Raw genomic sequence first — 922746 nt, 5'->3', positions numbered from 1 at the left:
ATAAGGGATAAGACTGTGAAAGGTAATATAGTATGGCCTAATGAGCTGCTTATAAGGCCAAGTAATACCTGATCGCTACATGTTTTTTCGAGCTCAATTGCCATCAATAATGCAAATGGAACCATTGTTACCAATGATACACATTTCCTATGTAGCTCTCTTTTTTTTAGTGTTAATAGTTCTTGTTCGAGCTTTTTGCTTTTTTCTTCCTCTCTTTCTTTTCTGACTTCTTCATCAACTGTTGGCCAAAAATCCCAGAAAAAATCTTCCATTTTAGCACCTTTTTTACCTTTGGATCTTTTTAAAAAAAACTTAGTGCCTGTAATACTAGTCATATGAACAGACCAACTTATGAACTAATACATTATATAGGATTTTAATTACTAAGTCAATGTTATGAAATTATTAACTTTCTTTGTATACTCTTAAGCAATTTAGTCAATCTGTTTGATGCCAGCTAGAACGTAATTATAGCCTGACCACATAGTCATAACAGCCGCAGCCCATAAGCAAACCACACCTATATATTTAGTTGCTTCATAATCACTCATTATTAACGCTACTATAGCAACCATCTGCAAAAATGTTTTAATTTTCCCAGCCTTACTCACAGGTAAACTAACGTTTGTAGCTATCAAGAACTCCCGCAAGCCTGAAACTAATATCTCCCTACAAACAATTATAACTGACGGTATAATTGTAATATCATCTATCTTATGCTTATAAACTAGCATGATTATTGTTGAAGCTACTACTAACTTGTCGGCAATTGGATCAAATAATTTGCCAAAATTCGATTGGACTTTCCATGCACGCGCTAAATAACCATCAAAAAAATCTGTAATGCACGCAAACATAAAGATCAATATTGTTATTAGACTTGCATACTTACTCTCTATATAAAAGCTTGATATTATTGCCGGTATTGCGAGCGCACGAGAAATTGTTAGCAAATTAGGCACGTTTTTCTTAAGCATGTCACATCACCCTACGTAGTAGATAAATTTATACAGAAGTACAATAGAGTTCACAAGCTAATAGTTGAACATTCATAAAAACCCCATATACTTAGGAAATTACTAACAATAAGCTCAAAGCATGAATAATGATTTAGATAACACCACAAAACAAGAAGCACTTAAGTACCATAATAAAAGTGGTAAACCTGGTAAGGTATCAGTTATACCAACAAAACCCTTATCCACACAGCATGACCTATCACTTGCTTATTCCCCTGGTGTTGCAGCCCCATGCCTTGCAATAGCTAAAAATCCTAAAGCTGTTTATGATTACACGGCAAAAAGCAATTATGTGGCTGTCATTTCAAATGGCACCGCAGTGCTGGGACTTGGCAATATCGGTCCTCTTGCTTCAAAACCCGTCATGGAAGGCAAAGCTGTTTTATTTAAGCGTTTTGCTGACATTGATGCAATTGATATAGAAGTTGACACAGAAAACATAGAAGATTTCATCAATGCAGTAAGGTATCTTGGTCCAAGTTGGGGGGGAATAAATCTAGAAGATATAAGATCTCCTGATTGTTTTATAATAGAGAAACGTCTAAATGAGTTGATGGATATTCCGGTGTTCCACGATGATCAACATGGCACTGCAGTAGTTGTTGCAGCTGGTATAGAAAATGCCCTCGATATTGCTGAAAAGAAATTAGAGAATGTCAAGATCATCATGAATGGTGCTGGAGCAGCTGGTATTGCGTGTTTGGAAATACTAAAGTCCATGGGCGCTAAGAACATAGTGCTATGTGACAAACAAGGAGTAATACACAAAGACAGAAAAGAGGACATGAATAAGTGGAAGGAAAAATATGCAATTGACACTAAAGAACGTTCTCTACTTGATGCCATAAAAGGCGCTGATGTATTCATCGGACTCTCTGCAAAGGATGTGCTCAGCGAAGAGATGTTAAAAAGCATGGGTAAAGACCCGATCATTTTTGCTCTTGCTAATCCTGATCCAGAAATAAGGCCTGAGTTTGCAAAGTCTGTAAGGCCAGATGCAATAATTGCAACTGGTAGGTCAGACTATAACAACCAAGTCAATAACGTAATGGGGTTTCCTTATATATTCAGAGGAGCACTTGATGTACATGCAACGACAATAAATGAAGAAATGAAAATTGCAGCTGCAGATGCAATAGCGAAGCTTGCCCGTGAGCCAGTGCCAAATGAGATATCTGCAGCCTATGGCGGTCGTAAAATGAGCTATGGACGTGAATATATAATACCTACTCCATTTGATCCAAGATTAATTTCTATGGTATCTCCTGCTGTTGCAAAAGCTGCCGTTACCTCAGGTGTGGCAAGAAAGGAAATAGAGGACTGGAATGAGTATGCAAGTCAATTAAAATCTCGCCTCGCTAAGGCTCTCAGCACGCTCAATTTATTGTCTTCACATACGTAATTGGATAAATTTAAAAGCGATAAACCAATCCAAACTCTAAGCCATATATGCCAAACCTATTGGTAATTGTTGTAGTTGTTGATTGCATACGTGCAGTTTCATCAACTTCATTGCTTTTACCAGCAGGAATATATTTTTCGCCAGCTAGTATCTTTGCTACTGGCAGAATACCTTTAAATTCGTTACCAAGAATACCAAAATAGCGTAAACCAGCAAACGCTTGAGTGTTTGTTGTAAGTGGATAATTAACACCAAGCTTTGCTTGGTAAGCCAAAGCATATCTGGTTTTTCCTAAAAATTTAACCTTAGTTACACGTGCACCAACTCCAAAATATGGAATGCAGAGGTCAGGTAAGGAAGCAGTATTACTACTACCCCCTCCCTTAGAAACGCAGCATGCAGGTTTCCCCACACTACGCTTGAGCCCCTTATCTAAGTTCTTCTTTTCTAGAACCGGCTTGTCCTTCATGATTCCTCAGGAAACATCATTCTTAATGGTGACACCAACAGTAGAGAACCTTCTCTTGAAAAGGAGCTTGCTAACATTCTTGTTCGTTTCACTCTCTCATCAAAATACTTTTTCCATTTTAAGTCAAGGGGATTTGCATCCGCTCTGATTTTAACATGTCGTCTGATAGGTATATCAATCAGCTTAAGCAGTCTTAAATACCGTATCTCTTTTGGTTTGTTCTTGCATATGGGTGCAGCAAAAACCCATTGGCGTTGACCCATTACTTTGAAGTAACGATTCTTTATCCAACGTAATCCTTTACGAGGATGTCTTTTCTTTGCCCATTTCCATAAACTATGCCAAATTTCATTGTCGATCTTTCTAAACGCTTTTTTAGCACACACATGGTGATAGTAATTTCCCCATCCTCTCAGTAGAGAGTTGAGTGACTTAATTACTATAGCCTGAGTGTTCGCTATATTTGCTTTTATCAATGTACGTGCTTTATTAAGAAGTCTTTTAATACTTTCTTTCGAAGGTTTAATAATTAACTTCTTATTATATCTACGTACATTACAACCAAGAAAGTCAAACCCTGTTGTAATAGATGTAATCTTTGTCTTCTCTTCTGACAGAATTAAACCTCGCTCATGAAGAAAAGATGATACTAAAGGCTTAACTTCCTTTTCCAGTACTTCATGTGTGAAACCTGAAATAATAAAGTCGTCTGCGTACCTGATTACATTCACTCCACTTCTGATTTTTCCTCTTCTTTTGCTACCTAATTTACCAAAGCGACTTTCTAATAACTGTTCAAGACCATCTAAGGTAAAGTTAGCTAGTATTGGAGAAATTATACTTCCTTGCGGAGTGCCAGCAGTTGTGGGATACAGAGTTTTCGATTCTAGGAAACCAGCTTTTAACCATCTATGAAGAATTTTCTTTTCCATAGGAATATGCTTCATAAGCCATTCATGGTTAATGTTGTCAAAGCACCCTTTGATATCACCTTCTAGTATCCATTGTGGTCGATTGCGTCTTGCCAGTAATAAGTGACAAGCAGCAATAGCATCCGCGCAGGATCTTTTAGGTCTAAAGCCATAGGAGTGACGATCACTGATCGTTTCAGCTATCGGTTCCAGAGCAAACAGATATAATGCTTGCATCGCTCTATCTTTTATCGTGGGTATACCGAGAGGCCTTCTTTTGCCATTAGATTTACTGATATAAATTCGTTTGAGCGGAGAAGGTTTATATCCTCTTTGTTTTAACAGCTTTATTCCTTGAAATTTAGCATTGCAAGTTGACCATAGTTGACGATCTACACCTGCTGTGGTTTTTCCTTGGTTTTCAGTTACTCTCTTAACAGCCAAAGCTTTTCCGCTAAAAGAGCGTGTGAGAAGATGTTGTAAAGCTTTTACCTTACCCCATCTTCCTTCTTGGACAGCCTTAACAATACGTCTTTGTAGCCTCACAATAACTTTCTGGCATTTCTTCCATGGCAATTGCTTCCATGCTTCAAAGCTTTCGGTAGATGCACTTACAGGTTTACTTGTAATCATCTGCTTTCCTACCTTAAGTGGTTAACAAAGTTTCTTGTCACGAGGGACCAAATGGAAGTCTGCTCGTTTTCACGCGAATTAATGTTACAAATTCTATCCATTTCGTTACAAAATGGCATTCGCTTTCTCCATTCTCCTTTACCTGCACTTCCATCAGCATTCCTTGCGGTTTGCTTGCCATGTAGGCGAAAATACAGGCTTACCCTGTTTCTCCAGTCATACAACAGTGGGTTAGGTGGCTTCTCTATACCGGTGGAGTTATTATTTGCGTACATCTAGAAATGAAAAATGTAACTTATCCACATTACCTTTTGGTCAGAGCTTATCAGCATCTTTAGCTCTTTCATCGTATCGGTACTTATAAAGCTTCACTTACGTTCACCATACCACTAGCCTAGCCCTCCAACCACATGATGCTTGCAGTTTATGCCCCTCTCACGATTGAGCATCTTCTTTTTCAAGAGGAGGTTCATTGTCCGCATCGCTTGGCACCAACCGGTTGCCCGATTCGCACTGATGCGTAGACTCAGACGGCAAAACATCTGGTTTAATAAGTTTTAGAATCCTTTCAGTTTCTTTCTGAATGAATTCCTCTCCTTTTAAACAATATGACCGAAGACTTTCAGGTCGCACCATTTCAACATAATTGCTTGCCTGTTGAACTAGCATATCTATTACTTCTTTTACAGGCTTTTCTCTATCAACCATGCCAACACTTTGACCGGCCATTAAAGATCCTGTTTCAACATCTCCATCAATTACTGCCCTTCTTAAAGCTCCAGCCCAGAACTTTTCTATTTCAAGCTGCCCATTTTCTTTTGAGATCTTTCCATTTTGATATTTATCGATAATGTCTCTTTGATGCTTCATAAAATCATCACTTGCTTTGTTAACTATAGCTCTTACTGGAATTACAGGGAAATCAGCACTAATCTGCACAGAAGATACAGCATTACGCGCAGCTGATTTGATGAATACTTCTTTAAAATTTTTGTGAGCGATTGACTCATTCGTGCAGACAAATAATGTACCTATTTGACAGCCACTTGCTCCCATTTCTAGGTAGTTCACTATCATTTCGCCTCTTCCTATTCCACCTGCAACAAACACCGGTGTTTTCTCATTTTTAAAATGAGGTAATATCTCCTGTGCGAGAACAGAAGTGCTAACAGGACCGATATGTCCTCCTGCTTCCATACCTTCTATTATTAACGCATCTACTCCCATTTTTACTAACCTTTTCGCGAGGCTTAATGCTGGTGCAAAACACATAACTTCAATGCCCGCACTCTTGATTTTTTCTATATTAGGCTTCGTTGGTAGTCCACCTGCAAGCACTATATGGCTTACTTTCGTTTCAATGCACACATCTATCAACTCACTCAACTTTGGGTGCATAGTAATTAGATTCACACCAAATGGTTTGTTAGTTAATTTCTGTGTCTCTATGATTTCTTTTTTCAGTAAGTCTGGAAACATTGCACCGCAAGCAATCACGCCAAATCCACCAGCATTTGAGATTGCTGAAACTAAATTTCTCTCTGAAACCCAGCTCATAGCGCCACCCATTATGGCAAACTCACTACCGAGAAAATTTGTTCCTTTTTTCCAGAGGCTACTTAACATATAACCTATATCATACGTTTAAAAATGTTTTGTTTATCTATAAATGTGTGTTTTAAAGCACCAATTATATGCAAGGCTATAAAGAGTATCATAAAATATGCAAGTATCGAGTGTAACTGATTAGCTGCACTAGCTAGATCTGCATTATGGTTAATTAATAAAGGGATATGAAAAAAATATTTGATCTCTTTGCTAGAAGCAGAAGACATGACATAACCAGATAGTGGCATTAGCACCATCAAAGCATATAAACCAAAGTGTATCGTTTTGCTCGCATTGATTACAAATCGAGAAAAATTGGCTGGTAATGGCGGAACATAAGTAAAGACGCGAAAAAATATACGTACTATAATTAATCCAAGAACGGTGATACCACAAGCCTTATGAACAGCGTATATGCTGAATTTAATTTCACTGCTAATCGGCAAATTTTTCATGTATAGTCCAGAACAAAGCATGCCAATAATAAAAGCAGACATTAACCAATGAATGATCCTTAAACCTAAACTATATTTATTGTCTTTCATTAATTTTGATTACTCTAAAGTAGAATTTATATAGTAGAAAAACTATTTCTCAATCAAAATTATCTATACATAATTTCGCTGCCTTGATCAACATAAGTGCAATAATTGTATGTGACACATAAACATTGTCTATCAGATCATGAAGAAGTGGTGAAGTTTTTGAGAGTTTTTCTATTGTAACGATGAGTTATAGCTTGTACAAGAAGCCTATTGACTTTAAGCACATTTTACCCTATACAATTCCAATACCTTAAGCTACCAAAGCATGCCTGATCTAAAGACAATGATGCTAAATTTTGGTCCTCAGCACCCAGCTGCACATGGGGTGCTACGACTTGTTTTAGAGATGGATGGTGAAGTGATCGAGAGAGCAGACCCCCATATTGGGCTTTTGCACCGTGGCACTGAAAAATTGATAGAACATAAAACATATCTTCAAGCTCTGCCTTATTTTGACCGCCTTGATTATGTGTCGCCAATGTCACAAGAGCATGCATATTCGTTGTGTGTAGAGAAATTGTTGCAATGTGAAATTCCAATTAGAGCAAAATATTTGCGTGTTTTGTTTTGTGAGCTGACAAGAATACTAAATCATTTACTAAATATCTCTTCTCAAGCACTTGATGTTGGGGCGATGACTCCTCTTTTATGGCTCTTTGAAGAGAGAGAAAAAATACTCGAGTTCTATGAAAGGGCCTCAGGTGCAAGATTTCACGCAGCTTATATAAGGCCAGGTGGACTTGCAGCAGATATCCCAGAAGGTTTGATTGAAGATATTGCAAAATTTATAGAGCAATTTCCAAAGTATATAGATGATGTTGATGAACTTTTAACGGAAAATAGGATATGGAAGCAACGCACTGTAGGAATTAGTGAAATATCAATAAAACAGGCGCTTGATTGGGGCTTTAGTGGACCAATGCTCCGTGCTGCTGGACTTGCTTGGGACTTGCGAAAAAGCCAGCCATATGAGATATATGATCAGTTAGATTTTGATATACCTATCGGCCAAAATGGTGACTGTTATGATCGTTATTTAGTAAGAATGGCAGAGATTAGGCAGTCTGTTAGCTTGGTGAAGCAATGCATAGAGAAAATGCCTGAAGGGCCAATAAAAACTGAAGATAGAAAAATTTCTCCACCGCCAAGAGCAGAAATGAAAGAATCCATGGAGGCTATGATTCATCATTTTAAGCTTTATTCAGAAGGATATCATGTGCCAGAAGGTGAGGCTTATGTGGCTGTTGAAGCGCCAAAAGGCGAGTTTGGAGTATATATAGTTTCAGATGGTACCAATAGACCTTATAGATGTCGAATAAGAGCACCTGGCTTTGCGCATTTACAGGCCTTAGATTTCATGGCAAAAGGACACATGCTTGCTGACATTGCAGCAATTATCGGTTCACTCGACATAGTCTTTGGTGAGATTGATAGGTAATTATTGTAAAATAGTAACTCAACTAATGGTCAATACATCCTCTATTAAAAACTGCACAAATTCATTGCCATTCCAGTAATTCATAGAGATTTTACCCAAAATGGCTTTAACATTACCCTGCATAATAGCAGAGCCAAGCTCAGTATTTGCACAGCGAAACGCAATAGCTTTGACCATAACATTATCGTCAGCAATAAAACATTTTATATGGTCAACTCCTATAACTTCCGGCTTTCTTATCTTTGCTCCTTGAATGATGAATCTCGGTTCAGGATTGCCAGCTCCAAATGGCTCTAAGCGCTGCAGTTGATTCCAAAGGGATAAGTTTATTGCTTTAGCTGTTACTATACCATCAGCTTTTATGATTTTGTCATTTGTAGAGTTTGCAAATCTTTCAGTAAAGAAATCATGTAGATCACTTATTTTATCTTCCTTAATCGAAAATCCTGCTGCCATACTGTGACCACCACCTTCAATGATTAGGTTGGTAAATTTTGCAGAAAGAACCGCAGCACCAATATCTACCCCAGAAATTGATCTGCAGCTTGCTTTTCCTATTCCATTGTTTAAAGATATCACTATCGTTGGTAAGTGAAACTGCTCTTTTAGTCTTGATGCAATGATACCAATTATTCCCTGGTGCCAATTACCACTTACCATTATAAAATTTACACCTAAGTGGGCAAAATTTTCCGCTTGTGTTGTGGCTTCCAAAATAGCCTCATTTTCTAGCATTTTTCTTGCATTATTCAAATCTATTAGTTTTAGCGCGATTGAATGTGCATCATCATCATCATCGGTGGAAAGCAACCTTGCACCGAGCGATGCTTCTCCAATTCTTCCTCCGGCATTTATACATGGCCCAATACTAAACCCTAATCGTGAAACACTTGGTTTTTCAAGGATTCCCAAAGCGTCAAACAAAACACGTAAGCCAACATTTTTTCTTGCTGACATAACTTTTAATCCTTGTAAAACAAAAGCCCTATTTAGGCCTGTAATCTGCATAACATCGCAAACAGTTCCAAGAGCAACCAAATCCAGTAGATCAAATAAATCTGGTTCTTTTTTGTTGGTAAAAAATCCTTGCTCACGTAGGATTCTGTTAAGAGCAACAATTAGCAGAAATGACACTCCAACTGCTGCTAAGTTATTATAAGGAGAGCTCTCATCAAGGCGGTTGGGATTAACAACTGCTACAGCACTTGGTAATTTTTCTGTTCCAAGGTGATGGTCGACAACTATAATATCAAGTCCAAAGACTTTTGCATCTTCTATTGGTTGATATGCAAGCGTACCGCAATCAACAGAAATACATAAATCAATACCATTCTTTTTAAGTTGTAATAAAGCATCTGTGTTCAATCCATAGCCCTCATCAACACGATCTGGAATATAGATTATAGAGTGTGTCCCAATCGCTCTTAGGTACCTATTAATCAATGCTGATGACGTTGCACCATCAACATCGTAATCACCAAATATTGCAATATTCTCATTATTGTTTATTGCTTTTACTATGTGAGAAACAGCTTTATCCATATCAAGGAGGTGAAAGGGATCTGGTAATAGCGATCTGATTAGTGGGTGTAAGAAGTCATGTGCATTTTCTATGTTAACACCACGAGCAACTAATATTCTTGCTAATATTTCTGGCAACTCAAATCTCTGTATAAGAGTAAAAATCTCCCTTTGATCTGCTTCTTGTAACTTCCACAGTGCATTTGTTATGCTGCATTTTTCAATATCAAGTAGCATATTTTTTGTAAATAAAACTACTTTACCAGAACTTTTACGTTTGTTCTATAATTGTGTTAGACTTCTGTATAACCTAAAGAAAGATATAGGAGAGTGTCACTCGAAAGGAATCACATTTATTTTGACAAAGAGCATCTGTAAAATCTGATACTTCTTCTTGCATAACATGCTCTTTAATTAGTATTATATCTATATTAGAATATGAGTGTGAATATTATATTAGTGTAATTACTTTTTGGTATACATAACAAATTTATGCCTGGAAACAGTTTTTGGTTACTCAAACCTTTTCTACCTTTATTTCATATTCTTTAAAGTATTTTTTGCACTTTCTTTATAAAAACCATAGGTACCAATCGGTTTTTAGCTTAAGAATAAAGGTTAAGTATCTGGAATTCTGGACATAAAATCCTCCTGAAAAATTAGAAAGAAAATGCAGCGCATATACAACAGAATTTGAACACGTGCTGAAGAAGATACACTACGTTTTTTTTGAAAAATTGACTGAAAAGTCTGCAGACTGAGATAGATTTTTGAGCTCTTAAAATACCCCTACTGTCAGAGTAAGGAAAGCGAGAAGGTTTGTCAAGCAATCTTTATTGGCTGTTGTACTAGAATTCAGTTTTTCGTATAATTTGCTAGAATTTGTGTGAAGAATTTTAAATATGAAAGGCCTATATATTAAAACTTACGGCTGTCAGATGAACGTTTATGACTCCATTTTAATGGAGAATATAGTTAAGCCTTTAGGGTTCAACGTTGTTAGTGATGCAGAACAAGCTGATTTGGTGATATTAAATACTTGTCATATTAGAGAAAAGGCAGCAGAAAAGCTTTACTCAGAGCTTGGAAGAATCCATTCATCACAAAAAAATAAGGAAATGACCATAGTGGTGGCTGGATGTGTAGCGCAAGCAGAGGGAGAAGAAGTGTTCAGAAGGGCTCCTTTTGTTGATATTGTTGTTGGTCCGCAGAGTATCGCTGTTTTACCGGAGCTGATAGTCAAAGCAAGCAGAAGTAAAGGTCATGTAATAAATACTGATTTTCCAGAAGTTGCGAAGTTTGATAAATTGCCAGATGAATGCTATGGCAATAGCCAGGGGTCTTCTGCGTTTCTTGCCATACAAGAAGGTTGTGATAAATTTTGTACGTTTTGTGTGGTACCATATACACGCGGGGCTGAGTATTCACGACCAGTAAATGAAATATTCCGTGAAACATTGAAGTTAGTTGCAAATGGGGCAAGGGAAATCAATTTGCTCGGTCAAAATGTTAATGCTTATCATGGAGAGTGCGAAGGAGAGGTGTGGGATTTAGGAAAATTAATTAGTCACATTGCTAAAATTGAAAAGCTAGAAAGAATCCGCTACACAACTTCTCATCCAAGAGATATGCACGAATCTCTCTACTTGGTACATGCGGAGGAATCAAAACTCATGCCGTTTGTTCACCTACCTGTGCAGTCAGGTTCGAATAAAATATTGCATGCAATGAATAGAAAACACACGGCAGAGGAATATTTGGGAATAATAGACAGATTGCGCAAATTGAAACCTGAAATCGAATTTTCTTCTGATTTTATTGTTGGTTTTCCTGGAGAAACTGAAAAAGATTTTGAGGAAACTATGAAGTTAGTAGAAAAAGTAAAGTACGCTCAGGCTTATAGTTTTAAATATAGCCCAAGGCCAGGAACGCCAGGGGCGGAAAGAAAAGATCAAGTACCAGAAGAGGTTAAAACAGAGCGTCTTCTTCGTTTACAGGAATTAATTAGCAAGCAACAACTTGAATTTAATCAGAGTATGATAGGAAAAACTATTCCTGTTCTATTCAGTGATAAAAAAGGTAAACACCAAAATCAAATTATTGGTAAAAGCCCATACATCCAATCAGTATGCGTTGATGATCCTGACGACAAATACAAAAATAAAATAGTAAATGTAAGGATATTGGAAGCTAGGCAAAATAGTTTGTTGGGATGCGCTGCCTAATTAGAGAAAAGTGTTCCCATGGTCTCATGTAGAAGCACTTTGTGTGTTTTTATAAGTTTATAAGCTATCTAGATTTAATCCTTAAGGGACTACAACTCTCTGTTACGCAATCATATGAGACTTGATATAATAGATTTGCGGGATTTTTTTTCTTTTCCCACTTATAGTGTACCTTTTTAATCTTTCCAGAATTATTATATTCATAGGAAACTGATTCCCAAACAAAGCTGCTTTTACTATTATTTTTGTTAGCATCATGAAATTTCTGATAAGGCCAACTTCTATTGTCTTTATTCATCTTTAACTTAAGTAAATAAGTCTGATTTATTAATATGCTGTATAATAATGTCAATACCTATCTATGTTTATAGAAACAGAGTTTTTGAATTTGTAATTTTCCAGAAAGCTCTATATTCTTTGATTTTATCCAGTTAAAATGAATATGAAGTATTATCCTGATACAAGCAGCAGTCCTGATTTTTCATTGCTAGAAAAGGAAATCATAAAATTTTGGCAGGAAAATAAAATTTTTGAGCAGTCAGTCGAGAAACGTTCCAAGGATCATTGTTTTGTATTTTATGATGGGCCTCCGTTTGCAAATGGACTTCCGCATTACGGACACTTGCTTACTGGTTTTATAAAAGATGCATTTGCAAGATATCAAACTATGCTGCAAAAAAGGGTTGAACGCAGATTTGGTTGGGATTGCCATGGGCTACCGGCTGAGATGGGCGCGGAAAAGGAACTTAGAATATCTGGTAGAACTGAGATAGAGAAATTTGGCATTGAAAAATTCAATAATCATTGCCGTACTTCTGTGATGAAATTTTCATCAGAATGGGAGAGGTATGTAAATAGACAAGCAAGATGGGTAGATTTTCACAATGACTATAAGACTATGGATAAGTCATTCATGGAGTCGGTCATGTGGGCATTTAAGCAGCTTTATGATAAAGGTCTGGTGTATGAATCAATACGCGTTGTTCCCTATAGCTGGGCGTGCGAAACTCCACTCTCTAATTTTGAAACAAGGCTTGATAATGCATATAGAGAAAAAATTAGCAAAGCTGTAACTGTTGCTTTTGAACTTTTAGAAAATCCAAAGCAATTTAAACAAAAATGTAGATTACTTGCTTGGACTACAACGCCTTGGACGTTGCCGAGCAATCTTGCACTGGCAGTAGGGGAGGATATTGAGTATTGTATGGTGTTAGTAAATGGTGAAGTCTGCATCTTTGCTGAAAGTTATTTAGAGAAATTTGTCAGCCACTGTGAACAAAGCAATATTCAATATGAAAACTGTAATACAAAACTTAAAGCGAGTGATCTTGCAGGTCTTTCCTATAAACCACTGTTTGATTACTTTAAAGATACAAAGAATGCGTTCCGTGTTTTCATTGCTGATTATGTTACAGGAGAAGATGGTACTGGTGTTGTGCACACTGCTCCTGGATTTGGTGAAGAAGATTTTTACCTTTGCCAAAGCCATGATATTCGAGCTGTTTGTCCAGTTGATAACGCTGGAAAATTTACTACTGAAGTTTCAGATTTGGCAGGAGTTCATGTTTTTGATGCCAATGATACAGTAATCAAGAAATTAAAAAGGCAGGGGAGCTGGTTTAAAACTGAGCAATATATTCACAATTATCCACACTGCTGGAGAACTGACACTCCTTTAATCTACCGCACTATGCCTTCTTGGTATGTTGCTGTGACAAAGTTTAAGGGAAGAATGACAGAGCTAAATAAGAGAGTTAATTGGATGCCAAATCATATAAGAGATGGTCAATTTGGAAAATGGCTTGAAGGAGCGCACGACTGGTCTATTTCACGCAATCGATTCTGGGGTACTCCAATTCCTGTGTGGAAATCAGACGATGCAAAATATCCAAGAGTGGATGTGTATGGCTCAATAGCAGAACTAGAGCGAGACTTTAATGTTAAGATAGATGACTTGCACAGACCGTTTATCGATACTTTGACGAGACCAAATCCTGATGATCCAACAGGAAAATCAGTTATGCGTCGTGTGCCTGATGTGTTTGATTGTTGGTTTGAGTCTGGCTCGATGCCGTTCGCGCAAGTTCACTATCCGTTTGAAAATAAAGAATGGTTCGAGAAAAATTTCCCTGCGGATTTTATCACTGAATATATAGCACAAACAAGAGGATGGTTCTATACGCTTTTTGTGCTTTCCACTGCTTTATTTGACAGTGAGCCATTTAAGAACTGCATATGCCACGGTGTGGTTCTTGATGTGAAAGGGCAGAAATTATCCAAACGTCTGAATAATTATGCGGACCCAATGGAAGTGTTTGACAAATATGGTTCTGATGCGCTGCGTTTTCTTATGCTGTCTGGTTCCATTGTCTGCGGTGGTAATTTACTACTCGACAAAGAAGGAAATTTAGTGCGTGATGTTCTGAAAAACGTAATAAAACCTATTTGGAACAGTTATCACTTTTTTACTATGTATGCAAATGCAGATGGAATTAAAGCTGAGATTTGTAGGCATTATCAGAATACTATTGATTGCTACATGATTTCAAAATGTTTTGAAGCTGTGGAAGGTATGCGAGCTTCTATGAACAACTATAACTCTCAGGAAGCTTGCAAAATCTTGACAGATTTTTTTGAAGTGCTAAATAATTGGTATATTCGTCGCAGTCGCGAGCGTTTTTGGAAAAGTGACTTAGATCAAGATAAAACCGACGCTTATAATGTTCTGTACACAGTTTTTTATTACATGCTTCGAGCTGCAGCTCCTTTGTTGCCACTCATAACAGAGACTATATGGCAAGGGCTTCAGTACAAAGAAACATCTGTTCATTTGGCTGATTTTCCACAATCAGATAGATATGACAGTGAACTCATTGCCAAGATGGATTTGGTAAGAGAGATATGTAACTCTGCATTATCCATCAGAAATACGTTTAACATGCGCATCAGGCAGCCACTTGGCAGTATGACCATTTATCATAGGTCTTCCTGCGATTTCCTTGAAAATGAATATCAAGAGATAATAAGAGATGAGGTGAATGTAAAAGAACTAGAAATAGTAAGTGAGTTGAAAGAAGTTGCGTCACTAGAGCTAAAACTAAATTTTCCGCTACTTGGTAAGAAGATTCCAGATAAAATCAAGAAACTAGTTCAATATGTCAAAGAAGAAAAGTGGAAGCAAATTGAGAATGAGCAAATATTTCTGGGGGATGAAACAGAGAACTATACTATAGAAAAAGGTGAATATGAACTATTGTTAAAAGCAAACAGTGAATATTCTTCTGTATTTGATGACAATAAAGGGGTTGTTATTCTGAGCACTGAGCTCAATGACGAACTAATTCTAGAAGGACTCGCAAGAGATGTTGTGAGGCTTATTCAAGAAACTAGAAAGCAGGCTGATTTCCATATATCAGATAGAATCAGAGTAATAATCAAAGCAGAAGATGAGAAAGTTAAAGAGGCAATAAACAGGTGGGATGAGTATATAAAAGAGCAGACCCTTGCCTTATCTTTGGACACTAATAAAGAGATCGAGGCCGATTTCTATTCTAAGGAATACCAAGGTTTGACAGTTGGTATTAAGTTAATAAAGTTGCAAAGTTAGTAATGTTTATGCTATACTTAAATTACCTTAAGTAGGGTGGTGATATGAATCAAGTTGTTGCAGATGGTCATAGAGAAGTTATTGATTTAAATAACAACAGTGATGGTTCAGGTAAAGTAGAATCTATTTCCAATGTTGCTTTGGAAGAGGAAGAAGAGTTTTTTGATGCTATGGAAGATGTTTCTAATGTAGAAGAAGGGAATGATTTAGGTCTTGCTAATTCAGAAGAGGAAGAAGAGTTTTTTGATGCTGTAAGTAAGCAGGATTGGTTAATTAAACAAATAGCTGCTTTTAATGTTCCGCTCAGTATATTCCATTATAAGGATTATGACTCTGACTTTTTTACCTCTTGGTATAATATGTCAAGCGAAATATTGAAAGAGATAAACAGAGCTTGCCCAGAGAAGAAAGTATTAAATTTAGCTCTGTCAGTTTTAATGCTTCCTTATATTGCTTTTACTGCAATGGGGTTAGTCATATATAGTAGATTTAAAGCAGACAGCAAGACACAAGCTGATGTAGGTGAAGATAAGACACAAAAGAGTGAGGCAAGTGTACCAAAAAGACTGGCATATGGCGTTCTTGCTGCAATAGCAATTTTTGTTAATGTGGCTGTGCTAACAGCCTTAGTTATTCCTGCAACAGTTGCTTTGGCTACTTTTTATCTTTTAAATAGAGAGTTAGTCCATTCTTTAGTTACTGTTCTTAAAATAAGTACGGGGCAGTATTCTAATAAGCACCACAATATTGAGGTATCTTTTCATGAAACAGAAGTTCCTGAGCCAAGCATTGAATATGATATGGAAATAAAGTTTCCACCGCAATTTAAACAATTACTTAGAGATTTATGCGATAATGAAAATAATCAGTGGTTTAGTGTAACGCGGGATTCAGAGCGCAATATCGTACTGAAATTGTCAACTAACATCAATTTAAAAAATGGTCTTAAGCCCTTACATAGTGAAATCAAGAATGTGCTTGCAACTTCGATTCAAGAATGCGCAAGAACTATGGAAAAGCTGATGAAGCTAGAAAAGAAAGATATTACACATGATAAACTGAAGGAATTGTTGAACGAATTCAGGCTGAAAGTTGTAGATAGTATAGGCCATCAATTGACAACTCATTTGATAGAAAATGCTTATCAAGTTGCCTTCATACAAGCAATTAAGTTTCAGCAAAATAGACGGGGAGAAGATTTTTCACTGGAGGATGAGCTAAAAAATACTTTAGTGAAACAGAAATTAGAAAGTCAAGGTAAGGAATTACCAAATGAGAAAGAGATGATAATAGGAGATATAAAAAAACTGAAAAATAAAGAGGCACTTGATTTAGCTGATGAAGATGATCGATTAGAAGCATTGGGAAAAGTAGGTGGGATAACAAGAGATATAAGTGATGATGCACTTCCTGTATTTAAAGCAGAGTGGGAACGACTTAAAGAAGAAGGGAAAATAGCTAAGAGTACAATCATTGATGTTTATAAGGATATATATCCTCAAGAAACGAAGAAAGCTCTAGATAACACTAAAAGAGAGATTGAGTGTTTAAAAAAAGAAGGACAGGAAAGATATATTAGGATACATGCAAAATTGAAAGGAATATACGAGATTATAAAAAAGAATAGCTTAGCGGAGGATAATTTAAAAAGAAGATTAGAAGGTCTTTTTAAGTTCGAGTATGATAATCAAGAGGTTAAGCAAAGGCTAGTAAAATCAGTAATGAGAAAAGCCAAAGATAAGTTAAGCCGATTAGGTATATTAAGCCTGATAGAGGAGCAGTTTGTAAATTTAGAAAACAAGATAAAAGCTTCTTTAAGTGAAGAAGCTTTAGATGAAGTGAATGATTTTATAGCAAAGATGTATTTAGAAATAACGAAACGTAAAACGCAAGATTTGTTTAAAAGTCAAGCAAAGGGTATAGAGAATTCATGTAAGCTGTTAGAGGAAAAGGAGCCGGATTTAGTACAGAGGATTAATGTGCACCGAGTGAAAATTGCAGAATGCTTAGATCAACCTATATCGTTAAGAGAAGTAATAGAAGAAAGTGAGGATTTAAATAAGTACTTAGAAGATGAGCGAAAGAGAAAAGGAGAAAAGCATCCAAGTACAAAATTAATAGAGAAGCACTTGCAAAATAACCAAGAAATTCTAAAAGCATTAAAACAGTTAGAATTAGAAAAAGAAGGATTGTTGATAAATAAAAAAACAAAAAATGATTATAGAGAAGAACTAGAATCTCGTGAAAAAATAAAATTTGCAATAATAGAAGATGATTTACTGAAGGCGTTCGAGCATGAAACTTTTAACGAAGAAGCAATTAAGAAGTTACTAGAGAGAGCAGAACTTGAGTACTATTTGGCAGAAAAGTGCATAAAAAGTCCTGTGATTAAGACAAAAGACAATATCAAACATTTTTGTCAAGATTTATTGTCTCCTTTAATAAATAGGTTGGTGGAAAATATAGTAAATAATGTACCAAAAAGTGATAAGAGTTCATGGCTGCAGCCTATAAAAGCTATTAGGACAGGCTTGGGATATATTCAAACAGGTCTTGCCGTTGCAATGCGTGGGGATAAGAGCACAGAAGGAAAAGCGTTGAGTGTGGCACATGATACTCATAAGGAAGTAGAAACATTTCTTCAACATTTTCAATCAAGTTATGAGGAAGTAGGAGTTTTTTTGGGTAATTTATTTTCTGATGATGGAACGACATTTAAAAATGATGTATGGCCTAAAGTAGAAGAGCATTTGCATGGAATGTGGGATAGGTTTTTCAAGGATATTGAATTCAAGATAGGAAATAAATTGGATGAAGTAAACGTGACACAGCAAAATCAGGAAACGGCGATTACGGCTTAATGATGAGCTCTCAAAGTTCCTTCAGTATTTTCACACACTAAGTTGACTATCATATTTGATTCTTTTTGGATTTCCTCTTCAGTTAAAGTGTGAGTTGGAGAGCAGAAAGTAACTGAAAATGCTATAGACATCTTATTCGATTCTATATTGTTTCCATGATATACATCAAATATCAAAACTTCTGTGATGAGCTCTGAGCTTTTTTTCACCATATTGATTATACTGCCTGCTGCTACATCTTTATTTACAATAAATGCAAAGTCGCGTTTTACACTTTGATATTTATAATCGATAAATTTTTTTCTACTTATAGGTAAATTTTCGATATTTTCTAATATCAACTCAAAGCCTACAATTTTTTGTTTGATGTTAAAAAAATCCAATATACTCGGATGCAATTCTCCAAAATAACCAACTATTTTACTTCTAAAAGATAAGGAGCCTGATTTTCCTGGGTGATAATATTCTTTTTCTGCTCTCTCTATTGCTAAATTATCACAATTGACATTAAAAAGTTCCAAAGCTGTTATGAGGTCAGCCTTTGCGTCAAAAATATCTATTTTTCTATCAGTGTTATAGTGGTTTTTCGGCGAATTATTTCCTGATCTAATTCCACTTAAAACGTACTTAGACTGAGCCTCACCATTATAAATTGGTCCAATTTCAAAAATTGCGAGATCAGATATCCCGTGAGCAATATTATCTGCAGTGACTTGCAACAAATTTGGTATGACACTTGGCCTCATTATATTGAAGTTATTATTAAATGGATTATCGATAATGAATAACTTATTCAAGTAACCAAACTTTTCAGCTGTTGATTCACTCATAAAAGACCAAGTTATCACTTCATGAAACCCTCTGCTTGTCATTAAAATGCGCAAATCATCTTGTGTCTCTTCTTCTACTGTAACGTCTTCTGCTAGTTGCTCTTCCTTTATTTTATCATAGCCGTATATTCTTACTACCTCTTCAACTAAGTCAGCAGGTATGGTTACGTCCGGTCTCCAGCTTGGTACTTGTATATTCCAATTACCTTCGGTTTTTTTATCGATACTAAACCCTAGCTTTGTTAAAATATCGAATACCTCATTAGGTGATGCAGATACACTTCCAAGTTTGTTTGCATTCTGATAATCAAAATTTATCTTGGTATAAGCCTTATTCAAATTGCCAGCAGACACTATGCTTGACACTTCTCCGCCACATAAATCCAAAATCATTTTGGCTGCAAGATTGAGTCCATCAAGGGTAAATTCAGGGTCAATTGAACGTGCAAATCTGTAACTTGAGTCTGTGGAGATGCCTAGCTGCCTTGAAGATTTAGTGATGGAGATGGGGTCAAACCAAGCAGACTCTAAAAAGATATCAGTAGTTTCAAGTGTACATTCGCTATACTTGCTGCCCATAATTCCAGCAATTCCATGAACATTTTTATCATCAGAAATAACTCTTATTTCTTTATTTAATGAATATTCTTTACCATTTAAACCAATAAATTTTTCTCCATCATTTGCTTTGCGTACTATGAGCTCACCTTCTATTTTCTTTGCATCATATGCGTGCATTGGGCGGCCAAAAGATATCATGATGTAATTAGTAATATCAACTATTACAGAAATGGAGCGCATTCCTATCGATTCCAATTTATCTTTTAACCATTTTGGGCTTTCTTTATTTTTTACATTGGTGATGTATATTCCACTAATAAAGCTCTCCCCGTCAGTAACTTTGACGTTTACTGGTGAATTTATAGAGCAGGCAAGTTGTGGAATGTTTGAAGCCTTTAACGTTCCAATTCCAGTTGCTGCTAAATCTCGAGCTATTCCATATACGCCTAAGCAATCTCCACGGTTTGGAGTGATGTTTATGTCAATTACAGGATCGCAATTGAAAAATTTATCTCCTGTTTTATAATCATCAGAAAGCTCGATTATTCCTTCACTTTCATCTTGAGTCAGCGAAAGCTCAGAGGCAGAGCAGAGCATCCCTTCACTTAGCACTCCTCGTATTTTTGTAGGCTTAATTGTAAAGTCGCTTTCTGGCAATGTGCTACCAAGAGATGCAAGTACAGTCTTCATGCCTTCTTTAACATTTTTTGCTCCGCAGACTATCTGCAGAACTTTACTTCCATCATTTACTTTACATAATTTTAATTTATCAGCATTTGGATGAGGTGCGACTTCTAATACTTCTGCAACAACAAACCCGGCCAATCTGGAATTGTCGATCACATTCTCTACTTCCAACCCTATGTGAGTTAATTTATCAATAATTTCCTCTAAACTAGCATTGGTTTCTAAGTACTCTAATAACCAAGATAATGTGAACTTCATTTATTTAACAGAAAATAAAAAAGTTATTGTAATGTAAAATATAATGATTTTAAAGCTTGTTGTAGTGAGTAGCTTCTCTAATTGTAAAAAACGAAGGAGAAGCCTACTTTTTCTACAAAGAAAGAATTTTCTTTATATCACCTTTGCAGTCCATTTCCATGCAGAGTTGAATGTTCATATTGTGATCATCTATATGGAAATTATAAATGTAAGCATCACCAGTGAAATTTCCTATAACATCATGGCTTTCATTTAGCATTTCACCTGCCATGTGGAAAAGACCAGTGTCTGAGTTAGAAGAATAATCTGTAAACTTGATGTACCCGTTACCACATTCCTGTTCTAAATTTAAAGGTGGATTAGTAAAATCTATTTCGTTCATAATTGCCTCATATTAAAACTAAATTATAGTTAAAATAAGATGTTAAGTCAAGAATTTAGAATAAGATTGGTAGCTGACTATAATTTGCATTTTAATTGTATATTTTGTTAATATGTTAATAATACAGAGCTCCTTATATTAATTCTTGACTTTATTCTATAAAATTTATACTTTATTTACTGCTGCAGTTTAAGTATACAGGGTCAAAATGGCGTTAAATCCGCTAGAACAATTTAAAGTATATACAATAATAGAACTACCAAAATTATTTGGGTATGACATAAACTTTACCAACTCATCTCTTTTTATGATGATCTCGGTGATATTAATGGTACTGTTTTTGCTCCTTGGAATAAGAAAAGGTGCAGTAATACCAGGATATTTGCAAGCTGCAGTTGAATATGTATATGATTTTGTTGTTTCAATAATAGAAAGTAACACTGGAAGCAAAGGTTTGGAGCACATTCCTTTGATATTTACAGTATTTATTTTCATTTTATCGTGTAATTTAGTTGGTGTTCTTCCTTATAGTTTCACAGTTACAAGTCATGTGATAGTTACCTTCGCTTTATCAATGGTGGTTTTTACTTATATAACGATTGTTGGGTTTAAAGAAAGAGGAGTAGAATTTTTACGCATATTGCTACCAAAAGGAACTCCTTCGTGGCTTGCACCTATAATCATCATTATTAAATTATTTGCTTATTTAGTAAGACCGATTAGTTTATCAATAAGGCTTGCAGCAAATATGATTGCGGGTCATACAATCATCAAAGTGATAGCAGGATTCGTCATAAATATGAACATATTTTTTACACCTGCACCTTTTTTGTTTATAATTGCACTAATAGGATTTGAAGTATTTGTTGCAGTTTTGCAAGCTTATATATTTACTATATTAACATGTGTATATTTGTCAGATGCAGTAAAGTAATTGACTTCCTTGCAGAATATTTTACAATTATATTATAAAGAAATAGTTAAAGGTAATATATGGATTTAGTGGCTTTAAAATTTATAGCAATTGGTTTGGCTGTATTTGGAATGCTCGGTGCTGGTTTAGGTATAGCTAATATCTTCTCTGCTATGTTAAATGGGATTGCGAGAAATCCTGAGTCAGAAGGTAAAATGAAAAGTTACGTTTATATTGGTGCTGCCATGGTTGAAATCATGGGGTTGCTTGCGTTTGTACTTGCAATGTTATTAATATTTGCTGCTTAACAGATGCCACAGCTTGATGTTTCAACTTTCTCTTCTCAAATTTTTTGGTTTTTAATTTTTTTCTCTTCACTTTTTTTTGTAGTCAGTTGTTTGTTTTTACCGAAGTTAGATGAAATAATAAGCACTAGAAGTAAAGAAGTGTTAGATTCATTTAATAGTTCTATTCACCTTTTAAGACTTACAGAAGAGCAAATTGCCAAGTATAATGCAGCTTTAAATCAAGCTAGAGTACGGGCAAAAAAAATCATAGATGATGCATTTGCTCAAGTAGAAGAAATGAGAGCGAATGTTAAGGATATATTGGAAGAGGAAGACAAGAAGATGATTAAACTTGTTGAAGAAAAGGTAGTACAATTTAAATCTAAGTATATTAGTGAATTAAAACAAATGGCTACTAGTATTGCTTTGATTTACTATACTAAGTTAACTAATTCTGAGATTGAAGAGGAATTTGTTGCTGACTTGGTGTCAAAAGAATTTTAGGGTTTTTATGTCTACATTACTAGTTATAAGCCTTGCTTTTTTAGTAGGTTTTATCCTCTCATATAAATTGTTAAGGAAGGTAATAAAAAACGCGCTTAACAATAAACGTAACAAAAGCAAGTTTTCAAGTGAAGAAACTGAAAAATTCAGAAAAGATATGTTGGAGTATTACAAAAAATCTTCTGAAAAATACAAAAGATTAGATGCAGAAGTTAACAAAATGATGAATGAAGCACTTGATAAGGCTAATAGTATTATTAAGCATAATAGACAGCAACTCGATCAAACGTTAGATGAAAATTCCCATTCTAATTTGAAGAAAGTTACTGACCAAGTTGAAAAAGCTCTTGGGGATTTACAAGCTAACACAGCGAGTATAGCTGCTGATGCTGTAAAAAAAATAATGCATGAACGTAAAGATGATAAGTGTAGTAGTGAGGTTATATCTTCGTTTTCACGTGACTTGAGCAAAAAGTTGCATTAAGTTTAATGCCTGTACTTCAAACTGATAATGTAGAAAAAATTAAATTTGATTCTAGTTTATGCAAAGAACAAGAGAAACTTTTCTACTATAGGTTTAATATAATTCCTTGGCAAAAATTAAATGATACTACTTTTTTTATGGTTGAAGACATAAGCCAAGATATCAACCTTTGGGTCGAATCTCATTACGGTATTGAATATGTATTGATAAAAGTAGATAGCAAACAGATTTTAAATCTTCTTAACTCACACTTTGGTATTTCAGAATTCGCAAGTAACTACTTATATTATAAGAATCCTAATTTTTCAGCTAAAAGCATTAGGCTCAGTTCAATCTTTTTTTCCTCTTTCTTTGTTATGAATTCGACTTTAACACTGACAAAAAAATATGCATATTTTGCTTTGGTGTTGATATTTATAATCGGATGTTCTAGTTCTTTATTCAAATTTGTAACTAAAATTTTTGGCTTGCGTAAAATTTCTAACCAAAAAGCAGATTATGATAAGATGAATGAACCTATATATACTATTTTATTGCCTGCTTTTAAAGAGAATGCGGTTATAAAGCAATTGATTAAGAGCATTGAAAGTTTGGATTATCCAAAATCAAAATTAGATGTAAAGCTTGTGATAGAGAGCGATGATCAAGAAATGTTGGCAGCTATAGAAAAATGCACTTTACCACAGTATTTTGAAGTAATAAAAGTGCCTCATTCTCTGCCTAGAACAAAAGCTAAGTCATGCAATTATGCTATGAGCTTTGCTAGAGGAAAGTATGTGGTAATATATGATGCAGATGACAAGCCAGATCCGTTGCAGTTAAAAAAAGCACTAATTGAATTTAATAAGGGCGACGAAAAGTTGGCTTGTGTACAGGCGAAATTAAATTACTATAACTTTGGTTGCAATTTTCTTACAAAATTCTTTTCTCTTGAGTATATGAACTGGTTTCAATATTTTTTGCCTGGATTTCAAAAAATGAACATGCCAATACCTTTGGGTGGTAGCAGTAACCATTTTTCAGTGGAAATTTTAAAGAAAGTGCTTTTTTGGGATGCTTACAATGTCACTGAAGACGCTGACCTTGGTTTGAGACTTGCGCAAATGGGATATAAAACCAGGATTATTGATTCAGAAACATTGGAAGAATCACCAACTACTGTGTTTGCTTGGATCAAACAAAGAGCACGCTGGATTAAAGGTTATATGCAAACTTATATCGTTCATTTAAAAAATATAAAATTACTTTTTAAGCACACTGGGCTTAAGGGAGTTTTGCTATTAAACCTTTTTGTTGGTTCCTCAGCTTTTATATTTTTCACGACTCCTTTTTTGTTACTTTCATTGGTGCTGACTCAAATTTTGAATGAATTATTCTTATATTATTTTATAATAGTATACGGTATTAACTTGATTTTTTTGATAATAGCTATCAGACAACAAAAAATGCCTTTTTATTTTTATATAGTATCAATATTTTTTCCCGTCTATAGTCTACTACATAGCGTTGCAGCTTTTCTCGCTTTGTGGGAATTTGTTATTCACCCTCAGCAATGGAATAAAACTCAGCATGGATTATGGAAGCAAAACCTGTAGCTATTTGGCTTTTTCTCTGCTCTCTCATGGTGATTTGCATGGTGGGAATTGGTGGATTTACCAGACTTTCAAAAGCAGGATTGTCAATCACGGAATGGAAACCAATTACCGGAACATTGCCACCGCTGAGTGAACAAGACTGGCTAAAAGAAAAATCAAAATATGAAGCTACACCTGAATATAAAGCATTTAATTATGGTATGAGTATGGAAGAGTTTCGCACCATATACTTAATAGAATATGTGCACAGGTTAATTGCAAGGCTGACAGGTTTAGTTTTTATCTTACCATTTATATACTTTACACTAAAAAAAAGAATACCTAAAAATGCAGTAATAAGGTTATCTACAGCACTATTATTTGGAATTTTACAAGCTTTTGCCGGTTGGTATATGGTTAAAAGCGGTTTGGTATCTAATCCTCATGTTAGTCACTATAAGCTCGCACTTCACTTACTGCTTGCGTTGGTTATCTTTGCATTATTGTCATATCAATTTTTTGATTACCAAATCAAACCAAAACAGATAATTAAAATTAATAGCAACATTACATGTTACATATGGATAATTTTAATCCTAGTGACAGTACAAATAATCTTCGGTGCATTTGTTGCAGGGCTAAATGCTGGTTTAATTTATAATACCTTTCCACTAATGGATGGACAAATTGTTCCGGAAGATTTATTTTACTTACAGCCTGCTTGGCTAAATATCTTTGAAAATAGAGTAACAGTGCAATTCATACACCGGGCATTGGCATTGCTGATATTAGTTCTGACAGCAATACTCACAATAAAAAATGCCAGTATAAAACCATTATATGTTATGCTATTCTCCGTCATCATTCAGGTAATTCTAGGAATAGTCACTTTGTTGCTGCATATACCAATGGCTATTGCTATAGCCCATCAAATGTTTTCATTTATCTTATTTGGATCAGGTTTATACTGCTTGCGTTATTTAAGAAATCAGATCTAATACCAAATCACCAGCATGTATATTTTTTCCTTCTTTAACAGGGATATTTTTTATCACCATTTCTGATTCAGCACATATTATATTTTCCATTTTCATTGCCTCCACAACAAAGAGAGGTTGTCCTACCTCTACCTGATCTCCAGCATTGACGTGTAATTTAACCAATAAACCGGATATTGGAGATTTTACAGCGTCTACTGAAATCCCTTCTGTTTTGTTGTTTAGCATTAATTTGCTTAGTTCAGCTACATGAGGTTTCAATACACAACATTTAGCTTTCATACCTGCGTGTCTTATAAAGTATTTGCTACCTTGTCTTTCTATTTTAAGTGCTATATTGGTATCATCATTAATTGTGATATATAGTAATCTGTAACTTGATTTCCACTTACCCACCACGGAGTATTTATTGTGGTTATATACTGTTGTTAATGTGTTATCTTGATACTTTGCATTTACGGAGTACTCATTGTCATCTATTTTCACTATGAATGCTTCGTCTGTTGACTTACTGTAATACTTTCCCTCATTTTCTAAGTGAACATACAGTGCAGCAAAAATAAATATTTTAATATATTCCTCTGTGATAAAATCGCCTTGAAACCCACTAGGATAATGGTCTGGAATGAATCTTGTGTGGAGTTTTGCTGCAATAAAGTTTGGATGATGGAAAATGGATTCTAGAAATTCTATATTATTTGTTACTCCTTCTATATAACATTCAGACAATGCTTTTTGCATTCTGCTGATTGCTTCTATTCTATCTTTTCCATAGGTTATAATTTTTGCAATCATTGAGTCGTAGAACATGCTGATTTCTGAACCGCTAGCTACTCCATCATCTATTCTTACATCATCTGGTTTGTCGTAATATTTGATTCTTCCGCTGGAAGGAAAAAATCTCTTTGATGGATCTTCAGCGCAAATTCTGCTTTCTATTGCAGAGCCAATAAGTTTAATATCATTCTGACCAAATCTTAATTTTTCTCCGCAAGAAATTCTGATCATCTCTTCCACTATATCTATTCCAGTGACAAATTCTGTTACTGGATGCTCAACTTGTAATCTCGTATTTACCTCAAGAAAATAGAAGTTTTGGTTCTTATCTACAACAAACTCGACAGTACCTGCTGAAAAATAATCAACTTGCTTTGCCAAAGAAACACATTGAGCATACATTTTTTGTCTTACTTCTTCACTAATAAATGGGCTTGGTGTTTCTTCTATTATTTTCTGGTTATTCCTCTGTACCGAGCACTCTCTCTCCCCAAGACACACTATATTGCCGTATTTATCTGCTATGATTTGTATTTCAATGTGTCTTGGCAGCTCTATATATTTCTCTATAAAAATACTGCCATCTTTAAAACTTTTCTCTGCTTCATTTGTTGCTGATGTAAATGCTAGTTCAATTTCTTTTTTGGAATATACAATTCGCATTCCTTTGCCACCACCACCTGATGCAGCTTTGAGCATAACGGGAAAACCAATCTCTTCAGCAACGATGGCTGCGTGGGCAGCATCTTCGATCTTACCCATATATCCTGGCACTACATTTACTCCAGCTTTTCTTGCCTCTTCTTTTGCCGTTATTTTATTGGCTGTAACTTCTATTGTTTCTGCACTTGGACCAATGAAATCTATGTTATGTTTTTCCAGAGCACGGGGAAAATCTGGATTTTCTGCTAAAAACCCATAGCCAGGATGAACCGCCTCGGCACCTGTTTCAACTGCTACTTCGCATATTTTTTCGATATTTAAGTAACTAAGATAAGCAGGCGAAGGGCCAATGTGCCTTGACTCATCTGCTTGCTTTACATGCACAGAATTTGCATCTGCATCTGAGTACACAGACACACAAGATATGCCCATCTTGTGCGCAGTTTTGATTATTCTGCAGGCAATCTCCCCTCTGTTCGCTACTAAAATCTTACTATACTTCTTTCTTATCATCTTATAAGTATACTTTCTTAAGTTAAGAAAGTAAATTTCTATATTACTACCTGCAAATACTTCACACTGGGGCTAAACCACTATCTAAAAGTTGCATAACATCAGGATCTGTCACTATAGTACTTTCGTTATAGAGGCCATATACTTCATTACATGCCTTAAATAACAGATATGAAGATCCTCCAGAAGCTATTGTTGCTATTGAAGCCAATGCAAGAGATTGAGAAGCCGAAAATAGAAGATACAAAGATACACACATAGCGGTAGCACACACTATAGCTCCTACTATATATAAGCATATATGAAACTTCTTATTACATATAAAGCCACATTTTATATCTGCAATTTGCTTAACTTCCTTCTGCTCTGAAGGATCCAAGAAGTAAAGAGGTGATACTGCCTTATTATCCTTAATATAGCTTTTATCGAGGAGTGCTTCCTTAATATATTTCTTATTATTCTTAAGTTCCTTTTCTAATCTTTTTACTTCTTCCCAGTCTTTTGCTTTTTCAACCTCAACCCTGGTACTTTCTTCTAAATCCTTTATGATCTTCTGTAACGCAGATAATAGAAACCCTTTACTTGCTGCTATATGAAATGGGTTTCCATTTTCATCAATTCTATGCTTAGCTACACAAGCAACTCTTTCCTTGCAAGAATCGACAAATTTATCCACATTCCCTTTTCTTGCAATTTCAAATAAATTATCCATATATACACCTCACTGCATTCACTAATATTAAATTATACAATGCAGTTTGTTAAAAATAAATGTAAATTGATCTTTCAAATTTACTATAGTTCCACGTTGTTGCAAGTACAAATTTTAGTTATCATCGGTTACGTTATCACAATAGACAAATATGCCAGGTATAGTCACTAGATTCGCTCCATCACCAACAGGATTTTTACATATTGGAGGAGCTCGCACAGCTTTGTTTAATTGGCTCTATGCGCAGCGTCATGGTGGCCAGTTTTTACTAAGGATTGAGGATACCGACAGAAAACGTTCAACACAGGAAGCAATTGATGCAATAATAGATGGGTTAAAATGGCTTGGAATAAGCTATGATGGAGAAATAGTATATCAATCAAAAAGAATAGATAGACATATTGAAGTTGCAAATCTTTTAGTTGAAAAGGGTAGGGCGTATCATTGTTACTGCCCCGAGAATGAAGTTGCGGAGAAGAAAATAAGAGCAAGGGAAGAAGGAAAAATATATAAGCATAAGTGTACTCATTCAACATCAAATGCAGAGCCTGTTGTTCGCTTCAAAGTGCCAGACTCAGAAGATATTGTTGTTGACGATAAAATATACGGCCAAGTTACAATAAGTAGCGACCAGCTTGATGACATAGTAATCTTGCGCTCTGACAATACTCCAACATATATTTTTGCTGTAGTGGTTGATGACCATGATGCTGGAATAACCGATATTATACGTGGCTCTGATCATCTCACTAATACCTTCAAGCAATTACTAATATACCAAGCTCTTGATTTTGATGTCCCACGCTTTGCACACGTACCGCTTATTCATGGAGAAGACGGGAATAAGTTATCTAAAAGGCATGGTGCAACAAGTGTTTGCGATTATGAAAAGATGGGAATATTGCCACAGGCAATGCGTAATTACTTGCTAAGACTTGGCTGGAGTCATGGCAACGATGAGATTATTAGCGATGAGCAAGCAATAGAGTGGTTTAATTTAGAAAGCATCGGTCGCTCACCTGCACGGCTCGATTTCAAAAAACTGGAGCATTTGAATAACCACTATATTAGTAATATGAGCAATGAAGATATTCTGACTCTAATGCTTAGAGAAAATACTCTAACTGACAAAAAAAAGGGCTATTTACTGCAGGGACTGACAGAGCTGAAAAAAAGAGCAAACTATTTGACCGAATTATTGGACTTAGCAAAATTTTATATTCAAGTTGATTTTAGTGAAGAAGCTCAGCAAATTGTCAAATCTAACCTCAATGTAATTAAGTTACTTGCATCATTTCTTTCGAGTGTAGGTAGTGAAGATTGGAATAAGAATTTTTTATCTTCTCAGATTAAGGAATTTTCAAAATTACATAATATAAAAATGAGCGATATATACCACTCATTACGCGCCCCAATAACTGGAATAATGGATGCGCCTGGAATCATCGATATCATGGTAATTCTTGGTAAAGATGAGTGTATAAAAAGATTGCAAGCAATTTAAATAAAAAATTACTTGACAGACTCTGGTGGCTTCATTATAGTGGAGAATGAAGATTTTTTAGGATCCAAAATCTATCTTCACCTGCAGGTTTTTTCACCAAATAATCAAATTTCAGCAAAAAATATATAAGTTTATTTTTGCTAGCTCTTTATTCATATAGGAGGGTTTATGTCTAGAATTCCTGATACTTGACTTTTATTTTTAAGTTAAAAAAACAATTGGCGCCTATGGTTTTCACATTAAATCATTTTAAATTGTTAAAGTTAATACGGGCTTTTTTTGCCTTTTTTTATTGGTATTTTTTTCATATTTTATTATATCATTATACTGTGGTACCATATAGACTTCAGTTTCATGATAAGGGGAGCAGGCTCCGTCTCAGCTATGGAATTAAAAAATGACTATGCATAAGATCTAATGGTGTGTCTAATCTATAGATAATTTTTTGTATTGCTAAGTTAATATTTTACATATCTGTTCAGCAAAGTGGTAAAATAAGGTAGACGAGAAAAGACAACTAAATGAGTGTCATGAAAGTAGCTTACACGTAGCTGTAGGAATTTCATTTTTTAAGGTAAATTACACAGCAAATATTGTCATTCAAGTAGCTGACACTGTAATTCCAGCTTCTATAATGTCATGCCAGTGCTCGACACTGGCATCGAGCAAAATTTATCACAAACAAGACAACATTTTCAATTAAAAAATCAGTGTCTGGGTGCTAAGATGACACCTTCATAAGGGAGCCAGCATCAGCTACTTTCATGACACTCATTTAGTTGTCTTTTCTCGTTTACCTTATTTTGCCACTCTGCTGAACAGATATTAAAATAGCAAGCCTCAAGGTCAGAAGCCTGCTATTACTTACTGATTACTTTACATCAATTTTCTTGATGTGTTTCTCTGATTTAGGTATGGTTACATGCAATACCCCATCTAAAAAGTTGGCAGATACCTTATCTTGCTCTACATTTGTTGGAAGTTGAATAGATCTATAGAAAGAACCATAGTACCTTTCTTTGTGGTAAAACTGCTTATCTTTTGATTCATTATCACATGTTTTTTCACCCTTCACTATTAAGTTATCGCCAGATATACTAATGTCTATGCTTTCTTTAGGAATACCTGGTAACTCTAATGATAGGCAATAGCTTTCCTTTGTTTCATAAAGGTCACAAACTGGTAGTAGGCTACTGCCTCTTTTAGAAAGCTCTGGGTTCCATCCTGTAAAAAAGCTATCAAATATGTCATCAACGGCTCTTTGTAACCCTCTTACACTAAAATTATCACGATTATTGTTTTTATTTAAATGAACTATATTACTCATGTTGTACCTCCTTTTACTAATACATGCATTACATAATCACTCCACTTATTAATTTCAATCCTAAATCTAAAATTTTTTAGATGCGAAAAATTTTCCCCGTTTACTATAACTTGATTATGAGAAAAAATCTTGTTTGGATTACCACGAGTAGTTCTATAAACTAGATTAACTGTAAAAAAGGGCAAGTGTATGCAAATTTATTACTTCTCTTTCCACTTCCACAATCAAACAATTTTGAATGTTTCTTATTTGACTTGCCAACAATGAGAATTGGTATAACTGCTAGCTCCGTCTTTCAGCTATGGCATTAAACAATGACATGCATAAGATCTAATAATATGTATAATTTATAAATAATTTTTGAGGTAAATTGTGAAATTGGGCGTTAATATTGATCACGTTGCAACCCTTCGCAACGCACGTGGAGCTTCTTATCCAGATCCATTAAAAGCAGCAAAAATAGCTATTGATGCTGGAGCAGATTTTATCACCGTACACTTACGAGAAGACAGAAGGCATATCAGAGATGAGGATGTATTCAATCTAAAACAAAACATTAGCACTGAGTTAAATCTTGAAATCGCAGCTACGGAAGAAATGCTCAAAATAGCAAAAGAAGTAAAACCCTATTCGATTTGTATAGTACCAGAAAAAAGAGAAGAATTAACAACCGAAGGTGGCCTGAATATCGTGAATATGCACAGTAAACTTTCTGGTATAATAGAGGAAATGCATAGCTTTGACATAAAAGTCTCACTGTTTATCGATCCAAATATTAATCAACTAAAATATCTTGAGAAGCTAGAAAGAAAGCCTGACATAATAGAAATTCACACAGGGGATTACTGTGATAATCCATCAGAAGAAAAATTAAAACTTATTACTAACTCTGCAGAATACATTAATAAGCTAGGAATAGAATGCCACGCAGGGCATGGCATAAATTATAAACATGCTAAAAGAATAAAAGAGATACCTCACATCTCAGCTCTTAATATAGGCCATTCTTTAATCAGCGAGGCTATATTTCATGGCTTACATAGTGTAACTAAAAAGATGAAAATGACAATATCTAAGTAGCTTATACTTTCTCTTTGGTATTTAAAGTACTTGAAAGAGCTTGACTTGCTTTAAACCTTACTCTTTTCTTTTCAGGAACGGTCATAATCTCACCATTTTGAGGATTACGGCATTGTCTTTCCTTACTTATAGCAGTAGAGAATGTCCCTATTCCATGCAAACGTATTTCACCTTTACGATTTAGATCGTTCTTGATTGTTTCCATAAAAATATCATGAAGCTTACCCAAACTAGCTTTTGTTATATCTATACCTTGACTAGAGCACTCTTGACTCAGTTGGTTTACTATATCTTCTTTACTCATAAATTACCTTAATATTGAAAAATTACATAAACAGCATATTATGCTAATGCCAATAGTCAACTAAATTCGTCATAAAAAGAGAAAATGTCATAAAACCTTGTAAGAACTTGTATAATATTTACAAAAAAATACCATTATGAAACAATTATCTCTTAGAAAACTGACATTTTTTCCGAGCTTTATGTTGACCATATTTCTTACGCTCAACAACACGTGAATCTCTAGTTAGGAATCCACCCTTACGTAATATAGAGTGTAGATCTTGACTTATACTACTTAAAGCTCTGCTTATTCCATGAGCTAAGGCACCTGCTTGGCCAGATAGTCCTCCACCTTTTACAGTTGCAAACACATCATACCTATCTAACATAGAAGTTACTATGAATGGCGCTTTAATCATTTGACACACTGATTCTCTTTTAAAATAAGAAATTAAATCATCTTTTTTATTAACACTAAATTTTCCACTTCCTGGCTTTATCCATACTCTTGCTACAGATTCTTTCCTTCGACCTGTGGCATATGAACGACCAAGTGAGTCAATCATTGCCTTTTTTGGCTGATCATTATTATTTATTTTCACTTTTTACTCCATTATTTCTTATTTTTACGATTTAAAGAGGCAAAATCTATTTTTTCAGGTTGCTGTCCTTGATGCTTATGTTCTGAACCAGAATAAACATACAAATTTTCAAACCGTCTACGTGCCATAGGACCATCATCAAGCATTCTTTTTACTGCCATTTTTATCACACGCTCAGGGAATTTGCCATTTAAAATATTATCTGGAGTAGTTTTCTTTAAACCACCAGAATAACCTGTATGCCTATAGTAGATTTTATCTTTAAGTTTCTTTCCGGTAAAATGTACCTTTTCTGCATTAACAATAATTACATTATCTCCACAATCCATATGAGGTGTGTATTCAGGCTTATGCTTTCCACGCAATAGCGCTGCTACAAACGCTGCAAGCCTTCCTACTACTAATCCTTCTGCATCTATAACAAGCCATTTTTTATCGACTTGTTTCTCTTTTAAGAAAAAAGTTTTCATATATCAATACATAACAGTAGATTATGATACACTGAGTTGCTTGATAGTGTCAACAACATTAGTTACAACATTAGTTATTGATTATTAAAGTAATTTATGCTAATAACTTAAACAACATGCTAGAAAGCAAAATGTTTCGATTGATTATTATACTTATAATTGCTTTTGGTACTATAGGTTGCTATGCAATCGATTTGGAAGAAGCCATAAGCAAAGCTATCAAAAACAGCTCAAAAATAAAGTCTCAGTTTTACCAATATAAGAGTGCTGAAAAACAGCTGAAATCTTCTGGATTGGCTGGATTTTTACCTGACATTAATTTACAATATAATTTCGATAGTAATTTTAATATTATTAACGATCGACAAAACTCTGGAAAGCGTCTAACATTAAGCCAAAGAATAATAGACGGTGGGGGCACTTTTGCTACATTTAGCCGATCAAGTCATCTTCTTAAAGCAGCAAAAATTAGATTTCAGCAGTCAAAGCAAGAAGTTGCACTCAGCGCTGTGAAAGCATATGTTAATGTTTTACAAAAGGCAGAAATATTAAAACTGAGAGAACATAAAGAGCGTGTTTCTTTAGAGCATTTGTCAGCTATGAAAAAACGCTTTTCCCTTGGAGAAGTTACTAATGCTGAAGTTTTGCTAGCAAAAGCAAAATTTTCGTCTTCTATATCCGAAAGAGTTGATGCTGAAGGTAAATTAAAATTGGCAAATATTGCTTATTATCATTTGATTGGCGAAGATGCTGATGAACTTTCTGAAGCTAATGATAAATTACCTTCTGTTCCAGAGCTAAATGAATGTTTACAATTAGCAAAAACTAATAACTTGTCCCTAAAAGCAGCAGTTTATCAAAAAAGAGCAGCCGGAATGGAAGTGATCGCTGAAACTTCCAAGTGGCTTCCTTCTTTGAATCTAAGCGCAAGTAAAAATTTTGGAAAGGACAATATAAAATTGGACACGTTACTAGAAAATGTGAATGTTGTCTTTACTCTTGATATTCCGATCTTTAAAAGAGGAGTTAATGTTTTTGGTGTTAGTAGAGCTAAAATGGATGCAAAACAATCCACTTACGATTATTACGAAGCAGTAAAAAATATAGAACAAGCAGTTATAAATGCTTGGAATAACGTGCTGACAGCAAAAGCTATTATTAAAGCAAGTCAAGAAGCAGAAAAAGCAGCAGCTTTAGCATTGGAAGGAGTTGCGCAAGAAGTAAACTTAAATTTAAAGAGCACAATTGATCTTTTGGATACTGAAGATGAACTATTTAAAGCACGTTCCGATCTAATTCAGGCAAAAAGCAATTATGTAATTAGTGTTTACAACTTGCTTTTTATGATAAATAGTATAAACCTTTAAATTTAATGGTATGAGCGATAATCAATCTGTAAAAGATATACTAGAAGATATAAAAAAAGCTATATCGGGTAAAAATCCAAGTGGTGATAGAGCAGAAATAATAGATGAAGATGATGACGTATTATGCCTTGAAGAGGAGTACCCAGAAGACATCGAAGAAAAAGAAAATAGTGAAGAAGAGAATAATTGCCAAAGTGAGAAAATGAATAACCAATTTAATAGTTACAACTCAGAAGAGAAAAATTTGTATGATAATATCCAAATGAGTAATAACAAAGTGAGCTATCAAGAACAAAGTAACGAGCATTTAGTTTTAAAAGAAAATATGGAGGAAATTAAAACATTGCTTGAAAAGATGCAAAGCGAACTACGGCATAAACAACAAAAAAGAGCGGATCTTACTGTTGAAGAATTAGTTGTATCTCTTTTAAAACCTCAGCTTTCAGAGTGGCTGAATAAGTATCTACATGCATTGGTAAAAGAAGTAGTTGAAAAAGAGCTCAAAGATATAATCAATAATAAGTAGGTTATTAGTATAAAGACCAGAGTAAAAACAGCTAGAGGTAGAAAGTTATCTTCAACAAGATGGCTACATCGCCATTTGAATGATCAGTATGTGCAAAAAACCAATAAGGACGGTTATAGATCGCGCTCGGCATATAAGTTAATAGAAATAGACGATAAATTTAAACTACTCCAACAAGGGCAAAAAATTATTGATCTTGGCGCTTTTCCTGGTGGATGGTCACAAGTTGCATCTAAGAAAGGAGCGAGTGTGATTGCTGTTGACATAAAACCAATAAACGCAATTAGTGGAGTAGAGTGTATACAGTGTGATATTATCAGCGAACTTGAAATTTTAAGAGAAAAATTCAAGGATCACAAATTTGATGTAATTTTATCTGATATGGCACCAGAATCTTGCGGTTTAAAATCGTTAGATCATATCAGAATTATGCTTTTATGCGAAGCAGCGCTCAATTTTGCAAAGCATTTTTTGAATCATGATGGCAAGTTCGTAGTAAAAATTTTTCAAGGAGAGTCTGATAAAGATTTCTGCAATGAGCTAAAAAAAATGTTTAAAACAGTAAGATACTTCAAACCAAAGTCAAGTAGATCTGAATCTACAGAAATGTATTTGGTCAGCTTAGGCTTTATTGGTAGCAACTCTTCTATATAGAAGATACTTACAGAAACGTTGACGAATCTTATCCTATTAAACTGAAGATTAATAACGCTCGCACAAAAGCCCCTTTTTCTTGCTTGAGTGTTTATGATAGTTAATTAAATTCTTGACTTTATTACTTAAGTATACAATAATTAAAGTATATTATTATTTTTATAGGAGAAGTTAATATGTCAAGGTACGAAGATTTAACACAGAAGCAAAAGAAATTATATGATCAGTTAAAGGATGAGATAAAAAGTAAACAGGATATTACTCTTACTCTTGCAAAAATTAAAGAAGAAGGGATATTAAAAGAAGTTCTTACTACTGCAAATATAACTGAAAAGTCATCAGGTGGTACAGAGTATAATCTAACACTGCTTGGCTATGCTATGAATTTCAATAATTTTAAGGAAACAATCAAAGTTATTTTAGAAGAAATTGAAGATAAAGAAAAAGTTCTTACTACTGCAAATATAACTGAAAAGTTACCAGGTGGTGTAGAGTATAAGCTAACACCGCTTGCCTGTGCTATGAATTTCAATAATTTTAAGGAAACAATCAAAGTTATTTTAGAAGAAATTGAAGATAAAGAAAAAGTTCTTACTACTGCAAATATAACTACAAATTTACCAGGTGGTGTAGAGTGTAATCTAACACTGCTTGGCTATGCTATGGCTTTCAATAATTTTGAGAAAATAATCAAAGTTATTTTAGAAGAAATTGAAGATAAAGAAAAAGTTCTTACTACTGCAAATATAACTACAAATTTACCAGGTGGTGTAGAGTATAAGCTAACACCGCTTGGCTATGCTATGGCTTTCAATAATTTTGAGAAAATAATCAAAGTTATTTTAGAAGAAATTGAAGATAAAGAAAAAGTTCTTACTACTGCAAATATAACTGAAAAGTTACCAAGTGGTGTAGAGTATAAGCTAACACCGCTTGCCTGTGCTATGAATTTCAATAATTTTGAGAAAACAATCAAAGTTATTTTAGAAGAAATTGAAGATAAAGAAAAAGTTCTTACTACTGCAAATATAACTACAAATTTACCAGGTGGTACAAAGTATAATCTAACACTGCTTGGCTATGCTATGGCTTTCAGTAATTGTGAGAAAAAAATCAAAGTTATTTTAGAAGCAAGTGAAGATAATAATATGTTAGAAGAAGTTTTTGCTCGTGTAGAAGGAAATAATCGTCAAAGACTTCAGGAGATTTTAAAAACATTAAAAAGTCAAGAGCAAGATGAAGGGCAAGAAACTAAAATTGATAATTGGCTAGCAAGACTTGCAAATAGCATGTCTAATTGTGAAAGTAATGAAAAGCCTTTAGTGTCTGAAAGTAGCGTGCCTAGAACTGAAGAAAATATAGTAAAAACTACTAATAAATCAATAATGATTGGTAGTGTTTGTGGTGTTGTAGCTGCATTAGCAGTTGGTGGTGGATGTTTTGCTGCTGGTGTTGCATTACCAATATTGACTTTAATTGGTATAGCTATTGCTGCTTTCGTACTTACAGGACTTGTTACTGGTGGTATTACGTATGAAGTGTGTAAGCCTTGTAATGAGCTAAATGAAGTTGATTTACAATCAGAAATTTCTTCAAAGTCAAGTGTAACAGTGTAGTTAAGTAGAAGGAAGAAGTCTCTTCTTCCTTTTCAAGTAGCTGACACTGATTTTCATCCAAAATAGTTTCATTCAAGTAGCTGACACTGGTTTCTTACCAAGAAAAACTTAGCATAACTTTTGTGCTCAAAAAAACTTCTGGATTCCAGCAGGCTTTGTTGCACAGCTCTTCGGATAGTGGGTAATGTATAATAAATTCATGAAGCTATATCAAACTTAGCCATGCCTATTTCAGTAAATTTGTTAAGCAAATAACACTTGAGTAGCAGTTCCTTCTCACGATTAATCTCAGATTTATTCCTAAAACTAAATCCAAATATTTGCTTCAGTCGCGAGAAAAAACTTTCTATATAAGATCTCTTCCAATAATTTATCTCTTTTTTCCACCTCTTCATACCATCTTCATCATATGACTTTATGAGCTTGATTGTAGAATTTCTCTCATTCATATAATCCAACTTTGGATGCTCTACTGCATTATTTTGCGGAGGAATCCTTGTCTTTATGTCAAGCTCATCGCACAGTTTGTATAACTTCTTTCGATTATATGCCCTATCTGCATATATCGTGCTTATGTTATACTTGGTATCCACTCTTTCAATAAGATCACAGGCTCCATAGTGGTCGGAATAAACTCCACTACTGTATTTTGCAGCTATAACTTTTTTACTACCTATCTCTAGCATTACATGTAGCTTTCTTGTTTGCTCATAGCGGCGATACTTTCTATCTGTACCATTTGCCTTACTATGGCCTGGAATATTATTGTAGATGCTGATACCTGTACTATCTATAGCAATTTCAATATCTTCCATATCGTTCTTATCAACTCTGCAGTCGTTGATTTTGATATTAAGCTTTTTAAACCTTCTTGAAGCCTGCGAATAGCTGATAATTTGCAAAATTTTCCCTATTTGCTCAAGATATTTCTCTATAAATCCCACTGTTTGCCTAAGACCAATCCTGAATAGATAGGTTATTATGTGAATTAGAATCACTACTTTGTCGCTGTAGACATTGTTGCCACCTGCTACTTTTGGACTATTTTCGTACCAATTTTCAATGGCATCGTTGATATAATGAAAAACATTTCCCCTTTCTTGAAGAAATTTGTTATATTCATTGCAGTTACTGACTTTCATTCTTATTGGCATATTTTTCCTTTGTCGGCTAAATATCTATTTTATAACAAATTCCATCAGTAACTGCCTGTTCTTTCCTTGAGTGGTGCAACAAAGCCATTCCAGCATCAAGTGCTGGAATGACATGGTGAAATATTATTAAAGTAGCCAGTGTCCATTTGGTGTCATTCAAGTCAGCTCTCTTCTTGTCATCCCAGTACTGGGATTCAGAAAACTGACCAGGTTGGTCACGCGCTGGCTCTCTAAAATTACTTTAGCTACAAATATTAAGAAATTTACTAAATAAAAAAAGACAAAGGAATCCCTGTATAGCGAGTTTTAATAATGTAAATTGATAATGTGCTAACAAGCGCGATTTGGCTGAATGTAGAAAAAATAAAAAAAGCTGCTATAATTTTATGTAATTTGCCAATAAACACCTGAATTTTGTCGTTGAGCCCAAAAACAAGGATAAATACTCTTATTAGTATGATAAGAAAAGTGGGAAAGTTTGTCAAGTAATAAAACTATAGGGCTCAAATGGAAGAAGGTAAACTCTAAAGTGTACGTTCAGTAGCACTTTCTATAAGAGAGATTGTATTATCTATCCCATAAAGCTTGATAAAAGATCCCATTCTTGGACCAGTTTTTTGGCCAAGCAGCGTTTCATACAGCAACTGAAACCAATCACGTAAGTTGCTGTAATTGTGCTTTTTTCCAATGGAAAAGACCTGAGATTGAATCTCTTCAGCAGTGGCGGTAATAGGCAAGGAATGTAGGTTATTCTTTAAATCTAGCAACGCTTCTTTCTCTTTTTCGTTTGAGGTTTTATATGCTTTTATTGGCTTGATAAAGTCATGATAATACCTAACTGCAAAATCTGAAAGCCTATCTAGCATTTTGTTGCTTTCTGGTGTAACGTTTGGTGCATAAGTTGATATAAAACCCCAAAGAATCTCTTTATTTTCAGCATTACAAGCTGCTGCCAGGTTTAAAAGTAAAGAAAAATTTATGCCTGAAGTTTCTACGTTTGGAACTTTACCCTGGTGGATGTGCCATACAGGGCTATTTACATCCTTTTCTTTACTTTCATTATAACGCTTAACAAACTCCAAATATTCATCAGTTGATTTTGGTATCACATCAAAATATAAACGTTTAGCTTTTCTAGGGCTCTGAAAGATGTATAACGCTAAACTCTCTGTGGGTGCGTAAGTTAGCCACTCCTCAATTGAAATACCATTTCCTTTTGATTTTGATATCTTCTTTCCTTCTTTATCAAGAAATAACTCATAGCAAAACAAAAGCGGTGGCTTTTCTCCAAGTATTTTACATATTTGACTTGAAAGCACAGCAGATGGAGTCAAATCCTTTCCATGAGCTTCGTAATTAACTCCGAATGCAGCCCACCTCATCCCCCAATCAGGTTTCCATTGCAGTTTACATTTTCCTTTTGTCACTGGAACTTCTATTTTTTCCCCGTTTGGGTCTTCATACGTGATTGTTCCTTTATCTGTATTTGTTTCAATTACTGGAACTTGTAAAACTTGGGAAGTTTTTGGGCATATCGGCAAGAATGGACTATAGGTTTGCTGCCTTTCTTCCCGAAATGATGGAAGCATTACGTCCATCACTTTATCATAATTTTTCAGCAGGAGTAAAAGTTTTTCATCGTAAACGCCAGATTTATAACACTCTGTTGCACTCCTAAATTCGTATTCAAATCCAAACAAATCAAGAAATTTACACAACAACGAATTCATGTGATGACCATAACTCTCATGAGTGCCAAATGGGTCAGGTATCATGGTTAATGGCTTGTTCAGATTCTCTCTTAGCATTTCCTGATTTGGTACATTATCTGGTATTTTTCGCAAACCATCCATATCGTCGGAAACTGCAATGATTTTGGTTTTTATACTAGGAGCTATTTTTTTTAGAGCGTTTGCAATAACTGTGGTACGAAAAACTTCCCCAAAAGTACCAATATGTGGTAAACCCGAGGGACCATAACCAGTCTCAAATATTATCTCTTTTTTATTAGGGAATTCTTGTAGTATTTTTTCTGCTTCTTGAAATGGCCAGCTTATAATCATTGAATTTAAATTAATTATCTTACCTAAAGTGCTATTCATTTCAATAGATTTTTAATTAATGATGTAGTATTAGTGTTAGAGCTCTTATTAGAAGGTTAAAGATATGTCTACTGGCAGCATACAAACGAATCAATTATTTAAAGGTCTTACAAGACCTGCAATGCTCTTTGGTGTGAGTTATATGTTTGCAATATTAAACGTTCTAATTTGCATGCTAATTTTCATTAATACAAATGATCTTAGAGTAATTCTCCTGATGTTACCAGGTATACATGGACTTGGCTATATAGCTTCTGCAAAGGAACCGTTGTTTATTGAGTTATTTATGGTAAAGTTGGGAAAATGTTCCAAATGTTTAAATCGGTTTTATCATGGAGCCAATTCTTATGACATTACTTGATGTTATGCAATGTTGAGATTTAGAGCTATTCAATCAAAGAATAAATCTATTCTAAGTAGAGAGGTTCACGCTGCCGAATTTATACCTTATTCTTGCTATTGGAATAGTACAACCTTGATAACAAAGCAGAATTGGTTAGTTAAATTTATAAAATTAAATGGCTTTGCGTTTGAAACGGCCGATGATGAAGACTTGGTGATACAAAATAATATCAGAAATCAGATGCTAAGAAGCATTTCATCTCCAGCATTTAGTTTGTACTTTCATACCATCAGACGTAAGAAAAATATTTTTTCTGATGAATTTGCAAATCAGAGTTTACCAAATTTTTTTGCTAACCATGTAAATCTAAAATGGAGAGAAAAACACGCAACTAGGCAATCTTTTATTAATGATTTATACATTACGATTATTCGTAGGGCAGATACAAAGGGAGTAGAATTTTTATCACATCTACTGAAAAAATTTGGGCATGTAACTTCAAAACATGCTTGGGAAAGTGATATGCGTGATACCTATGAAGATTTAGAGGAAACGACAAATCGTATAGTAACAAGCCTTAGGAATTATTCGCCTAAAGTCCTTGGAGTAAAAGAAACTCCAAACGGACTGTTTTGTGAAATAATGGAGTTTCTGTCTAGAATTGTAAATTGTGGCTTTGTTACAAATACGCTTTTTCCACTAAAAACTGAAATATCAAGATACTTACCAGTTCATAGGTTATTTTTTGGCCATAAGATGATACAGGTTGTGACTCATAATGAAAGTAAATATGCTGGAATAGTTAGTATCAAAGAATATGGAAATAATACTTCCGCAGGAATGCTTGATTCTTTTTTACAACTTCCTTATGAATTTATTATCACGCAGTCTTTTCAATTTACAAATAGGCAAATGGCAATTGCGAAAATGCAGATACAGCAAAATCGTATGATACAATCTGCAGATAAAGCTATTTCTCAAATAGCAGAAATTTCTCATGCGCTTGATGATGCAATGAGTGGTAAAATTGCGTTTGGTGAACACCATTTAACTATCTTATGTATAGAAAAAAGCCCTAAATCATTGGACAATGCTTTATCATTGGTTGAATCGGAGCTTTCTAATTGTGGTGTTTATCCTGTTCGTGAGAGGGTTAATCTAGAACCAGCATTTTGGGCGCAAATTCCTGGTAATTTTGATTATATAGTAAGAAAAGGTACAATAAGTAGTCTTAATTTGGCCGGTTTTGCATCTCAACATAATTATCCTACTGGTAAAAAATTCAATAACCACTGGGGAGATGCTGTTACAGTTTTTGATACAACATCTGGCACTCCATTTTTCTTCAACTTTCATATAAGGGATGTTGGACATACTATGATAATTGGGCCAACAGGTGCTGGCAAAACTGTTTTAATGAATTTTTTATGTGCTCAAGCAATGAAATTTTCTCCAAGAATATTCTTTTTTGATAAAGATCGCGGTGCAGAAATTTTTTTAAGAGCACTTGGTGGTATCTATACTATAATAGAACCAAGAACTAAGACAAATTTTAATCCTCTGCAACTTGACGATACTCCTGATAATAAAACATTTTTGATGGAATGGATAAAATCTTTAATTTTAGTGTACAACGATAAATTCACTTCAGAAGATGTTGCTAGAATTAATGATGCAATTGAGGGAAATTTTAAATTAAAAAAAGAAGACAGATTTTTGAGAAATCTTGTACCATTTTTAGGACTTGCGGGCCCTGATACTCTAGCTGGAGCAATATCTATGTGGCATGATGATGGCTCTCATGCTGCAATATTTGACAATAAAGAAGATTTGCTAGATTTTTCAAAAGCAAGAGTGTTTGGCTTTGAAATGGCTAGCTTGCTAAAAGATCCTGTTGCTCTTGGGCCGGTCTTGATTTATTTGTTTCATAGGATTAGTATATCGCTTGATGGCACTCCATCTATTATTGTTCTTGATGAAGCATGGGCGTTAATAGATAATCCAGTTTTTGCACCTAAGATAAAAGACTGGTTGAAAGTGCTGAGAAAGTTAAATGCTTTTGTAGTTTTTGCTACTCAGAGTGTTGAAGATGCAAGTAAAAGTGCTATTAGTGATACGCTTGTACAGCAGACAGCAACACAAATTTTTTTGCCAAATCTCAAAGCTACTAGTGTCTATCGAGATGTTTTTATGTTAACTGAACGTGAGTACATACTGATCAAACACACAGATCCAAGTACTAGATTCTTTTTAGTAAAGCAGGGAGTTAATGCTGTAGTAGCTAGAATAGATCTGAAAGATTTGGATGATGTGGTCAACGTGTTATCTGGACGTGCAGAAAGTGTCCTATTGTTACATGATATATTGAAAGAAGTCGGAGATGATCCAAAGATGTGGTTGCCTGTGTTTTATCAAAAGGTGAAAAATGTTTAAAACTAAACTGTCATTACTGTTAGTTGCGATATTTTTGTTAAATATAGATTTTTTGCTCTCATATTCAGTGTTTGCAGATACAGTAAGTGGTACTGACAAAACGGAATTTGTTAGCAGATTTAATTCTACTGGTAGCTTTAGCCGTGCCTCTAATCCTGACTGTAAGGCGTTTGAAACATCTGCAGCAGTTGCTGGGATAGCAATTGCTATTGGTGCAATATTTACTGGTATTGTTTTGATTGTCTCTTCTGCTGGTTTATTTACTGCTCTTGTTATCGTTGGAATGATAGCTGCAATTGTTGGAGTCTGGAAGGCAGTTGGGGGACTTATTGTTTGTCAGCATAGTTTTGTTAGGCATCCAGTTGCATACGATAATGATGGGAGATATAAAAATTTTAAACTAAAAGATACAGGTTATAGTGGTGATACAGATAAAAATTATCGAACAGAAGATGAATATTTTTCTGCATTACAGAAAAGATCAGGAAAAGATGGAAAACAAACAGAGAAAGATATTTTAAACTTTACTGATTGGGATGTTGTGAATGTTGATAGGGAACACTACTACTGGCCAAAAAATGGGGTGCAATATAGTGAATACATAGAAGTATGTCATCGCAATCCTTTAACATTTGGCAATCTTTTCAAGACGAATGACTTTAATTTCAGAGGGGAAGATGGATACATAGACTTTGATATCAGAGAGAAAGATACTGGATATGAAAGTGGGTCATGGTCTCCGAAGGTTGATGGCGATCTAGAATGTAAAGTGCTTAAATCTGGACAGAGCAAAGACATATATGGATCAACGTTCAGGGCAGTGAGAAAAATGGGTAGGTTATGTGTGGAATTGGCTGAAGTTAGGGCAGCTGGAACTGCTTGGCCGCAAGGAATTGATATAGGATGCACGGAATTACCACCTGATCCGATTGCTCCTATGTGTGAACAATCTGTGATATTATTCAAAAATAAAGATGGTACAGGTGGTGAAGAAAGGAGTTTTATCAACAGGGATGACGATTATAAAACTCTTATCAGGAAAAAAGAAAAAGAAGGAAAAATTTTTGTAGGTTATGACAATAAAAGCTGTTTTAGCTCGTATGTCTCTGAAGCTTGCTACAATCAAGCGGGAAGTAAGTCATTATCTCCTATTCCTATAACTTCTATGATAGTGCAATGCATTAAGGAATCGTTAGATAATTTAGTTGCAGGTATTGACTCAAATGGTGATAAGCTAAAATATGAAGATGGAGAAAAAAAAGGACAGGAGAAGGGTAGTTTTTTATCTGTAGCACAAGGAAGGTTGAAAAATACTGTAACTGCTGTTCTAGTTTTAGCTTTAATACTGTTCTCTATAAAAGTTATGTCTGGTGGAGTGCGTAGTCCGCAAGAAATGTACATGTTGATCATTAAATTCGCTTTAGTGATTTACTTTACGACAGGTAGCACTATGTCTCATTATTACGGGGAATTAACAAAACTTTCGAACGGCTTATCAGAAATAGTGCTTAAAGCTTCATCTGAGAGTAAAAATATATGTAATTATGAGGCAGGTAAAGATTATGAATACGATCGTGCAGGGCAGAAGGTATCCTACAGTTATCTTGCACCTTGGGATAGGCTTGATTGCAGAATTTTATTTTATTTAGGTGCCCCTTTAGATGGAATTGGTGGCAAAATTGGTACTGGAGGTGTTGCAACGTTAGCGGTTTTGCTTGGCGCTGCTCCTGTCTTGTTAGTTGCAGGTTCGGTGATTGGTATTATTTTCGCTGGTGGACAAATTTTAGTAGCTCTTGTCTGTATATTTATGGCCATTTTGCTGATGATGGTTATTTTGTGGATGTGCTATGTATTTATTTTATCTCTAGTTGCTTTAAGTGTAATTGTTATTCTATCACCTTTGTTTATTCCTATGGTTTTATTCCAACACACCAAAGGATATTTTGACGGCTGGGTGAAAGAGTTGATTACCTATAGCTTATACCCGGTTATCCTCTTTGCATTTCTATCTTTTATGTTCATAGCATGTGATAAAATCTATTTTAAAAATTTAAATTTTAAACTGGACGAGTCATATAAAAATGAACAACCAGACAAGTCATATGAAAAGAAACAAGCAGAAATCTCATATAGTAAGAAAAAACAGTGGTTTAAATTGAAAGATGGGGAATGTGATAAAAATGAAACTACTCTCGCATGTATGATGCAAAATTATAGCTTTAAAAAGAGCAGCATACTTGGTCTATTCGACTTTAGATACATGGAGTTTGGCAGCTCTCTAATCGGAGAATTATTAAAATTGTGTTTAGTATTATTCCTCTTTTACCACTTTTTAAACGTTCTTCCCGGCATGGCTGCTGAGCTTGCTGGTAATCACAGAGCAGCACTTGGTTCAGGTAGCACTCCTGCACAAATGGTGAATAAAGCTTTATCTGCTGCCAAAGCTGCTGCTGGAGGTGCTGGTCAAGTTGCTGCTGCGGCTGTAAATAAGGCAAGAGGGGCTATTGGAGGAGGTGGAGATGATAATAAGGGATCGGGATCTTCCTCTAGTGAATCTATAAAATCAGGTGGAGAGTGAGCGCAGGTGAGTAACAGATGTTTGAACATTTGAGCAACCAAAATTTGGTTAAGCTATGCATAAGTTTTGTGATACTCTTTTTATTATCTGGGTGCGGGTGTATTAAGCCAGAAGATTCATCAGGCTTGCGTGAGAAATTGGATATAGTGTCAACAGAGCAGAAATGGGTTGATTCTGGAGTCTATATTTCGGATAAAATAAAAGTAACAGAGATTAATATAGTACCTAATAAGGTTAATTTTTGTTCGCAATATAAAGATTTTGCAATTGAACCTGGAGTAAGAAACGTTACATTACCGTTTGCGCTTAAAGCTGGCGATGCGATAAGCTTTAGTGTTGTTGGAAGTAAAATGTGTAAAAACAATAATGGCATGGTCACCTGCAAAAAAATTGACGAAAATTGCAGTGAAGGGGAAAAGGAGTATTTTTCACATGTTTTAAATCAAGAGAAGTGTCAAGGTGAAATATGTCCTAATAAATATGAAATAGGCAATGCACAATGGTTAAATGGAAAAGAGTACTGGTCTTCAGAATTAGATCAAAGTGAAAGAGAGGAAATTAGAAATGTCATCGACTCTATAAAACAGCAAGGGGAAAATGTAGACTGTAGCAAGCTTTCAGAGAGCAGTGCAAGTAAGATAGATACGCGCATTTTAAATTTACTCTGTGGACGTATATGTAAATTTTCTTTCGGCAGCGGAGAAAAAGGTTGCGTATATATTGAATACAATAGTATAGAAGGTGAGATATTCAATACTTTAAATTCTAGAGGTGAATCTGTTATTGCTGAAATTATTGATAACGTATTAAAGGAAAAACGGGTAAAAACTGACATTACACTATTACGTGTTCACATGGATAATGAGGAATTTGAACACATTCCAGGAGGCGGTATATGTATTAACTGTGATCATAAGATAGATCGTAACCATCCAAAACCAGAGTTAACTTTTAGTTTAGGTGATGGTAAGGGCAAGGGTGGTTTCAATATAAGAGTAACGAAGAACCATAGTCTAAAAAACAACTTATATATACATGTTTCTGATAAGTTTCCTGAGCACAATCCTGGTGAAATTCTGGGGGATATACCCGTGGATATCAGTGAAGTTCATAATACTGAGTATATGGAAAGATTAAAAGAAAAGCTAAAAGACAAGAGTGGCACTATATATTACGGAATAAGAGATCATGGCTGTGATTATAAGAAAAATGAGGGTCAGTTTAGTATTAACCTTACAACTAAAGAGCCACCTGTAAGAACTTTTAGTGCGATATATAATTTTTTTGATGAAAAAGTAAAAACTGCATTTTTCGGTTCTAGCTACAAAGACACTAACGCGATTCACTCTGATACTAGCCCTGTGAAGTCTCTTTATCAAAGTTTTGTAGCATCAAATAGAACAAATACCATCAGATCTACAATAGTGTCGTTATTAGTATTATATATAGTTTTATACACCCTTTATTACTTTTTTGGATTGTCTCATGCTTCTATATATGAATTTTTAATTATATGTGTAAAGATAGGAGTTATTACCCAATTGCTGAACGATAACAGTTGGAGTTTTTTTTATAACAATGCATTTTCTATTTTTGTTAATGCTCCAAAACAGTTAATAGAAATAGCAAATTTCAGAGGTACAACATCAAATGTTTTTGAATTTCTTGATTTACCGCTCAATAGGTTTTTATCAGCACACTCAGTGTTACTAATAGTATCTCTTATATTCTCCGGTCCTTTGGGTATTGTATCGTTTTGCTTGGTGATTTGGGGTTTGATAACAGTGAGCTTATCGATGTTTAACGCCTTATTTTCTTTTATCACATCTATAGCAATAGTTGCATTATTGCTTTCCTTGGCGCCTCTTTTTATTATTTGCCTTCTATTTGGATATACTAGACAGATGTTTCACAATTGGGTCAAAAATTTAGCAAGATTTGCAATTCATCCGGTAGTGCTTTTAATTTTTATATCATTAATAAGCCAGGTTATGGATTATATTGTGTATTCGGTCTTTAATTTTGAGGTCTGTCCTACATGTATACTTAATCTTAACTTAAAGATTTTTAATCCTTGTATTATTTATGGTTATGCTTCCAAACATGCACCTAATATCACCGCTATGATGGCTTTTGTGATTTTGGGACATGCTATGAAAGCTTTAGTTGAGGCATCTTCAACAATATCTGATTCGTTGTTTGGTGTTTATGTGGCAAGCGAACCAGGAAGGCAATATCAGCAAAGCTTAATGGGAACAGTAGGTTTAGATGAACAAAGTATCCAAAGAAGAGCAGGTCAGCAATCTGGTACACCAAGTCGAAGACCTCAAATACCACAATCAGCTCAAAGATCAGCACCTAAAATACCGACAAACACAGGAAATCAATGATGAGCAGAAAATCATTATTATTGATACTATGTCTTGTAATTACTGGCTGCACAATGGATTGTGTTGAACCTGGGCTGCAGAGCAGAAATACTAGTGTCAGTATAGATGTTCCAGTTCGTGAAGCTGGCGAAGGAGTTAAAATTCATTGGGTTGATTCTGGTCAAGTAATTAGCAAGGATGAGAAAATCAAATTTACTCTTGGTGGGTCAGTAAATTTTTGTCCTCTTAAAGAAGGGAAAAATCCAAAGAGAGTACTTGTGCCCGCTGTATTTTGTGCTAATGATTTAATACCAAATTACAGTAATAAGTTAACTGATAATGCTAGTCTTGATGAACGAGAAATATGTGGGGATATAGGCTTTGGAAATAATGAATTCTATAGCAATAGACGTTATGTAGATACTGGAATTAAAGCAAATCCTGGTGATAAGTTAAGCTTTAGCTTAGTTCCCAGAGAGATAACGATTGATTATGACAATCCACAAGGAAAAGGTATCAGTTTTGATGATAATTGCTATAGAACTGAAAAAGGGGATGAAAAAGATAGAGCTACAATAAGAGACATGCTAAACGGAGGAAAGTTCTTTTGTGGAGAAAGTGGTAAAAGAACTGTAGTAGAATTTCCGCCGCTGAATAAAGAAGAAATGAATAAAAGAAGAGTGCTAGTTGGCAATGGCTACACTCCATATGATAATAAGGTACATTTTAATAAGGATTATATTCAAAATTCATGGATAAATGGTGCGTTGTTAGATCTACGACGAACTAAAATAGGACTGAATGAATTATGTAATGGGAAAAGGTGTGATTTTAATGAGCTGAACAAATACAGTTCTTATGAACTTAATTGTTACTATCAGAATATATGTTACAACGCAAAAGGTATAGGGGAGAATTGCGTCTCTTCTATAAGGTATGAGAAGTATGATAAAGGAAATACATGTGACATGTATTCTCACCTTAAACGTATTGAGGATGAACTAAAAAAGATTGAAGAAAATAAGAGGGATTCTAAGCAGATTGACATTAATTTAATATCAAATTCTAAATTAAACTTCAAAGAGGACAGAGGAGATATTTCTTGGGCCGAAGCTCTTGTTGCAAAAATTGGCGATTTTGATGATCAGGATACTGCTAAAGGTATTCAATGTTTTCCAAATGAGAAAGGTGCGAAAGGAGATAATGTATGTTCACAGATTAATTATAAATTTGAAGATTACTCTCTGAGATTAAATCATGATTATAAAATAAAAGGTATAACACCTGGTAGTAGTGTGATGCTTGCTATAGCAAGTAATGGCAACTACCAACTTCATAGAGGTGGATATCATGTTGAAGTAACTAGATCATGTAACTTTGATGGTGGTAAAAAATTGTATGTGTACTTAGGTGATAATCCGCCAAGGGATCCATCTGCTCGAAAGACTAATGATTTCAAAAAAGTAAAGAGGTTGGATAAAATAACAGAGGATAATGTAGACTATTACATAATAGATGGAAGTCATTTGGTAAATGAAGAGTCTAAGAAAATATATTTTGGTATTAATGTAGAAAACGTAGAGAAAGATGATATTACGGACAAAGATAGCAAATATTATGAAGATAACAAATACACAGTAAATTTATTTTTAAAAAGAAAAATAAACGATTTTATTTCATCAACTGTAAACAAGATTTTTGATTTCATAACAGACGGGAGTGAAGACGGAATTAAAATTCCATATGAAGGATATAGAAAGGGGCTTCTACAAGGAATAAGAGCTTTGCTTATTCTATACGTTATATTTACTGTTGTTGGCTATATGCTTGGAACAATACAATTAAGTAAATTCGATTTTATTATAAGAATATTCAAAATAGCATTTATAGCTTTTGCTTTTAGTGATAGAAGTTGGGAATTCTTTGGTACAACTTTGTCTGGGCTTTTTGTTGAGGGTAGCATTTATTTAGTTGATAGTTTTTCTGGCTATATAGGAGAAGGAGGTAAAAAATTTGCATTCTTAGATTTAACAGCCGGAGTATTATTTACAGGAGAAACATGGCTGAAATTTTTATCTTTAATGCTATCAGGACCTTTTGGCTTTATTGCATTTTTGGCAATACTTTATGCTACTTTTGTGTTTTTAAGATGCATTATTAGTGCTACGTTTAAGTATGTAATATCTACTGTTTTAGTGGCATTTTTATTGTCATTGGCACCTTTATTTATCGTATTTATTCTATTTCAACAAACTAAAACATTATTTGATAATTGGATAAAAACGCTGGCTCATGTTTCATTGCAACCAGTCATTTTATTTTCATCCTTGTCTCTTTTAAACCAGTTAATGTATTCAGTTCTATACAACCTCACAAATTTTTCTGCATGCTATCAATGCTTAATTAGTGTAAATTTTTTATCGTATGATCTGTGTCTTATGAAATCAATATTACCTCTTGGGTATAGTCCTGGTACTAGTGTTGATGTTGCGCTCAGTACTGGAGAAAGGGCTGGTGGGCACTTTGCAGCATTACCTATAGATCTAATCCAGGCATTTATATATCTCATCATTGCTAGTGCAATGGAAGCTTTTGTTTCTATATCAGAAACTATGGCGCAGGCGTTGTTCAGCTCTGGTTATGGAGTTGCTCAAAGTGTTAGTCATATTTCTAGGAGCGCATCACAAGCTATGCTGTCAACTGTTGGCCTTGATGATAGAACCCAAAATATGATACATAACATCAAGCAGGGAATGAGTAAAGATCGTAGCAAAATTGAAGCTAAATTGCCTGATACACCAAAGCAAGCAGATGGGAAAGGGAGTGCTGGCAGAGAAATGAGCAAATCTGAAACACTAAGCCAGCCAGATAAGCAAAAGGATTCTGATAAAACAAAAGGACAAGTCAAGGAAGATTGATGAGATATATGGAGTAACTAATTAAAAAGATATTTGAAGTAAGGTTTTAGAAATTTATTCTGTATTGGAAAAAGTTTAGGTATGCAATCACGCTTAGGCAAATGTTGGTTTAGGTTATTAATTTTGGTAATCTGTGTTCTGGTTACAGGTTGTAGTAAGAATGATATGCCTTTTCCAAGATGTATATCTGCTGATTATTTTGGTCCTGAACCCATTGCAATTGGTGCTCATTTTCCAATCGGTCATGATGCGTTTTTTCCAGAAGGTGAAAGTGGAGAACCTATTGATCCTGAAACCGGAGAAATCAATTATGGTTTTCACCCTAATCAAGTAGTGAAGTGGAAGGATACCGGCCTTGAAACCAATGGAGATAGTTTAGTAGTACGAGTAAATGGTGCATGGACATCTTGGAGCAATAGTAATAAGAAGAAATCTCAAAGTAGTTATAGTTTGGAAAGTTTGGAGCAGTTAAAATATGCAACCAAATTTGAAAGAGGGAAAGGTGACAACAGTCTGCCTGACTTTCACTTAGTTTGTAATGATTATAAACCTAGCATACAAAAATTTTCAAGTAAGCCTAAAGAAAGTTGCACTGTAAAGTGCAAGTGCATTAATGAAGATGATAGCGCAAATACAGTATCACGTGGTGCTCCATGTTGGTTTACTAACGGCCATGGTGCTTATCTTTTATTTAAAAGGCCTAGCGATTCTAGTCCTAACGAAAATTTAAAATCCATGCGTAACCCTGAGTCTCCTACTGTACATCTAGGTTACAATTCCGTAGCGGAAGATGGAAGTGGGCTTTTTACTTTAGACAGAGATAACACCACATTACAGGACAGGAGTTGTAATACGGTGAGGTTAGAAAAAGGATGGAAAATATATGTAAAGATATTAGATAGATATTATCTAGATAATGCAGGTGGCTACTCTTTTGAATTTTTGAGCGGAGTGCAGAAACCAAGTAACTTTGGATTTTTTGATTACATTTATAACTATCTAAAATGTGTATTATTGATTAACGAAAATTGTAAAAAGCATTTTGATAGCAATGATCCTGCAGCTGCACAGGCGATGTTCGAAAATATAGCTGAAAAAAGTACGAGCTTTCACAATTTTGTTCTTTCCTTGCTTGTTCTATTTATAGTGATTTCATCGCTTCTTTATCTTTTTGGAATGATAAGAGAAACTAAGCATGATATGCTCATCAGAATGATGAAAATCACTCTAGTAATAGTGCTTATATCTCCTGGAAGTTTTAGATTTTTCTATGATCATTTTCTTGTTTTATTTGTTAAAGGTCTTGAACAATTGATAAGCATAATTACTAATTTTGCTCCCAACATGAACACCGGAGGTAATTCAAACGTTGCTCAAGGAAATGAAGCTAAATTGTTTAGCTTCATGGAGGATATGTTTAATAAGTTTTTTGCTTACTCTGTTTGGAAAAAGTTTGCAGCATTTTTACATTATCAAATGTGGGCAAGTCTCCTTATGATACCGGCAATTTTTATAGGGATTGTCTTATATTTCCTGCTGTGTATGTATGCTTACATAATATTCCTTTCTGGTTTTATGGGTATAGCTTTTCTTGTAGCTATAATGCCGCTATTCCTAATCTCTATTTTATTTTCACCACTGAAAAGTCTATTTGAGGGTTGGATAAAATTCTGTATTAGTTTCTGTTTGCAATCAATTATGATATTTACCCTGCTGTCATTACTTGCTGCGATGATAATGAATACCTTTTATAAACAGTTAGGCTTTACTGTGTGCTATAATAAATGGCTTGAAATAAAGTTATGTGCTCCAAAATGGGTATTTGGTGGTTTTTGTATAATTGATAAAGAATACTTTAGCTGGACTCCAGGGCAAATTTTTGTACCTTATGCTATTGGAGAGGCTTCTACATTGAACGTAGATAAGAATATAGAAGGTATAGAAAAACTAAGCAGAATAGGTGGTACAGTAAAGTTTACTGGTGGCGCTGGATATATCCCTCTTCCACCAGATTACATTAATAAAGGTTTTCGTTATATAGATTATCCTTTCTTTAATCCAATTCCTGGAACTAAAGATAATCCAGCAGACCACTATATTGCGGAAAGTGATATGATAGTTAGTAATGGCTGTAGTGCAAAAGATCTAGTACGCTTAACAAATAGTTTATCTCATGCATCAGAGAGGGCTGACATTATATTACTGATCAACAATATAGAGAAAAGGATAGGTGATGTTAGTGAAATAATAAAACGCTACTGTCAAGATATAAATAAATGCAATAGTTATAGGGAAATAATTAATGAAATAAGATCTTTAGTGCGGAGTGCGATAAAAAAACAAGGTTGTAGAATACTGAAACTTTATGATTTATATAAGGATCCCAACAGTGAATACTGTCAGAAATGTAAAGATTGTGAGGATTGCAAAAATTATAAAGAAAATAGTGATTACCAAAGGGTGCAAGACATACAGAGAGGTTATTTAATCAACGCAGGAGAGATCTTTGTATTGTTCTTGCTTTCGTTTTTGATGTTTTCTTTGAAGGAGTTTGTACAACAGATGGGCTCAAGCATTGCCGGTGGTGGGTTTGGTGTTTACAATATATCTAGTATGTATCAAGCATCACCTGTGACTGGTTTAATGCAGGGATTAAAACAACAGATGCAAGATAAAATTGGTGGAGGGCTAGAGTCTTTAGGTAATTGGGCTACTCATGTACCGGACAGATTAGCTGGAGGTACAGCTAATTTGCTAGGTAGAATACCAGGAGTTGGGGGTGTGCTGAAATATGCTATTAATGTGCCACGTAAGCTTGTAGGTGCTACTATTGAAGCAACAAAATTTGCAACATCACCTAAAAATGATGTTGATAAGCTTGAGGAAAAAATCTACAGGGCGTTTGGAATTGATAAAGAAGATATTGCACATAGAAGAATTGATAAATATTTAGAATATTATAAAGGATATGTAGGATCACATTTGGGCTATACAATAGAAGATGCTATGAAGTTTACTTGGGAACATGGTCTCGACTCTATAGGAATTAACCCTGCTACAGGAGAAAAGGATGGTTACCAGCATAATCTACTCTATAGAGCAAAAACATATAGACGGGAATTTCTTGAGAAGCTTCATGACTACACTATTGGCCGCAAGAGAGAACCAGAAGAAGATGAATCATCAAAAGAAAATAAGCCTAATCAATCAAATCGAAAATTAGGTACGGAACCAGAAACCCTAAAAAACACTACAGAAGCTATACGTGCCGGAGAAGATAGAGAGCGTCAAGATAATGAAAGGAATGAGAACATAGAGAATGATGAAGAATCGTAATTTCAAAGGGCTAAGTTATTATGGTCTTCAGCAAGACGAAGATGGTAATATCAAGTTAAACGATTACAATGATGTTTTAAATGCGCGCAGAGCGAGGGTAGATTTGTTACTAGATAGCACTAAGCAAGGTGATGTTAGTCTTTCAAAGCTAAATAAAGCTCTGAATGAGAGACTTATAGATGATAAAGGGCTATCGTCAGAATTTGACAAAGAAGACAAAGAAATTGCACAGAAGGAGCTTAAGATGTTCTCTATTTTAGACGATCTTGATAATCTTGCAAACATTGAAAGTGAAGATCTATTAGAGGTTAGTTTGTTACTATCAGATCTTAGTTTTATAGAGAGAAATATTGTGTTGAATGCCGATCAGAGTTCTGATCTAATAGGGTTCAAAAATCTATTTATAGAAAAAAAAGCATCTGGTGAGGAATATAGTGATGAAGAGTATCACAATTTCCTCGATAGTATAGAGAAAATCAATACTTTAATTAAGTTAGAGTTAGAAAGTAGAATTGAAGGGATGGGTCATGATGAAAAAAACAACCATGATGATTTACAAGACGAGATTGGTCGTGCAATCAGTATAGAAAATAAATCAAAGAAAAGCGATTGATCTTGCGTTCCTCCACAAGCAAACTTCTTTCTATTAGACTGCTGAAGCTATGTTGACATTAAATGTGTATTATAAATAATTAGTTAACTTCGAACTTGTTTTATATGTTACGTGTTATTGCGGGTAAATATCGTGGAAGAAAAATAACTACAGGCAAGAATTTAGCTGCACGGCCCACTATGAGTAGTGTCCGAGAAGCAATATTTAGTATACTTTCTTCAAGAAAACCTATTTATAACCTAAATGTACTTGATTTATTCTGCGGAAGTGGCTCTTTTTCATTTGAAGCACTTTCTCGAGGTGCTAAACATGTATTCATGGTAGATTCAGATTATTACAATTTGCAACTGCCTAAAAAAACAGCAGAAGATTTTGGAATTACGAACGATATCACGTTAATTTGTTGCAATGCTAACGGATTACCAAGACCTATTTCAAAGTGCGATATAGTTTTTATGGACCCACCTTATAATATCAATCTGGTTAACTCAACTTTAGACGAGTTAGCTCACTCAGGCTGGTTAAATGATGATGCGTTAATAATTCTAGAAATGAGGAAAAATGAAGGTTTTGAGTGCAATAAAAACTTCAATATAATTGTGGAGCGTACCTACGGTATTGCAAAAATAATTTTTCTTTCTTCACTCACTTGAATTTCTTTTGTAAACATCTATAGCTAAGCTAAGTAAGATTTTTCCGAGGACTGAAAGAAAAAATCAATTCGTTTTGGTGGGAATACGGTGTGTAACAGCAAATCAATACGAGTTGATATACTAGAAGAAGCAGTATGGAAAGAAATGAAGATGGTACTCAAAGAACCAGAGGCAATGACTAAGGAATATCAGCTCAGACTCGTAAAACATGAAAGTACGCAAGCAAAGGATTAACTTGAAAAGCGTGCAAGTAAAATAGAACAAGGTATAGAAAAATTAGCTTATGTATATGCAAGGGGTCATATAACGAAGGAAAAGTATGACTTAGAAGTTGAGAGCATGGAAAAGGAGTTAAAGGAATCAGAGATCAAAGGGAAGAAGCTATCGATGAAAAGAGTCTACAGAGAGAATTAGATTTTATCACAAACAGTGTAGAAAGTTTTTCCTCTGAGAGAGCTTAATCAAGCAGACTATGAAACTAAACTTGATATAATAAGAAAGTTAGTTCAACGCATTGAAATTGACGATGATAACGTACATATAGTGTTTCGATTGAAAGAACTTACTCTCGAAAGGCAAAAAAAAGTGTTCAACATTGTATCGGGATGCCAGTGTCAGCTACTTGCATGACATCCTCTTGCTTCTATAGGTGTCTTTATCTCGTCTACTTTATTTTGCCACACAGATACAATGGTTTCACATGCACTTGGTAGGCTATCTATTTTGACAAAGAAGGACTACCAACACCTTCAGCGTTTGCATCACTAAACTTACTTGCTACTTTATCAATAGTCCAAACGAGTGGCGTAACAACGAGCGCAGCAGCCCAAATAACAGCACTAACAACATAACTCAAAACTGTGTTAACAAACTGAGCTAATGCACTACTATGGACACGTGCCTTACCTGACAACATGGATGAATAATCTATCAACGATTTTGTACTGTACTTAAGATCACAACCATCTGTTACTTTCGCTAACCCTTTTGCCGGCCAATATGATAGATACGCCAATGCTAGATATAAAGGTTGTAGGGCTATATTAGCTAATGTATAAGTAGTAAGATAAGTCAGAGAATGACACCTCAAACTACCAAAAGCTACATTTTTCACTGGCTCAATAACACTATTAATATAATAAACGGACTTATAGAAACTATTTTGTGGAACTTCGTTACCTTCAACGCTTTTTCTAGGAATATCTCCGAACTTAGCATATCTACTAAAATTCTTGAATAAACTTGACATATTACCCCTCTAAAAATAAAAAATAATTACCTTGTCAGTATAGTTCATTTTAGAATAACTGCAATAAACATCTTACAAATTATGTGTTGCGCAAAAGCACATATTAACATACCATCGAAAATAAAGAGGTCAGCATGAGTTTTACTTTACCTGAGTTGCCATATGATAAAGCAGCTTTAGAACCTTACATATCTGCAAATACATTGAATTTTCATTATGATAAGCACCATAAGGGATATTTAAATAAACTCAACGAACTGGTTGAAAACACAGATTATCAACATATGGAAATTGAGGAATTAGTAACGAAAGTTCATGGAAATAATAATACAGTTCCTATTTTTAACAATGTAGCACAAGTTTGGAATCACACTTTTTATTGGAATTCAATGAAAAAAAATGGTGGTGGTAAACCTAAAGATGATGGTCTTCTAGCAAAAAAAATTCAAGATGATATTGGTGGCTTTGACAAATTTTGTGAAGAATTTTCAAATTATGGAGTAAGCCAATTTGGTAGTGGATGGGTGTGGTTAGTGCTTGAAAAAGGAAAACTCAAAATCACTAAAACTCCAAATGCGGATCTACCGCTAATTTATGGCCAGGTGCCACTACTTACTATGGATGTATGGGAGCATGCATACTATTTGGATTGCCAAAATCGCAGAATTGACTACATAAAAGTTTTTCTTGATCATTTGATCAATTGGGATTTTGTAGAAGAGAATTTAAAGAAGAATATATAAGATGAATATACCACAAGTAACAAAACTAGATAATGGTCTGCGCATAATAACTGAGAGAGTGCATGAAGTTGATTCCGTAGCTTTAAATATACGAGTTGGTGTTGGCAGTAGAGCTGAAAGTGCAAGTCAAAATGGAATATCTCATTTCCTAGAGCACATGGCTTTCAAAGGAACAAAGACAAGAACTGCTTTTGAAATTGCAAAAGCTTTTGACGATATAGGTGGAGCCTTCAATGCCTGCACCGGTAGAGAAAGCACCAGTTATTACGCAAAGGTTCTTAAAAAAGATATAAAGACTGGCATTGATATATTAATAGATATATTAATGAATTCTACATTTCCAGAGGATGAATTGGAACGCGAAAAGGGTGTTGTAATACAAGAGATTTTTCAAACTAATGATTCACCGAGCGATATCATTTTTGATAAGTATTTTGAAGCAGCTTATAAAGATCAACCATTTGGTAGGTCAATCTTGGGTACGCAAGATACTGTCAAATCTTTTACTCGAGCTAATCTAGATAACTACATAAATGAGCATTACTTTGGCGAGAACATTATATTTGCTGTTGCAGGAAATGTTGAACATGAGGAAGTTGTTCAATTAATCAAAGACTTTCTCTCAAAGATTCATTCAAAAGAGCTGAAAAAAAGCGAGAATGCAAGTTATACCGGTGGTGAGTATTTAGAACATCGTAAATTAGATCAAGTACATTTATTAATTGGTCTACCTAGTGTTTCTCGTGATGATAATAGATATCACACATTCAAAGTTCTTGATGCCATACTGGGAAGCGGAATGTCATCACGCCTATTTCAGGAAGTAAGAGAAAAGCAGGGTCTTGCTTACTCCATTTACTCATTCAACTCTAGTTATGCTGATACAGGAATGCTCTCCATTTTTGCCGGTACAGATAGTAGTAATCTAGATAAGCTTTTAAAATCCATAACGACAGAGCTAAAGAAATTGTCCACAGACGATCTGAAGGAAGAAGAAGTAAGTAGAGTAAAAGAGCGAGTAAAATCCCAAATTTTAATGTCACGCGAAAGTGTTAGCTCTCGTGCTGAAACATTAGGATACTATTACGGCAACTATAATAAATACATCAGTAAAAACGAATTAATAGAAAAAATTAGTGCTGTTACTATTTACGATATAAAAAAAGCAGCAGAAGAATTGCTATCTCAGCATAAAAGAATTACTTTAGCTGCGATTGGAGAAATTAATTCATTGCCAAGTTACGATAAAGTGGTTTCTATGCTTAGTGTACTTTAGTTATGTTGCTTATGCTCACTAAAAAGTTCAATGAATGGTTGCAAAATCCTTTCTATAAAAAGTTTGCTTTCTGGTTCATCGCATATACCACTAATCATTTTATTGAAAGTTTTTTCGCTGTTTTGTAAAAATAAATAGCTTTCTACTGATTGCACAATAGACAAGGCAGTTAAAATTCCTCCTATCACTAAACAAGAAGCTATAGCAGATACAGTACCTACTGCAACTCCAGTTGCGATCAATGATAAACCAGCTAAGAGTGTAAAGGCTGAAACGCAAAACGCTATTTGATGTTTTTCTTTATTTTTAACCATAAATGCCTCACAAAATTATATTTCTAGTATACCCGTATATATACGGTACTGTCAAGTTTTTAAGGAAGATTAAAAAATGCAACGCACATGTACAAAATATGAACTAGGTATATAGTTCACAATGCAGCGGTATTTCACTAATCCAATTATTTTTTTCCTGATCTAGCCTATCATTCAATATTGCTTGTCTTATTGATTCCATCAACTTATTCATGAAGAAAACATTGTGAATGGTAACGAGTGTATAAGCCAGCAACTCTTTAGCTTTCAGTAAATGGTGTATATAGGCTCTTGAATGTTTTCTGCAAGTAAAGCACAAACAGTCATTTTCAATTGGGTTATCATCTAGTTCGAATCGTTGATTTCGCAAATTAATATGCTCTTTACACTTTGAAGAAATAGAATCTCTATTTTTTACTTTAACAAGCGCGCCACCATGTCTTGCGAGGCGAGTTGGATGCACGCAATCAAATGTATCAACTCCAAGCTCTACTCCACGAAAAATGTCTACAATTCCACCAATACCAAGCAAATGAGTAGGCCTATCTTTTTTTAAATGTTCCATAGTAAAGGAAACTACATCATACATCTGCTCTTTACTTTGACCAAGTGATCCACCTATTGCTTGACCAAAAAATGGCAAATCATTGATAAAATCACAACTTTCTCTACGCAAATCTTGATACACTCCACCTTGGCTAATTCCATACAGCGCCTGTTTGCCATCATTATTTTTTTCAAACTCATTTAAAGAACGTTCAGCCCATCTATGGCTCATGAGCATCGATTTCCTTGTGTACTCCTTGCTGACGTGAAATGGAGTGCATTCATCCAAAACTAGGATTAAATCTGCGCCTAATTTTTGTTGAATTTGTATAGATTTTTCAGGAGTTAAGCAATAAATTTTACCATTTATGTAAGAACGAAAAATTGCCCCATCTTCATTAATTTTGATCAGAGTTTTTTGTTTCTGTCTTATTCCCTTTATTTCTTCTGAAACTGATCCGTATCCTAAACTAAATATCTGGTATCCACCAGAATCAGTTAGCATTGGTCCATTCCATCCCATCATCTTGTGCAAGCCACCAAGTTTTGCCACAGTATTCTCTCCAGGTTGAAGCATTAGGTGATAAGTGTTGGAAAGTATGATCTGAGTACCTGCTTCTCTGATTCTCTCGATATCTGCAGCTTTAATAACAGCTTTGGTTGCACAAAATATAAATGCTGGTGTTTCTATACTTCCATTTGGAGTTTTAATTGTACCAACTCTTGCAGGACCTGATTGTTTAGCTATCTGAAATGCAAATTTCTCTTTCATCTATTTGCTTGAAAGTTCTGCTATAATATTTTCTACTTTTTCAGGAGTGAGATTTTCATAAAAGTCATTATTGATCTGCACCACAGGGGCATTAACGCATGCACCAAGACATTCAACTTCCTTTAAAGTAAATAGATTATCTTTAGTAGTTTCACCGATATTGATTCCTAGTTTCTTTTTAAAGTTATTTAACACTTCTTCGCTATTGCATAACCAGCAAGGAGTTGTCCTACAAATTTGTATCAAATATTTACCCACTGGCTTTAAATTATACATAGTATAAAAATTTGCCACTTCATACACGCGAATATGTGGAATATGAAGCATGTCAGCAACGTAACGCATGGCAGATTCAGGAACCCATCCGCATTGTTCTTGTACGAGATATAGTAAAGGCATGACAGCGCTACCTTCTCTACCTTTAGGATACATCTCTATAGACTTTTTCGCTTTTCTGAGGTTGTCTGATGTAAAACTAAACTGTTCTTCTTTCTCTTTCATCTAATAAGGTTCGTGTAAATCTCAACAAATTATACTTGAAGAGTTAACAATTGCAATTGTTGGTTTTTTGAGCTCTACAATATTATATCTGTAGAGTGGGTGCACTCAATTTGTGAATTCTTTACTGCTACTCATTTTCCATATTTCGCTTTGCAGATTATAAAGGTATTAATTTCTTAATTTTAGTTAAAATTTTATTGACGTTACATATAGAAATAATCATAATAGCGTTTTATTAAAATTTTAAATATAATTATGTCTATATTAAGTAGATTATTTAGAGTTAATACAACTACACTGAAAGTTAAAGAAGCGATAGGTTTTAACCCAGTAAACGTAGGGTTGATTGAAGGAAATGGAGTTACTTATGGACTCAGCTATCAAGATAACGGCAATGGAAGCAGTAGAGTAAAGTTACTTATTAGTCCATTATATCAATCGAAAACATACGAGTGTGATACATGTGTCAACGTAGCAAATGAATTCAAGGGCCAATTATCTCCCACACTAATAGAAAATTCAGCTGAAGTAGATAAAGTTGGAGTTATTTTTCCTACAGAAGAAACTAACAAAGAAAGAAAGTGCATCAAAGGCTTAACATTCAACACTTACGAAATCAAGCATTCAACTAATGCTCCCTTAGTTGAATACGTAGGAAAAGTAAAATTATACAAGAACATTGATATAAATAATCTTGCAAATGAAGACAATAGTTACTTTTTACCAAAGGCAGTAAAAGTTGGTAACGGTAATGTCATTGTAATCGCTCATAACTTAAAGGATCAAGCTTTAGTCTCTTGGTATTTACAATCAGACACGGATGGAAAATTTAAGGTTTTGCGTGAAAAAAACGGTCTTATAGAAAGAAAATTATTCAAATTTGATAATCCAGGGCAATTAGTACTAGATGAAAATACGATTCTTTATTCGCAAGTGAGAAAAAATAGTACTGAAAATCAAGAAGTAAGAACAAATATTTTTAAATTTGATGTGGCTAAAGTAGTTCAGAATCTGAAAGATAGAAAGGGAGCTAATGACTTTTTGCTTGGTAATAAAAGCGGTCAATTAGATATAGTGTCATCTATTAACTCTAATCCAGGAAAAATAAACTTTTTACAGTATGTGAAACGAACTGAAGGCGATGATCAGATTGCTTTTCTTGAAAATGATCAATCTTCTAATACGCAAAAATTACATTTAGCAAATCTTGTTAAAAGTAGATCAAAATCAAATTTTACTGTTTGTGAATGTGAAGATCCTATAGAACAATTGTATGTTAAAGACAATGGCCAAGGAGGTTTTATCGTCACTGCGGTAAGTGGAGAGAGTATTATAACTTTTAATAGAGAGAGCTCTGGAAAATCTTCTGAAGCAACGATAATACCGACAAGCAGTATCAAAGCTCTCAGTGATTTTGTTAATATCATTAACGGCCAATTGATGCCTAGTATTATTTCCAGCAGTACTGTGGCTCCTATAACTGTTACAGAGACGGTTGTGACTTCTAAGAAAACGACGACTGCTGCAATTACTAGCACAACAGAAACCGACACTGTAAAGACTACCAAATTAACAACAGAAGCATCAACTATCATTGTACCAACTTCCACAATGAGTAAATCTTCAACAGAGTCAACAACTCAGGCAAGTACAGTAACAGTGGAGTCAACAACAGTAGCATCAACTACCACTGCACCTACTTCTACAACGAGTAGGCCTTCAACAGAGTCAACAATTCAAACAAGTACAGTAACAGTGGGGCCAACAACAGTAGCAAAAACAACTACTACTCCACAAGCGACCACAGTTGCTACAACGTCAACTAGTGTGCCTTCGGAAACTGAGACAAGTACTGTAAAATCTACAGCAGCGACTGTTGAGTCAACTTTTACAGCAAGCAGTACTACGATGAGTAAGCCTTTAACAGAATTAACAACTAAGATGAGTACGTCATCAGAACCAACAACAGTAGCTGAAACTATTGCGACCTCACAAGCGACTATGATTACTACAATGCCAACTAATGTGACAACAACAAACTCAGAGGCAACTATACAAACAGTATCCACTATATCAAATACTGGAACAAAGGTAACAACTCCTCTGTTCACTACAACTTTACTTCCTCAAACTACTCCTTCACCACAGCCCGCTCAGCTTGCTATAGAGTCTAATAGGGCAGGAATGATAGGTGGGTCTTTGGTTGGAGCGATAATAAGTATTGCTGGAATTATAGGATTCATAACATACAAATATGTTAAGGGTCGTAATTCTGCCCCTGTGTTAGAACTAACTAATTTCAATGATAGAAGGCGATCATCTTCAAGTGGCAATAGCGATGAAGAAATTTTTATCGCTAATAACAGAATGAGACATATATCTATGCGAACTATGGATCAATCTGAAACAGTGCTAAACAGTATATCGGTGGAGAGTAGTAGTCGGTCAAGAAGTAGCTCATCGTCTTCAAGCGGTGGACCAGGATCTTGACTGACTGAGCTAGAGTCTAAAAGTGAAAAAAGCTTATCTTGGGATAGCGATGATGTACCGGAATATCACCTTTAGCTATTTGTCTGAATGTTTTTAGTATGTAGACTGTTAGGAAATTTTCTTTTGCTTTTATGATTTTAATGTTAAAGTATAATTCCTAGGTGCAATAAGTAGCTGCTGTTGTGTGATAAACACAGCAGAGGAAAGTCCGAGCTCCAAGAAAAGGTAGTGACGGGTAACGCCCGCCGGAGGTAACTCCAGTTATAGGGCTACAGAAAATTACCGCCTAAATATTATTAGGTAAGGGTGAAAAGGTGTGGTAAGAGCACACCATAACAATGGCAACATTGGTAGTCAAGTAACCAACACTAGGAGCAAGATTAAATAGAAGTAGATTTTATGTTTTTCTCATATCTACTCGGGTAAATCGCACGAAGTAAATGGTAACATTTACTCCAGATAAATAGCTACATAAACAGAACTCGGCTTATATTTCACCTAGGCAATGCATGAATGTCAGCCATACTATGTAAATGTATCAAACATTTCACATACCCTCTACGCTCAATTTGACCACCTATATTCCTTTTACTTCTTGGCTTATCTCTTTATTTTATTTCCTTTTGAACTTAACAAAGCTTGAATTTTAACCGAGCTTTTCCTTTAACTAGTCATTCTCTATCTCTAAAGCCTTACTTTCTTACCTATAACTTTTTAGCTCCGCTTCCAACTTTTCTATCTTTTGTTGCAAATCTTTGTAAAGTTCTAAAAGACTGACCACGTTACCTCACTTTTAGGATTAGTTTTTATCTTACTAAATCTACCTTTTCGCTTCTTCAATCAACAAGTAAATAAAGCATTTCATGCGCTGTCCTTGACTTGTTCTGCTTGATAGTCACTACTGCTTTCGCTTATATTAACACTAGAGTATTCTTCATCGTCAACATACTTTAGAACATATCCTCTACCCCAAACGGTTTCTATGTGGCTTATTCCGTCATTTGCACTTTCAAGTTTTTTACGTAATTTACACATAAAAACATCAACTATTTTGTTGTCTGAAGGTTCGTCCAAGCCATTGTAAAGATGGTTTAAAAACATTTCTTTTGTCAACACTGCTCCTTTACGCAATGCCAGCAATTCTATCATGGAATACTCTTTGTTAGTAAGGTGAACTGTTTTGCCTTTTACCTCAACAATCCTGTGATCAAAATTGATATTCATATTACCAATCTTTATCACTGATTCGGGATGGCCTTTAGTACGTCGGACTATGGCCTTAATTCGAGCTAATAATTCGCTCTTGTGAAATGGCTTGGTTAAGTAATCGTCGGCACCATACCCAAGTCCTTTAGCTTTATGGTTGGCAGCGGAGATACACGAAAGTATTAAAACAGGAACTTTGATTTTTGCACTTCTTAATCTTAACAGTATATCATATCCATCAATATCACCAGGCAGGTGTATATCTAGAATAACTAGATCGTAACAGTCTCCACCCGAGGAAACCATATTATTGTTATAATCTTGTGCAGAAGTAACAACGTCGCAAAAATGTCCATCAGAAGTTAAGGCATTAACTACAGTCCTTGCACTTACTTGATCATCTTCAATTAATAATATACGCATATTTTACACCCCATAAATAATTTATAATTTTAGTAATATATATAACCAAGGAAAGTAACAAATCAAATTTTTATTAATGAATAATAGAAATTACACTTATTAATTAATAGTTAATGTGTCGTTCCAAAATTATACAAATAGATCTAAAATACAATAGATATACTATAATAATACTATTTTTAGTAAATATTGAATAGAAGCTATTTTTATTAAAAGAATACTTAGGTTAATAGATATTTAAACTATTTTATACTTTTATGTTATATTTTTAATTTACTTATTCTACAGTTTTAAATTATAAGTAATACTTTCAGGAATATTGAGTGGTAATATCAGTTTTAGGTGCTGGCGCATGGGGTACAGCAATTGCGATTTCATTAAGTGGTAAGAAAAATGTAATTTTGTGGACTCGCAATAAGGCCATATTTGAATCAATTAAAGAGAAAAGAGAAAGTGACAAGCTACCTGATTGTCCAATTTCTGATAATGTATCAGTAAAATTAGCTATTGAAGATGCAGTGAATGCTTCAGTAATAATTCTAGCTGTTCCCACTCAGTCTCTAAGGGAGATATGTCATCAATTGAATGATTGTAACCTAAAAAAAAATGTAGCAATAATTTTGGCTTGTAAGGGAATAGAAAAATCTACATTAAAATTACCTAGTGAAGTAGTCAATGAAGTTTTACCTAATAATCCTCTTGCTGTTTTTTCTGGTCCTAGCTTTGCTATAGAAGTTGCAAGAAAATTACCATATTCGATGGTTCTTGCATGTCAAAATGAAGTATTAGGTTTAAAATTAGTATCAGAGCTACAGCAAGAAAATATTAAATTGTACCTTAGTAGCGATGTTATAGGAATACAGGTTTGTGCAGCGTTAAAGAATGTTTTTGCTATAGCATGTGGGGTTGTTCTAGGTAGGTTTGGGTTTAATGCTCATGCAGCATTAATTACGAAAAGTATGAGTGAAATTAAGGCTTTATACTCAGCAAAAGTTGGTGACGGCAATGTAGATATAAATACACTACTTGGACCAGCATGCTTAGGCGATTTGGTTGTGACATGCACATCATTAAATTCAAGAAATCTATCTTTTGGATCTAAAGTAGCTAATAGTAATGGTTCTAGTGCTCAGCAGATTTTATCAGAAGGTAAGTCGGTAATTGAAGGTTTTAACACTGCTAAGTCTGCATTTGATTTAGCAGAAAAGCTAAAGATAAAAATGCCCATATGTGAAGCGATCTATAGATTGCTATATGAAAATACTTCTATAGAAGATACTATTTCTGTTCTTGTAAATTAGTTTTATATTTCGGTATATTGTGAAATTTTTATATAAATTAATATCAACATGGTGGCTATCTGGCACGGTAAAACACATGCCAGGTACTATAGGCAGCTTGGCTGCTTACCCAATTGTTCCTATATTACTCAATGACAGAATTTTAGGTACAGCAATTATTTTTTTTTTATTCTTAGTTGGATTATGGTCTACAGGCAATTATATACAACATTACAAAGCTCCGCATGATCCAAAAGAGGTAGTAATTGATGAAGTAGTTGGTCAATTGCTGACAGTACTTCTAGTTTCAATATTATTAGAACAAGAAATGAATAGCTCTGTATTGTTGGTGTGCTTTTTCTCCTTTAGGTTTTTTGATATAATAAAAGTGTGGCCTATAAATTTGATTGATAAAAATACAAAAGGTCCTTTAGGTATTATGCTAGATGATGTTGTAGCTGCAATTTTAGCCTTTGTTTTTATAGGAGCCTTTTATTGTTTATTGTTGGTTTATGCAGAATAAAAAAATTTGTTATTCAAGCTTAATTATTCAGAACCTAAAGGATTATATACTTTATGCAACGAATTTGTCCAAGTGGGAAATACATGACGAATTTGATAATGTTATATTTACAGTAAATGGTACCAGAGAATCGTTATTTAATTTTGTGTTTTGTGAAGATCAATGTACTGAGCTTTCCATATGCAGAACTCTAGATTATCTCAAAGCACGAAATATAGAAGCAACATGGATAATAAGTCCACGTATAAAAATAGGGGGTATTTTAGAAAAATGCGAAATAAAACACGTTAGCACACCAAAAAAAGTTTTACTCAATATAAAAGATTATTTTTTGCCTGATGATGCTGTTCCAAATTTGAAGTTCAATGTTGTAAATAGTAGTGAGCTCTTAGAGCAATTAGATTTACACACTTCTAAAATTTTTTATCATAGAATTAGTATTGTTAGCACATTTTTTCGCCAATTATCGAATTATGATGATAAGAGCTCAAGGTTAAGATTTTTTCTTGTAATGCTAAATAACGAAATTGTTGGAACATGCGGTCTTTATATTCAAGACAGCATAGCTGGTTTTTATAGCGATGGAGTTTTACCAATTTACAGGGGTCGTGGAATAGGAACTCAAATGGTTCTAGAAAGAATAAAGATAGCTAGGCAATTTGAGTGCAAATACATAGTAGCACATTGCATGAAACCTTCTGTAAACCTTTATAAGAGATTAGGCTTTAGGGTATTGGGCAATCTTCACTTATATACCTCTTCAGTACAATCTCTTTGCTGAGAGGTTACAAATTTTTATATTTGTTTTAGAATACTATGTTTTTTTTGTATGAAATAGTTTTACTACTAATTCTAGTATTCTTCTTTTTCTCATATTCTAAATTAAAAATTAGTAATAAAATTAAGGACTTACAACATCAAAATGTTATCATAAATAATTTAATAGATACTGTGAATGATGGATTTTATATTTGGGACGCAAAAAAACGTATAGAAAAATTTTCTCCCAATTTACTAATTTTGCTTAATACTGTTTTTTATTCATTTAATGAGTTTGTAAATTTTTTTGAGCAATCAGAAAGCTTAATTAAAAGTTTTGCTGAGGCAAAGGAAATAAATAAATCTTTTACTCTAGATTTAAAGTCAAAAGACAGTGAGGTTTATTGCACATGTTATGGTAAAAGCATAATAGATTATTCTAATAATGTGATTGGTGTGTTGTTATGGATAAGGAATATCTCCGATTATAAGATAAAAGCTAATGAACTTGAGTTAGAAAATAGTAAGCTTATGCGAGAATTGGAGAACTATAAAAAAATTTTTGACTCTTTACCATTTCCAATACTGAAGTACAATAAGAATAAAAAAGTAAGGTTTTATAACTTATTTTATGATAAATATATAGGCAGCTCTAAAAAATTTACTGTTGCAAGTGGCTCCTATAACGTAAAACCAGGAGAGTGTGTAATAACTTACAAGAACGAACCTAAGGTTTTTAATTTTGTTGAAGTTCCAATGCAAAATTCTAATAGCATAGTAATGTATGGAAAAGATATTAGTGATGAAAAAAAATTACATACTGAGCTAAGCAATTGTTTAGCTGCACAAGAAAGTTTGCTTGAGAAGCTATCGATTGCTGTAGCGATATATAGTAAGAATCAAAAGCTAAAATTTTATAATAATGCTTTTATAAAAACTTTTCAGTTTGATCCAAAATTTTTGGAGTCTTATCCAACTTATCACGAGATTATGCTTCACCTATTTGAATCTAAAAAGCTTTTAGGAAAAAAGGATTTTCAAACTATTAATAATCAAAGACATGAGTTGTTTAAAAGATTACTGGAATCATATGGTGAAACAATACATTTCATGAATGGAAGAACGTTTAGAGTATTAACAATACCCTATGCTTCAGAGGGTCTACTATTTTCTTACGAAGAGTGCCAGAAATAACACTCAAATTCCTTCTCTCTCTACCATAAGCTGTTTTACTTTCGCTATCGCTTTTGCTGGGTTAAGCCCTTTCGGGCAGGTTTTTGTACAATTCATTATTGTATGACAACGATACAACTTAAATGGGTCGTTTAAAGAAGCAAGTCTTTCTTCTTTCTTATTATCACGACTGTCAGCAATCCATCTATAAGCTTGCAGTAATACCGCTGGCCCTAAAAATTTATCACCATTCCACCAATAGCTTGGGCAACCAGTCGAACAGCAAGCACATAGTATACAATCAGACAGACCATCCAATTTTTTTCTATCTTCAGGAGATTGAAAGTATTCTTTATTTTGTAAGGCAGATTTATCTGTTTGTAACCAAGGTTTAATCGATTTGTATTGCTCATAAAATTGGCTTAGATCTGGAACTAGATCCTTTACTATATACATATGAGGTAGTGGATATATTTTTACTTCACCTTTTATATCATGTATAGATTTAGTGCATGCAAGAGTGTTGGTACCATCAATATTCATTGCACAAGATCCGCATATTCCTTCTCTGCAAGAGCGTCTAAAAGTTAAGGTTGAATCTATTTCATCCTTTATTTTTATTAATGCATCAAGTACCATAGGGCCACAATTATCCATATCGATAAAAAATGTGTCTATTCTTGGATTTTTATCATCATCAGCAGACCAACGATAAATTTGAAATCTTCTAATATTTTTTGCTCCAGTAGGAGTAGGATAAACCTTGCCCTTTTTATTAACTTTAGAATTTTTTGGTAAAGAAAACTGAACCATATTGCTTACCTTTTACAGCTAAAACCCCTTTTTTGTAAATAACATATTTTGGTATTATCTACCATACTTTTCCTTTTCAAATTCAAGCAAAGCTAAAATCTTGCTCTCTAAACTTTTCATTATAATTTCTTCATCTTCTTTTTGATGATCATAGCCAAGTAAATGCAGCAATCCATGAACTAACATGTGTGCAGTGTGAGTGAGGATAGATATACAGTACTCATGAGACTCTCTTTCTATTGTATCTACTGCAATTGCTATGTCTCCTAGATCACATTCACTAGATAACTGTTCGCATGGAAATGATAGTACATTAGTTGGCTTATCTATTTCTCTAAACTTAAGATTAAGTTGATGTAGCAAGTTATCATCAGCGAGAGCTATTGATATATTTGGTTTATAATGATCTATTTTTAATTCTTTTAGAGAAGCATTAATAATATTTAATACAAAACTCTGTGGGTCCTTCGTAATACTATGCCACCTCTTATCAAGAATGCTCACTTCTAACATTCGCTCATCCTTATTATTTCATTCCACTCAGTCTCTAAAACTGGAGAAACTGATAAACGTGATTGTTTTAATATAACCATATTTTTCAAAAGTGGGTTTTGTTTTATACTGTTTAACGTCACTTGGTTACTTAAAGGTTTCAAAAATTTTACATTCACTAGTCCAAATTTGGAATTATAAACATGATAATACTCCTTTAATACTTCAACTATTCCAAGTATAACTCTCTCTTTACCTGTATGATAAAAAAATGCAAGATCGCCTAATTTCATAGCTCTCATGTAATTTTGAGCTTGATAATTGCATACACCATTCCACTGCGTCACCTGCTCCTTTCCCATTTTTTGCCACGAGTATTCACTTGGTTCTGACTTTAGTAGCCAAAATTGCATTATTTTTTTCTTCTTAAATAAGCTGGTATATCATAAACATTGCTGCCCCACTTAACTCTTTCATTTGTTTGCTCAGTTGAAGCATATTCTTTTGTTTCTGATATTGGAATTTGATTATAAGGCCATTTAAAAATTTTTTCCTCTGCTGGGATCTTGTTTTGATTAACAGATGAATTGTCGTTACAGCTATCAATGCCAGTTGCAAGAACAGAAACTCTAACTCTTCCCTCCATCGCCTGATCAAAAGTGGCACCAAATATTATATTTGCATTTTCATCCACTTCTTCACGCACTCTATTGGCTGCAGAATCAACTTCAAATAGAGTCATGTCTCCACCACCAGTAATATTAATCAATATTCCTTGCGCACCTTTCATTGATACATTGTCAAGCAATGGATTAGATATCGCAGCCTCTGCAGCACTAATTGCCCTATCTTCTCCTTCTGCCTCTCCAGTACCAATCATTGCTTTACCCATCTCACTCATTACTGTTTCTATATCAGCAAAATCAAGATTAATCAGTCCTGGCATGATCATCAAATCAGTTACTCCTCTTATGCCAATATGTAGAACATTATCGGCGAGTTGAAATGCGTCAGCAAATGTAGTTTTCTCGTTAGCAATTCTAAATAAATTTTGATTGGGAATGACAATAAGTGTATCTACGTATTTTTGCAACTCTTCAAGTCCAAGCTCTGCAATGCGCATACGTCGCACACCTTCAAAACCGAACGGCTTAGTTACAACTCCAACAGTCAGTATCTTTTTTTCTTTTGCTCCTTTATCTTTAACTACCGCTCTTGCTTCTCTGGCTGCTTTTGCAATTACCGGTGCAGCACCTGTTCCAGTACCACCACCCATCCCTGCTGTGATAAAGAGCATATGGCTATCTTTTATATGCTCCATAATTTCATCAATTGATTCTTCTGCTGCACCTTTACCAACATCAGGCAAAGCACCAGCACCAAGGCCCTTAGTTAAGTTAACACCAAGTTGAATTTTTTTATCACATAATGACTTCTCTAACGCTTGAGCATCGGTATTTGCTACAACAAAATTTACTCCTTGTAAATTGGATTGAATCATGTTGTTTACAGCATTTCCGCCAGCACCACCCACTCCCACAACGGTAATCCTTGGGTGTAATACAGGTAGCTCTGGTAAACTAAGGTCGATTGACATTTAAATTTTACTCAAATATTAGTGAATTCACTTGATAACAAGTTACTGCTTTTTTAACAATATGCAAACATTTTTCATTTTGACATACGCAAACAGCAAACAAGATTTACTTATTCTTAACATTATTAATCAGTAGATGTAATAATTATAGACTTTCAAATAACACTGCTTAAGATGCAAAAAAAAATTGTGAAAAAGGGATAGAAGCCTATCCCTTTTGTTGAAAGCATAATTTATCCTTGAGCTTGCACCTGAGCTTTCATCAAGCAAGGCATTCCTTTAAGACTTTCTATTTTACTCTGTGGTTGTTTCTCTTCTTCGTGCACTATGTCTTTTATTTGCTTAATACTTTCATTAAAGGTTTTAATTTCCTCTGATTTACTACCGTTCTTATATGCAAGCACAGGTGCAGTTATTAAAGCTGCTACTGCAGCAAGAACTACCAAACTAGCAATGAGTGGATGAGCAACTGCAAATGCAGACATTGCAGTAATAGCAGGACTAACAAGTGTTGCAGCTTTTGTTCCAACTGTACCAACAAAAGTTGCATAAGCTGGACTTAAAAAATAAGCAGCTGTAAGTGAAGTTACTAGTGCAATTGCTGCAAAAGTAGCAGCTGTTTTATACGGGTGATGACATACATATTGCCAATTTGCGTTAGCAACTCCTTTAGTTACATTCAAAAACCCATTGCCATTATCACTCCACCCTTTTTCATTAGCGACCCAGAAGGAATCATTTTCTAAAACCTGTAATGTCATAACTCTACTCCTAAAATATTAAAATTTCACTAATGGCAGTATATGGCAAAAAAAGTTTTCTGTCAAGCAGATTAATTTATTTATACATTCTTGTTCTGTAATTCAGCGCTTCTGCGATGTGTGCTCTTTTTATTTTCTCACTTTTCGCAAGATCTGCAATGGTTCTTGCAACTCTTAATATGCGTGTGTAGCCTCGATTAGAAATATAATTTTCTTTCAGTACGTACTTTAGCAATTCTAACCCTTCCTGATCTGGCTTAGTTAATGCTTCATCACTTGCCTCTGCGTTACAATGAATATTCAATTCACTATAACGCTCAGCTTGAATTTTTCTCGCTGCTATCACTCTTTTTCTAATGTTCTCAGTGCTTTCTCCTTCTGAAGAAATTTCAGGAGAGAGTATATTAACGTTTGGCATTTCAATGCATATATCTATTCTATCAAGCAAAGGTCCTGATATTTTATTTCTATAATCTGTGCCGCATTTTGGAGCTTTGTTGCACGATCTACTTGCATCACCTAAATAACCGCACCTGCAGGGATTCATTGCAGCTATAAGTTGAAAATTAGCTGGATAAGTAATGTGAGCATTTGCACGTGCAATAGTTACCTTTCTATCTTCAAGTGGTTGGCGTAGAGAATCAAGCACAAGCCTTGGAAATTCAGGTAGCTCATCAAGAAATAACACACCATTGTGAGCCATGGTGATTTCCCCAGGCTTTGCATTTTTTCCTCCTCCTATCATCGCTGGCATGGAGCATGAATGATGAGGTTCACGAAAGGGACGAGTTACTTTAAATGTTTCGTTACCGGCTTTTGTTATGCTAGAGATAATATTCACATCAATCATCTCTTGTTCAGTTAAATCGGGTAATAGCCCTATAAATCGCTTAGCAAGCATTGACTTTCCAGTACCAGGAGGTCCAACAAGAAGCATATTGTGTCCACCTGCTGCTGCAATTTCAGCTGCTCTTTTTGCAACAACTTGACCTTTAATATCCTTTATATCTGGAACTGAATTTTTTTCTTTGGGCGCAGCGCTATAGTTAAAAGTTACCGGCTGAATTAACTGCTCACCCTTAAAATGTCTGATAATATCGGTTAATTTCTCTATAGCTAGAATAGAAACATTCTTTACCCATGAAGCTTCTACTCCATTTCCCCTTGGGCAAATTACTCCTTTATTTGCCTGTTTTGCATTGATTGCTGTTGGAAGTACTCCTGAGATTGGTATGACTCTGCTGTCTAGTGCAAGCTCGCCCATAATTATATAAGACTGAACTTTTTCAACTGGTATCACATTCATTACAACAAGTAATCCAACAGCAATAGCTAAGTCATAATGACTACCTTCTTTAAGCAAATCCGCAGGGGAAAGATTAACCGTAATCCTTTTTGGAGGTAACAGAAGATTGATTGAATTTAACGCTGCTCTGATACGCTCTCTGGATTCTGCAACAGTTTTATCCGGCAGTCCAACAATATTAAAAGCTGGAATACCATTTGCCATGTGAATTTGTGCATTAACATTTACTGTGCTGGTTCCCTGAAGAGCAACGGTATTTATATTTGCAATCATACTATATTATATAAAGTTATTAATATAATATATTGACAAAGTAACGAAGTAAACAGTAGCTGTTAAAAGTGGTTTAATTTAGCAAAAAAGTGTAGTACTCTATCACTTTGCTGATTATATATGTTTATAAGAATAATCGCTTTTCTTTTGCTATATTCAAGCGCAGTTTTCTGTAGTGATTGTAACTTTAACTTACCGTATCGTGGGCTCAGTTGTGATTTGGATCTATCATATAGAAATTTAAGTAATATAAAGAAATTATTGAATAACAAAGATAAGTTTGTTGCACTTACGTTTGATGATGGTCCATCTTATAATAGATCAGGAGATATTATTAATATCCTGGAGAGCAATAAAACAAAAGCGACATTTTTTGTGCTTGGTGAGCGTATAAATAAAAAAACATCTGAAATAGTAAACAAAATCCATAAAGCAGGTCATGAATTAGGTAATCATTCTTGGTCGCATAGGAAGTTGACATCACTTTCAAGTGAGGAGCAATTGCAAGAACTGGAAAAGACAAATGTGGCAATTAAAAATGCAACAGAACAGAATGTAAAATGGTTTCGCCCACCATATGGATGTCATAACGATAATTTGATCGAAAATACTAATCGATTAAATATGTATTCCATATTATGGACAGTCGATTCTCTGGATTGGCAAGGTGATAAATCAGAGATTTTGGTTGAAAGAGTTTTAAGCAATGTACATAATGGAGCGATTATATTGTTCCATGATCACGATAACAAATCAAATACAGTTGAAGCTTTACCTCAGATTATTGAAATACTAAAAAAATCGGGTTACAAACTTGTTACCTTAAGTGAGTGGGAAGAAAGGGTTTGTGATGTAGTGAAAGCTAGAAATGTGCCAATAAAAGGAGGATGAGTGCGTTCTAAAGGAATTCTATGTGGACAAAAAACAAGGTCTTCAACCGTAGGTCATTCATATTAGGTGGTATTCAGCTTACTATTTCTGCTATTTTTAGTTGTAGGTTGTATACTTTACAAGTACGAGATAGACAAAAATATGAAGTGCTATCCAATAATAATAGGATAAAAGTTGTTACTATTGTGCCTAAACGAGGCAGGATTTTGGATAGGAATAGCGTTGAACTCGCAGTAAACAAAATTTCGTATATTGTTTTATTTGATGGGCAGAAAACCTTTACTAGGGAAGTTGACTTGCAGATGTTATCAGAAATTAAACCTGATGCGATAAAATCATCAGAAAGAAGAATAACTGCTCTTTATAAACGTTACTACCCATTTGGTTCGATATGTTCTCATATAATCGGATACACGAAAAGACAGCAAGGCATAAACGAAGCAGGGGTTAGTGGCATTGAATATACATATGATGATATATTAAAAGGCAGGACAGGCAAGTCTGAGCAGGAAATAAATTCTAAGAAGCGTATCATGAGAGAGTTATCTAGCATACCTCAACAAGACGGACAAGATGTACAGCTGACAATTGATGTTGATTTACAGAAAAAAATCGCAGAGATATTTAAAGACCACCAAGGTTCCACAGTGGTAATTGATGTAAATAACGGAGAAATTTTAGCATTGTATAACTCACCTTCTTACGATAATAATCTTTTCACTAGCAGATTATCAAATGAAACTTGGGAAAGTTTAAATATTCCTTCGTTACCGCTTGTAAACCGTGCATTATCATATCAAATTCCACCTGGTTCAATATTTAAAATAATAGATGCGCTTGCGGGTTTAAAAGATGGAATAATAACACCAGAAGAAAAGTTCTCGTGTAGGGGCTATATGAAAATAGGTGAGCGAAAATTTCGTTGCCTAAAAAGCAAAGTCCATGGATATGTATCTTTAAACGAGGCAATGGCCTTCTCATGCAACACTTACTTTTATAATATAGGAAAAAAAATAAATGTAGATTCTCTACTAGAAATGGCTAGCAAATTTGGTATAGGAAGTGGACCATTAATTGGAATGTTTAAGGAAGAAGCTCCGGGATTGTTGCCTGACATGAATTGGCGTGCACGCAAGCTATATTCAGAGTGGTATTTAGGTGATACCATTAACTTAGTTATAGGACAAGGGTATTTACTTACAACGCCATTACAGCTTGCGGTTCTTGCAGCGAGGGTTGCAACAGGAAAGGAGGTAATTCCCCACATTGAGATGAGTAAATCAGGGCAAGACTTTCTTGATATTGATGTGAATCATGAGCATCTTAGTGTGGTTCGAAAAGCTATGTTTGACGTGGTGAATTCTAACTATAGAAAAGGACTAGGCAGTATACAAATTGCTGGCAAAACCGGAACACCAGAGATAAACTCTAAAGGTGAAAGTCATAAATTGTTTATCGCTTATGGCCCCTACCATGATCCGCGCTATGCAATCTCAGTGTTTATAGAACACGGCAAAACTCCACGCCAAGATGTTGCAATTGCTAGTGAGATATTGCAATATATGCTTGAAAAATGAACTTATGAAATTGCCATATATGTTACTTGTAATTTATATATTCAAATCAGAGCTTTGAGGTTAAAAAAAAGAAACGAAAATTGCATAAACCTTTTCAATTTAGTGCTTTAATGTTTCTGATGAAGGGAAGGTATTATCCTTATTTTCTATGGAGCTAGACACACTAATTTCGTTATTATCATCAATTGAAGTAATAGGGTGCATCAAAGCAACTTTTATAACTTCATCAATATTCTCAGCAAAAATTACATTGATTTCTTCTTTTATATTTGCAGGAATCTCTTGCATATCTTTCTCATTTTCACTTGGTATAATCACAGTTTTGATTGATCCTCTTAGCGCAGCAAGCAATTTTTCTCTCAAACCCCCAATAGCCAACACTCTACCACGCAATGTTACTTCACCTGTCATAGCAACACTTTTGTTAACTGGTATATTTGTCATAAGAGAAACAATAGATGTACATACTGCACTGCCAGCAGAGGGACCATCTTTTGGCACAGCACCCTCAGGTACATGCAAATGTATATCATTATTTTGAAATTTTTCGGGTTTTATACCGAAAAATAAACAATTTGATCGCACATAACTATACGCAGCTTTTATAGACTCTTGCATAACCTCTCCAAGCTTTCCTGTGTATTTTATTTCCCCCTTGCCCGGAATTAGGACTGACTCTATCATTAAAATATCACCACCTGTTTCAGTATAGGCAAGACCAGTTACTATCCCTACCAAACTCTCATTTTCTGCAATGCCAAAGGTATACTTACGTACCCCTAGATAATCTTGTAAATTACCAGTCTCTACGGATATTTTCTTATTTTTATCAGTTAATATTGCTTTAACTGCCTTTCTCATGAGTTTTGCAAGTTCCCTTTCCATGCTTCGCACGCCGCTTTCACGTGTATATAAACGTATCAACTCGTATAATGCTTCATTGGTTATTTCCCACTCCTTCTGATGCAAACCATGCTCTTTTTTTAATTTTGGAATAAGGTGATGTGTAGCAATACTGATCTTCTCGTCTTCGGTATACCCAGATAATTGTATAATTTCCATCCTATCACGCAAAGGATGCGGTAAATTTAAGCTATTTGCTGTGGCTACAAACATTACACTTGAAAGATCAAACTCAACTTCCAAGTAATGATCTGTAAAATGTTTATTGTGCTCAGTATCCAAAACCTCAAGTAATGCAGATGCAGGATCACCACGCGAATCAGAACCCATCTTATCTATTTCATCAAGCAGGAAAAGCGGGTTGCATGAATTAGCTTTTTTCATGTGTTGAATGATTTTACCAGGCATTGAGCCAATATAAGTTTTCCTGTGTCCTCGTATTTCAGACTCATCACGTATACCACCAAGAGATATGCGAACAAAATCTCTTCCTACTGCTTTTGCCATAGACTTAGCTAAAGAAGTTTTACCAACACCAGGTGGTCCAACTAAGCAAAGTATAGGACCCTTTATCTCTTTTACTCTCTTTAATACTGCTAAAAATTCTATTATTCTATCTTTTACTTTCTCTATGCCATAATGATTTTCATCTAAGATTTTTTTAGCCGCATTTAAGTTAATTTTTGCATCTTTGTACTTTCCCCATGGCAAATCAAGCAACCAATGCAAGTAACTAGATATAACTGTTGCTTCAGGAGAAATGGGATTCATTTTCTTATATCTCTTTAAGTCAGTTATGGCTTTCTCTTTTGCTTCCTCAGAAAGCTTTGTTTCATTTATCTTTTTTTCAAATTCATTGAGTATATTCCCTTCATCTCCATTTTCAAACTCACCTAATTCTTTCTGTATAGCTTTTAATTGCTCATTAAGGTAGTAAACTTTTTGAGTACTTTCAACCTGTGATTTAATTGTCTTATACAAGCGGTTTTGTGCACTCAAAATACTTATTTCTCTCTCAATAAGAGCAAAAACTTTTTTTAAACGCTCTTTTGGGTTATAAACTTCAAGTATGTTTTGCTTGTCTGATACCTTTATATTTAAGTACGAAGCTATCATATCTACAATTTGATTAACCTCTTTAACTTGATCAATGGGGTCAATAATAATCTCGGGCCGACTTTTCTTGCTTAGTTTACACCAATTGTCAAATGCATCTATAACAGAACGCCTTAAAGCTTCTAAATCAATATTATCTTCATTTTCTCCATACTCATAATGACCATCTAACGCTACTCTGGCCTCTAACAAAGTGTGAGAGCTAATATATTCTATAACTCTTCCCCTTCTTACCCCATGAATCATGACTTTTACTGCATTGTCAGGCAGTTTTATTAATGGTTGTATAATGTTTGCTAACACACCTACTTCATAAAGATTCTCTGGCTCTGGATTATCAATAGAACCATCTTTTTGTGCTATGAGAAAAATCTCGTTTTGGTGACTACTGCTACTTATTGCATACTCTAGTGCATGAACAGATTTTTCTCTACCTACGAATAAAGGCAACATTATATTTGGAAAAATTACTACATCTCTTAGAGGTAATACTGGTAATACAGTAGAATTAAAGTTTACAGCACGTCCAATACTCATAATATATGCCTCAAATTAATCATTAACCGTTATAACACTACCCTTATTATTATGATTAATCGTCACTTTGCCTAATTCTACCATTTTCTTAGTAACCGTTATAGTGCTACCTTCAAAACCTCCGTTGCCGGATATATACATAACATCAAGCAAAAGTGACTCTAAGATAGCACGTAACATCCTTGCACCTGTTTTATAGCTTATAGCTTTTTTAGCAATAGCTGATATTGCTTCATCTGAAAACTCAAGGTTTACTTTACTAAATGCAAGCAATGCTTTATATTGTTTTACTAGCGCATTTCTTGGCTCTGTCAACACATGTATTAAATCTTCGTGATCCAGCTCATCTAGAACAGCAGTTATTGGAACTCGTCCTACAAATTCGGGTATCAAACCGAATTTGATTAAGTCCTCAGGTTGAGCATCGCGTAAAGCATTTTTTTTCTTTTGTGCTTTAGACTGACTTATATCTGCTCCAAAGCCAACTGATGTTCCCTTTTTTCTTGCCTCAATAATTTTATTTAGGCCTTCAAAAGCTCCTCCACAAATAAATAGTATATTACTAGTATCTACTTGTATAAACTCTTGTTGCGGGTGTTTTCGCCCTCCTTGTGGCGGAACATAAGCAACTGTACCCTCCATAATCTTAAGCAGAGCTTGCTGGACCCCTTCACCTGAAACGTCACGGGTTATTGAAGTGCTTTCAGATTTTCTTGTAATCTTGTCTATTTCATCGATAAACACTATACCATGCTGTGCCTTTGCAACATCATAATTTGCAGCTTGTAATAGACGTGACAACACGCTTTCTACATCATCACCTACATAACCTGCCTCAGTCAAAGTTGTCGCATCGGCCATAGCAAATGGCACATCTGAAACTTTAGCAAGTGTTTTTGCTAGCAAAGTCTTACCAGAACCAGTAGGGCCAATAAGCATTATATTTGACTTCTCAATTTCAATATCACTTATAGAATGAAGTTGCACCATGGATTGACAATGGTTATACATAGCCACAGATAAAACGTGTTGCGCATGTTCCTGACCTACAACATGCTTACTAAGAAAAATTTTTATATCTTCAGGTTTCTTTAGTAATAGCTTCATATCAGATATATGATCTGAATTAAAAGCTCTCTCTTTCTTTTGACTTATTGCTTTATGGGATAACTCTATGCATTCATTACAAATGAACACCTTTAAACCATCTGAAGAGTTAGTAATCAATTTATCTACTTCGTTTTGTGCCTTGTTACAAAAAGAACAGTAGTGTAAATCATTATTGTTATCCATTAAACTACCTTTTGTTTAACTTTAATATTTTCAATCTTCATATCTTTACGCTCAGCTATTACTCTGTCAATTAAGCCAGTTTTCATTGCTTCTTCAGGATCCATGAATTTATCTCTTTCCATCATTTCTTCAATTTTTTTTAGTGAATTTCCAGTATGTTTTTCATAAATTTGATTTAATTTTTTCTTAACTCGCAAAATTTCATTAGCATGTATTTCTATATCAGTTGCTTGCCCATGATAACCACCAGATGGCTGATGTATCATAATTCTTGAATGAGGTAGCGAGTAACGTTTACCCTCCGCACCAGCTGTAAGCAACAAAGAACCCATAGATGCAGCTTGACCTATACACAAAGTTGAAACGTCTGGATTTATATACTGCATTGTATCGTAGATCGACAAACCAGCAGTTACAACACCACCTGGTGAGTTAATATACATACAAATGTCTTTATCGGGATTTTCCGATTCTAAAAATAAAAGCTGTGCTACTATTACGCTGGCCATGTTGTCTTCAATAGGGCCAGTTACGAAAATTATTCTTTCTTTTACTAGCCTTGAATATATGTCATAAGCCCGCTCACCGCGACTAGTTTGTTCAACTACAATTGGTATAAGAGTCATACCTTTTCCTATCAAATATTATCAAATAATTCCTTTAATTCTTTCACAGAAACAATCTGTTCTTCTTTACTAGCTTTTTCTATCATATAATCCGTCACTTTATACTCAAGCGCTTGCCCTCTAACTAATTCCTGAAATTGTCCATCTGATTTAAAATGTTTAAATACCCTGTCAAATGATACATCTTTACTGACATATTGATTTACAATAACATTCATAATATCACTTTGAGTTAATGATATTTCATGTTCTTTACTGAACTCCATGAATAGCATTGCAAGCTTTACGCGTCTTTCAGCTTCTTTACACGAATCATCTTTAGCATTCAACTCTCTTTCCACTCTCTGCTGTTCCTGTTTTACTACTTCTATAGGCAAATCAAAACTATAACTAGCATCCAAACAATCAAATAGCTCTTTCTTAATTAAGAGATCTTCCATTTCTTTACACTGATTATCAATTACTTCTTTTACATGATCTATTAGCGAAGAATGATCTTCAAAACCAATTCTCCTAGCTATTTCATTATCACTTTGCAAATCTTTGGCAATCTGAATGTCATTAACTCGAACAGAAAAAGCAGCCTCCTGTCCCGCAAGGGAAATTACCTGGTAATCTTCAGGAAATCTCAACTTAAAGCTTTTTGTTTCCCCTTTTTTCATGCCAATTAATTGATCTTCAAAACCATTTATAAATGTTCCAGATCCTAAATTAACAGTAAAATTTTTGCCACTTCCACCTTGAAAGAGCTTATTTCTAATTCGCCCTTCAAAGTCAATTATCAGTTTATCCTCGTTTTTTGCTTGATAAGAAGCATCATCAACAGAGACAAAGTTAGGAAATTTTGTTTTTATAGAATCAATAAATTCTTTTATGTCTCCCTCTTTGATTTTTGCCTTAACTTTCTTCAAATTTATTTTATCAAGATCTATTACTGGCACTTTTGGCATCGATTCAAAAGATAATTTGTACAGAAAGTCACCTTTTTTATCCTTTTTATCAAGGTTTGGTAATGACATAATATCAACCTTAGGATGGATGTGAGACTTAACTTCGATTTTTTTCATTAAATCACTTGAGCAATAGTCAATCGTATCGTTTATCACATATTCCAAAGCTTCGTTTTTATAATTTGTAATAACAAGATCGTAAGGCATCTTTCCTGATCTAAATCCAGGAAATTTTGCATTCTTCGCTATTTCTTGTAATCTAGAGTTTATCTTTTGTTCTATATAATCACTACTAACTGTGATTTCATACTCATACTTTAGTTTATCTACACTAAGTTCCTTATAGGTATATATATTACTTAATGTATCTGCTTCGACTGCATTTTGAGGTATATTACTAGACATTACAACCTGTTATCAATATTTTATTTATGTTTTAATAAAGCCATTTTACCAGAATTTAAGTTAAATACAATCCTTAAGAACAGGTTCTTATACAAACAAAAGTGTACTTAGTGATTATAAATTTTCTCTTAAAACCTGAGTTACATGACTTTAAGTGCGGATAGAGGGACTTGAACCCCCACGAGCAAGCTCACCAGGACCTAAACCTGGCACGTCTACCAATTTCGCCATATCCGCAAGAACCCTTCATTAACTTATAGATAACCACTTCTGTCATCTTATGCAATTTAAAGATTAGATTTTAGTACCACAGACTGAACTTATAATACTGGTTAACTCCACTATGAGTCTAAGCCTAAATTACTTTAACTAACACTATTAAGATAAGTACTGTCTTAGAAATATTCAAGGCTTATTCAATTTATAGTATTTACACAATAAAAAAAGCTTATTAATATTCTTTAATTAAGGCTCTAAACTCTGGAAATTAATAATGAGATTAATAGCAAGCTTCTTACTCGCAATTTTTCTGATTACACAGAGTGGCTGTACGACTCTTGTAAGTGGTATAGTGGTAACAGCAACTGCAGCGGCTACAGCAATAACAATGCAAGATAAATCCTTGGGAAACATTATTGATGATACAACTATAGTAATAAGAATCAATAAGGGACTCTTAAAACACGGACTGTTCTCATCTATAAAAGTTAAAGTGAGTGAAGGAAGAGTATTACTCATTGGAAATGTTGATAATCATGAAAAGCAACTCACAGCAGAGAAAATAGCTTGGCAGCAAAAAGAGATTAAAGAAGTGATAAATGAAATAAGAGTCACACCAATTAAAATGGCTTCTATGCTAGATGTTACTGTAGATGGTATGATAACAGCAGAGATAAGCACAAGGCTTTTGGGAAAAAGAAATATTAAATCAATTAATTATAGCGTTAATACAGTTGATAGAGTCGTTTATTTGATGGGCATAGCTCAAAATAAGGCAGAATTAAAAGCTGTAATAGCAATTGCAAGAAAAGTAAAAGGAGTAAAGCAAGTTGTAAGTTATGTGAGATATAGACATAGCAAATTGCGCCATTGATGAAAATTTACTTGAGTGTTAGTATCATGTAGCTAAGCCATAAAGCTACTTTACAAATTTCGTCAGTTCACTCTTATGGTATGTATAACAATGCTACAGAAAATAATATCATAGAATTCAATAGAATAATTTCTAGAAAATCTCTACATACTAAAAAAAGTAAAATGCTATTTAAATAAGCTTAAGAATAAATAGCAAACATCTATATCTTGTGCGATATGGCGTTTTATTCCTGAGATTTTTTTACCAGCGTCATAGCCTTTTTCTTCATCAGTGTCTGCGTTCTTTACACTCTGAGCGTCAATTATGCAAAAGCTGGTTTTTTCTTTCCAAACATTGTTTTGTCGGACCACACTAACTATTTTTTTTAACATGCACTCCAAAATACTTTTTTTTATTTCCTTTTACTTTTTCACTCCATTTTTGAAATAATCATAACAATTGCGCCGTTTTGGGAAACTCTTTTGGTAGCATCCTCCACTGATAACCACTTTTTGGGGCGTACAACACTCCGCAAAATATATTCATACAAATCAAGTTTTCTTGGTTTTGTTTTTTCCACAAGACTCCAGATCTGGTGAAATAATCTCAAACTTCTCTCGACTTATGTCACTTGGGTATACACTCCTCATATATCCTAATTTATACACTCTATTTCTTACTTTATGCCTTTCTTGAGATTATGAACAGGTTCTTAGAAAGCTAGCGTTCTACTAGTCATGTTCTTTATCTTGCTTTACAACAATGCATCTTTTCATTCCAGCCAAGTCGTATACGTATTCCTGAAAAGCCAGTCCATATAAGGGTATTATTTTGTCAATATTGCTCTGATCTTCGCCTATTTCCAGTATCGCAAACCCATCTTTTTTAAGGCACTTTTTCAATATTGGAAAAATACTCAGGTAACAGCTCAATCCATCGATACCACCATCAAGAGCAATTCTTGGCTCTTTTTGCACTTCAGCTTGCAGATTTTTTAACTTACTTCTTTTAATATATGGAGGATTGCTTATTATAAGATCAAATAAATCTCTACATTCTGTCCACGAATTTGGAAATATTTTAGCTCTGTTGAGAAGATTATGTTTCTTTGTGTTCTGGCAGGTAATTTTGTATGCTTCCAGGCTTTTTTCAAAACCAACTCCAATAGCATATTCATACTCACTAAGTATGGAGATCAACAAACAGCCTGTGCCTGTGCCAAAATCTGCAATTTTTATTTTTTGCTTCTTATTTTGGTAATATTTTAACACTGTTGAAATTACTGTCTCACTATCTGGTCTTGGATCTAGAACATGTTGGTTAACTATAAAATTTTTACTCCAGAATTCACGATTACCTATTATTTGCGATATTGGATATCTTTCTGCTCTTTTTTTTGTTAATTTCCAGAATAGAAGCTCTTTGTTTCTTGGTACCTGATTGGTGTGATTCATGATTGTGAATGATCTTTCTACTCCAAGTACGTACTGCATGATGATTTCACAATCCACATGTGGTGATTCAATTCTATGTGATGATAGTAGCTTTGACCCTTCTTTAATTAAAGCGCTGATTGTTTTCATTATTCTAAAAACGTGTTCCTTGTATGCAAGAACAGCAAAATTGAGTATAGAATTTTGAACTTAGGGTAGCTGCATTAAATCTAAGTGTCAAGAGTAGGATTGTAAAAATCATCTGGCTTTACTGGTAATTCGGTTAGTATTTTTGCATTAATGTTAGAAACTCTTGGCTCTATTATAAGGATTATTTTCTGCATATTCTTTGATAGCCATCACAGTATATTACTTGTTCCATATCTATATTAATTCGACCACAGCAAGTGATAATTTCTTAATATTAAAACCAATATGCGCTTTAGCATATAATTATCAGTAGCTTTCAAAGCAATTGGGTTGAGATTATTAGAGTAGTAATGTTTATTTTTATATTGACTATTGAGGTTTATTATTTTATAACTAAGACTTAGTTATTTTCAGAGTTTTAAATTTACAGTATATGCCTACGATAAATCAATTAATATGTAAGGGTAGATCAGGGTTAACTCGCAAGAAGAAGGTGCCAGCTTTGGGAAAATGCAATCCTCAAAGAAGGGGTGTTTGCACTAAGGTATATACTACAACTCCTAGAAAGCCTAACTCAGCACTACGTAAGGTAGCTAGAGTAAAGATTAGTGGATACGGTGAAGTGACGGCTTATATACCTGGCGAAGGTCATAATTTACAAGAGCATTCCGTTGTTTTAATACGTGGTGGGCGAGTTAAGGATTTGCCGGGTGTACGTTATCACATAATAAGAGGTGCTCTTGATCTACGTGGTGTGCAAAATCGAAAGAAAGCCCGTTCGAAATATGGTGTAAAGAAATCTGGTTAAAATTTATGGCACGTCGTAATAAAGCAAAAAAAAGAACAAGCCCTGACTCTCGTTATGGTAGTGTCTTGCTTATGCGTTTTATTAATATAATTATGAAATGTGGTAAAAAGTCTATTGCAGAAAAGATTGCTTATAGTGCTTTGTCCTTAGCTGAAAAGAAAATAGACAAAGATGCCTTATCAATTTTTGAAACAGCAGTAGAAAATGTTACCCCTTCTATAGAAGTACGCTCTCGGCGTATTGGTGGTGCAACTTATCAAGTCCCTGTTGAAATTCGTCAAGATAGAGCAATTTCTTTGGCATTAAGGTGGATTGCTAGAGCAACTTCTGCTGCTCGCAAAAAGAGTGGTAGAACTACTGTTTATTGTTTGCAGTCTGAAATATTAGATGCTTATAATAAATGTGGTGGTGCATTTAAGATGTGTGAAGAAAAGTATAAAATGGCTGAAGCTAATAAGGCATTTTCTCATCTTCGTTTTTAATATTAGCTGATTGATTGTGGTATGGAAGTTTTAATATCTAGGTATAGAAATATAGGAATAATGGCTCATATAGATGCTGGCAAGACCACCACAACAGAGCGTATTTTATTTTATACTGGTAAACAAAATAGGATTGGTGAAGTGCACGATGGTGCGGCTTCTATGGATTGGATGGAGCAAGAGAAGGAGCGTGGCATTACAATTACCTCTGCTGCAACAACATGTTTTTGGAATGATCATAGGATTAATATAATAGATACTCCTGGTCATGTTGATTTCACTATTGAGGTTGAGAGATCTTTGAGGGTTTTGGATGGTGCAGTTGCTGTATTTGATGGAGTTGCTGGAGTTGAGCCTCAGTCTGAAACGGTTTGGCGTCAAGCTGATAAATATACCGTTCCTCGTATCTGCTTTGTTAATAAAATGGATAGAATAGGGGCAAATTTTTATCGATGTATCGATATGATAAAAACGAAGCTTGGCGCATCACCTTTAGTTATTCAGTTGCCAATAGGAAGTGAGAAAGATTTTAAAGGCATAATCGATCTTATTTCTATGAAAGCTATTATATGGCAAGAAGAAACATTAGGCGCTAAATTTTCTTATGAAGATATTCCTTCTGATTTGCTTGATAAGGCTCAAGAGTATCGAAATCTTTTATTAGATGCTGCAGCTGAAATGGATGATGAGGCGATAAATACTTACTTTGAATCTAACGATCTGCCAATTGATTTGTTGAAAAAGTGTGTGAGAAGCGGGACCATTAAAGGAAAATTTGTCCCTGTATTATGTGGGTCAGCTTTTAAAAACAAAGGCGTGCAATCACTTTTAGATGGTGTGGTTGATTTTTTACCCTCTCCTATTGATGTTGATGTAATTATTGGAACTGATCCTAAAGATTCAGAAAAGAAAATTGAGATCAAACCTTCAGAAAAAGAGAAATTCGTTGCTCTTGCGTTTAAAGTGATGACGGATAAATTTGTAGGTAGCTTGACGTTTATTCGTATTTATTCCGGTAAGTTAAAATCTAAATCTGCTGTGTTAAATGCTGGAAAGAATGAGACTGAAGGAATTGGTAGAATGTTGCTTATGCATGCAAATAACAGAGAAGATATAAACGAAGCTAAAGTTGGTGATATAGTTGCCTTAGTTGGATTAAAGAAAACAATTACTGGTGATACTTTATGTTCATCTGATTTTCCTATACTATTAGAGCGTATGGAATTTCCTGATCCTGTTATTGAAATTGCTATAGAACCGAAAACCACCTCAGATCAGGAAAAATTAGGTGTTGCTTTGAATAGATTGGTTGCAGAAGATCCTTCTTTAAGGATGTCAGTAAATGCAGAGAGTGGGCAGACTATATTGAAAGGTATGGGTGAGCTGCATCTTGAGATTATTATTGATAGAATGAAGCGCGAGTTTAATGTTGAAGCTAACGTTGGTGCGCCTCAAGTTGCATATCGTGAAACTATCACTAAATCTGTTGAAATTGATTACACTCATAAAAAACAATCAGGTGGTGCTGGTCAGTTTGCTAAAGTTAAAATAAAATTCGAACCTCTTGAGCCTGGTTTTGGCTTTCAGTTTGAAAGTAAAATTGTAGGCGGTGCTATTCCAAAAGAGTATATACCTGGAGTGCAAAATGGCTTAGAGTTGATAAAAGAAGGTGGTATAATTTCCGGCTTTCCATTGATTGATTTTAAGGCTACTCTTCTTGATGGTGCTTTTCATGATGTTGATTCTAGTCCTTTGGCTTTTGAACTTGCTGCTAAGGGTGCTTTTAAGGAAATGGCAAATAAAGCTGGTCCAAAAATGCTAGAACCTATAATGAAAGTGGAAATCATTACTCCTGAAGAATATATGGGTGATGTTATGGGTGATATAAATAGTAGAAGAGGCAGTGTTGTTGATATGCTGGATTTAGGTAATAATAGCAAAATAATTACTGCTTCGGTTCCTCTTGCAAATATGTTTGGTTATATAAATGTTTTGCGTTCTATATCTCAGGGAAGAGCTCAGTATAGTATGCATTTTTCTTGTTATGAACAAGTGCCACAATATGTGGTTGATGAGTTAAAGTTAAAGTATAATTAAAGGTTAGTAATTATGACAGCGATAGTAGAAGCATTTGGAAAGCCGCATGTAAACGTGGGAACGATAGGACATGTGGATCATGGGAAGACAACGTTAACAGCGGCGATAACAAAGCATTATGGTAATTTTGTAGCATATGATCAAATAGATAAAGCGCCAGAAGAAAGAAAGAGAGGGATAACAATAGCAACAGCGCATGTTGAATATCAAACAGAAAAGAGACACTATGCACACGTTGATTGCCCTGGACATGCTGATTATGTAAAGAATATGATAGTAGGTGCAGCACAGATGGATGCAGCGATATTGGTAGTGTCAGGGGTTGATGGGCCGATGCCACAAACGAGAGAGCATATATTGCTGGCAAAACAGGTGGGTGTTGGATATATCGTGGTATATATAAATAAAGCTGATGTTGCTGATGCTGATATGATAGATTTGGTAGAGATGGAAGTGAGAGAGTTGCTGAGTAAGTATGGATTTCCAGGTGATGAAGTGCCTATGATAGTTGGGTCTGCGTTAAAAGCATTAGAGGATGATAGTAGTGAGTATGGAAAGAAATCAATAGATAAATTGATGGAGAAGTTAGATGAGTATGTGGCAGTACCTCCAAGGCCTATAGATTTGCCGTTTTTGTTGCCAATAGAAGATGTATTTTCAATATCGGGCCGAGGGACGGTAGTAACAGGAAGAATAGAGAAGGGGGAGATAAAGACAGGGGATGAGATAGAGATAATAGGTCTGAAAGCGACGCAAAAGACGATATGTACTGGTGTTGAGATGTTTAAGAAGTTGCTAGATAAGGGAAGTGCAGGACTCAATGTAGGAATACTACTAAGAGGAACAAAGAGAGAAGAAGTGGAGAGAGGGCAAGTATTGGCAAAACCAGGGACAATAACCCCGCATAAGAAATTTAATGCGGAGGTGTATATATTGAAGAAAGAAGAAGGAGGAAGGCATACACCATTTTTTGGAAATTATCAGCCACAGTTTTATTTAAGGACAACGGATGTAACTGGGAGCATAAAATTGCTAGATGGAAAGGAGATGGTAATGCCAGGGGACAATGTAAGTATAGAAGTGGAGTTGCAAGTACCAATAGCAATGGATAAAGGATTACGTTTTGCGATAAGAGAAGGTGGTAGAACTGTTGGTTCTGGCGTTGTTTCGGAAATTTTAGAGTAAACTTTGAATTATAGGAGTGTAGCTCAATTGGTAGAGCGCTGGTCTCCAAAACCAGAGGTTGTAGGTTCAATTCCTATCGCTCCTGCATTAATATTATGGTAGAAATGTTAAAAAACCTGTATGTTTTTTTTTGCGATATAAAGCAAGAAATAAGGAGAATTGCTTGGATAAAAAAACAGCAGGTATTGTCATCTTTGTTTATTGTAATAACTGTTATATTATGCTTTTCGATTTTCTTTTGCTTCGTAGATTTTATGTCTCTTTACGTAATTAAGACTTTATTTGGAATTATTTATGGAATATAAGTATAAATGGTATATCATTAAAGTCGATTACGGGTATGAGAAGGATATATGCGAGTTGGCAACCAATACTGTTTACTTTAAGGAGGTGTTTATTCCTTATCAGACAGTATGTGATGTAAAATCTGATATAAAAGAGTTATGTGAAGTATATATATGTATGCATCTGTGTGATGAAAGCAAAAATATTTTGAATCAAATGACTGGGTTTTGTGGTGATGAGTCTGGTCATTTTGAGATGATTTCAGATGATGAGGTAATTTTAAAACGTAAGGAATTTAATAGATATAAGTGGTACATTTTAAGAGTTGCCTCTAATTATGAAGAGAAAGTGCGCCAATATATATTAGAAAATTCTATGAGATTGAATATTAATAATTATTTTAATAGGGTTTTTATTCCTTGTGAAGAATTAAGTGAGATGGATTTAAAATCTAAAAAAAATGCTAAACGAAGGAAGTCCTTTCCTGGTTATGTCTTTTTATACATGAATTTATGCGATGAGGTATTAAATTTTATTAATAATATACCAAAATCTCTTAAGGTTTATGGATTTTTGAAAAATGGTAATGTTCCAAAGGTGATTGAGGATAATGAGATTCGCTCAATGTGTAGTGCGCTTTACAATGCTCAAGAAACGAAAAAGTTGAGTTATGGTTATGAGAAAGGTGAAAAAGTAAAAATTAATGATGGTCTTTTTCAAAATTTTACTGGTAAGGTAGATATGGTAAATGATGAGAAAAAAATTATTAATATTGAAGTATCAATCTTAGGTAAGCCAACAATAATAGAGCTTGATTTGGCTCAAGTAGAGAAAATAGAGGATTAATTATGAGTAATGTAGTTGCTAAGATTAACTTGCTTATGGAAGCTGGAAAAGCAGTTCCAGGACCGAAAATTGCTTCAGTACTTGGCCCGCGTGGTATACCTGTTCCTAAATTTTGTGAAGCTTTTAATAAAGCTACTAGCGCTGCTAACGCTAGTTATAAAGTAGGTGATTTAGTAACAGTGAGAATTTCCATAAAGGATGATCGCTCTCATGATTTTACTGTCAGCGGTCCTCCTGTGGCTTATTTGCTTAAGCAGGAAGCTAAATTAAGTAAAGCTTCTGGTAATTCTGGTAAAGAATTAGTGGCTAAATTATCTATGTCTGCTATCATTAAAGTGGCAAAGTGTAAGATGGTTGATATGAAAGTGGATAATGAAGATTCAGCAGTGAAGATGGTTATAGGCACTGCAAAATCTATGGGTATAGAAGTTGTGGAAGGTTAGGTAAATGAGTACATATAATGATAATTCTAAGCAATGTTTGGAGAAGGTTGTTGAGTCTGCTTCAGCAAAATTTAATGAATCAGTTGATATCGCAGTCAATTTAGGTGTAGATTCACGTAAATCTGAAGAGCAGGTGCGTGGTACAGTAGTTTTGCCTAAAGGTATCGGGAAGAATATTAAAGTAGCTGTTTTTGCTCAAGATAAACATTTATTAGAAGCTGAAAAAGCTGGTGCTGATATTACAGGAGGAGAAGATTTAATTGAAGAGATAAAAAAAGGTAGAAAGTTGAATGTTGATTGGTGCATCACTACTCCTGATTTCATGGCAAAAATCACTCCTATTGCAAAAGTATTGGGTGCTAAAGGGCTGATGCCTAACCCTAAATTTGGTACTGTGACTTCTAACATTGCGGAAGCTACTAAAACCATTAAGTCTGGTCAAATAAAATTCAGGACGGATAAAAATGGGGTTATTCATGGTAAATTAGGAAGTATTAAATTTGATATTGATGATTTGCTGGAAAATTTAAAAGCCTTTCTTAAAGTAATTAGAGACAATAAACCTGCTTCTGTGAAAGGAGTTTACTTTAAAAGCGTTTTTTTAAATTCAACTATGGGTAAAGCTCATAAAATAAACAAAGTAGAAGATATAATTTAAGGGAGCGAAATTGTGAAGCGTAAAGATAAGGATGAATTTATACAAAACATAATGAATGTGTTTGTAAATAATGATTTCTTAATATTGGTAAATTTCAAGTCTATGAATGTTAGCAATTCATTAATTCTTAGGAATAGTCTAAAATCTGTAATGGGTGGGATGTTAGTAGTTAAAAATACTCTAGCTTGCTTGGCTTTGGAAAGGACTGGTAAATTTTCTTATTTATCAGGTAAATTTTCTGGTTCTGTTGCTATTATATATTCTAGTGCTATAGTAGAAGCTGCAAAGTTAATAGTTGATTTTATTAATGCTAACAAAGAAAAAATGTCTGTGATTTGTGCGGCTCATATAAATGAATTGTTAACAGTGGAAGATGTTAACAAATTGGCTAAGCTTCCCTCTCTGGATGAATTGCGTGTTAAAATTATGCGTTTAATATCTTATGATATTCCTGCTCGGTTAGCATTGTCTATTAATTCATCTTCTATGAGGCTTATGAGAGTTTTGGATTACTATAGTTCTAAAAAATAAATTTGTTGTTAAATAAGGTGGTCAGTATGAATAATGTAACAAGTGATTTGGTTGATAAAATATTATCTTTAAATCTATTAGAAGCTTCTGAACTTGTAAAAGTTCTAGAAGAAAAAATAGGGTTGCCTAGTGGTTCTTTTCTTGGTGGAGCTGTTGGTGCTGGGGTGCCTATTAGTGATAATGCTAATGCTCCTGTTGCTCAAGAAAAAGCTGAATATAAAGTTGTAATCAAAGAGATTGATGCAAGCAAAAAAATAGGAGTGATTAAAGCTATTAGAGAAGTTAATTCTACATTGAATTTAAAAGAAGCGAAAGAATTAGTTGAGTCTTTACCCAAAGATTTGACTGCTAATGTTTCTAAAGACGAAGCAGAAAAAATAAAGCAAAAACTTATTGAAGCAGGAGCAACTAAAGTTGAGCTTGAATAAAATGTTAGTATATTAATTTTATGTTGATATAGCTCTTTTAATTAGTGAAGGTATTTTAATGGTTGATTCTTCTTATATGTGTGCTTCTAGTGCTTTTGTTCCTAGAGTTTCTTATTCCAGGTCGATTGATTTAAAAGATTCTTTGTTGGATTTGGTTAAAGTCCAAAAGGGGTCATATAATTCCTTTACTCCTAATAATGAGAGTAATGAAAGACTTGAAGCTATCTTTCATACAATTTTTCCAATATCTGATCCTTTGCATAGGGCTACTATCGAATTTTTGAATTGTAGGGTAGATGATCTTAAGTATAGTGAATCTGAATGTATAAAACGTGGTATAACTTTTTCTGCTCAGGTTATTGCTTCTATACGTCTTGTTATTATGCAGGATGGTGTTTCTCTTGAAAAATATCAAGAGATTAAAGAAGATGATGATCATTCTAAGCTTGCAACTGTTATAAAATCTGCTGAAGAGCAGGAGGTTCGCTTTTGTGAACTGCCTATGATGACTGATAAAGGTACTTTCATCATCAATGGCGTAGAGAAAGTTATCGTTTCACAAATGCATAGATCTCCTGGAGTGTTTTTTGATAGTGATAAGGGAAAAACTTACAATTCTGGCAAATTGATCTATTCTGCTAGAGTTATTCCTTATAGAGGTTCTTGGCTTGATATTGAGTTTGATGTTAAAGATCATTTGTATTTTCGTATTGATAGAAAGAGAAAGTTGCCAATATCAGTTTTATTAAAGGCTTTGGGCTTATCAAATAATGACATACTTAATAAATTTTATGAAAAAATAGAGTATATAAAACATAAAAGTGGCTGGAGAGTACCTTTTTCCCCTGATAAATTCAAGGGAGTGAGGCTTCCTTTTGATTTAAAGAATGTTGAAGGCAATGTGTTACTTAAAGCCAATGTTCGTATTACTTCAAAATTAGCTAAAAATCTATATGATAACGGATTGAAAGAGTATCTAATTCCTTATGATTCTATATGTGGTTTATTTCTTGCAGAAGATTTAATAGATAGTGCTAGTTCTACAAAAGTCTTATCTGCTGGTGAATCTATAAAATTAGAGGATATAAAAAAGCTTGAATTATTATCTATAGATAAAATATCAGTGTTGAACATAGATAATGTTTCTGTTGGACCTTACATATTAAACACACTTTTCTTAGATGAAAACATGTCTTATGAGAACGCTCTATATGAAATATATAAGGTTTTGCGTCCTGGTGAAGTTCCTGTTTTAAAGATAGTAGAGGAGTTTTTTCGTAATCTTTTCTTCAGTTCGGAATATTATGATTTGTCTAACATTGGTAGATTAAAACTTAACTCTTGCCTTGGGTTAAATTATGAGGAAAATTTAACTACTTTAACACATGAAGACATTATTGAAATTATAAGAAAAATAGTATTGTTACGTGATGGTCAAGGATCTGTAGATGATATTGATCATTTAGCAAATAGAAGAGTCCGTTCAGTTGGAGAGTTTATAGAAAATCAATTTAGAACTGGATTATTAAAATTGGGACGGGCAGTAGTTGATTCTATGTCTACTTCTAGTTTAGATAAAGTCTCTCCATCTGATTTTATAAATCCAAAAGTGTTAACCAATGTCTTAAGAGATTTTTTCAACTCTTCCCAATTATCTCAATTTATGGATCAGACTAATCCATTATCTGAAATAACACATAAAAGAAGGTTGTCAGCGTTAGGTCCTGGTGGTTTAACAAGAGAGAGGGCGGGATTTGAAGTGCGTGATGTTCATCCAACTCATTACGGAAGAATTTGCCCTATTGAAACTCCTGAGGGGCAGAATATAGGCTTAATTAATAGCTTAGCTATATACGCTCGTATTAATAAATATGGGTTCATTGAAAGTCCTTATAGGAAAGTAGTTAATAAGGTTGTTACTGATCAAATTGAGTATCTGTCTGCTATAGATGAAGGTTTATATTATATAGCCGATACCAGCGCAAAGCTTGATGAGAACAACTGCTTTGTTGATGATATGTTATACTGTAGGTATGCTGGTACCTTTGTAATGGTAAATAGTAATCAAGTAAGTTACATTGATTTATCTCCTAAGCAGGTAATATCGGTTGCTGCTTCTTTAATTCCATTTTTAGAAAATGATGATGCTAATAGAGCGTTAATGGGTTCAAATATGCAGCGTCAAGCTGTACCTTTATTGAAGCCTACTGCTCCTTTGGTTGCTACTGGCATGGAATCTTTCGTAGCTTCTGGCTCTGGTGCTGTAGTTTTAGCAAAACGTGGTGGCATAGTTGACAGCTCAGATAGTAACTCTATAGTTATACGTGCTTTTGACAAAGGAGGAATTAACTACTTGGATGTAGATATTTATCATCTAAGAAAATTTCAGCGTTCTAACCATAATACTTGTATTAACCAGAAACCACTGGTGCATGTAGGTGATTGTGTTAAGGAAGGTGATGTGATAGCTGATGGTCCTGCTATTAATAACGGTGAATTGGCACTTGGCCAAAACTTGCTAGTCGCTTTTATGTCTTGGCAAGGTTATAATTTTGAAGACTCAATCATTATTTCTAGTGAAGTTGTTAAAAAAGATCTATTTACTTCTATTCATATAGAAGAATTTGAATGTGTTGTACATGACACTCCTTTAGGGTCGGAAAAAATAACTCGTGCCATACCCGGTGTTAATGAAGAAAATCTTTATCACTTGGATGATAGTGGTATAGTAAAGGTTGGTACAAGAGTTGGTCCAGGTTATATTTTGGTGGGGAAAGTTACACCTAAGCATTCTCTTTCATTGCCTCCTGAGACAAAATTGTTAATGACAATTTTTGGTGAAAAGTCATTTGATTGTGTGGATTCCTCTTTATATACATCTCCAGATATTGAAGGGATAGTGATTGATGTGCAGGTCTTTACACGCAGAGGGGAAGAAGAAAACGAAAGGGCGTTTCTTATTAAACAAAAAGAGGCAAACGACTTTGAGAAAGAACGAGACCATATAATCAATGTTATTAATCAATATTTCTATGATGAATTAAGAAAAATTCTTATTAATTCTGGCTCTCAAGATCGAGAAAGTATTAATTTTATTGAACGTGAGGGATGGTGGGATATAGGATTGAAAAACCAATCTATTTCTAAGCAAGTTGAGAGCTTAAAAAAAGATTTTGATGAAAAAGTATCACATGCGATAGCAAACTTTAAGCGAAAAGTAGAAAAATTGCATGAAGGCTATGATCTGCCTCAAGGTGTGTCGATGTCAGTAAAAGTTTTTATTGCTGTAAAACATAGTTTGCAGCCAGGAGATAAAATGGCTGGTAGACATGGAAATAAAGGTGTGATTTCTCGAGTTGTTCCAGTAGAAGATATGCCTTATTTAGAAGATGGTACTCCTATTGATATTATTCTTAACCCTCTTGGCGTTCCTTCGCGAATGAATGTAGGTCAAATATTGGAAACGCATGTAGGTTGGGCTTGTAAAAAATTAGGAGAAAAAGTAGGCAATATTCTTGATGAGATCAATAAAATCAAACGTGCTTTTTGTGAGGCAATTAGATCTCTCAGTGATGATGATTTTGAAAAATTTGCAGCATTATATCTTGATAATAAAAAATTTGAGGATATTAATGATGATGAAATAACGGCTTCTATTTTAGATACGCCTAATAAGGATGAATTAAATAATGAATTGACTACATTAGTAGAGAATTATTTCAACTCTTGTAAAGATGCACACAGTAGTTTACGTCACTTCCTGATTGAGGTTTATAGTTGTGGCAGTAATTTATCTATTTGTAATAACATTCGCGATATTAATGATAATCACCTCATTGAATTTGCGTATAAGTTGCGTGATGGCATTCCTGTTACTGCACCTGTATTTGAAGGTCCAAAAGATGAACAAATAGTAAAGCTATTTGAACTTGCTGGATTGGATAACTCTGGGCAAGTTGTATTATATGATGGTTGCTCGGGTGAGAAGTTTGATCGCAAAGTTACAGTTGGTTACATGTACATGCTTAAGTTGCATCACTTAGTAGATGGTAAAATTCATGCGCGTTCAGTAGGACCTTATAGCTTAGTTACTCAACAACCTCTTGGAGGAAAGTCTCATTTTGGTGGTCAGCGTTTTGGTGAAATGGAATGTTGGGCATTGCAAGCCTATGGTGCTGCTTACACTTTGCAGGAAATGTTAACTGTGAAGTCTGATGATATTAATGGCAGGGTTAAGATTTATGAATCGGTAATAAAAGGTGACAGTAACTTTGAATGTGGAATTCCTGAATCCTTTAATGTCATGATAAAAGAGTTGCGTTCCTTGTGTTTTAATGTGGATTTGAAGCAAAATGACATAGTAATTGAAGATATATCTCATACTAACATCGCGCAATCTTTTAATGAGGTTAGCATTTCCATTGCTAGCCCTGAAAGTATTAAACGTATGTCTTATGGAGAGATAACAGATGTTTCAACTGCAAACTACCGTACATTCAAAGTTGAGAAAGGTGGATTATTTTGTCCTAAAATTTTTGGTCCTGTCAATGATGATGAATGTTTATGTGGAAAGTACAAAAAAAGAAGACATAGGGGCCGTATATGCGAAAAATGTGGAGTAGAAGTTACATCTTCTAAAGTAAGAAGAGAAAGAATGGGTCATATAGAGCTTGCATCTCCTGTTGCTCATATATGGTTTTTGAAGTCACTTCCTTCAAGAATTGGAGCATTATTAGATATGTCTCTTAGAGATATCGAAAGTATTTTGTATAGTGATAATTATGTTGTAATAGATCCTCTTGTTTCCTCTTTTGAAAAAGGTGAAATTATTAGTGAGAAAGCTTATAATGAAGCTAAAGATAGCTATGGGGTCGATAGCTTTATAGCTATGCAAGGTGTTGAAGCTATAAGAGAATTGCTAATACGCCTTGATTTACATGAAATTAGGAAGAATTTAAGACAGGAGTTAGAGTCTGTTGCTTCTGAAATGAGAAGAAAGAAAATTATAAAGAGATTACGTATTGTTGAAAATTTTATCAAGTCTGGAAACAGACCTGAGTGGATGATACTTACAGCTATACCTATTTTACCACCTGACTTGCGTCCCTTGGTATCGCTTGAAAGTGGTCGACCTGCAGTTTCTGATTTAAATCATCATTATAGAACTATTATTAATCGAAATAATAGATTGAGAAAATTGTTAAGTTTAAATCCTCCTGAGATTATGATTCGTAATGAGAAAAGAATGTTACAAGAGGCAGTTGATTCTCTTTTTGATAATAGTCGTCGTAATGCTCTGGTAAATAAAGCTGGCGCTACTGGATATAAAAAGTCTATTAGCGATATGCTGAAAGGAAAGCAAGGTCGTTTCCGTCAGAATCTTTTAGGAAAAAGGGTAGATTATTCTGGACGTTCTGTAATAGTTGTTGGTCCAACTTTGAAACTAAATCAGTGTGGATTACCGAAAAGAATGGCTCTTGAGCTATTCAAGCCTTTTGTTTACTCAAGGCTTAAAATATATGGAATGGCTCCAACTATTAAATTTGCTAGTAAGTTAATAAGAGCAGAAAAGCCAGAAGTTTGGGATATGCTTGAAGAAGTAATAAAAGAGCATCCTGTTTTGCTAAATAGAGCGCCTACGCTACATAGGCTTGGTATTCAGGCTTTTGAGCCAGTCCTTATTGAAGGTAAAGCAATACAGCTTCATCCACTTGTTTGTACAGCATTTAACGCTGACTTTGATGGTGATCAAATGGCAGTACATGTGCCAATTTCATTGGAAGCTCAACTTGAAGCTAGAGTGTTGATGATGTCAATTAATAACGTTTTAAGTCCTTCTAATGGAAGACCGATTATAGTTCCTAGTAAAGATATAGTGCTTGGTATATACTACCTAACTTTACAGCAACTTAAGAAGGATGATTTACCACTTTTTTGTGCTTTTTGTGAAGTTGAGCATTCCTTAAACAACGGTACTCTGCATATTCATTCTCATATAAAGTACAAAATGGAACACATCAATAGCGATGGAAACATTCAGTATAAAACTATTTGTACAACTCCTGGACGTTTAATATTATGGCAGATTTTTCCTAAACATGAGAATCTAAGCTTCGATTTAATAAATCAGGTATTAACAGTTAAGGAAATAACTAGTATTGTTGATTTAGTATATCGTAGCTGCGGTCAAAGTGCTACAGTGGTATTTTCTGATAAATTGATGACACTTGGCTTTGAGTATGCTACATTTTCTGGTACTTCTTTTAGTCGTTGCGATATGGTCATACCTGAAACTAAAGCTACACACGTTGATTATACAAGGGGTGAAATTAAGAAATTTTCTGCACAGTATCAAGACGGACTAATCACTAAAAGTGAGAGGTATAATAAAGTTATAGATGAGTGGTCTAAGTGCACAGATATAATAGCGAATGATATGTTAAAAGCGATATCTCTGTATGATGAAAATAGTAAGTACAATTCAATATATATGATGGTTAGCTCCGGTGCAAGAGGTTCTACTTCCCAGATGAAGCAGTTAGCAGGAATGCGAGGGTTAATGACCAAACCTTCTGGTGAAATTATAGAAACACCTATAATTTCTAATTTTCGCGAAGGATTAAATGTATTTGAATACTTTAATTCTACTCACGGTGCGCGTAAAGGTTTAGCTGATACTGCACTTAAAACTGCAAACTCTGGATACTTAACTCGTCGCTTGGTTGATGTATCTCAAAATTGCATAGTTACAAAACATGACTGTAAAACGAAAAATGGCCTTATTGTAAGAGCTATAGTTGAAGGTAGTACTATAGTTGCATCTCTAGAGAGTGTTGTACTGGGTAGAACAGCTGCAAATGATATATATAACCCAGTAACCAAAGAGTTATTATTAAAAGCAGGGGAACTAATTGATGAAGGTAAAGTAAAGCAAATCAACATTGCAGGTCTTGATGTTATAAAAATTAGATCGCCTTTAACTTGTGAAATAAGTCCTGGTGTGTGTTCTTTGTGTTATGGAAGAGACCTTGCAACTGGTAAAATTGTTTCAATAGGTGAAGCAGTTGGTGTTATCGCTGCTCAATCTGTTGGAGAGCCAGGTACTCAGTTAACGATGCGTACTTTCCATATAGGTGGGGTAATGACTAGAGGTGTTGAATCCTCAAATATTATAGCTTCTATTAATGCTAGAATAAAATTAAACAATAGTAATATAATTATAGATAAAAACGGAAATAAAATTGTGATAAGCCGTTCCTGTGAAGTCGTTTTAATTGATAGCCTTGGTAGTGAAAAATTGAAGCACAGTGTGCCTTATGGTGCTAAACTTTATGTAAATGAGGGTGAGTTAGTAAAAATTGGTGATAAAGTTGCAGAATGGGATCCGTATACACTACCTATTATTACGGAAAAGAGTGGTACAATATCTTACCAGGATTTAAAAGATGGAATTTCAATCACTGAAGTGATGGATGAATCTACAGGGATATCAAATAGAGTAGTAAAAGATTGGAAATTGTACTCTGGTGTAGCTAATTTACGTCCTCGTATTGCACTGCTTGATGATAATGAAAAAGTAATAACACTTTCAAGTGGTGTGGAAGCATGTTACTTTATACCAGTTGGTGCAGTGCTTAATGTACAGGATGGCCAAAAGGTTCATGCAGGTGATGTTATCACAAGAACGCCGAGAGAGTCAGTTAGAACTCGTGATATTACTGGTGGCTTGCCTAAGGTTATAGAATTATTTGAAGCACGTCGTCCTAAAGAGCATGCTATCGTTAGTGAAATAGATGGCTATGTAATGTTCTCTGAAAAAGACCGTAGAGGAAAACGCAGTATAGTAATTAAACCTGTAGATAAGCAAGCTTCTCCAGTTGAGTATTTAGTATCAAGAAGTAAGCATGTAATAGTTAATGAAGGTGATTTTGTGCGTAAAGGTGATTTATTGATGGATGGCGATCCTGATCTTCATGATATTCTACGTGTGCTTGGGTTAGAAGCGTTAGCACACTATATGATTTCTGAAATACAGCAAGTTTATAGATTGCAAGGTGTGCGCATAGATAACAAGCATTTAGAAGTGATCTTAAAGCAAATGCTACAAAAAGTAGAAATTACCGATCCTGGTGATACTATGTACTTAATTGGAGAAAATATTGACAGGCTGGAAATTGATAGAGAAAATGATGCTATGAATAACTCTGGAAAACGACCTGCTCATTATCTTCCTATTCTGCAGGGAATTACTAGAGCAAGCCTTGAAACTAATTCCTTTATTTCTGCTGCCTCTTTCCAAGAAACAACAAAAGTACTTACGGAAGCAGCATTTTGCGGAAAGAGTGATCCTTTGAGTGGGTTAAAAGAAAATGTTATAGTAGGAAGGTTAATTCCTGCTGGTACGGGTCTGATTATGAATAAGGTGAAAGCACTTTCGCTTTGTGAAAATATAGATAAATATGAAAAATATTTTGATATTGAGACTTATGACGAAAAATTGCTGAGTGATAATAGTTATCAATTACATTCTGATGAAGAAGAGAGTGTGGTGGCATCGCACTATGATCAGTCAAATTGAATATATCTAATGAGGTAGTATGTTTAATCTGTTTTTAACTAAAAAAATCGATTATATTTTCTTTCACCTCTGTGCTGTCTATTATGTTATTTACTCTTACACGAAATTCAGATGAGTTTTGAAGCCCGCTACTGTACCATCCTATATGTTTGCGGGCCATCTTTATTCCTGTATCGCTTCCATAGTACTCAAGAATACTGTCATAATGCTTGAGTATTATGCTTAATCTCTCTGAGGCTGTTGGCTCAGAAACTTTATTTCCACTCAAAAAGTTTATTGCTTGATTAATCAGCCAAGGTTTGCCGTAAGCACCACGACCTATCATTACTCCATCTGCCCCAGATTCTTTAAGTGCACTTTGAACATCATTCAAACTCTTAATATCTCCATTTACTATAACTGGAATTTTTACCTGCTCTTTAACATTTCTAACGAATTTCCAATCTGCTTGACCATTATAAAGCTGTGCCCTTGTCCTTCCATGTACAGTAATCATCTTTGCTCCCAAATCTTCTGCAATTTTTGCCAAGCGCGGAGCATTACGATTTTCGTCATTCCATCCAGTACGCATTTTTACTGTAACTGGCACACTCACTGCCTTGACTACAGCTTCTATTATCTCAGCAGCCTTTTTTTCATCACGCATAAGTGCTGACCCTGCGTAACCGTTTACAACTTTTTTAACTGGACAACCAAAATTTATATCTATGATTTTTGCACCCATGCCCTCATTTAACTTTGCAGCTTCCGCCATAACATCAGGCTCACAACCAGCAAGTTGTACAGCGGTTAGTTCATCGACTTTTGCTTTTTGCATGCTCTGGCGAGTTTGCATGATCATAGCTCTGCTTGCAATCATTTCTGAGACTAGCAAACTTGCACCAAGTTTCTTTACAATACTCCTAAATGGATAGTCAGTCACTCCAGACATTGGCGCTAAAATAACTGGAGAATCAATCGTCAAACTTCCTATTTGTAGGGACATAGGCTTTCTAGTCGCTAGAAAATGCATTTTTAACACTATTACAAGCTGCTATTATAACATCTTGCACAAATGAATTTGCTTTCTCTATAAGAGAAGGCTCTACCTCTACCACCTCGCACCTCTCATAATGACCAGGCGTTAAGTATATCGTTTCTTGTTTTTTATCACCCCACAACTCGTCATTTAATTTATAACTCTCACGATTAAATATCTGATTTAGTTGATCATCATTTATCATTTGTAGATTTGGCTCAAACTTTTTTTGCTCCTCGCTGTTGTTATCTTTATAGTAAACATTAATTTCAATATTAGCTAAAGAAGCTAATATACTAATTTCTTCAATAAAAATAAAATAACTTTGACTTTTTATTGCTTCAAGATAAGCTTGATAGAGTTCAGGTTTGTTAAGGAATGATTGTGTAATAAATTCACTATTATACTGGGTATTGTATTCATTTTCACCAAGGCCATAAAGAGCTTCTGCATATTCTTTTAAATTATGTATAGCTTGATCGCGTGATATATTAAGTTTACTAACAGCTTTACTCACTAACTTTTCTACATTATCTTCAGCATTTTTAATTTCCTTATTCATTTGTTCAACCAACTTCCTTATTTTATCAGACTTACCAGTTAAATCGCCTGGCTTATTTAAAAACATATTAAAAACCTTTTCTAGCTGCTCCTTTAAAGGAGTTGGCATACTTGAATCACCTAAAGATTTAAATTGACTTAAAAATTTGTTCCATTCCATTCTCATATCTTGTGCTCTTTCAGCCTTATATTGACCGGAGCTGCTATCACCAAACACTGCATGAAAAAAGCAGTTTCCATCACCTGTAGTATTATATCGAACAATTTTTGTTTGTTTAGGTTGCTCACTTTCTATTGAGCCCATACTCACACCACTATCTGTAGATGGAGAATAGGAATTTCTACGTACCCTCTTATCCGAATCATTTGTTTGTCTTGATATAGTATCTAGTCCACTATCCAGTGATTTACTTCTTGTGAATTTTTGCTCTTTTGGACTCTTTTCTTCCTTTACAGTTCCTTTTTCATCAACATAACCTTTTACCAAGTAAAATAAAGGTTCAATAACCATCTTGTATGTCGCTGCAAGCACTATTCCCATTAAGATCCAAGCTATAGGGTTGGAGATGAGCATAGCAAGTGGTAAGGTTAAGAGGAAAGATCCCATTATTAATCCCAAACAGCCAATGGTAAATGTAGTCGCCAAATATATACAAAAAGCGTAGACAGCAAATCTTCCACTAGCCTTAAGTTTAGTGAAGTGAGTACTCTCTTTAGATTTATTGTATCTTTCTATGATGGCTAACATATTATATTTCACGTTTATCAATTCTAGCAAATTATGAAGGTAAAATCAATATTAGCATTTATATGTAAAAATATTGAGCATTCAAAGCTTTTGAAGTAGAGTAATGATGTTAGTAATAGCACAACATATGCATGATATAGAACATATACGCAAAAACCCTAAAGGATTTGAAAAAGCAATAAAAAGCAGAGGGGTGAAAGAATTTACTACAGAAGAAATATTAGAGATTGACCATAAAAAAAGATCACTGACTACTAAATTGCAAGCTTTAAATAAGCAACGAAACGAGGTCACGGAAGAAATAAAGAGGCTTAAAATGAACAAAAGCCCATGTGAAGAACAAGTAAAGTTATCAAAAAGCATCACAAGTGAGATAGAGACAATCAGCCTCAAGGAGCAAACAGAAAAAAATAAGTTAGTGGATATTTTATCTAACTTACCAAATATTTCTGCACAAAATGTACCAACAGGTGAAGATGAGAGCTCCAACGTAGAAATCAGAAAATATGGAAAGAGAAGAAAATTTGATTTTACACCAAAATTTCATTATGAACTCGGAGAAAGGTTAGGCTTGATGGATTTTGAACAAGCAGCAAAAATTTCTGGATCAAGGTTTACAATACTAAAAGGACAGTTAGCTAAGCTTGGACGAGCATTAATAAATTTTATGCTGGAAACACATGTTAATGAATTTGGTTATACTGAAGTGCATCATCCAGTTTTAGTAAAGGATAGGGCGATGTATAATGTTGGTCAACTACCAAAATTTTTTGATGATTCATATTTAACTACCGATAAATTAAGATTAATTCCCACAAGTGAAGTAGTTTTAACAAATTTAGTTGCTGACAAAATAATAGAAGAAAAAGAACTGCCTATTCGTTTTACTGCATATTCAGAATGTTTTCGTAAAGAAGCTGGTAGCGCAGGACGAGATACAAGAGGTATGATAAGGCAACACCAATTTGGTAAAGTGGAGTTGGTAAGCATCACAACTGAAGACCAGTCAAATGATGAGCTTGAACGCATGACAAATGCTGCTGAGGAAATATTAAAAAAATTAGAACTACCGTATAGAATAATGCTGCTTTGTAGTGGTGATATGGGCTTTGCTGCACAAAAGACTTATGATATAGAGGTATGGTTACCTGAGCAAAATAAGTACAGAGAAATATCAAGCTGCTCAAATTGCGGTACGTTCCAGGCAAGAAGAATGAACACTAAATACTTCTTAGAAACTGACAGAAAAACAAAAAAATACGTTCACACTTTAAACGGCTCAGCTTTAGCCATAGGAAGAACAATTGTTGCCATAATGGAGAACTATCAAAATTCCGATGGGTCAGTTACAATACCAAACGTGTTGCAAAGATACATGAGTAATGATACTGTTATAAGCAAACAATAATTTTGACATATAGAAAAGCGAGGAAATAAAGATGAAGGTTCTGGTTATAGGTTCTGGTGGGCGTGAGCATGCTTTACTTTGGGCTTTAAAGAAGTCTCCTACCTTGACTAAGTTATATGTTACTCCTGGTCGCCCGGCCATGGAAAATTTTGGAGTTCTTGTGAATATAAATATTCAAGATTCAGTGGATGTTATACAATTTTGCAAGAAAGAAAATATAGAGCTAGTAATTATTGGTCCAGAGCAACCGATAATTAATGGACTTGCTGATGATTTAGCTGCAGAGGGAATAAATGTTTTTGCTCCAAGTCAAGCAGCTGCAAAACTTGAGGCATCAAAGTCTTTTACGAAGGAACTATGTAAACAGTATGGTATACCAACTGCAAAGTATGAGCGTTTTATTGATGAAAGGTTAGCTAAAAATTTTGTCCGTAGTAATAAAATAAAATTTCCGCTTGTAATTAAAGCAAATGGAATTGCAGCAGGGAAAGGCGTCATAATATGCCACACAGAAAATGAAGCTTTTTCAGCAATAGATTCAATGCTAGTGGAGAAAAATCTTGGTGAGTCAGGTGAAGAAATAATCATAGAAGAGTTTTTAATTGGAGAGGAAGTAAGTTTTTTTGCTCTTATTGATGGGTTGAAGGTAGTAACCCTTGGGTGTGCAAAAGATTACAAGAGAGTTGGTGAAAATAACGAGGGACAAAATACTGGAGGCATGGGGTCATACTCATCACCTTCGATTATAAGTAAGGAGATGGAGCAAAAAATTATCCAAAAAATAATATATCCTACAATTCAAGCACTGACTAACATGGGAACATCCTATAAAGGCGTACTCTTTGCTGGTTTAATGATTTGCAAAGATAGTCCAAAGCTTCTTGAGTATAATGTTAGGTTTGGGGATCCGGAAATACAATCTATTTTACCTAGACTTGATCCAAATTGTGATTTGTTAAAGTTGATGTTGTCAGTTGCAGAAGGCAAGTTAAATACAAAAATGGTGGAGTTTAATCACAAAACTACAGTTTGTGTAGTTGTTGCAAGTAAAGGCTATCCTGGTGATTATCAAAAAGGAGAGGTAATTAAAGGATTGGATAAAATTGAAAACATTCCTGGTGTGCTAGTTTTTCATGCTGGTACTAAGTTGGATGAAAGTGGTAATTGGATTTCCGATGGCGGAAGAGTGCTAAATATAGTAGGAGAAGGAAACACTGTGGAAGAAGCTAAAAGTAAAGTGTACTCAGCGTTAAATTTTCTAGAATGGTCAGGTGGGTTCTTCAGGTATGATATTGGTAGTTAATTTAGCTCATGCAGAAACAAAAAAAGTCACTTTGTAAGCAGTAAACTAAAGAAAAACATGATATCTGTTCAGATTCATGTGAAACCAGTGCTTCTTTTCTTGTCATGAAAGTAGCTGACACTGGGATGACACCATCTATTATGCAAATTACCTGCTAATTTGCAATGTTCGTACAGATGTGGATCACGCGCTGGAATAACACCCTTGGTGGTAACAACTAAAGAAAAATATCAACTAGGTTTATAGTCTATTACTACTGTTTTTGCAATTTTGTCATAAAACGTTTGTTTGCGTTGATCAAATATTGCAAACATTAAAACTAAAGTTAGTATAATAAAAAGGCATCCAGAAACATAGCCAGGCAAAAGATAAGACAGAAAACTATAAATAACCCAAATGCCTTCCCTAAAAATGTATCTTATTGTTGATTGCATTAGAGTAACGTTTTTAAATGTATTTGCATCTTTTATACGTACACTGCACAGTAATCTTCCTGGGGTGCAACCGTACTTTGTTATTGTTAATATATTAAATATTATATATGTTATAAGCAGTGTTGCCATAAGAATTGTCATGTTTTTATCCACATTATCTAGATCAAAAAGGAGTGAAACGAATGCTATTATCATCCATAAAACACCGTTGACCACACATGCTAAAACTCGCCTTAGAATTCCTGCATAACTTATTTTAGTATCCATACACTTTCCATATTTTGCAATGCTATAACCAGTATAAAAGTTCATTATTAAATAACCGTAAATATGCTATTTTAGCAACATTGACCCACTTTATTATTTGAATTAACATTAAATCATTTACAGTTAAGGAAGTTATGTCAACATCAGTCACAGTTGCGTATGGTGATGGTATCGGACCAGAAATTATGGAAGCGGTGCTGTCGATATTGCGTGAAGCGAAAGCAGAGATCTCAATAGATATTATTGAAATAGGGGAGCGTGTTTATAGTAAGGAATGGTCTCATGGAATTTCTCCGAGTGGTTGGGAATCTATCGAAAGGACAAAGATATTACTCAAATCTCCAACAACAACCCCTCAAGGTAAAGGGCACAAAAGCTTAAACGTTGCACTCAGAAAGAACTTAGGGCTGTATGCAAACATTAGACCATGCATTTCGTATCACCCTGTTATAGAAAATAAATTCGATAAATTTGATGTTGTTGTAATACGCGAAAATGAAGAGGACGTTTACACCGGAATAGAGCATAGGCTCACTGGTGACTCGTACCAATGCACTAAAATTATTACTAGATCTGGCTCAGAAAAAATATGCAGGTATGCTTTTGAATATGCGAAAAAACATAACAGAAAGAAAGTAACTTGCCTGACTAAAGACAACATAATGAAAATGACTGACGGCGCTTTTCATGCAGCGTTTGATCGTATTGCAAAAGAATATCCGGATATAAAGGCGGAACATTATATAGTTGATATTGGAATGGCACGTGTTGCCACAGAACCCGAGAATTTCGATGTTATAGTAACTGAAAATCTATATGGCGACATATTATCAGACATAGTAGCACAAACCTCAGGTTCTGTAGGGCTTGCAGGAAGTAGCAATATAGGTAATGAATATGCAATGTTTGAAGCGGTTCACGGCTCTGCTCCTGATATTGCAGGAAAAAATATAGCTAATCCTTCTGGTCTTTTAAATGCCGCAGTACATATGTTGGTCTATATTGGTCAAGTGAGTACTGCAAAACTAATCTACGATGCATGGCTCAAGACTTTGGAAGATGGAGTACATACCGCTGATTTATATAAGAAGAAAAGGAGTAAGCAGAAAGTTGGTACCAAAGAATTTGCAAAAGCTGTTATAGATAATCTAGGGAAAAAACCCACAACGTTATCTGAGCTTATAATTAGCAGTGATTCGGATAGTAAAATAAATAAAGTACAAGACAATTACGAACAAGATTACAAAGTTAAAAAGCTAGTGGGTAGTGATATAACGCTTGCTTGGGACAAATCCAACAATTTTGATCAAATAGTTAGGTTATTTGAATCGAGTAATCTGAAAATGATAGCAATATACTCAAAAGGACTTGCAATTTGGCCAGGAGGCTCAAAGTCTTCAAGTGACCAAATAATCTGCAGGTTTATTGCAAATAATGAAATTACAAATAGTGATGTGAATAACTTGCTAATCAAATTTGAGGAACACAATTTTGATGTGGTGAGAATGGATAAGTTGTATTTGTATGATGGGAAAGAGGGTTTCTTCTCTTAGTGGTTGCTTGATATTTTTATGCTTGTGTGAAACATTAAATATATTATACTAATAGCATCGTGTATTTATGTGAGGTGTAGTAATGGTGCGCCAAGAAGTGCTTGGAGAACAGTTGGTGAAAATCCAACACAAACAAAGTCTAGCCAACAGTTTGGAACAGACCACTATGTTGCATGAGGTAACGAGTGTAATAGAGCTAGTGGGATGGACAATGCAGGGTACAACGAAAGTGAAGGGATTGAGTTCCGAAATACCTGAAGACATAGAGGTCGACATTTTCATGGCCATGGAAGACAGCATGAAGGATAGCGTAAAGGCAAGTTATCACTCACTCTATCGGGATCTGAGACCGTGCCATGTATTGAAATGGACTTCAAGTGAACTTGGGAGATCCTATGCATTCCTACAAAGGTACGCTGGAACAAGTCAACAAAGGCAAGAACTAGCGGAAGATGCAGGGGAAGTCGGACTGATTGATAGTACTCAGAATGTGGGAAAGCCACGTACAAGGGGAAGCGATCAGCAATATAGTAACTGGAATAGGGATTGCTAGGCCAATACAACGGAGGTTGGAATAACATGCAAAATAAACTAAACCAGATAGCAGTAAGAGCAAAGCAAGATAAGCGACTAAAATTCACATCGTTAGTCCATCTGATAAATACAGAGAATCTTGCGAGATGTTATAAAGAACTGAAGCGTAACAAGGCTTGTGGAGTAGACCAGATAACAGTGGAATCATACGGAGAAAATCTGAATGAGAAACTCGAAGTGCTAGTAGAAAGTATGAAGAGGAAGCAATATCAACCACAACCAGTAAAGAGGGTATATATACCGAAAGCTGGAAGTAAAGAGAAACGCGGACTCGGAATACCATCGACCGAGGATAAATTAGTACAGATTATGCTGAAGAAGATACTAGAAAATATTTACGAGGCAAACTTTCTGGACAGCTCATATGGATTTCGACCTGGAAGAAACTGTCATCAAGCGGTAAATGCACTAGATAAAGCAGTTATGTACAAGCCAATAAACTACATTGTAGAAGTGGATATCAAGAAGTTCTACGATAATATACAGCATAAATGGCTAATGAGATGTCTAAGGGAACGAATAACTGACCCAAATTTGCGGTGGTTAGTAAAGCGGTTTCTCAAGGCAGGGATAGTCGAAGCTGGAAATTATGAAGCAACAAAACAAGGTACACCCCAAGGTGGTATAGTAAGTCCTGTATTAGCAAATATATACTTACATTATGTGTTGGATTTATGGATAGAAAAGAAATTTAAACCAAGATCCAGAGGATATATACAACTAATAAGGTTTTGCGACGATTTTGTGGTTTGTTGCGAAAGTAAGGTAGACGCGGAAGAATTTCTGGAATTACTGAAACAAAGGCTAAATAAATTTGGGTTGGAAGTATCTGAAAACAAGACCAGAGTAGTAAAGTTTGGCAAGAGGGAGTGGCAACAAGCGATAAGAGAGAAACGAAGGACGGAAAGTTTCAATTTTCTGGGGTTTACGCACTATGGTGCAAAAAGTCGTCGTGGTAGATTAATAATGGGACATAAAACCTCAAAGTTAAATCTAGCCAGAAAACTAAAAGAAATCAAGGAGTGGTTGAAAATAGTCCGCGGAAGTATTCGACTTAAAGCTTGGTGGCAAGTACTGAAGGCTAAATTAACAGGACACTATAACTACTTTGGTATTAGCGGAAATTATTGGTGTTTGAAACAATTTTACACATCAGTAAGAAAGCTAGCATTTAAATGGATAAATCGGCGTAGTCAGAAAAAGAGTATGACCTGGGAACAGTTTGTACACTACGTAGAAGTAAATCCATTACCAAAGCCAAAAATACATTTTTCTTTATATGCATAAGAGGGACGACTGTGAAAACTAATATTGATGAGCCGTGTGCGGGAAATCTGCAAGCACGGTTCTTTAGGGGGAGTTGTAGTAATAAAACTCAAACGAGAGGAGTAAAGCTACAGCTTCTACCGAACAGTCAACATTTTAAGTTAACTGGTCAGGAGTTTTATGATAGTAATGGTCTGTTTAACGTACTAGAGATAAAAGCTGAACAAATTGTAGGTAAAGATTATCAAGCTCTTAGCAAGTTTCTGAAAAAACAATATAATAAATTGATACTTGTAAACCATCCTGACAAAGGTGGAAACAAAAATAGATTTGATCAGATTTATAAAGCTTATCAAGAGCTAAAAAAGTACATTAAACCTTTGGAGTCAGGAAATCCTTGTGTTAAAGTCAGCGTTGATGCTGAAAGTAATGGACGTTTAACGGCAAGAGAGTTTCACTATAGGAGAAAGTTGTTTAACGAGCTAAAAATCAGTGAGGAAGAAGCTGTAGGTAAAGATTGTGATGGGTTGATTGCTATACTAAAAAGAAATGATTGTTCGTTTGGAGAAGACCTAAAAAGCTATAATGAACTTCAGGCTCAAATAGAGAGGATTTTGCTAAATCCAAATTTAGATAATTTTCAGAGGAGTGTACAAAGTGCAAAGTTAATGCAAGAGTTATATCAATATATAGCAAAGCCAAGCATACAATTATTCAATTATATTTCTCCTCTAAAGGAAAAAAAGAACCTAGTAGATGAGGATAAAAAAGAATTAGCGTTAAGATTTATAGAACGTAAAAATGCCTTACTATTTATTCGGACTCTTAGTGTTCTACCCTTAGGCCTGTTAACTACAGTTACTATAGGTTGCTATTTTTCATGGTGGATCATAGCATTTAACATCGCTATTAGTAGAGCCTCTGGTTTATTAGTGAATTATTATATGGAAAAGTATAAAAATTCAGAAATTTCTACTGATGAATTCATGAGTAAAATGAGCTATATCGAGCTAAGTAGTAAGCTTCTTATCAACTATCCTTTAGCTGCTTTTTCTGTTTATTTAGTTACAATAAATTTCATTGCTAATGGATTAACTGTTGGTGGAGCTGTACTTGGTCCACTATTGTTATTGGCAGTATTAATTGAAATGTTAGCTCCTGTTTTCTCAAAAGGCTGTGAAATATATGCTGACAAGCACACAAAAGATTTACTAGAAGAGGATCCAAGAGATAGAGTGCAAAAGGAGACTGATCTGTTAGGACGGTATGATCCACGAAGGCTATTAATGCCGATAATTATGCCTCTTGTTAGAAAGTGTTTTGCAGAAGTGGCAAGCAAATTTGCTGAGAGGAATTTTGATGAGGTAAAAACTGATATGTCTGATGTTAATACTGAAGGACTATCTAATCCTCAAGCAATTGAATTTGCACAGCAAACAGTATAGTATAAGCTTTTAGCTCTATGCATGGACTCAAAAAAAGTAGAATTAATATTTGAAAAATTTCAACAGTCAAATCCTGCGCCAAAAATAGAGCTAAATTATACCAATCATTTTACGTTATTAGTTGCAATAGTTCTGTCAGCGCGGACGACCGATATAAGTGTTAATAAAATTACAAAGGAGCTATTTAGTATCGCTGATACGCCAGAAAAGATGTTGAATCTTGGGCAAAGTGAGCTGAGAAAATGCATAAGCAGTATTGGTTTATATAATTCCAAAGCAAAAAATATAATCGGGCTCAGCAAAATATTGATTGAGAGGTACAATAGCAAAGTGCCTACTAATTTCGATGATTTGGTATCTTTACCAGGGGTTGGGAGAAAGAGCGCTAATGTGTTCTTAAATTCAGGGCTTGGTATTCCAACATTGGCAGTTGATACTCACGTTTTTAGAGTGAGCAATAGAGTTGGGCTTGTGAAAGAAAAAGATGTACTTAAAACAGAGCAGTCTCTTTTGAATGTAGTGCCAAAAAAATACCTACTTTATGCTCATCATTGGCTAGTTTTACACGGTAGATACATTTGCAAGGCACAAAAACCTTTGTGTGAAGCGTGCACAATTCATGATTTATGTGAGTTTGAATGCAAGAGGTATAAAGTCTAGCACAACACTTCGATATTTCTTACTTTTATCATCCAAGTAGCTGATCTCTATGATGGTGTCAACCGAGTAGCTTACACTGGGATGGCTTTGTTGCATCGCTTATCGGATAGTGGGTAAAGCATAAAAAATTCATGAAACTACCTAAAACTTAGCCATGCCAATATCAGTAAATTTATTGAGTAAGTAACATTTTATTAGCAACTCTTTTTCTCGATTTACTTCAGATCTATTTCTAAAACTAAACCCAAATATTTGCTTTAATCTTGAAAAAAATCCTTCAATATATGACCTTTTTCCATAAACTGCTTCCTTCTTCCACTCTTTCACACCGTCTTTACCACATAATCTAATGGCAGCATTCCTTTCAGCCATATAATCCAATTTTGTATGCTCCGCTGCACGATTTTTCGGTAAAATTTTGTCTTTATATCATATTTTTTGCACAATTTATAAAGCTTGATAGGCTCTGTCTGCATATAATGCTTTTATAGCATGCTGAAAGCTGAGCAAGTCGCAAGCACCATAATGGTCGGAGTAGGCACCATTGCTATATTGTGCAGCTATAGCTTTTTTACTATTTATACTCAATATTACGTGTAGCTTTCTTACCTGTTTATAACTGCGATACTTCGCTATTTTCCTTACTGTGACCAGGTGTATTATCTGATACTTGTACTGTCTATGGCAATTTCAATATCTTCCATATTGTTTTTATCAACTCTGCAATCATTGATCTTAATATTGAAACCTTCTTGAAGCCTGCGAATAGCTAATGACTGCTAACTACTTGCTGCAAATATCCTTTTATAAACCCTACCGTTTGTCTTAAGCCAATTCTAAAGAGACTAGCGACTATATGCACTAAAATCACAACTTTATTACTATAAATATAATTTCCACCTCGCATTTTGGGGCTATTTTCGTACCAATTTTCTATTGCCTCATTAATAAAATGAAAAATATTTCCTCTTTCTTGCAGAAATCTGTTATATCCATGGCAGTTACTGACTCTCATTTTTTGTGACATATTTTTCTTTCGTAGGTTAAATGCCTGTTTTATAGTGAATTTCGTCAGTAACTTCCAGTTCTTTTTATCTGAGCTATGCAACAAAGCCCACTGGAATCCAGTCTTTCTTACCAACAAAAACTTAGAATAACTTTTGTTCTTAAAAAATTTCTAGATTCCAGACTCATGTTTCAATGTTAAACAAGGTACAATAGAATTGAGTAGGGTAATTTCTAGGGAATTATTATATTCTAGAAAAAGTAAAATGTCATCCAGATAGGCTAATGTACAAGGTAAGCTGAATGTCTATAAGGAAAAACAGCAAGGCATTTTAGGATTTGCTATAAATCGCATCAGGAGCTCAAGAGTACAGCTTACAATTACAGATAGGTATAGTTGAGTTTAAAGTAACTACATAAATTTACTACAATTTTCATACCTATAAGCTGCTATGCAACAAAGCCCTGTGTGGGTATAATTTTGACAGGATACAAAGCTTAATGGAGAAAGTTACGAACATCAGTGAAAAACATGGCAATTTTATTCTCATTTGCAGCTGCTATCACGTCTTGATCTTTCAATGAGCCACCTGGCTGAATTATAGCTGTAATTCCATGCTTTGCACTTTCTACTATACTATCTGGAAATGGAAAAAATGCATCTGAAGCAAGCGCTGCGCCTTTACATTTTTCACCTGCTTTTTTTACTGCAATATTCACACTATCTATTCTGCTTGTTTGTCCTGCACCGATGCCAATAGCACAACCGTCTTTTGCTATTACTATTGCATTGGATTTTACATGTTTACATATTTTCCAAGCAAAAATAAGATCTTCCTTCTCTTTTTTTGTTGTAGTGCATTCTGTCACTCGGTTTATTTCTTCTACTTTTACTGTATGGTTATTATTTTCTTGCACTAAGAACCCGCCAACAACATTTTTGATTTGATATTTTGCATTTTGCTGAAGAGATTGATGAATAATCACTCTTAAATTTTTCTTTTTTTGTAAAATTTTTAGTGCCTCATTGTTTACCGATGGTGCTATCACCACTTCCAAAAATATCTCGTTTAATTTCTCTGCTAGCTTTAAATCTATCTCCCGATTGAAAGCAACTATTCCACCAAAACTGCTTATTTCATCACATGATAGAGCTTTTTCATATGCTTTTAAAGCACTATCACTAACAGCAGCGCCACATGGATTATTGTGCTTTATTATCACTGCTGCAGGTTCTTGAAACTCAGAAATTATGTTAAGTGCAGACTCTATGTCGACTATATTATTATAGCTCAACTCTTTTCCATGTATTTTCTCCAGTGGATACTTGCTAAATTGATTGCTATAAAATGCAGCTTTTTGATGAGGATTTTCACCATATCTGAGTCCTTGTGCTTTACATCCATATAAAGTAAAAAACTCTGGTAACTCATTGCTTTTACCCTGTGATAAAAACCAATTGTAAATATTAGAATCATACTGTGCAGTCAGAGCAAATGCTTTAGTTGCTAGATGTTTTCTATATTCTAATGTTGTCTGATTGTTATTTTTGATCATCTCAGCTTTCAGTGTTTCGTAATCTTGAATGCTAGAAATCACTGAAGTGAAATGAAAGTTTTTTGCTGTAGCTCTAATTAATGCTACTCCACCTATATCTATTTGTTCTATGATTTGCTTCTCACTTGAGTTGCTATTAACCGTTTTCCAAAATGGATATAAGTTAGTTATAAGCAGATCTATCGGCTTAATTTCTAGATTCTGCATTTCCTTTTCGTGCCTTTTTCGATCACAGAGTATTCCTCCATGAATTTTAGGATGTAAAGTTTTCACTCTGCCATCTAGTATTTCTGGAAATTGTGTGTAATCTGAAACTTCTTGCGTTTTTATTCCCGCACCTGATAGCACTTTATAAGTATTCCCTGTTGAGAGAATTTCTATTTGTTGCTGCATCAAAAACGATGCAAGTTCAATTATATTTGTCTTATCGTATACTGATATTAAAGCTCTTTTAATTTTCATATGGAAGGTTTCTTAAGATTATATCTAAGAAAAGAAAATTTGTCTATATATAGCTACTACGTCATACCACTGCGGTATCTCGTTGTAGATTCCGCTAACAAGCAGCGGAATACCAAATTGTAGAAGTTGCTTTAGCTCTCCTCACTCTCCTTTCAAAGTAGTCTATTCTATAAATTTTTTTGTTAAACTTGATTTTAAGCCACGAACAAAATCTTTAATATCGCAAGGATTTCTTCCTTCCATTTGTACAACTTTAGGAATTAAAGTACCACCTTTTAAACTTATATGCATATTATCATTAATGATCTCACCTTGTCCTGAAGTGAAGGCTTCAAATTTAGCATCAAGTATCTTGATACGTTTATTCTCTACCTTAATGAATGCTTTTGGATAAAATGCTTTAACCTTTCTATAAGCAATTTCACAGGCGTCACTTGCGTAAATTTTATAGTCTTTTACTTTGTCAGCATAGCACGCATCGTTATCGCTCTGTTTTAAGGGAACTTGCTTTTCAATTTCGTTTAGTACTTTCAGCAGTAAATCACTACCTAATTCAGACAATTTATCATACAACGTCTTATAATTATCGCTTTTTTCAATAAGAAATTTTTTCTGTTTTAAAATAGGGCCAGAATCTAATCCTTCATCTAGCTGCATAATGCTAACTCCGGTTTCTTGATCTCCGGCTAAAATTGTGTGCTGTATCGGAGCTGCACCGCGCCACCTAGGCAGCAATGATGGATGAATATTAATACAACCATATTTGGGAATATTTAAAATTTCTTTTGGAAGTATCAATCCATACGCAGCAACAACTGCAACGTCTGGCTTAAAATTTCCAAACTTTTCTTGCTCTATCGAAGATTTTAAAGAGGCAGGAGTACATACCTCTATGTCACTTTTTTCAGCAACGATGTGTACTGGCGATTTTGTTAACCTCTGCCTACGTCCAGAAGGCTTTGGAGCTTTGGTATATACTGCTACTACTTCACTCTGTAATTTCAATAGTAAGTTTAACGCACCAACAGCAAACCCCGGTGACCCCATGAAAATAATTCTCATGTTTTCAGGTGTGTTTGCTTTAGGAATTTTCTGCTAACTTACTACTTACAGTTTCTATTAATTTAGCAAAATCATCCTTATGATTAACAGCCATCTCAGCAAGAATTTTTCTATTCAAATCAACTCCAACAAGTTTAAGACCATGCATAAACCTACCATAAGTAAGTCCATGTTCTCTTGCCGCTGCATTAATACGTATTATCCACAAACCACGAAAATCACGCTTGCGATTTCTTCTGTCTCTATAAGCATACTGTAGTGCTTTTTCAACCCTTTGTAATGCAATTCTATAACAATTCTTTGCCCGTCCTCTATAACCCTTTGCTAATTTTAATACCTTTTTATGACGAGCATGAGTAGCGGTTCCACGCTTTATCCGAGCCATTTTTATCTTACCTCCATTTTATTAAATACCATAAGGCATATAAAGTTTAACTATACGCGAGTCAGATTTATTGAGAATCGTTGTACCGCGTTGATTACGAATATTAGATTTACTTCTTTTTACCATGCCATGTCTCTTACCTGACTGAGTAGAGATGACTTTACCCTTAGCTGTAAGGTGAAAGCGCTTTTTGACAGAAGATTTTGTTTTTAATTTTATTTTCGTCATATTCTAAACAAATTTACAAACACCACTATTTAGTTCTTTATTAGTAATTAAGTATGAGTATAGATAATTTTATTAAAGAATCAAATTAAAATTGTATTTTAAAGCAGCTTGAATGTAATCACACCCAGTATATGTGTTATACCTTCTTTATCTCCAATTGGCAACAATACTTGCCTCATTTTAACACTTTCACTTTCTTCCTCTTCGTTAATTGAGCATTTACTCTCTATTACAGTCTCAAGTTTATCAATAACTGCATCTATTTTATATAGCCGCAAAAATGGTGCATCAATTGCATATTTATTATCGATGTACATCTTTTTTTCAAAACCATAAAATTCAATAGCTTTTTCTCCTGCATTTTCACAAATATAACCTCGATCTTTAACTTCAATGATAAAACAATGCTGCCATGACTCCATGATTTCTGCAGTGTCTATTTCATGTCTTTCTGGCCATTCTCTATCTGATCCTTTTATATCACTCCAATGTTGAGTAACTATATTCACTATTCTTCTTTCTTTGCCTGCATAATTTTCCATTCGAAATTCCACATATAAAACACAGATATGAGGTAAATTTATCGTGAATGTATTGATTTTTTCTTACTAAAGGATGTAGATTATTGAAAATTCTCATCCTGTTTACACAACAGGTAATGATAAATTAAGTATAATAATTAGAGCATAAAAATTATTAAATGAGGAAACTGTAAAAAAATAATAAAAAAATTCTATTTTTGCAATATTTTGGCTAACGAATAGAATTAGTTCCACTTTCTAAAGTTATTGCACTTAATAAATAACTAGATGGAGTTTCTTCCTTAGCACTACTATGGCTTTTATTTTTTCTATTATAAAACCAACATTTAAATGGTACAGCTGCTACCAAAGCTACTGTTACTGCTAACATACCTACTGTGAACACTATATTATTTTTCTCGTTTGAAGGTGTTTCCAATAATTTAAACTCTCTCAAGTTTGTATCATGAATCATAGGATTACCCAAAATATTCGTCGTATTTTGAACACTTTCTATATTTCGCATTGTAATTCCATTGCTAGCGTTTGATTTTTTCATTTCTTCCATTACTTGTTTTAAGTTTGGTAGTTCTGCTGTTGTATTTTCAATATCACCAGCTTCCAGCTTTTGCAAGTTCTCATTACTCAAAAACTCTTTGAGATACTTTTCATAAAACTCTTTGGCATTATATCTTTTATAACTTCGTATTTTTCCACTCTTGAGATCAGAAACAATATCATCAATCATCACTTTTGGATTTTCTGCATGCACTATTTCTCCTTCAGCAACAAGAATACGATAAGATGTATCGTCAAGCATACATACATACTTAAGTTTTAAATCACCTCCTCCCAATAGAAAATATATTGTTCTGTTTTGTTCTACATCTCGCAATTCTGATTCAATACTAATCCATCTATTCCTTTTTTTCCTTATTGATTGATCTTTTTTTTCCTACAGTATTTTTAAATCTTCTTGACATATATGACCCCCAAGCTGACCAATATTTCCTTATGTATAAAAGATAAATTATTTAAGTCCACATCTTTTCACTAAGATTTTTATATTTTTATTATACTAAATAATACATATATTAATATCTGAATTTCTCATTGCAATTTATTATACCTTAGTAAAAACGATATAAAATTAGAGAAAGAGTTATAAAATTTTTGTAAGACAGGAAAATTTCTTCTCCTTTGGTTCCAGAGCATATAAGTGCTGTAAGAGCTAAGTTGATGGCACTGTTGTGCCATCAAACTCTGGAATCTTACTCGACACTAATCTGAGAAGATAGATGTGCTACCGATGTAGCATTGCTGAGCAAAGATTCTATTTCTGATGTAGATCCGGAATGCTCAAGTTGAGCTTGTTCAGGAAGGTTTTTCATCGCTTTTTCAACATCGTAGCTACCTTCCCTATTTTTTCTATGCCATACAAAGTATCCTAATCCTGCAAAAGCTACTGCTAGCACTCCACCAAATATACCACCAGCAATCCCTGCTATTCCTATATACTGTCCTCCATTTATTTCGGGTAATTTAGGCCCTTCCACATCTGTGCTATTAAATATAGAATGATCTAACACTTCTTGTGAATTACTATCAAAACGGGAAACACTACTTATATCTTCAGGAGTAATTCCATAACTAGCATTTGATTCTTCTATTTCATTTATTACGTCATTAATCTCTTTAGTAGTTACTTTGCTTGATGCAAAATCGAATTCTTGTTTTGTTAAAGAAGCTGATTCGATAGTTACATCTTCCTGCATCTGATAATCAATTTCTTCAGTAGTAGATTCTCTCAATTGGCTATTTTCATCAGTTCTTTCTTTTAGCTTTTTTGAACTATCCTTACCCAATTCATCTACAAGGTTTTTTAGATATATTTTCTTAAATTCTCTATAATTATATTCTTTACTTTTTTCTATTTCTCCACTCTTAAGACCTAAAATAATTCCATCTATTGTCGATTCACGAATTGCTTGAGGAATGTCTATTGAATTTACTATTCCTGTAACCAAGCCTATCTCAGCTGCTCTAGAAGATATAGAGAGGTCTTTTACTGTTAAATTCTCTCCTTTAATTAAAAATTCTACTCTTCTGTTTTGTTTTATACTTTCCAAGTCAGATACAATTCTAATTGTTGGACCATCCATCTCCTGCTTATTTGTTGTTTCTCTCTTTCGCATGCTATTCTTAGTGTTTTGGAATTTTTTTGGCATTTCACACTCCTTAAATTAATTAACAAAAATATTATTTGAATTAACAAATACTTCTCTATGTTAGTGGATAAAATATTTAAACCTATATCTTTTTATTAAAATTTTTATGTAAAAGTTACTTTTATTATACTAAGTAATGTATATATTAATATTTAGATTGATAAATTGATTTTACTTCTGTTACAACTTATTATGCATAGATAACCTCAGTAAAAACGATGAAGCTAAACGAAATTAGAGAAAGATTTATAAAATTTTTTGTAAATAATAATCACGAGCAAGTTCCTTCTTCTCCTTTGATTCCAGAGCATGATCCAACACTCATGTTTACAAATGCTGGTATGGTACAGTTCAAAAACATCTTTACCGGCACGCAAAAAACTGAAATGAAACGTGCCGTCTCAAGTCAAAAGTGTCTCAGAGCAGGTGGTAAACACAATGATCTTGAAAATGTTGGCTATACATCTCGGCATCACACATTTTTTGAAATGCTCGGAAATTTTAGCTTTGGTGATTACTTTAAAGAAACTGCGATAGAATTTGCGTGGAAATTTATTACTGAAGAATTGTCTCTTGATAAAAACAGACTATCCATAACTGTTTACCACACTGATGATGAAGCATATGAAATTTGGCGTAAGATAAGTGGCTTTTCAGATGATAAAATCATAAGAATTACAACAGATGATAACTTTTGGAGCATGGGCAATACTGGTCCATGTGGCCCATGTTCTGAAATCTTTTACGATCATGGAAATTCCGCTTTACATGAAGACGACAGAATTGTTGAAATTTGGAACCTGGTGTTCATGGAATTTAATAAAGATGAAGAAGGTAATTTACAAAAATTACCAAAAAAATGCATCGATACCGGAATGGGCCTTGAAAGAATAGCAGCTGTTATGCAGAACGTTCATGATAACTATGATATTGACCTATTTTCTGCTCTGGTAAGTAAATCGCAAGAGTACTGTGGAAATACGGAAAATAAAGTAGCTCATAAGATTATCGCAGATCACCTTCGTGCAGCTGCATTTCTCATCGCAGAAGGAGTGCTTCCTGGAAATGAAGGAAGAAATTATGTACTACGCAGATTGATCAGGAGAGCAGCACGTTATATCCACCTACTTGGATATAATGATTCTCTATTGAACCTTGTTTTTCCTGCACTCATAGATGGCACAAGTTTGGCTTATATGGGAGATGCTTATCCAGAGCTAATCAGAGTTAAAAGCTTAATAGAAACAACGTTAAAATCAGAGGAAGAAAACTTTAAAGACACTTTAATGAAAGGCATTAATCTCTTGGACAAATTCACTGCAGATTTAAAATCAGGTGACACTCTATCTGGAGAATCAGCATTCAAACTATATGACACTTATGGATTTCCTTTGGATATCACACTTGATATTTTGAAAGAAAGGAAAATAAATTTTGACCAAAAAGGTTTTGATAATGCAATGAAAGAGCAAAAAGAAAGAGCACGTGCTAATTGGACTGGATCTGGTGAAAAATCTGTTGAACAAGTATGGTTTAATTTAATCGATCAGTTTGGCAAAACGGAATTTGTTGGTTATGAACGTGATGAAGTAAAGGATGCAACAGTACTCGCAATAATTTCCTCTAAAAATGAAGTAATTGATTCTGCAAAAGAAGGAGAAAAGATAACTATTATACTTGATAAAACACCTTTTTATGGAGAGTCAGGTGGACAAGTGGGAGATATTGGAAAGTTCCTTCTTGTCATCCCAGTACTTGATACTGGGATCCAGATTCCAGCGTCACGCGCTGGAATGACACCAGATTTAGGCGTAATCATAGTGGAAAATACCAACAAGATTAATGACCTATATTTACACAGATGTATAGTGGAGTCTGGTTCAGTTCGTAAAGGTGATACAGTTACAGCTAGTATTAACAAAAAAAGAAGACAAGACTTAAGAAGAAATCATTCAGCTACACATCTTCTACACTTTGCACTCAGAAAAATCTTAGGTGATCACGTTACTCAAAAAGGTTCTCTAGTCGCACCAAATAGACTAAGATTTGACTTTAGTCACAATAAGCCAGTCACTCAGGATCAGCTGTCTTCAGTAGAAGATATAGTAAACTCTCTAATCAGAGAAAATCTTTCTACGTCCACAAAAGTTCAAGGTATGGATGAGGCAATAGACGAAGGAGCGATGGCCTTATTTGGTGAAAAATATGGTGATAATGTTAGGGTTGTAAAAATTGGAGATTCAAAAGAATTATGTGGTGGTACACACGTGGAGCGTACCGGAGAAATTGGTTTGTTTAAGATAGCAGCAGAATGTTCCGTTGCATCTCGAGTAAGAAGAATTGAAGCTTTAACCGGTCAAGAAGCAATTAATTATGTACGCAATAACGAAATTAGCTTAAAAAAAGTTGCAGAATGCGTAAAAGCACCAGTAAATGAAATAATAAGTCGACTCAGTATTTTAAGCCAAGAGCGCAAAGAATTTGAAACCAAAATAAAAAATCTTTATAAAAAGATTATCAGTGTAGAAAATATAAAAAGTACTGAAATAAATGGAATAAATTTCGTAATCCACACTTTTACTGACGTTCCAGGAAGTATCATAAGGGAATTTGCTCTACAGCAACAAAAACCGAAAACTGTAATAGCCTTCATGGTAACAGAAAAGGATAAAACAGTTTTGATTGTCAAAGTAAGTAAAGATTTAACTAATAAGATCAATGCAAAAGAGCTAGTATCTACTTTAACCAGAAGGGATTGCGGTGGAAATGCCGAACTTGCCCAAACAGGCTGTGATAACAATAAAATAGATGATGCCATTACAGCAATCCATAGCAAAATAACAGCTTGCAAAAACTAATACACCTTACTACCTCGATATCTTTTAACCGTAAACGAAGGTATTATGCAAATAGGGGTAGAGAAGACTTAACTGTCAAATGAGCATATCAGGTAATAAGAACTAGATTACAGCTCCATGCACTGGAATGATATCTAGGTCTAAAGTCTACATAAAAATCGTTTACAATCGGCGTTCAATGTGATAAGTTGAAAGCAGTTTATTCCTCGGTAGCTCAGTGGTAGAGCAGTTGGCTGTTAACCAATTGGTCGCTGGTTCGAATCCGGCCCGGGGAGCACTATTTTATACAATCTGTACATTTCACTTTTAGCCCAAAATTCACTACCTTTTTTTTGTCTCTTAAACAGACAAAACGTGTGAAGTTATATAGTTTTAAAGCCTTTACTGTCAAAATGCAAAGATGTCTGCGCTTCACTTAGCTTGCTATCTGGCTCCTCTCCTATTTTTCTTTTATTACATTTCCTTTTTAATTGAGGAAGGACATTTTTTGGCAATGTTTCATCAATACTGCAATAATTGTAAATGAGCGAAGTAAGACGCACCAAATTTCCACTCGCCAAAGTCTGTACATCTCTGTAATTAATGCTGTTATCATATACTTTAAGTGTAATAAGATTTTTAAGGTTTCCACTTGCTGCTAAAGCCTCTGCACCTTCATTACTGATTTCATTCCATCCTAAACTCAGTAAAATAAGCTTTTGAAGGTTTCCACTTGCTAAAGCTTTTGCCCCCCTATCGCCAATTTTATTATCATATAATTTAAGCTCAGTAAGACTTGTAAGATTTCCACTGGCTAAAGCTTCTACACCTTCATCACCAATTTCGTTTCCTCCTAAATCAAGCGAAGTAAGATTTATAAGATTCCCGCTTGCTAAAATCTTTGCACCTTCTGTACCAACATAACTGCAACTTAGATCAAGTGAAGTAAGATGAGAAAGCTGAGCTAATTCTTTTATAACCTCATAATTAATTTTTGAACATCGTAAAATAAGTCTTGTAATGTTTGTATTGCTTTTTAAAAAGTTTACTAATCTATCAACATTAATTATAGCACCTGATGTTGCTAAAGTATTATCCTTTACATATTGGCTATAACTCATTTGACCTCACTATTAAAGCTATGCAAGTGTTTTAGTAAACACTTCAGCAACTGTCAATCACTTTAATAAAATATTTTATGAAAAACTTCATATACCATTGCCTCCAAGCAGCTTTTTCTATCTCTTATTTTAACACAAAAGTTGTGAGAAGAGTTTGTTTTTGGTACCATTGAGGGTTTCGATGTTAACTTTTATATGAACTTTAAATCAGTCGTTTTATGTATACTAGATGGCTGGGGTAATGGAATAGAAAATAGTAAATACAATGCTATTAGCAATTCAAATCCACCTTGTTGGCAACATATTAGCTCTAATTATCCAAAGTGCAGTTTATCTGCCTGTGGAACTGATGTTGGATTACCAGAAGGCCAAATAGGCAATTCAGAAGTTGGCCATATGAATATTGGCAGTGGTAGAGTGGTAATGCAAAGCCTTCAGCGTATTAATCAAGAAATCGAAACGATAGAAAATAATGCAAATCTACAGAATTTTATTAATGATCTAAAAAGTAAGAATGGCATATGCCATATAATGGGATTGATATCAGATGGCGGTGTTCATTCGCATCAAAAGCACATTTCATCTTTAGCAAACAAAATATCACAGCGCGGAATTAAAGTTGTAATACACGCATTTTTAGATGGCAGAGACACACTGCCAAATTCAGGGAAAAGATGCATTCAAGAATTTACAGAAAGCATAAAGGAAAATGATATAAGAATCTCCACTATCTCTGGGCGTTATTATGCTATGGACCGTGATAATAGGTGGGAAAGAACAATTGAAGCTTATGAAGCCATCGCATTTGCAAAGGCGCCTCGTTATGATGATGCAGTATCGCTTATTGATGAAAATTACCAAAATAATATAACCGATGAATTTATCAGGCCCGCAATAATAGGAGATTATCAAGGTATAAAACCAGAAGATGGATTGCTATTGGCTAACTTTCGTGCTGATCGAATGATACAATTGGCAAGTATTTTGCTAGGCAAAACAGATTACGCTAAGGTAGCAAAATTTTCTTCAATTTTAAGTATGATGCAATATAAAGCGGACTTAAAAATCCCTTATCTCTTTCCTCCTGAATCTTTTGCCAACACTTTGGGACAGATAATAGAAGACAATAAATTACGGCAACTGCGCATTGCTGAAACTGAGAAATACGCGCATGTGACTTTCTTTTTTAATTGTGGAAGAGAAGAACCTTTTTCTGGTGAAGAAAGAATACTCATTCCTTCACCAAAAGTTAAAACTTATGACCTGCAGCCTGAAATGTCAGCCTTTGAGCTCACAGAAGAGCTTGTAAAAAAAATTCATTCTCAAGAATTTGCGCTGATAGTTGTAAACTACGCTAACCCTGATATGGTGGGACACACAGGTAATATAAAAGCAGCCGAGCAAGCTGTGCTCGCTGTAGATGATTGCCTTGCAAAAGTACTCAGCGTTGTCAAAGAAGTGGGTAATACTGCACTCATTGTTACAGCAGACCATGGTAATGTGGAATGTATGTTCGATGAAGAAAATAACACACCTCACACAGCGCACACTCTAAATAAAGTTCCATTTATTATATCTTGTGAAAATTTAAAACTGAGAGATGGAAAATTATCTGATATTGCTCCTACTATTTTACAGCTACTTGGACTCAAAAAGCCAAATGAAATGACAGGTAGTTCGTTGATTGTATAATTTTTCGTATTACTCTCTATTCACAACTGTTGTAGTTTGAGACACCGGAAGGGTGCTATTCAAACAGCCCCTTGTCGTTTAGGTAGCCCATTCGGTGTCATCTCAGTGCTTGACACTGGCTTCTTGATTCCTGGATTCCAGCGGGCTTTGTTGCACCACTCAAGGAAAGAACAGGCAGTTACTGATGGAATTTGTTATAAAATAGATATTTAGCCGACAAAGGAAAAATATGCCAATAAGAATGAAAGTCAGTAACTGCAATGAATATAACAAATTTCTTCAAGAAAGGGGAAATGTTTTTCATTATATCAACGATGCCATTGAAAATTGGTACGAAAATAGTCCAAAAGTAGCAGGTGGCAACAATGTCTACAGCGACAAAGTAGTGATTCTAATTCACATAATAACCTATCTATTCAGGATTGGTCTTAGGCAAACAGTGGGATTTATAGAGAAATATCTTGAGCAAATAGGGAAAATTTTGCAAATTATCAGCTATTCGCAGGCTTCAAGAAGGTTTAAAAAGCTTAATATCAAAATCAACGACTGCAGAGTTGATAAGAACGATATGGAAGATATTGAAATTGCTATAGATAGTACAGGTATCAGCATCTACAATAATATTCCAGGCCATAGTAAGGCAAATGGTACAGATAGAAAGTATCGCCGCTATGAGCAAACAAGAAAGCTACATGTAATGCTAGAGATAGGTAGTAAAAAAGTTATAGCTGCAAAATACAGTAGTGGAGTTTATTCCGACCACTATGGAGCCTGTGATCTTATTGAAAGAGTGGATACCAAGTATAACATAAGCACGATATATGCAGATAGGGCATATAATCGAAAGAAGTTATATAAACTGTGCGATGAGCTTGACATAAAGACAAGGATTCCTCCGCAAAATAATGCAGTAGAGCATCCAAAGTTGGATTATATGAATGAGAGAAATTCTACAATCAAGCTCATAAAGTCATATGATGAAGATGGTATGAAGAGGTGGAAAAAAGAGATAAATTATTGGAAGAGATCTTATATAGAAAGTTTTTTCTCGCGACTGAAGCAAATATTTGGATTTAGTTTTAGGAATAAATCTGAGATTAATCGTGAGAAGGAACTGCTACTCAAGTGTTATTTGCTTAACAAATTTACTGAAATAGGCATGGCTAAGTTTGATATAGCTTCATGAATTTATTATACATTACCCACTATCCGAAGAGCTGTGCAACAAAGCCCACTGGAATCCAGAAATTTTTTGAGAACAAAAGTTATGCTAAGTTTTTGTTGGTAAGAAAGGCTGGTGTCTGGGCACTGGGATGACAGTAGTGTGAGATGGGGCTACTTGGATCTAATTTGCTATTCACAACCAATTATTAACTTGTTTAAAACAAATATTGAATTTTTATTTTAATTATATAATAATTAAATATATCATTTAAGATTAAAGATGAGATTATGACAAGTGATCAATTACTAGCAGAAGTACTGAGTATAATTAACGATAAGACAGATTTAAATGAAGATAATATAATTCAGGAAATACAAGAAGAACTAGAGAAACAGAATCAAGATCTACATGAAGAGTGGAAGAAAGTTAAATTTGATGTAAATCATTTATTTAGTCAAGAACTTACATTGTTGCACGTAGCTGCTAGAGGTGGCTTTGAAAACGTAGCAAAAGTCCTGGTAGCAGGAGGAGCTGATGTTAATAAGAAAGATAGTAAGCGCGAGAAGATTCCTTTACATTTAGCTGCTGAAAATGGTCATGTTGAAGTAGTAGAATTTTTCTTAAATAAAGGAATAAGTGTTAATGTAATGGATAAAGAGGGCAATACCCCTTTGCATTATGCTGCAGATAATGGAAGTAGAAAAACAATATCAATTCTAATAAGAAAAAATGCAGATCCTTGGTTAAAGAATTTTCATGGTAAAACTCCAGTGAATATTTATGCATTCAAGCATCCTAATGGCTCTGGATACTTAATGCAGCTGAAAAAAGCGAAAATTCAAGGTTATATCGTTTTTGGCTCAATGTTGTTGTTAGGTGCTGCTATGGCAACATCAATTGTTGCGGTTAATTTAATTGTACCTGATGTGCCTGTATTAAAGGTGTTATTGTGTGTAAGTATTTTGTATGCATTTGCATCTATAGCTAAATATATTACGTACAAAGCGGCTGAATTGGATGCTAAAAATGAGATTAAAAACGAGCAAGATTCAAACATAATAAATATTGAAGAAGTGAGTGATGAAAAAAAATCGGTTAATAAAGCAACGCGCTCAAAAAAATTAAATGATCTTGTTTGTGCAATAAAAGGCTCTTCTAGAATAGAGATAGTTGATCCAGACAAGCAGAAAAAAGTAACACTTGATGATGTTATTGTTTCAGAGGAAGTAAGAAAAGAGTTAAAAATGATTTGTGGTCATATATCAGAGAAGAAGAAGAAAGCTCTTGAAATGCTAAGTTGCAAAATGCCAACAGGCTATATTTTATACGGTCCACCTGGAAATGGTAAAACTCTTATTGCTCGTGCAATTGCATGTGAAGCTAGTGCTAAATTTATTAGCGTTTCTGGATCTGAATGTATGCAAAAATATGCTGGACACAGCGCGCATTACATAAAAGATCTTTTTGCAAAAGCGAGAGAAAATGCTCCTTGCATAGTCTTTATAGATGAAATAGATGCTGTTTGTACAAAACGTAGTAATAGTGGACGAAGTGATGAAGAACACAACCGAATTGTAAATCAGTTTTTATGCGAGCTTGATGGTTTTAATCCTATAGAAGGCGTGACAATCATTGCTGCAACTAATCGTCTAGAAAGTTTAGATGAAGCAGTAATTAGATCAGGTCGCCTCTCTAAACATATTGAAATTCTTTTACCAGATAAAAGCCTACGTGAAAAAATATTGGGTCTTTATACGGAAAAAGTGCCAATGGCACCAGATGTAAATCTAGCAAAACTTGCAGAAGAAACTAATGGTTTTTCAGGAGCTGATCTAGAAAATTTGGTAAATGAAGCAAAACTTCATGCTGTAGATCAGATTTGCGAAGAAGAGTCAGAAGATGAAGAGCTAAAAGTGACAGTGAACATGGATGATTTCAATAATGTACTTAAAGATCTTAAATCTAAAAAGGTTGAGGTTAAGAATGAGAACGAGGCAGTGAATGATTTTATAGAGTTTTGTAAAAATATTTCAAAATGTACAAGTTCGAGCAAAGATTCTTCTTACTTAGCTACATAGAAAACATATGGATCTCCTTATTGTAAAGCAGGAAAGTGATTCAGCAAATGTAAATGCAAAAGTAGAGATAGAGTACAAAAAAAGCAGGTAAAATTTAGTTGTGTTAGATAGATTTTGACTTTCTGCCCTTTTTCTTACCGTTTATCGCAAATCTCCCTAACGTTTATATCTCTCTTACAGATTCATTCAAACTTAATTAAGTGGGAGTATTGTTAATGCGAAAAGGGTTTAATTAAAATGGTATGGCGTGTGAGGAAGACATACATCAATTGGTAGAAAGTGGATTTGATATTAACTCAAAAGATGTAAGCGGAGTCACTCTCTTGCATAAGTTTACAAAAGAAGGCGATTTAGTTGGAGTAAAATCATTATTAGAGCACGAAGCTGACTTTAATGTTGTGGACAATGAAAATAGAAATCCACTGCATTATGCTATTATGCATGGACACAAAAAAATTGCTAAACTTCTTGTTAATCAACTGACAATTAATTCTAGAGATAAAAATGGATTTACTCCACTTCACCTTGCTACACTACAAGATGACACAGAATTAATGGATTTTTTAATAACAAAAGGCGCAAAAATTAATGAAAAAGATGCTGAGGAAGGCTATACTCCTCTTCACATAGCTTCATTATACGGTTCTAAAAAGAGCGTCCAGATTTTAATTGATAGCGGAGCAAATCTTGAATGTGAAGATAACAACTTTCGTACTCCTTTATTTTTGACCATTTATCAATGTACTACACATTATGAAAGTAGAGCAGAGATTATAGAATATCTGATAAAGAAAGGTGCAAACATAGAAGCAAAAGATGCAGAAAATAATACTACGCTTTTTCTAGCAGCATATAACAACAAAATGCAACTGGTAAAGCTTATTGTAAAGCAAGCAAAAGCTAAGTTAAAAGAGTTTATTTGCACAAAAAATAAACATGGTTTTGATGCACTGGATTGCGCTATTAAGCATAATAATAGGCAAATGGTAACATTTCTTGTTTCAAAGGGAATAGAAGCAGATGACCAAGATTGTAGCGGTAACACCAGGTTACATAAAGCTAGCTATAATGGTGATACTAAAGCAGTTAAGTTCTTATTGGAGCTTAAGGTAAACGTTAATGCCGTCACTAGATGCAACAGAACTCCTCTGCTACTTGCAGCTAAAAAAGGCCATGTAGAAATTGTAAGAATGTTGTTAGCAGTAAAAGCCAATATGAATATTTGTGATCAACAAGGTTTTACACCTCTGCATCTTACTATTCAAAAGGATTATTTTGATATAGCTCAGCTATTAATAGAAAAAGGGGCAATTAATTGTAGTAATGATTATACTGCAATAGATATGTTTATTGACAAGGCTCATAGCAAAAAAAATATTGAAGAAAATTACAAAAAATTTTGTAGGTTTTTGATGCTTTACTTGAAAGAGCTACATAGTAAACACAAAGCCTTTTGTGTACTTTCAATCCTAGCTCTAAGCTTAACAATTATAGGTTTACCATTTATTTTCAAGCCTATTATTAAATATAGAGAAAGAAGTAAAATATATAAAAAAATTAGGGCTATGCTGATTTATATTTAAGTATAACAGGAGAACTAAGCTAATATATGACAATTATCTGCTCGATAAAAATGGAATTAAATGTATCCGTTTAGCAGAGTGGCAAAATAAAATAGACAAAACCATAAAAATAAATGGTGTCATGCAATTTGAGCTTCGGCATAGATCCCACATAAATTTTTTGGTACATATTTTTTCAACATTAATTTCGTATTCCATTCAAAGAATATTAATATTAGCATATAAGTATGAATATTATGCTAATATAATTACTTTTTAGGTATACATGGCAAATTTATGCCTGGAAACAGTTTTTCCTACACTTTCTTTATAAAAATCACAGGCGCCTGTTATTAGCTAAAGTAAAGGTCAAGTATCTGGAATTCTGGACATAAAATCCTCCTGTATAAAAAGATTAGAAAAAAATGCAGCGCACATATGACAGACCGCTGAAAAAGATACGCTACGTTTTTTATTGAAAAGTTAACTGAAAGTCTGCAGACAAAGATAGATTTTGAGCTCTTAAAATATCTCTAATTGTCATTATAATCAGATTCAAAATATGCGGAAGTAATTTTTTTTGACAATAGATTTCTTGCATAACCAAGTGTCATTCCAGCTGGGATCCAACTAAACACTTTACAACGTTTTTTGCGCGAAAAGGCTGGATGCCAGTGTCAGCTACTTGCATGACATCGTCTTGGATGAAAATCAGTACGTGATGCACCAAAAATTGTGCATCAAAAGGGTGTCATTTGAGTAACTTTTTTGTTGTCGTGCCAGTGTCAGCTACTTTCATGACACCTATTTGTTCCTATGATAGTCTTATCTGTCTATCTTATTTTGCTACTCTGCTGAACAGATACGTTTTTTTTACCTTTTTTATTCTGTAAATTTTTTAGTATTTGTATGTTTAACATAAGAACTACACAAGACTACAAATGGTGAATCAGCATTACCTTAAAGAGAGTACCCATATTTTCAGTTAACCTTAAAAATTCACTGAAGATCTTATTCTTCTGTTCATTACTTGCATTTTCCATTAAAGCTTGCGCTCTTTCCTTTATACCAAACAAATATAAAAATTCTCTTTGAGTTAAAATCTCACAATTTAAGTATTTTAATGAATCTTTTAACGCTTGAAAGTTTACAAGTGCAGTAATATCACTGTTACCAATATTTTCAAGAAAATTAGCATACTGATGCTGCCTTATCGATTGCAAAGTGCTCTTATATTCAGGATATACATAACCATAATCTATAATCAGGGCAGCTCCTCCGTTATTGACTATCTTATTCTCAAGTTTCTTTAATATTTCGATTCCGGCTAGGCATACTTCCACTACTGCACCATTGAAACCCCCTGTCATTCCAGTCTGGAATCCAGTTTTTGGTCTGGTTAAGCACTGGAGTGACAATGAAAGACTGCCATCATCTTGTTTTATTACTCTATTTTCATACCACTGCCCATCACGATAAATAAATTGGTCAATTGGAAGGGCGTCAAATAACTCATTTGCAAAAAAAATAGTTGGCTGATTTGGTAAGTTGTCGACATCTGTGTGCCAATTAATATCTAATCCCTTTAATTTTTCCTTTTGTATTTTCTGTAAAATAGGGCTTATCTCAACTAGATGAATGTCCATTGAGCTAAAAAAACAGCTATATTTTTTGGTGACTCTTATTACATCATGAATGAGTGTTCCTTTACCTGGTCCAAGTTCAACTAGAGAAAATTTTGATGGCTTTCCTAATTTTTCCCATGTATTCATTATCCACACTGCAATTGTTTCACCAAATAGCTGACTAATTTCAGGTGCAGTAATGAAGTCACCATCTTTGCCAAGTGGTAATTTATTCATGTAATAGCCGTACTCTTTATGATATAGAGCAGCGTTCATAAAATCACTGATAGATATTGATCCTTGGCTTTTATCAATTAATTCGTGTATATAAGTGAGCATATTATTAATAAACATTTAACTATAGCGTGCCATACTATAAAATAGTGGAGTATTTATATATATAATATAAGTTTAAAAACATATGAGTAGTATTCCTTTGGTTATGGACAATCAAGATACGGATTATGTTACCCTTATACCTCAAGATGATGGTATTGAATATAAATTTAAAGAAGCTATCAATTTTGTAGAAAATAAGGTTGTAAGTGCTGATGGATTAACTTTAGCGGAGGTATTTCAAGCATTGGTTCAAATGTTGAATGGTGATCTAGAGTTAGTAAAAAAAGTGTTAGCATATACTAATATTATGGTAAAGCATGGAATGAGGGTAGCAAAAGAGTCACAGCTAAGCAGAGCCGATGTTCGTCGAGCTTTAGAAGGCAAAGAAAGTGTGTTTAATAGGCAAGATTTTATCAAAAAACCACCTCTTGTATCTTCTATAAAATCGGTTAAAAAGAAAAGTAGAGGTCTTTAAATGGCTGAGTCTATAAAAAAATTTACTGTACAGTGTGATTTCAAAGGACAGAATGCACCTTTTGCAGTATATATAGGAAATCCAAAGGGTGATACTCATCCAATTCACCATCAAGATTCATGGCTTGCAAAGGAGCGTGGAGGAAACATTCCTAATAAAGTTAAAGAAAGTTTGCAAAAATTATACAAGCTGTCTCAAGAAAACGGGATCTCTTTTCCAGAATTATGCGCATATGCCATTACTATAGTTAGTAATAATGATAAAAAAAGTGACGGTAAGTAGTTAGATTCTCAATATTTCATTTATAGAAGTTTTTGATCTCGTCTTCTCGTCCACTTTTTTTACTATAACTGCACAATAGGTTGAGACATTATTTCTAGATCGAGTAGATCCTGGCACGACTACAGAATAAGGTGGCACTTCACCGTAAAATACTTTGTTCGTTTCCCTATCAATGATTTTTGTTGATGCTCCAATAAACACCCCCATACTAAGGACTGATCCTTCTCTTATTATAACACCTTCGGCTACCTCACTGCGCGCTCCAATAAAGCAATTATCCTCTATAATGACTGGAGAAGCTTGAATAGGCTCGAGAACTCCGCCTATTCCCACTCCACCGGAAATATGACAGTTTTTTCCTATTTGTGCACAACTACCAACTGTTGACCAAGTGTCTATCATTGTGCCAGAATCAATGTATGCACCAACGTTGATAAAACTTGGCATTAGAACAACATTTTTACCTATGTAAGCAGATTGGCGGACAAAACACCCAGGAACTGCTCTAATTTTTGAATGGTAAAATTTTTCTTCATTCCATTCACTAAACTTACTACCGATTTTGTCAAACCAGCAATTGGTGTTGTCTATTATTTTGCTTTCCTCAGTGAGGAAATGTAATAATATTGACTGCTTTATCCACTTATGTACTATCCATTCTCCACTTGATAGCTTTTCTGCTACTCTAATTTTACCACTGTCAAGTAACTCAATTACCTCTTTGATTATTAATCTTGCTTCGTGTTTTAGATTATAGTCGTTAAGTTTTTCTTTATCTTTCCAAATATTTTCTATCTCATCTTGTAATTTTTTAGTTGCAAATTTTTCATTTATTATATACATATTGATATCAAATTTATATTATTTTATACGTAAGCACTATGAAAATACAATGTCATAATTGTACTAAAACTTACTTAGTATCTCGTGGGCAAATAGGTGAATCTGGAAGAAAAGTGAAATGTACAAACTGCAATCACATGTGGCATGAGTATCTAAAAGAAATGTCAAGTGAATTGTGCCCTGCTGGTATACAAGAAAAAAAAGCTAACTGGAGGCAAAGTTTAACTCTAGCTTTTGCAACAGTTGCAGGGTTATGCGTTATAATTGTTGGTGGTATCTTTCCAGGAGAGGTAAGTAAGATATATAAAGCAGTTAGTTCATATAAAGATTCAATAAGCCATAAATTAGGATACAAAAAAGTGCAAACGGAAAATTCAAGTGCGAGAGAACTTGTTGTAAATGAGTTTTATCAAGATTACCTTTTTCTATCTAATTTTAGATCTAATTAAATAGGCATAAGTCATCAATGTTATGCAAATAACTACACTTATTCCTTTATGATAGTGTCATTCCAATTTCAGCTACTTTCATGACGCCCTATGATTGTTATTACATCGTTTACTATAGATTTGTTTCAGAAGCTTACATCCAGAAAACTTGTATAGATTTTTTCTACTTCTGTGATATTATAAGCCTGTGATGATAAAATAAGTGGATATGGATAAGTCAGCGTATGAAATCATAGAGCATGAGTATGATGTGGTGATAGTAGGTGCAGGTGGAGCAGGGCTTAGAGCAACACTTGGAATGGCTGCAACTAATTTTTCAGTTGCCTGTATTTCTAAGATTTTCCCTACACGGAGTCATACAGTTGCAGCACAAGGCGGAATTAGTGCAGCCTTGAGCAACATTGCTGAAGATGATTGGCGCTGGCATGCGTATGACACAATAAAAGGTTCAGACTGGCTTGGCGATCAAGATGCAATAGAGTATATGTGTAAAAATGCTGCCAAAGCTGTGATTGAACTTGAAAATTTTGGTGTACCCTTTTCTCGTACGGAAGATGGAAAAATATATCAGCGTGCCTTTGGTGGAATGACAACTCACTTTGGTAAAGGAAAATCGGCTCAGCGTACTTGTGCAGCAGCAGATAAAACTGGGCATGCAATTCTTCATACTCTATATCAGCAATGTCTTAAATTTAACGCTGAATTTTTTGTCGAATATTTTGTAATCGATTTGATTATGGACAAAGGGACATGCTGTGGGGTGATAGCTTGGTCGCTGTGTGATGGTACGTTGCATAGATTTCGTGCACATTCTGTGGTAATAGCAACAGGTGGTTATGGACGTGTTTATTTTTCTGCAACAAGTGCACACACCTGCACAGGTGATGGTAATGGCATGGTGGTAAGAGCTGGGTTGCCACTTGAAGATATGGAGTTTGTGCAATTTCATCCAACAGGAATATATGGCTCAGGGTGCTTGATGACGGAAGGATGCCGCGGTGAAGGTGGGTACCTCGTTAATTCTCAGGGTGAGAAGTTTATGGAACGTTATGCGCCAAAGGCAAAAGATTTGGCTTCTCGTGATGTAGTAAGTCGAGCAATGACAATTGAAATTAGAGAGGGAAGGGGAGTTGGGCCAAAGAAAGATCACATGTACTTGAATATAGCTCATCTTGATCCGGAAGTAATAAAGCTCAGATTGCCAGGTATTAGTGAAACAGCAAAGACCTTTGCAGGAGTTGATGTTACTAAAGATCCGATACCTGTTATTCCAACTGTTCACTACAACATGGGCGGTATTCCAACCAACTATCATGGGGAAGTGATCACGTTGCAAAAAGGTAAAGAAGAAGTGGTAGAAGGATTATTTGCAATAGGAGAGGCAGCATGTGTTTCTGTACATGGTGCAAATCGACTAGGTTCCAACTCGCTTCTTGATCTTGTGGTTTTTGGTAGAGCTGCCGCGCTTAGGGCAAAAGAAAAATTGAAACCTGATACACCACATAAAAAATTGCATTCAGACTGCACAGACTGGATAGTAGATAGATTTAATAAAATGAGATTTGCTTCCGGAGAGTTCAAAGTAGCAAAAATACGAAGTGAAATGCAGCACACTATGCAGAAATATGCATCGGTATTCCGTGTTGCTGAAGTTTTAGAGGAAGGTAAAAAAGCTATAAAAGAAGTAGCAAAAATGATGCCTAACATTGCAGTTGAAGATCGTAGTATGATATGGAATAGTGATTTGGTTGAAGCTCTGGAGCTTGCCAATATGATTCCACAAGCAGTTATTACCATGGAATGCGCAGCTAATCGCGAGGAAAGCAGGGGTGCTCATGCTCGTGAAGATTTCCCTGAACGTGATGATAAAAACTGGATGAAGCATACTATAGCATGGCTTAAAGAAGAGAAAAGCCAAGTTAGTGTAGAAATTGACTATAAAAAAGTTGCTGAAAAAACTCTGAGCGATGAGATTGATTTCATCGCCCCGGAAAAGAGAATTTATTAGTTAACCCATCTGGTTTATTTATAAATTGACGTAGTATTGATACATAGCTCATTTGAGTAGCTGGGCTTTCTGTATGCTCCGATTGATTTGACGATCTTTGTACTTCTTGCTCTGCTGAGTTGTTAGCTAAATTTTGTTGTTCAGTAATATTTTCAGGTTGTTTTGCAGCTAGGTGATCATCTTTACGGCTTTGCTTATCGTTGGTTAATTCCTTAACAGACTTCCTAATGCCGCTAAGTCCCAAAGTGAATATCAGACAGACCACTCCTGTTATAGCTATGATGGGTAACGCTGCTCCAATTGCAATTTGTCCTTGAAAGCAAGAAAGTGTTACCATTGTAATAATAGTAGTTGCTACTGTGATTGCTAACAATACACTAGCTCTCCTGCCCGGATCAATGCATTTCCATACAACAGATGCTCCTTTTTTTACACCAGAACCTAGCTTTTTAATGCCTGATTGACATTTTTTCGAAGCAGTTCCACAGTGGTATTTTTCCTCAAGCTTCTCTTTTAGTTCTTTAGCTTTCTCCTGTGCTTTCTGTGGAGTGCTTGAACAATCTTTTAGATCTCGTAAAGTTAAATAGTACTTTTTAGTATGGAGTTCTGGATCTTCTAACCATAAAGAATCAGGGTTAGCACCGTTTTGTAATAATGCTGCACAAAACTTTGTTGTATTATCATAATTAGTTGCTAAATCAAAAATTGTTTCTTGCGATAGGTATTCGATACTTTTTTTTTCTGCTTTTTTCTTTAGTGCTAATTCTAGAGGTGTATTTCCTTGCCTGTTAGTTGCTTTTATAGCTTCATCTAATTTATCTTCAGATATTTTTCTTTCTTTTACTAAGGCTGATATTAATTTCAAGCATGTAACTTTTTGCTTCCCTCTCAGCAAGGCAATATGGTGTAAAGCATTATTGCCATTTGCATCTTTAAGGTTAATATCTGCTCCTTTTTTCAATAATTCCTTAAAAGATTTTTCATCTTTAATTGCTAAATGTAGTTGATAATTATCATTACTATCTGGAGTATTTATGGTATGGGCTATAACTTCTTCAACTTTTGTTTTTATTTCTGGTTTTCGCTCAGCCAATTTCTCTAAAAATTTAAGATAGTATTCATTTTGCTTTTTAGATAATTTTTCTAAATCCTCTGTAGGTAAGCTTAGCTTGGCTCCATACTTTAACAATTTTGCAAGAAACTTAAGTGTATTATCGCTACTTCTAACTGTATTAGACTCATGTTTCCCTTTTATTATCTTGTTAATTAGTGCTACCTGAAAAGGAGTCTTTCCTTGTTGATTTTCACTATCAACAAGTTGTACTAAATTTTTCTCGTTAGCTATTTTTATCAAGGTATCTAGAAACTTAAGCTTTTGTTTCTTTTTGAGCGATGCAATAAGGTGTAAAATATTATTTCCTTTTTCATCTGTTATGCCACTGACATTTGTGCAATCTTTTAGGTATTTTCTAAATTTCCTGTTGTTTCCATTTTGGATTGCATTTAGTAATTGAACGTCATTATCAGAATCCGATATTCCGTTTATTCCATCTTCAAAATCGCTATCAGAATCTGATATTCCGCTCATTTCATCTGCAAAATCTCTACCGTAGCCACTGTCTTGTTCGCTGTACCTACTAAAACAACTTTTAGTGACTTCAGAAATTACTTGTTTTTTTGTTTCATTTGATATTCTTTTCGATCGTTCTATTACTTCACCTAGCACTGGAAGGAAACATTGGACATAATATCTGTGATATTTTTCCTGTTCTCTAAGCGATTCTTCTAATTTAGTTAATACTTCAGGACTAGCGCCTTCCTTAAATAACCTTTTACATTCCTTGAGTGTTCCATCTCGACTTCTTGGTTTTTCATGCTTATGTTTTTCTTTTTTTACCTTTCTCTCTATAATATTATACAATTGCTTGTCTTTTTTATCTTGTTTTTCATTTTTGTTTATACATTTGTCTAGTTTATTTGCATTACTAACTAATACACTTGAATCTATACTCATATTAAAACCTCAATATTAAAAGCTATTTGGCGTTAACGAATTGTATTAAACTTTTAAATTGAGCTAGATGTTATCGAAATATAGGTGAAAAGGCAGAAAACTAGTTTCTATTAGAAAATCTATTGTCATAGTCAAATCCCCACTTTAGCACTTGTCTACTATTTTAACTATTTTATCTTAAAAAATAATAAATGTGGCTAAACTGTGAAGCGTGAATGCTGCTAAAAGAGATAAACAAATATTTTTATAGATCTTTCAAACTTGATTTTTCTTCTAATTTTTTAAGCATTCCTTTACTTAGTATTGATTTTATCTCTTCTACGCTTTTATCAAGATTATCATTAATTATTACGTAATCATATTTATTACTTTTACTTATCTCTTTTTGCGCTTCGGCTAATCTACGCTCTATTTCAATTTCATCATCACTATTACGCCTTTGTAGACGCAGTCTAAGCTCTTCCATTGAGGGAGGTAGTATAAAAACACTTACAACTTTTTCTCTTAAGATTTCAAACAAATGAAATGCTCCTTGCCAATCTATATTCAGTAAAACACTTATTCCACTGCTCAGGTTTTGTTCTATAAAATCTTTTGGTATACCGTAAAAATTCTCAAAAACTTTGGCATATTCAAGCATTTGACCAGCCTTACATAGTTCGTGAAACTTTTCTTCAGTAACGAAAAAATAGTCTTTTCCGTTTACTTCACCGGGACGAGGTTTGCGTGTAGTCATAGAAACAGACATAACTAAATCAGTTGATTGCTCAAGTAATTTTTCTGATATAGTAGTTTTTCCAGCTCCAGAAGGAGAGGATAGAATCAGTAGTATGCCCTCATTTTTTACGGTCATTTTTCTTTATTTAACAAGTACATTATAGAGCTTTTTTAAGACTTTGTATTTTTTAAATCAAAGTTTAAAAGACTAGAGCCCTCTAAATTAGAATTTGATAAATTGGCATCAATAAGAGAGGAATTATCAAAGACAGTATAACGTAAATCGGCTTTTTCAAGATTTGCCTTATTCAAATTAACGTTTACAAACTTTGCTCTGCTTAATATTGAATTAGAAAAAATAGCATTTTCTAAATTCATATCTTTAAACTCAAAGTAAGAATAATTTACATCAAATTTTTCACCCTGCGATATTTTCTCTTGCAGATCTTTAATTGAAGTTATAGCACTCTCTAGACCTGTAATTTTGCTCTGTCCCTGATTGTCAATCATAATTGAATTATCAAATTTGCAATCTGTTAAATGAATATCAGCAATTGAACTTTTATATATGCTTGAAGAGAGGAAAGAGACATCACTCACTGTTGAATTATTCAAATTGCTAAGAAAAAAACTAGTCTTTCTAAAGGCATTATCATAAAACACGGAGGATTTGAAATCACTTTCAATAAAGTTTGAATTAGTGACTTTTGACTTAGACCAGCTCGAATTATCAGCTAATAATTTGAAGAATATTGAATTTTCTATCTCACTCGAATCCATATTATGGTGGGAAAGAGTACTATTATAAATTTGAGAGTCTTTAATTTTTGTCTTATAAATTGAAGTTCTAGAAAGATCTGAATCTTCTATTTTTGCAGAGGTAAACAATGAATGATCAAAGAACGAACCACTCATGTCAGAATTCACAACTTTAGTATTATGAAACTTTCCATGACAAATGTTAGCGTTATAGGTATTAACTTTATACAATTCACTAAAACTAAAATCAATATTAGATAAATCAGCATCCTGAAGGTCTGCTTCGAAAACATATGCATGTTTTATCTTGGAACCATTTAGTATAGATTTAATGAAGTTTGAATTATCCCCTTTCACATAGGAAATTTGTGAATTGCTTAAATTGGCTTTTTCGAAATTACTGTTGACTATAATGGAAGAATTAAAATAGGCGTTTGAAAGATTGCTACCTGTAAAATCCGATTTTTTTATTTCTGCACCATATATGTTAGCATTTTTTAATGAAGAAAATTGTACCTTGAGCTTATGTGCATCCACTCCAAAGAAACTTGCGTTGTCGAAATTATTTTTCTGCATAACAGTGTCGTTTATTTCACTATCACTAAAATTGATGTAGCTTGCACTTGAGTTTGATAAATTGGAGAAATTCATTTTTACATTCAAAAACTTGGTATGCAAACCAATTATATTACGCATACTTACTTTGTTGAGATTAGAATTGATAAAATCAGCATAACTGATATTAGACTGATCAAATATGATATCTGTTAAATTTGTAGAAGCAAATTTTGAAAAACTTAAATTTGTGCCTTTTATTTTAACGCCATGTAAATTAGCATTGGAAAAATTGGCACCACGCAAATCAACATCGATAAAAGACACATCTGATAAATCGGTGTTAGAAAAATCGGCACCAATTAAACTTACTCCATCAAAAATAGATTTGCTTAAATACAATTGACTAAAATTAGCACCATTTAAATTAGGACCAAAACCTTTCTTAAAATCTTGTGGTATGCTGGCTTTATTACACTGTACTAAAAATTTAGCAAAATCTTTTGTATTGTAAGATATGTATTTTACATCGTGCAGAGCACTTAAAAAATCATTGATTGCATCATCTCCATAGCATAAATGACCAACTAAAATTAATATCAAAAGTCTAATTATCTTTTGCATCGCAGGTACTTTCTTTTGTTTTTATAGCAAAGTTATACATCTCTGAGTCTTCTTCATTGTTTATTTCTTTATCCTCTAAAAGGTATGGCATCATTTCAGCAATTGCATTTATTATATCGATCTTCTTTTTCTCAATTGCTATGTCGATAGGGGACTTAAAATTATTATCAACTACTCTAGGATCAGCACCTTGTAATAAGAGAAAGCGAACTGTGTCTATTTGACCTTGTTTCACTGCATAAATTAGAGGAGTATCACCCAATTTATTTCTAAATCTTAGTATTTCTTGAATTGTTAATCCAATTTTTTCTAGCTTATTTATTACTCCTCTTAGACAAATTAAGTTGCCCTTCTTGATGCAGTAAAAAAATTGCTTACTGTAATCATCAGTAAATATAGTTTTAGGAAGGTGCTCATTTAGGCTATCATATTGTCTTTTATATATAGACTTGCTTTTATGTTTTTTTATTTCTTTGTTTAGCTTTGTCCATTTTTCGCTTTTTTCATTTTTTTTGTTCACAGGTGTTATATTGTCAGGCTGTTCTTCTTTCTTTTTCTCTGTTAATTGGCTTGTTGAAAGTTCGGTGTCTTTTTTGCTAATCTCCTCTTCAGGCTGTAGGTTTGTTTGATTATTGTGACTGATTTTCTTCTCTTCAGGTTCTTCTTTTTTTTCTTCTGATAAAGGACTTGTTAGAGCTTTGGTATCTTTTATATTAGTCTCCTCTTCAGACTGTAGGTTTGTTTGATTACTTGAAGGTACTTCTTCATTGATTACATTTGTTGGGTCTGTGATTTCTTTGAGTTCGCTCAGAAGCGGAGAAGTTTTTTCAGCATCAGTGTTGCTTTTCGATACGTCTTCTTGATTTATACTGCTTTCATTTTTATTTTCTTCAGGCTGTTCTGCAGCAAGCAGGTTAGATATAACAATTAATAGTATGAAGAATGCTTTATATTTCATAAACATTGCAAATATAGGCTTAATTAAAATGATACTATAATCAAATGATTAATCTACAGTAAAAAGTGCTTTAGTTATTGTACAAGTATGATTATGTAAAAATTTATTTTTCTCTTTTATCTAGGTTTTATTTGAAATTGTCATTTGAGTAGCTGACATACAACTGTACGGACATTAAAGAAATCAGTATACAGCTGTATGAACATTGTGGTAATTTGCGTACTAAACAATGTCATCTAAGTAGCTGACACTGGGATGGCTTTGTTGCACAGCTCTTCGGATAGTGGGTAATGTATAATAAATTCATGAAGCTATATCAAACTTAGCCATGCCTATTTCAGTAAATTTGTTAAGCAAATAACACTTGAGTAGCAGTTCCTTCTCACGATTAATCTCAGATTTATTCCTAAAACTAAATCCAAATATTTGCTTCAGTCGCGAGAAAAAACTTTCTATATAAGATCTCTTCCAATAATTTATCTCTTTTTTCCACCTCTTCATACCATCTTCATCATATGACTTTATGAGCTTGATTGTAGAATTTCTCTCATTCATATAATCCAACTTTGGATGCTCTACTGCATTATTTTGCGGAGGAATCCTTGTCTTTATGTCAAGCTCATCGCACAGTTTGTATAACTTCTTTCGATTATATGCCCTATCTGCATATATCGTGCTTATGTTATACTTGGTATCCACTCTTTCAATAAGATCACAGGCTCCATAGTGGTCGGAATAAACTCCACTACTGTATTTTGCAGCTATAACTTTTTTACTACCTATCTCTAGCATTACATGTAGCTTTCTTGTTTGCTCATAGCGGCGATACTTTCTATCTGTACCATTTGCCTTACTATGGCCTGGAATATTATTGTAGATGCTGATACCTGTACTATCTATAGCAATTTCAATATCTTCCATATCGTTCTTATCAACTCTGCAGTCGTTGATTTTGATATTAAGCTTTTTAAACCTTCTTGAAGCCTGCGAATAGCTGATAATTTGCAAAATTTTCCCTATTTGCTCAAGATATTTCTCTATAAATCCCACTGTTTGCCTAAGACCAATCCTGAATAGATAGGTTATTATGTGAATTAGAATCACTACTTTGTCGCTGTAGACATTGTTGCCACCTGCTACTTTTGGACTATTTTCGTACCAATTTTCAATGGCATCGTTGATATAATGAAAAACATTTCCCCTTTCTTGAAGAAATTTGTTATATTCATTGCAGTTACTGACTTTCATTCTTATTGGCATATTTTTCCTTTGTCGGCTAAATATCTATTTTATAACAAATTCCATCAGTAACTGCCTGTTCTTTCCTTGAGTGGTGCAACAAAGCCCACTGGGATCCATTTTCCATCATCATTAGAAACGTTATATTTTAGCATAACTTTTAACTCACAAATTTAACTGGATGCCAGTACTGGCTACTTTTATGACATCTATCATTTTATGTTTATAGTATTTTTTGCAAATAAATATTTGCTAAATTAAGTGCAAAAATTACTTGACACATTTTGTAGTTTGATTATTATTAGTGAAAATGAGGGTATTTTAGAGCTCGAAATTCACCTTATTCAAGTCTGCAGACTTTTCAACTAATCTCTCAATAAAAAAATATAGCACAGTCTACTTCAGTGCATACTTAATTTCTGTCATGAGGTGTGTTATATTTTTCTAAATCGTTTTTTATAGGAGGATCATTATGTCTAAAATTCCTTAAAATTAATTAAAGTTAAACATTTATTAAATAGTGCAGTACTGCCTTACGCGTTGCTAATCCAAACTTTACTTGCTGTAAAATAACACAATCTGCTATATCATTGCTAATCTCAATGCCTCTATTTATTGGTCCTGGGTGCATAACAATTGCATCGGGTTTTGCATGCGATAGTTTTTGTGCATCAAGTCCATACAAATGAAAATATTCTTTTTCTGAAGAATTATTATTCATGCGCTCTTTCTGCAACCTCAAGAGCATAATTACATCAGCATCCTTTATACCTTCAGTTAATGAATAATGAAGTGAATCTACTTCAGGAAGATGCTTACAAATCAAAGCTGGTGGTGCAACTAAGCTTATTTTTGCTCCAAACATTTTTAGCAATCTTATATTTGATCTTGCAACTCTACTGTGCAAAATATCTCCACATATCACAATTTTGAGGTTTTTTATTTGCTTTTTATGACTGATAATTACGAGATAATCTGCAAGAGCTTGAGTTGGGTGTTCACTGCTTCCATCGCCTGCGTTGATTAGCGAGCAATTGACATGCTTTGCCAATGTATTAATAATACCACTACTTTTATGCCTGATTATCATATAGTCAGGATTCATTGCATTTAGTGTTTTTATCATATCTTTTAGATCTTCCCCTTTGTTAATAGAAGAAGATTTTATTGGTAAAGTTATAACATTTGCTCCAAGGCTCTTTGCTGCTATTTCAAAAGATGCGAGCGTACGTGTTGAATCTTCAAAGAATAGGTTTATGACTATTTTATTTTTCAGAACATGACTATTTTCAACTTTTTCTTCAAGGTATTGGTTGGCTAATTTAGTTATATTTTCTACATCACCGATTGTGAGGTCTGAGATATTTAATAAATTCCTTCTCTTGTCCATAGCTCCTTTTTTGAGCTTATTCTACTTTCTTAATTTCAATTACACAACTGTAAAGTAAAGTAGAAGGAAGCTATAAAATTTTATTTCCACTTACATTCATCTGCTATCATAACAGCCTCAAAGAGATGCTTCTCAAGCTCACTTATAGGCAGAGTACTTTGTAGGTAATTTCCCCAAGATTTTAACACATCAGAAGTTTCAATACCTTCAACAATAGGATATTCTTGATTTTTTTTAGCATATAGCTCTTGAGCCTGTTTGCTTACAAAAAACTCCAATAAAGCTATGGCATTTTCTCTGTGTTTTGCGTTTTTTGTTACTGCTGCACCACTAATATTCACCATTACACCATCACTCGGAAAGAAAGCTCCTAACTTTTCTGTGATATTCTTTTTATTTTCTGATGAAAGGATTCTTGCAAAGTAGTAGCTGTTTACTATTGCAACATTGCCTTCACCAGCGGCTACAGCATAAATTTGATCTGTATCACCACCGCTTGGTTTTCTTGCCATGTTCCTTACAATTCCACTCACCCATTCTTTTGTTTTTTCAAAACCATTTTTTGCAATCATAAAAGCGATCAATGATCGGTTATATGGACTTGTGGAAGAGCGTACTAATATTTTCCCTTTCCATTTTTCATTCGCTAAATCTTCATAGGTACTTAATTCCTTAGGATCTACTGATTCTTTATTGTAAACCAATATTCTAGCTCTTTTTGTGAGACCAAACCAATAATCTTCATTATCTCTAAATTTTGCAGGTATGGCATTTTTTAGAGTCTCTGAATCCACTTGAGATAAGAGCCCTCTTTTTTTGGCTAAAATCAAATTCACTGCATCTGCAGTTAAAAACAAATCAGCTTCACCACCATTTTCCATGCGTGAAAGCAATTGGGAATAATCGTCAATGATATAACGTACCTTGATGCCAGTGGTTTTTGTAAAATCATCAAACAAACTATGTACTAATTCTTCTTTACGAGATGAATAAACGTTTACTACTTGTGAATCATCAATTCCGCTATTTTTATATAAAAAATTAACGACTATCAATAAAGCCGCTACTAAAGATATAAATATTAAACCTTTTTTCATAAACAAACCCCTTCCTTGTCATCATCTCAAGCTATCAAAATAGCAAGGTCTTAGCAAGTGTAAATCTTCAAAACGTTGCAGTTACAGTACTGGAATAGCGATAAAAAGAAGTACGAGCCAGATTTAATTAATAATATAAGTAATATCTGGATGGCCACATCGTTCAGCAACTACTTGTAACAATTTTGAACTAATCTTTTCTTCACTCTTTTTGATAGTTCTAATAGCTGTTTCATTGGGCTTTCCACTACTAGCATCTTTTGTATCTAATAACAAGTAATCTTTAAAATCAGTTTTGCTCCAATGATGAATTGTGCAAGCTAAAGTGAAAAGCAGTAGAGTGCCTGAAATTGCAACGATTGGCCAGTAAATAGTAGGATTTGTGTATGAACTTACTATGTTGCTCAAACCACCTGTTGAATAAAGTGCTAAAGGGAAGGTTATGTTTCCAGTAATAAGAACTGTTCCTAAGATAGGAAGCCATATTCTATCATTGATTAATGAATTTACTTTACTCTTGTAATAGATTGGCTGGCCTGTAAGTTCTACGATGTTCGGATTACTTTTTGCTTTTTCTGGAAGAGAGTGAAACGTAAAGTAAACACGATTACCGTTGCTATATTTTAATACCAAAGATTTGATGCATTCCTCGTCTTTTGAAAGTGTATTTGATATCTCATCTAAAACTTCTTGAGTATCTCTTTTTGTGATCTTGTGCTCCTTAGTACGTACTGCTTGCATAAATTCCCACATAATTCCCAAGGCTAAACAAGACGCTAATACTCCGACAAATATAGTAACAGGATTTATGCTGCCGATGAATCCAATGAATTCTCTTTGCTTCACAGCTAAAACGATTGACGTAATACAACATGCCGTAATAAGACCTACGAAAGGCATTGTAACTTTCTTCTTTTGCATCGTATATTTTACTTTCTGTAAAAATCTGTTTGTCTTTTTATTATCTCCAAGCAAAGATTTTTCAGAGCCATCTGTTTGATATGATGGTGGAGGAGAAGGTGATCTGCTAACTGATACACTACCTGAACTCTTTTTTGGAGATTTTGTATTTGGATCTATGGATGCATAAATAGGTTCTGTATTTGCACCATTCGATTCTTCTTGCCTTTCTTCATCAGAACTTGATTCGCTAGCCGAATTTGTTTGTAACGCTGTGTTTCTAGGTGCTGGTGTTGGTTGAGTTGCTGCACTATTTTCACTCACCGTTGTATGAGAAACCAGTGTGACGTTATCTTTATTTCCTGATTCAGGCATATTCGCTCCAAAATTAATTACAATGTTATGTTGATTACGCTATAGTTATTAAGATATAGTGAATACTAATTTAAGAATAAATATTAGTATAAGAACTGCTGATCAAAGATCCTTTCATTCAAAGGGCAATCTTTGTCAAAAAGTAGAGTGACTGTATTTTCGTGATCTTTCTGTATTTTTACCTGCGATATGTCGTGAAATTCCTTGTAATCTGATACTACAAGTGCTGGACGATTTTTCACATCATTGATATCAATTTGCACTATTGTATCATTTGAGATTAGCGCTCCATTCCAACGCCTTGGGTAGTAGCTATTAATGGAAGTCAGTGCAAGTAAATTTGAATTAAGTGGTAAGATTGGCCCACCGGCAGAGAAGTTATATGCAGTGCTACCTGTTGGGGTAGACAATATAATTCCATCTCCTCTGAATTTTTCTACTTTTAGCTTATCATTAATGGTAATATTCATCTCCACTATTTGATTTGCATTTCTAAAGACATACACTTCATTTACTGCGATGTAATGGTGTTTTTTGCCATTTATGTCTTTGGCTTCCATTTTTAGTAAAGTTAGCTGAGTAGGAACTGCATGTTCTATATGATCAATTAGATCTTCAAAGCATTTATTCATCAAAAATCCGACGTTACCGGTATTTATTCCATACACATGTATATCTTTATTTCCTATGACGTAGTTGTGCAGAGTGCGTAGCATAAAACCATCACCACCAACAACTATCAGCAGATCAACTTCATGCTTACCTGCTTCTGCTATATTGATAAAATTGAGTTTCTGTAGTAGTTTAGATACTTCCTGAGACTTGGGTAGCGAAGAAGCAATATAGCCTACATTTTTATATTTATACATGTTAAATAAAGAGGGGAGGAACTAAAAAAGACTCCCGTATTTATCATTAAACTTAGCTATTTTACTATCCTTCTCCCCTGAACCGCTTGTCAAACTTCCAGTCCATGCAGGATGAGTAAGAGGATCTCTATCAAGCTTTATTCTTTGACCTTCTTTTCCATAAGTGGAATAAGTTTCAAACTCTTGACCATCTGTCATAACTATAGTAACTTTGTGATAGTCGATTTCTGCCATTGTTCTTACAAATTTCTTACCAGCTAAGATTTTAGTGAATCTGGTTCATTTGGTCAATCATTATTGTGAAATATTGACAAAAAATAAATAAAGTAGTATTCTCAATGAAGAATGAAAAACTTTTTATGATTTTTGCTTTTCCTGGTCAGGGCTCCCAATTTGTAGGAATGGGAAAGAGCTTATATGATGAATTTTCAGTTGCAAGGAACGTATTTGATGAAGTAGATGACATATTGGGTAGAAAGCTGTCTCATTTGATTTTCAATGGCCCTATTGAGAAATTAACCATCACGGAAAACGCTCAGCCAGCTATAATGGCAGTGTCAATTGCAACGCTACGTGTTATGAAGCACGTATTTGGTGAATCTCTTTACAGCGTTCAGTATGTTTGTGGGCATTCAGTTGGCGAGTATACAGCGCTGTGTGCTGCAGGGGCATTGACGCTTGAGTCTGCAGTCAAGTTGCTAAAAGTTCGTAGCGAAGCAATGCATGAAGCTTCACTAAAATGCAAAGGTGGAATGTTTGCTCTACTTGGAGCAGAAATAAGTGAAGTAGAAGGTATATTAAAATCAGCTCAAATTGATTGTGAAATTGCAAACGATAATGGTGGTGGGCAGGTAGTGGTGAGTGGTACTGCAGAGGCTCTTGAGGTCTTACCTGATTTATTCAAAAACTCAAGTGTCAAGAAAATGATAAAATTACAAGTTAGTGGGCCTTTTCACTCATCTTTTATGAAACCTGCTGATGAAAAACTTCTGGAATTTTTAAAAAGCATCAACATAACTCGCCCTTCGATTCCTTTTGTATCAAACGTTACAGCTAAGGAAGAAAGTGATCCAGAGATCATAAGAGCTTTGCTCGCTAAGCAAGTTGTAAGTAGAGTAAGATGGAGAGAGATGGTTTTATATATGACAAGCCATGGCACTAATAAGTTTGTTGAAGTTGGCCCTAACAAAGTTTTATCTAATCTAGTTAAAAGAATTGACCAATCTATCAGTGTGAAAAATATAGATAGTATTGGTGATATTAATAGCTTCTTTGATGAATCATTAATGTTGACAGCAAAAAATTTAAAAATTGGGTTAAGTTAGCATATCTGATTGGTGTCATTCAAGTAGCTGACACTGGCTCCTTTATGATGGTGTTATTCCAGTTACAACTGTACGAACATTATCTGTAGGAAGATGTCATTCCAGTGCTTGACACTGGTTTTTCATAATCATCAAAACGTTGTATTTAACATAAAGCAGCTACTTTTATACTCGTAAATTTAACTGGATCCCAGTGGGCTTTGTTGCACAGCTCTTCGGATAGTGGGTAATGTATAATAAATTCATGAAGCTATATCAAACTTAGCCATGCCTATTTCAGTAAATTTGTTAAGCAAATAACACTTGAGTAGCAGTTCCTTCTCACGATTAATCTCAGATTTATTCCTAAAACTAAATCCAAATATTTGCTTCAGTCGCGAGAAAAAACTTTCTATATAAGATCTCTTCCAATAATTTATCTCTTTTTTCCACCTCTTCATACCATCTTCATCATATGACTTTATGAGCTTGATTGTAGAATTTCTCTCATTCATATAATCCAACTTTGGATGCTCTACTGCATTATTTTGCGGAGGAATCCTTGTCTTTATGTCAAGCTCATCGCACAGTTTGTATAACTTCTTTCGATTATATGCCCTATCTGCATATATCGTGCTTATGTTATACTTGGTATCCACTCTTTCAATAAGATCACAGGCTCCATAGTGGTCGGAATAAACTCCACTACTGTATTTTGCAGCTATAACTTTTTTACTACCTATCTCTAGCATTACATGTAGCTTTCTTGTTTGCTCATAGCGGCGATACTTTCTATCTGTACCATTTGCCTTACTATGGCCTGGAATATTATTGTAGATGCTGATACCTGTACTATCTATAGCAATTTCAATATCTTCCATATCGTTCTTATCAACTCTGCAGTCGTTGATTTTGATATTAAGCTTTTTAAACCTTCTTGAAGCCTGCGAATAGCTGATAATTTGCAAAATTTTCCCTATTTGCTCAAGATATTTCTCTATAAATCCCACTGTTTGCCTAAGACCAATCCTGAATAGATAGGTTATTATGTGAATTAGAATCACTACTTTGTCGCTGTAGACATTGTTGCCACCTGCTACTTTTGGACTATTTTCGTACCAATTTTCAATGGCATCGTTGATATAATGAAAAACATTTCCCCTTTCTTGAAGAAATTTGTTATATTCATTGCAGTTACTGACTTTCATTCTTATTGGCATATTTTTCCTTTGTCGGCTAAATATCTATTTTATAACAAATTCCATCAGTAACTGCCTGTTCTTTCCTTGAGTGGTGCAACAAAGCCATTCCAGTGTCAAGCACTGATCTTCAATCTCCCTACATCTCTGCGTCACGCACTGAAATGACACCCTGAAGCTTTAGCTATAAATATTAAGCAAGCAAAAAAAGGCAAAAGAAGCCTCATGGAGATAGTTGCTCCACTCTTTTTACTTGATGCTGCTCAAGCAGGTCACTTGGATGTAGTAAAATACTTAGTAGAAATAGCAAACGCAGGTGTTAATTATGTAGTTAGTACTCTTAGTCTACCTCATTTTGACTATGAAAAAACTTCTCTTGGAAAAACTGCTCTAATGTTTGCTGCTAAAAGTAGTCATTTTGTATAGTTTTATCCAACTCAGACGTAGTTTAACCCTAGAATTTATCCTTTGCAATTGTAATAAGGTCTATAAACTACTGCAAATCCAAATTTCTATTTGATCTTACATTCTTATTGTAATAACCTCTATGGATCACACAGCATTAGTCGTGTATCTGAACAGATACTTTTGTACATGGATCAGCTTTATGTGTATCAATTCTGTCTACTTCAAGTTTCCAGCAAAACTACTTTCTAATGTATTGCTTTCAATCAAGTTCTTTGTTAAGCTCACTGTTAGTGGATGTCAATTATCTTAACATAAAAATCAAGGCAGCTTTAGGTATAAATACGAGTAACTCGTATAAGTAAAGAGGCTATAAGAAGTTTCTTACCATTCTATTCAAACGGGTTTTAAACTTTTGAAATGTCATGACATTGTTGATACGTTTGTCAAGAAACGACAGGGTATCTGCAAAATCTTCTGAATAATCATTGATAAAAAAAAGTATCGTACTTAAGTACACTCCAGCTAATATTGCTCTTTTTGTATAGTAGTTAAAATCTGTTGATTGATCATGAATGCCATACCAAATCGCGCTAACAGTTCTGTACAAGAGTTTACTAGAAAAATATGTATTTTGGGGTAATATAGAGAATGATAAAACATTTTTTAAAAACTCTCTGTAATTTTGTAACTTAGCATAGTTTGAAAGGCGTATTTGGACAGCTAACTTTATCCGCTCTCTTACCTTCATATCTTCTAAATTGGAATTCCAAAGTTCAGTTTCCATTGAGCTATTTAAGTCCTCTGCTATGTACTCCAAAGCACTATATATTCCATTCTGAAATTTACAAAAACTATTGGCTAGGTTAAGGTTCGTGCACACTTTCAATAAGGTTGCATCACTTATTCCTTCAAATGGAATAACCTTAATCAGCTCATCTACTATTAACTTTTGTTCCATACAATATTATACTAAACATCACATATAATTGTACCTGAGATTTTCAAACATTCTGCAAAATGCTTCACCGCGCTCTTCAAAATTTTTCCACTGATCAAAAGAAGAACATGCAGGAGAAAGTAATATCGCTACTTCTTCTTTGCTATTTATGGCCTCTTCAAAAGCCAGTTTAAATGCGTTTTCTAGATTATAGCACTTCATATAATCTATTTTGTTCTCCATAATGTTTGCAAAAACTTCAGTTGATTCTCCAATAAGAAAAGCTTTTCTAATCTTGGTGAAATGCTTGCTTAATGATTCTATTCCGCCTTTTTTGCTTTTTCCGCCAACAATCCAATATATGTTTTTATAAGATAAAATTGCCTTTTCGGTCGATTCTGCATTGGTTGCTTTGCTATCGTTGATAAAAAGTACATTATGTATTTTGCCAAGAAATTCATTTCTGTGTCTTAGCCCTGGAAAGGATTTGATTTCATTGACAATAGTGCTGCTATCTACTCCAAGTAACTTGCACACAGCGTGTGCAGCTACTATATTTTCTACATTGGATACTAGGTTTATTTTCACGTCGCTTACTGATAAGCTATGATTCTCTAGTTTCCCAGTGCCTAGGCACTGGGATGACAAAGAGGGTGACATCGAAGCTGAGATTGGAATTTTGTTCCCAGTGAATTTATTGAATACATCAGAGGTAATTTTGTTATCACATCCTATCACGGCAATCTTGCTACCGTTTATCAATTTTAGTTTAGTTGCTATATAGTTATTCATACTTCCATGTCTATCTATGTGGTCTGGTGTGATGTTAAGCAATACAGAAATATCCACATTAATTTCATTCATTAGCTCCAATTGAAAAGAGGAGAATTCAATTACATAAATTTCTGCATCTCTTTCTAAATCCAAAATAGGCATACCTAAATTCCCACCGATAGCTACTTTTTTCCCTGTGGATTTTAATATGTGCCCTATTAGTGATGTGGTAGTTGATTTGCCATTTGTTCCTGTAATGCCTATAACCTTCTGATTTGTAGTTTTAGTTTCAAGAAATAGCTCAATGTCTGATTTTATTTTGCAGTCAAAGCTTCTTGCAAGTTTTACTACCCAATGCGTTGGTATTTGCACTCCAGGGCTCAAAATTAGTGTGCTTATCTCATGCCAATTATACTCATTGGGATGAGTAAAGTTACACTCTTTATATATCTTTTTTGCATTTGCTATTTGCTCTTTATTATCATCCCATGCATATATTTTTGCACTGCTTTTTGTTAGAGCATTAATAACGGACAAACCAGTTTTACCAAGGCCGAAAACCGCAACACTTTGATTTTTGTATTTGTTTAGTTGCACTTCTAGATAACTTATGCGAACCATTTTATAAAGATATAATACAAATTATAATGACTTCTTCCATAGTTTTTGGCAGTGCTTAACTTTATTGTCACAACCTTAGCCAATAGAAAACTCCTTGACACATTTTGCCAACTCCCTTACCATGACAATAAGAGTATTTATCCTTTAGAATTAATTAAGAGAAAATTTTTTCTCGACTTGTTGTATAATTTTATAAAAGTGATCAAAATCTAAGCTTGCACTGCCAATTAAAACTCCTGATAAATTTGGAATACTGAGCAAGTTTTCTATATTTTCTGAACTGACTGAACCACCATATATAATGTGTTTTTTACCAGTACAGGATTTTATTACCTCAGCAATTGCGTCATTATTTGGCACATTTCCTGTTCCTATTGCCCATATCGGTTCGTATGCTATGGTATATTCACCTTGTGTTGGCAAACGGTTTTTGCATTGATATTCTATTACTTCTTTTGTTTTTTTATTTTTATAATCTTCTGAGTTTTCACCTATGCAGATGATTGGGTGTAAGCCTGATTCTATTGCTGTTTCTGATTTCAGTTTTATTTCACTATCTTTTTCATGAGCCCTTTCAGAATGTCCAAGTATTACGTAACTACATCCTAGTTCCTTCAACATTCCTGCACTAATTTCACCTGTGTAAGAACCGAACTCTTTATGATGGCAATTCTGTCCTCCTATTTTAATATTGTTGTTCAACTCTATATTGCTTGGAAATGATGTAAAAGGAGGGCAAATTACTAATTTAGAGGTAATCCCGTTACTCTTGTTATTGAGTTTGTTCATAAAGTCAACAAATGAAGAACGTGTTCCATTCATTTTCCAATTTGCTACTATTAAAAAAGACATCAATTTTTCTTATATGAATGAGAGTGCCGGCTGTCGGACTTGAACTGACAACCTACTGATTACAAGTCAGTTGCTCTACCAATTGAGCTAAGCCGGCATTAAATACACTGACAATATACAATTATTGATGAATTTTCGTCAACTAATTTTTAAAATACTGCATACTAAGATCATATGAGAAAATTTTCACTGAAGCCAAAAAAGAGTCTAGGGCAAAATTTTATTTTATCGAATGAGATAATAAAAAGAATAGTTGCCTTAGCTGGTAGCCTGAAAGATTTTAATGTTATTGAAATTGGTCCTGGGTATGGTGCGTTAACAAGAGAAATATTGGCATATAATCCAAAGTTTCTACTTTCTATAGAAAAAGATAGTAGTTTAGTGAAACATCACGAACAATTGCTAAATGAGCATCAGGGAAAATATAGAATTATAGAAGCAGATGCACTTAATGTTGTAGAAAAAGAGCTGGTAGAATGTCCAGTCAAAGTCATTGCTAACTTGCCTTACAATATCTCAGTAGCGTTATTTTTAAAGTGGTTAAATAATATAAAATTTTTTACGAATTTGACGTTAATGTTCCAAAAGGAGGTAGCAGAGCGTATTACAGCAGAACCTAATTCTAAAGATTATGGTTCCCTATCAGTGCTAAGCCAGTTACTATGCGACATAAAAAAGGAATTTGATATTGAACCTAAGGAATTTTTTCCAAGACCAAAAGTATATTCTTCAGTAATTACAGTAAAACCTTTACCCACTCCAAGATTTGCAGTAAATTTAGAAACCTTAACAAAGCTAACACGTGCTGTGTTCGCTCAAAGAAGAAAGATGCTGAGAAATAGCTTGCAAAGTATAACTAGTGATGTCTCAACTACTCTTGAGAATGCTAAACTGAGTGGAGACGAACGTCCAGAAAGCTTAACTATTGAGCAGTTCTGTTTGCTAGCAAATAATATAATTATGCGATAAATATATTAGGAGCTACATACCTCTTCTATCCTATTTTGATCTAAAAATAGCTGGAGCTAGGCTAATTTTGCAAAAGCTCTATTGCAATTTCATTAATTGGCGTATAAGCTTTAAATAAAGCATATGAAAAAAATGGAAGCTTGTTATTCGTTTGACGATGTACTTCTCTTACCGGCCTATTCTGATGTATTGCCTCGTGATGCAGACACAAGAACTTATCTAACAAATAATATAGAACTAAATATCCCTCTCATATCCTCTGCAATGGACACTGTCACTGAATCAGGCTTTGCAATAGCTATTGCCCAACATGGTGGAATAGGTTGCATACATAAGAATTTATCAATAGATGAACAAGTGTTAGAAGTAAGAAGGGTGAAAAAATATGAAAGCTGGATCGTGTATAACCCAATTACAATTTCCCCAGATAAAACAGTTGCAGAAGCAGTTTCATTAATGAGAGAGTATAATTATTCCGGCATTCCTGTAGTTGATCAACGCAAGTTAGTGGGAATTTTAACTAATCGAGATGTGAGGTTTATTGAAGACCAGAACATGAATATAAAAGTTTCCGAGGTAATGACAAAAGATAAGTTAGTAACAGTTCGAGAGCAGGCAGTAAACAGCGCCTCAGCAATGAAATTGTTGCATGCAAATAGAATAGAGAAGCTTTTGGTTGTTGATGAAAATTCTTGTTGCATAGGTCTAATCACAGTTAAAGACATCGAAAAATACAATAGATATCCAAATTCATGTAAAGACAGTAAAGGTCGACTCAGAGTTGCCGCTGCAATTGGTACTGGTAAAAAAGACGGTATAGAAAGATGTGAAGCTTTGGTCGAAGAAGAAGTTGATGTGGTTATTGTAGATACCGCTCACGGTCATTCCGAGAACGTTATCAGCACTATTAAGGAAATAAAAAAGATGTATCCGAATACGCAATTAATCGGCGGAAATATTACAACAAAGGAGGCTGCTGAAGCGTTGATTGATGCTGGTGTTGATGCAGTGAAAGTTGGAATAGGGCCAGGATCAATTTGTACTACCAGAATAGTTACAGGCGTTGGTATGCCACAATTCTCTGCGATCAAGAATATTGCAGAGGTTTGTAAAACAAAAAACGTCAGACTAATTGCTGATGGTGGAATAAAATATTCGGGAGATGTTGCAAAAGCTATTGCAGCTGGTGCTGATACTGTGATGATAGGTTCAATCTTTGCTGGTACTGAGGAAAGCCCAGGTGAGATTATCATGTATAAGGGTAGAGCATATAAGGAATATCGAGGAATGGGATCTATTAGTGCAATGAAACGAGGGTCAGCTAGCCGTTATTTTCAAGATTCAAAACTTGATTTAGTCCCACAAGGAGTAGAAGCAAGAGTTCCTTTTAAAGGTCCAGCTTCAGGAGTGATCTGTCAGTTAATTGGTGGGTTGCAAGCTGCAATGGGTTACACTGGCAACCGTAATATAGAAGAGATGAAAAAAAACTGCAAATTTGTCACTATTACTTCATCAGGGTTAAGAGAAAGTCATGCTCATGATATAATCATTACACAGGAAGCTCCAAATTACGCTTACCAAGCATCTAATTTATCATCTGATTCAGAGTAAATACAATCCCCTTTTGAGTGGGTCATTTCAACACTGGTACACAATTGATATTAAGAGTCAAAAAGATGTCATCTAAGTGGCTGACACTGGAAAATCGATTGTAAATAAACTGACTACATAAAATTTTTGATCAAAATCAGTGCTATAAGTTGGAATAGCAACTTAAGGTAGATTGCCAGCTTAATATATTTTGATAAATCCAAATTATTTTAGCTATAAGAGAGCTTTGCTTTTTTGCTCCATCAGAATTGGCTTACTTTTAGTGATTCATGGAGTTAAAAAAGTCAGCATTGCTCTTTGTTAAAAGTAATTTGTCACGTAAAAACTCCATTGCTTCAACAGATCCCATAGGGTTAAGTATCCTACGCAATACCCATATTTTATTTAGTATGGCCTTATCAACTAATAGCTCTTCCTTCCTTGTTCCGGATTTTGTAATATCAATAGCAGGGAATATACGTTTATCAGCAAGTTTTCTATCTAGTATAATTTCAGCATTACCTGTGCCTTTAAACTCTTCAAAAATAACATCATCCATTTTTGAACCAGTTTCTATAAGGGCTGTAGCGATGATTGTCAAAGAACCACCATTTTCAATATTACGAGCTGCTCCAAAAAAGCGTTTTGGTCTTTGCAGCGCATTTGAATCTACACCGCCGGTTAGAACCTTTCCAGACGAAGGAATGACTGCATTATAAGCACGTGCAAGACGAGTTATAGAATCAAGCAAAATCACTACATCTTTTTTGTGTTCAACCATTCTTTTAGCTTTTTCTATTACTATTTCAGCAAGTTGGACATGACGGTAGGCAGGTTCATCAAATGTAGAGCTTACCACTTCACCCTTTACAGAGCGTATCATATCTGTCACCTCTTCGGGTCTTTCATCTATAAGTAATACTATTAGTTCTATTTCAGGATGATTTGTAGCTATAGAGTGAGCCATTTGCTGAAGCAATATCGTTTTTCCTGTACGAGGTGGAGCAACTATCAATGCTCTTTGTCCTTTTCCAAGAGGTGTAACTATATCTACAGCACGCATGTTTATATCTTTTTTATTATCTCCGCTACTGTTGTTTTCAAGGATGAGGCTTTTTTCAGGATAAAGCGGAAGCAAATTATCAAAATGGACGTACTTTCTTAATTCACTAATTTCAGTAGAGTTTATACTTTGAACCTTAGTTAAAGTAAAATATCTTTCTTTATCACCAGGTGGCCTTATTTCTCCACATGCCATATCTCCTGTACGTAAATTAAACTTCTTTATTTGGCCATTGGAAATATAAACATCATCGGTACTTGGAGCATAATTTGCACTTGATGAACGTAAGAAACCAAAACCATCAGGCAATATTTCCACTACTCCACTTCCTGTGGTTATGCCTCCTTCTTCACTCATTTTCTTCATTAAACTGAATATCATTTCCTGTTTTAGCATCCTGCCATTGCCTTTACCACTAGTTGAAATTTTTCTTTCTTCAGCTAGCTCTAACAATTCTTCTGCTGTTTTCTCTTTCAATTCGCTCAGGTCCAATGTTTTCTTGTTTTTTTCATCACCTTCACTGGTCATTTGTTTTACTGCGTCAGCATTATGAATTTGTTCGCTTTTTTCAGGTTGACCTACAACCCCTCCTTTTGCTAAGACATCTTCATTGATTGTTGTCATAATCCTCCAAAAATTTTAATTGATGCTTACTAACCTAAAATGTGAATATAAAACAATAAATTAGGCTGAGCTAGTTTTCAGTGCGTATTTAGACTTAATTATTATTAAACTAGATACTTTACTTGCATTATACTGATAAAAACTAACAAGTCAAGTTAATTTAATATTAACAAAGTACAAGAATTTGAGAATCATCAATAGCTATTATTTATATTTTTTAATCTTTGTTTCTTCTCTTCTTCTACTTTCGCTTTTTCTACTTCCGCTTCTAAATTTTCCTGGCTACATAAACCAAGTAGTACAGGATCTTGAGGTTTGATATTGAGTATGTTATGATGAGATCTATCTCTTACCTGCTCAACTGTGTAATTTGTTGTACCAACTAGCTTAGCTATTACATTATTGTTCAAGATAGGAAATTTTTTTACCAAATAATAAATCGCATTAGGTTTATCTCTACGCCTTGCTGTGGAAGCAAAGGCAAGAAAGCTAATCGTCTTTGCCCTTTTTTTCATATTTTTTATAATCAAATTTGGTACACGATTTGGATTTTTTTTGCAATTATCGATTTCTTTTTCAGTAATTATTTCAGAAATAATAGGGTCATACTTTTCAACTTCTATTTCCTCATCAGCTATGTCTTGTACTTTTTCAAGGGATAACTTGCAACATTGTGCTATTTGATCAAAAGTTAAGCTAGTGTTATCAACCAACCAAGCAGCTACTTGCATGAGAAATTGTTCATTTCTATCTTTATTGTCTTTAGAAGATTCCATTGACATCGAAAAAACATCTCCCATTTTAATATTCCTTTGCTGTTATAGAAATAAAATATAAACCATTAAAACTAAAAAAGCATTAACTTTGTCATCCAATGGCTTTTTGGTTTATATTTCTTATCTCTTAGAACCTGTTCATAATCTTTTGAAGAGGAAAGAAGCAAAAGCAAATTTGTAGGCTAGTATTAAATTTACGCTCGCAATTTTTCCAAAGTCGCCTACATTTTTCCAACCAGGCAAAAGAAGATCTCTCAACAACCCATCTTTTTGGCAATACAGCAAAGGTGTGTAATTCGCTTCACCTCAACAGTTGCACCAATAGTTACTTTCATCTGTGTTGCAAAATTTTCTCCAGTGTAGCCTGCATCAACCAGTATGTTTTTAACTTCAGAGAGACTTTCTTTAGCATTTTTAACCATTGTCAAAGCACTGCTACGATCAGTTATTTCTGCCGTTGTTATATGAATTGCTTGTGTCAAACCTTGTGTATCAACTGCGATATGACGCTTTATTACTGAAATTTTCTTGCCAGCATCATAACCTTTTTCTTCAGCAGTATCGGTATTTTTTACACTTTGGGCATCAATGATGCAGAAGCTTGTTTTGGTATTTCGACCACTGTTCTCTCCAACCAATTTTTTTAAAGACAATTTCTAGAACATTTTCTCTATCTTCATTCGTTTTTTTACTCCATTTCTTGAAGTAATCGTAAAAATTTCGCCATCTTGGAAACTCTTTTGGAAGCATTCGCCATTGACAGCCACTTTTTAGTACATAAAGCACACCACAAAATAACTCATATAAACCTAATCTTCTTGGCTTTGTTTTCTTTCGCACGCTTTCTAAAATTAGTCTAATCTTTTCGAATTTTTCACAACTTATGTCACTTGGATATGTATTCCTCATACTTTACCTCATGTCAACTATACCTCATCTTACCATATTCAGAGATCACTTACAGGCTCTTAGGTTAATATAAGCTTCCATTCAATTTAATACACTACAATATTACATATATTAGCTAATTTGTTAATAGATTTACAAATATTAAATTATTGCTATTCTAAATTTAAGTGTTAGTTAACTAAGTTTACAATGAGTATTAGAAATTTTTTTACCAAGGCAATCGTTCTCCTTTTAGTTTGCTTATTAATCTTTATGGGGATTGGCAATCTTTTATCAAATGATGATGAAAGGAAAGAATTAGCTAAAGTAGGAAAGGAAGTTATAACATCAGATGAATATAAATTACTATATCAAAATTATAAAAAGCAAATTTCTGGATCTGATGTAAGTAAAGAACAAGTAAAAAAGCTGAAATATGATTTACTTAACGCACTTATAGAGCAAAAACTATTGTTTAACCTAATTAGCGAACTTGGATTAAAAGTTGGAGAAGAATCTATCAAAAGCCACATAAAAAATACCAAGTACTTTCAGGACGATAAAGGAGAATTTGACCATAATAAATTCCATCAAACTCTAAATAGCCTGCATATAACAGAAAAGGAATATATAGAAAAACTAGAGAAAATCCTGCCTGCAATGATGTTCATGACTTCGTTATTTAAAGATAATTATCCGGTAACTTTTGGTGAGGGTGTTGATGAGCAGATATACAAAAATCGCTACCAAACTAGAGTAGTTGATATTGTTAAAATAACTGAGGATGCAATTACAGACGTTCCTGAACCAGATGATCAAGCCTTACTTGATTTGTATGAAAGAAATAAGTCCAATTTTTATTACCCTGAGTATCGAACTGCGCAATACATTTCTCTGGATCAAAAATATTTTGAAGATCAAATCAGAATTTCAGATGAAGAGGTTGATAGTATAATAGAACATCAGGAACTTAAAAATCAAAGAGACATATTCAATGTGATATTTCCTACCAAAGAAAAAGCTGAAATAGCAAGAAGAGCACTTGAAGAAAGTAAAGCAAGCTTTGAACAAATAATAGAAGAGTTTAATAAAGTGAAACTCGATGAAACCAGAGTAAATAATATAACTAAGGATTTCTTACCTGAAAATATGAGAGAAAAGGTATTTGCTCTCAAAACAGGTGAAGTAAGTGAAGTTTTAACAAGCAATTTTGGATGGCACGTAATAAAGGTAGAAAGCATACATCAAATCTCTGATGAAGACTTGGTTGATTTAAAAAAAGACATAAGGTCAGTTTTAACCAATCAAAAGTCTTTTGAAAAAGTCAATGATTTCATAAATCAAGTGAATTATAAGATATACAATGGTGCAACGATTGAAGAAATCTCCAATAATTACAATTTACCTATACAAACCATTGGTCCAGTAGATGCTAGTGGAAAAGACCAAAGTGGTAATGAAGTAGGAAATTCCAGTGATTTCATTTCTTTCATTTTTTCACGCGAGAAAGATCAGAAGAGTTATTTTAAGGGTGTTGGAGATACTGTTGTTGGTGTAAAAATCAGTGATATCGTTCCTCCTAAATTACAAAATTTTGAAGAAAGTAGGGAATCAGCCATAAAGCTTTGGCGTAGTGAATTTATAAAAGAAAGAATGTTTAAAATGGGACAAGAAGTAGCAGTTCAACTAAGAGAAAAGACAGATTTGGAAGAAATGCAAGGTATAAAATTGGTTAAAGGCCAGCAAATACAACGCAATGAACAAAACTACCCTTTTTCTTTCATAGAAGAGATTTTCAATATGAAAACAACTAATTCGGTAACAGATCCTATTCAATACAATAATGAAATTATAATAGGCGTTCTAAAACAAATGCATTCATCAAATGGTAAATTAAACATGCTTGACACCGGAAAACGTGTGATGATATCGCTAAAGGAACAGTTAATTAGCTATCTAAAATCAAAGTATAGAGTAGAAGTTAATCATGCTATGATTGATGATATATAAAAAAGTTTATTATCTTCCTTTTATGAGTGATTAGAGGGGGCTATATTGTATTTTTAGGTAAAAGAGGTACAATTAGTTTGACTTGAGCTGTTTATTGTATTTAAATTGTAATTAATATATGAATAAAGGTTGACATGGCAGTTAAAATAAGGTTAGCAAGGTTTGGGGCAAAGAAACGTCCTTTTTATAGGATAGTTGTAGCCGACTCACGAGCACCAAGAGATGGGCGCTTTATTGAGAGAATAGGACAATATGATCCAATGTTGCCAAAAGACAATAAAAATCGTGTTGTGGTAAAAGCTGATAGATTAAAACATTGGCTAAGTGTAGGAGCGCAAGCAACTGAAAGGGTAATGTGGTTCATTAAAAAAGGCATAGTAGATTTAGAAACAGAATCGAAAAAAATAGAAAAGAAAAAAGTTGAGAAAGTACAAGGGCAAGAAGCATAAGTCCTCTTAAATGCTAAACACTGATTTAACAAAAAGTAGTAAATTAGATGATATTGTATCTTCTGATTTATTGGCTATGAATGACTTTATCTTCAAAAATGTCAATGATGAAGGTACTAAGCTTGCTACCGATATTACATCTCATCTTATTAATTCAGGAGGAAAAAAGATAAGGCCTAAGCTCATTTTTATTATGTGTAAAATGCTGAATTACTCTGGAGAGAGTAGGGTCAACATTGCTGCATCGGTAGAATTTATACACAACGCTACTTTACTTCATGATGATGTGCTTGATGAAAGTAAGGCACGCCATGGAGTTGCAACAGCAAATAAAATTTGGGGGAATAAATCAAGCATTTTAGTTGGTGATCTATTATTGACCTTAGCATTTAGATGGCTTATAGAATGTGGGAATTTAAGTGTTCTCTCTATTTTATCTAAGGCATCTAATTTGCTTGTCAAGGGTGAGATAAAGCAGATGACAACGCGTTTTGACCCTAACACAATTAGGAAAAATTATTTTAATATCATTGGAGAAAAGACAGCATCTTTATTTTCTGCATGCTCCGAGGCTGCATCAGTAGTATCTGGAGTCACAAGTGACGAAACAGAGAGGCTAAGGAATTTCGGGTTTAATTTTGGTATGGCATTCCAAATAATTGATGACGTGCTAGATTATACTGCTAATCAAGGCACTTTAGGAAAGCAACTTGGAAAAGATTTCTTTGAAGGTAAAGTTACTTTACCTTCTATTATAGCATATGAAAAAGGCAGCCCATCAGAACAAAAATTCTGGGAGAAATCTTTTTCTTCAGCTAGACACAATTTTGACCAAGCATTACAATATATTAATCATCATAATGCCATTCATGTTTCTATGGAAGAAGCTAAACACTATATTAATATGGCGCAAAGTAATATTGATACTTTTTCTGATTCTCTTTATAAAACTGCTTTGATTGACTTTTTAAATGCAAGCATAGAAAGACAAGGATAGCTAACGCTTGATATTTTTGATTGATTGTTATATATTTATTAAGTTTGTAAGGGTGAATGATATGTCAGATAGTAATAAAGAGAAAAAAAAGAAATTTGCAGATATGGTCAGTAAACGAAAAGGGGATGATCAAGAAGATCAGCAAACAGGTGATTTAAGTGAAGAGCTTAATATATTAAAAGAACGTGCAGTTCAGCTTGAAGATCATTTACGTCGCGCTGTTGCGGATAATGAAAACGTTAAACGTATAATGCAAAAGCAAATTAGCGATGCAAGTGATTATGCAGTCACAAAATTTGCACGTGATATGATCGACTCTTGTGACAATTTAAAAAAAGCAATGGAAAACTTGAAAGATGGTGATCCTATTCATGAAGGAATAAAAGTGGCGCACCAAAAGATTGTGAGTGATCTAAAAAAACATGGAATAGAAGAAATAGATCCAATAGGTAACTCTTTTGACAGCAATTTACATCAAGCTGTTGTGGAAAGAGAAGATAATGAAAAAGAGCCTGGCACTATTGTAGAAGTACTACAAACTGGTTATACCATTAAAAATAGGTTGCTTCGTCCTGCAATGGTTATTCTTTCTAAAAAATCTGCTGATTGCGAAAGTAACTAATAAAACACTCAAGGTATGGAAGAAGTTGTCTTCTCAGGTATTCAGCCAAGTGGAGTATTACACTTGGGCAATTATCTTGGTGCAATTAAGCAGTGGATAGGCTTGCAGGATAAATATAAATCTCTTTTTTGTGTTGTTGATCTGCATGCAATCACAGCAAATAAGCTTCCCGCAAATGAATTAAAAAATAATATTTTTAAAGCAGCAGCAACTTATATTGCATGTGGAATAGATCCGGAAAAGTCGATTATTTTCAATCAATCCGCAGTTAGTGGTCATGCAGAATTGGGCTGGCTGCTAGGGTGCTATACACCAATTGGTTGGCTTAATCGTATGACTCAATTTAAAGATAAGGCTGGAAGCGATAGACAAAAAGCTTCTCTTGGGTTATATAGCTACCCAGTACTTATGGCTGCGGATATATTGCTGTATCAAACTAAATATGTTCCTGTTGGCGATGATCAAAAACAGCATTTAGAACTTGCACGTGATATTGCATCAGCTTTTAACAATCATTATAAATGTAGTCATTTCATCATACCTGAAATCTTAACTTTGGATTGTACATCAAGGATAATGAGCTTAAGAGATGGAGCAAGCAAGATGAGCAAATCTGATTCTTCAGAATACTCATGCATTAACCTTGACGATACAGATGACTTGATTGTCAAGAAAATAGAAAAAGCAAAAACAGATTCAATTCTAGGCTTTGATTTTGCTACTTTAAAGTGCCGTCCAGAAGTAAACAATTTGGTAAACGTTTATTCAGTGCTTAGTGATTTAAATGTGGAAAAAGTGTGTGAAGAAGTGAATAAACATGATATGAAACACTTTAAAAAAGAGTTAGCTGACTTAATCATCAGTGTTATATCACCCATACGTGAGAAGTTGAACGGTCTTTTGAGGGATCAGCTCCATTTACATAAAATATTAAAAGAAGGTACAGAAAAAGCAGCAGAGATTGCAAATAACAATATAAAAAAGATCAAGGATATTATAGGGTTTGTTCAATAGGTTACAACTATTTCTTCCCATGGCTTTCAAATCGTGCAGCTATTTTCTTTACACTAACATGAGTGAGAAGAGGTTTTTTACTAACCGGAAGTTTAGAATCGGACTTTGCTGTTATGGGGTTCATTTTAGATCTTTTATTTCCTACCGGAAATGAGTGAGATTGGGAGGCAGTTTCTTGCGATGGTGCAGGATCTTTCTTCATACCGATATCTGCTTGTGTTGCAGGGGTGGCTTTGCTCTTAGCAACTTGATTTTGCTCAAACTTTCCTACTATTGACTTTACTCTACCGTCCTTCTTGCTATTTACTTTTTCTTTTATAATAACCGCTTTTACTTCTGATGATGCTTTATCAGCAGATTTTTTCAGGATTGGTTTACTTTCAGCTGATTTTTGCGAAGTCACTTCTACTATTATTGGTTTCGTGCTCACTTGTTGATCAACAATATCTAGCCTTTTAGGATTTGACAGTATTTCAGATTTATCTTCTTTAGTTTCTTGCTTAATTTCTTGATTGGTAGCGTTTAGCGCTGGTGGCTCTGGAGCCTGTCTCTTTTTATATCCTCTTCTTGTTCCTGCATTTTTCTTAGGTTTCGTTTTGTGAGTTGGCTCCTTTTTAGCTAACTTTGAGTCTTCCGAATCTTTTGTTGAAGATTTACTACTTTTCTCTTGATAATTTGATATTTCCTCATTTCCAGACTCTTCACTTAATGAACTTTCATAGCCTGAATCTTCAGGAGATACATTCTCTATTTCTGGTTTAAAGTGTACCTTTTTTGAGGCAGTAGGAGGTGGCGGAGGTGCCGTTGTTGGCCGTTTTATTTTCTTCATACCTGATTTTCCTGCCGGCTGTTTTCCTTTTTGCAGCTTAGGAGTATCTTCCTTCTGCTTTGATGTCGTTTTATTTTCCGTGCTTACTTCGTATGATTTATGTTCTTTATTGCCTTTTCCACTCTGTTTCGAATCTAAAATTTCTTTAAGTCCTTTCTTGAATAGATTAATTGTACTTAAAATATTTGTGTATTCGGCTGCTTTTTCTATAGTGAAACCTGATAATTCATCACCAACAAAATTTTTTATGTCATTATCATTAGTTGGAATATCTTTTCCCAAGACTCTATCTAATATCCCTTTTAATGTTCCAATAAAACCGAGTGGCTTTGTGCTCAAAGGTTCTACATAATTATTCAAGTCGCTATATATAACAAATTTGGCTACATCTTTTGCGTTGTTTGTAAAATTCTTCAGAGCTTGAGATAAATCTTTCAGTGTTTCATCATATTGTTCATTAATTTTTTTTGTATCCTTCAGCTTTATGACTCTTATCAAAGAATTGAGATTTTTATCATAATTGTCACTTTTAAATAGATCACTCATACCAATTACTGTTTATCGTTTACTTAAATATAAATTCAAAGTATTAAGACCGAGTAAATGTTATATGACTTATCCTCTGACTCATAAACGCTTGCGTTCCTTAATGTGCAAAAAATTTCAATAATCTTCAATCAGCAATAGTATAGAAATCCAAAAAACAAGTAGCTAACACTGGAATCTAGGAATTATGATTGGGCACAAGTTGATGAGTATAGTTGTTTTATGTTGAAATACAGCATTTATGGAAAGATTAGATGTCAGTCTAGAATGACACCCTTTCTGGAAAACTCGGATTACAGTGTTTGTATAACTTAATAATTAGAAACTAAAGGAGTTCTTTTTTAAAAAACTTAAGTTATACTTATAAGTATTTGATATCTTTTGTAGTGATTATGTCGAATTTAAGCTGCCTTTATGGCGATAATGTCGAATTTGTGGAAGAAATTTATAGCCGTTACTTGCAAGGCGATAAATCAATTGGAGAAGATTGGCACAGAATTTTTTCGAGCAATTTAGAAGTTAATAAAGCAGAACCCTGCAGGGCACAGAATGAAGCTAAGGTAGATGTTGATGATTTAGCAAATTTTTTCAGATTTTATGGTCACTTTTTTGCAGACTTAAATCCATTATCACCGCATGTAAATAAGGAAATAGATTATCAAAAATACTTGAATCTTTCTCCTACAAGTGACACTAGAATCTACAGAGATATTTACTGCAAGAATATCGGTTTTGAATTTATGCATATTTCCTCTTATGAGGAAAGAGTTTGGCTGCAGGAGAAAATTGAAAATCAAGTCTATACGCTAAGCCCTCAGGATAAAAAAGAAATACTAAGGCACTTGATTGAATCTGAGATGTTCGAGCAATTTCTCCATATGAAATTTCCTGGATATAAGCGTTTTTCTATCGAAGGTGGGGAGTCAGCCATTGTTGCAATTGAAAGAGTTATTAGTGATTCTGCAGCTTTTGGTATTGAAGAAATAGTTCTTGGTATGGCCCACCGAGGACGGCTCAATGTTCTAACCAAAGTGATGGGAAAAGATTATGCGGCAATGCTGTCTGAATTTCAAGGCAACCTTGCATATCCAAGTGGTCTTGAGGTGTCTGGTGATGTCAAATATCACCTTGGTTACTCTTCTGATCGAGCACTTGCTGGTGGTAAAAAAATACACTTAAGTTTATGTCCTAACCCATCTCACCTTGAGGCGGTAAATCCGGTTCTAGCTGGAAGAGTAAGAGCAAAACAAAATACGAGATCTGTGCTTGGCATATCAATTCATGGTGATGCAGCTTTTATCGGGCAGGGAGTGGTTGCTGAAACCCTGACTTTGAGCAACATTGAAGGTTATAAAGTTGGTGGTATCGTGCATATTGTCATTAATAACCAAGTTGGTTTTACTGCAAATCCTAATTGTGCACGCTCATCTTTTTATTGCACTGATGTAGCAAAATCAATAGAAGCTCCAATATTTCATGTTAATGGAGATAATCCAGAAGCTGTGAGTTTTGTTGCGAATTTGGCAATGGAGTATGTGCAGAAATTTAAAAAGGATGTGGTGATTGACATAATATGCTACCGCAAATATGGCCATAATGAAGGCGATGAGCCAAATTTTACTCAGCCACTTATGTATAAAGCAATATCAAAGCATAAAACTCCAGGCACGCTGTACGAAGAGAAGCTGACTGCAGAGAAAGTGCTAGGTAGCGATGAAGTAAGTAAATTACGCAGCGAATTTAGAACAAGATTGGATAAAAGCCTTACTGAGTCAACGACTTATACTCCGAAGAAAGCTGACTGGTTTGATGGAGTGTGGTTAAAACTCAGGAGAGCAAAGTTGAACGATTTGAGTGAATATTATACGGACTCTGGTGTTTCACCAGATGAGCTAAAAAAATTGGGCGTACACATAAATAGCAATATTCCAAGCAGTTTTAATATCAATAATAAGGTCAGAAAAATACTTGATGGAAGAATAGAAAGTATAAATTCCGGTAGCAACATAGACTGGGCAACTGCTGAAAGTCTTGCATTCGCGTCATTGCTTAGAGAAGGAATAGGAGTGCGCTTGTCAGGACAAGATTCTGGTCGCGGCACCTTCTCGCACCGTCATTCAAGACTTATCAATCAAGCAACGGAGGAAGAGTTTATTCCACTAAACAACATAAGTGAGAAGCAAGCTCGCTTTGAAGTTATAGATAGCGCACTATCTGAGTATGCTGTGATGGGTTTTGAATATGGATATAGCCTTGACTCTCCATATTCACTTGTGCTCTGGGAAGGGCAGTTCGGTGATTTTGCAAATGGCGCGCAAATTATGATCGACCAATTTATCTCATCTGCAGAAACAAAGTGGTTGCGGTCAAGTGGTCTAGTTCTACTTTTGCCTCATGGTTATGAAGGGCAGGGACCTGAGCATAGTTCTGCTCGTATAGAGAGATTTTTGCAACTCTGCGCAGAGGATAATATGCAAGTAGTTAATTGCTCTACTCCAGCAAATTACTTTCATGTTTTGCGCCGACAAATTAATCGAGATTTTCGTAAGCCTTTAGTGGTGTTTACACCTAAATCACTATTGCGTCATAAAAGCGCAGTTTCTAACCTTTCTGACTTTGAAGGAAAATTTCTTACGGTAATTCCAGAGTGTAGAACAGGTTTAGTTGCAAGTGATAAAATACGTAAAGTTGTAATATGTAGTGGTAAAGTTTATTACGACATAATTGAAATGCTTGAAGCACAAAAAATAAACGATATAGCAGTAGTGCGTTTAGAACAATTTTATCCATTCCCGGCCGATAAACTAAACAATGAACTCGAAAAATATAAGAACGCTGAAATTATATGGTGTCAAGAGGAACCAAAAAATATGGGAGGATGGTTCTTTGTCAACCCATTGATAGAAGAGGTATTGTCTGGCCTCAATGCTCAAGCAAAAAGACCTAAGTGCATTGCAAGACCTGCTGCTGCATCTCCTGCATGTGGTTATGCTAATATCCATGCTCAGCAACAAGCAGAAATTTTGAAGCAAGTTGCGCAGGTACAACTGTACAAACACTGAGCGGCTTCAAGCAGACTTATTAATTAGACTCTAGCACTTAGATAACTTACAACAATCAAACCTTTTATATACTCATACAAATATAAAAAGACTTTTATTTTTTTATAAAAGTATAATATTTATTAAGATTTTCATTTATTTTTCTCAAAGTAGTTAATATAGTAAATATTAATATTAATTAATATAAGATATATATGAGGACAAAAACATTTGAGAGGCTAATAGGGCAAACTAGACTACGCAGCGATAGCAAGGCTAAAATCATACGGTTAAATAGAGACAAAAAGGCTTTTATAGATGAGGATAAAAAGTCTATCGAATTAGCTGAGGCTATTTTTGCAGAAAATAATATGTTTCGTTTTCGTAAACCAGGTCCTGCTACGGATGGCTTTGTTGCATCGCTATCTACGGCGGATTAAAGATAAAAAAGATGAAGAATATCAGTAGCTTATTATTCTAGCATTTATAGTAAGGACGGTCAGTGAATATCTAAATTTGAGTAAAAGAAATTTTACTACCATTCACTAATCTAGCTAAAATTCAAGAATTTCAATGCTTTAGCTATTTTAAGTAGAATTAAATTTACTAATACAAACAATAAATTACTATTCTTAAATTTGATCAGATTGACTGCAAAAAAATAAGATTTTCAATAAGTTGCTTGTATAGTTAGCCTTTCATAGGTAGCGATGCAACAAAGCCGCTGCGGATTACATTTTGCACAAACTAATAAATGATAGAAAGCTTCTCGAGGAAATGAAAGATAGAGGTACAAGTATAATACGTCTTTTTTCTTTGCTATCAATGTATCGTGGTCTTCCTAAGTGCTATGTTGTGAGAAAAGAAGGGTGTATTACTGAGTTTGGAATACTTACTTATATTGACGAATGTTTAGAATCAGTACCTTTAGAAGATTTTATACTTATTGAGTCTTCCTCGTACCTAGAGTACATTTTGTTTGATAATGATAATATCAGAAATAGGTTAGCTGAAGATTTGACTGAAGATAAAACAAAATTAGATATTTTCGTAAATGGAATTTTAGCAATAAATAGCTCGGATTTAGTATTATCTTGTATCAACACAATCGAGGCTTTTAATGAGGAAGCTAGAAATTTTGTCAATCACATACAGAAAACCAATAGGATGGACTACCTCTTTAAGGAAAATGGTACAACACTTGTAAAGTTAGTTCTAAAAGAATTATTAAAACTTTCTATTTTACAAGAAAGAGAAAACACTACATTAGAATTTCCTCAAATTTCGAGTGTGGAACATTGTAATGGGCGATAGACTTTAAAATGTGCAAGGCTCATTTAAATATGAGCCTCAGTATCGCTTAACTTTTATGGAGCATACTTTAACTTTATTTCACTTCCACCAAGGGAATATTGTTCCAGCTATTGCTGCCATAGTTATCAATAGAAGCGTTTAGGTAATCTGTATCAAATCGTACTGGTACATCAAATTCGAAGCTTGCGGTGATTATTGTGCCTTTTGCTGGTGGTTTCATAAATGCTATTTCTCCAGTTGAATAATTCACTGAATATTTTTCTGTCTTTTCACCATCTAGGTAAATTTTTATTGTATCATGCACTGGCTTTTTAATAGTTCGTATATGCTTGTCTTTTCCACTTATGTAAGTTTTCATCAGTTGAAAGATCGTTTTTTTATCGTCTCCTATGCCAATTTCTTGATTGATAACTGTAAAGTCTGACCAATCCTTAAAACGAAATCCTATTGCTTTACCTTTTCGTGCCTGAAAAAATGTTATGAGTTCTGTTAGCTGCTCGTTTGACCTGACTCCATAAGCTATGTTATACCTGGCACGTGCACGAGACCAATTGATATTGCGCTGCTCACAACCATTATGAGTTGTTACAACGTCAGTCGAAAATTCCGGTCCTCCAGTAGAGCCATAAGATATATTTTCTGGAAATCTAATTTCTGTAAATGACATATGTCCTCCTGTAAAAATAAAATTGAGTTGATATAGATGAAGTAGGAAAGATCTTAAATTTTTGAAGCTGCTTTATCAATCAGGCTATAAATTTTAAATCCCGTTTCTTCTAAAAAAGTAAAGGTGTTGTTTTCTCCTACCTTACCTTTCAGTTCGTTAATGTCTTGATGACTCTGCGTTAACTGATATGCACAAATACATGCAACAACTAAAGCCACTCCAGCAAAACATGCTAAAGGCATTGGTTGAGTAAAAACAGCAGCTATAGCAGATGCTGTGAATGCTATAGCTGTTATTACAGCAGCTATGCTATAAATAGCTTCTCTTCTGTAACTATTGATTAATTTCTTTTCTATTTCCTCTTGTTGTGTTTCTTGCCCTTGTTGATGAGAAATAGTAATTACTGTATCTGTATGAATTGGCTCACTAGCGCTGGTATTAATTCTCTCTTTTTGTGTTTCATGATCTTGCACAATTGCTGATTTGCTAGTTCTGATATTATATTGTTCTTCTTGCTCTGATTGATCAGAAGCAGAAGCTTCTGTAACCTCACCAAAGATTTCTTCATTAGAAACTGATTGATTTTCTGTTATATCAGAAGGGATTTTGCTAAGAAGTGGCACAAAATGCCTCATGTAATTCACTACTCCTACAGTTTTTTTGCTACTATCTATCTCTAGTTGATTGAGATTTATATCTTGTATAAAAACTTCTGGATCATCATCATGTGCTGTAATTTTAGTTACCGTAACTTTTTGACTATCTTCCTCTATTGAATAAATATAAAGTTCCACTTTGTACTTGTCGCATATCATTCTACCTTCAATGTTTGGACGACCCCATATAGGTGCGTCAGCTGTATGTGTATTAGTAATATACTCTAAATATTTGAAAAAAGACTTCGCCTTGTCTTGCTTATTAAGTCCATTTTCGCTTATTACTTCTCCATCCGGATCTTTTTGAGGTACGAAATACTCTCCGGCATCTCTTATTACCGCTTTATAAACCCACTGATCTGGCTTTTTGTTTGCTCTAGCATAATCTGCGCAGTCTTTTCTTAATGATTTTGCGGTAAAACGATGACCAGGTTTTATATTTAGCTCATTCAATCCTTGAGCCACGGAGTCAAAAAAGCAATCTCCTTCTGATATAGAAGCTCCTATTTTTAGCTTTTCAGGATAAGCTCTCTTTAGCTCATTCAATAAACTACTTCTTTTTGTTTTTTGTGCCCGAAATTTATAAACTAGTCTTTCTAGCCTTTGAGAATAAAAAGAGTCTAGATTCTTAAATAAAAATTGACTTAATTTTGTGCTTTTTTCGACTTGCCGAAAAAGAGCAATTGGTTTTCTGTTGAAATTTTTCATGTTATAACTCCAAAATAATGATTGTATTTTAATAGATTAATCAGCCTAGGAAGGCTAATTACTTAAGGTCGTGCTGTGTTGCAAGCAAACATCACCTACTTTTCTTGAACTAATATGTAGCCTATACATATTGTTACTTAGTATATCTTAACTATACTTAAACTCTCTTATGCTGTCAAGCAGGGAATTTATTAATCTTTTAACTCATCCACTTTTTTGCGTAGCACATTTAAATCAGTTGCTCCTACAAAAAGACTATCTCCAATTATCAAAAAAGGTGTACCGCCTACTCCTAAATTCCTTACTAAAAGTTTGCTGTTGTTTATCATTTGCTCAATTTTGTCTGCATTATTTTTCATAGAGTTATTAAAATCGTTCTCGTTAATCCCTATATTTTTCACTATACCTAATATAGTTTTATCTGAAAATTCTCCTCTGTGATCTAGTGCAGCATAGTGAAAATCTAAGTACTTTTCTTTATCGATAAAATAAGTTGCTAAAGCACCTTTTGCTGCCTTTAAAGAATTGTTACCAAGTATTGGAGCATCTCTAAAGATATACTTAATTTTGCCATCATTGATCAATTGTTTTACATCGTTCTTTATAGCTTTGCAATATCCACAAGAATAGTCAAAAAAACCTACAGCTATGATATTGCTATTTTCATTTCCCGAGTAAGGATAAGTGGAGTCGAATATTTCATTTTTATGCTGAGAAATTTTATTTTTGGTTGCATTAGCATAACTATTTTTAGCTGACTCTTCCTGGAGAGCTTTTAGAACTCTATCAAAATTTTTACTGATGTAATTATCCAATCTCTCACCTATATAATCATCATTTAAGTTCTGACTGCGGTGTGAAAGCCAATTGTTTATTACTGGTAAACTTGCTACTGCAAGTATAAAAATCAATAAAAATGGTATCTTAGACATATACTTAGTTAAAGAATACAAATATTAAAGAAATGCTTAATGTTAAAACATTTTTATCAAGAAATGCAAACTTTATAAAATGAAATTTAAGATATTTTTGTAAAGTTCATCATAAGATTTGGTGATGAAAAATTTTGCAGAGTAAGGCATTTATAAAGATTTAGATAGTCTTTACCACTATTTCTAGCAAATTGTAAGCAAAAAAGTTGATTATCTTGTAATCGCTGCATATAATATCGGTAAGCGCGTCGCTAAGTAATATGAACACACTAAGTCTTACATTTCCGATAGTGTTGTTCGGATATAATAGAATGATTTTTCAATAAATGTAAGTAAAAAATGAGGTTTTTAAAAGCTGTCTTTAACTTAGCAATGTTAGCATTTTTTGTAGCTTCGACAGCTGAAGCAAGGTGGAGTAAGTACGAAGATGCTTCTGTCGAGGTTAAGTTTTCTAATGTTAACATTAATGTTAATAGAGATGGTACCTACGAAACGGAAGTAGAACTACAAGCAAAAATACTCAAGGAATCCGGACGTGATAGGTTCTCTCTATACAGTCTTGTTTACAATGATGATAGTGCAGATTTTACTGTTTTAGAGGCTAAAACAACTTACAACGGAGAAGAATATATAGTAACTGAAGACATGATGGAGGATAAACCGCTGGCTAGCCCTAGCAAAGGTTTCGATCAGTTAAGGCAAGTAACCATCTCATTCCCTAAAATAGAAATTGGTACGGAAGTATATTTAAGATATAAGCAAGTTAACAAAAAGGTTCCCGTTGATAATTTTTATGGCTTGAGCTTTTCGTATTATGGGGATTATTTACAAGCAGAAAATACTAAAATCAATTCTGAATTGCCTCTAGAGATTAAAGTTAATGATCCAAGAAGCGTATTAGAAATTGCTGAGGAAAAAAAGGATGATGTACATTCTATAAGCATTGCTTTAAAGAGAGCAGTTTATGAAAACACAACAAATGAACCACATAATGGAATATTGAACATAAAACACAACACTTGGGTATCACTTTCAAGCTTATCTGAATGGGAGGATTTAGCTAAAAAATTAGCTCCTGGATATCATAGCGTCATCAATCAGCCGCTTCCTGCAACTTTTGAAGCTATAGCAGAATTTGCTGCCAATGAGAGTACCGATGAGGAGAAAATTAATGCAGTTACTTCTTTATTGAATGAAAAAGTTCAGTACATGGGAGACTGGCGTACAGTGTCAGGAAAATATTTCCCGAGAGATTTAGAGAAAATTGCTGATTCTCAAGTTGGGGATTGCAAGGACTTTTCTGCCAGCACAGCTGCTATTTTACAAGAACTTGGTTACAAAGTTCAACCTATTTTAGTTATGAGAGGAACTACTAATACTTCTAACTCTGAAGCATTACCTAATATGGGTAATTTTAATCATGTGATGCTCAGAGTAACAAATAGAGGTGGGAAAATATATTGGATTGATCCAACTAATACCGTCAGTATGGCACAGGGTATTTTTCCAGACATTGCTGATAGAAACGCTTTAGTACTCGATTCTGAGGAAGCGGATTACATAAAAATTCCTGCTGTACAAGGTGAAAATTCAAAAGTGATATCCCATAGTGAATTAACTATAGAAGATAATGTTGTAAATGAATATGGCCAGCTTACCGTGCAAGGGGAAGCAGCCTTAGGCTTAACAGGGGTTGGATTGTATTATTCAAATGAGCAATTAAGGGATTCTGTTTTTCGTATGATTAGTGGAGTATATCTTGATGAAGAAGAAAAGAAGTTCTTAGAATTGCCTGACCTTACTTTACGTAATGTAGAAGATCTTACAATCAAATATGAGTTTCAGCAAAAAAATAAGATTTTTAAGACAAATCTAGGACCTGCTTTGAATTTAGGAGATAATTGGCTTAATGATGTTGTCAATACAGCTTCTGACCAAGTGTCAGATCTTTTTATTGGTGTTCCTAAAACTAAGGAAAGCCATATGATAATAAAAGATATCAAAATTAAAAATTGTGAAAATTTGAATTTTGAAATAAATTCTCCTTGGTTATATGTAAATAGGTTCTGTAAATATCAAAATGATGGAACCGAATTTAGCAATTTAATAACCATAAAGAAAAGCTTTATTACCAATGAAGAATTAAAGACTGCTGAATATAAAAACTTAAAAAGCGAATTGGAGAATAATTTTTCTAGAGCCTCTATAATAATAAGTGAATGAGTTGTGCTGGGAAAAGCACTTCTTAAAAGGCTTAAAATTTTTAAAATATGTACAATAACTTACGCGACTTCATCAGAGCATTAGAAGAAAAAAAAGATCTAATTAGAATTAAAAAAGAAGTTTCAACTATTCTTGAAATGACAGAAATTCATCGTAGGGTTTTGTCAAACAAGGGACCAGCTATCATCTTTGAAAATGTTGTCACAGAAAATGGCAAAAATTCAATTCCCGTTTTAGTGAATTTATTTGGTACTATTGAGAGAATTGCATTCGGACTTGGTATAAATTCTGATGAATTAAGGGATCTGGGTAAACTTCTAGCATTTTTGCGATCACCTGAGCCACCAAAAACCTTCAAAGATGCTGTGAAAATGTTTCCTCTACTAAAAGTTGTATTGTCGATGCGGAGCAAAGTTGTGAGCAAAGCCCCATGTCAAGAGGTGGTGCTAACTGGGGATGAGGTGGATCTTAGTTTGCTACCTATTCAGACATGCTGGCCAAACGAGCCTGCACCGCTTATCACTTGGCCACTTGTGGTAACAAAAGGACCAACAGCAGACAAGCAAGATAATTTCAATCTTGGAATATATCGTATGCAGGTTGTGAATAAAAAAACGACTCTCATGCGCTGGCTTGCACATCGTGGTGGTGCAGGTCACCATAAACGGTGGAAGGAGAGGGGACAAAATATGAAGTTTCCTGCGGCTGCTGTGATTGGTAGCGATCCTGCAACAATTATTGCTGCGGTAACTCCGGTGCCGGAGACTTTATCAGAATACCAATTTGCCGGGCTGCTGCGAAAAAAACCACTTGAGCTTGTAAATTGTAAAACTATTCCTCTTCAGGTTCCAGCTCATGCAGAAATTGTTTTGGAAGGATATGTAAGTTTGGATAATTACCAAGATGAAGGGCCATATGGAGACCATACCGGTTACTATAATGCTGTTGAACAGTTTCCTGAGTTTAACATCACTGCAATTACAATGCGCAAAGATCCAATTTATCTCAGCACTTTTACTGGCAAACCACCTGATGAACCATCAATTCTTGGTGAAGCACTCAACGAAATCTTTGTGCCGATTCTTATCAATCAGTTTCCGGAAATAGTAGATTTTTATCTGCCCCCAGAAGGTTGTTCATATAGAATAGCGGTAGTGTCGATAAAAAAGGCTTATCCAGGGCATGCAAAAAGAATTGTTATGGGCACACTATCTTTTCTCAAACAGTTCTTATACACGAAATTTATTATAGTTGTTGATTATGATATAAATATACGTGATTGGAAAGAGGTGATGTGGGCAATGTCAACAAGAATGGACCCTGTGCGTGATACAATTACGATAGAGAATGCCCCAATTGATTATTTAGATTTTGCTTCCCCTGAAAGTGGTCTCGGAGGTAAAATAGGGTTTGATGCAACAAACAAACTTCCACCTGAAACCAAACGAGAATGGGGAAGAAAAATTGAAATGAGCGAGGAAATAATAAAGAAAGTTACAGAGAAGTGGAAGGAATATGGGTTGACAGATGATTAAACTATGATGTAGACTACCGCCGTGTATTTAGGTGTGGTTTGTGAGGCTTTTATATCTTTTATTTTTGTCGGCATGTTTTTCTCTGTATTACTATGTGGGTCCTACATTCTCGCCTTGCCCAAAAGCAACAGTTTGCTTCTCACCTGAAGAAGACTGTGCTGTACCGATAATCAGCGAGATAGACCAATCTAAAGAATCTATCTTAGTTCAAGAATATACATTTACTCTTGGAACAGTTGCAAAATCTTTGATTAACGCCAAAGAGCGTGGTGTTGATGTTAAAGTCGTCTTAGATAAATCACAACTCCATTCAAAATATAGTGTCATAAGCGAATTGTTTTCAAATGGAATACCGATTTGGATCGATAATAAGCCAAAAATTGCTCATAATAAGGTAATAATTGTTGATAATCAAAAAGTCATCACAGGATCGTTTAACCTCAGTAAGACAGCTGAAAAGGGAAACGCTGAAAATTTATTAATTATTGAAAATTATCCTGAATTAGTCCAGCAGTATGTGAAGAACTGGGAAATACGAATGTCACAATCCTATCAATATGCTCCCTAGATACTTGATATCAAAAAAAGTCTTTTTATTGATAGATTTAATTTCTTGTGATATAATAAATTAAAAGGTTTTAAGGGGTAGGTAATGGATTACATAAATGATGCTGCCGATAGTTACGCTGCCATTCATGATTTTTTTCAAAATAATGGTGTTGGAGATTACAAAGTTCAATGCAATTATGGTGGTGTACCGTATGCTACTGACAAATATGTACATTCTGGAGACAAATTTTGGAGCAATAATTTTATAGACTCACATTTTGGAAGGGAAATAAAAATGTATCCTCAAAGTGAGCTTTTAGCTAAAGAGTATGCTGGTAATACACTACCGGTTTCAATATCACTAGACAAGGATCTAATAAAAATAAAAGAATGTCAGAAAAAAACTAAATTTGTAGAACTAGAAGGGGAATCAGGTGATATAGTATATGATAAGCAAAAGCATATAAAGTGCTACACGACAAAGTTATCATATGACGATGTTTCTGTTCATAATAAAAACGAAGTTTCAATACTGAATATTAGATATGATGTGCCAAACGATCCAAGATACAGTTTAAACATAGCCTTCACAAAGGTTAATGATAATAAACCAGGGTTTTGGCAAAAGTTTAAAAATATGTTTTAATAGAGTAGCTTCTAAATCAAGGGGATTTTGTTGAAAAATGAATATCTACTTAATAATGAATTTGGTCAGTAGCTACTAAGTTTGTTTCATAGCTATGCAACAAAAGGTTTGTGCCCTCACGTTTATTCTCTGCAACACGAAAAGTTCGTACAGTTGTACATGCTATGTAGTAGATAAACTTCTACTATATTTTTTTATTCAACTTACCTCTTGTCTATTGAATAGATTTTGTATTAAACCTAAAATTCAACGCACCTAAATATATAAGCATTCCCAACAAAATCATAGGTATAGAAAGCAACTGTCCCATAGTTAAATTGAACCATAAATAGCCAATTTGATAGTCTGGCTCGCGGAAAAATTCAACCATAAAACGTGCTACTCCATACAACATAACTGCAACTCCAGTTGTTGCACCATAATACAATCTCATTTTGTTCAAGTAAAATAGTGAATTTACAACTACGAAAAGTAGCGCTCCTTCAAAAAATGCCTCATAAAGTTGGCTTGGATGGCGCAATAAATTATCACCACTTTCTGGAAATACCATACCCCACGGCATAGTTGTAACCCTGCCAAATAACTCTCCATTTATAAAATTACCTATGCGGCCTAGAAGTAAACCTATCGGAACTCCACAAGAAATTAGATCCAGTGTGTAAAATATAGGAATGTTATGTCTTCTACAGGAGATTATTACTGCAAGCAAAACTCCTATAGCACCGCCATGAAATGACATACCTCCTTCCCAGGTCTTTAGTATTTCGATAGGATTGCTTATATAGAGAACTGGATCATATATCAATACGTACCCAAGCCTACCTCCAAGGATAATGCCTATAATAACGGCTGTTAATAACGAATCGTAAAAATTCTTAGTAAATATTTTTTGATTGTCTAGCTTATGTAAATACCAATATGCAAAAACTATACCCAAAACATATGCTAAAGAGTACCAATATATAGAAACAGGACCGATGCTAAAAATAACTGGACTTAAAGACATATTTTACTACAAATTATTCTTAGACAATCTACTTTTCTCACGTTCCCACTCTCTCTGCTTTATGGTTGCTCTCTTATCATAGAGTTTTTTTCCTTTCACAATGGCAATTTTAGTTTTTGCCAACCCTTTATCATTAAAATAGATAGAAAGTGGCACAACAGTTATTCCAGAGGTTTTGATTTGACCAATTAGCTTATTTATCTCTTTTTTATGCAAAAGCAATTTTCGTTCTCTTTTTGGCTTGTGATTCTTTTGGTTTGCAGCTTTATACTCTGCGATATGCATATTGTTTAGCCATATTTCACCTTTTTTTTCAGTAACGTAAGCATCAGAAATGTTTGCTTTTCTTTCCCTTAGTGATTTCACTTCACTACTTAAGAGGATCATACCTGCTTCAAATTCTTCTAAGATAAAGTATTCAAACCTTGCTTTTCTATTTTCTGCAATAACTTCCATATCTAAAGATATCTTTAAGCTTCAATATATTACAGAACTTTTGGTTTAATTCATAACAAAACAATTATCTCAGTAAATGCAAGTTTGGTTAAAAAAGCTCCAATCTTCCTGCAAGTGTAATTTGTTCCACTCTTCCTACTGCCATTTCAGCCCTAGGACTAGCATTACCTGACAAAGAACTTATCACATCTTTGCAGCCCCATTCAATAGCAAAGTGTAAAGGAGCATATCTATTATTGTTCTGTTTACTAACATATGCCCCACTTTCAATTAAAATATCTCTTATACTTTCATGATCGCTAGCAAAATGCAAAGGAGTGCGTCCACAACTATCCCACACATTAACACATGCTCCATGTTCAATCAGAGTTCTTACTATGTTTTCATTATCACTTTCAGCAGCAAAATGCAAGGGAGTGCTTCTATAATTATCCCACGCATCGACGTATGCTCCGTGTTCAATTAGAGCTATTACTATGTTCTCATAGCCACTCTTAGTAGCAAAATGTAGAGGAGTGTGTCCATCATTGTTCTGCGCGTTAACATCTGCTCCACATGCAATTAGAGCTCTTACTACACTTTCATTCCCACCTTCGGCAGCAAGATGTAAAGGTGTACATACATCATTGTCCCACGCATTAACATTTGCTCCACTTTCAATTAAAATATCTAATATGCCTTTGTGGTTCCATTCAGCAGCAAAATGTAAAGGAGTGCATCCATCGCTGTCCCATGCATCAACATATGCTCCATATTCAATTAGAGCTATTACTATGTTCTCATAGCCACTCTTAGCAGCAAAATGCAACAATGTAGTTTCTACAGGATCTAGATCACTATGTGTAGTGAATATATGATTGATATTAAATCCACTATCTTCCCACCTCCGTAAATCAATTCTTTCTAATTTTATTTTTATTCGTTCAACTATGTTGTTCTTGCTTAAACCTGAAGTATCATTTATTTCTTCAAGCATTTTTAGAAAATCATCAAGCGTCATAATCTCCACTACTTATTAAAATAACTTGGTTATTATGTTCTTTGACACAAAAATCAAGAACTTTTTATTTTTCTAAAAAATCATTTAAGTTATACTCCAAATCATGAAAGTCAGGCAAAATATTAAGTTTTTTTCTCTATCATTTGTGATTTTGTCTTCTCTATGGATTACATTGTCTGGTTATTTTGAGCCTTTTTTTATTCTCTGTGGAGTATTTTCTTCTGTGTTCACATTGATTATCTTTAAAAGGTTAATTGATGCTGAAAGTGCCCTTAGTCAAATTCTAAATGATAGTGGTAGGCTGTCACTTTATCAGCTTATAAGTTATATACCTTGGCTAATTTACCAAATTATTTTTTCAAGTATTTATGTAACAAAAAAGGTGCTACGATTCAAATCTACAGTTGAGCCAATTGTTATTGTAAGAGAATGCATAGGACATAATGATAAGACCATTGCATTATTTGCTAACTCGGTTACGATTACTCCTGGAACTTTAACTATCAATGTTGAAAAGAAGCAGAAAACATATTTATCTACCATATGTTTGATAGATAAAGATCTTGAAAGTGGCATTTCTGAAATAGAAGGTAAAGTCTTAAAAATGTTACACCTAGTTAAGTAATTGCTTTAAATAAGTTAACAGCGTCTCTGTATTCTCTTCTTAGGCTTTCAAGCATTTCTTTTGGAAGGCTATCAATAACAGTAGAACATAAATAATTGTACAAATCTTCTAGCCTTGATATGTTATTTTTCTTCTTGCTGTTGAATTTGTACGGAAAAATGCCCTCCATAATTTCAATATCAACAACCTTATTTAAAAATGCATTTTCACTTGTTATGCTTATTCTTGTAAGTATAGTATTAATTTCAGGTTCATTACTCGTATAAATATCTGATAATTCTGCCATTTTAATGACGTATAAAGTTACTACTTTTGATAAACAATTATCAGAATATTCACAATTTTTTATTACCTCCCACTGAGTAACCTGAGACTTGCTTGTTTTTGCATTGCTTGGTAATTTATTCATTGAATTTTCTCCATTTAATTCAGTGTAGTAAATTATACTAATACTTTGTTAAATAAATAATAACGCAGCCATAAAAATATGCATTTATTTACCATAAATTGTATAATATTCCTAAAATGAAATGTTAAAGTTACTTCAAACTGAATGATTTCTTTAATTCCATGTTATTCAGCAGTGTAAAATATTGCTACACAATAGTATTTATTCTAAAATAAACTTTCCTTTTGAGCTATTTTATTAATATCCATTCTTACGGCTGCACTAAAATGAAAAAGATAAAACTCGGAATACTAATTTCAGGTAGAGGATCAAACATGCAGGCTTTAATAGAAGCATGTCAAGATCAGAATTTCCCTGCTGAAACTGTGTGTGTTATCACAAATAATAGTGAAGCTGGAGGCCTTAAAATAGCAAAGCAAGCAGGAGTTTCAGCGTTTGTTGTTGAAGATAAGCCACTTGATACTGATAAAATTCATGAAATACTTGTTCAACATAAGGTTGATTTAATTTGCCTTGCAGGGTTTATGAGAATTATAAAGGCCAATTTCCTGAATAAATGGCATAACAAAGTTATAAATATTCATCCCTCTTTACTTCCGTCATTTAAGGGCCTAAATGCTCAGGAGCAAGCTCTGAAAGCGGGTGTAAAAATTACAGGATGTACTGTGCATTATGTTACTCCTGAAATTGATGCTGGAGCCATAATCGCTCAAGCTACTGTTCCAGTGTTACCAAATGATGATGTTCACAGTCTCTCAGAGCGCATTCTAGCTGAAGAGCATAAGTGTTATGTAAAAGCAGTAAGATCAATAGTAGAAGGTATTAACTATTGACCTTGAGCGTTTCTTCCAACTTCAACAAAAAATAAATTTTCAGGATTCAGTAAAGAACTTGCCAGCTTGTTTACTTTTTCCAATTGAACATCATTAATGATATTTGCATAATTATTTATATGGTTAATATCACGATCATCTATCTGCATACTATCCAGTAACGTTGCTGTATTCGCATTATTGGATAGAAAAGAGAAGATAAGGTTATTTACTAAACTGGTTTTTGCATCCTTGAATAATTGTTCGTCAATTCCTTCCTCTTTTATTCTGCTAAATGTATCTTTTACTGCTGATATAGCTTTGCTAGCAGTGGAACTATCAGTACTCATAAATCCAGATATAATATTTCCATGCTTATTAGGAACATTACGTGCACTAACACCATAAGTAATACCTAGATTTTGTCTCAACTCTTTCATCAGTATTGAGTTTAGACTCATACCACCAAGCGCATTAATCAAAACACTAGCATTATAGTAATTAGGGTCTTCATATGCTATGCCTTTTTGAGCAAAAAGTATTACACTCTGTGGTATATCCATAAAAACGCTCTTACTTTCTGCAGGCCCAAATTCATTTTTTACAGATACCTTCCTAACTTTCGATCTTTTTGATGGTAACTTAGATAAATATTTATCGAGCAGCGTACTAACTTCTTCTTTTGTTGCACAACCAACAATACTAATAACGATATTATCCTTAGTAAAACTACGCTTTATGTATGTTAAAACATCGTCTCTAGTAATGTTCATTATAGTGTCTAGAGTTCCATATGGATCTCTTGAGTAAGGATGTTTTTTGAACAACAATGTATCTAACTCTTTTGCAGCAATAAAATAAGGGTCTTTTTCAAAATTATTAAAGTTTACTTTGGCTTTTTCGAATACTCTATTTAACCCCTCAGGATCAACTTTAGGGCGCATTATAGCATCACTCAGTAGTGAAATTGCATCCTCTAGATTCTCAGATAAAGTGTTTAATGAAACCCTAAATGCTTCTAAACCAGAAGTAAAATTTAAACTAATTCCTTTATCCTCAAGCTTTTTCGCAAAATCTTTGGCATCATTTTTTCCTGCTCCTTCTTGAATTACAAGAGAAGTAAACCAAGCAAGCCCCTGCTTTTCTGCACTTTCATACACACAACCTGCATCTTTGAATGATATATTAAGTGAAACTTTTGGTAGATCATGGTTTTCAACAAATAAAAACTTAAATCCTTTATTAGTAGTAACCTCCTCTATATTTAAGTGACTGCTTGCTTGCAAATTAAAGCCTAGACAGAAAAAAAATAGAAATACATATTTACTTATCTTCATTATTACCTCCTTTTGGTAGCAAACGACCAACTAATTTATTAGTAGAAAAGATAGCGTGAACTTTATTATTTACATCCTCTAGATTGACATCATTAATTTTGCTATATGAAATGTCTATTTCATCAAGTGGAATACCTAGTGCTAGACGTGGTATATAAAACATTGCTATATTAGTTAAATCAGATAGATTATCAAGCTGTGCTGCTTTGTATTTAGACTTTGTACTTTGCAACTCTTCACTTGTTATTCCTTCAGAGTTAAAGTGATTAATAGAATTTTCTAACTCTCTTGCAACAGCATCCAAATTCACCCCGCTTTTTGGAGTTACCCGAATCTCAATGTAACCATTACTAAAAGCTAAGCTATTATAATAAGCAAACACTTCTACTGCTACATTCTTATCTAGAACTAAATCTTTATATAGCTTACTAGACTTGCCATTCCCCAAAACATCAACTGCCAAATCAACAGGAAAAGTTTCACTTATTTGCTCAAATAAAGGAACACTATAGCGAAAGTATAAAACTGGCTCTTTTACTTCAGTGCTTTCTAAAATTACCGATATATCTGCATTATGTATTGAATCTTGGTTCGGATAATGCTTCACTACAGGCTCAGCTTTAATTGCACCATATTTTTCCTTTGCTAATCCCACTACTTCTTCAAATTCTACATCACCAACAACGAGCAGTATAGCATTACCTGGATGATAATAGTTATCATGAAACCTTGTTATGTCATCTTGATTGTAAGTTTTAATATCGCTCTCCCAACCAATAACAGACCTACCATAACCATTACGATAAAATGCACTGTTCATTTCCTCCCATAGTAAAGCTTCAGGATTATTATCAAATCTCATCTTTCTTTCTTCTAATACGATATTTTTTTCTCTATCTATTTTGTCTTGAGTAACATCAAAATTGCCCATTCTATCTGCTTCAATTTCCATTGCTAGTGGTAAATCTTTTTTGAGAACTAATTCGTAGTAGCAGGTGTATTCTTTAGTGGTAAAAGCATTAAATTGGGCCCCAATGCTGCCCAAAGTGGATTCTATGTCTTTAAATTTTCCTGTAGTTTCAAACATTAAGTGTTCAAAGTAGTGAGCCAATCCTGCTTTGCCAATTGGGTCATCCATTCCCCCAACTTTATATATTATTGCATGAAAAACAGCTGGAATTCGGTGATTAGGTACTACATAAACATCCAATCCGTTACTGAGCTTAGCATGCTTTATGATTTCAGCTTCCAAAGAAATCGGACAAATGAAAAAAAACACAGATAGTATAAAAAAACTAAAGAATTTGCGAAGCATTATTTCATTCCTCATTTTGCTTAGAGATAGACCTATCATATATATACCACTTATATAACAATGTACACATTCCACAAACTATAGATAGATCTGCTAAATTAAAGGCTGGCCAATACCAATCATTGATATGAAAATATATGAAGTCATATACAGCTCCCCAATAGATTCTATCAATTACATTTCCGATCGCTCCACCAATCATCAGAGAAAAACTAAGGTAAATTGACTTATCATTAGATTTATATATCAAGTATGCAAGTATACCAATTATTAATATTGAACATGCTGAAAAAAAGAAGCTGCCATGCGGCAGAGTACTACACATTCCAAAGCTAATTCCTGAATTCCAAACTTCAACTAATTTCATAAAACTAGTAATCTCGATTGACTCCCCCTCATCAATCAAAGAGTTTATATACAATTTACTTGTTTGATCGAATGATACTATAATCAATATAATAACTAAACATATCCTTTTCATAAGTTTATCTTTAACTGGTAAGCCTTCATTATATCACGGTCTATCTGTTTTGTTAACTCGTTAATACTATGGAATTTTTTTTCTGCCCTAATAAATTTTAAAAGTTGTATGTCAACCTTAAAATTGTATACATTTTCGTTGAAGTCAAATATATGCATTTCTACTATAGGTTTTTTTAAGTCCTTAAATGTAGGTCTCATACCAATGTTGACTACTCCATATAGCCAACTTGAACTATTTTCAGAAAATGCAACTTTGGCGTAATATGTACCAAGCTTAGGTTTTATCATGTAATCTTCTATCGGAATGTTTATGGTTGGAAACCCTATTTCTCTACCTCTACATGCACCTTTTGTTACAATACCAGAAACTTGATAAGACCTACCAAGCAATTTATTAGCAATTTCTATTTCGCCTTTTTGTAAACACTCTCTGATTGAGGAAGAAGAGCAAATTTTTCTATCGATTATCAATGGCTCTAATTTAGTTAAAGAATATTCATACATCTGAGAATATTTTTCTAGAGTTAATATGTTACCCAATCGTTTGTGACCAAAAGTACAACTTTCTCCAACAGTTATATGTTTAGCACCATACTTCTTTACCAAAATCTTACCAATGAAGTCATCGCAGCTAACCTCAGAAAAACCTCTATTAAAATTAATAATATACAAGTAATCTATACCATAGCTGCTGATTAGTTCCTTTTTTTGTTCTTGGTCTATTAACCTAAAATTGTTCCTACTAAATAAAACAGTTGATGGGTGAGGCTCAAAAGTTAAAACTGCAGAGGGTAATCCTCTTTCTTGTGCTACCTTCTTTAGATTGGAAATTGCAAACTTATGTCCTAAATGAACGCCATCGAAATTTCCGAAAGTTAGTGCCACATTATCTTTTATCCCTTGCTCACAGTTGTAAATAATTTTCATACAATTTGATATTTTATATATATTTTTTATATATAATAGTTGTATTTTATGAACTATGGAGATAAATCGTGAAAAACACTAAAGGAAAAGTTGTAATATATGTGAAGAAGTACTGCCCATTCTGCAAGAAAGCAAAAGAGTTATTGGATGAAAAAGGTGTGAAATACGAAGAAATTGATGTACTTAGAAACTCGGATTTGTTTGACGGTATAAAATCAAAATATAACGTCAGGACAGTTCCACAAATTTTTATTACTGATGAAAATGGTGATTATGTACATCATATTGCTGGATGTGACAAATTGATGGATCTTGAAAAAGAAGGAAAGTTGGATAATATGTTAAATAACAATGAAGATAGCATTAATGCAACAGCTTACACAAGCGGCAGTGATGAACACGAGGGATGTAATATAATACATAATGAAGATTTTATGTGATTTTTTTGTCTTACTGTTGCTGGCATACCCACTTTAAACAATTTTTAATGAATTAAAAATACAATTCATCTAGTGAGTTTTTTTAGTGGGAAAAAATGATAAAAAATATTATAATTGTTAGCAAAAACTTAATTAGTATTGAATTAATTAACAAACAAGATTTAGAGAGTTTCATCAAGATTTTCACAGTGCTTGATAAGCATATAGCAGCTAAAACTCTTTTTACAGAAGAAGTGACAATAGAGTATAAACAACACAATTGCATAGAAGTTGTTGAATTGATAAAAGATACAGGTTTTACATATCATGATGTTGAGAATGTGTTAAATCACCTAAGTAATCATGGAATGAAAGTACCAAGTAGCGTTATAGCAAGCACCCTTTCTTCTTCATACAATCACGCACTTGAGTCTAAGGATGTAGCATTTGCCTGTTCTAAAGGGTTGCCACAATTTTACATCAGGGTAAATAAGAATACCTTTATAATGACTCCTATAAGTGAAGAGAATCTGGAATTGAATTCGCAAAATAGCAAAATGCTTATAGAGTCATTAAAGAGCGAAAAAAGCACTTATGATTGCATAGTGGAAGAAAATATCATCAAAGTTATAGTGCATTCTGAAATACATCAGGCTATAAACTCGATTATAAAATCACTGATAAAGTCTTGCCTTTTAGCAAGAGATGAAGAAGAAAAATTCAAAGAGAAATTGAGACAACTTGCTTTTAAAGATCAAGCTTTCGTTGAGTATTCTAGCATCAAAACCATTCATAGATATCCGAATAACCATCCTCTGAGAAAGCATGAAAGTGTTATTAAAGATATAGAAAATATTTTATGTGATTTCATAATAAATGAGAACAGCGGGTTTGCTATAGAGCGGTTAAATAGACTGGGCTCAGAAGTCTCTCCAAATACTCCAAGAATCATCACTAAAACTATAGATAAGCTTGTTAAGTTTCACTAAAATGTTGTTGGAATGGTTTTAGCCAATGTCTACATATATCTGATTTTTACTGATTGAGTGGAGCAATTGAGCTGCTCTCTGTCATCCCAGCGTTTAACACTGGGATGATTTCGTTGTATGGTATCTTATATAGTGTTTTACAAATTCACATAGCTATTTCAAATTTACCCATATCAATGTCAGTAAATTTATTGAGAAAATATCACTTAGTTCTTTAAATTTATGTTTTTGAATATATATTAATCATTTATTTTCAAAGCCTCAATAAAAGCATTTTGTGGAATGTTTATGTTTCCCACAGAATGCAATCTTTTCTTACCTTTCTTCTGCTTTTCAAGCAGCTTCATCCTTCGTGTGACGTCTCCACCATAGAGCTTGGCTGTTACATCTTTTCTATACGGGTTAATCGTTTCTCTAGCAATAATTTTTCCGCCTACTGCCGCTTGAATCGCGATTTTATATTGCTGGCGTGGTATCAAGTCTTTCAAACGTGCACATATTTCACGGCCTCTTTTTTCTGCCCTGCTTTTATGAACAATGCAGGCTAACGCATCCACAGGTTCTCCATTAACTAAAAAACTTAATTTATCTATCTGACTTTCCTGATAATCGGATATTTCCCAATCTAAACTTGCATATCCCTTGGAAATTGATTTTAGTCTATCGTAAAAATCAAAAACAACCTCAGACAGCGGTAATTTATACTTCAGTAGTGCTGTTGTCGTATTACCAACATAAGATAAATCCTGCTGTTCTCCTCTCCTCTCTTCACACAGAGATAGAATCTCTCCTAAATATTGATCAGGTACCATTATAGTTGCAGTGATCCATGGTTCTTCCACTATTTCAATTTTTGTAGGGTCTGGCATATCGCTTGGGTTATGGATATTTAAAACTTTACCATTTTGTGTTGCAACTTTATATATAACACTCGGTGCAGTTGCTGTTAGATCTAAATCAAATTCTCTTTCGAGTCTTTCTTGAATGACTTCAAGATGTAGCATTCCTAAAAAACCACAACGAAATCCATAACCTAGCGCATTTGACGTTTCAGCATCAAATGTAAAACTAGCATCATTTAAATGTAATTTTTCTAGTGCTTCCCTTAAATATTTAAAATCATCTGTGTTATTGGGAAAAATACTGCAAAATACTACAGGATGTACTTCTTTAAAGCCAGGTAATGCCTTGCTGCACGGCCTTTTCTCTTCAGTAATAGTGTCTCCTACTTTGCAGTCTGCTACTTCTTTCATTGAAGCAGTTATAAAACCAACTTCACCTGCTGAAAGTTCACCAGTCATAACTTTTTTAGGAGTGAAAATACCGATATTATCGACCTGATATGTAGCATTATTAGACATCATAACGATTCTCATGCCTTTTTTTAGTACTCCATTTTTAACTCGCACTAAAATTACTACTCCTAGGTAAGGATCATACCAACTATCAACTAAAATTGCTTGCAGTGGAGCATTTGTATCACCTTGAGGAGCGGGAAGTTTTGTCACTATAGCTTCAAGTACATCCTTTATCCCAAGACCAGTTTTTGCCGATATCAAAATTGACTCAGTTGCATCAATTCCGATTACCTCTTCAATCTGAAGCTTTATCCTTTCTGGATCTGCAGCAGGAAGATCGACTTTATTAAGCACAACTATTATCTCATGATTATTGTCAATTGCCTTGTAGACATTTGCCAGAGTCTGAGCTTCAACTCCTTGGCTGCTATCTACTACCAAAAGTGAGCCTTCACATGCGGCTAAGCTTCGGCTGACTTCATATGAAAAGTCAACATGACCTGGTGTGTCCATGAGGTTGAGGCAATATTTATTACCATTATTTGCAGTGTAATTGAGTTTTACCGTTTGTGCTTTGATTGTAATTCCACGTTCACGCTCTATATCCATTGAGTCAAGTACCTGATTGGTCATTTCCCTTGTCTCAAGACCGTTACATTCTTCTATCAAACGATCAGCAAGAGTTGACTTCCCATGATCTATATGTGCTATTATTGCAAAATTTCTTATATTGTTCATAGATCTACTTATTTAAGTAGATCTATTTTACATTTTAAGTATTACAAGAGCAATTACTTATATCTCTCTTTGCTAAAAACATTAAGCTGTCCTTGCCAATGGACGGCAATGCTCATTAGCTGATGCTTGCTTCACTGTGCTACTTGGATCTTCTTGCTGTCTACACGTTTTTACTGCATCAGCAAGGCTTAGGTAAGCATCACCAACTTTAATCTTTACATCTTTATTTTTTTCTAAATCCGCATCAGTTGGTCTATCACTTATTATTCTAATACTATCATCACTGTTAGCACCTAATGTAATGCTACATTCCTTTCCGTCTACATACCAGTTAAACTTTATTCCATATTGAACTGTGGTACCTATATGATAATATCTAATCCCCTCATGTATTTTACCACTGATAAATTCTTTTTGATCTCCACTTGAAAGAAGAAAACCGGCAATATTGTTTTCTTTACAAAAATCACTATTTAAAAATTCGCTTACTTTAATATCTGTGCTTTTATTGTCTTCTTTTAGCTTAATTATTGTATAAAGAAGATCTGAATTACTATCCCTTTTGATTGACATCGCATCAATAGTGCCGTTTTCTATATACTTGCTAAACTCTGCTTTAGCTTTCTCTTCTAACTCTTTTTTCCTTGCTGCACTTTGTTCTTGTTGTTGCATGTTTTCTAGCACTTCTTTCATTTTTTTTTGGAGTGATTCGATATCCTGGATTAACCCGGATTCATCAAAGTCGAAGATCACGAATGCTTGGCCCAATCTTGTCTTCAATTCTTTAATTATGTTTACTATCTTTAAGATAGACTCTAAGTTTTGATAATGTACAATAATTTTTTGAGCATTTAGGCTACCCTTATTGCCATCCCAGTCAGAACTAATGTTATCAAATATTGAATTAAGTCCTTTATAAATGGTTATCAATTCATTTGATTCCTCTTCGCCTATTCCATTACTTTTAATACTGCTAATACAATTATTGAATAACTCTATCTCTTTAGAATCTGCAAATAATACACCATACAATTTTTTATGTGCTACTGCATCTTGTATCTTTTGTTTTAGTTTCTTTAATTCTTCTAATTCATCACTATTCATACATTTTACCTCATAAAACTATTCAATATTATATACATAAACATTAGGGAATGTTAGCACTTTCTATATGCTTGCGCACTTCCTATTATTCCTTTAACATAGCTGACACTTTTTTTGAATGAGAAATCACTTTATTAATCATATAATTCTCATGATTGTTATCTATTTTAGGCAGCTCATACAGATAATTCACCATTATTCCGGCTGACTGACTAATGCCTTTTTCAGAAGTATCAGCCATCCAGTTGATTTGTTTGATTGATGCACCATTGCTTAAATGAAAGTGTGCTACTGGATCATAAGCACCTCCACCACTGCTTTTAACCTTTAGCAAATAATGTGCACAAAGTTTCAGTAGGGACTGTTTTTCGCATTCAATGTTAGTTTTTATGCTTTCTAAAATTTCTGTACCTGATTGTTTTATATTAAGCTTACCTAATAAAGCTACGTCTTGATTTTTTAGCCATTTTGTAAATCCAGGAACTGGAGAAAGAGTTGCATACACTTTTACGCTTTTAAATTCTTGCGATAGTTTTTCTACGACTCTCTTTATTAAAAAGTTACCGAGGCTAATTCCAGATAAACCAGTTTGAGTGTTTGATATTGAATAGAATATAGCAGTACTTGCACTGCTTGGGTCACTTGAAGGAACTGACTCGTCCAAAACGTGTTGAATACTATCTGCAATCTCATTCATCAGTGCAACCTCTACAAAAATTAAAGGTTCATTTGGTATTTTGTAATGAAAGAAAGCAAAACAGAGATGATCAGAATCTAGTCTGTTTTTTAAGTCACCCCAAGAGGAAATTTTATGTACAGCTTCATATTTTATAAGTTTTTCCAACAATGATGCAGGTGAATCCCAGGTGATTTGATGAAGATCAAGTAGATCAACATCAACCAAAGTACAAAGTATACTTTTTAATTCGTTTTCTAGTGGACTTAGACTTTTATATTGATTCTTCAGCTTGAGTACATCAGAACGCATATCAACAATAAACTTAAGGCCCTCCGGTAAGGAGATAAACTGCTTCAATATTTTAGAGCGTGGTGATTCAAGGACTTTTATTAAGTCTTGTTCAAACTTATAGCTCGACTCAGAATCTTGATTTTTCTTATATACTTTCATTTCTTCATCTATTTTCGTTTTATCCGGATTGAACTTTTCTGCCAGGGTTTGTAAAAATTTTATTTGACCTGCCTCTGATAAACTCAAGTACAAATTACCAAGAGATACGGTGTTCTTACGTGCTGAGACTTCACCCCCCTTTGGGTTTAAGCATTCGTTCATCTTCAAGACTAAACTATCGACATCGCGACTACTACTTAAATCAGGGCCAATATTGCCAACCCATGACCTTACAGCATCTGCTACTTCACCTAATATTTTAAAAAATCCCTTTGTTGCTTTCTTATCTTCAACTTTTACTATATCAGTTTTTGCTAATGATTCTTTTGTCATATGTTCCTTTTATCGTGTATCTATCTTAATTTAAAGAAAAATCTTAGTCTATAAAGAAGGCATATATTTTCATGGTACAACTATTTTACAATCTATTTAAAATTTTCGTAAAGAGAGTTAGATTTTTAATTTCATTATTTCTCTTACAAAAGTACTTTTATTATAAAAATGCCCTTTTGCCTCTTTCTTTTCCGGGTAAGGCTGATTTTTTAATTACCTAGTCGAAGTTACTTAATTTTTACACATCTATTGTAAAGTACAAAATCTGACTTTGGAATGAAAATGCTAGCTGATGCTTGGACTTTATTGATAATTACGCTACTTGAAACTATACTTGGTATAGACAATTTAATCTTTATTTCTCTAGCAATAGATAAGGTGCCAAATCTGCTGAGAGAAAGAGCCCGCCTTATAGGTTTTGGCTTAGCGCTATTGATGCGTTTTGTAATACTATTTTTTACATCATATATACTATCAATGCAAAAGCCTATATTTCACGCTGTATCGCTAGATATCTCAGTAAAGGATTTACTTATGATTGCAGGAGGGTTATTCCTTATTGTTAAAAGTTCTATAGAGTTATGGAGCGAAATTTTTGTACATAAGGAGAACAAAACAAAGGCAAATGTTAAATCACAATTTTTTTTAGTTGTGCTACAAATTATATTAATAGACTTAGTTTTTTCGGTTGATTCAATATTAACTGCCATAGCATTAACTCACAATATGATAATCATTGCCATAGCATTTACATTTTCCATATTAGCGATGCTATTTTCATCAAATTATACCGCTCAGGTAATAAAATCCAACCCAAGCTTAAAAGTAATTGCCATTCTATTTATTTTACTCGTCGGTGTATATCTAACACTTGAAGGGCTTCACATAGAACTACCAAAAGCATATTTGTATTCTTCATTTATGTTTGCAGTGCTTGTGGAAGCTATAAGCAAAATAAAGACAATGCGGCCTTGAAATTATTTTGCACAAGGCAAAAGTCTAATTTTTATTCCGGTGTGTGACGAATATCTGTACGAACATTTCGATGTCATCCGAGTAGCTGACACTGGTTCTTTTTTTCTGGATTCCAGCGGGCTTTGTTGCATCGCTACCTATGAAAGGCTAACTATACAAGCAACTTATTGAAAATCTTATTTTTTTGCAGTCAATCTGATCAAATTTAAGAATAGTAATTTATTGTTTGTATTAGTAAATTTAATTCTACTTAAAATAGCTAAAGCATTGAAATTCTTGAATTTTAGCTAGATTAGTGAATGGTAGTAAAATTTCTTTTACTCAAATTTAGATATTCACTGACCGTCCTTACTATAAATGCTAGAATAATAAGCTACTGATATTCTTCATCTTTTTTATCTTTAATCCGCCGTAGATAGCGATGCAACAAAGCCATTCCAGCGTTACGCGCTGGAATGACATTAAATAGTTTTCCTTAAAATTTGAGTTATGCAACCAGCCTCTTTGGTGTGATTCGAGTAGCTGAAACTGGAATGAAATTATTGCTACTCCCACTCAATAGTTGCTGGTGGCTTGGAAGTTAAATCATACACAACTCGATTTACTCCGGAAACTTTGTTAACAATTATACTACTGACGTCTTGCAAAAACCTCCAAAATACTAACGAATGTTGATCTTTATTTTCAAATGGAAATGCATCAGCTGTCATGCCATCAGATGAAGTCACAGCCCTTAAAGCGCAAACATATCCGTATGTACGATTATCTCCCATAACTCCCACAGTTTTTACTGGTAACAGTACAGCAAAAGCCTGCCATATTTTATCATACAGATCATAATTTTTCATTGTGTTGATATATATTTCATCTACTTCTTGCAATATTCGTACCTTTTCTTCATCAACCTCACCTATGATCCTCACTGCAAGTCCAGGCCCAGGAAATGGATGTTGAAATATTATCTCATCTGAAAGCCCAATTTCTTTGCCAAGCAGCCTTACTTCATCTTTAAAGAGATAGCGTAAAGGTTCTACTAATTTCAGATTCATTTTTTCTGGCAACCCACCAACATTGTGATGAGATTTAATTGTACTAGTGTTTCCTGAAGCGTGCCCTGATTCAACTACATCAGAGTAAATGGTGCCTTGCATTAAAAAATCCACATCACCTATTTTTTTTGCCTCTTCTTCAAATACTTCGATAAAAGTATTGCCGATAATTTTTCGCTTTTCTTCCGGATCAGTTATTCCCTTTAACCTACTTAAAAACAAGTTTGATTTATCAACGTAATTTATTGGAATTTCTTTTAACATAGCAGTGGTCTGGCTCTTACGCAATAACCCAGTATCGATAAAAATACAGTTTAATTGTTTTCCTATAGCTTTGTGTGTAAGAACTGCTGCAACACTTGAATCAACCCCCCCACTTACTGCAGCAATTACTTTTTTCTCCCCTACTAAGTTTTGAATTTTTTCCTTCTGTTTTTCAATGAATGACTTCATTGTCCAATCTCTCTCACAATTTGCAATATCTAAGAAATTAGAGAGAAGTTTACTACCATTTGTCGTAGGCTTAACTTCAGGATGGAACTGAGTGCAGTAAATCTTCCGCTGTTCGTTGGCAATTATTGCGATTGTTTGATTTATTATACCTGAGGCAATAGCAGTAAATCCTTGCGGTATAGTTTCGACACTGTCTGCATGGTTCATTAGCACATCGACTTCGGAATTAACGTCCCAAGTATCCTTTATAATTGGGGATTCTTTTAGTATCTTGATTTTAGTTTTGCCAAATTCCTGATTGAATTCTTTTCTTACCTTTGCCCCGAAATAATGACAAATGAGTTGCTGTCCATAACATATTCCAAGTATAGGAGTGTTTATTGTTTCGTTAAGTTTTATAATTTTATGTGCTACTTCACTTACTTCAGAGCAATTGTCATTTACAGATTGCGGTCCTCCAGAAAAAATAAATCCATTGAATTTTGATACTGTTTCGAAATCGATATTGCTTGGAAATATTTCACAGTAAACGCCCATTTCCCTGATTTGTCTTGCAATAAGCTGTGTAAACTGTGAACCAAAATCAATAACGGCAATTGCTGACAATGTGCTCCTCCATATTATTTAAAGCAATATTTGATAATAAAGAAAACAATAAAGTAAGTAAACTAAGACCTGTTTAAAAACTTTAATATATGACTAAAGTAACTTAAATTTACTGCAACAGATTTATGATTAAGCTGTCTTAATTATCATTCTGATACTCTCTTCTTATCATAATAGCAACCCCAACATCTTTCCTTAAGTTGATGCCATTGCCTGAACGGATACGTTTAATATATATATAAATTCCTATCTTTTATATCTAATAAACCAAGTGTTGGTACGATTGTTGCTTTCAGGAAGATGACGGTTTCTACTGTCTTAGCCAGTTTTTTTGACTTTTGATGCAATAAGTTTTGGTTATCTTTTCTATGCTCTATAAGCCCACCAATTACCATAACTTCGCCGCTCTTAATTTTTAACGTAGAGTGCATTTCTCTGGTTTCAATAATTGGAATGTCACTATTTAATTTCATTTTATTCTGTTGTGCGACATATTCTATATTTGGGTCTTTAGTGTAATTGTTAATTCTTGATAAGGTTGGGTGTATATCCATAAATATTTCGTTAGTATCAATGTTAATGCTTGGGTGGATTATTAACACCACACCTATTGGAGTGCTATTCATCTTGGTAATTAAGGCATGATTGGAGTTTCCGGTATCTTTCTGTATATCGGAAGTAAAATAGATATGGTTTTTAGTAAATGAAATCATTGCTTGCTGATTATTTATAGCATGTACTCTAGGGCTTGAAATTACGGTTGAAGTGCCAAACTTGTCTAAAGTTTTTACTAAATTTTCTAAATCAGAGTTCATTACCAGGCTAGTAATGGAACTATCTTGATTTGTTATAGATTTTGTTTCATTATGCAAATCATTTAAGTTGATACCAGAAAGGTATTTATCGTCTAATACAACTTCAACTATTTTGGCCTCGATCATTACTTGAGAAGACGCCAATTTCTTAACTTTATTAATATATTCTTCAACAGCTTTGTGAATATCTTTTCTAGCATTTAGAATAATGACACCAGCTTCTCTGTTGGATGAAAGAAATTCACCATCATCCACTCCATTAACATCCATTATTGCATTTAAGCCTTTTTCTAATGAACTCCATAAGTCACTGCTATATTGAGACTTTCTAACATTCCTGTCAGCATCGCTGCTTGTAACATTGCCACTAACGACAAAATTGCTTTGAGCAGAGTGTTGAATATTGATGAAGTCTACGTAATAATTTTGTGCATATGGCAAATCTTGTTCAATTCTAATTACACCATTATTCATTGAGTAACGCAATTTGGCGCTGTTGGCTATATTCTGAATTACTTCGTTTATGTTCTTATCTTTTAGCTTTAAAGTAATATTACCTGATATTTTGGGATCTATGTCTAAGTTAATGTCAGAAAGTTTTCCTATTTCAATCAGTAAATCCTTTACTGGTACTTTTTCATCAACATTAATCGAAAGAAACTGATTACTGGTTGTAAGATCGGGAAACTCTACCGGTAAAGGTATCATTTCTGGTATTGCTGGTTCGTTATTCTTCAAAGGAGTATTATATTGTTGCAACGAATAATCGTGCTTATAATTGTCTATATTAACAGAATGTTGCTTGTTAGGTAAATGTGTGCAAGAAATAATGAAAAGGAGTATTAAACATTTTAAAATAGCCATGAGGGCAGCATACAAATCTATACTAATAGTTTTCTATAAAAATGTTAAAAATGTATTTAATTGTATCCGTTCAGGGGAGTGGTTTAAGAAATGATAGATAGGAAATTATGAAAAGGGTTTAGCCGCATGGAAGTGGGATGAAAAGAAGCACTGGTTTCACATGCGTCTGAACAGACACCATTTTACAGCATTTTAAATTTGTCCTGTGCAATGTTTGTACAGTTGCGATAAAAATTACTTGACAAATTTTGACAGCTTTGTTATTTTGATAGTGAAGATATTCTAGAGCTCGAAATCTATCTTCGTCTGCAGACTTTTCAACTTCATTAATTTATAATCTCTAGTTAAAGTATATTGTACTTATGTATAGATAACTTCTATCATAGCTATATACATTTTTCTGAGTTTTTTTGTATTACTTAGGAGGATCATCATGTTTAAAATCATGGATTACGCATATCATTGACATAAATGCCTTAAAAGGACAGATGGTACCTACGTCCTCTTTATATAGATTATGTATTTGTTCAGATACGACTAAATTGTGTCTAGTGTAGAAAAAATTAGACAAATTCAGCCTTATATAGAACCAAATTCAACGGAAGTAGAATTATCCTCATTTCCATAATAGTAAGGATTTGCTTCTTGCGTATTATTAACAGCAGTTTTTAATAGTACTTCCTTATCACTATTCCATGCAACTTTCTCCATAATTGGAATATAATCCTTACACTTTTGATTATCTCCACAATCCTTGATTTTACCATCATCATTTAGATAACGCTTCAATGCATCATAGTATACTTTAGTGTTATTACCCTCTTTATCTATCATTTGTCCTAAGGTATTAACAAGTATCAATGGTGCAACTTGTTTTGCTTTTACAACACTTGTTTCACTGGACTCTCTAAAGAGATTAGGACATGCTCCTCTGGAAAAAAAGCTCTTGTTGAATTCTGGATTACTACGGTAAACGTTCGGGTAACAGAAACTCTTAATCTCTTCTTCTTGACACGCTAACTCTATTTGATCATCCACACATTTTTCACATTCTATATTACCAAGCCAGGATATTGAATTAAGATCCTCTGTAAAGGCAAATTTAAAATTTACTGCACCATAATTACCATTTGCTCCCTCTTCTATATATTTTGCAATCTTAGGATTACTGTACATCTCAGGATATAATTCCTTTAGTAAATCAGATGCACTAAAACCTTGACAACCTATCTTATTATCAACTTTATAAAAATGAGAATATGGCCCACAATTTTCATACTTGGAACAATCTGAGGTTACTTTTCGAGATGTAATTTCTCCATTTTCATTCTCTCCTTCATCAGTAACAGGTTCGCCCGTATCAATTTCACCTTCTCTATCGGTAACAGGTTTATCTATACCACTTCCTTTTTTACATTCTTCAGCTATTTTTTATACCACTCAGTCTCTGCTGATGATTGCTCTACATTTTAATTTCCGTAGCTGTTCACAACATTACACTCTGGAACTATATACCTAATATCGCATGCTGATTTCTCTCTTTATCTTCTGCAAATTAATTAAATGAAGGGCATTAAGTATCCACACTACTAAAAAAAGTGTGGTACAAAATATAAACATTGCAATGAGTGGCAGCAGTAAAGAACCTTCTATTGCTACTCCACCTTTTCTAAAAATACTTGCTGGCTGATGAAGAGTAGACCATAAATTCACAGAAAATTTTACTATGGGAATATTTATAGCACTAAAAATGGCAAATACTGCTGATGATTTCTCTGCTCTTGCTTGATTATCAAAAGCGCTCCACAATGAAAGATAACCAACATACAGAAAGAACAAAATCAGCATTGAAGTAAGCCTTGCATCCCATACCCACCAAGTACCCCATGTTCCTTTTCCCCAGACGCTACCTGTGATTAAGCATATTGCCGAAAAGACTGTCCCTGCAGGAGCAGCAGCATGTGCCAAAACACTAGCAACGCTATTGTTCCACACCAATGAAATGAAACTGAGTGATGCAATGAGTCCGTATATTCCAAGAGCAAGCCATGCAGAAGGCACATGAAGATACATAATTCGTACAATTTCTCCTTGTTTATAATCTCCTGGGGAGAAGAATAATGCCAAGAACATTCCAATTAAAAAACATGCGAAACAAATAACCCCAAGCCAAGGTAGAGCTTTTTTAGTAAAAGAAGTGAAATTTGTAGGCTTTAATAAAAACATTTGTTTTGAGAATAATTGTGTTAAGAATTTATCAATTAGTTTGAGTTTTATCAACAAGATAGTTTTTCTATATTTACGTAGTATAATAAATTAGCACAATTTCAGTAGCAGATTGCTTGCTATTATTTTTAGTATAACGTTGATGACCCTTAAAAAGCTTAACCTACACTTAGTGTCAGATTCAAGTGGTGAAACTGTTATATCAGTTGCAAAATCAGCCCTGAAACATTTTCGTTCTGTAGAAACTATCGAATATGTTTGGTCTTTTGTAAAAGGAGAAGAGCAGATCGATAAAATTCTGGAGGAAATTGAGAGAAAAAGTGATGAGCATAACTTTGTTATATGCACTATTACTGATGATGGGCTCAGAAAATATCTAAAAGATAATTGTATCAAGTTAAAAATTCCATATCGAGCAATATTATCACATATTATTAGAGAAATCTCATCCTATCTTGAAATTGAAAAGGATGAAAAACTTGACCTGTATACTGAAATAAATAACGAGTATTTTCAGCGTATTGAGGCAATAAACTATACCATCAATCACGATGATGGACAAAATATTCAAGATATTGATAAAGCCGATATAATTTTGGTTGGAGTTTCACGCACATCAAAATCTCCCACTAGTATGTATTTAGCTTACCGAGGCTATAAAGTTGCAAATGTTCCTTTTGTTAGCGAGATACCCTTTTACGTCGACTTAGCAAAATTAAGAAATAAACTGACTATAGGAGTAACAATAGACGTAAGAAGGCTAATAGAAATACGCAAAAATAGACTGACTTCAATTAATAATGAAGGTAATAATATATATGCTGACCCTAGAAAAGTAGAAAAGGAAATTAAAGAAGCAGAGGAGTTCTTTAAGCAAAATAACTGGCCAATTATTGATGTTACGCAAAGGTCGATCGAAGAAGTATCAGCAACAATTATACAATATTTTAATAAAATTTAATCAATTGACTAACTCGCTGTAAGTGATAATAATGTAAGGTAATTCTATTCTTACTGTAGATATGAAAGTTAAAGGATCGCTAAAATCTCATCGTAACAGAGATAAAAATTGTAAAGTTGTGAAAAGGGGTGGTAAAGTTTATATTATAAATAAGGTAAAGCCAAGATGTAAAGCGCGTCAAGGTTCTTAGCTTTTTGTTTTCCTTTTTATGTCATATGTTTTTCATATGGAAGCATGGTTAGAAAGAAACAAAAACTGTTGCATAGCACTGCCCATTTCTTCTCTTACATTATATTTTGGTATTAACATGATTACAGGCAGACGTGGCTTGTTAACATTAATTAACTTAAAAAAAAGAAATTAATTACGTGCGTCAACAAGTCCATGAATTTTAGTTCCACCCTAAGCCCTCTTGAGCTTGAGAATTTTTTCTATATATAGGCTGAGCATGAATGACATCTGATCATCAATTATGCAAATCTTGTTGTGCATACTTAAGTCATTTTGCCAAAATTCCCTTTTTGCATCACCTTTTAAACCTCTTGTGTATACTTCTGTAATTGTGGTAAATTTTTGATCATTGGCAGCCACTTCTCCACACTGCTTCCATACATATTCTCAACTTCTTCTCGCTTTTACTGTGTATTCCTTTTGTGCTCTTTAAAACGGTACCTTCTATATATATATTTATTGTCATTAGGCTAAGTTACCGCTTTTTTTCCATTTTTATACTTCCTGCCCTTGATTAATTTGACCTGCTAACATTTTGTTTACAGGGCCTGCTATTAACTCTGCACAATTTATTCTTATGGTAAAAACTTCTTCTTCACTCTTATTTTTCCTTAACTTGACGCATATGGTTTGTTAAATACTCCCGTCTGTCAAGGAATTTCTACTCATGAAGGTTATGGCTTGGAAGATTACTGAAATTTTGAAAAATGTAGTCTACTTCTATATTCAAATATATCAAGCAGTAATTCAAAATTAGCTATTGTACCTTTTGCACTATTATATGCAAGGTTGAGCAATTCTCTGTCCTCATATAAATCAGCAAATTTAAACTCCATGCACCCTGATTGTTTTGTGCCTAGAATATCTCCGCTACCCCTCAGCATCATATCCTTTTCAGCAATATAAAATCCATCTTGTGACTCACACATAATCTTTAACTTTGAATACGAACTTTTACTGAGATTGTCATATAACAGTACACAAAAAGACGGTTTATTTCCTCGTCCTACTCTACCTCTTAACTGATGTAATTGCGATAACCCGAACTGCTCTGCATTCTCTATAATCATAATAGTTGCATCTGGTACATCTATGCCAACTTCTATCACAGTGGTTGCAACAAGCAGAGAAAATTCATTTCTCTTGAAGGAAAACATCACTTGATCTTTCTGCTCTTGAGTTAGTTTTCCGTGTATTATTCCGACTCTATCAAAAAATGTCTTTTGTAGTTCCTGAAAGCGCATTTCTGCTGCGGCAATATTGAGTTCTTCGTTTTCTTCTATGTATGGACAAATCCAATATGCTTTTTCGCCTCTATTTATAGCATTTTTCAGTCTTTGAATAATATCTGATACTTTTTTAACGTTCATAATAACGGTTTTTATTGGCAATCTAGATTTTGGTTTTTCCCTTAAAATAGAACATTCAACATCACCATACATAGCTTGCTGCAAGGTTCTTGGAATGGGAGTTGCAGTAACAAAAAGTATATCGGTATTTTCTCCTTTTCCTACCAACCGATTCCTCTGTATCACTCCAAATCGCTGTTGTTCGTCTATGACTGCGAGTCCTAAATTTTTAAATGTAACGTTAGCTTGAAATAATGCATGAGTACCAATTACTATATTTAAAATACCACTTGCAAGTTCGTTCATAATAATCTTTCTTTCCTTGCGCGCAGTTTTACCGGTAAGCAAAGCAACTTTTATATCAGTACAAGATAGAGCTTCTTCGATCCAATTATAATGTTGCTCAGCCAAGATAGTAGTTGGTGCCATTAGAGCTGCTTGCATGTTATTTTCTACCACATTCAGCATCGCAAAGAGTGCAACTACAGTTTTGCCACTCCCAACGTCACCTTGCAGCAGACTTACCATGCGGTATCTGGATTTTTGTCTTTCTGAGATTTCATCTATCGCTCGAATTTGATCATTTGTTAATTGGAACGGTAATTCATTTAAGACCTGCTCTTTGTATTTACTCAATATTATAAATTCTTTTCCCTCTTTTTTTACATGATTTTCCCTTGCAAGCTTTAGTGCCAACTGGTACGCAAATAGCTCATCATAAGCAAGTCTTTCTCTGCAAACTTCTGCTTCTGCGAGTGAGCTCGGTCTGTGCAATCTTATGATGCTTTCTTTCCAATTCAGCCATTTCTTTTGCTTGATTAATGTTTCATCTATCCACTCTGGCAAATCAGGCAAATCTTTTAGATTAGAACTTATTATGTTTCTAATGCTCTTGTTAGTAATACCGCGACATAATTGGTAAACTGGCTCTATGCAGGCTATTTCTTTAAATTGATTGATATCAGATAACATATAATCTGGGTGAGTAATTTGCCAATGTTCGGCAAACTTTTCAAGTTTACCACTGATTACTATATCTGTTCCAACTGGAAATAATTTATACAAATATTTAACTGAGTAATTAAAAAAAACTATAAATAAATACTGACTTTCACTTTCAACGATTATTTTATATGGCCTACCTCTAACAGTGGGGCGCTGGTGCTCATACACTTTTGCCATAAAAGTTGTAAATTCTCCTACTTGAGCATCAGGTAGTGATTTACTTCTATCCACATAACTGAGCGGCCTATAAAACAGCAAGTCCATTACTCTGTCTCCACCGCAAAGTTTAGGCAATATTGCGGAATGAAACTTTGGTATATTCTCAATTTTACTATTTAGAAAAGTCAGCACACTTGACTGCTCATCAACATTCATACTGTGTAAAACCGTTTATTCATAATAGAGCCTTACTAAAATCCTGTCACCCTATTATGACTGTCTATGTTAAGTATATTATTGACATATTAACTATTTTTATGTATTATTATACTATCAGCAATTCATATCAAAGTATTAACAATGAACAACTCTACACAGGAAAAAAATGAAAATCCAGTCGTTACACTAAAAGCTCAGGCAGAAAAGTTTGATTTCAGTAAGTTAAGAGCTCCAAGAGATAATAAAGCAGCAAATTCTGGTGAAGCTATATATAAAGATTTTGACAGAATGGACTTTGTTATTAAAGACAGAAATATAGACAAAATCTTAATTAAAGCGCTGGTAAACAGAAATAAGGAAGGATTTGATAAGATTTGGGAAGAATATTGTGAAGATCCGGAAATCCCTAGTGATAAAAAAACTGATCAATATAAAGAAGAGATTAAAAGATTTTACGATTTAGGCAAAGAACACACGCATCTATTACCGAAAGAAGGAGATAAAAACAAGAGTTATCGTGCATTTGCAAAAGAAGTTTTTAAGGAAATATTTGAATATGCCAACGCTCAGGTTCCAAGTGACTCTATCTTAGAGGAATTGGTTACCAATTGTAATCAGGCAGGGTATGAAGCTGGTGTATTTATAGAATCTCAATTTGCACTTAGCCAACATTCATTGAAAATACTCTCACCTAAAAAAGTTATAAATATCTATTATGTTGACCAAAATAATGTGAGTGTTAGATCTGATATGACATTACCAATACTCTCCCAAGAGAGTGATGTTCAATTAGGTGACAAGGTATGCGATCTATCCAGCTCACTAGAATTTACACTTGAATCTCAAGATGGGAAAGATGATGTGATATATAAAGATGGCAAATTGTCACTTACTGTGCCTAGAAAATTGAGAGATTACAAAATTGATGGCAGAAGTTTATTTGATACCATTAAAGAATATTTCTACAAATTCTGCGAGAAGTTAGGATTCAAGTTTGAAGTAGAAATAGAACACAATTTTGAAGAAGAAGATTCTTTATATGAAGGTGAGGAGTATAACTTTGAGGGAGCACGTCTTGTGTTTCAAGAACAACCTCAAAACTATATAGAAGATCCAGATGTGGATCCTCTTAATAAAAAACGTGAAATTTCACCTTGATAATATGTACTAGACGCAACTTAATCTGACAGAAAAACTAATGTCAATCTCTATGTTTGATGCTACTAATATTTTTCTAAAAAGCAATATGCTTGCTATCAAGAAAAGTCTGCATAGCAATATTTACCTAAATGAGGCCTTGTCTCAATTCCTAAATATAGCTGTGATTTTCTGGTTTATCATAGCCCATATCAGTCAAAATGCGCGATAATAGCACCATCAAAGAAAGATATATTAAAAAGATTAGCGGCAGTAATTGCAGTTTTCTCTGTTTGCCATAGCAACTCTTGAGTAGGTATCAGTAATAATGATAATCTATATATCTGCTATAAAACCTCGAGATCCGTAGAATAGGGCTGACTAAGGTTCTCATACATTCCTGTATGCTGAGAACATAAAAGCTCTTTTGATTCTATTCCTAAATCCTCAAGTATTTGCTCCTGTTCAGCTATAAGTTCTAATAGCCCTGTTCCACTTTCACTTACTTCACTTCGTTCAAGACACATAAGTTCTGTTAACTCTGCTATGTCTTCTCTAGAAAGCTGATTTTTTTCAGAAAAAGTTGCTTCACTCATATGGTCCTCTTTTTGATATAAAGAGTATCTTATACAAGAGAATAACTAAAATAATCTAAACTCTTGTGTCATATTTGTAGCTTGGTGTAGTTATATGGTACATTTCAGATAAGAGTACTGATTATCTAATTGTAGGAGAAGACCTAGTCAAAATATAAAAAAGCAGTGGAATTTGGGGTGGTAAATTCAGAAGTGTCTGAATAACTGTGTGAACTAAGTTCGGAGGAGAATAGTATCAAGAAAGGAGAAAATTATATGGTCTTACCTTTATTGATGTATTAATTGAGAAGAGTTCTTAAAAGTTAATGTTTTGTTAGTTGTTTCATACTAAAATAGGCATATATAAATAATTAGGAGAATGTTATGCGGTCTAATTCCAATTCACTTAATAAATACGGATATGTATCTGATGCAAATGGATTGTCTCACCAACAAATGGGAATGTATGATGATTTAGGAAGATATGAAGTTGCTGATGAAGATATGATGTACCAAAAAAACTATGGTATTATTGGTGATAGTTTAAAAAAAGTAACAAATCTGACTGGAGATACAGCAAAGAGTATAGCAGATTACCTTATTAAACCTGTTAGTGATCAGGTTGCAAAGCAAATCGTTGTTCCATTAGGAACGGAGATTATAAGTAAAATTGTCGTACCTATTACAAAGAAAGTTGCAGAACAAAATCAAGACATGATAAAAGAGCTAACAGATAAACTCATGGTTCGCGTGGAAGATTTTGCTCGGTTACAAATAGAAAAATTAAAAGAAGACGTAAAGCAAGAGATAACATCAATATCAGGTAAAGTTTTAGAGAAGATAAAACCTTCTTCATGGCTTCCATGGAAAGCAGAAAGTTTGGATGAAGCTTATTCTGACACTTATGTACCAAATGATATAGATGAATTTGCATGGTAGAGCTTCAAGGTTTAGCAAAATGTTTTTTGGTTTATATTCGCTTGAGGTTAACATCATTGGCCTTAAGCTTTTTTTAATGCTAAATGATCTTACTGTATATCTACAAATTCTTCCTGTGATTTTCAACTCTAGAGGTTATGCTTAAATTATAATATCTACCAAAAAAATAGTCATTTTGCTTGGATATTTGATATAATTTAGATCTATTAAAGCAAAAGCATGAATGAAGTAATAACATTTGGTTGTCGTCTAAATTTCTACGAGAGTGAGTTAATCAAAGAAGCATTAAAAAAAGCAAAGAGAGAAAATGTTGTTGTAGTGCATAGCTGTGCAGTGACAAACGAAGCAGAACGCCAAGTGAAGCAAAAAATACGTAAGATCTATAAAAACGACCCAAGTAAAGAAATTATCGTAGTTGGCTGTGCCGTTCAATTAGATCCTAAATCATATAGTGATATTCCTGGTGTAAGTAAAGTGCTAGGTAATCAAGACAAGCTAAGAGCTGAAAATTATCTACTAAATAATGATGAAATCTTAGTCAGTGATAACCAAGTAGAACCTATTCTCATTAATGGATTTGAAGATAAATCAAGGGCATTTATTGAAATTCAAAATGGTTGTAATCATAGTTGTACATTTTGCTCAATTACTGAGGCAAGAGGAAATAATCGATCTGTGCCAGTAAACAATATTATAGAGCAAATTAAGATTTTTATAGAAAATGGGTATCAAGAAGTGGTGTTTACAGGTGTTGATATTACTGACTTTGGTACAGATTTGTTTGGTAAGCAATCACTTGGTTCGATGGTTAGGAGAGTTTTAAAGGATATACCACAGTTAAAGAGACTAAGACTTTCCTCTATTGATGTTGCTGAAGTTGATGATGAACTAATGGATTTAATAGCTAATGAGTCAAGACTTATGCCTCACTTACACTTGAGTCTACAGTCTGGTAATAATTTAATACTAAAGAGAATGAAACGTCGTCACAATAGAGAACAAGTGATAGAATTTTGTCATAAAATGAAAAGCTTAAGACCTAATATAGCATTTGGCGCTGATATTATTGCTGGATTTCCAACAGAAACTGATGAAATGTTTCAGGATACAGTTGATTTACTGAAAAAAATAAATGTAGTTTATCTACATGCTTTTCCATATTCAGAGCGGAAAAACACACCTGCTGCACGGATGCCACAAATATCAGAGAATGTACGTAAAGAACGAGTAAAGCATCTAAGAGAAATAAATAAAGAAATGATGAGCAGTTTTTATCAATCTTTGCTCGGCACTGAGCAAAGCGTTTTGGTTGAGCAGAATAATATTGGTAGAACAGAAAATTTTGCATTAATAAAACTTACATCAAGAGTTCAAGCTAAAAGTATTGTGAAAGCTCATGTTAAAGGAATAGAAAATAATTGTTTAATTGGAAATATTATTTCTTAATTTTTGTACATTAAAGGAATATATGATATAGTAGTTATACTATAAGTGATAATTCATTTATGATAATTAGAATATCTATTGCTTTATTTTTCATCTTCATTCCGTGTGTCTATTTTTTTATTACTTATATCAGTAACAATACACACATTGAGCAAGTGCAGCTCTTAAAATTAGAAACGGACAATAATGAAAGTGTGATACATTCTGAAGAAGTTACTGAAAAAGAAGTGCCAATAAAATGTCAAGAACTTGAAAGTAGTTCACCTTCTGTTTTCCAAGTAGCTAATCAGAAAAATATATGGCCAAGTATTGCAGATCAAGCTGAACCTACAAAGGAAAAATCAAAAAAACTTGATTTCTATGTTAGTGCTAATGGTGGTAAGATATATTCTGATAGCTCAGAAGTATTTGTGGAGGGTATACGTGCAATAGGAAAAAGAATTCTTGCTTTAGCTGAGGGCCGTTATGGTGGTTTTCTTTTAGACCTATTCTTAGGAGATGAAATTAAAAACATAAAAAAATTTAACGGTAAAATTGATTTTCAGTGGCTTAGCAGCATATCTGTAGGTTACTATGCTGGAGAAAATGGCCGAGTTGATTTTGAGACCATGTATTCTAAAGTCAATATTGAAGATAGTAACTCTCCTCCGGTATTTGATAAATCAGCAAGTGTATCTGCATTCTTATTAAATTTTTACTATAACCCTAATGTTCAAAATACTCAATTTGCTCCGTATATTGGTCTTGGTATAGGATCAACAGTTTTTAGATTAAAAAGGATTGATAAATCATCTAAAAATTTAATGCCACTGAATGTTCCTTGGCTTGTTTATCAAATAAAGCTTGGTGTTGATTACTCAGTAATTCCAGAAGTTAAAACCTTTCTCGGCTATCGTTACTTTAATATTCCAACACCTATTGCAGACGATATATCCACTCATAATATTGAAGTTGGTTTGATGTTTAATTTTTAGTAATAATATCTTTTCAATTCTAATATCCTGATTTCCATTCAGAAATTTGATAAATCTATCCATATCTTTAATCTTATGGCCATATCCTTTGTGATAGCCTGAAGATGGTTTCTGTTTCTTTTTTCCTTTTCTTCCACAAATATATTGGTTTTATGCTCACTAAATTGGTGAGCATGTTACAACGTTTTTGACGACGAAAAGACTGGATAGCTACTTTCATGACAACCATTTAGTTGTCTTTTCTCGTCTATCTTATTTTGTCACTCTGCTGAACAGATACTAAAGTACTAGCTTTTGTGGGTTGATGCACAATTCTATCAGAAGTTTTGTGACTATAATTGCAGAAAACATCGAGCATAAAACTCCTATCGATAAAGTGATAGAAAATCCTCTAATTGCTCCGCTACCAATAATGAACATTATTCCTGAAGCAATTAGTGTAGTGAGGTTTGAATCAAGAATTGTTTTTATTGCGTTTTTAAATCCTTCTTCAATGGCACGAGCTGTTCTTTTTCCTGCTCTTATTTCTTCGCGGATGCGTTCAAATATTAAAACATTTGCATCCACTGACATGCCAACAGTTAGCGCAATTCCAGCAATTCCAGGGAGAGTAAGAGTTGCTTCAAGTAAGGTAAGAATGAGTAGTATAGAGATTACATTAAAAACGAGTGCAACAGACGCTAATAAGCCTAATTTGCCGTAAGTAATGATTATAGATAAACCAACGGCTATGATAGAGATTATTGCTGCAATTTCTCCTGCTTTTATTGACTCTTCTCCAAGGCTTGGACCAATGTTTTTTTCTTCAATTATTTTAAGTGGTGCAGGTAGTGCACCTGATTTTAAAAGTATTGCAAGTTCACTCGCTTGTTTTTCAGTGAAATTACCGCTAATTTCTCCCTCTCCATTTAGAATAGGTTCACGTATTGTTGGTACAGTTAAGACTGTGTTATCTAAAACAATTGCAAAAGGCTTTCCTACATTTTCTTTAGTAATTTTTGCAAATTTTTTACTTGCTATGCTGTCGAATTTGAAATGTACTGTTGGTTTACCTAAATTGCCAAATCTAACTGATGCGTTAACTAATGAATCACCGCCTATTTCAGTTTTGCGGAATATCGGGTAGGAATTACCCAAAGAATCCTTGAGCATAATCGTAGTGTCATGATCGATATCTTGCATTTTAGCTACATTGGTGTTTGCCAAATGGAAGGCCAGCTTGGCTGTTTTGCCAAGCAGAGATTTTATCTGCTGAGTGTCTTCTACTCCAGGAACTTGGACTAATATCTTATTTTGTCCTTGTTTTTGCACACTTACTTCCTTAGTACCAAGCTTATCTAAGCGTCTTTGAACATTAACTATTGACTCTGAAACTACTTCATTGATTAATGAATTCTTATAATGCGGTTTATATGAAATGAAAATTGCAGTATTTTTTCTACTCAATTCTAAATTTGGGTTTATTTTATGTATTAACGTTGAAACTTTTTTGTAATCATCAATATTATTTAAAGTTACAACCACTTGTTTATCGTTTTTTGCGCTAAATTCAATCTTTTGTGTTAACAGACCTTCTTTTATTTCATCGGTTAGCATGCTTAGTTTCTCTTTGAAGTAAAAATCTAAGTCTACATTTAGAAGCAGAGATGATCCACCTTTCAGGTCAAGCCCTAAATTTATTCTCTTTTTTGAGGTAAAGAACTTATTATCAATAAAATTTGGCAGTATTATATATAAGGACAGCAAAAAAATTAGTAACACTGAAAGAGATTTAACTATTATCTTGTTTGGCATAAATTTAAACTATATTAGTGCATTGTAGACCGAATAGTTGCTAATCACAAGCACCTAAAAGATTAGGACCGCCTAAAGCCCTGATCTATAATTGATGGTCTGCGTTTGTTTTTCTAAAATATCATTATAAATCCATGAATGAGGTTCAGAGGTAGCTTTAAGATTCTCTATTTGTTTATTTTTTCTAATGCTATCAATCGGAAGGTAAATGCATAAACCAAGTATTGAGAAAGTAACTATGGTAGCTGGTATGTGAATAGCAAGAAATTCACTATAACTTGGATCTTTCCAACCGAGAGGACTAGATAGAGAAGGATGAGAGGAAAATCTGGGAATTGCTACTACTGCACTTAATGCTGTTAGAATAATAGCGACAGTAGTACATACAAGAGGTAAAATATTCTTTTTATTAAATCTGCCATTAGAATCTTTTAAAATATCAAACATACATACTCCTAGATTACTAAATGTTCGTGATACTAAGGGCTAATTGTAAAATGTTCAATAACTAAATTGGAGATAATAAAAAATGGGCATAGAATATAGACATATAATATGAAGGATATATGCTAGTTAAAATAGGTACGAGAGGAAGCGACCTTGCGCTCATCCAAGCTTTGGAAGCAAAACAAAGATTATTAGAGTCTTTTCCTAATCTATCCGTTGAGATCATTAAAATCAAAACTTCTGGTGATAAATATGCTAATGTAACCCTTGCTGAAATAGGAGGTAAAGGACTGTTCCTCAGGGAGATTGAGGCTGAATTACTCAAAAATAATATAGATATGGCGGTTCATTCGCTAAAAGATGTACCTGCGTTTTTCTCGAAGGACTTAACAATTCCTTGTGTTTTAGAGAGGCTAAGTCCATGTGATGTATTTATTTCTCATAAATATAAGAGCCTAAAAACTTTGCCACAGCAGGCTACAATTGCAACTTCTTCAATAAGAAGAAAAGTTCAGCTGTTAAATCTCAGGCCAGACTTAAATGTAGTGCCACTGCGTGGAAATGTGACAACTAGACTGCAAAATCAGAATTTTGATGGAATGATTTTAGCTGAAGCAGGGCTGATAAGATTAAAAAAATATCACTTAATTACAGAGGTATTGCCACCAAAAGTCATGTTAAGCGCAGTAGGGCAGGGGACAATTTGCATTCAATGCCGAAAGAATGATATAAAAGTTATCGATCTTTTAGAGAAAATTAATAATAATATGTCTTTTATAAGGGCAAAATCAGAGCGCAGTTTCATGAAGACAGTAAATGGTTCATGCTTTACACCGCTTGCAGCTTTAGCAGAATATGTGAGTGAAAACATGCTACATCTTTATTGTATGTTAGCGGGCGAGAGAGTTATATACTTTACTGAACGCACTTCGTTTGTAGAAGATGCAGAAAAAATGGGTATGGATGCAGGATTAGAGTTAAAATCAAAATGCTTATAAGCTTACCTAAAGTATGTGGAATCTACCGTTATAATGTTTCAATGTCTAAAATGACTTGGTTAAATGTTGGTGGCCAAGCTGATGTACTATTTAAGCCACGTGACATTGAAGATCTAATGTGCTTGATAAAAGATGCGGAGTTACCAATTAGCGTTATCGGTGCAACATCCAACATAATAATTCGAGATAGTGGCATTCGAGGAATAACGGTGAAATTAGGTAAGGAATTTGCGTATATTAAATGTAAAGATAATAGCTCCATAGTTGCAGGTGGTGCTGCACTGCTTAGTAACCTTGCCTACTTTGCAGGGGAACAGCAAATTAGTGGGCTTGAGTTTCTTGCTGGAATTCCAGGAACAGTTGGCGGTGGAATAGAAATGAATGCAGGTGCATATGGTAGTGATATTGCGAGTGTTGTAAAATTTATAAGGGCAGTGAATCTAGAAGATGGAAATTTATATGAATTCTCCAGCGAAGAAATGGGATATTTTTATCGTGGACATAGTCTAAAAGGCAGGTGGATTTTTATTGAAGCTGAATTTAAAGGAGTAAGTTCAGAGTATGAGCTTATATTGCAAAGATTGAAAGAAGTTATTGATAAAAAAAATAAAAGTCAACCAGTAAGAGGAAAAACTGCTGGTTGTATATTCAAAAATCCAATAGGCTGCAAGGCATGGAAACTGATTGATGAATCTGGCTGCCGAGGATTAGATAATGGTGTAGCTAAAATTTCTAAGAAACATTGTAATTTTCTACTCAATTACAATAATGCAACTGCACTTGACTTAGAAAACCTTGGCAACAGAGTAAAAGATGCAGTAAAAGATAAATTTAACATTGAACTTGAGTGGGAGATAAGGGTTTTGGGTAGGTAACTTCTAACCTTCTCTAATATGACCTATTTCAATTGAGTACACTTCAATTTAAGTCCAAGGTACACTATTTTGCGAGGATAATTTATGCTTCCTTTGAAGAAAAGCATTCTTTTATTTTTTCAATTACCGGCTCTATAATGTAGTGATTTATTTTCTTAATCATAGGTTCTACAATCATATTTCCAACAATAAGGCCTGTAATTGGGGCAATAATTCCTATTGTCGCACCCATCAAAACTGCTGATCCTGTATTTAACATTACACCAGGAAAAATAGCACCTATAGCTGCACCAAGACCAATCCCGATTGCAGTGCTAGTAACGCCCATACAAAATATAGGGAAAATGCATTCTCGATTTACTTTATCTTCCTTATAATCACAATATGTAAGGTATGCGATAGATAATATTGTAGAAACAGCAGCAATAATTCCACCTATAATGGAAGGTGATAAAATTGCGAAACTTGGACCAAGACCTACAAGCACTCCTATTGAAATATTCATTCCCATTAATATTCCAACAAGGATTAACTCTTCTTTAGTTTTTTTATCCATACCCCTCCTTAACACTTAATTAATAATAAAATGTTACTCATCTTTACTTAACCTGTAAAGTTATCTTAACCTAATTTCAAAAATTATTGTATAATATCATTTTGAGGTTTTATTTTCAATGCGCAAACTTGCAATACTCTTTTCTATACTGTTTGCGGTAATTGCTTACTATTTAAACAATGAAGTAATATTTGAAATAGCAAAGCTATTTAGCGATATATTCATCAGTCTGTTGAAATTGATTAGCTTACCTTTAGTTTTTCTATCTATAGTGTCCACAATTTCAGGGCTTAAAGACTCAATTGAAATTAAAGTATTACTTAAGAAGACGCTGTTTTACACGCTGTTTACAACAATTGTAGCTGCATTTGTTGCGTTATCTTTCTATTTATTCATAGACCCAGTAAGAAAAAATTTCATAAGCAACACAATAGAAAGTGTGAGTGACAGCAATCACAATTACTTTTCATACTTAAAATCACTCATTCCATCAAATTTTGTGCAAGTTTTTCTTGAAAATAACGTTATTGGCAGCATATTGATTGCTTTTTTGATGGGTGGAGCTATTATTTCGCTCTCAAAAGAAAAACAGGATATATTACACCAAATATTCTCTGCACTGTTTGATACACTTCTTAAAATTGCTCAAGGGTTGTTAAAGTTTATTCCTCTTGCTGTATGGTCTTTTATCACATGTTTTTTATACGAGTTAAAAGGTGGCAGCGAATTCCATAGTCTTTTTTGGTATTTTGCTTGCATAATGTCTGCAAATTTCGTGCAAGCATTTGTGATTTTACCACTACTCATGTGGTATAAAGGTATATCACCAATTCAGACGCTAAGGGGAGTTATGCCGGCACTCATACTGGCATTTTTTTCTAAATCATCCAGTGCGACACTACCGACAACCATAGACTGTGTGCAAAATCAGCTAAAAGTGCCAAAGAAATTGTCATCTTTTATTCTACCAATATGTACAACTATCAATATGAATGCGTGTGCTGCATTTATTTTAATCACAGTGATGTTTGTTGCGGAGATGAATGGGCACACATTTTCCTTAAGTGAGATGTTCATATGGATTTTCTTAGCTACAGGAGCTGCAATTGGCAACGCTGGAGTGCCGATGGGGTGCTATTTTATGGCAACTAGTTATTTGGTATCAATGAACGTTCCTTTGTACATTATGGGGCTGATTTTACCTATTTATACAATCATTGATATGTTTGAAACTGCAATAAATGTTTGGTCTGATGTCTGTGTAACGCAGATAATTAATAAAGAATGTAAAACTTAGAATGATACTAGACAATCCGATAATAAAAGAGTTTGAAGAGGCTGGTGCGATTTTGCACGGACATTTTGTACTCTCGTCAGGGCTGCACAGCAACACTTACATACAATGCGCTAAAATTTTTGAAAATCCAAGCAGAGCAATGAAGGTTTGTGAGCTATTGGCAAATAAAATAAGAAAAGAGCTTGTTGAACCCATAGACTTAATACTATCTCCTGCAATTGGTGGAATAATTGTGGGTTATGAGATTGGTAGACAGCTTGGAATCCGAACAATATTTTGCGAACGTGTTAATGGTAAATTTGAATTACGCCGTGGATTTGAGATTAAACAAGGTGAGAAGATATTACTAATTGAAGATGTGATTACCACAGGTAAATCTTCACTTGAAGCAGTAAAATGTGCAGAAGAGAAGGGAGGTAAAGTTGTTGTTGAAGCTTCTTTGATAAAGAGAAGTAGTGAAACAAAACTACCTTTTTCTATTATATCTTTGATTGAACTGAACATTCAAAACTATAGCGAGAAAGAACTGCCAAGTGAGTTAAAACAATTACCCATAACGAAACCTGGGAGTAGAGAATATTTAACAAAGTAATTCTATATAGTATATTTTCTCTTGGTTTAGCTAAGGGTTTTATGGGTTTTTTAAATTTTGCCCATAAAACCCCTTTCATGATTAAAAATACACTAAATCTTGGTTTTCACATGTTTCATCTCGTGCAGCAGAAAACAATAAGTGTGTGATTCATATAGGTCATAACAACTGATTTGTCAGATTAAGTCTGAATTTTAAATAGTTAAGTAACGTTGTGTTTTTGAATTGACTTTAATCTTTGATCATGCTTGTAATTTTGCATGACAAAAGGCTCCTTTGACGGAATGTAATTTTTTTGCACTTCACTTAAACAAGGAATTGTACTTTCTAGCTCTTTATATTTTTCCCATGGAGTTTTCCCTTGAAGAGAGCTATGAGGACGTTGTCTATTATAATGGTTTTCCCAATCTCTGAGTTTAATTTGTAGGTCAGGATCCTTGATGTTAACACTACTGTAAAATTCATCTAAATCTGTACGCTGAGCTCTTTCCACTTTACCGTTTAAATGCGGGGAAAATGGCTTGATAGGACGAAATTTGATTTTCCATTTTTTCAAATATTCTTGCACCCCATAAGCAAAAAATTCCTGTCCTCTATCGGTTTGAATTCTTTGACAATGAAATGGCATTTTTTCTCTTAGTTGTTCAAGAAAATCTAGAGTGTTTTCTGCAGTACGTCTTGGGTACAATGTAACAACTTTATAACGTGTACAATCATCTATAGCGGTATACTGATAAAGTCCAGAAGCTATTTTGCATACATCCATCTGTATACGTTCTCCTGGTACTTTACAGTTGTAACGCTTTATTTGTTTGCGGTAATGACGTTTAATACGTAAAAGACTTACATCATATTTTTTGAAAACTTTGTGTATAGTAGCCAATGAAAAAGAGAGATCATGTAAACGTTTCAATTCAGTTTGAATACGTCTTGCTCCTAATTTTCTAGTTTTTCTTAAGTGGAGAATAAGTTGATCACTAGATATATTGGTTTTTTGTAAAGGTGAGGTTTTAGGCCTGCTACTAAGATTTTCTAATCCTTTTTCACCAAACTCCTTGTAACGTTTACACCATTTGCGTAAGGTAAAGCGTGAAATATTATAGTGCTGACATACTCTTCCTGCATGACCTAATTTTTTATATAGGTTTACCCAATTCAGGCGTAGCTTAACTTTAGAGTCCATTTACTTGCGGCTTTTATTGTTGATATACTTCCCACCATAATTGTAATAAGGTATATAAACTATCACAAGTACAAATTTCTATTTGATCTTACATTTTTATTGTAATAACCTATATGAATCACACAGCTAAACCTTTCTAAAATTGGCTTGTGTTTTAAATTCCAACGTTGCCCTGAAAGTTTATCGTTTCCCAATACAAATTTATTTCCTTCTTCTTCTATGCTATCAACCGGAAAGCACGCATTTGTTTCTCCTAAGTTCCAACTGTCCGATAATATAACTTGCGCTTTCGCAAACTTTATTTCTGGTAATAAGCTCTGTGGTAGTGGATATAGTGCTTTTAAATTGTACCACTGATGATTTCTTTCATAAATGCCTTTATAATCCCTTGTGTGAGGTTCTGTTTCCCCAAGTACTGCTACATCTAAGCGATATATGTCATTACTAAATGCTTGCTCATAATGGTTACGTAGATAACTCTCTATAACCTTAATTGATGTACCACTAAACCAAAAAAAATTTACTCTTCCAAACGATAATACTGGTCCATCTTTTTCAATTTTTATCCCTGAGTAATCCGATAACAAATTTCCAAAAAAGCTTTCATCTAATATAAACCTATCAACGTTATAGTGATCATTGAAAATCCTCATTAGCCGCGATCTTGCTGGTAACGATAGTTTTGCAAGTTCTACTACTGCATCTACAAAAAAGTCATTTGGAACATCTTTTATTCCTATCTGTAATTCAAAAAAGTGCTTGCCAGATGGCTCCTCAATAATTGTAATATCTTCTATATTCGCCCACTTTAGTGCTATTTTGAGTGATGCTGGAGTTCCTCTCAGTCTTTGAAATTTTACTCCTTCTACTACGGCTTTTCTTTTATCCTTTATCCAACGTAGAATTTCCCCCAATTCATATTCCTCAATCAACCACGGCAGTATTTCATCTTTGAGACTAAATTTAAATTCCCTGATGCAACTTGGATTAACTTTGTAGTCGATTGCTTCTACTAGCACTTTTTCTTGCTTTGTTGCGTTTGGCGGTAATAAACTTTTCATTTGCTTTTTCTTGCTCTAACTCTTTTGCTTATATGATACATAAGTAAACAAGAGATAGTTCTGACCTTGGTACGGAAATTTCCTCATTAAAAGTGTATCTGTTACTAAATTTGCTTAACGTAAAAACTGCTTGCCGTTACATTAGACATACTACTTCCAGGCTCATTGAGAGATACTCTGTTTTTTTTATTATCTTCTATTCTATGATTTCTACCACCGAGAGATACAATACCTTTGTTGGCAATGCAAATTATCATATCACCATCAGATTTTGTGAATATCTCTTTCTCCTCGCTTCTAGTATAGTTATGGCTATCATGCAACGCTTTTGCAATACTGTAAATGAGCTTCATATCACCATATGATACTTTTTCAATGCCAGCTCGTGTCAATGCTTTTAGGTCTGAACATATCCTGCTTGCAATTTGGTTAATAATAGCTTTTCTGCCATGCAACCCTCTTTGAATTTCCACAATATCAATCTCAATAATAGCTGTTCTGTCTTCCTTACTAAGCTTGATGTTGGGATGTTCTCTTTGCAGATCGTCAATTTCTTTCTGCTTCAGTTTACTTGAAAAGCACCTGGGTATTGAAAACGCAACAAATCCAGATCCAACTTTCAAGATCTTCATGCCCAACTCTGCACTGCTTCTTAACATTTCTGCGTGTAAACAAACCCTTGGATGGCCATCCACCACTTCTTTTAATGCAACTCTTGCATCTCTTTTAACCTTATCTGATGAATTACACCAATTACATGGATTAAACACATAAACTATTGCATGTAATGGCAAAAGTAGTGCTCTGCCTACAGCCCCGCAAAAGTTTGCATTTGATTGTTGTTCCTGTGCCATTAAAATACCCCCTAATGTTACCTATTTAAGTTTTGTATCCTCCACACATACAATATAATCTGAGGTAATATCGTGTCAATTGATTTACTGCTAATGTAATATATTCAAAAATATTATGAACTTCTTAAAAGTGCTTGCTAGTAAAAGAATACGTTTCAAATCCTATATTTCCTCTAATTTAACATGACTAAGAACTGCACACTCATTACCTAGCACCACAACATCCTCTCTTGGCTCGATTAATTCTACGTTTTCTACTCCTTCCACAAACAAATTCGCTATTATCCAAGATTTTGTAACATTCCATCCCAATCTTTTGCTTGCTTCAAACTTCTTGATGAACTGCTTCTTGATTTCCTCCTTTGATATCACAGGACTTATGCTCATTCTGCTGTGAATATCTATTTCCGTAATATTGCAACCAACTACTGTTACTGTATCTGTTAAAACCCTTATATCATCTCTAGTAACCTGCTTTTTTACAATTTCTAGTAGCTCTTCTGACAATATGCCAGTTTGTGTTGATAAGATTGAAATTTGTACTTTTCCTGGTATAGGTGATTCTACTAGTGCATCTTTTACTCTACTATCTGCTGACAGTGCATGATATTTATAATATTCCTTACTTCCTCCTGTTGACCAACCTGCTATTTTTGCTTTTACCCTCTTTCTAAATCTTTCATCCTCTTCTTCTTTTTCTCTCTCTACTCCATAAAATTCAGCCAAATTATCAAGATCTTCTCCCTTTGCAAATTTCAGTAAATTACTCTTTACTGCTTCGTTCATCCTTTGTCTGAGCAAAAGTTCTCGCCATGCTGCTACCTCCAGAATCTTTATCGCTGGATCACTTTCCACCAATCCTGTAAAGCTTGCATCCCGACTCACTAACTCTTCTTTCATTCTGAAAAATATTTCCTCAAAGTTCAGTGGTTCGATAATATTTGGCTGCTGCATTTTTAAACAACTACTCCATTAATATTTATGAACTTACCTTCTGAAAGATAGACACCTTCTAAATTCAATGTTACTCTCCCTTCTTTTACTTCTGTTATCTTCACTTTCTCTAATTTAAACCTTCTCTCCCATTTTTCCAAAGCTTCTGCAGTTGCTGCATATATCTCAAGTGTTAAATCTCTATTTATTGGCTTATCCACCAATTCAAATAATCTTGACCCATAATCTCTCCTCATTATTCTACTGTTAATAGGAGTGGTCAGTATATCAATTATCGATTGCTTTAAGTGCTCTATTCCCTCTAATTCTTTCCCTGTTTTAGCATCCATTCCTTTCATATATTTTTCATGGATTTGACTTAATACTTGCATGTTTTTCACGTGCTATAGAAATAGCCTTTCTCAACTTCTTTTCAAGAATTTCTTTAGAAGGAAGCTGTGTTAAATACTGTGCAACATGAATATTAGAGCCTTCGAGTTCAAGATATTCTATATCCTCTTGATCCTTATCAGCACATAAAATAATCCCTAACGGTTTTTCTTCACCTGCTTTTCGTTCATTTTTATCTAACCAATTTAAATACCATTCCATCTGTCCTTTATAAGCTGGTTCAAAGCGACCTATTTTTAGTTCTATTGCTATAAGGCGTTTTAATCCTCTGTGAAAAAATAGCAGGTCCAAATACCTGTCAGTTGTTTTAGTACTCATCCTTTTTTGACGTGTTACAAAACAAAAATCATTTCCAAACTCTTGTAAAAATTTTGTCAATTCATCCAAGATTGTATTTTCTAGATCAGTCTCACTATAACTTGATGGCAATTCCATGAAGCTAAGGAAGTATGGGTCATGAAAAATGAATTCTGGTGCTAACATATTTTCTTCACGTAAATTTTTTATACTCCTTCTTATAAACTCTTCAGGTTTTTTTGCTAGCGCTATACGTTCATACAACATAGTATCGATTTTACTACGTAGTGCCCTAACACTCCACCTTTCAATACGACACATTTCTATATAATAATTACGCTTCAGCTCATCAGAAATTGCAATAATTTCTACAAAATGTGACCAACTCAATTGTTGTGACAGTGTCGCGACAATTTCTTGATCAGAAAAGAATTTAGAAAATTGCACCATACGAAATAATGACGCTCTATCAAACCCACGTCCATATTTAATCTGAAGTTCTTTTGCAAGTTGGGAGATGATTTGCTTCCCATAATCTGCACGTTTGTGCTTTAGAATATCTTGATCAATTCTAGAGCCAATTTCCCAGTTTAACAATACTAGAGTAGAATTGAATTGAACAGAAAGATGATTTTTTGCTCTATCTATTAAATTACTAATGTCTCCTAATAGGCTAGTAGTTATATCCATATTCATAACTTTATTTTTGATAAGTATAGCATATTTTATCCTGAAAAAATGTTACTGCTACCACTGATCACCTTGGAACCACAAGAAACCATATCACCAACTCTTCCCACTCCAAACCCATTTGCAAACACTGTTTTTGATCCTTCAGTTAATACTCTACCTTCTGTAAAATTATCTCCTTTCCGGCAAACTGGCTTACCATTTACAAAAACATTGTTACTGCCACTAACGCAAAAATGTAGTGTTGCTTCTGCACAATAATCTCCTACTCGCACAACCGATTTATTCATCAATTAAGCTGTGTGATTCATATAGGTTATTACAATAAAAATGTAAGATCAAATAGAAATTTGTACTTGTGATAGTTTATATACCTTATTACAATTATGGTGGGAAGTATATCAACAATAAAAGCCGCAAGTAAATGGACTCTAAAGTTAAGCTACGCCTGAATTGGGTAAACCTATATAAAAAATTAGGTCATGCAGGAAGAGTATGTCAGCACTATAATATTTCACGCTTTACCTTACGCAAATGGTGTAAACGTTACAAGGAGTTTGGTGAAAAAGGATTAGAAAATCTTAGTAGCAGGCCTAAAACCTCACCTTTACAAAAAACCAATATATCTAGTGATCAACTTATTCTCCACTTAAGAAAAACTAGAAAATTAGGAGCAAGACGTATTCAAACTGAATTGAAACGTTTACATGATCTCTCTTTTTCATTGGCTACTATACACAAAGTTTTCAAAAAATATGATGTAAGTCTTTTACGTATTAAACGTCATTACCGCAAACAAATAAAGCGTTACAACTGTAAAGTACCAGGAGAACGTATACAGATGGATGTATGCAAAATAGCTTCTGGACTTTATCAGTATACCGCTATAGATGATTGTACACGTTATAAAGTTGTTACATTGTACCCAAGACGTACTGCAGAAAACACTCTAGATTTTCTTGAACAACTAAGAGAAAAAATGCCATTTCATTGTCAAAGAATTCAAACCGATAGAGGACAGGAATTTTTTGCTTATGGGGTGCAAGAATATTTGAAAAAATGGAAAATCAAATTTCGTCCTATCAAGCCATTTTCCCCGCATTTAAACGGTAAAGTGGAAAGAGCTCAGCGTACAGATTTAGATGAATTTTACAGTAGTGTTAACATCAAGGATCCTGACCTACAAATTAAACTCAGAGATTGGGAAAACCATTATAATAGACAACGTCCTCATAGCTCTCTTCAAGGGAAAACTCCATGGGAAAAATATAAAGAGCTAGAAAGTACAATTCCTTGTTTAAGTGAAGTGCAAAAAAATTACATTCCGTCAAAGGAGCCTTTTGTCATGCAAAATTACAAGCATGATCAAAGATTAAAGTCAATTCAAAAACACAACGTTACTTAACTATTTAAAATTCAGACTTAATCTGACAAATCAGTTGTTATGACCTATATGAATCACACAACTCATGACTGTTAGATATCGCATTAATCTTTCTGCTGTTACCAGTCTACATTCTTCAACTTTAAGGCCAGATTTTAAAATTTTATGTAAGACTTCTATTTTCCACCTAAGACAATACCAATTAACTTTTTCAATAGCTTCATCAAAAGTATTAACTGAAAGATTCGTTAAAAGCATCCACTCTAGTGGTGTTGATTCAGGAGGAGGATTTTTCTCAATAACTTGAACTACATAGAGCGGTAGGTCAGGTAGCTCTTCTTTATGTCTTAATCTTATATTGCCTCTATCTGGGTTCATAGTAAATTTTCCAAATCTAACTTCTAAAGATGCTATCCTTTTTGGCTTGTTATCTCTAGCCGGAATTTCAACTTCTACTTTTCCAGTACAAGGAACCCTTTCTATAAATTGCCATAATTTTTCTTCTCGAGAATACCTAGATGTTTTATTTACGTTTCGGTTTCTACAAGCTCTTATCAAAACCGCTGAATTAAGACGGTAAGCAAGCTCAAAAAAATCATAAATATCTGCTTCTCTATCACATACCGTTATAGTTTCTGTTTGAGTTGAATCTATAATTTCATTTGTTTTCTTTAAACTTTCTAGCCACTTTATGCTTTCTTTATCTTCAATACTAAGTCAGGTAAGGAAGCAGTATTACTACTACCCCCTCCCTTAGAAACGCAGCATGCAGGTTTCCCCACACTACGCTTGAGCCCCTTATCTAAGTTCTTCTTTTCTAGAACCGGCTTGTCCTTCATGATTCCTCAGGAAACATCATTCTTAATGGTGACACCAACAGTAGAGAACCTTCTCTTGAAAAGGAGCTTGCTAACATTCTTGTTCGTTTCACTCTCTCATCAAAATACTTTTTCCATTTTAAGTCAAGGGGATTTGCATCCGCTCTGATTTTAACATGTCGTCTGATAGGTATATCAATCAGCTTAAGCAGTCTTAAATACCGTATCTCTTTTGGTTTGTTCTTGCATATGGGTGCAGCAAAAACCCATTGGCGTTGACCCATTACTTTGAAGTAACGATTCTTTATCCAACGTAATCCTTTACGAGGATGTCTTTTCTTTGCCCATTTCCATAAACTATGCCAAATTTCATTGTCGATCTTTCTAAACGCTTTTTTAGCACACACATGGTGATAGTAATTTCCCCATCCTCTCAGTAGAGAGTTGAGTGACTTAATTACTATAGCCTGAGTGTTCGCTATATTTGCTTTTATCAATGTACGTGCTTTATTAAGAAGTCTTTTAATACTTTCTTTCGAAGGTTTAATAATTAACTTCTTATTATATCTACGTACATTACAACCAAGAAAGTCAAACCCTGTTGTAATAGATGTAATCTTTGTCTTCTCTTCTGACAGAATTAAACCTCGCTCATGAAGAAAAGATGATACTAAAGGCTTAACTTCCTTTTCCAGTACTTCATGTGTGAAACCTGAAATAATAAAGTCGTCTGCGTACCTGATTACATTCACTCCACTTCTGATTTTTCCTCTTCTTTTGCTACCTAATTTACCAAAGCGACTTTCTAATAACTGTTCAAGACCATCTAAGGTAAAGTTAGCTAGTATTGGAGAAATTATACTTCCTTGCGGAGTGCCAGCAGTTGTGGGATACAGAGTTTTCGATTCTAGGAAACCAGCTTTTAACCATCTATGAAGAATTTTCTTTTCCATAGGAATATGCTTCATAAGCCATTCATGGTTAATGTTGTCAAAGCACCCTTTGATATCACCTTCTAGTATCCATTGTGGTCGATTGCGTCTTGCCAGTAATAAGTGACAAGCAGCAATAGCATCCGCGCAGGATCTTTTAGGTCTAAAGCCATAGGAGTGACGATCACTGATCGTTTCAGCTATCGGTTCCAGAGCAAACAGATATAATGCTTGCATCGCTCTATCTTTTATCGTGGGTATACCGAGAGGCCTTCTTTTGCCATTAGATTTACTGATATAAATTCGTTTGAGCGGAGAAGGTTTATATCCTCTTTGTTTTAACAGCTTTATTCCTTGAAATTTAGCATTGCAAGTTGACCATAGTTGACGATCTACACCTGCTGTGGTTTTTCCTTGGTTTTCAGTTACTCTCTTAACAGCCAAAGCTTTTCCGCTAAAAGAGCGTGTGAGAAGATGTTGTAAAGCTTTTACCTTACCCCATCTTCCTTCTTGGACAGCCTTAACAATACGTCTTTGTAGCCTCACAATAACTTTCTGGCATTTCTTCCATGGCAATTGCTTCCATGCTTCAAAGCTTTCGGTAGATGCACTTACAGGTTTACTTGTAATCATCTGCTTTCCTACCTTAAGTGGTTAACAAAGTTTCTTGTCACGAGGGACCAAATGGAAGTCTGCTCGTTTTCACGCGAATTAATGTTACAAATTGTATCCATTTCGTTACAAAATGGCATTCGCTTTCTCCATTCTCCTTTACCTGCACTTCCATCAGCATTCCTTGCGGTTTGCTTGCCATGTAGGCGAAAATACAGGCTTACCCTGTTTCTCCAGTCATACAACAGTGGGTTAGGTGGCTTCTCTATACCGGTGGAGTTATTATTTGCGTACATCTAGAAATGAAAAATGTAACTTATCCACATTACCTTTTGGTCAGAGCTTATCAGCATCTTTAGCTCTTTCATCGTATCGGTACTTATAAAGCTTCACTTACGTTCACCATACCACTAGCCTAGCCCTCCAACCACATGATGCTTGCAGTTTATGCCCCTCTCACGATTGAGCATCTTCTTTTTCAAGAGGAGGTTCATTGTCCGCATCGCTTGGCACCAACCGGTTGCCCGATTCGCACTGATGCGTAGACTCAGACGGCAAAACATCTGGTTTAATAAGTTTTAGAATCCTTTCAGTTTCTTTCTGAATGAATTCCTCTCCTTTTAAACAATATGACCGAAGACTTTCAGGTCGCACCATTTCAACTATGACTTGCAGCCCATTTTCATCTCTACAAAGAACGTCAACAATGCTTTGCTTTTTAGAGGCAATGTCAGGGTCTTGAATAGTACTTAAAAACTCTATATCCTTTATTGCACTTTTGCCAGTGAAGCCAAGAATATCATTAAGAAAGTGAATAAGGATATCTTTATTTTTTTCAGTACCAAAGATGCGTTTGAATGATATGTCATTCTTAGGATCGAGAAACTTCGAAAGAGCCATGACGAATTAACCTAAAAAGCGTTAATAATTATACACAATTGTGAAGAAATATTCAACGTTTTTGTGCTAAAGCCTATTAAGGTTAGCTAAATTTCAAGAGTCGGCAAAAAACTACCTTCATAAATGACCCTAGAATGCTACCACGCACCTTAATGTTATATTTTATCATCTTTTACAACTCCCTCTATAAACCCCAGCAAATGAATTCATGAGCTATAAAGAGCTTTAAAAACAATTATTTTGGGTATGAGAGACTAACCTCCTAATAAAAATACGAGCCTAAAAGCTCAATTACGATTTACCTAACATCGTGAGATACCGTCTCGTCAGTCAACAAAAAAATTATAAAAATTGAACCTTAAGCTGTATTGTAAAATCACAAAATACTGCCAACTGTTTAGTGGTATAAAGATTATTATAGTTAATGTATATGTTGATAAGTAAATTAGTTTTATATATAAGACAGCAGGAATTTACTTATCAACATATACATTAACCAACTACATTAAACGAATTTATATAAAATACTATTTTATATTAGATGGTAGCATCTTAAATTACTAAAACTTCAGTCAACCTCCTAGCCCTGTAGTTTTTAATATGGTCAGGATTAAAAGCACTTTTGGATCTCAGGATACCAAAAATAGTATGGAGTAGTTTACGCATTGCAGCACCAACGATGGCCATATTATGCTTACCCTTTTCCTTTAATCTTTGGCAAAAGCTCATAATGATAGGATTGTGATTCTTAGCTACTATAGCAGGAAAGAAAAGTGCCTTACATAATGTTCGCGAACCAACTTTACTTAATCTGGGCTTGGCATGTACAGATGAACCTGACGTTATGTTTCGTGGTATAACTCCTGCATATGCTGCCAATTGCCTGGCATCTCTAAAAGCCTTTATGTCAGGAACTTCAGCTAAAATAGCTATTGCTGATTCCTCTCCTATTCCTGGAATAGTTAATAAAAGTTGAAAATTTTCCAACAATTCTTTGTGCTGTTTTAGTAGTTCACGTACAGAGTTTTTTATTGTTTCTATTTTTTGTTCTATGTTCATTGCAAGGTCTTCCCAAGCATTTGCAACTTCTTTTGGCAGTCTCTCTTTTTTTTCTAAGTGGTTATTTACTAATGTCAATTCATCTTTTAACGCAGCCGAGCAGCGATAAAGATGTTTTAGTTTTTTCAATTCAGAAGAAGGCGGTGTCCAGCGAGAAGGTTCCTGTCTTTGGCAATAATCAGCAATAATTTCTGCATCAGTCTGATCATTCTTTTGTCGTACAAGCTTACTCCTCGCATAAGATTTAATACAATAAGGATTTATAACACTAACAAAATGCCCAGTATTGTGCAGAAATTCAGCCAAAGCTCCGCTATAACAACCAGTAGCTTCCATACAAGCTTTCACTTGTTCTACGTTATGTTTTTGTAGAAAGCTCAGTAGACCTTGAAACCCATTATCATCGTTCTTAAAGCTCCTTTTCCTAGCTTCACGTTTTCCTTTTTTGCTTATGAATGAAAGAAAGACATCAAAACGTTCTTTTGAAATGTCTATGCCTAAAAAATTGTTGATCATATATAACCCCGTACGTTACTATTAAAATGAAAAGTAAGGCTTACCTTGTGAATACAGAATTAGAACCACTTAGGTTTTTCTATGATACCGTCCAGCCTATACTTTTGAGGAGGAAGCTCTTATCTCACGAGCAGATTCTTAATCTTGGACAGGTTTCAGAGTTCTTCCTCCTCCATCTAATATTTAAGCTTAAAACATTAGATGCTTTTTTCAAGATACAAGGACAGGTTTGTCAATCTCTCACATCTTACATTTTAAAATATTCAAAAAATAATATCAACATATTTCGGTAGCAAATTTACGTTGAATCTATATCCTGTAAGTATGGGCGAAAAAAAGAAGGTTACAATATATACAGATGGAGCATGTTCCGGAAATCCTGGGCCTGGTGGATAGGCAGCCGTGGTGATGTATGAAAATAAAAGTGTCTTTATCAAGAAACGTATCTCTGGAGGTGAAAACGAATAACAAAATGGAGTTAAAGGCTGTGATTAACGGGCTAAAGATGTTGAAAGTTTCTTGCGAAGTTGTTTTACACACTGATAGTCAGTATATTAAACAAGGTATAACAGAGTGGATCAATAAATGGAAGGTAAATGGTTGGAAGACAGCCGATAAAAAGCCAGTGAAGAACAGAGAATTATGGCAGGAACTAGATGAAGTTGCTTTGCAGCATGATATTAATTGGAAGTGGGTTAGAGCTCACAACGGTAATATGTACAACGAGGAGGAAAATAGACTTGCTAGAAAGGAATCTAAAAAGCTAAAATATAGAGATTGTGAGGTCAAAAAATCACCAAAAAATAGAGGGAACTCTAAGTTTCATAGATTGGGTGGGGTATTATGGCAATAATTCTTTTAGACACAAAAACTATAAATCGTATAGCAGCGGGAGAGGTAATAGAAAGGCCAGCGAGTGTAGTAAAGGAATTAGTAGAAAATGCAATAGATGCTGGAAGTTCAGAGATAGAGATCAAAATAGAAAGTGGTGGGCGCAATCTTATAACTGTGACAGATAATGGAAATGGAATAGAAAAGGAAGATTTGGAACTTGCGTTTATGCGCCACGCTACTTCAAAATTAAGCGATAGTGAGTTAATAGAAATCAAGCACCTTGGGTTCAGAGGAGAAGCTTTACCTTCAATTGCAGCAGTAAGTAGAATGAAATTATCGTCTAAGGCAAGTGGAGCAAAGGAAGCATGGTCTATAAGGTATGAGGGAGGAGAAAAAATAAGAGAGATTACACCTTGTTCTTTGCTACAGGGTACATATATTGAAGTTCGTGACTTATTTTTTGCCACACCAAATAGATTAAAATTTCTAAAAACCGAGAGGGCAGAAACACAAAGCATTGTTGATATTGTAAATAACTTAGCAATGATTAACTATAGTATTGGGTTTACTCTCACTTCCGGTAATAAAAAGCTCTTAAAATATGTTAAGCAAACTTCATTATTTAACAGATTATGTGAAGTAGAAGAAGAATTTCAGAGCAATTCGCTGGAAGTAAAAGAGGAAGAGGAAGGCATCAAACTTACGGGACATATCTGTAAACCAACTATCAATCGAGGCAATTCAACTCAGATCTATACGTTTGTTAATAGAAGGCCAATAAAAGACAATCTACTTGTTGGTGCAATTCGATACGCATATCAAGATTTGATTCCAGTTGGAAGGTATCCTTTTGCAGCGCTGCACTTAGAGATACCATACGATCAAGTAGATGTAAATGTGCATCCAAATAAATCAGAGGTAAGGTTTCAGAACAAGAGGCTAGTATATGAAATAGTGAGAAGAGGGCTAATAAAAGCGTTGTCAATGAGAATAGATACCTCTTCAGTGAGTGATATTGATGGATCTAGGTGTCAAGGTATTGGAGAAGGACTGGGTGGTTCGTCTTTTGATGTTAGTGAAAGTCAAAGGAATAATGAGCGTGTTAATAATGGAAAAAGCAGAGAAGTAAAGGGTCGAAAAGAATTTTACGAAAGAAGGCCAAGTCCTTTTGAGAATCAGCTAATGAAAGAATTCAACTTGCCAAATGCAGGAGAGAAAGGCTTATCAGAACGGTCAGAATCATTTGACTATACTGGTATACAGAGATTACCACGACAAGCGGAGACTATGGTTTTAGAAAGGGAGCAAATTGATTTAATAGAGGATCATCCTCTAGGATATGCACGCTGTCAGGTCTACAATACTTACATTATTGCTGAGGCTAAAGGCAAATTAATTATAGTAGACCAGCACGCAGCTCATGAGAGGTTGATCTATGAGTGCTTAAAACAAAAATCAAGCATAAAAAGGCAAAAGCTTCTTCTTCCTGAAATAGTCGAGATTAAAAACCAAGCAGGAATGGAGATGGTTGAAATGTATAAAGATAAGCTTTTCGAAATGGGTTTTGGTATTGAAATAGAATCAGAAGATAAAGTAAGGGTGAAAGAAATACCTGCAATTTTAGGAACAATAAATGTGAAAGAGATGGTGATGAATATAGTTGATAGATTAATGGAGATAGGAGATACGCTACCTATAGAAGAAAAAGTGAACAAGATACTAGCTACCATTGCGTGCCATGGGTCAATTAGAGCTGGGAGGGCAATGAAGTTGGAGGAGATGAATGAGTTGATGAGACAAATGGAGGAAACACCTTATGCTGGGCAATGCAATCACGGAAGACCAACGTATATAGAAATTAAACTAAGTGATATAGAAAAATTGTTTGAAAGGAGATGAGTTCAGTTTGTCAAAAAGGTTGCCAATTAAGTATACGTAACAGCTCTTCTGATTATGGAGTATAAAATTTGAAAAAAGAGAATAAATGCTCTAATTTTCTAGATTACAAAGTGATAGGACAGGAAGTAAGAAATCGTAGATTAGCAAAGGGATATACTCAAAAAGATTTAGCAAAAAAAATCGGAACAACATATCAGGTAATACTGCAATATGAAAAAGGAACACGCAGAATTTCAATTAAGAAGTTATATGAATTAGCAGAAGCATTATCAACAACTGCTAGAGATCTAGCTTGCGTACAAGAAGTATCAAATGAGGGAAGGTATGAGGGAGAAGAGGTATTAAATCTAGTAAGAAGACATAGAGAGATTAAGGATCAAGAATTACGTGAAACGTTTTATTTATTAACTAAATTCATCCGTATTAGTGAGGAAGAAAGTGGAAAAGCGGTAAAAATAGAAGTAGCAAAGGGTTTGGTTAAGGAAGGAGTTTCTGCTCATGTTATCTCTCAAACGACCAGTTTATCTATTGATGAATATGATAATGATGAGAAAAAAATTTCCATTCCGTATAAAGTAGGTCAAAGAATAAAAGAATGGAGGTTGAGAAGAGGATACACTCAAGAAGATTTAGCAAGTAAAGTGGGTATAATAAATCAAAGAATATATGAATATGAACAAGGACGAGCTGGTGTTTCACTTGAAATGTTAGATGAAATAGCAAAGGTACTATTAATTAGTATTACAGACCTACTTCCAGAAACAACAGAAAATGAGAATAGTGAAGTGGAACTATCAAGGTTAATAGAAGAATACAAAAAGATTAAAAGCCAAGAACTACGTAATGTACTAATAAAATCTCTGTTTGAAAGCATACAAGTTTGCAAAGAGAAAGTGAAGAGAGTAGAAAAGATGAAAATTACAAAGAATTTAGTTAAGGAAGGAATTTCTATCAATATTATTTTAAAAACAGTAGACATCTCTTTGGACGAAATTCAACAAATTTAAAATAAAAAATCAGTATCTATTAATATCTTTACTTTTTGATGAAAAAATAAGTAAAAAAGATTGAAAAATTGATTTGACTTCACTCAAAAGCTATGGCCTTATGCCAATGCTGATAAAAAAACAGCAGTAAATATATAAAAACATTTTGTTATTAGTGAAGGGTAATTTTTATGAATAATAAGAAAGATCGTAGAGAAGAAATAGAATTCAGAGCATTAGAAAGCAACGGTAAAGCTTTACTTGATCGTGAAGTAATAGAAACGTTTCTAAGTGCAGTGCATGACAGGGAAGAAGCTCGAGTTACTGCTAGAAAGCTAATGGATAATTTTGGAATAGGAGGAATTTTAGGTCAGGAAATAGATGACTTGAAAACTATAGAAGGGATAACTGACTCTACAGTAGCAGTAATTTTATGCCTAAAGGAAGCTGCAAAGAGAGTACCAAGAGAAGAGTTAAAGAAAGGACCTGTAATGGATAACTTGGAAACCATCGTAAAATATTTAAGGGTGAGTATTGGTTATTCAGAGGAGGAAAAGATGAAAATAATATATTTTGATCAAAAGTGCCGTTTAAAGGGGGAAGAAGTGTTCACTGGTACAGTGGATAAGGTACCTTTTTACATAAGAGAAGTAACAAGAAAGGCATTAATAAGAAAAGCGACGTCAATAATAATATCGCATAACCACCCAGAAGGAAGGTTAAAGCCATCTGATGAGGATGAAGCTGTAACTAAAGACTTGGCTAAAGCTTGTCAGACTATAGGGATTAGGTTACTGGATCACATTATCATCACAAGTGTTGGGTATTTTAGCTTTAAAGAGCAAGGACTGTTATAAAGCAGATATTTGAAGATTTTCATGAGTTGTTTAACTACTTGAATGAAGAAAGTATTTGCAATCACATTAATCATTGCTTATAATTAATGAGAAAGTATATATTGAATTAATAATAAAGTAATAAAGTAGGTTATAGACTTAGTAAAGTATATTTAATAGCGGAGGCTAATATGGTTAATAAAATAATTGTACCTTTTGATGATCAAGAAGGAGGTGTTTACGAATTAAATGTTGATCTTGATAGATTATCAAAGGGTGAAATATCAAATGCGATTATAGGAATTGGTCGTACTAACACCTTTGTAGGCAAAATTAATAAGGCTAAAAAACCTGGAGAAGTGCCCTCCTCTAATAGAGACGTTCAAATCAACTATGGAAAAGGGCTTGATTATATATATGGTACAAAACCTTTAAACGATCAAGCAGAATATTTAAATCCATTTACTTCAGCTTTGAAAAAAATAAAGCCAAGTGCAAGCGAAAGTGAAAAGTTAAGCTGGTTTAAGAGTTCTGTAGTAGAGGCAAAAAGCGTAAATGAATTGCATAAAGCCATAGACCAAGTATTAGCATCTGGAGGAAGGCTAAATGCATGTAATGATGGGGAGTGGAGCTTTGCTGAGTATGTAATATTGGGTACACATTTTCATAAATTTGATAAGGCTGATCGTAAAAAGCTAATACGTAAACTAATGCTAAACGGTGCAGAGTTTCATGATACTTTATTGGAGAATAAATTGATAGGTGAAATCTATAATGAGCTACAGCCAGAAGTTCAGCCACAGATAGATGAGAGACTAGAAGAACTAGAGAAAGCTGGCGAAAGTGCTCTTCAAGAAGGAGAATTAATAGATATCGAGATAGACAATGCAACATTATATATAGAATTTTCTGAGGACAGTAAAGTAGAGGTTGCCAAAATACTGAGAGATTTAGGAAGTAATATTTTAAAAATTGGCAATGATGCAGTTGAGGTTAAAAGTGAGAAGGGAGGTATAAGAAACTATATCGATATGTCAGATGAAAGCTCTATTATATTAGAATTTCCTACAAGCATTGGTCAGCTAAATATTATATTGTACCACGATGTAAAAAAATATGATCAAGTACAAGTGAGAGTAGAAAACAAAGAAATGTGGGCTGAGTTACAAAAAAGAGGCGAAGAAATAGGAAAAAACTGCCTTTTTGGAGGAGTGAAACTTCAAGAAGCAGTAGAGAAAGGTAATTTCACTAGATATGGCATATGGAGTGAAAAGTATGCTATAAAAGAGGTTAGCAATAATGAAGTATTGTCTCCGTGGGTAAATAGAATACGTAAAGGTAGTAAAGAAACCTTTAGAGAACTTTAATCCGTCTACAGCCAACTTTAAGGTTCCAGAGGTTTTTTCTTGCCGTTATATCTGAGCTATAGTAGAAAATATTATATATGGTTCTTTGTATGGAAAAAAGTCTAGACTATGAAGTAGGGCAAAAAGTGAAAAGTTGGAGGTTAGAGAGAGGGTATACTCAGAAGGATTTAGCGGAGAAGGTTGGTGTAAAGTACTGGGCAATACTGCAATATGAAAAAGGGAGTCGTAAAATTCCAATTAAGAAATTATATGCTATAGCAGAAGCGTTATCAGTAAATGTTAAAGGTCTAGTTTGTGGGGAGATGCTACCAAATGAAAAAAGATATTTTGAAGATGAAGAAATATTAAATTTAGTAAAGGGGTATAAGGATAAAGAATTAAGCGAGGTATTTTATTTATTAACCAAATTTATTCGTTTGAGTGAGGAAAGAAGCAGAAAAGCGGTAAAAATGGAAGTAGCAAGGGGTTTGATGAAAGTAGGAGTTTCTGCTCATGTTATCTCTCGAACAACTAACTTATCTATTGGTGAGTATGAGGAGAACAAAATTCCCATTCCATACAAAGTAGGGCAAAGGATAAAAGAGTGGAGATTGATACGAGGATATACTCAAAAAGATTTAGCGAATAAAGTTGGCATAACAAATCAAGGAATATACGAATATGAACAAGGGAGAGCTGCTGTCTCACTTGAAATGTTAGATGAAATAGCAAAGGTATTATCAATCAGTATCATAGATCTACTTCCCGAATCAGATGAGGATAGTGAAGCGGAAGAAAAGCTATCAAACTTGATAGAAGAATACAAAAAGATTGAGAGTCGGGAATTACGCGATATGCTAATCAAGTCTTTATTTGAAGGTATACATGTTTATAGAGAAAAGGTCAGAGAGGAAAAGAAGATTGAAGTTGCAAGGAATTTAGTGAAAGAAGGAATTTCTGTTGATATTATCTTGCAAACGACAGGCTTATCAAATTATATGATTGAGAAATTTTTGTGATTTCATAAAAACTTAGCCAATAGTGGATTTTTTTGTGATAGAATATATGTTTGCTTCTGTAGGAAAAACAGCTTTTAGAGGATTTATCTATGATAATTCAGAGCATGTTGGCTCAGTAAGCTACGAGCTAGGGAAAAAAATAGAAGGTTGTAGGATAGTACAAGGGTATACTCAGGCAAAATTAGCAAGCAAAATTGGTTTAACACATAAGGAAATACATAACTTTGAACTAGGGTGCAAGGCTATTACAATCAAAGAATCGTATATAATAGCAGGAGCATTGTCAGTTAATGTTATAGATCTACTTCCAGAACCAACAGTACTAAGAGAAAACAGTTGGTATGAAGATGAGGATAAAGAAATAGTCTATCTAACAAAAATACATAGAGAAATTAAGGATCAGGAATTACGCAAGAAGCTGTATCCATTAGTAAGGTTTGTATATATTAGCGAGAAAATTAGCCAAGAAGAAGCGAAAATAGAAGTAGCAAAGAATCTAGTGAAAGAAGGAGTTTCAGTTGATATTATTTCCCAAGTGACTCGCTTATCTACTTACGAATATGATGATATAGAGAAAGAAATTTGTACTGATTCTATACTCTACAAAGTGGGGAAAAGGATAAAAGAGCAGAGATTAATACGGGAATACACTCAGGAGGACTTGGCAAATAAAATCGGTTCAACACCTAAAGAAATACACGACTATGAACGAGGATATACAGACATTCCAATTGAAATATTATATAAGATAGCAAAGACATTATCAGTTAACATTAAAGCTCTTGGACTAACAGAATATGAAAATGAGCCAGTTTTTGGGTTTATAGGTAAATGCGAAAAAATTGAGGATCAAGAATTACTGGATACGGTAGCCAGATCTTTATCTGAAGGAATGCAAACTGGTAAAGAAAAGGTTAAAAAAGCAGAGAAAATCAAGATTGCAAAAGATCTAGTTAAGGAAGGTGTTGCTATTGATATTATTGTGCGAGCAAGTGGCCTAACTGCTGATGAGTGTGAAAATTGAATTGTGTTAAACAATATATTAAGATGTAAGTAAAGATAGTTGTATATTTAATATTTCTATACAGAATTTTTCTATCACTTTCTGATTGTCCTCTATCATTGCCTTTGCCTCCTGTTGAAGAAATTTGATATTTTTTGATGTAATGTTATCCATGTCAGCCGACGCTAGCTTCAATTGCGATTGTATTCTTACGTATCTATTGCCTATTACTTGATTCATCTGATAATTTACGCAGTCCAATCCAGAGGCAAACATCACATTTAACAAAGGTTTTATCCAGCCTATTTTTCCAAATCTCTTTGAATTGGCATACTCTATGCTTCTGTCTGTTCTTCCAGTACCTATCGATAACAGTAGAATATCATCATTTGGAAATAACCTCTTACCACTTGCATATGCACAAGCCGCTGGATTATTGGCAAACACCCCACCATCCACTAATACTCTGTTTATCTGGTTAATTTTTAGATGTTTTGGTATGAAATAAGTAGGTGCAGCCGTTGCAGCTCTGAGTGCATCTTTCAGCTTAATATTACCTTCTTTCCAGCTTTTGAAGAAAAATGGGCAGTTATTGTGAATATCGTAACTCGTAATCAACACATCACTTAAAGTGTTTTTAAGGATATCATCGCCAAAATATTTATCCAGTACAAATTCAATATTTTTATGTGGGTATTGTGTGCAATTAAGCCAAGAAAATATTGATCTTCTCAAAAATGAAGATTTAAAAATATATGACCCGTATTTTTGGTAAAGCTCGACTAAATCATTGGCTGAATATTGAGGGTTTCCTTGTTTATCTTTTTTACATAATCCTGCTACAACAATTCCACCGGTTGAAGTTCCTGCCATTAAGTGAAAGATTTCAGCTATCGGTTTTCTTGTCCTTTGCTCTATTTCTGCTAGAATAATGGCTGGTATGATGCCTCTTATGCCACCTCCATCAACGGATAAAATATATTTAATCATTGTGAATTTGGGTAAAGGTATTAAGATTTAATTTTTCCGCTTAGAACGTGTAATTTAAACTCATCCAATTCCTCAGAAAGATTTTTTACCCTTTCCTCAAGTACTAACACTTTTTCCATTAAACCATATTCAATAAGTTTATCGTGAAATTGTACCCTTGAGTCTAACTTGGATAACCACCATATCAATGCTACGGTTTGGATTAATATGGTAATAATTACCGTAATTGGGATTTTTTGCTTTTTCATGTGAAAGTATTAATCTATTATGGATAGTTTGAGGATTTATATAGAGATCATAGAAAACTTACAGCTTTAGTGATTACTTTTTGTTGATTCGTATTGATCCTCTGCTTTAGCAAGTAGCTTTATGATTTTATCGTAATGTTTGTTATTTTTATTGTGTCGCGATTCCACTACAGCCATATTTCTAGGTCTTCTTCCGTCTTGGGCTGTAGCTGTAGGATTTGCTCCTTTGCTTAGTAAAAACTCAACGATTTCCAAATGTCCCTTATCTGCTGCATGGTGCAAAGCTGTCCATCCCATATACCCACCTGTAGCATTTATATTTGCTTTTTCTTTCACTAAAAACTCAACAATTCTTAGACACCCAGAATCAGATGCATGATGTAATGCTGTTAACTTATTAATCTGTACGCTAGTATCTAACAAATTTTCTACTGAGAATTTAACAATCTCTAAGTTACAATTTTCAGATGCAATTTGTAATATTGTTTTATAATTATCTGTAGCTTTTGCTTTCATATAACAATAAGTAATAATAACACATACTACTGTTACTATAAACCACCAAAAATGTAGCTTATTTCTTGAGTCTCTATTCATATTTAATACCTTTTTCAATATTAAACATTTGTTTTACTGATTTTTCTTTAACGTTGATGCTGATAACACAGTGCGATAACCTGAACTATCTAACACATGTTCTGCTCTGTCGATTACCCATTCACCATCTATGTCTTGATGAAATCCTAACAAGCTAAGTTTTGCCTCTGCAAATAGTTCTGGATTACCAGGCATAGTGACATCCAATACTGCATTATTTCGCTTTAATTGTTTTAACTTAGCATTTGCTGCACTTAATGCTGATTCTACATTAGAGTAAAGCGTTTGTATAGTATAACTTGGACTACCAAACGATACATACGAACTTTTCTAGATAATAATTTCATTATACGCTGAAATCAGCTATATTGGCTCACTTTTACTAAACCTACGTACGAACTGTTTTGCCTAAGCTTATGAAAATAATTTAAATCTTCTATTTTTATAACCTTATTTTTACGCGGCTTGTTCTCACAAATATACGACCCTTTTTGCAATCTTAGGAAGAGTCAATAATTCAAATTTTTGTGGCACTAAAATAGGAATTTCTTTAGTTACAGCAAGGTCTATTTTTTCGTAAGTAAAAGTGTTTTACAATTAATTATTAGAATGAAAATATCATACTTGGCTCTCAAGAAATTTCCTGTTGTGCAGTGGTAAGGTTTGGAGAAAAAGATTGGCTTGGCAACGATAATTTACTAGACTAAAGTTTATATTAAAATACAAAATGGGGTTGCGGGTATGGAATCTGGTTTGGATCACAATTACAATAAAATACTTGATATATTAAAAGGTGCTATTAAAGGCGACGATAATCAAGTTAAAGCAAGAAAACACCTTAGAGTAGAAAGATGGTTGAGGGCTTATATTCAATTAATTGAAGATTTTGATGAGGAAAAACTAATTTTTTTTTCTGATATATTCTCTGATAATTCTTGTTGGGATGGAATAAAATTAAAGAATAAAGCTGTTGGTGAAAGGCTAACTGAAGAAAAAAATAAAAATGGAAAAGAAAATCCGCTTGATCTTGCAGATAGATATTACTTGGCATGTAAATATTGTCTAGAAGATAAGATTCCTGGATTATTTGAACAAGTATTTATGAGATTTAAGAGAAGTGCCTTTGAAGAAGATGGATCTGATGATGATCTGAGAAGAGAATTATTGGAAAATATCGAAGAAACTAGCCCTATAGAAGCTTTCTGGTCTTTTCTTATTGATAAGCAGATTGGAAAACTAAACGAATATAAATCAGTTGAAGGTTTGCAAAAATCCATACAGATAAATTCTAATAAAAACTGGGAAGAAGGTATAGAGTTCTTCTATAATAAATTACACAATGATTCCAGTATTTCTAGTCAAGATAAAGATGATCTGTTAATTGAAGCAGCTTTATCTGCAGTAAAGGGTTACAAAGAAGTAGACACCATAGAGTTTTGCCTGTCTAAAATGGATGATGAGCAAAAGAAAAAATTACTAGATAGAGATTATAAGGAAAATACTTATTATGCAGTGTTGAATGTGCTAGTAGGTCAGTATTACTTTGATTCTTTTATGGAATTAATCCGATTGTGTAGTCAGATTGAATGTGAACGTTACACAACTTTTTTATCTTCATTATCAGATCAAGTACTGAAGAATCCAGATCTGTCTGAAGAAACAAAAAAATGTATGATGAATGTTTGGGAACGTATAATAAAATTAAAAACTCAAGACCGCGGGGAGCAATCTATTTCCTCTATTTTTGTAGACTATTCAGTTACATATACAATAGCAAATTTAATTGTGGATCCAAGTAGACAAGGGGTAAGTAAAGAAGAAATATTAGGGAAGATATTAAAGCACGTAAAAGAAATGAGTGGTGAAGAGATGATAAAGGTTAAAGATTCTGTATTAAGTAAAATTCAGTTATTTCATGGGGGTAAAAAATTGCAGTTAGGAGAACAAGTATTTTCTAAATTAGCTCAAGAAGCTTCTAAAGAATCAATTTTGCGTGAAGCTGGTGATACTTTGCCACAGTCAAGTCTCAGTACGACTGATACCCCATATAATATAAAATCTTTAAGCCATAGCAAATAGGAGTAATATGCCAAGTAATGTCAAGCCGCTTGAGTTGGTACAGCTTCTGTTAATGAGAAATAAATCAAAAGACGAGTTCCTAGATTTTCAAAAAAGGTTCCAATCGTTTATCAATCAATCTCCTTCTTTTTTGCATTCAGTTGGAAAGCCAGGCTTTTTCCCTAGTTTCTTTTTTGGTATGTTTGCTACTGTATTAGACACAGAACTTGCTACTAAAATTGGTATTAAAAAACTTCATTTTCGTTTTGATGATAATAGAACTTTAAAAATAGCTATATTAACTAATGAGGGACTTAAGTGTATAACGATGTCTGATCAAGTTGATGGTAACATGCATCTAAAGTTCTCTCAAGGAGAGTTAGAAAAAATAGCACAGAAATGGAAAATGGGAGCAGAGTTTGATAAACTAGAAAAAGAAGAGCATGAAATAACAATTACAGGAAAAGAAGTAAAGCACGGAAAGGTTGATCCAGCTTTTAGTAAAAAGACTGATTATTCACAAAAAGGTTTTACAGAAATAGAAAAAGATCGTGACCAACAAGACCTAGAGAGCTTAATTTCAAAATTGAGTAATCAAGATTTCGAAGAAGTAAAAAAGAACGCTAGAAGAATGTTTAATTATATTACAAATGTCTATAAGAAATATGAAAAAGAAACTCTATTTAGCGGTAAAGAATCAAGTCATCATGGGTTTTTAGCTGGGTTTTTGATAAATTTTAAGTATCGTTTTCACCTAAAACTTTATCTCGAATTATTTGCTGGAAAAGGTTACGCAGACATTATTTTGCTTGTGCGCGGTTCTGATAAGTCGCTAAGCTCTATTCCTATTATTATTGAGCTTAAAGCAGGTACTGGTGAGATAAGTACAGTGATAAAAGCATTGAAGCAAGCACAAGATTATGTTAAGGGCTCTTTTTCTAACTCTATAAGAATGATTACTATAGCTAATGAAGCTATTTGTGTAGGATTAAATTTTGACATGGTTCATCACGAAAATGTTAAAATTGATGTAGAAAATTTTCTTAGTCGAGAAGGTAATTCTGTAATAGAAAAGTTACTTGGCACTGAAGCAACGAATGCTGAGGTGATAAGAACACAGCTAGAGTATCTTTACTATGGAATTGTTTGGAGCAATGGTGGAAGTGATAATATTAATTATGTCAGCAGAATGATCTTAGGTCAGCTAGTACTTATTTCTAATATTATTAAGCGTGAAAAGTTAGGTAAACATATTTTTATTTATGATCAAAATGATAAAATGGTTACTGGATCACAGAAACGCCCAGAAGCAGCAAAAGAAAGTATTGAGGATTGTGTTACAACTATAGTGCTAACTTTAGGTAAGAAGGTGCTTATACTCAACATAAATGAAAAAAATGAATTTGCATTGAGAGTGCCAGATAATAAAGGAATTCCTATTGAAAATATTAGGAGAATTCAAAACGTCAATGACATAAAGATACAAGAAATAACCTGTAACTTATACAGTACGCCTAGTAATAAGAATCCATTTGATCAGTACTGTAATAAGAATAAGGGAATTACAGTAAATACGTATGACTCATTGGACAAATACAAAAGAGGTAAAGAAATTTTACAAGGTAATTTTACTCGAATTGTGGAAAATAAAAAATTTAAAGCAGCTTTGAGCAAAGCTATAGAATCTGGTAAATATGATGATTACAAAAAACTATTTGAAGAAATTTCTCATATACTACATCCTTTCAAATCATTAATAAGCAATGAGGCTACATTTCAAGCTGTATTGCATGGTTTATTTAGTAGCTACGGAGAAGATAATATAAAAGTTATTACTGAATTTCAAATAGGTGGTGGAGAGAAGTTGGATGTTATGTTGGTTATAAATGCTACTGATCAAAAAAAAGAATACCCCCCAGTTGGAATAGAGCTAAAATTTGCTAAGAAAGGAGAATTGGATAAAAAAGAAAAAGATGCTAAGGACCAGTTGAAAAGATATAAAGAAGGTGAAGCGTATAAGGTAATTACTGATGCTGGCAAAGTGAAACTGATATATGCTGTTTTTAATAAAGGTGCAACAGATGAAGGTTCCCTTATAAAAATTGGTAATGAGTTTGTAGAGGTAGATGTAAGACATAGCTCTGTGGTTGCTTTTGGTCAACAGCCAGGTAGTCTCCAACAACCTTATGTTAAACAAGCAGGTCTATCTCGAGCAGTTAATCAGTGATCTAGTCTTAAGAAATAGTCATCTTAAGTAGGTTATGCTGTCGGGAAGTTTTGTGACAAAGTTATAGAAGGAAAACAAAATGATCCTGATACGAGTACATGGAGTGCTGTTAAAAGTTCGTTTTCCGATACATTTATTACTAAGCATAATATGAATTACATTTATAGTAATCAATCTCCAGTGAATTCCTTAGATAGCTAAGAGCTAAAAGTATGTATTGTGTAAATAGTTACCAAGGCTGGAAGGTTTTGAACTTTTTTTCACAACACTGATGTTCTTGCTAAAATATTTTTGAAAAAGTTAGTTGACTTATAAATAATTCTCTACTAATACTGGCATGTGTTTGTTTATTCTGCTGAAGTGGCTCCGCAGGTTACTGTATAAGCTTCAGCAGTTTCCGTGCTCCTTTAAAGCATCATGCTCTTATAGTAGTGATATCAAGTATAGGTCTTAACCATGTTGATTTATAGTAAAATTAGCTCAAATTTGGAGTCATAAGCAACTTTTAACCTCTCTATATACTCCATTGTTACTCACCATAAAAACTTAACAAAAGCTTAACGACGTGAGCAGTAAAAAGATTATGGTTATTGACTTAATGTTACATATCGCATACAATATATCATATATCTTAGCTTAAGGGGTAAGTATGAGTGAGTCTACTGGGATGGTAAAATCTATCATCAATCTACTAAAGCCAAAATCCAAATCAGAACTATATGATTTCGAATATGAGTCCATTATAGAACATCTATCATCTAAAGAGCATTTATTAAATGAGCTGATGAATGATATGTGGTACTCAGGAGACTTACCATCAGTTAGAAATCATAATGAACTACCTTCTTTAATTGATAGCAAACTTGGACTAAGCGAGCAAATTTGTGTTTGGTTTGCTCTGGACCATGATCTTACGCCAAGTCAAAAAATTTTAAACAAAAAGTTACTTAGTGCTCTAAAATGTTTAGCTTCTAACTGTGGTTCATTTGATAATACTGAGCCCCTTGAAGAATTTTTATATGATAATAAAAACAATAAAGATTTAAAAGTGATTCTTAACCTAAGAAGAGGAGAATCTCAATCAACAGTATTGCATGCGATTGCAGGAGCAAATATTGGTGGATTTCGTCGCACAGGAAATCAGGCTGTAGATTTACTCTTAGAAGCAGGCGCAGATCCTAACATACAGGATAGTAAAGGAAAAACACCATTATACATTGCTGCTGCCAAAGGTCATTACAATAATGCAAACTCTCTTTTCTTAAAAGGAGCTAACCCTAATATAACAAGTAGAAAGGGCAAAACTCCACAACAAATAGCAACTAATAAACTCTGCTATAATATAGAAGAATTATTTCTAACTGATAAACAGAAAAAGTTAAATGCAGAATTGTATGACTTACTTGTACTCGATTCAGACTGCACTAAAAATTTAAAGGAGTTTTTAAGTAAGCATAAAAGAGATTCAGACCTAAAAGTAGTGCTAAATATTCGGCAAGGAATGGGTGAATCAAAAGTGTTTTCGTATGTTGATCGTTTTGCTTGGGACAATGAAGGTCTTGCTCAAGAGTTAAGAAAGATATTTTTAGAAGCAGGAGCATTAGATTATGATATAAATATTTATCGTCAGCAAAAGAAAGGACAGGCCAGTAAATTACTCGTTAATTTAACTTCAAATCAAAAGGAGAAGTTAAATAATTTTTCTGATAAGGTATTTCGAGCTCAAAACATGGCTGAACTTGAAGAGATTGTAAATGATGCTATAAAGTCTGGTGTACGTTTAAATTATTCTTCTTCACAAGATTTTTTTTTAGGTAATGAGTACACTTTTACCGATTATGTGATGAAAAAAATCAGTGAGTTGGAAAAAAATCCTAAAGTTGCTAGTAGTATAATATGTCAATTAGTATCAAAAGGAGCAGTGTTTGGTAATACAGTTGATGCTAACACACTGACATCAGAATTTAAAGAGCATAAAACTAACCTAAAAAAAGCTTATAGAGATTATATTAGCAATTCTCATAAATTTATTGAAATCGCAAAAAGTGCAACCAATAGCGAGCTAAAAGATGCAAGAGTAGACAACTCCGTTTTTTACTTAGAATATTCTAAAGATAGTAAAATAGACATTATAAAGATAACAGATGGGACAAGGGATTTAGGTCTAACCGATGGGGATGTAAAGTGTGGAAGAAATATAGTAAAGATCGGTAAAAGTGAAGTAGAAATTAAAACTGAAGATGGCATAAGGAATTACACAGATCTTACAGAAGGCAGCGATATAGTATTAACCTTCTATACTAGTTTGGGAAATGTAGACGTTAGGCTGTATCCTGACGTACAGAATAAAAGCAAAATTATAGTAGAAGTGAGTAATAGAGAAGAAATATTAGAAAAATTCAAAGGTCGCGAAGAAGAGTTAGGCAATGATTGCGAGCTTGGTAACTACTGGGTCTACGATGCTATTGAACAGGGATATTTTGAAAGATCTGGTGGATTAATGCGTCCTGAAGTAATAAGCGAGTCTAACAACAAATGGACAAAACGTGAAGAGTTAAGAAGGACTTCTGATCCTAGGAGAGAAGTTTCTAGGTAGATTGATTTGCTAAAAAAGTTGAAGATTATTATTTAAATATAAACTACTATAATTTATAGGTTAAGGAGTTCGTACCAATGTCTTCTAAGAATACTCTTTTATGTTGTTTTTAAGCTGGCTACAAAATGAGGATATGGAACATACAATGGCTGGGCTGCCTTTTACACTCCAGATCTACTATTAAAATATGCAGCTAAAATTGGATACATTTTCTACCATTGTCGTATCTAGTCTGTTAAAATCTTCAATATTTATATTGATATCTTCGCATAATTAGGTGTCAACTTTTGTAACATTGATTTACTTTTCTATATCAATCTCAACATCTTTTGGTATGGTCCTTGATTCCTCTATATCAACTGCAGTAGCGGCAATTTGGCTATTTTTCCTATTTCTCAGCAATACCTTTCAATAGTTTTTGGTGTTTTCAGTTTCTCTCCTTTTGTTCTTTTTATAAATGGTGTAATTACGCCCCTAATCCATAAAATTTCTCTAATTGCTCACCCCACAGCATCGGTATTTCTCTTAAATCCACTAACCTCAAACCCCTTGGCTGCCTCCCATTTACTATATCTTCTTTAATTTTTGGTGCTAAATAATTTAATCTTAAAATTTGTTGTATACGTCTTGTACCTATATTAACTTTAGCACTCAGCTCTTTTATATTTGCGTATTTTCCTTCCTCTAGCTGACGTTTCCATAGGTGAGCCCTCACCACTGCTTTCAGTAATGCATTGTTTGTTTTCCCCTCTGGCTCTACTACTGTGCATTTGTTTCCTTTCTTTTTTATTGGTATAAATTCCACCTTATCCTCTGAGCTCACCTCTATTCCATCTTCTTTTACCATTACTCCCTTTATTAACTTTTTCACTACTTCTTTCTGTTTTCCAAAACTTAAATTTTTCCATTCTTCTCCACATTTTTCATATAAATCTTCTGCTCTTTTCATCACTTCTTTTTCCACTTTTCCTGCTACTACTGTTCGATTTACCGATTCACAACTTTTTCCTCTTAAATGGTTATTACATATATAATATCGGTACCTTTTATTCTCTTTTTTTGAGTACGTCAAAGTCATATTTACATCACAGCTTTTGCACTTAATTATTCCCTTTAGCAATGCTTCCTCATATTTTACTTTTCTATATGGTTGATTCTTTATCAATTCCTGCGCTTTTTGCCATTTTTCCTCTTTTATTATTGCTTCATGCTTTCCCTCATACTGTTTGTCATAATGCCTAATTTTTCCCATATATATTGGATTTGTTATTATTCTTCTCACCGTTGCCTTTTTAAAGATACCTGATTTCGTCCGGTACCCTTGGCTGTTTAACTCTCTTGCCAGTTCTGCCATTGACTTCAGCTCTATATACCTCTCAAATATATGTTTTACCAACTTTGCTTCTTTTTCATTTATTATTAATTCCTTATCTTTCACATCATACCCAAGCGGTAAAGTTCCACCCATCCATAATCCTTGTTCTTTTGATGTTGCTATTTTATTTTTTACTCTTTCCACTATCATTTCTCTTTCTAGTTGTGCTGCTCCTGATAACACCGTTTGTACGAACTTTCCCATTGGCGTATTATTATCAAATATCTGCGTTACTGCTACAAAATTTACTCGATGCCTTCTAAAAAATGACGTTACTTCGATGCTGTCTTTTGTTTCCCTTGATAACCTGTCTAGCGTATATACTACCACACAGTCCACTTCTCCTTTTTTTACATCTTCAAATAATTCTTTTATCGCTGGCCTTTCTAAATTTTTCCCTGAATAGCCTCCATCATCGTACCTTTTTGCCAATGCTACCCAGCCTTCTTTGATCTTTATATATTTTTCACATGCTACTCGCTGCGCATCAAGACTGTTAAACTTCTGCTCTAGTCCATCCTCATTTGATTTTCTCGTATATATCGCACACCTTACCTCTTTTAGCATTCTCTCTCCTCAATTTCCACTTTTGTCACGCATCCCGAATAATAAAGGTCCGTTGTAGCTCATTCCCATTATTTTTCCTGCTACTGCTGATAATGACGTATAAAATTCTTCTCTGTAGATTAAACCCTTATCTGTTACCATTACCGCATGCGTCTCTTCCTCTCTCTCTAGTATTAATTCTGTCCCTTCTACTGGTAATTTATCGCTACTTATTCTTTTTCCTTTCTCTAGCCGATCTGCCAGATACTCTAGTCTTTTTGTCCCCTTTCTTGACATTTCTCCATACGATTTTTCCTGCATTCTATAAGCTAATCTTGGTATCAGATATTTCTTTGAGTATCTAGGCGCCTCTTCCCCAAATACCTTCTTCCACGTTTTTCTCAGCTCACCCAAAGGTTTTCTCTCTAAATTCATTACTTTCTTTTCTATTTCTTCCTCCATATCTTTAGCCTCTCATAGAAGGTTTCCCACTTTGCTGTTCAAATAACTTTTCAATTCTTTCTGTTTCTTTCTTCAATATTTCAGTTATCTCTTTGCTGTTTTTCGCATAATCCATCCCTGTCATTCCAAATTTATCTGCTTGCTCTATTTCAGCCCCTGCTTTCACTAGCTCCTCCACTATTTCTTTTTCACCTACCATGCACGCAAGGTGTAGAGGTATGCATTTATTTCCATATTCCTCAGCATTTACGTCTGCTCCTGATTTTATCAATTCCCTCACGGTTTCTAGACGTTTCTCCGTTACTGCTAGGTGCAGTGCTGTGTATCCTTTCACATCTGCTGCATTCACATTCACTCCTTTTTCAACTAATAACTTCACTGTTTTTACTTCTACTGCATAATGCAGTTTCCTTCTCGTCTCTTGCATAAATATTTTTAAATGAGTTCTCTAATAGTGACTCCTCTTTTCCTTTTTTACTGTTCGGTAGAAGCTGTAGCTTTACTCCTCTCGTTTGAGTTTTATTACTACAACTCCCCCTAAAGAACCGTGCTTGCAGATTTCCCGCACACGGCTCATCAATATTAGTTTTCACAGTCGTCCCTCTTATGCATATAAAGAAAAATGTATTTTTGGCTTTGGTAATGGATTTACTTCTACGTAGTGTACAAACTGTTCCCAGGTCATACTCTTTTTCTGACTACGCCGATTTATCCATTTAAATGCTAGCTTTCTTACTGATGTGTAAAATTGTTTCAAACACCAATAATTTCCGCTAATACCAAAGTAGTTATAGTGTCCTGTTAATTTAGCCTTCAGTACTTGCCACCAAGCTTTAAGTCGAATACTTCCGCGGACTATTTTCAACCACTCCTTGATTTCTTTTAGTTTTCTGGCTAGATTTAACTTTGAGGTTTTATGTCCCATTATTAATCTACCACGACGACTTTTTGCACCATAGTGCGTAAACCCCAGAAAATTGAAACTTTCCGTCCTTCGTTTCTCTCTTATCGCTTGTTGCCACTCCCTCTTGCCAAACTTTACTACTCTGGTCTTGTTTTCAGATACTTCCAACCCAAATTTATTTAGCCTTTGTTTCAGTAATTCCAGAAATTCTTCCGCGTCTACCTTACTTTCGCAACAAACCACAAAATCGTCGCAAAACCTTATTAGTTGTATATATCCTCTGGATCTTGGTTTAAATTTCTTTTCTATCCATAAATCCAACACATAATGTAAGTATATATTTGCTAATACAGGACTTACTATACCACCTTGGGGTGTACCTTGTTTTGTTGCTTCATAATTTCCAGCTTCGACTATCCCTGCCTTGAGAAACCGCTTTACTAACCACCGCAAATTTGGGTCAGTTATTCGTTCCCTTAGACATCTCATTAGCCATTTATGCTGTATATTATCGTAGAACTTCTTGATATCCACTTCTACAATGTAGTTTATTGGCTTGTACATAACTGCTTTATCTAGTGCATTTACCGCTTGATGACAGTTTCTTCCAGGTCGAAATCCATATGAGCTGTCCAGAAAGTTTGCCTCGTAAATATTTTCTAGTATCTTCTTCAGCATAATCTGTACTAATTTATCCTCGGTCGATGGTATTCCGAGTCCGCGTTTCTCTTTACTTCCAGCTTTCGGTATATATACCCTCTTTACTGGTTGTGGTTGATATTGCTTCCTCTTCATACTTTCTACTAGCACTTCGAGTTTCTCATTCAGATTTTCTCCGTATGATTCCACTGTTATCTGGTCTACTCCACAAGCCTTGTTACGCTTCAGTTCTTTATAACATCTCGCAAGATTCTCTGTATTTATCAGATGGACTAACGATGTGAATTTTAGTCGCTTATCTTGCTTTGCTCTTACTGCTATCTGGTTTAGTTTATTTTGCATGTTATTCCAACCTCCGTTGTATTGGCCTAGCAATCCCTATTCCAGTTACTATATTGCTGATCGCTTCCCCTTGTACGTGGCTTTCCCACATTCTGAGTACTATCAATCAGTCCGACTTCCCCTGCATCTTCCGCTAGTTCTTGCCTTTGTTGACTTGTTCCAGCGTACCTTTGTAGGAATGCATAGGATCTCCCAAGTTCACTTGAAGTCCATTTCAATACATGGCACGGTCTCAGATCCCGATAGAGTGAGTGATAACTTGCCTTTACGCTATCCTTCATGCTGTCTTCCATGGCCATGAAAATGTCGACCTCTATGTCTTCAGGTATTTCGGAACTCAATCCCTTCACTTTCGTTGTACCCTGCATTGTCCATCCCACTAGCTCTATTACACTCGTTACCTCATGCAACATAGTGGTCTGTTCCAAACTGTTGGCTAGACTTTGTTTGTGTTGGATTTTCACCAACTGTTCTCCAAGCACTTCTTGGCGCACCATTTCATACCTCACAAAACTAGCTTTTCTAGCGCCAGATAAATTTCTTATGTTTACCTGCTGCTATTCAAGTCATGTCCGTTTTAGCATGAGAAAGCAAGTCCTTTTCTTTTTATTTCATACACTTTAAACTATTATTAATATAATATATGAGGATCTAAATATAAGTATTTAACTTATTACACATATTGCTTGACTATTTTTCCAACTTCTGTGCAAATGTCGATGTTCGTGCCATTTCAGTACTCCCGGGTAAAACACTAAAATGTGCTTTTCTAATTCGTGTATTGAGTCTTTTTGCTCTGAATATAAGTCGTTTTTATAGTAAATGTTGTGTTCTGCTAAAACATATTTTCTGACCTTCTGATCTGTATAATTTTCTACTTTGTAACGATGGATAATACTGAATCTTTCTAAAATTGGCTTGTGTTTTAAACTCCAATGTTGCCCTGAAAGTTTATCGTTTCCCAATACAAATTTATTTCCTTCTTCTTCTATTCTACCAACCGGAAAACAGCTATTTATTTCTCCTAATTTCCAGCTATCTGACAGTACAATCTGCGCTTTTGCAAATTTAATCGATGGTAATAAACTCTGTGGTAATGGATATAGTGCTTTTAAGTTGTACCACAAATGATTTCTTTCATAAATACCGTTATAATTCTTTGTGTGAGGCTCTGTTTCTCCAAGTACTGCTACATCTAATCGATATATGTCATTACTAAATGTTTGTTCATAATGCTCTCTTAAATAGTTGTCTACAATCTCTACTAACGGACCTCTAGAACTGAAAAAATTTATTCTTCCAAACGATAACACTGGTCCATCTTTTTCAACTTTTCTACCTGAATAGTCTGATAATAAGCTGCCGAATATACTTTCATCTAATATAAACCTATCAACGTTATAGTAGTCATTAAAAATCCTCATTAGCCTTGATCTTGCTGGTAATGATAGTTTTGCAAGTTCTACTACTGCATCTACAAAAAAGTCATTTGGAACATCTTTTATTCCTATTTGTAATTCAAAGAAGTGTTTACCAGGTGGTTCTTCGATAATTGTAATATCTTCTATATTTGCCCACTTTAGTGCTATTTTAAGTGATGCAGGTGTTCCTCTCAGTCTTTGAAATTTTACTCCTTCTACTATCGCCCTTCTTTTATTTTTTACCCAGCGCAATATCTCTTCTAAACCATATTCTTCTATTATCCATGGTAATGTTTCTTCTTTCAGGTTGAACTTAAACCCTCTGATACAGCTTGGATCAACCTTATAATCTATTGCATCAACCAGTGCTTGCTCTTGCTTTGTTGCGTTTGGCGGTAATAAACTTTTCATTTGTCTTTTCTTTCAAGTTGCTTTAACTTCCTTTATTTAGGTAGCTTATGAGTAAGCAAGAGATCATTGCAGAAAAATAAAGATGTTCTTAATATCGAAAACACTCTCCATAATATTTGACCATATTATCCATACTTTAAAAAACAAGTTACAACTTCTGGAAGAAAATCAATACTTTCGTCTCCCTAACATTGGATCCAGTAAACCTTAAACCACTTATTGCACGCAATCCCCTCACTGGCACAAAACAAAAAAAATACGTTTTAAATCCTATCTAACTTGACGTAGCCAAGCACTGCACACTCATTCCCCAGAACCACAACATCCTCTCTTGGCTCGATTAATTCTACGTTTTCTACACCCTCTACAAACAAATTTGCTATTATCCATGATCTTGTTACGTTCCATCCCAACCTTTTGCTTGCTTCAAACTTCTTAATAAATTGCTTCTTGATTTCCTCCTTTGATATTACAGGACTTATGCTCATTCTGCTGTGAATATCTATTTCCATAATATTGCAACCTATCACTTTTACTGTATCGGTTAAAACCCTTATATCATCTCTAGTAACCTGCTTTTTTACAATTTCTAGTAGCTCTTCTGACGCTGTGGATAACTCTGTGGATAAAATTGAGATTTCTACACTTCCTGGCACTTTTGACTCAACCAGCGCATCCTTTACTCTTCTATCTGCTGAGAGTGCTTGAAACCGATAATGCTCTTTACTCCCTCCTGTGCTTGAGCCAACTATTCTTGCCTTGATTCTTTTTCTGAAGCGTTCATCTTCTTCTCCATCTTGCCTCTCTGCTCCATAAAACTCAGCTAAATTATCAAGCTCTTCTCCCCTTGCAAACTTGAGTAAATTGCTTTTTACCGCTTCATTTATTCTTTGTCTCAGCAAAAGCTCTCTCCAGGCTGCTACTTCTAAAATCTTCATCGCTGGGTCACTTTCAATTAGTGCTGTAAAACTTTTATCTCGACTTATTAATTCTTCTTTCATCCGAGCAAAAATCTCTTCAAAGTTCAGTGGTTCGATAATATTTGGCTGCTGCATTTTTAAACAACTACTCCATTAATATTTATGAACTTACCTTCTGAAAGATAGACACCTTCTAAATTCAATGTTACTCTCCCTTCTTTTACTTCTGTTATCTTCACTTTCTCTAATTTAAACCTTCTCTCCCATTTTTCTAGTGCTCCTGCTACTGCTGCATAAATTTCTAGTGTAAAATCACGATTTATTGGCTTATCCACCAATTCAAATAATCTTGAGCCATAATCTCTCCTCATTATTCTACTGTTAATAGGAGTGGTCAGTATATCAATTATCGACTGCTTTAAGTGCTCTATTCCTTCTAACGTCTTTCCTGTTTTAGCATCCATACCCTTCATTTCTATTTTGCAAAGACGCTTTCACTGCCTTTTATTACTTTAAACCCACATGAAACTATATCTCCTACTCTTCCTACACTAAGACCATTTGCAAACACTATTTTTGATCCTTGAATCATTACTTTTCCTTCACTAAAACTGTCTCCTTGTCTACATATTGACTTACCGTTTACAAAAACATTATTACTTCCGCTAATGCAGAAATGTGGTATAGCTTCTCCACAATAGTCTCCTAACCTTACTATTCCTTTGTTCAATTTAAGTCGATCCTTTCTGCTTTCAGTTTTATTCCACTTTTTGTCATTTCTATGCTCGATTCCCCAGCTTTCAGTGTTATTTTGTCTACTACTTCAATCTCTAAATGATGTTTATCTTTATCGTATGACAACTTTGTTCCATCTTGAAATGTTAAGCTACTCACCTCTTTTTTATTTTCTGGTGCAGAGTACTTTTGTTGATATATTCCAGGAAGTACTACTCCTAAAGATAATTCTCCTAGCGGGGAAAGTATCACTACTTGCTCATCAATACCTGGCGGAGACCAATTTCTATCTTTTCCTGCTTTGCTTGTTATCCATGGCAACCAATCTGTTAAAAATTCGCCTATTTTAATTCTTACTTTTGCTTTTTCATAATCTACTTCTTTTACAAGCCCTATTCGTACAATGTTTGCTAATTTTCTTTGCAGCTCTGAAATAGCAAAATTACTCTCTAACATTTTCTCCTATTGTAATCGTATGTGGTTTAATCTTATTTTCTGTCCATATCGATTTACCTAAATGAAGCTGATGACTCCACTCAACCAACCACAACAAATACGCATCTAATTCGGGTCTAAATCCGTCAATTTCCGTAGAGATAAATTCTCCTGGTGAAACATTTTCCACATTCCAAGTATTTTTATTTACTACTCTTGCTACTTCTGCTGCTAATGTTCTGACAATAATAGGGGCATTTTCTATTGTGCTATCAGTCACAATGCGTGCTTCAAATCTTGCTTTCAGCGCTAATTCCTCTGTTCCAGGATCTTTTCCCGATTCTAAACTCACAAGCTCTACAAATAACGCTGGCGCTAATAATTCTTTTCTTATCGATGGATAAATTTCACAAGTTTGAATTGCTGGTATTTCTCTCTTCAGCGTGGTACAAATTTTATCATGTAAATCTTTCAAATTCATCCTTTATAGCTCAATTCACGTTCAAAAAACTTTGTAAAGACTTCTTCAACTTCATAATTAACAAGATTCCCTATTATCCTTGAAGCCTCTGGTTCCAGTGGTAGTTTTACTTCCTTTATTGGAAATGCTGCTCTTCCTTCACGTTTAAACATACCGCTATTTCCTTTTGGCATAACTGCTGCAAATCCTCCTATAAACTCATGCTTTCCTACTTTCGATCCTCTTTTTGTTTTTTGTATTTTGCCAATTGCCGATGCTCTAATGTCATAGAGATTTGCTCTAATTAACACTTCTAATCTGCTAGTTTTCGCCTTAAAAATTCTTAATCTCTTTCTTATCAAACTTAATTTTATCTTCTTTTCCTCACTGATTTCCTTAGCTGCTTGCGCTTTTAACCATAGTGCTGTTTTGTTTAATGCTCTCACTATTGCTAATTCTATTTTTTTTCTTTTAGCATTTACACTTTCTATTACCTCAACTTCTATATGCACAGACATTTTACACCCCAGATGCTTCGATTCTCCAGATCATTCCAGACTTATCCCTAAGTGGTGGCGTGTGTATTTTGTATTTGCAATCACCTATAACAAAAATATCTCCTACAATTGGCCTCAGTATATCAAAAATGCTTACCTCAAGAAAAAGCATCTCTCCCACAAATTGTCCTTCACCAATCTCGTATAATTTATCTGGCTCTTGCTTTAATACTTGTACCATATATGACTTATCCTTTGACTCATACAAAGCTTGCTGCCCCAGATGTTCGAAGCAATCTTTAAATAATTTTGATATGTTTTTCACCTTCTGCTACTTTTTCAATGGACTGGAGAAACACCACTGAATACCGTATTCATCCTTTACTACACCAAATCTGTAACCCCAATGCATATTCTCTAACGACTTTTCTACTTGCATTCCTTTACTTACTGCCTTATTAAACAACTCGTCAGCATTTTCAACATAGACACATAGCTTAGCAGCTTGTAAAACATTCCCGCCAGCGATAGAATTACTTTGTACATCATCGATATATACTAATGAATCACCTATCTGTATTGCTGCATGCATTACCATATTCTTATTGTTTTCATCAAAGTGAATTTCCAATACTTTTGCATTTAAGGCTTGTTTATATAATTCAATAGCAGACGTAGCGTCTTTTATAATTAATATTGGAATTATTTTTCCTAATAGTTCTGTCATATTTTACCTATAAATAAAAATATACTGCTAAGATTACAATACGTTCACAAATTTACACAGTAATTTTTACCAAAATGGCCGGACGATGGCACATTGGCAGAGGATTTGACTGCGTATGTAAATCGGTCCCTCTATCGAATCTTCTCGGCTCTTGTTTTGCGTATAGTGGCTGTCCAAGAGTATTTACTGTCTCATTAAAATCTGCTGGTGCAAAATATGTTGTAAATGTGCTTGCTGTTCCTACTGGAAAACAGTGCCCTGTATCTTTCTCAATAAATCTTCTAACCGTTCCTTCAGGGTCAGTTGCTTGCCCTCTATATTCCTCAAATGTTATGCCACAGAACGTAAATCCTGACCTCATATCATTCCGAAGTGCTGCTCCTTCTTGCCATCTTTCGTATGCTTCTTTCACTTTACTATGCGAAGTTAATGCATCAAAAAACTCAGGGCTTACCAAAGCATGAATCCCGGTCATATATTCACCACTTAGATTATCTTCAATATGCCGCAATACTTCTAGACATTTACGCTTGACATCGGTTGTCGCTGTTCCTAGTGCAAAATTTACTACTTTTGGTGTTATTTCAAATTCGTTGTACAGATTTAGTAATTCTGACCCATCAGCATCTAAAATTATTCCTTTCAGCGCTCCCATTCGCAAATGCTCTAATGTTATTGCATGTTTGTTTCTCATTAGCTGTAAATGGTCAGTTATTACGTCTGCTAGCGCTTTAAGTTCACTTTCTGATCCAAATGCCCTTATTCCTTGTACTTCCTCTGGCAGTACTACATCATCATGTGGAATATGTGGAATCGTAAACGTTCTTACCTTTCTTTTTCCTCTTTTTCCTACTGTTGCTGGCGCCCCTGGAACTTGCGTTGGTAGTAAACTTAAAACTCCGTTATGTTCTTCTATTGTAATATGTCTAAATCTTACTGACCTATTTGGAAATAAATTTAAATTTTCAACCCGTCCATAATTTATCGGCAATATATTCATCGCATTTGTTAGTGCCGTCATGCTAAATGCTGTATTTGTAAATGGATTTTGCATTTTTTCTTTTCCCCCTTTGTGTTTTTTATTGTTTAATATAGCTTTAGGCCGCTTTACGGATAATGATTCCTCGTCCTTCAAGTTGCTTTATTGCTGTAGCTTTCTGTTCTTCAGTAATATTTGCTGGCCACACAACTGCATGATCAGCTAGCATGGCACCACGAGCAATAATTACTCCTTTACTATTTTCCTTTGCGTTTACATCGCTTGCTATCACTCCTATCGCCGTTTGTGTACCATCTGTGGCAGTTGGATTTAAAGCTTTAATAAAACCATCTTTAGTATCATAACCAACTACTGTTCCCAGCTTTAGATTTTGTCCCTTGGCTACTGTTATCTGATCTCTTGAATATAAGTTGGACACTTCATATTTCAGAAGATCTCCTAAATTATTTCCTTCAGTTATACTTATCATGTCTTTTTCTCTCCTTTTTTTATTTTTTTACCGCCATATTTGTGGTTGTTATACACGGCGGTTATACACATACTTTAAATGTTTGATTGCGCACGACTTTTCGCTACCTGCATCATCAACTCTTCTCCTGAATTCTGTGGTATTGCACTCAGTATCTCTGTCTTTTTCGTTCGCTCTGCAAGTAATTCCATTAAAACCTCCCTTGCTTGCTCAACACTTACACTTTGCTCAATAAATTCTCCTATCTTTTCTGGCATCTTCGATAAATTACATAAACGTATTAATTCAAGAACTTCAGTACGATACTTGGTTAAATTATCAGTTTCTAGGTCATTTGTAGTTTGTTCATTCATAGTAATACTCCTATTTTTATTAATAGATGAAAGAATTGTCATTCCGTCTGCAAGGCCTATTTCTACTGCTTTCTCCCCAAAATATAGCCCTGCCTCTGTTGATCGAATCTTTTCAATTGAAAGACCTCTGTTCCTTGCTATTAGCTGCAAAAACATTTCATATAGTCGGTCTACTTCTTTTTGTAAGCTTCCCAGACTTTCAGACGTCATTGGCTCATGTGGATTTAAATCATTCTTTCGACTACCAGCAAAGATTGTGGTATACTTAATACCTTGCTTTTCATCAAACCTACTTTGATCTATGTGACTTGCTATTACTCCAACACTTCCTACTCCTGAAGTTCTACTCACAAATACCTTCTCAGTGCTAGAAGCTATAGCGTACGCTGCAGAATATGCATCATCATTTGCTATCGCTATTATCCTCTTTTTTCCTCTTGCACTATAGATAAAATCAGCTAAGTCAAATACTCCATTTACCTCTCCTCCTGGGCTATCTATGTCCAGTAAAATAGTCTCTATACTACTATCTGCTAATGCTTGTGCAATTTGTTCTTCTATTTGCTCATATGATGTCATCCCAAGCATTTCATCAAACGCACCTGGTTTTTTCGTCAAGATTCCATGAATTGGTATAATTGCAGTTCTTTCTACGTTACTTTTGATAGAGTGATTTTTGAAAATTGGCTGTTTTCCTTTGTATAGCGATAGTAGCTCAAAACTCCTTGGTTCAAGCATTAATGGCTTTCCTAAGAGCATCATAATCCTTTACAATCAGAGTCAAACATTAAGTTGAGACTATTTGCACGACTCTGATCTTCTGCTATTTCTTGATCTATTTCTTCTACATCGTAACCCATTTCTGATACTACTTCCGATCGACTTTTGAAGCCATTCCTTACTGCCATTTGCTGTGCTTGTTGATCTTTTAAAGGATCCACCCAATCAAATCCCTGTGGTATCCATTTCACTTCTTCTTTCGCTGCTTTTGCTACTTTTTCATCTATACTTAGTTCTCCACAAAGCACTGCTAATTCTAGCCATCTATTCCAAATAGGTCTACAAAACTGGAACACTATCACGTTATGCTGTAACATTGCACACCTTCTGCGAAACTCTATCAGCCCTGCTCGAATGGATGAATAATTAACACCGGTTAAATCTCCTGTTAGCTGCTCATATGTTATCCCTGTACCAATCGCTATTGCTCTGAGTTGCTGTCTCATAAACGCTTCATAACTTCCTCCAACATCTGATGGCTCTGAAAATTTTATATCTTCTCCTGGGTCTAAAAGCTGCATTGTTCCAGGTTCTAGGCCAGATAGTGCTACTCCTTGCTCATTTGCTTGCTCCTCACCTAAAATATTTGCTTCAGGATCGAGTCTTGTAATAAACCCTGCAAACATCGCAGCAGTCTTTTTTCTTACCAATTCTGCATCATCGTATTGATCAAGTTCATAAAGCTTTAGCAGTATATTAGAAAGCCATGGCTCTCCCCTAATTTGCCCAGGTCTTAGTGGTCTATAGATATGTAAAACATCGTTTGCTGGCACTCTTACTGACTCTCCAAAGGTATTTTCACCAGGGTGTTCTTTAAATAGGTAGTATGCTTCTCTTTGCCCAAGCCTGTTAAACTCAATCCCGTTTCTTATTACATTACCATTTCCTAAAGTTTGATTTGTTTTATTATCTAAATGTTCAGACTCAAGTACTTGCAGTTGTAATGGTACAGAAAATCTATCTTCCAGCTTTCTCGTTCTTAAACGTACAAAACATTCTCCTCCCTCTATCATACTTCTGCATACTAGAGCCTGCAGACCATAAAAATCACTTACTCCGTTACTATCTGCTTCATCTGTCCATTTTAGCCATAATTCTTGCACTTTCTTTCTAAATTCTGCATTCTTTGCTTTTGATTGCGGCTTTATTCCTGTTCCAATAGAGTTACTTACTATTGTATCAATAATATTTGCTGCATATGGATTTTTTCTCACCATATCACGTGATCTACTACGTAAAGTTTCAAGGCTTTGAGACAGCAAATTGTTTATACTTCCTAACTCTGGTTGAAAGTGAAAAAATCTTCTTCCTGACCCTGCTGCATCCCATGCTGAACTTTTGATTTTTGGCTTGCTAAATAGTTGTTTGAAATTTTTCAGCATCATACTAACCAAAATTCTCTTAATTCTTTTAATGTGCCGTTAAATTTATTTCTGTCACATTTTCCGATTCCACTTACTTCATGTGGCTCTGGACCATTTTTACCGTCGGTGTATTGCCATAAAATCCACTTATTCCAGCCTTGCGGTAAAACAGGTTGATCTCCATATCTTGCTATCCATAATGGACATTTAGTCAAAATTGGTGTGGCAAAATCTTTCAAAAATTTAGCACCTCCATACACTAAAGGTGAACGCCCTGTTTCTTCTTGAACTTTTTTAATAAAATCTTCTGCTTGTCTTGGTTCTATATTTTTTCCACTTTCGTTCTCTTCAATATCAAGAGCAACAATTGTATTTTTAGCTTTACCCACTGTATTCAAAAAGTGATTTGCCTGATCCTTTCCATCTTCCCCTACACCGAAATGATATGAACCCCATAATAGACCCAAGTCTTCAGCTTCTTTTCTTCTTTCTTTGTATTTTGAATCTATGTACTCTGTTCCTTGCGTTGCCTTATGAATTACTCCAACTATACCACTCTCTTTAGCTAACTCAAAATCCACATTTTCTTGCCAATGTGACAAATCTATTATTCCATTTACTGAACTCTCTCTATTGTCCCATAGTTTTATGAAAGTTTTTAATTGCTCTAAAAATTCAGAATATTCCTCTTTTACAACTTTTCTCAGAAAATTTTCCCTCATATAACTCCTTTATTTGTTGCAAAAATAATCTTTCGTTTAGGCTTCATACCTGCAACTTTCAGTTCAGCCTTAATACGTTGCCGTAAATTCAGCAAGTCATTTATCTGAACTTCAGCATATCTCACCACATGGTCACCATATGCAATTGATACTACTCGCTCTCCGTTTTGTAGTTTCTTTATCGCTTCTTCGACTTGAATTAAATACTCTTCGCTGTACATCTTACTTCTCATTCAACCATTTGCTTTGTCTCACTTTTTTAGGTTTTTTGCTTTCTGGCTTTTCACTTAAACTATTCCATTTACTCTCTGGCCAACGATCGATTCCAAGCGCAATAGATGCTGCTCTTGCGTAAATTCGGCAGTCTAGCACTTCATTTCTTTCTCTTACCTTTTGCCACTCCTGTTTGGTGTATCCTTTTACTACCTTACTGACTAATTGCTCTGCCGTTAACTGCTTAAAATATTCGGGTGCATACTCAGGAAAATGACAATATCCTGCTGGCACTTTCTCTTCTTCTTTCAAAATATTAAGTAGCTGAAAAAGCTCTGACTTTAATATCGATACTCCTACTGGCCAGAGCTTTATTCCTCTTTTTAGCTTTTGACCACCAACTGTTATATCAACTCTACTTGGGCTGCTAAGTGGCACTAGGGCTTTATTTACACCTTTAACTGCCATTACTCTTCCAGATCCTTGATGACCTCTTACCCAGTTGTATACTTCTTGCGTTGCATATCCAGCATCTACTGCCATCATACTTATCATATATTCAAGCCCATTTTCACCGATAAAATGATGATTGAGGAGCTCCGAAAGCTTTCCCCATACTTCTCCACCTCCTGTATCTCCTTCAAATACTCGGTAGTCTATTGACCAACTTTCACGACTTTTTCCCCATGCTACAACTTCCACCTCTAGACGATCTTTTTGGACATCCACTCCTGCAGTAAGTACCACTTCTCTCCTTGGTACTGTGCCAATCTGAAAAAATTCTCTCCTGTTAAATAATTGCTTCCAATCAGGTACTTCTCCTTTATCTACCCAAGTTTCTCCAAGCGTAGTATTTATCCAAACTTTCAGTAATTGTTCACTTTCCTTTGCATGCAGAAAATCCTCTACTGCTTGTTGCCAACTATACCACCCAACTGGGCTATAAAGACTTGAAAGGTGAAATCCTATTACTTTGCTATTGTGTACTTGATTTGTAGCTCTCCATTCTCCACGTTCAAGCATCTCTGTCTTTTGATGATTTTCTATCTTTTCACCACATTCTATACATATATAGTGTGCTGTACTTGGATTTTTATCTTCCCATTTTATTTGTGACCATTTTAGAATTTGATAGTAATTACAATACGGACAGGGAACAAAAAAATATCTCTTATCTGTTGCTTCAAATTCTTTCTCAATTCTGCTTATTCCATGAATCGTTGGTGTCGATACTAAAAAAATCTTTCGCCTTGCAAATGTATTAGTTCGAGCAATACTGAGCAGTACTGGATCTCCTTCTCCTCCTGAATCTCCTGGGTAGGCATCTATTTCATCAAGAAAGAGATATTTTACTGGCATAGATCTCAGTCCTACACTACTATTCGCTCCAGTTATTACTACTATTCCACCTGGAAACTCCTTACTTTGTACAGTATTCCCTGAATCTCTTGACCTTGGGTCTTTTACTTTACTTTTTAAACATGGTGTACTCTCTATTAACGGTGCAAATCTTCCCTTCGACCAACGTTTTCCCATTTCAACTGTTGGCTGCACAACTAACATTGGACCTGGTGTTTGATCGATAATATAGCCAATCCAATTGTTACCTGCTTCTGTTCCTCCAATCTGCGCTCCTTTCATGAATACTACTTTTTCTGCAGGTGAAGATGGAGAAAGTGAATCCATGATTTCTTTTAAATAAGGAGTTCTTTCTGTTCTCCATTTACCTGGCTCTGATGCTGCAGTTGCTGCTAAAACTCGATACTCATTTGCCCACTCTGATACTTTAAGCTCTGGATCTGGTCTTAAACCTTCAGAAAAAGCTCTAGCGTATATCATTGTCTGCATCTACTCATAATTGGTTCTATCTCAATATTGTTAACAGTAGAGTTTATTCCTCCACACTCCTCCAATTCCATAAACATCTTTTTCTGAAATTCGTTTTCTATATATCTTTTGCTCATCTCACTTATCATTAGTGCTATAATAAGCGCAAATATCCCTGTTGTTGTTGCAAAAATGATTGCACTGCTTATTGTTGTTACTGTTAAACCTATATATGCTGCCATTACTACTGCGCTAACTGTAATACAGATGCAGATAATATTATTATGTTTTTTCATCCTTTTATCTGCTATTTCTCTCTGTGCTATATATTTATTATGAAGGGTTGGAAAATTGATAACGGTATCTCTGCAGAGCAATGCACCATTTTTTTCAGTAAATAAAACTTTAAGTAACTCCAAATTATTTGATTTGATTGCTAAGTGCAAAACAGGTATATAATTTGCTCCTTTTTTCAGTAGTAATTTTACTACATGTAAATGTCCTTTTTCTGCAGCAAGGTAAATCGGTGATAGACCTTTATTATTTACAATATCAATATCGATTTCTTCCTTTAAAATAGATTCTACAATCTCAATTTCTCCTCTTTGTGCAGCTAAATGTAGTAGACTATTCTTTTCAGAACCGTATTTATTACTCATCAAAGCCTTCTTTATCTCAGGTTTAGCGTAATCAAATGGTGTCTTGCCGCTATCGTCTTTTACCAGAGGGTCTATATCTTCTCGCGTTAGTAAAACTTCTATTGTTTTCAGTCTTTCAGCATAATGTAGTGGTGTTTTATTTTCGTAGTCCTGCAAATTGACTTGAGCATTAGGCTCCTTTATTAAGCATTTGAGAATATCGAGACATAAATCTCTTTCATCGTAATTAGTGTTACTTACAGCTATATGCACTGGTGATAATTTCATCGAGTTTTGTCCTACACGTGCGCTATTTACATCTGCTCCTAGCTCCAGTAATAACTTTACTATCTCCAATTTTTTGTTGTTAACTGCATAGTGCATCGGTGTCTGATTTCGTACATCAAAGACATCTATTTCAGCGTTTCCTTCTCTTATCAAAATCTTTACAACTTCTGCATGTCCTATTCCTGCTGCTAGATGTAATGGAGTATGATGCAGAGCATTTCGTACATTAACGTCAACACCTTTTCCTATCAAATATCTAACTGCATTAACTTCACCTATCATTGCAGCTAAATGAAGTAAGTTATCTTGTTCTGATCCGTATTTGTTATTAATTAGCGCTTGTAATATTTCTGCTTTTTTACCTTCTTTGGCGTAATCTAAGGAGGTTTTGCCTTCATTGTCCTCAACAAAAGGATTGATATTCTTTTTTGTGAGTAGCAGATCTACCATGCTTAATTCATCAAATTCTATAGCACAATGTAGTGGTGTCTTTCCATTTAATCCTCTGACATTAACATCTAATCCAGGTTGATTGATTAAACACTTTATTAACTCTAAACTTAAGTTATCAGCCATTTTGTATTCAAAATCTTTTTATATTTTAAATTTAGCGTTAGATAATTCTTCAAGTGAGTTTGTAATCTCTTCAGTTAGCGTCTCGTGAATTTTTTCAGTGTCACTCAGTGATGCAAGCAGTGCTGAAACTCTATTTGGAATATTAAGCAAATTATTACGGACAACTCTTGCTACATTAAATGCTTCGCTCTTTACTTCCTCTACTGCTACAAGTTCACCTATCTCAGCTTTTGCCTTTGCCTCAAGCAGTTTACCTCGTTCCATTTCATTTTTTATTCTAGTTTTTAGCAACATCGTGGAAAGGTTACTTGTATTTTCTGGATTTTTCCTCCTCAGTGGCTGACTTGGATCTCTTATTGCCGCTACTGCTTCATTTGCTTGTTCTCTATTGATCAAACCATCCTCCAACTCAACTATTCCTTTCTTTATTAAATAACAGACATATTGCTTTGAAACTCCTATCTCTCTTGCCCATTCCGTCTGCGTGATTTTTTCCACTCTTTTTGCTCCTTTTTACGAATTTTCTTCTTGAATTTCTGCAAAAGTTTTGTCAGTACCAGAAAGAATTGCCTTCCTACCTGTGTATATTTGCCAACGTTTTATGGTTACATCTACAAATTTTGAATCTAGCTCTATTGTTCTGCAAATTCTTCCTGTTCTCTCACATGCAATCAGCGTACTTCCAGAGCCACTAAATGGATCAAGTACAGTATCCCCAGGTCTGCTGCTATTAACTATTGCTTTTTCCATTAGCTCTACTGGCTTCATCGTTGGATGTAGTGTATTGTGCGTTGGCTTATCATAAAACCACAGATCACTTTGATTTCTACCTCCATGCCACTCACGTTTATTACCGCTTTTCCATCCATAGAGCATTGCTTCATATTGTCTCTGATAATCAGATCTGCCTAGTGTAAAATGATTCTTTGCCCAAATGATAAATGTTGACCATTTTCCTCCTGCCTCCTCAAATGCTTTTTGCAACGTTGAAAACTCTGATGATGATATGCAAATGTAAATTGCACCTTTCGTATATGCTAAAATATGGGAACAGATATCGTAGAGAAAAAGTTCGTACTTTTCACCTTGATTATCGTTTAGTATCTTTTTGTCTTGACTGCTACCATAATCAACGTTATACGGAGGATCACAAACAGTAATGTCTGCCATTTTATCATCTAACAGCGCTTTATATGATTCAACTACAGAGCTATCACCACAATAGATTCTATGATCACCTAAAATCCAAAGATCACCTGGTTTTGTTACTTTTTTGTCATCAATAGCTAAGTCAGAAAGATCTTCTTTTTCACTATCTAAATTATCAAGGAAATGTTGAACTTTTTCTAATTCAAATCCAGTCATTTTAAGATCAAACTGTAAATCTTCTAACTCTTGAATTTCTGCTTTCAAAAGCTCATCATCCCACTTTGCCCAATTAGCTGATTGATTTGCCAGTAATCGAAAAGCTTTAGTTTGTGGTTCATTTAAATTATCACTTAAAACCACAGGAATACTTTCTATACCAAGTTTTCTTGCTGCTTTCAGTCTTAAATGACCATCAACCACAGTTCCATCGCTTTTTGCAACTATTGGTATACGAAAGCCGAATTCCCTGATTGAAGCACACATTCTGTTGACTACATCGTCATTTTTACGCGGATTACGCTCATATTCGACCAGATTTCGAGTAGGATAGTAGTGGATTGCTAAATTCATATAATTACTGTACTAATTAAAAAGTTAATATTCAAAATATCTCTGACGCTAAAGAAGGCCTAGGGTCAGCACCACCAAACCCGCCAGTATGGCTGAAAGGACCCACTTTTTATGGATTTTTCGTCTTGTTAATATTTTTCCATAACATAGAACATCAAAGCTAAAGCATCTGCCTCATTATCATCTTTGGGTAAAAAACCTTTTTCCTTTACAGCTTCAATAACTTCACTCTTACTTGCATTGCCTTTGCCTGTGATAAAGCGTTTGATAGTCTTAACAGGAACGCTCTGATAGGGAATATTATTCTCTTCACACCAAGCAGATAAATGGGCCAAGAAACCTCCGTAGCAATGAGCAGCATCAGTTCCTAAGTGTCTTCTAACCTCCTCAAAATAAACTGTTTCAATACTTGGAAATTTTTCCTTCATTTCATTTAGCCAGCTACGAAAATTTAAGAAGTGCATGCCACCACCACTAAACCGACTAGTATGAAAACTCTCACTTCCACTTTGAATTACTCCGTTGTGAAGAATAGACCAGCCTGTTTGTTTGCCTAGATCTAGCATTAGTATTGACATATTAAAAAACTATAAAAACCCAATTTTGATAACGCAAAGAACTAAACATCACATACGGAGAGCCAATTCTGTACTATAAATTCTTTTTCAGGAGAAAGATTCTCACATATTGAAAAATCTACTTTATTCATCATAAAATTCCCGAATTATTAAATACCTTAAGCTACTGCTTTCATAGCCCGATTTGTTAAGATTAGTATTTGTTAAGTTTGTTATTATGAAACCCTTCAGATCCAAATTTAAATGGCCCCTGTATAATATATACACCGTCGCTTACCAATTCGTCCGCAAATTTAAAAAAATTTTTCATAGTCTGCAGATGTTTTCTATAAATTTTCCAAAAAGCCATTTTTAAAGCCCACATAATATATATACACCGTTACTTGCAAATTCGTCCGCAAATTTAAAAAAAAATTATATGCAAGCTGCTTTTAACTTTCCTAGGAGCGGTCCTTGAGTTTTTGTTCTTCTCTAGTTGTCTTATACTATTCTAGTTCTTTTACATTATTATGTTATTCTAGTATTTATATTATTATTATATTATTATACTCTACCTATATTTAAATATATATATAATATATATAAGGTTTCAGTAATCCGTAACCCCGCTTAATTGGCCGATTTTAGCCACTTAATTTTAGAAACCACTTTTAGGAACAAGATATCAAAAAGACAAGATTATCAAGAGCTTAGTGATTACTGATTTCTAAGCTGTTAATTAGTAATTCAGAAATCAGGTATGAAAAAGCCATTTTTAGAGTAGTTTGATCTCTGTAGAAAAGTAAGTTTCACCTACATAAAAATATAATTCTAATTTTAAAGATCTTATTCTTTTCTGTAAAAAAATTATTACTACTTTTTTATGATAAATTAATCATACACGGACTTGGTAAAAATCTCTATTCATGAAACTTTTGGAGTTTTTATGAATAATTCTTATCAAGGAATCGATCCTATAATTGTTAAGTATGTAACATTTCACGCTTCTAGTCTTAAATCCAAGAGTTGTTTTATTAACGAAAGCCTTGAAGATATAGAGCAGGAGCTTTTCTACCAAGTTTGGCAATATCTTGACCAGTACGATGAGAAAAGAAGTAGTTTTAATACTTTTATTGCTAGATTAACTAATCATCGTGCTCGCAATATGTTACGCGATCAGTTACGCCTAAAACGTAATATTATCTTCGATGACATTAGCGATGATATTCAAGATTCTAGTAACTTAGAAACCGAAGCAATAATTCGCACTGATATAAACAGTATAATTTCAACTTTATCCAAAAGAGATAGAAATTTATGCGAATTACTTAAAACACTTACTGTTTCTGAAGTTTCTGCAATGACCAAAGTATCAAAGGCAAGTATCTATCGTGTCCTAGATAAAATAGTCCGTAAATTCCCATCTTTAAAGTAAATTTCTACTTCTAAGATAATATTTGCTTAAATTTTTTTTTTGCAAATTGCGGACGAATTACATGGGTCACGGTGTATATATATTTAGGCGGTTGAGTTCAGGAGAAAAATGAAAATAATGAACAGCAGTGAACGGCTAAAAGTTCAAACAGGTGTAAAAATGGTCATCTTTGGACCTTACGGTATAGGTAAAACAAGTCTATTAAAGACTATAGATGACCCAACGCTTTGTCTTGATTTTGAAGCTGGTTTGCTTGCTGTTCATAATTGGCAAGGAGACTCTATCAGTATTCGCACCTGGAATGAAGCTCGTGATATAGCTTGTCTTATAGGTGGTCCAAATCCTGCATTAAAATCTGATCAAGCATATAGTCAAAGACACTATGAGCATGTATCGGGTAAGTACAAAGAGCTTTTGCCAGAACTATCTAAATATCGCTGTATTTTCATTGATAGCATTACTGTAGCATCACGTCTATGTCTATTATGGGCAAAAATGCAACCAGAAGCTTTCTCTGACAGAAATGGCAAACAAGATATGAGAGCTGCATATGGCTTACTTGCTCAAGAAATGATGGCTTGGCTTAATCAGTTTCAACATATTCCCAATAAAGACATCATTACAGTCGGTACTCTTGGACAATATCTTGATGATTTCAATCGTCCAACATGGCTACCACAATGCGAAGGAGCTAAAACTGCCAGTGAAATACCTGGTATTGTTGATGAAGTAATTAGCATGGTTGCAATCAAAAAAGATGATGGTACAGAGGTACGTTCCTTTGTTTGTCATACTCTTAATTCTTGGGGATATCCTGCTAAAGATCGAAGTGGTTGCCTTAATATGGTTGAAGAACCGCACCTAGGAAAACTTCTTACAAAAATTAAAACTAAAGCTTTTGCAATTCAACCTGTCACGCCCAACATATAGGAGGTTATTATATGCTACAAAACTTTTTAACTATTGGTCAAAAAATTCCTTTTTTCAGTGTTAAGGAATACTTGGACGACCAATCACCAATACCAGAGGATATCATTCACCCAAGAATTCTAACGCAGAGAGGTTTATTGGTTCTAGGTGGCCCTCCGAAAATTGGCAAAAGTGACTTTTTGATCTCTTGGCTCGTTCATATGGCTGCTGGAATTTCCTTTCTTGGTATGACTCCAAGTAGACCTTTGAAAATCTTTTACATACAAACTGAGATTGAATATGAATACATAAAAGAACGATTACAACAACTTCAACTCAATAAAGAACTTTTGAATATAGCTGCCAATAACTTACTCATTACACCAAGAGTGCATTTATCATTTAATAATGAAGAAATAGATGAAATCAAAGAAATCGGGAAAGAACGCTTTAAACCTGATGTTCTAGCCATTGATCCATTGCGAAACATATTTAGTAGTGAGTATGGAAATGAAAATGATAATAGTGCCATGCTGTTCTTTCTTCAGAAAACACTTGAAAGGTTACGTAATGCTGTTAACCCTAATGCTTGCATAATCTTAACTCACCACACAAAAAAATTATCAAAGAAGATGCTTGAAGAGGATCCATTTCAAGGGCTGAGTGGAGCTGGATCTCTGAGAGGATTTTATAGTACTGGTATGGTTATGTATGGGCAGAATGAGGAGAGTTCCACACGTCAGATAGTTTTCGAACTACGCAATGGCGAACGTATACCAAATAAACTTGTCGATAAGATAAATGGTATTTGGCAAGTTGTTGATCAATGGAGCATTTAACCTTTTTGTTTTTTATGGAGACTTTATGTTAGAAGAGTATTTAACTGATTTTAATACTGCAAAACTACAAAGTAGTTTAATACCTAAAGGTACAATAGTCAAAGTAAAAATGGCAATTAAACCTGGTGGTTACGAAAACTGGTTTACTAAAAGCTATGATACTGGCAGCATCTATTTAAACGCTGAATTTACTGTAATTGAAGGTCCATACGCAAATTGTAAGATTTACCAAATAATTGGTATTAAAAGTGGTAAAGCCGAAGGTAAAGAAGATACTTGGGGAGAATCTGGACGTTCTATGATTCGCAGTATTTTGGAATCAGCCAGAAATATTCATGCAAATGACACTTCAGAAAAAGCAGTTCTTGCGAGAAAAATCAACTCAATTGCAGATTTAAATGGTTTAGAATTTACAGCAAAAGTAAGCATTGAAGCTAATAACACCTATGGAGACAGGAACAGAATTGCTACGGTCATTACTCCTGAAAAAGGGAAAAATTTAGAAGTTGATTGGGTCCCATTTTGAAGTACGACGAAGGAAAGTTGTGGGCTGCTGTTATTACTAGAGCTATTCAGGATGCAGCAGGAAAGAACCTAAAACTGAAAAAAGAGGCTTGTCAATGGATTCGCTCACGATCCTTTGAAACTGTTTGTGAGCTGGCTAATTTTGACTTTCAACGTCTAAAAAGTATGTTGAATAAATTTGGAATAAATCAGGAGGATTCTATGAATTTTTCATCTAAAAACGTTTTGAAAATAAAATTAATTGATAATATCAAAGATTGTGTATCTTATTTGCTACCTGATGGCAAATCTTACCAAAATAAATTTTATATTGGCAGTATAAATGGAAATAAAATAATAATTGAAATAGAAGGAGAAAATGCAGGAAATTGGTACGATCTGATCGAAGAAAAGAAAGGAGATATAGTAGATCTTTGGACTTTAGTTAAAGGTGATGTAGATTCTGCCAAGGCATGGTTGAACACTAAAGGAGATGAAAAAAGCTCAACATTAGAAGAAAAAGCATTTTTCGTAAAGCATTACCTAAATGATAAGTCACCAATGCCACAAGATATAATAGGTCCAAGAATTTTAACTCCAGGTGGTCTTTTGGTTATAGGTGGTACACCAAAGGTTGGCAAAAGTCATTTTCTTCTTTCTCTGTTAGCACATCTTGCAGCAGGATTATCATTTCTTGGTATGAAGTCTACAAGACCACTAAGAATATTCTATCTACAGAACGAAATGGAATATGATTATATTAGAGAACGTATACAACAACTCATCACTAATCAAAAACTTTCTAATTTAGCAACAGAAAATTTAGTTGTGACAAAAAAGATGAAATTGACCTTAAATGCAGAAGGTATAGAAAAGATAAAAAGCATGATAGCAGAAAAATTTGATTTAGTTGATTTAATTGTGATTGATTCTCCCTATATTTCTGTTAGCTATGGTCTGCAACATGGAATAGAAAAACTACGCTCCAGAATTAATCCTATGGCTGGCATAATTATTACAAACCATACCAAAAAAGTATCTACCTCTACGTTGGAAAAAAATCCATTTCAAGCTTTAGTTGGTGCTAACGCTTTAAGGAGTTTTTACACATCTGGAATAGTAATGTTTCAACCTAATAAACGTACAAATATCTTGCAAGTAGTATATGAACTGAGAAACGGTAGATCTATACCAACGAAATTCATCAACAAAGTTAATGGATGTTGGAAAAATGCTAAAGTTATAGCTAGAGCATAATGTAGGTAGGTATGAATATATATTGTGATTTTAATACAGCAACTCCACAAAGAAATAGTAATTATACATTATCGATAGAAAAGGAACGAATAAAAGATCAACTTTTACTAAGCATTAGATCTTGTCTTTCTTATTTACTGCCAAGAGGAGTTTTTCGTGGTGATAAGTTTTATGTAGGTGATGTACAAGGTAATAGAGGAAAGAGTTTAGTAGTAGAGCTATCTGGCAGTAAAGCAGGAGTCTGGCACGATTTTGCAACAGGAGAAGGGGGAGATATATTTGATCTTTGGGCTGCTGTAAATGGAAAAAGTCAATTTACTGACACGATAGAAGATATTGCTAAGTGGCTTGGTTATTCAAGAACTATGCTAGGACATCCAACTGCATCTTGGAATTATTACGATGAAAATAATCAGGTTATTGCTAGAGTTTACCGTTATGATACTGCTTCAGAAAAGCGATATCTGCCTTTTGACGTTAAAAAATCTAGTTTTACTGTACCAGAGATCAGACCTTTATACAATATTCCAGGTATCATGAAATCTGATAAGATGATTTTAGTTGAAGGGGAAAAGTGTGCAGATGCGCTAATAGAGCAAGGTATTGCTGCCACAACTGCAATGTCAGGGGCAAATGCACCAGTAGAAAAAACAGACTGGTCACCACTTAAAGGTAAGCATGTTATTATTTGGCCAGATAATGATGAGCCAGGTAAACAATACGCTGAAAAAGTGGTGAAAAAGCTTACTTGTCTTGGTGTTTTATCACTTGCTTTTCTTGAAATACCTGACAATAAACCAAAAGGATGGGATTCAGCTGATGGTATAGCAGAAAAGATAAATATTGCTGAATTCATTGAAAATAACTCGAAAAAAATCATCGTTAAGCAACTGCTTAATATTCAAGAATGGAGTGTGGAACGTTTTATAGGCCCAGTACCAGAGCAGAAATTCCTTGTTGAAGGTTTATTTCCTTTAGGTGTCACATCTATTTTAGCTGCAATGGGAGATACTGGTAAAGGAATGCTTCTGCTTGATTTAGCACTGAAAGTTGCGAGTAGAAAAGATCAGCCATGTGGGTTTGGTCCTATGGTTACTGAACACGGATCAGTTGTAATTTTTTCTGCAGAAGATGATATGAGTGAAATACATCGTCGTTTAGATCGCCTTGATTCGCAATGCGAGAGATTAAAATATAAGGATAGACTCTTTATTGTACCATTACCAAATGTTAGTGGATCACTTACTATAATAAAGAGTATTTCGAGTAAAATTATAGAGATTTCTCCTGAATTTGAATCTATAACAAAACAACTTCATAAGATAAAAGACTTAAAATTAATCATATTTGATCCACTTGCTTCATTTGTGCACGCTGACTTAAATACTGACCCAGCCGTAGGTGATTATCTTATGTCTTTATTATCTGATTTAGCAGGCAGCACAGGAGCAGCAATAATTACTGCCCATCATATGAGAAAGCCAAAAAGTGAAAAACCTATATCGACTGCTGAGCAAGCACGTGATGCAATTCGTGGTACATCTGCTCTTGTTAATGGTGTTAGGTGTTCATATGCTTTTTGGTCTGTGGAAGATACAGCTAAACTAGTAATTTTCAAATCAATAGGAGAAGCTGCAAGGCAGAATGCATTATTTTATGGAGCAGTTGTTAAGGCAAATGGTTTAGCTGACCGAACTGTACGCACCTATTTAAGAAATGAAGAAACAGGGTTATTAGAAGATATAACCGAAAGATTAAGAATTAAAAACATGAACGAAAAAGACTTAAAGCAGCATCTTATAAACGCAATTACACGAGCAGCAATTTCAGGACATCCATTTACTCATACGGGAAATACAGGAGTGTATAAACAAAGGCACAGATTGCCTGAAGAGTTTCACAGTATAGGAAGAGATAGAATAGAACGTATAGTGCAAGAGCTATTACAAGCACGAAAGCTAGTTAAGGGAATGGCTGCTGGTTCAAAAGAAGATAAATGGCTTGATATTCCTACTGGACCATTTGCTCGTGGTATTGGAAAATTTAACTGTGGAGCTGAGCTATGCTCTTAAAGAAATCTAGCTGATATAAAAAATATTTTGATTTTTGCGGACGAATTTTGAAGTGACGGTGTATATATAATATAGGGAGAAAGTTTTATGTCAATTCTCACACAATCAGGAAGAGCAGCAATAGCAGCAAGCATAAAAGAACAACCCTTACATCTTGCTTGGGGCAGTGGTGATGCAAATTGGGAAAGTAGCCATAGAGTAGAAAAAACTTTTACCAATGGTGAAATAATGCTTGATCACTCTCCAGTTAAGAATGTCAAGGTTTTTACAGGAGAAACAATTTATCAGCCAAGTGTTGACTATTTAGTTGATAGCAATACTGGAATGATTAAATGCCTTGAAAATAGCTCTATTGCAGCAAATAGCATAGTAACTGTAGAATACACTCAGAGTACACCGCCAGAGCTCATTACTTCTACAAAATTATTAAAGGAAGTTGGACGTCGCGTTGTTGATGAGGTACTTTTCTGCACAGGTGATGAAAATGGAGAACTAATTACTCCCTCAGGACGGTTTAAGCCATCAAATGTACCAACTAATAATTTATATCTCAAATGCACTTTTGATTTTACTAATGCTGCAAATCAGGTCATCAGAGAGATTGGTGTTATGGTTGGTACTAAAATAAAAGAAGGATTACCTGAAGGACAGAGATATTTCGAGCCAAAAGACGTGGAAAATCCTGGAATTTTGTTAGTTTTAGAACATACCGTACCACTTATCAGAACATCTGCAACTCGGGAAACTTTTTCATTTGTTGTAACTTTTTGAAACAAAATGACCTTAAATAGTTATTATAACCGCTTTAATCCTGACAAAGAATATGAGAAAAGCTTATTTCTTGCAGGAAGAGGTTTACAGTCTGCAGAATTAAATGAAACTCAGGAGTATGCTCTTTCTAAGCTTAAAGGTATAGGTGATGCAATATTTCGTGATGGTGATGTTATAACAGGAAGCAATTGTATTATAGATAGAGAAACTGGTAAAGTTACACTTGAAGGAGGAAAAATCTATCTGCGTGGTGCAGTTAGAAAAGTCGAAAAAGAAGAATTTATTATTCCACTGAGTACCACAGTGCGTATAGGTGTTTATTATCTAGAATCTACGATTACAGAACTTGAGGACGAAAATCTTCGTGATCCTGCAGTTGGTACAAGAAACTATCAGGAAGTAGGAGCTGCAAGGCTTAAAGTTTCCACCATTTGGGGTTATCAATCTGAGGGTGTGACTACTAATGCTTCAGGAGAATTTTATCCAATTTATAACATTGAAAATGGAGTATTGATAGAACATTCACCGCCACCACAGGCAAATATAGTAACTACTGCGCTTGCTCGCTATGACAAAGAAGCAAATGGTTCCTACGTCGTAAATGGGCTAGAAGTGATGTTCCTCCACAAAGAAGAAAAGGGAGAAGAAGGGGTAAAAAAGGGTAAAAAAGAAATATTTGTGATTAATGAGGGCAAAGCTCATGTTGATGGTTATGAGATTGAACTTCCTCACAGTATTCGTGTTTCTTTTGATGAAGATCCAGATATAAAGTCAGTTGAATCAGAACCACATACTTTTCAGCCAAATAGCCAAAGAGTAATGGAACTTAAAGTTAATGATTTTCCAATAAGTGAAATTAAAAAAGTAGATATAACTGTTCAAAAAACCATTACCGTTACTCATGGTTCATACTCAGGAGCTGTTGATCCAATACCTGACTCTGCAGTACTTGAAATTATTCAAATTAAACAAGGCAATGTTATTTATGAAAATAGTATAGATTACAAATTAAACGCAGGAAACGTTGATTGGTCATTACCTGGTAAAGAGCCAGCTCCTGGAAGTAGTTATCAAATAACTTACCGCTGTCGTACTCATGTAAGCCCTGAAGATATAAGTGAAGAGGGATGTAAAGTAAGAGGTGCCGTTGATAACAGCTTGGTTCTGGTTGATTACACCTGGAAAATGCCCCGCTATGATTTAATTACTATCGATAGCAAAGGAGTAGTAAGGAGAATAAAAGGTATAGCTCACCCTTGGCGACCATCAATGCCTAAAGCGCCCTCTGGACAACTTTTGCTCTGCTACATTCATCAGACGTGGAAAAACGGAGAAAAAGAAGGGGTAAAAATAGTGAATAATGCTATTCATGCTGTACCGATGAATGAGCTTGAAGCAATGAAAAAAGGAATTAATGATCTTTATGCTCTGGTTGCCTATGAACGTCTACGCAATGATGCAAATTCAAGAGAACCTACTACCAAAAAAGGAGTATTTGTTGATTCGTTCTTTGATGATGATATGCGTGATCAAGGAATTTCACAGTCTGCAGCAATAGTAAATAGAGAGCTAGTTCTGCCAATAGATGTAGAAGTTGCAGATATTGAAAAAGGTGGGGAAAGATATCTTTTGCCTTATAAACTTGAACCGGTACTGGAGCAGCTTTTACAGACCAAAGGAGAAAAGATCAATCCATATCAAGCTTTTGATCCAGTCCCGGCGCAAATTACTCTAAATAAAAACATTGACCACTGGACAGAGGTTACCACGAATTGGAAAAGTCCAGTAACTAGAGTGTTTAATACTAGAGAAACAACAGAGCTATTGTCAAGTAATTCTTATGAAACTGAATTTATGCGAGAAGCAGTACAGAATTTTGAGATCGAAGGCTTTGAGCCAAATGAAAAGCTCAAGGAGGTGAAGTTCGATGGTATCTTCATTCAGCCTACTGCGTAAGAGGTAAAAATATGCTCACAGCCAACAACCAGGGAAAATTAAAGGGAAAGATAAAAATCCCAGCAAATATTCCAGCAGGTACTAAATTAGTACAGTTTTATGGGGATAAAGGAAGCTATGGAGAGGCAACTTATACTGGTAAAAAAACAATTACCATAGAAGAAAGAAGAAGAGTGATCTCAGCAAGACGAGTTGATCCTTTAGCGCAAACATTTACTCTAAATGAAAGCAGGCACATAGGAGGTCTAGAGTTATGGTTTATAAATAGAGGCAAAAAACGTGTTGCTGTGCAGATTAGAGAAACAGCAGTGGGAATGCCCTCACAAACTGTCATTGCTGAAAGCTATATTGAGCCAAAAGATATAAAGATAGATGGCACAGCAACACGTATAAAGTGGTCACCAGTGTTTTGCCATGCAGGAGAGGAGTATGCAATAGTACTGCTTACTGATGATCCTGGTACTGCAGTCAAAATAGCAGAACTTGGCAAATATGATGCAGTAAATAGCCGTTGGGTAACAAGTCAGCCATATCAAGTAGGAGTATTACTTTCATCTAGCAACGCAAGTACTTGGACACCACATCAAAATTTAGATCTAACTTTTAGGCTTTTAGCAACGAAGTTCACTGAAAATTCTCACGTTATTGATCTTGGTAAAGTTACTGCAAATAACGTATCAGATTTAATTGTTTTGACGAACGTCGAAAAAGTAGCATTTGATACCAATGTAGAATTTATTCTGACAGATGAAGAAGGAAAAGAAAATTTTCTATCTGATAACTTGCCGCTCGCGCTGCGTGAAAGACTATCTGGAGAGTTAACAGTAAAGGCAAATTTAAAAGGGTCAAAAGAAAAAAGTCCAGTGCTATATCCTGGGTTACAGCTAGTTCTAGGTAATCTTTCAGAGTCTGGAGATTATGTTACAAGAAGTATTACAGCAGGAGCTAACACTAAAATTACCATAACGTATGATGCGCTAATACCTGGCACTGCAGATGTAAAAGCATATGTGCAAAAAAATGTGGATTGGCAATTAGTAAATTTAACATCAGGAAAACCAATTGGGGAAAATTGGGTGGAGAGAACTCATGTACTATCAAATTTTAATGGCAATGAGACTAGGGTAAAATTAGTTTTAAGTGGAACAGTTGTTTATCGCCCTAAGGTAAAAAATCTCAGAGTGATTGTCACATAATGACTGTTGACCAAACCAAACGAGGATATCCACTGCCTCATCCAGAAAATATTGCAGTTCAAGATGTGGTACGTATTCGAAGAGCTATAGAAAAAATAGATGAAGATATTACCGAAAGAGAAGATGAGCATAATCAACTAAAAAATAATTTTAAACGATTTAGATTTGAAACTTTTTTGAATTTTTGGGAATGAAAGAAGCAATAGAAGCGTTACATCAAAGGATAAAGGATTTAGCAGTAAGTAGCACAGCTGATCAACTGGCATATCTTGCAAAATCGCTGGAATTGATAGCAGATAAAAAAGCTATTTCTGATATTGCGCAAATGACTAAAGTAAAAGAAATAATTGATGCACTACAAGAAAGGCTTAGGGATTTAGCAGCAAACAGTACACCAGATCAATTAGCATATCTTGCTAAAGCATTGGAATCAATAGTCGACAAAAGTGCAGTTTCTGAAATTGTACAGATGACTGATGGTAAGCTAAAAGAGCTTCTTGATAGTGCAAAAAAACACTTAACTGATCTGGATAATAAAAAAGCTAGTTCTTTAGCAGTGATCTCTGAATCAGAGAAGCAGTTATTAAAGAGAATTGATGAAAAAGGAACAACAAATTTATCGCTACTTGATACGAGAAAGAATGCCAATATTGCAGCAATAAATAGCATTAGTAATAGTCATAAAGATGGTCTTAAAGGTTTAGTAGAAGATTTTCGTGCTGTTAATAATGTACCACCTGGCTCATCAATTATAGGAGAAATAGAAACTCGAATTAAAAACATCTCTAATGAGGTAAAAACTCGGGATGAACAGTTAAAAGCGTCTCTTATAAATGAAATAAGAAAGCGCAATATGGTTGAATCAGGGTCATTACCTTTCTTATTTGGTGTACTTGGCAGAAAAAATAATTACTTTGGCCACGGAACTTTTACGACAGAGCTTGGAAAGTGGAGTAGTGATATAACAAAAACTGACTATATGTTACAACTACTAGCAGGTAGCCATACGTACAATACAGATTACGTTAGTTTTTATCGGCCAAGACAACTCAGTTTTATAGAGGGAAGTAAAGGAACATTTATTTACGGAGAGTTATGCACAAAAAGTTTTTCTGGTAGTTATGATGAGATATACTATTATCCGTATGCTGCACTTGGAGTAGTATTTGTAAAAAATACAACCAATGTGAACATAAATAAGACAATAGAATTTGTTGGATCATCGTATTCGAGTACGGAGTATGGGGGAGCAGGATTATTTGTGGGAACACCAGATAATACCAATTCTAATAAATCAAGTATTTCAAGAATAATATGGAAAAATGTTTACCAATACACGAGTTCTGATAGCAAGTTAGCTGGATCTGGTAATGTGGAGATTCCAGCAGGAAAAACAGTTGCAATATTACTTTACACATCATCTTACCTGTATTCCAGGACACAAGTTAGTCAAGGTATGCTTGCATCAAATTATGTACATAACTATGGTCAATTTATTCAGTGGGGGATTTATAACATACGTAGCAATGTTCTAACTACAGGACTTGAAGTAGATGTGGAGAGAACGCTAAAAGCTTGGCAATGTCCAGGATTAGAACGAACTAATCAAATATGGCAATGAGGAGGAATTTATGACTATTTATATACGTTTTGAAAACCACAAGCAGATTGAAACAACAACACTTGAAAACAAGCCAACTGGAAATGATTGGTATGAAGCACCAGAAGATTTTGATTGGCAAAAAAGCTATTGTCTAACAGAAGGGGAGAAAATTGTTGAAAGGAATAAGGAAGATATTGAGCTGGAATTATTGGAAAATGCAAAACTTTCTGCACTTTCTAGTCTCCGTACTTATTATAATAACTATACTCACCAATACGCAGGATATTCTCATCAGAAGCTTAAGTCGTACGAAATACAAGCAAAAGCCGCAGAAAACATTCTAGCAGCACCAGAATCTATAGACGAAAAAGATGCAGAAATTATAGAGCCATTAGCAAAAGTACGTGGTATTACAGTTACTGAAATGGCAAGGATAATCGAGGAAAAAGTGAAAAAAGCAGTAAAAGCGATAGTGAAATGCGAGGAGTTGGAAGACATGGCGAAGAGGAAAATTGAAGAAGCCAAGAGTGAACGAGAGCTAGAGAACTTACTAAACGATTTTAAACAAAAGATGCAAAGAAATGGCTGAAGAATTTTTGCACGGAGTAAATGTTATTGAGGTAACCTCAGGGGCCAAAGCAGTACGTACAGCTAAATCATCAGTGATAGGTGTAATTGGTACTGCACCTGAAGCAGATGAGCAAAAATTTCCGCTAAATAAACCAGTGTTAGTTGCAGGAAGCTTAAAGGAAGCAGTAAAGCTCGGAAAGAGTGGAAGTTTACCTTCTGCAGTAAATGGAATATTTTCCCAGATTGGTGTAACAGTTATAGTAATTAGAGTTGAAGAGAGTGAAAACAGCGATCCAAAATTAAAAGAAGAAGAGACGCTGAAGAATATAATTGGCGGTGTTGATAAAGAAACCGGAGAATATCAGGGAATTGAGGCATTTCTCAGCAGTGAAAGCATAGTTCATGTTGCTCCAAGAATATTAATTGCACCTCAGTTTACTCATCAGTTACCTGAAATAGATGGAGTAAATCCAGTAGTGAGTGCTTTAATTTCCATAGCAGAAAAATTAAGAGCAATTATTGTTGCAGACGGACCAAATACTGTTGATGAAGAAGCAATCAAATGGAGAAAAAGTGTAGGCAGCTCAAGAGTTTACGTAGTTGATCCTTGGGTTAAGGTATTTATTGAAGGAAAAGAAGAAATTTTGCCAGCAAGCCCATTTGTAGCTGGTTTAATAGCGAAAGTAGATAGTGAGCAAGGATTTTGGCATTCACCTTCAAACAAAGAGATAAATGGTATTGTTGGAACAAGCAGGCCTATTGATTTTACGCTCGGTAATACAAATTGTAGAGCAAACCACTTGAATGAAAATGAAGTAACAACGATAATTCATCAAAATGGCTATAGGCTTTGGGGCAATAGAACATGTTCAAATGACTCAAAATGGGCTTTTTTATCAGTGAGAAGGACTGCAGATTTAATCAATGATAGTTTACTTCGAGCTCATCTCTGGGCAGTTGATCGAAATATTACCAAAACTTATATAGATGATGTAATTGAGGGGGTGAATTCTTATTTGGCCAATTTAAAAGCACAAGGAGCTATTATTAGCGGAAAATGTTATGCAACACCTGAACTCAATACACCGGCAAATATTGCAAGCGGGAAAGTATATTTTGATTTCGAATTTACACCACCATATCCAGCAGAACAGATTACTTTCAGGTCACATCTTGTGAGTGGTACAATATTATAAAAATGGGAGAAAGAGATGTTACCGAAGATTTTAAAGAATTTTAATGTATTCGTAGATGGTCGGGGTTATGCAGGAAAAATTGATGAGATAACGTTACCAAAGCTCACCATAAAAACCGAAGAATATCGTGCTGGTGGTATGGATATCCCAATAAATATTGACATGGGCATGGAAAAGCTTGAAGCAGACTTTACTTTCGCTGAGTATGATTCAGAACTATTTAGACTTTTTGGCTTGATAGATGGAAATTCAGTATCTTTAACGCTCCGTGGAGGAATGCAAGGAAGTGGTAGCAATGATATTGAAGGAGTAATAATCAATTTAAGGGGCATATTCAAAGAATTTGATTTTGGTAGCTGGAAACCTGCTGAAAAAGCAACGCTGAAGTGTACTGTAGCTGCCCATTACTATAAACTTACTATCGGTGGTAATGAATTAATAGAAATCGATGCTGAGAACATGATCCGTAAGATTAACGGTGTTGATCAAATGGCCTTGCTGCAAACGGTTTTAGGTATTTAGGTTTAGTTTTAAAAAGATTTTAGAATTTTATTTTTTAGGAGAAAGTATGACAACAGTAAAACTTGATAATCCAATAACAGTTGATGGTATTTCTATCTCAGAGCTTACCATTAGACGTCCAAAAGTTAGAGATTATCTAGCTATTGAGAGACTTAATGGTAGTGATCTAAGTAAGGAAGTAACTTTGACTGCCAACCTGACATCAGTTGCAAAAGAAGCAATTGAAGAGTTGGATATTGCTGATTATGTGAAAGTGCAAGAGGTATTAAAGGATTTTTTTTCACCGATTATCCAAAAAACTTGAGATTAGAAATACTAGTACTTGGCTCTATCATAGGTGGTGGAGTTGAGCACATTCTTGATATGGAGATTAGTGAGTTTATTTTATGGAGCAAATTAGCTAGGAAGTTCAAATGTCAGTATTATCGATAAAAATAGGTGCGGTACTTGATGGCAGTTTTAATACTGTAATAAAGGGCAGTAGTAATCAACTTACTTATCTTGGTGAGAATATAAGAAAGCTTGATTCATCTTTAAAATCAGTATCAAAGTTTAAGCAGTTGGGTAGTGATGTTTTGACTAGCAGGAGGTCGTGGAAGGGCTTTGAAGATCAGGTAAAATCTTTAGCTAAACAAATGAAAGCAATAGAGAAACCAAGCAAAACTTTAAAAGCTGAGTTTGATAAAGCTAAGTTTTCTGCAACAAAAGCAAAAGAAGCATATTTGAAAAAGAGAGATGCTTTGCATTCATTTAATGAAGAAGTAAGAAAAAGTGGAAGAAATATTAAGTCATTAGTAAGTAATCAATATAAACTTGGCTCATCTGTTGAAGCGCTAAAAGGTAAGTATGGTAAGCTTGGGTCTGCAATACGTAATCACCAAAGTTTTTTAGCAAGCAAAGCACATTTTAAGTCACAAATTATAGAGACTATTGGACTAGGTCTTTCGCTTGCAGCTCCGATCAAGGTTGCGATTGATTTTGAAAGTGCTATGGCTGATGTAAAAAAAGTAGTAAAATTTGTGCAAAATGATACTAAAGATGAAGCATCAAAGTTTGCTAAAGAATTAAAGAAATTATCTCGTGAAATACCCTTGTCAGCTGCAGAATTAGCACAAATAGCTGCAAGTGGTGGTCAACTTGGTATTGACAAAGATGATTTTATGAAGTTTACAACAGTAGTTGCTAAAATGACCACAGCGTTTGACATGTCTTCAGAAGAAGCTGGTAATGCTATTGCGAAAATATCCAATGTCTATGGAATTAAAGTTGATGGTATGGAAAATGTAGGTAACATAATAAACCATCTTTCAGATAATACTGCTGCCAAAGCTAAGGAAATGGTTCTTACACTGAATAGAATTGGTGGTAATGCTAAACAGTTTGGTTTAGAAATTGATCAAGCAAGTAGCTTAGCAAGTGCGTTCATAAGCTTAGGTAAACAACCTGAAAAAGCAGCAACTGCTATAAATAACTTTCTTAGTAAACTACAGACTGCAAGAGAGCAAAGTCCTGAATTTCATGATGCATTAGATGAGATGGGAACAAGTATAGAAGAGCTTGAACAAACCATTAAAAAAAATCCTCAAGAGGCAATATTGCAATTTCTTGAAACTTTAAAAGAAATAGATGATCAAGAGCGTGCCGGTATTCTTATGAATCTATTTGGTGCTGGGTTTCAAGATGACATTGCTCTTTTAGTAGGAAGCTTAGACATTTACAAGAAAGCTATTGAACATTTAGCTGATAAAGAAAAATATAACGCTTCAATGCAGGACGAATTTAACAATCGGGCAAACACTACAGCTAATAAATTACAATTACTTAAAAATGCAGTATTTGAAGCTGGCATGAATCTAGGGTCAGTGATGTTGCCTACTTTAAATTATGTAGCTGGAAGTTTGAAAGCAATAACAGAGCGTATAGCTTCTTTTGCAGAAAAACATCCAACTTTAACTACGGCAATCATGAGTACTTTAGCAGCTTTGATAAGTTTAAAAATTGCAGCAGTAGGACTAGGATACGGATTTACATTGCTAGGAAGTACGATTTTTGGTCTGAAAGCAAACCTACTTGGAGTATTTTCATTTTTATCAGCTACAGTTTTTCCTGCAGTAATAACAGGACTAAGAGCAATAACGTTTGCTGTAATGAGTAACCCGATTGGACTTTTAGTAGCAAGTCTTGTCACTGGTGCAGCTCTTGTTATCACTAACTGGCAAAAAGTGAAAGACTTTTTCTCTAGCTTTTGGAAATCACTCATTAAACCTATAGGAGAAGCTTTTTCATGGATGGGAAATACAGTAAGTAGTATATTTGCTGAGAATAGTCCGATTAGAAAATTTGAAAATAATGGAAATGTTGTTAATGAGCTTTCTAAAAATAGCATTTTCAGTAACGGAACCTCATTGACAAATAATAGTGCTATTAAACAATTTTCAGAAAATAGCAAAAGCAATTTTGAGAATTTTAAAATTAAAAGTGTTATAGAAGAAAAAAGAGCTATAGAACAAGAAGAAGTTGAGAAAGCATTCAAGAAAAGTAGATATGAAAATAGGGAATCGAAAGTATATAACCAAGCATTCTATCAAACGTTTAATATCAACATTAAGTCTGAAGATGTGCGCAGTGTTGCTGATGCAGTAATAGAAAGGTTTAGAGAACAAGCACGTGGAGCACTTTTTGATATAGTTGAAGAGTTGCATTAATGTTGCTTGGGAAATGTAAGCTTGAACTAACAAGCCTAAGATACATTAAAGAAGAAAGGTGGTATACAATTGAATGTATTGAAAAAACGTCGCTACAAAACATTGGCTCAGGAATTGAATGTATTGATTTGACAGGAGTGATTTATCCACATTATCAGAGTAATGGCTTAGAACAGCTAAAAAATATACGTGATACTCAAGAACCACACGTTCTAGTTGATAATTCAGGAAATGTGCTTGGAAATTTTGTCACTACTAATGTAGAAGAAAAACAGATATTATTTTTTCCTGATGGAAAACCAAGAAAAGTTGAGTTTATTTTGAAGTTAAAAAGTTACAGCAAGTGATTTATTATTACACTAAAGAAAACGAAATGTTAGATGAAATTTGCTGGAAACATTATGGATACAGTAGTGGAGCAGTGGAGGAAGTATTGCTTGAAAATCCAGGACTTGTAGAACATGGAAGTTTTTTGCCCGCTGGATTAAAAATTAAGCTTCCTAAAATTCAGAGAATATTGAAAGAATCTGTTATAAATATTTTAGATGAATGACACCAGATTTTGATATAGTAGCAAAAAATAACCCAGTAACAGAGGTTTTAAAAAAGAGTTTAATATCACTACGTGTAACTGATGGATCCGGTACTACAAGTGACGAAGCCGAGATATATATTAGTTATAGCTCTAGCGCTTTAGAACTTAAGGGTAATTTACAAATTTTTCTCGGATATAAAGAAACAGGTTTACTACCTATGGGAGTATATAAGGCAAATCAAATTACAATACAAAGTCCACCACAAACTTTAAGAATAAAATGTGATGCTGCAAGTTTAAGAGGATCATTAAAGGAAAGAAAATCAAAGGAATGGAAGGACATTACCTTAGGAGATTTAATTAAAGAAATAGCACAAAAGCATGGGTATGAAGGTAAAGTCGCTGAAAGATTTGAAAATATATTTATACCACATATCATTCAAGCAGATGAAAGCGACATGAGTTTTTTGGAAGGGTTAGGGAAAAAATATGATGCACTAGTAAAACCAGCAGGAGGATATATAATTTTTATTCCAAAGGGAGAAGCAAGATCAGCAACTGGAAAGATGTTAGGCACAACAGTACTTACACCTAAAGATGTTATAAATTGGGAGGTAAATTTTAATGTGCGTAACAAATATGGATCTGTTATTGCAAAATGGCACAGTTATGAAAAGGGAGAAACTATAGAAGAGAAAGTGGGAAATGAGGGTCCAAGTTATACCCTGCAAACGCTTTACTCTACCGCAGAATCAGCAATTAGTGCAGCAGCAGCTAAGTTAAGACAACTAAAACGTAGTACATCAAACTTAAATGTAACTGTTCCTGGTAATCCAGAATTATTTGCAGAAGCTAAGATCAGCCTTTCAGGATTTTGTCAGGAAATTGAAGGTGAATGGATAATTAGCAAGGCAGAACATATTCTCAATAATAGGGGATATCAAACTATAGTAGAGGCAACAGTGAGCAAAGCTGTTTAAGTGAAACTTAAGCAAATGATTATTTAATTCTAGATGGGTATAATTATTGCAGTACTACATGAGCAGAAATGTAAGAAGGCTTTTTCATAAAAATTCAATTATACGTCAAGGAGAATTTGATGGATTAATTTTTCTTATAGTGCTAACGGTGTGTATTGTGGTTATATATTTTTCCTTGTTTAAAAAAGGAGATGAGAGTTACAGCGCCACATTAGAAATCGCAGCTAAGAACTGTGACTTGGAAACTGTGAAATCCTTGATAAAAGATAATATAAGTATTGGTGAAAAATCATTACGTTATGTTGCAGGAGAAGGATGTTTAGAAATCGTAAGGTTTTTAGTAGAAGATGGTATTGATATTAATGCTACTAATAAATTTAAATGGACAGCGCTACATTCTGCTGCAGATCAAGGCTATTTAGAAATCGTTGAGTTTCTATTAGAAAAAGGAGCGAATCCTAACATAAAGGATAGCAATGGAAAAAGCCCTAGAAGAATAGCTGTAATGGCATCAAGGCACAACAAAGATAAACCTTACAGAGAAATAATAAAGCTACTTGCAGAAGCAGAGGATCGATACAAATCAATAGAAAGAAATCACTAAAGCTGTAAGTTTTCTATAATCTGTATATAAACTTCTAAAACTATCCATAACAAGTTAATATTTTCACATGAAAAAGCAAAAAATCCCAATCACAGTAATAGTAACGATAGTAATACAGACCATAGCAACAATTTGGTGGCTCGCTAAGCTTGATTTAAAAGTACAAATTCATGATCAATTTATAGAACGAAATCACGAACTAATGGAAACAGTTTATCGCCTTGAGGAGCGGGTAAAAAACCTCATTGAAGAAGTTAATGAGCTTGAGCAAAAACACAAATAAATTTCACAGTGGCAAAATACATCCTTTCAGTTGACGGCGGAGGCATAAGGGGCATAATACCAGCCATTATTCTAGCAGAAATAGAAAAAAGAACAAGAAAGAGGGTAGCTGAAATCTTTCACTTAATGGCAGGAACCTCAACTGGTGGAATTGTTATTGCTGGATTATGTAAAAAAGATAAACCTCAATATTCTGCTAATGATTTAGTCGAGTTCTATCGGGAATATGGACCATATATTTTTAAGTCTTCATTCTTTAGGCGATCAATATTATCTTGGTTTAATTGCACACAATACCCACATAAAAATATTGAATTTGTACTGGATAAATATTTTGGAGAGGATATTCTAAAAAACACATTAAGTAAGGTACTGATAACAAGTTATGATATTCACAATAATCGTCCATTTTTCTTTAAAAACTGGAAAGAAGGTAATATTAAGCTGAAAGATGCACTCAGAGCTGCAACGGCTGCACCTACTTATTTCATACCAAAACATCTAAAAATTGACCAGATAGATAGAGTATTAGTGGATGGAGGGGTTTTTGCTAATAATCCAGCGTCTTGTGCATATGCAAGTGGTAAGAGGTTATTTCCAAATGATGATATTCTACTGTTATCGATAGGTACTGGAAGAACAGATAGAAGCATAGAGTATGCCAATTCAAAGAGATTTGGAAAAATAGGCTGGATAAAACCTTTGTTAAATGTGATGTTTGCCTCTGGATTGGACTGCGTAAATTATCAGATGAATCAAGTAATAGGCAATAGATACGTAAGAATACAATCGCAATTGAAGCTAGCGTCGGCTGACATGGATAACATTACATCAAAAAATATCAAATCTCTTCAACAAGAGGCAAAGGCAATGATAGAGGACAATCAGAAATTAATAGATAAACTTTGCGATTTCATATCTTAATTTATACCAAGCAAAATTCAACTGAGCCAAAAAAGTTGGTTAGCAAATTCTGCTGGTTAAATCATTAACTAACTTTACTTATATCTTAAACACATTCAATTTTCACACTCACCCAACTCATCAGCAGTTAGGCCACTTGCTCGCACAATAATATCAATAGCAACACCTTCCTTAACTAGATCTTTTGCAATCTTGATTTTCTCTGCTTTTTTAACCTTTTCTTTACCAGTTTGCATTCCTTCAGATAAAGATCTGGCTACCGTATCCAGTAATTCTTGATCCTCAATTTTTTCGCATTTACCTATAAACCCAAAAACTGGCTCATTTTCATATTCTGTTAGTCCAAGAGCTTTAATGTTAACTGATAATGTCTTTGCTATCTTATATAATATTTCAATTGGAATGTCTGTATATCCTCGTTCATAGTCGTGTATTTCTTTAGGTGTTGAACCGATTTTATTTGCCAAGTCCTCCTGAGTGTATTCCCGTATTAATCTCTGCTCTTTTATCCTTTTCCCCACTTTGTAGAGTATAGAATCAGTACAAATTTCTTTCTCTATATCATCATATTCATAAGTAGATAAGCGAGTCACTTGGGAAATAATATCAACTGAAACTCCTTCTTTCACTAGATTCTTTGCTACTTCTATTTTCGCTTCTTCTTGGCTAATTTTCTCGCTAATATATACAAACCTTACTAATGGATACAGCTTCTTGCGTAATTCCTGATCCTTAATTTCTCTATGTATTTTTGTTAGATAGACTATTTCTTTATCCTCATCTTCATACCAACTGTTTTCTCTTAGTACTGTTGGTTCTGGAAGTAGATCTATAACATTAACTGACAATGCTCCTGCTATTATATACGATTCTTTGATTGTAATAGCCTTGCACCCTAGTTCAAAGTTATGTATTTCCTTATGTGTTAAACCAATTTTGCTTGCTAATTTTGCCTGAGTATACCCTTGTACTATCCTACAACCTTCTATTTTTTTCCCCAGCTCGTAGCTTGCTGAGCCAATATGCTCTGAATTATCATAGATAAATCCTCTAAAAGCTGTTTTTCCTACAGAAGCAAACATATATTCTATCACAAAAAAATCCACTATTGGCTAAGTTTTTATGAAATCACAAAAATTTCTCAATCATATAATTTGATAAGCCTGTCGTTTGCAAGATAATATCAACAGAAATTCCCTCTTTCACTAAATTCCTTGCAACTTCAATCTTCTTTTCCTCTCTGACCTTTTCTCTACAAACATGTATACCTTCAAATAAAGACTTGATTAGCATATCGCGTAATTCCCGACTCTCAATCTTTTTGTATTCTTCTATCAAGTTTGATAGCTTTTCTTCCGCTTCACTATCCTCATCTGATTCGGGAAGTAGATCTATGATACTGATTGATAATACCTTTGCTATTTCATCTAACATTTCAAGTGAGACAGCAGCTCTCCCTTGTTCATACTCGTATATTCCTTGATTTGTTATGCCAACTTTATTCGCTAAATCTTTTTGAGTATATCCTCGTATCAATCTCCACTCCTTTATCCTTTGCCCTACTTTGTATGGAATGGGAATTTTGTTCTCCTCATACTCACCAATAGATAAGTTAGTTGTTCGAGAGATAACATGAGCAGAAACTCCTACTTTCATCAAACCCCTTGCTACTTCCATTTTTACCGCTTTTCTGCTTCTTTCCTCACTCAAACGAATAAATTTGGTTAATAAATAAAATACCTCGCTTAATTCTTTATCCTTATACCCCTTTACTAAATTTAATATTTCTTCATCTTCAAAATATCTTTTTTCATTTGGTAGCATCTCCCCACAAACTAGACCTTTAACATTTACTGATAACGCTTCTGCTATAGCATATAATTTCTTAATTGGAATTTTACGACTCCCTTTTTCATATTGCAGTATTGCCCAGTACTTTACACCAACCTTCTCCGCTAAATCCTTCTGAGTATACCCTCTCTCTAACCTCCAACTTTTCACTTTTTGCCCTACTTCATAGTCTAGACTTTTTTCCATACAAAGAACCATATATAATATTTTCTACTATAGCTCAGATATAACGGCAAGAAAAAACCTCTGGAACCTTAAAGTTGGCTGTAGACGGATTAAAGTTCTCTAAAGGTTTCTTTACTACCTTTACGTATTCTATTTACCCACGGAGACAATACTTCATTATTGCTAACCTCTTTTATAGCATACTTTTCACTCCATATGCCACATCTAGTGAAATTACCTTTCTCTACTGCTTCTTGAAGTTTCACTCCTCCAAAAAGGCAGTTTTTTCCTATTTCTTCGCCTCTTTTTTGTAACTCAGCCCACATTTCTTTGTTTTCTACTCTCACTTGTACTTGATCATATTTTTTTACATCGTGGTACAATATAATATTTAGCTGACCAATGCTTGTAGGAAATTCTAATATAATAGAGCTTTCATCTGACATATCGATATAGTTTCTTATACCTCCCTTCTCACTTTTAACCTCAACTGCATCATTGCCAATTTTTAAAATATTACTTCCTAAATCTCTCAGTATTTTGGCAACCTCTACTTTACTGTCCTCAGAAAATTCTATATATAATGTTGCATTGTCTATCTCGATATCTATTAATTCTCCTTCTTGAAGAGCACTTTCGCCAGCTTTCTCTAGTTCTTCTAGTCTCTCATCTATCTGTGGCTGAACTTCTGGCTGTAGCTCATTATAGATTTCACCTATCAATTTATTCTCCAATAAAGTATCATGAAACTCTGCACCGTTTAGCATTAGTTTACGTATTAGCTTTTTACGATCAGCCTTATCAAATTTATGAAAATGTGTACCCAATATTACATACTCAGCAAAGCTCCACTCCCCATCATTACATGCATTTAGCCTTCCTCCAGATGCTAATACTTGGTCTATGGCTTTATGCAATTCATTTACGCTTTTTGCCTCTACTACAGAACTCTTAAACCAGCTTAACTTTTCACTTTCGCTTGCACTTGGCTTTATTTTTTTCAAAGCTGAAGTAAATGGATTTAAATATTCTGCTTGATCGTTTAAAGGTTTTGTACCATATATATAATCAAGCCCTTTTCCATAGTTGATTTGAACGTCTCTATTAGAGGAGGGCACTTCTCCAGGTTTTTTAGCCTTATTAATTTTGCCTACAAAGGTGTTAGTACGACCAATTCCTATAATCGCATTTGATATTTCACCCTTTGATAATCTATCAAGATCAACATTTAATTCGTAAACACCTCCTTCTTGATCATCAAAAGGTACAATTATTTTATTAACCATATTAGCCTCCGCTATTAAATATACTTTACTAAGTCTATAACCTACTTTATTACTTTATTATTAATTCAATATATACTTTCTCATTAATTATAAGCAATGATTAATGTGATTGCAAATACTTTCTTCATTCAAGTAGTTAAACAACTCATGAAAATCTTCAAATATCTGCTTTATAACAGTCCTTGCTCTTTAAAGCTAAAATACCCAACACTTGTGATGATAATGTGATCCAGTAACCTAATCCCTATAGTCTGACAAGCTTTAGCCAAGTCTTTAGTTACAGCTTCATCCTCATCAGATGGCTTTAACCTTCCTTCTGGGTGGTTATGCGATATTATTATTGACGTTGCTTTTCTTATTAATGCCTTTCTTGTTACTTCTCTTATGTAAAAAGGTACCTTATCCACTGTACCAGTAAACACTTCTTCCCCCTTTAAACGGCACTTTTGATCAAAATATATTATTTTCATCTTTTCCTCCTCTGAATAACCAATACTCACCCTCAAATATTTTACTATGGTTTCCAAGTTATCCATTACAGGTCCTTTCTTTAACTCTTCTCTTGGTACTCTCTTTGCAGCTTCCTTTAGGCATAAAATTACTGCTACTGTAGAGTCAGTTATCCCTTCTATAGTTTTCAAGTCATCTATTTCCTGGCCTAAAACTCCTCCTATTCCAAAACTATCTATTAGCTTTCTAGCAATAATTCGAGCTTCTTCCCTGTCATGCACTGCACTTAGAAACGTTTCTATTACTTCACGATCAAGTAGTGCTTTACCGTTGCTTTCTAATGCTCTGAATTCTATTTCTTCTCTACGATCTTTCTTATTATTCATAAAAATTACCCTTCACTAATAACAAAATGTTTTTATATATTTACTGCTGTTTTTTTGTCAGCATTGGCATAAAGCCATAGCTTTTAAGTAAAGTCAAATCAATTTCTCAATCTTTTTTACTTATTTTTTCATGAATAGGTAAAGATATTAATATATACTGATTTTTTATTTTAAATTTGTTGAATTTCGTCTAAAGAGATGCCCACTGTTTTTAAAATAATATTGATAGAAATTCCTTCCTTAACTAAATTCTTTGCAATTTTCATCTTTTCTACTCTCTTCACTTTCTCTTTGCAAACTTGTATGCTTTCAAACAGAGATTTTATTAGTACATGACGTAATTCTTGGCTTTTAATCTTTTTGTATTCTTCTATTAACCTTGATAGTTCCACTTCACTATTCTCATTTTCTCTTGTTTCTGGAAGCAGACCTGTAATATTAATTAATAGTACCTTTGCTATTTCATCTAACATTTCAAGTGAAACAGCAGCTCGTCCTTGTTCATATTCATATATTCTTTGATTTATTATGCCTACTTTACTTGCTAAATCTTCTTGAGTGTATCCTCTTCTCAACCTCCATTCTTTTATTCTTTGACCTACTTTATACGGAATAGAAATTTTTTTCTCATCATTATCATATTCATCAATAGATAAACTGGTCGTTTGAGAGATAACATGAGCAGAAACTCCTTCCTTAACTAAACCCTTTGCCACCTCTACTTTTACTGCCTTTCCACTTTCTTCCTCACTAATACGGATGAATTTAGTTAATAAATAAAACGTTTCACGTAATTCTTGGTCCTTAATCTCTTTATGTCTTCTTACTAGATTTAATATCTCTTCTTCCTCATACCTTTCCTCATTTGATACTTCTTGTCCGCAAGCTAGATCTCTAGCAGTTGTTGATAATGCTTCTGCTAATTCATATAACTTCTTAATTGAAATTCTGCGTGTTCCTTTTTCATATTGCAGTATTACCTGATATGTTGTTCCGATTTTTTTTGCTAAATCTTTTTGAGTATATCCCTTTGCTAATCTACGATTTCTTACTTCCTGTCCTATCACTTTGTAATCTAAAAAATTAGAGCATTTATTCTCTTTTTTCACATTTTATACTCCATAACCAGAAGAGCTGTTACGTATACTTAATTGGGAACCTTTTTGACAAACTGAACTCATCTCCTTTCAAACAATTTTTCTATATCACTTAGTTTCATTTCTATATACGTTGGTCTTCCGTGATTGCATTGCCCAGCATAAGGTGTTTCCTCCATTTGTCTCATCAACTCATTCATCTCCTCCAACTTCATTGCCCTTCCAGCTCTAATTGACCCATGGCACGCAATGGTAGCTAGTATCTTGTTCACTTTTTCTTCTATAGGTAGCGTATCTCCTATCTCCATTAATCTATCAACTATATTCATCACCATCTCTTTCACATTTATTGTTCCTAAAATTGCAGGTATTTCTTTCACCCTTACTTTATCTTCTGATTCTATTTCAATACCAAAACCCATTTCAAAGAGCCTATCTTTATACATTCCAACCATCTCCATTCCTGCTTGGTTTTTAATCTCAACTGTTTCAGGAAGAAGAAGTTTTTGTCTTTTTATGCTTGATTTTTGCTTTAAGCACTCGTGTATTAATCTCTCATGGGCTGCGTGCTGGTCTACTATAATTAATTTTCCTTTAGCCTCAGCAATAATGTAAGTATTGTAGACCTGACAGCGTGCATATCCTAGAGGATGATCCGCTATTAAATCAATTTGCTTCCTTTCTAAAACCATCGTTCCCTTTTGGGGTAGAGATTCTCCATATTTAAACGTTTCTGGTAAGCTTCGCCTTCTTTCATCTGGTGCATTGAATTCTTTCATTAGACGATTTTCTAAAAGACTTGGCCTCTTCTCATAAAACTCTTTTTGATTTTTTTTCTCTTCACTATTAACCTTCTCTTGACTATCAAACTCTTCAATACTTTGAGACTTAACATCACTTGCTGCGAACGTGCCTATTCTCGTCGATAATGCTTTTATTAGCCCTCTTCTCACTATTTCATATACTAGCCTCTTGTTCTGAAACCTTACCTCTGATTTATTTGGATGCACATTTACATCTACTTGATCGTATGGTATCTCTAAGTGCAGCACTGCAAAAGGATACCTCCCACTTGGAATAAAGTCCTGATACGCATATCGAATTGCACCAATAAGTAGATTGTCTTTTATTGGCCTTCCATTAACAAACGTATAGATCTGAGTTGAATTACCACGACTAATAGTTGGTTTACAGATGTGTCCCGTAAGTTTGATGCCGTCTTCTTCCTCTTTAACTTCCAGCGAATTGCTCTGAAATTCTTCTTCTGTTTCACATAATCTGTTAAATAATGAAGTTTGTTTAACATATTTTAAGAGCTTTTTATTACCGGAAGTGAGAGTAAACCCAATACTATAGTTAATCATTGCTAAGTTATTTACAATGTCAACAATGCTTTGTGTTTCTGCCCTCTCGGTTTTTAGAAATTTTAATCTATTTGGTGTGGCAAAAAATAAGTCACGAATTTCAATATATGTACCTTGCAACAAAGAACAAGGGGTAATCTCTCTTATTTTTTCTCCTCCCTCATACCTTATAGACCATGCTTCCTTTGCTCCACTTGCCTTAGACGATAATTTCATTCTGCTTACTGCTGCAATTGAAGGTAAAGCTTCTCCCCTAAACCCAAGGTGCTTGATTTCTATTAACTCACTATCGCTTAATTTTGAAGTGGCATGCCTCATAAATGCTAGTTCTAAGTCGTCCTTTTCTATTCCATTTCCATCATCTGTCACAGTTATAAGGTTACGTCCACCACTTTCTATTTTGATCTCTATCTCTGAACTTCCAGCATCTATTGCATTTTCTACTAATTCCTTTACTACACTCGCTGGCCTTTCTATTACCTCTCCTGCTGCTATACGGTTTATAGTTTTTGTGTCTAAAAGAATTATTGCCATAACACTCCCTCCAATCTATGAAACTTAGAGCTCCCTCTATTTTTTTGTGATTTCTTGATCTCACAATCTCTATATTTTAGCTTTTTAGATTCCTTTCTAGCAAGTCTATCTGCCTCTTCATTATAGAGGTATTACCACTGTGAGCCTTAACCCACTTCCAGTTAATATCATGCTGCAAGACAATTTCATCCAATTCCTTCCATAACTCAACGTTTTTTACTGATTTTTTATTGGCTGTCTTCCAACCATTTGTTCTCCACTTATTGATCCATCCTGTTATACCTTGTTTAATATACTGACTATCAGTGTGTACAATAACTCTGCAGGAAATTTTTAACATCTTTAGCCCATTAATTACAGCCTTTAGCTCCATCTTGTTATTTGTTGTGTTCTCTTCACCTCCAGAGATACGTTTTTTCACTTTTATTTTCATACATCATCACAGCTGCCCATCCACCAGGACCTGGATTTCCAGAACATGCTCCATCTGTATATATTATAACCTTCTTTTTTTCGCCCATACTTACAGGATATAGATTCAACGTAAATTTGCTACCAAAATATGTTGATATTATTTTTTGAATATTTTAAAATATAAGGTATGATAGATTGACAAACCTATCCTTGTATCTTGAAAAAAGCATCTAATGTTTTAAGCTTAAATATTAGATGGAGGAGGAAGAACTCTGAAACCTGTCCAAGATTAAGAATCTGCTCGTGAGATAAGAGCTTCCTCCTCAAAAGTATAGGCTGGACGGTATCATAGAAAAACCTAAGTGGTTCTAATTCTGTATTCACAAGGTAAGCCTTACTTTTCATTTTAATAGTAACGTACGGGGTTATATATGATCAACAATTTTTTAGGCATAGACATTTCAAAAGAACGTTTTGATGTCTTTCTTTCATTCATAAGCAAAAAAGGAAAACGTGAAGCTAGGAAAAGGAGCTTTAAGAACGATGATAATGGGTTTCAAGGTCTACTGAGCTTTCTACAAAAACATAACGTAGAACAAGTGAAAGCTTGTATGGAAGCTACTGGTTGTTATAGCGGAGCTTTGGCTGAATTTCTGCACAATACTGGGCATTTTGTTAGTGTTATAAATCCTTATTGTATTAAATCTTATGCGAGGAGTAAGCTTGTACGACAAAAGAATGATCAGACTGATGCAGAAATTATTGCTGATTATTGCCAAAGACAGGAACCTTCTCGCTGGACACCGCCTTCTTCTGAATTGAAAAAACTAAAACATCTTTATCGCTGCTCGGCTGCGTTAAAAGATGAATTGACATTAGTAAATAACCACTTAGAAAAAAAAGAGAGACTGCCAAAAGAAGTTGCAAATGCTTGGGAAGACCTTGCAATGAACATAGAACAAAAAATAGAAACAATAAAAAACTCTGTACGTGAACTACTAAAACAGCACAAAGAATTGTTGGAAAATTTTCAACTTTTATTAACTATTCCAGGAATAGGAGAGGAATCAGCAATAGCTATTTTAGCTGAAGTTCCTGACATAAAGGCTTTTAGAGATGCCAGGCAATTGGCAGCATATGCAGGAGTTATACCACGAAACATAACGTCAGGTTCATCTGTACATGCCAAGCCCAGATTAAGTAAAGTTGGTTCGCGAACATTATGTAAGGCACTTTTCTTTCCTGCTATAGTAGCTAAGAATCACAATCCTATCATTATGAGCTTTTGCCAAAGATTAAAGGAAAAGGGTAAGCATAATATGGCCATCGTTGGTGCTGCAATGCGTAAACTACTCCATACTATTTTTGGTATCCTGAGATCCAAAAGTGCTTTTAATCCTGACCATATTAAAAACTACAGGGCTAGGAGGTTGACTGAAGTTTTAGTAATTTAAGATGCTACCATCTAATATAAAATAGTATTTTATATAAATTCGTTTAATGTAGTTGGTTAATGTATATGTTGATAAGTAAATTCCTGCTGTCTTATATATAAAACTAATTTACTTATCAACATATACATTAACTATAATAATCTTTATACCACTAAACAGTTGGCAGTATTTTGTGATTTTACAATACAGCTTAAGGTTCAATTTTTATAATTTTTTTGTTGACTGACGAGACGGTATCTCACGATGTTAGGTAAATCGTAATTGAGCTTTTAGGCTCGTATTTTTATTAGGAGGTTAGTCTCTCACACTGAAAATAAATATTTTTAAGCTCTTAATAGCTCATCAATTCATTTGCTGGGGTTTTAAGGCCTTTTATAAGGCAACTATAAAAAGATGATATCCCCTCTTTCATCTAAAGCCTTAAATGCAATTCTCAGATGATCTCTGACAGACGTTTTTTCATCAACACATTTAAAACAATAAAAAGATTGAACATTTCCTCACAATTGTGTATAATAATTAATGCTTTTTATCTTACTTTCTCATGGCTCTTTCGAAGTTTCTTGATGCACGCAATGATTATGCCTTTAAAAGAATATTTGGCACTGAGAAAAACAAAGATATTCTCATTCATTTCTTGAACGATATTTTAGGCTTTACTGGCTTAGCTGCTATTCACGATGTTGAATTCTTAGCTACCATTTTAGACCCTGAGATTGCCGCTAAAAAGCAAAGTATTGTCGATGTTCTTTGTAAAGACTCTCAAGGTTCAAGATACATTATAGAGATGCAGTTCACTAAGACCAAAGGCTTCGAAAAGCGTGCTCAGTATTATGCTGCTAAAGCCTACTCAAGTCAAGCAGATCAAGGTGATAATTATCATAATCTCAAGGAAATTATCTTCATAGCCGTTGCTGATTGTATTATTTTTCCAGATAAAGCTGAGTACAAATCTAATCATGTCATTTTAGATCAAAATAGCTTTGAACATGACTTGAAGGATTTTTACTTCGTATTCATAGAACTACCAAAATTTACAAAGACAAAAGAAGACCAACTAGAAAATATAGTAGAAAAATGGTGTTACTTTTTTCGCTATGCAGGAGAAACAAGGGAAGAGGATCTAGATAAGATAGTTGGTAGTGACGTAATAATAAAACGAGCTTATGAAGAGATGAATAAGTTTAATTGGTCAGAAGAAGAGTTACTAGCATATGAACAAATGAAAAAACGCATAATGGATGAGGTAGCTGCTTTTGCTCAAAAATTTGATGAGGGTCTTAGAGTTGGTCAAGAAAAAGGTAGACAAGAAGGTAGGCAAGAAGAAAAAATCGAAGTTGCAAAAAACTCACTCAAGGCCGGTGTCTCTATTGATGTTATCGCTCAAATTACCGGTCTCTCTCATTCTGAAATTTCACAACTCAAAGAAAAAACATAATTATTCACTTTAACATTTATAAAAACCTTCTCTAAGTTAGACATATCACCTAATTAAGAATCTAGTGAACTGTCTAAAATGGCTATAAAGATTGCACATAGAATTATATAAATTACTATCATAACGTTACTCAAACTTCTATATCAAAGCTACGTGCTGTAAGTTCAATATGGAAAACACATTAACCACTTAGCATTTAATGTCTACTTCATCCATTTTAGTATTAAGACTATCAAACTTGCTACTGGTTCCCCTAATTATTTTGGCTACCCTCACTTTAAATTTTCCACTACTTGGCATATTATACCTTCCATATTCTCATCTACTTACTCAAAGTATTTCCAAGCTTGGTTACTCCTACATCAGAAAGACAAGTTGATATTTTGTCCTTTGAATGGCTGTGAACTGAAGCATTACTTAAATAACTTTGAGGCTCTAAACTCATCTGCTGTTTTTTTGTACCATCAACTTCTAATCTACCATCTCTGTTGTGTAATATCTGCTCTATTGATTGATTTAGCAGACCCTTATTAAATTGAGCTATAAACTTGTCAAACTTTTTCGGACTTAACTTACCAGGGCATCCTGCTTCTCTACCAGGACATGCTTCTTCTAGGTATGAGTTTAAAACTCCCGAAATCTCATCAAATTTACCACTCATGATTTTTCCTGTAACTTCTTTCTGTATTTCCACAAAATCAATATTTAATCGATGCATTGATACACCACTTTTTAATCCAGCTTGCTCTACTACTTTCTCAAATCCCTCTGTAATATTTAATGCATAGCCCTGTGCTTCTAGTGGGGATATAGACTGATCTACTGTAGAAATATACTTCTGACGTGTAACTTTTCTAATTAATAAATCAAGTAATATTATTGTACCATTAAAATCAACCTGTGATAGATAGTGATCTCCCATTTCTAGTATTGTATTTCCGCCACTCGGTTTAAATTTAACAGGTGTTTGCCTTTCACGCATTTGTTTTATATTTGCATTTACATAACCAATATTATCTCGGGAAAAACCCCCATTTGTAAAATAATTACTTTCTTGTTTTTTATCTGTACCATCAGATGATAGTGTGGTACTTGTTGAGCTACTATTACTTACCGAAGCTTTGGCAAATTGCCCATCAACTTGTGAGATTGAATCCTTAGTGCTTGATATTCCCACAGGTTTAGAACTTAACAATCCACCTATAGAGCTCTTTACCCAACCAAATAAATCATTTATCCATGAAGATGGTCTTGTACTACCACTTACTGCTATCTCAGGTTGATTACTTGAATCTATAGCAAGAAGTTTTCTTGACATATGATGACGAGCATGATCTCCATGGTGATGACGGCGTTTGCGTTGTCTTACACTATCATCAGCTGGGATAACATGATAAATCAACGCTGAAGATGGAACTGCAGACTTGCTCCTTAAATATTCCTTAATTTCTCTATAATTCTGATTGATAGCCAAATCATAGGGTGTTCTACCGTCAGCAGTTAAGGCATTAACATCAGCACCTCTTTCAACAAGACGCTTAACGACATCTAATGAACCCAACTGCACAGCCCAATGAATAGGTGTCCAACCTTCATCATCTTTGACCTTAATATCAGCATTGTTATCTAAAAGAAGTTCAACTATATTAAAATTGTTCTTTTGAATGGCCCAGAACACAGGAGTCCAACCCTGCCTACCCTGAACATTAACGTTAACACCTTGTCTGATACCGTCTCTAACTTTTTCAAGATCTCCTTTTTCTGTAGAAATTAATAATTCTTTATCTAGATCCAATTGTTTTTGTTTCAAAACTTCTACTATATCTTCGTAACCCTTTTGAATAGCTAGGTCTAAAGATGTCTTGCCGTACATTTCTGTAGCCTTTAAATTAGCACCCCTGTCAAGAAGTAGATTTACTACATTCAACCTGTTTGCGTCAACAGCAATATGCAAAGGTTTCCTATTGTATGCATCTTGAGCCTCAATATTAGCACCTTTATCAAGAAGAAATTGAACCATATTTGAATTACCTTCTTGAGCCGCAAAGTGCAAGGGTGTTCCTTGATATGTGATCTCATTATTAAACTTGGCACCCTGAGCTATAAGGAACTTGACCGCATCCCATTTACTTCCCCGAGCGGCATAGATTATAGGTGTCCAACCATTATTACTATCTTGAGTATCTAAGCTAGCACCTCGAACTACAAAATCCTTAACTTCATTAAGATTACCACCTTGTACTGCAGTTAACAACTGCCTATCTAGACCTAATTGTGTTTGTTGTAAGTATTCTACAACATTATTATGTCCTTTATCTCTAGCAAGATCTAGCGGTGTTTTACCATCATTATCTTTAATAGAAAGATTAGCACCTTTCTCTATAAGATGTTGTACTATACTTAAGTGACCATTTCTGGCAGCCCAATGCAGAGGAGTCCGACCAATATTATCTTTAGCATCAATGTTAGCACCTTTATTAATAAGGAGATGAACTATATGCCATTTACCTAAGTAAATAGCAAAAAGCACAGGTGTTCTACCCTTATTATCTTTAGCTTCAATGTCAGCACCTTCATTAATCATAAGATTAGTCATATCAAAACTACCTAATTCTATAGAACTAAACAGCTGCTCTTTTAATAATAAAGTGCTCTTTTCTCTATTAAATTCCTCGATAATGCCTTCTGACTTATAAAATGTAGAAACTATACGTCTTGGATTAGAAATTATCGTATCATTAAAAGCAAAGATCATCTCCCTTGCTGGTTGATAAGTATTCCAATTTTCTACCTTTACAAGGACATCGCCTTCACGTAATAGTAATAAACTATCATTCATAACTTTCATATCGAAATCTAATATAGACTTATCTTTCAAATCAACTAAACCAATATCATTCTTGTTAATAGGTTGATTATGATAAATCTGTAACCCTTGCTCATCTGGCTTATAATACCTGAAAGAACTAAATTCATCAGCTCTTTCTCCAAATTCTTCTGGTTCTATAATTCTATTGTTCAGTTCTACAGATAAATCCCAATTTTTGTGAACAGAAGAATAATAATTTGATATCGATAATGCCCCTTTATCTGATAACAATAGCAAATCATTATTTAGTTTCAAGAAAAGTACTTTGTCTGAGTCAAATGTGAAACAATTATGGTGATTTAATAAGTCAGTACCATTAACACTAAACCTTCCATCTATTTTCAAGCTATGAGAACAATAATCTCGCTCTAATTCTCCATTCTGAAGTTTGTAGTACTCTTGCCCGTCAAATGTAACTGTAACATCTTTATAATTCGGCAACAGGGCTACGTGCAAGCTATTTCTGTTAATCTTTATTTCTCCTTTATTATTTTCTATAAATGGTATATCATCTAACGTACAATTTAATTGGCTAAAATCCAATATGCCATTTGCTTGAGCAATCGTAATATTAGCGTCCCTGTTCTCGAAAAGATAAAGATGACTTATATTACTTGGAGCTTCCCAGTAAAAATTATGATGTTCTTTATCAGGATAAAAAATATGATTGCTAGAACCGCCTATAGTGCTATGATAATTGGCACTTGATAATTGCTTTGTAATATTAAAGCTTGAATTGTCTATCTTTCGTAAATTATCTAATTCATCATCTAACACAATATCACCTCTCAAGCTTTTTATCACATGCAAGTTTGTTACTACGCCAGTCTTATCATCTATTTTCGTTGGTGTTACAAATAAACCATCTGCTGTTTTTACCGATGTTTGTTTATCTACACTTATAGAAGCCCCACTTTTATTATAGATGGTTGTTATGTTATTAACGTGGGTTATGTTATATATATCATTAAAATTTATCGGTAATAATACTAAACCTTTTCCATGAATGGAATCACCAAAATAACCCTTTATTGTAGTAAAGTTTTTTGCTGTTATTACATCATTTCCACCTTTACCATCTACATAATCTACATTGAAGAACTCTAGGTAATTAGTTCTATTACTGCCAATAATAGAATGTATGTTTATTGAATCTGTAGTAAGATTACCTTGTGTTATGACTATGTTCTTTTGTCCATCTGCTCCTAAATCACAAGAAAACTTTCCTGCTATGTGAAAGAAATTTTTACCTGGACTATATACCTTACAACTATCTAATGACTTTTCAAAATAGTACCTATTTTCTATATTATCTCTTCTATCCCGATCACCATTTAAAATATCCTTTTCTTGAAAAACAATATTAACATTAGCATTTTGAGCCGGTATGTAATATATGCTTCCATACCCACGGGAATTCTTATTTCTGTATATAACTGCATTATAACAGTCGCCAGAATGTTCTTGCAAGGACCACTTTTCTAATACTCTATTTAATATCCTACCCCTATGTGGTGATGAATCTCCACATGAAGCTTGACTTGGCAACGTATACAGAATTTCCCTGTTTTTTTCATGTATTGTAATATCATCATCACGTGGTCCACAAGTGACACTATAATTTTCAATAGTACTCGGAACAATTCTAGAATAGTAATTCATATCATCAGCATAAAGAAAGTGCGTAATATTCGTACCTAAGTCAAAACCAAGCCTATTACTAATCACCCTAGTTTGGGTACTACACTTAAATCCGCCTAAAAGTTCTACAATTCCTTTACCAACATCCGATGGCATCATATGCCCCTGTCTTTTATCTCGAAAGTGTTTACTAGTAGCATATTCTTCTTTTGTAACCAGTATAGAAGGCAGTGAAATAGCTATTGTATCGTAGTTACTCTTAAATTGATTTAAGATCTTTGATATATACTGTTTATATATCTCTTCTGCTTGCAGATCATTTCCTATATAATCTGGTACTTTTTTACCAAGAAAGAAATCCCAATACAAGTCATGTTTCTCTTGATCTGTAAGTTTTATATGTTCTCCTAATTTTTCTACTTCAAGTCCCGCTTCTACAAATTGTGCTATAATGATTACAGCAACTGAAATAGCAGCACCAACCGGACCTGCAAATTCTCCTATTATTCCTGCTTCCATACCTATAGCTGACATTGTTTCCGTAACAACCGCAGGGACATCTGCAGCTATAAAGATAGAATTAGTTGCTATGTTTAGATCGGCAATCTTTATGTCTGCAGGATCTGTTGCATTTTGTCTTGCTTTAATCGATTCTGCTAGCCCTAAAAATGCCGCAAAATTACCTATAGCACGTCCCATAACTGGAGCAAACCCCTTCAACATCTGAGAATCAAGCTTTGTTCCTAACTCTAACATTTTTTCAGAGATTTTTTCACCAATCTTTGGCATTACCCAGAGATTTAATGCATCGTAGCCTAACCCCTCTATGTCTCCATTTGCTATATGTTTACCAACCAAAAATGCTGTAAAGGCAAGACCTGCACCTTCTGCTACTTTTCCTATTTTTTCTGCTACTCCGGATCTTCTCAGAATATTTTTCACTTCTTCTTTGTTCTCTATATTATCATTCATTTCTTTCACAATACCCCTAATCTCTGGGTCTATTGAATCCAGATCTATGTCTTTAATCTTTGCTACAAATGCTTCTTCAACATTTTTATCTATAATTTCACCTTTAGATATCTTCTGAGAAACCTTGAAAAGCTGATCATAAAACTCAATATTCTTTACTTTTTCCACTACCTTGTCAGTGTTAAATAACTCTCTAATAAGTTGTTTTTTTTCTTCCTCTGTAATCTTTTCTTCATCACGTGAATCCACGCAGGCCATATTTATATTACGTTTTTTTCTATTTCCATTACATTGCTGATTAAAAATATCCCTTGACTGCTCTAAAATATCTTCCGGTTGAAGAGGAGGTAAAATATGCATTGAGCTATGACTTACTAAAAAAACATCAAACTTGTCACGCGTTTCAATTAATGATTCAGGCGTGCTAGCACCTTTATGGAACACCGCCCAAAACATCTTTGCCCTTTCGCTATCTGTCAAAGATTTAACATTATTTGGTTGTTTCTTATAGCGATCTAACTGGCTTTCAGCCTCTTTAGCTTTTGTTGTTAATCCATCTGCTATACCCTGGGTTTCACTAAACTTCAACTCTATACCAGTAAACTCTTCCCCTCCAATCACCCCAATATCAATACGTTTACCGCTTCCAGATTGAACTTCCGGAATAACACCTATACGTTTCTTGCTACCTCCAGACATTTGCGAATCACTATAATACATAAATAAACCATGCAGTATAGCTTGAAAATCTATTTCATTATTAATCATTTCCTTAATAGGAAATACAGTGCTACTCACCTCTGTAAACAATTTCTTATAATGTTCTGCATTATCAGATTGTGTACCGATTCCCTTTTTATCTACTGCATTATCCAACATATTTTTTAATTTATTGACATCAATGTCTAATTTAGCAAACTCTCCACTGAAGCTTTGGGTCTTTTTTATGTTGTAGTTATCTAAATTATCACAAGAATTCACTTGAACCTTCCGGCACCAATTTTTAAATTCACCTGCTCTTGCCTTTTTCGTTTCTAGTAATAAATTAACCTCTCTTATTTTGAGGTTCCTATTTCCCCTAATTGATTCATGCATGCCAAGCTTTACATTAACCTCTTCATTTTTTCCAATTACTTCATCTATATTAATTTTCTTACTTCTTGAATCACTTCTAATGATATTTAGTAATACCAATTCATTTTTACCTGAATTCACGAACCCAAATGACGTGATATCATTAGAAACACCCCTATCGTGTTGAAAAATATACTTATTCCATACTTCTCTTGTTGTTCTTACAGGTATCAATTCTCCCAACAGCACCTCACTAGTATACCTATAATAGTTTTCAGCTAAATTTGGTATGGAGTAGTAAGTATACTTCAGTTGTTCGCGTATTTGCGCTGGATCAGCAGATTCTAACACTGATTGCAAAAAAGGCTTAGGATGTTGTTTATCTCTAGCCGCTTTATCTATTTTAATTCTATTGTTAGGCAAGTCAGGATTATATACTGCATAAATAACATTATCGTTATTTGTTATCATCCGCTGTGGACCATACTTAAATGCCTCAGCATATTTTTCTGCTTGATCAAAAGGGGTACCTTGAATGGTTAGCGTCTTACCAGCTTTAAGCTCTATTATTATAGGAATGGCATTATCTGACCTTTCAGGCGATCGGACCAGCACAACAATATCACTAAAACCTTCTCCTAAAGACAATTCAAGGTAGGACTTAAGGTTATAACGATACTTAAATAGCATTACAAAAAAGCCAGCAAACAACCCATGGTAATCAGATTCAAGTTTAAAATGTCCACTTTTTTTAATTATGTTCTCCTGAACCACCGAGTCAAAATAATCAAATACTTTTTTAATGCTACCCTGCACTTCTTTTACATCAGGAAGAGAAGATTTAGAAATTAAATCTTCTAAATTTTCTACTTCTGTTCTTTCCTTTAAAAAAAACAGTGCGTTTACTCCATGAATAGCAAACCTCTGTGGCATGAAAGATCGCCTATTAATACCCTTTATTTCTCTTATTTTTACATTACTTTGGTACTCCGTTGAGCGTAGATGTTCTATTGGAATGGAATAACCTACTTTATCCAACCTATCATACTTGCTACCTAACTTAGATTTTATGTAACTTATTTCTTCTGGTGTAAATTCAATATGTACATCATCAGAAACTACAACAAACAGCAATTTCTTGTTATTTTGTTTCTCTATCGGAATAGCAAATTTAACTCCAGAAATATAACCTGTTTTATCCTTTTCAATGTGGTAATATACTTGTTTAACTCCTAAATCCCTTCCCAATTTAGTATCTGGTAAAGTTAGAAAGCCACCTAACATAAACAGAGAGAAAAAACCTTTTTTATTTGCAGAGCGCTTATTATCTGGAAGCTGATCAATAAACGACTGCAACCTTTCCCGGAAGGTTCGAATATCACCGCTTAATAACATTTCAATTAATTCAGGGTATTGTTCGTTATTCACTGCACCTTGCATATTTATATCTCCTAATTTAAATTAATTGTTTCTGTAACTGCTGAAAAATGAAACACTCGCTTAACATGGTGCTGAGCATATGCTCTTCGTTGCCCTGTACTGCAGACGTACTATTTATATTTACACTTACACTCGAAGTTTGTATATCCTGAGTGTTTTGATCAAGAACTTCAATTAATCTTGGTAACGTCTTTTTAATTTTACCAAATACTATTCTGTCACGATTAAGTGCATCTAAGTGAGCATCGGCAGTTGGCATATATCTATTAAACGCGCTATCCAAGTCATCAATAAAGTTATCAATATCTGCTAACACCATTTCATTACTATTAGCATAGTAAAAAAGAAACTCTTTCAATAGCTCTTGATTGCCACCAATATAAAGTAAACCACAAACCGCTTCACCTTTCCCAGATAAAAAAACATGCTGACGTTCTTTGCTGCTATAAGCTTGCCAGAGTTCCTTAAAACCCTCTTCACAACCATTTTTTGCGAATTCTCTTAATAAATAACTGCGACTGCCACAATCAAATGAAGGTAATTCTCTCCAAAACCTTTCTTTTCCTAATTCAATAATGCTATGTAAAAGCTCTGCACGAGATTTGTTAGACTCCAAACTAATAACTGACAGCAGAGTACTGTAATCCTCTAAAGAAAAAAATTGGGCTCGTAATGGAAATAGCTGACAAACTATGCTAAAGTAACCGTTATCAATTAACATGTACAGAACGTTACATTTGCTGAGAAATTTTTCCAAGTGCTGTTTGTTACCTATTACCTTTTGTAAACAAAAGATAGTAGTATCGACGTCATTATTTCCACTCATAGAATACAATGCAGCCTCTATCAATAAATTTAATTTAACTTCTTCTGATATATTTTGTTTCTCTAGTCTTTCATAGAAAAAAGCAACGGCTTCACGTTCACAATCCTGATAAGCTACCTTGAATCCATAAATGTCAAAGTTAGGATCATAACATTCGGTATATTCCTCCTTTATCTGTTCCAGTTTACCAGTAATAAAATGGCCCCAGAATTTCTCTAACAACCTAGAGCTTTCTTCTAGTACTTCATCTTCAGATAGATTATGCACCTTTTTTGCTTGTTCTTTACATAACTTAAATAAATCGCGAATCGTATCTTCATCTAGACAGTTTAAACAAGCTAATGTATAACAGTCACTAACACCTAGAGAATTATCATAATTACTCTCTGAGCAAATACCTATTAGCTTTTGAATAAACATCCGCCAATCTAGTCTTTTTCCATAAACATCATCATCAATCCAGCAATCATCTTGAGAGAGAATACTTGAGGTTATATCATACTTCACATAATAGATTATCCTACTATTACTGTTAATGTGCCTTCTTAATTGTTTTGCCTTAGAATGTTTAAAAGGATCATCATGTTTTATGACTCTTTCTAAGACTTCTTTGCAGTAATATGAATCATCTAATTTGATTAAGCTTTCTTGCTCCATTATAATTTACCCATTGAAAATTAAATACACTATCTTAAAAACCCTATTACTGTAATAAGGACCACCTTACTAATAGATAAAATAGAACTTCTGAATATTTTGATGCTTCATAATTATCCCCTCCTTAATAAATAAATGAAAAATATTGTACCCTCTTACGTACCATAATGAATCGGCTTCTATTATACTTTAGGTATATTACTCCACCTTTAAAACTTGTCAATCACTATTTAAGAAAAATTTTCTAGCCCAAAGTAGTTTTAGGCAAAGGGCTCTTAATAGGCTCGATATAAGATCTTTTGTCTACTTTTGAATTCTGTTTTTTATAAGTTTATCTTAATACTTATTGTTAAATGAATTACTATTAATTTAATATTATATATCGCTAATGAATTAAATAATATAACCATCTCCATCACTAAAAACCAGCAAGCGTGAGAACTGTTTTTCTTGGGATGCGTTGGTCTACCATGTGATATATGCGAACTTTTTTATATGGTAATTTCATTGTACGCTAAAACTAGCTATATTAGACTACTTTAGCCATATTTACATACGAACTGTTTTGTATAACTTTGTTACAACAATTTCACATTCTTATTTACACAACGCCGCTTTTGTTTAAATTGTTCTCACAAAGGTAGGCACTATTTTTATGTTTTTGAAAAAAGTAAATAATCAAATTTTTTGTGACGCTGATTGATATAGTATCTGCGAGAATACTTTTTAGCAGTTGACCCTACGAAAAGTATATACTACAGTTAATATTTATTCTCTTACCATATTAGAGTGGGTATTTAAATACTAAGGACTTATACAGGCTTCAATAGTAGTTGATCCTATCTTATATGTTTAAGACAAGCTAAAGGGTTATATTCATATTAGATGTAACCTGATTAGGAAATTTTTATAGTGCTGTTTTGGTTAGTTTGTGGGGTAATACGATGGTGCGCCAAGAAGTGCTTGGAGAACAGTTGGTGAAAATCCAACACAAACAAAGTCTAGCCAACAGTTTGGAACAGACCACTATGTTGCATGAGGTAACGAGTGTAATAGAGCTAGTGGGATGGACAATGCAGGGTACAACGAAAGTGAAGGGATTGAGTTCCGAAATACCTGAAGACATAGAGGTCGACATTTTCATGGCCATGGAAGACAGCATGAAGGATAGCGTAAAGGCAAGTTATCACTCACTCTATCGGGATCTGAGACCGTGCCATGTATTGAAATGGACTTCAAGTGAACTTGGGAGATCCTATGCATTCCTACAAAGGTACGCTGGAACAAGTCAACAAAGGCAAGAACTAGCGGAAGATGCAGGGGAAGTCGGACTGATTGATAGTACTCAGAATGTGGGAAAGCCACGTACAAGGGGAAGCGATCAGCAATATAGTAACTGGAATAGGGATTGCTAGGCCAATACAACGGAGGTTGGAATAACATGCAAAATAAACTAAACCAGATAGCAGTAAGAGCAAAGCAAGATAAGCGACTAAAATTCACATCGTTAGTCCATCTGATAAATACAGAGAATCTTGCGAGATGTTATAAAGAACTGAAGCGTAACAAGGCTTGTGGAGTAGACCAGATAACAGTGGAATCATACGGAGAAAATCTGAATGAGAAACTCGAAGTGCTAGTAGAAAGTATGAAGAGGAAGCAATATCAACCACAACCAGTAAAGAGGGTATATATACCGAAAGCTGGAAGTAAAGAGAAACGCGGACTCGGAATACCATCGACCGAGGATAAATTAGTACAGATTATGCTGAAGAAGATACTAGAAAATATTTACGAGGCAAACTTTCTGGACAGCTCATATGGATTTCGACCTGGAAGAAACTGTCATCAAGCGGTAAATGCACTAGATAAAGCAGTTATGTACAAGCCAATAAACTACATTGTAGAAGTGGATATCAAGAAGTTCTACGATAATATACAGCATAAATGGCTAATGAGATGTCTAAGGGAACGAATAACTGACCCAAATTTGCGGTGGTTAGTAAAGCGGTTTCTCAAGGCAGGGATAGTCGAAGCTGGAAATTATGAAGCAACAAAACAAGGTACACCCCAAGGTGGTATAGTAAGTCCTGTATTAGCAAATATATACTTACATTATGTGTTGGATTTATGGATAGAAAAGAAATTTAAACCAAGATCCAGAGGATATATACAACTAATAAGGTTTTGCGACGATTTTGTGGTTTGTTGCGAAAGTAAGGTAGACGCGGAAGAATTTCTGGAATTACTGAAACAAAGGCTAAATAAATTTGGGTTGGAAGTATCTGAAAACAAGACCAGAGTAGTAAAGTTTGGCAAGAGGGAGTGGCAACAAGCGATAAGAGAGAAACGAAGGACGGAAAGTTTCAATTTTCTGGGGTTTACGCACTATGGTGCAAAAAGTCGTCGTGGTAGATTAATAATGGGACATAAAACCTCAAAGTTAAATCTAGCCAGAAAACTAAAAGAAATCAAGGAGTGGTTGAAAATAGTCCGCGGAAGTATTCGACTTAAAGCTTGGTGGCAAGTACTGAAGGCTAAATTAACAGGACACTATAACTACTTTGGTATTAGCGGAAATTATTGGTGTTTGAAACAATTTTACACATCAGTAAGAAAGCTAGCATTTAAATGGATAAATCGGCGTAGTCAGAAAAAGAGTATGACCTGGGAACAGTTTGTACACTACGTAGAAGTAAATCCATTACCAAAGCCAAAAATACATTTTTCTTTATATGCATAAGAGGGACGACTGTGAAAACTAATATTGATGAGCCGTGTGCGGGAAATCTGCAAGCACGGTTCTTTAGGGGGAGTTGTAGTAATAAAACTCAAACGAGAGGAGTAAAGCTACAGCTTCTACCGAACGAAAATACAAATGATAGAGGTAATACACTTCCTTTTATAGCTGGTACTCTTGCTACTCTTACGTTACTTGCGTCTGGGGTTTTTGCTATAGCTCCCTATGTTGAATTTTTATCTCCAATTGTAGTTTTAGGTATATCTCTCCCCATTACTTTGATTATATCTTTGCTTTCTATAGCAGTAATTGCATTTACGTACAAAATAATTAGTAAAAATAAAAAATTAGATGAAGCTTCAAAGCAAACTAATAGTCCTGTAATAAAAGACGAGGTAGAAAAGCGAATCAAAAACCTAGAAGAATCTAATATTCTATTCAATGAAAAGTTAGAAGTGCTTGCTAATACTACAACAACAAGTCAAATGAAAGAAGAGCTGTACATGAAATTTTATGAAAAAGGTGAAGTAAGGGGAAATAAACCTTTTGAGGATTTTATTCTTGAAGAACATAAAAGAGAAGAGTTAAGTAGTATTTGCAAGTTAATAAAGGATAATATTAGTAAAATGTCCTTAGAAAAAACAGGTAATTCAGAAGAAAAAAGAAAAGTAGAAAGAGTAGGATGCATTTTGTACGGTCCACCAGGAACTGGTAAGAGTACAATTGTTGAAGCTATTGCAGATAAATTTAAATCTCTCACTACGTTTATAAAAGTTCCTGGATCTGATTTGCTTAGAAAATCAAGTATAAATGAGGTTTTTAATAAAGCAGAAGAAAACGCCCCTTGTATAGTTCTTATAGATGAAATTGACAGCATCGGTACAAAGCGCACTGATGATAATCAAGTATCTTTAAATTATTTTTTCACTAGGTTAGATGAAGCTAGAAGAGATGTGATAGTGCTTGCTACAACTAATGTCTGTATGGGAGATCTAGACACAGCACTTACTAGGGGAGGTCGGCTAAGCAAAAAAATTGAATTCCATGAACTAAAAGGAGACACGCTTAGGAAAGTACTGAAAGCGGGCCTAAAGAAAGAATTGAAAGGTACAGAATTTGATTCATATATTAAAAACATTTTAGAGGGTACTGCTAATATTACTTTTTCAGCAGCAAACTTGGATAGTTTTATAAACTATGCAGCTGAATGTGCGCAAAGTAGCAAAAAGCCTAATGTTCGTACTATGGTCAAAAATTTTTGTGATAATTATGGTATTCCATTTAAAAATCCAACTAATGCAGAACATAAATTGAAAGTTACAACAGACGTACAAAATCAGGAGAATGATAGTGGTTATTCGAGTGGTACAAATACTCCAAGTCCTTTGAAAGGACAATCTTTAATTACTCCCGTTATTATTAATAAGTTGGAAGAATGCAGAAAATCACTTAATCTGGTAGACAAGAATTAGCTGGCAGAAGAATTGAGGTAGTTATATCAAGTTCCAATGGTAATAGAGAAAGAGTGCTTTTTTTATAACTTGATGCTTAAGCAAACTTATCTATTTACCCTTTTGATTTGAGTTTGTTTTGTGGGTAAATTTGGCCATTTTATATTGGTACTAATATAAGAATATCTACCACGTTAAAGGTTTACGTAAACACTTAAACTTACTACAGAAACTAAAACATTGCAAAAAAATATCATATTAAAATTGGTTTAACTTATCTTATATACATACGAACTTTTCTTTATAATAATTTTACTATACGCTAAAATCACCTATATTAGCCCATTTAATCAATATCTACATACGAACTGTTTTGTGTAACTTTTTTCCAAGGATTTCAAAATTCTATTTTCATAACCCTGTTTTTACGCTCTTATTCTCACAAAGGTAGGTACTTTTTTACGATTTTGAGAAAGTAAACATTCAAGATTTTTATGACGCTAATTTGCAGTATGTTTCTATACTAATCAATCTAAAGTAGCTATTAATAATTTTATATAAAGTATGAAGTCTTGACTTTTTTATTAAAATATTCAATAATTTAATTATATAACTGCTTTAAGTGGAGATACTTATGACTTTAACATTGGAACAGTGGAAAGAGATACTGGATACAGTAAATCCAGACAAGGGTGATATATTGAAACAAATAAAAGAGAACTTAAAAAAAGATCATGACCGTATATATAAAATATTTAAAATAAAGGACTTTGGCATAAATGACGAATTCCCATTAGAAAGTAGACGTGTTTCACTGTTGCATATAGCTGCTAGTAATGGTAAATCAAAGATAGTTGAATACTTAATTGGTAAAGGAGTTGATGTTAATGTAAGAGATCATAATGACAACACTCCCTTACACTGGGCTGCTCGCTATGGTCATTTAGAGGTAGTTCAAGCTCTATTAGAACAAACAGAAATTAATGTTGATGTAAAAAATAACCATGGCGATACTCCCTTAAATTGGGCTGCTCACAATGGTCATTCAGAAGTAGTTGCATGCTTGATTGACAAAGGAGCTAATTTTGATGTAAAAAATTATGATGGCAACACTCTCTTACACTGGCTTATTTGTAATAGTCACTCAAAGGTAGTTAAATATTTTATAAAGAAAAAAGAGGTTAATGTTGATGCAAAAAACAACTATGGCAACACTCCCTTACACTTGGCTGTTCGCAATGGTTGCTTAGAAGTAGTTAAAGCTCTATTAGAAAAGAACGCTAAGGTTGATATAACAAATGATTATGGTGACACCCCCTTACATGATGCTGCTTCTAATGGTTATTTAGATATAGTTAAAGCTCTATTAGAACAAACAGAAGTTAATGTTGATGTAAAAAACAACTATGGCGACACTCTCTTACACTTAGCTGCTCGTAATGGTCGTTCAGAAGTAGTTGCTTACTTGATTAGCAAAGGAGCTAAGATTGATATATCAAATAATGATGGTAACACTCCCTTACACTTAGCTGCTCGTAATGGTCATTCAGAAGTAGTTGCTTACTTGATTAGCAAAGGAGCTAAGATTGATATATCAAATAATGATGGTAACACTCCCTTACACCGGGCTGTTGCTAGTGGTCACTTAGGGACAGTTCAAGTTCTATTAGAACAACCAGGAGTTAATGTTGATGTAAAAAACAACTATGGCAACACTCCCTTGCACTGGGCTGCTCGCTATGGTCATTCAGAAGTAGTTGCTTACTTGATTAGCAAAGGAGCTAAGGTTGATATAACAAATAATTATGGCGACATTCCCTTACATGATGCTGCTTCTAATGGTTATTTAGATATAGTTAAAGCTCTATTAGAACAACCAGGAGTTAATGTTGATGTAAAAAACAACTATGGCAACACTCTCTTACACTTAGCTGCTCGTAATGGTCATTCAGAAGTAGTTGCTTACTTGATTAGCAAAGGAGCTAAGATTGATATATCAAATAATGATGGTAACACTCCCTTACACCGGGCTGTTGCTAGTGGTCACTTAGGGACAGTTCAAGTTCTATTAGAACAACCAGGAGTTAATGTTGATGTAAAAAACAACTATGGCAACACTCCCTTACACTGGGCTGCTCGCTATGGTCATTCAGAAGTAGTTGCTTACTTGATTAGCAAAGGAGCTAAGGTTGATATAACAAATAATTATGGCGACATTCCCTTACATGATGCTGCTTCTAATGGTTATTTAGATATAGTTAAAGCTCTATTAGAACAACCAGGAGTTAATGTTGATGTAAAAAACAACTATGGCAACACTCCCTTACACTGGGCTGCTCGCTATGGTCATTCAATCAACTATGTTTTTTAAAATTTTTTGAATTTAGTCTCATTTGTTGATAATTTTGTATTTTTATTCAATTGAAAAATGTATTTTGGCAACAAAAACCCTAGTTTATACAGAAAGAAATTTATATCAAACAGCAAGCACTGCTTAGATTTTATGGTTAACGAATATGTGCTTTAAATGTGTGTAGACGCACATATTCGTTAACCTATTTTCTATACAGATTTTTTTTATTTCATATTAATTGCTTCTTTAAGTCTTGCATTGGCAATTACTATGATTTTTCGCATTAGAGCTGTTATAGCTACCATCTTCTTTTTACCTCTACCAATAAGATCAGAATAAAAAGCACCAAGTGCAGATTTAGATCTTGCAGCAGCCATAGCAGCTGTGAAAAGCTTTGCACGAACATTGCTTCTACCACCTGTTATCCTTCGATAACCAATAGTTTTACCGCTTTCTTTTGGATGTGGAGCAACTCCAGCAAGACTTGCAACTTCTTTTTTGTTTAGGTGGCCAAGTTCTGGCATTAGACACACAAAAACTTGTGATAACTTGAGACCTATTCCTGGCACTGTTCTCAAGATTTTTTGACGCTTTTGTAACTCTGGATTTTTATCAATAATTCTTTGTATGGCATCGTTGAACTCATTTATCTGACTGGTAAAAAAGTCTATTGTTTTTTGGCAACTTTCCTTTATATAGTCGTTTTCAGGTGCTGCAAGCCTACATTTCTCTTGAGTTCTCATTTGCGTAATGTCATCACGACGTTGACAGAGTGCAACTAAGGCGGTTTGTTCTTTTGACATACGCACAAATAGAGATAGAGCACTATAGCGTTCAAAACCATATTGAGCAAGGGCTCTTGCATCTGATTGATCTGTCTTTGCTAAAGTTCCATGTGATATGATAAAACTTTTTACTTTACGAGTATTAGCTCGATGTACAGCAACATTCTTATCAACAAGAAAATGTGCTAAGCCAAGCTCATATTTTCCAGTGTTTTCTAAAGTTACTAGAGAATTAGGTAGGATATCTGAAAATTTTTGAAACAACTGTTGCCAACCAGTAGCATCATTGTCAAACTTGATAGCGCTCCTTTGGTTATAAGCTGCAGCAACATTTTTAAATTTTCCGATATCAATGCCAATGAAATTTTGATAAGATGTAATCATAATAAATAACCTCGATAGTTTAATTAATTTAAGATTGTAAACGGGTGCATACATATGTCCCATGCAACTATTCAAACGTATCGAGAGATGGGGCTAGTTTACCTTGATGGCTACGGTTGTAATACCAACTTTCATTCGGTCGCACACGCCCGTGATAGCCCTATTCCTATAGTGAGTAGGGTTATCTTTCCCTCTTATCTCTTTTATATCACATTTTTAACTTACAACTTTCAACAAGCTTAGAATAAAATGCACCAAGTACAGATTTGGACTTTGCGGCAGCCATAGCAGCTGTAAAGAGCTTTGAACGAACGTTACTTCTACCACCTGTAATCCTTCGGTAACCAACAGCTTTACCACTTTCTTTTGGATGCGGTGCAACTCCGGCAAGACTTGCTACTTCTTTTCTGTTTAAGTAACCAAGCTCTGGCATTAAACACAAAAAATCTTGTGATAACTTTTTACCTATTCCAGGAACTGTTTTAAGGATTTTTTGGCGTTGTTGTAATTCGCAGCTTTCATCAATAATCTTTTGTATGGTATTATTGAGTTCGTTTATTTGACTATTGAAAAACTCAATGGTCTTTTGACAGCTTTCTTTTATATGATCATTTTCCGGTGCCTCTAGTCTGCATTTTTCTTGAGCTCTCATTTGCGTAATGTCATCACGACGTTGACAAAGTGCAGTCAAGGTTGATTGTTCTGTAGAGGTAGGTACAAATAAAGAGAGAGTTCTATGGCGTTCAAATCCATATTGAGCAAGAGCTCTTGCATCTGATCTATCAGACTTTGCTAAAGTTCCGTGAGATAAAATAAAGCTTTTTACTTTACGAGTATTAGCTCGATGCACAGCAATATTTTTGTCGGTAAGAAAATGTGATAAGCCAAGTTCATATTTCCCTGTATTTTCTAAAGTCACTAAAGAATTAGGTAGAATATCTGAAAACTCTTGAAACAATTGTTGCCAACCAGAAGCATTATTATCAAATTCGACAGCATTCTTCTGTTTGTGAATTGCAACGACATTTTTAAATTTTCCGATATCAATGCCAATAAAATTTTGATAAGATGTAACCATAATAAACCTCGATAGTTTTAGTGAATTTAAGATTGTAAGCGGGTGCATATATATGTCCCAAACAACTATTCAAACGTATCGAGAGATAGGGCTAGTGTACCTTGATACCGACGGTTGTAATACCAATTTCTTCTCGGTTGCACATGCCCGTGATAGCCCTATTCCTAGTGAGCAGGGTTATCTTTCTCTCTTATCTCTTTTATATCACGTTTTTAACTTACATTTCTTCCTTATCTACAGATTCGAAATCATCTTTCTCAAGAAACAACTCATGTATTATTTGTGCTAGTATCATAAAGTCTTTCTTTTTAGGGGACCGAACAAAGCCTGGATATTGCTCATCATGTGCAGTTTTTTCATAAACAGATTGAATGAAAGTAGATATTCTTTTTTCTAATTTTCTCAAATTTTCTACCAATTGCTTTTCCCCTGGTAAAGGTATTTGAAGCTTTTTTTGCTTTAACACCTCCTTTTCTGATATGTGACCAGAATCGTTAATAAACTTACGTGTTATTTGCTCTAACCTTTCCAAGTCTATTTCTGTATTATAATAAGAAAGAGCTGGATAATTTTCATCTTGGCACAGCTTATTCTGATAATCAGAAGCTTCAATAAACTTATTTACTATTTCTTTTAATTTTTGTAAATCATTTAGCTCTTGATTGGAATATTGAATAATTCTTTCTTCTGGATAATGCTTGTTCAGCTTTGCAAGATATTTTTTCAGCTCCACCCACCACTTATATTTAGCAGATTTTTCTTGTTTTTCTATTTTATTGTCCCAAATTTGGGAGAAAAACCCTGGACTTGAAGTCCATCCTTTTAAGAATATAATTTTAAGGTGAAAAATCTGAAAGAATGTGGAATATTATAGAAAAAGCAGTCACTCTGTATATATATCACATAGTGTGGATAACAAAATATCGATATCCAGTACTAGTTGGAGATATTGGAAAGAAAGCTAAAGAAGTTGTACAAGAAGTATGTGCAAATAATCAAGTAGAAATTATCAGAGGTAGAGTTGCGTCAAGTCATGTACACGTATACGTTTCTGTACCCCCATACTTAAGTATTAGTAAGTTAGTGCAGTTAATAAAAGGAAAAAGTTCCAGAAAAATCCAGCAAAACTTTCCAGAGCTAAAAAAGAGATACTGGGTTGTGGGCAGTAGGCTACTTTGTCAGGACTAGCGGAAATGTAACTGACGAAATGATAAAAAATTATATTGAAAATCACTCTAAAAAAGAAGATAAATTTGGTGACTTTCAAGTCGAAAGTTAGCATTCTATGCTCTCTCTCAATCTTTGGATTTTAATCCATAGTGGTTGAATAAAATAATATAGCTTAATTATTAACTATATCTATGAGAAAATCAAGAATTATGTATTTTTTTATATTTTATATAGGATTATTAATATTCACTTTAGTTTCAGAAACATACTGCAAATTAGAATCATAAAAATCTTTAATGTTCATTTTTCCAAAAACGCAAAAAAAGTACCTACCTTTATGAAAACAAGCCTATAAAAATATGGTTGTAAAAATGGAAGCCTAAAATCATTGCAACAAAGTTAGGCAAATTGGTTCATATGTAAATTTAGTGAAAGTAAACCAATATAGCTGATTTCATGGTATAGCAAAATCACTATATTGAAAAGTTTATATGGTACACCAATTGATTCTAAAAAAAATGTTTTCACACTAACTGGTTTTGGGTGCTGGAAGTGACCAAATTACTTAAGTTGTTTAATACTGAATGAGTATAAATTTATTTTCTTCTACTAATCGTACATGGCCCAGAGTGGACAAATGGGAAGATTATACTATTAAAGATCTATAATATTAGAGCTCTGCCTAAAAAGTAAATTCATTAACTTTTATTCCACAACTTTGCAGTATTACTTATTTAATGATGAGATAAGAATTACGTATTAATAAATAATATAGGTTAATATAATAATAGAAATATTGACATATTAATAATATTATTATACTCTTAATATAATTAAGTAATTAAGAGAAGTTATGAGTATTGTATTGTTTTATGAGAAGTTTAATGATGAGGCTTTAGATAATGGTAAAACTCCTTTAAGGGGAAAGTTTAATGAAATAATTAAAGATTTAGAGGAAAATAACAGTACAAGCCAAGGGAATATAAAGTTAATAAAAGGTGATGGGAATATTGAATATTTTCGAGCTAAATTAAGTGATAGTGACAGATTACTCTTTACAGGTATAAAGATTGATAACAAAGATGCTTTTGTTATTTTAGAAGTAATTCTGAATCATGATTATCATAAGTCTAAATTTTTAACAAATAGAGAAAAAATAAAAAACATAGAAATAGTAGATAAAAACAATGAAGAAATTTCTGATAATGTAAGTACATTGGAGATTGAAGATGCTCCACAAGTTAGTTATCTCGGTAAATTTATTACTTTTAGTGCAAAGCAAGAAGATATAGTTGAAAGGGTTAAATTACCTTTAGTTATCAATGGAGCTGCTGGAAGTGGAAAGACATCAGTGGCTTTAGAGAGCCTAAAAAGGATAAAAGAGAAGTTTGAGGGAGGAAAAATTCTATATATTACCAAATCCGAAAATCTTGTAAAAGAATCGAAAAAGTTACTTGAATACGAATACTACGATGATGAGTTCAAGATTGCTGCTCCAGAAGAAATTGATTTCTTATCTCTTCATGAGTTTCTTGAAAAGCAAGCAGAAGATATAAAAAGAAAGAAGCCAATCAATAGAAGTAAGTTTTTTTTATGGTTCAACGAAATATGCAAAAAAGATAAATTTAAAAAGTATAAAAAAGACGGAGATAAAATATTCGAAGAATTTACAGCTGTGATAGGTGGAAGAAGCTTATTAGGAGAAGATGGAAAAGATAGGTATGCTAAATTAGGAGACAGACAATCTATGTTTTCTGTAGACGAAAGGAACAGTGTTTATGATTTTTTTAAAGAGTACAGGAAGTTTATAGAAAAAGATTCAGAGTATTATGATCCTAATCTTGTTACTAATAAGTGCATTACAGAAGGAATGTATGATGCGATTGTTGTAGATGAAGTTCAGGATTTAACTGAGAGCACATTAGATCTGGTGTTAAAGAGTTTAAAAGATGAGAATAAGAGTAACTTTTTACTATGTGGTGATGTTAATCAAGTAATACATCCTAGTTTTTTCTCTTTATCCAAGTTAAAATCTTTTCTTTGTCAAAATAGATATATAGTTGACCAAGGGTCAGAAGTTTTTTATACCCTTGAGAAAAATTATCGTAATAGCGAGCAAGTTATTGAATTTGCCAATCGTATACTACATCTTAAGAATTATTGTTTTGCTTCAGAAGATAAAATAACAGTAGACAACGCTTTTCTCATGAAGAGTGAGACTAAGAACAAAGGGAACGTTGGCTTTATTATTGATGATAAAAAAGAAGAAATAGCAAAAAAAGTAAATGAATCTATAAATTGTGCTGTTTTAGCTCTGGATGATGAAAGTAAAAAAAGTGCACGTCAGTTATTTGATACTCCACTTGTGTTTAATATACATGAAGCCAAAGGCTTGGAATTTGAAAATGTGATTCTTTACAAGTTTACATCATGTAAAGCTTATAATGAAATATGGAATATAGCATGTCCAAATAAAAGTGAGGGGGAGATAGATAATACTATTAATAGAATTCGTGATTCATATAACGAAAGGGAAGTTAACACTTCAAGAAATAAGGATAAGAAAGATAAGTCTTTGGAGAAATATAAATTTTATATGAACGCTCTGTATGTTGGAGTTACTCGTGCTGTTGATAGTGTATATATTATAGATGATGAGAGTAATTTATTGAAAATAATAGAGCCAAGGGAAGAAGGTAATGTAAATATTGAGCAAGAAGAATCTAGTCCTGAAGAATGGAGAAATAAGGCACTAGAGTTAATAGAGAAAGGAAACATAGAGCAAGCAGAACTTATAGCAAGAAAATTGCAAAACGAAGGAAAAAAAGAGTATGCTGAAGAGATTATGAATGTATTGAGAGCTAAGGGGTATCATGAAGAGAATCAGATCTTAGATAAGAACAAGTATACAAATTCAGTGTTAGAGAGTGATATAAGTTCTAGGTCTTCACAAAGCTCAGAACATGAAGGAAAAGATGATGATATTATCAAGCTTCAGAATGAAAATAATCAAAATAAAAAGAAGAAAGCTAAAAAATATCATCAAGTTCAAGGGGTAAAACCACAGCTTTCTTTAGAAGATAGTACTAATAGAAAACACAATAGCAAAAAGCCTCATAATGAAAAGCGTGAACAGAACCAAGGTAATGATCAGGAGAAGGAACCATTAAAGAAAAATAAGGAGTTAATGAGTGTAATATGTAGAGACAATATAAACCAATTTAAAAAAATGGATATATCCCAATATAGTGAACTAGAAATATTCATTTTAGCTTTAGAAAAAGCTAGTTTTAAAATAGTTGAATATTTAGTTAAGGAAAAAAAATCTATTATTGATGCTAGGAATAAGAAAGGTTTTACTTTTTTACATATTAAAGTAAGCATGGGTCATTTGGATATAGTTAAATTTCTTGTGAAGGATTGTGAATTTGATGTTAATGCTAAGTCTAAGGAAGATGTGACTCCTTTACATTTTGCAGCACGCATGGGTCATTTGGATATAGTTAAATTTCTTGTGAAGGATTGTGAAGCTGATGTTAATGCTAGGACCAAGAAAGGTTTTGCTCCTTTACATTTTGTAGCAGGAGAAGGTAAAAATAATGTAGTTAAATTTCTTGTGAAGGATTGTGAAGCTGATGTTAATGCTAGGGGTAAGGAAGGTTTTGCTCCTTTACATTTTGCAGCAAAAAATGGTCACGTAGATATAGTTAAACTTCTTCTCAAGAACAAGGCTGATGTTAATGTTAAAACTAAGGAAGGTAGTACTCCTTTGTTATTCGCACTAGATTGTAGACATTTCGAAGTGGCTGACCTTCTGCTTGCTGATCCAAATATTAATGTTGGTTCTATAAAAGCTGCATCTATTAACAAGGAAAATAAAGAAGGCAAAGAAAAATTTTCTCAAAAATTGCGACAGGATTATAATTTGTTTCAAAAGGTAAAAGAAGCATCAAATGAAAAGGATAAGGGTAAGCTAGATGAATTGCTTGTAGAGATAGAAGAATTGTAAGTTAAAAACGTGATATAAAAGAGATAAGAGAGAAAGATAACCCTGCTCACTAGGAATAGGGCTATCACGGGCATGTGCAACCGAGAAGAAATTGGTATTACAACCGTCGGTATCAAGGTACACTAGCCCTATCTCTCGATACGTTTGAATAGTTGTTTGGGACATATATATGCACCCGCTTACAATCTTAAATTCACTAAAACTATCGAGGTTTATTATGGTTACATCTTATCAAAATTTTATTGGCATTGATATCGGAAAATTTAAAAATGTCGTTGCAATTCACAAACAGAAGAATGCTGTCGAATTTGATAATAATGCTTCTGGTTGGCAACAATTGTTTCAAGAGTTTTCAGATATTCTACCTAATTCTTTAGTGACTTTAGAAAATACAGGGAAATATGAACTTGGCTTATCACATTTTCTTACCGACAAAAATATTGCTGTGCATCGAGCTAATACTCGTAAAGTAAAAAGCTTTATTTTATCTCACGGAACTTTAGCAAAGTCTGATAGATCAGATGCAAGAGCTCTTGCTCAATATGGATTTGAACGCCATAGAACTCTCTCTTTATTTGTACCTACCTCTACAGAACAATCAACCTTGACTGCACTTTGTCAACGTCGTGATGACATTACGCAAATGAGAGCTCAAGAAAAATGCAGACTAGAGGCACCGGAAAATGATCATATAAAAGAAAGCTGTCAAAAGACCATTGAGTTTTTCAATAGTCAAATAAACGAACTCAATAATACCATACAAAAGATTATTGATGAAAGCTGCGAATTACAACAACGCCAAAAAATCCTTAAAACAGTTCCTGGAATAGGTAAAAAGTTATCACAAGATTTTTTGTGTTTAATGCCAGAGCTTGGTTACTTAAACAGAAAAGAAGTAGCAAGTCTTGCCGGAGTTGCACCGCATCCAAAAGAAAGTGGTAAAGCTGTTGGTTACCGAAGGATTACAGGTGGTAGAAGTAACGTTCGTTCAAAGCTCTTTACAGCTGCTATGGCTGCCGCAAAGTCCAAATCTGTACTTGGTGCATTTTATTCTAAGCTTGTTGAAAGTTGTAAGTTAAAAATGTGATATAAAAGAGATAAGAGGGAAAGATAACCCTACTCACTATAGGAATAGGGCTATCACGGGCGTGTGCGACCGAATGAAAGTTGGTATTACAACCGTAGCCATCAAGGTAAACTAGCCCCATCTCTCGATACGTTTGAATAGTTGCATGGGACATATGTATGCACCCGTTTACAATCTTAAATTAATTAAACTATCGAGGTTATTTATTATGATTACATCTTATCAAAATTTCATTGGCATTGATATCGGAAAATTTAAAAATGTTGCTGCAGCTTATAACCAAAGGAGCGCTATCAAGTTTGACAATGATGCTACTGGTTGGCAACAGTTGTTTCAAAAATTTTCAGATATCCTACCTAATTCTCTAGTAACTTTAGAAAACACTGGAAAATATGAGCTTGGCTTAGCACATTTTCTTGTTGATAAGAATGTTGCTGTACATCGAGCTAATACTCGTAAAGTAAAAAGTTTTATCATATCACATGGAACTTTAGCAAAGACAGATCAATCAGATGCAAGAGCCCTTGCTCAATATGGTTTTGAACGCTATAGTGCTCTATCTCTATTTGTGCGTATGTCAAAAGAACAAACCGCCTTAGTTGCACTCTGTCAACGTCGTGATGACATTACGCAAATGAGAACTCAAGAGAAATGTAGGCTTGCAGCACCTGAAAACGACTATATAAAGGAAAGTTGCCAAAAAACAATAGACTTTTTTACCAGTCAGATAAATGAGTTCAACGATGCCATACAAAGAATTATTGATAAAAATCCAGAGTTACAAAAGCGTCAAAAAATCTTGAGAACAGTGCCAGGAATAGGTCTCAAGTTATCACAAGTTTTTGTGTGTCTAATGCCAGAACTTGGCCACCTAAACAAAAAAGAAGTTGCAAGTCTTGCTGGAGTTGCTCCACATCCAAAAGAAAGCGGTAAAACTATTGGTTATCGAAGGATAACAGGTGGTAGAAGCAATGTTCGTGCAAAGCTTTTCACAGCTGCTATGGCTGCTGCAAGATCTAAATCTGCACTTGGTGCTTTTTATTCTGATCTTATTGGTAGAGGTAAAAAGAAGATGGTAGCTATAACAGCTCTAATGCGAAAAATCATAGTAATTGCCAATGCAAGACTTAAAGAAGCAATTAATATGAAATAAAAAAAATCTGTATAGAAAATAGGTTAACGAATATGTGCGTCTACACACATTTAAAGCACATATTCGTTAACCATAAAATCTAAGCAGTGCTTGCTGTTTGATATAAATTTCTTTCTGTATAAACTAGGGTTTTTGTTGCCAAAATACATTTTTCAATTGAATAAAAATACAAAATTATCAACAAATGAGACTAAATTCAAAAAATTTTAAAAAACATAGTTGATGGTAAGAAGAAGATGGTGGCTATAACAGCACTAATGCGCAAAATTATAGTAATTGCTAATACAAGACTTAAAGAAGAATTTAATTTGCATATTTAAAAATTTACACAGCAGTAACTGAAATGAATATTGTGAATAAGTACGTTCACACAGACTTAAAGTACTTATTCACATATTCATTGGCTTAAGTAAAAATTGCTGTGGTAGCTGTTTGATATAGGATCCTATTTCTATGACAAGCGGGTTTTTATTACCCATATAATTTGCAAAATTACACAAATAAAAAAATTTTTAAAAAACATAGTTGATACTGAAAAAGAGCTTTGTGCTTCCTCAATTACTGAGGGTATTATTTTTGGAAAATCAAAAAGATATAAACAAACCTACACTGGTGTTCCTCATATTAAGCTAGGACATACTTTAGAAAGTAAAAATTCATGGAATACTGCAGAAATATTTGATAAAGCGGGATTAGTAACGATAAAGAGCGATGGTCGTGCTGATAAATACTATAGGAGAATAGACGGAAAGAGTGATACTAGCAAATATGGCTATCGTCTTCTTTTGAAGTGGGAGTTGGAAAATAGAATAAAAAAATTCATGAAAGAATACAGTGAAGAAAATCCTCCCAGAGAAGAGTATAGGTATGTTTTAAAGTCAGATGGGAAAACAAATGAAGAATGGGAAGATGAATTATTGAATGAGATTAATAAGCAAGATCCGAAGTTAGTCGAAGAGAGGTTACTAAGCAAATTCAAAGGAGAAATGGAACAGGAAGCTGAAAAAAACTTCAATGAATTAGAGGATTATATAGGTAAGAATTTTAATGAGTTATCAGGTTACATAGAAAGTAATCAAAATGAGATTAAGGGAGTCTTTGATGAATTAATGAGTCAATATCAGGAAGCCAGTAGGCAACGTCACAAGATAGCAGATTCTATTGTAGAAGGAAGGAAAGAAAGTGAAAAAAGTTTCGAGAAAATAGATAAAAAGCTTGATAAGATATATGATGCAGTTGTAGCAAGAGAGCAAGTAAGAAAGCCTATTTGGTTTAATGTGAAAAAGCCAGTAATTTTGTTTGCTGGAAGAAGGGAAGAGTTAATTGACCTACATAATAAGATACAACTTAATTCAGAAAAAGTAACAGTAATATCACAAATAACCTCAATTAGCGGTTTAGGAGGAATAGGAAAAACTGAGTTAGCTAGACAATATGTTCAAGAATATAGTAAAGATTGTTATGACAACGTTATATGGATCAATGCTGAAAGTGAGATAGCTCTTGTTGAATCATTTACTCGATTAGCGAAGGATAAGCTAAAAATTGATACAAAAGATGCAAATGGAAAAGAAAAGGATATAAGATCTATCGTAGAAGAAGTTTACAATTTTTTTAGTAATAGTAAAAGCTTGTTTATTTTTGATGATGCCGAGAAAAGTAATTATTTGAATAAGTTTTTACCAATTCATGATTCATTACCGGGTGGTAATGGACCTTATATTTTAATTACTTCTCGTAATCGAGAGTGGGAAAGGGGGATAGAAGTTATTAATCTGAACGAATTAAAGTCAGAAGAAGCGATAGAATTTGTAAAAAAGGGCTTTAGTATAGAAGATGAATCTCAAAATGAAAAGATAAAAGCGTTGGTAGAGAAATTACAACACTTTCCTTTAGCTATACAGCAAGCAATATCATATATTGAAGATCAAAGAGTTACTAGAAAATTTGATATAGATGATTACCTAAAGGAATATGAGAAAAAAGCGAAAGATTTGCTTAATTATGAAGGATTTAGAGGAATTGATAATAACTATGCAAAAACAACTTTCACAGCTTGGAAGATTACAACCGATAAGATAGCAAGCAATGAAAAGTATGGAAAATTAGCTTTAAGGATTCTTGATGTTATGTCTTATCTTGCACCTGACAATATTAGTAGAGAATTCTTTTTAGATTTGACAGGAAATAATGAAGAGGAATTAAGGTCTGCTGTTCGTTTACTTATAAAATATTCTATGGTTAATGGTGAACAAGAGCAAGGTGTGTTGAGTATTCATAAATTAGTTCAAGAAGTGACAAAAATAGCGTTAGAAGAAGAGGGTAAAAGCGAAGAAGTTATGAAAGAGACTTTCGAGCTACTCAGAGCAAGTTTCCCTTATGGTAGTGATAAACTAGAAGACTATTTAAAAAAACGAGAATTATTACCGCACTTAGAGGCATTTTTATCACGTATAGATAGTTGGTTAAAAAAGAACCCTCAAGATAAAGAAAAAATAGAAAAGGATTATCTTGAAAATTTGTTGACATGGATGAGTGATGGGTATTTTAATTTGGGTAATCCCAAAAGAGAAAAGGAGTTGCTAGAAAGGGTTTTGCCTATTTTAGAAAAGCATTACGGAGAAGATCATTTTGAAGTATTTAAAAGACTAGTAAATCTAAGCAACAGTTATCTAGTTTTAGGTGATTACCAAAGAGCAAAAGATTTGCTAGAAAGAGCTTTAAAAATTGAAAAGCAAGATTATGAAGAAGAGCGTTTTCAATTAGTTAGAACACTGGTAAATCTGAGTATCAGCTATCGAGCTTTAGATGATTATCAGACAGCGAAAGAGTTACTAGAAAGGGCCTTTCCCATTTTAGAGAATCATTATCGGGAGGATCATTCTTCATTAGCTCAAGTACTAATAAACCTGAGTATTGCTTATGGATCTTTAGGTGATTATGAAAGAGCGAAAAAGTCAATAGAAAGAGTATTCTCTATTTTAGGTGACAATTATGAAGAAGAGCACTTTGAGTCAGCTAAAATGTTAGTAAATCTTAGTATTGCTTGTAGAGGTTTTGGTGATTATCAGACAGCAAAAGAGTTACTAGAAAGGGCACTACCTATTTTAGAAAATTATTATGGAGAAGATCATTTTCAGGTAGCTATAGCTAAAACAAATCAAGGTATCACTTATATAGCTTTAGATGATTATGGAAGAGCAGAAGAGTTGCTAGAAAGAGCTTTGCCTATTTTAGAGAAGCATTATGGAGAAAATCATGTTGAAGTAGCTAAAATATTAGTAAATTTAAGTACCATCTATAGATACTTTGATAATTATCAAGGAGCAAAAGAGTTGCTAGAGAGAGCTTTACCTATTTTAGAGAAGCACTATGGGGAAGAGCATTTTGAAATAGGTATGATTCTGGAAAGTTTAGGCACTGATTATATAGCCTTAGGTGATAATCAGGAAGCAAAAGAGGTGCTAGAAAGAGCTTTATCTATTTTAGAGAAATATCATGAAAGAGATCATGTTGAAGTAAGTAAAATATTAGTAAATTTGAGTATCGCCTATAGAGGTTTAGGTGATACTCAGGGAGTAAAAAAGTTGCTAGAAAGGGCTTTACCTATTTTAGAGAAGCATTATGGAGAAAATCATTTTGAAGTAGCTATAACCTTAGAAGATTTAGCTATTGCCGATGGAGCTTTAGGTAATGTTCAGAGAGCAAAAGATTTACTAGAAAGGGCTTCTGCAATATATCAAAGGAGTAAAGTTGAAGAATGTTTGCCGAGTACGAGTTCATTAAGGAACAGAAGAGAAGCAAAAATTGGGAAATGTGAACTGTCTTGGGAAGACGTAGATGAATTCAATACAGAAAAAGATGAGAAAAGAGATTTTAGTAAAATTAAAATAGATAGTAAAAAGTTTATTGACTATATAAAAGATATACCAGAAGAAAAACGTTCTCAGCTAATTGAGCTAGCAGATAAAGTGCAAGTTAAGGGTAGGTTTAGCAATTTGGTCAATAGGCTTACCAGTAATCAGAAGGTCATGAATCATTTAAATAGAGTAAAGAAAATCTCTAGCATAACTATGCATGGAATGATAGCTAAAAATATTTTAGCTGACTTTTTAAACAGAGATTATCAAGGTGTAGCGATTAATGTTGGCTTTATTGCCGGTGGTCAAGGGTTTGCTAAAGTTGCTGAAGTTGCATCTCGTAAAGGATTAAATTTGCTCTCAGAAGAAAAGGTATTACTTGGTAGGTCTTTAAGAGTTGCATCACCTTTTCTTGCTCGAGGTACTTCTGCCTTTATTATTTATGATTTAGTAAATCAGGTAAAAGCATTTAAAAATGGTACAGAAGGAGCATTGGTTGGCGTAGTAGGAGATAGCATTTACCTGGGAGTTGACGCTGCAGAGATTGGGATTGAAGTTGCTGAAGGTTTTGAAGTATTAGAAGGAGTTTCATCTATTACTGGACCTATTGGAGCAGGAGTCGGCACTGCAGTATTTATTTACACTGATATTTATATGGCAGTAAAGAGAGTTGATAAAACTGATGAAATTATTCACTTAACTAGAGGAGAAAAATTTATTGAAGGTTTACGTGTATTTATAGGTATGCAACCTGAACAATATATAGAAGAGTTAATGGAAGAAAAACAACTTTATAACCAATTAGTTAAGCAAGGATTTGAGTATTTAAAGGAGTATAGTGATATTCAAAGCTATGTATTCCCTACTGGTAAATCAGTTGTGAATTCTTGTCGTACAGTGCCACACCAAGTAAGGCAGTGTGGTGGTGCCGGATTTGGAGAGCTATGCATGAGAAGGATTAACGTTACACTTTATACTGAAGAATGCACAACTAAATTTGAGATAGATTTAGACAGTACAGTACTGCTTGACAGAAAAAGAAATGATATAAAATGGAGCAGAGCAAGGCCGAATAATCCAAGTGGTGGAAAATTGTTTTGTTTACCAAAAGGAGATGATGAGCCTGCTCCAAGTTATGGCTCATATTTATGTAAAGATGCAATTGGTTTATCTGATAACAAGACAGAAGGATATACTCTGATTAATTTAGGAGAAGGTGAAGATTATGCAAAAGGATTTAAGGATAGTTCGAACATATTTGTAGTGAATGATGGGTCTAAAGAATATTATGGAGGAAATAAGAATGATATCTTTGTTTTGCAGGGAGATCTGATAGAAGGGTCTTTGTACGGAGAGGATGGAATTGATACCTTAGATCTGACTGAATTTGCTCAAGAAGCTGTAAGTGTGAATGTGTATTTAAATACAAATATTGGCACTATTATGTACAACAGATATGGTTATTCTGGATTTCAAATTAATTCAGTAGAAAGAGTGCTTGGTAGAAAAGCTAAGGCAGATCATATATTTAGTGCATGTGAAACTAAATTCTTGGATGGTAATGGTGGTAAGGAAGATCAACTTGATTATTTGGAAATAAAAGATAATAACTGTGTCTATGATATACAAGTAATAGTTAGAAATTACACTGAAGTAAATAATCTAGCACTCAAAGGTAACTTTAACTATATTGTACCATTTCAAAAAGGTAGTGCATCTGTTAAATTACTTGCTAATTTCGAAAATAACCATAGGTTTATATTCGACTACTTGCTTGCTGATATTCAGAGTATTGATATTAAAGATCACAATAGTATAAAGTTCGATTTTTCCTCAAAAGTTGCAAATAGTAACTTTAGTATATCTATCTCATATAACATAATGAACAATATAATCTATCAATTAAAAGACAGTGCTGAAATAAAAGTAGGTAAGGAAAGAAACTTGTATGCAATACAGAATACTAATAAAACTATTGATGAAATTATAGAAAGCTACCCAGCTATAGCAAATAAACTCAATATGACTATCGCTGTTCAAGATGGTGATGAATCTATACTTGTTGGCTATGGGAAGTGTGAGGTAATTTACAATAATCCAATCTATAACAGTCACTTAATTGGAAATGGTGGTAAAAACATATACGTAATTACTATAGCCTCAGGTGAGCAAAGATATGAACATAATATTTTTTCTATGCCACAAATAAACATCTACAATCCTGATCAAGCAAGTTCTATAGATACGTTAGATTTACGTAACGTGATAAAAATAATACAAGATGATTTGAAAATACATATTAATCTGCCAAGAATTTTTCAAGATGGAAATGATTTGCTAGTTAGGTTAGAAGCAGAAATGGGACAAAGTTTTTTATTAGAAGTGCTAACAGTAAGATTAAAAGACGGTTTGGATTGGTATGAAAATCTTCATATTATCTCAGATAGTGCGCCTATGAAAATAAGTTCTGAATTAGAATTAAAGCCACTACCTTTGATCTTTGAAAAGGATAAAGAAATTATTGTGGTAACGGGTCAAGATGTGGAGAAAGATGCTGAGCTTATCACGCCTAGAAAAGGAGGAAACAATACGTTTGTTCGTAGTAATGGTCATGATCTAATAATAACTAATGCTTTTGATTCGACTATTACTAAAGATGATTTTTGCAGTATTACACTTAGTAAATTCTATAAAACACCTAAGATGAAAACGTTATCAATAAAATTTACTGATAAAGAGATAGTGTTAAAAGATTATGAGAAAGAAATAAGTACAGCAAGAGACGTTAATGTTGTGAAAAAAGAATATAAGGATCAAGTGTACGATGATGTGTTTACAGAAGTCATGTTATCTGATCAACCTCATAGACATAGGCAGCACATTAGAAACCGTAGAATGGTGAGTAGCAGTGCAAAACCATCTTCGTGGATAAATCATTTATTTGGTTGGGTAAAAAGCTCTGTGAGTGGGTTATTAGATTCGAGAGCTGCTCTACCTGAAACTTCAGCAAATTATTCTAATACATCTGGTACTAGCCAATTTAGTAGTGAAGTTTGTATCAGTAACAATTTTGGTTTAGGATTCTTCTTATTACAAAGTTTCCTAGATAAAAAATATCCTCTTCCTAAGTTTTGTTCTGCTACTCATGAAGAAGTGCTGGCTGATACACTTAATATAATGGAAGAATTTAAAAAGACACTTAAAAAAACAGCTAAACAATCTGGTGTATCAGTGAAAGGTTTTGACTTTTTTAAAGTGTATTCAGATATAGCAGGTCATGTAAGGAACGAAAGATATTCTAAAATACCAAGTACATTATATTCAGCCGCAGAAGAAGCCTATCCGGAAAATGAGAAGTTTTTGAGTATTTTAAAAGGCAATATTGAAAAGATGTTTGATAAGCAGCAGATAGTTAATGGTGGATATCAACCTAATGACATTGCTGATAATAAACCTAGAAGCTATTTTAATAACACAACAGTGGACAAAAAGCTACAAACCCCAGTTATGGATTATCCGAGTCAATAAAGCTTAGAAATAGAGGACTTTTTCGACTGCATGGAATACGAAACTAATGTTGAAAAAGTATGTACCAAAAAATTTATGGGGGATCTGTGCCGAAGCTCAAATTTATTTTTCAAACAACCAAAAACTGTCTCAATAATCAATTTTTCTCAATAGAATCTTCTCTTTTAAAGAAATCAGTGCGTTTTTCATGCCTTTTTTCACTTGAGTGACGAGTTTTAGACCTCTATCGAAGAGTTTCTCAAAGAGGTCCTTCTTCTTTATCTCTGAACAAAAGTCCTGTCAATTTTTTAGTCAAATTTGGTGTAGGTTTTCTGTCGTCAACGCTGCCTTTAGTTAGCGTAATAACTTGAACTTCGACTATTTCATTGATTACCAGATGCAATTTAAAACCGAACATAGGTAGTCTTTCCTATATTTGCCAACTCTTTGAAAACTTTATTTTTTGCGATCCTTTTTGTGTGGCAAACAGCGATTGCAGTTGTATCAATATAGAGTGATTTTTGCTTGCTCGCAGAACCACTGCAAAAGCATTGCCAAATACCATAAAACCCTGAGTTTTAGAGCAACAAATCTATGATACGAAGGGAGTTTTGAAAACTCAGAACTGTACAATAATTTAAGATAACTCAAGTAAAAAAACTTGAAATTTTTGCACAGCGATTGTGGTAAAGTAAGATTATAGTAAGTATTTCTGGCACGGTAATTTCAGGTATTCTTTTTGTTTTTTTGCCACTTGATAGAAGCTTTTCTGAAAGTTTTTCATCAGCAATGTGACAAAAATCTTCTATAAAACAGTAAAATATCTTTCTTCATGGATAACCTCTTAATTTTTGCTAAAATACCTGAGTTTACCCTATTCCTCTCTTTATTAATTCTACTTTCTAATCCATAACTGGGGTTAATAAGATTACTGAACTTGCTAAAGGAGTTGGTGCAGAAATTTTATATCTACCTCCTTATTCTCCAGATTTTAACAAAATTGAGCATAATTGGTTTGCTATAGAAAATAGAATTAGGAAAAACATTCCTCTATTCACATCTTTTCGTCATGCTGTCGATTCTTACTTCTTATGATTTTTTTGGACTATTATGGGAAGGGCTATATTTTAACAGTTTTAAAGCTGAAATAAAGAATATAGGTGTAACCACCGAAAAAGACTTTTTCTTATCAAAAAAACACCGTAAAACCCCATCCTTCAGGGCGGGGATATAAGGCGGAAGCGGGTGTTGACACCGAATATGCACAAAAGCATAATAGATTTAGCGGCAGGGCATGCCGTGTTGTGCCTGTGGAGGGGATAGTGCATTTAGCCTCCCGATGAAGCAGGAACCCACCGAGATGATTCAGACTTCGGTCTGAACGTGGTAGGAATCCTTGCCCTTTAGGGCGGGGAGGATGTCAACACACGAAGGCACCTCCCCTTCCTTTTTAATAAAAAATATCTATATACCTATTATAATATACGTAAATGTATATTATGCAAAATATAAGCAAGGTTATGCGCTGCTTAAACTTCTCTAATTAGTGACACTCAACTATAAGAGTAGCTTGCATAGCAAAGAAGATACTAAGTATCTTCTTTTTTATAGTTTCATTAGATTTAGATCTGATGACAACTCAGATAAATCGTTCAGCCCTTCCTGGAGCTGAGACGTAATAGAATTTAATTGATCACTAAATTTTACATCCTGTTCAAAGCTCCAATCACTTTCCCTACATTTACTAATGCATGCACTACGTAGTTCGTTATTATCCTGATGACTTTTAGGACATGCGCGTATGCAATGGTAATATTGTTCATACGCTTCTTCTCTAGTATTATACGCAGCAGCACTTTTTGTATTACTTTTCATAATATTCTCCTTAATTAAAAAACTAGTATAATATTAACATGTAACTATGAATTTTATACTAAATATAGTACATCTTCTTTTCAGAACAACATAAAAAATCAAACTACCCATACCCTCTCCTAGCATTTGGTTAACCAGCAATCATTTATCGCTCTGCCGTAAGAAGTGTAGTCACTGCCAAGTATAGCCCTTCCCAGGTTTTGTTGAATGGCAAGGAATAAGGAGGAGTAATGAAAGGAATTTACGAGGCAAATTTGAAAATAGGCATACCTATATCAGTAAAGTTATTAATAAAATAGCATTTTAAAAGCACCTCTTGAGAGCGATTTACCTCAGATTTATTCTTAAAACTAAATCCAAATGTTTTTTTGAGCCTCAGGAAAAAACTCTCGATACGTGAACGTATTTCATACCTTGTCTTCTTTTTCCAGTGGGTAAGTTTTCCTTATACTAATGTTGTTGTTTCTTTCTGATAGATAATCTATATTGCTGCAGATTTTTGCATTTTTTCTTGGCTTTATGATGGGTTTCAAATTGTATTGATTGCACAACTTATATAAATTATCTGTATCATAAGTTCCATCTGCACGCAGAGACTTAATCTTATAGATATCACCCATTTCCTTTAGTATTTTAGATGCTATCATGTGAAAGAAAATTAGTATATCGAACTGCTATTGCCTTTTTGCTGTTTACGTCCAAAGCAACATATAGCTTTCTTATTTGATCTGTACCATTATACTTCCTTATCTTGGCGTTATCTTTGTTATGTTGAGTACTGTTACTATAAATATGCATTACAGTACTATCTATAGCAATTTCAATATTCTCTATGTCATTTTTATCTGTTCTGTGGTCACATAGTTTCAAATTAAGTTTGACGAGAAGCTTGTGAATACTTGGAGATTCTTCACTATACTTTGTAAATATCCTTTTATAAATCCAACTGCTTGCCTTAAGCCTATTCCAAATAGATTAACGACTATACGTACTGCAATAACAACCTTATCGCTATAAATCTCCAGGAATTTTTTCTGAACTTTCGTACCAGTTTTCTATAGCTTCATCGATAAAATGAAAGACATTTCCTCTTTTTTCTAAAAATTGATTATACTCTTTAATGATTACTGACCTTCATCTTCTTTGGCATATACTCTACACAATGTTCATTTCTTAATAAAGTAACCACTTTCTTTAGATTTTCTCCCTTTTTTCTCCCATCTCTACTCGCTATGCAACAAAGCCAACTCAGGTTACCTTACTATGTTGTCATCATCTTTGAGTAAGTAATGTTAATAAAAAATGAGTAAATGATCTATTTAATATTAAAAAGATGTTGAATATGGATAAATTGAGTCAAGATACAAAAAAAAAGCTGCATTTTTGGTGGCTTATAACATTAATAGTATGTATTATTGCTACCTATTACTACATGAAGTCAAAAGCTGCAGATAATTATAAAACGATATTACGCATTGCTTCTCAAAATTGTAACTTAGAAACTGTAAAATTCTCAGTAAAAAATTTATTAGATACTGATACACACATGCCTAAGTTAACTGCGTTACATTATGCTGCAGAAGGGGATATTTAGAGATAGTTAGGTTTTTAATAGATGAGGGAGTTAACGTAAACATTATTAACAAGTATGTAAGCACAGCACTACATAATGTTGCATATTATGGTGATTTAAGGATTATCAAATTTTTGCTAGAAAAAGGCGCTAATCCTAACATTATAAACGATGATGGAAAAACCTAGAAATGTAGCTGTGTTAAGGTCAAGGCATAACAAAGATAAGCCCTACGATCAAATATTCAACCACTATGGATTTTAATCCATAGTGGTTGAATGCTGAATGACTTTAAGTTTAAAATTGAGAAAGTAGTTGTTATATATATCAGCAAGTATGAGTTAAATTTGTATTATGGACTTGAATAAATTTACCGAAAAAGCAAAAAGCCTAATCCAGAGCGCTCAAATGAAAGCATTGGGAGCTGGGCATCAGATTTTTATGCCTGAACATTTACTTAAAGTAATGCTTGAAGATGAGTCAGGTTTAGTTCAGGATTTGATAGGCGCTTGTGGTGGAAATGTTCAGAATATTTCTGATGCTGTGAGTAGTGCAATTAAAAAGTTTCCAGTGGTTGGAGGACCAGGTAGTGGTGGACTTCAGCTTTCAAGAGAGGTAGCAAAAGTTTTTGATGATTCAATTGGTATTGCGAGGAGAAATAAAGACACATTTGTTACTGTTGAGCGGTTACTGCAGGGCCTTGCTGCACAAAAAGATGAAATTGTAGGTAAAATTTTAGCAGAAGGTGGTGTAACACCGCAAAAATTAAATTCAGTTATTGAAGAAATGAGAAAAGGTGGCAGTGCAGACTCTCCAAATAGCGAGGAAAAATTAAATGCGGCAAAGAGGTATACAAAAGATATTACAGAGCTTGCTATGCAAGGTAAGCTTGATCCTGTAATTGGTCGTGATGAGGAAATCAGAAGAACTATGCAGGTATCGTTGAGGCGAACAAAAAATAATCCAGTACTGATAGGTGAACCTGGTGTTGGAAAAACTGCAATAGTTGAAGGTTTAGCAAACAGAATTGTTGCAAATGATGTACCACTTGGTTTGCGTGATGCAAAAGTTTTAGCTTTGGATCTAGGTGCATTAATTGCTGGAACAAAATTCAGAGGGGAGTTTGAAGAGAGACTAAAAGCAGTGATTAATGAGATTTTAAAAGCAGAGGGCAAAGTTATTTTGTTTATAGATGAGCTTCATACTTTAGTGGGAGCAGGAGCGACAAGTGGTGCGATGGATGCTTCAAATTTGCTCAAGCCTGCTCTTGCGCGTGGAGAAATTCGCTGTATAGGGGCTACAACTTTGGATGAGTATCGTCAACATATAGAGAAAGACCCTGCGCTTGCAAGGCGTTTTCAGCCTGTGTTTATTTCTCAACCGACTGAGACTGATACTATTTCAATACTGAGGGGTTTGAAGGAGAGGTATGAGGTGCACCATGGTATTAGAATCACAGATGGTGCAATAATCGCTGCTGCAACGCTTTCTAATAGATATATAACAGATAGGTTTTTACCTGATAAAGCGATCGATTTAATTGATGAAGCAGCAAGTAGGGTTAGAATTGAAATGGACAGCAAGCCTGAGGTTGTTGATGAGCTTGAAAGAAAGATTATACAGCTGAAAATTGAGTCAGAGGCTTTGAAAAAAGAAAGTGATGAAAACTCTAAGCAACGTTTAAAAAAGATAAATGAGGAAATTGAGAGTCTAAACAGTAAATTTGCTGACTTAAGCAGTAAATGGCAGATGGAAAAGAATAAAATAGCTAAAATACAAGAAACTGCTGAAAAATTGGATAATGCGAGGAAAGAGCTAGAATTGGCTCAGCGGAATGGAAATTTAGGAAGGGCAGGGGAATTGATGTATGGTGTGATTCCTCAACTTGAAAATGAGTTAAAAAATCAGGAAAAAGTTACTGATAGTTTCCTAAAGAAAGAAGTTACTGAGAGTGATATTGCAAATATTGTTTCAAAATGGACAGGCATTCCAGTTGATAACATGATGCATAGTGAAAAGGAAAAGCTCCTTAACATGGAAAATGAAATAGGAAAAAGAGTAATAGGGCAGAGAGATGCAATTGAAGCGATAAGTAATGCAGTAAGGCGCTCCCGTTCTGGTGTTCAGGATACTAATCGACCTTTTGGTTCATTTTTATTCTTAGGTCCAACCGGAGTTGGAAAAACAGAGTTAGCAAAATCTCTTGCCGAATTTTTGTTTGATGATCAATCAGCACTTCTACGCTTTGATATGTCAGAGTATATGGAAAAACACTCCGTTTCAAAGTTAATTGGTGCGCCTCCAGGATATGTTGGTTATGAACAAGGTGGCAGATTAACCGAAGCAGTAAGGAGAAGACCATATCAGGTAATTTTGTTTGATGAGATAGAAAAGGCAAATCCAGATATATTTAATATACTACTGCAGATTTTGGATGAAGGTAGACTAACCGATAGCCATGGCAAATTAATTGATTTTCGTAATACCATACTAATTTTAACTTCTAACCTTGGAGCTGAGATGATGCTAAGAGGAGCTACCGAATCTGTGAAAGATGAGGTGATGAAAATAGTTAAGTCAGCGTTTCGTCCAGAATTTTTAAATAGACTGGATGAAATTATTATATTCCACAGCTTAACCAAAGATGACATTGATAAAATTATAGATGTTCAATTCTCTTATTTACAAAAGATGCTTGCTAAGCGTAAACTGAGTATTAGTTTATCGCAAGAAGCTAAAGAACTAATAGCACAAACTGGATATGACCCTGAATATGGAGCGCGGCCTCTGAAAAGGGTAATACAAGAATGCATTCAAAATAATCTAGCTAAGTTAGTTTTATCTGGGGAAATAGTAGAAGGAGATGAGCTAATAGTGTATACTTCTGGTAACGAAATCTTAGTTAAAAAGATCTAGATTCGCTGTGTATTTTTGTTTTGAAAAATGTGTATAAATCATAATGTTAATGTTGAGTCTTTATTTAAGCTAGTTGATCAAGGGAATAAAAAAGAGAAAGAAAAAATTAAAGAGTTTATACAGTACTTTTATAATTTTGTTTATAATAGTGACCTAAAAGTCAACGATAAATTTCTTTTATACATTGCAGAAGATGCATACAACTTCATTCTTAAAAAAGAAAAAGAAGAAAGTAAATTGGCAGTAAGTAATGTAAATGATATTTCAGGAATAGAAGGCAATTTCACTATAATTAAAATCACAAATTATGACATGCCCTTTTTAGTGGATTCTGTCATTTCCACTATTAAGTCAAACGGTTTAACTATATGCTATTATAGTAACAGCATAATTAATGTTCAAAGAAAAAATAGCCTAATAGATAAAATTCATCTTTTAGAAGAAAGTAATGGAATCAAAGAGTCAGTAATATATGTAATTATTAAAGGCATAAGCGGTAGCTTTGTTGATACACTAGAAGAATCTCTACGAAAGACGCTAAAAGCAGTTAACTGCGTTGTAAAGGACTGGCAATTGATGCTCAAGAAGCTTCTTGAGCATCCGGCATTGGATGCTGGAGGCAGAGATTTTCTAGCTTGGTTGAAAAATAACAATTTTGTATTTTTAGGTTATCAAGAATACATTACTAATAAAGAAGGGAAGCTTGCTCTAAGTGGTAAGGAGAGCCTCGGGTTAATGAGAGCAAGTGAAGAGTACCAAAATTCATCAATTTTTTCTGAAAGCTTGAATTCTTTATACATACTAAGATCAGACCTAATCTCAATAGTTCATCGGCGTACCTATATGAATTGTATAGGAGTGAAAGAATTTAATGATCAGGGTGATGTAATAAGGGAACAGCATTTTTTTGGGCTATTTACTTCTATAGCAGAAGTGCAAGATATTCGAACTATTCCGGTAATAAAGGATAAGGTTACAACAATAGAAAAAAAGGCAGGATTTGTTCCTGGTGGCCATAACAATAAAGCTTTAATTTCCATTTTACAGGCATTTTCTTGTGACGAATTATTCCAATCAAATGAAGACGAGTTATTTGAAATTTGCACCTCGATCATGTCTCTTGCGATTAGACCAAGAGTCAAATTATTTTTGAGAAAGGTAGGGAACTTTATTAGTTGCATAGTATTGATACCGATGCGTTATGCTAGTGCAAGACTAATGTTTAAGATACGCGATATATTGAAAGATGAAACGAATGCAGAAAGTTCAGATATTTATAACAATCACATTATCAATGAATATGATTTGATGAAATTACACGTGGTGCTAAGAACCAAAAGCGCTAGCATTTTTGATGATGAAGTTTTGCGTATCGAAAACAAGTTAAGAAACATTACAGAAAAGTGGGAAGATCGTTTTATAGACAATTTATATAATACTTTTAGCACTGTTGAGGATATATTTATCCGCTATTGCAAGGCATTTCCGATAAGTTATCAAGAGAATTTTGAACCTCATGATGCGTATTATGATATGAAAAAATTGGAGATAGTGAGAAAGAAAAAAGTCAGCGAAGTTGATTTGAGGCTTACTCGTGACAATCTCAACTATCAATTGAAGGTTTACACTCCAAGCAACGGAGGCCTTGAATTGTCAAAGATATTAAAGGTTACTAAGAATTTAGGGGCTAAGATTCTATCTCATAATGGTTATTATATAGAAATCAACGGTGGAATATGGATACATCATTTTGTGTTGTCAAGAGTTGATGAATTAATAGACAACATTACTTTAAAAGAGCAGTTTGAGGTAACACTTGTAAAAGTGTTCAGCAAGGAAATAAAAAATGACTATTTTAACAGCTTGATCATTATTGCTGGGCTCAAGTGGAAGGAAGTGCTTCTGATTAGAGCGCTAAGCGCCTACCTAAAGCAGACATCATTTAGCTATAACCCAGAATATATCCAGAAAGTAGTATCAGAGTATCCAAAAGTAGTAAGGTATTTAGTAGAATTATTTCATTCAAGATTTGATACTAAAATAGATATTGATAGGGCAGAAACTACTAGCATTTTGATAGAAAAAATTGAAGAACTACTAAAAGAGATCAGCAACGTTTCAAATGATTACGTTTTGCGTTCGATATTTAACTTGATAATGGCAATTTTGAGAACCAGTTATTATCAAGATGATAAGCCATACTTATCTATCAAATTTGATTCAAGTAAAATAAATGGTTTACCTGACCCGCGCCCATACCGTGAATTGTATGTTTATTCAAACCTTTTTGAGGGAATACATCTAAGAGGAGGGAAGTTGGCTCGTGGTGGTTTGAGATGGTCGGATAGAACGGAAGATTTTCGCACTGAAGTTTTGGGACTCATGAAAGCCCAGATGACAAAAAATGCGGTCATTGTACCTGTTGGCGCAAAGGGTGGGTTTGTAATAAAGCAAGTTTATAAAGACAAAAACATTTTAAGGGAGAAAGGTGTTGAATGCTATAAGAATTTCATCAGAGGAATGCTTGATATTACTGATAATGTAGTTGATGGCAAAATAACTCCACCAGAAAATGTGATTAGGTATGACGAAGATGATCCATATTTGGTAGTTGCAGCAGATAAAGGCACTGCTTCATTTTCTGATTATGCAAACGAAATATCCTCTGAATGTAACTTTTGGCTCGAAGATGCATTTGCATCTGGTGGATCAGCAGGTTATGACCACAAAAAGATGGGTATTACAGCAAGAGGTGCATGGATTGCAGCACAACGCCATTTTTGGAGAATGAATAAGGATATTTACCAGGATACAACTGTTATTGGAATTGGAGATATGGCTGGCGATCTATTTGGGAACGGCATGCTGCTTTCAAGAAATATGAGTTTAATTGGAGCATTTAATCATATGCATATTTTTGTTGATCCAAATCCTGATGCGGAAAAGAGTTTCGTGGAGCGTAAACGGCTCTTTGAATTACCGTTTTCCACTTGGATGGATTACAATAGAGATTTGATTTCTCATGGTGGCGGGGTATTTGAACGTAGTAGCAAACAAGTAGAAATTTCTCAAGAAATGAAAAAGTGCTTTGATATAACGGAAGATACATTATCTCCAAATGATTTGATTCGATATTTGCTCAAGGCAAAAGTGGATTTCATATGGAATGGAGGAATTGGCACCTTTGTTAAGGCAAAAAGTGAAAGCCATGGCATGGTTGGCGATAAAGCAAATGATGAATTAAGAGTAAACGGTCATGATATTAGAGCTTCTATGTTTATAGAGGGTGGCAACCTTGGTTGCACGCAGCTTGGAAGGGTAGAATACGCTAAAATAGGTGGGTATATCAATGCAGATTTTATTGATAATTCAGCAGGAGTAATATGTTCTGATCTTGAAGTTAACATCAAGATTGCTTTTGTTGCAATTATGAAAGAAGGGGGAATTTTCTTGGAAAAAAGGAATGAAATACTGGCTAGCATGATAGATGAAGTTGCATCTAAGGTACTTGAAAACCATAACAGGATTGAAACAAAAGCATTGCTTCTTGAGTGCTTGCAAGCTAAAGAAAAGTTGGAGCAGCACCATAAATTATTACTCAGTTTAGAGAAATTTGGGCTGCTAAACCGAGATGTAGAATTTCTTCCAGCTGAAGAAGAGGTAGCAAGAATGTTAACTGATGGAGAAGGTTTCTGTTCTCCTCAGCTTTCTGTTCTGATGTCTTATGCAAGAACAGCAATAAAAAATGAAGTTATACACTCTGAGCTACCTGAAAAAGATTTTTTGTGCCGTGATTACTTACTAAATTACTTTCCACAAAGGATGGTAACAGAGTTCAAGGATTCCATATTGAAACACCAACTTTGTAGGGAAATTATTTCTACTTGCATTACAAACGATGTAGTAAATAGGATGGGCTGTATATTTATTAATAATTTGGTTGAGAGTACTGGAATTAAAGTACATGAAGCAGTTAACATATATATCGTTGTTAATCACCTATATAATTTAAGTAGCCTTTGGCAGAAAATTGATGAATTGGATGGAAAAATTGATGTTGATTCATATTTGCAAGTAGTGAGAAGTGTGCAAAAATTTATTGGTAGGGTATCATTTTGGTTAGTAAAAAATCTTGGTAAGCTTAATCTTGTAGAACTAGATGGTGTTACAAAATTTAGGGGTGCAATTGAAACTTTAGGCCATGATATTTTAGATGATCGCCTGTTAAAGATCTATAATCATGGATTAACCTCTTTGGTAGAGCTTAACATAAATAAAGATCTAGCAAAAAAGGTTGCTGATTTACGTATTCTTATTTATGCGCTGGACGTTATATCTATTGCTGAACAGACATCTTTATCAATCTTTGAAGCTGGTAGAATATACTTTAAATTAAAGTCGCTGCTAAGGTTTGATATGATTAGAACAATTGCTGTCAAGATTAAAAGCCATTCTTCTTATTGGGATCGCAGCTTAATTAATGATTTATTAGATGATTTAAGCAATTATCATCATAAGCTAGCTGTTAAAGTTATAAAAGCTACTGATAATCATATAGATAAGGTTCAAACTTGGGCTCTTAATGATAAGGATTATATAGAGCGTTACAATAGCTTTTTAGATGAGATGGTTGCTTCTAAACTTGATTTAAGTAAATTAATACTCATAATCAGGAGAATTAAAGTACTTGCTTCATAGGAAAAATGTTTAATATAGGTCTTTCAGAAATTTTAGTTGTAGCTTTAGTGAGTATAATTGTTTTTGATAAAAGTAAAGTACCTGTATTTCTTAATCTTATTAAAAATATATATAGGTATTTCTGGGTTGTAAAATCAAGAGTTAGGAAATTGTTGAAGGATACCGGAATTAAAGAATTATATGAAGGGCATAACGTTGAAAAAGTCAATTACATAATTGGTGAAGATGGCAAGCTTTATCCTACTTACAATGTAGATAGTACAAAAAATGACAGCAAAAATCCTAGTAGTAGATGATATACCATCTAATGTTAAGCTTTTGGAGGCTCAGCTAAAAGCAGAGTACTATACAGTTATTGTAGCTTATGATGGCGAGGAGGCGATAGATTTAGTAGCGGAACAGCAGCCAGATATTATCTTACTTGATGTCATGATGCCAAAAATGAGTGGTTTTGAGGTTTGTAAGAAGCTAAAGAATGATCCCTTAACGACTTATATTCCAATCATTATGGTAACTGCGCTGCATGACACTCATGATAGAGTGGAAGGAATTAATGCTGGTGCGGATGACTTTCTAACTAAGCCGATAGATGAAACTGCTTTATCTGCAAGAATTAAGTCTCTTGTGCGCTTAAAGATGATAATAGATGAGTTGTGCTTGAGAGGAGAAACTAATGCTGAGATTGGTGGAGTAGCAGAAAGCAGTATTATGGATTATTCTAATCAGATTTTTGATGCTAACATACTTGTTGTAGATGAGGACACCTTTCAAGCAGAGCAGATACACAATGTTCTAAAGCAACGCTTCAGATCAATTAAAATACTGCACGATCCAAAAGAAGCATTAAAGGTTGGTATTAAGGATAATTACGACCTGATTATTTCTGACATGCAGTTTTCAAAAACTGACGGCCTACGGTTGTGTTCTAAGTTTCGTAGTAAAGTAGAAACACGTTATACACCAATTCTGATCCTTTCTGAAGATTATGATAAAAGCAATTTAGTAAAGGCACTTGATGTAGGTGCTAATGATTATTTAACAGTACCTTTAGATGAGAGTGAATTAATAGCTAGGGTTAATTTGCAAGTGAAACGCAAAAGGTATCAAGATGCCTTGAGAATGAATTTATTTAATAATGTAGAAATGTCTATAAAGGATCCATTAACTAACTGTTATAATAGAAGATATTTTGATGCACACTTAAGAAATATTGTTAAGGATTCTGTGGAAAAAGATAGAAGTTTATCTCTTATGATACTTGATATAGATTATTTTAAGATGGTGAATGATAACTTTGGGCATAATGCTGGAGATGAACTTTTAAAGGAAATACAGAAAAGAATTTCTGAAAATATCAGAGTGACAGATTTATTAGCTAGGTTTGGTGGTGAGGAATTTGTTGTTGTAATGCCAGATACCAATGTATCAGATGCGTATACTATTGCAGAGAGAATAAGGAAAATTATTGCCAAAGAACCTTTTATACTTGTGGGTAAAAATACAACCCATAATGTAACTGTGAGCATTGGAATTTCAGCAATGCAAAGATCTGACCTTGATGATGTTAAAAAATTTATAGTACGTGCTGACAAATATTTATATAAAGCAAAAAACAGTGGTAGAAATAGAGTGGTTACTGGTTGAAGTTCTTTCAAATAAGTAGTAACTAAGATTCAAATGATAGCATAAAATTTCTCAACTCCGGAAATTTCGCATTTAACTGCAGAAATAGATATTTATTTAAAAAATACCCTGTAATTTTTAACCCTAGTCTGAATTCTTGATATGAGTAGCTATTTTGTAGGTTGTTATTGTATACATCATGCAACATCTGTGGAAAAGGTAGTAATTTATCTGCATAACAGTCACCTACTTTTTTTGACACTGCTCTACCAGTTTTTGGAGAAATAAATTGTAGATTTTCTTTCACACCTGTTACAGCACATTTTGATAGGTCTAACTTAAATCCAAGTTGCGTAAGAAGCAGAAGCTCTAAGTTAAGGTAATGACTTTGCCAAAACTGGCTATTATGTTTTATTACATCGATGAAGTGTCTAAAATTATCATATAACTTGATGCAGGATTCACTTTCTGGAAGCACTTTTTCTAATATAGACGAGAAAGAAACAATAGCAATGCTTTTTAACCTATCTTGAAAGAAATGATGAAATGGAGATTCAATCAATTCGCACTTTAAAAAACCTAGATTTTCAGGTAGCTTAGCACTCCATTCTGCATGTAATAGATTACTTATTTGAAACTTATAATTGCTATTGTTTGTTAACCTAGTTAATCCTCTGCACTTTCCATGATTTTTTGTAAATAGAGAAAGAATTAAATTTTTATCACCGTATTTTTTAACAGCTATAATAACACCTTCATCTTTCCATCTCATTCAGAGTATATTGACCATATGATATTATAGAGATAATAAAATTAGTGTAGCAAATTTGAGTTTAAGTCAACTGAAATATATTGACTTTATGTGCAATATTAGCTTTAAACCAGTAAAACAAGCTGCTTAACATATGCGCCCTCTCTATTTTAATCATACTCTTCTTTTGTTTCTATGTTGTTTTTTGCTTTTTTCAATGAAAGCCCAAACGGATGATTCGTCAGTTATTCCTATACCACAAAGAAAAAAAGAATTAGTTGAGTTAGTACAACCGAGGCAAATTATTGAAATACAGGAAATTGATGAGGGTATTCCAATTCCCAAAAGAAAAAAGGGTGTAGAAAGAAAACTAAGAGAAGACATCAAAGAGGTGAAAAATGAAATAAGAGATAAGAAAAATATTGAGAACAAAGATGATGAATTGGCTGTAACAGAAATTATTAATTCTATAAGGGATAAACTGACAGAGTGTTGGAGCATTCCTGAGAGCATAGTTTATAAAGAAAATTTTAGTATAAAAATTAACTTATTATTATCCAGTAAAGGCGAGATCGTTGTAGCCAACGTAGCAGATAGTAGTTCTTATCAAAATAATCCTCTTTTTAGATCAGCAGCAGATAATGCAATGCGTGCAGTATATAAATGTAGCCCGTTAATTGGCTTACCTGCTGAGCAGCATCACATTTGGCGCGAAGTCACGTTAGATTTTATTGTCCCAAATTTAGGAGAAAAACACTGGACTTAAAGTCCATCCTTTTAAGAATATAATTTTAAGGTGAAAAATCTCAAAGAATGTGGAATATTATAGAAAAAGCAGTCACTCTGTATATATATCACATAGTGTGGATAACAAAATATCGATATCCAGTATTAGTTGGAGATATTGGATGGCTTTGTTGCATGGCTACCAATGAGAAGGTGTGATGTAAGGGATTTACGAGGCAAATTCGAATAGGCGGGAATGTTCAAAAAAGTGTGTCAAGCCGCATTTTTAGTTCAACTCAATTTTCAATCTGTTGGGAAAGAAGATGTCAAGTTGAGACATAGTTAAAGCCCAATTAGGGAGAGCCATAATCCACTTTTGCTCCACTTTTTTTATAGCACAATATACCAACTTATACAAGGCATTTGTACTGGTAAATGAGCCCTTGGTTTTAATGAATTTCCTGATTCATCTATGCAACCCCTCAATTGGATTGGTGGTATAAATTAGCCTTCTAACAGGGCCAGAATACTTAAAATAACCAGACAAATTTTCCCAATTGTTTTGCCACGATTTTATGACCAAAGGATATTTTTCACCCCATTTTTCTTCCAGCTCAAGCAAATAATTTTCAGCGATTTCTTTACTTGAAGCACGATATATTTTTTTCAAATCATTCATGAAAATTTTCACATCTTTGCTGGATACATATTTCAATGAATTTCTTATCTGATGCACTATACATATTTGTACTTCTGCTTTGGGAAATACACTATTTATAGCCGCAGGAAAACTTTTTAGACCATCAACACATGCAATCAGAATATCCTCTACCCCTCTCTCTTTTAGGTCATTTAACACTCCTAACCAGAACTTCACTTTCGGCTAAATAAAAGCCTAGTACTTCTTTTCTGCCATTTTGATCTATGCCTAATATATTATACATGCATTTACTTACGCAATGCCCGTCCTCCTTGACTTTGAAAAACATGCCATCCATGAATACTATTGGATATACAGATTGCAGTGGACGACTGCGCCATTCATTGATTAACGGCAGTAATTTGTCGGTGATATTGGATATTTCTGCTGCAGATATTTTGTGGTCATACATCTCCTCTACATGCGATGCTATGTCCCTATACCCTTACTATTACCCACAAATGTAAATGGACTTATAAATAAAGGATTAGAATATTAAAGTTTGTGAATATTGAGGGTATAAAAATGGCAAACAAGGGTAATGAATGGGCTAGAAATGAATTGGGGGATGCTGCACTTGGAGATAAAAGACTGACAGATCGATTAGTAAATATTGCTGATAGTTTAATAAGTTTACCTGAAAGTTCAATCAATCAAGCATGTGGAAGTTGGTCAGAAGCAAAAGCAGCTTATCGTTTTTTTCAAAATGAGAATGTAAAAGGAAGTGATATCTTAACATCGCATATTGCAAAAACTGTTGAAAGAACAAAAACTCATAAAAGGATTCTTGTGATTCAGGATACAAGTTGCATTTCATATATGGGACATGAAAAAATAAGAGGATTGGCAGTTGTTTCAAAAAAACAAAGTAAAGGTATTATGATGCACACAGCTTTTGCGATTAGTACAGAAGGCTTGACATTAGGAATACTAGACCAAAAGCTTTACTCGAGACCATCTATATCTAAAGAAGACCAAGAGCTAGAAAAAAGAAGACGTTGTAGAAACGTTAGTATTGAAGATAAAGAAAGCATAAAGTGGCTAGAAAGTTTAAAGAAAACAAATGAAATTATAGATTCAACTCAAACAGAAACTATAACGGTATGTGATAGAGAAGCAGATATTTATGATTTTTTTGAGCTTGCTTACCGTCTTAATTCAGCGGTTTTGATAAGAGCTTGTAGAAACCGAAACGTAAATAAAACATCTAGGTATTCTCGAGAAGAAAAATTATGGCAATTTATAGAAAGGGTTCCTTGTACTGGAAAAGTAGAAGTTGAAATTCCGGCTAGAGATAACAAGCCAAAAAGGATAGCATCTTTAGAAGTTATAGCACTTCTCATAATAGTCCAAAAAAGGTAAGATATGGATTTATAGTAGTGATGGTAAGCATGCCAGCAGCATATAGTTATGACTTAAGGAAAAAGGTAATGGAAGCATTGGATGAAGGAGAGAGTGGAGAAACTGTTGCCAAGAGATTTAAGATTGGAAAAACAACTTTATATGAGTGGAAGAAAAGACGTGAGAAAACGGGAGATTTTCAATCAAAAAAGCTTGGAAGCGTGGCATAAAATTACCGACTGGAATGCATTTGCCGAATTTGCAAATGAGCAAGGTGGCAAAACTCAGTCAGAGATGCTGGGGCAATATTAGTAGACAAACAATTCATCGAGCACTTAAAAATATAGGATTCACAAGAAAAAAAAGACCTACGGATATAAAGAAAGAAATGAAGAAAAGCGAGCTCAATTTTCAAAGGTTATAGCAACAAAAGAACCTAAAGAATTAGTGTATATAGATGAGTCTGGCATTGATAACACTGAACCTATGGGTATTGCCAGAAAGGACAGCGGTTTTATGCCCTAAAATCTGGAAAGAAAACTCAACGAATTAGCATGGTTGCAGCCTTAAGTGGAAGAAAAATAATTGCTCCGTTAACCTTTAAAGGCCACTGCAATATGGATATCTTTAATAAATGGTTTGAGCAGTTTCTGACACCGATTTTGGAACCTGGACAAACTGTTATCCTTGATAATGCTACTTTTCATAAGTCTAATAAGATTTGCTAAAGGAGTTGGTGCAGAAATTTTATATCTTCCTCCATATTCTCCAGATTTCAACAAAATTGAGCATTATTGGTTTGCTATAAAAAACAGAGCCAGGAAAAACATTCCTCTATTCGAATCCTTTCGTCGTGCTGTTGATTCTGCCTTCCTATGACCTGTTCGGACTATTATGAGAAATGTTATAACCCCAGCATTAACATGAGTATAAGTGTTGGTAGTGTGTCCAACAGCGAAGCAAGGGTCTCATCAAAATGTAAAGAAGTCTATGAACAAATAGAGGAAGAAATGAAAGCAAGCGAAATTTTGCATATTGATGAAATCAGTCACTACAACAAAGGCAAGTTGGGATGGTGCTGGATGTTTGCCAACAATAACGCAAGTCTTATGAAGTTAGCAGATACAAGAGGAATGAGGTTTTTAAAGAATAGTGCATTTTGTGATTACAAAAATCGTGTAATTACCGACAGATATGCAGTTTACAACTACTTCAGTGATGAAAAACGACAAATTTGTTGGGCTCACTTGTTGAGAAATTTCGAGAGGTTATCTCATAGCTGGAATAGTGAAGTAATGAGACTTGGCAATTGTTTAAAAGATGCAGCTAATGGATTATTTGCATTAAAAAATGCTTTGTCAGAAAATGAAATTAGTATTTCAAAGTTCACTAAGCAATCTAAAGAGTTGCGAAGATTTATGCAGTACTGCATGATAAAAATATCTTATATACTTGAAGCAAAAGGAGCTTCACGAACGGTAAAGGGTATTATAAAATCCGAGCCAATGATGTGGACATTTTTGGATGACCCAAAGAATATCCCATTAACGAATAATCATGTTGAACGACAAATACGGCGTTATGTTGTCTATCGTAAGAATTCATATTTTGCACAGTCAGAGCGAGGGAATAGATTCCTTGAGCGGATAATTTCTCTGTATCTCACTTGGAGACAAAAAAAAGTTAAATCCATTTCAAAACCTTTTATCTATTGTCTCTTAAGCCGCACCTCTGAACGGATACCCGTAATTGGGTTTTAAAGCGATTCTACAACCTCAGGGTACAATTATACCACCAAGACCTAAGTTACTCACGTAGGGTAGCTTAAAACTCGATTATGAGGCATTTCTAAATTATTTCTTGCTTTAAAGTTTTACTTATTATAAAAAAAAACTTATTGTACCCTATCACGCTTTTTATTCGTTGTAAAACATTTTTTTCAAAAAAGTGAAAAGTTTTTGTAATTTCGGTGAAACAAGAGCTGGTTTTGGAGGTCTTATTGAAATATAACGACTTTTATCTAAAATTCTTAAGTTGAGTTTTTAGGTAATCTGTATAAATAATTTGTAGATGAAGCTAAAGGAAAAAAGTTTGGAGTTGCTGCTATGGAAGAAGAAACAGAAGCTACAAAACCCTCTCAATAGTTCAAGATGGAGACAAAGATTTAAATTTATTTATTTACGTCTCCAGTTTTATCGCGTATAACGGAGACAAAGATTTATATTTCGTATTTTATGTCTCCATTATTTATTGGTAGAAAAACTGAGTTAAAGCAATTACTGGAGCTTACAGAAAAAAATACTGCATCTTTTGTAGTAGTCAAAGGAAGGCGTCGTATAGGAAAAAGTCGTTTAATTCAAGAATTTGGTAAGTATTTTGAACAATATTACTCCTTTATAGGTTTGCCACCAGAAAAGCATACTACAATGTCCTACCAACTTAATGAATTTTCTAGACAAGTTGCTAGACAATTTAATACATCTTTTGCTAGGTATGATGACTGGAGCGATTTACTATGGGCAGTTGGTGAACGTCTACTATCAGGAAAAACATTAGTGCTGTTTGATGAAATTTCTTGGATGGGCTCACAAGATCCAACCTTTTTAGGCAAAATAAAAAATTTTTGGGATACGCAGCTAAAAAATAATAACAAGCTAATTTTCGTTGTTTGTGGATCAGCTTCATCCTGGATCGAGAAAAATATACTTAGCAGCACTGGTTTCGTAGGGAGAATATCGTTAACTTTAACACTCGGAGAATTATCACTTTCTGATTGCAATGAATTTTGGCCGAAAAATATTTCAGCATATGAAAAATTTAAGGTGCTTGCAGTAACTGGCGGAATTCCAAAGTATTTAGAGGAGGTAAATTTTAAACATAGCGCTGAAGAAAATATTAAAAGGCTTTGTTTTACAAAAGGTGGGTTTTTAGTTGAAGAATTTAATCAAATATTCTCAGATTTATTCATGCGAAAAACGGCTTTTTATAAGCAAATAGTCAGAGCTCTTTCTACTGGAGCTAAAGAACAAGAAGAAATTTGTGCTACTTTAAATATCGTAAGACATGGACGCATTTCTGAGTATCTATATGAACTTGAGCTTGCTGGTTTTATTGCAAAGGATCATACTTGGAGTATAAAAACTGGTACTGATTCACGACTCAGGAGGTACAGACTTCAAGATAATTATTTAAGGTTTTATCTAAAATATATCGAAAAAGATCTAGGAAAAATTAGTCGTGACACCTATTCTATAGGGTTCTTACCAGAGTGGTATACAATTATTGGGCTTCAATTTGAAAATTTGGTGCTGAACAATAGAAAGAGTATACATAATATCTTAGGAATTGATAGAATAATAAGCGAGAATCCATTTTTTCAGAAAAGAACACGTAATAGTGCAGGTTGTCAAATTGATTATATGATTCAAACGAAGTTTAACACTCTCTACATTTGCGAAATCAAATTTTCAAAAGATAAAATTGGTCATTCAATAATACAAGAGGTACAAAAGAAAATAGATGCACTAAATCGTCCAAAAGGCTTTTCATGTCGTCCAGTCCTTATCCACGTTAATGATGTAAGTGATGATGTTATAGATAGTGGTTACTTTTCACACATAATTGATTTTGGAAAATTATTAAATTGTAAGTAATGGTTTTTCTGACTTTAAAATAGTGTCTTTTTAGTTTTTATGTTTATTCTTAACTTATAGAGGTTGCTTATGACTGATACTTTAACTTTAAAAGAGGGAGATATTGAAACTACTGCTTTTGATAATAGCAATTTTACTAGAGTATTACACGATGGAGAATGGTGGTACGTAATAACAGAAGTAATAGCTTTTCTGACAGGTAGTAAGAACCCATCTGACTATCTAAAAAAGATAAAAAGCAGAGATATAGGGCTTTCTGAAGGATGGGGACAATTTGTCACCCCCCTTGAAATTAAAACAAAAGGTGGTAAACAGAATGTTAATTGTACAAATGTTGAGGGGTTGTTTCGTATTTTGCAGTCTATTCCTTCCAAAAGAGTTGAACAATTTAAACGTTGGCTTGCAAAAGTCGGGTATGAAAGGCTACAAGAATATGAAAATCCTGAGCTTGCACTCAAACGAATCTATGCCGATTATGCTGCAAAAGGGTACCCTCAGGAATGGATACAAAAGAGAATAGAATCGATAGCTGTCAGAAATCAACTAACAAAAGAATGGGGTAACAGAAATATATCTGACCACAATAATAAGTATATTGAAGGTAGGGAATACGCAATATTGACAGACGTAATTTCTGAGGGAACGTTTGGAGTAAAAACAAAGCATCATAAGGAAATAAAAGGCTTGAGGAAACAACCACTAAGAGACCATATGACACCAATTGAATTAATTTTTAACATGCTAGGAGAACAGGCTACCATTGATGAAATAAAAGATAAAGATGCACAGGGCTATAATAAAAATTTAGAAGCGGCAAAGGAAGGAGGTAAGAACGCAGGCACAGCAAGAGAGGCATTTGAAAAAGCTAGAGGTGTGAAAGTCGTTTCTTCAGATAACTTTTTAAAGAGGATTAAAGATTAAAGTTCTCACTGGGAATGTTCAAAAAAGTGTGTCAAATCGAAAAAAAGTAATAAATTGATATAAAAAAATGGAGGTTTGAAAATGAGTCAGAAAATAGTAAACAGAACTAACGGATTGGTAGATTATAAAGAGTTGGAAACAAATATCCTGTCGTCTATACGAGAAGGAAGACCGTTGACAGGAAAGGAGGGAGCATTAACGCCATTTATAAAAAGGCTGCTTGAAGCTAGTCTAGAGGGTGAAATAGAACATCATTTATCTGCTGGAAGTGAAGAAAACAATCGTAGAAACGGGAGGAATGGCAAGACTTTGAAGACAAGCGCAGGTTCATTTGAACTATTGACACCAAGAGACAGAGAAGGAAGTTTTGAACCACAAATAGTGAAAAAAAGGCAAACAAGCTTACATCCAGAGCTTGAAACGAAGATTTTGAGCACATTTGCCAGTGGTATGAGCTATAGAGATATAGCGTCACACGTTGAGGAAATTTATGACCACAAAATATCTGCAGCAGAAATATCCAATATCACCGACAAATTACTGCCGTTAATCAATGAATGGCGCAGTCGTCCACTGCAATCTGTATATCCAATAGTATTCATGGATGGCATGTTTTTCAAAGTCAAGGAGGACGGGCATTGCGTAAGTAAATGCATGTATAATATATTAGGCATAGATCAAAATGGCAGAAAAGAAGTACTAGGCTTTTATTTAGCCGAAAGTGAAGTTCTGGTTAGGAGTGTTAAATGACCTAAAAGAGAGAGGGGTAGAGGATATTCTGATTGCATGTGTTGATGGTCTAAAAAGTTTTCCTGCGGCTATAAATAGTGTATTTCCCAAAGCAGAAGTACAAATATGTATAGTGCATCAGATAAGAAATTCATTGAAATATGTATCCAGCAAAGATGTGAAAATTTTCATGAATGATTTGAAAAAAATATATCGTGCTTCAAGTAAAGAAATCGCTGAAAATTATTTGCTTGAGCTGGAAGAAAAATGGGGTGAAAAATATCCTTTGGTCATAAAATCGTGGCAAAACAATTGGGAAAATTTGTCTGGTTATTTTAAGTATTCTGGCCCTGTTAGAAGGCTAATTTATACCACCAATCCAATTGAGGGGTTGCATAGATGAATCAGGAAATTCATTAAAACCAAGGGCTCATTTACCAGTACAAATGCCTTGTATAAGTTGGTATATTGTGCTATAAAAAAAGTGGAGCAAAAGTGGATTATGGCTCTCCCTAATTGGGCTTTAACTATGTCTCAACTTGACATCTTCTTTCCCAACAGATTGAAAATTGAGTTGAACTAAAAATGCGGCTTGACACACTTTTTTGAACATTCCCGATCGTGGTACAGAGTATTGTGGCAAGCCAGGAAATCATGCGTACCAGTTATATTTGGGAGTAGAAAATATTGATCATTCTAGAACCAAAGCTTACTCTCCACAGACTAATGGTATATGTGAAAGGCTTCATAGAACTATGCAAGATGAATGTTATAATATTATTTTTAGGAAAAAGATTTATAGTACTTTGGAAGAACTCCAGTTAGATATCGATCATTGGTTGCATTCTTACAATAGAGCTAGACCTCATTCCGGTAAATATTGCTATGGTAAGACTCCTATGCAGACCTTTTTTGATAGTATGCATATTGCTTACCAAAAAAATATTGATAACATTAAAACAGATTCTGATATCGGTTTTGACTTCGTCGATTCTTCTGTCAGTTAATTTATGCCTGTCAGATTAAGTCTAAACTATTACATAGTTTCACGCCACCTACCCAGTAAGCAAGTTCTTTGTAGATCTATCCCAGGAGAGATGGGAGCTCCTGGTTTTGACGTCGTTTCAGCCCTTTCGACACTTCATCAGTGGTTCATTTTCATTCGCCTCTCTATTTCGTACATGACACGTATTTGTGCCTTTATCCATAACTCTCACTACCTTGACTCTTTATCAAAGCAGCTTATGGTTGTTTAAAGCCTGCTCTTGCAAGCCGACTGTGAGGGACCTTTCCCTCATCTATTGTGCAGCTTAAGCACTTAGTTTGCTCATTTCTGATCTTTCTTTGTGTCTCTACGGCACACCCCATCCTTGGCAAACTAATTTTATTGTCCCAAATTTGGGAGAAAAACCCTGGACTTGAAGTCCATCCTTTTAAGAATATAATTTTAAGGTGAAAAATCTGAAAGAATGTGGAATATTATAGAAAAAGCAGTCACTCTGTATATATATCACATAGTGTGGATAACAAAATATCGATATCCAGTACTAGTTGGAGATATTGGAAAGAAAGCTAAAGAAGTTGTACAAGAAGTATGTGCAAATAATCAAGTAGAAATTATCAGAGGTAGAGTTGCGTCAAGTCATGTACACGTATACGTTTCTGTACCCCCATACTTAAGTATTAGTAAGTTAGTGCAGTTAATAAAAGGAAAAAGTTCCAGAAAAATCCAGCAAAACTTTCCAGAGCTAAAAAAGAGATATTGGGTTGTGGGCAGTAGGCTACTTTGTCAGGACTAGCGGAAATGTAACTGACGAAATGATAAAAAATTATATTGAAAATCACTCTAAAAAAGAAGATAAATTTGGTGACTTTCAAGTCGAAAGTTAGCATTCTATGCTCTCTCTCAATCTTTGGATTTTAATCCATAGTGGTTGAATGAAGAATCTTTAAACCCTTTTGTACCAAATTTTAATGAAGCAAAAAATTCTTCTAATTCTTCAAAAGGACAACTATTTTTCTCTAATTTTACTTTTATAATATTGCTTAACATTGTAACTCCACTAACCGTTTTATACATGTAGCTTAAGACTATTTTAATAATTTATCAAGAAAGTTTAATTATTAATTATAATATTTAATAAAATAAATAGACTCTTTTACATTTCATCTGCAAGAATCTTTTCCTTAGTTTGTAAATAAAGATTTTCTGAATCTAATTGCCGCAGGTTACGTTTAGTAATATAATCTCATATTAAATAAAACTTTACCTAAGTTTATGCCAGACTCTACGTTAGTTTTAACAACTATTCTTATATTCTTCATCTTTACGTTGTCACTTTTTTTTATAAAAAGGATATTTGGATCAACGAACAAGAAGATAATAAAATCCTTCAGAAAAATTGCTCAGCAGATTAATGCGCTAGAGCAAGAAATGCAGAGCTTATCTGATGAGGATCTTGCTAGTAAAACTGCGGAATTAAAACAAGAACTGAAAAATGGAAAAACACTAAATGACCTTCTCGTACCTGCATTTGCGGTTGTACGAGAAGCATCACGAAGATTCCTTAACATGAGGCATTTCGACGTTCAGCTAATTGGTGGCATGGTTCTCCATAATGGCATGATATCAGAAATGAAAACAGGAGAAGGAAAGACACTCGTCGCAACTTTAGCTGCATATCTAAATTCTTTAGAAGGAAAAGGTGTGCACATCGTAACTGTTAACGACTATCTTGCAAAACGAGATACAGAGTGGATGAGTAAATTATATAATTCTCTTGGAGTTTCTGTTGCATTTATTACAAATAATTTGACAGACGACGAGAGAAAAAAGGCTTATAGCGCAGATATCGTATACTCAACAAATAATGAACTTGCCTTTGATTATCTACGAGATAATATGAAATTTTCTCAAGAAGATATGGTTCAGAGAGGCTTCAATTACGCGATAGTAGACGAAGTAGACTCTATACTGATTGATGAAGCGCGTACTCCGCTCATTATTTCTGGCCCACTTGAGGAAAATAATCAGATATATAAGCATATCAATAAAATAGTAATCAAATTAGTTGATTCTGACTATGAAGTCGATGAAAAGAGTAGAGCAGTGTTCCTCACTGAAAATGGCATTTCACGAGTGGAGGAATTACTAAAATCGTATAACATCATTCCTGAAAATTCCTCGCTCTATGATACTAGCAATATTATACTGACTCATTATATAGATCAAGCACTTCGTGCACATAAGCTGTTTACTGCTGATAAAGATTATATAGTGAAAAACGGTAAGGTGGTAATTATTGATGAGTTTACTGGGCGCATGATGGAAGGTAGGAGATATTCTGATGGTCTTCACCAGGCATTGGAGGCAAAGGAGAATCTTGAAATTCAGCATGAAAGTCAAACTTTAGCATCAGTCACATTTCAGAACTACTTTCGTATGTACAACAAACTTTCTGGTATGACAGGAACAGCAGTAACAGAGGCAGAGGAGTTTCATGATATATATAGATTAAATGTAGTAAAAATTCCAACTAATGTGTCTGTTAAAAGAATAGATGTTGACGATGAAATTTATGGCACAGAAAAAGAAAAATTTAGTGCTGTATTGAAGTTCATAGAAGAATGCCACAAACGCCTACAACCAGTCCTTGTTGGTACGGTAAGTATTGAAAACTCTGAAAAACTTTCTGCGCTTTTGCAAAGCTATTCTCTTAAGCATTCAGTACTAAATGCTCGTTATCATGAACAAGAAGCGTACATAATAGCGCAAGCTGGAATACCAGGCAGCATTACTATAGCAACAAACATGGCAGGACGTGGAACTGATATTCAGCTTGGTGGAAATGTTGAAATGATTGCAAAAATAGAGCTCGAGAAAATAAAAAATGCTGATGAAAGAGAAAAAAAATATCAAGAAATAGTCGAAAGAGTAAAAAAAGATAAGGAAATTGCTATAAAAGCTGGTGGCTTATGTGTTATCGGAACCGAAAGGCATGAAAGCAGGAGAATAGATGATCAACTGCGTGGCCGTTCTGGTCGTCAGGGTGACCCTGGACTTTCTAAGTTCTTTCTATCACTTGAAGATGATTTAATGAGAATATTTGGCTCTGATAGAATGAGGAATTTTTTACAAAAAGTGGGACTAAAGAACAATGAAGCTATTCATCACCCATGGATTAATAAAGCACTTGAGAAAGCACAGAAGAAAGTTGAAGTTAGAAATTATGATGTGCGGAAGTCTTTGCTAAAGTTTGATGATGTAATTAACAATCAACGTAAGGTTATTTTTAAGCAGAGAAATCATATTTTAAACAATGAAATCAATGATTTAGTTGAAGTATATAGTGAAGTAAATGAGGATATAATAGAAGGTATAGTACAAAGTGGTTATTACGAAGATTATGTTGAAGATATTGCAAAAGAATTCCACATAAGATACGGGATAACGCTTAATCTAGCAGAGTTTTTGAATAAACAAGAAGCCTTGGATTATATAAATGACAAAATACAAGAATTTTTTACTGAGAAAGAAAAATATTTCAATAGTCAACAAACTACAGATTTGTGGAATACGATAGTGAAACAAGTGATGATCATGACACTTGATCATTTATGGAGGGAGCACCTTTCGGTCTTAGAGAGCCTAAGACAAAGCATAAATTTGCGTGCCATGGGGCAAAAAGACCCACTGAATGAATTTAAACGCGAAGCTTTCTTAATGTTTGAGTCGATGCTTGAAAAGTGGAGGGAGCTTACCATTCACCGCCTAGCGCACTTTAAGTTGCTAGACAATCAAGAAATAGGCAATAGGTCACGCTCTACTAAAAATAGCAGACTTCCAAAAGTTTCAAGAAATGACAAGTGCCCTTGTAACTCTGGAAAAAAATACAAACACTGTCACGGTGCAGTTGCCGTAGTGAATTAGTTGTTGCAAGCACATTATAGCTGCTATAGCTAACCGAAGTCAGATCTGCTCGAGCACTCTGAAAGACAAAATCAATAGCCGAATTAATATTGGGCCAAAAGGTTTGTAGAGACTTTCTTATGGCGTGCTTGATCAGAACTTCTCAATCGGATTCAAATCTCACTTTTACCCACAAATAAAAAAGTGAGTAAAATGGATACCAAATAAATTTGGGATTAAAATGAGTGAAGTAAGTACAAATGTGCAATATACTGATGGCTTAGGGGATAAATGGCTGGAAAGAGAGTTAAAACACGTTAATTTAGGAGATACAAGACTTAATAAGAGACTTATTAAAACAGGCTATTGTATAGAGGGTAAGGTGTCTGGATCAATTAATCAAAGCTGTAGTGGATGGAAAGAAGCTAAGGGTGCATACAGATTATTTAGCAATGAAAAGCTTAAGGATAAGGAAATTTATTCTTCCCATTACAAAGAAACTATGGAGAGAATGAAAGGAAATCAGTTTGTTTTTTCAGTTCAAGATACAAGTTATTTGGATTTTGACTCTCATATAAAAACCAAGAGGCTAGGTAGTATTTCTAAAGCTTATACGAAGCATAAAATGGGTTTACTGTTGCACAGTGCCTTAATAGTCAGCAAAGACGGATTACCTTTAGGTCTATCTTCTCAACAATGTTGGGCACGTTCTATTAGGGAAAAAGAAACGTCACAAGAAAAAGCAAACAGGAAATACCGTACCTCCATAGAAGAAAAAGAAAGTTATAAGTGGATAACAGCTCTCAAAGAAAGCATAAACAACCTTCCTGCAAATGTACAACTTGTTACCCTTGGTGATAGAGAGGCAGATATCTTCAAATTTTTATGGATCACTGAGACATTAGGTAGTTTTTATGTAATCCGTAATCGAACTAATAGAAGATTTATCTGCACTGAAATTGGAAAAACAGATTTGCAAACACGCATCACTCAACTGCCAGTAAAGAAGAAAATTTCTCTAGAAGTTAATAAAGGTAGAAACCAAAGATCAAGGAAAGCTAATATTGAAGTTAAGTATATGAAAGGCTATATACCTATCAGATCTTCTTCAATTTATGGATCAAAAGACAGAGTGCATAAAATAAGTGATAAAATCCCTGTATATGTGGTAAGTGCAAAAGAAACAAATCCTCCTGAAGGATTGGAAGCTATTGATTGGACTTTGTTGACTAATGTACCAGTTAATAGCACTTTAGATGCTATAGAAAGGATAAATTGGTATAAGCTAAGATGGAAAATTGAGGAGTATTTCAGGGTTTTAAAATCAGGATGTAAAATAGAAAGCTCTCGTTTAACTACAAAGGAAAGGCTACAGAAATTAATTGCTATAAAGAGCATTATTGCATTTAAAATTTTATATTTAACAAAAGTCGCTTTATCAAATCCCATGGAAACCTGTACTAAAATTTTAAGCAATGAAGAGTGGAAGGCCCTTTTCATACGTGAGCATAAAGTAGCTACATTACCAGAAGAACCTCCAAACATAAAACAAGCTATTATTTGGTTAGGAAAATTAGGTGGATTTATGAATAGAAAAAGTGATAATTTACCAGGGGCTATGACTCTATGGCGGGGCTATGAAAATCTTAAGGAGAGCATAGTTATGCTTCACATCATGACCTCTCAAAATTGTGGGTAAAAGTGAGACTTTCATTCGGTCGCACACGCCCGTGATAGCCCTATTCCTATAGTGAGTAGGGTTATCTTTCCCTCTTATCTCTTTTATATCACATTTTTAACTTACAATCTTTCATATGCTTCTTTCACTTTACTATGCGAAGTTAATGCATCAAAAAATTCAGGGCTTACCAAGGCATGTACTCCTGTCATATATTCACCACTTAGATTATCTTCTATATGCCGGAGTACTTCCATACACTTACGCTTGACATCTGTTGTTGCTGTTCCAAGGGTAAAATTTACTACTTTTGGTGTTATTTCAAATTCGTTGTACAGATTTAATAATTCTGACCCGTCAGCATCAAGAATAATTCCCTTCAGCGCTCCCATTCGTAAATGCTCTAATGTTATTGCGTGTTTGTTCCTCATTAGCTGTAAATGGTCAGTTATTACATCTGCCAGCGCTTTAAGTTCACTCTCTGATCCAAATGCCCTTATTCCTTGTACTTCCTCTGGTAACACTACATCATCATGTGGAATATGCGGAATCGTAAACGTTCTTACCTTTCTTTTTCCTCTTTTTCCTACTGTTGCTGGTGCTCCTGGAACTTGCGTTGGTAGTAAACTTAAAACTCCATTATGTTCTTCTATGGTAATATGTCTAAATCTTACTGACCTATTTGGAAACAAATTTAAATTTTCAACTCGTCCATAATTTATCGGCAATATATTCATCGCATTTGTTAGTGCCGTCATACTAAATGCTGTATTTGTAAATGGATTTTGCATTCTTTCTTTTCCCCCTTATATATATTTTAATAGTTTTTTAAACTCCCTTGCGGATAATGATCCCTTGTGCTTCAAGTTGCTTTATTGCTGCAGCTTTCTGCTCTTCAGTGATATTTGCTGGCCATACAACTGCATGATCTGCTAGCATTGCACCACGAGTAACAATTACTCCTTTACTATTTTCCTTTGCGTTTACATCGCTTGCTATCACTCCTATCGCCGTTTGTGTCCCATCTGTGGCAGTTGGATTGATTATCCTAATCATGTTGTCTTTATCACGACTAACAACTGTTCCTAGCTTCAGATTTTCCCCCTTGGCTACTGTTATCTGATCTCTTGAATATAGACTTGATGCCTCATACTTTAATAAGTCACCCAGATTATTTTGTTCGGTTATACATGTCATATTTTCTTTTCTCCTTTTTTCCCTTTAGTTTACCGCCATGTTTGTAGTTGTTGTACCCGACGGTTATAAAAAAACTTAAATACTTGATTGTGCTCTAGCTTTAGCTACTTGCATCATCAACTCCTCTCCTGAATTCTGTGGTATTGCACTCAGTATCTCTGTCTTCTTCGTTCTCTCTGCAAGTAATTCCATTAAAACTTCCCTAGCTTGCTCAACACTTACGCCTTGCTCAATAAATTCTTCTATCTTTTCTGGCACCTTCGATAAATTACATAAACGTATTAATTCACGAACTTCAGTACGATACTTGGTTAAATTATCAGTTTCTAGGTCGTTTGTAGTTTGTTCATTCATAGTAATACTCCTGTTTTTATTAATAGATGAAAGAATTGTCATTCCGTCTGCAAGGCCTATTTCTACTGCTTTCTCCCCAAAATATAGCCCTGCTTCTGTTGATCGAATCTTTTCAATTGAAAGACCTCTGTTTCTTGCTATTAGCTGCAAAAACATTTCATATAGTCTTCCTACTTCTTTTTGTAAGCTTTCTAAACTTTCAGACGTCATTGGCTCATGCGGATTTAAATCATTCTTCCGACTACCAGCAAATATTGTGGTATATTTTATTCCCTGTTTTTCGTCAAATCCACTTTGATCTATATGACTTGCTATTACTCCTATACTCCCAATTCCTGAAGTGCGGGTGAGAAAAATCTTTTCAGCGCTAGAGGCTATAGCGTACGCAGCAGAATATGCATCATCATTTGCTATTGCAATAATTCTCTTTTTTGCTCTTGATTCATAAATAAAATCAGCTAGGTCAAAGACACCGTTTACTTCCCCTCCGGGACTGTCTATGTCAAGTAGAATCGTCTCTATGCTTTTATCTTCTAAAGCACTCTCTATCTCTTCATGAATATTTTCATACGAAGTCATGTCTAAAATATGATCAAAAGCTTCTGTTTTTTTTGTCAACACTCCATAAATACGTATTATTGCTATTCCTTTTGGATTTATATGAAAATGCTTTAAATTCTTAAAGATAGGTTGTTTGCTGTTATATAATGATAGTAGTTCAAAACTTCTTCTCTCTACCATTATTGGTTTATTTATCCACATCACCTTCCTCCCCTTATTGTATTTTATGGCACATTAACGTCACAATCGAAACAAAGTCCAAAAGAATTAGCTCGCTTTTGATCTTCTGCTATTTCTTGGTCAATTTCTTCTACATCATAACCCATTTCTGATACTACTTCCGATCGACTCTTAAATCCATTCCTTACTGCCATTTGCTGTGCTTGCTGGTCTTTCAGTGGATCCACCCAATCAAATCCCTGTGGTATCCATTTTACTTCTTCTTTCGCTGCTTTTACTACTTTTTCATCTATACTCAGTTCTCCACAAAGCACTGCTAACTCTAGCCATCTATTCCATACTGGTCTGCAAAACTGGAATACCATAATGTTGTGTTGCAGCATAGCGCATCGACGACGAAACTCTATTAATCCAGCTCTGATTGATGAATAATTAACACCTGTTAAATCTCCTGTTAGCTGCTCATATGTTATTCCTGTACCTATTGCTATTGCCCTCAGTTGCTGTCTTATAAACGCTTCATAACTTCCTCCAACATCAGATGGTTCCGAAAATTTGATGTCTTCTCCTGGGTCTAAAAGCTGCATTGTTCCAGGTTCTAGGCCAGATAGTGCTACTCCTTGCTCACTTGCTTCACCTTCTCCCATGATATTTGCTTCAGGATCGAGCCTTGTAATAAACCCTGCAAACATTGCTGCAGTTTTCTTTCTCACCAGCTCTGCATCATCATATTGATCAAGCTCATAAAGCTTTAGCAGTATACTCGAAAGCCAAGGCTCACCTCTGATTTGCCCAGGTCTTAGTGGTCTATAAATATGTAAAACATCATTTGCTGGTACTCTTACTGATTCTCCAAATGAGCCTTCGCCTGGATGTTCTCTAAATAAGTAATATGCTTCTCTTTGCCCAAGCTTGTTAAACTCAATCCCGTTTCTTATTACATTACCATTTGCTAAAGTTTGATTTGTTTTATTGTCTAAATGTTCAGACTCAAGTACTTGCAGTTGTAATGGCACAGAAAATCTATCTTCCAGCTTTCTCGTTCTTAAACGTACAAAACATTCTCCTCCCTCTATCATACTTCTACATACTAGAGCTTGTAATCCATAAAAATCACTTACTCCATTACTGTCTGCTTCATCTGTCCATTTTAGCCATAATTCTTGTACTTTTTTGCGAAATTCTCCATCTCTTGCTTTTGATTGTGGTTTTATTCCTGTTCCAATAGAGTTACTTACTATCGTATCAATTATATTTGCTGCATATGGATTTTTTCTCACCATATCACGTGATCTACTACGTAAAGTTTCAAGGTTTTGAGACAGCAAATTGTTTATACTTCCTAACTCTGGTTGAAAGTGAAAAAATCTTCTTCCTGACCCTGCTGCATCCCATGCTAAACTTTTTATCTTTGGTTTGCTAAATAATTGCTTGAACGATTTTAACAGCATTACTTTTCCTTATCTGAAACTTTGGATAACTCAGCCTCTAGCTCTTCTATTGTTGGCAAGGCTGTCTTTACATTCTCTGGTAGATTTTCAGTAATTTTATATTCTGCCAACCCTATCGGTTTATTTATGTCTTTCAGTGTATACTTAGCTAGCACGTTATCCTTTGACTTGCATAAAATTAATCCTATAGATGGTTGATCTGTCTCGTGCTTTAGTAAATCATCAACGGCTGAAAGATAAAAATTCATTTTACCTGCATATTCTGGCTTGAAATCTTTGTCTTTTAGCTCAATTACTACAAAGCAACGTAACTTTAAATGGTAAAACAATAAATCAATATAGAAGTCTTTATTTCCAACATCTAAGTGAAATTGCCTACCTACAAATGCAAATCCTTCCCCTAGCTCAAGCAAAAACTTCTCTACATGGCCTACAAGACCTTTTTCTACTTCTCTTTCATGAGCGTCATCTCCTATACTCAAAAAATCAAAAATATATGGATCTTTTAATGTATAATGTGCTAAATCTGACTGGGGAGAAGGTAACTTATCTTTGAAGTTAGTAACAGCTTTTCCTTGACGTTTGTGCAATTCACGTTCGATTTGCATCACCATTATACTACGTGACCAACCGTGCTCTATAGCTTTTTGAAAATAAAATAGTCTTTCTTTTGGATCTTTTACTTTATCTAAAATAACTACAATATGAAACCAAGGCAATTGTGCAGCAACCTGCTGCGTAAATTCAGTATCTTGATATTCTGCAGCAAATTGACGCATATAAGTAAGATTCCTAGCACTAAATCCCTTCATTTCTGGAAATGCGCTTCTCAAATCCTTACTTAGCTGATCTATGATTTTAGCACCCCAACCATGTTCTTTTTGGCGCCTTAAGATCTCTGTACCAATATAGTGATAAAGCACAATGAGTTTGCTATTTACTGCTAGTGCTGCTTTATAACGACTAGTAGCAATCTGTTCTTTGAGCTGCTCTAAAAATTCTGTATATTCTTTTGCTATAATTTTTGTCATACGGTTCCTTTTAACGATTTTTATCATTATATGATCCCTTTACTCGTTGAAAAAACAATCTTTCTCTTCGGTTTCATTCCAACAATCTTTAGCTCAGCTTTAATACGTTGTCTTAAGTTTAGTAAATCATTTATCTGAACTTCAGCATATCTCACTACATGGTCACCATATGCAATTGATACTACTCGCTCTCCGTTTTGCAGCTTCTTTATCGCTTCTTCGACTTGAACTAAATACTCTTCGTTATACATTTTCCAGCCACTTACTCTGTCTTACTTTCTTAGGTTTTTTACTTCCTATTTTTCCACTCAAACTATTCCATTTACTCTCTGGCCAACGATCAATTCCAAGCGCAATAGATGCTGCTCTCGCATAAATTCGGCAATCTAGTACTTCATTTCTTTCTCTTACTTTTTGCCACTCTTGTTTGGTGTATCCTTTTACTACCTTGCTGACTAATTGCTCTGCCGTTAGTTGCTTAAAATATTCAGGTGCATACTCAGGAAAATGACAATATCCTGCTGGCACTTTTTCTTTTTCCCCGTTTTTTAAAACATTAAGTAATTGAAAAAGCTCTGACTTTAATATCGATACTCCTACTGGCCAGAGCTTTATTCCTCTCTTTAGCTTTTGACCACCAACTGTTATATCAACTCTACTTGGGCTACTCAGCGGCACTAGTGCTTTATTTACACCTTTCACTGCCAATTACTCTTCCAGACCCTTGATGACTTCTCACCCAGTTGTAAACTTCCTGCGTTGCATACCCTGCATCAACTGCCATCATGCTTATCATATATTCAAGATCATTTTCACCGATAAAATGATGATTGAGTAACTCTGAAAGCTTTCCCCATACTTCTCCTCCTCCTGTATCTCCTTCAAATACTCGGTAGTCTATTGACCAACTTTCGCGGCTTTTTCCCCATGCTACAACTTCTACTTCTAAACGATCTTTTTGGACATCAACACCTGCTGTGAGAACCACTTCACCTTTTGGTACTGTGCCTACGGGAAAAAATTCTCTTCTGTTGAATAATTGCTTCCAGTCTGGTACTTCTCCCTTATCTACCCAGGTTTCTCCAAGCGTTGTGTTGATCCAAACTTTCAGTAATTGTTCACTTTCCTTTGCATGCAGAAAATCCTCTACTGCTTGTTGCCAACTATACCACCCAACTGGACTATAAAGACTTGAAAGATGAAATCCTTTTTTCTCCCCTTCTTTTGCCTCTGTAGCTCTCCATTCTCCACGTTCTAGCATCTCTGTCTTTTGATGATTTTCTATTTTGCCGCTACATTCAGTGCAGACATAATGTGCTGTTCTTGAGTCGTTGTTTTCCCATTTTATTTGTGACCATTTTAGAACTTGATAGTAATTACAATACGGACAGGGAACAAAAAAATATCTCTTATCTGTTGCTTCAAATTCTTTCTCAATTCTGCTTATTCCATGAATCGTTGGCGTTGATACTAAAAAAATCTTTCGTCGTGCAAATGTATTAGTACGGGCTATGCTGAGTAAAACTGGATCTCCTTCACCTCCCGAATCTCCTGGATAGGCATCTATCTCATCAAGAAAGAGGTATTTTACTGGCATAGATCGGAGGCCTACACTGCTGTTTGCTCCAGTTATTACTACTATTCCACCTGGAAATTCCTTACTTTGTACAGTATTGCCTGAATCTCTTGATCTTGGGTCTTTTACTTTACTCTTTAAACATGGCGTACTCTCTATTAACGGCGCAAATCTTCCCTTTGACCAACGTTTTCCCATTTCAACTGTTGGCTGTACTACCAGCATTGGACCTGGTGTCTGATCTATGATATAGCCTATCCAATTGTTACCAGCTTCTGTTCCTCCAATCTGCGCTCCTTTCATGAATACTATTTTTTCAGTTGGTGAAGAAGGAGATAGTGAATCCATGATTTCTTTAAGGTATGGCGTTCTCTCTGTTCTCCATTTTCCTGGCTCTGATGCTGCAGTTGGTGCTAGAACTCGATACTCATTCGCCCACTCTGATACTTTAAGCTCTGGATCTGGTTTTAAACCTTCAGAAAATGATGTGGCGTATATCATATTGCTAGCTCTTCACCATCATTAGATGATACTTCAACATCACTTAAATTAGGACTACTTGTTTTCTCACTTTCGAGTTCAATAAACATTTTCTTTTCAAGCGCTTCTTCTATATACTTCTGAATTAAATTACTCATTACTATTGCAGCTATGAGTGCAACTATTCCCACCATTACTGCAGCTATAATGTTAGGGTAAATTCCCACTATCGCTATTGCACATACTGTTATAGAAAAACAGATGATATTGATATATTTCTTTATTTTTTTGTCTGCTATTTTCCTTTCTTCAAAATATTTATTGCTCAATAAATGAAACGTTGGAAAGTTGTCATTTTTTCCAATTCAACCACTATGGATTAAAATCCAAAGATTGAGAGAGAGCATAGAATGCTAACTTTCGACTTGAAAGTCACCAAATTTATCTTCTTTTTTAGAGTGATTTTCAATATAATTTTTTATCATTTCGTCAGTTACATTTCCGCTAGTCCTGACAAAGTAGCCTACTGCCCACAACCCAGTATCTCTTTTTTAGCTCTGGAAAGTTTTGCTGGATTTTTCTGGAACTTTTTCCTTTTATTAACTGCACTAACTTACTAATACTTAAGTATGGGGGTACAGAAACGTATACGTGTACATGACTTGACGCAACTCTACCTCTGATAATTTCTACTTGATTATTTGCACATACTTCTTGTACAACTTCTTTAGCTTTCTTTCCAATATCTCCAACTAGTACTGGATATCGATATTTTGTTATCCACACTATGTGATATATATACAGAGTGACTGCTTTTTCTATAATATTCCACATTCTTTCAGATTTTTCACCTTAAAATTATATTCTTAAAAGGATGGACTTCAAGTCCAGGGTTTTTCTCCCAAATTTGGGACAATAAAACTATATTTTCTTTGCTTAATAACTTTATCAGTTTTACGTTATTTGTTGTTATTGCGTACTGAAAAACATCTGTAGCATCTGCTCTTTTCTTTAGCAGTAATTTTACTATATTAAAATGTCTATTTATTGCTGCAAGATATATCGCTGATTCTCCTTTATTGTTTAAAATATCTACTTCAACTCCCTCTTCTAAAATCTCTTCTAGGAACTCCTCATATCCTTTTTTTGCAGCTAAATGAAGTAAACTGTTTTTATCTTCTCCATATTTACTACTCATTAAAATTTCCACTATATCTTGTTTATTCCTTTCTCTTGCATAACAAAATGGTGTTTTGCCTTTATCATCTCTAATCAAAGGATCTATATCTTCTCGCGTTAGTAAAACCTCTATTGTTTTAAGTCTTTCAGCATAATGTAATGGTGTTTTATTTTCATAATCTTGTAAGTTATAGCACTTCTCATAATAGTCCAAAAAAGGTAAGATATGGATTTATAGTAGTGATGGTAAGCATGCCAGCAGCATATAGTTATGACTTAAGGAAAAAGGTAATGGAAGCATTGGATGAAGGAGAGAGTGGAGAAACTGTTGCCAAGAGATTTAAGATTGGAAAAACAACTTTATATGAGTGGAAGAAAAGACGTGAGAAAACGGGAGATTTTCAATCAAAAAAGCTTGGAAGCGTGGCATAAAATTACCGACTGGAATGCATTTGCCGAATTTGCAAATGAGCAAGGTGGCAAAACTCAGTCAGAGATGCTGGGGCAATATTAGTAGACAAACAATTCATCGAGCACTTAAAAATATAGGATTCACAAGAAAAAAAAGACCTACGGATATAAAGAAAGAAATGAAGAAAAGCGAGCTCAATTTTCAAAGGTTATAGCAACAAAAGAACCTAAAGAATTAGTGTATATAGATGAGTCTGGCATTGATAACACTGAACCTATGGGTATTGCCAGAAAGGACAGCGGTTTTATGCCCTAAAATCTGGAAAGAAAACTCAACGAATTAGCATGGTTGCAGCCTTAAGTGGAAGAAAAATAATTGCTCCGTTAACCTTTAAAGGCCACTGCAATATGGATATCTTTAATAAATGGTTTGAGCAGTTTCTGACACCGATTTTGGAACCTGGACAAACTGTTATCCTTGATAATGCTACTTTTCATAAGTCTAATAAGATTTGCTAAAGGAGTTGGTGCAGAAATTTTATATCTTCCTCCATATTCTCCAGATTTCAACAAAATTGAGCATTATTGGTTTGCTATAAAAAACAGAGCCAGGAAAAACATTCCTCTATTCGAATCCTTTCGTCGTGCTGTTGATTCTGCCTTCCTATGACCTGTTCGGACTATTATGAGAAATGCTATAGATTTGGAAAATTTACTATGAACCCAGATAGAGGCAATATAAGATTAAGACATAAAGAAGAGCTACCTGACCTACCGCTCTATGTAGTTCAAGTTATTGAGAAAAATCCTCCTCCTGAATCAACACCACTAGAGTGGATGCTTTTAACGAATCTTTCAGTTAATACTTTTGATGAAGCTATTGAAAAAGTTAATTGGTATTGTCTTAGGTGGAAAATAGAAGTCTTACATAAAATTTTAAAATCTGGCCTTAAAGTTGAAGAATGTAGACTGGTAACAGCAGAAAGATTAATGCGATATCTAACAGTCATGAGTATTATTGCTTGGAGAATTTTCTTTATTACAACAATTGCAAGAACTGATTCAACACTACCATGTACTACATTATTAGCTGAAGAAGAATGGAAAGTTTTATACGTCAAAATACATAAAGTAAAGTCATACCCAAATATAACCCCTACTATAAAAGAAGCTGTTTCATGGATCGCCCAACTTGGAGGTCATTTAGCCAGGAAAAATGATCCAGAACCAGGTCCCATTACTCTTTGGAAAGGGTGGAGACGTCTTTTTGATTTAGCAGAAGGATGGAGACTTGCTACTGAACTTTATATTTGTGGGTAATAGTAAGAATGAAAGTTGGTATTACAACCGTAGCCATCAAGGTAAACTAGCCCCATCTCTCGATACGTTTGAATAGTTGCATGGGACATATGTATGCACCCGTTTACAATCTTAAATTAATTAAACTATCGAGGTTATTTATTATGATTACATCTTATCAAAATTTCATTGGCATTAATATCGGAAAATTTAAAAATGTTGCTGCAGCTTATAACCAAAGGAGCGCTATCAAGTTTGACAATGATGCTACTGGTTGGCAACAGTTGTTTCAAAAATTTTCAGATATCCTACCTAATTCTCTAGTAACTTTAGAAAACACTGGAAAATATGAGCTTGGCTTAGCACATTTTCTTGTTGATAAGAATGTTGCTGTACATCGAGCTAATACTCGTAAAGTAAAAAGTTTTATCATATCACATGGAACTTTAGCAAAGACAGATCAATCAGATGCAAGAGCCCTTGCTCAATATGGTTTTGAACGCTATAGTGCTCTATCTCTATTTGTGCGTATGTCAAAAGAACAAACCGCCTTAGTTGCACTCTGTCAACGTCGTGATGACATTACGCAAATGAGAACTCAAGAGAAATGTAGGCTTGCAGCACCTGAAAACGACTATATAAAGGAAAGTTGCCAAAAAACAATAGACTTTTTTACCAGTCAGATAAATGAGTTCAACGATGCCATACAAAGAATTATTGATAAAAATCCAGAGTTACAAAAGCGTCAAAAAATCTTGAGAACAGTGCCAGGAATAGGTCTCAAGTTATCACAAGTTTTTGTGTGTCTAATGCCAGAACTTGGCCACCTAAACAAAAAAGAAGTTGCAAGTCTTGCTGGAGTTGCTCCACATCCAAAAGAAAGCGGTAAAACTATTGGTTATCGAAGGATAACAGGTGGTAGAAGCAATGTTCGTGCAAAGCTTTTCACAGCTGCTATGGCTGCTGCAAGATCTAAATCTGCACTTGGTGCTTTTTATTCTGATCTTATTGGTAGAGGTAAAAAGAAGATGGTAGCTATAACAGCTCTAATGCGAAAAATCATAGTAATTGCCAATGCAAGACTTAAAGAAGCAATTAATATGAAATAAAAAAAATCTGTATAGAAAATAGGTTAACGAATATGTGCGTCTACACACATTTAAAGCACATATTCGTTAACCATAAAATCTAAGCAGTGCTTGCTGTTTGATATAAATTTCTTTCTGTATAAACTAGGGTTTTTGTTGCCAAAATACATTTTTCAATTGAATAAAAATACAAAATTATCAACAAATGAGACTAAATTCAAAAAATTTTAAAAAACATAGTTGATGGCAAGAAGGAGCAGCGCTAAGAAACGATATGAGATCAGGATTTACGTTCTGTGGCATAACATTTGAGGAGTATAGAGGGCAAGCAACTGGCCCTGAAGGAACTGTGAGAAGATTTATTGAGAAAGATACAGGGCACTGTTTTCCAGTAGGAACAGCAAGCACATTTACGACATATTTTGCACCAGCAGATTTTAATGAAACAGTAAATACTCTTGGACAGCCACTATATGCAAAGCAAGAACCAAGGAGGTTTGATAGAGGGACTGATTTACATACGCAGTCAAACCCTCTGCCAATGTGTCACAGACCTGGGGTATTAGTCAGGGTTTGTTGCAACATAACAACACAGGTAGAGCAATTATAAAGCAGTGTGAGGCAGAAGAATGCTTTACCTCTTCTTAGCATGTAAATGTTAGTATATAACGGAGAAATGTGCAAGAAAATATTAAGCGATTATTTAAAGATTGTTTTGCCCATTTAGGAGAAGTGGCTTTATATAAATCAAAGGATAAGTCATATATTGTACAGGTATTAAAGCAACAGCCAGATAAATTATACGAGATTGGTGAAGGACAATTTGTGGGAGAGATGCTTTTTCTTGAGGTAAGCATTTTTGATATACTGAGGCCAATTGTAGGAGATATTTTTGTTATAGGTGATTGCAAATACAAAATACACACACCACCACTTAGAGATAAATCTGGAATGGTCTGGCGAATCGAAGCGTATGGGGTGTAAAATGTCTGTGCATATAGAAGTTGAGGTAATAGAAAGTGTAAATGCTAAAAGAAAAAAAATAGAATTAGCAATAGTGAGAGCGTTAAACAGAACAGCACTATGGCTAAAATTGAAGACAGCAAAAGAAATTAGTGAGGAAAAGAAAAGTTTGATAAGAAAGAGATTAAGAATTTTTAAGGCTAAGACAAGTAGGTTAGACGTGTTAATTAGAGCAAATCTCTATGACATTAGAGCATGGACAATTGGTAAAATACAAAAAACAAGAAGAGGATCGAAAGTAGGAAAGCATGAGTTTATAGGAGGATTTGCAGCAGTTATGCCAAAAGGAAATAGCGGTATGTTTAAACGTGAAGGAAGAGCAGCATTGCCAATAAAGGAAGTAAAACTACCGCTGGAACCAGAAGGCTCAAGAATAATAAAAGACCTTGTTAATTATGAGGTTGAGAAAGTCTTTACAAAGTTTTTTGAACGTGAATTGAGCTATAAAGGATGAATTTGAAAGATTTACATGATAAAATTTGTACCACGCTGAAGAGAGAAATACCAGCAATTCAAACTTGTGAAATTTATCCATCGATAAGAAAAGAATTATTAGCGCCAGCGTTATTTGTAGAGTTTGTGAGTTTAGAATCGGGAAAAGATCCTGGAACAGAGGAATTAGCGCTGAAAGCAAGATTTGAAGCACGAATAGTGATTGATAGCACAATAGAAAATGCCCCTATTATTGTCAGAACATTCGCTGCTGAGGTTGCAAGAGTAGTGAACAAGAATACCTGGGAAAAGAATGTATCTCCGGCTGAATTTCTTTCTGCAGAGCCTGATGGATTTAGACCCGAATTAGATGCATATTTGGTGTGGATGGTTGATTGGAGTCATCAGCTTCATTTAGGTAAATCAGTATGGGAAGAGGGGAAAATCAAACCACATAAAATAGCAGTGGGAGAAATGCATGTTAGAAAATAATTTTGCCATTGCAGAGTTACAGAGAAAAGTAGCTAATATCATTCGTATAGGAGTTGTAAAAGAAGTAGATTGTGAAAAAGCAAAAGTAAGAGTGAAAATAGGAGATATTGTAACAGATTATCTGCCATGGATAACAAGTAAAGCAGGAAAAGATAGAGATTGGTCTCCGCCAGATATTGATGAGCAAGTAGTTATACTTTCCCCGCTGGGAGAATTATCTTTAGGAGTAGTACTTCCTGGAATATATCAACAAAAGTACTCTGCACCAGAAATTCAACCACTATGGATTAAAATCCAAAGATTGAGAGAGAGCATAGAATGCTAACTTTCGACTTGAAAGTCACCAAATTTATCTTCTTTTTTAGAGTGATTTTCAATATAATTTTTTATCATTTCGTCAGTTACATTTCCGCTAGTCCTGACAAAGTAGCCTACTGCCCACAACCCAGTATCTCTTTTTTAGCTCTGGAAAGTTTTGCTGGATTTTTCTGGAACTTTTTCCTTTTATTAACTGCACTAACTTACTAATACTTAAGTATGGGGGTACAGAAACGTATACGTGTACATGACTTGACGCAACTCTACCTCTGATAATTTCTACTTGATTATTTGCACATACTTCTTGTACAACTTCTTTAGCTTTCTTTCCAATATCTCCAACTAGTACTGGATATCGATATTTTGTTATCCACACTATGTGATATATATACAGAGTGACTGCTTTTTCTATAATATTCCACATTCTTTCAGATTTTTCACCTTAAAATTATATTCTTAAAAGGATGGACTTCAAGTCCAGGGTTTTTCTCCCAAATTTGGGACAATAAAAGAAGAGAATCCAAAGACTTTCTACCACTGGACATTAGGGTTAGGTCAAAAGGCTGAATAATGGAAGCTGTATAAATCGAGAGATTTACGTACAGTTTTGCGAGAGACTGACTGGGGAAGTTCCGCCGGTCTACTCTCCAAGATTTCACTTAATTCTACCAAGAGAAGCAGTACCTAATTCTTTCGCTTTGAATCTTTTATCTTTGCTTAGTAAGGGAAATGAGCTGGCTTTACCTATTATATTAAAATACCTTTCTTGCAGAACTGTATTTAAAGATTTTGGTCAAAAACTACAGGCTAAAATGGATCAAGATATAAAAGAACAAAACGATTCTAAAATTTCTCAGGAGATTGAGTTATGCAAAAAAGACATTTTAAATCTTCTCAATGGTGGTAAATCAGTATTAGACGTTCAATTGAAGCAGCGGTATAAAAAATACTATTCGTTAATAGATAATGAGATTGAAGAGTTAAAGACTCAAATTTTAAAAGAACTAGAAGATTATATTAGCAATACTAACGTTAATAAAATGTATCGAAGCCTTAATAATAAAAAGAAAAACGAAAAATCATTAAAAGAAGTAGCGTTAGGATCTTGTTCATTGGGTGGAATTTGCTTGTTAATATTTTTTTCACTTGGTTTTTTTATTTTTTTAGCAACAACCATTGACCCACCTGCTCATATGAGTATGTATAAAGTAAAGGTTTTTAGGTGTATAGGAGCTTCACCTTTAGTTTTTGCATCATTAGCACTCACAGTAGCAGGTGTAGCTTACTTAACAAGTTGTTATCTAAATCATAGTTTTACAAAAGAAATACAAGACTATATAGAGCAACCAGTAAAATGTATGGATAAAGCAACTAATAATAAAGAATCAGACAATTTTCCTTCTGACAATTATGAAAAAGTACAACCTTCAGCACCGCTTGAGGAACTACTACCTTCATACGAGGAATCGTGTTCATCACCACCGTCATACGAAGAATCGTGTCACAGTAGTTTAGGTTATATTCAACCATCTAATCCAATACAGCAAAATCAGTTGTTGTGATGAAGGTATTAAAGAAAACAAGCAAAATTACATTTGTAATTTTGCTTCCTTTATCATCACTTAGAAATAGCTGGTTATGTTATGCTTGCCTATACTTGATTAAGTATATCAATAGGTAAATAAATCTTAATACAACTTTATTATACTGGTAAATACATTTTATAGAATGAAAGCATGGAAGATTTTATAACGGCAAGAAGGAAAGATGATGCTGTGATATCTGTTTCTCAGGATAATGAGAAAAAAAACGTGTTAATCTTGGGACTCAATCAAGCAGCAAGGAATTTATTAAAATGTGAAGAAGGGAATTTACTTAATAAGCCGTTAATCAATATTTTAAGTGCAAGAGCAGCTGAAGATATGAAAAGCTATTTGGAGTATACTGAAGATGGGCGCGATTTGCCCGATATATTGCCAAAAGTGATAGGCTTTTCTTTAATCGACGCTAAAGGAGAAGATATAAAAACAAAGGTAAAAGTTTTTCGCACAACGCAATTTACTAATAGCAAGATTAATTATGAGCTATTGATACGTGACATTAGCCTGTTTCATAAGCTAGCAATGTTTAGGGATAAATATCTGATGGGTAAGAAATATAGAAAACACAACTTGTTTGATATACCAGACAATGATTCAACGATTTTGGAGTTATATGTCATATTGAATTTTGCCTTTGAATATCAAATTAATGCAGTTATAGGAATAATAGGTTTAAACAGCAGTTGTAATAAGGAAAATGATACACTAAAAATTATCATAGAACATTTTTATAAAAATTGCCGTAGTGATGATTTTTTAGGATGTATTGATGAGAATAAGGTACTTTTTATTTTGATGAACTGTGATGCAAATAACACATCTAAAATAGTTAATCGTATACATTCTTCCATTAACAAGCAGTTATTAAAGCGAAAACTATCAAGCATATCAATTATTTATGGAAATATAATTCAAAAACATAGTGTGAAGAATGCTTAAACGCTTTTGTCATTAATTGGTTTGTAGTATCTAAGTTCTACACAATATAAGGATTGTTTTTTATTTCTGTTAAGCTTATATTAAGAATTTAAGCTTACCTATGAGGTTACTAATCACACTATTTTTATCATTACTTGTGGGAGGAAGTGCTAACGCTAGGGTAATTCTGGATAAGGAGATGTTTTATGTAGAACTAGATGGAAAAGTAGATTTAAGATTTGGCTACGCTTTCAATAAAGATTCTTTTAGCTCTACAAAAGACAAGACCTCAAGCTATTCAGACCTGCGCTTTCTTTATTTGCAGCAAGTTTATCCAAATACACAACTGGGGTTTAATGTTAAGGTAGGAGTTTCTGGTATTGCAAACTTAAAGGCACTAGACATAGAAAAGTTAGAAATGGAGAAGTGGTATTTTATCATAAAGAACCAGGAATTTGGATCAATTGAATATGGTAAAGGAAGTTTAGTTAGTCAGAGTATGTTAATTAACACTTCAAAAATTTACACAGCTGCCGGAGGAATAAATGGTCATTGGACAAATTACTCAAATTTGCGCGGTAATGAAAAAAAAGATAATGATCCTGGGTATGATAAAGATGAGGTATTTTGGGTAAAACCCAATATTTACAGCGACTATAATGGACTAGAGCTGAAGTTAAAACAACCAACGATAAACTATATTTCTCCTGAAATCTATAACTTTCAACTTGGACTCAGTTATGTTCCAGGAAAAAATAATTTGCAATATAACAATCTAATAGCCGCTGGTCTTTCCTATAAAAATGGCTTATCAGATGAAATAAATTTTACTACTGCTTTTACTGGTGAGTTTGCAAGAGAAAATTTAACTGATTGCTCGGATGGTACTTCTGAAAATTATAAATGCCGTAATCAATTGCTACACTGGAATTTTGGCTTGAAGCTAAAACTTTTTGAACTTGATTGCATTTTTTCGTACGGTAATGGCGGTAAATCTGGTGAGAAACGTAGTCCTGAAACAAGTAATATGAATTATATAAATGCAGGTGTTGCTTATCATTCTGATTCTCGTAAAGTGAGCTTAACATATTTTAGTAGTAGCAGGGATATTGTAGGCAAAGGTACAAACGAATTAACATCACAGGCTTTCAGTCTTGAATATCCATTAGCTCTTGGCACTTCATACTACTTCGATATTGTAAAATTTAGTACCAAAGAACCTGAAATCGAAAGTAATAACTCCGGGTATGTGCTTTTGGCTGGGCTGAAGCTAAGTTTTTAATGAAATAACCGGTTTGTAAGTGTTGTAATGTGGTAAATAGTAAGCAATGAGAGTAAAATCGAGTTGTTAATATATGTGCTATTTGATATGATAAAAATAACTATTATATAAGATTTTTAATAAAAAGACATTATGTCACTAATCCAAGTGTAGGCGATTATTAATTAGTAAACCAAATCCTTCACAAAAGAGTACCTCATTTGATTCTCTTTTTTCTTTTTTATATATAGAAAAATTAGATAGTATTGTGAGTGCGGTTTTTTCTGTATTCTGATGCTTCTCAATTCTATAGTTCTCGGGTTAAATTTTCTTTTTTTACTGTTATTTCTCTTTTTCGTCGTAAAAAAGAATAGAAAGCTAAGTGAGGAGAAAGCAAATCTTGAACTTAAATTAGAGCGTGAGCTTCAAGAGGCAAAGCGAACTTTACTGAATAAGGATGAAGAGATAGTTGGGTTGAAAGTCAAAAAAGCAGAGCTTGAAGTAATTCTACAAAAAGAGCGTGAGGAAAAGAAAAAGGAAATAGAATTACTAACAAAAGCAGAGGAGAGGCTTACAAACACTTTTAAAGCTCTCTCTCTTGATGCTTTGCAGGTAAACAACAATAATTTTCTGAATTTAGCGAAGGAAGTAATCGATAGTAAGCTAAAAGAAACAGAAAGTGATTTCAAAAAAAGGCAAGCAACGATCAACGAAGTTGTCACTCCAATAAAAGAAAAGTTAGAAAAATTCGATAGTGAAATACGTGACCTAGAGAAGGAGAGGGTAGGGGCCTATGAAGGTTTAAGGGAGCAAATTGGAGCATTAATGAGTCAAACTTCTAGCCTTGCTAACGCCCTGAGGAAGCCTCACATTAGGGGAAAATGGGGTGAAATGCAGCTAAAAAGAGTAGTAGAAATGGCGGGAATGATTGAATATTGCGATTTTTTGACTCAAGCTTCAGTAATTGATAAAAATGAGGACAATTTGTTGCGTCCTGATTTGATAATAAAAATGCCATCAGGAAAGCAAATAATAATAGATGCTAAAGTACCACTTGATTCTTACATGGATGCTATGTCGCAAAATGATTTACAGATACAAAAGGAAAAATTGAAGAATCATTCTCTGGCAATAAAAAAACATATAAATGATCTAGGCAGAAAGGAATATTGGAACCAATTTGAAAATACGCCAGAGCTTGTGGTACTTTTTTTAACAGGAGAAGGGGTTTTCAGTGCAGCACTAGAATGTGAACCAGCTTTGATAGAAATTGGAATAGAAAAAAAAGTAATTATTGCAACACCAATCACTTTAATCGCGCTACTTAGGGCAGTAGCCTATGGATGGAAGCAAGAGATGATAGCTGAAAATGCAAAGAAAATAAGTGAACTAGGCCATATTTTATATGAGCGAATCTGCACAATGGGCGAAAATTTTGATAATTTACGCAGAAGCTTAAAAAGTGCTGTTGATCATTACAATAAAACTGCTGGTTCGCTTGAGGCAAGAGTGTTTCCTGCTGCCCGAGAATTCAATAAGCTTGGTATACATGCAAAAAATAAAGAACTCACTGCTGCAAAAGAGTTGGAATCTTTACCACGCAGTTTACATGCTGAGAGGTTGAAAGTAGATTAGTATTTCAGGTCTCCTTAACTTACATTTGCTGATTAAAACAACTTTCTAAAAATTTTTTTTATATAGCTCAATTTCTGCACATCATTTGCTGTATAAACAGGTATAGTTTGTTGCTCAGTACCAGGTATTTCTACAAAAATTTTGCCCACTTCTTGACCTTTTTTAATTGGTGCGGGTACCATATCTTTATACTCAATACGCACTTTAATTTTATCATGTAATCTGCGGTTATAAGTTATGGTAACATCGTTTGCAACTGTAACGGGCACCTTTTTATCTTTTCCATAAACAATATTTATTTCTTCAACTACGCTATCCTTAGCAAATATTTTCTTGGTATTAAAATGATTTAAGGAATATTGTATTAGTCTTTTTGCTTCCTCTATTCGCTCTTTCTCGGTATCCAAACCATTCACAACAGCAAAAATTCTCCTATCGTTCCGTTTTGCAGATACTATAATTCCATAACCACCAGCACTTGTATGACCTGTCTTTAGACCATCAACTCCAATATCATGGAAAAGTAAAAGATTTTTATTTTTTTGTACAATATCGTTATATGTCAAATATTGTTCAGAGAATAGATCATAGTATTCAGGAAAATCAGTAAAAATCCTTTTTGCCAGTGTTACCAAGTCTTTTGCGCTCATAAAATGGTTTTCATCTGGCCACCCGCTTGAGTTAACAAAATGACTATCATTAAGATTTAAATCTTGTGCAACTTCATTCATTTCAGCAACAAAATTCTCTTCTGATCCTGCGATACCCTCGGCTAGCGCTATGCATGCATCATTACCTGAGGCAATTGTAATTCCTTCAAGTAGTTCTTTTACCGTAACAAATTGACCTTCTTTCAAAAACATAGAAGAGCCTTTCCTTTCCCATGCTTTTCTACTTACTCGAAATTTATCTTCCATTTTTATTATTCCAGCTTTTAGATAGTCAAAAGCTACATATAAAGTCATTAACTTACTCATTGAAGATGGGGCCATTTTTTCCCTGGAATTGTGTTCAAAAATGAACGAGTCTGAAGCTAAATCTAAGACAATTGCTTGCTTTGCTTTGGTTCTAAACTGATATGAGTATGAGTAAAAAGGAAATATAAAAATTAATAGCAAAGTTACTAATTTGCTTAACATATTTATAATTTTAAATTTATAGTGTACTAATTAATAGTATGATTTTGCACGAGCATTTCAATAGATCTCTCGCATAAAACTTCCTTGACAAACTGCGCCAGCCCCCTTATTATGACAATAAGAGTATTTATCCTTGTTTTCGATCCGCGCGGGTTCAACAACAAAAATTCAGTAAAAAACTCAGATATTTATTGGCAAATTACATAAAAATTATAGCGGCTGCATGTCTTTTTTATTTTTTCTACATTCAGCCAAAACGCGCTTATTTTAAGCGTTAGCACATTATTACAGCGCCAATTTACATTATTATAGGGTCAAAACTCGTTACACGGGGATTTTTTTGCCTTTTTTTTTCGCTTGGTAAATTTCTTAACATTTACAGCTAAAGCTTCAGGCCAGCACTTGATGCTGGAAATTTTTTGAGCACAAAAGTTATGCTAGGTTTTTGTTGGTAAGAAACCAGTGTCAAGCACTGGGATGACATAGAAGGAGCACTGGGATGATATATAGAAGGGACACTGGGATGAGGCTACTTGAATGACAAGAAGGAGGGAGCAGGGGATGACAAGAGAGGGGCTACTTTCATTTGCTGTCTTCAAAAATTTACAATTATGCTTCATGTGTTTTATTAAATATTTTACTTAAAAATTCAATTTCTTATTATAAGAGATAAGCAATTCATGAATAATGAAAGATTACAAAAAAGGTCATAGAAAGCGCCTAAGAGAGAGAATTATTTTAGATAACGGACAATCATTGCTTGATTATGAGATTTTAGAACACATTTTATATTCAGCATATAGTAGAATCGATGTAAAGCCAGTAGCAAAGAGTTTGATAGAAAATTTGGGCAGTTTAAATAAAGTTTTTAATGCCGATTTAGAAGCACTGCAAAATATTGAAGGAGTTAATAATGCAGCCATATCTGCTATCTTTTGTGTGAAACAGGCTTTTGTTCGTTCTGCACGAGAAGAAATAAAGGACCTACCTATAATCAATAACTGGGAAAATTTGCTTGATTATTTAAAAGTAAGTATAGGAAGCCTTAATAAAGAAAATTTTCGCGTCATCTATATGAATAAAAGATATCGTCTAATAGCGGAAGATCTGCAGAACTTTGGTACAGTAGATCAAACTCCTATTTACGTTAGAGAGATCATAAGACGCGCTCTTTTGATTGGCTCAACATCGATTGTAATATCCCACAATCACCCAAGTGGAGATATACAGCCTTCAAGTAGCGATATGTTTCTCACTAGACAGCTTGCAGAAGCTTGCAAAAGCATAGGAATAGAATTAATAGATCATATTATTATCACATTTAGTAGCTATTTTAGTTTCAAGGAAAATAGGCTTTTATTAGAGTAGATCTAAAATTGCTTTTGCCATTTTTCTTATTATGAAAGTAAAGCTATACATGAGGTGGTTGCCAGTGGAACAAAAATTTTCCTTCTGGAAGACAATGTGTGATTTAGGTAGTGGCAAATTGAAAGAAATACATGGTATTTGCCACTATTAGAAATCTCCTATTTTGATAAGACTTATGAGGTCTTTATTGGTTTTTTGAATTTTGTTGAAGCACTCACATGCTTACTCTAATATTTTGTTCACAGAGCCTAGTTAGCTCAATTTCAACGTTGATTTGTGAAGCTCTGAGTTCTGTTAGGGGATTTTCTGGTTGAATATCTAGCTTATTCTGTATGTTCGATAAACAAATTAAAGCCGAATCAAAAATTTCATCATACTGCTCTGCTTCATGCACACAATTGATTATTTCCTTAAATTTTTCCACATCTTGCGGCGTATCTTTTAATATTGCTCTTATTTGGTTTAGGTTTTGACGAATTTTTTCCTGATATCCAGCAATTCTCTCTTGATATATATCAATCATTTTTTGACATGAGGTGCCTCTAAATGGGTGTTCTGCTTTTTCCTTTATGTAGGAGCTCTGAAAATTTTTGCAACTAAGGACTGCTTCTCTACATTTTTTTATGTCACTAATTATACTGGTTATTGACTTACTTGCTTTCTCATGTTCTTCTTTTTTGATTATACATTCATCCTTTGTTTGGCTCATTTTATCATACAGATTTCTGCATTCTTTATATGATACCAGCGGTTGTAGTATTCCTTCCTCTACACCTTTATTATAAAAATTCTTCAACTCATCGCTTGATAGTATTCGTATAGCATCTTCCCTTTTACCTTGTGATTTAGGATACTTTTTGTTCAGTGAACTAATATAATTTAATAGGAAACTCTTAGTTAAATCTTCCTTTTTAACTTCTGATAATTTTTCTAGTGTTTCTATATATTTCAAAGTTTCCGCAAAAAGCTGTGCACCAGATGTAGCAAATCCTGGCAGTGGTTTGCTCTGCGCCTTATAAAAATCGGTTTGTAAAAAATCTTCGGCTTGTTTTTTTATTACTGAAAGTTCATTGAAGGCTTTTTCTGGATTGATTTTTTTTAAAATACTAGTAGCTTTTTTAATCGCTCTTTCTCTCTTTTTATTATCTTGTTTTTCGTTTAAGATTAAGCTTTCAGCTTCAGTAAAAGCATTGCCTTGGGCACTTTTGGCAATATTACAAACAACGTTTTTTACAACTTGCTTAGTTGCTACATAATCTATTTCCTTTGTAAAGCAATCAATAAATAGCTGCCAAATTTTTTTGTTAACGGACTTACTTGTCTTATGTTCTAAATCTTCTACATCTTTGAATCCTAAAATAGTATAGAGATTTTTTTCAATTATTGGTTCAGCATGTTGTTTTGCCACTTTACCTTTTATATTGAATAGAAATTCACTAATCTTAGTTGTGCCCATAATATTACCTCACAATATTAATGTTATATAATATAAAGTATAAAAGCTTAATGCTTAATTTTTACTTACTATTAATATAATTGAAGATTAACTTTGTTCCTATATTAAAACTTTAACTCCCAATTTATTATTAGTAATATCATTATATGAATCTTATGCCTGAATTTGGGAATATATTGTTATTGGTAGCCTGTTTGTTATCTTTAACGTATTTGTTTCTACCGTTTAGTTCTTACCGATTCGTCTCCTCTGCCATATTTTTTTGTGTGTCAGCATCAATGGCTATTTTGATCTACTGCCACATTAAAAATGATTTCTCACTTGAAAACGTATATTACCACTCACACACAACAAAACCTTTAATCTATAAGATTTGTGGTGTTTGGGGAAATAAAGAAGGGTCTATGTTGCTTTGGACCTTAGTGCTTGTCATGTATTTATTACTAATGGATATTTATATACCTTCTGTCATCCCAGTGCTTGACTACTTGGATCCAGACAATTTAATTGCAAATGAGTACATCAAATGGCAGTGTAATAAAAACTGGATTCCAGTGTCAAGCACTGGAATGACACCAGAACGAACTAATGGTAGTAAATTAAAAAAAATATCTCTTATCACCCAAGGCTTGATTTGCTTTTGTTTTTTACTGTTCACTTTACTTGAATCCAGCCCCTTCACTAAAATGCCAGGCATTGAAACAGATGGACTGGGTTTTAATCCGATATTGCAGGATATAGGCCTTGCTATTCATCCACCGGTATTATATTTGGGGTACCTTGGATTTAGCATTCCTTTTTCGCTCTCTATAGCTGGATTAATTTTAAATACTGAAGGAAATGTTTGGGCTAAAATTGTCAGGCCTTGGGTACTTATTTCTTGGTCGCTGCTCACTTTGGGCATCAGCTTGGGTAGCTGGTGGGCATATCGTGAACTCGGTTGGGGTGGATTTTGGTTCTGGGATCCAGTGGAAAACGTTTCTTTGATGCCTTGGCTAATTGCAGTGGCGCTGACACATTTGTTGCTCGTTGTACGAAATTTCAATACTTTAAGGAATTTCGCTATTTTACTTACGCTTACAACTTTTATATTGAGTGTGACTGGAACATTTCTAGTCCGCTCAGGAATACTTACCTCAGTGCACACGTTTGCAGATGACCCAAGATATGGACTGTATATATTAGCTCTACTTGGTGTAATTACAGTCAGTAGCTTAGTAATATTTGTAGTGTTTACGAGAAAGAATCACACATCTTTCCAGTATTCGATATTGGAATCTGAAAAGAAATCTGCTACTCAAGTGACAGAAGGTAGAAGATTCTTTTCACGCCTTACGATGATGCTGATGAACAATTTATTATTCATCACTGCCTTTTTCATCGTGTTCGTTGGCACTTTATACCCTACAGTGCTTGAGTATTTAACCGGTGAATTAATTTCAGTTGGAGCACCATATTACAATTCTTTATTTAACTCTATTGCACTAGCTATTCTAGTACTCACCATGATAGGGCAATACTGCAGTTGGCAGGGAAATAGTCTATTGCCAATATTCCGTGAATATAGATTTTCATTTTGTAGTGCTGCAGCTATTTTGCCGTTTATCTTTCACATGGAGCTAATGATTGTGCTATCAATTACCATCTCCATAGCATTATTAATCTTTGTTTTAGAAGCATATAGTAAAAGAATTTGTTTATTTAAGGTAGCATTTGGTGAATCAATTTTATTAGCAAGAAGAGTTTCTAAGTCCTACTATGGAATGATGCTTGCTCATGCTGGAGTGGCAATTCTAGTGCTTGGTATATCTTATTCCGTTGGTTGGCAGGAGAAAAAAGAAAACTACTTGGGAATAGGAGACAGCATAACAGTCAATAAATTTAAAGTTACTTTACGAAATATTGAGCTAATAAAAGAAAAAAATTTCCATGCAGTGAGGGGTACAATGGATATCAGGAATTTGCTGAATAATAAGATATTAGGTGAAGTAACTCCTGAATATAGATTTTACCTTGCGGAAGGTCAGAAAAATGTTGAAAGCAGTATCTACCACAATTTATTTTCTGATATTTATGTTGTAATTGGAGAGATTGATAAGAGTAAGAGCAAAATCGCAGCTAAAGTGCACTATAAACCTGGAATGTCTATAATCTGGCTAGGATCCTTTCTTATCGCTTTTGGCTCGCTCCTTGCTGCTTTGCCTTCTACCAAAAAAGTAGTTCCTTCAGTATCATAAAGTTTGCATTTTTTGGCAATTTAAACTTAAGCTAAGCAACACTAACCTCGCTAGCGAATTTTCTCTGTGTTCTGTTGTACAATAGGAAATAAAGATATATTTTCTAATGAAGAACTTACATGATATATGGAATCTACTTCCTCAGGCCTTTTAAAATATCCCTGCTTAATAGCGTCGTAGACAGAAGAACCACCAAGCAAGCAGTTCTCACCTAACTCTTCTTTATAATTTTTAAACTTTTCCAATATTTCCTCCTTGTTACTCACTTCTACTATAATTTTTCCTTCATCTTGCACATCAGAATACAATCTAGCATCTACTTTTCCCAAATCAGTATGAAAAGTCAGTACTATATTACCTATAAGGTCAGTATAATTTCTTACCCCACCTTCCGTTAAAATTTCTATCTCGCTTTCACCGATTGCTATCACGTCTCTTCGAAATTCTGTGCTTTCATCTGTTCCATTTATGATTTTTGCAACCTCGACTATACTATTCTTTGAGTATTTCAAGCAGAAAGTGAAGTTGTCCATTTTTGCCTCTTTTACCTTACCAGTAGTTGCGTTTTTTGCAGCTTCCAAAAACCTTAGAGAATAATGTATATAGCTTTTACGTGCTTCTTTCAGATTAGCTTTGTGGTCTTTAAACTTCTCTAGTTTATCAATTACAATTATACTACTTAGAGTTTCAAGTACTGCACCTCTTTTTACCAAATTACATACTATGCGACTAGCAACTTCTATGTCCCTTTCAACTTGAAAAATCTTTAATTCACTAATTCTTCTTATTACATAATCTGTAAAATTATACTTATTCTCATAAGTATTTTCATATATATTTCCCTCACAAGTAAGATTGAACCTTACCCTAGATTTTATAGCTTCATTTACAACCTGTTCTAGCTGATTTATGTCTTGAACTTCATCTAATTTACAAAAATATTTATCTGGATCTTGCTCATCTAGTAGAAAATCATTCCCCCATAGATTTACACTTTTGCGCAAATACTTTTTTCCATTATAGTCAGCTTGTGTTTTTTTACGAAAAGTTCCATAAATAACATCATCAGTTAAAAAGCACTCTTTAATATTAAGGTGGGGGTTATTAACTGCAAATTCTATTGGGGTTTTACCTTTTTTATCCTTTATATCAAGATTAGCTCCTTTCCTTAGAAGCAATTTGATAATTGTATCACAATGACCAGAACGAGTAGCATAATGCAAAGGCGTCCTTCCTGTGTCGTCCTTTTCATTAGGATCAGCACCTGAATTCAACAGTAAATCTATGCATTCTTCTGAATTGCTACATTCCATACTTGATAGAATATGCAGTATTGTCAGTTTAGATTCTCCTCTTTTAAGGTTGAGAATGGTTTTTAGATCTTGATTACTTTTATGATCTAGTAAAAATTTTTTAATTTTTTCAACATCGTTCTTATAATCCTTATAAGTAACATGTGGAAAGTCTTTAAAAGTACTTAAGAATTTTTTATTCAATTCCTTCTGACTCTCTGTTAAGTTGGACATGTCAACAAGCCACGTAGATATCAGCTTGCCAAATGCACTTCTTTCGACAACATCCGTTAAGGAGCAGTCATTGCGAAGTAGCAACGAGTATTTAATCAATTCATATTCATCATCTTCTTGTTGCTGTGTTTCTTCTGCTTTCTTAGAGTGCTTAAAATCATTTTTTATTAATTCAATCAAAAGCTTTAATGTGTTAAAACTTTTATGTCCCAATAAAGGATCTGCTTTGTTTTCAAGTAGAATTCTTGCTATTTCTGAATAGCCATTTCTAATAGCCCAGCATAACGGAGTACGCCCGTATTCATCCGCTACGTCAACATTAGCCCTTTTCTCTAATAGGAGTTCTACTATTTCTTCATGTCCATTGATAGTAGCACAATGCAAAGGAGTACACCCATTTTGATTTACTGCATCAACATTAGCCCCCTTGTCTAATATGAGTTCTACTATCTCTTTATTTTCATTGTGAGCAGCACAATGCAAAGGAGTAAACCCATTTTGATCTGCTACATTAACATTAACCCCGTTTGCTATGAGAATCTCTACCACTCCTATACTGCTACTTGCAGCAGCAAAGTGTAAAGTATTCCATCCATCTTGATCTGCTGTATTAACATTACCCCCTTTTTTTATTAAAAGCTCTGCTATCTTTACAAGATCATTTCTAGCAGCTATATGTAACAATGTACTTTGATCATCGAATGTATAATTTATGTTAAATCCATTATCTTGCCACTTTTTATACGTGTCTGGATCTTCTTTTTCCAATTCCTCTTTTACCCTTTCGATTATATTGTTCTCATTTAAGTCACTTATTGTCCTTAATATTTTTAACAACCGTTCATATTCCATAATTCTACCTCAAACTATTTGTTTTTGTACTATAGCTAAAAAAAATTATTGATCCATAATAAAATAACCAACACCAGAGTAAGTGGTTTGCTGCTAACATATTTAAAAATGTTATGAACTTAATAAGAGAAAAAAATACCCCTGTAATGGAGCAATATTTAAATTTGAAAGCTCAATACACGGATCATCTATTGTTTTATAGACTGGGCGATTTTTATGAATTGTTTTTCGATGATGCTATTAAAGCTGCGAAATTGCTGAATATAGTGCTAACCAAGAGGGGCAATTCAAATGGGCAAGAAATACCAATGTGTGGAGTGCCAGCACACAGTAGCGAATCTTACCTACACAAGCTAATAGATTTAGGATTCAAAGTAGCAATCTGTGACCAATTAGAAACTGCTGATGAAGCAAAAAAGAGGGGCTATAAATCCATAGTAAAGCGTGATGTAGTGCGAGTTGTAACTCCAGGTACAATTATAGAAGATTCACTACTGGAGGATAAAAGCAATAATTATCTCGCATCCATAGTTGAACAAAATGACGAATATGCTATTAGTTGGCTTGAATTATCGACGGGAAAATTTTTTCACACTTTAACGAGTTTGAAAGCTCTAGATAGTGATTTATTGCGTATATCACCAAGAGAATTATTAATTTCTGAAAAATTCACTGAGGATGAAAAAATTAGATCGATTTTAAAAAATTATAAAATATCAATTACGCAACACGCACAGAGCTTTTTTGAGTATAGTAAATCTCACAGAACATTATGCGAGTTTTATAAAATCAGGGAACTTGGGAGTATAGGAAATTTCAGCAAAGTAGAAATCATGGCGTGTGGTGCACTGCTTGAATATGTCAGAGTAACGCAAAGGGGCTCCATTCCAAGGCTTGAATTCCCAAAAACCTATAAGCAACAAAATTTCATGCTTATTGATGCTTCAGCAAGGAGAAATCTTGAGTTGTTTTCAACTCAATTTGGTGAAAAGAAAGGTTCACTAATTTCAGTTATTGATCATACAGTTACAGCTTCTGGTGGACGCCTGCTCAAACAAATGCTAGCTTCACCCCTTGCTTGCTCTAAGGCAATTAATTTGAGGCTCAGCACCGCTCAATTTTTTGTAAATAATCATGATTCACGCAGAAAAATACGAGAGATATTATCTAACATTCCGGATATTGAAAGGTCTTTATCGCGCTTAATACTAGGGCGTGGTTCACCAAAGGATATGAACCTATTGAAAATAGGCCTAGGAAAGACTTTAGAATTGTCTGAGTTTCTGTCTACCTTGCATAATTATTGTTTAAGTGAAAAATCAGAAATTAACTCTCAGATGTCATTCCAGTGCTTGACCAGAGAAAAGGAACCAGTTCAGGTGATAAGTAGTGACGAGAGTGAACTAAGCACAATACATAAAAGTCTTGGTAATCATAAAGATCTATTCGAGCTTCTAAACAGCGCTATACTTGATAACAACCTCAGTTCCGTAAAAGAAGGAGGATTTATCAATCCAAAATACAACTCAGAATTATCTGAGTTATCTTATATATTGAACAACAGTAACAAGTTGGTAACTAAGCTCCGTGAATCTTATCGCGACCTAACTGGCATTGCTGCACTCAAAATATTACACAACAATATACTTGGTTATTACGTTGAAGTGTCGGCAAATCACAAAATAACTTCGGATATATTTATTCATAGACAAAGCTTAGCAAATAGCATGCGCTACACTACTAATGAATTGAAAGAACTAGAAAATAAAATTCTTACGGCACGTGATGCTGCAATCGGCTTAGAAATGAAAATTTTTAGTGAACTGTGTAGTGAAGTCGCTAAAGAATCTGAAAAAATTGCTCTTGCTGCAAATGCTTTGGCAAAACTTGATATTAGAACCGCATTTGCAGAGCTTGCAGTGCAAAATAATTACGTAAAACCCATTATTGATGACAGCAAAGAGTTCAATATCTGTAGCGGAAGACACCCAGTGGTTGAAGTTAACGATAAATTCATTGCAAATAGCATCAATTTAGCTGGTATACATCTAATTACTGGTCCTAATATGGCTGGAAAAAGCACTTTCTTGAGGCAAAACGCTCTCATTGCAGTTTTAGCTCACATGGGGTCATTTGTGCCAGCAGAGAGTGCGCATGTAGGAGTGATTGACAAGATATTCAGCAGGGTTGGCGCAACGGATAATATAACAGCTGGTTATTCTACCTTCATGGTAGAGATGATCGAAACAGCAACGATAGTAAATCAGGCAACGGACCGTTCCTTGGTGATACTTGATGAAATTGGTAGGGGCACAGGGGTGTATGATGGATTATCTATTGCACAGGCAGTGATTGAACATATTCACAATGTAAATAAGTGCCGCGCCATTTTTGCAACTCATTATCATGAATTGACTAAAGTAGGTGAATACTTAGAAAATGTGAAATGTTTTTGTATGAAAATAAAAGAATGGAAAGGAGAAGTCATCTTTTTACATGAAGTAATTGAAGGCATTGCAGATGAGTCATATGGAATACATGTAGCAAAACTTGCTGGTTTTCCTGATTCTGTTTTAAACAGAGCAAGAGAAGTATTTGAGGAGCTAAAGGCTTGAGGAAAGTAACATTATATTACTCCACAATTATGGATTTTAGCAATCTATGGCGCTTTAATTTTAGTCAGCTTTCTGAGTAACTGAATTAACGTAGCATTGATCGATTGCCACATTAGTCAAGATTCCAATTCCACCACCTACAACTGCACCTACAGCTCCTAATGCTAGTTGAGTACCAATTCCAGCAGAAGACCCAATGATTAATGGAGCAAGAAAATATAATGCTAAAGCGCAAGTTATTGCAGCTACACTTATAACAGCCAGCTTTCTCGGACAAAAATTTTCTGGTGCCTCAGCACTAGATATAAATGATGATTTTACTAGATTTTTTCTACTTTCATGATCTAAAAAGCCACTCACTGTTCTCATTATAGGACGGGTAGAGCCGTCACCAGTCAAGTCAATTCTATCTCCCACTATATCATGAAGCTCTTTAACTTGAGCTTTATATTCATCCCAATAGTTTGATAACTCTTGTTGGTCATTGAGAAGATCTGGTTTATTTGAAGTTGTTAACCAGTGTGAGTCATGTTCCAAAATATATCGAATTGTAGCTTTCCCTATATCTATATGCCCTTCAGTAATTGCATACTTTAAAACACCTTCTGCTTTTTTCCTTCCAACATTAAGATCAGCACCAGCTTTTATCAATAATTCTACTATCTTTGGAGAATTATGAAATATAGCAATATCTAAAGGGACCATCTCATTACAATCTTTGATATTTAAGTTTGCTTTGTGTTCTATTAAATAACTTATAAATTTTAAGGTTTTATCAGATTTTTGATCGTCTATGTCTTTATGTCTGTAATATATTATAATTGCAAAATTCAACACAGTTTGACCCTTTAACGCACTACCACCAATAATTAAGTTCTGATAGCTTTTTACCTCTTGATTTATTAAGTTAACATCCGCACCGTTTTCTATTAAAGCCTTAGCTCCTTCGAAATTGCCTTGTGCAGTTTGCAGATGAAGTAAGTAACGACCAAGATGATCAGTTGCATTAGGATTTGCACCTTGTTCAATCAAATACCTTGCAATTTTATCATTAAATTTGTGATCATAAGTTGCAGATTCTAGTGGCTCAGGATTTTGCGATAACTCATCTTTAGCTATTAAGCTGTTAATCTGACAGATTGATTTTACTGACTCTAAATCTCTTCTTTTAACTGCCTTTGTGACTGCAGCGCTAAAGCTTATACCCTTTTCTATTAGATATTCGGCCATTTTGTTATTAGTAGAACACTTTAATAAATTTGTACCGCTTTGGGAATTAACCTCAGTGACAACATCTCGAATAATGGAACTATTTTCCTCAAAAATTGACTTTACTTTTTCTAAATCATTTTTGGTGACAGTATCAACAAGATCTTTTATTACAGCATTCACCCTCTCTATTTTTAGCTAAAATTTCTTTTAATTCTTCAGGGTTCATAAATACACCTCAACACACATAATAAAAAAGTATATCTAAATCAGAATTGCTTGTAAAGGATCTTTAGATATTATCTTGCCCAAAGGTTAATTTATTTTATAATCTTTTTGTATTCTAGAAATTTCAATTAAATGAACTGTTATAAAACTCACGAGTGTAATGAATTAAGGAAGAATGATGTAGAAAAGGAAGTTACTCTCTCTGGGTGGCTGTACCGTAAACGTGACCATGGTAACCTAATCTTTGTTGATTTAAGAGATTTTCATGGGATTACTCAGTTGGTATTCAATAACGATAAAGATTTTTTTGATGAAATTTCGAATTTAAAATCAGAAAGTGTGATTACTGTCACAGGAATAGTCAAAGCTAGAACTGAAGATACGGTAAATAGCTCTATTTCCACAGGAGAAATTGAAGTTATAGTTAGTAATTTACAAGTTGAATCTGAAGTTGAGTTCCACTGTGATGAAGAAATAGCAAAAGAAGAAAGGAGTATATTAGCAAGTATCGCCGGTGAGCAAGAATACCCAGAAAACATGAGATTTAAATATCGTTTTCTTGATTTAAGACGTGAAAAGGTTCGTAATAACATTATTCTACGTTCACAGATCATTTCAGAGCTCAGGAGGCTCATGATAGAGCAAGGATTCTTAGATATTCAAACTCCCATACTTACTGCCTCTTCTCCTGAAGGAGCACGTGATTATTTAGTGCCAAGCAGACTAAATCCTGGTAAATTCTATGCATTACCACAAGCTCCACAGATTTTTAAGCAGTTGCTTATGGTTTCAGGGTTTGATAAATATTTTCAAATTGCACCTTGTTTTCGTGATGAGGACGCAAGGGCTGACCGTTCTCCTGGGGAGTTTTATCAGCTAGATCTTGAAATGTCTTTTGTAACTCAAGAAGATATATTTCAGGTTATTGAATCTACCTTATATAAAGTGTTTGCCAAATTTTCTCGCAAATCAGTTGATAAAGATTTTCCACGTATTACATACAAAGAAGCAATGCTCAAATATGGATCTGATAAGCCAGATCTGCGTAATCCATTATTAATCAGCGATGTTACAGAGATTTTCCGTGATTCAGAGTTCAATATTTTCAAAAGCAATATCGAGCGAGGTATGGTAGTCAGAGCCATCCCTGCTCCTAAAACAGCAGAGGAACCACGCAGTTTTTTTGATAAAAAAATAGAACATGCGCAAAAAGAATTCGGTGCTAAAGGTCTTGGATATATAACGTTTGATAAAGATGGCATCGCAAAAGGGCCAATTGCTAAATTCCTCGATGACAATAGGCTAAATTCCATAAAAGAAATAACGAATGTAAAGCCCGGAGATAGTGTATTTTTTGCTTCTGATAAGGAAAATGAAGCAGCAACAATTGCAGGGAAAGTGCGCACTCTTTTAGGTTCAGAATTGGGATTAATAGATGACGATATCTTCAAATTCTGTTGGATTATTGATTTTCCATATTTTGTATATGACGATAAGAGCAAAAAAATAGATTTCTTTCACAACCCATTCTCTATGCCACATGGTGGCTTGAAAGATTTAGAAGAAAAAGATCCGCTGGATATCCTTGCTTACCAATATGATCTTGTTTGCAATGGAATAGAGCTGTCAAGTGGAGCAATTCGTAATAACAAACTGAATATTATGTACAGAGCTTTTGCCATTGCAGGCTACAGTAAAGAGGAAGTTGATACAAAATTTGGCGCGCTTGTGCGTGCATTCAGGTTTGGAGCGCCACCTCATGGTGGAATAGCGCCAGGGGTTGATAGAATGGTTATGCTACTTGCAGATGAGCCGAATATTCGTGAAGTAATCTGTTTTCCTATGAATCAGCAAGGAGAAGATGTTCTAATGGGCGCTCCTTCTAAAGTAGATGATAAGCATTTACGTGAGTTGTCTTTAAAGGTTGTTGAATAAAGTTGTATATAACTTGAGTTTAGGTGGGGAAAAAACAAGAATATTGAATTCTGTTAAAGTAGTGCTAGGCCCTAGCACTACTTTATAGTTTTAGGATATCAAAAAGTTTGGTCTAGCGGGACTTGGCCCTCTATTCCGTTTACTTCTCCTTGAGAGGTGTAATTCCAATAAGTATAGTTTTTACCCGCATCCTTCCAATCTTTAGGTAATTCAGGCTCCGATCTTCCTCTCCAATCAGCAACCCATAATGGGTAGTGAGAAAAATTATGTTCTTCTTGTGTATAGTAATCATTCCACGTTTTTGGTGAAGCATATACAATTGGACTGTATCCTTTTTCATTCAATTGAGTCAATAAAGAATGAAGTTTTTCGGCTCTCTGTGTGTTAGTGTGTTTTGTAGGATCATCACATTTTGTTGTTCTTCCTTCGCAAATACCAGTTGTAGCACTAACAGCTAACTTATTTGTACCTGGCTCAAAATTAGCTTTTTTAAGTTCGTTAACTATGTTATTCAACTGACCTTCAGGTGTTGAGGTCATCCTAAATACGTGATATGCCCCAGCTTGCACATTATTATCTTTCATACTTTGAAAATTTTGTCCAAATTTAGTGTCTTGAAAAGTTTCTCCCTCAGTTGCTTTGGCAAATGCAAACCTTACCTCATCCTTTGCAACTTTCAACCAATCAATCTCTCCATTCCAATGAGATACGTCTATACCTTTTTCACTCATACTAACCTCATAATTACAATAAATGTTGAATATAGAATATAATAGTGAAAATTTAATGAATATCTTGTGAGCATATTGTAAACAATTTTATACTAAAACAGTTACAAAGTTCTAAACTACAATCTATAGACAAAAATACTTGTTATTAGTAAGTTAAATTATAGTGAGTTAAAAATTATGAGCGATATTCAAAAAGCAATACTATCAAGTATAATCTGCAATATGATTATATGGTATGAAATAACTCTGTTTGGAGTTTTGACGCATATAATAAGTGACGTTTTTTTTTCATCAGAAAGCGACTACATAAAAAAAATCAAATTCCTTGGCAGTTTTGCAATTGGCTTTGGATTTAGACCACTTGGTGCGTTTATTTTTGGTTACATTGGAGATAAGTATGGCAGGAGGAAAATTTTACTGACTTCCGTAATATTAGCTTCGATATCGTCTACTGCAATTGCGGTTATACCTAGCTTTAGAGAAATAGGAATATTTTCTCCTATACTGCTTCTGTTTTGTAGGATAGTACAAGGAATGGCAGCAGGTGGAGAAACAAGTGTTAACTCTGCTTTTTTAATAGAGCATTCAAGCGATAAAAAAAATCTAGGATTCTTAGGGAGCATGAAAGCGTTTAGTGGTGCTCTCGGTTCTATCACATGCTTTGTAATGATAGCTATTTGCAAAAAGTTTACAGGTGAAAATTATGAAATTTGGGGCTGGAGGTTGCCCTTCTATTTCTGCTTCATTATGGGCATAATAGGCTTTTTAACAAGATATATAATGGAAGAGAGCTTAGCATATAAAATTCATGATCAAAATAGAAGCTTATCTGATTCTCCATTTTTAGAATTAATCAAAACCTACAAAAAAGCATTTATATTAGCAATTGGGCTTGGTATCGCTCAAAATGCAATCGTTTATTCGGTAATAATGTTTTATAACATATCTGTAAAAGCGCTTACTCTGTCAGGTATTGATATTAAAAATGTAGTAAGGATTATAGTTGAAATTACATTTGGAACGTCCGCAGTGCTATTTGCAATACTGTCTGATAAAGTTGGAAGAAAAAATGTAATGATTCCTACATTAGTAGCTCTAGCTTGCGCCGGTTTGCCGGTACTTTCGCTATTATCAAATGATAACCACTATATTGTCACGCTCTCTTTTCTGTTGATAAGTGTGCCGATAGGTGCATCTTTTGGAATATATAATTCTCTTGCCTGCGAGTTATTTCCAACAAAAGTTAGGTGCACCGGCTTTAGCCTCGCACATAACATATCTGCAGGTATTTTTGGCGGCCTTTCTCCATCGATATGCATGTGGCTTATAGAAAAAACCGAAACAAAACTTGCCGCAGGGATTTACCTTACTGTTTGTGCATTGATTAGCCTAATATCTGTACTTCAAATTAAAGCCAAAGACAAAAAAATTGATTGGTGAAATCGCTTTAGTCAAAAGATAGCGCTTCAATAGATTTTTCGATATGTTTAGGGACAGGAGCAGTAATAGTGACTTCTTTATTATTTGGCAATTTTAAAGACAAAGAATATGAATGTAGGTGAATCTGATTTGCTACTCCATCAATAAAAGCTTTTTTACCGCCATATTTACCGTCACCAAGAATAGGACAATTTATATGAGCTAAATGTGCACGTAATTGATGAGTTCTGCCAGTAATTGGTTGTAATTTTAAATAAGCAACATTATGTTTTAACCTTGCTATAATTAAAAAATGCGTAGTGGCATTTTGAGGTGAATCTTCATCAACGACTACTTTTTCTTGCCCTGAAATATATTTTTTCACCAACGGATAGTCTATTGTTCCATTATCTTTGCTCGGTATACCAAAAGTTAATGCTAGGTAAGTTTTTTTTATCCTCCGTCCTTTAAATTCTTCCATAAGGTATTTGGCAACGCTGGCATTGCGTGCGAATATTATTACTCCGCTTGTATCCCTATCCAGCCTGTGAACAATTTTAAATATTTCTCTCTCTCTTATTTGGTCAAGTAAATCACTAATGCTAATTTTTACCTTTATGCCGCCTTGAACAATGACCCCTGCGGGTTTGTTTATAGCTAGTATATATTCGTCTTCATATAATATGTTCTCTCTTAGTAGATTCACTAACTTTTCATTATATTTGCAGTCAGAATTAGTGTTCTCAATATAGTCTAAGTATCTTATCATTATAGTTTGCCCAGAGCTTACCCTATCGCTGGATTTTGCCGTGCAATTATCAACCTTGATTAATCCTTTCCTTAAAGACTTCTCAATTGCAGATTGTTTCAAATTGGGAAAAATTCTTCTAATGTACCTATCGAGCCTAACATTATTGTCTTCTACTAATATGGTTTTGATACCTTCTGACATCTTACTTATAAAAATTTTATTGTGTAAACTAAAATCTAACATACCTAATGTACTTCTCAGTTTCAGCTACTTGCATCGAGTGCTACGTGCTGGAATTTAGAGGATTATTTAACTATTTATAACGGCTTCATATTTTCCTACAGCTGAGTAAAGTGGTAACAATGATAGTTTCTCGATCATAGAGAGGTGAGTATTAGGCTCTTTAGTACTAGGGCCTTGACACGCTTCAGTGTTAGGCCCTAACTTCATACACTCAATGCCGTTAGCTAAAGATGTTACTCTTCTTACATTAACATTTTTAGTGCGATATGACCACCTGCAAGGACTATGTAATATTTGTTCTTTTACTCCATCCATTTCAGCTGAACACGCTTTAGTGTTAGTCTCTAACTGCACACATTTAATGTGGTCAGTTATAAATGCTACTCCTTTTTCATTAAGTTTAGCGTTATACTGTAATTGTTCAATTTGATTAGCTTGATCTCTTATCATACGTTCAAAGCTGATAGATAGATTATGTGATTCTATTTCTCTCAACATATGTGATTCTATGTGTTGCACTGTCATTAATTTTTTGTTTCTGAGTATACTTGATTCTAAGTTAAGCCGCGTAAGTATATCTAGTGCTCTTTGTTCTGCTTCCACTAGAAGATTACTTATGCCTTGATGTTCAGCTAAATCTCTTACAGTTTCACCACAGTGATCAGGCAATAAAGTACTTGCGCCATAACATAGTAAAGTCATTACTACTATCCAGTGTCTATGTTCGAAAGCATAAGCTAAAGGAGATTGCCCTGAGCTATCCTGTGCATTAACATTTGCTCCATATAAAATTAAGGTCCTTACTACTTCCGCATGGCCACCTTTGGCAGCTTTATGTAAAGCAGTTGATTCTAAATCGTCACGTGCATTAGCATTTATTCCAGATTCTAATAGAGCATGTACCATTAGTGTATCACCATGTCCGGCAGCACAACGTAAAAACTCAGCTACCATCAATTTCATCACATCCTTCCATATTCCAAGTTGTGTTATAGTAGTTACTGCTTCTAGATAATTATATGGACAAATAGAAAGTAATATTTTCTGTGGATCATTTGTCTCAATACTTGCTCCATGGGCTATTAGATAATTCATTACTTTTCTATTGCCTTTTGCGGCAGCACAATTAAAAGGAGTCCATCCCCATGCATCCTTATGGTTAACATTTGCTTCATAGTTTATTAAGAGCTCTACTGCTTCCACATTATCATTCGTAGCAGCAATATGTAAGGGAGATCGCCCAATTAACTTATCCTCTATATCAACACTTGCTCTATATCGTGATGTGGCCTGTAATAGGATCTCTAATATTAATGTATTATTCTTTGCAGCAGCCCAATATAAAGGACTCCATCCAAATACATCTACTATCTCAATATTTTCAACAATATTCTTATCATTTTTTATTATACAATTCACCATTGCTTCATCAACATTTGCAACAGCAATATGTAAAGGAGTAAGTTTAAGCGCTCCATTCTTCTTAACATCTGCTCCATTCTCCATTAAGTACTTTGCTACTTCTTCATGGCCATTATCGGCAGCCTTATATAAAGCAGTCAATCTCGCTAGATCCTCTGCATTAACATCTGCATTATTTTTTACTAAGATTTTTGTTATTTCTATATCGCCATTTACAGCTGGCTGATATAAAGTAGTTCGTTGAGATGAATCCAACTGATTAACATTTGCCCCTTTTTCTATTAGCTTGCGTGCTACTTCTGTGTTCCTATCTTCAACAGCCCAATGTAAAGCAGTCCATTCGGAAAACGGACTTGGTGCATTAATATCGATTCCTTTTACTTTAAGCATAGCATTTATTAAATTGTTCAGCTTAAAATCAATAGCTAAATACAATAACGTGTATGAAAAGCGTTCATGCAAACAATCTACTTTAAACCAATGATTTACATCAAACTTATTTTTCTCCCACTCTCTATACACATTTTTACTTGCTCTCTTTAGTGCCTTTAGTGTCTCTAATATCTTTCCTACATCTAGCATCACTGGTACCTTTTCTGAGATCTTTCGTGCATTTAGCACATCCTCTAGCGCCACTGCTTTTGATTCTTCTGATGTCTCTTGTACACCTAACCTTTTTAGCATTCTTTTTACCATCTGTTGAGCATTTGATACCCTTGACTCCTTTAGTATCTTTTTTGCTTCTTCTTTTGTCTGCGGTACATTTACCACCTTTAGTCTCTTTTTTAATGGCTCTTGTGTCTCTTGTACTCTTGGAATCTTGCTTGGTACTTCTAATCCATGCGATATCTCTTCTAACATTCTTAATATTTCTGCTTGCCCTAGTATCTTTACTTCCTTTAATAGCTCTTTTATTCTTTCAATTACATTGTCTTCACTTAAATTTACCTCTTGATCAATTACACCTAATATTATGTTCCACTGTTCATATGTCATTACCATGGCTTTACCTCATACTATAGAGTATTTTTTGATGCTATATATTATGGTAGAATAGTCAACGCATTTTCCATAGCGTAACTTGAGAGTCTAAAAGGACTGTTATTAACTTACAGAAAACCAAGCTTGCCTGAAATCACTTAATTGATTATAATCATAGCTTTTAAGGCAGTAAAATGACAGCTTTTTTTCCTTTGGTTATTTTTTTAATCTTATACCTTGGAAGTGGTGTCTATTTTTTCTTTATTGGAATTGATAATCCGCTTCGCCAAGTTTCACCGGTAATTTGCCTACTACCGGCGCTATTTTTTGCTGTTGCATGCAGTGCAGGTAAAATTCAACGTCACATCGATACTGTCATCGAGGGTATGGGCGATAAAAACACCCTTACTATGTGTTTAACTTTTCTATTTTCTGGAGCATTTTCTGTGGTGACTCAATCAATTGGTAGTGCAGATACTGTTGCTGATTTAATTCTCAAATTCCTTCCAGCAAGATTACTACTGCCTGGAGTATTTTTGGCTTCCGCTTTTATATCAACTGCAATTGGTACGTCTATGGGAGTTGTTGTATTAATGGTACCAATAGCTGTTAACTTAGCAAAAAATGGGGCTTTTGGTCTTGAAATAGGAACTGCAACTGTAGTTGGAGGTGCCGTATTTGGTGATAATCTTTCAATGATATCTGACACTACTATTGCATCTGTTTCTTCACAGGGGGCCACGATAAAGGATAAACTTAAAGTGAATTCTAAAGTAGCATTTGTTGCCAGCATTATAACGCTTGTCTATCTGGTAATTATGGCAGATAGTACAAAAATTATTCCTACATCAAATTTAGATTATTTATCAGTAATAAAGATTATTCCTTATATTTCTTTAATAATCATGGGGTTATTTGAAGTTACTACTTTAGTAACAATAACTATAAATATAATTGTTGCTAGTGTATTAGGGATGACTTTTTTTGACTATACTATCATTCAACTCTCTCATGACATATATGACGGTTTCAAAAAAGTAAACGAGATAGTGATATTTGCTCTATTTATTGGCGGATTGAGTCATATAATGTACAAGCAGGGTCAAAAGGCATTACACAAACTTATCGATGAAAGCAATATCACAAAAACTAAAGCTGAATTTGTAATAGCGGGCATAGCATCTATGTTTACTGTTTTAGTTGCTAATAATACCATTGCTATTTTATTAAGTGGCGATATTGCAAAAAGGCTCGCGCAAAAGCATAATATTCCGTCATACCGTAGTGCATACTTGTTAGACATTTTTGCTTGCGTTACAAAAGGCATTTTGCCTTATGGTTCCCAGCTGCTGCTAGCAGGTAGCATTGCTTCTGTCTCACCTATTTCTTTGTTAACACAAGTTTATTACTGCTTTATTTTAGCAGCAGTTACAGTAGGTGAAATAATCATCAATGGCAGACGTTGCGCGGCTACAACTTAATGTACGAAGATTTCTCTTCATATTACATTTTTGTGCCCATAAGAAACGAGTTGCCATTTTCATCAGCTACTTGGATAATAGATATATTCACAAAATTGTTCCATTTTTCTCAATAGATTTTGGTTTTCTTTTCCCCTTATTAGCAGAGCATAAAACTTAGCTTTTTAATAAATCTCATTTTAACTCCAATACACTAACTATGAAACAATCTATATTGCCATCAAAAACGGAATTTATATTGCCAACTTCATGTCCAGTCCTTAAATCCTTTACCATTTGATATGGATGCATAACATACGATCTGATCTGACTGCCCCAACCTATATCGCATTTCTTGCCATATTCTTCGGCCATTTTCTGTTCTTTTTTTTCCAATTCAATTTGATATAAACGTCCTTTAAGTAGTTTAAGTGCTTCATCTTTATTTTTATGTTGAGAACGACCATTTTGGCATTGAGCTACAACGCCTGTTGGAATATGCGTAATACGTACCGCGCTTTCAGTCTTATTGACATGCTGACCACCTGCTCCAGAAGCACGGTAAGTGTCGATCTTTAAATCCTTTTCATCCACAACAATATCTATTGAATCTTCAATCACTGGAGTTACTCCTACACTTGCAAAACTGGTATGACGTTTACCATTTGCATCAAATGGTGATATTCTAACCAATCTATGAACTCCACTTTCGCTTTTTGCCCACCCGTAAGCTTTTTCTCCGATGATCTTTATTGTTGTAGATTTTATACCAACTGCATCACCATTTAATTTTTCTACAACTTCAACTTTAAAATTGTGATAAATTTCTGCCCATCTTGTATACATGCGCATGAGCATCTCAGTCCAATCATTGCTCTCTGTTCCACCGGCTCCTGAGTGGATTTCTAAAAAGCAGTTATTGTTATCTGCTTCACCAGTAAATAAGGATTCTGTCTCTTTAAGTTTGATTAATTTCTCTAGCTTTACTAACTCACCTTTAACTTCAGAAAAAAATTCTTCATCATTCTCATCAATAGCAGATTTCATCAAGCTGATAGAATCGTTGTAATCGCTTTCTAGCTTTGAAAACGATTCTATTTCATGCTTAATTTTAGAGCGTTCTTTTAAAATCTCTTGTGCTTTTTGATTATCTTGCCACAGATTATCATTCGACGCTTGAGAATCCAGCTCTTCAAGACGCAACTTCAATTTTTCTATGTCAAAGACACCTCCTGATAAGAGAAATACTTTTATTTAAGCCTTGAAAGTATTCAAGGATTTCTGGATGGGTTTTCATTATACTTTAGACTTTAATATATTTATTATCACTAACAATAACAGCAAACAAAATAGAAATTTAACCATATAATAGTTAATTCAAAATAATTTTATTATACTTGAATGTTCAATAAAATCAAGTGTGTATATTTATTAAAAAAATAAGGTAAAGTAATGAATATTAAAACAAGTTCTCATTATGGTTTAGACAAAAAGGCTATTGATGATTTAATAGAGTCTCTCGATAATCAAGAATTAGAGAATGTTCGTAATATTGTAAAAACGATAGATAGCGTTCAGTTAGCTTATTTTTTATCTACTTCGATCAATGATCACAGGGAGAAATTAGTTAATATCCTCGATCAACATTTGTTAAGTGATGCCTTAGTACATGTAGTACCAGATTTACAAGTAGAGATCATAGAAATATTGGGAATAGAAAATACAGCAAAGTTACTAATGCTTCTTGATATAGAAGACATAGTAGCTATAGTGAAAGATTTAGATAGAAAGTCTATAGAAAATATACTTAACTACTTACCCAATGCAACTCAAAAATTAGTAGAGGAATTGTTATCATACCCAGAAGAAAGTGCAGGAAGGTTGATACATAAAAATATGGTTATAGCTCCATATTATTGGACGATAAATCAGCTAATGGAATTCTTGCGCAACTATAAAAAAATACCAGAAACATTTTATCAAATTTTCATCATTAACTCAAAATTAGAACCCATAGGCATTTTCAACTTAAATAAGGTAATATCTCACTCAGGAGAAACAATAATAAAAGAGATAATGAGTCAAGATATAAAAATAATTAAAACTGGAATGGACCAAGAAGAAGTAGCAAGAATATTTAAAGATTACTCTCTATTATCAGCTCCAGTAGTAAATAAGAATGGTAAAATTATAGGTGTAATCCTTATTGAAGATGTAATCAAAATTGTTCAACAAGAAGCAGAAGAGGATGTGCTTAAAATAAGCGGTGTATCTTCTAAATCTGATATAAATGCCCCTATACATAAAACTATAATTAAAAGACTACCTTGGTTACTGTTTAACCTCTTAGCTGCAACAATATGTTCTATAGTAGTTGGCTTTTTCGATAACGTAATACAAAGTTTTATAGTACTGCCAATAATTATGCCAATCATTGCATCGATGAGCGGAAATGCAGGATCCCAAACAGTAACACTAACTATCCGGGCAATCGCAACAAAATATCTAACTGAGCAAAATGCAAAAAGAATACTGATGAAAGAATTTTTAATAGGTCTTATAAATGGAGTGATTTTATCTACAATTTCGCTCGTAGTATTAGCAATAAGGTTCCATAGTTTAAAAGTAGAGATCATTTTCGTAGTTTCCATGATTGCAATGTCGATCATTGCAACATTTATCGGCACTTTTATTCCTATAATGCTTCATCGTTTAAGATCCGATCCTGCTGTTTCGTCTTCAATCTTAACATCAGCAACAACTGATATTCTCTCAGCTCTTATATTTTTTGGTCTAGCCACGATCTTTTTATTAAATAGCTGAATCTTGCTATATAAAAATTGCTTTACAAGCTTTAACTGCCACGTTATCATTACTCACAGGTGCATTGAAGAAGAAAAATAACAGTCGATAAAGAAGTAAAAGTACATGAAACTGAGCTGCTTTAGTTTTAAAATAAAAACTAAAATAAGATGCTAAAGTATGCAAAAAAATTCTTGCTTTGCTAGATCTTTTTAGCTACAATGCAGTCTAACGTAATGAAAACATGAGGTGTGAGTTAGATGCATTGTATTATGTATATCACTCAGAAAGCAATTCTCGATTTTTTAAGAGTATATCTAATTTAGTCAGAAGTCAAAAGAAAAGCACACTGTTACTCAGCAATTAAAGTTACCTGGGGTTACCGTGAGGTTTCTACAGTAAATTTGTAGAGCAGTTTAGTACAGCTGTATAAGAATCAAATGAATTAGATATTAAAACCAATCTTCAGAAAAGAGATTTACGGTAAAATAATCAAGTATGAATATTAAAATATAGGGGGTTTTATGTTAGGTAAAGGAAATAAAGGAGAACAAGTAGCAGATGATCGAATTGATTATGTAGATGATGAGTCAACAATAGGAGCAAAAGGAGGTCTTGATCATGAAGATAGATTATCTAGTGGAGAACTTCAGTGTGGACCAAGTCAAGAGAGTCTTGGAGTAACAAGATCTTCATCTATAAGCAGCGGTAGTGTATGGTATAGCGCATCGAATGATACAGCCAATGTTATAAGTCTTACAGATAATGAAGTAGTGGAAAAAGCAACTTTTTTTGTTAAGACTTTTGTTAAAGAATTCGAGGAAAAATTATCTAAATATTTTGAGGAGGCAGAACCAGATTCAAATATACAAAAAATAAGTAAAGTTTCAGCCAGCTTTAATTCTATTTTGAATAATACTATTCCAGCAAGTCCACTAAAATTATTTAGTGTTAAAGTTAATGAGAGTATCAATTATTGTGTTATAGGAAAACAGCATAAGAAAAGAGCGAAAAATATTTTTACAATAATTATACCTTGCTACAAAGCTGAAATGAGAGAGATTTTAGTAAAAGCTGGCTTAGAAATTTTTCACAGGTTTGAGGAACCATTCATAAAGGTTGTAGATATCAATCCCTCTTTTTATCATAGGAGAGTTAAGAAGTTAGCAATAGATGCTGTACATAGAACAATGAATTACCTTTTAACTTCTGAGGAACAAGACTTTTCTGTTGATCTTATAACACAAGGTGTTGTTCTAGATAAGTCAAAAAAGAAAGGATATTTTACGCGTCCTGGATATGAAATAAAAGATGAGCAAGGTGGTGAAAGTTTAGTAACCTCAGAATTGTATGAATGGGTAGGAATAAAGAAAAAAGAAGAAGATGAAACTGTTAATTATTATCAATATAATTCTGAGGAACATAATCTAGAGGAATATAGATGTGCTGAAAAATACGGCTATCGGCTTCCCTTTGAATGGGAGTTAAGAAAGTGGGAAGAGGTAAAACAAAAGTATGTATCCATTAAAGCACCCATAGAAGGATATGTGTATATTTTAAATGATGAAAAAAAAGAAGAATTAGCTCGTTTTATATTAAAGGAGATTAATGGACAAGATCCTGTGAAAAGGAAAGATATAGAAGATGTAAAAGAACATCTTAGAAAACAAGATGAAGATAGGCGTCAATTTTCCTATAGTTTTGGCAAGACACCAGAAAATTTCATTGAAAGAAAAGAGGTGGTAAAAAATTTGAACCTAAGGTTACACAGTAGTAGTCAAGAAGTAAAAATGTCACGAGTAGTCTTAATTAGTGGGAAGTCTGGAATAGGGAAAAGCGAACTTGCTAGAGGCTATGGGTTTAGTGAAAGGCGTAAGGGTACTTGGGCAAGGATTATGTGGATAGATGCCTCGTCATATAACAAGCTTTCAAATTCATTTCATGGGTTGGCTGAAAGGTTAGGGATTTCTAGAAAAAGTGAGCAAAGGAGAGAGAGAAACATTAAATCTATTGTCGAGGATGTATATGAGTATCTTCAAGACACAAAAAGTTTGTTTGTTTTCGATGATGCTAGTAGTTATAAGGAGATTGAAAATTTTTTGCCATCAAGCTTTCCTGTTTTTTCTAATAGAGAAAAACCTTACGTTTTAATTACTTCTCCTAACAAGAATTGGAAAGAAGAAATAGAAGATATAGAAGAAATAAAGTTGGGTAATTTAAAAAAAGAAGAAGCCGAGGAATTTACTCGAAAAGCCTTAGGGGAAGATGAATCACAAGGTAAATCTATATCAGAGTTAATAGAAGAGTTTAATTGTTTTCCATTAGATTTGAAAGCAGCAACATCATGCATTAAACAAAAAGGTCTTAGTATTAGAGAATATCTGGAGGAATATAGAGTAGCTCAGCAATCAAAAACTGATTTTTTGGAGACACAAGTTGTTAATAAAAAATCTTTTAAAGCTTTGAAGGTTAACATTGATAAAATAAAAGAAGAAAAAAATGTTGGACAGCAAGCATATGTTATTTTAGTATTGTTCGGTAGAAGCTGTAGCTTTACTCCTCTCGTTTGAGTTTTATTACTACAACTCCCCCTAAAGAACCGTGCTTGCAGATTTCCCGCACACGGCTCATCAATATTAGTTTTCACAGTCGTCCCTCTTATGCATATAAAGAAAAATGTATTTTTGGCTTTGGTAATGGATTTACTTCTACGTAGTGTACAAACTGTTCCCAGGTCATACTCTTTTTCTGACTACGCCGATTTATCCATTTAAATGCTAGCTTTCTTACTGATGTGTAAAATTGTTTCAAACACCAATAATTTCCGCTAATACCAAAGTAGTTATAGTGTCCTGTTAATTTAGCCTTCAGTACTTGCCACCAAGCTTTAAGTCGAATACTTCCGCGGACTATTTTCAACCACTCCTTGATTTCTTTTAGTTTTCTGGCTAGATTTAACTTTGAGGTTTTATGTCCCATTATTAATCTACCACGACGACTTTTTGCACCATAGTGCGTAAACCCCAGAAAATTGAAACTTTCCGTCCTTCGTTTCTCTCTTATCGCTTGTTGCCACTCCCTCTTGCCAAACTTTACTACTCTGGTCTTGTTTTCAGATACTTCCAACCCAAATTTATTTAGCCTTTGTTTCAGTAATTCCAGAAATTCTTCCGCGTCTACCTTACTTTCGCAACAAACCACAAAATCGTCGCAAAACCTTATTAGTTGTATATATCCTCTGGATCTTGGTTTAAATTTCTTTTCTATCCATAAATCCAACACATAATGTAAGTATATATTTGCTAATACAGGACTTACTATACCACCTTGGGGTGTACCTTGTTTTGTTGCTTCATAATTTCCAGCTTCGACTATCCCTGCCTTGAGAAACCGCTTTACTAACCACCGCAAATTTGGGTCAGTTATTCGTTCCCTTAGACATCTCATTAGCCATTTATGCTGTATATTATCGTAGAACTTCTTGATATCCACTTCTACAATGTAGTTTATTGGCTTGTACATAACTGCTTTATCTAGTGCATTTACCGCTTGATGACAGTTTCTTCCAGGTCGAAATCCATATGAGCTGTCCAGAAAGTTTGCCTCGTAAATATTTTCTAGTATCTTCTTCAGCATAATCTGTACTAATTTATCCTCGGTCGATGGTATTCCGAGTCCGCGTTTCTCTTTACTTCCAGCTTTCGGTATATATACCCTCTTTACTGGTTGTGGTTGATATTGCTTCCTCTTCATACTTTCTACTAGCACTTCGAGTTTCTCATTCAGATTTTCTCCGTATGATTCCACTGTTATCTGGTCTACTCCACAAGCCTTGTTACGCTTCAGTTCTTTATAACATCTCGCAAGATTCTCTGTATTTATCAGATGGACTAACGATGTGAATTTTAGTCGCTTATCTTGCTTTGCTCTTACTGCTATCTGGTTTAGTTTATTTTGCATGTTATTCCAACCTCCGTTGTATTGGCCTAGCAATCCCTATTCCAGTTACTATATTGCTGATCGCTTCCCCTTGTACGTGGCTTTCCCACATTCTGAGTACTATCAATCAGTCCGACTTCCCCTGCATCTTCCGCTAGTTCTTGCCTTTGTTGACTTGTTCCAGCGTACCTTTGTAGGAATGCATAGGATCTCCCAAGTTCACTTGAAGTCCATTTCAATACATGGCACGGTCTCAGATCCCGATAGAGTGAGTGATAACTTGCCTTTACGCTATCCTTCATGCTGTCTTCCATGGCCATGAAAATGTCGACCTCTATGTCTTCAGGTATTTCGGAACTCAATCCCTTCACTTTCGTTGTACCCTGCATTGTCCATCCCACTAGCTCTATTACACTCGTTACCTCATGCAACATAGTGGTCTGTTCCAAACTGTTGGCTAGACTTTGTTTGTGTTGGATTTTCACCAACTGTTCTCCAAGCACTTCTTGGCGCACCATGGCTTACCTGGACCCTAATCAAATTAATACAAAAGAAATTTTTTTCAAGAGGGAATCAAAAGAAAATCAACAAAGGGTTTTGAATGCACTTGATCTACTTAATCAGTTCTCATTGATTGGATTAGAGAAAGGGATAGCAAAAATTCATCAAGAAGTACAAAAAATTATAAGGTTAGAGCAAAGAAAAGAAAAAAGAGAAGAAGAATTTTTAAGAAAAATAATGACATCATTGATGAATAATAACTGTAAAAATGTAAGCCATATCATATCCATTTGGAATTATGCAAGTGAATATAAAAAGTTAGTTAATGAATTTATTGAATCTGATTATTATGGAATGAATATCTTACATTTTCTGGCCATAGATGATAATGAAGAAGTTATTAAGCTTATATTCGAGAATGTAGATCTAAGTAAATTAAGTAAAATTGTTAATATCGGTGATAAAGATGGATCTACTCCTTTAGAATATGCTGTTATATATGGTCATTTAGCGTTAGTTAAATACTTTATAGGAAAAGGGGCTAATTTAAAGGTAAGTGATGACCCGAGCCTTACCCTTTTAGACTGTGCTGCTCTCCATAATCGACTAGAAATAGTTAGGTATTTTATTGATAACGAACATTTTCAGTTTGATAGTACTGTTTTATACTATGCTATTGAAAATAATTGCTTAGAGGTCGTTAGATACTTTATAGAGGAAGAAGAGATTTGTATAAATTTACAAGATGGAGAAGGTAAAGGTTATTTGCACTATGCTGTTGAACATAATTCCTTGGAGATTTTTGAGTACCTTCTAGCGTACGGGGCTACAGTAGATTTACAGGATGAGGATGGTATGACTCCTTTGCATTTTGCTGCTATGTATGGTTACCTAGGAATTGTTCGCTACCTCGTAGAGCATGGGGCTGATATAAATTTACAGGATGAGGATGGTATGACTCCTTTGCATTTTGCTGCTATGTATGGTTACCTAGGAATTGTTCGCTACCTCGTAGAGCATGGGGCTGATATAAATTTACAGAATGAAGATCATACGACTCCTTTGCACTTTGCTGATATATATGGTCACTCAAGCACTGTTCGCTACCTTGTAATGAATAACGTTAATACGAATCTAGAGGATATTAGTAATAATATTTCTCAGAACTACGATGTTAAGTTTCATTGCTACGACAGCGCTAGGTCCCTTTTTTCTTTAGAACAAGGAGCTAATGTGAAACTTGAACTCAACGATGATTTGTACCATTATACTAACAATTATTACCCAAGTAGTATTTGTTGCTATCAACCTCAATCTACTGTGTACTCAGCTCCATACTTAAAAACACAATCACATAAAAGAAACCTAGAGACATTTGATGAACATACACTACCTAAAAAAAGAAAATTAAAAAATATAAGTGAAGCATTGCAATTTGAAGATAAAAGCACAGTTAACTTAACTCATAGGTCACCTATATCTTCATTTAACAGCGTCTCTGTACAACCTGCAAACAAGGACTTAAGACTATAATTTTACAGTAAGCTATTTAATTTTATGAGGGGAATTTCAAAAAAACAGAGAAATAAAGTAATAAATTGATATAAATTCGCGTAGAACAAGTGGTAGACCATCCCATCCCAAAAAAAATACTTCTCACGTCTCTTGGTTTTGACCATTGGAAATGGTTATATTACTTAATTTATTAGCGATATATAATATTAAATTAATATTAATTCATTCAACAATAAGTATTAAGATAAACTTATAAAAACAGAGTTTAAAATAAACAAAACGTCATGTATCTCTCATATTAAGAGGCTTTTGTTGGGAGTTATTCAAGTCTAAAAAATTTTTCAAATTGAGGATTGACAAAACTTAGAAACGGGATATCTTACTTAAACTGGTATCAAGTTACAAGTGTATGTGAGGTGTAACAGTTTCCATGTTTTTCCATTGATAGAGGGGTGATTATGCTGCGTTCAGATATTCCAAAGGTCCTATTTTCTTGTATTAAAGAAGATGACCCCTATAGAGCGTCTAAGCTTTTTCAAATTGAACGCTGGTGCTATGCAAATTGGCGTTTACACCAAAAAAGTGGCCAGAAAGGACGTAATTTTCTTGCACAAGTGCTATCTAGTGAGGATTGTTGGAAAAAAATAGACAATTTACACGGAGTTAAGCTTGATAGGCAAGTAGTAGGCAAAAAATTGATTGCGCAAGGTTCAAATAATCCATTTAGCTCTGAAAAGAGATATGAGACAGCTTGTCGTTATTGTCTAGAAGAGGATATTGTTGCTTTGTTTGAAGAGAGGAAAAATAAACTATCAGCTCAAGGTAAGAGCAGTCTATTGGAGTATTCTCACTTAGTTAAGACCTTATCAGGGAACCTTTTAATAGTTTTTTGGTCACATTTTATTAGTGGTTATATCTCTAAATTAAATTTAGATGGCTGTCATCCATATGAGTACGGGCTTAAATGTGCTATGAGTTTTAAGCAAGAGCAGGCAGTAGAATTCTTCTGGAATAAAATAAAGTCATTACCTGAAAGTGAGATGAGCGAACAGAAAAAAGATGAGATCTTGATGAAAACAGTAGTATATGCAGCAGGTAGTCGTTGTAATAGTTATCCTGAAATATTTGAGTTTTGTTTTAGTCAGATAAATCCTGATAAATATCCAGAACTTCTAAAAAGAGACTTATCTGAAAATGGTTATTATGGTAGTCTAAACACGCTACAGGGTGCACTTCGCTTTGATCAATTTCAAAGATTGTTTGATTGCTTAGGGCCAAATGATGTCTCAGAAGACGATTATAATATCTGGTTAGACATGGAAATCAAAAAACATTCAGAACCTTATGTAAGTGAAAGTGTAAAGCTTTTTATGCATATGTGGATGAAGGAAGGATTTGACAGTCATCGTGCTTTAGTGATAAGAGAGGAACTAGAGGATAAATCTCCTCTTTTCTGTACAGTTTTGTTAACACCTTTAGTAGAAAAAGGTTGTATGGAGCCAGTATGGGCGTTATTAAATAAAGCTAATTCTGATCAGATAAAAGAGTTTATGGATTCTAAACAAGCAGGTTACATACGATCTATGTTGGAAAAAAGAGACACTGATTCATTAAATAAGTTTCTAGCATATGGGAAATCTGCATCTGAAGAGCTTAGTAGAGGTACTGGCTTAACTGAGGTTAAATTAAGTAAAGCATGCGATCAATTAGGGTTGGGTAATTAGGAGGTATTATGAGGGAATTCTATAAGATAGGTGGTAATTCTTTGTTTTGTGCTACTGCTCCAGCTTATTTAATTTCTATCAAAAAGATTTTGGACTGTAATACCAATTTGTATACTTAAGTTAATGTGGCTAGATTCAACAGTTAACACTATGTAGTCTTTATCTTTTTAAACTTTTGCATAGGTAAGAATAGTTTATATTGTTGATATCTCTAATTGTTGTATAGTGAATTGGTAATAATAAAGGGGGCTTTATGTTCAAGATGCAATATCCAACAGATCATCTAAAAAAAGAAAGTGTTAGTTCAAAAGTTACCGAGCTATTAGATGAAATTCAATATGTAGAGCAAGTTAAGAAATTTCCTCAATTTAAACGTCATCGCAGGTCTGATTCTGGTTCTGAGAATGGAATTCAATTTAGAAAAGTTGATGTTCTAGGGGATGGTAGTTGCTTATTTTGGTCTGTTACTATGGCTTACTTAATGCCTGTCAGAAATGACGATGCTTTATTTCGACAAAGATATGAAGCTTTGTTTGGAAACGAAGGAGCTGTAACCCAAAACTTAGGTCATATCAGGGGTTTGGTCAGGAATTTAGGTGCTGCCAATTATGATGATACATTTGCAAACTTAGTGAGAAACGTATTTCGCAACCGAGTAGTTGATCATATAAGTTCTCACGAGAACGAGTTTAGAGGTTTTGTTACAGGCAGTTTTGAGAATTATTTAGAAAACATGAGGAAACCCAATACTTGGGGAGGTGAGCCTGAAATAAGAGCAATGAGCGAGATGCTTAGCGCAAGGATTAGTGTTTCTGGTGCAACTAGAAGTCAATATGACAACGGGAATATTCAAATACAGTTATTTCATGTTGGCGTCCCAGGTGCACGAAACCATTATAATTTTGGTCTTGAGAGGGGTATTGTCTCTAATGATATGGAGCTTGCGAAAGGTTTAAAAAGAGTGATGGGTAAAGGAAGGCCACAAGATTTTGAATTAATACAGTTATTGATAGAGGAAGCAGGTACAGAAGCTGGTACAAGCCATCAAGAGGAGGGATTTAAATCTTTTCAAGCAAGATTTCAATCATTTATAGATCAAATTCCATCCTATTTACACTCTGTAGAGAAGGCAGGATTTTTTACACATTTTTTCCTAGGGAGCTTTTCTACTTCGCTGGATACAGAGGTAGCAAAAAAGTTAGATATCAAGGAGATTTATTTTAGCTTTGACGGTGCAAAGACTTTGAAGGTAGCTATTATAAAAAATGGTGAAATGAAGAGTCAAAAAGATGTGATCGATAAAGTAAAATTATTTGTTATATCAGAAAGTGGTTCTCATTCTTACACTCAAGAGTTTGATCAAGGTGAATTGAAGGAAGTATTAGGCAAGCATTACTCTTTTATTGAAGATCATTTAGATAAAATTAAAGTTAAATTAATAGAAATTATTAAGGATGCCGATTATCAGGAAGAAATAGTTATTGACGTAAAAGATAAAGAAGTGGACATAGAACATAATTCTGAAGTCCAGTTTAAAAAAGTGAGAAAAGGGTTATGGAGGGATCCCGAAGTCGATATAGCGAAGCTTGCTATTTCCAATCAGCGAACAGTTAAGGCGTCTTTAAGGAGAATTCTTGATAAGATTTACACAATTCACTCTGAGTATACAGACTCACTAATCTATGCTAGTAGAGCACGTGAAGCAGCACATCATGGATTTATGGTAGGCGTTTTCATGAATTTCCACTATAGGTATAATCTTAGAGTTTACCCAGAGCAATTTGCAGGAAGGGGTTATGCAGATATTATCCTGCTAGCTCGTGGTCCTGATCGTGCATTAAACTCTATTCCCATTATTATTGAATTAAAAGCAGGGGCAGGTCCTAATGCCACTCCAGATAGGGCTTTACAGCAAGCAGAAAAGTATGCACAAGGGTTTCAACCAAATGTTCAGCGAGTTTTAACTACTGCAGATAACATTTTATGTGTTGGTATCAATTTTGATAATCCATCTCCTATCTCTGATATTAAAGTATCAAGTCGTGGAAAAGAAATAACTCCTCTTTTTCAAGAAATATTAGAATCTACTAAGGATTGGGACACGCAGACAATTGGTAAAAGGGAATTAAAAGAACAGATAAAAGATAATATGGAACGTATTTATCATACCTTTCCTGGTACATCAGAGAAGGGAGATAATCATTATTTTAGTAGGTTTTTACTAGGGCAATCATTATTATTAAGTGAAGATTCAGGAACAAGTTTTAAAAAATACATTTTTATCTATGGAGACAATATACCTACTGAAGTGCAATCTGATTCTGGTAGACTTCGACGTCCAGCAGCTGAAAGAGCCAGAGAAGCACTGTCAGCTGGTCTTGACAAAAGCCATGCAGTTGTAACAATAGTGCTTATTCCAAAAAGTACTAAAAAATTAGTTTATGTAATAAATATTATTGAAGCTAACAGAAAAGATGTGCTGAATAGGCTAGATACAGTGCTTCCTCTTGATAGATTAGATGAGAAAATAGGAAATAGAGAAATAGTTGAACTAAACTTTAATTTTGATACTAGATATAAGTCAAATTTTGAAAGATATCTTACTGTTGGGGCTGAAAAATATACTTCTTTAGAAGAATACAGCAACGGAGTTGGCAGATTTGAAGGTACTTTCAAAGAAGCTCCTTATCCTAATAAGTTAAAAGAAGCATTTGATAAAACCCTAGATTCTCAACGTATCCAGTCTTTATCAATAAATGAATATAATAGATTGTTAGAAAAAATTGGAGAGGGGATATTCCCTTTTAAAACTCTCGTTAATAAAGAAGCTCACTTTCAGGGGATATTGCATGGAGTGTTTAGCTATTATAGTGACTTAAAATTACAGGAATCGCAAGAAACTAGAGCATTAGTTTTAACTGAGTTTCAAACTGGTAGAGGAGAACGTATTGACATGCTAGCCCATGGTATTAAGTTCGCGGGCCAAGATAGAAATGCTGAAGAATACACTCCTATAGGATTGGAACTTAAGGCGTCAAGGCAGGGTAAGGGAGCTCAAGCTTTATTGAGGGAAGCAAATGATCAAATAAATGAAGAGTACAAAGAAGGTGTTACCTATAAAACACTCACAGATGGTGACGAGGTAAAATTTATCGGTGTTGTTTTCAATAAAGGAGCTAAAGATAAAGATTCTCTTATTCTAACAAGCAGAACAAGCGAGGAAGGATTTATTTCTGTTGAGGTAGTTCATAGTTCACATCATATGCTACCTGTCAAGCAATGTTCCGAAGGAAGGAAAAGACGCAGTATAGGCGTGGCCTGCATAGATTCACGTGATGAAGAAATGATTACAGAGAAGGAAAAAGAACGACTTATTAAAGAGTTGTTTGGTATTAATAATGTTAAGGATCTTAATGCTGAGATTGAAGCTTACGGCAATGAAATTATAACCGTGGATTCTAAACGAGTGCATACTATTACTAGTAATAGTGAAGAACATAGGACTGAAGTATACGTTACGGTGAGAGATGATAATGGTAATGATAAAAAGTTGATAATAGATGATGTTGCAAAAATGCGGCGTATAGAAAATTATATGGTAGTAAGTAATAATGATAATTATGGAATTTGGCTAATAGATAAGAGCAAACATTATGTCATAACAGAAAAGATAGAAGGGCAAAATATTGAGTATTATTTGGACATTGATGGCTATAAAGTAAAACTTAGTAGTATAGTTAAAGATTTTACTACAGATGCAGAAAAAAAAGCAATTCATGATAAATTGCATCAACTATCAAACGAGATAGAGTTATTTGAAAATAAAAAATACATTGAAGATATAGGTGGTGCTAGAGATATTGAAGTAACTAATCAAGATTATGATCATATTATAAATGAGATTAAACAGAATTTATTGAAAAAAGGAGTAAGTGAAAATGCTTTTGATCAATTTAAAAGTCATTTTGATGATCTTAATGAAAAAGTTTTTGCAGAGTACATTGGCAATGTAGAAGGAAATCTTAAGAAACAAAGAATTGAATTTGATCATAATAAATTTGACTCAGCAAAAATAAAAGGGGCGAAAGGTGGAAAATTTTTCTCCCTTATGGCTATATATGATTTATTTGATAGCATAGGTGATACAGCAACGCTTGGACGGTATGATAATGATGCTTTAAAGCGAGTGTTTGGTATAAATGGTATACTGGATGCTATGGATGATGTTAGAACCAGTGTAAGTATTTCTCATACTAGTAAAGTAGGAAAATTGATTAGTAAGATACCGCAGCCTATACGTCAAACTTTTGTTAAGGTTATCAGTAACCCCGTAGTTCAAAGTATTACATTTGCAACTATTGCTTATCAATTTGGATACAGTATAAACGAAATAGCTCAAGGTAATAATCATCCACTAAATTATTATTGGACAACAAGTAGTGGTGTAAAACTAGCAAGCATGAGCATAAGGCCTATAAGTGCAGGGGTTAGTTTTACGATAAAAAGTGTAAGTGCTACTACTAAGATTTTAAGGGGGTTATCTGCTGCAGGCAAAGTTTTAGGTAGGGCAGCAGTAGTTACTATGGTTGCTGATGTATTGATAACAATGGGCGTAAAAATTCATGAAAGAATGGAGTATACTAAAGCGATAGCAGAGCAAGTGCCTCTATTACCTGGTGGTGAACAAGCGGAAGTATTTTTTGCAGGGGTGATTAAGTTTTTTACAGGAAGAGATGTAGAAAAAGAATATGAAGATACAATTAGAATAAAAGGTTATTTAACTTACGTAAAAGAAGCAGCTATTAAACTGTTAAATGACAATTATGACATAGATGCGGTTGTGCAATACGTAATCTCCATTGAAGAGAAATATAGTGAGGTGATTAAAAATATGGGTGCACAGCCTATATGTATTATGCCATCACCGTATGGTCCTGGTTGTGCGACGCAGATGAAGTGGACATGTGATTTAGAAAAAAAATATAAAGATATCTCTTTTGACAAGATTAATATAGCTTCTAGTGTAAAAAGAGATTTGTCTTCTATTGATATCTCTAAGATATTGACTATGACACCTTATACTTTGGTTATGAGTGAAGGTTGGGAAAGGTTTATCTGTGGTATAAAGAATAGTCCTCAATGCTATCAAGAGATTGAAGAAAAGAAAGTTTATGTTGTTAATACGGATGCAAAACATATCCCTCATCTAACAAAATATGAATATGAAAATCTTGGTTTAAGAGTTGTAGATGCACCATTAACAAATCCGATACAAAAATCTCAATGCAGCAAAATAATCAATACAAAGCACACAGGTGACGATGCGTTCGCTCCATGTAACAGTGGCAAAATTTATAGAAACTGTCAAGAGAGCTTTACTCTCTCAGGCGAACCTTTTATTTTTACTAATCCGAAAAGGAAAGATCCTGGCAATACAAAAAAGCAAACATTTCCTAGAGGATCGATATTATATATTTCATGGCCAAAAACGTTAACAGCAGCAGCAAATTATCCAGCAGTAATGCATATTCCAGAGGGTAGTAATATACGTTATATTGGCTCTAAAAACAATGAAACTATTTTTATTATTAATAATTCTATGTCTGGTACCCTCAAAGGTGGAGCAGGAAAAGAAAATACTCTAGTAATGAATGTTAAAGCTAATAATATCGCTGCAAATTTGCATAGTGGAACTATACGTTATGGTAATAGTAATAACATAAGATTGGTTAACACATATAACTATGTATCTAACTCTGACAACAAGCAAAATATTACTACTCACTGTGAAACGAGATTAATTAATGTAAAAAACGCGGAAGTTTGGCAGAATTCATCTAACTGCACAGATAAAGATTATGAAGCTAGAGTAGTCAACAAAGAAAACGTGCATCACAGGGGATTAAAGCAAACAATATTTATCGTTAATGAAGACAGTGATAATGCTAGGATAATAAGTGATTTAGGCAGTACAGGAGAAATGAAAGGAAATATTGACGTAATAAGGGTTCAAGTTGCTAATATTACACAGTGGGGAGTAAGTAAAGATACAGAAAAAGACAGCTATAGCTTAGATCTTTTAGCTAATGATACACAAAGTATTGCTTCAAGTACTACAATCGATGATTTTAAAAATCTAGTAATTCAAGTAAATTGCCAGGGGATAACAGAGTCTGTTACAATACAAGATAAGTCTTTGTCTGATACAATAGAAGATATTAGGTATCAAAAGTTGAGAAATTCAGGAAGTGATACTGACAGAGAAATCATACAAAATAGTGAAAAAAAGTTAAAAGCATTTATACAAGCAAGTATTCTAGATCAAGAGTTACTTGATACTTATCAAATTGCAAAAGGTATTGCTGATGACAATAATTTTGACATACCAATATCTCAAATAGAAGTCATTAAAAATCACATGGGAATACCTAGTGAAAAAGTGATAATTGCTTGCATGTACTCAGGTCAAGTCATTGTTGATTTTAGCTATAATAATTCTGACGTTACAAGTAGTTATCAAAAATATCAGGATAATAGAGGAAGCTATGATTATGCTCACTATATGATACTATGTAATTACTATCAAGACGTCACTGTGGAGGGGAGAGAAGGACAACATCAGTATATTATCAAACTACCAGATACATTAAATAGCGAAGTTTCATCGTCGCCGATAAGGATCAATCTAAAAATAAAAAACAAAGCAGCACCTTATCAAAGTATGTCTTACAATATTATTGACTTTGCTGAGTTGAATGTAACAGATGTTGATAGTATAAGCATACAGAAAGGTAAAAGGAGTTATACAAATGAATGTTATAACCAATCGATCTCTGACCTTACAGAGGATAGCTTAGAGATAAAAGATATTACAGTACTTGGTAGTGAAGGTACTAGATGGTCTTTATCCGTTGGTTTAGTTGATTATTTTCAAAGTCCAGAGCATCAGCAAATTGTATTACAAATGAACAATAAGCTTTATAAAATTGACAGTACAAATTTAAAGCTTGAGCATGTAGAGATGGATCCTAACTCTTTCAGATACTATCAGCCAGATGAACAAGGATTACAGATTTATCATAATCAACCTATTGACAAGAATGAGGTTGGGTTGGTTGATTTTAGAGATAAGTCTATGTTGGGTTTTGATATGGGGATTGCTGATGATAGTTTAGTGCTATCATATGGAAATAGTACCATTGCAAAAGTGGAGAATTGGAGTAATTATCTGCCTGCAAGAGAAATGATGTTCGCTTTTAATGATACAATGGTTTCTAATCTGAAGTGCATAGTCTCCGCTTGTAATTCAGAAGGTATTATAGTGGAATTTAATCAGAAGAAAGTAATTTTATTAAAGGAGGAAATGTTTGATGCTATAGTACAAAATGGTACCAATGAAGCTAATGATTTAATTAGAAAAATTGAAACTATTGAAGGTAAAAGTGGATTAATACCTTTATACGTTGCTATTCAAGCAGGTAGATTGGACATAGTAGAAATTCTTTTTGAGAGAAAGCATTTTAGTGTTAAAGATAAAGACATCCATCCCCTGCACTGGGCTGCTCAGCAAGGCAATTTGAATATAGCTAAGTTTCTTGTGGATAAAGGTGCTGATATTGGAGCTAAAGATAATGATGGTAGAACATCTCTTCGTATAGCTGCTTGCAATGGTAGCTTAGATATGGTCAAATTTTTTCTTGATAAGAATGCTAGTATTGAAGCTAAAAGTAACGACCCATATAAGATGATGGAGATAGTTGAAAGTGCAAAGAAGGAAATTATTAATCAAGCAGATACTGCACCTAATATAAAAAGATGGGCAGAGTTTTTTGTAGAGAAGTTAAGATATTCAATAAAAAATGTAGTACAAAAGAAGCTAAAGGATGGTATGTTGCATGATCTTTATGATTCAGTTAGTGGCTTCGCTGATGAAATTTATAGATCAGATGGAAAGTTGTTTGATGATATAATTAAAGGAGTTATAAATGAGGTGTATGGGAAAGTAGATACAAAAAAAATATTAAGTTTTGTACGAAATCATGGTTATATTGCTCAGCTTATTTCAAGTTACGTAGCTGTGTTTGATGCAATGCAAGAGAATGACGATTTAAATACTGGTGCAGTATTTGAGTTAGCTTACTATATAAAAGAAACAATGAATTTTGATAACTATGCTGATGTCCGATCAGAAAAAAGATCTGACCTTGAGGGACTAAAAAGCAGATTGCCAGAGTCAGTAAGGAATATAGTATTTGCGTCAGAAGTATGTATTAAAAGTGTTGAGTCTAGAAGGTATTTGTACTCACCTAATGATTATAAGGATTTTCAATTTGGCAGTGACAGGCGGTATGTGTTTACCTGGCCTTTAGTAGGATATAGTGGTCAAAGTTGGAAGATTGAGCCTAACGGTGATAATGTGTATCTAAAGAATGTTGATTATGGAAGGTATTTGTACTCACCTAATGATTATAAGGATTTTCAATTTGAAAGTGACAGTCGGTATGTGTTTACCTGGCCTTCAGTAGGATATAGTGGTCAAAGTTGGAAGATTGAGCCTAATGGTGATAATGTGTATCTAAAGAATGTTGATTATGGAAGGTATTTGTACTCACCTGATGGTCGTTGTATGAATCACTTTCAAGATTGTGACCCGGACAGGCGGTATATATTTACTTCTTCTCAAAATCTAGAGACTAATCAATTTAAGTGGAAGATTGAAGATTGTAGTTCTACTGTAAGAAAACGTAGAAGCCAGGTTGCAGGTGGAAGTTTTAATCGAAGTATAATAGAGCCTCCTGTTTGCAATGCTTCCGTAAATAGTCATTTTGAAGAAGATGTTGAGATTAATGCTCAGGATGTTTTTGGTAGGAAACCCATACATATTGCCACTGTAAACAATAATAAAAATGCTATAGAACTTTTTCTCAGTAAGAAAGTGAGTATTGATGATACTGATGAATATGGTCTAACGCCACTATACTATGCGTCTTGGTATGGTCATTTAGATTTAATAAAGTACCTTGTAGAAAATGGTGCTGACATTAATGTTCGTGGTGAAGGTGGTGAAACAGCTCTAGATGCTGCTATTGATAAAAAACATGATGATGTAGAAATGTATTTAAAACAAGTGCAATTAGATGAGAGATTATTAATTGCAGTGCAATATGGTAATTTTGATGAAGTTAAGGATTTTGTAAGTCAAGGGGCTAGCTTAGGTGCTAAGTACAGTGACGGCCGGGCTCTTATGCATTGGGCTACCTATGGGGGTAAGTTAGATATAGTAAAGTACCTTGTAGATAAGGGGGCCAATATCAATGCTAAAGATAAGAATGGCAGAGTTTCTCTGCACTATGCTACTTACAATGGTAAGCTAGATATAGTAAAATATTTTATAGATGAAAAGAACATTAATATTAATATAAAAGATAGTGATGGTCTGGTGCCTCTGCATTTTGCTTCTTCGGGTGGCCATCTTGGTATAATAGAATACCTTATAGGTAAGGGAGCTAATATCAATGCTAAAGATAAGAATGGTCAAACACCTTTAGATTTTGCTGTTCAAAAGGGTTACGCAAATATAGTACAAATAATAGAACAAAGATTAGGGTTAGATAAAGAATTGTTGATTGCAGTGCAAGAAAATAATCTTGATAAAGTTAAAGATCTTATTAATCAAGGTGCTAGCATTAACGCTAAAGATGAAGATGGTAAAACCCCTCTACATTATGCTTCACAGTCTATTTATTCTTTAGATATTGTGAGGTATCTTATAAGTAAAGGCGCTGATATCGATGTCAAGGATAACAGTGGTAGCACTCCCGAAAATGAGGCAGATGGTACTCATTCTAGTACAATGAGGCAAGTTTTTATGCAAGCACACTTAGATAAAGAATTGTTACTTACTGTAAAAAATGAAAAAGATCTAAAGACAATTAGTGATCTTATTGTGAAAGATATTGATGACAGAACGCATGGCGGGTTCTATTATACTTGGAGTGGTAATTTAGGTACAGTAGAGTTTCTTGTTAGTAAAGATGTGAGTGTTAATGCGACTGATAAATATGGCTGCACATTACTACACTGGTCTGCATTGAAAGGTCATTCAGATATTGCTAAGTTTTTAGTTGATAGGGGAGCTAATGTGAATGCTAAAGATATACTTGGCAGAACTCCCATGCACTTTGCTGTTATGAATAATCACAAGGATATTCAAGATGTATATGGTAGAGGTCCTACATACACTACTGCTGAGAGCAATGATGAAGAGATTGTACAACTTTTTCTCATGAAAGGAGCAAGTGTTAATGAGGCTGATGAAAATGGCGAGACGCCACTACACTTGGCTTCTTGGGATGGTCATTTAGGTATATTGCAGCATCTTATAAATAATGGGGCTAATATTGGTACTAAAGATAGTAGTGGCAAAACACCGCTAGATATTGCTAGAGATAAGGGACATAATAATATTGTACAGTACTTACAACAAACACAGTCAAGTCTAAATAGGGAATTGTTAACTGCAGTACGAGGTGGTGATCTTAATAAAGTTAAAGATTTTATAGGTAGAGGTGCTAGCCTAGATGCTAAGGATGAATATGGTCGGACATTACTACATTGGGCTTCTTGGAATGGTAATTTAGATGCAGTAAAATACCTTATAGGTGAAGGTGCTAGTATTCAAGCTGAAGACAGGGATGGTAAAACACCACTAGATATTGCTATTGATCAAAGGCATGACAGTGTCGCAGTGTATTTACAACAAACACAATTAGATTTAAATAAACAATTATTGGTTGCAGTGCGAGGTAATGATTTTAATAAAGTTAAAGATCTTGTAAGTAAAGGTGCTAGCGTAGATACTAAAGATAGTGATGGTTGGACACTACTACATCATACTGCAAGAAGAGGTTATTTAGAAGTTGCAGAGTTTTTGATAGAGAAAGGTGCTGATATTAATGCTGAGGATAAATATGGTAAAAAGCCTATACAGCGTGCTGCTGAGGACGATAATAAAAATATTATAACTCTCCTCCTCAGAAAAGGAGTGAATATTAATGATACTGATAAAAATGGTCGGACATCGCTATATTGGGCTTCTTATAATGGTAATTTAGATGCAGTAAAATACCTTATAAGTCAAGGTGCTAGTATTCAGGCCGGAGACAAGGGTGGCAAAACACCTCTAGATATTGCTAGAGATAAAGGATATAATAATATTGTAAATTATTTAGAGGAAGAGCTTAATAAAGAGAGGGAAAAACCTGCACAACGTAAACGCCGTCATTTGCCAAGTGAATCCCTAGATTCAGTAGCAAGTAGTGGTACAAGATCATTTTCATGGATAAATAGTTGTATTTCTTGGGCAAAAAGCTTAGCAGCTAGCACTTTCTCTATAATTCCTGGATTACCCTCTCAATACAACATTGCAGACAAGAATAATGTAAAAAGTGATAATAAAAACATACCACAAAGTACATCATCTGTTGGTTGGAATAAATTCCTAAATAATGAAAATATTGCTCTTGCGAGTTGTGTTGCCGATGCATTAGATAATACTCCAAGTAGGCGCTATCAAGGTTTAATGAGTAAAGGAGTAGAAGTTGTGCCAAGCAGCAGAGTTGCAGTTGAATTTGCTCTTAAAAAATTTAATTCATTTGTAGAAGATAAAATAAGAAACCTAGAATCAAAAGAGCAAGCTAGAATACATGTTGAACTTAAAGATGCATATCCAGAAATAATAGCAAGCTTGGAAAGAGGAGTTGAATTTAGTGGTAATGTTGGGTTAGATAATGTTTTAGAAAAGTCCAAGAAGCGCTTTTGTGCAAATGTCCTACAAAAGGATAAAGTATCAACTTGTCTTTCTGGTGTGGGAGTAACCAAGCTTGAAAATAATTTGAGTAGGTAAATGAGAATATGAAAGATATAATATGCCAAGTAGTGGAAAATTTAAAGTGAAGGTAGCCAAAATAATTAGAGATACCAGACCAAGTTTGATGGTCCTAATAGTAAAATGGATGAAGTAGACATTAACTGCTAAGTGGTTAATGTATTTTCCATATTGAACTTACAGCACGTAGCTTTGATATAGAAGTTTGGGTAACGTTATGATAGTAATTTATATAATTCTATGTGCAATCTTTATAGCGATTTTAGACAGTTCACTAGATTCTTAATTAGGGGATATGTCTAACTTAGAGAAGGTTTTCATAAATGTTGAAGTGAATAATTATGTTTTTTCCTTGAGTTGTAAAATTTCAGAATGAGAGAGACCGGTAATTTGAGCTATAACATCTATAGATACACCTGCCTTGAGTGAGTTTTTTGCAACTTCAATTTTACCTTTTTGATGGCCGATTTGGATGCCTTCTTGTCTACCTTCATGTTTAGCATCATCGAGTTTTTGAGCGAGGACAGCCTGTTCATCACGGATACGCTTTATCTCTTGTTCATAGGCAATAAATTCTTTTTCTGACCAATTGAACCTATTTAGTTCTTCATATGCTCTTTTAATTATTAGATCACTTCCTATTATTCTCTCTAGCTCTTCTTCACTAGTTTCATCTGCATATCTAAAGAAGTAGACCCATTTTTCAACTATACTTGAAAGCTGATCTTCTTTTGTTTTTGGAAATTTAGGCAACTCAATAAATATAAAGTAAAAATCTTTTAGATCATGTTCATTAGTATCTTCATCGCGAATAGTGTGCTTTGATTTGTACTCAGACTTATCAGGAAATAAAATACAATCTGCTATAGCAATAAAGATAATTTCCTTAAGGTCATGGTATTGATCACCTTTATCAGCCTGTCTTGAGTAAGCTTTAGCAGCATAGTATTGTGCACGTTTTTCAAAGCCCTTAGTTTTAGCGACCTGGTCAGGTAAGGAAGCAGTATTACTACTACCCCCTCCCTTAGAAACGCAGCATGCAGGTTTCCCCACACTACGCTTGAGCCCCTTATCTAAGTTCTTCTTTTCTAGAACCGGCTTGTCCTTCATGATTCCTCAGGAAACATCATTCTTAATGGTGACACCAACAGTAGAGAACCTTCTCTTGAAAAGGAGCTTGCTAACATTCTTGTTCGTTTCACTCTCTCATCAAAATACTTTTTCCATTTTAAGTCAAGGGGATTTGCATCCGCTCTGATTTTAACATGTCGTCTGATAGGTATATCAATCAGCTTAAGCAGTCTTAAATACCGTATCTCTTTTGGTTTGTTCTTGCATATGGGTGCAGCAAAAACCCATTGGCGTTGACCCATTACTTTGAAGTAACGATTCTTTATCCAACGTAATCCTTTACGAGGATGTCTTTTCTTTGCCCATTTCCATAAACTATGCCAAATTTCATTGTCGATCTTTCTAAACGCTTTTTTAGCACACACATGGTGATAGTAATTTCCCCATCCTCTCAGTAGAGAGTTGAGTGACTTAATTACTATAGCCTGAGTGTTCGCTATATTTGCTTTTATCAATGTACGTGCTTTATTAAGAAGTCTTTTAATACTTTCTTTCGAAGGTTTAATAATTAACTTCTTATTATATCTACGTACATTACAACCAAGAAAGTCAAACCCTGTTGTAATAGATGTAATCTTTGTCTTCTCTTCTGACAGAATTAAACCTCGCTCATGAAGAAAAGATGATACTAAAGGCTTAACTTCCTTTTCCAGTACTTCATGTGTGAAACCTGAAATAATAAAGTCGTCTGCGTACCTGATTACATTCACTCCACTTCTGATTTTTCCTCTTCTTTTGCTACCTAATTTACCAAAGCGACTTTCTAATAACTGTTCAAGACCATCTAAGGTAAAGTTAGCTAGTATTGGAGAAATTATACTTCCTTGCGGAGTGCCAGCAGTTGTGGGATACAGAGTTTTCGATTCTAGGAAACCAGCTTTTAACCATCTATGAAGAATTTTCTTTTCCATAGGAATATGCTTCATAAGCCATTCATGGTTAATGTTGTCAAAGCACCCTTTGATATCACCTTCTAGTATCCATTGTGGTCGATTGCGTCTTGCCAGTAATAAGTGACAAGCAGCAATAGCATCCGCGCAGGATCTTTTAGGTCTAAAGCCATAGGAGTGACGATCACTGATCGTTTCAGCTATCGGTTCCAGAGCAAACAGATATAATGCTTGCATCGCTCTATCTTTTATCGTGGGTATACCGAGAGGCCTTCTTTTGCCATTAGATTTACTGATATAAATTCGTTTGAGCGGAGAAGGTTTATATCCTCTTTGTTTTAACAGCTTTATTCCTTGAAATTTAGCATTGCAAGTTGACCATAGTTGACGATCTACACCTGCTGTGGTTTTTCCTTGGTTTTCAGTTACTCTCTTAACAGCCAAAGCTTTTCCGCTAAAAGAGCGTGTGAGAAGATGTTGTAAAGCTTTTACCTTACCCCATCTTCCTTCTTGGACAGCCTTAACAATACGTCTTTGTAGCCTCACAATAACTTTCTGGCATTTCTTCCATGGCAATTGCTTCCATGCTTCAAAGCTTTCGGTAGATGCACTTACAGGTTTACTTGTAATCATCTGCTTTCCTACCTTAAGTGGTTAACAAAGTTTCTTGTCACGAGGGACCAAATGGAAGTCTGCTCGTTTTCACGCGAATTAATGTTACAAATTGTATCCATTTCGTTACAAAATGGCATTCGCTTTCTCCATTCTCCTTTACCTGCACTTCCATCAGCATTCCTTGCGGTTTGCTTGCCATGTAGGCGAAAATACAGGCTTACCCTGTTTCTCCAGTCATACAACAGTGGGTTAGGTGGCTTCTCTATACCGGTGGAGTTATTATTTGCGTACATCTAGAAATGAAAAATGTAACTTATCCACATTACCTTTTGGTCAGAGCTTATCAGCATCTTTAGCTCTTTCATCGTATCGGTACTTATAAAGCTTCACTTACGTTCACCATACCACTAGCCTAGCCCTCCAACCACATGATGCTTGCAGTTTATGCCCCTCTCACGATTGAGCATCTTCTTTTTCAAGAGGAGGTTCATTGTCCGCATCGCTTGGCACCAACCGGTTGCCCGATTCGCACTGATGCGTAGACTCAGACGGCAAAACATCTGGTTTAATAAGTTTTAGAATCCTTTCAGTTTCTTTCTGAATGAATTCCTCTCCTTTTAAACAATATGACCGAAGACTTTCAGGTCGCACCATCTCAATCACGTACCTTGCCCCAGTAGAATCCCTGCACAGGACATCAACAATACTCTGCTTATCAGAAGCAATTTCAGGGTCCATAATGGTGCTAAGGAATTCGACTTCTTGTATAGTATTTATTTCAGTAAACCCTAAAATATCATTCAAAAAGTGGATAAGGATATTCTTATTTTTTTCAGTACCGAATATTTTTTTAAATGTTAAGTCTAATTTTGGATCGAGAAACTTCGAAAGAGCCATGAGAAAGTAAGATAAAAAGCATTAATTATTATACACAATTGTGAAGAAATATTCAACTAAAATGCAAACATAGAAGTTTTTGTATATCTTTATTTGATAGTATTAACCTATATAATATTTATGGCAAATATCTCGATAAGGTATCAGATAGCACAAAAGGTAAGGAGCTGGAGGTTAAAGCGAGGTTATACTCAAAAAGATTTAGCGGGAAAAATCGGCGTAACGTATCAAATAGTACTACAATATGAAAAAGGAACACGAAAAATTTCGATTGAGAAGTTGTACGCTATAGCAGAAGTGTTATCAATTGGTATTATAGATCTCATTCCTGTATCAAATGAAAAAATCTGTTTTGAAGATGAGGGAGAAGAAATATTAAATCTAGTAAGAGAATATAAAAAGATCAATGATCAGGAGTTACGTAGGATGTTTTGTTTACTAACCAAATTTGTCAAAGTTAGTGAGAAAAGTAGTAAAAAATCGGAAAAAATAAAAATTGCAAAAGGTCTGGTTAAAGCAGGAGTTTCTGTTGATATTGTTGCAAAAACAATTGGCCTTTCTGCTAATGAATGTGTTGAAGAAAAAGTTGGTTCTATCTACTACAAAATAGGAAAAAAGATAAAAGAATGGAGACTAGTGCGGGAATATACTCAGAAGGATTTAGCAGAAAAAATGAGTACAACACGTGATGAACTATGAGCAAGGACGTGTGGCCATTCCACTGGAAAAATTGTATGCAATAGCAGAAACATTATCAATTAGCATTACAGATCTGCTAATAGAGGAAAATGAGATAGTAGAAAATGAGTTACCTGATTTAATAAAAGAGTACAAAAAAATTGAGAGTCAAGAATTACGCTATGCGCTAATAAAATCTCTGTTTGAAAGCATACAAATTTGCGAAGAAAAAGTGAAAAGAGCAGAAAAGATCAAAGTTGCAAAAGACTTAGTAAAAGAAGGAATTTCTACCGATATTATTTTGCAAATAACAGGCCTCTCTTTAGGCGAAATTCAACAGATTTAAAATAAAAAATCAGTATATATTAATATCTTTACTCTTAGATGAAAAAATAAGTAAAAAAGATTGAGAAATTGATTTGACTTCACTCGGAAGCTATGGCTCTATGCCAATGCTGATAAAAAAACAGCAGTAAATAATTAAAAAAAGTTTGTTGTTAGTGAAGGGTAAATTATATGAATAAAAGTAAAGAAGAAATAGAATTCAGAATATTAGAAAGCAAAGGCAAAGCACTACTTGATCGTGAAATAATGGAAACGTTTCTAAGTGCAGTACATGAAAGGCCGCAGGCTCAAGAAATTGCTAAAAATCTGGTGAATACTTATACGGGAGTAGGAAGGATTTTAGGCCGAGAAATGGATGACCTGAAAGTTATAGAAGGAGTGACTGATTCTGCAGTAGCAATGATTATGTGTGTTAAGGAAACACTAGAAAGGGTGCTCAGAGAAAAGCTCAAGAGTGAGCCAGTAATGGACTTACAAGGTCTAGTAGAGTACTTGAACGTAAGCATAGGTCACTCAGAAAGGGAATGTGTAAAAATACTGTACTTGAATAACAGGCGCCAATTAATCGGAGAAGAACTCTATATTGGTGAAATGGAAAAAGCACCGGTGTACATAAAGGAAATTATAAGAAAAGCATTAATAAAGAATGCAACATTCATAATAATGTCACATAACCACCCTGGGGGAAGTTTAGAACCATCAGAAGAAGATCAAGAAGTAACGAAGAGCTTAGCAGCAGCATGTAGTACTGTAAGCGTAAAATTGTTTGACCATATTATCATCACAAGTGGAGGCTATTTCAGCTTTCGAGAGAACGGATTGTTATAGTAGAAAGTATTTGCAAATCTACTCATTATAATTTATACTGAGTAATATAATGTATAAATAAGATTTATATACTTAAAAAGTATTTTTAATATGGGGGTTATATGACTAGTAAAGACAAGTTATTGAAGAAAATATTTGGTGCTCTTGAAGGCGTTGATATAAAGCAGTCTAAGTTTGTGAGCAAAATTGATAATCAGAAGGAGATAAAACCGGAAGATACAATGCCTTTCCCTAGCAGAAACGTTCGCGAAAACCATCAACTATGGGAAAGGATTTGACTATATTTATGGCACAAAACCTTTGAGTAATCAAGCAGATTATCCAGAAGGGTTAAATCCATTTACTTCAGCTTTGCAAAAAATAAAGCCAAGTATAAGCGAAAGCGAAAAGTTGAGCTGGTTTAAGAGTGCTGTGGTAAGAGCAAAAAGTCCAAATGAACTGCACAAGGCTGTAGACCAAGTACTAACTTCTGGAGCAAGGCTAAATGCATGTAATGATGGCGAATGGAGTTTTGCAGAATATGTAGTATTAGGTACACATTTTCACAGATTAGAAAGAAGTGATCGAAAAAAGCTAATACGTAAATTAATGCTAAGCGGTGCAGAGTTTCATGATACTCTACTACAGAATAAACTGATAGGTGAAATCTATGATGAGCTACAACCAGAAGTTCAACCACAGATAGATAAGCAACTAGAAGAACTAGAGAAAGCTGGCGAAAGTGCTGTTCAGGAAGGAGAATTAATAGATATCGAGATAGATAATAAAATGCTTTTTATGGAATTCTCTGAAGATAGCAAGGTAGAGGTAGCCAAAATACTGAGAGAGTTAGGAAGTAATATTTTAAAAATTGGCAATGATGCAGTTGAAGTTAAAAGTGAGAAGGGAGGTATAAGAAACTATACTGATATGTCAGATGGAAGATCCATTATATTGGAATTTCCTACAAGCGTTGGTAAGCTAAATATTATATTGTACCATGATGTAGAAAAATATGATCAAGTACAAGTCAGAGTAGAAAACAAGGAAATGTGGGCTGAATTACAAAAAATAGGAGAAGAAGTAGGAAAAAATTGCCTTTTCGGGGGAGTAAAACTTAAAGAAGCAGTAGAGAGAGGTAGTTTCACTAGATGTGGCATATGGAGTGAAAAGCATGCTATAAAAGAGATTAGCAATGATGAAGTATTGTCTTCATGGGTAAATAGGGTATGTGGAGGTAGTAAAGAAACCTTTAGGGAACTTTAATTCATTTATTTTAAGGTTCCAGAGTTTACTGGAGCCTTTGAGCTATAGTAGAAAATATTATATATATGGTTTTTTGCGTGGAAAAAAATCTAGACTATGAAGTAGGGCAAAAATTGAAAAGTTGGAGGTTAGAACGAGGGTACACTCAGAAAGATTTAGCAGAGAAACTTGGTGTAAAGTACTGGGTAATACTGCAATATGAAAAAGGGAACCGTAGAATTTCAATCGAAAGGCTGTACGCTATAGCAGATGCATTGTCAGTAAGTATTACGGATCTCATTCCTGCATCAAAGGAGAAAATCGGCTTTAAAAATGAGGAAGGAGAAATATTAAATCTAGTAAGAGAATATAAAAAAACTAACGATCATGAGTTACGTAGGATGTTTTGTTTATTAACCAAATTTGTTCAAGTTAGTGAGAAAAGTAGTAGGAAAGCAGAGAAAGTAAAAATTGCAAAGGGCTTGATTAAAGCAGGAGTTTCTGTTGATATCGTTGCAAAAACAATTGGTCTGTCTGCTGATGAATGTATTGAAGAAAAAGTTGGTTCTATATACTGCCAAATAGGAAAAAAGATAAAAGAATGGAGGCTAGTGAGAGAGTATACTCAAAAGGATTTAGCAGAGAAAATGAATACAACACGTGACGAAATAAGCAACTATGAGCAAGGGAGGACTGCTGTTCCACTTGATAAACTATATGAAATAGCAGAAGCGTTATCGATTAATATTACAGATCTACTAATAGATGAAGGTAGTAAAGTAGAAAATGAGCTACAGGATTTGATAAAAGAATACAAAGAAATTGAGAGCCAAGAACTACGTAACGCATTAAGAGAGTCTCTGTTTGAAGGTATAAGGATTTGTGAAGAAAAAGTAAGAAAAGCGGAAAGAATCAAAGTTGCAAAGAATTTAGTAAAAGGGAGAATTTCTATTGATATTATTTTGCAAGCGGTAGGTTTACCTGTTGATATAGTTTTAGATGGGTAGCTCATGAAAAAATTATAGCAATAAAGTTTTTTTCTTAAATGGAGGTATATGTGTTTGTTTCTGCAAGCAATGTTAGTTATGGAATAGGGCAAAAAATAGAAAATAGTAGGTTAATGCGAGGTCATACTCAAATAGGATTAGCAAGTGAAATAGGTTTAACATACCAAAAAGTAAACAGTTATGAAAATGGATATAGCCCTATTCCAATTGAAGTACTATATGTAATAGCAAGAGTATTATCAGTTGATGTTGTAGATTTATTACCTGAATCAGTAATAGTAAGGGAAGACAGCTATGAAGACGAGGAAATACTCTATCTAACAAAAATATACGAGAATCAAAAGTTAGGCAAAATAGTACCTTCATTAGTCAGGTTTGTTCATATTAGTGAAAAAATTAATCAAGAAGAAGCAAGATTAGAGGTAGCAAAAAATCTAGTAAAAGAAGGAGTTTCAGTTGACATAATTTCCCAAGCAACCGGCCTATCTATTTACGAGTATGATAATACAGAGAAAGAAGTCTGCACTGATTCTATATACTACAGAGTAGGGCAAAGAATAAGAGAATGGAGATTGATAAAAAGGTATACTCAAAAAGATTTAGCAAACAAAGTTGGTTTAACACTCAAGGAAATACACGAGTATGAAATAGGATACACTGCCATATCATTTGATAAATTATATCAAATAGCAGAAGGATTATCAGTGAATATTAAAGTTCTGCTACCTAAAACAAATGAAGATAGTGAACTACTTAATTTACTAAGAAAAACTGAAGAGCAAGAATTAGTGAAGAAATTTTTATCTAGGGATATGAAGAATAGCAAAGAGAAAGTTAAAAAAACAGAAAAGATCAAGGTTGCGAAAAATCTAGTGAAGGCAGGTGTTTCTAATGATGTTATTTTGCGAGCAAGTGGTCTAACTGCTGATGAGTTGAGTGATTGTGAAAATTGAATTGTATTTAAGATATAAGTAAGAGTAGTTAATATATTAACTATTCCAAACCCTTGTTTAGCTCTGCAGAATTTGCTAACCAACTTTTTTGGCTCAGTTGAATTTTGCTTGGTATAAATCAAGATATGAAATCGCAAAGTTTATCTATTAATTTCTGGTTATCCTCTATCATTGCCTTTGCCTCTTGCTGAAGAGATTTGATATTTTTTGATGTAATATTATCCATGTCGGGTGACGCTATTTTTAATTGCGATTGTATACGTATATATTTATCAGCTATAACTTGATTAAGTTGATAGTTTACTGCATCTAAACTTGAGGCAAACATCACATGTAGTAGTGGTTTTATCCAGCTTATTTTTCCAAATCTCTTTGAATTGGCATATTCTATGCTTCTGTCTGTTCTTCCAGTACCTAGTGATAACAGTATAATCTCATCATTTGGAAATAACCTCTTACCACTTGCATATGCACAAGCCGCTGGATTATTTGCAAATACCCCGCCATCCACTAATACTCTGTTTATCTGGTTAATTTTTAGATGTTTTGGTATGAAATAAGTAGGTGCAGCCGTTGCAGCTCTGAGTGCATCTTTCAGCTTAATATTACCTTCTTTCCAGCTTTTGAAGAAAAATGGGCAATTATTGTGAATATCGTAACTTGCAATCAGTACCTTATTTAAGGTGCTTTGTAAAGTATCATCACCAAAATATTTATCCAGTACAAATTCAATATTTTTATGTGGATATTGTGCGCAGTTAAACCAAGATAGTATTGATCGCCTAAAAAATGAAGACTTAAAAATATATGGTCCATATTCCCGATAGAACTCGACTAAATCATTAGTAGAATATTGAGGTTTATCTTTTTTACATAATCCTGCTATAACAATTCCACCAGTTGAGGTTCCTGCCATAAGATCAAAGATTTCAGCTACTCTCTTTCTTGTTCTTTTTTCTATTTCTGCTAGAATGATGGCTGGTATTATGCCCCTTATGCCTCCGCCATCAACTGAAAGGATATATTTAATCATGTTTAGATATTTAATAATTTTATTAACTTGTTCTCTTTTATCAGGTTGTGTTTCTTGTCCTAGTACTACTGTATGTTTTACTCCTAGAGAAAATTGCACCAACCTAATAATTGATTCCGTGGATCATGCTAAAAGTTCTGTGTTGGTTCAGGCATACCAATTTACCTCAAAGCCTATTGCTGAATCCTTGGTTCAAGCTAAAAAGCGTGGAGTTGATATTAAGGTTATTCTAGATGAATCACAAACTAGTTCAAAACATAGTGTAATTAACGAATTATTTGAGCACAAAATTCCGATATGGATTGACTTTAAACCCGCTATTGCTCATAGCAAGGTAATTATTATTGATGAGCAAAAAATCATAACTGGGTCTTTCAATTTTTCTGATGCCGCACAGAAAAAAAACGCTGAGAATCTACTAATTATAACAGGAGATCCTCCATTAGTCGAGCAATACATCAAAAACTGGAAGGATCGTCAATCTCAATCTGATGCTTACACACCAAAAGTAGAAGAATAATTACTTTAAATCAGCTTTAAGTTCATCCAATTCCTCAGAAAGATTTTTTACCCTTTCCTCAAGTACTAACACTTTTTCCATTAAACCATATTCAATGAGTTTATCGTGAAATTGTACCCTTGAGTCTAGCTTGGATAACCACCATATCAATGCTACGGTTTGGATTAATATGGTAATAATTACCGTAATTGGGATTTTTTGCTTTTTCATGTGAAAATATTAACTTGTTATGGATAGTTTTAGAAATTTATGTATAGATTATAGAAAACTTACAGCTTTAGTGATTACTTTTTGTTGATTCGTATTGATCCTCTGCTTTAGCAAGTAGCTTTATGATTTCTCTATATGTTTTGCCTTTGTTTTTATCATATCGCAATTCCACTACAGCCATATCTCTTGGTCTTCTTCCATCTCGATCTGTAGCTATAGGATTTGATCCTTTATCTAATAAGAATTTGACAATTTCTAAATGTCCATTATCTGCAGCATAATGTAGTGCTGTTCGCTTAAATTTATTGGCAGTATTTATATCAACATCCTTTTCTACTAAAAATTTTATAATTTCTAAACATCCTTTTTCTGCAGCATAATGCAATGCTTTTTCGCCAATATTTACATTATTTTGTATCAAGAGCTCGATATTTTCTAGGTCACAAGTTTCAGATGCAATCTCTAATTTAGTAATGCTATCTTTATATCTCTTTTCAGATAAGGAAATACATACGATTACAATACATACTGCTAGTGCTATTAATAAAATTAGTCTATTTTTATGTACGATCGAATTTATGCTCATGTATTATACATTTATTTGGAATTAAATAATCATTTGCTTAAGTTTCACTTAAACAGCTTTGCTCACTGTTGCCTCTACTATAGTTTGATATCCTCTATTATTCAGAATATGTTCTGCCTTGCTAATTATCCATTCACCTTCAATTTCCTGACAAAATCCTGAAAGGCTGATCTTAGCTTCTGCAAATAATTCTGGATTACCAGGAACAGTTACATTTAAATTTGATGTACTACGTTTTAGTTGTTTTAACTTAGCTGCTGCTGCACTAATTGCTGATTCTGCGGTAGAGTAAAGCGTTTGCAGGGTATAACTTGGACCCTCATTTCCCACTTTCTCTTCTATAGTTTCTCCCTTTTCATAACTGTGCCATTTTGCAATAACAGATCCATATTTGTTACGCACATTAAAATTTACCTCCCAATTTATAATATCTTTAGGTGTTAATACTGTTGTACCTAACATCTTTCCAGTCGCTGATCTTGCTTCTCCCTTCGGAATAAAAATTATATATCCTCCTGCTGGTTTTACTAGTGCATCATATTTTTTGCCTAATCCTTCCAAAAAACTCATGTCGCTTTCTTCTGCTTGGATGATATGTGGTACAAATATATTTTCAAATCTTTCAGCGACTTTACCTTCATACCCATGTTCTTGTGCTATTTCTTTAATCAAATCTCCCAAGGTAATGTCTTTCCATTCCTTTGATTTTCTTTCCTTTAATGATCCTCTTAAACTTGCAGCGTCACATTTTATTCTTAAAGTTTGTGGTGGACTTTGTATTGTAATTTGATTTGCCTTATATACCCCCATAGGTAATAAACCTGTTTCTTTATATCCTAGAAAAACCTGTAAATTACCCTTAAGTTCTAAAGCGCTAGAACTATAATTAATACATATCTCAGCTTCGTCACTTGTAGTACCTGATCCATCAGTGACACGTAGTAATATTAAACTCTTTTTTAAAAGCTCTGTTACTGGGTTATTTTTTGCTACTATATCAAAATCTGGTGTCATTCATTTAAAATGTTTATAACAGATTCTTTCGGTATTTTTTGAATTTTAGGAAGCTTAATTCTTAATCCAGCGGGCAAAAAGCTTCCGTATTCTGCAAGGCCTGGATTTTCAAGCAATACTTCCTCCACTGCTCCACTACTGTATCCATAATGTTTCCAGCAAATGTAATCCAACATTTCGTTTTCTTTCGTGTAATAATAAATCACTTACTGTAACTTTTTAACTTCAAAATAAACTCAACTTTTCTCGGTTTTCCATCAGGAAAAAATAATATCTGCTTTTCTTCTACATTAGTAATGACAAAATTTCCAAATACACTTCCTGAATTATCAACTAGAACGTGTGGTTCTTGAGTGTTACGTATATTTTTTAGCTGTTCTAAGCCATTACTCTGATAACGTGAATAAATCACTCCTGTTAAATCAATACATTCAATTCCTGAACCAATGTTTTGTAGCGACGTTTTTTCAATACATTCAATTGTATACCACCTTTTTTCTTTACTGTATCTTAGGCTTATTGGTTCAAGCTTACATTTTCCAAGCAACATCAATGTAACTCTTCAACTATATCAAAAAGTGCCCCACGTGCTTGTTCTCTAAATCGTTCTATTACTGCATCAGCAACGCTGCGGACATCTTCAGACTTAATGTTGATATTAAACGTTTGATAGAATGCTTGGTTATATACTTTAGATTCCCTATTTTCATATCTACTTTTCTTGAATGCTTTCTCAATTTCTTCTTGTTCTATAGCTCTTTTTTCTTCTATAACACCTTTAACTTTAAAACTCTCAAAATTGCCTTTACTATTTTCTGAAAATTGTTTAATAGCACTATTACTTGTCAATGGGTTTCCGTTACTGAAAATGCTATTTTTAGAAAGCTCATTAACAACATTTCCATTATTTTCAAATTTTCTAATCGGACTATTCTCAGCAAATATACTACTTACTGTATTTCCCATCCATGAAAAAGCTTCTCCTATAGGTTTAATGAGTGATTTCCAAAAGCTAGAGAAAAAGTCTTTCACTTTTTGCCAGTTAGTGATAACAAGAGCTGCACCAGTGACAAGACTTGCTACTAAAAGTCCAATCGGGTTACTCATTACAGCAAACGTTATTGCTCTTAGTCCTGTTATTACTGCAGGAAAAACTGTAGCTGATAAAAATGAAAATACTCCAAGTAGGTTTGCTTTCAGACCAAAAATCGTACTTCCTAGCAATGTAAATCCGTATCCTAGTCCTACTGCTGCAATTTTTAAACTTATCAAAGCTGCTAAAGTACTCATGATTGCCGTAGTTAAAGTTGGATGTTTTTCTGCAAAAGAAGCTATACGCTCTGTTATTGCTTTCAAACTTCCAGCTACATAATTTAAAGTAGGCAACATCACTGACCCTAGATTCATGCCAGCTTCAAATACTGCATTTTTAAGTAATTGTAATTTATTAGCTGTAGTGTTTGCCCGATTGTTAAATTCGTCCTGCATTGAAGCGTTATATTTTTCTTTATCAGCTAAATGTTCAATAGCTTTCTTGTAAATGTCTAAGCTTCCTACTAAAAGAGCAATGTCATCTTGAAACCCAGCACCAAATAGATTCATAAGAATACCGGCACGCTCTTGATCATCTATTTCTTTTAAAGTTTCAAGAAATTGCAATATTGCCTCTTGAGGATTTTTTTTAATGGTTTGTTCAAGCTCTTCTATACTTGTTCCCATCTCATCTAATGCATCATGAAATTCAGGACTTTGCTCTCTTGCAGTCTGTAGTTTACTAAGAAAGTTATTTATAGCAGTTGCTGCTTTTTCAGGTTGTTTACCTAAGCTTATGAACGCACTTGCTAAGCTACTTGCTTGATCAATTTCTAAACCAAACTGTTTAGCATTACCACCAATTCTATTCAGTGTAAGAACCATTTCCTTAGCTTTGGCAGCAGTATTATCTGAAAGATGGTTTATTATGTTACCTACATTTTCCATACCATCAACTTTAATTCCATAGACATTGGATATTTTCGCAATAGCATTACCAGCTTCTTCTGAAGACATGTCAAACGCTGTGGTCATTTTAGCAACTACTGTTGTAAACTTCATAAAATCATCTTTGTCAATACCAAGTTGACCACCACTTGCAGCTATTTGTGCTAATTCTGCAGCTGACAAGGGTATTTCACGAGATAATTTCTTTAATTCTTTAGCAAACTTTGATGCTTCATCTTTAGTATCATTTTGCACAAATTTTACTACTTTTTTTACATCAGCCATAGCACTTTCAAAATCAATCGCAACCTTGATCGGAGCTGCAAGCGAAAGACCTAGTCCAATAGTCTCTATAATTTGTGACTTAAAATGTGCTTTGCTTGCTAAAAAACTTTGGTGATTACGTATTGCAGACCCAAGCTTACCATACTTACCTTTTAGCGCTTCAACAGATGAGCCAAGTTTATATTGATTACTTACTAATGACTTAATATTTCTTCCACTTTTTCTTACTTCTTCATTAAATGAATGCAAAGCATCTCTCTTTTTCAAATATGCTTCTTTTGCTTTTATTGCGGAGGTTTTGGCCTTGTCAAATTCTGCTTTTAAAGTTTTGCTCGGTTTCTCTATTGCCTTCATTTGTTTAGCTAAAGATTTTACTTGATCTTCAAAGCCTTTCCATGACCTCTTGCTAGTCAAAACATCATGACCTAACTGCTTAAACTTTGATACTGATTTTAAAGATGAGTCAAGCTTTCTTATATTCTCACCAAGATGAGTAAGTTGACTGCTACTTCCTTTTATTACAGTACTGAAACTGCCATCTAGGACTGCTCCAATTTTTATAGATAACGTTGACATTGTACCTTCCTCGCTGCTTCATGCCATAGAATAAATTCATTAATTTCCATATCAAGCAAAGGCTCAATTCCACTACCAATAATAGAACTGAGCTCGATTACTTCTGACCTCAAGTTTTTTGGATAATCGGTGAAAAAAAATCCTTTAATACCTCTTGTACTTTTACATAATCAGCAATATCTAACTCTTCAATTGCTTCTTTTGCAACTGATGTCAAATTGGCAGTCAAAGTTACTTCCTTACTTAGATCACTACCATTAAGTCTCTCAATAGCTATATAATCTCTAACTTTTGGACGTCTAATGGTAAGCTCTGAGATAGAAATACCATCAACTGTTATTGGATTATCAAGTTTTACTGTTGTCATACTTTCTCCTAAAAAATAAAATTCTAAAATCTTTTTAAAACTAAACCTAAATACCTAAAACCGTTTGCAGCAAGGCCATTTGATCCACACCATTTATCTTTCTAATCATATTTTCAGCGTCGATCTCTATCAGTTCATTACCACCTATCGTAAGTTTATAGTAATGGGCAGCTACAGTGCATTTTAGAGTGGCTTTTTCAGCAGGTTTCCAGCTACCAAAATCAAATTCTTTGAATATGCCTCTGAGGTTGATAATTACTCCTTCAATATCATTGCTACCACTTCCTTGCATTCCTCCACGGAGCGTTAAAGATACTGAATTTCCATCTATCAAGCCAAAAAGTCTAAATAGTTCTGAATCATACTCAGCGAAAGTAAAGTCTGCTTCAAGCTTTTCCATGCCCATGTCAATATTTATTGGGATATCCATACCACCAGCACGATATTCTTCGGTTTTTATGGTGAGCTTTGGTAACGTTATCTCATCAATTTTTCCTGCATAACCCCGACCATCTACGAATACATTAAAATTCTTTAAAATCTTCGGTAACATCTCTTTCTCCCATTTTTATAATATTGTACCACTCACAAGATGTGACCTGAAAGTAATCTGTTCTGCTGGATATGGTGGTGTAAATTCGAAATCAAAATATACTTTCCCGCTTGCAATATTTGCCGGTGTATTGAGTTCAGGTGTTGCATAACATTTTCCGCTAATAATAGCTCCTTGTGCTTTTAAATTGGCCAAATAAGAATTCACCCCCTCAATTACATCATCTATATAAGTTTTGGTAATATTTCGATCAACTGCCCAGAGATGAGCTCGAAGTAAACTATCATTGATTAAATCTGCAGTCCTTCTCACTGATAAAAAAGCCCATTTTGAGTCATTTGAACATGTTCTATTGCCCCAAAGTTTGTAGCCGTTTTGATGAATTATCGTTGTTACTTCATTTTCATTCAAGTGGTTTGCTCTACAACTTGTATCACCGAGCGTAAAATCAATAGGCCTGCTTGTTCCAACAATACCATTTATCTCTTTGTTTGAAGGTGAATGCCAAAATCCTTGCTCACTATCTACTTTCGCTATTAAACCAGCTACAAATGGGCTTGCTGGCAAAATTTCTTCTTTTCCTTCAATAAATACCTTAACCCAAGGATCAACTACGTAAACTCTTGAGCTGCCTACACTTTTTCTCCATTTTATTACTTCTTCATCATTGGTATTTGGACCATCTGCTACTATTATGCTTCTCAGCTTTTCTGCTATAGGAATTAATGCTGCAACCACTGCATCTTCTGGTAGTTGATGAGTAAACTGAGGTGCAATTAATATTCTTGGAGCAACATGAATTATACTTTCACTGCTGAGGAATGCCTCTATCCCTTGATACTCTCCAGTTTCTTTATCAACACCGCCAATTATATTCTTCAGCGTCTCTTCTTCTTTTAATTTTGGATCGCTGTTTTCACTTTCCTCAACTCGAATAACTACTACTGTTGCACCAATTTGGGAAAATACTCCATTTACTGCAGAAGGTAAACTTCCTCTTTTTCCAAGTCTTGCTGCTTCCCTTAAGCTTCCTGCAATTAACACTGGCTTATTCAGTGGAAATTTTTGCCCATCTGCTTCAGGAGCAGTACCAATTACACCTATCACTGATGATTTAGCTGTACGTACTGTCTTTGCTCCTGAGGTTACCTCAATAACATTTACTCCGTGTAAAAATTCTTCTGTCATTTTTTTCCTTGCACGCTGATTTTTGAAAAGAATTTAAGTTTCTAGGTTTTGCATTTTTTGTTTACAATCATCTAGCAAAGTTTGCAGTTCTTCTTCACTTTTAGCTTCTTCAATTTTCCTCTTCGCCATGTCTTCCAACTCCTCGCATTTCACTATCGCTTTTACTGCTTTTTTCACTTTTTCCTCGATTATCCTTGCCATTTCAGTAACTGTAATACCACGTACTTTTGCTAATGGCTCTATAATTTCTGCATCTTTTTCGTCTATAGATTCTGGTGCTGCTAGAATGTTTTCTGCGGCTTTTGCTTGTATTTCGTACGACTTAAGCTTCTGATGAGAATATCCTGCGTATTGGTGAGTATAGTTATTATAATAAGTACGGAGACTAGAAAGTGCAGAAAGTTTTGCATTTTCCAATAATTCCAGCTCAATATCTTCCTTATTCCTTTCAACAATTTTCTCCCCTTCTGTTAGACAATAGCTTTTTTGCCAATCAAAATCTTCTGGTGCTTCATACCAATCATTTCCAGTTGGCTTGTTTTCAAGTGTTGTTGTTTCAATCTGCTTGTGGTTTTCAAAACGTATATAAATAGTCATAAATTCCTCCTCATTGCCATATTTGATTAGTTCGTTCTAATCCTGGACATTGCCAAGCTTTTAGCGTTCTCTCCACATCTACTTCAAGTCCTGTAGTTAGAACATTGCTACGTATGTTATAAATCCCCCACTGAATAAATTGACCATAGTTATGTACATAATTTGATGCAAGCATACCTTGACTAACTTGTGTCCTGGAATACAGGTAAGATGATGTGTAAAGTAATATTGCAACTGTTTTTCCTGCTGGAATCTCCACATTACCAGATCCAGCTAACTTGCTATCAGAACTCGTGTATTGGTAAACATTTTTCCATATTATTCTTGAAATACTTGATTTATTAGAATTGGTATTATCTGGTGTTCCCACAAATAATCCTGCTCCCCCATACTCCGTACTCGAATACGATGATCCAACAAATTCTATTGTCTTATTTATGTTCACATTGGTTGTATTTTTTACAAATACTACTCCAAGTGCAGCATACGGATAATAGTATATCTCATCATAACTACCAGAAAAACTTTTTGTGCATAACTCTCCGTAAATAAATGTTCCTTTACTTCCCTCTATAAAACTGAGTTGTCTTGGCCGATAAAAACTAACGTAATCTGTATTGTACGTATGGCTACCTGCTAGTAGTTGTAACATATAGTCAGTTTTTGTTATATCACTACTCCACTTTCCAAGCTCTGTCGTAAAAGTTCCGTGGCCAAAGTAATTATTTTTTCTGCCAAGTACACCAAATAAGAAAGGTAATGACCCTGATTCAACCATATTGCGCTTTCTTATTTCATTTATAAGAGACGCTTTTAACTGTTCATCCCGAGTTTTTACCTCATTAGAGATGTTTTTAATTCGAGTTTCTATTTCTCCTATAATTGATGAGCCAGGTGGTACATTATTAACAGCACGAAAATCTTCTACTAAACCTTTAAGACCATCTTTATGACTATTACTAATGCTATTTATTGCTGCAATATTGGCATTCTTTCTCGTATCAAGTAGCGATAAATTTGTTGTTCCTTTTTCATCAATTCTCTTTAATAACTGCTTCTCTGATTCAGAGATCACTGCTAAAGAACTAGCTTTTTTATTATCCAGATCAGTTAAGTGTTTTTTTGCACTATCAAGAAGTTCTTTTAGCTTACCATCAGTCATCTGTACAATTTCAGAAACTGAACTTTTGCCGATTATTGATTCCAGTGCTTTAGCAAGATATGCTAATTGATCTGGTGTACTATTTGCCGCTAAATCCTTAAGTCTTTTTTGTAGTGCATCAATTATCTCTTTTACCTCAGTCATCTGCACAATGTCAGCAATAGCTTTTTTATCTGCTATCAATTCCAGCGATTTTGCAAGATATGCCAATTGATCAGGTGTGCTACTTGCTGCTAAATCCTTTATCCTTTGGTATATTGCTTCTTTCATTTCCAAAAATTTAAAAAAGTCTCAAAATTAAACCGCTCAAAATTACTCTTAAGTTGATTATGCTCATCTTCTCTTTCGGTAATATCTTCATCTATTTTCTCAATTGTGGTACGGATACGAACAACATCCTGCACAGCAATATTTTCTGGATGAGGCAAAGAATATCCTCTACTTGTTTTATCATCTGACATTCTGCTAAGTGATAATGATTCGTAGATTTTTGACTTTAGGGCGATAAACAACTGTTCCACTTAAAACCAATTTTATCCTTGTATCATTACCATTAAAATTTGATAGCACATGAGTTCTCTCTACCAAATTTTCTCCAATTGGTTTTCCTGATGTTAAATTTACTAATTGCCAATCCACGTTTTTTTGTACATATGCTTTAACATCTGCAGTGCCAGGTATTAGCGCATCATATGTTATGGTAATCTTAGTGTTAGCTCCTGCTGTAATACTTCTTGTAACATAATCTCCAGACTCTAAAAGATTACCTAGAACTAGCTGTAACCCTGGATATAGCACTGGACTTTTCTCTCGCCCTCCTTTTAGGCTTGCTTTTACCGTTAATTCCCCATTTATTCTTTCACGCAGTGCAAGCGGCAAATTATCAGACAAAAAGTTTTCTCTTCCCTCTTCATCTGTTAAGATAAATTCTACATTGGTATCAAATGCTACTTTTTCGACGTTCGTCAAAACAATTAAATCTGATACGTTATTTGCAGTAACTTTACCAAGATCAATAACGTGAGAATTTTCAGTGAACTTCGTTGCTAAAAGCCTAAAAGTTAGATCTAAATTTTGATGTGGTGTCCAAGTACTTGCGTTGCTAGATGAAAGTAATACTCCTACTTGATATGGCTGACTTGTTACCCAGCGGCTATTTACTGCATCATATTTGCCAAGTTCTGCTATTTTGACTGCAGTACCAGAATCATCAGTAAGTAGCACTATTGCATACTCCTCTCCTGCATGGCAAAACACTGGCGACCATTCTATACGTGTTGCTGTGCCATCTATCTTTATATCTTTTGGCTCAATATAGCTTTCAGCAATGACAGTTTGTGAGGGCATTCCCACTGCTGTTTCTCTAATCTGCACAACAACACGTTTTTTGCCGCTATTTGTGAACCATAAGTTTAGGCCTCCTATGTGTCTGCTCTCATTTAAAGTAAATGTTTGGGCTAAAGGGTCAATTCTTCTTGCTGCGATAACTCTTCTTCTTTCTTCTATGGTAATTGTTTTTTTACCAGTATAAGTTGCTTCTCCATAACTGCCTTTATCACCGTAAAACTGTACTAATTTAGTACCTGCTGGAATGTTTGCTGGCACTTTCACCTTTCCCTTTAATTTTCCCTGGTTGTTAGCTGTGAGCATATTTTTACCTCTTACGCAGTAGGCTGAATGAAGATACCATCGAACTTCACCTCCTTGAGCTTTTCATTTGGCTCAAAACCTTCAATTTCAAAATTCTGTACTGCTTCTCGCATAAATTCAGTTTCATAAGAATTACTTGACAATAGCTCTGTGGTTTCCGTAATATTAAAACCTCTTGTCACTGGACTTTTCCAATTTGTGGTAGCCTCGGTCCAGTGATCAATGTTTTTATTTAGAGTAACTTTTGCGGTTACTTTATCAAAAGCTTGATATGGATTAATTTTGTCACTTTTAGTCTGTAAAAGCTGTTCCAATACCGGCTCAAGTTCATACGGTAAAAGATAAGGTTTTGTGCTCTTTTCAACATCAATAATTTCTACGTCTATCGGTAAAATTAGTTCCTTATTTACTATTGCTGCAGATTGCAAAATTCCTTGATCACGCATATCATCATCAAAAAACGAATCAACAAATACTCCTTTTTTGGTGGTAGGTTCTCTTGAATTTGCATCACTGCGTAAACGCTCCTGTGCAACAAGAGCATAAAGATCATTTATTCCCTTCTTCATTGCTTCAAGTTCATTCATTGGCACAGCATGAATAGCATTATTCACTATTTTCACCCCTTCTTTTTCTCCGTTTTTCCACGTCTGATGAATGTAGCAGAGCAAAAGTTGTCCAGAGGGCGCTTTAGGCATTGATGGTCGCCAAGGGTGAGCTATACCTTTTATTCTCCTTACTACTCCTTTGCTATCGATAGTAATTAAATCATAGCGGGGCATTTTCCAGGTGTAATCAACCAGAACCAAGCTGTTATCAACGGCACCTCTTACTTTACATCCCTCTTCACTTATATCTTCAGGGCTTACATGAGTACGACAGCGGTAAGTTATTTGATAACTACTTCCAGGAGCTGGCTCTTTACCAGGTAATGACCAATCAACGTTTCCTGCGTTTAATTTGTAATCTATACTATTTTCATAAATAACATTGCCTTGTTTAATTTGAATAATTTCAAGTACTGCAGAGTCAGGTATCGGATCAATGGCTCCTGAATATGAACCGTGAGTAATGGTAATAGTTTTTTGAACAGTTATATCTACTTTTTTGATTTCACTTATTGGAAAATCATTAACCTTCAGTTCCATTACTCTTTGGCTATTTGGCTGAAAAGTATGTGGCTCTGATTCAACTGATTTTATATCCGGATCTTCATCAAAGGAAACACGAATACTGTGAGGTAACTCAATTTCATAGCCATCAACATGAGCTTTGCCCTCATTAATTACAAAAACTTGTTTTCCTCCTTCTCCCTCTTCCTTTTGCAGGAACATTACTTCAAGACCATTTACGACGTAGGAACCATTTGCCTCTTTGTCATAACGAGCAAGCGCAGTAGTTACTATGTTTGCTTGTGGAGGTGGTGAATGTTCTATTAATACTCCATTTTCAATGTTATAGATTAGATAAAACTCTCCTTCAGAAAAACGTGGAGAAAGACCTTCTGCTTGATAACCCCAAATGGTGGAAACTTTAAGTCTTGCAGCTCCTACTTCCTGATAGTTTCTTGTACCAACAGCAGGATCACGAAGGTTTTCATCCTCAAGTTCTGTAATCGTAGATTCTAGATAATAAACACCTATGCGAACTATAGTACTCAGTGGAATAACAAACTCTTCTTTTTCGACTTTTCTAACCGCTCCACGAAGATAGATTTTTCCTGATTCAAGCGTAACTTTACCAGTTTCTCTATCTATAATACAATTGCTTCCTGTTATAACATCACCATCACGAAATATTGCATCACCTATGCCTTTAAGCTTAGAAAGAGCATACTCCTGAGTCTCATTTAATTCTGCAGACTGTAGACCTCTTCCTGCCAGGAACAAACTTTTTTCGTATTCTTTGTCAGGATTAAAGCGGTTGTAATAGGCGTTTAAAGTCATTTAATGCTAGAAAAATTCAAAAAGTTACAACAAATGAAAAAGTTTCCCTGGTTGCTGCAGTTCTGATAAGTGGTACGGTGTATTCTAAAACTAACAAAATTCCAGGATTTTCCACGTCTTTTGGCTCGAAATATCTCTGTCCTTCAGGTAATCCTTCTTTTATTTTAGTACCAACCATAACCCCTAGTTCCCTTATCACTTGATTTGCTGCATCCGTGAAATCGAAAGTAAATTTAAGGTACAAATTATTGGTTGGTACATTTGAGGACCTAAACCTCCCTGTTGGAGTCAAAAGCTCTCCATTCTCATCACCTGTGCAAAAGAGAACCTCATCTGCAGTACGTCTGCCAAGTTCATTCAAGAGCTTTATAGAATTTATAGGTTCAGGTGGTGTGCTTTCAGTATACTGTACAGTAACTTTATCACTTACTGGAATAGAGCTATTTTCCGTAAGTTTTATTACACCAGTACTGCCATTAACTGTATAGTCAATACTTGGCTGATAAGTTGTTTGCCCTGTAAAAAGCTTCACATCTTTAATAGGTTGATGATCAAATTTTATTTCACCCTTAACGAAAGTTTTTTCTACTTTGTGGCTACTTTCCCAACTTGAATCACCTGTTCCCCAAGCAAGATGGATAGATTGCTCTTTTATGCTGGCTGCTATTGCTGCTCTTCCTGACTGTGTGAGTATTGACATTTTTAATTAAGCCCCCTATATTATATATGTACGGTGAGTTCAAAATTCGTCCGCAAAAATCAAAATATTTTTTTATATCAGGAAAATTTTTTAGGAGAATAGCTCAGCTCCACAGCTAAACTTTCCAACACCGCGAGCAAATGGTCCGCTAGGAATGTCAAGCCATTTATCTTCTTTTGAGTGTGTAGCCATTCCTTTAACCAACTTCCGTGCTTGTAACAGCTCTTGAACTATACGCTCCATTCTATCTCTTCCTATACTGTGAAACTCCTCAGGTAGTCTATGCCGCTGTTTATACACTCCTGTACTTCCTGTATGGGTAAATGGATGTCCAGAAATTGCTGCTCGTGTAATTGCAGTTATAAGATGCTGCTTTGAATCTTTTTCGTTCATATTTTTTATTCTTAATCTTTCAGTTATGTCCTCTAACAATCCTGTTTCTTCATTTCTTAAATAAGTGCGTAAAGTGCGATCAGCCAAACCGTTTGCTTTAACAATTGCTCCATAAAATAATGCGTTCTGTCTTACAGATTCTCCTATTGATTTAAAAATTGTCAGTTTAGCTGTATCTTCCACAGACCAAAAAGCGTATGAACACCTAACACCATTAACAAGAGCAGATGTACCTCTAATGGCATCACGTGCTTGCTCAACAGTCGATATAGGTTTTTCACTTTTTGGCTTTCTCATATGATGGGCAGTAATTATTGATGCTCCAGTGCTACCTGCTAAATCAGATAATAAAGACATCAAATAATCGCCTACGGCTGGGTCAGTATTTAAATCAGCATGCACGAATGATGCAAGTGGATCAAATACGATTAATTTTAAGTCTTTTATTTTATTAAGTTGTTTTGTTATCGATTCAAATTCAGGAGAAGTCTCTATAACTTTACCTGAAACACTCTTTATGATTGTAAGTGATCCACTAACATTTGGTAATGGTACAATAAAGAGCCTATCTTTATATTTTAATCTTTCGCATTGCGAATCAAGACGCTCTAAACGACGATGTATTTCACTCATATCATCTTCTGCTGAGAAAATTACCACAGATCCATGTTCAGTAACTAAAGGACCAAAACCACATGGCTGATCTTTTCTACTCGCAACTTTCAGTGCTAAATCAAGCAGAAGCATACCTTTGCCAGTATCTCCCATTGCAGCTAGAATAGATGTCACTCCTAAAGGAAATAACCCTTCAACAAGAAACTTTTGCTCCGGTACTGGACCTATAAAACGTTCTACGCTCCATTCTTGAATATTAAGCAATTGCTTAACGATGATTTTTTTCGAGTTATTTTCAATGAATTCAGGAATATTCATCTTTTCTTCTATACCATCAGCTGAATCCCATCCTTTTGGTTTATTGTCAGGTATTTCAAGGTGCGCCAAGAAGTGCTTGGAGAACAGTTGGTGAAAATCCAACACAAACAAAGTCTAGCCAACAGTTTGGAACAGACCACTATGTTGCATGAGGTAACGAGTGTAATAGAGCTAGTGGGATGGACAATGCAGGGTACAACGAAAGTGAAGGGATTGAGTTCCGAAATACCTGAAGACATAGAGGTCGACATTTTCATGGCCATGGAAGACAGCATGAAGGATAGCGTAAAGGCAAGTTATCACTCACTCTATCGGGATCTGAGACCGTGCCATGTATTGAAATGGACTTCAAGTGAACTTGGGAGATCCTATGCATTCCTACAAAGGTACGCTGGAACAAGTCAACAAAGGCAAGAACTAGCGGAAGATGCAGGGGAAGTCGGACTGATTGATAGTACTCAGAATGTGGGAAAGCCACGTACAAGGGGAAGCGATCAGCAATATAGTAACTGGAATAGGGATTGCTAGGCCAATACAACGGAGGTTGGAATAACATGCAAAATAAACTAAACCAGATAGCAGTAAGAGCAAAGCAAGATAAGCGACTAAAATTCACATCGTTAGTCCATCTGATAAATACAGAGAATCTTGCGAGATGTTATAAAGAACTGAAGCGTAACAAGGCTTGTGGAGTAGACCAGATAACAGTGGAATCATACGGAGAAAATCTGAATGAGAAACTCGAAGTGCTAGTAGAAAGTATGAAGAGGAAGCAATATCAACCACAACCAGTAAAGAGGGTATATATACCGAAAGCTGGAAGTAAAGAGAAACGCGGACTCGGAATACCATCGACCGAGGATAAATTAGTACAGATTATGCTGAAGAAGATACTAGAAAATATTTACGAGGCAAACTTTCTGGACAGCTCATATGGATTTCGACCTGGAAGAAACTGTCATCAAGCGGTAAATGCACTAGATAAAGCAGTTATGTACAAGCCAATAAACTACATTGTAGAAGTGGATATCAAGAAGTTCTACGATAATATACAGCATAAATGGCTAATGAGATGTCTAAGGGAACGAATAACTGACCCAAATTTGCGGTGGTTAGTAAAGCGGTTTCTCAAGGCAGGGATAGTCGAAGCTGGAAATTATGAAGCAACAAAACAAGGTACACCCCAAGGTGGTATAGTAAGTCCTGTATTAGCAAATATATACTTACATTATGTGTTGGATTTATGGATAGAAAAGAAATTTAAACCAAGATCCAGAGGATATATACAACTAATAAGGTTTTGCGACGATTTTGTGGTTTGTTGCGAAAGTAAGGTAGACGCGGAAGAATTTCTGGAATTACTGAAACAAAGGCTAAATAAATTTGGGTTGGAAGTATCTGAAAACAAGACCAGAGTAGTAAAGTTTGGCAAGAGGGAGTGGCAACAAGCGATAAGAGAGAAACGAAGGACGGAAAGTTTCAATTTTCTGGGGTTTACGCACTATGGTGCAAAAAGTCGTCGTGGTAGATTAATAATGGGACATAAAACCTCAAAGTTAAATCTAGCCAGAAAACTAAAAGAAATCAAGGAGTGGTTGAAAATAGTCCGCGGAAGTATTCGACTTAAAGCTTGGTGGCAAGTACTGAAGGCTAAATTAACAGGACACTATAACTACTTTGGTATTAGCGGAAATTATTGGTGTTTGAAACAATTTTACACATCAGTAAGAAAGCTAGCATTTAAATGGATAAATCGGCGTAGTCAGAAAAAGAGTATGACCTGGGAACAGTTTGTACACTACGTAGAAGTAAATCCATTACCAAAGCCAAAAATACATTTTTCTTTATATGCATAAGAGGGACGACTGTGAAAACTAATATTGATGAGCCGTGTGCGGGAAATCTGCAAGCACGGTTCTTTAGGGGGAGTTGTAGTAATAAAACTCAAACGAGAGGAGTAAAGCTACAGCTTCTACCGAACGCTTTCTAATATACTGCTAAAGCTTTATGAACTTGATCAATACGATGATGCAGAATTAGTAAGAAAAAAGACAGCAGCGATGTTTGCAGGGTTTATTACGAGACTTGATCCTGAGGCAAATATTTTAGGTGAGGCGCAAGCAAATGAGCAAGGAGTAGCATTATCAGGTTTAGAGCCAGGAACAATGCAGCTTTTAGACCCAGGAGAGGACATAAAATTTTCAGAGCCATCAGATGTTGGAGGAAGTTATGAAGCATTCATGAGACAGCAGCTAAGGGCAATAGCAATAGGTACAGGGATAACATACGAGCAACTAACAGGAGATTTAACAGGCGTTAATTATTCATCAATCAGAGCTGGATTAATAGAGTTTCGTCGTCGATGCGCTATGCTGCAACACAACATTATGGTATTCCAGTTTTGCAGACCAGTATGGAATAGATGGCTAGAACTTGCCACTTTATCTGGAGAGCTTCCTACAACAGATAATCAAATATTTAAAGATGTAAAATGGATACCGCAGGGATTTGATTGGGTGGATCCGCTAAAAGATCAGCAAGCACAGCAAATGGCAGTAAGAAATGGATTTAAGAGTCGATCGGAAGTAGTATCAGAAATGGGTTATGATGTAGAAGAAATTGACCAAGAAATAGCAGAAGATCAAAAGCGTGCTAATTCTTTTGGACTTTGTTTCGATTGTGACGTTAATGTGCCATAAAATACAATAAGGGGAAGAAGGTGATGTGGATAAATAAACCAATAATGGTAGAGAGAAGAAGCTTTGAACTACTATCATTATATAACAGCAAACAACCTATCTTTAAGAATTTAAAGCATTTTCATATAAACCCAAAAGGAATAGCAATAATACGTATTTATGGAGTGTTGACAAAAAAAACAGAAGCTTTTGATCATATTTTAGACATGACTTCGTATGAAAATATTCATGAAGAGATAGAGAGTGCTTTAGAAGATAAAAGCATAGAGACGATTCTACTTGACATAGACAGTCCCGGAGGGGAAGTAAACGGTGTCTTTGACCTAGCTGATTTTATTTATGAATCAAGAGCAAAAAAGAGAATTATTGCAATAGCAAATGATGATGCATATTCTGCTGCATATGCTATAGCTTCTAGCGCTGAAAAGATTTTTCTCACCCGCACTTCAGGAGTTGGGAGTATAGGAGTAATAGCAAGTCATATAGATCAAAGTAGATTTGATGAAAAGCAAGGTATTAAGTACACCACAATCTTTGCTGGTAGTCGAAAGAATGATTTAAACCCACATGAGCCAATGACGTCTGAAAGTCTGGAAAGTTTACAAAAAGAAGTAGACCGACTATATGAAATGTTTGTGCAGCTAATAGCACGAAATCGAAACCTTTCTATAGAAGCAATCAAATCAACGGAAGCAGGGCTATATTTTGGGGAGAAAGCAGTAGAAATAGGTCTTGCAGATGGAATGACAATTCTTTCATCTATTAATAAAAACAGGAGTATTACTATGAATGAACAAACTACAACTGACCTAGAAACTGATAATTTAACTAATAAAATCAAAAATGACAGTTATCATGCTGAAGTTCTTGAATTAATACGTTTATGCAACTTATCACGAATGCCAGAGAAAATAGGAGAATTTATAGAGCAGAATGTTAGCAGCAAACAAGCACAAGAAATATTAATGTCGATACTTGCAGAACGAACAATGAAGACTGAAATTTTAAGCACATTACCACAGAATTCGTCAGAAGATTTAATGATGCAGGTAGCAAGAAGTCGTGCACAATCTGGCATTTAGAATATTCGTAGTATAACAAAAGTAAAAAATAAAGGGGAAAAGCAAAATGAGTACTATAACAGAACAAAATAACCTTGGGGATCTTCTGAAATACGAAGTTTCAAATCTATATTCAAGAGACCAAATAACAGTAGCTAAAGGTCAAAATCTTAAGCTTGGTGCAGTAGTTGCCAAAAAGACGGAAGATGGTTTTATTAGAGTACTTAATCCCACTGGAACAGACGGCACACAAACAGCAATAGGTGCAATAGTAAGTGATGTAAATGCGACAGAAAATTCCAAAGCAGTAATTATTACTCGTGGTGCAATACTAGCAGATCATGCAGTTGTGTGGCCAGCAAATATCACTGAAGAACAGAAAGCTGAAGCAATAAAGCAACTTGAAGCACGAGGGATCATTGTCCGCAAGGGAGTGTAACTTAAATTAATAAGGGGGAAAAAGAATGCAAAATCCATTTACAAATACAGCATTTAGCATGACGGCGCTAACAAATGCGATAAATATATTGCCGATAAATTATGGACGAATTGAAAATTTAAATTTGTTTCCAAGTAGGTCAGTAAGATTTAGACATATTACCATAGAAGAACACAACGGAGTTTTAAGCCTATTGCCAACGCAAATTCCAGGAGCACCAGCAACAGTAGGAAAAAGAGGAAAAAGAAAGGTAAGAACGTTTACGATTCCGCATATTCCACATGATGATGTAGTGTTACCAGAGGAAGTACAGGGAATAAGGGCATTTGGATCAGAAAGTGAACTGAAAGCGCTGGCAGACGTAATAACTGACCATTTACAGCTAATGAGAAACAAACACGCAATAACATTAGAGCATTTGCGAATGGGAGCGCTAAAAGGAATAATTTTAGATGCTGATGGGTCAGAATTATTAAATCTGTACAACGAATTTGAAATCACACCAAAAGTAGTAAATTTTGCACTAGGAACTGCAACAACTGATGTAAAGCGTAAGTGTATGGAAGTACTCCGGCATATAGAAGATAATCTAAGTGGTGAATATATGACGGGAATTCATGCCTTGGTAAGCCCTGAGTTTTTTGATGCACTAACTTCGCATAGTAAAGTGAAAGAAGCATACGAGAGATGGCAAGAAGGAGCAGCGCTAAGGAATGATATGAGATCAGGATTTACGTTTTGTGGAATCACGTTTGAGGAATATAGAGGGCAAGCAACTGATCCTGAAGGAACCGTAAGAAGGTTTATAGAAAGAGATACAGGACACTGTTTTCCAGTAGGAACAGCGAGCACATTTACAACATATTTTGCACCAGCAGATTTTAATGAAACAGTAAATACACTAGGACAGCCACTATATGCAAAACAAGAGCCAAGAAGATTTGATAGAGGGACTGATTTGCATACGCAGTCAAACCCTCTGCCAATGTGTCACAGACCTGGGGTATTAGTCAGGGTTGTTGCAACATAGGTAGAGCAATTATAAAGCAGTGTGAGGCAGAAGAATGCTTTACCTCTTCTTAGCATGTAAATGTTAGTATATAACGGAGAAATGTGCAAGAAAATATTAAGCGATTATTTAAAGATTGTTTTGCCCATTTAGGAGAAGTGGCTTTATATAAATCAAAGGATAAGTCATATATTGTACAGGTATTAAAGCAACAGCCAGATAAATTATACGAGATTGGTGAAGGACAATTTGTGGGAGAGATGCTTTTTCTTGAGGTAAGCATTTTTGATATACTGAGGCCAATTGTAGGAGATATTTTTGTTATAGGTGATTGCAAATACAAAATACACACACCACCACTTAGAGATAAATCTGGAATGGTCTGGCGAATCGAAGCGTATGGGGTGTAAAATGTCTGTGCATATAGAAGTTGAGGTAATAGAAAGTGTAAATGCTAAAAGAAAAAAAATAGAATTAGCAATAGTGAGAGCGTTAAACAGAACAGCACTATGGCTAAAATTGAAGACAGCAAAAGAAATTAGTGAGGAAAAGAAAAGTTTGATAAGAAAGAGATTAAGAATTTTTAAGGCTAAGACAAGTAGGTTAGACGTGTTAATTAGAGCAAATCTCTATGACATTAGAGCATGGACAATTGGTAAAATACAAAAAACAAGAAGAGGATCGAAAGTAGGAAAGCATGAGTTTATAGGAGGATTTGCAGCAGTTATGCCAAAAGGAAATAGCGGTATGTTTAAACGTGAAGGAAGAGCAGCATTGCCAATAAAGGAAGTAAAACTACCGCTGGAACCAGAAGGCTCAAGAATAATAAAAGACCTTGTTAATTATGAGAGTGAGAGAGAGTTTGAGAAATACTTTAAGCATGAGCTAAACTATATTTTAAAGATATGACAAAGTTCTGGACAGATTTACATCAAACAATTTGCAGCACACTGAAGGAAGAAATTGTAAGTTAAAAACGTGATATAAAAGAGATAAGAGAGAAAGATAACCCTGCTCACTAGGAATAGGGCTATCACGGGCATGTGCAACCGAGAAGAAATTGGTATTACAACCGTCGGTATCAAGGTACACTAGCCCTATCTCTCGATACGTTTGAATAGTTGTTTGGGACATATATATGCACCCGCTTACAATCTTAAATTCACTAAAACTATCGAGGTTTATTATGGTTACATCTTATCAAAATTTTATTGGCATTGATATCGGAAAATTTAAAAATGTCGTTGCAATTCACAAACAGAAGAATGCTGTCGAATTTGATAATAATGCTTCTGGTTGGCAACAATTGTTTCAAGAGTTTTCAGATATTCTACCTAATTCTTTAGTGACTTTAGAAAATACAGGGAAATATGAACTTGGCTTATCACATTTTCTTACCGACAAAAATATTGCTGTGCATCGAGCTAATACTCGTAAAGTAAAAAGCTTTATTTTATCTCACGGAACTTTAGCAAAGTCTGATAGATCAGATGCAAGAGCTCTTGCTCAATATGGATTTGAACGCCATAGAACTCTCTCTTTATTTGTACCTACCTCTACAGAACAATCAACCTTGACTGCACTTTGTCAACGTCGTGATGACATTACGCAAATGAGAGCTCAAGAAAAATGCAGACTAGAGGCACCGGAAAATGATCATATAAAAGAAAGCTGTCAAAAGACCATTGAGTTTTTCAATAGTCAAATAAACGAACTCAATAATACCATACAAAAGATTATTGATGAAAGCTGCGAATTACAACAACGCCAAAAAATCCTTAAAACAGTTCCTGGAATAGGTAAAAAGTTATCACAAGATTTTTTGTGTTTAATGCCAGAGCTTGGTTACTTAAACAGAAAAGAAGTAGCAAGTCTTGCCGGAGTTGCACCGCATCCAAAAGAAAGTGGTAAAGCTGTTGGTTACCGAAGGATTACAGGTGGTAGAAGTAACGTTCGTTCAAAGCTCTTTACAGCTGCTATGGCTGCCGCAAAGTCCAAATCTGTACTTGGTGCATTTTATTCTAAGCTTGTTGAAAGTTGTAAGTTAAAAATGTGATATAAAAGAGATAAGAGGGAAAGATAACCCTACTCACTATAGGAATAGGGCTATCACGGGCGTGTGCGACCGAATGAAAGTTGGTATTACAACCGTAGCCATCAAGGTAAACTAGCCCCATCTCTCGATACGTTTGAATAGTTGCATGGGACATATGTATGCACCCGTTTACAATCTTAAATTAATTAAACTATCGAGGTTATTTATTATGATTACATCTTATCAAAATTTCATTGGCATTGATATCGGAAAATTTAAAAATGTTGCTGCAGCTTATAACCAAAGGAGCGCTATCAAGTTTGACAATGATGCTACTGGTTGGCAACAGTTGTTTCAAAAATTTTCAGATATCCTACCTAATTCTCTAGTAACTTTAGAAAACACTGGAAAATATGAGCTTGGCTTAGCACATTTTCTTGTTGATAAGAATGTTGCTGTACATCGAGCTAATACTCGTAAAGTAAAAAGTTTTATCATATCACATGGAACTTTAGCAAAGACAGATCAATCAGATGCAAGAGCCCTTGCTCAATATGGTTTTGAACGCTATAGTGCTCTATCTCTATTTGTGCGTATGTCAAAAGAACAAACCGCCTTAGTTGCACTCTGTCAACGTCGTGATGACATTACGCAAATGAGAACTCAAGAGAAATGTAGGCTTGCAGCACCTGAAAACGACTATATAAAGGAAAGTTGCCAAAAAACAATAGACTTTTTTACCAGTCAGATAAATGAGTTCAACGATGCCATACAAAGAATTATTGATAAAAATCCAGAGTTACAAAAGCGTCAAAAAATCTTGAGAACAGTGCCAGGAATAGGTCTCAAGTTATCACAAGTTTTTGTGTGTCTAATGCCAGAACTTGGCCACCTAAACAAAAAAGAAGTTGCAAGTCTTGCTGGAGTTGCTCCACATCCAAAAGAAAGCGGTAAAACTATTGGTTATCGAAGGATAACAGGTGGTAGAAGCAATGTTCGTGCAAAGCTTTTCACAGCTGCTATGGCTGCTGCAAGATCTAAATCTGCACTTGGTGCTTTTTATTCTGATCTTATTGGTAGAGGTAAAAAGAAGATGGTAGCTATAACAGCTCTAATGCGAAAAATCATAGTAATTGCCAATGCAAGACTTAAAGAAGCAATTAATATGAAATAAAAAAAATCTGTATAGAAAATAGGTTAACGAATATGTGCGTCTACACACATTTAAAGCACATATTCGTTAACCATAAAATCTAAGCAGTGCTTGCTGTTTGATATAAATTTCTTTCTGTATAAACTAGGGTTTTTGTTGCCAAAATACATTTTTCAATTGAATAAAAATACAAAATTATCAACAAATGAGACTAAATTCAAAAAATTTTAAAAAACATAGTTGATGGCTATGAAAACACTGCTCTGAATTATGCTACTAGAAACGGGCATTTAGATGTAAAAGAATATCTGAAAGGTTACATACAAAAAGAACTGCGGAAGAAATACGTCTGCATTGGCGTTAGTGGTACAATAGGTTATGTTGCAGGTATGACAATATCATGTTCTGCGGGAGCAGCGATTGCAGTTTGTGCAGCATCAGCTACCATTAGTTTAGCGTTAGGTGCAATTTTTGGTTATACAATTTTAGAAGTAAAAAAAGAGAAAGCAAACAAAGGTATAGCTTCTGCGCTTAAAGATGTTTTCACTATTCAAGCTCTAAGTAGAATAGCCTTATAGAGAGTAAAGTAGGTTTATTGCTTAAGGTTGCATGATTGCCTTAATAACAATAAAAAAGTAATAGGAAGCAAAAGATACGGCTTGAAAATTTTCTACGGTCTGGACTAAAAATGTCTCAACTTGACACTGAAATACAATTTGATTTAACTAATCATATATGTAGGTAATGTCAAACACTAGAATGAGGAAATATGGATAAAAAAGTTAGAATAGAATCAGATAGCTTAGGAAAAGTAGAAGTACCAAGTGAACATTACTGGGGAGCGCAGACTCAACGTTCTCTGGAAAATTTCAAAATTGGTACAGAGAAAATGCCAGAGTCCTTGATTAAAGCGCTAGCAATAGTAAAACTTGCAGCAGCACGTGTTAACATGAAACAGGGTAGCATAGATAATAGAGTAGGGGATGCAATCTGCACAGCGGCACAGGAGGTAATAGACGGTAAATTTAATAATCAATTTCCGCTTGTTGTTTGGCAAACCGGGTCTGGAACGCAGACCAATATGAATGTGAATGAAGTGATCAGCAATCGTGCAATAGAAATTTTGGGAGGTGATTTAGGTAGTAAGTCTCCAGTGCATCCAAATGATCATGTAAACTGTGGTCAGTCATCAAATGACACTTTTCCAACAGCAATGCATATAGCAGTAGCAGAACAAATAGACCGCTTGCTTATTCCCAATCTTGAAGAATTATATAAAGCGCTAAATAATAAGGTTCATGAATTTAAAGATATAATAAAAGTAGGGCGTACTCATCTGCAAGATGCAACTCCTCTAACACTTGGGCAGGAATTTTCTGGCTATGCAGTTCAGATTCAAAAGGGAATAGAGAGAGTAAAATCAACTCTGAGCAATGTATATGAACTTGCACAAGGTGGCACCGCGGTTGGCACGGGAATCAATACTAAAAAGGGTTTTGCTGAGGATTTTGCTAAAGAAGTGGCAAAAATCACTAATTTTCCATTTATTTCAGCAAAAAATAAGTTTGAAGCACTAGCAGCAAATGATGCTTTAGTTGAGCTCAGTGGAGCACTCAATACAGTAGCAGTAAGTTTGATGAAAATTGCAAATGATATAAGGCTACTTGGTTCTGGTCCAAGATGCGGAATTGGAGAAATAATGTTACCAGAAAATGAGCCTGGCTCTTCAATCATGCCGGGTAAGGTGAATCCAACTCAATGCGAAGCAGTGACTATGGTATGTGCTCAAGTTATGGGAAATCATGTTGCCGTGACAATTGGTGGCTCAAATGGTCACTTTGAATTGAACGTGTTTAAGCCGGTGATAATTTACAATGTTTTGCAGTCTATAAGACTTTTAGCTGATGCAAGTTTAAATTTTGCAGAGAAATGCGTAGTTGATATTAAAGCAAACGAAGAAAGAATAAAGGATTTACTAAATCAGTCGTTAATGCTAGTTACTATATTAAATACGCATATAGGATATGACAATGCAGCAAAAATAGCGAAGCTTGCTTATAAAGAAAATATCACTCTAAAAGAAGCAGCAGCAAAACTTCAACTGCTCACTGAGGAGGAGTTTGAAAGGATAGTGAAACCAGAGGAGATGGTAGGTTAATCTACCACCTTTTTTTGTCCCTAGTTAATTGTGGTAATATGTATGGAACTTTGCTGGTTGCTCTACATATACCTCTTCTAAATCACTTAGAGCGTGGTCATTGTGATTAAAGCCATATCTCTTAACTATCTCATCTAGCGTAACAGAGCTTAGAGAGAAACTGAACTCTGGCAATGGATTCACATTTGAGGATTGCAGACTAGTTACTCCATTTATCAAATAGTTATAATACTCTGGGGATAATTGCTCACCTTCTAGGCTATCTGATATATGCTCATTCGACGTTAAACTACTACTAACTGTCGAATTTTCTGTTACAGTATTGCAGAATTGATTATCGAATTCAGCAAAACCCAGAAATGGAATTACTGTTTGGCTACATGATTGATTCTCTTTGTCAGAAGAAAGTTCTAGTCTAGTATCAAATGTATGTTCAACAACTGTTTCCTCGAACGCAGGAGATATAAGAGAGAAATGTGCTGCTGGCAAATCATCTCTGTTTTGTACTAACGGTTCATTGGAGTTTTCAGTACTTAAGTTGCTTGAACTCTCTTTATTGCTTAAGTAAAAATTCTTTAGGACAAGCTTAGCTTTGACAGTTGATTTTGTCTCTAAATTTACTTTATAATCTTCTTTTTGTTGGGGATTCAGTTGATTAAATAGAATTTTAAATAAAGTCGATGTGGGATTAATACAATCGAGTGTATTGAAAGCAAACTCTTGAGGTAACTGATTAAAGATAGAAGGTGCTTCTTCCTTGTCTAGTGCATTTAGTATGCCGGACATAGCTTTAGAGCCTTGAGGCTTTGCTTTAACATGCTCTATATATTCATTTTATGGTTAGTGCTAAGGTTATTAAATGCCTTTCTAAGTTTATTTGTTTGGTGAGAGTTAATTAACTTGTTTAAATTTTTCACCACTTCGTTGCTTATACTACCATGCATTTCTTTACCACCATCAAAGTTAATATATTAATATTAATATGAGATTTAATGATAAAATCAATATAAAATTTTTAAAAATTAATTATTTTTATTATAAAAACAGGAATTCTATTAATTTTTTTCCTGATTTGTGTCTGTTTTGCTTTCTATAGCTAACCCAAATTAGGTTTACCGGAACAAATTTTATAAATAATTTAAGTTAGCGCGTGAAGCTGGAATGGCTTTGTTGCACCACTCAAGGAAAGAACAGGCAGTTACTGATGGAATTTGTTATAAAATAGATATTTAGCCGACAAAGGAAAAATATGCCAATAAGAATGAAAGTCAGTAACTGCAATGAATATAACAAATTTCTTCAAGAAAGGGGAAATGTTTTTCATTATATCAACGATGCCATTGAAAATTGGTACGAAAATAGTCCAAAAGTAGCAGGTGGCAACAATGTCTACAGCGACAAAGTAGTGATTCTAATTCACATAATAACCTATCTATTCAGGATTGGTCTTAGGCAAACAGTGGGATTTATAGAGAAATATCTTGAGCAAATAGGGAAAATTTTGCAAATTATCAGCTATTCGCAGGCTTCAAGAAGGTTTAAAAAGCTTAATATCAAAATCAACGACTGCAGAGTTGATAAGAACGATATGGAAGATATTGAAATTGCTATAGATAGTACAGGTATCAGCATCTACAATAATATTCCAGGCCATAGTAAGGCAAATGGTACAGATAGAAAGTATCGCCGCTATGAGCAAACAAGAAAGCTACATGTAATGCTAGAGATAGGTAGTAAAAAAGTTATAGCTGCAAAATACAGTAGTGGAGTTTATTCCGACCACTATGGAGCCTGTGATCTTATTGAAAGAGTGGATACCAAGTATAACATAAGCACGATATATGCAGATAGGGCATATAATCGAAAGAAGTTATACAAACTGTGCGATGAGCTTGACATAAAGACAAGGATTCCTCCGCAAAATAATGCAGTAGAGCATCCAAAGTTGGATTATATGAATGAGAGAAATTCTACAATCAAGCTCATAAAGTCATATGATGAAGATGGTATGAAGAGGTGGAAAAAAGAGATAAATTATTGGAAGAGATCTTATATAGAAAGTTTTTTCTCGCGACTGAAGCAAATATTTGGATTTAGTTTTAGGAATAAATCTGAGATTAATCGTGAGAAGGAACTGCTACTCAAGTGTTATTTGCTTAACAAATTTACTGAAATAGGCATGGCTAAGTTTGATATAGCTTCATGAATTTATTATACATTACCCACTATCCGAAGAGCTGTGCAACAAAGCCCACTGGAATCCAGATTTTTAGCTATGGTCAAGCCATAGGATGACAAATTAGACCCCAGACTATGCAAGAAATCTAAGGCGAATTATCTTTCATGGTCTGTCTTTGTTTGTTCTACTTTCGTGACAGGAGTTACCAATGGATTATCAATTTGCTTTAAACCTTCACTTGCGCTTTGGTCTTGATTTGAAAGGAGCTTATTTTGTTGTTGCCCTTCATCATTTGAAGTGCTTTTTTGAGTAGTTCTTTTTATATCCTCTACACTCTTTTTATCTTCACCAAAAAGTTTTTTGAATATTTTCTTCAGAAAACGTACCAAAAAGCCTTCTTCTTTTTGATTTTCTTTCGGTTGAGCTATATTTTTCTTTTCACTCAACTGAGATTTTTTATTATTAGATTTTTTTTCTGTAGCATTCCTATCCACTGAGACTTGTTTTAACGAAATTTTAGGCTTTTTATCGCTCGGTTTATCTTTTATAGGATCTTTGCTTACTGAAGGTTGTAACTTAGTTACTGTATCTGTTTGAACAGAAATCTTTTCTTGTTGAAAGTTTCTATCTTCTGAAACAGATCTTCCAGAAGTATTTATTTCGCTAACTGAGTCACGAATTTTGTCTGTTTGCACAGAAATCTTTTCTTGTTTATTTTGATCAGAAATTTTGCCTTCTAATGTAGTTTGAGATTTTTTATTACTTTCAAACTCTGCAACTTTTTTACTTGTAAAAACGTCTTTTCCTTCGAATTTTTGTTTAAATCCAGCAATCTTTTTAAAATCTTCAGCTATTTTTTTGGCTGCACGATCCATTCGACCTTCAAGATTATGAATCAATTTTTTAATAATCTTCACTTCATCTTTACGCCCTTTTTGAGCTTTAAGCTCCCGGTGCAATTCAACAATAATTTTTACTTTATCTTCCAATGAAGAATTTTCTGGAAAAACATCTTTAAGTTCCCGATTCAATTCGACGATCTTTTCAAAATCTTTAGCTACTTTTTTAGCTGCACGGTTCATTCGATCTCTAAGACTACGATTTAATTTTGCAATAGTCTTGATTTTATCTCCCAGTGAAGAATTATCTGCTGCAGAAATATCTTTTAACCTTTTCCCGGGATTTTCTTTGGTTACTTGCCTTTTGTAAGCTTTAAGTTCCTGGCGGAAATCATTGATAATCTTCACTTTATCTTCCAGCGACGTACCTTCTGGAAAAGCACCAGCAAAGACATCCTTGAATTTCTTCTCAATATCTTGTGTATCTTTAAGCTGTGTCATACCCAACTAAATAAAAGCTTATACTAAAATCAGTATATTAGTTAATTATGTAAAAATGGTTAAGACACAAGGAGCACCTCATTTATGCTTTTTTCATCAAAATATCATTTACTTATTAACTTAAAATACGTCACAATATAAAAATGAAAAATAGCCCGTTAGCAGTAGTATTCGATTGGGATAATACCTTAGTTGACACTCAAGATAATATTTCTAATGCTATTAAGCATACTTTAGATTTGATGGGATCTGGCAGTAAAGTTGTTGATAGAAATTCTCATGAATCAAGAAAGAGCTACATGGTCAATTTGTTTGGTGATCAGTGGAAAAAAGCGAACCAGATATATCAAAAATACCTAGATAGTGCACTGTTACAAAATATTACTCTGAACGAGGGAGTAGAGGGAATGCTCCAGACGCTGAAAAGCCACAATATTTACCTAGCGATAGTTAGCAATAAGAAAAATACTAATTTACGTCAAGAAGTTGCCTACTTTAAACTAGATTCTTACTTTGAAAGAATAGTTGGATCATGTGATACTGCAGAAGATAAACCATCTGCAACTCCACTGCTATTTGCACTAGAGGAGAGTACGCTACCTGTAAATAGAGAAAATGTGTTTTTTGTTGGTGACAGCATCACAGATATTCTATGTGCACAAAATGCAAATTGCTTACCTATTGTATACGGACAATCAATAAGAGGTTATGAAGATTTGTTATATTTTCAACATTTTAATAAACTTACAGAATTCATAGTAAAGTATTTGAAAGATAGGTGGTAATGACAGAGATCGCTAGTGTACACAGGCGCTTTTGCGCATATTTAATAGATGTAGCAATTTTATTAATTCCAACCTTACTAATTGTGTTGTCATTAGGGGATTTTCCATTAATTTTACACCTGTCATACATGTGTATAAATTGTGGATACTTTACATATTTTATATCTTCAACAGCTCAAGCAACTCCTGGTCAACAGTTAATGAATATATATACTATCACTTTAGATAGTTCTAAAATAGGTTTGAGCTTAGCATTTGATCGCACTATCTCTCAGTTTTTCCTTCCTATGCTAAATAATTCAATTATCACCTTTATCAAACTTTTTCAAACATCAGTAAATGCTTTAAGTATACTAGAAGTGATTATAGTGATGCTTACCTTCAGTTGGTATTTAGTTGCTTGCTTCTCTCAGAGGAAACAGGCATTTCATGATGTGCTATTTGATACGATTGTTGTGAGAAAAATGAATTGATGTTGCCTTGATTGTTATGTAGATTACATTGGTATATTAGCTAAAGAAAGGTTATGAATAAAGAAATAGTAGAACATTTAAATAAATTACTTACAAATGAGCTGACTTCTGTACGCCAGTATCTTTTGCATTCTGCGATTCTTAAAAATAGCGGAATTAATAAACTTGCAGAAAAGATGAAAAACGAGCTTAATGAAGAACTTGAGCATGCAAATAGGTTGGCAGAAAGAATTTTACTGCTTAAGGGCATGCCAAATTTTCAAGATACAAATAAAATCTCAAAGTATGAAGGAAAGTTCACAAAAGATACAATGCAGAAAATCTTAGAAGATAATTCTAACTTAGAAGAAGAAGGTATCAAGGGCATCAAAGAGGCAATTTCCGTTGCTGAAAAAGAAAAGGATTTCGTGAGTGTAATGTTATTAGAAGGACTACTGAAAAATGAGGAAGAGCACTTACATTGGATCAAAGAACAGATTGACCTTATTGAGCTTATGGGTATTGAAAATTACTTGAGAACACAAATATAGAGTGTTAAGAAAAACAGTATTTATTTTCATTATACCTTTTTTACTTCTTTTTTCACTCGGGTTATGGCAGTTATTTAGATTGAGCTGGAAGAATAATATTATCAAAAATATGGATCTTCCAGTTATTCATCTACTGCCTAGTGATAATCTTTCAAAGTTTAACTACAGAAACGTTAAAATCGACGGAATTTTAAGTGATATAGAACTATATGTTTTCGCAGGTCAACGTGGCTATCATGTGCTGTCTCCTATGTTGCTTATCAATGGACATTACATGTTAATAAATAAAGGAATAGTCAGAGAAAAAAAAGAAGAAAAAGCAAAAATTGAAAAAGTAGCTGCTGATGGCGTTTTGTATTGTGATGGTAGCAAAAATTGGTTTATCAAAAATGATATTGCTTCAAATACATGGTTTACCCTAAGTACAAAAGAGATCTCCAATGAACTAGGTATTAAGCTAGAGAAATGTATATTGTGGCAAGATAATTTTGGTGGCAAATTGACTATACAGCCAATAAAGCATCTTGAATACGCAATTACTTGGTTTGCACTTTCCTTGATTTGGCTCATTATATGCCTATTTTACTATAGGCAAAATATATATAAGTCGTAGAGATACAGTTTGGAAAAAGAAAAGCTACAAATAGAAAAAATGCAACAAAGTGGAAGAAAATACTTATTACAAGGGTTAGTGATATGTCAGTGTTGCAAATCCGTTTATTATGGAATGAGTAATGCTAAGGGAGGAAGAAGTTACTATCGTTGTCCTGGAAAACGTTTTGGTGAATGTAACAGCAAATCAATACGCGCGGATATACTAGAAGAGGTAGTATGGGAAGAAGTTAAGATGGTAAGAGAGCACATAACGAAGGAAAAGTGTGATTTATCAGAGGCAGATTGGGAGACTAAACTTAATATAATTAGAAAATTAGTTCAACGCATTGAAATTGATGATGATAATGTACATATAGTGTTTCAATTAAAAGAACTCTCTCTCGAAGGACAAAAAGAAGATATTCAACCTTGTACCAGAATTATAAAGAATGTAGTGCTATCAAATGCAATAGGAATGCATAAAGTTAGCAACGCCCTGGCTGCAATATCAGCTGCAGTGAAACTTGGAATTAGTGATGAAGAGATTAAAAAAGGTCTTTTGGAATTTAAAGGAGTAGCAAGGAGATTTTCTTTAATTGCCAATATTAAAGGTGTTAAGTTAATTGAGGATTATGCTCACCACCCAAATGAAATACAGGCAACCCTGGCAGCAGCACGTTCGATTGCTAAAAGAAAGGTAATAGGAATTATCGAGCCGCTTCGTTTTGCTCGTATTCGTAATTTTTTTGATGAGTTCGTACGAATTTTCATGATGTTTGATTATGTAATTCTCACTCCTGTCCATCCTCCAGAAGATAAGCCTATTCCTGGCTGTGGAATTGATGATATACAAAAAGCCTTGATCAGTAATGGGTTTAATGATGTGAAGATTATGAATGATGCTTTACTCATTTCACATTTTATTAGTAATTCGACAAGTTCAGGAGATGTAGTATTATTTATTGGTGCTGGTAGTAATATAGCTAAACTAGCGAAAGAAACTGCAAAGCTGCTGCTAGTAAAATAAACTTAAGCATTGGTGATTTATATGATAAAATTGTGTAGTAAAACTGGATCCCAGTGTCTAGGCAAACAACTGTACAGACATTGTGATATGGGGATAGCTTCCATTAAGAATGGTGTCATCCCAGTGCCCAGACACTGGGATCCAGAAGACTTAACTTTAAATAAGTGGCTGTATAATAAAAACTGGATTCCAGTGGGCTTTGTTGCACCACTCAAGGAAAGAACAGGCAGTTACTGATGGAATTTGTTATAAAATAGATATTTAGCCGACAAAGGAAAAATATGCCAATAAGAATGAAAGTCAGTAACTGCAATGAATATAACAAATTTCTTCAAGAAAGGGGAAATGTTTTTCATTATATCAACGATGCCATTGAAAATTGGTACGAAAATAGTCCAAAAGTAGCAGGTGGCAACAATGTCTACAGCGACAAAGTAGTGATTCTAATTCACATAATAACCTATCTATTCAGGATTGGTCTTAGGCAAACAGTGGGATTTATAGAGAAATATCTTGAGCAAATAGGGAAAATTTTGCAAATTATCAGCTATTCGCAGGCTTCAAGAAGGTTTAAAAAGCTTAATATCAAAATCAACGACTGCAGAGTTGATAAGAACGATATGGAAGATATTGAAATTGCTATAGATAGTACAGGTATCAGCATCTACAATAATATTCCAGGCCATAGTAAGGCAAATGGTACAGATAGAAAGTATCGCCGCTATGAGCAAACAAGAAAGCTACATGTAATGCTAGAGATAGGTAGTAAAAAAGTTATAGCTGCAAAATACAGTAGTGGAGTTTATTCCGACCACTATGGAGCCTGTGATCTTATTGAAAGAGTGGATACCAAGTATAACATAAGCACGATATATGCAGATAGGGCATATAATCGAAAGAAGTTATACAAACTGTGCGATGAGCTTGACATAAAGACAAGGATTCCTCCGCAAAATAATGCAGTAGAGCATCCAAAGTTGGATTATATGAATGAGAGAAATTCTACAATCAAGCTCATAAAGTCATATGATGAAGATGGTATGAAGAGGTGGAAAAAAGAGATAAATTATTGGAAGAGATCTTATATAGAAAGTTTTTTCTCGCGACTGAAGCAAATATTTGGATTTAGTTTTAGGAATAAATCTGAGATTAATCGTGAGAAGGAACTGCTACTCAAGTGTTATTTGCTTAACAAATTTACTGAAATAGGCATGGCTAAGTTTGATATAGCTTCATGAATTTATTATACATTACCCACTATCCGAAGAGCTGTGCAACAAAGCCATTCCAGTGTCAAGCACTGGAATGACACCATCTGCTACTCAAATTATCTGTTTATCTGTAGGTTGCAATGTTCGTACACTGAAATGTTACAGCGCTGGGGTGACATTTCCCGAACGTGAACACAATTGTGAATCTAGTGGAGGTTTAGCATGATGAAAAAGACGATCAGCAGTGTATTTGCAAGAGAAATTTTAGATAGCAGGGGTTACCCAACAATTGAGGTAGAAATAGAACTATGTGATGGAGCAACAGGTAGAGCCGCTGTCCCTTCTGGGGCTTCGACCGGTAAACTAGAAGCATTGGAGCTGAGAGATCAAGATGAAAAAAGGTATTGTGGTAAAGGAGTGCTGAAAGCTGTTCAATCTGTGAGTGGAGTGATAGCAAATAAAATCATTGGCATGGATGCAGCAAACCAGAGTGCAATTGATAAAGTTTTAATTGAACTAGATGGAACAAAAAATAAATCTAAACTTGGAGCAAATGCAACTTTGGGTGTGTCTCTTGCTGTTGCAAAAGCAGCAGCAAACAGCTTTAAAATGCCGTTATATAAGTATTTGGGAGTAGGGGAAGAGCAGATGCCAGTTCCGCTAATTAACGTCATTAATGGTGGAGTACATGCAGATAATAAACTCGATTTTCAAGAATTTATGATTCTTCCGGTTGGTGCTGAAACTTTCAGTGAAGCAATCAGAATATCTGCAGAGGTATTTCATAACTTGCGCAGCATTCTTAAGAAAAAAGGTTATAGCACAAACGTAGGAGATGAAGGTGGTTTTGCACCAAACATTGGAAGCACTGAAGAAGCTCTTAATTTGATAATTCAGGCTGTTGAATCTGCTGGTTATTCGATGAAAAATCACTTTGCACTGGGTCTTGATGTTGCTTCATCTACTTTTTATGAAAATAGAGTTTACAAATTTGAAAACAGAGAACTTACTTCAGAGGAATTGGTTCAGTATTATTTTGACCTTGTAGGCAAATATCCAATAATTTCTATAGAAGATGCAATGAATGAAGACGACTATGAAGGTTGGAAATTACTTACTGCAAAATTGGGAAGTAAAATTCAATTAGTCGGGGATGATTTATTTGTTACAAATTGTGAACTAATAAGTAAGGGAATAGAGGAAAAAATGGCAAATTCTGTACTAATTAAACCAAATCAAATAGGAACGCTTACGGAAACTTTTGCTGCTATTGAAATGGCAAAATCAAATGGCTATAGGGCTATTATTTCGCATCGCTCAGGTGAAACAGAAGATACAACGATATCCCACATATCAGTTGCGTCGAATTGTGGGCAAATAAAGACTGGCTCGCTGTCGCGTTCTGATAGGCTTGCAAAGTATAATGAATTGATGAGAATAGAAAGTTCATTAGGAGAGAATGCTAAATATTATCGCGGGTTAGCATGGATTTCATAGACGAAGTTAAATTATATTTAAAAGCAGGTGATGGTGGCGATGGCTGCGCTAGTTTTCGTCGAGAAAAATTCGTTGAATTTGGTGGCCCAAACGGTGGTAATGGGGGCAGGGGAGGAGACATAATTTTCGTCAGTGATGCAAATCTCAACACTTTGCTTAATTTTCGTTGTCGAAGACATATTAAAGCGAGTAGTGGAAAAAGTGGTACGAGTAGAGATAAATCTGGCACAGCAGGAAAAGATATTATACTTAAAGTTCCAGTTGGCACACAAATAATCGATGAAGAAAGTGAGGAAATAATAGTAGATCTTGATAAACCTGACATGGAATTTCAAGTAGTGAAAGGTGGAAAAGGTGGGCTTGGAAATACTAACTTTAAATCTGCTACTAATAGGGCACCAAGACATTTTACTCATGGTCAGCCTGGCGAAGAAAGAAATATAATATTGAAGCTAAAAGTTTTATCTGATGTTGGCATTATTGGTATGCCAAATGCAGGTAAATCTAAATTTTTAACCCGCTGCTCAAATTCTGATACGAAAGTAGGCGATTATGAATTTACTACTATAAGACCACATTTAGGTGTAGCAAAAGTAGATTATAGCGAAATTGTGATAGCAGATATTCCTGGAATAATCGCTGATGCTCATCTTGGAGTTGGGCTCGGACACAAATTTTTAAGGCACATAGAAAGGTGCAAAATTTTACTGCATTTAATTGATGTAACTCACGATGACATTATTTCAGCTTATAATTGTACACATAATGAACTGAAGCTTTACAATAGTGACCTTATCAAGAAGGAAGAAACTGTCGTGTTAAACAAATGCGACTTATTGGAGGAAGCAGAAATTCTTGAGAAGAAGAATCATTTAGCCAATTATCTTGATAGAGAAGTACTGTGCTTATCAATCGACGATGATTTACAGCCCATTCTGAGGTTATTGAGTGAGAAAATGAAAAAAAGCGACCCTAAAAAAATTGATGTGTATGATCCTTTTAAGACATAGATTCAGTATACAGATGGCTAATCTAATAATTGCAGTTTTAAATTATATTAATACCTATAGCATAGTAGTCATTACATAGAATGTTTTCGTCCTCATATCTTGCTTTAATGCTATAATTAGTATTTATTCTTAAAAATCGGAGAACATTATGAGTAACACGTCGATATTACAAAAAATACTATATAGGATTGATAATGATGACAAAATAAGTGCATCTAACATAATTGAAAAATTAAAAAGTGAGCTGCAGCAGCATGTTAATATGTACAATGCATGGGAAGAAAGTGGATTTGACATAAATGCTAATTCATTTGATGGAAGTAACTTACTATGTTTAGCATCTGGAAGTGGCTGTGTAAAAGTAGTAGAGTTTCTTATAGAGAAGGATGCAAATGTTAATATACAAGATAATGAAGGAAAGACTCCTTTGGATTATGCTATTTCTAGTGGAAGGGAAGAAGTAATAGAAATTCTTACAGGAAAAATTCTTTTATCTGATGAAGGACTGACATCACAGATGTCATCAGAACAAGAAGTAGAGATTGATTCACAAGATCAATACGAAACTCTTCCTTCATATCCGTTTTTTTCTAACAAGTAGAAAGTTAGAAAGTACACTGAATTGATTTAATTCTTGAGGAGAAAAACTAATTTATAGTCTAGTTACACAGGCAATTTTCCACATTTGTCTGCATTTTTTGTTCCACAACTTATCTTTTTTTCGGCTTGTGCCATTTCTCACACTGTCTCTTGCTTTCTTGAACTCAGAAATTCAATAGCTACAAAAGCATTTGAGTAGTTTTTTGTTAAGAATTAGGCATAGAATCCCCCATATTTATTAATAAAGAACAGAAAAAATGTAACGCACATGCGACAGAGATTAAGCATATGTGTGCACCCATTTGCGCTGAAGAAGATACGCTACATTCTTTACTTAGTTTGATTATTTGATAGAAAAGTCTGCAGACGAAGATAGATTTTGAGCTCTAAAAATACCTCTACTTTGATTATACTAAGATTAGATAAATAGGCGAAGTAATTTTTATATTAGTTTTTTAGTTGCCAATCAATTTGGAGTTCAATAACTTGACATTTATTCAATACTACTGTATAATAAACATGTGTATTTTTTATACACTATGGCAATAAAATTACCTTGTAATAGGTGTATTGGACCCGAGGGCAGTACTCGGCGCCTCCACCATATTTTTGATACGGGGGCGAATAAGGATCGACATGCATAGTAAAGATGGTACCTTTGCTCGGTTAGATACCACCGCTAAGAGTTCATAATTTAGATGCAAACGATAACTTTGCTGCCGAAGACAATGTTGCATTAGCTGCTTAATTTAGGCACTATAACTTCATTGCTATAAGCACGGTTTAGGGAACGCCGGGTAACAGAAGTTCCCCCAAACATGTAAGGGTTATATGGATAAAACAGATTATCAGAAGTCGCTTAGTTATGCTAAATTTCAAGTTATCAAAAAGGCTTTGAATACTATATTAGATAATGTTTTTACTCCTCACTTAGAAATAGTATTTTTTACGCGCTTTAATGGTGTTGTCATACCAGACTACTTGAAAGAATCATACCCTACTCAAATGCTTATTATATTACAGCATCAATTTTTTGGTCTAAAAGTTCTTGAAGATAAGTTTAGCGTCAGTTTGAGCTTTCGTGGAAAACAAGAACAAGTCACTGTACCGTTTTTTGCTATTAGTGAGTTTCATGATAAAATTTCAGGAGATATTTTAGTATTTAGCGTTGATTCTGATAAAGAATACGAAAGTGAAAAATGTGCTGAAAAATCATCAAATGGTAGTATTATATCTATAGATCAACTTTACGATAAGTAGTTGCTTAATTTTATAAATAAAAAATATTGTATCTGTTCAGGATATCGACAAGACCATAGAGTAAAAGTGAGTTTATAACAAATGGTATCATTTGAGTAGCTGACATTAGCTTTCACATCAAAAACGTTATAAAGCGCTTTCATGTTTACCAACTTAGTGCCAATCTGGATCCCAGTGGGCTTTGTTGCACAGCTCTTCGGATAGTGGGTAATGTATAATAAATTCATGAAGCTATATCAAACTTAGCCATGCCTATTTCAGTAAATTTGTTAAGCAAATAACACTTGAGTAGCAGTTCCTTCTCACGATTAATCTCAGATTTATTCCTAAAACTAAATCCAAATATTTGCTTCAGTCGCGAGAAAAAACTTTCTATATAAGATCTCTTCCAATAATTTATCTCTTTTTTCCACCTCTTCATACCATCTTCATCATATGACTTTATGAGCTTGATTGTAGAATTTCTCTCATTCATATAATCCAACTTTGGATGCTCTACTGCATTATTTTGCGGAGGAATCCTTGTCTTTATGTCAAGCTCATCGCACAGTTTGTATAACTTCTTTCGATTATATGCCCTATCTGCATATATCGTGCTTATGTTATACTTGGTATCCACTCTTTCAATAAGATCACAGGCTCCATAGTGGTCGGAATAAACTCCACTACTGTATTTTGCAGCTATAACTTTTTTACTACCTATCTCTAGCATTACATGTAGCTTTCTTGTTTGCTCATAGCGGCGATACTTTCTATCTGTACCATTTGCCTTACTATGGCCTGGAATATTATTGTAGATGCTGATACCTGTACTATCTATAGCAATTTCAATATCTTCCATATCGTTCTTATCAACTCTGCAGTCGTTGATTTTGATATTAAGCTTTTTAAACCTTCTTGAAGCCTGCGAATAGCTGATAATTTGCAAAATTTTCCCTATTTGCTCAAGATATTTCTCTATAAATCCCACTGTTTGCCTAAGACCAATCCTGAATAGATAGGTTATTATGTGAATTAGAATCACTACTTTGTCGCTGTAGACATTGTTGCCACCTGCTACTTTTGGACTATTTTCGTACCAATTTTCAATGGCATCGTTGATATAATGAAAAACATTTCCCCTTTCTTGAAGAAATTTGTTATATTCATTGCAGTTACTGACTTTCATTCTTATTGGCATATTTTTCCTTTGTCGGCTAAATATCTATTTTATAACAAATTCCATCAGTAACTGCCTGTTCTTTCCTTGAGTGGTGCAACAAAGCCATCCCAGTGTCTGGGCACTGGGATGACAACAAAGGGGCTACTTGAACAGAGGCTATTTAGGTAACAAGAGGTGACAAGAAAAGAAGCGCTGGTTTCATACGTACCTGAACACTTATCCTGCATGTAATAAACATGATCAAAAAGCTATTCATACAGTACACATCTCTCCGTTAATTTATCAATAAGTTTTTTATCCACGTGGAATCAAAGGGTATAATATCTTATAGCTTATTGTTTACACCTATTTCAGCATAAAAATTATTGTGGGGCTTGATTTTATACATATCACTACACATAATAGGTTTTAGTGTAAATTAGTAATATGCATCCAATCATATACTTACTTAACCTGTTACTTGATCTTTACAGCTTCGTTCTAATATGCTCAATTGCTCTCGATTTGTTGATTAAATTGAATGTAGTTAACATGTATAATGAGATTGTAAGCAGCATAATGCAAACTTTAAACAGACTCACTTATCCTCCACTAAAGGTTATCAGAAGGTATATACAACCATTCAATGGATTAGATTTATCCGTGATGATATTGATAATAGCAATTCACTTTGTAAAATATACAATTACTTATTACTTTAAGTAGATGTTAAAAAAACAGCTAAAATCAGCGATATACTTGTCACTATTAATGTATATATATATATCGGTTTTTAGCTATAATTATAAAGATCCATCCTTAAATACAGCTACAAATCAGGAAGTAACAAATTTGGGCGGAGTAGTAGGTTCATATTTAGCTGATATATTGGTTCAATTTCTTGGACTCGCTAGTATTACAATAGCTACAACCATAGTTTACTTTTTAATTTTCAGAGCATCATTGCTGAAAATTATCTACCTAACGTTAATCAATGTAGCAATATATGCTATATTGTCGCAACTTTCGCTTGGCATTACTGCTAGATACATGCACGGTGGAATAGTCGGTAATGCTCTAATTGACCACTGCCCGTTTTACATATTCACAGTAGTAGCATCAATAGGTATTGTAGGATTGATTGGTTGGAAGAGAACGGTTTATTCTTTGCTTTTCCTATGTAAAAAAATATTTTCCCTTTTTACAAAGGTTCTGTTTTTCAGGTTACGTAAAACTACTGATTATTCAATAGCACCATTAGTAGTAGAGGAAAAATATATAACCACTAAACAACAACCGAAAGAAAGAAAGAAAAAAGCTGCCGAAGAAATTGTTAAACCACCTTCTAGCGAGTTTGAGTTTCCAAGCATTCACTTACTTTCCAAAGCAGAAGAATCTTTGCAGAGAAAACAGTTGAATGCATTAGAGAGCAATAAGAATTTATCTCTGCTCGAACAGGTTCTGAGTGATTTTGGCGTGCAAGGAAAAATTATAAGTGTATGTTATGGACCGGTTGTGACTTTATACAAACTTGAACCACAAGCAGGTACAAAATCTGCAAGAGTGATTGGTCTTGCAGATGATATTGCACGTTCAATGAGTGCACTTTCTGCACGTATTTCAATAATTCGTGGACAAAATGCCATGGGAATAGAATTGCCAAACAAGGAGCGAGAGATTGTAATGCTGCGTGATTTACTTGAATCGCCAGAATACCAAAATGCAAACTTAAATCTTCCAATTGCGCTTGGCAAGGAAATAAGCGGAAAACCAGTTATTGCAGATCTGACTAAAATGCCCCACTTGCTTGTTGCCGGAACTACAGGGTCAGGTAAGTCGGTTGCAATTAACACGATGATTCTGTCGCTTGTTTATCGACTAAGTCCTGATGAATGCAAGATGATAATGATCGACCCCAAAATGCTCGAGCTTTCAATATATGATGCAATACCGCATCTAATAACGCCAGTGGTAACAGAGCCAAAAAAAGCTGTTATTGCTCTTAAGTGGATAGTGAAAGAGATGGAAAATCGCTATCGCATGATGTCATATTTAAATGTGCGCAATGTAATAAACTATAATCAAAAAATTACAGAAGCGATGAATAGCGGAATAGAGTTGGAGCGCGTTGTACAGATTGGCTTTAACTCAACAACGGGTAAACCTTTATTTGAAAAAATACCACTTAAAATGGAGACATTTCCGTATATTGTGGTGATCGTAGATGAAATGGCAGATTTAATGCTTGTTGCTGGCAAAGATATAGAATGCTCTATTCAACGTTTAGCTCAGATGGCTCGTGCTGCAGGAATACACATCATAATGGCAACACAACGCCCATCTGTAGATGTGATAACAGGTGTGATAAAAGCAAACTTTCCAACGAGAATTAGTTTTGCTGTTACTTCTAAGATAGATAGCCGTACAATACTTGGTGAACAAGGGGCCGAACAGTTACTCGGTATGGGTGATATGCTTTATATGGCCTCTGGTGGTAAGATTATTCGAGTGCACGGTCCATTTGTAAGTGATGATGAGGTGCAAAATATAGTTGATCATCTGAAAACGCAAGGTGAGCCAAACTACATGGAGGAAATCACTCAAGAAGATGAAAATTCTTTCGCGGAATCAGAAGGTGAAACAGAAGATGAAGAGAACGATCTATACAAGCAAGCAGTGGCCATCATTCAGAGAGATCAAAAGGTTTCAACTAGTTACATTCAAAGGCAACTTAGAATAGGCTATAACAGAGCTGCAAATATTGTTGAAAGAATGGAGAAAGAAGGTATTGTCAGTGCTCCGAGTTACTCAGGAAAGAGAGAGATATTGGTAGAATAACCCTTAACTTAAACCAAAGAAAGTTATTTTAAGATCAATAGATCTCTTGCATAACTGGAATTCAAAAGTTCCAGCGCATGACCAGATATTTCTTATTGGATCCCAGTTGTATAGTGTTTAATACTAAATTAACTACTAAAAACGTACAATAGTAATATATTAATTAGCTAGGGGGTTAAAAATGGGTATAACCAAATTTGTATTCGGTTTTGATAAATCGGATGTAACAGCATTGCAGGAAAGTCAAAATATTGATGCTAAAAAGTTTCAAGAAGTATTTAGCGCATTAAAAGAATGGCAAGAAGCTCAAAAGATAGATGCTAAACAGTTTGAAGAGGTATTTAGTGCATTAAAAGAGTGGCAAGAAGCTCAAAAGATAGATGTTGAGCAGTTTGAAAAAGTTTTTGGTGCATTAGAAGACAAGATTGGTACTGAGCAGTTTCAAGCTATGCAAGAGCACTTAAGCGGCTTGCAAGAAAAATTTACAGGCTTAGAAGAAAAAGTAGAAACATTTGCAGACATGGTAGGGGGACAAGAACAAGCAATACTAACTTGTGCCATAGTCAGTGCTGTTGCTGCAATAGCTGTAACTAGTTTTGTTGCATTCTGTATCTATCAGGGAGTTAAGCTTGATAAAGAGAAGAAAAACGACTTGTCTCAAGATATGCCAAGCGGAAAGTTTAATAATGTGAATGATACCGAAAAACTGAAGAATAACTTACAGCAAGGAAGAGTGTAATGCTCTTCTTGAAAGGGTGTTACGTAAAATTTGTAACACCTTAAATTTCCTTTAGATTATGTAGGTTTTGGTAGTAAATTTTTTAGAAAGATGTTTGTATTATAAAGTTGGTAGAGATTCTGATTTACTTGAAGTTTGTTAATTGGTATCTTTTAAAGCACAATATTCACTATAGTATGCTTAAGATCTTTTCTAAAGTTTTATTTATATTAATACTTTTGGTTTCTAGTTTCTTTACTGTACATAATGTTGAAGCGAAGTCTAAGGTAAAGTTCAGTAAGAGGTACATACCTCCTGGTAACCCTGGTGGTGCAAACTTTCATGCAGACGAGGATTTTGCTGAGTCATATAAACTGTATGAGAAGCGTAGGGAGCTCCTCAAGAAAAAAAAGTTACAAGATCTAGCTATGAATAAAGAAGATCTAATCAAAAAATTAAAAGAAAAAAAAATTGCTAGCCTTGATAACGAGCCAAACAACGTGGGAGCTTGCATAGTTGAAGATGGGGAGGATGCTATGATCAATCAGCATGGTATTAATCTTGCACGTTTAAAGGGTGCTGTATTTATAGATCAAGAGCCAGTTTCTCAGTATGAAAGTAAGCAGCATAAAAGTGAACAACAAAAAGGGAAAAAAGTTACTTCAACACGAGAAAAAAAAGTTTCCCCTATAAATGTTACTATAAAAGAAAGTCCATCAAGAAGAACGTGCTCTCATGATTCTATTACTGATCTAAATAGAACAACACAGCATAGTTTAAATGGTTCAAGTTCATTTGGCAGTGTAGTTGACACAGTAAAATAGTGTCACGATTAATAATATGCTAGATAGAGACCTGACATTGAGTGATGATGCATATGAGTCATCGCCGGTTTCCAGGCATAAAACTCATACTGTAAAAGTTGGACAAGTGAAGATAGGTGGAAATAATCCTATAGTTGTTCAATCCATGGCACTTGGTGCACATATAGATTCTGACAACATAAAAAGCAGTGCTCAGAAATATGCAAAAGAAGTAATAGAACTAGCGCATGCAGGTTCAGAATTGGTGCGAATTGCTTTGAACTCAGAGGAAGTAGCAAAAGCAATACCTTATATAGTAGAGAAAATAAATAAAGAAGGCTTTGATGGTAAGATATTAGTAGGCTGTGGACAATATGAGCTCTACAGGCTGATTCAGGATTATCCAGACAACATTAAAATTCTGGGTAAAATTAGGATAAATCCAGGTAATATAGGCTTTGGTGATAAACGTGATGAAAAATTCGAAAAAATTATAGAGTATGCAATAACGCATGATCTTCCTGTCAGAATTGGAGTAAATTGGGGTAGTCTTGATAAGTACCTTTCACAAAAATTAATGGATGAAAACTCCTTATCTAGTAATCCAAAAACTTCTGATGTTATATTACGTAAGACGCTTGTAATGTCTGCTCTTGGTAGTGCAAAAAAAGCTGAAAAGATTGGCCTTAATGCAGAGAAAATAATCATTTCATGTAAAGTCAGTAGAGTGCAGGATTTAATTTTAGTTTATACGGCACTTGCAAAATCTTCCAATTATGCGCTGCATTTGGGTTTAACCGAAGCTGGTATGGGTAACAAAGGCGTAGTAAATACCACAGCAGGGCTTACTTATTTATTGCAAAATGGTATTGGAGACACTATCCGGGCTTCTTTAACTCAGCGCCCTGGTGAATCACGCACTAATGAGGTGGTAGTATGTCAGGAAATACTGCAGTCTATAGGTTTGCGCTACTTTAACCCTCAGGTGAGTTCATGTCCTGGTTGTGGACGCACAAGTAGCGATCGTTTTCGTATATTAACTGAGGAAGTAAATGGCTACATAAAAACTCATATGCCGGTATGGAAGAAAAAGAATCCTGGTGTAGAGTATATGAACGTTGCTGTTATGGGATGCATAGTAAATGGTCCTGGAGAGAGCAAACATGCAAATCTGGGGATCAGCCTGCCTGGGTATGGAGAAAAACCTGTTTCAGCAGTCTACAAAGACGGCAAATATTTCAAAACTTTACAAGGTGATAATATTTTTGAAGAATTTAAGGAAATTATTAGTGATTATGTGGAGAAGCATTACACGTGACAGGTTCATGATTACTGTAAATCTGATGTGAAAAATGAATTTTATGAGAGGGGATTAAATTTTTCTAAAAACCAGCTAATGGAAAAATTTGCTTTTCTAGATTATCGGGAATTACTTTATTTTATATCATAGATATTATATAATAAACTATATATATAAATTTATTAAAGAAACATTATGGCCATAAAAAGAGACGAGGCTTTAAAAATATTAGGTTTTCAATCAAGCTATGCGCCTAGTGAACAAGAAATTAAATCAGCGTATAGAAAATTAGCCTTGAAATATCATCCTGATAAACATTCAGAAGCTGTAAAGAAACAAAATGAGGAGAAATTTAAAAAGCTAGGTACTGCATATGAATTTCTCACTAAGGAAAATATAGAAGGGGTTAAAAATCTAACTGACGGAAATTTAAATGGAATTAATGCGCCTGAAGATTTGAGGTTTTACTTAAGTAGGGCTCTCTACAATCAGGATATAAAGTTTCTTGAAAAGCTTTTTTCCAAATTCAAAAGCAGTAAAGATGGAAGATTTGGTGATTACATCAATGAAGAACTTATTTGTATTTACTTTCCATTATCTATTGCTTTAATGCAAGCTAAAGATTCAAGAAATTATAGTATTCTGAAACTTCTTTTAGAAAATGGTGCTGATCCTAATATAAAGCTATTACATAATGAAGCTTCGTTACACTATTATATGGTTCTCGATGACAGCAGAATTGTAGAGTTATTGTTACAATATGGTGCTGATCCTAATATGTTAGATAGAAATGGTAAAAATCCGTTGTTTGAAGCGTTTTTGTGTGATGATGATTATACTATGGAAATACTTTTGAAATATGGTGCTAATCCTAATATGTTAGATGAAAATGGTCGAGGTCCATTATATCAAGCAATCAATTGTGACAACGATAAACGCGAAAAATATGTAGAGTTGCTTCTAAAGTATGGTGCAGATCCTAATCAGAAGGTTAATGGCTCCAGAGTTATAGAGTGTGCTCCATATTTCACTAATAATTGTGTAATGAATTTGATTAAAACGCTTACTCTGCCATACGGCAGCAATAACAAAGTTAGAAAATTAATGGCCGAGTATGGTGGTGTTGATAGACAGTATATTATGCTTCAAGCAATATTTACTTGTTGTTGCTTAACAGTAGCTTCTGCTACTTTTTTTAGTATAGCTTCTCCTTGGTGTTATATACCAACAGCAATATTTGCACTTGCCGCGTGTTTTTTCATTAAAAATGCTGTACATGCTGCATTTTTTGCAAAAGAACCTTCTACTGAGTTTACCGAAGCTAGAGCTTGTCCAGAGATTAGTAAAAGGCTATAATATCTAAAGTTTTAGTGCTGGGTAAAGATGAGAAAAAAGCATCCAGCAGACCTAAGTCAAAGGGAATGGACAAGAATAGAAAGCTACTCCAGAGTATCATACAGGAAAGGAGGAAGGTCGTCAAAGTATAGCAAAAGAGAAATATTAGAAGCAATTTTCTATGTATTGTGTATAGGTGTAAATGGCGGTATTTACTATGTGATGGGATACCAAGGAGAAAATTTAAAAAATCATATAAAGGAAGAATATGGTATGGATATTGAGATTGTCAAAAGGCCTTCATGTAGGTTCTAAGTCAACAAAGACACACCGCCTTAGCTACTACCAATGAGGGGTTTAAAGTGCAGCCAAGAAGGTGGGTTGTAGAAAGGACTTTTGCTTTAGGAATAGAAGACTATCGAAAGAATAAGATTTATTCACTGAAAATTTCATATATCTGGCTATGAGTAGAGTTATGTTAAGGAGAGAAATATGCTTGAATTTGCGAACAAGTTCTAATCATTAATGTTATACACGTTCTTTTCTTTTTCTATTCTCTCTTGTTCTTCAATACAATACATAGCAAGCGGATTAGCTTTAAGTCTTTCGACTCCTATTTCTTCTCCCGTTCCATCGCAGTAACCATAAATGCCTAATTTTATTTTTTCCAACGCCTCCTTAATTTTTTCTTTTCTATCTTTTCGGCGCTTAATTAATTCTCCATTTTCACTATCAGAATAAATACTACTATCTTCTAGATCTTGTTTCTCCAGTTCAGAGAGTATTGATTGTAACTTTAAGCTAAAGTATTCCAGTTGTTTTACGTTCATATATTCTTCATTTTCTGAAGGAACGTAATCTTCCGGTAACTTTATTTTTATTAATTTTTCCATAGCATTATCAATAAAATATATTAAAACTTATATAACTTGTAAACACAAAAAATTATACTACCCTCAAAGTAAACACTATAATTTATAATAAACATTTAAAATCCTGGTATGATTAGTTTGGTAAAAAAATTAGTAATAAATGATAATAATCTTACTTATATAGTATGTATTTTTATTATAATGTTAAGTTTATCTTCATATACACTTGAAAACAACAGTAAACAAGAAGTCATATTAACATTAACATGGATATGTGCTACATTTGTTTTGCAGATCTCTACAAATAATTTATTTACATCTGATTATCATGATGGAATATTAGAGCAAATCTTTTTACAGCCACTCTCTTCTAGGCTGATAGTTGCTTATAAAATCTTCGCTCACTGGTTGTTATTTGGGTTACCGATTTCAGTGATTTCTTTCATGTTCAGCTTTGCAATTCTAGGCAATAATATTGAACATTCAATAGCAGTTGGAGTGTCTTTATTATTTAATACGCTGATAATCATTAATATTTCAGCTACTGGAAATGCATTGATGATTGGTCGAAATAACTTAGCATCAGGAGTGTCGCAAATTCTTGTTTTGCCAATGATAATGCCAACTTTTGTATATTTCAAATTGCTAACTCAATTTGAAAATTTATCCTTGAATATTTATACACTACTAATCACCATCTTAGTTTTTGTCATTTTAATTGTTAACAGCACTATAACTACTCACATAGCATTAAAATTTGCTGTGGAGCAGGATTGAAAAAACTTACTAGTTATAGCCCTTCTCATAATAGTCCAAAAAGAGTAAGATATGGATTGATAGTAGTGGAAGGTAAGGATGCCAGTAGCAAATAGTTATGACTTAAGAAAAAAGGTAATGGAAGCATTGGATGAAGGAGAGAGTGGAGAAACTGTTGCCAAGAGATTTAAGATCGGAAAAACAACTTTATATGAGTGGAAGAAAAGACGTGAGAAAACGGGAGATTTTCAATCAAAAAAGCTTGGAAGCGTGGCATAAAATTACCGACTGGAATGCATTTGCCGAATTTGCAAATGAGCAAGGTGGCAAAACTCAGTCAGAGATGCTGGGGCAATATTAGTAGACAAACAATTCATCGAGCACTTAAAAATATAGGATTCACAAGAAAAAAAAGACCTACGGATATAAAGAAAGAAATGAAGAAAAGCGAGCTCAATTTTCAAAGGTTATAGCAACAAAAGAACCTAAAGAATTAGTGTATATAGATGAGTCTGGCATTGATAACACTGAACCTATGGGTATTGCCAGAAAGGACAGCGGTTTTATGCCCTAAAATCTGGAAAGAAAACTCAACGAATTAGCATGGTTGCAGCCTTAAGTGGAAGAAAAATAATTGCTCCGTTAACCTTTAAAGGCCACTGCAATATGGATATCTTTAATAAATGGTTTGAGCAGTTTCTGACACCGATTTTGGAACCTGGACAAACTGTTATCCTTGATAATGCTACTTTTCATAAGTCTAATAAGATTTGCTAAAGGAGTTGGTGCAGAAATTTTATATCTTCCTCCATATTCTCCAGATTTCAACAAAATTGAGCATTATTGGTTTGCTATAAAAAACAGAACCAGAAAAAACATTCCTTTATTCAAATCTTTTCGTCATGCTGTCGATTCTTCTTTCTTATGACCTTTTTGGACTATTATGGGAAGGGCTATATTTACTTGTATCTGCTTAGTTAAGGGTGTTAACTTAAGTAGAGATGGAGACATTAGACTTCTTGCATGAATTACAGCGTGTGAAACCATTATTGGATTTCAGACTGGCTGGTTATGCAAGAAATCTAATATCTATCGAAGAGTCAGAAACTTTTATAACTTACCTTTAATCAACCTAACCCATGCGTGCCAATCTCTCTCACCAAGATTGCTTTCGAAAGACAGAAGATCCTTTACGGCTTTTGAGCAAATTTCTTCACTTGGAATTGACAACTCCCTATTCATTGCTAGCATCAGGCATTGAGTTTTACAAGCTTGTTCTAAGTGATACGTATAAAACATTGCTTCTTGTATAGTCTGACCACATGTTATAGATCCATGATTGCGCATTAACATCACAAAATTTTCTTTCAAATCAGCTATTAATCTTTTTCCTTCTGTATCATCAAGTGCCAGGGAATTATAATCATGGTAAGATACCTTATTATAAAAGTGCAGCGCCCACTGACTTATTGGGAGTAATCCATCCTTGAGAGAAGAAACTGCTACAATAGAAGGTGTATGTAGATGAAAAATTGCTTGAATATCTTTCCTTGCTTGATAAATGAAGCCATGGATTACATAGCCAGTTTTATTATATTGATATTCTTTGCCTTCAATTATATTCCCATCAAACGATACTTTCATCAATGAACTTTCATCTACTTCATAAAAACGTATACCAAACGGATAAACATAAAATGACTTTTTATCTTCAGAACGTACAGAGAGATGAGTATACGTATGATCATCTAATTTAAGATAAGATAAAATTTGATAGGCGTTAACTAGGTCTCTTTTCAACTCACTATTTGTTAATAACATAGCTCTTGACTAAAATTTTCTAAAGATTTATACGTAAAAAAAAGTTTATTACAAACTAAAAGGTGAACCTACGTTAAAATACTAAGCACTTTTACTTGCCTTAGGTGATTAGAGTTTACATTTCTAGATTACATAGTATTTTAACTATAAAAGCGACTTTTTATGTAATGTTTCATATGTTTTAAAGCCTTGTTTTTATGTTATTATAATTGTAGGTTTTAATATTAAAAATAATATGATAAACGTTGAGATAAAAAAACAGCTAACAAAATTTTTCATATATATCACTGGTCTTCCAGGAAGTGGTAAACTTTCTACAGCAATAGTATTATCTAGTATGATAAATGCAGTAATTGTAAGTGGACTTGAATATAATCAAACTTCCAAAGAAGCTCGAGATAGAATATATAACACTACACATGTTATGTTTCAGGCAATAGAAGCCTATCCTATTGACTCAAAAAATTATATATTTGTTGATGAATTAATTAAAAATAATGATTACAACATAAGAATATATAACTCAGTAGTAGAACTTAGTAAAAAAATGAGCACAAAAATCCTCCCTATAGTACTTAGGTGGTCAGGTAAGGAAGCAGTATTACTACTACCCCCTCCCTTAGAAACGCAGCATGCAGGTTTCCCCACACTACGCTTGAGCCCCTTATCTAAGTTCTTCTTTTCTAGAACCGGCTTGTCCTTCATGATTCCTCAGGAAACATCATTCTTAATGGTGACACCAACAGTAGAGAACCTTCTCTTGAAAAGGAGCTTGCTAACATTCTTGTTCGTTTCACTCTCTCATCAAAATACTTTTTCCATTTTAAGTCAAGGGGATTTGCATCCGCTCTGATTTTAACATGTCGTCTGATAGGTATATCAATCAGCTTAAGCAGTCTTAAATACCGTATCTCTTTTGGTTTGTTCTTGCATATGGGTGCAGCAAAAACCCATTGGCGTTGACCCATTACTTTGAAGTAACGATTCTTTATCCAACGTAATCCTTTACGAGGATGTCTTTTCTTTGCCCATTTCCATAAACTATGCCAAATTTCATTGTCGATCTTTCTAAACGCTTTTTTAGCACACACATGGTGATAGTAATTTCCCCATCCTCTCAGTAGAGAGTTGAGTGACTTAATTACTATAGCCTGAGTGTTCGCTATATTTGCTTTTATCAATGTACGTGCTTTATTAAGAAGTCTTTTAATACTTTCTTTCGAAGGTTTAATAATTAACTTCTTATTATATCTACGTACATTACAACCAAGAAAGTCAAACCCTGTTGTAATAGATGTAATCTTTGTCTTCTCTTCTGACAGAATTAAACCTCGCTCATGAAGAAAAGATGATACTAAAGGCTTAACTTCCTTTTCCAGTACTTCATGTGTGAAACCTGAAATAATAAAGTCGTCTGCGTACCTGATTACATTCACTCCACTTCTGATTTTTCCTCTTCTTTTGCTACCTAATTTACCAAAGCGACTTTCTAATAACTGTTCAAGACCATCTAAGGTAAAGTTAGCTAGTATTGGAGAAATTATACTTCCTTGCGGAGTGCCAGCAGTTGTGGGATACAGAGTTTTCGATTCTAGGAAACCAGCTTTTAACCATCTATGAAGAATTTTCTTTTCCATAGGAATATGCTTCATAAGCCATTCATGGTTAATGTTGTCAAAGCACCCTTTGATATCACCTTCTAGTATCCATTGTGGTCGATTGCGTCTTGCCAGTAATAAGTGACAAGCAGCAATAGCATCCGCGCAGGATCTTTTAGGTCTAAAGCCATAGGAGTGACGATCACTGATCGTTTCAGCTATCGGTTCCAGAGCAAACAGATATAATGCTTGCATCGCTCTATCTTTTATCGTGGGTATACCGAGAGGCCTTCTTTTGCCATTAGATTTACTGATATAAATTCGTTTGAGCGGAGAAGGTTTATATCCTCTTTGTTTTAACAGCTTTATTCCTTGAAATTTAGCATTGCAAGTTGACCATAGTTGACGATCTACACCTGCTGTGGTTTTTCCTTGGTTTTCAGTTACTCTCTTAACAGCCAAAGCTTTTCCGCTAAAAGAGCGTGTGAGAAGATGTTGTAAAGCTTTTACCTTACCCCATCTTCCTTCTTGGACAGCCTTAACAATACGTCTTTGTAGCCTCACAATAACTTTCTGGCATTTCTTCCATGGCAATTGCTTCCATGCTTCAAAGCTTTCGGTAGATGCACTTACAGGTTTACTTGTAATCATCTGCTTTCCTACCTTAAGTGGTTAACAAAGTTTCTTGTCACGAGGGACCAAATGGAAGTCTGCTCGTTTTCACGCGAATTAATGTTACAAATTCTATCCATTTCGTTACAAAATGGCATTCGCTTTCTCCATTCTCCTTTACCTGCACTTCCATCAGCATTCCTTGCGGTTTGCTTGCCATGTAGGCGAAAATACAGGCTTACCCTGTTTCTCCAGTCATACAACAGTGGGTTAGGTGGCTTCTCTATACCGGTGGAGTTATTATTTGCGTACATCTAGAAATGAAAAATGTAACTTATCCACATTACCTTTTGGTCAGAGCTTATCAGCATCTTTAGCTCTTTCATCGTATCGGTACTTATAAAGCTTCACTTACGTTCACCATACCACTAGCCTAGCCCTCCAACCACATGATGCTTGCAGTTTATGCCCCTCTCACGATTGAGCATCTTCTTTTTCAAGAGGAGGTTCATTGTCCGCATCGCTTGGCACCAACCGGTTGCCCGATTCGCACTGATGCGTAGACTCAGACGGCAAAACATCTGGTTTAATAAGTTTTAGAATCCTTTCAGTTTCTTTCTGAATGAATTCCTCTCCTTTTAAACAATATGACCGAAGACTTTCAGGTCGCACCATTTCAACAATGATTCAAAATAATGTTGTATCGCAAGATATTATGAATAATTGGACATACATTTTAACATTGCTTGGCCTTGCTATATATAGAAATAACAATGAATATGTTAATTCTATTTTAAGACAAGCTCAAAATAATGGTAAGCTGCAAGAAGTTCTTACTGCTAAAAATACTTTGTATTCTTCAGATGGTTGGAAGTACAACTTAACACCACTTGGCTTTGCTATATATGAAGGTAATCATGCACATATTAATTCGATTTTAACTCATGCTCAAGATAGTGGTATATTGCAAGAAGTTCTTACTGCTAAAAATACTTTGTATTCTCCAGATGGTTGGACGTATAGCTTAACATCACTTGGCTTTGCTATACATGAGGGTAATCATGCACATATTAATTCGATTTTAACTCATGCTCAAAATAGTGGTATATTGCAAGATATTCTTGCTAATCACAATGCTGTAATATCTCCAACTGGTCAGACGTACAGCTTAACGCCACTTGGCATCGCTATACATAAAGGTAATATTGAATGTATTAATTCTATTATAGTACGAATTAATGACATACCACAATATATCTATGCCACTTTTCAACCAACTGCAGCGATTAATGAAAGGAATACTAGGATTAGTAGTGCATTAGATAATGTATCTATTCCTCCTAGACTACAAGTAAATAGAATTACTTTCTGATCACCTTGTCCTTCCTGAACGCTCAGGTTCATAAGGAATTTTTTGCACAGAGGTTACTTCTACTCATCAAAAATCCTTTAATATCACTCTGGTGTATATTGAAACATTAATTTTAATAATTAAACTACATTGACTTTAAAGCGAGGTTACAAAAATATGCTAAATCATCAAATTTACATAATACTACTTATCTTGATAGTATAAACATAGCAAACGCTCTCATAGAAAAAGGTGCAGATGTTAATGCAATAAATATATGGAGAAGGACTCCTTTACACTATGCTGCTTTATTTCGCAGTATGGCCATAATAGATGCTCTTGTAGAAAGAGGTGTCAATGTTAATGCAGTAGATATGTGGGGAGAGACTCCTTTATACTATCTTAATTGTCCAGCAATTAAGAAAGGGTGGATTGCCGGTGGAGTAACTGCATTATTAGGTACTGCTATATCTATAGCACTTTTTACAGCCGGAGCAATTACAGCTGAGTTAATACCTATAGTTATAGCAGTAGTTGCAATTACAGCAACAGCATTAATAGTTGGCAATGCTATATATAAATTGTCAAAGCCTGACACTCAAGTTGATAAACCAATCTCAGCAAATCGACAGCAAGAAACTGCTAGCGATAGTAGGGTTGCCTAGCGATTCTGCCACAGTGTCAGCTGCTTTAATGATATCCATTTGTTCCTATAATTGTCTTTTCTTGGCTACCTTATTTTGCTATTCTGCTGAACAGAGACAAATTTACTTTCTTACTTCACTCACTAAAATTTTAATATGTCGTTTCTTTCCTGCAGATAATTTTATAAATGGCTGACCTTTAAAGCTTTCAGAGTTTATTGTATAGTTAACATCGTTTATAGTATTATCATTAACTTTGCATCCATTGCCTTGTATTAAACGCTTTGCCGCACCTTTTGAAGGTTCAAAACCGGTGTCATACAGCAGGTCTATCAAGGGTATACCATTTGCAATTTGTTCTTTTGTAATAGTGTAACCAGAAAGCAATGAACTGTCTTCATTTTCAAAAGCAGAGATTGCAGCAGATCGTGCAAGTTCGGCTTCTTTGCAACCGTGACATATTTTCGTCACTTCTGTTGCCAAAACCTTTTTTGCTTCGTTTGTTTCTTGATCCTTCAAGGACTCTAGTTTTTTAATTTCATCAGTTGGTAAATCAGTGAAAAGTCTCAAGAAACGACCAACATCTTGATCATCAACATTGCGAAAATATTGCCAGTAATCATAAGAATTTAGCATGCTGCCATCAAGCCATACTGCCCCACTTTCAGTTTTGCCCATCTTTTTTCCTTGTGCGTTTAATAAAAGAGGTGTGGTAAGACCAAACAGCTCAGGTAAATTTAACTTTTTGCTAAGTTCAATTCCGTTTACTATATTTCCCCATTGGTCTGACCCTCCAATCTGGAAACGACAGCCATACTTTTTATTCAACTCGACAAAATCATAGGCTTGTAACAACATGTAATTAAACTCGAGAAAGCTTAGATTTTGCTCCCTATCTAGCCTAATTTTCACACTATCAAAGCCTAACATGCGATTTACAGAAAAATGTGTCCCTATATCACGCAAAAAGTCTATATATTTTATGTTATCTAACCAATCTGCGTTGTTTACTATGATTGCACCAGTTTTTCCATAATCGAAAGATATCATCTTCTCGAGGGTTTTCTTTATACCAAGTATATTTTGATTGATATCTTCTATCGGCAAGACGCTTCTTGCTTTGTCTTTACCAGATGGGTCACCAATTTTTGTTGTGCCACCTCCAAGTAGAACTATTGGCTTATAACCGAATTTTTGTAGGTGACGGAGCATCATGATTTGAATGAGACTGCCAATATGCAAACTTGGTGCCGTACAATCAAACCCAATGTATGCAATTATATAATTATCTTGTGATAATAGCTGGTCTAACCTATCAATGTTTGTACATTGATATAGGTATCCTCTTTCTTGAATGAAGTTTAAAAACTCGGATTTATGTTTCATAATATGTTATTTTGTGTGTAAACGGTGTTGTTAACGATGGTGTCATTCCAGTGCTTGACGCTGGAATCCAGTTTATTATGAAATTTCATCAAAAATGTTGTATAGTGTGCTCGTTTATGATTAAGTTTTCTAGATTCCAGCGTCAAGCACTGGAATGACACCACCAACTTCATCAGGGTTGCCTTCAAAATTACAACATTTGAAAGTGTATACCAGCTACCTGGATAATCAATTCCATAACTCTTCTATCTTATAATATTCTCTTACTTCTGGCCTGAATAGGTGAACCATTATACCTTGAAAATTCACAATCACCCAGTTACCTTCATCCATACCTTCTACATCTATTTTATCATATTGCTTGAGATTTTTCATCACGTGCTCAGCTAATGCTTTTACATGGCGGCTCGAATCACCGGATGCAATGATCATATATTTTGCAATGACAGTTTTATTCTGTACATCAAAAGTAACTATATCTTGACCTTTGTTTTGATCTATTACATCTACAATTGTATTTTTTATTGATTCTGTATCACCATTCATTATTCTAAATTATATAATTTATCTGTAATGATACACTCAAAATTTCTGAATATGAACTATTTTTGATATGTTTCTAGTGTAACGTTTATAATACATATATTTGTAATATATGATAGTTTTCTGATGGTATGATCATTTACTTAATCGGATTTCCGGGTAGTGGCAAACTTACGATTGCAAAAGAGCTGTGTAATATTATTGATGGGGTGATAGTAGACAATAACCTGTTTAATAATATTATATTTGATATGATTGACTTCAGAAATGCTGAGGTTACAAGTGAAATATGGGAAAAAATTTTTGTGATTAGAGAGAATATGTTAGCAATATTGGAAAAATACCATATAGAATCAAAGCATTATATATTTACAAACGAATTGATAAAAGGTGATTCCTATGATCAAAAAGTATACAACTCAGTGGTGAATTTAAGTAAAAAAATGAACGTGGAGATTCTCCCTGTGGTGTTATATTGTAATAGTGGAGAACTAGTAAAGCGCGTTCAATTAAAGGAAAGAGAGCAGGAGAGAAAAATTACTGATTCAGATTTTGCTATGAGAAGAATTAAAGGAAAGAAACTATTTGTCCCTCAAGGTTCACTTGAAATTGATAGCTCAAACTTAAGCGCAAAAGAAGTTGCAAAAAAAATTGTTGAAAAAATGAATAGTAAAAAAGTAGTTGGAACTTCTATGATAGATAATTTAGCAACAGAGAGTATTTGTGATTAGTGAGGAGAAAGAGTATCGCCCTTGTGTTGGCATAATGTTATTTAACAAACAGGGAAATATTTTTATTGGAAAACGTTTTGATAGTGACTCTTATTGGCAGATGCCACAAGGAGGAGTTGATGAAGGTGAAGAGCTAGAGCAGGCAGCGCTACGTGAGCTATTGGAGGAAGTTGGTACTGATGAAGCAGAAGTTGTGGCTCAAAATAAAGAGTGGATATATTACAACTTACCCGAGGAAGTTATACCGATATGCTGGAATGGGAGATATTCTGGCCAAAAGCAAAGGTGGTTCTTAATGAAATTTTGTGGGAAGGATAAGGATATTAATATTAACTATACTGATCATCCAGAGTTCAAAGAGTGGCGTTGGCAAAATGTGGATGATTTGGTAGCCAGTGCTATACCGTTCAAAAAAGAAGTTTATAAAAAAGTGATAGAAGAGTTTTCTTCTATCATAAAAGGATCTATTTATGATAGTTGATTCTCATTGTCATCTAATTTATTTTTCTGATGATGAAATACCAAAGGTAATTTCAAGAGCAGAGCAAAATGGTGTGAGAATTTTGCATAACATATGTATAAGCATTAATGATATCCCTAAATTATTAAAAATCTCTTCATCCTATGATCAAGTCTACTGCTCCGTTGGTATACATCCGCTTGATACTACTGTGGAAAAAGGTGAGTGTATAAATGCTGATGAATTGATTGAATTTACTAAGGGTAAAAAGGTAATTAGTATCGGTGAAACCGGATTAGATTTTTATAAATCTGATAACAAAAGCAATCAAAAAAAAAGTTTTGCATCACACATAGAAGCGGCAAAAGTAACAGGATTACCTTTAGTTATTCACACTAGAAGTGCTGATAGTGAGATGATTGATATGTTAAATTCAGAAATGAAGAAGGACGCTTTTAGTGGAGTAATGCATTGCTTTGCTTCTTCTAAAGAGCTTGCTTATAAGGCTATGGACTTGGGATTATACATTTCATTTTCTGGAATTATTACTTTTAAAAATGCGAACTTACTAAGAGAAATTGCACAAAATGTGCCACGTGAGCGTGTTTTAGTTGAAACTGATGCACCTTACCTGTCACCTGAGCCTTACAGAGGAAAAAAAAATGAACCAGCAATGGTGAAATACGTTGTGAATTGTTTAGCGAAATTATGGAATGAATCGCCAGAAGAAGTAGCAAAAATAACTACAAATAATTTTTTTAGACTGTTTTCGAAGCTTGAGCTCAAAGAAATTCTATAGGGCAATTAATTTAGCTGACAGAGCTCTTTTACTGCACTTACAGATTTATAAAACATCTCTTGTTCACTATCGTTCATTTTAACTTCTAGAACTTTCTCAACTCCATTTTTGCCAATAATAGTAGGAACACCAATGAATAAGTCTTTCACACCATATTCACCATTAAGATAAGCAGCGCATGGTAATATACGCCTTTTATCTTTTAAGTATGATTCTAGCATGCTTATGGCTGAAGATGCAGGAGCATAGTATGCAGATCCAGATTTAAGTAGATCAACTATTTCTTTTCCACCATTACGAGTGCGCTCAACTATTTCATCAACTTTTCCTCGCGTAATCACACCCATCTCAATGATTTGGGTAAGTGGAATGCCAGCAATTGAAGCATAATTGATTAGTGGTACCATAGTGTCACCATGTCCTCCAAGCACAAAAGCAGATACATCTTCGACAGAAATATTTAACTCACTTGCAAGAAAATAACGAAAACGAGCAGAGTCAAGCACTCCTGCCATACCAACAATCATATTAGTTGGCAGGCTTGAAGATTTGTATACTACTGAAACCATAGCATCTAAAGGATTGGTAACCACTATTACAAATGCGTTTGGAGAATGTTTTTTAATATTTTCCCCAACCTCTTTCATTACTGCAGCATTAGTTTGCAGAAGGTCATCTCTGCTCATTCCAGGTTTTCTGGCAATGCCAGCAGTTATTATAATTGCGTCAGAGTTTTTTATATCTTCATACCTATTTGTACCAGTAATATTGACATTAGATCGATCAATAGGAGATGATTCTGTAATGTCAAGTGCTTTACCTTGTGGTATTCCATCGCTTACATCAAGCAAAATAACATCTCCTAGCTCTCTTAGTGCAATCATATGGGCAAGAGTCCCACCGATATTTCCTGCACCAATCAAAGATATTTTTTTTCTTTGTGCTGTCATTTTCTACTCCTTTATATTTACTTTTGTGGCTTTACTACCTTCCCAAGGGGATAAGCTGTCAAACATACGAAAATCTTGCGGTAAGTCTATAGGATTATATACAACCTTTTTTGCCTCTATATCGTATCTTACTTCCTCGTAGCCAGTGAGAGGAAAATCTTTTAACATTGGATGACCTTTGAATCCATAATCCGTTAAAATCCTACGTAAATCTGGGTGATTAGAAAACTCTATTCCATACATATCAAATACTTCACGCTCAAACCACGAAGCTGCGTTAAATATCTTTGCTGCACTTAGAGGTATATCACCTTCACATAACTGAAGCTTTATGTGCACTCTGATATTGTGCACAAGGCTGAGCAAATTGTATATTAGCTCGAAACGTTTTTTTCTATCTGGGTAATCAACTCCAAAAACGTCAACTAATAACTCAAGCCTACACTTTTCATCATCACGTAGAAAGAGTAAGTGATTTTCAATGTCATTCAAAGCTGAATATATTACAATAGTGCCATCATTTTTCTGAATACATTCACATTTAGTCTTTTTTTGTATGTATTTTGCAGTTTTATCCATGCTATATATTCTTAGTTCGTTTTATTTTATTTTGTAGACATAGCATTCCATATAGCAACGCCTCAGCAGTTGGAGGGCATCCAGGAACATATACATCAACTGGCACAATTCTATCGCAACCACGGACTACTGAGTAAGAATAATGATAATAGCCACCGCCATTTGCACAACTTCCCATAGAAACGACGTATTTGGGATCTGCCATTTGATCATAAACTTTACGCAATGCTGCTGCCATTTTATTAGTTAACGTGCCAGCAACAATCATAACATCTGCTTGCCTTGGGCTTGCACGAAAGATTATGCCATATCTATCAAGATCATAACGACTGGATGCAGTGTGCATCATCTCTACTGCGCAACATGCAAGACCAAATGTCATTGGCCACAATGAACCAGACCTTGCCCAGTTCATTATATAATCTATTAAATCACCAAATTTAGTGATAAGAAAACCTTCTTTTTTGTAACGATTCCAGTCGCCATTAGATAAATTTATTCCCATTCCAACGCACCTTTACACCACTCATAAATAAAGCCTATAGTAAGTATTGCAAGGAATATCATCATAGACCAAAATCCGCAATAGCTTATTTTAGATAAAGAAACGGCCCAAGGGAAAAGAAAAGCAATTTCTAAATCGAATATTATGAACAATATTGCAACTAAGTAAAATTTTATGTCGAAACTTTTTCTGGCTCTTGATAAAGGATTAAAGCCACACTCATATGTAGAAAGCTTTTCACCATCTGGGTTACTGACTGCAAGAAACATAGGTAATACACCTAAAGTAAAGGATACTACAATTGATACACAGATAAAAATTAATATGGTTAAATATTCACTCATTTAAAAAACATATAACACTATGAATTTACATGCTTTCCTAATCTTTTACCACCTAAAATATGTATGTGAAAGTGCGGTATAACTTGCTCTCCATCTTTACCGTGATTAGTAACTAATCTATATCCTGTTTTTTCTAAGTTATATTTATGTGCTATTTCTCTAACAGTTTTAAAAAAACTTACTATTTCCTCTTCGGAAGCTTTCAGAACAAAATCATCGTATGAAACGTATTGAGCTTTTGGTATAACTAGAATATGAACTGGTGCATCAGGATACTTATCACGAAAAGCCAGCACATTTTCATTTTTATGTATTTCCTCATAAGACAACTCACCTCTTAATATCTTAGCAAAGATATTAGTGTCATCATAAGCTGTACTACCCATACTTTATTAAATTCCTGGTCCTCTTCTATTTTGCTTATGATTTGGTGTAGAAGGTGGGCTTATTGCTGCTTCGCTAGAAGCATCTTCAAGACTTGAAACGTCGTCTTTTAGCTGTATATCTTGTCCACGCAAAATTGACCCATAGTCCATTTGGTGTCTTTTTGAAAAAGTTTCTATTCTATTTGCCCTTCTTGCAGCAATAACTTCTGGTTGTAAATGATACATATCTCCAGGAACAGTTAGGCTATGATACCTTTCCTCTATTTGAACTTCTTTCATAACACTCTCCATAATTTATTTCCCCCTACCTCTTATGCTTTCGCAACTTTCAAAATCTTGTTTAATAGCTTTTTGCCAATTATTTAAAATTTTCTCTGATGACTTTTCTTTATCCATAGGCCTTACAACTTCCTGTGACTTCTGCTTTTTACTATCATATCCACTATACAACTTTTCTGCAATACCATACAGCAATTTCCGATCTGTGTGAACTTTAAACTCTCCACCAGTAATTTTTGCCAAATTTTTAAGATCACAATCAATCTTATTATAAATTCCTTCAAGAGCGTACTTTTTCATTACTTTTTCATCCATACCTAGATTTTTATCTTTTATTTCTTGGATAATTTTTTCAACATCAACTTCAATTACAATTTTGTTTTCTTCTCTAAAAATAGTTATATTGGGCAGATCTTCCCTTATTTCATCTAATTTCTCTGGACTCAAGTAAGGTATATCCCCCGTTAAAGTTCTTGACGCTAAAAAACTTACCTTACCTTTTTCTTGTTTTGTTATTTGTATGCCGAGGTACTTACTAGCTTCTGTGGTTTTTATAGGTGGGTCATATTTCTCTTCTTCTTTAGGTAAATCACTCACAGCGTTTTTTAATGAAACTTTAGCATCATGCTTCATTTCATCAATTGAAGCAAACGGTTTCTTTATAGGATAAATAAGTGCTTTAGGCACAAGAAAAAACACGCCTTTTATCTTAGCCAAAATAGACTTTTTATTTGACTCATCTTTTGCCATACATACCTCCAAGTCACTTTCTACAATCAGATAGTAAAACACACTCAATTATAGACGAAAATATTTAAGCTTGTATATCTATTATAAGATGAAATTATAGAAATAGCAATCATTATTTGTACATTACCAAAGTATGTAGTATTTTTGCTGCTTTTCTTGTTCAAATTACCTTTAAAGATAAATTATGTTAAAATGGAACGCAAATAATATTATAGATGCTACTGGCGGAAGAGGGGAGGGTGTTTGTAATTCGGTGTATAGCTCAAATATTTCAACGGATACAAGAAGCATAAAAAAAGGTGATTTATTTATTGCTCTCAAGGGAAAGAAATTTGATGGGCATGATTTTCTACATGAAGCATTTTTAAAAGGAGCTGTTGCTGCGGTAGTAAGCGAAGATAAATATAGAAATTTTCCTCTAATTATTGTGCAAGATACTCTAAAAGCTTTGCATAATATGGCATCATATTACATTAGAAATATTCTTGTTAATGCTAAAGTTATCACAATTACAGGTAGTGTTGGGAAAACCACTACAAAAGATATGCTTAACACTGTTTTGTTGCATTATGGAGTATCTCATGTAAATGAAGGTAACTTGAATAATAATATAGGATTGCCTTTTACGATTCTAAAAGCGCCAGAAGACTGCCAGTATTTAATCCTTGAAATAGGAATGAGTAGAGCTGGTGAAATAAAAGAGTTATCGAAGATTAGCAATCCGGATATTGCAGTTATTACCAACATTGAACCTGCGCATGTTGAAAACTTTTCATCTCTACTTGATATTGCGCAAGCGAAATTAGAAATTCTACATGGTATGAAAAATAATGGTACTTTGGTTTTGAATAAGGATAATGAACATTATGATTATCTCTTATCAAATGCTAACAGAAATGTAGTAAGCTTTGGTAAGAATGAAAGTGCTACTGTTTGTTTGTTAGAACTAATAAGAGACGATAACGGTCTAAATTTAAAAATCAAACTGAACAGTGGTCAAATTATGAACTGTAATTTACCTGTAAAAGGCGAACATTTTGCATACTCTGCATTAGTTGTTACAGCAGTTTTGCAAAGTCTCGAACTTGATTTATCTAAATTACCACTAGCACTTGAGAATTTTACTGTAACAGAAGGTAGAGGTAATGTTCATCAAGCTAAATACAATGGAAAATTAGTACATTTGATTAACGACTCCTATAATGCTAACCCTACTTCAATGAAGGCTGCAATAAGAACTTTAGGTACATATTCTAATTTAAGAAAAGTGGCACTACTTGGCGATATGTTAGGACTTGGTAATGAAAGCATAGTATTTCATACAGAATTGCTTGACTCTATAGTAGAACAAAATGTGAATAAAGTTCATACAGTTGGTAAATTTATGTTAGAATTGAATAAACTTTTACCGGAGAATATAAAAGGCATGCATTTCGATGATTCTAACCAATTGAAAAGTAATTTAGCTAATATTGTTCAAGGTAATGATGTAATTTTAGTTAAAGGTTCTCATGGAATGAGAATGGACCTTATAGTGCAGGAATTCACAATAGAATATTAAATAAAACTATTGTATTAATTTAAAGTTAAGTTATTGGAAGTTTTAACTGTGATAAAACGTATAATTATTTTTGGTGGAACGGGATTTATAGGAAAACACATCGTAAGACGCTTGGCAGCGGCGGGGTATTTAATAAGAATATTTACTCGTGATCAGGAAAAAGCTGCTTGTCTGAAGTTATGTGGAAATTTAGGACAAATATCAATAATTGAAGGAGATTTTTTTAATGAAAGATCAATTTTAGAAAGTATGGAGGGGTGTGATGTTGTTATAAATTTAGTAGGAATATTATATGAAAAAAGAAAATACGATTTCTATGACGTTCATGTTAGAGTAGCTGAAAGAATAGCAAAAGCTGCGCAAATAAAAAGTGTATACATGATGATACATTTTTCTGCCATGGGAATAGAAAATAGTAAGCTGTCAAGATACGCCCACAGTAAATTAGAAGGTGAAAAAGCTGTAACTTCAGCATTTCAGGGAGCAATAATAATTAAGCCAAGTCTTGTATTCGGTAAAGAAGATAGTTTCTTCAATAAATTTGCAAGATTAGCAACAATTCTTCCTTTTTTGCCGTTAATCGGTAGTGGAATAACGAAGTTTCAGCCGATATGTGTAACAAACTTAGCTGAAGTGGTATACCGTATTATCAGCTTTAATAAGCAAGATAAAAAAATTTATAATATAGGTGGACCAAAAGTTTACTCTTTTAAAAGCTTATTAAAGTTTATTCTGAATGTGACTAACAGAAAGTGTCTACTGATCAATGTACCTTTTCCAATGGCAAGATTGATAGCCTTTTTCTTAGAAAGTAAAGTTGTTTCTGTACTGTTAAAACCTATAACCGGAGATGCAAGCCCTATACTTACTCGAGATCAGGTGAAAGTTATGATGAGTAGTTCAATCGAAAAGTCAGATGATCTCGGAACAATGAAAATTAGACCACTAGCAATTGAAAATGTGGTACCAGAATACTTGAAAATTTATAGAAAGCATTGATAGAAGAATGTGCCCGGTAGGATTCGAACCTACGACCCACAGCTTAGAAGGCTGTTGCTCTATCCAACTGAGCTACGGGCACACATCATATATAAAATGCTTCTTAGTACACGTGAAGTCAAGTATTTCTTGTGAATATAATGTTTGTGATAATATCTCAAAACTTTGTCAGTACAGCATGTAACGATAAAACTGAGAAAAAAGAAGCGTGGGTAATAGGAAGTCTAATAGCGCAGTAACACAGAACCCCAGGTCAGGCCTGCACCTATTGAAATCAGCAGTACCAGATTTCCTGATTTTATTTTTGATTCTTGTATTGCATAGTCTAAGGCCAGTGGAATTGATGCTGCTGAGGTGTTTGCATGCTTATCAACGGTATTAATCACTTTCTCTATAGGAAAATCTAATTTCTTTACTACTGCTTCAATAATACGAATGTTTGCTTGATGGGGAATTAACCAGTCAATATCAATGATTTTCAAATTATTGCATTTCAGAGTTTCCTCTACTGAGGCTGTTAACTTATCCACTGCATGTTTAAACACTTCTCTTCCATTCATAAGTATCTTTCCAGAATCACGAGTAGAGGATACCCCTCCGTTCGTACATAGTATGTCCACATTGCCATCAGAGTGTAAGTTTGTTGATATGATGCCGCTGCTACCCATTTCTGATTTTATTATCACTGCACCAGCACTATCACCAAAGAGTACACAAGTTGACCTATCTTCCCAGTCAACAATCCTAGACATTATTTCAGCACCAATAACGAGCGCATATTTTATTCTATTGTGAGATTTTATGAGCGAATCAGCAACTGTAACTGCATATATAAAACCAGAGCATGCTGCTTGTACATCAAAAGAAAATGCATTTTTACATTTTAACTTACTTTGTACAATCGTTGCACAGCTAGGCAAAGTTTTGTCAGGTGTTGTTGTTGCAACTATGATCAAACCAATTTCATCTATTGAAATTTTCGCTTTTTCTATAGCATTTTTTGCTGCATTAACAGCTAAATCTGACGTTAGTTCTCCTTCATCTGCTATATGTCTTTGAACTATTCCTGTTCTTTGCCGTATCCATTCATCGTTTGTTTCAACTATCGATGCAATTTCGTTATTACTCAAAATTTTTTTTGGTAGGTAAGAACCAGTGCTCAATATGAAACTTTTATTCAATATGACTTACCCCGTTAATTATCTTCTGGTTCAAATTTTCACTGATTGCATTTACTGCAAATTTTATAGCGTGAGCAAAAGAAATAGCATCAGAATTTCCGTGGCTCTTTATAATGATACCATTTAGCCCTAAAAACATAGCTCCACTTCTAATTTTAGGATTAAAACGCTCTAATGCTTTATTTAGCTTGGGTTTTAACAATATGCCGACAAGCATTTTTGTCATCCATGAATTAAATACTTCCTGTTTTATTAGACTGATAAAAGTACCAGCAGTTGCCTCAGCTGTCTTGAGCATTACATTACCAACAAAACCATCAGCAACAATTACGTCTATATTACCATCTAAAAATTCACTTGCCTCTATATATCCTTTGAAGTTAATACTTGGAGCATTTTTGAGTAACTCAAAAGCTCCTCTTACTGAGTCAGTACCTTTCACTTCCTCTGTACCAATGTTTAGCAAAGCGACTTCAGGATTTTCAACTTTTAATGCTATTTTTGCAAATATACTCCCCATTAATGCAAATTGAAATAATGAGTCAGTATTACAGTCAACATTTGCACCAAGATCAAGCAATGCAAAGCTTTTTGTCTTAGTTGGACAGACAGATGCAATAGCAGGACGATAGATATTGGGTAATGTTCCTAAAATAAATCTGGAGATAGCCATCAATGCTCCAGTGTTGCCTGAAGACACCATCCCAAAAGCTTTACCTTTTTTCACTGCTTCAACAGCTGCCTTCATACTTGAATCTTTGCGATGTCTAAGTGCAAAAGAGGGTTTATCATTTGGAAGAACATTATCAGAGCAATGGGTAAATTCGGAGTTATCGCTTACTTTTTTGTATTTTGGAAGCAAAGGAGATATTTCTTTCTGATCTCCATAAATATGAAAAAAAACTTCAACACCTGGGTCAACAAGATTATCCAAGAAAAAACTAGCACCTTGAATTACGGAAAGAGGTGCAAAATCCCCTCCCATAGCATCAAGTGCGATAACTATGTTGTTGTTGACCGTGGGTAACATATCATGAGTTACTCCGCCTTTTGTTTAATGAAAACACGTTTTCCTTTGTAACTATTGTCAACTGCTATGTTGTGAGGCAACATGAATTCTCCAGTTGTTGCACATACTACAATATTCTTAGGCTTAATAGCATGATGAGAACGATGCATATTACGCCTTGACTTTGACTTTTTTCTCTTCGGAACTGCCAAAACTTACTCCAATTCAATTATATAACACAATTTATTAGTAGCATGTTTTTTACAAGGAGTAAATAGCAAAATAAATAAGGTTTTCTTATACAATTCAGTCTTATAAACTTAAACTCAAGCATTTTGATCAAAGTATATTGAACTTAAGACATATCTTGACTATACTCTGGCGAAGTTAATAAAAATTTTAATAAAATCAGTAAAACTAATTTTAGCTAAGATAAATGTAAAGTGAGTTCCTTTAATATAGACAGCGTTAGAATAATCGGTAGATGCTTTATGAACTTTCTGTTGAGGATTGGTAACGCATTTGTATTTTTTATTCAATCTCTATACCACTGCTTTATTCCTCCATATTATTTTAGCAATGTGGCAAGACAAATTATAGAGATAGGCTTTTTCTCTTTGCCAATTGTTGGGCTCACTGGAGTTTTTATAGGAGCAGTGATAGTTTTACAGAGTAGCTTAAGTGGTATATTGATTAATCAAGAACAAGTAGTACCTAAACTTGTTACGATCACTATCATTAAAGAGTTAGGGCCAGTTTTGATCAGCTTAATAATGGTAGGAAAGGTTGGGTCCTCAATTGCAGCAGAAATTGGCACGATGCGCATCACTGAACAAATAGATGCACTTACAACTTTGGACATCAATCCTTTCAAATATTTAATTGTACCAAGAATTCTAGCGTCAGTTATAGTATTTCCAATACTTACAGTATGTGCAGATCTAATAGGAATATTTGGAGGGTATGTCACCGCAGTCTTTGAATTTAACCACAATTTAAATATATACATAAAATATACAGCTCAATTCTTTAATATGTACGATTTTATTGTTGGGCTAATGAAAGCGACTGCTTTTGGAGCCATAATTTCTGTTTCAAGTTGTTATTACGGTTACCATTGTAGGGAAGGTGCACGAGGAGTAGGTGTTGCTACAACATCAACTGTTGTTTTTTCGTCCATATTGATCATTTTAGCAAACTACTTGATTACTTTGATACATGTATAGCCCCATAATATCAATATTGAACCTAAGCTTGTCTTTTGATGATAGAACGATATTAAACAACATAAGTTTTAATATATCGAAGGGGGAATCATTAGTCATACTTGGCGGCTCAGGAAGTGGTAAATCTGTATTAACAAAAATAATCATTGGATTGCTAAAACCAGACTCAGGGTCTATTAAAATAAATAGTGAAAGCAAAAATAAATTTGGAGTCTTATTTCAAAATTCTGCTTTATTTGACTACGTTACAGTGTGGGAAAATATATCTTTTAATTATAAAAAGCGCTTTAATATCAGCGAAAAGGAGGCAAAACAGCTAGCAATCGAGAAGTTAAATGATGTTGGACTGGAGGAAAGCATAGCAGATATGTTTCCAATCGAGCTATCAGGCGGAATGAAAAAAAGAGTAGCACTTGCAAGGGCGATTGCGCACAATCCAGAAATTATTGTATTGGATGAGCCAACTTCAGGATTGGACCCAATTATGTCAGATATGGTAAACGAGATAATAATAAAATTATCTAAAGACTTTAACCCTACAATTATCACGATTACACATGATATTCATAGTGCATTTAAAATAGCTGATAAAATAGCAGTATTATACGAAGGGAATATTATCTACCACGGAACTGTCCAAGAAATACAAAATACTAATAACGAATATATAAAAAAATTCATTCATTATATATAGCTATAGGTTTACAAACGATATTGTGAATGCCACATCTAGCATAACTTGAGCTACTGACAATTGTCGTTCTGTTACTAGTGTAGTGCCACGGTGGTATGGTGTGTTAGCTATAAAACAACGCATTAAATATAGCTAAAGTAACTTATATCAATTTTTATTATTATGCCAATTCCAACTGCGGAAATTTATTGAATTTGTTACTTCACTACTCAACAGCAATTACAACTGATGATTTTATTTCATTCTACTACCTGCTGATTTATTTTCTGCTCAGCATATCCATTAAATCAGATTCTTTGAGTTTATTATGATCAACTTTACTGAATTTATTCACCATAGAGCTCATTTGATTATACTGCTTAATTAGAAGATTAACGTCAGTTACACTTGTTCCGGACCCCTTAGAAATTCTAAGTCTTCTTTTGCCATTTAAAATATCTGGATTTTGCCTTTCTTTTTCGGTCATTGAGTTTATGATGGCTATATATTTTTTCACTTTATTGTCGTCTGGCACACTGCTACTTAGCTTTTTTGTGAATGAACTAGGGATGAATTTCATTATGTTGCTAATGCCATCCATTTTACTCAGAGTTTTTAACATTCCCACTAGGTCGTTTAGATCGAATTTACCCTTTTTTACTTTCTTTTGTAACTTATCAATTTCTTCCTGACCAACAATCTCAGCAGCTTTTTCAACCAATGATACAACATCACCCATGCTAAGTATCCTTTTTGCAATTCTATCGGGATAAAAATCATCGAGGTCACTTAATTTTTCACCACAAGCAATAAATTTAATTGGACAATCGGTGATCATTTTCATAGAAAGAGCAGCACCACCACGTGCATCACCATCAACACGGGTGAGAATAATGCCGGTTACACCTATTACCTCATTGAATGATTTGGCAATGTTGACCGCATCCTGGCCTATCATTGCGTCGGCTACTAAAATAACTTCTGCAGGTGAAGCTATTTCCTTTACGGCTTTCAACTCATTCATCATATTATTGTCAATATGAAGCCTGCCTGCGGTGTCTAGTATTAATACATCATAATTATCGTTCTTTGCTGCTGCCAGTGCCCTTTTTGTAATTGCAATAGGCTCCTCATTTATTACTATAGATAAAGTTTGTACGTCTATCTGTTTACCTAGCACCTCAAGTTGTTTCTGGGCAGCCGGCCTATAAATGTCTAAAGAGGCAAGCATCACTTTTTTCTTTTGCTTTTTTAGCTTGAAAGCAAGCTTTCCTGAGGTAGTTGTTTTACCTGCACCTTGTAAGCCCACCATCATAATCACAGCAGGGGGTTTAACTGCTAGATTTAAGTCACTTTTCTCTGATCCGAGAACTGCAACTAAATTATCCTGCACAATTTTAATTATCATTTGTGCTGGAGAAACACTTTTTATGACTTTTTCCCCAATCACTTTATCTTTAATGTCGTTGATGAATTTTTTTGCAACTTCAAGTGAAACGTCAGCTTCAATTAAAGCTATACGTATTTCACGCATGGCAAGATTAAAATCATCTTCAGAAATGATCGACTTTCCTCTCAGTTTACTAAATACAGAATTTAAACTTTCAGTTAACGATTTAAACATAATAGCATTAGTAGAATACTCATTAAAAAGAGAGAAGAAGCTGAAACAAAACTCACTGAGTTATAACTTAGCACTTCTTTAAGTTTAGTAATATTATTAAAGTATAAATTAGTAAGTGAATTAGTCAAGTTTTGCAGTACGTTGGCAGACATTTCTCTCACTTTAAAGACCAATTGATTGAACAGCAAGACAATATAGGGTACGAAAGCTCTAAAAATCCAATCAATATCCATTTTAAAATTTATTCTTGGGTAAAATAACTTGCGTAAAGGAATAAACAATAAAGTGGTACATAATAACAAATTAAATTGCGACAAAATATTTTTTGTGTTGTACACAAAATCGAAAATCGAAGGGTTATTGTAAATAGGCAAGTAAGGGTTGCCAGCAATTATACATATGAATGCTAAAATAATCATTGTTATTCTACCTTCTTTCCCTTCTGAAGGTTTGGACTTGCTTTTAGCGATAAATATGTAATAGAAAAACTTGAGCCCCACGCTTAAATAAAGCAGTAAATTTAGAATCTTGTATAAATTTTTATACACTTCTAAATTAGCACCACTTGCTTCAATCTCGGCTGTAATGTATGATTTGCTAATAAATCCAACGGTTCCAGGAAATGCAGCCACTGTGAATATCGCAATTATAGCACACATGCCTTCGACTGACATCAATTTACCCACTCCATTAAAACTAATTGTTTTTGTCCGCGAAATAATCGCATTGCTAACCACAAACAATAATGATTGATAAACAAGAGAGAAAATTATGTGTAGCATCAAAATTGGTATTGCCTTTTCCGAAGGGCTGAGTAAACCTCCTGCAATAATCAGCAAGCCCATTTGTCCTACAACATTATAGCATAGAAATCTACGAATATTTTGCTCAAGAGAAGCAAATATAATGCTGTAAATTACAGTGATGGCGCCTACAAGTGCTAATATTTCAGTACAATCTTGCCATAGGGTGTAAGTGTGTAAAAGCATCACTAAAAAAGAGACTTTAGTGGTAAATAAAGAGAGATATGTAGTGCCATGTAGTGATGCAGCAGGATATGCATCAACAACCCAAAACGAAAAAGGAAAACAAGCGCAGTTTATCAATAAACCCAAAATTATCAGGTTAGTGCTTTGAAGTGCCAATCCTGCTGTCAATATAACTCCAACCAAAAAGTGTACACAAGCGTACCTTATTGCAGATCCACTATCTCTACAGCTAGCTGCGATAATAAAAAATGCACTGATGGTCATTAATTCAAAGAATATTATAACCAACATTATCTGCTTGGATAAAATTGCACAGAGTGAGCAGGTAGTATAAGCAAAAAAAGATAGCATCTCTGAAAAAGTCAAATTTTGTGTTGGTAGAACAGCTAAAAATGCAACTGATAAAAAAGATATTAGTACGATACGAAAAGATAAATCAAAATTTAGAACTGGATGAGAGCAATTCAGTGTAGTACCTAAATTTTCAGGTAATATTAGGACTATCACTATTAATGTAGTCAACAGAAATAGCAATAAAAATTTATAAAGTTGCACAATGATGTAAAACAGTATGGTTTATGCTACCTCAACATACAAATAAAATCAATTTGCATATTAACCACTAGTTAAGCTAATTACCATATAATTATATCAGGGTTTAGAAGGTTATAGAGAAACCGGTCAGATTAGGTTTTTAATCTAATCTGACCGATAGCTTTAATAGTGAGGTAAGCTTTAATATAGCACTCCTAATTCACAGTGCTACACTCGTGCATAATTTATTTTTAATTTGTGCACGAGCGTTAGTAAATTATTTACTTTTTGAAATAAAATTTGGCATCACTTTAATATCCAGACTTAGTAAACCTCAGTAGGGCTGCCAGTTGGACCCATAAGAATTACTTGTTCACCTTCTTTAAAACATTTACATAAATTAGTGGAACCGCCAGTTTCAAGCACAATAGTGGAAATAATTCCTTTTTTTTTGTCTACTTCAGTGCCGGTTACAGCTATACCTTCCATAGCAAGGGTTGTATTATTGACTTTTCTGCTATTGATTGCAAAATTTTGCAACCTAAAGAATTGTCCGGGTTTAAAATTTTTTGCCGCAAGTGGTGCTTTGATCACTATTTCCACAACTTTGTCAGTTAAATATTGAATTTTTATAATCTTTGCGGTGAATTGCTCTTTGATTCTATTAAAAAATTTTTCGTTAGCCAGGTGTTCTGATATTATTCCAGCGCGTGACGCTTTAGTGTACAAATGCTGCAATTTGTAGGTAATTCGCATAGTAGGTGGTGTTATGCAAGTAGCTGACACTGGAATCCAGTTCTGACTATACAACCATCTGATGTACTCATTCAAAATTAAGTTTTCTGGATCCCAGTGTCTGGGCACTGGAATGACATCTTTTTTGGTGAAAGTTACTCTTACATTACAACATTCATACAAGTGTGCATATGACTCCGAGATTCTAGCTGGAGTGGGAGAAATGAAGCTAACTCTATTCAAAAGCTGAGAAATGATAGGGTAGCCGTTCTTAGCACTTGCCATAGCTTTCACGACGCTGCCGCTATACGAAGGGTGAAGATCACCAAAAAAGCTAATTGTTTTATTGTCTTGCTTATATACCAATATCCTGTCTTTATCCTGCATCTTAGGAGAAAATACAGGATCTATTTCTTTTCCTAATGAGTTTAAATGAATAAAATATCCATTACTTAGTTGAAAATGCTTTTTATCTTCTGTTGCAATAGCCGTGTTTGGTTCAGTGCCTGCTGCTATGAGAATAGAGCGTGCTTTGATACATTTAATTTCGTGGGATTTTGTATCAATCAGTTTTATCAACTCAGCATGATTATATTTGTCTGTAACAATTTCAATAGGCTCTAAGTTTTCAATGAAGTAGATTCCTTCTGACAATGCATTTTGCACCTCTTCGCTATTTAATCGATAGCTCGGTGAATCTTTTAGCTCTTTTCTGTATATAATTTTCACTCCCCCGAAGCTCTTAGTTAGTTCCAATATTTTTGCTTCTCTATTCTCTTTTTTTGCTAACTCTTGCTCTGCTTGGATCAATTTTGCGTGCGATATAAGCTCATTTGCAATTTCATATTCTTCTTCCGTCCAATCTTTTTCAACATATTTCTTTCCATACTTATCAACTAATATCTCATAACGAAGAAGAAATTTTTCTACTTGAATTGGATAATATGCTAAAGCTTCAGTGGCAGTATCAATTGCAGTGAGTCCTGCACCTATGACAACTATCGGCATGCGAACTTGCAGATTTGCTATGGAGTCGAACTTAAGAGCACCGGTAAGTTGTAATGACATCAGAAAATCAGATGCCATGCGCACTCCGCGAGCCAGCATATTCTTTATTTTGATCATTCGTGGCTTGCCAGAGCCAAGTGCTAGTGCGATGTGATCAAAACCCAAGTTGAAGGCATCATCAACATTAATCGTGCCATCAAAACGAATGCCTCCATAAAGTGCGAAATTCTCACGCCTTTCCAGTAGTAATCTAATAATCTTTAAGTAATTTTTATCCCATCGGGAAGTAATGCCATATTCTGCCACCCCACCAAACCCATCTGCTATGCGTTCACTCAATTTTTCGTGTTTGAAATCTTTAATTAGCTGAAAATTATCGATCAAAGGTTCAATCTTTAGTCCATCAATGGCGATAACGTTATGCCCATCGTTTAATAAATGATGAGCTAAATTAAAACCCGCAGGACCAAGTCCTACAACTAGAACGTTTTTTCCAGTATTTTCTTTTGGCAATGGACGCTGAAAATTTAAAGGATTCCAACGGCTAAGCAGAGAATATATTTCAAATCCGTACGGCAAATTGAGTACGTCGTCCAAAATCCTTGTTTCAACCACTGGCACATTTACAGGCTCTTGTTTCTGATATATGCATGAGTTTATGCAATCATTGCATATTCTATTCCCAGTAGCTGCACATAATGGGTTATCTATCATCACAATTGCAAGACTTGCTATGCTATATCCTTCGCTTTTTACCAGATTCATTTCTGATATTTTCTGCTCTAGTGGGCAGCCGTGCAGCTCAACTCTAAGTGGAGACTTTTTGAAAGTGTTGTCATCATTGATTAGCCCCTTTGAGCAGCTGTCCTTACTTTGCTTATGACAAAATATGCAGTAGTGAGCATTATCTAGTGCTTTATTCAAACTCACCTTTTTGCTTGTTAGATCAAAACCATATCTTCTTTTCACCTCATTTGAATACAGAACCTCAACCTCGTCTACTTCTTTTTTCAAGAATGATACGAGATTTTCGTAATCAATTTTCTTATGTATGCTAAATAGTATACTCTGTTTATTTTTTACTCTCCAAACTGCATATTGAGCCGCAAGTTCTATTTCTTCTTTGTGATCCTCTTTATTTTCAAGCCAACTCATTACCTGCTCAGAAAAGTTTTTTTCTGTTGTCGGTAAAGTAATGAAACTATTTAATTTGTTAGTGACATAATCAATATTTGCTACATCAGTGTATTTCTTCAATGCATAACGCTGAACAAATAATCTTTTGCATCTGTATATTACAGCAAAGTCATTGTGTTTTTCCTTTAACTCTTCTACTTCTTTTTCAATATTGAAAAATTTTGCAATAAATTCATCAAGTAAATGTGAGAGATCCATTATTAACTGGCTATTACAACCATCTTTCATCCAAGCTGGAATCCATCCTTCTTGTTTTCTGGATCCCAGTGTCAAGCACTGGGATGAACACTGGGATGACATCGAAGAAGAAGCTGCTTTTTCTCTTGCTTCAACTAATGAATAAAACAAGCTTTCATCGCACGATTTTATGTAATCCAAAAACGCCTTATCTAACTTTATTAATTCACTACGAGTGTATAAGTTTGAAAATGAGATTTTGAAATTCAGTTGCATCTTTATACTATACAGTGTACATACTGTTTCTTACAAATGAAGATTTTATTTATTTTTTAATGCTGCTGAGATTATTGCTTCTGCAACTTTTTCTTCCTTAACATATGCAACACACTCAAATTTGTGTAGACCTAAACGCACACTTTGAATATTAGCTTGAAGAATCAATACGTCTCCTGGAGTAACTGGCTTTGTGAATTTTGCATTTTCAATGGATCTCAAGTAAACAACTTTATTTTCTATTGTTTCTTTACCGAGGACACATATAGCAGATGCCTGAGCTAAAGACTCAATTATCAAAACTCCTGGCATTATCGGATGGCCAGGAAAATGACCAATAAAAAATTGCTCGTTGAAAGTCACATTTTTGATTGCTTTTATACTTTCACCAGGTTCGCATTCTATAACCCTATCTACTAAGAGAAAAGGATAAGAATGTGGTAGTATTTTTATAATATCACTGATATTACATTGCATAAGTCTATTCAATGTTTTGCAAAGCAAATTCGGGTATTTCCTTGTTTACATTTTTTAATACTACATCCGATAAATCTACTTCATCCATAGAGTATAAAACTTGATTCTTTTTTGAAATAAATAGTACCAAATCTATGTTGTTTTTTTCTGCTGTTTTTTTAGCAACTTCTTTTATCTTGTTAAAGACACTTTCTACTGCTTCTCTATAATTTTCTTCTAAATGTGACATTTTCTTAGCGTAATTATCCCTAACACTTACAGTATGCTTACTAAATTGTTCTGTCTTTTCTTTTTTTGCTTCTTCTGACAAAAGGTCAAATTCTTCTTTCGATGGCTTAAATTTTTCTAACTCATTTTCAAATTCCTTCTGTAATCTAGAATTCTGCTCCTTTATTTGTTGTTGTATATTTTGCAGAGCCAGAGATTCATTGATAACCTTATCACTATCAATAATGGCAGCCTTTGTATTAAGCGTGCTCTGAGGTTGATACCCTACAAACTTATACCCCACAAATAAGGAAATAATTAAGGCAATAACTGATGTAAATAACTGTATATATTTCATTTAAATCCCCGCTTCAATAGAAATTTTAACGTTTGTCGATGGTATTATGTCATAAGCTTCCTTTACTAAAGGAAACCCAAAATCTAATCTAATTCTACCAAAAGGAGAAGGCATTGAAAAGCCAAAACCTGGTGATACTCTTATAAGCTTACTATCGTAATATTTCCCACTATATCCCTTCTTTTCATCTAAACCAAAAAGTGTTGCATAGTCAACAAATAGTGAGCCTTTGATACCAGCATAGTCGTATAATTTAGATAGTGGAAAATCTACTTGCTGTGTTAAATTAAAATAAGTTTTGCCTCCCAATGAGCTTTGATTTTTGTCTTCTGCTCTTGGTCCAATGCCGGAAAGGTCAAATCCTCTAATCTCATTGCCACCTTTAAAGAAGTGCTGGCCAATGTTTAGATCTTCATCGGTATAAGAAAAAATATGACCTGCTGCTACTTTAAAGCGCAGTGTTATATCATCATCAATTTTGCTTAATATAGGATGTGTATAAAAAGATAAGAATTCAGATTTTAGGAAATTTACATTTCCCCATAATCCTGAAATATCCTGACTTAAACGCAATAAATATCCCTCTTTAGGAGTATAGAGGTTATCCAGTTTATTGTACGCTAACGTGTATCCCACTGATGAAACCTGATACTCACCTTCTTGATCTCTTATTATCTCAGAGATATCCTCATCTTTTCCACCCTTATTGTCCATGTGTATGTGATTATACTTATAAGAATATTGAAAGGAATTGGTTAGATTTTCTGAGATTTTATATGATACTTTTGCTATTCCTCCCCAGTTGCAGGTATCGAAAGTAGTGTTTGGTTTGTCTTGTTTTTCATAAAAAACACCCATGCCTAGTGAAGTATCAGAGTCGTTAAAATTATTTTCAACAGCGTCTATACTAGTAGAAAGAACATATTGACTTTTTTCAAGAGCAAAAGATACTTCTTTACCACTACCAAATAAATTACGATCTGTGAAATCGGTTTTAACAAATACTCCACCAGGAAGAGACATACCACCTGTTAAAGATAACGAGGCAGTTCTTTTTTCTTTAACATTTAAATCAAGATTCACTGCATTGTCATCCACTGTATAACTATTTATTTTTACTGTTTCAAAGAAATCACTATATATCAATTTTCTACGTGATTTTTGGATCTCAGATGTGTTATATGCGTCACCTTCTGCCATGCTAAGTTTTCTTCTAATTACTTTATCTAAAGTGCGGTCATTGCCATCAATAGTAATTTGGTTTATATAAATCTTTTTACCTGGTAGCACTTTGTAAGTTACATCCACAATATTGTTATGTTGTGTATATTCTGGATTAACTTTTGCAAATATATATCCTTTTTCGCTTAAATGTTTACTTATTTTTTCTGCTGTATTGTTAATTTTAACTCTATTAAATATTTGATTATTTTCCTCTTTGATAAATTCTAATATTTCTTCCCTTAAACTTAAATCCTGAATCTCAGTTTCAATATCAACTTCATTATTTCCAAATAAGTATTGCTGCTTTTCATCAATCAAAAAAGTTAACTCTATTTGGTTATTATTATCAACCTCAACAATTGGTTGGATATTATTTTGAATATATCCCTTAGATGAATAGAAGCGATCAAGCAGTTCTGTGTTAATCAGTAGATATTGAGGTGAATAATGAGTTCCGCTTTTAAAAATGGCTCTAAATAACTTACTAAATATATCATTGCTATGCCTTTTGATAACTTGCTCTAACTCATTTGCTGAAAAGTTTTTATTACCTATAAATCGTAAACCCTTAATTTTAGAAGTTCTTCCTTCTTTTATCTTAAAAATTAGGTTTATCCTATTGCTACCAAGCTTATCTAGCTCATATGCAATTTTAACACCAATTTTACCACTGTTCCTATAAAGAGTAGCTAGATTTATTAAATCGTTTTGTAATTTTGTTTCAGTGAAAATAGTTAGTGATTTTGACTGGATAACGTTATTTAGCAACTCTTTACTGTTAAATAACTTATTGCCTTTCAATATTACTTTGTTAATCAATGGATTCTCATGAATTTTTACTACTAAGTTTTTTTCATCATCGATATAGGCGTTAATACTAGCAAATAACTTTGTTTTATATAAATCTTTTATAACTGAATCTACATCATCATCATTTATATGATTACCTGGTTCTAATTTTGTATAAAACCTTATTGTTTGATCACTTACTCGCTCATTGCCAATATACTTAATATTTTTTATCTGTACTTTTTCCTTATTTTCTAGAGCAACAAGTAGAGTGGGAAAAGAAATAAATATTATTATTAGTATGTGAAATAACTTTTTCATATGTATCTTAAAAAAGATGCCTAATATCATTTGTGATTGCAACTGCCATCAACAAAAACAGTATGGTAGCACCAAAAGTGGCTGCATATTTTTGATATTTCAAACTCAAATCTCTACGTATAACTGCTTCTATAATATAATGAAATAAATGCCCACCATCTAGTAGTGGTATTGGCAGCAAGTTAATTGCAGCTAAATTCGCTGAAATAATTGCCATAAAATATAGAACCATAATAAGTCCCTTTTTAGCTGATTGCCCTGAATATTTTGCAATTTTTATTGGCCCACCTATTTCATTTATACTCCTTTTACCAACAACAATTTGAAAGAGTGCTTTGATTGTTAAACACATAGTGTGGTAGGTTTCATTCACTGATAGGCTAGCAGCTCCAAGAAAAGATGACTGTTTTAACCCTATCATATTAATTGAGGTAATTCCTATAGTTTTTCTTTCTATTATGTTACCAAAGACATCTCTATCCTCAACTGTAAACGGAGTTAGAATAGTTCTGTACTCTTCGTTATTTCTGCTATACTTAATTTCTATTCTTGTTTCAGGGTTGGACATTATCACGCGTGAAATATCTTCAAAGTATTTTATTTTGTACTCATTGATCTGTGTAATAGTGTCACCTGGTAATAGGCCAGCTTGCTTTGCTGCACTTTCTTCAATTACATTACCAATTACTGGTGGAGTACGATAATAACCTGCCACGCTGAAAAATATTGTGAAGGCTATAACGGTAAATATCATGTTTGCAAAAGGCCCTGCAAAAACTATTGCTGCTTTTTGATATCGAGGTTTTGTATGGAATGAGTATAATTTTTCTTCTTCAGTTAATTTTTGTTGATCAACAGGAACGCTTGCTGCATTAGTATCCCCTAACATTTTAACGTAACCACCCAATGGAAAGGCACTTAATTTCCATCTAGTTCCAGACTTGTCGTTAAAACCAAAAATTTCAGGACCAAAGCCTATAGAAAAAGATTCAACTTTAACCTTGCATGCTTTAGCGACAATATAATGCCCACATTCATGCACGAATACTATGATAGAAATTATTAAAGAAAACGATAAAAAATAATATATTCCAGCGCTAAGTTGATGAGAAATTAATTCCACCTATGTTTTAAATCTTAATCAAACGTTGAGTATATTAAAATGCGCCTTGCTTGACAAGTATTTAGTTTAGTCTTTAAATTAAAAAAAAGTTTAATGACAATGATAGATATCTCCTTATTAAGAAGAAAACTGATGTATAGGAGTTGGCATAGGGGTTGTAAAGAAACTGATATACTTTTAGGGCATTTTGCATTGAAATATCTTGATAAATTTTCCTTAAGTGAACTAATTGAATACGAAAAAATAGTTGATCTTGATGATTGCGAATTATATTGTTACATAACTCGTAAGAGACTTCTCCCCCCTGATTTGAGTAGTGAGGTAGTCGATTTGATTGCTTCCTTTAATCACTTATGCACCCAATAATCTTGTTTACCCTATCTAATACTTCAGCATATTCTACTCTTTTTTCCTCCTTATACTTTTTGCATTCTTGATTTATTTCGTCTAATCGCTTTGTTAATTCTAAAATTTTGTCTTCGAGAGTCAATGCTGCAAGTAAGAAATTTAATGCATCTGAGCCCTTACCTCCAGTTCTTTGAGATATGGAGCTAACTAGCTTGTTGAAGCTATTAGCAAGTTGTAATAAATGGTCCTTCTTTTTACTTTCGCAAGATATTTTATATGTGTTATTATGTATAACTATTTCTACTACTTGCATATGATGCTATATTGTACAACTTTCAAATTTACAATATAGATTTTCATTCATTTATCAAGAGGGATAACTTTTTACTGCTACGAAAATAAGTTTTAAAGTATTGATGTTTTGCAACCTTCTGTGACGTCAAATTACTTGCTTCTTTCAAGTTATAGCTTCTAATTGAAAAAGAACCAAACCCCCTGATTTCAACTCTATTATGATATTTTAACGTGTTTGAAAACACTCGAAAAAAACTATCAACTATGGCTGCTATAATAACCTTATCTAACAAAAGGTTTTTTTTTGCCACTTTTGCTATTATATCAGATTTCGTTGCCATTTATATGAAGCACAAGAAGTTATTTGGCAGATAATATTATATTATATTTTTCAACACCTACTACTTCAACTTGTATTTTTTCTGATATAGAAAACTTTTTATTTTCTGGTAAATGCTCTTGATCTACTAAAAGGGTTACATTGTTCTCAATTTCAACGATTAGACCATTTTCCTCTCTCTTACTTACAGTAACCTGAATTTTATCCCCTACTTTAACTTTCTCTATCAGTTCTTCAAGAGGATCATACTCTATTTGTTTTACTCCAAGATAAATTCTTGTCCGATCTACGTTAGCCCTTATCACTTTTGCTTCTATTTCATCACCTACATTATACTTTTTTATCTCATCTGAATTGTTTTTCGACCAACTTAGATTTTGCATATAAATTGTTCCTTCTACGTCCTCAGATATCTCAGAATTATCAAAAGTCACAGATATTTGTGAACCATTGTTGCTTTTAACTTTACCAGAAACAATAGAACCAAGAGGATATTTATCAATAAATACTTGCCAAGGATTCTCTACGCACCTTTTTGTGCTTAAACTCATCTTATTTTTAATAATGTCAATACCGAGAATTTTTACATCCACTTCTTGTCCTATTGTTACAAAACTACTAATTGGTAAATTACTCTTGCTCCAAGTTATTTCTGATGAGTGTACCAAACCCGCAATCCCAGGTTTAATCTCAACAATGAATCCACAATCTTTTATACCCGTTACGCATCCTTTGTGTACGCTGTTAATTGGGCATTTTGACTCTAGATCTTGCCAAGGATTGTCTCCTAATTGTTTTACACCCAGGGAGATTTTTCCATTTTCTCTATCTATTTTTATAATTTTAGTTTTTATATGCTGACCACAAGAAAAAATTGCAGATGGATGACTTACATTACTCCAAGAGATATCTGTAATATGTAGCAGTCCATCTATAACTCCCACTGTATCTGATTCATGAATGCCAACAAATGCACCGTAGTGAGTGATGCTTTTTATTTTGCCTTCTACTACATCACCTTCATTTAAAGATTCTAAAAACTTAATTTTTTCACCAGCATGCAACTTCTCTAATACCAGCTTTCTTGATACTACAATATTCCCCTGCTTCTTATCCATTTTAAGAACGATGAATTTTTGTTCAGTTTCAATAAGGTGATTAGCATCTTTTATTTGCTTCAAATCCACATGACTCAGAGGTAAAAACGCACTTATTCCATCACCAAGATCAACAATAAAACCGCATTTAATTGAGCGTTTAATGATTCCTGTTACTTCATCTTTTGTAATTGCGCTTTCTTCCAATTTATTCCATTTTTCGTCTCTGATTGCTTTCTCACGACTAAGAACAACATTACCATGGTAATCTTCAATTCTTTCAACATAAACTCTAATTTTCGAGCCAACAGTGATATCATCATTACAACTGAGCTCCTTAATCAGAATTCTTCCGTCTGACTTTAAACCAACATCAACCACAATATCATTAGAATTTCTTCTTGTGATTATACCTTCTACCACATCTCCTTCTTTGATTTTGTTAGCAAAAGAATCTTCACAAAAGTTATTGTCTTGATTATCAAATTGATCTTGAAATATCTCTTCTATGAACCTATTTGATGATAGCCTCTTGATAGCAACTGTACTTTCCATACCTTTTAATTTTAACTTCATTAGAACTCATATATTATATAATATTAATAATTAGTGACAAGTAAATTCTCATTAATTCATTTCGAGAATTGTTTAAGCTATAAAAGATTAAGTTATGTAAGATATGTTATCTAGGAATAATAATTGGATTAGGTCATTTTCCAGAAGATCTAGGTTGAAGTTGAATGTTTTGGAGAAGTATTCTATTAAAAACAGCAAGGAATCTATAAAAAAGATCGTAGACTTACAAAAAAGAATACGAGTAGAAATAGGTTTCGGTAATGGTGAAAATATGCTCCATCAGGCATTCAATGAATCTGATCTATTATTTATAGGATGTGAGCCTTATTTAAAGGGGGTCTCTTCCTTGCTAAAAAGCATAGAAGCACACAGCATAAAAAATATTTTAATATGGACAGAAGATGCAAGAGAATTAATTGCCAATTTTCCTGACAACAGTGTTGAAAAATTCTTTATTCTCTTTCCAGATCCATGGCCAAAAAGAAGTCACAACAAAAGACGGTTAATTAATACGGAATTTTTAAATTTATTAGCAAAAAAAATACTTGTCACAGGTGAAATATTTATTGCAACTGATCATCAGGATTATGCAGAGTGGATAGAGTTACATATAAAGCAGTGTAATTTTTTAACCTATAAGGAAGATAGTTTTGCAAATTATACCCCAACAAAATACCACAGAAAAGCGCTAGAATATCAGCGTAAAATAAAGTTTTTTAAAGTAAATGTTATATCTAAACTGACTTAGATTTACCTCTGCTTGTTAGTACAGATGTGTACATGACACTCTATAGTGCAAGTAGCCTACCATATACTGGGAATAACAGTTTACTGAATTCTTTAATCTCACAAATAGAAAGATCAATAAACTTGATAAACATCAACATTATCAGCCAGCATTGCTTTTGCAACTTCAATTCTACCTTTTTTATGATCGGTTTGGATAATTTTATAACCTATAGCATTTTGTCTAGCAACCAATCTGGTGCTTCTCTACCTTTTTCCCACTTAGCAAATCTCATCTTTTCTTTTAGGTAATATTCTCTATATGCTTCTATTGGGTTATTACATTTATATCGATCAGGTAACGCTTGTGTAAAAGCTTGTATATCAGCTGATCGAAATATTAGCAAATCCTTGTTATTATCGCACCAATCTATAACTTCTTCGGATTTATGCGTTCTTTTGTATCGCAAGCTATATTCTATACACAATTCTTTTCCATGTTTTATTAACCAATCAAAGTTTCCTTTTGATTGTCTAGCCCATAAAGAACAAGGATGGTTTTTGTGAGTAAGTTTATATGGAACTTCTATATTCTGGTTTGTAATGCTGACTAAAGGATTTGGCTCTTTTAATGCTATTGAAAAAACACTGCTAAGCAATTGAGCAGTTTCTAGCGGCATTTTTACTATGTGCTTATCGCATAACATTTGTGCTGCAGTTACAGGATTTTCGTCTAATATAAAGATATTCATCTAAGCACCCAGAGATAGAATTTTTGCGTAGTATTTATTTCAATAAACCCTAAAATATCATTCAGAAAATGGATAAAACTCAGTTAAAAAAATTATACACAATTCCGAGGAACCTTTTCAAGCTACAATGAACGTATAGCTACCACTCTAGCAATATTATTTCTCACCCACTGAAGATATTGCACGGTACTGTCTACTTGATCGTCGTGACGGATTTCTGGAAACATTAAAATCTCATACTCAAAGTCGCTAAGCCATACTGCTTGGTTAGGGAGAAAAACCCGCTCAGATTCTATAATTGGGACAATTCGGTGAAATCGAGTTAATTTGTCATCATGTGGTACTATTTGAATAATAGGTAAATCACTGTTTTTCCTGAGCTCCTGAACCAATTGCTGACCGCTTGCTTTTGCTTCGATTAAAATTGCGTGTGGCTTCCACCTTGCAGCCAGCGACAGAACTTTCTCTTTAAGTTTTGGATATTCAAGTTTTGCGCGATATACATCGAGTAAATAGAATGTATTATCTACTTTTGTCCAGGTAGTGCAGACACTAAAGTCACTTGTATTGTTTGTTGAAATTGCAGTATCCCAACTTTGTGTTACATGCAAGAGGCTATCAGGAAAATTTTTATAGCGCTTCAACCACTCTCGTTTAATTATAGCACTTGAAAGTGGTAGAGGGTTTTGTTGGTATTGAGCAGCAAAACCATAACTCCCAAGTTCAGCTTTTATCATCTCAATTTCTTCTTTTCCTTCAGTTAGGGAATACAACAATTGACCTTCTTTTCTTGAGTATATTTCCTGTTCATGCTCTGGAATATGATTATTAACTGAATAAATAATCTCCTTATCTTCAGCTATTATTGGTAAACAGACATGATGCCATATGTTTCTTGGTTTACAGAGGAGGTGACCAGTTAAATCTTCTAAATGGAGTCTGTGCATCACAAGAACGATAACTCCTTTTTTTCTGTCGTTGAGCCTGGTTACTAAAGCCTGATCAAACCAGTTTGCAGCACGCTTTCTAAATGTTTCGCTCAAAGCTTGTGCGGGACTTAGTGGATCATCCACGATAATGAAATCTCCACCTTCACCGGTTAATGTTCCCCCAACTGATGTTGCAATCCTACATCCTCTTTGCACTGTTTGAAATTTATATTTAGTGTTTTGATCTTTGCATAATTCTACTTTCGGAAATAGCTCTCTATACCAATCAGATTGCATTATGCACCTGGTATCGAGTGAGTGCTTTTCGCTGAGGAGCCGAGAATAACTTGCAACTATTATTCTTGCAGTTGGCTGATTTCCGAGTATCCATGCGGGCCATGCAACACTTACACAAATAGACTTCATTGAACGCGGAGGCATATTGAATATTATTCTTTTCACTTCACCTGAACTTGCCGCTTCAAGCCTATCCGCTATGACTTTTATATATTGATAATCATTATACTCACACCCCGGTACTACCGTTTGAAAGCATAATTCAATGAATTTTAAAAAGTTTATATTGTTCATAAAATTGAGATTTTGTTGATTTTTTAAGATTTTTTTGTATAATTATAGTGAGAGTTAAAATATGAAAGAAACAAGAGAGCAAACTGAGAGAGAATTTATAAAAACTCAAAACGGGATAAAAATAGAGACAATTACGCTTCTTGGTAAAAATCAAAACAATAATCGAGGTGAAAAACATCTGATATACTTTATTGGTGGAAATAGAGCGTTAAGCCCTGGTAAAGATTATTCCCAAAATTGGAATTGGGCCACAGAGCAAGGGATAACTGTACATCTTTTTAATTATCCTGGACTTGGTTTAAGTAAAAACAGTTCATTGATACGTAGCAATAGAGTTAAATCTGGTATAGCAGTTGTAACTAACTTATTGGAAAAAGGTATAAAGCCAGATGATATCATATTGTTTGGAGACTGCCTAGGTGGACATGTGGCTGCAGAGGTTCATAAAAATTTTAAGTATAAGGATATACATTTAAGATGCATCGTTAGCAATGCCGCTAGTTCACTTAAACAAGCGTCTCTTTATTACTTTGGTTTTATGGCAAAGTTAAAAATTTTTCTTGCTCCGATAATCAGATTGGTACTGAAGATTTTTGGCTGCCACTGGAAGACATATAAAATCGTAAATTCAATTACTCCTTATACAATGTACTTTAATCCTCACTTTTACCCACAATTTTGAGAGGTCATGATGTGAAGCATAACTATGCTCTCCTTAAGATTTTCATAGCCCCGCCATAGAGTCATAGCCCCTGGTAAATTATCACTTTTTCTATTCATAAATCCACCTAATTTTCCTAACCAAATAATAGCTTGTTTTATGTTTGGAGGTTCTTCTGGTAATGTAGCTACTTTATGCTCACGTATGAAAAGGGCCTTCCACTCTTCATTGCTTAAAATTTTAGTACAGGTTTCCATGGGATTTGATAAAGCGACTTTTGTTAAATATAAAATTTTAAATGCAATAATGCTCTTTATAGCAATTAATTTCTGTAGCCTTTCCTTTGTAGTTAAACGAGAGCTTTCTATTTTACATCCTGATTTTAAAACCCTGAAATACTCCTCAATTTTCCATCTTAGCTTATACCAATTTATCCTTTCTATAGCATCTAAAGTGCTATTAACTGGTACATTAGTCAACAAAGTCCAATCAATAGCTTCCAATCCTTCAGGAGGATTTGTTTCTTTTGCACTTACCACATATACAGGGATTTTATCACTTATTTTATGCACTCTGTCTTTTGATCCATAAATTGAAGAAGATCTGATAGGTATATAGCCTTTCATATACTTAACTTCAATATTAGCTTTCCTTGATCTTTGGTTTCTACCTTTATTAACTTCTAGAGAAATTTTCTTCTTTACTGGCAGTTGAGTGATGCGTGTTTGCAAATCTGTTTTTCCAATTTCAGTGCAGATAAATCTTCTATTAGTTCGATTACGGATTACATAAAAACTACCTAATGTCTCAGTGATCCATAAAAATTTGAAGATATCTGCCTCTCTATCACCAAGGGTAACAAGTTGTACATTTGCAGGAAGGTTGTTTATGCTTTCTTTGAGAGCTGTTATCCACTTATAACTTTCTTTTTCTTCTATGGAGGTACGGTATTTCCTGTTTGCTTTTTCTTGTGACGTTTCTTTTTCCCTAATAGAACGTGCCCAACATTGTTGAGAAGATAGACCTAAAGGTAATCCGTCTTTGCTGACTATTAAGGCACTGTGCAACAGTAAACCCATTTTATGCTTCGTATAAGCTTTAGAAATACTACCTAGCCTCTTGGTTTTTATATGAGAGTCAAAATCCAAATAACTTGTATCTTGAACTGAAAAAACAAACTGATTTCCTTTCATTCTCTCCATAGTTTCTTTGTAATGGGAAGAATAAATTTCCTTATCCTTAAGCTTTTCATTGCTAAATAATCTGTATGCACCCTTAGCTTCTTTCCATCCACTACAGCTTTGATTAATTGATCCAGACGCCTTACCCTCTATACAATAGCCTGTTTTAATAAGTCTCTTATTAAGTCTTGTATCTCCTAAATTAACGTGTTTTAACTCTCTTTCCAGCCATTTATCCCCTAAGCCATCAGTATATTGCACATTTGTACTTACTTCACTCATTTTAATCCCAAATTTATTTGGTATCCATTTTACTCGCTTTTTTATTTGTGGGTAAAAGTGAGACTTTAATCGAGAGGGAGATAAAACGATAAAACAGCCAGCGCAACTTGCAACAGAAATAGAAAAAATAGATCAAAGCGGTAGAAGAAAAGATTACCAAAAAAAAGAAGTATTTGAAGGATTTGAGGAATATGAAGAATTTTTCAAGCAGCATACAACATTAAGAAAGAATGATAAATGTATTGATTCTAAAAAAGCTGATAAAGATATACATAAATTGCCAATTACGTGTTTAAAGTCTTCCAACAAAACTGATTACACTTTTCCTGAGTTGATTAGTTTATATATTCACATTACAGATGAATATTTTTCTAAATATGGCTCATTAAATAATGAAGAGAAGATTAAAGCATTTAAAGAAAGTAAATTTTATAAAGATTTTTCAAGCTGCAAAAATTCAAAGGGCTTTTTGCATAATCACATGAAGAAGCAAGAGATGTCATTTCAGCATGTGATAATAGAATCTGGGGAAAAAAGACCTTTCTTGACAAGTCAAAGAAGGTAGTTGCTCTTAACTTGACGCGTATGCTTTCTTCAATATTTTAGCCATCTGTATCTGTTCAGATGCATGCAAATATTGAAACCAGTGTTTCTTTTCTTATCATCCGAGTACTGGGATCCAGAAGAATTAATTGTGAACAAATAGCTATACGATATTTTCAATGAAGTTACAAAAAAGCTGTATTCCACACTGGAATGACACCGTCATAAACTGCTAGAGGTCTTCATAATGTCATTCCAGTCCTCATAGTGTTTATCCCGGCCTTCATAATTTCATCCCAGTGTCCTCTTTCTCTTGTCATCCCAGTACTTGATACTGGGATGGCTTTGTTGCACAGCTCTTCGGATAGTGGGTAATGTATAATAAATTCATGAAGCTATATCAAACTTAGCCATGCCTATTTCAGTAAATTTGTTAAGCAAATAACACTTGAGTAGCAGTTCCTTCTCACGATTAATCTCAGATTTATTCCTAAAACTAAATCCAAATATTTGCTTCAGTCGCGAGAAAAAACTTTCTATATAAGATCTCTTCCAATAATTTATCTCTTTTTTCCACCTCTTCATACCATCTTCATCATATGACTTTATGAGCTTGATTGTAGAATTTCTCTCATTCATATAATCCAACTTTGGATGCTCTACTGCATTATTTTGCGGAGGAATCCTTGTCTTTATGTCAAGCTCATCGCACAGTTTGTATAACTTCTTTCGATTATATGCCCTATCTGCATATATCGTGCTTATGTTATACTTGGTATCCACTCTTTCAATAAGATCACAGGCTCCATAGTGGTCGGAATAAACTCCACTACTGTATTTTGCAGCTATAACTTTTTTACTACCTATCTCTAGCATTACATGTAGCTTTCTTGTTTGCTCATAGCGGCGATACTTTCTATCTGTACCATTTGCCTTACTATGGCCTGGAATATTATTGTAGATGCTGATACCTGTACTATCTATAGCAATTTCAATATCTTCCATATCGTTCTTATCAACTCTGCAGTCGTTGATTTTGATATTAAGCTTTTTAAACCTTCTTGAAGCCTGCGAATAGCTGATAATTTGCAAAATTTTCCCTATTTGCTCAAGATATTTCTCTATAAATCCCACTGTTTGCCTAAGACCAATCCTGAATAGATAGGTTATTATGTGAATTAGAATCACTACTTTGTCGCTGTAGACATTGTTGCCACCTGCTACTTTTGGACTATTTTCGTACCAATTTTCAATGGCATCGTTGATATAATGAAAAACATTTCCCCTTTCTTGAAGAAATTTGTTATATTCATTGCAGTTACTGACTTTCATTCTTATTGGCATATTTTTCCTTTGTCGGCTAAATATCTATTTTATAACAAATTCCATCAGTAACTGCCTGTTCTTTCCTTGAGTGGTGCAACAAAGCCTACTGGGATCCAGATGCATGGCTAATGCTGAAACCAATACTCCCTTTTCTTGTCATACGAGTACTGGGACCCAGAAGACTCAGGTAATAAGAACTAGATTCCAGCGCCACGCGCTGGAATGACACCGTCATAAACTGCTAGGTCTTCATAATATCATACCAGTACTGGGATCCAACTAAATTGGTGAACACTTTACAGCATTTTTGATAGAAAGAACTAGATGCCAGTGTCAAGCACTGACCCATTTTTTCCTTAAGTTTTTGCAGCTTGTGTTCTATTACAAAACCACTGCGGTACTAACGAGCGGCAAAATGGTAGCGAATCTAAACTAAAAAAATACATTTTTACACTGCTTGAAAGTCTACTCGATTCAATTTTAAAAACAATTATTGAAACAATTATAATATACTTTGTGCGTGGTTAAGATAGCTCTGGAATAGTATAAAGAACTATGTCATCATTGAAGAGAAATTCATCTGTTGTTTTGTACTCTTTATTAATTTTATAAGAATCATAAACATCGTAATCTGCTTTTGTATGGTAATCACAATATTGAAACTTACCCTCTTTATTGAAAAAGCCAAATTGATCAATTAATGTAGCCATTTTCTCACGTTTTGCTAATTCAAATACATCAGCTGGGCAGTGGCCTGAAGAATCTTGATTAGTAGTTCCTTTTGCAATAAAAAAAGATGGTTTATCGTTAAGTAACTTGCAGAAATTTGGCTTATATCCCTTTTTCATATAGTTTAAACTTGTATACTGGTATTCATCTGGAACATTTGAGTATTGAGAATCATACTTTTTATGTTCAAAAAACTCATTACCTAAGAAATTACAAAATGTTAATTTATAATCATCATTATTACTAGACTTAACGACTTTAAGATAATGAAAGTTTCTAGGAATTTTTATCTCTTCTTCTGTAACGTGATTATGTATGACCAATTGGTCATCAAGCATGCAGTAACCTATTTTTGGTAAAGTAGCTACAAGCTTACCGTTTAACATGATATCTGCTTGATAGATATTATCCGATAATTCTTTTCCCTTTTGCAAAGTAAAATTCTGCCCTGCCTTAGCTGGTGCACTGCATTGCTCAGTTTTAGTTAAGTTTTTTATTATTGTTGATATCTCACTAATTTCTAATATATCATGCTCATTTTTTGTGTATTGATACTTATAGCAACTACCATCTTCACATACTGGAAGACATTTTCCTTCTTCATCTGATATATAGATATAATCACCTTCTATTGTAAAATAAAGTCCACCTTTTTCTTCTTGAATTTTTTGTAGTACTGGGTCATTTTCATCGTTAAAATTGATAAAATTGAGCATTCCAATAAAATTATTTCCATCATCATTACTCATTATGAGTTCAATAACAAAATTATTACTGTCTTTTATGTACTTACGTGAAATTAACGCTTCTTCTCCTAATTTAAGCTGTTTTATAATATTCTCTTGATTCTCGCCTATGATAGCTTTTTGTTCTATAATAAAGTCCGTGCCATTTAATTTCAGAGGTGAGTTGTTTGTAAATAAAACTATCTCATCACCCTGCTCCTTTAACTTTAAATCATTAATATTCCCTACTTCAACTATACCAATATGTGAAGAAACAGTATTAACATTACCTTTTTCCTTTACTATGTAATATACAGTGGGAAGTTTAATCAATTTTTTATAAAGCGGATTTTTATCGTCTATTTTAAATATATGTTTTTCCATGATATTACCTTAAATAACCAACAACTTGCTGATTAATGGCACTGAGGCTACTAGGAGGAGCAACATAACTCATAAAACTCCTTGGCTGCTCATTATCTGCCACTATTTTTTCAGTATTAACGAAAGCTCTTTTCTGCTCATTTAATCTTTTTTCCATATTATCTTTAAAAATAGCCAAACATTTACCGGTTTGTTTGTAATTAGGGAATGATTTTTTCGCAGTTACACACAAGAACTTCAACAACTCGTTATGATTTTCATCATTAAGTAATGACTTATTGATAATGGTTGACTGGTTATCTAAGTGAAGAAGGTTGCCCCTCCTCACTCGACTTCAAAACCGTACGTGAAACTTTCGCTTCATACGGCTTCTCTCTAGCTTGGTGCTTTTCATGCATACTTCTGTGTAAATTATCGTGACAATGTCCATGTAGCATAGATAAGTTTGTGATTGTATTATTTTGCTTATTTTGGTCCTTATGATGTATTTCTAAGATATCACCATTCTTAAACCAAAGTTGACAACAATCACACTTACCTTGTTGCATCTTCAGAAGTTTTATTGTTTGTGGTGATTTATCAAGTATTTTACTCATACGCTTTCCCCAATAAGTCCAGTCTCCATCATATGGAGATTTGGCTCCAATCACTTTGACATGTCGTTTAATGTCATGATCTCCGTGTTTAATAAGACGCATTCCGTTACTTGTCATATATCGCCATTTATCGTTACCATACTTCTTGAAGTATTTTCTTTTGATCCAACATCTTCCTTTGTTTTGGTGTTTAAACATTGCCCATTTCCAAAGTTTTCTAAACATTGTATTATCCATTGCACCAAAGGCTTTAGATGATACCACCGAAGCGTAGTATTGACACCATCCTCGAATAATTGGATTAAGGTGACTTATTACTGCTTCTTGTGATTCACCACGCATTTTCTTTAGCTTACTTTTAATGACTAATGAGTGTTGTTCTATAGAGTTACGACTTGGTTTGATGATAGACTTGTATGACATCTTATTGTGTTTTGTTGGATATTGCCGTATTGTAAAACCAAGAAAATTGAAACCTGGTTTTATTCCTTTCAGGAATTTTTGAGTATGAGAAATTCTTGTTTTTGAAGGGTTCAACTCTAATCCAATAGTTTTTAACCATTCTTCAATCAGAGTTTTTGCTTTCAAAACAATTTCCTCACTTTCATGAAGTACTACAAAATCGTCTGCATAAGTGATTACGCTGAGTGATCTTTTCGCATTTTCCCTACATGTTCTGCCAGGTTTCGTTTTCCTGTAGCTAATTAGCTCCTCTGCCATTATTTCTTTCAGATAATTTTCTAACCCATGTAGAGCAATACATGCCAGTAATGGAGAAATTGTCCCTCCTTGGATTGTACCGCTTCTAGATGGTTGAAATATCCTATTTTCCATCACACCTGCTTTCAACCATCCTTTTACTATCTTCCTTAAAGTTGGTGTGGTATTGAGTTTTTCTAACAGTATATGATGATTTATATTATCAAAACACCCAGAAATATCAGCATCTAAAACAAATACTGTTTTCTTGATGAGTGCTTGAAATATAGCTTCAATGGCATCATGACATGATCTACCAGGTCTAAAACCATAAATGTTGGGCTCAAACTTTGCTTCCCATTCTGGTTCTAGCATCATCTTAACAAGTGTTTGTTTTGCTCGATCTGTTATTGTTGGTATCCCTAATGGACGTTTTTCACTTTTTCCAAGCTTTGGAATCCAAATGCGCCTTGATGGCTTTGCTCTCTCCTTTATATCTAAGGATTTTGCCAATTGCAATCTTTCTTTTTGATTAAGGTTAGCTTTTCCATCAATACCTGCAGTTCTTTTTCCTCTATTGTCCTGAGTTACCTTTCTCACAGCGATCATCCTAGCACTTGTCGATTTTTGTAATAATCTCTGAAGCTCATGCATCTTTTTGATATCATTACATTTAGAAGCTCGGTAAATTCGTTTTTGTAGCTTAAATGAAGACTTTTCTAGCTTGCGCCAAGGAACTTCATTCCATTCATACCTAACTTTTTGTTGGCTCATAACATATTCACTACTATTCATAACTTTACCTTCCAAGTTACAGTGTCCACGTCTGCGTATCCTAAGCATTACTTTAGGCATTAGCTTTTTAGACAATCCTTCCAACATAGAAGCTTGCAGTTGGCTACTTGCTTATTACAAAGTATAATAAGAGCTTCTATGTGGTTACTCCGTTCCATGAAACCGTTTCGCGTCAGATTTAGGTTCTTATTTTTTTTTTGCCGGGAGATCGGAAACATCTTGATTAAACGAACCAATTCTAATCATCCTTATTCTCCATACCTTTTGGTCTATGTGTACCAACCTTATTTCACATATTCACAGTAACGACAATTCAAACATAAGTTTCTTTCGTAACCTTACCTGACTCTTCTTGGGAGAATTTATTATAAGGTTTAACATTACTCCCTTTTAGCCCATGCTCGCACCTTAGGTGTTTGCCAGTTTCCTAAAATGTGGGCTATAATTTCAGCCAGATGTTATGGCGGATGGAATTTAACCATCACAATTTCATGACTTCCGGGTCACACTGGTTCATCAGATCCAAACAACCATGAAAAAAAGCCACCAAAAAATGATGCAATTAAAGAAAAGGGCTTCATAATTATATTAAGCAAATTATCGAAAAAAGAGCTCGGTTGCTCTTCATTTGTCGATACTCTATTTTGTGTAGGTTCTGCATAAGGAAGATGTCCATTATCAGCAGCTTCAATTTTTACATCACTTTCTTCTTCTGCACTGATCTCCTGTGATTCTTCCTCTTGTTCTTGTAAACTTAGTTGGGCATTACCTTCTTGCTCAGCATCTTCCTCTTGACCTACTTCATTATCTTTTGATGCTATACTGTCATCAATTTTTTTGGGGGGTTTTAGTAATAGAGTTTTTATTTCTTCTGTGCTAGCTAAATCTAAAGGAGTCTTTCCATATTTATCTTGTGCATTAACATTTGCTTCTGCGTTTATTAGAGCTTCTACTATCTCTTTTCTATCATAGTTTGCAGCCCAATGTAAAGGAGTCCTCTCATCCTTATCTACTGCGTTAACATTTACTTCTGCGTTTATTAGAGCTTTTACTATCTCTTTTCTACCATATCCTGCAGCCCAATGTAAAGGAGTCCTCTCATCCTTATCTACTGCATTAACATTTGCCTTCATTCCTATTAGAATATCGACCATCTTTTCACGGCTCCACGATACATTAGGCAATGTATTCCAGTTGTTTTTTTCAATTACCAGGTGTAAAGGAGTCTTTCCATCTATATTTTGTAAATTAACATTGATACTTTCTACTTTCAGTAGATCGTCCAATTCAGGTATCTCCATCGCTTTCTTTTTTAAAAAAAAATGCAAAGGAGTCTCTTTATTTTTATCTGTTAGATTAACATTGATGCCTTTTTTGTTCAGTAGAGTATAGAATTTATCTGTATCTATATCTAGGTCTATTTTTTGAAGAATTAAATGTAAAGGGGTTTCTCCTGCATTATTTTGTGCATTAACGTCTGCTCCTTTATCAAGTAGAAATTTTACTATCTTTTCTGTATCTTTATATCTACTTTTAGCAGCAAAATGTAAAGGGGTACTTAGATCATCACTTTGTGCATCAACCTTTGCTCCTTTGCTGAGTAGAAATTCTACTACGTCTTTATGTCCATATTTAGCAGCAAAATGTAAAGGGGTGCTTAGATCATCACTTTGTGCATCAACCTTTGCTCCTTTACTGAATAGAAATTCTACTACACCTTTATGTCCATTTTGAGCAGCCAAATGTAGAGGAGTCTCTTCAAATTCATTTTTTGCATCAATTTTTGCTCCTTTGCTGAGTAGAAATTCCACTACGTCTTTATGTCCATTTTGAGCAGATAAGTGTAGAGGGGTCTCTTCAAATTCATTTTCTGCGTTAACCTGTACTTTTTCTTCTCTATTTAACAGATTTTCTACATCATCAATATTACCGCTTTTAGCAGCTTCAAGCAATTTGTCATTGGCATCTTTTATGCTTTGTAATAGATTTTTTATTTCTTCTGTCTTAGCTAAATCTAAAGGAGTCTGTCCTTTATCATTTTTTGTATTAACATTTGCTTCTTTCTTTAATAGGTCTTCTACTGCTTTCAAGTCGCCAAGTCTGGCAGCCAGATGTAGAGAAACCTTACAATGCTCAGCTTTTACTTCTTCGTATTTATTTAACACGTGGCGTTCTCGAGAAGAGTCATAAGCAATAAAATCTGCTCCATTATCTAATAGAACTTTTGCTATATAAGAATGATTATTTTTAACAGCCCAATATAGAGAATTACCTTGAGATCCATCATATGCATTAACATCAGCTTCTTCAATTATTAGGCGCTTTGCTTCATTAAGATCACCTCTTTTAGCAGCATCAAGTAAAGCAGCATCTATATTTCTGATTGAATAATTCATTTAACACTTCTCTATAAAATTGCATTACTATAGTAAGGTAATTAATAATTCATGAAATCTGGGTTGTAGAAATAATGATTATCCTTCGTGTTTTTCAGTATATTTAAGTAAACTATATATAAGAATTGCAATTATAGAACATACAACTGTTAATAGTAAATTTGGTAAAATGCCATAAGAAAAGAATTTTCCTACTATGTATATTCCAACAGCCCCAAACATCATATTGCAAAATGAGAGAACTGCACTACCAAGCCCTATACTTTTGACCGTTTCTAAAGCAGAAGTTACGTTATTGCTGATTACGAGTGCAAGTCCTATATTGCTTGGAATCCAAAGAACTTGAAGAATAAGTACGTTCAATTTGTTCATGAAATAAAAATATACCAATAAACCATCAGATATTATTGGTAATACCAAACCTATGATTAGCATCTTGCTCACTCCTATTTTTGGTACGTACCTTCTGTTAATTAAAGTGCCGATTACGTAAAATATGACTATGATTGATATGAGATAGCCAAAATATTGTACTTCAATACCCATTGATTCAAATATGAACGGATAGTTAGCAATGTATGCCCAAAGCCACATGAAAGTTAATCCATGAATGGCTGAAAACCCAAGAAAACGATAATTCTTAAATATTAATATATACTGCTTGAAGATATTAATGCTGGCTTTACTTTTATTTACGGTCACCGTTTCTTGTAGTTTCGAGTAAATAAAAATGAGCATAATAATTGCAGCAAGTGATATGATAAAAAACAAAAATTTCCAACTATAACCATGTGAAATTATATAACTGCCTACCACTGGAGCTATTCCAGGTGAAAGCGCTACTACCATATTTAACTTTGAGATTACTCTTGAGTATTCACTACCTGAGTACATATCCCTGATTGCTGCATATCCGACAACGCCTGCAACACCAGCTCCAGCTCCTTGTATAAAACGGATTAATATTAAAAGTATAATATTATCAGCTATGCAACATACAATACTTGCCAAAGTAAAAATTGTCATACCAATAAGCATTATTAGGCGCCTACCATAATAGTCTGACAATGGGCCATAAATTAATCCAGATATTGCAATTCCTAATAAATTTAAACTGATCGTAAGCTGCGCTATATTACCTTTCACCTTAAAATAGTTGGCAATACTTGGCAATGCAACTGAGTATAAGTCTGTTGCCATATCAACAACTGCTACAGATAATATCATAATAAGAGAGATGATATTTTGTGAAAAAGCTGTCGACACTAATGATTTACTGGATTAAATATGTTTAATTGTAGTATATTTTTCTCATTAGTATATTAATTTAACTGCTAAAGTTTAAAATAATTATGTAAGCAATCTCTATATAAAATATGGATAAATCACAACTAGTTAAAGAGGTTTTCGATTCTGTAGCAAATTGCTACGACATCATGAATGATATAATGAGTCTTGGAATGCACAGGCTATGGAAAGAGAAGATGGTAAGTAGTGTGCATTTTAAAAAGAACTCCAAGGTTTTGGATATTGCTGGAGGAACCGGAGATATAGCTATAAGAATAGCAAGAGGTGAACCAAGTGCTCAAGTTACAGTATGTGATATAAATCAAAACATGCTGGACAAAGGGCGTGATAAAGCAATAAATTCAAATCAGCTAAATTTCAATTGGGTATGTGCAAATGCAGAGAGCTTACCATTTGAAGATTCTGAATTTGATTATTATACAGTAGCTTTTGGTATTCGAAACTTTTCTGACCGTAAAAAGGCTTTAAGTGAAGCATATAGGGTATTGAAGCAAAATGGACAATTTGTCTGCTTGGAATTTGCCCCTATGCATTATCAAAATGAGATATTCACCAAATTTTATGACTTATACTCATTTAAAGTAATTCCTAAAATTGGCAGCATAGTTGCTAAAGATAAGGGTTCTTATGAATATCTAGTAAAAAGCATAAGAGAATTTCCAACTCAGACTAACTTTAAAATGGAAATTGAAGAGGTAGGCTTTAAGAATGTTGAGTTCCACAATATGAGTTATGGAATAGTAGCATTACATATTGGAACAAAATAAACTCTGGTCTATTCAGTAGTTTTTTTGCTAACTTTCTGTAATTTCGCAGCGTTTTTCCTTCAGAAGCTAAAGTTTCTTGAACGTATTGTTCTAAGGAAGTACACTGTAGACTAATGCTGTAACTTTTTCCTGAAGCTAAATACTTAACTTTAAAATAAAATGCAATCTAACATTAAGCAGTTATTTTACTATATAAAACCTAGTTTACATTATTTTACCGTAGCGTTTATTGCAGTTCTATTTTCAGCTTTAACGATTCTTCTTTTTGGTAGGGGCTTAAGCAACATAATTGATTCTGGCGCAGAGCATAATTTTACTACTAATCTATTAGTTGCAATACTGATAGTTTTAGGCATCTCTCTCACTGCATTTATTCGGTTATATTTCATTGGCATTGGAAGCGAAAAAGTTATCGCAAGAATCAGATATGACTTATATAGCAGTATTACTGATTTACAACCAAGTTTCTTTGAGAATACAGGTGTGCAAGATGTTATCTCAGCACTCATTACTGATACCTCTGCATTGCAATCGATAATAAACAGCAGCTTATTGACAATATTGAGGAATGCAGTGGTACTAACTGGTAGTGTTGCAATGCTGTTATACACAAATCTACATTTAACCGCATATGCAGCTGCAATAATACCTATACTGCTCATTGTCATGACTTCACTTGGGAAAAAAGTACGCAATTATGCACGCTTTGTTCAGGATAAATTAAGTGAGCTTGCATCATTTAGTGAGGAAAATTTTAGATCTATAGTAACTATCAAATCGTTTGTACTCGAAGAAAATGAAAAAATCCATTTTCAGAAACATCTAAACTCAGTATCAAAATCATACGTAAAATTAGTACTCTTGCGTGCTATTTTAGTAACTCTAGTTATCACGTGTGTGATAGGTTCGCTAGTTGTTTTGCTTTTTTTGGGAATAAAAGAAGTCTTAAGTAATAATATGACCATTGGAGAACTCTCCTCATTTGTGTTTTATTCAGCACTTGCTGCAGGGGCTGTAAACAATCTAAGCGATAACATCAGTGATTTGCAACGAGGTCTTGGAATTGTAGAGCGTTTATTTGAATTTATGAACATGAAAAGCTCTATATTAGATAATGATAATCCTATAAGGATCAATAGTGTTCAAAAAGGAATTTCGTTTAACGATGTAACATTTTTTTATGCTGATAAGCCAGCATTAAATAACGTATCATTTTCTATAGAGGCAGGCCAATCAGTATCAATTGTTGGACCATCTGGCAGTGGCAAGAGCACCATTTTAAAGCTTTTGCTCCGTTTTCACGATCCAAGTGAAGGCAGTATTACTATCGATGGACAGAATATTAAGACAATTGCGCTAAATGATCTAAGATCGCTGTTTGGCTTAGTACCACAAGATCACATGATATTTTCTTGCTCAATAATGGAAAATATACTATACGGCAAACCGGGTGCTGAATATGAGGAAGTCAGGCGAGCTGCTATCAGCGCTTATGCGATGGAATTTATTGATAAGCTACCGGATAAATTTGATACATTTGTAGGAAAAAGAGGACTGAAACTTTCTGAAGGACAAAAACAACGTATTATAATAGCAAGAGCAATACTGAAAAATCCTCAGGTTTTAATACTGGATGAAGCAACTTCCGCCCTCGACTATAAAAGTGAAAGCCTAGTGCAAAAAGCACTTAGCAAGTTGATGCAAAACAGAACAACAATTATAATTACGCACAGGCTATCAACCGCACTCAAAACTGACAAGATTATAGTGATTAATTGCGGGAAAGTGGAAGAAGTTGGTACTCATGATTCTCTAATGAATAAAGATGGGCTGTATGCAAAATTGGTGAAGATATAGTAAAAACTGAAGGAAAATTTGAGTCATACTTGTTGGTTGTTATGCTAGATTGATAACTAAAACTATTAAATCTTTAATTATTTTAACTTATAATAATATCATATTGTCCACCTGCTCCTGCTTGTCCACCTTGTCCGGAACTTAAGCCTGAACCTAAGCCTGAATCTAAAGATGATGATAAATCGATACCATTTGACATAAAAAAGCTTGCAATATCAACCTTGCCAGGAACGGATAAGATTCTCAATTTGAAAACCTCTGATGAAACAGGTATGAGTTCTAAGGAATGTGGGGAAATTATTGCGAGTACTAGAAATGACCTTAGGATTTCAGATGGCAAAATTGTGGGTAAATGTTACGACAATACTGAATGTGATAAATGTGTGGATGCATTGAACTCTAGCATAATCATGGTTCTTGCTACTGATCACAATACACAAGCGGCAGACTCGAATATTTATTTTCTATAAAAGTAATATAATGTGTGTATTGTTAGTACACACATTATTCTATGTTTAATTGTTTGATAAATTTATTTATTGATGGAGTTATTTTATGTTTAAAAGCGCCTATGCTCATCCAATGCCAACTAATACATGTTTTGTAAATGATATGGTAAGAGTTAATTTGTTTACAAAGTTGGATGATTGTAAAGTCAATAAGAGTAAGTTGATTCATGATAAATGTGGTAAAGATCTTAAGTGTAAGATTAATGACAGGACTATGAATGAACTGAAAAAATGTTTTAAGTTTGAGATTGATGATAAGACTAAAAATGAACTGAAAGAAAATATTAAGAATGAACTAGAGAAAAGTATTAAGTTTGAGATTAGTGATAAGACTAAGAATGATCTAAAAGAAAGTATTAAGAATGAACTAGAGAAAAGTCTTAAGTTTGAGATTGATGATAAGACTAAAAATGAACTGATAGAAAATATTAAGAATGAACTAGAAAAAGGTCTTAAGTTTGAGATTAGTGGTAAGACTAAGAATGAGCTAAAAGAAAGTATTAAGAATGAACTGGAGAAAGAGAAAAATGGAGGTACAGGGAATGAAGGTACAGGGAATGCTTATTTTAGTGAAAGCGAAAGTATGGCTTTCCGTCACTATAGTGACAGCAACGACTTAATGTAAACTATAATTTTTCTGGGTTTCAAAAGACCCAGAAAAGGTTGCCTTACACCAAACAAAGAGTAGAGAGAAAATCATAACTTCAACTAGCCCCACTTATTTGCTATACTGCTATAGATTTTATAGCAGTATAGTGAATGAACATTTTCAAGCAGATTTCCTCTCTAATTTCCAGCAAATTAAATGAGTTGAAACAAAGGGGTGTCATAAATACAAGTGCAGAAAATTTTATTGTGGAACCTCCAAGCAATAGAGCACATGGTGATATTTACACAAATGTTGCTATGGTGCTTGCAAAGCATGAAAAAAAGAATCCAATTGAGATTGCAGGGATCTTAGCAAGAGAATTTAAACCTTTTGATGAAGTTGCAGAAGTGGAAATAGCAAGCCCCGGTTTTATCAATATGCACTTAAAAATAGAAGTGTGGCATGGGATTTTGAAACAAATAAATGAGCTAAAAACAGAGTTTGGCACTCTAAATATTGGAAATAATCAAGCTGTCAATGTTGAATTTGTATCGGCAAATCCAACAGGCCCTCTGCATATTGGTCATGCAAGAGGAGCAGTGTTTGGTGATGTTCTGGCAAATTTACTAAAGAAAGTTGGCTATAATGTTACTAAGGAGTACTATATCAATGATGCTGGAGCACAGATAGATACGCTAATTCGGTCAGTATATTTGCGGTATAAGGAAGCTCTGGGAGAAAAAATTAGCATTGAAAAGGGTTTATACCCAGGTGAATATTTAAAGCCAATAGGAGAGGGATTAGCTAAAAAATATGGCAAGGAGCTTAGAGCAGAGGAAGATAACCAGATAATTAGAGAATATACTTTAAGTTCTATTTTAGAACTCATAAAGGAGGACATGAGCTTGCTTGGAGTAAATCATGATGTCTTTACTTCAGAGTATGAGCTACGTGGCAAAATCGAAGAGAGTATAAAGATATTATCTGACAAGGGTCTAGTGTATGAAGGGTACCTGGAGAAACCAAAAGGCAAAGAAAGTGAAAATTGGACTTCCAGAAAAGAAATGTTATTTCGCTCTACAAAATTTGGCGATGATGTTGACCGCGCATTGAAGAAAGAGGACGGCAGTTGGACTTATTTTGCCTCAGATATCGCTTACCATTTTGATAAGATATCGCGTGGTTTTAACAATATGATCGTAGAGCTTGGTAGTGACCACGGTGGTTATGTCAAAAGGCTAAAAGCAGTCGTCTCTGCGCTCAGTGATGATCAAGCAAAAATAGAGGTAAAACTGCATAATATTGTGAATTTTTTCGAGAATGAAAAACCTGTTAAGATGTCCAAAAGATCAGGAAACTTCCTAACAGCAAGAGATGTAGTGGAGGAAGTTGGCAGGGATATCACTCGTTTTATAATGCTGACACGCAAGAATGATATGGTCTTGGACTTTGATTTTGCTAAAGTTAAAGAACAATCAAAAGACAACCCTATTTTTTATGTGCAATATGCGCACGCCCGTGCTCATTCGTTAATGCGTAATGCTCCAAAAGAGCTCCCAACAGCAGATCCTTCACTTTTAAAGACCGATGGGGAGCTCTTCCTCATAAAAATCTTAGCAAAGTGGCCAGATGTGGTAGAAATAGCGGCAAGGCTCTATGAGCCACACAGAATCACTTTCTACTTACTTGAAGTTGCAGAAGCGTTTCACGTTTTATGGGGGTATGGCAAAAGTGATTTAAATATGAGGTTTATACTGGAGAATAACTTAAATCTCACCGCTGCAAGAATGTTTCTCGTCCAAGCCTTAGCACACGTCATTGCTTCTGGACTTTCGATTTTTAATATAGAGCCTTTGAAAGAGATGAGTTAATTTTAATGCGTAATATTAAATGTGATAATAAATTATTGATGTAAGTACAATAAGGCCAAAAATTATACAAGAGGTCTGTTAAAATCACGTATGTCGATTGTCTTGAAGTCACACAATTGTTCTGTAGAGCTATGTCCTGTAATAATTACTGTACCGTTCTGCTCAGAGCGTATTGAGATTAGGTTCAATACTAATTCACATGTTGTGCTATCAAGATTACAGAAAGGTTCATCTATCAGCCAGATATTTGCATTAGAAATTAAAAGGCGGGCAAGCGCAACTCTTCTTTTCCAGCCTGCAGAAAGTTCACCATATCTAATGTTAAATACAGGTTGCAACTCTAAACAATAAGCAGCTGCCATAACTGATTCTCTAGTGTTCCGTATTCTTGCCCAGAATTCTATGTTTTCACCAATTGTTAAGCTATCTTTACAGGCGTTTTTATGTCCTACGTAAACCATGGAAGATATAAAGGATTTTGGATCATCATATATGTCTTTTCCGTAGTATATTATATTGCCTGATACTGGCGGTAAGAGTCCAGATAAACTTCTGATTAAGCTGGTTTTGCCGCTACCATTTGGACCAGTGATTAAGATTTTTGATTTTGGCTCAGCTTTAAAATTGAGGTTTTTAAATAATACTTTGTTATTACGAGCACAGGATAGATTTTTACATTCAAGCATGGATTATCTGCCTTTTCCTTTATATTTACCCTTAGTTGAAGACTGAGCTTTTATAAATAGCTCCCAAAATCCTTTCTTATCACCTTCTCTGTGTATCAATTGTGCAAAATGTTTCATTAAACTATTACCCATCATAACCATCTTTGTCCATTTACCTAACGGTTTTGCTATATCAACTATTTCTAGATCTTCTTTGTAAACTTGCATATTCTTTTGTTTCTCCCTTAGCATTTCCTGTTGTTTCATCAACTCTTTTTGCTTATTTTTTTGATACAATTCATTAAATCTTCTATTTTCTTCCCACTCTTCTTTGAGAACTTTTAGAGGAAATATAATTTTTCTAATATGATTTTTGTATATTTTTCTCAAAAAGAGAAATACTGCAATTATAGTAAGTAATATCGTGCTATATGTAATGATTTGTCCGAACGGCATTTTTATACTCAGCTTATTTGCAAGCGGTATTTACAATTATACCATAACTATAGAAATTTTACAATTTTTTTCTGGATAAAGATAGTAGACTAAAAATTTCTAAAGGACAAAAGCAACGTATTTACGTACAGGCTATCAACTACTACACTCAAAACTGACAAGTGATTAATCATTGGAGAGTAGAGGAATCACGGCTCTCTAATGAATAAAGATGGACTGTGTCAAGCTGGTGAGTAAGGTGGAAATTGAATAATTGTTGGTTATCATGCTAGATCTACAATATAAGTTATAAAATTTTTAATCATTTTGGCTTATAATAATTTCTGAGTTAACCTTAGATTTCCTGAGCTGTGGTTTCTTTTACCCATGTTGAATTCCTAGCTTTTATACTCTAATTTAATTCCAGTTTTGACTATATAGGAGGTCACAATGTCAAACAATATCTATAGCGATCAAGTTAATAATAGTAATTTATATGCCAACAAACTTTTTTATGGTGAAGAGGGTGAGCAAGTCGAAAATCTAGGAGATCAGGTTGCGGAAAAAGAGGATGATAAATCAGAAGAAGATTTACTTCGTGACTGTAGAGATGAAACTAAGAAGGCAAAAGATAAGTTAATACAGTGTAAAAAAGATGCTGTGGAATCACAAAGAGAAATTACAAAATTAGAAGCAGAAGCTAGTGAATTAAAGTCACAGGTTCAAGAAGAAAGAGAGAAGGTAGAACAAACTAAGAATGAAGCTGAGGCAAAAGTTGATAAGTTAAAATTACAGGTTCAAGAAGAAAGAGAGAAGGTAGAACAAACTAAGAATGAAGCAAAAGCAGAAGTTGATAAGTTAAAATTACAGGTTCAAGAAGAAAGAGAGAAGGTAGAACAAACTAAGAATGAAGCAAAAGCAGAAGTTGATGAGTTAAAATTACAGATTCAAGAAGAGAAAGGGAAGGTAGAACAAACTAAGAATGAAGCTGAGGCAGCAAAAGCAGAAGTTGATGAGTTAAAATTACAGATTCAAGAAGAGAAAGGGAAGGTAGAACAAACTAAGAATGAAGCTGAGGCAGCAAAAGCAGAAGTTGATGAGTTAAAATTACAGATTCAAGAAGAGAAAGGGAAGGTAGAACAAACTAAGAATGAAGCTGAGGCAGCAAAAGCAGAAGTTGATGAGTTAAAATTACAGGTTCAAGAAGAGAAAGGGAAGGTAGAACAAACTAAGAATGAAGCAAAAGCAGAAGTTGATAAGTTAAAATTACAGTTTCAAGAAGAAAGAGAGAAGGTAGAACAAACTAAGAATGAAGCTGAGGCAACAAAAAATGAGTTAATACAGTGTAAAAAAAATGCTGAGAAGATGAAAGAAAACGGTGGACAGGCAATTAATCAGGAAAAATGTGATGATATTAAAGCAGAAGCTGAACAAGCAAAATTAGAAGCTAAACTAGCAAAAGAGGAAATTTTGAGGTACAAAATTGAACAGGAGAAAGAAGAAGTGATGCAGAGTAAGATTGAAGAAGTAAAAGAAGAACTTTTAAAGTGTAAAATTAACATGGCAAAAGCAGAGACTGAGTGGTATAAAAAAGCAGCTGAAGAATGTAAAAATGAGAAAAGAATCGGTAAAGATAAACCTAGTATTAGGGGAGAGGATGAAAATGATAGAGGCAAACATGTTACCAATGAGGACGATCGCACTGATAAAGATAAACCTAGTATTAGGGGAGAGGATGAAAATGATAGAGGCAAACATGTTACCAATGAAGGAGGGAATGAAAGTGGAGAAATTACATCTCGAGAAATAACACCAGATCTTAGCCTACCAGGAATTTGTGGGCCTAAGGCTACTTTGTATAAATCGAATAATAAGATAGGTTGTCAAGGTTTTAATACATCTGATTTATTAAAAGAACTCTATCCTGAGATGTATAGTAATTCTAAAATTGTGCCATATATAGAAAAGGGATCAGAGGGTGTTTATGGTGCAGTAAATTTTAAATTTGCCTTTACTGATAATATTAGTTCAGCAGCCAACTTTAGTAATACGAAATGTCTTAAATGTATTGATAGTCCACTAGAGTTAGCTTGTCAGGACGAGAAGGTTAAGAGTTTCTGCCAGTTTGGCACTGATTATGATAATAAAGAATTAAACAAGAATTTTTTTTCTAGAGAATCATGTCCTGATCTCATCAAAGACCCCGGTGGAGCAAATATTGTGAAAGCGAAACAAGTTGCACCATTGATAATTGTTAATAACGCAGGGAATATGATAGATAAAGAGGGCAATAATACTCAAGTACACTATAATTCATTAAAGCCTTATCTAAAGCTTAATGGTAAAATCAGGGACTGTGGAAATGATCAAAAGTGTAAAGATTATAATGCAATTATGGAGAAAGTTGCATGGGATAGTGATAAGGAAGTACTATTAAAAACTGCTGTTAATAATACGCAAGAAGCAAATCCTTATTATTATGAAAATGAGGATAATTCTACTTTCGTTGAATTTGGTTCTATATAAGGCTGAATTTGTCTAATTTTTTCTACACTAGACACAATTTAGTCGTATCTGAACAAATACATAATCTATATAAAGAGGACGTAGGTACCATTTGTCCTTTTAAGGCATTTATGTCAATGATATGCGTAATCCATGATTTTAAACATGATGATCCTCCTAAGTAATACAAAAAAACTCAGAAAAATGTATATAGCTATGATAGAAGTTATCTATACCAATATACTTTAACTAGAGATTATAAATTAATGAAGTTGAAAAGTCTGCAGACGAAGATAGATTTCAAGCTCTAGAATATCTTCACTATCAAAATAACAAAGCTGTCAAAATTTGTCAAGTAATTTTTATCGCAACTGTACAAACATTGCACAGGACAAATTTAAAATGCTGTCTGTTCAGACGCATGTGAAACCAGTGCTTCTTTTCATCCCACTTCCATGCGGCTAAACCCTTTTCATAATCTCCTATCTATCATTTCTTAAACCACTCCCCTAAGTTCTCAATTTCTCAAAGAAATCTTTTAACAAAAGAGAACATTTTGTTTCTAATATTCCACCATAAACTTCAGGTATGTGGTTACAGAATTGAAATATTCTAGTGCCGTTTTCAACTCCTCCACCTTTGGGATTGTAAGCCCCGAAGTACAGACGTTTAATTTTTGCAAAAGAGATAGCTTGAGCGCACATCGGGCACGGCTCTAACGTTACGTACATTTCAGCTTCATAAAGCGTGGAAGTTGAAAATGCTTGTCTAATTGTTAACATTTCTGCATGTGCAGTTGGATCATTAGATATATTGTGTGCAGAGGAGATGATATTGTTTCCATTAACTATTACAGCACCTATTGGCACTTCGCCATCTTTCTGAGCAAGTTTTGCTTGCTCTATGGCAAGTGCCATGTATTGGTACTTAAACATTAGGTGCTTGGGTAAATATAATTTTCTTTTCTTGGCTTTTCTATTTTTTCTAGGTTATAGAATTCACTAAGGACTATTGTCCTTTTTACAAGGCTATCTATTTCTCGCTTTAAATATTTTTTTATTTCTTCTACCGATTTTAGTTCGTTTATAGCTACAACTACTTCTTCCATTATATCCTCTATAATTTGATCCTCCTCTAATTTATATATTATTTGTTCTACATGCCTATTCAATTCCTCGAAGGTCGCAGATCCATATGTAATGCTATCTTTACTATTTCTTAGTAACATTTTTACCTCTCTATTAGAATAGAGTTTATTAAGTTCTATTAAACTCTATTGTCAATAGTTGCCTTAATAAATGATGTAAAGAGAGGATGAGGAGAAAATGGTCTTGATTGAAATTCTGGATGAAATTGCACACCAATAAACCATGAGTGATTTTTTAGCTCCACTGCCTCTATGCATGTTTTATCTTCTGATATACCACTGCATATCATTCCATTCTCTTCTAAGTTATTTTTATAATCTAAATTAACTATATATCTGTGTCTGTGTCTTTCTGAAATAGTGACACTACTATACACATTTGCCATTTTTGAATTTGGATTTACATTACACTTGTATGTTCCAAGTCTCATGGTTCCACCAAGATCAACGTTCTTACCATCAGCGAGCTTGATGATTGGGTGTTTGCAAGTATAAAATTCTTCAGAGTGTACATCTTCAAGCTTAATAACGTTACGAGCAAATTCAATCACTGCAAGCTGCATACCAAGACATATTCCTAAAAAAGGAATGTTATTTACACGGGCATAGTTTATTGCTAATATTTTACCTTCTATTCCATTATCACCAAATCCTCCTGGAACAAGGACTGAATTAGAGCTTTGTAATTTTTCTCTGATAAACTTTGCATCTATAGATTTTCCATTCTCTTCTCTTGAGTTGACCCAATTTATCTTCACTCTAGCTTTATTACTAATTGCACCATGGTTTAATGCTTCAATCAGTGATTTATATGCGTCAGGAAATTCAGTATATTTTCCTACTATGGAAACGATAACTTCTTGTGTTGGATGTTTCATAGAGTGTACTATTTGGTCCCATTCAGGTAAGCTTGGTTTTGGCTTACTTAAGTGAAAGTGATCCAAAATTTGTGCCCCGAGCCCACATTGATTATACAAGGACGGTAACTCGTATATATGGTTTACATCAGGAGCAGGTATTACGTTAGATAAAGAAACATTGCAAAGATTGGCTATCTTTTCTTTTTGATTATCGGAAATTTCTTTTTCACTGCGACATAATATAATATCTGGTTGTAACCCCGCAGAGTTTAACTCTCGAACTGAATGCTGTGTCGGTTTTGTCTTTAATTCTTGTGCTGCAGTGAGATATGGTATTAAAGTTAAGTGAATAAGGATAACTTTTTGCTTTCCTAGTTTATAATTAACTTGGCGTATAGCTTCCAAAAACGGTTGGCTTTCAATATCACCTACGGTTCCGCCTATTTCGCATATTACAAAATCTAAATCTTCTGTACCATTAAAAATGAAAGATTTGATTAAATCTGTCACATGAGGAATGATTTGCACAGTTTTGCCTAGATAATCACCACACCTTTCCTTCTTTAATAATTTATTATATACTTTACCAGTTGTTATATTGTCGTCCTTGGTTGCTTTAATTTTAGTAAAACGCTCGTAATGTCCAAGGTCTAAATCAGTTTCAGCACCATCCTCAGTAACAAATACTTCCCCGTGCTGAGCTGGGCTCATTGTTCCAGGATCAATGTTGAGATATGGGTCAAGCTTTCTGATGCGAACATTGAATCCATGAGCTTGAAGAAGTGCTCCCACACTTGAAGCAACTAAACCCTTACCAAGTGATGAAACAACTCCACCTGTAACAAAGATAAACTTGGTTTCTTTCATTAATTTTCAAATGGAACAGAAGTTGATTGGCCTTCTTGCTTCTTTTCTGATATAATCTTCTCTGCAATTGATTTTTTATGTACATCTTTTGAACATAATCCTGATAGTAACAGTGTATTTATAATGAACAGCCCAGCAACTATAGAAGTTATTCTACTGAGTGGATTTTCAGAAGACTTTACCGGAATTATTGAATTCATTCCCTGTTGTGAATTACTAAAGCCACTTAATGAACTACTTCCAGGTGGCTGCAGGAGCACTAAAATTACCAATACAACAACTAATATTATTTGAAGTACACTAAGTACTGTTACTGACATTATGAATAGAGCTAAAAATAAAGATTTTAGGAGCATAAGGATCATAAGTCAAGAATATCTTTACCCGAGTAACTTGACTACTGGAACCCAAGTATGTATTAAACCTTATTTAAATTATGAGCTATCAAATTTTAAAATACAAAGATTATGAACCAAAAATGGATGAAAGTTCTTTTATCGCAGATGGTGTGCGTATCATAGGTAACGTTGAAATAGGAAGGAATGCGAGTATCTGGTTTAATTGTGTGATCAGAGGAGATGTTGGATCAATCAAAATAGGTGATGAAACGAATATTCAAGATGGCACCGTAATTCATGTAGATAGAAATCCAGGCGGTGACACGATTATTGGTAGTATAGTGACGGTTGGACATTTTTGTGTGTTACATGCATGCACGATACATGATAAAGCATTTATTGGTATGGGCTCTGTTATAATGGATCATGCGATTGTCGAGTCTGGAGCTATGGTAGCTGCTGGCTCACTGGTGACACATGGAAAAGTGATAAAAAGTGGTGAAGTATGGGCTGGCAGGCCAGCACAATTCTTCAAAAAAATGTCAGATGAGGAAATAAAACATATTACACAATCTGCACAAAATTATATCATGCTGATGAAAGAATATAAGGCTATATGCTAGGTTGAGAAATCTTCAGCTCTGATGCACATTCTACGTTAACTACTTCAAAAGTTTCTTCAACTATATAATGCTTATCAATATAAGCTTCTTCAACTCTAGGAATATGCTGATTAATAAAACTACCTCTGACTAGAATATCCTTTACTGGCCAGTTTGTTTCTATCTGAGTACCTGATGATTTAGCTGCACATTTTGTCCATGCTGACGTTAGAAAAAGAGATATAGTATTGTTTGAGTTAAGAAAGAAATTTACACGACTCCTGCAGTATTCAAGCGATTTGCCCACTGGATAATCTGGTATTTCACCTACAACCTTTCTTATTAACCAATTGCACTCTTTGGTAAATATGCTTGCTTCTTTTGGAACTTGTAGCGGTATTATAATATCATTGCTAATTCTATTTTCTTCTTGAGAAAAAAGTTCGGTGTAAGCTCCTTTTTTACTGTGTTTCTCAAAATACTTAGGAAAATAAATATTGAGATATTCAGAGTGTAATTCTATTCGACTTTTCTGATCATTTTCTAAGATAAACGTATATTTATCACCATTTTGCTTAAGTTCGCATAACTTAAATTTACTAAGGTCAGAGTCTGGAAATGGCTTTTCAATTTCAAAAGCAAGTGTAAGAGTGTGCGTTGTGTGATCAAATTCATTTTTTTCTTGTAGACCATCTTGTAGACTATAGTACTTATTTTTTTCATACTCTTTTCCTTCTATGTTAGCACTCACTTCCTCTTCATCCAAATTTTCAATAGCATCAAAAAATTCTTCTTCATCCAGATCTCTTTCTTTTTCACCTGGCTCTTGTTCTTTCAGAGAATCATACCATACATCCTCTTCATTAACTTTCTCCTCTATTGTATTTTCTACACTTATTTTTCTTGTATGATCATTTCCATTGCTAGCAGTTGTTTGATGATGTGTATCGTTAGTTTGAAAAAAGCTCTTTACTTTTGATATTAAGCTAATCCATGAAAGTCTGACTTGATTAAGTAGCCATTTAAAACTCTTCATTGTTTTACCCCAACCTAATTACTAAAAATTGTAACAGAATAAATTAAATATGTCAATAAGATACACAAATTGTACTAACTGGGAATTAGTGGCAGCACTTAACATCTGTGTAAATTTTGACATAGGCGTTTTCTGCATTTTAACCAAATCAGTAAGGAGAACACCATTGATATTCTCCTTTTAGAAGCAACTTGAATAAAACTGATAAAGTTTGAATTAAAGTGTGATTAGGAAAGTGAGTGATGAGAACTCTTTATTTGGACTTCTTTTGATTCATCTATTTTAGTATTAGGTCTTAGTGCTTCATATGTAGCACCACCAGCTACGAGTGCAGATGCTGTAGCTATGCCAATTATTGCTAATATACTTAGTCTAGTTGTATGTTCAAGTATAGTACTTGCTACCAGCCCAACAGCAAGACCAACACCAATAACAGCAGTGTACAACATTCTAGGATTATTTGAATTAGGCATATAGCTCACTAACTCTCTGCAACACTTTTCTGATTCTTTCTTTATATCCTCGAGCTTATTTAGATCTTCTTCTTCTATTTTAGCATTTAATTCTAGTTTCTTACATAATTCTTGCATTTCTTTTACTTGTTTTTCTAATTTTTTTAAAAAATTTATTATTTTTGTTCCTTGTAATTTTATTATTGTTTCCTTAAGTAGTAACGTTGATATTGGCATTGCTATTTCTTCTATCTCTTTTTCTGTTTTCCTTTCCAATTCCACTACTTTTTCTATTCCTTCGTCTGATATTTCAGTGTCTTTTTTTAGTTCTATTTCAAATTTTCTTTTTTTCAACTCTGATTTTGCTTCTTCTAATGATTCTAATGCATTCCATAGCTTTTCACCAGAATTCTGACTCCGTTTTGGTGACATAGACTGACTGCCTTTGAACTTTTTTGGTGATATGGGCTGATTTTTACCATCTTTAAGCTTTTTTGAGTTTTCACCAGCACTTACTTTAGCCATAATAAACCTCGCATATTAAATAATGCTATTACATAATATCTTTAAAGCTCAAGGTCAAATAGTATCTTTACATAATATAAATCATAAACAGAAAATTTTAGTGTAAATTGCCATATTTACTTTGTGCTACGGTTTGAGATAGAATAACAACTTGCTTCAAATATGGAAAGGCAGTACAACTCTATAATCAAGTTACTGAACTCTCATTTACTCCTCTTTTTTTGTAAAACAATCTACAATTCATTAGAAGATCTTCAGATAGACGTTGATCATTGGTTGTGTTTTTACAATGAGACAAGACCTCATTCTAGTAAATATTGTTATGGCGATGTAGACTTTCCTGAATAGAAAACATATTAGAAAAATATTAGTAGCATTACATAAGAGACTGATATTAGTTTTCAATTTTTCTGTTAGTTAATTCTTGCTTGCTAGGTTAAGTTGTGTCTGGTAACCATAATGGCAAATCTTGTTAATTTGAGGCGTGGATTTTAGCCTCTCTCATCCTTACATTAGTTACATATTCTTTCGCAGAGGGCTAATGATAGCAATGAATTTATTAGTAAAATTCAGTAATTTATAACTGACAATTAGAGCTGTTAATTAGCAACTCACTTTAAATAAGTTACTCAACTGTGACAGATTTAGCTAAATTTCTCGGACAATCTACATCTAACCCTTTTTTTTCTGCAATAGAATAAGCAAGAAATTGCATAGCAACACTGTAGATAATTGGAGAAACAAAATTGTCAACTTCTGGAAGTTGCACCACATCTATGCAAATTCCCTTTAAGAGCGGTGCTCCTTGCTTATCACTAAAGGCAATTACTTTACCTTTTCTTGCAATAATCTCTTGTATATTGGATAGCGTTTTAAAGAATAAATTATCGTAAGGAATAATTGCGATAACAAGTACAGTAGAGTCTATCAAGGCGATAGAACCGTGCTTCATTTCTCCCGCTGCAATACCAATTGTGTTGATATATGAAAGCTCTTTTATCTTCAATGCACCTTCCATTGCAACTCCATATGAGCTTCCTCTCCCAATTATAATTATATTATTGTGCTCTAATATACTGCCTGATATATGTTGTATTTCCATCACATTCAAAACATGCTCTACATGTTCGGGAATGGAATTAATAGCACCGCTTAGTTCCTTTATCCTCTCTCTACCCAGTATACCTTTTATTTTTCCAAGCTCTACAGCAAAGCATGCTAAAATTGCAAGCTGCGTAGAAAAGGTTTTTGTCGAAGCAACACCAATCTCAGGTCCAGCAAGAGTATGCAATACAATATCTGAGGCTTTTTCTATGCTGCTATTAAATGTATTAATTATGCTAATGATCATTTGTTTCTGCAATCTCGCATAACGTAGTGCTTCCATAGTATCTGCAGTTTCACCAGATTGAGAAATGAATAAGCCAATACTACCTTCTTCGAGCTTGACGCTGCTATACCTAAATTCTGACGAGATTTCTAGATATACCCTAATTTGAGCAATACTTTCCAGCCAACACTTTGCTATTAGTCCAGCAAAATAGGATGAACCGCATCCAACTATAGTAATGTAACCTAGTTCAGAAAATAATTCTTTGTTGATTTCTTTATATTGTTTATAAAATTGATTTATTGTTTTGTTTAATGCATACGGTTGCTCAAAAATTTCTTTTAGCATAAAGCTAGGGTAACCATTTTTACTAATTAGAAAATTTCTTGGACTGCTATTTTCTGTTCTGCGTTTAACTTGTATACCATTATTATATATACTGAATTCGTTAGATTTTATTACTGCAATATCATTATCTTCTAAATGCAATATTTTTTCTACAAATGAATTCAAAGTATTAGTATCAGAAGCAGCAAACACTTTATTACAGTTATATCCTATTGCTAAAGGCAAATTTCTTTTTGCAACAAATAAAGTATCTGGATATTCTGCAAATAATAAAGCTAAAGCAAGTGAACCTTGTAAATTGTTTAGACACTGTAATATAGAATCAATTGGTGATAACCCTTCATCAAGATATGAAGTTAATATGTTTGGTATCACTTCTGTATCAGTATCGGTGTGGAAAGATACTCCCTTTTCTTCCAGATCCTTTTTTAATATATTGTAATTTTCAATTATGCCATTATGAGCAACAACAACATTATTTATATAAATGGGATGAGCATTTTTAAGATTTGGAGCTCCATGTGTAGCCCAACGAGTATGTGCTATACCAACTTTGCTACTAGATATCTTGCTCTCATGAACAACTTCACACAATCTTTCAACTTTACCTTCTGATTTTTTTACTTCTATCTTACCTCTATTATTTATAATTGCTATACCTGAAGAGTCATAACCTCTGTATTCCAATTTTTGCAACGCGGTTAGTAAAGTTGGTATTACTGAATCACCGCTACTTACTATACCTAATATTCCACACACTTCTTAAATTATGAAGCATTTTTGTCTTTTTTACTTTCCTCTAGTTTATTTTTCTTGCCATTCTTTTCAACTTTGCTTTTTTCAATAGATTTAGCTACTGGCTTTTGAATTTCTTTATTTAAGATTTCAGATATAGCAGACTTTAGGATTTTTATTTCAATTTTTGGTGCTATTTCTAGTATTAGTTGTGCATTTACTTCGTCAACTTTGTTTACTTCACCTATTATTCCACTAGAAGTAATAACCGTATCACCACGTTTTATTTGATCTATCATCCTTCTATGTTCTTTTAGTTTTTTGTGATTGGGACGAATAATGAGAAAATAAAATACTACAAATATTAAAATGAGTGGAATAAAGCTAGCAACAGATGCTGATACATTGTTAGTCGCATCTGCCGCAAAAACCTCAGAAATGAACATATTTAATCCCAATTATTAACGATAAAGTTAAATAGATTAAGCAGCAATTACAATATCATGTCAAGTCTCTGAAAGAAATTAATTCAAATTAATAAGAAACTTAAGGAATTTTAAGGTGTTTCTGCTGTAATGGCGGGAGTGATGAGACTTGAACTCACGACCTCATGCGTGACAGGCATGCGCTCTAACCAACTGAGCTACACCCCCCATTGCTTTTTAACGTTTGCAATCTTAAAGCTAATCAACGTGTTGCTACTTGTCAATATTTTTTGTTTGCGCTTTTTTGTCTTTTTTATTACTATGTAAATAACTTAATTTCACACATGGCTTATGCAAGTAGTCCCGTTAGGGTTATGCCATGGAGGATAAACTATTTGGAGGAGTAAATATGACAAATTTGCCTAAAGTCACTATACGTGATTTAGCTGAATCTGGTGTGCATTTTGGCCATAAAGTTAGTCGCTGGAATGCGAAAATGGCCCCATATATATATGGTGTACATCAACAGAATCGTATACACATAATAGACTTACGAAAAACATTACCATTGTTAGAGGCGGCAATGAAAGCTTTATACGATGTTGCATCTCAAGATGGTCGCATTTTATTTGTTGGTACGAAATTTCAAGCTTTAGATATTGTTGCAAGTGAAGCGGTTCGTTGTGGTCAATATTATGTAAATGATCGATGGCTTGGTGGTATGCTTACTAATTGGAACACTGTTTCTTCTTCGATAAAAACTTTGATACAATATGAGAAAATATTAAATGATGAAGATAGTATCTTAACAAAAAAAGAATTAGGAAATATTGAAAAGAAAAGAAAAAAGCTTGATAAAGAATTGGGTGGCATTAGAGAAATGGGAGCAGTTCCTGATATTTTATTCATTATTGATACTAACAAAGAGCATATAGCGGTTAAAGAGGCTAAAAAACTGGGTATTCCTGTAGTTGGAGTACTTGATACCAATTCTGACCCAGATGATATTGCCTATCCTATATCAGGAAATGATGATTCAAGAAAATCAATAGAGCTCTACTGTAAATTAGCTGCTGATTCTATATTAGCTGGAATAGAGTCTAGTTTGACAAGGTCTAGAGTTAAGGATGATGAGCTTATTCAAGAAAAAGAAGGGGGTATTGTGCAAACTAAAAAGAAGCGTATGAAGGATGAAACAGAAAGGGAGGTAATAGTAAGTAAATGAAGATGGATTCAAGTAGTATAAGGGAATTACGCGATAGAACAGGGCTTGGCTTAAGCGATTGTAAGAAAGCGTTAGAAGAGTGTGATGGTGATATTAAGAAAGCCGTTGATAGGTTACGTACAATAGGATTTGCTAAAGCTGACAAAAAGTCTGATAGAGTAGCTTCAGATGGGCTTATTGCTATGTGCTTGGCTAAAAATTATGGTGTATTGGTTAAAGTCAATTGTGAAACTGATTTTGTTGCTAGAAATGAGAAGTTCATAGCATTAGTTTCAAATTTAGCATCAATTGCTTGTCAAGAACGTTGTACTAGTCTTGATGAGTTAAAAAATGCCAAATATGAAGATGTTGGTACAGTACAGGAAGCTATTATGAGTGGTACATCGGTTCTTGGTGAGAAGTTAGAGTTAAGCAATCTTTGCTACCTAGAGACTAAGGATGGGATTATTGCTGGCTATGTACATGGTGATATGCATGGCTTAGGTAAGATTGGTGCTTTAGTAGCATTGCAATCATCTGGTGATAAACAAGAGATTGGAAAGCAAATAGCTATGCATGTAGTTGCTATGAAACCTGAAGCTTTATCTATAGATGATTTAGATCAAGAAAAATTAAACAATGAGCGTTCTATAATTGAGGAGCAAGTAAAGAGCTTAAATAAACCTGAAGAGGTAGCGAAAAAAATAGTAGATGGACGAATGGCTAAATACTATGAAGAAGTTGTTCTACTAGAGCAGAAGTTTATAAAAGATGATAAAATGAAGATTGCTGATTTTATAGAATCAAGTGCTGTTAAATTAGCTAATTATAAGTTACTTACTTTGGATGGTGCAAATAAGTAACAAAACTTCAGAAGTAAAGTACCCCAGAGTGTTATTCAAAATCTCTGGGGAGGCTTTGATGGGATCAAAGCTATTTGGCCATGATATGGAAGTTATAGATAAACTATCCAAAGACATAGTTGAAGTTTGTAATCTCGGAGTTCAAGTTTGTATTGTTGTTGGTGGTGGGAATATTTTTCGTGGTGCATCAGCATCTTTAAGTGGCTGTGAAAGAGCAAGCAGTGATTATATTGGAATGCTTGGTACTGTTATTAATGCTTTAATTTTGCAAAATTTTTTAGAAAAAAGCTCTATAGTCTCTAGGGTGTTGTCTGCTATACCTATGACTACTATATGTGAACCTTATATAAGAAGGAAGGCTATTCATCATTTAGAAGAGGGCAGGGTGATAATTTTTGCAGCAGGAACGGGTAATCCATTTTTTACTACGGATACAGCTGCAGCTTTACGCGCTGTTGAAATGAATTGTAATGTTATTTTAAAAGGTACGCAAGTAAGTGGCGTGTATTCTGCTGATCCAAAAAAAAATGAGAATGCTGTAATGTACGATAGGCTTTCTTACACAGATTTGTTAACTCGTGATTTGAAGGTTATGGATGCGTCAGCAATTTCACTTGCTCGTGAAAATTCTATTCCAATTGTAGTTTTTTCTTTGAAAAGTGAAAAAATGGTCAATATTATTAAAGGTCAAGGTACTTATACTATAGTCTCAGATTATAAACATTAGGTAATTTATGTTAAACGAAATAAAAGCTAAAACAAAAGAAAGAATGCTAAAAACTATTCAGTCTTTTCATGATGATATGAAAGGTGTACGTACTGGTAGAGCTAACTCATCATTACTTGATGGTATAGTTGTAAATATCTATGGTGGACATCAAAAACTGAACCAAGTTGCAGGCGTTTCAGCTATAGATAACAAAACTCTATCAGTTAAAGTTTGGGATGCTACTGTTGTCGGTGAAGTGAAAAATGCGATAATCAATGCTAACCTAAATTTAAATCCTGTTGTTGAAGGAAATACTATACGTATAGTTCTTCCAGACTTAACACAAGAAACTCGTGAAAAATTAGTGAAACTATTGCATCAATTTTCTGAAAATGCACGAGTTGCAATTAGAAATATACGCAGAGATGTTATGGAAGAAATAGAGGAAATGAAGAAAAATAAGGAAATCTCAGAAGATGATTTTCATGTTGCCAAAAAGGAAATACAAAACATTACTGATGATAATGTAAAAAAAGTCGATGATGACTTATCTATTAAAGAAAAGGATATATTGCATCATTAAGTTAATATGAAAGAATTTTTCAGTATTGAAAAACATAAGAGGATTCGATATAGATACAGTTGTATGAATGCTGTGATTCAGATCTCATCATTACGCACACATTTGATCGTTATACCTTTTGAAATCTAGAAAAAAAGCTTTTCAGTTTGATTTTTTATTACGATAATTAAGTTTACACTCTTGAGCGAAAACGATGCTGAAACGCCTTTTCCTTATTTTTGCATTTGTATTACTCATCCCACTGTCAAATGTTGATGCCAGAAGATATATCAGAATTGTTGGATCTTCAACTGTTTTTCCTTTTATCTCATTTATATCTGAAGAATTCAGCCGTATATTTTCCTTTAAAACTCCAGTTGTAGAATCGATAGGAAGTGGATCAGGGTTCAAAATGTTTTGTTCAGGAATAGGGGAAGGCACACCAGATATCACTACTTCATCTCGCCCTATGAAGGAAGTAGAGAGAGAATTATGTAAAAGAAATAAAGTGAATGAAGTAATAGAGATAATAATTGGCTATGATGGAATTGTTATTGCAAATTCAAATCAAAGCCATAGATTTGATTTTACAAAAAATGACCTGTTTGAAACTTTATCTTCATATTCTGAAGACAATGATAGATTAGTAAAGAATAACAAGAAATTTTGGTCTGATGTAAATCAAGCTCTACCAAAAACAGAAATTAAAATCTATGGCCCACATCAAAATACAGGTACACATGAAACTTTGATTAATTTTATTATGCTTGATCAATATTCATGTATGAACTCAAGGATTTTCAAAGAGAATTATCAAGACCAAGAAAAAAGAAAGAAAGCATGTAGTAATATCAGAGATGATGGAAGATATATAGAAGTTGGAATTAATGAAAACATAATAATACAAAAATTGAAGAGCAATAAAAATGCTTTAGGAATATTTAGCTTCAGCTTTTTAGCGAAAAACCAAGATGAGATTCAAGGAAGCACAATCGCAGGAATTGAGCCAACTTATAAAAATATATCATCGGGGGAGTATATGTTAGCAAGGCCTTTATATCTTTATATAAAGAAAGAACACTTAGATACTGTTGATGGATTAAGGGAATTCATTAGAGAAGTTGTAGACTCTATTAGTACTGAAGGTGGATATTTATCTAGGCTTGGCTTAATTCCACTTTCAAGCGAAAATATAAAAAAAGTCTTGGAAAAGGTTCGTGATATAATATGATGACTTTGATATTTTTTTATTCTGGATACTAGGTTAAAAATAGAACGTTTAAATTTCTTGTTTTTATTGTTATCATACTTAGATTTCCTAAGAACTTATTTACTACAAAATACAACAAGTTCTATTTATTTGAGAAAGTTGTGCGTCTTGTAGAACAGATTTTGTTGTAGGTTTCTCTGTAGCTATTTCAAGGTTTTCTTCTATGGTTTTTTGTTCTCTGTAATCTTTAACTTCTTGAATGAAATCTTCAAGCCACTTCTCACTACCTATCTTGGCATGTCGTTGTTGCTCACCTTTAAGAAGTTTTATTACAGCTGCATCTTGATTTTCAGGCACTCTTTGATATTTAAGCCACAAGTCACGAATATCAGGAGGAGCTTTTTTCAAATGAGCTTCAAAGGTTGCTTTTGTGTCTTTTGTACTTTCTTCTTGTTGATCTTGATGAAATTTAAACCAGAAATTGCGAATATCAGGAGAAGCTTTATCCCAAAGAAGTTTAGTAATTTCTTTTATATTTCTCAGATCTTCTTGTTTCAATCTTTTACCATCACCTATATATCGTTTATTAAGACCAACTTGCAGAGGATAAAGTAAAAGGGTAGTTTTGCTCTGTGAATGTATAGGTCTATTTAAAATCATTGCTAGATTTGTATCACAATCTTCTAATACTGCTTTAACTTTTTTAACATCTAAATAATCTATTGCTTGACGTAATTTGTGGTGAAGATCACTTGTTCTCTTTAAGTTTTTCACTTTTTGCATATGCGAATCATCATTTCCTTTCGCTTCTTGCATAGCTATATCACACGAAATACTCTCAATTTTTTGCTCCATTTTCTGTATACATTGATTAATTTCCTTTTGATTTTTTTTGAATATAATCAACTGTGAAGTGGTACAAGGGTTAGGTAGATCGTCTTTAAACTCTTTTTGTATATTACTAGGTAATTCGCTTTTCAAAACTTCTTGTATATCGCTATCGTAATTATTTTTTATATTCTCAAAGTTGCCTTGTATAGCTTCACTAATTAATGAATCTCGAATGTTTTTTTGTCTGTCAGTTAATAACATACCTTACCTCTATCTCTTATGGCAAATTTAGCGCTATAATTATACGTATTTATAATCAAGTCAAGAGAAAAAATTAGCAAAGCGGTTGAAGTTTTAATAACATATAGCTTTCACAGTACTGTCTATGGAAAGTCTGCAAGTTTTACGTTCAATTGCGTTTATTGTGGGAATTTTTCTATTGTTGTTTGGCGTAGCAATGCTTATTCCTGCTATTACTAATAATTATCTAGGTTACGAATGGAAAAATTTTCTGGTTGGATTTATAGTTACCTGCACATTTAGTGCGATTTTTATTCTACTGGGTAAACTAAATAGGGTACATGGAATGCCGGCAATTTTTGCGATTACCAGTTGTACCTGGATTGCATTATCTCTATTTGCAGCTATTCCATTTTATCTTGATAGTTTAAGCTACATTGATGCACTGTTTGAAGCAGTATCTGGGATTACAACCACAGGAGCAACTGTTCTAAGTTACATCGAGCAACAATCTCCGGGGATGCTACTGTGGAGAGCAATGCTGCACGGTATAGGTGGTTTTGGAGTAATTACAGTAGGAATTGCAATTTTTCCCATATTTAAGGTTTTGAGCTTAAATAATTTACTCTATTCTGAGTACTCAGATGCTCTTAAAAGAAAGTTACCACATACGCGAAGCGTAGTAATACATATTGCAGAAATATATTACTGCCTAATTTTATTGTGCATATTTTCCTACTATCTAGCTGGCATGCCATTATTTGACGCAGTATGTCACGGAATGTCCGCTGTATCAACTGGTGGATTTGCTAACTATAACGATTCTATAGGCTACTACAATAACCCTATATTGGAGGTCATAACAATTATCTTTATGATTTTAGGCTCTTTACCTTTTCTGAGCTATTTAAAAATTATAAGACGATTAGACGTTTGTTATGATGAACAGGTCTCTTACTTTATTAAGATAGTTGTTATCTCATCTTTGCTTGCTTGTTTTTGGTTATATAAAAATTTTGACTTAGGAGTATTTTTATCATTTAGGTACAGCACATTCACCATTACCTCCTTTATCACATCAACTGGCTATGTAATGTCCAACTACTTGAATTGGAGCTTTATTTCAGTCTTAGCTTTCTTTTTAGCCTTTATTGGTGGATGTGGTGGTTCTGCTAGTGGTGGAATCAAAATCTTCCGTTTAGTCATTTGTCTAAAATCTATAAGGAATTACTTTAGCTCTTTATTAAATCCAAGTGAAAGCGATAGAGTAAAACTCAATGGTAAAATACTGGAAAATGATGAAGTTCAATCCGTCTTTACGTTTTTTGCGATTTACATGTTAACGTTCACTATATCATCAATAGTGATGTCTTACTTGAGCAATGCGGACTTTATAACTAGCATCAGCTCTGTTTCTGCAATGCTTACAAATTCTGGCCCAGGGTTTAGTAACCTAATAGGTTCTTCAGGTAATTATTCCTCCTTTAGTGGTGGAGTAAAGCTATTTCTATCGTTTTTGATGCTGCTTGGCAGGCTTGAAATATTGCCAATTTATTTTTGTATAGGTAGTTTATACTGGAAACTTTGCCATTCCAGAGTGTAACGCTAATTCAGGTTTACATTTAAATTCTATTACATATTATTATAAGTATTACAAAACTTTAAAGGACAATTATGGCAGTTATGCCAGATAAATGGATAAGGGAAAAGGCTGAAAACTCTAGAATGATAGAGCCTTTTGTGAATCATAAAAGCAGTAAGGGTGTTGTATCTTTCGGATTATCATCTTATGGCTATGATGCAAGAGTTAGTAATAAGTTTAAGATTTTTACTAATGTTAATTCAGCTATTGTAGACCCCAAGAATTTTTCTGAGAATAGTTTCATAGATAAGGAAACAGATGTATGTATAATTCCACCAAATAGTTTTGTACTTGCCAGCACAGTGGAGTATTTTCGTATACCAAGGAATGTACTGGTAATTTGTGTTGGTAAGTCAACTTATGCAAGGTGTGGTATTATAGTAAACGTCACACCTTTAGAGCCTGGATGGGAAGGTCACGTCACACTTGAATTCTCGAACACCACTCCACTTCCTGCAAAAATTTACGCTAATGAAGGCGCATGCCAATTTGTGTTTTTAAGCGGCGAAAGTGAATGCGAGAAATCATATGATGATATGAAAGGAAAATATATGAACCAACATGGTATCACTTTGCCGTTAGTTAAGTGATTACTTTAGATGCATTTCTTTATTAATTGATATCCTTTCAAGCTGCTAACACTGATTGCATTTGCCTAGTTACAAAAATAATGTCTGTGCTAAAACATGCTTATATATAGCTCTTTTTCTAATAGTTCGAATAGCTGGATATTCTTTCTGGCTCAATTTTTTATAACAAACCAATGATTTGATTAAAATCAGGAGAATGTGTAGGCAGATATATAACTTCAGCACCGACACTTTTAACAAATTCACTTGTTTTCTATGAAAAGTTGCATTATCCAAAATCACCCAGCAAAAAGTTTGAACTAGCTATTAAAAACGTCTGTATCGCAGTAGCCTTCAAAAATCATAGGCGCCATAATTTTTCCCTTATTCAAAGCTGCAATCATACTAATACGCTGACTTTTGTGTTATCAATTCCAGATTAGTCGATATATACAAGAATTTCAGTGTTTTTTGTTGCTATGAGTTTTTTAAGCTCAGCACGTTTTTTCTGCGTCCTTAAATAGTCCTAATTTTAATTTGTTTTAAGTTTAAAGTCTTTCGTTAGGTTTGCAGAATACATTTCCTTATTATCTTGGTTATAGAAAGTAAATTTGTGATTGTCTAAACCTAATATTGCAAAGCCAAAGCCGAAAAAGTTTCTAACTTCGTGTGCTAAGTAATTTCTACTATTTGGATAGTTAAATTCTACGTTTTGATAAACAGGTTCTTGATCTTGAGCGTGTAATAATGCACCGCCGTTTCCAACTATAATCTGATCTGGAACATTATCCATTAATAAAATCTGGGCTATATGAATGTGGCCAGAAACTATGGTAGTAACATTGCTTGGAAATTTATCTCCAAAAGCTTCAATTTGTGTAAGATTACCATGGCTTTTTAATGTCAAAAATTCTTTTTTTGGAGATCTCCAAAGTGGTTTATGAGTCAAAAACCACGTGGGCTTATCTTGTATCAATTTATCAAACTGCCTCTCAAAAGCATCAACTGTGCTTTGGGTTGTAAAAATTTCCTCACCGGATGAAGAGTCGAAGATAAAAAACTTCATCGGCCCAGCATCTAAGAACCAACTGGAAATAAGATCTTCACATTTTTGAGGGGAAAAGGGGTATGAATCTAAATATCTGAACCATCCTTCATAAGCTCTATTACAACTCTCATGATTTCCACGAACAAAAAGAAAAGGAGATTGTGTTAAAATATCTTTTGCAGGCTCAAACCAATCAGCGTACCAAGCTTCTTTGCTATATCCATAAATATCGCCGCACTTTTTTGTGTTTCTACATTTTGTTTGTCTATAATGATAATCACCAACATGGATAATTAAATCTGGTTTATGAAAAGCGATTGAATCTAAATTTTTTTTCAAAGGCCAGCTATCTACAGAATTACATTCTTGCTGAAATAACATATTTATTCTACATCCTGTATCGCCAATGAAGGCAATTTTGCTGATCTTTTCCGCTAATACGGGAACTTTTATATTGTCAATACTAATGTTTTGAGCATTTGTTTCTACTATCAGTTCACAAACTGTTTCGGTATTGTTAATTGAGCTGCGACTTAGCATTTCTACTTCCTTATTATCGACGTAAGCAATGGGACACATGTTATTGTCTATAATCGCACGTATGCTTAATTTATTTTCTGGAATGATTTGAGACCATGTGTACAATATTTGTGCATGAGTGGAGTGAAAGCTAATTGTAAGAGATAGAATTAAAAAAATGAAGATATTAGCTACTTTCATTTGTATAAAGACCTAAATTAAGAATTAGTATTAAGATTATCTTAAATGATTAAAGTTTGTAACCATAAAATTCATAGCTAAATTATACAGGCATTTCCTAAATTATCCTAGTATCAGATTGACACTTTAGATGAAAAACCCTAAAATGATTAAGTAATTTAAAGTAATTATATAGAAACTAGAATAAAGTGCGGTCGTGGTGGAATTGGTAGACACGCAGCGTTGAGGTCGCTGTGGCTCACAAAGCCTTGGAAGTTCAAGTCTTCTCGACCGCACCAAGTTGTTTGGTGTAGGTGAAATGTTTATAGGAAATCAAAGTAGAAATAAAGTAGAAAGGGCCATCAGTGAAGTCAGGCGTGGTCTTCCAATTTTAATATATGATGATGAAAATAACTATCTATTGCTTGCTGCTGCTGAAACTTTAGAAAAAAATTTATTTAGTCAATATAAGCTTATATCAGGTAATGTGTATGTTACTTTGACTGCAAGTAAGGTAAAATACATATGTCAGAGTAAAGAACATAGTAGCAAACGTCTGTTGATAAGCAATTTTGATGAACTGCTCCATTTAATAAACTGTTCAAAGGAAGATTGGATAAAAGAGTTGCAATGCTCAAAGACAATAGATGCGTATGCTGTTGCCTTGCTTAAGTTCTCAGAATTATTGCCATACGCGTTAGTGGCTGATATGACTTTTGAGAATAAACATGAAATGCGAAATTGGTGTGAAGAAAATGACATTATTGCACTAAATACGTTACTTGTGAATGATTTTCAACAAAATCATAGTGTGTATGAAGTGTGCAAAACATCATTATTTTTAAAACAGACTCAAGAAGTAGATATCATATCTTATAGAACCAAAAGTGGCGGAAGAGAACATTATGCAATTATCATTGGCAATCCAGATGAAGATAATGAGCCATTAATGAGAATTCATTCTTCATGCTATACAGGAGACTTATTAGACAGCTTATCATGTGATTGCAGAAGCCAGTTACATCAAGCGATTCAAATAATGACCGACTTTGGGAATGGCATTATATTATACTTGATGCAAGATGGGAGAGGCATTGGTTTAACTAATAAGTTAAGAGCATACAGTATGCAAAGAAAATATAATCTTGATACTGTTGATGCAAATAGAGTATTGGGTTTTGAAGATGATGAAAGGAGCTTTGCTGTTGCAGCTAAAATACTTAAGAAATTGAACATTAACAAAATACAATTACTTACAAACAATGGTAGAAAGTTATCAGAGTTGAAAAATAACGGTATAGAAGTTACAAAGTGTATACCACTTATTATGGAACGCAATGAATATAATGATTCATATATGGAAACAAAATTTGGCAAGTTAGGCCATGGATTAAGGGTTTATTAGCTTTTTTGTTATAACTACTTTGTTAGCTTGCTATGTTAATTAATATAAGTTAAGATTTTTAAGAATATTGAGATGCTGAAATTTTTAAAACAAGAAAAAAGTAATGAGTCATTGGATAAGGATATAAATTGGAATTCAAGTCGCTATAGCACAGTTGTTGCTCAGAGAAATACTTTACTTTTATTTACATTAATATTACTAGTTGCAATTTCTATAAGCATATTAGCTATATTTAAAATTAGCACAAGTAGCACTATTGAGCCATTCGTTATAGAAATTGACAAAAAGTCAGGCATAGTGCAATTGGTTGATCCTGTTACAGTAAAACAATATTCTGCAAATGAAACGCTGAACGATTATTTTATTTCAGAGTATATAAAAGCAAGGGAGGTTTTTGACCCATATAATTATAATTATAATTATTATACAAAAGTAAGGTTGTTTTCTTCGCCTAGTGTATATAGTGAATTTAGCAACTATATAAAATCGCAGAATATGAATGACCTTTTTAATTTATATTCAGATGCTAAAGGTGAGTTGAAAATTCGTTCAATTCAAAAATTAGGTAATGATGCTCTTCAAGTGAGATTTTCTATAGAATTTACACGAAAAGATGGAAATTCCTCAAGGAAAAATAAGATAGTTGTGATGTCGTATAAATATGCATCGCTTGAAATGAATGATCAGCAAAGATATATTAACCCGTTAGGGTTTCAAGTTATTTCATATAGAGTAGATGATGAATATGTGTAGGATATTGTTAGTTTTAGCTTTACTAATAAGTGGCAACTTAAATGCATCTATTAATAATAAACCTATTTCTGTAGATAGTAGAATAAAGACTTTTGTATATAGCCCTAATGAGGTGTTTACAGTAATTTTTAGTCAAGGTTACTATTCTTATATTGAGTTTGCAGAAGGGGAAAAAGTCAAAAATATTGCTGTTGGTGATGCATCAAGTTGGAAAATTAATCCTTATGATAATAAACTGCTTGTCATGCCATTTGAAGTCAGTAGTCGCACTAACATGATTATTACGACAACTAAAAAGAGAAATTACATTTTTGATCTAATTTCAAGACCAAATTACGATAAATACCCAGATACTGATGCTAAAAAAGTGGATCATGATTATTCCGTTGAAAAGGATATATCTTACGTAATACGTTTTTATTATCCTCAAGAAGAAGATGAATTTGATGTTGATTTAGATGAGGTTTCTTTACCTACTCAAATGCAATACATTACAGAAAAGCCAGAAAAAATAATACAAGAAAATAATACGAGGTACAACTATACATATATTGATGAAGGTGGTAACATAGATATAGTTCCAATTGAGTTATTCGATGATGGTTATTTAACCTATTTAAAGTTTAGAAATAGTAATAAAATTCCTCAGATTTTTATAGAAGGCGAATCCTGTAAAAGGCTGTTATTTGATGATTATGTTGTAATAAAAGGAGTACATAAAAAGCTATTAATGCGTTATGAAGGTAGTGAAGTTGAAGTTATAAATAGGTCACTTTAGTTCTGGTACATATAATATGAGTAAAGAAAGGCATAATAGTGTAGAAGATGAATCAGAGATAGAAAGCAAGGTAGTAACAGTTGGCTCTAATCAAGGTTATAAGGCATTGATGATAGTTATGGTAGCGCTCTTAGTTGGTGGAGTGTACTATCTTTATTTTAGTCCTTCTAATAAAGAGGGTCCAGAGATTGTTAAAAAAGAGGAAACAAAGCAAAACATTCAAGAATTGAGAGGAAAGTTAGAACAAGTTCCAGATAATGCAATAGTTTCCGAAAGAGTAGTAACTGATCTCTTGCCACCCTTACCTCCTCTTCCTATCCCACAAGTCATACCAGAAGTAAAACAAATCAAAAAAGAGGAAGTGACAAAAAAAGAAGAGCAACTAAAAGAAATTCCCTTGTCAAATATACCTGTTTTACCAAAGCAAAATTTTCCTTCTGGTAATGTTATTAGCAATTTGCCTACTTCATTTCCTACAATAGGGGGTGGCGGTTATCCTAGAGACAGACGTAGTGCACAAATGTTAGCAATTTCAGGTAGTAGTGGGGAAGGTAAAGCTACAGATGCTGTTTTATCCAATACCTCAGCACAGTCGAGCAAAGCTACCAAAGCTGGAAAGCTTGGTTTAATGATTATTCAAGGTAAAGTTATTGACGCTATTCTTGAAACTGCAATAAGTTCTGACTTAAAAGGAATGCTCCGTGCTGTTGTTAGTAGAGACGTTTATGCAGAAACTGGTGATACAATTTTAATACCAAAAGGTTCAAGGTTAATAGGTGGTTATTCATTCGACTCAAATGTTGCAAAAGCCCGCGTGAACATAAATTGGAATAGGATCATTCTTCCTCATGGTATAGATGTTGCTATTGCATCATCTGGTACCGATGAGCTTGGAAGGGCAGGGATAGCTGGAATAGTTGATAATAAAATAGCAAGTGCATTATTCTCTTCAGTGGCACTTGCTGGTGTTTCGATTGGTTCAGCTGTTGTAGGACAAAAAGCCTCTAATCTTATCGATGCGCTAACTGCCATGGATGCAGTGAAGTCTATTACTGCAACTGAAATAGATATTTCTTCTCTCAAAGGGGCTATTGTTGAGAGATTGGAGAATTCTATAAAAACTGAAGTTGGGAAGGTAGGAGACGAAAAATGGAAATTGGGTATTAGGGCTATTGAAAAAATTCGAAATGCTAAAAGTGATCAGGATTTGCTGAGAATAATAAAGGAAGAAATAGTAAGTGTGATAAAAAGTTCTGGAGCTAGTGGAGTTGATACAATTACTAGTGACAATATCGGTATAACTTTAGACGATGTACGTCAACTGTTGAGGCAAACTCAGAAAAGAAGCAAATCTGTTTATGATGAAGCAATCGGGAAGTCAATCAATGATTTTTCCAAAGACATGCGAGATATAGTTGATAGGAGTGTAGATAAAAAACCAACTATTTATGTTAATCAAGGAACTGCATTGAAAGTATTTGTTAACCAAGATATAGTATTTCCTCCACAGTCAATATTAAATAACTGAAATGAACTATGCTGCACTTGATACATACTTGGAGCCATTACAAGGGATATTTCAAGAGGAAGGTGTAAATGAAATATCAATAAATAAACCGAAGGAAGTATGGATTGAAAATCGCGGTGAAATAAGATGCGAAAAGTTAGAAATATTTGATCTTAATCATTTAAAATCTCTTAGCAGGTTGATTGCTCAAGCTACAGAACAAAAACTGAGCGAAGAGACACCGCTGCTTTCAGCTACATTACCAAATGGTTATCGTATACAGATAGTGTTTCCTCCAGCATGTGAGCCTGATAAAGTAGTCATTTCAATTCGTAAACCTTCTTCTATGCAATTGGCATTGGATGATTATGAAAAAATGGGGGCTTTTTCTGAAACTGTTATAGGAGTGACCGATAATCCAGTAGATCGTCACCTAGATTTGCTACTGAAACAAAAAAAAATAAAAGAGTTTTTAGAATATGCTGTAATAAGTAAGAAAAATATCATAATTAGTGGTGGAACTTCCACTGGTAAAACCACTTTTACTAATGCTACTTTGCGTGCTATTCCATCTGAAGAAAGAATTATTACTGTTGAAGATGCAAGAGAGATAGTTTTGAATGATCATCCGAATAGAGTACATCTTATTGCTTCTAAAGGAGGTCAGGGTAGGGCAAAAGTGACCACTCAAGATTTGATAGAGGCATGTTTACGTTTAAGACCAGATAGAATAATAGTTGGTGAGCTGCGTGGAGCAGAAGCTTTTAGTTTTCTTAGAGCAATAAACACTGGCCACCCAGGGTCAATATCAACTCTTCATGCGGATAGTCCGGCAATGGCTCTTGAGCAAATAAAACTTATGGTTATGCAAGCAAATCTTGGAATTCCCCCAGATCAGATCATACCATACATTAGAAATGTAATTGACATTGTTATTCAACTCAAAAGGACCAGTGGTGGAAAAAGAAGCATTTCTGAAATATTATTTACTAGATCTTCAAATGAAAATACTTAAATTTATACGTAAGTTAAGAAAAAGTAGTTTATGAGTAATGGAAATCACCTACGCAATATTCTCATAGGAGGTGTAGTATCTTTTAGCATACTTGAATTTTGCTTCTATTTGTCTGGTATATTATTCTACCTGTTTGTTGACGGTCCAGATGGTGTAGATTTTAGAGCAATTAATCCTAGCTTGACACCTTTTCCTCAAGCTCTCTGGCCGACAATTTTTGATCATATACAATATTGTTGGCATCATCCAGAGCTATATAGCTTTGAGCTCAAAATTAAATTAGTTGTATCTTCTATACTGCCTCAAATTGTTTTGATGATTATTTTGTGGAATGTGAGAGAAAGACTAATTGAGTGGCGGCCATTTAAAAAGAAAGAATCACTTCATGGAGATTCACAGTGGGCATCAGAGAAAGACATACGAAAAGCGGGATTAAGAAGCAAAAAAGGTCTATTGCTTGGTAAAGATAAGAGAGGATATTTTATTGCTGATGGGTTTCAGCATGCATTGCTCTTTGCACCTACAGGCTCTGGTAAAGGTGTTGGTTTTGTAATTCCTAATTTGTTATTTTGGAATGATTCGGTAATTGTGCATGATATAAAATTAGAAAACTATGAAATAACAAGTGGTTGGCGAGAGCGACAAGGACAAAAAGTATATGTATGGAACCCAGCGCAGCCAGATGGGGTAAGCCATTGTTATAATCCACTGGAATGGATTAGTGAAAAACCTGGACAGATGGTTGACGATGTGCAAAAAATAGCTAACCTAATCATGCCTGAACAAGATTTTTGGCAAAACGAAGCAAGAAGCTTATTTGTTGGGGTGGTACTATATTTACTTGCTGCACCAGAGAAAGTTAAATCTTTTGGTGAGGTTGTGCGTACGATGCGTAGCGATGACGTAGTTTACAATCTTGCTGTAGTTTTGGACACAATGGGTAAAATAATACATCCGGTAGCGTATATGAACATTGCAGCTTTTTTGCAAAAGGCTGACAAAGAAAGATCAGGTGTTGTGTCAACTATGAACTCGTCGCTTGAATTGTGGGCAAACCCATTGATCGATACTGCAACTGCATCAAGTGATTTTAATATTTTGGATTTTAAAAAGAAGAAAACTACAGTTTATGTTGGTTTAACTCCTGATAACTTAACTAGGCTCAGGCCTTTAATGCAGGTTTTTTACCAACAGGCAACTGAGTTTTTATGTAGAAAATTGCCATCGGATGACGAGCCTTACGGCGTATTATTTTTAATGGATGAGTTTCCAACACTTGGAAAAATGGAGCAATTTCAAACGGGCATCGCATACTTTCGTGGCTATCGAGTAAGGTTATTTTTAATTGTTCAAGATACTGAACAGCTTAAAGGAATATATGAAGAAGCAGGAATGAACTCCTTTTTATCAAACTCAACCTATAGAATAACTTTTGCAGCCAATAATATTGAAACGGCTAATTTGATATCTCAGCTTATAGGAAACAAAACTGTACAACAAGAATCATTAAACAAACCTAAATTTTTAGACTTGAATCCTGCATCAAGATCATTGCATATCTCTGAAACACAGAGAGCATTGCTCTTACCTCAAGAAATTATTATGCTGCCACGTGATGATCAGATAATTTTGATAGAATCGACTTATCCAATTAAGTCAAAGAAAATTTTGTACTATAGTGATAGCACATTCACAAGAAGGCTGATTAAACCAACACGTGTGCCTACACAAGAGCCATATGATCCAAACAAGGTCTTTTCTGCTGCTAACAAAGATAAGATTAGTAATGAAGAAGAGAGTAATGCTATTGAAGCTGCTGATTATCCTGTTGAAGCTAAAACTGAAGATGCAATATACGATGAGCCAGAGATTGAAGATGGATTTGAAGACGAGGATATTGATGATAAGTTTGAAGGTGGTGATGGGTTTGATGATGAGGAAGACGATGATGGGTTTGATGATGAAGACAGTAAGGATGAATTTGACGATGATGATGAATTTGAAGATGAGGACAAACTAGACGGCAATAAAATCGAGGATAGAGGTTAATTTTACCTATTTTTTAGCTTAGAAAATAATTAGTTTTTTCATATTAAATCATTTTTAATTAATTAGTGCTAGATTAGCTATTTTAACTAGAGGAATAGTCATGATGAGTAAAAAAACATTAGCAGTTACAGCACTTGCTTTATTGTTGTCACAACAATCTTTTGCAAGTGAAACAGAAGGATTTTACTTTGGTGGTGGATATTACGGTCAATATTTGAACTTGGGTAAGTTGAAAGCAAAAATTGGAGGCAAAGATGCTAAAGATGATAACCGTGTATCTATAAATGACATAGACGCTCAGAGAACAGAAGGTCAGTTAATAAGTAAGTATAAAGGAGATTATAACCCACCTTTTGCTGCAAATGTAACGTTTGGTTACACAGGAGAACTAGGCAATAATAGCTATAGAGCTGAATTGGAAGGGATGTACTCTTCTGTAAAAGTAGATAATATTGGTTTATCAAGTAATCAAGTAACTGTTTCGTATCTAAAAGACGTTAGTGAGAGTGCTAATAAAAAAACTTATATGTATAAAACTGTAATTAATCATGACCAAGTAGAAAACGCATCTGTAATGGCAAATGTTTATCATTATTGGAAAAGTGATAGTTTATCTTTTTCTCCTTATGTTGGGGTTGGAGTCGGTGCAACAAGAATGACAATGTTTGAAAAATCGTCAATAAGACCTGCAGGTCAATTGAAAGCTGGCTTTGATTATCGTATAAACGAAGATGTAAATATGCACATCGGATATAGAGGTTTTGGTGTTCTTGGTAGTAATGTTGATTTTGAAGCAGAGGTGTTAGGAGAAATGAAAGCAAAGCAACCGGTAAACCCAGATGGAAAAAAGATATTAGAATTGAATAAAAGTCAAAAACCATCGGACCAGAAGTTACACAAAGAAAGTATCAGTATAGGCAATCAAGTGTTTCACACACACGGTATAGAAGCTGGTCTTACTTTTCATTTTGCAAGCAAAGCTTAACTCTGATAGAGACTATTTTCCTGGTAGCACGTCTGCGTCACACTACTGCAGCTGCTGACTTAGTAGCGGCCGCAGTAACTTCTTTCCTGTCATTCAGTCTCTTTTTTTCTCAGTTCCAGCGTGTAGGGCTGGAACAACAATAAAGAACATATAAAGAATGGTTATGCAAGAAGTCTACTTTTTATTCTTAATTAACTCTAAAGCCTTCTTCAGATCTATACTTTCAATATCTGCATTCTTGCCCAAAGCAACGTTTGTTTTACCGCATTTTATATAGAATCCGTACCTACCGTTGCAGATAAAAACTTCTTTTCCCTTTTCATTAAAACCAAGAGATTTTAGCTCTTTGCGTGGGCTGCTCTCAATAATTTGTATAGCTTCGTTTAATTGTGTGTCTAATACCTCCTTAGAGCTTTTTTTAAGAGAAAAGTATCGACCATCATAGAGAATATAGTACCCAAATCGTCCAAGACCTATTTTTACTTCCTTTCCAGTTTCTGGGTGTTCTCCGATTATTTTCGGCAGGGAAAGTAATCGAGTGGCGGTATTTAGATCAATATCATTAACATTTATATCTTTTGGTACAGAAATCTTTTTTTTCTTTTCTGACTCACTATTAAACTCCAGATAAAGTCCAAAAGGACCTTTTTTGATCATTATCTCTTGGCCTGTCACATCATCTATACCCAAACTTTTTGGATATTCTGAATTGTCATTACTGCCCGTAATTTCTTTTGTATGATTGCATGCAGGATAGTTAGAACATCCAAGAAACACACCGGCTTTTCCAAAATTTAATTTCAATATACCACCAGAGCAATTAGGACATTTTTTACCTATTTCTTCCTTTCCTTCCTCTGAGCAAAACCAATTGACTACCAAATCATGAATACCACTAAAAATCTCATCATGTGTCATTTGCTTAACAGAATTTACATGATTAAAAAATGGCACCCAAAAATAGCCTAGTTCTTTTTTCCAATCTGCATGTCCATTTGAGATTGAATCAAGCCTTTCTTCCATTTGTGCTGTAAAGTCATACTCTACACAACGCTGAAAAAAAGTTTCCAAAAATATAGTCACGATCTTACCGCGGCTGCTTGGAATAAATCTTTTGTTATCCAATGAAACATATTCACGATCTTGTAATACCGAAATAATTGTTGCATAAGTTGATGGGCGACCTATACCGACTTCTTCCATTTTTTTTACTATACTCGCTTCACTATAACGAGGTGGCGGTTGAGTAAAATGCTGTTTCGGATCAACAGAAATCAACTTGCACGCTTCCTCTTCCTTCATGGCAGGTAGCAGGCCTTCATTTTCGGCTTCTATGTTATCTTGATAAACTTTATAAAAACCATCAAAGAATATACTTGATCCACTTGCTCGCAGAATCACTTTCTGGTCAATAGAACTAATTTCAACTACCACTTGATCAAGAATCGCCGATTCCATTTGACTTGCGATGGTTCTTTTCCAGATTAAATCGTATAATTTAAATTGCTCTGGCGTTAAGTAATCCTTAATACTACCCGGTGTTCTATTAATATCAGTTGGCCGGATTGCTTCATGTGCTTCTTGAGCATTTTTGACCTTTTTTACATATTTACGAGGAGAATGCGGTAAATATTTATCACCATATAATGACTTAATTGATCCCCTGATTGAGTTTATAGCCTCATCTGCAATATGAAACCCATCTGTACGCATGTAAGTTATCAACCCTACGGTTTCACCACCAATATTGATACCTTCATATAAATTTTGCGCTACTCGCATAACATTTTTCACATTAAAATACAGTTTATTCACTGCATCTTGCTGAAGACTTGAGGTGATAAATGGAGGAAGCGGGTTTCTCTTAACTTGCTTGCGTTCTACTGTGCTTACAGCATACTGCCTTGACTCGATCTCCCTGACTAAGTTCTTTGCCTCTTCTTCATTCTTAATATCAAATTTTTCTAGCTTTTTATTGTCATAGTGGCTTAGCATAGCAAAAAAAGCCTCATCTTTGCTATTTTGCATTTCTGCCTTTATGCTCCAATACTCCTGTGTTATAAATTTACTAATTTCATCTTCTCGTTCGCATATAAGCTTTAATGCAACAGACTGCACTCGCCCTGCAGATTTGCTTCCCGACAATTTTGTCCACAGCAGCGGTGACAAGCTAAATCCAACTAGATAATCCAAAGCTCTGCGTGCTTGCTGTGCACGCACTAAGTCCATATTAATTTCACGTGGATTTTTTATAGCTTCTTGCACTGCTCTTTTTGTTATTTCGTTAAAGACTACTCTATGAATGTTACTTTCATCATTGATTGCTTTTCTTTCCTTTAGTGCCTCTATCACATTCCAAGCTATTGCTTCCCCTTCTCTGTCTGGATCTGTTGCAAGGTATATATCTGATGTTTTACTAGCTTCCTTGACTAACTCTTTTACATACTTTTCTGCTTTTTCAATAATCTCATACTTCATGGCAAAGTCATTATCAGGATCAACAGAACCATTCTTCGCTGGCAGATCTCTGACGTGGCCAAAAGATGCAGCCACTTTGAATTCTTTACTCAAATATTTACCTATCGTCTTTGCCTTTGCTGGCGACTCAACTATTAATAATGCCATAATTATTAGTACTTAAAGGTAATATGTTGAAATATATAGAATAAAAAGTAAAAAAATATTTTAATGGTCTTTCCAATTTTTCTAAGTAATTGTTTGATGTTCGCAAAAAAACTAATGAAAGAACCTGCTTTATAAATTTTTTCAACTCCCTTACCATAAGGATAACGCTATACTATTTATCTTCGTCTGTGGAGATTAAACGACAAAAGCATAACGCAGTTGTCGTCTTATTTTTAATTTTTTGCACTATGTGCATCTTATTTCTTTACAAAACTTCCAGTTTTTTAACCATATAAGCTGAAACGGGCTGTTTAAGACAGGCCAATTTTCAGGAGTCACAACTAGCTAATAGGGGGGTTCTTTTGTCTTTTTTCTACTTGGTAAATTTCTTGATGTTTGTAGCTAAAGTAATTTAAGAGAGGTGTCATCCCAGTGTCGGAGCACTGGGATGACAAGAAAAGGAGTACTGGAATGACACATTCCACCATGTCATTCCAGCGGATGACCAGATTTTTTTATTTGATCCCAGACTGGCTGGTTATGCAAGTTCCAATTTTAATAATATTTACATATAAGCCATACGCTTGGGTTGCAAAGTTCTAAAAAGCAGCCAAAATAAAAATAAGTAGACATTTACAAATTAAACTAAGTGTACAATCAACAAACAAGAGTATTGATTGCAACAATACTCTGTAGAATCGCAATATGGTATGACCATATGCTCTTTATTGATCTGGTTAATATAATTAGTAGAGAATTTTGTTATGCAAAAGATATCTACTACAGCATATTGCAATTGTTTGGAATTGCAGGAATGGGTGCAATGGTAAGACCACTTGGTGCATCTGTATTTGGTCATATTGGTGATAGGTATGGAAGGAGAATGGCGTTAACGATTGCTATCTTGCTAATATCGATTCCTTCTAGTCTCGTTGCGTTTATTCCAAGTTATAGTAAAATAGGAATAGCCTCTACTATGTTGCTTCTTACAATCCATCTGATACAAGGGGTTGCACTTGGCGCTGAGCAAGGAGGTAGCTCTGTTTATCTCATAGAGCATTTACCTAATAAGAAAAAACTAGGAATGTTTTTTGGAATAATAAGTTTTGGTCGCTCCATTGGCATATTGCTCTCTGTGGTTGCAGTGATCATTTGTAAAAAAACCACTGATTTTAACGCTTGGGGTTGGAGGCTGCCGTTTATTTTTTCAGCCATTTTAGGATTAATAAGCGCATATAGTATATATACACTAGGAGAAACTCCAGCGTATGAAAAAAATCGAGAACAAAGAAATTTACCTAATTTACCAATAATAGAGCTTACAAAACGCTATAAGAGAGCCCTGATACTTGCCATTTTAATATCTGTACCTGTTAATGTTGCTGTTGGATTTACCATATTTCTTAGAACAATTGCAAAAGAAATAGTGTCTGTTGAAACTTATGTAACAACGTATGTCAACGAAGTTGTACTCATTATAACCAGTATATTAATGCCGATATCTTCAATAGTGCTTGGAATTTTAGCTGATAAAACAGGAAGAGAACGCACTGCAATCTTATTTATAGTGATAACAATGGTATTATGTTGTCCTATGTTATCTATTGCATATTACTATAAAAGCTATCTTATAATCATGTTGAGTGTTATGGCTCTTTCTATAATCGAGAGGGGTATTAATCCTATAGGGATAGTTACTGCTGAGCTTTTTCCTACTAATGTTAGATTTAGTGGTGTGAGTTTATCACGTAACATTTCTTATGCCCTGCATGGTGGATTTACTCCTATGATATGCACTGGGTTTACTATAATGTTTCCTAAAATAGACTTTGCTGCTGGGCTTTATGTAATTTTTTGCTTATTAGTCAGCTTAGTAGCAATATTGCAAATAAAACCACAAGATAAAAAGTGTGATTGGTAATTTTCTCTATTTAAATTTATTTCACTTATTTAGCTAATTTTTATTACAATTATAATTTTGGCTTTTATGAAAACTGCATACGTATGTCAATTCTGCGGTCATAGCACTGGAAGGTGGGTAGGAAGGTGTATTGCATGTGACAGTTGGGATACGGTTGTCGAAGAAATAGTACTAAAAACAGAAACGAGAAGTACATCTGCACCAATTTCAATAAAAGCGTTATCAGATAGTGAAATTATTACCCCCGATCGTTTTTTAACAGGAATAGAAGAGTTAGATAGAGTTTTTGGTGGAGGTATCGTTCAAGGTGCTAGCATTTTAATTGGTGGTGAACCTGGAATTGGAAAATCTACTCTTTTGCTTAGGATTGCAGCTAATGTTGTACAACTTTCCTCTTTTGAATGTCTTTATGTATCTGGCGAGGAATCTTTAGAGCAAGTGAGCCTCAGAGCAAAGCGTCTTAAGATAAATGAACCTAAAATTAAGCTTTTATCTACAGTATCTTTAACTGATGTAGTAGCAACAATAAGGAAAAATAAAAGTATTAAGTTCTTGATAATTGATTCTATACAAACTATGTATGATAGCAAAGTCACATCAGCACCAGGAACTGTAACTCAAGTCCGTACCTGCGCTCATGAATTGACTGTTCTTGCAAAGCAATATGGTGTTTCTCTCTTAATAGTTGGCCATATAACGAAAGATGGACAAATAGCGGGACCTAAAACCCTGGAGCATATGGTAGATACAGTACTATATTTTGAGGGTGAAAATAGTAATCAATATCGCATTTTACGTACTATTAAAAATAGATTTGGCCCTGCAAATGAAATTGGTGTTTTTGAGATGTCTAAAGCAGGACTCATGCCTGTTGATAATCCATCATCATTATTCTTGACCGTACATGATAGAGAAGTAGTTGGCAGCGCCGTATTTGCAGGAGTTGAAGGCTCAAGACCAATCTTAATGGAAGTGCAAGCATTAATAGCAAGGACTAATATGGCAACTCCAAGAAGAGCAGTAGTTGGTTGGGATATTAATAGATTAGCTATGATAATCGCGGTTCTAAGTGCTCGTTGTAAAATGTTTTTGCATGATAAAGAAGTATACCTAAACATTGCGGGAGGACTCAAAATACAGGAACCATCAGCTGATCTTGCTGTTGCTGCTTCTCTTATTTCAAGTTTAGTAAATTTACCGCTACCAACTTCTTCAATAATCTGCGGTGAGGTTGCACTTTCAGGAGAAATTAGAAATGTTTCGCATGCTGATCTCAGGCTAAGGGAAGCACAAAAATTAGGGTTTAAAAAAGCGATTATGCCTAAAAATGGCAATTATTCTTCTCATGATATTGAGATAATTAAGCTTGGTCATATAAAAGAGTTAAAAGAGATCTTCAATCACAATTAAATATTATCTGCATGAACATTTTGCTTGTGAGAAGGATGTCATCCCAGCTTCCATAATGTCATTCAAGTAGCTGACACTGGCTTCTTTTTTTCTGGATTCCAGCGGGCTTTGTTGCACCACTCAAGGAAAGAACAGGCAGTTACTGATGGAATTTGTTATAAAATAGATATTTAGCCGACAAAGGAAAAATATGCCAATAAGAATGAAAGTCAGTAACTGCAATGAATATAACAAATTTCTTCAAGAAAGGGGAAATGTTTTTCATTATATCAACGATGCCATTGAAAATTGGTACGAAAATAGTCCAAAAGTAGCAGGTGGCAACAATGTCTACAGCGACAAAGTAGTGATTCTAATTCACATAATAACCTATCTATTCAGGATTGGTCTTAGGCAAACAGTGGGATTTATAGAGAAATATCTTGAGCAAATAGGGAAAATTTTGCAAATTATCAGCTATTCGCAGGCTTCAAGAAGGTTTAAAAAGCTTAATATCAAAATCAACGACTGCAGAGTTGATAAGAACGATATGGAAGATATTGAAATTGCTATAGATAGTACAGGTATCAGCATCTACAATAATATTCCAGGCCATAGTAAGGCAAATGGTACAGATAGAAAGTATCGCCGCTATGAGCAAACAAGAAAGCTACATGTAATGCTAGAGATAGGTAGTAAAAAAGTTATAGCTGCAAAATACAGTAGTGGAGTTTATTCCGACCACTATGGAGCCTGTGATCTTATTGAAAGAGTGGATACCAAGTATAACATAAGCACGATATATGCAGATAGGGCATATAATCGAAAGAAGTTATACAAACTGTGCGATGAGCTTGACATAAAGACAAGGATTCCTCCGCAAAATAATGCAGTAGAGCATCCAAAGTTGGATTATATGAATGAGAGAAATTCTACAATCAAGCTCATAAAGTCATATGATGAAGATGGTATGAAGAGGTGGAAAAAAGAGATAAATTATTGGAAGAGATCTTATATAGAAAGTTTTTTCTCGCGACTGAAGCAAATATTTGGATTTAGTTTTAGGAATAAATCTGAGATTAATCGTGAGAAGGAACTGCTACTCAAGTGTTATTTGCTTAACAAATTTACTGAAATAGGCATGGCTAAGTTTGATATAGCTTCATGAATTTATTATACATTACCCACTATCCGAAGAGCTGTGCAACAAAGCCATTCCAGCGTCACGCGCTGGAATGACACTATCATACCTGCTTGAAATATGGGTGTCATTCAAATTGTCCTCCGTTGTCATGCCAGTGCCCAGACACTGGCATCCAGTCTTTTCGTCATCAAAAACATTGTAAAGTGTTTAGCTGGATTCCAGTTGGCTTTGTTGCATCGCTACCTATGAAAGGCTAACTATACAAGCAACTTATTGAAAATCTTATTTTTTTGCAGTCAATCTGATCAAATTTAAGAATAGTAATTTATTGTTTGTATTAGTAAATTTAATTCTACTTAAAATAGCTAAAGCATTGAAATTCTTGAATTTTAGCTAGATTAGTGAATGGTAGTAAAATTTCTTTTACTCAAATTTAGATATTCACTGACCGTCCTTACTATAAATGCTAGAATAATAAGCTACTGATATTCTTCATCTTTTTTATCTTTAATCCGCCGTAGATAGCGATGCAACAAAGCCATTCCAGTTTCACGCACTGACCATTTGCTGTTTTTACTCATAACTACCTTGTCTGGACGAATACGAAAACAAGTAGCTAATTATCGCATAAAAAAAAGAAGATGTAGAATATCTTCTTTTTTGTGATTAAAGATACATTAAATCTTGATTGTGTATTTCCTCTGCTATAAGCAATAATTTTTCGCTCTCATCAAAGAGACTTTTTGCGCTAGCTGCTAATTTCTCACTAATTTGTGGTAGACATTGTCATAATATACTCCTTAAATTTTTAAAATATATTTATGTTGGTATACAAGTATCAATATTACATTAATATAGTAATTTTTTAGGCATGAGTGACAAGCTGAAGTGGTTTTTAATTACTCAAAAAACAGAAACGTTTCTATTTCCTACACTTTCTAAAACCATAGGTACCAGTTGGTTTTTAGCTAAAGTAAAGGTCAAGTATCTGGAATTCTGGACATAAAATCCTCCTGTGTAAAAAAGAGTTAGAAAAAAAATGCAGTGCACATACGACAGATATACACTGAAGAATACATTTTTTAATAAGTTTGATTAAAAAGTCTGCAGACTAAAGATAGATTTTGAGCTCTTAAAATATCTCTATTTGTAATTATAATGAGATTGAAAATATGCGGAAGTAATTTTTATACGTTAACGGCTCACCCAACCCACTTGCAATCTGGATCCCAGACTGGGATGGCAAGAAAAGGTTACTCGGATAGGAAGTACTGGAATGACACCATCTAAAAATTGAAGCTTGGTCATATGAAAAAGTTAAAGGAAATCTTCAATCACATTTAAACAGCGCTTCAGCAAACTCTTTGCCAGTAAATTCCCTCAGGTCTTCTATACTTTCACCAATTCCTATAGCGTGTAATTTTACCTTATAAGCTTCTGCAAGCCCAATCACTACTCCACCTTTGGCAGTACCATCTAGCTTTGTTACAATTAACCCGGTAACACCAACCATTTTACTAAAGGCCTCTAATTGGCTATAAGCATTTTGGCCAGTAGTTCCATCAAGAACTAAAATAACATCATGAGGAGCAGTATCATCCAATTTCTTTATCGTTCTATGTATTTTTGACAGCTCTTGCATGAGATTTACATTGTTTTGTAGCCTTCCTGCTGTATCAATTAAAACAACATCAACGCTATCTTTTATCGCTTGACTTACAGCTCTATATGCCACACTTGCAGAATCGCTACCGTGCTCTCCAGTAACAATAGAGCAATCAGAACGTTCTGCCCAAATATTTAGTTGCTCACTCGCAGCAGCTCTGAATGTGTCGCACGCAACAAGCATAACGGATTTCCCTTTTTCCTTATATTTATAGGCAAGTTTACCTATAGTTGTAGTTTTTCCATTACCATTCACTCCGCACACCATTATTATGTGTGGTTTTTTATTCAAAATGAGCGGCTGCACTACAGGGTTTAATATCGACTCTATTTCGCTCATTAACTGCTGTGTGATAACTCTATGCTCAACTTCTGATTCAAATTTGATACTTGCGAGCTTATCAATAAGCAATCTAGAAGTTTTATGACCTATATCCATGCTAATCAGCAGCTCTTCCAGATCATCTAAAAGCGACTGATCTAATTTTTTTTTGCCAGAAAAAATATTTTTTACTCCATCACTAAAACGGGAGGAGGTTTTTAATAGTCCTTGATAAAGATTACTGAATAAACTCAAGAAATACTCCTTCTAAAATTACCATATAAAGAATGACATGCACTATATGTATTTGTAAAGTAAATACACTCGTAACCTATATATTTTGTGAGTAAAATGTACTGCTTGCTAGTGTATTTTACTTTAGTTTTTAACCTAAATATGTTATAATGTAAGTAATGGTTTACGGGTAGTTCTATGAGTTATAATGAGAAAATTTTAGATCATTACGAAAATCCAAGGAATGTTGGTTCTCTGGATAAAAATGATCCAAATGTTGGTACTGGTTTAGTTGGTGCACCATCATGCGGAGATGTAATGAAACTGCAAATAAAGGTCAACGATAAAGGTGTTATTGAAGACGCAAAATTTAAAACTTTTGGTTGTGGTTCTGCTATAGCTTCAAGTTCTTTGCTTACAGAAATGATCAAAGGAAAAACTATTGAGAATGTAACAAAGATAAAGAATACTCAAATAGTGGAAGAATTGTCTTTGCCGCCAGTAAAGATACACTGTTCAGTACTTGCTGAGGATGCTATAAAAGCTGCTATTCATGATTATCAAAATAAACAAAAACATTGAGGAATATGAGTGAATTTCAAGGAGTAAATTCTGTTAAAAAACCTATCACTCTAACTGCAAATGCAGTAGAGAGGGTAAGGTTTTTATTGGACAAAAAGAAGCATGCTAACCTTGAAGAAGCAATAGGAATAAGAGTTCTAATTAAGCAAAAAGGATGCTCTGGTTTAAAATATGATATTGAGTATGCATATGATGTTCGTCCTTTGGAGTCGGTAATTGAAGAAAGCTGCAGTGATGATCAAAAAGTCAAGGTGCTGATCGATCCAAAATCTATCATGTTTATCCTTGGCTCTGAAATGGATTATGTAGAGGAAAAATTCTCATCAGGTTTTATTTTCAAAAATCCTAATGAGAAAGGAAAATGTGGTTGTGGAGAGAGTTTTCATGTCTAGCAACCATTTCACATTATTTGGAATTGAACCGGCTTTTAACATCAGCTTTGATGAGCTGGAGAAAAAATATATTGAGCTAAGCAAAACTGATATAAATGAAAGAGAGTCCAAAAGTATGGAAAATATCAACAAAGCTTATCAGGTACTGAAGTCACCGCTAAAGCGTGCCGAACATTTGTTGGATCTTTTTGACGTAAAAAGCAAAAAAGAGCATCTTGATCCTGAAATATTAAATGAATCAATGGAAATAAGAGAATACTTTCTAGACTGCGATGATTTACAATTTGCAAGTAGGATGATTGATGAAAAGGTAAAAGATTGTACTAAAAACCTAATTAATGCTTTTGCTACAAAAAATTTTGATGAAGTTGCTACGCAAGTTTTTAGATTGAGATATTTATATAAGTCATTTGAGGAGATAAAGGAAAATGCGGCCAGTTCAAATTTCTGAACCAAGTTCAAATGAGGTAGTTTTTGGTATAGATCTTGGAACTACTAACTCTTTAATTGCCATGGTAAATAAAGCTGGCAATGTAGAAATATTTAAAGATGAGCAAGGTCGTGAACTATTACCTTCTGTCATTTCATATGAAAAGGATGTACTAAAAGTAGGCTACGATGTTGGCGAAAACGCTATCTGCTCTATAAAACGCTTAATGGGTAAAAGTGTTAAAGACTTGCATAAAGAAGGTATCAATTGTGAAATAGATAACGAAAGTGAAAAAGTTATTAGGGTAAAATGCTCAGAAGAAAAGTATCTCACTCCTATTGAGATCTCTGCTGAGATACTAAAAACTCTATGCAAGAGGGTAAAAAAATTCACAGGGATGAAAGTTAACAAAGCAGTGATTACTGTACCAGCTTATTTTGATGATTCAGCACGTAACGCAACCAAATATGCAGCAAAATTAGCTGGCATAGATGTTCTTCGCCTCATTAATGAACCAACCGCTGCAGCACTTTCTTACTCCATTGAAAAGAACAATAACAGTGGCATATATGCAGTTTATGACCTCGGTGGTGGAACATTTGACATTTCAATATTAAAATTACATCAAGGAGTGTTTCAAGTTCTTGCAGTTGGTGGTGATACTAAACTTGGTGGTGATGATTTTGATCATCTACTTAGTTTAATCGTGCTTGAAAAGTATAGAGAACAGGTAGGTTTAAATAAAAAATGCTCTAGTGTCATCCCAGTGCTCCGACACTGGGATCCAGAAAGTTTGATTGCAAGTGAACACACCAGAAAGTTATATAATAAGAACTGGATTCCAGTGTCAAGCACTGCACCATCTGATACAACTACCTACAAATTACAACATTCATACACTAAAACTGGTATCTGCAATATACGTGCTATAAAAGAGTACCTAAGTGAAGATACCTCTGGCACTTTTGAATTCAGCATCAATGGTGAATTATTTAAGTGCAAAATTACCAAAGAAGAATTCGAGCAAGCAATCAGTCCTTTGGTTAATAAGACTATAAATATAGTTACTCGTACTATAAGCAACATAGATCTTAAAATCGATGATATAAAAGGGGTAATTTTAGTTGGTGGCGCAACTAGAGTGCCATTAGTGCAAAATTCACTAATCAAACTCTTTGGCAATAAAGTGCTGAATGATGTGGATCCGGACAAAGCAGTTGCCAATGGGGCAGCTTTGCAGGCTCATTATTTAACTTCAAACTCAAAAGATAGGAATATTCTCCTTGATGTGCTGCCTTTATCACTTGGCATAGAAACTATGGGGGGAATAGTTGAAAAAATTATACCAAGAAATACACCACTACCAGTTTCAGAAATAAAAGAGTTTACAACTTACGCTAACGGGCAAACAGCAATGAAAATTCACGTTTGTCAAGGAGAACGTGAAATGATAAAAGATAATAAATCTCTAGCACGATTTGAACTCAAAGGTATACCACAATTGCCTGCAGGTTCTGCAAAAGTTGAAATAGGATTTACAGTTAGCATTGATGGAATATTGACTGTCACTGCAAGAGAAAAAACTACTGGAGTCGAACAGACAGTTAAAATAAATTCAAGCTCTGGCTTAAATGAAGAAGATATTCAAGATATGGTCAATCAGTCAGTAAGTAACTTTGATGAAGACATGAAGGCTCGTTCCCTTGCAGAGGCTAAAATTAACGGTAACAAGCTCATACATCTAGTTGAAAATGTTTCTACTGAGCAAAAGTTAAAAATTTTACTACAGAACGCAAAAGACGCTTTACAGGAAAATGACTTAGACAACATTAATAATGCTATCTCTGAGTTAGAAAACTCTGCTTTAGAATTATGCGAATCAGCAGACAGATAGAGTTCATACAACTTTGTGAAGTACCCTGTCAAATCTCAGAGCAATAGGTAACCTAAAATCAAACGGCAACCAATCAACTTTGCCTAATTTAAACGATAAACCAACCATGCTTACGCGTCCAACTATATTTTCAGTTGGTATTAACCCAATTTCAGAAAACCTGCTATCAAAAGAATTATTTCTATTGTCTCCCATAACAAAAAATTGATCATCAGGCACATAATAAACTGGAGTATTGTATGATAACTTATTAGAAAGATTATCTATTAGAATTTCATGCTCCTTGCCGCTCGGGAGTGTTTCGATGTATCTTGCTATATTACGCTTTGACTCATAATCAAAAAAATTTTCAATTTGTCTTCGTTTTACTTTCTGATCATTTAAATATAACTCCCCCTCTATCATTTGCACTTTATCGCCCGGTATTCCTATTACCCGCTTAACAAATCTAATGCTGTCATTTCTTGTAGGCTTGAAAACTATTATATCACCACGCTCCGGAGGGGTATAAAAGATTCTACCGCTAAAGATGTTTGGAGAAAATGGAAAAGAGTGTTTACTATAACCATATGAATATTTACTAGTAAAAATATAATCTCCCTCAAGTAGAGTGCTTTTCATTGAACCAGAAGGAATATGAAATGGCTCAAATAAAAAACTACGTATTGATAGCGCAATTAGTAGCAAAAAAAACAGTGAAGATAAAAACTTTCTCGTTCTTACTATCCGGTTCTCTCTCAATTCTTTCAATTTTATTTTCTTTATAAATTTAAGCTTATCATAACACATAAAAGTGGTAATGTGAAATTTTACTCATGGGTGTTATTGCTCTTTTTCGAAAGTCGAAATAAGCTCTCAAGTAATTGACAGTGATTGATAACCAATAGACATCATTTGCTATGCAATATTGTATAAATCACAATGCTAGTTTTACTAAAAATTATACTATTTTAGATATAATTATAGTATTTAAACTTAAGGTATAGGGATGAACCCTACAATTAGAAAGGTTTTTTGTATTCTACTTATAGTATTATTTATTTCTTTTTCTCATGTTGGAAGTGCTGCTAACTCTAATGACGATACAACTGCTCAAGTAATATGTAATATTATTGGCTACGTTTGGGGAATAGGTGGACCGCTTATGACCGTAGTGATAATAGGAGCAGCTTTACTTGCAATATTTGGTAGAATGCCGTGGCCTGCTCTTTTCGCCCTCGGTGTATTTTGCGCTGTGTTTTTTGGCGCTAAAACTATTGTCATAAAAGTAATGGGTGGTATAAACTCTACAAATGCCTCTTTTATGGAAGAATGTGGAACGGGAGATAAAAAAAAGAGTCAATAGGACTATTTCTTTCTAAAGCAGACTTGGTGCACAGCTTCAACTATATCTTCCACTTGTGGTAATGCTTTCTTTTCTAGGTTTGCAGCATAAGGTAAGGGGACATCCTTGCCGGTTACCCGTACAACCGGAGCGTCAAGGTAGTCAAATCCTTGTTCCATAATCATGGCTGAGAGTTCTGCTCCTATTCCTGCAAATGGCCAACCTTCTTCTATGCTTACTAATCTATTGGTCTTCTTAATAGAGTTAATAACTGTTTCAGTGTCAAGTGGTCTTAAGGTTCTGAGGTCGATAACTTCAGCTTCTATTCCTTCACTAGAGAGTAAATCTGCCGCATTTAACGCATCCATTAGTTTCAATGAAAAAGCAGTGATAGTTACATCCTTTCCTTCCCGTATAACAGCAGCTTTGCCTATCTCAAGTAGATAATCTTTATTTGATAGCTCAGAGTCAGGAACTTCATGCTCATGTCCATAAGCGATCTCGTTTTCTAGAAATATTACCGGATTAGGGTCACGAATTGCAGCTTTAAGCAGACCTCTGCAATCGGAGGCAAAGTAAGGTGCTATTACTTTCAAACCTGGAACATGCGAATACCAAGATGCAAAGCACTGAGAATGTTGTGCGGCAACTCTTGCTGCAGCTCCATTTGGTCCACGAAATACTATAGGGCATCCAAGTTGTCCACCCGACATATAATTTGTTTTTGCTGCGGAATTCACAATTTGGTCGATAGCCTGCATAGAAAAATTAAAAGTCATAAACTCGACTATTGGCCTCAGTCCAGCAAATGCTGCTCCAACAGCAAGACCAGCAAATCCATGTTCAGTAATGGGTGTATCAACTACCCTATTTTCTCCAAACTCTTTCAGTAATCCTTTCGTTACTTTATAAGCACCATCATACTCTGCAACTTCTTCACCCATGATAAATATATCAGGGTCATTTTGCATTTCTTCTCTGATCGCTGTGCATAAAGCTTCTTTTACACTTAAGATTGCCATTTGTAAACCTGTAGATTTCAACTGAAATAACTATATCAAAATTACCAGGAAGCGCACAAGTTAAGTTTTACAAGCATCATGTTGCACTGAGCATTGAATACTTACTTCTTTTAATTCAGTAGGTTGCGGTGATAGTGCGTATGTAACTCCACCGACTATCAATGAAGACATCACAGAAGTTGCAATCATCAATAGAATTGGTAATTGGAAGGCTATACTAAAGGCAACACCTACTGTCAACATGATTGTAAAGTTTACAGAAGCAATTTTTAAGAAAGACAGTTGTCTTTTTTCTGTTTTTTCTAGTAATACTTTATTTGCTTTGGTTTTGCTTAATTCACTATTAAGTGTTGTATTCTCGTTTTCCAGATCTTTTATTTTTTGCTTTAGTGATTGATTCTCTTTACTGAGCTTATCAACTATTTCTAACCGAGTCTCATGTCCAGCTAAGTCACTCTTTAACTTTTCTAGTTCTTTCTCAACATGTTTTAATTCTTTACCTGGCTTTTCTAACTTCCGAATTTGTCTATCTTGCAGCTGAATTTGAGGTTGCAGACTTTCTAAAATTTGGTCATCAACTTCATTAGCTGTCCCGTCGTGATTTATTTCGGAGCAGAAAGAAGTATCAAATGTAGCCTCAGACTCTAGACCGCTGTCGTCACTACTAACGCTTTCACCAATAGGAGTCTGTTTACCACTACATGTAACACTTCCTCTTTGCGGTGACTCAAATTTTTCTACCATATTCTTAACACCAGCATGTAAGTATTGCTCACTTACTATACTGTCACTACTTTCGCACGTAACAGGAGCCTGTTCACCACTACGTATGGTATTATATTGTTTCACAGAATTTATAACATCTGCTGATATATCAGTTTTTTTCTTATGCTTTGCATAAAAATTTTCTTCTGCTTCCTCTAACATTTGTAATATTGCTTCCTTATTTTCTGTATTGCCTACCACCTCTCTTGGAGTCTTATTTTTGCTTTTTAATGAAGGATTCACTCGATCATCACTTAGTAGTTGTTTTACCATGCTTTCATGTCTACAAGAAGTAGCAATATGCAAAGCAGTTGGCCCATCATTTTTAGAACCATCTTTTACTCGAGCGTTAACACTTGCTTTCTTTTTTAGTAAAAGTTCCACTATTAACATATTGTTGCATGCTGTAGCAAGATGTAACAACGTCCAATCTTCTGCAGCTTCTTCTGAAATTTTTATACTAAATTGATGTTCTTTACTAAAATTTTTACTAAACTTGTTGTACTCTCCTGCATCTTTTCCTTTTAACTCATTCTTTATTTTTTCAAGTAAATTATCTTCATCCAAATCGCTACTTTCACTTACCTCATTTATTATTTCAAAAAACTTCTCCTTCTCTATTACCATAACCTTTCCCTCTAAATTTATTTTTATCGCTGCATAATCTCACAAAAAAGTTAAATTTATCAAAATTCTATATTTTATATAAAATAAAATTTCCTGTTTCCAAAAATTGGTAAGCATGTTTTTGATGAGATTGTAGAAAACATACTTTTATGACACCATTTGTTGTACGAACTAACTTGGCGAAAACAGATGTTTATATAGTTGTATGGCAAAATGTTTTGCACTAGTTGTGCTACTTCGTTTTCCGTAATAGTTGAAAAAATTAGTAGAAAGTTGTTGTAAGTTTATGTATTTTGAGGCTGTAATGGTCAAAGGTACATGAAGTATGATCAGAGTTAAAGGTGCAAGAGAGCATAATTTGCAGGGTATTGATGTCAATATACCAAAAAATAAGTTAGTTGTTATAACTGGACTAAGTGGTTCTGGTAAGTCTAGCCTCGCATTCGATACGATTTATGCAGAAGGCCAACGCCGATACGTCGAAAGTCTATCGGCTTATGCACGTCAATTTCTTAATATTCAAGATAAACCTGACGTTGAATCGATCACAGGCCTCTCTCCTGCAATATCAATTAACCAAAAATCGATCTCAAAAAATCCAAGATCAACTGTTGGAACCGTTACTGAAATTTATGACTATCTACGCTTAATATATGCGCGAATAGGCATTCCTTACTCACCCGCAACTGGATTGCCAATAACGAAACAGACTGTATCTCAAATTGTAGATACTATTACAGCATTACCTTTAGAAACTAAAGTATATATAATTGCTCCTATTGTACGTGGTAGAAAGGGAGAGCATCTAAAAGAGATACTGGAAATTAAAAAGCAGGGTTACGTAAGACTAAAAATAAACGGTGAAATATGTGATATAGATGACTTGCCTAAGCTCGATAAAAACAAGAAACATGATATTTTTGTGATTGCAGATAGAGTGTCCATATCAGATGATATAGGAAATCGACTACCAAGCAGTATAGAATCAGCATTGAGACTTGCCCATGGCTTAATGTATGCAGAAATAGTTAACTTACCTGATAACCACAATTCCGAGTATAAAAATGGTCAAACTTTAACTTTCTCAGAGAATTTTGCATGTCCTGAGTCTGGCTTTACTCTTGAAGAAATAGAGCCAAGATTGTTTTCTTTTAACAGCCCCTACGGTGCATGCAGTTCATGCAATGGGCTCGGTAAAAAGCTAAGTGTTGATGCAAAGCTAATAGTGCCAGATGAAACGCTCTCGATATCTGAAGGTGCTTTAAAGCCAATTGGATCAATATTCCGTCAAGTGCATACAAACTATGGATTGCTAAAAAATGCAATTCTGTCACTGGCTGAAAATTGCAAATTTAGTCTTGATGTTCCGTGGAAGAATATAGACCAAAAAGTGAAGGATTTAATACTTTTTGGCTCTAGAGAAATGAAATTTCAAGGTTTGGTCAGTATCCTAGAACGCCAGATGGATTACGATGCATCACTTATTGATAGGTATTGTTCTGTTACTGACTGCAAAGAATGTGCTGGCTATAGATTGAGAAAAGAAGCACTTACAGTGAAAATTGATGAAAAACACATAGGTGAAATATCAGGGCTCAGCGTCGATGAATCCCTTGATTGGTTTGAAAATTTGCCAGACAAGCTCACAGAACAACATAAGCAAATTTCAAATAAAATATTAAACGAAATAATCAAAAGGCTGACATTTTTAAAGAATGTAGGGCTAAATTACCTTACACTTGACCGTGAATCTAGCACTCTCTCTGGTGGTGAAAGCCAGAGGATCAGGCTTGCTTCGCAAATTGGCTCTGGTTTAACAGGAGTGCTATACGTGCTTGACGAACCCTCAATTGGCCTTCATCAATGTGATAATGATCGATTAATTGCCACACTTAAAAATCTGAGAGACATGGGTAATACTGTGATTGTTGTTGAACATGATGAAGACACAATAATGGCTGCTGATTATGTGATTGATATTGGTCCTGGAGCTGGTGTAAACGGAGGAAAAGTTGTTGCAGAAGGAACACCAGATCAGTTACAAAAAAATTCAGAGAGCATAACAGGACAGTATTTAAGTGGAAAGAAGGAAATTTCAATTTCAAAAAGAAGAAAGCAAACAACTCAGTTCATAAAGGTAGTTAATGCTTGTGAGAACAACTTAAAAAATATAAATGTTGAATTTCCTATAGGGAATTTTATTTGTGTTACTGGAATATCAGGAGGAGGGAAATCAAGTTTAGTGATAGAAACATTATATAAATACTCAGCACACAAGATAAATCATTCATCTGCAAGGCATGGTCAATGCGACAAAATAGAAGGCCTTGAGTATATAGATAAAATTATAGAAGTTGATCAATCGCCAATTGGTAGGACCCCAGCATCAAATCCAGCAACATATGTTGGTATGTTTACTCACATCAGAAATTGGTTTGCAGGTCTCCCAGAGTCGAAGGCACGAGGTTACAATATAGGCCGATTTTCATTTAATACCAGGGGAGGAAGATGTGAAGCTTGTAAAGGTGATGGGCATTTAAAGATCGAGATGCATTTCCTACCGGATGTTTATGTGAAATGTGAGCAATGTAGAGGACAGAGGTATAACCGAGAAACATTGGAAGTTACTTACAAGGGAAAATCAATTTCTGATGTGCTTGATATGACAATAGATCAAGCATGTGACTTTTTTGAAAATCTTCCAATGATAAAGGAAAAGTTGATTTCTTTACAGGAAGTAGGGCTTGGCTATATAACGCTTGGACAGTCGTCAACAACGTTGTCCGGGGGTGAAGCACAACGAATAAAGCTGTCTAAGGAACTATCAAAGCGATTTACCGGGAAAACATTGTATATTCTCGATGAGCCAACAACTGGGTTACATTTTGAAGATGTAAATAATTTACTGAAAATACTCCATAGGCTAGTTGATTTAGGAAATACTGTTATAGTTATTGAGCACAATTTACATGTTATAAAAACTGCTGATTACATAATAGATATTGGTCCAGAGGGTGGAGTAAAAGGTGGCGAAGTGGTTGCTGTAGGAACTCCAGAAAAAGTTGCACAGACTCCAAAAAGCGTTACAGGCAAGTATCTTAAAACATATTTATTGGATCAAGTATCGACTATTTCTTAATAATTAGGTTATGAGGAGCATTTTAAAAGGTATACCTAACATATTTAATTCATGAATCTTCTCTTATTAAAAAAAGCTACAGATCTCATATTTCCAAACGTATGCGTAAGTTGTGAACGTATAATTGATAAAAGTTATGATTTATGTAGTGAATGCAATAAAAAAATCAATTTTTTAACTAAGCATTACTGTAATGTTTGTGGTGTAGTAATTCCAGATAACATTGATACATGTGGTAAATGCATCAGTAACCCTTCACCATTTAAAGTATTAAGATCAGTTTTTGCTTATGATGAACATAGCAAAAATATGATTATAAATTTTAAATTTTTTGATAATTTAAATTATGTGAAAGTCTATGCAAAGTGGATGTACAAAGCTAACAAAGACATGTTTCAAAATGCAGAGGTCATAGTTCCCATACCGCTACATAAAATACGCTTATTTAAACGTAAATATAATCAAGCAGCATTGCTCGCGAAGGAATTAAGTAAGTTATCTAATTTATCTTATACACCATTTGCAATAAAACGTATTCGTCACACCAAACCTCAAGCTGGTCTTTCACTTAAACAGCGTGAAAAAAATTTGAAAAATACTTTTAAAGTAAGTAACAGCGAAATTATCAAAAACAAAATCGTGATATTGGTTGATGATGTAGTAACAACTGGCGCAACCGCAAGGTCTTGCTCTCAGGAAATTTTAAACTCTGGTGCCAGAGAAGTGAGAGTGCTATCGCTTGCAAGAACTGTATGAAAATCAGCTTTAAGGTATAATTTTCATTTTTGAAAACTGTTTAGTGTCTTAGTACTAACTTGTGTATCATTCCTCTTAAAAAAAAGTCTAGTTATAGTGTATACGGAGTCTATAATTATAGCTCTTTTTCTAATAGTTCGAATAGCTGAATATTCTTTCTGGCTAAATTTTTTATAACAAACCAATGGTTTGATTAAAATCAGGAGAATATGGAGGCAGATATATAACTTCAGCACCGACACTTTTAACAAAGTCACTTATTTTCTATGAAAAGTTGCATTATCCAAAATCACCCAGCAAAAAGCTTGAACTAGCTATTAAAAACGTCTGTATCGCAATAGCCTTCAAAAATCATAGGCGCCATAATTTTTCCCTTATTCAAAGCTGCAATCATATTTTTGAATACTCACTGCATTCAGAAAAAAATAGGTACATGCTAGTGTAATAGCACTGGATGTAATAATTGGAACAAGTAAAAAAGCCTCTATTAGTTTTCTTATAGAGCTGGCTGGTTTAATGCTGTTATTATTCAATGATGCAAAATAATTTTCACTAAGGTTGGCCATCCATTTTGCGCCAGATAAGACCCTCTCACTATTTTTTTAGATAAGTTGACTTGTATTTGCTTTCCCATGTTTATAATTATGCTAATAATAAATATGATAAGATCAGTATAAATTTTTTACTTCCGTGTTTTTTCTATTGTTGTTTATAATGACTATAGTTACATCACATATTTCTTTCAATTAAATGGATCAGTTATTTATTGCAAATCACTGACTTTTTTAATGGATTCTTTTTCTAAATAATTTACAAAAATGTGTTTACTTTTGTTTGTAATTGTGTAGTAACTGCAACGTAAAGTTATAGGAGGTAAAGATGAATTTTGAAAATCTGAAAAAGATATTAAGTGCAATTGATAAAGATGCAAGTGTAAATAAAGATAACGTAATTAATAAAATAAAAGAGGTATTGCGAAGGGAAGATACAATAGCGTATCAAGAGTGGGAAAATAAAAATTTTAGTATAAATCATACATTCATCCAAAGTGATCCTGATGCCGAATTTACATTATTAATTGCAGCTGCAGCATCTAGCTGTAAGGATTTAGTGAATGTTTTATTAGATAGGCATGCGGATGTTCATGTAGAAGATGAAAATAGAGAGACTGCTTTGCATCATGCCGTTTATAGTAGATGTGTAGGTGTAGTAAATGCTCTACTAAAAAAAGGTGCTGATGTTAATGTAAAAGACAGAAGTGGTAGTACTCCTTTGCATTATGCTACTATATATGAACTCATAGATGTAGTAAATGCTCTACTAAAGAGAGGTGCAGGTGTTAATATAAAAGATGGAAATGGTCGTACTCCTTTACATTATGCTACTATATATAAATTCATAGATGTAGTAAATGTTCTACTAAAAACAGGTGCAGATATTAATGTAAAAGATGAAAATGGTAGTGCTCCTTTGCATTATGCTACTTTAAGTAACCATGTAGAGGTAGTAGATGCTCTGTTAGCTGAAGGCGCAAGTGTTCATGTAAAAGATAGAAATGGTAGTACTCCTTTGCATTATGCTGCTAAAAATGGCTATTTAGAGATAGTAGATGCTCTACTAGACAGAGGTGCAGATGTTTATAAAAAAGATAGTTTGCAGAAAACTCCTTTGTATTATGCCATTATAAATCACCAAGAAGATACGGTAGAGAGTATAAAAGGGTTTTTAAAAAATAAAGTAGTTCAAGGTAGTGTAGTTGTTGGTGGCTTAGTTGCCATGTTAGGGAATTTTGTAACATCGACGCTTTTTATAACCGAGACAATGGAAATTACATTAACATCTGTTACGGCAGCAATAGCTGTATCTGCATCAACAGCATTAACATCTGGTTATGTTAAATATCTAATGTCAAAATTCGATAACGAAATAAAAGAAATAAAAGAGCGACAAAACGTAATGGAAGGGAGGCAAAGCTTAACAGAAGGGTGGCAAAGTGTAGATCTACAAAGCATACGTATACATAATGCTCTTTCGTAAATTTTTACTTCCGCACTTCTTTAGTGTTGCTTATGATAACTATAGATTCATATTTTAATTAGAGGCTTTAATTACCTACTTTAAGTTATTGAATTTCTTATCATAGCATCTGTCATTCCAGTACCCTGGAATGACAGAAAAAGAACACTGAATTAAAAATACAACATACCATCTTATATCTTAATACTGCATAATACCTCGATCATAGATTGATTAAGGACACCTTGAGTTATCTCTTTAATTAGTCTTGCTTTACTATGAAAAGCTTGTACTCTTTAAATGTATTATTTATAAATTAACTGTTTATAAGCTAAAATATGTCTAATAGAGCTAATATAACTTTTTTTATAGCTGGTGCTATTGCTTCCCTTACATTAATTACATCTGGAGTTTTTGCTGTAGCTCCTTACGTTGCATTTTTATCTTCAGTTGCAGCTTTAAATATAGCTCCCCCTGTTATTTTTATTTTATTTGCGCTTTCTGCAGTAGTAATTGTGTTTTCATATAAAATGATTAAACAAAATAAAAAATCTCAAGAAAACTCGAAAGCTGAAGTCGAAGAGCCGAATAAAGGGTTAAGGAAAGAAGAAAATAAGCTAACTCCAATTAAAGAAGAATTAGAAGATGGAAAGGATAAAGAAAATAAATACGGGTTTAGTGGTCTAGAAGAAAAAGTTCATAGAATTTTAGAGAATTTTGTAACGAAAGATGAAGTGAATGGGTTAAAAAAAGAGGTTAGTGATCTTTCTGCAAGGTTAATTAATAGTCCTGCAACAAAAAATGAAGTAGAAGCAAAGCTGAATATGGAATTTTACGCAAAAGATGAAGAAAGAGGGTGGAATACAACATTTAGTGATATTATATTACCAAATGACATAAAAGAAAAGTTGAGAGGAATTTGTGAGTCAAAAAGCGGAGGATATCTCTTGTACGGTCCACCAGGAACTGGTAAGACTAGTATTAGTAAGGCAATTGCAAATCAAACTAAATCTCTGTTTGCGTTTATGTCTGTTTCTGCGTCTTGCTTGTCTAGTCAAAGGAATATAGATCAAGTTTTTGAGAAAGCAGAGACAAACAGTCCTTGTATGATTTTTATAGATGAGATTGACGGAGTTGGTAAAAAGCGAACTGTTAATGAGGATGCAGGGCCTTTAACTTATTTACTCACTAAATTGGATAAAGAGTTTTTATCCTCAAAAAATATAATGGTGATTGCTGCAACTAATCATAAGGATCATTTAGATCCTGCGTTTACTAGGGGTGGTCGTTTGGAGTGTATTGAGGTTCCTGGGCTGGATAAAGAAAGTACGCGTAGGGGAATACTAAAAGAATATCTCAAAGAATTAAGCCCTCTAAATATTGAAACTATTGTAAAGAGTACTAATGGTTTTTCACCAGCAAATCTGATTGGTTTAGCCAAGTATATACGAGAGGAGAAAAGTAAAGGCAAAAGCACTCCTATTTTCACTTTATGTGAAAGATTTAAGAAGGAACATAACATTGAAGATAAGAAGAATGAGAAACATAGTAACGGAAAAACTAAAAACAAGGATACAAGGCTATCATCTGGAAGCTTATCTAGAAGTTCATCAGTAAGCTCTTCATTGAGTGATGTATCTTCTCGAGGAAGTAAGTGGCAAATCGAGGAATAAAGAGAATTACTACACAGTCTGGTCATGCAAGTCGAATCATGTCATTCCAGTGCTTGACAATAGTTTTTATCCAGAAGGAACTTCTAAAAGGGTGTCATTCCAGTACTGAAATCCAGGAATTTTTTGAGCACGCAAGTTATGCCAAGTTTTTTGTTGGTAAGAAAGGCTGGATCCCAGTACTGGGATGACAGGAAGAGGGCTACTCGGGTGACATCGAAGGGGCTACTTGCATGACAACAAAGGGGCTTGCTTGCATAACTCAAATTCAAAGAAAAATCATTTAATGTCATTCCAGCGCGTGACGCTGGAATGGCTTTGTTGCACAGCTCTTCGGATAGTGGGTAATGTATAATAAATTCATGAAGCTATATCAAACTTAGCCATGCCTATTTCAGTAAATTTGTTAAGCAAATAACACTTGAGTAGCAGTTCCTTCTCACGATTAATCTCAGATTTATTCCTAAAACTAAATCCAAATATTTGCTTCAGTCGCGAGAAAAAACTTTCTATATAAGATCTCTTCCAATAATTTATCTCTTTTTTCCACCTCTTCATACCATCTTCATCATATGACTTTATGAGCTTGATTGTAGAATTTCTCTCATTCATATAATCCAACTTTGGATGCTCTACTGCATTATTTTGCGGAGGAATCCTTGTCTTTATGTCAAGCTCATCGCACAGTTTGTATAACTTCTTTCGATTATATGCCCTATCTGCATATATCGTGCTTATGTTATACTTGGTATCCACTCTTTCAATAAGATCACAGGCTCCATAGTGGTCGGAATAAACTCCACTACTGTATTTTGCAGCTATAACTTTTTTACTACCTATCTCTAGCATTACATGTAGCTTTCTTGTTTGCTCATAGCGGCGATACTTTCTATCTGTACCATTTGCCTTACTATGGCCTGGAATATTATTGTAGATGCTGATACCTGTACTATCTATAGCAATTTCAATATCTTCCATATCGTTCTTATCAACTCTGCAGTCGTTGATTTTGATATTAAGCTTTTTAAACCTTCTTGAAGCCTGCGAATAGCTGATAATTTGCAAAATTTTCCCTATTTGCTCAAGATATTTCTCTATAAATCCCACTGTTTGCCTAAGACCAATCCTGAATAGATAGGTTATTATGTGAATTAGAATCACTACTTTGTCGCTGTAGACATTGTTGCCACCTGCTACTTTTGGACTATTTTCGTACCAATTTTCAATGGCATCGTTGATATAATGAAAAACATTTCCCCTTTCTTGAAGAAATTTGTTATATTCATTGCAGTTACTGACTTTCATTCTTATTGGCATATTTTTCCTTTGTCGGCTAAATATCTATTTTATAACAAATTCCATCAGTAACTGCCTGTTCTTTCCTTGAGTGGTGCAACAAAGCCCGCTGGAATTCAGAAATAAAGAACAATGGATCCCAGTGTCAGCTACTCGGATGACAGGAAAAGGGCTACTCGGATTACATCCTTTTTTTCCTGGATACCAGTCGCATGACACTACTATATAGTAGGTCCCAATTTTATCCCAGTCTGGGATCTTCTTTCAAAAATTCAAAACAATCTATTAAAAAGGAGAATATTATGTCTACAATAATTTTATCATCAATTTTAAGTAAAGCGGGCAGTATTTTTGGGCCAATTGGCCAGATTGTTGGCTCAGAACTCGGTGCTCTGCTTGGTGCACAGCTTGATAATGCAATATTTGGTCTTGATGCCGACCAAAAGATAACGCATGGGGCGAGGCTGAAAAATCTGCAAGTTCAAACCTCAACTTATGGCAAAGCAATTCCAATTATCTATGGCACTGCTCGCATTGCTGGAAACATTATTTGGTCACAGCCAATAAAAGAGGAGGCGATAACCACTCAAAATAAAACAGGAAGAGGTATAAATATTACATATAACTACTATGCAACACTCGCAATTGCAATTTGCAAGGGGAAAGTAGAAAAATTAAATAGAATCTGGGCGGATATAAAATCGCTTAGTTTTGATGAAATAGATTATACTTTTTACCACGGCAGAGAAGACCAAAACCCTGATCCGTTTATGTTATCAATCGAAGGTGAGAAGAATGTACCAGCTTATAGAGGAATATCTTACATAGTCATCAAAAATTTCCCTTTGGCAGACTATAGTAATCGTGTTCCGGTGTTTACATTTGAAGTGCAAACTGCACTGAAGCTCAATGGATTCTCAGTAGCAGAAAACATTAAAAATATCAATATCATACCAGGTTCAGGGGAGTTTGTGTATGATACGAAAATACAGAAGAAAATTGCACGAGAAAAAATAAGCAGTAGTCAATATATTCCCTATGGACCGGTACAAAGAGTAAATCACAATAATCACACAAAAAAGAGCGATGCTATGCTTTCTTTGGACCAATTGAAGGAAAGTTTACCAAATGTTGAATGGGCATCGGTAGTGGTTAATTGGTTTGCAAGCAGTTTGAATATCAAAGATTGTAAAATATATCCTGCAGTTGAATTTCAAGACGATTCTGCTATAGTGCCTGATGATTGGCAAGTGGGAAATATAACCAGGGATAATGACCAGCTCATTTCAAAAGATAATCATGGCAATCCAAGATATGGTGGTACAGTTAGCGATGCAGCACTAATAAGATATATAGAAGAGCTGCATAGCAGAGGTTATAAGGTGATGCTCTATCCAATGCTCTTGCTTGACACAAAAAACAAAGAGTGGCGAGGAAAATTGAGCGGTACTCCTCAGGATATAAGTGATTTTTTTGAGAATCAGTATAGCAAATTCATAGAGCATTACACAAGCATTGCCAAACAAACTAAAGTGGAAGGGTTTATTATTGGTTCTGAGTTTGCTCAGCTTACCAGAGTAAAAGATGCGAAAGGCAATTATCCTGCAGTAGCAGAGCTAGTTAAAGTTGCAAAGCAAGTAAAATTTCAGCTTGGAAAAGAAGTAAACGTAACTTACGCTGCCGATTGGAGTGAGTATCATTCATATGATGGTTGGTATAATATGGATGAACTATGGTCTTCAGAGTTTATCGATGTTGTTGGCATAGATGCTTACTTTCCACTCACCGATGGCCCAGAACCTCCTTTTGGCTATTCCGCGAAAGATGTAACGGGTGGTTGGAGAAGTGGGGTAGGGTATGGTGCGCCAAGAAGTGCTTGGAGAACAGTTGGTGAAAATCCAACACAAACAAAGTCTAGCCAACAGTTTGGAACAGACCACTATGTTGCATGAGGTAACGAGTGTAATAGAGCTAGTGGGATGGACAATGCAGGGTACAACGAAAGTGAAGGGATTGAGTTCCGAAATACCTGAAGACATAGAGGTCGACATTTTCATGGCCATGGAAGACAGCATGAAGGATAGCGTAAAGGCAAGTTATCACTCACTCTATCGGGATCTGAGACCGTGCCATGTATTGAAATGGACTTCAAGTGAACTTGGGAGATCCTATGCATTCCTACAAAGGTACGCTGGAACAAGTCAACAAAGGCAAGAACTAGCGGAAGATGCAGGGGAAGTCGGACTGATTGATAGTACTCAGAATGTGGGAAAGCCACGTACAAGGGGAAGCGATCAGCAATATAGTAACTGGAATAGGGATTGCTAGGCCAATACAACGGAGGTTGGAATAACATGCAAAATAAACTAAACCAGATAGCAGTAAGAGCAAAGCAAGATAAGCGACTAAAATTCACATCGTTAGTCCATCTGATAAATACAGAGAATCTTGCGAGATGTTATAAAGAACTGAAGCGTAACAAGGCTTGTGGAGTAGACCAGATAACAGTGGAATCATACGGAGAAAATCTGAATGAGAAACTCGAAGTGCTAGTAGAAAGTATGAAGAGGAAGCAATATCAACCACAACCAGTAAAGAGGGTATATATACCGAAAGCTGGAAGTAAAGAGAAACGCGGACTCGGAATACCATCGACCGAGGATAAATTAGTACAGATTATGCTGAAGAAGATACTAGAAAATATTTACGAGGCAAACTTTCTGGACAGCTCATATGGATTTCGACCTGGAAGAAACTGTCATCAAGCGGTAAATGCACTAGATAAAGCAGTTATGTACAAGCCAATAAACTACATTGTAGAAGTGGATATCAAGAAGTTCTACGATAATATACAGCATAAATGGCTAATGAGATGTCTAAGGGAACGAATAACTGACCCAAATTTGCGGTGGTTAGTAAAGCGGTTTCTCAAGGCAGGGATAGTCGAAGCTGGAAATTATGAAGCAACAAAACAAGGTACACCCCAAGGTGGTATAGTAAGTCCTGTATTAGCAAATATATACTTACATTATGTGTTGGATTTATGGATAGAAAAGAAATTTAAACCAAGATCCAGAGGATATATACAACTAATAAGGTTTTGCGACGATTTTGTGGTTTGTTGCGAAAGTAAGGTAGACGCGGAAGAATTTCTGGAATTACTGAAACAAAGGCTAAATAAATTTGGGTTGGAAGTATCTGAAAACAAGACCAGAGTAGTAAAGTTTGGCAAGAGGGAGTGGCAACAAGCGATAAGAGAGAAACGAAGGACGGAAAGTTTCAATTTTCTGGGGTTTACGCACTATGGTGCAAAAAGTCGTCGTGGTAGATTAATAATGGGACATAAAACCTCAAAGTTAAATCTAGCCAGAAAACTAAAAGAAATCAAGGAGTGGTTGAAAATAGTCCGCGGAAGTATTCGACTTAAAGCTTGGTGGCAAGTACTGAAGGCTAAATTAACAGGACACTATAACTACTTTGGTATTAGCGGAAATTATTGGTGTTTGAAACAATTTTACACATCAGTAAGAAAGCTAGCATTTAAATGGATAAATCGGCGTAGTCAGAAAAAGAGTATGACCTGGGAACAGTTTGTACACTACGTAGAAGTAAATCCATTACCAAAGCCAAAAATACATTTTTCTTTATATGCATAAGAGGGACGACTGTGAAAACTAATATTGATGAGCCGTGTGCGGGAAATCTGCAAGCACGGTTCTTTAGGGGGAGTTGTAGTAATAAAACTCAAACGAGAGGAGTAAAGCTACAGCTTCTACCGAACATCGGTAATATAAAAAAATTATCAAATAAAGCACCAATAATACTAACTTGGGTGCCAAGAGTATATGGTGCGTCTCTACTGAATGGTAAGAATAGTGATCTTAGTTACTTAGATATAATCAAAAATCATAAATTAACAAATGAAGAGGAGAGGGACATATATCTGGTTATAAATGGTCCTGGATTTGAAGAAAATCAAATAGATGATTTAAAGCGTGAACTGAAAGGAATGGAAGGAGTGCATGTTGTAGATTTACACCAATACGACTGGAGCGAAATAGATACAGGATGGAAGGTAGATGGTGAAGACATTAGCATAAAGGATTTCTTTAAGAATATGTATAATATGTCAGAGGAGCAAAGGATGTATTTTGCTGTTGAAATAGATACCTTTAGATTGATTGCTCTTGCTCTTTCAGAAAAAATGACAGGAGAGAAAGGTGCAATATATATAGACTTTGATTCTTTAAAAGCCATTGACACTCATATAGGAAAAGACATAACGATTTCTAAGGGAATTTTGTTAGGGCAAGTTACTGTACATGTTAATCAAGAGAGCGGCAAAATTATTAAAACGGATTTAAATAATGACTTGATTGCAGTAAGTTGTCCAAGTATAGCGATTAATATTTTAGCTCAATATAAAAGAGAAATACTGAGTCAAGAAAAAATGTGCTATGAGTTGGCAGAACGTTTATCTCGGTTTATGCAAAGAGAAGAATCACAATTTTTTACCGCATGTAAAAGATTGGAAGAAGAACAGCTGTGGGATTATGAGACGAAGAGATTAGTGAGAGTTATTAAATACGGATTAAAGAAGATAGAGTGTACAATAGGTGATCTCAAAAATGGTGAGATAAGAAAATTATATGAGCCACGGGTGTTAAGGTATATGCAACATCCTGAAGTAAGTATGAATTTGGGTCAATTTTATACTGTAGAAGTAATTCGTAGTGAATTAATTGGTCAAGACGAAAGTAAACTGAAGCTGTTTTGCTTCGAAGAGGACAATGGCAATTACGTTTATATAATAGATAGTGATCTATCTTGGGCGAGAAGAGAAAACTTATACCATAAGCAGGTAAAAAGTGAGTTAGAAAAAGTACAAGTAGATCAGATGGAATTGGAAGATCTATCGTTAAAGTAATCAAGTGCAAACCCGCAAGAAACTCAAGTTACAGTTCATAGTCTATATTAGTTAAAAATTAATGATTTATATCTATTATAGTATATATGTCAAAAAAAGTGATTAATGAGCTGAAAGATAAGGCGAGGTAGAGGAGATATGCTGATTTGAAGTCTACAGAAAGTTCTGATTATAGAACATATAAGGATTTAGATATGGACTTCAATAGTGAATATGAATTTGTTTGTGACCTTGTTATTAATGGGAAGGCAATAACTAATGATCTCATTAAAAATTTATATTTAAAACATGAAAATCTCATTACAGAAGATAAGGACAAAAAAGGGAGTTATCGTCTGTTTCTTAAGCAAATCTTCACGGAAATATTTGTACACGCCGGTACAGCAGTTCCAAATGACTCTATTATGGAAGAATTGATAACTTATTATAACAGGTCTGGGTACAAGCAATTCTTTTCTTCTCAAAGTCAAGCACTTCGTTCTTTTGGATTGTGCATGTATTCATTCCACTATTTAATTCCTTCTTACAGAGAAAGGACCTATATAAGTTGTGAAGATCCAAATTATCTGAAGTTCAGTTTTAGCGTAAATGATGGTATATATAACGGTAATAAAATTTTAGTATGTGATTTACAAAACTCAGTGGAGTTTAAACTAAAATGTGAAGGTGAAAATGTGATATATGAAGAAGGTAAGGTTTCTCTCACTATTCCTAAGGAGCTGAAAAATTACAAAGCAAATGATAAGAATTTGTTTGACGTTATTATTGAGTATTTTCAGAAATTTTGCGAAAAATTTGGATTTCACTTTTTTGAGGAAAATTTTGAGTATAATCTGGATAAGCCACTTGGAGTATTAAGTGATATAAATACAACCAAAGACAAGAATCTAAACTTGAAGAATTTAAAATAAGATATTGAAATCTCCGCTTTTTTTAATAAGGTGAGTATAATAAAAAGTAAATCAAGTTTTACAGAAAACCTTTACTTATGATGAAAAGTACGTAATACGTATATAATATAAGATTGTGATATGTCAAAAAAAATAGTTAACGCATTGAAATCTGAAGTAAAAAAGCTCAAGTATTCTGATTTAAAATCTATACCAATGAAATCAGGTGGTTGGAGTAGCATAAACTCTGGTTACAACACATATATTGACCTTGATAGATCACACAACCTTACTATCAACAAACAAAAAATAACCAATGAGCTTATCGAGGAGCTATATTCAAAACATAAAGATCTCATTTTAGGGAATGAAAAAGGGAAAAGAAACTATTGTTTGTTTCTTAAAGTAGTCTTTATGGAAATGTTTATACGTGTTGGTGCAACAGTTCCAAATGACTCTATTATAGAAGAATTGATAACTAGTTATCATCAAGAAGGATATAATCATTTTTTGTTTCTGCATTTATTAAAGGCTCTTTTTCCACTTGGCTTGCTTGTGTTAGATTCTGATATAATAATAACTTATAGTATGGATTGCCATAGTTCCAATTGTCTAAAACTCAGTTTTAGCATGGAATGTATAAGGGTACTTAGCAGTGATCTTGCTAGTGATATCAAAACACCAGGTTTTTACAGTTCAGTAGAATTTAAACTGAACTGTAAGGGTAGAAATGTAACATATGAAGATGGTAAAGTGTCTCTTATTATTCCGAAAGAGCTGAAAAATTATAAAGCAAGTGGTAGAAGTTTGTGTGACATTACTATTGAGTATTTTCAAGAATTTTTTGGAAATTTGGGATTTAAATTTGAGACAAAAGTGGAACATAGTCTAGGTGAACCACTTAAAGTGTTAAAAGATGTAAATACATACCATGATAAGAACTTAAACTTGAACCAACAGTTAAGTAATTCAAGATAAGATATTGAGATTCGCATTTTTAAAGCTAGAAAACACATTCATTGAGAGAATAATTTCGCTACTGAAAGCAAAAGGCGTTTTTATAATCTTCTATCTACTACTCCCTCATGAACAGATACGTTAATCTCATCTAACTGCTCACTAACTTCTTCATTACTTGGCAAGTGTCCTCTAAGAGATAAGTTACGTACTGCATGCTGACATCGATCCAAAGGAGTTTGTAATCGCTCAACATATACTTTTGCTAGCAACTCAGCGTCAATTAGCGCTCCATGTAACTCCCTACTCTCTAGTGATATACCAAAACGCTCACACAATGCACTTAAAGAAGCCGGTGGTCCAAATTTCTTTCTTGCAAGCGGTAATGTATCTAACACTCTGTCTGAAGAGATTAATTTGGCATTCAGTTTACCAAGTTCCATGTTCAAAAATTTAATGTCAAATCCAGCATTGTGAATTACCAAAGTATCGCTAGATATAAAATTAAGAAATTCAGATGCAATCTCTGAAAATAATGGCTTATCCTTTAGAAATTCTTCGCTGATACCGTGAACTTTAAATGCACCTTTGTCTATGCTCCTTTCTGGGTTGATGTATCGATGGAATACTTTGCCTGTTGGAATATGATTAATTAGTTCTACACACCCTATTTCGATAATTCGATGGCTATTGACATCAAGACCTGTAGTTTCAGTGTCAAGTACTATTTCACGCAGCCCATCTTGTTTGGAAAGTTCTATACTTAACCTACTACTAGGATCTGACTGACTATTGGCAGCTTGTATCGTTTTTTTTCTTTTAGCTACTAATTTTTTTGTAGCACCTTCACCATCTTTTACTCTAGAGTGTCCAGGCGCTTCGGTTATTGAGCTTTTTTTTATACTATCAAGGATAACTTCTTTATCATTTAAGAATTTTTTACCGTTACCTTCTACATAAAGTGAGGTGAGATTTTTGAGTGCTATATCTCCTCCATAGTGGTGGCGCCACACTCCAACAATGTTGTTGTTTTCTACATTTAATAAAGTAAGATTTGGGAGACGTTTGCTGCCAATCAAAAATGCAAAACCTCTGTCTCCAATATTGTTATTACTTATTTCAAGTAAAGTAAGGTTTTTTAGATTGCCTTGACCTATATATCCTGCACTTTCAAAACCGAGTTTATTGTTCCTTAGAGTGAGCGAAGTAAGATGTGTAAGTTTACTTAACTCTTTTACATCTTTACTATCAATCTCTACATTTATTAAATTAAGCTCGTTAATGCCTTTTTTACTCTGTAGAAAGTTTGCTAGCTCTCTTATATCAATTTTAGCACTTACATCTGATATTGTTAAAGCTTTATCATGTACATATCCACTAAAACCCACCTTACCCTCTGTTAATATACTATGTAAATATTTTAACTGGCATCTCAGTAGCTGTCAATTGCTTATATAAGATCTTAAACAGCTGGTTTAGGTGCTGTAAAATTCATACTTTTTGTGATCAGCTAAGTAAAAAGTCAAGCCTAGGGCAACTCACTAAGCTTTTCTGATTTATTGTCCCAAATTTGGGACAATAAAATCGAGATGTCAATTACAGGACTTGAGCCTGTTAAAATCTTCTTCAGCGTGATATGATGAACGGGTTAATGGACTTGATGCAACTACCAAGAAGCCTTTAGAATAAGCAATATATTTATAATGCTCAAACTCTTCTGGAGTAACATATCTATCAATTTTTGCATGCTTTGGAGTTGGTTGCAAATATTGACCAATTGTAATGAAGTCAACTTCGGCGCTACGTAAATCATCCATAACCTGAAAGATTTCTTCTTTTGTTTCTCCAAGACCAACCATAAGCCCTGACTTCGTGAAAAGTTTAGAATTAATCTGTTTCACCATCTTTAGCAAATATAGTGAATGAAAATAACGAGCTCTTGGTCTTATTTTTGCATACAGCCTTGGCACTGTTTCGATGTTGTGGTTATAAACATCAGGTGATGCAATAGCTATTGCTTCAAACGCTCCTTTCTTATTTAAAAAATCAGGAGTGAGGATCTCTATTGTTGTTTCCGAAGTTATCTTTCTAATTTCTTCTATACACCTTATAAACTGATTTGCACCACCATCTGGTAAATCGTCACGGTCAACAGAGGTAATGACAACGTGCTTTAAATTTAACTTTTTTATTGCTTTTGCTAAATTTTCTGGTTCATGAGGATCGAGCTTATCAGGAATGCCAGTTGCAACGTTGCAAAACGCACAAGCACGAGTACAAACAGAACCGAGAATCATCACAGTAGCATGACGTTTATTCCAACATTCACCAATATTTGGACACGCAGCTTCTTCGCATACTGTATGTAAGTTATGTAGCTTAACAGTATTTAAGGTTTCATTGAATACTTTACCAGCTGGAGCTTTTGCTCTGAGCCATGTAGGCTTACTATGCATTTGAAACAGCTAGCTCTACCTCTTGTTTTGCTAAAACTTTCTTTAATCTTCTTTTTATCTTTTGCGCTTCTTTGCTTAGTTTAATTGTTTTTGTATTGAGCAAGAAAGCATCAAGATCACCTTTATAGTCTATAGTTCTTAAAGTTCTTGTTGCTATACGAAAGCTAAACTTTTTTTCTAATATATTACTCGTCAATGTAACTTTATGTAAATTTAAGAGAAAGGTACGCTTTGTTTTACGATTTGAATGCGATACCTTATTACCAAAAGACTTTTTTCTATTTGTTAATTCACAAATTCTACTCACTTCAATATACCAATTTATCCTATTCAACCAGGTTAACCTGATATAGTTAAATAGTCAACTCCCTTGCTTGATTTTTATACCGTATACTGCTTTATAGCCAAAAAACACTGTAATTTTTTCTATTACAAGAGAAACCATATGCTGCATTTCTAATGCTTTACTGCCATTTGTTACTAACAGATGCAGAACACCAGAATTTACGTTTTGTGCGTATGAGATCTTTTGTGGTTTTGTACATTCTGCTAATTCCTCTCCAACTATACTTTTCCAGTTTAAAATAAGACGTATTTCATTTTTGCTGATCTTATTTTTCATGCATTTTAATGCATAGTTTTCTATTATAGATTTTAATTTCTTTGGCCCGCTATATTTAAACATCTTTCCAGTGCTTAAAATTAAATTATATTACAACTTTCTTATACAAAAAACTAACTTATTGTTTTCATGATCCTCGGCCTCACACATAAAAAGCAGTATTTGTATATCTAGCATTTGCCAGAATTTTGTGTTTCCTACCTTGTAATCATTTTTAATTTTAATTTGTTAAATTATTATGAAGCTAATTAAAATTCGGGTAAAGTATAGTATTTCCAAGAAAATTATCTTTTTACTGTATGCAGTAATTTTCTTATAGCTATCTGTTTTTTAAGATCTTTCTGCAATCCAAGCTGCTTGAATGGCCTCTAATATTTTTTCATTACAATACTTTTCATCATCATCAAACTCCTTCAAACCCAAGATCTTTTTCTTAAGTTCAGTGAATCTAATACTAATTATATCCTTATTGGGAAACTTCTCTTCTAGAGCTTCTGCAATATCTTCTATATCAAGCCATTTCATACTTTTTTGATAAATTAAACTGGTGCCCATGGGGAGACTTGAACTCCCAAGGTCGCAAAACCCACGGATTTTAAGTCCGCTGCGTCTACCGATTCCGCCACACGGGCCTTATGTTGTTTATCTAGAGTAAAATTCTACTACTAAATTGACTTCCATGTCTGCTGAATAGGGGACTTCGGAATATTGAGGCGCTCTCAAATACTTCACTGAAAGTGCTTTGCTATCTGCCTCTAAATAATCTGGAGCCTTACGTTCTTGTTTTTGTTCAGCCTCTATTAATATAGGAATTTTTGCTGCTCTTTCCCTTATTTTTACTATATCACCAGGCTTCACTCTATAACTTGATATGTTAACCACCTTATCATTAACTGTAACATGTTTATGAGATATAAGCTGTTTTGCCGAGTAAATTGTTGGCACAAAACCAGAGTGATATAAAACAGAGCTTAACCTTGATTCTAAGGCACCAATAAAATTATCAGCCGTATAACCCTTTCTTTTGTAGGCATCTAAAAATGTACGTCTAAGCTGCTTACTTGAAATTGCATAGTAGAACTTAAATTTTTTATGTGCAGCAAACTGCTTACCAAAATCAGATAACTTCTTAAATCCAAGAATACCATGCTGACCTGGAGGGTATTTTCTTTTATTGACCGAATCTTTTGCTCTACCCCATAAGTTTACACCAAGCCTGCGACTGATTCTATACTTTCTATTGATAACAGTTGTCATACAAAAATTCTCACAATCTAACTATAAATTATTAATGATTTTAACATTAAGTGTCAACTTGTTTTTGCCACTATGATATAGTATACTTCACTTTTAAGTTTTCCTATTAATACATGAATCATCTACTACTAAAATCCATGGCAAATGCTGTCCGCTTTTTATCAATTGATGCAGTACAAAAAGCAAATTCTGGACATCCAGGTATGCCACTTGGCATGGCAGATGTTGCCACTGTATTATTTGCTAAATACCTAAACCATAACCCTGATGATTCTCAATGGATCAGTAGAGATCGTTTCGTCCTATCAAATGGTCACGGTTCAATGTTGCAATACTCTATATTATATCTGACAGGCTACATTAGTATAGATGAACTAAAAAACTTCAGGCAACTTACATCAAAAACTCCAGGTCACCCAGAATTTGGCTTAACTTCTGGTATAGAAGCAACAACAGGCCCGCTTGGTCAAGGATTTGCCACTGCTGTTGGCATGGCACTTGCTGAATCGATTCTTGAAAAGCAGTTTGAAATCAGTCACTACACTTATGTAATGCTAGGAGATGGCTGTCTTATGGAAGGTATAAGCCATGAAGCAGCGTCCCTTGCTGGGCATCTTAAATTAAATAAGCTGATAGCACTTTTTGACGACAATGACATCTCTATAGACGGCTCTACTAGCCTCTCTTGTTCTGATGATGTAGAAAAGCGTTTTTCAGCGTATGGATGGAATGTTGACAAAATCGATGGGCATGATTTTGATTCCATATCCCTTGCAATAGAACAGGCACAAAAGTCTGATAAACCTACACTAATCTGTTGCAAAACTATTATCGGAAAATTTTCGAGCCGTGCTGGCACATCTTCTGCTCATAGTGGTACCTTTACAGAGGAAGATGTAAAACAGATGAGAGAAAAATTAAATTGGGACTATGAACCATTTCATGTACCAGAAGATGTGAGAAACGCTTGGATAGAAACAGTTAAGAGGGCAAAGCAAAACTATACATCCTTGATCAATGAAGAACTACAAAGAAGACTTGAGAAACGTTTGCCAGACAATATCGAAAATGACTTAGCTAACCTGAAGAAACAAATATGTGAGCTAATGCCAAAAGAAGCGACTAGGTCTTCTTTCGGCAGAGTAATGGAACTATTGACTAAGTCTATGCCAGAACTAATTGGTGGCTCTGCTGATCTTACCGGTTCAAATTGTACTAAATATAAGCACATGCAGGCAATAGATAGTAATAATTATAGTGGCTCTTATGTACACTATGGAGTGAGAGAGCACGCTATGGCAGCTTGTATGAATGGTATAGCTCTTCATGGTGGGATTATTCCTTATGGTGGAACTTTTTTAGTATTTTCCGACTACTGCCGCCCTGCTATACGTCTTTCAGCCTTGATGAAACAGCAGGTTATATATGTAATGACTCATGACTCAATTGGAGTAGGAGAAGATGGTCCAACTCATCAGCCAATAGAGCATTTAGCCTCTTTGCGAGTTATACCAAATCTATATGTTTTTAGGCCAGCTGATGCAATTGAAACTTTAGAGTGCATTAGCATTGCACTTGAAAAAAAAGAGTCACCTGCACTATTTGCGCTTTCAAGGCAAAATATTAATTACATGCACTCTTATACTGACCAATTGGCCAACCTATCAAAATTTGGTGCATATATACTATGCGAATATTCAGGGAAGCTAGAAGTGACGATATTTGCTACCGGATCTGAAGTTGAAATTGCAGTTGAGGCAAGAGAAAAATTACAGGAAAAAGGTGTAGGTACAAGGGTCATTTCTATGCCGTGTTGGAGGCTTTTTGACGAGCAAAGTGATGAATATAAAGGGGTAGTATTAAATAATGACAGCATCAAAGTTGCAATTGAAGCTGGAAGTGAAATGGGTTGGCATAAATATATAGGTTCAAACGGTATATTTATTGGTATGAAAAGTTTCGGAGAATCAGCACCTTATAAAACACTTTACAAGCACTTTAATATCAACGCCGATCATGTAGTAAAATGTGTTTGTGAAAACGCTTATCATTCCACTGCGCATAAAATTACTTAATGCACTCAGCAAGTGCCGTTATTATGATATATATAACAATGTTACAAAAATAATATCATAGAATTCAAGAATTACTACGTGCTAAAAAAAGCAAAATGCTGTTTATAAGAATAAATGGCAAACACTCAACCAATTTCTATTTGTAAATCAAAAGGTAATTTTTTAAAAATATCTTAAATTTTTGATGTTCGGTAGAAGCTGTAGCTTTACTCCTCTCGTTTGAGTTTTATTACTACAACTCCCCCTAAAGAACCGTGCTTGCAGATTTCCCGCACACGGCTCATCAATATTAGTTTTCACAGTCGTCCCTCTTATGCATATAAAGAAAAATGTATTTTTGGCTTTGGTAATGGATTTACTTCTACGTAGTGTACAAACTGTTCCCAGGTCATACTCTTTTTCTGACTACGCCGATTTATCCATTTAAATGCTAGCTTTCTTACTGATGTGTAAAATTGTTTCAAACACCAATAATTTCCGCTAATACCAAAGTAGTTATAGTGTCCTGTTAATTTAGCCTTCAGTACTTGCCACCAAGCTTTAAGTCGAATACTTCCGCGGACTATTTTCAACCACTCCTTGATTTCTTTTAGTTTTCTGGCTAGATTTAACTTTGAGGTTTTATGTCCCATTATTAATCTACCACGACGACTTTTTGCACCATAGTGCGTAAACCCCAGAAAATTGAAACTTTCCGTCCTTCGTTTCTCTCTTATCGCTTGTTGCCACTCCCTCTTGCCAAACTTTACTACTCTGGTCTTGTTTTCAGATACTTCCAACCCAAATTTATTTAGCCTTTGTTTCAGTAATTCCAGAAATTCTTCCGCGTCTACCTTACTTTCGCAACAAACCACAAAATCGTCGCAAAACCTTATTAGTTGTATATATCCTCTGGATCTTGGTTTAAATTTCTTTTCTATCCATAAATCCAACACATAATGTAAGTATATATTTGCTAATACAGGACTTACTATACCACCTTGGGGTGTACCTTGTTTTGTTGCTTCATAATTTCCAGCTTCGACTATCCCTGCCTTGAGAAACCGCTTTACTAACCACCGCAAATTTGGGTCAGTTATTCGTTCCCTTAGACATCTCATTAGCCATTTATGCTGTATATTATCGTAGAACTTCTTGATATCCACTTCTACAATGTAGTTTATTGGCTTGTACATAACTGCTTTATCTAGTGCATTTACCGCTTGATGACAGTTTCTTCCAGGTCGAAATCCATATGAGCTGTCCAGAAAGTTTGCCTCGTAAATATTTTCTAGTATCTTCTTCAGCATAATCTGTACTAATTTATCCTCGGTCGATGGTATTCCGAGTCCGCGTTTCTCTTTACTTCCAGCTTTCGGTATATATACCCTCTTTACTGGTTGTGGTTGATATTGCTTCCTCTTCATACTTTCTACTAGCACTTCGAGTTTCTCATTCAGATTTTCTCCGTATGATTCCACTGTTATCTGGTCTACTCCACAAGCCTTGTTACGCTTCAGTTCTTTATAACATCTCGCAAGATTCTCTGTATTTATCAGATGGACTAACGATGTGAATTTTAGTCGCTTATCTTGCTTTGCTCTTACTGCTATCTGGTTTAGTTTATTTTGCATGTTATTCCAACCTCCGTTGTATTGGCCTAGCAATCCCTATTCCAGTTACTATATTGCTGATCGCTTCCCCTTGTACGTGGCTTTCCCACATTCTGAGTACTATCAATCAGTCCGACTTCCCCTGCATCTTCCGCTAGTTCTTGCCTTTGTTGACTTGTTCCAGCGTACCTTTGTAGGAATGCATAGGATCTCCCAAGTTCACTTGAAGTCCATTTCAATACATGGCACGGTCTCAGATCCCGATAGAGTGAGTGATAACTTGCCTTTACGCTATCCTTCATGCTGTCTTCCATGGCCATGAAAATGTCGACCTCTATGTCTTCAGGTATTTCGGAACTCAATCCCTTCACTTTCGTTGTACCCTGCATTGTCCATCCCACTAGCTCTATTACACTCGTTACCTCATGCAACATAGTGGTCTGTTCCAAACTGTTGGCTAGACTTTGTTTGTGTTGGATTTTCACCAACTGTTCTCCAAGCACTTCTTGGCGCACCTTGGCGCACCATGGCAGTTACTGACTCTCATTTTTTGTGACATATTTTTCTTTCGTAGGTTAAATGCTTGTCTTATAGTGAATTTTGTCAGTAACTGCTAGCTCTTTTTACTTGAGTGATGCAACAAAGCCATCCCAGTGTCAGCTACTTTCATGACAACATTTAGTTGTTTTTTCTCGTCTACCTTATTTTACTACTCTGCTGAACGAATAACACCAATAGTTAATCTCATGCTGAAAGATCATTTTATGGTCCAAGTCAGTTCTTTTACAAGTCACTTCCAAGCTCATCAAATTTTCTAAGATCTTCTTAAGTTCTGAAAGTTGCAAACTTTTCAAATGAGATTTAAAACTCTGCAATTGTTTGAAGAACAATGGAGGACTCAGCTGGTCAATTGCAGCTTGTTCATTCATTCCATTTTGTATTAACAGCAAAACGCTTTCTAGCCGTAGAAAATAATTTGATATAATACGGATTAATGCTATCGGTGAAAAATTCTCTTGTAATATCAATACATCGGAAATTTTGATGAATTGTCCCATGTCTTTACTCACTATTGCAGAGCACAGATTATCAAGTGTAACATAATCATTGCCGGAGGTTGAAAAGCATAGATCTATATCAGCAAGTTTAAGATCTTTTCTTTTTCCTAGATATAAAACTAATTTTTCAAGCTCTGAATATATAGGCAGTTTGCTATGATTAAAATAAGACTGCAAGTGGTAGATTATCTCACTTGTGCACTCTATATCATTTTGTTTCAAGTAACTTGATATAATATCACAAAGATTACTACCGCTGTCCTTATAGCAGGTAATGACACCGAAAATTTTTGAGCTTTCCATATAACTTTTAGTTGTAGAACTATATGGAAGATCATTTGCTATCATTACTATATAATGATCGCCTATATTATGATCCAATATGTTTCTTAACTCTTTAGATATACTTCCACTGACATTTATCAGCTTAACTAACCTTTTTTTAGTAAACATCGAAATGTTTGCCAACTCGGAAAATAACAAGCCAGGCGACTTATTCACTACTGCAAAATCCATCACCTGAACTGAATACTCATTCAAGTTGGCAATTATTTCCTGTACAAAAATATCGACCTTACTATTGTCACTCCCATGAATTAATACACCACTTAAAGTATCGGGTTTCTCAAGGAATTTTTTAACTTTAGATGGCGTGATTCTCATGCCATCTATATTATATTATCACTATTTGGTGGTACATCATTTGATTGCACATCAGTTTCCAACAATTCTGAGCTTTCTTGATTTGCTGTATTCTGCATATCATCAGACACTTCTTTCTTTCCCGTAACATAATTATAAAAATTTTTTATAGGCTGTCCTATATATCTAGAAAAAAATCCTTCGGCCATATCTTTCACTCCACAAATTAACAATTAGCACATAAAAACAACGTAGCAAAAACTACTTTACGCTCAGATAGTTACACTCATTTGTTAATGAATTATGAACTTCCGAGACCAAAATTAAGTCAATCTACTTAACACCAATCTTATAAAATAAGCAATGATTAAATACACAGCTGCGATAAGTATAATTGCAGGTCCAGTTAATAAGTCAAAACTTGCAGATAATATCAAACCTGATACTCCAGAAATCACAGAAAAAACTGTTGCAACAATAATCATTTGCATTGGAGTTTTTGAAATGAGTCTTGCTGATGCAGCAGGTATTAACAAAAATGCAGCAATGAGTAATATTCCTATTAATTGAGCAGAAATTGCAATAAAGATAGCGAGTATAATCAAAAATTCTAGCCTAACAAAATTAACATTTACTTTCTCAACTGTTGCCAAATCTTGATTAATCGAAATCATCAGCCAATAGCGCCATCTAAATATTAATATCAAAGTAACTATTACGGAGGTTAGAAAAATTGATATTATATTACTTTGGTCAATCATTAATATGTCACCAAAAAGTGAGCTAATAATACTATTATTACCTGATGGAAGAAAAGACATAAGTATTAAACTCGATGATAAAACTACATTGGTAACTATGTTCAATATCGTATCAGCAGAGTATAATTTATTAAAATTAAGAGAAAGTAGTATAGCAAACATAATTGCAATGAGCATTATACTTACCGATGGGCTGATATTCAAGATCAAAGCAAGTGCAATACCAAGCAATGAAGAATGGGACAAACTATCACCCAAATACGATAACCTTTGCCATATCATAAATGACCCTAGAGCTCCTGTGACTAGGCTAATCATAATTACCGCAATTAGACTGTTTATAAAAAAACTCTGTGTAAATATCTCTAACATGCTATCAGATAACTGACAACAAATCTATCTTCAGATATTAAAACGTTATGGGTTCTGCATGCAGAACCCGTCGTCATAAATTCAAAATTTAAATTCTTTTGCTCCATAAGATAAGACTTCATTGAACAATCGCGTATCTTACCAGTACCTATTATCAAAATCTCTATTTCCTCTGTTAAAAAAGATTTAAAATACTCCTTGTTATTTATATCACTTTCTTTCAATTCAATCACCTTTTCAGGAAAAATTATAATTGAGCCATGATATTCTTGATTATTTACCCAAAATCTTTCTTCCCTGTAACCATCTATAAGATTTTTCTTCTTGGAAATTAAGGGCATAAATCAAACCATTAATTCCGTGTCGCACACCCACCATTCTGGATATTCCTTTTTGATATTTGCCGCTGCAGCTTTTGCACTTTCTTCACTATCAAACATTCCAAAACACCCTACACCACTACCTGACATACGAGAAAGTATAGAGCCTTCTTGTGACTCTAGTGTTGATATTACATTCTGAATTTCAGGTACAAGACTTATTGCTGCTTCTTGCAGGTCATTTTTTGTCTCTTTAAGAAGCTCTAACAAATTCTCCTCAGTGTTATCACTCCACTTAATTGGCTGAGAGAAATCCTCTTTATACTTGGAAAATACTTCTGATGTATTCAAAAACTTTTTTTTCGGTTTCACAAGTACCAGACTTGTGGGTAAAGAGCATTGTTTAATGGGGCATAATTCCTCACCAACACCTCTGACAAAAACTGGCTTACTATCTATACTTGCAGGTACATCAGCACCAACGCTTAAAGCTATATCATTTAAAAATTGCCTATCAATGTTCCAAAGCTCTCCCAGCATGCGTATCACAGCTCCAGCATCTGAGGAACCACTACCAAATCCCGCAGCAATTGGTACATTTTTTACAACCTTCACAGTGACTTTAGTGCGTACAGGAGCATGCCTAAGCAGTAGACTCACTGCTCTCGTTATAGTATTATATCGATAATTTATTCTAAACTCAGAATTTACAAATTCAACTGTAGAGTTATCATATCTAAAGTTTTTTTCTCCTACTTTTATCTCTAAAAAATTAGAAAGTTTAGCAAAGACAACCAAACTTTCAATTAAATTATACCCTCTTTCTTCTCTATTTATAATATGTAAAAAAAGATTGATCTTTGCAGGAGCCTTTACACAAAAACTTTCCATCTGTATATCTTCACTAACACTATCTTATTTACTATACTTGAAATGCCACTTCAGTCAAACTTTATACACTCCTAATGAGATCAAATGCCATAAATCCTAACTTCTCTGTATGGGTAAGTGCATCAGCTGGTACAGGTAAAACAAAGATCTTAATAGACAGAGTATTAAGACTTCTATTAGAGAATAAGAGAAATATTCTCTGCTTAACATTCACCAATGCTGCAGCAAATGAAATGGAGGATCGCATTTACAGTACACTTAGTAAGTGGGCAATATATCCAGAGGGTATATTGGTCGCAGATTTAGAACAATTAGCCCAGTGTGTAACCAGAGAAAATAAAGATTATTTAACAAGAGCAAGAAGGCTTTTTTCTGAACTGGAAAATCTTGGTCTTAATATTCAAACTATACACGCCTTTTGTTACAAATTAATCTCCAGCTTTCCTACAGAAGCTGGTATCGCTCCAAATTGTACGTTGAGCGAATGTAAAGAATTGCATTCCATCATATTTGAAAAAACGCTTCATAATGAAACTGTGCAGGACGATATAAATATCATTGCAGCTGAATTTGATGAAAACAAGCTGAGTGATTTGCTCTATACCTTATGTATAAAGAGATCAGCTCTAGAAAATAATTTAGGGTATATCAAAGATAAACTAAGTGCCCCAGATAAGATTCACGATTTACAGAGTGAAACGATTGAGCAGATAAAAAGATTAGCTAAAATATTAAGTGAGGGCAGCAAAAGAGATCAGAGTTACAGTGCGATACTTTATGATTGGTGTAATAGCAGAAAATCGTCCGTACCAAATGTTGTCATCCAAGTAGCTGACACTGGGATCCAGAAAAAAAGAAATATGGATCCCAGTGTCAGCTACTTGGATGACAACAAGATAGAGAACTTAGCTAAAGTATTTCTCAAATCAGAATCGTACGAAAAAAAGAGCATATCATCCATTATAACAAAGGGTGCTTTGGAAAAATTTGAAGACGTAGAGCAAATGATAGAAAGCATTCAAAATGCATTGTTTACCCATGTAAAGGACATAAATTCTTATCAAATATTCGCAAGAACCAGTAGTTTACTTAGTATATTTAAAGTATATGTTGATCTATATAATAGTGAAAAATCAAAGAATGCACTGCTTGATTATGATGATATCATCAATTTAGCAACAAATCTCCTTAGCAATCCAGGCTATAAAGATTGGATATTGTTTAATCTAGATCAAAAAATAGACCACATTCTTGTTGATGAGGCGCAAGACAATAGTATCAGTCAATGGAAAATTATAACAAATCTCTGCAATGAATTTTTTACCGGTGGTGACGAAAAGAGAACTTTATTCGTTGTTGGGGATGTAAAACAATCCATTTACAGATTTCAAGGAGCAAATCCCCATCTATTTAATTACATGCAGCAATATTTTCACACGAAAACCGGTGGCAGAGATTGGGTATCATGTCAACTTGAAAAGTCATTTCGCTCAACTCCAGAAGTTTTGATGCTTGTAGACAGAATATTTAACAATTTTCGTGAAGAAATATCTTTCAATGATAACAAGATAAAACATATTCCATATAGAGAAAACGATCAAGGATACATTGAAATTTGGCCGTTACTGCCAGGATATGAAGAGGAAGAGCAGCAAGCCTTACAAATTCATTTAACACAGAGGAAAGATTATGTAGTAAAGGATCGATTACTTGCTCAGGCAATAGCCCAAAGAATTCACAATTGGTTAAACGAAGGGCGGATTTTAGTCGCCAAAGATCGTCATATAGAACCAAGGGATATTATGATTTTGGTACGGCAGCGAAATGTGTTAGTTGATTACATAATAAGTGAACTAAAAAAAGTAAATGTACCAGTTATAGGCCGAGATTATTTTAGAATTATGGATTACATAGCTGTGCAGGACTTAATAGCTTTAGCTGAATTTTTGCTCCTCCAGGCAAATGATCTTGCTCTTGCAAATGTTTTAAAATCACCGCTATTTAACTTCACTGAGGATGATTTATTCAATATTGCATACGATCGTAAAGAACAGTCGTTGTGGGAAAAACTTCAAGATTATCAGGAGATTATCTCTAATGAATTAAACTATCTAATTAATTTATCTCAGACAAAATCCCCCCTTACACTATTCACTCATATATTGCGCACAGGCAGGAAGAAATTTGCTGCAAGGCTAGGTCTTGAGTGCTTCGAGATTCTAGACGAATTTATGAACCTCGTATTGCAATTTGAGCACCCATCTCTTCAAGCATTTGTTCAGTGGATCAAAGAAAATAATCCTGAGATTAAAAACGATATGCAATCAAAACTCAATGCTGTACGAATAATGACAATTCATAAATCAAAAGGTCTACAAGCTCCAATAGTGTTTTTAGTTGACACAAATACGGTACCAAGAAACAGCGAAAATATTTTGTTTGATGCAACGGAAGCACCATTTTGGTGTGGCAAAAATAGTAATGCTTATTGTAATCAAGTAAAAAGAGAGAAAAAACTAGAGGATTATAACGAATATTTGCGTTTGCTGTACGTGGCACTTACGCGTGCTGAAGATGAGTTATACATTTTAGGCAAAGAGCCAGTGCAAAAGGGCTCTTGGTATGATCTAGTTATTCAATATGGAGCATTATATGAGAGGAAAAAACTATACTTACAGCCGATATTTAAAGAAAAAGTTGAAGTGCTATGCATGAATGCAAACTACCCTTCTATTTATAAAAAACGTGATTATTTTGATGTTCCAGTGATTTCACCTCCATCAAACCTATCAATGTCATTGCAGCACGTAACGCTGGAACCTGGAGAAAAAAAGCCAGTGTCAAGCACTGGGATGACAGATGAGAATGCTGGAATGACAAAAAGGAGCATTGGGACGACAGACAGCTATGCAAGAGGCTTAATAATTCACAGTATATTGCAATATATGCCCAAGATAGAGAAAGACAGGAGAAAAAATTGGGTTAGGAAATATCTTGATAGCATAAACACTAGTGAAGATAAGGATGAAATTTACAGCAAAATATTAACCTTTAATGAAAAATATGATTACCTGTTCGACTTGGAGGGCAAATCAGAAATTCCACTTAGTGGAACAATTGACGGAAAACCAGTATTAGTGCGGCTAGACAGACTGTGCATAACAGAAGACAAAGCAATCATAATTGACTATAAATCACACCATAACGTTTCTATTTCCTCATCAAATGAAATAAAAAAGCAAATGTTGATCTATAAAACCTTAGTGCAAGAAGTCTACCCAGATAAGCAGGTAGAGTGCGTGGTTATTTGGATGGAAGATTTAACCTTACAATCTTTGATCTAAACTCAAATGTTCGTATAGTAGCTACTTGCATTTGTTGTAAACTCACTTTTACTCTATAGTTATCTTTTTACTACTTTATCTATTTTCTGAACTGATTTTCGTACTAGAAAACATCCAATAAGAAGAATTATAAAAGGAGTAAACCATAAAATGTAGGTACTAGATTTTACAGGTGGTACAATGATAATTGAATCTCCATAAGAATTTTTTAACTCTGAAACTATTTGCTCGTTAGTATATCCATCACTGATCTTCTTGCGAATTGTCTTACGCACACCATATGCAACTTGAGACTCAGATTCGGATAATAATTCACCAGAGCATACTGGACACTTTATTACTGCAAATAAGCTACTTGCTCGCTCTTCCATGCTTTCGTCTCTTAGTTTATCATCCAAAGTAAAAGCATTTATGCTTAAATGGAATATCAATGTAAAAAGTAAGCTAATTACTATTCTCATTCTTGGTGAATTGAGTGATAAAATCAGTAGTGGATAATTTTCCAATAAAGCCTGAACCTACATTATTGTCGTACTTTATTGAAAATTGAATGTCGTTATTAGTGATTTTTTCTGATAAGGAAGATATTGATTTTTCCAATTTATCTGCAGTCTTTGAATCATTAGTCACAAACGAAATTAATTCTTTATAATTTGATATGGCTACATTGATTTTATCTTCAAATGAAGATGTAACTAAATTGTAATTACTTACTCCACCATTCGCAGCAATAGAAAAGTTATTACTCTCAATCAAAAATTTTTCTATGTTGAAATTAATCTTAGAAGCTGAAATATGGTTTACAAATTCATAATCTAATTTAGCGTCGACACTAAGGTAATTTTCAGGACTTGCAGTATGTTTATAACGGTAAGTATAAAAATCAAATTCTAGTTTAGTATTTTCATTCAGTTCTTTATCAAAGTGAAATTGAATGTAATTACTTTTATCATTCACTTCAGTTATAACACTTTGCTGATTTTCTAAAACATCACATTTTAATCCATAATCTTCGTAACGAAATGTATCTATATAGTCTATTACAGTGCTATTTCTGTTGAATTTTAATGAAGATAGTAAATCATTTAGTTTAACAACAAAGTGGCTACTCACGTGTGTGTGACACTTTATATTCTTTTTCTCATCACTACGGACAGCAATGTTTACTTTATTGCTTGGTATATAGATATATACTGACTTATCAAATAATCTGTTTTTTATCATTAAAGCTTCAGATGAAACAGTTAATTGCTCATTAGAAAATTTTGGATTCGTTACACGAAAAACTAGGTTAAAAGGAAACCCCTTAAAATCATGTGAAATATCAACTTTTTCGTCATTAATGTAATCAGTTAAAAGACTTTTTACCTTAAATGCAGAAAAATACCAAAAACCACTATAAGCTAGAGGAATAAACAAAGGTAAGGAGATAAGAATATAGATAAAAATTTTACGCATTATCCTCTTATTTATCTAATGATATATTTCTTGTACCTCTGGGCACGGTTACGCACAAACCGTCAATATCTTTTGTGATTTTTATTTGGCATCCAAGCCTCGATGTCTCTGTTAAACCGAAAGCTAGGTCCAGCATATCATTTTCCTCATCAGATATAGGGTTATGTGTTTCTACAACATCATAAAATTTTGAATCAACAATCACATGGCATGTAGAACAAGCAAGAGAGCCTTCACATGCACCTTCAAGCAGATCTGGATCACTTCTGTGGGCTAAATTAAGCAGAGTTTCTCCTTCTGCAGCTTCATAGCTTTTCTTACTTCCATCAGGTAAAATAAAAGTAACGGATGGCATACTATTAAAATCTCTATTAACTTTTCTATATTCTACAAATAATAACTATTATTTGCAAACTCTTTGAAATTCCATCGCCTATCTCTTGTAATCTGTATTCCTATCAAGAAAGTAAGATAGATACCACCAGCATCTCACAGAGTTGCAAGTATAGAATTTTCTTAGTTTTAGATTTTACTAAATATATTACTGAATTAACATTATTAAACTTGATCTGCCATTTCTTCTGATCTTAAGTTATAATTTTACTAATGCCATTTGATTAATTGCAACTTCAGCATTGCTATCTTTCAATAAATTTGCAGGACTATTACAATGGTATGTGATTGCAGCAACAACAAGACAACAAACTCCAATTCCTATCCCTAACGCTAACATTCCTGAGTAGACTGCAATAGCTACTTCTAAAGCAACTCCTACTACTGCTAACGTAGAAGCAACTATGATAGAAGTATTACGACACTTAATACGAAGCTCATTTAGTTTATCTAATGCAGGAGTACCAGTGTGACCCGGAAGTCATGAAATTGTGATGGTTAAATTCCATCCGCCATAACATCTGGCTGAAATTATAGCCCACATTTTAGGAAACTGGCAAACACCTAAGGTGCGAGCATGGGCTAAAAGGGAGTAATGTTAAACCTTATAATAAATTCTCCCAAGAAGAGTCAGGTAAGGTTACGAAAGAAACTTATGTTTGAATTGTCGTTACTGTGAATATGTGAAATAAGGTTGGTACACATAGACCAAAAGGTATGGAGAATAAGGATGATTAGAATTGGTTCGTTTAATCAAGATGTTTCCGATCTCCCGGCAAAAAAAAAATAAGAACCTAAATCTGACGCGAAACGGTTTCATGGAACGGAGTAACCACATAGAAGCTCTTATTATACTTTGTAATAAGCAAGTAGCCAACTGCAAGCTTCTATGTTGGAAGGATTGTCTAAAAAGCTAATGCCTAAAGTAATGCTTAGGATACGCAGACGTGGACACTGTAACTTGGAAGGTAAAGTTATGAATAGTAGTGAATATGTTATGAGCCAACAAAAAGTTAGGTATGAATGGAATGAAGTTCCTTGGCGCAAGCTAGAAAAGTCTTCATTTAAGCTACAAAAACGAATTTACCGAGCTTCTAAATGTAATGATATCAAAAAGATGCATGAGCTTCAGAGATTATTACAAAAATCGACAAGTGCTAGGATGATCGCTGTGAGAAAGGTAACTCAGGACAATAGAGGAAAAAGAACTGCAGGTATTGATGGAAAAGCTAACCTTAATCAAAAAGAAAGATTGCAATTGGCAAAATCCTTAGATATAAAGGAGAGAGCAAAGCCATCAAGGCGCATTTGGATTCCAAAGCTTGGAAAAAGTGAAAAACGTCCATTAGGGATACCAACAATAACAGATCGAGCAAAACAAACACTTGTTAAGATGATGCTAGAACCAGAATGGGAAGCAAAGTTTGAGCCCAACATTTATGGTTTTAGACCTGGTAGATCATGTCATGATGCCATTGAAGCTATATTTCAAGCACTCATCAAGAAAACAGTATTTGTTTTAGATGCTGATATTTCTGGGTGTTTTGATAATATAAATCATCATATACTGTTAGAAAAACTCAATACCACACCAACTTTAAGGAAGATAGTAAAAGGATGGTTGAAAGCAGGTGTGATGGAAAATAGGATATTTCAACCATCTAGAAGCGGTACAATCCAAGGAGGGACAATTTCTCCATTACTGGCATGTATTGCTCTACATGGGTTAGAAAATTATCTGAAAGAAATAATGGCAGAGGAGCTAATTAGCTACAGGAAAACGAAACCTGGCAGAACATGTAGGGAAAATGCGAAAAGATCACTCAGCGTAATCACTTATGCAGACGATTTTGTAGTACTTCATGAAAGTGAGGAAATTGTTTTGAAAGCAAAAACTCTGATTGAAGAATGGTTAAAAACTATTGGATTAGAGTTGAACCCTTCAAAAACAAGAATTTCTCATACTCAAAAATTCCTGAAAGGAATAAAACCAGGTTTCAATTTTCTTGGTTTTACAATACGGCAATATCCAACAAAACACAATAAGATGTCATACAAGTCTATCATCAAACCAAGTCGTAACTCTATAGAACAACACTCATTAGTCATTAAAAGTAAGCTAAAGAAAATGCGTGGTGAATCACAAGAAGCAGTAATAAGTCACCTTAATCCAATTATTCGAGGATGGTGTCAATACTACGCTTCGGTGGTATCATCTAAAGCCTTTGGTGCAATGGATAATACAATGTTTAGAAAACTTTGGAAATGGGCAATGTTTAAACACCAAAACAAAGGAAGATGTTGGATCAAAAGAAAATACTTCAAGAAGTATGGTAACGATAAATGGCGATATATGACAAGTAACGGAATGCGTCTTATTAAACACGGAGATCATGACATTAAACGACATGTCAAAGTGATTGGAGCCAAATCTCCATATGATGGAGACTGGACTTATTGGGGAAAGCGTATGAGTAAAATACTTGATAAATCACCACAAACAATAAAACTTCTGAAGATGCAACAAGGTAAGTGTGATTGTTGTCAACTTTGGTTTAAGAATGGTGATATCTTAGAAATACATCATAAGGACCAAAATAAGCAAAATAATACAATCACAAACTTATCTATGCTACATGGACATTGTCACGATAATTTACACAGAAGTATGCATGAAAAGCACCAAGCTAGAGAGAAGCCGTATGAAGCGAAAGTTTCACGTACGGTTTTGAAGTCGAGTGAGGAGGGGCAACCTTCTTCACTTAGATAACTATGCTGATAAAAAAATTCCAGTGCTTAACATACCTGGAATAGGAAAAGTAGGCAATGTCATAGAAATTAAAATGAGCCTAAAAAAATATGAAACGGGGTTATCTTTTGAAGAACTTTTTGAAATAGAACAGGTAAGTAAATATAAGCCAAGTAGTATCGATCAGCAGTTTACAGGTAGTTTTCTTAAGATGCCTAATTCTGATGAATTAAAGGCAAAATTTAATCAAGCAATTACTTCTCAATATGCTACTTCTTCTGAAGGTACAGACTTATTGCTAGGTTATAAAAGTCTACTTACTGAGATAGCAGATGCGATTTACCCTGTTAAAGGTTTGATTACAAATGAAGCAAGATTACAAGCTGTGCTTAATGGCTTCCTTAGTAGTTATAGTGATTTGAAGCTAAAAGAGACTTCTACAAACCAAGAAGATTCTGCAAAAATTATAATTATACCTGAATTTCAAGTAGGAGCAGGTGGTCGTGTTGATATGGTGATTCAAGGTATTGGTCCTTCATCTCAGGGTACTAAAGAATATATTCCTATAGCGTTGGAATTTAAGCTTATAGATAAAAACTTAAATCAAGATCAGCTAAAACAGGAAGTTGCTAAATTAACAAAAGAACAAAACATTAGATATGCTAAAGGGGCAGCACTGAAAGCAATCACAGATAGTGATAAAATGTTTTTCATGGGTGTAGTTGTTAATGTGCGAGCTAAAGATAAAAATTCTTTAATATTAACGAGTGATGAGCTTATTCCTGCTAAAGTGAGTCATAGTTCTATTCACGTATTCATGGAAGAACATTTAGAAAAGCTAAAGGATCTATCACAAAGACTTAAGAATATGGCTATACAAGAAGAATTGCCTACTTTAGAATCTGCAACAGCAGAAAACGATTATCATTACTGGCTTCAACAACATGATATAGCTGACGTTGCAAGGGTACAATATGATTATAGAATTGATGGAACTGATGAGTCATTTGAGGTTGTAGGGTCAGTAAACCATATAGCTAGTCAATTGGAAAAATTTCAGAGTAAAGTAACAACAGATGATAAAAGAAAGCCATTAACTTTAATTGTTAATTTAGATAACAATCATTGGGTTACATTAGTCGTCTCTCATCAAAATGGGCAGTACAATGGTTACTATGCAGACTCGTTGGGTAGTAATGCTCCAGATAATATTCGTCAAGTTTTACAAGATGCTCAAATTAACGTTAATGATGTTTCTATTACTCAACAGAGAGACGGTTGCAACTGCGGTTTATGGGCATTAGAAAATGCTAGAGACATTAATGCTGCGTTGCAAAGAAGTGGAAATAATGTCCTTGATCAAATAAGAGACGAATTGCAAGTTCAAGGAAGGGGTGAAAATTATTTTATAGATATGAGAAAAGATGTTTCGGAGAAATTAAGTATAGATCAACAACGTATAGCTAACCTAGAATATATATTTGCTAGAGATAGTAGCTATGATGCAAGACCTGGAAATGAGTTAAGATCTCCAGGAGTTGGTAACGTTTCCAGAAGGCGTGGGCGTGAAAGTCCATGATAAACGAAGATATGAGATTAACTCAAAGCAGTGTAGTATATCTCTGTTTGTGATAAATATGATTTGATCAGTACTGACGCTTTTAATGACAGTATCATAACAAATAACGGAAATGATATGGAGGTGGATAAGTCATCTATCATATATTTTAAAAATTTCTATGAAGAGCCTAAGATGAAAACCTTGTCTGTAAAATTTGCTGATAAAGAGGTAGTGTTAAAAGATCATCAGGAAGAAATAAGTACGGCAAGAGACGTGAGTGTTGTGAAAAAAGGACATAAGGATCAAGTGTATAATGATGTTTTCAATCGTACAAAAAACGATTCAGAGGTTATGGTATCTGATCAACTTCGTAGGCATAGACATGAGCATAGCAGACAGCGCATTAGAAATCGTAGAATGGTGAGTAGTAATGGTATAAAACCATCTTCATGGATAAATGATTTATTTGGTTGGATGAAAAGCTCTGTGAGTGGGTTATTAGGTTCTAAATCTGAGGAAACATCAAGTACTCCAAGTTCAATCTCACAAGTTGATGCACAAATAGATGTGAATGGTACAATAATATTACTTGATGTGCTCATTAGAAAAGTTACAGATCAAAAGTACATTTCTACAGTAGATCAGTCTATATCTCCTCTAGAGGCACAGGGCCATGCATTAAGTATCATAGAGAGATTTGAGAAAGTATTGAATGAAACGGCCATTAAATCAGGTATATCAGTAACAAATCTAAACTTTGATCCTGCGGTAGTGCAATCAGCTATAATTGGAAAAATAAGAAATGGAAAATTTTCTGAAGTATCAAAAACTTTATATTCATTTGCAAAAAAAGCGTGTCCAGAATTTAAACAAACTGATAAGTTTCTAGCTCACTTAAGAAACCAATTAGAAGGGGAAAAAGAAACTGCACTGCTACAACAGAAAGTAGAAAAGCCTTATAAAGACTTGAGTCAGGAAATTTCAAGGAAAGTAGAGTTATCTAAAAAGCCTGATACTTTCTTAAACGGAACATCAGTGGTTAAAGAAATAGGCAATGTGTTAGAGCGATAAATCGAGGAACTATATGGTCTTTTCTGCCTGTAATTGTTTGATTTCATTAGAGGAAAGACCTGTAGTTTGTGATATGATGTCAGTAGAGACGCCAGCTTTAAGTAGATTTTTAGTCACAGCAATTTTAGCTTGTTTTTCTCCCTCTTCCTTACCTTCCGCTCTGCCTTTTTCATGGCCGATTTGGATGCCTTCTTGTCTACCTTCTTGTCTACCTTCTTGTCTACCTTCTTGTTTAGCATCATCAAGACGTTGTTCCAAAATAGCCTTCTCTTTCTGTACACTCAATATTCTTTCCTCATATGCGATCAAATCTTTTTCATTCCAGCGAAACCTGTCTAATTCATCATATGCTAGCTTTATTATTGGTGATTTTTCTGCTATTTTTCTTAAATCTTCATCAGTTGTATCTTCTGCGTATTTAAAAAAGAAACACCACCTTTCTGTAGTATTCTCTAATTGCTCTACCTTATTTTTTGAAAACTTAGGCAACTCAATAAAGACAAATTGCAGATCTTTCAAGTAATGCCCATTGGTTTTGATATCCCGTATATTATGAGTAGAAATATAGTCAACTTCTTCAGGCAGAAGGTTACAATTGGAAATAGCAATAAAGAAGACTTTCTGAAGATCAATGTAATTACCAGATTTATCTAATTGCCGAGAGTAAGCCTTAGCAGCATAAAGTTGAGCACGTTTTTCAAAGCCTTTATCACGAGCGAGCTGCATTTCGATGACAAATCTATTACCAATAGAGTCCTTGCAAAGAACATCAACAATACTTTGTTTGTCAGAGGCAATTTCAGGATCCATGATAGTACTGAGGAATTCAATTTCTATTATTTGATCAGAAGTAGAAAAGTCCAAGATATCGTTGAGGAAGTGAATGAGGATATTTTTATTCTTTTCAGAGCCAAAGATTTTCTTAAAACTAAGATCGTTTTTTGGATCAAGAAATTTAGAAAAAGCCATGACGAATTAACCTAAAAAGCATTAATAATTATACACAATTCTGAAGAAATATTCAATCTTTTTATTGTTTTAAATGTGTTGATGAAAAAACGACTGTCAGAGATCATCTGAGAATTGCATTTAAGGCTTTAGATGTAGATTTGATCATCTTTTCATAATTACCTTATAAAACACCTTAAAAACCCCAGCAAATGAATTGATGAGCTATGAAGAGCTTAAAAATATTTATTTTCATTGTGAGAGATTAACCTCCTAATAAAAATATGAGCCTAAAAGCTCAATTACGATTTACCTAGCATCGTGAGATACCGTCTCGTCAGTCAACAAAAAAATTATAAAAATTGAACCTTAAGCTGTATTGTAAAATCACAAAATACTGCCAACTGTTTAGTGGTATAAAGATTATTATAGTTAATGTATATGTTGATAAGTAAATTAGTTTTATATATAAGACAGCAGGAATTTACTTATCAACATATACATTAACCAACTACATTAAACGAATTTATATAAAATACTATTTTATATTAGATGGTAGCATCTTAAATTACTAAAACTTCAGTCAACCTCCTAGCCCTGTAGTTTTTAATATGGTCAGGATTAAAAGCACTTTTGGATCTCAGGATACCAAAAATAGTATGGAGTAGTTTACGCATTGCAGCACCAACGATGGCCATATTATGCTTACCCTTTTCCTTTAATCTTTGGCAAAAGCTCATAATGATAGGATTGTGATTCTTAGCTACTATAGCAGGAAAGAAAAGTGCCTTACATAATGTTCGCGAACCAACTTTACTTAATCTGGGCTTGGCATGTACAGATGAACCTGACGTTATGTTTCGTGGTATAACTCCTGCATATGCTGCCAATTGCCTGGCATCTCTAAAAGCCTTTATGTCAGGAACTTCAGCTAAAATAGCTATTGCTGATTCCTCTCCTATTCCTGGAATAGTTAATAAAAGTTGAAAATTTTCCAACAATTCTTTGTGCTGTTTTAGTAGTTCACGTACAGAGTTTTTTATTGTTTCTATTTTTTGTTCTATGTTCATTGCAAGGTCTTCCCAAGCATTTGCAACTTCTTTTGGCAGTCTCTCTTTTTTTTCTAAGTGGTTATTTACTAATGTCAATTCATCTTTTAACGCAGCCGAGCAGCGATAAAGATGTTTTAGTTTTTTCAATTCAGAAGAAGGCGGTGTCCAGCGAGAAGGTTCCTGTCTTTGGCAATAATCAGCAATAATTTCTGCATCAGTCTGATCATTCTTTTGTCGTACAAGCTTACTCCTCGCATAAGATTTAATACAATAAGGATTTATAACACTAACAAAATGCCCAGTATTGTGCAGAAATTCAGCCAAAGCTCCGCTATAACAACCAGTAGCTTCCATACAAGCTTTCACTTGTTCTACGTTATGTTTTTGTAGAAAGCTCAGTAGACCTTGAAACCCATTATCATCGTTCTTAAAGCTCCTTTTCCTAGCTTCACGTTTTCCTTTTTTGCTTATGAATGAAAGAAAGACATCAAAACGTTCTTTTGAAATGTCTATGCCTAAAAAATTGTTGATCATATATAACCCCGTACGTTACTATTAAAATGAAAAGTAAGGCTTACCTTGTGAATACAGAATTAGAACCACTTAGGTTTTTCTATGATACCGTCCAGCCTATACTTTTGAGGAGGAAGCTCTTATCTCACGAGCAGATTCTTAATCTTGGACAGGTTTCAGAGTTCTTCCTCCTCCATCTAATATTTAAGCTTAAAACATTAGATGCTTTTTTCAAGATACAAGGACAGGTTTGTCAATCTCTCACATCTTACATTTTAAAATATTCAAAAAATAATATCAACATATTTCGGTAGCAAATTTACGTTGAATCTATATCCTGTAAGTATGGGCGAAAAAAAGAAGGTTACAATATATACAGATGGAGCATGTTCCGGAAATCCGGGGCCTGGTGGATGGGCAGCCGTGGTGATGTATGAAAATAAAAGTGTCTTTATCAAAAAACGTATCTCTGGAGGTGAAGAAAACACAACGAACAACAAGATGGAGTTAAAGGCTGTGATTAACGGGCTAAAGATGTTGAAAGTTTCTTGCAAAGTTATTTTACACACTGATAGTCGTTATATTAAGCAAGGTATAACACTCACTTTTACCCACAAATAAAAAAGCGAGTAAAATGGATACCAAATAAATTTGGGATTAAAATGAGTGAAGTAAGTACAAATGTGCAATATACTGATGGCTTAGGGGATAAATGGCTGGAAAGAGAGTTAAAACACGTTAATTTAGGAGATACAAGACTTAATAAGAGACTTATTAAAACAGGCTATTGTATAGAGGGTAAGGCGTCTGGATCAATTAATCAAAGCTGTAGTGGATGGAAAGAAGCTAAGGGTGCATACAGATTATTTAGCAATGAAAAGCTTAAGGATAAGGAAATTTATTCTTCCCATTACAAAGAAACTATGGAGAGAATGAAAGGAAATCAGTTTGTTTTTTCAGTTCAAGATACAAGTTATTTGGATTTTGACTCTCATATAAAAACCAAGAGGCTAGGTAGTATTTCTAAAGCTTATACGAAGCATAAAATGGGTTTACTGTTGCACAGTGCCTTAATAGTCAGCAAAGACGGATTACCTTTAGGTCTATCTTCTCAACAATGTTGGGCACGTTCTATTAGGGAAAAAGAAACGTCACAAGAAAAAGCAAACAGGAAATACCGTACCTCCATAGAAGAAAAAGAAAGTTATAAGTGGATAACAGCTCTCAAAGAAAGCATAAACAACCTTCCTGCAAATGTACAACTTGTTACCCTTGGTGATAGAGAGGCAGATATCTTCAAATTTTTATGGATCACTGAGACATTAGGTAGTTTTTATGTAATCCGTAATCGAACTAATAGAAGATTTATCTGCACTGAAATTGGAAAAACAGATTTGCAAACACGCATCACTCAACTGCCAGTAAAGAAGAAAATTTCTCTAGAAGTTAATAAAGGTAGAAACCAAAGATCAAGGAAAGCTAATATTGAAGTTAAGTATATGAAAGGCTATATACCTATCAGATCTTCTTCAATTTATGGATCAAAAGACAGAGTGCATAAAATAAGTGATAAAATCCCTGTATATGTGGTAAGTGCAAAAGAAACAAATCCTCCTGAAGGATTGGAAGCTATTGATTGGACTTTGTTGACTAATGTACCAGTTAATAGCACTTTAGATGCTATAGAAAGGATAAATTGGTATAAGCTAAGATGGAAAATTGAGGAGTATTTCAGGGTTTTAAAATCAGGATGTAAAATAGAAAGCTCTCGTTTAACTACAAAGGAAAGGCTACAGAAATTAATTGCTATAAAGAGCATTATTGCATTTAAAATTTTATATTTAACAAAAGTCGCTTTATCAAATCCCATGGAAACCTGTACTAAAATTTTAAGCAATGAAGAGTGGAAGGCCCTTTTCATACGTGAGCATAAAGTAGCTACATTACCAGAAGAACCTCCAAACATAAAACAAGCTATTATTTGGTTAGGAAAATTAGGTGGATTTATGAATAGAAAAAGTGATAATTTACCAGGGGCTATGACTCTATGGCGGGGCTATGAAAATCTTAAGGAGAGCATAGTTATGCTTCACATCATGACCTCTCAAAATTGTGGGTAAAAGTGAGAATGAAAGTTGGTATTACAACCGTAGCCATCAAGGTAAACTAGCCCCATCTCTCGATACGTTTGAATAGTTGCATGGGACATATGTATGCACCCGTTTACAATCTTAAATTAATTAAACTATCGAGGTTATTTATTATGATTACATCTTATCAAAATTTCATTGGCATTGATATCGGAAAATTTAAAAATGTTGCTGCAGCTTATAACCAAAGGAGCGCTATCAAGTTTGACAATGATGCTACTGGTTGGCAACAGTTGTTTCAAAAATTTTCAGATATCCTACCTAATTCTCTAGTAACTTTAGAAAACACTGGAAAATATGAGCTTGGCTTAGCACATTTTCTTGTTGATAAGAATGTTGCTGTACATCGAGCTAATACTCGTAAAGTAAAAAGTTTTATCATATCACATGGAACTTTAGCAAAGACAGATCAATCAGATGCAAGAGCCCTTGCTCAATATGGTTTTGAACGCTATAGTGCTCTATCTCTATTTGTGCGTATGTCAAAAGAACAAACCGCCTTAGTTGCACTCTGTCAACGTCGTGATGACATTACGCAAATGAGAACTCAAGAGAAATGTAGGCTTGCAGCACCTGAAAACGACTATATAAAGGAAAGTTGCCAAAAAACAATAGACTTTTTTACCAGTCAGATAAATGAGTTCAACGATGCCATACAAAGAATTATTGATAAAAATCCAGAGTTACAAAAGCGTCAAAAAATCTTGAGAACAGTGCCAGGAATAGGTCTCAAGTTATCACAAGTTTTTGTGTGTCTAATGCCAGAACTTGGCCACCTAAACAAAAAAGAAGTTGCAAGTCTTGCTGGAGTTGCTCCACATCCAAAAGAAAGCGGTAAAACTATTGGTTATCGAAGGATAACAGGTGGTAGAAGCAATGTTCGTGCAAAGCTTTTCACAGCTGCTATGGCTGCTGCAAGATCTAAATCTGCACTTGGTGCTTTTTATTCTGATCTTATTGGTAGAGGTAAAAAGAAGATGGTAGCTATAACAGCTCTAATGCGAAAAATCATAGTAATTGCCAATGCAAGACTTAAAGAAGCAATTAATATGAAATAAAAAAAATCTGTATAGAAAATAGGTTAACGAATATGTGCGTCTACACACATTTAAAGCACATATTCGTTAACCATAAAATCTAAGCAGTGCTTGCTGTTTGATATAAATTTCTTTCTGTATAAACTAGGGTTTTTGTTGCCAAAATACATTTTTCAATTGAATAAAAATACAAAATTATCAACAAATGAGACTAAATTCAAAAAATTTTAAAAAACATAGTTGATGGTAAGAAGAAGATGGTGGCTATAACAGCACTAATGCGCAAAATTATAGTAATTGCTAATACAAGACTTAAAGAAGAATTTAATTTGCATATTTAAAAATTTACACAGCAGTAACTGAAATGAATATTGTGAATAAGTACGTTCACACAGACTTAAAGTACTTATTCACATATTCATTGGCTTAAGTAAAAATTGCTGTGGTAGCTGTTTGATATAGGATCCTATTTCTATGACAAGCGGGTTTTTATTACCCATATAATTTGCAAAATTACACAAATAAAAAAATTTTTAAAAAACATAGTTGATACTGGAATCAAAAAATAAACATGGTTTCAAACCAAGCTTAAACTACTCTCCAGATGGTAATAATGAAAATACGACTATTGAAATTGCTATTCAAGCTGGTGGAAAGTTATTAGATCTTTTATATGCTTATGCTAAGAAGAATATAGGTACAGACACTGAAATATTTAAACGACTCAAACATGCTAAAGAAAACTCTCAGTCTAAGAGAGATCTTTGTGATGTTTCTGTTTTAAAACATTCTACTCCAGATCAAGGCTTTTTGTTTAGTAATGGTTAATGCTTCCTTCTATAATGCAAAACCCATACTCACCCAACCCAATCAATTACTTGCAATCTGGATTCCAGTTGGCTTTGTTGCATCGCTACCTATGAAAGGCTAACTATACAAGCAACTTATTGAAAATCTTATTTTTTTGCAGTCAATCTGATCAAATTTAAGAATAGTAATTTATTGTTTGTATTAGTAAATTTAATTCTACTTAAAATAGCTAAAGCATTGAAATTCTTGAATTTTAGCTAGATTAGTGAATGGTAGTAAAATTTCTTTTACTCAAATTTAGATATTCACTGACCGTCCTTACTATAAATGCTAGAATAATAAGCTACTGATATTCTTCATCTTTTTTATCTTTAATCCGCCGTAGATAGCGATGCAACAAAGCCATTCCAGCGTCACGCGCTGGAATGACACCCTTTTAGTTGCTGTACGAACATTGTGGTACAACAGACCAATTCCAGTTTTAAGCTACTCGGATGACAGAGAAAGGGCTACTTGCATGAAATGAAAAGGAGCACCGAGCAGATCACTTCTTCACAAAGATCTTATCAGCAACACGCATATCAATTATGCTCCAATTGCTAAAAGTAAAGTCGGTTGTATTTTGCAAGTGGCTTAAATAATCCCATGCGCTATAAGGATTATCTTCAGGCAATTTTACTGTGGAACTGTCATCGAGTATGATATTCCATCTTCTATTTCCTACATAAATACAAGAAGAAATATGATCACTTAATTGAGTTTTTCTCTCTAGTATATCTTTAATGAATTTTAGATTTGATAACGAATTTTGTCCTTTAATTACAACGAGGTTATCTATCGGGTAGTCATTTACGATCACTTTACCTTCAGAATCAATTACTGAAGTTCTGTTATCATCTTTCCAAAGAGCGAAAGGTGTATGTTCATCTACATCAATGTGTAAGGTATTAGGTAAAATTCTATAAATTTTTACATATTTTATCCATTTGCTTACAGATTGTATATTATCTGTTAGTTTTGAGAGTGATACATACATGATAGGTTGCGTTCTATCTACTAAACTTAGAATGTCCTTTTCATTTGTAAATTTGTTTCCAGTAACGGTTACTTTGTCGATTAAAAATCCATTGCTAAGTAATAAGCTCGATAAGCGATTGTTACACCAAGTAAAGTAGTAATTGAATCGATTTGTTATTTTATCAAGTGAACTATAAAGTACTAATGTGAGAAAAAGTGCAGTGATAATAACAAGAGCGCACTTGCGCAAAAAACTTCTTTGGCTTCTAGTAACATTGTTCAACATCGGCTTGATCTCTAATATTCCTGTGGTGTAAACTGTCTTCGACAATAATTTTGACTAATTCATTAAAATCAATTCCTCTTGTCAATTTTGCAATTTCTGGTACTAACGACAATTCAGTAAAGCCAGGATGTGTATTAACCTCAAGCATTTTTAAAGTGTTATTTTGGGGATTATAACGGAAGTCTGAGCGGGAAACAGTTTTACATCCTAAAAATTGATGAACTTTTAACGCGTGTTCCAAGGTTATTCTATATATGTTGTTAGGAATTTCAGCAGGAAATATATGTTCTGCAAATCCATCTGTATACTTTGCTTCATAATCATAGAATTTATTTTTCGGTCGTATTTCCATAGTGCCAATTGCTTCATTCAGTAATACAGCAGTATGTAACTCTATACCCGGTATGTATTCTTCTATGATCATCTTTTCCATTATAGTAGAACTATTATTTTTCAGCTCTAAGTAATCCTCATGTGAGAAAATCATGTGTACTCCAATGCTTGAGCCTTCGTTAATCGGTTTTAAGACGTACGGATAATCAACTTTAATATTATTTTTTAGCACATCTTCTCGACTAATTACATAGCCTCTTGGAGTGTCGATATTAAGAGAATGGAATATATGCTTTGACATCACTTTATTCATAGCAACAGCCGAAGCCATAACTTCTGAGTGTGTATATTTTATACCTAAAATCTCCAGTAAACCTTGAATACAGCCATCTTCACCATAAGGTCCATGTAGAGCAATAAAAGCAAGAGCGGGATTAGTTTTTTTAAGCTTTTGAGCAATGTTGCTATCAACATCTATTTCTATTGCATTATATGAAAGGCTATCAAGCGCCTTCTTTACTGCTTTTCCGCTCATAAGCGATATTTCTCTTTCGCAAGAAAATCCACCACTTAAAATTGCTATATTTGGAACCATAAGCACCCTAATATTTTGCTATATATCATATATAAAAGATACTTTTATCTTCAATAGAAAAAACGCTTTGAAAAATTCCACAGCTGTACAGATATTGAAACTTGCAGATGGTGTCATGCAAACTGGTTCCTTTATGATCAGACACCAGATTGCAAGTAAAACTGGAAGATCTTTTTCAGTAATATTCTTTAAAAATTTAATTTTGTAATCCACTTGATTTCCACTTTACATCTTTGTAATCAACTGTTTCTACACCTTCAATGTCATATTGATCAGCAACTACAGATAGTTCCATTTCATGATCTATTAAATAGTCTTTCTGCTAATTCTTGAGTGGGCTGCTTAGTAAACTCAACTAGCTTAGCAAAATGCTGTAAGGTTTTTTTACTGAAAGATACATTAGCGTTTGCCGTAAGTTTTACCAAAGTTCATGAGTAATTGTACAATATTTTCCTGAAATTTTCAATAAAGTAAACTTATCTGGAAAGTAATTATGCTGATATAAATATTACAATTTTATTAACACATAAATGCTACCGTGGCGTTAGTTTTTTAATTTAGGAGTATATTATGGTTATACCTACACAAAACTCGAATTCATTAACGTTTCAGGCACGTAACCTATCTCATATTTGCCACAAAAACTGTGAAGAGGCGTTCAATGAAACAGACAAACCTCTATGCAAGGCTAGATGTGACGTTTTCTTTCCAGTGCCTGAACCTCGTTCACAAATTAGTGAGAAATTAATAGATATTGCAAACAATCTCCGTTTTGAGAGTGCACAATTATCGTCTATGGCAGATGAAATAGACGCTTACAATTCAATGTCTATTTAATCAAAAAAATGTAAGTCTATTTTTGTACTCTATGACCCTAAATTTTCATCAAAATAAGCTGTCTTATCCTTTTTTTCTTTATACTCTTCTGCTGTATCTAGGGGTTGCTTTTTAGCTGTAATGTTTGGCCATTTTTGCGAATATTCTACGTTTATATTGTAAAATGATTTAAAGATTTTTTGTTCATTATTCAGTAAGCCTTCATCTAGCTCTAGAATATCTTTTATGGAATCATCAGTTACAATTGCATCTACTGGACATTCAGGTATACACACTCCACAATCAATACACTCATCTGGGTTAATCACGAGCATATTTTTACCTTCATAAAAGCAGTCAACGGGACATACTTCCACACAGTCTGTATATTTACATTTTATGCATTTATCTGTAACAAAATGCGTCATAAAACACTGTATATTTACATTATCTTGGGTACACTAAATTGATAAGAAATTCAAGCCTTTTATGAAGATAAATAAATTAAATAACGAAGAATTAGAAATATGGCTAAGCTTGGCTAGAACTGTGGGACCAGTAAAGTTCTTTAGTATACTTAGAGCATGTGGGTCGCTATATGAAGTGCTTAAATATCTTAATAAGTTGACTAACAAGGATTATGGAATTCAAAATGCACGAGAAGAAATTAAGAATGCAGAAAAAATTGGAGCTAAAATAACACCAGCATGTGATCCAGATTACCCTGACATTTTAAGGAATATCTCTGGTTTTCCTCCTGTAATAACTACACTTGGTGATGTATCATTATTAAGTCGTGAGATAATTGCAATAATCGGTGGACGTAATTCTTCAATGAATGGAAGAAATTTTGCCAATAAGTTGGCACTCGATTTAAGCCAAGCTGGTTTCATCATAATTTCTGGGCTTGCAAGAGGGATTGATACTGCAGCAAACAGTGTAATATACAAAAATTACCCCACTATTGCTGTTACAGCAAGCGGAATTGACGTAGTATACCCAAGAGAAAATTTTGATCTATACAAAAAAATTACTGAAAATGGCGGATTAGTAATGACTGAGCTTCCATTTGCTACTAAACCAAAACCTCAGTATTTTCCTCAAAGGAATCGAATTATATCTGGTCTATCGCTGGGTGTTGTAGTGATTGAAGCATCGAAACGTTCTGGCTCTCTAATAACAGCAGATTTTGCTTTAAATCAAGGGAGAGAGGTATTTGCAGTTTCTGGTTTCCCTCTAGATTCACGCTGTAGTGGTAGTAATTATTTAATTAAAAACGGTGCTAAGCTTATCGAATCCGCTGATGACATAATAGAGAGTATTAGGTTTAGTTTACCTCCGCAGCAAAAAAACCTATTTAATGTTGAGCACTATGCTGTTAACCAAAAACAAGAAAAATTGCAACAGGCAAAATATGTTATAGTTGATCATATTAACTCTGTACCTGTTGATATAGATGAACTTATATTAGCAAGCGGACTTTCTGCCAACATAGCTCTAATGGCTCTTTTAGAACTAGAGTTGGAAAACAAAATAGAGCGTTCTCCGGGGAATAAAATATCATTAATTTTCTAGATTGCTTTAGTTATAAGTCCACAACCGTACAAACATTATGGTTTGAGTCCACCAAGAAAGATGTCATTCCAGCGTGTGACGCTGGCTTTCCGTAATCTCACTAAAAACGTTGTATTTTTACATAACTTTTATACTTACTAACTTAATATATAATCAGAATTCCTAGATTCCAGACTCATGCATCAATAGACCTGCTGCAAAAGGTAATGATAAAATGATGGGAGAGAGGTAGAAGAGGAATAAGCAGATAGAGTAAGGTAAAAAAATGAGCTTTAGTTACTACAATATAAAGAAACACCCAAGAAATTTTCGTAATATAACAGGCTTAACTGTAGAAGAATTTGAAAAGTTGATAGAAAAAGTGGGGAACGTTCAAAAAAGTGTGTCAAGCCGAAAAGAAAAGTAATAAATTGATATAAAAAATGAAGGTTTGAAATGAGTCAAGCAAATAGAACTACCGGATTAGTAGACTATAAAGAACTAGAATCAAATATTTTATCATCTATAGCTAACCCAAGAAAGGTTTAGCTATATGGCAAAATTGGTTATAATGGTATAATAAGTAATGAGAAAGAAGAAGATGCCAAGTCCATATAGTGAGGATCTGAAAGAACGTGTTTTCAAAGTAGTCGATAAAAAAACAATGACGATAAAAAAATCAGTCAAATATTCAAAGTGAGCATAAAAACAATATATTTGTGGAGGAAAAGGAAAGAAGAAACAGAAACCATCTTCAGGCTATCACAAAGGATATGGCCATAAGATTAAAGATATGGATAGATTTATCAAATTTCTGGATGGATATTAGAATTGAAAAGATAATTGAAGAATTTGGTAATATGTGTAGAAGCACAGTATATAACTACCTTAGCAAAGTAAACTATACATATAAAAAAACTTTTCTTTATCGAGAAAGAGAAACGCAAAGAGTTCATAAAAAAAGTAGAAGAAAGAAAACTTGATATACATAGATGAGTCTGGAATAGAGGACAATGAATTTTATGAATATGGGTAGTCTCAAAGAGTCAAGAGGTTATTTGCCCAGGGTTTAAAAGAAAGAGGGTAAGCATGATTGGAGCACTGAATGAAGGAAAAGTTAAAGCACCATGGATAATTGATGGCTACTGCAACAGCGAGATTTTTGATGCTTATGTAGATAAATGTACTTGTTCCTGTATTTAAACCTGGACAGACTATTGTTCTCGACAATGCGAGCTTTTATAAATCTGCAAGGACGAAAAATTTGATAGAAAAAGGGAATGTTCAAAAAAGTGTGTCAAACCGAATTTTTAGTTCAACTCAATTTTTAATCTACTAGGGAAAAAAATATAGAGTTGAGATATAGATAATGCCCAATCATGTACAGGCATCGTCCATTTTTCCTCCACCTTTCTTATAGCACAATATACCAGCTTGTACAAGGCATTTATGCTGGTGAATGCGCCCTTGTTCTTGGTAAATTTCCTAATTTGCCTGTGTAGCCCCTCGATGGGATTAGTGGTATAAATTAGCCTTCTAACAGGACCTGAATACTTGAAGTAACCGGATAAACTTTCCCAATTGTTCTGCCAAGATTTCACAACTAATGGATACTTTTCGCTCCATTTTTCCTCTAGCTCAAGCAAATAATTTTCTGCAATTTCTTTACTTGTAGCACGGTATATTTTTTTCAAATCATTCATGAAAACTTTTGCTCGATACGTATTTCAGAGAGTTCCTTATTTGATGCACTAGGTAATGTTCAAAAAAGTGTGTCAAATCGAAAAAAAGTAATAAATTGATATAAAAAAATGGAGGTTTGAAAATGAGTCAGAAAATAGTAAACAGAACTAACGGATTGGTAGATTATAAAGAGTTGGAAACAAATATCCTGTCGTCTATACGAGAAGGAAGACCGTTGACAGGAAAGGAGGGAGCATTAACGCCATTTATAAAAAGGCTGCTTGAAGCTAGTCTAGAGGGTGAAATAGAACATCATTTATCTGCTGGAAGTGAAGAAAACAATCGTAGAAACGGGAGGAATGGCAAGACTTTGAAGACAAGCGCAGGTTCATTTGAACTATTGACACCAAAAGACAGAGAAGGAAGTTTTGAACCACAAATAGTGAAAAAAAGGCAAACAAGCTTACATCCGGAACTTGAAGCAAAGGTTTTAAGCACATACGCTAGTGGCATGGGGTATAGGGCTTACTATTACCCACAAATATAAAGTTCAGTAGCAAGTCTCCATCCTTCTGCTAAATCAAAAAGACGTCTCCACCCTTTCCAAAGAGTAATGGGACCTGGTTCTGGATCATTTTTCCTGGCTAAATGACCTCCAAGTTGGGCGATCCATGAAACAGCTTCTTTTATAGTAGGGGTTATATTTGGGTATGACTTTACTTTATGTATTTTGACGTATAAAACTTTCCATTCTTCTTCAGCTAATAATGTAGTACATGGTAGTGTTGAATCAGTTCTTGCAATTGTTGTAATAAAGAAAATTCTCCAAGCAATAATACTCATGACTGTTAGATATCGCATTAATCTTTCTGCTGTTACCAGTCTACATTCTTCAACTTTAAGGCCAGATTTTAAAATTTTATGTAAGACTTCTATTTTCCACCTAAGACAATACCAATTAACTTTTTCAATAGCTTCATCAAAAGTATTAACTGAAAGATTCGTTAAAAGCATCCACTCTAGTGGTGTTGATTCAGGAGGAGGATTTTTCTCAATAACTTGAACTACATAGAGCGGTAGGTCAGGTAGCTCTTCTTTATGTCTTAATCTTATATTGCCTCTATCTGGGTTCATAGTAAATTTTCCAAATCTATAGCATTTCTCATAATAGTCCGAACAGGTCATAGGAAGGCAGAATCAACAGCACGACGAAAGGATTCGAATAGAGGAATGTTTTTCCTGGCTCTGTTTTTTATAGCAAACCAATAATGCTCAATTTTGTTGAAATCTGGAGAATATGGAGGAAGATATAAAATTTCTGCACCAACTCCTTTAGCAAATCTTATTAGACTTATGAAAAGTAGCATTATCAAGGATAACAGTTTGTCCAGGTTCCAAAATCGGTGTCAGAAACTGCTCAAACCATTTATTAAAGATATCCATATTGCAGTGGCCTTTAAAGGTTAACGGAGCAATTATTTTTCTTCCACTTAAGGCTGCAACCATGCTAATTCGTTGAGTTTTCTTTCCAGATTTTAGGGCATAAAACCGCTGTCCTTTCTGGCAATACCCATAGGTTCAGTGTTATCAATGCCAGACTCATCTATATACACTAATTCTTTAGGTTCTTTTGTTGCTATAACCTTTGAAAATTGAGCTCGCTTTTCTTCATTTCTTTCTTTATATCCGTAGGTCTTTTTTTTCTTGTGAATCCTATATTTTTAAGTGCTCGATGAATTGTTTGTCTACTAATATTGCCCCAGCATCTCTGACTGAGTTTTGCCACCTTGCTCATTTGCAAATTCGGCAAATGCATTCCAGTCGGTAATTTTATGCCACGCTTCCAAGCTTTTTTGATTGAAAATCTCCCGTTTTCTCACGTCTTTTCTTCCACTCATATAAAGTTGTTTTTCCAATCTTAAATCTCTTGGCAACAGTTTCTCCACTCTCTCCTTCATCCAATGCTTCCATTACCTTTTTCCTTAAGTCATAACTATATGCTGCTGGCATGCTTACCATCACTACTATAAATCCATATCTTACCTTTTTTGGACTATTATGAGAAGTGCTATAACTTACAAGATTATGAAAATAAAACACCATTACATTATGCTGAAAGACTTAAAACAATAGAGGTTTTACTAACGCGAGAAGATATAGATCCTTTGATTAGAGATGATAAAGGCAAAACACCATTTTGTTATGCAAGAGAAAGGAATAAACAAGATATAGTGGAAATTTTAATGAGTAGTAAATATGGAGAAGATAAAAACAGTTTACTTCATTTAGCTGCAAAAAAAGGATATGAGGAGTTCCTAGAAGAGATTTTAGAAGAGGGAGTTGAAGTAGATATTTTAAACAATAAAGGAGAATCAGCGATATATCTTGCAGCAATAAATAGACATTTTAATATAGTAAAATTACTGCTAAAGAAAAGAGCAGATGCTACAGATGTTTTTCAGTACGCAATAACAACAAATAACGTAAAACTGATAAAGTTATTAAGCAAAGAAAATATAGTTTTATTGTCCCAAATTTGGGAGAAAAACCCTGGACTTGAAGTCCATCCTTTTAAGAATATAATTTTAAGGTGAAAAATCTGAAAGAATGTGGAATATTATAGAAAAAGCAGTCACTCTGTATATATATCACATAGTGTGGATAACAAAATATCGATATCCAGTACTAGTTGGAGATATTGGAAAGAAAGCTAAAGAAGTTGTACAAGAAGTATGTGCAAATAATCAAGTAGAAATTATCAGAGGTAGAGTTGCGTCAAGTCATGTACACGTATACGTTTCTGTACCCCCATACTTAAGTATTAGTAAGTTAGTGCAGTTAATAAAAGGAAAAAGTTCCAGAAAAATCCAGCAAAACTTTCCAGAGCTAAAAAAGAGATACTGGGTTGTGGGCAGTAGGCTACTTTGTCAGGACTAGCGGAAATGTAACTGACGAAATGATAAAAAATTATATTGAAAATCACTCTAAAAAAGAAGATAAATTTGGTGACTTTCAAGTCGAAAGTTAGCATTCTATGCTCTCTCTCAATCTTTGGATTTTAATCCATAGTGGTTGAATTGATATTCTAAAATACCAAAAGCAAAGTCCTTTCATACTTAGAAGTCCTTTTATTGAAAAAATGATAAGTATGAAAGATAAAAGAAATCTATTAGATGAAGTGTTAACGGAGTTCAACAACTTGATTAGCTCAGGTGAGTTGTATGAAAGCAATCATATAGGTTTTTATAAAAATCTTATACAATTATCTGTTGGGTATGCCTATCTTGGAAAAAAAGGGGCATCACAAGAACTTAAAAACATGCAAGAGTTACAGGAGAGAAGAATAGGGTTAAATCATCTTGGTACTACACAAAAAATGTCTACTGAAAGTGAAAGAAAAAAATGTTTAGAAAAGGAAATAGAGAAAAAATCATTTCTTCCACAATCCAAAGTAATTGATTTTGCTGTTGGTAATACTTTATATGAAGATAGTGTAAATCTATATTGTAGAAACAGTATAAGCTTTTTACACTATGTTGTCACTGCTAGCTCAGATATTATTGAATACCTTACAGATAAATGGGCTAATATGAATCTAAAATTCAGTAGTCTCTTAAATATTATTCCTAGCCTTTTAGAGCGAGGAGCTTGCATAAATCTACAAGATAAGCGTGGTAGGGGGGTTCTGCACTATGCTGTTATTGCTGGTCACCTAAATATTGTTAAATACTTTGTAGAAAAAGGAGCTAATGTAAATCTACAGGATAGAAATGGTGTTAGTCCTCTACAATACGCTGTTATCGCTGGTCGCTTAGATATTATTGAATACCTTTTAGAGCAAGGGGCTACTATGAATCTAGAATACAAAGATCTTTTGCGTTATTGTATTGCTATTCATGACCAAAATGTTAAAGCGCAATCAATTATGTCCTCAGGCCCTTGTTCTTCAGACTTAAAAGTGCAATCACATAGAAAACAACAGAAGACAACTATACATTTAGGTAAGTCTAAGAAAAGAAGATTAGAAAATACAAGTGCAATATCTAAGGAAAATACGCCGAATATACAACTGCTTCAAGATAACGTATCAGACACATCAATGCAATTTGAAGATCTTGATCATAGAATGCAAGGTGACATTTGTAATAAGTTAGAGGAAAAAGTTAATAGTCAATTGGAAAATAGTGACTCACAGCAGTTAGTTGACAATAGGTACTGGTGCATGCAATAAAATGAAGGAGCATAAGTGATAAGGTATCCGTACCTTCATTTAACAGAATGGCGCTAGACCATACGATTCCAAAGAAAACACTTCTCACAGCCCTTGATTTTGGCTGCTGAAAGTAGATATATCGTTTAAATTCTTAACAAAAAGATATACTAAATTAGTAATAATTTATTTAGGAATAGTAAAGAAAAGTCAAGCAAACTTTTAGAGATAATTTATGCCACAACTAGAAGAAACGAAATCAACAGAACTTTTGGATGCTGTTAGAACACTAAATATGAAGGAAATTGTGAGATTGATAGAAGCTGGAGCAGATATTAATGCAAAAGATAAGAATGAACGAACTCCTTTGCATACTGCTGCTGAATATTCCTCTACAAAGGCAGTAAAAGTTCTAATAGAAGCTGGAGCAGATATTAATGCAAAAGATAAGAATGAACGAACTCCTTTGCATATAGCTGCTGTAAAGGGTTATACAGAGATAGTAAAAGTTCTAATAGACTTAGGAGCAGATATTAATGCAAAAGATAAGAATAAAAAAACTCCTTTGCATCGGGCTACTGAAATAGGCTTTACAGATATTTGTGAGGTTATACTAAATCACATAGCAAGACTAGAAGTTGCTGGCTTATATGTAAGTGAGGAAAATTTACAAAAGAAAAATGAATTTATAACCACTTCAACCGAGAGGTATAACAATTATTTACAGCATCTTAAAAATTGTGAAGAAGAAGTTAAAAAGATTAAAGAAAGAAATAAGTCACTATATGACTTTTTGAGGGAAAATGACGTTAATAAAATGGCTGGCATATGGGAGCAAAATGAAAACGTACGTAATGAATTTGATAATGAAGAGAATTTAAAAAAGCTATATCCAGAATATGCACATATTTTAATTAATAAGGCTGATGAAGTAAAAAAAGAAATTTTCCTGCACAATAATAAACCATTGGTGGATTTTCTATCAACACATTATAGATATGATTTTCAAAAGGCGAAATTCTTTGGCATGGAGAGATTTTTTGAGGTGCACAAAAATGACTTTAAAGAAGAAAGAGTAGGAGTCCGAAATAATACACTATTTTACTTTGTAGACTTTAATGTTGAAAAGAGGTACGCTCCTAAACTAAAATTACAGGCGTTTGTAGAGACAATTGGAAACGAGGGTGTAAACAGCAATCTTCATCACCCAAACACTGAACAAACTCAAGGAGCTAGTCAGTCTCTTAATTAAAGAGGGATACATGGAAACCTGCTGCAAAAACAAAAAGAGGTGTTTCTCACTTGTATAAAGTATTTTTAAACGTGATTTTTTAATATCATAATTACTATGAAAACTGGGGCTTTCCTTTTGCAGCAGTTCTTGAGTTCCAGCAACAGACCAATCCATCCCAAAACGAACTCTTCTCTCACTAGCCGGTTTTAGTTGTTGGGAATGGTTGTTTTATTTAAATTTTTAGTAATATATACTATTAAGTCAGTATTAATTCGTTAAGAACTTTCATTAAAGATTATCAAAAAAACTTCTAAATAGGGATTGACAAGTTTTAGAGATGGAGTATTTTATGAAAAGTATATTGAGCTATTAATTTTTTATGTACAATAAATATGATAGTGAAAATATTTTTCTTTATATTATGAGGTAGCTGTTTTATTCAGAAAAAGATTTTTTTCTTACTTTGAAATTGAGTTGTTTTTATGGAGGGTTAAATGATTAATGAATTATTTGCTACTGTACGTAGTGGAGATGGTGCGACCTGAAAGTCTTCGGTCATATTGTTTAAAAGGAGAGGAATTCATTCAGAAAGAAACTGAAAGGATTCTAAAACTTATTAAACCAGATGTTTTGCCGTCTGAGTCTACGCATCAGTGCGAATCGGGCAACCGGTTGGTGCCAAGCGATGCGGACAATGAACCTCCTCTTGAAAAAGAAGATGCTCAATCGTGAGAGGGGCATAAACTGCAAGCATCATGTGGTTGGAGGGCTAGGCTAGTGGTATGGTGAACGTAAGTGAAGCTTTATAAGTACCGATACGATGAAAGAGCTAAAGATGCTGATAAGCTCTGACCAAAAGGTAATGTGGATAAGTTACATTTTTCATTTCTAGATGTACGCAAATAATAACTCCACCGGTATAGAGAAGCCACCTAACCCACTGTTGTATGACTGGAGAAACAGGGTAAGCCTGTATTTTCGCCTACATGGCAAGCAAACCGCAAGGAATGCTGATGGAAGTGCAGGTAAAGGAGAATGGAGAAAGCGAATGCCATTTTGTAACGAAATGGATAGAATTTGTAACATTAATTCGCGTGAAAACGAGCAGACTTCCATTTGGTCCCTCGTGACAAGAAACTTTGTTAACCACTTAAGGTAGGAAAGCAGATGATTACAAGTAAACCTGTAAGTGCATCTACCGAAAGCTTTGAAGCATGGAAGCAATTGCCATGGAAGAAATGCCAGAAAGTTATTGTGAGGCTACAAAGACGTATTGTTAAGGCTGTCCAAGAAGGAAGATGGGGTAAGGTAAAAGCTTTACAACATCTTCTCACACGCTCTTTTAGCGGAAAAGCTTTGGCTGTTAAGAGAGTAACTGAAAACCAAGGAAAAACCACAGCAGGTGTAGATCGTCAACTATGGTCAACTTGCAATGCTAAATTTCAAGGAATAAAGCTGTTAAAACAAAGAGGATATAAACCTTCTCCGCTCAAACGAATTTATATCAGTAAATCTAATGGCAAAAGAAGGCCTCTCGGTATACCCACGATAAAAGATAGAGCGATGCAAGCATTATATCTGTTTGCTCTGGAACCGATAGCTGAAACGATCAGTGATCGTCACTCCTATGGCTTTAGACCTAAAAGATCCTGCGCGGATGCTATTGCTGCTTGTCACTTATTACTGGCAAGACGCAATCGACCACAATGGATACTAGAAGGTGATATCAAAGGGTGCTTTGACAACATTAACCATGAATGGCTTATGAAGCATATTCCTATGGAAAAGAAAATTCTTCATAGATGGTTAAAAGCTGGTTTCCTAGAATCGAAAACTCTGTATCCCACAACTGCTGGCACTCCGCAAGGAAGTATAATTTCTCCAATACTAGCTAACTTTACCTTAGATGGTCTTGAACAGTTATTAGAAAGTCGCTTTGGTAAATTAGGTAGCAAAAGAAGAGGAAAAATCAGAAGTGGAGTGAATGTAATCAGGTACGCAGACGACTTTATTATTTCAGGTTTCACACATGAAGTACTGGAAAAGGAAGTTAAGCCTTTAGTATCATCTTTTCTTCATGAGCGAGGTTTAATTCTGTCAGAAGAGAAGACAAAGATTACATCTATTACAACAGGGTTTGACTTTCTTGGTTGTAATGTACGTAGATATAATAAGAAGTTAATTATTAAACCTTCGAAAGAAAGTATTAAAAGACTTCTTAATAAAGCACGTACATTGATAAAAGCAAATATAGCGAACACTCAGGCTATAGTAATTAAGTCACTCAACTCTCTACTGAGAGGATGGGGAAATTACTATCACCATGTGTGTGCTAAAAAAGCGTTTAGAAAGATCGACAATGAAATTTGGCATAGTTTATGGAAATGGGCAAAGAAAAGACATCCTCGTAAAGGATTACGTTGGATAAAGAATCGTTACTTCAAAGTAATGGGTCAACGCCAATGGGTTTTTGCTGCACCCATATGCAAGAACAAACCAAAAGAGATACGGTATTTAAGACTGCTTAAGCTGATTGATATACCTATCAGACGACATGTTAAAATCAGAGCGGATGCAAATCCCCTTGACTTAAAATGGAAAAAGTATTTTGATGAGAGAGTGAAACGAACAAGAATGTTAGCAAGCTCCTTTTCAAGAGAAGGTTCTCTACTGTTGGTGTCACCATTAAGAATGATGTTTCCTGAGGAATCATGAAGGACAAGCCGGTTCTAGAAAAGAAGAACTTAGATAAGGGGCTCAAGCGTAGTGTGGGGAAACCTGCATGCTGCGTTTCTAAGGGAGGGGGTAGTAGTAATACTGCTTCCTTACCTGACCCAATCAAGTTGCGGATCTTATCAATAAAGGGGCTGATGTTAATGCCAGGGGCAATAATGGCAATACCCCTCTGCACTTAGCTGCTCTTGCAGATGAATTACAGGTAGCAGAAAAGCTTATAGAGGGAGGGGCTGATGTTAATGCTAAGAACAATCACGATGCTACTCCTCTGCACTGGGCTGCTCTTAACCAGCGCTGCAGTATAGTAGAAAAGCTTATAGAGAAAGGGGCTAATGTTAATGAGCAGAATAAATACAATAATACCCCTCTGCACTATGCTGCAGGTTATGGTAGCTTAAGTGTAATAGAAAAGCTTATAGAGGAAGGGGCTGATGTTAATGCTAAGAACAATAATGGCAGTACTCCTTTGCACTTGGCTACTAAAAATGATCACTTAGATGTATTAGAAAAGCTCATAGAGAAAGGAGCTAATATTAATGAAAGAAACAAATATGGTAATACCCCTTTACACTGGGCTGCAAGTTATGGTAGGTTAGATGTAGTAAAAGAGCTTATAAACAAAGGAGCTGATATTGATGCTAAGAACAATAATGGCAATACTCCTTTGCATTGGGCTGTTAAAAGCAGTCATTTAGAAGTAGCTAAATTTCTTATAAGTAAACATGCTGACGTTAACGCTAAAAATAAAGATAGTTGGACATCTTTGCACTTTGCAGCTGCTTATGGCAATTTAAATATAGCTAAGTTCATTCTTGATGAAGAGAATGATGTTGATGCTAGAGGAGCTTTAACCGTAGCAAATACGCTTAGTAAAGAAAACAGCTCAGAAATACTAAACCTTCTAGAGGAAAGAATAAGGAAAAATGAAGAAACTACACAACATTTTATAAGACATAGGCGTCATCGATACTCACAAGAGGAAGGCAGTTCTCTATCAATAGGTGTCCATAATCGCCGTAGTATTGTAAAAGAAGATGAAAATTCATTGCAAAATGATAAAATAGGAGTTACAAGCGGAGCAAGCAAGCCATCAACTATGTTTTTTAAAATTTTTTGAATTTAGTCTCATTTGTTGATAATTTTGTATTTTTATTCAATTGAAAAATGTATTTTGGCAACAAAAACCCTAGTTTATACAGAAAGAAATTTATATCAAACAGCAAGCACTGCTTAGATTTTATGGTTAACGAATATGTGCTTTAAATGTGTGTAGACGCACATATTCGTTAACCTATTTTCTATACAGATTTTTTTTATTTCATATTAATTGCTTCTTTAAGTCTTGCATTGGCAATTACTATGATTTTTCGCATTAGAGCTGTTATAGCTACCATCTTCTTTTTACCTCTACCAATAAGATCAGAATAAAAAGCACCAAGTGCAGATTTAGATCTTGCAGCAGCCATAGCAGCTGTGAAAAGCTTTGCACGAACATTGCTTCTACCACCTGTTATCCTTCGATAACCAATAGTTTTACCGCTTTCTTTTGGATGTGGAGCAACTCCAGCAAGACTTGCAACTTCTTTTTTGTTTAGGTGGCCAAGTTCTGGCATTAGACACACAAAAACTTGTGATAACTTGAGACCTATTCCTGGCACTGTTCTCAAGATTTTTTGACGCTTTTGTAACTCTGGATTTTTATCAATAATTCTTTGTATGGCATCGTTGAACTCATTTATCTGACTGGTAAAAAAGTCTATTGTTTTTTGGCAACTTTCCTTTATATAGTCGTTTTCAGGTGCTGCAAGCCTACATTTCTCTTGAGTTCTCATTTGCGTAATGTCATCACGACGTTGACAGAGTGCAACTAAGGCGGTTTGTTCTTTTGACATACGCACAAATAGAGATAGAGCACTATAGCGTTCAAAACCATATTGAGCAAGGGCTCTTGCATCTGATTGATCTGTCTTTGCTAAAGTTCCATGTGATATGATAAAACTTTTTACTTTACGAGTATTAGCTCGATGTACAGCAACATTCTTATCAACAAGAAAATGTGCTAAGCCAAGCTCATATTTTCCAGTGTTTTCTAAAGTTACTAGAGAATTAGGTAGGATATCTGAAAATTTTTGAAACAACTGTTGCCAACCAGTAGCATCATTGTCAAACTTGATAGCGCTCCTTTGGTTATAAGCTGCAGCAACATTTTTAAATTTTCCGATATCAATGCCAATGAAATTTTGATAAGATGTAATCATAATAAATAACCTCGATAGTTTAATTAATTTAAGATTGTAAACGGGTGCATACATATGTCCCATGCAACTATTCAAACGTATCGAGAGATGGGGCTAGTTTACCTTGATGGCTACGGTTGTAATACCAACTTTCATTCGGTCGCACACGCCCGTGATAGCCCTATTCCTATAGTGAGTAGGGTTATCTTTCCCTCTTATCTCTTTTATATCACATTTTTAACTTACAATCTTTCACATTAACACTTGCTTTTGCTGTTTCTATCAGGTACTTTACTACCTCTAAATAGCCACTTCCAGCAGCCCACATTAGAGCAGTTCTTCCATAGTGATCTGTTGAATTAATATCTTCTTTCTGTTTTTCTATCAGGTATCTTACTGTTTCTAATTGACCATTTTTGGCAGCTGAAAATAATCCTGCATGATTGTTAATCATTTGTGCAAATGATAATGTTTTTAGTGTAGGGGGTTGTAACTCTTGAGTATTAAAGTTTAATTGTGCTGGAACAATTTCTACCTCAAGTTCCACATACTCTCTTATGAAACGATCAAGTAAGCTTTTTACCTGATCAATTGTTTTAATTCCTACCTCATAATACCGCGATAAAGAATTGATTATTTCCCTGTTGTTAAGAAAAAATATCACTGATTCTATTTTATTTGTTAAACCTTCAGCATGGATTGGATATTCTATAGTCAATATATCTTGTAGAATATTTTGTATTGTCTCACTTTCTGTCCAAATTCTTACCTGTTCATCAATGCTCTTACTTACAAGAAAATTATATAATTCACTATCTTCTTCCTTCATTTTATTGAGCTCATCCTTACAGTCATACCAATAAGATGATAATTCTGGTATCTGAGTAGGATGAGGCAAGCGAGGCATTGACATATTAAGATTAGCTATTAAGTGACATCTAGTTAGAAGCTTTGCTGCCTCCGTATGGCCATTTATAATAGCAAATGTTAGAGCAGGGAATTGACCTTTACGTTTCACATTTAAATTAGCTCCATTTGCTATTAGAAGTTGTATGACCTCAAGATGACCATTGGCAGCAGCATGAATTAGAGCAGTTATGTTTCCCGAATATTCTGCATTAACATTTGCTCCCTCTTCTATCAAGTATTGTAATATCTCTAGTTGACCATTGTCAGCAGCCCATATTAAAGCAGTTCTCCCATAATCATCATCTATTGTATTAATAATTGCTCCACCCTGTATAGCTTGCTGAACAAAATCTAGCTGTCCTTTTTTAGCAGCATTAATTAGCTGATCATTTAGCTGTTTTTGTGATGGCATATACTCTCCTAAAATAAATATACTATTTAAAGCTATTTTAGCCATTATTCAAGTTTTAATGGCTAAAATTGATTGAATCACTTTTTAGTGTTTTTTTATGGTTATTTGAGTCTAGCAAAGATGAGTCTATATCACAATCTAGTAATTCCCCTACTGCACTTAGTAAACCAGCTGTACAACCAGCTATTTTGATCTGGATGAGAGGGGATATAATTTATAACCACTCCCCTATCCTTTCTAGTTGTTTGTAGCTGTTAAATCTCAGGAATTTATCAAAATAAGGAGAGGCAATGAAGGGAGTAGTATCTCTTAAATAATTAGATAAGAAATTTGGTAGAGTATTCTGAAACTCATGCATTTTTTGTCTATAATCTTTCAAAGCAATAACCTTTATTTTATCATAATCAAGTTTCCAATAAGCAAGCTCCGAGACTTCTTTTTTTGTTGTGTATTCCACGGCTAAAGCTTGTAAAATTAATTGCGGGAAAAATCCTGACATAACTTCCTCATTGGAAGGGGGTGAACCAAGTTTATAGTCTATAATTGCTACTTGCCCACTTGGTAGATACTCAACTCGATCGCATCTTGCTGTCAGTGAAATTTCTTCTATCACTCGAGTAGCTTGACACTGATCATGAAATACTGGATAGGAAAACTCCTTTTCTAACTCGACATGATTGTTTCCAGTCCTATCAAACTCAACAAAAGATTGAATTATCCTCTGCAACCTTACCCACCACATATTTGAAAAGTGGAATCGATTAGACGAGAATATTTCTCGTGCAATACTCATCAGCGACTTTTCGTTGCGTAAATATCTTGCAAGAATATTGTGTACCATAGTGCCAAACTCCAATATCGATGGCTTAAAATTTAAGTCTTTCAACTGTCTAAGGTTCAGTATGTATTCAACATAAAATGAATAAGGGTTACGAATCAGTTTTTCTACCGCACTGCAAGACATCACTTGCATTTTTTCTTCTCTGACTTTGGCTTGAGGTTTTGGCATAGGCTGAGTACATGAAACAATGCACTCAGGTGTATTTAATATTCTTAGCCAATTGCGATAAGGATATTTTGGTTCTTGTAACAGAACTTCCAAACGGCGCAATAGAATTGATTTTCTATCACTCACTAGCCTCGTAATATAAACCTTGCCGGCACCAAATAAATTGCGCAAAGTATACAAAAAGTACCCTTGCTCTTCTTGCACAGAAGGAAGGTTAAATTTTTCTCTATTCAGTGCACTCAAAAACGGATTCTGAAAATTTGGTATATCATTAAATCCAGCAAGTATTACAACTTTATTTTGATATAAGCTAAATTTATCAAAGTTATTTTCTGGAGAAAAAAACTTCCTTTTTAAAAATAATATCAGGATTTGGCTATATAACTCTAAGGAGCATTTTATTGCTACATCTTCACATGCATTTAAGAAATCACGAGTAAAATTACCTATTTCACCATTTAGCTCTAAAAAATTGATATTAGAAAGGACATTAACACACTGCAAATGAGCTGATGCCACATCAAAAATGGGATAATTTACAAGATACAGTAAAGGATTAAATATAATCTTTAACTTACTGATAATAATTAATATATCTTCTTTATGTCTTAGCTTTTTACAAGTATTAATAGCGTTAATAATATCCTTAAGACCATTTGTATTAAAGCTACGCAATACTTCTATCTCAAACTCAGATAAAATACGAGTGTACTCTTCTTGAGCGTAACCAAAAGTCACTAGCCTATGTTTAAGAAGAGAAAGCAATGCCACACCGTTCCATTTTGAGTTCAAAATCTCAATACTATAAAGCAGAAGCGTCACATAAGAATAGTTTTCCGATATGGTACACGCCATACGATCTGCAAGTAATTTATCAAAGACAAACAAAGAAGCGTTTTCATAACCTTCATTCTTTATAATTAGTGACGTCACTTGTGCTTCTTCCTCCCTTGAATCACAAGTGATGACTTCAATATTTTCAATTGATCCGCCACCAACTTCACTTAGATCAGCAGTTGTATCGAAGATATAATCAAGATATTCCTCAGGACTTCCTGTTATCCCAGCCCTTTCTTCTGTCATCCCAGTGCTTGACACTGGGATGACACCAGAACACGCTTCTGACAGAAAACTAACATCCCTTCTATCCACTTTTAAATAATCGAGTAAATCTTTCAGGCAATGTTGATAGTGTTTTTTATCAAGTGATTTCCAATCTTTTTCGTTCATTTTCAAATTCAGGTTAGGTAGAATTATCTTTCCAAATGGCAGGTCATATATAGCCTTAATCAATAACTTGTAGATTTCACCCTTTCCAATTCCAATAAAGATCATATGCTGATCTTTCTGCAGGAAGTTTATCATATTGTTTATGTAGTCATTCTTATGCTTTAGTATATCTATTACTCCCAAACCTTTTAAAGTTTTACTCCAAGTTTTGATAAGTAAATTTATGAAATTCCCTACTTTTTTTGAGTGCTCATCAAGTTGATAATCACCCTCTATTTGGGTATATTGAAGCAATGACGGCAAACTGTAAACCAGATCGATTGGAAAATTATCATTGTTTTTTTTATTCCACTCCAATATAAATTGAATGAGTAGCAGTGTTCTTTTTGTTGGGTTGATAACTTTAACTCTATCAAGATTTAATATTAAATCTTCTTCATCAATGTTTTCTAGTGAAACTATCTCTGGCAAAATTATAGTTCTGTAATTCTTGAATGCACTCAGCAATGCTATAACATCCCTCTTGCAGGGAAGTATGATCTTTATCTCGGGAATTTTTTCTCTTTCATATTCAGAAAATATGTGCTGAACCAGCACATCAAAAAGGGACTCATTCACATTAACAGTAAAAACTCTTCCCACTAACAGTAACAATTAATACAACACTTTTATTGTATAGAAATTATTTAAAATATAAATGTGCTCGCAGTTTCTTATGCTATGATATATTAAAGTCTTTCACAATATTACATGGCAAACATCAGAATAGAAGTTTTTAATAAATGTGAACAAGTTAGCCGCAGAAGGGTAGTTAATGTTTACTTGATTTACATAAGCAAAGAATTACCATCAAAATTACATGAAGAAATTTGTGGGCTATTTTATAATAAAGCCATACAAGACTGCCGTTATTATTCCTACAATGAAAACCTTGAAGAAGTTCAATATAACTTCATAGAATCACAAGCAAAGTGGGGCTTGGAGATAAGCTTTTTACCTGGCATGACCGATAACGTAGGAAACACGGCAAAACAAATTGTTAGAGAATATCTAATGAGCAAACGCCACATTGATGAAAGTGTTTCTATCAAGGCAAGAAGTTCAAAATTGATTCTAAGTCAAGGAGGTTTTCCAACCGAAGATGACATAAAACAGGAATTCAATCCTATTACTGAATATTGCACACTTTTCCATAAAGAAAACGGCAATTGCCATTGGAAGTATTACAGTAAACAAAATACCCCAGTTGGTGTCATTACAGCGCGTGACCAGGAAAAAAAAGAATGGATTCCAGTGTCAAGCACTGGGATGACACCAGGTAATAATGGAGCAAAATCTGTCAAACTCAATGTAAGTGACCAAGAGCTTGAAAAAATCAGCAGAGATGGAATCGATGGTAATGGCACTTTAGGGCTCTCGCTGGCAGCAATGAAAGCTATAAAGGATTACTTTAAAAAACTCGGTAGAAATCCATATGATATTGAACTTGAGTCTCTGGCACAGACTTGGTCTGAACATTGTAAACACAATATTTTTTGCTCCCCTATTGATGAAATAAAAGATGGTCTATATGCTCATTATATTAAGCGTGCAACGCGTGAGATAAATTCTAACATATGCGTGTCAGTTTTCTCCGACAACGCAGGAGGAATAATTTTTGATGACGATTACTTGATTGTAGATAAAGTTGAAACTCACAATAGTCCTTCAGCTCTCGATCCGTTCGGTGGAGCAATGACTGGAGTGCTTGGAGTTAATCGAGATATAGTCGGTTTTGGCAAAGGTGCAGAACCTATCATGAATACTTATTACTTTTGCTTTGCCAAAGAATCAAAAGGCAAACTTTATAGAGATAAAGAGCGTACTGATGAGATCTTACCACCAAAATATATAATGAAAGAAGTGATTCACGGTGTTAATGTTGCTGGTAATTGCTCCGGTATTCCAACGCAACTTGGATCGGTATACTTTGACGATAGATTCTGTGGAAAGCCATTAGTTTTTGTTGGAAGCATCGGAATTATTCCACGGAATATAAATAATGCACCTTCACACATAAAAGAACCCAAAAACGGTGATAAAATCGTAATTATTGGTGGAAGAGTTGGAAGGGACGGAATTCACGGTGCAACTTTTTCTTCAGAGGCATTGTCGGGAAACAGCCCTTCAACAATTGTGCAAATTGGTGATCCTATAACACAAAAAAAATTATCCAACGCCGTCGTAAAAGCAAGAGATCTTGGTCTTTATAATGCAATAACGGATAATGGAGCAGGCGGTCTATCATCGTCCATTGGTGAAATGGGAAAAGACGGATTTGAAGTTGATTTGAGCAAGGTTCTCCTTAAAAACGATGGTATGGCTCCGTGGGAAATATGGATATCAGAATCACAAGAGAGAATGACCTTAGCAGTGCCAGAAGAAAATCTTCCTGCGTTTAAGCAAATCATGAAAACACATGATGTGGAGGTCTGTGTAATTGGAGAATTCAACAAAAGTGGCAAAGCCGTTGTTAAATGTCCCCCAGGAGAAGTAATAATGGACATCGAAACTGAATTTCTGCATGACGGTAATCCCAAAGTGCATTTACAGACGAAACCGTGGTCTAAGGAGTCTGCTGTATCCTTTCCTGTCATCCCAGTGCTTGACACTGGGATCCAGCAGGTAAAGCCTGCAAACATTTTACGCCAAAACCCATACGATGGTAGAGCTGAGCGTGAAATGGATTCCAGTCTCAGCTACTTGCATGACACCTTTGAACTAAAAGAAATGCTAAGCAGACCAAACATACGCAGCAAAGAGTTTATAGTGGTGCAATATGACCATGAGGTTCAAGGATCGTCAATACTGAAACCACTGCAAGGCAAGGGAAGAGTGTGCAGCGAAGCTGTTGTCTCGAGGCCAGTCCTTTCTTCAAACAAAGGTGTTGTAAAATCGCAGGGATTTGGCTCAAGTTATGGAGAAATTGACACTTATCACATGGCAGCATGTGCGATTGACACTGCCATACGCAACTACGTAGCTGCAGGAGGAAATATAAATCATCTAGCGTTGCTCGATAATTTTTGCTGGTGTGATGCTTATAATCCAGAAAGATTGTGGCAACTAAAGAGAGCTGCAGAGGCTTGTTACGACTTTGCAACTGCATTTAAAACACCATTCATATCCGGAAAAGACAGTATGTTCAATGACTTCAAGGGATATGATGAAAATGGCGAGAAAGTGATGATATCTGCACCACCTTCACTACTCATTTCAGCAATTGGAATTATAGACAATATTGAAAATGCGGTATCGCTTGATGTGAAAATGCCAGGGGACTTGATATATGTGCTTGGTACAACCCACGATGAGCTTGGTAGATCTGAATATCAGTTATATAGTGGAATAGATAATAACAACGTGCCAAAAGTTAATGCAAAGAGCGCTAGGAAGTTGTATGAACGTTACAACCAGGCAATAAAAGATGGCATAATTGTCTCTGCAATTGCACCAAACTTAGGCGGCTTAATTATTGCTTTGGCAAAATCGCTAATTGCAGGAGACCTTGGTGCTGAAATTGATCTTTCACTAGTACCAATAGGAAAAACACAAAATACAGACATAATAAACAAGATAATAATGTTTTCTGAATCGCAAAGTAGAATATTAGTAACCATTGCCCCGCAAAATCAGCGGAAGTTTGAAGAATTGTTTAAAGGTATAGTTTTTTCATGTATTGGAAAAGTGACAGAGGAGAAAGCTCTCAATATAAAGGATATTATAAGAATAGATTTGAAAGACTTAGGTACTAGTTTAAATAACTTTTGATTACGCTAGACAAATTTTTCATTATGTGTAATGTCTGATTAAAATAAATGCATATTATTAAATTTGGGTAGGTGATTATGTCCATTTTATCAATACTCTTGCTTATCAGTCTTTCTTTACTTAACACTTCAAATAAATTAATGATATGTGCTGCCTTATTTGTGGGAGCTACTTTAGTTGTAAACTCAATGGTTGAGTTTTATGGTAGAAGCAAAGCTACTTACAGCTTAATAGTGTGTACAGTGATATGCTGTCTTTTTAAATTGCAAAATTTTAGTTTTATGATACTGGTTCTATATACTCCAATTTTAATCTCTCTTCTCTCAAGCATAGTTGTTTTTGAAGAATTAAAGTCGAAATTGAATTTTCATATGGCAAATTTCATCACTTTAATTATAGCATCGGTCATTGATAGTACGATTATTTGTGTTGGACTACTATACAAAATTTCTGCAGGTAAATGCTTATCAATATATATTAAAGATTTAATTTTCAAGTTTTCCTATGCATCGATATTGAGTATCTGCTTGTTTGTAGGAATGTATTTATTCTCCTTGGCAAGCAAGAAGTATTTTAAGGTTTCTGCATAACCCGTCTTCTGATATAGCCAAAATAGTTTAGATTTAACTATAACCGTCATTCCGCTATTTGTTAGCAGCTTGGCAGTATAATGTGAAAAGCTCTTATTCGGATAGCGGTTCTAAAATCAAAGTAATTGGAAACTGTTAACTTAAGTTATCCTTTAAGAGAGCTAGTACAATTTTTTACAGGTTTCATACATGATAAGAGTTTTATTTTTAGCTAAACCAATTGAAATAAGCTATAAAATCTGTTAAAGTCAGCTTTGTGCAAGCACCCTTAGCTCAGTTGGATTAGAGCATTTGACTACGGATCAAAAGGTCGGGCGTTCAAGTCGCTCAGGGTGCACCATATTTTATAGGAAATAGAGGTCATACTTGAAATTCATATATGTAATACCTATCTTTAAAGGTAAAATACTGAGCTATTATATATGAACAAAAAAGACTACTATGATCTGCTAGAAGTGAGCAGAAATGCTAGTACTGACGAGATAAAAAAAGCATATAAAAAACTAGCATTAAAATATCATCCTGACAGAAATCCTGGTAATAAGGAAGCAGAGGAAAAATTTAAAGAAGTAACAGCTGCATATGAAGTTCTATCTGACTCTGAAAAAAGAGCAGGTTATGATCGTTATGGTCACGATGGTGCTTCCGGTGGATTTGATTTCAGCCAAGCTGGAGGGGATTTTAGTGATATATTTAACGATTTTTTTGGTGGAGGATTCGGCGGCAGTACAAGTAGGTCAAGAACAAAAAGAAATACAACAGGAGTATCTGGAGCAGATCTGCGCTACGACCTTAAAATTACCTTGGAAGATGCATTTAAAGGAATACAAGCACCTATACATTATGTGACAAATATAAAATGTAATACATGCCAAGGCACAGGTAGCGAAGGAGCAATCAAACCAGTTCAGTGCAACACATGCCAGGGAAGCGGTAGAATTAGAACTCAACAGGGCTTTTTTACCATTGAAAGAACGTGTACTACATGCTATGGGGAAGGAGAAATAATACAAAATAAATGTAAGAAATGCGGTGGAAGTGGACGTAAAAGAGATGAAGTAAATATCTCCGTTTCAATTCCAAAAGGCATAGAAGAAGGAGCTAAGGTAAGGGTCAGTGGTAAAGGAGAAGCTGGAGCAAGAGGTGGAAAAAGCGGAGATTTATACGTATGTGTGAAAATAGCTACTCATCAGATCTTCACTCGCAATAGAGCAGATTTACACTGTAAAGTGCCTATAAGAATGACACTAGCAGTACTTGGTGGTGAAATCGATATTCAATCAATTGATGGAGCTAAAATAAAAGTAAAGGTCCCTGAAGGCACTCAAACTGGTACCAAACTACGTTGTAGGGAAAAGGGTATGCCATATATGAACTCACATGCTCGTGGTGATTTATACGTACAGGTAATAGTTGAGACTTTAAATCCAAAGAATTTAACCCAAAAGCAGATTGAGCTATTAAAAGCGCTTGAGGAAGAGGAACATGAAAGTGTAGAGCAGAAATCTGAAGGATTCTTTGGAAAAGTAAAAAAAAAGTGAGAAATTTGCTAAGTGATATAAAGAGGTAGCTGTCTACATTTAATTCTTTTTACCAATTTGAAAGCCTTCTCTTTTAGTGAAAAGATTTTTTAAGTTATGCAAAAGTGATAAATTCCTTTATTTAAGGTCGAAGTTTTGCTATTCTCACATTTTAATAATTTAAAATTAATGAACATAAACAAAAATGAGTTTTTATTTCTTCCTCTTGGAGGAGTAGGAAGAATTGGGATGAACGTTAGCCTATATCATTATCAAGGTAAGTGGATTATGATCGACCTTGGTATCGGTTTTGCAGATGAAACTATGCCAGGTGTTGAGCTGCTCATTGCTGATGTAGATTTTATTGCTCAAAGAAAAAAAGATTTGCTTGGAATAATAATTACACATGCACATGAAGACCACTGCGGTGCAGTGCCTCATCTGTGGGAAGAATTAGAATGTCCCATATATACAACAAAGTTTACGGTTAATTTTCTCAAAGAAAAATTGAAGGAATTTCGATTAGAAGGTATAGTACCTGTGAAAGAGGTTGACATAAATGGCAGTATAAATTTGGGTCCTTTTACCGTTGAGTTTATAAATGTAACTCACTCAATTCCTGAAGCAAATTCAATATTAATTAGCACTGAAGTAGGTAGTGCACTTCATACTGGAGACTGGAAATTTGATCCAAAACCTGTTGTTGGATTAATTTCTAATATAGAGCGTTTAAAAGAAATTGGCGATAAAGGTGATCTACTTGCAGCAATTTGCGATTCAACTAATATATTAAGCAAGCATCACCCTGAGTCAGAAAGTGCAATTTATAATAATATTTACAATATAATAAAGCGGTCTAAAAAATTGGTTGCTGTCTCGCTATTTGCCTCGAATGTGGCGCGAATTGAAACAATAAGCCAAGCTGCAAAAGCACTAAATAGAAAAGTGGTTTTACTTGGCAGATCTTTATGGAGAATAGTGAAAGTTGCTCAGGATAGTGGTTATTTAACTGATTCTCCTGAGTTTCTAGAAGCAAAGGAGGCAGTAAATTTTCCAAGGGAAAAGCTGGTGCTACTTTGCACAGGTTGTCAAGGTGAGCCACTGGCAGCTACCGCAAGACTTGCCGCTAAGAGTCATCAAGCATTTAAAATGCAGCAAGGTGATACCATGATCTTTTCATCAAAAATCATTCCTGGCAATGAAACTCGTGCACATAACATGCTCAATGCCTTTATTGAGATGGGAGTGGAAGTTATTACTGAAAAAACAGAGAATGTTCATGCTTCCGGTCATCCAGTAAAAGCAGAGCTAAGGGAAATGTATTCTTTGATAAAACCTAAGATGTCTATTCCGGTTCATGGTGAGTATATTCATACGGATGCACATGTAAAGTTTGCTAAAGAGTGCGGTGTGAAAAAAGCAATAATGATTGCACCAGGTGATATTGTTAATTTGGAAAATGGGGAAAAAGTTAGCTCCATTGATGTCAACTACTTTGGTATTGATGGTATGTTACTCCGTCATCCAGAATGCAGCGTTATAAAAATGCGTGAGAGAATGAGAGATGCCGGAGCTATCGTAGTGACAGCAGTTGTAAACAAGAAAAATAAACTGCTTGCTAAGCCAAAAGTATTTGCACCTGGTGTTTTCGAAGCGCAAAAAGATGCAGCCATTATGCAAAAGATCATAGAGAAGGTTGAGTCAGCATTTAGTCCACAACCGATAAAAAAAATAAGAAATAAGATTGAAAGTTCAATATTTAGTATCTTAAAGGAATATTTACTAAAAAGACCTATAATTGAAGTCCAAATAGAACAGGTATAGAAATATACCTCTTTTTATTAACCATTATTTGAGTAAGAAGTTAACAATGTATTCTTTGATGTTATTTCAGCATGCAATACTGGAATCCGTAAAAAAAAATCAGTGTCAGATCACACAACTATACAAACATTGTGATTTGAATCTACCAGAAGGGTGCCATCTCAACGCCCAGGCAAACATTGTAGTTTTAGAGCAATCTCCACCAGTAGAGTGTCATCCCAGTGCTCTGACACTGGAATCCAGTTTTTCATGCAACCTTGTCAAAGACGTTTATTTTAGAATAAAACAGCTACTTTTATGCTTGCCACCTCAGTGCACTTACTTGCAGTCAAATTTCTGGATTCCAGTGGGCTTTGTTGCACCACTCAAGGAAAGAACAGGCAGTTACTGATGGAATTTGTTATAAAATAGATATTTAGCCGACAAAGGAAAAATATGCCAATAAGAATGAAAGTCAGTAACTGCAATGAATATAACAAATTTCTTCAAGAAAGGGGAAATGTTTTTCATTATATCAACGATGCCATTGAAAATTGGTACGAAAATAGTCCAAAAGTAGCAGGTGGCAACAATGTCTACAGCGACAAAGTAGTGATTCTAATTCACATAATAACCTATCTATTCAGGATTGGTCTTAGGCAAACAGTGGGATTTATAGAGAAATATCTTGAGCAAATAGGGAAAATTTTGCAAATTATCAGCTATTCGCAGGCTTCAAGAAGGTTTAAAAAGCTTAATATCAAAATCAACGACTGCAGAGTTGATAAGAACGATATGGAAGATATTGAAATTGCTATAGATAGTACAGGTATCAGCATCTACAATAATATTCCAGGCCATAGTAAGGCAAATGGTACAGATAGAAAGTATCGCCGCTATGAGCAAACAAGAAAGCTACATGTAATGCTAGAGATAGGTAGTAAAAAAGTTATAGCTGCAAAATACAGTAGTGGAGTTTATTCCGACCACTATGGAGCCTGTGATCTTATTGAAAGAGTGGATACCAAGTATAACATAAGCACGATATATGCAGATAGGGCATATAATCGAAAGAAGTTATACAAACTGTGCGATGAGCTTGACATAAAGACAAGGATTCCTCCGCAAAATAATGCAGTAGAGCATCCAAAGTTGGATTATATGAATGAGAGAAATTCTACAATCAAGCTCATAAAGTCATATGATGAAGATGGTATGAAGAGGTGGAAAAAAGAGATAAATTATTGGAAGAGATCTTATATAGAAAGTTTTTTCTCGCGACTGAAGCAAATATTTGGATTTAGTTTTAGGAATAAATCTGAGATTAATCGTGAGAAGGAACTGCTACTCAAGTGTTATTTGCTTAACAAATTTACTGAAATAGGCATGGCTAAGTTTGATATAGCTTCATGAATTTATTATACATTACCCACTATCCGAAGAGCTGTGCAACAAAGCCATTCCAGTGTCAAGTACTGCAGAAATTGATTTACTCTACTGTCATGCAGTTTAACTTCAAAAGTAAGCTATTTGCTGAGATGAAAGGAGGTAATGCAAGAAATCTAATGAAGCTATTCGTTCAACTGGTGTTATTTATTTCGTTATTTATTCCTTATTCCACAAAAGCTGTTTTATATGTTGATATAAAAAAAAGCAATATTGGTAATATTGATCTTGTTGTATCTAAATGTGCATGCAAGACAGAAGTGGAAAATGAGCTAAGTGAAAGCATCACAAAAGTAATTGAAACAAATCTATCTAATTGTGGCTTATTTAATGTGAAACGTGACGCGAAAGTTGAGTCTTGGAAAAGCGATACTGTAGTCACAATAAGTTTAAGTGAAGTATCAAACAGAAATTTAGAGCTATCTTTTCGTTTATCTGACAGCTTTACAAACAGAGAATTACTTACTCAGTCGGTTGTTTTTCTAGCAAAAGACTGGAGGAAAATTAGTCATCTTGTTTCAGATGTGATACATGATAGATTGATTGGTGAGAAAGGGCATTTCAATACAAAAATTACATATATCGCTGAAGAAAAAGATAGCAATTACAAATCCGTCCGTAAAATTGCTGTGATGAATCAAGATGGAAGTAATATAAAGTACTTAACAAATGGTGAGAAATTTGTGTCAACACCAAGATTTTCACCAAATGGAAAGGGTATTGTTTATATCTCATACACAAATGGTAAAAGTTATATAATATTAAAAAATTTAAAAGATAACACTGAATCAATAATCAGCGCATTTGAAGGAGTTATTTCTGCACCAAGATTTTCTCCTGATGGTAAATCTCTTTTTATTTCCCACTCATTGAGTGGTGAAACAAATATATTATCTCTAGACTTAAGCAGTAAACGAACAAAAAAAATTACTAAAGGTTCAGCTATAAGTACTTCTCCCTCTTTGTCTCCAGATCAAAAGTACATGGTTTTTAGTTCTGATATAAGTGGAAGTCAGCAACTATATATCATAGATTTCACTAAAAAAAGCAAAAAACCCAAGAGAATTAGTTTTGGAAATGGAAGATATGCTACACCTGTTTGGTCGCCAAAAGGAGATCTGATAGCTTTTACAAAAATTCAGTCAGGAAAATTTTACATAGGAGTTATGAAGCCAGATGGCAAAGAAGAGCGCTTGCTTTCAGAGGGACATAAAATTGAATCTCCGGCATGGCTACCAAATGGCAGAGAAATTATCTTTACTAACGCAGAATCACCAAGCAACTCTAAATTATATTTAGTAGATTTAGTAAAGAAAAATCAAAAAATGGTTTTTACTCCAACGAATGCTTCTTTACCAGATTGGTCTTATTTCTGAAAGTAGATCTATAAAATCGTTATAAATCTTGCTTTATCTTAATCGTTTATAACCTTCGGTACTACGAAATACCCATGCTCTGATTTTGTATTGGATAATATTTCTTCTTTAATGTTTTGAGAATTTATAATATCATCGCGTACATGGACATCCTTATCTATAGTTCCATAACGCATAGGAGAAACACCTTCAGTATTAACTTTCAACAAAGTATCATGTATCCAATCCAGCATTGTCAGTTCTTTTGAGTAGTATTTAATCTCATCATCGGATAACTTAATCCTCACAAGCTGTGCAGTTTTAAGCATTTCTTCCTTAGTAATTGTTATTTTTCTCTTATTTGCAAATTCTATTAACGAAGTGATAACATCTTCTGTTGATCTAGCTGGCACTTTTACCTCCTTGCATAAAGCAAATTAAAATATTTGCAATTGAAACAACCTCTATCTTATCATTTTTTTCAAATTTGTGAAATACGGTGTCCGTAATTACTAATTTATCCAGAGAAGAGGAAGAGATTTTCTCAACTGCATTTCCTGAAAGTATTCCATGTGTAATGCATGAAACTACAGACTTTGCTCCTCGGTTTTTTAAAGCAAGAGCTGCATTACATAATGTTCCGCCAGAGTCAACTATATCATCAACAATGACGCAATTTTTGTTTGCAACTTCTCCGATTACATTCATTACCTCAGATGTACCTGCTTTTTCTCTATATTTATCTACTACAACAATATCATTATCCAACTTGTGTTTTTCCTCTAAAATCTTTGCAAAAGTACGAGCTCTGCCAATTGCTCCAACATCAGGCGCAACTATTGCCAAATTCTCCTTGTATATAGAGTTAACAAATACTTTAAAACAGTTTAAATTAGTAACTGATATATCAAAAAAACCTTCAATTTGACTTGAATGCAAATCAATAGCAGCAACACTGTTTGCACCAGCTGTTTGAATAAGATTTGCAGTTAATTTAGCACTTAAAGCAGATTGCATATTATTGTTTTTAATAACCCTATCCTGCCTACTGTATCCGTAATAAGGAATAATAGCTGTTATTCTCTTGGCTCCAGATCTCTTTGCTGCATCAATTGTAAGCAGAAGCTCCATAAGGTTATCATTTACAGGGGAAGAAAGAGATTGTACTATATATACTTCTTGATTACGTAGATCATTTGCTACTTCTACATTTACCTCACCATCGGCAAATCTTGACACCTGATTGGGGAATAGCTGAGCATTTAGCCCACTTGCTATTGAATCTCCTAATCGTTTACTAGCGCTACCTATTATTACCTTCATATATACCAATTAAGTTTTGAAAATTATACAGAAACCATGGAACGATTAAAACTTTATTCTTGCCGCCAAGTGGATCATAGAAACGAAAAAGTTACTCGAAACATTTCACCAGCTTTCTTATCATGCAACTCGTTTTCACAAAGGTACGTACTATTTTTCTACTTAAAAATAAAGTAAATTTTTTGTGATGCTAAGCATTTTCTATAATTTTTCATTAGATTTATTAAAAATTTGACAATTATTAAAATATAGGCTAAAATATCTATATATTTAATGGAGAAACGAAATGGATTTTAGTAAATTTGTTCAAGGCGACTCTCTTAAGTTGTATCTAAAAACAATAGACATAAGTAAATTAGTAAAATTTTTACAGAGCAATCTTAGTATTACAAAGCTTAGTTTAAAAAGCTGTTATATTGGTGATGAAGGAGCAAAAGCTTTAGCTAATGGTAATCTTGCAAACCTTACTCAACTTGATTTAAGTTGGAACAAAATTGGTGGTGAAGGAGCAAAAGCTTTAGCTAATGGTAATCTTGCAAACCTTACTCAACTTGATTTAAGTTGGAACAATATTGGTGATGAAGGAGCAGAAGCTTTAGCTAATGGTAATCTTGCAAACCTTACTCAACTTGATTTAAGTTCGAACGAAATTGGTGGTGAAGGAGCAAAAGCTTTAGCTGATCTTAAAGAAGTTAATGTTAAAGGTATAGAAAATTTTAGAATAATGGATAGTTTTATAAATAAATTCACACAAAGTAACTCTTCAATAGAAATTTTTGATCCAACTCAATCGGAAAGTAAAACAACACTTGATGATATTATAATTCCAAAAAGCTTAAAAAAGGAGCTAAATAAGATCCTTGATATTATTCCAGAAAAAAATAAAGCATTACTTCAAAAGACAGGTTACAAAGCAGAAAAAGGCTATCTTTTTTATGGTCCACCCGGAAATGGTAAAACCCAAATTGCTCGTGCAATTGCATGTCAAGCTAATGCAAAGTTTATTAGTGTTTCTGCATCTGAATTTCTGAAATCGTATATTGGTGAAGGTGAAAAGTACGTAAGAGAAATTTTTAAAAAGGCAAGAGCAAATGCTCCTTGTATAATTTTTATAGATGAAATTGATTGTATTGCTACAGAACGTGGTAGCGGTGGTAGTTCTAGTCATGCTCAATCATGCAACAGCCTTGTGAATCAGTTTTTAACCGAGCTCGATGGTTTCAACCCACTAGAAGGTGTAACAGTAATTGCTGCAACTAATCGTAGAGAAGTTTTAGACAGCGCGTTTATTAGGCCAGGCCGTCTCTCTAATCATATTGAAATTCCTTTGCCAGGTAAGACCCAGCGTGAGAAGATATTGAACTTGTATATAGAAAAATTCAGAAATACTGAAGGTTTGGAAGTTACAGTAGATACTAAAAAGCTTGCAAATGAAACTGATGGTTTCTCGGGAGCTGAGTTAGAATATTTAATAAATCAGACAGCATGGGATATTATATATTCTTCTAAAGAAGAAAAAATCACTATTAACACGGATCACTTCATTAAGGCAATTAAGAAGAAGAAACCTCAAGGGCCTGAAAGTGAGCAAGTTAATGGTGGTCTAGAATCACTTAATAGTTCTCTTTATAATGCAGATAATGTAAAAAGTCACAGCTCTGCAAATAGTAGTTCAGATGTTGTAGTTACTCAACAGTTGGCTAAAGTGACTAAATTACTTAATGATATACAAACTAAAATTAATGCGCTACAGGAAGAACGTGAGGAAAGATTTGAAGAACTTGACTCTATGAGCAGTAACTTAGAACAGGGCCTAGATTCTGTAAGGAAAGACTTAATTAAAGTAACTCAATGTACTGAAGAATACACTCAATTAAAGGATAATCTAAAGACTATCACTGAAAAATATACTCAATTAGAGAGTATGGTAACAACCGAACTCAAGAAACATGAAAGGATACTAGAGAATCGTGTTGAAAATCTACAAGAACAATTTGAAGGTAAAAATAAAGAGCTAAATAGTAAATATGAAAAATTCTTAGGAGCAAGCAACAATAGTAAAAGGCAAGGTAGTTACGCCTCTATTTCTTTTGTATTATCTGGAGCATCTGCTGTTGGTGCAAGTTTGACAATGTTTCATTTAGCAATGTGTCTTTCATTCGCTGTAGCTGCATTAATTTTTCTTGCAGCAGGATGTTACTGTTTGTATAAGGCAAATACAACACTTAGTAATGTCGAAATCGATCAAACTACTAATCTTATAGTTGCTTAGATAGTTTTTAGGCTTTTAAATTTGTACCTGTTTGGCAAGTTAAAAAGTTCTTGCTGGTACTGTAGCTTAAATTGAAGAAAATAGTAGAAGTGTAGAGTGAGGTAGTTTTTGGTGCGCCAAGAAGTGCTTGGAGAACAGTTGGTGAAAATCCAACACAAACAAAGTCTAGCCAACAGTTTGGAACAGACCACTATGTTGCATGAGGTAACGAGTGTAATAGAGCTAGTGGGATGGACAATGCAGGGTACAACGAAAGTGAAGGGATTGAGTTCCGAAATACCTGAAGACATAGAGGTCGACATTTTCATGGCCATGGAAGACAGCATGAAGGATAGCGTAAAGGCAAGTTATCACTCACTCTATCGGGATCTGAGACCGTGCCATGTATTGAAATGGACTTCAAGTGAACTTGGGAGATCCTATGCATTCCTACAAAGGTACGCTGGAACAAGTCAACAAAGGCAAGAACTAGCGGAAGATGCAGGGGAAGTCGGACTGATTGATAGTACTCAGAATGTGGGAAAGCCACGTACAAGGGGAAGCGATCAGCAATATAGTAACTGGAATAGGGATTGCTAGGCCAATACAACGGAGGTTGGAATAACATGCAAAATAAACTAAACCAGATAGCAGTAAGAGCAAAGCAAGATAAGCGACTAAAATTCACATCGTTAGTCCATCTGATAAATACAGAGAATCTTGCGAGATGTTATAAAGAACTGAAGCGTAACAAGGCTTGTGGAGTAGACCAGATAACAGTGGAATCATACGGAGAAAATCTGAATGAGAAACTCGAAGTGCTAGTAGAAAGTATGAAGAGGAAGCAATATCAACCACAACCAGTAAAGAGGGTATATATACCGAAAGCTGGAAGTAAAGAGAAACGCGGACTCGGAATACCATCGACCGAGGATAAATTAGTACAGATTATGCTGAAGAAGATACTAGAAAATATTTACGAGGCAAACTTTCTGGACAGCTCATATGGATTTCGACCTGGAAGAAACTGTCATCAAGCGGTAAATGCACTAGATAAAGCAGTTATGTACAAGCCAATAAACTACATTGTAGAAGTGGATATCAAGAAGTTCTACGATAATATACAGCATAAATGGCTAATGAGATGTCTAAGGGAACGAATAACTGACCCAAATTTGCGGTGGTTAGTAAAGCGGTTTCTCAAGGCAGGGATAGTCGAAGCTGGAAATTATGAAGCAACAAAACAAGGTACACCCCAAGGTGGTATAGTAAGTCCTGTATTAGCAAATATATACTTACATTATGTGTTGGATTTATGGATAGAAAAGAAATTTAAACCAAGATCCAGAGGATATATACAACTAATAAGGTTTTGCGACGATTTTGTGGTTTGTTGCGAAAGTAAGGTAGACGCGGAAGAATTTCTGGAATTACTGAAACAAAGGCTAAATAAATTTGGGTTGGAAGTATCTGAAAACAAGACCAGAGTAGTAAAGTTTGGCAAGAGGGAGTGGCAACAAGCGATAAGAGAGAAACGAAGGACGGAAAGTTTCAATTTTCTGGGGTTTACGCACTATGGTGCAAAAAGTCGTCGTGGTAGATTAATAATGGGACATAAAACCTCAAAGTTAAATCTAGCCAGAAAACTAAAAGAAATCAAGGAGTGGTTGAAAATAGTCCGCGGAAGTATTCGACTTAAAGCTTGGTGGCAAGTACTGAAGGCTAAATTAACAGGACACTATAACTACTTTGGTATTAGCGGAAATTATTGGTGTTTGAAACAATTTTACACATCAGTAAGAAAGCTAGCATTTAAATGGATAAATCGGCGTAGTCAGAAAAAGAGTATGACCTGGGAACAGTTTGTACACTACGTAGAAGTAAATCCATTACCAAAGCCAAAAATACATTTTTCTTTATATGCATAAGAGGGACGACTGTGAAAACTAATATTGATGAGCCGTGTGCGGGAAATCTGCAAGCACGGTTCTTTAGGGGGAGTTGTAGTAATAAAACTCAAACGAGAGGAGTAAAGCTACAGCTTCTACCGAACATTATTTTTACGATTACTCAAAAAGTGATCCTGAGAAAATAAAGTATAATGACAGCGAATATGCGTGGAAAAATATCGAGAAATGGTGGAGTGAAGTTCATGTAAATCCAGGTGGTAGTAAAACAAAATGGCAACCAAAAATGAAGAAAATATGGTTTACCGAATATGGATTTCCCAGTATGAACGGCTGCACTAATGAGCCCAATGTGTTTGTTGATAAAGGTAGTATAGAGAGTAAATATCCACGATACTCAAACGGAGAGGTGAGCTTTCTTTCGCAGAAAACTGCAATCGAAGGAACATTAAAAAAGTGGCAAAGCTCAGAAATGGTGGAGAAAATGTTCCTCTGGGCGTGGGATGCAAGGCCATTTCCTTATTTCCCCAATTTATGTGACATGTGGGCTGACTGCCATAACTGGCAGACCGGGCACTGGATTCAGGGAAAAATTTCACAACTTAATGTTTCCGATGTTTTGTCTGATCTGTTGCAAAAGGTAGGTCTCAAAGGCGATCAGTTTGATACAAGTGATGTTAAAGGATTACTATCTGGGTATGTAATAAATGATCAGCAACCCGTACGCTCAATTATTAAAATGCTGCGAAGGTGCTATTTTTTTGATGTGGTTGAACAGAACTCAAAACTGAAATTTATTCAAAAGGGCAGGGGAGTGACAACTGGTATACCAGTTGACGAAACTGTTTTCAATCACAATCCCAAGCTGATACAGCTTAGTCAATTAGATTTAAACAATAGGATTAACATCGTTTATTTTAACCGCAATTTTGGCTATCCAATTGATGTGAAATATGCTGAACTGCCAAAGCAGGGCAATGCTGCAACAGTTGAAATACCTCTCATTATGGAGGAAGGGGAGGCGCAAAATATAGCTGAAGTTTTACTTTATTCTTCGTGGCAAGAGAGAAATGTATACAACTTTAAGCTCCCGATAAAATATGCATGGCTTTTACCAAGTGATGTCATAGCAATTTCAGATGGCGAGAAAAGACATACGATGAGAATTATAAAAACAAAGTTTGAAAGCATGTCCATTCAAGTAATGGGAGTTGGTTATGATCCCTCTATATACAAGCTCTCCTTTCCTTCAACAAGATCACTTATGCTTAAAGAATACCCTCCTTCTCACATCAGTAAATCTATCGTAGAAATGATAGATTTACCGCATATTAAAGGTAATATCGCAAGTTTTACTTTAATTAGTGAAGAGGAAGGTTGGAAAGGAGCAACACTTTTTATTTCGTATGATGATAAAAATTATAAGCCCATCGCGAGCGCAAATATACAATCTACTTACGGATATGTAATCGAATCTACCGATGAGGGAATTACAGTAGTGCTACGTTTTGGTAAGCTAGACGTCATGAATCCAACTGTGTTAGCGCTGGTTGGAAAAGAGGTAATAAAATTCCAAGATGCCAAGCTTATAGATAAAAATAAATATAAGCTTAGCAACCTAATTAGAGGTCAAGAAGGGACTAAGAAATATGAACACACTGCAGGTGAAAAATTTATTCTACTTGATGATTCAATAATTTCTTTTGAAGTGCAAAAAGGGAGAAAGTTTTATCTTAAGGCAGTCACTTACGGTGATTCATTAGATAATACGGAAACAAAAATTGTAAACTGAGAGAGCGTAAGTGAAATCTTAATGTCTACTTGCATTTTATTAAAAAATCCACTATATTATAAATATAGCAATATAGTAAGGTAAAATAATGATCGGTAATGTAAAAAAATTATCAAATGAAGCGCCAATAATACTAACATGGGTGCCAAGAGTACATGGTGCATCTTTACCTGATGGTAAAAACAGTGACCTTAATTACTTAGATATAATAAAAAATCATAAATTAATAAATAAAGAAGAGAGGGATATATATTTGATTATCAACGGTCCTGGATTCAAAGAAAATCAAATAGATGATTTAAAATGTGAACTGAAAGGAATTGAAGGAGTACATGTTATAGACTTGCATCAGTATGACTGGAGCGAAATAGATCAAGGATGGAAGATAGATGGTAAAGATACTAGTATCAAAGATTTCTTTAGAGATATGTATAACATGACAGATGAACAAAGAACATACTTTGCTGTTGAAATAGATACTTTTAGATTAGTTGCTCTGGCACTCTTAAAGCAGTTTACGGAACATGAAGGTGGAATATATATAGACTTTGATTCTTTAAAAGCCATTGACACTCATATAGGGAAGGATATAACAATCCCTGAGGGAATATTGTTGGGACCGATTGTTGTAGGTATTAACGATAGTGGAAAAATCGTTTATACACAGTTAAATAATGACTTAATTGCGATAAATGATTTAAGCATAGCAGTTGATATCTTATCTAAGTATAAAAGTGAAATACTAAGTCAAAAAGAAATGTGCGGTAAATTAGTAGAGTATTTACCTTCAGCTATAATTAAACTAGGTGATTGCATCAGTATGCTTGAAAAAGAGGAAGAGATGAAAAAGGAAGAAGAGAAAGATGAAATAAAAAGGATTATCAAAGAAGTGAAGAATCAGAAAGAGTATGCAGAAAGGTGTGTAGAAGATTTAAGCAATGGTAGAATAGCGACGTTATATGAACAAGCTTTTTTTCCCTTCCTTACCCAATTTGGAGAAAATTTAGGTCAACGAAATGTTGTGAGGATAGTGCATGATAAATTAATTGGTCAAGAAGAAAGCAAATGGAAGTCATTTGCTTTTGGAGAGAACAATGGTAACTATTCTATGGGTCTAGTAAATAGTGATGTATCCTGGATGAAAGGAAAAGATCTATACCGTGAACGAGTAGATAATAAGCTGGAAGGAGCAGAAGTAGACAGGGTAGCAATGGAAGATCTATCGCTTGCATAACAGTTATTAAAGAACTTTCTATATTTAAAACAGAAAGTTCTTTAAAGCAGAGGCTGTAAACTTTAACTTATGACGGAAACAAAGATTCTAAATAATTGACAATTAACGTAATATTTGCTAATATTAATATAAATGTAATAGAGGGTAACATGTCAAGAAAAGTAATTAATACGTTGAAATCTAAAGTAAAAGAGCTAAAATATAAAGATTTAAAAGCTCCAATAGAACCAGAAAACGAGGATAACATAAGTTCTGGTTATTTAACATGTATTGATCTTAAAAGAGAACAAAACCTTACTATTAATGGGCAAGTAATAACTAATGATTTTATCAATACACTATTCTCAGATAATAGGGGTATGATTTTAGAAGGTGAAAATGGACAGAACAACTATCGTCCATTTCTCAAACGAGTTTTTATAGAAATGTTCGAACATGTTGGTGCAGCAACTCCCAATAACTCTATTATTGAAGAGTTGATAACTAACTATAATCAGGCAGGATATTCTAGTTGTTTGTGTTATCAGCAGCAGAGTGCTCTTAATCCGTTTGATTTGTTGATACTAGGTAATGAAAGAGAACAAACAATTGGTATGGATTGTGATAAACCTGATTGTTTAAAGTTCAGTTTTAGTCAAAGAACTAAATGTGTCTTTGATAATGGTCTGATTATAAAATGCAATTTATCCTGTTCAGCAGAGTTTAAACTAAAATGTAAGGATGGAAATGTGACATATGAAGATGGTAAAGTGTTGCTTACAATCCCTAAAGAGTTAAAAGACTACAAAGCTGGCGATGACAGTCTGCTTGATAAGCTTACTGATATTATTAATAAGCTTGTTGAATACTTTAAAAAGCTCTGCGAGAAATTGGGCTTTAAGTTTGATACAAGGATAGAGTATGATTCTGAGCATAATATAAACATAGAGCACAACCTTGGCAAGCCACTGAAGGTGATAGATGAGCCAGATGTATATGCCGTCAATGGCTTGAAGCGCAAAGCACAATAAAAGTATTTGTTTAGGGGAATGAGGACTCCCTTTATTGTTATTCAAGTAGCTAACACTGGGGTCCAGAGCAGGCAATAAGAACTGGTCACGTGCTGGAATGACAAGGAAGAAAGTGCTGGTTTGAAATTAAATTTTCTGGATTTTAGTGTCACAAATTGACCCTATAGTTTTCTTTTCTCGTCTAACTGATTCTATCACTCTGCTGAACGGATGCCAATAAAATTGTCTTCTTTTAAAAGAATGTGAAAGCAATTGGTTGAATTTTTTTACTAATGTTTTATTATGCCGTGAATGTTGTGAGGTAAAACAATGGTGCGCCAAGAAGTGCTTGGAGAACAGTTGGTGAAAATCCAACACAAACAAAGTCTAGCCAACAGTTTGGAACAGACCACTATGTTGCATGAGGTAACGAGTGTAATAGAGCTAGTGGGATGGACAATGCAGGGTACAACGAAAGTGAAGGGATTGAGTTCCGAAATACCTGAAGACATAGAGGTCGACATTTTCATGGCCATGGAAGACAGCATGAAGGATAGCGTAAAGGCAAGTTATCACTCACTCTATCGGGATCTGAGACCGTGCCATGTATTGAAATGGACTTCAAGTGAACTTGGGAGATCCTATGCATTCCTACAAAGGTACGCTGGAACAAGTCAACAAAGGCAAGAACTAGCGGAAGATGCAGGGGAAGTCGGACTGATTGATAGTACTCAGAATGTGGGAAAGCCACGTACAAGGGGAAGCGATCAGCAATATAGTAACTGGAATAGGGATTGCTAGGCCAATACAACGGAGGTTGGAATAACATGCAAAATAAACTAAACCAGATAGCAGTAAGAGCAAAGCAAGATAAGCGACTAAAATTCACATCGTTAGTCCATCTGATAAATACAGAGAATCTTGCGAGATGTTATAAAGAACTGAAGCGTAACAAGGCTTGTGGAGTAGACCAGATAACAGTGGAATCATACGGAGAAAATCTGAATGAGAAACTCGAAGTGCTAGTAGAAAGTATGAAGAGGAAGCAATATCAACCACAACCAGTAAAGAGGGTATATATACCGAAAGCTGGAAGTAAAGAGAAACGCGGACTCGGAATACCATCGACCGAGGATAAATTAGTACAGATTATGCTGAAGAAGATACTAGAAAATATTTACGAGGCAAACTTTCTGGACAGCTCATATGGATTTCGACCTGGAAGAAACTGTCATCAAGCGGTAAATGCACTAGATAAAGCAGTTATGTACAAGCCAATAAACTACATTGTAGAAGTGGATATCAAGAAGTTCTACGATAATATACAGCATAAATGGCTAATGAGATGTCTAAGGGAACGAATAACTGACCCAAATTTGCGGTGGTTAGTAAAGCGGTTTCTCAAGGCAGGGATAGTCGAAGCTGGAAATTATGAAGCAACAAAACAAGGTACACCCCAAGGTGGTATAGTAAGTCCTGTATTAGCAAATATATACTTACATTATGTGTTGGATTTATGGATAGAAAAGAAATTTAAACCAAGATCCAGAGGATATATACAACTAATAAGGTTTTGCGACGATTTTGTGGTTTGTTGCGAAAGTAAGGTAGACGCGGAAGAATTTCTGGAATTACTGAAACAAAGGCTAAATAAATTTGGGTTGGAAGTATCTGAAAACAAGACCAGAGTAGTAAAGTTTGGCAAGAGGGAGTGGCAACAAGCGATAAGAGAGAAACGAAGGACGGAAAGTTTCAATTTTCTGGGGTTTACGCACTATGGTGCAAAAAGTCGTCGTGGTAGATTAATAATGGGACATAAAACCTCAAAGTTAAATCTAGCCAGAAAACTAAAAGAAATCAAGGAGTGGTTGAAAATAGTCCGCGGAAGTATTCGACTTAAAGCTTGGTGGCAAGTACTGAAGGCTAAATTAACAGGACACTATAACTACTTTGGTATTAGCGGAAATTATTGGTGTTTGAAACAATTTTACACATCAGTAAGAAAGCTAGCATTTAAATGGATAAATCGGCGTAGTCAGAAAAAGAGTATGACCTGGGAACAGTTTGTACACTACGTAGAAGTAAATCCATTACCAAAGCCAAAAATACATTTTTCTTTATATGCATAAGAGGGACGACTGTGAAAACTAATATTGATGAGCCGTGTGCGGGAAATCTGCAAGCACGGTTCTTTAGGGGGAGTTGTAGTAATAAAACTCAAACGAGAGGAGTAAAGCTACAGCTTCTACCGAACAATATAACAAATTTCTCCAAGAGAGGGGAAATATTTTTCATTTTATTAATGAAGCAATTGAGAATTGGTACGAAAAAGGTCCAAAAATGGCTGGTGGCAACTATATTTATAGCGATAAAGTTGTGATTTTAGTGCATATAGTCGCTAATCTCTTTAGAATTGGCTTAAGACAAACGGTAGGGTTTATAGAAGGGTATTTGCAGCAAATAGGAAAAAATTTGCAGATTATCAGCTATTCACAAGCTTCAAGGAGGTTTAGAAAACTCAATATTAAGATCAGTGACTGTAGAGTTAACAAAAATGATACGGAAGGTATTGAAATTGCCATAGATAGTACAAGTATCAGATAATACCCCTGGTCACAGTAAGGAAAATAGCGAAGTATCGCAGTTATAAACAGGTAAGAAAGCTGCATGTAATGCTGGAGATAGGTAGCAAAAAAGTCATAGCTGCAAAATATAGTAGAGGAGTTTATTCTGATCATTACGGAACCTGTGATCTTATTGAAAGAGTTGAAGCTCAATATAAGCACACTGTATGGAGATAGGGCATATAACCGAAAGAAATTATATAAATTGTGCAATGAACTTGGGATAAAGACAAAAATTCCTCTGCAAAATAATGCAGTAGAGCATCCAAAGTTAGACTATATGGCAGAGAGAAATGCTGCAATTAGACTAATAAAGTCATATGATAAAGATAATATAAAGATGTGGAAAAGGCAAATAAACTACGGAAAAAGATCTTATATAGAAAGTTTTTTCTCGCGACTGAAACAAATATTCGGATTTAATTTTCGTAACAAATCTGAGGTTAATCGTGAAAAGGAACTGCTACTCAAGTGTTATTTGCTTAACAAATTTACTGATTTTGGTATGGCTAAATTTGAAATAGTTACATGAATTTGTCGTAAATCACCACTACATGAAGTGTTATGCAACAAAGCCCACTGGGATCCAGAAATATGGGATATGTATAGAAGTTATTTTAAAATACAACGTTTTGGCGAGATTATGGATTCCAGTGTTAGCTACTTGAATGACAGGAGCAGAAACTGGAATGACAAGAAATCTAATATTTTCACATTTCCTGAACAATGCTTATTGGTGTCATTCAAAATACATTCGGTGCATTTAAACCTTTTGTATAATTCTTTGGCTTTCTTCTAACCTTGCAATAATGCTCTCTCTACCGATAAAAATTAATAATTTAGCGAGTTCTGGACCTGTTTCTGTTCCTGTTAAAGCGAGGCGCAACTGCATAAATAGATCTTTTGCCTTTATATCAATTGTCTGTCGAATATTTTTAACCCACTCTGATAATGTGTTTTCATTACAATCACCTTGAGGTAATGTGCTTAGCGCTATTTTTATAAACTCTTTATTAAGAACCACAGGTTCTATACCAAATTTGCATATTTTCCACCATTTGGCCACTTCAGAAAACTTTTCTATATTACTCCTTATAAAATACCAAAACTCTGAGCCAATTTGACTTAAACGATCTTGCACCATTTCAAATGGCATTTGTTGTAGCACTTTGCTATTTAGCTTATACATTTCACTCAAGCTGAATTGTAAAGATGCTGAACTAAATTTTTTGATATCAAATGAGTCAATTAAAGACTGCATATCAATATAAGCTTCTATCGGATCAGATGTTCCAAGCTTTGCTAAATAGCTAGTTAGCGCCATTGATTCAATCTCATCTTCTCTTATGGACTTAATATCCAGCCCGCCTTTCCGTTTCGATATTTTGCTATCATCAAAGTGTAGTAAGGGAAGGTGGGCAAAGATAGGAATTTTCGCTTTTAATGCTTGAATCATTTGAATCTGAACTGCGGTATTAGTTACATGATCTTCCCCACGTACAACATGGGTTACATTAAAGTCAATGTCATCAATAACAGAAGGTAGCATGTACGTATAAATTCCATCTTCTCTTTTTACTACAGGATCGCTGATATGAATTGTTGCAATATTTATTTCGCCTTTAACTTCATCATTCCATTTTACAGTTTTATTTCTATCCAATTTAAATCTGAAATGTGGTTTTCGTCCTTCTTGCTCATAACGAATTTTCTCTTGCTCAGTTAAAAGCAACGCACCTTTATCGTAAACAGGGGGAAGACCTTGTTTTAATTGCAATTTTCGTTTAGTGTCTAATTCTTCTCTTGTTTCATAACATGCATAAATATGACCTTCTTTCATTAACTGTAAGAACACCTCGTTATAGCGCTCAAAACGCTCTGATTGCTTAAAACTTGAATTCCAATTTATGCCAATCCATTTTAGGTCTTCTATGATATTATCTACATATTTGATATCTGAACGCTCAAGATCAGTATCATCAAAACGTAGTAAAAATTTTCCATTTTGATTACGTGTGTACATCCAACAAATGAGTGCAGTGCGTATGTTTCCTACATGTAGGTAGCCAGTTGGGCTTGGAGCGAATCTTGTTAGCATTTAAATGATTACTTTAGTTTATTTTAATTTTATATAAATGTACTGCTAAAGCAAGATTCTTCTTTGTCTTGGTGTTAGTTGCTACAAAGTACAGCGAACATGAAACCTTTTTGTTAGAGTTCCATGATCTGCCTAAAATACTCTGAAAGCACGGCTTTAGTTATTTACTCTAAATATATTATACGTATACTTGTTATTAAATTAAATTTGAAATGATAAGAAATGAGTGAATTTAAATCAATCCGCAATATTGCAATAATTGCACACGTTGACCACGGAAAAACTACTTTACTTGATAACATGTTAAAACAAAGTGGCACGTTTCGTGAGAATCAAGAAGTTCAAGAACGAGTGATGGATAGTGGTGATCAAGAACGTGAACGTGGGATTACAATACTTGCAAAATGTACGTCAATAATGTGGGGTGATGAGAAAATCAATATCATTGATACACCAGGACATGCGGATTTTGGTGGAGAAGTGGAAAGGGTGCTCTGCATGGCAGATGGTGTATTACTACTGGTTGATGCTGCAGAAGGTCCAATGCCACAGACTAAGTTTGTGTTGTCAAAAGCACTAAAGGCAAATTTAAAACCGATTGTGATAATCAATAAGGTTGATCGACCAGACAGCAGAATTGATGAAGTACTAAATGAAATATATGAGTTATTTTTTAACCTTGATGCAACCAACGAGCAACTAGATTTTCCAGTACTCTATGCTTCAGGTAGAAATGGTTGGTGTGCTAAGGAGCTATCTGATGAGAGAAAAGATTTAAGCCCATTATTTTCAACGGTGATAGATTACATAAAACCTTCCGTTTATGATCAAAATGCACCTTTTGCTATGCTAGTTACTTTACTTGAATCTGATAAATTTCTTGGCAGAATATTGACAGGAAAGATTTACCAAGGAATCGCGCAAGTTAACTCAGATCTTAAGGTAATTGATCTTGATGGTCAAGTGGTTGAGCGAGGGAGATTAACTAAGTTACTCTCATTTTCTGGCTTAAAACGCGTTCCAGTAGAGCAAGCTGTAGCTGGTGATATCATTGCCATTGCAGGACTTGAGAAAGCTTCAGTTTCAGACACTATAGCAGCACCAGAAGTTACAACTGCGATCAGCTCAACTCCAGTTGACCCGCCAACAATGGCGATTACTATAAGCGTGAATGACTCACCTTTTGCTGGGCAAGAGGGAACAAAACTTACCTCAACTGTTATAAAAGATCGTTTATATGCAGAAGCAGAAACAAACGTTGCAATTACTGTAACTTTGGCTCCAAGTGGTGAAGCATTTGAAGTAGGTGGACGTGGTGAGTTGCAGCTTGGGGTACTGATTGAAAATATGAGAAGGGAAGGTTTTGAACTTTCAGTTTCACGGCCTCGAGTGCTGTTTAAAGAAGAAGATGGCAAAAAACTTGAACCTATAGAGGAAGTAGTAATTGATGTAGATGATGAGTATAGTGGAATCATCATGGAAAAACTTAGCTTTCGAAAAGGTGAAGTAACTGACATGAGACCTTCTGGTAGTGGCAGAACTAGGTTGACATTTTTAGTGCCATCAAGGGGATTAATTGGCTATCAAGGAGAATTTTTAACTGATTCTCGCGGCACTGGTATAATCAACCGTTTATTTCACAGTTATGCTCCACATAAAGGTTCAATTTCCGGAAGGCGTAATGGGGTTTTAATTTCAACAGACAAAGGCGAAGCAGTAGCGTATGCAATTTTCAATCTGCAAGATAGGGGAATTATGTTTGTTAAGCCACAAGATAAGGTATATTGTGGTATGATTGTCGGTCAGCATAGTCGTGACAATGATTTAGAAATAAATGTACTTAAAGGTAAGCAATTAACAAACGTAAGAGCTTCAGGTAGCGATGAAGCTATAAAGCTTACTCCACCAAAAATAATGACACTGGAGGATATGATAGCATATATAGACGATGATGAATTGGTAGAAGTAACTCCAAAATCTATACGTTTGCGTAAGAAGTTCCTCGATCCAAATGAACGTAAACGTGCAGGAAGGGCGAAGAATAAAGAGTAATCAACGTTCCTGATAAAAATCTGGATGAGCTACTCGGATAACACCATCATAAAGGGAACCAGTGTCAGTTACTTGAGCAGGTATTGGGATGACAAGAGAAGGCTACAAAGGTGTCATGCAAGTGGCTCATCCAGCTTTTTTATAATCATCGAAAACATTGTATTTTAACATTACTTTTATACTTATAAGTTTCTAGGCACTGGATTTGTTGTAGACTTACTCTATCACTTTACCCTCTTATTTTACCACTCTCCTGCCTATATATTTTTATATGAGGATTTTTGCAAAAGTTTCGCATTTTTTGTAACATGATTTTCAGTATGTGTAACCTAAATGCAAATTGATCACGAAACTAGTGTAATTATTGAGGCCATAGAGAAATTTGGTGGTGAGGCAAGGCTTGTTGGTGGATGTGTTAGAGATTCAATTTTACAGCGTGACATTCACGACATCGATCTTGCTACTAATCTGCTGCCTAATCAAGCAGTTAAAGCGTTAAAACTCCGTAATATAAAAACTATTCCAACTGGCTTAAAACATGGAACTATTACTGCGATTTTAAATAAAAGATCCTTTGAGATTACAACGCTAAGGCATGATATAAAGTGTGACGGTAGACATGCGAAGGTAGAATTTACTAATGATTGGCAAGCTGATGCTTCAAGGCGCGACTTTACGTTTAATGCTCTTTATGCGGACAAGCATGGCCATATATACGACTACTTTGGTGGCATTCAGGACTTAAAAACACGAAAGTTAAACTTTATAGGTAACGCTGAAGATAGGATTAAGGAAGACTATCTACGTATTTTAAGAGCGTTTCGTTTTCACGCTAAAATATGCATAGGAGATTTAAGTGATGAAATATTGGATGTGTGCAAAAAGCATTCGCACATGATTCAAAACCTCTCTGGAGAGAGAATAAGAGAAGAAATATTTAAACTCTTGGAATGCAATGATCCTGCTCCAACACTTAAGAGCATGCAAAAATCTGATGTTTTACAAAAAATTATTCCAAAAGAAGTAAAATGCGAAATTTTATCTTCACCACTTCTTATCAACACTAAACCTCCTATAAAACCCTCAGCGTATGTCCATACGCCTTTCCTAGATCCCACAATCGATGCACTAACAAAATTAGCTTTGCTTATTAGGACTGCTGAAGATAGAGCGAGTCTTGGGGAAGAAGTGAGCAAGTTTTTACGTCTTTCAAATAAGCAAAAGAAAAAAATATTATTTTTATTATCAAACAATATCAAAACAGAGCTTTCAGAAAAAGAGCAAAAGAAATATATATCTTTATTTGGTAAGGAATTATATTGTGACTTAATGAAGATTTGTGGTATTGAGTCTGGAATAAATGTTGATGAGTATATTTCATTTGCTAAGATGTTTAACATTCCAAAATTTCCTTTATCTGGTGATGATTTAATAACTATAGGTCATCAACCAGGAAAAAGTTTAGGTAGAAGTTTAGAATTGCTACGACAACACTGGGAAGACAGCTCCTACAGTTTAACAAAAGAGGAGCTGATACTTTATGCTAAGAGCCTACTCTAGTTATCTAACTAATTCCTGAATGTTTGATGTAGTAGTGTGACTCATGGAAGAATTAAGTGTTAATTTGTATTCTTTTTTAGCTTTATCTGTTAATTGATACTCGTTTACTCCTCCTTGAGTCTGATTACACATTCCCTGATCTGGGGATAAAAATTTATCTCTTATACTTGATGCCAGTTGTTGAACCTTATCTGAAAAACATTTTATTTGAGCTTCCGTTAACTTCTGCACAACAAATTTTTTGACTGAATCATTATTGCTATCATTTCCCTGAGCCAAAAATTTTGTGAAAGAACTTATTATTGCTTCACTATCTTTTTCATTGAAATACAACTTGTTTACACAATTTTTAACAAAATCTCCATTTTTAATGGAATGTTTTTTACCAACTTCTGTAACAACTTTGTTAACATTAGTTTCTATGATCGCTCTTCCAGATTGAACCAAATTCTCTTTCAACAGTGCAAGTAACTTATCACTTTTAAATTTATAACCATTTTGATATACTAGAGATTGTATAGTTTCCTTAAGCACGTTATGGCAAAAGTGTTCTCCTTTAAATTCAGGAAAACTTTTTTTCAACTTTGTATTTTGATCAGATAAAAAGTTATTGAGATCCTCATTACCAAGAAGCTTGTTCTTGACTTTTGAAAAAGTTGATTTAGTAATTGACTTTGTAGTAGATAACATACTCTTTGCATCTAGTGCTTTAGTTTCTTTATTCATACCTTCTGACTTTTTACCAGCATCTTTTAGCTCATTTTTTAACTTTTGTTGTCCACCTTCAGCTATTGAACTTTCAATCTGTTGATTTTTTAATGTTTCACTAAGTGTTTCTACATTATTTTCAACAGAAGATATTGCGATACTTGTTGCTTTTTCTCGTTCTTGACTCAGATGTTCAACTTGTTCTTGTAACTTTTTATTCTCTTCTTGTGAAGATTTTAATTTTCCCTCCAAATCTGCCTTTTGTTTCTTTATTTCAACGTTACTTTTTTCTAATTTCTGTGATTTTTCCTGCAATTTGTCAACTTCACTTTCTAATTCTTTTTTCTCTTTTTCAATGGTATTTAGATTAGTCTTTTCTTTCTCTAATTGTTGTTTAAGACTCTGTAATTCAGCACCTTTTTCCTTAGCTTGTTCTTGTAACTTAGTAACTTCACTTTCTAAGTCTTTTTTCTTTATTTCAGCAGCACTTAGTTTATTACTTGAATCACTTTTGTTTTGCTCTAATTGTTGTTTAAGATCCTCTAATTCAGTATTTTTTTTCTTAGCTTGTTCTAATTCTGCTTGTTTCTCCTCAAGTTGATTTTTTAATTCCTTTATTTTAGTATCAGACTCGTTGTTTAACTTACTAAATTTACTCTTAAGTTCTGTGTTTTGCGCTCGTAGGCTTTTATTCTCTTTCTTCACAGTTTGATTTATATCTTTATTTTCACGAAATGAATTTATCAAATCGTCTTGCTCTTTTATTTTTTGGTCTTTTGTAAATATAGTTTGCTGTTGTGCATTATTTTTATTCTCCATTTCCTTTTTCTCTTGTTCTAATGTTTTATTTAATTCCGTTAAACTACCTATTTCCCCATCTTTTTCTTCTACCCTTACTGAGAGCATTTCTATTTTATTTGCAAATTCTTTGCTGCACTCAATTAATTCTTTCTGCAAATGTAATATCTCCTCAGACTTTTCCTTGAACTGTGCTAAAAATTCTTCTCCTCTTTTTTGTGCAATTTTTACCAATTCACTATAGTTCTTTTTAAGTCCTGCAAGTTTAGACTTTAACTCTTCATTTTCTAATTCTAAGTCTTCAATCTGCTGTGCTTGTGCTGCAAAAAATTTAGCAAATATTTCTTTTTCCTCTCCTAATGATTTTACTTGTTCTTTAAGTTTAGTAATTTCTTTCTCTTTTTTAGTTAATTCCTGATTTAAATTTGACTGATTTTCCTCCTTCTTACTACCTTCTTTCAACTTTTCTTTTAATCTCTCATTTTCATCCTTCAATTCCTTTTCTCTGTTAGAATTTAAAAGATCATCAGTCTGAACCACATTATCTGCAATATTGTAATGTAGGATACTCTTTGCCCATTGATTCCACTTTTCTGGCAACATTCGTCCAATTGTTTTTAGATATAGCCAAGCAAGCACAGTGGATAAGCTATATTTTTTTTCCTTTTGTTTAGGTTCGTAATTAACCTTATTGTTAGCATTTAGCATAAAATTACCTAATTTTTAAAGTATTGAAGTTATATATATTAATATAATTATTAAATAAATAATAATATAAATGTTAAATTGTGTGAAAATTTTTATAGATTTTAAGTAGAAATACACATGTTCGTAAGCACAGAATTTGCTTTTTCTATTGCTCTTGCTAACATTTCTTGTTCATTGTGCTGATTTTTCACGTTGATTACCTGAGCTGCCAAATTTGCAGGGAAAGTGACCAAACTAACTTCCCATAGCTCCACTTGTTTTAACACTCGAGCTCCGCTTTCATGATCAACATCATACTCTATTGGTATATAGCCAATCGAAAGCCCGTTAATAGTTCCAGTTTTGAGCATTAAATATGCTTCCTCTGCTTTTTGAATACCAAAAAGCAAATGTGCAGTTATATATAGGCCAATATCATTTTCGCAAATATCCGTAATATTACCTATAGGCTCGCTCGGATTGTGCTGCCAAAGAAGTTTTATCTGACTTTTATTTAAGTTATTCTTAAATGCTCCTGGTAATATCAGATCATTTTGCTTATCAACTATATTAAAAACGCTCGCATAGCCAGAAAATACTCCGTTTTCTTCTATGCTTTTTATTGATAATGGTGAATAGAGAAATTTCTTATTCATAAGTCCTCCTTGTAAATTATGGTATTGGGTTTGCCAGCGCTCTGAGCCAGCTTAAAATGTTGTATAGATTGTTTTCCTATATCTCAGGATGAGTATAAGGCACTACAATATAATTCTATTGTATGCAGTGCTTTGAAAATGTGGAAGTACTTTTTTAGTTATAAAATTTGTCATTTTATATACATAAGGGTAGGGTTTGTTGCACATTGGGTTGTTCAACAGCAGCGTTTTCCAGATTTGTAGAAACAGCTTCGTTTGTAGCTTTTCCTAGAAGGAAGCCAAATCCCAATGAAACAGCGGCTATAAAACCATTCATTAATGACTCTGTCCATGTTTCTCCCTCGTATTCTTGATAGATTTTAGAATATATCATTATTGGCTTCATTCGGGTTTAAATTTCTTCCCAACTCTTCTGATGTTTTCTCCCCAGCATCTTGGGATTTTGTTGATGAACTTTTCTGTAAGTTTTCTAATTCTTGTGCGTCCATCAACACCTCACTATTAAAGCTTAAGTACAAATTATACAGCACTATAATTGTTTAGTCAAGGTAAATACTAGTATATTAAGTAAATATTTACTATATTAATATGATTGCTTAAATTCACAACTAATTATTTGGGGGAATAAAAAGATTGTGTTTTGTAGGTGATTTGCGTAGCGGAAGGTATTACCCCAGTTTTACAACACCCGGGGTAACGATAAAGAAGGAAGTAGGGAAAGTTATTTATAATAGTTTGAAGCTATTACAAGTTTATATGCTCTGTCCTTGAATATTTGTTTGTTCAATAGTAGTACTTTCCAAATTTGTGGAGATAGTAGCAAACATCCTTCTCGCTAAAGCCGTTGACAATGCAGCACCAATTCCAGCTCCAGTTGCAGCTATAAAACCAGGGCCTAATAATTCCATATTTGTTTCAGTGCTGCTGCTAGTTATATTGTTAATTAACATCATCGCGCCTGCTCCTAAAGCTGCTACTAACCCAATCCTTGACGGTTTACTTGTTGCATCAAGAGAATATTGTACTACTTCTCTAAGCTCTGAATTACTGTTTTTTAACGCTACTGCTATTGATGCTGGTAACATGACCATTATTGGCATGGATAATAGTCCTCCAAGTGTTGCACCAATAATTTCACTCACTTTTGATTTTCCAAGATTAACTCCTAGATTAACTCCTAAGGCTGTTATACCTAATACTCCAATTGAGGTGATAATCCTTACATTTCTCTCTTCCATTTCTCTCACATGCGCCTCATATTGTATTGTAGCTTCTGCTACCGCTAACCCAATACTATTTGGTTGCTGTGGAATCTGATTTACTCGCCCTAACTCTTGTGAAGTTTTCCCTCCAATACTTTTGACGGCATCTTCTAAGTCTAATAACGATCTGTTATTTAACCTTACGTTATCTTGACTATCACAAAAGACAATGTAGTCTAAAATTGTCATTCTCAGATTATTCATTTCTATATCATCATTAATATGATCTTTTAATATACTTATAATCTCTAATGCTCGCTCCTTCATATCTCTTTCTTCTTCTGCACTAGCTGGTGCAAGTATGAGAAAAATTATTCCAAGAAAATCTTGTTGTAATTTTTTTAATTGTTCTAAACTCATAATAATTAACATTAATATATATTATTAAATAATATAGTACTATAGTTACTTAATCAAGATTTATATTAATATATTAAAGTATAAAATACCAAAGAGTAATATCCTTAGCCGTAAAATACAAAAATAACTGATGGGTTCTTTATAATTAGAAATATTAAGGAATTTACTAAATAAAAAAGGTAAAATAAGCCCTAATTGTTATCTACTTTTCAGAGTCAGCTACTTAGCTAACTCTGAAGATTAGGAAAGAGCTATATGCTCTGTCCTTGAATATTTGTTTGTTCAATAGTAGTACTTTCCAAATTTCGTAAAGATTCACGTTCTTCTTCCATATTCAGTATGTCTTCTATCACTTGCTGATCTTCATCTCTTTCTTCTAATTGTAATGCTGTCGCTCCTTGAGGTGCTTCTAGTAGTGTTTTTAATATTTCTATGCGCAGTTTCTCTGTCATTGCTTTCCATTGTATCATTACTAGCATGTCATTGTGCAATGCTGACATTTTTTGTAATGTTTTCACTTTTTCTGACAGTCCTTTATTTTCTTTTTGCAATGCTTCTATTTTTCTTTGCTGATACTGATTATCTGAATTTGTCATTGGTAATTCATGCATAACCTACTCCAAGTTAAAATTTAGACATTATTAATTAAGTGATACAGTTTCTTTAGTCAATCAATATATTATAACATTAGGATTAACAGCTAAAAGAATAGAATGAAATATCAGGCAATATTTCCTATAATTAAACTTTTAAGATGGAAAAATGACAATTCGTGTAGGAATTAATGGTCTTGGTAGAATAGGCAGAAGTGTATTGCGTGCTATTTTTGAAGTAGAAAACTATAGCGAGCAAATAGAAGTTGTGGCGGTAAATGGGTCGCTCAGTGCTGAGCAGCATGTACATTTGATTAAATATGACTCTGTTCATGGTAAATTCAGTGGTGATATTGATTTTAACGAGTCTGAAAATTGGCTATCTATAAATGGCAAAAGGTTTTCTTTATATAGAGAACGTAGCCCTGAAAATATTCCTTGGAATGTTGATGTAGTACTTGAATGCACTGGTGCATTCAACAAGCGTGCGGAAGCAGCAAAGCATAATGCAGAGAGAGTAATTGTCTCTGCTCCAGTTTCAGATGCTGACGTAACTATAGTTTACGGCGTAAATAACGATATGCTAAAAAAGGAGCATACAGTGATCTCAGCAGGTTCTTGTACTACAAACTGTCTGGCTCCGATTGTACACATTTTACACTCCAATTTAGGTATAAAAAGCGGTTTTATGACCACTATACATGCCTATACGAATGATCAAAATATTCTTGATGGCAACCATAGAGACTTACGCAGGGCAAGAGCTTGTGGCCTTTCTATGGTGCCAACTACAACTGGAGCAGCAAAAACAATTGGTTCTGTTATTCCTGAGTTAAAGGGTAAGCTAGATGGTACTGCTATTAGAGTTCCGGTTAGCAACGTTTCTATGGTTGATTTTAAATTTACGACTGATAAGAAGGTAACAGCTGGAGAAATAAACGAAATATTTAAAAATTCAGCAAATCATGTGCTTTCCGTATGTAACGAGCCTTTAGTTTCAATAGACTTTGTCCATAACCCTTATAGTGCAATTGTGGATTTAGCTGGTACATATGTCACAGGTGATATCTGTAGAGTTGCAGCATGGTATGACAATGAATGGGCTTTTTCACTGAGAATGTTAGATATAGCGTTATTGTAAAGTATGAACGAAAACTCACAAAAATATGCTTCATTTTATGAGCACTTTGCGGAACTTAGAAAAAGGGTTATTTTTTGCTTTCTATTTTTTTGTGTTACCTTCGGGTTTTGTTACTACTTTAAAGAAAATATATACCGCTTTTTACTTGCACCTTTAATAGAAGTTACAAAAGATAGTGATGATTTTTCTCTAATCTATACAGACTTAACAGAAGCGTTTTTTGTATATCTCAGGGTTGCAATAATGAGTGCACTGTTGTTTTCTTTTCCTGTGTTTGCATGGCAATTCTATATGTTTCTAGCACCTGGCTTATATAAAAGAGAAAGGGCGGTGTTATTGCCATACTTAATTGCAACACCGGTTTTGTTTGTAACGGGAGCCGCTGTAGTTTACTACTACATATTTCCCTTAGCCTGGAAATTTTTTATTGCTTTTGAACATAGCGGTAAATCTTTCGGTATACCAATAGAGTTTATGCCATCAGTTAGTGAATATTTAGACCTTGTTCTTCAATTCGCGTTCGCTTTTGGTACTGCATTTCAAATTCCAGTCATACTCACCTTAATGGTGAGAGTAGGGCTCATTACTGCACAAAATTTGTCAAATAAACGCAGAATCGCAATAGTGGTAATTTTCATTATTGCTGCAATCTTAACTCCACCTGATGTACTAAGCCAAGTAGGGCTTGCAATTCCAATGTTGGTATTATATGAGCTGTCTATTCTGATATGTAGATACATTGAAAAGAAAGCAAAGGATTGAATCAAGAATATTATTTATAAACAAAGAATGAGCACCAGAGCGCTTTTTCTTGTTTGAGTGTTTTTGGCACCACAGCATTTTATTGATTTATTGACTTGTTTGCTTAAATATATAATAATTAAAGTATATTATTATTTTGAATAGGAGAATTTTATATGCCAAAATATGAAGAGTTAAACGAAACACAACAAGAATTATATGATGATTTAATTTCTGAAATAGAAAAAGGAAAAGAGGATAAGATTACTCCTATTCTCGAAAATTTAGAAAAAGAAGGGGTATTAGAAAAAGCACTTACTATTGCGAGTATAACTAAAGAGTTACGAGATTGTGAAAATCATACTCTAACACCTTTTGCCTATGCTATGGGTTTTAGTAACCAGGAAGTTATTAAAAATATTTTAGATGTAATTAAAGATAAAGCGATATTAGAAGCAGTACTTACTACTGCAAATATAAGTTTGAAGTTCAAAAACGGTGCGGAACATGATATAACACTGCTTGCCCATGCTACAATTCTTTATAATCAGAAAGTTATTAAAAATATTCTAGATGTAGCTGAAAAGAATAATATGTTAGAAAAAGTTTTCGATAGTGTAAGAAAAGATTATCTTAACGAAACCAGTAAGATTTTAGAAATATTAAAAAATCAAGAACAAGATGAAAAGGAAAAAACTAAAATTAGTGGTTGGCTAGATATACTTAAAAAGAGCATAAGTTCTAGTGATGATGTTCTAACAACACTTAAAAGGGTCGTACCTAATTGGGAAAGTAAAGATAGTAACAGCATAATTGGAGCGATTTTATACTCAATATCAAAAAATCCACAGCACGATGATGATGTGGTACAAATGTTTAAAAGTATTATGCCCGATTGTGAAAGTAGTGAACAGTCTTCAATGGCTGAAAGCATCGTTCCTAAAACTGAAGGAAATATAACTGATGAAAGTAGTACATCTGAAATAGAGAATAGTAAACAAAAAGACAAAGTAAAAACTACTAATAAACCAATAATAATTGGCTGTGTTTATGGTGCTATAGCTGCATTGGCAGTTGGGTTAGGATTGTATTTTGGTGCTGCATTACCGGTATTGCCTATAATTGGTATAGCTGCTGCTGTATTAGCTGGACTTGTTGCTGGTGGTATTACATATGTAATGTCAAATTCTAGTAAGAATCTAGATGGAGCTAATGTAGAGCAAGGAGTTAGTATAGGGTCAAGTATAACAGCGTAGTTAAGTAAAAGGAAGAAGTCTATTCTTCCTTTTCTCAAAGTTTTTTTTGTTGATCATATATTCACAGCATTAAGTTTTATAGGTTGCTGTGTAAAAGATTAGGAAGTAGTTTTGTTAGTGTTGAAAATTATAGCTCTTTTCCTAATAGTCGGAACATGATGGAATAGGTAAAGTAGTGAGGAGATGTGAATGCCAGCAGCATATAGTTATGATTTAAGGAAAAAAGCATTGGATGTAGGGGAAAGTAGAGCATTTGTAGCCAAGAGGTTTAAAGTTAACATTCTATGAATGGCAAAAAAGTGCAAGAAAATAGGCGATTTTAAATCAAAATGTAGATCCAATAGAGCGTGATTGATATCTTGCTAGTAATAGTGTAACAGCTTTTATTAAGATATTTTTTTGCCATACGGCAGCAATAACAAAGTTAGAAAATTGATGGCTGAATATGTTGGCATTGATAAACAGTATATTATGCTTCAAGCAATATTTACTTTAGTAGCTTCTACAACTTTTTTAGTATAGCTTCTCCTTGGTGCTGTGTACCAACAGCAGTATTTGCACTTGCTACGTGTTTCTTTGTTAAAAATGCTGTACATGCTGCATTTTCTGCAAAAGAACTTTCTCCTGAGTTTGCCGAAATTATTACTGAAAAAGTAGTAAATAATGTTGAGCTCAATGCAGAAGACAACTCTCAATCGAGAAGCTACTTGTATGAGACTGTGTTATATAGCGAAACTAGATTTCACTTTTACACACCTAGATAAGGGGTAAAAGCAGATACTAGAATGACGAAATCGTTATTCTGCTACGCATTATCGCCGTATAACTATAGCTATATATGAACTAAAAAAGTAATATTCACTAGATCTTAATATTTTAGATCTATATTTCAATAAAATATTACAATTAGTATGAATGATCCATTTAAAAGTGAGGATTATAAAAAAAATCTCGATTCTCTGATCAAAGCTATAAAGCTAGGGAATTCAGAGAAACAATATGGTAAAACAGTAACAGATTTATCTCATGCTTTAGAGGGTTTTACAGATAAGGCAGAAGATGTAGCTAAACTTGTTATACGTGATGACTTGAATAATTGTGTAAAGAAGGCAAATAAAAAGCCATTAATTCTTAGGATATTCAATAGAATATTAGGAAGAGATGTTTCGATTAGGAATATAAGTAATTTTATAAAAGATAAATTGCCTCCTTCAACTGCTAGAACAGCAATCGAATATACAGATGTTATTCAAAAAATTTCAGATTTAGAGCGAATAGAAAGAAGTCAAGATAAATATAGGTCATATGGAATAAATTTAGAAAATAGACAGCAAAAGAAAAATCTCTTATATGAGCGAGAAGATTCAGGTTATGGAGGTTCATTAAACGAAGATCCTGAGTATGAAGAAATATCAAATTATCAAGAGGAAAAAAGTAAATCTTTAACAAAAGATTTACGTAATCTACAATCAATTAAAGAGGAGCCGATTTATGCAACAATTCCTAAAGAACATATAGAAGCAAAAAGAGAACATAGGAAGAAACAACAACTTCAATCTCTTGCACCACCAAAACCACCAAGAGTACCACCAGTACCAGAGAAAATGTTTACTGCCAATCAAAAAATTAGACAAGAACCGAAAAAAGATAAACCTGCAGTACCACCAAAGCCTAAAGATTTAGGCGAAAAAGTAAGCACAGAGCAAAAAATAGTAGTGGAAAAATCAGCTGAGAGTAACCCTACACTACCACTAAAATCTGAAAATCAAGATGGTAAAGAATCAGCAAAAAAAGCTGATGGACCAAAAGTACTAGTAGTTGCTATGAAAAAAGAAGTGACTCGCGAGAGTAGTAAAGTAAAGGCATTAAAAGAAAGATTTGAGCGAAATCAAGTAAAGAACGTGTTGCCTGCTGAAAACAAAACTGCTTCAGTAACACAAACGGATATCAGTGTGAAGAGAAAACAATCTCGTTCATTTCCAGTAGGGAATAAAAAATCTTCGATCAACCATCTTGCCAGCAAAAATTTACCTTCCACGAATGTAAGTGTAAAAGAAATGGTTAAAAAATTTGAAGGGAGAAAAGGTGAAAGATAGTAATATTTGGGTATTTCCCTACTCATGAAAATTAGCTCTTATCATAACATTTTTACAGCCATAAGAGGAAGTTTTTATAAAATTGGGGCTAAAGAAAACTTGCATGTAAATGTATCAAGGTATAAAATTATAAATATTAAGAATGAATAGGTTAGTTATGAATCTTGTAACAAAATCCGCTATCGATTTTACTGCTTCGGCTGTTCTTGCTAGTGGAAAAATAGTTGATGATTTCTGTTTAAGTAAACATATAAAGGATAAGTATGCTATCCTTTTTTTCTATCCACTTGATTTTACTTTTGTCTGTCCAACTGAGTTGATATCATTTAGCAACAAAATAGAAGATTTTTCAAAACGTGATGTTGAAGTGATAGGAATAAGTATAGATTCAAAATTTTCACATTATAAATGGCGAAACACTCCAGTTAATGATGGTGGTATTGGAGAGGTTAGCTACAATTTAGTGTCTGATATCAAAAAGTCTATATCAAGAGACTATGGGGTCTTATATGATGACTCAATTGCACTAAGAGCAACTTTTGTTATTGATGATAAATTTGTTGTACGTCATCAATCGATAAATGATTTTCCTTTAGGGCGTAATATCGATGAATTCATTAGAATCATTGATGCAATAAAACATAATGAAGAGCATGGTGAAGTATGTCCAGCAGGGTGGAAAAAAGGCAAGCCTGCGATGCAGGCAAGCGATGAAGGAGTGGCTGATTATCTAAACTCACACAGTGCAGAATTATAAATTGAGTACAAAAGTTCTTATTATTGGATCTGGAGCAGCGGGTTATGCTGCTGCTATATATGCAGCACGTGCAAATTTAGAGCCAATTGTAGTAACAGGAATGCAACCTGGTGGTCAGCTTACAATTACTACGGATGTTGAAAACTATCCAGGTTTTATTTCTATACAAGGTCCAGAACTCATGGAACAAAAGAGGTTGCATGCAGAGAAGGCGGGAGCAAGAATAATAGACGATGAGATAAAAAGTGTAGAACAACTTGAGGATTCTAATGAGTATAGATTTAGATCTTGTGGTAATGCTAGTGACTACTATTCGAATGCAATTATAATCGCAGCTGGTGCGCAAGCGAAGTGGCTTGGCCTGGAGAGTGAAAAGAAATTTCAAGGTTACGGAGTTTCGGCATGCGCAACTTGTGATGGTGCATTTTTTAGAAATAAAGTTGTAGCTGTGGTTGGTGGTGGAAATACTGCTGTTGAAGAAGCAATATTTTTAACTCGATTTGCTAAGGAAGTTATACTGATACACAGGCGTGATAAGTTAAGAGCAGAGAAAGTAATGCAAGACAGGCTCTTTAAAAATGATAAGATAAAGGTAATATGGAATCATACCGTAGAGCAGATTCTTGGAGAAGAAAATCCTAAAAAAGTTACTGGCATTACAATTAAATCGACAGACATCAATAAAACCCAGGAATTGAAAGTAGATGGAGTGTTCATTGCAATTGGGCATGCACCAAATACAGGTATTTTTAAGGGCTTTGTTGAAATGGATCAGCAAGGTTATATAATTACGAAACCTGGAACAACTCTAACCAGTAGGGCAGGGGTATTTGCTGCTGGTGATGTTCAAGATAAGGTATATCGCCAGGCAGTAGTTGCTGCAGGAACAGGGTGCATGGCTGCACTTGATGCGGAAAAGTTTTTGGAATCATAATTAATTCTAAAATTTTTAACTAAACTACTTGCAATTTTCTTTGTTTTTTTTATAATTATGTCAATAAATTGGAGAATTTAGTATGCTTTCGGGAAGTAATGTAACTTTTGAAAGAAGGTTTGTTAATGGACGAGCTCAAAACCAAACAACTTCAGGACAATCAACAACAAAATTATTTGAAGCTATTGATGATGAAAATCTAGGAGATTTTGAGCGAGCTCTAGCAGAAGGTGCGAATGTTAATGCGTTTGATAAGGGATATACACCATTAATGACTATTATCATGAATGGTGATGATAGTCCTACACACTTGAAAATGATGACGTTGCTTTTGCAACATCAAAGTTTAAAGATTAATGCTCAAGAAACTAAAGAAAACAATACAGCTCTACATCTAGCCTTGCGCATGGAAAATAGAAATTTTGTACAGATTTTACTTAGACATACTGGTTTGAATGTGAATATTAAAAATATTCATCGTATAGATTTTCAAGGTAATTTCTCTCATACTCCTGAAGAATATATTAGAAAAATTGGACAAGTACAGGATAAAAATTTTTCGCACCTTACGATAGAAATACAAAAAGCACAAACAGGAAAAGAATTATTAGATGTTCTTTCTAACAGAAATATTGACCGAGCAAAAAGACTATTAAATCAAGAACTCAACCCTAATTGTTGGAAAAGAAATTCAAATGAAGAAATAGAAACACCACTTAGCCTGATTATCAAATCATGTTTACAAGGAATAACAGAAGATAACGAGGAAGTATTGACTAAACTTTTAAAACATAAAGAGCTAGATTTTAATCAAATAAAACCGATACCAGCTATAGAGCAAAATTCAAGATTGAAGCAAATCATTGAACAAGCTATGAAAGAGCGATTAACTGATGCTATTAATAGAAAAGATTTGGGTGATGTAAAAGAATTAGTAGAAGATCACTGCTTCATAAATCGTGCAATTGTCAACGCTGTGTTGGGGAATGTTAATAATCCAAGTGAATCTATTAAAAATTATCTCAATGAGAAATTTCCTGCAAGTGCAGAGCAACCTGTAGCAAATACACATAATGTTCAATCAGAAATAAACGATGAGTTTATTGCTCAAGAATTGCAGCGACTTGAAAACCTGGAAGGTGAACTTGAAAGAACAAAGGCTCAACTTGCAGAAAAAGAGCAAGAGTTGAATAGGACCGTAGATGAAAGAACAAGAGACACTGACAAAATTTCACAGTTAGAAAAGGAGTTGAGACAAGTAAGGCAGGGTAATCAGGAAAGAATTCACACTCTCACTGATCAAGTAGCTCGACTTACTAGAGAAAAAAGTCAACTTAAAAACCTTAGAGATGAGCTTGAAAGAACAAAAACTCAACTTAGAAAAAAAGAGCAAGAGTTGGATAGGGTTGTAAGTGAAAGAGACACTAACAAAATTTCACAGTTAAAAAGGGATTTTAGTCAACAGAGATCAGAACTTCAAACTCAAAATCAAGACTTAAATAACAAAAACAGAAAACTTTCAGAAGCAAGCATTTATAATAGAAGGCAAAGTAACTATGCCTCTGCCTCTTTTGTGTTATCTGGAGCGTTTGCTATTGGTGCATGTTTAACAATATCGAATTTAGAAATATGTATTTCACTTGCTGTAGCTGCATTTGTCTTCCTTACAATTGGATGCTACTGTTCATATAAAGCAAGTACAGTACTGAGTGATGTGATAAGCACTGAATTTGGTAATGTTATCAGTTTAAGATAGAGTTAAGGTTTTTACTTCTTGTCTAAACTCTTCTGAAAATTTTTGTACATCCTGAAAATACCTTGATAATTCGAGTGAATGTAAACCTGAGTGGTTTCAAGACTGAAATAGTTGTTGTAAACTTGCTTCTATTATCTTTTAGTTCAAGAAATTAAAAGTTTAACGATGAGAATTATAATTACAGACCAAAGTAAAAAGTAGGCTTTTCCATTTGATTTATTTTTCACCTGTAATTTTTTGTCAGCTATTAGGTTTAATTTTTCTATAAGGCTAAATATTCCCTGAATTGCTTTTATGGGATAAGAGCTTTTAATTTTTTCCCTATACCCTATTTTACTTTCATGTTGATTGTTTATCCATGTTTCAACTACTTTCCACATATTGATTTCTGGATAGACTTTCCTACATGTTCCTTCTAATAAAATCATAGTTTTCTGCAGCAATAACAATTGTGTTTGAACTTTCATATCAAAATCACCAGTTATTTTTAGTAGCTGAGTAAGTAATCGAGCAAATGAAATCTTCTGTATAGGCTGTCCAACAATGGGTTCACCTATTGCTCTGCAAGCTGTAACAAAATTTCTATGCTGTGATGGAACATAACCGGCTCTAAAGTGCATTTTTGCAACGTGATCATAATCCCTATTTAAAAAGCCTTTGAGTATCTCTATAACGTAATAGCATGTCTCACGATCTATTCTACCCATGATTCCACAATCCAGGGCAATAATATTGTTATTACTATCGATCATTAAATTTCCAGGATGCATATCAGCATGAAAAAAACAATCCCTATATACCTGATTACAAAAAGATTCTATAAGATTGATAGCTATTTGCTTTCGGTTATTCAGCTTTTCAACTTCGTATATTGGTATAGCTTCCATCCATTCTAATGTTAAAACCTTTTTTGAAGTTCTACTCCAATCTATTTCAGGTACGTAGAAACCTCTGTCATGTTTAGTATTTTCCTTCAGTTCCGAAGAGTGGGCAGCCTCAAAGCGTAGATCTAACTCTAATCGGCAAATTTCAGCAAAAGTTTTGACTAATTCAACTGGCTTCAGCCTTTTTGATTGTTCACTAAATTTTTCTGCAATTTCTGCAAGCCAAGAAAGCATTTTTATATCCCTTGAGAATGTTTTCTCAATATTTGGCCTCAAAACCTTTACAGCAACTTCCTTACCCTCAATTGTAACTGCTCTATGCACCTGAGAAATTGATGCTGCTGCAATTGGCTTTTCAGAAAAACTTGAAAAAATATCGCTTAATTTACAATTAAACTCACTTTCTATAGTTTTAACTGCTATTTTATACGAAAATGATGGCAATCTATCACATATCAATAGCAAGTTATTTGTTATGTCCTCATTTAAAATATCAGTGCGTGATGAAATGGATTGCCCAAATTTAATGAACACCGGACCTAATCTTTCAAGAGCACGCTTTAGTTTATGACCTTGTATTTTATTTATTGATTTTTTTGATGGTGGAAGTAAATAAGGTAACACATTGTAGCGTGTTAGCACTGTAGTTATTTGCAGAAGACGTAGAATATTTTGAATCATTTCGCTGCGTAACTGCCAAATATTTCATTTATCTCCATAATTTCATCAGGTTTACCTTGATAATAGATAGTATTATTTATGCAAATTATGTAATCTGAGGATGGTAGAGCAGAGTTAAGGTCATGAGAAGTCATGAGAATCGACACTGATCGTTCTTTTGCGATTTTATTTATAATATCATAAAATTTAGATCGTGCGTTAATATCCATTGCACTGACTGGCTCATCTAAAATGATCAAATCAGATTCTGAAATTAAACAGCGTGCAAGCAGCAGTAATTGTGTTTGTCCTGCAGAGATTTCTAATACTTGATTTTTTAGGATGTTACCGATACCAACCAATTCTATTGCTTCTGTAACAATGGGTTGATTTTTCTTCAATTTCTTCGAGGAGCTATTGAAAAGGAAAGACTCAACTGTTATTGGCATCAAATTACCAATACTAAAATTTTGTGGCATATAGCTAATTTTTATATTGTCAGCGAATACAATACTGCCAATAAAACCTTTATTTATACCAGCAACTGCTTTCACTAAAGAGGTTTTACCTCCGCCATTTGGACCAAGTATTGTAACTATATCTCCTCTTTGTACTGATATGTTGATATTATCAAGAACTTTTTTGTTACCGTATGAAAGAGTAAGGTTTTCTATTTTTAGAATGCAGTTATTGACACTACTTAATTTTTTGGCAAAAATTGACTTCTTCTCAACATTTATATGAGACATTTACTGTTTTTTTTTCTATTACTTTCATTTACATTATACTACAATAGTGCCTTTTCATCCAATTTAAAAATTGTAGCTACAATCAAACCTATACACTCACTTGTAGCTTCTGTTACAGATGGAATTTCAAAGCCAGAACTACTAATGTACGAAGTAGTGTCTGAACATAACTACATGCTCAGGCCTTCAGACGCAAGTAAATTAGAATCTAGCAATATTATATTTTATATCGATGATTCTTTGGAAACATTCATTAAAACTTTCGCTAAAGAAAATAAGAAGTTAATACCGCTATCAAGTGCAATCGATCTACTTCCTGCTCGAACACATTCATTTTCTAGTCACATTCAAGATGAAAAAGATTTGCATATTTGGCTGAATCCTGAAAATGCAAAAAGTATGATACTTTCTATCAGTGCAACATTATCTAATATAGATAAAGAAAATGCCTATCGATACAATACTAACGCAGAGGAGGCTATAAGAAAGATAGACCAAGAAGTAGAAAAAATTACGAAAGAATTGGATGAGTTAAAAAATCAAAAATACATAGTTACTCACGATGCTTATCAATATTTCGAAAAATATTTTGATTTAAGTTACCCAAGCGCCATTCTTTCTATAGAAGAAGATTCTTACATAGGTATGAAGAGTTTAATGAAATTAAAAAAGGTAATGAAAGAGGAAAACGTTAAATGTATTGTTTCTCATTCACGAGAGGATAGCATAAAGCCTAATGTCTTTTCTAGTGACGTAAAAATGGTGATTCTTGATCCTATTGGATCAGATGTAGAGCCTGGAAAGGATGCATATCTAGATATAATCAGCAGCATTGCACAAAATTTCAAGTCTTGTTTCACTGAGTAATGAGTTCTTTTATCTATTCAGATAGCATTGCAAACTTAGTGCTTTCTATTCCAATCACAACTATACCGACATTATCTACCAGAAGTATATCATCCCAGTCTGGGATTCAGTTAAGTTGGTAAGCATAAAAATATTATGTTAAAGCACAACGTTCTTGATGAGATTAGGGCAAGCCAATGTCAGCTACTTGAATGACACCATTTGCTATGCCCTCAAAAATGAATGCTCGTACAGCTGTGTGCCAGCTACTTGCATCTGCTATTTTTACTCATAATTATCTTGCCTGAACGAACTTAAATTCAAGTAGTTAATCATAGAAACAAAAAAAAGAAGATAACCAATATCTTCTTTTACTCTAATTAAAAAGACATTGAATTGTAATTGTCTATTTCATCTGATATAAGCGATAATTTTATGCTCTCAAAACGGAGATTACTTGCAATATCTGTTAACTGTTCACTAAGTGTTACTTTTTCTGGTGAATGGTGTTCAGGAGCTTTAATATTTCTATTACAGTCAGCCTTACACCAAGATCTATTAATTTTTGTCAATAAATCATTACCCTCGTATTTATTTTCACACTGTCTGTGGCACAAATTAAGTAAATCAACACCATGCAATGTCAATGAAGCAGAATCTTGTGTAAATTTTACCATAATATAATCCTTAATCTTATTATATCTATATTAACATATAAATGTGAATATTATACTAATATAGTTACTTTTTATGGCAAGTGGTTTTTGGTTATTTTCTAAACTTTCTTTATAAAAACCATAGGCGCCTATTGGTTTTTAGCTAAAGTAAAGATCAAGTATCTGGAATTCTGGACATAAAATCCTCCTGTGTAAAAAAGATTAGAAAAAAAGTGCGGCGCACATACGACAGAGATTAAGTATGTGTGTGCACCTACGTACGCTGAAGAAGATACGCCACATTTTTTAATGAATTTAATGAAAAAAGTCTGCAGATAAAGATAAATTTTGAGCTCTTAAAATATCTTTTACTATGATTATAGTCAGATTTAAAATATGCGCAAGCAATTTTTTTCTGTAAAAGTTTAACAAAAGAATTCAAAAGTTTGTGAACAACCTCTAAGTGTATGGTCCCAGAGTGTGATGGTATATAGACTATCTGGATCATTTAAAGTGTCAGATCAAGTCCCATTTAAGCAATAAAAAGACCAGATCAGGACAAAAACGCTACCATTTTCAGCCCTTATTCAGGTGGCTCAATTTCCCGTAACTTATATAAGTTACCGTAATCTTTCAAAACCTCAAACAGACTTTCTCTAATGCAAAACAGTATAACTAGTGAGCAATAAGCTACACTCCTTTTAGCTGTAAGCTTTGCATGATAATATACTTACTTTAATTTTTCTTCTTTAAATAATACGTGTCTTCTGACCACTGGGTCATACTTCCTAAACTCGAGCTTCTTGGGAAGGTTCTTAGGATTACGTTTTTTTACACAAAAATAGCCTGTTAGTTTCTCTTCTCCAGTTTTTGTTGTTTTAGTTGCAGTGCTAACTAGCTTGACAAGCAAAGAAGCATTTTTTTTCGCCATAATTGTTAGTGACATAATAAACTCTATGCAAGTTTATTACGCAAAACACTGAAAGTCAACCCAATAATGCAGATCGCAAAATTCTTGACAATCAATAATATATTAAGTAGTATAAGAACATTTCAGAATGAAAAGTAGACGGTAAATAAGTGGTGAGTGATGGCAAAAGGTTATTGTTGATAGAAAGTACTACCTGTTCTAACGAGGTAAGGGTTGCCCTACTAGTTAATGGTAGGGTTGTAGAGTTTGAACAAGAATTCAAGGAAAAAAAACAATTAAGAGGTAATATATACGTTGCTTATGTAAAGCGTATAGAGCCTGCTTTGCAGGCCGTGTTCATTGAGTATGGAAAAAATAAGCAAGGTTTTTTGTCTTTTTCTGAGATATCTCTAAATTATTTTAATATTCCAGAAAAAGAGAAGGAAATTTTCCCTGATGAAGACTATTCGAGCGGTGTGGACTGTTCAAATGATAATTGCACAGAAGAAGGCCTAGATTCTACAGCTAGTAATGAATCCAGCAGTGGTTTTGTGAGGGAGGTACCTTTACATAGAAAATATAAGTTACAAGATGTGATTTCAGTAAATCAAAAGTTATTGGTTCAATTAACTAAAGAAGAACGAGGAAATAAAGGAGCTTCATTTACAACATACGTAACTTTGGTCGGTAGATACTGTGTTTTCATGCCCAATTCCATAAGTAGGGGTGGAGTATCTCGCAGAATTGAAGATACCAACGTTAGAAAACAGTTAAAGGATATATTAAATTCAATAAATTTACCAAAAGGCTCAGGTTTAATAGTAAGAACTGTTGGTGCAGGAAAAAGTAAGAAAGAAATTGAGCAAGATTACAATAATTTGACCTTATTATGGCAAAATATCCAGCAAAACTTCTCTTCTTTAAATGTTCCATCATTAATTTACAACGAAGCAGATGTAGTTATGAGATCTGTACGTGACTTTTGTAGTAATGATACAGAAATTATAGTATCTGATAGAGAAGTTTGTGAAGCGGTAAGAAAATACACTAAAAATGTGTTACAAGGAAAATTGCGTCCTAGATTATATAGAGGTTCTGTTCCAATCTTTACTTACTATCGAGTCGAAGATCAAATTTCTGAATTATATAGCAATAGAGTAGAATTGCCATCTGGTGGGTCTTTGGTGATAACCTTAACTGAGGCATTTGTTTCAATAGACGTAAATTCAGGGAAAATGACAGGAGAAGATAACATAGAAGAAACAGCTTATAGAACTAATATGGAGGCATTATCTGAAATATCAAGGCAAGCGAATCTCAGGGGCTTATCAGGGTTAATAGTTGTTGATTTTATTGACATGTTGAAACTTGAGTATTGCAAAAATGTTGAATTTGCTATCAAGCAGGCGTTTAAAGATGATAAAGCTAAAGTTCAATTTAGCTTTATCAATGACTTTGGTTTAATGGTCTTTTCAAGACAAAGAATTAAACCAAATATACAGGAAATTAATACTACAGAGTGCTTACGCTGTAAAGGTATTGGAAGAGTGAAATCAAACGAAGTGGTTGTTGCATCGATACTAAGGGATTTGCAACATATTGCTAATAAAAATCAAAATAAGTCCTTTGATTTAATAGCACGCAGTGCAGTTATAGCGCACATTTTTAATAATAAGCGTGATATGGTTTCTACAATCGAAAAAGAGTTCAATATTACATTAAATGTTAGTATTGATAATAGTTTAGATGCAGATACATTTATTTTAAAGCAAGGAGACCATATTAATTTTAATGATTATAAGCCATTGCAGAATTCTGGATGTCAAATTGTGAATAGCAGGGATAAAGAAGCTGGTAAACTACCGGGCAACTTTTGGTTAACTAAATGGCTTTCGCGCCTTTTGGGCTCTAACAACTAAACGGGACTTGTAATTAACGAGTTTTATACTTATATATTTTACATCAGATAATATTTAAAAGGGAGTATTCATTATGGGAAGAGCAATAGGTATAGATCTTGGAACAACAAATTCTTGTGTTGCAATAATGCAAGGCAAGGATACAAAAGTAATTGAGAATAAAGAAGGAGCAAGAACTACTCCATCTATAGTTGCATTTACTTCATCTGGAGAAAGGTTGATTGGCGCTCCAGCAAAAAGGCAAGCAACTACCAATGCAAATAATACTTTTTTTGCAACTAAGAGATTGATAGGTCGCCAATATAGCGATCCTGAAATGAAGAATCTAGGTGTACCGTATAAGGTATTTGCAGCAAAAAATGGTGATGCATGGGTTAAAACAACTGATGGTAAAGAATACTCTCCTAGTCAAATTGGTGCATTTATACTACAAAACCTGAAAGAAGCAGCTGAGGCTTATCTTGGGGAAGAAGTAAAGGATGCTGTGATAACAGTGCCGGCGTACTTCAATGATTCTCAACGTCAAGCAACAAAAGATGCAGGAAAAATTGCTGGATTAAATGTCCTCAGAATAATTAACGAACCAACTGCTGCAGCACTTGCTTATGGTCTTGATAAAAAGCACGGACACACAATAGTAGTGTATGATCTTGGTGGTGGTACATTTGATGTTTCAGTTCTTGAAATAGGTGACGGAGTTTTTGAAGTAAAGGCTACAAATGGTGATACTCACCTTGGAGGGGAAGACTTCGATAATGCAGTAGTAAATTATTTACTGGGTGAATTCAAGAAAAGTAATGGCATTGATTTGAAAAACGATCCAATGGCTATGCAAAGAATCAAAGAAGCTGCAGAAAAAGCAAAGGTAGAATTGTCAAGTGCAATGGAAACAGAAGTAAATCTACCGTTTGTTACAGCTGATGCAAGTGGCCCAAAACACTTAAATATGAAGCTAACAAGAGCAAAGCTTGAAAGTTTAGTGAATGATTTAATTGAAAGGACTATAATTCCTTGCAAAAAAGCTCTTGAAGATGCTGGTTTGTCTGCTAGTCAAATTGGTGAAGTAGTTCTTGTTGGTGGCATGACTCGTATGCCAAAAGTCATAGAGAAAGTTAAAGAATTCTTTGGCAAAGATCCACACAGAGGGGTTAACCCTGATGAAGTTGTAGCAATTGGAGCTGCAATACAGGCGGGAATCATTCAAGGTGATGTAAGAGATGTATTACTACTTGACGTAACTCCACTTTCTCTTGGTATTGAAACTCTAGGTGGAGTATTCACTCCACTTATTGAACGTAATACTACTATTCCCACAAAAAAATCTCAGGTGTTTTCAACTGCAGAAGATAACCAAACAGCCGTTACAATTAAGGTACATCAAGGTGAAAGAAAATTGGCGATTGATAATAAACTGCTTGGTCAGTTTAGTTTAGAAGGAATACCACCTGCTCCTCGCGGGGTTCCTCAAATTGAGGTGACATTTGATATAGATGCAAATGGAATAGCGCATGTTTCTGCAAAGGATAAAGCTACTGGAAAAGAGCAAAAAATACGTATTCAGTCTTCAGGTGGTTTATCGGAGGATGAAATAAATCGGATGGTGAGAGAAGCTGAGGAAAAAGCACAAGAAGATGAAAAGCGTAAGAAATTTATTGAAGTGAAGAATCAAGCGGATAGTTTAGTTCATTCTACAGAAAAATCTTTGACAGAATATGGTGATAAAATTTCTCCAGAAGATAAATCTGCTATTGAGAATGCAGTTAATGAATTAAAGGAAGTTAGTAAGTCTGATAATATTGATGATGCTGATTCAATACAACAGAAGGTTACTAATCTTTCTCAACTTTCTATGAAGCTTGGAGAAGCTATGTATAAGGAATCTCAACAACAACAAGGTGGAGAAAGCTCATCCACAACAAATAATGAGGAAGAAAAAGTAGTAGATTCTGATTATCAAGACATGGATAATAAAGAAGAGAATAAGTAATTCGATTGTCATCCCAGTGCCCAGATACTGTGGGATGACAAGAGGAGCGTATTGTTGCTTAAAGGAACTATTGTGGATATTATTAAGACAATAGAAGAAAAATTACGCGATTCAATAGGTGTAATTGATATTAATATTATCGATGAATCAGCAAAGCATGTAGATCATTATTTTGTTTCTTCTTCGACACTACCTTCACATATCAAATTAGTATTAATATCTAACGACTTTTCTGGAATGAGCTCTTTAAAGAGGCATAAATTGATCTATGAATTATTAAAGAGTGAAATAGAGCGATTACATGCGATTTCTCTTCACTTGTATACGCAAAGCGAATACAATCTAAAAAATAAATAGTAGAAACGTGAGAGAAGAGTCTTTATTAGTTAAAGCAGGAAGAAAATTTAATGATTATAAAGGATCGATGAACCCACCAGTTTATCATTCTTCTACCATATTATTTCCTACTTACAAGGATTACTTAAGTGCAGCGAATGGGGAGAGTATATATGATGTGATCAATGATGGTGTTGCAAGGGATTACAGCTATAGTAATGTTGGTACGCCTACTGTTCATTATTTTTCAAATGCACTGGCTGAAATTGAGGGTAGGGGACAAGCACTCATCTACCCTTCTGGATTATTTGCACTTACTTTTGCTATTTTGACTTTCACTACAGCAGGTTCGCATGTTCTGATACAAGATAATAGTTATTATAGGCTAAAGAGATTTGCCGAAAATGAACTACCAAAAAGAGGAGTAGAAGTAACTTTTTATGATCCGACACAGGATATAACTGATTTAGTTCAGAGTAACACTTCACTCATCATGATTGAGACGCCTGGTTCTATAACGTTTGAGATTTCGAATGTAGAGCATATAGTAAAAGTTGCTAAAGAACGTGGAATTGTAACCGTTTGTGACAATTCATGGGCCACTCCTTTGTTGTTTAAGCCGCTTGATTATGGAATTGATATTGCACTATATGCGGTGACAAAGTATCTAGCCGGTCACTCAGATTTAGTGATGGGAGCTATGGTTGCTGAAGGTAAAATTTTTAAATTGCTTTATGAGAGCTATAAAAATTATGGAGTCACCATTCAATCGCATGACTGTTACCTTGCACACAGGGGACTTAGAACACTGCAAACACGCATGAGGAAGCATCAAAGTACAGCAATGCAAGTAGCAAAGTGGCTGGAAAAACATCCAAAAATCAAAAAAGTCTTATACCCCGCACTTTTTTCCTATTCTCAGCATGATTTATGGAAAAGTTATTTCAAAGGGGCAAGTAGCGTATTTAGTATAGTACTCGATAGAGAATATTCATGTGAGGAACTAAGCTGCATGGTTGATCACATGAAAATTTTTGGCATCGGTGCTTCTTGGGGAGGATGTGACAGTTTGATATTACCAATAGAACATAGATCTATGTCAAGATCTGTAATGAATTCAGATTATGGTGGAAGTTTTGTGCGAATATTTTGCGGACTAGAAGATCCTGAAGATTTGATTTTTGACTTGAATACTGCATTAATAAGACTGCCATGTTCAAGTGTTAAAGATGATTGTGAGACTGAAAGAGCTACTGCATAACATTGTAAATGCTGACTTTGATATTGAAATCAAAGGCGTCACATGTAATCCTAAGAGAGTTAAAGAAGGTTACCTTTTTGTTTGTGTGTCAGAAAGGAGTAAAGAACACGTAACATGTCTTCCTAATGGATGTGTACACAACTGTGTAGACGTTGTAATACAAGGGGCCAAGAAAGATGTCATCCCAGTGCTCAGACACTGGGATCCAGAAAATTTAATTGTAAACAAGCATACTAGACAATTGTATAATGAAAACTGGATTCCAGTGTCCGCTACTCGAATGACAAGTACTCCAAGTTTTGCAGTGCTTTACCACTCGGACCCTCAAGGAATATACAGTGAAATAGTCAGCAGGTTTTATCAATTCAAACAACCTAAATATGTTGCTGCTGTAACTGGTACGAATGGTAAAACTTCAGTGGTGGAATTTTGTCGCCAGATTTGGCAAGATAATGTAGCGTCTATAGGAACACTGGGAACATGTGTCAATAATAATAGAAAAGATAATAGCCTTACAACGCCAAGTGCAGATGATCTTTATTCCACATTGCGTGACATAAATAATAAGAACGTAGAACACTTAGCATTAGAAGCTTCAAGCCATGGAATCGATCAATACAGAATCCATGGACTCAGGCTCAATGCTGCAGCTTTTACTAATTTCTCTCAAGATCATTTGGACTATCACAAAAGTATCGATGAGTATTTTGAGGCCAAGAAAAGGTTGTTTGATGAGGTATTGCCAAAAGAAAAAACAGCGATTTTAAATGCAGATATAGGCGAATATGGAGAGTTGCTCAACATAGCTGAAAAGCGTGGCAACAAAGTTATAACCTATGGAAAAAAAAACTCTGACATTACTTTATTAAAGCAGATACCCACTGCCAATGGTCAATACCTGACAATTCAAATCGGTGATGAAATTTATAACGCATTTTTTCCGATTTTTGGGCAATTTCAAGCATATAATTTGTTGTGTGCAATCGGTATAGTTATTTCATCTGGTATGGACTATCAAAGAATGTGTATAGATAAACTCGCTTCTCCATCTGGAAGAATGGAAAAAGTGAACACTTTTGCATTTGTCGATTACGCTCATACTCCAAGTGCACTCAAACAAGCTCTGTTGTCTTTAAAATGGCACTTCAATAAAAAGATAGTTCTAGTGTTCGGTTGTGGCGGGAATCGTGATCAAACAAAACGTGCAGAGATGGGTAAAATAGCACAAATGCTTGCAGGTAAAGTTATAGTCACAGATGACAATCCGCGCGATGAAGATCCGGGGAAAATTCGTCACGATATTTTGTTACATTGCCCTGATGCACTGGAGATAGGAGATAGAAAAAAAGCTATAGAGAAAGGTATAAATATAGCACATGATGAAAATATGATTCTGCTAGTTGCAGGAAAAGGACATGAAAGATTCCAAATAATAGAAGGCCAATCCCTTGAATTTAGTGATGTTGAAGTTATTAGAGAGGGCCAAAAATTTGCTACTGCTGTTTTGCTCTCTCCTTCATCCAACGCCTGAATGGCTTTTTTCCTTAAGTCATAACTGTACGCTGCTGGCATTTTTACCTTCTTGTTACACTAAATCACTATCTTATCTTGTTCCTACTATTATGAGAAGAGCTATACAAGGATATGAAAGTGGAGATTGTGGTTACAAGATTAGTGAGAGAATATAGAAAAATTTAGGATGAAATATTGCGTGATATAGTTCATTTAGTGATAAAGGCTCTTACAGGTATAGTAGCGCTTCATAAGTAAGAATATTTTTACAAAGAATTTAATAATCACAATTTAGGCAATGATGAAAGTTCTTTAAGAAAAAAGTTTAATACTATCAAGAAAAGTTTGCATAGGCATAGCAATATAATACATAATAATCAAAATATTCCAAATTCTGTCAATTTATTTGCACAGTCAATCACTTGAGAATTCGGAAATTGATTTTTAAACCAAGTGTACTGGCGTTTTGCATAATGCCTTGTGTTTGTTTGAGCAATCTGTATTGCTTCGTCTAAAGTAATCTCCCCTTTTAAGTATCTTATAATTTCTGGTACTCCATGTGCTTTCATAGCTGGCAAATGTGGAGATGGGTTCATGCTAAGTAGGTTTTTTACTTCATCAATTGCTCCATTTTCAACCATTTCAATAAAACGAGAATTTATTTTTCGGTATATATCTTCACGTTTAGGTAGAATTGTATATACCTTAAAATTATTGAACAAAGGAGGCTGTCTATTTTCTTGCCATACAAAGATTGTCTTGCCAGTTTCAGTGATAACTTCAAGTGCTCTTGAGAGGCGATGTGAGTCATTAATAAATATTTTACCTTGAATCCTTGGATCTTTGCTTAGCACTAATTTGTAGAATTCCTCTTTACTTAAATTTTTCCTAAGTTCATTTACGTTTTCTCTCACTTCCTGGCTTATTTGTGGAATCGATGATAATCCCTTGATTAAGCTGCTAATGTAAAGCCCACTTCCTCCAGTGATGATGGGTATTCGTGAATTTTTCAGCGCGTTGTTAACTTCCCTCTTTAAATCCTCTAGCCATAAACCTACGGAATAATTTTCTCTTGCTGAAACATAACCGTATAGCCTATAAAATTCTTTCTGCTTTGGTGGTTGAGCAGTAATTACGGGAATCTCTTTGTATAACTGCTTTGAGTCACAGTTTATTATGCTAATGTTTTTATACTTTTTTATCAAGTTATCGCATAATTCTGATTTACCTGAGGCTGTAATTCCTGTAATAATTACTATATTATCTTTCATTTATATTAATTTAACTAACCTATGATAGGGTGTAGTAAAAATTTGGATTCTACAATCTAAAATTTGGAGACTTTTATGGCAGAAAATGATAACGATAACTCGTTTACTAAGCGTTTTACAAATAGGACTTCTAATGAGACAAGAGGAGGTTTTTCCAGTAAGTATTCATCTCAAAATACCAAAGAACATGCACTAGGAGCAAAAGGAAAAATTTCTGAATTGGCAAACAAAAAAGCTGAAGCCAAGGAAGCTTTTTCTGAAAGTGGCGGCATAAAGAGTAAAAGCAGAACTATCAATGAAAGATCCTTTGCTGATGCAACAAGAAGAAGTAGATCAGATCTCATATATCTAGTTCGTGGTAAAGATCGAGGAAGATCAGCTTGGCACTATGTATTAGTTGATAAAGATAAAAGAGAAATGTTTCTGGCAAAAAGTAGAACTGGCTCTATAGATGTTGCAGATTATGGAGAGATTTTATATTCAGGATGGGGAGATGATCCACCACAGACGATAGTCGATAAAATCAATGAGGAGTTCGGATTGTAGTAAATCTGTTGTAAAAACGAGCAGTTGCTAATAAAATTTACTGTAAGTATACAACAGTAGCCATTTCGGTATCTTAATTGCTACCATATAGCGAGATAACTGTAAACCCAGAGCTATTGTAGACATAAGTTTTAGCTATATGGTATTTGAAGTAATAAATGCAATAAAAAATAATTTGTTAGCATGCTTTCCAACAGAGACAGTATATGCTCTTGCTTGTAATGCGCTAGGTAAAGAATCTATAGAAAAAATATACCGGATAAAGAAGCGTTCTCAAAACAAGCCACTCTCTATATTTGTTAGTGATGTTGATAGTTTGACAAATATAGCAAAGGTAAAAGAAGAATATATCAATTTAATAAACTACTTTTCTCCTGGACCAATGACCTATATTTTACCACTTCAAGATAACAGTATATTACCAAATGAGTTCTTTAAAGATAGTATAGGCATAAGAATTCCTGATCATCCTATTGCGATTTCAATATTAAATGAACTGAAAACTCCAGTAGTTGCAACTAGTATTAACATTTCAGGAGAAAAAAGTATATGCAAAGCAAGAGATATACCTCAGTCTATTAAGCAACACTTATCTGCAGTAATTGAAGATGATGAATTAGTTTCTGGTATAGAATCTACTATTATTGACTTAACTGGAGACAAGATTAAGGTTTTAAGAAAAGGTAAAATTTCATTACAAACAATAAATAACGAATTTTCAAACTAAGATCTATAGGAGAAAGAATGAAAAAGGTGATAGGCCACAACCAAGCAAAAAAAAAGATAATGAACAACTTGTCTGTTCAATCTTGGCTGATCTGTGGTAAAAAAGGCATAGGAAAAGCAACACTTGCACAATCCTTTTCTAATTGGTTTCTTATCAAAAATTACGATGAAGTAGCATTAGACTTACACATTGTTGAAGGTGATACAATAGGAGTGGAAAAGGTGAGAGAAATGAAAAATTTTCTGTACCTAAGCCCCATTCAATCAGAATATAAGATAGCTATAATAGATAGCTTGGAGGCAATGACTAGCAATGCTAAAAATGCAATATTAAAGATATTAGAGGAGCCGCCACAAAATTCTAAAATACTTATAATTAGCCATAAACCATATGATATACAAACCACCATCCGGTGTAGGTGCTTTCAGCTGAATTTACTTCCGTTAACTTACGATGAAACAAAGCAGGTTGTTTCATCTCAGTGTAAATTTGACGATAAAATATTTAGTGAGATCATTACTTTGTTTCCTGGAACTCCGGGAGTAATAATAAATGCAATAAACAGTGGTGCTTATGAGTCACATAAGCATTTTTATACATTTTTCCGTAATCTAAATAATTCTGATATAGTTAATAAAATAATTAATAGTGAAATTGAGCTAGAACTAGCATCACATATCATTCAAACCTCCATTTTAGAAAGTATAAAGAAAGAAGTAAATAATGTTGAAATTTTGCTAAGTCAATGGAAAGAAATAGATGAACTTTTCGTTGCTGCAAAGCAATTTCGCTTAGATAAAAAGCATGTTTTAGCTAATGTAGTTAACATCATGACACAAAAATATAATACTTTTAACATAAATTCATGATAAAATCCTGATAATTTAATACTTAAAGTATATAGTTTGACTGATAATAAATTAACTTTATGGCAATCAATAGAAGTTTTAACAAAAACCATATTGAACATGCAGAAAGAATTGAGTTTACTCAAGAATACAGCTTTAGACCAAGGCGTCACTTTAGAAAAAGGGAAGGAGCTGTCAAGTGGTATCTATGAAGCAAATTTTAAGCTCAATAAGGCAATCAATATAGCTACTTTGCCAAAAATTGGCCATCGCATGCTCAGTGGCGAGTTAGTCATACTTAATCATATTACGAAAGAAGAAGTAAAGATTCCTAGAGATTTTCATTATCTTAAAGTTATTAAACTCAATCATGATGACTATAAACTAACGTTTTGTAATTTTTTAGGTAATGAGTTTTTTGAATATAAAAAGTATGATCCACAATATTCTGATCTTTCAGATGAATATAAATTCGTGGATTTTGGTAGTGTAAAAAAGACTAATAATCTAAAATTTAAGGAGTATGTTGGTCATGCACCTAAATTTTTTGCTGTAGAAGGTCTTATTGAGCCTGGATCTGAAAACCATGTAATTGATCTATTTGAGCTAGTCAGAGACGGTAAAGGCAGAAAAGTGGGAACCCTTGCTGATGAATTTGGTTATTTTGATGATCAAAATAAATTACACTACTATAATTATCACAAAAGTGCAGAAAGTAATACTTATGATCCTGAAAGCTTCAGTGTAAAAATGATAAATTTAGATGTGAAGAAAATTGATAAATTTCATCTTATTGCAGAACAAGGTGATATAATCATTCATACTATTTTGGAAAATTTAGACATATTTTAAAGTTTTTTTAGAGTTATTATAATTAGGTTATGGAAGTTGAATCAGTAAAAAACAAAAGTTATTTCAGGAAAGCAGTAGAATGGTATTGCCACAGATACCTGTTCTGCGTTGTAGAAAGATCTTGGATGGCGTTAATAACGTTACTTCTCTTAGTATGTTTATTTTTATCATTACTAAACATATACCTATTACTTCCTGTTAAAAAAGATTTAAATTTTGTGAAGTACACGAACCACACAGAAGATGAGTTTTCTACAATACATAAACTTAGTTTTAGTGAAAAAGAAGATGAATACACTTCCATAGCAAGGTACTTGGTAAGTCAATACGTCGAAGCATACGAGTCCTCTCAGATCGTTGAATCAAAGTATCAAGAAAATTTTATAAAAAACAATTCTATATATAAAATCTATCAAGACTTTCAGGAAAAAGTAAACAATGAAGCTGTTTCATCCACAAAAAAAATTACCAACATAAACGTAACAACACTATCTATTGACCGATCGATCAAGGACTTAGTTAAATTTGCTGGAAATGCCACTGTACTTTTTGCAGCTGAGCAAAATAAGAAAATGAAAGACTATGCTGTGGAGGTTAGCTTTACTTTATCAAACATGAAAGCAACTCTAACTGGTATAATACCATTTAAATTTATTGTTAACGGCTATAAATACAGCTGATTACATTTAAAAAATTACTTGGTAGCTAAAAAAATAACTAAAGTGCATACAGCAGTAACAACTGGAGGTAAAATTAGAAGCATTGGTGTCTTTTTAATAAAATAATTTCTAGAAGGTTTTAAGAAAAAGGCATTGTAAATTATCGGTAAGAAGTATAGAGCGTTGAGTATAGTACTGACAATTAACACCAGAGCTACAAATACAGAAAGTGTTACATTACTAGAGTTAAAAACAGCTTGAAAAATGAAAAATTTGCTCCAAAAAGTCGGAGCAGGTGGTACCCCTATCATGGACAATGCACCTATAGTAAATGCTATCATACTAATTGGCATACTACGTCCTATACCGTGAATTCTATCTATGTATTTCTCACCTGTTTTCGTTATTATTGCTCCAGCAGTGAAAAATAAAGTGATTTTTGCAAATGCGTGGCAAACTAATTGAAAAATTGCAATCCTCATGCTAAATTCACTAAAAATTGAAGCGAACAATATAATATATGACAACTGAGAGATAGTAGAATAAGCAAGCAATTTCTTTAATTCCTTTTGCTTTAATGCAATTAACGATGCAGTAATAATAGTAAATCCAGCAGCGTACGGAAGCCATCCTCCAGCAAACCAACTTTGCTGTGCAAAACGTTGCATATTATCGATGCCAAAAGTGTATAATATAACTTTGATGATGATGAACACTCCTGATTTCACAACAGCAACAGCATGTAGTAGTGCGCTTACAGGAGTTGGTGCAACCATTGCTTTTGGCAACCAAAAATGCATTGGCATTAATGCAGCTTTTCCTATTCCATAAATCAGCATAGCAAAACACACTGCAATAAAAGTTATGAACGAAGTATCAAACTTGAATATTCCACCTCTTACAAAGTCTAAAGTATGGAATTCATTATATAAGAGACCTATTGCAGGAAAAAATAACACTAAAGAAGAGAAAAATAGTAAACCAAAGTAATAGCGTCCTGCAATTACTGATTCATTTGTTGAGTTGTGAGTAATCAGAGGGTATGTACTAATAGTTAGAAGCTCGTAAAAGACAAATGTAGTGAGCAAATCTCCAGAAAAAGCAATAAACATTGCACAGCTAATCGCTATTGAAAAAAAGCATAGAAAACTCGAGTAGTTACTATCAGCATAGTTATTTCGCATATAACATATTGCATATATACTGGTTAGTACCCACAAAAATGATATTAATAAACTGAATATTGCTCCACTAGACTCTAACTTTAAACTAATATGCAAATTATTACCAAAGTCCATGAGAATAAATTGAGAATGATCACCATACACCAAATATAAAGTGCATAGAGATGTATACGCAAATAGAAGCATAGAAGAAACAACAGTAATGCTATTGTTCACTCTGGGCCATTTACTAGTAAAAGAAATAGCTAATGCACTTAAAAGTGGGATCAACGCAGTAATTAACAAATAATTCTCAGTAATAAAAAGTGGCAAGGAAAGAGATATTAAAACAAAATCCATTAAGTAATTCATCTTTCTGTTTAGGTAAAGCTAAAATTATATTCAAGTTATAGAGAATTTGCTATTTTTTAGTTGTATATCGGAAGTGTTAAATAAACCATACGCATCAAGTTAAGAAAAAGTGGCGTAAGGAAGAAAGGAAATAAGAAAAAACTATTTTATATATTAAGTAATAAGGTTAGTAATTTATAGATCTTTCTAAAAAATCATCTTATCCTAGATAAGAATTTCCTAAAAAAATAAATGTAACAAATAAAATGCCAATCTTAAATATTGCTATGTTTCACGATAGCTTCTTAATTTGGCACGTATGGTTTGTTAAACACTTCCAGAATTACTCAAAACCGCTACAGACTATATCTTTCTGTATAATCTTTAAATGCACCTCTATTGGAGTCAAAATGTAGCTTCACACTGCCAATTGGCCCGTTTCTTTGTTTTGCAATGATCAGCTCTGCAATATTTCTAATTTTCTCCATTTTCTCTTGCCACTCTCGATGTTTATTACTTCCTTCATTTGGTTGCTTTCTTAATTCATAATATTCTTCTCTATAGAGGAACATTACTATATCTGCATCCTGCTCTATGCTTCCTGAATCACGTAAATCAGAAAGTTGTGGTTTTTTATCATCCCTTTGCTCAACAGAACGAGAGAGCTGTGATAGTGCAACAATGGGAATATTTAGTTCCTTTGCAATTGCTTTTAAACCCTGCGTCACTTCTGAGATTTCTTGCACTCTATTTTCACTACTCCTTTTTGTTGTTCCTCGAATTAATTGCAGATAATCTATAAATACCACCTCTACATTGTATAGTTGATATAGCAGTCGTATTCTGGTACGAAGGGCACTAATTGATAGAGCAGGAGTATCGTCTATTATGAAAGGTAATTCTGATAGATCTGTACTAGCATTAATGAATTCATGTAATTCAAAATCACTAATTCTCCCAGTCAGTGCCTTATAATAACCAATGCCTGAATCTATAGTAATCAATCTTGCGGTTAATTGTTCTGCTGACATTTCAAGTGAGAAAAAAGCTACGTAGTGTTGTTTATCTGTTCTTTTTTGCAAAATCTTACAAGCGTTAAGTGCGATGTTCAGTGCCAATGCTGTCTTTCCCATTGAGGGCCTTGCAGCTATAATTAACAGATCAGATTTCTGCAAACCACCAAGAAGCTGGTTTAGATCTTGAAGTCCGGTTGTAATACCTAGAGCCTCTGGGTTATTCTTCAGCTTGCTGATCTTCTCAACCACATCTTTAATTGAACTTGCAAGCTTTATATATGTCTTATCACCTTGCTTTTTTACTGCTAAGTTGAACAATTTTGTCATTGCCTGCTCAATTTGTAACTGTGCAGGATTTTCAATGTCGTAGTTGTAACTATCGTCAACTATCTCCTGCCCGAGCTTGATTAAGCATCTCCTTAAATAAGTATCACGGATTATTCTGGTCAAGCTATAGATATCAAGCGCAATGCTTGCCTTTGCTGCAAGTTTTGCTAGGTACTCAACTCCACCACATTCGGCAAATGCTTTATCATTTTCAAAAAACATCTTAAGGCTTAGTTCATTGGCAACTATGCCGTGTTTTCTGGTTTTAGATATCTGGGTAAAAATGCTTTGATGTAGTGGATCATAAAAATTGTCTGCTGCAATTATATCTTCAACTGCATCACAAATTCTATTATCACGAATCATTGCACCAATGAGCATTTGCTCTGCTTCTAAATTGTGTGGCAATTTACATATTTCTTCTCTTGAATCAATAAGATTAGCTAATTCATTCATTTTAAGTTTTCAGAGTAAGGATTGATTATTGTAGAATATTCAATCCTTACTTAAAAGATAAAAAATTTGACTAATCTTGTGTTGCTTATAGCATTAAAGTAGGCCCCTGTGGTGGAATGGTAGACACGGCAGACTCAAAATCTGTTGCTTGCAAAAGCATGCTGGTTCAAGTCCGGCCAGGGGCACTCAAACATTGGAAAATGCATATATGTTACATAAATTTTTTAATCGTTTATTTTCCATTCTTTCTTCTATAAATGCTATTCAAAAAGTGAAAAAGGATGATAATGGAATATGCTATGTAACAGGACTTAGACGCTATTTGTCAGTACTGCTTGATTTAATCATCATCGTTTTATTTTTGCAGTTTTGCGGTCAGGCCTTAAATCAACTCTTCATGAGCTCGGAGAGCAGTAAAATATTAGGCCAAATTGCTGCAAAATATCAAATGCAGGTGCCACTATCTGCAGAGGAAACAGCAATGCAGAGTAAACTAATCAAGTTACTAATTCTAAATCAAATAGTTCAATTCATTATGCTTTTTAGTTATGTGGTATATATGTGGATAAGGTTTGGTGCTACACCTGGAAAGTTATTACTTGGGCTTAGAGTTGTGAGTGCACAAACTTTTGAAAAATTGACTCTAAAACAAGCAATAAAGAGGTTTTTTTCCTTTATATTGTCAACAGCACCACTATTCTTGGGTTTTATATGGGCAAACTTCGACAAACGCTGCCAAACTTGGCACGATAAGATCGCAGACACAGTGGTTGTCATAAATAAGAGTCTTAAGCGTGATAAAATGAACTAAATTCGTTAAAAATAAGAAAATTTTAATAACTTTATTGATTCATTTTAATATATCATTAATTAATGATATATTAAAATGAAATAGTAGGTAAAAAATATGCCAAGTATTACTCATGGTCAAAGTATGGATTCTATTAGCGATAGTATTGTACATATTGGTGGTAATGAAATAAGAGAATGCGCAATTGAGGCGCTAGAACCATTTAAGAACGAATTAGAAGCTCAAAGTTTTGACCTTAATGGGCTAGGAACTTCTGACCTAGTTAAAGCATGGAAGAAGATAGAAGATTTTAAAGATGCTGAGTGAAAGAATGCTTCTGACCTTGCTGATCTGATAAAAGGGCAAATTACAGGATTTGATGAAGAAAAATTACTAGAAATGTGTACCTTCAGCAAAATTTCCTATGGTAATGTGGATAGAAAATTAGAAAAAGGTAAATATAAAACTAAAAGACAGTTTGAAGAAGAAGGTTATCAGATTATAAGATTTTACGACAATGATCTCATCGAAGACAAGTATTCTTTGGATACTGATTATAAATTAGAACAACATGATATTGGCTATGCTTTAACTGGTAGCAATTCATCTAATCGAGATGCTGGTTATATTTTTATTAAAGATAAGGAAGTAACTATAGCTTATCACGGCACTCGTGATTTAAATGATGTAAAGGAAGATCTTCGTGCATCTTTAGCTAAATTGTCATTTTACCTGAAGATCATCGTGTCCATTCTGGTTTTTACTCTTTATTCAAACGCTCTTGGCCCACTGTGCATAAGATATTAAAAGGGCATGCTAATGATAAAGGATTAGCAATCAAAGATTTGAAAATTAATGTTACAGGTCATAGCATGGGGGGTGCTCTTGCTAGTATAGCTGCTTTATGTCTTATTCAACCACTATGGATTAAAATCCAAAGATTGAGAGAGAGCATAGAATGCTAACTTTCGACTTGAAAGTCACCAAATTTATCTTCTTTTTTAGAGTGATTTTCAATATAATTTTTTATCATTTCGTCAGTTACATTTCCGCTAGTCCTGACAAAGTAGCCTACTGCCCACAACCCAGTATCTCTTTTTTAGCTCTGGAAAGTTTTGCTGGATTTTTCTGGAACTTTTTCCTTTTATTAACTGCACTAACTTACTAATACTTAAGTATGGGGGTACAGAAACGTATACGTGTACATGACTTGACGCAACTCTACCTCTGATAATTTCTACTTGATTATTTGCACATACTTCTTGTACAACTTCTTTAGCTTTCTTTCCAATATCTCCAACTAGTACTGGATATCGATATTTTGTTATCCACACTATGTGATATATATACAGAGTGACTGCTTTTTCTATAATATTCCACATTCTTTCAGATTTTTCACCTTAAAATTATATTCTTAAAAGGATGGACTTCAAGTCCAGGGTTTTTCTCCCAAATTTGGGACAATAAAACAGAAGATGCCGAAGATGTTCATGTTGCAACTTTTGGCTCCCCAAGAGTATTCTACAATGGTGCAGCTGACGTTTACGATAAGTGTCTTGGAAATAAGACTATTAGGGTAGCTTGTCAATCAGATCCGGTACCATGTTTGCCACATGGTAATGCCGGTATGCACTATAAACATGTCGGTAAACCATTAAAATTAGAAACGGGTAAAACTCTAGAGTATTTAGAGCCACACTATCATAAAATTGACACCTATTATAACCTTATTCAGGAAGTACAGCGGGAAAATTTTAAGTCAGATAATAATCCATCTAAGTATCGCCATATTGCTTATATTTGTGGCCTATTTTACCATGCAGTTTTGTCATATGTCGATGTGGATGATAAGGAATTCTTTGAAGAAGTCAGAGAAGAAAATAAAGGCATTAAGCTTTCTGAGATACCAATTGAATATGCTCCAAAATTAGAAGAGAAAATTAAACGACTAGAACAAGAAGTAGCTCAGCTTACTAACGACAAAACTCAATTAGAGAAAAGGTTAAAGAGTATACAACAAAGCTTGATTGAAAAAACTAAAGAGCTAGATGATGAAAAAGGAAAATTAACACAAGAACAACAGAAGACTAGTAAACTCGATGGTCAAGTAGATCAACTTACTAAAGAACTTAAAGGGATAAAAGATCAGCTTGCAAAAAAGAAAGCAGAGTTGAATGGACAGACTAAAAAAGTAACTAAGCTTAATGATACTATAAAGGAACTTAAGGAAACAAATGCTGAATTAGAAAGAAAGAATAGTAATCTGGCTAATCGACTGGAGAAACTTGAGTAAGCAAAAACTAAGCTAGAAGAAAAGGTAGAATTTGCAGAAAAAGAGCTGAGGGATGCTAAAGCTCAATTCAGAGAGAGTGAGGGAGGGCTAAGGGAAGTAAAAGCTCAACTTGAACAGGAAAATAGTAATTTGTCTAGTCAAGCAAGGGAGCTTGAAGGAAAATGTGAGCAAACAGAAGTTCAACTTGTAGAATCAGAGCAAAAACTAGCTGAAGAAACTAGTAAAGTCATGCAACTTAGCAAAGAATCTAATGAAGCAAGAGCTCAGCTTGAAAAGAAGAAAAAAGAGATTGGAAAGCTAAAAGATCAAGTAGATCAAATGACTATACAAAACAATCAATTGGAAGGGCAGCTGGATGATGCAAAGCAAGGTCTAACTGATAAAACTGATGAAGTAACCCAATTAACACAGGTTGCTGATACGCTAAATGGTCGGGCAGCTCAATTGAATACACAAAATGATCAGTTGGAAGGGCAGCTGAATGATGCAAGACAATCGTTCACTGATCAAATAATGCAACGCGAAAATGAAAATAACGACTTAAAGACAAAGCTGCAAGAAATTGAAAACAAAAGTGAAGTACTAGAGAAGAGTCTACAGAAACAATCTGAAAGCAAGGATGAAGAGCTAAATGAAAAATTCTTGAAAGCAAAAATTTATAGTAAAAGGCAAGGTAATTATGCTTCTGTTTCTTTTGTATTATCTGGAGCATTTGCTGTTGGTACAAGTCTAACAATGGTTCATTTAGCAATGTGTGTTTCGCTTGCTGTAGCTGCATTAACTTTTCTTGCAGTAGGATGTTACTGTTCTTATAACGCAAATACCGCACTTAATAACGTTGAAATCGAAAATGGTAGTTATAGAATAGCTGCTTGAGTATTAATTTAAATATTCTTTATTGCTAGTTTTATATCATCACTTTAATTTGGTTGTATTTTACTAAAAAAACTTTAGATTTATTTTATAATCGATACTCAAATATGATTTGGAATTTATTGCAGACAGGGCAAAAGGAAGGCTATAAAATTGCGTATACCAATGCTCGTATTATTGACCCGGAAACTAAACTTGATATAAAAGGTTCATTATTGACTGAAGGGGGTAAAATTGTTGATTTTGGCGAATCATTATTTTCAACAAGTGGAGTTGATGAAATAATAGACTGTAAAGGGCTTGTTCTAATGCCAGGCCTTATTGACATTCACGTACATTTTCGTGAACCAGGTCAAGAGCATAAAGAAACTATACATACAGGCAGCAAATCTGCAGCTGCAGGGGGCGTTACAACTGTAGTTTGCCAGCCAAACACTGTTCCAGCGATTGATAGTGTTGTCTTCGCTAAGTATTTGAAATATAGAGCATTTGAAACTTCGCATGTGAATGTTCAATTTTACGCTAAAATCACCACTTCGGAAGAAAAATTAACTGAAATGGCACTCTTAAAGGAAGCAGGTGCAGTTGGGTTCACCGATGATGGTATGCCAGTTATGAATCCAATGATTATGAGACAGGCACTGCTTTATTCAAGTATGCTTGGTGTTCCTATTGCTCAACACGCAGAGGATTTGAATCTATCTGCTGGTGGCGTAATTAACGAGGGTAAGATTTCTGAAGAATTGGGAGTAAAGGGAATCTTGAGTGCATCGGAATCGGTTATGGTAACTCGTGATATACTGCTAATGAAGAACATAGAAAATGTACACTACCATATTTTACATGTCTCTTCAAAAGATTCACTTGATGCTATTAAACGTGCAAAAGATTTGGGGTTAAATGTTACATGTGAAGTAACTCCTCATCACTTTACTTTAACTGAAGATATAGTAAAGCAACATGGAGCAATCGCAAAAATGAATCCGCCACTTCGTACAGAGGAAGATCGTTTAGCTATGATTGAAGGTTTAAAGACAGGTGTGATTGATTGTATTGCAACCGATCATGCTCCGCATGATCTTAGTTCTAAAGATTTGCCACTTGAAAATGCTGCATTTGGTATTGTTGGCCTTGAAACAATGCTGCCCATTTCACTTGAACTATATCACAGTGGACAAATGGGTCTACTTGATGTGCTTGCAAAATTGACATATAAGCCTGCAGATATCATACATGTGCCACGTGGCCGCATACAGAAAAACCTTGCAGCGGACTTAATTTTAGTTGATTTGGATCATGAATGGAAAATTAAAGTTGACAACTTTGCTAGTAAATCAAAAAATTCCCCTTTCGATGGACGCAAAGTGAAAGGGCGCGTAATACGTACCGTTGTGTCTGGCAAAACTGTATATTTACAGAAGGATTAGTTATCATACAGTTGCGTTCTCAATTTCAATCAATTGTAAATATTCAATATAAGTGGTAAAATATAGCCACTGAATAAAAAATATATGCTAATTAGTACGACATCGGAGCTGGAGAATGCATGTGAAGAATTGATGGCAAAAGATCCAAAATTTATAGCAGTGGACACAGAGTTTATTAGAAACAATTTAACCTACTATCCTAGATTATCACTAATTCAAATTTCTTACGGAGAGAAGAGTTTTATTGTAGATGTGTTAGTACCGGGAATTGACTTATCGCTTATTAAGAAAATAATGCTGAATCGAGAAATAACCAAAGTTTTTCATAGTTGTCGGCAAGACATAGAATCCTTACTCACCGTGCTTAAATGTGTTCCTACTCCCATTTTTGATACCCAAGTTGCTGCTATGTTTTGTCATTATTATCACGACTTTATTGGTTATTCAAAAGTAGTAGAGCAATATCAGGGGGTAGCGCTGGATAAAATTAAAGCTAAAAATTCAGACTGGTTAAAACGGCCATTATCTGAGGATCAATTAGATTATGCAGTAAATGACGTGATACACCTATATGACCTACACCAAATATTGTGCAATAAACTTGAAGAAAATAATAGGATAGGCTGGTTTCAAGAAGAGATGGAATCAATAGTTGATGTTAATAAGTATTTGCATAATCCAAAAGATGCATGGAAGAGGATTAAATTTAATTATGAAGCAAATCCAAGGTTGATGTTAACTGTTAAAGCAGTTAGTGAGTGGCAAGAGACCTTAGCACAGCGTTACAATATAAATCGTAATAAGGTAGTCAATAATGCTGTAATAATTGGTCTTATTGAAAAAAATGTGGAGCGTATTGACGAGGTTTTAGATGACCTTAAGAGAAACACAAAAAATATAAAAGAGGAAGATTTATTAGAATTTATGAATATTTTCAATGAGAATGAGAAGGAGTTTGTGCAGCAAAATTATACTCTGTCAGATAATTATGATAAATCTGTATTTGATATACTCTCGATTATTTTAGAGAGCAAATGTAAGGAAAATAACATATCAAGAAAGTTAGTTTCATCAAAAGATGAGTTAGCTGGTTCAATATCTGGGCAGATAGATAAACTATTCAAGGGATGGAGATATGATTTTTTCGGCAGATCAGTAGAATCGTTTTTGAATGCAGGCTCAAGGTTTGAAATTTTAATGGTAAAATCTGCTGATAGTACAGCTAAAATTCGGAGTAATCTTGTGGAGAATAACCGTATCACGTGTTGAGGTCTAACGAGTTTATTATATCTTTCACTTGAGAAAGAACATTTGCGCTGGTATCGATGATAAAGTCGCTCATTTGCTTTTTTTCTTCAATAGGTAGCTGAATACTAGACATTAGATCCAGCTTTTTTTTATCCATATTACGCTCACTAAGCCTTTGAGCTTGTACAGTGCTATCTGCATGGATAAAAACAATAAAATCGCAATATAAACGGAATCTCGTTTCCAGTAGGAGTGGAATATCTAGGACTAGGAGTTTTCTGTCGTTTTCTTTCTCCTGAGCAATAAAAATTTCTAATTCATTTCGCACAGCGGAATGTACTAAAGATTGGAATTGCTTCCAATTTTCATCATAGGCTAAAAAATATTTAGACAATGCTGTTCTATCAATTTTTCCATTTACTACTACCCCAGGAAATTTTTCTTCTGCATAACTTATTATGTTTTTGTCCACTTTATAAAGCTGGTGCACGACAGAGTCGGCATCAAACAAAGCGGCACCAAATTCTTTAAAGCAATTGGCTACAAAGCTCTTTCCAACTGCAATCCCACCTGTTAAACCTATGATCATATAGCAAATTTCTTATAAAACTATATTTATAGCATCTCCTATGCCTATTTAAAACTGAATGCATAGGTATAAAAAAGAAAAGCTATTATTTTTTTAGTAATTCAGTAAAATAGAGTGAAAGATTAAGAGGAAATTTTGAAAGATAAGATAAAAAAGATAGTGATTTCAGGGAAAAAAGTCTGGCCAATCGTCGAGGGCGGTAAAGGCATTGCAATCAGTGATGGAAGATCAAGTGGGGCATTTGCTGCAGCAGATGCTGTTGGTACGTTTTCTGGTGCAAATGCTAAACTTATTGATGACAATGGTGAGTTGGTGCCGCTGATTTATAGAGGTAAAACAAGAAATGAAAAGCATGAGGAATTAATTAAGTATAGTATTGAGGCTGGAGTTAGTCAAGCAAAAATAGCGAATGAAATATCAAAGGGCCGTGGAAGAATACATATGAATGTGCTTTGGGAAATGGGAGCAGCAGAACAAGTCCTTCATGGCATATTAGAAAAAGCAAAAGGTTTAGTTCATGGCATCACTTGCGGTGCTGGTATGCCTTACAGGCTTGGAGAAATTGCAGCTAAATATCAAGTTTATTACTACCCTATTATCTCATCGGCGCGCGCTTTTAAAGCGTTGTGGAAACGTGCTTACCAAAAAATATCTTCTTTTTTACTTGGTGGAGTAGTATATGAGGATCCGTGGCTTGCTGGTGGTCACAATGGACTCAGTAATAGTGAAGACCCAGAATTACCGCAGGCTCCATTTGAAAGAGTTGCAGAGCTTAGATCTTTCATGAATGAGGTCGGTCTTTCTGAAACGCCAATTGTTATGGCGGGGGGAGTGTGGAATTTGAAGGATTGGGAACATTGGTTTGACAATTTACAAATCGGACCAATAGCTTTTCAGTTTGGCACTCGTCCACTTTTAACAAAAGAAAGTCCGATTTCTACAGAATGGAAAAAGAAGTTACTTACTTTAGAAGAAGGTGATGTATTTTTAAACAAATTTAGTCCAACAGGATTTTACTCATCTGCAGTAAGAAATAGCTTCATATATGAGCTACAGGAACGAAATTCACGTCAAATGAAATTTTCAGAAAATGTGAGTGGAGAGTTTAATAATGAATTTGCAATGGGTAGCAGAGGTAGAAAGATTTACCTCACTGCAAAAGACAAAGAGCTAGCAAATGCATGGATTAAAGCAGGGTATACAGAGGTAATGAAAACTCCAGATACAACTGTTATTTTTGTGACGCCAGGCAAATTTGCGGAAATAAGACAAGATCAAATTAATTGCATGGGATGTTTGAGCCATTGTCTGTTTAGCAATTGGAAAGATCATGGTGACCATTCAACAGGGCGAAAGCCAGATCCACGGAGTTTCTGTATACAAAAGACACTGCAAAACATTGTACATGACGGCAATGTTGAAAATGAACTCATGTTTTCTGGGCACAATGTGTACAAATTTAAGCAAGACCCATTTTATAAAAATGGTTGCATACCGACAGTAAAAGAATTGGTAGATAGAATATTGGTTGGTTTATGACTAACTTGACAAGAAGACATTATTCTATATAATTTATAGTAATAATTGTTTATTAATTTAATCTTAATTTGAGGGGAATATCTATGCGCGATAGTGTTTTAAAAAGGTACGCACTTGCCTATATAAAAGAAAATGGCAGTGATAAGAATGTTCAAGAATTTTTACGTTCTCGTGGTATGCAAAATATTGAGAACTGGAGTGATAAAAATTTTGAAAATGCGTATAAGGAATTTAGACGCTATAACCCAACTAATGAACACAATATAGGAAGTGATCGACGTGATAGTAGGCAACAACCTACAAGCCCTCAGGTTACACACGTACATGTACACAATAATAGAGGTTTAGATTTTTGGGATTATTTACTACTTAGCAACCTGTTTAGTGGTCATACTACAGTGATAAATAACCTTGGTTCCGGTAGCAGTAACCAGCCATGCAGAGAAGATAAGAAAAAAGACGCAGAAGACAACAGGAAATTATTAGCTTTAGGGATAGTAGCTGTAGTTACGTGTGTTGCTTTCCATGCTTTAATGTGTGTTTGGTACAACAGCAGCGAAAAAACGGCTAGAAAATCAGAAAAGGTAGATTACCTGGATAATAAACTTAAAATGTTCAGAAATATAGAATTTGCAGTTGGTGCAATTTCTTTAGCAGCTTTGGTAGGTTGCGCTATTAACCCAGTCTTACCAGTTTGGGGTTTAGTCATTCTTGGTATTAATTCTCTTGTATGTTTTGCTGGTGGTGTGGCTTTTCATATGAAACATGAGAAAGAGTCAGAAAATATTAAGAAGGCTGAAGAAGTGGTAGATAATTATCATAAACGAGGACCTGGATATGGTTTTGAGGCACCACCTCCTTACCCTTTTGAAGAATATAGTACTACTCCGAGTGCTCCTTCTTATGATGGCACACCTGGGTATGCATTTGGTGATCCTAATGCGACACAACAGTTTGGAGGTTGTGCTGCTAAACCATAAGTTACTAATCGAGAATACCGCTGCAACGCGCAGCGGTATAATGGATTTTCAGATTGCTTGTCTGGTAGGATATGTATTGATTTTTATTACTAGTGCAGATACGATAAAGCTTTAAACTAGTACAAAATGGAGCAATTTGAGAGCTTTTACATCACTACGCCAATATATTACGTAAACGACAAGCCACATATCGGCCACGCATATACTTCCCTTATCTGTGATGTTACAGCTAGATTTATGAAATTAGCTGGAAAGAACGTCAAATTTACTACTGGTACAGATGAACATGGACAAAAAATTGAAAAAGCAGCTAAAACAAAGGGAATAGAGCCAAAAGAATTTACAGATGAAATAAGTGTTACGTTCAGAAAATTAGCTGAGCTAATGAACTTTAATTCTGATGATTTTATCCGCACCACAGAAGAACGTCATGAACAAGCAGTTATAGCTCTATGGAATAGGCTTGAAGAGAGAGGGCAAATATATCTGGATTCTTACTCAGGTTGGTATTCAGTTCGTGACGAAGCGTTTTATCAGGAATCAGAGTTGATAGATGGCAGAGCACCAACAGGCGCTGAAGTTCAGTGGATAAAAGAAGAGAGCTACTTTTTTCGTTTGTCAAGTTGGCAAAATAAATTACTAGAGTTATACGAAAATCATCCGAATTTCATCTTTCCTGAGAGCAGAAAAAACGAGGTGGTATCGTTTGTAAAATCAGGACTTACTAACCTTTCGATTTCTCGTACTAGTTTTAATTGGGGAATAAAAGTACCAGGGAATGACAAGCACGTAATTTATGTTTGGATAGATGCGCTCACTAACTATCTCACGTCAATAGGCTTTCCTAATATAGAAGATGAGGAATATAAGAAGTTTTGGACAAACTCCTTCAACATTCATGTGATCGGTAAAGACATATTGCGTTTTCACGCTGTATACTGGCCAGCTATTCTTCTTGCAGCAGATTTACCACTGCCAAAGCAAATTGCAGTTCATGGTTGGTGGCTAAACGAGGGGGAAAAAATATCCAAATCCCTTGGTAACGTTATAGATCCAATTAATCTTGCAGAAGAGTTTGGTGTTGATCAACTACGCTATTTTCTCCTTCGGGAAGCAAGTTTCGGTCAAGATGGTAATTTCAGTAAGAAGAACATGATCAGCCGCATAAACTCAGAGCTGGCAAACAATATAGGCAATTTAGTGCAAAGAACAATTTCATTTCTGCACAAGCAATGCTTTGGAGTTGTACCAGTGGTCGATCGCAATTTGCTTAAAGATGATGAGAGTTTACAAAATTGCAAAGCCATAATTGATCAAGTAATGGATCATCTATCAAAGTATGAATTTAACCAGATTATACTCCTGATTATCAATATCTCTTCCAAGGCCAATGCTTACATAGATAAAAGTGCACCCTGGACACTCAGTAAAACCGATAGAGAGCGCATGAATTTAGTGATTTATAAATTACTCGAATATATCAGAATAATTGGTATTTTATTGCAGCCAATTGTTCCAAAGTCAGCAGAAATAATACTTGACCAATTACAGACTCCAAAAGAACAACGTGATTTAAAATCTCTGTGCAACGCATGTGTAAGCTTAGGTGTTACATTACCTAAGCCTACGCCGATTTTTTTGAGGTTTGATATTTAAAGAACCCTTAGTAAACCAGACTGAATTGGTCGTTGTGTAGTTAATTTGCTTAGTTCAACAGAATCAACAAAGGTACCTTGCTGTTTTGATGTGTTTATACCGTTGTCTACTTTGGAAGAAATGACTTTATTTTTGTTTTGATCAAGCTGCTTTATGATCTCGGCTACAGGAGGATTTGATGAATCTTCTACCTCACCTGGTTTTGTTGAAGAAGAAGCTGAATATGGATAATTATCCCTATTCTTCATTTTCTCTTGTTTTATATTATCACACTGAAAAGACATAGAATCTTGGGATGTATCCCACTCTTCATCATCAGATACATTACTACTATTGCTCAATAAATTATTACTAGGGCTATTTAGTAATGGATTTTCACTGGACATTATATTCTTTAATACTATTGGTAAGTTTAGCGGTTGTACGGGTTTCTTTAGCTCTTTATTGGACGTGTTATTTGGTTCTATAAGTGATTCTTCCAAACTACAAAGAGAATCATCTTGTTTGTCTAAGGAATCTAGCTCTTCATCTTGAAAACCACTTTTATTTCTTTGCTTTAGAACTTTGCTTTTCAAACCCTCATTCATATAATTTCCTTGTTGAATACTCTCACTATTGTTTTGCTCTTTGTCAGTTTTTTGATTTTCAACTTTCCTTATTTGATGTACTTCTTTGTTTCGCGATTGTACGTCGCTCTCTTGCTTTTCAGCAACACTTTCCTCCTCTTGTTTTTGAGGTATTTTTAAACCATCCTTTGGAACTGGCTTCAAAATAACACCTTTTCTTATCTGTTCAAGCAGATCAGAACGATCATGCTCAGATTCATTAGCATTTTTTGGTGCACAATTCTTAGGTTTCTCCGTACACTTGGAAGCTGTAGGAGGAGGCGGCTGAGATGGTAGTGGTGCAGCATTTTGTGGCAATGGAGGAGGTGGTGGTGGCGGTGCACTGGGTGTTCCAGACATTACTGGAAATGATGGTGTAGGAGTATTGCTATGTTCAAGTTCTTTTGCTTTCTGTAAATCTTGTGATTGATTTTGACATACTTCGTTGTTTTGCTGTTGTACGTCGTCCTCTCCATCAGTTGCTTTTCTTCGTTTTTTGAGCGTTTCGTGCAAATCAGCCATCAAATCTCCACTTCCTTGTTGCTTGCCACCTCCTGAGGGTATGGATTTATTATTAGCATTATTCTTTAGAGTAGGTGATGTTGGTGCACTGGATGTTCCAAGCGTTACTGAAAGTGATGATGTATGAGTATTGCTGTGTTCAAGTCCTTTTGCTTTCTGTAAATCTTGTGATTGTTTTCTACCAGGATCAACTCCTTTCTCGCTGTTTATTGCAGAAAGGTATGAATAGATAAGATATGCAGCTAAGCTCAACATAACCGATGCAGAAACAAAAGCAATAACTGCAGAAGAAACTGGCACTGCAGCACTACTTAATACCGCTGAAATGATAAAATACGTGCATACTCCAGCTACAGGACCGGATGTACACAATAACAAAATAGCAATTGAATATTTTAAGCGAGTTGCCTTTTTTTGTTCTGCTACAGATGACTTTTGATTTTCACTATCAGAGTGTACACCATTATGTTGTTCAGTCATAGGTTTTTTCGGCATAACCTGTTTAGTATTGCTTCTATCATTTTTAGTTTTGTCACTCGCATTATCTTCTTCTTTTGACTGAGCGCTATTTTTGGTTTCTGGATTCTTAACATGAATACTATTCTTGCTTCCTTCATCTGCAGTTTCGCTATTTACATTATGTTCTTCTTGTTTTTTCTTAAATAGTGGATTTTTTGCAAAATTAAGAGATGATTGTTGAACAGGACTCTTAGATTGACCTTTTTTTGGTTCAGTGCGACTGCTAATTCCTGATGTAGCCAAATTAGAAGGTTTTTTATTATCCTGTGGAAGTTTCCAATTCTTTAAACCTCCGGATGGTAAAGGAGGAGGTGGCGGTGGCGGAGCTGATGATGGTGTGTTACTATTAGATAAATCATTAGTAAGCATTTTTCTTCCTTATTATTAATATTATATTAATGATAATTAAATTATTAGTACTTGTCAATAATTTATGAGTAAGTTAATACTAAGATAATATATAATAAAAAGAAAAGAGAGAGGAGCAGTCTTCTAAGAAGAAATAGAAGCTGTTTTAAACCTCAAGTCATCACTTTGTTACTACAGCACATTATCGATGTTTTGGTATTCAGAATCATAAAAATAGCTTAGTGTTAGCTATTTTTATAATAACCTCTCTTAAACAATTGATATTTTACAGTGTTTTTGGTAAAATAATAGCTTAAGGCTTAGAATAAAAGTTTATGAGTGAAGCACAAGGTCCAAATATTGCAGAATGGCAGGCACAGCAGCAACACCAGGAAGCCGCTAGTGAGAAAAGTGGTTTCGGTCTTGGTCATAGTGACTCTGTTGCAACAATTGTGGATGGAATGAAGTGGATGTTCAACTTTCATGAAGGAGCAATTGCTGCTTATAATAATGTGTTTGAAGGTTTGGTCAGTGGTAGCAGTCTAGTAACGTTATTTGGGAAATCAGGTAATATGTTTGGCATAAAATTTCTTGAAAGTCTTGCTGAATATTTTTCAGGTGGAGGTGGAGAAGATATGCCATCAGAAGGAATGGGTATGGACTACGGTGATGAGGGGCATCATCCGGATGATTATCCCCACGCTAGCAATGAAATGGCTCATAGTGCTGATGGTTTGCATGATATGCATGATGCAGGTGATCATCATGGCCAATCTTTTTCACCTGGTCCTTCACCATCTGTTGGTGATGATCATGAGCTTGGTTACTAAATAACTAAGAAGATTTTATTGTAATTAGTGAAAAAAGTTTCAGTTTTAGGATCAACAGGAAGCATTGGAAAAAAGACTGTAGATTTGCTCTTAAAGAGAAAGGAAGAATATCAGGTGGAAGCACTAAGTGCCAATTCTAACTTTGCTCTGCTAGCACAACAGGCAAATCTACTTAATGCAAAATATGCTGCCATTTCTGATGAAAGGTTCTACAAAGATTTAAAAGAAGATCTACTTGGTACAAACGTCAAAGTAGAAGTTGGTGCTCCAGGTCTAGCAAATGTTGCTTCTCTACCTGTTGATCTCTCAGTTATTGTAATAGTTGGCATCGCAGGCCTTGAGCCAGTTATAAAGGTTATAGAAAGTGGTACTAAAGTTATTGCCCTAGCAAATAAAGAAAGCATTGTTTGTGGTGGCAAGTTACTGCTTGAAAAAGCTAAAGAAAGGAGCGTACAAATAATTCCCATCGACTCTGAACACAACGCAATTTTTCAAGTTTTGCAAAATGATGATAAATGTGTAGAAAAGATTATACTCACTGCCTCTGGTGGACCATTTTTAAATTATAGCCTTGAACAATTAAAAAATATTACAGTAAATCAGGCACTAAGTCACCCTACTTGGAAAATGGGAAAGAAAATCTCAGTTGATAGTGCAACAATGATGAATAAAGCACTAGAAATAATAGAAGCACATCATTTGTTTAAAATTAGCCCAAATAGAATTGAAGCAGTAGTGCATCCTGAATCGATAGTACATGGAGTTGTAGTTTACCAGGATGGGTTTAGCTTTGCTGTGCTTGCAGAAACTGATATGGAAATTCCCATTGCATATGCTTTGTCTTGGCCAGAAAGATCAACTTTGAACTACAAGTTAGACTTAACAAAACAAAAAAAATTGACCTTTCAAGAACCAGACCACAAATGTTTTTCTTCACTAAAGCTAAGCATGGAAGTGTTAAATTCTTCTTCTCCACATACAAATAGTATTGTTTTGAACGCTGCAAATGAGATAGCTGTTAACGAATTTTTGAAGTCACGAATCGGCTTTTTAGAAGTAGTAGAGGTAGTAAAATCAACAATAGAAAACTTTGACAAGTACTCTGATATTAACTCACTATCCGACATAATAAGTGTCGATTTTGAAAGCCGTATTCTTGCCAATGAAATCATAAAAAGTAAAGGTATCTGTTCAGCAGAGTGATAAAATAAGGTAGACGAGAAAAGACAACTAAATGGTCAAGTAGCCCCATTTCATACTCCTGTCATCCAAGTAGCTGACACTGGGATGGCTTTGTTGCACCACTCAAGGAAAGAACAGGCAGTTACTGATGGAATTTGTTATAAAATAGATATTTAGCCGACAAAGGAAAAATATGCCAATAAGAATGAAAGTCAGTAACTGCAATGAATATAACAAATTTCTTCAAGAAAGGGGAAATGTTTTTCATTATATCAACGATGCCATTGAAAATTGGTACGAAAATAGTCCAAAAGTAGCAGGTGGCAACAATGTCTACAGCGACAAAGTAGTGATTCTAATTCACATAATAACCTATCTATTCAGGATTGGTCTTAGGCAAACAGTGGGATTTATAGAGAAATATCTTGAGCAAATAGGGAAAATTTTGCAAATTATCAGCTATTCGCAGGCTTCAAGAAGGTTTAAAAAGCTTAATATCAAAATCAACGACTGCAGAGTTGATAAGAACGATATGGAAGATATTGAAATTGCTATAGATAGTACAGGTATCAGCATCTACAATAATATTCCAGGCCATAGTAAGGCAAATGGTACAGATAGAAAGTATCGCCGCTATGAGCAAACAAGAAAGCTACATGTAATGCTAGAGATAGGTAGTAAAAAAGTTATAGCTGCAAAATACAGTAGTGGAGTTTATTCCGACCACTATGGAGCCTGTGATCTTATTGAAAGAGTGGATACCAAGTATAACATAAGCACGATATATGCAGATAGGGCATATAATCGAAAGAAGTTATACAAACTGTGCGATGAGCTTGACATAAAGACAAGGATTCCTCCGCAAAATAATGCAGTAGAGCATCCAAAGTTGGATTATATGAATGAGAGAAATTCTACAATCAAGCTCATAAAGTCATATGATGAAGATGGTATGAAGAGGTGGAAAAAAGAGATAAATTATTGGAAGAGATCTTATATAGAAAGTTTTTTCTCGCGACTGAAGCAAATATTTGGATTTAGTTTTAGGAATAAATCTGAGATTAATCGTGAGAAGGAACTGCTACTCAAGTGTTATTTGCTTAACAAATTTACTGAAATAGGCATGGCTAAGTTTGATATAGCTTCATGAATTTATTATACATTACCCACTATCCGAAGAGCTGTGCAACAAAGCCCACTGGGATCCAGAAAAATTTACAAGTAAACTGAGCTTATGCTAAATTCAATGAGATTAAATGAAAACCAGCATCAAGTGCTGGAATGACACCTTACCTGAACAGATAAATCACTAGCACGTTCGTTCACAATAACTTGAGAGAAGCTTACATCATTAATAACTGTATTTGCTCTATACAGAAAACCACATCCTATTGCAAAAAAAAGCAACGAAGTTGCAGCAAGTGGAACTGGGTTGTCAACTACGAAACATAGACCAACAGCAAATACTCCAGATAACAAAAAAGCACAAGCATAATTAGTTTGTTTCCTTTTTTGAGCGACTGCTTCTATCTTTAGGAATTCTGGTTCTATTGCTTTCTTGACATGTCCTGCAATACAATTTCTTGGACTTTTGTTTTCATAGTTTTTAATATTAGGTTTGATATTTGGATGTGTAAGTAATATTTCTATCATGTTTACATTTCCCAACTTGCAAGCAATGTGTAGAGCTGTATTTTTTTCCTTCTTGCCGGTCTTAATTTCCTCCTCTGCACGAGCATAATTTTGAGGTATAAATCCTTCATTAACAGGTTGTGAATTGTCAAGGTATATGCAGCGAAGATATGGACTCCTATCTACTACTTCTCTCTCCTCAAATTCGTAAACTGGATAACCATCATGTTCCTTTGGTCTTCTCTCCATAACAGCTTGCTTGCTTTTAATATTTACATCAATTTTTTTATGCTGTACAAGCAACTTAGCCATAAGCTCTAAATATTGATGTTCCTCGTTATTACTAGTAACAAAAGCTGAAATAATGCACATCAAAGGTGTCATCCCATCCTCAAAAGCGTTAACATTCGCTCCTTCTTTCAATGCTTGTTGAAAATGATTCCAAGCTTCCTCAGGTGTTATTCTTTCACCACTAGCATTTTGAAATTCAATAGCTTTAAACAACTTTTTTGTTGCTTCACTTGTACTAAACATTTTAACCCCCTATCACAATAAACTTGATAAAATTATACATAGAAAAAATTAAAATATCAATTATTAAGCTAATGATCCAGAATATACTCCTTCGTTAAAGGAGACTGAGCATTTTCAAAGATTTCTTGAGTACTTCCGAATTCAACAATCTTGCCATTGCAAAAGAAAACTATGCTGTCAGATAATTTTTTAGCTTGCTTCATCGAATGAGTTACCATAATTATGGTGAACCTCAATTTCAATTCTTGTATAAGATTTTCGATTGCATTGGTTGCCATTGGATCAAGAGCAGAGCATGGTTCATCCATTAATAAAATAGTTGGCTTTACTGCAATTGCACGAGCAATGCATAATCTTTGTTGCTGGCCACCAGATAAATTTAGTGCACTATCTTGCAATCTATCTTTCAACTCTTCCCATAAACCAACCTTAGTTAAACTACTTTCTACTATTTCATCTAATTTTTGCTTATTTTTCACCATGCCATGCAATTTAGGCCCATAAGCAACATTATCATATATTGACTTTGGAAAAGGGTTGGGTTTTTGAAATACCATACCAACTTTTGCTCTGAGCAATACAACATCCATATCACGTGAATATATATTACCCAGCCCATCGATTACCAGCTCACCGGTCGCTTTACATCCAGGTACGTAATCATTCATACGATTAAAACAACGCAAAAATGTCGATTTACCGCACCCAGAAGGTCCGATAAAAGTTGTGACTTTCTTTTTGCAAATATTCAAATTTATATCGAATAAAACTTGTTTAGAGCCATACCAAAGATTTAAATTTTTAACGAAAGCGTATTTATCGTTCATACTAAATCCTGCATTGAATAAAGTCCTGGAGTTTTATTCTCGCACAACCATATTGCTGCCTGAACCGCCCCTCTAGCAAACGTTGTACGATCAATTGCCTTGTGATTTAATTCTACTCGTTCATCGGAATTGACAAACATGACACTGTGATCTCCTATTACTCCACCTCCACGAGATACTGCAAAGCCTATTCCTCCTTTCCCTCTTATATTTGAATTATTATGTGAATATTGATTGAGCTCAAAATCCACTTTTGCAGCGTTAGCAACTGCTTTACCAAACTCTATAGCTGTTCCAGATGGTGAATCCTTTTTTAAATTGTGATGCATTTCCCAAATTTCAACGTCATACTCATTACCTAAAAGCTTGGCAGCTTCTTTTACCAATTTCAGCAACACATTAACTCCTATACTCATATTTGCTGACCATAATATTGGAACTTTAGCAGCATAGTCTTTTAAATTTAGACCTTCTATTCCAGTTGTGCCACTAACTAGCGGTTTTTTAAATTTCACGGCCGCCTTAAGGCATTCTAGCATACATTCTTTAGTTGTAAAATCTATTACAACATCGGACGATTCAAATACCTCACTAATAGAACTTGTAATTTTGATTCCTAAATTGCAATTATTGCCTACAATAGGCCCAATATCTAAGCCTATATACTCACTGCCCAAGCGAGCAACAGCACCTGCTATTTCCACTTTGGTATTCGTAATTAATTCATTGAGTATTTTCTTACCCATTCTGCCTAAGCAGCCTATTACTCCAACTCTGATTTTCATAAAGCTTTTTCCACTATGTTAGGCTTTTTTTGAAGCTTTGTCATCTTTATAAGCTTAGCATATTTAGCCTTACACTGATAAAACTATAGCTATACATCGATGAATCTATTGAAAATTGATACGAAAAATTGTAATTAGTCAATTTTCTCCTATGGAGAAAACTTATAAAGAAAAAAAGAGCACCAAAGGAGGTGCTCTTTTGTGAAGGGTTTGTTTTAATAACCGTTTCCTACTTTGCTCGGATTAGAGATATAATGTATTTGTGCTTCTGGTTCTCCAGTTATTGAGCGAGGTTGTGCCTTTAACACATTACAAGAGTCCTCCTCTCGTGCATCATGAAAATCATCATCTAATTCCTCTTCTGCATCATAAAACTTCTCTTGTTCATTATCCTCATTATTAACCTCTTGTTGTATTATCTTGTTACTAGCATCAGTATTATGCTCATCTTTTTCTTTATGTGCATTAACTAATAGAGATTTATTACAGTTAGCGTTCTTTGCTTCCAGACTAGTAGTTTCTGAACTTGGCACGCCATTATTTGTTGGCGCTTTAAAACTTTCAATAGAATCTATTACAACAAATGTTGAACCTTTCTTGAAGCCTAAGGACTTTTTCATTTTCCATACATGAAAAAGTTGGAGTTTATCTTTTTGTAGTATATTAATAATTAGAGATACGGAACCATCATCGTTATCTCTTTTACTAAAATTAATATTAAAATCATTTTTATTGCAGTGTATTTTCATACGATATTTACCTTTGTTTCTTGGATGCTTATAATCCTCTAGATTTTGTTGAATATCATCTGCAAGACGTAGTTCTAAGTTTCCGTTAAAAATGTTGATAGTAGAAGATTCTCTTGTTACTGCCAATGGATCAATAGTTGTATTGTCACCCGCTTGTTGTGCCGTAATAGTAGGTGTTATAGATTCAAATGGCTGATTAGATATACTACCCACTTTAATCTCTGTTACATCATTCTCCAATCCTAACATTTTTTTCACATTCTCAATACCGTCTTGAACTAATATTTTATCGCTATCGATATACTTCCCATCTTTGTTCTTCTCTATTATCGATTCTACAATTAAATGTTTAGCAAACTCAGGAGAATTAATACTCCTACCAGTAATGCAATATTCTCCTTTATTACACTTTAGATATACAAGAAACTTAGGATGATATGCGTTCTTGGTTAAACTACTTTTATAATCCTTAATGTTTATACACTCTTCCAAATTTAACCAAAAGTTATTCCCTTCAAATTCAAGCCCACCTACTACTGATGTTTTTTTTGTTTTTAATGGCTTGTAATTTATCTTATTCACTTTAACGAACTCTTTGTTTTTACCTAAGCCTAATACACGTATCATTTCTAATGGATTACTTAATACAGAACCTTCATCAATTTGTTTCTTTACTGAAGTTATTGACACAGACTTCCTCTCACCACCTATATTTTTCTGTGAGCGATAAGGACCAGTAATATGAAAATCTCCACTGTCACATCTTACAAATGCATGAAATTCATCATATTGATATGGATTTTTATATTTCTCTTCAAGGATTGTATAATTTTTATTTATCATAGTTAATAGTAGTTCACCATCGATAACTTCAAGACAAACTTTGGGTCTATCTATCTGCTTTGGCAGTATTAGTTGATTACCATCTAGAGTTTTTGGCAACGTATTATTTTTATTTACATTCTCATCTAAAGGTCTCTTTGGTGATATATTTTTTTGAGCAGCATTTGCTTTACTGCTAAATAACCAATTCCAACCTGATAAAACTTTTTTTGCAATCCATGAAATTCCTGTGTGATCAGCAATCCATTTAAAAAAGTTTTTTATTTTTTTTAACATGTCCACTCCTTAAATTAATAATTTAATTATTATATATAAAATTTAATTTGTCAATTTTCCCTATGGAGAAAACTTATAAAGAAAAAGAGCACCAAAGGAGGTGCTCTTTTGTGAAGGATTTGTTTACTAATTAATAATACCGCTTCCTACTTTGCTCGGATTAGAGGTACAATGTGTTTGTGCTTCTGGTACTCCAATTGTTGGACTTGGTTTTGTACCTTTTTCATCTTGTTGTGCCGTAGTAGGATTGAGATTATGCTGCTCCAACGCTGTACCTTCAAACGGCTGATTAGATATACTATCTACTTTAACATTTGTTACACCATTCTCCAATCCTAACATTTTTTTCACATGCTCAATATTGTCTTGAACTAATATTCTATCATCATCTATATAATTACCATCTTCTTTCTTCTTTAGTACTGATTTTACAATTACATATTCAGAAACGCCATAGTAATTATTACCACTACCAGTAATGCAATATTCTCCTTTATCACACCTTAAATATATAAGAAGCTGAGTCCAAGATTCGTCCTCGGTTAAACTATATTTATAATCCTTAACTTTTATAACCTTTTCTAAATTTAACAATAAGTCATTATCTTCATCAAGTTCAATATAACCTACTCCTTTAGGCTCATCATTTGATTTTTCTGGAAAATTTTCTGCTGGCTCGACGTTTATATCTGTTTTAGATACAGATTCTTCAGTCTCATTTTGCATAGGGGTGCTAACAATTGGAATTGTATTACTTTTATTTTTATTCTCACCTGAAGGTCTTTCTGGTGATGTATTTTCTTGAGTAGTATTTTTTTTACTACTCAACAGCCAATTCCAACCTGATGAAATTTTTCTTGCAATCCATGAAATTCCTGTACGATCAGCAATCCACTTAAAAAATTTTTTTATACTTTCCCACATACTTTACTACTTAAATTAATAATTTAATTATTATATATAAAGTTTAATTTGTCAATTTTCTCCTATAGAGAACGTATAAAGAAAAAAAGAGCACCAAAGGAGGTGCTCTTTTTAACAGTTTGCTATAGTGACTGTGCATTAAGAGATTGACTAGTATCAGCAGCGTGTTGCTCTACTTCTACATTAGTAGTTTCTGAATTTGGTGTGTTACTATTATTTGCAATAACTTTAGGTGAATTCAATTGTATTTCTATACAACTTTTATTGCTCACATCTAGCAGCCTTTTCATTTCTTCTGGTTTATTATCACCATAAACTTCTTTGCCATCTAGAGTCCCAACTGAATTTATAGATAGACATATCTTGCCATTTTCTATCACCATTTCCGAGTCGTAACGACCTGTGATATATACTTTTCTATTATAATGTGAATCTAAACGAAACTCATCATTAATTACATTACCATGTTTATCTTTATTGTTTGGAAGTGTTACACCTTGCGGTATAACCAACCCTATTTTACCGTCGCTCAATTCTACAAAAGATAACGCCACTATCCTTTCCTTAGGGTCACTTACTAGGTTTGCCTTATTACTAGACCACAAGTTTTTAATGCTGTTCCAGACTGATGCAATTCTTCCTGCAATCGACTGAAAAAAGTTTTTTATTTTTTCTAACATATTTTACTCCTTAAATTAACAATAATTTAATTATTACATAAAAAGTATAATATGTCAACTATTTCATAAAAATTTTAGTACTTGCTTGCAATTTTCAATAATTTAATAGCACTGGTGTTGACAACCTCCCCACCGACACGCTTAGTAACAAAAAATCTAACATAAGGTTTGTTTGTATAAGGGTCTCTCAATATTCTCATTCCTCTGTTATCCACGATCTTATAAGCTTGTTTGAAATCTGCTACTGCAATCATTGTAGGTGGCATATCAGCAGATTGATATACCGGTATTCCCATCAAAGTATCTGGAGTTTCAAGCGATAAACTCGGCTGCCAAAGATACTGACCTGTTTCAGATTTTAGTAGCCTCACGTCCTTTAACGTACTTCTGTTCATCAAAAATGATGCATTTTTAGAGTAATGTTCATTTAGAGAGTAGTACAATATCATTATGGCATCGCTGTCTAGCTTATCAGCTTTAATTTGCTCTATCTTATTATGACCATTTTCATTTTCGTAAGCTAAAATTCCTTTAGGTTGAAAAGTGCCATCACCTTTAATGAAGGCTTCATTCTCTTTCTTACTGAAAGTTTCGGCAACCTTTTCTACAAGCCAACTTTCAACATTGACAAATGCATCATCGAGCAATTTTTGTGATATTTGCGGCTGAGCATAGAGCTCGTAAGTTGTGATGGAAATCTTTTGAATTTTAGGTGTACTTGTGTCTTTTGCAAAATCATATTTGGATTTATAGCCACCATCTTCATCTTCTACTGTTTCACCACTCCAACCTGCACCAGCACGGTCACAATCTTCTATAATATAATCCAGCGTTTCAGTAGAGATTCTTTGATTGGAACATATTTGCCGCATTGGAGATGAATCAGCTATACGCTTGTTTATCCGTTTTACAATGTGAGGAGTAACTAAATACCCTCCAATATCATTGTCATCTCCACTTAGGGTTTTGTGTGATAACCTACTTTCCATTCCTTTGCGAATATAATCAGAAAAATATTTATCACCTGTATTAAAATCTGTGCTAATCTCTGGGCGTTGAGCTGAAGTTTCAATAAAATCTAAGCGCTCTTTGCAATTATCAATATTACTATTTATCTTGCATAGCTGCTCAGTTCCTTTGCTTTCGATTTCTTTTAGTTTGCGATCATTTATTAATTTAAATTGCTCCCATGATGAAGCGAGTTCATTAACACGGTGAGCGATATCAGTAAGTGACATAATAGCCTCCTTTAAAAATAAAATTAGAATAGTATTGTAGTTTGAAGGTAATCTTTATCAGTAATCTCAGTACCTTTTTGTTGTCATGCAAACTGCATTCAGAAAAAAGACCGGTGAATGGCAGCTTAGTATAACTCAAACGCTTTGTTTACAATATGGATCCCAGTGCTGGGAGGCGCCCTCATGGTAAACAACGTTCATACAACTGTATACGTATAATGCTCGTACCTGCCATTCACCGGTCTTTTTTCTGGATTCTAGCATTGGCTTCATGGTAGATACAAATGAACGTAAGCTACTTGGTAGTGAGAAAAAAATAATAATGATTACTTGTTGAAGTAAAAAAAGGTAGTGTAGTATTACACCACGGTAAATATTATACTTAATTGTTAGCACTATACAGCATCCATTTTTTTGTGTCAAGCATTTTTTTTCGCTGCGTATCTGTTCAGAAGAATGTGCAAATAAAGTACGTAGCTGTACAAATTTGCCAAAACAATAAATGGTATCCTTTGATTATCCTCTTTTTATCATTTCAGTCACAGCTGTACGAACATTGTGGCAATTTGCATAGTAAACAGTGTCAAGCACTGGGATGACACCCATTTAGTTATCTTTTCTCGTCTACCTTGTTTTGCCACCCTGCTGAACGGATACATACCGTTTGTTGCTTTTACTCTATGCTACCTTATCTGCCCTGCTTCAATCAGTAAGGGATTTCAATATTAACTCTGCACTACTTGCGGGATTGCTACTCTCTGTAATGGGTCTGCCAATTACGATATAATCAGCTCCTGAATTTATTGCTTCTTTTGGTGTTGCTGTCCTTTTTTGATCATCATGACCTCGATTCATACGGATTCCTGGAGTAATAATTTTAAAGTCTTTACCACATTCTTGGCGCACTTCTTGAGCTTCTAGTGCAGAGCAAACTACTCCATGTAGTCCAATCTTTTTTGCAAGCTTTGCTAGCAAAATTACCTGTGATTTTGCCTCCCTTGCTACTCCGAGTTCACTCAGATCTTCATTGCCCATACTAGTTAGTACTGTTACTCCAATTAGCTTTATTTTCTTTCCTTGCACTATACTTAGTGCTTCTTTAAGCATTTTTGTTCCACCACTGATATGCAATGTTAGCATTTCAACATCTAGAGCTTTTATTGCTTCAACTGTTCTAGCTACAGTGTTTGGAATATCATACAATTTTAGATCTAAAAAAATTGGTACATTGCATTTTGCAACTTCTCTCACTCCAGAAGGACCATGTGCAGCAAAAAATTCTAACCCAAGTTTTACCATGCCAACCTTATCACGCAGACCATTAGCCCAAGATATGGCTTCATTCAAATCTTGTGTATCCAGTGCGCATATTATTGGGTTCATTATCTTGTATAATTTTTTTTATAATAAGAGTAATTGTTGCATTTTACAATCCATATTCAGGGATTGGTCCACTTGCAATGCTTTGTACAGACACTGAACACGATAATCTGGTCGGAGTGGGTGAACGACTGGCATATCCAAGATCTTCCTGTAAAGAATCAGACGTTTCCTCCGATGTTTTGGAACCTTTCATTGGCTTGAATTGCACAAGCTGCCCTAATATAAATTTTATTTTCTGAGTCTCCCCTAATATTATTTTTTTGCTATAATCTTTAATTGTTTCATTTTCTCTTATTGATTCTTCTATCTTATCTATCACATATTGAAGTTGTTTTATTTGACTGTCTCGCTCTAAAAGTGAATTTCTTAAATTTTTCACTTCGTTATTACAATCTTGTCTTATTCTGTCTAACTCAAAAGATTGATTTTTAATTAAACCGTCTGCTTTATCTAGCTCTTCAAATTTCCTTTTTAACTCTTGAGATAAGTTTTTATTTTTCTGATCAATTTCTTTAAATTTACATTGTAATTCATCTAATTTCACACAAAGTTCTTCTTTTCTTTTATGTAATTCTTCTTTTTTCATATACAGTATATGTTTCTCTTTACGTAATTTGTCTATTTCCTTAGATAACTCCTCTTTTTCTTTAGATAATTTCTCTACTTCCTTATATAATTCCTCATATTTATCATTGTCTATTTTTCTTTTCAATTCGATTATAAGTTTTTTCCTCTCAGTTAGATTAGCTTCTTTTTCCTGTAACTGTTTACACAAATATGAGATTTTATGGAGTAGTTCTTTTTCTTGTGCAGCAAGCTCATCTTTCTCCTTCGTTACTTTTTCTAATTCGTCTGTTATTCCAATTATATGGATCATTTTTGCTTCTAATTTCTCCTCCAAAGATTTTTTTTCTTTAAGAAAAGATTTCCTCTCAGTTTCTATTTTTTGACCAAATTTTCTTTCTTCCTCGTATAAATTGTGCTTTTCTTGAGTCAACTCACGCTCTTTGTGAGCAAATTTCTTCTCCACTTTACTAGTGTCAATAATTATTTTATACAAAATCATAAAAGCCAAAACAGATAATACAGCTAAAGCGAGAATTAAAGAACTAGGTACATTAATAAGCGCTAAAGATGTAAGTAACGTGAGAGTAGCCAGAGAACTAGCTATAAAATAAAATGTATTATATTTATTAAGTAAATTGCTCATCACCTATACACAAAACTGCAGCAGTCTTGTATATATTGATTAAAATTGTCTTACCTGTAGAGGAGAACACTTATCACAATTTTACCAGTGATAAACTTTAGTTGATATTCTAACTAAACTCAAAATGCAAGGTGGCATCAGACAGGAGTAGAACATCTAGGAGTAGAACATCTACTAGAATATCCAAAATCTTCTGAATATGAAGCTTCATCCAGCTCTTTATTTGGTAGTGCTGATAAATCTCCATTACTTATATCTGAAGGAGGAAGGCTATCATTAGTTTGTACAGATATTTCTTCAATTACTCCTTTTATTTCTTGATCACTGACTCCAACATTCTTGATTAATTCCTCCAATCTATTCAAAATCTCTAATACAGTTTCCTGCGATATAATCACTTTATCTCCTTCTCTTACATTCTCTTTGAACAAATATATCATGTTTTTTGCCAAATCTTGTGCTAAGCTCACACGATTCTGATGAACTAATGAAGATTGATCATTCAAATCTGAAATTTCTTCTTTTATAGAATGCTTCTCAAATAGTAACTCTTTGTACTTTTCATGTTGAATTTGACTTTCTTCCTCCAGATTGATGCTATAATTTTCCAACTCTTCACTGTTTTTTCTTTCTTTATTAAGAATTTTTTCTAACTCTTTAATCCTACTGAAATATTTAGTTTCTTTCTCTTCCGATTGCTTACTTAGTTCTTCTAAATCTACAGTTAGTTTAATCACTTCTTGAGTTTTTTCATTTAACTTTTCTTGTAATCGTTTTTTTTCTTCTTCTGAATTACATAATCTAGATTCTAAACTAAAAACTTCCCCCTTTTCTTCTTCCAACAGCACCTCTAACTCTGCTATTTTTTTCTTTTTCTCTTCTAAGTATATTTCCAATTCTGTTATTTTTTGACTTTCTAATTCGTGTGATTGACTTTCTAATCTCTGGATTTCACCATACTTACCATCCAACTCTTTTTGAGTATCATTCAATTTTTGTTTTAATCTTTTATTTTCATTCACTGCTACAGCCACACTGTACTCTAATTGCCTTATTTGATCCTTTAGTCTTTGTACTTTAACATCTAGACCTTCAGCAAATTCTTCTAAATCTTGCTTTTCTTGCACTAATTCAGCTTTTTCTTTACTTAACTTTTGTATCTCTTTTTGCGCTTTCCTTAACTTCTCCTCTAACTTTTCCTTCTCTACTTTTCTCCTTTCAAATTCACTCTCTACCGAATCACTTAGCTGCCCGAATTTTTGTGTTATTTCAGCCAAAACCTCATTTAATTGCCTTACCTTTCCATTTAACTCCTCTATCTCTCTCACTTTCTGCTGCAATTGTTCTGACATAGTTTCTTTATCTTCAATCAATCTTGTATTTTCTTTTTCCAATTTATTAATTCTTTCGTTTAAGCTGTCATCTACAACTTGTGCAATTTTGTCTTGCATTTTAGTACTGCCTATTTGAGCTTCTTTGCTGCCAAGCTCAATTTCTTGAGTTGTTTGAATGTTAATATTTCTATTACTATTTTCTATCACAATCTCAGATGATTTATGATTGCCTTTCTCCTTATTTCTAAATTTTATTTGATACAAGAATAAGTTACCTATTTTTACATCTTTATTTGCTTTCAATTGATCATCAGTAACACGATTACGCTCGATAAGTTCTATACCATTAGCATCAATATTAATTATAATAGTGCACTTTTTTCCGTCCTCATCACACCAATTCAGAGTCATTTCGTATGCACCATCAGTTACAACATAGTGCCTTATTCCTTCTTCAGAAACAAAACCGTGCATTCCATTTTTTCCATTGCTATGCAGAGTTGAAAATCCTGAAATTCCATTATCTTGACAGAAATTACTATTCAAAAACTCACTGACTTTGAATTTGTTTTTATTAGCTCCCAATTTAACTTCTGCACAACTACCATATATTGACACTGTTTCAACACCATTTGCAATATACCCATTCAATACTTTTTTAGCCTCATCTTGAAGCTCTGGTCTAGCTTCTTTTATATTATTGAAATCTTGGATAACGGCTTTATATACTTCATCTTCATTAAAATTGGCATTGTATTTTATTAAAAAAGATAATATGTGAAAACTAGCTACAGCAGTGTGAATTGATTTATTCTTTTCTTTTATCTTACCGAGCAAAAACAAAAACCTTTGAATGAAGTCATGATAATCATCTTTTTGCTCTTCAATTTTATTATTATATGAATTACCAATGTTCGGTAGAAGCTGTAGCTTTACTCCTCTCGTTTGAGTTTTATTACTACAACTCCCCCTAAAGAACCGTGCTTGCAGATTTCCCGCACACGGCTCATCAATATTAGTTTTCACAGTCGTCCCTCTTATGCATATAAAGAAAAATGTATTTTTGGCTTTGGTAATGGATTTACTTCTACGTAGTGTACAAACTGTTCCCAGGTCATACTCTTTTTCTGACTACGCCGATTTATCCATTTAAATGCTAGCTTTCTTACTGATGTGTAAAATTGTTTCAAACACCAATAATTTCCGCTAATACCAAAGTAGTTATAGTGTCCTGTTAATTTAGCCTTCAGTACTTGCCACCAAGCTTTAAGTCGAATACTTCCGCGGACTATTTTCAACCACTCCTTGATTTCTTTTAGTTTTCTGGCTAGATTTAACTTTGAGGTTTTATGTCCCATTATTAATCTACCACGACGACTTTTTGCACCATAGTGCGTAAACCCCAGAAAATTGAAACTTTCCGTCCTTCGTTTCTCTCTTATCGCTTGTTGCCACTCCCTCTTGCCAAACTTTACTACTCTGGTCTTGTTTTCAGATACTTCCAACCCAAATTTATTTAGCCTTTGTTTCAGTAATTCCAGAAATTCTTCCGCGTCTACCTTACTTTCGCAACAAACCACAAAATCGTCGCAAAACCTTATTAGTTGTATATATCCTCTGGATCTTGGTTTAAATTTCTTTTCTATCCATAAATCCAACACATAATGTAAGTATATATTTGCTAATACAGGACTTACTATACCACCTTGGGGTGTACCTTGTTTTGTTGCTTCATAATTTCCAGCTTCGACTATCCCTGCCTTGAGAAACCGCTTTACTAACCACCGCAAATTTGGGTCAGTTATTCGTTCCCTTAGACATCTCATTAGCCATTTATGCTGTATATTATCGTAGAACTTCTTGATATCCACTTCTACAATGTAGTTTATTGGCTTGTACATAACTGCTTTATCTAGTGCATTTACCGCTTGATGACAGTTTCTTCCAGGTCGAAATCCATATGAGCTGTCCAGAAAGTTTGCCTCGTAAATATTTTCTAGTATCTTCTTCAGCATAATCTGTACTAATTTATCCTCGGTCGATGGTATTCCGAGTCCGCGTTTCTCTTTACTTCCAGCTTTCGGTATATATACCCTCTTTACTGGTTGTGGTTGATATTGCTTCCTCTTCATACTTTCTACTAGCACTTCGAGTTTCTCATTCAGATTTTCTCCGTATGATTCCACTGTTATCTGGTCTACTCCACAAGCCTTGTTACGCTTCAGTTCTTTATAACATCTCGCAAGATTCTCTGTATTTATCAGATGGACTAACGATGTGAATTTTAGTCGCTTATCTTGCTTTGCTCTTACTGCTATCTGGTTTAGTTTATTTTGCATGTTATTCCAACCTCCGTTGTATTGGCCTAGCAATCCCTATTCCAGTTACTATATTGCTGATCGCTTCCCCTTGTACGTGGCTTTCCCACATTCTGAGTACTATCAATCAGTCCGACTTCCCCTGCATCTTCCGCTAGTTCTTGCCTTTGTTGACTTGTTCCAGCGTACCTTTGTAGGAATGCATAGGATCTCCCAAGTTCACTTGAAGTCCATTTCAATACATGGCACGGTCTCAGATCCCGATAGAGTGAGTGATAACTTGCCTTTACGCTATCCTTCATGCTGTCTTCCATGGCCATGAAAATGTCGACCTCTATGTCTTCAGGTATTTCGGAACTCAATCCCTTCACTTTCGTTGTACCCTGCATTGTCCATCCCACTAGCTCTATTACACTCGTTACCTCATGCAACATAGTGGTCTGTTCCAAACTGTTGGCTAGACTTTGTTTGTGTTGGATTTTCACCAACTGTTCTCCAAGCACTTCTTGGCGCACCATTATTACCTCACAACTAAATAATTAGTATAGTAATACGAATGCTAAGTTACATCAATCAATAAACTTACAGTAAATTTTCCATTCTCAGTTATAAGCTCTGCTTCTGTACTCTCAACCCATTCTATCACTTCAGCATTGCAAACTGACTGCAAATCATGATGAGCAGAATAATTTAACTCATCCTCTTTTACACTCGCTTTTATCATCAACTTTTGTATAAGATGCTTAACTGATACGTTATTATCTGCTTTTATTTTTCTCACAAGGTTTAATATCTGCACGAAATTATCTCCCATTTCCTCAGAATACTTATCATAGGTAAGTTCTTCCTTGTTAGGCCAATTACTTTTATTGTGAACGGAGTTATAACTATACAACTGATGATATATTTCCTCTGTAATGTATGGCAAAAATGGTGCAAATAACCGCAAAATAATATTGAGTACATATGCCAAACTCTGTTTCGCACTCATGTTTGCCTCGCTGTCCAATGCATCTCCATATGCACGTTTTTTAACTAACTCTAAGTAATTATCACAAAAATCTTTCCAAAAAAATTCTTCTATTGCGCTCAAAGCTTCGCAGTATTCAAACTGTAATAGGTTGTTCGTCGTTTTTTCTATCACTTTATATAATTTGGACAATATCCACTTATCCATCGTCTCACTGATGGAATTTATGCTCAATGCTTGATGTTTTTCCATAAACATGGAAACAAATTTGCTAGCATTCCAAAGTTTCGTAACAAGTCGTTTGCCAATTTTGAAGATATTTTCAGAGTAGACTGTGTCAACTCCAAGTCTTGAGTTTGCTGCCCAATAGCGTACTACGTCAGCTCCATAGGTTTCAAGCATTACATGAGGAGTGATGATATTACCTTTTGATTTACTCATCTTTTTTTTATCATCAGCCAAACACCAACCACTAATCATGATATTTTTCCACGGCAGTGAATCTGCATGATAATGTGCCTTCAAAATCGTATAAAAAGCCCAAGTTCTTATTATCTCATGGCTTTGGCTGCGCAGATCTGCAGGAAATATCTTATCATACCGATGGCTTGGTAAACCGAGCTCACTGTTTACTGCCAGTGCACTTAATTGAGGAGTGATCGCACTTGTTGCCCAAGTATCCATCACATCTTGATCTGAAGTAACTTCTTCTTTAATATACCCTTTCGGCAAATCTTTGAGTGGATCTACAGGTAAATCCTTTACTTCAGCTAGAATGATTTTGCCTTCTTCTCCCTTACGTTTTGAATACCAAACTGGAAATGGTACACCAAAATAACGCTGTCTTGAGATGCACCAATCCCAACTTAGCCCTTCTATCCACACCTCTATACGTTTACGCATAGATTCTGGATGCCAATTACATTTACTCACTTTATCTAATACTTGAGTTTTTTGCTCTAAAGTCTTGACAAACCATTGATAAGTAGGTAATATTTCAAGCGGCGCACCAGATCTTTCAGCACATTTAACAGAATGAGAAATGCTAGTGCTTTCTATTAAAAGGCCCTTTTCAGTTAGGATTTCAATAATTCTCTTTCTTGCTTCTTTAACTCTTAGGCCATTTACTTCATCGTAGATTCCAGCGTCACGCGCTGGAGCGTGTGTCTCCTCTAATGGCTGGATTCCAGTGTCAAGCACTGGAATGTCACTCCCCTTTGTCATCCCAGTGCCTTGACACTGGGATCTATTATTACCATACACTGAATCTAGACTTATCCTACCATCCTGATCGATAATAATTTTCATCGGCAGACCATGCTTTTGCTGCCAATATATGTCGAGCTCATCACCAAACGTACAGCACATAACAAGCCCAGTACCTTTATCTATTTTAACTTTATCATCAGCTATTATTGGAACTTTTGCTCCTGTTATTGGCACCACGGCTATTTTTCCAATCAGCTGAGTGTAGCGTGCATCTTCTGGATGGCAAAAAACTGCAACACATGCTGGAAGCAACTCAGGCCGTGTAGTTGCAATCTTAATCTGCTCATTTTCTTCAGTGGAAAAAACTATCGTGTTCAAAAATGACTCAAAGACTTTATCCTCTATTTCTGCTTGTGCAATTGCAGTTTTATCGACTGGGTCCCAAAGAATAGGTTGCATTTTTTTGTATGCATACTCTTTATTATATAGATCAATGAATGACATTTGAGAAAGTGCCACAGCTTCTTTACTAATTGTGTGATACTCTAAATTCCAGTCATAACTAATACCGACTGATTTAAACAATTCCTTGAATTCCTGCTTTGACTTCTCAATAACTTCATGGCACATCTCTATAAATTCTTCTCTGCCAACTTCTTTTGCACGGGTTTTATAGGTCTGCTCAACTAACCTTTCAGTGGGAAGCCCATTATCATCAAACCCAATTGGATAAAATACATCTTTCCCCAGCATACGTTGAAACCTTGCAATAAAGTCCGTATGGCAATAGCTAAATATATGACCAATATGCAACTTTCCAGATATCGTTGGTGGAGGCGTATCTATAGTGAAAGTATTATCCTTTTCACCATTCCATTTATAAACTTTACTCCCTTCCCATAATATGTTGTATTTGTCTTCAATTTCCCTAAAGCTATACTTTTCTTCTAACATAAATATTTCTCAGTTTTAAGCTTTAAGTTAGCACAATTGAGCAAATACAGCAATTTTAATGTCTGCCATTTAATTTAGCCTTGTTATGATACAAATTTTTTTTGATCTTATAATTTTTAATGTATTACATAATAAATTTTTAGTATTGAGGTTTATTATGCTTAACTTTCATAACTTAAAAGAGCTTATAGATATTCTAAGTAATCCATACTATGTGCCTCACCCAGCAAAAGTAGACTTAGTAGAATTGCTTGAAGACGTGCTGGAATTAAAAGATAAAAAAAGCCCAGAAGAGGCAATAACTACATTGAAAGATAAAATAAGAAATGAACTCAAAAGTGAAATGTCGAATGAACTGAAACAAAAAATAAATACTCAAATCCAGCAGTTACAGCAAGAAAAGAAAATATTAGAAACCAAAAATGAAGCAAATAAACAACTAAAAGAAAAAGCAACATATATCGCTACTGCTAGTACTGGTCTTGCTGTTGGGTTAGTAGTGTATATTACACTTGAACATACAACTAAATTGGACATGTGGTTAATCGTTGTTATAGCAACAGTATCTGCATTCTTAGCTGGTGATTTAATAATGAAACCTAGCTCTCAAGTAAATGGAACACAAGAACCACAAGGAGTAGCAAATAAGAATTCAGTGTAGCTTGATATAGTTTTTTTCATTTCACTGCCTTTCCAAATTTGAAGCAGGTTGTTTGAGCCATAGTACAAAGTAAATATAGTAATTTTACACTAAAATTTTTAGTTTTGTTTCTGTGGGTTAGTTGGTACGAGCCTTGCCTTTAAGAAGATGTAAAATCACAATTATTACGAATAACATTCCACCAATAACTGATATAGCTCCACCCGTAATAAAACAAGCACGTGCCAACATTGATGAAATACTTGGCAGATCTGCAACTTTTCTTAAGGCACCATATCCACCAAGCCAAACAAGTCCAGTAATGTGGAGAAAATGTCCCAAGCTATATGCATAAATCTGTAATCTTACTATGGAGCTTTTTATTTCTTTACAGCCCAATTTTGGTAACAGCCAGTAGACAAAATTCATAAAAGCTATAGTAATACCAACCACAGAACCGTGATAATGAGCAGGGATAGTGACATTTCCTTCAATAGTTAGTACTCCAAGCACACCTCCATAAATGAACAATACAAACGAGTGGAGAAGATAATTGCCCTTATCATTGAGCAGAGTTTTTATGTTGCAATACACTAATATTGTTAAAAAGCACGGCAGAACTGCTCCAGCAATTCTCATATGCCAGGTAAAAAACTGTATCAATTCAGCACTATCCGCCGAATAAATAAAGTATATAAACGGTGCAACTACGGTCAAAACTGTGTTTATAAATAGTGGTAAAATGGTAATTTTATTTAGACTAATATAGCGAGCATTCAGTATGATCAAATAAACTAAAAACATTGCTTGAGCAAAGGCAAACTGCAGTAAATGTCCGCCTCCCCAAAAGAGATATTCATAAAATAAATTCTTGTCTGAGTGATATAGACCTGGAGGCATATTTTTATGTGCTAAAACAACACAAAGAAATGATGACACAAGTATAATGACCAGGCCAATTTGTCCGATTGAAAGATATGAGTCTTGTTTATTTGATATGTAGGCTAGAGCTGTATTTATCAATATGCTGGTAATGAAAAGACTGAGTCCAAGTAAAAATAATTTGTTTTGTAATACAGGTATATAGTTACTTTTGATAACTTCAGTATTTGGAACAAATGCAGATATAAACATTAGCAGCATGGAAAGGATTGAGAGAATCCATGAGAAGTTAAACCAATGATTGGTGTTTTTTAAGTTTATGATGAAGAGCAGAGATATTATAGAGCACATCCATACCAAAATTGACAAATTTACGTGTATCACCAGTGCATTATCAAAGATATATTGTGCAGAAGGAATGAGAGAAGAAATAAAAGGCAATCGTAGAAAAATAACAATTATTGACAGCAGTCCAGAACAAGCAAGAGCAAGTACTGCCAAGAATATCCATTGCCTGCAAAGTGAAGCGTTATTTTGTATGTTGAGCATTTATTTTTAGGTACTATAGCATAAGATAGTATACATTTTTCAAATTGATATGAGTAGTTCAAATGAATGACATCACAACAATATCTTTCATCCTGAAAATGCTGCTTGTTTCATATTGGAGTAGTATTACTGACAGCATTAGTTTGAGCTATAGATATTTCTTTTAGTCTATACTTGATAAAAGTTATTACAGTAAGAGAATCTTTACATAATGGTATGACATTACGTTAATGCTTTTGATCCACAATTAAGAACATTTTCGTTGTGATTTACGTTTCTAGTATGTATATTAATGAATCTTGTTTTCACTAAATAATGAAAATAATAATTGTCATGATAATGTTATTGTATAGTAACTATACAATGGCAAGCGAACGAATAAGTTTAGTAGATAAAAAATTATCTCAAGGATATGTAGCTCCAATACTTACAGAAAATAGCGTTATTTTACCAGACAAGCACGGTACCTTATATTCCTTTGATATCGATAACCCAAGAGTTATAAATTGGAAATTATACCTCTCAAGTAGGAAAAAAATTGGTAATATGAGTTTATCGAGCTACAAAGAAAATGTTTTCTTTGTAGTGGATAACATTCTACACACAATAGATGCGAAAACAGGGGAGATTCAATGGGAAAAAGAATTAAGAGCTCCGGCAAGAGGGAAAGCAATAGTAATAAACAATAAGTTGGTAGCATTGACTATTGATAACTATCTAAATGTATTTGATATAAAAGATGGCAGCCCCATTTGGGCTTATCAAAATGGTATAAATGAGGTTCGAGGTTTATATTCCATCTCACCAGCAGTCTCTAATGATAAAATAATGGCACCATTTTCAAATGGAGAGTTAATAGCTTTTAATGAAGAAGGTAAAAAACTATGGAGCCAAAAATTAGCTACAAATCTTTTAGACACACAGCTTACAGATGTAACTACTACACCTAGAGTACACGATAATATCTTAATAGCTACGAGCAACTCTTATATTTATAGCATTGACGTAAACTCAGGAAATATTTTATGGTCAAGGCCACTACAAGTAAAAAGTATATCAAACATTGAGTCATATTATAGCCCTCTTATTCCTGCAGAGAAACAAAAAGAAGGCGGAAGAATTTTCATGGTGACTAAAGATAATAAGGTAATTGGCATCGACATACAAAGTGGAAAAACAGTTTGGACATCTGATTTTATAGAGAATGTGCAATTGTTTGTTCCAATTATGTATGCCCATACGCTTTGGGTAACAAGTAATAAAGGTTCAATATTTGCTTTTCCTGGATCTGAAAGTACAGGAAGGGTAATTAAAATACCCGGTAATGTGTTTCATGCTCCAGTATTTACCCATGGTAAGATGTATATAACGACTGAAGGAAATGGTGTTTATTCTTTAGAAAATAGGTTTGTTTTTTATGACTGATTATGATTTAATTATTATAGGTGGTGGTCCAGGTGGTTACAAATGCGCTATTGCTGCTGCAAAACTTGGACTCAAAGTTGCTTGTATAGACAAAAATAGCATTTTTGGTGGCACGTGTTTGCGAGTTGGGTGTATACCATCAAAAGCATTACTCCATTCCTCTTATCAGTATGCTAGCGCGAAAAATAATCTATCAAAACTTGGGATAAAAGTTAAGGATGTAAGTCTCGATTTGAGAGAAATGATAGGCTATAAAGACGCTAGAGTTCAGGAACTTGGAAAAGGCATAGAATATCTGTTTAACCTTTACAAAATTACTAAGATCAATGGACTTGGAAAAATTACTTCTTTTGATCAAGGCAACCTTGAAGTTTCAGTTGAAGGTAAGGTGCTGAAGACAAAAAATATAGTAATTGCAACCGGTTCTGACGTTATTTCTTTGCCAGGAATTAATATCGATGAGAAAAGTATTATTTCATCAACTGGTGCATTGTCTTTAACTGAAGTACCAAAAAAACTTGTCGTAATCGGAGCCGGGGCAATAGGGCTTGAAATGTCTTCTGTATTGAGGAGGCTAGGGTCTGAAGTCACTGTAGTAGAATTTTTTGACAGAATCGCTGCAGCAATGGATGGAGAATTAAGTAAGTCTCTACTTTCTAGTCTACAAAAACAAGGAATAAAATTTTTACTTAGAACTAAAGTTGAGGGAATAAAACAAAGTAGTAACTCTTTGAGTGTGAAAGTTTGCTCTGTAAAAGATAATCAAACAAACACTATAGAGGCGGATAAGGTATTGGTGGCAGCAGGGCGCAAACCATGCTCTGAGGGTCTTGAAAAAATAGAAAAAGACAGTCGTGGCTTTATTAAAGTCAACAATAGTTATGAAACCAACGTAAAAGGAATATTTGCTATTGGTGATGTGATTGGTGGAGCAATGCTTGCTCACAAAGCTGAGGAAGAAGGGGTGGCAGTTGCAGAGATACTAGCAAGGCAATTGCCTCACGTTGATTATGAAATCATACCGTCAGTCATTTACACCCACCCTGCAGTTTCTTCAATCGGTAAAACTGAAGAAGAACTAAAAAGTGCTGGTCGAAAGTATAAAGTTGGTAAATGTCAATTTGCTGCAAACGGTAGAGCAAAAGTCACTGACGATGCTGAGGGATTCGTGAAAGTTCTGACTTGTAGCAAAGCAGATACAATACTCGGTGTACATATCATAGGAGCATACGCTGATACGCTAATCAATGAAGCAGCGGTTGCAATGGCATATGGTGCAGCAGCAGAGGATATATACAGAATTTGTCACTCTCATCCTGATATAAATGAAGCCTTTAGGGATGCGTGCATCGATGCTTTCTTTAAAAAGTAACTGTGGACCTCGGTTCAATCATTGAAAAATGGTATGACTGGCTAAAGTACAACAGGTCTTACTCACCAAACACTTTGGAGTCATACATGAGGGACCTCAAAGATCTTATAAGTTTCCTAAATACTCACATTGGTGAAGAAGTAAATGTTGGCTCTTTAGAAAAATTAAGCATACCTGAACTGAGAAGTTGGTTTACCTCTCGTTATGCAAGAGGTGTAAATGCGAGATCTAACACTCGTGCATTGTCAGTAATCAGAAATTTTTTCAAATATATAAAAAACAATTATGAAATAAATAATGAAGCGGTATTTTCTTTATCAAGGCCAATTCAGAGAAGAACTCTACCTAAAGCACTTTCAATATCTAACATAGAAACTCTATTGAAAGAAATGAAATTGCCTGATCTAGGCGAGCCTTGGGTGGTAAAAAGAGAAATTGCAATTGTCGTTCTGCTATATGGTACGGGTTTAAGAATCACTGAAGCATTGAATCTTAAGGTTAGTGATATTAGCAATGAAAGTTTAATAGTAACAGGTAAGGGAGATAAACAAAGGCAGGTATTTATTCTTCCAGTAGTAAAAAAGTGTATACAAAAATATATAAAAGCTTGTCCCCACTTTGACGAAGCGGGACATCTTTTTGTCGGGGTAAGAGGAAAAAAATTGGGAAGAACTTATGTTGCTAATCGTTTGCAAAAAATAAGAAGATTTTTAAACTTACCAGAAATTTTATCTCCACATGCATTTCGCCATAGTTTTGCTACTCATTTGCTTCAGGAAGATATTGACATAAGATCAATACAACAGCTGCTTGGCCACTCAAGCCTTGAAACTACTCAAGTTTACACTCACCTAAATTATCAAGATGTCTTCAATATGTATAAAAACTTTCAGAAGAGTTTGAATAAAAAATCGAAATCTTAACTTCGTCTTAAATCGATAATATTGCCGAACTGAGTGCTTGCAACATCATTCAGTACTATACTTGCTTTATATAAGCAATAGTGACCAGCAGAGAAGAAAGCAAAAACGTTTTGCAAAAGGTTATGAATGAAAGAGAATAGACAGCAGAATTTAAATTAGAAGCTATGTAAAGAAACAAGTCAAGCAAATAGCAAAAGAGCTAGGCTCTGTGTACAAAATGTTAGCAGGTCAAATTAATTGAGGACGGGGATTTGCGACTAAAGTTCATGCACTTGTTGACGTACTGGGAAACCCATTCAAATTTATTTTGACCTCAGGCTAGAGGAACAAAATTACTCAGTTGACTAAAAATGTCTCTAGCTACACTATATGGCTTCTTTAAAATTTTGTTTACAGAGCCTAGAAAGAAAGCTGAGGAAAAGTAGAGGTTACCTTTACATATGAACTACATCTCAACCTGATATTGTCGTTCCTAATATGTTGGATTTCTTGCATAACTCGAATTCAAAAGTTGATGTCATTCCAGCGCGTGACACTGGAATGGCTTTGTTGCACAGCTCTTCGGATAGTGGGTAATGTATAATAAATTCATGAAGCTATATCAAACTTAGCCATGCCTATTTCAGTAAATTTGTTAAGCAAATAACACTTGAGTAGCAGTTCCTTCTCACGATTAATCTCAGATTTATTCCTAAAACTAAATCCAAATATTTGCTTCAGTCGCGAGAAAAAACTTTCTATATAAGATCTCTTCCAATAATTTATCTCTTTTTTCCACCTCTTCATACCATCTTCATCATATGACTTTATGAGCTTGATTGTAGAATTTCTCTCATTCATATAATCCAACTTTGGATGCTCTACTGCATTATTTTGCGGAGGAATCCTTGTCTTTATGTCAAGCTCATCGCACAGTTTGTATAACTTCTTTCGATTATATGCCCTATCTGCATATATCGTGCTTATGTTATACTTGGTATCCACTCTTTCAATAAGATCACAGGCTCCATAGTGGTCGGAATAAACTCCACTACTGTATTTTGCAGCTATAACTTTTTTACTACCTATCTCTAGCATTACATGTAGCTTTCTTGTTTGCTCATAGCGGCGATACTTTCTATCTGTACCATTTGCCTTACTATGGCCTGGAATATTATTGTAGATGCTGATACCTGTACTATCTATAGCAATTTCAATATCTTCCATATCGTTCTTATCAACTCTGCAGTCGTTGATTTTGATATTAAGCTTTTTAAACCTTCTTGAAGCCTGCGAATAGCTGATAATTTGCAAAATTTTCCCTATTTGCTCAAGATATTTCTCTATAAATCCCACTGTTTGCCTAAGACCAATCCTGAATAGATAGGTTATTATGTGAATTAGAATCACTACTTTGTCGCTGTAGACATTGTTGCCACCTGCTACTTTTGGACTATTTTCGTACCAATTTTCAATGGCATCGTTGATATAATGAAAAACATTTCCCCTTTCTTGAAGAAATTTGTTATATTCATTGCAGTTACTGACTTTCATTCTTATTGGCATATTTTTCCTTTGTCGGCTAAATATCTATTTTATAACAAATTCCATCAGTAACTGCCTGTTCTTTCCTTGAGTGGTGCAACAAAGCCCACTGGAATCCAGATATTGGGTTCCAGCTGGGATGACACCTGTTTATGCAAGAAATCTATTGAAAATTGAGTTAAACTAAAAATTCAGTTTGACACACTTTTGTTAAACATTTTTGGGACGTTAAAATAAACAGATAAATAATTTTCTCTTAAGCTACTTCAACACTTTCATCATGGGTTAAAAGCAACTCCACAAGTTCTTGGCAGTTATCAACTGCACAGTCCAGTACTGTATTCCCTAAATTATTTCTAGCGTTAACGTTTGCATTGTGTTTTAGTAGCGTCCTCGTTATATCAACCTTTTGCCTAATAACAGCCAAGTGTAGTGCAGTGTTGCCATCTTTATCCTTAGCATTAACATCAGAACCTTCTCGAATAAGGCATCCTGCAATATTGTAGCTCCCAGATAAAGCAGAGTAGTGTAATGGAGTTCTACCATCTCTGTTCTTAGCATTAACATTAGCACCCTTATTGATTATATACTCTACTATTCTTAAATCTCCACTAAAGGTAGCCCTATAGACAACGCGGTGTAACGCTGTTTCGCCATATTCATTCTTGGCATTAACATTAGCACCTTTTTCAATTAGGCACTTCACTACATTTAATTTTCCATTCTCAGCAGCAAAAAATAATGGGGTTCTGTAGTGTTCGTCCCTAGCATCAACATAAGCATCCTCATTAATTAGGTGTTCCACTATACCCAATTCCCCAACGTCAGCAGCTAAATGTAATGGAGTCATACCACAATTGTCTTTAGCGTCAATATTAGCATACCTTTTGATTAGATATTCCACCATATCTAGATCTCCATTTATAGCAGCAATGTGTAATGGAGTCCTGCCATATTCGCCTTTAGCATTAATGTTATTATTTTTAATAATCAGGTATTTTACTATATCCAATTCCCCAGCGTAAGCAGCTGAATGCAATGGAGTATTATAATATTTATCTTTAGTATTAGTGCTAGCACCTTTATTGACTAGACATTTCATTACATTCAAATTTCCACTCTTAGCAGCAATATGCAACAAAGTTTGACCGTGATTGTCCTTAACATTAACAATTTTTACCAATTCACCTGGGTAATATTTTTCTATATGTGTTATTATTGCACTAATTGCTTTACAATCACCACTTTCAGCAAGCAAGTGCAAAGGGGTGCTTTTCCTTATAAACAGTGTTCCTCCATATACATAAAATGAGTGAAAGTAAAAGTTATCAATCAACTTACCGTATGTACTTGCGTATCCCCATACAAATGCAATATGGCTCATACTACCTTGTGCTAAACCACCACTGTTTATCAATTCCAAAGCTTTCCTTAGAACTTCCTCTTCTTGGCCCTCCTTTTGTAATTTTAATCTAGTTATTCCCTGCACTACTCTGTGAATACTTGCCACTTCCTCTTTCAAGTCAATCATTGAATATCTATCGAGTAGTTCAACAGCCTTCCATAACTTTTCCTTATCCTCTGCTATTAACTTTGAAAAGACTTCTTCTATATGAATCTTGTCAGGAGCAAGGTAGGCCATTATCTCCAGAATATTCAACGTTTCACAGCCGTATTCTTTTTGTATATGTGTCATCGTAATGGTACAAGTTATTGAAACTGCTTCAGCATAACAATCTTCATCTTTACAAACTCCTTCTTTAAGTGATTTTCCTGTGTACCGTTGACACTCCTTTAAGTAATCACTTATCTCAAATCTTCCACAACCTCTCAACTTTGATTCTTTATTTTTGTTGCGAATGTACACTACCACTTGCTTTAAAGCCAAGGGCAAATACTGCAGCTTTTCCATTAGCTCTTTTATTTCCTTATCCTGTAAAGGGTCATCTATATTTAAGGACTTCTTAATAAATCCCAAAGCCTCCGTTTTATTGAATATATCTAACTTTATTACTTCTATATCTCCTCTTGCTTCCCACTTATTATCACGAGAAGTAATTAAAACATAAGGTTTTTTATAGTCAGGATATAAAGACAGTGGTAAAAATTTACTGATGTCTTTATATTCTCTTGCATTATCGAAAATAAAAAGACTTTTTACATCTTTAAAATATCTATATACACTCTTAATAATAGATCTGATTCCCTTTTCTTGTTCAGTATCTTCATCTGTAATAAAAATTTTCGAACCTTCAGGTAACCTTCTATTTAACTCCTTAGCTAATCCTTTAAACGATTCTTCAAGATCCTTTTGTGTTCCTGCATTTACCCATACAAGATTACCATCATAATGCTCTTTATATTCACAAGCATATTTTCTGGCTAACTCACTCTCCCCTACTCCTTCAGAACCGCCAATAACAACAATCCGCGATATTGCCATTGGTTTGTCAGTGCTTTTATGCAGCCTATCATATATTTCTTGCAATTCATTTTTTCTTCCAACAAACATTTCAACCGGATGTTTTATATTAAACCAAATAGGCTCCTCTATCTGCTTGTTATTTTGTGCTGTTACAGCTACATGTATTTCATGCAGTTTTTTACTATCCTTACGCTGTTGTTCTACTATTTCATCTATTCCTTTATTCCCTTCTTTTACTTCTCTCTCTATTTCACTTAAAGTCTTAGGAAATTGCTCAATTTCTCGAAAAAGCTCTTCTCCCTCTTTGTGCGAAAAAGGACGCGCTTTTATATCTTTTACCCAGTCTGATATTTTTTTTAGAAGATTATTACAAAAGATTTGATTGTCACCAATATAGCCAAACTTTTTGTTCAACCTACTACTCAACTCACCTAGCAATAATTCTCTTAGCTGAGCTTCATGGGGTAAGTTAACGACGAACACCAGTTCATTTAAAAAGTCCTCTATCTCTTTATTGCTGACTTCCTTACCTATCTCACGCTTTATAAAATCCATATTTTGTTTCAAGTATTGAGCAACACTACCATCTGAATCACTAATTCTATATTTTGCACTATCACCTATATCCAGAAACTCATCTTTTGTGTCTATTCTTACAAATGAAAGTTCTTTTCCTTTATTTTCTCCACTTAACATTGCTCTTAGATTTCTTACTTCGTGTTGTATTGAATATGGTGAATCAAGATCCATATTCGTAGCAAAAAGAAAATGCTTTGTTCCACCACTAAACTTTGCATTATTTTTGATCTTTAAATAAGCAATAAAGTATTTCAACAAATTAAACTCACCACTCTTTGTTAATAAGCTACCTACACTGATTTTTTCAGTTCCATCTTGGTTGTGCTTAGCTTGTATAAACTTATGTACTATATCTTTATTTTGCTCATGCCGGACAACAATATCATCAAAACCTTGAGCTGACTCTAACTCTGTGTCTATGGAGAAAGAATATTCTTTACCCATCTTAGACATGAGAGATGTTATATCCATCTCATGCATTAGAGATATTACGATCAATAACTCTTGAAAGGTAATACCATGGTGCGCCAAGAAGTGCTTGGAGAACAGTTGGTGAAAATCCAACACAAACAAAGTCTAGCCAACAGTTTGGAACAGACCACTATGTTGCATGAGGTAACGAGTGTAATAGAGCTAGTGGGATGGACAATGCAGGGTACAACGAAAGTGAAGGGATTGAGTTCCGAAATACCTGAAGACATAGAGGTCGACATTTTCATGGCCATGGAAGACAGCATGAAGGATAGCGTAAAGGCAAGTTATCACTCACTCTATCGGGATCTGAGACCGTGCCATGTATTGAAATGGACTTCAAGTGAACTTGGGAGATCCTATGCATTCCTACAAAGGTACGCTGGAACAAGTCAACAAAGGCAAGAACTAGCGGAAGATGCAGGGGAAGTCGGACTGATTGATAGTACTCAGAATGTGGGAAAGCCACGTACAAGGGGAAGCGATCAGCAATATAGTAACTGGAATAGGGATTGCTAGGCCAATACAACGGAGGTTGGAATAACATGCAAAATAAACTAAACCAGATAGCAGTAAGAGCAAAGCAAGATAAGCGACTAAAATTCACATCGTTAGTCCATCTGATAAATACAGAGAATCTTGCGAGATGTTATAAAGAACTGAAGCGTAACAAGGCTTGTGGAGTAGACCAGATAACAGTGGAATCATACGGAGAAAATCTGAATGAGAAACTCGAAGTGCTAGTAGAAAGTATGAAGAGGAAGCAATATCAACCACAACCAGTAAAGAGGGTATATATACCGAAAGCTGGAAGTAAAGAGAAACGCGGACTCGGAATACCATCGACCGAGGATAAATTAGTACAGATTATGCTGAAGAAGATACTAGAAAATATTTACGAGGCAAACTTTCTGGACAGCTCATATGGATTTCGACCTGGAAGAAACTGTCATCAAGCGGTAAATGCACTAGATAAAGCAGTTATGTACAAGCCAATAAACTACATTGTAGAAGTGGATATCAAGAAGTTCTACGATAATATACAGCATAAATGGCTAATGAGATGTCTAAGGGAACGAATAACTGACCCAAATTTGCGGTGGTTAGTAAAGCGGTTTCTCAAGGCAGGGATAGTCGAAGCTGGAAATTATGAAGCAACAAAACAAGGTACACCCCAAGGTGGTATAGTAAGTCCTGTATTAGCAAATATATACTTACATTATGTGTTGGATTTATGGATAGAAAAGAAATTTAAACCAAGATCCAGAGGATATATACAACTAATAAGGTTTTGCGACGATTTTGTGGTTTGTTGCGAAAGTAAGGTAGACGCGGAAGAATTTCTGGAATTACTGAAACAAAGGCTAAATAAATTTGGGTTGGAAGTATCTGAAAACAAGACCAGAGTAGTAAAGTTTGGCAAGAGGGAGTGGCAACAAGCGATAAGAGAGAAACGAAGGACGGAAAGTTTCAATTTTCTGGGGTTTACGCACTATGGTGCAAAAAGTCGTCGTGGTAGATTAATAATGGGACATAAAACCTCAAAGTTAAATCTAGCCAGAAAACTAAAAGAAATCAAGGAGTGGTTGAAAATAGTCCGCGGAAGTATTCGACTTAAAGCTTGGTGGCAAGTACTGAAGGCTAAATTAACAGGACACTATAACTACTTTGGTATTAGCGGAAATTATTGGTGTTTGAAACAATTTTACACATCAGTAAGAAAGCTAGCATTTAAATGGATAAATCGGCGTAGTCAGAAAAAGAGTATGACCTGGGAACAGTTTGTACACTACGTAGAAGTAAATCCATTACCAAAGCCAAAAATACATTTTTCTTTATATGCATAAGAGGGACGACTGTGAAAACTAATATTGATGAGCCGTGTGCGGGAAATCTGCAAGCACGGTTCTTTAGGGGGAGTTGTAGTAATAAAACTCAAACGAGAGGAGTAAAGCTACAGCTTCTACCGAACGTAAGGGCGTTTTAACCCACAAGGAGAATCATCTTCTAGATACATTACCCCTGTTTTTACCCTAATCTTTCACTCAAAACCAAGTTTACGACATCAGGGCTGGCTTTTCCCTTGGTAAGTTTCATGACTTCGCCGACAAAGAATCCGTATAGTTTTGTTTTACCGCTTTTGTATTCTTGAACTTTATCTTGGTTGCTATTGATGATTGTGTCGATAACTTCTGCTATTTGACCTCTATCGGTTATTTGTTTTAGGTCCTGCTCTTCTATGATGAGAGATGCCGGTTTGCCAGTTTCAAACATAATATCAAAAACTTGTTTGCCAAGTTTAGCAGAGATCGTTCCATCGACGATAAAGTCGAGGAGCTCGGATAAAGCATCTGCTTTAATTGGAGAGCTAACAATATCAATATTTGTTTTATTTAAACGACCGAAAAGCTCGACGGTTAACCAGGTAACTGCAATCTTTGAATCATGCTTTTTTGCTAATTTTTCAAAATAATCGGCAATTTCTTTATCAGAAGTGATAACGTCTGCATCATATTCATTGATACCTAATTCCGCTATGTATCGAAGTTTTTTTTGATCTGGCAACTCGGGTAAAGATGATTTAATAGAATCAATTTTGTCTTGGCTTATTTCAACAGGTAGCAAATCAGGTTCAGGGAAATATCTATAGTCACTTGAATCTTCTTTGCTTCTCATCACTTTTGTTTTTCCTAAAGTGACATCAAACAATAAGGTATCTTGACTTATTTCTCCTCCGCTTTCCAAAATTTTGATCTGCCTTTGTGCTTCATAATCTATAGCTTGTACAATATAACGTATTGAATTTAAGTTTTTTATTTCACAGCGGGTGCCAAATGCACTACTACCATTTGGGCGAACAGAAACATTTGCATCACAGCGAAGCGACCCCTTTTCCATATCACCATCACATGAACCGATATAACGCAAAATCTGCCTCAATTTTTTCATGAATTCTGCAGCTTCTGCAGATGAACGAAGATCTGGCTCTGAAACAATTTCCATTAAAGCAACCCCTGCACGATTTAAATCTACGTAAGTTTTGCTTTCTTCATGAATACTCTTTCCTGCATCTTGCTCTAAGTGAATTCTTGCGATTCTTATTTCTTTTTCATTATTATTGATAAACACTTTACCATTTTTAACTATTGGCTCAAAGAATTGGGTTATTTGGTAACCTTGTGGTAAATCGGGATAAAAATAATTTTTCCGATCAAAGTAAGAGCATTTATTAATTTCTGCAGAAATTGCAAGTCCGGTGCATATTGCTTGCTCTATGCAGCTATAATTTAATACTGGTAGTGTACCTGGCATTGCTGCATCAACTAGAGAAACTTGAGTATTGTGCTCAGTACCAAATTCCGTTAGTGAACTAGAAAATAGCTTTGTCTTAGAAGAAACCTGAGCGTGTACCTCAAGTCCAATTACTGTCTCCCAGTTTTCTTTTGTCATGTATTTTATTCAATTAATAACTTTATATTCTGCAAACTAGCACAAAAAGTCAAATAAAACTCATTTAACCTATGATCCAAGAGCGGTGTATATCAATAATATAAGAGTTACTACAGTTTCTATTGACTAGGCTGTTATATAATAAAGTTAAGTGCTGCCAAAAAATATCTATAGTAGGCCAAAACATAATTTTGATGGCAACTGATTAGCTAACAAATTTATAAACATCAGTATATAGTTTATCAATGCCTGGCTCTTTACTATTTTTAGCAAAATCTTCTGACTTTTTTACTAAATCTCGTATTTCCTTATCAATAGCTTTGCATTCTTCATCAGAAGCGATTTTATTGTCTGTTATATACTGCTTTAAGGTGCTTATAGGATCATGATTTTGCTTCATATCTTCAACTTCTTCTTTTGAGCGATAAGTAGCAGGATCTGACATTGAATGTCCACGATATCGATATGTCTTCATTTCAAGCAAGATAGGTCCTTTTCCCCCACGTACGTGCTCAGCTATTTCACTTGTTAACTCATAGACAGAGAAAAAATCCATTCCATCAACTTGTTTTCCAGGAATACCAAAACTCTCTCCTCTTTTATATAGTTCAGTTACTAAAGTTGATCTTTGTACAGAAGTTCCCATTGCGTATTCGTTATTTTCTATGATATAAACCACAGGTAACTTCCACAAAGATGCCATATTAAATGATTCATATACTTGTCCTTGATTTGCAGCACCGTCACCAAAATATGTGAATACAACGTTATCTTTTTTCTTGTATTTATTAGCAAATGCTATTCCTGTGCCAATTGGGACTTGTGCACCTACTATTCCATGTCCACCAAAGAAATTTTTTTCAACATCAAATATGTGCATGGAGCCACCTTTGCCTTTTGAACACCCTGTTTCTTTGCCGGTTAGTTCTGCCATCACAACATTCGGATCAGAATTACATGCAAGCATTAAGCCATGGTCTCTATAGCTTGTGATAAAAGCATCACCAGGTTTTGATGCAGCTTGAGTCCCAACTGCAATTGCTTCTTGCCCTATTGATAAGTGACAGAATCCGCCTATTAATCCCATTCCGTATAATTGTCCTGCTTTTTCCTCAAATCTGCGTATGAGAAGCATTTTTCTGTAGAATCCAATCACCTGTTCTTTAGTGAAATTTTCTGCTTTCATATTGACTTTCTTTTATTAAATTGAGATCATACCAGAAATTTTTAACATTTTATAATACTATCTATATGGGCTACTATCACTGGCTTGAAGCTTTTCACGTTATCTCTGTAATTATGTGGGTGGCAGGTATGCTCTATTTGCCAAGGCTTTATGTTTATCATGCATCTGTAAAACCAGGGTCAGAAAATGACAGCTTACTTCAAATAATGGAGAAGAGACTCCTTAGATATATCATAAACCCTGCAATGCTTTTCTCCCTTAGTTTTGGAATTATGCTAATGATTATTAGGGAAGCATATCGCGAAGGGTGGTTTCATGTAAAAGCGCTAGCATTATTCTTAATGTTTGCTATTCATGTCCTACTTGCAAAGCATAGGAAAAATTTTGCAGTGGGCTTGAATAAGAAAACTCACGTTTATTTTCGTGTTTTAAACGAAGCAGTAACAGTGTTAATAATAATTATAGTTATTATGGTTATTGTAAAACCTTTTTGATTTTCTAGCCTAATGATGAACCATTGAATGGAGTATAAGAATTGTTACTAAATAGTTTATTCTGATGTTCCGTAGTCTAAGTAAAGTACTTAAGGTATAGATTCTTTGTTTTTGTGTGTTATCCTGGTTAACAAGAATTCGCAGTAGTATTATAATGAGTAAGTTAAAAAAGCTTAGTGCTGGACTTTCTTTGACAGGCCTAATTGGTAGTGATGATATAGATATGCAAAGGGCAGGAAATAGAAAGAAGAAATATCAATTTTTGGATAAGACGTTCGCATGGATTGATGCGATGATAAATTTTATTTTTAAACGTGAGAGTAATAACGTAAATGAAGTCCTAAAAGTCACATGGGGACCACTATTTTTTGGTTTAGTGGTGATATTCATCTTTTTTGGAATAGGTGGTATTTGGTCAGCTATAGCTCCAATTGACGGAGCAGTGCATGCAAGTGGAGAAGTTATTGTCTCTTCAAATAGAAAAATAGTGCAACACTTGGGTGGGGGAATAATAAGCAAAATTTTAGTAAAAGAAGGTCAAGCAGTTAAAAAAGATGAGCCTTTAGTTTTATTAAGTGATGTTAACGAAAAGGCAAATTTGAGTATAATTAAAGAAAAACTCTTATCACTTTTGGCAACTGAAGCAAGACTTATTGCAATCAGGGGAGACTTAGATACGCTAGAATTTTCTGATGAGGTTAAAAGATTATCTAACGATGAACTTGTAAATAAAGCGATAAAGAATCAGGTAAAGTTGTTCAACTCTCAGAGAAAGAGTATATTAGGAAAAACTGACATACTGCAACAACGTATAAAGCAGTTAAATGATGAATTAGCAGGGCTAAATTTTCAACTAAATGCAGCCCATAAGCAATATGACTTGATAACTGAGGAGTTAGAAACAAAAAGACAATTACTTGATAGTGGCCATATAAGCAAACCACACATTTTAGCTTTAGAAAAACAGTTTGCTGAAATTGAGGGTAGAGTTGGACATTACCGTTCTGCAATATCTCAAGTACAGCAAAAGATTGGAGAAAATGAGTTAGAGATTATAAATGTGAAGAATGATGCTCAAGAAAGAGCAAATGCTGAGCTTAAGGAAGTTAATACATCTATTGCAGACTTAAAAGAGAGGCTGATGGTTGCTGAAGATTCGTTAGCACGTACAATAATTAAATCACCTCAAGATGGTATAGTTACAGATATAAGATACCACACTGAAGGTGGTGTTATACAATCTGGAGTCCCAATCCTGAGTATAGTACCATCAGATGATGATCTAATAATAGATGCTAAAGTTCTAACCAGAAACATAGAAGAGATACTGTCAGCAAAAAAGAAAGATAGCAATATAGTCTCTATCGACGGACTAGAAGGGCTGAAAGTTAAAGTAAGGCTGAGCGCTTATAGTGCACGTCGCTTAAGTTTAATTAACGGTATAGTAAACCATATTTCCCCTGATGCTCTTGATGATCCAAGGATGGGGCGTTATTATTCAGTGCGAGTGGTGATACCAAAATCAGAACTTGCTCAATTTAAAAACGTATACCTATATCCTGGTATGCCAGTAGAAGTATATATAGTTACTCAATCTCGCACTCTTTTATCGTTCTTGTTTACACCTATAATTGCAACATTCGATAGATCTTTCATAGAGAGATAATTTATTTGGCTTTTCTAGAAAATTTGTTTACAGAGTTTGATATGCAAAAAAATTTACACACAAGTAGTGTATTATTTTATAATTATTTTCTATAATATGTAAATCTTTGATTTAAGATGCAAATGCTAACGTAAACATTAAAGGTTAATTAGTAAACTCAGCTGTATAATAGAATTAAAGGAATTAGTAAGATTTTTACCTCAATGAATTATAAATAGGCAAACTTACTTAAAGTTTAATAGTGTCTGTTACTGCTTTTAGGTGTGAGGCTAGAGGGTTATTAGCAATAACAGACACTATTAAACTTATTATAGAACTTCCTTAAAGTAAATACTTAACTTAAAATATTATAATATTTTAACTTAAAATAGATTCATGTAAATGCTTTTTCCTCAAGTTAGTATCGTATTATTATATTTATTAAATGCTAAAAAAACATTAATCATCATTTACTTTTGATTCAATATTTAGCAAAACACTTGTGTAAATTCTATAATCTCTGTTTGCATAGTAAGTGTATATATATTATTATACAGTTAGTTTTACAGCAAAAAATATGGTGAAGTTACTTGCATTATTGATAATGTTTTACTCAAATATATCAATTGCTTCTGCTCCTACTTCTTGGCAATTTGGATTTCCTGCGCCTGCAACTGAGATAATGGAGGTTGTAGTTAAGTCACATTCGTTTGTGATGAGTGTAATGATTGCAATTATGCTTTTTGTATGGGCCCTGCTTGCTTATGTAGTATTTCGCTTTCGTAAGGGCAAAGTGAAAAATGTCAGTAAAATAACTCATAATATCTTTGTAGAAATTATCTGGTTTGTTATACCAACGATTATTGTTGGGGTATTGGCTTTTAAAAATGCTGAATTAATTAAACTACAGGAGAAAGTGCCAAAAGCTGACATAACACTAAAAGTTATTGGTCATCAATGGTATTGGAGTTACAAGTACCCAGAATATCAAGGTATTTCATTTGACAGCTATATAAAAGGAAAAGAAGACCTTACCGAAAGAGATTTAAAACTATTCTCTGTTGATAATAACGTTATTTTACCTATCAATACTAATATTCGTTTACAAGTGACAGCAGGAGATGTAATACATAGCTGGGGAATACCTGCTTTTGGTATAAAAATTGATGCAATACCAGGTAGGCTGAATGAAGCATGGTTTAACGTTACAAAGCCCGGTATTTATTATGGGCAATGTTATGAACTATGTGGTCAAGGTCATGGATTTATGCCAATTGTTGTTGAAGCAGTGAGTAAAGAAGATTTTAATAAGTGGATTGAAGATAAAAAATTAGTAAGTTAAGTTTGGAGTATAGATATGAGTGATGTACCAAAAGGTATAAGACGTTGGCTGTTTTCTACTAATCACAAAGATATAGGGACACTATACATTATTTTTTCCATATTAGCTGGAATTATTGGTGGATTATTATCGGTAATTATTCGTACTCAGCTAATGCACATTAATATACTTAACAATAATTACCAGCTATATAACGTAATGATTACAGGGCATGCGGTAATAATGGTGTTTTTTATGATAATGCCAGCCTTAATGGGAGGATTTGGTAATTGGTTCGTACCTCTCATGATTGGTGCACCAGATATGGCATTTCCTCGTATGAATAATTTAAGTTTTTGGTTGTTAGTTTCATCTTTTATTTTGCTTATCCTCTCGGTATTTGCTGGCGAAGGTCCTGGAACAGGATGGACTTTATACCCACCTCTATCGCAAATCATGTCTCACCCAAGTGCAGGAGTTGATCTTGCTATACTTGCACTTCATGTTGCTGGTATGTCATCAATTGTTGGGGCGATCAACTTTATAGTTACCATATTCAATATGCGTGCAAAAGGTATGTCACTAACTAAGATACCACTATTTGTTTGGTCTATTTTACTCACGTCATTTATGTTAATTGTTGCCTTACCGGTACTTGCTGGTGCTATAACTATGCTGCTCACTGATCGTAATATAGGTACCTCCTTTTTTGATCCTGCTGGTGGTGGTGATCCTGTGTTATTTCAACATCTGTTTTGGTTTTTTGGTCATCCAGAAGTTTACATAATTATTTTTCCTGCATTTGGTATCATCAGTCAGATTGTGTCAACTTTTTCTCATAGGCCAGTATTTGGTTATATGGGAATGGTTTATGCCATGATAGGAATAGCAACGTTTGGCTTCATGGTTTGGGCTCACCATATGTTTACTGTTGGGCTTAGCGAGGATGCTGCTATATTTTTTAGCACTAGCACAATTTTCATTGGTGTTATAACTGGTGTAAAAGTCTTTAGTTGGATTGCAACTATGTGGGGTGGAGCGATTGAATTGAAGACACCAATGCTGTTTGCATTAGGTTTTATTTTCATGTTTGTTGGAGGTGGTATAACCGGAATAATTCTTTCTCACGGTGGAATAGATAAGCTTTTGCACGATACCTATTATGTCGTTGCTCACTTTCACTATGTCATGTCGCTTGCTGCATTATTTGGAGCTTTCGCCGGTTTTTATTATTGGATAGGCAAAATGTCAGGTAAGCAATATAACGAGTGTTTAGGAAAGATACACTTTTGGCTCACTTTTATTAGCACCAATGTCACTTTCTTACCCCAGCATTTCCTGGGATTAGCAGGTATGCCAAGGCGTATACCTGATTATCCCGACGCGTTTATCCCTTGGAATTATATATCCTCAATTGGCTCATATATGTCCTTTCTTTCAGTTATGTTTTTTGTATTTATAGTTATACATCTCTTTAAGTGGGGCAAAAAAACTGGAGATAATCCTTGGGAAGGTGACACTTTAGAATGGACGGTATCTTCACCACCGCCTTTTCATACTTTTGAAAAACCACCAGTGATAAAATAGAATGTACACAAGTGTTTTGCTAAATGTTGAATCAACAATACTGGATTTTTGGCATTTGCTAAAGCCAAGGATAATGTACCTTGTAGTGTTTACTGCAATTGCTGGAATAGTTGCTGCACCAGGTAGCATTCATCCTTTCCTTGCACTAATATCTCTTATGTGCATTGCTCTTGGTTCAGGATCTGCAGGTGCAATAAATATGTGGTATGACAGAGATATAGACTTGCTTATGGAGAGAACAAAAAACCGCCCTATACCTTCAGGTAGAGTTTCTGCAGAAAGCGCGCTTGAATTTGGCATAACTCTTGGAATATTGTCAGTATTTATCATGGCAATAGCAGTGAACTATGTTTCTGCTGCTTTGCTTGCAATTAGCATATTATTTTATGTTTTTGTGTATACAATTTGGCTCAAAAGGCGTACTCCGCAGAATATTGTTATTGGTGGTGCAGCAGGTGCTTTTCCTCCAATGATTGGCTGGGCGGTTGTAACTGACTCTGTAAGCTGGGAAAGTTGTATTCTATTTTTAATAATTTTTATGTGGACTCCACCACATTTTTGGGCTCTATCCTTAAATAGATCTGAAGATTATACAAAAGCATCGATTCCAATGTTCAATATCGTTTATGGTCCAGAAAAAACGAGGAAATATATATTAATCTATAGCGTGTTACTCGTATTAACTAGCTTACTCCCAGCACTATTTTTGAAAAAGGCTCTATTTTACCTCAGTATGGCAATTATTGAAGGGTGTGTTTTTATTTGGTTTGCTGCATCCGTTATAAGGCTTAAGAGTCATAGCTCGCAGAAAAAAATGTTTTCTTATTCGATTTCTTATCTATTTTCTCTGTTTGCCAGCGTTATTTACTGCTCTATTGATTTGTTTTAACCATGAAAGAACATAAAAACTATCTTTTACTTTCTCTTCTAATAATGCTCGTTGTAGCACTTTTTTTTATTTCCATAATAAAATTTAAAGGTGCGGCTTAAATTGCCTCTATATCTATAAAAATTGTGATTTTATAGAAGCAACGATATACTTTATTAATTCACTACAGTTAAAGATGAAGAAAAAGGAAGTGACAATATACACAGATGGAGCATGCTCTGGTAACCCAGGGACAGGAGGGTGGGCAGCAATCATATTATTTCAAAATCATAGAAAGAACATCTGTGGTAGAGAAGAAAATACTACAAATAATAAAATGGAGTTAACAGCAGTGATCAATGGACTGAAGGTATTAAAATTTCCTTGTAATATCAGTTTGTATACGGATAGCCTCTATATTAAATACGGTATAACAGAATGGATAAATAAGTGGAAAATGAACGGCTGGAAGACAAGTAATAAGAAGTCAGTAAAAAATATAGAATTATGGAAAGAATTAGATAATGCTGCTTTGCAACACGAAATTAATTGGAATTGGGTGAAAGCGCATAATGGTGACAAATACAATGAGGAAGCTGATATTCTAGCAAGAAAAGCAATAATCAATGCTTAAAAAAATTACTATATCATTTTCTATAATTTTATTATTTATATCCTGCTTCTTTATCTTTTTTAAAGGTGAGGGACCTCTAGAAATCAATATTAGTTATATTAATTTTTATATAAAGAAAAAAATATTAAAGATATTTACCAATTCGGATGTCAGCATGGAGAGTACTTCGGTTATTTGGCATCAAGATGGCAAGCTAGTCATTACAGATTTAAAAATAACAAATCCTGATTTTACAATAGAAGTTCCTGAGCTTTTCGTACACTTTAAGTTAAGTTCCAAAAAGTTCTCTCAGGTTTTAGCTGATAATGTACACATATATATCAAGAGGGAGGAGAGCAAAGAGATAACATCTGTAATGACAGAGAAGATGAGTAGTACAAAAAATCTGCTAAAGACAATAAGAAAATTTTTTTTCTACTTCAATGCAGACTCAAGGATTAAAATTACTAACATTGCTATCAATAAAAGCATGGAAGGTGAATTTTTTATTGATAAAGTATATGTAGGGAAGGGGGAAGATTTCAATGTTTTGGATATTCGTGTCCATACAAAAGAAGGTAAAGGGTTTCTAGATGATTTATCCATTACGATAAAAAACCGTAATAATTTACTAAATTTCTATGGAACATTCTATAACCTAAAGTTGGGGCTATTTAACGAATTTTCCACACTAGTTAAAAGTTACAATTTGGACAAAGAAATAGGATTCAAAGGAAACTTTTCAATTAGAATTAATGGAAAGGATGAAGTTGTGGACGGAAACATATACGTGTTAAATACAGAGAGTCACTCAGGTAAAAACTTAGCCTTGACTAATGTAAATGTAAATTTGACATATAGTGATGAAATCATTAGCATAAAAAACTTTCATTTTAAGTTAAATGATACTTACCTTTCTTTGATTGGTAAAATGAACTTTGGCACAAATCATGCTTTGCTTAGAGTTAATATTAGTAAACTTGTTGCAAAAGATTTATGTACTTATGTACCAGATGGTCTAGTGAACAATGAATTTAGAAAGTGGTATTGTAATAATATTGATGGGAATATTATAAATACAATTATAAGTTTTAACGGTAAAATCGATAGTTTAATAAATGATGATCTGTCAGGTATTGTAATTGTTGCTGATATAGAAAATGGCAGCGTTCAATTTGATGAGGATTTTGAACGAGTAGAGAACTTGAACGGTGAGTTAACCCTCAAGGATAACAATCTCAAAATTATTGTAAATAGCGCTAAGTTCCAGAATTTCAATATTGATGGTGGCGAAATTGAGATGCAATCTCTTAATAAAGAGGATTCTGTTCTCACAATTAATGGTCAGGCTGTAAGTGATGCTTATGGGTTATATGAACCTATAAAATTTAAGCTGGATGATATGATGAAGATTACAAGGGACAGTATAGGTGGAATAGCAAAATCTGTATTCAGTTTTCACATTTTTAATTTAAATGCTGATGATAAAAAAGTAGATTTTTTAGCCAAATTTCATTCTGAAATTGATAATTTTGTCGCGTATAATGGCAGTCTTGGTAAATATGAGATTAAGCTTGATTTCGGCGGAGATTTTATTGATTTAAATGGCAGTGGTATGGTAAATAATACACAGCTGCTATTTGACCTCAAAAGTAGCAATAAAAATGAAAATTTTGCCTGGAGTTTGACTGGAGATTTGCCTGCTCAAATACTTAATTTCGGTGATGGCTATATCAATGCAAATATAGAGTCAGTAATGTATCAAGACAAAACAGGGTATGTTAATGGTAATATAGATTTATCAGAGCTCGAGTTGCGTTCAAGCTACTTAGGGTGGAAAAACCATTTTGAAGATCACAATGAAGTTTTATTTTCTACAAGGCTAAAAGGAGTAGGTAAGTTACTAATAGATAAACTAGATGTTGTAGGAAATGATCTAGACATAAAATTTAGCGGAAGAGTAGAAAATGGAAATCTATATTTAAATTCTAGCAACTTTAAATTACCTGATAATAATTTTAGTATAGAAATTGAATCAGGTAAGGAGAAAAATGCCATAACTATTCACGGTGAGAAAATCAACTTAAGTGATGTGTTAGGTTTACTTGGCAAAGATAGTAATCGATTAAATAACAAAATAGAAGTTACTATGAATGTTGATAATATAATTATGAAAGAAGGAATTATCATAAAAGATGCTAAGCTAAATGTAACTTGTGCTAAAGGTGATTGTAGTGGAAGTCAATTCACAGGACAGTTTTTAGAAGATAACAGTAATATACTAGTAGAACATAGTGAAATAGGGCTTGAAATATATTCGGATAATTCAGGTATGCTTTTGCGTTCTTTAGGTATTGGTAAATCAGTTAAAAATGGCAAATTATCTCTTTATCTATCTTCTAAGAGAGAAAATGGAGAACATTATGGTATGTTATCTATCAGCAATTTCTATATCAAAGATGCTCCACTGCTTACCACTTTATTATCAATGTCTTCACTGCCTGGTATTGTAAATGCTATAAAGAACGAAGGTGTACATTTTTATAAGTGTAATGCACCTTTTTCATATAAAGATGGCACTGTTGAAATTGAAGAATCTTGGCTTGAAGGAGCGGAACTAGGCATTAGCACTAGTGGTACGCTCGATATTAAGGGTTATAAATTCCAGGTTGAAGGACAAGTAATACCGGCATACTCAATTAACAAATCTTTGTTGAAAATCCCTATAATCGGAAAACTTCTGACTGGTGGAAAGAGTAGGGGGATTATTTCAATAGACTACAAAGCAAATGGTGATGATAAAAACAACAACGTATCTGTTAATCCTATCTCTTCGCTAACCCCAAGCTTACTTAAGAGGTTATTAGGAGTATTTGATCGTATTATGACAAAAAGTAATAAAAGCATTTTAAAAGGTAGTTTGAAGAAGAAATTTAGCTCAATATGACCAGAAGAAAAGTTGTTTATTGATGTTTAGTTAGATGGTAAACGTTAGATACAACAAACAGAGGAAGTTAGATAAAATAATTAAGGGAACAAGAATATAAAGGTTTAACTTGAAGTAACCGGATAAAATCTGAGTCACACTTCCAAGTGCTGGTACCCACGAAAGCAATGCAACTGCACAAATCAGTAGGTGCCTTACAATTTTTGGTGTTTTGTCTTCATTCTCTAATTTGTGATGTGATCTTCTGATAAAAATTGTTATTCTACCTAAATACCAGTTAGCTATTCCACCAAGACTGGATCCTAATACTCCAAAAAGTAATATAAGTAGTTGATCGTAGTTTGACCTAAAGCATAACATAGTGTAAAGTACAAAACCTTGATGTATGGGTAAGATAAGCGATGATACTAGGCTATCTATAAACAATAGGAGATAATTTTCCATACCAAGTTGTTGTACCATCTTCGTTGTCAGAAATTGTAACCCCCATTTGTTTCAATTGCTCTCTTATTTTGTCTGCAGTATCATAATCTTTATTTTGTTTTGCTACTTTTCTTAAGTCTATCAACCTTTCTATTTCTTGATGACTCACACCACTTGCAAACCACTCTTGATAACTTGACTCAAGAATACCAATGAACCTTGCGCTTTTAACAAACTTCTTAGTTAATTTGAGCTTCTCATATTCATTACTTGTCTTATTGATTTCTGTAGCCATTTCATGCAATATGGCTACAGCTTCAGGAATGTTTAAATCGTTTTTCAAAGCCTCTATAAAATCTTTAGAGACTTCTGTATCACTTTCCTCAATACATGTACTACGTAATAACCGATAAAACTTGTTTAAAGTTTCTTGCGACTCAGAGATAACATTTTCTGTCCAATCAAGTGGTTTTCTGTAGTGAGTTTTAAGCAGCGCATAACGTATTACTTCACCCTTTATTCCACTATCTAACAAATCCCTTACTTTGACTATATTAAATAAGGATTTGCTCATTTTCTCTTCATTTACCGTAAGAAACCCGTTGTGTACCCAATATTTTGCAAACGTTGACTCAGCAAATGCAGATTTACTCTGTGCAATTTCATTCTCATGATGAGGAAATTGCAAGTCTATACCCCCACCGTGAATGTCAAAATCTTTGCCAAGGTAAGCATATGACATTGCTGAACATTCTATATGCCACCCTGGTCTTCCCTCTCCCCATGGACTATTCCAGTGACTTGAAAGTTTATAGTCAGTTTCGTTTGCAGGTTTCCAAAGTACGAAGTCTCCTGGGTGTTTTTTATTTTCACCAACTTCAACTCTACTACCGTAGTTTAATTCATCAATTTTTTTTCCTGATAAAACGCCGTATTCAGGGTAAGATTCTACACTAAAATATACATGTTTATTGGATTCATAAGCATGACCAGCTTGCAGCAAAGACTCAATTAACTTGATAATGTTATCTATGTTTTCCGTTGCTTTTGGTTCATATGTTGGTTCTGCACAATTTATGCTTTCCATGTCTTCATGAAAAGTTTTAGTGTAATATTTGCTAATGCTTTCTATATTACTATTTTTCTCATTTGCTGCATTGATTATCTTGTCATCGATGTCGGTTATATTACGCACATAAGTAACTTTTCCATAACAAAATTTAAGCAGTCGAAATAATACATCGTAAACAACAATAGAACGTGCATTACCTATATGTGCTGTATCATATACTGTTGGCCCACAAACGTACATTTTTATATGATCTTTATCGATCGGTGTAAAGGGCTCTTTTTTTTTTGTTAAAGTGTTGTAAAGCTTAACCATATACAAAGCTTTTTAGAAAAGAAAATGCTCCAAATATAAGCTGTGGTCCTTTAACTATTACGACAAGAGTAAGTAATAACCCACACAATGATACTAATACTCCCATTATAGAGAGAAATCCATCTTTGCTCATGATACCCAGTGAAATGAGAGTTGTACCAATTGCAGGAATGAAGTTAGTTAAAGGAAGTGGGATTGCTATCGATAATGCACAAAGCAGCATTATAAATGCTAAAATATTTTCACCAGGACCACGAAAAATGAAAGACATTCTTGGTTTCATGAACTTTTCTATTTTTTTTAATGTAGGTGAAGTTTTCTCTACCACGAGAGCTAGTGTTGAACGTTGAAAAGATTTCCTTTCTAGCCAATTAGGCATCCAAGGAGAATCAAACCCAAATAGAAGCTGCAGTGAAAATAAGATTAAAGGTATAGAAAGAATGGTTGTATAGCCAGGTGGAACAGGTATAGGTACTGATAGCGGTAAAGAGAAGATGATTATTAAAATACCAAAACCACGCTCATGTAAAGCTGTTTTAATATCAAATAATGTTACTTTATCATTATCGTTATTATTAGTATCTGCAACCTCTTTTAGAATATCAGAGGCCAATTTTTTATCTTCAGTCAATTTCACACTTTTTTCCACAGTTACCCTTTAATAACAATATAACTTCTAACTAACATAGTTATTGCTATATTTCAATATCGATTATTCATTTCATGCTGTACTTCATTCTTTTATTAAAGTGTTGTAAAGCTTTTAAGTTATAAGGCTTTTAAGAAGAGAAAGTGTTCCGGCTATAAGTTTTGGTCCTTTAACTATTACAATAAGGGTAACCAATAACGCACAGAATGAAACTAACACTCCTAACGTAGATAAAAATCCATCTTTACCCATAATGCCGAGTGAAATAAGAGTTATACCAATTGCAGGAAGGAAGTGAGTAAAAGGTAATGGAAGAGCTATTATTATTGCACAAAGCAACATCATAAAAGCTAGAATCTTTTCACCCGGACCAAGAAAAATAAAAGACATTCTTGGTTTCATGAACTTTTCTATTTTTTTTAATATAGGTGAAGTTTTCTCTACCACGAGAGCTAGTGTTGAACGTTGAAAAGATTTCCTTTCTAGCCAATTAGGCATCCAAGGAGAATCAAACCCAAATAGAAGCTGCAGTGAAAATAAGATTAAAGGTATAGAAAGAATGGTTGTATAGCCAGGTGGAACAGGTATAGGTACTGATAGCGGTAAAGAGAAGATAATTATTAAAATACCAAAACCGCGCTCATGTAAAGCTGTTTTGATGTCGAACAATGTTACTTTATCACTATCGTTGTTATTGGTATCTGCAACCTCTTTTAGAATATCAGAGGCCAATTTTTTATCTTCAGTCAATTTCTCACTTTCTTCCACGATTAACCTTTAATAACATTCTAACTAACATAATTATTACTGTACTTCAATCATACCTCTTCAATTCTTTAGCCTTGTTTAAACAAATGACACGCACTTTAGTGCGTGTCACGAAACATAAGGAAGCTAACGATCTGGTTCATTAGATGATAGTTTCTCTGAATCCTTAAGTTCTTGTTTAAGGTTTTTAATGCCTTTGCCTAAATCACCCATAACTTGTGGTAACCTACCTGCACCAAACAGAACTAAGATTATTATTAAGACTAGAAACAGCTGCCATGGACCTAAACTCATTTGTACCTCCGTTGAAAATATTAACTTTTAGGTATTAAAACTTGACTGAAGCCAAGTGATACATAAATTATATCACTTTTATTAAATTATAAATCAAGAGTTTTTAATTATCTTATAATAGTTTTAGCCTAACATTAAGTTTAGTTTAGCTGTAGAGTAAAAGGAAGCTCACTAAAAAATTTTGCTAACGTATCATCTTTAGGTCTGTGGTATATGTAGCTAGGAACTCCTGATTGAATAATTTTACCATTTTTCATCACGTAAATAAAATCTGCAACTTTCAACGCTTCTTGCGGATCATGAGTTACCATGAGTACAGGAATATTTTTGCTTCTAAAAAGTGACAATATATGGTGCCTTATTCGATATTTGAGCAGTATATCTAAATTAGAAAATGGTTCATCGAGCAAAACAACATCAGGATTTTGCGCCATTACTCTTGCTATTGCAACTAATTGTTGCTGTCCTCCTGATAAAGCATGAGGGTACATGTTTTCATATTTTTCTATATTAAATAGCTTTAAGATTTCCAATGCAGTAAGGTATTTTTCTTTCTTAGAAGTACTGCAAATAGCAAAAGTTATATTTTCTATTACTGTTTTATGAGGAAATAATGCAGAATGCTGAAAAATCAATCCGATATTTCTACGCTCTATAGCAATTGACACTTTGTTACTTGCAACTAATTTATCATTTATAACAATGGTTCCAGATTTTGGATTTTCTATTCCTGCGATTAATTTTAGAATTGTTGACTTGCCACAGCCAGAATGACCTAGTAAACAGGCAACACTTCCTTTCTTCACTTGAATGTTGATGTTGCTTAAAGCAAAGCCATCTTGATTACTATAAAAGTAACTAATATTGTTAACTAGCATTAATCTTTCAATTGGAATCGTATTATTAAATATAACAGTATTACATTCAAGAAATACAGAAATATTTTTTATTATTGTGAATTAATTGTACAGGGTGCCTAGAAAAATGCGAGACTTTTTGCTATAATTTTGCATAAATAGCAGAAGACATGGGACTATAGCTCAGTAGGATAGAGCGTTGGATTCCTAATCCGAAGGCCGTGCGTTCGAATCGCACTAGTCCCACTTAATCTTAATAAAGTAGAAGAAACTAACACAGGTTTACAACACCGTTCTAGGAGTTAGAGTCCCAGTTTCTCAACTTACAGCGTTTGCATGCTTGGGTTTATATGCTCAACCTTATTTTCTTCCATTGCTCTATAACTTGGCAGTGTAGAATTTTTTACATGTAATCCAGTTACTATTACAACTAAAATAGCTAGGACACTGCAAACTAATGCACCAGCTAAAGATGGAACCATCACAGCAGCAGCAACAAACAATCCTGCAATAACAACTCCAACAACATCACTCCTTAATGAGGCGTAAAAACTCTCCTTACTTTTTTTGTATTTAGTTTCTTTTTCATGTGGTGGAGAAAATTGAGCCTCTACAAAGCCGTTAGCTTTCTTATCATTATTTGGTGTGACAGTTGGGTCAGCCCTTGTTGATACAGGCGTTTCATTTTTGTTATTATTACCGTTAGTACTAACTGGAGGCGCTGTTGCTACAGATCTATTACCAATATTTCCATTACTGCTGCAAGGTTTTGCTCTATTTTCTTTTACATTGGGTGTTTCTGGTGTAATAAAGTTTAAAAGTACCTGAGTAATTTCTTCTTGTGTATTATTTTGTGTATTATTCACAGCACACTCTAAAGCTGCTTGTCTGCTTTCAGCATTTACATAACCTAAAAATGCTTTAACTTCTTGAACATTACCTTGGATAATAGCAAGACGCAGAGCGTTAAATTTTTCTTCTTCATTAAATTTACCACTATCCAAGAGTATCTTTATAACATCAGCTTGTTTATTTATTGCAGCTGTACCCAACACAGTTTTGGAAGCAGTATCTTTAAAATCGATTCCGATGTTTAAATTTGTGAGTAACTCAACAATCTTTAGGAATATAATGCGATCGTCGATAATACCAGGTCCTTCTGAACGGACAGCATAATAAAGCAAAGTCCAACCATCTTGGTTTGTTATTTTTATATCTATTTTCTCTTTTTCAAGCTCATTACAAAACTCCTCAGCAGTTATATTAGGGTTGCTAGCTACAATTTTCTTTATCTTGTTGTATGAAGTAGAAAATTGATCATCTTCATTTTTGTTGCTAAGTTCTGCTCTACTCTCCTCCACATCAGGTATGTTTTGCTCCTCTTCTTCCTTCTCATTTACCGCTTCAGCTATTTGTTCTTGCTCAGGAAGCTTGAATCCGTTTTTAAGGAAAAATTCTTTAATACGTAGGTTGTCATTTTCATCTGCAAGTTTTAGAAGTAAATCTCCTAATGAATGGCCTCCTTCACATTTATCTTGAAAATTAATTTCTTTCCAACTTCCTTCCTTTGTTAGATCTTCAAGACTAGCAATCCCTTTATTATCAAATTTTAAAATTGCAGCTATTTTGCGATAAAACTTCTTAACATCACCATCACTATATGCCATAATTAAACCCACTACTATAATGCTTATGTTATACTAACTTTCCCACAATCAGTCAAGGAATCTTGCAGTCTCAAATGGCATGATATATATTGATTTATAATTCTCGAGTAAATGATGGAAGATTTAGCCTATAAGTTAGTGAAAGTGACCGAAGCTGCAGCACTTGCTGCATATAAATTGGCAGGCCTTGGTAATGAAAAAAAGGCCGATCAGGTTGCAGTTGATGCAATGCGTACGGTGCTAAATTCAATGGAAATAAATGGTACAATTGTGATTGGGGAAGGGGAGAGGGACGAAGCACCGATGCTATATATCGGAGAAAAAGTTGGCACAGGAAGTGGCCCTGAGATTGACATCGCTGTTGATCCACTTGAGGGCACTACGATTTGCGCTCATTATAAACAAGGAGCAATGTCTGTTCTTGCTGCAACAAAAAAAGGTAATTTTTTACATGCACCTGATGTTTATATGGAAAAGATAGCAGTGGGAAAAAATCTCCCAGAGGGTGTAGTCTCACTAAAAAATAGGATTGAGAAGAATCTGGACAATTTAGCCAAGGCAAAAGGATGTAAAGCAAGTGATCTTATAGTAACTGTACTTAAACGTGAAAGACATGATGAATTAATATTGAAAATCAGGAGATTGGGAGTAAAAGTTAAACTAATAGATGATGGTGATGTTGCAGCCGTAGTTTCACTAATAAATGGCAACCACGATATGTATATCGGCATAGGAGGAGCACCAGAGGGAGTGCTTGCAGCTGCAGCACTAAGCTCAATCGGTGGACAGATGGAAGGAAGATTGATATTTGACACCGATCAGTTAAGAGAAAGAGCAAAAATTTTGAATATCACGGACCCAGAAAAAATCTACACCATAAAAGATATGGCAAAGGGTGAATCAGTGTTTATTGCAACTGGAGTAACAAATGGAGAACTTGTGGATGGAGTAAAACTTAATCGAGATATCTGCTTGACCCGTTCATTAATAATATTACCTGGTAAGGTAGTAAAAATACAAACGAAATCAATATCTTGAACATTTATTATATACTAATTATATAATTTTGTAGAAGCTACCTGTAGCTGTCTTGTAAAAAAATGAATTTACATATTAATTTTAGCTTTACAACATTTGGCATTAAGTTATAGTTAAATAGTAATACTAAGAGGTGCTTAATGTTTAGTTCACTAACTAATTTTTTTACTAATACGTCTAAAAAGAAAAGTTCTCAATCTGAAGAAAATAATCATTCTTTCTCTAACAGCACAGAAAGTTTATTAGTCCAATCTACTAAAAAAAATCCTCAACTTGATGATCAAAGTAGAACTGACGTGTCTCCTCAAACAAATCTTCAATTTAGTGAGGATGATGTAAAAAACGTGCTCCAAGACTTCGAAAAATTGGATTTTAAGAACAGTAATGAGTGTTTTAACGAAATAGCAGAAGATTATGAAAGGAGGAAAAAAAGTGACCTTTTTAACTACGTAATATTGAATAAGCGAAAATACATAACAGATATATTAGATCAGAGGCTTGCCCACAAAGATCAAGAAAATTTTAGGAAGAAATTTAGTGAATATCTTCTTAAAATAAACGAGAAAATGAATTATGGGAAAGAATTTCAAAATAAACTTCAATTGTTTGAAGATAGGGCAGAAGAAGTATTATCAGATTTTAGAAAATTGAATTTTGGCCTTAAGGATAATTTGTGTAAAGATGATAAGGATAACGTAAATTATAATAAAGGCTGGCCTGCAGATCCATTTGACAAAATAGCGAATTATTATCGATGGAATAAGAACATTTTCCTTTTTAATTATGTAGTATTAAGTAAGCAAAAAGAAATAATAAGTATATTGAATGAAAAGTCTATTCCTGAAGACAAGCGAAAGAATTTTAAAAAGAGGTTGGGTAGATATCTTCTTCGAGTCGAAGAAGGGATGAGTAACGGACAGGAATTTCTCAAAACTGATAGTGCAGTTGCCTTTTTTGATGGATGTTATGTGCCATGCGCATATGCAAAACGTTCTCTTAATCATCATGATCATCTTAGTATTAATATTTCTAAGCCTGGGTGTAGCTTAGAAATCAGCCGTCTTTTCACTGACAAAATTGAAGGGATGGAAAGAAATAAAAATGAGGTAAAGATAGTAGAAATATACAGTAACGATAAAAGAATAGCAACGGTTGAGAAGAATGATAATGGAAAAAGAAATTACCGCTTTGCAAAAGATGCAACATGCGATATGAAAATTAGTTGGAGTGCAGAAAATGAGAAAGGTAATTCTGTTAACTGCTTTATTAGTTTAAATGTAAATCCTAGTGAAATTGAGATTGGTCAGGCAACTATTAATGGTAAAGATGTTGAACTAGACGAAATTTTGAAATTAGCTGAGCAAAGCGAAGATGTGCTTATAGAAGGTACCGCTTTGCAAAAGATGCAACATGCGATATAAAAATTAGTTGGAGTGCAGAAAATGAGAAAGGTAATTCTGTTAACTGCTTTATTAGTTTAAATGTAAATCCTAGTGAAATTGAGATTGGTCAGGCAACTATTAATGGTAAAGATGTTGAACTAGACGAAATTTTGAAATTAGCTGAGCAAAGCGAAGATGTGCTTATAGAAGGTAAAGCTTTACATGAATTTTTAGAAGAATGTCTGGAGAACGTATTATGTGAGGAAGAGAAGAATATACAACCACAGGGAAAAGAAGTTGTTACAATACCTAGCTCCATTCTCCATGATGTGGAACTAGATGAGGTCAGCGAAGAGAAAGATATAATAAACAGAGGCCGTATTCCCTGGTTTTTTGGTAGTTAGATGTATACTACACATTAAACCTAAAGTGCATTATATCACCATCTTGCACTATATAGTCTCTGCCTTCGAAGCGAACTTTCCCTGCATCTTTGCAAGCTAATTCGCTTCCATATTTTATATAGTCTGCAAAGCTTATGGTTTCTGCTTTTATAAATCCCTTTTCAAAATCAGTGTGAATTACACCTGCTGCTTTGTCAGCTGTTGATCCTATCTTTATTGGCCATGAACGTGCTTCTTTGGGGCCCACAGTAAAAAAAGTTATCATACTTAGCACTTCATACATAATACGTGCTACTCCATCAAGTCCTGATTCTTGTAAGCCAAATTCTGATAAAAAATTCTGTTTTTCCTCTTCACTATCAAGATTTGCAATATCTGCTTCAAGTTTCGCTGAAATACAATAAAATTTGCTTTTGTTTTCCTCTGCCATTTTTTCCACCCTTTTAGATAGTTCATTACCAGTTATGATATTCGTATCTTCAACATTGCATACATACATAACAGGCTTTGTTGTTAGCAATTGAAGCAACTTCATCTCATCTTCATCGATATTCTCCAAGCTTCTTGCCGGTTTACCTAATTTTAAAGTAGCTAATACCTCTTGCATTAATTCAAGTTGTCTCTTTAGCTCTTTATCACCTTGCTTTGCTTTCTTTTCCAATTGAGGAAGCCTTTTTTCTATGCTATCAATATCAGCTAGAATTAACTCCATTTCCACTATTTCAGCATCTGATATTGGATCTATTTTACTGTTTACATGGCTGATATCGTCATCCGTAAAGCACCTGAGCAGATGAACAATGGCATCAACTTCTCTGATATGACTCAAAAATTTATTTCCTAGTCCTTCACCCTTGCTCGCACCCTTAACCAAGCCGGCAATATCGACAACTTCCAGTTGATTGTAGATTATTTTCCCCGAGTGAGCAATCGAGGCAATTTGTTTCAAACGCTGATCTCGTATTGGCACTTTGCCAACATTTGGCTCGATTGTGCAAAAAGGATAATTTGCAGCTTCAGCTGCACTTGACTCTGTAAGTGCATTAAATAAAGTTGATTTTCCTATATTTGGTAACCCAACTATACCACAGTTAAAGCTCATATTTGCTATTTAAAGCCTTAATTATTGCATAATTAAAAAATTTTTGCTATACCTAATTAGTTACTTATTAATAAGTTAGTTAATATAATAACATATAGCTTGAATTAAGGTAGAAATTATGGTTGGGCTTAGAAAACGGAAATTACCAAATGGTTTTGACAGTATTGAAAATGCTAAAGGACGCAAGACTTCAGAGAGTAATGTAGAAAAAGAACCTTCTAATAACCAAGTAGTTAAATATGATACTGCAGGTGATGGCAATTGCTTTTTTCATGCAGTGTTTGGTGATAACAGTTCTGGTACATATAAAGCTGAAAGAGCGCAAGATATGAGAATGGAATGGCACAAATTTTTAAGTCGATTTACGTCTTTAGATGATCCAAGTATGCCAGCTCCTTTAAAGGATCAGCTAGAAAAGGTTTTTAATATGTTTTTTAATAAGCCAGGGGATTTAACTGGCAAGTCTGATAAAATAAAGGGTCTGGTTAAGCAAACAAATAGGAAAATTGAAAATGCTGAAGGTAATGTGAAGAGGTTAGTAAGTAGAGCTGTTAGCAAATTTAATATATCGCATAATCAAGCTGTGCTTAATCTAAGTGAATATGCAGAGGCTCTTGATGGCATTGGTGAGAGTGACTATAATGCCGAATATAACAGTGATTTTATTACACGCTCATTTCTTGACAAACCTGAACTCTATCAATCCTATCTAGAAGCAATAGAAAGTAAAAGTTATTTTCCTTTTATTGAAGAAATTCAATTATTAGCTTCTTTAGCCAACATTGAAATTAATGTCCATTGTAAAGTTAGCGGCAGAGAGAAACAACAAAAGTTTGAACCAAATCCTGAAATGATAAACAATGATCAACTAAATCAGATGTTTAATCGTGAGAGTTATAAATTAAATGACGAGTTATGGGGTAGTAAAGAGAGAGAAACAATATATCTTGAAGGAAATCATTACTCTAGGGCTAAAATTGTAACTCAAGAGTTAATAAAACAGCAGCAGGAGCAAGAAGACTTTCTATTAGCAAAACAACTTCAGATAGATGAAATTTTGGAATATTGTGATCTTTCAAAGGATATCTCTGAGAGAGTAGAGATTGAGAGGGAGTTTGATGAGTTATTGGCAAAAAATGCTGATGGAAAAATTGGTGATGTTATAGGGCAGTGCATTAATGATGTACAGCAACGTATAAAATGCCTTGAGGAGCCAGTCTTATCAAGAAGGTGCAGTGTGGAAGAAGCACGTGTAGAAAAAACATTTTATCAACAACAAGTACCACAACCTGTAAGATAAGTCTTCATAGTCTATATACTTCTATAGGGGGGGCATTCTATAATAAAAGCCATGCTCATTTTTAACCACTGCTTAATAAGAATAAAGTCTTAGCAAAACAAACACAAGAACAATAGGATTTCTTGCTTGCAAAGCAACTCCAAGATCGGGAGGAAAAAGACTTTTTCCTTGCAAGGCAACTTGTTCGGTAGAAGCTGTAGCTTTACTCCTCTCGTTTGAGTTTTATTACTACAACTCCCCCTAAAGAACCGTGCTTGCAGATTTCCCGCACACGGCTCATCAATATTAGTTTTCACAGTCGTCCCTCTTATGCATATAAAGAAAAATGTATTTTTGGCTTTGGTAATGGATTTACTTCTACGTAGTGTACAAACTGTTCCCAGGTCATACTCTTTTTCTGACTACGCCGATTTATCCATTTAAATGCTAGCTTTCTTACTGATGTGTAAAATTGTTTCAAACACCAATAATTTCCGCTAATACCAAAGTAGTTATAGTGTCCTGTTAATTTAGCCTTCAGTACTTGCCACCAAGCTTTAAGTCGAATACTTCCGCGGACTATTTTCAACCACTCCTTGATTTCTTTTAGTTTTCTGGCTAGATTTAACTTTGAGGTTTTATGTCCCATTATTAATCTACCACGACGACTTTTTGCACCATAGTGCGTAAACCCCAGAAAATTGAAACTTTCCGTCCTTCGTTTCTCTCTTATCGCTTGTTGCCACTCCCTCTTGCCAAACTTTACTACTCTGGTCTTGTTTTCAGATACTTCCAACCCAAATTTATTTAGCCTTTGTTTCAGTAATTCCAGAAATTCTTCCGCGTCTACCTTACTTTCGCAACAAACCACAAAATCGTCGCAAAACCTTATTAGTTGTATATATCCTCTGGATCTTGGTTTAAATTTCTTTTCTATCCATAAATCCAACACATAATGTAAGTATATATTTGCTAATACAGGACTTACTATACCACCTTGGGGTGTACCTTGTTTTGTTGCTTCATAATTTCCAGCTTCGACTATCCCTGCCTTGAGAAACCGCTTTACTAACCACCGCAAATTTGGGTCAGTTATTCGTTCCCTTAGACATCTCATTAGCCATTTATGCTGTATATTATCGTAGAACTTCTTGATATCCACTTCTACAATGTAGTTTATTGGCTTGTACATAACTGCTTTATCTAGTGCATTTACCGCTTGATGACAGTTTCTTCCAGGTCGAAATCCATATGAGCTGTCCAGAAAGTTTGCCTCGTAAATATTTTCTAGTATCTTCTTCAGCATAATCTGTACTAATTTATCCTCGGTCGATGGTATTCCGAGTCCGCGTTTCTCTTTACTTCCAGCTTTCGGTATATATACCCTCTTTACTGGTTGTGGTTGATATTGCTTCCTCTTCATACTTTCTACTAGCACTTCGAGTTTCTCATTCAGATTTTCTCCGTATGATTCCACTGTTATCTGGTCTACTCCACAAGCCTTGTTACGCTTCAGTTCTTTATAACATCTCGCAAGATTCTCTGTATTTATCAGATGGACTAACGATGTGAATTTTAGTCGCTTATCTTGCTTTGCTCTTACTGCTATCTGGTTTAGTTTATTTTGCATGTTATTCCAACCTCCGTTGTATTGGCCTAGCAATCCCTATTCCAGTTACTATATTGCTGATCGCTTCCCCTTGTACGTGGCTTTCCCACATTCTGAGTACTATCAATCAGTCCGACTTCCCCTGCATCTTCCGCTAGTTCTTGCCTTTGTTGACTTGTTCCAGCGTACCTTTGTAGGAATGCATAGGATCTCCCAAGTTCACTTGAAGTCCATTTCAATACATGGCACGGTCTCAGATCCCGATAGAGTGAGTGATAACTTGCCTTTACGCTATCCTTCATGCTGTCTTCCATGGCCATGAAAATGTCGACCTCTATGTCTTCAGGTATTTCGGAACTCAATCCCTTCACTTTCGTTGTACCCTGCATTGTCCATCCCACTAGCTCTATTACACTCGTTACCTCATGCAACATAGTGGTCTGTTCCAAACTGTTGGCTAGACTTTGTTTGTGTTGGATTTTCACCAACTGTTCTCCAAGCACTTCTTGGCGCACCATGAGCAACCCTCACGCACAATCCCTTAACCCAAATGGAGGAAGTAAAAATAGAAGATCAGCAGCAACAAATACTTATAAAATAATAACTCTATGGTTAATGTGCGAGATTTAATTAAAAAATGTTGTCATTCGAGTAGCTGACACTGGGCTCCAATGTCAATTACTCGGATAACAAAAAAACACAGGCTTCACATGCATCTGCAGTACTGTATTAGTCTACTATCTTCATTCCCACAACATTATACCCTGAATCAACATGTAAAATTTCTCCAGTTGTACCACTACTCAGGTCGCTTAATAAGTATAGTGCTGCCTTGCCAACATCTTCTATTGTAACATTGCGTCTAAGTGGAGAATTAATTCTATTCCATTCCGATATGGAGTGAAAGTCACTTATTCCAGAAGATGCCAAAGTTCTGATTGGACCAGCAGAAATTGCATTTACTCTGATGTTCTTTGGCCCAAGATCACATGCTATATATTTTACACTTGCTTCAAGTGCTGCTTTACATAAACCCATCACATTATAATTTGGCATAACTTTTTCAGCACCATAGTAAGATAAAGTAAGTAAACTACCACCATTTAACATCATTTTTTCGGCGCTTTTTGCTAAAGCAGTAAAAGAATAGCACGATATATGCATTGCATTGAGAAAGTTGTTTAGTGAAGTATCAACGTATTTACCATTGAGCTCATTTTTATCAGAATATGCTATTGCATGTACCAAAAAATCAATAGCACCCCACTTTTCCTCTATTTCTTTAAAAGCACTATGTATGATTTCCTCATTTGAAACATCACAATGTAGTGTTAGCTCCACATTTAATTCATTCGCTATTGGTAATAATTTCTCTTTTATTACTTCATTTTGATAAGTGATTGCAAGCTCAGCTCCGTGCTCTGAGAGAGTCTTTGCTATACCATATGCTATTGACCTCTTATTTATTATTCCGGTTATTAACCCTTTTTTACCCTGCAATATCATAGAAATTATTTGCCTTTTTTATAATTTGAAATATTAACTAGGCAAAGTCAATTATGTTTTAACTGTAGCTAACGTATAAAAATTACTTCCGCATATTTCCAACCTCATTATAATTACAATTAGAGATATTTTAAGAGCTCAAAATCTATCTTTAGTCTGCAGACTTTTTAATCAAATTTATTAAAAAATATATTCTTCAGTGTATATCTGTCGTATATGCACTGCATTTTTTTCTAACTTTTTTTACACAGGAGGATTTTATGTCCAGAATTCCAGATACTTGACCTTTACTTTAAAACCAACTGGCGCCTATGGTTTTTATAAAAAGATTACAGGAAATAAAAATACTCTAGAGAACATGAAATAAGGATACTGAAATATAAGCTGCCTATATTTGCAAGCAGCTCATAAAGTCTTCTTATTTACTTACTCCTTGAGCAGAAGAAAGTTGTTTTGATATAGTCACACTTTCCATACTTGTTGAAGGATTCTGTGAAACTTTTACTATTTCAGAACCTTCTTTACGTAAGTAGGATAGTGCATCATACAAGGACTTCGCTTCGTATTGTTTTCCTACTTTTACTTCTTTATGTGCAGCTATTTGCTCCCAAGTGATATCATTGCTTTCAATAAGCTTGATAGAACCGTCATCACTAATATTAATTTTCATTTTACATTCTTTTTCTTCATCGTACCAATTCAAAGTCATGTTATATGAGCCATTAGCTACTTCATAAATTCTTACTCCATGCTCATCAACTCGTCCACGCATTCCTCTTTTTTCATCTCCAGGTAGCAACAATGTAACCGCCGTTATCCTATTGCTTTCAAAAAAATCATTAGTTAAAATATTACTAATGTTTATTTTTCCTTTATTATCATTCAGCACAGTTCTTGCAGTCAACATAGTTCTAATTGGACTTCTCACTCTAAGCTGTACAGATTCTACATCACTGTTTTCTATGTGTTGAGCAATTTCTTGCTTAGTTTCATCAATAATCTTGCCTTTTAGATATTTACCGTGATTTTCATTTTCTGAATTATAAGGAGAGCTATCAGCAAGAATTCGCCTTTTTGACTCTTCATCATCACAATCTAAATATTCAATTTTGCGGTCATGCTTGGTACCTAAAAATGGATGATCATCTGCTCTCACCCTATTATTCGGAGGAAAATTGAAAGTCCTATTCGGTTTATCACTCGATACTGATTCAGATATACCTTGAACAGCTTCAAAACTTTTTTTAAAAGAATTAGTTAACATTATATACCCCCTTATTCTATAAATAGTCTTATCTTAGAATGTTTTTAACATATGTCAATTCAACCACTATGGATTAAAATCCAAAGATTGAGAGAGAGCATAGAATGCTAACTTTCGACTTGAAAGTCACCAAATTTATCTTCTTTTTTAGAGTGATTTTCAATATAATTTTTTATCATTTCGTCAGTTACATTTCCGCTAGTCCTGACAAAGTAGCCTACTGCCCACAACCCAATATCTCTTTTTTAGCTCTGGAAAGTTTTGCTGGATTTTTCTGGAACTTTTTCCTTTTATTAACTGCACTAACTTACTAATACTTAAGTATGGGGGTACAGAAACGTATACGTGTACATGACTTGACGCAACTCTACCTCTGATAATTTCTACTTGATTATTTGCACATACTTCTTGTACAACTTCTTTAGCTTTCTGTCCAATATCTCCAACTAGTACTGGATATCGATATTTTGTTATCCACACTATGTGATATATATACAGAGTGACTGCTTTTTCTATAATATTCCACATTCTTTCAGATTTTTCACCTTAAAATTATATTCTTAAAAGGATGGACTTCAAGTCCAGGGTTTTTCTCCCAAATTTGGGACAATAAAAATTTGATATATTTGACATAAAAGCGTTTTAAATAATAAGAGCAAAATGGACAAATCTATTTCGTGAGTAACCAAAAACCGTTTTGTATTCATTCAGATAAGGAAAAATAGCAGATAGTGTCATGCAAGTAGCTGACACCCTTTTGGTGGACCACACACACAACTTTACAAACATTGCAATATGGCACATAGTAAATGATGTTATTCTATAACGCAAGACCTATACTCACCCAACCTAATGCATTACTTGCAATTTGGATCCCAGTGGGCTTTGTTGCACCACTCAAGGAAAGAACAGGCAGTTACTGATGGAATTTGTTATAAAATAGATATTTAGCCGACAAAGGAAAAATATGCCAATAAGAATGAAAGTCAGTAACTGCAATGAATATAACAAATTTCTTCAAGAAAGGGGAAATGTTTTTCATTATATCAACGATGCCATTGAAAATTGGTACGAAAATAGTCCAAAAGTAGCAGGTGGCAACAATGTCTACAGCGACAAAGTAGTGATTCTAATTCACATAATAACCTATCTATTCAGGATTGGTCTTAGGCAAACAGTGGGATTTATAGAGAAATATCTTGAGCAAATAGGGAAAATTTTGCAAATTATCAGCTATTCGCAGGCTTCAAGAAGGTTTAAAAAGCTTAATATCAAAATCAACGACTGCAGAGTTGATAAGAACGATATGGAAGATATTGAAATTGCTATAGATAGTACAGGTATCAGCATCTACAATAATATTCCAGGCCATAGTAAGGCAAATGGTACAGATAGAAAGTATCGCCGCTATGAGCAAACAAGAAAGCTACATGTAATGCTAGAGATAGGTAGTAAAAAAGTTATAGCTGCAAAATACAGTAGTGGAGTTTATTCCGACCACTATGGAGCCTGTGATCTTATTGAAAGAGTGGATACCAAGTATAACATAAGCACGATATATGCAGATAGGGCATATAATCGAAAGAAGTTATACAAACTGTGCGATGAGCTTGACATAAAGACAAGGATTCCTCCGCAAAATAATGCAGTAGAGCATCCAAAGTTGGATTATATGAATGAGAGAAATTCTACAATCAAGCTCATAAAGTCATATGATGAAGATGGTATGAAGAGGTGGAAAAAAGAGATAAATTATTGGAAGAGATCTTATATAGAAAGTTTTTTCTCGCGACTGAAGCAAATATTTGGATTTAGTTTTAGGAATAAATCTGAGATTAATCGTGAGAAGGAACTGTTACTCAAGTGTTATTTGCTTAACAAATTTACTGAAATAGGCATGGCTAAGTTTGATATAGCTTCATGAATTTATTATACATTACCCACTATCCGAAGAGCTGTGCAACAAAGCCATCCCAGTGTCAGCTACTTGGATAACACCAAATGGGCTACTCGCATTTTTTAGGCCTAAATCACAATGCTCGTACAGTAAGCACTGACCATTTTTCGTATAAGTTACCTTTATAAACAAATGTTTGTACAGCTGTAACACCCACCTTAAAAACTTCAGAAAAACTTACTTGTCTTTTTTTAATCTGTTTAAATTTCCAAAACCAATCTATTTGGATCTTCTATGTAATTTTTGATTTTAACAAGGAAAGTAACTGCTCCTTTGCCATCAACTATTCTGTGGTCGTAAGAGAGGGAAATGTACATCATAGGTCTGATTTCAATTGAGCTACTCACAGCAACTGGCCTATTTTGTATTGAGTGCATGCCAAGTATTCCAGATTGCGGAGGGTTTATTATCGGAGTAGAAAGAAGTGAACCATATACACCACCGTTTGAGATAGTAAATGTTGCACCTTCCATTTCCGATACTTGCAGCTTACCTTCTCGTGCTTTTTTGCCAAGAGCAACTAAAGTTAGTTCAATTTCAGCAAATGACATTTGATCAGCATCACGAATAACTGGTACAACAAGACCTTTATCAGTGCCAACAGCAACACCTATGTCATAGTAATTTTTATATACAATTTCATCACCTGAAATCTCAGCGTTAATCTCACGAATTTCTTTTAGTGCTTGCACTGCTGCCTTTATAAAAAACGACATGAAACCCAGTTTTATTCCATATTTCTTTTCAAAAGTTTCTTTATACTTTGCCCTCAGATCCATGACGTTTTTCATGTCAATTTCATTGAACGTGGTCAGTATTGCAGCAGTATTTTGCGATGCTTTCAAACGAGCAGCTATTACTTGCCTTATTTTGCTCATTTTCACTCGCTCTTCTCTTCTCTCTCCACTTACTACACTTTTTGGCGATTCATATTGTTTTACCGAAGGTTGTTCAGCTTTACTCATATGGTCTATCACATCCGCTTTAGTTATTCTACCTCCCATGCCAGTTCCTTTTACATTTTCTGCACTAATTGCATTTTCTTCCATAATTTTACGAGCTGAAGGGGCATCTTTTTTATCAGGGCCTTCGCCTTTATCTTCTTTTTTCACTTCTTCTTCTACTTCTCCTGCAGCAAGTTTTGCCAGTAATTGATCAGGGCTAATTATATCATCTTCTTTCACAAAAAATTCAGTTATTTGTCCTGAAGCTTCTGCAGTTAGTTCTAGCGCCGTTTTATCAGTTTCAATTTCAAAGATCAAGTCATCTACTTTTACTGCTTCGCCGATATTTTTCTTTATTTTTACTATACCTTCCGTAACTGATTCACCACCAAGAGTTTTTGGCGCTCTGATTTCTATAATTTTGCTCATAAAATAACTTCTATATAAAACTTTCTATAAATTTATACATGAAAAGAAACATAAATAAACTAATAAATTCATTAGGCCTTATGCTTGATTCTTTCCTCCTAATACATGCAAAATTAAAATACTAAGTAAATTGAAATAAGATTATGGATTTTGATAAGGCAGGCAATGCAGAAGACTTATATAACGAAAAACTTCAACTGATATGTAAGACTTATAACAGAGAATTACTATCAAATCAAAGAGTTGTTGATGGCATCAATTCAATGGATTACAGTAAGCTTAAAATCTTATGCAAGTATCATAATAAGTTTAGTCACAAAGGTATTGAAGAATTACTATTAGATGAGAGCATTGTTAATCACATCAACGATTATGATGATGAAATGTTTAGGTCCATGCTAAATAATGCACCTGCGGAGCACAATATTCTAGAAATACTAAAAGGTGGAAAGATTTGCAATATCAACAATGAATTCGAAAGTAGTGATAGTGAGGAGAATGGAGAAAATTATGGATATTATGATTACGAGGAAGATGAAAAAAATGATCCGAATAACTTCGCTAAAGAAGCACTAGGAAATAAAGGAATTAATGAAAAACATGTTGATGATGTTCAGTTTTGCAACGATGCAGATGTGGGAATACCACCAAAAAATCAAAATGATATTAGGAATATCCGTCTTATTCAATGGATGATAGTTGAGAGTGATGGTAAGCTTAGTGAGCAAAATGTTACAGAATTACTAAAAGATCAGAGTTCTATTGATCGAATTAACTCTATTGGTGATAAAAAGCTTCAACTTATACTCAAGAGTAATAAGTTTAGTGGTGAAAATATTATGGAGTTATTAGGAAATCAAAAAGTTGTTGAATACCTCTGTTTTATTGATTATGAAAAATTTGAACTCATTCATAATAGCGATAAGTTTAATAGTAGCAATTATACTAGTAGCAGTTACAAGATTATAAGGTTGCTAGAAAATCAACAAGTTGTTGAGCACATCAATTTTATTGATTATGAAAAACTTAAATTCATACTTTGTAATGATAAGTTTCTCTTTAGCGATATTGTAAGACTACTAAAAAATCAGGAGGTTGTTGAGAATATCATTTCTTTTAACATTAAAAAATTTCGACTCATATTTTATCGTGATAATCTTAACTACGTAGATACAATAGAATTACTAGGAAATCAGAAAGTTGTTAATGGAATCGGTTTTACTCCTTTTGAAGAGTTAAAATCCATGTGTAGTCATTCTAGTCTTAGCGATATTATAAAACTACTAGAAGATAAAAATGGGCCTAGTAATGTCTTAAGTGGGACACGGAAAGAAAAAATGCAAGTCAGTTACATATCATGACATAGCTTAAAAAGTGTTTATATCCAAGGTTTTGCTTTATAAATTTAAGAGGGTGTTAAATAAACCATACGCATCAAATTAAGAAAACACGCTCAATTTAGACCATTTTTGCCATATTTCTTAGTAAAATCACTGGCAGCTGACACCGAGGTTGAGAAAATTTTTGTAATATAGACTATCAATGATTTTTCAGTAATAATATAGTTTTAGGTGGATATAGTGAACGTTTCATACAGAGATATAGACATTAAGCTAATTAGAACAGGTTGAATTCAAATGTTGAATCTAGAATCTCTGCCAAAACATCTAGCAATTATTATGGATGGTAATGGTAGGTGGGCAAACAATCAAGGAAGGGTAAAAATTGATGGCTATAGAAAAGGCAGTGAGGTTGCATTTGATATTGCTAAGCATTGCACAGTCCTGGCCATACCTTACTTAACTTTGTATGCATTTTCCATGGAAAATTGGCTCAGATCTGAAAACGAAACAGACTACCTATTTAATTTATTTTACTACACTTTAACTAATGAAGATAAAATGAAATTCATTTACAATTGTAACATTAAGTTAAATTTTATTGGCAATTTAAGTCTATTGCCCAGTAAAATATTCGATCAAATCAAAAAAGCAGAAGAAGTGACACATAAGAACGATGGTCTATTACTCACTGTTGCAGTTAGTTATGGAGCAAAGCAGGAAATTATACATGCTATCAACAACGTCATAAAAGGAAATATTGATTGCGTATTGGAAGAGGAATTTGAAAAATTTCTGTATACTAAAGATTTGCCAAAATTGGATTTATTAATTCGCACTGGTGGCGAAAAAAGGTTAAGCAATTTTTTATTATGGCAAGCAGCTTATGCTGAATTGTATTTTTGTGATACTTTGTGGCCCGATTTTTCTTGTCAAGATTTGACCAAAGCACTAGAAGATTATACAAAAAGAGAAAAAAAATATGGTAGATAATAACTTTATGGTTAGAATATTGTCCTCAATAGTAATATTACTCATATTTTCTTTTGCTACATATTTCAGTGATTTATCATTTTATCTACTAATTTTTTCAATTGCAGTTTTATCTTCTTTTGAATGGTATAATCTAACTCAGGGCAATAGAATCTTATACATTTTCGCATTACTATTAATCGCACTACCAAATGCCTCGCTAATATGCCTATATAATCTACCACAGGGAAAATATGCATTAGTATGGCTTATCTTAACTATTTGGAGCATCGATATTGCTGCCTATTTTTTCGGCAAAAATTTTGGTAAAACTAGAATTTGTCCAATCATTAGCCCTGGGAAAACTTGGTTAGGACTTTTTGGTGCAGTCTTAGCTGGAATAGTGTGTACAATTTTTGGCTCAATATTTTTGAGTTTATTTCCAATTTTCTATTCCCCAATAATTGGCGTTACAATTGCTATTCTAGCCCAACTTGGAGACTTTACTGAATCACTCATAAAAAGAGTTTACAATGTTAAAGATAGTGGAGGTATAATACCTGGCCATGGAGGAGTACTTGACCGTATGGACAGTTTCATCTTTACTGCCCCCTTTATTGCTATTTACATAAGCTAAAAAAATGAAGTACTATTAACCTTTGGTTCTTTCCTTCTTGCTTATTACTTTCACCTCAACAGATTGAAATTCTTCGGCACTCACTATTTCATCCATTGACTTATTACAATAAGGACAATACATTTCTCCTTCTTTGTGTAAGTATACTATTGGATGACCAGAACCATCATCATTCTCATCACCACGGCAGCAAACTATTACATTATTATCCCTCACTTTTAACATGTCTCTCCTTTAGCTTACAATATTTTACACATCTAACATACTCGTTTGGAAATAAAAAAGACAACAAATACTTATTCTCCATTTTCTACCCTATTTAGATTAATCAATTCACTTTGGACACTTTTTGACACAAAGTTGCTAACATCTCCTCCTAATCTCGCTATTTCCTTTACAAAACTTGATGAGATAAATTGAGTATCCTCAGATGCAGGAAGAAATATAGTTTCGATTTCAGGAAAGAGCTTATAATTTACCCAACTCATTTGAAACTCGTAATCAAAATCCGATACTGCTCTCAGTCCTCTAATAATAACAGAAGCATTTTGCTCTTTGGCAAACTTCACTAGCAACCCATTAAAGGATATAATATCTGCATCAATTCCTGCTCCTTTCACTTCATTTTTAGCCATGCTTGTGCGCAGTCTTATGTCAAAATTAGTATGTTTATTAACATTCTCTGCAACACCAATTATCAACTTATCGACTAGCTTACATGCTCTTTTTATTATGTCAAGGTGCCCAAAAGTTATGGGGTCAAATGTACCAGGATAAATTCCTATTTTGTTACTAATGTTCATTCTTTGTTTCTATACTTCAAAAACTTTTGATGGACATGATAACGTTTTTTATCTAAAAATGAAAGTACGTAGTTGGCCTGATAGCTCAGTTGGTAGAGCAAAGGACTGAAAATCCTTGTGTCGCTGGTTCGATTCCTGCTCAGGCCACATTCTTTTTCTTAATGTTCTATAATATATTATAATATATTATAATATTAATATAATTATTTAGGAAATAATGTATAAATGTTACAATAGAATATTTAATATACTATTAATTACATTTCTACTATTAAGTAATATCGCTTATAGTGAAAAAGTAAACAAAGAACCATCTGCTTTGACAGCAGAGAATGCAGTAAATTATAATATAATTGTTGGTTTATTGCAAACAGATGAATCTCAAAATATCTATGAGATATTCAATAATTTTGGGGTTAAAACTATATTCATTGACTACGACAAAATAATTAATCTAAAAGAAATCCAAGAAGAGTTCGCAAAACAAGATGAAATATTGGCAAAAAAGCTGATACTAGATCGAATAAAAGTTGAAGTTGCAAAATTTATCAAAGAGCAAAAGATAAACAGAATATTTATTTCAGATAACTTTCATTCAGCTCTTAACCCTTACCGCCAGCTTGTGAATGAAGCAATTGTAAAAACAGTAGATGACAATCCTACAATTCATTTGCTTGCCATATGCGGTGGTTTACAAGACATTATGCATGCAAAAGAAATTGAAATAACAAATGTTGTTAATGATGAGAAGAATCATTTAAAATCATCATCCTATCCACAAAAAGAGAATATATCTCTTCAGCAGATAAAAATTGTTCCAGGTAGTCGTTTGGAAAAAGTGGTAGCTAGATTTTTACTACCTAATCAAAATGGCTGGTTTTCAACTTATTTTCCGAATGCTCATTCAGGTACAGTAAGTAATACTACAGAGAATAGAAGAAGGCTAGAGCTACTTGGATATAAAATTGCAGCATTTGCCAATGACGGGGTAATAGAAGCTATCGAAGATAAGCATGGTAATATTTACTTTCAAAGTCATCTAGAAGCCCTTGTTGTCAAATCAGATAAAAACTCTCGTTTGTCAAGCCAAAAGGTACGTCAGGTTTCAACACTAGTTGCTGTAGCGATTATAAATGATTTTCTTCATCGCGTTTAATGCTAAAATAAGGAAAATCATTTAATGTCATGCCAGTACCCTTTTTCTTGTTATTCCAGCTTGTGACACTGGAATGGCTTTATTGCATCACTCTTCGGATAATAGGTAACGTGGAATGAAGCTATCTCAAATTTAGCCATGCCTATATCAGTAATTTTGTTAAGCAAATAACACTTGAGCTCTCTCACGATTAACCTCAGATTTGTTTCTAAAACTAAACCAAAATGTTTGCTTCAGTCGCGAGAAAAAACTTTCTATATAAGATCTCTTCCAATAATTTATCTCTTTTTTCCACCTCTTCATACCATCTTCATCATATGACTTTATGAGCTTGATTGTAGAATTTCTCTCATTCATATAATCCAACTTTGGATGCTCTACTGCATTATTTTGCGGAGGAATCCTTGTCTTTATGTCAAGCTCATCGCACAGTTTGTATAACTTCTTTCGATTATATGCCCTATCTGCATATATCGTGCTTATGTTATACTTGGTATCCACTCTTTCAATAAGATCACAGGCTCCATAGTGGTCGGAATAAACTCCACTACTGTATTTTGCAGCTATAACTTTTTTACTACCTATCTCTAGCATTACATGTAGCTTTCTTGTTTGCTCATAGCGGCGATACTTTCTATCTGTACCATTTGCCTTACTATGGCCTGGAATATTATTGTAGATGCTGATACCTGTACTATCTATAGCAATTTCAATATCTTCCATATCGTTCTTATCAACTCTGCAGTCGTTGATTTTGATATTAAGCTTTTTAAACCTTCTTGAAGCCTGCGAATAGCTGATAATTTGCAAAATTTTCCCTATTTGCTCAAGATATTTCTCTATAAATCCCACTGTTTGCCTAAGACCAATCCTGAATAGATAGGTTATTATGTGAATTAGAATCACTACTTTGTCGCTGTAGACATTGTTGCCACCTGCTACTTTTGGACTATTTTCGTACCAATTTTCAATGGCATCGTTGATATAATGAAAAACATTTCCCCTTTCTTGAAGAAATTTGTTATATTCATTGCAGTTACTGACTTTCATTCTTATTGGCATATTTTTCCTTTGTCGGCTAAATATCTATTTTATAACAAATTCCATCAGTAACTGCCTGTTCTTTCCTTGAGTGGTGCAACAAAGCCTGCTGGCATCCAGTTTTTCGTTTCATCAAATTTAGCATAACTCAAGTTTGCTTATAAATTTTTCTGGATGCCAGTGTCTGGGCACTGGCATGACATTATGGAATTTGAGCTCCAGTGTCAACTACTCTAATGATACCTGATTATGATGAAAGAAATCTAATGATTTATATAAACCCCATAGCATGTCGAACGAAGCTTTTTTTAAGAAAATCTGAATTTTCAACTACCATTAAACCAAGATTTCTCAGAACTTGAGCGCAAAGTATTCTGTTGGAAAATATTCTATTTAGTCCATCAGTTGCAAGTGCCATAGTAAAATTATCAAAGTATCTGTCATATGAAATTTTCTTCAATAGATAATTACTGCCAACATCAATGCCAGAGGATTTTGCAGCAGTTATTTGTCTAATAACACTCTCTACATCTCTCATTCCAAGGTTAAGTCCTTGACCTGCAACCGGGTGGATTGAATGTGCTGCATCGCCAATCAGCAAAATTCTGCTTTTATGCAGCTTTCTTGCAAAAGAAAAACTCAAAGGATAGAATCTTCTTTCACCCTCTAATTCAATTTCTCCCAAATAAGAACCAAATCTTTTTTTGAGTTCTATGACAAATTCCTCTTCGGATAAGCTCATCAGCATTTTTGAAATTTCGCATTTTTCTGTCCAAACTATTGAAGAAGTATAGCCACCTTTCATTGGCAAAATTGCAAATGGACCACCAGGAAAAAACCGCTCTACAGCTAAGTTTTGGTGATGTAATTCATGTTTTACATTAAATACCATGCTATTTTGTTTATAATCAAATTTTATCATTGGTATAGAAAACAACTCTGGCAACCTAGAGTTTTTACCTTCAGCACAGATAAATAGTGATGATATCAATTTTTGATCATTATCAAGAGTAACTTCCATGTATCCTTCGTCACAAGAGATTGTTTTATAGGAACGTGGAGAATATATATTGAGTTTATGCAAAAAATTTTTATTGATTGCATTCCATATAATAGCGCTCTTGATTACATAGCCCATTGGCTCTTCACCAACCATTTTATGGTCATAATGCACAGTAAATGGACTATCTCCATCTAATATGCATATATCAAGTATTGGTTCAGTTTCGCCTTCTAAGAGCCGCCAAATCCCTAATTTTTCTAGTATTTTTTTTGATCCTTGAGAAATGGCAAATGCTCGATTATCATCAACTGCACGTGGTAAACTATTTTTCTCAATTACGGCTACAGATACAGAGTCATTACTCAGGCCAATAGCAGTAATAAGACCAATTAGCCCACTACCTGAAATGATTACATCGTAATTCATTTTATTAACCTAAAATTATATTATACCCATTTTGAAAATAGTTTAAACGAACTTTGTAGACACTGAACTTCTCATTACTATCTTAGTTATAACCAAAATAGTAATAAAATATTAATTATTTTACACTAAATTAGGTCTAATTTTATTAAAGGAGCTAGATTATGACTACAGATTGCAAAAAAGAATTACTAAATTGCATTAGCAAGTACAGAGAAGAACTTGCAGAAAATAAAGCAGCAATTAGACAAACTTTAACTAGCGATAAAATTAATATAAGCGATTACTTTTATAAGGGTGATAAAATCTGTAACAAAGAGCTGTTTAACATAGGAAGTGAGTGTCAAGATAAAAAATATGGTAGTCGACAAGAATATACGTATGATGAGTGGAAGGAAAAAATTGAAAAACCTCATGCTAAAGATTTGCTAAAGATGTTACAAAATGAAATCAAAGGTAAAATATTAAAAAGTTTTGAAGATTATGAAAAATATCATAAAAATTCTACTGAAGCTATAAAAAGAGAATTAGACATAGATTCAAAATTAAAGGCAATACTCAAAGAAAAGCAACAACCAGAAACTGATGAAACTCGAGCATATTATGACGTTATACGAGGTTTATATGAAAATGGAGACATGCGCTCTCAACTAAAGTGCAATGATCTTGATTGTTTTAATAGAACAATAGAAGATAATCTATCTCAAAAACAATCCGAGCTAGCTGCTATAAAGGATGACTTTTTGGATAATACGCAAAATATTTTTCAACATATTCAAGTTGAAGATAGTATTTTTTAGAGAAATAAGATTATGCTATTTTTTTAATGAAATTTCTTAAGTGGTAGATTATTTTTTACAGCTACATCTGAGGTAGCTGTCACTACCTGAAATGTAACAAATAAAATACCAATCTTAAATATTGCTATATTTCACGATAGTTTCTCAATTTAACGCACATGCTTTTGGAACATTCTCATTTGTCAAATAGTTTCTGTCATGCTACACAATCTGTAATGCAGGTTTTAACTTACTTTTACGCAATATTGATCATTCTTGAAAAGCAATCTAACATTTTCTATTCCTTGATTACGAAGCTTTGATGCAGCTGATTTAGCTACCTGAGCGTTTACAAAAAATGCTACATATCCCTTACTTTCTGCATTGTTTTGTTTTGGGTGACGTTTCTGCATTTCTTTTTCATATTGCCTTTTGTAATGAGGAGTATTTTGTATCAATTGTTCTGACCTCTTTCTTAAGTACTCGACTTTTACCTTCGCAAGCCCAGACTTATGAAGTCCTAAAACTTGTGCTGCTTTTTCTGACAAGTCTATTATTCTACCTTCAACAAATGGCCCTCTATCATTAACTCTTATAACAAGCTTTCTTCCATTTTCTAAATTAGTAACACGAACAAAGCAGGGTAGGGGCAAGGTCTTATGTGCTGCAGAAATCAAGTGACGATTAAACACTTCACCGTTAGCTGTAATTGTGCCATGATCTTCTATTCCATACCACGATGCTATTCCTACTTCCTCATAACAGCTACAGTATTTTGGGTGGTAGGTGATACCATTTATTGTATAGCTATTGCCAATTTTATAATGACCTGCGGTGTGATTACACCTATTGCTAAAACTACAACTACTCATCAAAACGAATATTAGACATAGAAAGGCTAGTTTTTTTATCATTGTACTTAGTGAAATGGTTCGATACCATGAGGATTTTAAATTATACTATAATAAATTTAGTAATAAGTAAACATCTACTGCCAAATATGCACAGCACTAAAAAAGAAGTAATACATATAATCGGTATAGGTGGAATTGGAATGAGCGCAATTGCTGAAATTCTTCATAATTCCAGTTATAAAGTTCAAGGCAGTGATACGCGATCAAACGACAATATAGATAGGTTACAAAAATTAGGTATAGAGGTCTATATTGGTCACGATGCAAGTAGTATTAGACAAGCTCAAATAGTTGTACATTCTTCCGCAATAAAACCTGATAATGTGGAGCTAGTTGCAGCAAGAAATAACAATAAAACCGTTTTGCATAGGTCAGACATGCTGGTTAAAATTATGAAAGGTAAATATGTGATAGCAGTTTCAGGTTCAAGTGGCAAGACGACGACGACAGCTATGATTGCTTCCATTTTTGATCATTCTGGTGCTGACGCCACTGTAATTGTTGGAGGAATATTAAATTCCTATCAGAGTAATGCAAAACTTGGCAAAAGTGACATTTTCTTAATTGAGGCTGATGAGTCTGATGGAACTATGTTAAAAATTCCTGCAGATATTGCTGTTGTAACAAGTATTAATGACGACCATATAGACCATTACGGTACATTTAACGACATCAAAAATGCGTTTTCTAGATTTGTAAACAACGCGAATTTTGCTATTTTGCCTGATTCTGCAGACATCAATCATGATGCGAGTAATTCTATAAAGTTTTGGTTTGGAAATGGTAAAATTAGAGCTAGCAACATCAAACAACACAATAATAGCATAGAATTTGACGTGCTGATTAGTATAAACGAAAGTAATCGTATTCCATTGTCCACTACTCGAGTAGTTGAGAGTGGTGGAATAAAAGCAGCTCTTGATTCGTCACTTCAATGCTTGAAACTGGATTCTCGTTTCAATGTTAAACAAGATACTATAGAATTTAAGAGGACAATCCCTAGAAAATCTCTACATTCAAAAAAAGTAAATCGTACTAATGCTATTTGAACAAGCTAGCGTAAAAGTAAGCTAAATTTTTTAAGGTACAAAAATAGCAAGAAACAGTTGTTTGAAAAAAATTGGAATTTGATTGGATTGCTGAAAATTGGCTCTCAAACTTTAGACGCATGAGCAAGATAATACTCTTTAACTAATATAGATTAGGTGATTTGGAAGAGATACATCTAGAGCAGCCAGCAAAGTGACAATACATATTACCGCAATAACTAGAAATGAGAAGGATCTATATGGTGATTATAGATTTTTCCAGACCTTGAAAACAATAAATAGACAGTAAATTAGAACTACTGCAAAAAAAACAAGAATAGCTACACTGGTTGCTTGACCATCGTAAACGTAGCTTGTTAAGCCGATAAAAATAGCCATGATAGAAGCTCTAATAAATGAAATTGCAGAAGAAGTTGTGCCTTTCATTTCAGGGAAAATATTTAATGATGCATTGAAAATGACTGCTTGACAAATTCCACAGCCAATACAAAAAATAACCATAGACAGCGTTACTAAGTAGTAAGCACTGGGCATGATTATACTGAATATTAAAAGTGATAGGGATCCAATAGCAATTACGCCTGTACCGGAAATTACACACAAATTGCTCCAAGTTTCTTTAAGATCTTACTGGAAAACAGGCTAATTAGTGAGAAAGACCCAACCATTGCACCTTGATGTAGCGCATAAATAGTGCTGGATAAACCAAAAGTTTCCATATACAAAAAAGGGCCACAAGTAATGAATGACATATAAGCCGCAGAAAAAAGGCTCTGTGCCAAAGACAACACCATAAATTTTGAACTTGATAATAATTTTTTATAGTCTTTCATCATTTTTTTTAGACTAAAAATATCACGGTCCTTTTTTGTTTCTGGTAACAGAAAAAGCAGCAAAACCCAAGAGATGAAACAAAGTATTGCAACACTTGCATAGTTACCACGCCACCCAACAATTTTGTTGATGAAACTGCCTAATACTGGTGCAATTGCTATGAGAACTGTGATAATAGAATTCATGATTCCAATAAATTTTACTGCTTCGTTGCCTTTATAGCTGTCTGCAATAATTGCAAACACAACTACAGATGTGCTAACACCAATGCCTTGAATAAAGCGAGAGATTAAAAGCCAAGAAACTGACAGCGCAAAAACACAGCCAACAGCACCGATGAGTAGCAAAGTGTTGCCTATGATCATCATCCTTCTTCTGCCATAGCATTCAGACAATGGACCAAAAAATAACCCTCCTATGCAAACGCCTAAAAAATTATAAGCAATAGTTAATTGAATTGTGCTTTCCGGTACGTTAAAATAGAGTACTATATCAGGAAAACTAGGTACAGAAATATCAATTTCAATGAACTTAGCAAGTTAGAGATAGAATTAATAAAAACGGTAGTAACACTTAAAATCTTTAATTAATGAATAAAAATATCACATTTAAAGCGTTGAAAGAAGAACATTTTTCACTATTATTAAAATGGGTAGAAATGCCCCATATAAAGAAGTGGTGGGATACGGATATAAATTGGACACCAGAATTAATTGAGAAAAAATATAGCAACTACGTTAAAGGATTCAAACGTTTGAAATTTAAGACACAAATTATTGAAAAACCAATGCACGCATTCATTATTAATTGTGATGGAGTTGATATTGGTTATATTCAATATTACAACAAACATGATTTCCCACCTAAACAGATCTATAACACTTTAGAACTTCCAGAAAGTTGTGCTGCTATAGACTGGTATATCGGAGAGCTGAATTATGTAGGTAAAGGAGTTGGTTCACAAGCTTTGAATATATTTTTAAACAAATTTGTCTTTAAAGTTTATGAGAATGCCTTTGTCGACCCAGGTATAGCAAATGTTTGTGCAATCCGTGTTTACGAAAAAGTTGGCTTTAAAAAAATTATGGAAAGTAATAGTGCGATTTTAATGATTAAGGCAAGAATTCCTGAGAACCATTCAAGATGAGTGTTTTTTCAACAATCTACCTAAATTACTAAAAGTGGCTTATAAAAATATACAAGGAGCTTTATACAAACTTAACATAATTTAGTCATAAAAATATCATTATTAAGTCCTATATAAGAACAAATTTTGGCACTCAGTGAATCTTTTTTAACTAACTATGAACTTGATTAATTGGAAAATAAATTTTACTTGCTTTTACAATACCTTAAAATCTAATATCACTTTATCAGCAAAGATATCACAATAGGCTAGTATGTTCTTCACTCTTTTCCTCAAAATATTATCTATTTACATTACAATACTTATTGGTTACTTAGCAGGAAGATATCTTAAAATTGATAGAAATACTATATCTCAAATACTCTTTTATATAGCTAATCCAATAGTGATTTTATACGGAGTATCTCATACAGAAGTTAATTTAAAAGTAATTTCTCTGCCGATTTTGATATGGTTTATAGGTAGTACTATGTCCTTATCAGTGTATTATCTTTCTTCTTTTTTATTTAAGGACAACACGAGAAACATATTAGCGTTTAGCTCGGGCAGCACAAGCATGGGTTATTTTGGTCTACCGATTGCCATGGCTTTATTTGATGAAGATTCAGTGTCTGTGTATGTTGTCTGTTACATAGGAATGGCACTATTTGAAAATAGCTTGGGATTTTATATAGCTGCAAATGGTATCTATACTGCAAAAGAATGCATATTAAAGTTACTCAAACTTCCTTCATTATATGCGATGATTCTAGGCTTCTTTTTAAGTATATATGATATACAAATACCCACTTTTTTGACGGATGTTATGATAAATATCAGAAGTACATTTATCACATTAGGAATGGTGCTGCTTGGAATAAGTATTGCACAAATTACAAATTTTAAAGTAGATTGGAAGCTTGCTTTGACCACTATTGTAGCAAAGTACATATTCTGGCCGTTATTTGTTTTGGGAATTGTCTTACTAGACAAGCATGTTACAGGTATATATGATGAAAGCATCTATAAAGCACTGATGTTACTGGCTATTATTCCAATTTCTGGATCCAGTATAATACTTGCTAATATTTTAAATTACCAACCAGATAAAGCTACTTTATTGCTCCTAATTAGTACTGCAGTGGGACTATTTTATGTTCCACTTATAATATCATTATTTTTTACTAAACTTGTCCCTTTTTAATCAAAAATTTAAGCGCTAGGCCTATTCACAAAACTTGAATTTAGACTAGACTTCTTGGATAATCATAAAAGAAACTAATCCTTTTTTTCCTCTCCTTTCTTATTTTTTTACACAGAATAGGAAGTTATCAATTGATGGAATTTTCGCAATAATGTCAATAGCAGTAAGATTTCCTACACCTTTTAGCAGGTCTATAGTTGAATTTGGATGTTCTATGAGCAGCAACAAATAAATGTAACTTGCCTTTTTCTATATGATGCTATTAACCGAATAGGTATTCGTTTGACATTTCCATATCTTTGTTATCATTAGTAATACTAAAGGGAAAACTAAACTTAATAAGATTTGGAAGCATATTGTTGTTCTATGATTCACGTAATGCTGCTATGCCTTCGTTGCAGACGTTGTCATAAAGTAAATTAAATTCTTTAATATTTGAAAAACTACTACCCCTTAGCGCACTCATTAATATTATTCCATCAACTATGTTTTTTAAAATTTTTTGAATTTAGTCTCATTTGTTGATAATTTTGTATTTTTATTCAATTGAAAAATGTATTTTGGCAACAAAAACCCTAGTTTATACAGAAAGAAATTTATATCAAACAGCAAGCACTGCTTAGATTTTATGGTTAACGAATATGTGCTTTAAATGTGTGTAGACGCACATATTCGTTAACCTATTTTCTATACAGATTTTTTTTATTTCATATTAATTGCTTCTTTAAGTCTTGCATTGGCAATTACTATGATTTTTCGCATTAGAGCTGTTATAGCTACCATCTTCTTTTTACCTCTACCAATAAGATCAGAATAAAAAGCACCAAGTGCAGATTTAGATCTTGCAGCAGCCATAGCAGCTGTGAAAAGCTTTGCACGAACATTGCTTCTACCACCTGTTATCCTTCGATAACCAATAGTTTTACCGCTTTCTTTTGGATGTGGAGCAACTCCAGCAAGACTTGCAACTTCTTTTTTGTTTAGGTGGCCAAGTTCTGGCATTAGACACACAAAAACTTGTGATAACTTGAGACCTATTCCTGGCACTGTTCTCAAGATTTTTTGACGCTTTTGTAACTCTGGATTTTTATCAATAATTCTTTGTATGGCATCGTTGAACTCATTTATCTGACTGGTAAAAAAGTCTATTGTTTTTTGGCAACTTTCCTTTATATAGTCGTTTTCAGGTGCTGCAAGCCTACATTTCTCTTGAGTTCTCATTTGCGTAATGTCATCACGACGTTGACAGAGTGCAACTAAGGCGGTTTGTTCTTTTGACATACGCACAAATAGAGATAGAGCACTATAGCGTTCAAAACCATATTGAGCAAGGGCTCTTGCATCTGATTGATCTGTCTTTGCTAAAGTTCCATGTGATATGATAAAACTTTTTACTTTACGAGTATTAGCTCGATGTACAGCAACATTCTTATCAACAAGAAAATGTGCTAAGCCAAGCTCATATTTTCCAGTGTTTTCTAAAGTTACTAGAGAATTAGGTAGGATATCTGAAAATTTTTGAAACAACTGTTGCCAACCAGTAGCATCATTGTCAAACTTGATAGCGCTCCTTTGGTTATAAGCTGCAGCAACATTTTTAAATTTTCCGATATCAATGCCAATGAAATTTTGATAAGATGTAATCATAATAAATAACCTCGATAGTTTAATTAATTTAAGATTGTAAACGGGTGCATACATATGTCCCATGCAACTATTCAAACGTATCGAGAGATGGGGCTAGTTTACCTTGATGGCTACGGTTGTAATACCAACTTTCATTCGGTCGCACACGCCCGTGATAGCCCTATTCCTATAGTGAGTAGGGTTATCTTTCCCTCTTATCTCTTTTATATCACATTTTTAACTTACAATCTTCATGGATCAATATTTTTGCTTACACTACAGTAGATACTGTTAAAGGTGTTTTTCAGTTTATTTCTTCTCCTTTTAAGGCAGCTATAAGTATGGAACCTTCTAAAGCTATTACAGTTCAAGGTATTGATAACAACGGTGTACTTCTTTTATTAGATGTATTTATAAGGAAAATCACAGGTCAGAAGTATATTTCCACAGTAGTTCAGTCTATATGCACAGGGCTATGCATTAAATATTATAGAGGAATTTGAGAAAGTAGTAGAACAAGCTGCATTAAAAAGTGGGGTATCAATGCATCGGTTAAATATTGATTGTGTAGAAATGCAGAAAGAGGTTACTGCAAAAATCACGGGTGGTAAGTTTAATGAGATTTCAGGATTTTTAAACTCATATGTAGAGCAAGCATGCCACGATAGAGAAACAGGTAAGTTAAGTCCAAAGAAGTTTAACAAATTTATGGTTGTATTTAATAAGGAACTAGATTTAATAGTAAATCAATCAATAGAGCAGATATTACACAATAGAGATAGTACATTAGAAGTTGAAGAACAGCAAATAAACTTAGAGCCTCAAAGTTATTTAAGTAATACTTCTGTTCAAGGTCATTTAATTCAGGATAGAGGTTTAATAAATCAAGGTAAGGCTTAATTCCTTAGCTTTTTGATTTCATCTAGTAAAAGGTTGGTAATTTGATCTTATAACATCAATGGGCACACTAGCCTTTGTTTTGTATGCATTCAACCAATGTGTGACTATTACGCCACCTAAAAAAATAATCATACACTGTCTTCCATAGAGGAAAATCTTTTGCTCTACTGGCAAATACCTTTCATTATGTATTGTATAACATTAATAATTGTTCTTATTTTGTGCTTTCTTGGCCACACCTTGTGCAACTCTTGGCTCAAGAAATTTCCATTCTTTGTCACTTACATCACCTGGTATATATTTTTTACTGATCCTATCATATTATCTTCCTGATTTCCTTTCAAGATATGTTCTAAAAAGTAGAATCCGTTCAGCAGGGTGACAAAATAAGATAGAAAAGACAGCCATAGAAATAAATGGTGTCATCCCCTGTCATCCCAGTACTTGACACTGGAATGACACCATTTTTGCTTCGATATTTACACATTAGCCATGCATCTGAACGGATACAAAAGTAGAATTTAGAATTCTATCTAAAAGGATACCGAAAAAGAGCAGGAGTCCTATCTGGGAATTATTTTTAAATATGGACATGCATTGATTAGAATCGTCTGGATTGAAATTTTTGTGTTGGTGGTGAAATATGAATCCTATGGCAAGTAAAGCAATATAAAAGATGTTATTTAATGATGATAGTATACCAGCGTACAACCATGCCATTAAGGATATTAAATAAAATCTTTTCAACCAAGATTTTGTTGTATTGCCAAAATATAATGCAGTAGATTTCATTCCTAATTTCTCATCATCTTTTTTATCTTGATGAGCGTATATAGTATCATAACTAAGCGTCCAAAAGACGCATCCTATATAAAATAGCAAGGATTCTATGCTAATCTGGTTTGTTATTGCTGCTGAACCCATGAGTGATCCCATGTTGAAAGTAAACCCTAAAAACAATTGTGGCCACCAAACGTAACGCTTTAGCAAGGGGTAGATAACTATCATGCACATTGAAATTATTCCAAGTATAAGAGTAGTTTTATTGGTTAATAATAAGATTACCAGGGCAATAGACAGTAACAGTGAAAGTAAAGCCAAAGCCTGCTTTATGTTTAATGCACCACTTGCAAGTGGCCTATATTTTGTTCGTTCAACGTGCGCATCTATTTCTCTATCGAAGATATCATTGATTATGCACCCTGCGGGTCTCATTAAAAATGCACCTATAGTAAACAAAACAAGGAGAAAAAGAGCCTGATACGATAGAGAAGTTGAGGCTAAAAGAATGCCGCTTAAGCTAGAAAATAGCACAAGCCACAAACCTGTTAAACTGTGTATTCTCATTAATGAGAAATAATGGTTGAAATACATTAATTAAGTGTGATTATGTAATATTTTGCTTACATTGACAAAATTATCGAATGCTAAATCAGGCTTAAAAACTAACTCAGGTATAAATCGCAAATCAACATAACACAATATAGATTTACGTATTGACCATGCAGATTGGTTCATTTCATTAACAACAGTGCTGATATCATCATTATCATTTTGGATGTTTAATGAAGATAACACAATATATACATCTGCTTTCTTCAAATCTTTGCTTAGCTTTACATCAGATACTACTACTTTTTCATTAAGAACATTACCTTCCATTAAGACTTTTGATATTGCCCTATGTAATACCGATGCTACTTTTAGGTTTCTAATTTCCTTTTTCATATTCAACTACTATAACGTCCTTTCTTCTTGCACTAATTGATAAGCTTCCAAAATGTCTCCAACTTTAATATCGATATTACCCTCTAGCGATATTCCGCATTCAAAATTTACACCCACTTCTTTAACGTCATCTTTAAATCTACGTAGTGCTTTTAACTTTCCTTCATGCACCAATTTGCTGCCACGTACTACCTTAATTAGAGAATCTTTTTTTATAACTCCATCAGTGACATAACATCCGATGATATTACCGGCTTTGGATGAATTAAATATTTGCCTTACAGATGCAGAACCAACACGAACCTCTCGTGTAACAGGCTTTAACATTTTAGTTAGATACATCCTCATGTCTTCAATAAGCTCATATATTATATTGTAAGTATGTATTTCTATACCTTTTTGTTTTGCTAATTCTCTGATTTTTGAATCCACTTTTACATTAAAAGCTAAAATTACTGCGCTTGATGCTTCTGCAAGCAGCACATCTGAATCTGTTACTCCTCCTACTGCTTTGTGTAGAATATTTAATTTCACTTGATCTTTACCAAGCTTATCAATTGAGCTTGATATTGCTTCAATAGAACCAGTGACATCGCACTTTAAAACTACAGATAGTTCTTCTGTTTCACTATCATTACGACTGAATATATCTAAATTACTGTCGTCTAAATCTTCTTGCTTTTTCTTGATTAATTCTAACCTGTATTCAACAATTTCACGAGCCTGCCTTTCAGAGTTTACAACAACAAATTTATCTCCAGCATTTGGTACACCATTTAAACCAGTAACTTCAACTGGAGTAGAAGGTAGTGACGCTTTTTCTCTTTGACCAAGGTGATTAACCATACTGCGTACTTTGCTGTATGTTGTACCAACTATCAATATGTCACCAATCTTTAATGTTCCTTCTTCAACTATTAATGTAGCTGATATTCCTTTAGCTTTATCTATTTTGGACTCTATTACCCATCCAAGTGCTCGACAATCCTCTATTCCTTCTAGCGTCATTAATTCAGCAATTAATAAAATTGCCTCTTCTAGTTTATCTAAGTTGATTTTCTTTTTTGCTGATACTGGCACAATTATAACATCACCACCAAGTTCTTCGGGGATGAGGTCATACTGAGGCAAACTATTAATTATTCTTTCTACATCGCCAGGTTGTGATTTATCAATTTTATTAATGGCAACTATAATAGAGACATTTGCTGCTTTTGCATGGTTTATTGCTTCAACTGTTTGTTTCATGATTCCATCATCAGCTGCAACTACTATCACAACTATATTAGTAATATTGGCACCACGTGCACGCATTGCAGTAAACGCCTCATGCCCTGGTGTATCAATGAAAGTAATTTTTTGCTTATTTTTTGTCGTTAATTGATAAGCACCTATATGTTGAGTGATGCCACCTGACTCTCTTTCTGCAACATTGGATTCACGAAATGCATCAAGCAATGATGTTTTACCATGATCCACATGTCCCATAAAAGTAACGATAGGTGGTTTTGGTCTTTTAGGTAAGTTTTCTCTGTTGCTTATGAAGAGTAAATTCTTTTCTTTATCAGCATCACTTACTCGTTTAGCCGTATGATTAAATTTTTTTGCTATTTCGCATGCTATATCTGGATCTACTAGATCATCTACTCTATAGCTCTCCCCAACTTCTTCTTTGAGCATTTTTAGCACATTCTTGCTATCTTCTGCCATACGAATAGATAACTCCCTGATAGTTATTTTGTCTGGTATAATAACTTCTCTTGATATATTTTTACCCTTAGTAAACTTTGATTGTTTACTTCTTATACCAAATTTTTGCTTAAATACAGGGAGGTATTCATTTCTTTCATCTATTGCCTGTGTAATTACTAGCTTAGAATGCTTAGAGTATATATCTTTGCTAGCTTTAAAAGACTTTTTATCATTGTTCTCATATTCAATACTATCTTCTTTTTGTTCAACTGAGTTAGTATTACTTAAAACTTCCTTATTTATTTCTTTAGGTACAGAGTGTGATTCATTTTTATCTTCAGCTTCTTGATTGCTTTCTTCTTTTTTTATTTTCTCTTCTTGTTCTCTCTGATTCCTTTCTTTCAGCAAAGTAGCATTCTGTACAGCATTAATGCGGGAAATTTGTTCTTTTTCAGTTAAAGAGCCTAATTTACTCTCGTCAAATAAACTATATTCTTCTGCAGAATGAATTTTTCTTCTTTTTTTTACTATTGTAGTACCAGTACTTTGACTATCTAAAGAGTTTAAATTAATGTCTAATTTAAGCTTGCTTAAGCCTTGTAGGGTTAATTTTTTATTACTGATATCTTCATTATTCATATTGTTTTTATATTAATCCAAGCTTTTTACGTGCTTCTATGATTATTAAATCTGCTGTATCTTTTAGATTGTCTTTATTATTAGTTGAGGAAGAGAGTATGCTACAAAACTCATAATTTGATAAATCTGCTATGTCCTCTAAAGTTTTAATATTATGTTTACTAAGAGCAATTTTATTATCTATTGATAAGGCTAAGTTGATTACATCGTCTTCCATACCTAAATTTTTTAGCTCTTCTATTTTTCTATCATTCTCTGCTTTCAGGTAATTATTTGCTCTATTATGAAGTTCATTTGCAATATCTTCATTGAAGCCCTCTATTGAAGCAAGTTCCTTAATTGAAGTGTTAGATATATCTTCTACACTTGAAAAACCTTCTGTTACCAATAATTGGCCCATAATCTCTTCTAAGTTTAAAGCTTCAGCAAATAAAACTGAACATTGACTAAATTCTTTGTTTCTTCTTTCTGATTCTTGCTGAGTGCTTAATATCTCAATTTTCCATCCAACAAGCTCTGAAGCTAATCTTACATTCTGACCCTTTTTTCCTATAGCTAAACTCAATTGATCTTCAGCAACTATTAACTCTATACAATTTTCATTTTCGTCAATAATGACCTTTGATACTTCTGCAGGAGTAATAGCTTTAATAACAAATTGACCCAAATCTGATGAGTAATGTATGACGTCGATTTTTTCACCGTTTAATTCGTGTATAATAGTTTTTATTCTATCTCCTTTAACTCCAACGCAAGCACCTACTGGATCGATATTCTTATCAGATGAAAAAACAGCAACTTTAGATCTTGAACCAGCGTCTCTAGCTATACCTTTAATTGTTATCAATCCGTCAGCAACTTCTGGTACTTCTTGATTCAACAATGCCTCTAAAAAGCCTTCATGAGTCCTAGAAAGAATGATTTGACGTCCATCGTCAGAGCGCTTAACAGCCTGTATGTAAGCTTTAACCTTATCGCCTTCACGAAATGACTCACCACCAATTAAGTTTCGTAAAGGGAGGTATGCTCCAATTCCGTTTATGTCTATAATAAGATCTGAATATTCTACTTGTTTAACGATGCCATACCTCATTTCTCCTACCTTATCTTTAAATTCCTCATATTGCTTTTTTAACTCTTCATTTTTGATTATTTCAGAAATCTTTTGCTGGGCAATTCTTGCTGAAACAAGATCAGTGTTAAGAGAAATCAACTCACTAATAGTATCTCCAACTTTTGCATCTTCTTTTATTAACTTAGCTTGTGTCAACTTAATTAAGTCACACTCATTTTCATTTGATTCATCATTAATGACTTTTAGTTGTCTATATGAGGTAACTTTGCCTGTGTTTCTATCTATATTAACTACAATTTTACTTTTGCTACCATACTTTTGTTGAGCTACTGCTTCGATAGCACTTTTAAGTGCATTTATTATAATATTAAAATCCAAACCTTTTTGAAGTGAGAGCTCTCCCGCTGTTTTTATTACATCAAGGCTTCCAACTATGTTATTCTTGTTGCTTTTCTGCTTAACACTGCTTTTACGATTAGCAATCATATAAATAAATCCAATTTAATTAGTTATAATTATAGCTTCAACAGGTAAAGAACGCTATCTTAAATGTTAAATGATTGCTAATTTAAGTCAAGTTTTTTCATGTCTTTGTATGATAAGCAATGCCGGAGTAAAGAATAAAGTTAAGACCGTTGCAGCCAATATTCCACTTGCTATGGTTGCTGAAATATCAACCCACCACTGGCTTGATGGAGCATCATATGTGATTTGTAGCGTAAAAAAACTGATATTTAACCTAGTAATCATCGGTATTAAACCAAGAACTGTAGTTGCAACGGTAAGTAGTATTGGCCTGATGCGAGAAATTGAAGCGTTTATTATACATTGCTTAATGTTATTTTTGCGCACCTTAATTTGCTGATGAAAGGCATCAAGCAATAGTATATTATTATTCACTATAATTCCTGCTAAAGCAATTATCCCCACTCCACACATGACAACTACAAAAACTTTCTGAATAAGAAAGAAAATGAAAAATACACATGTTGTTGATAAAAACACTGCTGTCATTACGATAAATGTATAGTATATGTTGTTAAACTGTGCCACTAGCACCAATATCATCAATGTAATTGCTAATATAAAAGCCTTTAATAAAAATGCTCCTGATTTTTGTTGATCTTCCTTATCACCTTTGAAATCAATCTTTACTCCTTTACTACAGTCTTGAGTAATCGAATTTTGAATGAACTTAACTCTTTCATCAACAAGATAGCCAGTATCAACGTCAGCAGAGATTGTTACTGTGCGTGATCCATCAATCCTACTTAGTTTATTTGCCTTTTTTTCGGGAACGTATTTCACTATGCTACTCATAGAATATGGTCCATTTGCTGTATTAATAAAAAGGTTATCTATAGTTTTCATGTTGCGATTCTTTCTGGGAAAGCGTAGTACAATATCAATTTCCTCATCTGCGTTATTTGGTCTATATTTTCCAATTAATACTCCATTTGTAACCATCTTTATAAAATCACCGATGGTTGCAACACTTACTCCAGAGCTTGTAGCCTTACTCTTATCAATACTCATATTCCACTCTATTTCAGGTGCTGATCTACTATCTTGAATATTTATAAATCCAGATGAAGGTTGGTCCATAATTTTTAGGATTTTCTCTGCTACTGAATTCAAGTTGGATGCACTTCCGCTTAAGTTAATTTGTATTGGCTTGTCAGCTGATGGTCCTGACTTTTGTTCCTGTACATCAATTATTACTCCTTTTATGTTTTGTACACTACTCCTTATATCATTTAGTATTTGCGTAGCTTTGCGCCTGCAGCGCCAATCTACAAGTTCCAATTGAATTTTGGCAATAACGTTGTCTGAAAATTTTCCTGATCGAGCATAAAAAACATAAATTTCCTTTTCAACACCCAAAATACGTTCTTCTACTTTCTTAAGTATCAAATCTCGTTCTTTGGCTGATAAGCTTTCTTTTACTTTAACGCTGATTAAAATGTTATCTGAATCTACATTCGGAAAGAACTTTAATCCAGGACCAAAAGTAAAATATAATATACTAGACAAAAATAAAACAAACACAACAACACATACAAATTTTTTGGGGTGATCTAAGACTTTCTCTAACATACGTACATAAGTTCTTATTATAAGCCCAGTATTTTTTATCTCACCACTTTCTATAGCACTCATTCTTATTATTTCTTTTTTTGAAGTTATGGAAGGTTTACCAAATATTGCACCAAGTGTTGGTATAAAAACCAAAGCCATAATTAGCGATCCAGTTAAAGTTAGAATTATTGTAATTGGTATGTACTGCATAAATTTACCGACTGTATCGGGCCAGAGTAACAGAGGGAAAAACACTGCTAATTTAGTCAATGTTGATGATAAAACTGGATAGAACATATCATGAACTGAGGTGCAAAAGGCTTCTACTTTATCCATGCCACAAATCATCTTTCTATCAGCATATTCGCTGATTACAATTGCATCATCAACCAGCATGCCAACTGCCATAATTAAACTGAAGAGCACAACTATATTTAGAGTAATACCCATGAGGTAAAGAGCCATTATTCCTATTAGAAAGGAGCCAGGTATTGATAGTGCAACAAGAATAGCAGCCCTTGTTCCCATAAAGAGCATTATTATGGTTAATATTAGTAATACGGCAAATATTATACCATTTTCCAAGTCGTCAAGCACATCACGTACATTTTTTGACTGGTCATTCAAATAAACTACTTTTAAATTTTCAGGTAATTGATCTTTTGCTTTGTCCATTAAGTATTTTACTTGATTTACCGTGTCTATTATGTTTTTTCCATTACGTTTTGAAATTTCTAGTACAATGCTAGGTAGTCCATTAATACGAGCAAATCCTTGGTGATCCTCAAACCCAAGGTATACTTTTGCTATATCTTTGATTCTCAAAACTGCATCACTTTGAGATCTAATAGGAATATTCATAATATCTTCTATGTCTTTTAATAACCCTGATATTTTAATCGAATATTTACCGGTATCATTTTCTAGTGATCCGGCTCCTACCAATCTGTTGTTGTTTGATATAGCTTGAAATATCTCATTTGATTGAATGTTATATTTTGTTAGAACTGTGGGCTCAATTATAACTTCCACTGTTTCTTTACGCATACCTGCTACTTCAACTTTAAGAACATTTGGCAGAGATTCTATTTCTTTCTTTAGTTTGCGTGCTATTTCAGTTAAAGTTCTTTCCGGCAAATTACCAATCAAGCCAACGTTTAGTATCGGAAATAAGCTCAAGTCTATTTCATTGATTATCGGAGATTCTGCTTCAATAGGTAATTTTGATTTTATGTTTAAAAGCTTTGAACGGACATTATCGAGCACTTCTTTATTATTATACTCTGTTCTAAATTCGATTATCATGTGAGCACCATCATTAGTTGCAAAAGCTCTCAATTCTTTTACACCTTCGATGGATCTTAGTTCATTTTCTATAGGAAGCACTAATAGCTTTTCACTATCCTCGACAGAAATACCAGGAAACCCGACAAATACACTAATTATAGGAATCTGTATATCAGGATTGCTTTCTCTTGGCATCTTTATATAAGTGTATGAGCCGAAGGTAAAAATCACGATAAGCAATAATATTACTGTTCTATTCCTCTCTACAAGTAAGCTTTTCATGCCAAACATTATACGTATTTATATCATATTATAGCTAAGATAAATTATATATTAATTAATCCTCATATAGCTTTATGTAAATGATTAAAATTTTTACAGTTTTGCAAGCGTAAGAAAATTTCTATATAATATGACTTTAGTATGGTACTTGAGGGATTATTGTGGTAGCAGTTTTAAGTGTGATAGAAGGCAAGAATAAAGCGATCGTATCTGGGTTGGTTGGTGTTTCATCAACTTTAGTATTTTTAACAATGATTCACATTGCTGCAAAGATAGCCATTATAGTTACTGCTGCTGCAGTTACTTACGCATTACTTTCATTGCTTAATAAAGCAAGACCTAAGTCTGTTAAAACTGATGATATGTCAGAAGATGAAGGGTATAGCAGTGTTGATGAAGGTGAAGAAAAAGATACCGTAAAAGAACCAAAAAGAACTGAAACTGAGCTAGAAGAAGAATTAAAAAATAAAAGAGCAGAAGAAGAAATGAAAAATGGACTACCTAAACATATGGATTTCAAAGGTAATTCACTTTCTAAAAGTGCTGATACTACAGATAGTCATTTCGTTTCTAGTGCTACAAATATTGTTATGGAACCTTTACCTAAACACATGGATGCACTTGGTAATCCACTTCCTGAGCAGCCACCGAGCAACCTTACCAATATAGGGCTTGGATCATCTAAAAGTACGCAGAAACTATCTGCTGCAGACTTGCTATTACAGTATGGGAATGTAAATAATGATGTGAGGAAAGTGCTAGAATGGCCAATTACCTCAAAGGAGTTTAATGGGTTAGGGTTTAACAGGTAGTTGCTATATCAAACTCTCCATCTTATATTGAGGATCAGATGCAATGCCATACACTCTATTTGGCGGAGCAATTTTGTTCTCTATACCAAAAACTATACCTTCAATTATTGCTGTGAGTACTTTTTCAAGGTTACAATCTGCTCCAGGAACACGGTGCTCTAGGCGGCATCTTTTGGAATCGTTGCCAAAATAGGGAATTCTTATCGCAGCAGTTCTGTTATTCACTCCCCAACTAATCGTAGTTGGAGTATGAATATCTGGGTACTGAAATCTTAAATATGAATCATCATTTGGAGCAAAAAACAACATATGTTTTTTCATCATTGCACATAATCCACCTATGCTGTGAATCAGGTGGTCACTATATTTTTGCTTATTGCCATAAAATAAGTTATTATTATTTGAATCCATGAGGCTAACATGTACATTTAGTGCGCTGCCTGCTCTATCCAAATAAGGTTTTGCTTTAAAAGAAACATTACCATCGAACTCTTGTGCTGTTCCAATCAGTAATTTTTTTACTAACTCAAAATGCATAATTAAATTATCAGGACTCGTATAACAATCACTTTTTATCTCGTATTGGTTTAAAGAACTCTCTTTCTCACAAAAAAATCCAAGAGAAGCTATTTTATTTTTGATGCTATTCAGAAATAAATATTCTTTTTTTATTCCCTCAGTGTAAAACTCCAGTTCAATACCGAATACAGTATTATGACTCAAATTACTTAATATAATCACAAATTTACTTCAATAAATTTATACTAAATCAGCTATATTTATGCAAGTACTTTACTTATTTATCAGTAAATTTAATATCTTATTTATACATAATATATTACTATTTTTTAATAACATACTTCTAATCCTCGGTACAAGCGACATTTACAAATTGATTGTTTTTATTTCAAAAAAATGATCAATTTTAGTGCTTTTATACTCTTTACAACTCGTCAAAAAATCCTCATAATTTTAGATATGTATTAAGTAGTTTAGCTTTTTATCTTACAGTAAGCTATTGATTATCTTGCATCTTTCTAATTATTGTTCTTTCTTGGTGTGGTATATGAACTTAACTAACCCTAAGGTTTTTACTATGTTTTTTGATCAGATTATTACAGTAACGGACCACAATGTTACTTGGGAAAAAATCCAAAATTATCTCCATAATCTCTATGGAGAAGCAACATATAACAGCTGGCTGAGTTCACTAAGATTTATCAGCAACAGAAATGGAGAAGTTTTGTTGTCTGTACCAACAAGATTTATAAAGGAGTGGATTACAGTTCACTACATGGAAAAAATATTGTCATTATGGCAAAGCGAAGATCAAAGTGTATGTTCTATTGATATTCAATTAATTGAAGAAAGAAATTCAAATTCTAATACGATACTAAAAAATAGAGAGGAAAATAATCATAATCTTGGTTCACCACTAGATACCAGATTCACTTTTGATAATTTTGTGGTAGGAAAGTCAAATGAGTTAGCATTTACAGCGGCAAAGCGTGTAGCGGAATCTATAGATCCAATATCAGGAAGCAACCCTTTATTTCTATATGGTGGAGTGGGACTTGGTAAAACACATTTAATGCATGCTATAGCTTGGGACATAGTTAATTCTCCGTCAGCAAAAAGAAAAGTGGTATATTTATCAGCAGAGAAATTTATGTATCAATATATTACGGCGCTGCGGAGCAAAGATATTATGTTATTTAAAGAGCAATTTAGATCAGTAGATGTATTGATGGTAGATGATGTGCAATTTATCAGTGGTAAAGATAGTACACAAGAAGAATTTTTTCACACTTTCAATGCATTGATAGACCAAAATAAACAATTGGTTATATCAGCTGATAGGTCTCCTAGTGATCTTGATGGAGTAGAAGAAAGAATAAAATCACGACTTGGTTGGGGATTAGTTGCAGATATTAATGAAACAACTTTTGAATTAAGACTTGGTATATTGCAGGCGAAAGTGGAACGAATGAATATGTATGTTCCAAAGGATGTCCTAGAATTTTTGGCAAGGAATATAAAATCCAATATAAGAGAACTAGAAGGAGCATTAAATAAGGTTGCTCATACCTCTTTAATTGGAAGAAGCATGACAGTAGAATCAGCTAGTGAGACCCTAATTGATCTTCTTAGGTCAAATCATAGGTCAATCACAATAGAAGAAATACAGAAAAAAATAGCTGAATTTTTCAATATAAAGATTGCAGATATGCAATCTAATAGAAGGCTCCGCAGTCTTGCGAGGCCGAGACAAATAGCTATGTATTTTGCAAAGAAGTTTACGCAAAAAAGTTTACCAGATATTGGAAGAAATTTTGGTGGTAGAGATCATGCTACTGTTATACACGCAGTCAAACAAGTGGAAAATTTCATAAGAACTGACCCAAAATTTGCTGATGAAATCAATCGATTAAAAAAGATGTTTAAGTAGCACTTTATTAATGACAACCAGGCTGTTTTCATTTTTTTTGATCAAATATCTTTTTCAAGTAGATTAAGTAAATCAAAGATCATTATTAGTATAAGCTAAGAGAAAATAGCTAGTCGATTGCTTAAAAAGTATATAAAATCACAATTTAAGTAGGAAATATGGCAATTAGACTTATTCCAGATAATCTTGATATAAGATTTAGTAAATATAGAAATTTGACAGCACTTGTTAGCGTTATTCTTATCATTTTTTCAATGCTTACTTTTATGCTGCGTGGAATGAATTTGGGTATAGACTTTACAGGTGGAATTTTGATAGAGATAAAATCTTCAAGCAAGGATGATGCTATTCTCGGTATATTAAAAGAGAGTGGATTTACGATACAGAGTTCAAAAGCTGGTGATAACTTAGTTGTGCGGTTTAAAGATGAGGGAGATGAAGATAAAATTAAAAAGGTTAAAAGTATATTAGAAAGCAAATTAGGTAATTTAGTAACTTATCGTAAAATAGATTATGTTGGTCCACAAATAGGCTCAACGCAGATATTTGAAGGGATATCAGCCATGTTAATTGCAATTATTGGAATATTTTTTTATGTTTGGCTTAGATTTAGCTGGCAGTATGGACTTGGTGGAATAATGGCACTGATCCATGATGTGATTTTAACTCTTGGCTTTATCAGCTTAACGAGTATTGAGTTTAATATTTCATCAGTTGCAGCTCTACTTACCGTGATTGGCTATTCAATCAATAATTCAGTGGTTATATACGATCGGATTCGAGAGTATAAAAAAAATAGAAAAGATGTAGAAATGGATGAAATAGTTGATGCTAGCATTAATTCTACACTATTTCGTACTATGTTAACTTCAGGTACTACTCTTCTTGCTGCTCTTCCTTTAGTGCTGATTTGTACAGGTGTGGTCAGAGACTTCTGCTTAATCATTTCTTTTGGCATTGCAATCGGCACCTGTTCCGCAATATTTATCTCTGCTCCTATATTGACCTGCAGAGCGTTGATAAGTAGAGTATAGAACGTTTAACTACGATATAATATTAGCTTATTATCCCTAATAGTGAAATGAAAATATCTCAAAAAGCTCATACCAAGTAATGAATGGGACATAGAGTGAGTATTAACACTAGCGTGTACATCATTAATTAAAAAATTTCCTATTTTAACTTGAGGGATGTGAACAACACCAGCTTTTATTTGACCTTTTGCAGTTTCATATATTTTAAAGTCTTGAATGTTTTGTAAGTTAATACCAGCATGTAACGCATCTTTTTGCGATAGAACAATATCAGTTGCTCCGGTATCAAGCAAAAACGTTATATTACGATCATTGACTTGAGCTTGAATATAAAAGTGTCCATCGTATGACTTTGTAAATTCAATACTTCCGCCATTTTGAACCCTTCCTTTGTACGGTAGAAAAGTGCTCAGAAACCTATTGCTTAGTTTATCCCCTTGTGAATCAATAAACATTGCAGTAATGACTATTATCAGTAGCCAAATAACTAGATTTTTTGCTGCATTCATATTATTAAAATTTGAAGCCATAAGAGTAAATTTTTAAGATTAGCGTTAAAAGCTATTATTAAAAATAAGTAAATTTTATTGTTTTAGTACAATATTTAATATATACTTTAAGGAGGTATGTTCGATTTAATTTCATGTCAGAAGCAAAAAATTTAATTTTAGCAACAATTCTTTCTATATTGATTATAGTATTATGGCATATTATTTATGATAATTTTCTTAACACGAGCCAAAGCCAACCATCGATTGAAAATATTGAACATATCGAATCTTCTAACAACCTTGCTCCTATGATATACCAAAATCGTTCTGAAATTATTAATTCTACTAGAGAACAGAGAGTTAATTTAACCAATAACATGCTTGAAGGATCAATTTCTCTGAAAGGTGCAAGGTTTGATGACTTAATCTTAACTAACTACCACTTAGAACCGAGTTCTTCTTCTCCACAAGTGGTGTTACTGTCACCTGCAGAATCAAAAGATGTATATTTCGCAGAATTTGGGTGGCTCGATCCGAATGAAAAGATTAAAGTTCCAGATTCTAAAACAGTATGGCAAGCAGATAAACTCAATCAAAAAGAGGTCAATTTATTTTGGGATAATGAAAATGGCATTTTATTTAGAATGAAAATTAGCCTTGACGATAACTACATGTTTAAAGTTGAGCAAATTATTGAAAACAATACAAAAGATAATGTAGTTTTGGTTCCCTATGGTAAAATCAATCGTAAACGTGATAATATTAACGAATCCTATTGGATATCACATGAAGGAGTACTAGGTGCATTTAACAATAAACTAGAGGAGTGGACATATAAGGATATTTCCAAGAAACGTTTAATAAAGGCCAGCACAAGTGAAAAAAGTTGGTTTGGTTTTGCTGATAAATATTGGTTTACAGCTATCATACCTGAAAAATCTGATCAAATAAATGTAAGTATTAAGCATACGAATGTTAATAACATTGATAAGTTTCAAGTAGATTTTGTTAAACCTTACAAACACATACTCCCTGGTGCAAGTGTTTCTACTCTGAACTACTTTTTTGCTGGGGCAAAGAAATTGAATTTACTTGATTCTTATAAAGACACTCTCAATATACCTTTGTTTGATAAGGCTGTAGATTTTGGTGTTCTTTATTTTATAACCAAGCCGGTGTTTTTACTGCTTGAATATTTTAACTTTGTTTTGAAAAATTTTGGCTTAGCAATATTATTGCTAACTTTAGTAATCAAACTTTTGATGCTTCCCTTATCTAATAGATCATATATTTCGATGTTCAAGGTGAAAAGCCTGCAGCCTGAATTAACTCGTATAAAAGAGTTGTACAAAAATGACAGCTTAAAGCAGCACAAAGAGACAATTGCGTTGTTCAAGAGAAACAATGTAAATCCAATGTCGAGCATTTTCCCTATGCTCATACAAATACCAGTATTTTTTGCTCTGTATAAAGTATTATTTGTTACTATAGAGATGAGACACGCCCCTTTTTATTTATGGATTAAGGATCTTTCAGCTTCTGATCCAACAAACATTTTTACATTATTTGGGTTGTTTAATTATAACTTTCCTATTTCTATAGGCATTTTACCTATAATTTTCGGCGCTACCATGATAATTCAGCAGAAGCTAAGTGAGAAAGATCAAACCAGTAAAGATGATATTCAAGTAAATGTTATGAAGTTTTTACCTTACATTTCCGTCTTTATTTTTTCTTCTTTTCCTGCCGGCCTGGTAATATATTGGATATTTAGTAATATTATAACTCTGGTTCAACAATACTTAATAAAGTTCTTCTTAACAAGAAAAGTCGGGATAAATGTCGAAAATACTAATAGTTAATTCAATTTATTATACCGAAATAGCGAACCTTTTGCTTGAAGGTGCAGTCGATAGATTAAAAGAAAGTCATGCAAGCTATGACATAATTGAAGTTCCTGGTGCATTTGAGATACCAGCTACAATTCTCTTTGCAGTAAAAAGCAAGAATGCTAATTATGACGGTTATTTAGCTCTTGGGTGCGTGATTCGCGGTGAAACTGATCATTATAAATACGTTTGTAAAGGAGTAATCGAAGGCTTAAATGAAGTTATTATGCATTATGCAATACCCCTTGGTATGGGCGTAATTACCGCTGACAGCAAAGATAAAGCACTAATTAGAGCTGACAAAAATAAAAAGAACGTTGGTGGCCATGCAGCCTCAACTGTTTTGCATATGATAGATCTACACAATAAATTAAAATAATGGAGGAAAAACCAGTAGATAAAAAGTGGCGCATAAAAAGAAGTACGGCAAGATTTCTTGCTGTACAAATTGCTTATTCAAATATTTTTGTAAGTTACAACAAAAGCACTTTTAAATTGGAAAATTGTGAGCTTAAGGACTACATAAGTACGTTGAAAGATATATTTGAATGTGAAGAATTTGAACATCAGTTCTTAGAAAACTTGTTATGTAAGGTTATAAAAAGCAGTGAAGAATATGATAAAATAATAGAGTCTTATTTACACCCAAGCTGGTCACTTTCACGATTAAATCTTATAAGCTTATCTATTTTGCGTATTGCAGTATGTGAGTTAATTGATTTTGATACACCAGCACCAATTGTTATTAATGAATATACTAACATTGCATCTGATTTACTTGATGCTCCAAACAAAATTGGCTTTATTAATGGGTTGTTAGATAAGGTAAAGGATGCAGTCAGACTAAATAAAAATCCTTAGCAAATTTCTTACAAGTATGTGAATATCTATTTTTTGAGACAGTTTCTACAATAAGTTTAAGTCATTAACACTAAAAAATGAAGGGAAGACTTATTCCTTTTATACTTGGCTGATTAATAATCTTTCTGGCTTTTCGTGTTCAACTTTTGGTGACTTAACAATTGAGCTTGGCACAAATTCGATGGTTAGTTCTTGAACATTATTTTCTTCAACGTTTAAACCTAACGTTTTTAACTCCTGTCCACAATTTATCTGTTCAAATGTACTATCCCCTTTCTTCTTGTATAGCTGATGTATATCAAGGAGTTTAGTGTTGCCAAGCAAGATTGGATCAGGATTACCAATATATCTGATCTGACCATAACTCTCAGCTTTGAATACTTCGCCTTTTGAGTTAGTAAAATCTATAGTATATTCACCATTTTCGTTCTTATAGTTCTTTTCAATAAATTCAAGATCTTTATTTGTTACCTGCAACATCAGGTATCTTTGAGAGCTACCAGCAACAATTCTCGGAGCTTTAAGTTCAGATATTTCATTATTTTTCATGAAGGAATATATTGCTAAACTAATCAGTGCAACAGTAACAAATGCTAAAACACTCATTCCAAGTGGTGTAGCTGCAAAAGCTGCAAGTGGAGCAAGTATATAAGTTGAAGACATCAAATATGGTGATGAAAGTGCTACTGCTGCGCCTATAACATACAGAGAAGTAAGTACTAAAAGTGCAGTATTTGTTTTGTGGAGCTGGCCACGGTGGTTTTTAAAAATTAACATAATTGCCTCATTTAAATTAATTAAAGTTGTATGTAAAGAATTATTATTGTCAACTTATAAACAATAAATTATCTACCACTTGAGCCGAAGCCTCCTTCATTGCGAGCAGTTTCTTTTGCATAGAATTCTTCTATGTTGTTCCAAATTATCTCAGGTACAGGAGTGATAAGAATTTGTGCAATTCTATCTCCTCTTTTTATTTCATATGGCTGATTACTTAGATTGATTAGGCAAACTTTAACTTCACCTCGATAATCGGAGTCTATAGTGCCCGGAGAATTTAAGACAGTGATTCCATGTTTTGCAGCAAGCCCAGAACGTGGGCGAACTTGTCCTTCAAAACCGTTTGGTATTGCAATTACAATGCCAGTTGGAATAAGTAACCTTTCAAGTGGATTTAAAATAACAGAGTCGTCCAATGCAGCATAAAGATCCATGCCAGCACTCTGCATAGTTGCATAACAGGGAAGAGGCAAGCTTTTGCCATGTGATAACTTTTTTATTTCTACTTTAATTTTATCTCTTTGCATTTTTATTCACCAGTTATGAAAATTTGATTGTAGCATGTAAATTATGCCTGTAAAAGATAAGAAAACTACTTGACAAATCTTTCAGCTTCCTTACTATAAAATTCAAAGTGTTTTATTACCTTCAATCTGTTCAGATTAAACGACAAAAGTATTATACAGTTGGCGTCTTATAAATCTTTCCGCTATGTGCACTTTATGTCTTCACAACAATTTCTACCTAATATAAGCTGAAGCGGGCTTATAAAATGTTTAAATACAGTATAGAACGCCAATTTTTAGGACTCACTTTTACCCACAAATAAAAAAGCGAGTAAAATGGATACCAAATAAATTTGGGATTAAAATGAGTGAAGTAAGTACAAATGTGCAATATACTGATGGCTTAGGGGATAAATGGCTGGAAAGAGAGTTAAAACACGTTAATTTAGGAGATACAAGACTTAATAAGAGACTTATTAAAACAGGCTATTGTATAGAGGGTAAGGCGTCTGGATCAATTAATCAAAGCTGTAGTGGATGGAAAGAAGCTAAGGGTGCATACAGATTATTTAGCAATGAAAAGCTTAAGGATAAGGAAATTTATTCTTCCCATTACAAAGAAACTATGGAGAGAATGAAAGGAAATCAGTTTGTTTTTTCAGTTCAAGATACAAGTTATTTGGATTTTGACTCTCATATAAAAACCAAGAGGCTAGGTAGTATTTCTAAAGCTTATACGAAGCATAAAATGGGTTTACTGTTGCACAGTGCCTTAATAGTCAGCAAAGACGGATTACCTTTAGGTCTATCTTCTCAACAATGTTGGGCACGTTCTATTAGGGAAAAAGAAACGTCACAAGAAAAAGCAAACAGGAAATACCGTACCTCCATAGAAGAAAAAGAAAGTTATAAGTGGATAACAGCTCTCAAAGAAAGCATAAACAACCTTCCTGCAAATGTACAACTTGTTACCCTTGGTGATAGAGAGGCAGATATCTTCAAATTTTTATGGATCACTGAGACATTAGGTAGTTTTTATGTAATCCGTAATCGAACTAATAGAAGATTTATCTGCACTGAAATTGGAAAAACAGATTTGCAAACACGCATCACTCAACTGCCAGTAAAGAAGAAAATTTCTCTAGAAGTTAATAAAGGTAGAAACCAAAGATCAAGGAAAGCTAATATTGAAGTTAAGTATATGAAAGGCTATATACCTATCAGATCTTCTTCAATTTATGGATCAAAAGACAGAGTGCATAAAATAAGTGATAAAATCCCTGTATATGTGGTAAGTGCAAAAGAAACAAATCCTCCTGAAGGATTGGAAGCTATTGATTGGACTTTGTTGACTAATGTACCAGTTAATAGCACTTTAGATGCTATAGAAAGGATAAATTGGTATAAGCTAAGATGGAAAATTGAGGAGTATTTCAGGGTTTTAAAATCAGGATGTAAAATAGAAAGCTCTCGTTTAACTACAAAGGAAAGGCTACAGAAATTAATTGCTATAAAGAGCATTATTGCATTTAAAATTTTATATTTAACAAAAGTCGCTTTATCAAATCCCATGGAAACCTGTACTAAAATTTTAAGCAATGAAGAGTGGAAGGCCCTTTTCATACGTGAGCATAAAGTAGCTACATTACCAGAAGAACCTCCAAACATAAAACAAGCTATTATTTGGTTAGGAAAATTAGGTGGATTTATGAATAGAAAAAGTGATAATTTACCAGGGGCTATGACTCTATGGCGGGGCTATGAAAATCTTAAGGAGAGCATAGTTATGCTTCACATCATGACCTCTCAAAATTGTGGGTAAAAGTGAGTTTTTAGGATGAGAGAGTAACAACTAGCTAACGCTTTTGCCTTTTTTTATTAGTAAATTTCTTAACGTTTATATAGAGGGTGTCATTCCAGCACTTGATGCTGGAATGGCTTTGTTGCACCACTCAAGGAAAGAACAGGCAGTTACTGATGGAATTTGTTATAAAATAGATATTTAGCCGACAAAGGAAAAATATGCCAATAAGAATGAAAGTCAGTAACTGCAATGAATATAACAAATTTCTTCAAGAAAGGGGAAATGTTTTTCATTATATCAACGATGCCATTGAAAATTGGTACGAAAATAGTCCAAAAGTAGCAGGTGGCAACAATGTCTACAGCGACAAAGTAGTGATTCTAATTCACATAATAACCTATCTATTCAGGATTGGTCTTAGGCAAACAGTGGGATTTATAGAGAAATATCTTGAGCAAATAGGGAAAATTTTGCAAATTATCAGCTATTCGCAGGCTTCAAGAAGGTTTAAAAAGCTTAATATCAAAATCAACGACTGCAGAGTTGATAAGAACGATATGGAAGATATTGAAATTGCTATAGATAGTACAGGTATCAGCATCTACAATAATATTCCAGGCCATAGTAAGGCAAATGGTACAGATAGAAAGTATCGCCGCTATGAGCAAACAAGAAAGCTACATGTAATGCTAGAGATAGGTAGTAAAAAAGTTATAGCTGCAAAATACAGTAGTAGAGTTTATTCCGACCACTATGGAGCCTGTGATCTTATTGAAAGAGTGGATACCAAGTATAACATAAGCACGATATATGCAGATAGGGCATATAATCGAAAGAAGTTATACAAACTGTGCGATGAGCTTGACATAAAGACAAGGATTCCTCCGCAAAATAATGCAGTAGAGCATCCAAAGTTGGATTATATGAATGAGAGAAATTCTACAATCAAGCTCATAAAGTCATATGATGAAGATGGTATGAAGAGGTGGAAAAAAGAGATAAATTATTGGAAGAGATCTTATATAGAAAGTTTTTTCTCGCGACTGAAGCAAATATTTGGATTTAGTTTTAGGAATAAATCTGAGATTAATCGTGAGAAGGAACTGCTACTCAAGTGTTATTTGCTTAACAAATTTACTGAAATAGGCATGGCTAAGTTTGATATAGCTTCATGAATTTATTATACATTACCCACTATCCGAAGAGCTGTGCAACAAAGCCTGCTGGAATCCAGCCTTTCTGCAATCTCATCGAAAACGTTGTACCACCTTTCTATGCTAGTTTGCTTGTGAGCAACTTAGATCCCAGTGTCTGGGCACTGGGATGACAAAAAAGGGCTACTTGAATGACATACTTGAATTTACGCTATAAAGTGAACCGGTTTGGTGTGCTGCTGTTGTTTGCAGTATTGTAGTGCTAATTTTTTACTTCGGTAGTCTTTTTATTGTCATTATAATTACAAGAATAGTTGAGGCCAATTAATATGAAAACTTTTACGAAAAATTTTAAAGGTAAGGAAAGAAAGCTAGAAGAGTTCAATGAGAAAGTTGAAGACATATCAGCTGTAGCTCAAGATAAGTTTGCACATGAACTTGAAAATATCGCATATGAAAGTGTGCAGAAATTTCGCAGTCTACTTGCTAAAGAAATAAACTCCACTTTCAATAACATTCATTCTCAGAATGTCAATCTACTAAAATCTGGCTTAGTAAACTTGATCAATAAAAAAGGAGAAACAGCGTTAATACGTTCTCTTCTCAATATACTTGTACGATAGAGTTGCTGCTGCAATTTAATATTAAGTGATAACTAAAATAAGTAAGATTTTTTATGGATAAGTCTTACTTATTTTAGCTATATATAGAAAAGGAGGGTTGTTATGTCAACAAGACTAAAGTATCCAATTATAAATATACAACGTAAGTCTAAGCCTAAATCTTTTCCAGTAACTTTAGGAGAGGTTAAATCTTTTTTACGAATTGAAAATGATCAAGATGATAAGTTGATTTCAAGTTTTATTTTTATGGCAACTGATTATGCTCAGTGGCATATGGAAAAGTCTCTAGTAAAGCAAACGTGGCAAGTTTCATATGAAGGTTATATACCTCGTAGAATCTATTTAAGCTATGGTCCTGTGAATAAAATAATATTGGCTACTGATAAGAATAGAAAACTTAGTTATTATTTTAGTGATATAGGAAGCTATATTGAATTTTTCAATTATTTGAACATAATAAGGGCTGATGTTGTATATGAAGCTGGTTATGATAGTGTTCCTGAGCAAATAAAGCTAGGTATTATACAGCATGTTTCTGCTCTCTATAAAAATCGTGAATCAGAAGTAAGTAGCCATTTATCTGAGGTAAAGAAGGTGTATTCTCCATTTCGCGAACCAAAGGTTGTTTTGTAGTTCCTGTTTGTCATTCAATAGCAGATACAACAGATGGTGTCATCCGAGTAGCCCCTTCGATGTCATCCCAGTACTGGGATTACAAGAAAGAGCTACTGGAACGACATCATTATAAAGTGAACCAGTGTCTGGGGATGGGATGACATCTTCTTGACAGATAATGTTCGTGCAGTAAGCACTAGGATGATACCATCTGTTGTACCTGCAAATTGCAATCTTCGTAAACGTATCTGTGAGATGGAAAAAATTCAAATTATAAATGAGTTGTATGATAGTATTTATGCAGCATTAAAAGCAAACTCTGATTTAAAGAAATATGTTACTAACATCTATGATTACCTGCCTAAGCAGGTTACTATTCCTTATCTGAGATTGCGCATAGTAAATTATGTTAACCTGCATATGCTATCTAATTTTGCTACAAAAGTAAGATTTTCATGCGACATATATACTTATCATATAAGCAGCATGCTTGCTGCTATAAAGCATGTTGGCTTGGTGGTAAAGAGCATTAGTAGTGAGACCATTTTGGAAAGTAATTGTGTTATAAATCAGCATGATGAAGTTTTACATTCAACAATTAATTTTGATATTTTAATACAAGGAGGTAGCGATGAGCAAATTACAGCTGAAAATTAAAGGTCATGACAATAATTTTGTTGTGCTGAATAATATACGAAACTTAAGGTTTACTTTGCGTAATAACAAAGAGGAGATGAAAGATATTTCCTCTTTTGGCTGGAGAAAAGTGCTTGATTGTGCTGGAAGTAGAAAGATTACAATAAAAATTAATGGCATTTTAAATTCAGTATTGGCTGATGAATTATTGCGTAATTCTGCAATGTTAAACTCTAATAATGATTATGAGATTAGTTTTAATGCTAAGGAGAAGATAAAACTCAGGTGTTCGGTTGAATTGTATGAGAGATATTATGATCCTGCCACTTTTGACAGCTTCACTGTAGTTTTAGCCAGTGCTGAAGTTGTGAACACTTTTCATTAGTGTTAATTTAATTTTTTCATATACAATAATAATAAGTGGGAATAAATTAAAAAAAATTATGAACGATGAGGATCTTTTCGAAGAAGGCGATGATAATGTTGAAGAGAATAGCGATGACAGAAGAGAAAGGAATTTGAAGAATGAAAATCAGCTTGAAGAGCAGTGCAAAGAGTATTTAAAACCTTTCGAGGATATTTTAAGTCAAATTGATGAAGGAGTTGATAATTTAGATAGTTACGAAAGGACTATGCAAGTAAAGCGAAGTATAGATAGGCTCATAGAAACCTTATATAGCCAAGCAGCATCTGAGGATATTGATGTAGAACTTGAAACCACAAAGCACACTCGCGATAAATCAGAATCCAAGAAAAGAGTTCTGGAAAAGAGAAAGAAACAACTGATGGAAGAGATCTTAAGTTTTCAACAACAAAAGGAGCTAATGAATAGTAGGGAAAAACATGAAGTAGCAAGTGATGGGGATGTTCAGAAGGCAAAAGCACGAGTGAAGTCTTCAATTAGGGGGGTGTTGTTTTCAGTTATTGCTCATAGAATGGATCCACGAAGGAGGGCAGGGGAAACTGCTGATGACAATGAAAAGCAAGCTCGTATGTACGGTAGAGAAGCAGTTGGTGGAGTTTTAGGTGGATTGTTCAAGGCGTTTTTAACTGCAGTTGCTGCTGTTGTGTGCGAAATTGCTAAACCACTTCAACATATGAATACACAAGAGACGTCTTTTGCAAAACAAGTTGAAGAAAGCAGAAACCAGGATTCACAGAAAGGTCGATCTGTGTAGGTCAAAGTATAATTTCAAAAAAATTTTTGAAATCATATGTACTAAACAATATCTACTCAACGCAAATTACAACAAACGCAGTAGCATAATCTTGATCATCACTTAGAGAAAGGTGTATCTTGTAGTCTTTCGAGATGAAATCCTTTGTGATAGCAAGATGTGGTTTTCCCCTGATAGTACTGTATATTTCTATATCTTTCATTATAATTCCTTGGCTGAATCCAGTGCCTAGCGCTTTAACAAAAGCTTCCTTTGCAGCAAAGCGTTTAGCAAAATATTTTGCTCTTACTTCTTGGCTATTATATTTTTTGCTTATCTCTATTTCCTTCTTAGTATAGACTTTATTGAGAAATTTTTCCCCGTATTTTTGTGATATTCTCAATATTCTGGGTATATATACTATGTCAGTGCCAATACCGTATATCATTTTGCGCTAAAACGATTTATTGCTTCTTCAACTTGTATTTCCTGTACCTCTCCAGTTGCCCTATTTTTTACTTCAACTATATTTGAAGTTACTGCTTTCTTTCCAATAATTATTTGCCACGGCAAGCCTATCAGATCCATTCTGGCAAATTTCACTCCTACACTTTCGTCCGTATCATCATAAAGCACTTCATCGCTTTTCAAAGCTTTGTATATTTTATCTGCAGCCTCCGTTACTTTTGTTTGTAAATTGATCAAACCAACTTTAAAAGGAGCTACTGCCTCTGGCCAGATAATTCCTTTATCATCATGGAAAGCTTCTATTATTGCGCCAACAAGCCTTGAAACTCCAATACCATACGAACCCATATGCATGTTAACATTTTTTCCATCTTGAGAAGTAACACTTGCCTTCATAGGTTTCGAATATTTATCACCAAAATAAAAAATATGCCCTATTTCAATACCCTTGCTAACATTTAACTGTTCTTGCGTTATAGGACAACTTTCAGGATCATGCATATCGTCTGCAACTGCATATATGCTCTTCAGGCTTTCAATATCTTCGCTTTCTAGTAATTCAAAAAGTTTATTGTCATAATATAGAGTGCTCTCACCGGTGTTTGCCAATATATGAAATTCATGACTTAAATTTCCTCCAATTGGTCCTGTATCTGCCCTCACTCCAATTGGAGTAAGTCCCATGCGTTTGAAGATTTTTATGTAAGTTTTATACATCAAATTATATGAATTCAGTGCACCTTCGTAATCTACATCAAAACTGTATGCATCCTTCATCAGAAATTCCCTGCCTCTCATAACGCCATAACGAGGTCTTACTTCGTCACGAAACTTCCACTGAATTTGATATAAACAAAGTGGTAAATCTTTGTAACTTTTTACCGTATTTCTAATCAAATCAGTTACCACCTCCTCATGCGTTGGACCAAAAAGCATATCGCTTTCATGCCTATCTTTAATACGCAGCATTTCTTTGCCGTAATCATCGTAACGTCCTGACTCTCGCCAAAGACTTGCTGGCTGCACACAAGGCATCAACACTTCAATTGCACCAATTTCATCTCTGATAATATTTTCAATATTTTTAAGTACCAAAAGGCCAAGAGGTAACCAAGAATAAATTCCAGATGCTGTCTGCTTGATTAAGCCCGCACGTAACAAATATTGATGAGAAATAATTTCAGCACCAGCCGGGGTTTCTTTTAAAGTTGGCAGGTAATATTGAGATAAACGCATTTGATAAATCTGATTGTACTAAGCAATCTTAGTACAATCAGGCCTTTAGGTAAACTTATTTTAAAAAGGAAGGAAAGTGTATGGTGCTTTTCTTGACATTTCCTTATTATTCAAATCTCTTTCGGATTTCCTGAACAGAAACAGTAGACGATTCTTGCATCTCACTAATTGCTAGCTCCACAGTATTTGTTTTTGTTGGAGAAGAAGCTTCAGATTTCGTTTTTGAATTGCGATATCGGTGGCTTCTCTGCCTTTAGTGTAGAACGTGGTGGAGTTGTGGATTTAGGTTTTACATTATCATCAGATTCATGACCACTGTCAGAACTATCCCTTCTTTTTTTATTGTCTAGTTGAGGGTTTAGAGGTGTTGAATATGTACTTTCATTATCGCTCCAATCTTGTTCATACTCTTCACTACTGCTACTCGATACACTACTACTACGACTCCGTGGTGGTGGGATCATAGCTGACATTTTATTGAATGCCCCGTACAGTTTACTTGGCTGTTGTAAGTTGTCCTTATTGTTAACAGGTTTCAACTTAAAATTTCCTTCTCTTATCTCCGCAAACAGAGCAGAACGATCATGCTCAGATTCATTAGCATTTTTTGGTGCACAATTCTTAGGTTTCTCCGTACACTTGGAAGCTGTAGGAGGAGGCGGCTGAGATGGTAGTGGTGCAGCATTTTGTGGCAATGGAGGAGGTGGTGGTGGCGGTGCACTGGGTGTTCCAGACATTACTGGAAATGATGGTGTAGGAGTATTGCTATGTTCAAGTTCTTTTGCTTTCTGTAAATCTTGTGATTGATTTTGACATACTTCGTTGTTTTGCTGTTGTACGTCGTCCTCTCCATCAGTTGCTTTTCTTCGTTTTTTGAGCGTTTCGTGCAAATCAGCCATCAAATCTCCACTTCCTTGTTGCTTGCCACCTCCTGAGGGTATGGATTTATTATTAGCATTATTCTTTAGAGTAGGTGATGTTGGTGCACTGGATGTTCCAAGCGTTACTGAAAGTGATGATGTATGAGTATTGCTGTGTTCAAGTCCTTTTGCTTTCTGTAAATCTTGTGATTGTTTTCTACCAGGATCAACTCCTTTCTCGCTGTTTATTGCAGAAAGGTATGAATAGATAAGATATGCAGCTAAGCTCAACATAACCGATGCAGAAACAAAAGCAATAACTGCAGAAGAAACTGGCACTGCAGCACTACTTAATACCGCTGAAATGATAAAATACGTGCATACTCCAGCTACAGGACCGGATGTACACAATAACAAAATAGCAATTGAATATTTTAAGCGAGTTGCCTTTTTTTGTTCTGCTACAGATGACTTTTGATTTTCACTATCAGAGTGTACACCATTATGTTGTTCAGTCATAGGTTTTTTCGGCATAACCTGTTTAGTATTGCTTCTATCATTTTTAGTTTTGTCACTCGCATTATCTTCTTCTTTTGACTGAGCGCTATTTTTGGTTTCTGGATTCTTAACATGAATACTATTCTTGCTTCCTTCATCTGCAGTTTCGCTATTTACATTATGTTCTTCTTGTTTTTTCTTAAATAGTGGATTTTTTGCAAAATTAAGAGATGATTGTTGAACAGGACTCTTAGATTGACCTTTTTTTGGTTCAGTGCGACTGCTAATTCCTGATGTAGCCAAATTAGAAGGTTTTTTATTATCCTGTGGAAGTTTCCAATTCTTTAAACCTCCGGATGGTAAAGGAGGAGGTGGCGGTGGCGGAGCTGATGATGGTGTGTTACTATTAGATAAATCATTAGTAAGCATTTTTCTTCCTTATTATTAATATTATATTAATGATAATTAAATTATTAGTACTTGTCAATAATTTATGAGTAAGTTAATACTAAGATAATATATAATAAAAAGAAAAGAGAGAGGAGCAGTCTTCTAAGAAGAAATAGAAGCTGTTTTAAACCTCAAGTCATCACTTTGTTACTACAGCACATTATCGATGTTTTGGTATTCAGAATCATAAAAATAGCTTAGTGTTAGCTATTTTTATAATAACCTCTCTTAAACAATTGATATTTTACAGTGTTTTTGGTAAAATAATAGCTTAAGGCTTAGAATAAAAGTTTATGAGTGAAGCACAAGGTCCAAATATTGCAGAATGGCAGGCACAGCAGCAACACCAGGAAGCCGCTAGTGAGAAAAGTGGTTTCGGTCTTGGTCATAGTGACTCTGTTGCAACAATTGTGGATGGAATGAAGTGGATGTTCAACTTTCATGAAGGAGCAATTGCTGCTTATAATAATGTGTTTGAAGGTTTGGTCAGTGGTAGCAGTCTAGTAACGTTATTTGGGAAATCAGGTAATATGTTTGGCATAAAATTTCTTGAAAGTCTTGCTGAATATTTTTCAGGTGGAGGTGGAGAAGATATGCCATCAGAAGGAATGGGTATGGACTACGGTGATGAGGGGCATCATCCGGATGATTATCCCCACTCTAACAATGAAATAGCTCAAAGTGCTGATACTTGTAATGAAAAATAGATCAGCAAATTTTCAATCAACAACAGCTAAAGACCTTTCTGCAACGTTGATTTCTCTTATATCTGTAACTTCGTCATTCTGATTAAACGAAATTTGCAGAGACTTACTACTGTACTTCCTTTTTCCCAAGAAGTTAGCTTGTTTAATTTTATATGAGACATAGTACCAAACATTTTCGTCGAACTTTGATACTAGTGTTGGCGATCCTAAAGTATGAACCACTTTTTCTCTATCATCACCTACTTGTATTTTGCTCCACAGTTCAATATTAATGCCAGGAACTCCGTGATTGTGAATAGTGTGAGTGCAGCTCACTGTAAATAATAAAATAAAAGATATTAATACTCGCATTTCGTCAATTAATTATTTGAAATCATAATACACTGATAAACTATCTGTCGTCAAATTTCAAAAAAGTTAAATTGACTGATTCTCAATATCATTTAATATAATATTTACTTCAAAATAATTAGGTACCTTATGTCATTGCTAGAAGCAGATCCAATATACAATGTTTGGCATAAAATTTCTTGAAAGTCTTGCTGAATATTTTTCAGGTGGAGGTGGAGAAGATATGCCATCAGAAGGAATGGGTATGGACTACGGTGATGAGGGGCATCATCCGGATGATTATCCCCACTCTAACAATGAAATAGCTCAAAGTGCTGATACTTGTAATGAAAAATAGATCAGCAAATTTTCAATCAACAACAGCTAAAGACCTTTCTGCAACGTTGATTTCTCTTATATCTGTAACTTCGTCATTCTGATTAAACGAAATTTGCAGAGACTTACTACTGTACTTCCTTTTTCCCAAGAAGTTAGCTTGTTTAATTTTATATGAGACATAGTACCAAACATTTTCGTCGAACTTTGATACTAGTGTTGGCGATCCTAAAGTATGAACCACTTTTTCTCTATCATCACCTACTTGTATTTTGCTCCACAGTTCAATATTAATGCCAGGAACTCCGTGATTGTGAATAGTGTGAGTGCAGCTCACTGTAAATAATAAAATAAAAGATATTAATACTCGCATTTCGTCAATTAATTATTTGAAATCATAATACACTGATAAACTATCTGTCGTCAAATTTCAAAAAAGTTAAATTGACTGATTCTCAATATCATTTAATATAATATTTACTTCAAAATAATTAGGTACCTTATGTCATTGCTAGAAGCAGATCCAATATACAAGCCTTTTAATTATCCTTGGGCATATGATGCATGGTTGCAGCAACAAAGGATACACTGGATACCTGAAGAAGTTCCGCTTGCTGATGATGTGAAAGATTGGAAAACTAAACTTTCGAATGTAGAGAAAAATTTATTGACCCAGATTTTTAGGTTTTTTACTCAAGCAGATATTGAAGTAAATAACTGCTATATGAGGCATTATTCAAATATATTTAAGCCAACAGAAATATGTATGATGCTTGCAAGCTTTTCCAATATGGAGACTATACACATTGCAGCCTATTCATACCTTCTAGATACGATTGGCATGCCAGAAAATGAATATCAAGCATTCTTAAAATATGATGCTATGAGAAAGAAGTATGAATATATGTTAGAATTTGAGGAAAGTAAAAAGCAAGATAAAAAACATGTTGCTAAAACTTTAGCAGTATTTGGTGCCTTCACTGAAGGATTGCAGTTATTTGCATCATTTGCAATTTTGCTCAATTTTCAACGGTTTGGAAAAATGAAAGGTATGGGGCAAATAATTGCTTGGTCAGCACGTGACGAAACCTTGCACACCAATTCAATTATCAATTTGTTCAATACGTTTATTAAAGAGAATAATGAAATTTGGAATGACGAGTTCAAAGAAGAATTATATTCTGCATGTCACACTATTGTTGAACTTGAAGATGAATTTATAAGTCTTGCTTTTGATTTAGGAGATGTTGAAGGGCTATCTGCAGAGGAAGTGCGCAATTATATACGTTACATAGCAAACAGAAGGTTAACGCAATTAGGTCTTAAATCTATATATAATGTTAAAGATAACCCTATTCCGTGGCTTGATGAAATACTAAATGGCGTGGAACATACAAATTTCTTTGAAAATAGAGTAACAGAGTATAGCCGTGCAGCAACTCAAGGCACTTGGGAGGAAGCTTTTGCTAAAAACGATACAAAAAGTGAATAGCAGTAACTTCGGTTCTGTCGCATTTGTAGGGAAGTAGAAAAAAGAATGATATAATTGTCTAAAAATAAAGCAAAGATGTTTCGTATCAATCAAAAATTATTGCCATCCTTCAAAGGATTTAGCTTTTCAGCGATGTTATCTGTATACATGAAATGTCGATTCTCTTTGAGCTATCGAGATTTGGAAGAAATTATGAGTATAAGGGGAGCAAAAATTGACCATGCTACGTTACAAAGTGGGTTATCACCACTGATAGATTAGGCAGTAAGGAAAAGAAAGAAGCAGGTTGGTAGTAGTTGGAGAGACCTACATTAAATTAAACGGTAAATGGGTTTATTTATATAGAGCACTATTGGTAATACTGTAGACTTCCTCTTGTGTGTTAGTAGAGACAAGTCTGCAGCACTTGCATTCTTTCGTAAAGCCTTCAGGAGTAACTATCTTCCTGAGAAAATTGTCATTGATAAAAGCGGCAGTAATACTGCTGCTCTTGATGATTTGAATGCAGAAATTTCTGAAGATTATAGAATCACAGTTCTTCAAATAAAATATCTAAATAATATTGTTGAGAGGTTTATCAAGAAGCGAATAAAGCCTATGCTTAGTTTTAAAAATTTTCATTCCGCAAAGATTACTATTACAGGTATAGAAAATATTCGCATGATTCAGAAAAAACAAATTATCGGAGCTAATGACAATGTTTCTACTTTTGAGAATTTTGCTATGTTAATGGCTCTATAACTCCTATAATCCCAGCTTTAATGATCTTCTTTTCTATGGTTTATAGATGCAACAGAACCAGATAGGTTGCTGTGTAAAAATTTGGGAAATGTTTTTGTTAGTATTAAAAATTACATAATGTGTATTATGGAAAATATAAGAAACACAAGCTTTCAGCAAGAGAAAATGCAATTTTTGCTCTTCTCAAACAGCATAAAAAAGTGCCTGTTGAACCTCCAGATTAATGCTCAAAAATGTTCAATTGATACTTTAAAAGTATTACTTTAAAAATACCTAAAGTATCACTTCAAAAGCACTTAAAAATTTTATCTTTTAGGAAAAATTTTCCAAGACTACCCCCTTATTGGCTTTTGTTAGAAAAATATTAAAACTATAACCAAATATGTAATCTTTTATATGATTGTATTAGCTTAGCTCCCTTAATGGTTGTTTCTTTTTTTTTTAAAATATTAAAATAAATATAACTTTTCAGAGTTATCCACAGTTTTTTTATTCTCAATTATATATTAGTATTTGGAGATCATATTTATTATAGATCTCCAAAGTACTCAGAAATGTAAAGTTATGTACTCTACTAGGTTATCAACTTAGTTATTAACAATTCTGTGGATAACTTAAACAGGAAAAAGGGGCTTTTGTGCGAGTTTATGGTTATACATATCGTAAAACAAGGTATCTAAAATCCTGTTAATAGATACTTCAAAAAATTTGGAGAAAAGGAAGAAGCTTCTTCCTTTTTTTACTTAACTACACTGTTACACGCCTAGACTTGCATAAATTTCTTCTGATAGTAGATCAACATTATCTACATTCCCACTAGGCTTTGATATTTTATATGTAATACCACCAGCAACAAGTCCAGTGAGTACAGCAGCAGCTACAGCTATGCCAATTAAAGCCAATATTGGTAATGAAGCACCAGCAGCAAAAAGTCCACCACCAACTGCTAATCCAGCTATAACACTGCAAATAGCACCAGCAACAATTGCTTTACTAGTTGGGCTAAATAGCTTATTTTCAACATTTGGATTTATTTTATCCGTACTGCTTTCAGCTTTCACTCTATTTTCAATAAGGTCTCTAATTGAGGTTATCAATTTCTTAAGATTTTCTTTTTGCTGTACACATTTTTCATTTGTCAATTCTCTCTCTATAGCACCTTTAATTTCTTCAAGCTCACCTTTTTTTAAAGAATCGAAAAATTCTTCTTTCAAAGCTTCTAGAACATTATTTAAAACTTTTGATGGATATTGGCGACTAGGATCTGTAATATATTCAATCAGTGAAATAGATTCCATCTTACCTTGATTGTTAGAAGATAAAATCTTTGCTCTTACAACTTCTTTAAGCAAAACTAGTTCTTTCGCACGCTTCAAAACTGCTTTAAGATAGTCTACACGAGTTGCTTCATAAGTTCCAATTATTGACTCCTGAGTTTTTTCATTAGTTTCACTAAAAATAGTAAGAAAATCTTCTTTTGATACTGTTCCTAAAAGTTCACCAATATCTCTATTATCTCTAAATCTTTTATATAATTGTTGAAATGATACTTTCTGTTTTGCTGTTAATGGCATATCAAACTCTCCTATTAAAAATAATAATATACTTTAATTATGATATATTTAAATAATAAAGTCAAGAATTTAACTAGTATTGCAAACACTTAAACAAGAAAAAGGGGCTTTTACTCGAATAGATATTTTATAACGTCTTAATGCTAACTCCACCGACATATAAATTTGCGTGGCTTTTTCCAGTATTAAGCAATGCAAGTCCAATATTGTCGACACTAGAGCGTAGTTCTCCTACTTCTTCATTATGTTCACTGATTACTTTAGTGCCAATATTTGGAAGTGCATTTTTTCCCTCAACAAGGTAAAGTTTCCTTCTGAATTTTTCTTGTCTGCTCATTCGATTTACAACTTCCTGACCTATATAGCACCCTTTATTAAAGCTTATACCATTTATCTTATCGATTAAATATTGCAGCGGAAATGATGAATTTTGCACCATATCTTTTGCTCCATCTGGGACAAGGTTTTTAATTCTAACTTTTTCATACTGAATAAAATCTCCAACCGGTTCTTTTATTTCATCTTCATGTATGATCCTCATTCCTAGCAGCTTGTGCCTTGGATCTTGAAAAATAACTTGTGACTTACTACTACACTTCGCCAACTTAGCATCAAACAAAACTCCAACCTTATATAGTGAACTAATGTCTTTAATCCTCACTCTAAGGTAAGTTTTGAGCAAGTCTAATTTTTCAATTATTTGCTGTAGATGGGCATTTTCACACTCCAAATAAATATATTTATCATGCTCAATGAGGAAAAAATCGTACAGATATTTTCCCTGAGGGTTGAGTAATAAAGAGTAAATTGCCTGCTGGCTACTTAGTTTATTAATATCATTTGTTATAACACCCTGAAGAAAATCTCTCGTATCTGGTCCGTATAAAGATATTAGACTACGGTTTGCTAGCGGTATGTAACCCATAAAACTTCTGTTCAAATCTTAATTATACACTTTTACTAACTCCAACCCTTGAAATGTAACCTTTAGATGACTACATAGAATTGTAGGTTAATCTATTAATGAGGAAACATAAATGTCAAGTGTAAATTTGAATGTATTAGATGATAACGTGCTAATAAAGCCTATTACTGAAGAAAAACAAGGTGGAATTGTACTACCATCAAGTGCTGAAAAGAAGCCTACTAAAGGTGAAGTTATAGCAATTGGTAGTGGTTCACGCAACTCAAGCGGAGAGCGTATAGCTTTAACTGTAAAAACTGGTGATAAGGTTTTCTACAGGCAGTGGGCTGGCACAGAAGTAGAGCATGACAATGAAAAGTATGTCGTGATGAAGGAGTCAGACCTACTTGCTGTTATCAAGTAGGTATCCCTATTTTACTAAACTAATGCGCTATATAGTGCATTATGTATTTTAATATTCTAAATTTTTTATTAATTTAAGGAGTGATAAAAATGGCTAACATAGTAGTATCAGGCGAACAGTTGCAAGAAGCCTTTCGTGAAGTTGCAGCAATGGTTGACTCAACGGTGGGAGCAACTGCAGGGCCTAGGGGAAATACAATAGGAATTAGCAAGCCATATGGTGGACCAGAGGTCACAAAGGATGGCTATAAGGTAATGAAAGGTATAAATCCTGAAAAACCATTACACTCTGCGATAGTAAGCACCATTGCTCAAAGTGCTTCTCAGTGTAATGACAAAGTTGGTGATGGTACCACAACATGCTCAATACTGACTAGCAATATGATAATGGAAGCTTCAAAGTCAATTGCAGCTGGAAATGATCGTATTTGTATCAAAAATGGAATACAGAAGGCAAAAGATGTGATATTAAAGGAAATTACATCAATGTCTCGCACAATTTCTTTAGAGAAAATGGATGAAGTTGCACAAGTTGCAATAATTTCTGCAAATGGTGATAAAGATATTGGTAATAGCATTGCTGATGCTGTTAAAAAGGTTGGAAAAGAAGGCGTCATCACTGTTGAAGAGAGTAAGGGTTCAAAAGAATTAGAAGTTGAACTTACAACTGGTATGCAGTTTGACCGTGGTTATCTCTCTCCATACTTTGTTACAAATAATGAAAAGATGAGCGTGGAGCTTGATGATCCATATTTGCTGATTACAGAAAAAAAACTTAATATTATTCAACCTTTACTTCCTATTCTTGAGGCTATTTTTAAGTCTGGTAAACCTTTGTTTATCATTGCAGAAGATGTTGAAGGTGAAGCATTAAGCACTTTAGTGATCAACAAATTACGTGGTCTAAAAGTTGCTGCAGTAAAAGCTCCAGGTTTTGGTGATAGGAGAAAGGAGATGCTCGAAGATATAGCAGCTTTAACAGGTGCTAAGTATGTCATAAAAGATGAGCTTGGAATCAAGATGGAAGATTTGACTCTTGAAGATCTTGGTACTGCTAAAAATGTTAAAATCACTAAAGACAATACCACAATTGTTAGTGAAGACAGCGACTGTGACAAACAAAACAGAGTAAATGCTAGAATTAACCAGATTAAATCTCAGATTGAAACTTCAACCTCTGATTATGACAAAGAAAAGCTAAGAGAGCGTTTAGCAAAATTATCAGGCGGCGTTGCTGTACTCAAAGTTGGTGGAGCAACTGAAGTAGAGGTAAAAGAACGTAGAGATAGAGTAGAAGATGCACTTCATGCAACAAGAGCTGCAATTGAAGAAGGGATAGTTCCAGGTGGAGGAGTTGCACTTCTTTACGCTGCATCTGCTCTTGATAAGCTAAAAGCTTCAAGCGATGAAGAGCAAATAGGTATCAACATTGTCAAAAAAGTTCTCAGTGCTCCAATCAAAAGATTGGTTAAAAATGCTGGTCTTGAATCTGCTGTTATAATTGACTATTTGATTAAGCAGAATGATAAAGAGCTTATATACAACGTTGAGGCTATGAACTACGCTAATGCATCAACAGCTGGTGTAATTGATCCGGCAAAAGTAGTTCGTATTGCTTTTGAAACGGCAGTGTCTGTAGCAAGCGCACTTATTACTACTGAATCTATGATAGTTGATCTACCAAACAAAGAAGAAAATGCTTCATCACCTATGGGTGCAGGAGCAATGGGCGGAATGGGTGGATTCTAAGTAAACAAGAGCCTTGGAGCAACTTGCTCCAAGGTATCTTTCTAGTTCTAAAAAGTCTTACATTTATAAAGGAAATAAATTTGTGATTTTCTATGCAAAGCCACTACTATTTATATTTGTTACGTCTCTTTAATATTATAACTGCTTAAAAATAAAAAAATAATATATGAAAGTTATAATTGCTAGTATATTACTATTAGTATAATATTATATTAATAAATGATTTATATAATATTTTTATTATAATAGATAGAACTTAAATTATTTTCTTCATAAATAGAGTATTTATGAAAATACGTATATACTCAATCCTACTTTTACTTTTTTCTTGCACTCAATTGTGCGCTGAAGAAGAAGTTGCAAAATTTGATCTGCTCATTGGTAAGATAAATAAAGCAAACCTTACCATTGAAGGCGCAATAAAGGTTACAATAAAACCAGGTTGGCATATATATTACAAAGACCCTGGAGATTTCGGCCTTCCTACTTCCTTTGACTGTCAGGGTAACATATCAAATATAGATATTCATTGGTCTACTCCCAAGGAACATGAAGATAAAGTTAGGGAAGTTACATTTGTTAGTAACATATATGAAGATATGGTGTTATTTCCCTTTAAAACTAATATCATTCCAAATCAGGAATACGTTGATATTAACTTTCATATAAAGTACGCAATATGTAAAGATAGGTGTATCCCTAAAAATGCCGAGATAAAAACCAGTCAACCACTAAAGGATTTTATAGATTCTGATATCAATAAACTCATAAATGAGTGGTACAAGAAGTAAGGTTAAAAAGCAAGAGCTTAACAACTATAGTTGAGAAAGAGCTTTAAAAGCCTTATGTGCAATTAAAGTCATTAATTATTTACTATATTATGTTAATATAGTAATATTAATTTTTTGATATACAATCATGACTCATCAATGTAAACACATAATAAATGAAACTGCTAATCAAAAAAAAGAAGAAGGAATAGAAGGTGTGATTATTACTACAGCACACGCTTCAGATGATATGCACAACTGCGTAAAACGTGCAAATTATTCTACTCTTACTAAGCACATTTGTCAACCTGGTTGGTTTATAAAGGACCTATTGGAGGAATTTTTTCCTGAATTAATACACAATGAAAACATCATGCATTATACTAACCCAAACCCTGTTAAGGAATACTATGCAGCAAATTTTGCTATAACATTTGAATGTAAGGAAGATGCAAAGTGTGGAAATGCAATAGATTATACAAACTTTTTACCTAGCGGTATATGGTGTAGTGGAAAAGGTAAAACGAATACTAGCGGTAAGGGTTATCCTTACAATGAGCTCTCTGCTGATAATAACAATAAAAGTGCATGTTATCACAGTAAAGATTTTAATAAAAATGCACTTCATAACAAAAATTTCTTCTGGAATACAACGTGTCCTAATCTAGTATTAGATCGTAGCGTAGAAGAGCTAAAAGAATGTGCAGGTAAAACTATAGTTGCAAAATTGGTATCACCTTTAATAATTGTTGATAAGAGTAATATGATAATAGATAAAGATGGCAACAATACTAAAATACCCTATCTTCACTTAGAGCACTTCTTAACTTTTGACGGTAAGCTTAAAGATGATCCTAAAAACAACTGTGCAATTTATAAGAACCTCACTAAGAAACCCACTGAATTAATTGAATTAAAAGATAAAGTTTTATGGACTTCCGACAAAGAAGTAAAGTTGATAATTCCTGACACTGGTAATATGAGATGTTTAGGTTCTCCTAGTAAAAGTGAGAGCGTAATTCAAAAGAGTGATGAGATAACTACTGATAACGAAGAGCTCCCTAGCTATAACTACAGTAGTGATTATGTGCTATAATTTTCTTGAATGTACGCTCAAGAAAAGGTTTATTGCTACAATTTTCATGATACAAAAATAAGCTTAGGTATTTTAACTTTTTTATAAGGTTTGATACCTACTCTCTTTCCTTTCAGCTATAAACATACAATATAGATATTCATTGGTCTACTCCCAAGGAACATGAAGATAAAGTTGGGGAAGTTACATTTGTTAGTAACATATATGAAGATATGGTGTTATTTCCCTTTAAAACTAATATCATTCCAAATCAGGAATACGCTGATATTAACTTTCATATAAAGTACGCAATATGTAAAGATAGGTGTATCCCTAAAAATGCCGAGATAAAAACCAGTCAACCACTAAAGGATTTTATGGATTCCGATATCAATAAACTCATAAATGAGTGGTATGAAAAATAGAGCTCCCAGCGAGCAAGTGATAGTTATACGATAGCTTAAAAATGTTATTCCTGTCCCTGAATTTTCCAATAAAGATCTTTCCAAAAATTTCGATCATGAAGCCTTTTGGTCCCCAAAAGGCTTCATTTCAATCAATAACGAAAATTATAACTTTGAAAGAGCTGCTTGCTTATTAACTCCTGTAGTGATTTGTATGCTTTCCACACTTGTTGAAGGATAAAATCCTTTTATTACTTCAGAGCCTTCTCGCTTTAAATATGACAATGCTTCATATAAAGGCTTCGCTTCATATTGTCTTCCTACTTTTACTTCTTTATTTGCAGCTAATTGCTCCCAAGTGACACCATTGCTTTCAATAAACTCTACAGCACCATTATCACTAATGATAATTTTCATTTCACACTCTTCTCCTTCAGCATACCAATTTAAAGTCATATAATATGAGCCGTTAGCTACTTCATAAATTCTTGTTCCATTCTCATCAACTCTGCAGCGTATTCCCCTTGTTTCACATTTGCTTTTACTAGGCAGCAATAATGTACCATCTACACCATATTTTCTGCATATATCACTATTTAAAACATCAACCACATTTATTGATTTTGTAGGATCGCCAAGCATAATTCTGAGTGCAGGCTTAATCTTACCTTTCTTTCTACTTTCTTTAATTCCTATATATTCTAAAGTATTATCTTTTATACTTTCCTTTACATCTTTTGCAATTTTCTGAGCAATTGCACCTACGACATTTTTGCTATCGTACTTATTGGCATGTTTATATTCATACCTGCCATTAACCTCATATCTATACTTTTCCTGTCCTTCTTCATTGGAAAGTACAGTAGAAAAGTGTTTAAACCACTTTTCATCATCATCAATACTAACTTCTTCGTTCTTATCTTCAGAATCCATAGATACTTTACTATCTGGGCTCAGATTTTTAAAAAAATTATCTTTTAAGCGCAAATAAAAACGATTACTTTTATCAAAATAATCCTGATTATTAACTGCTTTTGGATTATCTACCACCATATTACCTCCACATATTAGCTATATAGAGGTATATATCAGTGTTGACCTTCTAGGTCAACACTAAACAATAACGAAAACTATAGTTGTTTCTTTTCACCTGCTAAAGATTGTGCTTGTGCTTCATCTACACTTGTTGAAGGTTGCTTCTCAATATGTGTGATTTAGATATTCTCGTGCTTCATCACTATATTTAATGCTCTTGTAGCTTAAACTTCTTATCAACACCTTGCCTAAATGAAAATATTCCTATTTCTTGGAAAAATTTGTTATATTTACCTTGGTTACTGACTCTCATTTTTTATGATATATTTATCCTTAAGCGGTTAAATGGCTATTTTATAATGAATTTTGTCAGTAATCGCTAGTTTTTCTCCTGCTATGCAACAAAGCCCTCTGGCATCCAGATTAGACACTAAGTTGATAAGTATAAAAGCAGCTAACCTTATGTAAAAACACAATATTCCAGTGTTAAGCACTGGAATGACATTGTATGAACATTGTACCATATTACAATCAGTTGTGATTGGTATGACAAGATTAAGAGGTGCTAGAATAATGAAACCGAAGTCATACATAGAAAATAGGTTGGGTATTTTCAACTTTTGCTATATACTCAAGTAAAAATCTCTCTTTTACAGATGGATACAGTAAAGTTTGTTTTCTTACTGCCAACAATACTACTCATACTAGTTGCTGGTGTTTACCTATCGGTTAAACTAAAATGGTTACAGGTGTTTAGACTACCGTATGCCGTTTCACTTATTGGAGCTAAAAGAGGAGAAAATAAATTTTCTTCTATAGCCGCCCTGTTTACAATCTTAGGAGGAAATTTAGGAGTAGGAAACGTTTCAGGCACTGCTGTTGCTCTAAAAACCGGAGGACCAGGATCCATTTTATGGATGGCAATAATTATTGTTGTTACTTCTGTGATAAAATATGTTACTTGTTACCTAAGTATAAAAACCAGAAAAGAAAAAAATGGACGGTTTATAGGTGGACCTGTAGCCTACATGACTGATGCATTTAATTCTAGAAAAGCTACAGTTGTGTTTCTAGTTATTATGATGATGGTTTCAATAACAGTTGGTAACCTTGTTCAGGTAAATTCTCTATCAATACCACTCAGCATGGTAGATATACCTGTAGTCATTGGCGGCATTGTAATGGCCATAATATTTTTTGTTGTTGCAGCTCTCAGCTTAAAAAAAATTAAAATTTTTATATCGGCTATGATACCGATAATGACGGTAAGTTACCTCACACTTTGCGGTATCATATTATTTAAGTTTAGTGAAAATATTCTTCCTTCTCTAAAACTAATAACAAGCAATTTTTTTACAACTAGTAGCTTTAACTCTGGCTTATCTTTAGGTTTAATTTTAGAAATGTTGACTATTATTCAAGTAGGAACTCTGCGAGGTATTTTTGCAACAGATATAGGACTTGGCCTCGAAGGAATTGTACACTCCTCGATTACTCCTAAAAAAAATAACAATAAATTTATCATTGAACAGAGTCTAATCACAATAATATCTCCTTTTATAGTTGCACTCATAGTGTTCATTACAGCAATGGTACTGCTTGTCACAGATTCTTGGATTACTGATTTAGAGAGCACTAACATGTGCATTTTTGCTTTTAGAAAAGCTATGAATTGGCCCTATACTGACTATTTAATTATGGCTATAATGTTTTGTTTTGCCTTTACTACTATCTTTACTTGGTTTTTTTGTTCAAAACAAACAATACGCTATGTATCTATGGATAATAAATACACTAAAATCTGGACTGTAGTTTTTACCTTAATCATTCCATTTGGTGCAATCGGTGGAGTTAAGTTACTCTGGGATATCGCTGATATTTCAATTGCTGCTTTGCTACTCATAAACATACTTGCTATACTCAAGCTCACTTCTCAAGATCCAGAAGTATTTACTATGAGTAGCAAATACCTGAAGTTGCAAAAACAGAGCTAAAGCAATATTTTAAGTTGTCATCCCAGTCTGGAATCCAGCCTTTCATGAACTTCATCAAAAATTTTATGTTTTAACATAATACTTTTATGCTCACTAACTGAGTGCCACTGGATCCCAGTGGGCTTTGTTGCATCGCTACCTATGAAAGGCTAACTATACAAGCAACTTATTGAAAATCTTATTTTTTTGCAGTCAATCTGATCAAATTTAAGAATAGTAATTTATTGTTTGTATTAGTAAATTTAATTCTACTTAAAATAGCTAAAGCATTGAAATTCTTGAATTTTAGCTAGATTAGTGAATGGTAGTAAAATTTCTTTTACTCAAATTTAGATATTCACTGACCGTCCTTACTATAAATGCTAGAATAATAAGCTACTGATATTCTTCATCTTTTTTATCTTTAATCCGCCGTAGATAGCGATGCAACAAAGCCATCCCAGTGGGCTTTGTTGCACCACTCAAGGAAAGAACAGGCAGTTACTGATGGAATTTGTTATAAAATAGATATTTAGCCGACAAAGGAAAAATATGCCAATAAGAATGAAAGTCAGTAACTGCAATGAATATAACAAATTTCTTCAAGAAAGGGGAAATGTTTTTCATTATATCAACGATGCCATTGAAAATTGGTACGAAAATAGTCCAAAAGTAGCAGGTGGCAACAATGTCTACAGCGACAAAGTAGTGATTCTAATTCACATAATAACCTATCTATTCAGGATTGGTCTTAGGCAAACAGTGGGATTTATAGAGAAATATCTTGAGCAAATAGGGAAAATTTTGCAAATTATCAGCTATTCGCAGGCTTCAAGAAGGTTTAAAAAGCTTAATATCAAAATCAACGACTGCAGAGTTGATAAGAACGATATGGAAGATATTGAAATTGCTATAGATAGTACAGGTATCAGCATCTACAATAATATTCCAGGCCATAGTAAGGCAAATGGTACAGATAGAAAGTATCGCCGCTATGAGCAAACAAGAAAGCTACATGTAATGCTAGAGATAGGTAGTAAAAAAGTTATAGCTGCAAAATACAGTAGTGGAGTTTATTCCGACCACTATGGAGCCTGTGATCTTATTGAAAGAGTGGATACCAAGTATAACATAAGCACGATATATGCAGATAGGGCATATAATCGAAAGAAGTTATACAAACTGTGCGATGAGCTTGACATAAAGACAAGGATTCCTCCGCAAAATAATGCAGTAGAGCATCCAAAGTTGGATTATATGAATGAGAGAAATTCTACAATCAAGCTCATAAAGTCATATGATGAAGATGGTATGAAGAGGTGGAAAAAAGAGATAAATTATTGGAAGAGATCTTATATAGAAAGTTTTTTCTCGCGACTGAAGCAAATATTTGGATTTAGTTTTAGGAATAAATCTGAGATTAATCGTGAGAAGGAACTGTTACTCAAGTGTTATTTGCTTAACAAATTTACTGAAATAGGCATGGCTAAGTTTGATATAGCTTCATGAATTTATTATACATTACCCACTATCCGAAGAGCTGTGCAACAAAGCCATCCCAGTGTCAGCTACTCAAATGACATACTTTTTGGTGAAAATTACTCTTATATTACAACGTTTGTAGTTATGAATTTGACTATAGGATCAAGTCTAGAAAAATCTAGATTCCAGACTGGGATGACAACTTAAATTGCTTGATGTGAACATAAAATAGCTCATGTCATCACGTTAGCAATACAACTTCTTTAATAAAAACTAAATCAATTCCCGTAATAATTGTACTAGCTAAGGCTAAAAGGCAGAGGGTTATTAGTGAGGGAAAATATGAATACTCAAAGCACACAACAATATCATGAATTCATTCGAGGATTTTTTACTTTATTCGATGAAATAAAAAAGGAAGACGACCCAATTTATAATTCCAGAGTTGGTTTTAATGCAGTAAAGTTTCTAATAAAGCACCCCATCTGGAATTTGGAGACAGATGAAGACAAAAATAAAGCTTATGAAGTTATTCTTCCAGAGCAGAACAAGATAAAGAAAGCCGAACAAAAGCTTGAAAGTGAAGTTAAAGCAAGGTTAAAAGAGTATGTTGATGATATCGCAGGAGTTTCAATATATGGCGATCACGCAAGTATTACACTGGGAGATGACAAAAAAGAGTTTAAAATCAGCGAGTTTTTAAATAGTGACTTTTGTCAGAAGAAAGGAATTTCGGGATTTTCAACGCTGCATAGTGATGGAAAGAGCGGAATGCACGGTTTTGTTGCCGAAGAAGGAGAGAAAAGAATAAGGCATTATGTTGTAACCGATGGTTCATATGAAATGACTTTGAATTGGCATGACAAAAATGGCAAAAAATGTACTATCAAAATCAAGATTGATAAAGATGGTGTAGATCTCACTGAACGTAATGGTGTTACTGAGGAACAATTAAAAGCAAACACAGATGTAAAAATAGGTGGCTTATTCCTATATCAAATACAATTCAAGGAGAAAGGACAAGAACAAGAGAATCAACAATCATCTGAAACTTTCATAGAAAATGATATTAGTAAAGGTGTTGGCGTTCAAGCTACTCAAGATCAAGAAGTTAAGTTTAAGCATGCAACGACTAGCACTACACATTCTAATAACGCATCTGCTAAAAAGATTCCACCGTCACTGCCAACTAGAACTAGTTTATTACCTAATAATCAGCAAAAAGGTGAGTATCAGCCAATACGGATTAATAGTGGAAATAACTACAATTCTCCATATTCTGATCATTCAAACAGTACTGCTTTCACCAAATCTGTAAGCCAAAATCAAAACGATAGGCAGTCTACATTTACTACGTTTGGATATACTGCATCTGGAAGCCGAAGATCAGATGAAAGTGAGCAAATATCTAATAATCGGCAAAAAGGTGCAATTTTTGATCCTACAACTAATGAAAGCACTGCAGCAGCACAAGACGTTGCATTCAAAAAAGTTAAAGGTGCATTTAAGTATGAAAACGCTAAAGAATCAAGCAATACTGGAAATAAGCAATCACTAAATGATGTAGCTTCGATTCTTGCATGGAAAGCAAAAAATGAGTTATTACGTAGTGAAAGTAAGTATGGTGAAGAATTTTCTGACTTCGAAGATGGTTGGAGCGATAACGAAGATGAGTATATAACGCTTTCAAAACCTCAATCAGATTATAAACAAGAAAAAGATTATCTTAGCACTAAGGAAAACGAAGAAAGAGGAAACGATGAACAAAAAGAAACCGAACAAGAAAATGAATCGCTAGAATACAGCTCAACAGATATAAAAACAAACGATTCGGGCTATTCATCTCCAACTCACTCTAATCATGAACAATCTCGAGTAAATTCTGGACAGTTAAAAGCGAGCCTAATGAATGTTGAACAAAGAGATTATACCCTACTTACGGAATTTACCAGTAGGTTGGATAAAGAAACTCAGAAATTCCCGCTAAAACCAGTAAATCAAAAGAAAATGAGTGAACAAACAAAAGAACATTTATTAGCAGCTGGATTGCTAAAAGACAATGCAGCGGAGGAAGAAATAAACGACTCAGGTTACTCATCTCCAACTTACACTAGCCACGATAATTTTCAGGTAAATCCTGAACAATTAGAGAGGAAATTAGAAACCATTGAACCAAAAGATACATTGGAAAAATTGAATAAAGGATTGAGAGACCAGGCTACTAAAGATTTATTCTCAGAAAGTATGTTGAAAGAAGTAAAAGAAGGTAAAAAATATGACCCTGTACGTAAGTTATTAGAAAGAAAAGTAGCAGAACAAGAAAATGATAATACTAATCTGACTATAGACAAAAATAGCGAACTATATAAATTGCTAGAAAAAGATGCAGCACAACTGAAAGCTGGAATAGTAGAAGAGGAAAGAAAAGATACTTTAACAGAATGCAATGATAGTCCTGATCGCAATAGAATTGCATTAGCAAATAGAAATAGAATCTGGGCTAAACTTATTGCTGAAGAAAAACAAAAAAAGGACAGTGGTATTAGTATAGGTTAAAGTAATTACTTAGCAAGCAATGGGTTTCATGTAATGGTAACCCTATTACAGAAGAGTATGAGCCACGTAAAAATAATACAAACATTCCTGCAAGACCTTGTATGTTGCACCCCCCTGCCCTGTTTTTCCACTCTTCTGATGCTAAATAATATTTAATTTCTTGTTCGCTGAGACGCTTAAATTTCACTATTGTAACTACAGTCCTAATATGCTGTTTAGATTGATCAGGAGTTAATAAACACACACTGGTGTATACTCTATGCCTTCTTCCTGATAACAAGCGAACGCATTTTTCTGCTTGCTCAACGTTTTCAGCTTTGAGCAGTATCCTTCTACCACAAGCAACAACTGTATCAACACCAAGCACAAAGTAATCTGGATTTGAACTTTGTGTTTTCTCAGCTTTACTTTTTGCCATACGGATTGAGTAATCTCTTGGAAGTTCCTTTTTTAAAGGAACTTCATCTATGTCTGCTGGCAAAATTAAACCTGGCTCAATATTTATTTGTTTTAGTAAAGCTATACGCCTTTTCGATGATGAAGCAAGAATAAGATTATTTAGAGATCGTTCTGTCACTTGTACCTTTAAGCCTTCTAATTATCCTACCCTTTTTTGCATTCCTATCATAAACACTCATCTCAACCAACACCCTATCGCCTATAATTATGCGTATTTTACTTCTTCTCACTTTCCCTGATACATGACAGATAATCTCATGTTCATTGTCCAGCTTCACTCTAAATTCTGCTGCAGGTAGTAAAGCAGTTACTGCCCCTTCCACTTCAAAAATTGTTTTTGATTTGTCTTCTTTTATCATTGTCGTATTATAATTTAATAATCTTTTTCAGTCTACTATAGATTTTAAATTATTATCAATACAGGAGATTTTTATACTCTACTTGAGTATTGCTCTTGCAACTTAACTCCAATCATCTCCTTAACAATGCAAGAGGAAAGCGAGCTACCTACGCTTCTACTCTCTACTACCTTCTCAATAGAAGTTATGTTAGAAGATAAATCATTATCACAATTTTCCTCATCGCTACCATATCCTCCATCAAAGCTTAAAGATCTGCATAATGTTGTTTTTTCTTTCAGTGGAACATTAGACTCATTATCAGTTTCGTTAAAAACTTCTCCCATTAGAGTATAATATTTTTTTATACAACCACTGGGGATTTCATTCATTCTTTGTTTATCAGTAACTTGATCTTGTTGGTCCTCTAAGTATTTCACTTGATGATTTAAGTTTTCTATCTCCTCTTTCATTTCTTTAATTGTTTGAATTTGATCTGCAATTACGTCGATATAGTTCTCTTTCAATTCATCAATATTATCTTCATCTTCAGTGAGTTCAAGTATATCGTCTAGAAATTCCTCGTACTCGTTTTCTGGCTCCTCAATGTCGAACTTTAGTCTCTCTTCTTCAAGTTCATCGTTCAAATTGCTACACTGCCTCTCTAACTTTACAATTGTTTCTGCTTCTATTTCTTGCTTTAATTCAACATTTTCTTTAGGTAGCATTTGATTATCTGGAATCAATTCATCCATTTTTTGTGAGTTAGTTTCCGCTTGAGTTCTGATTTGTTGTGAAGCAATTTCTGGTTGAGTTTCAGTGTGCTGTAAATTGACTTCCAATGCATTGCTATTAATAGAAGGAGAAGAAGGAAGGCTATTATCAGCATCAACTTTATGATCTAACTTCCCCTCTGGTTCCTTACCTTGATAAGCCACCATAGATTCATTGTAAAAATTAATAGGAGTAGCCCTATCCTCTTCTAGTGATTCCATTACAGCATCATATAAGGAGAGACCTTGAATATATAATTCATCGTTTTGCTTTATTAATTCTAGAATCTCCTTCGATGACACAAAATCTTCACCATCAAATTTTAGTACTTCAGTTATGCCATCACTACTCACATTCATAATCATGGTACACATTCCTGATCCATCTTTTGCAGCCCAAGTGCTTGTCATTTCATAATATGCACCTTCTTTAAATTCATAATATCTTTTCTTATCTTTTTTATGAGCGTGTATTTCATGTTTTTTATTGCAATAGATATTCAGTTCTTTAATATCTTTCTCTTGCTGTAAAACGTCACTAATCTTTGTTGGCTTACTATTGTCGTAATGAGTAAGGTTAATATTCAAAACTTTATTATTATTGTCAATTTCTTCACAGTAAACTTGAAAGTCCTCTTTCCATTTTCCAAAATACCTACTTGCAACTTCTTTTCCTTCCTTTACTAACTCTATGTATTTACCTATATTTTTCTCAAAGTCCTCATTAACAGGCTTTTCTCTTTCTTTTACTGCTTCATCCACATACATTCGCTTAAAATCATTATCACCTATTAGATTACTAAAACGCCAATTACCATAAGCTTTTTGTATATCAGTAAAGTCCATCTTTTCTCTCAAAAGCGCTAATAAGCTTATCTTATCTCTCAAATTTTCTAACTCACAATCGAGAAAATCATCGAAACTGCATAACTTTTTATACAGTTCCCTATCTTCTATAATTGAGCGAAGAAATTTCATTATAGTAAGGTTCTGTGTGCCGCAGTGACACAGGGAATGTTCAAAGATGAACACACGAGTGTTAAGCTGTGCAATAGATGAAGGTAGGTCCTTCAAAGCCGGTTTGTAAGAGCAGGCTTTAAACTACCATAAGCTGCTTTGGTAAAGAGCTAAGGTGGTGAGCGTTATGGAAAAGTCGTAATTATACGGCATGTGTGAAATAGAGAGATGAACGAAAGTGAACCACTGATGAAGTGTCGAAAACTGTAAATAGATGACGTTAAAACCAGGGGCAATAGCCTCTCCTGGGACAAATCTACCAGAAACTTGCTTACTGGGTAGGTAGCGTTCGGCATAAAGGTGGCATGAATCTATTTTAGGCTATTGTATGGAACTGCGGGAACCTGTCGTTTCGATGATAAGGGAGAAATCCAAGGAGCTAAACTCCAAGGATGAGAGTACCGATGCGAAGAACAGGGGCGGATCAGCTTGTAGTAGTGAAGAAGTTTCTGTAATGGAAATGGAGCGAAGGAGCTGAGTTATTCAGTTTTAATTATGTATCAACCGAAAGGGAGGAGTTAATGAATAAAACAAAGTCTTTTGATATACCAAAGCAACTTATTTGGAGGGCTTATAAACAAGTATCGAAAAATAAAGGTGCGGCTGGTGTGGATGAGGTATCGATAACAAAGTTTGAAGAGAACCTGAAGGATAATCTGTACAAACTATGGAATCGGATGTCATCAGGAAGTTATTTTCCAGAGCCTGTAAAAGCTGTAGCAATACCGAAAGATACGGTAGGGGGACAAAGAATTTTAGGTGTTCCTTCAGTATTCGACAGGATAGGGCAAACGGCTGCGTCTATGTATCTTGAGCCGCTAGTAGAGCCAAAATTCCATGAAGATTCATATGGTTATAGACCGAATAAATCAGCACTGGATGCGGTAGATACGGCAAGGAAAAGATGCTGGAGGTATGATTGGACGATAGATCTAGATATATCCGGGTTTTTCGACAATTTGGATCACGAGTTGGCATTGCAAGCTATCAAGAAGCATACAAATTGCAAATGGGTCATACTGTATGTTGAAAGGTGGATGAAAGCCGCTATTCAGCTAGAAGATGGCAGTAAGGTAGTTAGGGATAAAGGAGTTCCGCAAGGAGGTTCAGTTAGCCCAATCATCTCTAATATATTCATGCATCATGTGTTTGATATATGGATGAAAAAGAACTACCCGACGGTACCATTTGAGAGGTATGTGGATGATGCGATAGTGCACTGCAGAACAGAGAAACAGGCAGAGTTTGTGAAAGTAATGATCGAAGAAAGATTGGCTGAGTATAAGTTGAAATTACATCCTGAAAAGACACAGATAGTGTACTGTAAGGATGACAATAGGAGTGGTGGATTTCCTAAACAAAGTTTTGATTTTCTGGGTTACACATTCAGACCCAGGTTAGCAAGAAATAAAATAGGGAAATATTTTGTCTCATTTCTCCCAGCAATTAGCAACAAGGCCAAGAAAAAGATTACTACAACCATAAGGTCATGGAAAATGCTACGAAATACGCATATAACATTAGAGGAGATATCAGGAAAAGTAAATCCAATAGTCAGAGGCTGGTATCAGTACTATGGTAAATTTTACAGAACTGAGGTATACAAATCTCTAAAGAATATAGAGCGGCATCTAGAGAAGTGGGTGAAAAGGAAATATAAGAGACTCAGGGGTCACGGAAGACTAGCAAGACAATTTCTAGGAAAGGTGAGAAAGAGGTCTCCGGATATTTTCTATCACTGGACACTAGGGTTAGGCCAAAAGGCTGAATAATGGAAGCTGTATAAATCGAGAGGTTTACGTACAGTTTTGCGAGAGACTGGTGGGGAAGTTCCACTGGTCTACTCTCCTAATGAAAGGCTCATTTTTTTCTGCATCATTAATATAGCTTTTGAGAAATTGAAATATACCAAGCCCATCACTATCTTGGACAAACTTCTCTCTATCATTAACACAATTGTTGCCCTGTGATGAACATAATCTATTATGCAATTTTTGCAAGTCATGTATTGACTTAACTACATATTCTGCAACTGACAGTTCTCTCGGCTGATCACTTGTTTTTTCCGCTCTTACTGCTTTGTCTCCCTTAGTCAAACCTGCAATCATAATACGCCTCCTTTAACTATGTTTATATTATAACAATCAACATGTATTTAAGAAAAATCACACTGCTCACTGTACGTTTACGCTGCTACTTTGCATAATAGATTGCTTGAAGTCACACAAGTATCGTTTTTTATTAGATAAAAGTTAACAAGACGTTTTCATAGATTTTTAAGCTTAATAACATCCTCTCTATTGGGACTAGTTGAAATTAGATGAATTGGTACACCTATTAATTCTTCTATTTTTCTCACATATTTCATCAAATTTGCAGGTAATTCCTTAACTGACCTTTTGCCTTGAGTTTTCTCTTTCCAACCAGGAAATTCTTCATATATTGGCTCTAATTCTTTTTGTATTGAATGTGATGCGGGTAAATAATCATACATTTTTCCGCCATACTTATAACCAGTGCCTATTTTAATAGTATCAAAAGAATCAAGAATATCTAATTTGGTTAATACAATGCTTGAAACTCCAGAGAGTTGTACGGCCTGGCGCACTAAAACTGCGTCAAACCATCCGCAGCGCCTTCTTCTATTGCTTACTGTTCCAAGTTCCTTACCTATAGAAAATAAGCTGTCTCCAATCTCGTTATTTTGTTCAGTAGGAAATGGACCATTACCCACTCTTGTTGTATACGCTTTTGCTACACCAATAATTTGAGCATTGTAGGATAATCCTGAGCCTGTTATCGCTTGCGATGCTACGGTATTACTTGAAGTAACAAAAGGGTAAGTTCCGTGGTCGATATCTAAAAATGCGCCTTGAGCGCCTTCAAATATTATTTTCTTACCTTCTTTCATAAAATCATTTAGTATCTTCCACACAGGTTTTTTATATAAAAGAATTTTTTCTGAAATCTCTTGAATTTCCTTTAATATTTCTTCTTTTTTAACTACCTGGTAGTTAAGTCCTTTTCTGATAGCATTATGGTAACTCAGGAGAGCATCCACTCTTTGATTGAGCTCATCTGTGTTTTCTAAGTCACAAAGGCGTATAGCTCTCCTGCCAACTTTATCTTCATAACATGGCCCTATCCCTTTGTTTGTTGTACCAATTTTGTGATTTCCGTTTAAATCTTCAAATAGCTTTTCCTTGTCCTTATGTACGCTAAGTATTAATGGACAGCTCTCGGATACCATCAAGTTGTTATAGTTTACGTCTACTCCTTTAACTTTCAATGACTCTATTTCTGAGACTAGAGCATGTGAATCAAGAGCAACACCGTTTCCTATAATAGATATTTTGTCCGCTCTCAAAACAGCAGAGGGCAGTAAATTTAATTTATAAACCTCATCATCTATTACTATAGTGTGCCCTGCATTATTTCCTCCCTGAAATCTCACAACTACATCTGCATTCTCAGAAAGATAATCTACTATTTTACCCTTGCCTTCGTCACCCCATTGCAGACCAACAATTACAATATTATTCATCACTATTTTCTAGATTAATACGTAAATATTAATGCAGCATGCTACAAATGAAAAGAGAAATCTACGCCTTTCCTATATCCCTAAAATAAAGAAATAGACTATCGACTTTTTTATATATTATAAAATTATTCATCATTATATGGTACAACTTACAGCATATTTATAGTAAGGTGTTAATTATGAAAGAGGCAAAGAAGAGTCCGGTAGTTAGATTAAAGGCCACAGCTAAAGAATTCAATTTTAGTAAATTAAGAGCAGATCAAGATAATAAATTAGCGAATTCCGGTGAAACAATGTTCTTAGATTTTCAAAGAATGAATTTTATTATTAATGAAAAAGAAATAGATAAAAATTTTATTATTGCATTTAAGGAAGGAGCTAAAGATTATAAAAATGAGATTTTTAACCGTGATAATTTTGATAACCTCTCTGAAGAAGGTAAAGCTTTTATGGAACCAGTACTTAAGGAGCTTGATCAAGATAGACTATCTGAAGTTTGGGAAAATCATTGTAATAGCCCTACAGTTGCTGATGAAAAAAAAATTGATGAATATAGAAAGGAATTTGAGAGATTTTATAACGCAGGGAGAAGCTCTTATCATCTATTCTCCAAAAAAGATTACCGTGCATTAGCAAAGGAAATTTTCAAGGAAATGTTCAGGTACGCTGGGGCAGAAGTTCCAAGTAATGCTATTTTAGAAGAGCTAGTCACCAATTGTAATCAAGCAGGGTATGAAGCTGGTATATTTAATGAATCTCATGCAGCACTCAGTAGTTGTAGCTTGATTCCACATAGTCCTAAAAAAGCGCTAAACATTTACTGCACTGATCACAACCACATAAAAGTGAAGTCTGATATGGCAATGCCTATAACCACGCTTAACAATCCGAAAGAGAAAATATGTGACCTATCCAGCTCATTAGAATTCACACTTGAATCTCAAGATAGCAAAAATGGTATAATATATAAAGAAGGTAAGTTATCACTTACTATTCCTGAAGAGCTAAAAAACTATAAAGATAATGGCAAGAGCTTGTTTGACATTATTAAAGAATATTTTCAGAAATTCTGTGCAGAACTAGGATTTAAATATGAGACAAAAATACAAATAGAGCATGACTTAGGTACTCAAATCAAAGTAAATAACTATTTAGATGGTACGATATCAACCATAGGATCAGATGCAAATGAAGAATTTATTAATCTTTTAAGCAAAAACCTCAGAGAGAAGTTATTGGAATCAGGAGTTGCTCTAGGAGGTGAAGACGTTGATGATATTATTGAAGTCAGAGTATCTGCAGTTATGGATCTACTGCGTGATTATACTAAATTAGAAGATAATAAAGAAAACAGAGAGTTATTAATAAGTGAAGTAGCAGATAATTTAGGGCTTTCCACTCAAGATAAAACAGCATCAGAAGTATTGATGGAATTAAACTCTTTACCTTCTTCGATAAAAGGTCAGGTTAATCATAATCAAGTGCAGTTTGTTGTAAATATTTTTACCAATTTAATTGTTGAAGGAAAAAGCGAAGTATACAAAGAAAAAAATGCAATTCATCAGAAGATAGATAAGGCAATTGTTGAGCAAGAAAAAAGAGCAACCAACAAACAAGATATAGAAAATGATAAATGGACAGATAAAATAAAAAAACAGAGATTATCTATGGAATCACATGGGCATTTGCATTAAAGATACTGTGTACAGAGGCGTAGTATGCTCAATTTTCGCCTTTCATTTAAAGCACTCAAATTGATCAAACACACTCAATCGAAAGCGTTTGTAGATTCGATATCTTGAGTAACTTGACGCAGAGAGAATTGTATACCTTAGTCAACTTTTCTAGCGGTATCCATAAGGTAAATCATTATTTGAGTGTTACACCCAAGCCCTCTTTATTTTCCTCTGTTATCAAGCTAAAAATACCATTTGGTTTCATTATGTATACGAAACTATTATGCTTGCAAGAAAAAAAAACCTAAAAAACTGGAAAAGAGAATAGGAATTTGACATAAGCTATTCCCAAATTTTCAATGTTCATATGGTTATAAGCAGTACAGCTATTAATCATCCATTATTGATATACCTGAATTATTCTCAGTAAATAAATCAAGTATAATGTTAGGTACTCTACCGTCAACTATGTGAACAACCCCTGCACATTCTTCTACCATTTTAGTATATGACATAAGCCTTTCAACAAATTTTTCTCCTTTAATTTTTCCACAATCAATCGATTCTTTTAAATTTTTAATCAAGACTCTTCCATTGCCAACTTTGTTTATTTCTTCATCTGTATCACTCAAGATTATCATTTTAGATGCGTAAACTGCAAGTGCAATTGCACTTGCAGTGCTATCAGTATCAATATGATATGTTTCTCCATTTTTTCCATAACCGATAGGTGCAATAACTGGTATAGAATCTGATTCTTCAATAAAGAATAATATATCAGGATTGATTTCAGTTGGTCTACCGATAAATCCCATGTCTAGTATTTTTTCAATATTATTTAATCTATTTTCCCTAAGCGTAGTGCTTATCTTTTCAGCTTTTATGAGGTTGCCATCTTTTCCACATAGTCCAATAGCTGAACCACCAGCAGAATTTATATGCTGAACAATTTTTTTATTAATTGAACCACACAGTGCCATTTCAATGATTTTCATAGTGCTTTTGTCTGTAAGTCTGACACCATTTATAAACTTATCATTCATATCTAGCATTTTTAACACTAAGTTAATTTCATATTCTCCGTCATGAACTACTACCGGATTTATACCAAGCTGTTTCAACAGAACAACATTATGCGCAAAAGCACTAAGCAGCGTTTCATCTGAGATTATTACACTGCTGCATTTGATGATAAAAGTTTCGCCTACAAATTTAGGTATGTTAGACAGAACTTCAAATAATATTTCTGTTTTTTCCTTCAATGGCATCTTACCATTTAAAGATTCATCACTTTTCATTTTTTTATCTTGTAAATTTGAAAAACTCATCTCTTACCTTGGTGATTTTATGCTTAACACGAATGCTTATTTGATGAATTGATACATGTTCATTATTAACCCACTTTTGAGTATTTTCTAGAATAGCATTTAGACTTTCCTGATTCACTTTATCTATTTTTGTTAGCACAATATTAAAGTTAATATTATTACATATTAACCAATAAACAAAGTCTTTGTCTATTTCTTTTAATCCTACCTTGCTATCTATAAGCACAAACACTCTTTTTAGATTTCTCCTGTGAATTAGATAGTACTCAATTAGGTTTAAGTATTGTACTGCTTCTTCCTTGCTTGCACAAGAATAGCCATAACCCGGTAGGTCGACAATCCTAAACTTATCATTGTACATAGAGTAAAAATTTATTTGTCTAGTGCATCCAGGTTTAGAAGAAACTCTTGCAGCTTTTTTGCTGTTTATCAGCAAGTTGATTAAACTTGATTTTCCTACGTTTGATCTACCAGCAAATGCAATCTCTGGAGCCGACTCATCTGGTAATGATTTTTTGTCTGAAGCTCCAAATATGAAGCTGCAGATTGATGTTATCTGTTTTGCCATTATACTTAGGTAGAAATATTCGAGACAATTATAGTGTTATTGCTTGATATAAGAAATTTTTTATTTCAGTATATATTACTTACTTAAACAGCTGAAAACTAGACCTGTACTATATGGATATAGAGAATAATTTACAAGACTTAAAAAAAAAGTTTTCTGATGTAGAGAGAAATCTGGAAAACCCTACCAATTTGAGTCAAAAAGAATTCGTTAGTTTTTCAAAGGAATACTCTGAACTCAGACCAATTATCGAGATAATCGATGAATATAATATATTAAAAGAGGAAATTTCAGATTTAGAAGAAATCATGAAAGATGAGAACAGCGATGGTGATATAAAAGAGTTAGCAAAAGAAGAACTTCTTGAGAAGCAAAAGATAGTATTACCGAAAGTAAAAGCAAAACTAAAGTTGGCATTATTACCCAAAGATGAAGATGACTCAAGAAATGCAATATTAGAAATTAGAGCAGGCACAGGCGGAGAAGAAGCAGCATTATTTGCAGCGATGTTATTTCGTATGTATCAAAAATATGCAGAAAGAAGAAATTGGAAGTTTGAGCCAATAAGTATTTCTAATACAGGTATAGGTGGCTATAAGGAAGCTTCTGCACTCATTAATGGAACAGAAGTTTTTGCAAGACTGAAATTTGAGTCAGGGGTGCACAGAGTACAAAGAGTGCCAGAAACTGAATCCTCAGGAAGATTGCACACTTCCGCAGCTACTGTTGCAATATTACCTGAAGTAGAAGAGGTTGACTTTGAAATAGAAGAAAAAGATTTACGCATAGATGTTTATAGATCCAGTGGTCCTGGAGGGCAATCAGTGAATACAACTGACAGCGCAGTAAGGGTCACCCACTTGCCAACAGGGATAGTTGTAATACAGCAAGATGAAAAATCGCAGCACAAAAATAAGGCTAAAGCGCTCAAAGTGTTGAGAGCAAGGCTATACGAAATTGAAAGACAAAAAAAAGAAATGGAAAGGTCAACAATGAGGAAAAGCCAAATTGGTTCTGGAGATCGCTCTGAACGTATAAGAACTTATAACTTTCCACAATCAAGAATAACAGATCATAGAATTAATCTCACTTCACATCGACTAGAACAGATTATAAAAGAAGGTGAACTAGATGAATTTATTGAGGCATTGATTTCACGAAATGAAGCAGAAAGGTTGACTGGAGGGGGTAATGTTACTTTTTGATGGAAATTTGAAACAAAGCATAGGTATCAGGTTAAAAAGAAGTAAAGTTAGTTGTTCATAAGGTTGACAATTATTTAAATTTATGCTATAATTAGCAGCTCTATAACTTACAGAAACCATGGAAGTTGACTTTAATCAATATGTTAATAGTAACACCTTAGAGTTAAATAATCTATATGTATATATGGAAAAGCTAGTAAACTTTTTACAGAAAAAGCAAAATATTACAAGCTTGACTTTATCTAATTGTTATATTGATGCTCAGTGCGGAGAAGTTTTAAATGAAGCATTAGAGAATATTAATCTTCCAAATATTACTGAGTGTAAATTAACTTCTAGCATTATTGGCGCAGAAGGCTCAATAGCAATCACTAAATTGTTAAAGAATGGTAACTTTCCAAATCTTATTAAACTTGATTTAATTTCTAATGATATTGATGTTGAAAGTTGTAAGTTAAAAATGTGATATAAAAGAGATAAGAGGGAAAGATAACCCTACTCACTATAGGAATAGGGCTATCACGGGCGTGTGCGACCGAATGAAAGTTGGTATTACAACCGTAGCCATCAAGGTAAACTAGCCCCATCTCTCGATACGTTTGAATAGTTGCATGGGACATATGTATGCACCCGTTTACAATCTTAAATTAATTAAACTATCGAGGTTATTTATTATGATTACATCTTATCAAAATTTCATTGGCATTGATATCGGAAAATTTAAAAATGTTGCTGCAGCTTATAACCAAAGGAGCGCTATCAAGTTTGACAATGATGCTACTGGTTGGCAACAGTTGTTTCAAAAATTTTCAGATATCCTACCTAATTCTCTAGTAACTTTAGAAAACACTGGAAAATATGAGCTTGGCTTAGCACATTTTCTTGTTGATAAGAATGTTGCTGTACATCGAGCTAATACTCGTAAAGTAAAAAGTTTTATCATATCACATGGAACTTTAGCAAAGACAGATCAATCAGATGCAAGAGCCCTTGCTCAATATGGTTTTGAACGCTATAGTGCTCTATCTCTATTTGTGCGTATGTCAAAAGAACAAACCGCCTTAGTTGCACTCTGTCAACGTCGTGATGACATTACGCAAATGAGAACTCAAGAGAAATGTAGGCTTGCAGCACCTGAAAACGACTATATAAAGGAAAGTTGCCAAAAAACAATAGACTTTTTTACCAGTCAGATAAATGAGTTCAACGATGCCATACAAAGAATTATTGATAAAAATCCAGAGTTACAAAAGCGTCAAAAAATCTTGAGAACAGTGCCAGGAATAGGTCTCAAGTTATCACAAGTTTTTGTGTGTCTAATGCCAGAACTTGGCCACCTAAACAAAAAAGAAGTTGCAAGTCTTGCTGGAGTTGCTCCACATCCAAAAGAAAGCGGTAAAACTATTGGTTATCGAAGGATAACAGGTGGTAGAAGCAATGTTCGTGCAAAGCTTTTCACAGCTGCTATGGCTGCTGCAAGATCTAAATCTGCACTTGGTGCTTTTTATTCTGATCTTATTGGTAGAGGTAAAAAGAAGATGGTAGCTATAACAGCTCTAATGCGAAAAATCATAGTAATTGCCAATGCAAGACTTAAAGAAGCAATTAATATGAAATAAAAAAAATCTGTATAGAAAATAGGTTAACGAATATGTGCGTCTACACACATTTAAAGCACATATTCGTTAACCATAAAATCTAAGCAGTGCTTGCTGTTTGATATAAATTTCTTTCTGTATAAACTAGGGTTTTTGTTGCCAAAATACATTTTTCAATTGAATAAAAATACAAAATTATCAACAAATGAGACTAAATTCAAAAAATTTTAAAAAACATAGTTGATGGTAAGAAGAAGATGGTGGCTATAACAGCACTAATGCGCAAAATTATAGTAATTGCTAATACAAGACTTAAAGAAGAATTTAATTTGCATATTTAAAAATTTACACAGCAGTAACTGAAATGAATATTGTGAATAAGTACGTTCACACAGACTTAAAGTACTTATTCACATATTCATTGGCTTAAGTAAAAATTGCTGTGGTAGCTGTTTGATATAGGATCCTATTTCTATGACAAGCGGGTTTTTATTACCCATATAATTTGCAAAATTACACAAATAAAAAAATTTTTAAAAAACATAGTTGATACCTAGTCCATATTTAGAAAAAGTTAAAGAGAAATCATATATTAGAGGGGTGCTTAGCTATTTAACTTGCTTTGTTGCATAACTGTTTATAAAGAGCAAGGAGTGTTCAATTGTATTAAATAAGAGTCTGATATTAGTTTTCAATTCTTCTATCAGTTAATTCATTCCCGTCAGATTAAGTTGTGTTTAGCACAATCTGTTCCACTGTTCTTCATCTAAAATTTCCACACCCAATTCCATTGCTTTTTTATATTTTGAACCTGGATCTTCTCCTGCAATTAAATAGTCAGTTTTAGTAGAAAGGCTTGAACTGATCTTTGCCCCTAAAACTTTAGCTCTTACTTTTGCCTCCCCTCTACTCATAGCACGTAGCTTACCAGTAAACACTATAATTTTGTTATTCAAAAAAGAATCGCTAGAGTTGGAGCTCACGGGAAGAATTTGCAGATATGCAGTAAGATCATTTAACATTTTAATGTTACGTTCCTGAGAAAAAAACGATTTTAAAGATTCAGCTACTTTTTCTCCTATACCATCTATACCTACCAACTCAACATCATTTGATGACATCGAATTATACCAGTTATCATAAGATACATAATAATTTGCGAGCAATTCTGCTACAACTTGGCCGATAAATCTGATACCCAAAGAAAATATGAACCTATCTAGAGAGATTACTCTTCTGCTTTGTATAGCACTTAATAGATTAGCTATTGACTTCTCGCCCCAACCATGATGCTCTTTTAAGGAAAACTCTTTTAATCTTTCCTCTAAAATAAAAATGTCTGGAATTTGTCTTATTAGTTCCAGATCATAAAAAAACTTTATTTGTTTTTCACCAAGGCCAACAATGTCAAATGCATCTTTTGACACAAAATGTTTTAGTTTTTCTACTATTTGAGCCTTGCAATTAAATTCTTCAGGACATCTTACTGCCACTCCTTCAATCTGCACTTTACTACCACATTCAGGACATATGTCAGGAAAAACAAATTCAGGCATATTTGTATGACGAGAACCTTCATCTACTTTGACAATTTGAGGAATTACATCTCCAGCTCTTTTAATTGTTACAACATCTCCTTCTCTTATATCTTTACGTTTTATCTCATCTTGGTTATGTAGACTTGCTCTGCTAACTAGCACTCCGCCAATATTAACTGGTACCAAATCTGCAACTGGAGTTAAAACCCCCGTTCTACCCACCTGTATAAATATTTTATTTAACTTTGTCTTCGCATAAATCGCAGAAAACTTATATGCAAGCGCTGAGCGTGGCGCTTTGTGTGTACTTCCCAGACGACTTTGTAGCACCAAATCATTCACTTTATAAACTATCCCATCGATATCATAATCCAAGTTATAACGACAATCATAGATCTCGTTATAGAACTTTAGCATTCCATTCAAACTACTTGTTAAGGAACGATGCTCATTTACGCAAAAACCAAGTTTCTCAAGTTTTTCTAGTACTTCACTTTGACTTTTCTCTATTCCACCAATTAAAGAATAAGCAAAATATCTAAGAGGCCTTTTTGCTGTAATGTTCGCATTCAATTGCTTTAAAGAACCAGCAGCTGCATTTCGAGGATTAGCGAATTCATTATTTTCATTTAACTTTAAAAAGTCGCTGTTACTGATATATATTTCACCCCTTACTTCTAGTCTTCCTTGCACATCTTGTAAAAACTTAGGAAAGCCTTTTATTGTTGCAACATTGTGAGTTACATCCTCTCCTACAAAACCGTCACCTCGAGTTGCAGCTTTAACAAATTTCCCATCTTCATAAATTGCAGAAAATGACAATCCATCAATTTTTGGCTCACATAATATCTCTATTTCATCTGCAATTAAAAATCTCTTTATTTTAGACAAAAATTTTTCTACACCTTGTTCATCATAAGCATTCTCAAGAGAAAGCATAGGTTCTTGATGTTCCACCTTAGAAAATCTCTCATCAGGCGGAGCACCAACACTATCTTGTGTTGCATAAGCTTCTGGCTCTATTGCAGCTAACTTTTTTTTCAGTTCATCATATTCAGCATCACTTATCTCTGGCTTACTTTTTTGATAATATAAGATATTATGATAATTAATTTGATTTTGCAGTTTTTCTCTCATCTTTTCCAAGTCAGTCATGATACCAATATAATGCTCTTTGCCGTCAAGTCATGAATTTTTTCAAAAGGTACTATAAATTTATACTACTGCCCTGAAAAGCAATACTAATATTAATATAATTTTTGTACTTGTATATTAATGTTAGTATAGTTTTTAAATTAAGGAGTACATTATGAAAGAATACAATTACAAAAATTTGGCTGACGAATCAAACTTCGGCTCTCAAGTGTATCGTGCAGGAATGTTTGATAAAATTCTTGGTATAAGCAAAACAGCAAAAGAAGCTGCGAATCAAGTAATATCTAAAATGGGTAACGATTTAAAACTAGAAGCTAGAAAAGCAGCTCAAGATGAAGTAAAAAAAATAGAAGGAAAAATGCTAACTTTAGCTGAAGAGAAAGCTATTCAACCACTATGGATTAAAATCCAAAGATTGAGAGAGAGCATAGAATGCTAACTTTCGACTTGAAAGTCACCAAATTTATCTTCTTTTTTAGAGTGATTTTCAATATAATTTTTTATCATTTCGTCAGTTACATTTCCGCTAGTCCTGACAAAGTAGCCTACTGCCCACAACCCAATATCTCTTTTTTAGCTCTGGAAAGTTTTGCTGGATTTTTCTGGAACTTTTTCCTTTTATTAACTGCACTAACTTACTAATACTTAAGTATGGGGGTACAGAAACGTATACGTGTACATGACTTGACGCAACTCTACCTCTGATAATTTCTACTTGATTATTTGCACATACTTCTTGTACAACTTCTTTAGCTTTCTGTCCAATATCTCCAACTAGTACTGGATATCGATATTTTGTTATCCACACTATGTGATATATATACAGAGTGACTGCTTTTTCTATAATATTCCACATTCTTTCAGATTTTTCACCTTAAAATTATATTCTTAAAAGGATGGACTTCAAGTCCAGGGTTTTTCTCCCAAATTTGGGACAATAAATTACATTAACTTAATATTATATACTATTAATAAATTAAATAGTATAGTCATTTCCAGAACCCAAAACTAGCTAGTGAGAGAAGAGTTTGTTTTGGGATGCGTTGGACTACCGCTAGATCCGTGCGAACTTTTCTTTATATCAATTTATTATATAGTAAAAGCAGCTATATTAGCCTACTTCAGCCATATTTACATGCGAACCAATTTACTTGGCTTTGTTGCAAAAATTTCAAGCTTCTATTTTCATAACGCAGCTTTTGCTTAAATTGTTCTCACAAATATACGATCTTTTTATGTTTTTTGGAGAAAGTAAATAATTCAATTCCTTATAACACTAATTAGTATGGTCTTTTCATTAAATTTATCCTCTCAAAAAGACTGTGCTTTATTCACCTGCTTTAATGGTATTATAATATTTTACACCTAAACCTACTCTATAAAAATTCACAATACGAATTAGTAAATAGATTATATTCAAATTGATTGTATTTATGATATATAGCGCATACAATATATTACTTGTTTATTTTAGTAGGGGGTATAGGTATGTTTAGTTTAAAGCAGGTAGTACAATATAATTTATTTGGTAGTAACGACCTTGAAGGCAATTCATCTTGTGAATTTGAAGATTTTCCTGAAGAGGTATTTGAGATTAGCAATGAAGAAAATCAAGCAATAGATAGTTTGAAAAGTAAAATAGAAAATCTACAACAAGAAAATTTTGATCTTAAAAAAAATGTAGAGTTACAAAAACACTATAAGAAAAGAGTAGAAGAGTATTACGAAGAAGTAAGTGAACTTACCAGAGAAATGCAAACCCTAGAAGGGAAAATTAAAAGGCTTGAAGTTGAATTACAAAGAAGGACGAGAAATTTAACTGAAAATGATCAAGACATCGAACAGCTAAAACAGAAAGTAGAAATATTATTATTAGAAACTCAGAACAAAAGTGATATAATTAAGAACTTAAATAATCAATTAAAAGAGGCAAAGAATGAAATTCAGTTAACAGACAAAATAAATGAAGAATTACAGCAAAAACTGGTTTTGACTGAAGATGAGTTAAATAGAGTAAGAAAAGAAAGTACAGTGCTGATAAACAGTATAGAGGATTTGAAAGGTGATTATGAAAATCAGATATTAGAAAAAGAGAAGGAGCTTAATGATGTAAGAGATCAATTTTGTATTTATTTATCAGAGTATAAAGAACTATTTGCAGAATTCAATAGACTGCAGAAGGAAAACGAAAGTTTAAAACAGAAAAATTTCTATATTAGTAATGAAGTGTCTCTTGCAGATGAAATAAACAAAGAAAACGTAAGAGAAGAAATAGCAAAGCTTCAGTTTGTACCTGAAGTGAAAATTAAACATATTATTGATAATAATGACCAAGAATCAACCTTACCAGATAGAGAAGCAGAAAATTATCGAACAAGTGAAGATAAAAACCTTGAAAATACTGATTTCGAGATTGGAGTATGGAATGAAGCTGACGATGAAAGTAGCGATGACCAGAAATCAACCTGGCTATATGGAAAAACAGAAAATTGCCGAACAAGTGAAGATGAAAACCTTGAAAATAATGATTTCCCAATTGAAGTATGGAACGAAACGGATAGTGAAAGTGACAATGTTAGCCCTTGCCCTGATTATGATGAAAGTTTTGGTAGGCGTTACAGTCAACTATTCTATGATGAAGCCATAATTCATAAAGAAAAAGATACTTTTGTTTTAATTCGTCAAAAAGATTCTTTTTCTTTAGCGAAAGTAAAACCGAATACAAGAGAAGAAGAAAAGTATGAAAGTATTTGGCAAAAAATAAATAAGATCCATGATTATCTGGACACTTTAGGTTACTCTGGTAGCGAAGAAGATTATGAGGAGTGCGAAAAAGAACTTGATAAAGTTATAAACGAAGCACTGAAACAAGGAATAATGTTCACTTTTCCATATAAATCTGATATGTCCTTGATAGATCGTATAGCTGACACATTCCCAAAGCTATATTTATCTGCTGACACTACTCGAATTTATGAGTTTTTACACAAGAAAAAAATATTTCAGATAATATCAGAAGGTGCATCTTTAAACAGATTTAGCGATGAAGAGCATGGAGATGTAGTAAACGTAATTTGTTCAGATAAAGATACCTTAGGTCAGCGAAAAGCAAACCTTTCAAAGCTGAAGGAGTTAGCACTTGAAAGTATTATAAGTAAAAATGAGCAAATTGATAAACATGACTTTGAACTAGAAATAGATAATGGATATTTTTGTATAGATTACCCACAAAATAGTACTATTGAAGTTGCAAAGATATTCAATAATCAAAAAGCTAAAGATTTAAATCTAAACATTGGTGTACTTCAAGTTGGAAAAAGTATAATTAGAGTTGAAAATATAGGAGGAAGTAGAAATTACACAGACGTATCAGGAGATAGCATTAGAATGTCTTTTACTACCGAAGTAGGAGAAATCAGTATTCATCTATGTCCTAGTGAGAAAGATAGTAATAAAATAGAGGTGAGGCTTGTCGATGAAGTAAGATTTAACAAGTTAGAGAATAAATCAAGTTTAGGGCAGAGTTGTCTGTTAGGGGGAAAAAGTGTTTTGACAGCTATAGAAAATGGATATTTCGAAAGAAATAGTAGTGTTTTTAAAGAGTCAGGTAAGACTATTAAACAGTCAGAGTGTACAATGGAAAATCCATCTAGCTTTCTAGAGGGGGTGAATAAAAATCAATTACTCAGAGTAAATGCAAGAGCTTATGGTCGGGGATTATGATAGTTGCTGTACATTGTAGATATAAAAATAAGGGGGATGAAGATGCGTTTTAATTTAGAGCCGGGAGGTGCTTTTTGTGATGGTAAAAATAAGCTTGTAACTGTTAAAATAAATGATGAAGAAAAGATTAATTTATCTGTAATAGTTTAGACTTAATCGGGAATGTTCAAAAAAGTGTGTCAAGCCGCATTTTTAGTTCAACTCAATTTTCAATCTGTTGGGAAAGAAGATGTCAAGTTGAGACATAGTTAAAGCCCAATTAGGGAGAGCCATAATCCACTTTTGCTCCACTTTTTTTATAGCACAATATACCAACTTATACAAGGCATTTGTACTGGTAAATGAGCCCTTGGTTTTAATGAATTTCCTGATTCATCTATGCAACCCCTCAATTGGATTGGTGGTATAAATTAGCCTTCTAACAGGGCCAGAATACTTAAAATAACCAGACAAATTTTCCCAATTGTTTTGCCACGATTTTATGACCAAAGGATATTTTTCACCCCATTTTTCTTCCAGCTCAAGCAAATAATTTTCAGCGATTTCTTTACTTGAAGCACGATATATTTTTTTCAAATCATTCATGAAAATTTTCACATCTTTGCTGGATACATATTTCAATGAATTTCTTATCTGATGCACTATACATATTTGTACTTCTGCTTTGGGAAATACACTATTTATAGCCGCAGGAAAACTTTTTAGACCATCAACACATGCAATCAGAATATCCTCTACCCCTCTCTCTTTTAGGTCATTTAACACTCCTAACCAGAACTTCACTTTCGGCTAAATAAAAGCCTAGTACTTCTTTTCTGCCATTTTGATCTATGCCTAATATATTATACATGCATTTACTTACGCAATGCCCGTCCTCCTTGACTTTGAAAAACATGCCATCCATGAATACTATTGGATATACAGATTGCAGTGGACGACTGCGCCATTCATTGATTAACGGCAGTAATTTGTCGGTGATATTGGATATTTCTGCTGCAGATATTTTGTGGTCATACATCTCCTCTACATGCGATGCTATGTCCCTATACCCTTACTATTACCCACAAATGTAAATGGACTTATAAATAAAGGATTAGAATATTAAAGTTTGTGAATATTGAGGGTATAAAAATGGCAAACAAGGGTAATGAATGGGCTAGAAATGAATTGGGGGATGCTGCACTTGGAGATAAAAGACTGACAGATCGATTAGTAAATATTGCTGATAGTTTAATAAGTTTACCTGAAAGTTCAATCAATCAAGCATGTGGAAGTTGGTCAGAAGCAAAAGCAGCTTATCGTTTTTTTCAAAATGAGAATGTAAAAGGAAGTGATATCTTAACATCGCATATTGCAAAAACTGTTGAAAGAACAAAAACTCATAAAAGGATTCTTGTGATTCAGGATACAAGTTGCATTTCATATATGGGACATGAAAAAATAAGAGGATTGGCAGTTGTTTCAAAAAAACAAAGTAAAGGTATTATGATGCACACAGCTTTTGCGATTAGTACAGAAGGCTTGACATTAGGAATACTAGACCAAAAGCTTTACTCGAGACCATCTATATCTAAAGAAGACCAAGAGCTAGAAAAAAGAAGACGTTGTAGAAACGGTGCGACCTGAAAGTCTTCGGTCATATTGTTTAAAAGGAGAGGAATTCATTCAGAAAGAAACTGAAAGGATTCTAAAACTTATTAAACCAGATGTTTTGCCGTCTGAGTCTACGCATCAGTGCGAATCGGGCAACCGGTTGGTGCCAAGCGATGCGGACAATGAACCTCCTCTTGAAAAAGAAGATGCTCAATCGTGAGAGGGGCATAAACTGCAAGCATCATGTGGTTGGAGGGCTAGGCTAGTGGTATGGTGAACGTAAGTGAAGCTTTATAAGTACCGATACGATGAAAGAGCTAAAGATGCTGATAAGCTCTGACCAAAAGGTAATGTGGATAAGTTACATTTTTCATTTCTAGATGTACGCAAATAATAACTCCACCGGTATAGAGAAGCCACCTAACCCACTGTTGTATGACTGGAGAAACAGGGTAAGCCTGTATTTTCGCCTACATGGCAAGCAAACCGCAAGGAATGCTGATGGAAGTGCAGGTAAAGGAGAATGGAGAAAGCGAATGCCATTTTGTAACGAAATGGATAGAATTTGTAACATTAATTCGCGTGAAAACGAGCAGACTTCCATTTGGTCCCTCGTGACAAGAAACTTTGTTAACCACTTAAGGTAGGAAAGCAGATGATTACAAGTAAACCTGTAAGTGCATCTACCGAAAGCTTTGAAGCATGGAAGCAATTGCCATGGAAGAAATGCCAGAAAGTTATTGTGAGGCTACAAAGACGTATTGTTAAGGCTGTCCAAGAAGGAAGATGGGGTAAGGTAAAAGCTTTACAACATCTTCTCACACGCTCTTTTAGCGGAAAAGCTTTGGCTGTTAAGAGAGTAACTGAAAACCAAGGAAAAACCACAGCAGGTGTAGATCGTCAACTATGGTCAACTTGCAATGCTAAATTTCAAGGAATAAAGCTGTTAAAACAAAGAGGATATAAACCTTCTCCGCTCAAACGAATTTATATCAGTAAATCTAATGGCAAAAGAAGGCCTCTCGGTATACCCACGATAAAAGATAGAGCGATGCAAGCATTATATCTGTTTGCTCTGGAACCGATAGCTGAAACGATCAGTGATCGTCACTCCTATGGCTTTAGACCTAAAAGATCCTGCGCGGATGCTATTGCTGCTTGTCACTTATTACTGGCAAGACGCAATCGACCACAATGGATACTAGAAGGTGATATCAAAGGGTGCTTTGACAACATTAACCATGAATGGCTTATGAAGCATATTCCTATGGAAAAGAAAATTCTTCATAGATGGTTAAAAGCTGGTTTCCTAGAATCGAAAACTCTGTATCCCACAACTGCTGGCACTCCGCAAGGAAGTATAATTTCTCCAATACTAGCTAACTTTACCTTAGATGGTCTTGAACAGTTATTAGAAAGTCGCTTTGGTAAATTAGGTAGCAAAAGAAGAGGAAAAATCAGAAGTGGAGTGAATGTAATCAGGTACGCAGACGACTTTATTATTTCAGGTTTCACACATGAAGTACTGGAAAAGGAAGTTAAGCCTTTAGTATCATCTTTTCTTCATGAGCGAGGTTTAATTCTGTCAGAAGAGAAGACAAAGATTACATCTATTACAACAGGGTTTGACTTTCTTGGTTGTAATGTACGTAGATATAATAAGAAGTTAATTATTAAACCTTCGAAAGAAAGTATTAAAAGACTTCTTAATAAAGCACGTACATTGATAAAAGCAAATATAGCGAACACTCAGGCTATAGTAATTAAGTCACTCAACTCTCTACTGAGAGGATGGGGAAATTACTATCACCATGTGTGTGCTAAAAAAGCGTTTAGAAAGATCGACAATGAAATTTGGCATAGTTTATGGAAATGGGCAAAGAAAAGACATCCTCGTAAAGGATTACGTTGGATAAAGAATCGTTACTTCAAAGTAATGGGTCAACGCCAATGGGTTTTTGCTGCACCCATATGCAAGAACAAACCAAAAGAGATACGGTATTTAAGACTGCTTAAGCTGATTGATATACCTATCAGACGACATGTTAAAATCAGAGCGGATGCAAATCCCCTTGACTTAAAATGGAAAAAGTATTTTGATGAGAGAGTGAAACGAACAAGAATGTTAGCAAGCTCCTTTTCAAGAGAAGGTTCTCTACTGTTGGTGTCACCATTAAGAATGATGTTTCCTGAGGAATCATGAAGGACAAGCCGGTTCTAGAAAAGAAGAACTTAGATAAGGGGCTCAAGCGTAGTGTGGGGAAACCTGCATGCTGCGTTTCTAAGGGAGGGGGTAGTAGTAATACTGCTTCCTTACCTGACCAAAATCAGTAATCAGCAAAGAAAATAGTTAGCAAATTGCTATAATTATACGTAATAAGGCATAACCGCCCAGTTTTAATGTAAAATTAACGCTAAAGAGGTATTCATACATTTTATTTGTATGAGAGGAATGTTATGTTTGATTCATCATATGAGGAAAGAGTGCTATTTGATAGCGCAGTAGGAAACAATACTTACTCATCTAATAGCGATCCTATCAGAAGTTCACAAATCTCAGATAAGAGAAAGGAGAGAACAGAGAATTATTCAGCATCAAAAACGAAAGAGTTGTACGAAATTATACACACAAAGGTCACAAAAAAAAGACATAATCATGAAAATCTAAACAAGGGAGATGGAACTATCAAAAAATGCATAGAGTTGTTCAACAATGGAGCTGATCCTAACGTATTAATTCAATTCAAAAAATTACTGAGAGAGCAAGAAGAATATCAAAAATACTATAATTATTACACCGAGAAATTTCTTCCAGCATTGGAAAAAAAAGTAATGGGATCAGAGGAATTAATGAAAACTTCAGTACTTAACAATGAAGAAAAATCATCACAAAGATCACCAACAAGAAGAGGAAAAATATTAGGAATAATTTTAGAGATTACAGGGATTACTAATAAAAGTAGTGACAAAGATCATTCTAGTAGCACTATTCAAAATCAGAAAAGTCTTAGAAGTAATCAAGCAAATAGACAAAATAATACTATGGAACTATTTAACAAAAAAAGTCTTTCTGGTGAAGTTGAAATTCCCAAAAATTCAGGTATTAATCCTCTGGAAAAGGATTCTTTAGCTAAGGGTGTAAGTGGAAAAGGAACCCCTGGAAAATACAATACCTTGAGAAATTCAGGTTATTATGGTGCTTCAGCACATCCTACATCAAAACAATCGCAAGCAAGAAAGGAGATCGCACAATCACAATTGAATAGTCAATCTGATCTTTCGATTGATAGTAAAGATTTAAAAAATGAAAAGCCTAATATAACTGTGAATGCTGTAGAAGTGCCAAGCGGTGCAAATACTTCTAAACTCAGTAGTAGCAGTGACTTAGATAGTGGAATAAATTCATCTAGCTTGGCATCAAGTAGCAGAAGGAACAGCTTAACTTCAGTAACAAGCATTTCATCTGAGGAAAGTGTACACTTAAAATTAAACCCTGCTGAGAAAGATAATAGTTTGCAACTAGAAGATGAAGGAAAAACAAAATTAGCACATCCGAACAAAACAAGGCCCAAAGGCCCAAGCGGAAGAATATCCCCTTCTAAACATTATAAGAAGACTGAAGAAGGGCCTCATTGTGTGATCTCAGTGACAGGCAGTAAGGTAAAAGATACAATGCAATCCAATAATTATGAAAATAATAGTAAAAACAAAAATCTTCACGTCGCACTTGTAACAAGTTCTGCTCTCTTAGCAATAGGGTGCATTGTTGCAGGAGCAATGACATCAGGATTAGTAGGAGCAGGACTGTTTGTGGTGGCTGCAGTGTTTGCTACAGCTGCTGCTGCTGAATTGTGTTCAAATATTCTGTCAAGTAAATTGATATCCATTAGTGTGAGTCCTCTTGTTGATAATAAAGGGCTAACACAGTGATAAAAGTTAAATATGAGTTACTTATGGTGAGCAAGTGAATTCGGTTCTTGCCTATTGATGTAAAAATTGTTACAGTTAAGGAGTATCTTAAAGGTATTTAGCTGATGCGTATTCAATTGGGTAGAGTTTTTGCTATTGTAGCCCTGTTAAGTTTTATCTTCATGTCATGTTCTAGCAAAGCAAGTGATGAATTGAAAAATATACCAGGAACGTTGAAAGAACTTATTTCTTCATTTTCAGTTAAAGATACTATGGAAAATATGAATCCTTCGACAATTATAGGGTTATGTATAGCTACAGTGATACTTGCAGTAGTGTTCAGAGGTCTAATTTTCTTCATGATACTGTTTGGTGTACTGATCATGATGTTTGGGAGTACAGAAAAAGCAACAGATTACTTGAAAGAAAAATTCAACTTTGCAAAAGATATAAAATTACAGCCCGACAGCGAAAAAAAAGATAAAAATTAAGATAGTATTTTTATGTTTTTTAATTATCTTTTTATTGAATACACATAATGTTGTATGCAACCAAAAGTACCGGCCACTAGCTCTAATTCTGAAAAAAAGAACAATTTAGCGTTACTAGAAAGTATTAATTTAGATTTTATCCCTTATGCTTGCCACTACGATGAAGAAACTATACTAACAAAACAGGGGGAATTGTTAAAAATAATCAAGTTAGAAGACTATTCTTCAGTTGATAACTATGGTGATCTTAGAACTGAAATTAGAAAAAGTATATCAAAAAATATCCAGAGTTTATATTTTACAGTTTGGATTCACACTGTCCGTAAGCGCAATAAACTGAGCTTACAGTGGAATAAAACTGCAGACTTTTCCGATCAGCTACACTCAACGTGGTTTAATAAACTAGTTGATAGTAAACTACAGTATATAAATGAGTTATACATTGTGGTGTTACTTAGTGATTTTGGCAAACATATTAATAATGCATTTTTTTTTGGCAGGATAAAGAATAGGCACAAGTTATTTTTACAAAAAAATCATCAAGAATTACAAAAAATAACTGACCTGATTCAAAAAGATTTAGAACCTTTTGGAGCTAAAAAACTGGGCCTTAGGTCTAGTGAAGGCAAAATATATTCTCAAATGATGGAATTTCTCCATTACATTATTACATTAACGCACAAAGATTATCCAATATGTGAAAGGGATCTATCGCAGCATGTTAAAAATTTAAAAGTAGCTTTTGGTTTCAATAAATTTCAAACATCGTTTGAAGGTCAACAGAAGTTTGGTTCTATTTTTTGCATAAAGGAATATCGAGAAATCCCCTTAGAAAATATAGATAGGTGTTTGCAACTTGACTCTGAGCTTATCATCACAGAAATAGTAATATTTACTAGTAATAATAAAGCAGTAAAAGAATTCAAAAAACAAATTAATATACTGCAAATCAGTGAGGACAATACCTTACTTCAAAACTCAGGAATAAATGAAATAATAGAGCTTGAAAAAATTTCTGCTATGGATTTTTGTCAACAGAAAATTATTGTTACAATCTTTGCAGATGATAAGAATAGGTTAGCTAAAAATATCAGCGATTTATCCTCTGTAATGTCGTTAATCGGGTTGATGATGTTTAGAACTGATCTGCACATGGAAAATCATTTTTGGGCACAGCTTCCTGGAAACTTTGCTTTTGTTACACAACCAAAAAATATATTAGAAAAATATGCTTGCAGCTTTGCTATGTTGCATGATTTTACATCAGGTACGTTAAAAGGAGGAAGATGGAAAGAAGCAGTAACAGTTTTTTTTTCAAAAAAAGGCAGTCCTTACTTTTTTAACTTTCATGGAAAGAAAAATAATGGTCATACCACAATACTTGGAGCTCCAAATTCAGGTAGAACCTCACTGATCAATTTCTTACTTTCGGAATCAAGAAAATTTAACCCTAGGATTGTTATATTGGATAATACTGGAAAATCAATAATATTTACTAAAGCAGTAAGCGGCCAATATTACATAATTGATCCAAAATATAAAGATAAAAGTCTAAAATTTAACCCACTGAACATTGAAGATAGTGCTTCTAATCGCAATATGCTTGTTGAATTGATCAAAAGGATGGTTGCAGATGCAAGTTTGGTAGACGTAGAAGAAAAGACAAAAAAAATTGTAGATTCTATATTTGCTATACCAAGAGAATCGCGATCTATTTCTCAAATTTCTGAAGTGCTTTTACTTCTTGGAGGCAAAATAAGTAAATGGTGTGGTGAAGGTGAATTTGCTTACTTATTCCAAGATGGTGATGAGTCAGACATTGACTGGGGAACAAAAACTATATCCCTCAATACTGCAAATCTCACTAAGCAAAAAGAATGTATGTCCGTGATACTTTACTATTTCTTATACTCTTTCGAAGCAAAATGTGATGGCTCACCTGCAATACTTGTTTTGGATGAAGCATGGGAGATAAGTAATATTTTTCCTACAGAGGGAGAGTTTGACGACTGGATGCAAAGAATGACAAAGTTAAATGTTGTAGTAATTCTAAGTACTGAAAACTTAAACCTAGCATTTGCTAGCAAGTTTACTCAATATTTAGATAAGCATGTCGATACGAGAATCCTGATGCCGAACATAAATGCAAACAGGTTATACATGAAAGCATTTTCTCTGTCGAAAGAGGAACTGAATGTCATTTTGCAAACACCAACACAGGAAGGTTTATTTTTGATAAAGCAATACAAAGGTTTAGTAACTTTAAATCTAGATTTGAAGAATATGAAAGAAATACATGTACTTTCAGCTAATAAAGAGACTATAAAGTATATGTATGAAGCAATAAAGGAAAAAGGCGAAAAAGTGAGTAAGTGGTTACCGGCGTTCTATGAAAAATGTAAAGCTTAATTTTTTATTGATATTCTCCTTGATATTTTGTCTTTCTTATCAAGGATATGCTGATTGTCCGCCTCTTGTAGAGAGTAATACTACACTTGAAGCTGGAGGCAAAAAAGCTTTGGAGGGTTTTTTAGCAATTTTTACTTTTGGTACTAAAGGTAGTTTTAAAGTTGATGAAAAGCTATACCAATATATTACAGTAAGACAAGTAAAAGACCAAGGAATTGATGGTTATTTTAATCCAAAGATTCAAGTCTGTGATTATGAAGGAAAAGATAATTGTTATATATTACCTAGTGGAACATCCTGCCGCCAGATATATGGTACACAAGATACAGGAGGTGGAGTCTCTGCAGCAGTGTTTATTGATTGGGAAGGAGATAAAACATCTGTTAATGCAAAAATAGCAGATAGTCTTGAGTGGGAATGGGCAGACAATGTTACTGATGAAGAAAAAACGAAGTTTGCTAAGTCTCCTAAAATATGTGCTTGTAGCCAAAAAGGCGCTTGTATGGGTAGTTCTGCATGGTTTTCAAGAGTGCTTCAGGGAGAAAATATTTTCCGTCCAGGGGATATGGAAAACGTTTGTGATACTTGTTCATCATGGAATAAAGGAAAGCAAAAGATAAAATGTGCTCCTGTACCACTTGCACCTGGCCCCCCTCCATTTTGTGAACAACTTGCAATGTCACCTCCACAAGTTAGAATTGTTCCTATAACAAATGAAGAAAATGATTATTTCCATCCAAGAGTTGGAGTCATTATTGGTGAGCTGAAAGAAAGAAGGGAGCTACCTTTTCCGCGCGGTTTTTCAAATAGTGAGAATACTCCAATTTATCCATTTACTATTAAAGATACTATCCATTATCTCAAAACCTATAGAAAAAAAGGTCAGCTCTGCGCTGAATACTATGGTACTGAGGAAGAAGAGTCCGAAAGAAAATTACAATTTCCTGCTCGCTGCTTCCCAGCGCCACCTGCTCCAAAGATTGAAGAAGTGAGCATACCAAAGCCTAATGAGGGTAAAGGCGAAAATACGCTAAAAGTAAAAATGAAGATGAGTGAGAACGTTTGTACTTATGACGCACGTGGAACTCACAGTAATGGCATCTGTACTTTTTATGTTAATAAAAATTCTCCTACATATGTTGGCCATCTACCTTTAAAAGTAGTAAAGCCAGCAATAGTGGCAAAAACAACTGATAGCAGTAACAGTAAAAGCGACATCGATAGCGTAATAGAAGGTATATTAAAAAATAATTCGCAATTTGAAGTTCTAGAAAAATATGGGTATGTTCCCGATATCGAAGCAGAATGTAAAGAGCTTCAGAATGGTAAGTGCAAACTAGATGGCTCAGGATATCCAAAAGTAGAAATAAAATATAAAGAAAATCCTAAAAGTAAAATGCTATGCCTTTCTGGTTGGCAGCCAGAACCGGAGGAATTCGTTCTTGAAAAAGGAAGTGAGCTAATATCACTGAAGTCAATGAGAGCAAGCTATGCTAAACACAATACTGTTTACTCGAAAGAATCAAATCAATCTTATTATTTTCCTTGCAAAAAAGGGGGAATTATTGAATTAGTTGATGTTTTAGCAAAGCCACAAGATGCACTGAATGAAATAATATTTAATAAAAAAGGATATATTTCCATTCCTGCTGAAAATAAGTCTAGAGATAACTGCATGGCAAAAGAGGATAAAGAGGTAGATACAAAACAAAATTGTGACAAATGCAAAATAGTATATGAGTTAACAGATGGAAAGTATGAAGAAAAAAACTGTAATCACGGTGATGATGGTTGCCTCTGCTTTGATGGAGTATGTAGTCGCTCAACACAGTATGTAGATAAGAATGATAAACTATTTTACTTAAGATATGAGGAAGTGGATTGCAAGGATAAGGATGGTAAAACAGTAAAAAACGAGAAAGGTGAAATACAAAAGTGCACACAATTAAAAAATCAACCGATTAAAGAAAATAGAACAGAAGTCTTTTTTGCTGATAAATTATGCAGATTCGATTTAGATGGTTTAAAAAAGAGATTGCGTGAAATAATAATAGCACAATTGAAACATAAGAAGAAGATTATTGAAGACAGGGATCAAAAACTTTATGAGCTTGGAGATGGCTATACAGATGATCTGTCAATGTATGATTACGTTGAAATAGAAGCATGGGGAGGTGGTGAAGCTGGTCATATAGCTGATAAAGCTCAGTCTACTGTAAGTAGACTAGGAATGCCAGGTGATTACATTAAAGCTAAACTGAGAGTCAACCCTAGTTATCCATATATTAAAGTAAAAGTGACAGAAGGAGGTGGTGGACAAGAAGATGATGAATCTAACAAGGATGGGGGACCAACTTTAATAAAAATGTGCAGAGACTCTTCAGAAACAATTTGTAAAGATTTAATTACTGTTGCAGGCGGAGGTACATACAGAACCTATGGGGGAAAGAATTACAAAGATACAATAATTCATGAACAAAGTTTAAAATTAAAAGAAGAAATTAAGAAAGGGGACAAGCTAAACTCTAGTAAAGATAATAAAATAGCATATATAGAAAATGGTGAGATTGGGTATAAAGATGTAACAAAATGTAGTAAAAACTACGTGAATAAAACATATGGTGCTGGTGGTTGTATCAACGAAAGCAGCAAAAGTTATAGCAAGGGCGCTCCTGGTTACGCAAACATTAAACCTATATTTGAGGAAATTAATGAAAAAAGAGTAAAAAAAATAGATGATGCTATTGAAAAAATGATACAAAATCCAGATGACATCACAGGTATTGATGATTCCTTAATAAATAAACTTGATAAAAAGATTATTGATACAATTAAAGAAGAAATTAGAAAAGAATTGTTAGGTCTATAGTCAAAGAACCCTGATGGTTGCAAATGGGGTAAAGTCGAATTTACATCACTGAGACAGATGCATGTCAAACCAGTGTTTCTTTTCTTGTATCTCAGTTCCCATAATGTCATCCCAGTGCGTGACACCATTTCTTTCTAGTGCTTCCTTCCTTGTCATCACAGCTTCCATAATGTCATTCGAGTAGCTGACACTGGAATCCATGTAAATTTAACTGGACGCCAATGTCACAAACTAGTTTTCTCATCTATCTTATTTTGCTACTCTGCTGAACAGATACGTCAATTTTATCTACTGATGAGCTAGGTTTGTTGTTCTTCACATGTTGTGACAAAAGCTCCTTAACTCCTTTTTTCACAAGAAGTACTGAATTTGTATCCTTTTCAAGCATAAAAACTGTAGAGTTTTCAATTATCTCAGCTATTTGTAAAGGAGTATCTCCTGAATAGTTTTTAATATTAGCATCAGCTCCTTTTGCTAATAGTAATCTTGCTATTTCTTTGCGGCCTGTTATAGCTGCTATATGTAGAGGTGTATTGCCAATCTTATCGCCAATATTGACATTTATTCCTTCTATACTAAGTAATAACTCAACTATTTTCTTATGGCCATTCTTGATAGCTACACTTAAAGGATCTCTATCGACATTACAGCCATTGACCTTAGCACCATTATCAAGAAGCAACTTGACTACTGCTTCATGCCCATTCTGAGCAGCTAGATACAAGGGTGTGACATTATTTTTTTTATCTACTATGTTAACATCAGCATTTTTTGTGCTAATTAATAGTTCAACTATTTCAGTATGTCCGTTCTGAGAGGCTAAGTACAGAGCTGTTATACCAAATTCATTGTCTTTAGCATCAATCTCAATTTCTTGAGTATTAAGTAACACCTTTACAACTTCTACAAGTCCATTTTGAGCAGCAATATGTAAAGGTGTCTTACCATCAGTACAGTCTTTTATATTGGGATCAGCTCCCGCTTTAATTAACTCCTCTACTATAGCTTTGCTTTTAGCTACAACAGCAAAGTGTAAAACTGTACTGCCTTTAGTAGTTCTTGCATGAATATTAGCTTCTTTACTGATTAGTAACTTTACTACGTCTAAATGTCCTGAATAAACAGCAAAATGCAAGGCTGTAAATCCTTTTTTATCCTTGATATTGATATCAGTTTTTACATTAAGTAATAACCTAACTTCATTTATGTTACCATTATAAGCGGCTTGATGTAATAGAATATTTTCAACCGGGAGCGATTGAGTGCTGAACATATTTACCTCTATATAATAGTATGCCTAGTGGTACTACATCAAAACAAGGAACATTCAAGAAAAATTTTTTGCATCTGGCAATCTATTTTCTCTATTCTAATATATACAAACTCTTTAAACCCACCTTGTAATCAGGATAAACTAGAGAGACACCAAGGTCTTTTTTAATTTTAGTATTGCTTACTTTTTTTGACCCTAAATAAAAACCCCGTGCGTAATTTGGTACGGAAGAAATCTCAACTGGCTCTGGAGGGCTAATATTGAGAAGCTCGGCTGCATACGTGACCACTTCAGATTGCGTAGCAGGTAAATCATCTGCACAATTGTATATCTCATAAGGCTTTATATTTTGCATGGAAGAAAATAAAATATTCGATATATCTTCAACATGAACACGAGAAAAAATTTTTTTCACATTTCTTGCTTTGCCAAGCTGCAGGTCAATTAGCGCATTTCTACCAGGACCATATATCCCAGCCAAACGAAAAATATGTACAGGCAATTTGCTACTTAGCCACTTCTTTTCAGACTCAAGGCGCTTTTCTCCTCTAATTTCTATAGGCTTTGTTTCAGATTCCTCATTCACCCAATTACCACAGTGGTCACCATAAACATTAGTTGCAGACAGATAACCAAGCCATTTAATATTCTCCAGACAATGACCGTATCTCTCCATAACATCATCGCCGTCTGGAGGAATAGAAACTAAAACATGTGTTACGCTTTTAAGCAGATCTTGATCAACCTTTTCATAATCAAAAAGTTGTATATCTTTATTTCTTGATGTACCGTTAACTTTCCAGCCTAAATTTAGCAATTTTTTCGATAGAAATTTAGCTACATATCCGTAACCAAAGCAAAACAAGTGCATGGAAATTAATTTCCAAAATTTTTCTTGATAAACTCAACCCCTAACCTTATTCCTTCTTCATTAATAATATGGCCTAATCCATGAATTGGGTATCCTTGAGCGTTTACTCCATTTTCTTTCAGAGCTTTAACCGCTAAATCAAGGGAAGAAAAAGGTACCACATCATCAGCTTCACCATGAATAACACATATGCTGGGTTTTGATTTGATCTCCGGTGCAATTTTTGAAGGTGAAAGAAACCTACCAGAATATGCAACAACCGATGCACAAGACTGAAGCCGGGTAAGAGCCACATGTATTGCAAGCATTGCCCCTTGAGAAAATCCAACTAAAGAAAGCTGAGTATCTTTTAAATTAAGCTCCTTTAATTTTGTATCAATAAAATGATTTACAATTGATGCAGCATTTTTCACCCCATTATATAGTGCTTCTTCACTACGATCCTCTAAACTAAACCACTGATAACCATCACCTATTTCCCTCTCAAACGGAGCATTCGGTACCACAAAACATGAATCAGGCAAAAACTTGCTCATAACTTTAGCAAGATGCACGAAATTATCGCCACTTGAGCCCCAACCATGAAAAAAAATAATCAAATTTTTCTTATTTCCATTTGGGCAAATTTCTTGGCTTTTAAGTTCAATCATCTCTTCATCCCTTTATGTTTATATTTAACTCTATGGTAATACTAAATTTGAGGAACAAGACCTCACTACTGCTATAGCTCTTTGATATGAATAAATACTACTTAGCTTCAACTTTCTCTATCAATTTCTTGACCAAGCCTCTCAATCTTCTGCTGGAATCATCAAGCTCTTGAATTTGTGAAGCATCTTTTCTCATGAGCTCTTTGTGATTACTCTTTATGTAATCATACATTTCCTTCATCTGAGCAATCATCTTGTTGATATCCATACCACCCATATCAGGTATCATGCTAGGCATATTTCCTTCTAGCATACCGCCAGCCATAAGTTGCTGAGACATTTGCATGAATGGCTTTAAGGTCTGTTGAAGCAAATTAGGGTCGCTTGCCAATTTTTCTATTTGCTCTTTGCAAGTATCCATGTACTGCTTCATAAATTCATCATCTTGCACTTTATCTGTCATAATTACACCTATTTGAAACTAATATTATATATTGTTTTTAATTAAAAACAATACAAGAACAACTATATTAATACTTGATTAAATGACAAATTAACTATTTTAAAGGTTCACATACTCTCTTTAACCATTCCTTATCTTTTATGCCATTTTCTATATTTTTATAAACAAATTGGTGATAGCTATTTATCCATTTAACTTCATCTTCAGTAAGCATTTGTATATCTATTAGCTTTTTATCATAAGGAACAGAGGTCAATTGTTTAAAGCTTAAAAAGACGTTTTCTCGCCTTTCAATATACATCAGATTCTCAATTCTTATTCCATACTTTCCTGGAATATAATAACCAGGCTCGTTAGAAAGTATCATGCCTGGAATGAGTTCCACTTTATTTCCTCTTGATATTGTTTGCGGTCCTTCGTGTACCGAAAGGTAACTTCCTACTCCATGTCCTGTACCGTGCATGTAATCCATTCCAAATTTCCATAAATGTATACGCGCTAATATGTCCAATTCTCCACCAGTAGTGCCAGAAGGAAAGACCGCACTTGCTATCGCAATGTGAGCTTTTAATACTATTGTGTAGTGAGCTCGTTGCTCATTGGTTGGACTACCAATTGCTATAGTTCTTGTAACATCGGTTGTGCCATCAAGGTACTGACCACCAGAGTCAATTAAATACAGCCCATCTTCTTGAATGACTTTATTTGTCTTATTGCTTGCACGGTAATGAATGATTGCTCCATTCTCGTTGAATGCTGAAATTGTTGGAAAACTCGGTTGCTTAAACAAATTCTGCTCTTTTCTGTATTCTAAAACTTTTTCTTCAGCTTCAAGCTCAGTAATTTCACTGTCAATATTGTTTTCAAGCCAATATAGAAAATTTATAACTGCTACTCCATCTTTGATGTGCGCACTTATAGCTCCAGTTATTTCAGTTTGATTTTTTACTGCTTTGTGAATCAAACAAGGATCCTCCTTCTCAATTATCTGCTTATTTTCTATTAGACCTCTTTCATTACTTATTGTCATCCCAGTTCTTGACACTGGGATCCATGCTTTTTTATTTCTGGTCAAGCACTGGAATGACACCGAAGCTGATTTTTCATTTAAATAATGGTTATACAAGGGATCTATTGCATTCATAATGCTCATTGGAGTCGTGCTTGGATCTATCACCACCAAATTTAACTTATGTAGTGAATTTTCTAGCTCACTAATATCAAAAACATTTATATGGTTATCAAAATTTGCTTCTATAGTTGAATGTTCTTTATCTTGAATAAATAAATCAACATTGGCATTTTTATACAATATAGCACGACCCAATATACAAGGAGTATATTCAGAACTTTCATTTCTTAAATTTAATAACCACGAAATTGAATTTGGATCAGTCAGAAGCACTGCTTCAGCCTCTATGTTTTTAGCTACTCTTTCACATTTATCCTTACCACTCTCACCAGATACATGTGAGACTATTGTTTGTGCTTTATGACTACTATCTTTTTTAATTAAGTATGGTACTAGTTTACAAATGCCTTCATATTTTCTTATGTCCTTCATAGTAAAATATTGCGGATAGTAACCCAGTGAGGTAGTCAATGTTAAGTTTGCTTTTACCCATTTGTGTGGATCCTCTTCTTGTATATTATATACTCGAAAACTGCCCTGATCGAGCTGACTGCGAGCTTGTGTGATATAGCGTCCATCTGTAAAAAATGGGCACTTATTACTCTTTGTAACGATAAGTAGCCCATTTGTTCCCGTGAAGCCACATAACTCTGCTAACTCTTTTGAATATTCATTTAAATACTCGTCTTTAGTATTCAACATAAATGTATCAACATTTATTTCGTGCATAAAAGAGCGAAATTCTTCGATTTTTGACATGTTACGCAGAATTAGCAGCTATTTTCGTTTTCTTATTCCTAAGGTACACTAATATGCTAACTATCGCTGCTGGAGTGATACCTTGTATTTGCTTCGCAATACCAATTGTTGCTGGCTTTATTGACTGCAACTTTTCTATCACTTCAGTTGACAAGCCTTTAATCTGTGAGTAGTTGAAATTAGTTGGAATTTGAGTATTAACTTCCTCTTGTAGAAACTTCATATCTGCTTCTTGTCTTACTAAATAAGGCTTGTATTTTGCTTCAATTGCAACTGCTTCATATATTTCATTCTTGGCTATGCTATCAGTTATAGTGTTATTCCAGCACATGACGCTGGAATCTACATTTTTTTCAGTGTCAACTGCATCCATTCCATCATCATTCAAGTACTGGATCCCAGTGTCAGCTACTTGGATGACAGGAAGAGGTGCTTTGGCGTTATGCAAGTAGCTGACACTGGATCCCATGTTTAACTCTGGCCATATTTCTCGTAATTTATTCCAGTCAATATTTGGATAACCGAGCAAATCTAATGCTGTTTTTCTTATTCCATCATAAGATATTTTAATGCCATAGGACCTGAGCTGCTCAGGAGTAATTGTTAGGCTCTCTAATTTCTCCTCAAGTTGCTTAATGGATTTAAGTTTACCCTGCAAAACAGAGTATCTCTCATGCGACACAAGAGAGATGTCATAACCTTTTTGTGTCAATCTTCTATCTGCATTATCTGACCTGATTGCCAGTCTATATTCTGCACGCGAGGTAAATAATCTGTAAGGCTCGGTAATTCCCTTAGTGACCAAGTCGTCTATCATTACACCGATATATGAGTCTGTACGATGAAGAACAAAACTTTTTTGAGATAAAGAGAGTGCTGCATTGATTCCGGCAATAATTCCCTGCCCAGCTGCTTCTTCATATCCAGTGGTACCATTAATTTGACCAGCAAAATATAGTCCTTTAACTTTCTTAGTTTCGAGAGTATGAAATAGCTCTCGTGGATCGATATAATCGTATTCAACTGCATATCCAGGTCTTAATATTTCTGCATTTTCAAGCCCTTTTATACTCTTTATCATTTCATACTGCACTTCGATGGGCAATGAATTTGAAATTCCATTTGGATATATAGTGTTATCATCAATCCCTTCTGGTTCTAGAAATATTTGGTGATTATTTTTTTCTGCAAATTTTTTAACTTTAGTTTCAATTGATGGGCAGTATCTTGGTGCAATAACGTTATCTAAATATGAAGAAGCTGATCTGTGAAGATTCTCTCGAATTACTCTGTGTGTATGTTCATTAGTATGAGTAATAAAACATGAAACCTGAGGCTGGTTAATTTTCTCTGTAAGATAAGAAAATGGTGTAGGTGGATTGTCACCCACTTGTTCTTGTAATACCGACCAGTTTATAGTGCCACGATCAAGCCTCGGTGGAGTTCCGGTACGTAACCTGCCCAGTTTAAAATCATACTTCTTTAGCGTGTTTGCAAGCTCTATTGCAGGTTTATCTCCTATTCTTCCAGAAGGAGTTGTTTGCTCTCCTATATGAATCACACCACGTAAAAAAGTCCCTGTAGTCAAAACAACTCTGCTTGTCAGTATACGTTCACCTGAGTCTGTTATTACAGCTTTTATATAAGATTCTCCATTGCTATCACTTTCGATAAGAAAATCGTCAACTGACTCTTCTTTTACTGTCAAGTTGTTATAATTTAGAATAATTTCCTGTATTGCTTTTTTGTATAATTTTCGGTCTGCTTGTGCACGTGGGCCCCATACTGCTGCGCCTCTGCTGCCATTTAAAACGACCGAGTGTATGCTTGCTCGGTCGATAGCTCTCCCCATTATTCCATCAAGGGCGTCTACTTCTCTAACTACAACACCCTTTGCAACTCCTCCAATTGCTGGATTACAAGACATCTCTCCTATAGTTGAAATTTTGTGAGTTATAAGTAGCGTGCTTGCACCAAGACGTGCTGCAGCTGTAGCTGCTTCACACCCGGCATGACCGCCACCTACTACCACTACGTCGTACTTATGCATCTTCTTGAGTAATTCCTAATCTATAATATTCCAACTATCAGTGATTGATGTCAAATTTTACAGATTCCAGTGTTACAAACTAACTTAGCTCAAATTATCGTCTCTTTTACAGAAGAAACTTTTTCAACTGTAGGAGAGGTAATACGCTCATCCACTTCTTCTTCCTGAGATATTCTAACAAATGTAGAATCTGTAATCGAAGTTGCACTTGCTGCAAATGTAATTGCTGCTTCATCTGCACAATGCACTAAAGATGTGGCTACATAAACCCCCATAATTGTTGCTATTAGCCCTGTTATTGCACTTACTAAGATAATCACTGTTACTACTGGGTTAGGAAGAACAGCAATCACACTTGCATTAAGCACTGCCCCAATCATAGTACTTATAGGTATAGCCATACCCAAAAAAATTGCTATTTTTCCATGATCTTCCTCAATAGGATCTCTTTTGCAAAACTTATATAGCAAACATCCTACGTGCAAAACCGCAATCAATGCTAGAGCCATAGAACCAGCAATTGCACCTATGGCTAAAGGTGATGAAGTGTCAAAACTCAACCACCAAGCTAATATTCCTAGTGCTGACACTATACTATAAGCTAACAAACAAATATACATACAATCCCTCTCACTAATTAATAGGCATCATTTTTACTCTAAATTGCAAACTTCCCCTCCACCATCTAAATACTAGAGCAACAAGGAATGCTAACGGCCGTGCAAAAATATCTAATGTTTATATTTATGTAAAGTGAAAATTTTGAGTGGGGCGAGCGACCAGGATTGAACTGGCGACATTCAGTACCACAAACTGACGCTCTACCAACTGAGCTACGCCCGCCAAGATATAAAATTTTTAACATACGAGCACAAATAGTCAATTAATTATTTAAGTTACCTCCTTTTGCAGAGGGTTTTAAATATTTTCATTCATGCTTTTATCATTATACTCAATCGTATTGACACCATGATATGTTTAAAAGTATTTTCACATTTAGTTTTTTTACAGCTATTTCAAGAATCTCAGGGCTAATAAGAGATGTATTGATTGCTACGGTTATTGGTGCAACCTCTCTTGCAGATATATTCTTTTCCTCGTTTCGCTTTGCTAATTTATTTCGATCGTTTTTTGCAGAGGGGGCATTTACTACCTCATTCATACCATTATACTCTGCAGAGTCATATGATAATAAAAAGGCATTTAATTTCGCAAGTAGTGTAATATCCATTACGTTTATTATTCTAGTAATTTTTTGCCTTATCACACAAACCTTCTTCCCTTACATGATCAAAATCTTCACTCCTGGATTTGACCAAAATAAATTTACCTTTACTGTAACTTTGTCGAAAATTATGATGCCCTACATAATCTTCGTGTCAATCGCATCACTTATTGGTGGAATGTTGCAAGTAAAACAGCATTTTGCTTCAACAGCTATTTCACCAATCATTTTGAACCTCTGTTTAATCATCAGTTTGTTTTTACCTTACATTGAAACACCGGCTCATAACCTTTCTATAGCCGTCCTGATTGGAGGGATTTTGCAGCTACTTTTAATAATATTTAGTGCATACAAATTAAAGGCTTTCTTTTCTTTTAGTTTAGAATTAAGTAACGAAGTGAAGTTGTTTTTCAAGCGTGTAATACCTGCAATTATCAACAATTGTGTAATACAAATAAGTGTATGGATTGACACAATCATGGCGAGTTTTATACCAAATGCAGTTTCTTATATATATTATGCCGATAGACTAAATCAACTACCGCAAGGAGTAATTGGCACTGCAATTGGTACAGTACTTCTTCCTATGATTTCAAAACGAATAAATGATACTGAGAATATAGTCAAAATACAGAACAAGGCCCTTAATATAGGGTTAATATTAATTATGCCAATAACTGCTGCTTTTATCATTATTCCTGACATGATTTTACTTACGCTTTTTTCTTACGGCCGATTTGATTATTATGCAGTGCAGCAAACTGTTCCTACATTAGTAGCATTTTCTCTTTCTTTACCCGCATTTATTATAAATAAAGTATTGCTACCCACATTCTTTGCTAGGGGAAAGCTAAAAATACCAACTATGTTCTCATTAACGTGCCTTGGAATTAACGTAATACTAAATCTCCTATTAATGAACAAATACCAACATATAGGAATTGCTATTGCTACTTCCATTTCCACTTGGATAAATTCTATTTTATTGATTAATTATTTAACAATAAATAAGATGTATAAGCTTAGCCAAGCATTATTACTAAATATTGTAAAAATTCTCACTGCAACATTGGTTATGTCAATAGTTCTTTATCTCTCTAATTACTTATCAGCAGGGTTGTTTTTCGATAGAGGGCTAGCTCGTATTGTTTATTTAGTAACTTTAATAGCTTTGAGTGTTATTATTTATTCTAGCACTCTTTACCTGATTTTTAGAGGAAATTTGAATAATTTGAAATATGTGTAAATTACACCCTTTGTATTGCTATATGTCATTTCAGCTACTATTCCAATATCCACTTCTTTCATCCCATAACCTATTCCTGTCATCCCAGTGTCAAGCACTGGGATCCAGAAATTTTGTTGATTATATAATCTGGAAAACCTTATTTAAGTCACACTGGATCACAGTGTCACACACACAACTGTATAAGTGTTGTGGTTTGAGAGCAATTTCCACTGGGAACCCAGTGCTCATCAGACCAGCTTCTCATGTAAAAATGCTGTGCTTTAACATAAGAATAGCTACTTTTTTGCTAATTAACTTAATGTCTAATCAAATTTCCTGGATCCCAAACTGGGATGACAAGAAGAGAAGGGATGCTGGAATGAGAGGTCTATTATGAAACTTTCTTTATACGCCATATTATCAATCTCGTTGCTATTAATTCTCATGCACGTTGCTGCAACTTTTAAGGATTGGAGTGGCTACAGAGAATATATCGTAAAAGAGTTAGAGAAGACGTATGATGCTAAAGTACATGTTGGAGGAAAAATTGAAGTTTCGCTCATTACTCCAAAACTTACTATTCACAATGTATATGTACAATACAACAAAAACAAGGAGCAAAAATTATCAGATTTAATTAGTGCAAAAAAAATTGAAATAAGGCCATCGTTGTTTTCATTTTCATTGCAACCAAAGTCAATCTCATTTTTGGGCATGAAAAGCAACAAAGAAAATTTACTTAATATTATAAATACGAAAGCCAATGATAATATAGTTGATATATTAATAAAGGACAGCCAAATAAGTTTTAACGCCGATACTATTAATATCAAGGAAGTTGCTATAAAAAAAAATAAGCAGTTTTTTGGTGAAGTACAGATTGGTGACAACAATTACGATTTTTCTGGAAAGGTTAATGTCACAAAAAATAATGTACACATTAGTGTTGATTCAAATTTTGCAAATTTGCTATTTAAAGGTAATAGAAATCAAGAAGAGCTCAAGGGCAATTTAGTATTGACGATTAATAATAATTCTGATTCTATGAGCGGCTTGGCAAAAATCATTAATCTTAGCTTCCTTTCTTATGTGATTCCCAGCGAAAATATTGAGATATCATCCAATATCAATCTCAATGAAAGCGAGTTTACGGCAACTGATTTAAAAATTGAGTCCAAAAGCATGCAAGGCACTGGTATAATACAAAATGATAGAAAAAGTGATCATACTAATATCAATATTAGTTTTAGTAAAGTCGACCTAAAAAACGGCTCACACAAAACAACAGATATGAAGGGTCTTTTAGAATCTTTTAGAGAGGTTGTGCCAAAGAACCTGAGCTTGGATTTTAATATGGAAGCTTCAAATATTCAATATCAAAACAGGATATTGGACAAATTTCATGCTACGCTAAAATTTGCTAATGGCGAAATAAACGTTGATACTCTTCTTCAGTTTCCTGGAACCAATAATATATCTCGCTTATCAGGAAAAGTTTCAAACAATGGCAACTTGTCTGAATTTAATGGTGATATATTGATAAAGGGTGAGTCGTTCATTTCACATATTTTACCTTCTATCAAGATGCAAGAAAGAGAGAAAAGTCAATTTACAGCAAGTTCTAAACTATATTTAGCACCTAGAATATTATCTCTTTCAGATATCAGATTGCTAAATAACAAAGAATCTTGGCAAGGATCAATTAAGGTAAATCACACAAAAAAACACAATATGATCGATAGTAAATTTAGCATACATAACATTAATATAGATAAATATGATTATTCATTATTCAGCAAAGTGCAATGGCTGAAAAATATTAAATATGATGTAAATATAAGAACTAGTGTTAAAGATTCTATATTCAATGGTACAAAAATTGAAGATTTGGATTTTTCATTAAAAATACAAGAGAACAAGCTAGTTGCAGATAAAATAAAGTTATTCGGAGAAAATTTCGACATTACCGGTAGTGTAAAAATATTAGTGGATCAAAAATACACTAAGCCTTTATTAGACGTAAACCTTACAGGTAATAAATTTAATGGAAATATCTTTAAATTACCAAAACTATTAGAGGTAAAAAGAAACTCAAGAAATGAAATAAATCAAATTCAATGGTCAACAAAGCAGCTTAATTTTTTAGATGAGAAAGGAGATTTTGATGCAAACGTGCAAATCAAAACTACAGAATTTAAAATTGGGCAAAACGTCTTAAAAGATTTTAACTTGGATACAGTGATAAGAAACAGCACTATCACTATCAAAAAGATAAGTTACATACTAGAACATGGACAAATGTTTTTTCAGGGTTATCTAAAAGCAGGCTCAATTCACATAAAATTTTCTATTGCAAATTTGGACACCAAGGAAGTTATAGGAGTTAATAACATAAATGGCAAGATAAGCTTAAGTGGTGAAATCAAAACTCAAGGGACAAGCTTTGATGATTGGGCTAGTAACTTATCAGGAAATGTAAACTTTCAAGCACAGAAAATAGAGTTTACAAATGTGGATTTTAATTCATTCATCACTAAGTTGTTAAGCAGTAAGAATAAACCTGAAATTTCCAAGCTTGCTTACGTTGATATATATAATGGCAGTACGCTTTTTGAAAATATTAATGGAAAAGTAAGTATTAACAGTGGTGTATGTTCAACTAGTTCACAGTTTAGTATCGATCAAGCATCAGGTTCTATCTCTTCTAATTTAATCTTATCTAAGTTCTCCTTAACTTCTATATTCAGACTCTTTTTCATACTACCAAATCATAATAGTCCTCTTTATATCGAGGCACACTTAGATGGCCCTATTTGGTGCCCTAAGATGAGTTTTGATGTAGACCAAATTTACAACACCTTAGTTAGCAAGAAAAATAGTTAACTCATTTAGCTACATGATTTAGGGTATCCGTTCAGCAGGGTGGCAAAATAAGATAGACAAAAACGTAGCAACAAATGGTCAGTGCCTGACACTGGCTTTTTCACAAAAAACGTTGTAGAGCGCTTTCGTCAAACTGGATCCCAGTGGGCTTTGTTGCACCACTCAAGGAAAGAACAGGCAGTTACTGATGGAATTTGTTATAAAATAGATATTTAGCCGACAAAGGAAAAATATGCCAATAAGAATGAAAGTCAGTAACTGCAATGAATATAACAAATTTCTTCAAGAAAGGGGAAATGTTTTTCATTATATCAACGATGCCATTGAAAATTGGTACGAAAATAGTCCAAAAGTAGCAGGTGGCAACAATGTCTACAGCGACAAAGTAGTGATTCTAATTCACATAATAACCTATCTATTCAGGATTGGTCTTAGGCAAACAGTGGGATTTATAGAGAAATATCTTGAGCAAATAGGGAAAATTTTGCAAATTATCAGCTATTCGCAGGCTTCAAGAAGGTTTAAAAAGCTTAATATCAAAATCAACGACTGCAGAGTTGATAAGAACGATATGGAAGATATTGAAATTGCTATAGATAGTACAGGTATCAGCATCTACAATAATATTCCAGGCCATAGTAAGGCAAATGGTACAGATAGAAAGTATCGCCGCTATGAGCAAACAAGAAAGCTACATGTAATGCTAGAGATAGGTAGTAAAAAAGTTATAGCTGCAAAATACAGTAGTGGAGTTTATTCCGACCACTATGGAGCCTGTGATCTTATTGAAAGAGTGGATACCAAGTATAACATAAGCACGATATATGCAGATAGGGCATATAATCGAAAGAAGTTATACAAACTGTGCGATGAGCTTGACATAAAGACAAGGATTCCTCCGCAAAATAATGCAGTAGAGCATCCAAAGTTGGATTATATGAATGAGAGAAATTCTACAATCAAGCTCATAAAGTCATATGATGAAGATGGTATGAAGAGGTGGAAAAAAGAGATAAATTATTGGAAGAGATCTTATATAGAAAGTTTTTTCTCGCGACTGAAGCAAATATTTGGATTTAGTTTTAGGAATAAATCTGAGATTAATCGTGAGAAGGAACTGCTACTCAAGTGTTATTTGCTTAACAAATTTACTGAAATAGGCATGGCTAAGTTTGATATAGCTTCATGAATTTATTATACATTACCCACTATCCGAAGAGCTGTGCAACAAAGCCATCCCAGTGTCAGCTACTTTCATGACAAGAAAAAAAGGACTGATTTCACATGAATCTGAACAGATACGATTTAGGAGATAGTAAACTTCATCTACCCTCTAATAATAAGACTTACTAGTTACTTGTAACTCTTCAATGCTTATATCGATGCAGCTTGTACTTGGAGTCTCCATATCTCCAAGCAATAACTTTGTTATCTCTGTGTGGCCTTTGAGAACAGATAAATGTAAAACAGTCTTGCTAGAATTATCTGCTATATTAATATTTGCTCCGTTTTTAAGCAATAATTTTACCACATTCTGTTCGGTAGAAGCTGTAGCTTTACTCCTCTCGTTTGAGTTTTATTACTACAACTCCCCCTAAAGAACCGTGCTTGCAGATTTCCCGCACACGGCTCATCAATATTAGTTTTCACAGTCGTCCCTCTTATGCATATAAAGAAAAATGTATTTTTGGCTTTGGTAATGGATTTACTTCTACGTAGTGTACAAACTGTTCCCAGGTCATACTCTTTTTCTGACTACGCCGATTTATCCATTTAAATGCTAGCTTTCTTACTGATGTGTAAAATTGTTTCAAACACCAATAATTTCCGCTAATACCAAAGTAGTTATAGTGTCCTGTTAATTTAGCCTTCAGTACTTGCCACCAAGCTTTAAGTCGAATACTTCCGCGGACTATTTTCAACCACTCCTTGATTTCTTTTAGTTTTCTGGCTAGATTTAACTTTGAGGTTTTATGTCCCATTATTAATCTACCACGACGACTTTTTGCACCATAGTGCGTAAACCCCAGAAAATTGAAACTTTCCGTCCTTCGTTTCTCTCTTATCGCTTGTTGCCACTCCCTCTTGCCAAACTTTACTACTCTGGTCTTGTTTTCAGATACTTCCAACCCAAATTTATTTAGCCTTTGTTTCAGTAATTCCAGAAATTCTTCCGCGTCTACCTTACTTTCGCAACAAACCACAAAATCGTCGCAAAACCTTATTAGTTGTATATATCCTCTGGATCTTGGTTTAAATTTCTTTTCTATCCATAAATCCAACACATAATGTAAGTATATATTTGCTAATACAGGACTTACTATACCACCTTGGGGTGTACCTTGTTTTGTTGCTTCATAATTTCCAGCTTCGACTATCCCTGCCTTGAGAAACCGCTTTACTAACCACCGCAAATTTGGGTCAGTTATTCGTTCCCTTAGACATCTCATTAGCCATTTATGCTGTATATTATCGTAGAACTTCTTGATATCCACTTCTACAATGTAGTTTATTGGCTTGTACATAACTGCTTTATCTAGTGCATTTACCGCTTGATGACAGTTTCTTCCAGGTCGAAATCCATATGAGCTGTCCAGAAAGTTTGCCTCGTAAATATTTTCTAGTATCTTCTTCAGCATAATCTGTACTAATTTATCCTCGGTCGATGGTATTCCGAGTCCGCGTTTCTCTTTACTTCCAGCTTTCGGTATATATACCCTCTTTACTGGTTGTGGTTGATATTGCTTCCTCTTCATACTTTCTACTAGCACTTCGAGTTTCTCATTCAGATTTTCTCCGTATGATTCCACTGTTATCTGGTCTACTCCACAAGCCTTGTTACGCTTCAGTTCTTTATAACATCTCGCAAGATTCTCTGTATTTATCAGATGGACTAACGATGTGAATTTTAGTCGCTTATCTTGCTTTGCTCTTACTGCTATCTGGTTTAGTTTATTTTGCATGTTATTCCAACCTCCGTTGTATTGGCCTAGCAATCCCTATTCCAGTTACTATATTGCTGATCGCTTCCCCTTGTACGTGGCTTTCCCACATTCTGAGTACTATCAATCAGTCCGACTTCCCCTGCATCTTCCGCTAGTTCTTGCCTTTGTTGACTTGTTCCAGCGTACCTTTGTAGGAATGCATAGGATCTCCCAAGTTCACTTGAAGTCCATTTCAATACATGGCACGGTCTCAGATCCCGATAGAGTGAGTGATAACTTGCCTTTACGCTATCCTTCATGCTGTCTTCCATGGCCATGAAAATGTCGACCTCTATGTCTTCAGGTATTTCGGAACTCAATCCCTTCACTTTCGTTGTACCCTGCATTGTCCATCCCACTAGCTCTATTACACTCGTTACCTCATGCAACATAGTGGTCTGTTCCAAACTGTTGGCTAGACTTTGTTTGTGTTGGATTTTCACCAACTGTTCTCCAAGCACTTCTTGGCGCACCTTGGCGCACCATGGCCTCCCTGAACAGCTAAATATAAAGGAGTAGCACCGAAATGATTTCTTACATCAATATCTGCTCCGTTTTTAAGCAATAATTCCACCTCCTCTTTACAATTTATGGAAGCAGCATAATGTAAAGGAGTAAAACCATAATTATCCAATGCATTAACATTTGCTCCGTTTTTAAGCAATAATTTCACTTGCTCTAAGCGATTTCCGCAAGCAGCATAATGTAAAGGGACAAGACCTTCATTATCTGTTGGATTAGTATCTTGTTTGGCTCTCAACGATAATTCCATATGAGGAAGAGTCAATCGAGAATTACTTACTGAATTTTCTTGTTCTTGATACATAAAATACCTCTAATTTCTTACAGCTTAGTATAAATATCTATACTATATAAACATCAATTCAACTTATCACCACCGGGTAACGGTTGCAAGCCAAAAGCTTCTCTTTTTTCATTGAGCGTCATGAAGCTTGCGTTTTGCACGTATTTCCACATCTTTTGTCTTTTCTCCATTAGAATTTCTATCGCGTCTTTATCATATGACAAACATAAATCTTTGCCAAACTTGGGCACTAGCCAAGAATTCAGGTGACAGATAATATTTTCTAGCGTTGGTAAAATCGTCTGTTCCCAAAGGGAAAGACGTGCTTCAACTAAATTACTGTAAGTGTTATCACCCGGTATGCCAAGCAACTGCGGCGGAACGCCAAAAGCTAGCGCAATATCACGAGCTGAGCTATGTTTTGACTCAATAAAATCCATATCCCTCGGTGATAAGCTCATTTCCTTCCACTCTAAACCTCCTTCAAGTAATATCGGTCTTCCAGCGTTGACAGGACCTGAGTAATGATCATTTATCTGCGCTTTTAAGCGTTGGTACTGCTCTTGACTTAAGTTTCCAACGCTTCCATCCTTTTCTGATTTCACAACTATTGCACCACTTGGTCTTGCTCCATTTTGCAGCATTGCCTGATTCCAAGCACCAGCCTGATTATGCTGATCTATACTATATGCAGCTGCCTCAATTGGTGAAAGTCCATACCAATCATTCAAAGGGTTAAAGGTTTTAAGATGCAGTACTGTTGAACGCCCAGTCAATTTATCAACTTTAAAGTCATAACTGTTGTTATTTACGGTATAACGATAGGCATAAGGAACGTTACTTCTCCCTGGAATAATTTCAACCCTATCAGGGCGCAGAAGATAAAGCTCTGTTGGTTTGTTCTGCGCCTCAATCATCAATACATAAGAATTGCCATTAACTAATCGATAAGTCACAATCCCTTCAATAAATTCCGATTTTGATGTCATTGGATTAGGAGAATAAAGTAACTTCAGTAATGGATGCGCTTTTAGTTGTGATTTTCCCTGGTCAGTAAGCTGGCAGAGAGTAAAAGGTACCGAAGATGCAGCACTTGCGATCATATTAATTGCTCGAAAGGCAATAACATTTTTTATGTAACCTTCCTCAGCAAAACTTACATAATCACGCCTACTCCAACTTGGTTCCATCATTAGTTGCAAAGCAGAGTATTCACTGCTTTTCTTTCTTTGAAAAATGTTAAAATTCATATGTGCCTCCTGAAAATTTTGTTAAAAATTTGAAATTGTAGTTGAATTATATCAATTAGTGTTACAAGAATGATGTCATCCCAGTTCTTGACACTGGGATCCAGCTTTTCATACAATCTAGTCAAAGACATTCTTTTTAGCGTAAAGCAACTATGCTCACCAGTTCAGTGTGCTATCTACAATTAAATTTCTGGATTCCAGTGGGCTTTGTTGCACCACTCAAGGAAAGAACAGGCAGTTACTGATGGAATTTGTTATAAAATAGATATTTAGCCGACAAAGGAAAAATATGCCAATAAGAATGAAAGTCAGTAACTGCAATGAATATAACAAATTTCTTCAAGAAAGGGGAAATGTTTTTCATTATATCAACGATGCCATTGAAAATTGGTACGAAAATAGTCCAAAAGTAGCAGGTGGCAACAATGTCTACAGCGACAAAGTAGTGATTCTAATTCACATAATAACCTATCTATTCAGGATTGGTCTTAGGCAAACAGTGGGATTTATAGAGAAATATCTTGAGCAAATAGGGAAAATTTTGCAAATTATCAGCTATTCGCAGGCTTCAAGAAGGTTTAAAAAGCTTAATATCAAAATCAACGACTGCAGAGTTGATAAGAACGATATGGAAGATATTGAAATTGCTATAGATAGTACAGGTATCAGCATCTACAATAATATTCCAGGCCATAGTAAGGCAAATGGTACAGATAGAAAGTATCGCCGCTATGAGCAAACAAGAAAGCTACATGTAATGCTAGAGATAGGTAGTAAAAAAGTTATAGCTGCAAAATACAGTAGTGGAGTTTATTCCGACCACTATGGAGCCTGTGATCTTATTGAAAGAGTGGATACCAAGTATAACATAAGCACGATATATGCAGATAGGGCATATAATCGAAAGAAGTTATACAAACTGTGCGATGAGCTTGACATAAAGACAAGGATTCCTCCGCAAAATAATGCAGTAGAGCATCCAAAGTTGGATTATATGAATGAGAGAAATTCTACAATCAAGCTCATAAAGTCATATGATGAAGATGGTATGAAGAGGTGGAAAAAAGAGATAAATTATTGGAAGAGATCTTATATAGAAAGTTTTTTCTCGCGACTGAAGCAAATATTTGGATTTAGTTTTAGGAATAAATCTGAGATTAATCGTGAGAAGGAACTGCTACTCAAGTGTTATTTGCTTAACAAATTTACTGAAATAGGCATGGCTAAGTTTGATATAGCTTCATGAATTTATTATACATTACCCACTATCCGAAGAGCTGTGCAACAAAGCCATTCCAGTGTCAAGCGCTGGAATGACATTGATAGACCTAAAGAAATAGAACATGACAGAATGGCTAATCTCTAACCAATTGACTGATTATAACCATTCTGTGAAATTCATGGAAGCAAAAATTCAACAAATTTACAATAATTTGTCTGATGAGCTAGTATGGCTGCTCCAGCACCCTCCACTTTACACAGCAGGAATCGGTGCAACAGATGATGACATTATTGAAAAATTATTTCCTATATATAAAACAGGTAGGGGTGGTAAATATACATATCACGGACCAGGGCAGCGCATTATATATTTAATGCTAAATCTTAAAAAAAGAAACAAATGTGACATAAAACTATATATCAGAGACCTAAGTAATTGGATCATAAATGTTTTAAAACACTTTAATATACTTGGGGAATTTAAGGAAGATAGAATAGGCATTTGGGTGAACAACAACGGAGTAGAAGAAAAAATAGCAGCTTTTGGCATTCGCTTGAGAAAATGGGTAACTTATCACGGCATAGCGCTTAATGTCTCTCCAAACCTTTCCCACTATGAGGGTATTATTCCTTGTGGACTAAAAGATTACGGCGTTACATCAATGGAAAAACTAGGAGTAAAAGTTTCTCTTTGCGAATTAGATGATATATTAAAGCAAGAGTTTCATAAGATATTTTAATGTATTCCTTTATTCTTTATTTTCTATGCCTTTTACTCACTAATCCTGCAAATCAAGTTGATATTATTGCTCCTTCTTCGAAGGGAAAAGAATCGGATCTGCCCACTATAAAAGAATCCGTAAAAACTTTGGGTTTTAATCCTCACATTTCGGAGAAAATATACAGTAATGACAACCCATTTTATTCTAACTCTGATGAGTTTAGAGCGAATGATTTGGTTAATGCGCTCACTGATGATAGCAAAATAATTTGGTGTATCAGAGGAGGAGAAGGGGCTTCTCGGCTAATTCCCTATCTAGAAAAGTTACCCAATGATAAAAAAGAAAGAATTGCTCAAAACAAAAAAATTCTTATAGGCTATAGTGATATCACTGCTTTACATATTTATCTGCAAGTTAAATATGACTGGCAAACTCTTCACGGTACCATGTTGGAAATGATAGTAAATAACTCTGTTGCTGAAACCTCTGTTGAAAAATTAAAAGAGTTAATTCTTAAGCAACGCAACTCTATCAGATTTGATAACCTAAAAATGATCGACAATGGCATTAGACTAAAAAATGGCAAATTAGAGTCTAAAATCATCGGTGGTAATATGACTTTGGTTGAAAATAGCATAGGAACTGCTTGGCAAATAAACGCAAAAAACAAAATTCTATTTTTAGAAGACATAAAAGTTTATCCATATTCAATTGAGCGAAGTCTAGATCACCTAAAACAAGCTCATATTTTTGATGGAGTAGATGCAGTAATATTCGGTGACTTTGTTAACTGTTATAATGATAATCTTGTCGAAATTGTAAAAGAAAGGTTTGCAAAAAGTGTCAACTTTCCAGTATTTACAATGAAAGGAGTAGGCCATGGACATATAAATGACCCTTTACCTTTCAACACTCACGCTACCATTAGCATTCAAAACGAGAAGGAGTTTATGGATGTGCAACAGTTATACAAGTAGCTTTATCTTACACTCCTTTCATTCCAGCACCTTCGTTGTCATCCTAGTATCCCCCCTTGTCATCCCAGTGCCTAGACACTGGAATGGCTTTGTTGCACAGCTCTTCGGATAGTGGGTAATGTATAATAAATTCATGAAGCTATATCAAACTTAGCCATGCCTATTTCAGTAAATTTGTTAAGCAAATAACACTTGAGTAGCAGTTCCTTCTCACGATTAATCTCAGATTTATTCCTAAAACTAAATCCAAATATTTGCTTCAGTCGCGAGAAAAAACTTTCTATATAAGATCTCTTCCAATAATTTATCTCTTTTTTCCACCTCTTCATACCATCTTCATCATATGACTTTATGAGCTTGATTGTAGAATTTCTCTCATTCATATAATCCAACTTTGGATGCTCTACTGCATTATTTTGCGGAGGAATCCTTGTCTTTATGTCAAGCTCATCGCACAGTTTGTATAACTTCTTTCGATTATATGCCCTATCTGCATATATCGTGCTTATGTTATACTTGGTATCCACTCTTTCAATAAGATCACAGGCTCCATAGTGGTCGGAATAAACTCCACTACTGTATTTTGCAGCTATAACTTTTTTACTACCTATCTCTAGCATTACATGTAGCTTTCTTGTTTGCTCATAGCGGCGATACTTTCTATCTGTACCATTTGCCTTACTATGGCCTGGAATATTATTGTAGATGCTGATACCTGTACTATCTATAGCAATTTCAATATCTTCCATATCGTTCTTATCAACTCTGCAGTCGTTGATTTTGATATTAAGCTTTTTAAACCTTCTTGAAGCCTGCGAATAGCTGATAATTTGCAAAATTTTCCCTATTTGCTCAAGATATTTCTCTATAAATCCCACTGTTTGCCTAAGACCAATCCTGAATAGATAGGTTATTATGTGAATTAGAATCACTACTTTGTCGCTGTAGACATTGTTGCCACCTGCTACTTTTGGACTATTTTCGTACCAATTTTCAATGGCATCGTTGATATAATGAAAAACATTTCCCCTTTCTTGAAGAAATTTGTTATATTCATTGCAGTTACTGACTTTCATTCTTATTGGCATATTTTTCCTTTGTCGGCTAAATATCTATTTTATAACAAATTCCATCAGTAACTGCCTGTTCTTTCCTTGAGTGGTGCAACAAAGCCCACTGGAATCCAGATCAAGTACGGCTATTATCCAAATAACCCTTCGTTGTTATTCAAGCAGCCCCTTCATTGTCATCCCAGTACTGGGATCCAGGAACCTGCGTCACGCGCTCTAATATGAAGAAATGCCAGTAACTCCCTGCTGTTCATTTATTGAGTTGACAATTGGTTTTTCTGCTCCATCAACTTTAGTACTAGGCTTTAGTAATTCATATGTAGCACAACCAACTACCAGTGCTGCTGCTGTAACTGCAACCACTGCTATAACGATAGGTATCAACTGAGCTGTAATTGTTCCAGTTGTAAAAAGTGCCACTGCTATAGCAGTGCCTAATAATGTATTCACTCCACCAGCAATCATTGCCTTATTACGTGCTTTCACAAAAGAACCTCCTCTTGCGTCTAATAGAGCTTTTACTACGTCTTGATTCTTAGCATAACCTTCAGCATAATCTAAAGGAGTCTTTCCATATCGATCTACTGCGTTAACATTTGCTCCTTCTTGGATTAAAACCTCTACTGTCTTTTTGTGACCATTCCCAGCAGCGACATGTAAAGGAGTCCACCCTTCAATATCTACTGCATTAACATTTGCTTCTGCTTTGAGTAAAACCTCTACTACACTTGCGTGACCATTCCTAGCAGCGAAATGCAAAGGAGTCGCATCACGCCAACCTTTCTCATTAACATTTGCTTCTGCTTTGAGTAAAACCTCTACTACACTTGCGTGACCATTCCTAGCAGCTATCATTAATAACGTCAATTTTTCATATGCGGGAATATAAAATACATAATTTACATCAAATTTACCTTCCTCCCAATTTTTATATAGACCTTGATCCTGTTCCTCTAGTTCTGTTTTTATTTTCTCAATTATATTATTGAGATTTAAATCTTTCTCAGCCTCAATCGTCCTTAGTACTTTTTCCAGTGACTCATATCCTCCTGTCATAATTCTACCTTCAATATTAAACAATATGTTTAATTATTACATAATTATGATGAAAAGTCAACTCAAATAAGCTAATAACCGGGATTGTGAATAGTAAATTAGATTCAAATAGCCTCTTTGGTGTCATCCGAGTAGCTTGACACTGGAATCTAACTAAGTTGGTAAACACGAAAGCGCTTTTTTTGACGGAATTGCACAAAAAAACTGGATGCCAGTGGGCTTTGTTGCACAGCTCTTCGGATAGTGGGTAATGTATAATAAATTCATGAAGCTATATCAAACTTAGCCATGCCTATTTCAGTAAATTTGTTAAGCAAATAACACTTGAGTAGCAGTTCCTTCTCACGATTAATCTCAGATTTATTCCTAAAACTAAATCCAAATATTTGCTTCAGTCGCGAGAAAAAACTTTCTATATAAGATCTCTTCCAATAATTTATCTCTTTTTTCCACCTCTTCATACCATCTTCATCATATGACTTTATGAGCTTGATTGTAGAATTTCTCTCATTCATATAATCCAACTTTGGATGCTCTACTGCATTATTTTGCGGAGGAATCCTTGTCTTTATGTCAAGCTCATCGCACAGTTTGTATAACTTCTTTCGATTATATGCCCTATCTGCATATATCGTGCTTATGTTATACTTGGTATCCACTCTTTCAATAAGATCACAGGCTCCATAGTGGTCGGAATAAACTCCACTACTGTATTTTGCAGCTATAACTTTTTTACTACCTATCTCTAGCATTACATGTAGCTTTCTTGTTTGCTCATAGCGGCGATACTTTCTATCTGTACCATTTGCCTTACTATGGCCTGGAATATTATTGTAGATGCTGATACCTGTACTATCTATAGCAATTTCAATATCTTCCATATCGTTCTTATCAACTCTGCAGTCGTTGATTTTGATATTAAGCTTTTTAAACCTTCTTGAAGCCTGCGAATAGCTGATAATTTGCAAAATTTTCCCTATTTGCTCAAGATATTTCTCTATAAATCCCACTGTTTGCCTAAGACCAATCCTGAATAGATAGGTTATTATGTGAATTAGAATCACTACTTTGTCGCTGTAGACATTGTTGCCACCTGCTACTTTTGGACTATTTTCGTACCAATTTTCAATGGCATCGTTGATATAATGAAAAACATTTCCCCTTTCTTGAAGAAATTTGTTATATTCATTGCAGTTACTGACTTTCATTCTTATTGGCATATTTTTCCTTTGTCGGCTAAATATCTATTTTATAACAAATTCCATCAGTAACTGCCTGTTCTTTCCTTGAGTGGTGCAACAAAGCCCACTGGGATCCAGAACAGGTAATAAGAAGCACTGAAATGACATCTCTATAGAACTCCTAACCAATCAAAAATATTAAGAAATTTACCAAGCAAAAAAAGGCAAAAGAATCCCCCAGTAGTGAGTTTTAACCCTATAATAATGTAAATCGGCATTGTAATAATGTGCTAACGCTTATTTAAAGCGCGTTTTGGCTGAATGTAGAAAAAATAAAAAAGACATGCAGCCGCTATAATTTTATGTAATCTGCCAATATATACCTGAGTTTTTTACTGAATTTTTGTTGTTAAATCTGCAGAGATTAAAAACAAGGATAAATACTCTTATTGTCATGATAAGAAGACTGATGAGGTTTGTCAAGTTGACTCTATTGCATATCCTTATAAGTAAATTAATGTTATCCTTAACTATTGCTAATCTAAAATTTTTTATGTTCATACACTTACGTGTTCATAGCGTTTATTCTCTGCTTGAGAGTTCGGTTAAAATTGAGGAGCTGATTGGTCTTTGTTTGCAGAACAAAATGCCGGCAGTTGCAGTTACTGATTCAGGCAACTTATTTGGCTCACTTGAATTTGCAGAATATGCAGCAAATAAGGGAATACAGCTAATAGTAGGATGCAATATTATAGTTAAACATTCAGAACAAAATTTACCAATATTGCTACTTGCAAAAAATGAACAAGGGTACACTAATTTAGTCACTTTGGTGAGTGAGTCTTTTAAAAAGCGCAAAAATAGCAGCGATATTCCCTACGTTGATTTTGATGAGCTATTAAGTTTTAATACAGGTCTAATCGCCTTAACTGGTGGATGTTTGGCTCAACTGTTATTGGAGCAAGACAAAGAAACGGTTGAAAAACTGCTTTCAGCATTCGATGGTCATTTATATGTTGAATTGCAGCGTCATGGGCTGAATAAAGAGCTAGAGCTTGAAGAAGCTTTAATAGATTTTGCTTATCAGCGCAATATACCACTAGTGGCAACGAATGATGTGTTTTTTTCAAATAGATCTGATTATGAAGCTTATGATATATTAACGTGCATATCGGAGGGCAGTTATGCCCTGGAGAATAACAGAAAGAAGTTAACTACCGAGCATTACTTCAAATCTGTGGCAGAAATGGAGGAACTGTTCAGCGACATTCCCGAAGCAATTTATAACACTTTAGTGATAGCTAAGCGGTGCTCTTACATGCCAAGAAGCAGGCAGCCTATCTTGCCTAAATTTCCTTGTCGAGAAAATAAAACTGAGAATGAAGAACTGAGGGAGCAGGCAGTTGCAGGATTAGAATTCCGCATTGCAAATGAAACGGACATAGACCTTAAACAATACTACGATCGGCTGAATTACGAACTAAGCGTAATAACTTCGATGAACTACGCTGGCTACTTTTTGATAGTTTCTGATTTTATTCGTTGGAGCAAAGCAAATGGCATTCCAGTTGGACCGGGAAGAGGTTCTGGTGCTGGATCAATTGTTGCTTGGAGCTTGCAGATTACAGATCTTGATCCAATAAAATTTGGTCTGATCTTTGAAAGATTTTTAAATCCTGATCGTGTATCGATGCCTGACTTTGATATCGATTTCTGCCAAGAGAAAAGGGACCTGGTTATTGATTATGTTCAGAAAAAGTACGGTTATGTTGCTCAAATAATCACTTTTGGAAAATTGCAAGCAAGGGCAGTATTGCGTGATGTTGGTAGAGTATTGCAAATGCCTTACTCTCAAGTGGATAAAATATCTAAAATGGTTCCATTTAATCCAGTAAATCCTGTAACTTTATCGCAAGCGATAGAGTTTGATCAAAATCTTCAGAAAGAAAGGGATAGTGATGAAGTAATTGCCAAACTTCTTGATATATCTCTAAAGCTCGAAGGAATATATCGTCACGTTTCAACTCATGCTGCTGGAATTGTAATATGCGATCAAAAATTAGAAAATTTTGTTCCCGTCTATTATGATCCAAATTCGGCTCTGCCAATCACTCAATACAGCATGAAATATGTAGAGAAAGCTGGGTTAATAAAATTTGATTTTCTTGGACTTGGTACGCTAACACTAATAGATCATGTATGTCGTTTAATTAATCGTGATAAAAAAAAATTTGATATTTCCTCAGTTTCTTTGATTGATCAAAGAACCTATGAAATGCTCTCAAGAGGTGATTCAATCGGAGTGTTTCAGCTTGAAAGTTCGGGAATGAGAGAAGCTTTAATAAAACTAAAGCCAGACTGCATTGAAGATATCATCGCTTTAATTTCTCTTTATCGCCCAGGGCCTATGGATAACATTCCAACTTATGTTGCAAGAAAGCATGGACTTGAAAAGCCAGATTACATTCATCCATTGCTTGAGGAGGTGTTAAAAGAAACATTCGGAGTAATAATCTACCAAGAACAGGTAATGGAAATAGCGCGTATTCTCTCTGGATATAGCTTAGCAGAGGCGGATTTACTCAGACGTGCCATGGGTAAGAAAATTAAGGCAGAGATGGATAAACAACGTGAACTTTTTGTTCAAGGAGCAACAAAAAACGGTGTTGATTACGACAGGGCAAGTTATATTTTTGATCTTGTTGCAAAATTTGCTGGTTATGGATTTAATAAATCCCACGCTGCAGCATATGCGATTATATCTTACCAAACAGCTTACCTTAAGGCTAACTACCCGCTAGAATTTTTTACGGCCTTGATGAATCTCAACATTGATGATAGAGACAAACTGAATTTGTTTTATCATGCTGCAAAATTCAGTGGAGTTGCTGTTCTTTCGCCTGATATCAGCAAATCTAAGGCTGAATTTTCAATAGAGGGTGAGCACATACGCTACGGAATTGCTGCTTTGCGTAATGTTGGTTTTGCTATAGCAGAAGGAATAGTAAATGCACGCTCAAGTTCTTATAAGGACATATGGGAATTCATTCAAAATTTGGGGCATATAATAAATAAAAGGGCATTAGAAAGTTTAATTAAATCTGGAACATTCGATAGTGTGCACAAAAATAGAAAGCAGTTATACGAGTCAATAGACACATTGATTTACTTTGCAAATAAAAATAGGCAGTCAAATCAAGCTGCTTTATTTGGTAATCTTGATATTCTGAAGCCAAAACTTGAGAACGTGGAAGATTTTAATGAAGAGGAAAAATTAGAGCATGAGTTATTTTCATTGGGATTTTACTTAACTAATCATCCACTTGAAAAGTTTAGAACTCTCTTGAAAAAATTAAATATTGGGTTTATCGGAGAGAGTAAAACGATAAAAACTGCTGGTGTAATATTAAATGTGCGTATGAGAACCTCAGAACGTGGAAGATTTGTTATACTAACACTTTCTGATCCCCACAATGTTTCTGAAATAGCATTCTACAATAATGAAATAATAGAAGAAAAAAGGAATCTATTTTCACCTGGAGCATTTGTGATAATTGATCTTGAAATTTCAGAAAACACAACGAGACTATCAGGAAAGGACATATCTGAATTTACAGAAAAGGTTACTTCTCTAATGAAAGGATTAGTTTTAACTGCTGTATGTTCAGACTCGCAAAAAGTTGCTGAGGAGTTGAATGCAGTGTTGAAAAATGGAGGCAAAACCAAAATAATGCTAAAGTTTCTTCTCGAAAAACATAAAGTCAGCATCTTGTTGCCAGGTACATATTCAATCACCCCCAAAGCTATTTATGAAATATCTCACTTAAGTTGGATTGAAGACGTAGAAATTAATACAAATAACTTGCTTATATAAAAAAGTTTTATATAATTAAAGTGTTTAATTGATATTAAAGGAAGATATAGTGAATCTCTATGAATTTACTTTTATAGCACAACCGAACTTATTGCAGCAAGAAGTAGAAGAAATGGTCCAAGAATTGGCTATTTTGTTGAAAAATATTAAAGCAGATGTTATTTCTCAGGAGGTTAAAGGTCTCATAGAAAGAGAACATAGCACAGTTATAAAACAAGAGCTAGAGGCAAGTACCGAAAGCATTAAAAAAAGTCTGATTGTTTACTCTGATTTTTTGGAAACTCTGACAAAAATTTTGTGGGTTGAATTGGAAGAAGATTTTTCAAATTTAAAAGAAATAAAGTCAAGAATCGATAAAGAATTGAAAAATGAACTAAGTGATACGGGAATAAAACAAAATTTTATGGACCTTCCAGGAGCTAACACTAAAAGTGCATTTATCTATAATGTAGTAAATGCTTTTAAGGAAAATATTTCACAACATCTAATAAAGCCCCTTCAAGAGGTTTTAAAAAGTTTTAAAATAGTAGACTCAAATCAATTGAATAAAACGCTGGAAGTGCTTTTGAAAAATATTGAAGCTTCAGGATTGATAAAATATGAATATTGGGGTCTATTGGATTTTGCATACCCAATAAATAAGATGAAAAGTGGTCATTACTGTATGATGTGTATAAGTTTTACTTCAAGCATTATGGATGAATTTGAGCGTAGAGTAAAACTGAATGAGAATATTATTCGCCACTTGTCTGTACGGGTTAATGAGTTTTTTAAAGGTAAATCTTACATAATGGATAAACAAATTGAGGAGAAAAGTGCATAATGATGAAAAGACGAAATAGTTTTAATAATTCTTACGTGTCTGTAAATAACAGAACTGGCTTTAGGCGTCCTAAGGTCTGTCCTCTTGCTGCATCTAAAGATGAGGACATAGACTATAAGAATATAGATTTATTGTCCAAATTCACCTCTGACTATGGTAGAATATTACCTAGAAGGTTAACAGGTGTGTGCGCAAGAAAACAAAGAAAGTTGCGCTTAGCAATTATAAGAGCACGCTTTTTAGCTCTTGCTCCTTACTGTACTAAAAAAGTTAGGTAATTTATGTTAATAATTTTAAAGGAAAATATAACAACTTTAGGTAAGCTTGGTGAAGTTGTCAAAGTTAAGCCAGGTTATGCACGTAATTTTCTTTTTCCACAAAAAAAGGCGATGAAAGCCACTAAGGAAAATTTAATAAAGTTAGAGGAACAGCGTTTATTATTGGAAGAAGAAAATACCAAAAAATTAAATGCAGCAAAAGTGCTTGCATCATCACTGCATGATAAATTTATTATATTAATAAAGCAAGCTTCAGAGGATGGAAAGATTTTTGGCTCTGTAACCACACGTGAAATTGCAAAAACTTTATTACAAGAAGGATATGATATAAGTCATCATAGTTTATCTTTGGGTGGAATAAGCATCAAAAATTTGGGCGAGTATCAAGTGAATATAGAATTACATAGTAAAGTGATAGTGCCAATTACTATATACGTTGTCAGATCTGAGAAAGATGCACATGAATTAAGGCAAGCAAAGTTGCAAAATCAGAAATCTGAGCAACAAGAGGCAGAGCAAGATGCGAGTAAAGAAGCTACTGATGCTGATGATAGCTGATCAAAGATGATCCCTTGTTATAGTCGTAAAGAAATGTCTTCCATTGCTAAGCTGGTATCATCCCAGTGCTCCCCTCATGTCATTCCAGTGCATGACACTGGAATGACACCATTATTGGAATAAATCAAAAATGATTCCACGCTATAGCCGCAAAGAAATCTCTTCTATTTGGGAAGAAAAAAATAAGTTCAACATATGGCTCAAAATAGAAAAATTAGCATGTGAAGCTCAAGCAAAATTAAAAGTTATTCCAAATGATGTTGCTGAAAAGCTCTCTGGTGCTATTGAATTTGATATTGAGCGTATTAACGAAATTGAATCCATTGTAAAACATGATGTTATAGCCTTTTTGACATATATTGCTGAAAAAGCGGGAGTTGATGTTCGTTATCTCCATTACGGAATGACAAGTTCTGATGTTTTAGATACATGCTTTGCAGTGCAGTTGAAAGAGTCATGTGATATTTTACTCAAGAATCTAAAAAATTTACTTATAGTATTGAAAAAAAAAGCTGAGGACTATAAAGATATTGTTTGTGTTGGGCGCAGTCATGGAATGCATGCAGAACCAATAACTCTTGGATTAAAATTTGCTAGATTTTATGCTGAATTTAAACGCAATTATCAGAGATTAATTAGCGCGCAAAAAGAGATCTCAATTTGTAAAATATCAGGTGCAGTAGGTAATTTTACAAATATTAATCCATTTGTTGAAGAGTATGTAGCGAAAGAAATGGGACTCATACCTGAAACCATATCGTCTCAAGTCATCCCTCGTGATAGACATGCCATGTTCTTTTCAATTTTGGGAGTAATTGCAAGCTCAATAGAAAATATTGCAATTGAGATTCGTCATTTGCAAAGAACTGAAGTCGGCGAAATCTCTGAATATTTTTCCACTGGACAGAAGGGAAGTTCTGCTATGCCGCATAAGTGTAATCCTATTTTAAGTGAGAATTTGACTGGGCTCTCACGCTTAGTACGCAGCTACGTTTTTCCTGCATTAGAAAATGTTGCATTATGGCACGAACGAGATATATCGCACTCGTCTGTGGAAAGGTGCATTGCTCCTGATGCTTGTATAGCAATGGATTTTGCTTTAGTACGATTAACAGATTTGATAGATAAATTGGTGATCAATAAGGAAAATATTGAAAAGAACTTAAATTCTTCAAAAGGCTTGGTTTTTTCACAACGAGTATTACTCGAGTTGGTAAATAGTGGTTTGGCGAGGGAAGAGGCGTATAAAATTGTTCAGAGCAATGCAATGAAAGTGAAACAAAACAATAGTGATTTTCTGGCCGAACTGAAACAAGATAAATCCTTACTTGAAGTTATTAACTCTAAAAAACTTGAATCTTTGTTTGATTTGAAGTATTATACGAAGCATGTAGATCATATATATAGCAAGGTTTTTAATGAGGCTGAGTAGCTCAGTGGTAGAGCAGGAGGATCATAATCTCTTGGTCGGGGGTTCAAATCCCTCCTCAGCCACTCAAGCTAAGCTATGGTTTGGCGATAGCAGCGCATTTGACAAAATAACGTGATTCATTGTCAATTAACTGAAGTCTTTTTTCAGTTGTTCATATAGTATATGGAATAATGTATGTGAAGTGATAAAGATACAACATTTGTTGTATCTATTCAGGGGAATGGCTAATGGTATCCGTTCAAGAAAGTGGTAAGGTAGATGAGAAAAGACAACTAAATGAATTTCATCCGAGTAGCTGACACTGACATCTATATAAAGACAATCTAATGCACTCATTTAAAGTGAAGTTTTCTGGATCCCAGTGTCTAGGCACTGGGATGAAAAGAGTTGACTTGAATGACACCGAATAGGCACTGGGACAGAGGCTACTTGAATAATATTTCACCATGTCATTCCAGCACTTGATGCTGGAATGGCTTTGTTGCACCACTCAAGGAAAGAACAGGCAGTTACTGATGGAATTTGTTATAAAATAGATATTTAGCCGACAAAGGAAAAATATGCCAATAAGAATGAAAGTCAGTAACTGCAATGAATATAACAAATTTCTTCAAGAAAGGGGAAATGTTTTTCATTATATCAACGATGCCATTGAAAATTGGTACGAAAATAGTCCAAAAGTAGCAGGTGGCAACAATGTCTACAGCGACAAAGTAGTGATTCTAATTCACATAATAACCTATCTATTCAGGATTGGTCTTAGGCAAACAGTGGGATTTATAGAGAAATATCTTGAGCAAATAGGGAAAATTTTGCAAATTATCAGCTATTCGCAGGCTTCAAGAAGGTTTAAAAAGCTTAATATCAAAATCAACGACTGCAGAGTTGATAAGAACGATATGGAAGATATTGAAATTGCTATAGATAGTACAGGTATCAGCATCTACAATAATATTCCAGGCCATAGTAAGGCAAATGGTACAGATAGAAAGTATCGCCGCTATGAGCAAACAAGAAAGCTACATGTAATGCTAGAGATAGGTAGTAAAAAAGTTATAGCTGCAAAATACAGTAGTGGAGTTTATTCCGACCACTATGGAGCCTGTGATCTTATTGAAAGAGTGGATACCAAGTATAACATAAGCACGATATATGCAGATAGGGCATATAATCGAAAGAAGTTATACAAACTGTGCGATGAGCTTGACATAAAGACAAGGATTCCTCCGCAAAATAATGCAGTAGAGCATCCAAAGTTGGATTATATGAATGAGAGAAATTCTACAATCAAGCTCATAAAGTCATATGATGAAGATGGTATGAAGAGGTGGAAAAAAGAGATAAATTATTGGAAGAGATCTTATATAGAAAGTTTTTTCTCGCGACTGAAGCAAATATTTGGATTTAGTTTTAGGAATAAATCTGAGATTAATCGTGAGAAGGAACTGCTACTCAAGTGTTATTTGCTTAACAAATTTACTGAAATAGGCATGGCTAAGTTTGATATAGCTTCATGAATTTATTATACATTACCCACTATCCGAAGAGCTGTGCAACAAAGCCTGCTGGAATCCAGAAGTTTTTTGAGCACAAAAGTCATGCTAAGTTTTTGTTGTTAAGAAAGGCTGGATAGCTACTTGCATGACAAGAGGAGAACTACTGGGATGACAAGGGGAGAGCTACTAAATGACATCTTCAATTTCTATGTGTCAAGCACTGAAGAGGTCTCTCCTATTTTCTCTTGATGAATAAATCTAAGTAGAGTATAGTAAAAATGCATTTATGTAGCGATTAATGAGCAACTTAGTTTTAGTCTATATAACTTTTTCAAACCTGAAAGAGGCTAAGACTATTTCTGAAGAATTGTTAAACGAGAAGTTAATTGTATGTGTAAATATATTTCCCGAAGTAAATTCTCTGTATTTATGGGAAGGTAAAATTAATAGTAATTGTGAAATAGTGGCAATTATGAAGAGCAGGAATGATCAGACTGATAAGATTGTAGAAAAAATCGAGGCAATGCATTCTTATGATCAACCAGCCGTTGTGATAATACCCATAGGAAAAGCGAATAAATCTTTTACTAATTGGGTTAATAATGTTATTGATATAAACAATATTGGGGTGTAGCCAAGTGGTAAGGCAGCGGTTTTTGATACCGCCACGCGAAGGTTCGAATCCTTCCACCCCAGCTTTATTAAAGTGTGCGTGAAATGATATCACTTTTTTATAAATTAAGGTTATTTAATTATATACTGGGCAGCTTGAAAGATATAGTTGTCAAGCTATTTCTTTTCACTCTGTATCTTTATACATCGAGCATTATGCTCATGTTTCTCACCAGTGGCTTTTGGTATGCTGTAGAGTTTAGCTCTTTCAAAAATGCATTTTACCATTTGTATCAATATTTAAAATGGTATTATGAAAATAGAGATGATTTGGGTTATGGAGTTTCTATTAGAATATTAGTAGCGTTTCTTACTCCGCATTTTCTCTACAAATTATTTTCTGGCACAGGCTGGAAGTCTTTTTTCAAGGAGAAGATAGTTCAGATACTCAGCACAAGAAGAAAAATGAGTAATAAACCAAATGGCAGTAGTTATGGTTATAGTAATCAGAACAGTTACGGTAACAATAATCTTCAAGAGGCAGAACGGAAAGTGAATATGATAAAGCAGCTATTAATCCAAGATATAGATGAAGCTATAGAAAAAAGATTAAATGATATTTTTCTTGGTGAGAGGGGTAAACCTCATTAAAAGGGCTTTATCTTTTTTAGAATTGGCTGTATTTTGTTTTTTACGTATAATGGATCGCAATCAGCCAGTATACATGTTTCAACAAAATCTTGACTGAAGTCTGATAGCCAGGAAATTGCTTTACGTTTCTCTAACAAGCTTTCTGTTTTTTTACAGTTACTTGCTGCATCAATCATTGCCTGTGATATCACTGATTGCCACAGTATGCAGTACCTTTGTATATCATCTAAAGTGCTATTTGCTTCGTGATGGTGAAAAAATTCTTTGAAATTGAAGTTATTTGACATTACGTACCTCTTTAAGTTGAAAATTAGAATTTGAAGTAGTGCGAAAGTTGTCTGCTGCAATGAGTAGCCTTTATGACAGTCAGACCGGGTTTTATGTGAGCTATAAATGTTTAAGAAATTATATCTGTTCAGATCTATGTGAAACCAGTGCTTCTTTTCTTGTTATCCGAGCTGGGATGGCTTTGTTGCATCGCTACCTATGAAAGGCTAACTATACAAGCAACTTATTGAAAATCTTATTTTTTTGCAGTCAATCTGATCAAATTTAAGAATAGTAATTTATTGTTTGTATTAGTAAATTTAATTCTACTTAAAATAGCTAAAGCATTGAAATTCTTGAATTTTAGCTAGATTAGTGAATGGTAGTAAAATTTCTTTTACTCAAATTTAGATATTCACTGACCGTCCTTACTATAAATGCTAGAATAATAAGCTACTGATATTCTTCATCTTTTTTATCTTTAATCCGCCGTAGATAGCGATGCAACAAAGCCAGCTGGGATCCAGGTTGACAAAAGCGCTTTACAACGTTTTGTGTACAAAAGCCAGTGTTGCATGACACTATTTGTTCTTACACCCTTTTTGTCTATCTTATTTTGTCACTCTGCTGAACAGATAATTTTCGCCAATAAGCTTTCTACTGAATTTTTGTTATTAAGCTCGCACAGATCAAAGACAAGTTTTGAGTCAAAAATACCCTTAATATTATAATAAGGGGTTGGTAAAATGTGTCTAGTAAGTTTCTTCTCTATGCAACTGCACCTCAAGCTAATAATGGACCATCAGGCGTATTACCAATTACATTGATTTGGTTTAATATTTTATTAGTGGGGTAAAAATAATTTTTTATAAACTCCTTATATATAGCTGTTAATTTATGTATATCGTCTATTGATACGCATTCATTTACCTGATGTGCGGTTTTGTTGATCATACCAAATTCAATTACTGGACAAATATCTTTAATAAACGCAGCATCAGATGTGCCACCATTTGTACTCAGCACAGCATCAATACCGGTAATTTTATTTATCGCATCAAGCATAATATCAGTATTTCTATCAGGAGTAGAGAGAAAAACGTCCCTGCTGCTCTGCATAGACAGTTTATAATCGTTAGTCACATTGGTGCATATTGCATCAATCATCTTATATAAAACGTCCGGTGTTTGTGTATTGTTATATCGAACATTAAAACCTGCTGCTATTGAACTAGGTATTAGATTATTAGTATTATTTCCAACGTCGATAGTAGTAATTTCGCAATGTGAAGGCTGAAAGTATTTATTACCAGTATCAAAAGTGGTATCTTTTATCTTACTTAGTATCGATACCATTTTATATATTGGATTATCTGCTAGATCTGGGTAGGCAACGTGCCCTTGTTTACCATGGCAAATCAATTTAAATGTTGCAGAACCTCTTCTACCTATTTTTATGGTATCACCTAATTTCTCACTACTCGTTGGTTCTCCAACTATACAAAAATCTATCTTTTTTTGCTTACTTTTCATCCATTCCAAAACGGCCTTTGTTCCATGTTCTTCCGTGCTTTCTTCAGCACCGGTAATCAATGCACTGATTGAACCACTGAATCGAAACTTACCTGCAACTGAATCTACGATAGCAGCAATAAATGCAGCTACTCCGCCTTTCATATCAGCTACTCCTCTTCCGTATAGCATTCCATTTCTAACTTCTGGCTTAAATGGATCAGATATCCAATCTTTTAACTCACCTGGTGGTACAACATCAACATGTCCAGCAAAACACAAGTTTGGTACTCCATTTATATATTTCGCATAAAGATTTTTAACTTTATCACCAAACTCTAAAATCTCACATTCAAAACCACTTTTCTTGAGAATGGCTGCTATATGCTCTATTGCCCCATCGTCTTTTGGTGTTATACTTTTAAAAGAAATTAATTTCTTAGTTAGTTCTACAGGGTCAATCTTCATATCAATCTTGAAATACTAACATTACCGTATTGTAAACATTCTATGCGATATTTAAAACAAATATTACAGCACACAGAACAAGTTCTTATTAGGGAAGTTGCTGATAATATCTATGAAATATGTAGACAATATGGAAATGACATTTTTCTGATTGCAGATGAAAATACAGCAAAACTTTTAAACAAAAACATACTTAATAAAGTTTCTCATTTAATTATTCCAGCCACAACTGTCATTCCAGCGCGTGACTATGATGGATCGCAGTGTCACGCTACTTGGATGACACCAAATAGACTGAACAGCGCTGCTTCCCTCCAAACTGTAAACCTAGTTAGAAATAAAGCAAAAGATAGTGACTTAATGGTTGCATTTGGTAGTGGCACTGTTAATGATATCTGCAAATATGCAAGCTACCTCGAGAAAAAAGATTATATATCGTTCCCAACAGCCGCTTCCATGAATGGGTATAGCTCTGCAAACGCTTCAATATTAGTTGATGGATATAAAAAATCGTTCGGAGCACATCTTCCAAAGGCAATATACATTGATAACGATATAATTGCCAACGCACCACCACGCCTCACATTAAGTGGATTTGCAGATTTCATCTGCCGTTCAACAGTACAAGCCGATTGGCTATTATCTCATCTATTACTTGGCACAGAATATAATGAACTCCCCTTTAAACTTGTTCGCAATCTGGAGGAAATTTTGCTCAGAGAACACTTGGCACTTGCTAAAAAAGATAAAAGAGTAGTTTTATTACTTATGGAAGCCTTATTGATTTCAGGACTTGGAATGGTGATGTCAAAAGGCAGCTACTCTGCAAGCCAAGGAGAACATATGATAGCTCATGCAATGGAGACGGTAACAAAAGATTATTCCTCCTCGTTACATGGCGAAAAAATTGCTGTTACGACGATTACTATGGCTAACTTGCAAGAGGAGATATTGTCAATACAAAACCCGATTACCAAACCGATCACTTTAGATGTAAAACATATAACTCAGTGCTTTGGTAATACCGAATTTATAAAAATTCTAAAGCAGAAGCAAATGATGCAGCAAAAAATTCAAGAGATTATTTGCAAAGAATGGAGTAATATTTCTAGTTTAATTAAGCAAAATTTACTATCTGCAAAACACCTGCAGAAAGTATTTGAAGATCTATCAATTCCGTACTTACCGGAGCATCTTAATTGGAACAAAGAGCAATATTGCAAGGTAGTCAATCTTACATTTGCAACAAGAGATAGATTCACCTTTCTTGACCTAGCTGGTTGTATAGAAAAAAGTTAGATTTTGTGTATTCGTTCAGTAGGGTAGCAAAATAAGATAGACAAAAACACAGTAACAAATGGTGTCATTCAAGTAGCTATCCAGCCTTTCTTAACAACAAAAACTTAGCATGACTTTTGTGCTCAAAAAACTTCTGGATTCCAGCATCAAGTGCTGGAATGACATGGTGAAATATTATTCAAGTAGCCTCTGTCCCAGTACCTATTCGGTGTCATTCAAGTCAACTCTTTTCTTGTCATCCCAGTGCCTAGACACTGGGATCCAGAAAACTTCACTTTAAATGAGTGCATTAGATTGTCTTTATATAGATGTCAGTGTCAGCTACTCGGATGAAATTCATTTAGTCTTCTTTTCTCTTTTTCTTATTTTACTACTCTGATGAACGGATACAAAAAAAACTCATGCACCTTGATGTAAGTAGATCTTGCAAGCATTTTAAGATTGCCGGTTCACTAGTTAACATAGAAAAAGCTCAACAAAATTATAAGAATAGTATATAATTGAAAATATTTAATAGTGAAAATAATGCCTAACACTAAAGAAAAAGAAATACATCTTATATTCTTTCATGGGTTAGGGGATAATTATAAAAATGCAACTACATTCTGTAAAGATATGCAATCTGAGCTCATGCACCACCATGATATACCTAATTTTCACACTCATGCACACAAATACCCGGCTGCATTTCAAAATTATATAACTTATGCCTTAACCAGCTTCGTATGCTTACTAGCATCAATATTGCCACCTACTGTCATACTGCTCACTAATCCAATAACAGCTAGAACAGCTGGATTGGCAGTCTTATCAGCTTCAGCTTGTGTTTTTTTATCTATATTGCTACTCATGATTCCGTTTCTAAATAAGAATCAAAACTTATTCAAGTCTTCAATAGAGAAAATTAATCAACTAATAAATCAAGGTGTAAAACCCGAAAATATTATACTTTTCGGTCATTCTTTTGGAGGAGCAGTTGCATCAGAAGTATCAAGGCATTTTGCGAATAGAGATGTTAAACTTGGAGGAATTGTCTTCACTAGCACTTTTAGTTCTTTTCATACAGCAATAGAGCATTTTCCAATGCCTCAGACGAAAATTTTGAGTATACTGCCCTCATTCCTACTAAAAAGAATACTAAAAGCCTTCGATTTAGACTTTGATATAGTAGATAATTTACAAAAGTCACAAAATGAAAAAACGCCAATAGTAATTATTAATCACGCAAGAGACAAATTAATACCACTTCCTGCACAGTTGGCAAATGCAATGAGAGATGATCGATTATTAAATGGTAATCCGATCAAGATTCGTGATGATCTGTGTATATATGGAGATGATCCTCATAACAGTGTTTTGGATAGTGGCACACTGACTGAAGAATTAAGAGAAATGGTACTTAGTAAAGTTACGTCTAGAACGCGTTAACTTTTTTGCTGCTTTTTTTTTGGCTAAGGTCACACTTCATTATGCATTAAATTGTATGCATCTATTCAGGGAATTTGCTAATGTGAAAGCCAGTGCTTCCTTTCTTGCGATGTAGCTGTACAGAAATTGAAGATGTCATTTAGTAGCTCTCCCCTGTTATTTAAGTAGCTAACACTGAGATCCATAAATTTAACTGGATGCCAGTTTCTGGGCACTGACCATCATAAAGGAGCCAGTGTCATGCACTGATAGTTGTCTTTTCTCGCCTACCTTATTTTACTACTCTGCTGAACGGACACAATTGCATATAGTATAGTCTTTAGTTTTAGTGAGAATAGTTTTATTCCACTGATCAAGGAGTGCTAAATTGAAATACGTATCACCTTTATAAGTTTTATGCATTTCAGTCATAATAAATTCTGAGATTAGGTTATGCTCTAAAAAAAGGTGTGCTATTTGTGCCCCACCAATCACAAAGACTTGAGAACTACTTTGAATTGACAGAAATTCTTTCATGGAAGAGACAACAGTACATTTTGGGCCTCTATTAAAACACTTGTTACGGGAGAAAACAATAGGTGTACGATTCTTTAGTATACTCTGAGGCACGGTTTCAAATGTCTTTCTTCCCATCACAATAACTTGCTTGTCGGTTACTTGACAAAAATGTTTAAACTCACTTGGATAACGCCAGGGCAAATCATTATTTATTCCAATTACCCCATTAGGGTCAACAGCCATAATTCCAATAATCTTCATCCCTTTAAGACAGCTTGGGCTACAAAAAATCTCATGTGGTCGCGTACATTATGCACTCTAAGGAAATCAACCTTATTTTGCAGTATAGCAGATATAGCAATTGTTTCTAAATCTCTATTAGAGGGAGATTCTATGGAAAAAGAGGAAATAAATGACTTTCTGGAATGGCCAACTAAAACCTTGCAGCCAAAATTTTGTAAAGTTTCTATACTGCGTAAAATCTGAATATTCTGATACATAGATTTGCCAAAACCAATACCAGGATCAATAATTATTGAACTTTCATCAAAACCAAGGGCAAGTAACCTATTAATGCTCTCCTCTGCCCAATTATTTATGATATCAATTGGGTCAATATCATGTGGAATAATATTGTCCTTATGTGGTGGTATCGAAAGTGAATGCATAATAACGACACTACACCCACTGCTAGCAACTTCTTTTAAGGTATTACTACTCAGATCTCCCTTCTGATCATTTACCCAGGCAATATTGTAGTGCTTCAAAACGTTTAAAATAACGTCTGGCCAAAAACTATCAATGCTGACTTCAATATCACCATTTTTCATATAGTCGCTAAGATTATCAAGTACTGGTTTTAGACGTTCATACTCTTCCTCTGGCGTCTTTATTGAAGCTCCAGGCCTTGTTGATTGAGCTCCAAGATCAACTATGCTTGCACCATCTGATACCAGCTGCAATGCCTGCTTGGTTGCTCGATTCGCATCATAATAAAGACCACCATCTGAAAATGAATCAGGGGTAATGTTGACAATACCCATAAGCTTTGGTGAAATCGTAAAACTCTTTGAAAAACAGTCTTGAACATTGAAAGCAAATGTTTTGTTAACCATTGCCATCAAGTGGATCAAAAATGGCCTGTTTACCAATTCTGGGTGAGGAATTTTAAGATCAGGTGTATCAAGCGTTAGATCATCCCATAACAAAATATCTAAATCAATAACACGAGGTGCCCATTTTTCGTAGACTTGTGGACGACCAATATCACATTCGATTTGTTTTAAGCCTTTTAGTAGCTCCTCAGGAGAAGAAGAACAACTTCCATAGACAATCATGTTGAGAAATGGCTTGTTCCAATCAGGTGGAGCACCATTTGGTAAAATAGCCTTAGTTTCTAGAATGATCGAAGACTTTAAGTCTTTTAAATAGCGCTTCTTTAGTAACTCAGTAGCTCTTTGTAAATGGGAAAGGCGATTCCCTATATTTGATCCAATAGAAATATAGATCATTCTTGCAATTCATTACAGTAAGTAAAAAAAACGCCCCCATGCACACCAGGAACTGGTGGTGCGATTTTGTGAGTAGTCACCCTGACAGAATGCTCTTTTTGCATAAAAAGGTCGTTAATCATCCTGTATATATCATGAGTTAAATGCTCGATTAAATTAAATTGCTTGCCCTGAACAAGAGATTGAATATTTTGCACTACTTCCAAATAGCAGATAGTATCTTTAAGTTGATCAGTTGTAAGCCCTGAAGGAGGAGATTTAAAAGTGAAATCAACGTCAATACTCACCAATTGGGGAGAAAACTTCTCTTCTGCACTACATCCCAAATGAACCCAAAGCCGTAAATCAGATATAAGAAGATTACATGCTACCACTGAATTTAGTATCTACTTATAATTAATGACAAACATCAACATTCATCATGCCATCAAGAAAACCCCATAAGAGTTTTGCTCCTTTTTCAGCGCCTTGCATAACTTTCTCTTGTTCTTCTTCGTTTAAATCTGCAATAAGGTTTGCACATTCTTCAGAATGCCACTCATCAGCTTCCATATGAACAGTAAAAAATTTGAGAGGACGCTCATCATTTATTGAATAGTGTTTTTTTAGACCTTCAATTTTAGATTTAGAAACCTCTGGAGTTTGACGTTCATAAGCGTACAGAGCTCCAAGACCTGCTGCAAAATCTGATTTTACAATGTCAAAGTAACCGTCAACTAATTCTTGCGTCTCCTTAACCTGTGCATCTTCAAGAAGATCAACCCTTGCTACTCCGAGCCCTTCAGCAAAACGCTGCCATAATTCTGGGTGATTCTCATCGCCTTGTTCTTCCTCTATTAAATTACCAAGTAAAACTTGCCGCATCTTTAGATTGGGGCATAAAGAATGTATACCGCTGATATAACGAGGGAAAGCAGCAACATGGTGATAATATTCCTTAGCATAGGTTTGAAGAGCCTGCAGGCTTAAGCTACCTTCATTCCATGACTCGTAAAATGGGTGTTTTAATAAGTGTAAACTATCTAATTGATTATTAAGTGATTGAACAAATGTCATAAATAAACACTAAATTGTTTTAGGCTACGTTTAGGTTTATCAAATGTCAAGAGACATTTCCCATTACTACCTTAATTCCAATAAATATAAAGATAGATACGCTATAAGTTAATTTTTTAGTAAAAATTGATTTTTTCTAAAATTTCATGTATTATTAAATCAATATAGTGAAAAACGCAAAATGAAAGTAACAGAAGAAAATACAATAAAAATTAGGGAAGAGTTCGTAGAAGTTCAAAATGGAATGCGAATTCAAAAGATAGTGATGTCAAACTCGAAGAGCAGTGCAGATAGCAGAAAGAAAAAGCATATAGTTTACTTTCCAGGGCTTACATATACTTTTGAAAAAGAGCCAGATGAAGACAAAAGTGAATGGAATTGGGCAGCTGAAGCAGGTATGGATGTTCACCTTATTAATTTTCCTGGTTCTGGAAAAAGCAAAGGTCATTCTTTAAACGGTCAAAATCGAGTAAATGCAGGAATTGCAGTCATTTCAGATCTTCTAAAGCAAGGCATTCACCCAGACAATATAGTACTGTATGGAAGCTGTGCTGGAGGACCAATAGCTGCAGAGGTTTATAAAAAGTTTAAAAAAGATGACAATGTTCATTTAAGATGCGTTATCAATAAATCCTTTAGCTCATTCAAAAAACTTGTAGTGAAATTACTACACATATCAAAACCTAAATGGCTATTTCCTCCTATAATAAAATTCATACTCAAATGCTTTGGTTGGCACTTTAAGCCACATACAATAGTAAACGATATTACTCCATACACAATTTGTTTTAATCTAGAGAACGATGGCTTTATTAGTAAGCAGGCAAATATAGGTACTAAAATTTCTGACATAGAAAAAAGTCATAGGAAAAAAAACTACCAAAAAAAAGAAACTTTTGAAGGTTTTGAGCAATACAAAGAGTTTTTCATGGAGCATACCGATTTAGCTAAAATAAAAAACCTTGAATCTGAAGTTGGAATAATGAGAAAATGCTGGAATAAGTTTCTATCGTTACTACCTATTAAGGCAGATGATATTCACTTTTCTTCGATTACAGAATTGTGCTCATCAAGTGAACACAAATACAATCTTCCTGAGCTGATTTCACTCTTTTTAGAATTCACAGATAATTATTTTGAAAAGAAGGGCTCTCTCAATCAAGAGAAACAACCAGAGATAAAAACAGAAGCGATATGTGGAAAGAATAGTGAAAAAGAAATAGAGGAAAAGAAACAGTATTTTACCAATTTAAAGAATTATTCAATAAGTCAGAATATATCTAAAAAGCTAACATCTCTTCAAATATTGAAATAAGTGTTTCTTTTGTGATTAAAAAAACATTGCATCTTGATTGTGTATTTCATTTGCTATAAGCAATAATTTTTCGCTTTCATCATAGAGATTGTTTTCACTAGCTAATAATTTCTCACTAATTTGTGGATAAAGTTTAGAAACGTACTTCTCATAGCATTTATCTAGGCATTCTTGGTCTGTCCGTTTTGTTTTGTAGGAATGGCATTTCTGATTACATTGATTATATCTAAATTCAATCCCTTTCTCTTTGTTTGATGCTTGTTGTTCCATAATATTCTTCAATTTTAATAATATTAATATTAGCATATAAGTATGAACATTATGCTAATATAATTACTTTTTAGGTATACATGGCAAATTTATGCCTGGAAAAAGTTTTTGGTTATTTCCTACACTTTCTTTATAAAAACCACAGGCGCCTGTTATTAGCTAAGTTAAAGGTCAAATATCTGGAATTCTGGACATAAAATCCTCCTGTATAAAAAGATTAGAAAAAAATGCAGCGCACACACGACAGATATAAGCTGAAGAGCACGCTTTTTATTGAAAGATTAATTGAAAGTCTGCAGACAAATTTGAGCTCTTAAAATATCTCTAATTGTCATTATAATCAGATTCAAAATACGCGGAAGTAATTTTTTTTGACAATAGATTTCTTTCATAACCAGGCGTCATCCCAGCTGAGATCCAATAAGAAAACCGCTCTGGAACTTTTGAATTCCAGTTATGCAAGGAATCTAATATCATGGAGTTTTCAAACACTAACAACCAAGTACTTTAATAAGGCAAAAAGCTTATCTAAGAGAGTAGGCCTTGCAATTGTATCAATAGTGGTGGGATTGGTAGGACTCGAACCTACGACCAATTCGTTATGAGCGAACTGCTCTAACCGACTGAGCTACAATCCCTTTTACTAACACTTATAATACACACAAAAGGAAATTTGTCTACTCGCTTATTTCACTATCAACCCAACTGTGTAAATCATTTATTGCGCCAATTTTGCGTGCAATTTCCTTACCATCTTGAAATATGATTAAAGTAGGTATAGATTGAACTCCATACTTACTTGGCACCTCAGTTTCTCCATCTATGTCAAACTTACAGATTTTGATCTTGTCTTTTCTATCCTTGGCTAACTGCTCGATACGTGGCATCAGACTTTTGCATGGTCCACACCATTCTGCCCAAAAATCTACCAGCACAAATCCTTTGTGGTTAGCAACTTCAGATTCGAAATTTTGATCATTTACCGCTTTAATATCATCACTCATAAAATACCTAAATTTTTATAAATATAGCGTATCAATTAACAGCTGATCAACTAAATTTTTCTGAATTCAAGTGAAGTGATTACATATGATGATTAAAGATATCTACACTCCCCCAACCCATTGAATCTAGCTCAATACGAGTAGAAAGAAATTCAAAGCACTTTTCGGCTAATTCTTTTCTATTTTCACGTTCTAGCATTAAATCTAGCTTTTCCTTTATTTTATGGAGATATAAAACATCAGATGCAGCATAACTTTTTTGCTTGTCTGTTAAATTTTCATTTCCCCAATCAGAAGATTGTTGTTGCTTATTTAATTTTATATCAAGTAGTTCTAAGCACAACTCTTTTAAGCTATGATTATCTGTGTAGGTGCGAACTAAACGTGAGGCTATTTTCGTGCAATAGCAAGGCAGTGCCCAAATTTGCAGGTAGTAATGTATTATACTCACATCAAATCGCGCAAAGTGAAATATTTTGGTTATATTTTTATCCTCTAATATTTTTCTCAAATTTGGAGCTGTATAATCGTTTTTGAATTGAACTAAGTGAGCGTTGCCATCATTGAAAGAGAGCTGAACAAGGCATAATCTATCTCTGCTATGCAGTAGCCCCATTGCCTCTGTATCAACAGCTATAGATTTTATATCATTCGGTATTGCACTGGCTGGCAGGTCGTCCTTATATATAAATATTCTCATAAATTTAATATGTTTTATGACACATACAATAATCAAAAATGAGTTTTAAGTATACGAAAAGATCATAGAAAATTGGCTCTCATGATTTTCATGCATGTAGGGTTTACAAATTGTAATATGTACCTATAATTAGAAGTAGAACCTAAGCAGAATTTAACTGCGGGAGTAGCTCAGTTGGTAGAGCGCAACCTTGCCAAGGTTGAGGTCGAGGGTTCGAACCCCTTCTCCCGCTCTTTGAGTTTTAATCACATTTAATCATAAAAAAATTAATTGATCTATCTAAGAAATTTAGCTATACTAGAAAAGTTTTTTAGAAATTTATTATTTAGGAGGATTATATGGACAACGATACTAAAGCAATGTTATTTGCCTTAGGTATAGCTACATCAATAGGAGCACTTACAGGTTTGGGACTCAGTTTTACAACTCTATCACCATTGGTAATGGGTGGGATTGTTGGTTCTATATTTCCAGCATTGATTACAGCTCTGTTTGCGGGGGTACTACTATACAAATTTTGCAAAAAAGATCATATTGAAAGGGATGATAAAGGTTTTCCTATCTTTTTTGGTATTGTCACACTTGCAAGTGCTGCAACTGGAGTTGGTCTTGCTGCAGCTGCAACTGCTATTTCTCCAAGTATAATGCTTGGAATGGGATCGGCAGCTTTAGCAGGTGCAATAATAGCACCCATAGCAGTAATTGCAGGGTTCCTTATAACATCTGATATTATTGAACCAATAGCTCAGAAAGTGAATGAGTATATTATATCACCTATAGTTGAGCGTTTTTCTTCAAAAGGGGAAGAGAAAGCTATATAATAATCAATTGACGTTAGCATTTAGTTTTCTTTATAATTTCCTTTGTGAAAGAACAAAAATGCTTATTTGTAACGATAGCTGGTTTGCCAAATGCTGGAAAGTCAACGCTAATTAACAGCATCGTAGGCAAGAAAATTGCAATTGTCACCCCTAAAGTGCAGACAACAAGGACGCAGGTAAGGGGTGTTGCTATATGCAACAATGCGCAAATTGTTTTTACTGACTCTCCAGGAGTGTTTTCAGCAGAAACAAATCTTGAAAAAGCTTTAGTCAAATCTGCATGGGGAGCAGTTAAGGATAGTGACATTACTTTGTTGCTTGTTGATGTAAACAATTACCTAAAAAATATAGAAAGAATAAAAACGATATTTGCACGACTGGAGCGCACAAAAGGCAGATGCATTTTGGTTATCAATAAAACTGATTTAGTAAAGAAATCAGAGCTCAAGATGGCACATGAGCACCTAAATTTGCTTTATAAGTTTGAAAAAATTTTTACGATATCGGCACTGAAGAATGATGGACTTTCTGATCTGACTAGTTACTTGTCTGAAATTGCACCGATAGGCCCTTGGTTTTATGAAAAAGATCAAATAACTGATTCCTCAGCTGATTTTTTATCAGCGGAAATTACGAGAGAAAAGTTATTCTTGAACCTACGTGAAGAATTGCCATACTCTACAGCTGTTATAACTGAACAATTTGAGGAAAAAAAAGATAAGAGTTTAGTCATAAAACAGATCATATTTGTATTGAAAGATAATCATAAGAAAATAGTGCTAGGAAAAGACGGCAGTAGCATAAAAAAAATTAATATCGAGGCACGTACAGAATTGGAAAAGTTATTTGAGTGTAAAGTTCATCTCTTTTTGTTCGTAAAAGTGCGACCTTGGACTGATCGCCCTGAGGAATATATAAGTAATGCTTAATTCTTTGTTAGTATTTGATATTGAAACTATACCAGATGTAAATTCCTGCAAGAATTTACTAAATATTAGTGATGATAGCAGTGTAGAAGAAAAGAGGAACGCATTAACAAAATATCATCTTGAAATAACAAACGGGCAAAACTCTTTTCTGCGTCAGCCCTTCCACCTTGTTGTAGTCATTAGTTTTTTACTTTGTAATATAACACGCCAGAGCGGTTATGAAATGTTCACACTACAAGAAATAAGATCTGGAGGCACAGTAAACTCCAATGAAAAAGAGCTAGTAAAGGGATTTTTTAACTACATATCAGAGAAAAAGCCAAGACTAGTTTCGTTCAATGGACGCACTTTTGATATACCGGTACTGAAGTACCGTGCTATGGTTCATGGCATTCAAGCAGAATATTTTCACAAAGCTGGCGATAAGTGGAATAGTTACAATCAGAGGTACAGTAGTGATTGGCATTGTGATTTGCTTGAATCTCTCTCTGATTTTGGAGCTTCTGCAAGAATGAAGATGAACGAAGTTTGCGCAGCATTTAATCTTCCCGGTAAGATTGGAGTTGATGGTTCACAAGTTATGGACTTATATGATAGTGGCAAAATACAAGAGATTCGCGATTATTGTGAAACAGATGTGATTAACACTTATTTGATTTATTTGAGGTTTATGCATCATCAAGGAAGAATTACTACAGAAAGCTATAATAAGAGCATAGAAGAACTGCTTTTAGAATGCGAAAAAAAAGAACACCTAAAGAAATTTAAAGAAGAATGGAAAATAACTTCTGGTGAAAATTTTTATATTGAATTTAAATGAATAGATGCTACAGAGCAATCTAATGATTGCTCTGTATAGTAGTTATAAACTCCTTGTAGTAGAAAAGACATTTTGATGTGCCCTTTGCTTAACTTCTGCTTGTTCAAGCTTAGAAAAATTTTCTAAGTTTTTATCTTGGTATTCCTTTTTTACTTTCTCGAAAAAATTTTGTCCACCAAGAATATAATTACCTAAATTAGCAGCATAATATTGAGCATTACCTAAAACTGCACAGTTAATTCGACTTAATATTCTCGAAGGGTAATAAAAGAGAGAAACGTTATTGTTCGATCGGAAATCTTTTTCATCCATTATTTTAATGGCTTCATGATAACCATCTATTTGATGAACAAAATATCCTTCAGGTACTGATATTCTCAATTGTGCACCTACATGAGCATAACCACAAATACCAGGTGATACCGCTGGTACTGGGTCTTGTCTATGTTGAGTTACTCTAATGGTTTTTTCTTGAAGAACATCATTATAAAATTCACTAGCAGTAAGATCAAAAACTCGTGGATCACCAAAAGTTGCAACATGAACATCTTCAGCTCCTTCTGTTTTATTGAGGCATAAAGCAGCTATCTTAGCAATAGCTCCTCCCATACTGTGACCTGTGAGGTTAATTTTAAAATCCTTGATTTCTGATCCCTGTTTTTCAGCATGAGATTTCAAAATGCCATACAGATTAGGCCATGAATCCATAAATGAATTATAGAAACCACAATGAATTCTTCCACCTTCAGGTAAAAATTCCGAAGTAGCAAAAAGTACATTTATATCAGTAATTCCATCATTAAAACTCTGGCTCAGACGAGTACCATGGTAGGCTATTGTTATTTCTTTACCTTTTATAAAAACGTGACCAGCATCTTTTTCAAAGCTATTACCAAATGGAATAATTTCATAACCTTCGCTGATGAGTTCAGCTCTAGTTTTATACATTTTTTCAGTAGATGGAACAATTTCAAAATCTTCTACAATTTCAAATTCAGTTTTGTATACTCTTTGAGCTAGGTTGTTACATCTTTTTTTACTTAATTTACCATCATCATCGCCATAGCTTATCTTGCAGAAATTACCCATTTCTAATAATTTCTCTCTATCAAATCCTGCAATTTTTACAATACTTTCATCTATTTTATAGTCAGAAGGTAAAGAACAGTTATCTAAGTGAAGAAGGTTGCCCCTCCTCACTCGACTTCAAAACCGTACGTGAAACTTTCGCTTCATACGGCTTCTCTCTAGCTTGGTGCTTTTCATGCATACTTCTGTGTAAATTATCGTGACAATGTCCATGTAGCATAGATAAGTTTGTGATTGTATTATTTTGCTTATTTTGGTCCTTATGATGTATTTCTAAGATATCACCATTCTTAAACCAAAGTTGACAACAATCACACTTACCTTGTTGCATCTTCAGAAGTTTTATTGTTTGTGGTGATTTATCAAGTATTTTACTCATACGCTTTCCCCAATAAGTCCAGTCTCCATCATATGGAGATTTGGCTCCAATCACTTTGACATGTCGTTTAATGTCATGATCTCCGTGTTTAATAAGACGCATTCCGTTACTTGTCATATATCGCCATTTATCGTTACCATACTTCTTGAAGTATTTTCTTTTGATCCAACATCTTCCTTTGTTTTGGTGTTTAAACATTGCCCATTTCCAAAGTTTTCTAAACATTGTATTATCCATTGCACCAAAGGCTTTAGATGATACCACCGAAGCGTAGTATTGACACCATCCTCGAATAATTGGATTAAGGTGACTTATTACTGCTTCTTGTGATTCACCACGCATTTTCTTTAGCTTACTTTTAATGACTAATGAGTGTTGTTCTATAGAGTTACGACTTGGTTTGATGATAGACTTGTATGACATCTTATTGTGTTTTGTTGGATATTGCCGTATTGTAAAACCAAGAAAATTGAAACCTGGTTTTATTCCTTTCAGGAATTTTTGAGTATGAGAAATTCTTGTTTTTGAAGGGTTCAACTCTAATCCAATAGTTTTTAACCATTCTTCAATCAGAGTTTTTGCTTTCAAAACAATTTCCTCACTTTCATGAAGTACTACAAAATCGTCTGCATAAGTGATTACGCTGAGTGATCTTTTCGCATTTTCCCTACATGTTCTGCCAGGTTTCGTTTTCCTGTAGCTAATTAGCTCCTCTGCCATTATTTCTTTCAGATAATTTTCTAACCCATGTAGAGCAATACATGCCAGTAATGGAGAAATTGTCCCTCCTTGGATTGTACCGCTTCTAGATGGTTGAAATATCCTATTTTCCATCACACCTGCTTTCAACCATCCTTTTACTATCTTCCTTAAAGTTGGTGTGGTATTGAGTTTTTCTAACAGTATATGATGATTTATATTATCAAA

At 34.3% G+C, this 922746-nt stretch carries 772 protein-coding genes, 17 tRNA genes, 2 other RNA genes and 72 pseudogenes (2 of these 863 cut by a window edge); 454 read left to right on the top strand and 409 right to left on the bottom strand.

From position 1 onward, the window contains the following. Both ABWU28_RS05955 and pgsA read right to left on the bottom strand, forming a co-directional pair. On the bottom strand, positions 1-335 hold the 5' end (the start) of the coding sequence (locus ABWU28_RS05955) for a hypothetical protein (protein ID WP_007302576.1). 622 nt of this gene lie to the left of the window's left edge; 335 of the gene's 957 nt are visible here — the first part of the coding sequence; it begins with the start codon at positions 333-335; its stop codon lies off the left edge, out of view. Positions 336-434: 99 nt separating this feature from the next. Continuing rightward, a complete protein-coding gene (gene pgsA / locus ABWU28_RS05950; RefSeq protein WP_006012406.1) occupies positions 435-977 on the bottom strand; it encodes a CDP-diacylglycerol--glycerol-3-phosphate 3-phosphatidyltransferase in 543 nt (180 codons plus the stop codon). A 121-nt stretch (positions 978-1098) separates the two neighbouring features. On the opposite strand from pgsA, the gene ABWU28_RS05945 reads away from it, so the two are divergent. Beyond that, on the top strand, positions 1099-2421 hold the full coding sequence (locus ABWU28_RS05945) for a malic enzyme-like NAD(P)-binding protein (RefSeq protein WP_082241867.1): 1323 nt from the start codon (positions 1099-1101) through the stop codon (positions 2419-2421). Between the two features lie 10 nt (positions 2422-2431). Here the strand turns inward: ABWU28_RS05945 and ABWU28_RS05940 are convergent, their stop codons facing one another. From ABWU28_RS05940 to ABWU28_RS05920, 5 genes and pseudogenes are all read right to left on the bottom strand, one after another. After that, positions 2432-2761: a P44/Msp2 family outer membrane protein gene (locus ABWU28_RS05940; protein ID WP_353275727.1), complete on the bottom strand. Its 330-nt coding sequence runs from the start codon at positions 2759-2761 to the stop codon at positions 2432-2434. Positions 2762-2886: 125 nt separating this feature from the next. Then, a complete protein-coding gene (gene ltrA, locus ABWU28_RS05935; protein WP_019236826.1) occupies positions 2887-4434 on the bottom strand; it encodes a group II intron reverse transcriptase/maturase in 1548 nt (515 codons plus the stop codon). A 37-nt stretch (positions 4435-4471) separates the two neighbouring features. Further along, positions 4472-4615: a hypothetical protein gene (locus tag ABWU28_RS05930; RefSeq protein WP_019236827.1), complete on the bottom strand. Its 144-nt coding sequence runs from the start codon at positions 4613-4615 to the stop codon at positions 4472-4474. A gap of 452 nt (positions 4616-5067) precedes the next feature. Next, positions 5068-6060 (bottom strand): annotated as a pseudogene (locus tag ABWU28_RS05925) (NAD(P)H-dependent flavin oxidoreductase); the annotation flags it as partial. A 5-nt stretch (positions 6061-6065) separates the two neighbouring features. Then, positions 6066-6587 (bottom strand): cytochrome b, encoded by a 522-nt coding sequence (locus tag ABWU28_RS05920; RefSeq protein WP_007302055.1) that lies wholly within the window; start codon positions 6585-6587, stop codon positions 6066-6068. Positions 6588-6852: 265 nt separating this feature from the next. On the opposite strand from ABWU28_RS05920, the gene ABWU28_RS05915 reads away from it, so the two are divergent. Next, complete coding sequence (locus ABWU28_RS05915) at positions 6853-8025, top strand: NADH-quinone oxidoreductase subunit D (RefSeq protein WP_007302054.1); 1173 nt, start codon at positions 6853-6855, stop codon at positions 8023-8025. An 18-nt stretch (positions 8026-8043) separates the two neighbouring features. Here the strand turns inward: ABWU28_RS05915 and recJ are convergent, their stop codons facing one another. Beyond that, positions 8044-9783 carry a single-stranded-DNA-specific exonuclease RecJ gene (recJ, locus tag ABWU28_RS05910; protein ID WP_052264813.1) on the bottom strand — a complete coding sequence of 580 codons (1740 nt, stop codon included), beginning with the start codon at positions 9781-9783 and terminating at the stop codon, positions 8044-8046. A gap of 665 nt (positions 9784-10448) precedes the next feature. On the opposite strand from recJ, the gene miaB reads away from it, so the two are divergent. Next, a complete protein-coding gene (gene miaB, locus ABWU28_RS05905) occupies positions 10449-11771 on the top strand; it encodes a tRNA (N6-isopentenyl adenosine(37)-C2)-methylthiotransferase MiaB (RefSeq protein ID WP_264376610.1) in 1323 nt (440 codons plus the stop codon). A gap of 64 nt (positions 11772-11835) precedes the next feature. Here miaB and ABWU28_RS05900 read toward each other — a convergent pair whose 3' ends face one another. Further along, positions 11836-12069, bottom strand: a complete 234-nt coding sequence (locus tag ABWU28_RS05900; RefSeq protein ID WP_246485242.1) for a hypothetical protein — start codon at positions 12067-12069, stop codon at positions 11836-11838. Between the two features lie 138 nt (positions 12070-12207). Here ABWU28_RS05900 and ileS point away from each other — a divergent pair, with 138 nt between their 5' ends. Both ileS and ABWU28_RS05890 read left to right on the top strand, forming a co-directional pair. Continuing rightward, the gene (gene ileS / locus ABWU28_RS05895) at positions 12208-15378 is read left to right on the top strand and encodes an isoleucine--tRNA ligase (protein WP_353275139.1); all 3171 of its coding nucleotides are present in this window, start codon (positions 12208-12210) and stop codon (positions 15376-15378) included. A 44-nt stretch (positions 15379-15422) separates the two neighbouring features. Then, positions 15423-18239 carry a hypothetical protein gene (locus ABWU28_RS05890; protein WP_353275138.1) on the top strand — a complete coding sequence of 939 codons (2817 nt, stop codon included), beginning with the start codon at positions 15423-15425 and terminating at the stop codon, positions 18237-18239. On the opposite strand, the gene pheT is transcribed toward ABWU28_RS05890, so the two are convergent. Both pheT and ABWU28_RS05880 read right to left on the bottom strand, forming a co-directional pair. Next, positions 18236-20575, bottom strand: coding sequence for a phenylalanine--tRNA ligase subunit beta (pheT, locus tag ABWU28_RS05885; RefSeq protein ID WP_264376607.1), 2340 nt, complete (start codon positions 20573-20575; stop codon positions 18236-18238). The genes ABWU28_RS05890 and pheT overlap by 4 nt on opposite strands. 112 nt (positions 20576-20687) lie before the next feature. Beyond that, positions 20688-20957, bottom strand: coding sequence for a hypothetical protein (locus ABWU28_RS05880; protein ID WP_010402566.1), 270 nt, complete (start codon positions 20955-20957; stop codon positions 20688-20690). Positions 20958-21165: 208 nt separating this feature from the next. Between ABWU28_RS05880 and ABWU28_RS05875 the strand changes: the two genes are divergently transcribed. The 6 genes from ABWU28_RS05875 to ABWU28_RS05850 are packed head-to-tail and all read left to right on the top strand — an operon-like array spanning position 21166 to position 25717. Continuing rightward, on the top strand, positions 21166-21891 hold the full coding sequence (locus tag ABWU28_RS05875; RefSeq protein ID WP_007302047.1) for a F0F1 ATP synthase subunit A: 726 nt from the start codon (positions 21166-21168) through the stop codon (positions 21889-21891). 59 nt (positions 21892-21950) lie between these two features. Further along, complete coding sequence (locus tag ABWU28_RS05870; RefSeq protein WP_006014985.1) at positions 21951-22178, top strand: F0F1 ATP synthase subunit C; 228 nt, start codon at positions 21951-21953, stop codon at positions 22176-22178. A 3-nt stretch (positions 22179-22181) separates the two neighbouring features. Then, entirely contained in the window at positions 22182-22661 is a 480-nt protein-coding gene (locus tag ABWU28_RS05865; RefSeq protein ID WP_007302046.1) for an ATP synthase F0 subunit B, read from the top strand. A gap of 7 nt (positions 22662-22668) precedes the next feature. After that, positions 22669-23145, top strand: a complete 477-nt coding sequence (locus tag ABWU28_RS05860) for a hypothetical protein (RefSeq protein ID WP_353275137.1) — start codon at positions 22669-22671, stop codon at positions 23143-23145. Positions 23146-23150: 5 nt separating this feature from the next. Beyond that, positions 23151-24740, top strand: coding sequence for a glycosyltransferase family 2 protein (locus tag ABWU28_RS05855; protein ID WP_353275136.1), 1590 nt, complete (start codon positions 23151-23153; stop codon positions 24738-24740). Continuing rightward, positions 24722-25717 carry a COX15/CtaA family protein gene (locus tag ABWU28_RS05850; RefSeq protein ID WP_012481867.1) on the top strand — a complete coding sequence of 332 codons (996 nt, stop codon included), beginning with the start codon at positions 24722-24724 and terminating at the stop codon, positions 25715-25717. The genes ABWU28_RS05855 and ABWU28_RS05850 overlap by 19 nt, the downstream gene beginning before the upstream one ends. On the opposite strand, the gene ABWU28_RS05845 is transcribed toward ABWU28_RS05850, so the two are convergent. Both ABWU28_RS05845 and ABWU28_RS05840 read right to left on the bottom strand, forming a co-directional pair. Then, a complete protein-coding gene (locus ABWU28_RS05845; protein ID WP_012481866.1) occupies positions 25700-27670 on the bottom strand; it encodes an acetyl-CoA carboxylase biotin carboxylase subunit in 1971 nt (656 codons plus the stop codon). The genes ABWU28_RS05850 and ABWU28_RS05845 overlap by 18 nt on opposite strands. Before the next feature lie 61 nt (positions 27671-27731). Next, positions 27732-28382, bottom strand: coding sequence for an ankyrin repeat domain-containing protein (locus tag ABWU28_RS05840; protein WP_214303233.1), 651 nt, complete (start codon positions 28380-28382; stop codon positions 27732-27734). Positions 28383-28533: 151 nt separating this feature from the next. Between ABWU28_RS05840 and gltX (ABWU28_RS05835) the strand changes: the two genes are divergently transcribed. Next, positions 28534-29886 carry a glutamate--tRNA ligase gene (gene gltX, locus ABWU28_RS05835; RefSeq protein ID WP_149168645.1) on the top strand — a complete coding sequence of 451 codons (1353 nt, stop codon included), beginning with the start codon at positions 28534-28536 and terminating at the stop codon, positions 29884-29886. 871 nt (positions 29887-30757) lie between these two features. On the opposite strand, the gene ABWU28_RS05830 is transcribed toward gltX (ABWU28_RS05835), so the two are convergent. Next, complete coding sequence (locus tag ABWU28_RS05830) at positions 30758-31213, bottom strand: Hsp20/alpha crystallin family protein (RefSeq protein WP_007302039.1); 456 nt, start codon at positions 31211-31213, stop codon at positions 30758-30760. Between the two features lie 372 nt (positions 31214-31585). Between ABWU28_RS05830 and ABWU28_RS05825 the strand changes: the two genes are divergently transcribed. Beyond that, positions 31586-32293 carry a pyridoxine 5'-phosphate synthase gene (locus tag ABWU28_RS05825; protein WP_010402508.1) on the top strand — a complete coding sequence of 236 codons (708 nt, stop codon included), beginning with the start codon at positions 31586-31588 and terminating at the stop codon, positions 32291-32293. Between the two features lies 1 nt (position 32294). On the opposite strand, the gene ABWU28_RS05820 is transcribed toward ABWU28_RS05825, so the two are convergent. The 3 genes from ABWU28_RS05820 to rplM form a co-directional block, all read right to left on the bottom strand. Then, positions 32295-32597: an HU family DNA-binding protein gene (locus ABWU28_RS05820; RefSeq protein WP_019236673.1), complete on the bottom strand. Its 303-nt coding sequence runs from the start codon at positions 32595-32597 to the stop codon at positions 32295-32297. 145 nt (positions 32598-32742) lie between these two features. Beyond that, positions 32743-33144 carry a 30S ribosomal protein S9 gene (gene rpsI / locus ABWU28_RS05815; RefSeq protein ID WP_052264863.1) on the bottom strand — a complete coding sequence of 134 codons (402 nt, stop codon included), beginning with the start codon at positions 33142-33144 and terminating at the stop codon, positions 32743-32745. Positions 33145-33191: 47 nt separating this feature from the next. Next, on the bottom strand, positions 33192-33650 hold the full coding sequence (rplM, locus tag ABWU28_RS05810) for a 50S ribosomal protein L13 (protein ID WP_006014941.1): 459 nt from the start codon (positions 33648-33650) through the stop codon (positions 33192-33194). 116 nt (positions 33651-33766) lie between these two features. Between rplM and ABWU28_RS05805 the strand changes: the two genes are divergently transcribed. The 4 genes from ABWU28_RS05805 (at position 33767) to ABWU28_RS05790 (ending at position 37813) form a co-directional block, all read left to right on the top strand. After that, positions 33767-35017 carry a TolC family protein gene (locus ABWU28_RS05805; RefSeq protein WP_353275135.1) on the top strand — a complete coding sequence of 417 codons (1251 nt, stop codon included), beginning with the start codon at positions 33767-33769 and terminating at the stop codon, positions 35015-35017. A 10-nt stretch (positions 35018-35027) separates the two neighbouring features. After that, on the top strand, positions 35028-35543 hold the full coding sequence (locus ABWU28_RS05800; RefSeq protein ID WP_007302034.1) for a PopZ family protein: 516 nt from the start codon (positions 35028-35030) through the stop codon (positions 35541-35543). A 75-nt stretch (positions 35544-35618) separates the two neighbouring features. Next, positions 35619-36197 (top strand): RlmE family RNA methyltransferase, encoded by a 579-nt coding sequence (locus tag ABWU28_RS05795; protein WP_064085440.1) that lies wholly within the window; start codon positions 35619-35621, stop codon positions 36195-36197. Between the two features lie 176 nt (positions 36198-36373). Continuing rightward, positions 36374-37813, top strand: a complete 1440-nt coding sequence (locus ABWU28_RS05790; RefSeq protein ID WP_353275134.1) for a magnesium transporter — start codon at positions 36374-36376, stop codon at positions 37811-37813. Between the two features lie 197 nt (positions 37814-38010). Here the strand turns inward: ABWU28_RS05790 and ABWU28_RS05785 are convergent, their stop codons facing one another. The 3 genes from ABWU28_RS05785 to ABWU28_RS05775 form a co-directional block, all read right to left on the bottom strand. Then, complete coding sequence (locus ABWU28_RS05785; RefSeq protein WP_213863789.1) at positions 38011-38967, bottom strand: IS5 family transposase; 957 nt, start codon at positions 38965-38967, stop codon at positions 38011-38013. A 16-nt stretch (positions 38968-38983) separates the two neighbouring features. Beyond that, entirely contained in the window at positions 38984-39127 is a 144-nt protein-coding gene (locus ABWU28_RS05780) for a hypothetical protein (RefSeq protein ID WP_353275133.1), read from the bottom strand. Between the two features lie 364 nt (positions 39128-39491). Further along, complete coding sequence (locus ABWU28_RS05775; protein WP_353275132.1) at positions 39492-41069, bottom strand: lysine--tRNA ligase; 1578 nt, start codon at positions 41067-41069, stop codon at positions 39492-39494. Positions 41070-41133: 64 nt separating this feature from the next. Here ABWU28_RS05775 and ABWU28_RS05770 point away from each other — a divergent pair, with 64 nt between their 5' ends. The 9 genes from ABWU28_RS05770 to ABWU28_RS05730 all read left to right on the top strand — a co-directional run bounded on the left by ABWU28_RS05770 (position 41134) and on the right by ABWU28_RS05730 (position 56546). Further along, positions 41134-41430, top strand: coding sequence for a type IV secretion system protein VirB3 (locus ABWU28_RS05770; protein ID WP_006015054.1), 297 nt, complete (start codon positions 41134-41136; stop codon positions 41428-41430). A 9-nt stretch (positions 41431-41439) separates the two neighbouring features. Then, positions 41440-43845, top strand: a complete 2406-nt coding sequence (locus ABWU28_RS05765) for a VirB4 family type IV secretion/conjugal transfer ATPase (protein ID WP_353275131.1) — start codon at positions 41440-41442, stop codon at positions 43843-43845. Beyond that, on the top strand, positions 43838-46423 hold the full coding sequence (locus tag ABWU28_RS05760) for a type IV secretion system protein (RefSeq protein WP_353275130.1): 2586 nt from the start codon (positions 43838-43840) through the stop codon (positions 46421-46423). Before ABWU28_RS05765 ends, ABWU28_RS05760 begins: the two co-directional genes overlap by 8 nt. A gap of 17 nt (positions 46424-46440) precedes the next feature. After that, entirely contained in the window at positions 46441-48813 is a 2373-nt protein-coding gene (locus ABWU28_RS05755) for a type IV secretion system protein (RefSeq protein ID WP_052264801.1), read from the top strand. Then, positions 48810-51710 (top strand): type IV secretion system protein, encoded by a 2901-nt coding sequence (locus ABWU28_RS05750; protein ID WP_052264800.1) that lies wholly within the window; start codon positions 48810-48812, stop codon positions 51708-51710. Before ABWU28_RS05755 ends, ABWU28_RS05750 begins: the two co-directional genes overlap by 4 nt. 81 nt (positions 51711-51791) lie before the next feature. Further along, positions 51792-55046, top strand: coding sequence for a type IV secretion system protein (locus ABWU28_RS05745; protein ID WP_353275129.1), 3255 nt, complete (start codon positions 51792-51794; stop codon positions 55044-55046). Next, complete coding sequence (locus tag ABWU28_RS05740; protein WP_012481862.1) at positions 55030-55659, top strand: hypothetical protein; 630 nt, start codon at positions 55030-55032, stop codon at positions 55657-55659. Before ABWU28_RS05745 ends, ABWU28_RS05740 begins: the two co-directional genes overlap by 17 nt. Positions 55660-55763: 104 nt before the next feature. Further along, positions 55764-56312, top strand: coding sequence for a 16S rRNA (guanine(966)-N(2))-methyltransferase RsmD (gene rsmD / locus ABWU28_RS05735; RefSeq protein ID WP_353275128.1), 549 nt, complete (start codon positions 55764-55766; stop codon positions 56310-56312). Between the two features lie 87 nt (positions 56313-56399). Next, complete coding sequence (locus tag ABWU28_RS05730) at positions 56400-56546, top strand: hypothetical protein (protein ID WP_164819305.1); 147 nt, start codon at positions 56400-56402, stop codon at positions 56544-56546. A gap of 484 nt (positions 56547-57030) precedes the next feature. Here the strand turns inward: ABWU28_RS05730 and ABWU28_RS05725 are convergent, their stop codons facing one another. Then, entirely contained in the window at positions 57031-57561 is a 531-nt protein-coding gene (locus tag ABWU28_RS05725; RefSeq protein WP_214303240.1) for a hypothetical protein, read from the bottom strand. A gap of 134 nt (positions 57562-57695) precedes the next feature. Between ABWU28_RS05725 and ABWU28_RS05720 the strand changes: the two genes are divergently transcribed. After that, the gene (locus ABWU28_RS05720) at positions 57696-58304 is read left to right on the top strand and encodes a superoxide dismutase (protein WP_007302021.1); all 609 of its coding nucleotides are present in this window, start codon (positions 57696-57698) and stop codon (positions 58302-58304) included. A 1-nt stretch (position 58305) separates the two neighbouring features. Further along, positions 58306-59580 (top strand): M16 family metallopeptidase, encoded by a 1275-nt coding sequence (locus ABWU28_RS05715; RefSeq protein ID WP_353275127.1) that lies wholly within the window; start codon positions 58306-58308, stop codon positions 59578-59580. Here ABWU28_RS05715 and ABWU28_RS05710 read toward each other — a convergent pair. From ABWU28_RS05710 to nuoE, 3 genes are all read right to left on the bottom strand, one after another. Continuing rightward, positions 59577-59894: a hypothetical protein gene (locus tag ABWU28_RS05710; protein ID WP_353275126.1), complete on the bottom strand. Its 318-nt coding sequence runs from the start codon at positions 59892-59894 to the stop codon at positions 59577-59579. The genes ABWU28_RS05715 and ABWU28_RS05710 overlap by 4 nt on opposite strands. A gap of 103 nt (positions 59895-59997) precedes the next feature. Beyond that, the gene (gene tgt, locus ABWU28_RS05705) at positions 59998-61212 is read right to left on the bottom strand and encodes a tRNA guanosine(34) transglycosylase Tgt (protein WP_353275125.1); all 1215 of its coding nucleotides are present in this window, start codon (positions 61210-61212) and stop codon (positions 59998-60000) included. Continuing rightward, entirely contained in the window at positions 61213-61713 is a 501-nt protein-coding gene (nuoE, locus tag ABWU28_RS05700) for an NADH-quinone oxidoreductase subunit NuoE (RefSeq protein ID WP_353275124.1), read from the bottom strand. A gap of 255 nt (positions 61714-61968) precedes the next feature. Between nuoE and ABWU28_RS05695 the strand changes: the two genes are divergently transcribed. Then, positions 61969-64203 carry a hypothetical protein gene (locus ABWU28_RS05695; RefSeq protein ID WP_353275123.1) on the top strand — a complete coding sequence of 745 codons (2235 nt, stop codon included), beginning with the start codon at positions 61969-61971 and terminating at the stop codon, positions 64201-64203. Positions 64204-64360: 157 nt separating this feature from the next. Continuing rightward, an RNA gene (gene rnpB / locus ABWU28_RS05690) (RNase P RNA component class A) lies at positions 64361-64709 on the top strand. Positions 64710-65064: 355 nt separating this feature from the next. Here the strand turns inward: rnpB and ABWU28_RS05685 are convergent. Further along, a complete protein-coding gene (locus ABWU28_RS05685) occupies positions 65065-65832 on the bottom strand; it encodes a response regulator transcription factor (protein ID WP_353275122.1) in 768 nt (255 codons plus the stop codon). A 323-nt stretch (positions 65833-66155) separates the two neighbouring features. Here ABWU28_RS05685 and ABWU28_RS05680 point away from each other — a divergent pair, with 323 nt between their 5' ends. Genes ABWU28_RS05680 through ABWU28_RS05665 form a run of 4 tightly spaced genes read left to right on the top strand, consistent with a single transcriptional unit; the run spans position 66156 to position 69588 of the window. Continuing rightward, the gene (locus ABWU28_RS05680) at positions 66156-67133 is read left to right on the top strand and encodes an NAD(P)H-dependent glycerol-3-phosphate dehydrogenase (RefSeq protein WP_007302013.1); all 978 of its coding nucleotides are present in this window, start codon (positions 66156-66158) and stop codon (positions 67131-67133) included. A 19-nt stretch (positions 67134-67152) separates the two neighbouring features. Continuing rightward, positions 67153-67635, top strand: a complete 483-nt coding sequence (locus ABWU28_RS05675; RefSeq protein WP_029237689.1) for a phosphatidylglycerophosphatase A — start codon at positions 67153-67155, stop codon at positions 67633-67635. Beyond that, complete coding sequence (locus tag ABWU28_RS05670; RefSeq protein WP_064085647.1) at positions 67625-68416, top strand: GNAT family N-acetyltransferase; 792 nt, start codon at positions 67625-67627, stop codon at positions 68414-68416. Before ABWU28_RS05675 ends, ABWU28_RS05670 begins: the two co-directional genes overlap by 11 nt. A 35-nt stretch (positions 68417-68451) precedes the next feature. After that, on the top strand, positions 68452-69588 hold the full coding sequence (locus tag ABWU28_RS05665) for a hypothetical protein (RefSeq protein WP_052264787.1): 1137 nt from the start codon (positions 68452-68454) through the stop codon (positions 69586-69588). A gap of 3 nt (positions 69589-69591) precedes the next feature. Here the strand turns inward: ABWU28_RS05665 and ABWU28_RS05660 are convergent, their stop codons facing one another. From ABWU28_RS05660 to ABWU28_RS05635, 6 genes are all read right to left on the bottom strand, one after another. Continuing rightward, positions 69592-70380, bottom strand: a complete 789-nt coding sequence (locus tag ABWU28_RS05660) for a succinate dehydrogenase iron-sulfur subunit (RefSeq protein WP_019236657.1) — start codon at positions 70378-70380, stop codon at positions 69592-69594. A gap of 54 nt (positions 70381-70434) precedes the next feature. Continuing rightward, positions 70435-70893: an rRNA maturation RNase YbeY gene (gene ybeY / locus ABWU28_RS05655; RefSeq protein ID WP_007302008.1), complete on the bottom strand. Its 459-nt coding sequence runs from the start codon at positions 70891-70893 to the stop codon at positions 70435-70437. Next, a complete protein-coding gene (locus ABWU28_RS05650; RefSeq protein WP_019236656.1) occupies positions 70887-71285 on the bottom strand; it encodes an EVE domain-containing protein in 399 nt (132 codons plus the stop codon). The genes ybeY and ABWU28_RS05650 overlap by 7 nt, the downstream gene beginning before the upstream one ends. After that, a complete protein-coding gene (gene ftsZ / locus ABWU28_RS05645) occupies positions 71285-72469 on the bottom strand; it encodes a cell division protein FtsZ (RefSeq protein ID WP_353275119.1) in 1185 nt (394 codons plus the stop codon). The genes ABWU28_RS05650 and ftsZ overlap by 1 nt, the downstream gene beginning before the upstream one ends. Positions 72470-72702: 233 nt before the next feature. After that, the gene (locus ABWU28_RS05640) at positions 72703-73230 is read right to left on the bottom strand and encodes a hypothetical protein (protein ID WP_353275117.1); all 528 of its coding nucleotides are present in this window, start codon (positions 73228-73230) and stop codon (positions 72703-72705) included. 76 nt (positions 73231-73306) lie between these two features. Next, complete coding sequence (locus ABWU28_RS05635) at positions 73307-74809, bottom strand: YifB family Mg chelatase-like AAA ATPase (protein ID WP_353275115.1); 1503 nt, start codon at positions 74807-74809, stop codon at positions 73307-73309. A 120-nt stretch (positions 74810-74929) separates the two neighbouring features. Here ABWU28_RS05635 and ABWU28_RS05630 point away from each other — a divergent pair, with 120 nt between their 5' ends. Both ABWU28_RS05630 and ABWU28_RS05625 read left to right on the top strand, forming a co-directional pair. Further along, positions 74930-75700, top strand: coding sequence for a polysaccharide deacetylase family protein (locus ABWU28_RS05630; protein ID WP_007302003.1), 771 nt, complete (start codon positions 74930-74932; stop codon positions 75698-75700). Between the two features lie 20 nt (positions 75701-75720). Further along, positions 75721-77277, top strand: coding sequence for a penicillin-binding transpeptidase domain-containing protein (locus ABWU28_RS05625; RefSeq protein WP_353275113.1), 1557 nt, complete (start codon positions 75721-75723; stop codon positions 77275-77277). 99 nt (positions 77278-77376) lie between these two features. Here the strand turns inward: ABWU28_RS05625 and lon are convergent, their stop codons facing one another. The 5 genes from lon to ABWU28_RS05600 form a co-directional block, all read right to left on the bottom strand. After that, positions 77377-79833: an endopeptidase La gene (gene lon, locus ABWU28_RS05620; protein ID WP_264376916.1), complete on the bottom strand. Its 2457-nt coding sequence runs from the start codon at positions 79831-79833 to the stop codon at positions 77377-77379. Between the two features lie 15 nt (positions 79834-79848). Next, positions 79849-81126 carry an ATP-dependent Clp protease ATP-binding subunit ClpX gene (gene clpX / locus ABWU28_RS05615; RefSeq protein WP_007302000.1) on the bottom strand — a complete coding sequence of 426 codons (1278 nt, stop codon included), beginning with the start codon at positions 81124-81126 and terminating at the stop codon, positions 79849-79851. Next, the gene (clpP, locus tag ABWU28_RS05610) at positions 81126-81752 is read right to left on the bottom strand and encodes an ATP-dependent Clp endopeptidase proteolytic subunit ClpP (protein WP_007301999.1); all 627 of its coding nucleotides are present in this window, start codon (positions 81750-81752) and stop codon (positions 81126-81128) included. Before clpP ends, clpX begins: the two co-directional genes overlap by 1 nt. Positions 81753-81763: 11 nt before the next feature. After that, a complete protein-coding gene (tig, locus tag ABWU28_RS05605; protein ID WP_007301998.1) occupies positions 81764-83107 on the bottom strand; it encodes a trigger factor in 1344 nt (447 codons plus the stop codon). Between the two features lie 155 nt (positions 83108-83262). After that, positions 83263-83344: transfer RNA gene (locus tag ABWU28_RS05600), tRNA-Leu, on the bottom strand. A 256-nt stretch (positions 83345-83600) separates the two neighbouring features. Here ABWU28_RS05600 and ABWU28_RS05595 point away from each other — a divergent pair. After that, a complete protein-coding gene (locus tag ABWU28_RS05595) occupies positions 83601-84200 on the top strand; it encodes a BON domain-containing protein (RefSeq protein ID WP_010406846.1) in 600 nt (199 codons plus the stop codon). Between the two features lie 206 nt (positions 84201-84406). Here ABWU28_RS05595 and ABWU28_RS05590 read toward each other — a convergent pair. Beyond that, positions 84407-84832: pseudogene (locus ABWU28_RS05590) on the bottom strand (transposase); the annotation flags it as partial. Between the two features lie 81 nt (positions 84833-84913). Beyond that, positions 84914-85765 (bottom strand): peptide chain release factor N(5)-glutamine methyltransferase, encoded by an 852-nt coding sequence (prmC, locus tag ABWU28_RS05585; RefSeq protein WP_264376917.1) that lies wholly within the window; start codon positions 85763-85765, stop codon positions 84914-84916. A 433-nt stretch (positions 85766-86198) separates the two neighbouring features. Here prmC and rpsL point away from each other — a divergent pair, with 433 nt between their 5' ends. The 12 genes from rpsL to ABWU28_RS05525 all read left to right on the top strand — a co-directional run bounded on the left by rpsL (position 86199) and on the right by ABWU28_RS05525 (position 102106). Then, positions 86199-86573, top strand: coding sequence for a 30S ribosomal protein S12 (gene rpsL / locus ABWU28_RS05580; protein WP_010406837.1), 375 nt, complete (start codon positions 86199-86201; stop codon positions 86571-86573). A gap of 5 nt (positions 86574-86578) precedes the next feature. Continuing rightward, positions 86579-87055, top strand: coding sequence for a 30S ribosomal protein S7 (gene rpsG, locus ABWU28_RS05575; protein WP_264376918.1), 477 nt, complete (start codon positions 86579-86581; stop codon positions 87053-87055). A gap of 21 nt (positions 87056-87076) precedes the next feature. Then, positions 87077-89152 carry an elongation factor G gene (gene fusA, locus ABWU28_RS05570; RefSeq protein WP_006014698.1) on the top strand — a complete coding sequence of 692 codons (2076 nt, stop codon included), beginning with the start codon at positions 87077-87079 and terminating at the stop codon, positions 89150-89152. Positions 89153-89164: 12 nt separating this feature from the next. Continuing rightward, complete coding sequence (tuf, locus tag ABWU28_RS05565) at positions 89165-90337, top strand: elongation factor Tu (RefSeq protein ID WP_007301992.1); 1173 nt, start codon at positions 89165-89167, stop codon at positions 90335-90337. Positions 90338-90349: 12 nt separating this feature from the next. Continuing rightward, a tRNA-Trp gene (locus ABWU28_RS05560) sits at positions 90350-90422 on the top strand. A 10-nt stretch (positions 90423-90432) separates the two neighbouring features. Next, positions 90433-90642 carry a preprotein translocase subunit SecE gene (gene secE / locus ABWU28_RS05555; RefSeq protein WP_012481857.1) on the top strand — a complete coding sequence of 70 codons (210 nt, stop codon included), beginning with the start codon at positions 90433-90435 and terminating at the stop codon, positions 90640-90642. Continuing rightward, complete coding sequence (gene nusG / locus ABWU28_RS05550; RefSeq protein ID WP_010406831.1) at positions 90632-91468, top strand: transcription termination/antitermination protein NusG; 837 nt, start codon at positions 90632-90634, stop codon at positions 91466-91468. The genes secE and nusG overlap by 11 nt, the downstream gene beginning before the upstream one ends. A 2-nt stretch (positions 91469-91470) precedes the next feature. Continuing rightward, positions 91471-91911, top strand: a complete 441-nt coding sequence (locus tag ABWU28_RS05545) for a 50S ribosomal protein L11 (protein ID WP_007301989.1) — start codon at positions 91471-91473, stop codon at positions 91909-91911. A gap of 4 nt (positions 91912-91915) precedes the next feature. Continuing rightward, a complete protein-coding gene (gene rplA, locus ABWU28_RS05540; protein WP_007301988.1) occupies positions 91916-92569 on the top strand; it encodes a 50S ribosomal protein L1 in 654 nt (217 codons plus the stop codon). A gap of 12 nt (positions 92570-92581) precedes the next feature. Beyond that, positions 92582-93100, top strand: a complete 519-nt coding sequence (gene rplJ / locus ABWU28_RS05535) for a 50S ribosomal protein L10 (RefSeq protein WP_007301987.1) — start codon at positions 92582-92584, stop codon at positions 93098-93100. 26 nt (positions 93101-93126) lie between these two features. Next, positions 93127-93528, top strand: coding sequence for a 50S ribosomal protein L7/L12 (rplL, locus tag ABWU28_RS05530; protein WP_007301986.1), 402 nt, complete (start codon positions 93127-93129; stop codon positions 93526-93528). A 58-nt stretch (positions 93529-93586) separates the two neighbouring features. Continuing rightward, positions 93587-102106, top strand: a complete 8520-nt coding sequence (locus tag ABWU28_RS05525; protein ID WP_264376919.1) for a DNA-directed RNA polymerase subunit beta/beta' — start codon at positions 93587-93589, stop codon at positions 102104-102106. 34 nt (positions 102107-102140) lie between these two features. Here ABWU28_RS05525 and dusB read toward each other — a convergent pair whose 3' ends face one another. Beyond that, the gene (dusB, locus tag ABWU28_RS05520) at positions 102141-103091 is read right to left on the bottom strand and encodes a tRNA dihydrouridine synthase DusB (RefSeq protein WP_010402373.1); all 951 of its coding nucleotides are present in this window, start codon (positions 103089-103091) and stop codon (positions 102141-102143) included. A gap of 7 nt (positions 103092-103098) precedes the next feature. Next, positions 103099-104433, bottom strand: a complete 1335-nt coding sequence (locus ABWU28_RS05515; protein WP_096097164.1) for a hypothetical protein — start codon at positions 104431-104433, stop codon at positions 103099-103101. Between the two features lie 127 nt (positions 104434-104560). Between ABWU28_RS05515 and serS the strand changes: the two genes are divergently transcribed. After that, positions 104561-105841, top strand: a complete 1281-nt coding sequence (gene serS / locus ABWU28_RS05510; protein ID WP_264376964.1) for a serine--tRNA ligase — start codon at positions 104561-104563, stop codon at positions 105839-105841. Positions 105842-105872: 31 nt separating this feature from the next. Then, complete coding sequence (purD, locus tag ABWU28_RS05505) at positions 105873-107144, top strand: phosphoribosylamine--glycine ligase (protein WP_064085927.1); 1272 nt, start codon at positions 105873-105875, stop codon at positions 107142-107144. A 230-nt stretch (positions 107145-107374) separates the two neighbouring features. Here the strand turns inward: purD and ABWU28_RS05500 are convergent, their stop codons facing one another. After that, positions 107375-107845 carry an RDD family protein gene (locus ABWU28_RS05500; RefSeq protein ID WP_353275105.1) on the bottom strand — a complete coding sequence of 157 codons (471 nt, stop codon included), beginning with the start codon at positions 107843-107845 and terminating at the stop codon, positions 107375-107377. Positions 107846-107979: 134 nt separating this feature from the next. On the opposite strand from ABWU28_RS05500, the gene icd reads away from it, so the two are divergent. The 5 genes from icd (at position 107980) to nth (ending at position 113363) form a co-directional block, all read left to right on the top strand. Further along, positions 107980-109398: an isocitrate dehydrogenase gene (gene icd / locus ABWU28_RS05495; protein WP_214303269.1), complete on the top strand. Its 1419-nt coding sequence runs from the start codon at positions 107980-107982 to the stop codon at positions 109396-109398. Positions 109399-109564: 166 nt separating this feature from the next. Next, the gene (locus ABWU28_RS05490; RefSeq protein ID WP_353274937.1) at positions 109565-109951 is read left to right on the top strand and encodes a hypothetical protein; all 387 of its coding nucleotides are present in this window, start codon (positions 109565-109567) and stop codon (positions 109949-109951) included. Positions 109952-109977: 26 nt separating this feature from the next. After that, entirely contained in the window at positions 109978-111279 is a 1302-nt protein-coding gene (gene ltrA, locus ABWU28_RS05485; RefSeq protein ID WP_353274935.1) for a group II intron reverse transcriptase/maturase, read from the top strand. An 11-nt stretch (positions 111280-111290) separates the two neighbouring features. Next, positions 111291-112703, top strand: a complete 1413-nt coding sequence (locus ABWU28_RS05480; protein ID WP_353275103.1) for a molecular chaperone DnaJ — start codon at positions 111291-111293, stop codon at positions 112701-112703. A 21-nt stretch (positions 112704-112724) separates the two neighbouring features. After that, on the top strand, positions 112725-113363 hold the full coding sequence (gene nth / locus ABWU28_RS05475) for an endonuclease III (RefSeq protein ID WP_007301977.1): 639 nt from the start codon (positions 112725-112727) through the stop codon (positions 113361-113363). A 141-nt stretch (positions 113364-113504) separates the two neighbouring features. Here the strand turns inward: nth and ABWU28_RS05470 are convergent, their stop codons facing one another. The 10 genes from ABWU28_RS05470 to ABWU28_RS05425 form a co-directional block, all read right to left on the bottom strand. Then, a complete protein-coding gene (locus ABWU28_RS05470) occupies positions 113505-113735 on the bottom strand; it encodes a hypothetical protein (RefSeq protein WP_019078687.1) in 231 nt (76 codons plus the stop codon). A 75-nt stretch (positions 113736-113810) separates the two neighbouring features. Further along, positions 113811-113951, bottom strand: coding sequence for a hypothetical protein (locus ABWU28_RS05465; protein WP_019078688.1), 141 nt, complete (start codon positions 113949-113951; stop codon positions 113811-113813). A gap of 181 nt (positions 113952-114132) precedes the next feature. Next, the gene (locus tag ABWU28_RS05460; protein ID WP_012481854.1) at positions 114133-114390 is read right to left on the bottom strand and encodes a transposase; all 258 of its coding nucleotides are present in this window, start codon (positions 114388-114390) and stop codon (positions 114133-114135) included. A gap of 476 nt (positions 114391-114866) precedes the next feature. Beyond that, positions 114867-116387 carry a bifunctional phosphoribosylaminoimidazolecarboxamide formyltransferase/IMP cyclohydrolase gene (purH, locus tag ABWU28_RS05455; protein ID WP_006013536.1) on the bottom strand — a complete coding sequence of 507 codons (1521 nt, stop codon included), beginning with the start codon at positions 116385-116387 and terminating at the stop codon, positions 114867-114869. Between the two features lie 162 nt (positions 116388-116549). After that, positions 116550-117449, bottom strand: a complete 900-nt coding sequence (fmt, locus tag ABWU28_RS05450) for a methionyl-tRNA formyltransferase (RefSeq protein ID WP_353275100.1) — start codon at positions 117447-117449, stop codon at positions 116550-116552. A 19-nt stretch (positions 117450-117468) separates the two neighbouring features. Next, the gene (gene rplT / locus ABWU28_RS05445; RefSeq protein WP_007302081.1) at positions 117469-117834 is read right to left on the bottom strand and encodes a 50S ribosomal protein L20; all 366 of its coding nucleotides are present in this window, start codon (positions 117832-117834) and stop codon (positions 117469-117471) included. 21 nt (positions 117835-117855) lie between these two features. After that, complete coding sequence (gene rpmI / locus ABWU28_RS05440; protein ID WP_006013548.1) at positions 117856-118062, bottom strand: 50S ribosomal protein L35; 207 nt, start codon at positions 118060-118062, stop codon at positions 117856-117858. A gap of 98 nt (positions 118063-118160) precedes the next feature. Beyond that, positions 118161-118604: a PAS domain-containing protein gene (locus tag ABWU28_RS05435; RefSeq protein WP_254229583.1), complete on the bottom strand. Its 444-nt coding sequence runs from the start codon at positions 118602-118604 to the stop codon at positions 118161-118163. 211 nt (positions 118605-118815) lie between these two features. Beyond that, positions 118816-119403 (bottom strand): hypothetical protein, encoded by a 588-nt coding sequence (locus tag ABWU28_RS05430; RefSeq protein ID WP_257846215.1) that lies wholly within the window; start codon positions 119401-119403, stop codon positions 118816-118818. Positions 119404-119854: 451 nt separating this feature from the next. Continuing rightward, positions 119855-120811 (bottom strand): hypothetical protein, encoded by a 957-nt coding sequence (locus tag ABWU28_RS05425; protein WP_007302084.1) that lies wholly within the window; start codon positions 120809-120811, stop codon positions 119855-119857. Positions 120812-121029: 218 nt separating this feature from the next. On the opposite strand from ABWU28_RS05425, the gene alaS reads away from it, so the two are divergent. Together alaS and ABWU28_RS05415 are read left to right on the top strand one after the other, a co-directional pair. Further along, entirely contained in the window at positions 121030-123669 is a 2640-nt protein-coding gene (gene alaS, locus ABWU28_RS05420) for an alanine--tRNA ligase (RefSeq protein ID WP_264376923.1), read from the top strand. Positions 123670-123872: 203 nt separating this feature from the next. Beyond that, positions 123873-123944 (top strand) — tRNA-Asn (locus ABWU28_RS05415). Between the two features lie 87 nt (positions 123945-124031). Here ABWU28_RS05415 and ABWU28_RS05410 read toward each other — a convergent pair. Further along, complete coding sequence (locus ABWU28_RS05410) at positions 124032-124769, bottom strand: hypothetical protein (protein WP_213864013.1); 738 nt, start codon at positions 124767-124769, stop codon at positions 124032-124034. Positions 124770-124964: 195 nt separating this feature from the next. On the opposite strand from ABWU28_RS05410, the gene gpmI reads away from it, so the two are divergent. The 4 genes from gpmI to ABWU28_RS05390 all read left to right on the top strand — a co-directional run bounded on the left by gpmI (position 124965) and on the right by ABWU28_RS05390 (position 131287). Then, positions 124965-126461 (top strand): 2,3-bisphosphoglycerate-independent phosphoglycerate mutase, encoded by a 1497-nt coding sequence (gene gpmI, locus ABWU28_RS05405; protein WP_353275096.1) that lies wholly within the window; start codon positions 124965-124967, stop codon positions 126459-126461. A 229-nt stretch (positions 126462-126690) separates the two neighbouring features. Continuing rightward, a complete protein-coding gene (locus ABWU28_RS05400) occupies positions 126691-127647 on the top strand; it encodes an IS5 family transposase (RefSeq protein ID WP_213863789.1) in 957 nt (318 codons plus the stop codon). A 266-nt stretch (positions 127648-127913) separates the two neighbouring features. Next, a complete protein-coding gene (locus ABWU28_RS05395; protein WP_214303213.1) occupies positions 127914-129704 on the top strand; it encodes an AAA family ATPase in 1791 nt (596 codons plus the stop codon). 242 nt (positions 129705-129946) lie between these two features. Then, on the top strand, positions 129947-131287 hold the full coding sequence (locus ABWU28_RS05390; RefSeq protein WP_010406927.1) for an ankyrin repeat domain-containing protein: 1341 nt from the start codon (positions 129947-129949) through the stop codon (positions 131285-131287). 914 nt (positions 131288-132201) lie between these two features. On the opposite strand, the gene ABWU28_RS05385 is transcribed toward ABWU28_RS05390, so the two are convergent. Next, on the bottom strand, positions 132202-133230 hold the full coding sequence (locus tag ABWU28_RS05385) for a class I SAM-dependent methyltransferase (RefSeq protein ID WP_026097238.1): 1029 nt from the start codon (positions 133228-133230) through the stop codon (positions 132202-132204). An 82-nt stretch (positions 133231-133312) separates the two neighbouring features. On the opposite strand from ABWU28_RS05385, the gene ABWU28_RS05380 reads away from it, so the two are divergent. Further along, entirely contained in the window at positions 133313-133705 is a 393-nt protein-coding gene (locus tag ABWU28_RS05380; RefSeq protein ID WP_007302103.1) for a hypothetical protein, read from the top strand. After that, a complete protein-coding gene (locus ABWU28_RS05375; protein WP_007302102.1) occupies positions 133706-133987 on the top strand; it encodes a DUF2610 domain-containing protein in 282 nt (93 codons plus the stop codon). It abuts the gene before it with no gap. On the opposite strand, the gene dapD is transcribed toward ABWU28_RS05375, so the two are convergent. Then, positions 133988-134830, bottom strand: coding sequence for a 2,3,4,5-tetrahydropyridine-2,6-dicarboxylate N-succinyltransferase (dapD, locus tag ABWU28_RS05370; protein ID WP_007302101.1), 843 nt, complete (start codon positions 134828-134830; stop codon positions 133988-133990). A 38-nt stretch (positions 134831-134868) separates the two neighbouring features. On the opposite strand from dapD, the gene ABWU28_RS05365 reads away from it, so the two are divergent. Together ABWU28_RS05365 and sdhA are read left to right on the top strand one after the other, a co-directional pair. After that, entirely contained in the window at positions 134869-135279 is a 411-nt protein-coding gene (locus ABWU28_RS05365; protein WP_007302100.1) for a zinc-ribbon domain-containing protein, read from the top strand. Positions 135280-135487: 208 nt separating this feature from the next. Continuing rightward, positions 135488-137287 carry a succinate dehydrogenase flavoprotein subunit gene (sdhA, locus tag ABWU28_RS05360; protein WP_353275724.1) on the top strand — a complete coding sequence of 600 codons (1800 nt, stop codon included), beginning with the start codon at positions 135488-135490 and terminating at the stop codon, positions 137285-137287. Here the strand turns inward: sdhA and ABWU28_RS05355 are convergent. From ABWU28_RS05355 to rpmE, 10 genes are all read right to left on the bottom strand, one after another. Continuing rightward, positions 137259-139301 (bottom strand): ankyrin repeat domain-containing protein, encoded by a 2043-nt coding sequence (locus tag ABWU28_RS05355; RefSeq protein WP_353275092.1) that lies wholly within the window; start codon positions 139299-139301, stop codon positions 137259-137261. The genes sdhA and ABWU28_RS05355 overlap by 29 nt on opposite strands. Positions 139302-139545: 244 nt before the next feature. Then, the gene (gmk, locus tag ABWU28_RS05350; RefSeq protein ID WP_007302097.1) at positions 139546-140154 is read right to left on the bottom strand and encodes a guanylate kinase; all 609 of its coding nucleotides are present in this window, start codon (positions 140152-140154) and stop codon (positions 139546-139548) included. A gap of 35 nt (positions 140155-140189) precedes the next feature. Then, complete coding sequence (locus ABWU28_RS05345; RefSeq protein WP_012481880.1) at positions 140190-141956, bottom strand: pentapeptide repeat-containing protein; 1767 nt, start codon at positions 141954-141956, stop codon at positions 140190-140192. Then, a complete protein-coding gene (locus ABWU28_RS05340) occupies positions 141940-142914 on the bottom strand; it encodes an ankyrin repeat domain-containing protein (protein ID WP_029237557.1) in 975 nt (324 codons plus the stop codon). Before ABWU28_RS05340 ends, ABWU28_RS05345 begins: the two co-directional genes overlap by 17 nt. A 303-nt stretch (positions 142915-143217) precedes the next feature. After that, positions 143218-144174 (bottom strand): IS5 family transposase, encoded by a 957-nt coding sequence (locus ABWU28_RS05335; protein ID WP_213863789.1) that lies wholly within the window; start codon positions 144172-144174, stop codon positions 143218-143220. Between the two features lie 481 nt (positions 144175-144655). Beyond that, on the bottom strand, positions 144656-145543 hold the full coding sequence (locus ABWU28_RS05330; protein ID WP_149168670.1) for an aspartate carbamoyltransferase catalytic subunit: 888 nt from the start codon (positions 145541-145543) through the stop codon (positions 144656-144658). Between the two features lie 80 nt (positions 145544-145623). After that, complete coding sequence (locus tag ABWU28_RS05325) at positions 145624-146640, bottom strand: extracellular solute-binding protein (protein ID WP_213864016.1); 1017 nt, start codon at positions 146638-146640, stop codon at positions 145624-145626. Positions 146641-146763: 123 nt separating this feature from the next. Continuing rightward, positions 146764-147915, bottom strand: coding sequence for a hypothetical protein (locus tag ABWU28_RS05320; protein WP_063630573.1), 1152 nt, complete (start codon positions 147913-147915; stop codon positions 146764-146766). Positions 147916-147998: 83 nt separating this feature from the next. Beyond that, the gene (locus ABWU28_RS05315; RefSeq protein WP_007302091.1) at positions 147999-148784 is read right to left on the bottom strand and encodes an NAD kinase; all 786 of its coding nucleotides are present in this window, start codon (positions 148782-148784) and stop codon (positions 147999-148001) included. Positions 148785-148805: 21 nt separating this feature from the next. Further along, entirely contained in the window at positions 148806-149018 is a 213-nt protein-coding gene (gene rpmE, locus ABWU28_RS05310; RefSeq protein WP_006013575.1) for a 50S ribosomal protein L31, read from the bottom strand. Between the two features lie 125 nt (positions 149019-149143). Here rpmE and fabD point away from each other — a divergent pair, with 125 nt between their 5' ends. Next, positions 149144-150109, top strand: coding sequence for an ACP S-malonyltransferase (fabD, locus tag ABWU28_RS05305; protein ID WP_264376965.1), 966 nt, complete (start codon positions 149144-149146; stop codon positions 150107-150109). Positions 150110-150351: 242 nt separating this feature from the next. Here the strand turns inward: fabD and ABWU28_RS05300 are convergent, their stop codons facing one another. Beyond that, positions 150352-151308, bottom strand: a complete 957-nt coding sequence (locus ABWU28_RS05300) for an IS5 family transposase (RefSeq protein ID WP_213863789.1) — start codon at positions 151306-151308, stop codon at positions 150352-150354. A 204-nt stretch (positions 151309-151512) separates the two neighbouring features. Here ABWU28_RS05300 and ABWU28_RS05295 point away from each other — a divergent pair, with 204 nt between their 5' ends. Then, positions 151513-151713, top strand: coding sequence for an ankyrin repeat domain-containing protein (locus ABWU28_RS05295; protein ID WP_230609266.1), 201 nt, complete (start codon positions 151513-151515; stop codon positions 151711-151713). 349 nt (positions 151714-152062) lie between these two features. On the opposite strand, the gene ABWU28_RS05290 is transcribed toward ABWU28_RS05295, so the two are convergent. The 4 genes from ABWU28_RS05290 to ABWU28_RS05275 form a co-directional block, all read right to left on the bottom strand. Next, positions 152063-152653 (bottom strand): COQ9 family protein, encoded by a 591-nt coding sequence (locus tag ABWU28_RS05290; RefSeq protein ID WP_007301970.1) that lies wholly within the window; start codon positions 152651-152653, stop codon positions 152063-152065. 18 nt (positions 152654-152671) lie between these two features. Continuing rightward, the gene (gene murD, locus ABWU28_RS05285; protein ID WP_353275087.1) at positions 152672-154027 is read right to left on the bottom strand and encodes a UDP-N-acetylmuramoyl-L-alanine--D-glutamate ligase; all 1356 of its coding nucleotides are present in this window, start codon (positions 154025-154027) and stop codon (positions 152672-152674) included. Positions 154028-154177: 150 nt separating this feature from the next. Then, positions 154178-154879: a triosephosphate isomerase gene (locus ABWU28_RS05280; RefSeq protein WP_353275085.1), complete on the bottom strand. Its 702-nt coding sequence runs from the start codon at positions 154877-154879 to the stop codon at positions 154178-154180. A 24-nt stretch (positions 154880-154903) separates the two neighbouring features. Further along, positions 154904-154976: transfer RNA gene (locus ABWU28_RS05275), tRNA-Thr, on the bottom strand. A gap of 77 nt (positions 154977-155053) precedes the next feature. Between ABWU28_RS05275 and rsmA the strand changes: the two genes are divergently transcribed. Both rsmA and guaB read left to right on the top strand, forming a co-directional pair. Further along, complete coding sequence (rsmA, locus tag ABWU28_RS05270; protein WP_353275084.1) at positions 155054-155848, top strand: 16S rRNA (adenine(1518)-N(6)/adenine(1519)-N(6))-dimethyltransferase RsmA; 795 nt, start codon at positions 155054-155056, stop codon at positions 155846-155848. A gap of 123 nt (positions 155849-155971) precedes the next feature. Then, the gene (gene guaB / locus ABWU28_RS05265; protein ID WP_012481851.1) at positions 155972-157459 is read left to right on the top strand and encodes an IMP dehydrogenase; all 1488 of its coding nucleotides are present in this window, start codon (positions 155972-155974) and stop codon (positions 157457-157459) included. A 259-nt stretch (positions 157460-157718) separates the two neighbouring features. Here guaB and rho read toward each other — a convergent pair whose 3' ends face one another. From rho to ABWU28_RS05250, 3 genes and pseudogenes are all read right to left on the bottom strand, one after another. Beyond that, the gene (gene rho / locus ABWU28_RS05260) at positions 157719-159125 is read right to left on the bottom strand and encodes a transcription termination factor Rho (RefSeq protein WP_214303270.1); all 1407 of its coding nucleotides are present in this window, start codon (positions 159123-159125) and stop codon (positions 157719-157721) included. Positions 159126-159319: 194 nt separating this feature from the next. Beyond that, positions 159320-159925 (bottom strand): cell cycle transcriptional regulator TrcR, encoded by a 606-nt coding sequence (locus ABWU28_RS05255; protein WP_007301964.1) that lies wholly within the window; start codon positions 159923-159925, stop codon positions 159320-159322. A gap of 103 nt (positions 159926-160028) precedes the next feature. Further along, positions 160029-160810, bottom strand: a pseudogene (locus tag ABWU28_RS05250) (IS5 family transposase). Between the two features lie 189 nt (positions 160811-160999). Between ABWU28_RS05250 and ABWU28_RS05245 the strand changes: the two are divergent. From ABWU28_RS05245 to trpS, 5 genes are all read left to right on the top strand, one after another. Continuing rightward, positions 161000-162799 carry a peptidylprolyl isomerase gene (locus tag ABWU28_RS05245; RefSeq protein WP_012481850.1) on the top strand — a complete coding sequence of 600 codons (1800 nt, stop codon included), beginning with the start codon at positions 161000-161002 and terminating at the stop codon, positions 162797-162799. Between the two features lie 134 nt (positions 162800-162933). Then, positions 162934-163248 carry a 30S ribosomal protein S16 gene (gene rpsP, locus ABWU28_RS05240; protein WP_006015540.1) on the top strand — a complete coding sequence of 105 codons (315 nt, stop codon included), beginning with the start codon at positions 162934-162936 and terminating at the stop codon, positions 163246-163248. Between the two features lie 10 nt (positions 163249-163258). Beyond that, positions 163259-164245, top strand: coding sequence for a polyprenyl synthetase family protein (locus ABWU28_RS05235; RefSeq protein ID WP_353275080.1), 987 nt, complete (start codon positions 163259-163261; stop codon positions 164243-164245). 61 nt (positions 164246-164306) lie between these two features. Beyond that, the gene (locus ABWU28_RS05230) at positions 164307-164867 is read left to right on the top strand and encodes a nucleotide exchange factor GrpE (RefSeq protein WP_007301960.1); all 561 of its coding nucleotides are present in this window, start codon (positions 164307-164309) and stop codon (positions 164865-164867) included. A gap of 15 nt (positions 164868-164882) precedes the next feature. Next, positions 164883-165881, top strand: coding sequence for a tryptophan--tRNA ligase (trpS, locus tag ABWU28_RS05225; RefSeq protein ID WP_007301959.1), 999 nt, complete (start codon positions 164883-164885; stop codon positions 165879-165881). 7 nt (positions 165882-165888) lie between these two features. Here trpS and ABWU28_RS05220 read toward each other — a convergent pair whose 3' ends face one another. After that, the gene (locus ABWU28_RS05220; RefSeq protein ID WP_007301958.1) at positions 165889-167256 is read right to left on the bottom strand and encodes a hypothetical protein; all 1368 of its coding nucleotides are present in this window, start codon (positions 167254-167256) and stop codon (positions 165889-165891) included. 392 nt (positions 167257-167648) lie between these two features. On the opposite strand from ABWU28_RS05220, the gene ABWU28_RS05215 reads away from it, so the two are divergent. The 3 genes from ABWU28_RS05215 (at position 167649) to ABWU28_RS05205 (ending at position 171611) form a co-directional block, all read left to right on the top strand. Further along, the gene (locus ABWU28_RS05215) at positions 167649-170318 is read left to right on the top strand and encodes a 2-oxoglutarate dehydrogenase E1 component (protein ID WP_353275078.1); all 2670 of its coding nucleotides are present in this window, start codon (positions 167649-167651) and stop codon (positions 170316-170318) included. Between the two features lie 194 nt (positions 170319-170512). Beyond that, positions 170513-170737, top strand: a complete 225-nt coding sequence (locus tag ABWU28_RS05210; protein WP_353275076.1) for a hypothetical protein — start codon at positions 170513-170515, stop codon at positions 170735-170737. A gap of 298 nt (positions 170738-171035) precedes the next feature. After that, positions 171036-171611, top strand: coding sequence for a hypothetical protein (locus tag ABWU28_RS05205; protein WP_353275075.1), 576 nt, complete (start codon positions 171036-171038; stop codon positions 171609-171611). Between the two features lie 73 nt (positions 171612-171684). Here the strand turns inward: ABWU28_RS05205 and ABWU28_RS05200 are convergent, their stop codons facing one another. The 3 genes from ABWU28_RS05200 to ABWU28_RS05190 form a co-directional block, all read right to left on the bottom strand. Beyond that, positions 171685-172278: a TIGR02217 family protein gene (locus ABWU28_RS05200; protein ID WP_019236629.1), complete on the bottom strand. Its 594-nt coding sequence runs from the start codon at positions 172276-172278 to the stop codon at positions 171685-171687. Positions 172279-172331: 53 nt separating this feature from the next. Next, positions 172332-173642 (bottom strand): hypothetical protein, encoded by a 1311-nt coding sequence (locus tag ABWU28_RS05195; protein ID WP_353275073.1) that lies wholly within the window; start codon positions 173640-173642, stop codon positions 172332-172334. A gap of 191 nt (positions 173643-173833) precedes the next feature. Further along, positions 173834-174574, bottom strand: a complete 741-nt coding sequence (locus ABWU28_RS05190; RefSeq protein WP_052264650.1) for a DsbA family protein — start codon at positions 174572-174574, stop codon at positions 173834-173836. A gap of 339 nt (positions 174575-174913) precedes the next feature. On the opposite strand from ABWU28_RS05190, the gene ABWU28_RS05185 reads away from it, so the two are divergent. From ABWU28_RS05185 to ABWU28_RS05170, 4 genes are all read left to right on the top strand, one after another. Next, positions 174914-176797: a DUF3857 domain-containing protein gene (locus tag ABWU28_RS05185; protein WP_214303273.1), complete on the top strand. Its 1884-nt coding sequence runs from the start codon at positions 174914-174916 to the stop codon at positions 176795-176797. A 47-nt stretch (positions 176798-176844) separates the two neighbouring features. Continuing rightward, entirely contained in the window at positions 176845-178332 is a 1488-nt protein-coding gene (locus ABWU28_RS05180; protein WP_052264652.1) for a UbiD family decarboxylase, read from the top strand. Between the two features lie 40 nt (positions 178333-178372). Next, positions 178373-178900 carry a phospholipase D family protein gene (locus tag ABWU28_RS05175; RefSeq protein ID WP_007301949.1) on the top strand — a complete coding sequence of 176 codons (528 nt, stop codon included), beginning with the start codon at positions 178373-178375 and terminating at the stop codon, positions 178898-178900. An 84-nt stretch (positions 178901-178984) separates the two neighbouring features. Further along, entirely contained in the window at positions 178985-179527 is a 543-nt protein-coding gene (locus ABWU28_RS05170) for a hypothetical protein (RefSeq protein WP_007301948.1), read from the top strand. Between the two features lie 214 nt (positions 179528-179741). Here the strand turns inward: ABWU28_RS05170 and lgt are convergent, their stop codons facing one another. From lgt to ABWU28_RS05155, 3 genes are all read right to left on the bottom strand, one after another. Continuing rightward, positions 179742-180533, bottom strand: a complete 792-nt coding sequence (gene lgt, locus ABWU28_RS05165) for a prolipoprotein diacylglyceryl transferase (RefSeq protein ID WP_007301947.1) — start codon at positions 180531-180533, stop codon at positions 179742-179744. Between the two features lie 6 nt (positions 180534-180539). Then, positions 180540-180989, bottom strand: a complete 450-nt coding sequence (gene smpB, locus ABWU28_RS05160) for an SsrA-binding protein SmpB (protein WP_007301946.1) — start codon at positions 180987-180989, stop codon at positions 180540-180542. Positions 180990-181077: 88 nt separating this feature from the next. Beyond that, positions 181078-181965, bottom strand: a complete 888-nt coding sequence (locus tag ABWU28_RS05155; protein WP_353275069.1) for an ankyrin repeat domain-containing protein — start codon at positions 181963-181965, stop codon at positions 181078-181080. Between the two features lie 127 nt (positions 181966-182092). On the opposite strand from ABWU28_RS05155, the gene ABWU28_RS05150 reads away from it, so the two are divergent. Then, positions 182093-182614 carry a Na+/H+ antiporter subunit E gene (locus ABWU28_RS05150; RefSeq protein WP_006015458.1) on the top strand — a complete coding sequence of 174 codons (522 nt, stop codon included), beginning with the start codon at positions 182093-182095 and terminating at the stop codon, positions 182612-182614. Here the strand turns inward: ABWU28_RS05150 and ABWU28_RS05145 are convergent. Further along, positions 182607-183023 (bottom strand): hypothetical protein, encoded by a 417-nt coding sequence (locus ABWU28_RS05145; RefSeq protein ID WP_007301944.1) that lies wholly within the window; start codon positions 183021-183023, stop codon positions 182607-182609. The genes ABWU28_RS05150 and ABWU28_RS05145 overlap by 8 nt on opposite strands. A gap of 266 nt (positions 183024-183289) precedes the next feature. Here ABWU28_RS05145 and purN point away from each other — a divergent pair, with 266 nt between their 5' ends. Further along, the gene (gene purN, locus ABWU28_RS05140; RefSeq protein WP_007301943.1) at positions 183290-183856 is read left to right on the top strand and encodes a phosphoribosylglycinamide formyltransferase; all 567 of its coding nucleotides are present in this window, start codon (positions 183290-183292) and stop codon (positions 183854-183856) included. Here purN and ABWU28_RS05135 read toward each other — a convergent pair. The 4 genes from ABWU28_RS05135 to ribF are packed head-to-tail and all read right to left on the bottom strand — an operon-like array spanning position 183850 to position 187897. Further along, positions 183850-185172 (bottom strand): M16 family metallopeptidase, encoded by a 1323-nt coding sequence (locus ABWU28_RS05135; RefSeq protein ID WP_214303276.1) that lies wholly within the window; start codon positions 185170-185172, stop codon positions 183850-183852. The two genes, purN and ABWU28_RS05135, sit on opposite strands and share 7 nt — an antisense overlap. Then, positions 185159-186487, bottom strand: coding sequence for a M16 family metallopeptidase (locus ABWU28_RS05130; protein ID WP_012481845.1), 1329 nt, complete (start codon positions 186485-186487; stop codon positions 185159-185161). The genes ABWU28_RS05135 and ABWU28_RS05130 overlap by 14 nt, the downstream gene beginning before the upstream one ends. Before the next feature lie 4 nt (positions 186488-186491). Beyond that, complete coding sequence (lspA, locus tag ABWU28_RS05125; protein WP_007301940.1) at positions 186492-186968, bottom strand: signal peptidase II; 477 nt, start codon at positions 186966-186968, stop codon at positions 186492-186494. Continuing rightward, positions 186965-187897, bottom strand: a complete 933-nt coding sequence (ribF, locus tag ABWU28_RS05120; protein WP_019236620.1) for a riboflavin biosynthesis protein RibF — start codon at positions 187895-187897, stop codon at positions 186965-186967. Before ribF ends, lspA begins: the two co-directional genes overlap by 4 nt. A gap of 68 nt (positions 187898-187965) precedes the next feature. Here ribF and ABWU28_RS05115 point away from each other — a divergent pair, with 68 nt between their 5' ends. Together ABWU28_RS05115 and ABWU28_RS05110 are read left to right on the top strand one after the other, a co-directional pair. Further along, a complete protein-coding gene (locus ABWU28_RS05115; RefSeq protein ID WP_006015443.1) occupies positions 187966-188337 on the top strand; it encodes a glutaredoxin in 372 nt (123 codons plus the stop codon). 95 nt (positions 188338-188432) lie between these two features. Next, positions 188433-189305, top strand: coding sequence for a hypothetical protein (locus ABWU28_RS05110; RefSeq protein ID WP_007301937.1), 873 nt, complete (start codon positions 188433-188435; stop codon positions 189303-189305). A gap of 239 nt (positions 189306-189544) precedes the next feature. On the opposite strand, the gene lepA is transcribed toward ABWU28_RS05110, so the two are convergent. The 3 genes from lepA to ABWU28_RS05095 all read right to left on the bottom strand — a co-directional run bounded on the left by lepA (position 189545) and on the right by ABWU28_RS05095 (position 193907). Next, entirely contained in the window at positions 189545-191341 is a 1797-nt protein-coding gene (lepA, locus tag ABWU28_RS05105; RefSeq protein WP_264376902.1) for a translation elongation factor 4, read from the bottom strand. 81 nt (positions 191342-191422) lie between these two features. Then, entirely contained in the window at positions 191423-192445 is a 1023-nt protein-coding gene (locus tag ABWU28_RS05100) for a hypothetical protein (RefSeq protein WP_265025348.1), read from the bottom strand. A gap of 85 nt (positions 192446-192530) precedes the next feature. After that, positions 192531-193907, bottom strand: a complete 1377-nt coding sequence (locus tag ABWU28_RS05095; protein ID WP_019236618.1) for a malonyl-CoA decarboxylase — start codon at positions 193905-193907, stop codon at positions 192531-192533. Positions 193908-194189: 282 nt separating this feature from the next. Between ABWU28_RS05095 and ABWU28_RS05090 the strand changes: the two genes are divergently transcribed. After that, positions 194190-194882: a TerC family protein gene (locus ABWU28_RS05090; RefSeq protein WP_026097226.1), complete on the top strand. Its 693-nt coding sequence runs from the start codon at positions 194190-194192 to the stop codon at positions 194880-194882. A gap of 545 nt (positions 194883-195427) precedes the next feature. Here ABWU28_RS05090 and guaA read toward each other — a convergent pair. The 4 genes from guaA to ccmC all read right to left on the bottom strand — a co-directional run bounded on the left by guaA (position 195428) and on the right by ccmC (position 200895). Further along, a complete protein-coding gene (guaA, locus tag ABWU28_RS05085; protein ID WP_052265035.1) occupies positions 195428-196990 on the bottom strand; it encodes a glutamine-hydrolyzing GMP synthase in 1563 nt (520 codons plus the stop codon). Between the two features lie 227 nt (positions 196991-197217). Then, the gene (locus ABWU28_RS05080; protein ID WP_019236615.1) at positions 197218-198669 is read right to left on the bottom strand and encodes a type II secretion system protein GspD; all 1452 of its coding nucleotides are present in this window, start codon (positions 198667-198669) and stop codon (positions 197218-197220) included. Positions 198670-199248: 579 nt separating this feature from the next. Then, on the bottom strand, positions 199249-199845 hold the full coding sequence (locus ABWU28_RS05075; protein WP_353275064.1) for a hypothetical protein: 597 nt from the start codon (positions 199843-199845) through the stop codon (positions 199249-199251). A 339-nt stretch (positions 199846-200184) separates the two neighbouring features. Next, positions 200185-200895: a heme ABC transporter permease CcmC gene (gene ccmC, locus ABWU28_RS05070; RefSeq protein ID WP_007301928.1), complete on the bottom strand. Its 711-nt coding sequence runs from the start codon at positions 200893-200895 to the stop codon at positions 200185-200187. Between the two features lie 142 nt (positions 200896-201037). Between ccmC and ABWU28_RS05065 the strand changes: the two genes are divergently transcribed. Both ABWU28_RS05065 and ykgO read left to right on the top strand, forming a co-directional pair. Further along, entirely contained in the window at positions 201038-201856 is an 819-nt protein-coding gene (locus ABWU28_RS05065; RefSeq protein ID WP_019236612.1) for a pyruvate, water dikinase regulatory protein, read from the top strand. A gap of 61 nt (positions 201857-201917) precedes the next feature. After that, positions 201918-202046: a type B 50S ribosomal protein L36 gene (gene ykgO / locus ABWU28_RS05060; protein WP_006015378.1), complete on the top strand. Its 129-nt coding sequence runs from the start codon at positions 201918-201920 to the stop codon at positions 202044-202046. A 212-nt stretch (positions 202047-202258) separates the two neighbouring features. On the opposite strand, the gene ABWU28_RS05055 is transcribed toward ykgO, so the two are convergent. Beyond that, the gene (locus ABWU28_RS05055; protein ID WP_007301926.1) at positions 202259-202447 is read right to left on the bottom strand and encodes a hypothetical protein; all 189 of its coding nucleotides are present in this window, start codon (positions 202445-202447) and stop codon (positions 202259-202261) included. Positions 202448-202776: 329 nt separating this feature from the next. Next, the gene (recG, locus tag ABWU28_RS05050; RefSeq protein WP_052265032.1) at positions 202777-204816 is read right to left on the bottom strand and encodes an ATP-dependent DNA helicase RecG; all 2040 of its coding nucleotides are present in this window, start codon (positions 204814-204816) and stop codon (positions 202777-202779) included. A 144-nt stretch (positions 204817-204960) separates the two neighbouring features. On the opposite strand from recG, the gene ABWU28_RS05045 reads away from it, so the two are divergent. Then, complete coding sequence (locus ABWU28_RS05045; protein ID WP_246485254.1) at positions 204961-205977, top strand: hypothetical protein; 1017 nt, start codon at positions 204961-204963, stop codon at positions 205975-205977. 326 nt (positions 205978-206303) lie between these two features. Here ABWU28_RS05045 and ABWU28_RS05040 read toward each other — a convergent pair whose 3' ends face one another. Then, positions 206304-206552 carry a hypothetical protein gene (locus tag ABWU28_RS05040; RefSeq protein WP_007301923.1) on the bottom strand — a complete coding sequence of 83 codons (249 nt, stop codon included), beginning with the start codon at positions 206550-206552 and terminating at the stop codon, positions 206304-206306. Between the two features lie 363 nt (positions 206553-206915). Here ABWU28_RS05040 and ABWU28_RS05035 point away from each other — a divergent pair, with 363 nt between their 5' ends. The 3 genes from ABWU28_RS05035 to ABWU28_RS05025 all read left to right on the top strand — a co-directional run bounded on the left by ABWU28_RS05035 (position 206916) and on the right by ABWU28_RS05025 (position 209890). Then, positions 206916-207470 (top strand): hypothetical protein, encoded by a 555-nt coding sequence (locus tag ABWU28_RS05035; protein WP_353275060.1) that lies wholly within the window; start codon positions 206916-206918, stop codon positions 207468-207470. A gap of 219 nt (positions 207471-207689) precedes the next feature. Beyond that, complete coding sequence (gene mtaB / locus ABWU28_RS05030) at positions 207690-208916, top strand: tRNA (N(6)-L-threonylcarbamoyladenosine(37)-C(2))-methylthiotransferase MtaB (protein ID WP_007301920.1); 1227 nt, start codon at positions 207690-207692, stop codon at positions 208914-208916. Between the two features lie 59 nt (positions 208917-208975). Continuing rightward, complete coding sequence (locus tag ABWU28_RS05025; protein WP_353275058.1) at positions 208976-209890, top strand: outer membrane protein; 915 nt, start codon at positions 208976-208978, stop codon at positions 209888-209890. 279 nt (positions 209891-210169) lie between these two features. Here the strand turns inward: ABWU28_RS05025 and secD are convergent, their stop codons facing one another. Together secD and ABWU28_RS05015 are read right to left on the bottom strand one after the other, a co-directional pair. Further along, positions 210170-211684, bottom strand: a complete 1515-nt coding sequence (gene secD / locus ABWU28_RS05020) for a protein translocase subunit SecD (RefSeq protein ID WP_012481842.1) — start codon at positions 211682-211684, stop codon at positions 210170-210172. A gap of 72 nt (positions 211685-211756) precedes the next feature. After that, the gene (locus tag ABWU28_RS05015; protein ID WP_007301917.1) at positions 211757-212131 is read right to left on the bottom strand and encodes a hypothetical protein; all 375 of its coding nucleotides are present in this window, start codon (positions 212129-212131) and stop codon (positions 211757-211759) included. 119 nt (positions 212132-212250) lie between these two features. Between ABWU28_RS05015 and hemC the strand changes: the two genes are divergently transcribed. Both hemC and murB read left to right on the top strand, forming a co-directional pair. Next, positions 212251-213129 (top strand): hydroxymethylbilane synthase, encoded by an 879-nt coding sequence (gene hemC / locus ABWU28_RS05010; protein ID WP_007301916.1) that lies wholly within the window; start codon positions 212251-212253, stop codon positions 213127-213129. After that, positions 213120-214004: a UDP-N-acetylmuramate dehydrogenase gene (gene murB / locus ABWU28_RS05005; protein WP_012481841.1), complete on the top strand. Its 885-nt coding sequence runs from the start codon at positions 213120-213122 to the stop codon at positions 214002-214004. The genes hemC and murB overlap by 10 nt, the downstream gene beginning before the upstream one ends. Before the next feature lie 82 nt (positions 214005-214086). Here the strand turns inward: murB and ABWU28_RS05000 are convergent, their stop codons facing one another. After that, the gene (locus tag ABWU28_RS05000) at positions 214087-214560 is read right to left on the bottom strand and encodes a glycine zipper family protein (protein ID WP_007301914.1); all 474 of its coding nucleotides are present in this window, start codon (positions 214558-214560) and stop codon (positions 214087-214089) included. Positions 214561-214678: 118 nt separating this feature from the next. Between ABWU28_RS05000 and ABWU28_RS04995 the strand changes: the two genes are divergently transcribed. Both ABWU28_RS04995 and pyrE read left to right on the top strand, forming a co-directional pair. Then, entirely contained in the window at positions 214679-215857 is a 1179-nt protein-coding gene (locus ABWU28_RS04995; protein ID WP_264376897.1) for a dicarboxylate/amino acid:cation symporter, read from the top strand. A gap of 1 nt (position 215858) precedes the next feature. After that, entirely contained in the window at positions 215859-216449 is a 591-nt protein-coding gene (gene pyrE, locus ABWU28_RS04990; RefSeq protein ID WP_213863764.1) for an orotate phosphoribosyltransferase, read from the top strand. A 202-nt stretch (positions 216450-216651) separates the two neighbouring features. Here the strand turns inward: pyrE and ABWU28_RS04985 are convergent, their stop codons facing one another. The 7 genes from ABWU28_RS04985 to ABWU28_RS04955 all read right to left on the bottom strand — a co-directional run bounded on the left by ABWU28_RS04985 (position 216652) and on the right by ABWU28_RS04955 (position 222168). Next, the gene (locus ABWU28_RS04985; protein ID WP_019078870.1) at positions 216652-217632 is read right to left on the bottom strand and encodes an IS481 family transposase; all 981 of its coding nucleotides are present in this window, start codon (positions 217630-217632) and stop codon (positions 216652-216654) included. Positions 217633-217694: 62 nt separating this feature from the next. Continuing rightward, positions 217695-218693 carry a phage tail protein gene (locus ABWU28_RS04980; RefSeq protein ID WP_230609259.1) on the bottom strand — a complete coding sequence of 333 codons (999 nt, stop codon included), beginning with the start codon at positions 218691-218693 and terminating at the stop codon, positions 217695-217697. Between the two features lie 104 nt (positions 218694-218797). Continuing rightward, entirely contained in the window at positions 218798-219547 is a 750-nt protein-coding gene (locus ABWU28_RS04975) for a hypothetical protein (protein WP_019236525.1), read from the bottom strand. 162 nt (positions 219548-219709) lie between these two features. Beyond that, positions 219710-220501 (bottom strand): baseplate J/gp47 family protein, encoded by a 792-nt coding sequence (locus tag ABWU28_RS04970; RefSeq protein ID WP_264376896.1) that lies wholly within the window; start codon positions 220499-220501, stop codon positions 219710-219712. Positions 220502-220503: 2 nt separating this feature from the next. Further along, positions 220504-220839 carry a GPW/gp25 family protein gene (locus ABWU28_RS04965; RefSeq protein WP_096097272.1) on the bottom strand — a complete coding sequence of 112 codons (336 nt, stop codon included), beginning with the start codon at positions 220837-220839 and terminating at the stop codon, positions 220504-220506. A 7-nt stretch (positions 220840-220846) separates the two neighbouring features. Further along, positions 220847-221884 (bottom strand): YhcG family protein, encoded by a 1038-nt coding sequence (locus tag ABWU28_RS04960; protein ID WP_353275053.1) that lies wholly within the window; start codon positions 221882-221884, stop codon positions 220847-220849. A gap of 29 nt (positions 221885-221913) precedes the next feature. Continuing rightward, positions 221914-222168 carry a PAAR domain-containing protein gene (locus ABWU28_RS04955; RefSeq protein ID WP_264376894.1) on the bottom strand — a complete coding sequence of 85 codons (255 nt, stop codon included), beginning with the start codon at positions 222166-222168 and terminating at the stop codon, positions 221914-221916. A gap of 134 nt (positions 222169-222302) precedes the next feature. Here ABWU28_RS04955 and ABWU28_RS04950 point away from each other — a divergent pair, with 134 nt between their 5' ends. Further along, entirely contained in the window at positions 222303-223283 is a 981-nt protein-coding gene (locus ABWU28_RS04950; protein WP_019078870.1) for an IS481 family transposase, read from the top strand. A gap of 54 nt (positions 223284-223337) precedes the next feature. Here ABWU28_RS04950 and ABWU28_RS04945 read toward each other — a convergent pair. The 6 genes and pseudogenes from ABWU28_RS04945 to ABWU28_RS04920 form a co-directional block, all read right to left on the bottom strand. Continuing rightward, positions 223338-223979, bottom strand: a pseudogene (locus ABWU28_RS04945) (IS4 family transposase); the annotation flags it as partial. Beyond that, a pseudogene (locus ABWU28_RS04940) lies at positions 223961-224101 on the bottom strand (transposase); the annotation flags it as partial. The pseudogenes ABWU28_RS04940 and ABWU28_RS04945, both read right to left, overlap by 19 nt. Next, positions 224098-225645 (bottom strand): group II intron reverse transcriptase/maturase, encoded by a 1548-nt coding sequence (gene ltrA, locus ABWU28_RS04935; RefSeq protein WP_019236826.1) that lies wholly within the window; start codon positions 225643-225645, stop codon positions 224098-224100. The gene ltrA (ABWU28_RS04935) and the pseudogene ABWU28_RS04940, both read right to left, overlap by 4 nt. A 37-nt stretch (positions 225646-225682) precedes the next feature. After that, on the bottom strand, positions 225683-225826 hold the full coding sequence (locus ABWU28_RS04930) for a hypothetical protein (RefSeq protein WP_353274966.1): 144 nt from the start codon (positions 225824-225826) through the stop codon (positions 225683-225685). Positions 225827-226278: 452 nt separating this feature from the next. Beyond that, positions 226279-226524 (bottom strand): annotated as a pseudogene (locus ABWU28_RS04925) (PD-(D/E)XK nuclease family transposase); the annotation flags it as partial. Positions 226525-227076: 552 nt separating this feature from the next. Continuing rightward, a complete protein-coding gene (locus tag ABWU28_RS04920; RefSeq protein ID WP_264377700.1) occupies positions 227077-228099 on the bottom strand; it encodes an IS110 family transposase in 1023 nt (340 codons plus the stop codon). Positions 228100-228423: 324 nt separating this feature from the next. Between ABWU28_RS04920 and rnhA (ABWU28_RS04915) the strand changes: the two are divergent. The 7 genes and pseudogenes from rnhA (ABWU28_RS04915) to ABWU28_RS04885 all read left to right on the top strand — a co-directional run. Continuing rightward, positions 228424-228853 (top strand): annotated as a pseudogene (gene rnhA, locus ABWU28_RS04915) (ribonuclease HI); the annotation flags it as partial. 89 nt (positions 228854-228942) lie between these two features. Continuing rightward, on the top strand, positions 228943-230832 hold the full coding sequence (gene mutL, locus ABWU28_RS04910; protein ID WP_353275050.1) for a DNA mismatch repair endonuclease MutL: 1890 nt from the start codon (positions 228943-228945) through the stop codon (positions 230830-230832). A gap of 68 nt (positions 230833-230900) precedes the next feature. Next, complete coding sequence (locus tag ABWU28_RS04905; RefSeq protein ID WP_353275048.1) at positions 230901-231839, top strand: helix-turn-helix domain-containing protein; 939 nt, start codon at positions 230901-230903, stop codon at positions 231837-231839. A gap of 170 nt (positions 231840-232009) precedes the next feature. After that, positions 232010-232675: a RadC family protein gene (locus ABWU28_RS04900; RefSeq protein WP_353275046.1), complete on the top strand. Its 666-nt coding sequence runs from the start codon at positions 232010-232012 to the stop codon at positions 232673-232675. Between the two features lie 170 nt (positions 232676-232845). After that, positions 232846-234021, top strand: coding sequence for a hypothetical protein (locus ABWU28_RS04895; protein ID WP_353275045.1), 1176 nt, complete (start codon positions 232846-232848; stop codon positions 234019-234021). Between the two features lie 89 nt (positions 234022-234110). Then, positions 234111-235019 (top strand): helix-turn-helix domain-containing protein, encoded by a 909-nt coding sequence (locus ABWU28_RS04890; RefSeq protein ID WP_353275043.1) that lies wholly within the window; start codon positions 234111-234113, stop codon positions 235017-235019. A gap of 46 nt (positions 235020-235065) precedes the next feature. Further along, positions 235066-236043, top strand: a complete 978-nt coding sequence (locus tag ABWU28_RS04885; RefSeq protein ID WP_353275041.1) for a helix-turn-helix transcriptional regulator — start codon at positions 235066-235068, stop codon at positions 236041-236043. 18 nt (positions 236044-236061) lie between these two features. Here the strand turns inward: ABWU28_RS04885 and ABWU28_RS04880 are convergent, their stop codons facing one another. From ABWU28_RS04880 to ABWU28_RS04865, 4 genes are all read right to left on the bottom strand, one after another. Then, complete coding sequence (locus ABWU28_RS04880) at positions 236062-237012, bottom strand: patatin-like phospholipase family protein (protein ID WP_353275039.1); 951 nt, start codon at positions 237010-237012, stop codon at positions 236062-236064. A 20-nt stretch (positions 237013-237032) separates the two neighbouring features. After that, positions 237033-237260 carry a hypothetical protein gene (locus ABWU28_RS04875; RefSeq protein ID WP_281508790.1) on the bottom strand — a complete coding sequence of 76 codons (228 nt, stop codon included), beginning with the start codon at positions 237258-237260 and terminating at the stop codon, positions 237033-237035. Between the two features lie 66 nt (positions 237261-237326). Further along, positions 237327-237857: an ankyrin repeat domain-containing protein gene (locus ABWU28_RS04870; RefSeq protein ID WP_230609188.1), complete on the bottom strand. Its 531-nt coding sequence runs from the start codon at positions 237855-237857 to the stop codon at positions 237327-237329. 33 nt (positions 237858-237890) lie between these two features. Beyond that, the gene (locus tag ABWU28_RS04865; protein ID WP_353275036.1) at positions 237891-238052 is read right to left on the bottom strand and encodes a hypothetical protein; all 162 of its coding nucleotides are present in this window, start codon (positions 238050-238052) and stop codon (positions 237891-237893) included. Positions 238053-238598: 546 nt separating this feature from the next. Between ABWU28_RS04865 and ABWU28_RS04860 the strand changes: the two genes are divergently transcribed. The 3 genes from ABWU28_RS04860 (at position 238599) to ABWU28_RS04850 (ending at position 244738) form a co-directional block, all read left to right on the top strand. Next, complete coding sequence (locus ABWU28_RS04860) at positions 238599-239936, top strand: hypothetical protein (RefSeq protein WP_096097233.1); 1338 nt, start codon at positions 238599-238601, stop codon at positions 239934-239936. A gap of 7 nt (positions 239937-239943) precedes the next feature. Next, on the top strand, positions 239944-242142 hold the full coding sequence (locus tag ABWU28_RS04855) for a hypothetical protein (RefSeq protein WP_007302979.1): 2199 nt from the start codon (positions 239944-239946) through the stop codon (positions 242140-242142). Positions 242143-242791: 649 nt separating this feature from the next. Beyond that, positions 242792-244738: an ankyrin repeat domain-containing protein gene (locus ABWU28_RS04850; RefSeq protein WP_007302978.1), complete on the top strand. Its 1947-nt coding sequence runs from the start codon at positions 242792-242794 to the stop codon at positions 244736-244738. 466 nt (positions 244739-245204) lie between these two features. Here the strand turns inward: ABWU28_RS04850 and ABWU28_RS04845 are convergent, their stop codons facing one another. The 25 genes and pseudogenes from ABWU28_RS04845 to ABWU28_RS04725 all read right to left on the bottom strand — a co-directional run bounded on the left by ABWU28_RS04845 (position 245205) and on the right by ABWU28_RS04725 (position 265160). After that, positions 245205-246680 (bottom strand): recombinase family protein, encoded by a 1476-nt coding sequence (locus ABWU28_RS04845; protein ID WP_353275034.1) that lies wholly within the window; start codon positions 246678-246680, stop codon positions 245205-245207. Between the two features lie 9 nt (positions 246681-246689). After that, entirely contained in the window at positions 246690-247121 is a 432-nt protein-coding gene (locus ABWU28_RS04840; protein ID WP_265022347.1) for a DUF2924 domain-containing protein, read from the bottom strand. A 4-nt stretch (positions 247122-247125) separates the two neighbouring features. Further along, positions 247126-247552 (bottom strand): annotated as a pseudogene (locus tag ABWU28_RS04835) (ankyrin repeat domain-containing protein). Between the two features lie 173 nt (positions 247553-247725). Continuing rightward, positions 247726-249027, bottom strand: a complete 1302-nt coding sequence (gene ltrA, locus ABWU28_RS04830; RefSeq protein WP_353274935.1) for a group II intron reverse transcriptase/maturase — start codon at positions 249025-249027, stop codon at positions 247726-247728. A 26-nt stretch (positions 249028-249053) separates the two neighbouring features. Next, positions 249054-249440, bottom strand: a complete 387-nt coding sequence (locus ABWU28_RS04825; RefSeq protein ID WP_353274937.1) for a hypothetical protein — start codon at positions 249438-249440, stop codon at positions 249054-249056. Positions 249441-249692: 252 nt separating this feature from the next. Continuing rightward, positions 249693-250859 (bottom strand): phage tail protein, encoded by a 1167-nt coding sequence (locus ABWU28_RS04820; protein WP_264377833.1) that lies wholly within the window; start codon positions 250857-250859, stop codon positions 249693-249695. A gap of 263 nt (positions 250860-251122) precedes the next feature. Next, positions 251123-251914 (bottom strand): baseplate J/gp47 family protein, encoded by a 792-nt coding sequence (locus ABWU28_RS04815; RefSeq protein WP_264377832.1) that lies wholly within the window; start codon positions 251912-251914, stop codon positions 251123-251125. A 2-nt stretch (positions 251915-251916) separates the two neighbouring features. Beyond that, positions 251917-252252, bottom strand: coding sequence for a GPW/gp25 family protein (locus tag ABWU28_RS04810; RefSeq protein WP_264377831.1), 336 nt, complete (start codon positions 252250-252252; stop codon positions 251917-251919). Positions 252253-252254: 2 nt separating this feature from the next. Then, positions 252255-252509 carry a PAAR domain-containing protein gene (locus tag ABWU28_RS04805; RefSeq protein ID WP_236514961.1) on the bottom strand — a complete coding sequence of 85 codons (255 nt, stop codon included), beginning with the start codon at positions 252507-252509 and terminating at the stop codon, positions 252255-252257. Further along, positions 252506-252970: a phage baseplate assembly protein V gene (locus ABWU28_RS04800; protein WP_012481798.1), complete on the bottom strand. Its 465-nt coding sequence runs from the start codon at positions 252968-252970 to the stop codon at positions 252506-252508. The genes ABWU28_RS04805 and ABWU28_RS04800 overlap by 4 nt, the downstream gene beginning before the upstream one ends. Beyond that, positions 252957-253430: a hypothetical protein gene (locus tag ABWU28_RS04795; protein ID WP_012481799.1), complete on the bottom strand. Its 474-nt coding sequence runs from the start codon at positions 253428-253430 to the stop codon at positions 252957-252959. The genes ABWU28_RS04800 and ABWU28_RS04795 overlap by 14 nt, the downstream gene beginning before the upstream one ends. Further along, positions 253427-253927: a phage tail protein gene (locus tag ABWU28_RS04790; protein WP_264730498.1), complete on the bottom strand. Its 501-nt coding sequence runs from the start codon at positions 253925-253927 to the stop codon at positions 253427-253429. The genes ABWU28_RS04795 and ABWU28_RS04790 overlap by 4 nt, the downstream gene beginning before the upstream one ends. A gap of 1 nt (position 253928) precedes the next feature. Then, positions 253929-254231 carry a hypothetical protein gene (locus tag ABWU28_RS04785; RefSeq protein WP_012481824.1) on the bottom strand — a complete coding sequence of 101 codons (303 nt, stop codon included), beginning with the start codon at positions 254229-254231 and terminating at the stop codon, positions 253929-253931. A 6-nt stretch (positions 254232-254237) separates the two neighbouring features. Continuing rightward, positions 254238-254633, bottom strand: coding sequence for a VOC family protein (locus ABWU28_RS04780; RefSeq protein WP_007302872.1), 396 nt, complete (start codon positions 254631-254633; stop codon positions 254238-254240). Positions 254634-254685: 52 nt separating this feature from the next. Further along, positions 254686-255687, bottom strand: coding sequence for a major capsid protein (locus ABWU28_RS04775; RefSeq protein ID WP_236514954.1), 1002 nt, complete (start codon positions 255685-255687; stop codon positions 254686-254688). 43 nt (positions 255688-255730) lie between these two features. Continuing rightward, the gene (locus tag ABWU28_RS04770; protein WP_038536951.1) at positions 255731-256102 is read right to left on the bottom strand and encodes a head decoration protein; all 372 of its coding nucleotides are present in this window, start codon (positions 256100-256102) and stop codon (positions 255731-255733) included. 74 nt (positions 256103-256176) lie between these two features. Beyond that, the gene (locus tag ABWU28_RS04765; protein WP_214303452.1) at positions 256177-257214 is read right to left on the bottom strand and encodes a S49 family peptidase; all 1038 of its coding nucleotides are present in this window, start codon (positions 257212-257214) and stop codon (positions 256177-256179) included. Beyond that, on the bottom strand, positions 257214-258620 hold the full coding sequence (locus ABWU28_RS04760; RefSeq protein WP_236514950.1) for a phage portal protein: 1407 nt from the start codon (positions 258618-258620) through the stop codon (positions 257214-257216). Before ABWU28_RS04760 ends, ABWU28_RS04765 begins: the two co-directional genes overlap by 1 nt. Further along, positions 258617-259321: a glycoside hydrolase family 25 protein gene (locus ABWU28_RS04755; protein WP_236514948.1), complete on the bottom strand. Its 705-nt coding sequence runs from the start codon at positions 259319-259321 to the stop codon at positions 258617-258619. The genes ABWU28_RS04760 and ABWU28_RS04755 overlap by 4 nt, the downstream gene beginning before the upstream one ends. After that, entirely contained in the window at positions 259318-259542 is a 225-nt protein-coding gene (locus tag ABWU28_RS04750) for a gpW family head-tail joining protein (RefSeq protein WP_143688727.1), read from the bottom strand. The genes ABWU28_RS04755 and ABWU28_RS04750 overlap by 4 nt, the downstream gene beginning before the upstream one ends. Before the next feature lies 1 nt (position 259543). After that, positions 259544-261373, bottom strand: coding sequence for a phage terminase large subunit family protein (locus ABWU28_RS04745; RefSeq protein WP_265022345.1), 1830 nt, complete (start codon positions 261371-261373; stop codon positions 259544-259546). Further along, on the bottom strand, positions 261370-262863 hold the full coding sequence (locus tag ABWU28_RS04740; RefSeq protein ID WP_265022344.1) for an ankyrin repeat domain-containing protein: 1494 nt from the start codon (positions 262861-262863) through the stop codon (positions 261370-261372). The genes ABWU28_RS04745 and ABWU28_RS04740 overlap by 4 nt, the downstream gene beginning before the upstream one ends. Positions 262864-262881: 18 nt before the next feature. After that, entirely contained in the window at positions 262882-263361 is a 480-nt protein-coding gene (locus tag ABWU28_RS04735; protein WP_265022343.1) for a hypothetical protein, read from the bottom strand. A gap of 15 nt (positions 263362-263376) precedes the next feature. Beyond that, positions 263377-264582: a DNA modification methylase gene (locus ABWU28_RS04730; RefSeq protein WP_265022342.1), complete on the bottom strand. Its 1206-nt coding sequence runs from the start codon at positions 264580-264582 to the stop codon at positions 263377-263379. Positions 264583-264710: 128 nt separating this feature from the next. Then, positions 264711-265160 (bottom strand): crossover junction endodeoxyribonuclease RuvC, encoded by a 450-nt coding sequence (locus tag ABWU28_RS04725; protein WP_265022341.1) that lies wholly within the window; start codon positions 265158-265160, stop codon positions 264711-264713. Positions 265161-266085: 925 nt separating this feature from the next. Between ABWU28_RS04725 and ABWU28_RS04720 the strand changes: the two genes are divergently transcribed. The 22 genes from ABWU28_RS04720 (at position 266086) to ABWU28_RS04615 (ending at position 285999) form a co-directional block, all read left to right on the top strand. Next, complete coding sequence (locus ABWU28_RS04720; RefSeq protein ID WP_265022340.1) at positions 266086-266574, top strand: sigma-70 family RNA polymerase sigma factor; 489 nt, start codon at positions 266086-266088, stop codon at positions 266572-266574. Between the two features lie 108 nt (positions 266575-266682). Continuing rightward, positions 266683-267504, top strand: coding sequence for an ATP-binding protein (locus ABWU28_RS04715; RefSeq protein ID WP_265022339.1), 822 nt, complete (start codon positions 266683-266685; stop codon positions 267502-267504). A gap of 11 nt (positions 267505-267515) precedes the next feature. Further along, a complete protein-coding gene (locus ABWU28_RS04710; RefSeq protein WP_265022338.1) occupies positions 267516-268322 on the top strand; it encodes a helicase RepA family protein in 807 nt (268 codons plus the stop codon). A gap of 25 nt (positions 268323-268347) precedes the next feature. Beyond that, the gene (locus ABWU28_RS04705) at positions 268348-268848 is read left to right on the top strand and encodes a hypothetical protein (RefSeq protein WP_265022337.1); all 501 of its coding nucleotides are present in this window, start codon (positions 268348-268350) and stop codon (positions 268846-268848) included. Beyond that, positions 268845-270083: an AAA family ATPase gene (locus ABWU28_RS04700; protein WP_265022336.1), complete on the top strand. Its 1239-nt coding sequence runs from the start codon at positions 268845-268847 to the stop codon at positions 270081-270083. Before ABWU28_RS04705 ends, ABWU28_RS04700 begins: the two co-directional genes overlap by 4 nt. A gap of 11 nt (positions 270084-270094) precedes the next feature. Beyond that, positions 270095-272155 carry an AAA family ATPase gene (locus ABWU28_RS04695; RefSeq protein WP_353275025.1) on the top strand — a complete coding sequence of 687 codons (2061 nt, stop codon included), beginning with the start codon at positions 270095-270097 and terminating at the stop codon, positions 272153-272155. An 87-nt stretch (positions 272156-272242) separates the two neighbouring features. Next, the gene (locus ABWU28_RS04690) at positions 272243-272926 is read left to right on the top strand and encodes a hypothetical protein (protein ID WP_265022334.1); all 684 of its coding nucleotides are present in this window, start codon (positions 272243-272245) and stop codon (positions 272924-272926) included. A gap of 6 nt (positions 272927-272932) precedes the next feature. Next, entirely contained in the window at positions 272933-274882 is a 1950-nt protein-coding gene (locus tag ABWU28_RS04685; protein ID WP_265022333.1) for a DUF4815 domain-containing protein, read from the top strand. A gap of 11 nt (positions 274883-274893) precedes the next feature. Further along, a complete protein-coding gene (locus ABWU28_RS04680) occupies positions 274894-276078 on the top strand; it encodes a hypothetical protein (protein ID WP_265022332.1) in 1185 nt (394 codons plus the stop codon). Further along, positions 276078-276272, top strand: a complete 195-nt coding sequence (locus tag ABWU28_RS04675) for a hypothetical protein (protein WP_114517444.1) — start codon at positions 276078-276080, stop codon at positions 276270-276272. The genes ABWU28_RS04680 and ABWU28_RS04675 overlap by 1 nt, the downstream gene beginning before the upstream one ends. After that, positions 276269-277699: a hypothetical protein gene (locus ABWU28_RS04670; protein WP_353275022.1), complete on the top strand. Its 1431-nt coding sequence runs from the start codon at positions 276269-276271 to the stop codon at positions 277697-277699. Before ABWU28_RS04675 ends, ABWU28_RS04670 begins: the two co-directional genes overlap by 4 nt. Positions 277700-277709: 10 nt before the next feature. Continuing rightward, entirely contained in the window at positions 277710-278270 is a 561-nt protein-coding gene (locus tag ABWU28_RS04665; RefSeq protein WP_353275020.1) for a hypothetical protein, read from the top strand. Next, positions 278263-279447 carry a phage tail sheath subtilisin-like domain-containing protein gene (locus ABWU28_RS04660; RefSeq protein ID WP_265022329.1) on the top strand — a complete coding sequence of 395 codons (1185 nt, stop codon included), beginning with the start codon at positions 278263-278265 and terminating at the stop codon, positions 279445-279447. The genes ABWU28_RS04665 and ABWU28_RS04660 overlap by 8 nt, the downstream gene beginning before the upstream one ends. A 15-nt stretch (positions 279448-279462) precedes the next feature. Then, positions 279463-279969, top strand: coding sequence for a phage major tail tube protein (locus ABWU28_RS04655; protein ID WP_208571690.1), 507 nt, complete (start codon positions 279463-279465; stop codon positions 279967-279969). A 46-nt stretch (positions 279970-280015) separates the two neighbouring features. Further along, entirely contained in the window at positions 280016-280273 is a 258-nt protein-coding gene (locus ABWU28_RS04650) for a phage tail assembly protein (protein ID WP_264376465.1), read from the top strand. Positions 280274-280382: 109 nt separating this feature from the next. Beyond that, entirely contained in the window at positions 280383-282674 is a 2292-nt protein-coding gene (locus ABWU28_RS04645) for a phage tail tape measure protein (RefSeq protein WP_353275017.1), read from the top strand. Then, positions 282674-283021, top strand: a complete 348-nt coding sequence (locus ABWU28_RS04640; RefSeq protein WP_226079687.1) for a phage tail protein — start codon at positions 282674-282676, stop codon at positions 283019-283021. Before ABWU28_RS04645 ends, ABWU28_RS04640 begins: the two co-directional genes overlap by 1 nt. Positions 283022-283047: 26 nt before the next feature. Then, entirely contained in the window at positions 283048-283227 is a 180-nt protein-coding gene (locus ABWU28_RS04635; RefSeq protein WP_264685729.1) for a tail protein X, read from the top strand. Beyond that, positions 283224-284189 (top strand): phage late control D family protein, encoded by a 966-nt coding sequence (locus tag ABWU28_RS04630; protein WP_265022328.1) that lies wholly within the window; start codon positions 283224-283226, stop codon positions 284187-284189. The genes ABWU28_RS04635 and ABWU28_RS04630 overlap by 4 nt, the downstream gene beginning before the upstream one ends. Positions 284190-284247: 58 nt before the next feature. Continuing rightward, the gene (locus tag ABWU28_RS04625; protein ID WP_214303457.1) at positions 284248-284793 is read left to right on the top strand and encodes an ankyrin repeat domain-containing protein; all 546 of its coding nucleotides are present in this window, start codon (positions 284248-284250) and stop codon (positions 284791-284793) included. Positions 284794-284860: 67 nt separating this feature from the next. Next, complete coding sequence (locus ABWU28_RS04620; RefSeq protein ID WP_006015629.1) at positions 284861-285076, top strand: hypothetical protein; 216 nt, start codon at positions 284861-284863, stop codon at positions 285074-285076. An 8-nt stretch (positions 285077-285084) separates the two neighbouring features. Then, positions 285085-285999 carry a patatin-like phospholipase family protein gene (locus ABWU28_RS04615; RefSeq protein ID WP_264376469.1) on the top strand — a complete coding sequence of 305 codons (915 nt, stop codon included), beginning with the start codon at positions 285085-285087 and terminating at the stop codon, positions 285997-285999. A gap of 95 nt (positions 286000-286094) precedes the next feature. Here ABWU28_RS04615 and ABWU28_RS04610 read toward each other — a convergent pair whose 3' ends face one another. The 7 genes and pseudogenes from ABWU28_RS04610 to rnhA (ABWU28_RS04580) all read right to left on the bottom strand — a co-directional run. Then, positions 286095-287081 carry a helix-turn-helix domain-containing protein gene (locus ABWU28_RS04610; RefSeq protein WP_265023180.1) on the bottom strand — a complete coding sequence of 329 codons (987 nt, stop codon included), beginning with the start codon at positions 287079-287081 and terminating at the stop codon, positions 286095-286097. Between the two features lie 46 nt (positions 287082-287127). Continuing rightward, the gene (locus tag ABWU28_RS04605) at positions 287128-288036 is read right to left on the bottom strand and encodes a helix-turn-helix domain-containing protein (RefSeq protein WP_264377705.1); all 909 of its coding nucleotides are present in this window, start codon (positions 288034-288036) and stop codon (positions 287128-287130) included. 89 nt (positions 288037-288125) lie between these two features. Continuing rightward, positions 288126-289301 (bottom strand): hypothetical protein, encoded by a 1176-nt coding sequence (locus ABWU28_RS04600; protein WP_264377704.1) that lies wholly within the window; start codon positions 289299-289301, stop codon positions 288126-288128. A gap of 170 nt (positions 289302-289471) precedes the next feature. Next, the gene (locus ABWU28_RS04595) at positions 289472-290137 is read right to left on the bottom strand and encodes a RadC family protein (protein ID WP_262986252.1); all 666 of its coding nucleotides are present in this window, start codon (positions 290135-290137) and stop codon (positions 289472-289474) included. A 170-nt stretch (positions 290138-290307) separates the two neighbouring features. Continuing rightward, the gene (locus ABWU28_RS04590; protein ID WP_265022326.1) at positions 290308-291246 is read right to left on the bottom strand and encodes a helix-turn-helix domain-containing protein; all 939 of its coding nucleotides are present in this window, start codon (positions 291244-291246) and stop codon (positions 290308-290310) included. A 68-nt stretch (positions 291247-291314) separates the two neighbouring features. Continuing rightward, positions 291315-293132, bottom strand: a complete 1818-nt coding sequence (mutL, locus tag ABWU28_RS04585; RefSeq protein WP_265022325.1) for a DNA mismatch repair endonuclease MutL — start codon at positions 293130-293132, stop codon at positions 291315-291317. Positions 293133-293224: 92 nt separating this feature from the next. After that, a pseudogene (rnhA, locus tag ABWU28_RS04580) lies at positions 293225-293653 on the bottom strand (ribonuclease HI); the annotation flags it as partial. Positions 293654-293977: 324 nt separating this feature from the next. Here rnhA (ABWU28_RS04580) and ABWU28_RS04575 point away from each other — a divergent pair. Continuing rightward, the gene (locus ABWU28_RS04575) at positions 293978-295000 is read left to right on the top strand and encodes an IS110 family transposase (RefSeq protein ID WP_264377700.1); all 1023 of its coding nucleotides are present in this window, start codon (positions 293978-293980) and stop codon (positions 294998-295000) included. A 544-nt stretch (positions 295001-295544) separates the two neighbouring features. Then, positions 295545-296438, top strand: a complete 894-nt coding sequence (locus ABWU28_RS04570) for an Rpn family recombination-promoting nuclease/putative transposase (protein WP_265022324.1) — start codon at positions 295545-295547, stop codon at positions 296436-296438. Positions 296439-296760: 322 nt separating this feature from the next. Here the strand turns inward: ABWU28_RS04570 and ABWU28_RS04565 are convergent, their stop codons facing one another. After that, positions 296761-304434, bottom strand: coding sequence for an ankyrin repeat domain-containing protein (locus tag ABWU28_RS04565; protein ID WP_353275012.1), 7674 nt, complete (start codon positions 304432-304434; stop codon positions 296761-296763). Between the two features lie 16 nt (positions 304435-304450). After that, complete coding sequence (locus ABWU28_RS04560; protein WP_265022322.1) at positions 304451-305917, bottom strand: hypothetical protein; 1467 nt, start codon at positions 305915-305917, stop codon at positions 304451-304453. A 1028-nt stretch (positions 305918-306945) separates the two neighbouring features. On the opposite strand from ABWU28_RS04560, the gene ABWU28_RS04555 reads away from it, so the two are divergent. The 4 genes from ABWU28_RS04555 to ABWU28_RS04540 all read left to right on the top strand — a co-directional run bounded on the left by ABWU28_RS04555 (position 306946) and on the right by ABWU28_RS04540 (position 312479). Then, entirely contained in the window at positions 306946-307332 is a 387-nt protein-coding gene (locus tag ABWU28_RS04555) for a hypothetical protein (protein ID WP_353274937.1), read from the top strand. Between the two features lie 26 nt (positions 307333-307358). Then, positions 307359-308660: a group II intron reverse transcriptase/maturase gene (ltrA, locus tag ABWU28_RS04550; protein WP_353274935.1), complete on the top strand. Its 1302-nt coding sequence runs from the start codon at positions 307359-307361 to the stop codon at positions 308658-308660. A gap of 11 nt (positions 308661-308671) precedes the next feature. After that, positions 308672-310129 (top strand): ATP-binding protein, encoded by a 1458-nt coding sequence (locus ABWU28_RS04545; protein ID WP_353275010.1) that lies wholly within the window; start codon positions 308672-308674, stop codon positions 310127-310129. A gap of 613 nt (positions 310130-310742) precedes the next feature. Next, complete coding sequence (locus ABWU28_RS04540; RefSeq protein ID WP_353275008.1) at positions 310743-312479, top strand: ankyrin repeat domain-containing protein; 1737 nt, start codon at positions 310743-310745, stop codon at positions 312477-312479. 206 nt (positions 312480-312685) lie between these two features. Here ABWU28_RS04540 and ABWU28_RS04535 read toward each other — a convergent pair whose 3' ends face one another. The 3 genes and pseudogenes from ABWU28_RS04535 to ABWU28_RS04525 all read right to left on the bottom strand — a co-directional run bounded on the left by ABWU28_RS04535 (position 312686) and on the right by ABWU28_RS04525 (position 315441). Next, positions 312686-313630, bottom strand: a complete 945-nt coding sequence (locus ABWU28_RS04535; protein WP_353274924.1) for an IS110 family transposase — start codon at positions 313628-313630, stop codon at positions 312686-312688. A gap of 211 nt (positions 313631-313841) precedes the next feature. Beyond that, positions 313842-314708 (bottom strand): annotated as a pseudogene (locus ABWU28_RS04530) (IS110 family transposase); the annotation flags it as partial. Positions 314709-314925: 217 nt separating this feature from the next. Continuing rightward, on the bottom strand, positions 314926-315441 hold the full coding sequence (locus ABWU28_RS04525; protein WP_353275006.1) for a hypothetical protein: 516 nt from the start codon (positions 315439-315441) through the stop codon (positions 314926-314928). 127 nt (positions 315442-315568) lie between these two features. Here ABWU28_RS04525 and tnpA (ABWU28_RS04520) point away from each other — a divergent pair. The 6 genes and pseudogenes from tnpA (ABWU28_RS04520) to ABWU28_RS04495 all read left to right on the top strand — a co-directional run bounded on the left by tnpA (ABWU28_RS04520) (position 315569) and on the right by ABWU28_RS04495 (position 329515). After that, positions 315569-315987 (top strand): annotated as a pseudogene (gene tnpA / locus ABWU28_RS04520) (IS200/IS605 family transposase). A 744-nt stretch (positions 315988-316731) separates the two neighbouring features. After that, positions 316732-319887: an ankyrin repeat domain-containing protein gene (locus ABWU28_RS04515; protein WP_353275004.1), complete on the top strand. Its 3156-nt coding sequence runs from the start codon at positions 316732-316734 to the stop codon at positions 319885-319887. A 217-nt stretch (positions 319888-320104) separates the two neighbouring features. Then, positions 320105-320971 (top strand): annotated as a pseudogene (locus tag ABWU28_RS04510) (IS110 family transposase); the annotation flags it as partial. Positions 320972-321182: 211 nt separating this feature from the next. Continuing rightward, positions 321183-322127 (top strand): IS110 family transposase, encoded by a 945-nt coding sequence (locus ABWU28_RS04505; RefSeq protein ID WP_353274924.1) that lies wholly within the window; start codon positions 321183-321185, stop codon positions 322125-322127. A gap of 209 nt (positions 322128-322336) precedes the next feature. Further along, positions 322337-322447, top strand: a pseudogene (locus ABWU28_RS04500) (IS110 family transposase); the annotation flags it as partial. Between the two features lie 477 nt (positions 322448-322924). Next, a complete protein-coding gene (locus ABWU28_RS04495) occupies positions 322925-329515 on the top strand; it encodes a tetratricopeptide repeat protein (RefSeq protein ID WP_353275002.1) in 6591 nt (2196 codons plus the stop codon). On the opposite strand, the pseudogene ABWU28_RS04490 reads toward ABWU28_RS04495, so the two are convergent. Beyond that, a pseudogene (locus ABWU28_RS04490) lies at positions 329509-330318 on the bottom strand (IS982 family transposase). The gene ABWU28_RS04495 and the pseudogene ABWU28_RS04490 overlap by 7 nt on opposite strands. A gap of 97 nt (positions 330319-330415) precedes the next feature. On the opposite strand from ABWU28_RS04490, the pseudogene ABWU28_RS04485 reads away from it, so the two are divergent. Further along, a pseudogene (locus ABWU28_RS04485) lies at positions 330416-330589 on the top strand (transposase); the annotation flags it as partial. A gap of 510 nt (positions 330590-331099) precedes the next feature. Here the strand turns inward: ABWU28_RS04485 and ABWU28_RS04480 are convergent. The 3 genes from ABWU28_RS04480 to ABWU28_RS04470 all read right to left on the bottom strand — a co-directional run bounded on the left by ABWU28_RS04480 (position 331100) and on the right by ABWU28_RS04470 (position 332239). Beyond that, entirely contained in the window at positions 331100-331369 is a 270-nt protein-coding gene (locus ABWU28_RS04480) for a hypothetical protein (protein ID WP_019236515.1), read from the bottom strand. 407 nt (positions 331370-331776) lie between these two features. Continuing rightward, the gene (locus ABWU28_RS04475) at positions 331777-332016 is read right to left on the bottom strand and encodes a transposase (RefSeq protein WP_019236516.1); all 240 of its coding nucleotides are present in this window, start codon (positions 332014-332016) and stop codon (positions 331777-331779) included. Next, the gene (locus tag ABWU28_RS04470) at positions 332003-332239 is read right to left on the bottom strand and encodes a hypothetical protein (RefSeq protein ID WP_213863745.1); all 237 of its coding nucleotides are present in this window, start codon (positions 332237-332239) and stop codon (positions 332003-332005) included. The genes ABWU28_RS04475 and ABWU28_RS04470 overlap by 14 nt, the downstream gene beginning before the upstream one ends. A 472-nt stretch (positions 332240-332711) precedes the next feature. Between ABWU28_RS04470 and ABWU28_RS04465 the strand changes: the two are divergent. From ABWU28_RS04465 to ABWU28_RS04445, 5 genes and pseudogenes are all read left to right on the top strand, one after another. Then, positions 332712-333206: pseudogene (locus tag ABWU28_RS04465) on the top strand (ankyrin repeat domain-containing protein). Positions 333207-333296: 90 nt separating this feature from the next. Next, the gene (gene clpB, locus ABWU28_RS04460; RefSeq protein ID WP_353275000.1) at positions 333297-335858 is read left to right on the top strand and encodes an ATP-dependent chaperone ClpB; all 2562 of its coding nucleotides are present in this window, start codon (positions 333297-333299) and stop codon (positions 335856-335858) included. A 27-nt stretch (positions 335859-335885) separates the two neighbouring features. Continuing rightward, the gene (locus ABWU28_RS04455; protein ID WP_052264805.1) at positions 335886-340556 is read left to right on the top strand and encodes an NAD-glutamate dehydrogenase; all 4671 of its coding nucleotides are present in this window, start codon (positions 335886-335888) and stop codon (positions 340554-340556) included. A gap of 5 nt (positions 340557-340561) precedes the next feature. Beyond that, on the top strand, positions 340562-340852 hold the full coding sequence (locus ABWU28_RS04450; protein ID WP_007302915.1) for a twin-arginine translocase TatA/TatE family subunit: 291 nt from the start codon (positions 340562-340564) through the stop codon (positions 340850-340852). Next, positions 340824-342200, top strand: a complete 1377-nt coding sequence (locus ABWU28_RS04445; protein ID WP_007302914.1) for a PleD family two-component system response regulator — start codon at positions 340824-340826, stop codon at positions 342198-342200. The genes ABWU28_RS04450 and ABWU28_RS04445 overlap by 29 nt, the downstream gene beginning before the upstream one ends. Positions 342201-342222: 22 nt before the next feature. On the opposite strand, the gene recO is transcribed toward ABWU28_RS04445, so the two are convergent. Further along, positions 342223-342951 carry a DNA repair protein RecO gene (gene recO / locus ABWU28_RS04440; RefSeq protein ID WP_007302913.1) on the bottom strand — a complete coding sequence of 243 codons (729 nt, stop codon included), beginning with the start codon at positions 342949-342951 and terminating at the stop codon, positions 342223-342225. A gap of 196 nt (positions 342952-343147) precedes the next feature. Between recO and ABWU28_RS04435 the strand changes: the two genes are divergently transcribed. Next, positions 343148-343696: a hypothetical protein gene (locus ABWU28_RS04435; RefSeq protein ID WP_052265027.1), complete on the top strand. Its 549-nt coding sequence runs from the start codon at positions 343148-343150 to the stop codon at positions 343694-343696. Between the two features lie 49 nt (positions 343697-343745). Beyond that, positions 343746-343839, top strand: a pseudogene (locus tag ABWU28_RS04430) (IS200/IS605 family transposase); the annotation flags it as partial. A gap of 103 nt (positions 343840-343942) precedes the next feature. Here the strand turns inward: ABWU28_RS04430 and ABWU28_RS04425 are convergent. Next, positions 343943-344801: pseudogene (locus ABWU28_RS04425) on the bottom strand (IS256 family transposase); the annotation flags it as partial. A gap of 80 nt (positions 344802-344881) precedes the next feature. On the opposite strand from ABWU28_RS04425, the pseudogene ABWU28_RS04420 reads away from it, so the two are divergent. The 8 genes and pseudogenes from ABWU28_RS04420 to tnpA (ABWU28_RS04385) all read left to right on the top strand — a co-directional run. Next, positions 344882-345685: pseudogene (locus tag ABWU28_RS04420) on the top strand (IS4 family transposase); the annotation flags it as partial. A gap of 62 nt (positions 345686-345747) precedes the next feature. Continuing rightward, a pseudogene (locus ABWU28_RS04415) lies at positions 345748-346576 on the top strand (IS630 family transposase). Positions 346577-346617: 41 nt separating this feature from the next. Then, positions 346618-347419 (top strand): annotated as a pseudogene (gene tnpC / locus ABWU28_RS04410) (IS66 family transposase); the annotation flags it as partial. Positions 347420-347931: 512 nt separating this feature from the next. Then, complete coding sequence (locus ABWU28_RS04405; protein ID WP_353274997.1) at positions 347932-349350, top strand: AAA family ATPase; 1419 nt, start codon at positions 347932-347934, stop codon at positions 349348-349350. A 69-nt stretch (positions 349351-349419) separates the two neighbouring features. Then, positions 349420-350271, top strand: coding sequence for a Bro-N domain-containing protein (locus ABWU28_RS04400; RefSeq protein WP_007302946.1), 852 nt, complete (start codon positions 349420-349422; stop codon positions 350269-350271). An 81-nt stretch (positions 350272-350352) separates the two neighbouring features. Next, positions 350353-351583 (top strand): annotated as a pseudogene (locus ABWU28_RS04395) (IS256 family transposase). 28 nt (positions 351584-351611) lie between these two features. Further along, a pseudogene (locus tag ABWU28_RS04390) lies at positions 351612-352007 on the top strand (integrase core domain-containing protein); the annotation flags it as partial. A 464-nt stretch (positions 352008-352471) separates the two neighbouring features. Then, positions 352472-352890 (top strand): annotated as a pseudogene (gene tnpA / locus ABWU28_RS04385) (IS200/IS605 family transposase). A 16-nt stretch (positions 352891-352906) separates the two neighbouring features. Here tnpA (ABWU28_RS04385) and ABWU28_RS04380 read toward each other — a convergent pair. Continuing rightward, positions 352907-353053, bottom strand: coding sequence for a hypothetical protein (locus ABWU28_RS04380; protein WP_007302910.1), 147 nt, complete (start codon positions 353051-353053; stop codon positions 352907-352909). Positions 353054-353278: 225 nt separating this feature from the next. Between ABWU28_RS04380 and secA the strand changes: the two genes are divergently transcribed. Together secA and ABWU28_RS04370 are read left to right on the top strand one after the other, a co-directional pair. After that, positions 353279-355930 (top strand): preprotein translocase subunit SecA, encoded by a 2652-nt coding sequence (secA, locus tag ABWU28_RS04375; RefSeq protein ID WP_264376958.1) that lies wholly within the window; start codon positions 353279-353281, stop codon positions 355928-355930. Between the two features lie 220 nt (positions 355931-356150). Then, positions 356151-357608, top strand: a complete 1458-nt coding sequence (locus ABWU28_RS04370) for an IS4 family transposase (protein WP_353274994.1) — start codon at positions 356151-356153, stop codon at positions 357606-357608. 107 nt (positions 357609-357715) lie between these two features. Here ABWU28_RS04370 and ABWU28_RS04365 read toward each other — a convergent pair. From ABWU28_RS04365 to ABWU28_RS04320, 10 genes and pseudogenes are all read right to left on the bottom strand, one after another. Continuing rightward, a pseudogene (locus ABWU28_RS04365) lies at positions 357716-358378 on the bottom strand (major capsid protein); the annotation flags it as partial. A 37-nt stretch (positions 358379-358415) separates the two neighbouring features. Next, positions 358416-358784, bottom strand: a complete 369-nt coding sequence (locus tag ABWU28_RS04360) for a head decoration protein (RefSeq protein ID WP_096097249.1) — start codon at positions 358782-358784, stop codon at positions 358416-358418. Positions 358785-358859: 75 nt separating this feature from the next. Further along, on the bottom strand, positions 358860-359900 hold the full coding sequence (locus ABWU28_RS04355; RefSeq protein ID WP_052264934.1) for a S49 family peptidase: 1041 nt from the start codon (positions 359898-359900) through the stop codon (positions 358860-358862). Positions 359901-359923: 23 nt separating this feature from the next. Further along, a complete protein-coding gene (locus tag ABWU28_RS04350) occupies positions 359924-361330 on the bottom strand; it encodes a phage portal protein (protein WP_353274992.1) in 1407 nt (468 codons plus the stop codon). Beyond that, complete coding sequence (locus tag ABWU28_RS04345) at positions 361330-362361, bottom strand: YhcG family protein (RefSeq protein WP_096097252.1); 1032 nt, start codon at positions 362359-362361, stop codon at positions 361330-361332. The genes ABWU28_RS04350 and ABWU28_RS04345 overlap by 1 nt, the downstream gene beginning before the upstream one ends. A 26-nt stretch (positions 362362-362387) precedes the next feature. Then, a complete protein-coding gene (locus tag ABWU28_RS04340; protein ID WP_007302777.1) occupies positions 362388-362612 on the bottom strand; it encodes a gpW family head-tail joining protein in 225 nt (74 codons plus the stop codon). After that, positions 362605-364438: pseudogene (locus ABWU28_RS04335) on the bottom strand (phage terminase large subunit family protein). The gene ABWU28_RS04340 and the pseudogene ABWU28_RS04335 overlap by 8 nt, the downstream one beginning before the upstream one ends. Continuing rightward, entirely contained in the window at positions 364435-364746 is a 312-nt protein-coding gene (locus tag ABWU28_RS04330) for a hypothetical protein (RefSeq protein WP_230609094.1), read from the bottom strand. The pseudogene ABWU28_RS04335 and the gene ABWU28_RS04330 overlap by 4 nt, the downstream one beginning before the upstream one ends. Positions 364747-364830: 84 nt before the next feature. Further along, positions 364831-365249: pseudogene (gene tnpA / locus ABWU28_RS04325) on the bottom strand (IS200/IS605 family transposase). Between the two features lie 81 nt (positions 365250-365330). Then, positions 365331-365786, bottom strand: a pseudogene (locus ABWU28_RS04320) (ankyrin repeat domain-containing protein); the annotation flags it as partial. Positions 365787-365848: 62 nt separating this feature from the next. On the opposite strand from ABWU28_RS04320, the pseudogene ABWU28_RS04315 reads away from it, so the two are divergent. The 8 genes and pseudogenes from ABWU28_RS04315 to ABWU28_RS04280 form a co-directional block, all read left to right on the top strand. Then, positions 365849-366677 (top strand): annotated as a pseudogene (locus ABWU28_RS04315) (IS630 family transposase). 29 nt (positions 366678-366706) lie between these two features. Then, positions 366707-367327 (top strand): annotated as a pseudogene (locus ABWU28_RS04310) (IS4 family transposase); the annotation flags it as partial. A gap of 143 nt (positions 367328-367470) precedes the next feature. Then, positions 367471-368415: an IS110 family transposase gene (locus tag ABWU28_RS04305; protein ID WP_353274989.1), complete on the top strand. Its 945-nt coding sequence runs from the start codon at positions 367471-367473 to the stop codon at positions 368413-368415. A 223-nt stretch (positions 368416-368638) separates the two neighbouring features. Then, positions 368639-369004: pseudogene (locus ABWU28_RS04300) on the top strand (major capsid protein); the annotation flags it as partial. A gap of 68 nt (positions 369005-369072) precedes the next feature. Then, positions 369073-369378, top strand: coding sequence for a hypothetical protein (locus ABWU28_RS04295; RefSeq protein ID WP_264376406.1), 306 nt, complete (start codon positions 369073-369075; stop codon positions 369376-369378). A 1-nt stretch (position 369379) separates the two neighbouring features. After that, positions 369380-369871 (top strand): phage tail protein, encoded by a 492-nt coding sequence (locus ABWU28_RS04290; protein WP_353274987.1) that lies wholly within the window; start codon positions 369380-369382, stop codon positions 369869-369871. Continuing rightward, entirely contained in the window at positions 369868-370341 is a 474-nt protein-coding gene (locus ABWU28_RS04285) for a hypothetical protein (RefSeq protein WP_052265020.1), read from the top strand. The genes ABWU28_RS04290 and ABWU28_RS04285 overlap by 4 nt, the downstream gene beginning before the upstream one ends. Continuing rightward, positions 370328-370612: pseudogene (locus ABWU28_RS04280) on the top strand (phage baseplate assembly protein V); the annotation flags it as partial. The gene ABWU28_RS04285 and the pseudogene ABWU28_RS04280, both read left to right, overlap by 14 nt. Before the next feature lie 50 nt (positions 370613-370662). Here ABWU28_RS04280 and tnpA (ABWU28_RS04275) read toward each other — a convergent pair. After that, a pseudogene (tnpA, locus tag ABWU28_RS04275) lies at positions 370663-371081 on the bottom strand (IS200/IS605 family transposase). 276 nt (positions 371082-371357) lie between these two features. Between tnpA (ABWU28_RS04275) and ABWU28_RS04270 the strand changes: the two are divergent. The 4 genes from ABWU28_RS04270 to ABWU28_RS04255 all read left to right on the top strand — a co-directional run bounded on the left by ABWU28_RS04270 (position 371358) and on the right by ABWU28_RS04255 (position 376074). Continuing rightward, positions 371358-372221 carry a hypothetical protein gene (locus tag ABWU28_RS04270; protein WP_264377384.1) on the top strand — a complete coding sequence of 288 codons (864 nt, stop codon included), beginning with the start codon at positions 371358-371360 and terminating at the stop codon, positions 372219-372221. Positions 372222-372395: 174 nt separating this feature from the next. Further along, entirely contained in the window at positions 372396-373199 is an 804-nt protein-coding gene (locus tag ABWU28_RS04265; RefSeq protein ID WP_007302848.1) for a hypothetical protein, read from the top strand. Between the two features lie 100 nt (positions 373200-373299). Then, positions 373300-374460 carry a porin gene (locus tag ABWU28_RS04260; protein ID WP_007302847.1) on the top strand — a complete coding sequence of 387 codons (1161 nt, stop codon included), beginning with the start codon at positions 373300-373302 and terminating at the stop codon, positions 374458-374460. A 273-nt stretch (positions 374461-374733) separates the two neighbouring features. After that, the gene (locus ABWU28_RS04255) at positions 374734-376074 is read left to right on the top strand and encodes a DNA recombination protein RmuC (RefSeq protein WP_007302846.1); all 1341 of its coding nucleotides are present in this window, start codon (positions 374734-374736) and stop codon (positions 376072-376074) included. A gap of 32 nt (positions 376075-376106) precedes the next feature. Here ABWU28_RS04255 and ABWU28_RS04250 read toward each other — a convergent pair whose 3' ends face one another. Further along, complete coding sequence (locus ABWU28_RS04250; protein WP_012482049.1) at positions 376107-377213, bottom strand: D-alanyl-D-alanine carboxypeptidase family protein; 1107 nt, start codon at positions 377211-377213, stop codon at positions 376107-376109. Between the two features lie 687 nt (positions 377214-377900). Between ABWU28_RS04250 and radC the strand changes: the two genes are divergently transcribed. Further along, on the top strand, positions 377901-378581 hold the full coding sequence (radC, locus tag ABWU28_RS04245; RefSeq protein ID WP_019078756.1) for a RadC family protein: 681 nt from the start codon (positions 377901-377903) through the stop codon (positions 378579-378581). 214 nt (positions 378582-378795) lie between these two features. On the opposite strand, the gene ABWU28_RS04240 is transcribed toward radC, so the two are convergent. Next, positions 378796-380037 carry a hypothetical protein gene (locus ABWU28_RS04240; RefSeq protein ID WP_007302893.1) on the bottom strand — a complete coding sequence of 414 codons (1242 nt, stop codon included), beginning with the start codon at positions 380035-380037 and terminating at the stop codon, positions 378796-378798. 146 nt (positions 380038-380183) lie between these two features. On the opposite strand from ABWU28_RS04240, the gene ABWU28_RS04235 reads away from it, so the two are divergent. Beyond that, a complete protein-coding gene (locus tag ABWU28_RS04235) occupies positions 380184-382274 on the top strand; it encodes a heme lyase CcmF/NrfE family subunit (RefSeq protein WP_149168899.1) in 2091 nt (696 codons plus the stop codon). Positions 382275-382324: 50 nt separating this feature from the next. Here the strand turns inward: ABWU28_RS04235 and ABWU28_RS04230 are convergent, their stop codons facing one another. Next, on the bottom strand, positions 382325-384652 hold the full coding sequence (locus tag ABWU28_RS04230; RefSeq protein WP_264685016.1) for an ankyrin repeat domain-containing protein: 2328 nt from the start codon (positions 384650-384652) through the stop codon (positions 382325-382327). Positions 384653-384765: 113 nt separating this feature from the next. Here ABWU28_RS04230 and mutS point away from each other — a divergent pair, with 113 nt between their 5' ends. Next, positions 384766-387267 (top strand): DNA mismatch repair protein MutS, encoded by a 2502-nt coding sequence (gene mutS / locus ABWU28_RS04225; protein WP_052264659.1) that lies wholly within the window; start codon positions 384766-384768, stop codon positions 387265-387267. Positions 387268-387327: 60 nt separating this feature from the next. Here mutS and ABWU28_RS04220 read toward each other — a convergent pair whose 3' ends face one another. Then, entirely contained in the window at positions 387328-388659 is a 1332-nt protein-coding gene (locus ABWU28_RS04220; RefSeq protein WP_353274982.1) for an ankyrin repeat domain-containing protein, read from the bottom strand. Positions 388660-388836: 177 nt separating this feature from the next. Here ABWU28_RS04220 and aspS point away from each other — a divergent pair, with 177 nt between their 5' ends. Beyond that, the gene (gene aspS / locus ABWU28_RS04215) at positions 388837-390639 is read left to right on the top strand and encodes an aspartate--tRNA ligase (protein ID WP_012481816.1); all 1803 of its coding nucleotides are present in this window, start codon (positions 388837-388839) and stop codon (positions 390637-390639) included. 98 nt (positions 390640-390737) lie between these two features. Here the strand turns inward: aspS and ABWU28_RS04210 are convergent, their stop codons facing one another. Then, positions 390738-391370, bottom strand: a complete 633-nt coding sequence (locus ABWU28_RS04210; protein WP_007302899.1) for a glycoside hydrolase family 25 protein — start codon at positions 391368-391370, stop codon at positions 390738-390740. Positions 391371-391547: 177 nt separating this feature from the next. Here ABWU28_RS04210 and ABWU28_RS04205 point away from each other — a divergent pair, with 177 nt between their 5' ends. Beyond that, positions 391548-392810, top strand: coding sequence for an MFS transporter (locus ABWU28_RS04205; protein ID WP_007302900.1), 1263 nt, complete (start codon positions 391548-391550; stop codon positions 392808-392810). Between the two features lie 7 nt (positions 392811-392817). On the opposite strand, the gene ABWU28_RS04200 is transcribed toward ABWU28_RS04205, so the two are convergent. Continuing rightward, positions 392818-393741: an RluA family pseudouridine synthase gene (locus tag ABWU28_RS04200; protein ID WP_007302901.1), complete on the bottom strand. Its 924-nt coding sequence runs from the start codon at positions 393739-393741 to the stop codon at positions 392818-392820. Between the two features lie 108 nt (positions 393742-393849). Continuing rightward, a complete protein-coding gene (locus tag ABWU28_RS04195) occupies positions 393850-396207 on the bottom strand; it encodes an ankyrin repeat domain-containing protein (RefSeq protein WP_149168896.1) in 2358 nt (785 codons plus the stop codon). A 173-nt stretch (positions 396208-396380) separates the two neighbouring features. Between ABWU28_RS04195 and ABWU28_RS04190 the strand changes: the two genes are divergently transcribed. Next, a complete protein-coding gene (locus ABWU28_RS04190) occupies positions 396381-397667 on the top strand; it encodes a Na+/H+ antiporter NhaC family protein (RefSeq protein ID WP_353274979.1) in 1287 nt (428 codons plus the stop codon). Between the two features lie 174 nt (positions 397668-397841). On the opposite strand, the gene prfB is transcribed toward ABWU28_RS04190, so the two are convergent. Next, positions 397842-398943 (bottom strand): peptide chain release factor 2 gene (prfB, locus tag ABWU28_RS04185; RefSeq protein WP_353274977.1). Its coding sequence is split into 2 segments (ribosomal slippage): positions 397842-398876 and positions 398878-398943, totalling 1101 coding nucleotides; the frame shifts between segments, so codons are not numbered across the junction. A gap of 155 nt (positions 398944-399098) precedes the next feature. Between prfB and mgtE the strand changes: the two genes are divergently transcribed. Together mgtE and ABWU28_RS04175 are read left to right on the top strand one after the other, a co-directional pair. Then, positions 399099-400469 carry a magnesium transporter gene (mgtE, locus tag ABWU28_RS04180; protein WP_007302783.1) on the top strand — a complete coding sequence of 457 codons (1371 nt, stop codon included), beginning with the start codon at positions 399099-399101 and terminating at the stop codon, positions 400467-400469. A 503-nt stretch (positions 400470-400972) separates the two neighbouring features. Next, entirely contained in the window at positions 400973-403018 is a 2046-nt protein-coding gene (locus ABWU28_RS04175; RefSeq protein ID WP_353274975.1) for an NB-ARC domain-containing protein, read from the top strand. Between the two features lie 88 nt (positions 403019-403106). Here the strand turns inward: ABWU28_RS04175 and ltrA (ABWU28_RS04170) are convergent, their stop codons facing one another. Both ltrA (ABWU28_RS04170) and ABWU28_RS04165 read right to left on the bottom strand, forming a co-directional pair. Next, entirely contained in the window at positions 403107-404408 is a 1302-nt protein-coding gene (gene ltrA / locus ABWU28_RS04170) for a group II intron reverse transcriptase/maturase (protein ID WP_353274935.1), read from the bottom strand. A gap of 26 nt (positions 404409-404434) precedes the next feature. Then, positions 404435-404821, bottom strand: a complete 387-nt coding sequence (locus tag ABWU28_RS04165; RefSeq protein WP_353274937.1) for a hypothetical protein — start codon at positions 404819-404821, stop codon at positions 404435-404437. A gap of 82 nt (positions 404822-404903) precedes the next feature. Between ABWU28_RS04165 and ABWU28_RS04160 the strand changes: the two genes are divergently transcribed. The 3 genes from ABWU28_RS04160 (at position 404904) to ABWU28_RS04150 (ending at position 420032) form a co-directional block, all read left to right on the top strand. Beyond that, positions 404904-406421, top strand: coding sequence for an ankyrin repeat domain-containing protein (locus ABWU28_RS04160; RefSeq protein WP_353274973.1), 1518 nt, complete (start codon positions 404904-404906; stop codon positions 406419-406421). A gap of 440 nt (positions 406422-406861) precedes the next feature. Next, positions 406862-408127: a hypothetical protein gene (locus tag ABWU28_RS04155; protein ID WP_353274972.1), complete on the top strand. Its 1266-nt coding sequence runs from the start codon at positions 406862-406864 to the stop codon at positions 408125-408127. A gap of 253 nt (positions 408128-408380) precedes the next feature. Further along, positions 408381-420032, top strand: a complete 11652-nt coding sequence (locus ABWU28_RS04150; RefSeq protein WP_353274970.1) for an ankyrin repeat domain-containing protein — start codon at positions 408381-408383, stop codon at positions 420030-420032. Positions 420033-420353: 321 nt separating this feature from the next. Here the strand turns inward: ABWU28_RS04150 and ABWU28_RS04145 are convergent, their stop codons facing one another. The 4 genes and pseudogenes from ABWU28_RS04145 to ABWU28_RS04130 form a co-directional block, all read right to left on the bottom strand. After that, on the bottom strand, positions 420354-421124 hold the full coding sequence (locus ABWU28_RS04145; RefSeq protein WP_353274968.1) for an Rpn family recombination-promoting nuclease/putative transposase: 771 nt from the start codon (positions 421122-421124) through the stop codon (positions 420354-420356). Beyond that, positions 421121-422668 carry a group II intron reverse transcriptase/maturase gene (ltrA, locus tag ABWU28_RS04140; RefSeq protein ID WP_019236826.1) on the bottom strand — a complete coding sequence of 516 codons (1548 nt, stop codon included), beginning with the start codon at positions 422666-422668 and terminating at the stop codon, positions 421121-421123. The genes ABWU28_RS04145 and ltrA (ABWU28_RS04140) overlap by 4 nt, the downstream gene beginning before the upstream one ends. A gap of 37 nt (positions 422669-422705) precedes the next feature. After that, a complete protein-coding gene (locus tag ABWU28_RS04135; RefSeq protein ID WP_353274966.1) occupies positions 422706-422849 on the bottom strand; it encodes a hypothetical protein in 144 nt (47 codons plus the stop codon). A 452-nt stretch (positions 422850-423301) separates the two neighbouring features. Next, positions 423302-423547: pseudogene (locus ABWU28_RS04130) on the bottom strand (PD-(D/E)XK nuclease family transposase); the annotation flags it as partial. 120 nt (positions 423548-423667) lie between these two features. Here ABWU28_RS04130 and ABWU28_RS04125 point away from each other — a divergent pair. The 5 genes and pseudogenes from ABWU28_RS04125 to ABWU28_RS04105 all read left to right on the top strand — a co-directional run bounded on the left by ABWU28_RS04125 (position 423668) and on the right by ABWU28_RS04105 (position 428582). Further along, a pseudogene (locus ABWU28_RS04125) lies at positions 423668-424571 on the top strand (helix-turn-helix domain-containing protein). 170 nt (positions 424572-424741) lie between these two features. Further along, on the top strand, positions 424742-425398 hold the full coding sequence (locus ABWU28_RS04120; protein ID WP_143688814.1) for a RadC family protein: 657 nt from the start codon (positions 424742-424744) through the stop codon (positions 425396-425398). 101 nt (positions 425399-425499) lie between these two features. Next, positions 425500-426643: pseudogene (locus ABWU28_RS04115) on the top strand (hypothetical protein). 65 nt (positions 426644-426708) lie between these two features. After that, positions 426709-427629: a helix-turn-helix domain-containing protein gene (locus ABWU28_RS04110; protein WP_264685599.1), complete on the top strand. Its 921-nt coding sequence runs from the start codon at positions 426709-426711 to the stop codon at positions 427627-427629. A 38-nt stretch (positions 427630-427667) separates the two neighbouring features. Then, positions 427668-428582, top strand: coding sequence for a helix-turn-helix domain-containing protein (locus tag ABWU28_RS04105; RefSeq protein ID WP_410541989.1), 915 nt, complete (start codon positions 427668-427670; stop codon positions 428580-428582). Positions 428583-428700: 118 nt separating this feature from the next. Here the strand turns inward: ABWU28_RS04105 and ABWU28_RS04100 are convergent, their stop codons facing one another. Next, positions 428701-429615 carry a patatin-like phospholipase family protein gene (locus ABWU28_RS04100; protein WP_353274962.1) on the bottom strand — a complete coding sequence of 305 codons (915 nt, stop codon included), beginning with the start codon at positions 429613-429615 and terminating at the stop codon, positions 428701-428703. On the opposite strand from ABWU28_RS04100, the gene ABWU28_RS04095 reads away from it, so the two are divergent. Then, positions 429614-430135, top strand: coding sequence for a phospholipase D family protein (locus tag ABWU28_RS04095; protein WP_353274960.1), 522 nt, complete (start codon positions 429614-429616; stop codon positions 430133-430135). The genes ABWU28_RS04100 and ABWU28_RS04095 overlap by 2 nt on opposite strands. Here the strand turns inward: ABWU28_RS04095 and ABWU28_RS04090 are convergent, their stop codons facing one another. The 16 genes and pseudogenes from ABWU28_RS04090 to ABWU28_RS04015 form a co-directional block, all read right to left on the bottom strand. Continuing rightward, a complete protein-coding gene (locus ABWU28_RS04090; RefSeq protein WP_262986488.1) occupies positions 430136-430345 on the bottom strand; it encodes a hypothetical protein in 210 nt (69 codons plus the stop codon). It lies immediately after the preceding gene. A gap of 67 nt (positions 430346-430412) precedes the next feature. Further along, positions 430413-430931 carry an ankyrin repeat domain-containing protein gene (locus tag ABWU28_RS04085; protein WP_353274957.1) on the bottom strand — a complete coding sequence of 173 codons (519 nt, stop codon included), beginning with the start codon at positions 430929-430931 and terminating at the stop codon, positions 430413-430415. Positions 430932-430979: 48 nt separating this feature from the next. Continuing rightward, positions 430980-431945 (bottom strand): phage late control D family protein, encoded by a 966-nt coding sequence (locus ABWU28_RS04080; RefSeq protein WP_353274955.1) that lies wholly within the window; start codon positions 431943-431945, stop codon positions 430980-430982. Next, complete coding sequence (locus ABWU28_RS04075) at positions 431942-432121, bottom strand: tail protein X (protein ID WP_353274954.1); 180 nt, start codon at positions 432119-432121, stop codon at positions 431942-431944. Before ABWU28_RS04075 ends, ABWU28_RS04080 begins: the two co-directional genes overlap by 4 nt. 26 nt (positions 432122-432147) lie before the next feature. Beyond that, positions 432148-432495: a phage tail protein gene (locus ABWU28_RS04070; RefSeq protein WP_262986492.1), complete on the bottom strand. Its 348-nt coding sequence runs from the start codon at positions 432493-432495 to the stop codon at positions 432148-432150. After that, positions 432495-434786 (bottom strand): phage tail tape measure protein, encoded by a 2292-nt coding sequence (locus ABWU28_RS04065; protein ID WP_353274951.1) that lies wholly within the window; start codon positions 434784-434786, stop codon positions 432495-432497. The genes ABWU28_RS04070 and ABWU28_RS04065 overlap by 1 nt, the downstream gene beginning before the upstream one ends. A 109-nt stretch (positions 434787-434895) precedes the next feature. After that, positions 434896-435153 carry a phage tail assembly protein gene (locus tag ABWU28_RS04060; RefSeq protein WP_253303115.1) on the bottom strand — a complete coding sequence of 86 codons (258 nt, stop codon included), beginning with the start codon at positions 435151-435153 and terminating at the stop codon, positions 434896-434898. Positions 435154-435199: 46 nt separating this feature from the next. Further along, positions 435200-435706, bottom strand: a complete 507-nt coding sequence (locus tag ABWU28_RS04055) for a phage major tail tube protein (protein ID WP_208571690.1) — start codon at positions 435704-435706, stop codon at positions 435200-435202. A 15-nt stretch (positions 435707-435721) separates the two neighbouring features. Then, entirely contained in the window at positions 435722-436894 is a 1173-nt protein-coding gene (locus ABWU28_RS04050) for a phage tail sheath subtilisin-like domain-containing protein (RefSeq protein WP_353274949.1), read from the bottom strand. Positions 436895-436927: 33 nt separating this feature from the next. Next, positions 436928-437491, bottom strand: a complete 564-nt coding sequence (locus ABWU28_RS04045; protein WP_353274947.1) for a hypothetical protein — start codon at positions 437489-437491, stop codon at positions 436928-436930. Between the two features lie 10 nt (positions 437492-437501). Then, positions 437502-438923 carry a hypothetical protein gene (locus tag ABWU28_RS04040; RefSeq protein ID WP_353274945.1) on the bottom strand — a complete coding sequence of 474 codons (1422 nt, stop codon included), beginning with the start codon at positions 438921-438923 and terminating at the stop codon, positions 437502-437504. Then, positions 438920-439114 (bottom strand): hypothetical protein, encoded by a 195-nt coding sequence (locus ABWU28_RS04035; protein WP_214303255.1) that lies wholly within the window; start codon positions 439112-439114, stop codon positions 438920-438922. Before ABWU28_RS04035 ends, ABWU28_RS04040 begins: the two co-directional genes overlap by 4 nt. A 4-nt stretch (positions 439115-439118) precedes the next feature. Continuing rightward, positions 439119-440303 (bottom strand): hypothetical protein, encoded by a 1185-nt coding sequence (locus ABWU28_RS04030; protein ID WP_353274943.1) that lies wholly within the window; start codon positions 440301-440303, stop codon positions 439119-439121. Between the two features lie 11 nt (positions 440304-440314). Further along, positions 440315-442249 carry a DUF4815 domain-containing protein gene (locus tag ABWU28_RS04025; protein WP_353274941.1) on the bottom strand — a complete coding sequence of 645 codons (1935 nt, stop codon included), beginning with the start codon at positions 442247-442249 and terminating at the stop codon, positions 440315-440317. A 16-nt stretch (positions 442250-442265) separates the two neighbouring features. Beyond that, a complete protein-coding gene (locus ABWU28_RS04020) occupies positions 442266-442949 on the bottom strand; it encodes a hypothetical protein (RefSeq protein WP_353274939.1) in 684 nt (227 codons plus the stop codon). A 90-nt stretch (positions 442950-443039) separates the two neighbouring features. Beyond that, positions 443040-444344: pseudogene (locus tag ABWU28_RS04015) on the bottom strand (AAA family ATPase); the annotation flags it as partial. Positions 444345-444416: 72 nt separating this feature from the next. On the opposite strand from ABWU28_RS04015, the gene ABWU28_RS04010 reads away from it, so the two are divergent. The 13 genes and pseudogenes from ABWU28_RS04010 (at position 444417) to fumC (ending at position 454829) form a co-directional block, all read left to right on the top strand. Further along, positions 444417-444803, top strand: a complete 387-nt coding sequence (locus tag ABWU28_RS04010) for a hypothetical protein (protein WP_353274937.1) — start codon at positions 444417-444419, stop codon at positions 444801-444803. A 26-nt stretch (positions 444804-444829) separates the two neighbouring features. Next, entirely contained in the window at positions 444830-446131 is a 1302-nt protein-coding gene (gene ltrA, locus ABWU28_RS04005) for a group II intron reverse transcriptase/maturase (RefSeq protein WP_353274935.1), read from the top strand. 11 nt (positions 446132-446142) lie between these two features. Continuing rightward, complete coding sequence (locus tag ABWU28_RS04000; protein WP_353274934.1) at positions 446143-446265, top strand: hypothetical protein; 123 nt, start codon at positions 446143-446145, stop codon at positions 446263-446265. After that, positions 446258-446974 (top strand): annotated as a pseudogene (locus ABWU28_RS03995) (phage portal protein); the annotation flags it as partial. The gene ABWU28_RS04000 and the pseudogene ABWU28_RS03995, both read left to right, overlap by 8 nt. 23 nt (positions 446975-446997) lie before the next feature. Then, positions 446998-448056, top strand: a complete 1059-nt coding sequence (locus ABWU28_RS03990; RefSeq protein ID WP_353274932.1) for a S49 family peptidase — start codon at positions 446998-447000, stop codon at positions 448054-448056. A gap of 46 nt (positions 448057-448102) precedes the next feature. Continuing rightward, positions 448103-448474 (top strand): head decoration protein, encoded by a 372-nt coding sequence (locus ABWU28_RS03985; protein WP_353274930.1) that lies wholly within the window; start codon positions 448103-448105, stop codon positions 448472-448474. A 25-nt stretch (positions 448475-448499) separates the two neighbouring features. Next, the gene (locus tag ABWU28_RS03980) at positions 448500-449504 is read left to right on the top strand and encodes a major capsid protein (RefSeq protein WP_353274928.1); all 1005 of its coding nucleotides are present in this window, start codon (positions 448500-448502) and stop codon (positions 449502-449504) included. An 83-nt stretch (positions 449505-449587) separates the two neighbouring features. Next, the gene (locus ABWU28_RS03975) at positions 449588-449893 is read left to right on the top strand and encodes a hypothetical protein (protein WP_264376406.1); all 306 of its coding nucleotides are present in this window, start codon (positions 449588-449590) and stop codon (positions 449891-449893) included. A 1-nt stretch (position 449894) separates the two neighbouring features. Further along, positions 449895-450392, top strand: coding sequence for a phage tail protein (locus ABWU28_RS03970; protein ID WP_353274926.1), 498 nt, complete (start codon positions 449895-449897; stop codon positions 450390-450392). Between the two features lie 277 nt (positions 450393-450669). Beyond that, positions 450670-451536 (top strand): annotated as a pseudogene (locus tag ABWU28_RS03965) (IS110 family transposase); the annotation flags it as partial. A gap of 211 nt (positions 451537-451747) precedes the next feature. Next, positions 451748-452692 carry an IS110 family transposase gene (locus tag ABWU28_RS03960; RefSeq protein WP_353274924.1) on the top strand — a complete coding sequence of 315 codons (945 nt, stop codon included), beginning with the start codon at positions 451748-451750 and terminating at the stop codon, positions 452690-452692. Positions 452693-453060: 368 nt separating this feature from the next. Continuing rightward, on the top strand, positions 453061-453249 hold the full coding sequence (locus ABWU28_RS03955) for a hypothetical protein (RefSeq protein ID WP_353274922.1): 189 nt from the start codon (positions 453061-453063) through the stop codon (positions 453247-453249). Between the two features lie 191 nt (positions 453250-453440). Further along, positions 453441-454829 (top strand): class II fumarate hydratase, encoded by a 1389-nt coding sequence (gene fumC / locus ABWU28_RS03950; protein ID WP_353274920.1) that lies wholly within the window; start codon positions 453441-453443, stop codon positions 454827-454829. 24 nt (positions 454830-454853) lie between these two features. Here fumC and ABWU28_RS03945 read toward each other — a convergent pair whose 3' ends face one another. Next, positions 454854-455615: a hypothetical protein gene (locus tag ABWU28_RS03945; protein ID WP_353274919.1), complete on the bottom strand. Its 762-nt coding sequence runs from the start codon at positions 455613-455615 to the stop codon at positions 454854-454856. Between the two features lie 463 nt (positions 455616-456078). On the opposite strand from ABWU28_RS03945, the gene ABWU28_RS03940 reads away from it, so the two are divergent. Further along, entirely contained in the window at positions 456079-457035 is a 957-nt protein-coding gene (locus tag ABWU28_RS03940; RefSeq protein WP_213863789.1) for an IS5 family transposase, read from the top strand. 128 nt (positions 457036-457163) lie between these two features. On the opposite strand, the gene ABWU28_RS03935 is transcribed toward ABWU28_RS03940, so the two are convergent. Continuing rightward, complete coding sequence (locus ABWU28_RS03935; RefSeq protein ID WP_353274917.1) at positions 457164-458255, bottom strand: hypothetical protein; 1092 nt, start codon at positions 458253-458255, stop codon at positions 457164-457166. A 236-nt stretch (positions 458256-458491) separates the two neighbouring features. Here ABWU28_RS03935 and ABWU28_RS03930 point away from each other — a divergent pair, with 236 nt between their 5' ends. The 13 genes and pseudogenes from ABWU28_RS03930 (at position 458492) to ABWU28_RS03865 (ending at position 467335) form a co-directional block, all read left to right on the top strand. Then, complete coding sequence (locus tag ABWU28_RS03930) at positions 458492-459133, top strand: HAD family hydrolase (RefSeq protein WP_007302658.1); 642 nt, start codon at positions 458492-458494, stop codon at positions 459131-459133. Next, positions 459133-459606, top strand: coding sequence for an RDD family protein (locus tag ABWU28_RS03925; RefSeq protein ID WP_213863732.1), 474 nt, complete (start codon positions 459133-459135; stop codon positions 459604-459606). The genes ABWU28_RS03930 and ABWU28_RS03925 overlap by 1 nt, the downstream gene beginning before the upstream one ends. A gap of 53 nt (positions 459607-459659) precedes the next feature. Next, positions 459660-460136, top strand: coding sequence for a bacterioferritin (bfr, locus tag ABWU28_RS03920; RefSeq protein WP_213863731.1), 477 nt, complete (start codon positions 459660-459662; stop codon positions 460134-460136). 1 nt (position 460137) lies between these two features. Next, entirely contained in the window at positions 460138-460749 is a 612-nt protein-coding gene (locus ABWU28_RS03915) for an SURF1 family protein (RefSeq protein WP_353274914.1), read from the top strand. 39 nt (positions 460750-460788) lie between these two features. After that, positions 460789-460923, top strand: a pseudogene (locus ABWU28_RS03910) (zinc ribbon domain-containing protein); the annotation flags it as partial. A 249-nt stretch (positions 460924-461172) separates the two neighbouring features. Next, positions 461173-461757 (top strand): annotated as a pseudogene (locus ABWU28_RS03905) (glutamate ligase domain-containing protein); the annotation flags it as partial. 281 nt (positions 461758-462038) lie between these two features. Further along, positions 462039-462995, top strand: a complete 957-nt coding sequence (locus ABWU28_RS03895; protein ID WP_213863789.1) for an IS5 family transposase — start codon at positions 462039-462041, stop codon at positions 462993-462995. Between the two features lie 52 nt (positions 462996-463047). Next, on the top strand, positions 463048-463194 hold the full coding sequence (locus ABWU28_RS03890) for a hypothetical protein (protein ID WP_353275697.1): 147 nt from the start codon (positions 463048-463050) through the stop codon (positions 463192-463194). Continuing rightward, a complete protein-coding gene (gene eno / locus ABWU28_RS03885; protein WP_353275695.1) occupies positions 463191-464465 on the top strand; it encodes a phosphopyruvate hydratase in 1275 nt (424 codons plus the stop codon). The genes ABWU28_RS03890 and eno overlap by 4 nt, the downstream gene beginning before the upstream one ends. Continuing rightward, on the top strand, positions 464453-465475 hold the full coding sequence (gene cgtA / locus ABWU28_RS03880; protein WP_353275694.1) for an Obg family GTPase CgtA: 1023 nt from the start codon (positions 464453-464455) through the stop codon (positions 465473-465475). The genes eno and cgtA overlap by 13 nt, the downstream gene beginning before the upstream one ends. Before the next feature lie 148 nt (positions 465476-465623). After that, positions 465624-466076, top strand: coding sequence for an ankyrin repeat domain-containing protein (locus ABWU28_RS03875; protein WP_213863729.1), 453 nt, complete (start codon positions 465624-465626; stop codon positions 466074-466076). Between the two features lie 481 nt (positions 466077-466557). Continuing rightward, positions 466558-466892, top strand: a transfer-messenger RNA (tmRNA) gene (ssrA, locus tag ABWU28_RS03870). Between the two features lie 14 nt (positions 466893-466906). Beyond that, positions 466907-467335, top strand: coding sequence for a ClpXP protease specificity-enhancing factor SspB (locus tag ABWU28_RS03865; protein WP_213863728.1), 429 nt, complete (start codon positions 466907-466909; stop codon positions 467333-467335). Positions 467336-467558: 223 nt separating this feature from the next. On the opposite strand, the gene ABWU28_RS03860 is transcribed toward ABWU28_RS03865, so the two are convergent. Beyond that, positions 467559-468515 carry an IS5 family transposase gene (locus ABWU28_RS03860; protein WP_213863789.1) on the bottom strand — a complete coding sequence of 319 codons (957 nt, stop codon included), beginning with the start codon at positions 468513-468515 and terminating at the stop codon, positions 467559-467561. A 408-nt stretch (positions 468516-468923) separates the two neighbouring features. On the opposite strand from ABWU28_RS03860, the gene ABWU28_RS03855 reads away from it, so the two are divergent. From ABWU28_RS03855 to ABWU28_RS03825, 7 genes and pseudogenes are all read left to right on the top strand, one after another. Then, entirely contained in the window at positions 468924-469202 is a 279-nt protein-coding gene (locus ABWU28_RS03855; protein ID WP_012481756.1) for a YggT family protein, read from the top strand. Then, positions 469203-471314 carry a DNA translocase FtsK gene (locus tag ABWU28_RS03850; RefSeq protein ID WP_012481755.1) on the top strand — a complete coding sequence of 704 codons (2112 nt, stop codon included), beginning with the start codon at positions 469203-469205 and terminating at the stop codon, positions 471312-471314. It abuts the gene before it with no gap. 181 nt (positions 471315-471495) lie between these two features. Further along, positions 471496-472053, top strand: a complete 558-nt coding sequence (locus ABWU28_RS03845) for a hypothetical protein (protein ID WP_007302667.1) — start codon at positions 471496-471498, stop codon at positions 472051-472053. A 176-nt stretch (positions 472054-472229) separates the two neighbouring features. Further along, positions 472230-472856 (top strand): TRP75-related protein, encoded by a 627-nt coding sequence (locus ABWU28_RS03840; RefSeq protein WP_052264768.1) that lies wholly within the window; start codon positions 472230-472232, stop codon positions 472854-472856. Positions 472857-472872: 16 nt separating this feature from the next. Next, positions 472873-474153, top strand: a complete 1281-nt coding sequence (gene ispG / locus ABWU28_RS03835; RefSeq protein ID WP_353275691.1) for a flavodoxin-dependent (E)-4-hydroxy-3-methylbut-2-enyl-diphosphate synthase — start codon at positions 472873-472875, stop codon at positions 474151-474153. Positions 474154-474330: 177 nt separating this feature from the next. Then, a complete protein-coding gene (locus tag ABWU28_RS03830) occupies positions 474331-475491 on the top strand; it encodes an ankyrin repeat domain-containing protein (RefSeq protein WP_353275689.1) in 1161 nt (386 codons plus the stop codon). A 27-nt stretch (positions 475492-475518) separates the two neighbouring features. Next, positions 475519-475996, top strand: a pseudogene (locus ABWU28_RS03825) (hypothetical protein). Here the strand turns inward: ABWU28_RS03825 and ABWU28_RS03820 are convergent. Then, a complete protein-coding gene (locus ABWU28_RS03820; RefSeq protein ID WP_007302671.1) occupies positions 475986-476363 on the bottom strand; it encodes a TraR/DksA family transcriptional regulator in 378 nt (125 codons plus the stop codon). The pseudogene ABWU28_RS03825 and the gene ABWU28_RS03820 overlap by 11 nt on opposite strands. A 108-nt stretch (positions 476364-476471) precedes the next feature. On the opposite strand from ABWU28_RS03820, the gene ABWU28_RS03815 reads away from it, so the two are divergent. Continuing rightward, on the top strand, positions 476472-477119 hold the full coding sequence (locus tag ABWU28_RS03815; RefSeq protein ID WP_007302672.1) for a heme exporter protein CcmB: 648 nt from the start codon (positions 476472-476474) through the stop codon (positions 477117-477119). A gap of 78 nt (positions 477120-477197) precedes the next feature. Further along, positions 477198-478026 (top strand): annotated as a pseudogene (locus ABWU28_RS03810) (IS630 family transposase). 182 nt (positions 478027-478208) lie between these two features. On the opposite strand, the gene ABWU28_RS03805 reads toward ABWU28_RS03810, so the two are convergent. Then, positions 478209-478919, bottom strand: a complete 711-nt coding sequence (locus ABWU28_RS03805) for a class II aldolase/adducin family protein (protein ID WP_007302673.1) — start codon at positions 478917-478919, stop codon at positions 478209-478211. Positions 478920-479154: 235 nt separating this feature from the next. On the opposite strand from ABWU28_RS03805, the pseudogene ABWU28_RS03800 reads away from it, so the two are divergent. Further along, a pseudogene (locus tag ABWU28_RS03800) lies at positions 479155-479499 on the top strand (hypothetical protein); the annotation flags it as partial. Here the strand turns inward: ABWU28_RS03800 and ABWU28_RS03795 are convergent. The 4 genes and pseudogenes from ABWU28_RS03795 to ABWU28_RS03780 form a co-directional block, all read right to left on the bottom strand. Continuing rightward, a pseudogene (locus ABWU28_RS03795) lies at positions 479493-479624 on the bottom strand (transposase); the annotation flags it as partial. The pseudogenes ABWU28_RS03800 and ABWU28_RS03795 sit on opposite strands and share 7 nt — an antisense overlap. Next, entirely contained in the window at positions 479621-481168 is a 1548-nt protein-coding gene (gene ltrA / locus ABWU28_RS03790) for a group II intron reverse transcriptase/maturase (RefSeq protein WP_019236826.1), read from the bottom strand. The gene ltrA (ABWU28_RS03790) and the pseudogene ABWU28_RS03795, both read right to left, overlap by 4 nt. Before the next feature lie 37 nt (positions 481169-481205). Then, on the bottom strand, positions 481206-481349 hold the full coding sequence (locus ABWU28_RS03785) for a hypothetical protein (protein WP_019236827.1): 144 nt from the start codon (positions 481347-481349) through the stop codon (positions 481206-481208). A gap of 254 nt (positions 481350-481603) precedes the next feature. After that, positions 481604-481801, bottom strand: coding sequence for a hypothetical protein (locus ABWU28_RS03780; protein WP_230609272.1), 198 nt, complete (start codon positions 481799-481801; stop codon positions 481604-481606). A gap of 43 nt (positions 481802-481844) precedes the next feature. Here ABWU28_RS03780 and ABWU28_RS03775 point away from each other — a divergent pair, with 43 nt between their 5' ends. Then, the gene (locus ABWU28_RS03775; RefSeq protein WP_353275686.1) at positions 481845-482501 is read left to right on the top strand and encodes a hypothetical protein; all 657 of its coding nucleotides are present in this window, start codon (positions 481845-481847) and stop codon (positions 482499-482501) included. Positions 482502-482674: 173 nt separating this feature from the next. Continuing rightward, positions 482675-483145, top strand: a pseudogene (locus ABWU28_RS03770) (ankyrin repeat domain-containing protein); the annotation flags it as partial. Between the two features lie 102 nt (positions 483146-483247). On the opposite strand, the gene tyrS reads toward ABWU28_RS03770, so the two are convergent. After that, on the bottom strand, positions 483248-484510 hold the full coding sequence (gene tyrS, locus ABWU28_RS03765; protein WP_052264675.1) for a tyrosine--tRNA ligase: 1263 nt from the start codon (positions 484508-484510) through the stop codon (positions 483248-483250). 228 nt (positions 484511-484738) lie between these two features. After that, positions 484739-485056 (bottom strand): ribosome silencing factor, encoded by a 318-nt coding sequence (gene rsfS, locus ABWU28_RS03760; RefSeq protein ID WP_007302263.1) that lies wholly within the window; start codon positions 485054-485056, stop codon positions 484739-484741. Positions 485057-485184: 128 nt separating this feature from the next. On the opposite strand from rsfS, the gene ABWU28_RS03755 reads away from it, so the two are divergent. Genes ABWU28_RS03755 through ABWU28_RS03745 form a run of 3 tightly spaced genes read left to right on the top strand, consistent with a single transcriptional unit; the run spans position 485185 to position 487043 of the window. Continuing rightward, positions 485185-485784 (top strand): AAA family ATPase, encoded by a 600-nt coding sequence (locus ABWU28_RS03755; RefSeq protein WP_052264674.1) that lies wholly within the window; start codon positions 485185-485187, stop codon positions 485782-485784. Next, positions 485777-486265, top strand: coding sequence for an RNA pyrophosphohydrolase (locus ABWU28_RS03750; protein ID WP_007302261.1), 489 nt, complete (start codon positions 485777-485779; stop codon positions 486263-486265). Before ABWU28_RS03755 ends, ABWU28_RS03750 begins: the two co-directional genes overlap by 8 nt. Then, complete coding sequence (locus ABWU28_RS03745) at positions 486255-487043, top strand: TatD family hydrolase (protein WP_007302260.1); 789 nt, start codon at positions 486255-486257, stop codon at positions 487041-487043. The genes ABWU28_RS03750 and ABWU28_RS03745 overlap by 11 nt, the downstream gene beginning before the upstream one ends. A gap of 5 nt (positions 487044-487048) precedes the next feature. Here ABWU28_RS03745 and mdh read toward each other — a convergent pair whose 3' ends face one another. The 7 genes from mdh to ABWU28_RS03710 are packed head-to-tail and all read right to left on the bottom strand — an operon-like array spanning position 487049 to position 490836. Then, positions 487049-487993, bottom strand: coding sequence for a malate dehydrogenase (gene mdh, locus ABWU28_RS03740; RefSeq protein WP_007302259.1), 945 nt, complete (start codon positions 487991-487993; stop codon positions 487049-487051). A gap of 3 nt (positions 487994-487996) precedes the next feature. Next, positions 487997-488572 (bottom strand): NADH-quinone oxidoreductase subunit C, encoded by a 576-nt coding sequence (locus ABWU28_RS03735; RefSeq protein WP_214249946.1) that lies wholly within the window; start codon positions 488570-488572, stop codon positions 487997-487999. Position 488573: 1 nt separating this feature from the next. After that, positions 488574-489077: a NuoB/complex I 20 kDa subunit family protein gene (locus ABWU28_RS03730; protein WP_007302257.1), complete on the bottom strand. Its 504-nt coding sequence runs from the start codon at positions 489075-489077 to the stop codon at positions 488574-488576. After that, complete coding sequence (locus ABWU28_RS03725; protein WP_064085468.1) at positions 489068-489421, bottom strand: NADH-quinone oxidoreductase subunit A; 354 nt, start codon at positions 489419-489421, stop codon at positions 489068-489070. The genes ABWU28_RS03730 and ABWU28_RS03725 overlap by 10 nt, the downstream gene beginning before the upstream one ends. Positions 489422-489438: 17 nt before the next feature. Then, on the bottom strand, positions 489439-489807 hold the full coding sequence (locus ABWU28_RS03720) for an HIT domain-containing protein (protein ID WP_006014413.1): 369 nt from the start codon (positions 489805-489807) through the stop codon (positions 489439-489441). Positions 489808-489813: 6 nt separating this feature from the next. After that, positions 489814-490098, bottom strand: coding sequence for a hypothetical protein (locus ABWU28_RS03715; RefSeq protein WP_019236871.1), 285 nt, complete (start codon positions 490096-490098; stop codon positions 489814-489816). 3 nt (positions 490099-490101) lie between these two features. Then, positions 490102-490836: a hypothetical protein gene (locus ABWU28_RS03710; RefSeq protein ID WP_254229885.1), complete on the bottom strand. Its 735-nt coding sequence runs from the start codon at positions 490834-490836 to the stop codon at positions 490102-490104. A gap of 184 nt (positions 490837-491020) precedes the next feature. On the opposite strand from ABWU28_RS03710, the gene ABWU28_RS03705 reads away from it, so the two are divergent. Continuing rightward, positions 491021-492397, top strand: coding sequence for a UDP-N-acetylmuramoyl-tripeptide--D-alanyl-D-alanine ligase (locus tag ABWU28_RS03705; protein ID WP_019078639.1), 1377 nt, complete (start codon positions 491021-491023; stop codon positions 492395-492397). Between the two features lie 48 nt (positions 492398-492445). After that, positions 492446-493396, top strand: a complete 951-nt coding sequence (locus ABWU28_RS03700) for a complex I NDUFA9 subunit family protein (protein WP_213863883.1) — start codon at positions 492446-492448, stop codon at positions 493394-493396. An 8-nt stretch (positions 493397-493404) separates the two neighbouring features. Here ABWU28_RS03700 and ABWU28_RS03695 read toward each other — a convergent pair. The 4 genes from ABWU28_RS03695 to rpmF all read right to left on the bottom strand — a co-directional run bounded on the left by ABWU28_RS03695 (position 493405) and on the right by rpmF (position 495798). After that, positions 493405-493478 (bottom strand) — tRNA-Arg (locus ABWU28_RS03695). Between the two features lie 142 nt (positions 493479-493620). Further along, entirely contained in the window at positions 493621-494577 is a 957-nt protein-coding gene (locus ABWU28_RS03690) for a beta-ketoacyl-ACP synthase III (protein ID WP_264684864.1), read from the bottom strand. Beyond that, entirely contained in the window at positions 494570-495607 is a 1038-nt protein-coding gene (gene plsX / locus ABWU28_RS03685) for a phosphate acyltransferase PlsX (protein WP_353275680.1), read from the bottom strand. Before plsX ends, ABWU28_RS03690 begins: the two co-directional genes overlap by 8 nt. An 8-nt stretch (positions 495608-495615) precedes the next feature. Continuing rightward, the gene (gene rpmF, locus ABWU28_RS03680; protein ID WP_006014434.1) at positions 495616-495798 is read right to left on the bottom strand and encodes a 50S ribosomal protein L32; all 183 of its coding nucleotides are present in this window, start codon (positions 495796-495798) and stop codon (positions 495616-495618) included. Between the two features lie 231 nt (positions 495799-496029). Between rpmF and ABWU28_RS03675 the strand changes: the two genes are divergently transcribed. Both ABWU28_RS03675 and ABWU28_RS03670 read left to right on the top strand, forming a co-directional pair. Beyond that, positions 496030-496812: an MlaE family ABC transporter permease gene (locus tag ABWU28_RS03675; protein WP_264376688.1), complete on the top strand. Its 783-nt coding sequence runs from the start codon at positions 496030-496032 to the stop codon at positions 496810-496812. After that, positions 496805-497506, top strand: a complete 702-nt coding sequence (locus ABWU28_RS03670) for an ABC transporter ATP-binding protein (RefSeq protein WP_010405332.1) — start codon at positions 496805-496807, stop codon at positions 497504-497506. Before ABWU28_RS03675 ends, ABWU28_RS03670 begins: the two co-directional genes overlap by 8 nt. A 259-nt stretch (positions 497507-497765) precedes the next feature. On the opposite strand, the gene ffh is transcribed toward ABWU28_RS03670, so the two are convergent. From ffh to rseP, 7 genes are all read right to left on the bottom strand, one after another. Further along, positions 497766-499109, bottom strand: coding sequence for a signal recognition particle protein (gene ffh / locus ABWU28_RS03665; RefSeq protein WP_052264999.1), 1344 nt, complete (start codon positions 499107-499109; stop codon positions 497766-497768). Further along, positions 499094-500653 (bottom strand): proton-conducting transporter membrane subunit, encoded by a 1560-nt coding sequence (locus ABWU28_RS03660; RefSeq protein WP_052264998.1) that lies wholly within the window; start codon positions 500651-500653, stop codon positions 499094-499096. Before ABWU28_RS03660 ends, ffh begins: the two co-directional genes overlap by 16 nt. A gap of 303 nt (positions 500654-500956) precedes the next feature. After that, entirely contained in the window at positions 500957-504025 is a 3069-nt protein-coding gene (locus ABWU28_RS03655) for a WPE palindromic element domain-containing protein (protein ID WP_353275676.1), read from the bottom strand. A gap of 45 nt (positions 504026-504070) precedes the next feature. Beyond that, the gene (fabZ, locus tag ABWU28_RS03650; protein WP_052265001.1) at positions 504071-504502 is read right to left on the bottom strand and encodes a 3-hydroxyacyl-ACP dehydratase FabZ; all 432 of its coding nucleotides are present in this window, start codon (positions 504500-504502) and stop codon (positions 504071-504073) included. A 4-nt stretch (positions 504503-504506) separates the two neighbouring features. Then, the gene (locus ABWU28_RS03645) at positions 504507-505067 is read right to left on the bottom strand and encodes an OmpH family outer membrane protein (RefSeq protein WP_052264996.1); all 561 of its coding nucleotides are present in this window, start codon (positions 505065-505067) and stop codon (positions 504507-504509) included. Then, positions 505068-507401 carry an outer membrane protein assembly factor BamA gene (gene bamA / locus ABWU28_RS03640; RefSeq protein WP_264376687.1) on the bottom strand — a complete coding sequence of 778 codons (2334 nt, stop codon included), beginning with the start codon at positions 507399-507401 and terminating at the stop codon, positions 505068-505070. It lies immediately after the preceding gene. A gap of 7 nt (positions 507402-507408) precedes the next feature. After that, positions 507409-508524, bottom strand: a complete 1116-nt coding sequence (gene rseP / locus ABWU28_RS03635) for an RIP metalloprotease RseP (protein WP_007302416.1) — start codon at positions 508522-508524, stop codon at positions 507409-507411. Positions 508525-508623: 99 nt separating this feature from the next. Between rseP and ABWU28_RS03630 the strand changes: the two genes are divergently transcribed. Continuing rightward, on the top strand, positions 508624-508890 hold the full coding sequence (locus ABWU28_RS03630) for a succinate dehydrogenase assembly factor 2 (protein ID WP_019236875.1): 267 nt from the start codon (positions 508624-508626) through the stop codon (positions 508888-508890). Here ABWU28_RS03630 and ABWU28_RS03625 read toward each other — a convergent pair. From ABWU28_RS03625 to ABWU28_RS03615, 3 genes are read right to left on the bottom strand one after another with little or no spacing between them, the layout of a single operon-like run. Further along, complete coding sequence (locus ABWU28_RS03625) at positions 508868-509185, bottom strand: cell division protein ZapA (protein WP_007302417.1); 318 nt, start codon at positions 509183-509185, stop codon at positions 508868-508870. The two genes, ABWU28_RS03630 and ABWU28_RS03625, sit on opposite strands and share 23 nt — an antisense overlap. Positions 509186-509228: 43 nt before the next feature. Next, positions 509229-509507 (bottom strand): HU family DNA-binding protein, encoded by a 279-nt coding sequence (locus ABWU28_RS03620; protein WP_007302418.1) that lies wholly within the window; start codon positions 509505-509507, stop codon positions 509229-509231. Between the two features lie 19 nt (positions 509508-509526). Beyond that, positions 509527-511179: a 30S ribosomal protein S1 gene (locus tag ABWU28_RS03615; RefSeq protein ID WP_353275673.1), complete on the bottom strand. Its 1653-nt coding sequence runs from the start codon at positions 511177-511179 to the stop codon at positions 509527-509529. 103 nt (positions 511180-511282) lie between these two features. On the opposite strand from ABWU28_RS03615, the gene trmB reads away from it, so the two are divergent. After that, positions 511283-511927, top strand: a complete 645-nt coding sequence (gene trmB, locus ABWU28_RS03610) for a tRNA (guanosine(46)-N7)-methyltransferase TrmB (RefSeq protein WP_007302420.1) — start codon at positions 511283-511285, stop codon at positions 511925-511927. Between the two features lie 208 nt (positions 511928-512135). Here the strand turns inward: trmB and ABWU28_RS03605 are convergent, their stop codons facing one another. Both ABWU28_RS03605 and terL read right to left on the bottom strand, forming a co-directional pair. Further along, on the bottom strand, positions 512136-512657 hold the full coding sequence (locus ABWU28_RS03605; RefSeq protein ID WP_007302421.1) for a pyrimidine dimer DNA glycosylase/endonuclease V: 522 nt from the start codon (positions 512655-512657) through the stop codon (positions 512136-512138). A gap of 122 nt (positions 512658-512779) precedes the next feature. Beyond that, positions 512780-514177, bottom strand: a complete 1398-nt coding sequence (terL, locus tag ABWU28_RS03600) for a phage terminase large subunit (RefSeq protein ID WP_012481978.1) — start codon at positions 514175-514177, stop codon at positions 512780-512782. 61 nt (positions 514178-514238) lie between these two features. Between terL and ABWU28_RS03595 the strand changes: the two genes are divergently transcribed. Then, positions 514239-514859 carry a hypothetical protein gene (locus ABWU28_RS03595; protein ID WP_353275670.1) on the top strand — a complete coding sequence of 207 codons (621 nt, stop codon included), beginning with the start codon at positions 514239-514241 and terminating at the stop codon, positions 514857-514859. Here the strand turns inward: ABWU28_RS03595 and ABWU28_RS03590 are convergent. Further along, positions 514844-516301, bottom strand: coding sequence for an IS4 family transposase (locus ABWU28_RS03590; RefSeq protein WP_353275143.1), 1458 nt, complete (start codon positions 516299-516301; stop codon positions 514844-514846). The genes ABWU28_RS03595 and ABWU28_RS03590 overlap by 16 nt on opposite strands. Positions 516302-516578: 277 nt before the next feature. Here ABWU28_RS03590 and ABWU28_RS03585 point away from each other — a divergent pair, with 277 nt between their 5' ends. Continuing rightward, complete coding sequence (locus tag ABWU28_RS03585; protein WP_353275668.1) at positions 516579-516866, top strand: hypothetical protein; 288 nt, start codon at positions 516579-516581, stop codon at positions 516864-516866. A gap of 365 nt (positions 516867-517231) precedes the next feature. Here the strand turns inward: ABWU28_RS03585 and ABWU28_RS03580 are convergent, their stop codons facing one another. The 6 genes from ABWU28_RS03580 to ABWU28_RS03555 form a co-directional block, all read right to left on the bottom strand. Next, positions 517232-518188, bottom strand: a complete 957-nt coding sequence (locus ABWU28_RS03580) for an IS5 family transposase (protein WP_213863789.1) — start codon at positions 518186-518188, stop codon at positions 517232-517234. A gap of 506 nt (positions 518189-518694) precedes the next feature. Next, entirely contained in the window at positions 518695-520008 is a 1314-nt protein-coding gene (locus ABWU28_RS03575) for a hypothetical protein (protein WP_353275667.1), read from the bottom strand. Positions 520009-520012: 4 nt separating this feature from the next. Further along, positions 520013-520336, bottom strand: a complete 324-nt coding sequence (locus ABWU28_RS03570; RefSeq protein ID WP_353275665.1) for a hypothetical protein — start codon at positions 520334-520336, stop codon at positions 520013-520015. Beyond that, on the bottom strand, positions 520305-522185 hold the full coding sequence (gene ltrA / locus ABWU28_RS03565; protein ID WP_353275141.1) for a group II intron reverse transcriptase/maturase: 1881 nt from the start codon (positions 522183-522185) through the stop codon (positions 520305-520307). Before ltrA (ABWU28_RS03565) ends, ABWU28_RS03570 begins: the two co-directional genes overlap by 32 nt. 416 nt (positions 522186-522601) lie before the next feature. Next, positions 522602-524494: an ankyrin repeat domain-containing protein gene (locus ABWU28_RS03560; protein ID WP_353275663.1), complete on the bottom strand. Its 1893-nt coding sequence runs from the start codon at positions 524492-524494 to the stop codon at positions 522602-522604. Positions 524495-524572: 78 nt separating this feature from the next. Further along, positions 524573-525721 carry a Bcr/CflA family efflux MFS transporter gene (locus tag ABWU28_RS03555; RefSeq protein WP_214303343.1) on the bottom strand — a complete coding sequence of 383 codons (1149 nt, stop codon included), beginning with the start codon at positions 525719-525721 and terminating at the stop codon, positions 524573-524575. Positions 525722-525870: 149 nt separating this feature from the next. On the opposite strand from ABWU28_RS03555, the gene ubiE reads away from it, so the two are divergent. Further along, a complete protein-coding gene (gene ubiE, locus ABWU28_RS03550; RefSeq protein WP_006012444.1) occupies positions 525871-526569 on the top strand; it encodes a bifunctional demethylmenaquinone methyltransferase/2-methoxy-6-polyprenyl-1,4-benzoquinol methylase UbiE in 699 nt (232 codons plus the stop codon). Between the two features lie 159 nt (positions 526570-526728). Next, positions 526729-528426 (top strand): ABC transporter ATP-binding protein, encoded by a 1698-nt coding sequence (locus tag ABWU28_RS03545; protein ID WP_353275661.1) that lies wholly within the window; start codon positions 526729-526731, stop codon positions 528424-528426. A gap of 82 nt (positions 528427-528508) precedes the next feature. On the opposite strand, the gene ABWU28_RS03540 is transcribed toward ABWU28_RS03545, so the two are convergent. After that, complete coding sequence (locus ABWU28_RS03540; protein ID WP_167470124.1) at positions 528509-528673, bottom strand: hypothetical protein; 165 nt, start codon at positions 528671-528673, stop codon at positions 528509-528511. Positions 528674-528698: 25 nt separating this feature from the next. Between ABWU28_RS03540 and ABWU28_RS03535 the strand changes: the two genes are divergently transcribed. The 3 genes from ABWU28_RS03535 (at position 528699) to argS (ending at position 531395) form a co-directional block, all read left to right on the top strand. Next, entirely contained in the window at positions 528699-528896 is a 198-nt protein-coding gene (locus tag ABWU28_RS03535) for a hypothetical protein (RefSeq protein WP_230609140.1), read from the top strand. Between the two features lie 85 nt (positions 528897-528981). Continuing rightward, positions 528982-529560, top strand: a complete 579-nt coding sequence (locus ABWU28_RS03530; protein WP_149168816.1) for a hypothetical protein — start codon at positions 528982-528984, stop codon at positions 529558-529560. A 134-nt stretch (positions 529561-529694) separates the two neighbouring features. Further along, positions 529695-531395, top strand: a complete 1701-nt coding sequence (argS, locus tag ABWU28_RS03525; RefSeq protein ID WP_353275658.1) for an arginine--tRNA ligase — start codon at positions 529695-529697, stop codon at positions 531393-531395. A gap of 62 nt (positions 531396-531457) precedes the next feature. Here argS and ccmA read toward each other — a convergent pair whose 3' ends face one another. Both ccmA and ABWU28_RS03515 read right to left on the bottom strand, forming a co-directional pair. Then, positions 531458-532081 (bottom strand): heme ABC exporter ATP-binding protein CcmA, encoded by a 624-nt coding sequence (gene ccmA, locus ABWU28_RS03520; protein WP_353275656.1) that lies wholly within the window; start codon positions 532079-532081, stop codon positions 531458-531460. Positions 532082-532084: 3 nt separating this feature from the next. Beyond that, positions 532085-532516: a hypothetical protein gene (locus ABWU28_RS03515; protein WP_064085636.1), complete on the bottom strand. Its 432-nt coding sequence runs from the start codon at positions 532514-532516 to the stop codon at positions 532085-532087. Positions 532517-532945: 429 nt separating this feature from the next. On the opposite strand from ABWU28_RS03515, the gene ABWU28_RS03510 reads away from it, so the two are divergent. Beyond that, complete coding sequence (locus ABWU28_RS03510) at positions 532946-535021, top strand: hypothetical protein (RefSeq protein WP_353275654.1); 2076 nt, start codon at positions 532946-532948, stop codon at positions 535019-535021. A 488-nt stretch (positions 535022-535509) separates the two neighbouring features. Here the strand turns inward: ABWU28_RS03510 and ABWU28_RS03505 are convergent, their stop codons facing one another. From ABWU28_RS03505 to secG, 4 genes are read right to left on the bottom strand one after another with little or no spacing between them, the layout of a single operon-like run. Then, on the bottom strand, positions 535510-535917 hold the full coding sequence (locus ABWU28_RS03505; protein WP_007302590.1) for a nucleoside deaminase: 408 nt from the start codon (positions 535915-535917) through the stop codon (positions 535510-535512). Between the two features lie 17 nt (positions 535918-535934). Then, a complete protein-coding gene (locus tag ABWU28_RS03500) occupies positions 535935-536228 on the bottom strand; it encodes a hypothetical protein (protein ID WP_007302591.1) in 294 nt (97 codons plus the stop codon). Between the two features lie 38 nt (positions 536229-536266). Continuing rightward, positions 536267-537874 carry a CTP synthase gene (locus ABWU28_RS03495; RefSeq protein WP_007302592.1) on the bottom strand — a complete coding sequence of 536 codons (1608 nt, stop codon included), beginning with the start codon at positions 537872-537874 and terminating at the stop codon, positions 536267-536269. Next, positions 537874-538194, bottom strand: coding sequence for a preprotein translocase subunit SecG (gene secG / locus ABWU28_RS03490; protein WP_007302593.1), 321 nt, complete (start codon positions 538192-538194; stop codon positions 537874-537876). The genes ABWU28_RS03495 and secG overlap by 1 nt, the downstream gene beginning before the upstream one ends. A 116-nt stretch (positions 538195-538310) precedes the next feature. Between secG and ABWU28_RS03485 the strand changes: the two genes are divergently transcribed. Further along, positions 538311-538835 carry a gamma carbonic anhydrase family protein gene (locus tag ABWU28_RS03485; protein WP_213863939.1) on the top strand — a complete coding sequence of 175 codons (525 nt, stop codon included), beginning with the start codon at positions 538311-538313 and terminating at the stop codon, positions 538833-538835. Here the strand turns inward: ABWU28_RS03485 and ABWU28_RS03480 are convergent. Then, positions 538825-539850: a hypothetical protein gene (locus ABWU28_RS03480; protein ID WP_213863940.1), complete on the bottom strand. Its 1026-nt coding sequence runs from the start codon at positions 539848-539850 to the stop codon at positions 538825-538827. The two genes, ABWU28_RS03485 and ABWU28_RS03480, sit on opposite strands and share 11 nt — an antisense overlap. A gap of 227 nt (positions 539851-540077) precedes the next feature. Continuing rightward, on the bottom strand, positions 540078-540827 hold the full coding sequence (locus ABWU28_RS03475; protein WP_007302596.1) for a hypothetical protein: 750 nt from the start codon (positions 540825-540827) through the stop codon (positions 540078-540080). Positions 540828-541040: 213 nt separating this feature from the next. On the opposite strand from ABWU28_RS03475, the pseudogene ABWU28_RS07250 reads away from it, so the two are divergent. Next, positions 541041-541154, top strand: a pseudogene (locus ABWU28_RS07250) (IS481 family transposase); the annotation flags it as partial. Positions 541155-541452: 298 nt separating this feature from the next. On the opposite strand, the gene glmS reads toward ABWU28_RS07250, so the two are convergent. From glmS to ABWU28_RS03460, 3 genes are all read right to left on the bottom strand, one after another. Next, positions 541453-543264 (bottom strand): glutamine--fructose-6-phosphate transaminase (isomerizing), encoded by a 1812-nt coding sequence (glmS, locus tag ABWU28_RS03470; protein WP_007302597.1) that lies wholly within the window; start codon positions 543262-543264, stop codon positions 541453-541455. Positions 543265-543272: 8 nt separating this feature from the next. Further along, the gene (yajC, locus tag ABWU28_RS03465; protein ID WP_006012489.1) at positions 543273-543686 is read right to left on the bottom strand and encodes a preprotein translocase subunit YajC; all 414 of its coding nucleotides are present in this window, start codon (positions 543684-543686) and stop codon (positions 543273-543275) included. Positions 543687-543816: 130 nt separating this feature from the next. After that, positions 543817-543893, bottom strand: a tRNA-Asp gene (locus ABWU28_RS03460). 181 nt (positions 543894-544074) lie between these two features. Here ABWU28_RS03460 and rpsB point away from each other — a divergent pair. From rpsB to ABWU28_RS03435, 5 genes are all read left to right on the top strand, one after another. Continuing rightward, positions 544075-544890, top strand: a complete 816-nt coding sequence (rpsB, locus tag ABWU28_RS03455) for a 30S ribosomal protein S2 (protein WP_012482019.1) — start codon at positions 544075-544077, stop codon at positions 544888-544890. Then, a complete protein-coding gene (gene tsf, locus ABWU28_RS03450) occupies positions 544887-545732 on the top strand; it encodes a translation elongation factor Ts (protein ID WP_108784350.1) in 846 nt (281 codons plus the stop codon). The genes rpsB and tsf overlap by 4 nt, the downstream gene beginning before the upstream one ends. Continuing rightward, entirely contained in the window at positions 545716-546459 is a 744-nt protein-coding gene (gene pyrH, locus ABWU28_RS03445) for a UMP kinase (protein WP_015588403.1), read from the top strand. The genes tsf and pyrH overlap by 17 nt, the downstream gene beginning before the upstream one ends. A 7-nt stretch (positions 546460-546466) precedes the next feature. Further along, complete coding sequence (gene frr, locus ABWU28_RS03440; RefSeq protein WP_214303504.1) at positions 546467-547024, top strand: ribosome recycling factor; 558 nt, start codon at positions 546467-546469, stop codon at positions 547022-547024. A gap of 193 nt (positions 547025-547217) precedes the next feature. After that, a complete protein-coding gene (locus ABWU28_RS03435; RefSeq protein ID WP_012482020.1) occupies positions 547218-548234 on the top strand; it encodes a substrate-binding domain-containing protein in 1017 nt (338 codons plus the stop codon). A 102-nt stretch (positions 548235-548336) separates the two neighbouring features. On the opposite strand, the gene ABWU28_RS03430 is transcribed toward ABWU28_RS03435, so the two are convergent. Next, complete coding sequence (locus ABWU28_RS03430; protein WP_007302603.1) at positions 548337-549305, bottom strand: hypothetical protein; 969 nt, start codon at positions 549303-549305, stop codon at positions 548337-548339. A gap of 124 nt (positions 549306-549429) precedes the next feature. On the opposite strand from ABWU28_RS03430, the gene ABWU28_RS03425 reads away from it, so the two are divergent. Together ABWU28_RS03425 and dcd are read left to right on the top strand one after the other, a co-directional pair. Beyond that, on the top strand, positions 549430-550887 hold the full coding sequence (locus ABWU28_RS03425; RefSeq protein ID WP_353275650.1) for a TrkH family potassium uptake protein: 1458 nt from the start codon (positions 549430-549432) through the stop codon (positions 550885-550887). Between the two features lie 71 nt (positions 550888-550958). Further along, positions 550959-551516, top strand: a complete 558-nt coding sequence (dcd, locus tag ABWU28_RS03420; RefSeq protein ID WP_006012513.1) for a dCTP deaminase — start codon at positions 550959-550961, stop codon at positions 551514-551516. A gap of 155 nt (positions 551517-551671) precedes the next feature. Here the strand turns inward: dcd and ABWU28_RS03415 are convergent. Together ABWU28_RS03415 and ABWU28_RS03410 are read right to left on the bottom strand one after the other, a co-directional pair. Further along, positions 551672-552012: pseudogene (locus ABWU28_RS03415) on the bottom strand (transposase); the annotation flags it as partial. 15 nt (positions 552013-552027) lie between these two features. Beyond that, positions 552028-553263, bottom strand: coding sequence for a metallophosphoesterase family protein (locus ABWU28_RS03410; protein WP_353275648.1), 1236 nt, complete (start codon positions 553261-553263; stop codon positions 552028-552030). Between the two features lie 190 nt (positions 553264-553453). On the opposite strand from ABWU28_RS03410, the gene ABWU28_RS03405 reads away from it, so the two are divergent. The 8 genes from ABWU28_RS03405 to ABWU28_RS03370 all read left to right on the top strand — a co-directional run bounded on the left by ABWU28_RS03405 (position 553454) and on the right by ABWU28_RS03370 (position 561734). Then, positions 553454-553541 (top strand) — tRNA-Leu (locus tag ABWU28_RS03405). 20 nt (positions 553542-553561) lie between these two features. Continuing rightward, positions 553562-554647 carry a GTP cyclohydrolase II gene (locus ABWU28_RS03400; protein WP_353275646.1) on the top strand — a complete coding sequence of 362 codons (1086 nt, stop codon included), beginning with the start codon at positions 553562-553564 and terminating at the stop codon, positions 554645-554647. 72 nt (positions 554648-554719) lie between these two features. Then, positions 554720-555400, top strand: a complete 681-nt coding sequence (locus ABWU28_RS03395; protein ID WP_007302609.1) for a virB8 family protein — start codon at positions 554720-554722, stop codon at positions 555398-555400. Continuing rightward, complete coding sequence (gene virB9, locus ABWU28_RS03390) at positions 555387-556178, top strand: P-type conjugative transfer protein VirB9 (RefSeq protein ID WP_029237539.1); 792 nt, start codon at positions 555387-555389, stop codon at positions 556176-556178. Before ABWU28_RS03395 ends, virB9 begins: the two co-directional genes overlap by 14 nt. A gap of 16 nt (positions 556179-556194) precedes the next feature. Further along, the gene (locus ABWU28_RS03385; protein WP_353275644.1) at positions 556195-557706 is read left to right on the top strand and encodes a TrbI/VirB10 family protein; all 1512 of its coding nucleotides are present in this window, start codon (positions 556195-556197) and stop codon (positions 557704-557706) included. A gap of 1 nt (position 557707) precedes the next feature. After that, positions 557708-558700 (top strand): P-type DNA transfer ATPase VirB11, encoded by a 993-nt coding sequence (gene virB11 / locus ABWU28_RS03380; protein ID WP_007302612.1) that lies wholly within the window; start codon positions 557708-557710, stop codon positions 558698-558700. A gap of 30 nt (positions 558701-558730) precedes the next feature. Then, complete coding sequence (locus tag ABWU28_RS03375) at positions 558731-560749, top strand: type IV secretory system conjugative DNA transfer family protein (protein ID WP_149168822.1); 2019 nt, start codon at positions 558731-558733, stop codon at positions 560747-560749. A gap of 100 nt (positions 560750-560849) precedes the next feature. After that, entirely contained in the window at positions 560850-561734 is an 885-nt protein-coding gene (locus ABWU28_RS03370) for a P44/Msp2 family outer membrane protein (protein ID WP_213863946.1), read from the top strand. 174 nt (positions 561735-561908) lie between these two features. Here ABWU28_RS03370 and topA read toward each other — a convergent pair whose 3' ends face one another. Next, positions 561909-564359: a type I DNA topoisomerase gene (gene topA / locus ABWU28_RS03365; protein WP_353275641.1), complete on the bottom strand. Its 2451-nt coding sequence runs from the start codon at positions 564357-564359 to the stop codon at positions 561909-561911. A gap of 649 nt (positions 564360-565008) precedes the next feature. Here topA and ABWU28_RS03360 point away from each other — a divergent pair. The 3 genes from ABWU28_RS03360 to ABWU28_RS03350 all read left to right on the top strand — a co-directional run bounded on the left by ABWU28_RS03360 (position 565009) and on the right by ABWU28_RS03350 (position 568837). Further along, positions 565009-566280, top strand: coding sequence for an MFS transporter (locus ABWU28_RS03360; protein ID WP_353275639.1), 1272 nt, complete (start codon positions 565009-565011; stop codon positions 566278-566280). 66 nt (positions 566281-566346) lie between these two features. Then, positions 566347-567690 (top strand): DNA repair protein RadA, encoded by a 1344-nt coding sequence (gene radA / locus ABWU28_RS03355; RefSeq protein WP_010404970.1) that lies wholly within the window; start codon positions 566347-566349, stop codon positions 567688-567690. Positions 567691-567880: 190 nt separating this feature from the next. Continuing rightward, positions 567881-568837, top strand: coding sequence for an IS5 family transposase (locus ABWU28_RS03350; protein ID WP_213863789.1), 957 nt, complete (start codon positions 567881-567883; stop codon positions 568835-568837). A gap of 1306 nt (positions 568838-570143) precedes the next feature. On the opposite strand, the gene ftsY is transcribed toward ABWU28_RS03350, so the two are convergent. Beyond that, positions 570144-571055, bottom strand: coding sequence for a signal recognition particle-docking protein FtsY (ftsY, locus tag ABWU28_RS03345; RefSeq protein ID WP_353275637.1), 912 nt, complete (start codon positions 571053-571055; stop codon positions 570144-570146). 177 nt (positions 571056-571232) lie between these two features. Between ftsY and iscU the strand changes: the two genes are divergently transcribed. Genes iscU through ABWU28_RS03325 form a run of 4 tightly spaced genes read left to right on the top strand, consistent with a single transcriptional unit; the run spans position 571233 to position 574332 of the window. Further along, positions 571233-571616: a Fe-S cluster assembly scaffold IscU gene (gene iscU, locus ABWU28_RS03340; RefSeq protein ID WP_007302620.1), complete on the top strand. Its 384-nt coding sequence runs from the start codon at positions 571233-571235 to the stop codon at positions 571614-571616. A 5-nt stretch (positions 571617-571621) separates the two neighbouring features. Next, entirely contained in the window at positions 571622-572008 is a 387-nt protein-coding gene (locus tag ABWU28_RS03335) for a HesB/IscA family protein (RefSeq protein WP_006012614.1), read from the top strand. Continuing rightward, on the top strand, positions 572001-572459 hold the full coding sequence (locus tag ABWU28_RS03330) for an iron-sulfur cluster co-chaperone HscB C-terminal domain-containing protein (RefSeq protein ID WP_214303510.1): 459 nt from the start codon (positions 572001-572003) through the stop codon (positions 572457-572459). The genes ABWU28_RS03335 and ABWU28_RS03330 overlap by 8 nt, the downstream gene beginning before the upstream one ends. Continuing rightward, on the top strand, positions 572437-574332 hold the full coding sequence (locus ABWU28_RS03325; RefSeq protein WP_265025071.1) for an Hsp70 family protein: 1896 nt from the start codon (positions 572437-572439) through the stop codon (positions 574330-574332). The genes ABWU28_RS03330 and ABWU28_RS03325 overlap by 23 nt, the downstream gene beginning before the upstream one ends. A 3-nt stretch (positions 574333-574335) precedes the next feature. Here ABWU28_RS03325 and lepB read toward each other — a convergent pair whose 3' ends face one another. Then, positions 574336-575121: a signal peptidase I gene (lepB, locus tag ABWU28_RS03320; protein ID WP_353275634.1), complete on the bottom strand. Its 786-nt coding sequence runs from the start codon at positions 575119-575121 to the stop codon at positions 574336-574338. 199 nt (positions 575122-575320) lie between these two features. Between lepB and ABWU28_RS03315 the strand changes: the two genes are divergently transcribed. Beyond that, positions 575321-575677, top strand: a complete 357-nt coding sequence (locus ABWU28_RS03315) for a TrbC/VirB2 family protein (RefSeq protein WP_007302624.1) — start codon at positions 575321-575323, stop codon at positions 575675-575677. Between the two features lie 2 nt (positions 575678-575679). Here the strand turns inward: ABWU28_RS03315 and ABWU28_RS03310 are convergent, their stop codons facing one another. Continuing rightward, positions 575680-576678, bottom strand: coding sequence for a pyruvate dehydrogenase complex E1 component subunit beta (locus ABWU28_RS03310; protein WP_353275632.1), 999 nt, complete (start codon positions 576676-576678; stop codon positions 575680-575682). Positions 576679-576738: 60 nt separating this feature from the next. Continuing rightward, positions 576739-578070, bottom strand: coding sequence for an ankyrin repeat domain-containing protein (locus ABWU28_RS03305; protein ID WP_264376763.1), 1332 nt, complete (start codon positions 578068-578070; stop codon positions 576739-576741). Positions 578071-578395: 325 nt separating this feature from the next. On the opposite strand from ABWU28_RS03305, the gene uvrA reads away from it, so the two are divergent. Both uvrA and ABWU28_RS03295 read left to right on the top strand, forming a co-directional pair. Then, positions 578396-581209: an excinuclease ABC subunit UvrA gene (uvrA, locus tag ABWU28_RS03300; RefSeq protein WP_019236961.1), complete on the top strand. Its 2814-nt coding sequence runs from the start codon at positions 578396-578398 to the stop codon at positions 581207-581209. A gap of 51 nt (positions 581210-581260) precedes the next feature. Next, entirely contained in the window at positions 581261-581965 is a 705-nt protein-coding gene (locus ABWU28_RS03295; RefSeq protein WP_010405036.1) for a ComF family protein, read from the top strand. Positions 581966-582080: 115 nt separating this feature from the next. On the opposite strand, the pseudogene ABWU28_RS03290 reads toward ABWU28_RS03295, so the two are convergent. Continuing rightward, positions 582081-582362 (bottom strand): annotated as a pseudogene (locus tag ABWU28_RS03290) (transposase); the annotation flags it as partial. Positions 582363-582844: 482 nt separating this feature from the next. On the opposite strand from ABWU28_RS03290, the gene ABWU28_RS03285 reads away from it, so the two are divergent. Both ABWU28_RS03285 and ABWU28_RS03280 read left to right on the top strand, forming a co-directional pair. Continuing rightward, a complete protein-coding gene (locus tag ABWU28_RS03285) occupies positions 582845-584002 on the top strand; it encodes an ankyrin repeat domain-containing protein (protein WP_052264780.1) in 1158 nt (385 codons plus the stop codon). A 317-nt stretch (positions 584003-584319) separates the two neighbouring features. After that, positions 584320-585654, top strand: coding sequence for an AAA family ATPase (locus ABWU28_RS03280; protein WP_265034239.1), 1335 nt, complete (start codon positions 584320-584322; stop codon positions 585652-585654). A gap of 357 nt (positions 585655-586011) precedes the next feature. On the opposite strand, the gene ABWU28_RS03275 is transcribed toward ABWU28_RS03280, so the two are convergent. Next, positions 586012-586968, bottom strand: coding sequence for an IS5 family transposase (locus ABWU28_RS03275; protein WP_213863789.1), 957 nt, complete (start codon positions 586966-586968; stop codon positions 586012-586014). A gap of 281 nt (positions 586969-587249) precedes the next feature. Between ABWU28_RS03275 and ABWU28_RS03270 the strand changes: the two genes are divergently transcribed. The 6 genes from ABWU28_RS03270 to ABWU28_RS03245 all read left to right on the top strand — a co-directional run bounded on the left by ABWU28_RS03270 (position 587250) and on the right by ABWU28_RS03245 (position 593742). Beyond that, positions 587250-588899: a glycoside hydrolase TIM-barrel-like domain-containing protein gene (locus tag ABWU28_RS03270; RefSeq protein WP_353275628.1), complete on the top strand. Its 1650-nt coding sequence runs from the start codon at positions 587250-587252 to the stop codon at positions 588897-588899. After that, a complete protein-coding gene (locus ABWU28_RS03265; RefSeq protein WP_353274937.1) occupies positions 588889-589275 on the top strand; it encodes a hypothetical protein in 387 nt (128 codons plus the stop codon). Before ABWU28_RS03270 ends, ABWU28_RS03265 begins: the two co-directional genes overlap by 11 nt. 26 nt (positions 589276-589301) lie before the next feature. Further along, on the top strand, positions 589302-590603 hold the full coding sequence (gene ltrA, locus ABWU28_RS03260) for a group II intron reverse transcriptase/maturase (protein ID WP_353274935.1): 1302 nt from the start codon (positions 589302-589304) through the stop codon (positions 590601-590603). Positions 590604-590728: 125 nt separating this feature from the next. Continuing rightward, positions 590729-591874, top strand: coding sequence for a hypothetical protein (locus tag ABWU28_RS03255; protein WP_353275720.1), 1146 nt, complete (start codon positions 590729-590731; stop codon positions 591872-591874). 146 nt (positions 591875-592020) lie between these two features. Further along, on the top strand, positions 592021-592785 hold the full coding sequence (locus ABWU28_RS03250; protein ID WP_265025063.1) for a hypothetical protein: 765 nt from the start codon (positions 592021-592023) through the stop codon (positions 592783-592785). Positions 592786-592905: 120 nt separating this feature from the next. Continuing rightward, a complete protein-coding gene (locus ABWU28_RS03245; RefSeq protein WP_149168838.1) occupies positions 592906-593742 on the top strand; it encodes a hypothetical protein in 837 nt (278 codons plus the stop codon). Between the two features lie 80 nt (positions 593743-593822). Here the strand turns inward: ABWU28_RS03245 and dnaQ are convergent, their stop codons facing one another. The 7 genes from dnaQ to rpsD all read right to left on the bottom strand — a co-directional run bounded on the left by dnaQ (position 593823) and on the right by rpsD (position 598056). Further along, entirely contained in the window at positions 593823-594482 is a 660-nt protein-coding gene (dnaQ, locus tag ABWU28_RS03240) for a DNA polymerase III subunit epsilon (protein ID WP_372436136.1), read from the bottom strand. A gap of 831 nt (positions 594483-595313) precedes the next feature. Next, complete coding sequence (gene lipA, locus ABWU28_RS03235) at positions 595314-596177, bottom strand: lipoyl synthase (RefSeq protein ID WP_149168839.1); 864 nt, start codon at positions 596175-596177, stop codon at positions 595314-595316. Beyond that, complete coding sequence (gene rpmB, locus ABWU28_RS03230; protein ID WP_149168840.1) at positions 596170-596484, bottom strand: 50S ribosomal protein L28; 315 nt, start codon at positions 596482-596484, stop codon at positions 596170-596172. The genes lipA and rpmB overlap by 8 nt, the downstream gene beginning before the upstream one ends. Before the next feature lie 54 nt (positions 596485-596538). Beyond that, positions 596539-596862 carry a DUF721 domain-containing protein gene (locus tag ABWU28_RS03225; protein WP_006012687.1) on the bottom strand — a complete coding sequence of 108 codons (324 nt, stop codon included), beginning with the start codon at positions 596860-596862 and terminating at the stop codon, positions 596539-596541. Between the two features lie 267 nt (positions 596863-597129). After that, a complete protein-coding gene (gene iscX, locus ABWU28_RS03220; RefSeq protein ID WP_026097274.1) occupies positions 597130-597324 on the bottom strand; it encodes a Fe-S cluster assembly protein IscX in 195 nt (64 codons plus the stop codon). Between the two features lie 20 nt (positions 597325-597344). Beyond that, a tRNA-Leu gene (locus ABWU28_RS03215) sits at positions 597345-597431 on the bottom strand. Positions 597432-597441: 10 nt separating this feature from the next. Then, the gene (gene rpsD / locus ABWU28_RS03210) at positions 597442-598056 is read right to left on the bottom strand and encodes a 30S ribosomal protein S4 (protein ID WP_006012690.1); all 615 of its coding nucleotides are present in this window, start codon (positions 598054-598056) and stop codon (positions 597442-597444) included. 113 nt (positions 598057-598169) lie between these two features. Here rpsD and tkt point away from each other — a divergent pair, with 113 nt between their 5' ends. After that, positions 598170-600131, top strand: a complete 1962-nt coding sequence (gene tkt, locus ABWU28_RS03205; RefSeq protein ID WP_353275625.1) for a transketolase — start codon at positions 598170-598172, stop codon at positions 600129-600131. A gap of 162 nt (positions 600132-600293) precedes the next feature. Here the strand turns inward: tkt and ABWU28_RS03200 are convergent, their stop codons facing one another. From ABWU28_RS03200 to ABWU28_RS03165, 8 genes are all read right to left on the bottom strand, one after another. Continuing rightward, positions 600294-600431, bottom strand: a complete 138-nt coding sequence (locus tag ABWU28_RS03200) for a hypothetical protein (RefSeq protein WP_353275623.1) — start codon at positions 600429-600431, stop codon at positions 600294-600296. Between the two features lie 11 nt (positions 600432-600442). Next, positions 600443-601744 (bottom strand): group II intron reverse transcriptase/maturase, encoded by a 1302-nt coding sequence (gene ltrA / locus ABWU28_RS03195; protein WP_353274935.1) that lies wholly within the window; start codon positions 601742-601744, stop codon positions 600443-600445. Between the two features lie 26 nt (positions 601745-601770). Beyond that, positions 601771-602157, bottom strand: coding sequence for a hypothetical protein (locus ABWU28_RS03190; protein ID WP_353274937.1), 387 nt, complete (start codon positions 602155-602157; stop codon positions 601771-601773). A gap of 267 nt (positions 602158-602424) precedes the next feature. After that, on the bottom strand, positions 602425-603444 hold the full coding sequence (holA, locus tag ABWU28_RS03185) for a DNA polymerase III subunit delta (protein ID WP_007302689.1): 1020 nt from the start codon (positions 603442-603444) through the stop codon (positions 602425-602427). A 5-nt stretch (positions 603445-603449) separates the two neighbouring features. Beyond that, positions 603450-603632 (bottom strand): hypothetical protein, encoded by a 183-nt coding sequence (locus tag ABWU28_RS03180; protein WP_007302688.1) that lies wholly within the window; start codon positions 603630-603632, stop codon positions 603450-603452. A gap of 114 nt (positions 603633-603746) precedes the next feature. Continuing rightward, on the bottom strand, positions 603747-604556 hold the full coding sequence (locus tag ABWU28_RS03175; protein ID WP_353275621.1) for a metal ABC transporter permease: 810 nt from the start codon (positions 604554-604556) through the stop codon (positions 603747-603749). Next, positions 604550-604897: an Mth938-like domain-containing protein gene (locus ABWU28_RS03170; RefSeq protein WP_007302686.1), complete on the bottom strand. Its 348-nt coding sequence runs from the start codon at positions 604895-604897 to the stop codon at positions 604550-604552. The genes ABWU28_RS03175 and ABWU28_RS03170 overlap by 7 nt, the downstream gene beginning before the upstream one ends. A 3-nt stretch (positions 604898-604900) precedes the next feature. Further along, the gene (locus ABWU28_RS03165) at positions 604901-605767 is read right to left on the bottom strand and encodes a 4-(cytidine 5'-diphospho)-2-C-methyl-D-erythritol kinase (protein ID WP_353275619.1); all 867 of its coding nucleotides are present in this window, start codon (positions 605765-605767) and stop codon (positions 604901-604903) included. Positions 605768-605841: 74 nt separating this feature from the next. Here ABWU28_RS03165 and ABWU28_RS03160 point away from each other — a divergent pair, with 74 nt between their 5' ends. Then, positions 605842-609111, top strand: a complete 3270-nt coding sequence (locus tag ABWU28_RS03160; RefSeq protein ID WP_149168871.1) for a UvrD-helicase domain-containing protein — start codon at positions 605842-605844, stop codon at positions 609109-609111. Positions 609112-609170: 59 nt separating this feature from the next. On the opposite strand, the gene ABWU28_RS03155 is transcribed toward ABWU28_RS03160, so the two are convergent. The 4 genes from ABWU28_RS03155 to ABWU28_RS03140 all read right to left on the bottom strand — a co-directional run bounded on the left by ABWU28_RS03155 (position 609171) and on the right by ABWU28_RS03140 (position 611302). Further along, positions 609171-609572 carry a cytochrome c-type biogenesis protein CcmH gene (locus ABWU28_RS03155; RefSeq protein ID WP_012481753.1) on the bottom strand — a complete coding sequence of 134 codons (402 nt, stop codon included), beginning with the start codon at positions 609570-609572 and terminating at the stop codon, positions 609171-609173. Further along, positions 609556-610569, bottom strand: a complete 1014-nt coding sequence (locus ABWU28_RS03150) for a hypothetical protein (protein ID WP_007302682.1) — start codon at positions 610567-610569, stop codon at positions 609556-609558. Before ABWU28_RS03150 ends, ABWU28_RS03155 begins: the two co-directional genes overlap by 17 nt. 7 nt (positions 610570-610576) lie before the next feature. Then, positions 610577-610924, bottom strand: coding sequence for a ferredoxin family 2Fe-2S iron-sulfur cluster binding protein (locus tag ABWU28_RS03145; RefSeq protein WP_007302681.1), 348 nt, complete (start codon positions 610922-610924; stop codon positions 610577-610579). A 237-nt stretch (positions 610925-611161) separates the two neighbouring features. Further along, positions 611162-611302 carry a hypothetical protein gene (locus ABWU28_RS03140; RefSeq protein WP_353275616.1) on the bottom strand — a complete coding sequence of 47 codons (141 nt, stop codon included), beginning with the start codon at positions 611300-611302 and terminating at the stop codon, positions 611162-611164. A gap of 549 nt (positions 611303-611851) precedes the next feature. On the opposite strand from ABWU28_RS03140, the gene ltrA (ABWU28_RS03135) reads away from it, so the two are divergent. From ltrA (ABWU28_RS03135) to ABWU28_RS03125, 3 genes are all read left to right on the top strand, one after another. Further along, entirely contained in the window at positions 611852-613732 is a 1881-nt protein-coding gene (gene ltrA / locus ABWU28_RS03135) for a group II intron reverse transcriptase/maturase (RefSeq protein ID WP_353275141.1), read from the top strand. Then, on the top strand, positions 613701-615290 hold the full coding sequence (locus tag ABWU28_RS03130; protein WP_353275614.1) for a hypothetical protein: 1590 nt from the start codon (positions 613701-613703) through the stop codon (positions 615288-615290). The genes ltrA (ABWU28_RS03135) and ABWU28_RS03130 overlap by 32 nt, the downstream gene beginning before the upstream one ends. A 174-nt stretch (positions 615291-615464) precedes the next feature. Continuing rightward, positions 615465-616343, top strand: coding sequence for a latrotoxin-related protein (locus ABWU28_RS03125; protein ID WP_353275612.1), 879 nt, complete (start codon positions 615465-615467; stop codon positions 616341-616343). Between the two features lie 9 nt (positions 616344-616352). Here the strand turns inward: ABWU28_RS03125 and ABWU28_RS03120 are convergent, their stop codons facing one another. Then, positions 616353-617312 (bottom strand): Rpn family recombination-promoting nuclease/putative transposase, encoded by a 960-nt coding sequence (locus ABWU28_RS03120; protein ID WP_353275610.1) that lies wholly within the window; start codon positions 617310-617312, stop codon positions 616353-616355. A gap of 542 nt (positions 617313-617854) precedes the next feature. Further along, the gene (locus tag ABWU28_RS03115; RefSeq protein ID WP_264377700.1) at positions 617855-618877 is read right to left on the bottom strand and encodes an IS110 family transposase; all 1023 of its coding nucleotides are present in this window, start codon (positions 618875-618877) and stop codon (positions 617855-617857) included. Positions 618878-619201: 324 nt separating this feature from the next. On the opposite strand from ABWU28_RS03115, the pseudogene ABWU28_RS03110 reads away from it, so the two are divergent. The 5 genes and pseudogenes from ABWU28_RS03110 to ABWU28_RS03090 form a co-directional block, all read left to right on the top strand. Then, positions 619202-619459, top strand: a pseudogene (locus ABWU28_RS03110) (RNase H family protein); the annotation flags it as partial. Between the two features lie 59 nt (positions 619460-619518). Continuing rightward, positions 619519-620976 (top strand): IS4 family transposase, encoded by a 1458-nt coding sequence (locus ABWU28_RS03105; protein ID WP_353275143.1) that lies wholly within the window; start codon positions 619519-619521, stop codon positions 620974-620976. Between the two features lie 143 nt (positions 620977-621119). Beyond that, positions 621120-622064 (top strand): IS110 family transposase, encoded by a 945-nt coding sequence (locus ABWU28_RS03100; RefSeq protein WP_353274924.1) that lies wholly within the window; start codon positions 621120-621122, stop codon positions 622062-622064. A gap of 209 nt (positions 622065-622273) precedes the next feature. Beyond that, a pseudogene (locus tag ABWU28_RS03095) lies at positions 622274-622384 on the top strand (IS110 family transposase); the annotation flags it as partial. Positions 622385-622589: 205 nt separating this feature from the next. Then, positions 622590-622871 carry a hypothetical protein gene (locus ABWU28_RS03090; protein ID WP_353275608.1) on the top strand — a complete coding sequence of 94 codons (282 nt, stop codon included), beginning with the start codon at positions 622590-622592 and terminating at the stop codon, positions 622869-622871. A 526-nt stretch (positions 622872-623397) separates the two neighbouring features. On the opposite strand, the gene ABWU28_RS03085 is transcribed toward ABWU28_RS03090, so the two are convergent. The 3 genes from ABWU28_RS03085 to ABWU28_RS03075 all read right to left on the bottom strand — a co-directional run bounded on the left by ABWU28_RS03085 (position 623398) and on the right by ABWU28_RS03075 (position 626328). Then, entirely contained in the window at positions 623398-624156 is a 759-nt protein-coding gene (locus ABWU28_RS03085) for a cell division protein FtsQ/DivIB (RefSeq protein ID WP_007302888.1), read from the bottom strand. Further along, entirely contained in the window at positions 624137-625090 is a 954-nt protein-coding gene (locus ABWU28_RS03080; protein ID WP_012481821.1) for a D-alanine--D-alanine ligase, read from the bottom strand. The genes ABWU28_RS03085 and ABWU28_RS03080 overlap by 20 nt, the downstream gene beginning before the upstream one ends. Positions 625091-625950: 860 nt before the next feature. Then, positions 625951-626328 (bottom strand): ferredoxin family protein, encoded by a 378-nt coding sequence (locus ABWU28_RS03075; protein WP_254229739.1) that lies wholly within the window; start codon positions 626326-626328, stop codon positions 625951-625953. 61 nt (positions 626329-626389) lie between these two features. Here ABWU28_RS03075 and dprA point away from each other — a divergent pair, with 61 nt between their 5' ends. Both dprA and ABWU28_RS03065 read left to right on the top strand, forming a co-directional pair. Beyond that, positions 626390-627475, top strand: coding sequence for a DNA-processing protein DprA (gene dprA / locus ABWU28_RS03070; protein ID WP_007302781.1), 1086 nt, complete (start codon positions 626390-626392; stop codon positions 627473-627475). 698 nt (positions 627476-628173) lie between these two features. Continuing rightward, on the top strand, positions 628174-628437 hold the full coding sequence (locus tag ABWU28_RS03065; protein ID WP_052264846.1) for a hypothetical protein: 264 nt from the start codon (positions 628174-628176) through the stop codon (positions 628435-628437). A gap of 327 nt (positions 628438-628764) precedes the next feature. Here ABWU28_RS03065 and ABWU28_RS03060 read toward each other — a convergent pair. After that, positions 628765-629209, bottom strand: a pseudogene (locus tag ABWU28_RS03060) (transposase); the annotation flags it as partial. A 70-nt stretch (positions 629210-629279) separates the two neighbouring features. Here ABWU28_RS03060 and ABWU28_RS03055 point away from each other — a divergent pair. After that, a pseudogene (locus ABWU28_RS03055) lies at positions 629280-629660 on the top strand (transposase); the annotation flags it as partial. Positions 629661-629668: 8 nt separating this feature from the next. Here the strand turns inward: ABWU28_RS03055 and ABWU28_RS03050 are convergent. Both ABWU28_RS03050 and ABWU28_RS03045 read right to left on the bottom strand, forming a co-directional pair. Then, a pseudogene (locus ABWU28_RS03050) lies at positions 629669-630289 on the bottom strand (IS4 family transposase); the annotation flags it as partial. 29 nt (positions 630290-630318) lie between these two features. Then, positions 630319-631147 (bottom strand): annotated as a pseudogene (locus ABWU28_RS03045) (IS630 family transposase). A 62-nt stretch (positions 631148-631209) separates the two neighbouring features. Between ABWU28_RS03045 and ABWU28_RS03040 the strand changes: the two are divergent. From ABWU28_RS03040 to ABWU28_RS02990, 10 genes and pseudogenes are all read left to right on the top strand, one after another. Further along, positions 631210-631665: pseudogene (locus tag ABWU28_RS03040) on the top strand (ankyrin repeat domain-containing protein); the annotation flags it as partial. An 81-nt stretch (positions 631666-631746) separates the two neighbouring features. Next, positions 631747-632165: pseudogene (gene tnpA, locus ABWU28_RS03035) on the top strand (IS200/IS605 family transposase). 120 nt (positions 632166-632285) lie between these two features. Further along, the gene (locus ABWU28_RS03030; RefSeq protein WP_264336142.1) at positions 632286-633368 is read left to right on the top strand and encodes an ankyrin repeat domain-containing protein; all 1083 of its coding nucleotides are present in this window, start codon (positions 632286-632288) and stop codon (positions 633366-633368) included. Positions 633369-633582: 214 nt separating this feature from the next. Beyond that, positions 633583-634599, top strand: a complete 1017-nt coding sequence (locus ABWU28_RS03025; protein WP_213863678.1) for an ankyrin repeat domain-containing protein — start codon at positions 633583-633585, stop codon at positions 634597-634599. Between the two features lie 483 nt (positions 634600-635082). Further along, positions 635083-635313, top strand: coding sequence for a hypothetical protein (locus tag ABWU28_RS03020; RefSeq protein WP_264377333.1), 231 nt, complete (start codon positions 635083-635085; stop codon positions 635311-635313). A gap of 254 nt (positions 635314-635567) precedes the next feature. Continuing rightward, positions 635568-635711 (top strand): hypothetical protein, encoded by a 144-nt coding sequence (locus tag ABWU28_RS03015; protein ID WP_019236827.1) that lies wholly within the window; start codon positions 635568-635570, stop codon positions 635709-635711. A 37-nt stretch (positions 635712-635748) separates the two neighbouring features. Further along, on the top strand, positions 635749-637296 hold the full coding sequence (ltrA, locus tag ABWU28_RS03010) for a group II intron reverse transcriptase/maturase (RefSeq protein ID WP_019236826.1): 1548 nt from the start codon (positions 635749-635751) through the stop codon (positions 637294-637296). A gap of 139 nt (positions 637297-637435) precedes the next feature. After that, positions 637436-637483, top strand: a pseudogene (locus ABWU28_RS03000) (hypothetical protein); the annotation flags it as partial. Continuing rightward, a pseudogene (locus ABWU28_RS02995) lies at positions 637484-638104 on the top strand (ankyrin repeat domain-containing protein); the annotation flags it as partial. Continuing rightward, positions 638081-638434: a hypothetical protein gene (locus ABWU28_RS02990; RefSeq protein ID WP_353275717.1), complete on the top strand. Its 354-nt coding sequence runs from the start codon at positions 638081-638083 to the stop codon at positions 638432-638434. The pseudogene ABWU28_RS02995 and the gene ABWU28_RS02990, both read left to right, overlap by 24 nt. 196 nt (positions 638435-638630) lie before the next feature. Here ABWU28_RS02990 and ABWU28_RS02985 read toward each other — a convergent pair whose 3' ends face one another. The 3 genes from ABWU28_RS02985 to ABWU28_RS02975 form a co-directional block, all read right to left on the bottom strand. Continuing rightward, positions 638631-639575: an IS110 family transposase gene (locus ABWU28_RS02985; protein ID WP_353274924.1), complete on the bottom strand. Its 945-nt coding sequence runs from the start codon at positions 639573-639575 to the stop codon at positions 638631-638633. A 208-nt stretch (positions 639576-639783) separates the two neighbouring features. Then, positions 639784-640875 carry an ankyrin repeat domain-containing protein gene (locus tag ABWU28_RS02980; protein ID WP_353275604.1) on the bottom strand — a complete coding sequence of 364 codons (1092 nt, stop codon included), beginning with the start codon at positions 640873-640875 and terminating at the stop codon, positions 639784-639786. Positions 640876-641089: 214 nt separating this feature from the next. Beyond that, positions 641090-643756 (bottom strand): PD-(D/E)XK nuclease family protein, encoded by a 2667-nt coding sequence (locus tag ABWU28_RS02975; RefSeq protein ID WP_353275715.1) that lies wholly within the window; start codon positions 643754-643756, stop codon positions 641090-641092. A gap of 108 nt (positions 643757-643864) precedes the next feature. Here ABWU28_RS02975 and ABWU28_RS02970 point away from each other — a divergent pair, with 108 nt between their 5' ends. From ABWU28_RS02970 to ABWU28_RS02945, 6 genes are all read left to right on the top strand, one after another. Then, a complete protein-coding gene (locus tag ABWU28_RS02970; RefSeq protein WP_264376773.1) occupies positions 643865-646924 on the top strand; it encodes a phosphoribosylformylglycinamidine synthase subunit PurL in 3060 nt (1019 codons plus the stop codon). An 852-nt stretch (positions 646925-647776) separates the two neighbouring features. Next, positions 647777-647854, top strand: a tRNA-Arg gene (locus ABWU28_RS02965). Positions 647855-647936: 82 nt separating this feature from the next. Further along, on the top strand, positions 647937-649055 hold the full coding sequence (gene dnaJ, locus ABWU28_RS02960) for a molecular chaperone DnaJ (protein WP_214303429.1): 1119 nt from the start codon (positions 647937-647939) through the stop codon (positions 649053-649055). Between the two features lie 168 nt (positions 649056-649223). After that, complete coding sequence (locus ABWU28_RS02955) at positions 649224-650858, top strand: ribonuclease J (protein ID WP_265025060.1); 1635 nt, start codon at positions 649224-649226, stop codon at positions 650856-650858. A gap of 435 nt (positions 650859-651293) precedes the next feature. Further along, the gene (locus tag ABWU28_RS02950) at positions 651294-652250 is read left to right on the top strand and encodes an IS5 family transposase (RefSeq protein WP_213863789.1); all 957 of its coding nucleotides are present in this window, start codon (positions 651294-651296) and stop codon (positions 652248-652250) included. A gap of 152 nt (positions 652251-652402) precedes the next feature. Further along, complete coding sequence (locus tag ABWU28_RS02945; protein ID WP_264376885.1) at positions 652403-653659, top strand: Tol-Pal system protein TolB; 1257 nt, start codon at positions 652403-652405, stop codon at positions 653657-653659. A gap of 38 nt (positions 653660-653697) precedes the next feature. On the opposite strand, the gene gatC is transcribed toward ABWU28_RS02945, so the two are convergent. Both gatC and ABWU28_RS02935 read right to left on the bottom strand, forming a co-directional pair. Beyond that, a complete protein-coding gene (gene gatC, locus ABWU28_RS02940) occupies positions 653698-654051 on the bottom strand; it encodes an Asp-tRNA(Asn)/Glu-tRNA(Gln) amidotransferase subunit GatC (RefSeq protein WP_052264736.1) in 354 nt (117 codons plus the stop codon). Next, entirely contained in the window at positions 654041-654961 is a 921-nt protein-coding gene (locus ABWU28_RS02935; protein ID WP_353275601.1) for a ribose-phosphate diphosphokinase, read from the bottom strand. The genes gatC and ABWU28_RS02935 overlap by 11 nt, the downstream gene beginning before the upstream one ends. Before the next feature lie 286 nt (positions 654962-655247). On the opposite strand from ABWU28_RS02935, the gene ABWU28_RS02930 reads away from it, so the two are divergent. From ABWU28_RS02930 to ABWU28_RS02875, 12 genes and pseudogenes are all read left to right on the top strand, one after another. Continuing rightward, a complete protein-coding gene (locus ABWU28_RS02930; RefSeq protein ID WP_353275599.1) occupies positions 655248-657233 on the top strand; it encodes an AAA family ATPase in 1986 nt (661 codons plus the stop codon). Positions 657234-657425: 192 nt separating this feature from the next. After that, the gene (locus ABWU28_RS02925; protein ID WP_353274937.1) at positions 657426-657812 is read left to right on the top strand and encodes a hypothetical protein; all 387 of its coding nucleotides are present in this window, start codon (positions 657426-657428) and stop codon (positions 657810-657812) included. Between the two features lie 26 nt (positions 657813-657838). Continuing rightward, positions 657839-659140: a group II intron reverse transcriptase/maturase gene (gene ltrA / locus ABWU28_RS02920; protein ID WP_353274935.1), complete on the top strand. Its 1302-nt coding sequence runs from the start codon at positions 657839-657841 to the stop codon at positions 659138-659140. A gap of 11 nt (positions 659141-659151) precedes the next feature. After that, the gene (locus ABWU28_RS02915; RefSeq protein ID WP_353275597.1) at positions 659152-659307 is read left to right on the top strand and encodes a hypothetical protein; all 156 of its coding nucleotides are present in this window, start codon (positions 659152-659154) and stop codon (positions 659305-659307) included. Beyond that, positions 659268-660911 (top strand): annotated as a pseudogene (locus ABWU28_RS02910) (glycoside hydrolase TIM-barrel-like domain-containing protein); the annotation flags it as partial. The gene ABWU28_RS02915 and the pseudogene ABWU28_RS02910, both read left to right, overlap by 40 nt. 88 nt (positions 660912-660999) lie before the next feature. Then, on the top strand, positions 661000-662145 hold the full coding sequence (locus ABWU28_RS02905; protein WP_353275595.1) for a hypothetical protein: 1146 nt from the start codon (positions 661000-661002) through the stop codon (positions 662143-662145). Positions 662146-662294: 149 nt separating this feature from the next. After that, positions 662295-663155 carry a hypothetical protein gene (locus ABWU28_RS02900; RefSeq protein WP_264684816.1) on the top strand — a complete coding sequence of 287 codons (861 nt, stop codon included), beginning with the start codon at positions 662295-662297 and terminating at the stop codon, positions 663153-663155. Positions 663156-663548: 393 nt separating this feature from the next. Further along, positions 663549-663935: a hypothetical protein gene (locus ABWU28_RS02895; protein WP_353274937.1), complete on the top strand. Its 387-nt coding sequence runs from the start codon at positions 663549-663551 to the stop codon at positions 663933-663935. A 26-nt stretch (positions 663936-663961) separates the two neighbouring features. Continuing rightward, on the top strand, positions 663962-665263 hold the full coding sequence (gene ltrA, locus ABWU28_RS02890; protein WP_353274935.1) for a group II intron reverse transcriptase/maturase: 1302 nt from the start codon (positions 663962-663964) through the stop codon (positions 665261-665263). An 11-nt stretch (positions 665264-665274) separates the two neighbouring features. Further along, the gene (locus ABWU28_RS02885; RefSeq protein ID WP_353275594.1) at positions 665275-665514 is read left to right on the top strand and encodes a hypothetical protein; all 240 of its coding nucleotides are present in this window, start codon (positions 665275-665277) and stop codon (positions 665512-665514) included. Further along, positions 665421-665738 (top strand): transposase, encoded by a 318-nt coding sequence (locus ABWU28_RS02880; RefSeq protein ID WP_353275713.1) that lies wholly within the window; start codon positions 665421-665423, stop codon positions 665736-665738. Before ABWU28_RS02885 ends, ABWU28_RS02880 begins: the two co-directional genes overlap by 94 nt. Before the next feature lie 144 nt (positions 665739-665882). Next, a complete protein-coding gene (locus ABWU28_RS02875) occupies positions 665883-666290 on the top strand; it encodes a transposase (protein WP_019236369.1) in 408 nt (135 codons plus the stop codon). Positions 666291-666521: 231 nt separating this feature from the next. Here the strand turns inward: ABWU28_RS02875 and gltX (ABWU28_RS02870) are convergent, their stop codons facing one another. Then, on the bottom strand, positions 666522-667856 hold the full coding sequence (gene gltX / locus ABWU28_RS02870; RefSeq protein ID WP_052264733.1) for a glutamate--tRNA ligase: 1335 nt from the start codon (positions 667854-667856) through the stop codon (positions 666522-666524). 222 nt (positions 667857-668078) lie between these two features. Between gltX (ABWU28_RS02870) and typA the strand changes: the two genes are divergently transcribed. Further along, positions 668079-669908, top strand: coding sequence for a translational GTPase TypA (typA, locus tag ABWU28_RS02865; protein ID WP_007302691.1), 1830 nt, complete (start codon positions 668079-668081; stop codon positions 669906-669908). 333 nt (positions 669909-670241) lie between these two features. Then, complete coding sequence (locus ABWU28_RS02860; RefSeq protein ID WP_353275591.1) at positions 670242-671468, top strand: CCA tRNA nucleotidyltransferase; 1227 nt, start codon at positions 670242-670244, stop codon at positions 671466-671468. Here ABWU28_RS02860 and ABWU28_RS02855 read toward each other — a convergent pair whose 3' ends face one another. The 5 genes from ABWU28_RS02855 to ABWU28_RS02835 all read right to left on the bottom strand — a co-directional run bounded on the left by ABWU28_RS02855 (position 671469) and on the right by ABWU28_RS02835 (position 676550). Beyond that, positions 671469-673682, bottom strand: coding sequence for a hypothetical protein (locus ABWU28_RS02855; protein ID WP_353275589.1), 2214 nt, complete (start codon positions 673680-673682; stop codon positions 671469-671471). It abuts the gene before it with no gap. A gap of 101 nt (positions 673683-673783) precedes the next feature. Continuing rightward, a complete protein-coding gene (locus ABWU28_RS02850) occupies positions 673784-674317 on the bottom strand; it encodes an HK97 family phage prohead protease (protein ID WP_007302694.1) in 534 nt (177 codons plus the stop codon). A gap of 175 nt (positions 674318-674492) precedes the next feature. Next, positions 674493-674690: a hypothetical protein gene (locus tag ABWU28_RS02845; RefSeq protein ID WP_019078576.1), complete on the bottom strand. Its 198-nt coding sequence runs from the start codon at positions 674688-674690 to the stop codon at positions 674493-674495. Positions 674691-675069: 379 nt separating this feature from the next. Further along, positions 675070-675939: a hypothetical protein gene (locus ABWU28_RS02840; RefSeq protein WP_246485289.1), complete on the bottom strand. Its 870-nt coding sequence runs from the start codon at positions 675937-675939 to the stop codon at positions 675070-675072. Positions 675940-676190: 251 nt separating this feature from the next. Then, positions 676191-676550 carry a hypothetical protein gene (locus ABWU28_RS02835; protein WP_214303417.1) on the bottom strand — a complete coding sequence of 120 codons (360 nt, stop codon included), beginning with the start codon at positions 676548-676550 and terminating at the stop codon, positions 676191-676193. Positions 676551-676701: 151 nt separating this feature from the next. Between ABWU28_RS02835 and gap the strand changes: the two genes are divergently transcribed. The 4 genes and pseudogenes from gap to ABWU28_RS07245 form a co-directional block, all read left to right on the top strand. Then, entirely contained in the window at positions 676702-677673 is a 972-nt protein-coding gene (gap, locus tag ABWU28_RS02830; RefSeq protein WP_353275586.1) for a type I glyceraldehyde-3-phosphate dehydrogenase, read from the top strand. Between the two features lie 3 nt (positions 677674-677676). Next, the gene (tatC, locus tag ABWU28_RS02825) at positions 677677-678435 is read left to right on the top strand and encodes a twin-arginine translocase subunit TatC (RefSeq protein ID WP_353275584.1); all 759 of its coding nucleotides are present in this window, start codon (positions 677677-677679) and stop codon (positions 678433-678435) included. Between the two features lie 155 nt (positions 678436-678590). After that, a complete protein-coding gene (locus ABWU28_RS02820; protein ID WP_353275582.1) occupies positions 678591-679670 on the top strand; it encodes a magnesium transporter in 1080 nt (359 codons plus the stop codon). 189 nt (positions 679671-679859) lie between these two features. Continuing rightward, positions 679860-680012: pseudogene (locus ABWU28_RS07245) on the top strand (IS630 family transposase); the annotation flags it as partial. A gap of 160 nt (positions 680013-680172) precedes the next feature. Here the strand turns inward: ABWU28_RS07245 and ABWU28_RS02815 are convergent. Further along, positions 680173-680358: a hypothetical protein gene (locus ABWU28_RS02815; RefSeq protein WP_214303414.1), complete on the bottom strand. Its 186-nt coding sequence runs from the start codon at positions 680356-680358 to the stop codon at positions 680173-680175. A 223-nt stretch (positions 680359-680581) separates the two neighbouring features. On the opposite strand from ABWU28_RS02815, the gene ABWU28_RS02810 reads away from it, so the two are divergent. The 4 genes from ABWU28_RS02810 (at position 680582) to ABWU28_RS02795 (ending at position 685213) form a co-directional block, all read left to right on the top strand. Beyond that, on the top strand, positions 680582-681766 hold the full coding sequence (locus ABWU28_RS02810; RefSeq protein WP_214303413.1) for a hypothetical protein: 1185 nt from the start codon (positions 680582-680584) through the stop codon (positions 681764-681766). A 157-nt stretch (positions 681767-681923) separates the two neighbouring features. After that, complete coding sequence (locus ABWU28_RS02805) at positions 681924-682523, top strand: peroxiredoxin (protein WP_019236360.1); 600 nt, start codon at positions 681924-681926, stop codon at positions 682521-682523. After that, complete coding sequence (trxB, locus tag ABWU28_RS02800) at positions 682510-683457, top strand: thioredoxin-disulfide reductase (protein ID WP_017532617.1); 948 nt, start codon at positions 682510-682512, stop codon at positions 683455-683457. The genes ABWU28_RS02805 and trxB overlap by 14 nt, the downstream gene beginning before the upstream one ends. A gap of 82 nt (positions 683458-683539) precedes the next feature. After that, on the top strand, positions 683540-685213 hold the full coding sequence (locus ABWU28_RS02795) for an ankyrin repeat domain-containing protein (protein WP_353275580.1): 1674 nt from the start codon (positions 683540-683542) through the stop codon (positions 685211-685213). A 143-nt stretch (positions 685214-685356) separates the two neighbouring features. Here the strand turns inward: ABWU28_RS02795 and ubiB are convergent, their stop codons facing one another. Further along, positions 685357-686778 (bottom strand): 2-polyprenylphenol 6-hydroxylase, encoded by a 1422-nt coding sequence (gene ubiB, locus ABWU28_RS02785; protein ID WP_012481747.1) that lies wholly within the window; start codon positions 686776-686778, stop codon positions 685357-685359. Beyond that, the gene (locus ABWU28_RS02780; protein WP_007302706.1) at positions 686775-687506 is read right to left on the bottom strand and encodes a metal ABC transporter ATP-binding protein; all 732 of its coding nucleotides are present in this window, start codon (positions 687504-687506) and stop codon (positions 686775-686777) included. Before ABWU28_RS02780 ends, ubiB begins: the two co-directional genes overlap by 4 nt. On the opposite strand from ABWU28_RS02780, the gene ABWU28_RS02775 reads away from it, so the two are divergent. Next, a complete protein-coding gene (locus ABWU28_RS02775; RefSeq protein ID WP_127464163.1) occupies positions 687498-688373 on the top strand; it encodes a zinc ABC transporter substrate-binding protein in 876 nt (291 codons plus the stop codon). The genes ABWU28_RS02780 and ABWU28_RS02775 overlap by 9 nt on opposite strands. 359 nt (positions 688374-688732) lie before the next feature. On the opposite strand, the gene ABWU28_RS02770 is transcribed toward ABWU28_RS02775, so the two are convergent. Next, the gene (locus ABWU28_RS02770; protein ID WP_007302708.1) at positions 688733-689029 is read right to left on the bottom strand and encodes a hypothetical protein; all 297 of its coding nucleotides are present in this window, start codon (positions 689027-689029) and stop codon (positions 688733-688735) included. A gap of 709 nt (positions 689030-689738) precedes the next feature. Next, positions 689739-689939, bottom strand: coding sequence for a 50S ribosomal protein L33 (gene rpmG, locus ABWU28_RS02765; protein WP_012481745.1), 201 nt, complete (start codon positions 689937-689939; stop codon positions 689739-689741). A 149-nt stretch (positions 689940-690088) separates the two neighbouring features. Between rpmG and ABWU28_RS02760 the strand changes: the two genes are divergently transcribed. The 5 genes from ABWU28_RS02760 (at position 690089) to ABWU28_RS02740 (ending at position 696952) form a co-directional block, all read left to right on the top strand. Beyond that, a complete protein-coding gene (locus ABWU28_RS02760) occupies positions 690089-691837 on the top strand; it encodes an Rne/Rng family ribonuclease (protein WP_052264748.1) in 1749 nt (582 codons plus the stop codon). 73 nt (positions 691838-691910) lie between these two features. Further along, positions 691911-693824, top strand: coding sequence for a molecular chaperone DnaK (gene dnaK, locus ABWU28_RS02755; RefSeq protein ID WP_052264747.1), 1914 nt, complete (start codon positions 691911-691913; stop codon positions 693822-693824). Between the two features lie 72 nt (positions 693825-693896). After that, positions 693897-694181, top strand: a complete 285-nt coding sequence (locus ABWU28_RS02750; protein ID WP_012481743.1) for a BolA family protein — start codon at positions 693897-693899, stop codon at positions 694179-694181. A gap of 7 nt (positions 694182-694188) precedes the next feature. Further along, positions 694189-695421, top strand: a complete 1233-nt coding sequence (gene metC, locus ABWU28_RS02745) for a cystathionine beta-lyase (protein WP_264376785.1) — start codon at positions 694189-694191, stop codon at positions 695419-695421. Further along, positions 695390-696952: a Mur ligase family protein gene (locus tag ABWU28_RS02740; protein ID WP_007302714.1), complete on the top strand. Its 1563-nt coding sequence runs from the start codon at positions 695390-695392 to the stop codon at positions 696950-696952. The genes metC and ABWU28_RS02740 overlap by 32 nt, the downstream gene beginning before the upstream one ends. A 358-nt stretch (positions 696953-697310) precedes the next feature. On the opposite strand, the gene miaA is transcribed toward ABWU28_RS02740, so the two are convergent. Next, positions 697311-698204, bottom strand: coding sequence for a tRNA (adenosine(37)-N6)-dimethylallyltransferase MiaA (miaA, locus tag ABWU28_RS02735; protein ID WP_214303411.1), 894 nt, complete (start codon positions 698202-698204; stop codon positions 697311-697313). 75 nt (positions 698205-698279) lie between these two features. Between miaA and ABWU28_RS02730 the strand changes: the two genes are divergently transcribed. From ABWU28_RS02730 to ABWU28_RS02710, 5 genes are all read left to right on the top strand, one after another. Further along, on the top strand, positions 698280-698750 hold the full coding sequence (locus tag ABWU28_RS02730) for a hypothetical protein (protein ID WP_019236353.1): 471 nt from the start codon (positions 698280-698282) through the stop codon (positions 698748-698750). A gap of 139 nt (positions 698751-698889) precedes the next feature. After that, positions 698890-699477, top strand: a complete 588-nt coding sequence (locus tag ABWU28_RS02725) for an L-threonylcarbamoyladenylate synthase (RefSeq protein WP_007302717.1) — start codon at positions 698890-698892, stop codon at positions 699475-699477. 17 nt (positions 699478-699494) lie between these two features. After that, positions 699495-700346 carry a DNA polymerase III subunit delta' gene (locus ABWU28_RS02720; RefSeq protein WP_214303400.1) on the top strand — a complete coding sequence of 284 codons (852 nt, stop codon included), beginning with the start codon at positions 699495-699497 and terminating at the stop codon, positions 700344-700346. A gap of 36 nt (positions 700347-700382) precedes the next feature. Continuing rightward, positions 700383-701177 carry a hypothetical protein gene (locus tag ABWU28_RS02715; RefSeq protein WP_264376799.1) on the top strand — a complete coding sequence of 265 codons (795 nt, stop codon included), beginning with the start codon at positions 700383-700385 and terminating at the stop codon, positions 701175-701177. A gap of 29 nt (positions 701178-701206) precedes the next feature. Continuing rightward, complete coding sequence (locus tag ABWU28_RS02710; RefSeq protein WP_254229674.1) at positions 701207-701857, top strand: VirB8/TrbF family protein; 651 nt, start codon at positions 701207-701209, stop codon at positions 701855-701857. Between the two features lie 14 nt (positions 701858-701871). On the opposite strand, the gene ABWU28_RS02705 is transcribed toward ABWU28_RS02710, so the two are convergent. Both ABWU28_RS02705 and ABWU28_RS02700 read right to left on the bottom strand, forming a co-directional pair. Then, the gene (locus ABWU28_RS02705; RefSeq protein WP_372436128.1) at positions 701872-703371 is read right to left on the bottom strand and encodes a proton-conducting transporter membrane subunit; all 1500 of its coding nucleotides are present in this window, start codon (positions 703369-703371) and stop codon (positions 701872-701874) included. Positions 703372-703706: 335 nt separating this feature from the next. Continuing rightward, positions 703707-705149, bottom strand: a complete 1443-nt coding sequence (locus ABWU28_RS02700; RefSeq protein WP_265025034.1) for a replicative DNA helicase — start codon at positions 705147-705149, stop codon at positions 703707-703709. 102 nt (positions 705150-705251) lie between these two features. On the opposite strand from ABWU28_RS02700, the gene ABWU28_RS02695 reads away from it, so the two are divergent. From ABWU28_RS02695 to ABWU28_RS02675, 5 genes are all read left to right on the top strand, one after another. Further along, positions 705252-705334 (top strand) — tRNA-Leu (locus ABWU28_RS02695). Positions 705335-705357: 23 nt separating this feature from the next. Further along, the gene (locus ABWU28_RS02690; RefSeq protein WP_353275575.1) at positions 705358-705960 is read left to right on the top strand and encodes an RDD family protein; all 603 of its coding nucleotides are present in this window, start codon (positions 705358-705360) and stop codon (positions 705958-705960) included. 96 nt (positions 705961-706056) lie between these two features. After that, on the top strand, positions 706057-706266 hold the full coding sequence (locus ABWU28_RS02685) for a hypothetical protein (RefSeq protein WP_353275573.1): 210 nt from the start codon (positions 706057-706059) through the stop codon (positions 706264-706266). 72 nt (positions 706267-706338) lie between these two features. Beyond that, entirely contained in the window at positions 706339-706746 is a 408-nt protein-coding gene (locus ABWU28_RS02680) for a hypothetical protein (protein WP_353275572.1), read from the top strand. Then, positions 706731-706904 carry a lipase family protein gene (locus tag ABWU28_RS02675; RefSeq protein ID WP_353275570.1) on the top strand — a complete coding sequence of 58 codons (174 nt, stop codon included), beginning with the start codon at positions 706731-706733 and terminating at the stop codon, positions 706902-706904. Before ABWU28_RS02680 ends, ABWU28_RS02675 begins: the two co-directional genes overlap by 16 nt. Here ABWU28_RS02675 and tnpA (ABWU28_RS02670) read toward each other — a convergent pair. Then, positions 706901-707319, bottom strand: a pseudogene (gene tnpA / locus ABWU28_RS02670) (IS200/IS605 family transposase). The gene ABWU28_RS02675 and the pseudogene tnpA (ABWU28_RS02670) sit on opposite strands and share 4 nt — an antisense overlap. A gap of 10 nt (positions 707320-707329) precedes the next feature. On the opposite strand from tnpA (ABWU28_RS02670), the pseudogene ABWU28_RS02665 reads away from it, so the two are divergent. The 5 genes and pseudogenes from ABWU28_RS02665 to ABWU28_RS02645 form a co-directional block, all read left to right on the top strand. Next, positions 707330-707494 (top strand): annotated as a pseudogene (locus ABWU28_RS02665) (hypothetical protein); the annotation flags it as partial. A 51-nt stretch (positions 707495-707545) separates the two neighbouring features. Next, positions 707546-708232, top strand: coding sequence for a hypothetical protein (locus tag ABWU28_RS02660; protein ID WP_353275568.1), 687 nt, complete (start codon positions 707546-707548; stop codon positions 708230-708232). Between the two features lie 129 nt (positions 708233-708361). Further along, the gene (locus ABWU28_RS02655; protein WP_353275566.1) at positions 708362-709108 is read left to right on the top strand and encodes a hypothetical protein; all 747 of its coding nucleotides are present in this window, start codon (positions 708362-708364) and stop codon (positions 709106-709108) included. Positions 709109-709212: 104 nt separating this feature from the next. Beyond that, on the top strand, positions 709213-710532 hold the full coding sequence (locus ABWU28_RS02650; RefSeq protein ID WP_353275564.1) for a dihydroorotase: 1320 nt from the start codon (positions 709213-709215) through the stop codon (positions 710530-710532). Between the two features lie 84 nt (positions 710533-710616). Then, positions 710617-711801 (top strand): ribonuclease D, encoded by a 1185-nt coding sequence (locus ABWU28_RS02645; protein WP_264376803.1) that lies wholly within the window; start codon positions 710617-710619, stop codon positions 711799-711801. On the opposite strand, the gene coaE is transcribed toward ABWU28_RS02645, so the two are convergent. Next, positions 711791-712369 (bottom strand): dephospho-CoA kinase, encoded by a 579-nt coding sequence (gene coaE / locus ABWU28_RS02640; RefSeq protein WP_264686133.1) that lies wholly within the window; start codon positions 712367-712369, stop codon positions 711791-711793. The two genes, ABWU28_RS02645 and coaE, sit on opposite strands and share 11 nt — an antisense overlap. A 135-nt stretch (positions 712370-712504) precedes the next feature. Here coaE and ABWU28_RS02635 point away from each other — a divergent pair, with 135 nt between their 5' ends. The 3 genes from ABWU28_RS02635 to metG all read left to right on the top strand — a co-directional run bounded on the left by ABWU28_RS02635 (position 712505) and on the right by metG (position 716544). Further along, positions 712505-713908 (top strand): NAD(P)H-dependent flavin oxidoreductase, encoded by a 1404-nt coding sequence (locus ABWU28_RS02635; RefSeq protein WP_264376805.1) that lies wholly within the window; start codon positions 712505-712507, stop codon positions 713906-713908. A gap of 83 nt (positions 713909-713991) precedes the next feature. Then, positions 713992-714888: a hypothetical protein gene (locus ABWU28_RS02630; protein ID WP_286260901.1), complete on the top strand. Its 897-nt coding sequence runs from the start codon at positions 713992-713994 to the stop codon at positions 714886-714888. Positions 714889-715014: 126 nt separating this feature from the next. Further along, positions 715015-716544 carry a methionine--tRNA ligase gene (metG, locus tag ABWU28_RS02625; RefSeq protein WP_052264938.1) on the top strand — a complete coding sequence of 510 codons (1530 nt, stop codon included), beginning with the start codon at positions 715015-715017 and terminating at the stop codon, positions 716542-716544. Here the strand turns inward: metG and ABWU28_RS02620 are convergent. Continuing rightward, positions 716541-718559 (bottom strand): WH2 domain-containing protein, encoded by a 2019-nt coding sequence (locus ABWU28_RS02620; protein WP_353275561.1) that lies wholly within the window; start codon positions 718557-718559, stop codon positions 716541-716543. The two genes, metG and ABWU28_RS02620, sit on opposite strands and share 4 nt — an antisense overlap. A gap of 314 nt (positions 718560-718873) precedes the next feature. On the opposite strand from ABWU28_RS02620, the gene ABWU28_RS02615 reads away from it, so the two are divergent. The 3 genes from ABWU28_RS02615 (at position 718874) to ABWU28_RS02605 (ending at position 721700) form a co-directional block, all read left to right on the top strand. Continuing rightward, a complete protein-coding gene (locus ABWU28_RS02615) occupies positions 718874-719368 on the top strand; it encodes a hypothetical protein (protein WP_007302735.1) in 495 nt (164 codons plus the stop codon). 27 nt (positions 719369-719395) lie between these two features. Further along, complete coding sequence (dxr, locus tag ABWU28_RS02610) at positions 719396-720571, top strand: 1-deoxy-D-xylulose-5-phosphate reductoisomerase (RefSeq protein WP_265025389.1); 1176 nt, start codon at positions 719396-719398, stop codon at positions 720569-720571. 172 nt (positions 720572-720743) lie between these two features. Beyond that, on the top strand, positions 720744-721700 hold the full coding sequence (locus tag ABWU28_RS02605; protein WP_213863789.1) for an IS5 family transposase: 957 nt from the start codon (positions 720744-720746) through the stop codon (positions 721698-721700). Between the two features lie 119 nt (positions 721701-721819). Here the strand turns inward: ABWU28_RS02605 and ABWU28_RS02600 are convergent, their stop codons facing one another. The 13 genes from ABWU28_RS02600 to ABWU28_RS02540 all read right to left on the bottom strand — a co-directional run bounded on the left by ABWU28_RS02600 (position 721820) and on the right by ABWU28_RS02540 (position 738416). Beyond that, on the bottom strand, positions 721820-722716 hold the full coding sequence (locus tag ABWU28_RS02600; protein WP_019236312.1) for an ankyrin repeat domain-containing protein: 897 nt from the start codon (positions 722714-722716) through the stop codon (positions 721820-721822). A 68-nt stretch (positions 722717-722784) separates the two neighbouring features. Then, positions 722785-723543: a phosphate ABC transporter ATP-binding protein PstB gene (gene pstB / locus ABWU28_RS02595; protein WP_012481738.1), complete on the bottom strand. Its 759-nt coding sequence runs from the start codon at positions 723541-723543 to the stop codon at positions 722785-722787. Continuing rightward, positions 723540-724328, bottom strand: coding sequence for a 4-hydroxy-tetrahydrodipicolinate reductase (gene dapB / locus ABWU28_RS02590; protein ID WP_353275558.1), 789 nt, complete (start codon positions 724326-724328; stop codon positions 723540-723542). The genes pstB and dapB overlap by 4 nt, the downstream gene beginning before the upstream one ends. Before the next feature lie 215 nt (positions 724329-724543). Continuing rightward, the gene (locus ABWU28_RS02585; RefSeq protein WP_353275556.1) at positions 724544-726196 is read right to left on the bottom strand and encodes a hypothetical protein; all 1653 of its coding nucleotides are present in this window, start codon (positions 726194-726196) and stop codon (positions 724544-724546) included. A gap of 126 nt (positions 726197-726322) precedes the next feature. Then, positions 726323-727120: a hypothetical protein gene (locus ABWU28_RS02580; RefSeq protein ID WP_265014461.1), complete on the bottom strand. Its 798-nt coding sequence runs from the start codon at positions 727118-727120 to the stop codon at positions 726323-726325. Between the two features lie 122 nt (positions 727121-727242). After that, complete coding sequence (locus ABWU28_RS02575) at positions 727243-727800, bottom strand: hypothetical protein (RefSeq protein WP_353275555.1); 558 nt, start codon at positions 727798-727800, stop codon at positions 727243-727245. A gap of 74 nt (positions 727801-727874) precedes the next feature. Next, positions 727875-729038 carry a phage major capsid protein gene (locus tag ABWU28_RS02570; RefSeq protein WP_353275553.1) on the bottom strand — a complete coding sequence of 388 codons (1164 nt, stop codon included), beginning with the start codon at positions 729036-729038 and terminating at the stop codon, positions 727875-727877. Positions 729039-729740: 702 nt separating this feature from the next. Further along, complete coding sequence (pyrF, locus tag ABWU28_RS02565; protein ID WP_012481735.1) at positions 729741-730421, bottom strand: orotidine-5'-phosphate decarboxylase; 681 nt, start codon at positions 730419-730421, stop codon at positions 729741-729743. Between the two features lie 43 nt (positions 730422-730464). Then, entirely contained in the window at positions 730465-731631 is a 1167-nt protein-coding gene (locus tag ABWU28_RS02560) for a hypothetical protein (RefSeq protein WP_214303371.1), read from the bottom strand. Positions 731632-731768: 137 nt separating this feature from the next. Next, positions 731769-733991, bottom strand: a complete 2223-nt coding sequence (locus ABWU28_RS02555; RefSeq protein ID WP_353275551.1) for a hypothetical protein — start codon at positions 733989-733991, stop codon at positions 731769-731771. Between the two features lie 11 nt (positions 733992-734002). After that, positions 734003-735304, bottom strand: coding sequence for a group II intron reverse transcriptase/maturase (gene ltrA / locus ABWU28_RS02550; RefSeq protein ID WP_353274935.1), 1302 nt, complete (start codon positions 735302-735304; stop codon positions 734003-734005). A gap of 26 nt (positions 735305-735330) precedes the next feature. Then, entirely contained in the window at positions 735331-735717 is a 387-nt protein-coding gene (locus ABWU28_RS02545) for a hypothetical protein (RefSeq protein ID WP_353274937.1), read from the bottom strand. A 125-nt stretch (positions 735718-735842) separates the two neighbouring features. Continuing rightward, positions 735843-738416 (bottom strand): valine--tRNA ligase, encoded by a 2574-nt coding sequence (locus ABWU28_RS02540; protein ID WP_353275549.1) that lies wholly within the window; start codon positions 738414-738416, stop codon positions 735843-735845. A 157-nt stretch (positions 738417-738573) separates the two neighbouring features. Here ABWU28_RS02540 and ABWU28_RS02535 point away from each other — a divergent pair, with 157 nt between their 5' ends. Continuing rightward, positions 738574-739077: a hypothetical protein gene (locus ABWU28_RS02535; protein WP_353275547.1), complete on the top strand. Its 504-nt coding sequence runs from the start codon at positions 738574-738576 to the stop codon at positions 739075-739077. Between the two features lie 117 nt (positions 739078-739194). On the opposite strand, the gene ABWU28_RS02530 is transcribed toward ABWU28_RS02535, so the two are convergent. Continuing rightward, positions 739195-740487, bottom strand: a complete 1293-nt coding sequence (locus tag ABWU28_RS02530) for a cbb3-type cytochrome c oxidase subunit I (RefSeq protein ID WP_214303374.1) — start codon at positions 740485-740487, stop codon at positions 739195-739197. 315 nt (positions 740488-740802) lie between these two features. Between ABWU28_RS02530 and ABWU28_RS02525 the strand changes: the two genes are divergently transcribed. From ABWU28_RS02525 to ABWU28_RS02515, 3 genes are read left to right on the top strand one after another with little or no spacing between them, the layout of a single operon-like run. Next, the gene (locus tag ABWU28_RS02525) at positions 740803-741912 is read left to right on the top strand and encodes a PQQ-binding-like beta-propeller repeat protein (protein WP_353275545.1); all 1110 of its coding nucleotides are present in this window, start codon (positions 740803-740805) and stop codon (positions 741910-741912) included. Next, the gene (gene lpdA / locus ABWU28_RS02520) at positions 741905-743284 is read left to right on the top strand and encodes a dihydrolipoyl dehydrogenase (protein ID WP_353275543.1); all 1380 of its coding nucleotides are present in this window, start codon (positions 741905-741907) and stop codon (positions 743282-743284) included. The genes ABWU28_RS02525 and lpdA overlap by 8 nt, the downstream gene beginning before the upstream one ends. Positions 743285-743286: 2 nt before the next feature. Continuing rightward, on the top strand, positions 743287-744207 hold the full coding sequence (locus ABWU28_RS02515; protein ID WP_010401376.1) for a tyrosine-type recombinase/integrase: 921 nt from the start codon (positions 743287-743289) through the stop codon (positions 744205-744207). A gap of 588 nt (positions 744208-744795) precedes the next feature. Here ABWU28_RS02515 and ABWU28_RS02510 read toward each other — a convergent pair. Continuing rightward, positions 744796-745752 (bottom strand): IS5 family transposase, encoded by a 957-nt coding sequence (locus ABWU28_RS02510; protein WP_213863789.1) that lies wholly within the window; start codon positions 745750-745752, stop codon positions 744796-744798. Between the two features lie 235 nt (positions 745753-745987). Next, positions 745988-749206 carry an ankyrin repeat domain-containing protein gene (locus ABWU28_RS02505; protein WP_353275542.1) on the bottom strand — a complete coding sequence of 1073 codons (3219 nt, stop codon included), beginning with the start codon at positions 749204-749206 and terminating at the stop codon, positions 745988-745990. A gap of 132 nt (positions 749207-749338) precedes the next feature. Between ABWU28_RS02505 and ABWU28_RS02500 the strand changes: the two genes are divergently transcribed. From ABWU28_RS02500 to ABWU28_RS02490, 3 genes are read left to right on the top strand one after another with little or no spacing between them, the layout of a single operon-like run. Beyond that, positions 749339-749725 (top strand): hypothetical protein, encoded by a 387-nt coding sequence (locus ABWU28_RS02500; protein WP_353274937.1) that lies wholly within the window; start codon positions 749339-749341, stop codon positions 749723-749725. 26 nt (positions 749726-749751) lie between these two features. Further along, complete coding sequence (gene ltrA, locus ABWU28_RS02495) at positions 749752-751053, top strand: group II intron reverse transcriptase/maturase (protein ID WP_353274935.1); 1302 nt, start codon at positions 749752-749754, stop codon at positions 751051-751053. Positions 751054-751064: 11 nt separating this feature from the next. Further along, positions 751065-751193, top strand: a complete 129-nt coding sequence (locus tag ABWU28_RS02490) for a hypothetical protein (protein WP_353275540.1) — start codon at positions 751065-751067, stop codon at positions 751191-751193. A 41-nt stretch (positions 751194-751234) separates the two neighbouring features. Here ABWU28_RS02490 and gatB read toward each other — a convergent pair whose 3' ends face one another. Together gatB and pdhA are read right to left on the bottom strand one after the other, a co-directional pair. Beyond that, entirely contained in the window at positions 751235-752656 is a 1422-nt protein-coding gene (gene gatB / locus ABWU28_RS02485; protein ID WP_353275538.1) for an Asp-tRNA(Asn)/Glu-tRNA(Gln) amidotransferase subunit GatB, read from the bottom strand. Between the two features lie 205 nt (positions 752657-752861). Continuing rightward, positions 752862-753842: a pyruvate dehydrogenase (acetyl-transferring) E1 component subunit alpha gene (gene pdhA / locus ABWU28_RS02480; RefSeq protein ID WP_265025406.1), complete on the bottom strand. Its 981-nt coding sequence runs from the start codon at positions 753840-753842 to the stop codon at positions 752862-752864. Between the two features lie 65 nt (positions 753843-753907). On the opposite strand from pdhA, the gene hemJ reads away from it, so the two are divergent. From hemJ to ABWU28_RS02445, 7 genes are all read left to right on the top strand, one after another. Then, positions 753908-754336 carry a protoporphyrinogen oxidase HemJ gene (gene hemJ / locus ABWU28_RS02475; protein ID WP_254229658.1) on the top strand — a complete coding sequence of 143 codons (429 nt, stop codon included), beginning with the start codon at positions 753908-753910 and terminating at the stop codon, positions 754334-754336. Positions 754337-754490: 154 nt separating this feature from the next. Further along, positions 754491-756002 (top strand): HlyD family type I secretion periplasmic adaptor subunit, encoded by a 1512-nt coding sequence (locus tag ABWU28_RS02470; protein WP_007302760.1) that lies wholly within the window; start codon positions 754491-754493, stop codon positions 756000-756002. Positions 756003-756558: 556 nt separating this feature from the next. Further along, positions 756559-757323: a cytochrome c oxidase subunit II gene (gene coxB, locus ABWU28_RS02465; RefSeq protein ID WP_007302761.1), complete on the top strand. Its 765-nt coding sequence runs from the start codon at positions 756559-756561 to the stop codon at positions 757321-757323. A 15-nt stretch (positions 757324-757338) separates the two neighbouring features. Next, positions 757339-758889, top strand: coding sequence for a cytochrome c oxidase subunit I (gene ctaD / locus ABWU28_RS02460; RefSeq protein WP_096097191.1), 1551 nt, complete (start codon positions 757339-757341; stop codon positions 758887-758889). Position 758890: 1 nt separating this feature from the next. Then, entirely contained in the window at positions 758891-759778 is an 888-nt protein-coding gene (locus tag ABWU28_RS02455) for a heme o synthase (protein WP_052264838.1), read from the top strand. Positions 759779-759953: 175 nt separating this feature from the next. Further along, positions 759954-760391, top strand: a complete 438-nt coding sequence (rnhA, locus tag ABWU28_RS02450; protein WP_007302764.1) for a ribonuclease HI — start codon at positions 759954-759956, stop codon at positions 760389-760391. Continuing rightward, entirely contained in the window at positions 760384-763317 is a 2934-nt protein-coding gene (locus tag ABWU28_RS02445; RefSeq protein WP_007302765.1) for an AsmA-like C-terminal domain-containing protein, read from the top strand. Before rnhA (ABWU28_RS02450) ends, ABWU28_RS02445 begins: the two co-directional genes overlap by 8 nt. A gap of 30 nt (positions 763318-763347) precedes the next feature. On the opposite strand, the gene ABWU28_RS07240 is transcribed toward ABWU28_RS02445, so the two are convergent. From ABWU28_RS07240 to ABWU28_RS02420, 6 genes are all read right to left on the bottom strand, one after another. Beyond that, positions 763348-763761, bottom strand: a complete 414-nt coding sequence (locus ABWU28_RS07240) for a YqaA family protein (protein ID WP_012481730.1) — start codon at positions 763759-763761, stop codon at positions 763348-763350. Then, positions 763730-765124: a cysteine--tRNA ligase gene (gene cysS / locus ABWU28_RS02440; protein WP_012481729.1), complete on the bottom strand. Its 1395-nt coding sequence runs from the start codon at positions 765122-765124 to the stop codon at positions 763730-763732. The genes ABWU28_RS07240 and cysS overlap by 32 nt, the downstream gene beginning before the upstream one ends. Then, positions 765117-765773, bottom strand: a complete 657-nt coding sequence (locus ABWU28_RS02435) for an exopolysaccharide biosynthesis protein (RefSeq protein ID WP_007302767.1) — start codon at positions 765771-765773, stop codon at positions 765117-765119. The genes cysS and ABWU28_RS02435 overlap by 8 nt, the downstream gene beginning before the upstream one ends. 114 nt (positions 765774-765887) lie before the next feature. Next, a complete protein-coding gene (locus ABWU28_RS02430) occupies positions 765888-766541 on the bottom strand; it encodes an exopolysaccharide biosynthesis protein (protein ID WP_007302768.1) in 654 nt (217 codons plus the stop codon). A 126-nt stretch (positions 766542-766667) separates the two neighbouring features. Continuing rightward, positions 766668-766835 (bottom strand): twin-arginine translocase TatA/TatE family subunit, encoded by a 168-nt coding sequence (locus ABWU28_RS02425; RefSeq protein WP_006013840.1) that lies wholly within the window; start codon positions 766833-766835, stop codon positions 766668-766670. A gap of 140 nt (positions 766836-766975) precedes the next feature. Continuing rightward, positions 766976-767713, bottom strand: coding sequence for an ABC transporter ATP-binding protein (locus tag ABWU28_RS02420; protein WP_007302769.1), 738 nt, complete (start codon positions 767711-767713; stop codon positions 766976-766978). A gap of 151 nt (positions 767714-767864) precedes the next feature. On the opposite strand from ABWU28_RS02420, the gene ABWU28_RS02415 reads away from it, so the two are divergent. Further along, positions 767865-767938, top strand: a tRNA-Arg gene (locus tag ABWU28_RS02415). 77 nt (positions 767939-768015) lie between these two features. Here ABWU28_RS02415 and ABWU28_RS02410 read toward each other — a convergent pair. Next, on the bottom strand, positions 768016-769359 hold the full coding sequence (locus ABWU28_RS02410) for an ankyrin repeat domain-containing protein (RefSeq protein WP_214303380.1): 1344 nt from the start codon (positions 769357-769359) through the stop codon (positions 768016-768018). A gap of 114 nt (positions 769360-769473) precedes the next feature. On the opposite strand from ABWU28_RS02410, the gene glpX reads away from it, so the two are divergent. From glpX to ABWU28_RS02395, 3 genes are all read left to right on the top strand, one after another. Continuing rightward, on the top strand, positions 769474-770397 hold the full coding sequence (glpX, locus tag ABWU28_RS02405; RefSeq protein ID WP_254230082.1) for a class II fructose-bisphosphatase: 924 nt from the start codon (positions 769474-769476) through the stop codon (positions 770395-770397). A gap of 140 nt (positions 770398-770537) precedes the next feature. Next, the gene (locus ABWU28_RS02400; RefSeq protein ID WP_353275532.1) at positions 770538-771818 is read left to right on the top strand and encodes a hypothetical protein; all 1281 of its coding nucleotides are present in this window, start codon (positions 770538-770540) and stop codon (positions 771816-771818) included. A 131-nt stretch (positions 771819-771949) separates the two neighbouring features. Continuing rightward, entirely contained in the window at positions 771950-772183 is a 234-nt protein-coding gene (locus tag ABWU28_RS02395) for a hypothetical protein (protein ID WP_353275530.1), read from the top strand. 7 nt (positions 772184-772190) lie between these two features. On the opposite strand, the gene ychF is transcribed toward ABWU28_RS02395, so the two are convergent. Next, the gene (ychF, locus tag ABWU28_RS02390) at positions 772191-773285 is read right to left on the bottom strand and encodes a redox-regulated ATPase YchF (RefSeq protein WP_353275528.1); all 1095 of its coding nucleotides are present in this window, start codon (positions 773283-773285) and stop codon (positions 772191-772193) included. 118 nt (positions 773286-773403) lie between these two features. Here ychF and ABWU28_RS02385 point away from each other — a divergent pair, with 118 nt between their 5' ends. After that, positions 773404-774585 (top strand): hypothetical protein, encoded by a 1182-nt coding sequence (locus tag ABWU28_RS02385; protein WP_010406367.1) that lies wholly within the window; start codon positions 773404-773406, stop codon positions 774583-774585. Between the two features lie 89 nt (positions 774586-774674). Here the strand turns inward: ABWU28_RS02385 and ABWU28_RS02380 are convergent, their stop codons facing one another. The 6 genes and pseudogenes from ABWU28_RS02380 to tnpA (ABWU28_RS02355) form a co-directional block, all read right to left on the bottom strand. Further along, positions 774675-774881 carry a hypothetical protein gene (locus ABWU28_RS02380; RefSeq protein ID WP_353275526.1) on the bottom strand — a complete coding sequence of 69 codons (207 nt, stop codon included), beginning with the start codon at positions 774879-774881 and terminating at the stop codon, positions 774675-774677. 11 nt (positions 774882-774892) lie between these two features. Beyond that, positions 774893-776194, bottom strand: coding sequence for a group II intron reverse transcriptase/maturase (gene ltrA, locus ABWU28_RS02375; protein WP_353274935.1), 1302 nt, complete (start codon positions 776192-776194; stop codon positions 774893-774895). A 26-nt stretch (positions 776195-776220) separates the two neighbouring features. Beyond that, positions 776221-776607 (bottom strand): hypothetical protein, encoded by a 387-nt coding sequence (locus ABWU28_RS02370; RefSeq protein WP_353274937.1) that lies wholly within the window; start codon positions 776605-776607, stop codon positions 776221-776223. Positions 776608-776902: 295 nt separating this feature from the next. Next, complete coding sequence (locus ABWU28_RS02365) at positions 776903-777679, bottom strand: enoyl-ACP reductase (RefSeq protein WP_007302843.1); 777 nt, start codon at positions 777677-777679, stop codon at positions 776903-776905. A 418-nt stretch (positions 777680-778097) separates the two neighbouring features. Further along, positions 778098-778943 (bottom strand): hypothetical protein, encoded by an 846-nt coding sequence (locus ABWU28_RS02360; RefSeq protein ID WP_007302842.1) that lies wholly within the window; start codon positions 778941-778943, stop codon positions 778098-778100. Positions 778944-779050: 107 nt separating this feature from the next. After that, a pseudogene (gene tnpA / locus ABWU28_RS02355) lies at positions 779051-779469 on the bottom strand (IS200/IS605 family transposase). A gap of 441 nt (positions 779470-779910) precedes the next feature. On the opposite strand from tnpA (ABWU28_RS02355), the gene ABWU28_RS02350 reads away from it, so the two are divergent. Next, entirely contained in the window at positions 779911-780867 is a 957-nt protein-coding gene (locus tag ABWU28_RS02350) for an IS5 family transposase (protein ID WP_213863789.1), read from the top strand. Positions 780868-781100: 233 nt separating this feature from the next. On the opposite strand, the gene odhB is transcribed toward ABWU28_RS02350, so the two are convergent. Beyond that, the gene (gene odhB, locus ABWU28_RS02345; RefSeq protein WP_007302840.1) at positions 781101-782273 is read right to left on the bottom strand and encodes a 2-oxoglutarate dehydrogenase complex dihydrolipoyllysine-residue succinyltransferase; all 1173 of its coding nucleotides are present in this window, start codon (positions 782271-782273) and stop codon (positions 781101-781103) included. Positions 782274-782416: 143 nt separating this feature from the next. On the opposite strand from odhB, the gene ABWU28_RS02340 reads away from it, so the two are divergent. The 3 genes from ABWU28_RS02340 (at position 782417) to ABWU28_RS02330 (ending at position 785222) form a co-directional block, all read left to right on the top strand. Then, positions 782417-783634, top strand: coding sequence for a hypothetical protein (locus tag ABWU28_RS02340; RefSeq protein ID WP_007302839.1), 1218 nt, complete (start codon positions 782417-782419; stop codon positions 783632-783634). 276 nt (positions 783635-783910) lie between these two features. Beyond that, positions 783911-784606, top strand: a complete 696-nt coding sequence (uppS, locus tag ABWU28_RS02335) for a polyprenyl diphosphate synthase (RefSeq protein ID WP_007302838.1) — start codon at positions 783911-783913, stop codon at positions 784604-784606. Beyond that, positions 784596-785222, top strand: coding sequence for a phosphatidate cytidylyltransferase (locus tag ABWU28_RS02330; protein ID WP_143689098.1), 627 nt, complete (start codon positions 784596-784598; stop codon positions 785220-785222). The genes uppS and ABWU28_RS02330 overlap by 11 nt, the downstream gene beginning before the upstream one ends. A 15-nt stretch (positions 785223-785237) precedes the next feature. On the opposite strand, the gene ABWU28_RS02325 is transcribed toward ABWU28_RS02330, so the two are convergent. Together ABWU28_RS02325 and coaD are read right to left on the bottom strand one after the other, a co-directional pair. After that, positions 785238-785447: a zinc-finger domain-containing protein gene (locus ABWU28_RS02325; protein WP_007302836.1), complete on the bottom strand. Its 210-nt coding sequence runs from the start codon at positions 785445-785447 to the stop codon at positions 785238-785240. A 71-nt stretch (positions 785448-785518) separates the two neighbouring features. Beyond that, positions 785519-786025: a pantetheine-phosphate adenylyltransferase gene (coaD, locus tag ABWU28_RS02320; protein WP_007302835.1), complete on the bottom strand. Its 507-nt coding sequence runs from the start codon at positions 786023-786025 to the stop codon at positions 785519-785521. A 74-nt stretch (positions 786026-786099) separates the two neighbouring features. On the opposite strand from coaD, the gene ABWU28_RS02315 reads away from it, so the two are divergent. Together ABWU28_RS02315 and ABWU28_RS02310 are read left to right on the top strand one after the other, a co-directional pair. After that, positions 786100-786172: transfer RNA gene (locus ABWU28_RS02315), tRNA-Phe, on the top strand. A 70-nt stretch (positions 786173-786242) separates the two neighbouring features. After that, complete coding sequence (locus ABWU28_RS02310; protein ID WP_264376815.1) at positions 786243-787181, top strand: gamma-glutamyl-gamma-aminobutyrate hydrolase family protein; 939 nt, start codon at positions 786243-786245, stop codon at positions 787179-787181. Positions 787182-787340: 159 nt separating this feature from the next. On the opposite strand, the gene ABWU28_RS02305 is transcribed toward ABWU28_RS02310, so the two are convergent. Then, on the bottom strand, positions 787341-788243 hold the full coding sequence (locus ABWU28_RS02305) for an IS5 family transposase (RefSeq protein ID WP_264376814.1): 903 nt from the start codon (positions 788241-788243) through the stop codon (positions 787341-787343). A gap of 250 nt (positions 788244-788493) precedes the next feature. Further along, complete coding sequence (ubiH, locus tag ABWU28_RS02300) at positions 788494-789651, bottom strand: 2-octaprenyl-6-methoxyphenyl hydroxylase (RefSeq protein ID WP_007302833.1); 1158 nt, start codon at positions 789649-789651, stop codon at positions 788494-788496. Between the two features lie 161 nt (positions 789652-789812). Here ubiH and ABWU28_RS02295 point away from each other — a divergent pair, with 161 nt between their 5' ends. After that, positions 789813-790448 carry a hypothetical protein gene (locus ABWU28_RS02295; RefSeq protein WP_052264692.1) on the top strand — a complete coding sequence of 212 codons (636 nt, stop codon included), beginning with the start codon at positions 789813-789815 and terminating at the stop codon, positions 790446-790448. 224 nt (positions 790449-790672) lie between these two features. Here the strand turns inward: ABWU28_RS02295 and ABWU28_RS02290 are convergent, their stop codons facing one another. Further along, positions 790673-791341 (bottom strand): septal ring lytic transglycosylase RlpA family protein, encoded by a 669-nt coding sequence (locus ABWU28_RS02290; protein WP_012481726.1) that lies wholly within the window; start codon positions 791339-791341, stop codon positions 790673-790675. A 26-nt stretch (positions 791342-791367) separates the two neighbouring features. Here ABWU28_RS02290 and ABWU28_RS02285 point away from each other — a divergent pair. Continuing rightward, a pseudogene (locus tag ABWU28_RS02285) lies at positions 791368-792196 on the top strand (Mur ligase domain-containing protein); the annotation flags it as partial. A 787-nt stretch (positions 792197-792983) separates the two neighbouring features. Here the strand turns inward: ABWU28_RS02285 and ABWU28_RS02280 are convergent. After that, positions 792984-793682 (bottom strand): MFS transporter, encoded by a 699-nt coding sequence (locus ABWU28_RS02280; protein WP_353275710.1) that lies wholly within the window; start codon positions 793680-793682, stop codon positions 792984-792986. A gap of 131 nt (positions 793683-793813) precedes the next feature. Between ABWU28_RS02280 and ABWU28_RS02275 the strand changes: the two genes are divergently transcribed. Both ABWU28_RS02275 and ABWU28_RS02270 read left to right on the top strand, forming a co-directional pair. Continuing rightward, entirely contained in the window at positions 793814-794371 is a 558-nt protein-coding gene (locus ABWU28_RS02275; RefSeq protein WP_007302829.1) for a GNAT family N-acetyltransferase, read from the top strand. A gap of 253 nt (positions 794372-794624) precedes the next feature. Next, positions 794625-795554 (top strand): AEC family transporter, encoded by a 930-nt coding sequence (locus tag ABWU28_RS02270; protein ID WP_353275520.1) that lies wholly within the window; start codon positions 794625-794627, stop codon positions 795552-795554. 702 nt (positions 795555-796256) lie between these two features. Here the strand turns inward: ABWU28_RS02270 and ABWU28_RS02265 are convergent. Then, entirely contained in the window at positions 796257-797201 is a 945-nt protein-coding gene (locus ABWU28_RS02265; protein ID WP_353274924.1) for an IS110 family transposase, read from the bottom strand. A 465-nt stretch (positions 797202-797666) separates the two neighbouring features. On the opposite strand from ABWU28_RS02265, the gene ABWU28_RS02260 reads away from it, so the two are divergent. Continuing rightward, positions 797667-798080: a hypothetical protein gene (locus tag ABWU28_RS02260; RefSeq protein ID WP_353275708.1), complete on the top strand. Its 414-nt coding sequence runs from the start codon at positions 797667-797669 to the stop codon at positions 798078-798080. A 486-nt stretch (positions 798081-798566) separates the two neighbouring features. On the opposite strand, the gene ubiA is transcribed toward ABWU28_RS02260, so the two are convergent. From ubiA to ABWU28_RS02235, 5 genes are all read right to left on the bottom strand, one after another. Beyond that, positions 798567-799454 (bottom strand): 4-hydroxybenzoate octaprenyltransferase, encoded by an 888-nt coding sequence (gene ubiA / locus ABWU28_RS02255; protein WP_007302787.1) that lies wholly within the window; start codon positions 799452-799454, stop codon positions 798567-798569. 3 nt (positions 799455-799457) lie between these two features. Then, entirely contained in the window at positions 799458-799808 is a 351-nt protein-coding gene (locus ABWU28_RS02250; RefSeq protein ID WP_006015187.1) for a ribosome-binding factor A, read from the bottom strand. Positions 799809-799817: 9 nt separating this feature from the next. Beyond that, positions 799818-802139 carry a translation initiation factor IF-2 gene (gene infB / locus ABWU28_RS02245; RefSeq protein WP_052264741.1) on the bottom strand — a complete coding sequence of 774 codons (2322 nt, stop codon included), beginning with the start codon at positions 802137-802139 and terminating at the stop codon, positions 799818-799820. A 7-nt stretch (positions 802140-802146) separates the two neighbouring features. Further along, positions 802147-803700: a transcription termination factor NusA gene (gene nusA / locus ABWU28_RS02240; RefSeq protein WP_010407241.1), complete on the bottom strand. Its 1554-nt coding sequence runs from the start codon at positions 803698-803700 to the stop codon at positions 802147-802149. A gap of 87 nt (positions 803701-803787) precedes the next feature. Further along, positions 803788-806862, bottom strand: coding sequence for an efflux RND transporter permease subunit (locus ABWU28_RS02235; protein ID WP_353275516.1), 3075 nt, complete (start codon positions 806860-806862; stop codon positions 803788-803790). A 161-nt stretch (positions 806863-807023) separates the two neighbouring features. Here ABWU28_RS02235 and ABWU28_RS02230 point away from each other — a divergent pair, with 161 nt between their 5' ends. Further along, positions 807024-807674 (top strand): hypothetical protein, encoded by a 651-nt coding sequence (locus tag ABWU28_RS02230; protein WP_007302791.1) that lies wholly within the window; start codon positions 807024-807026, stop codon positions 807672-807674. Positions 807675-807677: 3 nt separating this feature from the next. Here the strand turns inward: ABWU28_RS02230 and ABWU28_RS02225 are convergent, their stop codons facing one another. Further along, entirely contained in the window at positions 807678-808415 is a 738-nt protein-coding gene (locus ABWU28_RS02225) for a glutamine synthetase (RefSeq protein WP_007302792.1), read from the bottom strand. 325 nt (positions 808416-808740) lie between these two features. Between ABWU28_RS02225 and dnaA the strand changes: the two genes are divergently transcribed. Both dnaA and secF read left to right on the top strand, forming a co-directional pair. Next, the gene (gene dnaA, locus ABWU28_RS02220; RefSeq protein ID WP_213863681.1) at positions 808741-810123 is read left to right on the top strand and encodes a chromosomal replication initiator protein DnaA; all 1383 of its coding nucleotides are present in this window, start codon (positions 808741-808743) and stop codon (positions 810121-810123) included. Between the two features lie 158 nt (positions 810124-810281). Then, complete coding sequence (gene secF, locus ABWU28_RS02215) at positions 810282-811157, top strand: protein translocase subunit SecF (protein ID WP_353275514.1); 876 nt, start codon at positions 810282-810284, stop codon at positions 811155-811157. A gap of 5 nt (positions 811158-811162) precedes the next feature. Here secF and ABWU28_RS02210 read toward each other — a convergent pair whose 3' ends face one another. Next, positions 811163-811687, bottom strand: coding sequence for a TIGR02281 family clan AA aspartic protease (locus tag ABWU28_RS02210; protein ID WP_007302795.1), 525 nt, complete (start codon positions 811685-811687; stop codon positions 811163-811165). A 113-nt stretch (positions 811688-811800) separates the two neighbouring features. Between ABWU28_RS02210 and yidC the strand changes: the two genes are divergently transcribed. Genes yidC through nusB form a run of 3 tightly spaced genes read left to right on the top strand, consistent with a single transcriptional unit; the run spans position 811801 to position 814398 of the window. After that, entirely contained in the window at positions 811801-813510 is a 1710-nt protein-coding gene (yidC, locus tag ABWU28_RS02205) for a membrane protein insertase YidC (protein ID WP_353275513.1), read from the top strand. Beyond that, positions 813488-813916, top strand: a complete 429-nt coding sequence (locus tag ABWU28_RS02200) for a 6,7-dimethyl-8-ribityllumazine synthase (RefSeq protein WP_052264871.1) — start codon at positions 813488-813490, stop codon at positions 813914-813916. The genes yidC and ABWU28_RS02200 overlap by 23 nt, the downstream gene beginning before the upstream one ends. Further along, positions 813916-814398, top strand: a complete 483-nt coding sequence (gene nusB / locus ABWU28_RS02195; RefSeq protein ID WP_006014794.1) for a transcription antitermination factor NusB — start codon at positions 813916-813918, stop codon at positions 814396-814398. The genes ABWU28_RS02200 and nusB overlap by 1 nt, the downstream gene beginning before the upstream one ends. Positions 814399-814497: 99 nt before the next feature. On the opposite strand, the gene ABWU28_RS02190 is transcribed toward nusB, so the two are convergent. Then, a complete protein-coding gene (locus tag ABWU28_RS02190) occupies positions 814498-815175 on the bottom strand; it encodes a hypothetical protein (RefSeq protein ID WP_214303363.1) in 678 nt (225 codons plus the stop codon). 68 nt (positions 815176-815243) lie between these two features. Further along, positions 815244-815705 (bottom strand): dUTP diphosphatase, encoded by a 462-nt coding sequence (gene dut, locus ABWU28_RS02185; RefSeq protein WP_007302799.1) that lies wholly within the window; start codon positions 815703-815705, stop codon positions 815244-815246. Positions 815706-816048: 343 nt separating this feature from the next. On the opposite strand from dut, the gene ABWU28_RS02180 reads away from it, so the two are divergent. The 8 genes from ABWU28_RS02180 (at position 816049) to ABWU28_RS02145 (ending at position 821694) form a co-directional block, all read left to right on the top strand. Next, positions 816049-817506 carry an IS4 family transposase gene (locus ABWU28_RS02180; protein ID WP_353275143.1) on the top strand — a complete coding sequence of 486 codons (1458 nt, stop codon included), beginning with the start codon at positions 816049-816051 and terminating at the stop codon, positions 817504-817506. A 43-nt stretch (positions 817507-817549) separates the two neighbouring features. Then, positions 817550-817690: a hypothetical protein gene (locus ABWU28_RS02175; protein WP_353275511.1), complete on the top strand. Its 141-nt coding sequence runs from the start codon at positions 817550-817552 to the stop codon at positions 817688-817690. A gap of 16 nt (positions 817691-817706) precedes the next feature. Continuing rightward, positions 817707-818663, top strand: coding sequence for an IS5 family transposase (locus tag ABWU28_RS02170; protein ID WP_353275509.1), 957 nt, complete (start codon positions 817707-817709; stop codon positions 818661-818663). A gap of 308 nt (positions 818664-818971) precedes the next feature. Further along, positions 818972-819265 (top strand): hypothetical protein, encoded by a 294-nt coding sequence (locus ABWU28_RS02165; RefSeq protein WP_063631247.1) that lies wholly within the window; start codon positions 818972-818974, stop codon positions 819263-819265. A 102-nt stretch (positions 819266-819367) separates the two neighbouring features. Then, complete coding sequence (locus tag ABWU28_RS02160; protein WP_007302801.1) at positions 819368-819898, top strand: head-tail connector protein; 531 nt, start codon at positions 819368-819370, stop codon at positions 819896-819898. A 237-nt stretch (positions 819899-820135) separates the two neighbouring features. Beyond that, entirely contained in the window at positions 820136-820537 is a 402-nt protein-coding gene (locus tag ABWU28_RS02155; RefSeq protein WP_033445336.1) for a DUF3168 domain-containing protein, read from the top strand. Further along, the gene (locus ABWU28_RS02150) at positions 820512-820901 is read left to right on the top strand and encodes a phage tail tube protein (protein ID WP_007302803.1); all 390 of its coding nucleotides are present in this window, start codon (positions 820512-820514) and stop codon (positions 820899-820901) included. Before ABWU28_RS02155 ends, ABWU28_RS02150 begins: the two co-directional genes overlap by 26 nt. A gap of 58 nt (positions 820902-820959) precedes the next feature. Next, the gene (locus tag ABWU28_RS02145) at positions 820960-821694 is read left to right on the top strand and encodes a hypothetical protein (protein ID WP_353275506.1); all 735 of its coding nucleotides are present in this window, start codon (positions 820960-820962) and stop codon (positions 821692-821694) included. Positions 821695-821746: 52 nt separating this feature from the next. Here the strand turns inward: ABWU28_RS02145 and ABWU28_RS02140 are convergent, their stop codons facing one another. The 3 genes from ABWU28_RS02140 to ABWU28_RS02130 all read right to left on the bottom strand — a co-directional run bounded on the left by ABWU28_RS02140 (position 821747) and on the right by ABWU28_RS02130 (position 825164). Then, complete coding sequence (locus ABWU28_RS02140) at positions 821747-822121, bottom strand: holo-[acyl-carrier-protein] synthase (RefSeq protein ID WP_010401163.1); 375 nt, start codon at positions 822119-822121, stop codon at positions 821747-821749. Next, on the bottom strand, positions 822118-823377 hold the full coding sequence (proS, locus tag ABWU28_RS02135; protein ID WP_052264936.1) for a proline--tRNA ligase: 1260 nt from the start codon (positions 823375-823377) through the stop codon (positions 822118-822120). The genes ABWU28_RS02140 and proS overlap by 4 nt, the downstream gene beginning before the upstream one ends. 209 nt (positions 823378-823586) lie before the next feature. Beyond that, the gene (locus ABWU28_RS02130) at positions 823587-825164 is read right to left on the bottom strand and encodes a WH2 domain-containing protein (RefSeq protein WP_353275503.1); all 1578 of its coding nucleotides are present in this window, start codon (positions 825162-825164) and stop codon (positions 823587-823589) included. A 314-nt stretch (positions 825165-825478) separates the two neighbouring features. Here ABWU28_RS02130 and ABWU28_RS02125 point away from each other — a divergent pair. Then, positions 825479-825874 (top strand): annotated as a pseudogene (locus tag ABWU28_RS02125) (hypothetical protein); the annotation flags it as partial. Positions 825875-825904: 30 nt separating this feature from the next. Here ABWU28_RS02125 and ABWU28_RS02120 read toward each other — a convergent pair. Beyond that, positions 825905-826243 (bottom strand): outer membrane protein assembly factor BamE, encoded by a 339-nt coding sequence (locus tag ABWU28_RS02120; RefSeq protein WP_007302809.1) that lies wholly within the window; start codon positions 826241-826243, stop codon positions 825905-825907. Between the two features lie 160 nt (positions 826244-826403). Here ABWU28_RS02120 and ABWU28_RS02115 point away from each other — a divergent pair. Further along, positions 826404-826580, top strand: a pseudogene (locus ABWU28_RS02115) (hypothetical protein); the annotation flags it as partial. Positions 826581-826592: 12 nt separating this feature from the next. Here the strand turns inward: ABWU28_RS02115 and ABWU28_RS02110 are convergent. Further along, positions 826593-826931 carry an outer membrane protein assembly factor BamE gene (locus ABWU28_RS02110; protein WP_007302809.1) on the bottom strand — a complete coding sequence of 113 codons (339 nt, stop codon included), beginning with the start codon at positions 826929-826931 and terminating at the stop codon, positions 826593-826595. 129 nt (positions 826932-827060) lie between these two features. On the opposite strand from ABWU28_RS02110, the gene ABWU28_RS02105 reads away from it, so the two are divergent. Together ABWU28_RS02105 and ABWU28_RS02100 are read left to right on the top strand one after the other, a co-directional pair. Continuing rightward, positions 827061-828050: a ribonucleotide-diphosphate reductase subunit beta gene (locus ABWU28_RS02105; RefSeq protein ID WP_052264911.1), complete on the top strand. Its 990-nt coding sequence runs from the start codon at positions 827061-827063 to the stop codon at positions 828048-828050. A gap of 75 nt (positions 828051-828125) precedes the next feature. Continuing rightward, a pseudogene (locus ABWU28_RS02100) lies at positions 828126-828791 on the top strand (IS6 family transposase). Between the two features lie 755 nt (positions 828792-829546). On the opposite strand, the gene ABWU28_RS02095 reads toward ABWU28_RS02100, so the two are convergent. Beyond that, on the bottom strand, positions 829547-830365 hold the full coding sequence (locus ABWU28_RS02095) for a hypothetical protein (protein WP_353275501.1): 819 nt from the start codon (positions 830363-830365) through the stop codon (positions 829547-829549). A 127-nt stretch (positions 830366-830492) separates the two neighbouring features. Next, entirely contained in the window at positions 830493-831290 is a 798-nt protein-coding gene (locus tag ABWU28_RS02090; RefSeq protein ID WP_006012580.1) for a YgfZ/GcvT domain-containing protein, read from the bottom strand. Between the two features lie 112 nt (positions 831291-831402). Here ABWU28_RS02090 and ABWU28_RS02085 point away from each other — a divergent pair, with 112 nt between their 5' ends. From ABWU28_RS02085 to ABWU28_RS02065, 5 genes are all read left to right on the top strand, one after another. Beyond that, positions 831403-831693 carry a co-chaperone GroES gene (locus ABWU28_RS02085; RefSeq protein ID WP_007302813.1) on the top strand — a complete coding sequence of 97 codons (291 nt, stop codon included), beginning with the start codon at positions 831403-831405 and terminating at the stop codon, positions 831691-831693. A gap of 89 nt (positions 831694-831782) precedes the next feature. Next, positions 831783-833441, top strand: coding sequence for a chaperonin GroEL (gene groL / locus ABWU28_RS02080; RefSeq protein ID WP_353275499.1), 1659 nt, complete (start codon positions 831783-831785; stop codon positions 833439-833441). A gap of 287 nt (positions 833442-833728) precedes the next feature. After that, positions 833729-834232: a protein-disulfide reductase DsbD domain-containing protein gene (locus tag ABWU28_RS02075; protein WP_353275497.1), complete on the top strand. Its 504-nt coding sequence runs from the start codon at positions 833729-833731 to the stop codon at positions 834230-834232. A 127-nt stretch (positions 834233-834359) separates the two neighbouring features. Then, entirely contained in the window at positions 834360-835307 is a 948-nt protein-coding gene (locus ABWU28_RS02070; protein ID WP_214303391.1) for a hypothetical protein, read from the top strand. A 131-nt stretch (positions 835308-835438) separates the two neighbouring features. Beyond that, a complete protein-coding gene (locus tag ABWU28_RS02065) occupies positions 835439-835711 on the top strand; it encodes a protein-disulfide reductase DsbD domain-containing protein (RefSeq protein WP_307847042.1) in 273 nt (90 codons plus the stop codon). A gap of 144 nt (positions 835712-835855) precedes the next feature. Here the strand turns inward: ABWU28_RS02065 and ABWU28_RS02060 are convergent, their stop codons facing one another. Next, positions 835856-836743: a hypothetical protein gene (locus ABWU28_RS02060; RefSeq protein ID WP_353275495.1), complete on the bottom strand. Its 888-nt coding sequence runs from the start codon at positions 836741-836743 to the stop codon at positions 835856-835858. Between the two features lie 638 nt (positions 836744-837381). On the opposite strand from ABWU28_RS02060, the gene ABWU28_RS02055 reads away from it, so the two are divergent. The 3 genes from ABWU28_RS02055 to ABWU28_RS02045 all read left to right on the top strand — a co-directional run bounded on the left by ABWU28_RS02055 (position 837382) and on the right by ABWU28_RS02045 (position 842736). Further along, positions 837382-838719, top strand: a complete 1338-nt coding sequence (locus ABWU28_RS02055; RefSeq protein WP_052264771.1) for an alanine/glycine:cation symporter family protein — start codon at positions 837382-837384, stop codon at positions 838717-838719. Positions 838720-839250: 531 nt separating this feature from the next. Further along, positions 839251-840207, top strand: a complete 957-nt coding sequence (locus ABWU28_RS02050; protein ID WP_213863789.1) for an IS5 family transposase — start codon at positions 839251-839253, stop codon at positions 840205-840207. A 315-nt stretch (positions 840208-840522) separates the two neighbouring features. Then, on the top strand, positions 840523-842736 hold the full coding sequence (locus ABWU28_RS02045) for a hypothetical protein (RefSeq protein ID WP_353275705.1): 2214 nt from the start codon (positions 840523-840525) through the stop codon (positions 842734-842736). Here the strand turns inward: ABWU28_RS02045 and ABWU28_RS02040 are convergent. The 3 genes from ABWU28_RS02040 to ABWU28_RS02030 all read right to left on the bottom strand — a co-directional run bounded on the left by ABWU28_RS02040 (position 842723) and on the right by ABWU28_RS02030 (position 845284). Further along, entirely contained in the window at positions 842723-843313 is a 591-nt protein-coding gene (locus tag ABWU28_RS02040) for a Maf family nucleotide pyrophosphatase (RefSeq protein WP_052264696.1), read from the bottom strand. The genes ABWU28_RS02045 and ABWU28_RS02040 overlap by 14 nt on opposite strands. After that, entirely contained in the window at positions 843291-843554 is a 264-nt protein-coding gene (gene infA / locus ABWU28_RS02035; protein ID WP_052264695.1) for a translation initiation factor IF-1, read from the bottom strand. Before infA ends, ABWU28_RS02040 begins: the two co-directional genes overlap by 23 nt. Before the next feature lie 71 nt (positions 843555-843625). Beyond that, the gene (locus ABWU28_RS02030) at positions 843626-845284 is read right to left on the bottom strand and encodes a hypothetical protein (protein WP_353275493.1); all 1659 of its coding nucleotides are present in this window, start codon (positions 845282-845284) and stop codon (positions 843626-843628) included. A gap of 560 nt (positions 845285-845844) precedes the next feature. Here ABWU28_RS02030 and ltrA (ABWU28_RS02025) point away from each other — a divergent pair. Beyond that, positions 845845-847095 (top strand): group II intron reverse transcriptase/maturase, encoded by a 1251-nt coding sequence (gene ltrA, locus ABWU28_RS02025; RefSeq protein WP_353275288.1) that lies wholly within the window; start codon positions 845845-845847, stop codon positions 847093-847095. Positions 847096-847119: 24 nt separating this feature from the next. On the opposite strand, the gene ABWU28_RS02020 is transcribed toward ltrA (ABWU28_RS02025), so the two are convergent. After that, positions 847120-847431 (bottom strand): hypothetical protein, encoded by a 312-nt coding sequence (locus tag ABWU28_RS02020; RefSeq protein WP_353275491.1) that lies wholly within the window; start codon positions 847429-847431, stop codon positions 847120-847122. A 158-nt stretch (positions 847432-847589) separates the two neighbouring features. Continuing rightward, complete coding sequence (locus tag ABWU28_RS02015; protein WP_007302822.1) at positions 847590-848867, bottom strand: adenylosuccinate synthase; 1278 nt, start codon at positions 848865-848867, stop codon at positions 847590-847592. Between the two features lie 179 nt (positions 848868-849046). Here ABWU28_RS02015 and ABWU28_RS02010 point away from each other — a divergent pair, with 179 nt between their 5' ends. Next, positions 849047-850561 carry a hypothetical protein gene (locus ABWU28_RS02010; RefSeq protein ID WP_353275489.1) on the top strand — a complete coding sequence of 505 codons (1515 nt, stop codon included), beginning with the start codon at positions 849047-849049 and terminating at the stop codon, positions 850559-850561. A 371-nt stretch (positions 850562-850932) separates the two neighbouring features. Here the strand turns inward: ABWU28_RS02010 and argB are convergent, their stop codons facing one another. After that, complete coding sequence (argB, locus tag ABWU28_RS02005) at positions 850933-851871, bottom strand: acetylglutamate kinase (RefSeq protein WP_007302824.1); 939 nt, start codon at positions 851869-851871, stop codon at positions 850933-850935. Beyond that, on the bottom strand, positions 851846-852439 hold the full coding sequence (yihA, locus tag ABWU28_RS02000) for a ribosome biogenesis GTP-binding protein YihA/YsxC (protein WP_007302825.1): 594 nt from the start codon (positions 852437-852439) through the stop codon (positions 851846-851848). The genes argB and yihA overlap by 26 nt, the downstream gene beginning before the upstream one ends. 113 nt (positions 852440-852552) lie before the next feature. On the opposite strand from yihA, the gene prfA reads away from it, so the two are divergent. The 4 genes and pseudogenes from prfA to ABWU28_RS01980 all read left to right on the top strand — a co-directional run. Next, a complete protein-coding gene (gene prfA, locus ABWU28_RS01995; RefSeq protein ID WP_007302826.1) occupies positions 852553-853644 on the top strand; it encodes a peptide chain release factor 1 in 1092 nt (363 codons plus the stop codon). A gap of 118 nt (positions 853645-853762) precedes the next feature. Continuing rightward, positions 853763-854110, top strand: coding sequence for a hypothetical protein (locus ABWU28_RS01990; RefSeq protein ID WP_353275486.1), 348 nt, complete (start codon positions 853763-853765; stop codon positions 854108-854110). Positions 854111-854318: 208 nt separating this feature from the next. After that, on the top strand, positions 854319-855263 hold the full coding sequence (locus tag ABWU28_RS01985; protein WP_353274924.1) for an IS110 family transposase: 945 nt from the start codon (positions 854319-854321) through the stop codon (positions 855261-855263). Positions 855264-855472: 209 nt separating this feature from the next. Next, a pseudogene (locus tag ABWU28_RS01980) lies at positions 855473-855583 on the top strand (IS110 family transposase); the annotation flags it as partial. A 396-nt stretch (positions 855584-855979) separates the two neighbouring features. Here ABWU28_RS01980 and ligA read toward each other — a convergent pair. Next, positions 855980-857935: an NAD-dependent DNA ligase LigA gene (gene ligA, locus ABWU28_RS01975; RefSeq protein ID WP_007301909.1), complete on the bottom strand. Its 1956-nt coding sequence runs from the start codon at positions 857933-857935 to the stop codon at positions 855980-855982. 154 nt (positions 857936-858089) lie between these two features. On the opposite strand from ligA, the gene ABWU28_RS01970 reads away from it, so the two are divergent. Next, on the top strand, positions 858090-858374 hold the full coding sequence (locus ABWU28_RS01970) for a hypothetical protein (protein WP_096097260.1): 285 nt from the start codon (positions 858090-858092) through the stop codon (positions 858372-858374). Here ABWU28_RS01970 and tnpA (ABWU28_RS01965) read toward each other — a convergent pair. After that, a pseudogene (tnpA, locus tag ABWU28_RS01965) lies at positions 858371-858789 on the bottom strand (IS200/IS605 family transposase). The gene ABWU28_RS01970 and the pseudogene tnpA (ABWU28_RS01965) overlap by 4 nt on opposite strands. Before the next feature lie 634 nt (positions 858790-859423). Here tnpA (ABWU28_RS01965) and ABWU28_RS01960 point away from each other — a divergent pair. Further along, entirely contained in the window at positions 859424-861658 is a 2235-nt protein-coding gene (locus ABWU28_RS01960; protein WP_264376892.1) for a hypothetical protein, read from the top strand. 192 nt (positions 861659-861850) lie between these two features. Here ABWU28_RS01960 and ABWU28_RS01955 read toward each other — a convergent pair. Further along, positions 861851-862709: pseudogene (locus ABWU28_RS01955) on the bottom strand (IS256 family transposase); the annotation flags it as partial. Between the two features lie 80 nt (positions 862710-862789). Here ABWU28_RS01955 and ABWU28_RS01950 point away from each other — a divergent pair. From ABWU28_RS01950 to ABWU28_RS01910, 9 genes and pseudogenes are all read left to right on the top strand, one after another. After that, positions 862790-863257, top strand: a pseudogene (locus ABWU28_RS01950) (transposase DNA-binding-containing protein); the annotation flags it as partial. Positions 863258-863273: 16 nt separating this feature from the next. Further along, entirely contained in the window at positions 863274-863471 is a 198-nt protein-coding gene (locus ABWU28_RS01945) for a hypothetical protein (protein WP_230609272.1), read from the top strand. A gap of 254 nt (positions 863472-863725) precedes the next feature. Continuing rightward, entirely contained in the window at positions 863726-863869 is a 144-nt protein-coding gene (locus ABWU28_RS01940) for a hypothetical protein (protein WP_019236827.1), read from the top strand. A 37-nt stretch (positions 863870-863906) separates the two neighbouring features. Next, on the top strand, positions 863907-865454 hold the full coding sequence (gene ltrA / locus ABWU28_RS01935; protein WP_019236826.1) for a group II intron reverse transcriptase/maturase: 1548 nt from the start codon (positions 863907-863909) through the stop codon (positions 865452-865454). Further along, on the top strand, positions 865451-865585 hold the full coding sequence (locus ABWU28_RS01930) for a hypothetical protein (RefSeq protein WP_353275747.1): 135 nt from the start codon (positions 865451-865453) through the stop codon (positions 865583-865585). The genes ltrA (ABWU28_RS01935) and ABWU28_RS01930 overlap by 4 nt, the downstream gene beginning before the upstream one ends. A gap of 123 nt (positions 865586-865708) precedes the next feature. Continuing rightward, positions 865709-867181 carry a DUF350 domain-containing protein gene (locus ABWU28_RS01925; RefSeq protein ID WP_353275484.1) on the top strand — a complete coding sequence of 491 codons (1473 nt, stop codon included), beginning with the start codon at positions 865709-865711 and terminating at the stop codon, positions 867179-867181. Between the two features lie 104 nt (positions 867182-867285). Further along, positions 867286-867651, top strand: coding sequence for a hypothetical protein (locus tag ABWU28_RS01920; protein ID WP_010402638.1), 366 nt, complete (start codon positions 867286-867288; stop codon positions 867649-867651). Between the two features lie 54 nt (positions 867652-867705). Continuing rightward, positions 867706-870060 (top strand): type VI secretion protein, encoded by a 2355-nt coding sequence (locus ABWU28_RS01915; RefSeq protein WP_353275482.1) that lies wholly within the window; start codon positions 867706-867708, stop codon positions 870058-870060. Further along, complete coding sequence (locus ABWU28_RS01910) at positions 870041-872929, top strand: hypothetical protein (RefSeq protein ID WP_353275480.1); 2889 nt, start codon at positions 870041-870043, stop codon at positions 872927-872929. The genes ABWU28_RS01915 and ABWU28_RS01910 overlap by 20 nt, the downstream gene beginning before the upstream one ends. Before the next feature lie 244 nt (positions 872930-873173). Here ABWU28_RS01910 and ABWU28_RS01905 read toward each other — a convergent pair whose 3' ends face one another. The 8 genes from ABWU28_RS01905 to ABWU28_RS01870 form a co-directional block, all read right to left on the bottom strand. Continuing rightward, positions 873174-874202, bottom strand: coding sequence for an ankyrin repeat domain-containing protein (locus tag ABWU28_RS01905; RefSeq protein ID WP_353275478.1), 1029 nt, complete (start codon positions 874200-874202; stop codon positions 873174-873176). A 91-nt stretch (positions 874203-874293) separates the two neighbouring features. Continuing rightward, positions 874294-875073, bottom strand: coding sequence for an SDR family oxidoreductase (locus ABWU28_RS01900; protein WP_007302062.1), 780 nt, complete (start codon positions 875071-875073; stop codon positions 874294-874296). A gap of 5 nt (positions 875074-875078) precedes the next feature. After that, entirely contained in the window at positions 875079-875723 is a 645-nt protein-coding gene (locus ABWU28_RS01895; protein ID WP_052264810.1) for an alpha/beta hydrolase, read from the bottom strand. A gap of 97 nt (positions 875724-875820) precedes the next feature. Then, positions 875821-876186, bottom strand: a complete 366-nt coding sequence (locus ABWU28_RS01890; RefSeq protein ID WP_006014880.1) for a hypothetical protein — start codon at positions 876184-876186, stop codon at positions 875821-875823. A gap of 94 nt (positions 876187-876280) precedes the next feature. Beyond that, complete coding sequence (locus ABWU28_RS01885) at positions 876281-878077, bottom strand: aminopeptidase P family protein (protein ID WP_264376616.1); 1797 nt, start codon at positions 878075-878077, stop codon at positions 876281-876283. 1 nt (position 878078) lies between these two features. After that, entirely contained in the window at positions 878079-880127 is a 2049-nt protein-coding gene (gene mnmG, locus ABWU28_RS01880; RefSeq protein WP_007302065.1) for a tRNA uridine-5-carboxymethylaminomethyl(34) synthesis enzyme MnmG, read from the bottom strand. A gap of 89 nt (positions 880128-880216) precedes the next feature. Further along, positions 880217-880747, bottom strand: coding sequence for a hypothetical protein (locus tag ABWU28_RS01875; RefSeq protein WP_007302066.1), 531 nt, complete (start codon positions 880745-880747; stop codon positions 880217-880219). Between the two features lie 147 nt (positions 880748-880894). Beyond that, positions 880895-880970, bottom strand: a tRNA-His gene (locus ABWU28_RS01870). Between the two features lie 131 nt (positions 880971-881101). On the opposite strand from ABWU28_RS01870, the gene murJ reads away from it, so the two are divergent. The 3 genes from murJ to ABWU28_RS01855 all read left to right on the top strand — a co-directional run bounded on the left by murJ (position 881102) and on the right by ABWU28_RS01855 (position 886652). After that, positions 881102-882598, top strand: coding sequence for a murein biosynthesis integral membrane protein MurJ (gene murJ / locus ABWU28_RS01865; RefSeq protein ID WP_026097235.1), 1497 nt, complete (start codon positions 881102-881104; stop codon positions 882596-882598). A gap of 375 nt (positions 882599-882973) precedes the next feature. Further along, positions 882974-885463 (top strand): AsmA-like C-terminal region-containing protein, encoded by a 2490-nt coding sequence (locus tag ABWU28_RS01860; protein ID WP_007302069.1) that lies wholly within the window; start codon positions 882974-882976, stop codon positions 885461-885463. A 232-nt stretch (positions 885464-885695) separates the two neighbouring features. Beyond that, positions 885696-886652 carry an IS5 family transposase gene (locus tag ABWU28_RS01855; RefSeq protein WP_213863789.1) on the top strand — a complete coding sequence of 319 codons (957 nt, stop codon included), beginning with the start codon at positions 885696-885698 and terminating at the stop codon, positions 886650-886652. A gap of 144 nt (positions 886653-886796) precedes the next feature. Here the strand turns inward: ABWU28_RS01855 and ABWU28_RS01850 are convergent, their stop codons facing one another. Genes ABWU28_RS01850 through ABWU28_RS01825 form a run of 6 tightly spaced genes read right to left on the bottom strand, consistent with a single transcriptional unit; the run spans position 886797 to position 890502 of the window. Further along, positions 886797-886994, bottom strand: a complete 198-nt coding sequence (locus tag ABWU28_RS01850) for an ankyrin repeat domain-containing protein (RefSeq protein ID WP_353275474.1) — start codon at positions 886992-886994, stop codon at positions 886797-886799. Further along, positions 886988-887113, bottom strand: a complete 126-nt coding sequence (locus tag ABWU28_RS01845; RefSeq protein ID WP_353275472.1) for a hypothetical protein — start codon at positions 887111-887113, stop codon at positions 886988-886990. Before ABWU28_RS01845 ends, ABWU28_RS01850 begins: the two co-directional genes overlap by 7 nt. A gap of 11 nt (positions 887114-887124) precedes the next feature. After that, positions 887125-888426 (bottom strand): group II intron reverse transcriptase/maturase, encoded by a 1302-nt coding sequence (ltrA, locus tag ABWU28_RS01840; RefSeq protein WP_353274935.1) that lies wholly within the window; start codon positions 888424-888426, stop codon positions 887125-887127. 26 nt (positions 888427-888452) lie between these two features. Next, positions 888453-888839, bottom strand: coding sequence for a hypothetical protein (locus tag ABWU28_RS01835; protein WP_353274937.1), 387 nt, complete (start codon positions 888837-888839; stop codon positions 888453-888455). A gap of 47 nt (positions 888840-888886) precedes the next feature. Continuing rightward, entirely contained in the window at positions 888887-889273 is a 387-nt protein-coding gene (locus ABWU28_RS01830; RefSeq protein ID WP_353275470.1) for an ankyrin repeat domain-containing protein, read from the bottom strand. A gap of 53 nt (positions 889274-889326) precedes the next feature. Beyond that, positions 889327-890502 (bottom strand): phage portal protein, encoded by a 1176-nt coding sequence (locus ABWU28_RS01825; RefSeq protein WP_214303221.1) that lies wholly within the window; start codon positions 890500-890502, stop codon positions 889327-889329. Between the two features lie 289 nt (positions 890503-890791). Here ABWU28_RS01825 and ABWU28_RS01820 point away from each other — a divergent pair, with 289 nt between their 5' ends. The 3 genes from ABWU28_RS01820 to ABWU28_RS01810 all read left to right on the top strand — a co-directional run bounded on the left by ABWU28_RS01820 (position 890792) and on the right by ABWU28_RS01810 (position 893422). Further along, the gene (locus ABWU28_RS01820) at positions 890792-891748 is read left to right on the top strand and encodes an IS5 family transposase (RefSeq protein WP_213863789.1); all 957 of its coding nucleotides are present in this window, start codon (positions 890792-890794) and stop codon (positions 891746-891748) included. 97 nt (positions 891749-891845) lie between these two features. Continuing rightward, complete coding sequence (gene lipB, locus ABWU28_RS01815) at positions 891846-892463, top strand: lipoyl(octanoyl) transferase LipB (protein WP_353275468.1); 618 nt, start codon at positions 891846-891848, stop codon at positions 892461-892463. After that, positions 892463-893422: an LD-carboxypeptidase gene (locus tag ABWU28_RS01810; RefSeq protein WP_265025289.1), complete on the top strand. Its 960-nt coding sequence runs from the start codon at positions 892463-892465 to the stop codon at positions 893420-893422. Before lipB ends, ABWU28_RS01810 begins: the two co-directional genes overlap by 1 nt. A gap of 131 nt (positions 893423-893553) precedes the next feature. Here ABWU28_RS01810 and ABWU28_RS01805 read toward each other — a convergent pair whose 3' ends face one another. The 3 genes from ABWU28_RS01805 to ABWU28_RS01795 form a co-directional block, all read right to left on the bottom strand. Next, positions 893554-894510 carry an IS5 family transposase gene (locus tag ABWU28_RS01805; protein ID WP_213863789.1) on the bottom strand — a complete coding sequence of 319 codons (957 nt, stop codon included), beginning with the start codon at positions 894508-894510 and terminating at the stop codon, positions 893554-893556. A 198-nt stretch (positions 894511-894708) separates the two neighbouring features. Next, positions 894709-895548 carry an ankyrin repeat domain-containing protein gene (locus tag ABWU28_RS01800; protein ID WP_353275466.1) on the bottom strand — a complete coding sequence of 280 codons (840 nt, stop codon included), beginning with the start codon at positions 895546-895548 and terminating at the stop codon, positions 894709-894711. Between the two features lie 263 nt (positions 895549-895811). Then, positions 895812-896768, bottom strand: coding sequence for an IS5 family transposase (locus tag ABWU28_RS01795; RefSeq protein ID WP_213863789.1), 957 nt, complete (start codon positions 896766-896768; stop codon positions 895812-895814). Positions 896769-897282: 514 nt separating this feature from the next. On the opposite strand from ABWU28_RS01795, the gene dnaE reads away from it, so the two are divergent. The 10 genes from dnaE (at position 897283) to ABWU28_RS01740 (ending at position 906453) form a co-directional block, all read left to right on the top strand. Continuing rightward, positions 897283-900603, top strand: a complete 3321-nt coding sequence (gene dnaE / locus ABWU28_RS01790) for a DNA polymerase III subunit alpha (RefSeq protein WP_353275464.1) — start codon at positions 897283-897285, stop codon at positions 900601-900603. Between the two features lie 49 nt (positions 900604-900652). Then, a complete protein-coding gene (gene rpsF / locus ABWU28_RS01785; protein WP_353275703.1) occupies positions 900653-901426 on the top strand; it encodes a 30S ribosomal protein S6 in 774 nt (257 codons plus the stop codon). Then, positions 901426-901704, top strand: coding sequence for a 30S ribosomal protein S18 (gene rpsR, locus ABWU28_RS01780; protein ID WP_015587948.1), 279 nt, complete (start codon positions 901426-901428; stop codon positions 901702-901704). The genes rpsF and rpsR overlap by 1 nt, the downstream gene beginning before the upstream one ends. A 3-nt stretch (positions 901705-901707) precedes the next feature. After that, positions 901708-902262 (top strand): 50S ribosomal protein L9, encoded by a 555-nt coding sequence (gene rplI / locus ABWU28_RS01775; RefSeq protein WP_019236699.1) that lies wholly within the window; start codon positions 901708-901710, stop codon positions 902260-902262. A 130-nt stretch (positions 902263-902392) separates the two neighbouring features. Continuing rightward, the gene (gene purB / locus ABWU28_RS01770) at positions 902393-903694 is read left to right on the top strand and encodes an adenylosuccinate lyase (RefSeq protein ID WP_007302075.1); all 1302 of its coding nucleotides are present in this window, start codon (positions 902393-902395) and stop codon (positions 903692-903694) included. Then, a tRNA-Met gene (locus tag ABWU28_RS01765) sits at positions 903685-903756 on the top strand. The genes purB and ABWU28_RS01765 overlap by 10 nt, the downstream gene beginning before the upstream one ends. 498 nt (positions 903757-904254) lie before the next feature. Beyond that, a complete protein-coding gene (locus ABWU28_RS01755) occupies positions 904255-905211 on the top strand; it encodes an IS5 family transposase (protein WP_213863789.1) in 957 nt (318 codons plus the stop codon). A gap of 277 nt (positions 905212-905488) precedes the next feature. After that, on the top strand, positions 905489-905824 hold the full coding sequence (cutA, locus tag ABWU28_RS01750; protein WP_063630722.1) for a divalent-cation tolerance protein CutA: 336 nt from the start codon (positions 905489-905491) through the stop codon (positions 905822-905824). Continuing rightward, positions 905815-905886, top strand: a tRNA-Gln gene (locus ABWU28_RS01745). The genes cutA and ABWU28_RS01745 overlap by 10 nt, the downstream gene beginning before the upstream one ends. A gap of 138 nt (positions 905887-906024) precedes the next feature. After that, complete coding sequence (locus ABWU28_RS01740; protein WP_264686189.1) at positions 906025-906453, top strand: hypothetical protein; 429 nt, start codon at positions 906025-906027, stop codon at positions 906451-906453. Here the strand turns inward: ABWU28_RS01740 and ABWU28_RS01735 are convergent. Both ABWU28_RS01735 and dapE read right to left on the bottom strand, forming a co-directional pair. Further along, positions 906450-906740 (bottom strand): hypothetical protein, encoded by a 291-nt coding sequence (locus tag ABWU28_RS01735; protein WP_264376622.1) that lies wholly within the window; start codon positions 906738-906740, stop codon positions 906450-906452. The genes ABWU28_RS01740 and ABWU28_RS01735 overlap by 4 nt on opposite strands. A 763-nt stretch (positions 906741-907503) precedes the next feature. Beyond that, on the bottom strand, positions 907504-908700 hold the full coding sequence (dapE, locus tag ABWU28_RS01730; RefSeq protein ID WP_353275461.1) for a succinyl-diaminopimelate desuccinylase: 1197 nt from the start codon (positions 908698-908700) through the stop codon (positions 907504-907506). A 42-nt stretch (positions 908701-908742) separates the two neighbouring features. Between dapE and ABWU28_RS01725 the strand changes: the two genes are divergently transcribed. Next, positions 908743-909999, top strand: coding sequence for an iron-containing alcohol dehydrogenase (locus tag ABWU28_RS01725; RefSeq protein ID WP_264376623.1), 1257 nt, complete (start codon positions 908743-908745; stop codon positions 909997-909999). Positions 910000-910703: 704 nt separating this feature from the next. Here ABWU28_RS01725 and ABWU28_RS01715 read toward each other — a convergent pair. Next, a complete protein-coding gene (locus ABWU28_RS01715) occupies positions 910704-910850 on the bottom strand; it encodes a hypothetical protein (RefSeq protein ID WP_019236717.1) in 147 nt (48 codons plus the stop codon). Here ABWU28_RS01715 and ABWU28_RS01710 point away from each other — a divergent pair. Then, entirely contained in the window at positions 910849-911427 is a 579-nt protein-coding gene (locus ABWU28_RS01710; RefSeq protein WP_353275459.1) for an alpha/beta hydrolase, read from the top strand. The two genes, ABWU28_RS01715 and ABWU28_RS01710, sit on opposite strands and share 2 nt — an antisense overlap. Before the next feature lie 279 nt (positions 911428-911706). Here the strand turns inward: ABWU28_RS01710 and ABWU28_RS01705 are convergent, their stop codons facing one another. From ABWU28_RS01705 to ABWU28_RS01690, 4 genes are read right to left on the bottom strand one after another with little or no spacing between them, the layout of a single operon-like run. Continuing rightward, positions 911707-912186 carry a dihydrofolate reductase gene (locus ABWU28_RS01705; RefSeq protein WP_019236719.1) on the bottom strand — a complete coding sequence of 160 codons (480 nt, stop codon included), beginning with the start codon at positions 912184-912186 and terminating at the stop codon, positions 911707-911709. Next, the gene (gene folP, locus ABWU28_RS01700; protein WP_019236720.1) at positions 912183-913436 is read right to left on the bottom strand and encodes a dihydropteroate synthase; all 1254 of its coding nucleotides are present in this window, start codon (positions 913434-913436) and stop codon (positions 912183-912185) included. The genes ABWU28_RS01705 and folP overlap by 4 nt, the downstream gene beginning before the upstream one ends. Further along, positions 913433-913810 carry a dihydroneopterin aldolase gene (locus ABWU28_RS01695; protein ID WP_007302114.1) on the bottom strand — a complete coding sequence of 126 codons (378 nt, stop codon included), beginning with the start codon at positions 913808-913810 and terminating at the stop codon, positions 913433-913435. Before ABWU28_RS01695 ends, folP begins: the two co-directional genes overlap by 4 nt. Positions 913811-913832: 22 nt before the next feature. Continuing rightward, complete coding sequence (locus ABWU28_RS01690) at positions 913833-914492, bottom strand: CADD family putative folate metabolism protein (protein WP_149168679.1); 660 nt, start codon at positions 914490-914492, stop codon at positions 913833-913835. A gap of 181 nt (positions 914493-914673) precedes the next feature. Between ABWU28_RS01690 and ABWU28_RS01685 the strand changes: the two genes are divergently transcribed. After that, complete coding sequence (locus ABWU28_RS01685) at positions 914674-915807, top strand: alpha/beta hydrolase family protein (protein WP_264376624.1); 1134 nt, start codon at positions 914674-914676, stop codon at positions 915805-915807. A gap of 15 nt (positions 915808-915822) precedes the next feature. Here ABWU28_RS01685 and ABWU28_RS01680 read toward each other — a convergent pair whose 3' ends face one another. The 4 genes from ABWU28_RS01680 to ABWU28_RS01665 form a co-directional block, all read right to left on the bottom strand. After that, positions 915823-916077, bottom strand: a complete 255-nt coding sequence (locus ABWU28_RS01680; RefSeq protein ID WP_007302118.1) for a hypothetical protein — start codon at positions 916075-916077, stop codon at positions 915823-915825. Between the two features lie 561 nt (positions 916078-916638). Beyond that, positions 916639-916715 (bottom strand) — tRNA-Ile (locus tag ABWU28_RS01675). 39 nt (positions 916716-916754) lie between these two features. Further along, positions 916755-917081, bottom strand: a complete 327-nt coding sequence (gene trxA, locus ABWU28_RS01670; protein ID WP_064085368.1) for a thioredoxin — start codon at positions 917079-917081, stop codon at positions 916755-916757. Positions 917082-917160: 79 nt separating this feature from the next. Further along, positions 917161-917781, bottom strand: coding sequence for a ribonuclease D (locus tag ABWU28_RS01665; protein WP_265025280.1), 621 nt, complete (start codon positions 917779-917781; stop codon positions 917161-917163). Between the two features lie 159 nt (positions 917782-917940). Here ABWU28_RS01665 and ABWU28_RS01660 point away from each other — a divergent pair. From ABWU28_RS01660 to ABWU28_RS01645, 4 genes are all read left to right on the top strand, one after another. Continuing rightward, a tRNA-Gly gene (locus ABWU28_RS01660) sits at positions 917941-918013 on the top strand. Between the two features lie 106 nt (positions 918014-918119). Next, complete coding sequence (locus tag ABWU28_RS01655; protein ID WP_254229402.1) at positions 918120-918602, top strand: hypothetical protein; 483 nt, start codon at positions 918120-918122, stop codon at positions 918600-918602. 44 nt (positions 918603-918646) lie between these two features. Continuing rightward, the gene (era, locus tag ABWU28_RS01650) at positions 918647-919531 is read left to right on the top strand and encodes a GTPase Era (RefSeq protein WP_052264868.1); all 885 of its coding nucleotides are present in this window, start codon (positions 918647-918649) and stop codon (positions 919529-919531) included. Continuing rightward, positions 919524-920351: a 3'-5' exonuclease gene (locus ABWU28_RS01645; protein WP_019236725.1), complete on the top strand. Its 828-nt coding sequence runs from the start codon at positions 919524-919526 to the stop codon at positions 920349-920351. The genes era and ABWU28_RS01645 overlap by 8 nt, the downstream gene beginning before the upstream one ends. 42 nt (positions 920352-920393) lie before the next feature. Here the strand turns inward: ABWU28_RS01645 and ABWU28_RS01640 are convergent, their stop codons facing one another. Both ABWU28_RS01640 and ltrA (ABWU28_RS01635) read right to left on the bottom strand, forming a co-directional pair. Next, positions 920394-921440: a lipase family protein gene (locus ABWU28_RS01640; RefSeq protein ID WP_353275454.1), complete on the bottom strand. Its 1047-nt coding sequence runs from the start codon at positions 921438-921440 to the stop codon at positions 920394-920396. 79 nt (positions 921441-921519) lie between these two features. Then, positions 921520-922746, bottom strand: partial view of a group II intron reverse transcriptase/maturase gene (gene ltrA, locus ABWU28_RS01635; protein WP_353275141.1) — the 3' portion only. 654 nt of this gene lie beyond the right edge of the window; 1227 of the gene's 1881 nt are visible here — the last part of the coding sequence; the start codon falls outside the window, past its right edge — the gene reads right to left on this strand; it ends in the stop codon at positions 921520-921522.

It is taken from the genome of Wolbachia endosymbiont (group B) of Pilophorus perplexus (assembly GCF_964028155.1).
In the GTDB taxonomy this organism is placed as follows: domain Bacteria; phylum Pseudomonadota; class Alphaproteobacteria; order Rickettsiales; family Anaplasmataceae; genus Wolbachia.
The sequence above is the reverse complement of the archived record's forward strand: the minus strand, read 5'-3'. Positions and strand labels throughout refer to the sequence as shown.

What these genes read in the sequence shown, in the direction of transcription:
- pgsA (WP_006012406.1), bottom strand. Translation starts at nt 977, where the DNA reads ATGCTTAAGAAAAACGTGCCTAATTTGCTAACAATTTCTCGTGCGCTC.
- ABWU28_RS05945 (WP_082241867.1), top strand. Translation starts at nt 1,099, where the DNA reads ATGAATAATGATTTAGATAACACCACAAAACAAGAAGCACTTAAGTAC.
- ltrA (WP_019236826.1), bottom strand. Translation starts at nt 4,434, where the DNA reads ATGATTACAAGTAAACCTGTAAGTGCATCTACCGAAAGCTTTGAAGCA.
- ABWU28_RS05930 (WP_019236827.1), bottom strand. Translation starts at nt 4,615, where the DNA reads ATGGCAAGCAAACCGCAAGGAATGCTGATGGAAGTGCAGGTAAAGGAG.
- ABWU28_RS05920 (WP_007302055.1), bottom strand. Translation starts at nt 6,587, where the DNA reads ATGAAAGACAATAAATATAGTTTAGGTTTAAGGATCATTCATTGGTTA.
- ABWU28_RS05915 (WP_007302054.1), top strand. Translation starts at nt 6,853, where the DNA reads ATGCCTGATCTAAAGACAATGATGCTAAATTTTGGTCCTCAGCACCCA.
- recJ (WP_052264813.1), bottom strand. Translation starts at nt 9,783, where the DNA reads ATGCTACTTGATATTGAAAAATGCAGCATAACAAATGCACTGTGGAAG.
- miaB (WP_264376610.1), top strand. Translation starts at nt 10,449, where the DNA reads ATGAAAGGCCTATATATTAAAACTTACGGCTGTCAGATGAACGTTTAT.
- ABWU28_RS05900 (WP_246485242.1), bottom strand. Translation starts at nt 12,069, where the DNA reads ATGAATAAAGACAATAGAAGTTGGCCTTATCAGAAATTTCATGATGCT.
- ileS (WP_353275139.1), top strand. Translation starts at nt 12,208, where the DNA reads ATGAATATGAAGTATTATCCTGATACAAGCAGCAGTCCTGATTTTTCA.
- ABWU28_RS05890 (WP_353275138.1), top strand. Translation starts at nt 15,423, where the DNA reads ATGAATCAAGTTGTTGCAGATGGTCATAGAGAAGTTATTGATTTAAAT.
- pheT (WP_264376607.1), bottom strand. Translation starts at nt 20,575, where the DNA reads ATGAAGTTCACATTATCTTGGTTATTAGAGTACTTAGAAACCAATGCT.
- ABWU28_RS05880 (WP_010402566.1), bottom strand. Translation starts at nt 20,957, where the DNA reads ATGAACGAAATAGATTTTACTAATCCACCTTTAAATTTAGAACAGGAA.
- ABWU28_RS05875 (WP_007302047.1), top strand. Translation starts at nt 21,166, where the DNA reads ATGGCGTTAAATCCGCTAGAACAATTTAAAGTATATACAATAATAGAA.
- ABWU28_RS05870 (WP_006014985.1), top strand. Translation starts at nt 21,951, where the DNA reads ATGGATTTAGTGGCTTTAAAATTTATAGCAATTGGTTTGGCTGTATTT.
- ABWU28_RS05865 (WP_007302046.1), top strand. Translation starts at nt 22,182, where the DNA reads ATGCCACAGCTTGATGTTTCAACTTTCTCTTCTCAAATTTTTTGGTTT.
- ABWU28_RS05860 (WP_353275137.1), top strand. Translation starts at nt 22,669, where the DNA reads ATGTCTACATTACTAGTTATAAGCCTTGCTTTTTTAGTAGGTTTTATC.
- ABWU28_RS05855 (WP_353275136.1), top strand. Translation starts at nt 23,151, where the DNA reads ATGCCTGTACTTCAAACTGATAATGTAGAAAAAATTAAATTTGATTCT.
- ABWU28_RS05850 (WP_012481867.1), top strand. Translation starts at nt 24,722, where the DNA reads ATGGAAGCAAAACCTGTAGCTATTTGGCTTTTTCTCTGCTCTCTCATG.
- ABWU28_RS05845 (WP_012481866.1), bottom strand. Translation starts at nt 27,670, where the DNA reads ATGATAAGAAAGAAGTATAGTAAGATTTTAGTAGCGAACAGAGGGGAG.
- ABWU28_RS05840 (WP_214303233.1), bottom strand. Translation starts at nt 28,382, where the DNA reads ATGGATAATTTATTTGAAATTGCAAGAAAAGGGAATGTGGATAAATTT.
- gltX (WP_149168645.1), top strand. Translation starts at nt 28,534, where the DNA reads ATGCCAGGTATAGTCACTAGATTCGCTCCATCACCAACAGGATTTTTA.
- ABWU28_RS05830 (WP_007302039.1), bottom strand. Translation starts at nt 31,213, where the DNA reads ATGAGTAATATAGTTCATTTAAATAAAAACAATAATCGTGATAATTTT.
- ABWU28_RS05820 (WP_019236673.1), bottom strand. Translation starts at nt 32,597, where the DNA reads ATGAGTAAAGAAGATATAGTAAACCAACTGAGTCAAGAGTGCTCTAGT.
- rpsI (WP_052264863.1), bottom strand. Translation starts at nt 33,144, where the DNA reads ATGATTGACTCACTTGGTCGTTCATATGCCACAGGTCGAAGGAAAGAA.
- rplM (WP_006014941.1), bottom strand. Translation starts at nt 33,650, where the DNA reads ATGAAAACTTTTTTCTTAAAAGAGAAACAAGTCGATAAAAAATGGCTT.
- ABWU28_RS05805 (WP_353275135.1), top strand. Translation starts at nt 33,767, where the DNA reads ATGCTAGAAAGCAAAATGTTTCGATTGATTATTATACTTATAATTGCT.
- ABWU28_RS05800 (WP_007302034.1), top strand. Translation starts at nt 35,028, where the DNA reads ATGAGCGATAATCAATCTGTAAAAGATATACTAGAAGATATAAAAAAA.
- ABWU28_RS05790 (WP_353275134.1), top strand. Translation starts at nt 36,374, where the DNA reads ATGTCAAGGTACGAAGATTTAACACAGAAGCAAAAGAAATTATATGAT.
- ABWU28_RS05785 (WP_213863789.1), bottom strand. Translation starts at nt 38,967, where the DNA reads ATGCCAATAAGAATGAAAGTCAGTAACTGCAATGAATATAACAAATTT.
- ABWU28_RS05775 (WP_353275132.1), bottom strand. Translation starts at nt 41,069, where the DNA reads ATGAATAGCACTTTAGGTAAGATAATTAATTTAAATTCAATGATTATA.
- ABWU28_RS05770 (WP_006015054.1), top strand. Translation starts at nt 41,134, where the DNA reads ATGTCTACTGGCAGCATACAAACGAATCAATTATTTAAAGGTCTTACA.
- ABWU28_RS05765 (WP_353275131.1), top strand. Translation starts at nt 41,440, where the DNA reads ATGTTGAGATTTAGAGCTATTCAATCAAAGAATAAATCTATTCTAAGT.
- ABWU28_RS05760 (WP_353275130.1), top strand. Translation starts at nt 43,838, where the DNA reads ATGTTTAAAACTAAACTGTCATTACTGTTAGTTGCGATATTTTTGTTA.
- ABWU28_RS05755 (WP_052264801.1), top strand. Translation starts at nt 46,441, where the DNA reads ATGTTTGAACATTTGAGCAACCAAAATTTGGTTAAGCTATGCATAAGT.
- ABWU28_RS05750 (WP_052264800.1), top strand. Translation starts at nt 48,810, where the DNA reads ATGATGAGCAGAAAATCATTATTATTGATACTATGTCTTGTAATTACT.
- ABWU28_RS05745 (WP_353275129.1), top strand. Translation starts at nt 51,792, where the DNA reads ATGCAATCACGCTTAGGCAAATGTTGGTTTAGGTTATTAATTTTGGTA.
- ABWU28_RS05740 (WP_012481862.1), top strand. Translation starts at nt 55,030, where the DNA reads ATGATGAAGAATCGTAATTTCAAAGGGCTAAGTTATTATGGTCTTCAG.
- rsmD (WP_353275128.1), top strand. Translation starts at nt 55,764, where the DNA reads ATGTTACGTGTTATTGCGGGTAAATATCGTGGAAGAAAAATAACTACA.
- ABWU28_RS05725 (WP_214303240.1), bottom strand. Translation starts at nt 57,561, where the DNA reads ATGTCAAGTTTATTCAAGAATTTTAGTAGATATGCTAAGTTCGGAGAT.
- ABWU28_RS05720 (WP_007302021.1), top strand. Translation starts at nt 57,696, where the DNA reads ATGAGTTTTACTTTACCTGAGTTGCCATATGATAAAGCAGCTTTAGAA.
- ABWU28_RS05715 (WP_353275127.1), top strand. Translation starts at nt 58,306, where the DNA reads ATGAATATACCACAAGTAACAAAACTAGATAATGGTCTGCGCATAATA.
- ABWU28_RS05710 (WP_353275126.1), bottom strand. Translation starts at nt 59,894, where the DNA reads ATGGTTAAAAATAAAGAAAAACATCAAATAGCGTTTTGCGTTTCAGCC.
- tgt (WP_353275125.1), bottom strand. Translation starts at nt 61,212, where the DNA reads ATGAAAGAGAAATTTGCATTTCAGATAGCTAAACAATCAGGTCCTGCA.
- nuoE (WP_353275124.1), bottom strand. Translation starts at nt 61,713, where the DNA reads ATGAAAGAGAAAGAAGAACAGTTTAGTTTTACATCAGACAACCTCAGA.
- ABWU28_RS05695 (WP_353275123.1), top strand. Translation starts at nt 61,969, where the DNA reads ATGTCTATATTAAGTAGATTATTTAGAGTTAATACAACTACACTGAAA.
- ABWU28_RS05685 (WP_353275122.1), bottom strand. Translation starts at nt 65,832, where the DNA reads ATGCGTATATTATTAATTGAAGATGATCAAGTAAGTGCAAGGACTGTA.
- ABWU28_RS05670 (WP_064085647.1), top strand. Translation starts at nt 67,625, where the DNA reads ATGCAGAATAAAAAAATTTGTTATTCAAGCTTAATTATTCAGAACCTA.
- ABWU28_RS05665 (WP_052264787.1), top strand. Translation starts at nt 68,452, where the DNA reads ATGTTTTTTTTGTATGAAATAGTTTTACTACTAATTCTAGTATTCTTC.
- ABWU28_RS05660 (WP_019236657.1), bottom strand. Translation starts at nt 70,380, where the DNA reads ATGGTTCAGTTTTCTTTACCAAAAAATTCTAAAGTTAATAAAAAGGGC.
- ybeY (WP_007302008.1), bottom strand. Translation starts at nt 70,893, where the DNA reads ATGTTAGAAGTGAGCATTCTTGATAAGAGGTGGCATAGTATTACGAAG.
- ABWU28_RS05650 (WP_019236656.1), bottom strand. Translation starts at nt 71,285, where the DNA reads ATGCAATTTTGGCTACTAAAGTCAGAACCAAGTGAATACTCGTGGCAA.
- ftsZ (WP_353275119.1), bottom strand. Translation starts at nt 72,469, where the DNA reads ATGTCAATCGACCTTAGTTTACCAGAGCTACCTGTATTACACCCAAGG.
- ABWU28_RS05640 (WP_353275117.1), bottom strand. Translation starts at nt 73,230, where the DNA reads ATGACATTACAGGTTTTAGAAAATGATTCCTTCTGGGTCGCTAATGAA.
- ABWU28_RS05635 (WP_353275115.1), bottom strand. Translation starts at nt 74,809, where the DNA reads ATGATTGCAAATATAAATACCGTTGCTCTTCAGGGAACCAGCACAGTA.
- ABWU28_RS05630 (WP_007302003.1), top strand. Translation starts at nt 74,930, where the DNA reads ATGTTTATAAGAATAATCGCTTTTCTTTTGCTATATTCAAGCGCAGTT.
- ABWU28_RS05625 (WP_353275113.1), top strand. Translation starts at nt 75,721, where the DNA reads ATGTGGACAAAAAACAAGGTCTTCAACCGTAGGTCATTCATATTAGGT.
- lon (WP_264376916.1), bottom strand. Translation starts at nt 79,833, where the DNA reads ATGAGTATTGGACGTGCTGTAAACTTTAATTCTACTGTATTACCAGTA.
- clpX (WP_007302000.1), bottom strand. Translation starts at nt 81,126, where the DNA reads ATGGATAACAATAATGATTTACACTACTGTTCTTTTTGTAACAAGGCA.
- clpP (WP_007301999.1), bottom strand. Translation starts at nt 81,752, where the DNA reads ATGACTCTTATACCAATTGTAGTTGAACAAACTAGTCGCGGTGAGCGG.
- tig (WP_007301998.1), bottom strand. Translation starts at nt 83,107, where the DNA reads ATGTCTAGTAATATACCTCAAAATGCAGTCGAAGCAGATACATTAAGT.
- ABWU28_RS05595 (WP_010406846.1), top strand. Translation starts at nt 83,601, where the DNA reads ATGAGATTAATAGCAAGCTTCTTACTCGCAATTTTTCTGATTACACAG.
- prmC (WP_264376917.1), bottom strand. Translation starts at nt 85,765, where the DNA reads ATGAAAACAATCAGCGCTTTAATTAAAGAAGGGTCAAAGCTACTATCA.
- rpsL (WP_010406837.1), top strand. Translation starts at nt 86,199, where the DNA reads ATGCCTACGATAAATCAATTAATATGTAAGGGTAGATCAGGGTTAACT.
- rpsG (WP_264376918.1), top strand. Translation starts at nt 86,579, where the DNA reads ATGGCACGTCGTAATAAAGCAAAAAAAAGAACAAGCCCTGACTCTCGT.
- fusA (WP_006014698.1), top strand. Translation starts at nt 87,077, where the DNA reads ATGGAAGTTTTAATATCTAGGTATAGAAATATAGGAATAATGGCTCAT.
- tuf (WP_007301992.1), top strand. Translation starts at nt 89,165, where the DNA reads ATGACAGCGATAGTAGAAGCATTTGGAAAGCCGCATGTAAACGTGGGA.
- secE (WP_012481857.1), top strand. Translation starts at nt 90,433, where the DNA reads ATGGTAGAAATGTTAAAAAACCTGTATGTTTTTTTTTGCGATATAAAG.
- nusG (WP_010406831.1), top strand. Translation starts at nt 90,632, where the DNA reads ATGGAATATAAGTATAAATGGTATATCATTAAAGTCGATTACGGGTAT.
- ABWU28_RS05545 (WP_007301989.1), top strand. Translation starts at nt 91,471, where the DNA reads ATGAGTAATGTAGTTGCTAAGATTAACTTGCTTATGGAAGCTGGAAAA.
- rplA (WP_007301988.1), top strand. Translation starts at nt 91,916, where the DNA reads ATGAGTACATATAATGATAATTCTAAGCAATGTTTGGAGAAGGTTGTT.
- rplL (WP_007301986.1), top strand. Translation starts at nt 93,127, where the DNA reads ATGAATAATGTAACAAGTGATTTGGTTGATAAAATATTATCTTTAAAT.
- ABWU28_RS05525 (WP_264376919.1), top strand. Translation starts at nt 93,587, where the DNA reads ATGGTTGATTCTTCTTATATGTGTGCTTCTAGTGCTTTTGTTCCTAGA.
- dusB (WP_010402373.1), bottom strand. Translation starts at nt 103,091, where the DNA reads ATGTCCCTACAAATAGGAAGTTTGACGATTGATTCTCCAGTTATTTTA.
- ABWU28_RS05515 (WP_096097164.1), bottom strand. Translation starts at nt 104,433, where the DNA reads ATGTTAGCCATCATAGAAAGATACAATAAATCTAAAGAGAGTACTCAC.
- serS (WP_264376964.1), top strand. Translation starts at nt 104,561, where the DNA reads ATGCATGATATAGAACATATACGCAAAAACCCTAAAGGATTTGAAAAA.
- purD (WP_064085927.1), top strand. Translation starts at nt 105,873, where the DNA reads ATGAAGGTTCTGGTTATAGGTTCTGGTGGGCGTGAGCATGCTTTACTT.
- ABWU28_RS05500 (WP_353275105.1), bottom strand. Translation starts at nt 107,845, where the DNA reads ATGGATACTAAAATAAGTTATGCAGGAATTCTAAGGCGAGTTTTAGCA.
- icd (WP_214303269.1), top strand. Translation starts at nt 107,980, where the DNA reads ATGTCAACATCAGTCACAGTTGCGTATGGTGATGGTATCGGACCAGAA.
- ABWU28_RS05490 (WP_353274937.1), top strand. Translation starts at nt 109,565, where the DNA reads ATGTTGCATGAGGTAACGAGTGTAATAGAGCTAGTGGGATGGACAATG.
- ltrA (WP_353274935.1), top strand. Translation starts at nt 109,978, where the DNA reads ATGCAAAATAAACTAAACCAGATAGCAGTAAGAGCAAAGCAAGATAAG.
- nth (WP_007301977.1), top strand. Translation starts at nt 112,725, where the DNA reads ATGGACTCAAAAAAAGTAGAATTAATATTTGAAAAATTTCAACAGTCA.
- ABWU28_RS05470 (WP_019078687.1), bottom strand. Translation starts at nt 113,735, where the DNA reads ATGGCTGAAAGGAATGCTGCCATTAGATTATGTGGTAAAGACGGTGTG.
- ABWU28_RS05460 (WP_012481854.1), bottom strand. Translation starts at nt 114,390, where the DNA reads ATGTCACAAAAAATGAGAGTCAGTAACTGCCATGGATATAACAGATTT.
- purH (WP_006013536.1), bottom strand. Translation starts at nt 116,387, where the DNA reads ATGAAAATTAAAAGAGCTTTAATATCAGTATACGATAAGACAAATATA.
- fmt (WP_353275100.1), bottom strand. Translation starts at nt 117,449, where the DNA reads ATGAGAATTATTTTCATGGGGTCACCGGGGTTTGCTGTTGGTGCGTTA.
- rplT (WP_007302081.1), bottom strand. Translation starts at nt 117,834, where the DNA reads ATGGCTCGGATAAAGCGTGGAACCGCTACTCATGCTCGTCATAAAAAG.
- rpmI (WP_006013548.1), bottom strand. Translation starts at nt 118,062, where the DNA reads ATGACGAAAATAAAATTAAAAACAAAATCTTCTGTCAAAAAGCGCTTT.
- ABWU28_RS05435 (WP_254229583.1), bottom strand. Translation starts at nt 118,604, where the DNA reads ATGGAAAATTATGCAGGCAAAGAAAGAAGAATAGTGAATATAGTTACT.
- ABWU28_RS05430 (WP_257846215.1), bottom strand. Translation starts at nt 119,403, where the DNA reads ATGCTTGACGATACATCTTATCGTATTCTTGTTGCTGAAGGAGAAATA.
- ABWU28_RS05425 (WP_007302084.1), bottom strand. Translation starts at nt 120,811, where the DNA reads ATGCCAAAAAAATTCCAAAACACTAAGAATAGCATGCGAAAGAGAGAA.
- alaS (WP_264376923.1), top strand. Translation starts at nt 121,030, where the DNA reads ATGAAGCTAAACGAAATTAGAGAAAGATTTATAAAATTTTTTGTAAAT.
- ABWU28_RS05410 (WP_213864013.1), bottom strand. Translation starts at nt 124,769, where the DNA reads ATGAGTTATAGCCAATATGTAAAGGATAATACTTTAGCAACATCAGGT.
- gpmI (WP_353275096.1), top strand. Translation starts at nt 124,965, where the DNA reads ATGAACTTTAAATCAGTCGTTTTATGTATACTAGATGGCTGGGGTAAT.
- ABWU28_RS05400 (WP_213863789.1), top strand. Translation starts at nt 126,691, where the DNA reads ATGCCAATAAGAATGAAAGTCAGTAACTGCAATGAATATAACAAATTT.
- ABWU28_RS05395 (WP_214303213.1), top strand. Translation starts at nt 127,914, where the DNA reads ATGACAAGTGATCAATTACTAGCAGAAGTACTGAGTATAATTAACGAT.
- ABWU28_RS05390 (WP_010406927.1), top strand. Translation starts at nt 129,947, where the DNA reads ATGGCGTGTGAGGAAGACATACATCAATTGGTAGAAAGTGGATTTGAT.
- ABWU28_RS05385 (WP_026097238.1), bottom strand. Translation starts at nt 133,230, where the DNA reads ATGCTCACTTATATACACGAATTAATTGATAAAAGCCAAGGATCAATA.
- ABWU28_RS05380 (WP_007302103.1), top strand. Translation starts at nt 133,313, where the DNA reads ATGAGTAGTATTCCTTTGGTTATGGACAATCAAGATACGGATTATGTT.
- ABWU28_RS05375 (WP_007302102.1), top strand. Translation starts at nt 133,706, where the DNA reads ATGGCTGAGTCTATAAAAAAATTTACTGTACAGTGTGATTTCAAAGGA.
- dapD (WP_007302101.1), bottom strand. Translation starts at nt 134,830, where the DNA reads ATGTATATAATAAATGAAAAATTTGCAACTAAAAAATTACAAGATGAG.
- ABWU28_RS05365 (WP_007302100.1), top strand. Translation starts at nt 134,869, where the DNA reads ATGAAAATACAATGTCATAATTGTACTAAAACTTACTTAGTATCTCGT.
- sdhA (WP_353275724.1), top strand. Translation starts at nt 135,488, where the DNA reads ATGGATAAGTCAGCGTATGAAATCATAGAGCATGAGTATGATGTGGTG.
- ABWU28_RS05355 (WP_353275092.1), bottom strand. Translation starts at nt 139,301, where the DNA reads ATGAGTATAGATTCAAGTGTATTAGTTAGTAATGCAAATAAACTAGAC.
- gmk (WP_007302097.1), bottom strand. Translation starts at nt 140,154, where the DNA reads ATGACCGTAAAAAATGAGGGCATACTACTGATTCTATCCTCTCCTTCT.
- ABWU28_RS05345 (WP_012481880.1), bottom strand. Translation starts at nt 141,956, where the DNA reads ATGCAAAAGATAATTAGACTTTTGATATTAATTTTAGTTGGTCATTTA.
- ABWU28_RS05340 (WP_029237557.1), bottom strand. Translation starts at nt 142,914, where the DNA reads ATGAAATATAAAGCATTCTTCATACTATTAATTGTTATATCTAACCTG.
- ABWU28_RS05335 (WP_213863789.1), bottom strand. Translation starts at nt 144,174, where the DNA reads ATGCCAATAAGAATGAAAGTCAGTAACTGCAATGAATATAACAAATTT.
- ABWU28_RS05330 (WP_149168670.1), bottom strand. Translation starts at nt 145,543, where the DNA reads ATGGACAAGAGAAGGAATTTATTAAATATCTCAGACCTCACAATCGGT.
- ABWU28_RS05325 (WP_213864016.1), bottom strand. Translation starts at nt 146,640, where the DNA reads ATGAAAAAAGGTTTAATATTTATATCTTTAGTAGCGGCTTTATTGATA.
- ABWU28_RS05320 (WP_063630573.1), bottom strand. Translation starts at nt 147,915, where the DNA reads ATGCCTGAATCAGGAAATAAAGATAACGTCACACTGGTTTCTCATACA.
- ABWU28_RS05315 (WP_007302091.1), bottom strand. Translation starts at nt 148,784, where the DNA reads ATGTATAAATATAAAAATGTAGGCTATATTGCTTCTTCGCTACCCAAG.
- rpmE (WP_006013575.1), bottom strand. Translation starts at nt 149,018, where the DNA reads ATGGCAGAAATCGACTATCACAAAGTTACTATAGTTATGACAGATGGT.
- fabD (WP_264376965.1), top strand. Translation starts at nt 149,144, where the DNA reads ATGATTTTTGCTTTTCCTGGTCAGGGCTCCCAATTTGTAGGAATGGGA.
- ABWU28_RS05300 (WP_213863789.1), bottom strand. Translation starts at nt 151,308, where the DNA reads ATGCCAATAAGAATGAAAGTCAGTAACTGCAATGAATATAACAAATTT.
- ABWU28_RS05295 (WP_230609266.1), top strand. Translation starts at nt 151,513, where the DNA reads ATGGAGATAGTTGCTCCACTCTTTTTACTTGATGCTGCTCAAGCAGGT.
- ABWU28_RS05290 (WP_007301970.1), bottom strand. Translation starts at nt 152,653, where the DNA reads ATGGAACAAAAGTTAATAGTAGATGAGCTGATTAAGGTTATTCCATTT.
- murD (WP_353275087.1), bottom strand. Translation starts at nt 154,027, where the DNA reads ATGGTTCGCATAAGTTATCTAGAAGTGCAACTAAACAAATACAAAAAT.
- ABWU28_RS05280 (WP_353275085.1), bottom strand. Translation starts at nt 154,879, where the DNA reads ATGTCTTTTTTAATAGTAGCAAATTGGAAAATGAATGGAACACGTTCT.
- rsmA (WP_353275084.1), top strand. Translation starts at nt 155,054, where the DNA reads ATGAGAAAATTTTCACTGAAGCCAAAAAAGAGTCTAGGGCAAAATTTT.
- guaB (WP_012481851.1), top strand. Translation starts at nt 155,972, where the DNA reads ATGAAAAAAATGGAAGCTTGTTATTCGTTTGACGATGTACTTCTCTTA.
- rho (WP_214303270.1), bottom strand. Translation starts at nt 159,125, where the DNA reads ATGACAACAATCAATGAAGATGTCTTAGCAAAAGGAGGGGTTGTAGGT.
- ABWU28_RS05255 (WP_007301964.1), bottom strand. Translation starts at nt 159,925, where the DNA reads ATGGGAGATGTTTTTTCGATGTCAATGGAATCTTCTAAAGACAATAAA.
- ABWU28_RS05245 (WP_012481850.1), top strand. Translation starts at nt 161,000, where the DNA reads ATGAGTATTAGAAATTTTTTTACCAAGGCAATCGTTCTCCTTTTAGTT.
- rpsP (WP_006015540.1), top strand. Translation starts at nt 162,934, where the DNA reads ATGGCAGTTAAAATAAGGTTAGCAAGGTTTGGGGCAAAGAAACGTCCT.
- ABWU28_RS05235 (WP_353275080.1), top strand. Translation starts at nt 163,259, where the DNA reads ATGCTAAACACTGATTTAACAAAAAGTAGTAAATTAGATGATATTGTA.
- ABWU28_RS05230 (WP_007301960.1), top strand. Translation starts at nt 164,307, where the DNA reads ATGTCAGATAGTAATAAAGAGAAAAAAAAGAAATTTGCAGATATGGTC.
- trpS (WP_007301959.1), top strand. Translation starts at nt 164,883, where the DNA reads ATGGAAGAAGTTGTCTTCTCAGGTATTCAGCCAAGTGGAGTATTACAC.
- ABWU28_RS05220 (WP_007301958.1), bottom strand. Translation starts at nt 167,256, where the DNA reads ATGAGTGATCTATTTAAAAGTGACAATTATGATAAAAATCTCAATTCT.
- ABWU28_RS05215 (WP_353275078.1), top strand. Translation starts at nt 167,649, where the DNA reads ATGTCGAATTTAAGCTGCCTTTATGGCGATAATGTCGAATTTGTGGAA.
- ABWU28_RS05210 (WP_353275076.1), top strand. Translation starts at nt 170,513, where the DNA reads ATGAGGACAAAAACATTTGAGAGGCTAATAGGGCAAACTAGACTACGC.
- ABWU28_RS05200 (WP_019236629.1), bottom strand. Translation starts at nt 172,278, where the DNA reads ATGTCATTTACAGAAATTAGATTTCCAGAAAATATATCTTATGGCTCT.
- ABWU28_RS05195 (WP_353275073.1), bottom strand. Translation starts at nt 173,642, where the DNA reads ATGAAAAATTTCAACAGAAAACCAATTGCTCTTTTTCGGCAAGTCGAA.
- ABWU28_RS05190 (WP_052264650.1), bottom strand. Translation starts at nt 174,574, where the DNA reads ATGTCTAAGATACCATTTTTATTGATTTTTATACTTGCAGTAGCAAGT.
- ABWU28_RS05185 (WP_214303273.1), top strand. Translation starts at nt 174,914, where the DNA reads ATGAGGTTTTTAAAAGCTGTCTTTAACTTAGCAATGTTAGCATTTTTT.
- ABWU28_RS05180 (WP_052264652.1), top strand. Translation starts at nt 176,845, where the DNA reads ATGTACAATAACTTACGCGACTTCATCAGAGCATTAGAAGAAAAAAAA.
- ABWU28_RS05170 (WP_007301948.1), top strand. Translation starts at nt 178,985, where the DNA reads ATGGATTACATAAATGATGCTGCCGATAGTTACGCTGCCATTCATGAT.
- lgt (WP_007301947.1), bottom strand. Translation starts at nt 180,533, where the DNA reads ATGTCTTTAAGTCCAGTTATTTTTAGCATCGGTCCTGTTTCTATATAT.
- smpB (WP_007301946.1), bottom strand. Translation starts at nt 180,989, where the DNA reads ATGGAAGTTATTGCAGAAAATAGAAAAGCAAGGTTTGAATACTTTATC.
- ABWU28_RS05155 (WP_353275069.1), bottom strand. Translation starts at nt 181,965, where the DNA reads ATGCTTGAAGAAATAAATGATACTTCAGGTTTAAGCAAGAACAACATA.
- ABWU28_RS05150 (WP_006015458.1), top strand. Translation starts at nt 182,093, where the DNA reads ATGAAAGTCAGGCAAAATATTAAGTTTTTTTCTCTATCATTTGTGATT.
- ABWU28_RS05145 (WP_007301944.1), bottom strand. Translation starts at nt 183,023, where the DNA reads ATGAATAAATTACCAAGCAATGCAAAAACAAGCAAGTCTCAGGTTACT.
- purN (WP_007301943.1), top strand. Translation starts at nt 183,290, where the DNA reads ATGAAAAAGATAAAACTCGGAATACTAATTTCAGGTAGAGGATCAAAC.
- ABWU28_RS05135 (WP_214303276.1), bottom strand. Translation starts at nt 185,172, where the DNA reads ATGAAGATAAGTAAATATGTATTTCTATTTTTTTTCTGTCTAGGCTTT.
- ABWU28_RS05130 (WP_012481845.1), bottom strand. Translation starts at nt 186,487, where the DNA reads ATGCTTCGCAAATTCTTTAGTTTTTTTATACTATCTGTGTTTTTTTTC.
- lspA (WP_007301940.1), bottom strand. Translation starts at nt 186,968, where the DNA reads ATGAAAAGGATATGTTTAGTTATTATATTGATTATAGTATCATTCGAT.
- ribF (WP_019236620.1), bottom strand. Translation starts at nt 187,897, where the DNA reads ATGAAAATTATTTACAACTGTGAGCAAGGGATAAAAGATAATGTGGCA.
- ABWU28_RS05110 (WP_007301937.1), top strand. Translation starts at nt 188,433, where the DNA reads ATGATAAAAAATATTATAATTGTTAGCAAAAACTTAATTAGTATTGAA.
- lepA (WP_264376902.1), bottom strand. Translation starts at nt 191,341, where the DNA reads ATGAACAATATAAGAAATTTTGCAATAATAGCACATATAGATCATGGG.
- ABWU28_RS05100 (WP_265025348.1), bottom strand. Translation starts at nt 192,445, where the DNA reads ATGAATAGTGATGAATTAGAAGAATTAAAGAAACTAAAACAAAAGATA.
- ABWU28_RS05095 (WP_019236618.1), bottom strand. Translation starts at nt 193,907, where the DNA reads ATGACAAAAGAATCATTAGCAAAAACTGATATAGTAAAAGTTGAAGAT.
- ABWU28_RS05090 (WP_026097226.1), top strand. Translation starts at nt 194,190, where the DNA reads ATGCTAGCTGATGCTTGGACTTTATTGATAATTACGCTACTTGAAACT.
- ABWU28_RS05080 (WP_019236615.1), bottom strand. Translation starts at nt 198,669, where the DNA reads ATGGCTATTTTAAAATGTTTAATACTCCTTTTCATTATTTCTTGCACA.
- ABWU28_RS05075 (WP_353275064.1), bottom strand. Translation starts at nt 199,845, where the DNA reads ATGTACAGTAATCCTAAGATTGCAAAATATATAGAAGAGGGAGCAAAT.
- ccmC (WP_007301928.1), bottom strand. Translation starts at nt 200,895, where the DNA reads ATGTTTTTATTAAAGCCTACAAATTTCACTTCTTTTACTAAAAAAGCT.
- ABWU28_RS05065 (WP_019236612.1), top strand. Translation starts at nt 201,038, where the DNA reads ATGACCCTTAAAAAGCTTAACCTACACTTAGTGTCAGATTCAAGTGGT.
- ykgO (WP_006015378.1), top strand. Translation starts at nt 201,918, where the DNA reads ATGAAAGTTAAAGGATCGCTAAAATCTCATCGTAACAGAGATAAAAAT.
- recG (WP_052265032.1), bottom strand. Translation starts at nt 204,816, where the DNA reads ATGAATGTTGATGAGCAGTCAAGTGTGCTGACTTTTCTAAATAGTAAA.
- ABWU28_RS05045 (WP_246485254.1), top strand. Translation starts at nt 204,961, where the DNA reads ATGAACAACTCTACACAGGAAAAAAATGAAAATCCAGTCGTTACACTA.
- ABWU28_RS05040 (WP_007301923.1), bottom strand. Translation starts at nt 206,552, where the DNA reads ATGAGTGAAGCAACTTTTTCTGAAAAAAATCAGCTTTCTAGAGAAGAC.
- ABWU28_RS05035 (WP_353275060.1), top strand. Translation starts at nt 206,916, where the DNA reads ATGCGGTCTAATTCCAATTCACTTAATAAATACGGATATGTATCTGAT.
- mtaB (WP_007301920.1), top strand. Translation starts at nt 207,690, where the DNA reads ATGAATGAAGTAATAACATTTGGTTGTCGTCTAAATTTCTACGAGAGT.
- ABWU28_RS05025 (WP_353275058.1), top strand. Translation starts at nt 208,976, where the DNA reads ATGATAATTAGAATATCTATTGCTTTATTTTTCATCTTCATTCCGTGT.
- secD (WP_012481842.1), bottom strand. Translation starts at nt 211,684, where the DNA reads ATGCCAAACAAGATAATAGTTAAATCTCTTTCAGTGTTACTAATTTTT.
- ABWU28_RS05015 (WP_007301917.1), bottom strand. Translation starts at nt 212,131, where the DNA reads ATGTTTGATATTTTAAAAGATTCTAATGGCAGATTTAATAAAAAGAAT.
- hemC (WP_007301916.1), top strand. Translation starts at nt 212,251, where the DNA reads ATGCTAGTTAAAATAGGTACGAGAGGAAGCGACCTTGCGCTCATCCAA.
- murB (WP_012481841.1), top strand. Translation starts at nt 213,120, where the DNA reads ATGCTTATAAGCTTACCTAAAGTATGTGGAATCTACCGTTATAATGTT.
- ABWU28_RS05000 (WP_007301914.1), bottom strand. Translation starts at nt 214,560, where the DNA reads ATGGATAAAAAAACTAAAGAAGAGTTAATCCTTGTTGGAATATTAATG.
- ABWU28_RS04995 (WP_264376897.1), top strand. Translation starts at nt 214,679, where the DNA reads ATGCGCAAACTTGCAATACTCTTTTCTATACTGTTTGCGGTAATTGCT.
- pyrE (WP_213863764.1), top strand. Translation starts at nt 215,859, where the DNA reads ATGATACTAGACAATCCGATAATAAAAGAGTTTGAAGAGGCTGGTGCG.
- ABWU28_RS04985 (WP_019078870.1), bottom strand. Translation starts at nt 217,632, where the DNA reads ATGGACTCTAAAGTTAAGCTACGCCTGAATTGGGTAAACCTATATAAA.
- ABWU28_RS04980 (WP_230609259.1), bottom strand. Translation starts at nt 218,693, where the DNA reads ATGAAAAGTTTATTACCGCCAAACGCAACAAAGCAAGAAAAAGTGCTA.
- ABWU28_RS04975 (WP_019236525.1), bottom strand. Translation starts at nt 219,547, where the DNA reads ATGGCACAGGAACAACAATCAAATGCAAACTTTTGCGGGGCTGTAGGC.
- ABWU28_RS04970 (WP_264376896.1), bottom strand. Translation starts at nt 220,501, where the DNA reads ATGCAGCAGCCAAATATTATCGAACCACTGAACTTTGAGGAAATATTT.
- ABWU28_RS04965 (WP_096097272.1), bottom strand. Translation starts at nt 220,839, where the DNA reads ATGAAAGGAATGGATGCTAAAACAGGGAAAGAATTAGAGGGAATAGAG.
- ABWU28_RS04960 (WP_353275053.1), bottom strand. Translation starts at nt 221,884, where the DNA reads ATGAATATGGATATAACTACTAGCCTATTAGGAGACATTAGTAATTTA.
- ABWU28_RS04955 (WP_264376894.1), bottom strand. Translation starts at nt 222,168, where the DNA reads ATGAATAAATCGGTTGTGCGAGTAGGAGATTATTGTGCAGAAGCAACA.
- ABWU28_RS04950 (WP_019078870.1), top strand. Translation starts at nt 222,303, where the DNA reads ATGGACTCTAAAGTTAAGCTACGCCTGAATTGGGTAAACCTATATAAA.
- ltrA (WP_019236826.1), bottom strand. Translation starts at nt 225,645, where the DNA reads ATGATTACAAGTAAACCTGTAAGTGCATCTACCGAAAGCTTTGAAGCA.
- ABWU28_RS04930 (WP_353274966.1), bottom strand. Translation starts at nt 225,826, where the DNA reads ATGGCAAGCAAACCGCAAGGAATGCTGATGGAAGTGCAGGTAAAGGAG.
- ABWU28_RS04920 (WP_264377700.1), bottom strand. Translation starts at nt 228,099, where the DNA reads ATGATCAACAATTTTTTAGGCATAGACATTTCAAAAGAACGTTTTGAT.
- mutL (WP_353275050.1), top strand. Translation starts at nt 228,943, where the DNA reads ATGGCAATAATTCTTTTAGACACAAAAACTATAAATCGTATAGCAGCG.
- ABWU28_RS04900 (WP_353275046.1), top strand. Translation starts at nt 232,010, where the DNA reads ATGAATAATAAGAAAGATCGTAGAGAAGAAATAGAATTCAGAGCATTA.
- ABWU28_RS04895 (WP_353275045.1), top strand. Translation starts at nt 232,846, where the DNA reads ATGGTTAATAAAATAATTGTACCTTTTGATGATCAAGAAGGAGGTGTT.
- ABWU28_RS04890 (WP_353275043.1), top strand. Translation starts at nt 234,111, where the DNA reads ATGGAAAAAAGTCTAGACTATGAAGTAGGGCAAAAAGTGAAAAGTTGG.
- ABWU28_RS04885 (WP_353275041.1), top strand. Translation starts at nt 235,066, where the DNA reads ATGTTTGCTTCTGTAGGAAAAACAGCTTTTAGAGGATTTATCTATGAT.
- ABWU28_RS04880 (WP_353275039.1), bottom strand. Translation starts at nt 237,012, where the DNA reads ATGATTAAATATATTTTATCCGTTGATGGAGGTGGCATAAGAGGCATC.
- ABWU28_RS04875 (WP_281508790.1), bottom strand. Translation starts at nt 237,260, where the DNA reads ATGAAAAAGCAAAAAATCCCAATTACGGTAATTATTACCATATTAATC.
- ABWU28_RS04870 (WP_230609188.1), bottom strand. Translation starts at nt 237,857, where the DNA reads ATGAATAGAGACTCAAGAAATAAGCTACATTTTTGGTGGTTTATAGTA.
- ABWU28_RS04865 (WP_353275036.1), bottom strand. Translation starts at nt 238,052, where the DNA reads ATGCCTGGTAATCCAGAACTATTTGCAGAGGCAAAACTTAGCTTGTTA.
- ABWU28_RS04860 (WP_096097233.1), top strand. Translation starts at nt 238,599, where the DNA reads ATGGAATCTGGTTTGGATCACAATTACAATAAAATACTTGATATATTA.
- ABWU28_RS04855 (WP_007302979.1), top strand. Translation starts at nt 239,944, where the DNA reads ATGCCAAGTAATGTCAAGCCGCTTGAGTTGGTACAGCTTCTGTTAATG.
- ABWU28_RS04850 (WP_007302978.1), top strand. Translation starts at nt 242,792, where the DNA reads ATGAGTGAGTCTACTGGGATGGTAAAATCTATCATCAATCTACTAAAG.
- ABWU28_RS04845 (WP_353275034.1), bottom strand. Translation starts at nt 246,680, where the DNA reads ATGCTAAAAGAGGTAAGGTGTGCGATATATACGAGAAAATCAAATGAG.
- ABWU28_RS04840 (WP_265022347.1), bottom strand. Translation starts at nt 247,121, where the DNA reads ATGGAGGAAGAAATAGAAAAGAAAGTAATGAATTTAGAGAGAAAACCT.
- ltrA (WP_353274935.1), bottom strand. Translation starts at nt 249,027, where the DNA reads ATGCAAAATAAACTAAACCAGATAGCAGTAAGAGCAAAGCAAGATAAG.
- ABWU28_RS04825 (WP_353274937.1), bottom strand. Translation starts at nt 249,440, where the DNA reads ATGTTGCATGAGGTAACGAGTGTAATAGAGCTAGTGGGATGGACAATG.
- ABWU28_RS04820 (WP_264377833.1), bottom strand. Translation starts at nt 250,859, where the DNA reads ATGAAAAGTTTATTACCGCCAAACGCAACAAAGCAAGAGCAAGCACTG.
- ABWU28_RS04815 (WP_264377832.1), bottom strand. Translation starts at nt 251,914, where the DNA reads ATGCAGCAGCCAAATATTATCGAACCACTGAACTTTGAAGAGATTTTT.
- ABWU28_RS04810 (WP_264377831.1), bottom strand. Translation starts at nt 252,252, where the DNA reads ATGAAGGGTATGGATGCTAAAACAGGAAAGACGTTAGAAGGAATAGAG.
- ABWU28_RS04800 (WP_012481798.1), bottom strand. Translation starts at nt 252,970, where the DNA reads ATGTTAGAGAGTAATTTTGCTATTTCAGAGCTGCAAAGAAAATTAGCA.
- ABWU28_RS04795 (WP_012481799.1), bottom strand. Translation starts at nt 253,430, where the DNA reads ATGAATTTGAAAGATTTACATGATAAAATTTGTACCACGCTGAAGAGA.
- ABWU28_RS04790 (WP_264730498.1), bottom strand. Translation starts at nt 253,927, where the DNA reads ATGTCTGTGCATATAGAAGTTGAGGTAATAGAAAGTGTAAATGCTAAA.
- ABWU28_RS04780 (WP_007302872.1), bottom strand. Translation starts at nt 254,633, where the DNA reads ATGACAGAACTATTAGGAAAAATAATTCCAATATTAATTATAAAAGAC.
- ABWU28_RS04775 (WP_236514954.1), bottom strand. Translation starts at nt 255,687, where the DNA reads ATGCAAAATCCATTTACAAATACAGCATTTAGCATGACGGCACTAACA.
- ABWU28_RS04770 (WP_038536951.1), bottom strand. Translation starts at nt 256,102, where the DNA reads ATGATAAGTATAACTGAAGGAAATAATTTAGGAGATCTTCTGAAATAT.
- ABWU28_RS04765 (WP_214303452.1), bottom strand. Translation starts at nt 257,214, where the DNA reads ATGCTCTTAGGAAAGCCATTAATGCTTGAACCAAGGAGTTTTGAGCTA.
- ABWU28_RS04760 (WP_236514950.1), bottom strand. Translation starts at nt 258,620, where the DNA reads ATGATGCTGAAAAATTTCAAACAACTATTTAGCAAGCCAAAAATCAAA.
- ABWU28_RS04755 (WP_236514948.1), bottom strand. Translation starts at nt 259,321, where the DNA reads ATGAGGGAAAATTTTCTGAGAAAAGTTGTAAAAGAGGAATATTCTGAA.
- ABWU28_RS04750 (WP_143688727.1), bottom strand. Translation starts at nt 259,542, where the DNA reads ATGTACAGCGAAGAGTATTTAATTCAAGTCGAAGAAGCGATAAAGAAA.
- ABWU28_RS04745 (WP_265022345.1), bottom strand. Translation starts at nt 261,373, where the DNA reads ATGATATACGCTAGAGCTTTTTCTGAAGGTTTAAGACCAGATCCAGAG.
- ABWU28_RS04740 (WP_265022344.1), bottom strand. Translation starts at nt 262,863, where the DNA reads ATGGCTGATAACTTAAGTTTAGAGTTAATAAAGTGTTTAATCAATCAA.
- ABWU28_RS04730 (WP_265022342.1), bottom strand. Translation starts at nt 264,582, where the DNA reads ATGAATTTAGCAATCCACTACTATCCTACTCGAAATCTGGTCGAATAT.
- ABWU28_RS04725 (WP_265022341.1), bottom strand. Translation starts at nt 265,160, where the DNA reads ATGTCAATACTAATGCTAGATCTAGGCAAACAAACAGGCTGGTCTATT.
- ABWU28_RS04720 (WP_265022340.1), top strand. Translation starts at nt 266,086, where the DNA reads ATGAATAATTCTTATCAAGGAATCGATCCTATAATTGTTAAGTATGTA.
- ABWU28_RS04715 (WP_265022339.1), top strand. Translation starts at nt 266,683, where the DNA reads ATGAAAATAATGAACAGCAGTGAACGGCTAAAAGTTCAAACAGGTGTA.
- ABWU28_RS04710 (WP_265022338.1), top strand. Translation starts at nt 267,516, where the DNA reads ATGCTACAAAACTTTTTAACTATTGGTCAAAAAATTCCTTTTTTCAGT.
- ABWU28_RS04705 (WP_265022337.1), top strand. Translation starts at nt 268,348, where the DNA reads ATGTTAGAAGAGTATTTAACTGATTTTAATACTGCAAAACTACAAAGT.
- ABWU28_RS04695 (WP_353275025.1), top strand. Translation starts at nt 270,095, where the DNA reads ATGAATATATATTGTGATTTTAATACAGCAACTCCACAAAGAAATAGT.
- ABWU28_RS04690 (WP_265022334.1), top strand. Translation starts at nt 272,243, where the DNA reads ATGTCAATTCTCACACAATCAGGAAGAGCAGCAATAGCAGCAAGCATA.
- ABWU28_RS04685 (WP_265022333.1), top strand. Translation starts at nt 272,933, where the DNA reads ATGACCTTAAATAGTTATTATAACCGCTTTAATCCTGACAAAGAATAT.
- ABWU28_RS04680 (WP_265022332.1), top strand. Translation starts at nt 274,894, where the DNA reads ATGCTCACAGCCAACAACCAGGGAAAATTAAAGGGAAAGATAAAAATC.
- ABWU28_RS04675 (WP_114517444.1), top strand. Translation starts at nt 276,078, where the DNA reads ATGACTGTTGACCAAACCAAACGAGGATATCCACTGCCTCATCCAGAA.
- ABWU28_RS04670 (WP_353275022.1), top strand. Translation starts at nt 276,269, where the DNA reads ATGAAAGAAGCAATAGAAGCGTTACATCAAAGGATAAAGGATTTAGCA.
- ABWU28_RS04665 (WP_353275020.1), top strand. Translation starts at nt 277,710, where the DNA reads ATGACTATTTATATACGTTTTGAAAACCACAAGCAGATTGAAACAACA.
- ABWU28_RS04660 (WP_265022329.1), top strand. Translation starts at nt 278,263, where the DNA reads ATGGCTGAAGAATTTTTGCACGGAGTAAATGTTATTGAGGTAACCTCA.
- ABWU28_RS04655 (WP_208571690.1), top strand. Translation starts at nt 279,463, where the DNA reads ATGTTACCGAAGATTTTAAAGAATTTTAATGTATTCGTAGATGGTCGG.
- ABWU28_RS04650 (WP_264376465.1), top strand. Translation starts at nt 280,016, where the DNA reads ATGACAACAGTAAAACTTGATAATCCAATAACAGTTGATGGTATTTCT.
- ABWU28_RS04645 (WP_353275017.1), top strand. Translation starts at nt 280,383, where the DNA reads ATGTCAGTATTATCGATAAAAATAGGTGCGGTACTTGATGGCAGTTTT.
- ABWU28_RS04640 (WP_226079687.1), top strand. Translation starts at nt 282,674, where the DNA reads ATGTTGCTTGGGAAATGTAAGCTTGAACTAACAAGCCTAAGATACATT.
- ABWU28_RS04635 (WP_264685729.1), top strand. Translation starts at nt 283,048, where the DNA reads ATGTTAGATGAAATTTGCTGGAAACATTATGGATACAGTAGTGGAGCA.
- ABWU28_RS04630 (WP_265022328.1), top strand. Translation starts at nt 283,224, where the DNA reads ATGACACCAGATTTTGATATAGTAGCAAAAAATAACCCAGTAACAGAG.
- ABWU28_RS04625 (WP_214303457.1), top strand. Translation starts at nt 284,248, where the DNA reads ATGAGCAGAAATGTAAGAAGGCTTTTTCATAAAAATTCAATTATACGT.
- ABWU28_RS04620 (WP_006015629.1), top strand. Translation starts at nt 284,861, where the DNA reads ATGAAAAAGCAAAAAATCCCAATCACAGTAATAGTAACGATAGTAATA.
- ABWU28_RS04610 (WP_265023180.1), bottom strand. Translation starts at nt 287,081, where the DNA reads ATGTTTGCTTCTGTAGGAAAAACAGCTTTTAGAGGATTTATCTATGAT.
- ABWU28_RS04605 (WP_264377705.1), bottom strand. Translation starts at nt 288,036, where the DNA reads ATGGAAAAAAGTCTAGACTATGAAGTAGGGCAAAAAGTGAAAAGTTGG.
- ABWU28_RS04600 (WP_264377704.1), bottom strand. Translation starts at nt 289,301, where the DNA reads ATGGTTAATAAAATAATTGTACCTTTTGATGATCAAGAAGGAGGTGTT.
- ABWU28_RS04595 (WP_262986252.1), bottom strand. Translation starts at nt 290,137, where the DNA reads ATGAATAATAAGAAAGATCGTAGAGAAGAAATAGAATTCAGAGCATTA.
- mutL (WP_265022325.1), bottom strand. Translation starts at nt 293,132, where the DNA reads ATGGCAATAATTCTTTTAGACACAAAAACTATAAACCGTATAGCAGCA.
- ABWU28_RS04575 (WP_264377700.1), top strand. Translation starts at nt 293,978, where the DNA reads ATGATCAACAATTTTTTAGGCATAGACATTTCAAAAGAACGTTTTGAT.
- ABWU28_RS04570 (WP_265022324.1), top strand. Translation starts at nt 295,545, where the DNA reads ATGGCTCTTTCGAAGTTTCTTGATGCACGCAATGATTATGCCTTTAAA.
- ABWU28_RS04565 (WP_353275012.1), bottom strand. Translation starts at nt 304,434, where the DNA reads ATGCAAGGTGCAGTGAATAACGAACAATACCCTGAATTAATTGAAATG.
- ABWU28_RS04560 (WP_265022322.1), bottom strand. Translation starts at nt 305,917, where the DNA reads ATGGAGCAAGAAAGCTTAATCAAATTAGATGATTCATATTACTGCAAA.
- ABWU28_RS04555 (WP_353274937.1), top strand. Translation starts at nt 306,946, where the DNA reads ATGTTGCATGAGGTAACGAGTGTAATAGAGCTAGTGGGATGGACAATG.
- ltrA (WP_353274935.1), top strand. Translation starts at nt 307,359, where the DNA reads ATGCAAAATAAACTAAACCAGATAGCAGTAAGAGCAAAGCAAGATAAG.
- ABWU28_RS04540 (WP_353275008.1), top strand. Translation starts at nt 310,743, where the DNA reads ATGACTTTAACATTGGAACAGTGGAAAGAGATACTGGATACAGTAAAT.
- ABWU28_RS04535 (WP_353274924.1), bottom strand. Translation starts at nt 313,630, where the DNA reads ATGATTACATCTTATCAAAATTTCATTGGCATTGATATCGGAAAATTT.
- ABWU28_RS04515 (WP_353275004.1), top strand. Translation starts at nt 316,732, where the DNA reads ATGAGTATTGTATTGTTTTATGAGAAGTTTAATGATGAGGCTTTAGAT.
- ABWU28_RS04505 (WP_353274924.1), top strand. Translation starts at nt 321,183, where the DNA reads ATGATTACATCTTATCAAAATTTCATTGGCATTGATATCGGAAAATTT.
- ABWU28_RS04480 (WP_019236515.1), bottom strand. Translation starts at nt 331,369, where the DNA reads ATGAAAAGTAATACAAAAAGTGCTGCTGCGTATAATACTAGAGAAGAA.
- ABWU28_RS04475 (WP_019236516.1), bottom strand. Translation starts at nt 332,016, where the DNA reads ATGATAGCATCTAAAATACTAAAGGAAATGGGTGATATCTATAAGATT.
- clpB (WP_353275000.1), top strand. Translation starts at nt 333,297, where the DNA reads ATGGACTTGAATAAATTTACCGAAAAAGCAAAAAGCCTAATCCAGAGC.
- ABWU28_RS04455 (WP_052264805.1), top strand. Translation starts at nt 335,886, where the DNA reads ATGTGTATAAATCATAATGTTAATGTTGAGTCTTTATTTAAGCTAGTT.
- ABWU28_RS04450 (WP_007302915.1), top strand. Translation starts at nt 340,562, where the DNA reads ATGTTTAATATAGGTCTTTCAGAAATTTTAGTTGTAGCTTTAGTGAGT.
- ABWU28_RS04445 (WP_007302914.1), top strand. Translation starts at nt 340,824, where the DNA reads ATGACAGCAAAAATCCTAGTAGTAGATGATATACCATCTAATGTTAAG.
- recO (WP_007302913.1), bottom strand. Translation starts at nt 342,951, where the DNA reads ATGAGATGGAAAGATGAAGGTGTTATTATAGCTGTTAAAAAATACGGT.
- ABWU28_RS04435 (WP_052265027.1), top strand. Translation starts at nt 343,148, where the DNA reads ATGAAAGCCCAAACGGATGATTCGTCAGTTATTCCTATACCACAAAGA.
- ABWU28_RS04405 (WP_353274997.1), top strand. Translation starts at nt 347,932, where the DNA reads ATGTCTCCATTATTTATTGGTAGAAAAACTGAGTTAAAGCAATTACTG.
- ABWU28_RS04400 (WP_007302946.1), top strand. Translation starts at nt 349,420, where the DNA reads ATGACTGATACTTTAACTTTAAAAGAGGGAGATATTGAAACTACTGCT.
- ABWU28_RS04380 (WP_007302910.1), bottom strand. Translation starts at nt 353,053, where the DNA reads ATGTTAAGCAATATTATAAAAGTAAAATTAGAGAAAAATAGTTGTCCT.
- secA (WP_264376958.1), top strand. Translation starts at nt 353,279, where the DNA reads ATGCCAGACTCTACGTTAGTTTTAACAACTATTCTTATATTCTTCATC.
- ABWU28_RS04370 (WP_353274994.1), top strand. Translation starts at nt 356,151, where the DNA reads ATGAGTGAAGTAAGTACAAATGTGCAATATACTGATGGCTTAGGGGAT.
- ABWU28_RS04360 (WP_096097249.1), bottom strand. Translation starts at nt 358,784, where the DNA reads ATGACATGTATAACCGAACAAAATAATCTGGGTGACTTATTAAAGTAT.
- ABWU28_RS04355 (WP_052264934.1), bottom strand. Translation starts at nt 359,900, where the DNA reads ATGTGGATAAATAAACCAATAATGGTAGAGAGAAGAAGTTTTGAACTA.
- ABWU28_RS04350 (WP_353274992.1), bottom strand. Translation starts at nt 361,330, where the DNA reads ATGCTGTTAAAATCGTTCAAGCAATTATTTAGCAAACCAAAGATAAAA.
- ABWU28_RS04345 (WP_096097252.1), bottom strand. Translation starts at nt 362,361, where the DNA reads ATGACAAAAATTATAGCAAAAGAATATACAGAATTTTTAGAGCAGCTC.
- ABWU28_RS04340 (WP_007302777.1), bottom strand. Translation starts at nt 362,612, where the DNA reads ATGTATAACGAAGAGTATTTAGTTCAAGTCGAAGAAGCGATAAAGAAG.
- ABWU28_RS04305 (WP_353274989.1), top strand. Translation starts at nt 367,471, where the DNA reads ATGATTACATCTTATCAAAATTTCATTGGCATTAATATCGGAAAATTT.
- ABWU28_RS04290 (WP_353274987.1), top strand. Translation starts at nt 369,380, where the DNA reads ATGTCTGTGCATATAGAAGTTGAGGTAATAGAAAGTGTAAATGCTAAA.
- ABWU28_RS04285 (WP_052265020.1), top strand. Translation starts at nt 369,868, where the DNA reads ATGAATTTGAAAGATTTACATGATAAAATTTGTACCACGCTGAAGAGA.
- ABWU28_RS04265 (WP_007302848.1), top strand. Translation starts at nt 372,396, where the DNA reads ATGGAAGATTTTATAACGGCAAGAAGGAAAGATGATGCTGTGATATCT.
- ABWU28_RS04260 (WP_007302847.1), top strand. Translation starts at nt 373,300, where the DNA reads ATGAGGTTACTAATCACACTATTTTTATCATTACTTGTGGGAGGAAGT.
- ABWU28_RS04255 (WP_007302846.1), top strand. Translation starts at nt 374,734, where the DNA reads ATGCTTCTCAATTCTATAGTTCTCGGGTTAAATTTTCTTTTTTTACTG.
- ABWU28_RS04250 (WP_012482049.1), bottom strand. Translation starts at nt 377,213, where the DNA reads ATGTTAAGCAAATTAGTAACTTTGCTATTAATTTTTATATTTCCTTTT.
- radC (WP_019078756.1), top strand. Translation starts at nt 377,901, where the DNA reads ATGAAAGATTACAAAAAAGGTCATAGAAAGCGCCTAAGAGAGAGAATT.
- ABWU28_RS04240 (WP_007302893.1), bottom strand. Translation starts at nt 380,037, where the DNA reads ATGGGCACAACTAAGATTAGTGAATTTCTATTCAATATAAAAGGTAAA.
- ABWU28_RS04235 (WP_149168899.1), top strand. Translation starts at nt 380,184, where the DNA reads ATGAATCTTATGCCTGAATTTGGGAATATATTGTTATTGGTAGCCTGT.
- ABWU28_RS04230 (WP_264685016.1), bottom strand. Translation starts at nt 384,652, where the DNA reads ATGGAATATGAACGGTTGTTAAAAATATTAAGGACAATAAGTGACTTA.
- mutS (WP_052264659.1), top strand. Translation starts at nt 384,766, where the DNA reads ATGAACTTAATAAGAGAAAAAAATACCCCTGTAATGGAGCAATATTTA.
- aspS (WP_012481816.1), top strand. Translation starts at nt 388,837, where the DNA reads ATGAACTGTTATAAAACTCACGAGTGTAATGAATTAAGGAAGAATGAT.
- ABWU28_RS04210 (WP_007302899.1), bottom strand. Translation starts at nt 391,370, where the DNA reads ATGAGTGAAAAAGGTATAGACGTATCTCATTGGAATGGAGAGATTGAT.
- ABWU28_RS04205 (WP_007302900.1), top strand. Translation starts at nt 391,548, where the DNA reads ATGAGCGATATTCAAAAAGCAATACTATCAAGTATAATCTGCAATATG.
- ABWU28_RS04200 (WP_007302901.1), bottom strand. Translation starts at nt 393,741, where the DNA reads ATGTCAGAAGGTATCAAAACCATATTAGTAGAAGACAATAATGTTAGG.
- ABWU28_RS04195 (WP_149168896.1), bottom strand. Translation starts at nt 396,207, where the DNA reads ATGGTAATGACATATGAACAGTGGAACATAATATTAGGTGTAATTGAT.
- ABWU28_RS04190 (WP_353274979.1), top strand. Translation starts at nt 396,381, where the DNA reads ATGACAGCTTTTTTTCCTTTGGTTATTTTTTTAATCTTATACCTTGGA.
- mgtE (WP_007302783.1), top strand. Translation starts at nt 399,099, where the DNA reads ATGAATATTAAAACAAGTTCTCATTATGGTTTAGACAAAAAGGCTATT.
- ABWU28_RS04175 (WP_353274975.1), top strand. Translation starts at nt 400,973, where the DNA reads ATGTTAGGTAAAGGAAATAAAGGAGAACAAGTAGCAGATGATCGAATT.
- ltrA (WP_353274935.1), bottom strand. Translation starts at nt 404,408, where the DNA reads ATGCAAAATAAACTAAACCAGATAGCAGTAAGAGCAAAGCAAGATAAG.
- ABWU28_RS04165 (WP_353274937.1), bottom strand. Translation starts at nt 404,821, where the DNA reads ATGTTGCATGAGGTAACGAGTGTAATAGAGCTAGTGGGATGGACAATG.
- ABWU28_RS04160 (WP_353274973.1), top strand. Translation starts at nt 404,904, where the DNA reads ATGGCTTACCTGGACCCTAATCAAATTAATACAAAAGAAATTTTTTTC.
- ABWU28_RS04155 (WP_353274972.1), top strand. Translation starts at nt 406,862, where the DNA reads ATGCTGCGTTCAGATATTCCAAAGGTCCTATTTTCTTGTATTAAAGAA.
- ABWU28_RS04150 (WP_353274970.1), top strand. Translation starts at nt 408,381, where the DNA reads ATGTTCAAGATGCAATATCCAACAGATCATCTAAAAAAAGAAAGTGTT.
- ABWU28_RS04145 (WP_353274968.1), bottom strand. Translation starts at nt 421,124, where the DNA reads ATGAAGGACAAGCCGGTTCTAGAAAAGAAGAACTTAGATAAGGGGCTC.
- ltrA (WP_019236826.1), bottom strand. Translation starts at nt 422,668, where the DNA reads ATGATTACAAGTAAACCTGTAAGTGCATCTACCGAAAGCTTTGAAGCA.
- ABWU28_RS04135 (WP_353274966.1), bottom strand. Translation starts at nt 422,849, where the DNA reads ATGGCAAGCAAACCGCAAGGAATGCTGATGGAAGTGCAGGTAAAGGAG.
- ABWU28_RS04120 (WP_143688814.1), top strand. Translation starts at nt 424,742, where the DNA reads ATGAATAAAAGTAAAGAAGAAATAGAATTCAGAATATTAGAAAGCAAA.
- ABWU28_RS04110 (WP_264685599.1), top strand. Translation starts at nt 426,709, where the DNA reads ATGGTTTTTTGCGTGGAAAAAAATCTAGACTATGAAGTAGGGCAAAAA.
- ABWU28_RS04105 (WP_410541989.1), top strand. Translation starts at nt 427,668, where the DNA reads ATGGAGGTATATGTGTTTGTTTCTGCAAGCAATGTTAGTTATGGAATA.
- ABWU28_RS04095 (WP_353274960.1), top strand. Translation starts at nt 429,614, where the DNA reads ATGTTTAGATATTTAATAATTTTATTAACTTGTTCTCTTTTATCAGGT.
- ABWU28_RS04100 (WP_353274962.1), bottom strand. Translation starts at nt 429,615, where the DNA reads ATGATTAAATATATCCTTTCAGTTGATGGCGGAGGCATAAGGGGCATA.
- ABWU28_RS04090 (WP_262986488.1), bottom strand. Translation starts at nt 430,345, where the DNA reads ATGAAAAAGCAAAAAATCCCAATTACGGTAATTATTACCATATTAATC.
- ABWU28_RS04085 (WP_353274957.1), bottom strand. Translation starts at nt 430,931, where the DNA reads ATGAGCATAAATTCGATCGTACATAAAAATAGACTAATTTTATTAATA.
- ABWU28_RS04080 (WP_353274955.1), bottom strand. Translation starts at nt 431,945, where the DNA reads ATGACACCAGATTTTGATATAGTAGCAAAAAATAACCCAGTAACAGAG.
- ABWU28_RS04075 (WP_353274954.1), bottom strand. Translation starts at nt 432,121, where the DNA reads ATGTTGGATTACATTTGCTGGAAACATTATGGATACAGTAGTGGAGCA.
- ABWU28_RS04070 (WP_262986492.1), bottom strand. Translation starts at nt 432,495, where the DNA reads ATGTTGCTTGGAAAATGTAAGCTTGAACCAATAAGCCTAAGATACAGT.
- ABWU28_RS04065 (WP_353274951.1), bottom strand. Translation starts at nt 434,786, where the DNA reads ATGTCAACGTTATCTATAAAAATTGGAGCAGTCCTAGATGGCAGTTTC.
- ABWU28_RS04060 (WP_253303115.1), bottom strand. Translation starts at nt 435,153, where the DNA reads ATGACAACAGTAAAACTTGATAATCCAATAACAGTTGATGGTATTTCT.
- ABWU28_RS04055 (WP_208571690.1), bottom strand. Translation starts at nt 435,706, where the DNA reads ATGTTACCGAAGATTTTAAAGAATTTTAATGTATTCGTAGATGGTCGG.
- ABWU28_RS04050 (WP_353274949.1), bottom strand. Translation starts at nt 436,894, where the DNA reads ATGACAGAAGAATTTTTACACGGAGTAAATGTTATTGAGGTAACCTCA.
- ABWU28_RS04045 (WP_353274947.1), bottom strand. Translation starts at nt 437,491, where the DNA reads ATGACTATTTATATACGTTTTGAAAACCACAAGCAGATTGAAACAACA.
- ABWU28_RS04040 (WP_353274945.1), bottom strand. Translation starts at nt 438,923, where the DNA reads ATGAAAGAAGCAATATACCAAAGGATAAAGGATTTAGCAGCAAGTAGC.
- ABWU28_RS04035 (WP_214303255.1), bottom strand. Translation starts at nt 439,114, where the DNA reads ATGTCAGATGATAAAACAAGTAGAGGATATTCTTTGCCTCATCCAGAA.
- ABWU28_RS04030 (WP_353274943.1), bottom strand. Translation starts at nt 440,303, where the DNA reads ATGCTCACAGCTAACAACCAGGGAAAATTAAAGGGAAAGGTGAAAGTG.
- ABWU28_RS04025 (WP_353274941.1), bottom strand. Translation starts at nt 442,249, where the DNA reads ATGACTTTAAACGCCTATTACAACCGCTTTAATCCTGACAAAGAATAC.
- ABWU28_RS04020 (WP_353274939.1), bottom strand. Translation starts at nt 442,949, where the DNA reads ATGTCAATACTCACACAGTCAGGAAGAGCAGCAATAGCAGCCAGCATA.
- ABWU28_RS04010 (WP_353274937.1), top strand. Translation starts at nt 444,417, where the DNA reads ATGTTGCATGAGGTAACGAGTGTAATAGAGCTAGTGGGATGGACAATG.
- ltrA (WP_353274935.1), top strand. Translation starts at nt 444,830, where the DNA reads ATGCAAAATAAACTAAACCAGATAGCAGTAAGAGCAAAGCAAGATAAG.
- ABWU28_RS03990 (WP_353274932.1), top strand. Translation starts at nt 446,998, where the DNA reads ATGTGGATAAATAAACCAATAATGGTAGAGAGAAGAAGCTTTGAACTA.
- ABWU28_RS03985 (WP_353274930.1), top strand. Translation starts at nt 448,103, where the DNA reads ATGAGTACTATAACAGAACAAAATAACCTTGGGGATCTTCTGAAATAC.
- ABWU28_RS03980 (WP_353274928.1), top strand. Translation starts at nt 448,500, where the DNA reads ATGCAAAATCCATTTACAAATACAGCATTTAGCATGACGGCGCTAACA.
- ABWU28_RS03970 (WP_353274926.1), top strand. Translation starts at nt 449,895, where the DNA reads ATGTCTGTGCATATAGAAGTTGAGGTAATAGAAAGTGTAAATGCTAAA.
- ABWU28_RS03960 (WP_353274924.1), top strand. Translation starts at nt 451,748, where the DNA reads ATGATTACATCTTATCAAAATTTCATTGGCATTGATATCGGAAAATTT.
- ABWU28_RS03955 (WP_353274922.1), top strand. Translation starts at nt 453,061, where the DNA reads ATGACAATATCATGTTCTGCGGGAGCAGCGATTGCAGTTTGTGCAGCA.
- fumC (WP_353274920.1), top strand. Translation starts at nt 453,441, where the DNA reads ATGGATAAAAAAGTTAGAATAGAATCAGATAGCTTAGGAAAAGTAGAA.
- ABWU28_RS03945 (WP_353274919.1), bottom strand. Translation starts at nt 455,615, where the DNA reads ATGTCCGGCATACTAAATGCACTAGACAAGGAAGAAGCACCTTCTATC.
- ABWU28_RS03940 (WP_213863789.1), top strand. Translation starts at nt 456,079, where the DNA reads ATGCCAATAAGAATGAAAGTCAGTAACTGCAATGAATATAACAAATTT.
- ABWU28_RS03930 (WP_007302658.1), top strand. Translation starts at nt 458,492, where the DNA reads ATGAAAAATAGCCCGTTAGCAGTAGTATTCGATTGGGATAATACCTTA.
- ABWU28_RS03925 (WP_213863732.1), top strand. Translation starts at nt 459,133, where the DNA reads ATGACAGAGATCGCTAGTGTACACAGGCGCTTTTGCGCATATTTAATA.
- bfr (WP_213863731.1), top strand. Translation starts at nt 459,660, where the DNA reads ATGAATAAAGAAATAGTAGAACATTTAAATAAATTACTTACAAATGAG.
- ABWU28_RS03895 (WP_213863789.1), top strand. Translation starts at nt 462,039, where the DNA reads ATGCCAATAAGAATGAAAGTCAGTAACTGCAATGAATATAACAAATTT.
- eno (WP_353275695.1), top strand. Translation starts at nt 463,191, where the DNA reads ATGATGAAAAAGACGATCAGCAGTGTATTTGCAAGAGAAATTTTAGAT.
- cgtA (WP_353275694.1), top strand. Translation starts at nt 464,453, where the DNA reads ATGGATTTCATAGACGAAGTTAAATTATATTTAAAAGCAGGTGATGGT.
- ABWU28_RS03875 (WP_213863729.1), top strand. Translation starts at nt 465,624, where the DNA reads ATGAGTAACACGTCGATATTACAAAAAATACTATATAGGATTGATAAT.
- ABWU28_RS03865 (WP_213863728.1), top strand. Translation starts at nt 466,907, where the DNA reads ATGGATAAAACAGATTATCAGAAGTCGCTTAGTTATGCTAAATTTCAA.
- ABWU28_RS03860 (WP_213863789.1), bottom strand. Translation starts at nt 468,515, where the DNA reads ATGCCAATAAGAATGAAAGTCAGTAACTGCAATGAATATAACAAATTT.
- ABWU28_RS03855 (WP_012481756.1), top strand. Translation starts at nt 468,924, where the DNA reads ATGCATCCAATCATATACTTACTTAACCTGTTACTTGATCTTTACAGC.
- ABWU28_RS03850 (WP_012481755.1), top strand. Translation starts at nt 469,203, where the DNA reads ATGTTAAAAAAACAGCTAAAATCAGCGATATACTTGTCACTATTAATG.
- ABWU28_RS03845 (WP_007302667.1), top strand. Translation starts at nt 471,496, where the DNA reads ATGGGTATAACCAAATTTGTATTCGGTTTTGATAAATCGGATGTAACA.
- ABWU28_RS03840 (WP_052264768.1), top strand. Translation starts at nt 472,230, where the DNA reads ATGCTTAAGATCTTTTCTAAAGTTTTATTTATATTAATACTTTTGGTT.
- ispG (WP_353275691.1), top strand. Translation starts at nt 472,873, where the DNA reads ATGCTAGATAGAGACCTGACATTGAGTGATGATGCATATGAGTCATCG.
- ABWU28_RS03830 (WP_353275689.1), top strand. Translation starts at nt 474,331, where the DNA reads ATGGCCATAAAAAGAGACGAGGCTTTAAAAATATTAGGTTTTCAATCA.
- ABWU28_RS03820 (WP_007302671.1), bottom strand. Translation starts at nt 476,363, where the DNA reads ATGGAAAAATTAATAAAAATAAAGTTACCGGAAGATTACGTTCCTTCA.
- ABWU28_RS03815 (WP_007302672.1), top strand. Translation starts at nt 476,472, where the DNA reads ATGATTAGTTTGGTAAAAAAATTAGTAATAAATGATAATAATCTTACT.
- ABWU28_RS03805 (WP_007302673.1), bottom strand. Translation starts at nt 478,919, where the DNA reads ATGTTATTAACAAATAGTGAGTTGAAAAGAGACCTAGTTAACGCCTAT.
- ltrA (WP_019236826.1), bottom strand. Translation starts at nt 481,168, where the DNA reads ATGATTACAAGTAAACCTGTAAGTGCATCTACCGAAAGCTTTGAAGCA.
- ABWU28_RS03785 (WP_019236827.1), bottom strand. Translation starts at nt 481,349, where the DNA reads ATGGCAAGCAAACCGCAAGGAATGCTGATGGAAGTGCAGGTAAAGGAG.
- ABWU28_RS03775 (WP_353275686.1), top strand. Translation starts at nt 481,845, where the DNA reads ATGAATAATTGGACATACATTTTAACATTGCTTGGCCTTGCTATATAT.
- tyrS (WP_052264675.1), bottom strand. Translation starts at nt 484,510, where the DNA reads ATGAAACATAAATCCGAGTTTTTAAACTTCATTCAAGAAAGAGGATAC.
- rsfS (WP_007302263.1), bottom strand. Translation starts at nt 485,056, where the DNA reads ATGAATGGTGATACAGAATCAATAAAAAATACAATTGTAGATGTAATA.
- ABWU28_RS03755 (WP_052264674.1), top strand. Translation starts at nt 485,185, where the DNA reads ATGATCATTTACTTAATCGGATTTCCGGGTAGTGGCAAACTTACGATT.
- ABWU28_RS03745 (WP_007302260.1), top strand. Translation starts at nt 486,255, where the DNA reads ATGATAGTTGATTCTCATTGTCATCTAATTTATTTTTCTGATGATGAA.
- mdh (WP_007302259.1), bottom strand. Translation starts at nt 487,993, where the DNA reads ATGACAGCACAAAGAAAAAAAATATCTTTGATTGGTGCAGGAAATATC.
- ABWU28_RS03735 (WP_214249946.1), bottom strand. Translation starts at nt 488,572, where the DNA reads ATGGATAAAACTGCAAAATACATACAAAAAAAGACTAAATGTGAATGT.
- ABWU28_RS03730 (WP_007302257.1), bottom strand. Translation starts at nt 489,077, where the DNA reads ATGGGAATAAATTTATCTAATGGCGACTGGAATCGTTACAAAAAAGAA.
- ABWU28_RS03725 (WP_064085468.1), bottom strand. Translation starts at nt 489,421, where the DNA reads ATGAGTGAATATTTAACCATATTAATTTTTATCTGTGTATCAATTGTA.
- ABWU28_RS03720 (WP_006014413.1), bottom strand. Translation starts at nt 489,807, where the DNA reads ATGGGTAGTACAGCTTATGATGACACTAATATCTTTGCTAAGATATTA.
- ABWU28_RS03715 (WP_019236871.1), bottom strand. Translation starts at nt 490,098, where the DNA reads ATGGAGAGTGTTATGAAAGAAGTTCAAATAGAGGAAAGGTATCATAGC.
- ABWU28_RS03710 (WP_254229885.1), bottom strand. Translation starts at nt 490,836, where the DNA reads ATGGCAAAAGATGAGTCAAATAAAAAGTCTATTTTGGCTAAGATAAAA.
- ABWU28_RS03705 (WP_019078639.1), top strand. Translation starts at nt 491,021, where the DNA reads ATGTTAAAATGGAACGCAAATAATATTATAGATGCTACTGGCGGAAGA.
- plsX (WP_353275680.1), bottom strand. Translation starts at nt 495,607, where the DNA reads ATGTTACCCACGGTCAACAACAACATAGTTATCGCACTTGATGCTATG.
- ABWU28_RS03670 (WP_010405332.1), top strand. Translation starts at nt 496,805, where the DNA reads ATGTATAGCCCCATAATATCAATATTGAACCTAAGCTTGTCTTTTGAT.
- ffh (WP_052264999.1), bottom strand. Translation starts at nt 499,109, where the DNA reads ATGTTTAAATCGTTAACTGAAAGTTTAAATTCTGTATTTAGTAAACTG.
- ABWU28_RS03655 (WP_353275676.1), bottom strand. Translation starts at nt 504,025, where the DNA reads ATGCAACTGAATTTCAAAATCTCATTTTCAAACTTATACACTCGTAGT.
- fabZ (WP_052265001.1), bottom strand. Translation starts at nt 504,502, where the DNA reads ATGCAATGTAATATCAGTGATATTATAAAAATACTACCACATTCTTAT.
- ABWU28_RS03645 (WP_052264996.1), bottom strand. Translation starts at nt 505,067, where the DNA reads ATGAAATATATACAGTTATTTACATCAGTTATTGCCTTAATTATTTCC.
- bamA (WP_264376687.1), bottom strand. Translation starts at nt 507,401, where the DNA reads ATGAAAAAGTTATTTCACATACTAATAATAATATTTATTTCTTTTCCC.
- ABWU28_RS03630 (WP_019236875.1), top strand. Translation starts at nt 508,624, where the DNA reads ATGATAGATATCTCCTTATTAAGAAGAAAACTGATGTATAGGAGTTGG.
- ABWU28_RS03625 (WP_007302417.1), bottom strand. Translation starts at nt 509,185, where the DNA reads ATGCAAGTAGTAGAAATAGTTATACATAATAACACATATAAAATATCT.
- ABWU28_RS03620 (WP_007302418.1), bottom strand. Translation starts at nt 509,507, where the DNA reads ATGGCAACGAAATCTGATATAATAGCAAAAGTGGCAAAAAAAAACCTT.
- ABWU28_RS03615 (WP_353275673.1), bottom strand. Translation starts at nt 511,179, where the DNA reads ATGAAGTTAAAATTAAAAGGTATGGAAAGTACAGTTGCTATCAAGAGG.
- trmB (WP_007302420.1), top strand. Translation starts at nt 511,283, where the DNA reads ATGTTATCTAGGAATAATAATTGGATTAGGTCATTTTCCAGAAGATCT.
- ABWU28_RS03605 (WP_007302421.1), bottom strand. Translation starts at nt 512,657, where the DNA reads ATGAATATCTTTATATTAGACGAAAATCCTGTAACTGCAGCACAAATG.
- terL (WP_012481978.1), bottom strand. Translation starts at nt 514,177, where the DNA reads ATGAACAATATAAACTTTTTAAAATTCATTGAATTATGCTTTCAAACG.
- ABWU28_RS03595 (WP_353275670.1), top strand. Translation starts at nt 514,239, where the DNA reads ATGAAAGAAACAAGAGAGCAAACTGAGAGAGAATTTATAAAAACTCAA.
- ABWU28_RS03590 (WP_353275143.1), bottom strand. Translation starts at nt 516,301, where the DNA reads ATGAGTGAAGTAAGTACAAATGTGCAATATACTGATGGCTTAGGGGAT.
- ABWU28_RS03580 (WP_213863789.1), bottom strand. Translation starts at nt 518,188, where the DNA reads ATGCCAATAAGAATGAAAGTCAGTAACTGCAATGAATATAACAAATTT.
- ABWU28_RS03575 (WP_353275667.1), bottom strand. Translation starts at nt 520,008, where the DNA reads ATGGAAAAACATATATTTAAAATAGACGATAAAAATCCGCTTTATAAA.
- ltrA (WP_353275141.1), bottom strand. Translation starts at nt 522,185, where the DNA reads ATGTTGGAAGGATTGTCTAAAAAGCTAATGCCTAAAGTAATGCTTAGG.
- ABWU28_RS03560 (WP_353275663.1), bottom strand. Translation starts at nt 524,494, where the DNA reads ATGAATTATTCAATCAGAAATATAGATGCTGCTTTACTTGATGCTGCT.
- ABWU28_RS03555 (WP_214303343.1), bottom strand. Translation starts at nt 525,721, where the DNA reads ATGATATTATCTGTAGCAGTTGTTGATATGGCAACAGACTTATACTCA.
- ubiE (WP_006012444.1), top strand. Translation starts at nt 525,871, where the DNA reads ATGGATAAATCACAACTAGTTAAAGAGGTTTTCGATTCTGTAGCAAAT.
- ABWU28_RS03545 (WP_353275661.1), top strand. Translation starts at nt 526,729, where the DNA reads ATGCAATCTAACATTAAGCAGTTATTTTACTATATAAAACCTAGTTTA.
- ABWU28_RS03535 (WP_230609140.1), top strand. Translation starts at nt 528,699, where the DNA reads ATGAGTTCTAAGGAATGTGGGGAAATTATTGCGAGTACTAGAAATGAC.
- ABWU28_RS03530 (WP_149168816.1), top strand. Translation starts at nt 528,982, where the DNA reads ATGTTTAAAAGCGCCTATGCTCATCCAATGCCAACTAATACATGTTTT.
- argS (WP_353275658.1), top strand. Translation starts at nt 529,695, where the DNA reads ATGAACATTTTCAAGCAGATTTCCTCTCTAATTTCCAGCAAATTAAAT.
- ccmA (WP_353275656.1), bottom strand. Translation starts at nt 532,081, where the DNA reads ATGCTTGAATGTAAAAATCTATCCTGTGCTCGTAATAACAAAGTATTA.
- ABWU28_RS03515 (WP_064085636.1), bottom strand. Translation starts at nt 532,516, where the DNA reads ATGCCGTTCGGACAAATCATTACATATAGCACGATATTACTTACTATA.
- ABWU28_RS03510 (WP_353275654.1), top strand. Translation starts at nt 532,946, where the DNA reads ATGTCAAACAATATCTATAGCGATCAAGTTAATAATAGTAATTTATAT.
- ABWU28_RS03505 (WP_007302590.1), bottom strand. Translation starts at nt 535,917, where the DNA reads ATGGCACTTGCCATAGAGCAAGCAAAACTTGCTCAGAAAGATGGCGAA.
- ABWU28_RS03500 (WP_007302591.1), bottom strand. Translation starts at nt 536,228, where the DNA reads ATGTTACTAAGAAATAGTAAAGATAGCATTACATATGGATCTGCGACC.
- ABWU28_RS03495 (WP_007302592.1), bottom strand. Translation starts at nt 537,874, where the DNA reads ATGAAAGAAACCAAGTTTATCTTTGTTACAGGTGGAGTTGTTTCATCA.
- secG (WP_007302593.1), bottom strand. Translation starts at nt 538,194, where the DNA reads ATGTCAGTAACAGTACTTAGTGTACTTCAAATAATATTAGTTGTTGTA.
- ABWU28_RS03485 (WP_213863939.1), top strand. Translation starts at nt 538,311, where the DNA reads ATGAGCTATCAAATTTTAAAATACAAAGATTATGAACCAAAAATGGAT.
- ABWU28_RS03480 (WP_213863940.1), bottom strand. Translation starts at nt 539,850, where the DNA reads ATGAAGAGTTTTAAATGGCTACTTAATCAAGTCAGACTTTCATGGATT.
- ABWU28_RS03475 (WP_007302596.1), bottom strand. Translation starts at nt 540,827, where the DNA reads ATGGCTAAAGTAAGTGCTGGTGAAAACTCAAAAAAGCTTAAAGATGGT.
- yajC (WP_006012489.1), bottom strand. Translation starts at nt 543,686, where the DNA reads ATGTTCATTTCTGAGGTTTTTGCGGCAGATGCGACTAACAATGTATCA.
- rpsB (WP_012482019.1), top strand. Translation starts at nt 544,075, where the DNA reads ATGACAAATTTGCCTAAAGTCACTATACGTGATTTAGCTGAATCTGGT.
- tsf (WP_108784350.1), top strand. Translation starts at nt 544,887, where the DNA reads ATGAAGATGGATTCAAGTAGTATAAGGGAATTACGCGATAGAACAGGG.
- pyrH (WP_015588403.1), top strand. Translation starts at nt 545,716, where the DNA reads ATGGTGCAAATAAGTAACAAAACTTCAGAAGTAAAGTACCCCAGAGTG.
- frr (WP_214303504.1), top strand. Translation starts at nt 546,467, where the DNA reads ATGTTAAACGAAATAAAAGCTAAAACAAAAGAAAGAATGCTAAAAACT.
- ABWU28_RS03435 (WP_012482020.1), top strand. Translation starts at nt 547,218, where the DNA reads ATGCTGAAACGCCTTTTCCTTATTTTTGCATTTGTATTACTCATCCCA.
- ABWU28_RS03430 (WP_007302603.1), bottom strand. Translation starts at nt 549,305, where the DNA reads ATGTTATTAACTGACAGACAAAAAAACATTCGAGATTCATTAATTAGT.
- ABWU28_RS03425 (WP_353275650.1), top strand. Translation starts at nt 549,430, where the DNA reads ATGGAAAGTCTGCAAGTTTTACGTTCAATTGCGTTTATTGTGGGAATT.
- dcd (WP_006012513.1), top strand. Translation starts at nt 550,959, where the DNA reads ATGGCAGTTATGCCAGATAAATGGATAAGGGAAAAGGCTGAAAACTCT.
- ABWU28_RS03410 (WP_353275648.1), bottom strand. Translation starts at nt 553,263, where the DNA reads ATGAAAGTAGCTAATATCTTCATTTTTTTAATTCTATCTCTTACAATT.
- ABWU28_RS03400 (WP_353275646.1), top strand. Translation starts at nt 553,562, where the DNA reads ATGTTTATAGGAAATCAAAGTAGAAATAAAGTAGAAAGGGCCATCAGT.
- ABWU28_RS03395 (WP_007302609.1), top strand. Translation starts at nt 554,720, where the DNA reads ATGCTGAAATTTTTAAAACAAGAAAAAAGTAATGAGTCATTGGATAAG.
- virB9 (WP_029237539.1), top strand. Translation starts at nt 555,387, where the DNA reads ATGAATATGTGTAGGATATTGTTAGTTTTAGCTTTACTAATAAGTGGC.
- ABWU28_RS03385 (WP_353275644.1), top strand. Translation starts at nt 556,195, where the DNA reads ATGAGTAAAGAAAGGCATAATAGTGTAGAAGATGAATCAGAGATAGAA.
- virB11 (WP_007302612.1), top strand. Translation starts at nt 557,708, where the DNA reads ATGAACTATGCTGCACTTGATACATACTTGGAGCCATTACAAGGGATA.
- ABWU28_RS03375 (WP_149168822.1), top strand. Translation starts at nt 558,731, where the DNA reads ATGAGTAATGGAAATCACCTACGCAATATTCTCATAGGAGGTGTAGTA.
- ABWU28_RS03370 (WP_213863946.1), top strand. Translation starts at nt 560,850, where the DNA reads ATGATGAGTAAAAAAACATTAGCAGTTACAGCACTTGCTTTATTGTTG.
- topA (WP_353275641.1), bottom strand. Translation starts at nt 564,359, where the DNA reads ATGGCATTATTAATAGTTGAGTCGCCAGCAAAGGCAAAGACGATAGGT.
- radA (WP_010404970.1), top strand. Translation starts at nt 566,347, where the DNA reads ATGAAAACTGCATACGTATGTCAATTCTGCGGTCATAGCACTGGAAGG.
- ABWU28_RS03350 (WP_213863789.1), top strand. Translation starts at nt 567,881, where the DNA reads ATGCCAATAAGAATGAAAGTCAGTAACTGCAATGAATATAACAAATTT.
- iscU (WP_007302620.1), top strand. Translation starts at nt 571,233, where the DNA reads ATGAGTTATAATGAGAAAATTTTAGATCATTACGAAAATCCAAGGAAT.
- ABWU28_RS03335 (WP_006012614.1), top strand. Translation starts at nt 571,622, where the DNA reads ATGAGTGAATTTCAAGGAGTAAATTCTGTTAAAAAACCTATCACTCTA.
- ABWU28_RS03330 (WP_214303510.1), top strand. Translation starts at nt 572,001, where the DNA reads ATGTCTAGCAACCATTTCACATTATTTGGAATTGAACCGGCTTTTAAC.
- ABWU28_RS03325 (WP_265025071.1), top strand. Translation starts at nt 572,437, where the DNA reads ATGCGGCCAGTTCAAATTTCTGAACCAAGTTCAAATGAGGTAGTTTTT.
- lepB (WP_353275634.1), bottom strand. Translation starts at nt 575,121, where the DNA reads ATGTGTTATGATAAGCTTAAATTTATAAAGAAAATAAAATTGAAAGAA.
- ABWU28_RS03315 (WP_007302624.1), top strand. Translation starts at nt 575,321, where the DNA reads ATGAACCCTACAATTAGAAAGGTTTTTTGTATTCTACTTATAGTATTA.
- ABWU28_RS03310 (WP_353275632.1), bottom strand. Translation starts at nt 576,678, where the DNA reads ATGGCAATCTTAAGTGTAAAAGAAGCTTTATGCACAGCGATCAGAGAA.
- ABWU28_RS03305 (WP_264376763.1), bottom strand. Translation starts at nt 578,070, where the DNA reads ATGGTAATAGAGAAGGAGAAGTTTTTTGAAATAATAAATGAGGTAAGT.
- uvrA (WP_019236961.1), top strand. Translation starts at nt 578,396, where the DNA reads ATGATCAGAGTTAAAGGTGCAAGAGAGCATAATTTGCAGGGTATTGAT.
- ABWU28_RS03295 (WP_010405036.1), top strand. Translation starts at nt 581,261, where the DNA reads ATGAATCTTCTCTTATTAAAAAAAGCTACAGATCTCATATTTCCAAAC.
- ABWU28_RS03285 (WP_052264780.1), top strand. Translation starts at nt 582,845, where the DNA reads ATGAATTTTGAAAATCTGAAAAAGATATTAAGTGCAATTGATAAAGAT.
- ABWU28_RS03280 (WP_265034239.1), top strand. Translation starts at nt 584,320, where the DNA reads ATGTCTAATAGAGCTAATATAACTTTTTTTATAGCTGGTGCTATTGCT.
- ABWU28_RS03275 (WP_213863789.1), bottom strand. Translation starts at nt 586,968, where the DNA reads ATGCCAATAAGAATGAAAGTCAGTAACTGCAATGAATATAACAAATTT.
- ABWU28_RS03270 (WP_353275628.1), top strand. Translation starts at nt 587,250, where the DNA reads ATGTCTACAATAATTTTATCATCAATTTTAAGTAAAGCGGGCAGTATT.
- ABWU28_RS03265 (WP_353274937.1), top strand. Translation starts at nt 588,889, where the DNA reads ATGTTGCATGAGGTAACGAGTGTAATAGAGCTAGTGGGATGGACAATG.
- ltrA (WP_353274935.1), top strand. Translation starts at nt 589,302, where the DNA reads ATGCAAAATAAACTAAACCAGATAGCAGTAAGAGCAAAGCAAGATAAG.
- ABWU28_RS03245 (WP_149168838.1), top strand. Translation starts at nt 592,906, where the DNA reads ATGTCAAAAAAAATAGTTAACGCATTGAAATCTGAAGTAAAAAAGCTC.
- lipA (WP_149168839.1), bottom strand. Translation starts at nt 596,177, where the DNA reads ATGCATAGTAAGCCTACATGGCTCAGAGCAAAAGCTCCAGCTGGTAAA.
- ABWU28_RS03225 (WP_006012687.1), bottom strand. Translation starts at nt 596,862, where the DNA reads ATGTTTAAATATAGCGGGCCAAAGAAATTAAAATCTATAATAGAAAAC.
- iscX (WP_026097274.1), bottom strand. Translation starts at nt 597,324, where the DNA reads ATGAAATGGCTTGATATAGAAGATATTGCAGAAGCTCTAGAAGAGAAG.
- rpsD (WP_006012690.1), bottom strand. Translation starts at nt 598,056, where the DNA reads ATGACAACTGTTATCAATAGAAAGTATAGAATCAGTCGCAGGCTTGGT.
- tkt (WP_353275625.1), top strand. Translation starts at nt 598,170, where the DNA reads ATGAATCATCTACTACTAAAATCCATGGCAAATGCTGTCCGCTTTTTA.
- ltrA (WP_353274935.1), bottom strand. Translation starts at nt 601,744, where the DNA reads ATGCAAAATAAACTAAACCAGATAGCAGTAAGAGCAAAGCAAGATAAG.
- ABWU28_RS03190 (WP_353274937.1), bottom strand. Translation starts at nt 602,157, where the DNA reads ATGTTGCATGAGGTAACGAGTGTAATAGAGCTAGTGGGATGGACAATG.
- holA (WP_007302689.1), bottom strand. Translation starts at nt 603,444, where the DNA reads ATGAGAATCACGCCATCTAAAGTTAAAAAATTCCTTGAGAAACCCGAT.
- ABWU28_RS03180 (WP_007302688.1), bottom strand. Translation starts at nt 603,632, where the DNA reads ATGGCCGAAGGATTTTTTTCTAGATATATAGGACAGCCTATAAAAAAT.
- ABWU28_RS03175 (WP_353275621.1), bottom strand. Translation starts at nt 604,556, where the DNA reads ATGTTAGAGATATTTACACAGAGTTTTTTTATAAACAGTCTAATTGCG.
- ABWU28_RS03170 (WP_007302686.1), bottom strand. Translation starts at nt 604,897, where the DNA reads ATGCCCTTAATTTCCAAGAAGAAAAATCTTATAGATGGTTACAGGGAA.
- ABWU28_RS03165 (WP_353275619.1), bottom strand. Translation starts at nt 605,767, where the DNA reads ATGGAAAGTTTTTGTGTAAAGGCTCCTGCAAAGATCAATCTTTTTTTA.
- ABWU28_RS03160 (WP_149168871.1), top strand. Translation starts at nt 605,842, where the DNA reads ATGAGATCAAATGCCATAAATCCTAACTTCTCTGTATGGGTAAGTGCA.
- ABWU28_RS03155 (WP_012481753.1), bottom strand. Translation starts at nt 609,572, where the DNA reads ATGAGAATAGTAATTAGCTTACTTTTTACATTGATATTCCATTTAAGC.
- ABWU28_RS03150 (WP_007302682.1), bottom strand. Translation starts at nt 610,569, where the DNA reads ATGCGTAAAATTTTTATCTATATTCTTATCTCCTTACCTTTGTTTATT.
- ABWU28_RS03145 (WP_007302681.1), bottom strand. Translation starts at nt 610,924, where the DNA reads ATGCCATCCGTTACTTTTATTTTACCTGATGGAAGTAAGAAAAGCTAT.
- ABWU28_RS03140 (WP_353275616.1), bottom strand. Translation starts at nt 611,302, where the DNA reads ATGTTAGCGTTAGGGATAGGAATTGGAGTTTGTTGTCTTGTTGTTGCT.
- ltrA (WP_353275141.1), top strand. Translation starts at nt 611,852, where the DNA reads ATGTTGGAAGGATTGTCTAAAAAGCTAATGCCTAAAGTAATGCTTAGG.
- ABWU28_RS03125 (WP_353275612.1), top strand. Translation starts at nt 615,465, where the DNA reads ATGAAAACCTTGTCTGTAAAATTTGCTGATAAAGAGGTAGTGTTAAAA.
- ABWU28_RS03120 (WP_353275610.1), bottom strand. Translation starts at nt 617,312, where the DNA reads ATGGCTTTTTCTAAATTTCTTGATCCAAAAAACGATCTTAGTTTTAAG.
- ABWU28_RS03115 (WP_264377700.1), bottom strand. Translation starts at nt 618,877, where the DNA reads ATGATCAACAATTTTTTAGGCATAGACATTTCAAAAGAACGTTTTGAT.
- ABWU28_RS03105 (WP_353275143.1), top strand. Translation starts at nt 619,519, where the DNA reads ATGAGTGAAGTAAGTACAAATGTGCAATATACTGATGGCTTAGGGGAT.
- ABWU28_RS03100 (WP_353274924.1), top strand. Translation starts at nt 621,120, where the DNA reads ATGATTACATCTTATCAAAATTTCATTGGCATTGATATCGGAAAATTT.
- ABWU28_RS03085 (WP_007302888.1), bottom strand. Translation starts at nt 624,156, where the DNA reads ATGTTGAACAATGTTACTAGAAGCCAAAGAAGTTTTTTGCGCAAGTGC.
- ABWU28_RS03075 (WP_254229739.1), bottom strand. Translation starts at nt 626,328, where the DNA reads ATGACGCATTTTGTTACAGATAAATGCATAAAATGTAAATATACAGAC.
- dprA (WP_007302781.1), top strand. Translation starts at nt 626,390, where the DNA reads ATGAAGATAAATAAATTAAATAACGAAGAATTAGAAATATGGCTAAGC.
- ABWU28_RS03030 (WP_264336142.1), top strand. Translation starts at nt 632,286, where the DNA reads ATGAAAGATAAAAGAAATCTATTAGATGAAGTGTTAACGGAGTTCAAC.
- ABWU28_RS03025 (WP_213863678.1), top strand. Translation starts at nt 633,583, where the DNA reads ATGCCACAACTAGAAGAAACGAAATCAACAGAACTTTTGGATGCTGTT.
- ABWU28_RS03020 (WP_264377333.1), top strand. Translation starts at nt 635,083, where the DNA reads ATGAATTATTTGCTACTGTACGTAGTGGAGATGGTGCGACCTGAAAGT.
- ABWU28_RS03015 (WP_019236827.1), top strand. Translation starts at nt 635,568, where the DNA reads ATGGCAAGCAAACCGCAAGGAATGCTGATGGAAGTGCAGGTAAAGGAG.
- ltrA (WP_019236826.1), top strand. Translation starts at nt 635,749, where the DNA reads ATGATTACAAGTAAACCTGTAAGTGCATCTACCGAAAGCTTTGAAGCA.
- ABWU28_RS02985 (WP_353274924.1), bottom strand. Translation starts at nt 639,575, where the DNA reads ATGATTACATCTTATCAAAATTTCATTGGCATTGATATCGGAAAATTT.
- ABWU28_RS02980 (WP_353275604.1), bottom strand. Translation starts at nt 640,875, where the DNA reads ATGCCATCACAAAAACAGCTAAATGATCAGCTAATTAATGCTGCTAAA.
- ABWU28_RS02970 (WP_264376773.1), top strand. Translation starts at nt 643,865, where the DNA reads ATGGCAAACATCAGAATAGAAGTTTTTAATAAATGTGAACAAGTTAGC.
- dnaJ (WP_214303429.1), top strand. Translation starts at nt 647,937, where the DNA reads ATGAACAAAAAAGACTACTATGATCTGCTAGAAGTGAGCAGAAATGCT.
- ABWU28_RS02955 (WP_265025060.1), top strand. Translation starts at nt 649,224, where the DNA reads ATGAACATAAACAAAAATGAGTTTTTATTTCTTCCTCTTGGAGGAGTA.
- ABWU28_RS02950 (WP_213863789.1), top strand. Translation starts at nt 651,294, where the DNA reads ATGCCAATAAGAATGAAAGTCAGTAACTGCAATGAATATAACAAATTT.
- ABWU28_RS02945 (WP_264376885.1), top strand. Translation starts at nt 652,403, where the DNA reads ATGAAGCTATTCGTTCAACTGGTGTTATTTATTTCGTTATTTATTCCT.
- ABWU28_RS02935 (WP_353275601.1), bottom strand. Translation starts at nt 654,961, where the DNA reads ATGAAGGTAATAATAGGTAGCGCTAGTAAACGATTAGGAGATTCAATA.
- ABWU28_RS02930 (WP_353275599.1), top strand. Translation starts at nt 655,248, where the DNA reads ATGGATTTTAGTAAATTTGTTCAAGGCGACTCTCTTAAGTTGTATCTA.
- ABWU28_RS02925 (WP_353274937.1), top strand. Translation starts at nt 657,426, where the DNA reads ATGTTGCATGAGGTAACGAGTGTAATAGAGCTAGTGGGATGGACAATG.
- ltrA (WP_353274935.1), top strand. Translation starts at nt 657,839, where the DNA reads ATGCAAAATAAACTAAACCAGATAGCAGTAAGAGCAAAGCAAGATAAG.
- ABWU28_RS02905 (WP_353275595.1), top strand. Translation starts at nt 661,000, where the DNA reads ATGATCGGTAATGTAAAAAAATTATCAAATGAAGCGCCAATAATACTA.
- ABWU28_RS02900 (WP_264684816.1), top strand. Translation starts at nt 662,295, where the DNA reads ATGTCAAGAAAAGTAATTAATACGTTGAAATCTAAAGTAAAAGAGCTA.
- ABWU28_RS02895 (WP_353274937.1), top strand. Translation starts at nt 663,549, where the DNA reads ATGTTGCATGAGGTAACGAGTGTAATAGAGCTAGTGGGATGGACAATG.
- ltrA (WP_353274935.1), top strand. Translation starts at nt 663,962, where the DNA reads ATGCAAAATAAACTAAACCAGATAGCAGTAAGAGCAAAGCAAGATAAG.
- gltX (WP_052264733.1), bottom strand. Translation starts at nt 667,856, where the DNA reads ATGCTAACAAGATTCGCTCCAAGCCCAACTGGCTACCTACATGTAGGA.
- typA (WP_007302691.1), top strand. Translation starts at nt 668,079, where the DNA reads ATGAGTGAATTTAAATCAATCCGCAATATTGCAATAATTGCACACGTT.
- ABWU28_RS02860 (WP_353275591.1), top strand. Translation starts at nt 670,242, where the DNA reads ATGCAAATTGATCACGAAACTAGTGTAATTATTGAGGCCATAGAGAAA.
- ABWU28_RS02855 (WP_353275589.1), bottom strand. Translation starts at nt 673,682, where the DNA reads ATGCTAAATGCTAACAATAAGGTTAATTACGAACCTAAACAAAAGGAA.
- ABWU28_RS02850 (WP_007302694.1), bottom strand. Translation starts at nt 674,317, where the DNA reads ATGAATAAGAAATTTCTCTATTCACCATTATCAATAAAAAGCATAGAA.
- ABWU28_RS02845 (WP_019078576.1), bottom strand. Translation starts at nt 674,690, where the DNA reads ATGATATATTCTAAAATCTATCAAGAATACGAGGGAGAAACATGGACA.
- ABWU28_RS02840 (WP_246485289.1), bottom strand. Translation starts at nt 675,939, where the DNA reads ATGAGTTTAGAACAATTAAAAAAATTACAACAAGATTTTCTTGGAATA.
- ABWU28_RS02835 (WP_214303417.1), bottom strand. Translation starts at nt 676,550, where the DNA reads ATGCATGAATTACCAATGACAAATTCAGATAATCAGTATCAGCAAAGA.
- gap (WP_353275586.1), top strand. Translation starts at nt 676,702, where the DNA reads ATGACAATTCGTGTAGGAATTAATGGTCTTGGTAGAATAGGCAGAAGT.
- tatC (WP_353275584.1), top strand. Translation starts at nt 677,677, where the DNA reads ATGAACGAAAACTCACAAAAATATGCTTCATTTTATGAGCACTTTGCG.
- ABWU28_RS02820 (WP_353275582.1), top strand. Translation starts at nt 678,591, where the DNA reads ATGCCAAAATATGAAGAGTTAAACGAAACACAACAAGAATTATATGAT.
- ABWU28_RS02810 (WP_214303413.1), top strand. Translation starts at nt 680,582, where the DNA reads ATGAATGATCCATTTAAAAGTGAGGATTATAAAAAAAATCTCGATTCT.
- ABWU28_RS02805 (WP_019236360.1), top strand. Translation starts at nt 681,924, where the DNA reads ATGAATCTTGTAACAAAATCCGCTATCGATTTTACTGCTTCGGCTGTT.
- ABWU28_RS02795 (WP_353275580.1), top strand. Translation starts at nt 683,540, where the DNA reads ATGCTTTCGGGAAGTAATGTAACTTTTGAAAGAAGGTTTGTTAATGGA.
- ubiB (WP_012481747.1), bottom strand. Translation starts at nt 686,778, where the DNA reads ATGATTCAAAATATTCTACGTCTTCTGCAAATAACTACAGTGCTAACA.
- ABWU28_RS02775 (WP_127464163.1), top strand. Translation starts at nt 687,498, where the DNA reads ATGAGACATTTACTGTTTTTTTTTCTATTACTTTCATTTACATTATAC.
- ABWU28_RS02780 (WP_007302706.1), bottom strand. Translation starts at nt 687,506, where the DNA reads ATGTCTCATATAAATGTTGAGAAGAAGTCAATTTTTGCCAAAAAATTA.
- ABWU28_RS02770 (WP_007302708.1), bottom strand. Translation starts at nt 689,029, where the DNA reads ATGGTAAAATTTACACAAGATTCTGCTTCATTGACATTGCATGGTGTT.
- rpmG (WP_012481745.1), bottom strand. Translation starts at nt 689,939, where the DNA reads ATGGCGAAAAAAAATGCTTCTTTGCTTGTCAAGCTAGTTAGCACTGCA.
- dnaK (WP_052264747.1), top strand. Translation starts at nt 691,911, where the DNA reads ATGGGAAGAGCAATAGGTATAGATCTTGGAACAACAAATTCTTGTGTT.
- ABWU28_RS02740 (WP_007302714.1), top strand. Translation starts at nt 695,390, where the DNA reads ATGATTGTGAGACTGAAAGAGCTACTGCATAACATTGTAAATGCTGAC.
- miaA (WP_214303411.1), bottom strand. Translation starts at nt 698,204, where the DNA reads ATGAAAGATAATATAGTAATTATTACAGGAATTACAGCCTCAGGTAAA.
- ABWU28_RS02730 (WP_019236353.1), top strand. Translation starts at nt 698,280, where the DNA reads ATGGCAGAAAATGATAACGATAACTCGTTTACTAAGCGTTTTACAAAT.
- ABWU28_RS02725 (WP_007302717.1), top strand. Translation starts at nt 698,890, where the DNA reads ATGGTATTTGAAGTAATAAATGCAATAAAAAATAATTTGTTAGCATGC.
- ABWU28_RS02720 (WP_214303400.1), top strand. Translation starts at nt 699,495, where the DNA reads ATGAAAAAGGTGATAGGCCACAACCAAGCAAAAAAAAAGATAATGAAC.
- ABWU28_RS02710 (WP_254229674.1), top strand. Translation starts at nt 701,207, where the DNA reads ATGGAAGTTGAATCAGTAAAAAACAAAAGTTATTTCAGGAAAGCAGTA.
- ABWU28_RS02705 (WP_372436128.1), bottom strand. Translation starts at nt 703,371, where the DNA reads ATGAATTACTTAATGGATTTTGTTTTAATATCTCTTTCCTTGCCACTT.
- ABWU28_RS02700 (WP_265025034.1), bottom strand. Translation starts at nt 705,149, where the DNA reads ATGAATGAATTAGCTAATCTTATTGATTCAAGAGAAGAAATATGTAAA.
- ABWU28_RS02690 (WP_353275575.1), top strand. Translation starts at nt 705,358, where the DNA reads ATGTTACATAAATTTTTTAATCGTTTATTTTCCATTCTTTCTTCTATA.
- ABWU28_RS02685 (WP_353275573.1), top strand. Translation starts at nt 706,057, where the DNA reads ATGCCAAGTATTACTCATGGTCAAAGTATGGATTCTATTAGCGATAGT.
- ABWU28_RS02680 (WP_353275572.1), top strand. Translation starts at nt 706,339, where the DNA reads ATGTGTACCTTCAGCAAAATTTCCTATGGTAATGTGGATAGAAAATTA.
- ABWU28_RS02650 (WP_353275564.1), top strand. Translation starts at nt 709,213, where the DNA reads ATGATTTGGAATTTATTGCAGACAGGGCAAAAGGAAGGCTATAAAATT.
- ABWU28_RS02645 (WP_264376803.1), top strand. Translation starts at nt 710,617, where the DNA reads ATGCTAATTAGTACGACATCGGAGCTGGAGAATGCATGTGAAGAATTG.
- coaE (WP_264686133.1), bottom strand. Translation starts at nt 712,369, where the DNA reads ATGATCATAGGTTTAACAGGTGGGATTGCAGTTGGAAAGAGCTTTGTA.
- ABWU28_RS02630 (WP_286260901.1), top strand. Translation starts at nt 713,992, where the DNA reads ATGCGCGATAGTGTTTTAAAAAGGTACGCACTTGCCTATATAAAAGAA.
- metG (WP_052264938.1), top strand. Translation starts at nt 715,015, where the DNA reads ATGGAGCAATTTGAGAGCTTTTACATCACTACGCCAATATATTACGTA.
- ABWU28_RS02620 (WP_353275561.1), bottom strand. Translation starts at nt 718,559, where the DNA reads ATGCTTACTAATGATTTATCTAATAGTAACACACCATCATCAGCTCCG.
- ABWU28_RS02615 (WP_007302735.1), top strand. Translation starts at nt 718,874, where the DNA reads ATGAGTGAAGCACAAGGTCCAAATATTGCAGAATGGCAGGCACAGCAG.
- ABWU28_RS02605 (WP_213863789.1), top strand. Translation starts at nt 720,744, where the DNA reads ATGCCAATAAGAATGAAAGTCAGTAACTGCAATGAATATAACAAATTT.
- ABWU28_RS02600 (WP_019236312.1), bottom strand. Translation starts at nt 722,716, where the DNA reads ATGTTTAGTACAAGTGAAGCAACAAAAAAGTTGTTTAAAGCTATTGAA.
- pstB (WP_012481738.1), bottom strand. Translation starts at nt 723,543, where the DNA reads ATGAACGATAAATACGCTTTCGTTAAAAATTTAAATCTTTGGTATGGC.
- dapB (WP_353275558.1), bottom strand. Translation starts at nt 724,328, where the DNA reads ATGAAAATCAGAGTTGGAGTAATAGGCTGCTTAGGCAGAATGGGTAAG.
- ABWU28_RS02585 (WP_353275556.1), bottom strand. Translation starts at nt 726,196, where the DNA reads ATGTTAAAAAAAATAAAAAACTTTTTTAAATGGATTGCTGATCACACA.
- ABWU28_RS02580 (WP_265014461.1), bottom strand. Translation starts at nt 727,120, where the DNA reads ATGTGGGAAAGTATAAAAAAATTTTTTAAGTGGATTGCTGATCGTACA.
- ABWU28_RS02575 (WP_353275555.1), bottom strand. Translation starts at nt 727,800, where the DNA reads ATGTTAGAAAAAATAAAAAACTTTTTTCAGTCGATTGCAGGAAGAATT.
- ABWU28_RS02570 (WP_353275553.1), bottom strand. Translation starts at nt 729,038, where the DNA reads ATGTCACTTACTGATATCGCTCACCGTGTTAATGAACTCGCTTCATCA.
- pyrF (WP_012481735.1), bottom strand. Translation starts at nt 730,421, where the DNA reads ATGAACCCAATAATATGCGCACTGGATACACAAGATTTGAATGAAGCC.
- ABWU28_RS02560 (WP_214303371.1), bottom strand. Translation starts at nt 731,631, where the DNA reads ATGAGCAATTTACTTAATAAATATAATACATTTTATTTTATAGCTAGT.
- ltrA (WP_353274935.1), bottom strand. Translation starts at nt 735,304, where the DNA reads ATGCAAAATAAACTAAACCAGATAGCAGTAAGAGCAAAGCAAGATAAG.
- ABWU28_RS02545 (WP_353274937.1), bottom strand. Translation starts at nt 735,717, where the DNA reads ATGTTGCATGAGGTAACGAGTGTAATAGAGCTAGTGGGATGGACAATG.
- ABWU28_RS02540 (WP_353275549.1), bottom strand. Translation starts at nt 738,416, where the DNA reads ATGTTAGAAGAAAAGTATAGCTTTAGGGAAATTGAAGACAAATACAAC.
- ABWU28_RS02535 (WP_353275547.1), top strand. Translation starts at nt 738,574, where the DNA reads ATGCTTAACTTTCATAACTTAAAAGAGCTTATAGATATTCTAAGTAAT.
- ABWU28_RS02530 (WP_214303374.1), bottom strand. Translation starts at nt 740,487, where the DNA reads ATGCTCAACATACAAAATAACGCTTCACTTTGCAGGCAATGGATATTC.
- ABWU28_RS02525 (WP_353275545.1), top strand. Translation starts at nt 740,803, where the DNA reads ATGAAAATAATAATTGTCATGATAATGTTATTGTATAGTAACTATACA.
- lpdA (WP_353275543.1), top strand. Translation starts at nt 741,905, where the DNA reads ATGACTGATTATGATTTAATTATTATAGGTGGTGGTCCAGGTGGTTAC.
- ABWU28_RS02510 (WP_213863789.1), bottom strand. Translation starts at nt 745,752, where the DNA reads ATGCCAATAAGAATGAAAGTCAGTAACTGCAATGAATATAACAAATTT.
- ABWU28_RS02505 (WP_353275542.1), bottom strand. Translation starts at nt 749,206, where the DNA reads ATGGATATAACATCTCTCATGTCTAAGATGGGTAAAGAATATTCTTTC.
- ABWU28_RS02500 (WP_353274937.1), top strand. Translation starts at nt 749,339, where the DNA reads ATGTTGCATGAGGTAACGAGTGTAATAGAGCTAGTGGGATGGACAATG.
- ltrA (WP_353274935.1), top strand. Translation starts at nt 749,752, where the DNA reads ATGCAAAATAAACTAAACCAGATAGCAGTAAGAGCAAAGCAAGATAAG.
- gatB (WP_353275538.1), bottom strand. Translation starts at nt 752,656, where the DNA reads ATGACAAAAGAAAACTGGGAGACAGTAATTGGACTTGAGGTACACGCT.
- pdhA (WP_265025406.1), bottom strand. Translation starts at nt 753,842, where the DNA reads ATGAAAGCAGAAAATTTCACTAAAGAACAGGTGATTGGATTCTACAGA.
- hemJ (WP_254229658.1), top strand. Translation starts at nt 753,908, where the DNA reads ATGGGCTACTATCACTGGCTTGAAGCTTTTCACGTTATCTCTGTAATT.
- ABWU28_RS02470 (WP_007302760.1), top strand. Translation starts at nt 754,491, where the DNA reads ATGAGTAAGTTAAAAAAGCTTAGTGCTGGACTTTCTTTGACAGGCCTA.
- coxB (WP_007302761.1), top strand. Translation starts at nt 756,559, where the DNA reads ATGGTGAAGTTACTTGCATTATTGATAATGTTTTACTCAAATATATCA.
- ctaD (WP_096097191.1), top strand. Translation starts at nt 757,339, where the DNA reads ATGAGTGATGTACCAAAAGGTATAAGACGTTGGCTGTTTTCTACTAAT.
- ABWU28_RS02455 (WP_052264838.1), top strand. Translation starts at nt 758,891, where the DNA reads ATGTACACAAGTGTTTTGCTAAATGTTGAATCAACAATACTGGATTTT.
- rnhA (WP_007302764.1), top strand. Translation starts at nt 759,954, where the DNA reads ATGAAGAAAAAGGAAGTGACAATATACACAGATGGAGCATGCTCTGGT.
- ABWU28_RS02445 (WP_007302765.1), top strand. Translation starts at nt 760,384, where the DNA reads ATGCTTAAAAAAATTACTATATCATTTTCTATAATTTTATTATTTATA.
- ABWU28_RS07240 (WP_012481730.1), bottom strand. Translation starts at nt 763,761, where the DNA reads ATGGAAAATTATCTCCTATTGTTTATAGATAGCCTAGTATCATCGCTT.
- cysS (WP_012481729.1), bottom strand. Translation starts at nt 765,124, where the DNA reads ATGGTTAAGCTTTACAACACTTTAACAAAAAAAAAAGAGCCCTTTACA.
- ABWU28_RS02425 (WP_006013840.1), bottom strand. Translation starts at nt 766,835, where the DNA reads ATGAGTTTAGGTCCATGGCAGCTGTTTCTAGTCTTAATAATAATCTTA.
- ABWU28_RS02420 (WP_007302769.1), bottom strand. Translation starts at nt 767,713, where the DNA reads ATGCTAGTTAACAATATTAGTTACTTTTATAGTAATCAAGATGGCTTT.
- ABWU28_RS02410 (WP_214303380.1), bottom strand. Translation starts at nt 769,359, where the DNA reads ATGGCATATAGTGATGGTGATGTTAAGAAGTTTTATCGCAAAATAGCT.
- glpX (WP_254230082.1), top strand. Translation starts at nt 769,474, where the DNA reads ATGGAAGATTTAGCCTATAAGTTAGTGAAAGTGACCGAAGCTGCAGCA.
- ABWU28_RS02400 (WP_353275532.1), top strand. Translation starts at nt 770,538, where the DNA reads ATGTTTAGTTCACTAACTAATTTTTTTACTAATACGTCTAAAAAGAAA.
- ychF (WP_353275528.1), bottom strand. Translation starts at nt 773,285, where the DNA reads ATGAGCTTTAACTGTGGTATAGTTGGGTTACCAAATATAGGAAAATCA.
- ABWU28_RS02385 (WP_010406367.1), top strand. Translation starts at nt 773,404, where the DNA reads ATGGTTGGGCTTAGAAAACGGAAATTACCAAATGGTTTTGACAGTATT.
- ltrA (WP_353274935.1), bottom strand. Translation starts at nt 776,194, where the DNA reads ATGCAAAATAAACTAAACCAGATAGCAGTAAGAGCAAAGCAAGATAAG.
- ABWU28_RS02370 (WP_353274937.1), bottom strand. Translation starts at nt 776,607, where the DNA reads ATGTTGCATGAGGTAACGAGTGTAATAGAGCTAGTGGGATGGACAATG.
- ABWU28_RS02365 (WP_007302843.1), bottom strand. Translation starts at nt 777,679, where the DNA reads ATGATATTGCAGGGTAAAAAAGGGTTAATAACCGGAATAATAAATAAG.
- ABWU28_RS02360 (WP_007302842.1), bottom strand. Translation starts at nt 778,943, where the DNA reads ATGTTAACTAATTCTTTTAAAAAAAGTTTTGAAGCTGTTCAAGGTATA.
- ABWU28_RS02350 (WP_213863789.1), top strand. Translation starts at nt 779,911, where the DNA reads ATGCCAATAAGAATGAAAGTCAGTAACTGCAATGAATATAACAAATTT.
- odhB (WP_007302840.1), bottom strand. Translation starts at nt 782,273, where the DNA reads ATGAGCAAAATTATAGAAATCAGAGCGCCAAAAACTCTTGGTGGTGAA.
- ABWU28_RS02340 (WP_007302839.1), top strand. Translation starts at nt 782,417, where the DNA reads ATGGATTTTGATAAGGCAGGCAATGCAGAAGACTTATATAACGAAAAA.
- uppS (WP_007302838.1), top strand. Translation starts at nt 783,911, where the DNA reads ATGTTGAATCTAGAATCTCTGCCAAAACATCTAGCAATTATTATGGAT.
- ABWU28_RS02330 (WP_143689098.1), top strand. Translation starts at nt 784,596, where the DNA reads ATGGTAGATAATAACTTTATGGTTAGAATATTGTCCTCAATAGTAATA.
- ABWU28_RS02325 (WP_007302836.1), bottom strand. Translation starts at nt 785,447, where the DNA reads ATGTTAAAAGTGAGGGATAATAATGTAATAGTTTGCTGCCGTGGTGAT.
- coaD (WP_007302835.1), bottom strand. Translation starts at nt 786,025, where the DNA reads ATGAACATTAGTAACAAAATAGGAATTTATCCTGGTACATTTGACCCC.
- ABWU28_RS02310 (WP_264376815.1), top strand. Translation starts at nt 786,243, where the DNA reads ATGTATAAATGTTACAATAGAATATTTAATATACTATTAATTACATTT.
- ABWU28_RS02305 (WP_264376814.1), bottom strand. Translation starts at nt 788,243, where the DNA reads ATGCCAATAAGAATGAAAGTCAGTAACTGCAATGAATATAACAAATTT.
- ubiH (WP_007302833.1), bottom strand. Translation starts at nt 789,651, where the DNA reads ATGAATTACGATGTAATCATTTCAGGTAGTGGGCTAATTGGTCTTATT.
- ABWU28_RS02295 (WP_052264692.1), top strand. Translation starts at nt 789,813, where the DNA reads ATGACTACAGATTGCAAAAAAGAATTACTAAATTGCATTAGCAAGTAC.
- ABWU28_RS02290 (WP_012481726.1), bottom strand. Translation starts at nt 791,341, where the DNA reads ATGATAAAAAAACTAGCCTTTCTATGTCTAATATTCGTTTTGATGAGT.
- ABWU28_RS02275 (WP_007302829.1), top strand. Translation starts at nt 793,814, where the DNA reads ATGAATAAAAATATCACATTTAAAGCGTTGAAAGAAGAACATTTTTCA.
- ABWU28_RS02270 (WP_353275520.1), top strand. Translation starts at nt 794,625, where the DNA reads ATGTTCTTCACTCTTTTCCTCAAAATATTATCTATTTACATTACAATA.
- ABWU28_RS02265 (WP_353274924.1), bottom strand. Translation starts at nt 797,201, where the DNA reads ATGATTACATCTTATCAAAATTTCATTGGCATTGATATCGGAAAATTT.
- ubiA (WP_007302787.1), bottom strand. Translation starts at nt 799,454, where the DNA reads ATGTATTTCAACCATTATTTCTCATTAATGAGAATACACAGTTTAACA.
- ABWU28_RS02250 (WP_006015187.1), bottom strand. Translation starts at nt 799,808, where the DNA reads ATGAAAAAGGAAATTAGAAACCTAAAAGTAGCATCGGTATTACATAGG.
- infB (WP_052264741.1), bottom strand. Translation starts at nt 802,139, where the DNA reads ATGAATAATGAAGATATCAGTAATAAAAAATTAACCCTACAAGGCTTA.
- nusA (WP_010407241.1), bottom strand. Translation starts at nt 803,700, where the DNA reads ATGATTGCTAATCGTAAAAGCAGTGTTAAGCAGAAAAGCAACAAGAAT.
- ABWU28_RS02235 (WP_353275516.1), bottom strand. Translation starts at nt 806,862, where the DNA reads ATGAAAAGCTTACTTGTAGAGAGGAATAGAACAGTAATATTATTGCTT.
- dnaA (WP_213863681.1), top strand. Translation starts at nt 808,741, where the DNA reads ATGAACTTAACTAACCCTAAGGTTTTTACTATGTTTTTTGATCAGATT.
- secF (WP_353275514.1), top strand. Translation starts at nt 810,282, where the DNA reads ATGGCAATTAGACTTATTCCAGATAATCTTGATATAAGATTTAGTAAA.
- ABWU28_RS02210 (WP_007302795.1), bottom strand. Translation starts at nt 811,687, where the DNA reads ATGGCTTCAAATTTTAATAATATGAATGCAGCAAAAAATCTAGTTATT.
- yidC (WP_353275513.1), top strand. Translation starts at nt 811,801, where the DNA reads ATGTCAGAAGCAAAAAATTTAATTTTAGCAACAATTCTTTCTATATTG.
- ABWU28_RS02200 (WP_052264871.1), top strand. Translation starts at nt 813,488, where the DNA reads ATGTCGAAAATACTAATAGTTAATTCAATTTATTATACCGAAATAGCG.
- nusB (WP_006014794.1), top strand. Translation starts at nt 813,916, where the DNA reads ATGGAGGAAAAACCAGTAGATAAAAAGTGGCGCATAAAAAGAAGTACG.
- ABWU28_RS02190 (WP_214303363.1), bottom strand. Translation starts at nt 815,175, where the DNA reads ATGTTAATTTTTAAAAACCACCGTGGCCAGCTCCACAAAACAAATACT.
- dut (WP_007302799.1), bottom strand. Translation starts at nt 815,705, where the DNA reads ATGCAAAGAGATAAAATTAAAGTAGAAATAAAAAAGTTATCACATGGC.
- ABWU28_RS02180 (WP_353275143.1), top strand. Translation starts at nt 816,049, where the DNA reads ATGAGTGAAGTAAGTACAAATGTGCAATATACTGATGGCTTAGGGGAT.
- ABWU28_RS02170 (WP_353275509.1), top strand. Translation starts at nt 817,707, where the DNA reads ATGCCAATAAGAATGAAAGTCAGTAACTGCAATGAATATAACAAATTT.
- ABWU28_RS02165 (WP_063631247.1), top strand. Translation starts at nt 818,972, where the DNA reads ATGAAAACTTTTACGAAAAATTTTAAAGGTAAGGAAAGAAAGCTAGAA.
- ABWU28_RS02160 (WP_007302801.1), top strand. Translation starts at nt 819,368, where the DNA reads ATGTCAACAAGACTAAAGTATCCAATTATAAATATACAACGTAAGTCT.
- ABWU28_RS02155 (WP_033445336.1), top strand. Translation starts at nt 820,136, where the DNA reads ATGGAAAAAATTCAAATTATAAATGAGTTGTATGATAGTATTTATGCA.
- ABWU28_RS02150 (WP_007302803.1), top strand. Translation starts at nt 820,512, where the DNA reads ATGAGCAAATTACAGCTGAAAATTAAAGGTCATGACAATAATTTTGTT.
- ABWU28_RS02145 (WP_353275506.1), top strand. Translation starts at nt 820,960, where the DNA reads ATGAACGATGAGGATCTTTTCGAAGAAGGCGATGATAATGTTGAAGAG.
- ABWU28_RS02140 (WP_010401163.1), bottom strand. Translation starts at nt 822,121, where the DNA reads ATGATATACGGTATTGGCACTGACATAGTATATATACCCAGAATATTG.
- proS (WP_052264936.1), bottom strand. Translation starts at nt 823,377, where the DNA reads ATGCGTTTATCTCAATATTACCTGCCAACTTTAAAAGAAACCCCGGCT.
- ABWU28_RS02130 (WP_353275503.1), bottom strand. Translation starts at nt 825,164, where the DNA reads ATGCTTACTAATGATTTATCTAATAGTAACACACCATCATCAGCTCCG.
- ABWU28_RS02120 (WP_007302809.1), bottom strand. Translation starts at nt 826,243, where the DNA reads ATGCGAGTATTAATATCTTTTATTTTATTATTTACAGTGAGCTGCACT.
- ABWU28_RS02110 (WP_007302809.1), bottom strand. Translation starts at nt 826,931, where the DNA reads ATGCGAGTATTAATATCTTTTATTTTATTATTTACAGTGAGCTGCACT.
- ABWU28_RS02105 (WP_052264911.1), top strand. Translation starts at nt 827,061, where the DNA reads ATGTCATTGCTAGAAGCAGATCCAATATACAAGCCTTTTAATTATCCT.
- ABWU28_RS02095 (WP_353275501.1), bottom strand. Translation starts at nt 830,365, where the DNA reads ATGCCATTAACAGCAAAACAGAAAGTATCATTTCAACAATTATATAAA.
- ABWU28_RS02090 (WP_006012580.1), bottom strand. Translation starts at nt 831,290, where the DNA reads ATGGGTTACATACCGCTAGCAAACCGTAGTCTAATATCTTTATACGGA.
- ABWU28_RS02085 (WP_007302813.1), top strand. Translation starts at nt 831,403, where the DNA reads ATGTCAAGTGTAAATTTGAATGTATTAGATGATAACGTGCTAATAAAG.
- groL (WP_353275499.1), top strand. Translation starts at nt 831,783, where the DNA reads ATGGCTAACATAGTAGTATCAGGCGAACAGTTGCAAGAAGCCTTTCGT.
- ABWU28_RS02075 (WP_353275497.1), top strand. Translation starts at nt 833,729, where the DNA reads ATGAAAATACGTATATACTCAATCCTACTTTTACTTTTTTCTTGCACT.
- ABWU28_RS02070 (WP_214303391.1), top strand. Translation starts at nt 834,360, where the DNA reads ATGACTCATCAATGTAAACACATAATAAATGAAACTGCTAATCAAAAA.
- ABWU28_RS02060 (WP_353275495.1), bottom strand. Translation starts at nt 836,743, where the DNA reads ATGGTGGTAGATAATCCAAAAGCAGTTAATAATCAGGATTATTTTGAT.
- ABWU28_RS02055 (WP_052264771.1), top strand. Translation starts at nt 837,382, where the DNA reads ATGGATACAGTAAAGTTTGTTTTCTTACTGCCAACAATACTACTCATA.
- ABWU28_RS02050 (WP_213863789.1), top strand. Translation starts at nt 839,251, where the DNA reads ATGCCAATAAGAATGAAAGTCAGTAACTGCAATGAATATAACAAATTT.
- ABWU28_RS02045 (WP_353275705.1), top strand. Translation starts at nt 840,523, where the DNA reads ATGAATACTCAAAGCACACAACAATATCATGAATTCATTCGAGGATTT.
- infA (WP_052264695.1), bottom strand. Translation starts at nt 843,554, where the DNA reads ATGATAAAAGAAGACAAATCAAAAACAATTTTTGAAGTGGAAGGGGCA.
- ABWU28_RS02030 (WP_353275493.1), bottom strand. Translation starts at nt 845,284, where the DNA reads ATGAAATTTCTTCGCTCAATTATAGAAGATAGGGAACTGTATAAAAAG.
- ltrA (WP_353275288.1), top strand. Translation starts at nt 845,845, where the DNA reads ATGAATAAAACAAAGTCTTTTGATATACCAAAGCAACTTATTTGGAGG.
- ABWU28_RS02020 (WP_353275491.1), bottom strand. Translation starts at nt 847,431, where the DNA reads ATGATTGCAGGTTTGACTAAGGGAGACAAAGCAGTAAGAGCGGAAAAA.
- ABWU28_RS02015 (WP_007302822.1), bottom strand. Translation starts at nt 848,867, where the DNA reads ATGAATAATATTGTAATTGTTGGTCTGCAATGGGGTGACGAAGGCAAG.
- ABWU28_RS02010 (WP_353275489.1), top strand. Translation starts at nt 849,047, where the DNA reads ATGAAAGAGGCAAAGAAGAGTCCGGTAGTTAGATTAAAGGCCACAGCT.
- argB (WP_007302824.1), bottom strand. Translation starts at nt 851,871, where the DNA reads ATGAGTTTTTCAAATTTACAAGATAAAAAAATGAAAAGTGATGAATCT.
- yihA (WP_007302825.1), bottom strand. Translation starts at nt 852,439, where the DNA reads ATGGCAAAACAGATAACATCAATCTGCAGCTTCATATTTGGAGCTTCA.
- prfA (WP_007302826.1), top strand. Translation starts at nt 852,553, where the DNA reads ATGGATATAGAGAATAATTTACAAGACTTAAAAAAAAAGTTTTCTGAT.
- ABWU28_RS01990 (WP_353275486.1), top strand. Translation starts at nt 853,763, where the DNA reads ATGGAAGTTGACTTTAATCAATATGTTAATAGTAACACCTTAGAGTTA.
- ABWU28_RS01985 (WP_353274924.1), top strand. Translation starts at nt 854,319, where the DNA reads ATGATTACATCTTATCAAAATTTCATTGGCATTGATATCGGAAAATTT.
- ligA (WP_007301909.1), bottom strand. Translation starts at nt 857,935, where the DNA reads ATGACTGACTTGGAAAAGATGAGAGAAAAACTGCAAAATCAAATTAAT.
- ABWU28_RS01970 (WP_096097260.1), top strand. Translation starts at nt 858,090, where the DNA reads ATGAAAGAATACAATTACAAAAATTTGGCTGACGAATCAAACTTCGGC.
- ABWU28_RS01960 (WP_264376892.1), top strand. Translation starts at nt 859,424, where the DNA reads ATGTTTAGTTTAAAGCAGGTAGTACAATATAATTTATTTGGTAGTAAC.
- ABWU28_RS01940 (WP_019236827.1), top strand. Translation starts at nt 863,726, where the DNA reads ATGGCAAGCAAACCGCAAGGAATGCTGATGGAAGTGCAGGTAAAGGAG.
- ltrA (WP_019236826.1), top strand. Translation starts at nt 863,907, where the DNA reads ATGATTACAAGTAAACCTGTAAGTGCATCTACCGAAAGCTTTGAAGCA.
- ABWU28_RS01930 (WP_353275747.1), top strand. Translation starts at nt 865,451, where the DNA reads ATGAAGGACAAGCCGGTTCTAGAAAAGAAGAACTTAGATAAGGGGCTC.
- ABWU28_RS01925 (WP_353275484.1), top strand. Translation starts at nt 865,709, where the DNA reads ATGTTTGATTCATCATATGAGGAAAGAGTGCTATTTGATAGCGCAGTA.
- ABWU28_RS01920 (WP_010402638.1), top strand. Translation starts at nt 867,286, where the DNA reads ATGCGTATTCAATTGGGTAGAGTTTTTGCTATTGTAGCCCTGTTAAGT.
- ABWU28_RS01915 (WP_353275482.1), top strand. Translation starts at nt 867,706, where the DNA reads ATGCAACCAAAAGTACCGGCCACTAGCTCTAATTCTGAAAAAAAGAAC.
- ABWU28_RS01910 (WP_353275480.1), top strand. Translation starts at nt 870,041, where the DNA reads ATGAAAAATGTAAAGCTTAATTTTTTATTGATATTCTCCTTGATATTT.
- ABWU28_RS01905 (WP_353275478.1), bottom strand. Translation starts at nt 874,202, where the DNA reads ATGTTCAGCACTCAATCGCTCCCGGTTGAAAATATTCTATTACATCAA.
- ABWU28_RS01900 (WP_007302062.1), bottom strand. Translation starts at nt 875,073, where the DNA reads ATGCACTTGTTTTGCTTTGGTTACGGATATGTAGCTAAATTTCTATCG.
- ABWU28_RS01895 (WP_052264810.1), bottom strand. Translation starts at nt 875,723, where the DNA reads ATGATTGAACTTAAAAGCCAAGAAATTTGCCCAAATGGAAATAAGAAA.
- ABWU28_RS01890 (WP_006014880.1), bottom strand. Translation starts at nt 876,186, where the DNA reads ATGACAGATAAAGTGCAAGATGATGAATTTATGAAGCAGTACATGGAT.
- ABWU28_RS01885 (WP_264376616.1), bottom strand. Translation starts at nt 878,077, where the DNA reads ATGTCAAAAATCGAAGAATTTCGCTCTTTTATGCACGAAATAAATGTT.
- mnmG (WP_007302065.1), bottom strand. Translation starts at nt 880,127, where the DNA reads ATGCATAAGTACGACGTAGTGGTAGTAGGTGGCGGTCATGCCGGGTGT.
- ABWU28_RS01875 (WP_007302066.1), bottom strand. Translation starts at nt 880,747, where the DNA reads ATGTATATTTGTTTGTTAGCTTATAGTATAGTGTCAGCACTAGGAATA.
- murJ (WP_026097235.1), top strand. Translation starts at nt 881,102, where the DNA reads ATGTTTAAAAGTATTTTCACATTTAGTTTTTTTACAGCTATTTCAAGA.
- ABWU28_RS01860 (WP_007302069.1), top strand. Translation starts at nt 882,974, where the DNA reads ATGAAACTTTCTTTATACGCCATATTATCAATCTCGTTGCTATTAATT.
- ABWU28_RS01855 (WP_213863789.1), top strand. Translation starts at nt 885,696, where the DNA reads ATGCCAATAAGAATGAAAGTCAGTAACTGCAATGAATATAACAAATTT.
- ltrA (WP_353274935.1), bottom strand. Translation starts at nt 888,426, where the DNA reads ATGCAAAATAAACTAAACCAGATAGCAGTAAGAGCAAAGCAAGATAAG.
- ABWU28_RS01835 (WP_353274937.1), bottom strand. Translation starts at nt 888,839, where the DNA reads ATGTTGCATGAGGTAACGAGTGTAATAGAGCTAGTGGGATGGACAATG.
- ABWU28_RS01830 (WP_353275470.1), bottom strand. Translation starts at nt 889,273, where the DNA reads ATGTATCAAGAACAAGAAAATTCAGTAAGTAATTCTCGATTGACTCTT.
- ABWU28_RS01825 (WP_214303221.1), bottom strand. Translation starts at nt 890,502, where the DNA reads ATGAATTTTAACATTTTTCAAAGAAAGAAAAGCAGTGAATACTCTGCT.
- ABWU28_RS01820 (WP_213863789.1), top strand. Translation starts at nt 890,792, where the DNA reads ATGCCAATAAGAATGAAAGTCAGTAACTGCAATGAATATAACAAATTT.
- lipB (WP_353275468.1), top strand. Translation starts at nt 891,846, where the DNA reads ATGACAGAATGGCTAATCTCTAACCAATTGACTGATTATAACCATTCT.
- ABWU28_RS01810 (WP_265025289.1), top strand. Translation starts at nt 892,463, where the DNA reads ATGTATTCCTTTATTCTTTATTTTCTATGCCTTTTACTCACTAATCCT.
- ABWU28_RS01805 (WP_213863789.1), bottom strand. Translation starts at nt 894,510, where the DNA reads ATGCCAATAAGAATGAAAGTCAGTAACTGCAATGAATATAACAAATTT.
- ABWU28_RS01800 (WP_353275466.1), bottom strand. Translation starts at nt 895,548, where the DNA reads ATGACAGGAGGATATGAGTCACTGGAAAAAGTACTAAGGACGATTGAG.
- ABWU28_RS01795 (WP_213863789.1), bottom strand. Translation starts at nt 896,768, where the DNA reads ATGCCAATAAGAATGAAAGTCAGTAACTGCAATGAATATAACAAATTT.
- dnaE (WP_353275464.1), top strand. Translation starts at nt 897,283, where the DNA reads ATGTTCATACACTTACGTGTTCATAGCGTTTATTCTCTGCTTGAGAGT.
- rpsR (WP_015587948.1), top strand. Translation starts at nt 901,426, where the DNA reads ATGATGAAAAGACGAAATAGTTTTAATAATTCTTACGTGTCTGTAAAT.
- rplI (WP_019236699.1), top strand. Translation starts at nt 901,708, where the DNA reads ATGTTAATAATTTTAAAGGAAAATATAACAACTTTAGGTAAGCTTGGT.
- purB (WP_007302075.1), top strand. Translation starts at nt 902,393, where the DNA reads ATGATTCCACGCTATAGCCGCAAAGAAATCTCTTCTATTTGGGAAGAA.
- ABWU28_RS01755 (WP_213863789.1), top strand. Translation starts at nt 904,255, where the DNA reads ATGCCAATAAGAATGAAAGTCAGTAACTGCAATGAATATAACAAATTT.
- cutA (WP_063630722.1), top strand. Translation starts at nt 905,489, where the DNA reads ATGAGCAACTTAGTTTTAGTCTATATAACTTTTTCAAACCTGAAAGAG.
- ABWU28_RS01740 (WP_264686189.1), top strand. Translation starts at nt 906,025, where the DNA reads ATGTTTCTCACCAGTGGCTTTTGGTATGCTGTAGAGTTTAGCTCTTTC.
- ABWU28_RS01735 (WP_264376622.1), bottom strand. Translation starts at nt 906,740, where the DNA reads ATGTCAAATAACTTCAATTTCAAAGAATTTTTTCACCATCACGAAGCA.
- dapE (WP_353275461.1), bottom strand. Translation starts at nt 908,700, where the DNA reads ATGAAGATTGACCCTGTAGAACTAACTAAGAAATTAATTTCTTTTAAA.
- ABWU28_RS01725 (WP_264376623.1), top strand. Translation starts at nt 908,743, where the DNA reads ATGCGATATTTAAAACAAATATTACAGCACACAGAACAAGTTCTTATT.
- ABWU28_RS01710 (WP_353275459.1), top strand. Translation starts at nt 910,849, where the DNA reads ATGATTCCGTTTCTAAATAAGAATCAAAACTTATTCAAGTCTTCAATA.
- ABWU28_RS01715 (WP_019236717.1), bottom strand. Translation starts at nt 910,850, where the DNA reads ATGAGTAGCAATATAGATAAAAAAACACAAGCTGAAGCTGATAAGACT.
- ABWU28_RS01705 (WP_019236719.1), bottom strand. Translation starts at nt 912,186, where the DNA reads ATGAAGATTATTGGAATTATGGCTGTTGACCCTAATGGGGTAATTGGA.
- folP (WP_019236720.1), bottom strand. Translation starts at nt 913,436, where the DNA reads ATGATCTATATTTCTATTGGATCAAATATAGGGAATCGCCTTTCCCAT.
- ABWU28_RS01690 (WP_149168679.1), bottom strand. Translation starts at nt 914,492, where the DNA reads ATGACATTTGTTCAATCACTTAATAATCAATTAGATAGTTTACACTTA.
- ABWU28_RS01685 (WP_264376624.1), top strand. Translation starts at nt 914,674, where the DNA reads ATGAAAGTAACAGAAGAAAATACAATAAAAATTAGGGAAGAGTTCGTA.
- ABWU28_RS01680 (WP_007302118.1), bottom strand. Translation starts at nt 916,077, where the DNA reads ATGGAACAACAAGCATCAAACAAAGAGAAAGGGATTGAATTTAGATAT.
- trxA (WP_064085368.1), bottom strand. Translation starts at nt 917,081, where the DNA reads ATGAGTGATGATATTAAAGCGGTAAATGATCAAAATTTCGAATCTGAA.
- ABWU28_RS01665 (WP_265025280.1), bottom strand. Translation starts at nt 917,781, where the DNA reads ATGAGAATATTTATATATAAGGACGACCTGCCAGCCAGTGCAATACCG.
- ABWU28_RS01655 (WP_254229402.1), top strand. Translation starts at nt 918,120, where the DNA reads ATGGACAACGATACTAAAGCAATGTTATTTGCCTTAGGTATAGCTACA.
- ABWU28_RS01645 (WP_019236725.1), top strand. Translation starts at nt 919,524, where the DNA reads ATGCTTAATTCTTTGTTAGTATTTGATATTGAAACTATACCAGATGTA.
- ABWU28_RS01640 (WP_353275454.1), bottom strand. Translation starts at nt 921,440, where the DNA reads ATGGGTAATTTCTGCAAGATAAGCTATGGCGATGATGATGGTAAATTA.